This is a genomic window from Streptomyces luteireticuli, from assembly GCF_041519305.1.
Taxonomy (GTDB): domain Bacteria; phylum Actinomycetota; class Actinomycetes; order Streptomycetales; family Streptomycetaceae; genus Streptomyces; species Streptomyces luteireticuli.
Genome location: NZ_CP167927.1, coordinates 4,157,385 through 5,060,512 on the forward strand (window position 1 = coordinate 4,157,385; position 903,128 = coordinate 5,060,512).

Below are 903,128 nucleotides of genomic sequence, written 5' to 3' on the forward strand. Positions count from 1 at the left end.
GTGCACACATCACGAGAGCGGAACAGCCAGGCGGAATAAGCCCGGCCGTTCACAGCGTCCTCGCTGTGTTTTTCAAAGGAACCTCATCCCAACCGGCAAAACCAGCCGGGACGGGGTTGTTTTATAGTCTGGCGTTGACTTTTGGCACGCTGTTGAGTTCTCAAGGAACGGACGCTTCCTTCGTACTCACCGAGACTCTCTCTCGGCTTTCCTCCGGGCGCTTCCCTTCGGTGTTTCCAACCTTACCAGATCCGTTTTCCGTTCCGTTTCCGGCTCAGAATCCATTTCCGGTCCCCGTTGGAGAGGGTTTGTTTCCCGCCTTCCGCTTTCGCGTCCCGGCGTGATCACTACTTTAGCGGATTTCCCCGGCGACTCCTAATCGGAGTCCGGAACCGAATTCCGGCATGCCGAAATTCATCCCGTTCAGGGGCCGTGCAGTAGTGGATCCCGCCGAGCTGGCGTGAAACGCCACCGCGGAAAACCGGTTCGGCTCCGTGGCAGCTCGGAGTACATTACGGATCCGGTGCCCCCGTGTCAACCCACGGCCCAGGCGCGTCAGTCGAGGTCCCGGAGCCTGCCGCTCGCGTCCGGCTGGGCCGTCTCCACGCGCCGGAGCAGCCGGGTCAGGAGCTCGCCGAGCCTGCCGCGGTCGTCGCCGGAGAGGTCCTGGAGGAGCTCCTCCTCGAAGACCGAGGCGAGCCGCATCGCGTCCAGCCACTTCTCCCGGCCGTCGTCCGTGAGGCCGACGATCACCCGGACCCGGTTGCTGCCGTCGCGCTCCCGGGTCACGAGGCCCTCCGCGACCATGCGGTCGATGCGGTGCGTCATGGCGGCGGGGGTCAGGCCGAGCCGCTTGGCCAGATCGCCGGGGCCCAGGCGGTAGGGGCGGCCGGCGAGGACGAGGGCCTTGAGGACCTCCCACTCGGCATTGCTGATGCCGAGCTCGGCGGTCTGCCGTCCGTACGCGACGTTCATGCGCCGATTGAGCCTGCTGAGGGCCGAGACCACCTTCTCGACCTGCGGGTCCAGGTCCTGGAACTCGCGCTGGTAGGCGGCGATCTGCTCTTCGAGGCTCGGCTCGGCGGGGCCGGGGGTGTCAGCCATGCCCGGCAGTATGACATGACCCCTTGCCGTTAAAGCCCTTTGATGTGTACTCTTTAGCTTCGAAGTTTACGTCTGAAGTCTTCAGGCCTGGACTGTCGCCTGCGGGCCGGTCCAGGCCACTTCTCGGCCTAGGGGGTGAGTGTGACCACCGCGATGGGCGCAGCACTGCGCCGGATCCAGCTGGGCAACGCACTGAGCGCGTTCGGCAACGGCTTTACGGTCCCGTACCTGTTCATCTATGTGTCACAGGTACGGAATCTCGGTGCGACCACGGCAGGCGTCGTGCTCGCGACGTTCGCCGTCGCCGCACTGCTTGTGCTGCCGTTCGTCGGCCGCACGATCGACCGCCGGGGTCCGCTGCCCATTGCCGTCGCGGGTACGGTCTCCGCCGCCATCGGGTCGATGGGCCTCGGCCTGGCCGACACCCAGTCGCTGGTGATCGCTGCCGCGGCGGCGCTGGGTGCCGGTATAGCGGTCATCCAGCCGGCGCTGGCCACGATGATCGTCTGGTGCTCGACGACCACCACACGGTCGCGCTCGTTCGCCATGCAGTTCTTCCTCAACAACCTCGGCCTCGGAGTCGGTGGTCTGCTGGGCGGCCAGATCGTGGACACGTCCGACCCGTCGAGCTTTGTGCGGCTGTTCGCGATCGAGTCCGCGATGTTCCTGGTGCTGGGCGCCACGGTCGCGACCGTCCGGCTGCCGAAGGCGCCCAGGGTCGAGGACGCGATACCGGCCGACGGTTCCGCGAAGAGCGGGTGGCGGACGCTGCTCTCGGACCGGGCGATGGTGCAGCTGCTGGTGCTGGGCTTCGTGATGTTCTTCGCCTGCTACGGCCAGTTCGAGTCCGGTCTGGCGGCCTATGCGGTGGAGGTCACCGAGATCTCGCCGTCGACGCTGGGCATCGCCCTCGCGGCGAACACGGCGGCGATCGTGCTGACCCAGTTCGTCGTGCTGCGGCTGGTCGAGCGGCGTCGGCGCAGCCGGGTCGTCGCGCTGGTCGGGCTGATATGGACCGTGGCGTGGATCGCCGCCGGGGTCTCGGGGCTCATATCGGGGTCCCACGCCGTCGCGGCCACGCTGCTGATCTCGACGTTCTCGCTCTTCGGCATCGGCGAGTCGATGCTGTCGCCGACGATGGCCCCGCTGGTGGCCGATCTGGCGCCGGCCCGGCTGGTCGGTCAGTACAACTCGGCCTTCGCCCTGGTGAAGCAGCTGGCGCTGGCGGCCGGTCCGGCCGCGGGCGGGATGATGGCGGGCGCCGGGCTGTACGCGCCGTACATCGTGCTGCTGGTCCTGTGCTCGCTGGGGATCTCGGTGCTGGCGCTGCGACTGGGCCGCAGGCTCACTCCTGCCCAGGACAATCCGCTGCGCGCCGCCGAGGAGCGGCGGGCGGGTGCCGTCGCCGCCGGTGCGGAGGCGGCCGTGACCGCGGACGATGCCGGCCGGCGGATGCCGGTGGGCGTCTGACGGCGGCCTTTCCCCGGGGCGGACCGCCTCAGACGGGGGCGGGCTTCTCCGGGAGGGCGAATTCGCACCAGACCGCCTTGCCGCCGCCGGGCGTGCGCCGCGAGCCCCAGGAGGAGGCGATGGTCGCGACGATGGAGATGCCGCGGCCTGCCTCGTCCCCCGGCTCCGCGCGGCGGCGCCGCGGTAGGTGGTCGTCCCCGTCGGTGACCTCGATGATCAGGCGCCGGTCGGTGCGGCGCAGGCGCAGGCGCATCGGGGGCGTGCCGTGCTGGAGCGAGTTGGCCACGAGTTCGCTCGCGGCCAGGACGCCCAGGTCGCGGAGGTCGGCGGGGAAGCGCCAGCTGGCCAGGACGCCGGAGGCGAAGGCGCGGGCGCGGGGCGCGGCCTCGACGCCGCCGAGCAGTTCGAGCGCGGCGTTGTGGAAGAGCTCCGCGTCGTGGCCGGTGCGGGCGGGGTGCTGGAGGACGAGGACGGCGACGTCGTCGTCGTGTTCCTCCGTGATGCCGAGGGTGCGGATGAGGCGGTCGCACATGACCTGGGGGGATCCGGTGGCGCCGGCGAAGGCGCGCTCGAGGGAGGCGACGCCCTCGTCGATGTCCTCGTGGCGCCGCTCGACGAGACCGTCCGTGTAGAGGACGGCGCTGGAGCCGGGGCCGAGCGGGACGCTTCCCGAGGTGTGCAGCCAGCCGCCGGTGCCGAGCGGGGGGCCGGTGGGCTCGGCGGCACGGTGGACCGTGCCTTCCGGGTCGCGGACGAGGATCGGCAGATGGCCCGCGGACGCGTAGACGAGCCGGCCCTCGTTGGGGTCGTGGACGGCGTAGACGCAGGTGGCGATCTGGGTGGCGTCGATCTCCGCGGCCAGTCCGTCGAGGAGCTGGAGCACTTCGTGGGGCGGCAGGTCGAGGCGGGCGTAGGCCCGGACCGCCGTGCGGAGCTGGCCCATGACGGCGGCGGCGCGCACCCCACGGCCCATGACGTCGCCGATGACCAGGGCCGTGCGGCCGGCGCCGAGGGTGATCACGTCGTACCAGTCGCCGCCGACGGCGGTGTCCTGGCCGCCGGGCTGGTAGGTGGCGGCGACCCGCAGGTCGTCGGGCTGCTCCAGTTCCTGGGGGAGGAGGCTGCGCTGGAGGGTCACGGCGGCCTCGCGCTGGCGGCGTTCGCTGGTGCGCAGCCGCTCGGCGGCCTCCACCTGGTCGGTGACGTCCGCGGCGAAGACGAGGACGCCGGGTCGGGTGTCGCCCCGTTCCTCCGGTCCGCCGTCTCCGGCCGGTGCGGCGCCCACCTGGATGGGGGAGCAGGTGAAGGTGTAGTAGCCGTGCCGGGTACGGGCGTCCGGGTCGGGTGTGCCGGGGGTGTCGGCCGTGGTGACGCGGCGGGACTTGACGGTGCGGGGCCGGCCGCTGCGCAGGACCTGGTCCATGAGGGCGAGCAGGCCCAGCTCCTCCAGCTCGGGGAGGGCCTCGCGGGCGGGTCCGCCGGGGGTGCGGGGGCCGAAGAGGGCGGCGTAGGCGTCGTTGACGTAGGCGATGCGGTGGTCGGGCCCGTAGACGACGGCGACGAGGGCCGGGACCTGGCCGAGGACGTCGTGGACGGAGAGCCCGTCGAGGGTGGGGACGGGCGCGGTGTGCGGGCGGGATCCGGCGCGGGCCGCGGGGACGGAGCCGGCGACGGCCGGTGCGGTGGTGGTCTTGCGGTCGGCGCGGGCCGCGGCTCGGCGCTGTGTGCCGGGGAGCCGGGCGCTCCAGCGGGTGAAGTTCACTGAGGATTACCTCGCGGAGTCGGTCCGGATCAGCTCGGCGACGTGGGGTGGCGAAGCCGCGCGCCCGGCACGGGGGCGCTGGTGGTGGTGCGGGGGCCGGCCCCCGAGGGAATGCAGCAAACGTCCAAATCCTTGCGATCGTTACTCTTCGGAAGTGCGAGCCCACCCATGGTCACACGTCCAGTGTGGCCGACCGGACTGACATCCGTGAGACGTCGGAGCCGTCGCCGGGAGTTCCCCGCTCCGGCATCGGCGTGGCGCGTGCGTCAACTGGCCTCCGGGTGGCGGCCGGTGCCCGCGGCGAGTTCGAATTCCGCCCGGGGGTTCTCCAGCGAGCCCAGCGAGACGATCTCACGCTTGAACAGCCCCGCGAGGGTCCATTCGGCGAGGACGCGTGCCTTGCGGTTGAAGGTGGGGACGCGGCTGAGGTGGTAGGCGCGGTGCAGGAACCAGGCGGGGTAGCCCTTGAACTTCTGTCCGTAGACGTGTGCGACCCCCTTGTGGAGGCCTAGCGAGGCGACCGAGCCGACGTAGGCGTGCCGGTAGTCGCGCAGGGAGTGGCCGCGCAGGGAGCACAGGACGTTGCCGGCGAGGACCTTCGACTGGCGGACGGCGTGCTGGGCGTTGGGCGCGCAGTACACGCCCTCGTCGTGGGCCGTCAGGTCGGGGACGGCCGCGGCGTCGCCGGCGGCCCAGGCGTGGTCGGTGCCCTCCACGCGCAGGTCGGGATGGCAGCGGACGCGGCCGCGGTCGTCGAGCGGGAGGTCGGTGGCGGCGAGGACGGGGTGCGGCCGGACGCCGGCGGTCCACACCAGGGTGCGGGCGGGGTGGCGTGAGCCGTCGCTGAGCACCGCGACGCGGTCCTCGCAGGAGTCGAGGCGGGTGCCGAGGCGTACGTCGATGTTGCGGCCGCGCAGTACCCGCAGGGCGTAGCGGCCCATCTCGGGGCCGACCTCGGGGAGGATCCGGTCGGTGGCCTCGACGAGCAGGAACCGCAGGTCGTCGGGGGAGATGTTGTGGTAGTACCGGGCCGCGTAGCGGGCCATGTCCTCCAGTTCGGCCAGGGCCTCCACGCCCGCGTAGCCGCCGCCGACGAAGACGAAGGTGAGGGCTGCGTCGCGGACCTCGGGGTCGCGGGTGGAGGAGGCGATGTCGAGCTGTTCGAGGACGTGGTTGCGCAGGCCGATGGCCTCTTCGACGGTCTTGAAGCCGATGCCGTGCTCGGCGAGCCCGGGGACGGGCAGGGTGCGGGAGACGGAGCCGGGGGCGACGACGAGTTCGTCGTAGTGCAGGACGATGTCGCCGGCGCCCTCCTCCTCGGTGGCGAGGGTGCGCACGTGCGCGGTGCGTCCGGCGTGGTCGATGGAGGTCGCCTCGCCGACGACGACCTCGCACCGCTTGAGGGTGCGGCGGAGCGGGACGACGACGTGGCGCGGCGAGATGGAGCCGGCCGCGGCCTCGGGAAGGAAAGGCTGGTAGGTCATGTACGGGTCGGGGCTGACGACCAGGATCTCGGCCTCGCCCTTTCTGAGCCGGCGCTGCAGGTGCAGTGCGGTGTTCATGCCGACGTATCCGCCGCCCACGACCAGAATGCGCGCCGCTCGCCTCTCCGCCGATTCTTTGGCCAAGGCTGTCCCTTCGCATCCTCGGGTTCACAGCTCTCCCCCGCTCCCTCCCATGACGCATCGGGTACCGGGCTTTGTCCACAGGGCCGGACCGAACATATGACTGGCAGCGGAGCTGGCCTGCCGTCCGTCCTGTTGCCCCTGTCACCAGAAGGTCCGCAGGTCAGCAAGGACGCGCCGGGGTGGTGAAGTGGTGCGGAATCAACCGGCACCGGGCGCGTACTCCAATTGGGGGTGGGCTGTGCGGAACTACCCCCTTCTTTCTTGACGTGGGCTCAACTATGTTCGTACTTCGTCGGGGCGCCGAAAGCGCCGTGTCCCGGCAGTCAGGGCGGGGAGTCTCCGGGGGGAGACGTCATAACCGGGGGAAAACATGCCAATTCAGGGCACTCATTGGTCGACCGCTGTCGCGCCGTCGGACGGCAACGGCGGTCGTAGCACGCCGCTGCGCGTGGACGCCCAGCGCAACCTGGAGCACGTGCTGAGGGCGGCTCGCGAGGTCTTCGGCGAGCTGGGGTACGGGGCGCCGATGGAGGACGTGGCGCGCCGGGCCCGCGTGGGCGTCGGGACGGTCTACCGACGGTTCCCGAGCAAGGACGTACTGGTCAGGCGGATAGCCGAGGAGGAGACCGCACGGCTGACCGAGCAGGCGCGCACTGCTCTCGGCCAGGAGGACGAGCCGTGGTCCGCGCTGTCGCGGTTCCTGCGCACCTCGGTGGCCTCGGGCGCGGGGCGGCTGCTGCCCCCGCAGGTGCTGCGCGTCGGGGTCGAGGTGGAGGCCGTGGAGTCGGCCGTGCCGCCGCAGGCGCGGGTGCCGCAGCAGCGGCAGCCGGGCGGGTCCGGGGGCCAGCTGCACGAGCTGCGGCTCGTCGAGCACCGGCCGGCGCCCGTCCCCGCCGAGGAGCGGGACGGCTCGGGCGCCGCGGCTCTGCTGGAGGTCGTCGGGCGGCTGGTCGACCGGGCCCGGTCGGCCGGTGAGCTGCGGCCGGATGTGACGGTCGCCGATGTGCTGCTGGTGATCGCCACGGCGGCGCCGTCGCTGCCGGACGCGGCGCAGCAGGCGGCCGCTTCCTCGCGGCTGCTGGACATCCTGCTGGAGGGGCTGCGCTCGCGGCCGGCCGCGTAGGGTCCGGCCGGCCCGGCGGAGGACCCGTACGACCGGCAGCCCGGGTGCACCCGAAAGGAGGGCTGGCGTTCGGAAGGTTGTTCCCGTTCGGGTGACCGTCAACCGACCGTGAACGACGGCGGATAACCGGCCGACGGCCTACGGCCCCTGACGCTCCGGTGTGCGAAGGCTCCCCGGACGAGTGGTTGCCGTTGGTGCGTCTCCACAGGCGCAGGTGCCTGTGCGACGCTGGCCGCTGTTCGGTGTCCGGCGTGCACGGGAGCCTCCGGTATGGGAGTTGACGGGCGGGAAGAGCCGTACGGGAGCGAGGAGTCGAGCGCTGCGGCATCACACCGCGCGCCGCCCGGCGTACCCGGTCAGGGCGGCCCGCGCAGCCGCGGCCGGGGCCGCCACGGCGGCGGGCCGAGCCTGCCCCAGCAGCGCGGGAGCGAGTGGGGCGGCGCCTTCGGCGACGCCGTCTCGCGGACGCCCGGGGACGCCCCCGAAGGGCCGGAGGCGGAGTCGCCCGACGCGGACGGCGCAGGGGCCCGGAGCGGGGCCGACCGCGCCGACGGGCCCGGCGACGAGCCGGACGAACGGGAATCCCCGCCGTCCGACGCCGAGTTGGTCGCTCGGCTGCGCGACGGCGAGGACCCCGGCGCGGATTCGTACGCCCTGCTCTACCGTCGGCACGCCGACGCGGTGCGCGGGTACGCCCGGAGCTGCTGCCGTGACGTCCACACCGCCGAGGACCTCACCAACGAGGTCTTCGCCAGCACGCTGCAGGCGGTACGGCGGGGTTCCGGGCCGGACACGGCGGTGCGCGCCTATCTGCTCACCACCGTGCGCCGCGTCGCCGCCGCCTGGGCGAAGACGGCCCGGCGGGAGCAACTCGTCGAGGACTTCGCGGTGTTCGCCGTGTCGGCGGCCGGCCCGGCGGGCGAGGACGGCGACGCCCCCGACGGGGAGGCCCATGCCATGCGGCAGGCCGAGGCGTCCCTGGCCGTGCAGGCGTTCCGCAGCCTGCCCGAGCGGTGGCAGATGGTGCTCTGGCACACCACCGTCGAGGAGGAGGCGCCGAGCCAGGTCGCCCCGCTGCTCGGGCTGAGCGCCAACGCCACGGCGGTGCTGGCGCACCGGGCCCGCGAGGGGCTGCGGCAGGCGTATCTGCAGGCCCACGTCAGCGCCTCGCTGACCTCGGCGGGCAGCTGCGCCCAGTACGCGGACCGGCTCGGCGCCTATGCGCGCGGCGGGCTGCGGATGCGGGCCGAGCGCGGGCTGCGCAAGCACCTCGCCGAGTGTGCCCGCTGCCGTACGGCCGCGCTGGAGCTCGCGGACGTCAACGCGCGGCTGCGCGCGGTCCTTCCGGTGGCGGTCGTCGGCTGGTTCACCGCGGGCGCGTCGGCGAAGGCGGTCGCGGGCCTGGCGGCGGGCGCCGCCGGGGCCGGTGCGGGAGCGGCCGCGGGCGGTGCCGCCGCGTCGGGCACGGGATCAGGCAGCGGTGCGGCGGCGGGTGAGGGGCTGGGGGCGCCGGCGAAGGTGGCGCTCGGGGCGGGTGCGGTGCTGACGGCGGGCGCCGTCCTCGCGTACGCGCTGTCCGGCGGCTCCGCCGGGCCGCCGCGGAGACCGGAGGCCAGGCGTCCGGTGGCGTCTGCCGCGCCGTCGCACAGGCCGGGCCCCACGCCCACCGCCGGCCCGACCGCGGCGCCGTCCTCGCCGCCGCCCCCGCCCGAGCCGCGGCGGGTGGCCGCGCGGGCCGTCGTCCCCTCCGCCTCATCGACGCCTGCGCCGACGCCCCCGGCCACGCCGAGCCCCGCCCCGTCCCCGTCGCACACCCCCCGGCCCGCTCCCCCGCCCCGGCCGGTCCCGTCGCCACCGCCTCCGAAGCCGCCCAAGCCCGTCCCGCCCCCGCCCGCGGCCGTCCACCATCTCAACGAGCTGGATTTCGACGCGCTCGGGGACCGAGGGAGCGGTGGGATCAGCGGTATCGCCGGTATCGGCAGGGACAGCGGGGACCGCGCGGACCGGGAGCCGGAGGTGCGGATCGACGAGGGCAGCCCGATGTGGCAGCGGGACGGGCTGCGCGTCGGCGGCCATACGTATCTGCACGGGGTGAGCGTGGGGACGACCTCCTCGGTCGCCATCGACCTGAACGGCCCCTGTACGGCCTACGACGCACTGGCCGGGGTGGACGACCTGTCGCTCGGGGGCGGCGCGGTGCGGTTCTCGGTCTCGGCGGACGGGGAGCGGCTGTGGGAGTCGGAGGTGCTGCGGAGCGGTGACGCGGCGGTGCCGGTGCACGTCCCGCTGGACGGGCGGCGGACGCTGCGGCTGGAGGTGGAGGGGATGTCGCCGTACGGCGATGTGGCGCTGGCGGACTGGGCGTTGGCGCGGCTCGTGTGTACGTAGGCGGCAGGCGGCAGGCGGCTCGTACGCACATAGGGGGCTCGTATGCGCGTAGGCGGCGCCCTCTACAGGCTCCGTCGCATCACACCCCCCGCCACCGCCCGCTGCCGCGGCGCCTCCGCCCCCGTCCAGCACGTCCCCCGGCGCGCGAGCAGCCGGCGCAGCCAGACCTCGGTCGAAACGATCTCCGCCAGCCCGTCCAGGGGCAGGTCCGCCCCCTCCGCCGCCGCGTGCAGCGCACCGCGCACCACCCGCGCCTCGACCAGTCCCGCATCGGCCAGCAGGGGCGCGTCGAAGAGCTGCGCCAGCGGGGCCGCATAGGCGCGCAGACCGGCGCGTACGGCCGCGGCGTGCGCCGCGTGCGAGGTGGCACCCCAGCCGGCCGGCAGGTCGTGGATGCCCGAACCATGGAGAACGGTGCGCAACACGGCCGCACGCGCCCCGGGTTGCACGCGGAGCGCCTCGGGGAGCGCGCGGCAGGCGCGGACGACCTGGTTGTCGAGGAAGGGGGCGTGCAGCCGCTGGCCACGGATCTCGGCGGCCTGTTCGAGGACCCGGTGGTCGGCCGCGTACCGGCCGAGCGCGGCGGCGGCCCGCTGTTCGCCGGGGCGCAGCGGCGGCCCCGACGGCCGGACGGCCGCCGCCTGGAGGCGGACCGACACCTCCGCCAGCGCCTCGCCCGTCAGCCAGCGCGCGGCGGGCCCGGGCCGGCACCAGGTGAGGGCCGCCAGCGAGGCGTCCACGGCCCCGGCCGGCGCGTCGTCCACCATCCCGGGGACCCCGGGGCCCAGCAGCCGCGCGGCCGCCTCCTCCAGCCCCTCCCGGCAGGACGTGCGCGCCAGCCGCCGCGCCGCCCGGTAGACCGTGAAGGGGACGACCGCGGAGTGCGCCGCCGGTCCGGCCGCCCGGGCCAACGCCGTGACCGGGCGCAGCAGATGGCGTCTGCGGCGGCCCATCAGGAGGTCGGCGAGCCGGGCGGGATGGGCGTCCAGGACCTGTCGCGCGCCGTGCCCGGTGAGGTGGTCGGCGCTGCCCGCGGCGAGCCGGCGGCGGTGGCGCTCGGCGGTGACGAGGGCGGGTCCGGGTTCGTCGGTCAGCGGGCCGCTCATCAAGTCCGCGTAGGGGAGCGCCTCTTCGGCCGCGGCGACGACGACATGGCGCAGCCGGGGGTCGGCGGCCAGGGCGCGGGCCCGTTCGATCTCGGTCTCGCGCGCCCGTCCGCCGCCCGCCACCAGGTCGTTGAAGGTGACGACGAGCAGCCGCTCGCCCGCCCCCGCGCCGTGTCCCGGCGGGGTGCCCGGCAGCCCGGGCAGCCCGGCGGCGAGCAGCGCGAGGGTGGCGGAGGCGCTGCCGCCGGAGAGGTCGGCGCCGATGCCGGGCGCCGGGACGCCGCGGGCGGCCCGCCGGAAGGCCGGGCCCATGCCGGGCACGGGGCCGGGGTCGCGGCCGCCGGGGAACCCCGTGGCGAAGTCCGGTGCGTGGCGCGGCGCGGCGAACCGGGTGCGCACCGCCTCGACGAGGGCGTCGCGCACGCCCTCGACCGCCTGCTGTGCGTCGGCCTCGGGGGCGGCGACGGCGAGCGAGGCGGTCGGTTCGTACCCCGTGACGTCCCGGGCGCCGTCGCGCACGACCAGCGCGTGCCCCGGCGGCACGCGCCGCACGCCCGCGTAGGGCGTGCCGTCGCCCAGCGCCTCCGGGGAGTCGGGGCAGGCGAGCAGCGCGGCGAGGTACCCCACGTCGAGCTGGGCCTCGATGAGGTCGGCGAGCGGCAGGGCGGCGGTGGCGTACGCGGTGCCGCCGGCCCAGGCCGTGTGGAACACGGGCCGGGCGCCGGCCAGGTCCCCGGCGACGGTGATGCGCCGGCCGATCTGCGCGACGGCGGTGTAACTGCCCGGCCAGGCGGTCAGATGGCGCAGCGCGCCGCCACGCGCGGCGAGCAGGCCCGCGCGCAGCTGGTCGTCGGCGGCCCCGCAGCGGCCGAGGACGGCGAGGCGGGTGACGAACGCGGAGGTTCCCGACGGGCCGGCCTCGGCGTGGACGACGCGCACCTCGTCGGGGCGCCAATCGCCCACGGCCCACAGCGGATCGGGGTCCTCCCACAGGAGTTGAGCGCCCACGGGGTGGACCGCCGGGGCGCCGGACCCGCCTCCGGAACCGGCCCCGGAGGCGGTGCAGCTCCACCCCACCAACCAGCGCATCGCCGCCTCCACAGGCTGTGGACAACCATCGGGTAGCAGTCATCATGCACAGCGAGGCGGACGACGCGACATGGAACGGGCGACTCCTGATCACCCTCGATACGCCAACTGCCCGTAAAGCCGGGCGAAATGACGTCACACCGTGGCCCGTGCGCACCCCATGCTGCCACGGTTGACGGCGGATGAAACCGCTTCGGCGCCCGCACCGGGCGTCCGGCACGGCGGGCGCACGACCGGATCCGGCCGTTTTCGGCACGGCACGCCCGGACGCCGGCCACCGCGAACTCCCCCGGGCGGACGGGGCGTTCGCTTCACCGGCGAGGAACAACGGCGCAGTCCGGGAGGCACGAGCCGCACCCCCCGGACCGGTCCGCCACCCGCGGGGAATGAGGCGGCGGCTTCCCCCAGCCCACTGGATCCAGTACAGCGGGCCAACCCACGCGAACACCATGGAACCGCCCGGGCGATGGCGTGTACAAGGCGCACAGCAGGCGCACGGCCACACACAGCCGGAGCACGCGTCTCTCGGTGCACGCACATGCGGACCAGAATCTCGCCATCCGGGACAGCGCCCCTTAACGGTCGGGATGTGGGGAACTACGCTGGGTTTACGAATGCCCCGCGCCTATGCCGGGGCGGGCACCGTTGTTGCCGAGGGGTGCGCATGTCCAGGGAGCCACGCGGACCGAACGAGAAGCTGGGCACGGTCCTCGCTCTCGCGGGGATCAGCAACGCCGGTCTGGCGCGGAGGGTCAACGACCTCGGTGCGCAGCAGGGATTGACACTCAGGTACGACAAGACGTCGGTCGCCCGCTGGGTGTCGAAGGGCATGGTCCCGCAGGGTGCCGCCCCGCACCTCATCGCCGCGGCGATAGCGGGCAAGCTGGGCCGGCCGGTCCCGCTGCACGAGATCGGGCTCGCCGAGGCGGACCCGGCGCCCGAGGTGGGGCTGGCGTTCCCGCGCGATGTCGGCCAGGCGGTCCGCTCCGCGACCGAGCTGTACCGGCTGGATTCCGCCGGTCGCCGCGGAGGCGGCAGCATCTGGCAGAGTCTCGCCGGTTCGTTTTCCGTCAGCGCGTACTCCACCCCCGCCTCGCGCTGGCTGATAACCCCGGCCGACAGTTCGGTGGCCCGCGATCCGGAGCAGGCGGCCGACGAGCGCGCCGCCGGCACCGTCCCGGACTGCGGTCTGCCGCAACGCGTCGGCCACAGCGACGTGGCCAAGCTCCGTGAGGCCGCGGACGACGCGCGCCGCTGGGACTCCAAGTACGGTGGCGGCGACTGGCGTTCGTCGATGGTGCCCGAGTGCCTGCGGGTGGACGCCGCCCCGCTGCTCCTGGGCGCATACACCGACGAGGTGGGCCGCGCGCTGTTCGGCGCGACGGCCGAACTCACCCGGCTGGCCGGGTGGATGGCCTTCGACACCGGCCAGCAGGAGGCCGCCCAGCGCTACTACATCCAGGCCCTGCGGCTGGCCCGCGCCGCCGCCGACGTACCGCTCGGCGGCTATGTGCTCGCCTCGATGAGCCTCCAGGCCACCTACCGCGGCTACGCGGACGACGGCGTGGACCTGGCCCAGGCGGCCCTGGAGCGCAACCGCGGCCTGGCCACGGCCCGCACGATGAGTTTCTTCCGCCTCGTCGAGGCCCGCGCCCAGGCCAAGGCGGGCGACCAGCCGGCCTGCGGGGCAGCGCTCAAGGCGGCCGAGGGCTGGCTGGAGCGGGCCCGCTCCGGCGATCCCGACCCGTCCTGGCTGGACTTCTACACCCAGGAGCGGTTCGCCGCGGACGCCGCCGAGTGCTACCGCGACCTGCGCATGCCGCGGCAGGTGCAGCGGTTCACCGAGCAGGCGCTGTCCCGGCCCACGGAGGAGTTCGTGCGCTCGCACGGGCTGCGGCTGGTCGTCTCGGCCGTCGCCGAGCTGGAGTCGGGCAACCTCGACGCGGCCTGCGCGGCCGGGGCGCGGGCGGTGGAGGTCGCGGGGCGGATCTCCTCGGCGCGCACCACGGAGTACGTCCGCGATCTGCTGCACCGGCTGGAGCCGTACGGCAACGAGCCGCGGGTGGTGGAGCTGCGGGAGCGGGCGCGGCCGTTGCTGTCGATGACGACGGCGGTCTGACGACTGCCGTTCGCGTACGGGGCGTTCACCTTCCGCACGCCCCGGCGTCCCCTGCGCATCATCCCTGGTCCGACAATGTTTCGGCCCGTTGTCAGTGGCGCACGTCATCATAGGGACCGTGAGTCGGCGAGAGCGGGGACCGGCGGTCGGTGCGGGGAGTCGCGGGGAGGTGATCCGATGGCGGCGTACGACTGTGACGTGCTGGTGATCGGTGGCGGCATCGTGGGCCTGTCGACGGCCTACGCGATCACGCGCGCCGCGCCGGGCACGAGCGTCGTCGTGCTGGAGAAGGAGCCCGGCCCGGCCCGTCACCAGACCGGGCGCAACAGCGGGGTGATCCACAGCGGGATCTACTACCGGCCGGGCTCGTTCAAGGCGCGGTTCGCGGCGCAGGGCGCGGCGGAGATGGTGAAGTTCTGCACCGAGCACGGTCTGCCGCACGAGGTCACCGGCAAGCTGATCGTCGCCACGGACCACGCCGAGCTGCCCCGCCTGCACGCCCTCGTCCAGCGCGGCCGGGAGAACGGCATTCCCGTGCGCGAGCTGGGCCGGGCCCAGATAGCCGAGTTCGAGCCCGAGGTGCGCGGCATCGGCGCCATCCACGTCGGCACCACGGGCGTCTGCGACTACGGCGCGGTCGCCGCCCGCCTGGCCCTGCTCGCCCAGGACGCGGGGGCCTCGGTGCGGTACGGGGCGGAGGTCCGCGTCATCGGCCGGCGCGGGGCGGCCGTCGCGGTGCGCACGGCGGACGGCGCGGTGCTCCGGGCGCGGGCCCTGGTCAACTGCGCGGGGCTGCACAGCGACCGCATCGCCCGGCTGGCGGGCGACGACCCGGGCATGCGGATCGTCCCCTTCCGGGGGGAGTACTACGAGCTCTCCCCCGCCGCCCGGGGCCTGGTCCGCGGTCTGGTCTACCCGGTGCCCGACCCGGCCTTCCCCTTCCTCGGCGTCCACCTCACCCGGGGCATCGACGGCCATGTCCACCTCGGGCCGAACGCGGTGCCCGCCCTGGCCCGCGAGGGGTACGCCTGGCGGACGGTGCGCCCCGCCGAGCTGGCCGGCACGGCCGCCTTCCCCGGCGCCTGGCGCCTCGCCCGCCGCCATTGGCGCCACGGGGCCGACGAGATCCGCCGTTCCCTCTCCAGGCCCGCCTTCACCGCCGCGGTCCGGCGCCTGCTCCCCGGCGTGCGGGCGGACGACCTGATACCCGCCCCGGCCGGCGTCCGCGCCCAGGCCGTGCTCCGGGACGGCACGCTGGTCGACGACTTCCTCTTCGCGAGCTCGCCCCGCATGGTGCACGTCCTGAACGCACCGTCGCCGGCCGCGACGGCCTCGCTCCCGATCGGACGGGAGGTGGCGCGGAGAGTGCTGGCGGAGCTGCGGTGATCATCCGGTGGGGCGTGCCCGGCCCGCCCGTACTATGGAAGAACTGTGTCCGAGAACCACGCCGCCACGGCCACCCAGCAGACCACCGCCCCCGCCGTCCCCGCTCCGGGCCGACGCCGGGAGCCGATGTTCCCTGACGGCCCGGCCCCGGACCCGGCCGGCTCGCACCACGAGCGCCGCATCCGCTCCTTCCAGCCGCGCCGCAGCCGCGTCACGACCGGACAGAGCGAGGCGCTGCGCCGCCTGTGGCCCCAGTGGGGCCTCGACATCGACGGCCTGAGCAGGATCGACCTCGGCGAGCTCTTCGGCGACCCCGACCTGCCCGTCGTCCTGGAGATCGGCTTCGGCATGGGCGAGGCCACGGCGCAGATGGCCGCCGCCGACCCCGGCACCGGCATCCTCGGCTGCGACGTCCACACCCCCGGCCAGGGCAATCTGCTCGCTCTCGCCGAGCGGAACGGCCTGACCAACGTCCGGGTCGCCAACGGCGACGCGATCATCCTCCTCCGCGAGATGCTCGCCCCCGGCTCCCTCGCCGGCATCCGCGTCTACTTCCCGGACCCCTGGCCCAAGAAGCGCCACCACAAGCGCCGTCTGATCCAGCCCGAGTTCCTGGCCCTGGCGGCGACCCGCCTGGCCCCCGGCGCCCTCCTGCACTGCGCCACCGACTGGGAGCCCTACGCCGAGCAGATGCTGGAAGTCCTCACCGAAGCCCCCGGCTTCGAGAACACCCAGCCCGACGGCGGCTTCGCCCCGCGCCCGGACTTCCGCCCGCTGACCCGCTTCGAGGGCCAGGGCCTGGACAAGGGCCACGTGGTCCGCGACCTGCTGTTCCGCCGCGCGTAAAGCGTCCCCGCCGGTCCTGCGCCCTTGGTTAAGGTCAACGGGTGCATGAGTCCCAGCAGTGGCCTGCGGCAGCGGGCCCGATACCCACGCCACCCGCCCCGGCCTTCCGGCACTATCGCCCCCGCCGCGCGCTCTGGGACAACAAGGCCGTGCGAGCAGGCACCCTGGCCCTGCTCCTGGCCCTCTGCGGCCTGCTGATCCTCGCCCTGGTCCGCGAGCAGACCGGCACGGCGGGCTTCCTGGTGGGCCTGGGCCTGGCGGTCCTGCCCGTCCCGCTCCTGATCGCCGCCTTCCGCTGGATGGACCGCGTAGAACCCAAACCCTGGCGGAACTTGATCTTTGCCTTCGCCTGGGGCGCCTGCGCGGCCACCCTCGTGGCCCTCCTGGCGAACAGCTACGCCACGAAGTGGCTCATGAACACGATCGACATCGCCCACCGCGAGGAGGCGAGCTCCTTCGGCGCGACGTTCGTGGCCCCCGTGGTCGAGGAGTCCGCCAAGGCCGCCGCCGTCCTCCTCCTCTACCTCTACCGCCGCCGCGACTTCAACGGGATCATCGACGGCGTGGTCGTCGCCGGCATCACCGCCACCGGCTTCGCCTTCACCGAGAACATCCTCTACCTCGGCAACGCCTACGCCTCCGACCAGTCCTTCGGCGCCTCGGGCTTCACCACCACCGCGGGCACGTTCTTCGTCCGCGTCCTGATGTCCCCCTTCGCCCACCCCCTCTTCACCTCGATGACCGGCCTGGGCTTCGGCATAGCGGCCACCCTCCCGGCCCACCGCCGCGTCCTCCGTGTTTTCGTCCCCCTGACCGGCCTCCTGACCGCGATGGTCCTCCACGCCGTCTGGAACGGCTCGGCCTCCCTCCCCGGCCTCGGCTTCCTGATCGTCTACGCCCTCTTCATGGTCCCCGTCTTCGGCACCCTGACCTGGCTGACGATCTGGTCCCGCCAGAACGAACTCCGCACGATCCGGGCGCACCTCCCGGAATACCAGGCAGCGGGCTGGCTGACCCCGCCGGAGCCGTTGGCTCTGTCGTCGATGCGGGCGCGGGCGATCGCCCGGGACGTGGCCAAGCGCGCCAACGGCCCGGCGGCGGCCCGGACGGTGGCGGAGTACATCTCCTTCGCGACGTCCCTGGCCTTCCTGCGGCAGCGGGCGTACGCGGGCCGGATGACCCCGGACTTCCAGGCCCGGGAGCAGGAGTTGCTGCATCACTTGTGGCAGCGGAAGGATGTGGCGCAACCGGCGTTGGAACGGGCTTCCATGTCGGCGGTGCGACCGGTGATGACGCCGCCGGTGGCCGGACACGGGGCGGGTACTCCGGGGATGGGATGGCCGGGGCGGCCGGGACCGTACGGAACGGGGATATTGCCGCCGCAGGGACCGTACGGTACGGCTGACCCGGGGCAACGCCAGTAACGCAGCGGAACCTGAAGGTTCCAGGGGCTCAACAGCCCCGCAGACACCACTACCCTCTGAACTGTGGCTGACGAGACGGATTGGACACCGCCAGAAGGATCTTGGGCGTCTTCGGCTGCACGCCGCCGCAACATGCAGGCGATCCGCAGCCGGGACACCAAGCCCGAGCACCTGATCCGGCGGCTGGTGCACGCCCAAGGCCTGCGCTACCGAGTAGCAGCGAGACCGCTACCAGAGCTGCGCCGCACAGCGGACCTCGTCTTCCGCCCCGCCAAGGTCGCGGTGTTCGTTGATGGTTGTTACTGGCACGGATGCCCAGAACACTACGTGGCGCCCCGGACCAACCCCGGCTACTGGTCAGACAAGGTCGCCCGCAACGTGGCCCGCGACCGGGACACAGACAAGCGCCTAACAGAAGCCGGTTGGCTCGTGCTCCGTTTCTGGGAGCACGAGCCCTCAGACGCCTGTAGCCACAAGATCGTTCAGGCCGTCACCAGTCGTCGGCACCCTCGAAGCACCCCAACCCCGCCTAGCTGAATAGCACTTGTGCAGCGGCACAACGTGAGCCGAACCCTCGCTCAGTTGGGCTCCACCAGCAAGAAACCGTCGGACTTACCTTCCCCCCAACTTCACCGCATAACTCAGAAAGTTCGCGAGTGACCCTCAGCCCATCACTTCATTGCACACAGCTACGAGGGAGGTTAGCCCCCTCATACAGGCACATCTCACACGGCACCAACCAGAGAACCTTGCCCACCACATGTGCTCCTGACGCGGGTCAGCGATACTCGTCTACATGCCTGAGGAAACAAACAGCAACGAAGAGTTTAGAGCCTCTGATGGAACTCCGTTCTGGGAACTCTCCCGCTTCCCCGGCACCAACAGACGCTTCGGGCAAGAACGTCGCCTTGCAGCATGGCTCTGGTTCAACAAGGCAGTCGGCGACATATTCACGATGAACGAGCTGCGTGACGCGCTAGGACCAAACATCGTCGGCGAGTCCGAACATCTGAACCGCCGCCTGCGCAAGCTACGTGCGGTGGGCTGGGTTCTCCCCTCCTACAAGGATGACGACTCTCTCAAACCGGACGAGTACCGCGTGGAAGCCAAGGGCGTTCGGTACTGGCTGGACGAGGATCGGAAGGCTCACAAGTCATTCTCGCCATCCCGTCGCACGCGGCGCCTGGTCCTCGAACGTGACGGCGGCCGTTGTGTCGTCTGCGGCATCGCCGCCAAGGAGTCGTACCCAGGCGAGCCGGACAAGAAGGCCAAGCTCACCATCGGGCATCGCGTACCACAAGAGCGCCTCAGGACCCGCGGAGCCGCCGACGACCTCGACAACTGGAGGACCGAGTGCGCCTGGTGCAACGAGACAGTCCGAGATGAGATCCCAGACCCTCAGCAATACGACGAGGTCGTTGCCCAGGTGAAACGCCTGAGCCGTAGAGACAGAAGAACGCTGCTCAACTGGCTGCACAGAGGCGAACGCACCCGGTCAGACCTTGACCGCGTCTACGATCAGTCCCGGGCCCTTACCCACAACGAGCGAGAAAGCCTCATTACACACCTGCAGAAACAGTTCAGCAGCGACGACAATTAGGAGCGTTACCCCATATGGCATCAGCGCTTACCGCAGCCAGGGAGAAATTCCATGGAATCCTGGCCAGCAAGCACACCCTATCCATTTCGCCAAATTACGTAGCCTCGAACGCCGACAGCAGCCAGAAAACCAGCAAGGAAATCGCACTGCGCGTAGCGCAAGACCTTGCCGCCCCAATCATCCCCGAGAAGCTAAAAGGCCAGCAGGCCGGAAAACAGCTCGAAGAGGCCGTAAAGGATTTCCTGGAAGATATCTTTCCTGCCTTCCAGACTCTGCGCCCAGGCAACTGGATCATTGAGAACGTGGGCGGAAATCGCACCGAATATCAGATCTCCAAATACGAACCCTATACACACCTAGCCAGCCTTGCACGCGCCATTGAGAATGACCGCACCCTGGCTTCCGTGCTCGGAAACTCATACGAGATCAGCCCTGACATTCTAGTCCTGCGGCGCCCCGAGTCGGACGAAACAATCAATCGTCACCAGGAACTCGTAGATACAAGCTCAGGACAACGCGCTGTCATCAGACAGGCCAATCAAGAGAACGCGATCGTTCACGCCATAGTGTCGTGCAAATGGACATTACGCAGTGACCGCGCACAAAATGCACGGTCGGAAGCTCTCAACGTGCTCCGCAACCGAAAAGGGCGGACGCCTCACATTGTGGTCGTCACCGGGGAACCCTCGCCCTCTAGGCTTGCTTCTCTGGCTCTGGGAACCGGTGATATCGATACGGTGTATCACTTCGCCTTGCCGGAGCTGATAAATGCTGTCGCCCAAACCGGTAACGACGAGGCTGTCAGCATGCTCGACACCCTCGTCTTTGGAAAGCGCCTCCGAGACATCAGCGACCTGCCGCTAGACCTTACCGTCTAGCGGCATTCTAAGATCAGCTCGTAAATCGCTAGCTGATCCGTGACCGCATCTCGGCGAAGCGCACATGCCTCTCGTGGCCTTCTTGGCCGATGAACCCCTTGAAGGCCACGAGACGGTATGCACGGCCTCCGAGCTGTTCCTCTTCGTCGATCACGAAATCCCGCGCCAGCATGGCCATTCGACGCTCGAAAGCCAAGGAGTCCATTCTCTCTCCGGAGAGCTTCACCAACTCCCTTTCAGTGAGAGCGGTGCGAGCGTCCTTCAATGCCAAATAGAGATGGTCATGCATGACCTCATTCTCCACATCAGCCAATGCCTTTGCTTCTCCCTTGTGGTTCAGTGCATTGGCGATAGATGTTCCGACAGCGCGAGCTACAGGCGGAGGAAAGGCATTGCCGATCTGCCTGTAACGGGTCGTCTTCCGTCCTGTAAAGGTCCACTCATACTCAGGCTCAGGACCCCAGCCTTGGATGCGAGAAACCATCTCGGTAGTGAGCTTGGGCATGAAGTCGACAGGATCCGACGCGCTAGGCGGAGCGTCAGCAACGCCCATCGGGTCTACACCAAGTTCGCGCCAAGCCGCCTTGGCGCGAGTCGGACCGAGATCGGCACCCCCATGCTTTTTCGAGCCTCCGACGATTGTTGGAGCAATGTCATTTGCTTTCTTTGCCCACGCCTTAGCACCGCGCCAGCCGTTCACCGCCATCAGACTCTGCAGAGCCGATCCGACCGTGCCTTCATAAGGGGCCTTTTCAGGCCACTCGAACCACTGGGCATCTTCATGACGCATCGCGACGAGGACGAAACGGGGTCGCAGCTGCGGAACTCCGTAGTCACTGGCATGCAACAACTGCCAGTCAGACCAATAGCCGAGATCTCTAAGCCGGTCCTTCACATGCTGGCGGTAGGCAGAAAAACGAGGCATCGACAAGCCGCGCACATTCTCAAGGAGCAGGGCCCGCGGCTGCATCTTCCCTGCCAGTTCTACCGCCCAAGCAAATAGGTCCCGCTCGTCAGTCGCGCCGAGCTGCTTGCCTGCAATTGAGAACGGAGGGCAAGGCACTCCGCCGGCGAGCAAGTCGATACCGACATATTTTTTAGGGTTCCAGATGCCCTCATCGGCGACGTCACCCTGCTGTACGTCCCAGTCCCGGTTCGCGCGCAGCGTGTCGGCCGCGTTCTTGTCCAGCTCTACGGCAAGGGCGTGTTCGAATCCTGCAAGCTCAAGGCCGAGCGACTGCCCACCAGCGCCCGCGCAGATCTCCACGGCCGACAGCTCAGCCACGCTCTTACCTCCAGGTCGGAACCACACAGGTCTACTATCCTGACTCATCAAACACCCAGGGTCTGACACCCGCTGCTGCGGTGCGCACGATCACCCTCAGCAGTGCCCCCTGACCAGCGATGCCGCCGGAGTCCCCAACCGATGCATTGCCCGCCTGGGTCCAACCTCACAGGATGCTGCGGTCCTCAGCAGGCTCGGTCGTGGCACCCCAAACACCACCGAACACGTACCGCACTAGCCGCACGACGCTCAGTAATCAACATCAACCGCTACTGTCTGCTCGCCTGCGCCAGGAGACTGATACCCCCAACGCGCTCACTCTGGAGCCGAATCGGAGCATAGTGCGCCTGCGAACATATCGAAGGCATCCGACACCCCGAGGGCAAGCACCCACATCCCCTACTCAGCAGAGGGAAGCGGGAAACGTCTAGGGCAACTCTCTTTGTGAAGATACAGCTTGAGACTGGACACCAGATCGCGACCGATGGTGATCAACATCTTAGGTTCACTGCTTTCCCTCAGCGCTACGCCGCCTCCAAACTGCGCCAACTCTATACAGCTATTGTCCGGGCCACCGCCCGAATACGAAGACTTCTGCCAGGAAATCGGTTTCGTCACAGCTTCGCTTCTCACATTTCCTGGATAGCTTGGTAGATGAGATTCCGCGACGAAGATGCGTCGAGAGCTTTCCGTTCCAGAACGGCGAACATGTCCCGATACATGGCCAGCAGCGACACGGAGTTGACCAGGCGGCCACAGAAGGCATCATCGATTTGCACGGTGTCGAGCTCTGGGAACGGGCCGACGGCGTAGAGCATGGACTGGATGGAGCCCGACAGACCATCCATGTCAAAGGGCACAATCCTGAGTTGCACAGCTGGCCACTCTGCAACCTCAGCAAGGAACCTCAACTGGTCCCGCTGGACCGAACGGCTTCCGTACCGGATGCGTAGTGCCGCTTCATGGACGAGGGCTGTGGTGGACGGCGGCGTCGCACGGTCATAGATAACACGTCGGCGAGTGCGGTGTTCGACGCGTACGTCCACCTGATCTTTCGGGATTCTGTGGGAAGCACTGCTGAACACCGCTCGGGCGTAGTCGGCTGTCTGGAAGATGCCTGGGATATAAGTGATCTGAAGCAGCAGGATCGCACGTGCGTGGTGCTCAAGTTCTGAGACGTCAAGGAATCCCTGGGTCAGGGCGCTTCGATACTCGTCCCACCAGCCGCGTCCGCGCTCACCCGCCATCCTGCACAGCTCGTCGATCAGCGCCTGATGGCCCGATCCGTAGTGATGGGCGAGGCGCCGGACACGCTCGGGGCTCACGCCCCAACGACCGGCTTCGATATGGCTGATCTGGGCTGTCCCGCCACCGAGATGTGCACCAGCCTCGCTGGCTGACATCCCGCACGCCTCACGCAACTTCCTTAGCTCAGCGCCTAGTCGGGCCTGGCGCGCAGTGGGGTTACTCCTCGGTGGCATGAGTACGAGCCCTCCGTTTCCATGACAGCGAGTGTGGTGCGCCACCATCCCACAGTCCACCCTCTGTCACTCGATCATGGCACAGGGTTGTGACGGCGCAGCCTTGTGACCTACGGTCCTGACCCACGCCGCGCAGCACAGCCGGGAAGAGCCGAAGTGCAGCCGTCTGCATACCGATTTCCGGCAGACGGCCGAGCCACGGACGGCGGACCTGCACGGAAGGTCCACGACATCGTTGGGAGACCACATCCATGACCACTGCGAGCCTCCCTTGCCCAAACGTCACCCCAGCCCACGAGCCCGTTCGCTCTTACCAGTTGCTCGCTCCTGCCATTCCAGAGGCCGTGCGGGTCGCGCGGGAGTTCGTCACCACCGTGCTCGAAGCCGGTGGGCATCTCGGGCTCGTGGATGATGCGCGGTTGTGTGTGTCCGATGTCGTGTCCAACGTCGTTCAGCATGCGGGGTCCGCGATGTTGTCCGTACAGGTCACCGACTACGGGGATCGGGTACTCGTGGAGGTGCGGGATGGCAATCCGGCGCTTCGGCCGCACCCGCGTGCGACACACCAGCCCACGACCGGGACGAGACCGGGCGTGGGCTGCTGCTTGTGCGGGAGCTCTCCTCCGTTTGTGGGCTCCATCTGGTGGGGGACGGGATGGTTGTTGTGAGGAAGTGCCTCTGGTTCGAGCTTCGTCAGGCCGCGAGTTCTGCGTCGCACTTGGGCCTGGTGGGGTCGAGCGGGAGCTTCGGGGAAGCGGTTCGGCGGGCGATGGACGGGGACAGGGCCGTGACCGTCAGGGCTGCCGCGGTGCCTGCCACAGCCGTGGTCCACCAGACGAACGACGGGCCCGCCGTCGTGTACACCGTCGTGCCGACGGCCAGGGCCGTGAAGCGGCCCACGCCCACGGTCCATTGGTACGCGCCCTGGTAGCGGCCTCGGGCGTGGGCGGGGGCCAGGGAGGCGACGATGGAGCCGGCGATGCCGCCGACCATCGACTCGCCGAGGGACCAGAGGACGACGGTCGCCGCGTAGGCCCAGGTCGAGTGGGCCACGCCGGTCAGGGCCACGCCCAGGGCGACCAGAGTGCTGCCCATGGCGTAGACGGGGATCTGGGGGAAGCGGGAGAGGACGGAGGTGGCGACGGGCTGGAGGGCCACCACCAGGGCCGCGTTCAGGGTGGCCATCAGGCCGAGGGTGGTTGCCGAGAGGCCGTCGTCGTGGATCGCGAGGGGGAGGGCGACCTCGGTCAGGCTGTAGATGACCAGGGCTACGTAGAAGAGGGGAAGCAGGGTGCGCATCAGGGGGTCGCGGAGGACGACGCCGTAGCCGGTGCCCTCCCCGGCGGGCGGCTTCGAGGGCGTCGCGTCGCGCGGGAGGAGGAGGGTGGCGATCAGCGCGTACGTCAGGGTCGATACGACGTCCGCGGCGAAGAGGAGCCAGTAGCCCTCTGCGGCCAGGAAGCCGCCCAGCATGCCGGCCACGGCCGTGCCGATGTTGACCGCCCAGTGGGAGAGGGAGAAGGCGGTGCGGCGGCGGGAGGCGGGGACGCTGTCCGCGAGCAGCGCGCCGGCCGCCGGGCCGACCAGGCTGCCGGTGGCGCTGAGGAGGACGGCGGCGAGGGCGAGGGTGGTGGCGTTGGGGGCGAGGTAGAGGAGGCCCTGGGCGGCTGCGGTACCGAGGAGGCCGGTGAGCATCGTGGTGCGGCGGCCCACGCGGTCGGCGAGGAGGCCGCCGAGGACGGGGCCTATGAGGTTGCCCGCGCCCAAGGCTCCGAGGATGTAAGGGGTTTGGTCGGTGGGGATGCCTCGGGAGGAGAGGAAGAAGACGAGGAAGGGGGTGACGAGGTAGCCGAGGCGGTTGACGACTGTCCCGGCGAAGATGATCCAGGCGGTGCGGGGGAGGCCGCTGAAGGTGGAGAGCATGGGGCGAGCTTGCGACCCCTGGCGGTGCGGGAGTTATTGATTAAGCTCTGGCTTAATCCAATCGGGCTTCGGGGGTGGCCGTGCAGACGGAACTGGCTTTTTCCGCTGATGATCTGGCGCTCACGCGCTTCGCCGTCTCGCCGATGTGGGAGGTGGTCACCAGCTTCCGGCTGCTCGCGTCGGGCATCGCGCATCCGGTTCACCGGCGGTGGCTGGAGCAGGTGCGGCCGCGCGTGGCCGAGGCGGGGCTGGATGCCGGGCTGCTGGCCGGGGTGATCCCGGCGGACGGTTATCTATGTGACTTTCTCACGCCTTTTCCCGAGGAGCCGTCGCCGTCCCTCGAGGACGAGCTGGGTGCCATCCGTGCCACTCCCGAGGCGATGGTCGCCGCTGATCTCGGCAAGCTCGGGAAGCGGATTCCGGGCAGTGGGTGCGGGCGGTGGCTGGAGCTCGTCGCGGAGGAGATCGAGACCTACTGGGAGATCGCCCTCGCGCCGTACTGGGCGAAGATCAGGACCGTGCTCGACGCGGAGGTGTTCCACCGGGCGCGGCAGGTCGCCGAGCGGGGGGCCGGCCACCTCTTCAACGACCTCCATGGGACGGTGAGTTGGGACGACAGTACGTTGCGGCTCGTGCGGCGGCGCTGCGTCGTCTCGCGGGACGGGGGCGTCGGAAGCGGGCTGCTGCTCGTTCCGTCCGTGTTCGCGAGCTGTGTGCTGACCTGGAAGCAGCCGCCCGCGCCGCCGCAGCTCGCGTACCCCGCGCGGGGTGCGGGGGCGTTGTGGGAGCGGCAACCGGTGCCGCAGGAGGCGGCCATCGCGGCCGTGCTCGGGAGGTCGCGGACGCGGCTGCTGACGGAGTTGGACGCGCCGGCGTCGACGACGGAGCTGGCCGGGCGTACGGGGATCTCGGCTGCCGGCGTCTCGCAGCACCTGGCCGCGCTGCGGGGCGCCGGGATGGTGAGTGCGCACCGGACGGGGCGGTCGGTGCTGTACGCGCGGACGGCGGTGGCGGAGTCGTTGCTCGCGGCGGCGGCGTGAACGGCGACGGCGTGAGGGGCCTCGGTGATCCGGTTCGGGGCGAGGGTTAGCTTCGGGAGCAGGCTTACGTGCGACACCTGTTGTCGGTGTCTTTGATACGGAGGTTGGCGCTATGGCGGGAATTGCCGGTGCGGTGACGCGGGTTCCGGCGGCTGTGACGGCTGCGGCCGGGCTGATCGGTGGGTACAGCGTTGCCCGGATCACGAAGAAGCGGCCGCTGGGTGGGGTGGCGCTGGGCGTGGCCGGGGTCGTCGCGGCTCGGCAGTGGGCCGGGAAGGTGGGGGCCGGGAAGGCGGCGGCTCTGACCGGGCTGTACCTGGCCGGTTTTGCGGGGTCGCATCCGCTGGCGAAGCGGGTGGGTGCCTGGCCTTCGGTGTTGGGGGTTACGGGGGTTGTGGCGGCGACGTCCTGGGCCGTGGAGCGGTCGGCTTCCGCCGTCGAGGGCTGAGGGGGAGGGCGGGGCCGGGTTTTGCGCCCCGGACCCGCAACCTCAACCCCCGGACAGGCTGACTACGCCGACGCCTCCGTCAGCTTCTCCAACTCCTCCCCCGTCAGCTCCACATCCGCCAACGCCAGCAGCGGGCGCAGCTGTTCGACCGTGCGGGCGCTGGCCAGCGGGGTGGCGACCGTGGGGCGGGTGGCGAGCCAGGCCAGGGCCACCGTGGCCACCTCGGCGTCATGCGCGGCGGCGACCTCGTCCAGGGCCGCGAGGACGCGCAGGCCGCGCTCCGTCCCCAGGTGCTTCGCCGCGCCTTCCGCGCGGGCGCTGTCCACCGTCGTGCCGGGGCGGTACTTGCCGGTGAGGAAGCCCGAGGCCAGGGCGTAGTACGGGACGGCGGCCAGGCCGTGGCGGGCGGCGACGTCGGCGAGCGGGCCCTCGTAGGTGTCGCGGGAGACGAGGTTGTACTCCGGCTGGATCGCCACGTACTTGGCGAGGCCCGAGGAGTCGGAGAACTCCAGGGCCGCGGCGAGGCGTTCGGCCGTGACGTTGGAGGCGGCGATCTCGCGGACCTTGCCCGCCTTCACCAGGCCGTCGAGGGTGGTGATGTACTCCTCGACCGGGACGGACGGGTCGTCGTAGTGGGTGTAGTAGAGGTCGATGCAGTCGGTCCGGAGGCGGCGGAGGGAGGCTTCGACGCCTTCCTTGATGGTCCGCGCGGACAGGCCGGCCTTCTCCGGAACCCCGGCGCCCACCTTCGTGGCCACGACGATGTCGGCCCGATTGCCGCGTGCGGCCATCCAGTTGCCGATGACGGTCTCGGACTCGCCGCCCACGTTTCCGGGTGCCCAGGCGGCGTAGACGTCGGCGGTGTCGACGAAGTTGCCGCCGGCCTCCGCGTAGGCGTCCAGGACCGCGAAGGACTGCTGCTCGTCGGCGGTCCAGCCGAAGACGTTGCCGCCGAGGGCGAGCGGGTGGACGGACAGGCTGCCGATCTTCCGGGTGTGCGTCGTCATGCTTTCTGGCAGCGCGGGCGCCGACCCGGTTATTCCGTGGGGCAGCCGGGCCGGCCGGGCCTTTCCACGGGGGGTACGGGCAGGTCGACCAGTGCCGTGGCGGGCAGGGGGCCGGTGTGGACGGACAGCGGTGTGGCGATGTCCTCCAGGGAGCGGCCTTCGGCCGGGACGGCCAGGAAGGCCGCGACCACGCCGGCCAGACACATCAGCGCCGCGCCGATCTGGAAGGCGAGGACCGCGTCGCCGACGACTCCGCTGCTGGTCAGCTCGGCGAAGAGCAGGGGGCCGCTGATCCCGCCCGCCGCGGTGCCGACCGCGTAGAAGAAGGCGATGGCCATGGCCCGGGTCTCGGTCGGGAAGACCTCGGAGACGGTGAGGTAGGCGCTGCTCGCACCGGCGGAGGCGAAGAAGAGGACGACGCACCAGCAGGCGGTCAGGGTGACCGCGCTCAGGACGCCGGAGCCGAAGAGCCAGGCGGTGACGAAGAGGAGGGCTCCGGAGACCAGGAAGGTGGAGGAGATCATGATGCGTCGGCCGGCGGTGTCGAAGAGCTTGCCCAGGAAGAGCGGGCCCAGGAAGTTGCCCAGCGCTATCACGGCGAAGAAATAGCCGGTGCGGGAGGTGGAGACGCCGAAGAACTTGGTGAGGATCTCCCCGAACCCGAAGGTGATGGCGTTGTAGAGGAACGCCTGGCCGATGAAGAGGGCGAGGCCCAGCACGGCGCGCCGCCGGTAGTCGGTGAAGACCGTGCGGGCGATGTCGCGGAAGCCGGTGCGTTTGCGCTGGCGGATCGTGATGGTGCCGACGGCCGGCTCCAGCGGGGCGCCCCGCTCCTCCTCGATGCGCCGCTCGATCGCGTCGACCAGCACCTCGGCCTCCTCCGCCCGGCTGTGGATGAAGAGCCACCGCGGGCTCTCCGGGACGTGCCGGCGGACGAGCAGGATGACGAAGCCGAGGACGACGCCGAGCCCGAACGTCAGCCGCCAGCCGACGTCCTTCGGGAAGAAGCGGGTGTCCAGCAGGAGTATCGAGAGGAGGGAACCGGCGATGGCACCGAGCCAGAAGCTGCCGTTGATGACGAGGTCGACGCGGCCGCGGTAGCGGGCCGGAATCAGCTCGTCCACCGCGGAGTTGATGGCCGCGTACTCCCCGCCGATGCCGAATCCGGTGATGAAGCGGAAGACGAAGAACCACCAGGACGAGTACGAGAGCGCGGTCAGCGCGGTCGCCGCCAGATAGACGGCGAGGGTCACCATGAAGAGCCGTTTTCGGCCGAAGCGGTCGGTGAGCCGGCCGAAGAACAGGGCGCCGACACAGGCGCCGGAGACGTAGAGCGCCGCTGCCACGCCGGTCACCTGGGAGCCGGTGATGGGCAGGCCGCTGCCCTGCTCCGAGAGGCGTCCCGCGATGTTGCCGACGACCGTGACCTCCAGGCCGTCGAGGATCCAGACCGTGCCCAGGCCGACCACCACGGTCCAGTGCCACCGGGACCAGGGCAGCCGGTCCAGGCGTGAGGGCACGGAAGTGCTGATGGTCGCGGGCGTCACATCATCTGAGTTCCCTGTCGCCCTCGGAACATTCGCGGCAAATTTCCGCATCGGGGCACGGCGGGTGGGCAGGGGAGGAACAGCGGCGCGCGGGGGTATGCGCAAGCCCCCGGCGCGCAGCTCACCCCTTACAGATGACAGGACCTCTTACGGATGCAGGCCCTTGGAGCGCAGCCAGTGCAGCGGGTCGACCGGGCCCCCGCCGTGCGGCCGGACCTCCAGGTGCAGGTGCGGTCCGGTGACGTTGCCGGTCGCCCCGACCCGGCCGATGACCTGGCCGGGAGCGACCTTGCCGTGGGTGCGGACCATCGACGACAGATGGCAGAACCACAGCTCCGTACCGTCGTCCAGGCGCAGCACGATGCGGTAGCCGTACGAGCCGGCCCAGCCGGCGTGGGTGATCCTGCCGCCGCCGACCGCCTTGACGGGGCTGCCCGTCGGCGCGGCGAAGTCGGTGCCGGTGTGGCGGTGGGACCACATGCCGCCGTGCGACCCGAAACGGGCGGTGATCCGGTAGGAGGAGACGGGCAGGACGTAGCGGTGCTTCGCGCGGTCGATCCGCTCGGCGGCCCGCCGGGCCTCGGCCTGGGCCTTGCCCGCGGCCTTGGCGGCGGCCTGCTGGGCGGCGGCGCCGTGGGCCGCGGCGGCCTGGGCGGCGCTCCGGGCCTGCTGGGCCGCGGTGCTGTCCGTGTGGGTCGCGGCCGCCGCTCTGGCCTGCGCCGCCGCCATCCGCTGCGCGTCCGCGGCCGCCCGCTCCTGCGCGGCTGTGCGCGCGGCGTCCGCGGGGTGGTGACCGGGGTCGGCCTGCTGGAGGATGCGGGCGCGCAGCGCCTCGCCGGCGTCGGACGCGCCCTGCGCGGGGGCGGGGGCCGCGGGGGCGGGCGCCTCGGCCGCGGCTTCCGCGGCGGAGGTGCCCTCGCCGCCGGAGGAGTCGCTGGAGGAATCGTCGGAGGCGTACGGGCCCGTCCCCGCCGTCGGTTCCACGTCCGGCACGGATATGGGGGCCGGGCGCTCCTGGGCGCTCGCGACGCCGGTGCCCGCGCCGACCGCGGCGATCACGCCGACGCCGAGGGCCGCGCCGCCGCGCGCCATCGTGCCGCCCCGCTGCTTGGGCACCCGGTGCCGGCCACGGGCCGGAGCGTCGCTCTCCGCAAAGGGGGCCGGAACGTCGGGCGTTGTCTCGCCGGACCGGTCCGGGCCCGGCCAGGAGCTGTGCGAACTGTCCTCGCCTGTGGGGCTGTTGGACGCCACGGGGGCGTTCACCTTTCCTTCCTCTCGCCTGCCGGGTTAGCGGTGGGGGTCCCCCCAGGCCGTTCAGGCACTGGGGGAGGGTTCGGAGCAGGAAGGTCTCCTACGGGCAGGGGAACTGCCCGATGCACCCCACGGGTTGGTGGTTCCCCGGTTCCCTCTCGTGCCCACGGGATTCGGCGAAGGCGCGCGGTGCCGCCTCTTGCGACGGTGTGAGGACCGCGTTGCGTTATCGAACGTTAATAGACAGGACTGGTGGTTTCCAAGCCGAAAGCGTGAATCCACGGGGCGCTTGGCAAAACGGGGGAGCACCTCCGCACTGACGGTGCGTCATCCGTGATGCAGCGTGCCCGGGGTGCGCCCCGAGTGCGCCCTCAGGTGGTCACGGCCGTGGCCGTCGGCGCGGTGGACGGCCAGCAGGGCCATGTCGTCGTCCGTGTGACCGCCCGCGTGCCGGGCCACGTCCGCCGCGAGGAAGTCCAGCAGGCCGTCGGGGCTCCTGGGCTGCCGTCCGGCCAGTCGCTCCCTCGGGTCGTAGAAGACCCCGGCCGCGTCCCGCGCCTCGGTCACCCCGTCGGTGAACAGCAGCAGCGTGGTCCCCACCGGGAAGTCCCACTCCTCGACCCGGTCCGGCCACTCCCCCTCCCCCGCGCCCTGCCCCAGGTCCCCCATGCCCAGAGGCAGGGCCGGCGTGCGCGGATGGGTCTCGCCGACCGCGCCGTCCGGGTACAGCAGCAGCGGGGGCGGGTGGCCGCGGTTCACCAGGCGCAGGCGGCGGGTGCCGTCCTGCGGGACCTCCGCGAGGACGGCGGTGGTGAACCCCTCGAACTGGTCGATGTTCGCCCGCCGGTCGCCCTCCCGGCGGAGGGCGCTCTCCAGCCGGTACGCGACGCCGTCCAGGGTGCGCTCCTGCTCCGCCGCCTCGCGGAACGCGCCGATCACGACGGCCACGGCCTCGACGGCGCCGAGGCCCTTGCCGCGGACGTCGCCGACGATCAGACGGATGCCGTACGGGGTGTCCTGCACCGCGTACAGGTCCCCGCCGATCCCGGCGTCGGCCTGGGCCGCGATGTAGCGGGCCGCGATGCGCAGGCCGCCGATGCGGGCGGGGGGTACGGGCAGCACGGCGCGCTGCGCGGCCTCGGCGATGCCGCGGGCGGACCTGAGCCGGCTGTCGCTGCGGCGTACGACGCGGTTGATGCCGAGGGCGAGGAGGGAGACGGTCAGGACCGTCACGTTCTCGGTGACGGACTCGCCGGTGCTCGGGGAACCGCGGTGGACGGTGATGTCGACGGACGCGAGGACGGCGATCAGCGCGACGACGGCGGTGGCGCGGGCGGAGAGGAGGGAGGCGGCCACGAGGGGGGCCGCGGTGAAGAAGGGGGCGGAGTTGTAGTGGGAGGGGGTGAGGGCGGCGAAGACCTCACCGGCGACGAGGAGCAGGGCGGGAAGCCAGCTGGCGGCTCGCCAGAGGTAGTTGGGGCGGGCGGGGATCCTTGGGTCGGAGGTGGCCTCTTCCTCTCGCTTCCCCACCGTGTTCTCCTGCCCGGGGTGGTGTGGCTTTCGCTTCCCCTTCCCCACGATTGCGGTGCCGGGGGGCGGGGGCCAGTGGGGGTGGGCCGTGTGGGGGGGTTGCCCCTGGCCCGCCCTTTCACCGTTTCTTCCGGGGCTGCGCCCCCTCGGCCCCGCAATACGGCTGCGCCGCATTGTCCTCAAGCGCCGGACGGGCTGGTTGGTGCGCCCGGGCGCGAAATTCAGCCTGTCCGGCGTTTGAGGACAGCGCCCGAAGGGCGCTTCGGGGGCCAGGGGGCGAAGCCCCCTGTGGGGTGGCGCAGGGACGCAGCCCCTGCGGGAAACGGCGAAAGGGCGGGTCCGGGGCAAACTCTTCCCCGACGCACCCGCCCTCCCTCAGACCCGTACCCGCCGGGCCTACGCCGCCGATCCGGCGCCCGAGCCCGAACCCGCACCCGGACCACGGCGCGGACGCCGACGCGACGACCGCGTCCCCTGCCCGGAACCCTGGCCCAGGCCCTGGCCGGACCCCTGGCCCGCGCCCCGGCCGGCGCCCGAGTTCAGGCCGGAGCCCTGGCCGGAACCCCGCGCAGCACCCTGCCGACGCTGCCCCGGCTGCCCGTTCACCTCGTTCTGGGCGGCACCGGCCCCCCGGCCCCGCCCCCGGCTCCCCCGGCCCGGACGGCCCGACGTGCCCTTCGGGCGGGTGGCGCCCGAAGCCTTCGGGGCCGCCTGCGGCTGGACCGGGACCGGGATCGTCACCGGGACGCCGCTCGGCTCGCGGGCGCCCGTGATGCGGGAGAGTTCCGCGTCCCCGGGGGCGACCCGGGTCACCTGGGGGCTGATCTTCGCCGTGGACATCATCCGGGTCATCTCCCGGCGCTGCTCGGGCAGGACGAGGGTGACCACCGTGCCCGACTCGCCGGCGCGGGCCGTGCGGCCGCCGCGGTGGAGATAGTCCTTGTGGTCCACAGGCGGATCGATGTTGACGACCAGGTCGAGGCCGTCGATGTGGATGCCGCGGGCCGCGACGTTGGTCGCGATCAGCGCGGTGACCTGGTCCGTGCGGAACTGCTCCAGCGTGCGGTTGCGCTGCGGCTGGCTCTTGCCGCCGTGCAGCGCCGCGGCCCGGACGCCCTCCGAGAGCAGCCGCTTGGCCAGCCGGTCGGCACCGCGCTTGGTGTCGACGAACATGATCACGCGCCCCTCGCGGGCGGCGATCCGGGTGACCGTGCTCTTCTTCACGGTCTCGTCCGCGACGTGGAGCAGGTGGTGGTCCATGGTCACGACGGCCCCGGCGGACGGGTCCACGGAGTGGGTGACCGGGTCGCTGAGGAAGCGGCGGACGAGCCGGTCGACGTTGCGGTCCAGCGTGGCCGAGAAGAGCATCCGCTGACCGCCCGGGGCGACCTGCTCCAGCAGCCGCGTGACCTGCGGCAGGAAGCCCATGTCGGCCATCTGGTCGGCCTCGTCGAGGACGGTGATCGTCACGTCGCCCAGGGCGCAGTCGCCGCGCTGGATGAGGTCGGCGAGCCGGCCGGGCGTGGCGACCAGCACCTCGGCGCCGCGCGCCAGCTGGTTGGCCTGCCGCCCGATGGACATGCCGCCGACGACCGTGGCGGTGCGCAGGTTGAGCGCCGTGGCGTACGGGGCCAGCGAGTCGGTGACCTGCTGGGCCAGCTCACGGGTCGGCACAAGGACGAGCGCGAGCGGACGGCGCGACTCCGCGCGGCGCCCGGCGGTACGGGCCAGCAGCGCCAGGCCGAAGGCCAGGGTCTTGCCGGAGCCGGTGCGGCCGCGGCCGAGGACATCCCGGCCCGCGAGCGAGTTGGGGAGGGTGGCGGCCTGGATCGGGAAGGGCTCGGTGACGCCCTGCGCCGTCAGCGTGGACAGCAGGCCGGCGGGCAGGCCGAGGTCGGCGAAGGAGTCCACGGGCGGGAGCGCCGGGGTGGTGCTCACCGGGGTCGTGAACTCCGCGTGCCCGGACGGTGCCGCGCCCCCCTCGGGACGGGCCGGCCGGCGGCGCGCCGGCTGACCGCCGCGCGAACCGGTGGAGCGGGGCGGTCGGGCGGATCGGGCGGCGGGGCTGGGCATTCGGGACCTTCCCGGAGGCGGAAACGGGGGCGGGGGCGACAATGGGGCCCGCACCCAGTGGTGCGGGCCCCATCGCCTCGTGATGCGGGGTTCGTCAGATGTTGACGATGTTCTCCGCCTGCAGACCCTTCGGGCCCTGCGTGACGTCGAAGGACACCTTCTGGCCCTCGAGCAGCTCACGGAAGCCCTGGGAGGCGATGTTCGAGTAGTGGGCGAAGACGTCGGGGCCGCCGCCGTCCTGCTCGATGAAGCCGAAGCCCTTTTCGGAGTTGAACCACTTAACGGTGCCGGTAGCCATGTCTATCTCCTAGCGGATTGGGGTGGGCCCCAGACCGGAACGACCGGCAGCCGGCACAGGCCGGCATAAACAAAAATGCGCCATCGGCTACATGACCGAGGCGCACACGAGTTCATGGGTACCACAACTGCAACTCGAACAACCGTACCACATCCTCGCGGCAGCCCACCGCCCTTTGGCTCCAGGCCCTATAACTCCACCCCCAGCGCCCGGGCGTGCCGGTCGGCCGCCACCTCGGCGTCCGCCTCGTCGAGGTAGACCTCGCAGACGAGCCGGCCGTCCGAGGTCAGATTGTGCTCCAGCTCCCAGAGGGAGATCTCGCCCCCGCCCTCCAGCAGGAACGCGTGCTCGTAGAACCGGCACCAGGTCCCGTCCCTCCCGGGCCCGCGCCGCCGCGGCTTGGTGATCAGCGCGATGTGGTGGCCGAGGGCGCCCTGGAGGATCTCGCCGACCACCTCGCCCGGCCCGTCCCGGTTCTCCGCGCGGCGCAGCAGCCGCCGGGCGTGGTCGGGCGAGGCCTCGGAGACGTACTCCCGGCGGGGCCTGCCGGGGCCCATGGCCAGCAGCAGCTCCTCCGCGAGCCAGGCCGGCAGCTCCTCGTCCTCGCGGTCGGGGCCGATGCCGCCGCCGATCCGCCGGTGCACCCGCCGCTCGGCCTCGTCGAGGGCCTCCTCGCGGGCGTAGAGCTCGTACTGGAAGCGCCCCTGCGGGCCGGTGTCGTGCTCCAGCTCGTGGAGCAGCAGGCTGCTGCCGTCGGCGAGCAGGAAGATGTGCCGGTAGGTGTGGCAGCGCAGCGGACGGGCACCGTCGTTGCGCTGCCGGTACGAGCGGAGCTCGGCCTGGTGCATCAGGGCGGTGCGCAGCCGGGCCAGCAGGGGCTCGGCGATCTCGAAGCCGTTCTGGGCCCGGGCCAGCAGCCCGGCCACGTGCTCGGCGGGTGTCGGCTCGGCGCGGCCCTCGCCCCCGCCCGTGTGCGTCTGCTCCATGCTTCGACCTCCCGGCCCGCTCCTGCCCACCCCGCGCACTTACCGTAGCGGCGCGGGTACCGGGCGGGGGCGGGGTTTCCCGTTATCCGCCGCCGGACGCCACCGGGACGCCACCGGGGCATCGCCAGGGCACCGCCGCGGACGCCGCCGGGACATCGCCGGAACGGCGGGCCGCCGCACGTCCGGGCGGGCGCCGCGCGGGTACGGGCCCCCGGCCGCGGCACCCCGGCGGCACCCATCGACCGGGCGGCGCAAGGGAGTTCACCGCACGCCGGACCCGTACGCCCGCGCCCCCCGAGGCAACCCGCACGCCTCCGCTTCCTTCTTACTCGCGGGAGGCGACCGCCTCCCCCAACGGGTCAGAGGAGGAACGACCATGTCCCTGCACTACCCGCGGGCCCTCCGGAACCACTTCCCGCACCCCGCCCCGGCCGCGCTCCACGGCCACCGGCACCCGGCGGCCCCGTCCGCCGACGGGATCACGATCGACTACAAGCGCCGCACGGCCGTCGTCGGCGGCCGCGAAATCCGGCTCACCTTCGTCGAGTTCGAGCTCCTGGCGCACATGGTCGCCCGCCCGCTCCAGGTCTACACCCGGCGCCAGCTGATGACCTCCGTCTGGGGGCCGACGACCCTGGGCAGCGGGCGCACGGTGGACGTCCACATCGCCCGGCTGCGCGGCAAGCTCGGCCCCGGGTACCGGGAGACGATCATGACGGTGCGGCACGTCGGGTACGCCTACGACCCCTCGCGCTCCGACCCGTCCTGTACCGACCCGTCCCGCACCGGAGCGTGAGCGCCGGGGCATGAGCACGAGGCACGACCGTCGGGACACGACCGCGAGGGCCCGGGACCGCCCCACCGGCCCCACCGCCTCACCCCGCCAGCCCGTGCTCCGCCGCACCGCTGCCGTCGCCTGCCGGGACCGCCCGCCCGGCCGGCCGGCGCCCGAACCACCAGCCCGTCGCGGCGAGGACGGACAGCAGCAGACCGGCCCCGACGAACGAGCCACCCGGGGCCGCGTCGACCACGTACGGCAGGAACAGCAGGCCCACGGCGCCCGCCGCGCGGGTCACCGACTGATGGGCGGTCAGCAGCGCCACCCGCTCGGCGGGGGCGAAGCGGGAGAGCCGGGCCCGCAGCGTCACCGCCGTGACGGGGAACAGCAACCCGCCGGCCACGCACAGCGCCACCGCCATCGTCAGCGTGGTGGCCAGGCCGAGCCCGGCGAGCGCCACCCCGGACAGCACCCAGGCGGTGCAGTAGGTGCCCAGCCAGCGGCGGCCGGCCGGCAGGCCCGGGGTCAGCAGGTTGCCGACCAGGGCCCCGGCCGCCGTCGCCGCGAGCGTGAGCCCGTAGCCGGCGGCGCCCTGGCCGAGCCGGACGGCGATCAGCGGCGGCAGCCCCACCGTCGGCACGGCCGCCGCGAACTGGGCCACCCCGCTCACCGCGACGGCGGCCGCGACCGGCCGGTGGGCGCGCAGCACCCGCCGGGCCGCCGGGGCCCGCGGCGGCGCCGCGCGCACCGCGGTGAACGCCGCGTACCGGCCGAGCCAGGCGAGGGCGGCCGCCGAGACGGCGAAGGTGAGCCCGTCGATGGCGTAGAGCTGGATCTCGGGGACGAGGAGGAGGACGACGCCCACGCTCCCCTGGCCCGCGACGGCGGCGATCCGCGCGGTCAGGTCGAACAGGCCGCTCACCTCGTGGAGGTCCACCACCCCGTCGCAGGCCGCGAGTTGGGGGATGAGCGCGCCCAGGTTGGGGTCGAAGACCGCGCCGAGCACACCGAGCGTCAGGACCAGTCCCATCAGCACCGTCAGCCCCGTGCCGTCCGGTGTCCACAGCAGCGGGACCGAGAACGCGAGCAGGGCGCGGGCCGCGTCCACCCGGGCCAGCGCGCGCCAGCGCATGAACCGCGCCACACCGTCGCGGGCACCGGCCAGGACGACGTACGGAAGCGATTCCGCGACGGCGACCAGGCCGGTGAGCGACGTCGAGTGCGTCGACTCGTAGACGATCCACATCGTGGCGATCGCGTAGAGGCGGTCGCCGACGACGGACAGCGTCATCGAGAGCCACAGCACGCGCACCGGCCGTCTGCGCAGCAGCCGTATGTACCCCATGTCGGCCCCGGTCCCTCCGGCATGTTGAGGCGGACCCGTCACGCTAAGGGACGGTGAACGGGCCTTTACGGCAAAGGGGTTGGACCGGGCGCGCTTGCACTCGTTCGTGGGGATCGGCCGGTGACAGGCATGACCGGGGGACTTTCCGTCCCCACCTTCGGTCCGGCGTGGTACCGGTGGTGCCTGCATTTCCCCAGTCGCACGCGAGAGCACGGGAGAGGACCGGAGAGCGTTCCGTTACGGACGCGATTTACGCCGTCCTCCCGGACGGCAGTGCCCCGGGAGACGAAAAACCGCAGGACGCCGGTCAGGCGTCCTGCGGTTTCCGATGCGGTAGGCCGTGTGGGACTCGAACCCACAACCAATGGATTAAAAGTCCACTGCTCTGCCAATTGAGCTAACGGCCCGCACCCCGCAGCATAGCCCGGCGGGGCGCCGTAGCCCGAGTCGTTATGCCCGGGACTTTCCCGGAAGCCTTTCCGGAAGGGGCCCGTCCGGTACGTCCGTGCCGTACGGGCCCTCAGTTCGGCGGCGTTACGGGGCGCCTGCCGGCGGCTCAGCCGTTGCGCTTCCAGCGGGGCTTGTCGGCACGGCGGTCGAAGGAGCCGGTGCGGTGACCGTCGGAGTGGCGGTCGTCACGGCGGCCGTACGGACGGTCGCCGCCACCGGAGCGGAAGCCGCCGGAGGGACGGTCGTCACGACGGTCGCGGTTGAACGGACGGTCGCCACCGCCGGAGCGGTAACCGCCGGACGGGCGGTCGTCACGGCGGAAGCCGCCGGAGGGACGGTCGTCGCGACGGAAGCCACCGCGGTCCTCGCGCTGCTGGAACCCACCGCGGTCGTCGCGGCGGAAGCCGCCACGGTCGCCGCCGCGGTCGTCGCGACGCTCGTCACGACGGAACGACGGACGGTCGTCACGGTCGCGACGGAAGCCACCACGGTCGTCACGGCGGTCGTCACGGCGCTCGTCACGACGGAACGACGGACGGTCGTCACGGTCGCGACGGAAGCCACCACGGTCCTCGCGACGGTCGTCACGGCGGAAGCCGCCACGGTCGCCACCGCGGTCGTCGCGACGCTCGTCACGACGGAAGGACGGACGGTCGTCACGGCGGTCGCGGTCACCACCGCGGTCGTCGCGGCGGAAGCCGGACGAACGGCGCTCGAAGTTGCCCCGGTCGTCGCGGCGCTCGCGCTGCTCGCGCTCGGCCCGCTCGGCGGCCTCGGCGGCGGCCCGGGCCTCCTCGCGGGCGGCCTCGGCGGCGGTCTCCTCGGCCGCGGCGGCGACGGCGGCCTCCGGGTCCTCGCCGCGCTCGCGGGCGGCGCGGGCCAGCAGGCGGTCGGCCTCCTCGCGCAGCTCGGTGGCGCGGCGCTGGGCGCGCTCCAGCTGGCGGCCGAGGTCGGCCAGGTCGCGCTCGGCCTGCTTGGCGGCGTTGGCCGCCGAGTCGGCCTGGACCTCGGTGAGGGAGCGGGCGCCGGTGATCTCGGCGACCTCCGGGTCGAAGGCGCCGGCACCGCCGACGATGTGGCGCGAGGCGTCCACGCCCGCGTCCTCCATCAGACGGAAGATCTGGCGGCGCTGGTGCGGCAGGGACAGCGAGACGACCGTGCCGGACTGGCCGGCGCGGGCCGTACGGCCGGAGCGGTGCAGGTAGTCCTTGTGGTCACCGGCCGGGTCCACGTTGAGGACCAGGTCGATGCCGTCGACGTGGATGCCGCGGGCGGCGACGTCGGTGGCGACCAGCACGCCGACGCGGCCGGCCTTGAAGTCCTCCAGGACGCGGGTGCGGGCGCCCTGGGTCATGCCGCCGTGCAGGGCGTCGGCGCGGACGCCGGCGTCCACCAGCTGCTCGGCGACGCGGTCGGCGCCCATCTGGGTGCGGACGAAGATGATCGTGCGGCCCTTGCGGGCGGCGATGGCGGCGGTGACCGGGGCCTTGTCCTTCGGCTTCACGACGAGGACGTGGTGGGTCATCGTGGACACCGCGCCGGCCGACGGGTCGACCTCGTGCGTGACCGGGTCGACCAGGTAGCGCTTGACCAGGGTGTCGATCTCGTTCTCCAGCGTCGCGGAGAACAGCAGGCGCTGGCCGCCGGTCGGCACCTGGTCGAGGATCTCGGTGACCTCGGGCAGGAAGCCCATGTCGGCCATCTGGTCGGCCTCGTCGAGGACGGCGACCTTGACGTCCTCCAGCGAGGCGGCGCCGCGGTTGATGATGTCGCGCAGACGGCCCGGGGTGGCGACGAGGATGTCGACGCCGCGCTCCAGGGCGTAGATCTGGTTGCCCATGGACGTACCGCCGCAGACGACCTTCATCTTCAGGCCGAGGACGTCGCCGTACGGCTGGAGGGCGTCGGCGACCTGCATCGCCAGCTCACGGGTCGGGGTGAGGATCAGACCGCGCGGGCGCTTCTTCGCGGTGTGGCCGCCGGCCAGGAGCGACAGCAGCGGCAGACCGAAGGAGAGCGTCTTGCCGGAGCCGGTGCGGCCACGGCCGAGGATGTCCTTGCCGGCCAGGGCGTCCGGGATGGTCGCGGCCTGGATCGGGAAGGGGGTGGTGACGCCGTTCTGGGCGAGCTTGCGGACGATCCCCTCGTCCAGGCCCAGGTCGGCGAAGGTGATCGTCGGCTCGGCGGACTCGGCGGACTCGGTCGTCTCCTCGACGGCGATCTCGGTGATCTCGTCGGTGACGGTCTCGTCGTTCTCGAGGTTCTCGAGCAGCGTCTGGTCAGTGGAAATGGACATGCGAAATGCGAAACCTTCCGGAGTTTCGGCACGCGCCCAAGCTCCGTGTCGGCTTCACAAATGACCGCCTCGATGCGGTCAGCCACGGCAAGGTAAGGAACGCGCCACGCGGCGCGCTTCTGTAGGGCGCCGGGCAAATGGGATCAAACGATCTACCACCATACGCACCCCACGCCGTTCCGCGCAACCCCGTCCCGGACATTCCCCCCGGATCGGTTACCTGATCGGCTACTGGGCAGGCGGTCCGGCCTGGGGCGTCGGCTGTGGCGCGGGGGAGCCGGAGGACGGGGGCGGCGGCGAGGTCGGGGGCGCCGGCGGCGTGGGCTTGTCGGGGTTCGGCCGGGCGGTCGGCGCCGGGGCGGTCGGCTTCGGCGGGGCGGACGAGGTGCCGGGCGCGGGGGGCTTCTTCCGCTCCCCCGGCTTGCCGTCCGGCCGGGGCGCCGGCGGCGACGCCTCCGCCGTCTCGGCGGACGAGGCCGCGGCCGAGGGCTCGCCGGGGCGGACGCTCCGGGCGGCCGACGGCCCGCCGGGGACGCCGCGCACCCCCTTCGCGTCCGCGTGCGCGCTCCGGCCGCCCGGCGAGGCCTTCCCCCGCTCCGGCTCCCGCCCCGCCTCCCGCTGCCCGCCCTGCCCGGACGGGGAGGGGCGGCCCGGCTCGCTCACGCTCATGCAGCCGCCGAGGGCCAGGGTCGCGACGGCCGCGGCCGCGAAACGGAACGCTGCGTGCACTGGGGTCGCGCGCATGGGGGGACCGCCTTACGGGGGTTCACGGGATCACCGGAGGATCGACCGGGGGATCACAGGGGGGACAGGCCCCCTGCCCAACTGACCCCGCCCCGCCCAGGACACGCGGGCGCTCCGGCGCACCGGCCCGGACCGGACGCGAACCCGGCGAACCCGGCGGACTCAGCCGTAGCCGAGCGCGTGCAGCCGGGCGTCGTCGATCCCGAAGTGGTGGGCCACCTCGTGAACCACCGTCACCTCGACCTCCGCCACGATCTCGTCCCGGGTGGCGCACATGCGCTGCGTCGGGCCCCGGAAGACCGTGATCCGGTCCGGCAGCACCCCGGCGTACCACTCGCCGCGCTCGGTCAGCGGCGTCCCCTCGTAGAGCCCGAGCAGCTCCGGGTCGTCGGCCGGGGGCTCGTCCTCGACGAACACCGCGACGTTGTCCATCAGCCGCGTCAGCTCCGGCGGGATCCGGTCCAGCGCCTCGGCGACCAGTTCCTCGAACTCCTCGCGCGTCATCTCCAGCACGCCGCCATTGTCCGGCACGGGCGGGCCCGGCGCGGGTCCTGGGCGCCGCCTCGCCGGACCTGCCCGGACCCCTGTGGCGAGGACCTCGGCAAACCGTTTTGGCGTTCGCTCCCCGCATCCCATATGCTTCTCACGTCCCCGAGGCGCCGCAAGGCGCCCAGGTGGGCCATCAGCCCTCATCGTCTAGTGGCCCAGGACGCCGCCCTTTCAAGGCGGTAGCACGGGTTCGAATCCCGTTGGGGGCACGCACAATCGTGTGCGAGACTTGTTCTCGCCCACGCGCTTGGTCCTGTGGAGCAGTTTGGAGTGCTCGCCACCCTGTCAAGGTGGAGGCCGCGGGTTCAAATCCCGTCAGGACCGCTGCAGTTCCGCGAGGAACTGCGTGGCTGGGTAGCTCAGTTGGTACGAGCGTCCGCCTGAAAAGCGGAAGGTCGCCGGTTCGACCCCGGCCCCAGCCACAAAAGAGCCCCCCATCTCCGGATGGGGGGCTCAGTGCGTTCATGGGCACTCGTCCCGCCCAAATACGTTCGCCGGTCCGCCGCGCCTGGTGCGATCCTGGACCCCGTATGTCTACGCAGCCTGCCCTCACCCACGCCGATCTCGCCGCACGCCTGCCCGAGCTGACCCTGCGCGACGCGCAGCGGCTGGGGCGCAGGCTCGACGGTGCCCGCCGCATCCGCAAGCCCGACGCCCGCGCCACCGTCCTGGCCGAGATCGCCGACGGGATCGCCGAGGCCGAGCTGCGCGTCGAGAGCCGGCGGGCCGCCGTGCCCGCCGTCAGCTACCCCGAGCAGCTTCCCGTCAGCCAGAAGAAGGATGCGATCCTGGAGGCGATACGCGACCACCAGGTCGTGATCGTCGCGGGTGAGACCGGTTCCGGCAAGACCACCCAGATCCCCAAGATCTGTCTGGAGCTCGGCCGGGGTGTGAAGGGCCTGATCGGCCACACCCAGCCCCGCCGGATCGCGGCCCGCACCGTGGCCGAGCGGGTCGCGGAGGAGCTGCGGACACCGCTGGGCGAATCCGTCGGCTGGAAGGTCCGCTTCACCGACCAGGTGAGCCCGGACACCCACGTCAAGCTGATGACCGACGGCATCCTGCTCGCGGAGATCCAGACCGACCGCGAGCTGCGCGCCTACGACACGATCATCATCGACGAGGCGCACGAGCGCAGCCTCAACATCGACTTCATCCTCGGCTACCTCGCCCAGCTGCTCCCCCGCCGCCCCGACCTCAAGGTCGTGATCACCTCGGCGACGATCGACCCGGAGCGCTTCTCCCGGCACTTCGGCGACGCCCCGATCATCGAGGTCAGCGGGCGGACGTACCCCGTCGAGGTCCGCTACCGGCCGCTGCTGGAGGAGAACGGCGAGGACTCCGACCGCGACCAGATCACCGCGATCTGCGACGCGGTGGACGAGCTGGCCCGCGAGGGCGACGGCGACATCCTGGTCTTCCTCTCCGGCGAGCGCGAGATCCGCGACACCGCGGACGCCCTGGAAAAGAAGAAGCTGCGCTTCACGGAGATCCTGCCGCTCTACGCGCGCCTCTCCCACGCCGAGCAGCACCGCGTCTTCCAGCGCCACACCGGCCGCCGCATCGTCCTGGCGACGAACGTCGCCGAGACGTCGCTGACCGTCCCCGGCATCCGGTATGTGATCGACCCCGGCTTCGCCCGGATCTCGCGCTACAGCCACCGCACCAAGGTGCAGCGCCTCCCCATCGAGCCCGTCTCGCAGGCCAGCGCCAACCAGCGCAAGGGCCGCTGCGGCCGCACCAGCGACGGCATCTGCATCCGGCTCTACTCCGAGGACGACTTCCTCTCCCGTCCCGAGTTCACGGACGCGGAGATCCTGCGGACGAACCTCGCCTCCGTCATCCTCCAGATGACCGCCGCCGGCCTGGGCGACATCGAGAAGTTCCCGTTCATCGACCCGCCGGACCGGCGCAACATCAAGGACGGCGTCGACCTGCTGCAGGAGCTGGGCGCGCTCGATCCGCAGCAGAAGGACCCCAAGAAGCGGCTCACCGTACTTGGCCGAAAGCTTTCGCAGCTCCCGGTCGACCCGCGGCTGGCCCGCATGGTCCTGGAGGCCGACCGGAACGGCTGCGTCCGCGAGGTCATGGTCATCGCCGCCGCCCTCTCGATCCAGGACCCGCGCGAGCGGCCCTCGGACAAGCAGCAGCAGGCGGACCAGCAGCACGCCCGGTTCAAGGACGAGACCAGCGACTTCCTGGCCTTCCTCAACCTCTGGCGCTATGTGCGCGAGCAGCAGAAGGCGCTGTCCTCGTCGGCGTTCCGCCGCATGTGCCGCTCGGAGTTCCTCAACTACCTGCGGATACGCGAGTGGCAGGACATCTACTCGCAGCTGCGCACGGTGGCGAAGTCGATGGGCGTCCACCTCTCCGAGGAGGACGCGGCGCCGGAGCGGATCCATCAGTCGCTGCTGGCGGGCCTGCTGTCGCACCTGGGCCTGAAGGACACCGAGAAGAACGAGTACCTGGGCGCCCGCAGCGCCAAGTTCGCCGTCTTCCCCGGCTCCGCGCTCTTCAAGAAGCCGCCGCGCTGGGTGATGTCGGCCGAGCTGGTGGAGACCTCGCGGCTGTGGGCGCGGGTGAACGCCCGGATCGAACCGGAGTGGATCGAGCCGCTCGCCCAGCACCTGGTCAAGCGGAACTACAGCGAGCCGCACTGGGAGCAGAAGCAGGCGGCCGTGATGGCGTACGAGCGCGTCACGCTCTACGGCGTGCCGATCGTCGCCCAGCGGAAGGTCAACTACGGCCGGATCGACCCGGAGACCAGCCGCGAGCTGTTCATCCGCAACGCGCTCGTGGAGGGCGACTGGCGGACCCACCACCAGTTCTTCCACGACAACCGCAAGCTGCTCGGCGAGGTCGAGGAGCTGGAACACCGCGCCCGCCGCCGCGACATCCTCGTCGACGACGAGACGCTCTTCGACTTCTACGACCAGCGGCTGCCCGAACACATCGTCTCCGGGGCCCATTTCGACTCCTGGTGGAAGCACAAGCGCCATGAAGAGCCGGAGTTGCTCAACTTCGAGCACTCCATGCTCATCAACGAGAACGCGGAGGCCGTCACCAAGGACGACTACCCGGACTCCTGGCGGCAGGGCCGGCTGAAGTTCAAGGTGACCTACCAGTTCGAGCCCGGCGCGGACGCCGACGGTGTGACCGTCCACGTCCCGCTCCAGGTGCTCAACCAGGTCTCGTCCGAGGGCTTCGACTGGCAGATCCCGGGGCTGCGCGAGGACCTGGTGACGGAGCTGATCCGCTCCCTGCCCAAGCCGATCCGGCGCAACTGCGTCCCGGCGCCGAACTACGCCCAGCGCTTCCTGGACCAGGCGTCGCCCCTCGCGGCGCCGCTGACCACGTCGCTGGCGCGCGAGCTGCACCGGATGACCGGCGTGCGGATCGAGGCGGACGACTTCGACCCGGGCCGCGTCCCCGACCACTTGAAGATCACCTTCCGGATCATTGACGAGCGGAAGCGGAAGATCGCCGAGGACAAGGACCTGGAGGCGCTGCGGACGCGGCTGAAGCCGAAGACCCAGGCGGCCATCTCCAGGGCCTTCGAGAAGGCCGCCACGGCCCCCGGGAGCGCCCCGGGCCCCGAGCAGCGCTCCGGGCTCACCCAGTGGACGATCGGCGCCCTCCCGCGCACCTTCGAGACGCGGCGGGCGGGCCAGCCGGTCAAGGCGTACCCCGCGCTCGTCGACGAGGGCACGTCGGTCGCCGTCCGGCTCTTCGACACCGAGCCGGAGCAGCGGCAGGCGATGTGGCGCGGCACGCGCCGGCTGATCCTGCTCAACCTGCCGTCGAACCCGGCGAAGTTCGCCCAGGGCAAGCTCAGCAACCAGCAGAAGCTCGCCCTGTCCGCGAATCCGCACGGCTCGATCCCGGCCCTCTTCGACGACTGCGTCTCCGGCGCGGCCGACAAGCTGATCGCGGCGCACGGCGGGCCCGCCTGGGACGAGGAGGGCTTCCGCAAGCTCCTCGACGCGGTGCGGACCGACATCGTCGATGTGACGCTCGACACCGTCCGCAAGGTCCAGGAGGTGCTGGCCGCCTGGCACGCGTGCGAGCGCCGGCTGAAGGCGACGACCAGCCCGGTCCTGCTGCCCTCCCTCACGGACGTCCGGCAGCAGCTCGCGGAGCTGGTCAAGCCGGGGTTCGTGACGGCCCACGGCGTCCGCCGGCTCCCGGACCTCCTGCGCTACCTGGTGGCCGTGGACCGGCGCCTGACGCAGCTGCCCACCAACGCCGAGCGGGACCGCTCCCGGCTGGCCAAGGTGCAGGAGATGCAGGACGAGTACGCCTGGCTGCTGGAGCAGTTCCCGAAGGGCCGCCCGGTGCCGCAGGAGGCACTGGACGTGCGCTGGATGATCGAGGAGCTGCGGGTGAGCTACTTCGCGCATGCGCTCGGCACGGCGTTCCCGGTGTCGGACAAGCGCATCGTGAAGGCGATCGACGCGTTGGCGCCCTGAGGCGGGCGCGGGTCGCGGGGTGCGGCGGCGGCCGAGTTCGACCGCACCCCCTGACCTGCTGTACAGTCATGCACGCAGCACCGCGAGAGCGGGAAAGCAGCAAGGTCCTGTGGAGCAGTTTGGAGTGCTCGCCACCCTGTCAAGGTGGAGGCCGCGGGTTCAAATCCCGTCAGGACCGCATAGAGATGGAGGCCCGCGCACCGCAAGGTGCGCGGGCCTCTTCGCTTGCCCGGCAGCACCCGGAGGCCGCGTCCATGGCGGAGCCGCCATCGGGCACAGCGCATCCCGTCGGGGTCACGGCCGCCGTTCCGGCAAATCCCGCCGCCCCCGCGCCCGTTGCGGGTCCGGGTTCCCGAGGAGGGGCTTTCGCGCCATGCCTTGACGACGACACGTGCCAGGGGTACCCAGTCAGTGGGAGGTGCGCGCCCGATGACCACAACGACCCGGACCGGGGGTTCCCGGCACGAGACCGGAGCCCTGCTGCGTGCCCACCTCTCGGCCGCCGTCGGCCATGGGCATCTGACCCGCCACTGCGCGGTCTGCCACCGGCTGCTGCGGCTGGCCCTGGGCCCCGGCGCCGACGGGGGCGCAGCGGGGCGCACCGGCCGCGACGAGGGCCCCGCCGCGTGGTGAGGCGCCCCGGCGGCGGCGCACCGAGGCGCCCAACGACGGTGCGCGCCAGGGCAGTCGGCCCGGCGCCGGGGGAACCGACGGGTCGGTCCGCTTCCTTATCGCGCCGACACGGTGGGTGACAAGCACACCGCGTTGTGACGGGAGTCACCGAAAGAGTTACGAAGAAGGCGGAACTCACCCCCCGCTCACCACCGGTCAATTTAATATGTGCAATTGCACCGCCCCCTCAACCACCCGCGAAAGGCACCGGCCTGACCGGAATCTCCCCTTCCGCGACCACTCCGGGACCGCCCCGCCGGCGGTGCGCGAAGGAATGCCCGGACCCCCACGACCGCAAAGCGGACAGAACACGGGCGCAACAGGAGCACAAAAAAGACCGCGCTGGACCCGGCGGAGTCCAGCGCGGTCGACGACTACACCCGATTCCCGGGCGTGGACTCCCGTTGGGGGCGGGTGTCCGTCGCGGCACTGCCTGGTGGAGCTCGATGGAGCTGAGGGTGGGCGGTCAACGGGTTGGGGGCCCCGGAAAACGCCCGGTCACGCGGTTGATCAGGACTCGCTGCGCTGCTGCGGGATACCCGCCAGCAGCGCCCGGACCTCCGCCTCGCGGTAACGGCGGTGCCCTCCGAGCGTGCGGATGGACGTGAGCTTGCCTGCCTTGGCCCACCGCGTGACCGTCTTCGGGTCCACGCGGAACATCGTGGCAACCTCAGCCGGGGTCAGCAGCGGCTCGGCATCAGGGGTGCGAGCGGTCATGAGCGGCCTCCTCGGGAGAACCGAGTTCAGGATCGGTTCTTTCCTCTAAATTCTGCACCTTGACCCACGTTGCCCGAAATGGCAGACGCAGGCCGAGTCGGTTATAGGACGAACGGCTTGTCCTCGGCACTACAACTACACCATCTGTCCAGCCACGTCGGCCAAACCGATGGAATTGCCCTCTCAGGTGTTCAACCTCGACGGAAGCCGATGGACCATGCCATAGCGGACAGTCACGCCACCGTGACGATCAGTCACAGCGGGATCAGGGGTCATCAGACCCGCCAAGGAGTGCAATACCGATCAATCCACCCTTACTCGGACGGAAGGAGTCCTTCCCGGACTCCTTGTCCTATTTTGCCACGAGGGTGGGCGATGGGCGCAAGAGCTGACGTTAGTGCGCTAGATCACGATTGTGGCAATTGGCCGGATCAGGACCTAGGTCCTGACCGTCCGAAAAGCCCGCACCCGCCCGCCAGTTGACCGTCAGTTGGCGAACTGACGGTCGCGCACCGTCCGCCAACGCTCCGTCAGCCGCTCGTACGCCGCACCCGCCCGCGCACCGTCCCCGGCCCGCAGCGCGGCCAGCCCCTCCGCGATGTCGGCGGCGGAGCGGTCGTCCGCCAGCCGTGCCTCCGGAACCATATGCACCAGACCGCCGTAGTCCAGCTCCACCAGGGAGCGGGGATGGAACTCTTCCAGCCACCGCCCGACGTCCACCAGCCCGTCGATCAGCGGCCCCTCCTCGATGGCGTCCCGCAGCGTACGCAGCCCCCGCGCCACCCGGCGCCGGGCCTCGACCATGGGGGTGCGGTACCGCAGCACCGGCACCTCGCCGGCCCGGCCGTAGTCCCGCTCGCCGTCGGAGAAGAGGACGAACCAGCGCAGCGGCACCTGCCAGGTCGCCGTCCGGATCCAGGGGCGGGCGTCGGGGTTGCCCTCCAGCCAGCGCGCGTAGTCCGCCTCCGCCTGGCGCCGCACCACCGGCGGCAGCACCGCGTCGAGGACGGGGGCGGGGAAGCGCTCGGAGAGCTCCTCCAGGGCCAGCCAGCCGCGCAGCCGGGTGCGCCAGGGGCAGACGCAGACCACGCCGTCCACGACGGCGACGAAGGCGTCCCGGCTCTCGTGGACCGGCACGGGCACGGGCGGGGTCGGCAGCAAGTCGGCCAGCGAGCGCCGCAGTTCGTCCTGGGCGGTGGGCAGCGCGTCGCGCCGCGCGTATTTCTCCCAGCGCCGCCGCTCCGCCCGGGGGAAGGCGCTGAGCGGCTCGTAGACCCTCAGATACGCCGCGTACGGGACGGTCACCGACGTCGCCAGACCCACGCTCGCTCCCTCAAGCAGCAGGAACCCCCCGGGGGCCACGCGGAGCGCGCGGGCCTCCCGTACTGACCGAATCGTCCCACGGCACGACAGCCCGGGAGAGTGATCCTCGGCACCGCACCGGTACGAGGGCCCCACAGGGCCTACTCTCGTGCCAACCGGGCCCTCCTCCACCCCCGGAGGGCGACCACCGCGAGACATATGGAGTCACCACCGTGACTGACGTACGTCCCACCACCGAAGCCGAGGGCGTGCTGCACACCCTCTTCCGCTCGGACCTCGGCGGTCATGAGCAGGTCGTGCTCTGCCAGGACCGCGAGACCGGCCTCCGGGCCGTCATCGCCATCCACAACACCGCCCTCGGCCCCGCCCTCGGCGGCACCCGCTTCCATCAGTACGCCTCCGACGAGGAGGCGGTGCTCGACGCGCTCAACCTCTCCCGCGGCATGTCGTACAAGAACGCCCTCGCCGGACTCGACCACGGCGGCGGAAAAGCCGTGATCATCGGCGATCCGGAGACGATAAAGACCGAGCAACTCCTGCTCGCCTACGGCCGGTTCCTGGCCTCCCTCGGCGGCCGTTATGTCACCGCGTGCGATGTCGGCACGTACGTGCGGGACATGGACGTCATCGCCCGGGAGTGCCGCTGGACCACCGGCCGCTCGCCGGAGAACGGCGGCGCCGGCGACTCCTCGGTGCTCACCGCCTTCGGCGTCTTCCAGGGCATGCGCGCCGCGGCGAAGACCCAGTGGGGCGAGCCGACGCTGCGCGGCCGCCGGGTCGGCGTCGCGGGCGTCGGCAAGGTCGGCCACTACCTGGTGGAGCACCTCGTCGAGGACGGCGCCCAGGTCGTGGTCACCGATGTGCGCGCGGACGCGGTCGAGCGCATCACCGCCCGCCACCCGCAGGTCACGGCGGTGGCCGACACGGCCGCGCTGGTCCGCACCCCGCTGGACGTCTACGCCCCGTGCGCCCTCGGCGGCGCGCTGGACGACGCGACCGTGGCGGCCCTCACCGCGACCGTCGTCTGCGGCGCGGCCAACAACCAGCTCGCCCACCCGGGCGTCGAGAAGGACCTCGCCGACCGCGGCATCCTCTACGCGCCGGACTACGTGGTGAACGCCGGCGGAGTGATCCAGGTGGCCGACGAGCTGCGCGGCTTCGACTTCGACCGCGCCAAGGCCAAGGCGACCAAGATCTACGACACGACGCTGGCCATATTCGAGCGCGCCCGGGCGGACGGCATCCCGCCGGCCGCGGCCGCCGACCGGCTCGCCGAGCAGCGCATGGCGGAGGCCCGGGCACCGCGCACCGCCGAGGTCCCGCGCCAGGCCCGCCCCTAGGCGGTGTCCGAGGGACGCCCGTGACGCACGGGAAACCTTCCGGCACAACGGGCCCGCTCTGGTGGTCGGGGTCCGCACAGCGGTCCCGACAGACCGCCCGCCGGGGGAAGGCAAGGGAGAGATCCCTCACCACCCCTCGGCGGGTCGCCGCGCGGATCGGGTTAAAATCGCAGCTGACCAGCGAGGACGGGGCACCTCGCGGGTTGTGCTCCGTGGCACGTCATGCGGGCGACGTACCGTATGGCCGCGGAAGCAGGTACCGTGGAAGTCCTACAGACCGGATCCCTCTGCGGGGATCCGCTCTGACTCATGACAGTGAACGCGTGTCAAGACTCTGGGGCCGTCGAGCCCCGTAATTGAGGGGGTCGAGCCATGGGGCGCGGCCGGGCCAAGGCCAAGCAGACAAAGGTCGCCCGCCAGCTGAAGTACAACAGCGGTGGGACCGACCTCTCACGCCTGGCTGACGAGCTGGGCGCATCGCCGGCGATCAAGCAGCCGCCGGAGGTTGAGCCGCTCGAGGAAGAGCTGGACGACGACCCGTACGCCCAGTACGCGGCGCGTTACAACCAGGACGACGACGAGGACGAGCAGCAGCCGTCCGGTCAGTCCGCCTACCGTCGCCGCGCTTGACGCGATAGCTTTCTCCGACCCGGTCCGGGGCCTCGCCCCGGACCGGGTTCTGTGCTGTCCGGGCCGCCCGGGACCGATGGCCCCGGACGGCCCGCAGGCCACACCGGTCAGCTCGCGTAGTCACCGTTCAGGACCACCGCGTCGGTGCGGCCGGCGCGCTCGGTGATCTCTCCCGCGACCCAGGCGTCCACACCGCGGTCGGCGCAGGTGGCGAGGGCCACGTCGACGGATTCCCGCGGGACGACGGCGACCATGCCGACGCCCATGTTGAGCGTCTTCTCCAGCTCCAGCCGCTCGACCCCGCCCGCCTCGCCGACCAGCGAGAACACCGCGCCCGGCGTCCAGGTCGAGCGGTCGATCGCCGCGTGCAGGTGGTCCGGGACCACCCGGGCGAGGTTGTTGGCGAGCCCGCCGCCGGTGATGTGCGAGAAGGCGTGCACCTCGGTGGTGCGGGTGAGGGCCAGACAGTCGAGCGAGTAGATCCGCGTCGGCTCCAGCAGCTCCTCGCCGAGGGTGCGGCCGAACTCCGGGACCTCGCGGTCCAGCTCCCAGCCTGCCCGGTCGAAGAGCACGTGGCGGACCAGCGAGTACCCGTTCGAGTGAAGTCCGGACGACGCCATCGCGATGACGACGTCGCCCTTGCGGATGAGATCGGCGCCCAGCACCCGGTCGGCCTCGACCACGCCGGTGCCGGCACCGGCCACGTCGAACTCGTCAGCGCCGAGCAGCCCGGGGTGCTCGGCGGTCTCGCCGCCGACCAGCGCGCAGCCCGCGAGAGTGCATCCCTCGGCGATGCCCTTGACGATCGCGGCGACCCGCTCGGGGACCACCTTGCCGACGCAGATGTAGTCGGTCATGAACAGCGGCTCGGCACCGCAGACCACCAGGTCGTCGACGACCATGCCGACGAGGTCGTGGCCGATGGTGTCGTAGACGCCCATGCGGCGGGCGATGTCCACCTTGGTGCCGACGCCGTCGGTGGCGGAGGCGAGCAGCGGGCGCTCGTACCGCTTGAGGGCACTGGCGTCGAAGAGGCCGGCGAAGCCGCCGAGGCCGCCGACGACCTCGGGGCGGGTGGCCTTCTTCACCCATTGCTTCATCAGTTCGACGGCGCGGTCGCCCGCCTCGATGTCGACGCCCGCGCTTGCGTAGCTGGCACCGGTGCCCGCGTGCGGAGCACGCTCCGAAGATGCTGCGGAAGTCATGTTCCTGAGATCTTTCGTGTCGTTCTTACGGGCGGCGCAGGGCGTCCGCGGCGTCGGGGCCGCCTGCGAGCTCGGTCTCCAGCAGATGCTTGCCGAGCAGCTCGGGGTCGGGCAGCTCCATCGGGTACTCGCCGTCGAAGCAGGCGCGGCAGAGGTTCGGCTTGGCGATGGTGGTCGCCTCGATCATGCCGTCGATGGAGATGTAGGCGAGGGAGTCGGCGCCCAGGGACTTGCCGATCTCCTCCACCGTCATGCCGTTGGCGATCAGCTCGGCACGGGTGGCGAAATCTATGCCGAAGAAGCACGGCCACTTGATCGGCGGCGAGGAGATCCGGATGTGGACCTCGGCGGCGCCGGCCTCGCGCAGCATCCGCACCAGGGCGCGCTGGGTGTTGCCGCGGACGATGGAGTCGTCCACGACCACCAGGCGCTTGCCGCGGATGACCTCCTTCAGCGGGTTGAGCTTGAGCCGGATGCCGAGCTGGCGGATGGTCTGGCTCGGCTGGATGAACGTCCGGCCGACGTAGCTGTTCTTGACCAGGCCGGAGCTGTACGGGATCCCGCTGGCCTCGGCGTACCCGACGGCGGCCGGGGTGCCGGACTCCGGGGTCGCTATCACCAGGTCGGCCTCGGCCGGGGCCTCCTTGGCCAGACGGCGGCCCATCTCGACGCGGGAGAGGTAGACGTTGCGGCCCGCGATGTCGGTGTCGGGGCGGGCGAGGTAGACGTACTCGAAGACGCAGCCCTTGGGCCGGGCCTCGGCGAAGCGGCTGCTGCGCACGCCCTGCTCGTCGATGGCGATCAGCTCGCCGGGCTCCACCTCGCGGACGAACGACGCCCCGACGATGTCGAGGGCGGCGGTCTCGGAGGCGAACACCCAGCCGCGCTCCAGGCGGCCCAGCACGAGCGGGCGGATGCCCTGCGGGTCGCGTGCGGCGTACAGGGTGTGCTCGTCCATGAAGACGAGCGAGAAGGCGCCCTTGACGTCCGGGAGGACCTTGGCGGCCGACTCCTCGACGGTCAGCGGCTTGCCGTCGTCGTCGGTCTGGCCCGCGAGGAGGGCGGTGACCAGGTCGGTGTCGTTGGTCGCCGCGACCTGGGTGGCCCGGCCGCCGTCGCGCGGCAGCGCGGCCACCATCTCGGCCAGCTCGGCCGTGTTGACCAGGTTGCCGTTGTGCCCGAGGGCTATGGAGCCGTGGGCGGTCGCCCGGAAGGTGGGCTGGGCGTTCTCCCACACCGAGGCCCCGGTGGTGGAGTAGCGGGCATGGCCCACGGCGATATGGCCGGTGAGCGAGCCTAGGGAGGTCTCGTCGAAGACCTGGGACACGAGGCCCATGTCCTTGAAGACCAGGATCTGGGAGCCGTTGCTCACCGCGATGCCCGCGGACTCCTGTCCACGGTGCTGCAGCGCATACAGCCCGAAATAGGTGAGTTTGGCGACCTCTTCGCCGGGAGCCCAGACACCGAAGACGCCGCAAGCGTCCTGGGGGCCCTTCTCGCCGGGGAGCAGGTCGTGGTTGAGTCGTCCATCACCACGAGGCACACCTCGAGTCTATGGCAGCAACGTGGTTCATCCGAACCGGGGACGACCGGGGATGTCTCACACCACGCACAGCCACACCACGCGTACAGCGGATGAGCGTCCGCTCAACTGAGCAAGGGAAGTTGTGCGGACAGGTCCGCGCGTTCGCCGCTCGCACTGACCAGCGCGTTCTCGACCGCGGCGGCCCAGTCGAGGCGGCCCGTGGCCAGCCGGATCCAGGTCAGCGGGTCGGTCTCGACGACGTTGGGCGGGGTGCCGCGGGTATGCCGGGGGCCCGCCACGCACTGGACGACGGCGAACGGCGGGATCCGCACCTCCACCGAACCGCCGGGGGCCCTGGCGGCCAGCGCGTCGGCGAGCAGCCGGGTGACGGCCGCGAGGGCCTGCCGGTCGTGGGCGACCGCGACGCCGGTGGCGGCGGCGAGGTCGTCGGCGTGGACGACGGCCTCCAGGAGGCGGGTCACCAGGAAGTCGGCGACGGTCATGGGGCCGAAGCGGCTGGTGATCACAGTGCCGGAATCGGTCGTGGACGCTTCGATCAGCCGGTCCGCGGCGGTGCCCAACCGCTCGGCGACGGCGCGGGGTTCCGCACCGGCGGCCAGGCCGGCGGCCTCCTCGTCCACGGCAGCGGCGGCCGTGCCGAGGAGGGGGAGGTAACTCCGCAGGTCGACGCGTTCGGCGGCGGGGTCCGGGGCGGGTTCGGCGAGATATCCGGGGAGACGCCCGAGAACGGCCGTGAGGTGGACGACGAGCTCGCGGACGGTCCAGTCGCCGAGACGGGTCGGCGTGTCGAGGGCGCCGGGCTCGTCGCACACCGCCTCCACCGCGGCCCGCACGGCCCGGAGTTCGCCCTCCAGGGCGGTGCGGATCTTGACGGGGTCGAAGACACGGGGGCGCGGTGTGCGGGGGGCGGGGCTCATGGGGCGAGCGTAGCTCCGGGCGTACGGGACGGGCGCCGGCGTACGGACGGGCGCCGCCCGTCACTTCGTCCCGTAATCCCCCAGCCCGAACTCGACCGTGCCGAAGGCCCGCTCGGCCAGCGCCTTCGCGTCGGCCGCGATGTCCGCCGCCCGCTCCCCCGCCAGCAACCGCTGGTGGTTGTGCGTCAGGAGCGCGGAGCGGACGCCCATGAGCTGGGCCGCCACGACCCGCGCCAGGGGCTCCTCCCCCGGGGCCGCCTCCTCGGCCAGCACCTGTGCGAGGCGCTGCGTGCCGAGGTAGACCAGCTCCTGGGCCCGGGCCAGCAGCGACGGCGTCTCGGCGACCAGCCGGCGCACCCGCAGCACGTAGGAGTGGTCGTTCATCCCCACCGACGCGTCGAACGCGTCGACCGCCGCCAGGAATTGGCGGCGCACCGCGGCGACCACGGACTCTCCCGGCGCCCGCTCCCGCACGGCCCGCGCCACGTCGTCGACGTGCTCGCGCATCGGGCCGAGGACCAAGTCCTCCTTGGTGCCGCAGTAGTTGAAGACCGTCATCTTGGACACGTCCGCCGCGGCGGCGATCTCGGCGACGGAGACCTTGTCGAAGCCGCGCTCCAGGAAGAGTTCGGCGGCGACCTTCCACAGCCTGCGGCGGGTCTCGGTCTTCTTGCGCTCGCGCAGCCCCGGCTCCTCGCTCATGCCATGACTGTACCAAGATGAAATTTGATCCCGGATAAAGAATTGACTCGGTACACGTTTGTGCTTCAAGGTTGCCCCCATGACCGCACCGCTGTCCTCCGGCAAGCGAAAAGCCGGCTTCGCCCTCTGTCTCGCGACGATGCTGCTGGCCGTCCTCGACCAGAACATCGTTTCGGCCGTCACCGTCCCGATCGTCGAGGACCTCGACCCCGCCCACGGCATCGACCGCATCTCCTGGCTCATCAGTGCCTTCGCCCTCGCCTCCACCGCCGTGCTGCCGCTCTACGGCAAGCTCTGCGACACGCTCGGGGCCAAGCGGGTCTTCCTGGGCGCGGTCGCGGTCTTCCTCGTCGGCTCCGCGCTGTGCGGCGCCGCCGGTTCCATGGACCAGCTCATCGCCTTCCGCGCCGTCCAAGGCATCGGTGGCGGCGGGCTGATGAGCGGCACGATGGTCGTCATAGCCCAGCTCAAGGAGCCGGTGGAGAAGGGCGGGGGCAAGGGATCCGCCGTCGGCGGGCTCGTCGCCGGCACCGGTATGGCCCTCGGCCCGCTCCTCGGCGCCTTCCTCTCCGACCACGCCGACTGGCGCTGGATCTTCTACGTCAACCTGCCCATCGGGCTTGCGGTACTCATCGGCGGCGCGTTCGTCCTCGACCTGCCCCACCACGGCGTACGGCACCGCATCGACTTCCTCGGGGCCGCCCTCGCCGCGGCGTTCTCCACCACGTTGCTGCTGGTCGCCGAGTGGGGCGGCCGCGACCACGGCTGGGGCTCGCCGGTGATCCTGGGCCTGCTGGGCGGTTCGGCGGCCCTGCTCGCCCTCTTCCTGTGGCGCCAGGCCACCGCGGCCGAACCGGTGCTTCCGCTCTCGCTGTTCCGCAATCCCGTGCTGCGCGTCGGCTTCGCGGTGCAGGGGCTCGTCGGGCTCGCACTGATCGGCGCGATCGTCTACGTGATGCTCTACCTGCAGGTGGCCCGGGGCATCGCGCCCACCTCGGCGAGCCTGTTCATGCTCCCGATGGCGCTCGGCATGGCGGGCGCGGGGCTGGTCACCACCCGGCTCGGGGCCTCCCCGAAGACGTCCGTGATCAGCGGCGCGCTCTGCGCGGGCGCGGCCATGGGGCTGTTGGCGCTGACGGACGTGGATACGGACCTATGGGTCGTCCGGGGCGAAATGCTGCTGCTGGGAGCCGGATTCGGGCAACTGCTGGGGCAGTTGATCGTGCTGGTGCAGCAGGCGGCACCACGGCATCAGCTCGGAGTCGCGACGACGGGCGTCCGCTTCTTCCAGACGCTGGGGACGTCGCTGGGGTCGGCGCTGTTCGGGACGGTGCTGGCGCGGGTGTACGCGGCGGAGGGGCCGGGCGGGTCGGCGAGCGGGATCGCGTCGCTCCGGGGGGCCGAACGGGCCGACGCGGTCGGGGCGTTCGTCACGTCCGTGGACACGGTGTTCGCCGTCGCGGCGGGGGTGGTGGGGGTGGCGTTGCTGCTGGCGTTGCGGCTGCGGGTGCCGGCCGTGGCTCCGGCCGTGGCGGAGGAGAGCCCCGGCCCCGCCCTCTCACCGTCTCTTCCGGGGCAGGCCCCGGCACCCGGACACGGCTCCGCCGCGTAACCGGGGCTCCGCCCCTGGACCCCGAAGCACCCTTCGGGTGCTGTCCTCAAACGCCGGACGGGCTGAATCAGCCCGTCCGGCGTTTGAGGACGAACGCGGCGGAGCCGCGAAACGGGGTCCGGGGCGGGGCCCCGGTTACGGGAAGGGGCGGGGTGGGGGAAATCCCTACCCGAACAGCGCCGGGATCGTCGCCTCGTAGGCGTCCCGCACCTCCGCCAGCGGCAGGCTGAACTGCCCCTGGACGTCGACGGATTCGCCGTCCACCACACCGATCCGCGTCGCGGGAAGCCCCCGCGCCCCGCACATGTCCGTGAAGCGGAGCTCCTCGCTGCGCGGGACCGCGACGACCGCCCGGCCCGCCGACTCGGAGAAGAGGAGGACGAACGGGTCCAGACCGTCGGGGACGACGATGCGGGCGCCGTTGCCGCCCCGCAGGCACGACTCGACGACCGCCTGGATCAGACCGCCGTCCGACAGGTCGTGCGCCGCGTCGATCATGCCGTCGCGCGAGCCCGAGATGAGGATCTCGCCCAGCAGCTTCTCGCGGTCGAGGTCCACGGCCGGCGGCAGACCGCCGAGGTGGTCGTGGATCACCTGCGACCAGGCCGAGCCGCCGAGTTCCTCGCGCGTGTCGCCCAGCAGGTAGAGCAGCTGGCCCTGCTCCGCGAACGCCATCGGCGTACGGCGGTTGACGTCGTCGATGACGCCCAGCACGGCGACCACCGGCGTCGGGTGGATGGCGGTGTCGCCGGTCTGGTTGTAGAGCGAGACGTTGCCGCCGGTGACCGGGGTGCCCAGGGCCAGGCAGCCGTCGGCCAGACCCCGCGTGGCCTCGGCGAACTGCCACATGACGGCCGGGTCCTCGGGCGAGCCGAAGTTGAGGCAGTTGGAGATGGCCAGCGGGCGGGCGCCGGTGGCGGCCACGTTGCGGTACGACTCGGCGAGCGCCAACTGCGCGCCCGCGTACGGGTCGAGCTTGGCGTAGCGGCCGTTGCCGTCGGTGGCGACGGCGACGCCGAGGTTCGTCTCCTCGTCGATGCGCACCATGCCGGAGTCCTCCGGCTGCGCCAGCACCGTGTTGCCCTGCACGAAGCGGTCGTACTGGCTGGTGATCCAGGACTTGGACGCCTGGTTCGGGGACGCGACCAGCCTGAGGACCTGCTCGCGCAGCTCCTCCCCGGTCGCCGGGCGCGGCAGCTTCGCCGCGTCGTCGGCCTGGAGGGCGTCCTGCCACTCGGGACGGGCGTACGGACGCTCGTACACCGGGCCCTCGTGGGCGACGGTGCGCGGCGGCACGTCCACGATCTGCTCGCCGTGCCAGAAGATCTCCAGCCGCTCGCCGTCGGTGACCTCACCGATGACGGTGGCGATGACGTCCCACTTCTCGCAGATCTCCAGGAAGCGGTCGACCTTGTCCGGCTCGACGATCGCGCACATGCGCTCCTGCGACTCGCTCATGAGGATCTCCTCGGGCGAGAGGGTCGCGTCGCGCAGCGAAACGGTGTCGAGCTCGACGCGCATGCCGCCGGAACCGGCGGAGGCGAGCTCGCTGGTGGCGCAGGACAGGCCCGCGCCGCCGAGGTCCTGGATGCCCTCGACCAGGTGCTCGCGGAAGACCTCCAGGGTGCACTCGATGAGGAGCTTCTCCTGGAAGGGGTCGCCGACCTGGACGGCGGGGCGCTTGGCCGGGCCTGTGGAGTCGAAGGTCTCCGACGCCAGGACGGAGACGCCGCCGATGCCGTCGCCGCCGGTGCGGGCGCCGTAGAGGATGACCTTGTTGCCGGCCCCGGAGGCCTTGGCGAGGTGGATGTCCTCGTGCTTCATCACGCCCACGCAGAGCGCGTTGACCAGCGGGTTGCCCTGGTAGCAGGGGTCGAAGACGACCTCGCCGCCGATGTTGGGCAGGCCCAGGCAGTTGCCGTAGCCGCCGATGCCCGAGACGACGCCGGGCAGCACCCGCTTGGTGTCGGGGTGATCGGCCGCGCCGAACCGCAGCGGGTCCATCACGGCGACCGGGCGGGCGCCCATGGCGAGGATGTCGCGGACGATGCCGCCGATGCCGGTGGCCGCGCCCTGGTAGGGCTCGATGTACGAGGGGTGGTTGTGCGACTCGACCTTGAAGGTGACCGCATAGCCCTGGCCCGCGTCCACGACGCCGGCGTTCTCGCCGATGCCGACGAGGAGGGCGTCGTTGGCCGGAGCCTTCTCGCCGAACTGGCGGAGGTGGACCTTGCTGCTCTTGTAGGAGCAGTGCTCGGACCACATCACCGAGTACATGGCGAGTTCGGCGCCGGTGGGCCGGCGGCCGAGGATGGTGCGGACGCGCTCGTACTCGTCCTGCTTCAGGCCGAGTTCGGCCCACGGCTGCGGGGCGTCGGGGGTCTCGGCGGCGTGCTTGACGGTGTCGAGAGTCATGATGCCTTGACCAGCTTCTTGAGGATCGACGTGAAGAACCCGAGGCCGTCCGTGCGGCCCGTGCCGACCAACGGCTCGACCGCGTGCTCGGGATGCGGCATCAGCCCGACGACGTTCCCGGCGGCGTTGGTGATGCCGGCGATGTCGCGGAGCGAGCCGTTGGGGTTGCCGTCGAGGTAGCGGAAGGCGACCCGGCCCTCGGCCTCCAGCTCGTCCAGCGTGCGCTCGTCGGCCACATAGCGGCCGTCGATGTTCTTGAGCGGGACGGAGATCTCCTGGCCCGCCTCGTAGTCGGCCGTCCAGGCGGTGTCCGCGTTCTCCACGCGGAGCTTCTGGTCGCGGCAGATGAAGTGCAGGTGGTTGTTGCGGAGCATCGCGCCGGGCAGGAGGTGCGTCTCGGTGAGCACCTGGAAGCCGTTGCAGATGCCGAGGACGGGCATTCCCTCCCTCGCCCGCTCGACGACCGTCTCCATCACCGGCGAGAAGCGGGAGATGGCGCCCGCCCGCAAATAGTCGCCGTAGGAGAAGCCACCGGGCAGGACCACGGCGTCGACCTGTTTGAGGTCCTTGTCGCGGTGCCAGAGCGGCACCGCCTCCAGGCCGGCGATGCGGACGGCGCGCTGGGTGTCGCGGTCGTCGAGCGTGCCGGGGAAAGTGATGACCCCTACGCGTGCCGTCACGACCCGGCCCCGGTCTCGGTCCCGGCCTCGGTTCCGGTCCCGTTTTCGACCCGGACGGTGAAGTCCTCGATCACGGTGTTGGCGAGAAACGTTTCCGCCATCTCGTGGATGCGGGCGAGGGCGGCCTCGTCGACCGGCCCCTCCACCTCGAGTTCAAAGCGCTTGCCCTGACGGACGTCGGCGATCCCCTTGAAGCCCAGGCGTGGCAGCGCGCGCTGCACCGCCTGCCCCTGCGGGTCGAGGATCTCCGGCTTGAGCATGACGTCGACTACGACGCGTGCCACTGGCACTCCCGGTGTGTGGTGCGTGAGCTGAAGCGGTGCCGCCAGCGTACCGCCCCAAAAAATCTACGCGGGTAGATATCGGAGGGCCTCCGACGCCTTTACCGACGGTCACCGGGGCGCCACCGCGAGAAAAAATCCCGGAAAAATACCGGAAGGACACACGGTTCCCATTGCAAACCGGCACGCCGACGGAATTAACTGGGCTGCACCGGGCAATGCCCTTTGTTGCAGATCCTGCCGCAGAGCCGGAAATACATTGCCGGAGAACCATCTAGACCCATGCATCACCGCAGGTCAGACGCGGTGGTACAGGCTGAAAGGACCATTCCGTGGCGCAGCGTGTGGTAGTGACGCTCTTCGATGACATCGACGGAGGAGAGGCCGCGGAGACCGTCACCTTCGGCATCGACGGCAAGTCGTACGAGATCGACCTCAACACTGCCAATGCGAAGAAACTCCGACTCGCACTGGAGCCTTACCTGGACGCGGGCCGCAAGCGCGCCCGTTCCGGCAAGGCGTACCGCCGCACCTCCGTCGCCCCGGACCCGGCGGCGGTGCGCGCGTGGGCCCGGTCGAACGGCATGGAGGTGCCGCCCCGGGGCCGGATCCCCAAGAAGGTGTACGAGGCGTTCAACGCGGCGAACTGACGACAACGCCCCCGGGGAGCGGGCCCGCCGCCCGACCCCGGGGGCACTCTTGTCCGCCTTTGCACAGCCCTGTCCGCAACCGTCCCCGAGGCCGACTGCCCTTCGGGGAACCGGATTTGCATCGCCCCCCACATGATCCGCTAGAGTCTGGATCACGCCGAGGGGCGAGGCCGGAAGGCCGGACTCCCCGGAACGCGCGGGTGTAGCTCAGTAGTAGAGCGCCCCCTTTCCAAGGGGGAGGCGCAGTGTGCGATTCCTGTCACCCGCTCTGACCGTTCGACCGATCACGCTTGTGGTCGGGAGGATGGCGCGCGGGTGTAGCTCAGTAGTAGAGCGCCCTCTTTCCAAGAGGGAGGCGCAGTGTGCGATTCCTGTCACCCGCTCTGACCGTTCAAACGGCCACTCCTGTGGTCCGAAGGACGGCATGCGGGTGTAGCTCAGTAGTAGAGCGCCCCCTTTCCAAGGGGGAGGCGCAGTGTGCGATTCCTGTCACCCGCTCTCATCGCTTACCGACCACTCCGGTGGATCAGGTAGAGTGGTGCACGCACCGCACGGAAGCGCGGAGCGAATGCGGACGTAGCTCAGTTGGTAGAGCGCAACCTTGCCAAGGTTGAGGTCGCGAGTTCGAGCCTCGTCGTCCGCTCCAGAACGAAGGCCCCGGTCATCAGACCGGGGCCTTCGGCGTTCCTATGGCGTTCCCGCGGCGTTTCCTTCCTCCGCCCTTCCCCTCCCCCCTCCCCTCTTCCCCTCCATCGCCCCTTCCTCCGGCCTCACATGACGTTTGTCAGCGGAAGTCATGACGGGCCGCACTGCACTCTCCTCCCGGTCGCCGGGACGCTGGAGTCATGAACACCGGGGAGAGTGTGATCGAGGTCTCACGGCTGCGGCGGAGGTACGGACCGGCCGGCGCGGCCGGCTTCGACGCCGTGCGGGAGATCAGCTTCGACGTGCGGCGCGGGGAGTTGTTCGCGCTGCTGGGGACGAACGGGGCGGGGAAGACCTCCACCGTCGAGCTGTTGGAGGGCCTCGCTCCGCCGACCGGCGGCCGGGTCCGGGTCTTCGGCCGTGATCCGTACGGCGAACGGGCCGTGGTGCGGCCCCGGATAGGGGTGATGCTCCAGGAGGGCGGCTTCCCGTCCGGGCTCACGGCGGCCGAGACGGCGACGATGTGGGCCGGGTGCACCACGGGGGCGCGCCCCGTCGGCGAGGCGCTGGAGCTCGTGGGGCTCGACGGGCGGCGGGACGTCCGCGTCAAGCAGCTCTCCGGAGGCGAGCGGCGCCGGCTCGATCTGGCGCTCGCCCTGCTGGGCCGGCCCGAGGTGCTGTTCCTGGACGAGCCGACGACCGGTCTCGATCCCCAGGCCCGCCACCTCACCTGGGAGTTGGTGCGCGAGCTCCGCGACGGGGGGACGACCGTGGTGCTCACCACGCACTATCTGGAGGAGGCCGAGGCCCTGGCCGACCGCCTGGCGATCATGAGCGAGGGCCGGATAGCGGCCGAGGGCACGCCCGGTGAGGTCATCGCCGGGCGGCCGTCCCGCATCCGTTTCGCGATGCCGCCGGGCTGGTTCGTCGGGGACCTGCCGCCGCTGGCCGAGCTGGGTGTCCTGCGCCACTCCGAACTCCCGGGCGCCGGCGGGCAGGTGGAGCTCAGGACGCGGGAGCTGCAGCGCACGCTCACCGGACTCCTGCTGTGGGCCCGGGAAACGGGCGTCGAGCTGGAGGGGCTGGACGCCCGGACCGCCTCGCTGGAGGAGGCCTTCCTGGCGATAGCGGGCGCGGGCAGCGCCCGGGAAGAGGCGGACGCATGACGGCCCTGACGCGGATGCTGGCCCTCGGCCGCGCCGAGCTGACCCTGCTCGGGCGCAACCGTCTCGCCCTCTATACGGCGCTGTTGATGCCCCCGGTGATGGCCTGGGCCCTGCGGAACGGCATCGGCGGCATAGACGGGCTCGACCTCGACAAGGCCGGGATGTCCCTCGACGAGATGGCCATGACGGCCGGCTTCGGTTTCGTCCTGCTCTTCGTCGTCCACCAGAACCTCGTCAGCGCCTATGTGGCGCGGCGCGAGGAGCTGGTCCTCAAGCGGCTGCGCAGTGGGGAGGCGCGGGATCCGGAGATCCTCGCGGGGACGGCGCTGCCCGCCGTGCTGATATCCGTGGCGCAGTGCGCGCTGCTGGCCGTCGTGGGGGTGACCCGGCTGGGGATACGGGCCCCGGCCCGGCCCGATCTGGTGTCGGCCGGGCTGGTCCTGGGCATCGTGGTGTGCGCGACACTGGCCGCGGCGACGTCCGCCTGGGCGCGGTCCGTCGAGAGCGCCCAGTTGGTGACGCTGCCGCTGTTCCTCGTCTCGTTCATGGGTTCGGGGATGGCCGTTCCGCTGGAGCTCCTGCCCGGCCCGGTGGCCTCGGTGTGCGAGCTGCTGCCGCTCAGCCCGGCCGTGGCGCTGCTGCGCGGCGGATGGCTCGGCGGGATGGGCGCCTACGAGGCGGTGGGGCAGATGATGACCGCCTTGGCCTGGACGGGGGTGGCCGTGTTTGCTGTGAACCGATGGTTCCGCTGGGAGCCGCGGCGTTGAGACGGGGGAGGACATGGGGGTACCGGCACGGCTGACGGGCTGGCGGGGGCGGAGCAGGATCGCCCAGGTGGACAGCTATATGCGCTGGACGCTGTATCTGCTGCCGTTCGTCTTTCCTCTCAGCGCCGCCCCCACTCTGCTGGGCGAAACCGGTGGGGGCCGGGGTCTGTCGCAGTTGCTGTCGGTGCTGAGCCTCGGGCAGTGCGTGCTGGGGGTGGGCCTGCTCCGGCGTTCTCTGGAGCACTACCGGCTGAAACGGCCGGCCCCCTGGCGGCGCATCGTCCTCGCCGGGGTGCTGCAGATGGTCACCCTGGCGGTGCTGGTCGTCCTGGTGCAGGGCGACGGGATCACCCACGCCACCGCGCGGGGCACCGCGCTCCTGTCCGGGGGGCTGACGTTCTTCGGGGCGCTGAGCCTGCTGGCCGCGCGGGTGCGGACCTATCTGCTGTGGTGCCTGGTGGGCGGGCCCTTGGCGGGCCTGGCCGTCCTGCCGCTCGGGGGCCGGGCGGCGGGGGCGGTGGTCGTCGCCTTCATGATCTGGTTCCTCGCGCTGTGGAGCCTGTCCACGGTGCGGACCACGGGCTGGGTGCTCGCGGTGATGTGGGAGGCGGAGGCGGCCCGGGCCGTGCAGGCGCGGCTGGCCGTCGCGGAGGAGCGGCTGCGCTTCTCGCGGGACGTGCACGATGTGCTCGGCCGCAATCTCACGGTGATCGCCCTCAAGAGCGAGCTCGCCGGGCAGCTGGCCCGGCGGGGGTCGCCCGCCGCGGTGGAGCAGATGGCCGAGGTGCAGCGCATAGCGCGGGATTCGCAGCGGGACATGCGCGAGGTGGTGCGCGGCTACCGCGAGGCGGACCTGCCGACGGAACTGGCCGGGGCGCGCGGGGTGCTGGGCGCCGCGGGGATCGTCTGCCGGGTCGACGACACTGTGCGCGAGGAGCTGCCGCCCGCGGTGCGGTCGGTGCTCGCCTGGACGGTCCGGGAGGGGACGACGAATGTGCTGCGGCACGCGGAGGCCGGCCGGTGCGCCATCCGGCTGCGCACGGCGGACGGCCGGGTGGAGCTGATCATGGAGAACGACGGGGTGGGCGGCGCGGCGCCGAAGTCCGGCGCCGACGGCCATGGCAGCTCCGGCGGTTCCGGTCTCACGGGGCTGGGCGAACGGGCCGTCGCGCTCGGCGGGACGCTGGTGGCCGAGCGGCGGGGCAAGGGGACGTTCCGGGTGACGGTGGTGCTGCCGCTCGCGCCGGAGCGCCCGGAGCCGGACCCGGATCCCCCGGCCGTCGTCCTCACCGCGTCTCCCGGAGGAACCTCGTGATCACTCTGCTGCTCGCCGACGACGAGCACCTCATCCGTGGCGCGCTCGCCGCGCTCCTCGGGCTGGAGGACGACCTCCGTGTCGTCGCCGAGGCCGCCTCGGGGCCGGAGGCGATCGCCATGGCGCGGGCGCACCGGCCCGACGTCGCGGTGCTGGATCTTCAGATGCCGGGTGCCGACGGTGTGACGGTGGCCACAACTCTACGGGCCGAACTCCCCGGCTGCCGCACCATGATCGTGACCGGGCACGGCCGGCCCGGGCACCTCAAGCGCGCCCTGGAGGTGGGGGTGCGGGGGTTCGTCCCGAAGACCGTCTCGGCGCAGCACCTCGCCGAGATCATCCGTACCGTGCACGGCGGAAGCCGTTATGTGGACCCGGAGTTGGCCGCCGACGCGATCAGTGCGGGGGACTCCCCGCTGACCGCCCGCGAGGCCGAGCTGCTGGAGCTGGCGGAGGACGGGGCGCCCGTCGCGGAGATCGCGGAGCGGGCCCGGCTGACGGCCGGGACGGTCCGCAACTACCTCTCGGCGGCCGCCGCGAAGCTGGGTGCGGAGAACCGTCATGCGGCGGCGCGCATCGCACGCGCTCAGGGTTGGCTATAGTGGAACCCGCACCGCACGAGAGCGCGGAGCGAAATGCGGACGTAGCTCAGTTGGTAGAGCGCAACCTTGCCAAGGTTGAGGTCGCGAGTTCGAGCCTCGTCGTCCGCTCCAGAGCAAAGGCCCCGGTCATCAGACCGGGGCCTTCGGCGTTCCTATGGCGTTCCCGCGGCGTTCTGGCCGCGGTCGAAGCGGAGGCGGAAGAGGGCGCCGCCGCCTTCCGCGCGTTCCGCGGTGAGCTCCGCCCCGTGGGCGCGGGCGATCTGCCGGGCCATCGCGAGGCCGAGTCCGGAGCCGGGCAGGGCGCGGGCCTGCCGGGAGCGGTAGAAGCGGTCGAAGACGTACGGCAGGTCCTCGGCGGAGATCCCCGGGCCGTGGTCGCGGACCGTGAGGTCGAGGTGACCTGTGGTGCCGGTGCCGCTCAGCCGCACCTCGACGGCGCCGCCGGGCGGGCTGAACTTGGCCGCGTTGTCGAGCAGGTTGGCCAGCAGCCGGGCGAGGCGGGCCGGGACGCCGTCCACCGTGAGCCGGTCCGCGTCCGCCTCTTCCACCTCCAGGGCGAACGGCGTGTCCGGCCAGTGACCGCGCGCGTCGGCCGTGCAGCGTTCGGTGAGCAGGTCCAGCCGTACGGGCTCGACCAGTTGCTGCGGTTCCTCGTCACGGGCCAGCTCGATCAGGTCGTTGACCAGGCCCGTGACCTCGCGCAGCTGACGGCCCAGGGCGGTCGCGGCGCGGTCCCGCTGGGCGGGGGTGAGCCGTTCCGCCCGGGCCAGGAGTTCGGCGTTGGTGCGCAGGGCGGTGAGCGGGGTGCGCAGTTCGTGGGAGGCGTCCGCGACGAGACGGCGCTGGGCGGCGACGGCGTCCTCCAGCTCGCCCAGCATGGTGTTGAAGCTGTCCGTGAGGCGGGTGATCTCGTCCCCGCGCTCGGCCTCGTGGGGCGGCAGCTCGATGCGGTGGGCCGGGTCGCGGGTGGCGGCGATGCGCTCGGCCGTGGCGGTGAGCCGGGTCACGGGGCGCAGCGCCGTGCGGGAGGAGAAATAGCCGAGGCCGGCGGCCAGCAGCACTCCGGCGCCGCCGACCGCGCCCAGGAGCAGACCGGCCTGTTCGACGCCCTTCTCCACGGTGTCGGAGCGCACGGCGACCTGGAGGGCCCGGCCGCGGCCGAGCGGGGTGGTGTACATCCGCAGCGAGCGGCCGTCGCGGACGATGTCGCTGTAGTACGGGCCGAGGGTGCCGGACGCGACGCGGCGCGTGGCGCCGGTGACGGGCAGGACCAGCCTGCTCTGCCCGGGGGCCGCCGGATCGGCGGGGACGACCTGGGCGCAGGCGGGGGCGGCGAGCCAGGCGCACTCCGCGTAGAGCACTCCGGTGCCGTTCAGCCGGCCCTGCTGGGCGATCGCGCCGGACTGCTGCTTGAGCTGGAGGTCGAGCTGGTTCCTGATCTCGTAGCGGATGACCACATATGCGGCGGCGAGCACGCCGAGGGCGACGACGGCCACGGCGGCGGACGTGACGATCGCGAGGCGGGTGCGCAGCCGGGCCTTCACCCGGGGCCTCACCGGTCCGCCAGGCGGTAGCCGATGCCGTGCACGGTGTGCAGGAGGCGGGGGGCGCCGCCCTGTTCCAGCTTGCGGCGGAGGTAACCGATGTAGACGGAGAGGGAGTTGGACTCCGGCCCGAAGTCGGCTCCCCAGACGTGCTGCTGGATCGTTTCGCGGGGCAGGACCTGGCCGGGGTTCCGCAGGAACAGCTCCAGGAGCGTGAACTCGGTGCGGGTGAAGTCGAGATGGACACCGGCGCGGGTGCCGGTGCGGGTGACCGGGTCCACGGCGAGGTCGGCGAACGCCAACTGCTCCCCGCCGCCCTGCTGTTCCCCGGCGGGGGCCGCGCGGCGCAGGAGGGCGCGCAGCCGGGCGAGGAGTTCGTCGAGGGCGAAGGGCTTGACGAGGTAGTCGTCGGCCCCGGCGTCCAGGCCGGCGACCCGGTCGGAGACGGTGTCCCGGGCGGTGAGGACGAGCACGGGGGTGCGGTCGCCGAGCTCGCGCAGGCGGCGGCAGACCGAGAGGCCGTCGAGGACGGGCATGGCGAGATCGAGGACGAGGGCTGCGGGTTGCGGCCCGGCCGCGAGGGCTTCGAGGGCCGCGAGGCCGTCCGGGGCGGTCCGGACCTCGTAGCCCTCGACGCGAAGGCTGTCGGCGACGGCTTCCCGGACGTCGGGGTCGTCGTCGACGACGAGGATGGGGGTGGGGGCGGAGGTGGACATGCGTCCCCACTGTAGGTGGATCTTGCCGTTCCGTTACTGCCAGCGCGTCAGCGTCAGGCGTTCGTACGCCTCCACGTAGCGGGCCCGGGTCTGGGCGACGACGTCGTCCGGCAGGGGCGGCGGGGGCATGTCGCCGTGGCGGTCCCAGCCGGACGCCGGGGAGGTCAGCCAGTCGCGCACGTACTGCTTGTCGAAGGAGGGCTGCGGGCGCCCCGGGGCCCACTGGTCGACCGGCCAGAAGCGGGACGAGTCGGGGGTGAGGACCTCGTCCGCCAGCACCAGCGAACCGTCGGCCAGGCCGAACTCGAACTTTGTGTCGGCGAGGATGATGCCCCGGTCCCGCGCGATCTCCCGGGCCCGGTCGTAGACCGCGAGCGTCGCCTGCCGCAGCTCCGCCGCCGTCTCGGCGCCGACCTGCCGGGCCACCTCCTCGTACGCGACGTTCTCGTCGTGCTCGCCGACCTCCGCCTTCGTCGCGGGCGTGAAGATCGGGGAGGGCAGCTCGGAGCCGTCGGTGAGGCCCTCGGGCAGGGCGAGGCCGCAGACGGTGCGGGTCTGTTCGTACTCCGCCAGACCGGAGCCGGTCAGATAGCCGCGGGCCACGCACTCGACGGGGAGCATGTCCAGGGAGCGGCAGACCAGCGTGCGGCCCTCCCAGTCGGCGGGGGCGCCGGGCGGCAGCTCGGTGGAGAGGACGTGGTTCGGCACGAGGTCGGTGAGCCGCTCGAACCACCACAGGGACAGCCGGGTGAGGACGCGGCCCTTGTCCGGGATCTCGGTGGGCAGCACCCAGTCGTAGGCGGACATGCGGTCGCTGGCGACCATCACCAGGCGGCCGTCCCCGTCCCGGTAGAGGTCGCGGACCTTGCCCGTGTGCAGATGCACAAGGCCGGGCACCTCCACGGGTTCGGGCTTCTCGACGAATCCGGACACGCGTCCTCCTGGTGGTTTGTCCAAACGCCTCGATTCTGCCGCATGCCCGCGGCGCGTCCGGCAGAGGGTCAGGCGGGTTTGCAGATGTGGTCGAACAGGTTGGCCGTGGCGCGCTGGACACGGGCGTCCGCGTGGCCCGGCCGGTCCAGGGCGGGGGCCCAGGCCGAGGTGCCGGAGGCGAAGACCAGGGCGCCGCTCGGCGCCCGGTACAGGGATGTCTCCTGGTGGCGCCGGGCGCCCTTGGCGTCCCGGTACGGGGAGTGGGCGAGGAGGATGCGCTCGGTGTGCGCGGGCAGGGCGGTGCGCGGGTGGTAGCGGTCGGCGGCGCCCGCGACGAGGCCGGGGAGCTCCTCCCCCTCCTCGGCGCCGGTGCCCTCCCACAGCCAGTGCCGGGCGTTGCGGACGACCAGGGGGGCGGGGGCCGGGACGCGGCCCGCGTACTGGATGCCCAGCAGTTGCTGCTCGGGGGCGGTGTCGCGCCACCGCGCGGAGCGCCCGGCGCCGCGGTACTTGCGGCAGGTCAGCAGGCGGTCCGGGCCGGCCGGCGAGGGGGCCGTCTCCAGCTGCCAGTGGAGGGTGTCGGCGGCGAGGAAGACCAGGGAGGTGCCGCCGTCGCGCGCGGCCTCGGCGGCGCGCCGCAGGGGCGCGGTCCAGTACGGGGCGGGGCCGGGAAAGACCAGGCCCCGGTGGCGGGCCGGGTCCACGCGCCCCGCGTGCAGGTCCGTGGCGTGGGCGTAGCCGAGGTCGTAGCCATGGCGCTCGGCCCAGCGGATGACGTCGTAGGCGTGCCCGATGCCGGGCGGCAGGCCGGTGCCCGCGTAGGGGCGGTCGGCGCAGACGGTGACCGCGGCGTCCTCCTCGCCGAGCAGCCGGCCCTGCTCGTCCCAGGCGTGGTGCAGACCGGCGCCGGTGCGGCCGTCCTCGGGGTAGAGGTTGTGCGCCTGCCAGCTGAGGTCGGGGAGGACGAGCAGCAGGTCGGCGGGGGCCGTGTCGCGGACGGTGAACGGGACGTGGGCGCGGGCGCCGTCGTCGGTGGCCAGGACCGCGACGTAGGCGCCGGGCGGCCAGTGGGCGGGGACGGGCAGGCGCCAGGAGAGCCACCAGTGGTGGCAGGAGACGGCGCGGTCCGCGACGAGCGGCGGCGGCTGGACCATACCGGCCAGCGGCGGGCTCGCGGCCACCCTGGCGGCGCCGTGGCCCGCGTAGTGGCCGATGCGGTGGACGGTCGCGGTGAAGGGGCGCGGGGGCTCCACGGTGACGCGGAAGTCCACGGTCCCGCCGGGGAGGACGGAGGGCTGCGGGGTGAAGCCCCGGATCGGGCGGCGGACGTCGTCGACGGCGTACCAGGGGGCGGCGGCGGAGGACCGCAGCCAGGGCAGCGGGGCCGCGGGGAAGGGGTCGGTCGCGGCGTGCGCGAGCGCGCCGGATTCCCAGCCGTCCACCCTTGCCCCCTCCCCTCGCCGCCGCGCTCAGCCGAGCCGGACCGGCTTCTCCGGACGGACACCGACCTCGCCCAGCCAGGCGCGCAGCGGCTCCCCGTCCCCGTCCTCGACGAGGCTGAGCACCGTGCGGGCCAGGTCGGCGCGGCGGGCGCCGCCGACCAGCAGGGCCGGGCCGTCCAGCCAGTCGAGGCCGGGGACGGCGCCCGCGGTGTCCACCGCGGCGCAGCAGATCATGGCCGTGACGTGGTCGGTGAGCAACTCGCGTTCGCTGCGCGGCGGCTGGAGCGGGAACAGCGGGACGAGCCCGTCGAACCGCGGCCCGTCGGCGCCATGGGCGGCTGCCCCGCCCGGGCCGCCGGGCGGGCGGGCGCCGTCGGTGCGGTGGCCGGCCTCGCGGGCCAGCTCGGCGCTGAGCCGGGCGCCCAGCCGCTCGCCGACGCCCGGACCGGCCGGGCCGGTGAGGCGGTCGAGGACGCGGGCGACCGTGGGCGGGGCGGGAGTGCCGTCCACGACGGGCACGGAACCGGCGGGGCAGGCGGTGAGGTCGAGGGCGTCCTCCAGGACGCGGTGCAGCCGGGCGGCCTCCAGCCGCCACTTGCGGTCCACGACCTCCTCCGGGTACTGGCTCCAGCTGACCGGGGTCCAGCCGGGGCAGGGCCGCTCCGGGCCGCCGTGGAAGAGCCGGGCGGCCAGCAGGGAGGCGGCCTCGTCGATGACGCCCGGCTCCTCCAGCAGATCGCAGGCGGGCCGCTCGCCCAGGCGGGAGGCGAAGCCCTCGGCGAGCCGGTCGCGCCGGGAGAGCTCGGTCAGCGCGGAGACCACGCCGGCGTCGAGCCGGGACGGCCAGCGGCCCATCCGCCAGGCGGGCAGGGCGACTCGGTTGAGCAGGCGGTCCCAGCCGGCGTAGGCGAGGCCGACCTGCTCCTGGGCGACGATCCGCAGGCCGTAGTCCACGGCCTGGGCGCGCTCGGAGGCGGCCGCGGCGACGCCGCGCTCCATCTCGGCCGCGTGCTCGCGGCAGGAACGCAGCAGCAGCCGGGCCGTCCAGCCGACGAAGGCCAGCAGTGGACGGCCGGCGGCGACCGCCACGGCCGCGTCCAGGCCGCGGACGAAACGGCGGGCGGCGGCTATGTCCGGCTGGGCGGACGGGCCGGTGCCGGCGACGACCGGGGCCAGCAGGGCGCGCAGCTCGGCGACGCGCATCCACCACAGGAACGGCGAGCCGATCACCAGCACCGGGGTCGCGGGGCGGCGCTGCCGCCCGCCCGGCGCCGGGCGGACGCGGTGCGCCGGATGCGTGCGGTCCTCCAGCCAGCTGTCGCAGTCGGGGGTGAGGGCTATGGCCGAGGGCGCCGGGACGTCGAGGCGGTCCGCCAGGTCGCGGACCAGGCGGTAGAGGTCGGGGGCGGTCTCCTCCGGGACGGGCACGGTGGGGCTGAGCGCCGGGCGGGCCCGGACGACCACCGCGGCCACGACGGCGGTGAGCGCGAGGACGACGAGCGCGGCGGCGGTCACGGCCGGGCGGGCGGCGGCGACGGCGCTCCCGTCGGGGATCCGGCCGGTGAGCGAACCGGCGAGCAGCACCACGGCCGCGGCGGCCGGCAGCAGGGCGACGGCCAGCGCGGTGCTGCGGACGCGCAGCACGGCCAGGGCCCGGGTGCGCGCGGCGTGCGCGCCGGCTTCCGTACCTGCCGTACTTGCCACGAGACCGATCACCCCCAATTGCCTGTCGTCCGCTGTGGATCCGTTTCCCGGGAGCCACGACGGCCGGGAGGGGGCCGCCGTCGTCGCCTACCACCCCACTGTGGCACCGGCCTCTGACATCGCAATGCCGGTGGGCCAGTTGCCGGACGCGCGGCGGTCGGCCTGCGCGGCACCCTAGTTGGGCCTGGGGCGTACGTCAGCCAATCGGCCTATCGGTCACCCGATGGAATGGCTTTGCGTCGAGCGGCTGCGCGAAGTGGGGGGAGGAGTTTTTTCCTTCCCCACCCCGCCCTTTCACCGTTTCTTCCCGGGCTCCGCCCCGGGGGGGCCGCGCTCGGCGCGGGCGGGGCATGCGGGGGCTGCGCCCCCGCGCCCCTGCTTCGGGGCTCCGCCCCGGACCCCGTTTGTCGCGGCTCCGCCGCTCGTCCTCAAACGCCGGGCGGGCTGGTTTGCGCGCCCGGGCGCGAAATCCAGCCCGCCCGGCGTTTGAGGACTGGGGGTGCCCCCTCTGGGGGAGCCCGCAGGGCGCTTCAGGGGTCCAGGGGGCGGAGCCCCGGTGGGGCGCAGGGGCGAAGCCCCGCCACCGCCCGGAGGGCGGTCCGGGTCCGGGGGCTTGCCCCCGGGGAAACGGTGAAAGGGCGGGGCCGGGGCGGAAACCTTCCCTCAGGACACCCGCGCCGCGATGTCCGTCCGGTGCTGCGAGCCGGCCATGCGGATGCGGGAGACCGCCTCGTACGCCCGGGTCCGGGCGTCCGCGATGTCCGTGCCCGATGCCGTCACCGACAGGACGCGGCCGCCCGCGCCGACCACCGCGCCCGACGCCTCGTCCCGCTTCGTCCCGGCGTGCAGGACGTACGCGCCCTCGACGGCGTCCGCCTCCGCCAGGCCCTCGATCACGTCGCCGGTGCGCGGCGTGCCGGGGTAGTTGTGCGCGGCGACGACGACCGTCACGGCCGCGCCGTCGGACCAGCGCAGGGGCGGGAGGGCCGCCAGCGTGCCGGTGGCCGCCGCGTGGAGCAGGCCGGCCAGGGGGGTCTTCAGACGGGCCAGGACGACCTGCGTCTCGGGGTCGCCGAAGCGCGCGTTGAACTCGATCACGCGGACACCGCGCGAGGTGATCGCCAGTCCGGCGTAGAGCAGGCCGGAGAACGGCGTGCCGCGCCGCCGCAGTTCGTCGACGGTCGGCTGGAGGACGGTCCGCAGGACCTCGTCCACCAGCTTGGGGTCGGCCCACGGCAGCGGCGAGTAGGCGCCCATGCCACCGGTGTTGGGGCCCCGGTCGCCGTCCAGGGCGCGCTTGAAGTCCTGGGCGGGCTGGAGGGGGACGACCGTCTCGCCGTCGGTGACGGCGAAGAGGGAGACCTCGGGGCCGTCGAGGAACTCCTCGATGACGACCTGCTCACAGGCGAGGGCGTGCTCGCGCGCCGCGGCGAGGTCGTCGGTGACGACGACGCCCTTGCCCGCCGCGAGCCCGTCGTCCTTGACGACGTAGGGGGCGCCGAACGCGTCGAGCGCCGCGTCGACCTCCGCCGGGGTGGTGCAGACGTAGCTGCGGGCGGTGGGCACGTTCGCGGACGCCATCACGGACTTGGCGAACGCCTTGGAGCCCTCCAGCCGGGCCGCCTCCGCGGACGGCCCGAAGACGGGGATGCCGCGCGTGCGCACCGCGTCGGCGACGCCGGCGACCAGCGGGGCCTCCGGGCCGACGACGACCAGGTCCGCGCCCAGGGCGGCGGCCAGGTCCGCGACGGCCGCGCCGTCGAGGGCGTCGACCGGGTGCACCTCGGCGACCTCGGCGATGCCGGCGTTGCCCGGGGCGCAGTGCAGCGCGGTGACGTCGGGATCGAGGGACAGTGAGCGGCACAGGGCGTGTTCGCGGGCGCCGCCGCCGATGACGAGGACCTTCACGGGGGTCACCCTATTGCCTTCCGGAACGATCAGTGCCGCCCGTCCCTGCTCTCCCACGACGCCCGTCGGACCTCGTCAGAACGTTTCGCCGCACGCGCCCCGTCACGTCCACACAGGTGACCCACTCTTTCGAGTGAGGGCGAAAAGCGCCCCTATACCCGATTCCCAGGCACTTATGGGCGGCAAAGACCGGATCCGGCGCACAAGGCCAACCGTTCGGCGGTAGGAAAGGGGCGGTGACAGCGGTACACAGCAGCGAAGAGGGAGTGCAGGTGTGAGCCAGCCTGAGATGCGACCCGAGGGACTCCCCAAGGAGCAGGACGGGAAGCACCGGGGAGACCTGCGCGGCCGGACGTTCCCGCTGGGCGACTGGGGCGAGCCGGCCCAGCGGCTGGACGAGCTGTACCGGTGGGTGGAAAGCGGCGCGCTGTACCTGGCCGACTGGTATCTGGCCGACCGGGCCTGGAAACGGCGCTGGGCCCGCGTCCTGCGGGTGGCCGCCGCGGCGTGCACGGTCGTCGGGGCCGCGCTGCCGCTGCTCCAGCTGGCCGGTGCCCTCCGCTCCGGCGGCACCTGGGCGTTCCTCGCCCTGCTGGGCACGGTGGCCTGCGTCGGCTGCGACCGCTACTTCGGGCTGACCACGGGCTGGATGCGCGCCGTGGCCACCGCGCAGGCGGTCCAACGGCGGCTGGAGGTCCTGCAGTTCGACTGGGCGTCGGAGTGCGTGCGCGAGGTGCTCGGCCCGACCGAGGGCACGGCGAGCGAGGCGGCCGAGCGCTGTCTGACGGTGCTGCGCCGCTTCTCGGAGGACGTCTCGGAGCTCGTCCGGGCCGAAACGGCCGACTGGATGGTGGAGTTCCGCGCCGGCCCGGCGCCGCTGCTGACGCAGTCGCTGGTCGCCTGGGGTCCCCGGGAGAACGGCGTGACCGTCGGCCGCTTCCCCATCCCGCCCGGTTCCCGGCCCAACATGCCGCGCCAGCGGCCGCCGGAGTCGCCCCGCTAGGGCGCCCGGCGGCCCGCCGCCGGCCGAGGACGGCCTTCAGAGGACGGCCCTCAGCTGAAGACGATCATCGAGCCCTGCCCCAGGCTCCGGGTGGCCGCCGCGTGCAGCCCCAGCCACACGTGCCGCTCCCGGGCGAAGGGGCTGTCGTCCGCCGGGCCGGGCACCGCCCGCTCGTCCAGCGTGGTGGGGCGGCCCGGGGCGGCCGGGGCCTCGGGCGGGTTGTCCGGATCGATGCCCAGCACCGGGGCCACGGAGCGCAGTTCGCGCAGCAGGCCGTGACTGGAGCCCAAGGGGCCGCCGCCGTCGAGGAGTTCGTCGTTGCTCAGCGGATGGGCGAAGTCCACCGGGACGTACGCCCCGGCGTGGTCGTAGTGCCAGACCAGGTGCGACTGCTGGGCGGTGCTCTCGAACATCTCCAGCAACTGCTCGTAGTCACCGCCGAGTTCGTCCACGGGGGTGACGGTCAGTCCGCACAGGTTCAGCAGGTGGGCGCGGCGCAGGAAGTGGAGCGCGTCGTAGTCGAAGCCCGCTACGGGGGCCACGTCCCCGGACAGGCCGGGCATGTAGCCGAAGACGGGGACGGGCGGCAGCCCCGCCTCGCCGAGCGCCTTGTCGTAGACGGCGATCTCCTCGGCGAACGGGTTGTCGGGGCTGTGGCACAGCACGTCGACCAGGGGGACAAGCCAGAGGTCACAGGCCACGTGAGCTCACTCTCGTATTCGCCTTCAGTGCGATGGTCGGGCCAGAGTAGTGCCGCTCAGCGGGTTGTCACACAGGGCCGACGGACATGGAAGGCCGGATTCCGGCGGATTCCGACGAGCTCCCTCAGGCCGTCAAAGACTTGATCAGCGTCATCGCATGGGTGTTGTAGCCGGTGACGATCCGCTGCACGGCCGCCGCCTCCCGGCGGGCGAGCGCGTCCACCATCTCGGTGTGCCCGCACCACAGCCGTCCGCGCAGATCGGCGACCCGGCGCAGCAGCGGCACCATGAAGACCCAGCACTGCACCCGCACCCGGTCCAGGAAGTCGGAGATGTAGGGGTTGCCGACCAGGGCCGCGAACTCGCGCCAGAAGCGCAGGTCGTAGCCGATGAGGATGTCGAGGTCGCCGGCGCTCGCGGCGCGCGACGCCTCCTCGGCGCGGCGCCGCACGGAGGCCAGGACGGGCGGGGTGGCGGCCGTCATCGCCTGCTCGGTGGCGTGCCGGAACATGCCCTCCAGCATCATCGTGCGGGCCTCGACCATGTCCAGGAAGTCGGCGTACGAGAACTCCCGCACCCGGTAGCCCCGGTGCAGCTCGACGTCGAGGAGCCCCTGCGAGCACAGGTCGAGCAGCGCCTCGCGGACGGGGGTGGCCGAGACCCCGTAGCTCTCGGCGATCTCCTTGACGGTGAACTGCCGCCCCGCCGGAAGCCGGCCCGCGATGACCTCCTCGCGCAGGGCGTCGGCGATCTGTGAGCGCAGCGTCGTGCGCTTGACAGCCTCGCTGCCGGCCATTGTTGTCCGTCTCCCCTTCCGTGACCGCGCGCCAGCGCGCGAACGGCCCTCGCAACAAGATAGGCGAGGGCCGTCGGGGAGCGTACCCGTACGGTCAGGCGGTGTGGCGGTCAGCCACCGTCAGCGCCTCGTCCAGCAGCGCGAGACCGTCCTTCGCCTCGGAGTCGCTGATCGTGCACGGCGGGACGGCATGGGTCCGGTTCATGTTCACGAACGGCCACAGGCCCGACGCGCGGCACGCCGCGGTGAAGGCGGCCATCGGGGCGTTGTCCCCGCCCGTGGCGTTGTAGGGCACCAGCGGCTCGCGGGTCTCCCGGTCGCGGACCAGCTCCAGCGCCCAGAAGACGCCGGTGCCGCGCACCTCGCCGACCGAGGGGTGGCGTTCGGCGAGCTCGCGCAGCCCGGGGCCGAGGACCTCCTCGCCGATCCGGGCGGCGTTCTCCACGATGCCCTCCTCGGCCATGGCGTTGATCGTCGCCACCGCGGAGGCGCAGGCCAGCGGATGGCCGGAATAGGTCAGTCCGCCCGGGTAGGGGCGCGTCTCGAAGGTCGCGGCGATCTCGTCGGAGATGGCCACCCCGCCGAGCGGGACGTAGCCGGAGTTGACGCCCTTGGCGAAGGTCATCAGGTCCGGGACGACGTCCCAGTGGTCGGCGGCGAACCAGCGGCCGGTCCGGCCGAAGCCCGCCATGACCTCGTCGAGGACGAAGACGATCCCGTACCGGTCGCAGATCGCGCGCACCCCGGCCAGGTAGCCGGGCGGCGGGACCATGATCCCCGCGGTGCCGGGCACCGTCTCCAGGATGATCGCGGCCACCGTCGCCGGCCCCTCGAAGACGATCGTGTCCTCCAGGTGCCTCAGCGCCCGCTCGCACTCCTGCTCCTCCGTCTCCGCGTGGAACGGCGAGCGGTAGAGGAACGGCGCCCAGAAGTGGACGACCCCGGCGGCGCCGCTGTCGGACGGCCAGCGGCGCGGGTCGCCGGTGAGGTGGATCGCGGCGGCGGTGGCCCCGTGGTACGAGCGGTAGGCGCTGAGCACCTTGGGGCGGCCGGTGTGCAGCCGGGCCATCCGGACGGCGTTCTCGACCGCCTCGGCACCGCCGTTGGTGAAGAAGACCCGGTTCAGGTCGCCCGGCGTCCGCTCGGCGATCAGCCGGGCCGCCTCGGAGCGCGCCTCCACGGCGAAGCCCGGCGCGAACGTGCACAGCCGCGCGGCCTGTTCCTGGATCGCCGCCACCACCTTGGGGTGCTGGTGGCCGATGTTCGTGTTGACGAGCTGGGAGGAGAAGTCGAGATAGCGCTTGCCGTCGAAGTCCCAGAAGTACGAGCCCTCGGCGCCCGCGACGGCCAGCGGGTCGATGAGGCCCTGGGCGGACCAGGAGTGGAAGACGTGCGCGCGGTCGGCGGCCTTGACGGCGGCACCGAGGGCGGGGTCGGACGGCGTGCTCACGGGCGTGACCTCGGGGGGCTCGGCGGGCTCGGACTGTTCTGCGCAGCCTACGGGCGCCGCACGGCCCGTGGCACCGGCACAGTGTCCGCAACCGGCCACGCATACCGGCACTGTGCCGGTCCCGGTCCACGAATCGCCGTACGGGAAATACCGTTTCGCCCAGGTTTACCGTGCTACGTTCGTCGCCAGTTGCGCCTGATGGTCTGTGACCTCGGGCGCTCTTCCTCTTTCGGGGCTGCTTCGGGGCGCCCCACACCGCTCTATCGAGGAGTCATCTTGGCCACGGGCACCGTGAAATGGTTCAACTCGGAGAAGGGCTTCGGCTTCATCCAGCAGGACGGCGGCGGGGCCGACGTCTTCGCGCACTACTCCAACATCGCGACCACCGGCTTCCGTGAACTCTCGGAAGGCCAGAAGGTCACCTTCGACATCACCCAGGGCAACAAGGGCCCGCAGGCCGAGAACATCATCCCCGGCTGAGTCCCCGCCCGGGACCCCTCCGGGACCCCGCCGGCTGCTCGCCCGGGTCCCGGCCGGGTCCCCCCGCAGGTCCCCGAGAGGGCCGGTCCTCCCCGCGGAGGGCCGGCCCTCCCGCCGTGCGGCTATCCTCCGGCTCGGACACATGGGGGAAGGAGAACCGAGCGCATGGACGCCCTGACGCCGGAGGACCCGCGCACACTCGGCGCCTACCGGCTGGTCGGCCGGCTCGGCGCGGGCGGCATGGGCCGGGTCTATCTGGCCCGTTCGGACCGCGGCCGCACCGTCGCGGTCAAGCTCGTCCAGCCGGAGCTGGCGGGCCGGGAGGAGTTCCGCCGCCGCTTCCTGCGCGAGGTACGGGCCGCCCGCGAGGTCGGCGGCGAGTGGACCGCGCCCGTTCTGGACGCCGACACCGAGGCGGACGTGCCGTGGGTGGCGACCGGCTACATCCCCGGACCCTCCCTGCGCCAGGTCGTCGACGGGGAGTTCGGGCCGCTGCCCGAGCGGTCGGTACGGATCCTCGCCGCCGGGCTCGCCCGCGCGCTCCAGGCGATCCACGCCGCCGGCATCGTCCACCGCGACCTCAAGCCCTCCAACGTCCTGGTCACCCTCGACGGGCCGCGCGTCATCGACTTCGGGATCGCCCGGGCCCTCGACGCCGTGACCGACGGGGAGGGGCTCACCCGCACCGGCGCGGCCGTCGGCTCCCCCGGCTTCATGTCGCCCGAGCAGGTGCGCGGCCGCGGGACCACCCCGGCCAGCGACGTCTTCTGCCTCGGCTCGGTGCTCGCCTACGCGGCCACCGGCCGGACGCCGTTCGGCACCGCGGACAGCGGGGCGCACGCCCTGATGTTCCGCGTCGCCGAGGAGGAACCGGACCTCACCGGCGTCCCCGAGCCGCTGCTCGCGCTGATCACCGACTGCCTGGCGAAGGATCCGGACCGGCGCCCCACGCCCGAGGAGGTGCTCGACCGGACAGGCGCCCGGGAGGAGACGGACGGCCCGCGCCCGTCCGCCGAGCCGTGGCTGCCCGCCCGCCTCGTCGCCCACCTGGGCCGCCATGCGGCACAGCTGCTCAACGTGGAGGGACCGGCGGAGATACCCGGCGCGGCCCCGGCCGCCCCCGTCTCCGCCCCTGTTCCCGCCTCCGAGCTGCCCACCTCCGTCGTGCCCCCGCACACGCCCCCGCCGGCGGACCCGCCCACCGCGACGGCCGGCACCACGTCCGTCGTGCATCCGCCCCCGCCCGGCTACGGCCCGGCGCACCCCGGCCCGTACGGGCCCTACGGGCCCCCGCCGCCCGCCCCGCGCCGCTCCCGCAAGCCGCTGGCGCTCGTCGCCATCGCGGCGGCAGGGCTGCTGGCCGGCGCCGGGACGGTCTACCTCGTCAAGCAGCAGCAGAGCGGGGACGACGGCAAACCCGCGGCCCGCCCGACGACGTCCGGCCGGACCTCCGGCGGCGGCACCCCCGCCCCGCCGCGGACACCCGCGACCACCGGCCCGTCCACCGGGTCCGCCCCGTCCACCGGCTCCGCGCCGGCCGGTGGCGCGCAGGCGTTCACGGGCAGCTGGTCCTCCGACTTCGCCACCGGCGGCGGCCGCAGCTACCGCACCATCGGCCTCACGGTGGGGGCCAGCGGCGGCACCGCCGAGATCGAGGGCCACGGCAGCCTCGACGACGGCACCTCCTACCGCTGCACCTGGACCGCCCCCGTCCGGGGCGACAGCACCGCCACCGTGCTGCACCTCGGGCCGTCCACCGTCACCGGCGCCCAGCCCACCACGGCCTGCCAGCCCGGCTCCGCCTCCGACCTGACGCTGCTGCCGGACGGCCGGATGCGCCGCGACTTCACCGACTCGGGGACGAAGGACGCCTCGCTGGTCTACCGCAAGCAGGGCTGACAACGGCGAACGCCCCGGCGGTCGTGGTGACCACCGGGGCGTTCGTCCGCGCGAGGCGCCTTACGACAGGCGCCTTACGACAGGAACGAGTTGATCTCGATCGTCTCGTCGCGGCCCGGGCCGACGCCGATCGCGGAGATCGGGGCGCCCGACATCTCCTCCAGCGCCTTCACATACGCCTGGGCGTTCTTCGGCAGCTCGGAGAAGGTCTTCGCCTTGCTGATGTCCTCGGTCCAGCCCGGCAGCATCTCGTAGATCGGCTTCGCGTGGTGGAAGTCGCTCTGGCTGTAGGGCAGCTCCTCGACGCGCTTGCCGTCGATCTCGTACGCCACGCAGACCGGGATCTGCTCCCAGCCGGTGAGCACGTCGAGCTTGGTGAGGAAGAAGTCCGTGAGGCCGTTGACGCGCGTGGCGTAGCGGGCGATCACGGCGTCGAACCAGCCGCAGCGGCGGTCACGGCCGGTGGTGACACCGCGCTCGCCGCCGATGGTGCGCAGCGCCTCGCCGTCCTTGTCGAACAGCTCGGTCGGGAACGGACCGGCGCCCACGCGGGTCGTGTACGCCTTGAGGATGCCGATGACCCGGTTGATCTTCGTGGGGCCCACGCCCGCACCCGTGCAGGCGCCGCCCGCGGTCGGGTTCGAGGAGGTCACGAAGGGATACGTGCCGTGGTCCACGTCCAGCAGGGTGCCCTGGCCGCCCTCGAAGAGGACGACCTTGCCCTCGTCGATGGCGTTGTTCAGGATCAGCGTGGTGTCGGCGACGAAGGGCTTGATCTGCTCGGCGTAGGCCAGCATCTCGTCGACGATCTTCGCGGGGTCGATCGCGCGGCGGTTGTAGAGCTTCGCCAGGAGCTGGTTCTTGAGCTCGAGGGCCGCCTCGACCTTCTGGGTCAGGATCGACTCGTCGTAGAGGTCCTGGACCCGGATGCCGACGCGGTTGATCTTGTCCGCGTAGGTCGGGCCGATGCCGCGGCCGGTGGTGCCGATCTTGCGCTTGCCGAGGAAGCGCTCGCCCACCTTGTCGAGGGTGACGTTGTACGGCGTGATCAGGTGGGCGTTGCCGCTGACCAGGAGCTTGGACGTGTCGACGCCGCGCTCGTTCAGCCCGCTCAGCTCGGAGAGCAGGACCGCCGGGTCGACGACGACACCGTTGCCGATGACCGGGGTGCACCCCGGCGAGAGGATCCCGGAAGGGAGGAGGTGGAGCGCATATTTCTGGTCACCCACGACGACCGTGTGGCCGGCGTTGTTGCCACCTTGGTAGCGCACCACGTAATCCACGGATCCACCGAGGAGGTCGGTGGCCTTTCCCTTGCCCTCGTCACCCCACTGAGCACCGAGCAGCACAAGTGCGGGCACAGGCGTACACCCCTTCCGGGCGGGGCATGTCCAACGTGCGCAGGTGGCCAGCCGCCCGCTTGATACGGGCGCTCACCACCGCTAGAGCCGTCGAACCGGTGCCCCGGATAGACGAAGCCCCTGGCGCAACAGCGACAGGGGCTCTTGCACCGAGAGGTTACCTGAGGAAGGACGAACGTGTCGGCTGCAGACCCGACCGGACAGCAGCTGCTGGTCGTCGTCGACCCGGTCGCGCGGCGCGTGGACGGCGAGTCCGTGCGGATCGCGAGGGATGTGCTGAGCGCCGGATCGGTGGCGAAAATCTGTCTCCCGGACGGCCCCGCGGAGATCGCCCGGGCGGTCGCCCGGCGCGGCCGGAAGCGGCTGGTCGTCATCGGGGACGACCGGGCGTTACTGCGTGCGGTCGCCCTGCTGCACCGGCAGCGGGAGCTGGCCGACGCACCGCTGGCCTGGGTGCCCGTGGGGCCGCTCCCGGCGGTCTCGGTGGCCCGCGCGCTGGGCGTCCCGCTGGGCGCGGTGGCGGCCGCACGGGCGGTGCTGGACGGGGTGGAGCGGCGGCTGGGGCTGCTGGCGGACGAGAGCGGGGGCGTGGTGCTGGGCGGGCTCTGGGCGCCGGTGGGCGCCCACCGCCCCGGCGGCCCGGCGGGCGGGCGTACGGGCCCGTGGTGGTCCCCCGCCGCGCGGACGGCCCGGACGGCCCTGGCCCTGCTGGCCAGGCCGGCCGGACGCCCGGCGACGACGGGCCAGCAGCTGCGGGTGGAGGCGGACGGGGTGGTGCTGGCCGACGCCGACCAGCCGCTGGACCGGGTCGCGGTCACCATGGCCGGAGGCCTGGCGGACGTCGCCGTCCACCCGTCCGGTGCGGAGATCCCGCTGCGGCGCCGGGCGCGCGCGGTGACCGTCTCCGGTCCCGGCTTCCGCTACCGGGCGGACAACCGGATACGGGGGCCGGTGGAGGCGCGGACGTGGACGGCGGAGGGGGAGGCGTGGCGGCTGGTACTGCCGAGGGTCTGACGGGCCGGCTCAGCCCCCCGGGGTGATCAGGCCCGCCTCGTACGCGAACACCGCCGCCTGCGTGCGGTCCCGCAGCCCCAGCTTCACCAGGATCCGGCTGACGTGCGTCTTCACCGTCGACTCGGCGACGACGAGATACGAGGCGATCTCCGCGTTCGACCGGCCCTGGGCGACCAGCACCAGCACCTCCGTCTCCCGCTCCGTGAGGTCCCCGATCCGCTCCTGCGACGGTGTCCTCGGGGTGCCCAGCCGGGAGAACTCCTGGATGAGGCGCTTGGTGACCGTGGGCGCGAGGAGCGCCTCGCCGGAGGCGACCACGCGGACCCCGTCCGCCAGCTGCCGCGCCGACGCGTCCTTGAGCAGGAAGCCGCTCGCCCCGGCCCGCAGCGCCTGGTAGACGTACTCGTCCAGGTCGAAGGTGGTGAGCACCAGCACCTTCGCGTCCGCGTCGGCCGCGACGATCTCCCGGGTGGCCTCCAGGCCGTTGAGCTCGGGCATGCGGATGTCCATGAGGACGACGTCGGGGCGCAGCTCCGCGACCTTCGCCAGCGCCTGGCGGCCGTCCACCGCCTCGCCCACGACCTCGATGTCGGGCATGGCGTTGAGCAGCACGGAGAAGCCCTCGCGGACCATCATCTGGTCGTCGACGATCAGGACCCTGATGGTCACGCGGCGGCCTCCGCGGCGTGCACCGGCAGGAAGGCGGTGACCTCGTAGCCCCCGTCGCCCGTGGGCCCGTCCGTCATCTCGCCGCCGAGCATCGCGACGCGCTCGCGCATGCCCAGCACCCCGTGCCCGGCGCCGGGCGAGGGCTTGGCCAGCCGGTCCGGCGGGCCGTTGACGACGCGCAGCCCCAGCCCGACGGGCACGTAGGACAGCTCGACGCGGGCGGCGGCACCGGGCGCGTGCCGCAGCACGTTGCTCAGCGCCTCCTGGACGATGCGGTACGCGGAGAGCTCCACGCCCTGCGGCAGCGGCCGCACCACCCCGGTGGTGACCTGCTCGACGGTCAGCCCGGCGCCCCGGACGTTGGCGAGCAGCCCGTCGAGCGCGGCCAGCGTCGGCTGCGGGGCCTCGGGGTCGTCGAAGGCGTCCGAGCCGTCGGAGCGGATCACTCCGAGGACGCGCCGCAGCTCCGTGAGGGCCGCGACGGCGTTCTCGCGGATGGTGACGAACGCGGCCGCCAGCTCGGGCGGCGTGTCCTGGACGCGGTACGGCGCGGCCTCGGCCTGGATGGCGACGACGGACATGTGGTGCGCCACGACGTCGTGCAGCTCACGGGCGATGGTGGTGCGCTCCTCCAGCACCGTGCGCCGGGACCGCTCGACCTCGGTGACGGCCGTCTGGACCGCGACCTGCTCCCGGGACTCGCGCAGCAGCCGCACGGCGGAGACCCCGGAGAGCAGGACACCGGAGACGAGGAGCCACTCGAAGAAGCCGTCGACGCTCACGACGGGGCGGAAGACGGTCAGGAAGGCCGCGATCAGAGCGGTCAGCAGCCACATCTCGCCCGCCACCCGCGGCCGCGACCGCATCGCGACGAGCATCATCACCAGGACGTGGACGGCGAGGGCGACCCGCACCCAGGGCCCCAGGGCGGTCGTGAAGAAGATCGTGGCCACCGAGCACCACCACGCGCCGATGGGGCGTACGAGGGTCATCAGCAGCGGCACCCCGACCAGGATCATCACCAACAGGCCCATGTCGCGGAGGGCCTGGAGCGCCACGCCCATGGTCAGGACCACCACGGCCGCGTGCGGCAGCCAGCGCGCGTACCGGCGGAGGCCGCGCGGCACGACGCGCAGGAGACGGCTGCCGGGCGCGAGCGGCGCCAGCGGCCGGAAGGCGAAGGCGTCCACGAACAGGTCGCGGTGGATGCCGTCGAAGGCGCTCTTGAACATGAGCAGCTCGCTGCGGACGGAGGTCGGCTCGGGGGTCGGGTTCACGCATTCAACGGTAAACAGACGGCCGTCCTTCGTCGTCCGCGTCGATGAGGATCTCCGGCCGTCCGTCTCAAGTACTACGCACGGCTACTGCGCACGACCTCCCCCAGCTCCCGCGCCGCCCGCTCCGCGTCGGCGAAGCGGCAGTACAGCGGGGCGAAGCCGAAGCGCAGCACGTCGGGCGGGCGGACGTCGCCGACGACGTCCCGCCGGACCAGCTCCGCCATGACCTCCCCGGCGCCGGGGCAGCGCAGCGAGACCTGGCTGCCGCGTTCGGCGTGCGCGGCGGGGGTGACGGACGTCACCCGGTCCCCGGGGACGTACGCGGCCACGCAGCGGAGGAAGAAATCGGTGAGGGCGAGGCTCTTGGACCTCAGGGCCGCGAGGTCCACGCCGTCCCAGACGCCGAGGGCGGCGTCCAGGGCGAGCAGCGACAGGATGTCGGGCGTGCCGACCCGGCCGCGCGTCGCCCCCTCCGCGGGCCGGTAGCCGGGTTCCATGCCGAACGGGTCGGCGTGCGAGTTCCAGCCGGGCAGCGGGGAGTCGAAACGGTGCTGGAGCTCCCGGCGCACATAGAGGAAGGCGGGCGAACCGGGGCCGCCGTTGAGGTACTTGTACGTGCAGCCGGCCGCGAGGTCCACGCCGTGCTCGTCGAGCCCCACGGGCAGGGCGCCCGCGCTGTGGCACAGGTCCCACACCACGCGCGCCCCGGCGGCGTGCGCGGCGGCGGTGATGCCGGGCAGGTCGTGCAGCCGCCCGGTGCGGTAGTCGACGTGGTTGACGAGCACCGCGGCGGTGCGGGGTCCAGCCTCGCGGGCGACCGCGCCGGGCTCGACGGCCCGGACGCGGCGGCCGGTCAGCCGGGCCGCCGACGCGGCGATATAGCCGTCCGTGGGGAACGTCGCCGCGTCGACGAGGATCTCGTCCCGCTCCGGACCGCCCAGGCGGACGGCCGCGACCAGGGCCTTGAAGAGGTTGACGCTCGTCGAGTCGCCCACGACGACCTGTCCGGGCGCGGCACCGACCAGCCGTCCGATCCGGTCGCCGACGCGCTCGGGCGCGGTCCACCACCCGGACTCGCCCCAGGAGCGGATCCGCAGCCGCCCCCACTCGTGCCGGACGACCTCGGCGAGCCGGGGCGCGACGGCGCGGGGCAGCGCGCCCAGCGAGTTGCCGTCGAGGTAGGCGGCGCCGTCGTCGAGGTCGAACGCGGCGCGCAGCGGGGCGAGTTCGTCGGCGGCGTCGCGGCCGGCCGCCTCGCCGGCGAGGTCAGACACGGCTGCGCGCCGTCCACAGCTCGGGGAAGACGGTCTTCGCGGCGCGCTTCTCCAGCCAGGCGACCCCGGCCGAACCGCCCGAGCCCTTCTTGGCACCCATCGCCCGCCGGGTGGCGACCAGATGGTCGTTGCGCCAGCGCCACACCAGCTCGGCTATCTCGGTCAGGGTCTCGCCCAGGCGGCGTTCGTCGCCGTGCCGCTCCTCGGCGGCGTAGACGCGTTCCCACATGTCCTCGACGGCCGGGTCGGCCTCGTAGGGCGCGGAGACGTCGCGCTCCAGGACGGCCGCGGGCACGCCGTGGCCGCGCAGGGCGAGCCAGCGCAACGCCTCGTCGTAGAGGGACGGTTCGTGCAGCGCCTTCTCCAGCCGGGCGTGCACCTCGGGGACGTTGCGGTAAGGCACCAGCATGGAACGGGACTTGTCGCCGAGGAGGAACTCCATGCGGCGGTACATGGCCGACTGGAAGCCGGACGCCTCGCCGAGCGCGCCGCGGTAGCGGTTGAACTGGCCCGGCGTCAGGCGGGCTATGGGCCGCCAGGAGGCGTTGAGCGAGACCAGTTCGTCGACGGAGCGGTCCAGCGCGGCCAGCGCGGCGGGCAGGTCGTCCGCGCGCAGGGCGCGGCCGGCGGCCTCCCACTCGTGGACGACGAGGGCGAACCACAACTCCATGACCTGGGTGGTCACCAGGAACGCCATCTCGCCCGGGTCGTCGGACAGCGGCGTCTGGAGCCGGGCGAGGACCTCGGCCCGGACGTAGTCCTCGTACGGGGTGGTGGCGGCGAATTCGAGCGTGGGGGACGTGGGCAGTTGCGACACGGCGGACTCCTCGGCAGCGCATACCTGTGGATAGCGATCCTGCGGGTAGCGGTCCGCCCCTTCCTCTCGCATGTGGAGCCCCGGTCCCCTGCGGGCATCATCCGTCCCAGGAGCCGCTCGGTGCAAGGGGTCGTCCGGCCGGAACGGCCCGCCCGGGAGCGGGAGTTCCGGCCGGACCGACGGCTCAGCCCAGCGTGCTGGCGGCCGTCGGCGAGCTGTCGCGGAGGAACGCCGTGCAGCGCTCGTACTCCTCCTGCTCACCGATCGACTGGGCGGCGCGGGCGAGGGCGTGCAGCGCGCGCAGGAAGCCGCGGTTGGGCTCGTGCTCGAACGGCACCGGGCCGTGGCCCTTCCAGCCGCTGCGGCGCAGGGCGTCCAGGCCGCGGTGGTAGCCGGTGCGGGCGTACGCGTAGGACTCCACGACCCGGCCGGCCTCGTACGCGTCGTCGGCGAGCTGCGCCCAGGCGAGGGAGGAGGCGGGGTACTTGGCGGCGACCTCGGCGGGAGCCGCGCCGGAGGCGAGCAGCTCGCGCGGCTCGGGGTCGTCGGGCAGGTGGGTCGGGGGCGGTCCCCCGAGCAGGTTCTCGTGAATGGCCATGGCCTCCAGTCTGCACTGTCGCCCCGCCGGGCGGGGAGGCCGAGGCACGCTTGATCGCGCGCGGGCCGGTCAGTGCTCGCCCGGGTCCAGCGGCGGCGACGTCACCCCGCAGTGGTACGCGCACTCCGGGTGGCACCGGTCGCGCCGCGGGGCGCGGATCGTCGTCCAGGCCAGCAGCGCCCCGGCCACCAGGGCGCCCGCGCACCACACCATCGCCCGCTGGAACGCGGCGCCGAAGGCCGCCGGATCCCGGTACGCCTCCGGGCCCATCCCCGTAAGCAGCGGCAGCGCGGCCACCGCCACCAGGCCCGCGGCCCGGGCGGCCGCGTTGTTGATGCCGCTGGCCAGGCCCGCCCGGCCGACGTCCACCGAGGCGAGCACCGTGGCGGTGAGCGGGGCGACCAGGGCCGACATGCCCAGGCCGAGGACGACCAGCGCGGGCAGGACGTCGCGCCAGTACACCGCGCCCGCCCCGGCGCGGGTCATCAGCAGCATGCCCGCCGCGCACAGCAGCGGGCCGACGGTCAGCGGCAGCCGGGCGCCGATCGTCTGGCCCAGCCGGCCGGCGCGGGAGGAGAGCAGCAGCATCAGCACGGTGGTCGGCAGCAGCGCCGTCCCGGCCTCCAGCGCGGACCAGCCGGCGACGATCTGGAGCTGGAGCACCGACAGGAAGAAGAAGCCGCTGAACGCCGCGTAGACGCAGACCGTGACCGCGTTCACCGCCGAGAACGTCCGGTTCGAGAAGATCCCCGGCGGCATCATCGGCTCGGCCAGCCGCCCTTCGAGGCGGACGAAGAGGAAGCCCAGCAGCACCCCCACGACCCCCGGCACGATCACCGCGGGCGAGGCGCCGCGACCGGGGGCGGCGATCAGGGCGTAGGTGGTCAGGGCGAGGGCCAGCGCGCCCAGCACCGCGCCGAGCACGTCGAACCGGCCGCGGGCGGTGGGATCCCTGGTCTCCGGCACGTGGCGCAGGGCGACGGGGACGCAGACGGCGGCGATCGGCAGGTTGATGAGGAACACCCAGCGCCAGCCGGGTCCGTCCACCAGCCAGCCGCCCACGAACGGCCCGACCGCGGAGGCCACGCCGCCCAGCCCGGACCAGGCGCCCACCGCGCCCGCGCGGTCGTCGGGGTGGAAGACCGCCTGGAGCAGCGCGAGCGAGCCGGGGGTGAGCAGCGCCCCGCCGATGCCCTGGAGCGCGCGGGCCGCGATCAGCACCCCCGCGTTCGGGGCGATCCCGCACAGCAGCGAGGCGAGCGCGAACCAGACGATGCCGAGGACGAACACCCGCCGCCGCCCGAAGCGGTCGCCCAGCGCCCCGCCCAGCAGGATCAGCCCGGCGAGGGTGAGCATGTAGGCGTTCACGGTCCACTGGAGGACGGCCAGGTCGGCGTGGAGGTCGGCGCCGATGTGCGGCAGGGCCACGTTGACGACGGTGCTGTCGAGCAGGGCCATGCCCGAGCCGAGGACGGCCGTGAGCAGCACGTACCGCCCCGTGGGCGTGCCCAGGCGGATCCCGGGGCCCGCCTCCCGGTCCCGCTCCCGGACGGATTCGCTCATGGTTCCGATGGTCTCCCGGCGGGCCGGGCGCGGCCATACGAACGGGAAAGGGGCCCGGCGTGATCCGCCGGGCCCCTCCGTGGTGCGTACCGCTTACTTGCCGAGCTTGGTGCCCGTCGAGCGCAGGTCGGCGCAGGCCTTGGTGACGCGCTCGGCCATGCCGGCCTCGGCCAGCTTGCCCCAGGTCCGCGGGTCGTAGGTCTTCTTGTTGCCGACCTCGCCGTCGACCTTCAGGACGCCGTCGTAGTTCTGGAACATGTGGGCCGCCACCGGACGCGTGAAGGCGTACTGGGTGTCGGTGTCGAGGTTCATCTTCACGACGCCGTTCTCCAGCGCGGTGCGGATCTCGTCCTCGGTGGAGCCGGAGCCGCCGTGGAAGACGAAGTCGAACGGGTCCTGCTTGCCGTGCTTGGCGGCGATGCCGTCCTGGAGGTCGCGGAGGAGCTCGGGGCGGAGGACGACGTTGCCCGGCTTGTAGACGCCGTGGACGTTGCCGAAGGAGGCGGCCAGCAGGTAGCGGCCCTTCTCGCCCAGGCCCAGGGCCTCGGCGGTCTTCTCCACGTCGGCGACGGTGGTGTACAGCTCGTCGTTGATCTCGTGGGTGACGCCGTCCTCCTCGCCGCCGGTCGGGGTGATCTCGACCTCGAGGATGATCTTCGCCTTCACGGCCTCGGCGAGCAGTTCCTTCGCGATGGCGAGGTTCTCGTCGAGCTTCTCGGCGGAGCCGTCCCACATGTGGGACTGGAACAGCGGGTTCTGGCCGGCGGCCACGCGCTCCTGGGAGATCTTCAGCAGCGGGCGGACGTAGCCGTCCAGCTTGTCCTTGGGGCAGTGGTCGGTGTGCAGCGCGATGTTGACCGGGTACTTCTTGGCCACGACGTGCGCGAACTCGGCCAGCGCGACGGCGCCGGAGACCATGTCCTTGCTGTACTGCCCGCCCAGGAACTCCGCGCCACCGGTGGAGATCTGGATGATGCCGTCGCTCTCCGCCTCGGCGAAGCCGCGCAGCGCGGCGTGCAGAGTCTGGGTCGAGGTCACATTGATGGCCGGGTAGGCGAACTTGCCTGCCTTCGCCCGGTCGAGCATCTCGTTGTAGACCTCGGGGGTTGCGATGGGCATCTGTCCGCTCCTTGTGATGTGCGGGTGGGCTTGGGGGTGCCCTGACCTAGGGGGCGACGTTCATCGTCGTCCCCATCTTCCCAGACTCCCCGAATTGCTCCACATGGTGCATCCGCCAGATACGGCGGCAGATACGACGGCGGGCGCGTGGTTTCACGTGAAACCACGCGCCCGCCGGGGACGCCTCTGCGAAAACCGCAGGTCAGGCCAGGTCGAGGTCGGCCAGCTGGTAGCCGGTGACGTACTGCAGACCGGCGTCGGCGATGGCCTGGGCCGCACCGCGGTCGACGATCGTGGCGACCGCGACGACCTCCGCGCCCGCCTCGCGGGCCGCCTCGACGGCGGTCAGCGGGGAGCCGCCGGTGGTCGAGGTGTCCTCGACGACCAGGACGCGGCGGCCCTTGATGTCCGGGCCCTCGATGCGGCGCTGCATGCCGTGCGTCTTCTGCGCCTTGCGGACGACGAACGCGTCGAGCGTGCGGCCGCGCGCTGCGGCGGCGTGCAGCATCGACGTGGCGACCGGGTCGGCGCCGAGGGTCAGCCCGCCCACCGCGTCGTACTCCAGGTCGGCGGTGGCGTCCAGCATCACCTGGCCGACCAGCGGGGCGGCCTCGGCGTCCAGGGTGATCCGGCGCAGGTCGATGTAGTAGTCGGCCTCCTTGCCGGAGGAGAGGGTCACCTTGCCGTGGACGACGGCCTTGTCCTTGATCTGCTGAAGCAGGGCGTCACGCGCGTTCATGGGGATGAGCTTAGGCCAGCGTCCGCCAGGTCCACGTCGTGGAGATCTCCAGCGGATCGATGGGGGTGACCAGACGCGGCAGGGTGTTGAGCCCGTTCGGCGGGCCCGACTGCGGCTCCACGCAGACGGCCTCGGCCTGCTCGTCGTAGACGACGACCCACTCGGCGCGGCTGGTGACGGTCAGTTCCAGGGCCCCCGGCCAGGTGAGGGTCACCCGCACCCCGTCGGGCATCCCGAAACAGTCGTCCCAGGGGCCGGACTTGGGGTCGATGCGACGGCCGGTGGGCAGGTGGTCGTCCCCGCGTTCCTCCTGCCAGGCGGGGGCGAAGTCGATCTCGACATCGCCGCCGGTGCCGAGGTTGCGCCGGAACCACGGGTGCCAGCCGGCCTGGGCCGGGAAGGAGTCCTCGGCCGCCTCGACGCCCATGGTGAGCGTCAGGGAATCCTCGGCCAGTTCTGCCATCTGGGTGACGCGGCCGGGGTACGGCCAGGCCGTGTCGGCCAGGTCGTAGGTGAACGCGGCGAAGGCGTCCTCCGCGCGGACCGTGCGCCAGGGCACGTCGCGGCCCGTGCCGTGGATGGCGTGGGGCGGGTGGTTGACGGGCATCTGGTGCGTCTCGGCGCCGTTGCGGAAACGGCCGTGGTCGATGCGGCCGCACCAGGGGACCATCGGGAAGGCGCCGTACGAGGGCCCCTGCCGGAGGAGTTCGGTGCCGTCGACGCGGAGGCTGGAGAGGCGGCAGCCGTTCTCCGTGTCCACGATGGCTCGGGCGGGGCCGGCGGTGAGGGTGGTCTGAGCGTTCGTCACGAGTCCGACGATAGGTCGGCGGCAGCACGCCGCGCGCGCCGTCCCCGGACGCCGGGCGGGGAGAGAACCCTCAACGCCGGCGCCGCAGCACCCGTCCCACCACCACCGCCGACGCCAGGGCCACCGCCGCCGCCGGAGCCGCCCAGCGCAGGGCGGCGCGGCCCGTGGTCGTCTCCGGGGCGGGGACAGGGGCGTACCGCCCCCGCGGCGGCGCGTGGTCGACCTCCTCCGCGCTGCGGCCGATCATCGTGCGGCGGGCGTGGGCCGCCTCCGCCGGCGGCTCGTCGTCCTCGACGACCTCGGCGACGACGTCCTCGACCACCTCGGCCACGACCTCCGCCACCACGTCCTCGGCGGTGACCGGCTCCACGCCGGCGGCCGGGGCGTCGTCGTCCGCCTCCTGCCCCAGCGTCCCGGCCAGCGCGGTCGCGAAGCGGTCCAGGAGGCGACGGGCCGCCGCCAGGGCCGTGCGGTCGTCGACCTCGGCCAGGCGTCCTGCGCGGGCCATCGTTCCGGTGCAGGTCAGCCGGGTGCCGCCGGGGACCTGCGCGGGGACCGCGAGCAGGGTGAGAGTCACCGAGGCCGAGCCGCGCGCCTCCGTGCCCTCGGCCGTCAGCTCGTACGCGCCGTCCCGCTCGGCCAGCCGGAGCGTCCCCCGGTAGGTGATCGTCGATCCGCCGATGCGCAGCCGCAGCCGCCCGGCGACGACGGCAGCCTGCGCGTCCCCCGCCTCTCCCGCGTCCCGCTGGAGGCCCGGGACGCACCGGGCGACCCGCTCGGGATCGGAGAGGGCCCGCCGGACGTCGGCGACGGGAAACGGAACGAAAACCTCATGCTCCATGGCAAACGAGCCTACCCACCGGTTTCCCCGGCAGGGACTCCCCGGTCGGATCCGGTGGAAGTTTCCGACGGAAGGCGACCTTCCGCCGACCGTGGCCGCCGGTCCGGGACGATCGGCGATCACACGGCCGGCGGAACGGCCGAAGATCCACGTCAGTCGGCCACCGTGAAGCGCTCGCCGACGTGCTGCGGCTTCTCGATCTCGTCGATGAGGGCGACGGCGTAGTCCTCGGTGGAGATGCGGCTCTTGCCGTTCTCGTCCACGACGAGGTCGTCGAGACCGGTGCGGTAGGTGCCGCTGCGCTCGCCGGGCTCGATGGTGCCGGCGGGGCTGACGTTGGTCCAGCGGACGTCGGTCACCGTGCGGTAGAAGTCCAGCGCGTCACCATGGGCGTGCATGATCTGGAGCAGGAACTCCGGCAGGCCCTCGGTGTCCCAGACCTGCTTGCCGTCGGGGGTGCGCAGCGAGCCGGCGCCGCCGACCGCGATCAGCCGCGGCGCGGCGTCGCCCAGCGTGCGCAGCCCCGCGACCAGGGACTCGGCGGCCGGCTTGATGGTGGCGAGGTGGCCGGGGCCGTCACCGCCGCCGACCGCGCTGACCACGACGTCCTGGCCCTTGGCCACCGCGGCCACGGACGCGGGGTCGAGGACGTCACCGGTCACGACGGTGAGGGCGGGGTGCTCGACGGTGACCTTGGAGGGGTCGCGGACGACGGCCGTCACCTGGTGGCCGCGGTCCAGCGCCTCGCGCAGGACGCGGCTGCCGATCGTGCCGTTGGCGCCGAAGAGAGCGATCTTCGCCATGGGAATCTCCTGAGGGATCGAGAAGGGAGGGGAGGAAAGGGAGGAAGGGGATTTACGCGCCGGATCCATGCTCGTCGAGAGCCCTGGTCAGCGCACGGGCGGACGTGGTCGGTCCGCCGAGCCGCCGCACCGTGCCGTCGGCGGCGTGCAGCAGCAGGGTGGGGAAGCTGTCCACGCCGAGCCGGCGGACCTCGCGGAAGCCGGCCTGGGCCGCCTGCCGGGTCGCGGGCAGGGCGTACGCCGCGGCGGCCGCCTCCGCGTCCACACCGCCGGCGTCGTCGGCGACGGCCTTGAGCGTCGCCGGGTCGGACAGGCTCAGCCCGCCCTGGTACCAGGCCCGCTGCAGGGCGCCGGCCAGCTCCAGCGTCCTCTCCGGCGCCTGCAGGGACAGGGCGACCAGCGCGGTCGCCGCGTCGGCCGAGTCGAGGACGGTCGTGCCCTCGGCCACCGCCCGCCGGTAGGCCGGGCCGAAGACCGCGCCGATCAGTTCGGCGATCCGCGCGTCGGACTGCGGGATGTAGGAGGCGTAGGCGCCCACCGGCTGGGCGCGGGCGCCGGTGAAGAGGCCGCCGCTGAGCACCCGCAGGTCCAGGCGGTCGGCGTTCACCGCGGCGAACTCCCGCACCGTGGGGCCGAAGCCGTAGCACCATCCGCAGTAGGCGTCGAACGCGTATGTGACCTTGTGCCGGGGCTGCTGTGCCATGTCGTTCACCTCTTCACCGAAGTCGAAGTCGAAGTCGTTTCTCTGTCAACCACTCTTGTGATTGACCTCAACGTTAGGCAGCGGAAACCCCTCCCACCAGGTACGCTCGGGTCTCCTCATGGTGAAAAAACGACACGACGCCATCGTCGAGCTCACCTATACGCCCCCGCCCGGCACCCCGGCGGGCGTCGAGGTGATGACCGTCGCCGAGCTGCGCGCCCGCGCCGCCGAAGGACTGCTGCAACGACCGCAGCGGCTCGACTTCCACCAGCTGGTCGTCGTCGACTCCGGCGCCGCCGGCCACACCGTGGACTTCACCGGCTACTGGCTGACCGAGGGCTCGGTGCTGTGGGTGCGCCCCGGCCAGGTGCAGAGCTTCGGGGACGCCACCCGCATCGAGGGCACGGTGATCCTGGTGCAGCCCGGCTTCCTGCCGCCCGGCAGCACGGTCGCCGTCATGGCCGACGACCCGTTCCACCCGGTGCTCTGGCAGCCGGTCGGCGACGACCTGGAGGCCGTGTCCCTCGCGGTCCGGCACCTGGCGGCCGACTTCCGCACCGGCGCCGGGCTGCCCCCCGCCGTCCACGCCGACGTGCTGCGCCATCTGCTGTCCGTGCTGGTGCTGCGGCTCGCGCACCTCACGGCGCCGGTGGGCAGCCGGGTCGCGGCACCGGGGGACGCCTTCGTCCGCTTCCGGGCCGCCGTGGAACGGGACTTCGCGACCAGCCACCGGGTCGCGGACTACGCCCGCGCGCTGGGGTTCGCGCCGCGCACGCTGGCGCGGGCGACGCTGGCGGCGGCGGGCATGGGGGCGAAGGAGTTCATCGACCGGCGGGTGATGCTGGAGGCCAAACGGTTGCTGGCGCACAGTGATCTGCCGGTCGTCAGGGTCGGCGAGCGGATCGGGTTCGAGGACGCGGCGAACTTCTCGAAGTTCTTCCAGCAGCGCGCCGGGCTCGCCCCCGGCGCCTTCCGCACGGCGGCCCGCCGGACCGCATGACCGGGCTCACTCCCCGTACCGGGGGTGCATCAGCGTGGACGGCGCCGCGCCCCCGCCCTCCAGGGCCCGCACCCCGTCCGGCACCCCGGCCCGCGACCGGCCCGCGAGGACGAACGCCCAGCCCCCGCCCGTCCCCGCGGTCCGGTACGGCCGGGTGCACAGGCCCACCGACCGCACGGTCGCATCCACGGTCCTGATGTCGTGCCGGACGTCGGGCACCTCCCCCACCCGCCCCGCGTGCACCACGAGCCGCCCCTCGTCGCCCAACTGCCGTGCCACCAGCCCGTAGAACTCCTGCGAGTACAGCTTCGCGCCCCCCGTGCCCTCGGGCCCCGGCAGATCGCAGACCACCACGTCGTACGCCCGCCCGGGCCCCTCCGGGATCCGGGCGCGCAGCCACTCGAAGGGGTCGGCGTGCACCACGGCGACCCTCGGATCCTCGTAGGCCCGGCCGTTGAGCCGGACGAACCGGGCGTCCGTGCGGGCCAGCCGGACCACGGTCGCGTCGGGATCGACGACGGTCACCGCCGCCACACCGCCATACCGCAGCACCTCGTGCACCGCGATGCCGTCGCCCCCACCAAGCACCAGGACCCGCCGGCGCGGTCCCGCCATCGCGGGGCGCACCAGCGCCTCGTGGTAGCGCGAGGGCTCGCCGGCGGCGCGCAGCCGGCCGTCCAGGAAGAGCGCGGGCGGCCGGCCCCCCGCGTCGCCGCCGGTGAGCACCACCTCCTTCATGCCGGTCCGCACGGCCACCCGCACGTCCGCCCCGTAGACCGCCTGCCGGGCGGCCCGCTCGAACGGACCGCTGAGCGCCGAGCAGAGCGCGAGCAGCGCGAGCACCAGCCCGTTGGCCGCCATCACCGCCCAGCGGGCCCGCGCGCTCAGGTCGCCACGGAACAGCCACAGCACCAGCGCCCCGCCGGCCACGGCGTTGACCGCGCCGGTGACCAGGGCGCCCGTCAACTGGCCCAGGACGGGCAGCAGAAGGAAGGGGAAGGCGAGCCCGCCCACCAGCGCGCCCACATAGTCGGCGGCGAAGAGGTCGGCAACCGCGCCGCCCGCGTCCTGCCGCCGGATCCGCTGGATCAGGGTCATCAGCAGCGGCACCTCGGCCCCGGTGAGCACCCCGATGAGCAGCGAGAACCCCACGAGCGCCGGCCAGGCCCGGCCGTACCAGGCGAAGCAGGCGTACAGCGCCATCGCCGACAGACCGCCCGCCAGGGCGAGCACCGCCTCCACCGCCGCGAAGCCGAGCGCGGCGCGGGCGCGCAGCCGCTTGGCGAGCAGGGAGCCGACCCCCATGGCGAAGACCATCACCGAGAGCACGACGGACGCCTGGGTGACGGAGTCGCCGATGAGGTACGAGGCCAGGGCGACCAGTTCCAGCTCGTACACCAACCCGCAGGCGGCGCAGATGAAGACGGTGGTCAGCACGAGGAGGCGGCCGATCCCGGCCGGTACGGGCAGTCGCGCGGGTACCGGACGGTAGATCATGCGGGAACGCTACGTCACGATCCGGCATCGCCCTGTCACCCACACGAGTTCAATGCTCATGATCCTCGCGCGAGTTGACGGCACTCCCGGCCACGCTCCCGTTCGCCAGGGGGCTCGCGCGGGGCGTTACGCGGCGCCCGGCGCACCGAGGGGTGCGCAGCCTCCGCGCACTCCCACCCGGGTGCGGGTGACGACGAGGCGTCCCTCCTGCGGATACGCGTGCCAGGTGCGCCAGCTGACCTGGCCGTCGCGCCGCTGGGCGAGCAGCGCGGTGAAGGCGTGCGGGTCCCCCGGAAACGTTCCGGCCAGCCCCTGGGGGTGCTCGGCGACCAGCGCCAGGAGCTCCTGCGCACGCCCCGCGAACGAGCAGCGCGACAGGGTCTCGACCCGGGCCGCGAATTCGTACTCCCAGGCGCCGACGCGCTTCGCCACGCCCAGGGGGAGCGGGGTACTGCTGCCGGGTATACAGGCGACCGTCTCCGAACAGGCTCCGCTCCCCTCCTCCAGCAGGACCTGATGGGAGGCCCCGAGCAGCCGCAACTGGACGGACGCCCGGTCGAGTTGGAGATCGAGAACGGCCAGCGCCGGGAGAGGCTCCCGGCCCAGGCACCAGGCGAGGTCGGCCGCACGGGTATCGGTGTAGCTGGTCTTGAGGGTGGTGAGCATGGGTCGGCTCCGCGAGCGAACAGTGGGGGATGGCCGGCCCGCCCCGAGGAGGACCAGGTCTTCGAGTACGCCGGTCATGCCCGCTCCGGAGGCTCCCTGATCCGGCGAAGGCGTTTCCGGGATTCCCGGGGGGTTTCTCCAAACGTCTCCGGACGCTGCCCTGATCGGACGCTGCCCTGATCGAGAGGAAATCATGAAGCCATCGACGCCCACAGCATTTTTACCCATCATCGTCGATTTTCCATCCACGCGTGGGCCCGACAGTTCAAGTGTTCAACCGAAAAGCGCCCGGCGGGAGTTGGCCTCCCTCCGGGCGCATATGCGGGTGGACCTGCGCCACTTGCAAATCCCCTGTTCAAAGGAGATCAGCCGCTGCTGACCAGCCGTTCCACCGCCGTGCGGACCGAGTCCTCGCTCCGGCAGAACGAGAATCGCACCAGATGGGACGGGGCGCCGGGGCGCACCCAGAAGGCGGAGGTGGGAATGGCCACCACCCCGGCGCGCGAAGGGAGTTCACGGCAGAATCGCACGCCGTCCCCGTGCCCCCACGCGCGGATGTCCGCCTGGAGGAAATACCCGGCGTCCGCCCGGTACGGACGCAACCCGGCGCGCGCCAGTCCCTCGCTCAGCAGGTCGCGGTTGCGCCCCAGGGTCCGCCGCACCTCCGCGGCCCACTCCTCCACGCCCCCCAGGGCCCGCGCCAGCGCCTCCTGATAGGGCGTGCCGGAGGCGTAGGTGAGGAACTGCTTCACCCCGGCGACCGCCGCCAGCAGCCCCGCCGGGCCGCACACCCAGCCGATCTTCCAGCCGGTGACGCTGAACGTCTTGCCCGCCGACGAGATGGTGAGCGTCCGCTCCCGCATCCCCGGCAGCGCGGCGATCGTGCGGTGCGCGCCGGCGGAAGCGTCATCGAAGACCAGGTGCTCGTACACCTCGTCCGTCACCACCACGAGGTCGTGCTCCCGGCAGACCGCGGCGACGGCGTCCAGCTCGTCCGGGGTGAACACCTTGCCCGTCGGGTTGTGCGGGGTGTTCAGCAGCAGGACGCGGGTGCGCGGCGTGACGGCCGCCCGCAGCGCGTCCGCGTCCAGGACGAACCGGTCCCCGTCCTCCACCAGCGGCACGGCCACCAGCTTCGCACCCGCGAAGCGGGCCCCCGCCGGATAGGCGTCGTAGCAGGGGTCGAAGGCGATCACCTCGTCGCCCGGGTCGCACAGCCCGAGCAGCGCCGCCGCGAGCGCCTCGGTGGCCCCGGTGGTCACCAGCACCTCGTCCCGCGGGTCGTACGCCAGCCCGTAGCGCCGCAGCTGGTGCGCCGCCACGGCCTCCCGCAGCGCGGGCGCGCCGTGCGCCGGCGGGTACTGGTTGGCGCCCGACCGCACCGCCTCCGCCACGTCCGCCAGCAGTTCCGGGGGACTGGGCAGCTCCGGGACGCCCTGCCCGAGGTTCACCGCGCCGGTGCTCCGCGCCAGCTCGGTCATCTCCGTGAAGACGGAGGTGCCCAGACCGGCGACCCGCGCCGCGGGCCGCCATCGCGCGCCCGGCGCGCCCTCGTCCGTACCGCCCGCGCCGTACGCGCCCGTACCGTCCACGCCCATCAAGCCCTCCCCGATCGGTCCTCGACCTGCGGTCCTTGATCGCCCCCACGATAGGCGGGCCCCCGCCCGTCCGGCACTTGAGGACGGAGCCCGGACAGGCGCGGCGCCGGGCGGACCCGTGCGCCGAGTGGGTGGAAGCCGCGCCGCGTACGGGCGTGACATGTCGCGCGCGCGAGACGCCCGACGCATGGTCGGTATGCCCGCCCGTTCCGTACCGGCGCCGTCCCCGGCGCCCGACCGGTCACGCCGCCCGGAGTCCACCGGTGCCGGCCCGGCCGCTCCCCCGGCCGGCCCGGGGAGGTGCCCCGAGGAGGTCCCGTGTCAGCCGGCCCCGTCGTCAACCCCGGCGCGACGCCCGTCCGCGCACCGGAACCGAGCCGCGTCCCCGGCGACCGTCCCCTCGGCCGCACGGACCGGGTGCGCGAGGCCCTGCGCCGCGCACTGCCCGCGCTGGGGCTCTACGCCTCGGCCCGGCTGCTCGGCCTCGCCATGATGGCCGGCTGGGCCTGGTCCACCGGCCGCCACCCGCGCACGCTGCTCGGCCACTCCTGGGACGGCATCTGGTACGCGGGCATCGCCCGCAACGGATACGGGCTCGTCCTGCCCTCCCCCACCAGCCGCGGGGTGATCTTCAACGACCTCGCGTTCTTCCCGCTGTTCCCCGGCCTCGTGCACACCGTGACGGTGCTGACCCCGTTCTCCGTCGTCTCCGCCCAGCTGGTCGTCTCCTGGAGCTCGGCCGTCGCCGCGGCCTGGGGGATCTACGCGGTCGGGGAGCGGCTGTACGGCCGGCGGACCGGCACCTGGCTCGTCCTGCTGTGGGGCCTGCTGCCGCACGCCATCGTGCAGACGATGGGCTACACCGAGTCCCTGATGACCGCGCTCGCCGCCTGGTGCCTGTACGCGGCCGTCACCGGCCGGCCCGTGTGGGCCGGCGGTCTGGCCCTGACCGCCGGGCTCTCCCGGCCCAACGCCGTCGCCGTGGCCGCCGCCCTGATCTGCGCCACCGCGCTCGTCCTGTGGCGCGACCCGCTCGCGCGCGGCGACCGGCGGCTGTGGGCCGGCGCCGCGCTCGCCCCGCTGGGCTGGGCGGGCTACGTCCTCTGGGCCGGCATCCGCTCCGGCGACGGACCGCTCGGCTACTTCGCCGTGCAACGGCGCTGGGGATCGCGCTTCGACTTCGGCGCGGACGCGTTCCGCTTCGTCCGCCACCTGTTCACCGGCCGGGACTTCCTCTGCTACTACGGCTCGCTGGCCGTCCTCGTCGTCGCCTCCGTCGCGCTCGTGCTGTTCGTCCTGGAGCGGCCGCCCGCCCTGCTGCTGGTCTACGTGCTGGTGCTGTGCGTCATCGCGGTCGGCGGCTCCAGCTACTTCGCGTCCAAACCGCGCTTCCTCATCCCCGCCTTCCCGCTGCTGCTGCCGCTGGCCCTGGGGATGACGAGAGCCCGGCCGCGCACCGTCGTGGTGACGGTCGGCGCGCTGGCCGGGCTCTCGTTCGTCTACGGGACGTATCTGGTGACGATCGCCCGCATCCCGATGTGAGGCTGCACCTCGTGAGGACTATGCAGCGTGAGGACTACGCGTCGGCGTCGCCCTCGCCGTTCCCGCCGTTCTCGCCGTCCTCCAGCTCCTCCTCCAGGCCCAGCTGCTCCACGAGCCACTTGTCGAACTCGACGGAGGCACGGACCCAGCTGACGGTGCTGGAGACGAAGTGCTCCAGGGACACCCCGACGCCGATCAGCATCTGCGCCTCGCCGATCAGGCGGACGGTGCCGTCGTCGTTGGTGTGCGTGTAGACCTTGGGCCACAGGGTGCGGCGGTTCCAGTCGTCGATGACCTCCAGCAGCTTCGACTTCTCGTCGATGCCGTGCGGCCGGTCGTAGAACGTCCGCACCGAGAAGACCTGCTGCTCCTCCTCGCCGCGGAACATGAAGTACGTACGGAACTGCTCCCACGGAGCCGCGAGGTCACCCTCGTCGTCGACGAGGAACTTCAGCTCCATCTGCTCCAGGAGCTGCTTGACCAGGTCCTGGTCGGGGATGACGGGGCCGGCCGGGCCCGTCTCTTCGGGCTGCGGCTCGGGCTGGCCCCCGAAATTAGGAATCGAGGACGGGTCGATGCTCACCGTGGATTTCCCTTCGTACGATTGCCGCCATCCTCCCCCACACCAGCCCCTGCCCCGCAACCCCCGGCGCATGCGTCTCCATCGACCACGCGGCCGGGGGCGTTCCCGGGGGCGTGCTTACGCCGTCCGGACGGGCCGCACCGTGAGGCCCTCCTCACCGGGATTCCGCTCGACGCGAACCGTGTCGCCGTCGCGGACGTCGCCGGCCAGGATCGCGCGGGCGAGCCGGTCGCCGATGGCGGTCTGCACCAGGCGGCGCAGCGGGCGGGCGCCATAGGTCAGGTCGGCGGCGCCGGGCTCCTCGTCGTGGCCCAGCGCGGCCAGCCAGTGCAGCGCGGCCGCGTCGACGTCGAGGGTGAGCCGGCGGTCGGCGAGGCGCTTCTGCAGCTGCGCGATCTGGATCTGGGCGATCCGCTCCAGCTGGCCGCTGCCCAGCGGGTGGAAGACCACGATGTCGTCGAGGCGGTTGAGGAACTCGGGGCGGAAGGAGGCCCGTACGGTCTCCAGCACCTTCTCCTTCTTCTGCTCCTCCTTGAGCAGCGGGTCCACCAGGAAGGTGGAGCCGAGGTTGGAGGTCAGGATGAGGATGGTGTTGCGGAAGTCCACCGTCCGGCCCTGGCCGTCGGTGAGCCGGCCGTCGTCCAGCACCTGGAGCAGGATGTCGAAGACCTCATGGTGGGCCTTCTCCACCTCGTCCAGCAGCACGACGGTGTACGGGCGGCGGCGGACGGCCTCGGTGAGCTGGCCGCCCTCCTCGTAGCCGACGTAGCCGGGGGGCGCGCCGACGAGGCGGGCCACGCTGTGCTGCTCGCTGTACTCGCTCATGTCGATGCGGACCATGGCCCGCTCGTCGTCGAAGAGGAAGTCCGCGAGGGCCTTGGCCAGTTCGGTCTTGCCGACGCCGGTGGGGCCGAGGAAGAGGAACGAGCCGGTCGGCCGGTCGGGGTCGGCGATCCCGGCCCGGCTGCGGCGCACGGCGTCGGAGACGGCCCGTACGGCCTCCTCCTGGCCGATCAGCCGCCGGCCGAGCTCCTCCTCCATGCGCAGCAGCTTCTGCGTCTCGCCCTCCAGCAGACGGCCGGCCGGGATGCCGGTCCAGGCGGCGACGACCTCGGCGATGTCGTCGGAGCCGACCTCCTCCTTGACCATGAGGTCCTTCGCCGCGGCCTCCTGCTCCGCCTCGGCCTCCGCCTTCGCGGCCTCCTCCAACTCCCGCTCCACCGCCGGGATCTCGCCGTAGAGCAGCTTGGAGGCGGTGTCGAAGTCGCCGTCGCGCTGGGCCCGTTCGGCCTGGCCGCGCAGGTCGTCCAGGCGCTCCTTGAGCTCGCCGACCCGGTTGAGGGACTGCTTCTCCTTCTCCCAGCGCGCGGTGAGGCCGCGCAACTCCTCCTCCTTGTCGGCCAGATCGCGGCGGAGCTTCGCCAGCCGCTCCTTGCTGGCCTCGTCCGTCTCGTTGCGCAGCGCCAGCTCCTCCATCTTCAGCCGGTCGACGGACCGCTGGAGCTCGTCGATCTCGACGGGCGAGGAGTCGATCTCCATGCGGAGCCGGGAGGCGGCCTCGTCGACGAGGTCGATGGCCTTGTCGGGGAGGAAGCGGGAGGTGATGTACCGGTCGGAGAGGGTGGCCGCGGCGACCAGTGCGCCGTCCGCGATCTGCACCTTGTGGTGCGCCTCGTAGCGCCCCTTGAGCCCGCGCAGGATCGCGATGGTGTCCTCGACGGACGGCTCGGCGACCAGCACCTGCTGGAAGCGCCGCTCCAGCGCCGGATCCTTCTCGATCCGCTCGCGGTACTCGTCCAGCGTCGTGGCGCCCACCATGCGCAGCTCGCCGCGCGCCAGCATCGGCTTGAGCATGTTGCCCGCGTCCATGGCGCCTTCGGAGGCGCCGGCGCCGACGACGGTGTGCAGCTCGTCGATGAACGTGATGATCTGGCCCTCGCTGGACCTGATCTCCGCGAGGACGGTCTTCAGCCGCTCCTCGAACTCGCCGCGGTACTTGGCGCCGGCGACCATCGCACCCAGGTCCAGCGAGACCAGCCGCTTGTTCCGCAGCGATTCGGGGACGTCGCCCTTCACTATCCGCTGTGCGAGCCCCTCGACGACGGCCGTCTTGCCGACGCCGGGCTCGCCGATGAGCACGGGGTTGTTCTTCGTCCGCCGCGACAGCACCTGCACCACGCGCCGGATCTCGTGATCCCGCCCGATGACGGGGTCGAGCTTGCCGTCCCGCGCCGCCGCGGTGAAGTCCGTACCGAACTTCTCCAGCGCCTTGTACGTACCCTCGGGGTCGGCCGTGGTGACCCGCTGGCCGCCGCGGGCCTTCTCGAAGGCGTCCAGCAGCCGCTTCGCGGAGGCGCCCTGCTGCTCCAGCAGCTCGCCCACCCGTCCGCCCTTCGCGGCGAGCCCGACCAGCAGGTGCTCGGTCGAGACGTACTCGTCCCCCAGATCCCGCGCCCGCTCGGCCGCGTCCACCAGCACGGCCTGCAGCTCCCGCGTCGGCTGCGGCGGCGCCACGGTGGACCCCTGCACGCTCGGCAGCCCGGCCAGCACGCGCTCGGCCCCGCCGCGCAGCACGGCGGCGTCCGCCTCGACGGCGGCCAGCAGATCCAGCAGATTCTCGTTCTCCTGCCCGGCGAGCAGGGCGAGCAGCAGGTGGGCGGGGGTCATATCGGCATGTCCGGCCGCCACGGCCCGCTCATGGGCGGCGCTCAGCGCCTCACGGCTCTTGTTGGTCAGCTCGGCATCCACGGTCGGGGGCTCCTCCTCGGGCTCGGCATGCATCCTGCCGTAAGCAACATGCGATAAGTTGAGTCTATTCCACTCAACCTTGGTTTGGGGAGGGCGTCGGGGCACACGCCCCTCTTGCGAGTGAAGCCCTGGGGAGAGCCGGGCGCCACCGCAGCCGCCACGCCGCCCACCACGCCGGGGGAGGCCCTTCGGGACCGCTTCCCGGCCATGGAGCCGCCGGAAGGGCGCCGGGCCGCCAACTACCCTGTCCCCCATGGCCCATGACCTGCACAACCTCCCCGACACCTACCTCACCTTCTGGCGCGAGCGGCATTTCCCGACGCTCACCACCCTCCGCCGGGACGGCAGCCCGCACGTCGTCCCCGTGGGCGCCACCTTCGACGCGGAGACGCGCACGGCCCGCGTCATCACCCGCAAGCAGAGCGTCAAGGTCACCAACGTCCTCGCCGCCGGGCCGGACGGGGCCCGGGTCGCCCTGTGCCAGGTCGCGCCGGGCGGCTCATGGGCCACGCTGGAGGGCAGGGCCGTCGTACGGACCGAGCCGGAGGCCGTCGCCGACGCGGTCGCCCGCTACGCCGAGCGCTACGGACGCACGCCCGAGCCCAATCCCGACCGGGTGCTCATAGAGATCGCCGTGACCCGCGCGATGGGGAACGTCCGCGGCATCTGAGCGACGATGGGGGCATGACGCACGACGCCCTCTTCGACGGGATCGCCATCGCGCCGGACCGCGAGCGGGGCACCCTGACCGTCTCGGGACCGGCGGTCCCCGAGGTCGTCGTGCGCCGGCCGTCATCAGACCGGGCAAGGGCCGGGTGAGCCGCCGCTCGTACCGGGTGGACGTGACGTACGACGGCGTCCGCCACCGGCTCGTCCCCGACTCCCGGGAGGGCAGCCGGCTGCTGCGGAACGGGCGCCCGGCCCATGTACCTGCTGGTGACCACGGCGATCGCGGACGCGCTGCCCTAGCCGCCCACGCGGGCGCTCGGCTGCTCGCCGCGCTGGGCCTGACGGGCGCGTTCGGCGACGGCGACGGCGACGGGGTTGAGGACGGAGACGTCCGGCGAAGGCAAGGTTTTGCCACCGTAGTTGAGCATGCTGATGACATTGCCGACTCGCACGGCGATGCCGACCATGGTGCCCAGCTTCTGGGTGACCCGCATCCCCGTGTACTGATCACCGACGGCCGGTACGGGAAGCTCGGACATCCCGCCCTTTGACGCCGCTTCCGCGATCAGACGGGCGTACGCCTTCGCCGCCGCGTCGGCGCTCGAATAAGCGACCGCGCCAACGGACACCTCCCCCTCCGATCCGGGCGGCTTGTACGCCGCCTCGGCCGCCCCCGTGGCACCCGCGCACGTCGGCTCGTCGGCCTTGCAGCCGTTCTCGAACGTCCCGGGGCTCTTCGCGCTCGTCCACCCGGCCGGCATGCTCCGCAGGTCCGGGACGATCGCCGCGACGCGGTCGTTGTCGAGCGAGGCCGTGACGGCGCCGGGGGCGGAACGCGCCGGAGCGCTCGGCGAGGAGGGCGACGAGGAATCGCCGCCACCCTGTCTCCCCCCGACCGCACGGTAGATCACGAAACCCGCCACCAGGATCACCACCAGCAACAGGACGACGAGGGCGATCCGCCACCCATTACCCGCCCCGGTCGCCGGCACGGCGGCCGTCCCCACCGAAATCGAGCCCTTCACCCGGCCGTTGACGTGGATATGGGTCTGATCGCGGCCCGCACTCGGGGCGACCAGGACCGTGGACGCCCGGTCCAGCTCGTACCGGAAGGCGGGATCGAGGTCGAGCAGCCCGACGACCACCGTCCGCGCCGCGGCCCGCGCCGCGGGATCGGCGGGGTTCGCGTCGATCCGGTTCAACGCGGCCCGCCCGTCGGGGGATTGACTCATCCGGCGTCGGACGAGATCGGCGACCCCCTGACCCAGGCCGCTGCCCGCCCCGCTCGCGACGGCGGTCAGCCACTGCACCGCGGCATCCGCCAGATTGCCCGCTTCCATGCGCCCCCCTGGGCCTCCGTCACGCGCTCCTCGGCCGACAGTATCCCCAACAAGCCTTTGACAGATGGAAGTTGCCCTCTCATGGCAGGAGGCCCGCCCCCTTCAGGGACGGGCCTCCTGGACAATCGAGCCGAGCGCTCAGCGCTCCCGCTTGCCCGGCCGCCAGACGACCAGCGCGCTGGTCTGCTGCACCTCCTGGTACGGGACGAGGTCCCGCCGGTAGGAGGCGTGCACCGCGGCCTCGCGCTGCTGCATCGCCGCGGCGGCACCCTCGACCACCGTCTGGAGCTCGGCGACGCGCTGCTGGAGCGCGGCCACCTGGTTCTCCAGCTCGATGATGCGCTTGATGCCGGCCAGGTTGATGCCCTCGTCCTGCGACAACTGCTGCACCTGGCGGAGCAGTTCGATGTCACGGGCCGAGTAGCGGCGGCCGCGCCCGGCCGTGCGGTCGGGGGAGACCAGGCCGAGGCGGTCGTACTGCCTGAGGGTCTGCGGGTGCAGCCCCGAGAGCTGGGCCGCGACGGAGATGACGTACACCGGTGACTCGTCGGTCAGCTCGTAGGGGTTACGACGGCGTCCGTCGCCGTTCATCGCGGTCACGCTCCCTTCGCTGCCTGGAACAGCTCTGCGCGCGGGTCCTCACCCGCCGTCGCCTCGCGGAAGGACTCCAGGGCGTCCCGGGCCTTGTCGCTGAGATCCTTCGGCACGGTCACCTCGACGGTGACCAGCAGGTCGCCGCGGGTGCCGTCCTTGCGCACCGCGCCCTTGCCGCGGGCGCGCATGGTGCGGCCGTTGGGCGTGCCGGGCGGGATCCGCAGGGTGACCGGAGGTCCGCCCAGGGTGGGCACCTTGACCTCGCCGCCGAGCACCGCCTCCGCGAAGGTGACCGGCACCGTGACGGTGAGGTTGTCGTCCTTGCGCCCGAAGACCGGGTGGGAGCCGACGTGGACGACGACGTAGAGGTCGCCGTTGGGACCGCCGCGCTCGCCCGGGGCGCCCTTGCCGCGCAGCCGGATCCGCTGGCCGTCGGAGACGCCCGCGGGGATCCGGACCTGCATGGTGCGCGACGAGGTGGCCCGGCCGCTGCCCTTGCAGACGTCGCAGGGGTTCTCGGGGATCAGCCCGCGCCCCTTGCAGTCGGGGCAGGGGTCGGTCATCGAGAAGCCGCCGCCCGCGCCGCGCGACACCTGGCCGGTGCCGACGCAGGTCGGGCAGACCCTGGGCGTGCCGTTCTTGTCGCCGGTGCCGGAGCAGGCCTTGCAGGCCGCCGAGGAGGACATCCGCAGCGGGACGGTGGCCCCGTCCACGGCCTCGGTGAAGCTGAGCGACACCTCGGACTCGATGTCCTGGCCCCGGCGCGGCTGGGTGCGCGTCCCGGCGCCGCCGCGGTTGAACAGGCCGCCGAAGACGTCGCCCAGGCCGCCGCCGCCGAAGCCGCCGGCTCCCGCCCCGCCCTGGGCGCCCCCGAAGAGGTCGCCCAGGTCGAAGTTGAAGGAGCCGCCGGCGCCCGGCCCGGGGCGGAAGCCCCCGTTGCCGAAGAGCGCCCTGGCGTCGTCGTACTCCTTGCGCCGCTTGGCGTCGGCGAGGACGTCGTAGGCCTCGGAGATCTCCTTGAAGCGCTCCTCGGCCGCGGCGTCGCCCTTGTTGGCGTCCGGGTGGAACTCGCGGGCGAGCTTCCGGTACGCCTTCTTGATCTCCGCCTCGGTGGCGTCCTTGGAGACGCCGAGGGCCTTGTAGTAGTCCTTCTCCAGGAAGTCCTTGGTACTCATCCCCGGCGTCCCTCCTCCCTGTCCGAACAGTGCCTACGGTCGTGCGTCATCGCGTCAGCCCTCGTCCGGGCCACCGCTCTCCTCGTCGGACTCGCCCTCGCCCTTGCCGGACGCGGCGCCCGGCTGCGGCTCGGCGACCGCGACCCGCGCCGGGCGGATCGTACGCTCGCCGATCCGATACCCCGGCTGCAGGATCTGCACGCACGTGGTCTCGGTGACGTCCGGCGCGTAGCTGTGCATCAGCGCCTCGTGGATCAGCGGGTCGAAGGGCTCGCCCTCCTTGCCGAACTGCTGGAGGCCCATCTTCGCCACGACCGTCTCCAGCGACTCGGCGACGGACTTGAAGCCGCCGACGAGCTCGCCGTGGTCACGGGCGCGGCCGATGTCGTCGAGCGTGGGGAGCAGCTCGGACAGGAGGTTGGCCTGGGCCACCTCCTTGACCTGCACCCGGTCCCGCTCGACCCGGCGGCGGTAGTTCTGGTACTCCGCCTGGAGCCGCTGGAGGTCCGCGGTCCGCTCGTTGAGCGCGGCCTGGGCCTGGTCCAGCTGGGCCTGGAGGCCCACCTCGACCAGCTCCTCGCCGGCCGGGGCCGCGCCCGCCTCCTCGGCGGGTGCGGCGCCCTTGTCGTCGGCCGGCTTGCCGGAGGGAGTGCCTTCAGGCTTGTCGTCGAAGCCCGGGGTCTCCTCCGTCACGCCGACGCACCGCCCTTCGGCTTCTCGTCGTCCACGATCTCGGCGTCGACGACGTCGTCCTCGGCCTTGGCCTGCTGCTGGCCGCCGGCCGCACCCGCGGCACCGGCCGCGCCCTGGGCACCCTGGGCGTCGGCGTACATGGCCTGGCCGAGCTTCTGGCTGACCGCGGCGACCTTCTCGGACGCCGTGCGGATCTCCGCGGTGTCCTCGCCCTTCAGCTTCTCCTTGAGCTCGGTGACGGCGGTCTCGACCTCGGTCTTCACCTCGGCCGGAACCTTGTCCTCGTTGTCCTTGAGGAACTTCTCCGTCTGGTAGACGAGCTGCTCGGCCTGGTTGCGGGTCTCGGCGGCCTCGCGGCGCTTGTGGTCCTCCTCCGCGTACTTCTCGGCCTCCTCGCGCATGCGGTCGACCTCGTCCTTCGGCAGCGAGGAGCCGCCGGTGACGGTCATCTTCTGCTCCTTGCCCGTGCCGAGGTCCTTCGCGGCGACGTGCATGATGCCGTTGGCGTCGATGTCGAAGGTGACCTCGATCTGCGGGACGCCGCGCGGGGCCGGCGGGAGGCCGGTCAGCTCGAACATACCGAGCTTCTTGTTGTACGCCGCGATCTCGCGCTCGCCCTGGTAGACCTGGATCTGCACGGACGGCTGGTTGTCCTCCGCCGTCGTGAAGATCTCGGAGCGCTTCGTCGGGATCGTGGTGTTGCGCTCGATCAGCTTGGTCATGATGCCGCCCTTGGTCTCGATGCCGAGGGACAGCGGGGTGACGTCGAGCAGCAGGACGTCCTTGACCTCGCCCTTGAGGACACCGGCCTGGAGCGAGGCGCCGATGGCGACGACCTCGTCCGGGTTGACGCCCTTGTTGGCCTCGCGGCCGCCGGTCAGCTCCTTGACGAGCTCGGCGACGGCGGGCATACGGGTCGAGCCGCCGACCAGGACCACGTGGTCGATCTCGGAGAGGGCGATGCCCGCGTCCTTGATGACGTTGTGGAACGGGGTCTTGCAGCGCTCCAGCAGGTCCGCGGTCAGCTGCTGGAACTGGGCGCGGGTGAGCTTCTCGTCCAGGTGCAGCGGGCCCTCGGCGGAGGCCGTGATGTAGGGCAGGTTGATCGTGGTCTCGGTGGACGAGGAGAGCTCGATCTTGGCCTTCTCGGCGGCCTCGCGGAGGCGCTGGAGGGCCATCTTGTCCTTGGACAGGTCCACGCCGTGGCCGTTGGCGAACTGCTTGACCAGGAAGTCGACGACGCGCTGGTCCCAGTCGTCACCACCGAGGTGGTTGTCGCCGTTGGTGGCCTTGACCTCGACGACGCCGTCGCCGATCTCGAGCAGCGAGACGTCGAAGGTGCCGCCGCCGAGGTCGAAGACGAGAATGGTCTGGTCGTCCTTGTCGAGGCCGTAGGCCAGCGCGGCGGCCGTCGGCTCGTTGACGATGCGCAGGACGTTGAGGCCCGCGATCTCGCCGGCCTCCTTGGTGGCCTGGCGCTCCGAGTCGTTGAAGTACGCAGGGACGGTGATGACCGCGTCCGTGACCTTCTCGCCCAGGTACGCCTCGGCATCCCGCTTCAGCTTCTGCAGGATGAAGGCGCTCATCTGCTGCGGGTTGAAGTCCTTGCCGTCCAGGTTGATCTTCCAGTCGGTGCCCATGTGGCGCTTGACCGACCGGACGGTCCTGTCGACGTTGGTCACGGCCTGGCGCTTGGCGACCTCGCCGACCAGCACCTCGCCGTTCTTCGCGAAGGCCACGACGGACGGCGTGGTCCTGGCGCCCTCGGCGTTGGTGATGACGGTGGGCTCACCGCCCTCGAGAACACTGACGACGGAGTTCGTCGTACCCAGGTCGATGCCGACCGCACGTGCCATGTCGATTCCTCCAGCTGACTTGAGTGGAACAGGCTCAAGGGTGCAACACGGAAGCCATGGTGTCAACGGAGCTGAGTCGAGGGGGCTCAACTCTCGTGCGCCCAAGATCGGCAAGGAGGGCGCCCCGAGGGCGGAGAGGGCGGTTCTGAGGCTTGCCTGCGCGACGCAGATCACCGGCGCTGCGGGTATGGCGCGCGGCCGGGAGTGAGTAGTCTCGTACGGACTGGATAAGTTACCGGTTAGTAATCCCGCAATCCCGCTCTCGCAGGTCCGAGGAGCCCTCCCATGCAACTCGCCGCGATCATCGTGTCGCTGGTCCTCATCGCGGTCGGCGTCGCACTGTTCGGCCGTGCCATCCTGCAGATCTACCAGCACATGCGGCTCGGCCAGCCGGTGCCCAAGGGCACCCGCACCGACGACCCCAAGCAGCGCACGGTCACGGTGGCCAAGGAGTTCCTCGGCCACACCCGGATGAACCAGTGGGGCACGATCGGCGTCGCGCACTGGGGCGTGGCGGTGGGCTTCTTCGCACTGCTGCTGACGATCCTCAACGCCATCGGCCAGCTCTTCAAGGCCGACTGGCTGCTGCCGATCATCGGCGACTGGCTGCCGTGGGAGCTCTTCGTCGAGTTCTTCGCCACGATCACCACCCTCGGCATCCTCACCCTGATCGTCGTCCGGCAGCTCAGCAAGCCGGGCAAGCCCGGCCGCAAGTCCCGCTTCGCGGGCTCCAACTTCCGCCAGGCCTACTTCGTCGAGGCCGTCATCCTCATCGTCGGCGCCTCGATCATGACGCTGCGCGGCCTGGAAGGCGCCCAGCACGGGGTGGAGAGCTACGAGGCCGGGTACTTCGCCTCGTACCCCCTGGTCGCGGCCTTCCGGGGGCTGAGCGTCGGCACGCTGCAGAACGTCACCTACCTGGTCGCCATGATCAAGATCGCGACGTCCTTCATCTGGATGATCACGATCTCGCTGAAGACCGACATGGGCGTGGCCTGGCACCGCTTCCTGGCCTTCCCCAACATCTGGTTCAAGCGCGAGTCCAGCGGTGATGTCGCGCTGGGCGCACTGCAGCCGATGGTCAGCAAGGGCGAGCCGATCGACTTCGAGGACCCGGCCGAGGACGCGGTCTTCGGTGTCTCGAAGATCGAGGAGTTCTCCTGGAAGGGCCTGCTCGACTTCTCCACCTGCACCGAGTGCGGCCGCTGCCAGTCGCAGTGCCCCGCCTGGAACACCGGCAAGCCGCTCTCCCCCAAGCTCATGATCATGGCCCTGCGCGACCACGCGCACGCCAAGGCGCCGTACCTGCTCGCCGGCGGCGGCAAGGACGCGGAGGGCAATGAGCAGGCCACCGAGGAGCAGCTGAAGAACGTCCCCGCGGCCGCGCTGGCCGAGGCCGAGCGCCCGCTCATCGGGACCCTGGAGGAGAACGGCGTCATCGACCCGGACGTCCTGTGGTCCTGCACCACCTGCGGCGCCTGCGTCGAGCAGTGCCCGGTGGACATCGAGCACGTCGACCACATCGTCGACATGCGCCGCTACCAGGTGATGATCGAGAGCTCCTTCCCGTCCGAGGCGGGCACGATGCTCAAGAACCTGGAGAAGAAGGGCAACCCCTGGGGCCTGGCCAAGAAGCAGCGCCTGGCATGGACCAAGGAGGTCGACTTCGAGGTCCCGGTCGTCGGCAAGGACGTCGAGGACCTCACCGAGGTCGACTACCTCTACTGGGTCGGCTGCGCCGGCGCCCTGGAGGACCGCGCCAAGAAGACGACCAAGGCTTTCGCGGAGCTCCTGCACATCGCGGGCGTCAAGTTCGCCATCATGGGCGGCGAGGAGGCGTGCACCGGCGACTCGGCCCGCCGCCTCGGCAACGAGTTCCTCTTCCAGCAGCTCGGCCAGCAGAACGTCGAGATGCTCAACATGGCCTTCGGCGAGGACTCCGAGGACGAGTCCACGAAGAAGCCCAAGGCCAAGAAGAAGATCGTCTCGACCTGCCCGCACTGCTTCAACACCATCGCCAACGAGTACCCGCAGCTCGGCGGCGAGTACGAGGTCATCCACCACACGCAGCTGCTCCAGCACCTCATCGACGAGGGCAGGCTGATCCCCGTCACCCCGGTCGAGGGTCTGATCACCTATCACGACCCCTGCTACCTGGGCCGCCACAACAAGGTCTACACACCGCCGCGCGAGATCATCGCCAAGGTGCCGGGCCTGCGGAACGAGGAGATGCACCGCCACAAGGAGCGCGGCTTCTGCTGCGGCGCCGGCGGCGCGCGCATGTGGATGGAGGAGCGCATCGGCAAGCGCATCAACAACGAGCGCGTGGACGAGGCCCTGTCCCTCAACCCCGACATCGTCTCCACCGCCTGCCCGTTCTGCCTCGTCATGCTGACCGACTCGGTCAACGGCAAGAAGAACGAGGGCAAGGCCAAGGAGTCGATCCAGGTCGTGGACGTCGCCCAGCTCCTGCTGGATTCCGTCAGGACCCCCGTCGAGCCCGAGGGGGACGGCGAGACGGCCGACGCTCCGGAGCCGGACCCCGAGCCGGTGAAGTAACGCCGGCCGGCACGGTACGACGAGCCCCGGGGCATCCGCCCCGGGGCTTTCCCTTAGGGGTTGTCACAGCTCGGCAGCAAGCGGGCCCGGGAGGCCCCCGCCCGGCACCACCACCCCCCGGGAGCGGGTACGTTCGAAGGCGTGGCTGGATTCAGGATGGGACGCGGCGGGGACTCGAACGAGCCCGACGCCGCGCGGCGAGGACAACACCCGGGGCAGCAGGCCCCGTACGGCGGCCCCGCGTACGGCGGGGGCCCGGGCCCCGGTCACGCGCCCGGCGGCGGCTACGGCGGCGGGCAGGGCGGTGCTCCGCAGCCGCAGTGGCAGGCCCGCCCCGGCGGCCGGGACGAACCGGAGTACTTCGGCGGGGGCCAGCAGTACCACCAGCCCCCGCAGCCGCCCGCACCACAGGCGCCGTACGACCCGTACGGCCGCCCCGGGGACAGCCCCGGGCACACCCAGCAGTTCGGCATCGGCGACGCCCCGGACGCGTACGGCTCGCACGACGGCCGCGACGGACAGGGCGACGACGGCTACGGCGACGCGCAGACCTACGGCGGCCAGGCGCCCGCCCCGCCGTCCGGGCCCCGGTTGCACTGGAAGGACCTGCTGACGGGCATCGTGCTGCGCCCCTCGGCCACCTTCTGGCAGATGCGCGACCACGCCATGTGGGGCCCCGCGCTGATCGTCACCTTCGTCTACGGCCTGCTCGCGGTCTTCGGCTTCGACAAGGCCCGCAAGGACGTGCTCAACGCGACGCTCGCCAACAGCTTCCCGCTGGTGCTGACGGCCGGCGCCCTGGTCCTGGTCTCCGCCCTGATCATGGGCGCGGTCACCCACACCCTGGCCCGCCAGCTGGGCGGCGACGGCCTGTGGCAGCCGACCATCGGCCTCTCGATGCTGATCATGTCGATCACGGACGCGCCGCGGCTGGTGCTCGCCTTCTTCCTCGGCGGCGACAACACCCTGGTGCAGCTGCTCGGCTGGGCGACCTGGCTGCTGGCGGGCTATCTGCTCACCTCGATGGTGAGCAAGTCCCACGACCTGCCCTGGCCCCGGGCGCTGGGCGCCTCGGCGATCCAGCTGGTCGCCCTGCTGTCGCTCATCAAGCTCGGCACGCTGTAGCCCGCTGCCATCGGCCGTACACGGAGGGCCCCGGACGTGACGCGTCCGGGGCCCTCTGGCACGATCACCACGGCGTCCCCCCACATCCCTTGCGCCACTGGTTTCTGGTTTCGCAGCAAGGACCCTGCATGATCCGACGCATCGCCGTACGCCGCGCCCCGGCGGCGGCCCTCGTCCTCACCTCCGCCGCCCTCGGCATCGCCGTGCCGGCCGGCGCCGCCCAGGCGGCGCCCGTGACCTGCGCGCCCGGTGTCTGGAAGGCGGAGTTCTTCCCGAACACGACCTTCCGCGGCACCCCGAAGAAGACCGCCTGCGACAACGCCATCGCCGAGAACTACGGCACCGGCGCCCCCGCCGGCCTCCCCCGCGACAACTTCGGCGTCCGCTGGACCACCACCCGCGACTTCGGCTCCGGCGGCCCCTTCGCCCTCACCGCCGAGGCCGCCGACGGCATCCGCGTCTACGTCGACAACGTCCTCAGGATCGACCTGTGGAAGGACGTCGCGAAGACCCGGAAGAAGACGGTCAAGGTCACCGTCCCCAAGGGGAAGCACACCCTCCGGGTCAACTACGCGGCCTTCACCGGCCCCGCGAACGTGAAGTTCACCTACACCCCCCTCACCGGCAAGGCCGACGACAAGGTCAAGCCGCTGGCCCCGGCCCGGCCGAAGGCGATGTACGACACCGCATCCGGCAAGACCACGCTCACCTGGGCGAAGAACAACGAACTCGACCTCGCCGGCTACCAGGTCCACCGCCGCGCCGCGTCCGGCCCCTGGACGGTCGTCAGCGGCAAGAAGCCGCTCACCGGCACCTCCTTCACCGACCGCCCGAAGGCCGACGGCACCACCTACGCCTACGCCGTCACCGCGCTCGACAAGGCGGGCAACATCTCCGCCCGCTCCGCCGAGGCGAAGGTCACCACCCCGGTACCGGTCCCGGCCGTCCCGGCCGCGCCGACCGGCCTGACAGTGTCGGGCGACTATCTGGAGGCCGGGCTGACCTGGGCGAAGAACGGGGAAGCGGATCTGGAGGGCTACCGGCTCTGGCGCCGTGACCCGCAGCACGACTGGCGGCTCGTCCTGACGACGCACGGGACCTCGGCCACCGATGTGCCCCCGGCCGACGGCACCACCTACGAGTACGCCGTCAGCGCGGTCGGCGTCCGGGGCCAGGAGTCACCGCGCTCCGCGCCGGTCTCCTTCACGTCCGTGGACAGCCGTCTGCCCCAGGCCCCGCTCGACCTCGCGGTCTTCGACGTCCCCCGGGGAGCCGCCCTGTACTGGCGGACCCGTGACGACGCCACGCACTTCCGCATCTACGTCCGGGACGAGGGCCGCCCCGACTTCACCTACCTCGGCTCCGTCAAGGGCAAGGACCTGAAGTTCGTGGACTGGACGCTCCGGCCCGGCGTGACGCGGAGCTACTGCATCACCGCCGTGAACGACCAGGGCGTGGAGTCCGGCCGCAGCAACGTCGTGCGCAGCGGCGAGGAGCCGTCCTGACGCACGGCACGCAGGACGGCCGAGGGCCCCGGCTCTTCCGAACCGGGGCCCTCGTGGACCGTCACGCGTCGAGGACCTGGCCCTCGCGCCGCACCACCGGCGGCTCCACGCTCCACGGGAAGTTGATCCACTCGTCGGTGCGCTTCCAGATGTACTCGCACTTCACCAGCGAGTGCGACTTCTCGTAGATCACCGCGCTGCGGACCTCGGCCACGTGCTCCAGGCAGAAGTCGTGCACCAGCTTCAGCGTCTTGCCGGTGTCGGCGACGTCGTCCGCGATCAGCACCTTCTTGTTGGAGAAGTCGATCGCGTTCGGCACCGGCGCCAGCATGACCGGCATCTCCAGCGTCGAGCCCACGCCCGTGTAGAACTCGACGTTGACCAGGTGGATGTTCTTGCAGTCCAGCGCGTAGGCGAGGCCGCCGGCGACGAAGACACCGCCGCGCGCGATGGACAGGATGATGTCCGGCTCGTAGCCGTCGTCCGCGATGGTCTGCGCCAGCTCACGGATGGCCTGCCCGAAGATCGGGTAGGTCAGGTTCTCGCGGATGTCACTCACTGTTGCTCGCCTTGCTCTGCTCAGACCTGGGTGCGGTGGAAGTTCTGGAAGGACCGCGAGGGCGTCGGCCCGCGCTGGCCCTGGTAGCGGGAACCGTGCTTCGCGGACCCGTACGGGTGCTCGACCGGCGAGGTCAGCCGGAACATGCACAGCTGGCCGATCTTCATGCCCGGCCAGAGCTTGATCGGGAGCGTCGCCATGTTCGACAGCTCCAGCGTCACGTGCCCGGAGAAGCCCGGGTCGATGAAACCGGCCGTGGAGTGCGTCAGCAGCCCGAGCCGGCCGAGGCTGGACTTGCCCTCCAGCCGCGAGGCGACGTCGTCGGGGAGCGTGATGACCTCGTACGTCGAGGCGAGCACAAACTCGCCCGGGTGCAGGATGAACGCCTCGTCCTCCTCCGGCACCACCTCGCGCGTGAGGTCCGCCTGCTCCACGGCGGGGTCGATGTGCGGGTACCGGTGGTTCTCGAACACCCGGAAGTAGCGGTCCAGCCGTACGTCGACGCTCGACGGCTGCACCATCGACGCGTCGTACGGATCGATCTTCACCCGCCCGGCGTCGATCTCGGCCCGGATGTCCTTGTCTGAGAGAAGCACGGGTCGAGGATACGCGGAGACGGAGCACGGCGCGGGCCCGGTCCGAGGGGACCGGGCCCGCGCCGCCGTTCACCGCCTTATGATCAACGCTTCTGGTGCGCCACCGGCACCGAGTGACGGAGCCGGGCGCAGCGCGGGCAGCGCAGCAGCCGCCCGGGGCCGAGCCGCCCGGCACCGAGGTTCTGCATCGGGAACGAAGCGGTGCTGAACACGTGCCCTTCGGCACAACGAACGACGGTGCGCTCCATCGAGTCCCTTTCCCCTGGACGTGAAAGACAAAAGCCACATTAGGGGATGTATAGGACTTGCTCCTACGCGGCACTCCCGCCACCCCCCGGACCGGCTGTCCGCGCCACACGGTACGCCCCAACTCCCGTCCCCCACGCCCGCATCCCCCTCCCGTACTCGCCCCTTCCACACCACCCCCGCAAGCAGAAAAGGCCCCCCGCGACAGATGCGCAGGGAGCCTCGGATGGGGTACAGTGTGCGACGATGCGACGCCTTGAGGGGCGTCCTCGCGGGCGTAGTTTAATGGTAGAACATGAGCTTCCCAAGCTCAGAGCGCGAGTTCGATTCTCGTCGCCCGCTCTTCACGGAAACCCCGGGCCGGTCGGCCCGGGGTTTCTTTGTGCTCTACCCCGGCCGCTCCTCGTTGCGGACCCAGACGCGGTCGGGGCCGGCGTAGAGGTAGTCCCGGCGCCCCTCGGTGGCGCTGGTGCGGAACGGACGGCCGCCGCGGTCGCCGATGGTCGTCGTGCCGTGCCGGTCGCCGCTGCTCCACTCGAGTTCGAGGTAGTAGGAGCAAGCGCAGCCCGTGGTGCGGGCGTTGACCCGCAGCACCCGGGGGTCGACGGCGGAGACCGAGATCGGGAAGTCGACGGCGGGCGTCGGCCTGTCCTCCCGTTCCCCGGGGACCGCCCTGACCAACGGGCGTTCGGCGTCCAGGTTGACGGCGAAGGACGCAGGAACGATTCCGCCGCCACAGCCGCCGCCGGTCGAGAAAACCTTCCAGGGAAGCGGCCCCCGGCCCCCTCCCACCTTGCGCACATGCAGGGCCCGCAGCACGACCGCCGACCTCGAACGGCCCTGCACCGTCAGCTCGATCTGCGACTCGTCGCCGTCGACGGCACCCTCCGCGGCGGCCCAGCCGGGCATGTCCTGGCCGAGCGGTGGCGGCGGCACCTTCGAAGCGTCCTTGTCGACGAGGAAGTTGTGATGGCAGGGGGAGTCCCAGGCCTGGGTGCGGGCGGTCACGGTGAACGGGTCGGCTTCGCCGGCGGAGTCCTTGTCCTTGTCCATGTCCTTCCCGTCCCGGGAGGGCGTACGGCTCGGTCCGGCGGAGCCGCCGCCCTTCGTGCCGGTGTCCGGTAAGTCCGCGGGATTTTCCGGGCCGTTGCCGGGGGAAGGGACACGGGCGTCCCCGTCCTCGGCGGACTTCCCGCCGGCGTCACCGGCGGGCGCGGACGGGTGCGGAGACGCACCGTCCGTCCTGCCCGGCGCGCTCGGCATATGCGTCGTCGGGCCCGTGCCCGGCCGCGCCCCGTCGCGACGCCGTTCTTCGGGCGACGCGGCGTGGAACGTCACGGCCAGGGTCGTGAGGACGGAGACGACCACGGCCACCGCCACGGCCGCGACGGAGCGGTGCCACGGCCTCGGCGGCCTCCTCCCGTCCGACTCCCGTCCGGGAGGGGACGGTTGCCGGTCGTCGGGTGCCGCGGCGGCGCCCGGCCCGTCCGCCGGCTCCGCCGTGACCGGAGCGGCTTCCGGCGGACCGGCCGCCTCCGCCGCGCCCTGTCCCTTCCGCCCCCTCGCCGCGTCCGCCAGGATCCACGCGCGGTGCACCGCTGCCCGCTCCTCCGGCGTCGCCCCGCAGAGCCGGACGAACCGTTCCACCGGCGCGAAGTCCGTCGGCACGGCATCGCCCCGGCAGTAACGGTGCAGCGTGGACGTGCTCATGTGCAGGCGTCCCGCCAACGCGCCGTAGCTGCGCCCGGACCGCTCCTTCAACGCGCGCAGCAACTCCGCGAAGTCGCCCGTCATGTTCCCCGCCCCCACCGGTCCAGCCCCTCTCCTCCCCGGTGACCGACGCTCGACGCATCCCGCACCGGCGTCCCAGGGCACATCCGTTCCCGCAGCTGAGACGCGTAATCGGCATCCCACCGTTCCCGATGTCCCCACGGCCGTTGCCCCGGCCGGACCCCGCCCGGCAGCGTGGTGCCCACCGGACGACGGCCGCGGCCCCACCGCCCATCGAGGCGTCCGCTCCCCCTCGCCCCCCACGGACCGTGACGAGCGCGGGACCGTCCACCGGCACCCAGCCACCAGCACGCAGAAAGGCACGACTCCATGAACGCCAAGACCACCACCGTGGCCCGCTTCGCCGCAGCGGCGGCCGCCGCGACCGCCCTCACGTTCGCCTGCGCCCAGGCCGCCGGCGCCGCCCCCGCGACGCCGAAGGCGGACCGGCAGCCCGTCCCGTGCACGGCGAGCAACACCAAGGTCACCGTGACCCCCGTCTCCCGCCCCCTCAACCACCTGCTGCTCACCGCCACCAACACCGGCAGGACGGCCTGTGCCGCCTACCACGCGCCGGCGCTGCGCTGGGACGCCGACCAGCAGGCCCCCGTCACCGTGCTCCGGGACAGCAAGCCGCAGGCCGTGGTCACGCTCAAGCCCGGCCAGTCCGCGTACGCCGGCATCATGAGCGAGTCCCCCGACGGCAGCGGCACTCACGGGCACCCCGTCTCCGGCATCGACGTCTACTTCACCGACGCCTCCGACGAGGGTTCCGTGGGCGGCCCCGCGCGGCCCAAGATCCCGGGCACGTACTTCGACGACTCGGCCTGGGTCACGTACTGGCAGAGCTCCGCGGAGCAGGCCCTCTCCTACTGACGCCGGCCGCCCGCCTCCCCTGCACGGCCTCGCGGGGGAGGCGGGCGCCCTTCGTTCAGCGTTCCGCCGCACCGCCGTACAACGCCGCCGCCTCCGCCGCCGCCCGGGCCAGGTCCTCGCGCACCTCGTCCGGGCCGGTCACCTCCACGTCCCCGCCGTACGCCAGCAGCGCCCGCGCCGCGCCGGGCGCGGGGAAGGCGAACTCGACCGTCGCCGGGTCGCCGCCCGTCGGCGGTCCCGTCAGCTGGTGGCCCCGCAGCCGCAGCAGCATGTCGAGGCGGGAGCGGCGCACCCGGGCCGTCACGAGGACGTCCGTCGGCCGCTGTTCGACCTCGCGACGCAGCACCTCCCACACGTCGGCCAGCTCGACGCCCTCCCGGCGGCGCACGGCCGCCGGGGTGACGGTCACGGAGACCACGCGGTCCGCGCGGAAGAGCCGGGGTCGGCCGCGCCGGTCGGCGACCAGGTACCAGACGCCCGCCTTGGCGACGAGGCCGTAGGGGTCCACCGTGTAGGTGCGCGGCTCCGTGGTGCCGCCGTGGCGGTAGCCCAGCCGCAGCCTCCGGTCGGCGAAGACGGCGTCGTGGAGTTCGCCGGGGCCGGTGTCGGGTGCCGGGCCGGGCATCCAGCGCACCGGGTCGACGAGGATGCGGCGGCTGGTCGCCTCGGCGGCCGGGCGGTGCGGTGCGGGCAGGGCGGCCATCACCTTGCGCAGGGCGGAGCCGAGCGCCCCGTCCAGGCCGAGGGCCGCGTGGGCGCCGCCCTGGGCGGCGAGGACGAAGAGGGCGCGGGCCTCGTCGGCGGTGAGCCCGGTGACGTCGGTCCGGTAGCCGGGGAGCAGGGCGATGCCGCCGTGCCGGCCGCGCTCGGCGTAGACGGGGACGCCGGCGGCGGAGAGGGCCTCGACGTCGCGGTAGATCGTGCGGACGGACACCTCCAGCCGCCGTGCCAGTTCGGCGGCGGGCACCCGGCCGCGGGTCTGGAGGAGCAGCAGGACCGACAGCAGCCGATCGGACTTCACCGTTCCCCGCCCCTTCCGGAAGTTTCTGAAGCCCGCCGGAAAACCTGACGGCAGGTGTCAGCTTATGCGCGAAAACTCTGTCGTGCCCGCTCACGGAGATCACCGACGGAGGAACGACCCCCATGGACACCACGACCGACCCGCGCCCCCTTCTCACCCGCGCCTCGGGCCAGTTGGCCCGGCTGATCGCGGCCGTTCCCGCCGAGCGGCTCAACGGCCCCACGCCGTGCGAGGAGTTCGACGTACGCGCCCTCCTCGGGCATCTGGTCGGCGGGGCGGACGCGGCCTCCGCCATCGGCGAGACCGGGACGAGGGGCGTGCTCACGCCGGCCTCGGACATCCCGGACAACGGCTGGACCGCCGCCTACGACGCGGCCCGGGCCCGGCTGACGGCGGCCTGGGCGGACGACACGAAGCTCGACATGCCGCTGACCATGCCGTGGGGCGCGATGCCGGGCCGGGCCTATCTCTTCTCGGGGTGCGTGCTGGAGATGGCCGCCCACGCGTGGGACCTTTCCCAGGCCCTCGGCTCCCCGTTCCCGCTCGACCAGGAGCTCGCGGAGTGCGCGCTGGAGTGGGCCCACCGGGCGCTGCCGGCCGAACGGCGCGGCGAGGGCGTGCCGTTCGCCCCGGTGCGGCCCGCTCCGGAGGGGGCGGACGCGTACGTGCGGCTGGCGGCCTGGCTGGGCCGCGCGGTCTGACCCGCCCCCGCGCGCGGCCCGGCCCGGGGTCAGTGCTTCTCGGTCTCCGTGCGCGGGACTTCCTTCACCTCCGCGGTCGGCGCGTTCCGTTTCACGGACTCGATGCCGTTCTGGCAGGCGGCCTTCGAGTTGTACGCCTCGCCGACGGCGATGATCTCGCCGTTGCCCGCCTTGAGCCGGTACCGGTACTTGCCCGCCTTGTCCTCGTACATCTCGAACTTTCCAGCCACGGTGCCTCCAGGTGCAGGGTGCGGTCGTCCCTTCCAGAAACGCACTCCCGCCGCGCGGCGGCAGCGCCGGTGCGCCGTCCGGGTGACCCGCGGCGCCGCGTACGGCGCGGCGGTGCGGCTGTGCGACGGACCCAAGTGACGGGCGGGCCGCGGGAGTCGGGGGCTACCGTGACGCCGTGACCGTCTACGCGATAGCGCAGCTGACCATTCACGACCGGGCCCGCTACGAGCGGTACGCGGCCCGTTTCCTGCCCGTGCTGGAGCGGTACGGCGGGCGGCTGCTGGCGGCCGACGAACGGCCCGCGGTCGTGGAGGGGGAGTGGGAGCGCGAGAAGGTCGTGCTCATGGCCTTTCCCGACCGGGACGCGTTCGAGCGGTGGGCGGGCTCGGCCGCGTACCGGGAGATCTCCCGCGACAGGACCGCTTCCACCGAGGGCGTCGTGCTGCTGGTCCGGGGCGTCGGGCCCGGGTGATCAGCTCTCGCCCGGGAGGAGGCGGAGGGCGCAGAGGGCGACGGCCAGGTCCGCGACCGCGCGGGGGTCGGCCAGGGACCGGCCGGTGAGCTCCTCCAGCCTGCGCAGGCGGTAGCGGACCGTGTTGGGGTGGCAGTACAGGAGGCGGGCGGCCGCGGCGGCCGAGCCCCCGGCGGAGAACCAGCGTTCCAGGGTGTCCAGCAGGCGCTCGCGTTCGGGCGGCGGCAGGGCGCGGACCCGGGCGAGGACGGCGCCGGCGACGCGCCCGGCCTCCTCCGGGGCCGCCGCGACCAGCAGGGAGACGGGGCTCTCGGCGAACCGGGCCACGCCCGGGGCCCGCCCGGCCGTCCCGGCCAGGGCGAGGCGGGCCAGCCGCAGGGCCCGGGGTGTCTCGTGGAGCGGCCGGTAGGGCGGACTGACGCCGACGCGGGAGGCGGCGGCCCGGCCGAGGACGCGCAGGGCCGCCTCCTCGGCGTCCGGGGCGCGGAGCGCGACGACGCCGACCTGGAGGCCGGGCAGCAGGCGCCAGGCCGAGCGGGCGCCCTCGGCCCGGAGGCGGGATTCGATGCCGGGCAGGGCCTCCCGCCCGGGGGCGGGCACCTCGGCGGCCACCACGACGAACGGCCCCTCCGTGGGCAGCCCGAGCGCGTGGGCCGCCTCCCAGAGCGTGGTGCGGTCGGTGAGCAGCCCGGTGAACAGGGCCTCGACCAGGGCGGACCGCTCCCGTTCGCGCTGCAGCGTCAGCTCCGTCGCCGCCTCGCGGTACGCGTCCCCGGACGCCGCCGCGAGCCCCTCCCTGACCCACCACGCGGCCAGCGCGGTGACGCTCTCCACGGTGACGCCGTCGGCGCCGCTGACCTCGCCGGCCAGCGCCGACCAGAGGTACTCGGACCCGACGCGGTAGGCGTGCAGCAGCTCGGCCAGCGGGATCCCCCGGCGGGCGCCGTCCCGGCCGGTCCGCCGGGCCGACTCCATCCCGGCGCCGTCCCCGTGGGCCAACTGCCCCAGCACCAGCTCGGCGTTGCGCCGGCACGACCCGAGGAGCTCGTCGTCGGGGACGCGTTCCTCGCTGCCGTAGTACGCCACTTCGGCCCGTATCCGGCGGGCCATGCCCTCCGCGAGGGCGGGCGCGCGGGCCAGCAGCGCGGCCGCGGCGGGGGCGACCTCGGACGGAGGATCCGGTGCGCTGCTCATGACGGGCAGGTTACAAAGCCGCGCCGGTTCACGGGGGTTGTTGTGCGCGAGGACAACGGGGCGTCCGCGATTCCGGTGCTCCGGCACATGGCTCGGGGGTCGATGCGCCACGACGATACCGGCAACGTTACCGGCCGGTTTCGTCCCACCGTTCCCCTCGCCCTCCCCCAGGAGGAACCGTGCCCAGAGCCGCATCGACGAGCACCAACCACCGCCCGGGACGGCGGCGTTGGCGCTCCGCCCTCACCGGCGGCGCCCTCCTCGCCACCGCCCTCGCACCCTGGGCGGCCCCGGCCCGCGCCGCGGACGGGGCCGCCACCGGCCCGTACGTCGCACTCGGGGACTCCTACGCCGCCGGCGCCGGGATCCCCGCCGCGTCCGGCGGCCTGTGCCTGCGCTCCGACCACAACTACGGCCATCTGCTGGCCGCGGACCTCCGCACCTCCGCGTACCGGGACGTGACCTGCGCCGGCGCCAAGGTGAGCGCGCTGAGCGCGGCCCAGACCGATGCCGGCATACCCGTCAACGGGCCCCAGCTGGACGCCGTTTCACGTGAAACCGGCCTCGTCACCCTCACCGTCGGCGGGAACGACCTCGGCACCTCGGACCTCGGGTTCGTGGACGCCGTGGCCCTCTGTACGGCCCTCGCCCCGACGAACCCCTTCGGCGCGCCCTGCCGCGACCACTACAAGGACACCCTCGGCACCCGCCTCGACGCCGCCGCGCCCCGGCTGACGCAGGCGCTGCGGACGATCCGCGAACGGGCGCCGCACGCCCGGGTGCTGGTGGTCGGCTACCCGTCGGTGATCCCCGCCGACGCGAAGCGGTGCCTCGGCAAACTGCCGGTCACCACCGGCGACATCACCTATCTGCGGTCCGTCCTCGGTGAGCTCAACTCCATGGTGTCCCGCGCCGCAACGGCCGGCGGTGCCACCTACGTCGACACCCTGGGCCCGACGGAGGGCCACGACGGCTGCTCGGCCGAACCCTGGATCGAGAGTCTCCTCCCGGCCTCGCCCACCCTGCCGCTGCACCCCAACACGACCGGCGAACGTGTCATGGCCGACGCGGTGCTGCGCACCCTCGGCCGCTGATCGCGCCACCGTCCGGGAGTCAGCCCTCCGGGTCGCGCCCGTCCTCGTACGGCGCCTCCTCGACGATCCGTTCGCCGAGGTCGTCGGCCCACTGCTGCGCCCAGCGGCGCAGCCCCGCGACGGCCTCCTCGTCGAGGCCGTGGGCGGCGAAGGCCCGGTCGTCGATCCACTCGGCCCCCTCCAGACGGGCCCGCAGATCGGTGAGGTCGAAGCCGTCGGGACCGCGTGCGTGCCGGCGGCCGAACTCCTCCAGTTCGGCCGCCGGCCAGCGGGCGGAGGCACCGTGGACGTCGACCAGGTCGCGGGCCAGCCCCCGCTCGGCGAGGGCCCGCACCCGGGTGCCCACGACGTCCTCGACGGCGAGGACGGGGCCGAGCCCGGTGACGACCGGCGGGCGCCACATCGTCTCCTTGAGGAGATCGAGCGGGCACTCCTCGTCGGTGTCGGGGCAGGTGACCCGCAGCCGCGCGGAGAGCGGCCCGGTCTCCACGTCGCGCACCCGCCAGCCGCGCTCGCGGAGCCCGGTCCGGACGCCGGCGGCGATGTCCGCCATCGCGGCCTGCGACTCGGTGGCGAGGGTCACCCCGACGCTCGCCCGGTCCGTCAGCCCGTGCACCCGCATCGCGTATCCGCCGGCGAGGACGAGCGCGTACGGCGAGCCGACGGACATGGCGTCGGCGATCAGCCGGCGGTGCGTCCCGGGCAGTTGGTCCGGCGCGCCGGTGGCGGTGGGCATGCCTCCATTGTCCCGTAGGGCGGCGTGCCGCGCGGCGCACGCGAAGCCGCCCCCGGGTGGTCCCGGGGGCGGCCGTGGGTGCCGCGGATGTACCCGTCAGTCGTTGAGCGAGCCGTTGCCCGAGATGATCGCGAAGTCGTCGATGAGGTGCGACAGCGGGTCGTCGCCGTCGTTGATCGTCGAGTTCTCGGTGCACATCTGCTGCTGCTGCGAGGACAGGATCGGCACGTCCTGGACGCCGATGTTGATGAGCGCCAGCACCGACTGCAGACCGAGCTTGCCGATGGCGATGCAGGGCTTGTTGAACGAGCCGTTGATCAGGCCCATCTGGGGGCTCATGTAACCGCCGGTGTAGGTGTTGCCGTACATCTGGACGGCTTGGTTGGCGTTGGCGACGTCGCCGCCGCCGGGTCCGGCTGCCAGTGCGGGGGCTGCGGATGCGCCGATTGCCGACGCCGTCAGTGCGGCCGTGGCCACTACCTTCTTGATCACAATAATTCCTTCGCTCTGGTCGGTTTACGAGCGCTACTTGCCCAACCCGTCCGGCCGGGGGAAGTCATCGGTTTTCATTCATTCGGCCCAGAAAATTCCTCGGCACACGGAAACCCCCTGCCGCGGGTCCCGCACACCCGCCGCAGGGGGAATCCCGTGCTCGCTTCCGGGATCAGCCGTTGGCCGAACCGTTGCCCGAGATGATCGCGAAGTCGTCGATGAGGTGCGACAGCGGGTCGTCGCCGTCGTTGATCGTCGAGTTGTCGGTGCACTGCTGCTGCTGCTGCGAGGTGAGGATCGGCACGTCCTGGACGCCGATGTTGATGAGCGCCAGCACCGACTGCAGACCGAGCTTGCCGATGGCGATGCAGGGCTTGTTGAGCGTGCCCTGGATCAGGCTCATCTGCGGGCTTTCCTTGCCACCGGTGTGGGTGTTGCCGTAGCCGGTCTTCGCGCCGTTGGCGTTGGCCACGTCCTGGTCGTTGCTGAGAGCCATTGCCGGGGCGCTGACGGCGCCGACCGTGGAGACCGTCATGACGGTCGTCGCGAGTACCTTCTTGAGCACGTGATTAGCCTTTCGATCGTGTAGCGCCCCCACTGAGAAAGCGATCTGAACAACTCCCGCCCCGGAAGAGAGGTTCCGGGCTTTCACTCATTCGAGCCAGTGTGGCGAAGCGCTCGAACGGGAAATTTCCAGGAATGCCGTCGGTACGAAAAGCGGCTGGTCCTCGCGCATTCTTTGGGGCGATGCAGTCCGGGGCGGTGCAGCCCGGTGCGGCGCAGTACTGCAATCCGAATTGCGGAAGGAAATTCCGGCGGCCCGGCCGGCCCCTCGGCTCAGCCGGTCCGGTGCCGCCAGCTGATCGGCGAGGCGAAGCCCGACGGGCGCCAGTGGGCCGGGGTGCGCAGCAGACCGTGGGCGGAGAAACCGGCGGGCAGGGCGACGCCCGCACCCGCCACGGCGCAGGCGAGGAGGATCGCGGTCACCGCGGCGAGTTCCTCGTGGCCCGCGGCTCCCCTCTCGACCCGGACGAGCGGGTCCGCCGGGAGCGGGTCGGTCATGGCGTTCCACCCTCCCTGCCGGTGCGCCCCTCCACCATCCCCGGCGGCGGCACCGGGGGCACTCCGGTACGTCCGAACGGGTGATGGGCCCGCCGGAGGGCGGATCCCGCATCCGGATGAACCGCCCCGCGCGCCCGCCGGGGGCGGGGGTCCGGCCGGGCGCGCGGGCGGCGGCCCCGGGGCACGTCATCTCCCGGTCAAATGCGGTGACTTGCCGCGAACGACGGCGTGCGGCGGCCCGGTACGCCACTGCCGGGGCGGTCCGGGTGCGTTCACACCCTTGACGTCCACCGGGCGTGCGGCGCAGGGAAGTTGTGACGGCACTGCCGAGCATGGAGGGCCGAGGGCACGACAGCACGGGCACGACGGAACGAAGGCACGGCGGAACAAGGCACGCGGAACGAAGGAGAGCAGGGACCACATGGGCAGCACCCCCCACACGCGCAGGAGCGACACCCGGGAACGCATCCAGCGCACCGCGCTGGATCTCTTCGTCGTCCGCGGGTACGAGAAGACCTCCCTGCGGGAGATCGCCGAGCAGCTCGGGGTCACCAAGGCGGCGCTCTACTACCACTTCAAGACGAAGGAGGACATCCTCCGCGCCATCTCCGACCAGGTCGGCGGGCCCGTGGACGAGCTGATCGACTGGGGCGAGGCCCAGCCGCCGACGCCGGAGACCAAGCGCGAACTGCTGTGCCGCTACAGCGAGAAGCTGCGCGGGGCGGTTCCGGTGTTCCGCATCCTCCAGGAGAACCAGGCATCGCTGCGGGCCCTGGACATCGGCGGGCGGCTGCGGGAGCGGGTGACACGGCTGTCGCGGCTGATGCGGGCGGGGGACGAGGGGCTGGACGCCCAAGTGCGCTTCTCCAGCGCGCTGTTCACGGTCCACTTCGGGGCCCTGGCCCTGGACGACGTCATGGGCGACCCGGAGGAGAAGCGTCTCGCCACCCTGGCCGTGGCACTGGAGGTGCTGGGGACGGCCGCCGCCGGCCGGTGACGGCGGGTGCGCCGGGCCCCGTCAGCCCACGGCGACGGGGGCGAAGGCCGGCGGCGGCCCGGCGGCCCCGGTGGCGCACAGCCGTTCGGCCTCGGCGAGCGCCCGGGCGCCGCGGCCGGGGGCCATGTCGAGGCGGGCCAGCACGGAGGGGACGGCGATGCTGGGCATGATGTGCTCGTAGAGGGCGATGGCCCGGCGTTCCAGGTCGGCGCGGCCGGTGACGGCCTGGGACATGGTGCTGACCCCGGCGTACGCGCCGACGATCAGCTCCGCGGTGTCGGCCGGGACGACGTGCGGCAGCACCTCGCCACGCTCCTTGCCCTCGGCCAGGACCCGGACGTGCAGCCGGGTCCAGCCCTGGAAGGGGCCGCTGCGGTTGAGGTTCGCCGAGCCCTGCTCCAGGGTGAGCCGGACGCTGCCGCGCAGCAGCGGTTCGTCCACCATCCGGTGCGCGAACACCAGGCCGAGGTCCACGAGTTGCTGCATCCGGGAGGTCACCGGGGGCTCGGGCAGCCGCGGCGCCTCGACGAGCTGGGCGTCTATCACGGCGTGCGCGAGCTCCTCCTTGGAGGCGAAGTGGAAGTAGAGCGCGCCCTTGGTCACCTCGGCGCGGGAGAGGATCTCGGTGATCGTGGCCGCCTCGTAGCCCCGTTCGTCGAAGACCACCGCGGCCGCTTCCAGGATGGTCCGGCGGGTTCTGATCGCCCGGTCCTGCTTCGCCACGGTCCGCCTCCGAATCGATAGCCGCCCCCGCGGTGCGGCGGCGCCGGCGATGCCACCCGAACCGAACCGCCGCCGGAACCAAACCGACGCGGACGATTCCCCGCCACCGCGGGCGCCCGGCCCGCCCGACGAGCCTACGCAGCCGGGCCCCGTCGGCGGAGGACGGCGAACCGGCCATGTCCGGCGCCCCGCGGCGCACCCCGCCCACCTCGGACCTTGCCGGACAGGCACAGGGCGGGCGGCGGGCGGACGGGCCGCCGGCGGGGGAAGGCGGCCCTCCGCCCGGCCGAAAGCCACCCGTGGGCGTGCCGGGGACCGGGGATCACGGCAAACCGGACGGTATGCATCCGACTTGGGCCGTGCCGGAGCCGTGCTCTCAGGGCTGGATGTTGCCGATCATGTAGCAGACGATCGCGATCACGATGAGGGCCAGTACGACAACGGTCTTTCGTTCCTTGCGCGTCATGGATTCCATCACGCCTCCCAGACAGCGTCCGATGGCTCGGACCGCCCTGACGGGGAAACTACTCGTGTTCAGGTGGTTACACCACGGAACGATCGAAAGTCTGAGCAGGACTTGAGGATTGACCCTCCGCTTGCCCTCCGCTTCCCCTTCGTCCGCCTTCCGCCCGCCTTCCGCCCGCCCCGCCCGCGCTCCCCCGCGCATCCGTCCGCCGGACACATGACCGTTTGACCCGGCGGGACCCATCCGGGTTCTCGTCCTCCGTTACGGCCGACTCCCGCACGCTTCGTCGTTATGGTCTGCCGTGCCGTCCTCCGCCGGCGACCGCTTCGAGGGAGATCGCGACGGGATGACTCTCAGCCTCACCGGAAACGCCTTCCTCGCCCTGCTGGTCACGGCGGCGGTCCTGGCCGTGCTGGCCGTCCTGCTGCTGTGGACGCGGATCCCGGGGCCGGCCCCCGTGCGCTGGGGGACGCGCCTGGCGCTGATCCTCCTCTGCCAGGCCACCGCGATCTGTGTGGTCGCCGCCTGGATCAACACCAGCTTCGGCCTCTACGCCTCCTGGGACGACCTGCTGGGCCGGACGGACGGCGCGGGTCCGGTGGCCATGCAGGGCCCGCCGGCCGAGCACGCCACGTTCACCAAGGACGACAACGGCATGCGGGAGACGTACTTCCGCGGCACCCGGTCCGCGCTGTCGGGGCAGGTGATGGTGTGGACCCCGCCGCAGTACGACGACCCGCGCTACCGCCGGACGTCCTTCCCCGTGGTCATGCTGCTGCACGGGGTCCCCGGCTCGCCCCAGTCGTGGACGGAGCAGGGCCGGATGCCGAGGGCGTACCAGAAGCTCCTCACCGAGGGCACCACCCGCCCGTTCATCCTCGCCGTCCCCGTGATCAACCCCGGCGGGCGGGACACCGACTGCTCGGACGCGGGCGGGCGCAATGTGGCGACCTGGCTCTCGCAGGACGTGCCGGACCTCGTGCGACGGCACTTCCGCGCCGCACCGCAGCCCAGGTCCTGGGGGCTGCTGGGGATCTCCACCGGCGGGTTCTGCGCGGCCAAGCTGCCGCTCCAGTTCCCCCGGGTCTTCGCCGCGGGCGCGGCCCTCGACCCCGATCCGCTCAACGGCGACGGCGGCGCGCTCGCCGACCCCGTCCTGCGCGAGCGCAACAGCCCGACCTGGCTGGTCGCCCACTCCCGGTCGGACGCGGCGCTCTTCCTGGCCACCTCGCGCCAGGACCGCGACAGCCCGCCGTCCTATCTGGAGGAGTTCCAGCGGGCCGCGTCGGGGAGCCGGGTGCGGCTGAAGACCATGCTCCTCGACAAGGGCGGGCACAACTACCGGACGTGGTCCACGCTGTACCCGGAGGCGTTCGCCTGGCTCGCGGGTCAACTCCCGGGCTGACCCGGCCGGTTCAGTCCTTCTTGGGGCGGTCCTGGACGTCCTGCGGGAAGGTGAGCCGTCCGCTCATCCACTTCATCGCCTCGCCGATCTCCCGCTGCCAGGTCTTGAACCCGTGGCTGCCCTCGGGGAGCACGATCTGGGCGACGTCCAGCTTCTTGGCGTGCGCGGCGTCGACGAACTTCTCGGTCGCCTCGTAGTTCTTCTCGCCCTTCCTGCTGGTGGCCACCAGCAGCGAGACCTGCGGCACCGGCTTGTTCTCCAGCCGCCACATCAGGTCGTGCTCGCGCTTGCGCTCCTCGGCCTTCTCGCCCGAGCCGAAGAGGTTGCCGGTGGCGATGTCGTTCTTGATGCGGAAGTCGCCGGAGAGGGAGGCCGCGACCGGGTAGACCTCCGGGGCGCGCATGGCGAGCTGGAGGGCGCAGGTGCCGCCGGAGGAGTAGCCGAGGACGCCCCAGGAGGTGGCGTGCTCGCCGACCCGGTAGGCGCTGCGCAGCGCCTCGGGCAGGTCCTTGGTGAAGAAGGTCTCGGCCTGCGGGCCGTCGGGGACGTCCACGCACTCGGTGTCGCGCGGCGAGGCGATCGTCGGGGCGAGCATGACGATCACCGTCGGGCTCATCTTCCGCTCCTCCAGCAGGCGGGCCGCGTTCAGCGGCACCCGGAGGTTGCGGGCGACGCTCGCGCGGCCGCCCGGGTAGCCGCTGACGGCCACCATGACGGGGAAGCGGGTGCGCTGGTACTGCTTCTGGAAGTACTGCGGGGGCAGATAGACGTAGGCCGGGTTGACCGCCTGGGAGCGCTTGCCGAGGATGCGCACCGAGCGGATGGCGCCGACCTTGTCCTCCGGGCCCTTCGGATAGCCGGGGAAGGACTCCACGTTCTCGCCGTCGGTGGGCTGGATCAGGCCGTTCCGCGACTCGTCGACCGTGGCGCGGGGACCGCCCGGGTTCATCTCGATCACGTTGACCGGCGCCTTGTCGACCCGGCCGAGGAGCTGGTTCCAGGTGCCGAAGAAGCCCACGTTGGCATTGACCGCGAGCAGCACGGCGGCCATGATCGACAACTGGGTGAGCAGGATCGAGCCCAGCCGGCCCAGGACGGGCAGCGGCCCCTTCCCGGAGAGCCGCGGCCAGACCCACACCATGAGCCCCACGCACAACACGGCGGCGAAGGCCACCGTGTACAACAGCGACCTGCTGGTCAGGCCCATGCGGTTCTCACTCCTTGCCCCGGACGTGGGTACTCATGTTCGGATCGGCGATGCTCAACGATTAAGAGGCCGGAAAGGGCCGCCAGGGTTGCCCTGCCCGAGTTTCTTCCCCGGCCCTTGTCCTGCCCGCACCCTGCGCTTCCCCCGCCGTTCCCGCCCCGGACACCCCCCGCCGCGGGCTGGCCGAACCGCACCTTCCGCCCGATGGTGGGGGGAAGGCTCCGCGGGGACGGACCGGGACACCGGTGGAGGTGGGCGGCATGACGGACGACGGCGGGACGACGGGGACCAAGGACGCGAATCCCTGGACCGGCGGCCTCTTCGCACCGGTCCGCGAGGAGGTCACCGCGCTCGACCTCCCGGTGACCGGCCGGATCCCGGACGCGCTGCGCGGCCGCTACCTGCGCAACGGGCCCAACCCGCTGTGCGTCCAGGACGCCGGGCTCGCGCCCGGCCACCAGTGGTTCGCCGGCGAGGGGATGGTGCACGGGGTACGGCTGCGGGACGGGCGGGCCGCCTGGTACCGCAACCGCTGGGTGCGTTCCGACGCCGTCGCCCGGCAGCTGGGCGAGAAGGTGCTGCACGGGCCGCGGCACCTGGTGGACTTCGCGCCCAACACCCACGTCCAGCAGTTCGCCGGGCACCTGCTGACGCTGGTCGAGGGCGGCGCCCTCCCCTACGAGCTCGACTCGGAGCTCGACACCGTGGGGCCCTTCGACTTCCACGGGACGCTGCCCGGCGGGTTCGCCGCGCACACCGTCGTCGATCCGGCGCGCGGCGAGCTGCACGCCGTCGCGTACTGCCCGGCCTGGCCGTATGTGCAGTACCTGGTCGCCGGGACGGACGGGTGCGTGCGGCACCACGCCGACGTCCCCGTCGAGGGACGGCCGATGATGCACGACTTCTCGCTCACCGCCCGCCATGTGCTGCTCTACGACCTGCCGGTGGTCTTCTCCGCCGGTTCCGGCCCCTCGGGCAACGCCTTCGGCTGGGACCCCGGCCGCCCGGCCAGGCTCGGGGTGCTGCCGCGCGAGGGCGGCCCGGACGAGGTGCGCTGGCTGGAGACCGACCCCTGCTTCGTCTTCCACACCGCGAACGCCCACGAGGACGACGGGGTGATCACCGTCCATCTCGTCCGCCACGAGCGCTGGCCCGACGGCCCCGGGACGGGCCGGCCGGCCCACCTGGAGCGGTGGACGGTGGACCCGGCCGCGGGGACGGTGCGCCGGGAACGGCTGGACGACCGGCCGGTGGAGCTGCCGCGGGTCGACCCCCGGCGGCTGACCGCCGGGCACCGCTACGCCTACGCGGTGCACGAGCGGACGGGCGGGGACCGGACCGGCTTCGGCCGGGGGCTGCTCAAGTACGACCTGGCGCGCGGCACCTGCGAGGAGTACCCGGTCCCGCCGGACGGGGACGTCGGCGAGGGCGTCTTCGTCCCGGCCGCGCCCGGGGCGGCGGAGGACGACGGCTGGGTGCTGGCCTACGCGTACGACCCCGGCCGCGCGGCCAGCGATCTGCTGGTGATCGCGGCCGGGGACTTCGCGGCCGGGCCCGTCGCCCGGGTCCATCTGCCGGCACGGGTCCCGGTGGGGGCGCACGGCAACTGGATCCCCGACGCGGTGTGAGCTGCGCGGTGCGAGCTGCGCGGGGTCACTGAGGTTCGCCTCGCGTCGCCGGTCCGGCGTGTCCCGTGGGCCTGTGGTTCCGGCCGGGGGTCCGGCCCGCAGCGAAGCTGCTATGGGGTGCGGCCCCCGGGAAATGCAGCATCTGCAGACCCGGGCGACAGGGCCGGTGTAGGGGATCCGTGGGACGGAGCCGGGCCGACGGGGCCGGTCCACCGGGCCCGACGGGGCGTTGGGTCTAGCCTTACCGTCACCCCCAGTCGGTACATTCCGGACAAAGGTAAGGATTTCTCCTCATGGGAATTCGCAGCCTGCTGCGGAGCGCGTTCGGCCTGGACAAGGAGCCCGGGAGCGGGGCGCCCGCCCTCCCCCAGCAGGGCACCGCCTCCCCCGGCCCCGCCCCCGCCGCGCCCGCCGCCCCGTCGGTCCCCGCCCAGCCCACCGGTGACCGCATCCCCGACCCCGGCACGCTCCCGCCCGTCCCGCCCAACCCCCTCCCGCCGGGCCCCGAGCCGGTCCCCGAGCCCGAGCCCGCCCCGCCGATGCCCGCCCCGCACCCCGTACCCGAACCGGAGCCCGCGCCCCGGCCCGAGCCCGAGCCCTCGCCGAGCCGGGACGGCCTGCAGAGGACCGGCCCGGAAAGGACCGGCCTGGACAGGGTGCGCCGCACCGCGCCCGGCCTGGTCGGCCTCTACAAGAAGGCCGGCGACGCCCTCGGCGAGCAGGGCCTGACCGGCCGGCGGGCCGCCGTCCACCTGGTGCTCGACCGCTCCGGCTCGATGCGCGGCCACTACCGCGACGGCAGCGTCCAGCACCTCGCCGAGCGGGTGCTCGCGCTCTCCGCCCACCTCGACGACGACGGCACCGTCCCCCTCGTCTTCTTCTCCACCGAGGTGGACGGCGTCTCCGAGCTCGGCCTCGACCGCTACCGCGGACGCGTGGCCGAACTGCACGGTTCCTACGGGCACATGGGCCGCACCAACTACCACCTGGCCATGCGGGCCGTCATGGAGAACCGGGCGGCCTCCGGCGCCCCGGCCCTCGTCGTCTTCCAGACCGACGGCGGGCCCTCCAGCCGGGCGGAGGCGGAACGGGCGCTCCGGGAGAGCGCCGGGCTGCCGGTCTTCTGGCAGTTCGTCGGCTTCGGCGAACCGGCGGGCCGGGGCTTCGAGTTCCTGCGCGGGCTGGAGGAGTGGCCCGCCGTGGACAACGCGGGCTTCTTCCCGGCCGGCCGCGACCCCCGCGCCCTGCACGAGGAGGAGCTCTACCGGGGCCTGACCGCCGGCTTCGCGGCCTGGCTCACCCGGGCCCGGGCCGCGGGGACCGTCCGCTGACCCGGCTGCGCGCGAGGTCCACGGTCACCCGCAGGCCGCCCCCGCGGCGGGGGACGGCCTCGGCCGTCCCCCCGTGGGCCCGCGCGATGGAGCGCACGATCGACAGCCCGAGCCCCGCGCCGCCGCCCAGCCGCTCCCGGCCCTCGCCGCGCCGGAACGGCTCGAACAGCCCCTCCACCTCCGCGGCCCGCACCACCGGACCGGTGTTGGCCACCACCAGCCGGCCGGACTCCACCGTCACCTCGACCCGGCCGCCGCGGTGGTTGTAACCGACCGCATTGCGCAGCAGGTTGCCCACCAGCTGGGCCATCAGCACCCGGTTGCCGCTCAGCGGCGCGAGGCCCCTCCGCACCGCGACCGTCACGCCCGCGCGCTCCGCCCGCGCGGCCACCGCGGCCACCTCCTCGGCCACGACCTCGTCCAGGTCGAACGGCTCCGGCCGCTCGATCCCGTGCTCGCTCCCGGCCAGCACGAGCAGGCCCTCGATGATCCGCTCTGACTTGCGGTTGGTCTCCAGCAGCACCGCCCGGGTCCGGGCCAGCTCCGCCGCCGACGGCTCGCCCTCCAGCCCGACCTGGATCGCCGCCCGCTGGGTGGCGAGCGGGGTGCGCAGCTCGTGCGAGGCGTTGGCGATGAAACGGCGCTGGCTGTCGAACGCCCCTTGCACCGGGGTGAGGAACCGGCCGGCCGTCCACCAGCCGACCCCCACCGCGAGCAGGGCCGTCGCCAGCAGCGCGCCCACCGACCAGACGATCAGCTCCTGCGAGGCGGCGGCGCTCACGTCGCCGGAGACCCGGTGCAGCGTGGAGGTGGTGAGCGTCTGCCAGTGCGCTCCCTGGACCGGCACGGCCGTCTCCGCGATCAGGTCCGCGCGCTCGCGGGTGCTGCGCCGGGACAGCAGGTTGACGGTGACCAGCAGCCCGGCGCCGAGCATCAGGAAGATCCCGCCGAACGCCCCGGCGATCCTGGTGCGCGCGGTGAGGACGGGCCGTTTCACAGCGTGTACCCGACGCCCTGCACGGTGCGGATCAGCTGCGGCTCGCCCAGCTTGCCGCGCAGCTTGCTCATCGCCACGCGCACGGCGCCGGTGAACGGGTCGGCGTGCGCGTCCCAGGCCCGCTCCAGCAGTTCCTCGGCGGAGACCACCGCGCCGTCCGCCTCCAGCAGGATCTGCAGCAGCGAGAACTCCTTGGGCGAGAGCCCCAGTTCGCGCCCGTCGCGGCGGGCGGTCCGGCGCACCGTGTCCAGCGTCAGCCCGTCCCGCTCCAGCAGCGGCGGCGAGGGACGGGCGCTGCGGCGGCGCAGCGCCCGCACCCGGGAGATCAGTTCGGGGAACTCGAAGGGCTTGGGCAGGTAGTCGTCGGCCCCCAGGTCCAGCCCGGCGACCCGGTCCTCCATGCTGCTCGCCGCCGTCAGCATCAGGATCCGCGTCCGCGCCCCGGAGGCGACGAGCCGCCGTGTCACGTCGTCCCCGTGCACCCGGGGCAGATCGCGGTCGAGCACGAGCACGTCGTAGTCGTGCAGCCCGAGATAGGCGAGCGCCGCGTCCCCGCTGTAGACGGTGTCCACCGCGAACCCCGCCCTGCGCAGACCGGTGGCCACGAGCTCGGCCAGGGTTTCCTCGTCCTCGGCGACCAGCACTCGCATGGCGTCGTCCTCCACCTCGCTGGGATCCTGCGGTGTACTCCTCGCCCCCTTCTTCCAGAATGCGGTGTATCAGAGGAGATGTTTCGCGGATGTCTCCATGCGGCGGCAATTCCGGGCCCGCGGGCGGTACCCCCGTGAGCGGCCCCGGACGGGATACGGAGAGTGACCGTCCCGCCGAGCTCTCCGCGTAAGTCCGACGCCCCGCGACATCACCCTCCGTCACCGATCAGGACGTCGCGAAGTGGGCATCGTAACGGTGTGAACGATGAATTCCCCCTCGGCAGCTATGTCATCGACACCCGTACCGGACGACTCGGGCAGGTCATGGACACCCACGCCGGTTACGTTCAGCTACGTCCACCGCGCGGCGGGATCGAGTGGTCCTGCCCCCCGACGGCCATCCGGTTCCCCTCCCGGGACGAGATCGCGGCCGGGGAGAGCGGATGCGCCCGGTGAGCGCGCGCAGCGTCTTCCTGTTCGGCACCTGGACACTGCAGCCCGACCGGGAGCCCGACGCGGAGCCGATGACGTACGCGATGCAGTGCGCGGTGTGCGGCGAGGGCTCGGGCCCGGCCGAGGACTTCCTCGACGCCCAGCACTGGGCCTTCCGGCACGCGGGCCGCAACCCCTCGCACCACACCTACCGGGAGTTGATCGAGCGCCCCTGGCGGGCCTGGATGGACCGCCCGCACGGGATCTGAGCGGAAAACGCCGCGCGGCTGCCCCCTGGTGCTCGGATACGCTAAAGGTGACTGTGACCGACGCGTCACGGATTCCGTCACCCCGCACCGACCAGGGAGCAGCCGGCAATGGCTCGACACCTCATCACCAGCGCCCTTCCGTACATCAACGGGATCAAGCACCTGGGCAACATGGTGGGGTCCATGCTCCCGGCGGACGTCTACGCCCGCTTCCTGCGCCAGACCGGCCGCGAGACGCTCTACATCTGCGCCACCGACGAGCACGGCACCCCGGCCGAGCTGGCCGCCAAGGAGGCCGGTCTGCCGGTCGCCGAGTTCTGCGCCCAGCAGCACGAGGTGCAGAAGGCCATCTACGACGGCTTCGGCCTGGCCTTCGACTACTTCGGCCGCAGCTCCTCCCCGGAGAACCGGGAGATCACCCAGCACTTCGCACGGCAGCTGCAGAAGAACGGGTTCATCGAGGAGCGGGCGATCCGCCAGGTGTACTCGCTCGCCGACGAGCGCTTCCTGCCCGACCGTTACATCGTCGGCACCTGCCCGCACTGCGGCTACGACAAGGCCCGCGGCGACCAGTGCGAGAACTGCACCCGCGTCCTGGACCCGACGGACCTGATCGACGCCCGCTCGGCGATCAGCGGCAGCAGCGACCTGGAGGTGCGCGAGACCAAGCACCTGTTCCTGCTCCAGTCCAAGCTCCAGGGCGAGGTCGAGGCGTGGATCGACGAGCACGGCAAGGACTGGCCGGTGCTCGCCTCCTCCATCGCCCGCAAGTGGCTGACCGAGGGCCTCAACGACCGCGCGATCACCCGTGACCTGGACTGGGGCGTGCCCGTCCCGGCCGACACCTGGCCGGAGCTGGCCGCCGAGGGCAAGGTCTTCTACGTCTGGTTCGACGCGCCCGTCGAGTACATCGGCGCGACCAAGGAGTGGGCCGACCAGGACCCGGGGAACCGCGACTGGAAGTCCTGGTGGTACGAGGCCACCGACGTCCGCTACACCGAGTTCATGGCGAAGGACAACGTCCCGTTCCACACGGTGATGTTCCCGGCCACCGAGCTCGGCACCCGCGAGCCCTGGAAGAAGGTCGACTACGTCAAGGCCTTCAACTGGCTGACGTACTACGGCGGCAAGTTCTCCACCTCGCAGAAGCGCGGCATCTTCACCGACGCCGCCCTGGAGCTGCTGCCCGCCGACTACTGGCGCTACTTCCTGATCGCCAACGCGCCGGAGTCGGACGACACTTCCTTCACCTGGGAGCTGTTCTCCACCACGGTCAACAAGGATCTGGCCGACGTCCTCGGCAACTTCGTCAACCGCGTCCTGTCCTTCTCCCGCAAGCGGTTCGGCGACGAGGTCCCGGCCGGCAGCGAGGCGGGCGCGGCCGAGGCGGAGCTGGGCGAGGAGATCGCGCGGCTGCTCGCGGAGTACGAGGAGCACATGGAGGCCCTCCAGTTCCGCAAGGCGGCGCAGGCGCTGCGCGCCCTGTGGAGCGCGGGCAACTCCTACCTGGAGACCAAGGCCCCCTGGCTGGAGATCAAGACCGACCCGGAGGGCGCCGCGCTGACGCTGCGCACGGCGATGAACCTGATCCACCTCTACGCGGTGGTCTCCGAGCCGTTCGTCCCGGCGTCGGCGGCCGCGATGCGCTCGGCGTTCGCGCTGCCCGCCGACGGGCGGACGTGGATCACGCAGGACGAGGCCCGCTCGCTCTCGCTGGTCCCGGCCGGTACGCCGTTCACCGTCCCGCCGGTGCTCTTCGCGAAGATCACCGATGAGGACCTGGCGTCCTACAAGGAGCGCTTCGGCGGCGCCGACGCCGTCTGAGCCGACCGACCGAGAGGGCCCGGAACATCGCGTTCCGGGCCCTTTGTCATGCCCGTTGATCGTTCGGCAATCGTTCGTTGAGCGCGGTCCGCCAGGCTGTTCCCTGTTGATTCATGGGGGAAACGAAGGAAGAGCCGAACCAGTGTTGGATGACCATCGCATCACCGTGAGCGTGCACGCCACCGACGAGCTCGGCCGGGCCAGGATCGTCCGCCGGCTGCGGACCCTGCCCGAAGTGCGGGTGGTGAATGAGTCGGCGGCGGTCGAGATCCTGCTGCTGGGGCGCCACGACCAGGACGCCCCCGGCGAGCTGCGCCGGAGAACCCGGGAGAGCTGGGCGCCGCTGGTGGTGGTGGCCGAGGAGCTGGGCGAGACGGAGCTGATGGCCGTCACGGAGTACGGCGTGCGGTCCGTGCTCTGGGGGCACCGCCTCACCCCGCGGCGGCTGGCGCGCGCCGTGCACGCCGCGGCGGGCTGCTGCCCGCCGGAGCCGCTGCCGAAGCTGCGGGCGCTGGTGTGACCGCTCCGGGTACGACGAAGGGGCCCGGCGCATCGGTGCCGGACCCCTTCGCGAACAGCCCTGTTACTTCGTCGGCTTGTACGGCGTCGCCTTCGCCGGGCCCGTGCGGATGCTCAGGTGGAGCTCCTTCAGCCGCGCCTCGTCGACCTCGCTCGGGGCGCCCATCAGCAGGTCCTGGGCGTTGCCGTTGAGCGGGAACGCGATGGTCTCGCGGATGTTGGGCTCGTCGGCCAGCAGCATGACGATGCGGTCGACGCCCGGGGCGATGCCGCCGTGCGGCGGGGCGCCGAACTTGAACGCCCGCAGCATGCCGCCGAATTCGCGCTCGACGTCGTCCTTGGAGTAACCGGCGATCTCGAAGGCCCGGTACATGACCTCGGGCTCGTGGTTACGGATGGCGCCGGAGGACAGCTCGGTGCCGTTGCAGACGATGTCGTACTGCCAGGCCAGGATGTCCAGCGGGTCCATCGAGTTCAGCGCCTCCAGGCCGCCCTGCGGCATGGAGAACGGGTTGTGCGAGAACTCGATCCTGCCGGTCTCCTCGTCCTTCTCGAACATCGGGAAGTCGACGATCCAGCAGAAGCGGAAGACGTTCTCCTCGAACTGGCCGGCGCGCTTGGCGGCCTCGACGCGGACCGCGCCCATGATCTTGGAGACCTCGTCGAAGTCACCGGCACCGAAGAAGACCGCGTGGCCGGGCTCCAGGCCCAGACGCTCGGCGAGGGCCTTGACGTTGTCCTCGGTGAGGAACTTGGCGATCGGGCCGGTGAGCGCGTTCCCCTCGCCGACGCGGACCCAGGCCAGGCCCTTGGCGCCCTGCTCGACGGCGAAGTCGCCCAGCCCGTCGAAGAACTTGCGCGGCTGGTCCTGGACGGCCGGCACGGCCAGCGCCCGGACGTGCTTGCCGGCGAACGCCTTGAACTCGGAGCCCTCGAAGACGTCGGTGACGTCGGTCAGTTCCAGCTTGGCGCGCAGATCCGGCTTGTCCGAGCCGTACTTGAGCATCGCCTCGCGGAACGGGATGCGCGGGAACGGCGAGGTGACGTGGCGGCCGTTGCCGAACTCCTCGAAGAGGTCGGTCATGACCTTCTCGATGACCTGGAAGACGTCCTCCTGCTCGACGAAGGACATCTCCATGTCGAGCTGGTAGAACTCGCCCGGCGAGCGGTCGGCGCGGGCGTCCTCGTCGCGGAAGCAGGGCGCGATCTGGAAGTAGCGGTCGAAGCCCGCGATCATCAGCAGCTGCTTGAACTGCTGCGGGGCCTGCGGCAGCGCGTAGAACCGGCCGGCGTGCACCCGCGAGGGCACCAGGAAGTCACGCGCGCCCTCGGGGGAGGTGGCGGACAGGATCGGGGTGGCCAGCTCGTTGAAGCCCAGGGCGGTCATCTTCTGGCGGAGCGCGGAGATGACGGCCGAGCGCAGCATGATGTTGCGGTGCATGCGCTCGCGGCGCAGGTCGAGGAAGCGGTACTCCAGGCGCCGCTCCTCGTTGACGCCGTCCTCGGCGTTGATGGTGAAGGGGATCTGGTCGGCGGCGCCGAGCACCTCGACCTCGGTGACCTCGACCTCGACCTCACCGGTCGGCAGGTCGGGGTTGACGTTCTCCGTACCGCGGCTCGCGACCCGGCCGTCGATGCGGACGACGGTCTCCTTGGTGAGCCGGCCCAGGGCCTCGTTGGCCGGGGTGCCCGGGCGGGCGACCAGCTGGGTGATGCCGTGGTGGTCGCGGAGATCGATGAAGAGGATGCCGCCGAGGTCGCGCCGATTGTGCAGCCAGCCGCTCAGGCGCACGTCGGTGTCGACGTCCGCCGCACGGAGCTCGCCGCAGGTGTGGGACCGGTAACGATGCATCGTTCATCCAAGTCGTGGTCGAAGGCGTGGATCGAGGGTGCGCTGCACTGGCCCGCCGCACTGGGTTAGCGTGCATACAGCACTGAGCAAGGGTACTGCCCCACCCGCCTTCGGTGGTCTGCCTCCAGGAAACCCACATAAAGTGGGGCAATGCGCACCGAGGACGTCCTGGCCGCCGTCGCGACCGGCCTGTGGCACTGGGACAGGGCCACCGGATCCGTCACCTTCGACGCCGAGGCCGCCCGGCTGCTGGGGCTGCCCGCCGGACGGGCCGAACTGACCGAGTCCGGCATCCGGGCGCGCTTCCACGCGGTGGACTGGGTGGAGTTCCAGGGCGTGATCAGCCTGGCCGTGGCGGAGCACACACTGGCCGAGGCCCGGATCCGGGTGGTGGACGAGGCCGGACTGGTGCTGCGGACCGTCCGCGCCCGCGCGAAACCGGTGGAGCAGGGCGGCTCCCCCGCGCTCGTCGGCACCCTGGAGGAGGTCCCCGAGCCGCACCCGGGCACCTCGTCCCTGCGCAGCACCGTCACCGGCGACTGGCGGCGCAACCGCGAGGCCTTCCTGCTGGACGCCGGCCGGGCGCTGGCCGAGGCGCGGTCGACCGCCGAGGTGCTGAGGGTGGCCGCGGGGCTGTCGATGCCCGGCTTCGAGCCGTCCGCCCTGGCGGTCTTCGGGACCGACGGCAGCCGGGTGACGATGATCGGCCACCACGGCTACGGCACGGAGGACGTCGAGGCCCTCCTCGACATGCCGCTGGACAGCAGCCACCCGGCCGCCGAGGTCATCCGCACCGGCCGGGGCATCTACATCCCCTCGCCGGACGACTACGCCCGCCGCTTCCCCCGCATCTGGCCCATGGTGGAACGGTTCGGCCGGCGGGCCTGGTCCTTCCTGCCGCTCATCAACGCGGGGCAGACGATCGGCGCCTGGATGGCGGGCTTCAGCGTCCCGGTCTCCTTCACCCCCGACGAGCGCTCGGTGCTCACCACGGTGGCCCGGATGCTCGCCCAGGCCCTCGGCCGGGCCAGCGTCCACGAGTCCGAGAAGGAGCTCTCGGTCGGCCTCCAGCGCTCGATGATGCCGACCGTCCAGCCGGACATCCCCGGCATGTCGGTGGCCGCCCGCTATGTGCCCACCGGCGGCGGCCTCCAGGTCGGCGGCGACTGGTACGACATGATCCCGCTGCCGAACGGGAAGCTGGCGCTCGCCATCGGCGACGTCCAGGGCCACGACGTCCGCGCCGCCGGACTCATGGGACAGCTGCGGATCGCCCTGCGCGCCTATGCCTCCGAGGGCCACCACCCGGACGCCGTGCTCTCCCGCGCCTCGCGCTTCCTGGCCGGCATCAACGGCGGGCCGGACACCTTCGAGGAGGTCGACCCGCGCTTCGCCACCTGCCTCTACATCGAGGTGGACCCCACGACCGGGCTGCTGGTCATCGCCCGGGCCGGCCACCCCGACCCGGCGATCCGGATGGGCGACGGGACCCTGCTGGTGCGCTCCACGGCCGGCGGGCTGCCGCTGGGCATCGACCCGGACACCGACTACCCGACCACCCGGCTCGTCCTCGAACCCGGCGAGACGATGCTGGTGTGCACCGACGGCCTGATCGAGACCGGCGGCCACGACCTGGAGACCGGCTGGCAGCGGCTGCGCGAGGTCATCGAGGCCGAACCGGCCGGGGACGCCGGCCGTGCGGAGGACGCGGACTTCCTGGAGAAGCTGGCCGACGGCCTCGTCCAGGCCGTGCACGGCCCCTCGTCCCACTACACGACCGGCCCGCTGGTGGACCGGCGCGAGGACGACATCGCGCTGCTCCTGCTGCGCCGCGAGGCGCCCGCGGCGCCCCCGGGCGGCCCCGTCACCGCGCCGCCGCGGCGCACGGTCCTCTCCATCGCCCAGGCGGAGCCCGAGCGCATCGCGGAGGCCCGGCAGCAGGTGCGCAGCCTGATGCACGACTGGCGGGACGAGGACCAGAAGGACTCGGCGGTGCTCATGGTCTCCGAGATGGTCACCAACGTCCTGGTCCACACGGACGGGGACGCGCTGCTGAGGGCCGTCATATCCGGCGGGCCCGGCCACCGCCGGCTGCGGGTGGACGTCGCCGACTCCAGCGACGAGCTGCCGCACCGCCGGCACCCGGGGGAGATGGCCTCCTCCGGGCGCGGTCTGGTGCTGATGGAACTGCTCGCCGGGGCGTGGGGGGTCGAGCCCCGGGGCGAGGGCAAGAACATCTGGTTCGAGCTCTACGAGGCCGAGCCGTCGGTGGCGGACGGCGTGGCCGACCTGGCCGACCTGGAGGCGATCACCTAGCCGCCGTCACGCCTCGTCCGCCGGTACGGTCCCCAGGCGCCCGGCCTTGAAGTCGTCGAAGGCCTGGGCCAGCTCCACATGGCTGTTCATGACGAACGGCCCGTAGTGCGCCATCGGCTCCCGGATCGGCCGCCCGCCCAGCAGCACCACCTCGAAGTCGGGGCTGCGCGACTCCTGCTCCGCGTCCGCCCGCACGGTGACCGCGTCCCCGTCGCCGAAGACCACCGACTGGCCCGAGCGGAACGGCCGCCCCTCGGCGCCCGCGGTGCCGCGCCCGGCCATCGCATAGGCGAGGGCGTTGAAGCCGGTCGGCCACGGAAGGGTGAGCTCCGCCCCCGGGCTCAGTGACACGTGCAGCATCGTGATGGGCGTGTGGGTGACCCCGGGCCCCTCGTGCCCGTCGATCTCGCCGGCGATGAGCCGCAGCAGCGCCCCGCCGTCGGCGGAGCTCAGCAGCCTGACCCTGCCCCGGCCGATGTCCTGGTAGCGGGGGGCCATCATCTTGTCCTTGGCGGGCAGGTTCACCCACAGCTGGAGGCCGTGGAAGAGCCCGCCGCTGACCACCAGCGCCTCCGGCGGCGCCTCGATGTGCAGCAGCCCCGACCCGGCGGTCATCCACTGGGTGTCGCCGTCGGTGATCGTGCCGCCACCACCGTGCGAGTCACGGTGGTTCATGATCCCGTCGATCATGTAGGTGACGGTCTCGAAGCCGCGGTGGGGGTGCCACGGGGTCCCCTTCGGCTCTCCCGGGGCGTACTCCACTTCACCCATCTGGTCCATCATGATGAACGGGTCCAGGTACCGGTAGTCGATCCCCGCGAAGGCGCGGCGGACCGGGAAGCCCTCGCCCTCCAGGCCCTGCGGGGCAGTGGCGACGTGCAGAACCGGACGCCGGCGGGCGTCCGCGGGAGCGGTGACGCGGGGCAGGGACAGCGGATTCTCGACGGTTACGGCGGGCATGTCGGCCTCCTCGGGGGTTCGGTCCCAATTTAGTTGAAGGGTGAACAACCAGCAAGCGGTCATCCATTCCCGGGCCGGACCCGTCCCGGTGGTGGACACTTGATCAATGCGCGCCAGATCCTCCCCCGGCCCCGGCAAGTCCGGCTACGCCGCCCTCTTCGCCGCCGTCCTGGCCCTGGCCGCCCTCGGCCTGCTGGTGGCGGGCCAGGGGTCGGCCACCGACGGCTCCCTGGCCCGGGGCGAGTCCTCCGGCCACTACGCCCAGCCGGAGGCGGCCGGGGACAGGACCGCCGACGCCATGGCCTCCGCGGTGCGCACCGAGCCCGGCAAGCCGCACCCGACCGTCGACGCCGCGTCCGCCGGCCACGGCGGGCGGCGCACCGACCCGCTGCCCCGCTCCGAGCCGCTGGAGGCGTCCCCGCAGGAACCCTCGCCGGCGATCGGGCCGCTGTTCTACACCGACCAGGACGAGCCGGGCCACGGCTGCACCGCGAGCGTCGTCCACAGCGAGCGCGGCGACCTGCTGGTCACCGCCGCGCACTGCGTCTACACGGGCGGCTTCCACACCGACATCGCCTTCGCCCCCGGCTACCACGACGGGGTCGCGCCGTACGGGATCTGGGTGCCCACCTCCATCGACGTGGCCCCCGAGTGGATAGCGGACCGGGACGAGGACCACGACGTCGCCTTCCTGCGGGTGCGCCAGGTCGGCTCGGACGCGTCCGTGGAACAGGTGACGGGCGCCGAGCGGATCGCCTTCCACCCGCCGACGTCCAGGCCGGCCCGGGTGCTCGGCTACCCCGGCGACGGCGAACGCCCCCTCGGCTGCCAGAACACGACCCGCCCCGAGGGCTCCACCCAACTCCGCTTCGACTGCAAGGGGATGCCCGGCGGCACGAGCGGGAGCCCGCTGCTGACGGATGTGGACCCGGCGACGGGACTGGGCACGGTCGTCGGCGTCCTGGGCGGCAAGGACGAGGGGGGCGACGACGAGACGTCGTACAGCTCGTACTTCGGGGACGCGGTGGAGGAACTGCACGCGCGGGCGGTGCGGTAGCGCGCTGGGGCGCGCGCCATGTCCCGTGCGCGGGGCGGCAGTTCGCCGCGCCATTTCAGCCCGTCCGGCGTTTGAGGACGAACGCGGCGCAGCCGCGTTGCCCCGCGCGGCAGCGCGCAAGAAACGGTGAAATGGGGGCGCCCCCTCTGGGGGAGGGCCAGGGGCAAACCCCGCGTCAGCCGTACATCCGCCGCATCGCGAAGTCCACCATCTGCTCGACCGCCTTCGCGTCGAACACCATCCGGTGGTCGCCCTCCATGTCCAGCACGAAGCCGTACCCCGTCGGCAGCAGGTCGATCACTTCCGCGCCCGTGATGACGAAGTACTTCGACTCCTTCCCCGCGTAGCGCCGCAGCTCCTTCAGCGAGGTGAACATCGGGATCACCGGATGCTGGGTGTTGTGCAGGGCCAGGAAGCCGGGGTTGTCACCGCGCGGGCAGTAGACCTTCGAGTTGGAGAAGATCACCTGGAAGTCCTCGGCGGACATCGAACCGGTCGTGAAGGCCCGTACCGCGTCCGCGAGCGACGGCGGCGACGGCTCGGGGTAGAGCGGCTGCTCGCCGTAGCCGCCGGGCTGCTGCGGCGGGGCGTAGCCCTGTTGTCCCACGTTCGTGTCGTAGCCGTACATGGGCAGAAGCGTAACGAGTCACAGTTGGCCGAACAGGGGTTGCTTCTTATTACCGGTGGGTAGCATCATGCAGATTACCGACCGGTACGAACGAAGAACGCCCCTCTCGTCACCCCTTACGGAGCCGTTGTCATGGGCCACTACAAGTCGAACCTCCGCGACATCGAGTTCAACCTCTTCGAGGTGCTCGGCCGCGACAAGCTGTACGGCACCGGCCCGTTCGCGGAGATGGACGTCGAGACCGCCAAGGACATCCTCTCGGAGATCGCCCGCCTCTCGGAGAACGAGCTGGCCGACTCCTACGCGGACGCCGACCGCAACCCGCCCGTCTTCGACCCCGAGACCAACACCGCCCCGGTCCCGGACACCTTCAAGAAGAGCTACCGGGCCTACATGGACGCCGAGTGGTGGCGCCTGGGCATCCCGGAGGAGATCGGCGGCACCACCGCCCCGCGCAGCCTGCTCTGGGGCTTCGCCGAGACGATCCTCGGCTCCAACCCGGCGGTCTGGATGTACTCGTCCGGCCCGGCCTTCGCCGGCGTGCTGTTCGCGGAGGGCACCGAGCAGCAGAAGCACATCGCGAAGATCGCGGTCGAGAAGGAGTGGGGCTCGACCATGGTCCTGACCGAGCCGGACGCCGGCTCGGACGTGGGCGCCGGCCGCACCAAGGCGGTCAAGCAGGAGGACGGCTCCTGGCACATCGAGGGCGTGAAGCGCTTCATCACGTCCGGCGAGCACGACATGGCGGACAACATCCTCCACTACGTCCTCGCCCGCCCCGAGGGCCACGGCCCGGGCACCAAGGGCCTCTCCCTCTTCCTCGTGCCGAAGTACGAGTTCGACTTCGAGACCGGTGAACTGGGCGCCCGCAACGGCGTCTACGCCACCAACGTCGAGCACAAGATGGGCCTCAAGGCCTCCAACACCTGCGAGATGACCTTCGGCGACAAGCACCCCGCCAAGGGCTGGCTCATCGGCGAGAAGCACGACGGCATCCGCCAGATGTTCATGATCATCGAGTTCGCCCGGATGATGGTCGGCACCAAGGCCATCGCCACCCTCTCCACCGGCTACCTCAACGCGCTGGAGTACGCCAAGGAGCGCGTGCAGGGCCCGGACCTGGCCAACTTCATGGACAAGTCCGCGCCCAAGGTCACCATCACCCACCACCCCGACGTCCGCCGCTCGCTGATGACGCAGAAGGCGTACGCGGAGGGCATGCGCGCCCTCGTCCTCTACACCGCCGCCGTCCAGGACGACATCCTGGTCAAGGAGGCCGCGGGCGAGGACGCCAAGGCGCTGCACGGCCTCAACGACCTGCTCCTGCCGATCGTCAAGGGCTACGGCTCCGAGAAGTCCTACGAGCAGCTGGCCCAGTCGCTGCAGACCTTCGGCGGCTCCGGGTACCTCCAGGAGTACCCGATCGAGCAGTACATCCGTGACGCGAAGATCGACACGCTGTACGAGGGCACCACGGCCATCCAGGGCCAGGACTTCTTCTTCCGCAAGATCGTCCGCGACCAGGGCCAGGCGCTCACCACGCTCTCCGAGGAGATCAAGAAGTTCCTCGCGGAGGCGCCCGGCGGCGAGGAGCTGACGGCCTCCCGCGACCGGCTGGCCAAGGCCGCCGCCGACCTGGAGGCGATCGTCGGCATCATGCTGACCGACCTCGCCGCCACCGAGAAGGACGTCAAGTCCATCTACAAGGTCGGCCTCAACACCACCCGGTTCCTGCTGGCCGCCGGTGACGTCGTCGTCGGCTACCTGCTGCTGCGCGGAGCCGCCGTGGCCGCCGCGAAGCTGCCCGAGGCCCCCGCCAAGGACAAGGCCTTCTACACCGGCAAGATCGCCGCCGCGAAGTTCTTCGCCGCGAACGTCCTGCCCGGCGTCTCGGTCGAGCGCACCCTCGCCGAGGGCGTGGACCAGTCGCTGATGGAGCTGGACGAGGCCGCGTTCTAGGCCGCGCCACGATGCCCGTACGAAGGCCCGCTCGGGGGGAGCGGGCCTTCGTACGTCCTCCTTATCCTGGCCCCATGAGCACTGCGCACCGCTTCGACCGCGGCCACACCGACGACCTCATGTCCTTCCTCGCGGCGAGCCCCTCGCCGTACCACGCGGTGGCCAACACGGCCGCCCGGCTGGAGAAGGCGGGCTTCCGGCAGCTCGCGGAGACCGACGCGTGGGACGCCTCGTCGGGCGGGAAGTTCGTGCTGCGGGGCGGCGCGATCATCGCCTGGTACGTGCCCGAGGGCGCCTCGCCCGCCACCCCGTTCCGCATCGTCGGCGCGCACACCGACTCCCCCAACCTGCGCGTCAAGCCGCTCCCCGACACCGGGGCGCACGGCTGGCGCCAGGTCGCCGTGGAGATCTACGGCGGCACCCTGCTCAACACCTGGCTCGACCGCGACCTCGGCCTCTCCGGCCGGATCACCCTGCGCGGCGGCGAGCACCGCCTCGTCAACGTCGACCGTCCGCTGCTGCGCGTCCCGCAGCTGGCCATCCACCTCGACCGGGGCGTCAACGACGGTCTGACGCTGGACCGTCAGCGCCATATGACGCCGCTGTGGGGCCTGGGCAGCGTCCAGGAGGGCGACCTCATCCGCTTCGTCGCGGCGGAGGCGGGCGTGGAGGCCCAAGAGATCACCGGCTGGGACCTGATGACGCACAGCGTCGAGCCGCCCGCCTACCTCGGCCGCGACCGCGAGCTGGTGGCCGGTCCCCGGATGGACAACCTCCTTTCCGTGCACGCCGGTACGGCCGCGCTGGCCGCCGCCGCGACGTCCGACGGCCTGTCGTACATCCCCGTCCTGGCCGCCTTCGACCACGAGGAGAACGGCAGCCAGTCCGACACCGGGGCGGAGGGCCCGCTGCTCGGCAACGTCCTGGAGCGCTCGGTCCTCGCGCGCGGCGGTACGTACGAGGACCGCGCGCGGGCGCTCGCCGGTACGGTCTGCTTCTCCTCCGACACGGGCCACGCCGTGCACCCCAACTACGCGGAGCGGCACGAGCCGGGCCACCACCCGGTGGCCAACGGCGGTCCGTTGCTCAAGACCAATGTCAACCAGCGGTACGCGACGGACGGCGGCGGGCGGGCGCTGTTCGCCGACGCGTGCGAGCGGGCGGGCGTGCCCTGGCAGCACTTCGTCTCCAACAACTCCGTTCCCTGCGGCACCACGATCGGGCCGATCACGGCGGCGCGGCACGGCATCGCCACGGTCGACATCGGCGTCGCTATCCTCTCCATGCACTCCGCCCGCGAACTGTGCGGCGCGGACGACCCGCATCTGCTCGCCTCGGCGCTGACCGCCTTCCTGGAAGGCTGACTTCCGGCAAGGCCGAGCCGTCCCACTCCGGGGGAACCACCATGACCGACCGTCGTCTCCTGCCCCTCGCCGCCGCCGTGCTCACGGCCGTGGCCACCCTGACGCTCACCGGCTGTGGAGGGGGCGGGAGTTCGGACGCGAAGGACTCCTCCGCCGCGAACGCCTCGGACTCCGCGGACTCCTCCGACGCGCCGGACGTCGGCGCGGAGGGGGAGGACAGCGCGGCCTCGGGCGCGGCGAAGGGCGACGCGTGCGCCCCGTCGGACGTCAAGCTCCAGGCCCGGCCCGCTCCTTCCGGACGCGTCCTGCTGGTGGCGACGGCGTCCAAGGCGTGCACGGCGTACGGCTTCCCGTTCCTGCGCTTCGACAAGGACCAGGCGACGGCGGACATGGTCGCCGCGTCGAAGCCCGCGGCGCCGGTGCGGCTGGCGCCGGGGAAGGCCGCCTACGCCGGCGTCGTGCCGACGTCGGCGGACGGCGGAACTCCCCGGGAGGCGACGGAGCTGTCCGTCTCGTTCCAGGCGAAGAACGGCGACCCGGTGGAGGGCGGGGAGCTCAAGGCGGCCCTGCCGGGCGGGAAGCTGAAGATCGACGACTCGGTGCGGACGACGTACTGGGTGGGGGAGGAAGCGGCGGCCCTGAAGGGCTGACGCTCCTTACCCGTCCAGACCCGCCAGCACCAGCGGCAGCCGCTCCGCGCCCCCGGGGACGACCCGTACCGGAACTCCCCAGTCCTGCTGGTGCATATGGCACGCCGGGTACTCGTTCTCCGGGTCGTCGTCGCACGAGGCCGCCATCGCGGAGACGTGCAGGACGCCCTCGGCCACGCCGTCCGCCAGGACCACCCGGCGGCTGAGGTCCGCCCCCGCGCCCGAGCCCTCCGCCAGCAGCTCCGGCGGCGTCGAGCTGACGAGCAGCCGCGTCGACGGCCCGTACCGCGTGTCCAGCTTCTGCCCGGCCGGCGCCTCGAAGAGGACGTCCAGGAGCAGCTCGCCGGGGGCGACCTCGGTCGCCTCCCGCCGCGTGCGGTGCGCCACGGACTCCACCCGCACCGCCTCCTCCGGCAGCCGCAGCCGCGTCAGCCGGTGCCGGGCCGACTCGACGACGAGGATCTCGCCGGAGTCCGGCACCAGCACCGCGTCGGACGGCTCCCGCAGATCCGTGGCGAGCGTGCCGACCTCGCCCGTCGCCGGGTCGTAGCGGCGCAGCGCGTGGTTGTAGGTGTCGGAGACGGCGACGGACCCGTCCGGCAGCGCGGTGACGCCCAGCGGGTGCTGGAACAGCGCCTGCCCGGCGTCGCCGTCCCGGTGCCCGAAGTCGAACAGCCCGGTCCCGGCCGCGGTCCGCACGGCGAACCCGTCGCCGTCCCGCTCCACGTACCGCAGCGCGGACGTCTCGGAGTCGGCGACCCACAGCCGGTCACCGGCGGCGGCCAGCCCGGACGGCTGGGCGAACCACGCCTCGCGGGCCGGCCCGTCCACCAGCCCCTCGTTGGTCGTGCCCGCGGCGGCCTCGACGGTCTCCGTCGCCGGGTCGTACGTCCACAGCTGGTGGACGCCGGCCATGGCGATCCAGAGCCGGTCCGCGAACCAGGCCACGTCCCAGGGGGACGAGAGCGCGACCTCGCGGGCGGGGCCGGACGTGGCCGCGCCCTGCCACCACTGGCGGCCCGTGCCGGCGACCGTGGTGACCTCGCCGGTCCGCGGGTCGTAGGCGCGCAGCGCGTGGTTGACGGTGTCGGCGACGATCACCCGCCCGTCGGGCAGGAGCGCGAGCCCCTGCGGCTCGCTGAACCGCACGGGGTCGTCGGCGAGGCCGCGCTCCCCGGTCCCGATCCGCCGGACGACGCTCTCGCCGTCCTCCGCGAGCTCGACGAGCTGGTGCCGGGTGGTGTCCGAGACGAGGAACCCGCCCTCCGGCAGGGCCAGCGCCTTCCCCGGGAAGCGCAGATCGGTCGCGACCGGCTCGGGCGCCACATACGGCCCGTCCCCGCGCCGCAGCGTCCCCTTCGCCGCGTGCTCGGCCTCCAGCTCGCCGACCAGCGCCTCCAGCGCGTGCGCGTGCCCCTCGCCGGCGTGCTGGGCGACGACGTACCCCTCGGGGTCGATCACGACGAGCGTCGGCCAGGCCCGTACCGCGTACTGCTTCCACGTCGCGAGCTCGGGGTCGTCGAGGACGGGGTGATGGACCCCGTACCGCTCCACGGCGTCGACGACGGCCCGGTGCTCGGCCTCGTGCACGAACTTCGGCGAGTGCACGCCGATGATCACCGTGGTGTCCCGGTGCTTCTCCTCCAACTCCCGCAGCTCGTCGAGCACATGCAGGCAGTTCACACAGCAGAACGTCCAGAAGTCGAGGATCACGATCCGCCCGCGCAGCGCGGCCAGATCGAGCTCCTTCCCGCCCGTATTGAGCCAGCCGCCCTTGCCGACGAGCTCGGGGGCACGGACGCGGGGGCGACGGGGCGTAGGAGCACTCATGACACAAGGGTGCCATTGGCGTGTGAACGCGGTATGTCGGCCCGGGCCTGCCGGCCGGCAACAGGACGGCCGCATGCGGAACTTGATCCACCTATTTTGCCGTCCCTTTAACTATGAAGAGAACGCATATCCGAGCCACCCGCCTCGTCGCCACCTCCGCCGCCCTCGGGCTGGCCCTCACCTGCGCCGGTACCGCCGCAGCGGCCGGGAAGCACTCGGGAGAGCCCGGGGCGAGCCTCACCCGGTACGCGCTCTCGCCGGGTCTGTTGAAGATCACCGGCGGGCGGACGGCGGGCAATCCGACGCAGGTGCACGGGGTGCTGGGGATGCCCAAGGGGAAGGGGCCGCATCCCGTGGTCGTGGTGATGCACGGGGCGCATCCCAACTGTGTGACCGTCGGGAAGACGGACGCCGTATCCCGGAAGCCCGTCAGGACCGCCTGGCCGCTGGTCTGCGCCGCGCCCGGCAAGAAGGAGAAGGTCGGCCCCGACTACCTGCGGCAGGACGCCGGGCTCTCGCACCTGGTGGAGGCGCTGACGCGCAAGGGGTTCGTCGCCGTGTCGATCGACGTCGTCTCGCCGGAGATCTGGTGGGGCGGGGAGACCGAGCCCGAGAAGGGGTACACGGATCTCGTCGACGCGCATCTGAGGCTGCTCGGGGATCTCAACAAGGGCGTCAAGCATGGGCTGAAGATGCCGGACGTCAAGGGGCGGATCGACACGTCACGGGTCGGGCTCGTGGGGCACAGCCGGGGCGGCGGGTACGTACTGTCGCAGAAAGCCGCTCAGAGGAAGGGGCTGTTCGGGGCCGTGGCCCTCGAACCCGCCGAGAACGCCGAGAAGGCGACGCACAAGGTGCCCGTCCTCAACGTCCGTGGCGCGTGCGACGAGGACACCGGGCCGGAGGCCGGGCTGCGGACGATGAAGGGGCTGGCCACGTCCGGCCGGACCAAGGTCGCCGCCGATGTGCTGCTCGCCGGCACCGGGCACACCATGCTCAACACCAATCTCGCGCCCACCGACAAGGACGGGAGCGTGGGCAGCTGCAAGCGGGGCAAGGTCGCGAACCCCGTCGCCGCCCGCGCCCAGGTCGCCCAGCTGACCGCCGCTTTCCTGGACCAGGCGCTGCACAAGGCGGGTTCCTACCGGCTCCCCGCGATCAAGGGCCTCGCCCCCAAGGGCGGGAACCTCCGCAAGGGCGGGCCGGTCATCGGCTTCCAGGAGGCGCGTCAGGAGACGTTCACCGATCCGCTGAAGATCCGGGAGAGCGTGTCCAAGGAGCGGCTGCTGCCGGCCATCCCGAAGGGGCTGAAGGTCAACAAGGTGCCCGACGACGGGATCTAAGAACAGGGCACGCCCAGCACCCGGTTGCGCAGCGCCGGGAACTCCTTCCGGGTGCGGGCCACCCGTTCCATGTCCAGGTCGAGGCGGAGGATCTCCTCCTCCGCCCCCGCCTCGGCGAGCACCTCGCCCCAGGGGTCCACGGCGATGCTGTACCCGGCCTGCTCCACACCGCCGTTGGTGCCGGCCGTGCCGACGGCCAGGACGTACGCCTGGTCCTCGACGGCCCGGGCCTGCGCCAGCAGCGTCCAGTGGGCGCGGCGCGCCGCGGGCCAGCCGGCCGGGACGACGAGGGTCTCGGCGCCCGCGTCCACCAGCGCCCGGAAGAGTTCGGGGAAGCGCAGGTCGTAGCAGGTGGCCAGGCCGATCACGGTCTCCGGGAGCGCCAGGGTGACGGGCTCCCGGCCCGCGGTCATCAGCACGGCCTCGCCCTCGTCGAAGCCGAAGAGGTGGATCTTGCGGTAGGTGCGGACGAGCTTCCCCGACGGGTCGAACACCAGCGAGGTGTTGAACAGACCGTCCTCACCGCCCTGTTCGATGATCGATCCCGCGTGCAGCCACACGCCCGCGTCGCGCGCGGCGGCCGACATCAGCCGGGACGTGGGGCCGTCCGCCGGCGATTCGGCCTCGTGGAGGAAGTGGGGGGAGGCGAAGGCGCCCGTGGTCCACAGCTCGGGGAGGACCACCAGGTCGCTGCCGCGTTCCGCACGGACGAGACCGGCCACGCGCTCGCGCCGCTCGTCCGGCGACTCGGCCGCCGGGTCGACGGCGAGCTGGATCAGGGAGACGCGCACAGCTACCACCACTTTCCGCCCATGAAACCTCTGCCGGGTTGCCCTTGCGCAGCGTAACTTAAGAGACCCAGACCGCACTTGCCCCGCGCACGTACACACCGCACGACGAGGGATCACGTGACCGTCCACCCCAGCCTTCAGCCGGCGATCGACGCCTGGACCCATTCCATCGAAGCGATCAACGAGTTGGTGAGACCGCTCGCCGAGGGCGACTGGAACCGGCCGACGGACTGCCCGGGGTGGTCCGTGCGCGATGTGGTCTCGCACGTCATCGGGGTCGAGAGCGAGATGCTGGGCGAGCCGCGGCCCATCCATACGCTGCCGCGCGATCTCTACCACGTCACCGACGAGTTCTCGCGCTACATCGAGGTGCAGGTGGACGTGCGGCGCTGTCACACGGCGCCGGAGATGACCTCGGAGCTGGAGCTCACCGTCATCCGCCGGTCGCGGCAGCTGCGCGGCGAGACCCGCTCCCCGCGGGCGCCGGTGCGCTGGCCGCTGGGCTCGGGGAACGAGCAGACGCTCGAACGGGCGTTGACCGTGCGGGCCTTCGACGTCTGGGTGCACGAACAGGACCTGCGCCGGGCGCTGGGCGTGCCCGGCAACCTGGCCGCGCCCGGCGCGCTGATCGCGCGGGACGTGCTGGTCGCCGGGCTGCCCGGGGTGGTGGCCGGGAAGGCGGGCGCGCCCGCCGGTTCGGCGGTGGTGGTGGATGTGCACGGGCCGGTGGAGTTCCTGCGGACCGTGCGGGTGGACGGGGCGGGGCGGGGCTCGGTGGACTCCAGTGTCTCGCTGGGGCCGGTGGTGACGCTGGCGCTGGACTGGGAGGCGTACGTCCTGCTGGCCTGCGGGCGGGTGCGGCCGGAGGCGCTGGACGGGCGCGTCACGGTGGAGGGCGAGCCGGGGCTGGCGGTGGCGATACTGCGGGAGTTCGCCGTCACCCCGTAGAGCCCCTACGGAAGCACCGGGACGTGGACCGTCTCCACCCGGGACGCCACGATCCGTTCCTCCTCGCGTCGTTGGGCCCGGCCGCGCAGCCGCAGGATCTGGGTCAGGCCCAGCGCCTGGAGGGCGAAGACCGAGGCGAAGGCGGCCCGGTAGTCCTCGCCGGTGGAGTCCAGGATCAGGCCGATGGCCAGCAGCGTCGTGATGGAGGCGGTGAAGCCGCCCATGTTGACGATGCCGGACGCCGTGCCCTGCCGCTCCGGCGGGTTGGCGGGGCGGGCGAAGTCGAAGCCGATCATCGAGGCGGGGCCGCAGGCGCCGAGCACCGAACAGAGCGTGATCAGCAGCCACATCGGGGCGTGCGGCCCGGGCCAGGCGAGGGCCGCGGCCCAGAGCACGACGGTGGCGGCGACGGTGCCCAGGGCGAGCGGCAGCCGGGCGGCGTGGTGACGGCCGATGATCTGGCCGTAGACGAGGCCGACGGCCATGTTCACCAGCACGACGAGGGTGAGGAGTTCGCCCGCGGTGCCCCGGTCGAGGCCCTCGGCCTCGACGAGGAACGGCATGCCCCACAGCAGCAGGAAGACCATCGCCGGGAACTGGGTGGTGAAGTGCACCCACAGGCCGAGCCGGGTGCCGGGCTCGCGCCAGGCGAGGGCGATCTGGCGGCGGACGTAGCCGGCTCCGGGGTGCGGGGCGGGCGCCGGCTCGTACCCCGGGGGGTGGTCCTGGAGGAAGGCCACGAGCAGGACGAGGACGAGGACTCCGGCCGCGGCGCTGCCCGCGAAGGTGGCGGTCCAGCCGTGGGTGTGCAGCAGCTGGGCGAGGACGAGGGTGGAGACCAGATTGCCGGCCATTCCGAAGAGCGCCGCCACCTGGGCGATCATCGGGCCGTGCCGGGCGGGGAACCACCGGGCGCCCAGCCGCAGGACGCTGATGAAGGTCATCGCGTCGCCGCAGCCCAGCAGGGCGCGGGCGGCCAGCGCACCGGCGTAGGAGTGGGAGAGCGCGAAGCCGAGCTGTCCGGCGGTGAACAGCAGCACGCCGAGGGCGAGCACCTTCTTGGTGCCGAGCCGGTCGACCATCAGGCCGACGGGTATCTGCATCCCGGCGTAGACCAGCAGCTGGAGTATGGAGAAGGTGGACAGCGCCGAGGAGTTGATGTGGAAGCGCTCGGCGGCGTCGATGCCGGCCACGCCCAGGCTGGTGCGGAAGACGATGGCGACGAAGTAGACGGCGACGCCGATGCCCCAGACGGCGACCGCCCGCCGGCCTCCAGTGGGGCCTCCCCCAGCTCCTTCAGAGCCAGGGGAAGGGTCGCCCGGCAGGGCCCCGGCGGCCGGGGAGGAGCTCATCGGACGTCTCCCTGGGCGAGGTTGCGCACCCAGCCCACGTGCCGGTCGACGACGGCGACCGCGGCGGCGGCGTCGCCGGAGCGCAGGGCGTCGAGGATCTCGGTGTGTTCGGCGATGTTCTTGGCGATCCGGTCGGGGTGGGCGTGCATGGCCGCCACCCCCATCCGCAGCTGGCGGTCGCGCAGCTGGTCGTAGAGGCGGGAGAGGATCTGGTTGCCCGCGCTGCGGACGATCTCCGCGTGGAAGGCCCGGTCGCTCACCGAGACCGCGGCCAGATCGCCCTCGGCGGCCTGCCGCCGCATGTCCTCGACGAGCTCCTCCAGCCTGCCGATCAGCGCGGGCGCGGCCGGCACCGCCTTGGCCGCCGCGTGCTTCTCCACCAGCAGCCGGGTCTCCACCACATCCGCGATCTCCTGGGCGGACACGGCCAGCACGAGCGCCCCCTTCTTGGGATAGAGCTTGAGCAGTCCCTCACCCTCCAGCCGCAGCAGCGCCTCCCGCACCGGGGTGCGCGACACCCCGACGGCCTCGGCGAGCCCGCCCTCGGTGAGCAGCGTCCCCCCGGCGTAACGCCGGTGCAGGACCCCGTCCTTGACGTGCGCGTAGACGCGCTCGGCGGCGGGGGGCTGTCTGACCTGTGCGGACATGGAGGAGGTAGGCATGCGCACAGCATAGATACAAGACAGACGCTTGATGAGGGCGTGTCCGCGATCCGGACGGTCGGCGGTACGTACCGCCCGTGGACCGGTATGGACGCTCAGTCGGTCAACGGGGTGATGAACACAAAGCGGAGATCGGGGCGTTGTATCGGCAGCAGGACGTGGGTGGTCACCCTGATCTCGGTGTGATCGTGGTACGGCAGGCGCAGCCGGAAGACGTGCCCGTCGCGGTGCTCGACGACGTCGTGCTCCTCGGCCCAGATGCGCCGGCAGGCGGCGTCGGAGTCCAGCACCTCGCGGACCAGGGAGCGCAGTTCGGCGTTGTCGGGGTTGCTGTTGGCCGCGACGCGGAGCATCGCGAGATACGTCCGGGCGCAGGTCTCCTCCCAGTCGAGCATCTGCTCGCGGGCCTCGGGGTGGAGCAGCGCCCACCGCATCAGGTTGGCGCCGGGGCGCAGCACCCAGGGGAACCACTCGCCCATGAGGCCGTTGGAGGCGACGACGTTCCAGGCCACGTCGGAGAGGTAGGCCGGGTAGGTGGTCTGCTGGACGAGCAGGTCCCGTACGCCCTGCGGGAGTTCGCCGAAGCCGGTGCGCGGCCCGGGCGGGCGGCGGCCGCAGACGGCGAGGAAGAGGGTGAGCGTCTCGGCCTCGCTCAGCCGCAGCGCGGCGGCGACGCGGAGCAGGAAGCCCTCGGAGAAGTCCCGGCGGCGGCCGGCCTCCAGCGCGCGGTACCAGCCCTCGCTGACGCCGGTCAGCCGGGCGACGTGCTTCTGGGAGAGCAGGCGTCCGGGGCGGGGATACGTCCAGCGCAGCTCGGGGACGGTGCGGGCGTCGACGCGGGAGCGCCAGGCGCGGAGCAGACGGCTGATGGACTCGCCGTCGCGCACGTCGTCCACGTCCACCTGAGCCTCGCCTTCCGACACTGCAAGTGTCGGTCAATCTTAAGTAAATTGCCCTACACGGGCCATTCCACCCTCTGCCGGGGGAAATGTCCGAGGCCGCTCACGCCTGTGCGGAGGGCCCGGGCGCCGCGCTCCACACCGGAGGGGGGTGGGGAGCGGGCGCCCGGGCCCTCTGCGCGCTGCCTGCGGCCGTTTTCTTGCCCCCGGCCCGCCCTTTCTCCGTTTCCCGGGGAGACCCCGGACCCCATTCGCCCTTCGGGCGAAGTCCTCAATCGCCGGACGGGCTGTTCAGCCCGTCCGGCGATTGAGGACGAACGCGGCGCAGCCGCGTTGCACAGACCGGCTACCCCCAGGTCAGCAGCCGCTTCGGCTGCTCCAGCACCGCCGCCGTGTCCGCCAGCACCTTCGACCCGAGCTCGCCGTCCACCAGCCGGTGGTCGAACGACAGCGCCAGCGTCGTGACGTGCCGCGGCTTGACCTCGCCCTTGTGCACCCACGGCTGGAGCTTGATCGCTCCGACGGCCAGGATCGCGGACTCGCCCGGGTTGAGGATGGGCGTGCCGGTGTCCACGCCGAAGACGCCGACGTTGGTGATCGTCACCGTGCCGCCGGACATGTCCGCCGGGCTCGTCCTCCCCTCCCGCGCCGTGCTCACCAGGTCGGCGAGCGCCTTCGAGAGCTCCGGGAGCGTCTTGGCCTGGGCGTCCTTGATGTTGGGGACGATCAGGCCGCGCGGCGTCGCGGCGGCGATGCCGAGGTTGACGTAGTCCTTGCGGACGATCTCCTGATTCTCCTCGTCCCAGGCCGCGTTGACGTCCGGGTTCCGCCGGATCGCGACCAGCAGCGCCTTGGCCACGATCAGCAACGGGTTGACCCGCAGCCCGGCCATGTCCGGGTCGGCCTTCAGCTTCTGGACGAGCTTCATCGTGCGGGTCACGTCGACGGTGATGAACTCCGTGACGTGCGGCGCGGTGAAGGCGCTGGCCACCATGGCCTGCGCGGTGGCCTTGCGGACGCCCTTGACGGGGATGCGGGTCTCCCCGGCGCGGGTCTCCCCGGCACTGGCGGCGGCCCCGGCCGGAACGGCCTGGACAGGCCGGACAGCCGGAGCGGCCGGCTCGGCGACCGCCTGGGCGGCGGCGTGCACGTCGTCACGGGTGACGACCCCGCCGGGCCCGGTGGGGGTCACGGCGCCCAGGTCGATGCCCAGGTCCTTGGCCAGCTTGCGGACCGGCGGCTTGGCCAGGGGGCGCTCCGCGCCGGCACCGGCGGGGCCGACGACGGCCGGTGCGGGGGCGGCGGGCGCCACCGGGGCCGGGGCCGGGGCGGCATGACCGTTCAACTCGGCCTGGACGGCCGCCGCGTACGCCGCCTTCGGCGCGGACTCCGCCGGGGCCTTGCGCGCCCGGCGCTTGGTGGAGGACGGCGCCGCGCCGTACCCGACCAGGACGGCCTGGCGGCCCTGGGGCTCGGCCTCCGGCTCGGGAGCCGCCGGAGCGGCCTCCGGCTCCGCCGGGCCCGCGCCCGGCGTGGTGTCGACGGAGATGATCGGCGTACCGACGTCGACCGTCGTCCCCTCCCCGAAGCGCAGCTCGTGCACCACGCCGTCGAAGGGGATCGGCAGCTCCACGGCCGCCTTGGCGGTCTCGACCTCGCAGACCACCTGCCCGTCGGAGACGGTGTCCCCGACGGCCACGTACCACTTGAGGATCTCGGCCTCGGTGAGCCCCTCGCCCACGTCGGGCATCCTGAACTCGCGGAAGCGCTCCGTACTCGCAGTCATCGTCACGACTCTCCTCAGCCCTCAGTACGCAAGCGAGCGGTCTACGGCGTCGAGTACCCGGTCCAGTCCCGGAAGGTACTCGTCCTCCAGCCGCGACGGCGGGTAGGGGGCGTGGTAGCCGCCGACCCGCAGGACGGGGGCCTCCAGGTGGTAGAAGCAGCGCTCGGTGATCCGGGCCGCGATCTCGGCGCCGGAGCCGAAGAAGACCGGGGCCTCGTGGACCACGACGAGCCGGCGGGTGCGCTCGACGGACGCCTGGATCGCGTCGAAGTCGACCGGCGAGATCGACCGGAGGTCCAGGACCTCCAGCGACCTGCCCTCCTCCTCGGCCGCCGCGGCGGCCTCCAGACAGGTCTTGACCATGGGCCCGTACGCGGCCAGCGTCAGGTCCGTGCCGGCGCGCACCGTACGGGCGGTGTGCAGCGGGCCCGGGGCGGCCGTGGCGGCGTCCGTGTCGACCTCGGAGCGGTCGTGGTAGCGCCGCTTGGGCTCGAAGTAGATGACCGGGTCGTCGCTCTGGATCGCCTGCTGGAGCATCCAGTACGCGTCGGAGGCGTTGGCCGGGCTGACCACCTTCAGGCCCGCGACGTGCGCGAAGAGCGACTCGGGGGACTCGCTGTGGTGCTCGACGGCGCCGATGGCCCCGCCGTAGGGGATGCGGATGACGACCGGCAGCTTGATCTTGCCGAGCGCGCGGGCGTGCATCTTGGCGAGCTGGGTGACGATCTGGTCGTACGCGGGGAAGACGAACCCGTCGAACTGGATCTCCACCACCGGCCGGTAGCCGCGCAGCGCCAGGCCGATCGCGGTGCCGACGATGCCGGACTCGGCGAGCGGGGTGTCGATGACGCGGTCCTCGCCGAAGTCCTTCTGCAGGCCGTCGGTGACCCGGAAGACGCCGCCGAGCTTGCCGACGTCCTCGCCCATCACCAGGACCTTGGGGTCGGACTCCAGCGCCGTGCGCAGCGAGGCGTTGATGGCCTTGACGATCGACAGCTTCTCGGTGGCCATCAGTTGCTCTCCTCGTCCGCGAACTGCGCCTGGTAGGCGGCGAACTGTGCGCGCTCCTCGTCGACCAGGGCGTGGCCGTCGGCGTAGATGTTCTCGAAGATCGCCGTGTCCTCGGGGTCCGGCATGGTGCGGACCCGGTCGCGGACGCGCTTGGCGAGGGCGTCGCTCTCGGCCTCCAGCGCGGCGAAGAACTCCTCGTCGGCGTACCCCTCGCGCTCCAGGTGACGGCGCAGGCGCAGGATCGGGTCCTTGGCCTCCCAGGCCTCCCGCTCCTCGTCCCGGCGGTACTTCGTCGGGTCGTCGGAGGTGGTGTGGGCGCCCATCCGGTAGGTGAACGCCTCGACGAGCATGGGGCCCTGGCCGGTGCGGGCGCGCTCCAGGGCGGCCTTGGTGACCGCGAGGCAGGCCAGGACGTCGTTGCCGTCGACGCGGACGCCGGGGAAGCCGTAGCCCTGGGCGCGGCGGTAGAGCGGGACGCGGGTCTGCTTCTCGGTGGGCTCGGAGATGGCCCACTGGTTGTTCTGGCAGAAGAACACCACGGGGGCGTTGTAGACCGCGGCGAAGGTGAACGCCTCGGCCACGTCGCCCTGGCTGGAGGCGCCGTCGCCGAAGTAGGCGATGACGGCGGAGTCGGCGCCGTCCTTGGCGACGCCCATCGCGTAGCCGGTGGCGTGCAGCGCCTGCGAGCCGATGACGATCGTGTACAGGTGGAAGTTGTTCTCGTTGGGGTCCCAGCCACCGTGGTTGACGCCGCGGAACATCCCGAGGAGGTTGGTCGGGTCCACCCCGCGGCACCAGGCGACGCCGTGCTCGCGGTAGGTCGGGAAGACGTAGTCGTCGGCGCGGGTGGCCCGGCCGGAGCCGATCTGCGCGGCCTCCTGGCCCAGCAGGGAGGCCCACAGGCCCAGTTCGCCCTGGCGCTGGAGGGTGGTGGCCTCGCCGTCGAAGCGGCGGGTCAGCACCATGTCGCGGTACAGGCCGCGCAGTTCCTCGGGCGTCACGTCGATGGCGTAGTCGGGGTGCTCGACCCGCTCGCCCTCGGGCGTCAGCAGCTGTACGAGCTCCGGCTGGTCCGGCCCGCCGGCCGGCTTCTTCACGCCGGCGCGTTTGCCGCCGCGCGGCTTGCGCGCGGCGGGGCTGTCCACGGTCACGTGTGCTCCTCCGTCTGTCGGCCCCCGGGGTCGCCGGTGGCCGTAGGGGGTCCCCCCGCCGTGGGGCTGGGGGTGCTCGCCCGCTTCCCGACGGCACACGGGGTGGGTGTGCCGAGGCCGAACCGGACGCGACAGGCGCCCCGGCGAATGGCCTGCAATAGGCACGTTACCCAGTACCCGGCATTCCTGCGAAACCCTCTCTGACCTGCGATTTTGCTTGGATTTCCAAGTAAATCGAGAAAGGGCCGCAGCAGCACTGGTCAGAGCCTTGCGAGCCTCCTCCGCGCGAGCGGAGTTACCGCCGGAACGACCGCACGTTATCCCGGAGGACAAGAGCAGGGGAAGACTCGATGTGTGAGACTGACACTGTGCGCGAACAAGGAAAAATCACGGTATTTCTGCTTGACGACCACGAGGTGGTACGGCGCGGCGTCCACGAGATGCTCTCCGTGGAGGAGGACATCGAGGTGGTGGGCGAAGCCGGCACCGCGGCCGACGCTCTCGTGCGCATTCCCGCCACCCGGCCCGATGTCGCCGTACTGGACGTTCGCCTTCCGGATGGTAGTGGAGTCGAAGTATGCCGTGAGATCCGCGCCCAGGACGAGGGCATCAAATGCCTGATGCTCACCTCCTTCGCCGACGACGAGGCGCTTTTCGACGCGATCATGGCCGGGGCCTCGGGTTATGTGCTGAAGGCCATTCGCGGCAATGAACTGCTCTCCGCCGTGCGCGACGTCGCCGCCGGAAAGTCCCTGCTCGATCCGGTCGCGACCGCCCGGGTGCTGGAGCGGCTGCGCGACGGCAAGGACCCCAAGGGCGACGACCGGCTCGCCTCCCTCACCGACCAGGAGCGCCGCATCCTGGACCTGATCGGGGAGGGCCTGACCAACCGCGTGATCGGCGAGCGGCTGCACCTCGCCGAGAAGACCATCAAGAACTACGTCTCCAGCCTGCTGTCCAAGCTGGGCATGGAGCGCCGCTCCCAGGCCGCGGCGTACGTCGCCCGGCTCCAGGCCGAGAAGCGCTGACGCCGGCCGGTCCGGGGATCCGTCCGTGGATCCGTCCGTTTCCGGTCCGGGGATCCGTCCGTTTAGGGACCAACGTCCCGGGCGCGACGGGGCGGGTGGCTCTACGTGCACCGTGGGTAACGGTGCAGAGTAAGGCGCATGCCTTCAGACGAGTACCGAGCGTTCGAACTGCTCGACCGCGCCCCCTACGGGCGGCTCTCCGTGACCATGCGCGCGCTCCCGTTCGTCATCACCACCCGGCACATCGTCTCCGACGGCAAGATCCTGATCCGGCTGCACGGCGGCTACGGCTACGGACGCGCCTGCGACGGCTCGGTCGTCGCCTACAACGCCGACAACTTCGGCGGCCGGGAGGAGGGCGACGAAAACGTCTGGCACATCCAACTCATGGGAACCGCCCGTACCTTCGTCCCCGACCCGGCCGAACTCCCGCGCTTCGGCCCGGCCCCCCGCACGGCCGACAACGGGCCCTTCATCCCCGAATACCTGTGCATAGAACCGCAGTTCATCACCCTGCACCACCTCGAAGGCGTACCCGCACGGGCCGCCGCGCACGCTTCGTGAACTAACATTTGGGGCGTGCCGCGCTCAGTTGTCCACCACGCACCGCCCCACGCCCCACCCCCCGACGGCGCCCTGCGCACCCTGCTGCGCCGCTACCACCAGGCGGGCGAGCCCGTCTCCTGCGAACCGCTCACCGAGGGCCTGCTGAACCGGGGTTACCGGCTCTCCACCAGCCGCGGCCGCTTCTTCCTCAAGCACCATCTCGACGGCGACCGGGACGCCATCGCCCGCCAGCACGCCGCCACCCTCCGGCTGGGCGCGCTCGGACTGCCGGTCGCCCCGCCCGTCGCCGACGACGACGGGTCCACCGTCGCCGTCCTCGGCGGCCGCTGCTACGCCCTGCACCCCTGGGTCGAGGGCCGGCACCGCGACGGGGGCGAGCTGACCGAGACCCAGTCCCGGCGGCTGGGGGCGCTGCTGGGACGGGTGCACGTCAGCCTGGAGACGGTCATGGAGGGCGAGAGCCCGGAGGACGCTCCCCAGGGCCCCCAGGAGGCCGCCACGGGCCGTTCCCCCGCCCGTTCCCCCGCCCCCGACGCCGCGGCCGACCCCGAGGACACCTACGCGCTCATCGAGGAGCTTCTGGTCCTGGCCCGCCGCCGGCCCCGCGACGCCTTCGACGAACTCGCCGAGCACCGTCTCGTCGAGCGCCGCGCCCTGCTGGAGCAGCACGCCCACCGCCGCCCGCCGGCGGCCGCGACGCCCGCCCGGGGCTGGGTGCACGGCGACTTCCACCCGCTCAACCTGCTCTACCGGGGCGCCGAGCCCGCCGCGATCATCGACTGGGACCGGCTGGGCGTCCGGCCGCGCGCCGAGGAGGCCGTCCGGGCGGCCGTGATCTTCTTCCTGCGGCCCGACGGGACGCTGGACTTCACGAAGATACGGCCCTACGCACGGGCCTACCGGGGCAGCACGGGCGCCGCCCCCGCCGAACTGGCGGCGGCGGTGCACCGGGTGTGGTGGGAGCGGCTCAACGACTTCTGGATGCTGCGCTGGCGCTACCAGCTCGGAGACCACCGCGCCGACCCCGGTTTCCCGGCGTCGGCGGCGTTGGCGGTGTGGTGGACGCGCGCGTACGACGAGGTACGCGCGGCGTTCACGGACTGACGTCCGTTGGGGGACGGGGAGTTCAGGGGGTGGTGTGGCCCTGGGTCGTCTGACCCTGAGCCGCCTGCCCCTGGCTGGTCTGGCCCTGGGACGTCTGACCCTGCGTCGTCTGACCCTGGGACGTCTGACCCTGGCTGGTCTGACCCTGGCTGGTCTGGCCCTGGGATGTCTGACCCTGAGTCGTCTGCCCCTGGGTCGTCTGCCCCTGCGTCGTCTGGCCCTGCGTCGTCTGACCCTGGTTGGTGCCGGGCTTGCCGTCGTCGGTCGGGTTGGTGGTGGGGTCCTTGCTCGGCTCGTTGGACGGCTCGTTGCTCGGCTCCTGCGACTGGCGGCCGCGGTGCCGGGTGTTGCCCGAATAGTCGCCCTCGTCGCCGGAGTTGTCGCCCGTCGTGCCGTTCCGCTCGGGGACGGAGTGGGACTCCTTGTCCTTCGGGGTCGCGGAGGAGGCGTCGGGGGAGCCGGGGGTGGAGGGCGCGACGGTCTGCTTGTCCTTCTTGGTGTCGCCCTCGTTCTGCTTGTTATGCGGCAGCATCACGTACGCCGCCACGGCGACCGTCGCCACGATCACCACCGCGATGAAGATCCACAGCTTGCTGCTGCCGCCGCCCCGGCCGCGCCCGCCCGGCTCGTAGTCGTCGTCGCCACCGCCGCCGATGCCCTGCGGAAGGATCCGCTGCGGGGAGGTGTCGCCGTGCTGCGGGTGCGGCATGGCCGTGGTCTGGCCCATGCCCACGCCCGCCGCGCCCAGCATCTGCGTGGCCGCGGTGGCCGCCGCGACCGGGCCGGTGTCCCAGGCGCCGGTGTGGCCGCCCGCGTCGTGCAGCATCTGGAGGCTGTACTGGACCAGCCCGCGCATCTCCTCGGCGCTCTGGAACCGGTCGTCCGGGTCCTTGGCCAGCGAGCGCATGACGAGCCCGTCGAGCTCCGGCGGGACGCTGCTCAGCACCGTCGACGGCGGGATCGGGTTGTCCTGGACGTGCTGGTACACCACGGAGAGCGGCGTCTCGCCGGTGAACGGCGGGCGCAGCGCCAGGAGTTCGTAGAGCAGGCAGCCGGTGGCGTAGAGGTCCGAGCGGGCGTCCACGGTCTTGCCGAGGGCCTGTTCGGGCGAGAGGTACTGCGGGGTGCCCATGACCATGCCGGTCTGGGTCATGGTGGACTGCGCGCCGTGCAGGGCGCGGGCGATGCCGAAGTCCATGACCTTGACGGCACCGTTGTTGGTGATGATGACGTTGGCGGGCTTGATGTCGCGGTGCACGATGCCGTGCTGGTGGCTGTAGGCCAGCGCGTCCAGCACGCCCGAGACGATGATCAGCGCCTGCTCGGGCGGCGGGGCCTCGGCGTTGAGCAACAGGTCGCGGATGGTACGGCCTTCAACCAGCTCCATGACGATGTACGGCACGGTGCTGTGGCCGTTGATGTCCTCGCCGGAGTCGTAGACGGCCACGACCGCGTGGTGGTTCAGCCCGGCGACGGACTGTGCCTCGCGGGTGAAGCGGGCCTTGGAGACCGGGTCCTCGGCGAGGTCGGCACGGAGCAGCTTGACCGCGACCGTGCGGCCGAGGCGTACGTCCTCGGCGGCGAAGACCTCCGCCATGCCGCCGCGGCCGAGCCGGTGGGTGAGGCGGTAGCGGCCGTCGCCGACCATGCCGCCATTACCCCACATTTCCGGCACATCGGGCATTCCGCCCCCGGTGGCGTCAGGGTCGGACGGACCCTGGGCGCTCTGCGTCTGTGCCATCAGTCCTCGCCGTCGTGTCTGGCCGCTCGCGTGGGGGCCTGAACCTTGGGGCAGTGCTCACGCAGAGCCCGGGGCAGTACCTCGGGGCAATACGAAGCAATGCAGTTCTTCCGCTAGGCACGCTACAGGTTCCGGGATGCGCACCGGTCGGGGATGGACCGGCAATCAAACCCGCAGCGGGCCGCGCAAGGCAAATTCCGTGACGGCTTGTCGCGCATCCGGTCACGGAACGGGCACGTGGCTTGACGTGCCCCCGCCCTACGGCACACTTGGCCGGGATACGTGTCCGGCCGGATGGATCTGGCCGGATCAGACCTTTGAGCCGGGGCCCCGATTCGGCTCGGCGATGGGGGAAACAACAGCATGAGCCAGGACGGCGCACAGGGCCGGTACGCGGGACGGGCCGTCGGCGGCGGCCGCTACCAGCTGCGCGACCTGCTCGGCGAGGGCGGCATGGCCTCCGTGCACCTCGCCTACGACTCGGTGCTGGACCGCCAGGTGGCGATCAAGACCCTGCACACGGAACTGGGCCGCGAGTCGTCCTTCCGCGAGCGCTTCCGCCGCGAGGCGCAGGCCGTGGCCAAGCTCACGCACACCAACATCGTCTCGGTCTTCGACACCGGCGAGGACGCGCTCGACGGCTCGACGATGCCGTACATCGTCATGGAGTACGTCGAGGGCAAGCCGCTGCGCTCCGTGCTCGACGCGGATGTGAAGCAGTACGGCGCGATGCCCGCCGCGAAGGCGCTGAAGATCACGGCCGATGTGCTGGCGGCGCTGGAGGTCAGCCACGAGGCGGGCCTGGTCCACCGGGACATCAAGCCGGGCAACGTGATGATGACCAAGCGTGATGTGGTCAAGGTCATGGACTTCGGCATCGCCCGCGCCATGCAGTCCGGCGTCACGTCGATGACCCAGACCGGCATGGTCGTCGGCACCCCGCAGTACCTCTCGCCCGAACAGGCGCTGGGACGCGGGGTGGACGAGCGCTCCGACCTGTATTCGGTCGGCATCATGCTCTTCGAGCTGCTGACCGGGCGGCTGCCCTTCGACGCGGACTCGCCGCTGGCCATCGCGTACGCGCACGTCCAGGAGGAGCCGGTCGCGCCCTCCACGATCAACCGCTCGATCCCTCCGGCGGTGGACGCGCTGGTCGCCCGCGCGCTGAAGAAGAACCCGAACGAGCGCTTCCCGTCCGCCGCCGCGATGCGCGACGAGTGCGCCCGCGTGGCCTCCACGGTGCACTCCGCGTCCTCGCCGATGATCAGCGGCGACGCGCCGGCACCGCGCAGCGGGGCGGGCGTCTCCTCGGCGGTCTTCCCGCCGGTGGACCAGCAGGCGGTCCCGGGCCCGGGCATCCAGTCCGTCCAGACCCCGTACCAGCCGCAGCAGCCCCAGCAGCCCCAGCAGCCCCAGCAACAGCCCTACGGGTCCTACCAGCCCCCGGCCCCCGCGTACTCCACGCCGCCCCCGTACCAGGCGCCGCCCGCTCCTTCCGGCGGCAAGGGGAACAAGCCGGTCATCATCGGCTCGGCGGTCGTCGCCGCCCTGGCCGTCATCGCCGTGGTCGCGGTCGTCGTCCTCAAGAGCGGTTCGTCCGACGACGGTTCGAAGACGCAGGCCGACGAGCAGAAGACGGCGCAGACCGCGTCCCCGGCGGGCGGTACGGGCGGTACGGGCGGTACGGGCGGTACGGGCGGCGGCAGCACCGCCAACGAGAACAAGCACAAGGACGGCGACAAGACCCGGGTCGTCGAGGCCGAGCGGTGCACCAACGCGCGCGACAGCTTCCTCGACAAGACCAAGAAGAACATGCCCGACCTCCGCTGGGTCTCCATCGACTCGGTGAAGTCCTGCCTCCAGGGCGCGGGTTGGAAGTACCGCGTGGACAAGCAGGACGAGAACACCTGGGGCAAGGGCACGGTGATGCAGCAGAGCCCGCAGCCGGGCGACGCGTTCGACCCCAAGAACACCACGATCGTGGTCACGGTCTCCACGGGCGACCCCGCCTCCTGACGACGGCCCCCTGCCGGCGGACATGGCGAAGGGCCGGAAGTCCCGGTGGACTTCCGGCCCTTCGCCGTATGCGTTACAGGTACGGACCCGAGCGCGCCCCGTGCTGCGGGTGGCCGTCCTCGTGGTCGTCCTCGCCGATGCCCGCCGGGAGGGCGCGGCGCATCTGTTCCAGCTGGGCGCGGGCCGCCATCTGCTGGGCGAACAGCGCCGTCTGGATGCCGTGGAACAACCCCTCCAGCCAGCCGACCAACTGGGCCTGCGCGATGCGCAGTTCGGCCTCGGTGGGGATGGTGTCGTCGGTGAACGGGAGCGAGAGGCGCTCCAGCTCCTCCACGAGCTCGGGGGCGAGCCCGTCCTCCAGCTCCTTGACGGAGCTGTGGTGGATCTCCTTGAGCCGGACACGGCTGGCCTCGTCGAGAGGAGCCGCCCGTACCTCCTCCAGCAGCTGCTTGATCATGCTGCCGATGCGCATGACCTTCGCGGGCTGTTCGACCTGCTCCGTCACAGGCACCTCACGCGACTCGTCGTCACCGGCCCCGCCGCCGGGGCCAGCGCTGCCGAGAGCCATGCCGTCCGGGCCTACGACCAGGACGTGCGGGCTCTCCTGCGACCGTTCGTTCCTCGGCATATCCATGCCGCCATTCTCTCGCACAGGTGATTTCCCCCAGGTGATGCCCCTGTATGCGGCTGATCCACCGGCGCAGGGGCGCAGAACCGTCCCGGCTTTCAGCGACGGCTTTCAGCGACGGCGCAGACGCAGGCCGAGGAAGCCGATGCCGAGGCCGGTGAGCGTCAGCCCGGTGCCGAGCGGGAGGACGCGCATCACAGGTTCCGGGGGCGGGGCGGACGTGCTGCCCTGCGCGGTCGCCCCGCCCTCGGCCCGCACGGGCACGGGGGGCGGCGCGGGCGAGGACGGCGTGGGCGAGCGGGTGGGGGACGGGGACGCCTCCGGTACGGGCGTCCCGGCCGCCTCATCGAGGGCCTCCGGCAGTCCCGGTTCGGACCGCTCCTCGTCCACGGGCGCCGGCGGCCGCTCCTCGTCCGGGTACTCCACGGGCGCCCGCGAGGGCTCCGGGGCACGGCCGGGGTGGGCGCGCCCCTGGCCCGCGACCGTCCCGGCGAGCCGCCCGGGGTCGGGGGCGGCGGACGGGCCCGGCGGGCGGGGCAGGGGCCCGGACGGCCCGGACCCGGCCGCCACCGCACCCGGCGCCAGGGCGAGGACGGCCGCCAGCGTCAGCCCGGCGAATGCGGCCGGGCGGGTTCCGGCGATCACCCCTCCACCGTCACACGGGGACCGGACGGCGGCAGCGGGGCGGCCGCCGTCCGGGTGACTCAGCCTGCCGCGCCCGTGGTGAGCAGCACCTTCCCCACGTGCGCGCTCTCCTCCAGGATCCGGTGCGCGGCGGCCGCGTCCCGCAGCGGCATCCTCCGGTCCACGACCGGGCGCACCCGACCGCCCGAGACCAGCGGCCACACGTGCTCGCGCACCGCCGCGACGATCGCCGCCTTCTCCGCGAGCGGCCGCGAGCGCAGCGTCGTCGCCATCACCGCGGCGCGCTTGGACAGCAGCTTGCCGAGGTCGAGTTCGGCCTTGCGGCCGCCCTGGAGGCCGATGACGGCCAGCCGGCCGTTGACGGCGAGGGCGTCCACGTTCCGCTCCAGGTACTTGGCGCCCATGATGTCGAGGATCACGTCGGCGCCCGCGCCGCCGGTGACCTTGCGCAGCTCCTCGACGAAGTCCTGCTCGCGGTAGTCGATGAGGATGTCCGCGCCCAGCTCGCGGCAGCGCTCCAGCTTCTCCGCGCCGCCCGCGGTGACCGCCACGCGCGCGCCGACCGCCTTGGCCAGCTGGACGGCCATCGTGCCGATGCCGCTGCCGCCGCCGTGCACCAGCAGCGTCTCGCCGGGGCGCAGGTGGGCGAGCATGAAGACGTTCGACCAGACCGTCGCGGTGACCTCGGGCAGGGCCGCGGCCGACACCGTGTCCAGCCCCTCCGGGACGGGCAGCAGCTGGCCGACGGGGACGACGGCCTTCTCCGCGTACCCGCCGCCCGCCAGCAGCGCGCACACCTCGTCGCCGACCGCCCAGCCGCTCACCCCCGGGCCGAGGGCGGCGATCCGGCCGGAGCACTCCAGGCCGAGGTACGGGGAGGCGCCGGGCGGCGGGGGATAGAGGCCCTTGCTCTGCATCAGATCCGCGCGGTTGACGGCGGTCGCGGCGACCTCGACCAGCACCTCTCCCCCGCCGGGCACGGGATCGGGTACCTCGGCCCAGACGAGCGCGTCGGGTCCGCCGGGTGTGGGGATGGTGATCGCATGCATGCCGCGAGGCTACTCCCGGGGTCGGACACCGCACCTGACACAGCGGCGGACACGGCGGGTACACGCCGCCGGACAATTCGCCGGGATACGGGATCATGGACCCGTGCCGACTTCACCGACCGACGGACCGGGCCGCCCGGAGAGCGCCCGCAGCCGCCTGAGGAACAGCCGCCGGATGCTGCTCCGTTCGCTCTGGCGCCGCACCCGCGCCGACGCGGAGGACGCGGAGGCCGGGCGCTCGGTGATACTGCCGGTCCAGCACGTCACCGCCCCGCTGCGGCAGGTGCTGCGCCGCCTGCTGATGGCCCTGACGGTCCTCGGGCTCACCACCCTCGTCGTCTATCTGGACCGGGACGGCTACCACGACAACGCGGGCGGCCCGCTGGGCTTCCTCGACGCCGCGTACTACGCGACCGTCACCCTCTCCACCACCGGATACGGCGACATCACCCCGGTGGGCGCGGGCGCCCGGCTGACGAACATCCTCGTCGTCACGCCGCTGCGCGTGCTGTTCCTGATCATTCTGGTCGGCACCACGCTGGAAGTGCTGACCGAACGGACGCGCCAGCAGGTGCGCATTCATCGTTGGAGATCGCGGATGCGGGACCACACCGTCGTCATCGGGTACGGCACCAAGGGCCGGCACACGATCGAGACGCTCATCGGCCAGGGGCTGCCGAAGGAGAAGATCGTCGTCGTGGACCCGCAGAAGAAGGCGGTCGACGCGGCGGCGGTCGACGGCCTCGTGGGCGTCCTCGGCGACGCGACCCGCTCCGAGACCCTGCGCCGCGCCGAGCTCCAGAGCGCCGCCAGGATCGTCGTCACCACCCAGCGCGACGACACGGCCGCCCTGGTCACCCTCACCGCCCGCCAGCTCAACAAGCACGCCACGATCGTCGTCGCCGTCCGCGAGGACGAGAACGTCCCGCTGCTCCGCCAGAGCGGCGCCAACACGGTGGTCACCAGCTCCAGTTCGGCGGGCCGCATGCTCGGCATGTCGATGGTCAGTCCGTACGTGGGCGACGTCCTGGAGGACCTGCTGACCTACGGCCAAGGCCTGGACGTCGTCGAACGCCCGGTCACCAAGTCGGAGGCGGGCCGCTCCCCGCGCGACTGCGCCGACCTCGTCGTGGCCGTTGTCCGCGGTCACCGCCTGCTCAACTACACGGACGCGGAGGCCCAGTCCCTCCACCTCACGGACCGCGTGATCACGATCCGGCAGGCACCGGCGGCGACGCCTGCCGAGTAGGCGCTCAGTCGGCGAAGTCCTTCAACTCCTCGGTGTCCAGGGTGAACCCGACCGGGTCGGGAAGCTGCACGGACTCCCCGTACGGCCGGGACAGGATGCTGAGGTACTCGCCGTCCTTGGGCTCGGAGTAGACGGTGACCATGGCGCGGTCGCGGTCGATCAGGAGGTAGACCGGAATGCCGGCCGCAGCGTATCCGCTCGGCTTTTCCATCCGGTCACGCCGGTTGGTATCCGTGTCGTCCGAGGTCACCTCCACCACCATCAGAACGCCCTCGGGGTCCGACCACTCACCGTGCCCGGCGAAGTGCTTGCGCGGAGCAAGAGCCGCATCGGTGATCGCACGCCCCTTGCGATAGCCCTCGATCTTCAGGCCGGCTTCCGCGTACAACCGCACATCGGGTCGCTGCTCCCTGCACGCGTCCTGAAGCCACATGATGATTTCACGGTGGTCCCCGTCCGGCACCGGCTTGACCTCGATCCTTTCGTTGATGAATTCCAGACGCACGGTCTCGGGCGCCGTGCGGGCCAGTTCCTCGAACTCCTCGACGGAGATCAGGGAACGCTCGGCGGGGGTCGGGGTCATGTGATCGCCTCCTCCCTTCAATGGTGCCCCGATGTCGGGCGGGGCGTCGTGTACGACGGTCATGCGTGTGCCTTCCTTTCGCGTTGACGGTTGATGGCTCGTAGCCGATCGACGCGGACGCGGACGTCATCGGCCAGAGTCCGGCAGGGGTCGGGCCGGGGCGGCGTCTCGCCCCGGCAAGCGCCGCAGATACCGGCGGTGAGGGCCTCCGCCGTGCCGGGAGCGCGACAGACGACGCACTCCAGAAGCATGTGCGGCCGCCTGGGAGCGGTGTGCTCCCGCACTTCCGGAGGGAGCTTCTCCCACAGCCGACGCCGCGTGAACCCGGCCGCGTACAGCACCTCGGGCGGCAGCCCCGCCGTCATGATCCGGACGAATTCGCCGTCCGTGACGCCGCGTTCGAACCACGGCTCGACGAGCGGCGCGAGGGCGGCGCAGTCGGCGGCGGACAGGGTCATACGGGGATCGGCGAGCCCGAGGGAGGCCAGCAGCCCGTAGGCGCGGGAGCGGGGCCGCCGGGCGACGTCTCCGGCTACCGGAGCGGGCACCACCTCGGTACAAGACGCCGGGGAGTCGTCCGGAGCACAGGCCCGATCGCCGACCGGTCCACCGGTGGCGGACGAACTGCCCTCGTCCACGGGAACATCACCCCTCCGCACCGCCTCCCACCAGGAGTCATCGCGAGGCGTCCGGGAGAAGAAGGTCCGCGTCACCCAACGCGAGCTGCCGTCCTCACTCTTGACGGTGACCTGGAACCGTCGCAGATGACCGGCCTCGGCGAGCCGCCGCAGCGCCGTCAGGCAGGCGGCCTGCCCGTAGTCGGGCAACTGGGCCGCCAGCGACTTGCCGTCCACTGCCGCGCCCTCGGGAAGCCGGTCGATGAAGGCGGCGATCGACGCTTCCCGCGGCCGCAGATGGACGAAGTCGTCGCCCCGCCGGGGCTCTTGGCCGGGCGCATTGCGCTTCCCGAAGCCGGAGCGGGCCATACGAGGAGTGTGCGCGGGAAGGGACTCAGGACTAGGGTAGGCGTCAGCCACGGGATCGGCTCCACGACCTCGTCGGTGAGACCCCGGCCGGTGGTGCTAGCACCGGACCGGGGTCGTCTTGTTGCTGCGCACGCTAGGGCCTTGCGACAGCACGTCGCAAACCAGCCACTCATCGCGAACTCCCCGTGGTACACGCGCGCTTGGGCACGTGCGCGGGGCGGGTTGGTGGGTGGGTTTAGCAACCCACCATTCCTTTAGGGAGCGCTCGGATCTCGGCCCCCGAATCCCGAAGCTCAAGCTCCGGGCAACTGTCACTTGAGGTATTCACCTCATAGAGGGATGTCGTACTGCAGCTCGTACAGATGCCCCGCCTTCGCCATCACCGAGGCCTCGATGGGGCGTTCACCGTCCGTGTAGACCACGCGGAACGTCCGCAGCACGGGAAGGTCGCTGGGCATGGCCAGGGCCGTGTACTGCTCCTGCGTGGGCACGCGCGCCGAGACCTGGTCCACGCTGTGGCGGGGCGGGTAGCCCAGTTCCGCGAGGAGGGTGGGGGTGCCGCCGCGGATCCTGCGGTGTTGGGTCATCGGGGTGCCGTCGGCGATGTCAAGGGGGTAGTAGGACTTGACCAGTTCGACGGGTTCGTCGTCGAAGAGCAGGATCTGGGAACGCAACAGCGCGGTGCCATCCCCGGCAAGGTTCAGCGCGGCGGCGACGTCCGCCGGCGGGCGCACCTCGGCGACGTCCAGGAGGCGGCTGCGGGCCCGTACGCCGCGCCGTTCGGCCTCCGTGATCCAGCGGTACGGCTGTCCCGGGGCGGCCGGCGCCAGATAGGACGCCGGATGCATCGTCCGCTGCCGGTGCTCGCGCACCGTGACCCCGGAGCCCGGGCGTCCGACGACGAGCCCTTCGGCCTTGAGCACCTGGAGTGCCTTCTGCACCGTCGCGTTGGAGACGTGGAAGCGGTTCTTGAGCCGCAGGGTGGAGGGCACGTTGCCGCCCGGCGGCAGGTCGCCCGACATGATCTCGTCCCGCAGGTCGGCCGCGATGCGCTCGTGGAGCGGGCGTGTGTCCGGCACGGTCAGCCGATCCCGAGGTCGTAGCGGAGGTGCCGGAGTCCCGCCGGCATCGTCATGACGTCCACCTGGAGGGGCCGGTCGTCGCCGTCGAACGTGACCCGGGTCAGGTGCAGGACCGGTTCCCCGTCGTCCATGGCCAGTGCTTGACGCTCCTCGGCATCGGGCATCCGCGCACGGACCTCCTCCACGACCCGCCGGCCGACGTGCCCGAGCCGGGCGAGCAGGGTCACGGCGCCGCCGGGGATCCTGGCCGTCCCGGCGAGGGCCGTGCCCCGGGCGATGGCCAACGGGTAGTAGGTGTCGGTCAGTTCCGTCGGCCGGTCGTCCAGGGAGATGATCCTGCGGCGGACGACGACGGGCTGGTCGTCCGGCACCTGGAGCAACTCGCCCACCCGGGGCGGCGGGAGTGTCTCCCCCGCCTCTACGACACGTTGCGTCCCCCGCCGCCCCTGCGCGGCGGCCTCCTCGCTCCACGCGTCGCGCTGTCCCCTCTCGCGCGGGGCCAGGTAGGGGACTGATGTGCTGGTCCACTCGCTACGGCTCACGGCGGCCTCCTGCCCGGGTCGCGGTTCCCCGACCTTACTGCGCCTCCGACGGGGCGTGAGCCCGATCGGGTGACCCTGCCTCCGAAACCTACCTGTCCGCTGTTCGCGAATAGCAGTATGTTCCGCGCCATCCAGGGCAGTTCAGGGCCGTTCAGGGCCACACAAGGGAGTTGACCGATGCAGAATCCGCACCAGCGTCTCCGGACCGCCGCCCGCCATCGCCTCTCCCTCGTCACCGTGGCGGGGGACGGCGTCCGGGTCGGCGACGTGGTCTCCGTCGGCGGCATCCCGCACCGGGTCAAGGACGTGCGCTGCGTCTTCCCCGCCCGTGCGCGGCTCGAGTTCGAGGACGGGAACGTGTACGTCGTGGGGCGGTCGCATCCCATCGAGGTGTCGCGGCGCGTCCCGGTCATCGGGCAGGGGATTCCAGGGGGCCGCAGCCGACGGTGACCCAGCATCAAGTTCCGTCAGCAGCCAGGCCTTTGAGCACCGGCTCAGCCGATCGGGCCGCCCCCTGTCGCCGTCCACGGGAGGTCGAGGAGCGCGACCTGGCCGCGCGGGGTGTTGCCGCCCGGGGGGATCACCGCGATCGCGTCGGCCGCGGCCAGGCCGCGCAGCATCGCCGGGCCGTGGAAGCGCAGCGGCCGGGCGCCGTCGCCGCCCCGCAGGACGACCGGGACGAGACGGGTGTCGGTCGGGTGGCTGGGGACGGGGCCGGAGAGGACGGCGCGGCGGAGGGCGGGGGCGGTCCGGGCGGAGAGGGTGCGCAGCAGCGGCTCGGCGAGGGTGAGCAGACCGGCGACGGCGGCGAGGGGGTTCCCCGGGAGGCCGACGAGGTGGCGGCCCGGGGCCAGGCGGGCGAGCAGCATCGGGTGGCCGGGGCGGACCGCCACCCCGTCCACCAGCAGTTCGGCCTCGATCCGGTCGAGGGCGGGATGGAGGTGGTCACGGGGGCCGGAGGCGGTGCCGCCGGTGGTGATCACCAGGTCGGCGTCGGAGGCGGCGAGGGCGTCGTACAGGGCGTCGGCGTCGTCGCCCAGGCGGGTCGTTCCCGCGTCCTCGGCGCCGAGCGCGCGCAGCCAGGGGCCGAGCATCGGGCCGAGGGCGTCACGGATCCGGCCGTCGTGGGGCAGGCCCTCGTGGACGAGTTCGTCGCCGAGGACGAGGACCTCGACGCGGGGGCGGGCGGTGACCGTCAGCTCGTCGTACCCGGCGGCCGCGGCCAGGCCGAGCACGGCGGGGGTGATCAGGCTGCCGCCGGGCAGCAGTTCGTCGCCCCGGCCGCACTCCTGGCCGCGCGGGCGGATGTCCTGGCCCTGGCCGACCCGGCGGGTGGCGTGCAGCTCGCCCTCGTCGGACACGTCGCCGTGCTCGCTGCGGATCACCGCGGTCGCCCCGGGCGGTACCCGGGCGCCGGTGGCGATCGGTACGGCGTGGCCGTCGCGCAGCGGCTCGGTCCCGCCATGACCTGCGACGATGCCGGTTTCGTCGGCGGGCAGGCGCCAGGGCCCGGGGCCGGCGACGGCCCAGCCGTCCATGGCGGCGGTGTCGAACGACGGCAGGTCGGTGAGCGCGGTGAGGGGAACGGCGAGGGTCCGGCCGAGCACGTCGCCGAGGGGGCGGTCGACGGCGGGCAGGGGCTCGGCCGCACCGGCGGCGATGCTGCCGGCGGTGGCCCAGGAGGTGTGACGGGGGCCCTTGCCGTCACCGTCGCTCCCGCCTCTGGAGGGGGCGGGGCGGTGGGGGGCGGTCCCGTCGGCGTCACGGGGGCGGGCGGGGCGCCGGTCGGCCGGCTGCCGCTCGGCCCGCTGCCGGTCGCGGCGGGGCGCGCCCTGCCCGCCGGAGACGTCGCGGACCGTCCGCCAGATCTCGGTGAGGCCGTCGGTGGGGCCGTCGCCCCGGTCCCGGGCCCGGGGCACGGAGTCCGGCACGGGGTCGCCGCCCGGCGCGCCCCGGTGGTCGTAGAAGCTCACGCCCTCGAACGGGACGTCCAGCGGGGCGGTTTCACGTGAAACACCGGACACCGGCGCCGGGCCCGGCTCCTCCGCGAAGGGGTCCTCGAACGGGAGGTACCCCCCGTCCACCGGCCCCACGGCCCGGCCGGGAGTTCCATGGTCGCCCGCGAGGATGGCCAGCGCCTCGTCCGTGGCGCGGTCGAGGGCCGCCGCGTCCGCGTCGCCGTCGCGGGGGCTCATGCGGGTGCCCCGGAGGCGTCGCCGTCCTCCTCCGCCCAGCGCGCGGCCAGCGCCGCCGCCTGGCGGGCGGCGCGGGCGACCTCCTCGGGGCCGCCGCCGCGCAGCGCGGCCGCGTAGCCGACGAGGAAGGTCGTCAGGGGGGCGGCGGGGCGGGCCACGCCGTGCGCGGCGTCGCGGGCCAGGTCGAGGAGTTCGGCCCTGTTGACATCGAGTTCTATGCCGAGTTCGGCCTTGACCGCGGCGATCCATTCATCCAGCACGGCCCTATCGTCCCTGATGCGCGCGCGGGCCGCGCCGATGTCCTGCCAGGTGTCGCAGTCGAAGGATGCCTCGTGGTACGGGAGGCGCGCGAGGGACAGCTCGGCCGTGAGCAGGCGCAGGGGAAGCCCGGTGAGGGTGCCGTGTTCCGTGGCGAGCAGGGCGATCTCGCGTCGGAGCGGCTCCGCCCGGTAGGCGGCGACGAGCGGCTGGTCGCGCCCGTCGGCGTCGATGAGGAGGGCGCCCTCGGCGCCCCCGCCCCCGGGCCCGGCCCCGGATCCGAACGCGGACTCGGCACCGGCACCGGCACCGGCACCGGCGACGAGCGCCTGTACGGCCTTCGGATCGAGGAACGGCAGGTCGGCCGAGAGCACGAGCACCGTCTCCGCAGTCGCGTGCCGCAGCCCGGCGTGGAGGGCGGCCAGCGGACCGCCGCCGGGCGGCTGTTCGCGCGCCCAGACGACGGGCCGGACCGTGGCCCGGCGCGGCCCGACGACCACCGTCGTCGCCGCGCCGGCGCACGCGCCGAGCACCCGGTCGAGCAGGGAACGGGCACCGACCCGCACCCCGGGCTTGTCCGCCCCGCCCAGCCGCCGGGCGGCTCCGCCGGCCAGGATCACCGCGTCGTACTGCGTTTCCGTCACCCGACGAGTATGCGTGCCTTCCCGGCCCCGTCGTTCACAGCGTTCGCAGGAGCACCGCGGGCCGCTCGACGCAGTCGGCGACGTAGCGCAGGAATCCGCCCGCCGTTCCCCCGTCGCACACCCGGTGGTCGAAGGCGAGGGACAGCTGCACGACGTGCCGCACCGCCAACTCGCCCTGATGCACCCATGGTTTGGGGGCGATCCGGCCGACGCCGAGCATCGCCGCCTCGGGGTGGTTGATGATCGGGACGGAGCCGTCCACGCCGAAGACGCCGTAGTTGTTGAGGGTGAAGGTGCCGCCGGTCAGCTCCGCCGGGGTGATCCGGCCCTCGCGGGCCGCCTCGGTGAGCCGCGCGATCTCCGCCGAGAGGTCGGCCGCGCCCCGGGTGTGCGCGTCGCGGACGACGGGCACCACGAGCCCGCGCGGGGTCTGCGCGGCAAAGCCGAGGTGGACGGCGGGCAGCAGCACGATCTCCCGGGCCTCGGTGTCCACCACGGAGTTGAGCTCGGGGAACTCCGCGAGCGCGGCGGTGCAGATCCGGGCGAGGAGGGCGAGCAGCGAGACCTTCGTCCGGCCGGGGCCCTCGTTCATCGCCCGGCGCGCGGCGAGCAGCTCCGTCGCGTCGGCGTCCACCCAGCAGCTGGCGTCCGGGATCTCGCGCCGGCTGCGGCCGAGCTTCTCGGCGACGGCGCCGCGCAGCCCGCGCAGGGGGATGCGCTCGCCCGCGGCCGGGGGGACGGCCATGGGTGCGGGTGCGGACTCGGCGGCGGCCGCGGCCCGTTCGACGTCGGCGCGCAGGATCAGCCCCTCGGGGCCGCTGCCGTGCACCCGGGTCAGGTCGACGCCGTGCTCGCGGGCGATCCGCCGCACGAGCGGGGAGATCACGGCCACGGTGGCGGGAGGGGAATTTTTGGCCGGATTCTTGACCGGTTCCCCGACGAGTCCTTCGGCGTGCTCCCGCGTCCGGGCCCTGACGGGCACCCGACCGCCGGAGACGGGCGTGTCCGACCAGAGGGCCCCGTCGTCGGGGCGCGGCACCGGCTGCGGCGGCTGCGGCCTCCGCCGCACACGGGCCCGGCGGGGGGCCGGGGCCTGGGTGCCGTAGCCGACGAGGACGTTGCCGGAGCCCTCCTCGGCGAGCGGCGCGGACGATGCGGACGGCCCCTCGTCCTCCCCCACCGCCACGGTCAACAGCGGGGCGCCCACCGGCAGTTCCGCGCCCTCCTCGCCGAAGCGCGCGGTGACCACGCCCCCGTAGGGGCAGGGCACCTCCACCATCGCCTTGGCGGTCTCGACCTCGACCACCGGCTGGTCCACGGCGACCACGTCGCCGACCTCGACCAGCCAGCGGACGACCTGTGCCTCGGTGAGCCCCTCGCCGAGGTCGGGCAGGGCGAACTCCTTGACAGCAGCCATCAGTTGCCGACCCCCTGCGTCCACTCGGACTCCCATTGAAGCCGGGCGACCGCGTCCAGCACCCGGTCGACGCCCGGCAGATGGTGCTTCTCCAGCATCGGCGGCGGATAGGGGACGTCGAAGCCCGTGACCCGCAGCACCGGGGCCTCCAGGTGGTGGAAGCAGCGCTCGGCGACCGTCGCGGCGAGCTCGCCGCCGGGCCCGCCGAAACCGGTGGCCTCGTGGACGACCACGGCCCGGCCGGTGCGCCGCACGGACGCGACGACGGTCTCCTCGTCGAACGGCACCAGCGAGCGCAGGTCGACGACCTCCAGGTCCCATCCCTCGGCGCGGGCGGCCTCGGCGGCCTCCAGGCAGACGGGCACGGAGGGGCCGTAGGTGATGAGGGTGGCGGAGGTGCCGCGGCGGCGGACGACGGCGGTGCCGATGCCCGGCACCTCCTCGGGCCGGTCGGGCTCCCAGTCGGCCTTGGCCCAGTACAGCCGCTTGGGCTCCAGGAAGACGACCGGGTCGTCGGAGGCGATGGCGGCGCGCAGCAGCCCGTAGGCGTCGGCGACGGTGGCCGGGGTGACCACGTGCAGGCCCGGGGTGGCCATGTAGAGCGCCTCGGAGGAGTCGCTGTGGTGCTCGACGCCGCCGATCCCGCCGCCGAAGGGGATGCGGATGGTGATCGGCATGGGGAGCCGGCCCCGGGTGCGGTTGCGCATCTTGGCCACATGGCTGAAGAGCTGCTCCAGCGCCGGGTAGCCGAAGGCGTCGAACTGCATCTCCACGACCGGCCGCAGCCCGTACATCGCCATGCCGACGGCCGTGCCGAGGATGCCCGCCTCGGCCAGCGGCGTGTCCGTGCAGCGGTCGTCGCCGAACTCCTGGGCCAGCCCGGCCGTGATCCGGAAGACGCCGCCCAGCGTGCCGACGTCCTCACCGAGGACGTGGACGGCGGGATCGTCGGCCATGGCGTCGCGCAGCGCCCGGTTGAGGGCCTGGCTCATAGTGGCGGGCTTGCGGCCCGTCACGGTGACCGCGGTGGTCATCGGTCCGTTCCTTCCTCGGCGGCCGCCAGCTCGTCCCTCAACTGCTCGGCCTGCCTCGCCAGTTGTCCGGTCCGCCGGGCGTAGACGTGGTCGAACAGCTCCATGGGGTCGAGCGCGGGGTCCTCGTTCATCCGCTCGCGCAGGTCGGCCGCCATCCGCTCGGCGGCCTCGCGCTCCGCGGCGGCGTCCTTCTCCTCCAGCAGCCCGCGCCGGGTGAGCTCCCGCTCCAGCAGCTCGACGGGGTCGTGGGCGCGCCAGGCGGTGACCTCGGCGTCGGTGCGGTAGCGGGTGGCGTCGTCGGCGTTGGTATGGGCCTCGACGCGGTAGGTCAGGGCCTCGACGAGGGTGGGACCGCCGCCGGACCGGGCGCGGCGCACGGCCTCGGCGAGGACCTCGTGGACGGCGGGGGCGTCGTTGCCGTCGACCAGGCGGGCGGGTATGCCGTAGCCGACGCCCTTGTGCGCGAGGGAGGGCGCGGCGGTCTGCTTGGCCAGGGGCACGGAGATAGCGAAGCCGTTGTTCTGCACGAGGAAGACGACCGGGGCCTTCCAGACGGCGGCGAAGTTGAGCGCCTCGTGGAAGTCGCCCTCGCTGGTGCCGCCGTCGCCGACCATGGCGAGCGCGACGACGTCGTCTCCCTTGAGGCGGGCGGCGTGCGCCAGGCCGACGGCGTGCGGGAGTTGGGTGGCCAGCGGGGTGCTGAGGGGGGCCACGCGGTGCTCGCGGGGGTCGTAGCCGGTGTGCCAGTCGCCGCGCAGCAGGGTCAGGGCCTGGACGGGGTCGAGGCCGCGGGCGATGGCCGCGAGGGTGTCGCGGTAGCTGGGGAAGAGCCAGTCGCGCTCCTCCAGGGCGAGGGCGGCGGCGACCTGGCAGGCCTCCTGGCCGGAGGACGAGGGGTAGACCGCCAGCCGGCCCTGCCGGGTCAGCGCGGTGGCCTGGGTGTTGTAGCGGCGGCCGCGCACCAGGTGCCCGTAGAGCAGCCGCAGGAGCCCGGGGTCGAGCGCGTCGGCGGCGGGCGTGCCCAGCAGCCGGTACGGCTCGTCGTCGGGCAGCAGCGGCACGGGGTCGGTGCGGGGCCGCCAGGCCCGGGACGGGGGCGGCCGGTGCGAACCGGGCTGCTCCAGGACCGTCATGACGAGCACCTCCTCGGGAACGAGCATGACCGGAAAGCACCCTGTGCTCTCCCTACCGATTGTTCGGTCGTCGGGGCATTTTGGCTACAGGCGGCCTCAGCCTGTGGACAAACGGTTTTCCACAGCCTGAGATATGAACAGCGCGTCCATGAAGGGGAGGCATGGCGGTATGCAGGACGAACAGATGGCCAGTTCAGCCAATTCGAGCCACAGAGCACCGGCACGGCAGCTCGACGAGATCGACCGCTCGATCCTGCACATGCTCCGGACCGACGGCCGGGCCTCGATACGGTCCGTGGCCGAGCGCGTCCACGTGTCCCGCGCCAACGCGTACGCGCGCGTCAACCGGCTCATCGACGACGGGGTGATACGCGGCTTCGGGGCCCGCATAGACCAGGAGCGGGCCGGGCAGGGCGCGTCGGCCTACATCACGCTGAAGATCGTGCAGAACTCCTGGCGGACGGTGCGCGACAAGCTGCGCACGCTGCCCGGTGCGGCCCATATCGCCCTGGTCAGCGGGGACTTCGACGTTCTGCTGCTGGTGCACACCAAGGACAACAGGGCGCTGCGGGAGCTGGTGCTGACCCGCATCCAGGCCATCGAGGAGGTGCTGAGCACCCGGACCCTGCTGGTCTTCGAGGAACAGGACCTCGACGACCGGGACCCCAAGGAGGGCCCGGCCTGAGGACCGGACGGACCGGACGGGGGCGGAGGGAAGTGGACGGGGGCGGACGAGGCCGCTCGCGCCCCGGCGGCCGTACGCCCCGGCGGCCTCGCGGCCCGTTCCGGCTTCCGCCCGGCCGGGACGGCCTCCGCGGTGCGGGCACCCCCGCAAGGCGGACGACCCTCGGGGCGAGGGACGGCCTTCGCAGCGCGGACCGGCCCTCACGGTGCGGGACGGCCCCCGGGAGCACGGAACGCCTCCCTGCGCGCCGGACCTCGCAACCGCGCGCCGCCATCCCCGGCGCCGACCGACCACCCCGTCGTGGGCCAACGCCACCGCGCGAGCCGGCCCCCACAGCACCGGCAGCCCAGCGGCCCGACCCGGCCCGGCAGCCCGGTCACCCAGCCGCACGGGGCGCAGGGCGCGGGACACGGAGGGGCGCAGGGCGCGGCCCCCGACCACCCCGCCCCCTCGATCGCCCGAGCGGCTCAGCGACCCCGCAAGCCCGCGAACGCCGTGAGGATCACCGCGTCCGCCACCTCCTGCGCGGTGGCCGCGCCCCGGCGCTGCGGCCGGTACCACTCCACCACCGAGTTGATCATGCCGAAGAGCAGCCGCGTGGCCAGCCGGACGTCCACGTCGGGGCGCAGGTCGCCGTCGGCCGCGGCCTCTTTGAGCAGGTCCGCGACGCGGTGGTCGAACTCGCGGCGGCGCTCCATCGCCCAGCGCTCGGTGTCCGTGTTGCCCCGCACGCGCAACAGCAGTGTCACATAGGGCAGTTCGGCGATGAGCACCTCGACGGTGCGCCGGGTGACGTGTTCGAGCCGGTCCACCGCACGGCCGCCGGTGGCACCCGGCTCGTCCAGCACGGCGAAGAGCCCGTCGAGGGCACGGCTTATGGCCAGCCGGAGGAGCTCCTCCTTGCCCTTGACGTGGTGGTAGATCGAGGACTTGGAGATCCCGGCCGCCTTGGAGAGGTGCTCCATGGACGTGCCGTCGTAGCCCCGCTCGTTGAACACCGCGACGGCGACCGCGAGCAGCGATTCTGGCGTGTAGGTGTCACGCTTGGCCATGGTCATGATTGAAGCAGGCTCTCCTTGACGGCCGCACGGCGGCGGAGCGGCTGGGACGGGGCATAGCGGCCGCCGGGGTACTCGAACTCCATGTTCTGCAGGAACCGGCGGACCCATTCGACGTCGAGCTCCCGGCCCCACTCCAGCGGCCCGCGCGGGTAGTTCACGCCGAGGCGCATGGCGGTGTCGATGTCCTCGCGCGAGGCCACGCCACGGCCGGCGGCGTCCTCGGCGAGGTCGACGAGGAGGGCGACGGTCCGCGCGACGATCATGCCGGGGACGTCGTCGACGACGCTGACGCGCTTGCCGAGGGCCTGGAACAGGCCGGTCGCGGCCCGTACGTCGGCCGGGGAGGCGGCCGGCGAGGCGGCGAGGGCGACGCGCTCGCAGCCGCGGTAGTCCAGGGCGAGGTCGAAGCAGATCCTCGGGTGCTCCGCCGCGCGGCCGTCGGTGAGCGTCAGCCGGGCGCCGCCCGGCAGCACGAGGTGTCCCCAGTCGCCGTGGCCGGGCCCGACCCGGGTGACGCCGATGCCCGCCGCCTCGATCAGCCCGGGCAGGACGGCCGCGGGCGGGGGCAGCTCGCCGTGCAGGACGACGGACCCGGGCGCCTTCTCCGGCGCGGCCGTGCGCGGCTCCGGGCGCTCCGCGCCCTCCGCGTGGTCGTACCAGCCGCGCCCGCTCTTGCGCCCCAGCAGCCCCGCCTCGACCAGCCGCCGCTGGGCGAGGGACGGCGTGAACTTCGGGCTGTGGAAGAACGCCTCGTACACCGAACGGGTGACCGCCTCGTTCACGTCCTGGCCGATGAGGTCGGTCAGCTCGAAGGGGCCCATCGCGAAGCCGCCGCTCCCGCGCAGCACGGCGTCGATCGTGGCCGCGTCGGCGGCGCGCTCCTCCAGGACGCGGAAGGCCTCGGCGTAGAAGGGCCGGGCCACCCGGTTGACGACGAACCCCGGGGTGTCGGCGCAGCGCACGGGCGTCTTGCCCCAGGCCGCGGCGGTCGCGTACGCGCGGTCGGCGGCCACCGGATCCGTGGCGTGGCCGCTGACGACCTCCACCAGCGGCAGCAGCGGGGCGGGGTTGAAGAAGTGCAGTCCCACGAGGCGGCCGGGGCGGCGCAGCGGGCCGGCGACGGCCGTCACCGGCAGGGACGAGGTGTTGGTCGCGAGCAGACAGGCGTCGTCGACGACCGCCTCCAGCTCGGTGAACAGCCGCTGCTTGACGTCGAGTCGCTCGACGACGGCCTCGATCACCAGCGCCGATCCGGCGAGGCCGGCGAGCTCCGCGACCGGGCGCAGCCGCTCCCGCGCCGCGTCCCGCTCCCCGGCGGCCAGCCGGCCCTTGGCGACCAGGCGGTCCAGCCGCGCGGCGACGGCCGAGGTGGCCTCCCCGGCCCGGCCCGGCACCGCGTCGTACAGCCGCACGGGGTGGCCCGCGACGAGGGCGACCTGGGCGATCCCCTGGCCCATCGTGCCCGCGCCGACGACGGACACGGTGCGCTCCGGCTCGATTGCGGTCATGTCTGTGATCCTCCCCGATGGGGTGCGGGCGGATTCTCCCGGGCCCCCTTGTCCCGACCGATCGTTCGGTTAATGTATCTGGCGGGTACGACAACGGCACCCCGCCGTGCGCGCCCGGCGCCATGCACCAGCCACATCAGCCGCATCAGCACCAGCCGCATCCGAGTTCCGCCCGACGAGGAGTTGGTCAGCCGTGACTGCCGCACTCACCACCGACCAGTTGACCGAGAGGCACGCCGCCACGCTCGATGCGGCCCTCGACGCCATCCGCACCCGCGCCTACTGGTCGCCGCACCCCGAACACCCCAAGGCGTACGGGGAGAACGGCTCGCTGGACGCGGCCGCGGGCCGGGCCGCCTTCGAGGCCCTGCGCGGGCGCCGGTTCGAGCTCGACCAGCCCGGCACGGACGGCTGGACGGGCTCCGAGGTCTCGCCCTACGGCCCCCGGCTGGGCATCGAGTACCCGCACGCGGACATCGCGGTGCTGCTCCCCGCGATGCGCACGGCGATGCGCCCCTGGCGCGAGGCGGGTCCGCGCACCCGGGCTCTGGTCTGTCTGGAGATCCTGAAGCGGATCAACTCCCGGACGCACGAGCTGGCGCACGCCGTCATGCACACCAGCGGCCAGGCGTTCATGATGGCGTTCCAGGCCGGCGGGCCGCACGCGCAGGACCGGGGGCTGGAGGCCGTCACCTATGCCTACGCCGCCCAGGCCGAGGCCGAGCGGACGGCGGAGTGGGTCAAGCCACAGGGCAAACGCGAACCGCTGAAGATGGCCAAGGAGTTCACCGCGGCGGCGCGCGGCATCGCCCTCGTCATCGGCTGCAACACCTTCCCCACCTGGAACGGCTACCCGGGTCTGTTCGCCTCGCTCGCCACCGGCAACCCCGTCCTGGTCAAGCCGCACCCGCGCGCCGTCCTGCCGCTCGCCCTGACCGTGCGCATCGCGCGCGAGGTGCTGGGCGAGGCCGGGTTCTCCCCCGACCTGGTGGCGCTCGCCGCCGAGCGGGACGGCGAGGGCATCGCCAGGACCCTCGCCGTGCACCCCGATGTCCGGATCATCGACTACACCGGATCCACCGCCTTCGGCGACTGGCTGGAGGCCAACGCCCGCCAGGCGCAGGTGTACACGGAGAAGGCCGGCGTCAACACGATCGTCGTCGACTCCACCGCCGACTACCGGGGCATGCTCTCCAACCTGGCCTTCTCGCTCTCCCTCTACAGCGGCCAGATGTGCACCACCCCGCAGAACCTGCTGATCCCGCGCGGCGGCATCGCGACGGACGCCGGCCACAAGACGTACGACGAGGTGGTGGCCGATCTCGCCACCGCCGTGGAGAAGTTGCTGGGCGACGACGACCGTGCCAACGCCCTCCTCGGCGCGATCGTCAACGACCAGGTCAAGGAGCGCATCGACGCGGCCGGCCGGATCGGCGAACTCGCCCTCGCCTCGCGGACGGTGGCCAACCCCGACTTCCCGGACGCGACCGTCCGCACCCCGGTCGTCGTCAAGCTCGACGGCGCCAAGCCGGACGCCGAGGCGGCGTACTTCTCCGAGTGCTTCGGCCCGGTCTCCTTCGCGGTGGCCGTGGACTCCACGGCGGACGCGGTGGACCTGCTGCGCCGGACGATCCGCGAGAAGGGCGCGATGACGGTCGGCGCGTACACGACCTCCGCAGAGGCGGAGCAACTCGTCGAACAGGCCTGCCTGGACGAGTCCGCCCAGCTCTCCCTCAACCTCACCGGCGGCGTGTACGTCAACCAGACGGCGGCGTTCTCCGACTACCACGGCACGGGCGGCAACCCGTCGGCGAACGCGGCGCTGTGCGACGGGGCGTTCGTGGCGGGGCGGTTCAGGGTGGTGGAGGTACGGCGGGAGGCGTGAGGGGACAACGCCCGGGCGGGCTGATTTTTCAGCCCGTCCGGGCGTTTGAGGACGAACGCGGCGCAGCCGCGTTGCCCCGCGCGGGAGCGCGAAGAAACGGTGAAAGGGCGGGACAGGGGCAAATCCCCCTACGCCGGCCCGCCCCAGTGGAACAACGCCATCCCCACACTCGTGGCGAGGTTGAAACTCGACACCCCCGCCCGCATCGGCAACGAGACCACCCGGTCCGCCCGCCCCCGCAACTCCTCCGACACCCCGTGCCGTTCGGACCCGAACACCAGCACCGCGTCATCGGGAAGGGCCACCGACCGGATGTCGTCCCCGTCCGCGTCCAGCGCGAACATCGGTCCCTCCGGCACCGCCTCCGAGAACACCCGTTCCACCGCCGTCGCGAAGTGCAGCCCCGCCCCTGCCCGTACGGCGTTCTGGTGCCATGGGTCGAGGTCCCCGGTGGTGACGACCCCGGTCACTCCGAACCCCGCGGCCAGCCGCACCACGGCCCCCACGTTCCCCAGGTTCCGCGGGTTGTCGAGGACGACGACCGGGGCACGCCGCGGCCGGGCCGCCAGAACGCCGAGGTTCGTGCGACGCGCGGGCCGCACCGCCAGGCCGGCGACCTCCGTCGTGTGCCCCCGGGGCACCAGCGAGCGCAGGACCGCCCGGTCCACCTCCACCATCAGCGCGGAGAGCGCCCCCGAGACGTCCGGAGCAAGCCGCCCGGCCAGTTCCAGCACCCCGTCCCGGTCGCTGGTGACGACGGGGCCCACCTCGGCCCCGAACCGCAGCGCGTGCTTGAGCGCATGGAATCCGTCGAGCAGCACGGCCGACGGGGCCAGCTCGCCCCACTGCCGCACGGCGATACCGGTCGCGTCCTCGGTCATGCCCCCACCCTAAGGCCCTGACCTGGGCAGAAGGCCCGGGCGCTCACTCCGCCCCCACCTGCTGACGCATCGGCTCCTCCTCGGCCGCGGCCGTACCGCCCCGCTGTACGGGAACGCGCACGGGCACCCGCGAGGCGACCCACCGCATCCGGCCCGCCACAAGATCTCCCGCTTTCCGCAGCCAGTTCGTCGGCAGGAACACCGCGTCCGCGAAGATCATCACCAGCGAGAAGAACGGCAGCCCCAGCAGCACCGCGATGCCCACGTGCTCGACCATCATCAGTAGCAGCAGGGCGTTCTTCACCCTGCGGTTGAGCAGGGTGAAGGGGAAAGCCGCCTGCACGGCCACCGTGCCGTAGCTGAGCAGCAGCACGACGACCCCGCTGGCCGCGAGCGCGTGCGAGAGCGCGGGCCAGGGCGAGAAGTAGTCGAGGTGCAGGGGGTAGTAGAGCGCGGTGCCGTCCTGCCAGAGCGAGCCCTGGATCTTGTACCAGCCGGCCGCCCCGTAGATCAGACAGACCTCGCCCATGATCACCAACAGCGCGGCATTGTGCAGGAGATGACCGAACGCGGCCATGACCGCCCGCACCTCGCCGCCCGCGAGACCGTCCCGGAGCCGCACCAGCCACCACACCCCGTGCAGCAGCCACACCGCCCACAGCGCAGTGCCCCAGCCGATGCCGGGAACGGGCCCGTGGTCCGTCCACGTCAGCGCGGGATCGGCGAGGACCGTCGCCGCGACGAGCCCGGCCCCGCAGACCGCCCAGAGCACGATCCCGGCCAGGTCCCGACGCGGATCGTCCGCACTCCGCCCCTCTCTGGCCAACCGCCGTGCGTCCAGCGACCACACCTGACCGCATCGCGTGAACACCGTGTAGATCGCCATGAGATGGAGGACGTTGTCCCCGCCGTCGCCCACGAAGACGCTGCGGTTCTGCAGCGACAGCACGCCGATCATGTAGAGCACGGACATCGTCCGGGTCCGCCAGCCGAGCATGAACAGCAGCGCGGAGGCCATGGCGAGGAGGTAGACGAGCTTGAACCACCAGTCCTCGCCGGACCACATGAGCACGGTGAACGCATGGTTGTCGGCGATCAGCCGGCGGGCCAGCTCCCAGCTCCACGGTGCGTCCGGCCCGTACAGCTCCTGGCTGTTGAACCACTCGCGCACCAGGAAGAACAGCCAGGTGAAGGAGAGGCCGATGCGGATCACGGCCGTCTGGTACGGGCCGAGGGAGGACCCGGTGACCCGGGCGAAGGCGTCGGCGCAGGTCCTGCGCCAGGTTGCGGCGCTCACCAGGACCTCACCACGCCCAGGTCGGACGCGGTGACCTGCCACCAGCCCAGCTCACGGTAGGCCGGCTTCGCGGCGGGCTGCCCCGCGGCCCACGGCGGCGGGGTGACGCTCGTGGTCACGGACCGCAGCTGGACGCGGTGCAGCCGGGTCCCGTCGCGGTCGAGGTCGAGCCGGGAGACCGCGAGCCGTCGCAGGTACTCCTCGGAGAGGTCGCCGCGCATGCCCGTGGCCTGCCCCCGGTCGTCATGGGTGTTGCCGTAGAAGTCCCAGGCGCGGCGCAGCGCGTTCTGCTGTGTGTGACTGGGGAGGGGGTTGTGGAGGATGGCGGCACCGTCCTGGGCGGAGAGGTCGGTCCAGGGGGTGATCCGGACCTTGCCGTCCGGGCCGGTCACCTGCGCGCGCACCTGGACGGCGATGTTCTGCTGCAGCGGGTTGGGGGCGAAGAACTTCCAGTTCTGCTCGAACTCGGGCAGAACGTAGTCACCTATGGTCGCAGCGTGCTGCTTGCTGACCGTGTTCAGCGGCGCCACATGCAAGAACATGATCACCAGATGTACCGTGGCGACCAGGGCGACGACCACGGCGCCCAGCGCGACGATCCGGCGCGCGGGCCGGGACAGCGCCACGGGCGCGGCCGCTCCCGCCCCCCGCTCGTGTCCGTCGTCCGTTTCCATCACGCCCCGATCCACCGTCGTCCTCCGCAGGCCCTGCCGCCGTGCGCCACCGCGGCCGTGCGCGACCGCATGCGAACGGTACCGAGGCGGCTCCGGCGGCGCAGCGGCCGGAAGACCCGAGCATGCCGTGGCGTGCGCTATAGCCGCCCTCGCCCGCCGCGGCTCCGCCGTCGCCCCCGCCTACACCTCGTCGTCGCCTCGTCGTCCACAGGCGGTTATCCACAGGCTTGACACCTCTCCGGGGCCGCCCCACCATTGAACCGAACGATCGGTCGGTCGGTGGCCGGAAGCCTCGCCCGGCAGCGGCCCCGCCCTTCCCGGTCTCGCGGCGGGACCGCGCCCGTTCGCACCGGACCTCACCGGAGGGGGCATCGCATGACGACGGCAGCACCGGAGACGGTGGAGACGACGGACCCGTCGGCCCTGGAAGCCGTGTTCGACGCGGCGGTCGCCGCCGACGAGCGCATCGAGCCGCGCGACTGGATGCCGGACGCCTACCGCGCCACCCTGGTCCGGCAGATGGCCCAGCACGCGCACTCCGAGATCATCGGCATGCAGCCCGAGGCCAACTGGATCACCAGGGCCCCCTCGCTGCGGCGCAAGGCCATCCTCATGGCCAAGGTGCAGGACGAGGCCGGCCACGGCCTCTACCTCTACAGCGCCGCCGAGACCCTCGGCACCGGCCGCGACGAGCTGCTCGACAAGCTCCACTCCGGCCGCCAGAAGTACTCCTCGATCTTCAACTACCCCACCCTGACCTGGGCGGACGTCGGCGCCATCGGCTGGCTCGTGGACGGCGCGGCGATCACCAACCAGGTCCCGCTGTGCCGCTGTTCCTACGGCCCGTACGCACGGGCCATGGTCCGCATCTGCAAGGAGGAGTCCTTCCACCAGCGCCAGGGCTACGAGCTGCTGCTCGCCCTCAGCCGGGGCACCGAGGCCCAGCACGCGATGGCGCAGGACGCCGTGGACCGCTGGTGGTGGCCGTCCCTGATGATGTTCGGCCCGCCGGACGACGAGTCCGCGCACTCCGCCCAGTCGATGGCCTGGAAGATCAAGCGGCACTCCAACGACGAGCTGCGCCAGCGCTTCGTCGACATCTGCGTCCCCCAGGCCGAGTCCCTCGGCCTGACCCTCCCGGACCCCGCCCTCCGGTGGAACGAGGAGCGCGGCCACCACGACTTCGGCCCCATCGACTGGGACGAGTTCCACCAGGTCCTCCGCGGCAACGGCCCGTGCAACGAACAGCGGCTCGACCGGCGCCGGAAGGCCCACGAGGACGGCGCCTGGGTCCGCGAGGCGGCCCTGGCGCACGCGGCGAAGCACAGCGCCCCCGAGCACACCGACCGCACCGAGCACCCGGAGGCAAGCGCATGACCGGCACCGACTGGCCCCTGTGGGAGGTGTTCGTGCGCAGCAGGCGCGGCCTCGCGCACACCCACGCCGGCAGCCTCCACGCCCCGGACGCCCAGCTGGCCCTGCGCAACGCGCGCGACCTCTACACCCGGCGCAACGAGGGCGTCTCGATCTGGGTCGTGCCCTCGGCGGCGATCACCGCCTCCTCGCCGGACGAGAAGGACCCGTTCTTCGAGCCCGCCGCGGACAAGGCGTACCGCCACCCCACCTTCTACGAGATCCCCGAAGGGGTGCGGCACCTGTGACCCCCGTACCGCCCGTGAGCCCCGTACCGACCGCGGCCGCCCTCGCACTCGGCGACGACGCCCTGGTCCTCTCCCACCGGCTGGGGGAGTGGGCCGGCCGGGCGCCCGTCCTGGAGGAGGAGGTCGCCCTCGCCAACATCGCGCTCGACCTGCTGGGCCAGGCCCGCACCCTGCTCTCCCTCGCGGGCGACGAGGACGAGCTGGCCTACCTCCGCGACGAACGCGCCTTCCGCAATGTGCAGTTGGTCGAGCAGCCCAACGGGGACTTCGCCACCACCATCGCCCGCCAGCTCTTCTTCTCCACCCACCAGCACCTGCTGTACGGCCAACTCGCGGTCGCCGACGGCCCGTTCTCCCCCCTGGCGGCCAAGGCCGTCAAGGAGACCGCCTACCACCGCGACCACGCCGAGCAGTGGACCCTGCGGCTCGGCGACGGCACCGCGGAGAGCCACGAACGGATGCAGCGGGCCGTAGACGGCCTCTGGCGCTACACCGGCGAGCTGTCCCGGCCGGTCGAGGGCCTCCCGGAGATCGACTGGCCTTCCCTCCGGGCCAGTTGGACCTCTCTGGTCACGGACGTGCTGGGACGGGCGACCCTGGAGACGCCCGCCGGACCGCAGTCGGTGGCCTGGGCGGCGGGCGGCGGCCGCCAGGGCGTCCACACCGAGCCCTTCGGCCGCATGCTCGCCGAGATGCAGCACCTGCACCGCAGCCACCCGGGGGCGACATGGTGACGGCCCCGACGCCCCTGGAGGAGCGGCTCCGCGCACTGGCCGGGGCCGTCCCGGACCCCGAACTGCCCATGATCACCCTGGCCGAGCTCGGAGTCCTGCGCGACCTGCGCGTCACCGGCCCCGGCCGGGTCGAGGTGGAGCTCACCCCCACCTACACCGGCTGCCCCGCCGTCGAGGCCATGTCCGCCGACATCGAGCGCGTCCTGCACGAGCACGGGCAGGCCGAGGTGTCCGTGCGCACCGTGCTCTCCCCCGCCTGGTCCACGGACGACATCACGGCCGAAGGACGCCGCAAACTGGCCGCGTCCGGCATCGCGCCGCCCCGCCCCGGGGCGGGGGGACCGGTCGCCGTGGAGCTGGGCCCCACCCGGCGCGCCACGCCCCCCGAGGCCCCGGCGGAGCCCGTCCGCTGCCCGCACTGCGGCTCCGCCGACACCACGCTGCTCAGCCGCTTCTCCTCCACCGCCTGCAAGGCCCTGCGCCGCTGCGAGGCATGCCGCGAACCCTTCGACCACTTCAAGGAGTTGTGATGGCAGCGGCCCGCCACGGCGTCTTCCACCCCCTGCGGATCGCGGCCGTCGACCCGCTCACCGACGACTCGGTCGCCCTCACCTTCGAGGTGCCCGAGCAGCTGCGCGAGGACTTCCGCCACGCGCCCGGCCAGCACCTGACCCTGCGCCGCCGGGCCGAGGGCACCGAGGTGCGGCGCACCTACTCCCTCTGCGGCCGCGCGCCCGCGCCCGGCGACGGGGGACCGCGGACGCTGCGCGTGGGCGTCCGGCTGGTGGACGGCGGCGCGTTCTCGACCTACGCGTTCAAGGAACTGGCCGTCGGCGACGTGCTGGACGTGATGACACCGGTCGGCCGCTTCGTCCTGGAGCCGCGGCCCGGGCACTTCGCGGCGATCGTGGGCGGCAGCGGGATCACCCCCGTCCTGTGCATCGCCGACACCCTGCTCGCCCGCGAGCCGGCGGCCCGGTTCACGCTGCTGCGCAGCGACCGCACGACCGCGTCCACGATGTTCCTGGAGGAGGTCGCCGACCTCAAGGACCGCTATCCGGACCGGCTCCAGGTCGTCCAGACCCTCTCCCGCGAGGAGCAGCAGGCGGGCCCGGCGTCCGGCCGCCTCGACGAGGAGCGGCTGACCGCCCTGCTCCCGGCGCTGCTCCCGGTGGCGGCGGTGGACGGCTGGTTCCTCTGCGGCCCGCACGGGCTGGTCATGGGTGCCGAACGGGCCCTGCGCGGCCTGGGTGTCGCGCGCCCGCGGATCCACGAGGAGATCTTCCATGTCGAGGACGCGGGGGCACCGCGCACCCCGCCCCCCGCGGCCCCCGCGCACAGCACGGTCTCCGCGACCCTCCACGGCCGGGGCGGCACCTGGCCCGTCCGGGACGGGGAGTCCCTGCTGGAGGCGGTCCTCCGCAACCGCCCCGATGCTCCGTACGCGTGCAAGGGCGGTGTCTGCGGGACGTGCCGGGCGTTCCTCGTCACGGGCGAGGTCCAAATGGACCGCAACTTCGCACTGGAGCAGGAGGAGTTGGAGTCCGGCTACGTCCTGGCGTGCCAGTCCCACCCGACGACGGAGCGAGTGGAACTGGACTTCGACCGCTGAGGAGTTGATCCACCGGACGGGCTGCTCCAGCCCGTCCGGAGCGCATCACCTCAGATCACGGCACCCGGCGCGCCACCCGCGCCGACCACCGCACGCCCCGCCGCGGCCCAGGCCTCCATCCCGCCCGCCACGTTCGCCGCGTCGAGGCCCTGCTGCAGCAGGTACGCGGTGACCTGCGCCGACCGTCCGCCGGACCGGCAGATCACATTCACCCGCCGCCCGTCGTCCAACGTGTCCGACATCTCTCCGTACCGCACGGCGAAGTCGCTCATCGGAACGTGCACCGCACCCTCCGCATGCCCCGCCTCCCACTCGTCGTTCTCGCGCACGTCGAGCAGGAGGTCGTCCGCCGAGAGATCGTCGACGCTGACCGTGGGCACACTGGATCCGAAAGTCATGCGTCCGACGCTACCCGAACTGCTGCCCGGCCAGCTCCGCCAGCCGGGCCTCGCGCTCGGTGATCTGCGTCAGCAGCCCGCCCGCGACCTCCTCCAGCAGCCCGTCCGGGTCGTCCGGCGCCATTTTGATCATCGAGCCGATCGCGGACGCCTCCAGCTCCGCGGCCGTGGCCGAGAGCATCTCCTTGCGCCGGGCCAGCCATTCCAGCCGCGCATAGAGTTCCTCGGCGCGGCTCGGCCGCCGCCGGTCGGGGACGGGCCCCGCGGCCCACTCCTCGGCCAGCTCCCCCAGGAGCGCCTCGTCCCCCGCCGCGTACGCCGCGTTGACGCGCACCATGAAGGACTCGCGCCGCCGCCGGTCGCCCTCGTCCGGCGCCAGGTCGGGATGGGCGCGGCGGACGAGCTCGCGGTACGCCTTGCGGGCCCCGTCGCCGGGCCGCACCCGCTGCGGCGGGCGGACCTGCTGCCCGGTGAGCATCGCCGACGCCTCGGGCGGGAGCCCCTCCGAGTCCAGCCAGCCCCCGAAGAGGTCCTGCACCCCGGGCATCGGCTGGACCAGCGCCCGCGCCTCCCGGGCCCGCCGCAGGTCCTCCGGGTCGCCGGAGCGCGCCGCGACGGCCTCGGCGATCAGCGCGTCCAGCTCCTCCAGCCGCGCGTAGAGGGGCCCGAGCCGGTGGTGGTGCAGGCGGGAGAAGTTCTCCACCTCCACCCGGAAGGTCTCCACGGCGATCTCGAACTCGATCAGCGCCTGCTCGGCCGTCCGTACGGCGTGCTCCAGCCGCTCGGTGCCGGGCTCCGACGGAACTTCGGTCTCCGGATTCGTCACCCGCCCAGCCTACGGCTCGGACGCCGGACGACTCAGACGCCGACGGCCTCCTCCATCTCCTCCTCGGCCTCGGCCGCCTTCGCGGCCACCGCGCGTCCCCGCCGCTCCACGGCCCACGCGGCACCCAGCACCACCAGGCCGACCGCGAGCCACGCCACCAGCGTCCCCACGTGCCCACCGAGCCCGTTGCCACCGAAGTACACATGGCTGCGCGTGCCCTCGACGAAGCCGGCGCCGTTCCAGAAACCGTGCAGCCACCTGAAGAAGCCGTTCTGGAGCTCGGGCCGGAAGACCCCGCCGGAGCTGGTGAAGTTCAGCATGACGAACAGCACCATGACGCCCAGCGTCGTCCACCGCTTGAGGAAGGTGTGCAGCCCGGTACCGACGAACAGCACGCCCGCCGAGTAGATCCACGCCAGGCCCCACGTCCCCCACAGCCCGTGCTCGACGAGGTGGAAGACGGGCCCGGCCAGCGCGGTCCCGATCAGGCTCACCACCAGCGAGACAGCGGCGGCCAGCGCCGCCCGCACCTTCAGCGGCAGCGCCCCGCCGGCCCCGCCGATCACGGCGACCGAGGCGTAGGAGCCGATGCTCAGCGCGACGAGCAGGAAGAAGATGCCCTGCCCGGTCGGGTCGTCCTCGGCGGGCGGGACGACGTCGGTCACCTTCAGCGGGGCGCCCTGGCGCGCGGCGACCGGGGTGAACACCTTCTGCACGGCCGAGGCCGTGGTGTCCGACCCGGCCGTGGCCACCAGCAGCTCGGGCGCGCGCCGGTCCGGCACATACGCCCCGAAGACGTCCTGGTGCTCCAGCGCCCGCACCGCCGCGTCCCGGTCCGCCACGGTGCGGACGGACAGCTTGTCGCCCGCCTTCTCACCGATCGCCGCCGCCAGGTGCTCGGCGCGCGGGCCGGAGCCGACGACCGCCACCGGCAGCTCGTGCGGTGCCGGCTGGGCGAAGGCGCCGAGGTAGGCGAGTCCCATGCCGACGCACATCAGCAACGGGGTGAGCAGGTGGGTCAGCACGTGCCGGAGCGCGCTGCGCGTCGCGGGCCTCATGGGCACCCCTCTCCAGGATGGTTGGCTTATACAACTCTCTATCAAGTTGTACTATACAACCAAAGCGACGGAAGGAAACCCTCGTGCCGCACCGAGCCGATTCCCTGGACACCATCCAGCGCGAACTGACCGCCTTCGCCCGCCGGGCCCGCGCCGCCGCCGCGCAGCTCCACCCCGAGCTCTCGCTCGTCTCGTACACCCTCCTCGCCCACCTCCAGGACCAGCAGGGATGCCGCGCCACCGACCTCGCGGCGCACTACCTGCTCGACAAGTCCACGGTCAGCCGGCAGGTCGCCGCCCTGGAGCGGCTCGGTTTCGTCGAGCGCCGCACCGACCCGCAGGACCAGCGGGTCCAGGTGCTGCACCTCACCGACCGCGGCACCGCGGTCCTCGACCAGGTCGCGGCCAGCCGCCGCACCGCCTTCGAGGAGCGCCTCGCCGACTGGGACGAGGACGACCTGGCCCGCTTCGCGTCCTACCTGCTGCGCTACAACGCCTCGGGATCCGCCCGGGATTGACCCGAACACGCAAAAAGCCCTCCACGGGGGAGGGCTGAGAGATACGGCACACCGCGCCGGCGGCCGGGCATGACGAAACGGGCCCCGTCGTTTTCACGACGGGGCCCGTTCTCACTGTGCGCGAGGGGGGAGTTGAACCCCCACGCCCTTGCGGGCACTGGAACCTGAATCCAGCGCGTCTGCCTATTCCGCCACCCGCGCATTGGGTGTGTCCTCCGGCTTCCGCTCCCCTACCGGACTTTCGTCCGTTTCGCGGTGCGTCCGCCTTCCGACATGCAGAACATTAGCACGCCCTGGAGGGTGCCTTCACACCCGTGATCCGCCGAGGGCCCCCGGGAGGCCCCCCGGGCGTCCGCGGGGACCCCGCCGGTTGCGCGACACTGGCTCTCCGGCGGCTCTACGATCCGGGTGAGGAGCGGTGAGGGAGCGCGGAGGCAGCGCGTAGGCGACACTCATCACTCCTGGCGCCGAAGGGGAACCAGCCGTTTTCCCGGCGCGTGGATACGATCAGTAAGCAGTATCAGGAACGGCACCGAGCATCACAGGCGTCACCGAGGGAAGGAGGTGCCCCGTGGGAGTACTGAAGCGTTTCGAGCAGCGACTCGAAGGTCTCGTGAACGGCACCTTTGCCAAGGTGTTCAAGTCCGAGGTGCAGCCCGTCGAGATCGCGGGCGCACTCCAGCGGGAGTGCGACAACAACGCCACCATCTGGAACCGTGACCGCACGGTCGTTCCCAACGACTTCATCGTGGAGCTGAGCGCCCCGGACTTCGAGCGGCTCAGCCCGTACTCCGGCCAGCTCGGCGACGAGCTGGCCGGCATGGTCCGCGACTACGCCAAGCAGCAGCGGTACACCTTCATGGGGACCATCAAGGTCCACCTGGAGAAGGCGGACGACCTCGACACCGGGCTGTACCGGGTGCGCAGCCGCACCCTGGCGTCCAGCGAGTCCCAGGAACCGCAGGGATACCAGGGGCACGCGCCCCAGCAGCCGACCTTCGGCGGTGCCCCCCGCGGCGCCTCCCCCGCCCCCCAGGGCGGCGGCTACCCGGAGCGGCCGGCCGGCGCCCCGCCCATGCCCTCGGCCCCGCCGCCCGGCGCGGCCCGTCCCCAGCCCCGCGCGGGCGGGCCGGGTGCCGGCGCGGGAGAGCGCATGCGCCGCTGGATCGAGATCAACGGCACCCGCCACCAGATCTCCCGGTCCACCCTGGTGCTGGGCCGCAGCACCGAGGCCGACGTACGGATCGACGACCCCGGCGTCTCCCGCCGGCACTGCGAGATCCGCGTCGGCACTCCCGCGACCGTCCAGGACCTGGGCTCCACCAACGGCATCGTCGTGGACGGGCAGCACACCACGCACGCTACGCTCCGCGACGGCTCACGCATCGTCGTGGGCAGCACCACCATCGTTTACCGGCAAGCCGAAGGGTGAAGCGGGGGCAATGTCAGAGCTGACCCTCACGGTCATGCGGTTGGGTTTCCTCGCCGTACTGTGGCTGTTCGTCATCGTGGCCGTCCAGGTCATCCGCAGCGACCTGTTCGGCACCCGGGTGACCGCGCGCGGCTCGCGCCGCGGCGGCGAAGGACGCCCGGCACAGCGGGCGGCCCAGCAGGCCGCACCGCCGCCGCAGCGCCAGCAGACCGGCGGCCGGCGCGGGGCCGGCCGCGGCGAGAGCCGCGGCCGCCGCGGGGCGCCCACCAAGCTGGTGATCTCGGAGGGCACGCTCACCGGCACCACCGTGGCCCTGCAGGGCCAGACCATCACCCTCGGCCGGGCCCACGACTCGACGATCGTGCTGGATGACGACTACGCCTCCAGCCGGCATGCCAGGATCTACCCGGACCGCGACGGCCGATGGATCGTCGAGGACCTCAGCTCGACCAACGGCACCTATCTCGACCGGACCCGGCTGACCACCCCGACCCCGATCCCGCTCGGCGCGCCGATCCGCATCGGCAAGACCGTCATCGAGCTGCGGAAGTAGTAGGACCATGACGACCGGAGGGTGGGCATCGAGGTGGGCAAGGGGCTGTACCCGGAGCCGACTGGCGAGGTGCGCATGAGTCTGTCGCTGCGTTTCGCCGCCGGATCCCACAAGGGCATGATCCGGGAAGGCAACGAGGACTCCGGTTACGCCGGCCCCCGGCTGCTCGCCATCGCCGACGGCATGGGCGGCCAGGCCGCGGGCGAGGTGGCCAGCTCCGAGGTGATCTCCACCCTGGTGAGCCTGGACGACGACGTCCCGGGGTCCGACATCCTCACCTCCCTCGGCACCGCCGTCCACCGCGCCAACGAACAGCTGCGCTCGATGGTCGAGGAGGACCCGCAGCTGGAGGGCATGGGCACCACGCTCACCGCCCTGCTGTGGACGGGCCAGCGGCTCGGCCTGGTGCACGTCGGCGACTCCCGCGCGTATCTGCTGCGCGACGGCGTCCTCACCCAGATCACCCAGGACCACACCTGGGTCCAGCGGCTCGTCGACGAGGGCCGGATCACCGAGGAGGAGGCCACCACGCACCCGCAGCGCTCGCTGCTGATGCGCGCGCTGGGCAGCGGGGACCACGTCGAGCCCGATCTGTCGATCCGCGAGGTGCGGGCCGGCGACCGCTATCTGATCTGCTCCGACGGCCTCTCCGGCGTCGTCAGCCACGAGACCATCGAGGAGCGGCTGGCCAGCTACCAGGGCCCGCAGGAGACGGTCCAGGAGCTGATCGAGCTCGCCCTGCGCGGCGGCGGTCCGGACAACGTCACCGTGATCGTCGCGGATGTGCTGGACGTGGACGGCGGGGACACCCTCGCGGCCCAGCAGTTCACCGACACCCCCGTGGTCGTCGGCGCGGTCGCCGAGAACCAGTTCCCCCTGGGCCACCTGGGCGCCATGCAGACCCCGGCCGGACGCGCGTCCGAGCTGGGCCGCACCCCGCCCCCGCCAGGTCCGTCCGGCGGCTTCGGCCCGCCCGGCAGCGGCCCGGCCGTGGGCGACGCCCCGGACGGCGCGTTCGGCGCGTTCCACGACGAGTACGACGACGACGGCGTCGAGCAGGCCCGCCCGCCCCGCCGCGGCGGCTGGATCAAGCGGTCGCTGATCATCGCCGTGGTGCTCGGCGTCGTCGGCGGCGGCCTCTACGGCGGCTACCAGTGGACGCAGACGCAGTACTACGTCGGCGCCAAGGACAACACCCACGTCGCCCTCTACCAGGGCATCAACCAGGACCTCGCCTGGATCAGCCTCAGCAGGCTGTACCAGGACCACCCCGAGATCGAACTCAAGTACCTCCCCGTGGACCAGCGGGGCCGGGTCGAGGACACGATCGCGGTCGGCAGCCGGGACCAGGCCGTGCAGAAGGTCAAGGACCTGGGCACGCTGGCCAGCGCCTGCAAGAAGAAGGACGAACAGCAGAAGGCCGAACGGCGTCAGCGCGAGAGCCAGAAGCCGGACACACAGCAGCCGGACGGCCGGAAGCCCGAGAACGGCAAGCCCACCGGGGCCGCGAACGGCGGGACCTCGGTCGCCCTCCAGTCCGTGCCGACCCCCGGTCCCACCCTCAGCGAGGAAGAGCAGAAAGTGGCTCAGCAGTGCAACGGCTCCCAGCAATAAGGCTGTAGGGGACCCGCGACATGTCAGCCATCTCACCCATGCCGAACACCACCGCCACCACCACCGTCAGTACGGCGGGCCAGCCGAGCCGGCGCAACACCGAGTTGCTGCTGCTCGCCTTCGCCGTCATCCTCCCCTGCTTCGCGTACGCCAACGTGGGCCTGGCCCTGGACGGCACGATGCCCTCCGGCATGCTCGGCTACGGGCTCGGGCTCGGCCTGCTGGCCGGCGTCGGGCATCTGGTGATGCGGAAGTACGCCAAGTACGCCGACCCGCTGCTGCTGCCGCTGGCCACGGTCCTCAACGGACTGGGCCTGGTGATCATCTGGCGGCTGGACCAGTCGCCACGGCTCCAGTCGTCCAAGACCTTCGCCCCCGCGGCCACCAACCAGCTGCTGTTCTCGGCGCTGGGCATCGCCCTGTTCGTGGGCGTGGTGATCTTCCTCAAGGACCACCGCATCCTCCAGCGCTACACCTACATCTCGATGGCCGTGGCGCTGGCCCTGCTGATCTCGCCGATGTTCTTCCCGGCCGTCTACGGCGCCCGGATCTGGGTGACCATCCCGGGCCTGGGCACGCTCCAGCCCGGTGAGTTCGCCAAGATCGTGCTGGCGGTGTTCTTCGCCGGTTACCTCATGGTCAAGCGGGACGCGCTGGCCCTGGCCAGCCGCCGCTTCATGGGGATGTACCTGCCGCGCGGCCGTGACCTGGGCCCGATCCTGGCCGTCTGGGCGTTCAGCATCCTGATCCTGGTCTTCGAGACCGACCTCGGCACCTCGCTGCTGTTCTTCGGCATGTTCGTCGTGATGCTCTACGTCGCGACCGAGCGCACCAGCTGGATCGTCTTCGGTCTGCTGATGTCGGCGGCCGGCGCGGTGGGCGTGGCCTCCTTCGAGAGCCACGTCCAGGCCCGGGTGGACGCCTGGCTCGACCCGTTCGCCGGCTGGGGCAAGTCCCAGGCCAGCGAGCAGATCGCCAAGGCGCTGATGACCTTCGGTTCGGGCGGCGTCGCGGGCTCCGGCTGGGGCCAGGGCAACTCCGACCTCATCGGCTTCGCCGCCAACTCCGACTTCATCCTCGCCACCGTCGGCGAGGAGCTGGGCCTGGCCGGCGTCATGGCCATCCTGCTCATCTACGGGCTGATCGTGGAGCGCGGCGTCCGCACCGCGCTGGCCGCCCGCGACCCGTTCGGCAAGCTGCTCGCCATCGGCCTGTCCGGCGCCTTCGCCATCCAGGTCTTCGTGGTGGCCGGCGGCGTCATGGGCCTCATCCCGCTGACCGGCATGACCATGCCGTTCATGGCACAGGGCGGTTCCTCCGTGATCGCCAACTGGGCACTGGTGGCGATCCTGCTGAAGATCAGCGACGCGGCCCGCCGTCCCGCACCCGCCCCCGTCTCCAACCCCGACGCCGAGATGACCCAGGTGGTCCGCCCGTGAACAAGCCCGTGCGCCGGATCGCGATCTTCTGCGGACTGCTCATCCTCGCGCTGATGGCCCGCGACAACTGGCTGCAGTTCGTCCAGGCCGACGAGCTCAAGAACAACAAGCACAACACCCGGGTCCAGATCGCCCGTTACAGCCAGCCGCGCGGCAACATCATCGTCGACGGCAAGGCGATCACGGACTCCAAAGAAGTCAACGGCATCAACTACAAGTACAAGCGCTCCTACATCAACGGCCCGATGTGGGCGCCGGTGACCGGGTGGAGTTCCCAGGCCTTCGACGGCGGGCTGCTGGAGAAGGTCGAGGACAAGATCCTCACGGGCGACGACGACCGGCTGTTCTTCAACCGGACGATCGACATGATCACCGGCAAGGGCAAGAAGGGCGGTGACGTGATCACCACCCTCAACGCCAAGGCGCAGGAAGCCGCCTTCAAGGGCCTGGGCGACAAGAAGGGCGCCGTCGCCGCCCTGGACCCGCGCACCGGCAAGATCCTCGCGCTGGCCTCCACCCCCTCGTACGACCCGTCGACCATCGCGGGCGCCAACGACGGCGACGCGTGGAAGAAGCTCAACGACGACAAGAACAAGCCGATGCTCAACCGGGCGCTGCGCGAGACGTACCCGCCCGGCTCGACCTTCAAGGTCGTCACCGCCGCGGCGGCGCTGGAGAGCGGCCTCTACAAGGACGTCGACGAGAAGACCAACTCGCCCAAGAACTGGACCCTTCCGGACACCCAGGGCGTCCGGCTGCCCAACGAGACGACGATGCCCTGCGACAACGTCTCGATGCGGGCGGCCCTCCAGTGGTCGTGCAACAGCGTCTTCGGCAAGATCAGCGCCGATGTCGGCAACCAGAAGATGATCGACACGGCCAACAAGTTCGGCTTCAACAAGGACGACCTGACCACCCCGGTCGGCGTCACCAAGAGCGTCTACCCCAAGGACAACCGCCCGCAGAACGCCATGGCCGGCATCGGCCAGGCGTCCAACCGCGCCACCCCGCTCCAGATGGCCATGGTCGCCGCCGCCGTCGCCAACAACGGCAAGCTCATGGAGCCGTACATGGTGGACAAGCTGCGCGCCCCCAACCTCAACGTCATCGAGACGCACCAGCCCAAGGAGCTGAGCCGCCCGCTCACCCCCGAGCACGCGCAGTCGCTGCAGAGCGCCATGGAGACGGTCGTCGAGGAGGGCACCGGAACCGCCGCCAAGATCAACGACGTCAAGGTGGGAGGAAAGACCGGTACCGCGCAGCACGGCGTGGACAACAGCGGGAACCCGTACGCCTGGTTCATCTCCTACGCGAAGACGGGCGACGGCTCGCCGGTGGCCGTGGCCGTGGTCATCGAGGGCTCCGACACCATGCGTGACGACATCGCCGGCGGCAAGCTCGCCGCACCGATCGCCAAGAACGTCATGGAGGCGGTGCTCAAGACGCAGAAGTGATCCGACGGGATCACGTACCAGTCGGATATCGGGTGACGGTCGCGCCCGGGAGTGGTACGGCCCGCCGGGTACGGTAAGCGCGGACAGCACACCGCCGGACCCACGTCGGTGCGGTCAGGATGAACGGAAGGGCTGGAGCTATGGAAGAGCCGCGTCGCCTCGGCGGCCGGTACGAGCTGGGCTCGGTGCTCGGCCGCGGTGGTATGGCCGAGGTGTACCTCGCCCACGACACCCGGCTCGGCCGCACCGTCGCCGTGAAGACGCTGCGGGTGGACCTCGCCCGCGACCCGTCCTTCCAGGCCCGGTTCCGCCGTGAGGCCCAGTCGGCCGCCTCGCTCAACCACCCGTCCATCGTCGCGGTCTACGACACCGGCGAGGACTACGTGGACGGCGTCTCGATCCCGTACATCGTCATGGAGTACGTGGACGGTTCGACCCTGCGCGAGCTGCTCCACTCCGGCCGCAAGCTGCTCCCCGAGCGCTCGCTGGAGATGACGATCGGTGTGCTCCAGGCCCTGGAGTACTCCCACCGGGCCGGCATCGTCCACCGCGACATCAAGCCCGCCAACGTCATGCTGACCCGCACCGGCCAGGTGAAGGTCATGGACTTCGGCATCGCCCGCGCGATGGGCGACGCCGGCATGACCATGACCCAGACCGCCGCGGTGATCGGCACCGCGCAGTACCTCTCCCCCGAGCAGGCCAAGGGCGAGCAGGTCGACGCCCGCTCCGACCTGTACTCGACGGGCTGTCTGCTCTACGAACTGCTCACCGTGCGGCCGCCGTTCATCGGCGACTCCCCGGTCGCGGTCGCCTACCAGCACGTGCGGGAGGAGCCGAACCCGCCGAGCGCCTTCGACCCCGAGATCACGCCGGAGATGGACGCCATCGTCCTCAAGGCGCTGACCAAGGACCCCGACTACCGCTACCAGAGCGCCGACGAGATGCGCGCCGACATCGAGGCCGCCCTGGAGGGCCGCCCGGTGGCCGCCGCGTCCGCGTACAGCTCCATGGGCTCGGTGGGCTACGGCGGCGAGGACCAGCCGACGGCCATGCTGCGGCCGCACGGCCAGCAGCACGACCCGAACGCCACGGGCCAGACCTCCATGCTCCCGCCGGTCCGCGACGGCGGGGGCTACGGCGGATACGACGGCTACGGCGACGGCGGCGACTCCGGCGGGCACGGCGGGGGCCGCAAGAAGAGCGGCCTGTCGACGGTCCTGCTGGTGGTCGCGGGCATCCTGGTGCTCGTCGGGGCGATCTTCATCGGCAAGTCGCTGTTCAACGAAAAGGGGGGCGGTGACGAGGTCACCGTGCCCAGCCTGCGCGGCGAGACGCTCAAGAGCGCCCAGGAGCAGGGCAACAACGTCGAGCTGAAGGTGGTCGACAGCGGGAAGTCGATCAACTGCGACGAGCCCGAGGGCAAGGTCTGCGACCAGGACCCGAAGCCCGGGGCCAAGCTCCAGCGCAACGGCGAGATCAAGGTGTCCCTCTCCAAGGGACCGGCCAAGATCGACGTGCCGAACGTGATGACCCTGTCCTACGACGACGCGAAGAAGCAGTTGGAGGACGCCGGCTTCACGGTCCGCCGCAAGACCCAGGAGACCGACAAGTCCGATCCCAACACGGTCATCGGCCAGGACCCGAAGGTGGGCGCCAAGGCCAACAAGGGCGACGAGATCACCCTCACCGTGGCCGTGGCGCCGCAGACCAAGGCCGTTCCTTCGGTCGTGGGCCAGAAGTACGACGACGCCAAGAAGCAGCTGGAGGACAACGGCTTCAAGGTGGCGCGCAGGGACGTCGACTCGAACGAGGAGGCGGGCAAGGTCGTCGCCCAGAACCCTCAGGGCGACAGCAGCGCGGCACCCAAGTCGCAGGTCACCCTCGACGTCTCCAAGGGACCGCAGGACGTCGACGTTCCCCAGGTCATGGGGATGAAGCTCAAGGACGCCAAGAAGACCCTGACCGACGCCGGATTCAAGGTCGCCGTCCTCGCCGGTCCTCAGGACGACAAGGCGATCGTGACCGCCGCCGCCCCGATGGGCGGCAAGGCCAAGAAGGGTTCGACCGTCAACCTGACCACCCAGGCCGGCGGGGTCATCGGCGGCGCCGACGGGAGCACCGGCCAGACCGGAGGGGACAGCGGCGGCAACGACGACGGCGGAGTCTTCGGCGGCTTCATAGGAGGCCACCACTAGGGCGTCGGCAGGAGCTGCGGGCTCAGCCCCGCAGCTCCTTCGGCGGCGTCCGCTTCGCGTCCACCTTCTCGGTGCGCACCAGCTCGGCCCAGACGATGTAGCGGTAGTCCGAGGTGTAGATCGGCGTGCAGGTCGTCAGCGTCAGATAGCGCCCGGGCCGGGTCTTCCCCGACTCCTTCGGGAGCGGGTCGAGCACCTTCACATTGAACCGCGAGGTCTGCCTGAGCTCCTTGAAGACCTTGTAGACGTACCAGGTGTCCCGGGTCTCGAAGACGACCGGGTCCCCGTCCTCGATCTTGTGGATGTTGTGGAACTTGGCGCCGTGTCCGTCCCGGTGCGCGGCCAGCGTGACGTTGCCCTGCTTGTCCCAGGGCATCGCGGACTTCACGGGCTTGCGGTAGTAGCCGGCGACGCCCTCGTTGAGGACGCTGCTGCCGGTGCCGGGCTTCACCAGCACCTCGCCGCCGCCCAGCATCGCGGGGACGTGCAGGAAGCCGATGCCGTCCTTGGTGTCCAGCGCCCCCGGGCCGGAGGGGGCCTTGGCCCAGTTCTCACGGACGCGGTCGGCCTGCTTGCCCGCCTCGCGGTCGGCTATCACGTTGGTCCACCACAGCGAGTAGACGACGAACAGGGCCAGCAGCACACCCGCCGTGATCAGCAGTTCGCCCACCACGCTGACGGCGGTGGCTATCCGCCCCCGAGCCCGGCTCACGGGCCGTGACGCGCTCTCGGTCTGCTCGTCGGTCACTGTCACAGCCGCCCGTACCCCGTTCCGCTGTTCTCGCCCATCCGGTCCGTCATCGTTCGACGAGCGCGTCGGGCTTCCCCCTGCCGCGCGGGCGCTCGTCCACCATCTTGCCCCACACGATCATCCGGTACGTACTGGTGAACTCGGGGGTGCAGGTGGTCAGCGTGATGTAGCGACCGGGGCCGGTGAAGCCCGAACCCCGGGGCACGGGGCGGATGACGTCGACGTTCGCGGGTGACGTCTGGTCAAGGCGGCTCGTCATCTCATAGGTGTAGAAGCTGCTCCGCGTCTCCACCACGATCTTGTCACCGGGCCGCAGCCGGTTGACGTAGCGGAACGGTTCGCCATGGGTGTTGCGGTGGCCCGCCAGCGCGAAGTTGCCCCGCTTGTCCCAGGGCATCGCGGACGTGAGCGTTCCGCCCCCGTAGTGCCCGACCATGCCCCGGTCGAGGACCTGGTGCTTCCCGGTCCCCTCGGCGATCGGCGTCCGCACGTCCAGCGCGGGGATGTAGAGGATCGCGAAGCCCTCGCCCGGCGAGAACGTCCCCGCGTCCCGGTCGGGGCCGCCGTCCTTCTCCCAGCTGTGCCGCAGGCTCCTCGCCGCCCCGCCGGCCTGCTGCTGGGCGATGACGTTGGTCCACCACAGCTGGTAGGCGACGAACAGCAGCATCAGCACGCCGATGGTGATGAACACTTCGCCCAGCAGCCGGCTGACGGCCACGCCCACCCCGGCGCGTGCCGCGCGGCGGGCGGCCTTCCGCCGCTGTGCCCGGCCCCCGCCGGGGCCTTGGGCGGGCACGTCGGGGCGCGGCCGCGGCGGGCGGTCGACGGGCTGCTCCGGGGGCAGCGGCTGATGGACGACCCGGGTCCGTGGGGTGCCGTACGCGGCGTACGGCTGTGGCTGCGCCGCCGGCCGGGGATCCCCCTCGGGGCGCAGCCCGTTCACTCCCCGGCCTTGCCCACCACCGGGGCGAGCCCGGCCGAGCGTTCCACCGCCCCCGGATCGCCGCACGCGACCAGCCAGTTGGCGAGCATCCGGTGGCCCCACTCGGTGAGCACGGACTCGGGGTGGAACTGCACGCCCTCGACCGGCAGATCGCGGTGGCGCAGGCCCATGGCGATGCGGCCGCGGCCGTCGGGGCGGGTGGTCCAGGCGGTCATCTCCAGCTCGTCCGGCCAGCCCTCGGGGTCGACGGCGAGCGAGTGGTAGCGGGTGGCGGTGAAGGGCGTGGGAAGGCCGTGGAAGACGCCGCCGCCCTCGTGGGCCACGAGCGAGGTCTTGCCGTGCAGCAGTTCGGGGGCCCGGCCGACGACGCCTCCGTAGGCGACGGCCATCGACTGCATGCCCAGGCAGACGCCGAACACCGGCACGCCGGTGGCCGCGCAGTGCCGCACCATCTCCACGCAGACCCCGGCCTCCTCGGGGGTGCCGGGCCCGGGGGAGAGCAGCACGCCGTCGAAGCCGTCCTGCGCGTGGTCCGGCCGGACCTCGTCGTTGCGGCGCACCTCGCACTCGGCACCCAGCTGGTAGAGGTACTGGACGAGGTTGAAGACGAAGCTGTCGTAGTTGTCCACGACGAGGATGCGCGCGCTCACCGCGTCACCGCCATTCCGTTGCCGGCGTCGGCAGGCTGTCGTCCACGGTCACGTCGTTGAACGGCAGCAGCGGTTCGGCCCAGGGGAAGACGTACTGGAAGAGCGCGTAGACGACGGCCAGCACGAGGGCCAGCGAAATCAGCGACTTCACCCATGCGTTGCCCGGCAGATGACGCCAGATCCAGACGTACATGCTGTCCCTACTTGCCGACGGGGATGGTCTTTGCCGCACCAGACTAAGGGGCCGGGCCCGCGTCCGGGGGCCGGTCAGCCCACGGGGCGGGCGTAGTGCAGGTCCACCGCTCCGGTGTAGCCGGGGAGCGTCACCGAGCCGCGGTCCTCGACCTTCCAGCCGAGGCCGTAGGCCTGGACGTACTGGAGGTAGTTCTGGACGGCGGGCGCGGTGTCGAGGGCCTTGCGCAGGGCGCCGCGGTCGCCGACGGCGGTCACCTTGTAGGGCGGGGAGTAGACGCGGCCCTGGAGGATGAGGGTGTTGCCCACGCAGCGGACGGCGCTGGTGGAGATCAGCCGCTGGTCCATCACCTCGATGCCCTTGGCCCCGCCCCGCCAGAGGGCGTTGACCACGGCCTGGAGGTCCTGCTGGTGGATGACGAGGTCGTTGGGCTGGGGCTGGGGAACGCCGGGGATCTTGGCGGTGGCGTTCGGCGGGGCGTCGGTGAGGGTGACGGTCAGGGCCGTGCCGTCGAGCGGCCGGGTGCCCGCGGCGTCGCCCAGCGCGGCCAGCCGTCTGGCCTCCGCGGAGTCGGAGCCCGCGTCCCGCCCGGCCAGGGTGTCGACGCGGGAGCGGAGGGCGGCGGTGCTGCGTTCCAGGTCGCCGTTGCCCTTGCTGCGTTCCCGGATGAGGTCGGAGAGCCGGAGCATGGAGGCGTCGGTGCGGATGTTCGTGCCCTTGGCCGTGTTGAAGCTCATCCAGAAGATGAGGCCGGCGAGGGCGAAGACGGCTGCTGTCAGCAGTCGCACCGGGCGCAGCCGCCGGGGACGGCGGCCGGGTCCTGCGTCGCTGGTGGAGTCGGCGGAATTGCTCAACGTACCCTTGTCCTCTCCGGCGCCGCGGAAGCACTACGCTAACGGACGCCCGGGGGGAAGGAAGCGCTCCCCGGCGCGGCCGACCAGCCCTTGTTCCCCCAGCGCGGTCACGCAGCGCATCGACAGGAGAGTCCCTCGTGCCGAAGTCACGGATCCGCAAGAAAGACGACTTCACGCCGCCGCCGGCGAAGCAGCAGAGCATCAAGTTGCACAGCGGACGGCGCTGGGTGGCACCGGTGATGCTGGCGCTGTTCCTCATCGGGCTGGCCTGGATCGTGATCTTCTATGTGACGGGCAGCGACATGCCCATCGAGTCGCTGCACAACTGGAACATCGTGGTCGGCTTCGGCTTCATCGCCGCGGGGTTCGTCGTCTCCACCCAGTGGAAGTAGGGGATCCGGGCCCGGATTCCCGCCCGGGGGCGGTTGTCCCCCGGGTTATCCACACCCTCGTCCACAGTGGGGAAAAACTCAGAAGATCTGTGGATAACTTCCTCGGCGTTGACGCCGGTGTGACTGATCACGAACCCGGGGGTTCCGCCTGCGCACCGGCGCCTTCCGCCATTTGCGCAGGTCGGAGCCGGTCTCTCGGAGGGGCCTCCGACTGAGCGCGACGTCGCACACCTGATCCGGCCGCCGCTGTGGACAACCACCGCCCCACCGGTGTGGGTGAGCGGTCCCGGACCGGGGGCGGGCGCCGCCCCCTAGCCGAGCTGGGACGTACGGACGAGCACCGTCACCACGATCGCCAGCAGCGCCGCCCCGCAGGTGAGCCCCTGCACCAGGGCGCGCCGGCCACGCGGGGCGTGCACCATGCCGAACGCCACCAGGGAGCCGACCACCAGCCCGCCGATATGCGCCTCCTTGGCGATGTCGGACCAGGTGAAGGTGAAGATCAGGTTGAGCACGAGCAGCGCGACCACCGGGCGCATGTCGTACTTCAGCCGCCGCATCAGCACGGCGGTGGCCCCCAGCAGGCCGAAGATCGCGCCCGAGGCGCCCAGCGACCCGGCGTACGGCGAGACCAGCAGATAGCTCAGCGCGCTGCCGCCGAGCCCGGACAGCAGATAGAGCGCCAGATAGCGCGCCCGGCCGAAGGCCGCCTCCAGCGGCGGGCCCAGCCACCACAGCGAGAGCATGTTGAACGCCAGGTGCACCGGCGACTCGTGGAGGAAGAGCGAGGTCAGCAGCCGGTACCACTGGCCCTCGGCGACGCCCTCGCCGTCGTGGAACGGCGAGCGCCCCAGCATGCACAGGGTGTCGACGAGGTTCTTGTCGGTGGCCATCACCGCGATCCATATCGCGACGTTGATCCCCAGCAGGACCTTGGTCACGAGGAAGGGGTCCGAGGGATGGGTGACGCCGCCCGCGACCGTGCGCGGGGCGGAGTCGCGCCGGGCCCCCTCGGCGCGGCCGGACGGCGGTCCGCCGCCGGAGCACTCGGGGCAGTGGAAGCCGACCGAGGCATTGACCATGCAGTCGGGGCAGATCGGCCGCTCGCAGCGGGTGCAGCGGATCCCCGTCTCGCGGTCCGGATGCCGGTAACAGCAGACAGCCTGGTCGTTCATGCTCTCCCCTCGCCCTGTACGGACCGGGCGCCACGGTCCACCGCGGCCGCCCGCCCGTCATACGGACGGGCGGGGCACCGGGTTCCCGGACCGCGCGGCCGTTCCCCTATCGGGTCTCGATCACAACGGTTTCGATGACGACGTCGGGGACCGGGCGGTCGTTGCGGGTCGGGGTGTTCGCGATGGCGTCCACGACCCGCTTGCCCGCCTCGGTGGCGACCTCGCCGAAGATGGTGTGCTTGCCCGTCAGCCAGGTGGTCGGGGAGACGGTGATGAAGAACTGCGAGCCGTTGGTGCCGGGGCCGGCGTTGGCCATGGCCAGCAGATAGGGCTTGGTGAAGGCCAGGTCCGGGTGGAACTCGTCCTTGAACTGGTAGCCCGGGCCGCCGGTGCCGTTGCCCAGGGGGTCACCACCCTGGATCATGAACCCCTCGATGACGCGGTGGAAGACCGTGCCGTCGTACAGCCTGTCCGTGGTCCGCTCGCCCGTCTCCGGGTTGACCCACTCGCGCTCGCCCTTCGCGAGTTCGACGAAGTTCTTGACCGTCTTCGGGGCGTGATTCGGCAGGAGCCGGACCTCGATGTCCCCCCGGCTGGTCTTGAGAGTGGCGTAGAGCTGCTCGGCCACGGTCTACCTTCCCTAGGGCTGCGCTGACAGCCACCGATCCTCGCACGGACGGCGGTCCCGCGAGTAATGCCCAAAGCCCCGCGCGAGGCGCCGAAAGGTGGCATCGTCGGAGCCGGGCCCCGTGACCCGGATGCCCGCCCGCACATGCCGGACCGCCCCTGGGCAGGCATGATTTTCCCCTGGGTGGAAAGGCGAAAGACCATACGCCACCGAGGAGGAGGTTCTCGTGACCCGCAAGGACAGCGTGCGCGCCGCGACCGGCACTGCCAAGGACAGCGTGCGCCACGCAGCGGAAGTGGTGGCGCCCTATGCCGGCACGGCCAAGGAGACCGCCGTGCACTATGCGCACGAAGCCCGCGTCCGGCTGGCCCCCAAGGTGGCCGAAGCCGGCCGGCAGGCCCGGTCCCAGTACGACGCCCATCTGTATCCCCGCCTCGAGCACGCCCGCGAGGCCCTGCCTCCCAAGGTGGCCGAGGCGGCGGCCCGGGCCCGGGCCGCCGCGGAGCCCGTGCGCGACGAGGCGCTCTCCCGGGGCACCGCGGCCCTCGCGGCGCTGCGCGGCGAGGTGTCGGCGCAGGAGATCGAGAAGCTCGCCCGCAAGCAGTCCGCCCGCTGCCGGGCCGGCCGGGTGGCCAAGCGGCTGGCGGTCGTCGGCCTCCTGGTCGGCGGGGCCGTCGCCGCCTGGAAGTGGTGGGACCGGCAGGCCAATCCGGACTGGCTGGTGGAGCCCCCCGCCCCCACCGAGGTCGCCGACCGCCCGCATCTCTCCTCGGTGGACGGCAGTTCCGACTCCACGCCCCTCGACCCCGAGGTCCGCGCCAAGCAGGCGGAGACGGAGGGCGACGAGGGCGGGGAGGGCTAGCCGGCCCGCCCTCGGGCGTCCCGGGCACCCGGACATCAAAAAATCCCCTCCGACCGCGTCGACGCAGGTCGGAGGGGATTTCGCGTGGAGCCTAGGAGAGTCGAACTCCTGACATCTGCCATGCAAAGACAGCGCTCTACCAACTGAGCTAAGGCCCCGTCGCTGACCAGAGTACCCGGTACGGGAGGTGTATCCGACCAGGTATCGCCGCGACCCACCACTCTCCGTAGGATGCACCGCAAGATTCGCGGCAGCGAAGCGAAGGGGAGAGCGAGATGGACGCAGCACAGCAGGAAGCCACCGCCCGCGCACGAGAGCTGCAGCGGAGCTGGTACGGGGAGCCGCTGGGGGCGCTCTTCCGCCGGCTGATCGACGACCTCGGTCTCAACCAGGCGCGTCTGGCCTCGGTGTTGGGCCTCTCGGCTCCCATGCTCTCGCAGCTGATGAGCGGTCAGCGGGCGAAGATCGGCAACCCCGCCGTGGTGCAGCGCGTCCAGGCCCTCCAGGAGCTCTCCCACCAGGTGGCCGACGGCAGCGTGAGCGCCGCCGAGGCCGCCGAGCGGATGGAGGAGGTCAAGCGCAGTTCGGGCGGCAGCGTCCTCAACTCCACGCAGACCACGGCCAGCAGCGGCGCCCCGACCGTCAAGCGGGTGGTGCGCGAGATCCAGTCGCTGCTGCGCTCGGTGGCCGCCGCCGGCGACATCATCGACGCGGCGGGCACTCTCGCCCCCACCCATCCCGAACTGGCCGAATTCCTACGGGTCTACGGCGCCGGCCGGACCGCCGAGGCGGTCGCCCACTACGAGGCCCACCAGAGCTGACGCCCGTCATGGGTGAGGTGTTCGCCGGGCGTTACGAGCTGGTGGACCCCATCGGGCGCGGTGGGGTGGGGGAGGTCTGGCGGGTCTGGGACCGCGAGCGGCAACGCTACGTTGCGGCGAAGGTGCTCAAACAGAGCCATGCCCACGCCCTGCTGCTGCGCTTCGTGCGCGAGCAGGCGCTGCGCATCGACCACCCGCACGTACTGGCGCCGGTGAGCTGGGCCGCCACCGACGACCGGGTGCTGTTCACCATGGAGTTGGTGCGCGGGGGCTCGGTGGCCCATCTCATCGGCGACTACGGCCCGTTGCCGGCCGGCTTCGCCTGTGTGCTGCTCGACCAGTTGCTCACGGCGCTCGCGGCGGTGCATGCGGAGGGTGTGGTGCACCGGGACATCAAGCCCGCCAATCTCCTTCTGGAGGCGACCGGAACGGGCCGGCCGCATCTGCGCCTCTCCGATTTCGGCTGTGCGATGCGCAAGGGCGAGCCGCGGCTGACGGAGACCAACTATGTGATGGGAACGCCCGGTTACTTCGCGCCCGAGCAAATGGCGGGCGAGGAACCGGATTTTCCCGCGGATCTCTTCGCGGCCGGACTGGTGGCGCTCTATCTGCTCACGGGCCGGAAACCGGACGCCGAAGCGCTCGTACCGCTTTTCCGGCGGGACGGACTGCCCCCGCCGCCGCAGGAGGTCCCCGCGCCGCTCTGGGACGTCGTCGCACGGCTGCTGGCCCCCGACCCGGTGGACCGCTTCCGTACGGCCGCCGGGGCGCGCGAGGCGCTGGCCGCGGCGGCGGCGCTGCTGCCGGCGCCGGACGACGGGGAGCGCATCGAGGTCTTCGACCAGATCGGGCCGCTGCCACCGGGGTTCGGGCCACGGGGCCCGGAGAAGGCCCCTCAGCGGCCCGTTCCGCCCCCGTTGCCCACGACCCCGCCGATGCCGGTGCGTTCGGCCGCGGTGCCCCCCGTGGCGCCCCGCCGGGGCCCGGCACCGCCGTCGCGGCGGACGGCGGCGGTGATGCTGCTGGTGGCGCTGGTGTGCCTGCTGGCGGGCGCCTGGGCGCTCTCCGTGACCTGATGGACCGGATTCACTTCTGCAATCATTTTATTCGCAGTAGCGAATGAATGGAGGAGCCGAGGGACACCGGGTCCCGGAAACGAAGCGGGGCCCCGGCCGTCATCGGCCGGGACCCCGTTCGGAACTCTCAGGACTCTCGCAGTCTCACACGCCCGAACCTGCGGGCACGGAGTCGGTCGCCTCCGTCCACAGATCCTGCTCGGCGCGATCCGCCTGGATCTGGCGGTACACGAGGAGCCCGCCGATGGCGGCCAGTGCGACCAGGAGCAGCTTCTTCACCGCGCGACCTCGTCTTTCCTTGACGTAAGGGGACTCTGGTGGCCGATGATACACACCGGCCGATACCGATCGGTGACCTGCATCAGGCCTTTGCCTACGGCTTGATGGGACATGACGCATCACAACGCCGCACAAAAGCCGATCGGCCCGGCCGGAGATTTCTCTCCGTCCGGGCCGATCGGGCCGGTGGGGCTAACAGGACTTGAACCTGTGGCCTCTTCCTTATCAGGGAAGCGCTCTAACCGTCTGAGCTATAGCCCCGCGCTGCACCGAAAGATTAGCGCACTTGGGGCCCAGTCCCAAAATCGGCTTCCCCGGTCCGGCTACTCGTCCTCGGCGAGCGTCAGCTCGACACCGCCCACGAAGGAGGCGGAGAGGTTGTAGACGAAGGCGGCCAGGGTCGCCAGGGCGGTCGCGAGGACCACCTCGATCACCGCGATGATCGTGGTGAACATCAGGACCCGCGGGAACGAGAGGAACGACTGGAGGTCGAACCCGCCGCCCTCGCCGGACGTCGCGTCACTGATGGTGCCGCCGACGGCGGAGAAGACGCCCATGGCGTCCAGAACCAGCCACAGCACCGTGATCGCCACGATCGTGCAGATGCCGAGCGCCAGCGACAGCAGGAAGCTGACCTTCATCACCGACCAGGGGTCGGCCTTGGCCACCCGCAGCCGCGCCGAACGCGTCCGCGGAGCCGCGGCGGCGGCCGGGGCCGCCGGAGCCGCCGCAGGAGCGCTCTTGCCCCCGGTGGCGGGCTTGGGCACCCGCCCCTTCGCCCCGCCCGCCGCCGTACGCTCGGCCGGCGGCTCGTAGGCCTTCGGCGGGTGGTACGGCTTCGGGCCCCGGGTATCCGTCATGGTGTCCCCCCTGTTCGCGGTCGTGGCGCCACCGCCACGGGGGGAGTCTGCCCCGTCCGCGACGGAGCCACGGGCACCGTCCCCCTTCGCCGCGGTGCCCTTCGAAGCTGTGTCCTTCGAAGAAGTGGCACCGCGCCGCCCGGCGTCCGCACCGCTCGCCGCGGTGCCCGTGGCTCGACTCACGACCTACTCCTCGGTGTCCTCGACCGGGGGCTCCATGCCCTCGGCCACCTCGGGCCCCCCGCCCCCGGCTCCGGCCGACGCGCCCTCGGTGACGTCATCGACCTCTTCGGCCTCGCGGCCGGCCTCGGCGTTCCTCGCGATGCCCACAACGGCGTCGCGCTTGCCCAGATTGATCAGTTGGACGCCCATGGTGTCACGGCCGGTTTCACGAACTTCGTTGACCCGGGTGCGGATCACACCGCCGGAGAGGGTGATGGCGAGGATCTCGTCGGTCTCCTCGACCACCAGGGCGCCGACGAGCGAACCGCGGTCCTCCACGATCTTCGCGGCCTTGATGCCGAGGCCGCCACGGCCCTGGACGCGGTACTCGTCCACGGGCGTGCGCTTGGCGTAGCCGCCGTCGGTGGCGGTGAAGACGAACGTGCCCGGGCGGACGACGTTCATCGACAGCAGCTCGTCACCCTCGCGGAAGCTCATGCCCTTGACACCGGAGGTGGCGCGGCCCATCGGACGCAGCGACTCGTCGGTGGCGGTGAAGCGGATCGACTGCGCCTTCTTGCTGATGAGCAGCAGGTCGTCGTCGGCCGAGACCAGCTCGGCGCCGATCAGCTCGTCCTCGCGGCCGTCCTCCATCGCGCGGAGGTTGATCGCGATGACGCCGCCGGAGCGCGGCGAGTCGTAGTCCTTCAGCGAAGTCTTCTTCACCAGGCCGGACTTGGTAGCGAGCACCAGGTAGGGCGCCGCCTCGTAGTCGCGGACGGCGAGGATCTGGGCGATCTTCTCGTCCGGCTGGAAGGCGAGCAGGTTGGCCACGTGCTGGCCGCGCGCGTCCCGCCCGGCGTCCGGGAGCTCGTACGCCTTGGCCCGGTAGACCCGGCCCTTGTTGGTGAAGAAGAGCAGCCAGTGGTGCGTGGTGGAGACGAAGAAGTGGTCGACGATGTCGTCCTGCTTGAGCTTCGTGCCCCGCACGCCCTTGCCGCCGCGCTTCTGCGAGCGGTAGTCCTCGGTCTTGGTGCGCTTGACGTAGCCACCGTTGGTGATGGTGACGACGATGTCCTCCTCGGCGATCAGGTCCTCGATGGACATGTCACCGTCGAAGGGAATCAGCTGGGAGCGCCGGTCCTCGCCGAACTTCTCGACGATCGCGGTGAGTTCCTCGCTGATGATCCCGCGCTGCCGCTCGGGCGAGGCCAGGATCGCGTTGTACTCGTTGATCTTCGCCTGGAGTTCGTCGTGCTCCGCGGTGATCTTCTGGTGCTCCAGGGCCGCCAGGCGGCGCAGCTGCATCTCCAGGATCGCGTTGGCCTGGATCTCGTCGATCGTCAGCAGGCCCATCAGGCCCTCGCGGGCGATGTCGACGGTCTGGCTGCGCCGGATGAGCGCGATGACCTCGTCGATGGCGTCCAGCGCCTTGAGCAGACCGCGCAGGATGTGGGCGCGCTCCTCGGCCTTGCGCAGCCGGAAGCGGGTGCGCCGGACGATGACCTCGATCTGGTGGGTGACCCAGTTGCGGATGAACGCGTCCAGCGACAGGGTGCGCGGCACGCCGTCGACCAGGGCGAGCATGTTCGCGCCGAAGTTGGTCTGCAGATCGGTGTGCTTGTAGAGGTTGTTGAGGACGACCTTGGCGACCGCGTCCCGCTTGAGGACGATCACCAGGCGCTGGCCCGTGCGGGACGAGGTCTCGTCACGGACGTCGGCGATGCCGCCGACGCGGCCGTCCTTCACCAGGTCGGCGATCTTCTGCGCGAGGTTGTCCGGGTTGACCTGGTAGGGCAGCTCGGTGACCACCAGGCACTGGCGGTTCTGGATCTCCTCGACCGCGACCACCGCGCGCATGGTGATCGAGCCGCGGCCGGTGCGGTACGCCTCCTCGATGCCCTTGCGGCCCACGACGAGCGCGCCGGTCGGGAAGTCGGGGCCCTTGATGCGCTCGACGAGCGCGTCCAGCAGCTCCTCCGGGCCGGCGTCCGGGTTGGCCAGGAACCACTGGGCGCCCTCGGCCACCTCCCGCAGGTTGTGCGGGGGGATGTTGGTGGCCATGCCGACCGCGATGCCGGCGGAACCGTTCACCAGCAGGTTGGGGAAGCGCGACGGCAGCACCGTCGGCTCCTGGTTGCGGCCGTCGTAGTTGTCCTGGAAGTCGACGGTCTCCTCGTCGATGTCCCGGACCATCTCCATCGACAGCGGCGCCATCTTGCACTCGGTGTAGCGCATGGCGGCCGCCGGGTCGTTGCCCGGGGAGCCGAAGTTGCCGTTGGAGTCCACCAGCGGCATCCGCATCGCCCACGGCTGGGCGAGGCGGACGAGGGCGTCGTAGATGGAGGCGTCGCCGTGCGGGTGGTACGTACCCATCACGTCACCGACGACGCGGGCGCACTTGTAGAAACCCTTCTCGGGCCGGTAGCCACCGTCGTACATCGCGTACAGGACGCGGCGGTGCACCGGCTTGAGGCCGTCGCGCACGTCGGGGAGCGCACGCGAGACGATGACGCTCATCGCGTAGTCGAGGTAGGAGCGCTGCATCTCCGTCTCGAGCCCGACGGGCTCGACGCGCATGCCGACGCCCTCGATGGTGGCGGGCTGGCCCTCGGGCGTGGTGCCGTCCGGGGTCACGGGCGTGTCAGGGGTGGAAGTCTCGTCGGCCATTGCCGTTCAAAGTCCTTTCGAGCCGCGGCTGTTCGTGCAGGCCGACTCAGATGTCGAGGAAGCGGACGTCCTTGGCGTTGCGCTGGATGAAGGAGCGCCGCGCCTCGACGTCCTCGCCCATGAGCACCGAGAACAGGTCGTCCGCCTGTGCGGCGTCGTCCAGGGTGACCTGGCCGAGCACGCGGTGGTCGACGTCCATGGTGGTGACGCGCAGCTCCTCGGCGTTCATCTCGCCGAGACCCTTGAAGCGCTGGACCGAGTCGTCCTTGATGCGCTTGCCGTTCTCCCGGCCGAGCTGGATCAGGGCGTCGCGCTCGCGGTCCGAGTAGGCGTACTCGAAGTCGTCGCGACCCCACTTGATCTTGTACAGCGGGGGGCGGGAGAGGTAGACGTGCCCGGCCTCGACCAGCGGACGCATGAAGCGGAACAGGAAGGTCAGCAGCAGGGTGTTGATGTGCTGGCCGTCGACGTCGGCGTCCGCCATCAGAATGATCTTGTGGTACCGGAGCTTCGAGATGTCGAAGTCCTCGTGCACACCCGTGCCGAACGCGGAGATCAGCGCCTGGATCTCCTGGTTCTGCAGGATCTTGTCGATCCTGGCCTTCTCCACGTTGAGGATCTTGCCGCGGATCGGCAGGATCGCCTGGTACTCCGGGTTCCGGCCGGACTTGGCCGAGCCGCCGGCGGAGTCGCCCTCGACGATGAAGATCTCGCACTTGGTCGGGTCGTTGGACTGGCAGTCCGACAGCTTGCCCGGCAGCGAGGCCGTCTCCAGCAGGCCCTTGCGGCGGGTCAGGTCGCGCGCCTTGCGGGCCGCCACCCGGGCGGTGGCCGCCTGGATGGACTTGCGGATGATGTCCGCGGCCTCGTTGGGGTTACGGTCCAGCCAGTCCGTCAGCTGCTCGTGGACGACCTTCTGGACGAAGGTCTTGGCCTCGGTGTTGCCCAGCTTGGTCTTGGTCTGGCCCTCGAACTGCGGCTCGCCCAGCTTGACCGAGATGATCGCCGTCAGGCCCTCGCGGATGTCGTCGCCCGTGAGGTTGTCGTCCTTCTCGCGCAGCAGCTTCTTGTCGCGCGCGTAGCGGTTGATCAGACCCGTCAGCGCCGCGCGGAAGCCCTCCTCGTGGGTACCGCCCTCGTGGGTGTGGATGGTGTTGGCGAAGCTGTAGACGCCCTCGCTGTACTGGCTGTTCCACTGCATCGCGACCTCGACCGAGAGCATCCGCTCCTTGTCCTCGGCCTCGAAGTCGATCACCGTGGGGTGAACCAGCTCCCCCTTGCGGGAGTTGAGGTAGGTGACGAAGTCGGAGATGCCGCCCTCGTAGTGGTACCGGACGGTGAGGGCCTTGCCCTCCTCGTCCACATGGTCCGGGCGCTCGTCCGTCAGCGAGATGGCCAGACCCTTGTTGAGGAAGGCCATCTCCTGGAAGCGCCGCGAGAGCGTCTCGAAGGAGTACTCGGTGGTCTCGAAGATGTCGCCGTCGGCCCAGAAAGTGACGGAGGTGCCGGTCTCGTCCGTCGCCTCGTTCTTCTGCAGCGGGGCGGTGGGGACACCGAGCTTGTAGTCCTGGGTCCAGCGGAAGCCGTCCGTCCTGACCTCGACGGCGACGCGTGTCGACAGCGCGTTGACGACCGAGACGCCGACGCCGTGCAGACCGCCGGAGACCGCGTAGCCGCCGCCGCCGAACTTGCCGCCCGCGTGCAGGACGGTCAGCACGACCTCCACGGCCGGCTTGCCCTCGGAGGGGACGATGCCGACCGGGATGCCACGGCCGTTGTCCACGACGCGGACGCCGCCGTCGGGCAGGATCGTCACGTCGATGGTGTCGGCGTGGCCGGCCATGGCCTCGTCCACGGAGTTGTCGACCACCTCCTGGACGAGGTGGTGCAGGCCGCGCTCACCGGTGGAACCGATGTACATGCCCGGCCGCTTGCGGACCGCGTCCAAGCCCTCCAGCACGGTGATCGCGCTGGCGTCGTACGACGTCTCACCGCCGGGAGCGGAAGGGGTGGTGTTCTCGTTGGGGTTGCCGGAATCGGCCACGAAGCGCCCTTTCTGGCACAGCACAGCCCTTCTCCTGCCCGTGGCGGTGGGACGCCCTCGGTCGGGAGACCGGATGGCAGGCGGGAGCGACTGCGTCGTTCGACTTGTTTCCGCGATCGGCATTCCGCGAATCGACGGGATTACCACCAGTCTACCGGTAGCGCCGACATGAATGGGGGTTTGGCGGTGCCTGAGTCCGCATGTGCCGCCCTGAACCGGCATCAGCCGACTCCCTATATGTGGCCCCGGGCTCCAAGAGGCTCACAGCGGCACTCAGCGCTTCGGGATGTCAACCGCCCGCTACCGCGAGCCCGCCACGGCATCCACCCCGGTCACATCCGGACCAACTGGTACGGACCAACCGGGCCCGGATCACCCGTAGGTGTCCCCCGGTCCCGTGCTCCCCGGGGCCCTCAGCGCCCCGTACCGCCGGCCCGGACCGCCCGGGCCCAGCACCTTGATCATCCGGACCGTGCCCCGGCCGAGGTCGTCGTTGAGCCGGGCCACCAGCTGGGGCGCCAGCAGCCGCAGCTGGGTCGCCCACGTCGTGGAGTCGCACTGCACCGTGAGGACCCGGTCCTCCTCGTCGTAGCGCTGCGGCTCGCAGTGCAGCGCCACGTCCTGGCCGACGATCTGCGGCCAGCGGCCCATCACCCCGCCGACCGCCGCGGGCGTCTCCCAGCCGCGCTCGGTGATCAGCCGGCTGATCGCCGCCCCCAGCGGCAGCGGGTCACGACCGTCGGCGCGCGCGCCGGAGCGCAGGCCGCCGCGCCGCGCCTGCTTCTTCTGCTGCACCGCGTTGCCCCGCGCCCGCGCCTGTTCCTTGGCCGCGCGCAACGCCACCCGCGCCAGGTCCACCCCGGTGGGCTCCGGTGCCTGCCCGGTCATGCCCGCTCCACCGTTCCCTCGGAGACCGCGTACCGGGCACCGGTCAGGACGCCGGGGACGTCGTCGTCCACCGCGGCCGTCACCAGCACCTGCTCGCCGCCCGCCACCAGCTCCGCCAGCCGTTCCCGGCGGCGGGCGTCCAGCTCGGCGAAGACGTCGTCGAGCACCAGGACCGGCTCGTTGCCCTCCGCGCGCAACAGCTCGTACGCCGCCAGCCGCAGCGCCAGCGCGTACGACCAGGACTCGCCGTGGCTCGCATAGCCCTTCGCGGGCAACTTGCCCAGGCGCAGCACCAGATCGTCGCGGTGCGGGCCGACCAGGGTCACCCCGCGCTCCAGCTCCTGCTTGCGGGCCTCGCCGAGGGCGGCGAGCAGCACCTCGTAGAGCTCCTCGCGGGTGCGGACGCCGTCCGCGCCGACCGGGCCGCGGTAGTCGAAGGCCACCGGGCCGCCGCCGGGGGCCAGTTGCTCGTACGCCCGGTCGGCCAGCGGCAGCAGGGTGGCGATCAGGTCCAGGCGCCGCGCCAGCAACTCGGCGCCCGCCCGGGCCAGATGCTGGTCCCAGATGTCGAGGGTGGACATGTCCACCGAACGCCCGCCGTGCCGGCGGGCCATGGCCGCGGACTTCAGCAGGGTGTTGCGCTGCTTGAGGACGCGCTCGTAGTCGGAGCGCACGCCCGCCATCCGCGGGGAGCGGGCGGTGATGAGCTCGTCGAGGAACCGGCGGCGCTCGCCGGGGTCGCCCTTGACCAGGGCCAGGTCCTCGGGGGCGAACAGGACCGTGCGCACGATGCCCAGCACGTCACGGGGTCTGACCTGCGAGGACCGGTTGAGTCTGGCCCGGTTGGCCCGGCCCGGGTTGAGCTCCAGCTCGATCAGCTGCTGCCGGTCGCCCTGGGCCACGGCGGCCCTTATGACGGCCCGGTCCGCACCGAGCCGCACCAGGGGGGCGTCGGAGGAGACACGGTGGCTGCCGAGGGTCGCCAGATAGCCGACCGCCTCGACGAGATTGGTCTTGCCCTGGCCGTTGGGGCCCACGAAGGCCGTGACGCCCGGGTCGAGCGGGACCTCGACCCGGGCGTACGAGCGGAAGTCGGCGAGCGAGAGATGCGAAACGTGCATGGGTGCGCGCCGAGCCTCCTGTTGACCTTCTGAGCGTGGGTTATTTGCTCTCGACCGCGTGGCCGCCGAACTGGTTGCGCAGCGCGGCGATCATCTTCATCTGCGGCGAGTCGTCCTGGCGGGACGCGAAGCGGGCGAAGAGCGAGGCGGTGATCGCCGGCAGCGGCACCGCGTTGTCGATCGCGGCCTCGACCGTCCACCGGCCCTCGCCGGAGTCGGCGGCGTAGCCGCGCAGCTTGTCGAGGTGCTCGTCCTCGTCCAGGGCGTTGACGGCCAGGTCGAGCAGCCAGGAGCGGATGACCGTGCCCTCCTGCCAGGAGCGGAAGACCTCGCGCACATCGGTGACGGAGTCGACCTTCTCCAGCAGCTCCCAGCCCTCGGCGTAGGCCTGCATCATGGCGTACTCGATGCCGTTGTGGACCATCTTGGCGAAGTGGCCCGCGCCGACCTTGCCGGCGTGCACGGAGCCGAACTCGCCCTCGGGCTTGAGGGCGTCGAAGATCGGCTGCACCCGGGCGACGTTGGCGGCGTCGCCGCCGTACATCAGGGCGTAACCGTTCTCCAGGCCCCAGACGCCGCCGGAGACGCCGCAGTCGACGAAGCCGATGCCCTTGGCCGCCAGCTCCTCGGCGTGCTTCTCGTCGTCCGTCCAGCGGGAGTTGCCGCCGTCCACGACGATGTCGCCGGGCGACAGCAGCTCGGCGAGCTCGTCGATGGTGGACTGGGTCGCGGCCCCGGCGGGGACCATGACCCACACGACGCGCGGGCCGCTCAGGGAATCCACAAGCTCCTTGAGGCTGTGGACGTCCCCGAGGTCCGGGTTGCGGTCGTATCCGATGACGGTGTGGCCTGCGCGGCGGATGCGCTCGCGCATGTTGCCGCCCATCTTGCCGAGACCGACGAGACCGAGCTCCATCAGTGATCCTCTATGCCGTAGTCGTTGCGGTTTACCCGGAACCGAGCCTACGCCCGGGGCTCCGCGCACACCTGTCGGGAGAGAGCGCTCAAACGGTGGGCGGGCGACCGCCCACCGTTCGTACGGGCCCTCCGGCCGCGCTCCCGGGCGTCAGCCCGACAGCCGCACCGGCATGCTGCGTCCTTGCGAGGGCCGACCCTCGCGCTCCCGGCCGCCGGGGGCGCCGGTGGGCATCAGCCCGACAGCCGGACCGGCATGATCAGGTACTTGTACGCCTCGTCCGCCTCCGCGTCGAGCGCCGGCTTGCCGCTGAGCAGCGCCGGCTTCGTGGAGGTGGTGAAGGACAGCTGGGCGACCGGGGAGCCGATCGCGGCCAGGCCCTCCAGCAGGAAGCCCGGGTTGAAGGCGATGGAGATGTCGTCGCCCTCCAGCTGGGCGTCGACCCTTTCCACAGCCTGTGCGTCGTCGCTGGAACCGGCCTCCAGGATCAGCACGCCCTGCTCGAAGCTCAGCCGCACCGGGGTGTTGCGCTCGGCGACCAGGGCCACACGCTTGACGGCCTCGACGAACGGCGCCGTCTCGATCACGGCGACCGAGTTGAACTCCGTCGGGAACAGCGTGCGGTACTTCGGCAGGTCGCCCTCGAGCAGCCGCGTCGTCGTACGGCGCCCGGCGCCCTCGAAGCCGATCAGGCCCTCGCCCTTGCCGGAGCCGGAGAGCGCCAGCGAGACCGAGTCGCCGCCGCTGAGGGACTTGGCGGTGTCCAGCAGCGTCTTGGCCGGGACCAGGGCCACGGCGGAGACGTCGGGGGTCTCGGGCTTCCACATGAACTCGCGGACCGCGAAGCGGTAGCGGTCGGTGGAGGCCAGGGTGACGGTGTCGCCCTCGATCTCGATGCGCACACCGGTGAGCACCGGCAGGGTGTCGTCACGGCCGGCGGCGATGGCGACCTGGGTGGCGGCGGAGGCGAAGACCTCGGCCGGGACCGTGCCCGTGGCGGTCGGCATCTGCGGCAGCGCCGGGTATTCCTCCACAGGCAGGGTGTGGAGTGTGAATCGCGAGGAGCCGCAGACCACGGTGGCCCGCACGCCGTCGGTGGAGATCTCCACAGGCCTGTTGGGAAGTGCGCGGCAGATGTCGGCGAGCAGCCGGCCGGAGACGAGGACGGTGCCGTCCTCCTCCACGTCCGCCTCCACCGAGACACGGGCCGAGACCTCGTAGTCGAAGCCGGAGAGGCTCAGCGAGCCCTCCTCCGCCTTCAGCAGCAGGCCCGCGAGGACCGGCACCGGCGGACGGGCCGGGAGGCTGCGGGCCGCCCAGGCCACTGCCTCCGCGAGTACATCGCGCTCCACCCGGATCTTCACCGGAACCGCCTCCTGCTTGTTGCTGGCTGGCCCTGCTGGGCTGTCTTCGTCGTCCTCGTCGGCTTCGAGGCCGGAGAACAGTCTGACGCACACCGCTGACAGCTGATGCTTCCCGCGGTCAAGTCGCACCCGGAGGCGTGGCACGGGCCGGGCCCGAGTTGTGCACAGGACCCACTTCGAAACGAGTTCCCCGGTTGATCTCTGTGGTCGTAGTAGTAGGGCCTGTGGAAACCGTGGATAACGTTCTTTACGCAGGTCAGCGCGGAAATTTTGTCCACCGGCCCTGTGGGCGCAGACGGTGGAAAAGCGGGGGTCGCTGTGGAGAACGGAAAGTTCTGCACAGGCGGTGCACAGGCAGGGCGCACTTCTCCCCAGCGCCGTCCCCAGTTTTACCCACGTTCCCCACAGCCCAACCCGGCACCTTGGTGTGACGCCTTTCACTCGGTGCGGTGAGGTCGGGCGTTTCGTTGCCGAACAGTGGACATCCGTGTGGAAAGGCTGTGTACAACAGCGATCTTCCTGTGGGTTGCCGGTGGACAACCTCCGCCCCGGTTGTCGGCCGCCCCGTCATCCACAGGCTGTGGACTTCCGTTCCCCACACATCCCCAGGCTGCTGACCTCCCCTGATGGGCTATCAACAGGGCCTGCTGTGGACATCATCTGGATAACTTCCCGGTCCCCAGGGTGTGGACGGCGCTTCGATGTGGATTCTGTGGAGAACGGGGTGACCCGGACCCCATTTCGAACATCGCGTTCCGGGGACGGCCGTCCCCGGAACGGCGAAGGGCGCCCCGGGAGCCGTCCCGGAGCGCCCTCGGACGCGTCCGCCGCGCCCTCGGCGCGGTCGTGTCAGCCGTTCTTGATGCGGTTCGTCAGCTCCGTCACCTGGTTGTAGATGGACCGCCGTTCGGCCATCAGCGCGCGGATCTTGCGGTCGGCGTGCATCACCGTCGTGTGGTCGCGGCCGCCGAACTGAGCGCCGATCTTCGGCAGCGAGAGGTCGGTGAGCTCCCGGCAGAGGTACATCGCGATCTGACGGGCCGTGACTAGCACGCGGCTGCGCGAGGCGCCGCACAGGTCCTCGACGGTGTGCCCGAAGTAGTCCGCCGTGGCCGCCATGATGGCGGGCGCGGTGATCTCCGGGGAGGCGTCCTCGCCGCCCGGGATCAGGTCCTTGAGGACGATCTCGGTCAGGCCCAGGTCCACCGGCTGCCGGTTGAGGCTGGCGAAGGCCGTGACCCGGATCAGCGCGCCCTCCAGCTCACGGATGTTCCGCGAGATGCGCGAGGCGATGAACTCCAGGACCTCCGGCGGGGCGTTCAGCTGCTCCTGGACCGCCTTCTTGCGGAGGATCGCGATCCGGGTCTCCAGCTCGGGCGGCTGGACGTCCGTGATCAGACCCCACTCGAAGCGGTTGCGCAGCCGGTCCTCCAGGGTCACCAGCTGCTTGGGCGGCCGGTCCGAGGACAGCACGATCTGCTTGTTGGCGTTGTGCAGCGTGTTGAAGGTGTGGAAGAACTCCTCCTGGGTCGACTCCTTGCTCGCGAGGAACTGGATGTCGTCGACCAACAGGATGTCCATGTCGCGGTAGCGCTTGCGGAACGCGTCCGCCTTGCCGTCGCGGATGGAATTGATGAACTCGTTGGTGAACTCCTCGGAGCTCACGTAGCGCACCCGCGTGCCCGGGTACAGGCTCCGCGCGTAGTGGCCGATCGCGTGCAGCAGGTGGGTCTTGCCGAGGCCCGACTCCCCGTAGATGAACAGGGGGTTGTACGCCTTGGCCGGCGCCTCGGCCACCGCCACCGCGGCGGCGTGCGCGAACCGGTTGGACGCGCCGATGACGAAGGTGTCGAAGAGGTACTTCGGGTTCAGCCGGGCGGTCGGCTCCGCCGGGCCCGACGCCGAGGAGGACTTGCCGCCGACCGGACCGCCGCCCGTGCCGGGCACGCCGCGCCCGTCCTGGCCGCCGCGGGTGTCGGGGATCTCGCGCTGCTGCTCGTAGCCCCGCTCCGGGGCGGGCGGGCGGTAGCCGCCGTTGTCCCGCTGCGGCGGTTCGTAGCCGGCGGGGGCGTGCTGCGGCGGCGAGGCGTACGGGTCGCGCTCGGCCTCGCCGAAGCCGAGCCGGGGCTGCTGCCAGCCGTAGTCCCCGCGGTCCGCGGCGGGCGGGGCCGCGTGGCGCGGCCAGGCCCCCGGATCCGTGCGGGGCTGCTGGTAGTCGGGGTAGGCGGGGCGGACCGACGGCAGGTCGTCGGCCTGGGGGCGGCCGTAGCCGCCGCGGTCGTCGTAGCCCTCGTACGCCTCGCGGGCCGGGACCCCGTGGGGGCGCTCGTCGGGCGCGGGCCGTTCGGGCGCGGCGGGCTCGCCGACGGAATTGTCGACGGTGATCGCGATCCGGATGGGACGGCCGCACTCACGGCTGAGCGCCTCGCTGACGACCGGGGCCAGCCGGCCCTCCAGCACACCCTTGGCGAACTCGTTGGGGACCGCGAGCAGGGCCGTGTCGGCGACCAGGGCGAGCGGCTGGCACCGCTTGATCCAGTGCTCGTCCTTGCTCTCGACTCTGCCCTCGCCCAGGAGCTGCTCCAGCACGCGCGGCCACACTGCGGCAAGATCGGCAGGCAGGTCAGCCACAGGGCACGCTCTCTCGGTCAGCGGGGGCGCCCTTTGAATCCCACGAATGTGTGGTTCTCGGGACGGGCGGGAAGTATTCGGAGTTCAGCCACGGTAGTCAGGCCGTGGCGGGTGGTTCAAGTCGTTGTCCACAGGGTGTGTACAAATGTGCCATGCGACGGGCGTGGCGCCCCACTCGGGCACGGTTGGCGGCTCCTGGCCCCGCGGGAGGCTACGGTGTATCCCTGGTGCGCTCCCGGTTTGACCGGATGGCGTAATGCCGCGTACCGTGACCAGGTCGAGTTGTCGATGGCTGCTGCCGCCTGCCTCCGATGGGCAAAGGTAGCGCTCCTCTCTGGTGGAGCGCGACTGTGAAGCGGTGCCTTGCGTACTTGAGAGCTTCTCGTGGGCGCACGGTGACAGCCGGCGATGTCCCGCCATCACACGATTCATGGAGTCCCCGAGTGAGCAAGCGCACCTTCCAGCCGAACAACCGCCGTCGTGCGAAGACCCACGGCTTCCGCCTGCGCATGCGCACCCGTGCCGGCCGCGCGATTCTCGCGTCCCGCCGTGGCAAGGGTCGCGCCCGCCTGTCGGCCTGATCAGCCTGACGTCAAGGTCCATGACGTGCTGCCTTCCGAGTCTCGGCTGAGGCGGCGCGAGGACTTCGCGACCGCGGTTCGACGAGGACGCAGGGCCGGGCGCCCGCTCCTCGTCGTCCATCTCCGCAGCGGTGAAACGGACCCGCACTCACCTGGGGAAACAGTCTCCCCGGTGCGTGCGGGTTTCGTCGTGAGCAAGGCCGTGGGCGGTGCCGTGGTCCGCAACCGCGTCAAGCGGAGGCTGCGCCATCTGATGCGTGACCGGCTGGATCTGCTGCCCGCCGGTAGCCTGGTGGTGGTGCGAGCCCTGCCGGGCGCGGGCGAGGCGGACCATGGTCAGCTGGCCCGCGATCTCGATACCGCGCTGCAGCGGCTGTTGGGAGGGGCGCCGCGAAGCTGCAATCCCCCGGAGGCCGGATCTTCGGTCCTCCGGAACCCCGGCCATGACCCGGGAGGGAGTGCACGGTGAAGTACCCGCTGCTGTGGTTGATCAAGCTGTACCAGTGGACCATCAGCCCCCTGCTGGGCCCGGTCTGCAAGTACTACCCCTCGTGCTCGCACTATGGCTACACGGCCATCCAGGTGCATGGCGCGATCAAAGGAACGGCGCTGACGGCCTGGCGCATCCTGCGCTGTAACCCGTGGTCGCTCGGTGGCGTCGACCACGTACCTCCCCGGAAGCGTCCGGTCTGGCACCAGCGGCTGAGGAGCCGACTGGGCGGACACCCCGTCGTGGGGTCCGCCGCACAGCCCGAGACTCAGCCCAACGCCCAAGGAGCCTGATTCGTGGACACGATCCTCGGTCCTCTCTATTACGCAGTTTCCTGGATCATCGTCCAGTTCCACTCGTTCTACAGCCTCATGTTCGACCGGAACAGCGGCTGGGCGTGGGGCCTGTCCATCGTCTCGCTGGTGGTGCTGATCCGCATCTGCCTGATCCCGCTCTTCGTGAAGCAGATCAAGGCGACGCGGAACATGCAGGCGCTCCAGCCGAAGATGAAGGCGATCCAGGAGCGCTACAAGAGCGACCGGCAGCGCCAGTCCGAAGAGATGATGAAGCTCTACAAGGAGACGGGCACCAACCCGCTCTCGAGCTGTCTCCCGATCCTGGCCCAGTCGCCCTTCTTCATCTCGCTGTACCAGGTCCTGAACCACATCGCTCAGGGCAAGACGGTCGGCGTCATCAACCAGGACCTGCTGTCCAGCGCCCGCCAGGCCCACATCTTCGGCGCCCCGCTGTCGGTGAAGTTCCTCGACAGCGCCAGCAAGATCGAGAAGCTGGGTTCGACCGTCACCGACGTCCGGGTCGTCACGGTCATCATGATCGTCCTGATGTCGCTGTCGCAGTTCTACACGCAGCGCCAGCTGATGACGAAGAACGTCGACCTCTCGGTGAAGACGCCGTTCATGCAGCAGCAGAAGATGCTGATGTACGTCTTCCCGATCATGTTCGCCGTCTTCGGCATCAACTTCCCGGTCGGTGTCCTCGTCTACTGGCTGACCACCAACGTGTGGACCATGTGCCAGCAGATGTACGTCATCCGCCGCAACCCGACCCCGGGCAGCCTCGCCTACACCCAGCGCCAGGAGCGTCTGAAGGCCAAGGGCAAGCTGAAGGAGGACCCGGCCGAGATCGCGGCGAAGGAGGCCGCCGAGGCCGCGCGGGCCTCCCGCCAGCAGCCCAAGCGGCAGACGAAGTCGAAGCGCCAGACCGGCCCGGCCACCGGCCAGGCCGGCAAGACCCCGGGCGGCCGCACCAGGGCCTCGTCCGGCAACGGCGCCCAGGAGTCGGAGGACGGCAAGCCGCAGCAGGGCGGTTCGTCCCGCGGTGCCAAGTCCGGCCAGCGCAAGGGCGGCCCCCAGCGGCCCAAGCACCCCTCGTCCAAGAAGTAATGAAGGAGTCCACTGTGACGGACACCCAGCACCAGACCAGTGCGGCCGCCGCCGAGGGCACCGACACGATGTCCCGCCTGGAGCAGGAGGGCGAGATCGCGGCCGACTACCTCGAGGGTCTGCTGGACATCGCCGACCTGGACGGCGACATCGACATGGACGTCGAGGCCGACCGGGCGTCGGTGTCGATCATCAGCGACTCGGCCGGCCGCGATCTGCAGAAGCTGGTGGGCCGTGACGGTGAGGTGCTGGAGGCGCTCCAGGAGCTGACCCGGCTGGCGGTCAACCGGGAGACCGGTGACCGCAGCCGTCTGATGCTCGACATCGCGGGCTTCCGGGCGCGCAAGCGCGAGGAGCTCGCCAAGCTGGGTGCGCAGGCCGTGGCGGACGCCAAGAGCAGTGGCCAGCCGGTCAAGCTCGCTCCGATGACGCCCTTCGAGCGCAAGGTCGTCCATGACGCGGTGGCCTCGGCGGGCCTGCGCAGCGAGTCCGAGGGCGAGGAGCCGCAGCGTCGCGTCGTCGTCCTGCCGGCGTGACCTGACCCCACTTCCCGGTAGGTACGGCCCCGTCTGCTCGCAGGCGGGGCCGATCCTTGTCAGCCTGACAGTCGGACTCCGGAGGGCGGAGGCCGCAGTGTCATCGATGTCGTCGATACAACGTGGTACGGAAGGACGGTTCACCGTGGAAGAGGCAGCGGAGCTCCCCCCGGCGCCCCCGGAGGCACGGGCGGTTTTCGGTGACCGCTTTCCGGACGCCGTTCGCTATGCCGAGCTGCTGGCCGACGCGGGCGTCCGGCGCGGTCTGATCGGCCCCCGGGAGGTTCCCCGGCTGTGGGAACGCCACCTGCTGAACTGTGCGGTGCTCTCCGAGGCCGTGCCCGAGGGCGTCTCCGTGTGCGACGTGGGCTCGGGCGCCGGGCTGCCGGGCATCCCGCTGGCACTGGTCCGTCCCGACCTCCAGATCACGCTGCTGGAGCCGCTGCTGCGGCGCACCACGTTCCTCTCCGAGGTCGTGGAGCTGCTCGGCCTGGACCATGTCACGGTCGTCCGCGGCCGGGCCGAGGAGGTGTTGGGCAAGCTCCAGCCGGTGCATGTGGTGACGGCGCGGGCGGTGGCCCCGTTGGACCGCCTCGCTGGCTGGGGCGTGCCGCTGCTGCGCCCGTACGGCGAGATGCTGGCCCTCAAGGGCGATACGGCCGAGGAGGAGCTCAAGGGCGCCCGGGCCGCGTTGAGCAAGCTCGGCGTCGAGCGGACCTCGGTGCTCCAGGTCGGCGAGGGCGTGGTGGACCCGCCGTCCACACTGGTGCGGGTCGAGGTCGGTGAGAGCCCGGGCGGTGTGCGCTTCGCGGCGAAGCGGGCCAAGGCGGCCAGGGTGAGCCGCTCGCGGCGCCGGCGCTGAACCAGCAGGTCCCCCGAGGCGTGCTCCATACAAGCTGACTGACGTACCCGTCACGGAGTGTCGCGGCGAGTGAGCGATGTGTCACATGCATCGTGTTTCACGTGAAACATCGCTCCTTGCTGCAGGGAATCATCGGCCGCGGCCGGGCGGCCGCGGCGCGCACTCCGATTTCCCGGGGGTCGACCCCCGGACCCCCGGTCGAAGCCGTAGGCCCGCTGAGCGCGCTGGACCGGCGACGCGAGGCGAATCCGGGTCATCGGCGGGCAGCCGGTGCCGTGGAGTCGTCACCGGTATCCACAGGCTCGGGGGATTCATCCACAGGGGAGCGGGCCTCACTGGTTCGCGACCCGGGAAACATGGCAGGCTCTCCACATCGCGAGCCTGATGTCGAGGAGAGTGAATCCTTGCGGTCCGACGCCAATATCGCGGGGCCGATGACCGATCCGGTCCCCGGTCCCCGCCCCGCCGACTCCGAACCGATGTCCCTTCCCGGGGATGCCGACGGGTCTGTTTCACGTGAAACCGTGCCGCACCCCGGGGCGGGAGGGGACATCCCACCCCAGATGCCACGGCCGGAGCAGACCCGGGTCATGGTGGTCGCCAACCAGAAGGGCGGGGTCGGCAAGACCACGACCACGGTGAACCTGGCCGCCTCGCTGGCGCTGCATGGCAACCGGGTGCTGGTGGTGGACCTCGACCCGCAGGGCAACGCTTCGACGGCGCTGGGCATCGACCACCACGCCGAGGTGCCGTCGATCTATGACGTGCTGGTGGACCAGAAGCAGCTCTCCGAGGTGGTCCAGCCCGTCCGCGATGTGGAGGGTCTCTTCTGCGCTCCCGCCACCATCGACCTGGCCGGTGCCGAGATCGAGCTCGTCTCCCTCGTGGCGCGTGAGAGCCGGCTGGACCGGGCCATCAAGGCGTATGAGCAGCCGCTGGACTACATCCTGATCGACTGTCCGCCTTCGCTGGGACTGCTGACGGTCAACGCCCTGGTCGCGGGCGCCGAGGTGCTGATCCCTATTCAGTGCGAGTACTACGCGCTGGAGGGCCTGGGGCAGCTGCTGCGGAACGTCGAGCTCGTCCGGGGTCATCTGAACCCCAAGCTGCATGTGTCGACAATCCTGTTGACCATGTACGACGGGCGGACGCGGCTCGCCTCCCAGGTGGCCGACGAGGTGCGCAGCCACTTCGGCCAGGAGGTGCTCAGGACGAGCATCCCGCGCTCGGTCCGCATCTCCGAGGCTCCCAGCTACGGCCAGACGGTGCTCACCTACGACCCGGGCTCCAGCGGTGCGCTGTCGTACCTGGAGGCCGCCCGGGAGATCGCGCTCCGGGGAGTCGGCGTGCGGTACGACGGCGAAAGGGCCCATATGGTGGGCCGTCAGCAACAGCATGACCAGCACAGCATGTCGGAGGGGCTGCAGTGAGCGAGCGACGTAGAGGACTGGGCCGTGGGCTCGGTGCACTGATCCCGGCGGCGCCCAAGGGGGCGGAGATCGGTACACCTGCGATGAGCCCCGGGGCGACGTCGCCCACCGCGATGCCGCTGCTGACCGCAGACCGGCTGGCAGCGACGCAGGTCGCCGAGAAGGAGCTGGGCACCACCGGGGTGGCCGGTCCCGTCGTGGCCGAGGCGCCCGCTGCGCGGAAGCCCGCGGCCGACGAGACGGTGGCGGGGGCGCACTTCGCGGAGCTTCCGCTGGACTCCATCACTCCCAATCCGCGGCAGCCCCGTGAGGTGTTCGACGAGGACGCCCTGGCCGAGCTGGTCGCCTCGATCCGCGAAGTGGGGCTCCTCCAGCCTGTCGTCGTCCGGCAGCTGGGCCCCGAGCGCTACGAGCTCATCATGGGCGAGCGGCGCTGGCGGGCCTGCCGTGAGGCCGGTCTGGAGAAGATTCCCGCCATCGTCCGGGCCACGGAGGACGAGAAGCTTCTCCTGGACGCTCTGCTGGAGAACCTCCACCGCGCCCAGCTCAACCCGCTGGAGGAGGCCGCGGCTTACGACCAGCTGCTCAAGGACTTCTCCTGCACGCACGACGAGCTCGCCGACCGCATCGGCCGCTCACGTTCCCAGGTCTCCAACACCCTCCGGCTGCTGAAGCTCTCGCCGGAGGTGCAGCTGCGGCTCGCCTCCGGAGTGCTCTCCGCCGGTCATGGCCGGGCGCTGCTCTCGGTCGATGACGCGGAGGAGCAGGAGAAGCTCGCCCGCCGCATCGTGGCGGAGGGTCTCTCCGTGCGTTCGGTGGAAGAGATCGTCCAGCTGATGGGATCGCGGACGAAGAAGTCCGCGAAGGCCAAGGGGCCGCGGGCGGGTGCCCGGGTCTCCCCGGCGCTGAGCGATCTGGCGTCGCGGCTGTCGGACCGCTTCGACACCCGGGTGAAGGTCGACCTGGGGCAGAAGAAGGGGAAGATCGTGGTCGAGTTCGCCTCGATCGACGACCTGGAGCGGATCCTGGGCACCCTCGCTCCCGGTGAGGGCGGAGTGCTGGAGCAGAAGCTCTCCGAGGACGTCTCCGACGAGGCAGCGTCCGATGAGGGCATGGGCCGGTAAGCGCCCTTCTCGTTCCCCCGGGGCGGCTTGTGTTTCACGTGAAACACAAGCCGCCCCTTTGCCTTTGTCGGCTGTCGGCCCAATCGCCGTGTGGATACGATGCGTTGAGGTATGGCACAACCACGTCGGACACGCTGTCGCAGTTCACGGAGGGGCGGGGCCATGCGAACGGTGAGCCGGACCGGATGGGTGGCGACGGGGCTGGGCCTCGGAGTGATCGGCGGGTTCGTCGGCGGCCTGCTCAGGGAGCGCAATGTGCTGAGCGCCGCCCGGGACGCGGCACGCGTAGGAAGTGAGGAACTGGCTCGATGGGGCGTCGGCTCGTACCGCTCACTCTGGACAATCTCCCGGACCTCCCGAAGCGCTGTCGCGCCTGCGTCTTCTGGGAGCTGGACCCCGTCAGCGGTGAGGCCGCGCTGAGAGCCGGCCGTCCGGAGCTGGAAAAAGAAGCCTGGATCTCGGCCGTGCTGCTGGAGTGGGGCTCGTGCGGTCGCGTCGTCTACGTCGATGACGAACCGGTCGGTTTCGTGCTCTACGCGCCTCCGGCGTATGTGCCCCGGTCCACGGCCTTCCCCACCAGCCCGGTGGCCGCGGATGCGGTGCAATTGACCACTGCCTGGCTGATGCCGCGCTTCCAGGGACAGGGACTCGGCCGGGTGATGGTGCAGACCGTCGCCAAAGATGTGCTCCGACGGGGATTCAAGGCCATCGAGGCCTTCGGCGACGCCCGTTGGAAGGAGCCGGCATGTGTACTGCCGGCGGAGCACCTGCTGGCGGTCGGTTTCAAGACCGTACGGCAGCATCCCCGCTATCCGAGGCTGCGGCTGGAACTCCGTTCGGCGCTCTCCTGGAAGGAGGACGTCGAGCTGGCGCTGGACCGGTTGCTCGGAGCGGTCCAGAAGGAGCCCGCGCTGAGGCCGCTGTGAGCATGAAGCAGGGGCTGTCCCAAGCGGGACAGCCCCTGCTTCATGCTCGCCGTTTCACGTGAAACAGCGATCGCGTTCTCAGCGACCGATGAACTCGTCCAGGTCGCGCTCCAGCGCCGCCTTCGGCTTGGCACCGACGATCGTCTTGACGACCTCGCCGCCCTTGTAGACGTTGATGGTCGGGATCGACATGACGCCGTACTTGGCGGCGGTGGTGGGGTTCTCGTCGATGTTGAGCTTGACGACCTCGAGCTTGTCGCCGTGCTCGGCGGCGATGGCCTCGAGCGAGGGAGCGATCTGGCGGCACGGACCGCACCACTCGGCCCAGAACTCCAGCAGGACGGGCTTGTCGCTCTTCAGGACGTCCTCGTCGAAGGACGCGTCGGTCACGGCCTTGAGAGCCATTGTGCGGTCTCCTTGGATCTTTTTGTGCGGAGGGGGGGTTGGTCAGGCGCTCTGCTCGGGCTCGCGGGCGTTCACGCCGTCGCCGAGGGCGGCGAGGAAGCGCTCCGCGTCCAGGGCGGCGGAGCAGCCGGTGCCCGCGGCGGTGATCGCCTGGCGGTAGGTGTGGTCCACGACGTCACCGGCGGCGAAGACACCGGTGAGGTTGGTCCGGGTGGTGGGGGACTCGACCTTGAGGTAGCCCTCGTCGTCCAGCTCCAGCTGGCCCTTGAAGAGCTCGGTGCGGGGGTCGTGGCCGACGGCGATGAAGAGACCCTCGACCGCCAGCTCGGAGGTATCACCCGTCTTGACGTCGCGCAGGGTCAGCCCGGAGAGCTTGTTCTCACCGTGGATCTCGGCGATCTCGCTGTTCCAGGCGAAGGAGATCTTCGGGTCGGCGAAGGCACGGTCCTGCATGGCCTTGCTCGCGCGCAGGACGTCACGGCGGTGGACGATGGTGACGGTCCTGGCGAAGCGGGAGAGGAAGGTGGCCTCCTCCATCGCGGTGTCGCCGCCGCCGACCACGACGATGTCCTTGTCCTTGAAGAAGAACCCGTCGCAGGTGGCGCACCAGGAGATGCCACGGCCGGACAGCTCGTCCTCGCGGGGCAGGCCCAGCTTGCGGTGCTGGGAGCCGGTGGCGACGATGACGGCCTTGGCGCGGTGGACGGTGCCGGCGGAGTCGGTGACCGTCTTGATGTCCTCGCTGAGGTCGACCGCCGTGATGTCGTCGGGGATCAGCTCGGCGCCGAAGCGCTCGGCCTGGGCCCGCATGTTGTCCATGAGGTCGGGGCCCATGATGCCCTCGCGGAAGCCCGGGAAGTTCTCCACGTCGGTGGTTTCCATCAGCGCGCCACCGGCGGTCACGGAGCCCTCGAAGACCAGTGGCTTGAGGGAGGCGCGGGCGGTGTAGAGCGCCGCCGTGTAGCCCGCGGGCCCGGAGCCGATGATGATCACGTTGCGGACGTCGCTCACTGGTTTCTTCCTTGTCTCTGCCGACTGCTGCCTGGTCTTTGCTGGGTCTCACCCCACCCAACGGATCCTACGGGGCGAGCATTCCCCCAGAAGCATCGCAGCGGCCGGGGAGACGGCTCAGGAACGGGCGACCGTCTGGTTCACCAGGACCTTTCCCGGGTTGCCGGGTGATGAGGCGGCACAGTCCGCCGCGACGACGTAGACGTCAACGAGCGAGTCGTCGCCGGAGTGCGCGAAGACGACCAGATAGGTGTCCGTTCCGGTGAACCGCTCCTGGCGTGTGGCGAGTGCCGATTCGGGGCGGCCGATGGCCTGCTGCACACAGTTCGGGGCGGTGGTCCCGGAGGCCTGGAAGGGTACCGTCTCCGTGCTGTCCTGGGCCCGCATGCCCCGGCTCTCGCCGGACTTCAGGTCCTTGAGGACATTGTCGACACGAGCCTTGAGTTCCGTCACGGCGATCGCCGACGGAGTCGCCCGCCCCGGGGCGGGCGTGGCACTGTCGCCTCCGCCGCTCCCGCCCTGGAGGAGGACGGTGCCCACACCGAGGGCCGCGGCGGCGCAGGCGGTGCCGATCAGCATCCCGGTCCAGCGTCGGGTGCGGGGGGTTCGGGAATCCCGGGGGCCGGGGGTCCGGCGGCCCGGGCCGGTGGCTGCGCGGGGGCAGCCGGCGGGGCGATCGGCCGTCACCGTTTCACGTGAAACGAGGTCCGCTGTTTCACGTGAAACATGTTCGTCGGACCGCGGCGCCGTTTCACGTGAAACAGCGGCTGCCTCGGTCTGCGGGGAGGTCGCGTCGAGCAGCGCCTCGGCCGCCAGAGCCGCGTCGATCCGCCCTGCGACGTCCGCCGGCATCCTGACGGGGCCCGGAAGGGTGCCCAGCAGCCCCCTGATCTCGTCGAGCGAGACGCGTACGTCGTCGCAGATCACACAGTCCGCGAGGTGCTCCCGCAGATCCGCGGTGCGTGCAGGAGAGAGGATCCCCTCGGTGAGTGCGGAGATCTCCGCGACCTCCGGGTGCCCGTCCGTGCCGGTCGTCGAGGTCACGCTCGTCCACCTCCGCCCTTCACTGGATCCACGTCACTCTGTCCTGCCGGTGGTGGGACGGACGTCCCCTGCGACCGGTTCCTTTCCCGCTCGGCGGGAGGGCTACCCCTGCCGTCGGGACGCAGATGGGTGAGCATCGGCAGCAGCCTGGCCCGTGCTCTGGCGCAACGGCTCTTCACGGTGCCGACGGGGATGTTCAGTACGGCGGCCGCCTCCGCTACGGGATAGCCCTGCATGTCGACCAGCACCAGGACGGCCCGTTGGTCGGGCGGGAGGGTGGCCAGGGCGCCGAGCAACTCGCGGTGGAGGTCCCCGCGTTCCGCGGGCTCGGCCGCGGACTCATGGGGCTCCAGCAGGTGTTCCAGCTTCTCGGTCTCCACGAGAGGCGAGGTCCGCCGGGCGGCCGCCTTGCGGGCACGGTCCAGGCAGGCGTTCACGGTGATGCGGTGCAGCCAGGTGGTGACGGCGGACTGGCCACGGAAGGTGTGCGCGGCCCGGTAGGCGGAGACGAGGGCGTCCTGGACGGCGTCCGCGGCCTCTTCGCGATCGCCGAGGGTACGCAGGGCCACGGCCCAGAGCCGGTCCCTGTGGCGCCGCACGATCTCGCCGAAGGCGTCGGGGTCGCCGGCGACGTGCCGGGCGAGCAGCTCGCCGTCGCTGCTGCCCGCCGGTGTCCCCCGCTGTCGTGCTTCTTCTCCGATTGCACTCACCCCGCCCTGAGAGCGCTCTGTGCCGCGCGTGGACCGCTGTTGAGAACAACTTAGAGAGGAGGGGGATCCGCTGGGTAGGGGCAGCGGACCTCCGGGGTCAACGGCCCAAGAACCGCACGTCGCTGATGCCCTGCTTGTAGCCGGGCTTGCTGAAGTCCTTTTCGCCGCTGTACGGCAGGGCCGTGATCCACACCAGGACGTAGCGCGTCTTGACCGTGCTCTTGGCGGAGAGCTTCGCCAGGGTCCCGTTCTCGGTGACCTCGGACAGCTTCTTCATCTTGCTCACCGGCGTGGATGTGATCAGGCTGTCCGTGGCGTAGAGCGTGATCTTGGTGCCGCCCTCGTCGCGCAGGCGGATCTTCGCCTCGGAAAGCTGCTGCTCCTTGCCGAGGTCGTAGATGATGCCCACGCCCTCCTTGTAGGCGTTGGGTGCCAGCTGGTCATTGAAGGACCGTGTGCGCCAGACAGGTCCGCTGCCCTTGCCGTAGGTGAACCGAACCTTGTCGGGGCTCTGTTCAGCGCCGTCCGGCGCGTACTCGTGGGCGCCCTTGATCGGCAGCTTGTGGACGGCCGGCTTGTTCGGGGAGCCGCCGTCCGAGGTCTGCGAGTGGTGTGTGTCGTCGTCCTTGTCGATGCGCTTCAGCAGCGTGTCCGCGAGCTGCCAGCTGCCGAGGCCCAACGCGGCGATGAGCAGCGACGACACGATCCACTTGATGGCCGTGCCGGTGCGGCTCTGCAGCGGGGGCGGCGGGGGGACCGGAGCCGGGTGGGCCGTCTGCGGTCCGTAACCGCCGGGCTGGGGCCGGGGATAGGACGGGGCGGCGGTGAAGGGCGTCTCCGGCGGTCGGATGCGCGGCATGGCCGCGACCGCCTTGGCGAGCTCCTCCGGGGTGGTGCAGGGCTCTTCCTGGCCCTTGGCCGTGAGTGCCCGCATCGTCAGCTGGGAGAGCCCTCGGTGGACACCCGCGCGCACCTGGTCCGGTGCGATCAGGCCGACGCCCTTGGGCAGTCCCGCCAGGCCGTGCGCATGGCCCTCGTAGGGCCAGCGCTGGGTGAGTGCCGCGTACAGCAGGGCGCCGATGGCCTCGGTGTCGGTGCGCTGAGGGGAATCGGAGGTGATGCCGCGCAAGGCGGCCATGACGGCCAGGCCCCGGATGCGGTACTGGCCGCTGCCGGTGCGCAGGACGGAACCGGGCCCCAGTCGGAGATGGGCGAGGCCCTCCCGATGGGCCGCCGACATGGCCTGGGACACCTGGCTCACGAGCTGGTAGGCGTCGAAGGGCTCCATGGGCCCGGCCGCGAGGACCGCGGTGAGCTCCGTGGCGTCGGGCAGCCACTCGTGGACGACGTAGACGAGGTCGTTCTCCTCGACCGCGTCGAGGACCTGGACGAAGCGCGGGTCGCCGAGCAGCGCCGCGGAGCGGGCGGCGGCGAGCACCGAGCGGGCCCGGGGATGGTCGGCGGGCAGCAGATGGACTCCGACGGCCCGGCGCAGCTTCTCGTCGACGGCGCGCCAGCTGCTGAATCCCTCCAGACGGGTGACGCACTCCTCGAGGCGGTACCGTCCGGCGAGCTTGTGCCCGCTGTGCAGCTCTGTCGGCTGATCGGCGCGCGCGGTCCCGTCGGGCTCCGTGCGCCCGTCGTCCTCGTGCGCGCCGACGACGTCCTTCTGGGTCTTCGCGGCCTCCGTGCCGTCGGCCGTGGCCTCGCCCGCCTTGGCGGCGCTGCTGTCTGCCACGTCGACGGCAGCCGTGCTCCGTTCCGCCACCGTCGTTCCTGCCTCCCCGTCCGTTGCACCCTGTCCGCGGCCAAGACAATTGTGCCCACACTCCGTCGCCCTGCACGACACGCGACGATGGGCGAAGGTTGCGCTCCGGTCAGCGTCCCAGGCGGCCCCGGACCATGCCGACCATGGCGGTCAGCTCCTCGACGCGCATGCGCTTTGCAGCGGCGTAGAAGACGCCGAGCAGCAGCACACCACCGCCGACCAGGGCGGCGAGCGAGCCGATCACGCCGCTGCCCAGGACCTGCCCGATGCCGTAGGCGGCCGCACCGCCGATGAGCGTGGCCGGGATGCATGCGCCTGCCAGGCGGGCGTAGGTCCGCACCACGCGCGCGCCGTCCAGGTCTCCCCCGAGCCGGTTCCGCAGTCGGCGCCAGGCGACACCGACGCCGACTGCGTAGCCCAGGCCGTAGGACGCGGCCATGCCTGCCACGGCCCAGCGGGCCGGCAGGACGTAGTAGCTCAGCGCCGCTCCGGCCGCATTGACGGCGGCGACGATCACCGTGTTGTAGAAGGGGGTGCGGGTGTCCTCGTAGGCGTAGAAACCACGCAGGATCACATACTGGGCGGAGTAGGGAATGAGGCCGATACCGAACGCCATCAGGATGTACCCGATGTTGGTGGCTCCACCTCCCCCGGTGCCGCCGGAGAACATCAGAGTCGCCATCGGGATGCCGAGCGCGAGGAAGGCGAAGGCACAGGGCACGATGGCGACGGCCGACGTGCGGAGCCCGTGCGAGAGGTCGTCGCGGACCGCCGAGGCGTCTCCGTCGTGGGCCGCCCGGGAGATCCGGGGGAGCACCGCCGTCATCACGGAGACGGTGATGATGGCCTGCGGCATCTGCCAGAGCTGGAGCGCGAAGTTGTAGCCGGTGATACCGGTGCCCTTGTGGCCCGCATGTTCCGCCAGAGCACCGGCCTTGGTGGCCAGCCGGGTGACGACGACCATGCCGAGCTGGTTGACGAGGACGAAGAAGAACGTCCACTTGGCCAGGCCCATGGCCTTGCCCAGGCCCTGACCGCGCCAGTCGAAGCGCGGCCGGATCCGGAAGCCCGCCTCGCGCAGGTAGGGCAGCATCGCCAGGGCCTGGACGACGAGACCGAGCAGGGTGCCGATGCCGAGGAGGCGGACGCCCTCTGCCGGAATGGTGCTGGAGTTGACGTCGGTCGTGGAGGACGTACCGAAGGCCCAGATGAAGGCGCCGAAGGTGGCGATGATGATGATGTTGTTGAGGACCGGGGTCCACATCATCGCCCCGAACCGGCCCCGTGCGTTGAGGATCTGGCCGAGGACGACGTGCACGCCCATGAAGAACATCGTGGGCAGGCAGTAGCGGGCGAAGGCGACCGCCACGTCCAGCTTGGCCGGATCCGAGGCGGCGTCACCCATCATCAGCTTGATGAAGAGCGGCGCTCCGAGCACACACACGGTGGTCACGCCGGCCATCAGCACCACGACCAGCGTGAGCAGGCGGTTGGCGTATGCCTCGCCGCCGTCCTCGTCGTTCTTCATGGCGCGGACCAGCTGCGGAATGAAGACCGCGTTGAGCGCGCCGCCCCCGACGAGGATGTAGATCATCGTCGGCAGGGTGTTGGCGACCTGGTAGCCGTCGTTGAGGGTGCCGACGCCGATGGCGGCGGCCATGACGAGGTTCCGGGCGAAGCCCAGGACGCGGGACACCATGGTTCCGGCCGCCATTACGGCACTGGACTTCAGCAGGCTGGCCGCCCGCCCGCCCTTCGCCGGGGCGGGTGCCGTCGCCTGCGCCGACGGCATCTCCTCCGGCTCGGGTTCCGAGAGCGGCTCGGCCGACGGAACCTGCGATGGGGTGGGAAGGGGACTGTAGTGACCTGGCGCCGGGATCTGCTGACCCGCCGGGCGTTGCGGCTCGTACGGCTGCTGCTGGTCGCGGTAGAGATGCGCGAACGCGTCGCGCTGCGGAGGCTCCGGGGTGTGGCCCGCGAGACCGTCCACGCCGATCAGCTGGGTCGCCGCATCGTCGTCGGGGGCGTAGGCGGGGCCACCGGCCCCGGGTACCGGCGCGGCCGGCCACGGCTGCTGCTGGTATCCCTGCTGCGGGTAGGCGGGGCCGGGCGGAGGCACCGGTCCTCCGCCGTGCGGCGGGATGAGCTGGGTGCGGTCCAGGTCGGCCGGATCCTGGCTGGCGTACGCGTCGCGCAGGTACGGATCCTGGGCGTACGGGCCCGGGCGCGGCGGCTCCTGGGCACCGGGCGGCGGCGGGTACTGGTCCCGTCGGTCCCCGCCCGCGCCCTGGCCGCGGTCACCGTCGTACGGCGCGTTCATCGCTAACCCACCTCATCCGTCCGCGGCCGACCGGCCCCACGACACGTCAACGTTCCACTTTCTCACCCGGGCCGGAGGGCCGACCGCTCCGCTTTCCGGTGTCCGCCGCCGGGTCCCCCGGCTGCTCGGGCTCGTCGCTGCCGGGCCCGTCCGCCGAGGGGCCTTCACCGCCGGGGCCGTCCCCGGCCGGCTCGCGGCCCCCCGAGCGCTTGCGCTTGAGGTAGATGCGGAGCCCCGCGAGGACCAGGAGGAACACTCCACCGGCGATGACCAGCAGCACCATAAGGGTGACGGAGGTGACATGCACAGTGAACTCCACGGCGTCACCGACCGGCTGGTTGTCGGCAGTGTAGAGCTGGGCCTTCAACCTGACCGGACCGTTGGCGTAGGCCCGGGTCTCGAACTTCACCGACTGGCTGTGCCCGCCCTCGATCTTGACCGGCTGCTCGCTCTCCACCTTCAGACGGTTGGGCTGGGTGGATTCCAGGCGCAGCTTCAGCCCGGTGACGCCCTGGAGCAGTCCGTTCTTCACGGTCACCGGGATCGTCGCGCTGCGTCCGGAGAGTGTCGCGTCGGACTTCTCGACGAGCTTGACCTGCTGGGTGAGGGTGGTGAGATTCGAGGCGACTTCCTCGCGGAAGTCCGCAGCGCCTGCCGCGTCGCCCCGCCACGACGTGGACATCTCGCGCATGATCGCGCTGCCGAAGGGGATGACCACGCGCTCCGGGGAGGTCAGGATGACCTTGAAGCCGTCCAGGGACTTCTGGGTCCTGTAGATGGTCGTGAAGGCCTCGGCGGACAGTTCCTGGGACCGCAGCGAGTCCGGGTAGGCGCCGGATCCGGGGACGTGGCGGTTGGCCGCCGGGTCGGGCTTGGCCTTGGCCGCGTCCTCGAGGGCGAGTGGCTGGGTCCAGCGCCCGTCGGAGAGACCGCCGAGTGCCGCCGCCATCGCCTGGGCCTGGCTGGTGGTGGGCAGGCGCTGCGGGGCGACGACGATGCTCCGCTCGTTCTCCGGCGCCTGCTTGTTGACCATGAGGCTCTGGGCGAGGAACCGCTGCACCGCGAGCGAGGCGTCGCCCGCGCGCGTCAGGTCGCCCTCGAAGGCGGTGGAGAGCCGGGCGTCCGCCACGACGGCGGTGTTCCCGCCGCCGATCTGCCGGGCCGCCGTGGGGGCGTACGGGGAGCCGTCGGGCTCCCGGAGGCTGTCGCTGCGGGCGATGATGTTGCGGGCGCCGGCCGAGGTGGCGACGTCGACGATGGAGGGGTCGATGGCTCCGTCGACCGGCCAGGCGAAGTCGGTGCGCGGCTTGACCTGGAGGATGGTGTCCACGGTGGTCGCGGCGAGCTCCGTGGCCGACTGGAGGTGGCCCAGCGTGCCGGGGACGTTCTTGCCGCGGTGGGCGAGCGAGGCCAGGTCGGGGTCGGCGAAGGGCAGCGCCACGACCTGGTGGCCGTTCACGGCGGCCTGGAGCTGGCCGAGCCACTGCTTGGCGACCGCCTGGCCCTGGCCCGGGGTGTTCTCCCCGTCGGGGCCGGTGATCTGGTAGCGCTTGGTCATGGCCTCGACGGTCGCCAGCAGGTCGGGGTCGATCACCCAGGTCACCGGCAGGTTCTTGCCGAGGGAGACGAGCTGCTGGAGGCGCCCGCCCGGTGCCAGCTCCGCGGCGAGGTCGTCGTTGGGGAAGACCGGCGTCTGCTGCTGGTCCGACTCGGTGCGGCCGGTGAGACGGGTGCTGGAGATCAGCGGCCAGAGGAAGGTGAGCTTCGTCTTCTTGCCGTCCGTGCCGGAGGGCTGCCACGGCAGCAGGGTCCGGCGGATGCCGAGCACCCGCTCGTAGGGCTGCTCGGCGGTCTGTCCGGAGAGCGAGACGCCCAGCTGGTAGACGCCGTCCCGGTCGAGGTTCAGGTCTTTCGCCGGCAGGGTCAGGCTGAACTCGCGGCTGACCCCCGGCTGCAGCTTGCCGATCTTCTGCGTGTGGCCGTTCAGCTCGGCGCCGTCCGTGCCGGGGGAGAAGGACGTCCGGTCACCGATGTCGTCGATCTCGCTGCGTGTGGAGAGCAGTGGGCCCACGCGCAGTCCGACGTGGCCGCCGGTGACCGTCGCCCTGCTCTTGTTGGTGACGGTGCCCGAGATCGTGATCTTGTCGTTCTGTGTCGGGGCGCCCGGTGTGAGGGTGTCGATCGAGACCCCGACCGTCCGGGAGCCCCCCGCTTCCGCCCGGGCGGCGGGGGCGGACGGCAATTGGATCATTCCGAGGAACACCAGCAACCCGGTGAGCACCGTCGCGATGTGCCGGAACCGCCGGAGGGCAGGAGCGGGTGTCGTCCCCTGGAACTCTGCCGCTTCGGCCACGCGCTCGCCCGTCCCTCGTCGTCGTCAGTGGTCGTCGGATGTGCGTCCACGAATGGTAACGAGGCGCGCTGTGCCGAAGTGCTGCGGACCGCAGCACATGATCACCTGCTGCGGCCCCCGGCCAGGCCACGAGCGGTTTATGAAGCGCCTCACACACCCGTCCTCATCGAGGACGTCTATCGGCCCCCGGCCACGTACCCTCTTCTGTTGTGCCGAACGCCAACAACAGCCAGCCCACGCCGTCGAACGAACTCAGCCACGTGCAGCGCCGTGCCGTGAGCGAGCTCCTGCGGGTGTCCCCCGTCGCCGACGACCTCGCCCGCCGCTTCCGGGACGCCGGGTTCACGCTCGCCCTGGTCGGCGGATCGGTGAGGGACGCGCTGCTCGGCCGTCTCGGCAACGACCTGGACTTCACGACGGATGCCCGGCCCGACGAGGTGCTCAAGATCGTCCGGCCCTGGGCGGACGCGCTCTGGGAGGTCGGCATCGCCTTCGGGACCGTCGGCTGCCGGAAGTCCGGTTTCGATCTTGAAATCACGACTTATCGGTCGGAGGCCTACGACCGGACCTCGCGCAAGCCGGAGGTCTCCTACGGCGAATCCATCGAGGAGGACCTGGTCCGCCGCGACTTCACGGTCAACGCCATGGCCGTGGCCCTTCCGGAGAAGGAGTTCATCGACCCGCACAACGGGCTCGAGGACCTCGCCGCACGGGTCCTGCGCACTCCCGGCACCCCGGAGGAGTCCTTCTCCGACGACCCGCTGCGCATGATGCGGGCCGCGCGCTTCGCCGCCCAGCTCGATTTCGAGGTGGCTCCCGAGGTCGTCACGGCGATGAAGGAGATGGCGGGTCGGCTGGAAATCGTCTCCGCCGAGCGGGTCCAGGGCGAGCTGAACAAGCTGATCCTCTCCGGCCACCCCCGCAAGGGGCTCCGGCTCCTCGTCGACACCGGTCTGGCCGCGCTCGTCCTCCCCGAGCTGCCGGCCCTCCGGCTGGAGAGCGACGAGCACCACCGTCACAAGGACGTCTACGAGCACACCCTCACCGTCCTCGACCAGGCCATCGCCCTGGAGGCCCCGCGCGACGAGCCCGGGGGCGGTCCCGACCTGGTGCTGCGCCTGGCGGCGCTGCTGCACGACATCGGCAAGCCGAAGACCCGCCGGTTCGAGAAGGACGGCCGGGTCTCCTTCCACCACCACGAGGTGGTCGGCGCGAAGCTGACCAAGTCCCGGATGACCAAGCTCAAGTACTCCAACGACCTGGTGAAGGACGTCTCGAAGCTCGTCGAGCTGCACCTGCGGTTCCATGGCTACGGCACGGGCGAGTGGACGGACTCGGCCGTGCGGCGCTACGTCCGGGACGCGGGCCCTCTGCTCGACCGGCTGCACAAGCTGACCCGGTCCGACTGCACGACCCGCAACAAGCGCAAGGCCAAGGCGCTCTCCGACGCCTACGACGGGCTGGAGCGGCGCATCGCCGACCTCCAGGAGAAGGAGGAGCTGGACGCGATCCGGCCGGATCTCGACGGCAACGAGATCATGCAGATCCTGGAGATCGGCCCCGGTCCGCAGGTCGGCAAGGCGTACCAGCACATGCTGGAGCTCCGGCTGGAGAACGGCCCGATGGAGCGCGACGAGGCCGTCGCCCAGCTGAAGCGCTGGTGGGACGCCCAGCAGGGCTGAGCGGGACCGGGCGATGTTTCACGTGAAACGCGCGCCGTTGTCGGGCGGCGGTGCTTTCGGCGGCGATGTTTCACGTGAAACCGGTCCCCCGGCCGCCAGCGCGGCCGCCGTCACCGCATAGAGCACCGCGACGGTGACGACGAGGGCGACCGACCGGCCGTCGTGCGGCAGCATCAGCGCGGCCACCCCCGCCGCGCCCACGAAGGCGGCATTGAACAGGACGTCGTAGAGCGAGAACACCCGGCCGCGGAAGGCGTCCTCCACGGTGGACTGCACCACCGTGTCCGTGGAGATCTTGGCCCCCTGGGTGACCAGTCCCAGCACAAAGGCGGCGATCAGCATCGGTGTGGGGGTGAAGGGCAGGCCCAGGGCGGGTTCGAGGACGGCGGCCGCGCCGGCGCAGACCACGATCCAGCCCCGCCGCCCGAACCTGCCGACCGCCCAAGGGGTGATCACCGCCGCAGCGAAGAACCCCGCCCCCGAGACACCCACCGCGAGTCCCAGCAGGGCCAGGCCGGCCGCGTCGCTGTCGGTCCAGGCGTACCGGCAGAGCATCAACAGGGTCACCGTCAGGGCGCCGTAGCAGAAGCGCATCAGCGTCATCGCCGCCAACGCCTGTGCGGCGGGCCGTCGGTGTGCCAGGTGCCGCAGTCCGTTCGTCAGCCCGCGCACCGTCACGGTCAGGGCCGTGCGCAGCGAGACTCGGGAAGCGAGGGTGTCAGGTCCCAGCAGCGCCGCGGGGATGCGCAGTGCGGCGGCCCCGGCACAGAGGTAGAGGGCGGCGCCGACGAGGACGACCAGGGTGTCGGAGATGGTCCCGCCGGGGGCGGCGAGGCGTACGGCGAAGGCGATGCCCCCGCCCGCGGTGGCGGCGAGCGTGCCGGCGGTCGGGGAGAGCGCGTTGGCCATCACCAGGCGCTCGGGGCTGTCCACGACATGGGGCAGGGAGGCGGAGAGCCCCGCGAGGACGAAGCGGTTGACGGCGGTGACGGACAGCGCGGAGACGTAGAAGATCCCGTCGGGCGCCGTGGCGAGGACGAGCAGAGCGGTGCCGACGGCCAGGACGGCGCGCAGCAGGTTGCCGTAGAGCAGCACTTGGCGGCGCCGCCAGCGGTCCAGGAGCACCCCGGCGAAGGGGCCCAGCAGGGAGTACGGCAGCAGCAGGACGGCCATGGCCGAGGCGATGGCCGCGGGGGACGTCTGTTTCTCGGGGGAGAAGACGACATGGGCGGCGAGGGCGACCTGGTAGACCCCGTCGGCGCCCTGGGAGAGCAGGCGCACGGTCAGCAGGCGGCGGAAATCGCGCAGTTGGAGCAGGACGCGAAGATCACGCACGACGGGCATGCGGTCAGCTTCACATACGGGACAGGCCCCCGGGCGTCACGAGCCTGATGACTCGGTCCCGGGGGCCTGCGATCGGGGCTGTGGCGCGTTCTAGCGCTCCACCTCTCCCTTGATGAACTTCTCGACGTTCTCCCGGGCCTCGTCGTCGAAGTACTGCACGGGCGGCGACTTCATGAAGTAGGAGGAGGCGGAGAGGATGGGGCCGCCGATGCCCCGGTCCTTGGCGATCTTCGCGGCGCGCAGGGCGTCGATGATGACACCGGCGGAGTTCGGGGAGTCCCAGACCTCGAGCTTGTACTCCAGGTTCAGCGGGACGTCGCCGAAGGCACGGCCCTCCAGGCGGACGTAGGCCCACTTGCGGTCGTCCAGCCAGGCCACGTAGTCCGAGGGACCGATGTGGACGTTCTTCTCGCCCAGGTCGCGGTCGGGGATCTGCGAGGTGACGGCCTGCGTCTTGGAGATCTTCTTGGACTCCAGGCGCTCGCGCTCGAGCATGTTCTTGAAGTCCATGTTGCCGCCGACGTTCAGCTGCATGGTGCGGTCCAGGACGACGCCCCGGTCCTCGAAGAGCTTGGCCATCACACGGTGCGTGATGGTGGCTCCGACCTGCGACTTGATGTCGTCGCCGACGATCGGCACACCGGCCTCGGTGAACTTGTCGGCCCACTCCTTGGTGCCGGCGATGAAGACCGGGAGGGCGTTGACGAAGGCGACCTTGGCGTCGATGGCGCACTGGGCGTAGAACTTGGCGGCGTCCTCGGAGCCCACCGGCAGGTAGCAGACGAGCACGTCGACCTGACGGTCCTTGAGGACCTGGACGACGTCGACCGGGGCCTCGGGGGACTCCTCGATGGTCTGGCGGTAGTACTTGCCGAGACCGTCGAGGGTGTGGCCGCGCTGGACGGTGACACCGGTCGTGGGCACGTCGCAGATCTTGATCGTGTTGTTCTCGCTGGCGCCGATGGCGTCGGAGAGATCGAGCCCGACCTTCTTGGCGTCCACGTCGAAAGCGGCCACGAAGTCGACGTCGCGCACGTGGTAGTCGCCGAACTGCACGTGCATCAGACCCGGCACGCGGCCGTTCGGGTCGGCGTCCTTGTAGTACTCGACGCCCTGCACCAGCGAGGCGGCGCAGTTGCCCACGCCGACGATGGCTACGCGAACCGAACCCATTCCGGTTGCTCCCTGTTCGTTCTCGACGAAGCCCTGCTGCGTGCAGGGCTCACTGGTCCGGACCGGCGCGTCTGTCACGCCCGGCCCGTTCGCTCTCGATCAGCTCGTTCAGCCAGCGGACCTCGCGCTCCACGGACTCCATGCCGTGCCGCTGAAGCTCGAGGGTGTAGTCGTCCAGCCGTTCCCGGGTACGGGCCAGGGAGGCGCGCATCTTCTCCAGACGCTCCTCCAGCCGGCTGCGGCGGCCTTCCAGCACGCGCATCCGTACGTCCCGCGAGGTCTGCCCGAAGAACGCGAAGCGGGCGGCGAAGTGCTCGTCCTCCCACGCATCCGGGCCCGTGTGCGCGAGCAACTTCTCGAAGTGCTCTTTCCCCTCCGCCGTCAGGCGGTAGACGATCTTCGCGCGCCGTCCGGCCAGTGAGGCCGCCTTGGCGTCCTCGGGAGCGCTCCCGGGCTCCTCCACCAGCCAGCCGTTCGCCACAAGGGACTTCAGGCAGGGGTAGAGGGTCCCATAGCTGAACGCCCTGAACACACCGAGTGAGGTGTTCAGTCGTTTCCGCAGCTCGTAGCCGTGCATCGGGGACTCGCGGAGCAGGCCGAGGACGGCGAACTCGAGGATGCCGGAGCGTCTGCTCATGTTTCGCCTCCTTGTCCCCCACAGCCTAGTCCTTTGCTCCCGTGTCTTTACTGGTCCCTTATTCCGAGCTGATGTACCGAGCTGATGTATCGACTCGATACATCCAGACGATAGAGCGCGGGTCCTGAGCGGACAAGAGGGGGAACGGTGAACGAGGTCACATCACCGGTTCGTGGGACACCGGCGGCCTGAATTGGAGTGAACATCCAGAGTAGTCGGGTTTTGACCGTGCGTAGTCTGTGCGCCATGCAGACCACTGGGAACCGGGTGATGCCGGGTGGCGTCCTCGTCCCGGATGCAGTGCGCCCGGCCGTTCAGGGGGCCGGTTCGCGCACCGGGGGGAACGCACACCTGCCGCTTCCAGGCGATAGCGCCTGCCCAAGGAAGTAGTCGTTCGATGAGCGAGCATCGTCGCAAGCCGCCGCAGTCGCAGGGCGGCGGACGAGCCGCGGCCCGGCGCGCGTCGCAGCAGCCGACGTCCGGCCGCCGTGCCGCACCACGCAACAGTTCCGCCGTGCCCGGCCGCGGCCGGGGCGAGGAGCCCCCCTACGGCGGGCGGGCCGCGGCCCGGCGCGGCGGGTCCGGCGGCCGCAGACGGGCGCCGGCCCCAGGAGGGGGGGCGGGCAGGGCCCGGCGGGACGCCTCCGCGGGCCGGAAGGGGCTCGTCGACTATCCACGGGTCGGCCGGGACGGCTGGCGGCGCTGGATCCCGTCCTGGCGGCTGGTCGCCGGGGCCGTCGCGTCGTTCGCCGGCCTGATCCTCGGAACGGTGGGAGTGGCCCTGGCCGTGGTGCAGGTGCCGAGCGCCCAACTGGCCTCGAAGGTCCAGAAGAACGTCTACTACTGGTCCGACGGCAAGCAGATGGTCGTGGCCGGCGGGGGCAATCTCAACCGGCAGATCGTGCCGATCTCCCAGATCCCGCTCTCCATGCAGAACGCGGTCATCTCCGCGGAGAACGCCAGTTTCTACAAGGACTGGGGCGTCGACCCGATGGGCATCGCCCGGGCGGTCGTCAAGATGGCGCAGGGCGGCGAGACACAGAGCGGCTCCACGATCACCCAGCAGTTCGTCAAGAACACCTACCTCAGCCAGGAGCAGACGCTCAAGCGCAAGGTCACGGAGCTGCTGATCTCCGTGAAGGTGGGCGCGACCCAGGACAAGCACGACATCCTCGCGGGCTATCTCAACACCGCGTACTACGGCCGGGGGGCCTACGGGATCCAGGCGGCGGCGCGCGCCTACTACGACAAGGACTGCTCGGACCTGACGCCGAGCGAGAGCGCCTACCTGGCGGCGACGCTCAACGGGCCGAACCTGTACGACCCGTACGGCGGCCAGGGGCCGGCCGCGACGCCGGAGAGGAACACCAAGCGGGCCACGGACCGCTGGAAGTGGACGCTGGACCGGGAGGTCGAGGTCGGCCACCTCGGCGCGGCCGACCGCGACAAGTGGGTCGGGCAGGGCTTCCCGCAGCCGCAGAAGCCGAAGCCCGCGACCAACCGGGCCGGACAGATCGGCTACCTCACCGACCTCGCCGACAACTACATCACCGCCCATTCCACGATCAGCAAGGGCGAGCTGGACAAGGGCGGTTACCAGATCTACACGACGTTCGACCGCAACAAGGTCAACGCCCTGGCGAAGTCCGTCGAGGCCGTGCGCAGGGCGAACCTCAAGCCGGACAAGCGCGAGGTCGACAAGTTCGTGCAGTTCGGCGGTGCTTCGGTGGAACCCGGGACGGGGAAGATCGTCGCCATCTACGGCGGGGAGAACGCCCTGACCCACTTCACCAACAACGCCGACTACACCGGTGTCCAGGTGGGCTCGACGTTCAAGCCGTTCGTCCTGGCCGCCGCGATGACGCACGGCAGGCGGAACCCGGCCCTCGGTCCCCAGCAGGGCGACGGCGAGCGCACGCTGGTCTCCCCGGAGAGCGTCTACGACGGCGACGACAAGCTGACGCTGCGGACGTACAACGGGGCCGTCTGGCACGACCGGGACGGCAGCGAATGGCACCAGAAGAACGACGGCGACGAGGACCGGGGCCTCATCAGCCTCCGCACGGCCATGCAGTTCTCCGTGAACACCCCCTACATCCAGCTCGGCATGGACGTCGGCACGGACCTCGTCCGGGAGGCGGCCCTGTCCGCGGGACTGGACAAGGAGCAACTCGCCTCGACCACCCCGACGTTCTCGCTGGGCACCTCGGCACCGAGTGCGATCCGGCTGGCCGGCGCGTACGCGACCTTCGCGGACAGCGGCCGGCAGATCGACCCGTACTCGGTCGCGAAGGTGGAGAAGAACGGCAAGCCGGCCTACGAGCACGTGCAGAAGACCGAGGAGGCGTTCGCCCCCAACGTCGCGAACAACGTGACGGACGTGCTCAGGACCGTCGTGGAGGCGGGGACCGGCACGGCGGCGAAGCTCGGGGCCCGTCCGGTGGCCGGCAAGACGGGGACGACGGACGGCAACCGCTCGGCCTGGTTCGCGGGCTACACCCCGCAGCTGTCCACGGCCATCGGCATGTACCGCGTCGACCCCAACGCGAAGAACCAGGAGTTCCTGTCGATGCGCGGGGTCGGCGGCAAGCCGACGATCCACGGTGCGTCGTTCCCCGCGGAGATCTGGGCCGACTACATGGGCGCGGCGCTGAAGGGCATGCCGGTCCGGCAGTTCGATCCGCCCCGGCCCATCGGTGAGAAGGTCTTCGGCGGCGGAGCCTCCCCCTCTCCCGCACCGGCGCCCTCGGCATCCCCGTCGGCGTCGCCGTCGGAGACCGCCGAGCCGTCCCCGACGGCCCCTCCGTCCCCCTCGCCCAAGCCGAGCCGGACCTGTGGGCTGCTCGACGCGCGGTGCCGGGCGGGTGACCACGAGGGCACCGACGGCGGCACCACGGCCGGGCCGGGGGCCAGTGACGGGGCCACCGGGGGGCCGGGCGGCCAGGAGGGCGACACCGGCGGCGAACCGGCGCCGCCGGGGCAGACCCGGCGGCAGGGAGGCGGCCTGTTCGGCTGAGCCGCGCCGTACGAGGCCGGGAAGTCGCACGAGGCCAGGAAAAGGCAAGGGCCGGGACCGTCTCGTTCACTCGGGACGGTCCCGAAGTTTTCCACAGGCGCGGGGTTGTCCACAGGCCCCAGCGGGCCACAGACGGGTACGGCAGGATGGGCGCATGAGGAGCGTGCGGGACGACCAGCTTGTACGGCCCACCGTCGAGGACGAGGTGGCCGCCGCCGGCAGTGAGCTCATCGGCGGGCCGGCCGGCCGCCGTGCGCTGCCCGGCGGGTGGCGGGTCCCGGTCCGGATCATCGCGCTGGTGATGATCGGGATGTTCGCGCTGGGCATGGTGCAGAAGGCGCCCTGCTACGACCACGGCTGGTTCTTCGGGGCCACCACCCAGTACACGCACGCCTGTTACTCCGACATTCCCCATCTGTTCGCGGGGCGCGGGTTCGACCAGGGGCTCATTCCGTACCTCGACAGGATCCCGCGTTCGGCGGGCGACATGGACTACCTGGAATACCCGGTGCTCACGGGGCTGTTCATGGAGGTCGCCGCGCTGGTCACCCCGGGCGGCGGCAGCATCCAGCACCGGGAGCAGTTCAACTGGTTCGTCAACGCCGGGTTGCTGCTGGCCTGTGCGGTGGTCATCGCGGTGTGCGTGGCCCGGACGCACCGGCGCCGTCCCTGGGACGGGCTGCTGGTCGCCCTGGCCCCGGCCTTCGCCCTGACGGCCACGATCAACTGGGACCTGTTCGCGGTCGCGCTGACCGCGGCGGCGATGTACATGTGGTCGCGCGGGAAGCCCGCCGCGACGGGTGTCCTCATCGGTCTGGCGGCGGCGGCGAAGCTCTATCCGGTGCTGCTGCTCTGGCCGTTGCTGCTGCTGTGCTGGCGGGCGGGCCGGCCGAGGGCGTTCCTGACGTCCCTCGCCGCGGCCGCGGGGGCCTGGCTGGTGGTGAATCTGCCGGTAATGTTCGTCTTCGGCGGCGGCATCCACATCCGGCCCGGCTGGGCGAAGTTCTACACCTTCAGCCAGGAGCGGCCGGTCGACTACGGCTCGTTGTGGCTGCTCATCTCGCAGAAGACCGGGGACCCGCTGGCGGACGTCAACACCTATGCCACGGCGCTGATGATCGTCGGCGCGCTGGCCCTGGGCGCCCTGTGCCTGTACGCGCCCCGGCGGCCGCGCTTCGCGCAGCTCGCCTTCCTGGTGGTGGCCCTGTTCGTGCTCACCAACAAGGTCTATTCACCGCAGTACGTGCTGTGGCTGATCCCGCTCGCCGCGCTGGCCCGGCCCAAGTGGCGCGACTTCCTGATCTGGCAGGCGTGCGAGGTGCTCTACTTCCTGGGCATCTGGTTCTACCTGGCGTACATCGGCGATGGGGACAAGCACCAGGGGCTGCCCCTGGAGGGGTATCAACTGGCCCTGGTGCTGCACCTGCTGGGCACGCTCTACCTCTGTGCCGTGGTCGTGCGCGACGTCCTCTCCCCGGAGCGGGACGTCGTCCGGCGCGACGGGTCGGACGACCCCTCGGGCGGTCTCCTGGACGGGGCCCCGGACATACGGGTCCTGGGCCCCGCGCGCCGGCGGTACCGGCCCGTGGAGCGTACGGAGGGACGTGTCCAGTGGGGCGCCGGGAGCGGCGGCGCGTAGCCGTCGTCCCGGGGCCCGGTCACCACGGGGGGTGGATCAGTGGTCGACCAGCCGGTCGAACTGGGTGGTGGTGTGCCGCAGATGGGCCACCAGTTCGTCGCCGACCTGCGGCGCGGGGGCGTCGTCCGGGACGAACAGGATCGAGCACTGCATGTGCGGGGGCTCGGCGAACCAGCGCTGCTTGCCGGCCCAGACGAAGGGCGACAGATTGCGGTTCACGGTCGCCAGGCCCGCGCGGGCGGCGCCCTTGGCGCGCGGCATCATGCCCTGCAGCGACTTCGGCGCCTCCAGGCCCACGCCGTGCGAGGTGCCGCCCGCCACGACCACGAGGCAGCCGTCGCCGGCCACCTTCTGCTGGCGGTAGCCGAAGCGGTCGCCCTTGGCGACGGGCGTGACGTCCAGGACGGAGCCGCGGTAGCCGGTGGCGTCGTGGTCGCCGAGCCACAGCCGGGTGCCGATGCGGGCCCGGAAGCGGGTGTGCGGGTACTGCTGCTGGAGCCGGGCGAGTTCGTCGGCCTTGAGGTGGCTGACGAACATGGTGTGCATCGGCAGGTGGGCGGCGCGCAGCCGTTCCATCCACGCGGCGACCTCGTCGACGCCGGTGGTGCCGTCGCCCCGGTCGAGCGGGAGGTGGATGGCGAAGCCCTCCAGGCGCACGTCCTCGATGGCGGCGTGCAGCTTGGGCAGGTCCTCCTCGCTGATGCCGTGCCGCTTCATGCTGCTCATGACCTCGACGACGACGCGTGCGCCGACCAGGCCGCGCACCCCTTCGACCGAGGAGACCGAGCGGATGGCGCGGTCCGGCAGCGGCACCGGCTCCTCGCCGAGCCGGAAGGGCGTGAGCACCAGCAGGTCGCCCCCGAAGAGGTCCTTGGCACGGGCCGCCTCGTAGGTCGTGCCGACGGCCATGAGGTCGGAGCCGAAGCGGGTGACCTCCTCCGCCAGCCGTTCGTGGCCGAAGCCGTAGCCGTTCCCCTTGCAGACCGGGACGATGCCCGGGAACTGCTGGATGACGGACTGCTGGTGTGCCCGCCAGCGCTGGGTGTCGACGTAGAGCGTGAGCGCCATGGCCGGTCCCGGAGCCTTTCCCTGAGTGTGGTCGGAGCTGTTCGGACAGCTGGGTCAGCGGCGCGACATGTAGATGTCGAGGGCCTTGTGGAGCAGCTTGTTGAGCGGGAAGTCCCACTCGCCGAGGTATTCGGCCGCCTGGCCGCCGGTGCCGACCTTGAACTGGATGAGGCCGAAGAGGTGGTCGCTCTCGTCCAGCGCGTCGCCGATGCCGCGCAGGTCGTAGACGCTCGCGCCGAGCGCGTAGGCGTCGCGCAGCATCCGCCACTGCATCGCGTTGGACGGGCGGACCTCGCGCTTGTGGTTGGCGGAGGCGCCGTAGGAGTACCAGACGTGTCCGCCGACGATCAGCATCGTCGCGGCGGCCACGGCCTCGCCCTCGTGGATGGCGAAGTACAGCCGCATGCGGTTGGGGTCCTCGGTGTTGAGGGCCGTCCACATGCGCTGGAAGTAACTCAGCGGCCGCGGGCGGAACTTGTCGCGCTCCGCGGTGATCTCGTACAGGTGCTGCCAGGTGGGCAGGTCCTCGTAGCCGCCCTGGACGACCTCGACGCCGGCCTTCTCGGCCTTCTTGATGTTGCGGCGCCACAGCTGGTTGAAGCCCTTGTGGACGTCCTCCAGGGAGCGGTTCTGCAGCGGCACCTGGAAGACGTAGCGCGGCTGGACGTCGCCGAAGCCGGCGCCCTCCTCCTCGCCCTGCTGCCAGCCCATGCGGCGGAGCTTGTCGGAGACCTCGAAGGCGCGCGGCTCGATGAAGGTGGGCTCGACGTCGCGCAGGCGCTTGGCGTCCGGGTCGGCGATGCCCTTCTTGATCGCGTCGGCGTCCCAGCGGCGGATGACCACCGGCGGGCCCATCTTCACCGAGAAGGCGCCCTGCTTCTTGAGGTGGGCCAGCATCGGCTGGAGCCAGTCCTCCAGGTTCGGGGCGTACCAGTTGATCACCGGGCCCTCGGGGAGGTAGGCGAGGTAGCGCTTGATCTTGGGGAGCTGCCGGTAGAGCACCAGACCCGCGCCGACCATCTGGCCGGTCTTGTCGAACCAGCCCAGGTTCTCCGAGCGCCACTCGCCCTTGACGTCCGCCCATGCCGGGACCTGCATGTGACTGGCAGCAGGCAGGCTCTGGATATATGCCAGATGCTGCTGTCGGCTGATGGTCCTCAAGGTCAGGCTCATGCGGGGCGCTCCTCGGCAGGTGTGTCCCCAGGGTCGGGGCTCCGGCTCTCGCGCCGAAGCCTACTGCGACCGGGGAGCGCCCCGTTTGGGCGTACGGTCCGTTATCCGATCAGACCCCCGAAGAGTCCGCCGTGGGCCATGCCCAGGAAGAAGCCCACGGCCGAGGCGCCGAGGAAGATGATCAGCAGGAACCGCTCGCCGGTGGTGGCGGAGATGAACTGGCCCCACGCCCCGGTGAGGATGCCCGCCAGCCCGCTCCACGAGCTCAGCAGGTGCAGGTCCTTGAACGCCGAGGAGACGAAGGCCAGCAGGCCCAGCACGACCGTCACCCCGACCAGGGTGTTCTGCAGGGGATGGGGCTTTCCGTCGCTGTTCAGCACCGCGTTGAGCAGGGAGCGCGGACTGCGCGGTGAGGGGGACTGCCGGACGGCCTGTGTCATGGGGCTACCTCCTGAAGGCAGGCGGCGCGGGGTGGCGCCGGTCACACCCGATGCGTCCAGGGTGAGGGGCCCGGCCGCCGGATTTCAACCGGACGCCCGGGAGCGGGTACTCTGGACGGTCTGCATCGGTATCTGCCCGGACCCGGCATCGGTCCCGGGGACGACCCGGGGCTTCCCGCTGATGGTCCGTGCTGCTTGTCAGTGTCGGCCGATACCGTTGTTCACGCATCACGACCCTCCTGCCACGGATCGACCGTGGCCGCTGAGTCCAAAGGAGGTGGGTTCCACATGCGTCACTACGAGGTGATGGTCATCCTCGACCCCGATCTGGAGGAGCGCGCTGTCTCCCCCCTGATCGAGAACTTCCTCTCCGTCGTCCGTGAGGGCAACGGGAAGGTCGAGAAGGTCGACACCTGGGGCCGTCGTCGTCTCGCTTACGAGATCAAGAAGAAGCCCGAGGGCATCTACTCGGTCATCGACCTGCAGGCCACGCCTGAGGTCGTCAAGGAGCTCGACCGCCAGATGAACCTGAACGAGTCGGTCCTCCGGACCAAGGTCCTCCGCCCCGAGACCCACTGAACCCCAGCGGTTCAGAGGTAATCGGGCTGTATCTCCACGAGTAGCAAGCAGCCAGCAGCACACCCGCCGAGAGGTTCATCCATGGCAGGCGAGACCGTCATCACGGTCGTCGGCAATCTCGTCGACGACCCCGAGCTGCGCTTCACCCCGTCCGGTGCGGCGGTCGCGAAGTTCCGCGTCGCGTCCACTCCCCGCACCTTCGACCGCCAGACCAACGAGTGGAAGGACGGCGAGAGCCTCTTCCTCACGTGCTCGGTGTGGCGGCAGGCGGCGGAGAACGTCGCCGAGTCGCTCCAGCGCGGCATGCGCGTCATCGTGCAGGGCCGGCTGAAGCAGCGGTCCTACGAGGACCGCGAGGGCGTCAAGCGCACGGTCTACGAGCTCGACGTCGAAGAGGTCGGCGCCAGCCTGAAGAACGCCACGGCGAAGGTCACCAAGACTTCCGGTCGCGGTGGCCAGGGTGGCTACGGCGGTGGCGGCGGCGGTAACCAGGGCGGCGGCTGGGGCTCCGGCCCCGGCGGCCAGCAGGGCGGCGGCGGTGCTCCCGCCGACGACCCCTGGGCGACCGGCGCTCCGTCCGGCGGCCAGCAGGGCGGCGGAGGTGGCTGGGGCGGCGGCTCCGGCAACAACTCCGGCGGCTACTCGGACGAGCCGCCCTTCTAGGCCCCTCGTGGGCCCGGGCCCCAGGCCCGAGGGCGACAGCAACTTCTTGAAGACATAGGGAGAAAAGACAAATGGCGAAGCCCCCGCCGCGCAAGCCCAAGAAGAAGGTCTGCGCGTTCTGCAAGGACAAGACCGCTTACGTGGACTACAAGGACACGAACATGCTGCGGAAGTTCATTTCCGACCGCGGCAAGATCCGTGCCCGCCGCGTGACCGGCAACTGCACCCAGCACCAGCGTGACGTCGCCACGGCCGTGAAGAACAGCCGTGAGATGGCGCTGCTGCCCTACACCTCGTCCGCGCGATAAGGGAAGGGTGACCAACTAATGAAGATCATCCTCACCCACGAGGTCTCCGGCCTCGGCACCGCCGGTGACGTCGTCGACGTCAAGGACGGCTACGCCCGCAACTACCTGGTCCCGCGCGGTTTCGCGATCCGCTGGACCAAGGGTGGCGAGAAGGACGTGGCGCAGATCCGCCGCGGCCGCAAGCTGCGCGAGATCGCCACGATCGAGCAGGCCAACGAGGTCAAGGGTCAGCTGGAGGGCGTCAAGGTCCGCCTTGCCGTCCGCGCCGGCGAGGCCGGCCGTCTGTTCGGCTCGGTGACCCAGGCCGACGTCGCGACCGCGATCAAGACGTCGGGTGGCCCCGAGGTCGACAAGCGTCGCGTCGAGCTCGGCTCGCCGATCAAGACCCTGGGCGCCCACGAGGTGTCCGTGCGTCTGCACGCCGACGTCGTCGCCAAGCTGGGCGTCGAGGTCATCGCCGCCTGAGCCTGCGCTCATCCGGCATGACGAAGGGCCGCACCCCTCGGGGTGCGGCCCTTCCGTCGTCCGACGGCCGTGCCCTCAGCCGCGTACGGCCCCGGTGACGATCCAGCGGCCGGAGCGGGCGCGCAGCCACAGGGTCACCAGCCGGGCCGCCATCATCAGGGCCATCGCCCACCACAGGGCCGTCAGCCCGCCGCCCAGGACCGGGACGAGCAGCGCGGCGGGGGCGAAGACCGCGAGCACCACCAGCATCGCCCGGGCCAGGTACGGTCCGTCGCCGGCGCCCATCAGCACGCCGTCCAGCACGAAGACGACGCCCGCCACCGGCTGGCTGAGCGCGGCGGCCAGCAGCGCCGGCAGCAGCGCGTCCCGCACGGACGCGTCCGAGGTGAACAGCGGGACGAGCAGCGGCCGCGAGAGCACCACCAGCGCCCCCAGCAGCACGCCGGTGGCGATGCCCCACCGGACCATGCGCCGGCAGGCCGCGCGGGCCCCGTCGGCGTCGTCCGCGCCCAGGTACCGTCCGATGATCGACTGGCCGGCTATGGCGATCGCGTCCAGGGCGAAGGCCAGGAGGTTCCACAGGGCCAGCACCACCTGGTGCGCGGCCACCTCGCGGTCGCCCAGCCGGGCCGCGACCGCCGTCGCGATCATCAGTACCGCGCGCAGCGCGAGCGTGCGGACCAGCAGGGGTACGCCGGCCCGGGCGCAGGCCCGGATACCGGCGGCGTCCGGACGCAGCGAGGCGCCGTGCCGCCGGGCGCCGCGGACGACGACGGCGAGGTAGACGGCGGCCATGCCGCACTGGGCGGCGACGGTGCCCCAGGCGGAGCCGGCGATGCCCCAGCCCGCGCCGTAGACGAAGGCGAGGTTGAGCACGCCGTTGACGGCGAAACCGCCGACGGCGACGTACAGCGGCGTACGGGTGTTCTGCAGGCCGCGCAGCACGCCGGTGGCCGCGAGGACGGCGAGCATGGCCGGGATGCCGAGCGCGCTGATCCGCAGATAGGTGATGGCGTACGGGGCGGAGTCCGGCGAGGCGCCGAGGAGGCGGACGAGGCCGGGGGCCGTGGGCAGGGCGGCCGCCGCGAGGGCCGTGCCGAGCAGCAGGGCGAGCCAGATGCCGTCCATGCCCTGCCGGATGGCGGCCGGCAGGTCCCCGGCGCCGACGCGGCGCGAGACGGCCGCGGTGGTGGCGTAGGCGAGGAAGACGAAGACGCCGACGGCGGTGGTGAGCAGCGGGGCGGCCACGGCGAGACCGGCGAGCGGCCCGGTCCCGAGGTGACCCACGATGGCGGTGTCGGCCAGGACGAAGAGGGGCTCGGCCACGAGTGCGCCGAAGGCGGGCAGGGCGAGCGCGAGGATCTCGCGGTCGTGCTGCCGCGTGGCGCGCCGGGTGCGCGCGAGTGTTTCGCTCACACGTCCCATTCAATCGTCCACAGGTAATGAGTGCAACCGTATAGTGGCGCTTACTGGCAGTGGCTGGGTGTGATCTTCTCTGCGCCGTTTGTCGTGATCTCGGGCCGAGCGGGAAAGTTTTTCTCCTCAACAGCCGGTGGATGGCAAAAGGCCAGGTCAGAGGTGGTGCCTCGGAGGTTTCCCGGGTTTGTCCACAGCGGTTTCCCCCGGCTCGTGCACAGGATCCGGGGGGTTCTCCACAGGATGGGGCCCGTCGTCCACACCTCCTGTGGATAACCAGATTGGCTGACGGTGCCCGCGGGCCTACCGTGGACCGGCGCCCGCCGTCCGTTTCCGTCCCGCCGACAGCGTCATCATCGGTGTCGCCACAGGCGTCATACAAGCGGAACCGGGCGTCTTGTTTGTCGGTGCCGTGGTCTAAGAAGGAGAGCACGGCGAGGTCCGCGACGCGGACGGGAGGAGGCGACGGTGAGCGTCCACGAGCCCATGGACGAGCCCTGGGGCGACGGCCCGGGCGACCGTCTGCCGTTCCCCCGGCGCGGGGGCGGGGGTAAGGGCCGCGAGCAGCGGGACGGCGAGGACGGCGGTTCCTGGCAGGGGTCGCAGGGCGGGGGCTTCGAGCGTGTCCCGCCGCAGGACCTCGACGCGGAGCAGTCGGTGCTCGGCGGCATGCTGCTCTCCAAGGACGCCATCGCCGACGTCGTCGAGATCCTCAAGGGCAACGACTTCTACCGGCCCGCCCACGAGACCGTCTACCAGGCGATCCTCGACCTCTACGCCAAGGGCGAGCCGGCCGACCCGATCACGGTCGCGGCCGAGCTCACCAAGCGCGGCGAGATCTCCCGCGTCGGCGGGGCGGCCTATCTGCACACCCTGGTCCAGACCGTCCCCACCGCGGCCAACGCCGAGTACTACGCCGAGATCGTCCACGAGCGCGCCGTCCTGCGCCGCCTGGTCGAGGCGGGTACGCGGATCACGCAGATGGGATATGCGGCCGACGGCGACGTGGACGACATCGTCAACAACGCCCAGGCCGAGATCTACGCGGTTACCGAGCAGCGCACCACCGAGGACTACCTCCCGCTCGGCGACATCATGGAGGGCGCGCTCGACGAGATCGAGGCGATCGGTTCGCGCAGCGGCCAGATGTCCGGCGTTCCGACGGGCTTCACCGACCTCGACGCCCTGACGAACGGCCTGCACCCGGGCCAGATGATCGTCATCGCCGCCCGTCCCGCGATGGGCAAGTCGACGCTCGCGCTGGACTTCGCCCGGGCCTGCTCGATCAAGAGCAATCTGCCGAGCGTGATCTTCTCCCTCGAAATGGGCCGCAACGAGATCGCGATGCGCCTGCTGTCCGCCGAGGCCCGGGTCGCCCTGCACCACATGCGCTCCGGCTCCATGACGGACGAGGACTGGACGCGGCTCGCCCGCCGCATGCCCGACGTCTCCGCCGCGCCGCTCTACATCGACGACTCGCCGAACCTGTCGATGATGGAGATCCGCGCCAAGTGCCGCCGCCTGAAGCAGCGCAACGACCTCAAGCTGGTCGTCATCGACTACCTCCAGCTGATGCAGTCGGGCGGCGCCCGCCGCCCCGAGAGCCGTCAGCAGGAGGTCTCGGACATGTCGCGTAACCTCAAGCTCCTCGCCAAGGAGCTGGAGGTCCCGGTCATCGCCCTGTCCCAGCTGAACCGAGGCCCCGAGCAGCGTACGGACAAGAAGCCGATGGTCTCCGACCTCCGTGAGTCGGGTTCGATCGAGCAGGACGCCGACATGGTCATCCTGCTGCACCGCGAGGACGCCTACGAGAAGGAGTCCCCGCGCGCGGGCGAGGCCGACCTGATCGTCGCCAAGCACCGTAACGGCCCGACGGCCACGATCACGGTGGCCTTCCAGGGCCACTACTCGCGCTTCGTGGACATGGCGCAGACGTAAGGGCGCCGGCGCGGCGGTCCGGTGCCGGTGTGCTTCCTCTTCCCCGGAGACCCCCGTCCTCCGGGGAAGAGGCGCACGGTCACTGCCGGTTGGCCTCGACCTCCAGCGAGATCGTGATCTTCTCGCCCACGGCCCCGCCCGCCGGGCCGGCCGTGACGCCGAAGTCGGAGCGGTTGATCTCGGCGGTGGCCGAGAAGCCGGCGGCGGGGTTGCCGTCGACGCCGGTGCCGAAGCCGTTCACCTCCAGGGAGAGGGTGACGGGACGGGTGACGCCGCGCAGGGTGAGGTCCCCGTCGACCAGGAAGCCGTCGTCCGCGGCGCGCACGCCGGTGGAGGCGAAGGTCATCTCCGGGAAGGTCCGGGTGTCGAGGAAGTCCGCGCTGTGGATGTGCCCGTCGCGCTGGCCGTTTCCAGTGGAAACGGAGTCCGTCCGGACGGTCGCGGTGACCGAGGACTCCAGCGGGTTCTCCGCCAGGACGATCCGTCCCTCGAAGGAGTCGAAGCGCCCGCGGACCTTGGCGATGCCCAAGTGACGGACGGAGAAGGAGACTTCCGAGTGGTTCGGGTCGATGGCCCAGGTCCCGGTGGTGTAGCCGGGGACGGCCGCGAGCAGTGCCGCGACGGACGGGGCGGGCGGGGCGGACGGGTTGGGCGAAGCAGGCATCAAAGGCCCCCAGAAAGCTAGAGGTTGAAAAGTGATCTGCTGAGCTCTCAAGCAACATAGCCGCTCCGTGTTGAGAGCTCAACTACTTGTTAGGCTGGAGTTATGACCGATCACTCAGAGACCCGCTGGCTCGACGACCGCGAACAGCAGATCTGGCGCACCTTCATGTCGGCCAGCATCGAGCTCCAGGCCCATCTCGACCGTCAGCTGCGGGTCGACGCCGGGATGCCCGTCGCGTACTACGAGATCCTGGTCATGCTCTCCGAGACCCCCGAGCGGGCCCTGCGGATGAGCCGGCTGGCAGAGCTCTGCAACTCCTCGCGCAGCCGTCTCTCCCATGCCGTCGCCGCCATGGAGAAGTCCGGCTGGGTCAGCCGCTGCGCCATCGAGGGGGACCGGCGCGGGGCGGTGGCCAGGCTCACCGACGCCGGGTACGAGGCGCTGCGGCAGGCGGCCCCCGGTCACGTCACCGAGGTCCGCGAGACGCTGTTCGAGGCACTGACCGAGGAGCAGCTCCGCGCGCTGGGGGAGATCGCTGCGGCGCTCAAGGCGCGGCTGAAGGAACGGGGTTGTTCGCGGTACGGGCGCGGCGAGAACTGTTGACCTTCGGGTAACCGGAGGACCCGATCCGTCCGCGCGAGGTTTCACGTGAAACCTCGCGCCCCCCAGGGCTCCGCCCCTCTGCGACGATGGAGCCATGCACCGCGTCGGAGTCCTCGCCCTCGACGGCGTCATCCCCTTCGAGCTCGGGGTTCCCTCCCGCATCTTCGGTGCCGCGCGGGACTCCTCCGGGGCTCCGCTCTACTCCGTCGCCACCTGCAGCCTCGACGGACAACCGGTGCGTACCGACGCCGACTTCGCGCTGGCCGTCGGGCATGACGCCACCTTGCTGACGGCGGTGGACACGGTGGTGATACCGCCCTCGCACGGCCTCGGGCCGGTCAAGGAGGACGGCGTGCTGCCGGAGGCGCTGGGGCGGGCGCTGGCGGGGGTGCGGCCGGGGACGCGGATGGTCGCCATCTGCACGGGGACGTTCGTCCTGGCGGCGGCGGGGCTGCTGGACCGGCGGCCGGCGACCACGCACTGGCGGGAGACGGAGCGGCTGCGGCGGCTGTTCACGACGGTGCGGGTGGACCCGGACGTCCTGTTCGTGGACGACGGGGACGTCCTGACCTCGGCCGGTGCCGCGGCGGGGGTGGACCTGTGCCTGCACATCGTGCGCCGCGACCACGGCAGCGCCGTCGCCGACAGGGTGGCCCGCACCTGTGTGGTGCCGCCCTGGCGGGACGGCGGCCAGGCGCAGTTCGTCCGCCGGCCGGTGCCGGACCCCGCCACCGGCGGCACGGCCGCCACCCGCGCCTGGGCGCTGGAGCGGCTCGGCGAGCCCCTCACCCTGGCCGCGCTCGCCGCGCACGCGGGGATGAGCGTGCGGACGCTGACCCGGAGGTTCCGGGACGAGGTGGGGATGAGTCCGGGGCAGTGGCTGGCGCAGCAGCGCGTGGACCGGGCCCGGCATCTGCTGGAGACCACGGACTGGCCGGTGGACCTCGTCGCCGGCCGGGCGGGGTTCGGTACGGGGGCGTCGCTGCGCGGGCATTTCCACGGGGCCGTCGGCGTCTCGCCGCAGACGTACCGGAGGACGTTCCGCCAGGGGCCCGGGCCGCTCGGCGGCCGGCTCAGTAGCCGACGGTGAACCGCGTTCCCCGGTGCCGGGGCCGTTCGGCCTCGTCCACCAGGGCGACGGCGAAGTCCTCCATGGAGACGGCGGAGACGCCGTGCGCGTCGACGAGGAGCTCGTCGCCGCCCACCCGGTAGCCGCCGGTCCGTACGCCCGGTTCGAGGAGCGCGGGCGGGCTGATGTGCGTCCAGTCCACGGTGTCGCCGGCCCGGCGGCAGACCGCGAGCTGGTCGGTGCACGCCTGGGCGATGGGCCGCCAGGCGGCGGGCACCCAGGCCGGGTCGTCGAGCACCGGGCCGCCGCCGCCCGGCACGATGAGGCTGCCGGCGCCGCCGACGAGCAGCAGGCGCGCACCGGTGCCGGCGAGTCCGGCGAGCAGGCCCTCGGCCGCGGTGACGAGGAGGCGTTCGCTGCCGGGGGCGGGCCGGGTCGCGCCGATCACGACGTCCTGGCCGACGGCCAGCCGGGCCACGTCGGCGGGGACGGTCGCGTCGCCGGTGCGGACCCGGACCGCCGGGGGGAGCGTTCCGGCGCGGGCCCGGTCGCGGACGGCGGCGGTGACCTCGTGGCCGCGGGAGAGGGCCTCGGCGACGACGCGGCGACCGACGTTCCCGGCGGCTCCGAAGACGGTGATGCGCATGTTTCTCTCCAGAAATCAGTTGTCCGGGGAATCAGGGGAATCAGGGGAATCAGTTGTTCAGGGCCAACGGGGCGCGGCGGGGGCGTATCTGGGCACCGATCAGGGCGCCCAGGACGACCAGCCCGCCCAGGAGCTGGGGTCCGGTGAGCGTCTGTCCGAGGGCCAGCCAGCCGAGCGCGGTGGCGACGAGCGGGCTCAGCAAGCCGAGGAAGGCGACGTCGGTCGGGGGCAGTTCGCGGATTCCGCGGAACCAGAGTGCGTAGGCGAACGCGGTCCCGACGGTGGCGAGATAGCCGTAACCGGCCAGGTTGGTGCCGGTCAGGCCGCCCGGCGGCGGGCCCTCGACCCACAGGGCGACGGGGACGAGCAGCACCCCGCCCGCGACGAGCTGCCAGCCGGTGGTGGCGAGCAGGGGCGCGGGCGACGCCCAGCGCTTGCCGAGGACGACCCCGGTCGCCATGACGACGGCGCTGCCCAGCGCGGCGGCGATCCCCGGTCCGTCGAGCCGTGCCCCGGACCGCAGGACGAGCAGGCTGACGCCGGCCACTCCCACGGCCCCGGCGGCCACGGTGCGGGCGGACAGCCGCTGCCCGAGGAGTCCGGTGGAGAGCAGTGCCGCCAGGAGCGGCTGGACGGCGCCGATGGTGGCCGCGACCCCGCCCGGGAGGCGGTAGGCGGCGATGAACAGCAGCGCGAAGAACGCCCCGATGTTGAGGGTGCCGAGCACCGCCGACCGCCACCACCAACTGCCGCTCGGCAGACGGCGGGTGACGGCGACGAGGACGAGGCCGGCGGGCAGCGCCCGCAGCACGGCGGCCAGCAGCGGTCGGCCGGGCGGCAGCCACTGCGTGGTGGCGAGGTAGGTGGTGCCCCAGAGGGCGGGAGCGAGGGCGGTGATCAGCAGGATCCTGAGGCGTTTGCTTAGCACTAAGGCAATGTAGCTCACCGCTAAGCTATTTCCTCCGATGTTCTCCCGTGAGGTACCTCACCGCTAAGGCATTGCTAGGGTGGTCCGGTGGCAGATCACGTCGATTTCGTACTGGAGCAGTGGGCCGCCCGGCGTCCCGGGCTGGACGTCTCCCCGATGGGGGTGATCGGGCGCCTGTCGCGGCTGCACCGGCTCGTCGAGGCCGAACTGGCCCGCACGTTCAAGGCGCACGGGCTCGACGCCGGTTCGTTCAACATCCTCGCCACCCTGCTGCGCAGCGCGCCGCCGCACCGGCTCGCGCCCACGGAGCTGATGAGGGCCGGCATGGTGACCTCGGGCGCCGTCACCCAGCGCCTCGACCGGCTGGAGGCCCGTGGCCTGGTGACCCGCACGCCCGACGAGACGGACGGGCGCGGGGTGCGCGTCGAGCTCACGGGCGAGGGGCGGGCGCTGGTGGAGAAGGCGTTGCCGGACCACCTGGCCACGGAACAGCGGGTGCTGTCGGTGCTGGGGCGGGAGAGGCAGGACGAACTCGCCGGGATGTTGCGGGAGTTGCTGGAGTCGCTGGGGGATCGCAGCGAGGGGTGAGGGACTTCCGGGGCTTTCGGGGCTTCCGTCCGGCGGTCAGGGCGTCCCCGGGGTCTTCCGCGTGGTGACGTTCATCCGGTTCCACACGTTCGCCGTGCAGATCACCGCGATGAGCCGGGCCAGTTGCCCCTCGCCGAAGTGGTGTTCGGCGGCCTCGTACACGTCGTCCGGTACCCCGCCGGGCAGCAGGGTCACGGCCTCGGTCAGCGCGAGGGCCGCGCGCTCGGCGGCGGTGTAGAGGAGCGAGTCCTGCCAGGCGCCCAGCTGGTACAGGCGCTCCTCGGTCTCTCCCGCCCTGCGGGCGTCACGGGTGTGGTAATCGATGCAGTAGGCACAGCGGTTGAGCTGTGAGGTCCGGATCTGGACCAGTTCGAGGACGACCGGGTCGAGGCCCGCGCGGGCGGCGCCGTCGAGGGCCAGGACGGCCTTGAAGACCTTGGGGGCGACGGCCTGGAAGTCCATGCGCTGCGCGGTGAGGCCGGTGTGCCGTGCGGTGAGGCCGTGCCGTGCAGTGAGGTCGGAGTGCTTTGCGGTGAGGTCGGTCTTCGTGGCGAGGTCGGTCTTCGTCATGAGGACCACCGTAGGAGCGCCGGAGACCTTGGATAGGGTGCATTTCCATGGCGGAAAACCGGGTCAATCCGATATCGGTCACAGGCGCCGACCTGCACATCGAGCTCTCGGGGGAAGGCAGCCGGCGGGCTCGGCTGACCCGCGCCCTGCGCGGGGCGATCCGCGGGGGCCGGCTCGCGCCCGGCACCCGGCTGCCGCCCTACCGCTCCTTGGCGGCCGACCTCGGCCTGGCCCGCAACACCGTGGCCGAGGCGTACGCTGAACTCGTCGCCGAGGGCTGGCTGGTGGCCCGGCAGGGCTCCGGGACGAGCGTCGCGCCCCGGGCGGAGGCCCGGGTGCCCCGGCCGCGGTCCCGTCCCGCGCCCGCGCCGCGGCCGTCCCTCAGCCTGGTCCAGGGACAGCCGGACGCCGGGTCGTTCCCGCGCACGGCCTGGGCCGCGGCGGCCCGGCGGGCGCTGAACGCCGCCCCCAACGAGGCGTTCGGCCCGGGCGATCCACGCGGCAGGCCCGAGCTGCGGCGGGCACTGGCGGACTACCTGGGACGGGCGCGCGGGGTGCGCACGGACCCCGGACACATCGTCGTCTGCGCGGGGTTCGCGCACGCGCTGCGGCTGCTGTCGGGCAGCGGCGGGCCGTTGCGCGGCACGCTCGCCGTCGAGGCGTACGGTCTGCCGTTCCACCGGTCCGTCCTGGCCGGTGCCGGGCTGCGCACGCGGCCGCTGCCGGTGGACGAACACGGCGCCCGCACCGGCCTGTTGGCCGGCGCCGAGGACGTACGGGCGGCCCTGCTCACCCCGGCGCACCAGTTCCCCACCGGCGGGCCCCTGCACCCGCGCCGCCGGGCGGCGGCCGTCGACTGGGTGCGGGCGGGCAGCGGGCGGATCCTGCTGGAGGACGACTACGACGGGGAGTTCCGCTACGACCGGCAGCCCGTCGGTGCCGTCCAGGGCCTCGATCCGGAGCGGGTGGTGTATATCGGGTCGGTCAGCAAGAGCCTCTCGCCGGCGGTGAGGGTGGGCTGGATGGTGCTCCCGGGGCACCTGGTGGACGACGTCCTCGCGCTCAAGGGGGAGCGGGAGGCCTGGACCGGGGTCACGGACCAGCTGGCGCTCGCGGACTTCCTCGACTCGGGGGCGTACGACCGCCATGTGCGCCGGATGCGCCGGCACTACCGCGACCGCCGGGACCGGCTCGTCGCCCTGCTCGCCGAACGCACCCCGCACCTGGCGGTGTCGGGGATCGCGGCCGGGCTGCACGCGGTGCTGCGACTGCCGCACGGCACCGAGGAGTCCGTCGTCCGGGCGGCGGCGCGGCGCGGACTGGCCCTGGAGGGACTGGCGCCGTACCGCCACCCGGAGAGCACCGGCGAGGCGTACGACGGCCTGGTCATCGGCTATGCGACGCCGCCCGACCACGCCTTCGCGAGCGCGCTGGACGTCCTGTGCCGGACGCTGCCCGCGCTGCCGTAGACCGGGCCGTGGGCGATGGTGATCTACCGTGCCCGGATGGACAGTGCACTTGAGAACGTCGACGGCCTGTTGCCCGCGACCCGCCGGACCCTGCTGCACCGCGTCGCCACCGTCCAGGCCGAGGGACGGGCGCCCTCCCTGGTGGCGGCCGTGGTGCGGGAGGGGCGCACGGTGTGGTCCGCCGGACGGGGCGAGGTGGCGGGCGGAGCACCGGACCCCGCCGGCACGCAGTACCGCATCGGCTCGATCACCAAGTCCCTGGTCGCCGTGGCGGTCCTGCGGCTGCGCGACGAGGGCCTGCTCGACCTGGGCGACCCGGTCGGCAAGCACGTGGACGCGGCGGAGGGCGCCGACGCGACCGTCGCCCAACTCCTCTCGCACAGCGGCGGACTGGCCGCCGAGGCGCGCGGCCCCTGGTGGGAGCGGACGGACGGGGCCCTGCGCCCCGAGCCCGCCGACCTCTTCGGCGCCCGCCCGCGACCGCATCCGGCGGGCCGGGTGTACCACTACTCCAACCCCGGGTACGCGGTGCTCGGCGCGCTCGTCGAACGGCTGAGGGGCGAGCCCTGGTACGACGTGCTGCGCCGCGAGGTGCTGCTGCCGCTCGGCATGGAGCGCACGACGTACGGCCCCGAGGCGCCGCACGCGGACGGGTGGGCCGTGCACCCCTGGGCGGACGCGCTGCTGCCCGAACCGGCCGTGGACACCGGCCTGATGGCGCCCGCGGGGCAGCTGTGGTCGACGGCCGCGGACCTCGCCCGCTTCGCGGCGTTCCTGCTGGACGGTGACGAGAAGGTGCTCCCCGCCGCGACGCTGGCCGAGATGCGCCGGCCGGCGGTGGAGCCGCAGGGCCCCGACTGGTCCCTCTCCTACGGCCTCGGCCTCCAGCAGTTCCGCCGCGACGGGCGGACCCTGGTCGGCCACACCGGATCCATGCCCGGCTTCGTCGCCGCGATCTGGGCGAGCCCGGACGACGGGGTCGCCGCCGTCGGCCTCGCCAACCGGACGTCCATGATGCCGCTGGTGCCGCTCACCGCCGATCTGGTCGGTGCCGTCGCGGAGTTGGAGCCTCGTATTCCGGAGGTGTGGCGGCCGGCCGGGGACGTCCCGGCGGAGCTGCTGGAGATCGCCGGGCCCTGGTACTGGGGCGCGCTGCCGTTCGCGCTGCGGATCCGCGCGGGCCGGTTCCTCGACCTGACGCCGCTGGGCGACGGCGGCCGCGCCGCGCGCTTCGCACCCGGGTCCGACGGGACCTGGACCGGGCTCGACGGCTACTACGCGGGCGAGCCGCTGACCGTCGTCCGGCGCGTGGACGGGAGCGTGAGCCACCTGGACATCGGCACCTTCGTCCTGACCCGCGAGCCCTACGAGCGCGGCGGCGCGGTGCCCGGCGGGGTGGACGAGGGCGGCTGGCGCTGACGGAGCCGTGGCGCAGGGGGCGGCGTAGGGTCGGGGCAGAGACTGGCGGCGCCGGGACGCGGCGCGACACATCTGGGAAGGCATCGTGACTGCGAACTCCGCACCGGCCCTGCTCGACCTCGCGCCGATGGGCGCCGGGCACTTCGCCCGCATCGAGGACAAGATCGCCGCGCTGATGCGCACCCGCGAGACGGTCGTCACGATGCAGGGCGAGGCCCTGCTGCCGCTGGAGGCGTGCATCCGCTCGGCCGTGCGCCCCGGCAGCACCGCGCTCAACGTGGTCACCGGGCCGTACGGCGAGACGTTCGGCGGCTGGCTGCGGTCCTGTGGGGCGGAGGTCGTCACCGTGACGGCGCCCTTCAGCGGGGCGGTGAGCCCGGAGGAGATCGCCGTCGCGCTGCGGGACCGTCCGGAGATCGACTTCGTGAGCCTCGTCCACGCGGAGGCCGCGACCGGCAACACCAACCCCGTCGCCGGGATCGGGCGGGTCGTGCGGGAGCACGGCGCCCTGCTGATGCTGGACGCGGTCGCCTCCGTCGCGGCCGAGCCGCTGCTGACGGACGAGTGGGGCGTGGACCTCTGCATCATCGGCGGACAGAAGGCGATGGCCGGTCCCGCGGGGGTCTCCGCGGTGTCCGTCAGCGCCCGCGCCTGGGAGCGGATCGCCGCCAACGAGGCGGCGCCGCGCCGCTCCTACCTGTCCCTGCTCGACTGGAAGGAGCGCTGGCTCGACGGCGGTCGCGCGGTGCTGCCGCACGCGCCCGCGCAGTTGGAGATGCTGGCGCTGGAGCAGGCCGCCGACCGCATCGCGGCGGACGGCCTGGACGCGATGATCGCCCGGCACCGGGCGGCGCGGGACGCCACCCGGGCGGGGGTCCGGGCGCTGGGCGGCGCCGTGCGGCCGTACGTCGTGCGGCACGAGGACGCCGCTCCGGCCGCGACGACGCTGCGGGCGACGGACGGGGTCGACGCCCGCGAACTCGTCGCCGCCGCGCTGGCGGCCGACCCGTCCGTGCCGCTCCAGGCAGCGGGCGGCTCCCTGGCGAAGGAGATGATCCGCGTCAACCACTACGGCATGGCGGCGGACCGGGGGGTCGTGCTGGCGTCGCTGACGGCGCTGGGGGCGGGGCTGCGGGCGCTGGGAGCGTCCGGTGCGGACGGGGACGGGGCTGTTGAGGCGGCAGGGGCCGCGTGGGATGCGGTGATGACCGGCTGAGGGTCGCCCCGGGTCGGCCGGGGCGCGGTTTGTGGGACCGCGGTCGGGGTGCTGTGCGGGTGCGCGGCGCTCCGGCCGCGGTTTTTTGTGCCCCGGTCCCGCCCTTTCACCTCCCCCAGAGGGGGTGCCCCCATTCCGGGGGCTGCGCCCCCCTCGGTCCCGCAATGCGGCTGCGCCGCATTGTCCTCAAGCGCCGGACGGGCTGGAATTCGCGCCCGGGCGCGGAAACACGCCTTCCCACCCCCACCCGCACCCGCCCTCTAGAATCGGAACCACCACCCCGTTTGACTCCACCCCGCCCGGAGCCTGCCCCATGCCGCGGACCACCTCTCGCCCCGACCGTCCCGCCCCCCTCCGGGCCGACGCCCGGCGCAACCGGCAGCTCGTTCTCCAGGCGGCCCGATCCGCCTTCGCGGAGGCGGGGTTGGGGGTCACGCTGGGGGAGATCGCACGGCGCGCCGGTGTCGGTGCGGGAACCGTCTACCGGCATTTCCCTTCCAAGGAAGCCCTGTTCAGGGCGACGGTCGTGGACCGGATCCGGCTCTTCACCGACACCGCAAGGGAGTTGGCCGACGCCGAGGAACCCGGGGACGTCTTCTTCCGCTACCTCGCCTCCGTCGTCCGGCTCTCCGCCCGGAACAAGGGCCTGTGCGACGCCCTGGAGGCCAGTGCGGAGGGCCGGTTCACCCCCTCGCTGGCCGTCGAGCGCGACTTCCGGGGAGCGCTGGGCGTCCTGCTGGCCAGGGCCCAACAGGCGGGCGCCGTACGGAAGGAGGTGTCGATCGACGACGTGATGGGCCTGCTTCTCGGCTGCCTCGCCATGGAGCAGCGCGGGGGCGCGCCCGGCCGGTTGACCGCCCTCGTGTGCGACGGCCTCCGCCCGGGCCGCAACGTGACGAAACTCCCCCCGAGGGCCCCGGAACAGCGTGACGAAACGCGATGCGCCGTCTGCGGAGGCCCGCTGCCGCCCGCCCGCACCGGCCGCCCGGCCCGTTACTGCGGCGCGGCCTGCCGTCAGAAGGCCTACCGGGCGCGGACGCGCAGCGCGCCGACGGCGTCAGAGGTGGTACTTGAAGCCGAGGTGTGACGCCTCGAACCCCAGCCGCTCGTAGAACCGGTGGGCATCCAGCCGCGTCGCGTCCGAGGTGAGCTGGAGCAGCATGCAGTCCAGGCGCCGGGCCTCCTCCAGGGCCCATCGCATCAGCAGGCTGCCCAGCCCGCGGCTGCGCTCGTCCGCGTGCACGCGCACGGCCTCGACGAGCGCCCGCCGGGAGCCGCGGTGCGAGAGGCCGGGGATGACGGTGAACTGGAGGGTCCCTATGGGGCGGCCGTCGCGCACGGCGACGATCAGCTGCTGCTGGGGGTCCGCGTCGATCGCGGCGAAGGCCGCGCGATAGGGGGCGGGGTCCTCCGGTGTCTCGCGCCGCGCGCCGAGCGGGTCGTCGGCCAGCATGGCCACGATGGCGGGAACGTCGTCGGCGGTCGCGCGCCGGATCTCGACGCCGCTCGTGAGGATGTCGCTCGTGAGGTCGCTCATGAGCGGGACCCTATGCGCGTGACCCGCTCTTCACGAGGCCGTCGCGAGGCCGTCGCGGGGTTGCCGCGGGGGTGTCACGAGGTCGGAGCGAGGGATTCCACCGCGGCGACGAGCGGCGCCAACTCCGGCCGCGCGGACGCCTCCTTGAGCGCCCGGTACAGCGCCGCGTCGTTCGTCGGCCGCGCCTCGGCGAGCAGCGCGAGGCCGGCCTCGGTGACGTCGGTGTAGATGCCGCGCCGGTCGGTGTCGCAGAGGTAGCGGGTCAGCAGGCCGCGGTCCTCCAGCCGGTTGACCAGGCGGGTCGTGGCGCTCTGGCTGAGCACGACCGCGTCGGCTACCTCGTTCATCCGCAGGTGTCCGCCCTCGCCGCTGTGCTGGCGGCTGAGCACGTCCAGGACGGAGAACTCGCGCACGCTCAGGCCGTGCCCCGACTGGAGCGCCCGCTCGATGTGCGACTCGATGCGGCCGTGCAGCGCGGAGAGCGCGCACCAGCCCTGGGCCAGGCCCGCCAGCGCGGGATCCAGGGTGCGAGACATGGGTTTGCCCTCCTTCGTGACGTCCGCCGCCCTCAGGATAGCCCCCTGGTGCAATAGCCCGCGCTTGCAAGTAGACGGCGTCTGCAATTATTGTGGACGCCGGTAAGGCCCGCATGCATAGAAGTGGTGCCGCCCCGAACATCCCCGATCCAAGGACCCCCTCATGCCCCTCGCCCTGCTGGCGCTCGCCATCGGCGCCTTCGGTATCGGCACCACCGAATTCGTCACCTCGGGCCTGCTCCCGGAGGTGGCGGAGGAGTTCGGCGTCTCCGTCCCCACCGCCGGTTACCTGACCACCGGATACGCGCTCGGCGTCGTCGTCGGCGCGCCGATCCTGGCGATCGTCGGGAGCCGGGTCTCCCGCAAGAAGATGCTGATCTCGCTGATGGGCCTGTTCACGGCCGGCAACGCGCTCTCCGCCGTCGCGCCCGTCTTCGGCGTGATGCTCGCCGGGCGGATCGTCGCCTCCCTGGCGCACGGAGCGTTCTTCGGCATCGGCGCGATCGTCGCCGCGGGGCTGGTCGCCCCGCAGAAGAAGGCGGCCGCCATCTCGATGATGTTCACCGGGCTGACGGTCTCCAACATCGTCGGCGTGCCCTTCGGCACGATGCTCGGCCAGGGCGCGGGCTGGCGCGTCACCTTCGGCGTCATCGCCGGTCTGGGACTGGTCGCGATGCTGGGCATAGCGACCCTCGTCCCGCGGCTGCCGATGCCCGAACGCACCCGTATCGGCGGGGAGATGGCCGCCTTCCGCAACCCGCAGGTGCTGCTCGCGATGGCCATGACCGTCCTCGGCTTCGGCGGTGTCTTCACCCTGAGCACCTATATGGCCCCGATCCTCACCGACGTCGTCGGCTACGCGCCGTCCTCCGTGACCTGGCTGCTCGTGCTGTTCGGCGTCGGCATGTTCGCCGGCAACCTCGTCGGCGGCCGGCTCGCCGACCGGGCGCTGATGCCGCTGCTGTTCACGGGGCTCGCCGGGCTCACCGCGGCCCTCGCCCTGATGCCGCTCGCCACCCACAGCAAGGTCGCCACGGCCGTCGCCATCCCGCTGATCGGCGCCTTCGGCTTCGCGACGGTTCCGCCGCTGCAGAAGCGGGTGCTCGACCAGACCGCCGACGCCCCCACCCTCGCCTCGGCGGTCAACATCGGCGCCTTCAACCTGGGGAACGCCATCGCCGCCTGGCTCGGCGGCCTGGTCATCTCGGCCGGGCTCGGCTACCGGGTGCCCAACCTGGTCGGCGCGGGCATGGCGGCCGGCGCCCTCGTCCTCGCCATGGTCTCCGCCGGGCTGGAGCGGCGCACCGGCGGGACGTCCCAGGGCGGCCGCGTCACGGCCGGCTCCTCGGTCCCGGCCGGCTCCTCGGCTCCGGCGGGCTCCTCGGCCCCGGAAGGGCAGGACGCGGTGGCCGCCGGACGGTGACCGGGTGACCGGGGCGACGGAAGAGGCGGTGGGGCACGCACCGGAAGTGCGCGTGCCCCACCGCCTACGCTCGTCGCCATGAGCAGACTGCACTTGTTCGACCTGGACGGCACCCTGATCCACGGTTCCGCGGCGGCGGTCGAGATATCCCGGCAGCTCGGGGTGGAGCGCGAGATCGACCGTCTGGAGCGGGACTTCGCGGGCGGACGGCTCACTCCCGTCGGCTTCGCGACGGCCGCCTGCGAACTCTGGGGCGAGACCCTGACGGACGCGGCCGTGACGGCGGCCTTCGACGGAGCCCCCTGGCTGGACGGCATCCAGGACGTCTGGGCGGAGATCGCGGCGCGCGGCGAACGGTGCGCGGTGATCTCGCTGTCCCCGCACTTCTTCGTGGAGCGCCTGCTCGCCTGGGGCGCCGACGCCGCGCACGGCTCGCGCTGGCCCGACGTGCCGCTGCGGGCCCCGGTGGACCCCGCGGGCATCCTCGACGCCGGCGCCAAGGTCCGCATCGCGGACCAACTCTGCGCCGCGTACGGGCTGGAGCGCGCGGACTGTGTGGCGTACGGGGACTCGATGTCGGACGCCCTCCTCTTCGCCGCCGTGCCGGTGTCGGTCGCGGTCAACGCCGACCACCACGTGCGGGACATCGCCTCCCACTCCTACACCGGCCGTGACCTCAGGGAGGCGTACGGGCTGGTGGGCGCCCGCCGCTGACCGGCCGCCGCGCACCTGTCGTACGTCGCCGCGTTCGAGTCGGCCACCCTAGCCGCAAGTCATGGGCCCGCGGGCGGAGTTCGGTGAATATGCCGGAGCCGCCGGGCGGGGTGGCAGGCTACGCGCACCGGAACGCGGACGCTCCCCGGAACCGCCGGAGAGCGTCGGACCCACGAGGACCGACGAGAGACGTTCGAGGCGAGTGACGATGGACGGCGGCACCTACGGCAGAGGAGACGAATGGGGCTGGTTCACCCCGTTCGACGGACCTCCGGAGCGAACCCCTCCGGGCCCGGGGGCCGCCCCCGGGCCCGAAGCGCCCCCGGAGCACGGCGAGCCGTCCGGGCAGGGTACGAGCGCCGGTCCGGGCTCCCCGGACCCCCGGCCGGGCGGGGACGCCGAACGGCCGGGCCCGGACCCCGCTCCCACGGCGCCGCGGGGTCCTTCCACCGGGCCGTTCCGCAGGAGTCCTTGGCCGGGGGGAGCGGGCGCCGGGCCGGGGGGCTGGGCCTCCTTGGCGTTGCCGAAGCCCCTGAAGCCGCCGGCCGGGCGGGGCGCCTTCAAAGAGCCGCCGCCGGTGAGCCTTCGGCCGGGGCACCGGCCAAGTCCCCCGGCCCGTAAGGAAACCGACCGGTCCGGTTCCGTTGCCCAGGATGTCCCGGGACCACGGACCCGGGCCGTCGACCGGACGACCGGCCGGGGTGATTCCCCCTCGACGCGCCTGCCGGACACCGCTGTTCCTTCGGCTCCCCCTCCCCGCGGGGACGCCCCGTCCCCCGACACCGTGCTCATCCGCCGCACCATGGCCGAACTGGAGCCCGTCGCCGACCGGGCCGTCTCCTACTTCTACGCGCTGCTCTTCCTCCACCGCCCCGAACTGCGGCCGCTGTTCCCCCCGGCCATGGACGCCCAGCGCGACCGGCTGTTCAAGGCGCTGCTGACCGCCGCCCGGCACGCCGACGACGCCGGGACCCTCACCGCGTACCTCTCCGCGCTGGGGCGCGGGCACCGCAAGTACGGCACGCGGGCCGAGCACTACCCGGCCGTGGGCGAGGCCCTCATCGGGGCTCTCGCCCGGTACGCGCCCCGGACCTGGAACGACGAGGCGGAGGCCGCCTGGGTGCGCGTCTACACCGTGATCTCCCAGATCATGATCGATGCGGCGGCCGACGACGAACTCACCTCCCCTCCCTGGTGGCAGGCCGAGATCGTCGGTCACGAGCTGTGCGGCCCCGACGCCGCCGTCGTCACCCTGCGCCCCGACCAGCCGTACCCCTTCCTCGCCGGCCAGTACGCCGGCGTCGAAACCCCCTGGTGGCCGCGCATATGGCGGCACTACTCCTTCTCCTGCGCCCCCCGCCCGGACGGTCTGCTCTCCTTCCACGTCAAGGCCGTGCCCGCCGGCTGGGTGTCCGGTGCCCTGGTCCACCGTGCACGCCCCGGCGCCGTCCTCCGGCTCGGTCCCCCCGCCGGTTCCATGATTGTGGACCACACCACTGACAACGGCCTGTTGTGCCTGGGCGGCGGAACGGGCATCGCCCCGATCAAGGCGCTGGTGGAGGATGTGGCCGCGCACGGCGTCGCGCGCCCGGTCGAGGTGTTCTACGGGGCCCGGCGCGACGGCGAGTTCCATGTGATGGACGCCCTGCGGGAGTTGGAGCAGGAGCACTCCTGGCTGTCGGTCCGGCCGGTCGTCGCCGACGGGCCGAAGCGCGCGCTCAGCGGCCAACTGTCCAGCGTAGTGCGCGAGTACGGGCCGTGGAAGGACTGCGTCGCCTATCTGTCCGGACCGCCGGAAATGATTCGCAGCGGTGTGGACACCCTGGTCGGCGTCGGCATACCGTCCCACCGGATACGCCACGACTCGATCCACGAGCTCCTGGCGGCGACGGGATGACCGGCGGGATGACGGCGGGGACCACGGAGCGGTGGTGCGTGCGATGGCGGCGAACCGGAACGGACTGCCCGGCAGCGACGGGGAGCACGCGCTGCAGCACCGCCACGGCACCGCCGAGCGCGCCGCCCGCTTCTACGACGAGCAGACGCTGTCCCATGTCAACGCCGGGATGCGGGAGTTCGTCGCCCGGCAGGAGATGTTCTTCCTGGCGACCGCCGACCGGCACGGCGCGTGCGACAACAGCTTCCGGGCCGGCCCGCCCGGCTTCCTGCGCGTGCTGGACGAGCGGACGCTCGCCTACCCCGAGTACCGGGGCAACGGCGTCCTGGCCAGCCTGGGCAACATCGAGGAGAACCCCCACGTCGGCATCCTGCTGATCGACTTCCTGCGGGACAGGGTCGGGCTCCACATCAACGGGAGCGCCCGGGTGGTGGAGGACGCGGTGATGCGAACGGCTCACCCCGGGCTGCCGGTTGACGCGATACCCGGGCGCCGCGCCGCCCTCTGGGTGGAGATCGCGGTCGAGGAGGCGTACATCCACTGCGCCAAGCACATTCCGCACCTGCGCAGGGCGTCGCGGGACGAGGCGGCCGACGGGCGGGCGTGGGGTACGGACGACGCCCGCCGCAAGGGCGGCGACTACTTCGGGGTGCGCGCCGGGCGCCGCTGACCGGGCTCAGCCCAGATCGTCGGCGAGCAGGGCCCGGACCCCTTCGATGTTCTGCGCGAGGTAGGAGCGCAGCGAGGGAGGAACGACCTCCACCGAGGCGATGCCCTCGCGGGTGAAGGGGACGCGGACGACGTCGTAGGTGCCCGACGGCTCGTCCACCTCGGGTCCGTGCCGCCGGGAGAGGTCCATGGCGGCCAGCCGGCAGACGAAGAAGTGCTGGACCTTCACCCCGTGCGCGGCGTGGTGGAGGGAGTGGGAGACGGTGTCGACGAAGGCGGGGACGACGTCGGCGACCTTGCCGCCGAGCTCCTCGTCCACCTCGCGGTGGAGCGCCGCGACGACGGTCTCGTCCTCGGGCTCCACGCCGCCGCCGGGCGTGATCCAGTAGGGCGCCTGGCCGGGCTTGGTGCGTTTGATCAGGATCATTTCGAGGTCGTCGGAGCCGGGTTCCCCGGCGAGCAGGATGGCGCGGGCCGTGCGTTTGACCACGGGTCGTACGGTCATAAGCGACATCTGCCGCGTGCGGGCCGCGGTGAAACCCCTTTCCCGGCAGAACCGGGCTCACCGCCGGAACCCTGGGCTCACCAGGAAACGGCGGCGCGCAGCAGCCACTCGTGTGCCCGGGCGAGGTGCGGGTGGGCGAGCGTCCCGGCGCGGACGACGAGGAAGTAGGTGCGCAGCGGGGGGACCGGGGGGTTGAGGAGGGCGACGACCTCGCCGCTGTCCAGGGCCTCTTCGCACAGATAGCGGGGCAGCACCCCGATGCCCGCCCCCGCGGCCACGCAGGAGAGCACGGCCCGCAGGTCGGGCGCGACGACCGCGCCGGTGGCCACGGGCTTGCTGTCGAAGACGGCGGACCAGTAGCGGGTGACGAACGGCAGGCTCTCGTCGACCTCCACCACCGGCAGGTGTTCCAGGACGCCGAGGCCCTTGTCGCGGACGACGGCCGCGCCGCCGAGCCGGGCGGCCCACCGCGGGGCGCCGACCAGGACGTGCTCCTCGTCGCAGAGCGGGGTGGCGGTGAGCAGCCGGCCGCGGGGGCGCGAGGTGGTCACGGCCAGCTCGTGCCGGCCGGCGGCCAGGCCCTCGAAGAGGTCCTCGGACATGCCGTGGGCGGCGCGCACGGTGAGCCCCTGGGTGATCAGCGGGCTGAGGGCGGGCAGGACGCGCAGGGCGGTGAACTCCGGTGGCCCGGCGAGGTGCAGGGTGCGGTGCGGCCATCGCTCGTCCTGCCCCGACTCGGTGATCTCCAGCAGTGCGTCGACGTGCGGGGCGATCCGGTGGGCGAGTTCGTCGCCGGTGGTGGTGGGGGTGACGCCGCGGGCCCGCCGGACGAAGAGGGGGCGGCCGAGCTGCCGTTCCAGCGTGCGTATCTGGCCGGTCACCGCGGGCTGGGAGAGGCCGAGGAGGGCGGCGGCGCGGGTGAAGGAACCCGCCCGGTGGACCGTGACGAACGTGCGCAAGAGGGTCAGATCCATGCCGTCTCCCCGGCTCGTCCGCCACCGACCGTAGAGGAACTATAAATAAGTCGATAGGGCTGTGTCGTCAGGGTGATTGGACTCTGACGCAGAGTCAACTAGCCTTGTTCGCACGGTTCTTCCTTCGTGCGGGACCGTGGCGGCTCAAGCCATGAGGGGGGAGGCTTGAGCCGCCTCAGTGCTGCCTGCGGCCCCGGGGACGGTGGTTGGTGCCCCGGCCGTCGTGTCCGTTTCCTTACGGCCTTCCTTGCAGCCTTCCTTGAGGCCCCGGTCTTCCTTGAGGCCCCGCTCCGGGAGCTGCCGGAAGCTGTCGGCCCTCGGCGGTCCGTGGCAGTCTGGGACGCATGGAAGAGCGCTCCGGACACGGGCCCGCCGGCCCCCCGTACCGGCGGCGGCCGCCGGTCCTGCCGGGTGAACCGCCGTACTACACCACGGACACGTGTGCCGGCTGCGGGGCCATCGTGCACGGCATCCACGGCCGCTGGACCTGTGCGGCCTGCGGGACGTGCAGCCCGTACCAGGAGCCGCCGGAGGGCTGGGCCTCGGAGATCACCCAGGAGGAGCTGGCCACCAACACGGTCGGGTACGACGTCCCGCCGGAGCCCCGGCGGAGCTGAGCCGGCGGTCAGTCCTTCTCGTCCGGCAGGATCATGTGCATCGCCCAGGCGACGATCGAGATGATCACGCCGCCCACCAGTGCCGAGCCGAAGCCCGCCACATGGAAGGCGAGGTGCAGCCGGTCCGCCAGCCAGCTGGTCAGCAACAGCATCAACGCGTTGATCACCAGCGTGATCAGGCCCAGCGTCAGGATGAAGAGCGGGAACGACAGCAGCTTGACGACCGGCTTGACCAGAAAGTTGACCAGGCCGAAGACGAGCGCCACCCCGAGCAGCGTGAGCGCCTTCGCGGCGGTCGTCTCGCCGCGCAGGGTGATGCCCTTGAGCAGCCAGATCGCCGCTGCGAGGGCCGCCGCGTTGGCGATCGTCTTGACTACGAAATTCTTCATACGTGAGATCGTGGCAGACGGGACCGACAGGTGGGATCCGTCCGCCGCACGGCGGGCGCCCGGAGGAGGAGACGGCGGATGAAGGCGTTCCGGCTGGACGAGCTGGAGGCGGAGCGGGCCGCGAACGAGGGGGCGTACCTGCAGTTCCTGCGGGAGCGGAATATGTCCGCCGGGCTCTACGCGCTGGACGCGGGGGACACGGACCCGCAGGGCCCGCATGTGCAGGACGAGATTTACTTCGTGGTGAGCGGCCGGGCGGCGATCACGGTGGGGGACGAGACGACGGAGGTCGGGCGCGGCAGCGTGGTGTACGTCCCGGCGAACACGGTCCACCGGTTCCATCACATCAGCGAGGACCTCAGGGTTCTGGTGGTCTTCTCCCCGCCCGAGAGCTGAGGGTCGGCCCCGCCTTCCCGTAGGGGGAGGTTCAGGGGCGTACGGGGGCTGTGGGGCCCCCGCCGGCACCCCGGTCCGTCCTAGCATCGAAGCAGGCCCGGGCGACCGTTCCGGGCGACGACGATGCGCGAAGCGGAGAGCAGGGAACGACATGGCTCAGAAGGGGATACTCGCGGGACTGCCGTGGTGGGTGAAGTGGATCGCCATCCCGGTACTCGTGTGCGTGGTGTTCGGCAGCTTGATCGTCAGCGTGCTCGGGTTCGTCGTCGACGTCCTTTTCAAGGCGCTGCTGCTGGTGGCCCTCGTCGGCGGTCTGGTCTTCGTCGTCAAGAAGTTCACGGGCTCCTCGTCGTCGAAGGGCGGCGACTGGTAGGCCGGTCGGTCCGGCGAATTCGTCAACTCAACGAAGCGGGACGCGGGGAGTAACTTCTTCCGTCAGCCGGTACGGCTCGTTCACCCCGGCACCGAGTGTGCGAGGAGGGGCGTGATTTACGCCCCTCCTGCCCGTCCCGCTGTGATTCCAACCGGTTTGCGAGGGGCAGGAGTAGGCCCGCCGAAGCCCCTGTCCCCGGCGTCGCGCCGCTGCGCACCGCCTCTTTGCCGCCCTCGTCGCCGCCCCGCGACGGGCGCCGCCACTTTGGCCAGTTCTCGGATTGTGTCCGCCCGGAATCCGGCGGAACGACTCCGCCCCGTAGTCGAGTCGCTACGCTCCAGAGTCGAAGAGCCGTAAGCTCCCACTCGATCTCTATCAGTAACTGAAAAATCACTCCTTGTGATCCGCAGGGCGTTGTTGTCAGACTATGGCGTCATGAGTAGGGCCATGAGGATCCAATCCCGGCCAAACCGACAAAGACGGGGCATTGGGCGATGCGCGACACAGTTCAGGCAGAAGTGATCATGACGTTCCTCGTCTCCGAGGAGCTGTCCTTCCGTATCCCGGTGGAGCTGGCCTATGACAGCAGCGATCCCTATGCGGTGAAGTTCACCTTTCACCTGCCCGGTGATGCCCCGGTGACCTGGGCGTTCGCAAGGGAGTTGCTGCTCGACGGGCTGAGTCAGCCCTCCGGCGAGGGGGATGTGCACATCGCCCCCGCCTCCGCGCAGCACCTCTCGGACGTCTTCATCCGTCTGCAAGTGGGCGGCGAAGGCGCCCTGTTCCGGGCCGGAGCGGCGCCGCTGGTCGCCTTCCTCGACCGGACCGACCGCGTCGCCCCGCTCGGCGAGGAGCGCTCGGTCGCCGACTTCGACTACGACCTGGCGGCGGCGCTCGACAGCATCCTCGCCGGCAACACCGAAGGGCAGAACGCCGGTTAGCGGCCCGGTCCGGCGCCGCCCTCCCCGGCCGGCCGCCCGGCGGGCTCCCCGGGCTCCTCGACCGGCACCCGCTCGGCGCGTGGTGCCGGGCCCCGGGCCGGGACGCCGGCCCCACCGCCGGGCCGCCCGTCCGCCGACCGCCGGTCGCTCCGGCCGTCACCGCCGCCGCTGCCGTCACCGCCGCTGTTGCCGCCGTCGTTCATCGCCGAGAGCAGCTGCCGTGCCAGCCCCAGGCCCGTACCGCCCATCGTCAGCGCCTTGGCGAACAACTCGGACATCCCGTCGGCGCCGTTCAGCAGCACCATGTGGTCCACGTTCCCGAACGCCTCGGCACCGGCGCGGACGATCTCGGGCCAGTTCTCCGCCAGTTGCTGGGCGACGACCGCGTCCTGGTTCTCCGCCAGGGCCGCCGCGCGGGCCTTGATGGCCTCGGCCTCCGCGAGTCCGCGGGCCCGGACCGCCTCCGCGGCGGCCAGCCCCTTCGCCCGGGCGGCCTCCGCCTCGGCGAGCCCCCGCGCCTTCCCCGCCGCGGCCGTCGCCTCGCCGGTCGCCCGGGTCGCCTCCGCCTCCGCGGCCGCCGCCGTCTTCACCCGGGTCGCCTCGGCCGCGGCCGCCAGCTCCGTCTCCCGGGCCTGGGCCTGCGCCGCCGAGATCCGGGCGTCCCGGTCGGCCTCCGCCAGCGTGCGCGTCTCGTACGCCGCGGCGTCGGCCGGCTTGCGGACGTCGGCCTGGAGCTGCTGCTCACGGCGCTGGGCGGCCAGTTCCGCCACCCGCGTCTCCTGGACCACGACCTCCTGCCGTGCCGCCGCCTCCGCCAGCGGACCGGCCTGCCGGGCCTTGGCGGCCGCGCTGTCCCGCTCGGCCTGGTAGCCGGCCTGGAGGATCTCGCTGTCCCGGGTGGCCTCCGCCATCCGGGCCGCCGCCTGCTGCTCCGCCTCGGTCGCCGCCCGGTCGGCCGCCGCCTGGGCGATCCGGGCGTCCCGCTGGACCGCCGCGGCGTGCGGCGCGGAGAGGTTCTTGATGTAGCCGGTGGGGTCCTGGATCTCATGGATCTGGAGGGAGTCGATGATCAGGCCCAGCTTCTCCATCTCCGTGCCGGAGGCCGCCCGGGTCTCGCCCGTCAGCCGCTCCCGGTCGCGGATCATGTCCTCGACGGTCAGGCCGCCGACGATCGAGCGCAGATGCCCGGCGAACACGTTGTGCACCCGCTCCGGCATGTGCCTCTGCTGGTCGAGGAAGCGGCGGGCGGCATTGGCGATGGAGACGAAGTCGTCGCCGACCTTGAATATCACCACGCCGTGAACCTTGAGCGGGATGCCCTGGTTCGTCACGCAATCCACATTCAGCTCGGCCTCGTTGAGATCGAGGGACAGCTTGCGGACCACCTGCACACCGGGCAGCACCAGCGTGCCGCGCCCGGTGACGATCCGGAAGCCCATCCCCTCGCCGAGGCCCTCCACACGGTGCCTGGAACCGGAGATGACCAGCGCCTCGTTCGGCTCGGCGACCCTCCACATCAGCTTGAACAGCCCGACCACGACGGCGACGGCCACGACCACGGCCCCCGCCAGGATTCCGATGAACACGTCCCGTTCCCCCCTCGTCCTCGTGGACCCACGGGCTGCCGTACATGTCCCGTGCGTCGCACGTCCCGTGCGCTACGACGGCTCCGGTGCCGCCCGCGGTTCAGCGATAGGCCGCCGTCACGTACACCGTGCGCGGCGGCTGGTGCTCCACGACCACCACCAGCGTGCCCGGGGACATGCGCTCGCCCTCCTCCGCCGCGTACGCCAGGAACGCCTCGGCGCCGCCGCGCACCCGGAGCATCACCTCCCCGACCAGCCCGGGGCCGATCGCACCCGTCACCCTGCCCAACTCGCCGATCACGGCAGCCCCCCCGCCTACGTCGCCGCATCCTCATCGCCGCGCCTTCATCGCCGTGCCCGGCGGCGTCGTCCTCCCCCGGACCTCGCACGGCCCCCCGCCGCGGGGCGGGAACCCGTGGTCACAGTGTGCCGGTCGGCACTGACAACGAGCGCCGCCAGCACCGTCGTCACCGGTACCGAGAGCACCAGGCCGATGCTGCCGACCAGCGTCCGCACGATCTCTTCGGCCACCACCTCGCTCGTGGCCACCGTGCCCACCCCGCTGTCCGCGATCGAGAACAACAGGAGCAACGGCAGTGACGCACCGGCGTACGCCATCACGAGCGTGTTGACGACAGAGGCGATATGGTCCCGCCCGATGCGCATCGCCGCACCGTACAGTTTCCGCCAACTCGCGTGCGGGTCCGCCTCCTTCAGCTCCCACACCGCGGAGGTCTGGGTGACCGTCACGTCGTCCAGCACGCCCAGCGAACCGATGATGATCCCCGCGAGCAGCAGTCCCTTGATCTCGATCCCCGGATAGAGGCCGTGCACCAGGCCCGTCTGGTCGTCGGTATTGCCGGTCAGGTGCGCCCAGTCGATGAACCCCGCCCCCAGCAGGCCGATGACCAGCAGCGAGGTGAGCGTCCCCAGAACGGCCACGGACGTACGGGCGTTGAGGCCGTGGCACATGTAGAGCGCGATCAGCATGATCGCGCTGCCGCCGACCACGGCCACCAGCAGCGGGTCCGAACCCTGGAGCACGGCCGGCAGGATGAACAGCGTCAGCACCCCGAAACTGATGGCGAGGGCCACCAGCGCGAAGACTCCGCGCAGCCGTCCGATGACCACTACCGCCAGGGCGAACATCCCGGCCAGCAGGGCCATCGGCACGTCCCGGTCCACATCCGTGACCGAATAGCGCAGGTTCTCCGGCGCCTTGGGCGCATAGGCGAGCACGACCCGCTGCCCCACGGTGTACTGCCGCGGCGCGCCGGGGTGCACGACCTCGGTGAACGAACGCCCCTTGTCCGGACCGGAGGTGACCTCGACGACCGCCGACCGGCAGGAACTCCGCTCGGCGGCGCCCGGACCCGTCGCCCCCTGCTGTCCCTGCGCCCCCGCCTGTCCCGGCCGGCCTGCCTGCCCCGGTTGACCCGTACCGGGGGTGGCGCAATCCGTCTCCTCCACCTTCACCACGCGCCCCGACTCCATGTGCTGGTCGAGGCCGACGCCGGTGTGCTGGTGCGGCGGCGCGCCCCCCGGCCAGAGCACGACGAGCCCCACCGCGACCGCGGCGGCGAAGGGGATCAGCACGGCCGCGATCACCTTGCGCAGATGCGCGGAGACGGGCGCGGCCGGGCCATGGCTGTGCCCATGCCCGTGCCCATGCCCATGGCCGTGTCCATGGCTGTGTCCATGGCTGTGCGCGTGCCCGTGTCCACGGCTGCCGTGCTCCTGGCCGTTCCCGGGGCCGTCCTCAGGGGCGTTCCCACGGTTGTTCCCCCGGCCGTGACGTCCCTGGCCGGGGGAGGGCTGCCGAGGGGGCGGCAGTGGATCGCTGGTGCTCATCGCCCGATCATCGCAACCCCCTCTGGCCCTCCGGCGCGGGAAGGCGCTAGCGTTGTGGCACCTTTGCAATCGCGGGAGCTCGGAGCACCGGGCTGAGAGGGCGCTGACCTCCGTACGAACGGTACGGGAACCGCTGCGTCGACCGCCGAACCTGTTACCGGGTAATGCCGGCGTAGGGAGTTACGGTCTCATGACCACGCAGGACGCACGCACGTCTGCCGACCCGTCCGTCGAGGGGCAGGCAGGGGAGCGAAACGGGCAGACCGGACAGATCGGTTGGCACAAGGACTACGTCACCGGCTCCCGCCCGGACCTGAGGGTCCCGGTGCGCCGGGTCCACCTCACCAACGGCCGCGACGTCCGCCTGTACGACACCTCCGGCCCGTACACGGACCCGGCCGTCGACACCGATGTCCGCCGGGGCCTCGCGCCGCTGCGCGAGAACTGGATCATCGGGCGCGGCGACACCGAGGAGTACGCGGGGCGGCCCGTGCGCCCCGAGGACGACGGCATCAAGCACACCTCGCCGCGCGGCGGCCTCAGGAACCTCGACGCGGTCTTCCCGGGCCGGCCCCGGCTGCCGCGCCGGGGGCGCTCCGGCGCCGCCGTGACCCAACTCGCCTACGCCAGGCGGGGGGAGATCACCGAGGAGATGGAGTACGTCGCCCTCCGGGAGGGCGTCTCCCCGGAGACCGTCCGCGAGGAGATCGCGGCCGGGCGCGCCGTGCTGCCTGCCAATGTGAACCACCCCGAGACCGAGCCGATGATCATCGGCAAGAAGTTCCTGGTCAAGGTGAACGCCAACATCGGCAACTCGGCCGTCACCTCCTCCATCGAGGAGGAGGTCGAGAAGATGACCTGGGCCACCCGCTGGGGCGCGGACACGGTGATGGACCTGTCCACCGGGCGCAACATCCACACCACTCGTGAGTGGGTGCTGCGCAACTCGCCCGTTCCCATCGGCACGGTGCCGCTCTACCAGGCACTGGAGAAGGTGGACGGCAGGGCCGAGGAACTCACCTGGGAGATCTACAAGGACACGGTCATCGAGCAGGCCGAACAGGGCGTGGACTACATGACCGTCCACGCCGGCGTCCTGCTGCGCTACGTCCCGCTGACCGCCCGCCGCAAGACCGGCATCGTCTCCCGCGGCGGCTCGATCATGGCCGCGTGGTGCCTGGCGCACCACAAGGAGTCGTTCCTCTACGAGAACTTCGAGGAGCTCTGCGAGATCCTCGCGGCCTACGACGTGACGTACTCGCTCGGCGACGGCCTCCGCCCCGGCTCCATCGCGGACGCGAACGACGAGGCGCAGTTCGCCGAGCTGAGGACCCTGGGCGAGCTCAACACCATCGCCAAGCGGCACAACGTCCAGACGATGATCGAGGGCCCGGGCCATGTCCCGATGCACAAGATCAAGGAGAACATCGACCTCCAGCAGGAGATCTGCGAGGAGGCCCCGTTCTACACCCTCGGCCCGCTGACCACGGACGTCGCCCCGGCCTACGACCACATCACCTCGGGCATCGGCGCCGCGATGATCGCCTGGTGGGGCACGGCGATGCTCTGCTACGTCACGCCCAAGGAGCACCTGGGTCTGCCGGACCGTGACGACGTGAAGACCGGCGTCATCACCTACAAGATCGCCGCGCACGCCGCGGACCTGGCCAAGGGCCATCCCGGCGCCCAGGAATGGGACGACGCCCTCTCGGACGCCCGTTTCGAATTCCGCTGGGAGGACCAGTTCAACCTGGCCCTCGACCCGGACACGGCCCGCGCCTTCCACGACGCGACGCTCCCGGCGGAGCCGGCGAAGACGGCGCACTTCTGCTCGATGTGCGGTCCCAAGTTCTGCTCGATGAAGATCTCGCAGGACATCCGCCGGGAACACGGCGGGGACATGGGGGCGGCCGAGATCGAGGCCGGGATGGCGGAGAAGTCGCGGGAGTTCGCGGAGGCGGGGAATCGGGTGTATTTGCCGTTGGCGGAGTAGGTGAGAGTTGTCGAGACCGTAACTGGACGTTATGGTCTCGACGTTTCCGCAGGCAGCGGGGGAAAGAACCGCTACAGTTCGGGCGGGCCCGAAGCCGCAACTTGGATTTGTGACTTCGGGCCCGACCCGTCGTCTCCGCTACTTGAGCGCGTAGACGGGAGTCCCGTCGCCTCGCATGCCGGTCTGCCGGATGCACCCCCGCTTCTGCATCATCCGCAGCGAGTCATGGACGCGGTGGACGGACAGTCCGGTGCGGGCGGCGATCGCGTCCAGCGGATAGCCCGCCTCGCCGCGCTCGATGATGGCAGGGAGGATGTACGCGCCAACGGCCCAGATGTCGTTGGTGATCACGAGGTTGTTGGACCGCCAGCCGCTGAGTACCGACTCCGCTGTCACGCGGGGACGTGGCGCCTCGGACGACCGTGCGGAGGGAAGACGGTCCGCGATGTCCCGGAGTACCTCGATGACCTCCGTTCGCCCCTGGGCCGCTTCGCGTCGTACGGCGGCGAGTTCCTCGATGAGCTGGAGATTGCGCTCCTCCAACCGCGCGAGTACGTCGGCCATTTGGTGCGGTACGGCGTACGCAGGGGCGGCCGACGTCTGAACTTCGGCCTTCTCCAAGTGGTACGAGCCGTCCCGCTGGATGGTGACGATGACCTCGGTCACCCACCGCTTGAACGGCTCCGCCTCCGGTTTTGTGCAGCCGTTCACCAGCCGGATCAGACCCTGCAGATTCACCATCCTCATCGACCTCTGAAGCCCGTGACCTGCATGTTTGCGCAAGGTGTCGCTCCCAGTTACACCTTGAGCAAGCTCGTCGAGCCGCATGGAGAACTCGTCGGGCACGTGCTGGCTGAGGGCGGCCCGTGTGTTCGCGTATCCGAGTTCGCCCGCTACGTCGGCCGCCGGGAACCAGTGACTTCCGTCCGGCAACGTCAACCGCCGGACCCGTGCTCCAGTCGCCGCGTAGACGAAGTCGTTGACGTCGATGGCGTCCTGCTGCTCCGCCGACCGGTTCGGCGGCATGTTCTGTGCGCTCATGATGAGCATCACCTCCACCACCGGACCGTAGGCCAGCCCCCCGCGCCAATTGCCCGTGCATAAACGGACGTTCGCCCTATGGAGGGTGGTTCAGGTGAATTTCCTGCGCCGGGCGATTCGTGAACGGTAAAAGACCTCCCGGCGTACCGCCCTCACTCCCTCCGCCGCTCCTGCCCGCCCAACTCCGGACTCGTGAAGTCCGGACTCGTGAAGCTCGGCCGGGTGTGCGGGCTCGGGCTGTCCTCGTGGCTGGAGAAACCGGGGGGTGTATAGCCGAGCCGGCTGTGGCTCTCGTGCGGCTCCCGGCCGTGCGGAACGCCGGGCCGCGTCGCGGAGTTGGCCAGTGTCTCGCGGAGGAAGGGCAGGACGCCGCGGCGGAGCAGGGCGTCGTGCCAGATCTCCCGGGCGCGCTCCGCCTCCGCGTCGAGGCCGTCGCCGGGCCCTCCCGGCCCACCCGCCCCGGGGCGGCCGTTGCGCACCGCCGTGAACAGCAGCGCTCCCATGGCGACCAGCGCCGCGGCGGCGGTCAGACCGGCGAACCACCAGCCGACGGTGACCATCGGGCCGGACACGGCCCCCTCCGTCCCGACGGCCTTCAGTGCGTACCCGATGATCAGGAACAGGAGCGCGGCGATCCCCGCGAGGACCGGGGCCAGCACGGTGAGCATCGCGGCGGCCCCCGCGCCCCCGGAACCGTCGTCCGCCGCGTCGTCCGCGGTCTCGCCGCGGCCCTCGGCGGACCGGTTGCGCAGCTCCTCCCGCGCCCGGACGAAGTTCCGGTATTCCGTCATGGCGCAGGCGGAAATGGCGGCCATGGCCTGGACGGCCATGAGGCGCAGCTGTTCGGTGTCGAGGCGCTGCCCCGACGCGGCGAGCAGCGTGCCGATCTCCGGGTCGCGGTTCGCCGAACGCAGCGCCAGGTCCAGGATCCGCTCGAATTCCGGGCGGTCCTCGGCCAGTAGGTGCGGAGCGCTGTTCATGTGCATCCCCCGATGCTCCGTAGGGCCCTTGGCGCGGGCGGCGCCGGCAGCGGGCGGAAACGGAGGAGAGCCTGCTACGGATAAGCCGATGGTAGAGCCGCACCGGTGCGGGGTGACAGTGCGTTTCGCGAATTCCCCCGCGGCGGTGGAACTCCCCGTGGAACTCCACCCATGCCCGCGTCCGGCGCGGTGAACCCTCAGCCGGCCAGTGGGAGTTGCACCACCAGCAGTTTTCCGGCCATCGTGACCCCGCCGTCCATGGCGAGGGCGAGGCCGTCCGCGTAGAGGTGCGGGCCGTCCACGACGGGCGCGCTCTCCTCGCCGTCCGCCTCCTCGCCCGGGACCTCGCCGAGGAGGTACGGGATGGGGCTGTGGCCGTGGACGACACGGCTGCCGCCGTAGGTCTCCAGCAGCTCGCGGGCGGCCATCCCGCCCGCCTCGTCGCGGAAGGCGAAGCGCTTGGTGAACTTGCGGAACAGCTCCCAGCACTCGTCCGGGTCGTTGCGCTGGAGCGCCTCGGTCACCGCGTCGTTGACGGCCTCGATGGAGTCGCCGTAGTCGAGGTAGGCGGTGGTGTCGGAGTGGACGAGCAGGTGCCCGTCCTCCTCGGCCATGGCGTCGAGCCGGGACATCCACTGGAGGTGGTGGTCCTCCAGGCGCTCCATGTCCGTGCGCTGGCCGCCGTTGAGCAGCCAGGCGGCCTGGAAGGAGGCCGTGCCGGCGCCGGAGCTCACGGGGGTGTCGCCGAACCGCTTGGCGCCGATGAGCAGCAGCTCGTGGTTGCCCATCAGGGCCTTGCAGTAGCCGCCGGCCGCGGCGGCCTCGGCGGAGAGCCGCATGACCAGGTCGATGACGCCGACGCCGTCCGGGCCGCGGTCGGTGAAGTCGCCGAGGAACCACAGCCGGGTGTTGCCGGCGGCCCAGTGGCCGTTCGCGTCGACGATGCCCTCGGCGGCGAGCGCCGCGTAGAGCTCGTCGAGGTATCCGTGGACGTCGCCGACGACGTAGAGCGGGCCGGGGCCGCTCGGCAACGGCTGCGGCTGCGCCTGGGGGACGGTGATGGGGGTGAGCTCGACGGTGGGGACGTCGTGCGGGTCGGCGGCGTACGGCTGGCGCTCGATGACCGGCAGGTCACGGGCGGTGGGCGTGTAGCCGCCGAGGTGCGGGTCCTCGGCGCCGAGGTGGGCGGGGGGCAGGGGATGGGTGTATCCCTGCAGGGGAGGAGGGGCGGCGTACCCCGGGTACGGCGTCACCGCCTCCGTGGTCCCTGCCACAGGTCCTTGTCCGGCCCCCTGAGCCATCGACCCCTCCACCGTCGCGCCGCAGTGCACCTTGTGGACCCTGCCTGGTCGCGGCGGCCCGTGGTGTCGTGCGCCCATCATAGGAATGACCGTCGCGGCTTGTGACGCACCAGGGGCCGTCAATCGGGGCGGGAGCCCGGGTTCACCTGTTTTTTCTCCACTAATGTCCGTTTCGTTAGCGCCGGGCGAGGCGTCCATGTGTGGTGACCCATAGGGTGCGCGCGGTTGACGGCCGCCCGGCAGCGGGCGGTCAGCCGGGGGCCGGACCGCGCGGAGGGCTGACCGTGGTGCGCGGCGGGCGCCGCTCGGAGGACGTCCGGACGATCAGCTCCGTGGGTATCACCTGCTCCACCGGCCGCCCGTTGTCCAGGCCCTCGATGGCGTCGATGAGCAGCTGGACGACCGCCGTGCCGATGCGCCGGGGCTTGAGCGAGAGCGTGGTGATGGGCGGTTCGGTGGTGGCGTAGACGACGGACTCGCTGCAGCAGACGAGCAGCAGGTCGTCCGGGACGCGCAGGCCGTAGCGGCGGGCGGCGGCCAGCAGATCGGTGCCGTTGGGGTCGAAGAGCCCGTACACCGCGTCGGGCCGGTCGGCGCGGGCGAGCAGCCGGTCGGCGGCGACGGCGCCGGCGCACGGGTCGTGGGCCGGGTACTCCTCGTAGACCGGGTCCTGGCCGATCCGCTCGCACCAGTGCAGGTACGCGTCGGTGGACAGGCGGGTGTAGGTGTCGGTGCTGGTGCCGGTGAGCAGCCCGATGCGGCGGGCGCCCGCGGCGGCGAGGTGGTCGAGGATGCCCAGGACGGCGGCCTTGTGGTCGTTGTCCACCCAGGCGGTGACCGGGAGGCTGCCGGCCGGGCGGCCGTCGGAGACCACCGGGATGCCCTGGCGCACCAGGTCCGAGACGACCGGGTCGTGGTCGGAGGGGTCGATCACGACGGTGCCGTCGAGGGCGACGTTGGACCAGACGTCGTGCCGGGAGGTCGCGGGCAGGATGACCAGGGCGTAGCCGCGGGCGAGCGCGGCGGAGGTGGCGGCCCGGGCCATCTCGGCGAAATAGGCGAACTCGGTGAAGGTGAAAGGTTCATCCCCATATGTGGTCACGGTCAGGCCGATGAGGCCGGACTTGCCCGTACGGAGGGTGCGGGCGGCGGCGGAGGGGCGGTAGCCCAGCCGGTCGGCGACCTCGCGGACGTGGCGGCGGGTCGCGTCCGGCAGCCGCCCCTTGCCGTTGAGCGCGTCGGAGACGGTCGTGATCGAGACACCGGCGGCGGCGGCCACGTCCCGGATGCCCGCCCGCCCCTGCCGGGTGCCTCGCCGGGCGGGGTCCGTCCGGCTCACTTGATGCTTCCCTGCTGCTGTCATGGCGAGCCGATAGTAGGGCTCGGGAGCTTGTCCGGCGGGGCGCCGTATTTTGGAGTTGACAGGCACGTTTCTGCACGATCGATACCCGTCAATGACCATGGAAGTGCAGGTGGTTGTCGGGGGAGACGGTGAACCGTTGGCCCCTGGCATATCTACGTCCGGTGGCGGCCCCGGGGTGCGGGGTGCCTTCAACTCACCTTCACGGGGGATGCGCGCCAGGGCGCCCGCCAGGGCGCACGCCAGGACAGTTCGCGCGACCTCACATCTGGACGCCACCCGGGGCAATCCTCATAAGGTGTGCAGTATTCAGGGATGTGGAGGAGGATCCGCGGTGACCGACAAGACCCCAAAGCTGCGCCCCGCGCTGGACAGCGTTCCGTCCTACAAGCCCGGTCGGCCGGCCGCCGACGGAGGCCCGGCCGCCTACAAGCTGTCCTCCAACGAGAACCCGTATCCGCCGCTGCCCGGCGTCATGGAGCGCGCGGTGGCCGCCGCGGCCGGGTTCAACCGGTATCCGGACCTGGCGTGCGCCGGTCTGCTGGCCGAGCTCTCGGACCGTTTCGACGTGCCGATCTCCCATCTGGCGACGGGCACCGGCTCGGTCGGCATCGCCCAGCAGCTCGTCCAGTCGACCTCCGGCCCCGGTGACGAGGTCATCTTCGCCTGGCGCTCCTTCGAGGCGTACCCGATCGTCACGCAGATCGCGGGTGCCACTCCCGTTCCGGTCCCGCTGACCGAGGACGAGGGACACGACCTGGACGCGATGGCCGCCGCGATCACCGACCGGACGCGGCTCATCTTCGTCTGCAATCCGAACAACCCCACCGGCACGGTGATCCGCCGGGCGGAGCTGGAGGCCTTCCTCGACCGGGTGCCCTCCGACATCCTGATCGTGCTGGACGAGGCCTACCGCGAGTTCATCCGGGACGAGGACGTGCCCGACGGCATCGACCTCTACCGGGACCGCCCCAACGTCTGTGTGCTGCGCACCTTCTCCAAGGCCTACGGGCTGGCCGGGCTCCGGGTGGGCTTCGCCGTCGCGCACGACCCGGTCGCGGCGGCGCTGCGCAAGACCGCCGTGCCGTTCGGCGTGACCCAGATCTCCCAGGAGGCCGCCATCGCGTCGCTGCGCAGCGAGGAGGCGCTGGCCGAGCGGGTGGAGGCACTGGTGGAGGAGCGGACGCGGGTGGTCGAGGGGCTGGTGGGGCAGGGCTGGACGGTGCCCGAGAGCCACGCCAACTTCGTCTGGCTGCGGTTGGGGGAGCGCACGGCCGACTTCGCGGAGGCGTGCGAGCGCGGCGGCGTGATCGTCCGGCCGTTCGCCCCGGACGGGGTGCGGATCACGATCGGTGAGACCGAGGCGAACACCCTCTTCCTGAAGGCCGCCGAGGAGTTCCGCAAGCAGCTGTAGCTGCCGCAGCGGCAGTTGTGGCAGTTGTGGCGAAGGGCGCCGCACCCCGTCCGGGGTGCGGCGCCCTTTCTGCTGCTGGTGCAGCGACCCCCGGCCGTCGCAAGGGTCCAGTGGGGTACCCCGGATACATGACCGAAAAGCGGGTGCGTCATAATGCTTGTGAATGTGAACGCGTTCACAAGCTCATCCCTTATGTTCCGCTTTCACCGGGACAAAGGGTGCAAAGTGCTGGCGAAAGGCCGCCGGCGAAGCACCGGTACGAGACACCGGTGACGCACGATGCAAGGAGGGACCGCGGTGAACCTGGCCCTGGCGCCGGAGACTCTGGCGCGCTGGCAGTTCGGCATCACCACCGTCTACCACTTCCTCTTCGTCCCCCTCACGATCAGTCTCGCGGCGATCACCGCCGGCCTGGAGACGGCCTGGGTGCGCACGGGCAAGGAGAAGTACTTCCACGCCACGAAGTTCTGGGGAAAGCTCTTTCTGATCAACATCGCGATGGGGGTGGTCACCGGCATCGTGCAGGAGTTCCAGTTCGGCATGAACTGGTCGGACTACTCCCGCTTCGTCGGTGACGTCTTCGGGGCGCCGCTCGCGATGGAGGCCCTGCTGGCCTTCTTCTTCGAGTCCACCTTCATCGGCCTGTGGATCTTCGGCTGGGACAAGCTGCCCAAGAAGATCCACTGCGCGTGCATCTGGATCGTGGCCCTGGGCACCGTCCTGTCCTCGTACTTCATCCTCGCCGCCAACTCCTGGATGCAGCACCCGGTCGGCTACACGGTCGACAAGGCGACGGGCAGGGCCCAGCTCACCGACATCTGGGCCGTCCTCACCCAGAACACCACCCTGGTCGTGGTCTTCCACACCCTCACCGCCGCCTTCATCACCGGCGCGGCGTTCGTCATCGGCATCTCCTCCCTCCACCTGTGGCGCGCCAAGCGCAGGCAACTGCGGGGCGAGGAGCTCGGCGAGAAGCAGCGCAAGCAACTGCCGGCCATGCTGACCTCGCTGCGCGTCGGCCTGGTCGTGGCGGTGATCGCCGGTCTGGGCACGGCGATCAGTGGTGACGCGCTGGGCAAGGTGATGTACGAGCAGCAGCCCATGAAGATGGCCGCCGCCGAGGCCCTGTGGGAGACGCGCGCCCCCGCGCCCTTCTCTGTCTTCGCGGTCGGCGACGTCTCCAAGGGCCACAACAGCGTGGAGATCGAGATACCCGGTCTCCTCTCCTTCCTCGCCCACAGCAACTTCACCGAGTCCGTCCCCGGCATCAACGACGTCGCGGCCCAGGAGGCGGCGCGCTACGGCGGCAAGCCGGAGGACTACATCCCCAGCGTCTTCATGACCTTCTGGGGCTTCCGCCTCATGATCGGCTTCGGGATGACCTCGTTCGTCGTGGGCCTGATCGGACTGTGGACCACCCGGCGGAAGTTCTGGCTGGCGCCGGAGCGCCGCCGGGGCGAGGACGAGATCCCGGCCCTGATGCTCACCAAGTCCCGGGAAATGGGCCCCTTCCTGACCAAGTGGTCCTGGCGCGTCGGCATCCTCACCCTGGGCTTCCCGCTGATCGCCAACTCCTTCGGCTGGATCTTCACCGAGATGGGCCGGCAGCCCTGGGCCGTCTACGGGCAGATGAAGACGGGCGACGCGGTCTCCCCGGGCGTGAGCCAGGGCGAAGTCCTCACCTCCCTGCTGGTGTTCACCGGCCTGTACGCGGTGCTCGCGGTCGTCGAGGTCAAGCTGATGGCCAAGTACGCCAAGGCCGGGCCCGACACGGACGAGAAGCCCCCGGCCAAGGACCCCAGGCTGCGCCTGCCCTCCGGCGGGTCCGGTGCGGACCGGGCCGCCGAGGACGCCGACAAGCCGATGACCTTCGCCTACTGACGCGGCCGCGGACGCGAACGACCGGCGGAACGGAGAACCGACCATGCACCTCCACGACTTCTGGTTCCTGCTGATAGCCGTCCTGTGGACGGGCTACTTCTTCCTCGAGGGCTTCGACTTCGGCATCGGCGTGCTCACCAAGGCACTTGCCCGGGACCGCACCGAACGACGGGTGCTGATCAATACGATCGGCCCCGTCTGGGACGCCAACGAGGTCTGGCTCCTCACTGCCGGCGGCGCCACTTTCGCGGCCTTCCCCGACTGGTACGCCACCCTCTTCAGCGGCTTCTACCTGCCGCTGCTCGTCGTCCTGGTCTGCCTGATCGTGCGCGGCGTCGCCTTCGAGTACCGGCACAAGCGCGACGGCGAGCGCTGGCAGCGCAACTGGGAACACGCCATCTTCTGGTGCTCGTTGATCCCCGCCTTCCTCTGGGGCGTCGCCTTCGCCAACATCGTGCGCGGGGTGCCGATCGGCCCGGACAAGAACTTCACCGGCGGCGTCGGGGACCTGCTGAGCCCCTACGCCCTGCTGGGCGGCCTCCTCACGCTCGTCCTCTTCACCTTCCACGGCGCGGTCTTCGCCGCCCTCAAGACGGTCGGTGACATCCGGCACCGGGCCAGGGCCTTCGCCACCCGCTCCGGCCTGGCCGCCGGGGTCCTGGCCGTGGCCTTCCTCGCCTGGACCCAGGCCGACGCGGGCAACGGGCGCAGCCTGCCTGCCCTGGTCGTCGCGGTGGCGGCGCTGGCCGCCGCGCTGGTCATGAACGGGCGGGGCCGGGAGGGCTGGGCGTTCGCCCTGTCCGGTCTCACCGTCGTGGCCGCCTTCGCGACGCTCTTCCTCGCCCTCTTCCCGGACGTCATGCCCTCCTCCAGCAACGCGGAGTGGAGCCTGACCGTCGCCAACGCCGCTTCCAGCCCCTACACATTGAGGATCATGACCTGGGTCGCGGGCTTCGCGACCCCCGTGATCCTGGCCTACCAGGCCTGGACGTACTGGGTCTTCCGGCAGAGGATCGGCACTCAGCACATTCCCGCAGCTCACTGAGGAACGGTGGCATATGAGGCCCGTAGACCCCCGGCTGCTCCGGTACGCGTCGGCGACCCGGCCCTTCCTGGCCGCCTCCGTGCTCCTGGGGCTGGCCGGGGCCGGACTGGTCGTCGTCCAGGCGATGGTGATCGCCGAGACCGTGACGGGCGCCTTCCGGCACGGGCGCACGGCCGGTGAACTCGCCACCCCCCTCGCCCTGCTGGCCGCGACCGCGGCCGGCAGGGCCCTGGTCTCCTGGCTCACCGAACTCGCCGCGCACCGGGCGAGCGCCGCGGTCAAGTCCCAGCTGCGCGGCCGGCTGCTGGAGCACGCCGCCCGGCTCGGCCCGGGCGCCGTGAACACCGGCGAGCTGACCGCCCTGGCCACCCGGGGGATCGACGCGCTGGACGACTACTTCGCCCGCTACCTGCCCCAGCTCGGGCTGGCGGTCGTGGTGCCCGTCGCCGTCCTGGCCCGTATCGTCTCCGCCGACTGGGTCTCGGCGCTCGTCATCGTCCTCACCCTCCCCCTCATCCCGCTGTTCATGGTGCTCATCGGCTGGGTCACCCAGTCCCGCATGGACCGCCAATGGCGTCTGCTGTCCCGGCTCTCCGGGCACTTCCTCGATGTCGTCGCCGGGCTGCCGACGCTCAAGGTCTTCGGCCGCGCCAAGGCCCAGGCCGAATCCATCCGCGCCATCACCGCCGACTACCGGCGCGCGACGCTGCGCACCCTGCGCATCGCCTTCCTCTCCTCCTTCGCCCTGGAGCTGCTCGCCACCCTGTCGGTCGCCCTGGTCGCGGTGGGCATCGGCATGCGGCTGGTGCACGGCGAACTCGACCTCTACACCGGTCTGCTGGTGCTCGTCCTGGCGCCCGAGGCGTATCTGCCGCTGCGGCAGGTGGGCGCCCAGTACCACGCGGCGGCGGAGGGCCTGGCCGCCGCCGACCGGGTCTTCGCCGTGCTGGAGACCGAACCGCCGGCCGCGGGCACCCGTCCCGCGCCGGACGCCCGGGGCGCGGTGCTCTCCGTCGACCGGCTGGTGGTCCGCCACCCGGGCCGGGACCGGCCCTCCCTGGCCGAGACCTCGTTCGAGGTGCGGCCCGGGGAGACGGTCGCGCTGACCGGGACCAGCGGATCCGGCAAGTCGACCCTGCTGAACGTCCTCCTCGGCCTCGAACGCCCCGCGGGCGGGCGGGTGTCCGTGGACGGTGTCGATCTGTCATCGCTCTCCCCCGAAAGCTGGCGGGCCCAGGTCGCCTGGGTCCCGCAGCGGCCCCATCTGTTCGCCGGCACCGTCGCCGAGAACGTACGGCTGGCGCGGCCGGACGCCACCGACGCGCAGCTGCGCGACGCACTCCGCGCGGCCGGTGCGCTCGATTTCGTCTCCATGATGGAGCACGGCACTGACACCCGCCTCGGCGAGGACGGAGCCGGTCTGTCGGCCGGTCAGCGCCAACGCCTCGCCCTGGCACGGGCGTTCCTGGCCGACCGCCCCGTCCTGCTGCTCGACGAGCCGACGGCCAACCTGGACGGGGAGACGGAGGCGGCTGTCGTCGAGGCGGTGCGCCGGCTCGCCGAGGGGCGGACGGTGCTGCTGGTGGTGCACCGCCCGGCGCTGCTGGCCGTCGCCGACCGGATGGTCAGGCTGGGCGAACCGGTGGAATCTGCCGCTCCCGTACCGGCGTTGACGCCCGCCGCGCCCGCCGAGGCGTCCGGCGTCACCGCCGGCCCGGCCGGCGACGCCCCCGGCCGAGGGCAGGGCGCCCGGACCCGTTCCGCGCTGGCCCGCGTGCGCGCCGAGGGCCGCCCGTGGCAGGGCAGGTTCTGGCTCGCCCTGCTGCTCGGCAGCCTCGCCCTGGCCAGCGCGACCGGTCTGATGGCCGTCTCCGGCTGGCTGATCTCCCGGGCCTCCCAACAGCCGCCCGTCCTCTATCTGATGGTGGCCGTCACCGCGACGCGCGCCTTCGGCATCGGGCGCTCCGTCTTCCGCTACGCCGAGCGCCTCGTCTCCCACGACGCGGTGCTGCGCGCGCTGGCCGGGCTGCGGGTCTCGGTCTACCGGCGGCTGGAGCGGCTGGCCCCCGCCGGGCTGCGCGACACCCGCCGCGGCGATCTGCTGTCCCGGCTTGTCACCGATGTGGACGCGCTCCAGGACTACTTCCTGCGCTGGCTGATGCCGGTCGGCTCGGCCGTCCTGGTGGGCGGCGCGTCCGTCGGATTCATGGCCTGGCTGCTGCCGGAGGCCGGCGCCGTGCTGGCGGCCGGTCTGCTGACCGCGGGGATCGCCGTGCCCGTGCTCTCGGCCGCCGTCGCCCGGCGGGCCGAGCGGCGGCTGGCGCCCGTGCGCGGCGAGTTGTCGGCCGGGGTCGTGGGCCTGCTGTCCGGCACCGCCGAACTCACGGTCGCCGGCGCGCTGCCGGCCCGGCTCACGGGGCTGCGCGGGGTGGACGCCACCCTGACCCGCATCGCCCGCCGGGCCTCCGCCGCCACCGCCCTGGGCTCCGGACTGACCACGCTGATCAGCGGGTTGACCGTCGCGGCGGCGGCCTGGACGGGCGTGGCGGCCGTCCACGACGGCCGGCTGGGCGGCGTGTGGCTCGCCGTCGTCGTCCTGACGCCCCTGGCCGCGTTCGAGGCGGTGACCGGTCTGCCCCTGGCGGTCCAGCACCGCCAGCGGGTGCGCCGTTCCGCGGAGCGGGTGTACGAGGTGCTCGACGCGCCCGAGCCGGTGCGCGACGGGACGGGGCCGGCGCCGTCGTCCCCGTTCCCGCTGCGCCTGACGGACGTGACCGCGCGCTACCCGGGCCGTGCGGAACCGGCGTTGCGGGACTTCGGCCTGGAGCTGACGGCGGGCCGCAGGGTCGCGGTCGTCGGGCGGTCCGGCGCGGGCAAGACGACGCTCGCGCAGGTGCTGCTGCGCTTCCTGGACGCCGATGCGGGGGCGTACGCCCTCGGCGGCCGGGATGCGACGGGCATGGACGGCGACGCCGTGCGCCGTCTCGTGGGCCTGTGCGCCCAGGACGCGCACCTCTTCGACAGTTCGCTGCGCGAGAACCTGCGGCTCGCGCGCCCGGACGCGGACGACGCGCGGCTGCGCGAGGCGCTGCGGGCGGCCCGGCTGCTGGACTGGGTCGAGGCGCTGCCCCGGGGGCTGGACACGCCGGTCGGGGAGCACGGCGCGCACTTGTCGGGCGGCCAGCGGCAGCGGCTGGCGCTCGCCCGGGCGCTGCTGGCGGACTTCCCGGTGCTGGTGCTGGACGAGCCCGCCGAGCATCTGGACGTGGTGACCGCGGACGCGCTGACCGCCGATCTGCTGGCGGCCACCGAGGGCCGGACCACGGTGCTGATCACGCACCGGCTGGCCGGGCTGGAGGCGGTCGACGAGGTGATCGTGCTGGACGGCGGGCGGGTCGTGGAACGTGGTGCGTACCGGGAACTGGCGGAGGCGGACGGAACGTTCCGGTTGATGCTGGAGCGGGAGCGGGCGGAGGCCGACATGGTGCGTCCACCGCTTTCGGTTGATCAGTCGCTTTCCCTAGCAAAAGGTACTTATTAGGCTCTGGGTATGCCCGCCACGGAAGACTTCTCCGGTCCCCAGGACACCACCACGCCCTGGAGACCCCTGGACCCGCTGGCCGCCGCCACGGAGGCCACCCGGAGCCTCCAGGGCATGTCGACCGAGCTGACCGCGCGGATCCCCCAACTCCTGGAGGCCATGCGGTCGGTCGGCACCGGGCTGGAGCTGCACAGCACACTCGACCGGATCGCCGCGACCGCCGCCGAGCTCGCCGACGCCCGCTACGCCGCCATCGCCGTCACGGAGGCCGCCGACCCCGCCGGCGAGGGGCTCGCCGACTTCGTCACCTACGGCGTTCCCGAGGAGGAGCACCGGCGCATCGGAGCGCACCCCAGCAGCCAGGGGCTGCTGGGCGCCCTGCTGGGCCGGAGCGAGCCCACCGGTGCTCCGGGCGACTTCCTGGCCGTCCCCATCCGGGTGGACGGCGAGATCTTCGGCAACCTCTATCTGACCGGGAAGCGCGGCGGCGGCGAGTTCGGCGTCGCGGACCTGCACATGGTGAAGATCCTGGCCACCGAGGCGGGCATCGCGATCGGCAACGCCCGGGTGTACGAGCAGGGCCGCCAGCGCATGCGCTGGATCGACGGCTCGGTGGCGGTCACCACGGCGCTGCTGTCCGGAAGCGACGCCGAGGACGCGCTGTCCGTCGTCGCCGAACAGGCGCGCAGGCTCGCGGACTCGGCCGCCGGGATCGTGCTGCTGCCGGACAAGGAGGGCGGGCTGGAGATGGTGGCCGTCTCCGCCGACGACCCGGCGGGGCTGCTGGGGACGGTGATACCGCCGCACAGTCCGGTGGTCGACCGGCTCCTCGCGGGCGAGCCGGTGTTCGTCGAGGACTCGGCCACCGACCCCCGCATGATCACGGGCGTGGCCCCGCGCTTCGGGCCGAGCATGCTGCTGCCGCTCAAGAGCGGCGGACGGGTGCTGGGCACCCTGGCCATCCCCCGCGACCGGGACAGCCGCCCTTACACGGCCGCCGAGCGCACCCTGGCGGGCCAGTTCGCCGCGCAGGCCGCGCTCGCGCTCGTCCTGGCGGAGGCGCAGCGCGACCGCGAGCGGCTGGCCGTCTACGAGGACCGCGACCGCATCGCCCGCGACCTCCACGACCTCGTCATCCAGCGGCTGTTCGCGACCGGTCTGCTGCTGGAGAGCGCGCAGCGCAGGGCGGTGGTGCCGGATGTGCGGAGCACGGTCGGACAGGCCGTGGACGAACTGGACGTGACCATCCAGGAGATCCGCACGGCGATCTTCGCCCTCCAGCAGGGTCCGGCCGAGGCGCCCGCCGGGCTGCGGACGCGGGTGCTGCGGGAGATCGGCACGGCGGCGGTGCCGCTCGGCTTCCAGCCGTCGGCGACGTTCGTGGGGGCGGTCGACGCCAAGGTCGGCGAGCGCACCGGGAAGAACCTCGTCGCGGCGCTGCGGGAGGCCCTGTCCAACGCCTTCCGGCACGCGCGGGCCTCGCGCATCGAGGTCGTCGTCGACGCGACGGTGCGCCTGCCGGACGGCCGGGAGGCGGTCCGGCTCAGCGTCGCGGACGACGGCGTCGGCATCCCGGAGGGCGGCCGGCGCAGCGGGCTGCGGAACCTCGCCAAGCGGGCCGAGTCGCTGGGCGGCTCCAGTGCGTACGGGCCGGGGCTGGACGGGCGCGGGACGCGGGTGGTGTGGGAGGCGCCGCTCTAGCGCCCGCACCGATCCATCGGACACGCCCTGGGGTCGCTCCAAGGAGGACGGGCCGCGTCCTCCGAACGGGCCTCTGCGGGAGCGCGTCCCCGCGGTCCGCGACACGATCGCGTCCATGCGGCGACTGCGATCCTCCCGTCCCCGCCGGGCGCGCCTGTGCCGGTCCCACCGGCGCGCGGCCGGCGCCTTCTGCGCCCTGTGCGCCGTGATGTCCCCGGTGCTCGCCTCCGGGCCCTCGGCCGCCGTGCGGGCACCGGACCGGCTCGCCCGGGCCGGCGCCGACGTCTACCGCCTCGCCCGGGAGGAGGCGCTGGTCAGGGAGCGCTACGAGAGGGCCCTGCCCGCCGCCCGGGAGCGCGGGGCGGAGGACGAACGGCTGCGGCAGCGGCTCAGCGGGCAGCGGTTCGTCTCGTCGGTGCTGCGCGAGGACGCGGGGGCGGCCGCCCGGGCGCAGTACCGCAGCGGCGGGTTCACGGCCCGGGACAGCCTGCGCTTCTCGGACGACCCGTTCGAGCTGCTGGCCCTCCAGGAGACCGACACCGGCCGGCGGGAACGGCTGGCCCGCAGGCTGAGCGACGCCGACGACCGCGGCAGGGCCCTGGAGCTGCAGGAACAGGCCGTCGCGGCCTCCTGGCGGGCCCTGGACCGGGACGCGGCGATGCTGCGCCGGACCCTGGGCGGGGCCACCGGCCGGCTGGCGGCGGCGCGCGAGGAGCTCGACGGGATGGCGGCGGCCGCGGTGGGCGGCGGCCATTGCGACCCGGTGGACCGCGAGGTCCTGGAGGCGGACGAGGACGCGGGCCCGGAGGGGGACCGGGACGGACGCGACTGGACGCGCCCCGTGCTCTCGTACCGGCTCTCGGCCGGATACGGCGGCTCCGGCGCGAACTGGTCCGGTACGCACACAGGGCAGGACTTCGCGGTCCCGACCGGCACCCCGGTGCGCTCGGTGGGGCCGGGCACCGTGGTCGACGCGGGCTGCGGCGGGGCGTTCGGCATCAGCCTGGTGGTCCGGCACCCGGGCGGCTGGTACTCGCAGTACGCGCACCTGGCCGCGGTGTTCGTGGCGCCGGGACAGCGGGTGCGCCCCGGGGAGTGGATCGGGCTCTCCGGGACCACGGGCAACTCCACCGGCCCCCACCTGCACTTCGAGGTCCGCACGAGCCCGGAGTTCGGGTCCTCCGTCGATCCGGTGGAGTGGCTGCGCGGGCGGGGCGTGGGCCTGTGAGGCCGAGGTCAGGACCGGCCGCGCAGCATCCTCTCGATGATCTCCGCGACGCCGTCGTCGTTGTTGCCGGCGGTGCGGTGCGTGGTGGCGGCCAGCACGTCGGGATGGGCGTTGGCCATCGCGTACGAGGTGCCGGCCCAGGAGAGCATCTCCAGATCGTTGGGCATGTCCCCGAAGGCCACGACCTCCTCGGGCGCGATGCCGTGCCCGGCGCAGTACCGGGCCAGCGTGCTGGCCTTGCTGACCCCGGGGCCGCTGATCTCCAGCAGCGCGGTCGGGCTGGAGCGGGTGAACGAGCCGTGGGCGCCGGCCGCCGCGCGGGCCCGGGCGAGGAAGTCGTCGGGGGCGAGCCCGGGGTGGTGGGCGAGCAGCTTGAGGACGGGGCCGCAGGGGGTTCCGTCGCACGCGCGGGCGTCCTCGGCGAGGAACTCCTCGGCGGTGGCCACGACCGCGTCGTCGCTGAGCATGAACGGCGGGTACTGCGGCTCGTAGTGGAAGCCGGTGGTGCGCTCGACGGCGAACGTCGTGCCGGGGACGGCGGCGCGCAGCCGGTGCACGACGGCGAGGGCGTCGGCGGACTCCAGCGGGCGGACCTCGACGAACCGGCCGCCGTCGCGCAGGTCCACGACGGCGGCACCGTTCGCGCAGATCGCGAGCCCGTGGCCGTGGACGTGGGCGCTGGCCACGTCCATCCAGCGGGTCGGGCGGCCAGTGACGAAGAAGACCTCGATGCCGGCGGCCTCGGCGGCGGCCAGCGCGGCGACGGTGCGGTCCGAGACCGTCTTGTCGTCCCGCAGCAAGGTGCCGTCGAGGTCGGTGGCGATCAGCCGGGGTATCGGGGATCTCCGGCGGCCGGCCGGGGTCTCGGGCTGCTCGGTTGCTGAAGTCACGGTCCCATTCTCGGCCACGCGGTGCGCTGGGGCGCACGCGCGGACGGCCGCGCCGGGTCAGCGCCCCAGCTTGTCGAGGGCCTCCGTGGCGATCCGCTCGAAGACCGCCTGGTCGGCGGCGAAGTCCGAGTCCGGAATGGGCCAGTGGACGGCGATCTCGGTGAAGCCCAGGGCGAAGTGCTCGCCCGCGAAGTCGACGAACGCCTCCAGGGACTCCAGCGGGCGGCTGCGGTCGGGCGTGAAGCCGGTGAGCAGGATCTTGTCCAGCTCCGCCACGTCCCGGCCGGCTTCGTCGCAGGCCGCGGCGAGCTTCCCCAGCTGGGCGCGGAGCGCCGCGCGGGACTGCTCCGGCGTGCCGGTCTCGAAGATCTTGGGATCGCCGGTCGTCACCCACGCCTGACCGTGGCGGGCCGCCAGCCGCAGCCCGCGCGGGCCGGTGGCGGCGACGGCGAAGGGCAGCCGCGGCCGCTGGACGCAGCCGGGGATGTTGCGGGCCTCGTCGGCCGAGTAGAACGTGCCCCGGTGGGTGACGGCGTCCTCGGTCAGCAGCCGGTCGAGCAGCGGGACGAACTCCGCGAAGCGGTCGGCGCGTTCCCGGGGCGACCACGCCTCCTGCCCCAGCGCCGTCGCGTCGAAGCCCGACCCGCCGGCGCCTATGCCCAGGGTGACGCGGCCGCCGGAGACGTCGTCCAGCGAGATGAGGTCCTTGGCCAGGGTGACCGGGTGCCGGAAGTTCGGCGAGGTGACCAGGGTGCCCAGGCGCATCCGGGAGGTCGCCGCGGCCGCGGCGGTCAGGGTGGGGACGGCCCCGAACCAGGGGCCGTCGCGGAAGCTGCGCCAGGAGAGGTGGTCGTAGGTGTACGCGGTGTGGAAACCGAGCTCCTCGGCGCGCAGCCACTGGTCGCGGCCGCCCTCGTGCCAGCGGCGGACGGGGAGGATCACGGTGCTCAGGCGATGGGGCGAGGTCATGCCCCGAGCCTACGGGGAGGGTCGGGAAAGCCGGCGGCGAGGGAGAATCGGGACAGGGAGCCTTTGTGGGCGCCTCCGCCTCCACGGAGTCTGGGAGGTCACCGTGCGAGAGACCCGTTTCACTCCCGACCGCGGGCTGACCACCCGCATGGTCACCACGATGTTCTTCATCGGGCTGCTCTACGTGGTGTTCGTCGGCGCCCTGATCGTGCTGCTGCGCGGGGCCTGGCCGGTCGTGCTGCTGCTGGCGGGCGGTGTGTTCGTCGCGCAGTTCTGGTTCAGCGACCGCATCGCGGCGTACGGCATGGGTGCGCGCGAGGTCACCCCGCAGGAGGCGCCGGAGCTGCACGGCGCGGTGGACCGGCTGTGCGCGCTGGCGGACATGCCCAAGCCGCGGGTGGCGGTCGCCGACAGTGATGTGCCGAACGCCTTCGCCACGGGGCGCAACAGCAAGAACGCGCTGGTCTGCGCGACGACGGGGCTGTTGCGCCGGCTGGAGCCGGAGGAACTGGAGGGCGTGCTGGCGCATGAGCTCTCGCACGTGGCGCACCGGGACGTGGCGGTGATGACCATCGCGTCGTTCCTCGGGGTCATGGCCGGGATCATCACCAGGGTCGGGCTGTGGGGAGGACTGCGCCGGGCCGGTGGGCGGGATGCCAACACCGCCCTGCTGATGGTGGTGATCCCGCTGGTCAGCGCCGTGGTGTACGTCATCAGCTTCCTGCTGACGCGGCTGCTGTCGCGCTACCGGGAGCTGTCGGCCGACCGGGCGGCCGCACTGCTGACGGGCCGGCCGTCGGCGCTGGCGTCGGCCCTCACCAAGGTCACCGGGGAGATGGCCCGGATCCCGACCCGGGACCTGCGGCAGGCCGAGCCGTTCAACGCCTTCTGGTTCGCCCCCGCCTTCTCCAAGGAGACCCTGAGCGGTCTGCTCTCCTCGCACCCGACGCTGGAACAGCGACTGGACCAGCTCGCCGGGATCTCGGTGCGGCTCGGACAGGGGTGAGGGCCGGGGGCCGAGGTCGCGCGGCGAACGCATGAGATGCCGGGCGGCCGGGGGAGGGCGGGACGGGGGACGGGCAGGGACGAGGGGGCGGCACAGACCGCCGGAAGGAGCCGTACAGCCGTGGGATTCCTGGACGTCATCCTCGGGCGCACCAAGCCGGTCCGCCCGGACCTCGATCAGCTCTTCGCCCTGCCCTCCGCGGCCGTCACGCTCGAGGCGGGCGCCGGGCTGGACCCGACCGGGCTGGGTTCCGTGTGCTTCGCCAGCGTGGAGGGCGGGGCCTTCGACGGCGTGCGGCAGGAGGTGCAGGAGCTGCTGGACGCGGACACGGGGCGCGGCGGGGCGCCCGTGGAGTTCAGCCGGGACGCCTACGGCTACACCTGGCTGCTCGCACGGCACGCCCCGGAGGACACGGCGGCTCTGGTCAACGATCTCCACGCGGTCAACACGCTCCTTCAGGAAGGCGGGTTCGGACCCCAACTGCTGTGCTCGCTGGTGAGCTTCCACGACGCCCGGCAGCGGTCGCTGGGCCTCGTCTACCTCTACAAGCGCGGCACGTTCTACCCCTTCGCCCCGGTCCGGGGCGAGCGGGAACGGCGTGACCACGCACTGGAGATCCAGGTGCGGGCGCTGCTGGAGGACGATCTGCGGATCGAGGGGGATCTGAGCCGGTGGTTCCCCGTGTGGGGCGCGCCGGGTCTGTGAGGGGGCGGGGCCGCCGCACGGCGGCTCATCCCTCCTGCCCGGCCCCCGCGGTCCCCTGCCCGGCGTTCGCCGCCTCTCCGGTGGACGGTGCGCCGGCCGGCACTTCGCGGGCCGCCCTCCCGCGGGCCAGCCGGTACTCCTCGGCGGCCCAGCGGGCCCACTCCTCCCGCATGGCGGTGAAACGCAGGCCGTACTCGAGGGCGAGCCGGCCGTTGACCGAGAGCGGCCCGTCGTCCCACTCGACCTTCCGCTCCACCTCCGTGAGGCCCTGGTGCTGGCGGGCCGCGCGCTCGGCCTCGCCGTGGAGGTAGGCGACGGCCTCGACCGGGGTGAGGCGGTTCAGGAAGAAGACCCTCAGCAGGGCGTCGCTGCGGACCCTGCGCGGCTCGTCCTCCAGCAGCCAGCGGCGCAGCTCGACCAGGCCGCCGTCGGTGATCGCGTACTCCTTGCGGCCGCGGGGGCCCTCGGAGACCGCCTCCAGCAGGCCGTCCTTCGTCAGCTTCGCCAGCTCGCCGTAGACCTGGCTCTGGGTCGCCGGCCAGACGTTGGCGAGAGAGGTCTCGAACGTCCGCATCAGGTCGTAACCGCTGGCGGGACGATCGGCCAGCAGTCCCAGCATCGCGTGTCTCAGGCTCATGCCCTCCACCTTACATTCCAATATTGACACGTCAAGGCTGGACGTTCTAATTTCGACGTGTCAAAGTTGGAACGTCGGCGAGCGGCCGACCGGAACCCGACGGATCGGCTGGGAGATTTCCATGGACTACCTGCGCGGCTTCATCGCCTGGATCGCCTTCGCGGTCGCCTCGTCGTACAGCCTGCAGTGGGGCGCGGCGGCCGGCCTGGTCGTCGCCGTCGGGGTGCTGGCCAACGAGCTCCGCTCGGGCACGCCCGCCGGAGCGCTGGTCCTGGACGGCAGCTCGGTGCTCTTCTTCGCCGCTTTCACCAGCCTGGCCTTTGCCTTCCCCCACTGTCCCCTCTGGGGGTACTCCGGCGCCTTCTCCCTGGGCTGGCTCGCCCTCACCGCTTGGGGCACCGTGGCCGTCGGGCGTCCGTTCACCACCGGCATCGCCAAGCGGCAGGCCCCGCCCGTCGTGTGGGAGATGCCCTTCTTCCGCCGGATGAACACCGTGATCACCAGCGCCTGGGCCACCGCCTTCACCGTGACCGCCGGTTCCGTGGTCGCCATTCACGCGGCCGGGCTCGGCAGCGTGGCCTCCCAGCTGGTCCAGATAGCCGGCTTCGTCCTGCCCGTGGCGTTCACCCGTCGCTACGTGGAGACCATGCGCGCCCGCCGGGCCGCCGCGCGGTGACGCCTTCCGGGCAGCCCGCTCGATCCCGGCCTTCCCCCGGCCCTTCCCCCGTCACGAGCACCTCCGAAGGAGCACGTCATGACAACCGCCCCCGCTCATCTCGCCGGCAACTTCGCACCGGTCGCCGAAGAGCTGACCGCCCACGACCTCCCCGTCACCGGAGCGCTCCCGCCCGAGCTCCGCGGCTGGTATCTGCGCAACGGCCCCAACCCTCAGGACGCCGCCTCCGGCCACTGGTTCTTCGGCGACGGCATGATCCACGGAGTGCGCCTGGAGGGCGGCCGGGCCACTTCCTACCGCAATCGTTGGGTGCGCACCTCGACTTTCACCCACGGCGCCCGGATCCATGACGGGCGGGGCGGGGTCGGCCTCACCGCCGGCGCCGCCAACACCCATGTGGTGCGGCATGCGGGGCGCACCCTCGCCCTGGTGGAATCGTCCTTTCCCTACGAGGTCGACTGCCGGCCGGGGCGCGAGCTGGAGACCGTCGGGGTCCACGACTTCGGCGGGCGGCTGCTCACCCCGATGACCGCGCACCCCAAGACCTGCCCCGTCACGGGGGAGCTTCACTTCTTCGGCTACGGCGGGACGGACGCCCCCTTCCTCACATACCACCGGGCGTCCGCCGACGGCGAGTTGGAGGTCAGCCGTCCGGTGGACGTCCCGGCCCACACGATGATGCACGACTTCCATCTCACCGCAGGCCATGTCGTCTTCATGGACCTGCCCGTGGTCTTCGACGCCGGGCGGGCCCGCAGACCCGGTGGCGGAATGCCCTACGCCTGGGACCCCGGCCACGGGGCGAGGCTGGGCGTGCTGCGCCGGGACGACCCCTACGGCGAGGTGCGCTGGCTCCCCATCGACCCCTGCTACGTCTTCCACGCGCTCAACGCCCATGACGAGAGCGGTGCCGACGGCGAGCGGATCGTCCTGCACGTCGTCCGCTACCCGCACTTCGCGGCCCCCGGCCTCGGCCCGGCCCACGGCTCCCTCTGGCGATGGACGCTCGACCTCGCGACGGGAACGGTCCGTGAGGAGCAACTCGACGACGAACGCTGTGAGTTCCCGCGCATCGACGACCGCCTCGCCGGTCGGGTCGCCCGGTACGGCCATGTCACCGTCGCCGACAGCCCCTCCTCGCCGGCCCCCGCGGGCGCGCTGCTCCGCTACGACCTGCGGACGGGCTCGGTGGCCCGGCACATCTTCGGCCCGGGCCGCACTCCGGCCGAGGCGTCGTTCGCCCCGGCCGACGACCGGCCGGGCGGACCCGGGTGGCTGCTCACCTACGTCCACGACGCCGGGAGCGACACCAGCGATCTGGTGGTTCTCGACGCGGACGATCTGGCCGCACCTCCGGTCGCCGTGATCCACCTGCCGCAGCGTGTGCCCTACGGATTCCACGGCAACTGGCTGGAGGACCGCTGATGTTGCCGCCCCCGGGAGGCGAGGGCGTCCATGGTGCGGGCCCGGACCTCGCGTTCCGCGGCGGCGGCGATGAACGCGCTCAGGTCACCGTCGCCGGGGCCCACCAGGGCGCGGATCTCCCGGACGGTGGCGGAGGGCAGGCGGACCTCGGCCCACCCGTCGTCGGGGGCGGTCGGTCCGGGGGCAGGTACGGGGAGAGGGGCGCTCCGGGCGCCGGGGCCGTCGGGCCCGAGGGGGGTCCCGGGGCCGCCGTCGGAGTCGGCCGGACCGGTGGCGAAGGCCTCCTCGAGGTGGGTGCGGAGGTGGTGGACGGCCAGGGTCCGCATGGCGCGGGCGAGTTCGGCGTCCACCGTCTGCCGGGCGAGCGGACGCAGTCGGCGCACCAGGGCCGCGGCCCGGTCGGCCGCCTCGTCGCTCGGCGGATGACCGAGATAGGGACGGAAGACGTGTTCGGTGGTGAAGTCGAGGAAACGCCCGGCGATGTGCTCGACCTGGGCGCGCAGTTCCCTCAGATGCGCGGAGACGGCCTCCAACGGGACGCCGGCCTCCCGCAGTTCGGACGCGACAGCCAGCAGCCGGGGGCTGGGGGCCAGGAAGGTGTCCGGGTCGTCCGGCAGCCGTTCGAGGACGCCCAGTTCCACGGCCTCCCCCAGGGCGCTCTCGTCCGGTCCGCCGAACGTCCCGGCCAGCTCGGCGCGGCCGACGCGCACGGGGCGTTCGTCGGTCCAGGGTCCGTCCACCTCGGCGACCAGGCCGAGGACCCCGCCCAGGCCCCGGCCGGTGTCCCAGGCGTCGAGCAGCTCCTTGATGCTGGCCAGGGTGTAACCGCGGTCCAGCAGGCCGCCGATCTGCCGGAGACGCGCCAGGTGGGTGTCCCCGTAGACATTGGCCCGGCCCCGGCGTTCGGGCCTGGGCAGCAGACCCCGGTCCTGGTAGGCGCGGATGGTGCGGACGGTGGCCCCGCTGCGGTGGGCCAGGTCCTCGATCCGGTACGCCGGCTGTTCGGTCACGCGTCGCTCCTCACCCGTCACCACCGGGACGGCCGTCACCGCCGGGACGGCTCACGAGGCGGCCGCGCCCCCTGTGCCGCTCCCCGCGCCACGGGCCGCCGGAGAGACCGTCAGGTAGGCGACGGCCTTGCTCAACGACCCTTCCTGCGAAGGATGGTACGAGCGCCTGAGGTAGCGGGGGATCGCCGCACCCAGCTCGCGCCAGGTGGGCAGCAGTCCCTTGTCGACGGCCTTGTTGTGACGGCCCAGGGTGTAGCGGAGCCGTCCCGCGAGCCGGGGGTCGTGGCGGATCAGGTAGGACGCGCCGGCCGCCCAGAGGTAGGTCAGCACCGGCGCGGTGATCGCCATGCCCAGCAGACGGCGGGCGTAGCGCCGGGGTTCGTCGCCCCCGCAGTGCTGGTACATGTCGAAGGCGACCGCGCGGTGTTCGACCTCCTCGGCCCCGTGCCAGCGCAGCAGGTCCAGCATCACCGGGTCCGGGTCGCTCCGGTCGAGGGCGTCGGCGCGCAGCACCCAGTCGCCCAGCACGGCGGTGAACTGCTCGGTCGCCGCCACCACCGACAGTCTGAAGCGCAGCCAGGCCCGGTCGGAGACGCGCAGGCCGAACGGCGGGCGCTCGCCCAGCAGCACGTCGAACATGAACTCCACGTGCCGGGTGTAGGCGGTGGTGTCCAGGCCCTGGTGGGCGAGGTGGTCGAGCACGTAGGAGTGCTGGACGCTGTGCGTGGCCTCCTGGCCCATGAAGCCCTTGACGTCCTTGAGCAGCGCCTCGTCCCGCACCAGGGGCAGGGCCTCCTTGAAGACCTTGACGAACCACCGCTCGCCGGCCGGGAGCAGCAGGTGCAGGACGTTGATGACGTGGGTGGCGGTCGGCTCGTCCGGTATCCAGTGGAGCGGGGTCTCGCGCCAGTCGAAGCTCACGCGCCGGGGCGCGATGCGGTAGCCGTCGGTCATAGGGGGTTCCTCCTGCGATGTGGGCCTCGGCCGGGGCGGTCAGACCCGGGGCTCGATCCGGGCGACGGCGCGCCGCAGCCGGGGGGCGAAGCGTGCGGCGAGGCGCATGCCGTGGGCCTCCGGTGTCACCGGTACGACGGCCCGGTCCTCGTACACCGCCCTGAGGACGGCGTCGGCGACCCGCTCCGGCGGGTAGTTCCGGCGCCCGTAGAGCCGGGTCGTCCGCTCGCGCAGTCGGCGTTGTTCCTCCTCCGGGACGCCGGTGAAGAGGGTGGCGGCCGTGATGCCCGTGGTCACGAGGCCGGGGCAGACCGCGGTGACTCCTATGTCCCGGCCCGCCAGTTCGGCGCGCAGGCACTCGCTCAGCATCAGCACCGCCGCCTTGGACGTGCTGTAGGCGGAGAGGGCGCGGGAGGGCTGGAAGGCGGCCGCGGAGGCGGTGTTGACGATGTGGCCGCCCTCCCCGCGCTCGGCCATCTGCCTGCCGAAGATCCGGCAGCCGTGGATCACGCCCCACAGATTGACGTCCAGGACCTTGCGCCAGGCGTCCGCCGGGGTCTCCAGGAACGGTCCGGAGACCCCGATGCCCGCGTTGTTGACCAGGATGTCCACCACCCCGTACTCGGCGGCCGTCCGGGCCGCGAGCTTCTCCATGGCCCGCTCGTCCGAGACGTCGGCGCACTCGGCCCAGGCCTCGGGCGCCCCGCTCAGCCGCGCCAGTTCGGCCGTCCGCCCGGCGCCCTCCGCGTCCACGTCGACCGCCACGATCCGGGCCCCGGCCCCGGCGAACGCGAAGGCGACGGCCCGGCCGATGCCGCTCGCCGCGCCCGTCACCAGCACCAGGCGGCCCGCGAAGCGTTCGGTGTACCGGTCGCGGCGGGTGCGGCGGTGCGCGGGGGCGGGCGTGCGCTCCTGGTGCGCGGTGGCGAACGCGGCGATCCACTCGGCCAGTTGGCCCGGACGGGTGCGCGGCACCCAGTGGCCGGCCCGCAGACTGCGCCGCACCAGTCCGGGGGCCCAGCGTTCCAGGCCGTCGTAGAGCCGCTCGGACAGGAACGCGTCGTCGGTCGGGGTGATCAGCTGCACGGGGGCGTGGGCGTAGGCGTCGGGGCGTGGACGGCGCAGCCGGGAGCGGACGTTGTCGCGGTAGAGCCAGGCGCCGTGCGCCGCGTCCGAGGGGAGCGAGGCGGTGGGGTAGGGGCCCCGGGGCACCTTCTCGAACCGCTCCAGCACCGCCGGCCAGCGCTTCCCCAGCGGCCCCCGCCAGGCCGCCTCGGGAAGGAGCGGGGTGTGCAGGGCGTACACGTACCAGGACTTGGCGCCCTGGCCCAGGAGTTGGGCGGCCCGTCGCGGGGTGGGGCGGGCGGCGCGCTCCTTGAGCCAGTGCCCGAAGTGGTCCAGCGACGGGCCGGAGACGGAGGTGAAGGAGGCGATCCGGCCCTGGGCGCGGGGGGAGGTGGCGAATTCCCAGCCCTGCACCGAGCCCCAGTCGTGGCCCACCAGGTGCACCGGGGCGTCCGGGCTCAGCGCGTCCACGACGGCCAGGAAGTCCTCGGTGAGCTTCTCCAGGGTGAACCCGCCGCGCAGCGGCCGGGGGGCGGTGGAGCGGCCGCAGCCGCGCACGTCGTAGAGCACGACGTGGAAGCGGTCCCGGAGCCGCACGGCGACCTCCGACCACACCTCTTTGCTGTCGGGGTAGCCGTGCACCAGCACGACCGTGGGGCCGTCCGGGTCGCCCAGTTCGGCGACGCACAGCTCGACCCCGCCCGAGTGCACCCAGCGCTCCCGGGCCCCCTCGATCCCCTTGCCGAAGGCGGTCATCGTCCGGTTCTCCCCTCTCCGTGCCGCACGTGCGGCAGATCGTCGTCGAGCCAGAACGCGCTCTCCCCGGGGTCGCGGGAGTCGGTGATCACGAGGAGCTCCTCGAACTTGGCCCCCGTGCCCCGGAATCCGAGATGCGGTTCCACCGCCCACAGCCCCGGCCTGGGCGGGTGGTCGGAGCGGCGGTGCGGGCTCCACAGCGGGGACCAGCCCTCCCGGTGGCCGTGGAGCAGGTCGGAGGCCAGCCCCTTGAGGGCCTGGGTGCCGAAGCCGAAGAGGTGCGGCGACCACCGGCGCTCCGCGACCCGGCCGACCTTGTGCGCGATCACTCCGAAGGGATAGGCGCGATGACGGTTCACGTACCCCTGCCGCATCATGAGGCGGTCCACGTCCTCGTAGATCTCGCGCAGCGGCCGCCGCTCGCGCACCTCGCGGAGGATCAGGTCGCGATGGTCGCGCAGGTCCTCGACCAGCCGGGTGTGCAGGGGGTTCGGGCCGAGACAGCCCGAGTAGCCCACGTCGGCGGTGAACCCCCGGTGCACCGGGGCGAGGTCCAGGATGAAGGGCATCCCCGGCTCCAGCCGGCGCCCGGTCGGGAAGAACTGGGTGGGCACGCGGAAGCCGGTGAAGGCCGTCCGGTCCCCGAACCAGGCGAAGGGCAGGTGGAACCAGTCGCGGACCCCCTGCCGGCGCAGCCACTGCCGCTGCATCCGGGCCGCGTCGTGCTCGGTCACGCCCGGGCGGAGCTGTGCGGCGACGGCCTCGGCGCAGTCGTACGCCAGACGCTGCACGTCCCGGAATCCACGCAGATCACTGTCCATGCCCAACCACCTGTCCACCGCAGGGAAGTTGCCACTGATGAATGTGACAATGACCGGAGGCCGAGTCAAGGGGTGGGACGTCCGGACCGGCCGCGGGTGCCCATACTTTCGGCCCCGTCCCCTACGGGTGGGTCAGACCCGAGGACTACGCGCAAGCCCTCATCCGGGCTGACGATTTCCGCGCCCGGCGCCACTACCGTCGAAGACGTGACTGTGATCGCCACCGAAAGCCTCGGCAAGCGGTTCCCCCGGGTGACCGCGCTGGACCGGCTCTCCATCGACATCGCTCCCGGAGTGACCGGGCTGGTGGGTGCCAATGGCGCGGGCAAGTCCACGCTGATCAAGATTCTGCTGGGGCTCTCCCCGGCCACCGAGGGCCGTGCCGAGGTCCTCGGCCTGGACGTCGCGACCGAGGGCGCGGCCATCCGCGAGCGCGTCGGTTACATGCCGGAGCACGACTGCCTGCCGCCCGACGTCTCCGCCACGGAGTTCGTCGTGCATATGGCGCGGATGTCCGGACTGCCGCTGACCGCCGCCCGGGAGCGCACCGCGGACACCCTGCGCCACGTAGGCCTCTACGAGGAGCGCTACCGCCCGATGGGCGGCTACTCCACGGGCATGAAGCAGCGGGTCAAGCTGGCCCAGGCCCTGGTCCACGACCCGCGCCTGGTCCTGCTGGACGAGCCGACCAACGGCCTCGACCCCGTCGGCCGCGACGAGATGCTGGGCCTGATCCGCCGCATCCACACCGACTTCGGCATCTCGGTGCTGGTCACCTCGCATCTCCTCGGCGAGCTGGAGCGCACCTGCGACCACGTCGTCGTGATCGACGGCGGCAAGCTGCTGCGCTCCTCCGCCACCAGCGACTTCACCCAGGCCACCGGCTCGCTGGCGGTCGAGGTCACGGACACCGACGCCCACCCCGACGGCACGGCCGCGCTGTCCGCGGCGCTCGTGGCCGCGGGGCTCACGGTGCAGCCGGCCGCGGGCGAAGGGGAGTTCGCGGCGGCCGGCGCCGGGTCCGTGCTGCTCGTCGACGTCGCCGGGGACGCGACGTACGACCTGGTGCGGGACGCGGTCGCCGCTCTCGGCCTGGGGCTGGTGCGCATGGAGCCGCGCCGGCACCGCATCGCCGAGGTCTTCCGCTCCCCCGGCGCCACGCCCGACAACAGCGCGCAGAAATGGGGCAGTTCCGATGCCGCCTGAGACGACCGCCGCGCCCGCACAGGGCGTGATCCACAACATCGGCTACCGGGATTACACCGGCCCCCGCCTGGGCCGCGGGTATGCCCGCCGCGCGCTGTACTCGCAGAGCCTGCGCGGTGCCTATGGGCTGGGCCGCTCGGCGAAGTCCAAGGTCCTGCCGATGACGCTGTTCGGTGTGATGTGCGTGCCGGCCGCGATCATCGTGGCGGTGGCCGTCGCCACCAAGATGACCAAGCTGCCCGTGGAGTACACGCGTTACGCGATCCTGCTCCAAGCGGTCATCGGCCTCTTCCTGGCCGCCCAGGCGCCCCAGTCGGTCTCCCGCGACCTGCGCTTCAGGACCGTCCCGCTGTACTTCTCCCGGCCGGTCGAGCGCGTCGACTACGTGGTGGCCAAGTTCGCCGCGCTCGCCTCGGCGCTGTTCCTGCTGACGGCGACGCCCCTGGTGATCCTCTACGCCGGCGCCCTGCTGGCGAAGATGGGTTTCGCCGCCCAGACGAAAGCCTTCGCCCAAGGACTGGTCTCCGTGGCTCTGCTGTCCCTCTTCTTCGCCGGCATAGGCCTGGTGGTCGCCGCCCTGACACCGCGCCGCGGCTTCGGCGTCGCCGCCGTCATCGCGGTCCTCACCATCTCCTACGGCGCTGTCAGCACGGTCCAGGGCATCGCCCTCGCCCGCGACAACACCGACATCATCGCCTGGCTCGGCCTGTTCTCGCCGGTCACCCTGATCGACGGCGTCCAGACGGCCTTCCTCTCGGCCACCTCCGCCTTCCCGGGCGGCCACGGTCCGGGCGCGGGGGCCGGAGCGCTCTACCTCCTGGTCGTCCTCGGCGCCGTCGCCGGCTCCTACGGCCTGCTGATGGCCCGCTACCGGAGGGCCGGGCTGTGACAGAGATCCACATCGACGGCGTCTCCCGCTGGTTCGGCAATGTCGTCGCCGTCAACGACGTCTCCATGACCATCGGCCCCGGCGTCACCGGGCTGCTCGGTCCCAACGGCGCCGGAAAGTCCACCCTCATCAACATGATGGGCGGCTTCCTGGCCCCCTCCAGCGGCACGGTCACCCTCGACGGGACGGTGATCTGGGGCAACGAGGAGATCTACCGCCACATCGGCCTCGTCCCCGAGCGCGAGGCGATGTACGACTTCCTCACCGGCCTGGAGTTCGTCCGGGCCAACGCCGAGCTCCATGGGCTGCCCGCCTCGGCGGCCCGACGCGCTCTGGCCACGGTGGAGATGGAGTACGCGCAGGACCGCAGGATCGCCACCTACAGCAAGGGCATGCGGCAGCGGGTGAAGATGGCCTCCGCCCTGGTCCACGATCCCTCGGTGCTCCTGCTCGACGAGCCCTTCAACGGCATGGACCCCCGCCAGCGGATGCAACTGATGGATCTGCTGCGGCGGATGGGGTCCGACGGGCGCACGGTGCTGTTCTCCTCGCACATCCTGGAGGAGGTCGAGCAGCTCGCGGCCCACATCGAGGTCGTGGTGGCCGGACGGCACGCCGCCTCCGGCGACTTCCGGAAGATCCGCCGGCTGATGACCAACCGCCCGCACCGCTACCTGGTCCGCTCCAGCGACGACCGAGCCCTGGCGGCGGCCCTGATCTCCGATCCCTCGACGGCGGGCATCGAGGTCGACGTCCAGGAGGGCGCCCTGCGCGTCCAGGCCGTGGACTTCGGCCGGTTCACCACCCTGCTGCCGGCCGTGGCCCGGGCCCACGGCATCCGGCTCCTGACGGTCTCGCCCTCCGACGAGTCCCTGGAATCGGTCTTCTCCTACCTCGTCTCGGCCTGAACGGAGGCGCCGGAATCCATGTACCAGATCTACCACCCGACGGTCGCCCGGCTGACCTATCGGGGGCTCCTCGGCCGCCGTCGCGCAGCCGTCCTCTTCACCCTCCCCGCCCTGCTGCTGATCATCGCGGCCGCCATCCGCCTGCTGACGGGGCCCGACGACGAGACGGCCACCAAGGTGCTGGGCGGCTTCGCGCTCGCCACGATGGTGCCGCTGATCGGCGTCATCGCCGGAACGGGCGCGATAGGGCCCGAGATAGACGACGGCTCGGTCGTCTATCTGCTCGCCAAACCGGTCAAGCGGCCGACGATCGTCCTCACCAAGCTGATCGTCGCGACCGGGGTCACCGTCGTCTTCTCCGCCGTCCCCACCCTGCTGGCCGGACTCCTGCTCAATGGCAACAGTCAGCAGATCGCCATGGCTTACGCGGTCGCCGCGGCGGCCGCCTCCGTCGCCTACAGCGCCGTCTTCCTGCTGCTCGGGACGGTCACCCGGCACGCCGTCGTCGCGGGCCTGGTCTACGCCCTGGTCTGGGAGTCGCTCTTCGGCAGCCTGATACCCGGAGCGCGGACGCTCAGCGTGCAGCAGTGGGCGCTGTCGATCGCCGAGCGGATCGGGGCGCCCGGGGCGATCACCTCCGACGTCGGACTGCCGGTGGGCCTGGGCCTGTTGGCGGCCGTCACGGTGGCGGCCGCCTGGTACGCGGGGGAGCGGCTGCGCAGGCTGACGCTCGCGGGGGAGGAGTGATCCGGAGACCCGGGACCTCCCCCGCGCGGCAGCGGGACGGACGGGCTCAGATCTTCCGGTCGCGACCGGCGCCGAGCCCCAGGAACACCAGGGCCACACAGGCCAGAAGGAGGATCCCGATCGGCAACGACCAGCCATGGGTGGCCTGGTGGACCGCGCCGACGACGAACGGCCCGGCGGAGGCGAGCAGATAGCCCCACGTCTGGGCCATTCCCGAGAGACGGGCGGCGGTGTGCGCGTCACGGGTGCGCAGCACCATCAGGGTCAGTGCGAGGCCGAGCGTGCCGCCCTGGGCGACGCCCATCATCGTGGCCCACACCCAGGCCCCGGCGGCGGGGGCGAGCAGCAGTCCGGTCGTACCGGCGGCCATGAGCACCACGACGCCGACGGCCAGCAGCCGCTGGTGCCGCATGCGCCCCGCGAGCATGGGCACCACGAACGAACCGGCCATCTGCACCAGTGTGTAGAAGGCGTAGACGAGGCCCGCGGTGCTCTTGTCCATGCCGTTGTCGGTGAAGACCGTCGGCATCCAGGCGATGCACACATAGGCGATCAGTGACTGCGTGCCCATGAGCAGGGTGACCTGCCAGGCGAGGCCGGAGCGCAGCAGGTTGGGGGCGTCGGCCGCGGGCTGCCGGGCCGCCGGTGCCGCGGCGTGGTGGCCCCCGCGCCGGGCGAGCAGGGCCTGGGGGATCCACACGATCACCGCGACGGCGGCGAGCAGCGACCAGGAGGCGAGCGAGCCCCGCCAGCCGCCGAGAGCCTTCTCCAGGGGCACGGCGCAGGCGGCCGAGACGGTGGCGCCGAGGATCATGGCGGTCGAGTAGAGGGCGGTCATGCTCGCCGCCCGCTCCGGGAAGTCGCGCTTGATCAGGCCCGGCATCAGAACGTTGAGCAGGGCGATCGCGGTGCCGACCAGGGCGCCGCCGACGAACAGCGTGACCACGGGCGGCGCGACGCGCAGCAGGATGCCGCCGCAGAGCAGGACGAGCGCGGCGCACAGCACCGTCTCGGTGCCCAGGCGCCGGGCGAGCCGGGGCGCGACGATCGAACCGAGGCCCATGAAGACCAGCGGGATCGTGGTGACCAGGCTGCTGGCGGTCGAGTCGAGGCCGAAGTGGTCGTTGATCTCGCCGACGAGCGGGGAGACCCCGGCGAGCGCGGCCCGCATGTTGAGCGAGGCGAGGAGGATGCCGGCGAGGACCAGCGCCGGGTGGGCGCGCAGGGCGCGGGCCCCGGCGGGGGCCGGTGCCGCCGAGGAGGGTTCCTCGGCGGCGACGAGGGAGGTCGTGGACGGGGATATGAGGGGCGTCTCGGGCCTCGTTTCCGACATGCGGGTGCCTTTCCGGTGGTGCGTTCCCGTGGGGTGCGGGGTGGTGGTCAGTTCTCGGCGAGCAGCGATTCGACCGCCTGCTTGGGGCGTTCGAGGAGGGCCCGGGCGGCCCGGGCGGCCGCGTCGGGGTCGCCGGAGGCGATGGCCTCCATGAGGGCGTGGTGGTCGCCGTGGATGATGCGCGGCATGTCCCGGTCGCCGAGCGCGGTGAGCAGGGCCTCGCGCACGGAGCTGCTGAACCAGCTGTAGGTCGCGGTCAGGGCCGTGTTGTGGGCGGCCTCCACGACGGCCTTGTGGAACTCGACGTCGTGGTCGGCGTAGAGCTCCAGGGTCCCGGAGTCCGGCTGGCCCTCGGGGTCCTCGAAGGCGGTCTGCGCCTCCAGGGCGTCGCGCATCCGCCGCAGGTCGGCGGGCTCGTGGCGCGTGGCGGCGAGCCGGGCGGCCTCCGCCTCCAGCGCGATCCGCAGTTCGAGGACGTCGCGGACGCCGGCGCGCTGCACGCCGCGCATGACCTCGGCCGGGTCGGCGGTGGAGACGACGAAGGTGCCCTCGCCCTGCCGGGAGCGGAGCATCCCGGCGTGGACGAGGACGCGGACGGCCTCGCGGACGGTGTTGCGGCCGACCTGGAGCTGTTCCGCGAGGGCGTGCTCGGTCGGGATGCGCTCGCCCACGCGCCATTCGCCTGCGGCGACCTGGGTGCGGAGCTGTTCGACGACGGTGTCCACGAGGGACTGCCGTCCTGCGGCTCGCAGGGCCATGTCGGCTGCGCCTCCTGCTGTCTCGGGTGCCCGGTTGCCCAGTCATCCTACAACTGCCCCCCGATGTCGCCCTCGGGCGACAGATATACGGGCAAACCCTCTGTTAACCCCCTACAGGCCCACTCCGCTCAGCTCCCTGCGCGACGTGATCCCCAGCTTCGGGTACACGTTCGACAGGTGGTAGCCGGCCGTCCGGGGGCTGATGAAGAGGCGCGCCCCGATGTCGCGGTTGCTGAGGCCCTGCGCCGCCAGGCCCGCGACCTGGAGCTCCTGGGGGGTGAGCAGGTCCAGGGGGCCCGCGGGCGCGCCGGAGGCGACGAGGCTCTCGCCCCCGGCCCGCAGCTCCGCGCGGGCGCGCTCGGCCCAGGGCCCGGCCCCGAGCCGCTCGAAGGTCTCCAGCGCCGACCGCAGCCGCGCCCGCGCGTCCCCGGTGCGGCGCATCCGCCGCAGGTGCTCGCCGTGCAGCAGTTCGGTGCGGGCCCGCTCGAAGGCCGACCCGGTGCCTTCGTGGTGGCGGCGGACCGCCCGTGCGTACAGCGCCTCCGCCTCCTCGGGGTCCCGGGTGAGCAGCGCCCGGCAGCGCAGGGCGACGGCCTCGGCCCAGGGCCTGCGGCTGTGCGCCGTGAGGTGCTGCTCGTACCAGTCGAGCGCGGAGCGGCCCGGCTCGGGACGGCCGTGCCGGACGGCCGCCTCGACGAGGTCGGGGAGGGCGCCGATGACCCCCTGCCGGTCGGGGGCGGCGACGACGGCCGTCAGCCGGTCGAGCGCGGCCCCGGGCCGGCCGAGCCCCAGGTCGAGGAGGCTGAGCGCCCCGGCGGCGTGCACGGTGCCGGGGGCGATGCCCAGGGCGAGCGCCTCGGCGGTCAGCGCGCGGCAGCCCTCCTCATCGCCCCGGACCGCGGCGAGCTGGGCGAGCACGGTGGCCAGGTGGACGCGGACGCGGGCCTGGCCGGTGTCGTCGGCGGTGCGCAGCCCGTCGGTCGCGGTGGCCAGGGCCTCCCGGTGCAGGCCGAGCAGCAGCTGGGTGCGGGCGAGGAGCATCTGGACCAGTCCCAGGACGCCGAAGGCGCCCTGTTCGCGGCACTGCCGCTCCAGGGCCTCGGCGAGGTCGCGGGCGGCGGCCAGGTCCCCGTGGAAGAGGTGCCACCAGCCCAGCTGCACGGCCTCGCGCACGTCGGCCGCCGACTCCCCGGCGGCGCCGATGAGTTCGCGGACGGCGCGGGCCCCGTCGGCCGGGGCGGCCCCGTCGCACCGGTGCTGGCCGGCCGCGAGCCGGGCGAGCGCCGCGACGCGGTCCGCCCCGGGCAGGCGCAGCCCGGCCGCCCGGGCCGACGCCGCGTCGAGCGCGGCCTGGTCGCCGGCGTGCCAGGCGGCGTGCGCGGCCCGCAGGAGGAGCGGGCCCGCGGTGTCCGGCGCCGGTCCGGCGAGCAGCCGTTCGGCGGCCTCGGTGAGCAGGGCGTGGGCGTCGCGGGAGCGGCCCTGTTCGTCGGCGGCCTCGGCCCGGACCAGCACGGCCGCGGCGTGTGCGGCCGGGTCGGCGTCCCCGTCCGTCAGGGCGATGGCCCGGACCGCCAGTTCCTCGGCCTGGTCCAGCCGCCCCGCGTCGGCGGCGGCGCGTGCCGCGGCGGTCAGCCGGCGGCCCCGGCCGCCGTCGTCGGGGGTCAGCGCGGCCGCCCGCTCGTACGCCGCGGCGACGGTGCTCGAACTGCCGCGCGCGCGGGCGCGTTCGGCGCTCTCCTCCAGCAGCCGCGCAGCCACCGGGTCGGGGCCGGTCCCGGCGGCGGCGAGGTGCCAGGCCCGCTGGTCGGCCCCGCCCGGCCGGCCGTCGAGGACGTCGGCCAGGGCCCGGTGCACGGCGAGCCGCCGGCCGGCCGTGCCGCCCTGGTAGACGGCGGTCCGCACCAGGGGGTGCCGGAAGACGAGTGCGCCGTCGGCGAGGTGCAACAGCCGGGACTGTTCGGCGGGTTCGAGGTCGTCCAGGGTCGCGCCGAAGCGTTCGGCGGCCGCCAGGACGGTGTCGAGACCGGCCGTGCCGGCCGCCGCGGCGACCAGCAGCAGGGCGCGGGTGGGCTCGGGCAGTGCGGCGACGCTCGTGGAGAAGGCCCGGAGCAGTCTGCTGTGCGGGGGCAGGGCGGTGATGCCGTACGGGGAGGCGTACCGTTCCTCCTCCCGCTGGGCCGTGGGCAGTTCGCACAGGGCGAGCGGGTTGCCCGCGGCCTCCTTGAGGACGATGTCGCGGGCGTGCCGGGGCAGACCGGCGGCGTGCTCCGCCAGCAGCGCGCTCGCGGCTTCGGAATCGAGCCCGGCCAGCCGCAGTTCGGGAATGCCGGGGGCCGGGAAGGCCGGGGCGTGGTCGTCGCGGGCGGCGAAGACGACGGCGACCGGCTCGGCGTTCAGCCGCCGGGCCGCGAACAGCAGGGCGTTCGCCGACTCCCGGTCCAGCCAGTGCGCGTCGTCCACCAGGCACAACAGGGGCCGTTCCTCGGCGAGTTGGTCGAGGAGGGTGAGTACGGCGAGTCCGGCGAGGAAGCGGTCGCCCCCGTCGGCGGCGGAGGCCAGGCCGAAGGCCGAGCGCAGCGCCGCGGCCTGTGCCTCGGGGAGGCCGTCGACGCGGTCCAGCGCTCCGGCGAGCATCAGATGCAGCCCCGCGAACGGAAGTTCACCCTCCGCTTCGATGCCCGTGCCGCGCAGCACGCGCATCCCGGCCTCCTCGGCGGTCCGGGCGGCGTGGTCGAGCAGAACGGACTTGCCGATGCCTGCCTCGCCGCGGAGCACCAGCGTCCCGCTGCGCCCGGCGCGGGCGGTGGCGAGGAGCTGGTCGAGCGCGGCGGTCTCACGGGTGCGTCCATGGAGCATGGCCTCACGGTAACCGCTGGTCAGCGCGGGGGGAGCGGCAGGCGTCAGGCCGCGTACGGGATCCGCCCGCGGGCGTCGCGCAGGGCGTGGCCCCACCAGAGGAGCTGGTCGAGCAGGCGCTTGGCGGCGCCGTTCACCGCGGTCGCGTCGAGCGGCTTCCCGTCCTTGTCGAACTTCTCCCAGGCCATGGCGAAGCTGATCGTCTCCCGCACCGTGACGGAGTGCAGTTCGGCGAAGACCGGCCGCAGGTGCTCGACGGAGCGCACGCCCCCGGCGAGTCCGCCGTAGGAGATGAAGCCCACGGGCTTGCCCTGCCACTCGGTGTAGTGCCAGTCGATCGCGGCCTTCAACGAGGCCGGGTACGAGTGGTTGTACTCGGGCGTGATCACCACGAAGGCGTCGGCGGCGGCGAGCCGGGGAGTGATGGCGGCGACCCCGGGGGACGGGCTGCCGGACAGCACGAGCGGAATGTCCACCTCCGCAAGGTCGATGATGTCGATGTCCAGACCGGAGTGGACCCGGGCGCGCTCGGCGAACCAGTTGGCCACGACCGGGCCGAAGCGGCCCTCGCGGGTGGAACCGACGATGACGGCGAGGCGGAGGGGAGCGGTGGTGTCCATGGGGATTTCCTCACGAGCGACGGGAGTTGGGCCGGTGACGGCCGGTCGGTGCTGACGTCGACGACGCTACGGGCGCGGCCCGTACCGGCACATCTGTAGGACTACCGGGTTCTCCGGCCGGGACGACGGGGCCCTGACCAGGTCGTCCGACAGATGTGCCGGTACGGGCCCGGTTCCTAGCGTCGGTGCCATGAACGAGACCGCCGCTCCCCGCTCCCGCCCGGCCGCCACGCTGGGGCTCGTCCTCCTCGGGATGCTCACCCTCGCGATGTCGATGTCCGGCACCACGGTGGCCCTCCCGGACATCGGCGCCGACCTGGACGCCTCGGGCGCGCCCCTGCAATGGGTGATCACCGGGTACTTCCTGACGGCCTCCAGCTTCATGCTGGTCGCCGGTTCGCTGGCCGACGCCTTCGGCCGCCGCCGCGTCTACCGCGTCGGCGCCCTGTTCTTCACCGCCGGCCTCGCGATGGGCGCGACGGCGGACGGCGTCCTGCTGCTGGACGCGGCCCGGGTCCTGGCGGGGCTCGGGGCGGCCGGGGTGATGGCCGGCGGCGGCGCGCTGCTGGCCGGCACGTTCGAAGGGGCCGCCCGCACCCGGGCGTTCGCCGCCCTGGGCACGGTGGGCGGCATCGGCCTCGCGGCCGGGCCGACCCTGTCCGGTGCGCTGGTGGGCGCGCTCGGCTGGCGTGCCGCGTTCCTGGTGTTCGCGGTGGTGGGCGCGGTGCTGCTGGGCGGCACGCTGTTCGTCGCCGAGTCGCGGGCCGCGGCCCGGCCGCGGCTCGACGCCGTCGGCGCGGTGACGTTCATCGCCGCATTGGGGCTGTTGATGACCGGAGTGACGCAGGGGCCGCAGAACGGGTGGTCCCACCCGCTGGTGCTGGGGGCCTTCGGGGGCGGTGCCCTCCTCCTGGTGACGTTCGCCGTGCTGCAGCGCCGCTCGGCGCACCCGGTGCTCGACCTGGCCCTGGTGCGCGACCGCCGCTACCTGGCCTGGACGCTGGCCGGCCTGACCGGGGCCGTCGGCTTCGCCGGGGCGCTGACCTATCTGCCGACGTACTTCCAGGGCGTCGACGGCCTCTCCTCGGGCGAGGCGGGGACGACGATGCTGCTGCTGACCGCTCCCGTCCTCTTCCTGCCGCTGCTGGGCGCGCGCCTGGTGAACCGCGGCGTGCCCGCCCGACTGGTGATCGCCGTGGCGATGGGGCTGGTGGCGGCGGGCAACGCCTGGCTGACCGTGCTGACGCCGGGAGCCGGGGCCGGCCTGCTGGCCGGGCCGCTGCTGACGATCGGGGCCGGGACGGGACTGGCGAACGGGATCATCGACGGCCAGGCGATGAACGCCGTCGCCCCCGGGCGGGAGGGGACCGCCGCGGGGTTCCTCAACACCGTGCGGGGCGGCGGACAGGCGCTGATGATCACGGTGCTGGGGGCGGGGCTGCTGAGCCTGCTGCAGGGGCGGCTCGGGTCCGGCGAGCTGGCGGGCCGGGTCGCGTCCGGCCACCTCGACGGTCCGGACCACGCCTACCTGGCCGGGGAGTTCACGGGGGCCTGGCACACGGTGTCGTGGACGATCGCGGGGGTCATGACGGTGGTGGGGGTGACGGTCGTCGCCCTGCTGCGGACCCCGCGCGGAGAGCGGACGCCCCTTCCCCGGAGGGAGCGCCTCCGCAAGGCGGCCCCGACGCGGTAGTCCTCGCACACCGGGTTCGGTCCTCGCACTCCGGCCGGGGACGCCGGCGCCGGACGGGCTTCACGGCCCGCCCGGCGCCGGCGTCCCCCGTCGGTTACCGTCGAACCGTGGAACGCCGGTACGGGCGGGGGATCGCCCTGGCCCGGGCCTGGGTCCGGTCGTCCCCCGGTACGCACATCTGGCTGCTCATCATCGGCATCACCAGCCTGGTGATCGCCGCGGCCAGCGAGGGACTGGAGACCTTCCTCCTCCACCGCACCAGCAGCAACATCCACGAGCTCACCAGGCACCCGCTCCAGTCGCTGCTCATCAGCGGGTTCTGGATCGAGAGCCCCTCCTCGTTCCTGCTCTACGCCGTGCTCTTCGAGCTGGTCCACGCCAATGTGGAGCGCTGGGCCGGCACCCTGCGCTGGCTGTTCACGGTCGGCGTGGCGCACATCGCGGCGACGCTGATCAGCCAGGAGGCGCTGCTGCTGGCCATCGAGCACCACACGGCGCCGCGGGCCATGAAGCACGTGGTCGACATCGGGGTCTCGTACGGGCTGGCCGCGGCCGCCGGGCTGCTGAGCTACCGGGTGCCGCGGCCCTGGCGCTGGGCCTGGCTGGCCGGGCTCGTCCTCTTCTTCGTGACGCCCCTGCTGACCGGCGCCACGTACACCGACATCGGGCACGCCATCGCGGTGCTCGTCGGCCTGGGCTGCGGGCCGCTGGTGCGCGGCCTGCCGCCCTGGGACTTCGGTGCGTTCAGCGCGCCGTGGCGAAGAGCCGCTCGATGACCACGGCGATGCCGTCCTCGTCGTTCGAGGCGGTGACCTCGTCGGCGACGGCCTTGAGCTCCTCGTGGGCGTTGGCCATGGCGACGCCGTGGCCGGCCCAGGCGAACATCGGGACGTCGTTGGGCATGTCGCCGAAGGCGATCGTGTCCGCCGCCTTCACCCCCAGGCGGCGCGCGGCCAGCGAGAGGCCGGTGGCCTTGCTCAGCCCGAGCGGCAGGAGCTCGACGATGCCGGCGCCCGCCATCGTCACGTCGACGAGGCCCCCGGCGGCCGTCCGCGCGGCCTCGGCGAGGGCGTCGTCGTCCAGGTCGGGGTGCTGGAGGTAGAGCTTGTTGAGCGGCTCCGCCCACAGCTCGGACCGGTCCGTGACCGGCACCGGCGGGCGCGGGCCCTCCAGGATCCGGTACCCGGGCGTGACGAGCAGCTCGCCGTCCAGGCCGTCGCGGGAGGCGGCCAGGTGCAGCGGGCCCGTCTCCGCCTCGACCTTCTCGACGGCAAGGGCGGCCAGCTTCCGGTCGAGCGTCACCGACGTCAGCAGCCGGTGCTCGCCCGCGTGGTAGACCTGCGCGCCCTGCCCGCACACCGCGAGGCCCCGGTAGTCCAGCGCGTCGAGTATGTGCCGGCACCAGGCCACCGGGCGGCCGGTGACGACGAGGTGCGCGGCTCCCGCCGCCCCGGCGAGGGCCAGGGCGGCACGGGTGCGGTCGGAGACGGTCTCGTCGGAGCGCAGCAGCGTCCCGTCGAGGTCCGTCGCGACCAGGCGGTAGGGCGGCGGGGTGGCGGTCACTTGGCGGCCGGCTCCAGGACCTCGCGGCCGCCCAGGTACGGCCGGAGCACCTCGGGGACGTGGACCGAGCCGTCGGCCTGCTGGTGGTTCTCCAGCAGCGCGACGATGGTGCGCGGCACCGCGCAGAGCGTGCCGTTGAGCGTGGCCAGCGGGCGGACGTTCTTGCCGTCGCGCATGCGGACGGACAGGCGGCGGGCCTGGAACTCGTTGCAGTTGGAGGTCGAGGTCAGCTCGCGGTACTTGCCCTGGGTCGGGATCCACGCCTCGCAGTCGAACTTGCGGGAGGCGGAGGAGCCCAGGTCACCGGTGGCGGTGTCGATCACCTGGAAGGGCAGCTCCAGGCTGGTCAGCCACTGCTTCTCCCAGTCCAGGAGCCGCTGGTGCTCGGCCTCGGCGTCCTCCGGCGCGATGTACGAGAACATCTCGACCTTGTCGAACTGGTGGACGCGGAAGATGCCGCGGGTGTCCTTGCCGTAGGTGCCGGCCTCGCGGCGGAAGCAGGGGGAGAAACCGGCGTACCGCAGCGGGAGCCGGTCGGCGTCGATGATCTCGTCCATATGGTACGCCGCGAGGGGCACCTCGGACGTGCCGACCAGGTAGAAGTCGTCCTTCTCCAGGTGGTAGACGTCCTGCGCGGCCTGGCCGAGGAAGCCGGTGCCCTCCATGGCGCGCGGCTTGACCAGCGCGGGGGTGAGCATCGGGGTGAAGCCGGCGGCGGTGGCCTGGGCGATGGCCGCGTTGACGAGGGCGAGCTCCAGGAGCGCGCCGACGCCCGTCAGGTAGTAGAAGCGCGAGCCGGAGACCTTGGCGCCGCGCTCGACGTCGATCGCGCCGAGCGACTGGCCGAGCTCCAGGTGGTCCTTGGGCGCGAAGCCCTCGGCGGCGAAGTCGCGCGGGGTGCCCACGGTCTCCAGGACGACGAAGTCGTCCTCGCCGCCGCGCGGCACGTCGGGGTGGACGAGGTTGCCGATGCTCAGCAGGAGGCGCTGGGCCTCCGCCGCGGCCTCGTCCTGCTCGGCGTCGGCGGCCTTGACGGCGGCGGACAGCTCGCCGGCCTTCTTCAGCAGCGCGGCCTTCTCGTCGCCGGTGGCCTTGGGGATGAGCTTGCCGAGCGCCTTCTGCTCGGCGCGGAGTTCGTCGAAGCGGACGCCGGACGACCTGCGCCGCTCGTCGGCGGAGAGCAGCGCGTCGACCAGGTCGACGTCCTCTCCACGGGCGCGCTGGGAGGCGCGCACACGGTCGGGGTCCTCACGAAGCAGGCGAAGGTCAATCACCCCACCAGGCTACCGTTGTGTGCTGCGATCACTCGACGCGATATTCCCCTTCGGTGGGGTTTGTCCTGTTCTGTAATGATCCTTTGTCGTCCCGAGAGGGTCCCCGGAACGTGCGGAATGCGTCGCGGTCGATCGTCGTCCGAAAATGACGAATGCGGGCGAAGCGCCGTTATCGGACGGGACGCGGCGCCGAGCAGCCTTGTGGAGGGCGGGAGTTGGGCCCGGAGGTTGTCCACAGGAGGCATTGCTTCCGGTTCTTTGTCCACAGGGTGTGTGGGAAATCTGTGGATATCGGAACTGGATCCTCCGCTTGTTTTCGTTATCGATCGCCCTTTAGCGGTGCCCTAGCGGATAAACCTTGCATGGGCGCTCTTTCGGGTGGAGATCACCTTCACTAAAGGGTTGTTCGAGGCCTTTGGGGTGACGGGTGGGCGGTGGACGGCCGTCGAGGGCGGTGGCCGGGGCTGTGGACGACCCGGTGGATTACTAGAGAGATTTGTCGACGTTGACCGATTCGTAACCCATTCGGATGCCTCGTTCTATCGACTTATCCCCAGAATGGCCCAGGGTTGTGGATAACCCTGTGGAGAACCGTGCCCCGCCTCCGTCAGGCCCGGCCGTCCTGGCAGCGCGCCAGCCACTCCGCAGCCGCCACATAGTCGGCGTCCGCCGTCCCCGGCCGCACCGCGGTCTGCGGCACCCCGCCCGGCTCGGCGCCCGCGCGCGGATACGAACCCAGGAACCGTACGTTCGGGCAGATCCGCTTGAGACCCATCAGCGTCTCCGCCACCCGGCGGTCGCCGATGTGCCCCTCGCAGTCGATCGAGAAGCAGTAGCGTCCCATGCCCTCGCCCGTGGGCCGCGACTCGATCCAGGTCAGGTTGACCCCGCGCGCGGAGAACTCCTGGAGCAGCTCCATCAGCGCGCCCGGGTGGTCGTCGCGGAGCCAGACCACCAGGGACGTCCGGTCCGCGCCGGTCCGTGCCGCGGGCCGCGCGGGCCGCCCCGCCAGGACGAAGCGGGTCTCCGCGTTCCGCGCGTCGTGGATGTCCGTGACCAGCGACTCCAGTCCGTACGTCGGGGCCGCGAACTCCCCGGCGAACGCGGCGTCGTAGCGGCCGTCGCGCACCAGTCGCGCGCCGTCCGCGTTGGACGCCGCCGACTCCCACTGCGCGTCCGGGAGATGGGCGGCCAGCCACTTGCGCACCTGCGGCTGCGCCACGGGGTGCCCGGTCACCGTCTTGATGTCGGACAGCCGCGTCCCCGGCCGGACGAGCAGCGCGAACGCGATCCGCAGCAGCACCTCGCGGTAGATCATCAGCGGTGCGCCGGTGGCGAGTTCGTCGAGCGTCGCGGTGACGCCGCCCTCCACGGAGTTCTCGATCGGCACCAGCGCGGCCGCCGCCTCGCCGCCCCGGACGGCGTCGAGCGCGGCCGGGACGGAGACCATGGGGACGAGCTCGCGGGTGGCGGCCTCCGGGAGGGTGCGCAGGGCGGCCTCGGTGAAGGTGCCCTCGGGACCGAGATAGGCGTAGTGGCTGGCCGACATCACGAGGGTTCCTCCGGATCGATCACCTGGTGGCGCTGCCACGATACTTGCGGCGCCGTGCGCGGGGGCGGGGCCGGGGCGAACTCACCCCTCCAGCAACCGCTGTCCCACGTACTCCCCTTCCGCACACCCGCCCGGCACCGCGAACAGCCCGCTCGCCTCGTGCTTCAGGAAGCGCGAGAGCCCGTCCCCCCGGTCCAGCTTCCGCTGCACCGGCACGAAGCCCCGCATCGGGTCCGCCTGCCAGGCGATGAAGAGCAGCCCCGCGTCCGGCGCGCCGTCGTCGCGGAAGCCGTCGTGGTACGAGTAGGCGCGCCGCAGCATGGCCGCGCCGCGGTTGGACTCGGGCGCCGCGACGCGGATGTGGGCGTCGCCCGCGATGGCCAGCGAGCCATCGGGGTTCACCTTGTCCAGGTCGACCGGCGTCGTCTCCGTGCCGCCGGACAGGGGTGCGCCGTCCGACTTGCGGCGGCCTATCACCTTCTCCTGGCGCTCCGGCGACAGGTGGTCCCAGGTGTCGAGCAGCATCCGGATGCGGCGGACGACGGCGTACGAGCCGCCCGCCATCCACGCGTCCGCGCCCTCGCGGTCCTTCGGGACGAAGATCCGTTCGTCGAAGTTCGCGTCCGAGGGCTTGGGGTTGTTGGTGCCGTCGATCTGGCCCATCAGGTTGCGCCCGGTCAGCGGCCGCTCGGTGGCGCCGGGCGCGCGGTTGAAACCGTTCATCTGCCAGCGCAGCCGGGCCGAGTCGCCGGCCTGCCGCTGGAGCAGGCGCAGCGCGTGGAAGGCGACGAACGCGTCGTCGGCGCCGATCTGCACCCACAGGTCGCCGTCGCTGCGCTTGGCGTCGAGCGCGTCCTGGGTGAAGGAGGGCAGCGGTTCGAGGGCGAACGGGCGCTTGGCGGTCAGGCCGGTGCGGTCGAAGAAGGTCCGGCCGAAGCCGAAGGTGACGGTCAGCGAGGACGGCCCGGCGTCCAGCGCGATCCCGGTGTCGTCGCCCTTGGGCGTCCGTCCGGCCGTCAGCTCGGCGGCCGTCGCCGACCAGCGGCGCAGCAGCGCGGCGGCGGCCTTGCGGTCGGCGCCGGGGGCGAGGTCGAAGGCCAGCAGGTGGCCGTGGGCCTGGGCGGGATCGGCGATGCCCGCCTGGTGCGTGCCGTGGAAGGGGAGCGCCGCCGTGCCGACGCCGGACAGCGGCGCCTTGTCATCACGCGCCGCCGCGGCACCGGCCGCCCCGGCAAGTCCGCCGACGAGGAGGCCGCCCGCGCCCACGGCGCCGGCGGTGCCGAGCAGCCGGCGTCTGGTGAGCGCGGAGTCGTGCGCGGGCTGCTCGGGCTTCGCCTTGTTCGCCTTCTTCACCTTGCTCGTCTTGTTCTTGTCGGTCTTGTTCGCCTTGCCGGATGTCTCAGTCATTGATCTCTACGTTTTCGATCTCGGTGACCTGGTCGATCTCTGAGGTCCGTACGGTCAGGGTGAGTTGCCACCGCCCCGCCATGGGCAGCTGGAAGCCGGAGGCGCGCAGCCGCCCGGCGGACACGCGCTCCAGGGGGACGCGCAGCGGGCCGATGCCCTTCTCCTTCTCGGTGAACGACACCGTCGCCTCGGGGACGTCGGCGGGCCTCCCTGCGGGGTCGGTGAGCGCGACGTCGACGGTGTTGGCGCCGGGGCGCCCGGGGTCGAGGGCGACGCGGGCGGTGCCGCGCCCGTTCGTCCCCCCGGTGTCGTAGGCGATCGTGACGTCGGTCCGGCCCGCCGTGGCGGGTGCCGTGCCGCCGTCCGTCCGCCCCGCCCGCTCCTGTTCGACCTCGGCACGGCCGGGCTGGGTGGTGGTGAGGACGGTGGTGACGGCGAGCAGGACGACGGCGACGGCGGCCTCGGCGAGGACCGAGCGGCGCAGTCCGGCCCGTGCGGGGTCGGCGTCCCGCCGCCGCTTGCCGGCCGCCTTGGCGACGGCGGCCCGCTGCCGGGCCAGCTGGGCGGCGCGCTCGGGGGAGTCGGTGGTCCGTGCGGCCGGTGCCGCGGTCCGGGGGCCGGACGGCCGGACGCCGTCGGCGAGCCGCACCGTCCACCGCCGCGAGAACGCGGCGCCCCCGACCATCACGGCCACCAGCGAGACCTTGACGAGGAGCCAGCGCCCGTAGTCCGTGCCGGTGAGCGCGGACCAGCTGCCGACCTGCCGCCAGGCCTGGTAGAGCCCGGTGACCACCAGGACGCACACGGCCCCGAACGCCAGCCGGGAGAACCGCCGCACCGCGTCGCGGGGCAGGGCCTCGTCCGCGCGGAGCGCGGCGAGCAGGGCGGCGAGACCGCCCAGCCACACCCCGACGGCCAGCAGGTGCGCCACGTCGACGGGCATGGCGAGCCAGGGCTGGAGGCCCTGGCTGGCGTGCTCGGCCGCCGCCCAGGTCGCCGCGAGGCCGGCGGCGACGACGGTGCCGCCGGCGGCCAGGCCGTAGGCGAGGGCGGGGCGGTCGCGCAGCGGCGGGGCGCCCTCGCGGGCGTCCGCGCGGGCGCCTTCGCGGGAGTCCTCGCGGGCGTACGAGCCGAACAGCACGGCCAGGAACACCGCCGCCGCGCTCAGCAGGAGCAGCCGCGTCAGCATGGCCGCGCCCGGCTTGGTGGACAGCGCGTCGCCGAGCAGCGCGAGGTCGAGGACGGAGCCCGCTCCCTTGCCGCCGGTGTAGGCGCCGCGCAGCAGCAACAGCACGGCCGTGGACAGGAACAGCGTGATCCAGCCGCCGACCGCGATCTTCTGCACGGGCCGCGAGGCCCGGCACACGCCCGCGAAGACACAGCCGCCGACGAGCAGGGCGAACCCGGCGTACGCCGCGTACCGCCCGATGTCGTAGAGCGTTCCGACCACCGGGTCCGTCCCGGCGACGGGGGCCTCGACCGTGGTCTTCGACGGGGCTCCGACGGAGAAGGTGAAGGCCCCGGCCACCGGGTGGCTGTCCGCCGAGACGGCCTGCCAGGCCACCGTGTACGTGCCGTTGGCGATCCCGGGGCGCAGCGCGACGGAGGCCGTTTCGGAACGGCCGTCCGTGTGGCCGGGCTTCCCGGTGTCGACGCGGGTGCCCTGCGGGTCGAGCACCCGGACCGAATCGGCGCCCAGCAGCACCCCTTCGGAGAAGGTCAGCTCGATCCGGGCGGGCGCGGTGGGCACCACCGACCCCTGGCGGGGGTCGGTGGCGGTGAGCGCGGCGTGCGCCGACGCGGTGCCCGCGCCGGCCGTGAGCACGCACAGCAGCGCGGCGGCCAGCGTGCCCAGCAGGGCCGCGAGCCGCCCGGCGGTCGGGGTCCTCATGGTGATGTCAGCCCTTGGGACGGAAGGACGCGCTCTCCACCGGAACCTGGATCTTCACCGGCGCGGAGGTGGCGAAGTGCAGGGTGAACTCGACCTTGTCGCCCACCGCGGGCTTGTGGTCCAGCTTGCCGAGCATCAGGTGGTTGCCGCCCCGGGAGAGGGAGAGCGTGCCGTTCGCCGGGACGTCCAGCTTCTCCGCGTGCTTCATCTGCGAGCCCTCGGTGGAGTGCAGGGTGACGTCGCCGGAGAGCGGGGTGGTGACCTTGGTGAGCTGGTCGGCCTTGCCGCCGTCGTTCTTGACGGTGAAGTAGGCGGCTGCCATGTCCGTCATGGCGGGCTGCGGCAGATAGGCGCCGCTGACCGACAGCTCGGGCTTGTCCTTCGAGCCGGAGCCGCAGCCGGTCACGAGCACGAGGGCGCCGGCGAGCAGCAGCGGCAGGGCGGCGGCGGTGGCGGCGGTCGCGCGGTTCATCTTCACGGGGCGCATCAGGGGTTCTCTCCCTTGACGATCTTCGGGAGACCCTTGGCGTACTGGTCGGCGGTGGTTTCGGCGGTGTAGATCCAGTGGGCGCTGTCGTCCTTGGGCGAGAACCCGACGACCTGGGCGCCATGGCTGACGGTGATGGAGCCGTCCTTCTCCTTCTTGGGCTTGTCCACCAGGATCCCGAGCGGCTTGGCCGCGGCCTGGATGGTGTCGAACGAGCCGGTCAGGCCGACGATGTCCTGGCCGCCCTGGGCGTCGAGCCACTTGCGCATCCGCTCGGGGGTGTCCCGGTCGGGGTCCGTGGTGACGAAGACGATCTGCAGCTTCTCCTGCTCGGCCTTGGGCAGCTTCTTCTCGGCGGCGGCCATGTCGGCGACCACGGTGGAGCAGACGTCGGGGCAGTAGGTGTAGCCGAAGTAGAGCAGGAGCGGGCGGCCCTTGGTCTCCTTGACCAGCTCGTAGGTCTTGCCGCCGGTGTCCTTGAGGACCAGGTCGGGCTTGGCCTTGGGGGTGTCGAGGGCCAGGGGGACCTTCTTGGGCTCGGCCGAGACGTCGGCTGCCGGCTTGCCGTCCGCCTTGTCGCCGGATCCGCCGCAGGCCGTCAGGGTGAACGCGGCGGCGAGGGCGAGCACGGCGCTCGCGGTCTTGGTGCGCATGGAGCGTTTCTCCAAAGGGATGGGTCGGTGGTGCGGGGCCGGCGGTCCGTCATGGGACGGGCCCGCCGGCCCGGCCGGTCCGTGCGTCAGGCTGTGGTGCGGCGGCGCCCGGCGAGCACGCCGAAGGCGACGCCCGCCGCACCGACGACGATGCCCACGATGCCGAGGGCCCGAGCGGTGGTGTCGGAACCGTCGGACGAGCCGCCGTCCTCGGACTCGGAGGCCGCGGCCTGCGCCGTGGCCTCCTTGCCGTTCTTGCCGTCCGCCTTGTCGACGAGCTTCAGCACGGGGGCAGGGTGCTCGGGCTCCTCGCCGCCGGGCTTGGACGGGTCGATCCAGCGGACGACGTCGTCGTCGGAGTAGGTCTGGAGGGCCTTGAAGACCAGTTCGCCGGTGTCGGTGGGCAACTGGCCGACGGAGAGCGGGAACTGCTGGAACTGGCCGGGCTCGATCTTCCCGCCGGTCCAGACGACCTTGCTGACCGCCTCGTCGATGGTCTTGCCGTGCATCTGGACGGGCTTGTCGAGCTTGGTCTTCTCGACCTTCACGTCCCAGCCCGGGACCGCCTGTGGCATCACCGAGACGAGTGGGTGCTTGGGATCGAGATCGAGTTCGAGCTTGACCGTCGAGGCGTTGTCCTTCTCGTTCGGCACCTTGATGGAGACGGTGCTGTAGCCGCCCTTCTCGGCGGTGCCCGGCTGCACGCTCACGTGCGCCGAGGCGGGGCCGGCCAGCAGCAGGACGCCGCTCGCGACGGCGGTGCCGACGACGGCCAGGCGGAGCGGACGACGGGTGCGCTTGACAGCGCTCATGGTGGTGTTGATGTTCATGCGAAAACACTCCCTGGGCAGGAGGAGGCGGGTGGGGTGGCGCGCGTGCGGCCGTGCCGCGACCGCCCTCCCGCCGTAGCGCCAGGGTGCGTCGCGTGCTCAGGCCGCGAGGGCGAGGCGCGGGGGACCCCGCCTGATCACGGAGTGCTGGAGCTCGGGCTCCCGCACCGGACGCTCGTCGTCCCGATGGGTACGGCGCACGGGCGCGTCCGGCCCGTCGGCCGTCCCCGCCAGGAACGCGCGGACGAACGTCAGCGCGGCGCGCAGCACCCGGACGAACGCCGCCTCGCCGACCGCACGGGCCGACTGCGCCGACAGCCGCACCACGCGCCACAGCGCCACCTCGCCGCGCCGCAGCAGCCAGCCCAGGACCAGGGCCGCGAGCAGGTGCCCGAGCAGCATCGGCAACGACGGGACGAGGGCGTGGGCGAAGCTCTCCGCGGGCGCGGCCGGGGCCGCCGCGGGGTGCGCGGCGGCCGGGTCGAGCCCGGCGTCCGTGATGATCCGGCGCGCCTCGGCCGGGGAGGCCGGGGGCCGCTGGTTGCAGAGCAGCCGGCCCGCGAAGCTGACCAGGGGGCCGTCGTGCCCGGAGCGGGGGGCCGCCTCCGGCCCGCGCTGGCCCAGGGAGAACAGGGCGTGCAACACCACCTGGCCCACGACCAGACAGGCCGCTATCCCCGGCAGCGAGCGCTCCCGCCCGGCCAGCGGGGCGGTCAGGGCGAACACCGCCGCGAAGCCCGCGGCCAGGGTCCACAGCGGCACCGCCGCGCAGGATGCCAGCGCGTGCCCGCCCGCGGACAGCAGAACACAGACCGCGGTGAACACCGCGGCCCGGATCATTCGCAGATCGGCGCCGGCGCGCGCGACGGGGTGAGGCATGACTGCGTCATCATCCCACCGGACTCACTCCTTCCCCACGGCAGGGTCGTCCGCATACCCCAATGCGCCCTCCCGCCGCGTCCGCCGAATGAGCGGACTCACACGCCCGGCAGGCTTACCACCTGTCGCGCGCGGCTATAGGTATCGATATGTCGAGCCGCGGCCAGGAGGCTGAGCATGAGCATTTGGTGGTCACTCCACTTGCGGCGCGAGGCCGCGAGCGTTCCGCTCGCCCGGCGGCTGCTGGTCGGCGCGATGGAGACGGCCGGGGTCGACCCCGAGACGGCCTACGACCTGGCGGTCGCCCTCAGCGAGGCGTGTGCGAACGCCGTGGAGCACGGTGGTGACTCCTCCACCGGCTACCGGGTGACCGCCCGCATCGACGGCGACACCTGTCGTATCGAGGTCACCGATTCCGGACCGGGCTTCACCGGCCCCGCGCCACTGCGCGAACGCCGCAGGACCGCCCGCCGCCTGGAGACGAGGCCCCCGGCCCCCGCCCATGACGAACACGGGCGGGGCCTCTTTCTGATCGAGTCCCTGACGGACAACGTCCATGTCCGCAACCGCCCGGGACGGCAGGGCGCCGTGGTCACCTTCGACAAGATCCTCAAGTGGCGCGAGGACGCGGCGCTCCTCAGGGCTTCGTGACCGGGCCCGCTTCCTGATCAGAACCGCTTCGTGACCGGGCCCGCTTCGTGACCGGCCCCGGCGGGCAGGGCCTTCACGCCGCCTTCCGCTCCGCGAGCTCCTCGGCTATCCGCTCGATCTCCGCCGGGCGCCCGGCCATGATCGTGCGCACATGCTCGGTGACCAGCTCCACGGGCCAGTCCCACCAGGCCGCGCGGAGGAGCCGCTCGACGTCGGCGTCGTCGAAGCGTCGGCGTATCGGCCGGGCCGGGTTGCCGCCGACGATCGTGTAGGGCTCGACGTCGCCGGTCACCACCGAACCCGCCGCGATCACGGCCCCGTCGCCTATCCGGACCCCGGGCATGATCAGTGCCTGATAGCCGATCCAGACGTCGTTGCCGATCACGGTGTCGCCCCGGCTGGGCAGGTCTGTGACGAGGTCCAGGGTCCGCTCGGTCCAGGCGCCGCCGAACATGGTGAACGGGAAGGTCGAAACACCCATCGTGGGGTGCGCGGCGCCCGGCATCATGAAGCGCGTGCCGGCGGCGATGGCGCAGTACTTGCCGATCACCAGCCGCTCCGTGCCGTAGGCGTAGAGCACATTGCGGCTCTCGAACTCCTCGGCCCCGTCCGGGTCGTCGAAATACGTGTACTCGCCCACCTCGATGCGGGGGTCCGAGACCAGGGACCGCAGCAGGACGACCCGGTCGTGGCCGGCGAGCGGATGCAGAACGGTGGGGTCGGGGATCGTGGTGGCGGTCATGAGGACTCCCTCCGGGACGGGCGGGCGAGAAGTAATGCAACCGATGTCGCGTTAGAGAGAGCATGGCATGCGCGGCACCCCGCCCGCAAGAGCTAATGCGACATGTGTTGCCTTTGCTTGGCCGCCCCTTGGTCGCCCCCCCGAAAATCGATGGCAGCCGCCTCCGCGCCGCTGCTACGTTGGCGGCGTTCCAGACCTTCCGCCTCGGGCCCTCGGGCCCGCCCGACCCGGGACAGGTGTTCATGTCGACGACCCGGCCGGCGCCGAGCGCGCCTCGCCGCACCGCGTAACAGCCGCTCTTCGCCGCCCCGTTGCGGCGGGCGGACCGGACGCGGATCCGGTGCCCCAGGCCGCTCGGCCGACTCCTGCTGTCATCGAGAACTTCCCAGCAAGGAGCCCCCGGGTGTCCGACTCCCACAACATCCTGAAGACCAGCACGTTCACCTGCGTACGCTGCGGCCTGACCGTCTCCGCGCACGCCGCCGACGGAAGCCGGCGCAATCACTGTCCGTCGTGTCTGCACTCGCGGCATGTCGTCGACCACGTCGAGGGCGGTCCGTCCGACTGCCGTGCACGGATGACCCCGATCTCCATCGCCGTCCTGCGCGACGGCAGTTGGATGGTCATCCACCGCTGTGTGCGCTGCGACGAGCTGACGTCCAGCCCCGTCTGCACGGACGACAACCAGCTCATCCTGATGCGCATGGCGGTGCGCCCGCTGGCCCAACCTCCCTTCCCCCTCGAAGCGTTCGGGGATCTGTGAGGGGCCGCGCCATGTCACGACGGAAGAACACCCCGCGCCGGTCCCGCCGTCCACAGCGTCGCAAGGATGTCCTCCACGGCCGCGACGGCCACCGGACGAACGCCTTCCGGTGCGTCGGCTGCGGTCTGGACATCTCCCCCGACGCGCCGGGCACCGCCCATCGCAACCACTGCCCCAATTGCCTGGCCAGTCTCCATGTCGACCGCCGGGTCCCGGGCGACCGCGCCGCGTCCTGCCGGGGCCGCATGGAGGCGCTGAGCATGTCCGTACGCCCGGACGGCGAATGGCTGATCGTCCATCAGTGCCTGGCCTGCGGCGAACTCGGCGCCAACCGCATCGCCGGGGACGACAACGCCCTCGTCCTGATGCGGCTCGCCCTCCGGCCGCTGAGGGACACCAGGGTCGCGAGCGGTGCGCTGCTCGCCCTCTGACGGGCCGCCCTCCGGCGGGAATTGATCCCGGGAGGGAATGAAAGGAAGGGGCCGCCGGGACCTCACAGGTCCCGGCGGCCCCTTCCGTACGCCCCGTTGGCGGAGGTCAGCCCTTGAGGCCCGCCATCCACGCCTCGACGTCCGTGGACGTCCGCGGCAGACCCGACGAGAGGTTGCGGTTGCCGTCCTCGGTGACGAGGATGTCGTCCTCGATGCGGACGCCGATGCCCCGGTACTCCTCGGGCACGGTCAGGTCGTCGGCCTGGAAGTAGAGGCCGGGCTCGACGGTCAGCACCATGCCGGGCTCCAGGACGCCGTCGACGTACGCCTCGGTGCGGGCGACCGCGCAGTCGTGGACGTCCATGCCGAGCATGTGGCCCGTGCCGTGCAGGGTCCAGCGGCGCTGCAGACCGAGCTCGACGACGCGCTCGACCGGGCCCTCGAGCAGGCCCCACTCGACCAGCTTCTCCGCCAGCACGCGCTGCGCGGCGTCGTGGAAGTCGCGGAACTTGCCGCCCGGCTTGACCGCGGCGATGCCCGCCTCCTGGGCCTCGTACACCGCGTCGTAGATCTTGCGCTGGAGCTCGGTGTAGCGGCCGTTGACCGGCAGGGTGCGCGTGACGTCGGCGGTGTAGAGGGTGTGGGTCTCCACGCCCGCGTCCAGCAGCAGCAGTTCGCCGGAGCGGACCGGGCCGTCGTTGCGGACCCAGTGCAGGGTGGTGGCGTGCGGACCGGCGGCGCAGATCGAGCCGTAGCCGATGTCGTTGCCCTCGACCCGGGCGCGGAGGAAGAAGGTGCCCTCGATGTAGCGCTCGGAGGTGGCCTCGGCCTTGTCGAGCACCTTCACGACGTCCTCGAAGCCGCGGACGGTGGAGTCCACGGCCTTCTGCAGCTCGCCGATCTCGAACGCGTCCTTCACCAGGCGCTGTTCGCTGACGAAGATGCGCAGCTCCTCGTCGCGCTCGGCGGTGACCTTGTCGGTCAGGGCCGTCTCGACGCCGGCGTCGTGGCCGCGGACGACGCGGACCGGACCCGTGGCCTCCGCCAGGGCGGCGGCCAGCTCGCGGACGTCCGCACAGGGCATCCCGTAGAGCCGCTCGGCCTCGGTGAGGCTGTGGCGGCGGCCCACCCAGAGCTCGCCCATGCCGTCGAGCCAGAACTCGCCGTTCTCCCGGTCGGAACGGGGCAGCAGGTGGAGCGTGGCCTTGTGGCCGTCGCCGGCGGGCTCCAGGACCAGGACGCCGTCCTGGGTCTGGTCGCCGGTGAGGTACGCGTACTCGGTCGAGGCGCGGAAGGAGTACTCGGTGTCGTTCGAGCGGGTCCTGAGGTTGCCCGCGGGGATCACCAGCCGCTCGCCGGGGAAGCGCGCGGAGAGCTCGGCGCGGCGCCGCGCGGTCTCCTGGGCCTGCGGTATCGGCTGCAGGTCGCGCAGCTCGGTGTCGGCCCAGCCGTTCTTCATGTTCTCGGCAAGCTCGTCGGAGACGGCGGGGTAGAGGCCGTTCTTCCGCTGCTTGATCGGCTCGTCACCTTCGGGGTTCTCGGGTGCGGGCTGGTCGGTCATGCTCTCCTCCTCGAACGGGGCCGCCCTCCATCGTAGGTGCGGGGAAACGTGGCCGAGAAGGGCCGTAGGACCGGGACCGGGCCCGGTCACTCGAAGTGCGCGACCAGCAGGACGACGTCCTCGCCCGCCCCGTCGCCGGACGGGTCCGGGACCTTCGTCCCGTCCCCGTCGTCCGGCAGCACGGCGCGCAGGACATGGTCGGCCACGGCCTCCGGGTCGCGGCGGGCCTCGCGGGGCACGCCGGCCGCCGCGGCGTGCAGCCGGGCGAAGGCCCGGTCCATCGCGTCGCCGGTGCGGTGCAGCAGGCCGTCGCTGTAGAGGAGGAGCGTTTCGCCCGGGGCCGGCTCGATCTCCACGCTGGGCGCTTCCCAGCAGGTGAGCATGTTGAGCGGGGCCGAGAGCGAGGTGTCCACGTACTCGGTGCGGCGGTCGCCGATGATCAGCGGCGAGCAGTGCCCGGCCGCGGCGAGGACGACCTTCCGGGCCGCCGGTTCGCAGTAGGCGAAGAGGGCGGTGGCGGAACGGGTGGGCTCGGTGAGCCGCAGGAGGAGTTCGAGATCGGAGAGGACGGCGACCGGATCCTCGCCCTCCATCACCGCGTAGGCCCGCAGCGAGGCCCTCAGCCGGCCCGTCGCGGCCAGGGCACCCGGGCCGGAACCAGTGATTCCGCCCACGGCCAGGCCCAGCGCGCCCTCGGGCAGCGGCAGCGCGTCGTACCAGTCGCCGCCGCCGCACGGCCCGGTGCGGTGGCGGACCGCGAGCCGTACGCCCGGGACGTGGGGCAGCCGGGTGGGCAGCAGCTCCTCGCGGAGGGTGGCGAGGGCCTCCCGGGCGCGGCCCAGCTCCAGCAGCCGGGCCAGGTGCTCGGCGGCGTGGGCGGCGTAGAGGCAGGCCAGGTGGCGTCGGCGCTCGTCGGGCTCGGCCGGCTCGTCGTAGAGCCAGACGGCCGCGCCGATCCGGCCGGCCGCCGCGCCGGCCGGGGCCGCGGTGTCCAGCGGTACGGCGTAGCTGGCGGCGTAGCCGAGGCGGGAGGCGACCGCGCGGTGACGGGGGTCGAGGTCCTCCTCGGCGGGGATGTCGGGGCGGGCCGTTCCCGAACGGGCGCCGACGGGGGGCAGGTCCTCCAGGAGCCCCACGTACGGGCGGGACGGGGCGGAGGGCGCCGTTCCGTGCGGAATGGTCTCGAGATGGCCGAGGTCGGCAGGGCCGAGTCCGAGGGTGACGGTCAGCGCCCGGCCGGAGTCGTCGACGGGGTGCAGGGTGACCAGGCCCCGGCCGGCGCCGACGAGTGTGGCCCCGGCGTGCAGGAGTTCATGGAGCGCGGCTTCGAGGTCGGTGGTGCGGGAGAGGCGCTCGGTGAGCTCCTGGAGCGAGGTGAGATCGGAGACCCAGCGGGCGAGGCGGTCCTGGACGAGGAGATGGGGAGCCTGGCCACCGGAGAGGGCCGTGGGGGTGGAGGGAGGAGAGCTCGCACCAGAGGGGTCCGTGGGGCCGGAAGTGCCCGTGGTAGCAAGGGAATCGGAGGTTCCGGAGGTCGTGCCGGAAGCAGAAGACAGGGTCGGGGCAGGAACAGGAGGATCGATTCCGGCCACTTTCGGGAGGTGGGGGGCGTTCATGGCCGTCTGCTCCGGAGGGGTGGGGCGGAGACGGCCCGGCAGTCCGCGCGCCGGAGCCTGCGGAGGGCTTCGGTGAGCCCGTCCGGCCAGCCCATCGGCCTGTGCGTGGCAGGGAATAGCACGGCGAACCCCCTGTCGTGGTGCGTGCTATGGGGGCCTCCACATGTACACGCCCCGGTGAGGCAATGTCCAGCATTGGACCAGTGGGAATGATGGTGTCTGAGGGGTTTTGAAGTTGGCCGGAAAATAGTGCCGTGCCCACCCCCTTGCGGTCGACTGGCGTTGCTCGACAGCGCGTCACCGCCACCGCGGTGGGTACGTACTCGAGGAAGGACAGGGGCAGTTGGGGGCGCCCCGGAACCCGGCAGCGGGGCCGGGCGTCTTACCCGGCAACGGCCGTGTCCGTCCCCGAGCGGCGTGGGGGAACCCATGCCGTGGGCGAGGGGCATACCGGCCCCAGCACCAAGCGCCATGCGTGCGCCACCCTCCGCCATGTTTCACGCTCGGCCCCAGGCGTGATGCGCTGCGTTGTACGCGCAGTGACCTGTGATCCATGTGGTGCGCCGACCATGAAGGCCGGCGGCGCGTTGAGTGCCGCGCCACGCGGTGCCCGTAGTGCCATGTAGTGCGACATCGCGGCGCTGTCACCCACAGCGCCGGGATCTGCAACGAAGTGATCCGCAACGAAGTGCAGTGCCATCACGGTCCCCGGCTCCGGCCGGGGCCACCCTCGGCGTTCACGGAAAGGAACGAGCGCTCATGCGCGAGATCCTCGGAAGGCGACGCAAGCTCTCGCTCCGGCGGTCCGGCCGGTCCGCGGTGGTCACCGCGGCCCTCACCTACGCGACGGAGTGGAAGTGGCCGGTGCTCCCCGGTGTGGGCCTGCGGCCCGGCATCGGCCGCGTGCGCGAGTGCGGCTGTGCCCACCCCGACTGCGCGGCCCCCGGTGCCCACCCCTTCGACCCGGGGCTGCTGGCGGCCACCACGGACGCCCGGATGGTCGGCTGGTGGTGGACCAACCGGCCCGAGGCGCCCGTCGTCCTGGCCACCGGCGGGAGCGCGGCCTGCGCCGTGAGCCTGCCCGCCGTCGCCGGGGCGCGCGCGCTGGCGGCCCTCGACCGGGCGGGTGTCCGCCTCGGTCCGGTGGTCGCCACCCCGGCGCGCTGGACCCTCCTGGTGGCGCCGTACTCGCTGGAGGTCCTCGGCGATCTGCTGCACCGCCAGGAATGGGTGCCGGGTTCGCTGCGCTTCCACGGCGACGGCGGGTACGTCGTCCTCCCGCCGTCGGCGACGGGCCCCGGCCGGGCCCGTTGGGAGCGGACGCCGCAGCCCGCGGTGCCGGCGTCGGGACGGCCGCGCGCGCCGCGCCCGTCCGCCGGGGCACAGGACGCCCGGCCCTGGCTCCCGGACGTGGCCTCGCTCGTCGACGTCCTGGTCGAGCAGAGTGCGGCCACCGGCTCGCAGGGCGGCGGGAGCAGGCTGGCGCACTGACGCCGCGCGGATCGCCGGGCGCGGCAGCCCGTGGGAGCGCGTACGGACGGGAGACGCACGCGCTCTCACTCTTACGGGTGTAAGCCGCGCCGAGAACTGCGGGAATCGGGTGTGGACGGGCCGGGAGGACGGGGTGCCGGCCGCTATGTTCGGGGGCGGACCCGCGTCGGATGCCGTGCCGGTCGAACGCCGGGTTCTCCGGCGGGTTTCGACCGGGCGCCTGTGGTCGCCGTCGGTCCGGGCGGGGTGGGCCCTCAGCCGTCCCGCGAAGTATCCAGTGTCCGCGGCGAGTCGCAGGTGGTCCCATGGAGCGTGCGTCCGGTGTGCCCGGCGTGTCCCAGCAACATGCAGCCAGTCTCCGGATGGTGGCGCTCGCCGGTGTGGTGGCGCTCGCCGTCGTGCTGCCCCTGGCGGCCGCGACGGCCGGTCCGGCGGCGGTGGCCGGACGGGCCAAGGCCTGGCCGGCCGGCAAGGAACGGAGGGCGGGCGGGGGCCGGGGCGGTGTCGTACCCGCCGCGGTGCCCTCCCTCGCCTCCTCGCCCTCGACGGACGAGCCGGCCGGTCTCCTCGGCGGCGCCCCGGCCGCGGCCTCCGCGTCCGGCGCCCCGGAGGAGCCCCGCGACACCGCCCAGTGCGGCCCCGAACTCGACTCCCCCGAGGGCCTGGAGGCCCAGACCTGCGTCCTGACGGAGGGCGGGGAGACCTGGGCCCGTACCTACTACCGCAACGGAACGGGCGGCCCGTTGACGGGTGTGCTGACGCTGATGTCCCCGGACGGCCGGTCGCTCCAGATGCAGTGCCCGATGGAGGCGTCCGACGCCCCCGACGCCTGTGAGACGCCCCGTCGGCGGACGCTGCGCGGACATGGCGCGTATACGGCGGTCGCGGAGATCGCCTCGACCGAAGGGAAGCTGCTCCTCCGCTCCGGGAGCAACTCGCCGGACTCCACCGAGGATTAGCGCCGGCCCCCGGAACGGTTCCGTCCGCCGGGTCCGGCCGTAGCCCGTCGGCGGTACCGGGTGCGGGGTGGAGAAACGTCGTGGCCTCGGCCTGTGAAGGCGGGGGGACGGCGGGCGGGGCGGCCGTCGGATGCCGGGCGCGGCGGGCCGGGCAGGGCCCGCGGGCGTCTTCCGGCGTCCGGGCATGGAAAGGCCCGATCGCTGGCGACGGGGGATGCACCAGCGACCGGGCTCCTAGAACCGTAACAAGAGATCGGCGGTTCGCAAATTCGATCGTGGATTTCCGGACGCCGATTTCCGGGCTGACAGCGGGAGTTGTGACAGGAGTCACGCGAGGGACTCGCTCCGGGCCCCCGGAGCGAGAGCTTCCGGTGTGGCCCGGAGGAGCGCTCCGCCGATCAGTTCAGCGTCACCTGACGGCTGGTGAGACCGTTGCGCGCCCGTCGTTCGTCGGCCGTCAGGGGCGTCCGCGAGGCGAGCGCACCGGCCAGCCGCTCCGCGAAGGCCGCGGCCGGCTTCTCGACGTCCGCCGCGCGCACGGAACTCGGCAGGTCCCACACCGGGACGGTCAGACCGTGGGCCCGGAACGACCCGACGAGGCGGGTGCCCTCGCCGAGCGAGGACTCGCCGGCCGCGTGCAGCCGGGCGAGCGCGTCGAGCAGTTCCTCCTCGGGGTGGGTCATCACCCAGCGCAGGTGGTTCTTCTCGGGCACCTCGCACCAGTACGCGCCCCCGACGGAGTCCAGGCGGACGGTCGGGATCGCGGCGGCGTTGGCGCGCTCCAGGGAGGCGGCGACCTCGCCGGTGGCGTTCTCCGCGTTCTCGATCCAGAACTCGAAACCCGTGTGCACGGCCGGCTCGAACGGAGCGGCCGGGTCCAGCAGGTCCTGGAGCCGGGGGCCGTCGGCCGCGGTGCGCCCGGCGGCGACGGGGGTGCCGGGCTCGGCGACCAGGGCCCGCTGCAGGGTGTCGGCCAGGTCGCGGCTGATGTCACCGGTCGCCGTGTCGTTCTGCAGGCCGAGCAGGACCGCGCCGTTGTCGCGGCGCAGGGCGGGCCAGGCCATGGGCAGCACGGTGGCCAGGGTCACCGAGGGAACGCCCTCGGGGAGCCCGTCCTTGAGGTGGAGTTCCACGGTCGCGGCCGGGACCAGCTCGCGCAGCGCGACCCAGTCGGCCTCGCCCGGCAGCCCCTCGAACGGGCGCTGCACCAGCTCGGTCACGGCGTGCGTCGCCGCGGCGCCGTGACAGGCCTTGTAGCGCCGGCCGGAGCCGCAGGGGCAGGGCTCGCGGGCGCCGACGACAGGGACCGTGCCGTCGCCGGGCCGCGGTGCGGCGGCCTTGGTCTGGGGGCGGCGCTTCTTGGCCATGGCGTGAATGTCTCCCGTGTCGGTGCGTCCGGCTGGTACGGGCGCGAGCCTAGCGCCCGGCCGGGCGCCGTCCGCGGCAGCACGGGCGGGTTGTGCGGAGGGCCGAGTCCGGTGCGCCCGGGCGCGGGGTGCGGACGCCCGGCCGGGGTGCGCGGGCCGTCGTCGTACGGCTCGGCGGGCGAGGGGGGAGTGCTTGCCCTACGGGCTCGGGCGGACGTCCCGCGGGGGCGTGCCCGGCGGTGTCACACCAGCCCGTCCAGGTCGGAGAAGTCGAGCTGGGGGGTGAGGTCGACGCGCGTAGCGAAACCGGCGCGCGCGGAGAGCGCGGCCCATACGGTCACCTCTCCCGAGGCGTCCCGGACACCCCACTCCTGGGACAGCGCGCTGATGATGTTGAGGCCGCGGCCGCCGCGGGCCGTGACCGAAGGAGTGGCCGGAAATGGTCGGGTGGGCCCGCCGCCGTCGGTGACCTCCACGGTGAGCCGGCCGCGCTCGTCGACGCGCCAGGCGGCCCGGATCCCGCCGTTGCCCTCGCCCTCGCCCTCGCCCGCACCGCCGTCCCGGCCCAGCGGACGCCCGTGCCGGTAGGCATTGCTGAGCAGTTCGGAAAGGATCAGTACGGCGTCGTCGATGACCGAATCCGGTACCCCGCTGGCGCGCAGATCCTTGCGCATCCGGTGTCTCGCTTCGCCCACACCGGCTGGACCATGGGGTACGGCCATGACCGACGATGTGGGCACCTCCTGCGCCACCACCAACGCCACCCCCGAGACCTCCTTTGCCCCACGTCAGGGGATGAATGCCCCAATGGACTGGACCGGAAACCGGCCACTCCGTGCCCGGTGGGGCACTCGGCCCGGCCGGACACGTACCGAACGCGCCGGTGCACTCCCGGTGACGGGCGCGGGGGCGTACGGACTCACCCGACGGCGCACGGGCGCCCCGGGAGGGCGCGGAGAAGCCCGTCGGCCCGGCCGGGGCCGCGGAATCGGCCCCCGTTCTCAGCGCCGTCCGAGCTGGGTGAGCACCGCCTTGGGGCGGTTGGTGATGACCGCGTCCACGCCGAGCCGCAGGCACAGCTCCACGTCTTCCGGCTCGTTGACGGTCCACACGTGCACCCGGTGTCCCGCGCGGTGCAGCCGGGCCACGTAGCCGGGGTGGTTCCTGACGATCCGGATGCTCGGGCCGGCGATGTGCACCCCCGGCGGCAGCCGTCCGTCGCGCAGCCGCGGCGAGACGAACTGCATCAGGTAGACCACCGGGATCGCCGGGGCAGCGGCCCGGATCCGGTGCAGGGAGCGGGCGGAGAAGCTCATCACGCGGACGGGCGAGGGCTCGCCGGGCGGCGGGGCGGCCAGGCCGAAGCGGCCGAGCAGGTCGAGGAGCCGGGCCTCGACCTGGCCGGCCCAGCGGGTGGGGTGCTTGGTCTCGATGGCGAGCTCGACGCGGCGGTCCGCGTCGGCGACCAGTTCGAGCAGCCGCTCCAGGGTGAGGACGGCGGTGCGGTCGGGGCCGGACGTCTCGGTGTCGGGCTCCTCGGTATCGGCCGCCCCGCCCTTCCACGAGCCGAAGTCGAGCGCCGCGAGGTCGGCCAGTTCCAGGGTGGAGACTGCGCCGCGGCCGTTGGACGTGCGGTTGACGCGGCGGTCGTGGACGCAGACCAGGTGCCCGTCGGCGGTCAGCCTGACGTCGCACTCCAGCGCGTCCGCGCCGTCCTCGATCGCCTTGCGGTAGGCGGCGAGGGTGTGTTCCGGGGCGTCGTCGGAGGCTCCGCGGTGGGCGACGACGGCCGGGGCGGGGCGTCCCGGCCGGGGGGCCGGGGCCGGTTGGGCGAAGGTCACCGCGTTATCGTGCCACCGCCTGGCACAATCGCGCATGGGGTGTTTGTCCGGTTGTTCGCTCGACACCCCGCCGGCCCGTTCGGGCACCGCCGCACACAGCCTCCGCTTACGGCGCCCTGACGGGCGATGGTGAAGGCTGGTCAGGGTAGGTGTTCCGGTGTGGCCCCGGCCCGCCCGCACGGCCACGGCCGCGTACGACCCGATGTGCACCTGATGAGGAGACCACCGTGAGCACCGAGAACGAGGGCGCCGCAGTTCCGTCCGCGGCCGGGCCGCAGGGGTCTCCGGCGCCGCAGGACGCGGAGCGCCCCGCTCGGGCGAACCCTCCCGCGGAGCCCGCCGAGTCTCCCGCCGCGCCCGCCGCGCCCGCCGTCCCGGCGCCCCCGGCCGCCGCGCCCGCGTCGGCTCCGGACGGGGGGACGGCGCAGATGCCCGCCGTCCCGCCGGCGCCGCCCGCCGGAGCCGGTGCTCAGCAGCAGGGCGCCCCGGCCGCGCCGCAGGCCCCCGCCGGCGGCCCTTGGTACAACGCCGCCGGTGCCCCGCAACAGCCATACGGCGCCCCGGCCTACGGGGACGCCTCCGGCAACGGGCCTCTGGTCCCGCTCGCCTCCTGGGGCGCCCCCGAGCCGCCGCGGCGCCGGCGCGGCGGGCTCGTGGCCGCGGTGCTGGCGGCGGCCCTGGTCGCGGGAGCGGCCGGCGGCGGCATCGGCTACTGGGCGGCGGACCGGAGCGACACGAGCTCCACCACCGTCTCCGCCTCCGGCGACCCGAAGCTCGCCAGCCGGACCCCGGGCTCCGTCGCGGACATCGCGGGCAAGGCCCTGCCCAGCGTCGTCACCATCGAGGCGCAGAGCAGCGGGGGTGAGGGCGGCACGGGCACCGGCTTCGTCTACGACACCCAGGGCCACATCCTCACCAACAACCACGTGGTCGCCTCGGCCGCCGACGGCGGCAAGCTCTCGGTGACCTTCTCCGACGGCAAGCAGTACGACGCCGAGGTCATCGGCCGGGCCCAGGGCTACGACGTCGCGGTCATCAAGCTGAAGAACCCTTCCGGAGCCAAGCTCAACCCGCTCCCGCTGGGCGACTCGGACAAGGCCGCGGTGGGCGACGCGACGGTCGCGATCGGTGCGCCCTTCGGCCTGTCCGGCACCGTCACGACGGGCATCGTGAGCGCCAAGAAGCGCCCGGTCGCCTCCAGCGACGGCGGCGGCAGCAACGCGTCGTACATGAGCGCGCTCCAGACCGACGCCTCGATCAACCCGGGCAACTCCGGCGGCCCGCTGCTCAACGCGCAGGGCGCGGTCATCGGCATCAACTCGGCCATCCAGTCCGCCAACAACGGCGGCGGCCTGCCCGGTGCGCAGGGCCAGTCCGGCAGCATCGGCCTCGGCTTCGCCATCCCGATCAACCAGGCGAAGAACGTTGCCGAGCAGCTGATCAGGACCGGCAAGCCGGTCTACCCGGTCATCGAGGCCACGGTGAACATGAGGGACGCCGGCGGCGGTGCCCGCATCGTCTCCAACGGTTCGGGCGGCTCCCCGGCCGTGACCCCCGGCGGTCCGGCCGACAAGGCGGGCCTCAAGCCCGGCGATGTGATCGTCAAGCTCGGCGACACCAAGGTCGACAGCGGCCCGACCCTGATCAGCGAAATCTGGACGCACAAGCCCGGCACCAAGGTCTCCGTCACCTATATCCGTGACGGCAAGCAGAAGACCACGGAGATCACCCTCGGGGAGCGCACGGGCGACAAGTGACGCCCGCCCACGGCCCCGTCCACCCTCCGGGCGGGGCTGCACGTCCTCGATCGGCACCCGGTAGGCTGTCCCCGCGTCGCGGCAGGTCGTGACGTGGGGAGGCTTGCCCGAGCGGCCTAAGGGAACGGTCTTGAAAACCGTCGTGGCAGCGATGTCACCGAGGGTTCAAATCCCTCAGCCTCCGCCATGTGGCCATCCGGCCGGGTGGAGAGGGGTGCTCCGGTAACCGGGGCACCCCTTCTCTCTTCGGGGGGCGCGAAGGCCGGTCCTCGGGACCGGTCTCCGGCGAACGCACAGTCGGTGAACTCGGTGTCGAAGACGGTGTGGTTGACGACGGCAGCGCTGGTGGGGATGCGGGCGTAAGGCGAAGGTCCATGTCTTGATTGAACAGGACCCCACTGACAACTGCCGTGACCTGCACAGATGTTGTCCGGCGCCTGCCGGGCGGAGGTGTCCGGCCGCGTCCTACGACGCCGCCCGGCGCCGGGCCGGCGCCAGCAGGGTCAGGTGTGCGCCGGGCCGGCCGGCGCGGCGGCCGGTCACGGTGGGGTACGCGCCGGCCGGTCCCGCCGTGCGCCAGTGGTCGCCGAGGCGCTTGGCGGTGTACATGGCCTCGTCGGCGCCGCGCAGGAGTTCGGAGAGCTCGGCGCCGGGCCGGTGCGCGGTGTGGCAGAGGCCGATGGAGGCGCGGGGGGCCAGGGTGACGCCGCCGGTGTCGAGGGGCGCGGAGATGAGGGCCGAGAGTCCGTAGGTCAGTTCGGCGTCGAGGTCCGCGTCCGGGGCGAGCCGGACCAGTGCGGTGAACTCGTCGCCGCCGAGCCGCGCGGCGAAGCCCCCGCGGGAGGCGCACCAGGCCGCGAGCCGGTGGCCCACCGCGGCGATGACCTGGTCGCCCACCGCGTGTCCGTGCGTGTCGTTGATCTGCTTGAAGCCGTTGAGGTCGAGGAGGAGGACGGCGGTGTGCGGGCGGCGGATCGCGCGCAGGGCGCGGGAGGTGAACTCGTCTCGGCACATCAGGCCGGTGAGCGGGTCCGTGCGGGCGGTGCGGAGACGGCGGACGAGGAAGAGGGCGTGGACCGCCCACCCGACGGTCGGGGCGGCGACGGGCAGGGCCTGGAGTATGAGGTTCATCGGGCACCTTCCTGTGCGGACGCTGGTGTTCGCGGACTGTTCCGGGGGATCGGCGCGGCCCGGAATCCCGGGGGCCGCACGGCCGGTGCGGACGCGCTGTCGCGGGCCGCGGAATCGTTCCGGCCGGGTCCGGTCCGGGAAGGGCCGGTCATGCTGGACGTCCCCGTTTCGGGCCGGGCGGGAGCCGGGCCGGTGCTCAAATCCCTTGTCCACCAGGGGGGATGGGAGGTGGCCGAAATCAACTTGGCCGAATTTGTGCCGAAACGATTCGGTGCTTGGGGCTTTTGGGGGGTGAGGGCGTTGAGGGAGGGGTGTGGGCGGCGATGTGGGGACTTGGGGATGTGGTGAAGGTTTATTCCTGGACGGTCATGCTTGCGAGGGAATGGGGAGCGGCGGGGGGTTCGGTGGAGATTCGGTGGGCAAACCTGGTGTCGCGACGTCGATCCACCGCTGGGGCGGCCGGCCAACCACCCCGCAAGAAACAGCAGTTCCGTTCTGGAGGCATGACATGGCAAGCACCCGCACTGCAGCCCGTATCCTCGCCGCCGTAGCCGCTCTCCCGATGGCCGCGTTCCTCTTCGCAGGGGTCGCCCAGGCCTCGGACGACGGTCACCACGGCCAGCTCGCCAACAGGGGTTCCAACGCGGCGATCGCCGGCGTCGTGGGCAGCGGAGTCGGGGGGAGCAACCACGGCAACTCCACGACGACCCAGCAGGTGGCAACCGGCACAGGAGCAACGAATCAGGACAATACGGCCAGTGTGACGGGCTCCGGTCACACGCACATCCAGCAGGAGAACGTACGGATCGTCTTCACCAGCATCCACGGCCACTGAGGTGGCGGTCACCCCGACCCGGTCGGGGTGACCATGGGTGTGGTGATCGTGGACAGGGTCTGAACGACCGCGCGACGGGACCTCGGTGCCCGTCGCGCGGTCGTTTCCTTGTGTGCGCGGTTCCTTCGCGGGCGCGGCTTCTTCGGGGGGTGTTCGGTCTGTGCCCTTGTGATCCGACGAAGTTGATGGTCCGTCTGCTGCATCGGCCGGGCCCGGCAGTGGAGTTCGGCCGCGGTGGAGCGGCGCGTTCCTCTCCGTCGGGCGCTCCGTCCCCCTGACGGGGCATCACCCGAACCGGGATTCAAAGGATGTGTCATCACAGAAGGGACAGTTCCCACGTCCGGGCTGCTTCTCGGCGCAGACGGATGAATCGAGGGCGTGTCACCGAAGGTGCGTGGGATCGTGGACCTTGACTTCGCCGTATGCACCCACGAAGGAAGATCATCGGATATCTTGTCGCCCTGATGGCGGGCGTGGCCCAGCTTCCGGCCGTTGATGTCCCCGCCACTGCGGCCGACGCGCTGAAGCCGCCGATGGTCCAGGCCCGCGCCGTGTTCCGGGGGCGGGCGTTCGACACCTGTGAGGCCCCGTCGCTCGTCACCCTCAGGGCGTGGAAGACCTCCCAGTACCGCGCCGTCGGCATCTATTTCGCCGGGTCCGGGCGGGCCTGCCCCCGGCAGCGCTGGCTCAGCGCCGCCTGGCTCACCGGGGCCCGCGACATGGGCTGGCGCGTGCTCCCCCTCTACGTCGGCTCGCAGTCGCCCTGCGTCCGCTCCGAGACCAAGCGGTCCGTCCCCATCCCGGCCGACGCGCCCGAGGACCAGGGTGCCGACGAGGCCGTCGAGGCGGTGAACAGGGCCGCGCAGCTGGGCATCCTGCCCGGCAGTCCGGTCTACCTCGACATGGAGGCGTACGACGACAAGGACGAGGACTGCGCGTCCACCACGCTCGCCTTCATCCGCTCCTGGAGCGCCACCGTCAACCGCCACGGCTATGTGCCGGGCTTCTACAGCAGCGCCGAGTCCGGCGTCCGTCACATGGAGCGCGCCCGCCGGTCCGGGACGGACTCGCTGCCCTCGGTGATGTGGTTCGCCCGCTGGCGCGTGACCGCCTCCACGGACAAGGAACGCATCCTGGCGAAGTCCGCCTGGCAGCCGCACCGCCGCATCCACCAGTACGCGGGGGAGGTGTCGGAGACCCACGGCGGCCGGAAGCTGACCATCGACCGGGACCTGGTCGACGCGCCGGTGGCCGTCATCGGGTGACCGTGCGCCGGCGGCGCCGGGCCGGGCCGATACGGACGTCGCTCCGTCTACCCCTCCAGGAGGTGGGGGCAGCCCGACCCGTACGACTTGAGGCGGATCGTCCTTCGGCACCTGCGGGCGATCCGCCGGGTACCGGCGCGCTCCTAGCGTTGAGGCATGACCACGACCGTGTGCCCCCGTGCATCCACTGCCGTGTACCCGTCCTTCTCCTCGTACGTGCGGGCACGCGGTCCGGTGCTGCAGCGCACCGCCCGCTCGCTGACCTCGAACCCGAGCGATGCCGAGGACCTGCTGCAGACGGCGCTCACCAAGACGTACCTGGCCTGGGAGCGGATAGAGGACCACCGGGCGCTCGACGGCTACGTCCGGCGTGCGCTGGTCAACACGCGCACCTCGCAGTGGCGCAAGCGCAGGGTGGAGGAGTACCCCTGCGACGAGCTCCCGGAGCGCGAGGCGCTTCCCGCCCCCGACCCGGCCGAGGCGCAGGCGCTGCGCGACGCGATGTGGCGCGCGGTGCACCGGCTGCCGGACCGGCAGCGGGCGATGGTCGTCCTCAGGTATTACGAGGACCTGACCGAGGTGCAGACCGCCGAGCTGCTCGGAGTGTCGGTCGGCACGGTCAAGAGCGCGGTCTCGCGGGCCCTCGGCAAGCTGCGCGAGGACCCGGACCTGATGCGGGCGGCCTGACCGGAGGAGGGCGGACGGGGTACCTGCGCTGCCGGGCGGGTGCCGCCGCCGGGGCCGAGGACGGCGAGGGCGGCGGTGAGGGCCGGGGGGCCGGAGGCGGCGGCCGCACACCGTCGGTTCACCGCTGCAGGGGTAGTGACGTACCACCGGAAACGCCACCAGAATCACCGGGAACGACCCTCGCGTAACGAGTGCCCAATGGGGAGGCCCCTGGTGCAGAGCACGATGCAGGACGTACCGCTGACCGTGACCCGGATCCTGGAGCACGGTTCGATGGTCCACGCACAGTCGCGGATCACGACCTGGACCGGGGACGGCGCGCCGCTGCGCCGCAGCTTCGCCGAGACCGGGGCACGGGCGGCGCGCCTCGCCCACGGGCTGCGGGGCCTCGGCGTCGGCACGGGGGACGCCGTGGGCACCCTGATGTGGAACAACTCCGCCCACGTCGAGGCGTACTTCGCGATCCCGTCCATGGGCGCCGTCCTGCACACGCTCAACCTCCGGCTGGCCCCCGAGCAGCTCGCCTGGATCGTCCGGCACGCGGCGGACCGGGTGGTCGTCGTCGACGCCTCGCTGCTGCCGCTGCTCGCCCCGCTGCTGCCGCACCTCGACTCCGTCGAGCATGTGATCGTCTCCGGGGCCGGGGACCGGTCCGTGCTCGACGGCTGCCGTGCCCGGGTGCACGACTACGAGGAGCTGCTCGCGGCCCAGACGGACGCCGGTTACCCCTGGCCCGAGCTGGACGAGCGGCAGGCGGCCGCCCTCTGCTACACCTCGGGGACGACCGGCGACCCCAAGGGCGTGGTCTACAGCCACCGTTCGGTCTATCTGCACTCGATGGAGGTCAACTCCGCGAGCTCCTTCGGGCTCAAGGCGGGCGAGACCTGTCTGCCCGTCGTGCCGATGTTCCACGTCAACGCGTGGGGCCTGCCGCACGCGGCGTTCATGTCGGGTGCCTCGCTGCTGCTCCCCGACCGCTTCCTCCAGCCCGTGCCGCTGGCCGAGATGATCGAGTCGGAGCGCCCGTCGATGGCCGCCGGTGTGCCGACGATCTGGCAGGGGCTGCTGGCCGAACTCGGCGCCAAGCCGCGGGACATGTCGTCGCTGAAGGTCGTGATCAGCGGTGGCGCGCCCTGTCCGCCGTCCCTCATGAAGGCGTTCGAGGAGCGGCACGGGCTGCGGATCGTGCAGGCCTGGGGGATGACGGAGACGTCCCCGCTGGGCTCCATGGCCTACCCGCCGCCCGGGCTGACGGCGGAGGAAGAGTGGCCCTACCGGGTCACCCAGGGCCGGATCCCCGCCTCGGTCGAGGCCCGGCTGGCCGGGCCGGACGGCTCGTTCCTGCCGTGGGACGGGCGGTCCGCCGGCGAGCTGGAGGTCCGCGGTCCGTGGATCGCGGGCGCGTACCACGGGGGCGCGGACGGTGAACCGTTCCGTCCCGAGGACAAGTTCAGCCCCGACGGCTGGCTGCGCACGGGGGACGTCGGGACGATCACCCCCGACGGCTATCTGACGCTCACCGACCGGGCCAAGGACGTCATCAAGTCCGGCGGCGAGTGGATCTCCTCGGTCGAGCTGGAGAACCACCTCATGGCCCACCCCGAGGTCGCGGAGGCGGCGGTGGTGGCCGTCCCCGACGAGAAGTGGGGCGAACGGCCGCTGGCGGCGGTGGTCCTGCGGAACGGCTCGGCGGTGGAGCACGAGGCGCTGCGGGCGTTCCTGGGGGACCGGGTCGCGCGCTGGCAGCTCCCGGAGCGGTGGGTGCGCGTGGCGGCGGTGCCGAAGACGTCGGTGGGGAAGTTCGACAAGAAGGCGCTGCGGCGGCAGTACGCGGACGGGGAGCTGGACGTGGTCGTGCTGCCGCGGGTGAGCGGCTGAAGGGGCCTTCGAGGGCGGGGCGTTCGGTCCGGGGCGCCCGCCCGTGGGCCCCTGCGGGGAGAGGGAACGCCTCTGCCCCGCCCTTCACCGTTTCTCCGGGACGGAGCCCCGGACCCGCGCCGAGTCCCGGCCCTTGAGCCTCGATCCGGGTCCTGCCCCTGTGCCTGCCTCCCCGGTCACCGCTCCCGCGCCGCCAGCGCGCCGCCCGCCCAGCCCAGGGCCGCGCATCCCGCGGCGATGGCGCAGACGCCGTTCCATCCCCAGTGGCCGAAGGCCGGGCCGGCCAGTGCCGAGGTGATCGCTCCGGCGGCGAAGCAGGAGACGACGTACGCGGTGTTGGCCGCGGCGGGGGAGGCCGAGGAGGCCAGGGCCCGGGTCTGGTTGGCGACCTGACCGGCCGTGAAACCGGCGTGCAGGATCACCGCTCCGGCGCACAGCGCCCACAGCCGGTGTCCGCCGAGCCAGAAGAGCGGCAGGGAGACGACCGCCAGCGCATAGCCCGAGGCCATGACGCGGTGGGCGCCGAAGCGGTCGATGAGGGTGCCGGTGGCCGGTGAGGCGAGGGCCGAGACGAGGCCGAACAGGCCGAAGAGCCCGGCCGCGGCCGTGGTCATGCTGTACGCCCCGTCCGAGGTCAGCAGCAGGACGAGCGTCGTCCACAGGGCGCTCCAGGTGCCGAACAGGCCCGCCTGGCGGGCGCACGCGGCACGCAGGCCGGGCGAGGAGGCGACCAGGCGCGGCAGGCCGGCGATGGCCCGGAGGGGGTGGGACCGGCGGACGGGACGGGTCTCGGGCGGCAGGACCGCGGCCGTCAGCACGCCGATGGCCAGCGTCAGCGCGGCCGCGCCGAGGAAGACCGGGCGCCAGCCGTACGCCTGGCCGGCGAGTCCGCCGAGCACCCGGGCCGCGACGCTGCCCGCGAACATCCCGGTCACGACGGCGCCGACGTGCCGGCCCCGCCGGCCGGCCGGGGCCCGCTCGGCGACGAGCGGGATGAGCAGCTGGGGGACGACCGTGGCGGCGCAGGCGACCAGGACGGCCGCCGCGAGCGGGACCGGGCCGGGAGCGCAGGCCGCGACGGCCAGTGCCACGGCGGCGAGGGCGGAGAGGATCCACACCAGCCGCCGCCGGTCGGCGGTGTCGCCCAGCGGTGCGAAGAACAGCAGGCCGACGGCGTAGCCGAGCTGGGCGAGGGAGGCGATCCACCCCACGGCCGAGGGTGCGACGCCGAAGCTGCCGGCGATGAGCCCGAGGAGCGGCGTCGCCAGATAGATGTTGGCTGCCGTGATCCCCGTGCACACCGAGAGGACGGTCAGCAGCACTCCGGTGCGCGGGCCCCGACGGCCGTCCGGTCCGCCGGGGCCGGCGGCCGTGCGGGTGGCGGCGGCCGGGCGGCCGGGGGCGCTCGCGCGGGGGGTGACGGTCGTACGGGGGGACGCTCGCAACGCTTCTCCCGAAGTAGTAACCAACTGGTTGGTTAAAGGTTTCCCGGGTCGCCCCTCACTTGTCAACCAATTAGTTGGTTACCCTGGGTGGTATGCCAGCAGCCAGGGATCCCGAGGCCACCAAGGCCCGCATCTTCGCGGCGGCCACCGCCGAGTTCGCCGCCCACGGCATCGCCGGAGCGCGGGTGGACCGCATCGCGCGCGCGGCCAAGGCCAACAAGCAGCTGCTCTACGCCTACTTCGGCAACAAGGCGGAGCTCTTCTCGCAGGTCCTGGAGGAGTGTCTGACCCGCCTCGCGGCCGAGGTCCCGGTGGACGCCGAGGACGTCGACGGCTGGGTCGAACGCCTCATGGACTACCACGCGGCCCACCCCGAACTCATCCGGCTCATCTACTGGGAGGGCCTGGAGTACGGCACGGAGCGCTTCCCCCACGAGGAGGAGCGCAAGCGCCACTACGAGCGGAAGGTGGCCGTCTTCGCCGAGGCCCAGGAGAGGGGGCTCATCAGCTCCCGCATCCCCCCGGCCGACCTGCTGTTCATCATGATCTCGATGGTGTCCTGGTCGACCGTCCAGCCGCAGATGCGCCGCGTGCTGACCGGGGACACGGACGAGGACCGGGCCCGGCTGCGGGCCTCCGTGCAGGAGGCCGCGCGGCGCATCGTGGGCTGAGCCCGGGGCGATCACGGGCCCGGGAGCGATCACGGGCTCGGAGCGGTCGCGGGCCCGGCCGTCAGCCCGGGCTGGTGCCGATCTTCGCCAGCAGGTCCACGATCCGGCCCTGCACCTCCGGGCTCGTGGAGCGCTCCGCGAGGAAGAGCACCGTCTCGCCCGAGGCGAGCCGGGGCAGTTGGGCCGGGTCGATGCCGGCCGAGGTGTAGACGACCAGCGGCGTCCGCTCCAGGAGTCCCCGGTCGCGCAGCCAGTCCAGGATCCCGGCCCGCCGGCGGCGCACCTGCATCAGGTCCATCACCACCAGGTTGGGACGCATCCGCTCGGCCAGCGCCACCGCCTCGGAGTCCGTGGCCGCGCAGGCGACCTGCACCCCGCGCCGCTCCAGCGTCGCCGTCAGCGCGTCGGCGATCGGCGTGTGCTCCTCGATCAGCAGCACGCGCGGCGGGTGCATCTCGCTGTCGCGCGGGGCGAGCGCCTTGAGCAGGACGGCCGGGTCGGCGCCGTACGCCGCCTCCCGCGTCGCCTGGCCCAGACCGGCCGTCACCAGCACCGGAACCCCGGACTCCACCGCCGCCTGACGCAGCGCCTGGAGGGCGGTGCGGGTGATCGGGCCGGTGAGCGGGTCGACGAACAGGGCCGCCGGGTAGGCCGCCATCTGCGCGTCGACCTCCTCGCGCGAGTGCACGATCACCGGCCGGTAGCCGCGGTCGGTCAGCGCCTGCCGGGTGGACGCGTCCGGCGCGGGCCAGACGAGGAGCCGGCGCGGGTTGTCGAGCGGCTCGGGCGGCAACTCGTCGTCCACGGGCGGCGGAACGGGCGCGTCCGTGCCGACGATCTCCACGGCCCCGTTCGGCCCGTCGAGCGGCTCCGGGCCCTCGGCCCCCTCATCGGGTGCCCCTATGGCGAAGGCACGCCCCTGGGGCGCGGCCGGCGGGCGCGGTCCGACCGGGCCGGGCCGCGGCGCCGAGGCGGCCGCCTGGGCCTGCGCCTCGCGCTCGCCGTCGGTGGGATTGCCCAGCTTGCGACGCCGGCCGGAGCCGACGCCCGTGCCGCCGGGCGGGGTCTCGCCGTCGCCCTGGGAGAACGGTGCGCCCTGCCCCAGCGCCCGCACGCTGATGGCGCGCGCCTCGCCGCCGCCCTGCTGTGCCGCGGCGCCCGGCTCCTCGGCGAGCGCGCGCCGGGCGCGGCGACGGCCGGTCGGCGCGGCGGGGCCGGTGTGGTCGGAGGGGCCTTGGGGGTGTTGTGGCGCGGCGGCGCCGGAGTCCTCCTGGCCGGCCGGTCCGGTGGGTCCGGAGTGGCCGGAGGTGCCGACGGGAGCGGCGGGACCCACCGGACCGACGGGTCCTCCGGGACCCCAGCCACCCGGGCCGCCCAGGGGCGACCCGGGCCGCGCGGGCCCGCCGGGAGCGGCGTGCTCACCGGGGCCCGCGGGAGCGCCGGACGCGTCCGTGGCGGCCTCGACGGGACGGTGGGGAGCGGCGGTTGTCACGGGGGCGGGTGCCGGACCGCCGCCGGGCCCGGAGGCCCCGGTGTTCCGGTCCGCGTTCGAGGGAGCAACGGGTGCCCCGTTCCCCGCGGTTGGGCCCGGTGCGGGAACTCCGGCAGCCCCGTCCTCCGTACCGGCGGGACCAACCGGCGCATGCTGCCCGGCAGTTCCGGTGAGCCCGGCCATGTCCAGGGGGCCGTTCCCGGCCGCACCCGGAGCCGTGGTGCTGTCCGCCGGTCCGCCGGGCGCGACGACGGCACCTCCCGCCCCGTTCTGCCCGGTGTTCCCACCGGCACCAGTGGCCCCAACAGGCCCGCGCCGCCCGGTGATTCCGAGCAGCCCGGCCACATCCAGCGGCGCGTTCCCCGTCACGTCCGGCGCGCCGGCTCCGTCCCGCGCCCCCGGGACGGCCGCGTCCGCGCCCCGGACCGGGGCGGGACGGGCACCGGGAGCGCCCGCGTCGTCGGCCGGAGCCTCCGGCTTGCGGTCCGCGTCCGCCGGGGGCAGCGCGAACGCCGTCCGGGGAACGTCGGCTCCGGAACCGTCCGGGGCCGGGTGTTCAGGCGTCCCCGCCGGGGCGCGCCGCGCCCGCCGCCCGGTGGGGACGGCGACCGCCTCGGGGGCCACGGCGGACGGGCGGTCGGCCTCGGCCGGGGGCAGCGCGAACGCCGTGCGCGGGGCGTCCGGTTCCGGAGCGGTGGCCGTCGCCGCCTCGCGCCGGGCGCGCCGCCCGGTCGGCGCGGACGCCGGGGCCGGATCGCCGGCCCGGCCGTGCCGGTTGGCCCGGGCGGCCGGCGTGCCGTCGTGGGCCCCCTCCTCGTCCGCCCGGGCGGGGCCGCGCCGACGGCCCGTCGGCTGGGCGGGAACGGACACCTCGGGCACCGCCGGCCCCTTGTCGCCGGCACCGGATCCCGAGGCCGGTGCGGACGCCGTCCGCTGCCCCGGCATCGGCATGATCGTCGTGCCGCTGCCGATGCTCGGCGGCGAGTCCGGCCGGTCGGCGGGCGACACCGGCCCGGCCGCCGCGGAGACCGGCACCTCCAGGACGTACGCCTTGCCGCCCGCCGCGCCGGGCACGTCGTGGGTCTGCAGCACGCCGCCGTGCCGCTGGACGATGCCCCGCACGACCGGTCCGTGGACCGGGTCGCCGCCCGGGTAGGGGCCGCGCACCTCGATGCGGACGGCCGTGTCGCGCTTGGCCGCCGCGACGACGATCGTGGAGTCGCCGGAGGGCGCGCCCCCGGCGGGGGCGTCGCCGGTGGAGTCCACGCCCGCGACGTCGGCGATCAGATGCGCCAGCGCGCGGGCGAACCACTCCGCGTCCACCTCGGCCTCTATGGCGGGGGCGTGCACCGCGAACTGCGCGCGACCCGGGCCGATCAGCTCGACGGCCCCCTCGACCCCGGCCGCGACGACCTCGTCCAGCTTCGCCTTCGCCCGGACGATCTTGCTCTCGCCGCCCTCCAGCCGCTGGTACTCCAGCACGTTGTCCACCAGCCGCGCCATCCGCCCGTAGCCGGCGGCGAGATGGTGCAGGATCTGGTTGGCCTCGGGCCACAACTGCCCGGCGGGGTCGGCGGCCAGGGTGCCCAGCTCGCCGCGGAGCCGGTCCAGCGGACCGCGCAGCGAGCTGTCGAGCACCGCCGTCAACTGGGCGTGGCGCGCGGCGAGCGCGTCGTACGGGCGGCGGTCGGTGAAGGTCATCACCGCGCCGACGAGCTGGTCGCCGTCGCGCACCGGGGCGGTGGTCAGGTCGACCGGCACCGCGCGGCCGTCCTTGGCCCACAGCACCTGGCCGCGCACCCGGTGCTTGCGCCCGGAGCGCAGGGTGTCGGCGATGGGCGAGTCCTCGTACGGGAACGGCGAACCGTCCGCCCGCGAGTGGTGGATCAGCGGGTGCAGCTCCCGCCCGCCCAGGTCGCTGGCGCGGTAGCCGAGGATCTGCGCGGCGGAGGGGTTGACGAGGACGACCTTGCCGGCCGTGTCGACGCCGACCACGCCCTCGGCCGCCGCGCGCAGGATCATCTCCGTCTGGCGCTGCTGGCGGGCGAGTTCGGCCTCGGTGTCGAGGGTGCCGGTCAGATCGCGGACGACGAGCATCAGCAGCTCGTCGCCGGTGTAGGAGCCCTGGTCGGCGTACGGGGTGCGGCCGTCCGTGAGGTTGGCGCTGCTGACCTCGACGGGGAACTGGGTGCCGTCCGTGCGCCGGGCGATCATACGGGTGGGCTTGGTGCGCCCGCCGTTCGCGTCGTGGTCGGGCAGCCGCATCGAACCGGGAATGCGACGCGAGTCGAACGCGGGCAGCAGATCGAGGAGTCCGCGCCCGACGAGCCCGGTGCCCGGGACCTCGAACGTCTCCAGTGCGATGTGGTTGGCGTTGACGACCGTACCGTTGCAGTTGACGAGCAACAGCGCGTCGGGAAGGGCGTCGAGTATGGCTGCGAGGCGAGCAGCGCCTCGGGATGGCCTGCTGCTCACTGCGACGCTTCCTCCCTGGTTACCGCACCGTGCGACCGCAGGACCGGGGGCACCCCCGGCACGGTGGCCGGTGGACTACCGCCGCCCCTGCGGCGTGTTGCTGGGGGGAAGTCTACGGGCTGCGGAGTCCGGCGCGACGGCGGATGAGGGGTGCGCCGCCGCCTGTCGCGCGGCATTCGGGGTGCATCGGGGGCGCGGGGAAGATCACTTGCCGGACGGGCGCGCCGGATCCCCCAGCAGCCGGGAGAACTTGTTCCAGCGGGCGATCTCGCAGCCGTTCGTCCGGCTGAAGTCGGTGTCGACCGGCCGGCCGGCCCAGGTGCCGGACACATGCGCGTGGTCGGGACCGCCGTAGATCATCGTGCAGTTGGCGCCCGGCGGGACGGGGGCGAACGGGTCCTGGCCCCAGCGTGTCTGCTCGTCGAGCTGGGCGCAGGCGCCCTTCGGGTCCCGGACGGTGCCGCGGGCCGGATGGCAGGACAGCTCGTACCGGCCGCTGAGTCGTCCGCTGTCGGTGACCGTGACGGAGAGGTGGTCACCGCCCGGTCCGGCGGGCAGGGGGAGCGGGGCGGCGGCCGCCGCGGGCGCGGCGAGCAGCAGGACCGGTGCGGTGGCGAGGGCGAGACGGCGGAGCGGCATGCGGGGACTCCAGGGGGTGCGAGTGGTGCGGGGCGGGCCGCGCGGTCGGCGCCCCACCCCTCTGACGCGTCTAACGCGCGGGTGCGCCGCGCGTTGCGCGCCCGGAACTGCTTTGCCCGCGGGGCGCGGAGACCGGTACCGTTGGAGTGCGGTTGGTGGCGAGGCCCTGGGCTGTGTCATCATCTGCATGCAGCATTCGCCTACGCGCGGGTGCGGCTGGAGGCGTCGCCTAGTCCGGTCTATGGCGCCGCACTGCTAATGCGGTTTGGGTCTTAAAGCCCATCGAGGGTTCAAATCCCTCCGCCTCCGCAGCCGGGAGCCCCGGCCGTCGTCATGACGGCCGGGGCTCCTCTGTTTCGCCGGACGGCCCGCGGCGACCCGCTTCTTCTCCGGTTCTTCCCTGGAGGGCCCGCTTCCGCTGATCTTCGCGCCACCCCTGCTGTGAGGCGTTTGCGCAGGTCAGAGGGGGTGAGGGCAATGGATTTCGCCTCTCGGCGCAGTTCATGTAATGTTGTTCCCGCAACGCCGACCGGCAAGGGAAACCACCGGGAAGCCAAGCGCTCGTAGCTTAACGGATAGAGCACTTGACTACGGATCAAGAGGTTGCAGGTTCGAATCCTGCCGAGCGCACAGCCGAGAGATCGGCGCCAAGCAATTGGCGCTGTTCACTCGTCCGTCGCGGGGTGGAGCAGCTCGGTAGCTCGCTGGGCTCATAACCCAGAGGTCGCAGGTTCAAATCCTGTCCCCGCTACTGTGACCACAGGCCCGGTACTCATGTACCGGGCCTGTGGCGTTTCCCGTTTCCCGTGAGGGGGCGCACGGTGCGCGACGAGGAGATATCCGGTTTCCGGCGGAGTCTGGGACTGCCGGGCCTGATCGATGTGCATACGCATTTCATGCCCGAGCGGGTCCTGACGAAGGTCTGGGCGCATTTCGACGCGGCGGGCCCGCTGCTCGGCAGGCCCTGGCCGATCACCTACCGGCGGGCCGAGGACGAGCGGCTGGCCGTGCTGCGGGGCTTCGGGGTCCGCGCCTTCACCTCGATGATCTATCCGCACAAGCCGGACATGGCGCGGTGGCTCAACGGCTGGGCGGCGGACTTCGCGGCCCGTACGCCCGACTGTCTGCACACCGCCACCTTCTTCCCCGAGCCGGACGCCGTCCGTTATGTCCGGGAGGCGCTGGACTCCGGGGCGCGGGTCTTCAAGTCCCACCTCCAGGTGGGCGGCTACGACCCGCGCGACCCGCTGCTGGACGGGGTGTGGGGGCTGCTGACCGAGGCGGGGACGCCGGTGGTGGTGCACTGCGGCTCGGGCCCGGTGCCGGGTGCGTTCACCGGGCCGGGGCCGGTGGGCGAGGTGCTGGCCCGGCATCCGTCCCTGCGGCTGGTGGTCGCGCACATGGGGGTGCCCGAGTACGGGGCCTTCCTCGGCCTGGCCGAGCGGTACCCGGGCGTCCATCTGGACACGACCATGGCCTTCACCGACTTCATCGAGGCCGTGGCGCCGTTCCCGGCCGCGGAGCGGCCCCGCCTGGCGGAGCTCGGTGAAAGGATCCTCTTCGGCAGCGACTTCCCCAACATCCCTTACGGGTACGGGCATGCGCTGGAGGCCCTGACCCGGCTCGGCCAGGACGACGCCTGGCTGCGCGGGGTCTGCCACGACAACGCGGCGCGGCTGTTCGGGCTGCCCGGGGATTCCCGCCCGGGGGATTCTCAGACGATTCCCAGGTGAGGGCAAGGCGGTTCTCACGGGCCGTACCGAGCATCACCGTTATGACCACCGCATCCTCCGAAGCACGCACCCGTCCCGCCCCGGGCGCCCCACGTGCCGTGCGCCCGCTGGTCGTAGGGGACCTGGTCCTCGACGTGGCGGACCGCGTGGCGTACCGCGGCGGCACGGAGATCCGGCTGACCGCCACCGAATGCGCGCTCCTGCGCCAGCTGATGAGCAATCCGGGCCGGGTGCTCAGCAAGGCGCTGCTGCTGGACCGGGTCTGGGCCCATGCGTTCGGCCCGGGCGACCGCGGCAATCTCGTCGAGCTCTACATCTCGTACCTGCGCAAGAAGATCGACGCCGGCCGCCCTCCGATGATCCACACGCGGCGCGGCATGGGGTACGTCCTCAAACCCGTCCCGTAGCGGTCCTTCCGCCGGTCCGCCGGCCCCCGAATAAATGGCTGTACGGCGTATAAGAAGCTCCTGTACGGTGTAGATCGATCTCATCGGTCCACCGCGGTCACCCGTGCAAGGAGCACCCATGTCGGCGCCCGTCACCGATTCCCAGACCCCCTCCGCCCCCTCCGGCCCGTCCCGGCTGCCCACGCGCTGGCTGATCCTGGGCGTCATATGCCTCGCGCAGCTCACCGTGCTGCTCGACAACACCGTTCTCAACGTGGCCATCCCCTCACTGACCGAGGAGATGGGCGCCGCGACCTCGGACATCCAGTGGATGATCAGCGCGTACTCCCTGGTGCAGTCCGGGCTGCTGCTGACGGCGGGCAACGTCGCCGACCGCTACGGGCGGAAGAAGATGCTGGCCACCGGCCTCGCCCTGTTCGGCATCGGCTCGCTCGCCGCCGGGCTGGCGCAGTCCACCGGGCAACTCATCGCCGCCCGCGCCGGCATGGGCGTCGGCGGCGCGCTGCTGATGACCACCACGCTCGCCGTCGTCGTGCAGACCTTCGACGCGGACGAGCGGCCCAAGGCCATCGGCCTGTGGGGCGCGGTGAGTTCGCTGGGCTTCGCCAGCGGCCCGCTCATCGGCGGTGTGCTGCTGGACCACTTCTGGTGGGGATCGATCTTCCTGATCAACGTCCCGGTCGCCGTGCTCGCCCTGGTCGCCGTCCTCAAGCTGGTGCCCGAGTCGAAGAACCCGGCCGGTGAGCGGCCCGACCCGCTCGGCGCGGTGCTCTCCACCATCGGCATGACCGGCGCCGTCTTCGCGATCATCTCCGGCCCGGAGCACGGCTGGACGTCGGCCCGGGTGCTGGTCTCCGGCGCCGTGGGGATCGTGGTCCTCGCGCTCTTCGTCCTGTGGGAGCTGCGCATCCCGTACCCCATGCTCGACATGCACTTCTTCCGCCAGGAGCGGTTCGTGGCCGCAGTGATGGGCGGCATCCTCGTGGCCTTCGGCATGGGCGGTTCGCTGTTCCTGCTCACCGAGCACCTCCAACTGGTGCTGCACTACGGGCCGCTGGAGACCGGTCTGCGGATGACGCCGCTGGCGCTGATGATCGTCGTCCTCAACCTCGCCGGCGTCGGCGCCCGGCTGATGGCGAGGATCGGCGGGCCGCTCGCCATCGCCGGCGGCATGGCGCTGCTGGCCGTCGGACTCGCCGTGATCGCCCTGCTCGGTACGCACGGCTACGGCGGGATGTTCCTCGGCCTGGTGCTGATGGGCGTCGGCATCGCGCTGGCGGCGCCCGCCATGGCGAACGCGGTCATGTCCGCGATCCCGCCGGAGAAGGCCGGCGTCGGCGCCGGGGTCAACGGCACCCTCCAGGAGTTCGGCAACGGCCTCGGCGTCGCCGTGCTCGGCGCCGTGCTCAACTCCCGCTTCGCCGCGCTGCTCCCGGTGGCCGCGGCCGGGGCGGGCTCGCTGCCCGCGGCACTGGCCAAGTCCCGTACGGAAGCGGAACGTTCGGCGGTCGAGGACGCCTTCGCGTCCGGTGTGCAGGCGGGCCAGCTGGTCGGTGCGGCCGCGGTGCTGGCGGGCGGACTGGTGGCCGCCGTGCTGCTGCGCCGGGCGGAGCGGCCCACCACGGCGGAGGAATCCGCGCAGGCCAGGGCCTAGCATCGGACGCAGACCACCGGCAGGGCGGAGAGACGGGCATGGCGAGCAGCAGCGGCGCGGGAGAGCCGAGGATCAGTGTCTGGCTGTCCGGGGAGAAGCCTCCGCCGCGCCGCCGGGCGGACGCCGAGCGGGCCCGCGAACAGGCGGGCGGACTCGACCGGGAGAAGATCGTCGCCACCTCGGTGCGGCTGCTGGACGCCGAGGGGCTGGCCAAGTTCTCGATGCGCCGCCTCGCCGCCGAGCTCGGGGTGACCGCGATGTCGGTCTACTGGTACGTCGACAACAAGGACGACCTCCTGGAGCTGGCCCTGGACCAGGTGTCCGGGGAGATGCCGCTGCCCGACCCCGCCGACGAGGGCGAGGACTGGCGCGACCAGTTGCGGCAGCTGGCCATCGGCTACCACCGGGTCCTCGTCCGTCACGAGTGGGTGTCGTCCCTGATGGGCCGCTATCTGAACATCGGGCCGCACTCGATGCGCTTCTCGAACACCACGCTCGCCGTCATGCGGCGCAGCGGGGTCCCGCCGCACCGGATCGCCGGGGCCATGGGGGCGCTCTTCCAGTTCGTCTACGGCTTCGCCACGGTCGAGGCGCTGTACCGGGAGCGCTGCCGGGTGCCGGGCATGGACCACAACACGTACCTGAGGCGGGTCATGGACGCCGTGGCCCACGACCAGCAGTTCGTGACGGAGTACGCCGAGTCGGTCGAGCTGACGCGGGCCCGGATGGACGAGAGCTTCGACCAGATGTGGAAGGCCGACTTCGAGGTCGGCCTGGACACGGTGATCGCGGGCATCGAGGTCATGCGGGACCGGCTGCGGGAGGAGTAGCGGGAGACGCAGCGGCCCCGGGCGGTGCGCGCCGGCCGTCCCCTGCCGTTGTCGCGCGCACCGTCACCGGGGCCGTTCGCCCGGGAGCCACCGTTCCGCCCCCGGGTCGCCGGCCGCGCCTCCCCGCTCGTGGAGGCGCGGCCGGGGTCCGTCAGCCGGCCTTGGCCGGCGTGGCCTGTGCCGCCCCGTCCGCCGGGGCGTTGGTGTCCGCCGGGGCTCCGGGGCGGCCCTTGAGGGCCACTTCCTTGATGAAGAGGGTCAGCAGGAAGGCCACCAGCGCGGTCGGCGCCGCATAGGTGAAGACGTCGCCGACGCCGTGCCCGTAGGAGTCCTCCATGATCGAACGGAGCGGCTCGGGAAGCTTCTTGACCTCGGGGATGCTGCCGCCGCCCCCGCCCTGCTTCGCCAGCGCGGCGCCCTTGGGGCCGAGCGCGGTCAGACCGTCGATCACATAGTCCTTGACCCGGTTGGCCATCACGGCGCCCAGCGCCGAGACGCCGACCGCACCGCCCAGGGAGCGGAAGAAGGTCACGACCGAGCTGGCGGCGCCGAGGTCCTGGGGGGCCACCTGGTTCTGCGCGGCGAGCACCAGGTTCTGCATCATCATGCCGAGGCCGAGGCCCATGAGCGCCATGTAGCAGGCGAGCTGCCAGTACGGGGTGTCGTGGCGGATGCTGCCCAGCAGCCCGATGCCCGCGGTGAGCAGGACGCCGCCGGCGAGCAGCCAGGCCTTCCAACGGCCGTTCCTGGTGATGATGTTGCCGGAGACCGTCGACGAGATGAACAGGCCGGCGATCAGCGGGATGGTCATGACGCCCGACATGGTCGGCGTCTCGCCCCGCGAGAGCTGGAAGTACTGCGAGAGGAAGACGGTGCTGGCGAACATCGCCACACCGACGAACAGGCTCGCCGCGGAGGTCAGGGCGATCGTCTTGTTGCGGAACAGCCGCAGCGGGATGATCGGTTCGGCCGCCTTGGACTCGACGAGCACGAAGATCGCGCCGAGCGCCACGGAGCCGGCCACCATCACGGCGGTCTGCCAGGACAGCCAGTCGTAGTTCTTGCCGGCCAGGGTCACCCACACCAGCAGCAGCGTGGCTGCGGCGGATATGAAGAAGGCGCCGAGCCAGTCGACCTTCACCTGCCGCTTGACCACGGGGAGGTGCAGGGTGCGCTGGAGCACGATCAGCGCGATCACGGCGAAGGGCACACCGACGTAGAAGCACCAGCGCCAGCCGAGCCAGCTGGTGTCGGTGATGACGCCGCCGAGCAGCGGGCCGCCGACGGTGGCGACGGCGAAGGTCGCGCCGAGGTAGCCGCTGTAACGGCCGCGCTCGCGCGGGGAGATCATCGCGGCCATGACGATCTGCGCCAGGGCCGAGAGGCCGCCGACGCCGATGCCCTGCACGACGCGGCAGGTGATCAGCATGCTGGTGCTCTGCGAGAGACCGGCCAGCGCGGAGCCGGCCACGTAGACCACGAGGGCCACCTGGACCAGCAGCTTCTTGCTGAAGAGGTCGGAGAGCTTGCCCCACAGCGGGGTCGTGGCGGTCATGGCCAGCAGGGAGGCCGTCACGGTCCAGGTGTAGGCGGACTGGCTGCCGTGCAGATCGTGCATGATCTTCGGCAGGGCGTTGGAGACGATCGTCGAGGAGAGGATCGCCACGAACATCCCGAGCAGCAGCCCGGACAGCGCCCGCATGATCTGGCCGTGCGTCATGTCGGCGGTGCCGGGGCCGGAGGGTTCGGTGTGGCTCTCCCGCACACCTGACGGTGTGGTCTTGGCCATGGACTTCCTTTTCATCATGCTTCGTACGGTCATGTGGCGGTGCGGGCCGCGAGCTCCCGGGCCGGGAGGTGCGGACGGCACTCGCCGAAGCTCTCGCGGAGCCGGGCGAGCAGCCCGATGGCGTGGGCGACGTCGGCGTCGCTCCAGTCGCTCAGGCAGTGCGCCAGCGCCTCGGTGTAGCGGGTGCTCACCTCGTCGAGCAGGGCCGCGCCGCCGGGCGTGAGGCTCAGCAGCCGGGAGCGCTTGTCCAGGTGGTCCGGACGGCGCTCGAGCCAGCCGCGCTCGGCGGCGTACGCGACGTGTCGGCTGGTCACCGACATGTCGACGACCAGCAGCTCCGCGAGCTTGCTCATGCGCATCTCGCCGTACCGCTTGAGCAGTTCGAGCACGATGACCGAGGTGGGCGGGCAGTCGGGGGGGAGGACCCGGGCGAGGCCGCGCTTGATGACGCCAATGGCGCCGAGCTGCTGGGCGAGCTCGTGGTACTGCTCGTGCGCGGCCAACCGACCCTCCCGTTTAAGTTGCTTAGGGCAACCATAAGAAGCTTGGTTGCTGAAGGCAAATGAAAAGCGGTAAAGGGTCGGTCAAAGTTCAATGATCAAGGAATCGGCGGGTGCCCGGCCGAGGGGAAGCGCGCTGCGGACGGCCGGAAATCCCGGCCCCTCCGCGCGGTCCGGGACCCGTCTTCGCTAGGGTCCTGAACCATGGCCAACCCCCATCAGTACCAGCCTGAGGGCAACCAGGACCCGGCGGGCAGCACCCAGATGTTCCGTGCCTTCGTCGACGAGGGCGCCCCCGGCCCGCAGGCGGCGGCTCCGTCCTCCCGGGGCCGTCGTGCCCCTTCCTCCGGTCCCCGAGTGGGCCTGATCGTCGGCGTGCTCGTCGCGATCGTGGTCGTGGCGACGGTGGCCTGGATGGCGCTCGCCTGACGCGGCGCCCCGGGCGCTGCGGATCCTCGGCGCACGGCCGCCCGGGCGGCGGTGCGCCGCTGCGGCCTGCCCGGAGACGGGCGGGCGCGTCCACGACGGGGCGTCTCCCGCGCGGACGGGGATGTCCTCCCCCGAGCTCTCGGCTTCGCCCGAGCAGGGGGCGCCCCCACCGGCGGGGCGCGGACCCGCGGCCGTCCCCGGGTACGGGACGGGTCGGGGTGGTGCGGACGTCCTTGCGGCCGGACGGCCCGGCGGCCCCCGCCGCGACTGTGCTCGCGGCCGCCGCTGCCGTGTCCGGGGAACGGTTGACGGATGAAGGTCGGCCGGACGCCGTGCGGCGCCCGTCAGTCGGCGATCAGGCCCTCGCGCAGCTGGGAGAGCGTCCGCGTCAGCAGCCGCGAGACGTGCATCTGGGAGATGCCGACCTCCTCGCCGATCTGGGACTGCGTCATGTTCGCGAAGAACCGGAGCATGATGATCTGGCGTTCCCGCGGCGGCAGTTTGGCCAGCAGTGGCTTGAGCGACTCCCGGTACTCCACGCCCTCCAGCGCCGTGTCCTCGTAACCGAGGCGGTCGGCCAGCGAGCCCTCGCCGCCGTCGTCCTCGGGCGAGGGGGAGTCCAGCGAGCTGGCCGTGTAGGCGTTGCCCACCGCGAGGCCGTCGACCACGTCCTCCTCGGAGACGCCCAGGCACAGGGCCAGTTCGGGCACCGTCGGCGAGCGGTCCAGCTTCTGCGCGAGCTCGTCGCTGGCCTTCGTCAGGGCGAGCCGGAGCTCCTGGAGCCGGCGCGGCACCCTGACCGACCAACTGGTGTCCCGGAAGAAGCGTTTGATCTCACCGACCACGGTGGGCATCGCGAACGTGGGGAATTCCACCCCCCGTTCGCAGTCGAAGCGGTCGATGGCCTTGATCAGCCCGATGGTGCCGACCTGGACGATGTCCTCCATCGGCTCGTTGCGGCTCCGGAAGCGCGCCGCCGCGTACCGCACCAGGGGGAGGTTGAGCTCGATGAGGGTGTCACGGACGTACGTACGCTCGGCGCTGTCCCGCTCCAGGGCCGCCAGCCGCAGGAACAGGGAGCGGGAGAGGGTGCGGGTGTCGATGGCTTCGCAGTCGGCCGGCACGGCGTGCGGTGCGTCGTCAGTGGCGAGCACCTTCGCGCTGCCCAGGTCTACGGACATGCCACCCCCTTGAGGTCGCGGACGGATCACAGCGGGACCCCGGTCACAGGCACGGTGCGAGGGGTTCAGCCTCCACCTGAATACCGGAGGCTGCGCTGTGGCAAACGCAGTTCCAGCAGAATGTCACATGTCGGCAACACGCTGTAGCGTCAAGTCGACATATCTGCCGCACGACCTCGGGGGGCACCCGGAAGCGTCAAGGGGCGTGTCCCCCACACGGGTTACGCATCGATTCGATTTGCGGAGCGCAGCCGGGCGAAGCTCCGGGAGAGCAGCCTCGACACATGCATCTGGGACACCCCCAGCTCCGCGCTGATCTGGGACTGCGTCAGATTGCTGTAGTAGCGCAGCAGCAGGATGCGCTGCTCGCGCTCCGGCAGCTGGACGAGCAGGTGGCGCACGAGATCGCGGTGCTCCACTCCGGCGAGCGCCGGGTCCTCGTAGCCGATGCGGTCCAGCAGGCCGGGCAGGCCGTCGCCCTCCTGGGCGGCCTCCAGCGAGGTCGCGTGGTACGAGCGCCCCGCCTCGATGCAGGCGAGCACCTCGTCCTCGCCGATCTTCAGCCGCTCGGCGATCTCGGCGGTGGTCGGCGACCGCCCGTGCAGCACGGTGAGGTCCTCGGTGGCGCCGTTGACCTGCACCCACAGCTCGTGCAGCCGGCGCGGCACGTGCACCGTGCGCACGTTGTCGCGGAAGTAACGCTTGATCTCGCCGACGACGGTGGGCATGGCGAAGGTCGGGAACTGGACGCCCCGGTCGGGGTCGAAGCGGTCGATCGCGTTGATGAGTCCGATGGTGCCGACCTGGATCACGTCCTCCATCGGCTCGTTGCGGCTGCGAAAACGCGCCGCCGCGTACCGCACGAGCGGGAGGTTGGCCTCGATCAGGGCGGCGCGCACGCGGGCGTGCTCGGGGGTGCCCGGCTCCAGTCGGGAGAACTCCTTGAAGAGCACCTGGGTCAGCGCCCTGGCGTCCGCGCCCCGGCTCTCCCGGGTCGGCGCCCCCGGGGCCTGCGGGGGGTTCTCCTCCGACGTCGTCTCCCCTGACGCCGTCTCTCCTGACGCTGTCTCCTCTGGCGCTGTACGGGCCGGCACGGTCACACCACCCTTCGCGGTCAGCTCCAGGGCAACTCATCCGTCAAAAGCGGTCATAGCATCACAAGACATGTCCACTGTGTGCAAGCACCGCATTACTCCGTGTTGACCGTGGGGGTGGGCTGCGGAGCGGCACGCGCAACGGCCCCCTGCCGTGGGGCGGGGGGCCGTTGCGGGGTGCGGGGGAGGAGCCGCGGTTCAGAACGGGTAGTCGGCGATCACCCACGTGGCGAACTCCCGCCACTGGGCGGCCGCCGCCCGGTGCGCCGGGTGGTCCAGGTACCGCTGGAGGGCCTCGGCGTCCTCGACGGCGGAATTGACGGCGAAGTCGTAGGCGATCGGCCGGTCCGAGATGTTCCAGGCGCACTCCCAGAAGCGGAGTTCGGGGACGGCGCCGTCCAGGCGCTCGAACGCCTCCACGCCGGCGAGCACCCGGGGGTCGTCGCGGTCGACGCCCTCGTTGAGCTTGAACAGGACGAGATGACGGATCACGGTTATGCCGCCTTCCGGGCCGCGGGACTCAATTGATGAGCTGGGTCATGAACTCGCCGATGCTCTTGGCGGCGTCCGAGATCCCTTCGAAGCCTATCTGCACGAGTTCGGCCGCCCGGGCGGGGGAGTGGATGATCGTGTACCCCACGAATACGACGAGGATCCAGAATGTGACCTTCTTGGCCTGCGCCATGCCGTAACCGCCTCCCCGTCCCGTCGTCCGTCCCCCGGAGCGCTCGCGAGAGTCTAACCGCACACATGGACGAGCGATCATGCTCGACCGGGGCTGCGGCCGCACCGTCCCCGGCCCGTACTCACGCCGTCTTTAAGGACTTAAGGCCCTGCAAAGCGGGCCCTTCGCCCGCCTGTCCGCGGTATTCGGGGACGGAGGATGGGGGGACGCCCGTTCGGATCTGGCAGGAATTCGAAGGGCGGGGACATGGATCCTCTCTGCGGGGTCCGGGCCGCGAGCTTCCCCCCTGACTGCGGCCCGAACTCGGAGGCCATGTCCTCATGGGGGGAAGCGGCTTGTCCCCCCGATGCCGCTTCCCCCCTCCTGCGTCAGCCGGGCCCCGGCTCCGGACCGTTTCGCGCACTTGGTCCGGAGCCGGGGCCCCGTGCATTTCCGGCGGCTCCGTTCCCGGCCCGTTCCGGCCCACGATTTCCCTAACTCCGATGAACTCTGGGTCTGTTGAGGTGAGAAGAGCCCATGCCCGGGGCACCAGAAAGGCACACGGCCCGAGGCGTTCCCCCGGATTACGGGACCGGCCGTCCCGGTGCGTGCGAGCGGGTCCCTTACGGGGCAGACCACTGCCCCGGGGTGGCAGGCCAGTGAGGGAGAACGGTGAGGTTCGCATGGGCGGGTACGAGCTCGCCTTCACCATGCGGGAGCGTGTGGCGGGGGGAGCGGTCACCATTGAACTGGTGGGAGAGATCGACATCTTGGCGGAGCAGGAACTGGCCCCGCGGATCGAGGCGTTGGCCGGACGGTGCCGCGCCGACCTCGTCATCGATCTGCGGGGAGTGACGTTTCTGGACGCGAGCGGGCTGCGGTTGCTGCTCCGTGCGCGGAACCGGGCGGTGCGCTGCGGCGGCCGGCTGCGCGTGGTGCGGGGCGGACCCCGGGTGTCGAAGGTGATCAGGGTCGTCCGGCTGGAGGCCGCGTTCAGCTGGCTGGACGCGCCGCCGGGGGCCGATGTGGCGTGCGGTCCGCGGGACGGGAGCGTGCCGGCGTAGCCGCCCCTCACCTGCCGGACGGGCTGTCACGGGCCCGGCCGGGAAACGGCCGAGGGCCCGACCTGGTTCAGGTCGGGCCCTCGGGCGAAGAGCGGTAGCGGAGGGATTTGAACCCTCGGTGAGGTGTTGCCCCACACTCGCTTTCGAGGCGAGCTCCTTCGGCCGCTCGGACACGCTACCGAGAGGAAGCTTAGCGGACGATGGGCCGTACTCCGAAATCGGTTCCCGGAAGGCGCGGGGGCGGGGCGGTCAGCGGTCGCGGAAGAAGCGGGTGAGAAGCGCGGAACACTCGTCCGCGAGGACCCCGGAGACCACTTCGGGGCGGTGGTTGAGGCGTCGGTCACGCACGACGTCCCACAGGGAGCCGGCCGCCCCGGCCTTCTCGTCGACCGCGCCGTAGACGACGCGGTCCACGCGGGAGAGGACGATGGCCCCCGCGCACATGGTGCACGGCTCCAGGGTGACCACCAGGGTGCAGCCGGAGAGCCGCCACTCCCCGACGGCGCGGGCGGCCTCGCGGAGGGCGAGCACCTCCGCGTGCCCGGTCGGGTCGCCGGTGGCCTCGCGCTCGTTGCGGCCCCGGCCGATCACGGTGCCGTCCGGGGCCAGGACGACGGCCCCGACCGGGACGTCGCCGGTGGCGGGAGCCCGCTCGGCCTCCTCCAGGGCGGCGCGCATGGGCTCCTGCCAGGGTGCTCGGACGGGATCGGGGCCGGGCTGGGCGTCGTTCATGGGACCAGTGTGAGCGAGGGGGCCGTGGGGACGGTCAGCGGACGGCCTCCAGGACCTCGGTGCAGCCGAGTGCGTCGGCGATCCCGCCCAGGGCGTCCCCGTCGAGGGCGAGGAGCTGCTTCTCGCCCACCCCGACGTCGTCGAGGAGGCGGGAGTCGCCCAGCGGGCCGCTCGGCACCGCCTCCTCGGCCTCGGGCTCCTCGTCGCGGTCCTCGGCCTCGGGCTCGCCGTCCTCCGTGCCGTCGAGGTCGAGGGTGTCGAGGTCGTCGTCCTCGCCCTTGTCCCGGCCGAGCAGTTCGTCGACGAGCAGGGCGCCGTAGGAGCTGCGGGCGGCGGAGGTCGCGTCCGAGATGAAGACGCGGGGGTCGTCGTCGCCGTCCACCCGGATGATGCCGAACCAGGCGTCCTCCTGCTCGATGAGCACCAGGACCGTGTCGTCGTCGACGGCGGCCTCGCGGGCCAGGTCGGCGAGATCGGTCAGGGTCTCCACGTTGTCGAGGTCTGTGTCGCTCGCTTGCCACCCGTCGTCGGAGCGCGCGAGCAATGCGGCGAAGTACACCGTGACTCTCCCACTGGTCATAGGCGGTGCCGGGCCGGACGGGGACAGCACCCCGCCCACTCGGAATCGTGGCAGAAACCCGGCCGTTGCGAGAGGTCTTCCGCGCTGCGTCGTGCAGTAGTCCGAGAGATGTGGCTCACCCGGCGGCCGGGTCACCGCCATCCGGGCGCCCGCCGGTCCGGGCCGTCACCACCGGAACGTACGCATCCGCATCTGTTGGCGCATCCGGGCGGCCCTCGCCCTGCGCGGCTGCACCCGGTCGCGCAGCTCTCTCGCCTCGTTCAGCTCGCGGAGGAACTGCGCGCGCCTGCGCCGTCTCTCCGCGTCGCCGTCGGCGGGCGCCTCCGGCCCGCCCGTGCCCTCGGGGGGCTCCGCTTCTCGTTCGTCACGGTCGGCCATGGGCAGCACCACCTCGTGCCGAGGTCCTCGCCCGGTGGGGCGCACCGGGCGTACGTGCCCACTTTCCCTCCAAGTGGTGGTTTGATGCCACCGTGCGGCCGGGAGGCAGGCCGGGAGCCGGTGTCCGAAAGCTCGGTTAATGTCGTTGTCATGCGGATCCACGTCGTCGACCACCCGCTGGTGGCGCACAAACTCACCACGCTGCGCGACAAGCGCACCGATTCCCCCACGTTCCGGCGGCTCGCCGACGAGCTGGTCACCCTGCTCGCCTATGAGGCGACGCGTGACGTGCGGACCGAGCAGGTCGACATCGAGTCGCCGGTCACCGCGACCACCGGCGTCAAGCTGTCGCACCCGCGGCCGCTCGTCGTGCCGATCCTGCGCGCGGGCCTGGGCATGCTCGACGGCATGGTCCGCCTGCTGCCCACGGCCGAGGTCGGCTTCCTGGGCATGATCCGCAACGAGGAGACCCTCAAGGCGGAGACCTACGCGACGCGCATGCCGGACGACCTCTCCGGCCGCCAGGTGTACGTCCTCGACCCGATGCTGGCCACCGGCGGCACCCTCGTCGCGGCGATCAACGAGCTGATCCGGCGCGGCGCGGACGACGTCACGGCGATCTGCCTCCTCGCCGCCCCGGAGGGCGTCGAGGTCATGGAGCGCGAGCTGGCGGGCGCGCCGGTGACCGTGGTCACCGCCTCGGTGGACGAGCGCCTCAACGAGGACGGCTACATCGTCCCGGGTCTCGGCGACGCGGGCGACCGCATGTACGGGACGGCCGGCTGACCGGTCAGCACTTGGCGGCACCCCCGGACGGCGAGGACACCGGCGGGGAGGCCGCCGGTCCGGGGCTCGTGCCCTTCCGGGGCGCGAGCTCCTTGAACCCGGCGCCGATGATCAGGTCGATCTCCTCGCTCTTGCGGACGTCGGCCTTGACCTCGGCTCCCTCCACCTGTTCCTGGAGCACGCGCATCGCCGTGTCGGTGTCGTCCGGGGCGCCCAGCAGCAGCGCCGTCCCGTTCACGTTCTTGTCGTAGGGCGCCGGGGCGTTGCCCACCTTGCCGATGCGGAAGCCGCGCTGCTTGAGCTCGTCCGCGGTGGTCTTGGCGAGGCCGCTGCGCGGCGTGGCGTTGTAGACGTTGACGGTGATGTCGGCGGGCCTGGGGAGCTGCTCGCGCGGGGCGGCGTGGCCGGCCGCCCGTGCGTCGGTGTGGTCGTCGTGCGCGGCCCTGCCGCAGTCGCCGTTCTTGCGGGCCGCCTGCGGGGAGCCCCCGCCGCCCGAGAAGGCGTCGACGAGCTGGAGCGTCCCCCAGCCACCCAGTCCCAGGACGGCCACCGCGGCAACGGCGGCGAGCGCGATCCTTCTCGGGCTCCTCGGCCGCCGCATGTGCGGGAATCGACGGCCCGTGACGCGATACTTTCCGCCCATGCCAGGAGGGGTGAGCATGCTCATGCGCGCAGCGTAGTGCGGGCGGGGGCCGGTGCCTACTAGATGATCAACGGTTGCGCCGACCCCAACCCAAAAGGGCCAATACCCGCTGTAAACCTCTGTGAAATCAGGGGTGAGGGGCCATGGAAGGGCCCACTGGTCAGTCCAGTTCGAGCACGCGTGCGTGCAGGACCTGACGCTGCTGGAGGGCCGCGCGGACCGCGCGGTGCAGGCCGTCCTCCAGGTAGAGGTCGCCCTGCCACTTCACGACGTGGGCGAAGAGGTCGCCGTAGAAGGTCGAGTCCTCCGCGAGCAGCGTCTCGAGGTCGAGCTGCTGCTTGGTGGTCACCAGCTGGTCAAGGCGTACCGGGCGCGGGGCGACGTCCGCCCACTGGCGGGTGCTTTCCCGGCCGTGGTCGGGGTACGGCCGACCGTTTCCGATGCGCTTGAAGATCACACGGAAAGCCTACCGGGCCCGCGGCTCCCGGCGCAGCCATGGCGCGGGAGTCGGAAGGCGACAATCGGCCGCAAACCGGGAGCCGCCCGGCCGAGGGAACGATTGTGCACAGGCTGTGGACCGGTGGCGTCAGCCCTTCGCGGCCTTGGCCGCCCGCTTCATCTCCTGCTTGTAGGCGCGGACCTCGGCCAGTGAACCGGGCCCCGTGATGTCGGCGACCGAGCGGCGGCTGCCCTCCTCGCCGTACGGGCCCGCCGCGGCGCGCCAGCCCTCCGGCCGCACCCCGAGCTGCTTGCCCAGCAGCGCCAGGAAGATCCGGGCCTTCTGCGTGCCGAATCCGGGCAGGTCCTCCAGCCGGGCCAGCAGCTCGCGGCCGCTGCCGGCGTCCCGCCACAGCGCGGTGACGTCGCCGTCGTAGTGCTCGACGAGATATCGGCACAGCACCTGCACCCGTTTCGCCATGGCCGCCGGATAGCGGTGCACGGCCGGCTTCCGCGCGCACAGCTCCTCGAACGCCTCGGGGTCGTAGGCGGCGATCTCGTGGGCGTCCAGGTCGTCGCGGCCGAGCCGGCGGGCGATGGTGTACGGGCCGGTGAAGGCCCACTCCATGGGGATCTGCTGGTCGAGCAGCATCCCGGTCAGGGCCGCCAGCGGGCTGCGCGAGAGCAGCGCGTCGGCCTCGGTCTGCTGGGCGAGCCGAAGGGGGTGCTCCGTGGCGTCCATGGCACCGATGATCCCTCCGGCCCGTCCCCGCCGCACGTCACGCGATGGTGGTGAGCCGCCGCTCCACGGCCTTGGGGTCGTGACTCCATTCCTCCCCGATCTGCTCGGCGAAGGGGTCGGGGAAGATCTCCTCCGCCCCCGCCTCGATGCCGTCGACGATCGCCCGGGCCACGTCGGCCGTGGTCGCGCGGGGGAAGTCGGCCATGGCGGGCAGGCCGGCCGAGGCCAGCCGCAGCATGTCCGTGTCGACCGGCCCGGGGAAGACCGCGTGCACGGTGATGCCGCGCGGGGCGAGGTCCGGCCGGACGGCCTGGGTCAGTGCGTTGAGCGCGGCCTTCGAGGCGGGATAGGCGCCCATGGACGGCGTCCCGCCGAAGGCGCCGACGCTGATGATGTTGGCCACGGCCCCGCCGCCGTTGCCCTCGACTACGGGTGCGAAGGCGCGCAGGACGCGCAGCGTGCCAAGCCAGTTGGTGTTCATCACGGTCTCGACGTCCCTGAGGTCCATCTCCAGCAGGTGTCCCATCGCGTACACGCCCGCGTTGTTGACCAGGATCGTCACGTCGGCCGCGGTCAGGGCGGCGGAGCTGACCGAGGTGGGGTCGGTGATGTCCAGGGCGAGCGGACGGACCCGCTCCGGGTCCTGCGCGGTCACCGCCGCCAGCGTCCCGGGATCGCGCGCCCCCGCGTGGACCCGCGTCGCGCCGCGTTCCAGGAACGCGGTGACGAGGGCGCTGCCGATGCCGCGGTTGGCGCCGGTGACGAGGGCGACGGCGTTGTGGACGCGCATGGGGGCTCCTGGGGTCGGTGATGCACAGGTACCCCTTCGGCGGAGGGAGGTCACCCGCTTCGCCCGTATGCCGACGTGCAGTCGTTCGATGCCCGCACCGCGACGGGAGTGCTGAGTAGAGCGTTCGTTCTAGCGCGTGCTACGGTCTGTGTAGAACGTTCGTTACAGGACACGTTCGTCACGGCCTTGGGGGAGGACCCATGGAAACGAAGCGCATCACCGTCAACGGCATCGAGCTCGCCTACGTCGAGCAGGGCGAGGGCCCGCTCGCCCTGCTGCTGCACGGCTTCCCGGAGACCCCGGGCATGTACCGGCACTTGATGCCGGTCCTCGCGGCCGCCGGGTACCGGGCCGTCGCCCCGTACATGCGGGGCTTCGCCCCCAGCCAGGTGCCGCCGGACGGCAGCATGCTGATGAAGGACCTGGTCGCGGACGCCAACGCGCTGCACGAGGCGCTGGGCGGCGACGGCGACGCGGTCATCGTCGGCCACGACTGGGGCGGCTTCACCACCTGGGGCGCCGCGGCCCTCGCCCCGGAGCGCTGGTCGAAGGTCGTGGTGGCGGACGTCCCGCCGCTGCGCTTCTACGAGCGCCGGGCGGCCGTCCCCGAACAGATCCACAAGAACAGCCACTTCTACTTCTTCCAGATGGGCGTCGCCGACCAGCTCGTGCCGGTGAACGACTTCGGCTACCTCGACTGGCTGTGGAACCACTGGAGCGGCGACGTCGCCGGTTACGACCCCGCCGAGGACATCCGCGCGGGCAAGGAGGCCCTGCGCGACCCGGCCAACCTCCGCATGGGGCTGGGCCTTTACCGGCAGAACTTCCCCGCCGACGCGTTCGGCACGGAGAAGTGGGAGATGGGCCGGCTGCTCGCCGGGCTGCCCACGCAGCCGACCCTGTACCTGCACGGCAGCGAGGACCCGGTCGTCGACGAGGAGATCCTCGCGGACATCGTCGCCGCCCTGCCCGAGGGCTCGGACGGCGTCCTGCTCCAGGGCGTCGGCCACTTCCCGATGGTGGAGGCGCCGGAGGAGGTGAACCGGCGCATCCTGGACTTCCTCGGGAAGTGAATCCGGGTGCGACGGGCGGGAGTTCGCGCCTCGGGGGCGGTGGTCGGCCGGCCCGGCGTCCTCGAACGGCCGCCGGGCGTCCGGCGCTCGACGGCCGACGAGGCGGGGCCGTTCCCGCAGGATCCGCGGCCCCTCAGCGTGTCAGCGCACCCAAGCCCGCCGGCAGGGCGTCCGCGTGCACCACCCCCACCCGCTGCGTCGCCCTCGTCAGAGCGACGTAGAGGTCGCTCACCCCCAACTCCCCCGGCTCCACCACGATCACCGTGTCGAACTCCAGCCCCTTCGCCTGCCGCGGATCCAGCAGCACCACCGGCCGGGTGAGATCCGGTGCCACCCCGCAGGACGCCTCCGGCAGCGCGGCGGACAGCGCCGCACGGTGCCGGGGCGGTGCGATGACGGCCGTGCGGCCGCCCTCGCCCGCGTGCTCCGCGACGGCCGACGCCACCGCTCCCGGTACGTCGTCGGTCCGGCGCGCCCACGGCCGCACCCCCGTCGACCGGATCGACCGCGGGGGACGGAAGGAAGGATTCCCCTCGGCTCGGAGGACCTCCGCCGCGACCTCCATGACCTCGGACGGCGTGCGGTAGTTGACCCCCAGCCGGACGTGCTCCCAGCGGTCGCCGACGTGCGGTGCGAGGGCCTTCGCCCAGCTCCCGCAGCCGCCCGGCTCGGCGGTCTGCGCCGGGTCGCCGACCAGGGTCATGGAGCGGGTCGGGCAGCGTCGCATCAGCAGTCGCCAGGCCATGGGGGACAGTTCCTGTGCCTCGTCCACGATGATGTGGCCGAAGGCCCAGGTGCGGTCCGCCGCGGCGCGCTCGGCGGCGCTGCGGTGGTCGGCCTCCTCGTGCCGCTCGGCGAGGCGCTCGGCGTCGACGAGGTCGTGGGCGGCGAGCACCTCCGAATCCTCGTCCTCGAGCTCCTCGAACTCCTGGGTGCGCGAGCCGTACGACAGGTCGAGCACCCCCTGCGCGTACGCGATCTGCTGCTGCCGCTCGGCCTCGGCTGCGGCGCGGGCGGCCGAGTCGTCCTCGCCGAGGAGCTCGGCGGCCTCGTCGAGCAGCGGTACGTCGGCGGGCGTCCACGGCCCGTCCGCGCGGCGGATCGCCCCGGCGTCGGCCTCGGGGAGGTGGACGGGGTCGGCGAGGAAGTCCGCGACGAGTCGCTGGGGTGTGAGCGGGGGCCACAGCTCGGCGATCGCGGAGTGCACCGCGCGGCTGTCCGCGATCCCCTTGCCGAGCTGGGCGATGTCGTCCGGGCCGAGGAGACCGGGCCCGCCGTACGGGTCCGCGCCCAGCCGGTCGGCCAGTTGGGCGGTGAGCGCGTCGATCACCGAGAAGGCGAAGGTGGCGCGCGCGAGGTTGTGCGGCAGCCCCGTCTCGCGCGCCCGCCGCCGTGCCTCGCGCGCGATGCCGGCGTCCAGGAGCAGGTCGCCGTCGTCGTGCGGGATCTCCAGCGCCGGGTCGGGCAGCGTCTGCCGGTCGCGCAGGTACGCGGCCAGCCCGTCCGCCATCGCGGCACCGCCCTTGACGGCGGCCGCCCGGGGGGAATCGGTGCCGGTCGCGGTGACACCGGGGAAGAGCTCGCCGGGCGTGGCCAGCAGGACGCCGGTCTCGCCGAGCGACGGCAGCACCTCGCCGATGTAGCCGAGGAACGCCGGGTTGGGACCGACGATCAGCACGGCGCGGCGGGCCAGTTGCTCGCGGTGCGCGTACAGGAGGTACGCCGCGCGGTGCAGCGCCACGACGGTCTTGCCCGTGCCCGGGCCGCCCTCGACGACCAGGACGCCGCGGTGCGGGGCGCGGATGATCCGGTCCTGCTCGGCCTGGATGGTCTGCACGATGTCGTGCATCCGGCCGGTGCGCGCGGCGTCCAGCGAGGCCAGCAGGACGGCGTCGGCGTCGCTGCCCTCGTGACCGGTGCGTTCGGTGTCGGTGAGGTCGAGGATCTCGTCGTGCAGGGCGGTCACCTGGCGACCGCGGGTGCTGATGTGACGCCTGCGGCGCAGCCCCATCGGTGTGTGGCCGGTGGCGAGGTAGAACGGCCGGGCCACTTCGGCCCGCCAGTCGACGACCAGCGGGGTGCGCTCGGCGTCGTCGCGCCGGATGCCGATGCGCCCGATGTGGTGGTCGCGCCCGTCCCGGAAGACCAGCCGGCCGAAGCAGAGGCCGTGCTCCCCGGCCTCGAACGCGGCGAGCAGCCCGGACCGCTCCGCGACCAGGATGTCGCGCTCCAGCCGGGCCTGGAAGGTGCCGCCCGTCGCGGCCAGCGCGTCCGCCACTCCGCTTTCGGTCCGTGCGATGAGTTCTTCGAGGCGTGTGTGGAGGGTGTCGACGAATTCCTGTTCCCGGCGCAATTCCTGGTCCGAAGCATTTGACATGGTGACTCCCACCCCGATATCATGGCCTTAATAAAGCTTCTCTGTGTGCGGTGAGTTGTGCGCACAGAAACACTCAATATACGCAGGGAAATGCCCCGGACGTCAATAAGTCCGGGGCATTTTTTGTGCGGGCCCGGCGTGCGGGATCGGCGTACGGGCCTCGGCGGGGGTCGACGCCTGTCGCTCCTGGCGCGCGGCTGTGACGTGGGCGGATGACGTTCCCGGCCGGTCCGGCCGCGGACGGCCGGGGTATTTCCCGGGCGGGCGCCATGCAGGGCGGCGCCGGTGTGCCCGCTGCTTGCCGGCTCTGCTTTCCCGGCAGCATCGTGGACCCTGTTCTTTCTCCCCGCCCTGCCCTCCTGCTCTGTTCCCCGCTCTTTCCGTCCGGCGCTTTCCTGTTCGCCGGGTCAGCCGCCTCGGCGGCTGCTGCCGGACCGCGGCCGGAGCAGGGCGACTCCCAGGACCGCCGGGGTCATCAGCAGGAGGGTGAGGGTGACCAGCGAGGTGTGGCGGACCGGAGGCCGGGGCCGTGCGGTGACCGCGCCGGTCCGGAAGCGGTGTGACGCGTGCGGCGAAGGTGTCGGCGGAGGCGAGGGTGGTGGAGACGACGGCGGCGGGGGCGCGGGCACGGCCGGTACGGGTGGCGGGGGCGGGGCCGGCGGGCGCTTCGGGGGTGCGGTGACGGGCGGGGCGGGAGCGGGGCGCACGGGGCGCGGGGTACGCGTCGGCGGTGCCGGGGCGGGGCGTGCCGGGGGAGCGGGGCGCGGAGGGATCCGGCATGCGGGCGGTCTCGGAGGGGCGGGCGGCCTCGGGGAGGGCGGAGGCGGCGGGGACGGCGCGGGCGTCGGCGGCGGGGGGCAGTGGATCCACAACTCCACGGCCGCGGAGGCCGCGCGGGATGCGGCGCCGAGGGAGGCGGCACCGAAGCCGTGGACGCACAACTGCCCGCTCCCCGCGGTGCCGACGGCGTACGGGGGCGGAGTGCGGACGGCCGTGGCGGCCGTGGACGCCCGGGGCGCGGCGCGCCCGCCCGGATCCCCGGCCGCCGCTTCCGGCGCCGGACCCAGCAGCGCGACGGCGGTCACCCCCGCCAGCCACCCCGCCCGCAGCACTTCCCCCACCCGTCCCCGCACGCGGACAGCCTGTACAACGGGCGGCGGATCCAGCCGCGTTCGGGCCGCTATTCCCCCGATGGGTGGAACCGGAGGCCGTCACGTCACCGCCGGGTGTTGACGCAGTCAGTCGGTGCCGCCCGCGCCCGTCAGCCGGGCTTCCAGGCCGTCCAGCACCATGCGCAGGCCGTAGTCGAACTTCTCCTCACGGGTCTCGCGCGGGTCCTTGTGCCGCAACGAGGCGTAGTGCACCAGCAGTTGGGGGTGTCCGTCGGCGGCCTCCTCGGCGGCGGGCCACAGGCTCTCCATCCACTCGCGCTCGCTCTGCCCGTGCCGGGCGAGGGTCGTCAGCCACGCCGCCTCGGCGGTGGTGATGCCCATGACGTACGAAGTGAGCGTGGAGACCGCGAGGTCGGCCTCGCCGGCGGGGAGGCCCGCCGTCTCGAAGAGGGCGAGCATGCCCTCGGAGAGCCGCATCACGTTCGGGCCGAGCTGGGTGACGCCCAGCTCGCCGGCCACCGAGGCCATCCAGGGGTGGCGCAGGATCGTCGAGCGGAGGCTGTGCGCGCAGCGCACCGTCGCGTCCCGCCAGTCGTCCGGGGCGCCGGGCGCGGGCACCTCGACCTCGCCGTAGACGGCGTCCACGACCAGCTCGACGAGCTCGTCCTTGTTGGCCACGTGGGTGTACATCGAGGTGGCCCCGGCGTTGAGCCGGGTGCCGAGCTTCCGCATGCTCAGCGCGGCCACGCCCTCCGCGTCGAGCAGTTCGAGGGCGGTGGACACGATCTGCTCGCGGCTCAGTGCGGGCTGTTCGCGCCTGCCCCGGCGGGGGCGGGTCCACACCGAGGGGATCGGCTGCTTCGGCTGGGCCCTGTCGTCGGCCGGCATGCGGCCTCCTTTCTCTCGCGCTCAGGATACCCATCGATCCGCACGCTGTACGCCCTTGCGCACACCGTGCGGAAGTCCGTACAGTGTTCGGAGTCAGGCCGGTCCGACGGGGACCGAGCCGCTCACGACGGGGGGACGTCATGCCCAGCAACCTCACGACCGCGTTCGACACCGCACGCTGGCAGGCGCGGCTGGACGCGCTCCGCGCCGAGCACCGGGTTCCCGGAGCGTCGCTGGCGGTGCTCGTCGGCGGGACGGTGCACGAGCTGGCGAGCGGGGTGCTGCACCGGGGCACGGGGGTGGAGGCGACCACCGACTCGGTGTTCCAGCTCGGTTCGATCGCCAAGATCTACACGGCGACGCTGGTGATGCAGCTCGCCGAGGCCGGCGAGCTGGACCTGGACGCGCCGGTGACCGACGTCCTGCCCGACTTCTCGGTGGCCGACCCCGAGGCCGTCCAGGGCATCACGGTTCGCCGGCTGCTCAGCCACACCAGCGGACTGACCTGCGACTTCACCCTCGACACTGGCCGGGGTGACGACTGCCTGGCCCGCTATGTCGAGGCCGCCAAGGGCGTCGCCCTCGACTGCCCGCCCGGGACGGCCCTCTCCTACAGCGGCATCGGGTACAACGTGCTGGGCCGCATCATCGAGGTGCTCACGGGGCTCACCTGGGACGAGGCGCTGAAGCAGCGCCTGTTCGAACCGCTGGGCCTGGAGCGGACGATGACGCTCCCCGAGGAGGCCCTGCGGTTCCGCGTCGCGATGGGGCACCTGGGAGAGCCGGGCCAGGACCCCGAGCCGGCCCCCGCGTGGGATCTGATGCCGCGCTCGGCCGGTCCGTACGGCCGGGTCATCGCCAGTGCCGGTGACATCGTCCGGTTCGCCCGGATGCACCTCGACGGCGGGGTGGCGCCGGACGGCGCCCCGGTGCTCGCCCCCGGCACGGTGGCCGCCATGCAGCGGCGCGAGGCCGACTGCCCGGACAAGTGGTCGGTCAGCGCGGACGGCTGGGGCCTGGGCTGGAGCCTCTACGACTGGAACGGGGTGCGGGGCTACGGCCACGACGGCGCCTCGATAGGTCAGTACGCCTATCTGCGCGTGGCGCCGGAGGCGGGTGTGGCCATAGCCCTGACCACCAACGGCGGCGGTGCGCGCCTGCTCTACGCGGAGCTCTTCCGGGAGTTGCTCGACGAACTGGCCGGGGTCCGGATGCCGGACGCCTTCGCACCCCCGGCCGTGCCGCCGGCCGTGGAGCTCGCGCCCTTCGCCGGCACCTACACCCGTGCGGGCGTCGTCATCACCATCAGCGAACACGACGGCGCGGGGCGCCTGGTGTACGAGTTCGTGGACGGGATGAAGGACTTCTCCCCGCCGATTGAGGCCGAGCTGGTGCCGGTGTCCCGGGCGGTGTCGGGGACGACGACGGAGACGGTGTTCGCCGCGTCGGGGGTGGGTGCGGCCTTCAGCGAGGACTGGATGCCGGTGGTCTTCACCACCATGGCCGACGGAAGCCACTACTGCTGCATAGGGATGCGGGCGGCGCCCAAGGCGGCGTGAGCCGTCGCGGCAGGGGCCGCCCGGGTGGTGGGGCGGCCGGGGGTGTTGCCAAGTGAGGCCGTGTCGAGGGGGTTTGGCGGCGGCGTGAGGGTTCGCCGGGCCGCTCCGGGAGGACTCGTGCACCCTCTGGCGCCCCGCCAGTCCCTCGCCCTACCGTGACCGCGGTGGGCGCTCCCACCGAACGGCTTGCCACGTCCCCCATCCGACCAGAGGTGAGTCTTGTTCCCCCAACGTCACACGAGACCCGGCCGGTTACGGCGAATACGTGTTGTCCTCGGTCTCCTCGGCATCGTGGCCGCCGCGGCCACCGGACCCGCGCTGGCGACGGACGGCGACGCCGCCCGGCCCCGGCAGCCCCTCGTCCGGCCCATCGACCCGCAGCACTGGCGCAACCCCGACGACATGACCTGGGCCGAGTACCGGTCGGTGCCCGGGACCCGCTGGGCCGATCCGGCGGTGAAGCCCACGAAGCGGATGTTCAAGGGCGCGCTGGTGCTCCTCGACTATCCCGACGAGGAGTTCTCGGTCAGCAAGCCGCCGGGGGCCGGGAAGTTCGGCAACCCGCAGCCCACCGCGTCCAATGTGCCCCGGAAGCAACTGGCATCGTTCTACCGGGACTTCCTCAACAAGCCCGGGACGCTCAACCACGGTCACACCATCAACGAGTACTGGATGGAGGACTCGGGAGGGCGCGTCGGGGTCGACCTGACCTCCTTCGGCGTGTACCGGATGCCGTGGAAGTCCTACCAGTACGGCATCGAGCCGGGGATGAACCCGGGGGCCTGTCCCGTCGGCGACAGCTGCGGGAAGGACATCCGGGCCGACGGCAAGCGTGCCTGGACCGCCGATGTGGGGGCGGAGAGGACGAAGAAGTTCGACTTCGTCTTCTACCTCACCGCGGGGGTGGACGAGTCGTCGGCCTGGCAGGAGTTCGGGCAGATGAAGTTCCGTTCGGCCGGGGACGTGCCGGCCGCCTGGGGCCCGCCCTCGCCCCTCGCCTCGGGGAGCAACGCGGCCGCGACGCGGTACGTGCCGTGGACGTCCTGGCAGGCGGCTGCCCGTATCTGGCCCAACGCCGAGAACGGCTCCTCCACGCAGGCGGAGAGCTCGGGCATGGCCACCTTCGCCCATGAGCTCAGCCACATCCTGGGCATAGGCGACAACTACAACAATCCCTACGGCACGCCGTTGAGCCGCAGTTACACCGGCATCTGGGGCATGCTCTCGCGCGGCTCGTTCAACGGTCCGGGCGGTCCGCACACCCGGTGGATGATCCCCGCCACGGCGGGCGGTTCGATGGGCGCCCAGCATGTGCTCCGGGACAAGATGAAGCTCGGCATCGTCGACGACAAGAACGTGCTGAGGCTCGACCGGGACGCGCTGAAGAAGTCCGGCACGGTCGTCGCCCGGGTGACCGCGCGGTCGGCGCCGCCCGGTGAGAAGGGGCTGACCGGCGTCAACATCAGCATGGGCCGCGACCTCTCCCCGGCCTGCGACCGCACCAAGGACCCGCTGTGCGACGGCGGCGGCTACGACAACTACACCGTCGAGGTCGTCGACCGGATGGGGATGGACTCGTTCACCCCGGACAGCGGCGTCCTGATCGGCAAGACCAAGAACGCGGACCGGGCGCCGTTCGCCTGGGTGGTCGACGCGCACCCCGAGGACATCGGGCTGACCGACTTCGTCCGCCCCGACGGCACCCCGCAGAAGATCACCATGGGGGACTACCGGCAGCTCAGCGACGCGCTGTTCCACGCGGGGGCCGATTCCGGCAGCTCGTACGAGTACGAGGACAAGGCCAACCGGCTCCACTTCTACATACTCGACGTCCGGCGCGACGCGTCCGGGATCCTCTCCTACAGCGTGGGCGTCAAGTCCCTCGACGGGAAGGGTCCGCAGGCGCGGGGCGTCGCCCTGAAGGACGGTGCGCCGAAGGGGCGTCCGGCCGACGGGCGGGCCGTGTGCACCTTCACCCTCGCCAACACCGGACGGGCCGCGGGTGCCGATCCGTACACCGCGTCCGATGTCTACCGGCTGTCGGCCTCGGCGTCCGGCCGGGGCTGGTCCGCATGGCTGCCCAACCGGCTGGCCACCGCACGCGCGGGTGCCTCGGTCCCGGTCGACGTCGCCGTGGCGGCGAAGCCGGGTGCCGACCGGCACGGCAGGGTGACGCTCACCGCCCGTTCGGAGAGCGACCCGAGTCGCACGGCGCGGGCCACGTGCTCGCTGCGCGGCTGAGGATGAGCGGGTGTCGCCGGTCCGTCGCGACGGACCGGCGACACAACGCCTGTGCAGCAGTGGTTACTTCCACGCCTTGTGCGCGGTGTCCCACTTCTGCCAGTGGCCGTTGTGGAGGCGCTTCCAGCAGTGGGCGTGCTCGTCCCACTGGGCGTAGACCCGGGCGTCGGCGTCCCAGCGCTGCCACACCTTGTGGTGGGCGTCCCAGCGGTCCGCCTTCTTGTCGACGCCCTTCTCCCAGCCCAGGTGCTTGCCCTTGTCCTTGCCCTGGCCGTGGTCCTTGCCCTGCTCCATGCCATGGGCCTCGACGGCCTTGTGCAGAGGGGCGACCGCGGGCTTGCCCGGGTGGACCGGGTCCGCGGAGGCCGCGCTCCCGGCGGCCGCGGCGGCCCCGGTCAGCAGCGCGGCGGAGGCGGCGATGAGGGCGGCGCGCCGCATTCCTGCGTGAGACATGAGGGTTCTCCTGGATCAGGGCTTCCGGGGAAGTTCCTTCTCCGGAAGCCGAGTTCTCGGTACGCAGCGCATCCTTGCGTGAAGGCCGGGGCGTTGGGGGAATTCGAGGCCCGGGTTCCTCCGTCCGGATGATGTGACAGGTACGGCGGTAGGAACGGCGGGCGCCAGGGTGACGGTGGGGGCTCGCCGGGGGTACGGATCCCCGCGGCGGACCGGTTCACCTGAAGGAGCGCAGCCGGAGGCTGTTGGTGACGACGAAGACCGACGAGAACGCCATCGCCGCGCCCGCGATCATCGGGTTGAGCAGGCCCAGCGCCGCCAGCGGCAGTGCGGCGACGTTGTAGCCGAAGGCCCAGAAGAGGTTGCCCTTGATGGTGCCGAGGGTGCGGCGCGAGAGGCGGATCGCGTCGGCGGCCACCAGCAGGTCGCCGCGGACGAGGGTGAGGTCGCTCGCCTCGATGGCGGCGTCCGTGCCGGTGCCCATCGCGAGGCCGAGGTCGGCGGTGGCGAGGGCGGCGGCGTCGTTGACCCCGTCACCGACCATGGCGACCGTGCGTCCCTCGCCCTGGAGGCGCCGCACGACGTCGGCCTTGTCCTGCGGGAGGACCTCGGCGATCACCTCGTCGATGCCCACCTCGCGGGCGACGGACTCGGCGACGGCCCGGTTGTCGCCGGTGAGCAGGATGGGCGTCAGGCCGAGACGGCGCAGTTCGGCGACGGCCCGGGCGCTGGTGTCCTTGACCGCGTCGGCGACCGTGATGACGCCGCGCGCCGCGCCGTCCCAGGCGACGGCGACCGCCGTGCGGCCGTCGGCCTCGGCGGCGGCCTTCGCGGCGGCGAGGCCGTCGGGGAGGGGGATGGACCAGTCGGCGAGCAGCTGCTCCCGGCCGACGAGCACGGCGTGGCCGTCCACGACGCCCTGGACGCCGAGCCCGGCGACGTTCTCGAAGCTCTCGGGCGCGGGGAGCGGTCCGGTGCGCTCCATGGCGCCGTCGGCGATGGCGCGGGCGATGGGGTGCTCCGAGGCGTGCTCCAACGCGCCGGCCAGCCGCAGCAGTTCGGCCTCCTCCGTGCCCGGGGCGGTGACGACGTCCCGCAGCCCCATCCTGCCCGTGGTGACGGTCCCGGTCTTGTCGAGGACGATGGTGTCCACGCGCCGGGTGGACTCCAGGACCTCGGGGCCCTTGATGAGGATGCCGAGCTGGGCGCCGCGCCCGGTGCCGACCATCAGCGCGGTCGGGGTGGCCAGGCCCAGGGCGCAGGGGCAGGCGATGATCAGGACGGCCACGGCGGCGGTGAACGCGGCGGCGGTGTCGCCCGTCGCGAACAGCCAGGTCAGCAGGGTGCCGAGGGCGATCAGCAGGACGACGGGGACGAATATCCCGGAGATGCGGTCGGCCAGCCGCTGGACGGCGGCCTTGCCGTTCTGCGCGTCCTCGACCAGCCGTGCCATACGGGCGAGTTGGGTGTCGGAGCCGATCCGGGTGGCCTCCACCACCAGCCGGCCGGAGGTGTTGACGGTGGCGCCGGTGACGGCGTCGCCCACGGTCACGTCGACGGGCACGGACTCGCCGGTCAGCAGGGCGGCGTCCACGGCCGAGCTGCCCTCGGTCACGGTGCCGTCGGTGGCGATCTTCTCCCCGGGGCGGACGACGAACCGGTCGCCGACCGCCAACTCCGCGACAGGTACGCGTACTTCGCGCCCGCCCCGCAGGACCGCCACGTCCTTGGCGCCCAGCTCCAGCAGGGCGTGCAGGGCGGCGCCCGCCTTCCGCCGGGAGCGGGTCTCCAGGTAGCGCCCGGCGAGGATGAAGGTGGTCACCCCGGCCGCGGCCTCCAGATAGATGGAGGACGAACCGTCGCTGCGCGAGACCGTGAGGTCGAAGCCGTGGCGCATGCCGGGCATGCCCGCGTGAACGAGGAACAGCGCCCACAGCGACCAGCCCAGGGCGGCGAGCGTGCCCATCGAGACCAGGGTGTCCATGGTGGCGGTGGCGTGCCGGGCGTTGGTCCAGGCGGCCTTGTGGAAGGGGAACGCCCCCCACACGACGACCGGTCCGGCCAGCGTCAGCGAGAGCCACTGCCAGTTGTCGAACTGCAGCGCCGGGACCATCGCCAGCAGCACCACCGGCAGCGACAGCGCGAAGGACATCCACAGCCGCTGCCGCAGCCCGTCGGTCTCGTCGCCCGCCGCCTCCTTCCCGCCCGTCGCCGGTTCCGGCGCCGCGGGCGGGGCCGGCTCCTGCGCGGTGTAGCCGGTCTTCTCCACGGTGGCGATCAGGTCGGCGACCGTGACGTCCGCGCCATAGGTGACCTTGGCCTTCTCGGTGGCGAAGTTGACGGTGGCGCTGACACCGTCCATGCGGTTGAGCTTCTTCTCGACGCGAGCCGCGCACGAGGCGCAGGTCATGCCGCCGATGGAGAGCTCGACGTCGGTGGCCGGTCCCGTGGGCGTGCCGAGGGCGCTGCTGGTCATGGGGTTCTCCCGGGAGGAGGGCCGGGGCCGTACGGCGGCCATATCAGTGGGGCGGTACGGCCCGGCGGGGTGCGGGGTGTTGCCTCGGGCCCGGTGCTTCGGGCCTCGGCCTCGGGGCTGCGGCCTCGGGCTTCGGGCCTCGGCCTCAGGCGCGGCCGACGAGCTCGTAGCCGGCCTCGTCCACGGCGGCACGGACGGCCTCGTCGTCCAGCGGGGCGGCGGAGACGACGGTGACGGTCCCGTCGGCCGCCACGGCCGTGACGGAGGTGACGCCGGTGATCGCGGAGACCTCCTCGGTGACCGCGCCCTCGCAGTGGCCGCAGGTCATGCCGGTCACTCGGTACACGGTGGTGGTGCTGGGCTGAGACGTCATGGCTGCTTCCTCGGATCGTGGTGCGCGGGGGCGTGCGGTGCCTTCCACGCATCCCACGGTATACCCCCCAGGGGTATCAGGAAAGGGTGGGTGGGAACACGGAAGCGGGTGGCCACCCCGAGGGGGCGGCCACCCGCTTCGTACTGCGGTGGCGGGACGCTCTGCGCGGCGCCGGGCGGGGAGCGTCAGGACGGTCCGCGGCTCCCCCGGCGCAGGGCGTCGAAGTCCACGGCCGCGCCCCGCGCCCACAGCGCGCCGACGCCGGCCAGCAGCGCGCCCGTCCGGGACGCGGCCTCGGCGGGGTGCGCGGTGAGGTGGACGACGGCCTGCCGGGCGCCGTACCCGGGGTGCCGGCGGGCCAGCGCCGAGAGCGTCCGGCCCGGGCCGACGTCGGCCAGCGACCGCGCGGGTCCGGCGAAGAGGGTGGAGAGCGCCTCGCCGAACCGGACGGGCGCGCGCAGGTGCCGGGTCCAGTACGCGACGGAGCGCAGCTCCTCCGGACCGGCCCACCGTCCGGTGGTGTCCGAGAGGACGGGCAGCACGGGCCGCTCGCGCCCCAGCGTTCCCACGAACCCGGCGAACCGGTCACTGATCCGCTCGACCACCGGCGAGTGCCCCACCGCGTCGACCCTCAGCAGCCGCGTCTCGACGCCCCGGCCGCCGAGCTCCTCGGCGAACCGGGCGACCGACTCGGCCGGTCCCACGACGGTGCACCAGCCGGGTCCGTTCACCGCCGCGACGGACAGCTCCGGCGGCAGCCGGCGGACGAGCAGGGCCTCGGGCAGCCGCACGGCCGCCATGGCACCCGCGGGCACCGTCCCGAGCAGCCGGGCGCGCTCGGCGACGAGCCGCATGGCGTCCTGCGGCGCGAACACCCCGGCCACGCAGGCGGCGGCGTACGCGCCGAGGCTGTGCCCGGCCACCGCGCCCGGCCGCACCCCCCAGGACTCCAGCAGCCGCGCGGTCGCGTACTGCACGGCGAAGACGGCCGGCTGCGAGAGCGCGACGGTGGCCAGGCGGGCGGCGGCGAGGGGGCGTCCGGCCTCGGCGGCGGGGAAGAGCGTCTCGCGCAGGTCCAGCCCCAGCGGCCCGGACGCCCACTCGGCGGCGTCGTCCAGGTGCCGGCGGAACTCCGGCTCGTCCCGGTACAGCTCCTCCGCCATGCCCAGGTGCTGGCCGCCCTGGCCGGCGAAGAGGAACACCGGCTCCGCGCCGGCCGGGGATCCCGCCCCGGCGCCCGCCCGCAGTGCCGCCACGGCCCCGTCGGCATCCCGGGCGACGACGAACCTGCGGTGGGCGTGGTGCGTACGGCCGGTCTGGAGCGTCCGTGCCACATGGACCAGATCCGTGCCGGGCCGGCCCTCCAGGCGGCCGGCGAGCCGCAGCACCTCCTCGTCGGCCGCCTCCGGCGTCCGCCCGGAGACCACCAGCAGCTGGTGACGGCCGGGCGGGGAGGAGGGGCGTGCCGGGAGCTCCCGGCGGGGGAGTCGGGCCGGGGTCCGCCGGCCGCCGGGGAGGGGGCCCGGGGCGCGGGGGAACCGTCCCGCCGTTCCGGCGGCGACGAGATCCTCGTACGCCGTCCGTTCCTTGAGCGACATCCGGTGGTCCTCCGAAGTGCCGATGAGGGTGGGGATGGGGATGCTGGTCCTGGACGTGACGCCGCACCCCGCCGATGAGGGGAGCGGAAACGGGCCGGGGCCGCTCGGTGTGGGGGGTGGTGGCACCGTGAGCGGCCCCGGCGGTCTCAGGAGCGGGCGTGGACGTGCGGTCCGCGCCGCGGGGCGCCGGGCCGGAGGGGCGGACCGGCGCCGTCGGGGCCGGGGCGCGCGGGGGCGGATCCGTCGTCCGGCCGACCGGTGATGACGACCACGGCAAACCTCGACATTCGTCCCGGGTGAACGCGTTGCCGCCGCGCGGGACATCCGGTGGCGAACGACTCGTGGAGCGGGCGTCGGACGTGAGTCCGCACGATGAAATCGCGTACGGCGCCTGCCCTTTGACTATGGCCGGTGCGGCACGAAACTGTCCAAGGCTTGTTCAACAAGGACCGCATAACCTTTGGTTATGGCAATGACTCTCCGGCAGCTCCAGTACCTGGTGACGATCGTCGACTCGGGTTCCTTCACCCGCGCCGCCGAGCGGCTGCACGTCTCCCAGCCCGCCCTGTCGCGGCAGCTGCAGAGCCTGGAGCGGTCCTGCGGCGGTCCGCTGGTCGAGCGGGGCGCCCGGCCGGTCCTCCTCACCGCGCTGGGGCGGGCCGTGCTGCCGCACGCCCGGGCGGCCCTCGCCGAGGTGGACCGGGCCGACGCGGCCGCCCGGCGGGTGTCCGGCAACCAGCGCCTGGAACTGCGGGTGGCCACGCTGTACTCGGTCAGCTTCGGGGTGCTGCCCCCGGCCCTCGCCGCGTGGCGGCGCGAGCGGCCGGACGTGCTGCTCTCCCTCACCGAGCAGTTGCACGCGGGCGACGTCCAGGAGGTCATGACGACCGGGGAGGCGGACGTCGCCGTCGGGCCGCCGCCGGTGGACTGGGCGGGGCCGGTCTTCCCGCTGGGCAGCGAGGAGTTCGTGGTCGTCCTCGGGGCCGACGACCCGCTGGTCCGGCGGGCCGGTACGCATCTGCGCCTCACCGAGCTGGCGGGGCGCGAATGGGTCCACTACACGGCGCCGAACGGGCTGGCACGGATCCTCGACTCCGCCTGCGCCAACGCCGGTTTCGAGCCGCGCGTCGCCGTCCAGACGCAGCAGACCGCCACCGCCCTGCAACTGGCCGCCGCGGGGCTGGGACCCACCCTCTTCCCCGCGAACATCGTCCCCGTGGGCCTCACCGGACGCGTCCGTACCCCGGATCCGCCGGTCCACCGCATGCTCACCGCCTACACCCGCAGACACCCGGATGCTCTGACCACCTCCTTCATCGACACCCTCACCCGGCACGCCTGTCTCGTTCCGCCCCACATCCCCTCGGCCGTCGGGCAGTTGGGGAACGTCGTGGAAATCCCGCTGCAACGGAGGGGGAACGGAGGGAATTGATCCGGAGCGGAGGGAGTTGATCCGGTGCACCCGTATCCAGCGCGCCGTTGATCGGTTACCGTGACCGGCGTGACGCCAGGGGCCGTTCCGCTCGTGCCCCGGTCCGCGCCCTCGGTCCGGGTCCTCCTGGCCGTGGTGCTGACCGGGCTGCTGTACGTGCTCTGCTGCGCCCACGGCCAGCCGTCCGCGCAGCAACAGGCCCCGGGCGCCGCCGTCGTCGTCTCCTCCGCCGCGCTGGATTCCCACGGCCACGGCGCCCACACCCACCACTGCGATGGGGAGCCCGAGGCCGGCGCGTCCGCCCCGCGGTCCGTCGCACCGCACCGTCCGGACCACGCCGGTACGCCGGTGTGCGCGCCCGTGGACGGGCCCGGTGCGGGCGGTCCCGCGCCGGGGCCGGAACGGACGCCGGGGCACGGCGTGGACCCCGCGCGCGCCCGTGCGGCACTGGGGGTCTGGCGGGCCTGACCGGACCCGCCCGTACGGCACGCGGCCGCCGCCAGAGCGGCCGTTCCCGCCGTCGCGGCACCGCGTTCCCGGCGTCATTCCCCCGACACCGCGCTCCCGCCCGGCACTTCGCCGTCCCGTGCCGAGTCCCGGGTGAGGTGCGCAGGAGACCCGTGCGATGAACTCTTCCGGTATGCCCCTTTCTTCCCTTCCTGTTGCTCCTGCGGCGCCGTCGCCGGCCCAGGTGCTCACCGCTGCCGTCCGTCCCGCGCAGACCCCGGCCGGTCTGGTGGGCGACACCCCCGTGCTGTGGATCGGCGCCCCCTTCACCGCCCCCGGCCGTGGCTTCTGGGCGAAGCTGGAGGGCCGCAACCCGGGCGGCATCAAGGACCGCACCGCCCTGTACATGACCGCCCGCGCCCGGGAGCGGGGCGATCTGCTGCCCGGGGCGCGGATCGTCGAGTCCACCTCCGGCACCCTGGGGCTGGGCCTCGCCCTGGCCGGGGTCACCTACGGCCACCCCGTGACCGTGGTCACCGATCCCGGCATGGAGCCGCTGATGCGCGGCCTGCTGCGGGCCCACGGCGCCGAGGTCGACGTCGTGCGCGAGCCGCACCCGTCCGGCGGCTGGCAGCAGGCCCGCCGCGAGCGGGTGGACGAGCTCCTCATGACCGCTCCCGACGCCTGGTGCCCGGACCAGTACAACAACCCCGACAACGTCACCGCCTACCGCGGGCTCGCCCACGAGCTGATCGCCCAACTCGGGCGCATCGACGTGCTGGTGGTCAGCGTCGGCACCGGCGGGCACTCGGCCGGTGTCGCCTCCGTCCTGCGCGGATTCCTCCCCCGGCTGAGGGTGGTGGGCGTGGACGCGACGGGCTCCACGATCTTCGGCCAGCCCGCGGCCGCCCGTCTGATGCGTGGACTGGGCAGCAGCATCCACCCCCGCAACGTGGACTATTCGCTCTTCGACGAGGTCCACTGGGTCGCCGCACCGGAGGCCGTCTGGGCCAGCCGCGCCCTGGCCAGGAACCAGTACGCCACGGGCGGCTGGAGCGTCGGCGCGGTGGCCCTCGTCGCCCGCCATCTGGCCGGGGCCCTCCCCGCCGAGACCCGGATCGCCGCCGTCTTCCCCGACGGCCCGCAGCGCTACGTGGGCACCGTCTTCGACGACGCGTACTGCCGCGAGCACCGGCTCCTCGGGCACGTACCGGCCGACGGGCCCGACGAACTGGGCCACCCCGGCGAGCGGACGGTCACCCGCTGGACGCGCTGCACCGCCGTCGCCGACCCGCTGGCCACCGGCCCGGACGCCGTGCGGGCGGGCCGGTGAGGGGCCTCTGGCGCACCACGCGCTCCTTCCCGCCGGTGGTCCGGCTGCTGATGGCCAACCAGTTCGCGATCAACCTGGCCTTCTACATGCTCATGCCCTACCTGGCCGCCCATCTGACCGACGACCTCGGGCTGGCCGCGTGGGCCGTCGGCCTGGTGCTGGGCGTGCGGAACCTCTCGCAGCAGGGCATGTTCCTGGTCGGCGGGATGCTCGCCGACCGTTACGGCTACAAGATCCCGATCATCGCCGGATGTCTGCTGCGCACGGCCGGGTTCGCCGTGCTGGGCTGGGTGGACACCCTGCCCGCCCTGGTGGTGGCCTCGGCCGCCACGGGCTTCGCCGGGGCCCTGTTCAACCCGGCCGTCCGCGCCTACCTGGCGGCGGAGGCGGGGGAGCGGCGCGTCGAGGCGTTCGCCGCCTTCAACGTTTACTACCAGGCCGGGATGCTGCTCGGCCCGCTCGTCGGACTCGCCCTGCTGGCCGCCGACTTCCGCACCGTGTGCACTGTCGCCGCCGCCGTCTTCGCCGTCCTCACCGTCCTCCAGACGAAGGGCATGCCCTCCCGCCGCGGTGCCGCACGGCGGGACGGGGCGCCGGTGCCGTGGCGGACGGTCGTCGCCAACCGCCCGTTCCTGCTCTTCTCGTTGGCCATGACCGGCTCGTACGTGCTCACCTTCCAGGTCTACCTGGCGCTGCCGCTGGCCGTGGGCGGAGCCCTCGGCGCGGAGGGGACGAAGGCGGTCGGCGGCCTCTTCGTCGTCTCGGCGGCGGTGGCCGTGACCGGCCAGCTCCGGCTGACGGGCTGGGCGGGCCGCCGCTGGCGCGGCGACCAGGCCCTGGTCAGGGGCCTGGCCGTGATGGGGCTGGCCTTCGTGCCGCCGGCCCTCGTCCCGGCCGGGTCCGGGCCGCCGGTGCTCGGCGCCCTGCTGCTGACGGTCGTCCTGCTGGCCGTGGGAGGCGCGGTGGTCTACCCGTTCGAGATGGACACCGTGGTCTCCCTCTCCGGCGACCGCCTCGTCGCCACCCACTACGGCCTCTACAACACCGTCTCCGGTCTGGGCATCACCCTCGGCAACCTCGCCACGGGCGCCCTGTGGGACACCGCGCAGCGCCACCACGCCCCGTGGATCGCCTGGACCGCCCTGACGGCGACGGGCCTCGGCTGCGCGGCGGCGGTGCTGGGGCTGTCCCGTACGGGGCGGCTGGGCGCGGCCTCCGGGAGGCGGCCGGTTCCGGTCCGACCCGTCGCCCCCTAGCCGGCGGCAGGCGCCCGGTGCCGTGCGGCCCGGCGGCAGCAGCGCAACGGGAAGTCCGCCCGGACCGTTGTGCCGCCGGTGTCGGCGGAGGCGGCGCGGAAGGTCCCGCCGTACGCCTCGCACCGCCAGCGCATGCCCTTCATCCCGTAGCCCTCGGCCCGCCGCGCGGGCTGCGGCAGGCCGCGGCCGTCGTCCGTGACGGTGACGGTGATGCGGTCGTTGCGGCAGGTCAGGGAGACGGTGACGTGCCGGGCGCCGGCGTGCTTGACGATGTTGTTGAGGGACTCCTGGACGACACGGTAGACGGCCAGGTTGACGCCGTTCTCCGCGGTGGACGCGTGGAACCGTTCGTCCCGGACGTCCACGTCGACGATCAATCCGTTCTCGGCGGCGACGCGTTCGGCGCGGGACGTGATCATCTCGGCCAGGCTCAGCCCGCGGAGCGCGACGGGGCTCACGGTGGCGATGATGCCGCGCAGGACGGCGGTCTGTTCGTCGAGGGTGCGGGACGCCTCCTCCATGGCCGCGCGGAGCCTGTGCGGATCCGTCTCGGCGCGGGCGGCGTCGAGCCGGCGCCGGGCCAGGGCGAGGAACTGGAGGACCTCGTCGTGGAGTTCGCCGGCGATCAGGCCGGCGTGGTGCTCCTGGCGCTCCACCAGCGACCAGGAGGAGCCCTGGCGGATCACGATCTTGGCCTCGGGCCAGGCCGGCACGGCGTAGACCAGGGCCACGGTCAATAAGCCCAGCGCCACCTGGCTCAGTTGGGGGACGGACAGCGTGTGGCCCGCGCCGAGGAGCGCGAAACCGCAGGAGAGCATGGTCAACAGGCAGCGGGCCCGCCACCGTTGGCCGGCCAGGACCGCGAGGACGCCGGTGGACAGGGCGATGGCGGGGGCCGCTATCGTCCGGGCCGGCAGCCGGTCGTCGGCGACGATGTTGGCCGCGTACGACGCGGAGCCGACCAGGGCCATCGCCACGCACACGCCGCCGACGAGGCTCTGCGCGGCGGACCGCCGGTATCCGGGCCGCGCCTCCGGTCCGCTACGCATGGGCCGCGTCGCGGCGCCGCCGGGCGTAGGCGACCAGATCGGCCCGGGTGACCAGGCCCAGCCGGGTGCGCAGCGCTGCCCGGACGCTCTCCACGGTGCGGACGCTGACCGTCAGCCGCGCCGCCACCTCGCGGTTGGTGAACCCGTCGGCCAGCAGCTCCAGGACCTGCCGCTCGCGCGGGGGCAGCTCGCCCTCGCCGCGCAGGGTCTGCGCCAGACAGGCGCCGAGCGAGGGCTGTACGTAGCGGCGCCCGGACGCCACCGTCCGCGCGGCCAGGACGAGTTCGGCCACGGAGCTGTTCTTCAGCAGGTAGCCCGAGGCCCCCGCGGTCAGCGCGCCGCGGACGAGCGCGGGGTCCTCGTACATGCTGTGCACCAGGATCCGCATGCCCGGCGCCGCCAGCAGCAGCCGGGGAATGGCCCGGAGGGCCGAGCCGGACTCCAGCTTCATGTCCAGCATCAGCAGTTCCGGCCGGAGCTCGGCCGCGACGTCGACGGCCTCCCGTTCGCAGGCGGCCTCGCCGACCACGGCGAAACCTTCCGGTTCCAGGAACGCACGGGTCCCGGCCCGTACGGTCGGATGGTCGTCGACCAGGACCAGTCTGACGGGGTCGTCCATTGTCAGCCTCGTACTCCGGAGGCGGCGGCAATGGCAATGCCACAGCCCCTCGTGGAAACTCAAATGCGCCGGATTCAAGCGCGCGTTCACCCTCCGATGTAAGGGACACCTTTGTCAACCGCCCTTGTACGAAGTAGGGCATGGGCATGGCGACTTGGAGGAATTGACGAATCCCCCGCGCCAATGTCCCGCCGCAGGTTCAAGGTTCAACCTGCTGCGGCTAATCCGCAGAAACCTTGCGGACTGCTGCGGATGCCGCGGTTCCGAACGGGCGGTGAAGATCGAGTCGTTCGCAGGAACGCACCGGAAGCGCCACCGCAGGGCGATACCGGTGATCACCAGGAAAGCAGGTGTTCAAGAATGGTTTCGTCCCTCCTCCAGCTCGCCCAGACGCTGGCGACCGACGCGATCAAGTGGTTCCTGAGCTGAGAACTCGAACGCTCCGGACCTGACCCCCCACACCCGCGGCCGGAGAACCACGAGTCCCCCCTCGTCGGGGGTGGCCCCTCATGCCGGAGGGACCACCCCTGCGGATCCCCCCACAAGCAGCGGATCCCCCCACAAGCAGCGGATCCCCCCACTGTCCCCCCACTGTCCCCCCACAAGCAATGGAAAGGAGGGCCGGGAATATGTCGAACTTCCTCGACTTCGCGGTGAACCTGTTCACCGGCGTTGCCAAGCTGTTCCTGGGCTGAGACCTCCCCCTCGGAGATGATCAGTTGCCGGACGGAGCGCGGTTTCTTCCCCCTCGGGCGCTCCTCCGGTTCCGGGTCTCGGTCCATCCGCATTTCCTCGGTTCCGCACCGCGTCCGGTCTCCTGACGCCGTACCGGTGCGAATTCCTGAGCCCGTCGGTCAACTGGCAGGTGGCCGACGGGCTCAGGTGCGTCCGGGCCCGGACGCACCCGCCGCCGTCGCGCCCAGCCGGACCGCGAGGGCGGCGATGTCGTCGTCGAGGCCCCCGCTGCTGTAGCGGAGCAGGTCGCGGTGGAGCAGGTCGAGCAGCTCGCCCGGCCGCGCCGGGTTCTGCCGCCGCATCCAGTCCGGCAGCGGGAAGAACTCGCCGTCGCGGTTGCGGGCCTCGGTGACGCCGTCGGTGTAGAGCAGCAGATGGGCGCCGGGGGAGAAGGCGAAGGTGTCGATGCTGTAGCGGTCGCCGATCAGATCCGCGAGGTTGAGGAGCGGCGAGGGGTCGGTGGGCTCCAGGACGTGGAGTTCCCCGTGGTTCAGGAGCAGCGGCGGAGGATGTCCGCAGTTGAGGATGCCGATGCGGCCGCCCCCGTGCGGGATCTCGGCGATGAGGGCGGTGGCGAAGCTCTCCATCAGCTCCCCGTGCGGGAACGCGGCGCTGTAGCGGGCGCTGCTGGCCTCCAGACGGCGCGCCACGCAGCTCAGCCCGGCCTCGTCGTAGGCCGCCTCCCGGAAGCAGTTGACCATCGCCGCGGCCTGCCCCACGGCCGGCAGGCCCTTGCCCCGCACGTCGCCGATGAGCAGCCGGACCCCGTACCGGGTGTCCACCACCTCGTAGAAGTCGCCGCCGATGCGGGCCTCCGCCGCGGCCGCGAGGTACAGCGACTCGATCTCGATCTCCCCGAAACGGCGCGGCATCGGACTCAGCACCACCTGCTGCGCCGCGTCGGCGACGAGCCGCACCTGGAAGAGCGTCCGCTCCCGCTGCAGCCGCACATGACTTCCGTACGCGGCCGCCACGGTGACCGCGACGATCCCCGCCGCCGTGTACCCCGTCCCCAGGTCGGGGAAGACGATGCCGAGGCCGATCATGAGGAAGAGGCAGACCGTCCCCAGCAGGACCGTGGGGAGCACGGGCCACATCGCCGCCGCGAGGGCGGGCGCCGCGGGCAGCAGCCGGCTGAAGGCCATGCTCCGGGGGGTGGTGTACGCCAGGCTCGCGATGACGACGGTCAGGACCACCGGTGACAGCAGGGTGAGCGGCCCCCGGCCGTGGTGACGACGGAGGCGCGGCCGTCCAGGCGTGATCACATCTCATAGCATATCCGGGCAAAGTGGACGTAGCGCTCTGGTCGGCCGAAGGGGTCGGCTCTCGAAGTTCTTCCTCCGGTGGCGGGGAACGACGAAGGCCCCGACCGTTGAACGGTCGGGGCCTTCAAGTGCCCGGTGAGGCACTGGCGGAGGATACGAGATTCGAACTCGTGAGGGGTTGCCCCCAACACGCTTTCCAAGCGTGCGCCCTAGGCCTCTAGGCGAATCCTCCGCCGCAAACAATACAAGACGCGGAGCAGTGCTCGCGAACCCGCTTCCGAGGGGTGGGGACGGGGGGTCCGGAGGGGCGTGCGGGTGCGCTAGGCTGAGGGCAAGCCCCTCACGTGGCGCTATCTCACCCAACTCCCCCAGGGCCGGAAGGCAGCAAGGGTAAGTGGGCTCTGGCGGGTGCGTGGGGGGCCCTTGTGTTTCCAGGGGGGCCGGAGCGGTCCGGGACCCCGGGGGAAACTGTGATCGAGACCACTTGTCAGTGGGGCCCGATATCGTCGTAGGCGTGTCGTCCCTCGCGCTCTACCGCCGCTACCGTCCCGAATCCTTCGCCGAGGTCATCGGGCAGGAGCATGTCACCGACCCGCTGCAGCAGGCGCTGCGGAACAACCGGGTCAATCACGCGTACCTGTTCAGCGGGCCGCGCGGCTGCGGCAAGACGACCAGCGCGCGCATCCTCGCGCGCTGTCTGAACTGCGAGCAGGGGCCGACGCCCACCCCTTGCGGGGAGTGCCAGTCCTGCCAGGACCTTGCGCGCAACGGGCGCGGTTCGATCGATGTGATCGAGATCGACGCCGCCTCGCACGGTGGTGTGGACGACGCCCGTGAGCTGCGCGAGAAGGCCTTCTTCGGCCCGGCCTCCAGCCGGTACAAGATCTACATCATCGACGAGGCCCACATGGTCACCTCGGCGGGCTTCAACGCCCTGCTGAAGGTGGTCGAGGAGCCGCCGGAGCACCTCAAGTTCATCTTCGCGACGACCGAGCCCGAGAAGGTCATCGGGACGATCCGGTCGCGTACGCACCACTACCCGTTCCGGCTCGTCCCGCCGGGGACGCTCCGGGACTACCTGGGCCAGGTGTGCGGGCAGGAGAAGATCCCTGTCGAGGACGGCGTGCTGCCGCTCGTCGTGCGCGCGGGCGCCGGGTCCGTCCGTGACTCGATGTCCGTGATGGACCAGCTCCTCGCCGGTGCCGCCGAGGACGGTGTGACGTATGCCATGGCCACGTCGCTGCTGGGGTACACGGACGGCTCCCTGCTCGACAGCGTGGTGGACGCGTTCGCCGCCGGGGACGGGGGCGCCGCCTTCGAGGTCGTCGACCGCGTCATCGAGGGCGGGAACGACCCCCGCCGCTTCGTCGCCGACCTGCTGGAGCGGCTGCGCGACCTGGTGATCCTGGCCGCCGTGCCGGACGCCGCCGAGAAGGGGCTCATCGACGCCCCCGCCGACGTCGTCGAGCGGATGCAGGCGCAGGCGTCCGTCTTCGGCGCCGGCGAGCTCAGCCGCGCCGCGGACCTGGTCAACGAGGGCCTGACGGAGATGCGGGGCGCCACCTCGCCCCGGCTCCAGCTGGAGCTGATCTGCGCCCGCGTGCTGCTGCCCGGCGCCTACGACGACGAGCGGTCCATGCGGGCCCGGCTCGACCGGCTGGAGCGCCAGGGCGTCGGCGGGGGGCCCGCCGCGGGCGGGTTCGTCGCCCCGCCGCCGGCCGTGCCGTCCGCCGGGTACGTTCCCGGGCCGCAGGGGCACGACCCGGCCGCGACGCCCGGCCTCTCCGGGCCGGCGGCGGCCCGCGCGGCGGTTTCGTCCACGGCGCAGGAGCCGGCCCCTCCGGCTCCTCAGCAGCCCCAGCCGTCCCCGGCACCCTCTGCGCCCGTCACGCCGCAGCCGCAGCAGGCTCCCGCCGCCGCTCCGGCGCCCGCCGCCCGGCCCGGTGCCTGGCCGTCCGCCGCCGCCCCGGGACAGGGCGGTGCCGCACCCGCGGCGCAGCCGGGGTCCTGGCCCACGGCCGCCCAGCCGGGCGCCCGGCCCGGCGGTGCCCAGGCGCCGCAGCCCACCGCTCCCGCCCCTGCCTCCGCACCCGTGCCCGCCTCCGCCCCGGCTCCCGCCGCGGGTGGCGGTGACGTGGCGCAGGCCCGCCAGATGTGGCCCCAGGTCCTGGAGGCGGTCAAGAACCGCCGCCGCTTCACCTGGATCCTGCTCAGCCAGAACGCCCAGGTCACCGGGTTCGACGGGGCGACCCTCCAGGTCGGCTTCTCCAACGCCGGAGCCCGCGACAGCTTCGCCAACAGCGGCAGCGAGGACGTCCTGCGCCAGGCGCTCCAGGACGCCCTCGGCGTGCAGTGGAAGATCGAGATCGTCGTCGACGCAGGCGGCGGTCCCGCGGGCGGTCCGGGCGGCGGCTTCGGAGGCGGCAGCGGTGGCGGCGGCTTCGCGCCCGTCGCCCCGCCCACGGCCCCGCCGCGGCCGCAGGCGCAGCCCGCCCCCGCGCCCCAGCCGTCCGCCCCGGCGGCGCCCCGGCCCGCCGCGCCCCCGGCCCCCGCGCCGTCCCACCGCGAGCCCGAGCCCCCGCCGGCCGTCGCGCCCGAGGACGACATGCCCGCCGAGGACGACCCCGACCTCGACGAGACCGCTCTCACCGGCCACGACCTGATCGTCCGCGAGCTCGGTGCCACGGTCATCGAGGAGATCGCCAACGAGTAGCGGCCGGGGAGGCCGGGGCGCCCGGGGGGTCCGAGGCCCTTCGGGAGCGCCGCGCTCCCGGGCGCTCCCGTGCTCGCTCCGTCCTTTTCCCCGGGCATGGCGCGCCGCGTCCGGCGACCACGTAGGCTCGGGCTACCGACCCGCGTCGGCCCGGCGGAATCCCCGGATCCCCCGGGAACTCCGGGATCCTCCGGCCCCGGCGCGCCGTCGTACCCGTAGTCGCGAGAGCACAGGAGCGAAGCCGTGATCCCCGGTGGTGGCCAGCCCAACATGCAGCAGCTGCTTCAGCAGGCTCAGAAGATGCAGCAGGACCTCGCCGCAGCCCAGCAGGAGCTCGCGGAGACCCCGGTCGAGGGTTCGGCCGGCGGCGGCCTGGTGAAGGTCACCGTCACCGGTGCCGGCGAGCTCCAGGGCCTGGTCATCGACCCCAAGGCCGTGGACCCGGAGGCTGCGACCCCGGACGAGACGGCCGAGACCCTCGCCGACCTGATCCTCGCCGCCGTCCGCGACGCCAACGCGGCCGCCGCGCAGCTCCAGCAGCAGAAGCTCGGCCCGCTCGCCCAGGGTCTCGGCGGCGGTCTTCCCGGTCTCGGCTTCTAGCAGTTCCGGCAGCATCCATCCCGAAGGAGAACCCGATCCGTGTATGAAGGCGTGGTCCAGGACCTGATCGACGAGCTGGGCAGGCTGCCCGGCATCGGTCCCAAGAGCGCCCAGCGGATCGCCTTCCACGTCCTCCAGGCCGAGCCGGCCGACGTCCGCCGGCTCGCCCAGGCGCTGACCGAGGTCAAGGCCAGGGTCCGGTTCTGCGCCGTCTGCGGCAACGTGGCGCAGGAGGAGCGCTGCCGCGTCTGCCAGGACCCGCGCCGAGACCCCGCCGTCATCTGCGTCGTCGAGGAGCCCAAGGACGTCGTCGCCATCGAGCGGACGCGGGAGTTCCGCGGCCGTTACCACGTGCTCGGCGGGGCCATCAGCCCCATCGAGGGCGTCGGTCCCGACGATCTGCGCATCCGCGAGCTGTTGGCCCGGCTCGCGGACGGCTCGGTCACCGAGCTGATCCTCGCCACCGACCCCAACCTGGAGGGCGAGGCCACGGCCACGTACCTGGCGCGCATGGTGAAGCCGATGGGACTCAAAGTCACCCGGCTCGCCAGCGGGCTCCCTGTGGGCGGAGACTTGGAATATGCCGACGAGGTCACGCTCGGGCGTGCCTTCGAAGGGAGACGACTTCTCGATGTCTGACGCAACGCTCCACGACGCCAAGCGCGATCCCGACGACTTCGCGGTCTCCGTCGCGGACTCGATCGAGAGCTTCATCGTCGCCGTCGCCGAGGTGTCCCGCGGCGATGAGCCCGACAGCGCCGTTCCCTTCCTGCTGCTGGAGATCTCCCAGCTCCTCCTCACCGGCGGCCGCCTCGGCGCCCACGAGGACTTCCTCCCCGACGAGCGCTACGAGCCCGACGTCGGCCCCGAGCCGGACGTCGACGAGCTCCGCGAGCGCTTCGCCGCGCTCCTCGACCCGGTCGACGTCTACTCCGAGGTCTTCGACCCGTACGTGCCGCGCAGCGCCCCCGTCGCCTGCCGGATCTCCGACGACCTCGCCGACGTCGTCACCGATCTGCGGCACGGCATGGCCCACTACCGCGACGGCCGGGTCAGCGAGGCCCTGTGGTGGTGGCAGTTCTCCTACCTCTCCAACTGGGGCCCCACCGCCTCCGCCGCGCTCCGCGCCCTCCAGTCGCTCGTCGCCCATGTCCGCCTCGACCAGCCGCTCGACGAGCTCGACGGCCTCGACACGGACGCGGTCGGCACGGAGGAGCAGCTGGAGGAGGAGGCCGGCCGGGTCATGGCCGCCGAGATCGGCTCGGGGCCGGGGCTGCGGTCCGTCTGAACTGCCGCCCGCCCGCGGCCCGGTGGGCGTGGGCCCGGTTCCGTTCGCTGCCGTGCGGTTCGAATTCCCGGGCCGGGGCCGGACTTCGCCGCCGGCCCCGGACGAGGGCGGTGGAACGAAGAACCACGTCCGTGGGGGACGGGCGCAGGAGAATTTCCCCCCGCGGTGCCTCCGGCCGGTCGAATGCGCCGGAATGTCTCACGATGCGGCTCCGCACAAGCCGAATTCCGCCCCTCGTTAGACTGAACCGACCGCAATACACAGAGCTGCGAGGAGCGCACGTGGGCCTTGTCGTGCAGAAGTACGGAGGCTCCTCCGTTGCCGATGCCGAGGGCATCAAGCGGGTCGCCAAGCGAATCGTGGAAGCCAAGAAGAACGGCCACCAGGTCGTCGTCGTGGTTTCCGCCATGGGCGACACGACGGATGAGCTGATCGACCTCGCCGAGCAGGTATCTCCGATTCCTGCCGGGCGCGAGTTCGACATGCTGCTGACCGCCGGAGAGCGAATCTCCATGGCGCTGCTGGCGATGGCGATCAAAAACCTCGGTCACGAGGCGCAGTCGTTCACCGGCAGCCAGGCCGGGGTCATCACGGACTCGGTCCACAACAAGGCGCGCATCATCGATGTCACGCCGGGCCGCATCCAGCAGTCGGTGGACGCGGGGAACATCGCGATCGTCGCCGGCTTCCAGGGTGTGTCCCAGGACAAGAAGGACATCACGACGCTGGGCCGGGGCGGCTCGGACACCACGGCCGTGGCCCTCGCCGCGGCGCTGGACGCCGAGGTCTGCGAGATCTACACGGACGTGGACGGCGTCTTCACCGCCGACCCCCGCGTGGTGAAGAAGGCCCGCAAGATCGATTGGATCTCGTTCGAGGACATGCTGGAGCTGGCGAGCTCCGGCTCCAAGGTGCTGCTGCACCGCTGCGTCGAGTACGCGCGCCGTTACAACATCCCGATCCATGTGCGGTCGTCCTTCTCGGGGCTCAAGGGCACATGGGTGAGCAACGAGCCTCCAGGAGGTCAGCCGGTGGAGCAGGCGATCATCTCGGGTGTCGCGCACGACACGTCCGAGGCGAAGGTCACGGTCGTGGGCGTGCCCGACAAGCCGGGCGAGGCGGCGACGATCTTCCGGGCCATCGCGGACGCCGAGATCAACATCGACATGGTGGTGCAGAACGTCTCCGCGGCGTCCACCGGGCTGACGGACATCTCCTTCACCCTGCCGAAGACCGAGGGCCGCAAGGCGATCGAGGCGCTGGAGAAGACCAAGGGCGGGGTCGGCTTCGAGTCGCTGCGCTACGACGACCAGATCGCCAAGATCTCGCTGGTCGGCGCGGGCATGAAGACCAACCCGGGCGTCACGGCGACCTTCTTCGAGGCGCTGTCCAACGCGGGCGTGAACATCGAGCTCATCTCGACCTCCGAGATCCGCATCTCGGTCGTCACGCGCGCCGACGACGTGAACGAGGCCGTCCGCGCGGTGCACACCGCCTTCGGCCTGGACAGCGAGAGCGACGAGGCGGTCGTCTACGGCGGCACGGGGCGCTGATCCGCTGCCCCCTCCCGACGTCCCGCACCTCGCCGTCGGACGTTCCAACGGGCGGACACCCGGGGTGAGATGCGGGATTCCGCGCACCGCCCCGGGCCGGCCGGATCGCCGAACTCATGGCGGCCGGGTCGGCGGCTCCGCAATACTGGTGGGCGGTGTGAAGGTTCTGTGATCAAGCCATTGATCCAGGCCCCTTGAACTGCGCGTGGACGCCCTGCGAGTGCGCTCACCGGGTCAGGGCGGTGCGGGGCGTCAGGGGAGGGCTGGTACGCATGAGGGCGTGTGGTGCGCTGTCCGGTGCCACGTCGGCGACGAGGTCCCCCAGGGTGCCCCGGGCGTACAACCCTGATGGGGGGAAGCGTGTCCAACAGGCGTGGCAGAGGTCATCAGCATGGCGACAGTCCCGAGACGTGGCGGCGCCACGACGCGCACGCGTGCTCCGGGCGGTATGCCGGTGATAGCGCCCTGGCCCGCCTCGTCACCGTCGGCTCCCTCCGGTCAGCCGGGCCGTCCGGAGCGGATTCCCGCGCAGAAGACCGGGGAGCAGGCGTCGGTGACGCCGCTGCCGCAGCCGTCGGAGCCGCAGCCGGCCGTCGGCGCTGACGCGACGATGGCCGCGGGGACCACCGTCGACCACCTCACCGAGACCTACCGGGCGCACTACCGGTCGCTGCTCGGCCTCGCCGCGCTGCTCCTGGACGACACGGCCTCCTGCGAGGACGTCGTGCAGGAGGCGTTCATCCGCGTGCACTCCGCGCGCAACCGGGTCCGCGACCCGGAGAAAACCCTGGCCTATCTGCGGCAGACCGTCGTCAACCTGTCCCGCTCCGCGCTGCGCCGCCGCATCCTGGGCCTCAAGCTCCTCTCCAAGCCGATGCCGGACATGGCGAGCGCCGAGGAGGGGGCGTACGAACAGCTGGAGCGAGACCAATTGATCAAGGCGATGCGCGGCCTGCAGCGCCGACAGCGCGAGGTCCTCGTCCTGCGCTACTTCGCCGACATGACCGAGGCCCAGGTGGCCGAGGCGCTGGGCCTGTCCATCGGCTCGGTGAAGGCGTACGGCTCACGGGGGATAGCCGCGCTCCGTGTCGCCATGGAGGCTCCGGCATGAACTCCGGTACGAACCACGACTTTCCGGATGACCCGGGGCGCGCCGAGCCCTTCGGACACTCCGGACCCTCCGCGCTCGACGAGGAGGCGCTGCGCCGGCTGATGCAGGGGGCCGTCGGGGGCCTCCGGCCGTCCGACGGCGCGCTGGACCACCTGCGGCAGGCCGTGCCCGCCCGCCGGACACGGCGGCGCCAGGCACTGGGCGGTGCCGTGGCGGCCGCGGTACTGCTCGGCGTGGCGCTGCCCGCCGTGCTGCACGTCGCCGACGAGATCGGCTCCACCGGCCCCGGCGACCGGCCCGCCAACGCGGCGAGCAGCCACCACCACTCCGAGGGCACGGTCGAGGGCCGGCAGCCCGGGAGCGGCGGCGACGACCACCCGGGCGACCGCTCCCGCGACGGGTCGGCGGCCCGGGGCGACCACCGGGGCGAGCCGTCGGGCGACGGTTCGCGCTCCCCGGCGGGCGAGGCTCCGCAGAGCCCGGGGCGTACGGGCACCACGGCCCGGCCCGAGCCGGGGGCCACCCTGAGCGCGGTGGCACCGGTCTGCTCGCGGACGCAGCTCGGCGAGGGCTCGGGTGTCGTCGGCGCCGCCGACGCGGCCGGCCGGGTCTACGGGGCCTTCCGCATCGTCAACGTCTCCCGCGCCGTCTGCGCCGTGACCGGCCCCGGCGCACTCGTCGCCCAGCCCCCGGGCGGCACCGCCGGGCGGGCGAGGATCTCCGTCGTCGACCACACCTCCGGCGACCCGGCGGCCGGGCTGCCCGACCCCCGGCGCGAGCCCGAGAAGGTCGTGCTGCGCCCGGGCCAGGCGTACGAGGTGAAGTTCGCCTGGGTGCCGGCGGCCGCCAGCACCTCGGGGGCGTGCACCAAGGACACCGGCAGCAGCCCCGCGCCCGGGGTGAGCTCCTCGCCGAGCGCTCCGGCGACGACGGGCTCCCAGGCGTCGGCGGTCCCCACGGGCGGGGCCCCGGAGACACCCGCGCTGGACGGCTCCGGCGGTTCGGCCGGCGGCGGCTCCGGCTCGGGCAGTTCGGGCAGTTCGGGCGGCTCCGGCGGAGCCGCGGGAGGCATCACGCTCACCAACACCCCGGTGGCGGGCGAGCCCGCCGCAGCCGAGGCCCGGATACCGGACGCGTGCGCCGGAACCGTCTACCACACGGGCCCCTTGCCGACGGCCGCGCCAACGGCGTAGGAACCGCCTCGGCGGAGGGGCCGGCGGCGGGGCCGCGGAGGAGCCGGCGGCCGGGCCGCGGAGGGGGCGCGGCCGGTGCCTCGCGATGCCGTCGGTCCGTCCGGGCCGGGCCCGGAACGGGGAGGGCAGGTGCGGCACCGCCGTACGCTCCCCGTACCGTGGGGGTGTGTATCGGTTTCTGCTGACCCCCCGCTGGTGGGTGATCAACGCCTTCGCCGTGCTGGCCATCCCCTTCTGTCTGTTCATGGGCACCTGGCAGCTCGGCCGCTTCGAGACGCGCGTCGACTCCCACCGTGAGCAGCAGGACCAGGCCGACGAGGCCCGCACCGCCGCCGCGGCTCCGCTGAAGGACCTCCTGCCGGTGACCACCGAGACCTCCGGCCGCAAGGCCCGGGTGACCGGACAGTACGACAGCGGACGCCAACTGCTCGTCCCCGACCGGGAACTGGACGGCCGCAACGGCTTCTACGTCCTGACCCCGCTGCGCACGGACGACGGGAAGGCCCTGCCGGTGGTGCGGGGCTGGCTGCCCGGCGACCCCGGCTCCAAGGCCGACACCGCCGGGATCCCCGCCCCGCCCGCCGGCCGGGTCACCGTCGCCGGTGCGCTCCAGTCCTCCGAGAGCCCCACGTCCAAGGGCGTGGGCGCCTCCGGCGGCCTGCCGGCCGGGCAGTTGGGCGTGATCAGCGCGGCATCACTGGTCAACCTCGTGCCGTACGGGGTGTACGACGCGTGGATCACGGCGACGGACGCGGCCCGTCCGCTGACCGTGGTACCCCCCGCCGCCCCGCCCAACAGCGGCCTGGATCTCAAGGCCTTCCAGAACCTCGGCTACACCGGCGAGTGGTTCATCTTCGTCGGCTTCGTGCTCTTCATGTGGTTCCGGCTCTTCCGCCGCGAGGTCGAGGCCTTCCGGGACGCGGAGCTGGGCATCACCCCCGATCCCGGGCCGGGGCCGGACGGCCCAGATGACGCTCGGCAAAAGCGATCTCCAGCCGGAGCTGCTTGATCCGCTCCTCCACGACGAGGGAGCCGTGGCCCGCGTCGTAGCGGTAGACCTCGTGGGGATGGGTGCGCTCCTCCAGGCGCCGTACGTAGTTCTCGATCTGACGGATCGGGCAGCGGGGGTCGTTCATTCCCGCGGAGATGTAGACCGGGGCGCGCACGTCGTCCACGTAGGTCAGCGGGGAGGACGCGGCGAAGCGCTCCGGGACCTCCTCCGGGGTGCCGCCGAGGAGCGTGCGGTCCAGGGCCTTCAGCGCCTCCATCTCGTCGTGGTACGCCGTCACGTAGTCGGCCACGGGGACCGCGGCCAGGCCCAGCGCCCAGGCGTCCGGCTGGGTGCCCAGGCCCAGCAGCGTCAGATAGCCGCCCCAGGAGCCGCCGGCCAGGACGAGGCGCTCCGGGTCGGCGAGGCCGGAGGAGACGGTCCACTCGCGCACGGCCGCGATGTCCTCCAGCTCGATCAGCCCGACGCGGTGCTTGAGCGCGTCCGTCCAGGCCCGCCCGTAGCCCGTCGAGCCGCGGTAGTTGACGCGCACGACCGCGAAGCCGTGGTCCACCCAGGCCGCCGGGCCCGCCGCGAAGGCGTCGCTGTCGTGCCAGGTGGGGCCGCCGTGGATCTCGAAGACGGTCGGGAAGGGGCCCTCGCCCGCCGGCTTCTGCACCAGGGCGTGGACCTTGCCGCCCGGGCCCTCCACCCATATGTCCTCGACCGGGACCGAGTCGGGGGCGTGGCTCACGCCGTCCGCTCCCGCCGGCGGCTCCAGCACCACGTGCCCGGCGGTGGACCGGACGACGGGCGGCTTCTCCGCGGAGGACCACAGGAATTCCACCGTCCCGTCGGGACGGGGCAGGGCGCCCGAGACCGTGCCCGAGGGGGTCTCGAGGCGGGTCAGCGCGCCGTCGGCCAGGTCGTAGCGCCAGAGCTCGCTGCGCGCCTGGTGGCTGTGCTCGACGAGCAGCGCCGAGCCGTCCGGATACCAGTCGGCCTCCAGATCGCCGGGGAGGTCGATGGCGAGCGCGGTCTCCGCGCCGGTGGTCGCGTCCCACAGCATCGGTTCCCAGCGGCCGCGCCGCTGGTGCCCGACGAGCAGCCGGGCGTCGCCCTCGACGGGGGCGAAGCCCATCGCGGACAGGCCGAGCTCCTCGGTGCCGCCCCGGGTGTCGTCCAGCTCGGCGACGGTCGTGCCGTCCGTCCGGACGACGCGGATCGCCGAGTGCATGGCGTCGCCGTGCTCGGTGTGCTCGATGGCGATCAGGGCGCCGTCGTGGGACAGGCCGGCGACCGCGGCCGACTGCTCGTGGCGGTAGATCTCCACGGGCGCGGCGCCGGGGCGCACCAGGTGCACCGAGGAGCCGGCCTTGTCGGTGGACCGGCCGATCACCGCCGTGCCGTCCCGGCCGAGGGCCAAGCCGTCCGGGTAGGACGGGTCGAGGCCGGGCGCCGCCGGCTCGTCGGGGCCGCCGTGGAAGGGCTGGCGCATCCAGACGCCGAACTCGTCCCCGTCGGAACACAAGTCGGGAACGGCTGAGCTGTAGCCGTCCTTGAACCACCAGATCCACTCGCCATCCGGCGTGAGGGTCCCGCCGGTGGTGCCGTTGGGCCGGTCTGTGACCTGTCTCTGCTCACCGGTCTCCCGGTCCCAGGCGTACACCTCGTACGTCCCGGTGGTGTTCGACGTGAACAACGAGCGGTGTGGGGCCTCTTCGGCCCACCGGGGGAGGGAGACGCGAGGCGCGCGGAAGCGCTTCTCCCAATTAGGCATGGACTCCGAATCACTCATGCCCATATCCAACCCCAATACACAGCTCATCAGAAAGCCCCAGGTAGAAGGGATAGGATCACACACCATGACCCAAACGTCTGTTCGAGTGGTCGGCTGTGGCCGACAGTCTGTAACCCGCACCGAGGACGACAATTCGGTGTCCATCGGTACTCAGAAGCGGGATATCCAGTATTGGGCCGACACTCCCGGACAGCAGCGCACCATCATTGGGTGGGCGCTGGACGTCAACACCTCTGGCACCACCAATCCATTTCAGCGCGATCAACTCGGCCCGTGGCTCACTGAGCGCGTACACGAGTGGGATGTGTTGGCGTTCCCTCGCATCGACCGAATATCTCGGAAGGTGCGTTATTTCTCTGAGCTGCTGGACTGGGTGGAGGAGAACAACAAGCACATCGTCACGGTGGACGGCAGCCTGAATACACAGGCGGCCGGAGGTAGCGCGGTGGCAAAGGTGCTGTCGGTCCTGGCCGAAGAAGAGCACCGAAAGATACGTACGAACATCCTGGGCGGGATGAGGACCCTGCGGGAGCTGGGTCGCTTCACCGGAGGCCCGCACCCTTTCGCGCATGTCTCCGTGGACGCTGGGGACGAACACAAGCTTCTGACGCCCGAGCCTCAGTATGCGGAAATCCTCAGGGACATTTCCCAGCGGGTCCGTGAGGGCGAGTCCACGTATGCCATCGCCGACCATTACAACCGAAAGGGAGTGATGGTCTGGTCGGATTACCTCCGCTCTGTACGGGGCAAGCAGGTGAAGGGCATCCTCTGGAAGCCCGCAACAATCGCCCGGATCATCCAGAACCCTATATGTGCGGGATTCCTTACGCACAACGGTGAGATATGGGAGAGTGATGAGGGGGAACCGACGGTCATTGTCGATGACCCGATCCTCACCCTCGGCGAATGGGAGGCCACGGTGCGAGCAATGGAGTCCCGTACTCGGAAGAAGACAGTACGGCGCAGGGATACTGCATGCCTGATAACAGGAATTGCCAGGTGTGGGCATTGTGGCGGCCGGATGGTGTGCCATCACCAGACCAAGACTCTCAAGTCCGGGGAGCAGCGCACGTACAAGGACTACTACTGTACCGCCAAGAATGCGGGCATTAAGTGCCCTTCCACGGCCCGCATGAAGGAACAGGATCTGGAGGCGTTCTTCGCCGACGCCTTTCTGTCACACCTGGGGGAAGCCCCGGAGATGATGAAGGTGGTGGACCCTGGTGAGGACCACACGGCGGAGCTTGAGCAGAAGCGGGAGCGGCTTCAGAAGCTGGAGAGCGACTACGCAGAGGGAAAGTACGATACCGAGGCCAAAGAGGCGTCCTACTGGCGCACGCTCGAAAATCTGACGGTCAAGATTGCCGCGCTAGAGGCTAAGCCTGTGAAGCCGAGGACTGTGTCTTATGCTCCTACGGGGCGCACCTGGGCCGAAAAATGGGAGTCCATGAGCACCCAGGATCGCCGGGAGTTTTTGTCGGAACAAAGCGTTTCAGTCCTGGTGTGGAATCAAGCAATACCGGGCTTCAAAAACGGAGTCATGGTCCATCTGGGGAACCTCCGGGAGCTTGCGATAGCGGCCGGAGTTGACAGCGCAGACCTTCCTGACTGGCAAGAGACGGGGTTGAATATCCCTGCCCACTGGGCAGACCCGGAGATCTTGAGCAGTGAAGATATGCGCAAGGCGCTGGAGAAGACTTACGGAAGCTGTGAGTTGCCTCAGACCTTGAGGGACATCCGGGCTCGAAGGGCTGAGGCTCTCTCGGAGGGTGTAGAGCTCCAGTAGCCGTCCGCGCGCCGGCATGCCAGAAGGGGCCTGAGGGGGCTTGTGAGGCCCCCTTGGGCCCCACTGGTATTTCCCCGGTAGTCCGAGGGCTTGGGGGCCCTGGAGGGACCTCCCTGGGCCTGTGTGCGGCCAAGGGCCCAGACCGTCAGCCTGGGCCCTGTGAGGTTGGGTCCTGCTGAAGCCTCCGGGGCTCAGCATGGACAACACCTAACATAAATTAAAAAGGTGCTTCTTCTGACTGCATGGGCCGTGGAGCGGCCCTGTAGTAGTCATAGTCATTAGGCATAATGCTTACATAGGTATCAATATTAGATTTGGTATCTATCTTAAAGTTCTTGCTTGTATCATCTCTCAGGGGGGCCGTAGGGCCCCCAGAGGATCCTTTAGGTTTTATAGATAGGTTGTGTGTCTCCTGTGACACCCCTCTGTCCGGGAGGGTCAGTCGGTAGATGATCGGCCCGTCGGGCACTTTTCCGGTCGGCGTAAGCCACCCTGCTTTGCGGAGCTTGGCTACAATCTTGTTCACAGTCTTTTCGGGTGTTTGGCCGCTATAGCAAAGGTCCCGGGCTATCGTTCCGTTCGATGGGCGAACGTTCTCCCCGGTTTCGTAGTCTCCGTAGGTGGCCATGGCCACGCCGACAAGCTTGGCCTCCCTGGGCATGTCGGATTGCAATAGTGCCTTCCGCCAAAGGTGCTCCCTTATGGTCCCTCTCCTCTCGGCTGCTGTGACTGGCATCTGAACGGTAGTGAAAGTTGAGCTTCTGTCAAAGTCTTTTCTGATGCAGCCGAGTGGCGTCCCGTGGCAGTTACCTCGTATCGCCAGATGCGTACGTAGCGGGAGTACCGGCCTCGGTGGGCGGTTCCGCCAGGGTGGATCACGCATTACCCCATCTGTCAATGGATGGGTGCTGGAAATTCCATACCCGTACAGGGTGCGGGGAAGGCACCCCCGGTGGGTCCTCGTGAGGGTGTGAGAGGGGATTACCCCCAGGTGCGCAGCCAGGGGTGGGCGCAGAGGGTGTCTCACAATCCATCGTTAGTGAGACGGCGGATCGCTCCCCGGGTGCTGTCCATTTCGCCCCTGCTTTGACGTCTCGAAACCCGTCTCAAAAGATCTGTCGCACCTCTAGGTTTTGAGACTCGTTTATGAGACTGTTTGGTCATGACGACCAAGACCCCGGCCGATCAGGTCGAGCGCCATGTCTGCCCGAAGTGTGAAGCCCCCGCAGGGAGCCCTTGCCGTACGTCTAAGGGCAAGGTGTCGGTGAACTACCACACGGGCCGCTTTGCCCTGGTGGCCGCGCTCAAGGCGGAACTTGCAGTGAAGACCCCGGCCAACCGCAATCCCGGCAAGCCCTGGGTGGTCGGTGAGGCCGTGCCCGAATCGGCGGACGTGGCGCTGGGCGCAGCAATCCGCATCGGGTACGCCCGGTGCTCAACGGTCGGGCAGGAACTCCAGAGCCAGTTGGATGCGCTGGCTGTTGCCTCCTGCACCCGTGTGTTCTCGGAGAAGATCAGCACCCGTGTGAAGGAGCGGCCGGAGCTTGAGAAGGCGCTAACACTGGCCCGGGAGATCAAGACTGCCGCGCCCGGGCAACCGGTCATCTTGACGGTGGTGGAGATGAAGCGCTTGGCCCGTAACGCGGCAGAGCTTATGGCGCTGTCGTCCGCTCTCCAGGCGGACGGCATTCAACTGGAACTCCTGTCCGGCCCGCTCCAGGGCGTGTATGACCCCAACGGCGCCGGGGCCATCGTGTTCGCCGTGCTCGCTGTCGCGGCTGAAGTGGAGCGTGAGGGCATCAGGGAGAAGACCTTGGAGGGGTTGGAGGCTGCCGCTCTGCGAGGTAACCACGGTGGTCGTCCGACCGTCATGGACGCTGACAAGCTTGCCGTTGCCAAGGCGCGGCGGGAGAAGGGTGAGAGCGTCACGGCGATAGCCAAGGCGCTGGGGGTGTCCCGAGCGACCCTGTACCGGGCGCTGGGCGGTGAGTCGTAGTCCGCTGAGCCCTGAGGCAGCACGATGTTTCTCGGTGGTCTGGCTGACAGATCACGAAGGTGCGGGGCATGCTGTGCCGACGCTTCCGAGCAGAAGGGGAACAGCCATGGCACGACGCTTGAGGATGCTTGGCACCACCTCGGATGACAACGACTGCCCGACCCTGTACGAGGACCTGGACACGGGCGAGATCCTTGTGCAGGGCGAGAGGGCGGAAGATGAGGACGTGGCGCAGCTCCGCGCCGTGAAGCCGTCCGAGGGCTTCGTGGTGGTCCCGCGTGAGCTGCTCGTTCGGTTCGCTCCCAAGGAGTAGTCCCGTGCCGGAGCTGGTCAGTACCTCGGTGCTGAACGGGTTGTTCGACACGTTCGAGCACACTGCTTGGCGGCTGGAGACTCAGCGCGCGTACGAGGCCGACACCAAGTCGGATCGGTACAAGCGTTGGGCGCGTGGGGAGGGCTACAGCGCCGTAGGGCGCGAAGCGTTCTTGAATGGCCGTCGCGCTCTTGCCGAGCAGGGTAAGCGTGTTGAGCGTGTGCGGATCGTGGACAACCCGCCGACCGACAACCAGCGGTACTTGCTCGACGGGGCTCAGGTCACCATCGAGGCCGGGGAAGACATCCGGTACTTGTGGCGTGCCGACGCTGAGCGACTGGCATTGCCCATGGCGGACTTCTGGTTGTTCGACTCATGCACCCTGGCCCGCTTCCACCATGAGGACGGCCGGACGCTCGGGCTGGAGCTGATCACCGATCCGGCGGCAGTGGTCGCGGCCTGCCAAGTCCGCGATGCAGCCTGGCATTTCGCTGCCTTGTACGAGGAGTTCGCTGCGCGGGTACCTTCCGCTATGTGAGCACCGATTTCCAACGAGCCCGAGAGGCCCTTGGTGCGCGGCTGCGTGAGCTGCGTACCGAGGGCGGGCTTACTGGCCGACAGTTGGCCGAGCGTTGCGGCTGGGTCCACTCCAAGGTTTCGAAGCTGGAGAACGGCCGTCAGACAGCCGCTCCCGAGGACCTGAACACATGGGCCCGGGCCTGTGGGGCTCCTCGGGAGTCAGAGGACCTACAGCGCCGCTTGCGGGGGCTTGAGACGCATGTGCAGTCCCGCCGCCGGCAGCTCGCCGACGGGCACGCTCCGATACAGGAACAGTCGGTCGTCGAGTACCGGAAGACTCGCGCGGTTCGGGCGTATGAGGCGACCGTGATCCCCGGGTTGTTCCAGACACCTGACTATGCGCGCTCCCTGCTGACGCATAACGCCTCGATTCATCAGACCCCTCGGGATACCGAGGCGGCCGTACGCGCCCGGATGAAGCGCCAAGAGGTGCTGTACGAGCCTGGCAAACAGCACCGGATCCTCTTATGGGAAGCGGCGCTTCACGCCCTGCCCTGCTCCCCTGTGACGCTCGCTGGGCAGCTTGACCGGCTTGCGGGTCTGGTCGGTCTGGACACTGTGTCGCTCGGTCTCATCCCTCTCGGTGTGCCGCTGACGCTGACCCCCAGACATGGCTTCTGGATCTTTGATGAGCGGTTGGTGCGCGTCGAGACGATCAGCACGGAGCTCCGGTTGGACGACCCGTCCGACGTGGCCCTGTACGGGCGTGTCTGGGATCGGTTGAACGATGCGGCGGTCTACGGGGCCGAGGCTCACCGGGTCTTGGCCCGTGCGCGTCGTGTTCTCGGGTGATCCGCGAACCATTGGGGGGGATCACGAACCGACGCGAGAAACAACGAGAAACTTCGCGGGGTTTGGAAGCGACACAGTCCTAGCGTGGGCGCCCTTCCGACTACGCGAGAGGACGGCGAGACGGTGACCACCAAGACGAGCATCTACCGGGACGAGTACATGACCTACGCCCCAGAGGGCGAGACATGCCCGGTGTGCAAGACGGCGATTGGGCAGCTTCAGCCCGCGCGGCGGGGCACTGAGGAACGCGCGTCGGCGGCTCCCGTGGTCGTCTACTGGCACGCCGCGTGCGTGCGGAAGGCGGCGGACAAGTGACCGTGCGCGCCATCTACCGGTACATGCCGCACACGATCAAGCGTGCGCCGGAGGGCGGGATCGTCTTCGAGGCGTTCTGCACCGCAGTGGGGTGCGGTGAGGACTCCGGCCCGCAGGACGAGCAGGATGCTGCGCAACTCTGGGCGTTGCGTCACGCCGCTCGTACAGGCCATGACCTCTTCCGCCGTGTCATGACCGACCATGCGAGGGTCACCCGGACTGAGTGGTCTGGGTCTGTCAGAGGGTGTTCTTGAGTCTCGACTAGTGACATAATCGGTCACCGTCCGTGTCCGAGAACCACCAGATCCATTCGCCGTCCGGCGTCAGTACCCCGCCCGTGGTGCCGTTGGGCCGGTCCGTGACCTGACGCCGTCCGCCGGTGGCGCGGTCCCACGCGTACACCTCGAACGTGCCGGTCGCGTTCGAGGTGAACAGCGAGCGGTCCGGTGCGTCCTCCGCCCATCTGGGCAGCCCCACGCGGGGCGCCCGGAAGCGCTTCTCCCAATCGGGCATGAACCCGTCGCCCCGCAGGGGCTCGTTGCTCTCAGTCATGCCCCCATTCTGCGCCGAACCGCCGACATCCAGACCGGCCGCGGCCCAGTCTGTGGACGACCGGCCGTCTGTGGACAACTCCATGCCTCTGTCGGGTGGTTGTCCGGCGCCGTGCTGACGGAAGACCGGCGGACCGGGCCCCGCTGTCAGTGGCACGGGTCATAGTCGGGGCATGTACGAGACGCCGGACGACATGACCGCATCACCGTGCACGGCAGGGTGGTCGAGGTGACACCCGCGCAGGACCCGGCCCTGGAGTCCTTCCTGGCCGGGCTGCATGGACGGGAGCTGTGGGAGACCCGGCTCAAGGACGTGGCATGGGCGCGGATCGACCCGGAGAAGATGTCCACGTTCCACAACCCAGGGGTGGGGGTGGGTGGTTAGGCGTTCAGCAAGGGCGACACGCCCCGCACAGATTGGCCTCCAGCAGTTCCAGCAGTCGCGCCAGCTCGGCGCGGTCGTGATCGCCCAGCCCGGCCAGGGTGACGTCCTCCAGCTCCTGCCACACCTCCGCGACCTCGCCCCGCAGCGCCTGGCCCTGCTCCGTGGCCTCCACCACGACCGCGCGCCGGTCGGTGGGGTCGGGTTGCCGGCGGACGAGTCCCGCCTGTTCCAGGCGCTGCACCATGCGGGTCACCGTCGAGGGGTCGAGGCCGCCCGTCAGCTTGATCAACTCGGTCTGGCGCTGCGGGCCGTGTTCCCACAGGGCCATCATCAGCAGTTCCTGCCCCGGGTAGAGGCCCAGGCGGCGCAGCAGCTGCCCCGCCGTGATCCGGTGGAGCTTGGCGACGCGGGCGATGGCGTGGCTGACCTCGCCGCACGTGCCGGATTCCGTGGTCGTGGTCGCTTCGTTCGGGCACTGGTACTCGGCGCCGGGCATGAGGGCCTCCTGGTTCGTCAGCTCTGGGACGCATCTCCCCGCTTCGACGGGAGTCCGGGAAATCTTCCCTCCTCCCATTATGTTGGCTGGCCAAATAATGCGCTACAGTGGCGCCACGCCGATCGATTGGTCGGCCAAGTAATTTGGAGGGCTCCGTCATGACCAGCGCTTTCGACCAGATCACCGTCGGTGGGAACCAGCTCGCCAACCGCATCGTGATGGCTCCGATGACCCGCAGCCGGGCGGCCGACGGCGGCCTGGTCACCGAGCTGACCGCCGAGTACTACGCCCAGCGCGCCTCCGCCGGCCTGATCGTCACCGAGGGCGTCCAGCCCTCCGTCGTCGGCCAGGGCTACCCCTTCACCCCGGGCCTGCACAGTGCCGAGCAGGTCGTGGCCTGGCGCAAGGTCACCGACGCCGTGCACGCCGAGGGCGGCCGGATCTTCGCCCAGCTGATGCACACCGGCCGCATCGGCCACCCCGTTCTGCTGCCCGACGGGCTCGTCCCCGTCGCCCCCTCGCCCGTCGCCGCGGAGGGCCAGGTCTTCACGGCCGAGGGCCCCAAGGACTACATCGCCCCGCGCGAGATGACCGAGGACGAGATCCGGCAGACCGTCGCCGACTTCGCGAGCGCCGCCCGCAACGCCGTCGAGGCCGGCTTCGACGGGGTCGAGCTGCACGGCGCCAACGGCTATCTGATCCAGCAGTTCCTGGCGACCAACACCAACCTGCGCACCGACGGCTGGGGTGGCTCGATCGAGGGCCGCATCCGCTTCGCCGTGGAGGTCGCCGAAGCGGTCGCCGCCGAGATCGGCGCGGAGCGCACCGGCATCCGCCTGTCGCCCGGCGGCACCATCAACGGCATCCACGAGACCGACACGCGCCCCACCTACGAGGCGTTGGTCGCCCGCATCGCCCCGCTGGGCCTGGCCTACCTGCACATCATGGAGCCCGGCGACCGCGAGCTCACCGTCGCCCTGCGCAAGCTGTTCGAGGGCCCCTTCATCCTCAACCCCTTCACCGAGGGCCGGCCCACCGGCCCCGAGGACCTCGCCCTCGTCGAGGACGGCACCGCCGACCTCGTCTCGTTCGGCGGCCTCTTCCTCGCCAACCCGGACCTCCCCCGCCGCCTCGCCGCCGGCGGCCCGTTCAACACCCCCGACCGCTCCACCTACTACGGCGGCGACGCCAAGGGCTACACGGACTACCCGACGCTGGAGGGCTGACGCCCGCGGCACGTGCCGGGCCGCCGAGTGTCCTCGGCGGCCCGACGTCCTGTCGCAGTCCGCTCCGTGATCGTCACATCGTGTGCGAGGGCTGCTGCCGTGAGCAGTGGCTGGCCGCTCGACGGGAGGCCCGCCGGTGGGAGGCGGCCGGCTAGGACGAACGGAGCGTCGTAGCCCAGCTGTTGGTCTTGACCGAACGGGACCGGCGACTCCCTGCGGACCGGCGCTGGCCGGGTACGCGCGCGGCCAACGTCGACATGCTCCTGATCGGCCCGGGAGGCGTCTTCGCCATCGACGTCAAGAACTGGCGGGCGGCACCGGAGGTCGTGAAGGGGAGGCTCTGGGCCGGCGGCTGGGCCTGGGACGGGCATGTCGGCAAGCTACTGGACGTGACGAAGTCGGCCGAACGCGCGGTCGGATCCCACGGATTGTCGCCGGTCGCCGTCCAGCCGCTCATGGTGTTCGCCGGCCGGCGCCTGGACGCCCGGCTGGGCAGCATCCGGCTGCTCGGCGAGCGGGAGGTGGGGCCGGTGCTGCCGGCTCGGCCCGCGGCAGGTCCGGGAGATCGCCGACCGGCTGGAGCAGGTCTTCCCCGGATACGAGGAATCGACCGTCGGCGAGACCGCGAAGGGCAGCCCGAGGGCCCAAGAAGAGGGCGCCGAAGGGCTTTTCGACGTCGACGGGTAGCGCGATGCCGTCCTCGACGAGGCGCACCGCGCCCCGATCGAGCGGCGGATGACCTTCCTCCACCCCGACCAGGTCGCACTCGTCCGCCGTGAACGGGGCGGCCCGCCCGGGTCAGCGGCCCGGTCGGCACCGGCAAGACAGTCGTCGGCCTGCACCGGGCGGCCCACCTGACCCGTCGCCCACGAGGGCCACGTCCTGTACGTGACCTTCGCCGACAACCTGCCCCGTGTGCAGGGCACTTTCCTGAGTGCCATGTGCCCGGCGGTGGCGGACCGGGTCGACTTCGGCAGCCTGCACTCCTGGGCCCGGAGTGCAGGCTGCATGGCGACAAGGCGGAAACCGCGTTCAGCCTCGCCTGGAAGTACGTCGGGCGGGGAGGCAGGCCGGTCGAGACAGACCCTGCTCCCGGTTACTGGAGCGAGGAGATCGACTACGTCGTCAAAGGCGCGGCATCACCTCCTTCGAGGAGTACGCCACCGTCCACAGGCGCGGCGCCGCGCCAGTCTGCAGCGAGTCCACCGGCAAGCGGTGTGGGAGCTGTGCGAGGCCTACGAGCGGGACCGGACGAAGCGCGGCGTGCACGACTTCAACGACGTCCTCTCCCCGGCTTTGGCGGAGGTGGTCCGCAGCGCCGAACGCCCGCCGTACAGCGCCGTGGTCGCCGATGACGCCTTCGACGGCCTGCGCAGCTCGGGGCGAACCTGCGGCACGGGTGTTTCCGGGAGAGGTCCGTGGTCGGAAGAGGCCCGCGGTCCCCACGTCAGCGCGTACATCCCTTCGGCGCGAGCTCGGCACGGCATCCCGTAGGGACCGGACACTCCTGAGATCTGATCACCGGGACTCGTGGCGAGGGCTCCGGGCACGACTGCACCAAGATCCCTACATGTGACCCGCATCTCACGGTTGAGTGCCATGGCGCGGAGGCGCACTTCGAGTGTGGGCCGGGGAGCCGGCTTGGGGCAGGGCTCCCCAAAAGGCTCCAAACGGCCCCAGAAACGAGTCAGAGCCTTGACCGACTGAGTCGATCAAGGCTCTGACTAGGTATTTCACCTGTCGGGGTGGCGGGATTTGAACCCACGACCTCTTCGTCCCGAATGAGGTCCGGAGATGGCCGTGTCCTGCGTTGGCCACCTTCGCCGCTGGTCGGGCCGTTGGTTTGAGCTGGTCTGGTGTGGCGTTCCGAGCGGCGCCTTGCAAGATCTTCTCCCCGGTTTCTCCCAGCACATCGACTCGCAGAGGGAGACGAGCTGCCGGGCGCAGGGCTGGAGCGCCCTCCTTCGCCAGCGCATCGCCACCCCCTGAAGCCTTGATACAAGGGTGCGCGAGAACGCAGTTACTTCGCCGCGTTACCGGTAGCTCCGCCTCTGAGGGCAGTGGCTCCCAAGGCTGGCGGTGGGAGTGAGCCCTTGCCCCAGTCCCTCACGGAACGCCACCAGGGCAGGCAGGCGCCCGCAGCGCCACGTCCACGGCTGGCTATCCTGAGGCACAGCCTGGAGCGCAATCATCCGTTTGGAGTCGGCAGTGTCGAAGCAGATCCGCAGGTACCTTCCTGTTGTCCTCTCTGCTTCGATCGCCCCGTGGCTGGTCTGCACTCTCATCTTCATGGGTGAGAGCGTTGTCCTGTTTGGGGACGCTGACGGAACGGCGTCCACTCTGCTGGCTGGCCCGCTGCTCCTGGTTCCGGTACTGATCGCCGCTCTCGTGTCGGTGACCGTTGTCGTCTTCCGGCGCTTGGGACGCTTGCGCCGTGACCAGTGGCCGCTGGCGGGACTTGTCATCTGCCTAGCTGCGTGGGTCACCCACTTCGCCGTTTCAGCTGCTTTGTCGGTCGGCGGTGGCGGGGCAGGGATGGTTGCGTGGGCCCTGTTCACCGGCTACCCCATCGTTGTCTTTTGGTTCACCACCTACGCCTGGCGCAAGACCATCCACTAACTCCTGTAGACACCGCAGTGGGCTTCCATGGGCACCCGGCTTGTGGAAGCCCACTGGGTCCTGCAGGGGAGGGGTTAGTTGTAGTGCCCCGTGTAGCCGGTCAGGTCGGCAGGTTCGCATCCGGCCGATCCCACCAGGCAAAAGGGGCTGGCGTACTTGCGCTTGTAGACATCCGTCACCCGACCACCGTTGTAGATGTACATGTAGTGGTTCGGCATCAGCCGGTGAACCCCCGATCGGATTTGCCAGTCACCGTTGCTGTATACGCGGAACTGCATGGCACCGGAGATCGCGTTCCCCATTGTCATACTGCCGCAGAACGGGTTCCTTGCTTGTGTCGACAGGCGCATGTCAATATAGTTCGACCCGTTGCCGAGCTTCCTGGCGAAGCTTTCGTTGGATGCCGTCTTTTTGGCGACAAGCTTTCCGTTCTTGTCGTAAACGTGTGTCGCTCCGATACTTGTGTTCCCCTCGACTGACTTGTTGCTCCATTTGATCGTCGCGCTGACAGATGTGCGATAGCGCGAGTTTTTCCAGTCGAAGCCGCGGTTGTCGCCGCCGAAGGTGTACCCCTTGCCGTATGTGCACACGGCTTTGCCACCCACCGTCGGCGCAGCTAGCCGGGCCTCAGGGATGAACGTCGTCCACGTGAGCGTGGTGGTGGACGCTGCGGCTGCTGCCTTCCCCCGAGCTGCTACCGAAGCCCGCATCGCGGTGAGATCCGACTCGCCCTTCGCCGTGGTGGGGACGGTAACTTGCAGGCCGAAGGTGCGGGCCTGGGAGTGGTCGCCGACCAACTCAGGAATGATCCGGTACTGATACTTCGCGCCCGGTACGACATGCGTATCGCGGAAGCTGGACGAACCTGCCTTTAGCTCGGCCACCGGCGTGCCTTCGCGAACCACTGTGTAGCGGGCATTCTTCGAGTACGACTTCCAGGCCAAATCCACGAAAGAAGGGCTCGTCGCACTGAGAGCCCCGTCGTCCACCATGGAGCTGTCCACGACGGCGGTCTGACCCGAGGGAGAGACGCGCACGCTGAAGCTGGAGACCATTGGCTTCGCGGCCGCCGCGCTACGCGGTGCTGCACCGGTGACATCGCGGTAGGACAGTGCGTCCAGTCCGAAGGCGGCCTTCGGGGCAGAGGAGCTCGGCGCAGGTGCGCCGGACGCGTTGGTAACGGTGGTTCCGAGTAGTGCGAGTGGCACGGTCAATACTGTGGCCAGGCGGGGTATGGGAAGTCGATTACGAAAATTATGCAAGGGTGTTCTCTGTTCTATTAGAATGCGGGGCCGCCTCGGCCAACTGCCGGGTGCGGCTCAAAACGATCCGTGTCTGGTCAGATTTCAGGGCATGGCCACTGAAGGTGGTGTTTGGTCCTCCTCGAAATGCCAACGGCCTTACGGTGAGATGCTGCAGGTATGGGAACTCTTTGAACTCGGAAGAGTGATATCACGCACTGAGGCGCCCAGCCTAGAGTTCAAATTTCCACTAATCGCTCCGCTCTGGACGTTGAGGTGCTGTGACGGGACGTCAAGTCCGTTGTATAAATCAAGATTGACGGAGCGTCATGACTGCCCCTTGCGGGGGTGTGATGTGTCGCGCCTCACATTCCAGGTCCTCGATCTTCAGGGTGATCGGCCCTCTCGGCGGCCGTCGCTGTTCATTCACGGGGCCGTGATCGCGGTAGCCGTCTTCTGCCCCTCCGCGGTGTTCTCGCCGTAGGTGCTCCACTGGAAGCCGCTCCCGTGATACGGGCATTGGGGCCTCGCTGTCGGGGTTGGTATAGCTGAAGAAGCCGAAAATCTCTCCAACCTCGTAGATCTGAGAATGGCGGATCATGTAGATCCGTCCGATTGAGCAGTAAGCCATCGAGACGGCCTGGACTGAACGTCTTCACGAGCCCTGATGGCCGTTCTCTCGACGTGCAGGTGGCAGGAGGAGATCTCTCTCTGGGTGGCTGCTACCTGTGACGCTCCCGCTGACACCGAGGTCCTGACGGGCAGCCTCGTGGAAGTCGTTGACCGCACGGAAGGCGGCACGGTTGCGGGCGCGCCAGTCATCCAGGGTGCCTGTGGTCTTGCCGGTCGCCTGCCAGTCGACTTCAAGCGCACGGGCATTGAGTTCGTGAGCGGCCTCCACGACCTCGTCTCCGCCGAGGAGCATGACACGCTCGAAGGCGCGGCCTCGTAGACGGCCGGCCTCTGCCATCCCTTCAAGTAACTCCAGCTCGGTCTTCTCGGTCTCTCGGAGGCCTTCTCGGGACTCGTACAGCTCGACTGCGAGGAAGACGCACGACCGCATCCTGTCGACGTACGTCTCGTAGGCGTCGAGCTTCTTGCCGTCCCACCGGGTCAGCATGGCCTGGCGGTGGCGCTGCTTCTCCACCCGGTGGTTGGTGAAGTGGGTCGTGAGCGCACCTAGGACGACTGCGGCGATCGTTACGAACTGCTCGACGGCGTCCAACGCCTCCGCCCCCAAGGGAGAAGGCATGTAGATGACTTGAGGATCTCAGGGGAGTTCGTACGCCTGTGCTGGAGGCGGGGAGAAGGCTGAAACACGCAGGAGGTGGGGGCTGCTGTCGTGAGTCTGCCCAGTTCAGGGCCGTGGCGTGACAGCGTGACCGCTGTGACACCACCACTGTTTCAGCCGCTTTGGTGGTGGAGGTGGGTAGTGCTCAGGCTCATCAACGATCCGTTTTTTTAGGGGAGTTCTGCGGCATCGATGAGGGATAGGACTACATCCGTCTGGGACGCGATCGGGCCGCGAAGACGGGTAGGGACGGACCGTCGCTGCAGCATCACTGGGTAGTCCTCGGGCATGTACGAGTTGATCAACCGGTAGGGAGAGAGCCCGTGCTGCAGGAAAGGCTCCAGGAGCTCGGCGGCTGACGTGCCAGCCGTTGCCAGCCGCTCCGGGCTGATCTCGACGACGATCTCACAGCTCGGGTGCAGGCGGCCCAGTAAGGGAGCGAGGCCCTGTAGCACGTCGCTTTCGGCGCCCTCAACGTCGATCTTGATGAGGCGTGCACGTTCCAGTTCGTCGGCGGTGACCGCTTGGGCCAGAGGCAGTCCGGGGACGGTCACCTCTGCTTCATGGCGGGCTGGCTTCAGCATCGTCGTGGCGCCCAGGTTGCCGGAGTGGGGGGTGTACAAGGTGACTTCACCCGGCTCAGCTGTCACGGCCGCTCGCACGGGACGGACGTTCTCGCAGTGGTTCAAGGAGAGGTTGGCGAGCAGTTCCGCGTGAAGTCCTGGTGCGGGCTCGACCGCCACCACCCGGCCGGCCGGGCCGACGAGGTGGGAGGCGAGGACGCTGTAGTACCCGAGGTTGGCGCCGATGTCGATGAAACCGTCGCCTGGCCGCAACCTCGAAGCGATAAATGCGGAGACGTGCGGCTCCCAGACCCCAGAGGTATAGATCGTCCTCGTGATCAGGTCTTCCGTGGTGCGGGCTCGCATACGCAGACCATGACGTGTCCTGATGACCCTGGTTGAGCGGGGGTTCTTGCGTAGGCCCACGTCGAGCCATTCCTGCAGCAGGGCCTTCTTGAGCGAGATCCCCGGTCCGTAGCGGACGTACCAGCGAGCCGCGACCAACAGGGGCGTCCAGGGCGGGGGAACGAGGTGAGTCTGGGAAGGCGGCGGGCGCATCGCTCCAGGGGGCATGCTCCTGACGGTACGAGCCCCTGGTTACTCCAACAAGATCTGAAGGGTGTTGACCCTGCGGGCTGGGCAGCACTCATTTTGTGAGCCAATCGGACGCTGGCCCTTCCCGGTCCCTGGCCCTCCTGCAGGCCCGGACCCGAGCCATCCTGAACACGGCAGACCCCTCTTGGCCGGGTCGCCTGGCAGACGACTTGCGCTGGCTCGACGCGGACTGGCGGGAGTCATCCGAGGTCTGTGCGGATGCAGCTTGGGCTGCCCGCGCGCAGGGGAACAGCGTCCTCAGCAGCCTGAGTCCAAGCCAGGTCACTTCCTCTGACCTCGATCCGGTCACCGCCCGCACTTACCGGCATCTGTACCTGAACGCCCTCCGATATGACATTCGCTGCCCCACCCTTCAGGCATTCATTGAGCAACTCGTGGACTCGGGAGTCCAGCCACTGGATTGCTACAGCCGTGCCCTTTACGCCTTCGCCTTGCTGGCTCAGTCCCACCCGGAAGGGCCTGGCCTCATGGACGAACTTCTTGGCGAAGTCGGTGCACACGCAAAGACTCTGCACGTTTTGCTCCATGGCCTGTGGTTGGGCCAGAACCTCGACCAGGGAGCGGAACGGATCCTCGCTCTCAGCAGCCAGCCCCCCTTCGACGGTGACAACGATCCGATCGTGCTCTTCCGCGTGGCCGGCGCATTGCGTCGGCTCGGCCGGTATGACGAAGGACTCACGGCCATTGACCAGGCGCTCGATCTTCTGCCGCCTGGCGACGCTCTGGTGGTCGCTGACCTGGTGCGTGAGCGCCTGCTGATCGTTGCTACCCAGGACCTATGTCGTCACCAGCTCGCCCAACCTTTCCGAGGCGCACTGGCGTGACCCCCGGCGTCTCGGGTTGGGCCTTCGACAGTCGCAGCGGCCGACCGTCGTTGGTTTCGCGCTTCGACGGTGCTCTTTCGCTCAGAGATGTAGAACAGAGGCCAGGCTCTCGAAAAACGAGAGCCTGGCCTCTGGGAAGAAACGGGCTTTTACCTACCGTCAGTTGGGGGAGACGGTCTGTTCACTGGGAAGGCGGTGAACGCCTGGAAGGTGTGCGCCTTGAAATGTCGGTCGCCGGTCTCCTCGGCATGCTCCAGGGCCCACTCCTGGACCCTTTTCGGGCTGGAGGAGACAGAGCTCCGCTGCCCGCAGTCGAGGCACTCGCCGGTGTACTGCGTCCCCGCGAAGAGGTCGGGTGTTAGCGCCCAACGAGAAGTCGGTTCGGGGGAGAGGGCTCCATGCACTCGATCAGCGGGCAAACGCTCGCCCCGACTGACCGCTACTCGTGCTACGTCGCGCAGAGCTGCAGCCAGCGGACGAACAAGGAGCTGGAGCTCATCAGGCTTCGCGCCGTCACGGTTGAGTAACCTCTCGACATGGCCGAGGAGTTCGTCGGCCTGGTCGAGCTGATCGCCCTCGATGCGGCACGCGAGGTCGGCGAGAAGCCCGTGCTCGGCCCCTGAGCTGAGGTAACACGGTTTGTTCCCAGGCCCGGCCCAAGGTAGGAGACGCAGCTCGACGTCGGGCGTGTACTCCGCGGTTCGCGATGCGTCACGGAATGAAGTAGTGGGCATTGTCCACCTCCTGTGGACGCGTGGTGTACACGGCCTCTCCGCGGTCGCCGCGGAACGTTAGGTTGGCGACTTCGACAACGGTTCCGCTGGGATTCGTGGACACACGTTGAATCGCCAACACGGGGAGTGTCACGTGGATTTGGAGCGCCTTACCCTCCTCCGTAGTCGGGGGGCGGGCAACGACTCGCTCCACGGTGGACGCAATCGTGAAGCCGTAGGCGGCGTACAACTGCGCGACGTCATCACCCCAGGGGGACGGCTGCGGCATCTTCACCATGCCCAGGGTTTTCGCCATGCTTTGCCTCACGTAGAGGCGAACCAAGCTGTACGGGATCTTCTCTTCGAGGCTGAGGTAGCGATATTCCGTCAGCTGGGTGCCCGGTGCGATGTTCATCAGGGATGCGAGTTCCGAGCAGGCCTCCACCTTGTTGACTTCCGAAACGATCCTGAGCTTGGCCTCAGAAGCCGGGTGTTCCTCCCACAGCCTTCGATCGCTGGAGTACGGGATGCGCGGAAGGGGCAGGGCGACGTAGTTACCGCTCCCGTGCCGTTTGTGCACCAGCCCCTCCGCCTGGAGAACGTGCAGGGCATGGCGCAGCGTGGGGGTGGTGGTGTGGAGGAGGGCGGCGAGCTTCGCCTCGGAGGGTAGGCGATCACCCCTGCGGTACTCACCCTTGAGGATCTTCTCCCGGAGCGTGTCGGCGATCTCCGGGTACCGCGCCGCTGGCATGCGTCACACCCTTCCGGCCGGCTGGACCGGACGCATGGCGAAGAGCCGCGTCCCGGTGCACATCAGGAAGGCCTCGCCGGTGTCGAAGTAGACGCGCTTCCCGCCGCCCGGCATGTTCTGGGCGTGGTCGACCTTGAACTCCCGCTGGCCGATCTCCAGGAGATCACCTCGTCGTACCGTGGCAGCGGTGACTTCGACGAGTGTGAGGACGAGGTTCGGGTGATACATCAGTTCCCCCTCATGGCGAGTCGGCGCGAGTCATTCGCCTGGTGGCACCGGCAGTTGCAGGTCTCGTAGACGACCCCCGGCGTGGGGCGGGTGCCTGCGCGTTCGGGCACCTTGCACTGGTCATGGGTGCCCACCCGGCATTCGACGGACAGGTAGGGGCTGTGTGCGTGGCGGTCGGGCATCAGCGGACCTCCACCTGGAGGCCGCACCCGCTTGCCAACATCGCCAAGAGGTCAACCTCGTCTCGAGGACGCCGACCCTCCGCGCCGGCGGACTGGGTGCCGGCCGGTGTCGGCCTTGTCACCGAAGCGCGGTGGGCGTCGCTGCGGGGTAAGGCCTGCTTCCTGGCCCATACCGGAGCACTGCGGATCCTGGTGAACACGCCTATCAGCTCCTCATGGCTGACGATCACGACCCGTGGCAGCCTCCGCGGCCACGGGGTCTTGCTTGTCGACGGCAGCCCAGACCGCACGGCCGCGTTTCGAACCGGTGACGACGCCCCACCAGTCCGCAGCCGCGAGCGCTGCGGTGAGTGAGTCGAACGCGGCGGCAGAGAGGTCGTCCGGCATCTCTGCCTCGATGTGCACGTGGGTTTCCCGATCAATCACCCGAGGGGCGCATCCTGCGGCGGCGAGGTGATCGGCGACGCGGGCGACACGGGCTTGGGTCGAGGGCACAACGCGTTCCTCCGTCGCTGTGCGGTCACTGACGTGGAAGGCCACCCAGACGTGGTCTAGGCGTTAATCTACGCCTAGACTAACGCTAAGGAGAAGGCTAGGTGCCCAACTTGACATGGGCGCCGCATGTGGAAACCGGGGCCTAGATTTGCCGTATGCGTGAGCAGCCGCCTTACCGCCGTTTCGCCGAGACGCTTCGGAAGCGCATCGATGGCCAAGAGTGGAAGCCCGGCGAACGCCTGCCCTCTCGTGCGCAGTTGGCCGACGAGTACGGCGTAACCGCGGACGTGGTCCGCCGTGCCCAGGAGTGGCTCATCTCGGAAGGCGTGCTCACCGGGCGTGCCGGCTCGGGAACCTACGTGGCGGAACGGCGCGAGCGTCGGAGGCTGGTTCGCTCGCCCGAGCAGGAGCAATGCGCGCCCGACGCGCAGTGGACGTTCGAGAGCCGGACGGACGGGATGGTGCCCGCGTCGCCGGAGATCGCCGCGCGCCTGGGCATCGAAGAGGGTGCCTACTGCGTGCGCACCGCGTACGAGTACCTGGTGGACGACAAGCCGGTGCAGCTCATGACGAGTTGGGAGCCGTACGACCTGACGGTCGGCACCCTTGTCCTCCTGCCCGAGCTCGGCCCCCTCGCCGGCGCGGGCGTGGTCCGTCGCATGGCCGAGATCGGTGTCACCGTGACTGATGTCGAGGAATGGCCCGAGCCCGGACATGCGGATGCCGAGGAGGCGAACCTCCTCGGCATCCAGAAGGGTGCGCTCGTGACGCGGATCCAGCGCACCTACTACAGCGACGACGGGCGGGCAGTGGAGACGGCGGACATCGTCGTACCCGCCGCGAAGTGCCGGATCGCCTACCGGTTCCCGGTCACTCGCTGACGGGGTAGCGCCAGCGGAGGTAGCTCAACTCCCTCGCCCTGGCCTCGACTACGGCCATGCGCGCGTCGCGCTCGGCGGCGTCCGTGTGGGAGGGCTGGCTCGTCGCCTGTCCAGGCCACTTGCGGTAGAGAAGTCCGGCTTCGCGGGTGAAGTATCCGCGGCTGACCGCGTTGAGCGCGAGCAGAAGGCCCGTGTCCTCCGAGGCCGGCAGTGCCATCCACCCGCCGAGGGCGAGGAGGAGCTCGCGCCGCATGCACAGCGTCGCCGGGTGGACCTGCGCGCGGAACCCGTGCTCCTTCCAGTGCTCAAGGACGGCGCCGCGTTCGATCGGCCCCTCGTCCGGGTCCTGGTCGAAGCCGAGGGTGGAGCCGTCGGGCAGGAGGTCCAGGACGCGGGACGTGGTCCAGCCGATCGTGCGGTCTGCCTCCAGGACGGCCAAGTCGCGGGCGAGCGCCCCGGGCGTCAGCTGGTCGTCGGCGTCCAAAATCTTGATGTAGTCGCCCTCGGCATGGGCCAAGGCGATCGTGCGCGCGACGCCGGGGCCGCCCGGCCGGCCTTGCCGGAAGATCACCCGTGAGTCGTCAGGTATGTGGGGCGCGACCGCTTCACCCTTGCCGTCCTCCTGTACGACCCACTGCCACTCCCATCCCTCGGGGAGCTCCTGCGCGCAGATCGACTTGTAGGCGTCCGGCAAGTGCTGCGCGGCGGGTTCGTGGACGGCGGTAACGATGACGAGCCGGCCCATGCCGGTCACCACCTTTCCAGGGGAGTCGTGAAGATCATTTCGGTGCGGTCGCCCGGGAGCAGGACGTCGGAGATCTCCACGGCTCGGCCGTTGATGTCGAAGGACGTCTTCCGGAGGGCCAGGACCGCCGTGCCGGGCGGGAGTTCCAGCTCTTCCGCCTCTTCGCTCGTCGGCGGGCGGGCGGTGACGCGTTCCTCTATGCGGCCGAGCTCGACGCCCACGGTGTAGAGCTGGTTCTGGGTGCCGCCGGGCCAGGGCTCTTTGGTCTCGTCGAGGAGGTCGGGGTTCTCCTTGACCAGGTCGCGGACGAGGTAGGAGGTGACCAGCGTGAAGGGCGCGGTCTCTACGCGGTACCGCGTCCGGTAGCTGCGTTCGACGAGGTCGGTGCCCTCATCGACACCGAAGGCCTTCGCCAGCTCAGCGGTCGCCTTGACCTCGCGGTACGCGGCGTGGAAGACCAGGTCGGGCATCTCCAGGCCGGTGTCGTGCTCGGTCGCGCCCGTGGATGCGCGCTTCGTCAGCGGTTCGCGGGCCCGGTCCTTCTCCCACTGATGGCGGGTGTTGGTGCGCTGCACGAAGGTGCGGGGGCGCCGGACGAAGTTGCCACGCCCGTGATCCTTGATCAGCAGCCCCTCGGCCTGCAGCACGCGAAGTGCTTCCCGGACGGTCGGCAAGCTTCGCCTGTACTGATCGGCAAGCTTCGCCTCTGAGGGCAGTCGATCGCCGGGGGCCAACTGACCTGTACGGATGGACTGTCGCAGGTCGTCCGCGATGCGTTCGTACGCCGTCGCCATTGAGGATCACCGCCCCTGTCTTGCTCGACCCTCAGCATACGAGTCATTAAGAGGTCTTGACGACCTAGGGAGACCTACGCCATAGTCTGAGCAACTCATTAAGAGGAGTTGAGGACCTGACCTCTTTATGAGTTGCTTGTGCCCGGAGGAAAGCCCGCAGGGGTGAGTACGAAGGAAGCGCCCGTTGCTTGAGAACTGCACAGAGTGCCTGGACGAACGAGTGTTTTTGATCTTCGGCGCCGCTCCGCAAGGTGTGCGGCGCCGGAGGTGATGATCACTCGTCTCCTGATGAGCGATCTCCCGGAACTACCGGGGCGGACTCCCGTCCGTCGCCGGCTTCCTGCCTCTACATCCCATGGGGGATCAATGAAGCTCGCTATCGGCGACGTCGTCCGAGACCGCGCCGACATGGCGCTGGGAACTGTCGCTGGGCTCACCAGCTTCGGCAGCGAGAAGTGCGTGACCGTCCAGCTCCCCGACGGAGGACTTCGTCTTCTGGCGCCGGGCGCCATGGAGGTCGTGGGCCGCCACGTCGTGCAACCGACGGCCGGGCAGGGCATCATCGCCCTGCTCTCCCTCGTCGCCAGCCTGGTCGTTGTGTTCCTCAGCGGCCGGGCCGCCGGAGACCTCGGCGGCGACTGGCTCCTCACCATCTTGTGCGGCCTCGGCGGCCACTACATGGTCATGCTCGCCTACCAGTGGTGGACCCGCTTCACCAGCCCGCGGCGCTTCCGCATCTGACGGCCTCCGGTCAGCGGCGGCAGCCGACGGTCAAGGAAGCCTGCCGTCGCTGACCTCCCGTCCCGTCCAGGACTTTGGAGAGGTCAATGCGTACGTACATCGGTTACCAGGAGGCCGCGAACACCGAGGAGTTCGAGGAACTCGCCCTCGGCTTCGAGAGCCTCTTCCTCGGGCGGCCCGGGGAGTCCGGCGAAGACCGCGCGGCTCGCTCCTCGGCGGCCCGCGACATCCTCGCCGAGCTCTGGGAGGAGAGCCACAGCGACGAGATCGCGTTGCTGAACGCGCTCTATGCGGCCCAGCTCAGTCAGGTCAGCAAGGTCGTCACGCTGAAGAGCAAGGACACGGCCTGGCAGAGGACGAGGGCGGCCTGATGGCCCTCACTCTGCCTTCCTCGTATGCGGAGCCCGCGGTCGTCGTCGCTGCTGTCCTGCCGGTGGTGTGGGGCGTATGGCGGGGCCTGCGGATGCTCAGAAGCAGTCCGATGCTCGGAACTCCGGCGGTCCGCGTTGCCGCCCTGGCGGCGGTGGGCTGCACCGCCTACAGCGCCGACACTTCATGGGGCTTCGCCGGCGACGTCCTGCACATGACCAGCGTGGTGGAGCGGACGGCCATGTTCGCGGCCGCCGAGCTGGCGCTCTTCGCTACGGCGCTCATGGCCAGGCAAAACCTCAACGGCCCGAACGGCGCACCCGGGGCTCCCGGAGTCCTCGTCTGGTTCATCACCGGGGTGCAGATCGTTCCCGCGTACGCCGAGTCCGGGCCGGTCGGCGGCACTGTCCGCGCCGTCGTTGGCCCGGTCATGGCTGCTGTGCTGTGGCACTTGGCCATGGGCATCGAGCTGCGGCACCGGAAGCCGGACTCCGAGTCGTCAAGTCTCGCGGCCGTACTCGGGCGGGAATTGCGCGAGCGTCTGCTCTCCCGGCTCGGTGTCGCCGAGCGCGGCCGCGATGCAGTCCAGATCACCCGTGATCGTGCAACGGTACGGGCCGTTGCGCTCGCCGCGCGCCTCGCCGAGAAGTCGCCCGAGCAGCGGGGCCGGTGGAGGGGTCGACGGACGGCTCGTCGTCTGTCGGTGGCCGTGGCGCAGGCTTCGGTCGGTACCGACCGCGGGCAGCGCCGCAAACTGCTCGAACAGCTCGCGGCCCGTCGCCATGCGACGGCGCTGGCCACTATCCATCGCCCAAGCACACTGCGCATATGGATAGTCACGAGTGTGGACGTGCGCCGATAATCGGTCGTGAGGGCCTGTTGCGGCTGGTCATGGTGGCCGAGCGGCTGGAGGGCCGTGGCGAGGGGGTCGTGGCATGTGCGACGGAGGTGATGTCGGCCCCAGAGGACTGTGCGGCCGGCGTCGGACGAGAGGGTGTGGGCCGGGCTGCCGGAGGTGAACCGGCAGGCGGTGGTGCGGCAGTTGGCGAAGCTGGCTGGCCGCGTGATGTCGACCGCTGCGGCGCCGGGTGAACGGGGCCGGTCATGACAGCGGTGATGCCCTGGGAGAGGGCTGACAGTAAGGTGACCGACCGTCACCTCCTGCGTCTCGCGGCGGTCTATGTCCGTCAGTCCACGCGGCAGCAGGTCCTGGATCATCAGGAGTCGACGCGGCTGCAGTATGCGCTGGTGGACCGGGCGGTGAGGCTGGGCTGGGAGGCGGACCGGGTCCTGGTGATCGACGACGACCAGGGGATGTCCGGGGCGAGTGCGGTGGCCCGGACCGGTTTCCAGCGGCTGGTCACTGAGATCGGCCTGGACCACGTCGGCCTCGTGCTCGGTATCGAGATGTCCCGTCTGGCCCGCTCGGGCAAGGACTGGTACCAGCTCATCGAGTTGTGTGCCCTGTCGGGGGCGGTGCTGGCGGACACCGACGGGGTCTACGACCCGGCGGACTACAACGACCGGCTGCTGCTCGGGCTCAAGGGCACGATGAGCGAGGCCGAACTCCACCTGATCAAGCAGCGGATGTGGAACGGACGCATCAACAAGGCCCGCCGCGGCGAACTCACCTTCCCGCTGCCCTCCGGCTATGTCCGCCGTCCTTCGGGCGAGGTGGTCTTCGACCCGGACGAGCAGGTGCAGACCGTCATCCGCCTGGTCTTCGCGCAGTTCGAGCGGATCGGCACGCTGCACGGGATGCTCCGCTACCTCGTCGACCACGACATCCAGCTGGGCATCCGGCTGCGCGAGGGTCCGGACAAGGGCACCCTGGAATGGCGGAGGCCGAACCGGATGACCCTGCAGACCCTGCTGCACAACCCCGCCTACGCCGGCATCTACGCCTACGGCCGGCGCCGGGTCGACCCACGCCGCAAGGACCCCGCCCGCCCCAGCACGGGCCGGGTCGTCCAGGCAAGGGACGAATGGCTCGTGATGGTCCCCGACGTGCTCCCCGCCTACATCACGGTGGCCCAGTTCGAGGCGAACGAGGCGAAACTCGCCGCCAACCGGGCCCGCGCCGAGACCATGGGCGCCGTCCGCAACGGGCCCGCTCTCGCGGCCGGGCTGGTCTTCTGCGGCCGCTGCCACCGCCGCGTGATCGTGCGGTATCACACCCAGGAGAGCAAGGCCGTCCCGGAGTACGTGTGCTCCCGGGAGGTCACCAACTACGGAGCCGCCAGGACCTGCCAGCTCCTGAACGCGGCATGCGTGGACCGCTTCGTCGAACAGCAGGTCCTGGCCGCGCTCACGCCCGCCGCCGTCGAGGTCTCGCTCCAGGCGGCTGACCAGGTCATGTCCGAGCGGGCCGAACTGGAGAAGCTGTGGGCCCAGCGGCTGGAGCGGGCCGAGTACGAAGCCGACCGGGCCCGCCGCTGCTACCACCTGGCCGAACCCGAAAACCGCCTGGTCGTGCGCCAGCTGGAGAAGGAATGGGAGACCGCGCTGGCCAGCCAGCAGAAACTCCGCGAGGAACACGCCCGCTTCACCCGCACCAGCCCGCGAACCCTCACCCCCGCCGAGCGCCGGACCATCACCACTCTGGCCGGTGACATCAACGGGCTGTGGCATGCGAAGACGACGACGGTCACGGACCGCAAGGAGATCATCCGCGCGATCGTCGACAAGGTCGTCGTCACCGTGGCCGGCACCACCGAACGCGTCACCGCGGTCATCGTCTGGGCGGGCGGCGCCACCACCTCCGGCGAGCTCGTCCGCCCGGTCCAGCGGCTCGACCAACTGTCCTACTACCCACAGCTGACCAGCCGGATCAGGGAACTCGCAGGCCAGGGCACCGGCGCCAGCGGGATCGCCGACCGCCTGGAAGCCGAGGGCTACCGCCCGGCGAAGGGCGGCAAACGGATCACCGCGACCACCATCCGCAACCTCATGCGCCGTCTCGGCTGCCCGGCAGGCCGTGTCCACCGCCACCGCCCCGCACTTCCCGGCGAAGGCCCCGGCCCGGACGAATGGTGGCTCAAACACCTGGCCGCGGAACTGGACATGACCACCTCCACCCTCTACGCCTGGATCAACCGAGGCTGGATCACCACGCGCCGCGAGAGCTCCTGGCCGCACCGGCTCATCGCTCACGCCGGCCAGCAAGAACTTGCCGAACTGCGGGAACGACGGACTCGCCCGCCCGGCTGGTACAGCCGCCGCCTCTGGACCGAGAACGACAACACGCCAGCCGATCCGCATCCATGAGTGCAGTGTGCTTGACACGTCTCGACCTGACGTCGCCCTGGGACGAGCCCGACTCGGACCCGGCAGCGTCCGCACTGGCTTCCCTGGCTCGCAGACAGATGCGGAAGGCGACGGAAGGGATTCGCGAGCGCGGGTATCCGAAGGTGCTGTTCGCTGATGTCGCCCCAGCTCAGAGGGTGAACGCCCGCAACTGTTCACCTGAACACCCCGGTGCGCCCGAGCCGTTGGAGGAACCAGAAGGCGGCCCGGACGTGAAGAAGCTGGGCAGCGGGGAGGCCCAGGCTGCCATCGAGGACGGGTGGGCGAAGGGCTTCTCCATCCGCGAAACCGCGCGACGGGCGACCCGTGCTCCCAGCTACGTGCACAGCGTCTTCGTGAAGCTCGACAGCGACCGCGGTGGTCGCCCGCCGGCCGTGCGCCGGGCCCAGGTGAATGGACAAGACGAGGCCGAACCGGAGAAGGCCGCCTCGGCGAGTTCCTGATCGATCCCTGAACCCAAACTCCGGGCCCGGCCGCTGCTTTGGCGGGTAGGGCCGGGCCCGAATCCCTCCCTGACGGAAGGAACTGTCAGTGAAGCACGACAAGGACGTCGACAACGATCCGAGCAGCAGCCCGGCGGTGGGGACCGCCGGCGAAGGGGCGGTGCTCGACCTCGACAAGGCCCGGTCCGGGCGTGGCGAAGCCGGGTCGGTCGCGCAGGACCCCGACGCCATGGTGATGGTGGACGGGCCGGATGAGCCGAAGACCGGATTCATGGCTCGGCTCGCGAGCACCAAGCGTCGGCCCATCATCCCCCTGTGGATGCGCGACCGGGCCGAGCTGGGGGCTTCCGCGAAGTGGGTGGCCGGGCACTACAGCCATGTGGTCGGGTACCACCTCTGGCGCTCTCCGGTGTACGCGGCGAAGCTCGCTCTCCAAGCGCCCCAGGGTGCCGCCCACTTCGTGGGCGGGACCATGCGGTGGGTGGCCGACGCCGAGGGCGAGCCCGTTCGGCTCGCGGCTGTACGACGCGAGGACGCCGGCGAATACCTCCGGCTCTCGCGGCAGCGCGACGGCCGCGTACGTCTGCGGACTTTTGTCACGATTCTCGCCTCGCTCTTCGGGGCCGGGGCGGCGTTGGCGCTCTACGTACTGGCCCCGGGCTGGATGCAGGCGGTCTCGGCCGGTGCCGCGATCCTGGCTCTGGGGTACCTGGGCACCCCGGCGGACGCTCCCGTGATCACCCGGGCGGTAGAGGCGCCGAAGCTGCAGAAGCTCACCAGCGACATCGTCCTCCGTGCTCTCGGTGCCCTGGGGATCGCGGCCATCAACTCGACGCAGAGCAAAGGCGGAGACGGCTTCACCTTCACCGCGCCGATCACCCGGGACGGTCCCGGCTGGCGTGCGGAAGGTGACCTGCCGTACGGCGTGACGGTCACGGACGTGATCGAGCGACGCGACAGGCTCGCCTCGGGGCTCCGCCGGCCGCTGGGCTGTGTGTGGCCCGAGGCAGTCCCTGACGAACACACCGGGCGACTTGTCCTCTGGGTGGGGGACCAGGACATGGCCAAGTCGAAGCAGCCTGCCTGGCCCCTGATGAAGTCCGGGACGGTGGACCTGTTCAAGCCCGTGGCCTTCGGCACCGACCAGCGTGGCCGGTGGGTGGAACTCACCCTCATGTACATCGCAGCCGTCATCGGCGCGATCCCCCGCATGGGCAAGACGTTCCTTCTCCGCCTGTTGCTGCTGATCGCCGCCCTGGACGCTCGGGCCGAGGTCCACACCTACGACCTCAAGGGCACCGGCGACCTGGATCCGGTCGGCAACCGGATCTCGCACCGACACCGGGCCGGGGACGACGACGAGGACATCGAGTACGCGATCAGCGACTTGCGCGCCGTGCGCCAGGAGATGCGTCGGCGCACGAAGGTGATCCGGTCCCTGCCCCGGGACCTGTGCCCCGAGTCGAAGGTGACCAGTGAACTCGCCTCCAAGAAGGGCCTGGGGCTGCACCCGATCGTGATCGGTGCGGACGAGTGCCAAGTGTGGTTCGAGCACGAGAAATATGGCCGGGAGTTCGAGGAGATCTGCACCGACCTGGTCAAGCGCGGCCCGGCCACCGGAATCGTCCTCCTGCTCGCCACCCAGCGGCCTGACGCCAAGGCCCTGCCCACCGGCATCAGCGCCAACGCCTCGGCCCGCTTCTGCCTCAAGGTGATGGGCCAGTTGGAGAACGACATGGTGCTGGGGACGTCCGCCTACAAGCGCGGCGTGCGCGCCACCATGTTCGCCTGGGCCGACAAGGGCGTGCACTACTTCGTCGGCGAAGGCGCGGACGCCCGGATCGTCCGCGCTGTCTACGCCGATGCTGTGGCCGCCGACCGTATCGCCGTCCGTGCTCGCGCCTTGAGGGAAGCAGCCGGCACCCTGTCCGGCCACGCTCTGGGCGAGGAGCCGGAGGTCGACACAACGTCCTCGTACGACCTGCTGCGCGACATCCTCGCAGTTGTCCCGGTGGCCGAGCCGAAGGTCTGGAACGAAACCGTCGTCGCCCGCCTGGAAGATCTGCGGCCCGACATCTACTCCGGCTGGGCCGCCGAGCAACTGACGGCCTCCCTCAAGCCGTTCGGGATCGAGACCGTGCAGATCGGCCGCCGCATGAACGGCAAGGTCGTCAACCGACGAGGCCTCATCCGAGCCGACGTCGCTGAAATCGTCGCTGAACGTGACGGGAACCAGGAAGCCGGATGACGCGCCGGGGCTGCTATCGCTAGCGGCTCGCCTCGCTAACGTTAGCGGCCCCGCTAGCGCTCAGTACATGCCCTGACCAGGCCGCTAGCGGTTAGCGGCTCTCCGCGTGCACAGCCTGAATTCTCGCTCGGGAGGCCCTTCGTGAGCTCCGCCCTCTCCGCTATACCCGCTGTTCTCTTCGTCGCTCTCGGTTATGCCGCCCTCTGCGCGGTCAGCCCGTTCGGCAACTGCCGCAAGTGCCGGGGCTTCGGCTTCAAGGTCAAGAAGAACCGTCATGGCCGGATCACCCGCGGTCGTTACTGCCGTCGCTGCGACGGCCACGGCAAGCGAATCCGCGTGGGCCGTCACCTCTACAACGCCGCCGTCCGCGTGCATCGCGACGGCACCCGCTGACCGAGCCCGAGGAGTCCTCGCCCGTGTCCTTCTCCATCTCCGCCCTCGTCTTCTTCGGCCTCCTCATGGCCATGCTCGTCCGCTCGAAGGCCCTCGGTGCCGGCTCGGCCGTCGTCGCCGTGCTCTTCGGCTTCTACCTCAGCCGGACCGGCGCGGCCGCGCCGATCGACCAGGTCATGGCGGCCATCAGCCACGCCATCCCCAGCCTCTGACCGCGAAGGAGAACTCCAGTGTCGACGCAGACCAACTCGTCCGCCGTGCGCCCCATTTCGTTGATGGCCGCGGGTGAGCTCAGGGACGCGATGACGGCCATCGAGGAAGGCAAAGGCCCTGCCGCCGTCGCCGCGCTCATGTCGATCGACTCCGCCTCCTGGCAGGCGATCGAGCAGCGCCTTGCCGCTCTCGTGGGCACCGACCTCCGCGAGCTCCTGCTCAAGGTGGCCGGGGACAGTGGCAAGTCGGCGTCGGCCATCGCCTGACGGCTCCCTGTGTGGCCCCGACTTCAGCAAGCCGGGGCCGCGCGGAGGGCCGGACAGACCGGCCGCACTCCACTCACGGAGGACTCATGTCCAACCGTTCCATCAGCTGGTTCCACAGCCTGACCGACAGCGTCTTCGCTCTCGGGGCCGCTGCCCGTGAGACCCGGCTCGCGCACCAGGCGGCCCAGGTCGCCATGTGGAACGTCGAGCCCGCCCGGCTCCAGTACGAAGAGGGCCACATCCGGACCGCGGGCAGGCACATCCACCAGGTCCACCCGCACGCCGTGGCCCTGGGGAAGATCCACGACCTCTGCGCGGCCCATGAGCAGGCGACGGCCACGCTCTACCGGTCCACGGCGAGGATGTACGCCTACGGCACCGCTATGGCTGTCCTGGCCGTCATCAACAGTCAGCAACCGCGCTGCATCGAGTTCGAGCGCGACGAGTTCGGTGAGTACGTGACGCCCATGGGCGAGCTGCCGGACCTCGCGGAAGCCCTCGGGGCGTGGGCCGGGAATGAGCGCCTCGCCGAGCTGAGGCGCAACGTCATCGCCTGCGTACGGGCCGCCGAAGCCGCTGAGGAACTGGCGTCGGACGAGAACCTCGCCGGTCATGAAATGGCCCGGCTGACCGAAGCCCGGAGCCACGCCGCCGGATTGGCGAACAGCTCCTACGCCTACGGCGAGCAGGCCGAGAAGGCCCTCCACTTCCTGCTCATCAATGCCCGCAAAAGCGACCTCTCTTGAGGAGAAGCAATGACGACTGAACCGCACGGCACCACCTTCACCATGGCCTACTCCGACGCCCCGAGCCTCTTCTCCGAGGTCGTCTGGCTGAGGAAGTACGGCCGTGTCCTCGGCAGCCAGGACCGGGAGTTCTTGCTCCGCAAGGCGGCGATGTTCGACAGGATCGCGATCAAGGAGACGGCCCGGCCGGTGATCGAGGCCGTTGAACGGCTTGCCCGACAGCTGGTCGAGCACGACGTGGCCCACGCCGGACTGAGCCTCAGGGGCTCCGAGTTGACCTGCGGTGACGACTACCGCGCGTACGTCCGCCAGGAGTACCTCGCGTGGAGGCGCGCGCAGGACTCCTGAATTCGCCCGGGGCAGCGGCCAACAGGTCAAGGAAGCCCGCTGCCCCGGCCTCCCATCCCGTCCACGGAATCAGGAGGTGCCACAAGGATGCACCACAGCACTCCCCGCCCGCTGCCCCGGGCCGCACTTGACGCGATCGAGCGGGATTGGCGCGTCTTCCCCCTCGTCCCCAACAGCAAGCGCCCGGCCATCCGTTCATGGGAGCTGCGCGCGACGACCGCCACCGCGCGGGTCGTCCGGTGCTGGTCGGCAGGTCGCTTCAACGTCGGCATCGCCACCGGCCCGTCCCGGCTGGTGATCGTCGACCTCGACGTGCCCAAGAACGACCGCGACGTCCCGCCCGTCGACATCCCCTCGGGGGTGACCGACGGCGCGGACATGCTGGCTGTCCTCGCCGAGCGGCACGGTCAGCCGTTTCCCACCGAGACCTACACGGTCCGCAGCGTGAGCGGCGGCACTCACCTGTACTTCGCCGCCCCCGCCGACCTGGAGCTTCGGAACACGGTGGGCACCCTCGGGTGGAAGATCGACACCCGCGCGAACGGCGGGTACATCGTCGGCGCGGGCAGCGAGATCGACGGCAAGCCGTACGTCGTCGTCCACGACGCGCCGCCCGCTCCGCTGCCCGGTTGGCTCGCTGAGCTCCTCCGGCCGGCTCCGCTGCCCCCGCAGAAGCCCGTGGTCGTGAAGCTTCCCTCCGACCGGCGCGGTGCGTACCTCCGTGCGGCCGTCGACCAGGAGCTGGCCAAGGTGAGCGGTTCCGCCGAGCACCGGCACAACGAGGCGCTCTACCTCGCGGCCGTCGCCCTCGGGCAGCTCGTTGCCGGTGGGGAACTGAACGAGATCGAGACTGCCGGATGGCTCCTGGTCGCCGCCCGTCAGGTGGGCCAGGGCGAGCGCGAGGCCCGCGGCACGATCGCGTCCGGGCTGAAGGCCGGCGCCAGGCGGCCGCGCTCGGTCGGGCGGAGGGCCGCGTGAGCGAGAGCGAGTACAGCCTTCCCCACCTCTACTCGTCCCCGGAGCCTCAGCCGCTCCAGCCCGTCCAGCAGCGCATCCGCACGGCGTGGACGGCGGACGAGCTGATGGCGACCGAGTTCCCGGCGCCCCGCTGGGCCGTGCCGGGGATCCTCTCGGAGGGCGTCAACCTCCTCGCCGGCCCGCCGAAGGTCGGCAAGTCCTGGCTGTCGCTCGGCCTGGCCCTCGCCGTCGCGGTCGGCGGCCGCGCGATGGACAGCATCGCCGTTGAGGGCGGGCCGGTGCTCTACCTCGCCCTGGAGGACACCCCGCGGCGCCTGCAGACCCGCATGCGCAAGATCCTCGGCAAGGACCGTGCCCCGTCCTCGCTGACGCTGGCGACTTCGTGCCCGCCGCTGCCGCAGGGCGGGGGAGAGGCCATCGCGCAGTGGATCGAGCGCAACCGCGATGCCCGCATGGTCGTCATCGATGTCTTCGCGAAGATGCGCGGCACTTCGGCACCGGGCGCGTCGGCCTACGACGCTGATTACGCGGCCGTCGGTCACGCCAAGCGGATCGCGGATCACTACGGCATCGCCATGGTCCTGGTGCACCACGTCCGTAAGGCTGGCTCGGACGACTTCCTCGCCGAGGTCTCCGGCACCAACGGCCTGGCCGGGGCCGCCGACGCCACGCTCGTCCTGAAGCGTGCCCGGGGCCAGGCGGACGGGGTTCTCCATGTGACCGGCCGGGACGTGGACGAGTCCGAGTACGCGCTCCGCTTCTACGCGGAGGCGGGTGCCTGGCAGCTCCTCGAAGGCCCCGCCGCCGACCACACCATCGGCGACACCCGGGCCACGATCCTGCGCTATGTCCGCGGGAACCCCGGCGCCAAGCCGAAGCAGATCGCAGAGGAGACCGACCTCGACCCGGCCCTGGTGCGGCAGACCTGCGCCCGCATGGCCAACGACGTCCAGCTCATCAGGAAGGCCGGGGGCTACGTCGTCCCCGGTGACAACGGGGGGCAGGCATGAACAGTCACAGCCGTCACAGCGTCACGGGCGTCACCCTGCCTCATCTCTTCCGTCCGGCGGAGATCGCCGAGGCCCTCGGCTGCTCGGAGTGGTGGGTCAAGGAGCAGGCCCGGCAACGACGGATCCCGTTCACCCGGGCCGGTGGCGCCTACAGGTTCACCGCCGAGCATCTCGTCGAGATCATCGCGATCTTTGAAGAGCGCCCCATTGGGGGCACCAGCCGCAGCGCTGGACATGACGAGCCCGCTCGCACTCAGCGTTCCGGCAAGGCCGTCCCGGCTGTCCGGCTTCGCGCCCGTGCCCCGCGTCGAAGCCAGAGCCAGCGTCCGGCCGTCGGTCTGTAGGGGGACACATGGGCTTCGCTGAGAAGCGCGGCAACTACTGGCGTGGTCGATACAAGATCGCGCCTGGTAAGTACGGGACCGTACAAGACGCTTCGGGCCGAGTGATCAAGTTCGCCACGAAGCGTCAGGCCAAGAGGGCCGCCGACAGGGAAGAGGACAAGGAGGAGATCAACGTCCCCGCCCCGGTCGAAGAGGTCGAGGCGCCGAACCGGACGACCTTTGGCGAGTACGCCAGCAGTTGGTACGCCGATCAAGACCTCGCACCCTCCACCATGCAGAACTACAAGCGGCACATCGAGGAGCACCTGCTCCCCGAGTTCGAGGACGTGGCACTCGCCGACATCCTCCGTAAGGACGTCAACGCGTGGGAGAAGAGGGAGAAGGCCGCGTACGCGGCTTCCAGCGTCAAGACGTGGCGCGCGACGCTCCACCTCATGCTCGCCGATGCGGAGGACGACGGCCTCATCACTTCCAACCCCGCTGCCAAACGGCGAGGGCGGGGCAAGAGAGCCGGCCGGTCTCGCGACCGCGGTCCTGAGAAGGTCGTGACAACTCCTCTTGGCGCTCTGCTCATCGCTGAGCGGGCCGCTCTGCTGTCCGGACGCGACGATGAGTTCGTGGCCTGCATCCTGAAGGCCTACACGGGGATGCGGTGGGGTGAACTCGTCGGCTTGGAGGTGGAGTTCGTAAGGCCTCGGGCAATCCGTGTGGAGTGGCAGCTGTACGAGCTCGACACGGGCGAACTGGTCCACTGCCCGCCCAAGGACGACAGCTACCGCAACATCGACATTCCCGACTGGCTCTCGGGACTGGTGTCGGACCACATCAGGCGTACCGCATCCGGACCGTGCGGCTGTCACAGCAGGAAATACGTGTTCCGAGGACAGGGCCTTGCCCGCCAAGGCGTCTCCGGGGCGAAGCTGGTGGACGTCGCCCGTCGGGCCGAGGTGTCCACGGGCACAGTGTCTAACGTGCTGAACCGCCCGGAGAAGGTCGCCGACGAGACGCGGATTCGTGTCGAGAAGGCAATCGCCGATCTTGGGTTTATCAGGGGCGGAACGCCGGATGGGCACGCCGCTCATTGGCGCCGCAACGGGTTCGCCACGTGGGTCTTCCACCCGGCCGGCGATGGCTGGTACCCGAAGAAGGCTCCCCAGGAAGCCCGGCCGGTGCCGCTGCTGGCCGAGCCGTGGCCCGGGGTGCCGGCCCGCGGCCGAGGCGCTTCTGGCCGCGCGGAGGCGTGCTGGGTGCCGATCGCCAAGGGCATCACGCCTCACGGCCTGCGGCACACGCACCGGACCTGGATGGAGGACAGGGAACTCCTCAACACGGAGAAGGCCCTCATCGACGAGCGCATGGGCCACATAGACGGCTCGGTCTCCGCCCGCTACGCCCACGTGACCCCGGCCATGAGGCAGCGTCTGTGCGACGGCCTGACGCGGATGTGGCACGCATCACTCGAAGCTCGGCGGGCGATGAGTCCGGGATCGGCCGTGAGGATCCTCGACAGGCTGCTTCGGTCGTAGGCCCCGGGCGATCCGGGAGAAGCCGCAGCCGCGGTTTTCTCCCAGATTTCTCCCAAACGATCTCCGGAACGCAGTGAGGGCCACCTACTCAAGTTGAGTAGGTGGCCCTCATCTGCTGTTTTAGCAGTCGGGGTGGCGGGATTTGAACCCACGACCTCTTCGTCCCGAACGAAGCGCGCTGCCAAGCTGCGCTACACCCCGATGCACTCCGAGTTCCCGCTTTCGCGAGTCCCCGGCGCAACGAGCTCTACTTTAGCGGACCGGAGCCCGTAGGCGAAATCCGATTCCGGAGGCCGTGCAGGTGGGGGCGTACGCGGTCGGCGAGGGTGAGGGTGAGGGCCAGGGCGTAGAAGGCCAGGCCGAAGACGACGGCGTTGGTGGCGATGCCCGCGTAGCCGTGGAGGTCGACGTCCAGGAAGGGGTACGGGTAGCGGCCGTCGGTGCCGGGGTCGAGGAAGGCGCCGCGGATCAGGGCGAAGGGGAGGTAGAAGAGGGGATAGGCCAGCCACTGCCAGGCGTGGCGCAGGAGGAAGCCGCCGGGCGCGGTGAGCACCAGCCAGTCGAAGGCGGCCGCGAGCGGGGTCACGGTGTGGAGGAGCTGGTTGGCGACCGACTCCAGGGGGGTGCGGTCGCTGGTCATGGAGAAACCGCTGGAGTCGTTCGACAGGACGAAGTGGAAGACGAGACCCGTGATGGAGATGTAGAGCAGCGCCGCGCCCGTGATCCGCGGGGACAGGGCGGGGCGTCCGGTCCAGGCGCGGTGGGCGGACCAGGCGGAGGCGACCGCCAGCAGGAGGTTGGACTGGACGGTGAAGTAGCTGAAGAGCCGGCCCAGGTCGTCGGAGTCGATCGTGTCCAGGACGACGCCGGTGAGCGCGGCCAGGGCCACGAGCGCGCGGAAGACCGCCGTGAAGGGTCGGCGGACGGCCGGGAGCACGGCGGACGCGGGAACGCCTGCCGCGCTCGCCGCGCCGGCCCGGGTGGTGGAGGGGGTCGGGTCGATCATCCCTCCACCGTACGGGCGGTCCCGGAAACCCTCCCGGACCGGTCCCCGGCCAGGGCTTCGGCTCAGTCGCGGGCGACGAGCGTGAGGAGCGTGGCCTCGGGCGGGCAGGCGAAGCGGACCGGGGTGTAGCGGTTGGTGCCGCAGCCGGCGGAGACGTGTAGGTAGGAGCGGTGGCCGCCCGCGCGGTGGGTGGACAGGCCCTTGACCCGGCCGGTGTCGATGTCGCAGTTGGTGACCAGCGCCCCGTAGAAGGGGATGCAGAGCTGGCCGCCGTGGGTGTGGCCGGCGAGGATCAGCGGATAGCGGTCGGCCGTGAAGGCGTCCAGGACCCGCAGGTAGGGGGCGTGGACGACGGCCATCGAGAAGTCCGCGTCGGCGACCGGGCCGCCGGCGACCTCCGCGTACCGGTCCCGCTTGATGTGCGGGTCGTCCAGGCCGGTGAGCGCGATCTCCCGGCCGTCGATCTTCAGTCGGCCCCGGGTGTTGGTGAGGTCGACCCAGCCGGCCTCGTCGAAGCCGTCGCGCAGTTCCTCCCACGGGTTGTGGATCGCGCCGACGACGGGGGTGTTGCCGTTGAGGCCGTGCCGGCCGGTGGCCTTCTCGATCAAGTAGCGGGCGGGGTTGCGCAGCTTGGGCCCGTAGTAGTCGTTCGAGCCGAAGACGTACGCGCCGGGGAAGCGCATCAGCGGGCCGAGCGCGTCGAGCGTCTCGGGGACGCCCTTGGGGTCGGAGAGGTTGTCTCCGGTGTTGATCACGAAGTCGGGACGCAGCCCGGCGAGGGACTGCAGCCAGCGCTGCTTCTTGCGCTGTCCGCCGACCATGTGGATGTCGGAGACCTGCAGGACCCGCAGGGGCCGCATGCCGGGCGGCAGGACGGGCACGGTGACCCGGCGGAGCCGGAAGGAGCGGACCTCGAAGCCGGCGGCGTAGGCGAGGCCCGCCGCTCCGGCTGCTGTGATTCCCAGGGGTACTGCGTATCGCGCGCGCATACGGCCATGGTCGCAGACCTGGGCGGTGGTGGACGCCATGGGACCGGCGGGGGACGGGAGTTGTGGGGGCCGGCGGTTAATGAAGGGCACGGGCGCGGGCGGGATGCGAAGATTGCGCCATGACCACGCTCAAGGCAAAGCTCCACGACGACCTCACCGCCGCCATCAAGGCGCGCGACGAGCTGCGCTCCGCCACCCTCCGTCTGACCCTCTCCGCGATCGCCTACGAGGAGACGGCCGGCAAGACGGCCCGGGAGCTCTCCGACGACGAGGTGCTCAAGGTGATCACCCGCGAGACGAAGAAGCGCCGCGAGGCCGCCGAGGCGTTCGACAAGGGCGGCCGAGCCGACTCGGCCGAGCGCGAGCGCGCGGAGGGCGAGGTCCTCGCCGCGTACCTGCCGGCCCAGCTGTCGGACGAGGAGCTGACCGCGCTCGTCGCGGAGGCCGTGGCCGAGGCGAGGGCGGGCGGCGCCGAGGGACCGAAGGCGATGGGCGCCGTCATGAAGGCCGTCAAGCCGAAGGTGGGGAACCGTGCCGAGGGCGGCCGGGTGTCCGCCGAGGTCAAGCGGCAGCTCGCGTAAGGCGGATGCGGAAGGGGCCCGCCCGGACCGTACGTGGTCCGGGCGGGCCCCTTCGTTGTCCTTCGCCGTCCTTCGCCGTCCCGTCGGCTAGTGGGGGCGTCCGGGCTTGCCGGGCTTGCCGCCCTGGCCGGCGGGGCCGCCGCCCTTCTTGTTCTTCCCGTTCTTGTCCTTCTTGTCGGAGCCGCCGGTGTCGATGCCCGAGACGGTGTCGAAGGACGGCGCGGGCCTGCCCTCCAGGGCGCCGCTCATGGCGTCGCGCCAGATCGGCCCCGGGGTGTCACCGCCGTAGACCTGGCCGTGGTAGACGCCGCCGATGGTGATGTCCTCCATCTGCACCTCGTCGCCGGCGCCGCCGACCCACACGGCACCCGCCATGTTCGGGGTGTAGCCGACGAACCAGGCGGCCTTGCGGCCGTCCGTCGTACCGGTCTTGCCGGCGCTGTCGCGCCCGCCGAGGCCGGCCTCCTTGCCGGTGCCGTCCTCGACCACGCCCTTGAGCAGGGTGTTGACCGTCTCGGCGGTCTCCTCGGACATGGCCCGGGAGCAGCTGGTCCTGGGGATGTTCAGGGGCTTGCCGTTCGGGCCCTGCGCCGAGGTGATGAGGACGGGGGTGCAGTACGTGCCCTTGTTGGCGAAGGCGGCGTAGGCGGCGGCCATGCTCAGCGGGGACATGCCCGCGGCGCCGCCGATGGCCATGGCCGGCACCTGCTCCATCGTGGCCCCGCTGGCCGGCTTGAGGCCGAGCTTGTCCGCCATCTTCACGGCCGGGCAGATGCCGATGTCCTCGAGGAGCTGGATGTAGTAGGTGTTGACCGACTTCGCGGTGGCCTCGGCCATGCCGTAGGGGCCGACCTCGCTCCGGTTCTCGTTGTTGACCTGGTCCCCGCCGTTCTTCCAGGTGCCCTTGCAGGTCGCGATCTCGGAGGGGTACGGCATGCTGTACGGCGACGAGTACGTCTGGTTCGCCGACTTGCCCTCCTCCAGCGCCGCCGCCGCGATGATCGGCTTGAAGGTGGAGCCGGGCTGGAAGCCGTACGTCGAGCCGCCCATAGCGTGGTTGGCCGACAGGTTGATCTGCGTCTGGTCCTTGCCGAAGCCGTACGGCTTCGACTGCCCCATGCCCAGCACCTTGCCCGTCCCCGGCTCGACGATGGAGATCGCCGTGGCCACCGTGTCGCTCTGGTAGACGTGGTCGGTGATCGACTTCTGGACGGACTTCTGCGTCTGCGGGTCGAGGGTCGTGCGGATCGTCATGCCGCCCTCGTTCCACCGCTTGGCGCGGGCCTCCTTCGTCTTGCCGAAGGCGGGGTCCTGGAGGAAGACCTGGCGGACGTAGTCGCAGAAGAAGCCGGCGCCGTTGACGGCGGTGATGCAGCCGCTCTTCGGACGGCTGACGTTCAGCTTGATCGGCTTGGCCTTCTCGGCGGCGGCCTGCGCCGGGGTGATGTTCTTCAGCTCGACCATGCGCTGGAGGACCATGTTGCGCCGCTGGGCGGCCGCCTTCGGGGCGTTGACCGGGTCGAAGCGGCTGGGCGACTGGACGATGCCGGCCAGCAGGGCGGACTCGCCGAGCGTGAGGTCCTTGGCGTGCTTGCTGAAGTAGCGCTGGGAGGCGGCCTCGACGCCGTACGCCTGCTGCCCGAAGAAGGTGATGTTCAGGTAGTTGGCGAGGATGCGCTGCTTGCCCAGCTCCTTCTCGACCTGGATGGCGTACTTCAGCTCCTTGACCTTGCGGCCGAAGGTCTGCTGCGTGGCGACGGCGACCTTGTCCGGGTCGTCGCCCGCCTCCTCGACGAAGACGTTCTTGACGTACTGCTGGGTGAGGGTCGAGGCGCCCTCGGAGACCCCGCCGTTCTGCGCGTTGCGGTTGAGGGCGCGGAGCACGCCCTTGAGGTCGACCGCCCCGTGCTCGTAGAAGCGGGCGTCCTCGATGGCGACGATCGCCTTCTGCATCCAGGGGGAGATCTTGCCGAGGGGGACGACCGTGCGGTCGCGCGAGTAGACCTTGGCTATCTCGCCGCCCTCGGAGTCGAGGATGATGGTCCGCTGGCTCAGCGGGGGCGTCTTGAGGTTCGCGGGGAGCTCGTCGAAGCCTTCCACCGTCCCCTTGGCCGCCAGTCCGAAAGCGCCGATGCCCGGCAGGGCCAGGCCTGCCAGAAGGACTCCGGAGAGGACGCTGACGCCGAGGAATTTTGCGGCCTGCCGGCCCCCCGAAGAGGACCCCCCGCCCGAGCGCTTCATAGCCATGGGGGAAAGCCTACGTTCTCATTCGGCGGACAGGCGCCCGTGTGTTCGCCTACGCTGTTTTACGCCAGTCACTGCGGTTGTCTTCAGCATCACCTCTGCCCTCACTCCTGTAGGTGATGAGGCATGTCCGTATTGCCGCGTGTGTCATTGGCTGCCCCGTACGGAATGAGCGAACTGCCCATATCTGTATGGGTAAGTCGCCGATGTCGCCAGGTCACTCCGTTGGGTGATCTGCCGCGTACACATAGTCCCTTCGGGCTATCCAAGATTGGGCCCGAAGGGGGTGTTGCCCCCTGTCCTGCTTCCGTAACGTCCTCAACTGGCAACGGTGAATATGCCGCTGCCGCCGTGGGGGAGCCTCGATTCGGGAGAGGACGGCGCCAGCATGAGCTGGGTAACCGACTGGAGTGCGCAGGCCGCCTGCCGCACGACCGATCCGGACGAACTGTTCGTTCAGGGCGCAGCACAGAACCGGGCCAAAGCGGTCTGCACCGGATGCCCGGTCCGCACCGAGTGCCTGGCCGACGCGCTGGACAACCGCGTCGAGTTCGGTGTGTGGGGCGGGATGACGGAGCGCGAGCGGCGGGCGCTGCTGCGGCGCCGGCCGACGGTGACGTCGTGGCGCCGCCTGCTGGAGACGGCCCGCACGGAGTACGAGCGCGGCGCCGGCCTCCTGCCGCTGGACGAGGAGGAGTACGACGCGTACGCCGCGGCGGGCTAGTCCGCGGAGCCCCGCGCAGGGGCAGCCTGTCCGGCGCCGTCCACCGGGACGGCGGGGTCCGTCGTGGCCTGGGCCGGCAGGGGAGCCGGGGCGCCCCGGTCCGCACGGCCGGCGAGCCGCTCGCCGATGGTCCGCAGCCCCGCCAGGTCGTGCACGTCACCGGGGAGCGCGGCCACCTCGGCCACCGGTACGTCCGGATGCAGGGCCGTGAAGCGGTCGCGTGTGCGCCGCTCGCGTGTCAGCACCTGCATGCGCTCGGCGTGCAGGCGCAGGAGTCCCGCGGCCAGCCGCTCCGTCGAGACCGCGGAGTCCGCCAAGACGGAGCCCGCCGAGACCGCGGAGCCCGTGGAGGTCGCGGAGTCCCCGGGCGCAGAGTCGCTGGAGACCGCCGCAGAGTCGCTGGAGGCCGGGGCCGCCGAGGCCGTGGACTCGCTCACGGATCCCGACGGCTCGAATCCCGACGACGCACGGTGTGCCGTACCGTCGTGTGCCGTACCGCCCGATGCCGCGGAGCCCGCGGGCACTCCGGGTGACACGGGCTGGGGGAAGCCGCTCTCGGGAGAGGATGTATCGAGGGGAGTGGCGGTGCCGGGGTCATCAGCGGTACGTGTCCCAGCTTGCCCGCTGCCACGATCCACAATGCCGCCGCCGTCAAGATTTTCTGGGTAATCCGCGGTGCCGCCCGCTCCGTCCGCCGTCCCGCCCGCCGGGCGGTCCGCCGTCGCACAGGTCCCTTCCGTCAGCGCCTCGGCCGCTGCCAGCGCACGTTCCGCGGAGAGCCGCGCGGCCCCGCTCCCGTGCACCCGGTTGAGCACCAGCCCGGCCAGCGGCATCCGCTCCTCGGCCAGCCGCTGGACGAAGTACGCGGCCTCGCGCAGCGCGTCCCGTTCGGGCGCGGCCACCACCAGGAAGGCCGTTCCGGGAGCCTGGAGCAGGCGGTAGGTGGCATCGGCGCGGGTACGGAATCCGCCGAACATCGTGTCCATCGCGGCCACGAAAGTCTGTACGTCACGTAGCAGTTGGGCCCCCATCAGTTTGTTGAGGGGGCCGCTCATCACCGACATGCCGACGCCCAGGAACTTCATCCCGGCCCTGCCGCCGATCTTCGCCGGGGCCATCAGCACCTTGATGAGCCTGCCGTCCAGGAACGAGCCGAGCCGGCCCGGCGCGTCCAGGAAGTCCAGCGCCGAACGGCTCGGCGGGGTGTCGACGACGATCAGGTCCCACTCGTCGCGGGAGCGCAGCTGGCCCAGCTTCTCCATGGCCATGTACTCCTGCGTGCCGGCGAAGCCGGCCGACAGGGACTGGTAGAAGGGGTTCTCCAGGATCGCCCGGGCGCGGTCGCGGTCCGCGTGCGCCTCGACGATCTCGTCGAAGGTCCGCTTCATGTCCAGCATCATGGCGTGCAGTTCGCCGCCCGCCGACGCGTCGACGCCGGGCACGCGGCGCGGCACGTTGTCCAGTTCGTCGATCCCCATCGACTGCGCGAGCCGCCGCGCCGGGTCGATGGTCAGCACCACGGCCTTCCGGCCGCGCTCCGCCGCCCGCACGCCGAGCGCGGCGGCGGTCGTCGTCTTGCCGACCCCGCCGGAGCCGCAGCACACGACGATCCGGGTGCCGCGGTCGTCCAGGATGGCGTCGATGTCGAGAACGGTCGTCCTGTCCAGGCTCACCGGGCCTCCTCGCTCGTGCCGGTCACGATCTCCCGCGTGCGCAGTGCGCGGGCCATGCGGTAGAGCCCGGCCAGATCCACTCCGTCGCCGAGCAGCTCCAACTCGCAGGCCGGGAGGCCGAGATCCTCGATCCTGGCCCGGCTGCCGCGTTCGAGCGCGAGCCGTTCGGTGTGCTCGCGGGCCTCGTCCAGCAGCGGGGCGACCAGGGATCCGGCCGTGCCCGCCCGGTTCTCCCCGCCGGAGGAGGTCCGGGCGAGGGCGTGCGCGAGGGCCTCGGCCACGGCCGCGCGCCGGCCGTTCGCCGCCGCCTCCACGGCCGCCCCGTCCAGCACCTCGGGCCGCACCATGTTGACGACGACGCTGCCGACCGGCAGGCCCGCGGCGCGCAGCTCGGCTATGCCGTCCACGGTCTCCTGGACCGGCATCTCCTCCAACAGCGTCACCAAGTGCACCGCTGTTTCCGGGGACTTGATCACGCGCATCACCGCCTGCGCCTGATTGTGGATCGGCCCGATCCGGGCCAGCCCGGCGACCTCGTCGTTGACGTTGAGGAAGCGCGTGACACGGCCGGTCGGCGGGGCGTCCATGACGACGTGGTCGTAGACGAAGCGGCCCGTGCGGTCCTTCCTGCGCACCGCCTCGCAGGCCTTGCCCGTCAGCAGGACGTCCCGCAGCCCGGGGGCGATGGTCGTCGCGAAGTCGATCGCCCCCAGCTTTCTCAGGGCCCGGCCCGCGCTGCCGAGTTTGTAGAACATGTGGAGGTAGTCCAGCAGCGCCCGTTCGGCGTCGATGGCCAGCGCGTGGACCTCGCCGCCGCCGGGGGCAACCGCGATCTTCCGCTCCTCGTAGGGCAGCGCCTCGGTCTCGAAGAGCTGCGCGATGCCCTGCCGGCCCTCCACCTCGACCAGCAGTGTGCGTTTGCCCCCGGCCGCGAGGGCGAGTGCGAGAGCAGCGGCGACGGTGGTCTTGCCGGTACCGCCCTTGCCGCTGACGACATGGAGCCTGCTCATGGTGCGGAGCCTAACCAAGCCCCGTACGGCCTTCGCACGAGGCTGTCGGTGGGAGGCATTACAGTCGGGCCATGACCAAGTGGGAATACGCAACCGTGCCGCTGCTGGTGCACGCGACCAAGCAGATTCTGGACACCTGGGGCGAGGACGGCTGGGAGCTCGTCCAGGTCGTGCCGGGGCCCAACCCGGAGCAGCTGGTGGCCTACCTGAAGCGGGCCAAGCAGTGAGCGCCGTCGAGGCCAGGCTGGCCGAGCTCGGGCTGACGCTGCCGGACGTCGTGCCGCCGCTGGCCGCCTACCAGCCGGCCGTGCGGACCGGCGCGTATGTGTACACGGCCGGTCAGCTGCCCATGGTCAAGGGATCGATCCCGGTGACCGGCAAGGTCGGCGCCGAGGTGAGCCCGGAGCAGGCCAAGGAGCTGGCGGGCGTGTGCGCGCTCAACGCCCTAGCCGCCGTGAAGTCCGTCGTCGGCGATCTGGACAGGATCGTGCGCGTGGTGAAGGTCGTCGGCTTCGTGGCCTCCGCGCCCGACTTCACCGGCCAGCCCGCCGTGCTCAACGGGGCCAGCGAGCTGCTGGGCGAGGTCCTGGGCGAGAAGGGCGTGCACGCCCGCTCCGCCGTCGGCGTCGCGGTGCTCCCGCTGGACGCGCCGGTCGAGGTCGAGATCCAGGTCGAGGTCGCCGGCTGACGGCCGCTTCCGGGAACGGGCTCTTCCGGCTCGGGACCCTCTCGAACATCCGCCCGTGAGCACATAGCATCCGGCCATGGCGACGACCAACGGCCAGTGGTACCCACCGGAATGGCCCGACCGGATCAGGCTGCTCGCGCAGGGCGGGCTCGACCCCGTGACGCCGCGCCGCGCCGCCACGGTCCTGCTGCTGAGGGCCGGGGCGGACGACGGGATCGCCGTCCACATGCTGCGCAGACGCGCCTCCATGGCCTTCGCCGGAGGCGCGTTCGCGTATCCGGGCGGCTCCGTGGACCCGCGCGACGAACGCGACGTGCCCTGGGCCGGGCCCTCGCCCGAGGAGTGGGCCGCGCGCCTCGGCGTCGAGCCCGCGGCGGCCCAGGCCATCGTCTGCGCAGCGGTCCGCGAGACCTTCGAGGAGGCGGGCGTGCTGCTTGCCGGACCGGCTCCGGACACGGTCGTGGCCGACACCACGGGTGCGGAGTGGGCGGCCGACCGGGCCGCGCTCGTCAGCCACGAGCTGTCGTTCGGCGACTTCCTGGAGCGGCGCGGGCTGCTGCTCCGCAGCGACCTGCTGGGCGGCTGGGCGCGCTGGATCACCCCCGAGTTCGAACCGCGCCGCTACGACACCTGGTTCTTCGTCGCGGCCCTGCCCGAGGGGCAGCGCACCTGCGACGACTCCACCGAGGCGGACCTGGCGGTGTGGACCGCCCCGGCCGAGGCGGCCGCGGGCTACGACCGCGGCGAGCTGCTGATGATGCCGCCGACCGTCGCGACGCTCCGCTCGCTCCTGCCGTTCGGGAGCGTGGCCGAGGCGCTGGCGGCGGCGGGTGATCAGGATCTCACCCCGGTGCTCGCGCGCGCCGAGCTCGTCGGGGAAGAGATCGTGCTGAGCTGGCCCGGGCACGAGGAGTTCACCAAGCACCTTCCCTTCCGCCTGCCGGGCCCGCCGCACATTCCAGCGACTCCGGGAGCCGATGCATGACGAACCCAGCCGAAGCCGCCGACCTGCCGGGCCGGCCGCGCGCGGCCGCTCCGGGCGGGCCCGCCACCGAGCGCGCGACCTGCGTCCTCGCGCCCAACCCGTCCGTGATGACCCTCGACGGCACCAACACCTGGCTGCTGTCCGAGCCGGGCTCCGGCCTCGCGGTCGTCGTCGATCCGGGGCCGCTGGACGAGGGGCACCTGCGGGCGGTCGTCGCCACGGCGGAGGCGGCGGGCAAGCGGATCGCGCTGGCCCTGCTCACCCACGGCCACCACGACCACTCGGACGGAGCGGCACGGCTGTCCGAGCTCACGGGCGCCCCGGTGCGGGCGGTGGACCCGGCGCTGCGGGCCGGCGGTGGCGAGGGCCTGGCCGCGGGTGACGTGATCACCACCGGCGGGCTGGACCTGCGGGTGATCCCCACGCCGGGCCACACCGCGGACTCGGTCTCCCTCCACCTCCCGGCGGACCGCGCGGTCCTCACCGGTGACTCCGTCCTCGGCCGCGGCACGACCGTCGTCGCCCACCCGGACGGCCGTCTCGGCGACTACCTCGACTCGCTGCGCCGGCTGCGGACGCTCACCGTCGAGGAGGACGTCCGGACGATCCTGCCCGCGCACGGCCCCGTGCTGGACGACGCCAAGGGTGCCCTGGAGTACTACCTCGCCCACCGCGCCAAGCGCCTCGCCCAGGTGGAGACGGCCGTCGAGGCGGGCCACCGGACCCCCGAGGCGGTCGTCGCCCACGTCTACGCGGATGTGGACCGCGCGGTCTGGCCGGCGGCGGAGCTGTCGGTGCGGGCGCAGCTGGACTATCTGGGGGAGCACGGGCTCATCTGACGGGCCCGGCCGGGGGGGGGGGGGGGGGGGGGGGGGGGGGGGGGGGGGGGGGGGGGGGGGGGGGGGGGGGGGGAACGGCCCGTCCCGGGGCACGGGTTTCCCGGCCGGTCGCCGGGAGTCTGTCAGGTCCTGCGGTCTCCCGGGCCGTCAACCTCCGTGCCCGCCGGGCCCTTTCGGCTCCCGGTGGCCGGCGGGAGGAGGCGTTTCCGGCCGTACGAAAGCCCCGCTCCGTGAAGGAAGCGGGGCTCCGGTGCGTACGGCGCGCGTCAGCGGGAGCGCTTCGCCAGGCGCTCCACGTCCAGCAGGATCACGGCACGCGCCTCCAGGCGCAGCCAGCCGCGGCCGGCGAAGTCGGCGAGGGCCTTGTTGACCGTCTCGCGGGACGCGCCGACGAGCTGGGCGAGCTCCTCCTGGGTGAGGTCGTGCACCACGTGGATGCCCTCCTCGGACTGCACGCCGAAGCGGCGCGACAGGTCCAGCAGGGCCTTGGCGACACGGCCGGGGACGTCGGAGAAGACGAGGTCCGACATGGAGTCGTTGGTACGGCGCAGACGGCGGGCGACGGCGCGCAGCAGGGCCGTGGCCACCTCCGGGCGGGCGTTGAGCCACGGCTGGAGGTCGCCGTGGCCGAGGCCGAGGAGCTTGACCTCGGTCAGCGCGGTGGCGGTGGCGGTGCGCGGTCCGGGGTCGAAGAGGGACAGCTCGCCGATGAGCTCGCCCGGGCCCAGGACGGCCAGCATGTTCTCGCGGCCGTCGGGGGAGGTGCGGTGGAGCTTCACCTTGCCCTCGGTCACCACGTAGAGGCGGTCGCCCGGGTCGCCTTCGTGGAACAGGGCGTCGCCCCTCGCGAGGGTGACCTCGCCCATGGAGGCGCGCAGCTCAGCGGCCTGCTCGTCATCGAGCGCCGCGAAGAGCGGGGCGCGCCGCAGAACGTCGTCCACGAGTTCTCTCCTTGTCGACATGCACAGAGGACCGTGGTCCCCATGATGCCCGTCGGTAAAACTGTGTGATCAAACACAAGTGTGGCGCATCGTCGGCGGAAGCCCTACGGCAGGGGTCCGATTGGGCTGTGCTTTTCCCGCGGCCGGGGCGGATGTCACTGCTGGGCTTTAGTCTGGCCGGGTGTCCAATACGCCGGTGAGAGCACAGGGCAAGGGGGCCGGGAGGGTGACCTCGGCTCATGGTTCCGCTGTGGGCGAACGCCCCGCCGTGAAATCGTCAAACGACGCAAAAGAGGCGAAACCGAGGACCCGTCGGGCAGCCGGGACGGCGGCGGGGAAGGCGGGGCCGAAGCCCGCCGCCAAGTCGGCGGAGCAGCCGAAACAGGGGAAGCCCCCGAAGCCGTCGAAGCCGCCGAAACCGTCGGAACCGGAGTCGCGGACCGCGCTCGTCCGGCGGGCCCGGCGGATCAACCGCGAGCTCGCGGAGGTCTACCCGTACGCCCACCCGGAGCTGGACTTCGAGGACCCCTTCCAGCTCCTCGTCGCGACGGTGCTCTCCGCCCAGACCACCGACCTGCGGGTCAACCAGACCACCCCGGCCCTCTTCGCCGCCTATCCGACGCCGGAGGACATGGCGGCCGCCGACCCCGAGGCGCTGGAGCAGCTGATCCGGCCGACGGGCTTCTTCCGGGCCAAGGCCAGGTCCCTGATGGGCCTGTCCGCCGCCCTGCGGGACCGCTTCGACGGAGAGGTGCCCGGCCGTCTGGAGGACCTCGTCTCGCTCCCCGGCGTCGGCCGCAAGACGGCCAACGTCGTGCTGGGCAACGCCTTCGGGGTCCCGGGCATAACCGTCGACACGCACTTCCAGCGCCTCGTGCGCCGCTGGAAGTGGACCGACCAGACGGACCCGGAGAAGATCGAGGCCGAGGTCTGCTCGCTCTTCCCGAAGAGCGACTGGACGATGCTCTCGCACCGCGTGATCTTCCACGGCCGCCGCATCTGCCACTCCCGCAAGCCCGCCTGCGGTGCCTGCCCGATCGCCCCGCTGTGCCCGTCGTACGGCGAGGGGGAGACGGATCCGGAGAAGGCGAAGAAGCTGCTCAAGTACGAGAAGGGCGGCATGCCGGGCCAGCGGCTGAAGCCGCCGCCGGACTTCCCGGGCCCGCCCGCGCCCCCGCTGGGAGCCGGGTGAGGGGAGCGGCGCGCGGGGGCGCCGCGCGGCCGACGGGCACGGACCAGGGACGACCGGGGACAACGGGGACATGGGGAAGCGCATGAGGATCACGTACGGCCGGGACAGCCGGGAGATCACCGTCACCGCCGAGGGGCTGCCCGCCTGGCTCGAGCCGGTCGCGCAGGTCCTGCGGGACGTCGAGCCGCAGCAGTTGAGCCGCTATCTGCCCCCCGAGACGGGCGGGCGGCGCTCGGCCGTCCTGGTGCTCTTCGGCGAGGGTGCGCAAGGCCCCGAGCTGCTGCTCCTGGAGCGCGCCGGCACGCTGCGCTCGCACGCGGGGCAGTCCTCCTTCCCCGGCGGCGCCCTCGACCCGGAGGACGGCGACCCCGCCGACGGAGGGCTCGTGCGCGCCGCGTTGCGCGAGGCCGAGGAGGAGACGGGGCTCGACCCGTCGGGCGTCCAGGTCTTCGGCGTGCTGCCGGACCTGTACATCCCGGTCAGCGGGTTCGTCGTGACGCCCGTGCTCGGCTGGTGGCGCGAGCCCAGCCCGGTCGGCCCGGTCGATCCCGCCGAGACGGCCCGGGTCTTCACCGTCCCGGTCGCCGAGCTCACGGATCCGGCGAAGCGCGCGACCGCCGTCCATCCGAGCGGCCACCGCGGCCCGGTCTTCCATGTGGACGAGGCACTGGTCTGGGGCTTCACGGCGGGGGTGATCGACCGCATCCTGCACTACGCGGGCTGGGAGCGGCCCTGGGACGCCGGCCGGGAGGTCCCGCTCGACTGGAGTTCCTGACCGCCGTGCCCGGCCCCCGCGGTCCCGCCGCCGTCCCGAGTTCCGCCGCCGTCCCGCCGACACCCGCAATGCGAGGCCCTCTTCGGTGAACGTACTGGACATCGTGCTGCTGCTGGCCGCCGCCTGGTTCGCGGTCATCGGCTACCGCCAGGGGTTCGTGGTCGGCGTGCTCTCGGTGGTCGGATTCCTCGGCGGCGGCCTGGCCGCCCTCTATGTGCTGCCGCTGATCTGGGACAGCGCCGCGGGAGACCGGTCGCCGGGCACCCTGGCTGCCGTGGCGGCCGTCGTCATCGTGATCGTCTGCGCCTCCGTGGGCCAGGCCGCGACCACGCATCTGGGCAACCGGCTGCGCGGCCGCATCACCTGGTCCCCGGCCCGCGCCCTGGATGCGACGGGCGGGGCGCTGGTCAACGTCGTGGCCATGCTGCTCGTCGCCTGGCTGATCGGCTCCGCCCTCGCCGGCACCTCGCTGCCGACGCTCGGCAAACAGGTGCGCGGCTCCAAGGTGCTGCTCGGCGTCGCCCGGGTCGTGCCCGGCGAGGCCAACACCTGGTTCGCCGACTTCAGCACGGCCCTCGCCCAGAACGGCTTCCCCCAGGTCTTCGCCCCCTTCTCCGCCGAGACCATCACCTCGGTGCCGCCGCCGGACCCGGAGCTGTCGGGCAGTGCCGTCGCCGCCGAGGCGCAGCGCAGCATCGTCAAGGTCGTCGGCAACGCGCCGGGCTGCGGCAAGGTGCTGGAGGGCAGTGGGTTCGTCTTCGCACCGCACCGCGTGATGACCAACGCCCATGTGGTGGGCGGGGTGTCCGAGCCGACGGTGCAGATCGGGGGCAGGGGCCGGCTGCTGGATGCCAAGGTCGTGCTCTACGACTGGAAGCGCGACATCGCCGTCCTGAGCGTCCCCTCGCTGGACGCGCCCGCCCTGCGCTTCGCCGCGGTGGACGCCGAGAGCGGCCGGAGCGCCATCGTCGCGGGCTTCCCGGAGAACGGTGCGTACGACGTGCGGTCCGCCCGGGTCCGCAGCCGCGTCGACGCCAACGGCCCGGACATCTACCACCGCGGCTATGTGCGCCGCGACGTCTACTCCCTGTACGCGACGGTGCGGCAGGGCAACTCGGGCGGCCCGCTGCTGACCCCCGACGGGCGGGTCTACGGAGTCGTCTTCGCCAAGTCGCTCGACGACGCGGATACCGGCTACGCCCTCACGGCGGACGAGGTGCACGAGGACGTCGTGGCGGGCCGTACGGCCATGGCACAGGTCGAGACCCAGGGATGTGCGCTCTGAGCCCGTGCGGTGGAGTACGAGGAGGGGCCGGCCGCCCCGGTGTCAGCGGCCGCGGGGGTGGCGCAGCCGCGCCGAGACCCAGCGCGCGCGGCGCCGGATGATGCGCGGGATGCCGATCCTGGGGTCGGTGCCGTCCCCCGGCGGGAAGGCGTCGTGACGTCCCTCCGCCCGCTCGGGCATCTCGGTGGCCACAGTCAGTGCGGCATCGTCTTCGGCGCCGCGCTGCTGAGTCAGGTCGCGATGGTCGTGCGTCCAGCCCATACCCCGGTCTGTGCCCGGGGCGGAAGGTCGGTAATCGCCTCGGGGTCCGGCAATTGGCCTATGCACGGGGCAATTGGCCGTTCGTCGGCCAAAAGTTCGATACCGATGGGCCTTGAGGCCGCCCGGTGTTCTCCTACCGGTCCGGCTCCGGGTCCTTCAGCCAGCCGATCAGCTCCGCCGAGAAGGCCGCAGGGTCCTCCTCGTGCGGGAAGTGCCCCAGCCCGTCGAACAGCCGCCACCGGTACGGCGCTTCCACGAACTCGCCCGAACCGGCGGCGCTGCGGGTGCGCATCACCGGATCGAGTGATCCGTGGACGTGGAGCGTGGGAACGCGCACGGGACGCTTCATCCGGCGGTTGAACTGGATGCCGTCCGGCCGCGCCATCGACCGCACCATCCACCGGTACGGCTCGATGGAGCAGTGCGCCGTGGACGGGATCGTCATCGCCCGCCGGTAGACGTCGACCGCCTCGTCGTCCGGCAGCCGGGGGCCCGACCAGTCGCGCATCAGCCGGCCGACCAGCGCCGCGTCGTCCGCGACGAGCCGGCGCTCCGGCAGCCACGGCCGCTGGAAGCCCCAGACCGCGGAGCCCGCGGCCGTCTGCTGAGGGTCGGTGAGCATGGCCGAGCGCCAGCGCCGGGGGTGCGGCATCGAGGACACCGCCAGCCGGCGCACCAGCTTGGGCCGCATCACCGCGGCCGTCCAGGCCAGATAGCCGCCCAGGGCGTGCCCGACCAGCGCCGCATCCGGCTCGCCCAGCGAACGGATCACCCCGGTGATGTCCAGGGCCAGGTTCGCGGGGTCGTAGCCGCGGGGCGTGCGGTCGCTGCCGCCCACTCCGCGCAGGTCCATCGCGACCGCCCGGAAACCGGCCTCCGCCAGGGCCGGCATCTGGTGCCGCCACGTCCACCAGAACTGCGGAAAACCGTGCAGCAGCAGCACCAGCGGTCCCTCGCCCATCTCGGCGATGTGGAACCGCGCCCCGTTCGCCGCGACGTCCCGGTGCGTCCAGGGCCCGTCGGGGCGGACGACCGCCGTGGGCGACGCGGCGACGGCCGCCGGGACGGCCCGTTCCTGACCCTGCCCGGGGCCGGGGGACGCGGGCGCTGCGGAGGTATCGGGCACCGTCATACGGACGAGCGTGTCACAGATGCGTCCGCCTGGCTCGCGTCCTGGAGAGGACGGGGGTGAGGCTTGACCGTACCCAGGACCGCCGCCGTCTCCTTGGCCGAGGCCAGGGTCCTCTCCGGCTTGCTGATCTTCTTGAACTTCCGCACGGCCAGCAGCCCCAGCAGCCCCGCCAGCACCAGGAAGGCACCGCCGGTGATCAGGAACGACCAGGCGAGCCCCAGCCCCGTGCTGTGGATCCCGTACGCCGCCGCGAAGCTCAGCACCGGCAGCGAGAAGAGGGCCAGGACGCCCGCCGCGGCGATCGCGCCGCCGCCGATGCCGACCCGCTTGGCGTCCTCGCGCAGCTCGGCCTTGGCCAGCGCGATCTCGTCGTGCACCAGCGCGGACAGCTCCGTGGTGGCCGTGGCCACCAGCTGGCCGAGGCTGCGGTCACCGTCGTCGGCTGCGCTCATCGCTGCTCCCTCATCGTCGTCGCTCCGTCGTCTGCGGGTCTTCCGCGGTCCCCATGGGTCCGCCATGGGTGTTCCGCCCGTCTTCAGCGGATGTGAAGACACTCAGATCATGCCGGACCATCGTCGTCGGTGGTGCGCCCGGAGGCGACTTCCGCCAGGCGGCGGTGCTCGGCGGCCTTCGCCTCGAGGAGTGCGGCCATGCGCAGGTGGTAGTCGGGGTTGCCCTGTTCGTAGATGTCGGGGATGCCGTCCTGGTCCTCGTCCCGGTCCTCGTCGGCGCAGAGCTTCTTGTACTTGTTGTCGCGCAGCTTGAGCAGGATGCTCGCGAGGACGGCCGCGATCAGCGAACCGACCAGGACCGCCGCCTTGACCTCGCCCTCCAGCGCCGGGTCGCCGCCGAAGGCCAGCTCGCCGATGAGCAGGGAGACGGTGAAGCCGATGCCGGCCAGCGACGCGACCGCGAGCACGTCCGGCCACTTGAGGTCGGGGTTGAGCTCGGCGCGGGTGAACCGGGCGGCCAGCCAGGTGCCGCCGAAGACGCCGATCGCCTTGCCGACGATGAGGCCGAGGACCACACCGAGCGTCTCCGGCCTGCGGAAGATGTCCGAGAGCGCCCCGCCGGAGATCATCACCCCGGCGGAGAAGAGCGCGAACATCGGCACGGCCAGGCCGGCCGAGAGCGGGCGCACCAGGTGCTCGATGTGCTCGCCGGGGGACTGCCGCTCGCCGTCGTGCCGGTGGCAGCGCAGCATCAGGCCCATGGCGACGCCGGCGATGGTGGCGTGGACGCCGCTGTTGTACATCAGCGCCCAGTTGACGACGGCCAGCGGGACGTAGATGTACCAGCCCCGGACGCCCTTGCGCAGCAGCAGCCAGAAGACGAACAGACCCAGGACGGCGAAGCCCAGGGCGGCGAAGTTCAGCGTCGAGGTGAAGAAGACCGCGATGATGAGGATCGCGAAGAGGTCGTCGACGACGGCCAGCGTCAGCAGGAACGCCCGCAGCGCCGACGGCAGGGCGGTGCCGATGACCGCGAGCACAGCGAGGGCGAAGGCGATGTCGGTGGCGGTCGGGACGGCCCAGCCCTTCAGGGAGCCGCCGCCGGTGGTGGCCACCGTGGCGTAGACGAGGGCGGGGGCGGCCATGCCGCAGAGTGCGGCGATCACGGGGAGGGCGGCGGCCTTGGGGTTGCGCAGCTCGCCGGCGACCAGTTCGCGTTTGAGCTCGATGCCCGCGACGAAGAAGAAGATCGCCAGCAGCCCGTCGGCGGCCCAGTGCTGGACCGAGAGGTTCAGACCGAGTGACCCGGGGCCCAGGTGGAAGCTGCGTATGGACTCGTAGCTGTCCCTGATCGGGGTGTTCGCCCAGATCAGCGCGCCGACGGCCGCGACCAGCAGCAGGACGCCGCCGACGGTCTCGGTGCGCAGCGCGTCCGCGAGGAAGTTCCGCTCGGGCAGGGGAAGCCTGCCGAGGAAGACGGAGCGGTTGTTCTTGGGCGCGGCCACGGTGGGGACCTCCTGGGGTCGATCGACGGACACACGTGGGGGCCACGTGTGCTGAGTGCCGACCAGACTTCCCGGCGCGCCTGTGATTCTTGTCGAGATTTATACGCGTTGCGTATGTACTTTAGCCCGAATGAGTGAAGGGCGCCCGGCCGGAGCCGGACGCCCTTCACTGTGCGGGTCGTGGGATCAGTCCTCGGCAGGGGCTGCCGGGAGCTTGTTCTGGATGAGGTCCATGACCGAGGAGTCGGTCAGGGTGGTCACGTCGCCGAGCGTGCGATGCTCGGCGACGTCGCGCAGCAGCCGGCGCATGATCTTGCCGGAGCGGGTCTTGGGCAGCTCGGCCACCGGCAGGACGCGCTTGGGCTTGGCGATCGGGCCCAGCTGCTTGCCGACGTGCGCCCGCAGCTCCTCGACCAGGGCGGCCTCGTCGGCGTTCTCCCCGTCGCCGCGCAGGATGACGAAGGCGCAGATCGCCTGGGTGGTCTGGGGGTCGGTCGCGCCGACGACCGCGGCCTCGGCGACCCTCGGGTGCGAGACCAGGGCGGACTCGACCTCGGTGGTGGAGATGTTGTGGCCCGAGACGAGCATGACGTCGTCGACCCGGCCGAGCAGCCAGATGTCGCCGTCGTCGTCCTTCTTGGCGCCGTCGCCGGCGAAGTAGCGGCCCTCGAAGCGGGACCAGTAGGTGTCGAGGAAGCGCTGGTCGTCGCCCCAGATGGTGCGGAGCATCGAGGGCCAGGGCTCGGTGAGGACGAGGTAGCCGCCGGCGCCGTCGGGCACCTCGCGGGCCTCGTCGTCCACCACGGTCGCGGCGATGCCGGGGACCGGCACCTGCGCGGATCCGGGCTTGGTCTCGGTGATCCCGGGCAGCGGGCTGATCATGATGCCGCCCGTCTCGGTCTGCCACCAGGTGTCCACCACGGGGGTGCGGTTCGCGCCGATGTGTTCGCGGTACCAGACCCAGGCCTCGGGGTTGATGGGCTCGCCGACGGATCCGAGGATGCGCAGGCTGCTCAGGTCGAACTTGGCCGGGATGTCGTCGCCCCACTTCATGGCGGCGCGGATCGCGGTCGGCGCGGTGTAGAGGGTGGTCACGCCGTACTTCTGGACGATCTCCCACCAGCGGCCCCGGTGCGGGGTGTCCGGGGTGCCCTCGTAGAGGACTTCGGTGGCGCCGTTGCTGAGCGGGCCGTAGACGATGTACGAGTGGCCGGTCACCCAGCCGACGTCGGCGGTGCACCAGAAGACGTCGGACTCGGGCTTGAGGTCGAAGACCGCGTGGTGGGTGTAGGAGACCTGGGTGAGGTAGCCGCCGGAGGTGTGCAGGATGCCCTTCGGCTTACCCGTGGTGCCCGAGGTGTAGAGGATGAACAGCGGGTGCTCGGCGTCGAACGCCTCGGGGGTGTGCCGGTCGGACTGGCGCTCCACCAGGTCGTGCCACCACACGTCGCGGCCCTCGGTCCAGGCGATGTCCTCCTGGCCGGTGCGGCGGACGACGAGGACGCTGCGGACGTTCTCCGTGCCCGGGCGGGTGAGGGCCTCGTCCACGGCGGGCTTGAGCGCGGACGGCTTGCCGCGCCGGAAGCCGCCGTCGGCGGTGATGACGACGCGGGCGTCGGCGTCGTTGATCCGGGTCGCGAGGGCGTCGGCGGAGAAGCCTCCGAAGACCACCGAGTGCGGGGCCCCGATGCGCGCGCAGGCGAGCATCGACACGACCGTCTCGGGGATCATCGGCAGGTAGATCGCCACCCGGTCGCCGGGCCGGACACCCAGCTCGACCAGGGCGTTGGCGGCTCGGGAGACCTCGCTCTGCAGCTGGGCGTAGGTGATCGAGCGGGTGTCGCCCGGCTCGCCCTCGAAGTGGAGGGCCACCCGGTCGCCGAGGCCGTTCTCCACATGGCGGTCCACGCAGTTGTAGGCGACGTTGAGCTTTCCGTCGGCGAACCACTTGGCGAACGGCGGGTTCGACCAGTCCAGCGTCTCGGTCGGCTCGGTGTCCCAGCTCAGACGGCGCGCCTGCTCGGCCCAGAAGCCCAGCCGGTCGGCCCGCGCCCGCTCATAGGCCTCCGCGGTGACGTTGGCCTGCTCGGCCAGAGCGGCGGGCGGTGCGAACCGGCGCTCCTCCTTCAGCAGGTTGGCCAGGCTTTCGTTGCTCACGACATCTCCCTTTCCCAGGGGGCCCGTTGCGTCCCGGGCATAGCTCACCAGGTGGGGGCGGACCCTGACAAGGGGTGACGGAGGAATGGTGGTTTAGACCTGTAGGGATCAGTCGGCCGAGGTCAGACGGCATCGAGCACCTCGGGCCGTACGGCGGTGAAGGTGCGCGAACGCTGGTCCAGCACATAGGCCTGGGCCTCGGCCACATGGAAGTACATGCCCTGGAGGTGGAGCGTCCCCTCGGCCACGCGCCGGGCCACGCAGGAGTGCGCCATCAGGTGATCGAGCTGCTGCATCACATTGACCAGCGCCAGCCGCTCGACGTCGTCCGCCACGGGCCGCTCGGCCAGGGCCACCTCGCCGCGCCCCAGCCGGCCGATCCGCTGCATGCGCGCCAGACTCGGCCGGCCGTGCCGCAGCCAGCGGCCGAGCGGGGTCTGCGGGGCGGCCGGGTCGGCGCCGGGTGCTGCGGTGTCGAGCAGGGCCTGCATCGCCCCGCACCCCGAGTGTCCGCAGACGGTGATGCTGGCGACCTTCAGCACCTCCACGGCGTACTCCACGGCGGCGGCGACGGAGTCGCACACGGCGTCGTCGCCGGGGCGCGGCATCAGATTGCCGACGTTGCGCACGGTGAACAGGTCGCCCGGGCCGCTCGACGTGATCATGCTGGTCACCAGCCGGGAGTCGGCGCAGGTCAGGAAGAGCTGGCTGGGACGCTGGCCCTCCCGGGCGAGTCGCGCCAGCTCCTCGCGGACGAGGGGCGCCGTGTCGCGCTGGAACGCGCTCACCCCGCCGATCAGTTGGCCTCCGCCGGAGGCATCCCCCGCCGCGGTCCGGGGGCGGACGCAGTGGTGGTTGCGCCAAGGGGTCCAGGGCCGGCAGCCGTGCCCGTCGGAGGACTCGGCCACGGGGTGGCCCGTGCGCCCGGTCGTCGTGACCCAACCCCCGTGGTCACGGTGCCCGTTCGACCAGGTCTGCAACGCGTCGTAGGCGGCGTGGTCCATGAAGGACCCGCCCAGCTCCACCACCGCACCGGCCCCGTGCGGGACGCGGGAGAGCGCGCGGCGCAGCCTGGGAACCGCGAGGAACGTCAACTGGCCGTGAACGGCCACCCGGTAGTGGCCCTCCCGCTCGGCGGAGACGGTGATCCGGGTGCGCCCCAGCCGGCGCAGGGAGAGCAGGGCGGCGACGGCGATGCCGGTCGCGGTGCCCGGGAGGACGCCGAACAGCGCGACCGTGACAAGGGTGGAGATGTGAACGGGCAGTTCGCGGCGCCGCCACGTCCGCTCCGGGCGGCGGAACCCGGCCATCCGTACGCCCGCCGCGAGGACCAGCGCGGCGAGGGCGGCGACCGGCACCAGCTCCAGCGCCGAGGCGCACAGCGCGGCGCACGGCAGCACCCACATCCCGTACAGGATCACGGACTTGCGGCTGGCGGGCGTCGCACCGGCTGCCCCGGAAGCCGCCCCTCCGGTGACCGGCAGCCCTCCCAGCAGCCCGGACACGACGGTGGCGGCCCCCTGGCCGACCAACTCGCGGTCCGGCTCCCCGGCGCGGTGGCCGTCCGCGGACGGCATCAGGGTCTCCATGCCCGCCACCAGGGTCATGGTCAGCACCGCGCCGCAGACCGCGAGGAGCGGGCCGTCGGGAAGGACCGGCAGCGGCGCGATGTGCCAGTCCGGGAAAGGGATCCGGGGAAGATCCGCCCCCGCGCTCACCATGGTGGCGAGCGCCACGGCCGCGAGCGGGGCGGGCACGCCGCGGGCCGCGCGCCCGGCCCTGCCGGGCAGCCTCGGCCAGGCGGCCAGTACGGCGAGGACGCAGACGGCGGCCAGGAGCGCGGGAGCGCTCGGACGGGTCAACTCCGCGGGAAATGCCCAGGGGTTCCCCGGCAGCGGGCCGCTCAGTACGACGTGGAGCTGGCCCGCCGCGATGGTCACCCCGATGCCGGCCAGCGCGCCGCGCGCGACGGCCGGGCCCGCGGGCGGCATCACCCGGGCTACGCGGGCGGCTCCCAGGGCGACTTGCGCCAGTCCGGCCAGCACGGTGATCGCGCAGGTGGCCCGCCAGCCGAAACGCTGCACCAGCTCGGCCGTCACCGCCACGAGGCCGACGGCCGCCCCGCCGGCCCGCAGTCGTGCCCGCCCCAGACCGCCCGCGACCAGACCGCCGGCCGCCGCGGCGACCAGTCCGGCACGCGGGGGCGCTCCGGCGGCCAGCGCGACACCGAGGGACAGCGGAACCGCGGTCAGCGCCAGGGTGGCGGAGGTGGTCAAGTCCCGCCGCATCGTGGGGCGGTGGGGGCGCTCCGGCAGGTCGGCCGTGGGGCGGCCGGTCGGCGGGGGAGGAGCCGGGTGAACGTGCATGGTCGGGTCCCGTCTGCGTCGGGCGGCGGCCGGGCCAGGGGCACGACCGGGGTCACGGCGGGCAGCGCGGCTGGAGCGGCTGCGTGGCGGGGCTGCGGCGGGAGTTATCAACTCTCGGTAAACGAATCGTAATGGAGAGTAAAGGGCTGAGGGAAGGGGGCGATCCCTATCAAGCGGGAGCTTCCTCCTATGGAGTGAATATTCATTTTTTTCGGCTTGTCATACTTATCTTTTCCTTTGACCGTGCGACGTTGGCCGGAACGACGGCGGATCAGGGCGGCGAGGCCCCCGCCGGACCGGCTGAGCAGGTCGAAGGGTGAGATGCCTGATGGCGGCTGCATGGAGACACACACTGGGCGGCCTCGCCGCACTGGCGCTGGCGGCCGGGGCCGCGGGCTGCGCGGGGGACGACGGCCCGGACGCTCCGGGGCCGCAGGCGGCCGCCGGTCCGAAGTCCGTGGAACGGCCGGTGCACCTGCTCGGCGACGGTTCCACCGCGGACACGGGCCCCCAGCCGCGGCAGCCCAAGCCGCGGCGGATGGCGCCGGGAGAGAAACCGCCGCAGTTCGTGGTGTTCTCCTGGGACGGCGCAGGGGAGGACAGCCAGCGGCTCTTCTCCCGTTTCCGCAGGATCGGCAAGAAGTACCACGCGACGATGACGTACTTCCTCAGCGGCGTCTACATGCTTCCCGAGGAGAAGCGCACCCTCTACGAGCCGCCCCAACACGCCGCCGGGGCCTCGGACATCGGCTTCAACGACGTCCGAGGCGTGCGGGACACCGTGGAACAGCTGCGCGGTGCCTGGCTGGAGGGCAGCGAGATCGGCACCCACTTCAACGGGCACTTCTGCGGTGCGGACGGGGGCGTGGGAACCTGGACACCGGGGGAGTGGTCGAGCGAGATCCGACAGGCCAAGTGGCTGGTGCGCAACTGGAAGACCAACGCGGGCCTCAAGGACGAGCCGCCCCTGCCCTTCGACTACGGCAAGGAACTGGTCGGCGGCCGGGCCCCCTGCCTGGAGGGGCAGCACAACCTCATCAAGGCGGCCAAGAAGCTGGGCTTCCGCTACGACGCCAGTTCGGCGGGCGGGCGGCAGATGTGGCCGTCGAAGACGGGCGGGCTGTGGGACTTCCCGCTCCAGGACGTGCCCGTGCCCGGCCGGGGCTTCGAAACCCTGTCGATGGACTACAACTTCCTTGCCAACCAGTCGGGTACGACCAAGGGGGACCCCTCACGGCGTGCCGCGTGGGGCCGGCAGATGCGCGACGGACTGCTGGCCGGCTTCGAGCGGGCCTACCACGGCAACCGCGCCCCGCTGTTCGTCGGCGACCACTTCGAGTCGTGGAACGGCGGCGTCTACATGCGGGCCGTGGAGAGCGTGATCGCCCGTGTCTGCACCAAGGAGGGCGTACGCTGCGTCTCCTTCAAGCAACTGGCCGACTGGCTGGACGTGCAGGACCCCGGCGTGCTCGCGCGGCTGCGCCGGCTGGAGGTCGGTGAGGCGCCGAGGCACGGCTGGGCACACCTCGGCGACACCCCGGCGTCCGAGCCGCACGTGCCCACGCCGCACGCACCCTCCTGGCACGCACCGTCGTCGCAGGAGCCCTCGACGCACGAGCCGGACGGCGGATCCGGGCGGTACGACGAGGATGACGACGACGAGGACGACGACAAGTCGTCGCGTACCAGGTCCTCGCGGAACAAGCCGGTGCGGATCAGACCCGTGCTGGTCAGGCCGGCTGCGGGGTAGCCGGCAGCGGTTCGCCGAGCACGAAGGCGGGGTCGACCTGGGCCGCCAGGTCGGCACCCGTCTTCGCGTTGCCCCAACTCTCCGCGTTCTTCAGGTGGAAGTGCACCATCTGGCGGGTGTAGCGATGCCAGTCACGGCTCCCGTACGCCGTGTCGGCGGCCTCCCGGAGGGTGTCCAGAGCCTCGCGGTTGACCCCTTCGAGCAGCTCGAAGAGGGGTGGCCGGCCCTTCTCCATGGCCCGCACCCAGTCGGAGTGGCCGAAGCAGGTGAGCAGGTCGGCGCCGGCCTCGTCCCGCAGGAAGTCCAGGTCGTCCTGGCCCTGCACCTTGTTCCCCACGACCTTCAGGCGGACGCCGAAGTCCCGTGCGTATTCCTTGTACTGGCGGTAGACGGACACGCCCTTGCGCGTCGGTTCGGCCACGAGGAAGGTCATGTCGAAGCGTGTGAACATCCCCGAGGCGAAGGAGTCGCTGCCCGCCGTCATGTCGACGACCACGTACTCGCCCGGTCCGTCGACGAGATGGTTGAGGCACAGCTCCACCGCGCCCACCTTGGAGTGGTAGCAGGCCACGCCGAGATCCGCATCGGTGAACGGGCCGGTGGCCATGAGCCGTACGGATGCCTCGTCGTCGAGGGGGACGGTGCGTGCGCAGGCGTCGTAGACCGGGTTGTCCTCGACGACCCGCAGCAGTCGGGAACCCCGGCCGGGCGGAGTTGTCTTGATCATCGTCTCGGCCGAGACGATGCGGGGATTCGAGCCGCGGAGGTAGTCCTTGATGAGCGGAAGGTGCGCGCCCATCGCGGGCAGGGCGGCCGCCTCGGCCTCGTCCAGTCCGAGCGCCGCTCCCAGGTGCTGGTTGATGTCGGCGTCCACGGCGACGACCGGGACACGGCGGGCGGCGAGGTGGCGGATGAACAGAGAGGACAGCGTGGTCTTCCCGCTGCCGCCCTTCCCTACGAAAGCGATCTTCATGTTCACCAAGCGTAGGTGCGGGAGTGCGCCAAGTGAGGTCGGTGAGTGAAGAAGACCACTCCTTCGAGGGGTGTGAGCGGGAAATGCGTAGGGTCTTACTCATGAGTACGACTGCCGATCCCCTGGCTGCCCTGGGCTCGCTCCCGGGCGTCGCCGATTCCGTGGATTCCGTACGCAGGGCGGTGGACCGGGTGTACGGCCACCGGGTGATGCGCCGCCGCAGCAACGAAGTGACGTCCGAGGCGGCTCTGCGCGGTGCGCGGGGTTCGGCCGCGCTCTCCGGGGCGGACTGGGCCCTTGAAGAGGTGCGCCGGCGCTCCGACTTCGGGGGTGAGGGCGAACCCCGCACCGTGGGGGCCGCGTTGCGGCTGACCGCCGAGGCGGGTCAGCTCCTGAGCGTATGGCGCCAGTCCCCGACGCGCGTACTGGCCCGGCTGCACCTGGTGGCCGCGGGGAAGGCCCAGCCGGACGACGCCGTGGGGCGGCCCCGGCTCCGTGGCGAGGCCGTGGACGAACCACTGATCGACCTGCCCCTGCCGGACGCGGACGAAGTGGCGGGGCGGCTGGAGGGGCTGGCGCAACTGCTGATCGCGGGCAGTGAGGCCCCCGCGCCGGTGACGGCGGCCGTGGTGCACGGAGAACTGCTGGCCCTGCGTCCGTTCGGCTCCTGCAACGGGCTGGTGGCCCGGGCGGCCGAGCGCATCGTGCTGGTCGGCAGCGGTCTCGACCCCAAGTCGATCTGTCCCGCGGAGGTGGGGCACGCGGAGCTCGGACGGGAGGCCTATCTGGCCGCGCTGAGGGCGTACGCCTCCGGTACGCCGGAGGGGGTCGCGGCCTGGATCGTGCACTGTTCCCGCGCCGCCGAGCTGGGGGCCCGTGAGTCCACGGCGGTCTGCGAGGCCCTGCAGCGGGGAGCCGCCTGACGTCCCTCTGTGGTGCAAGTGCGCCGCACGGGCGCAGAATTGCGGCGGTACCGGTCCTGCTCGGCACCGCCGCTGGCACGTTCGCCGGGTTACCAGTGCGTGCACGAAAGGCGTCCATCAGGCGGGGGAACTTTGCTCCGCCTGGTGCGACTGGCCCGTAATCGACGGGTCGGCGTCGCGTGGGTGCCCGGCATCCGTGCTCGGTCCGTGGGCCTTGATGCGTAGCAGGCATCCTCCCGGATGTCCCTGGTCTCGCGGGCCGTTGACTCCTTTCTACTCCCCTCGCCGGGTAAGCGGAAGGCGGAGCCGCACTTCTTTACTTTTAGCTTCAAAAACGGTCAATCAGGGCACGGTCATTCGGGGCGAGGGCGAGGGGAGCGGCGGCGGCCCGCCAGCCAGAACAGCCCCACGGCCGCAGCGGCCGCCCCGACCGCCGCCGCGGCCAGCAGAGTCGGCCGGGAGGGCACCGGCAGCGCCGCAACCCGTTGTTTGAGCCGTACCGGACGGCTGAAGGCGAGGACCGGCCAGTCGCGGGCGGCCGCTTCGCGGCGCAACGTCCGGTCGGGGTTGACCGCGTGCGGGTGGCCGACGGATTCGAGCATCGGGATGTCGGTGGCCGAGTCGCTGTAGGCGTAACAGCCTGACAGGTCGTAGCCCTCGGAGGCGGCGAGCTCGCGGACGGCCTCGGCCTTGGTGGGCCCGTACGCGTAGTACTCCACCTCGCCCGTGAAGACGCCGTCCTCGACGACCATGCGCGTCGCCACGACGCGGTCGGCTCCCAGGAGCCGGCCGATCGGCTCGACGACCTCGGCGCCGGAGGTGCTGACGATGACCACGTCGCGCCCGGCGTCATGGTGCTCCTCGATGAGCGAGGCGGCCTCGTCGTAAATGATCGGGTCGATCAGCTCGTGGAGGGTCTCCGCGACGATCTCCCGGACCTGGTGCACGTTCCAGCCGCGGCAGAGCTCGGAGAGGTACTTCCGCATCCGCTCCATCTGCTCGTGGTCCGCGCCGCCGAGCAGGAAGACGAACTGGATGTACGCCGTGCGCAGCGCGGCGCGCCGGTTGATCAAACCGCCTTGGTAGAAGGACTTGCCGAAGGTGAGCGTGCTCGACTTCGCAATGACCGTCTTGTCCAGATCAAAGAACGCGGCTGTTCGGCGCAAGGAGTGGTTTTCCACGCCGCCGAGCATAGGGGCCCTCCATTCGGCGTAAGCTGAGGCGTGTGGGTTTGCCTGAGAAGGCTCTCGGGTACACCATGGAAGTCACGGATCGTTCGCGACCGTGTCTAACCCGGTCCGACTCCTCCCCCCCCGAGTCGGCCGTGGGGACGACCCCCGCTCTCCCCCCCGGCGGGGGTCGTCGCATGTCCGGATGTGTTTCGGGCATCCTCTCGAGCCTCCTTCGACGGTCGGGCGCCTCGCGTGGCGCCGCTCCGCCTTCCTTCATACACGTAACTGTGCGTAATCGCCGCACTGCTCTGCGGAAGTCACCGGTATAGGTGAGCGGGATATTCACAACCGTTGAGTTGTCCACAGTTTTTCACCAAGATCCACACGATTTCCCGGTCCGCTGCACGGTGATTCCCCACGAGTTCCGCGATGCCCGCGGAGACGAGAGCGCGTCGTGTGGCGCGCAGGAGAGGGGAGGGGCCGTGAACGGACCTGTCGCAGGAGAGGGGAAGGCCGCCGCCGGCACGAGGCGGAGCGGCCCATTGATCGTCACCGAGGACGAGGACCTGCTCGACGATCTGCTGCGGCTGTGCGCGGCGGCCGGAGCCCTGCCCGAGGTCGCCCACGGGACGTCCGTCCGGGCCGACCAGTGGTCCGGGGCCCCGCTGGTCCTGGTCGGCGACGACTGCGCCGACCGCCTGCCCGGCGTCGTGTGCCGCGAGGGGGTGGTGCTCGTCGGCCGGGATCCCGACGATCCCGGCGTCTGGCAGCGCGCCCTGGGCATCGGCGCCCGCACCGTGGAGGTGCTGCCCGACGGCGAGGGCCGGCTGGTCGACCTGATCGCCGACGCGGCGGAGGGAACGGGGCGGCCCGCGCTCACCGTGGGGGTGATCGGCGGGCGGGGCGGCGCCGGAGCCAGCACCCTGGCCTGCGCCCTCGCGGTGGCGGCGGCCCGGACCGGGCGGCGCACGATGCTCGTCGACGCCGACCCGCTGGGCGGCGGGCTCGACGTCCTGCTCGGGGCCGAACGGGCCGAAGGGCTGAGATGGCCGGCGTTCGCCGGGTCCCGGGGGCGGGTGGCCTGCCGCGCGCTGGAGGAGGCGCTGCCCGAACCGCACTCCCTGCGCCTGCTGAGCTGGGACCGCGGCGACCGCGTCGCGGTCCCGCCCGAGGCCGTGCGCGCGGTGCTGGCCGCTGCCCGCCGGAGAGGCGGGGTGGTGGTCGTCGACCTGCCGCGCGGTGCCGACGGCGCGGCCGCCGAGGTGCTCGGGCAGTTGGATCTGGGGTTGTTGGTGGTGCCCTCCGAACTGAGGGCGGTCGCCGCCGCGCACCAAGTCGCCCTGTCCGTCGGCATGATGATGGGCGACCTGCGGATGGTGGTCCGCGGGCCGTGCGGACCGGGGCTCGACGGGGAGGAGGTCGCCCGCCTCCTCTCCCTCCCCCTCGCCGGGGAAGTGCCGGAGGATCCCGGCCTGTCCCGGGCGCTGGCGGCGGGCCGGCCGCCGGGTGCGGACCGGGGCCCGCTGGCCGCTTTCTGCACGGAGTTCTGGGCACAGGTGCTGCCCGACGGCGAGGGCGTGGCGGCATGAGCACGGCACTGCTGGACGCCGTGCGCCTGCGGCTGGCGGTGACGGGAGCCGAGCCGACAGCCGCCCGGGTCGCCGAGGCCCTGCGTCAGGAAGGCCGGCTCCTCGGCGATGCGGAGGTGCTGGGCATCGTCTCCCGGCTGCGCTCCGAGCTGGTGGGCAGCGGTCCCTTGGAGCCGCTGCTGGCCGAACCGGAGGTCACCGACGTCCTCGTCACCGCGCCCGACCAGGTGTGGGTGGACCGCGGGGCGGGCCTCCGGCGCGCGGACGTGTCCTTCCCCGACGCCGCGGCGGTGCGCCGGCTCGCCCAACGGCTGGCCGCGGTCGCCGGCCGTCGGCTGGACGACGCCCGCCCCTGGGTGGACGCACGTCTCCCCGACGGCACCCGGCTCCACGCCGTCCTGCCCCCGGTGGCCGTCGGATCGGCCTGCCTCTCGCTGCGTGTCGTGCGGCCGAAGGCCTTCACCCTGGACGAGCTGGCCGCGGCCGGGACGGTGCCGCCCGGCGGGCAGGAACTGCTCCGCTCCGTGCTGGACGCCCGGCTGTCCTTTGTGATCAGCGGTGGTACGGGCTCGGGGAAGACCACCCTCCTGTCGAGCCTGCTGGGCCTGGTCGCGCCGGACGAACGGATCGTCCTCGCCGAGGACTCGGCCGAACTGCGCCCGGACCACCCGCACGTGGTGCGGCTGGAGTCCCGCCCCGCCAACCAGGAGGGCACCGGCCTGGTCACCCTGCGGGACCTGGTCCGCCAGGCCCTGCGGATGCGGCCGGACCGGCTGGTGGTCGGGGAGGTGCGCGGGCCCGAAGTGACCGATCTGCTGGCCGCGTTGAACACGGGTCACGAAGGGGGCTGCGGAACCGTGCACGCCAACGCGGCGGCGGACGTCCCCGCCCGGCTGGAGGCCCTCGGCTCCACGGCCGGGCTCGACCGGGCCGCGCTGCACAGCCAGTTGGCAGCGGCCCTGGCGGTGGTCATCCACCTCGTGCGGGACCGCGGGGGCCGTCGGCGCGTCGCCGAGGTGCACGTCCTGGACCGCGACCGCGCCGGGTTCGTGACCACCGTGCCGGCCGCCGTCTGGGGCCCGGAGGGCTTCGTACGGGCACCCGGCTGGGAACGGCTCGCGGCGCTGTGCGGGCGGGGCGGGGGCGTGCCATGACGATTCCGGTGGCGGCGCCACAGACGCTGCTGACCGCGACGGCGCTGCTCGGTGTCGCGGTCGCCGTGCGGCCTCCGGTGCGGCGGGGCCGGGAACTGCGGCGGGCGAGGGGGCTGTTCGCCGATCAGGGTGCGGTGGGTGCACGCGTCCCGCTCCTTCCGCCGCGGCTCCGGGAGGCCGTGGAGCGGCTGCTCGCCGCGGGACGGGGACGGCGCGAACTGTGGTGCCTTCCGGCAGGGTGCGCCGTCGGCCTGCTGGGCGGGTCGGTCCTGCCGCTGCTCATGGCCGGGGCGGCCGTGCCGCTGGTGAGACGCCGGCTGGCCGCCCGGCGGCGGCAGCGGGAGCGAGAACAACGGGAGGAAACCGTCATCGAGTTGTGCGGGTCCGTCGCAGGTGACCTGCGGGCGGGGAGACAGCCCGGCGAGGCGCTGGCGGTGGCGCCGGGGGATGCCCTGGGGCCGCCGTGGCAGGCCGTCATGGCGGCCGCGAGGTTCGGCGGGGACGTGCCGGCGGCGCTGCGGGAGGCCGGCGGACAGCCGGGGGCCGAGGGACTGACCGGAGTGGCCGCCTGCTGGCAGGTCGCCGTCGACGGCGGGGCAGGGCTGGCCGCCGGGCTCGAACGGGTGGGGACTGCGCTCGCCGCGGACCGGGACCAACGCGAGGATCTTCTGGCCCAATTGTCCGGCACGCGCACCACCGCCGTGATGCTCGCCCTGCTCCCGGTCCTCGCCCTCCTGATGGGCAGCGCTCTCGGTGCCGATCCGCTGCGCGTGCTGCTCCACACCCCGGCCGGCCTCGGCTGCCTCGCCCTGGGCGGGTTCCTCGAGTACGCGGGGCTGGTCTGGACGCGGCGCATCGTGCGCGCCGCCGGCGGAAGGGAGGAGTGATGGACGGGCGGTGCGTGGGCGGCCCGGAAGCGGCCGTCGCGCTGGCTGTCGTCGCGTCCTGTGCGGTGGCCGCTCTGCGGGGCGGCGGCAGGGCGAAGGCGGTGCGGCGCAGGGCGGCGGGGCTGTGGGGCGGTGATCCGCCGGCCACCGCGGCGATGTGGCGGCGCGCCCGTGCGGCGGGTCCCGCCGTGGTCCGTGAGGGGCTGCCCGTGGCCGCGGCTGTCGTTCTCGGAGCGGTCCTCGTCGGCGGTCCTGCCGGCTGGGCCGTGGGGGCTCTCGCCGCCTGTGGCCTGTGGTGGTGGAGACGGAGGGCCGGGCGTGAGGCGCCCGGGGAGCAGGAAGTCCCTGCGGAGGCGGCGGCACGGCAACTGCCGCTCGCCGCCGACCTGATGGCCGCCTGTCTCGCGGCGGGCGCGGGGCCACGGGAGGCGGCCGAAGCGGTCGGCGGCTCGCTCGGCGGCCCTGTCGGCGACCGGCTGTCCCGGGCGGCCGCCGAGGTGCGGCTCGGCGGGGAGCCGTCGGTCGCCTGGGGGCGGCTGGCCGTGCTGCCGAGGGCCCGAGGGCTTGCGCTGTGCCTGGAGAGGGCCCAGGCGACGGGAGTGCCCGCCGTGGATCCCATGGCCCGGCTCGCCGTCACCCTGCGCGCCGCGCAGAGCCGGTCGGCCGGCATACAGGCCCGCCGTGCGGGCGTCATGGCGACGGCCCCGCTGGGGCTGTGCTTCCTGCCCGCGTTCCTGACCGTCGGGGTCGTACCGATGGTGATCGGTCTGGCGAGCGGGCTGGTGCGGGGCTCGTAGCGGTACGGACCCTGCCCTGGACAGGACATGAGGACGTCGCCCGGGCAACTGGTGTCCGGACGCGAGGAGATGAGGAGGAAGTGATGGTCATGCGGTGGTGGGCGAGGGTCAAGTGCGCTGCGGGGCAGGCCGGAGAGGCGGGGATGTCGACGGCCGAGTACGCGGTGGGGACACTCGCCGCCTGCGCGCTGGCGGCGGTGCTCTACAAGGTGGTCACCAGCGAAGCGGTGAGCGCCGCGTTGCAGGGGCTCATCGAGAAGGGGCTCCATGCGACGTTCTGATGACGGCCGTTGCGACAACGACCGCACCCGTGACGGCGTCCGTTCGGACCGCGGCTATGCAACCGCGGAGACCGCCATGGTGCTGCCGACGCTGGTGCTGTTCGGCATGGCCCTCATCTGGGGACTGATGGCCGCGTCCGCGCAGATCCAATGCGTGGACGCGGCACGGGCCGGGGCGCGGGCCGCGGCCCGCTCGGACCCGGCTCCGGCGGCGGTGCGGGCGGCGAGGACGGCGGCCCCCGCGGGGGCCCGGGTCGTGGTGACGAGGGAGGGGGATCTGGTGAGGGTGCGGGTCGAGGCGCGGGCTGCGGGACCCGGGCCGCTCGCGGTCCGGCTGGGCGGAGAGGCGGTGGCCCTTGCGGAGGACACGGTGGGGTGACGGGGGAGGAGGCGACAGGGGCTCCGCCGCCGTATGGACGGCGATTGCCGCCACGGCCTTCTGCGCGGTCTTCGCGCTGTTGCTGGCCATGGGCCAGGCGGTGCTCGCCCGGCACCGTGCGGGCGGCGCGGCAGACCTGGCGGTCCTGGCCGCCGCCGACCATGCGCTCCTCGGCCGGGAGGCGGCCTGCGGCCCCGCCCGCCGGGTCGCCGGCGCCCAGCGGGCGCGGGTGGTGTCCTGCACGGTGCGGGGCGAGATCGCCGAGGTGACGGCCGAGGCACGGGCCGGGCCGTATGCCGTCCGGGTGCGTTCCCGGGCGGGGCCTGCAACGGCGGCCGGGCCGGGGGCTCCGGCGGATTCGTCCGGTCCGGTGCCCGGGGGGACCGGACCGGACGGCGGGAGCGCGACGGAGGGGCCGTCGGCCCGGGCCCGTCCGGGAGCGGGCCCGGGCTCAGGGCCCCGGGGCTGATTCCGCGGAGTCCCGTCCCTCCGGGGGCGGGTTCCCGGGAGGGGCCGCCGCGCCCTCCGCCGCGCCCTCCGCCGGGCCCTCCGGCGCGCCGGACAGCAGCCGGCCGAGAAGGCGGACGGCCGCCCTCTTGTCGAGGGGCTCGTTCCCGTTGCCGCACTTGGGCGACTGGATGCACGAGGGGCAGCCCGTCTCGCACTCGCAGGCGGCGATCGCCTCGCGGGTGGCGGTGAGCCAGCGGGCGGCCGTGCGGAAGGCCCGCTCGGCGAAGCCCGCGCCACCGGGGTGGCCGTCGTAGACGAAGACGGTGGGCAGCAGCGTGTCGGGGTGGAGGGGCACGGAGACGCCGCCGATGTCCCGGCGGTCACAGGTGGCGAAGAGCGGCAGCATGCCGATGGAGGCGTGCTCCGCGGCGTGCAGGGCCCCGCCGAGGGCTTCGGGCGCCACCCGGGCGTCGTCGAGCTGGTCCTCGGTGACCGTCCACCACACGGCGCGGGTGCGCAGCGTACGGGGCGGCAGGTCCAGCTTGGACTCGCCCAGGACCTCGCCGGTGATGACCCGGCGGCGGAGGAAGGAGACGACCTGGTTGGTGACCTCGACCGAGCCGAAGCACAGCCGGGCCTCGCCCCAGGGGACCTCCTCGACGGTCTCCAGGACGGAGACGGTCGTGGTGTCCCGGGCCGTCGTCGAATAGGGCGGATCGGCCTGCTCGACCAGGGCGACGTTGTCCTCCAGGTCGAGGCGCCGGACGAGGTAGCTGCGGCCCTGGTGGAGGTGGACGGCGCCCTCGTGGACGGTGGTGTGGGCGGCGGCCGCGTCCACGGTGCCCAGCAGCCGTCCGGTGCCCTCCTCGACCACCTGGACGGGCCGCCCGCCCTCGCCCCGGATACCGGTGAGTTCGGCGGCGCGCTCACGGCGCGTCCAGTGCCAGGACGTGCCACGGCGCCGCAGCAGCTTGCGCAGCTCGAGACGGGGGAGGAGGCCCGGTGTCTCCGGTCCGAAGAGCGCCAGGTCGGTCTCGGTGAGAGGGAGCTCCTCGGCGGCGGCGCACAGGTGCGGGGCGAGGACGTAGGGATTGTCCGGGTCGAGGACGGTGGTCTCGACGGGCTGCCGGAAGATTGCTTCCGGGTGGTGGACGAGGTAGGTGTCCAGGGGGTCGTCCCGGGCGACGAGGACGGCCAGCGCGCCCCGGCCGGTGCGGCCCGCCCGGCCGGCCTGCTGCCACAGGGAGGCGCGGGTGCCGGGGTAGCCGGCGAGGAGGACGGCGTCGAGGCCGGCCACGTCGACTCCGAGCTCCAGGGCGGTGGTGGCCGAGAGGCCGAGCAGCTCGCCGGTGTGGAGCGCGCGCTCGATGGCGCGCCGCTCCTCGGGGAGGTAGCCGCCGCGGTAGGCGGCGATACGGGAGGGGAGGGATCGGTCGACCGCGGCCAGGCGCTCCTGGGCTATGAGTGCCACGAGTTCGGCGCCGCGCCGGGAGCGGACGAAGGCGACGGTGCGTACGCCCCGGACGGCGAGGTCGGTGAGCAGCTCGGCGGTCTCGGCGGTGGCCGTGCGGCGGACGGGGGCGCCGCGCTCGCCGTGGAGCTCGGTCAGCGGTGGCTCCCAGAGGGCGAAGACCGTCTCGCCACGCGGGGAGCCGTCGTCGGTGATCTCCACCACAGGGACCCCGGTGAGCCGGGTGGCGGCGGTGGCGGGTTCGGCGGCGGTGGCCGAGGCGAGCAGGAAGACGGGCTCGGAGCCGTAGCGGGCGCAGAGGCGGCGCAGCCTGCGCAGCACCTGGGCCACGTGCGAGCCGAAGACGCCGCGATAGGTGTGGCATTCGTCGATGACGACATAGCGCAGGGCGCGCAGGAAGGAGGCCCATCGCGGGTGCGAGGGCAGGACGGAGCGGTGCAGCATGTCCGGGTTGGTGAGCACGTAGTTGGCGTACTGCCGTATCCATTCGCGCTCCTCGACGGGCGTGTCCCCGTCGTGGACCGCGGGCCGGACCGCCTTGCCGAGGGGAGCGGCCAGGGCGCGCACGGAGCGGTGCTGGTCGGCGGCGAGGGCCTTGGTGGGCGCCAGGTAGAGGGCGGTCGCGCCGCGCCCGTTGGGAGCCTCGGAGCCGTCGAGCAGGGTGCTGAGGACCGGCGCGAGGTAGGCGAGGGACTTGCCGGAGGCGGTCCCGGTGGCCACCACCACCGACTCGCCGCGCAGCGCGTGCTCCGCCGCGAGCGCCTGATGCATCCACGGCCGGTCGATGCCGGCGGCCCGGACGGCGGCGGTCACTTCCGGCCGGATCTTCTCGGGCCAGGCGGCATGACGTCCGGGGCGAGGGGGCAAGTGCTCCGTATGAGTGATGCGTGCAGCCCGGGCTGCCCCGGCGGTGAGTCCGTCGAGGACCGCCCGGGGAGCGGGGTGTACGCCCGCCTCCGGCGGGAGTTGATCGTGGGCCATCGACATCGAGTGTGTCACTGGCGTGACGGACAATGGCGTCAAGGCGTCGTGCACGCCTGCCGGTAAGTGATTGAATGCCATCGCGGCTGCCGATCTGCGGGGGGCGACCGCTCGATGCAAGGTGCTGGAGGATCCGTGGACCTGTCCCTGTCGACCCGGACCGTTGGCGACCGTACGGTCGTCGAGGTCGGTGGCGAGATTGATGTGTACACCGCGCCCAAGCTGCGGGAGCAGCTGGTCGAGCTTGTCAACGACGGCAGCTATCACCTCGTCGTGGACATGGAGCGTGTCGACTTCCTCGACTCCACGGGGCTCGGCGTGCTGGTCGGCGGGCTCAAGCGGGTGCGGGCGCACGAGGGCTCGCTGCGCCTGGTCTGCAACCAGGAGCGCATTCTCAAGATTTTCCGTATCACCGGTCTGACCAAGGTGTTCCCGATCCACACCTCGGTCGACGACGCGGTGTCGGCGACCGACTGACGGCCGCCGGAGCTGTCGGCGCGCGGGTGCCGGGCCAAAGGGCTCGGTCCCTGTGTGGGTTCGCTCCGTCCCCGTGACGGGGGAGGGGGCACGTACGACCGAGGGGGATGGGATGGCCACCGTCGAACTGCTCTTCAGCGCCCTTCCCGAGCACGTCCGCACCGCACGCCTCGTGGCGGCCGCGGTGGCGCGCCGGGCGGGGGTCGACGAGGCCGTGCTCGACGAGGTGCGGCTCGCCGTGGGCGAGGCCTGCTCACGGGCGGTCGGCCTGCACCGGAGCATCGGCATCGGCACCCCCGTACGCGTCCGGCTGACGGAGGACGAGAAGAAGTTCTCCATCGAGGTGGGGGACGACGCGCCGCACATGTCCATCGCCGAGGCCGTGGCGGGCTCCTCCGGTGCGTCCGCCGCGGAGCACGAGGACGCCTCGGAGGGCGAGGACGACATGGGTCTCGCCGTCATCAGCGGGCTGGTCGACGACGTCGAGGTGAGCGCCGACGAGAACGGCGGCGTCATCCGGATGAGCTGGCCGACGATCCCGGCCTCCGTTCTGCCGTAGCCGCGCCTGCGATTCCCGGTGGAGCCGGGCCTGCGTGATCCGCCGTAGCCGTGCGCGGTGCGGGTGCGGAGCCGTCCGACCGGCCCCGGAGCGCGGTGGCCGTAATTCCCCGGGCGCATTCCCGGATCTTCACCGGGCGGGGTTCCCCTGCTGCGGATCATTCACACGGTCTCCATGCGCACCGACTCATTCCGGTTGCCGCGCTCTGTTTTAGATCACGTCATGCTCCCTACAATCCGTCCATCTTGAGCTCAGGAAGCCTGAGCGTGACGGCCGTTCCGCGTGCGCGGACCGGCCACGCGCCCATGCGCCAAACGTCAGGGAGGACGAATGGCGGGGCCCTTCACCCCTGAACAGGTGGACTTCACTCGGAATCTCGCGGATCAGAACCTCGCGGTTGAGCTCACGCACGGCAACCGCGTCCTCGTGATCGTCATCGCGGCCGTGGCCCTTGCGGCCCTCGTGGTGGCCGTGGTGCTGGTGCGGCAGGTGCTTGCCGCCGGGGAAGGCACCGACGGCATGAAGAGAATTGCCGCCGCTGTACAGGAAGGCGCGAATGCCTACCTGGCACGGCAGTTGCGGACGCTCGGCGCATTCGCCGTGGCGGTGTTCTTCCTTCTCATGCTTCTGCCCGCCGACAACTGGTCGCAAAGGCTGGGGCGTTCTGCGTTCTTCCTCGTCGGCGCGCTCTTTTCCGCCGCGACCGGCTATATCGGCATGTGGCTCGCGGTGCGCAGCAATGTGCGGGTGGCCGCGGCGGCGAGGGAGGCGACTTCGGCTGCGGGGGAGGCGGAGAAGGATCTCACCGCCGTTTCCCACCGGGCGATGAAAATCGCGTTCCGTACGGGCGGCGTCGTCGGGATGTTCACCGTCGGCCTCGGCCTGCTGGGCGCCTCCTGCGTGGTGCTCGTCTACGCGGCCGACGCCCCCAAGGTGCTGGAGGGCTTCGGCTTCGGGGCCGCGCTGCTGGCCATGTTCATGAGGGTGGGCGGCGGCATCTTCACCAAGGCCGCCGATGTCGGGGCCGACCTGGTCGGCAAGGTCGAGAAGGGCATCCCCGAGGACGATCCGCGCAACGCCGCCACCATCGCGGACAACGTGGGCGACAACGTCGGCGACTGCGCGGGCATGGCGGCCGACCTCTTCGAGTCGTACGCCGTGACGCTGGTCGCCGCGCTGATCCTCGGCAAGGCCGCGTTCGGCGACTCGGGTCTGGCCTTCCCGCTGCTCGTCCCCGCGATCGGGGTGGTGACGGCGATGATCGGCATCTTCGCGGTGGCGCCGCGGCGCTCCGACCGCAGCGGGATGTCCGCGATCAACCGGGGCTTCTTCGTCTCGGCCGTCATCTCGCTCGCGCTGGTGGCGGTCGCCGTCTTCGTCTACCTTCCGTCCAGCTACGCGGATTTGAAGGGGATCGGCGACGAGGCCATCCGGAACCACGCCGGTGACCCGCGGGTGCTCGCGCTGGTGGCGGTCGCCATCGGCATCGTCCTGGCGGCGCTCATCCAGCAGCTCACGGGCTACTTCACGGAGACGGGCCGGCGGCCGGTGCGGGACATCGGCAAGACCTCGCTGACGGGCCCCGCGACCGTCGTCCTCGCCGGCATCTCCATCGGGCTGGAGTCGGCGGTCTACTCGGCCGTGCTGATCGCGCTGGGCGTCTACGGGGCGTTCCTGCTGGGCGGTTCGTCGATCATGCTCGCGCTGTTCGCCGTCGCCCTGGCCGGGACGGGGCTGCTGACCACCGTCGGCGTCATCGTCGCGATGGACACGTTCGGCCCGGTCTCCGACAACGCGCAGGGCATCGCCGAGATGTCCGGCGACGTCGAGGGCGCGGGCGCCCGGGTGCTGACGGACCTCGACGCGGTGGGCAACACCACCAAGGCGATCACCAAGGGCATCGCGATCGCCACGGCCGTGCTGGCGGCCTCGGCGCTCTTCGGCTCGTACCGCGACGCGATCTCCACGGCCGTCGCCGACGTGCACGCGAAGTCCTCGGAAATGAACCTGAGTCTGGACATTTCGCAGCCCAACAACCTGGTGGGGCTGATCCTCGGCGCGGCCGTCGTCTTCCTCTTCTCGGGTCTGGCGATCAACGCGGTGTCCCGGTCGGCGGGTTCGGTGGTCTACGAGGTGCGGCGGCAGTTCCGTGAGCACCCCGGGATCATGGACTACACCGAGAAGCCGGAGTACGGGCGCGTGGTGGACATCTGCACCAAGGACGCGCTGCGCGAGCTCGCCACGCCCGGGCTGCTCGCGGTCATGGCGCCCATCGCGGTCGGCTTCGCGCTGGGCGTCGGCGCGCTCGGCTCGTATCTGGCGGGCGCGATCGGCGCCGGCACGCTGATGGCCGTCTTCCTGGCCAACTCCGGCGGCGCCTGGGACAACGCCAAGAAGCTGGTCGAGGACGGCCACCACGGCGGCAAGGGCAGCGAGGCGCACGCGGCGACGGTCATCGGCGACACGGTCGGCGACCCGTTCAAGGACACGGCGGGGCCGGCGATCAACCCGCTGCTGAAGGTGATGAACCTGGTCGCCCTGCTGATCGCCCCGGCGGTGGTGAAGTTCTCCTACGGGGCCGATGCCAGCAGGCCGTTGCGGATCGGCGTCGCGGTGCTGGCCGGGCTGGTCATCGTCGTCGCGGTCTACCTCTCCAAGCGGCGCGGGGTGGCCGTCGACGGTGAGGGCGGCAGCGCCGAGCGGTCCTCGGAGCCGGTGGATCCGGCGGTGGTGTCCTGACGGCCCGCGCCGGAACACGACGGCCCGTACCGTGCGGCCCGCGCGGTACGGGCCGTCGTGTTCCGGCGCGGCGAACGCCACATCAGAAGGGGGTCACATCGCGACAGAAGTGGGCATATGGGATGCTCGGCTCGCGGGCCGTACCGGCGGGACGTGTAAGTTCCGGGGCCGAGAGCCATTGAAGGGACCGATCCGGTGAACAAGAAGCTTGTGGCTGCACTGTCCGGCGGTGCGGCGCTCGTCCTGACGCTGACAGGCTGTGGCGGTGGCGGCGACGACAGTGGCAAGAAGCGCGACGAGTGGGCCAAGCAGATCTGCGACCAGATGCACCCGCAGGTGAAGAAGGCCAAGGACGCCTTCGCCAGCATCGTCGCCGTGCGGGGCGAGGAGGACTCCAAGAAGGTCCAGCAGACCGACTCGGCGTCCTTCCAGACCATCTCCGACGCATACAAGTCGCTCGCTTCGGTCGTCGAGAACGGCGGGGTCCCGCCCGTCACGGACGGCAAGACGACCCAGGAGAACGCCGTCAAGGCGCTCAACGACCTCTCCGGGGTGTTCGCCGGGCTGAAGAAGCAGGTGGACGGCCTGAACACGTCCGACAAGGCCAAGTTCTCCGACGGCCTCAGGGACTTGGCCAAGAAGCTCGACAGCCTCAAGGGCAAGGGCGACGACGCCATCAACAAGCTCCAGTCCGGCGAGCTCGGGCAGGCGATGCTGAAGCAGCCGAGCTGCAAGAAGGTGGAGTCCCCCAAGTAGCGTTCCCCGTGCGGTGACCGGGGCCGTCCTTCGCCGATGCGCCGATTGTCAGTGGCGCACCCGACAATGGTCCTGTGAGTACGCTCCCTTCCGCCGCCGCCCCGTCGCGCACCGCCCGGCTGCGCGACGCCCTGCTCGCCGCCGACTTCACGGCCGACGGTCTGCTCGACCTGCTCGGCGCGCCCGCCTATGCCGCGCTCGCCCGCAGCGAGACGGTCCCGGCGCTGCGCGCCACCCGCGGGGACGGCCCGCTGGAGACGCTGGTCCGGCTCTTCCTCCTGCAGCGTCCCGTCGGCCGGGCGCGGGCGTCCGCCGCGCTCCCCCTCGACGACTGCCTCGCCGACGGCTGGCTGACCGCCGCCGGTGACGAGGTGCGCGCCACGGTGGATGTGCGCCCCTACGGCGGCCCGGACGGCGAGGACTGGTGGATCGTCTCCGACCTCGGCTGCGCGGTCGGCGGGGCCGGCGGCATCGCCGGGGGAGGCGCGGGCCCGGCCGGGACGGACCGCTCCGAGCTCGTCCTCGGTGTCGGCGGCGCCTCCACGACCCTCGCCGGCCTCACCGTCCGCACCCCCGTGGGCAGCGCCCTCGACCTCGGCACCGGCTCCGGCATCCAGGCGCTGCACGCCGCCCAGCACGCGGGCCGTGTCACCGCGACCGATCTGAACCCGCGCGCCCTGCGCTTCGCCCGGCTCACGCTCGCGCTCTCCGGCGCCCCCGAGGCCGATCTGCGCCAGGGCTCCCTGTTCGAGCCCGTCGCCGACGAGACGTTCGACCTGATCGTCTCGAATCCGCCGTTCGTCATCTCCCCCGGCGCCCGCCTCACCTACCGCGACGGCGGCATGGGCGGCGACGACCTGTGCCGCACGCTGGTGGGCCAGGCGGCGGCTCGGCTCAACGACGGCGGTTACTGCCAGCTGCTCGCCAACTGGCAGCACGTCGAGGGCGAGGACTGGCGCGAGCGGCTGACGTCCTGGGTGCCGGCCGGCTGCGACGCCTGGATCGTCCAGCGCGAGGTGCAGGACGTGGCCCAGTACGCCGAGCTGTGGCTGCGCGACGCGGGCGACCACCGCACGGGCCCCGAGGAGTACGCGGCACGGTACGACGCGTGGCTGGACGAGTTCGAGACCCGTCGGACCAAGGGGATCGGATTTGGCTGGATCACGCTGTACAAATCGGGTGCCGACCGTCCGTCCGTGATCGCCGAGGAGTGGCCGCACCCGGTGGAGCAGCCGCTCGGCCCGAGCGTCCGGGAGCACTTCGAGCGGCAGGCGTTCCTGCGCGCGCACGACGACGCGGCGCTGCTCGGCGCCCGCTTCCGGCTGGCCCCGGAGGTCGTCCAGGAGCAGGTCGGGCTGCCCGGTGCGGAGGACCCGGAGCACGTGGTCCTGCGCCAGAACCGGGGCATGCGGCGGGCCACCAAGGTGGACACGGTGGGTGCCGGCTTTGCTGGCGTCTGTGACGGGACTCTCAGCGCCGGCCGCATCCTCGACGCCATCGCCCAGCTCATCGGCGAGGACCCGGTGCTGCTGCGCGACCGCACGCCCGAATCGATCCGGCTCCTGGTGGAGCAGGGATTCCTGATCCCGGAGGCCGGATGACCGGGGCCGGATGACCATGGAGGCGGATTGACCGGAACATGCGGGGCCGGGGCGGTCGCGGCGGGTCCCGGCCGTTGTCCGAAACACGGGATGGTGATGTTGATCGCCTCGTGAGGCGTGTCCCGTATCGTCCGGATACCGTCGCCCCAGAGCAGTGGGCGGCGCGTTCCTCCCGGTGGTGTGACGGTCCGGGCGGCAGACAGGACGCTTGTCGGGTTACCGTTCGAGTGGCGTTGCGGGCTTTCCCCGTTTGACACGAGGGCGGGATGTACCGTCACACTCCGCAGCGTCACCGCAACTCCCATGCCGATTGCGACCGGAAGAAGAGCGAAGTTGTCCCCGACCAGCGAGACCGCACAGGGCGGCCGCCGACTCGTCATCGTCGAGTCGCCTGCCAAGGCGAAGACGATCAAGGGCTACCTCGGCCCCGGATACGTCGTCGAGGCAAGCGTCGGGCACATCCGTGACCTGCCGAACGGGGCGGCCGAGGTCCCCGCGAAGTACAAGGGCGAGCCCTGGGCCCGCCTCGGTGTGAACGTGGACGCCGACTTCCAGCCCGTCTACGTCGTCAACGCCGATAAGAAGGAGCAGGTCAAGAAGCTCAAGGGACTGCTGGCCGAGTCCGACGAGCTCTTCCTCGCCACCGATGAGGACCGCGAGGGCGAGGCCATCGCGTGGCACCTCCAGGAAGTCCTCAAGCCCAAGGTCCCGGTCCGCCGGATGGTCTTCCACGAGATCACCAAGGACGCGATCCAGGCCGCCGTGGCCAACCCGCGCGAGCTCAACAAGAAGCTGGTCGACGCCCAGGAGACCCGCCGCATCCTCGACCGCCTCTACGGCTACGAGGTCTCGCCGGTCCTGTGGAAGAAGGTCATGCCCCGGCTGTCCGCCGGACGGGTGCAGTCCGTGGCGACGCGGCTGGTCGTCGAGCGCGAGCGCGAGCGCATCGCGTTCAGCTCCGCGGAGTACTGGGACCTCACCGGCACCTTCGGCACCGGCCGTGGCGGCGACACGTCCGACCCCGCCTCCCTCGTCGCCCGGCTGACCTCGGTCGACGGCCGGCGCGTGGCCCAGGGCCGCGACTTCGGGGCGAACGGCAGGCTCAAGGACGCCGCCCAGGTGCTGCACCTGGACGAGGCGAACGCCCGTGCCCTGGCCGCCGCCCTGGAGCAGTCCTCGTTCGCCGTCCGGTCGGTCGAGTCCAAGCCGTACCGCCGTTCCCCGTACGCCCCCTTCCGCACCACCACCCTCCAGCAGGAGGCGTCGCGGAAGCTGGGCTTCGGTGCGAAGGCGACCATGCAGGTGGCCCAGAAGCTGTACGAGAACGGCTTCATCACCTATATGCGTACGGACTCCACGACGCTCTCGGACACCGCGGTGGGCGCCGCCCGGGCGCAGGTGACCCAGCTCTACGGCGCGGACTACCTGCCGGAGAAGCCGCGCACCTACGCGGGGAAGGTCAAGAACGCCCAGGAGGCGCACGAGGCCATCCGTCCTTCGGGTGATCGTTTCCGCACTCCCGCGGAGACCGGGCTGACCGGCGACCAGTTCCGGCTCTACGAGCTGATCTGGAAGCGGACCGTCGCCTCCCAGATGAAGGACGCGGTCGGCAACTCGGTCACCGTCAGGATCGCGGGCAGAGCGAGCGACGGCCGCGAGGCCGAGTTCAGCGCGTCCGGCAAGACGATCACCTTCCACGGCTTCATGAAGGCCTACGTCGAGGGCGCCGACGACCCCAACGCCGAGCTCGACGACCGCGAGCGCCGGCTGCCGCAGGTCGCCGAGGGCGACGCGCTGACGGCCGAGGAGATCACCGCCGACGGCCACGCGACCAAGCCCCCCGCCCGCTACACCGAGGCGTCGCTGGTCAAGGAGCTGGAGGAGCGCGAGATCGGCCGTCCGTCGACCTATGCGTCGATCATCGGCACCATCCTCGACCGCGGCTACGTCTTCAAGAAGGGCACCGCGCTCGTCCCGTCCTTCCTGAGCTTCGCCGTGGTCAACCTGCTGGAGAAGCACTTCGGCCGGCTGGTCGACTACGACTTCACCGCCTCCATGGAGGAGGACCTCGACCGCATCGCCCGCGGCGAGGCCCAGGCCGTGCCGTGGCTGCGCCGCTTCTACTTCGGCGAGGGCTCGGAGGACTCCGGCAAGGCGGCCGCGGCGGGCAACGGCGACGGCGACCACCTCGGCGGTCTCAAGGAGCTGGTCACCGACCTCGGCGCGATCGACGCCCGGGAGATCTCCTCGTTCCCCGTCGGCGAGGGCATCGTGCTGCGCGTCGGCCGCTACGGCCCGTACGTCGAGCGCGGCGAGAAGGACTCCGAGGGCCACCAGCGCGCGGACGTCCCGGACGACCTGGCGCCGGACGAGCTCACCGTGGAGTACGCGGAGGAGCTCTTCGCCAAGCCGAGCGGCGAGTACGAGCTGGGCACCGACCCGCAGTCGGGCCACGCGATCATCGCCAAGGACGGCCGCTACGGCCCGTACGTCACCGAGGTGCTGCCCGAGGGCACCCCGAAGACCGGCAAGAACGCGGTCAAGCCGCGGACGGCCTCGCTCTTCAAGTCCATGTCGCTCGACACGGTCACCCTCGACGACGCGCTGAAGCTGATGTCGCTGCCGCGCGTCGTCGGCACCGACGCCGAGGGTGTGGAGATCACCGCGCAGAACGGCCGCTACGGGCCGTATCTGAAGAAGGGCACGGACTCGCGCTCCCTGGAGAGCGAGGACCAGATCTTCGGCATCACGCTGGAGGAGGCCCTGGCGATCTACGCGCAGCCCAAGCAGCGCGGCCGCGCCGCGGCCAAGCCGCCGCTGAAGGAGCTGGGCACCGACCCGGTCAGCGAGCGTCCGGTCGTGGTCAAGGACGGCCGCTTCGGCCCGTACGTCACGGACGGCGAGACGAACGCGACGCTGCGCCGGGACGACGACGTGGAGACGATCACGCCGGAGCGCGGCTACGAGCTGCTGGCGGAGAAGCGCGCCAAGGGTCCGGCCAAGAAGACCGCGAAGAAGGCGGCGGCCAAGAAGGCCCCGGCGAAGAAGACCGCCGCGAAGAAGACGGCTGCCAAGAAGACGACGGCGGCCAAGACCACCACGGCGAAGAAGACGGCGGCCAAGAAGACCACCGCAAAGAAGGCCGCTGCCGCCAAGGCGGAGTGACGTCGTCGTACAGGATCGTCGTACAGGCGGGCGGGCGGCGGACCGGATTCCGGTTCCGCCGCCCCGCTGTTTCCGGGCCCTTCCTCCGGCTCCCTTCGAGCGCCTGTTCGTCGTGGAGGTCCGTATTGAGACGCTCCGGATAGGCTGGCAGGATGACGCGAGCCGAGCAGCCAACAGTGGTCACCTCCCCCTCCGGGACACTGGCCGCGGACTCCCGTGAGCGCGCCGTCCGTGCCCTGCTCCGCATCCCGTCGCTGAAGCGGCTGTGGAGCGCCCAGGCGGCGGGAGGGGTCGGAGACACCCTCGGCGTGCTGGTCCTGCTGCTCCTGGCGTTCCAGGCGGCCGTGACCGCGGGCTCCTTCGGCGGCGGCTACCGCGGGGCCGCCCTCGCCGTCGCCGCCGTCATCGGCGCGCGGCTGCTCGCCACGGTGCTCTTCGGCGCGGTCCTGCTGGGCCCGCTCTCCTCGCTGCTCGCCCCCGCGGGTCCCCTCGACCGCCGCTGGACCATGATCGGCGCCGACGCCGTCCGGGCGCTCCTGCTGGCCGTCGCGCCGGTGTGGATCGACTTCACCGAGCAGAAGGCGCTCGTCGCGGTACTGGCCACCGCGTTCCTCCTCGGCGCCGCCGAGCGGGTGTGGACCGTGGCCAAGGACGGCATCGCGCCCTCGCTGCTGCCCGGGGCGCCCCCCGGGGACGACCCCGTCCGGCCCGGGCCGGACCACCGGGACGCGCTGCGCCGGCTCTCGCTGCGCACCTCCTTCGTCGCCGTGCCCGTGGCGGCGGCCGCGCTGATCGCCATCACGCTGGTCAGCAATCTGCTGGGATCCGGCATCGACTGGTTCCACCTGCACCAGGCGGCTCTCGGTTCGTACCTCGCGGCGGCGCTGTTCAACGCGTCCGGCGTGATCGTCCACTTCCTGCCGCTCCCCGGCGCACAGGCTCCCGCCCCGCGGTCCCCGCTGGAGGGACTGCGCCGGCCCAAGGGCGCCCAGGGGCCCGACAAGGGCCGCACGGGCGGCATCCCGGTCTTCGTCCTGTCCTGCGCCGCGGTCGCCGGGGCCGTCGCCGCGGCGGTGGGTGTCGCGGTGCTCCAGGCGTACGACCTGGGCGGCGGCCCGGTGGCCTTCGGGCTGCTGGTCCTCGCGCTCACCGGCGGTCCCGTCGTCGGCATCCGCGCCGCGGCGAAGATCCTGCCCGGGTTCTCCCGCCGCCGGCTCCTCGCCCTGGCGCTCGGCGTCACCGGCCTGGCGCTGCTGGTGGCCGGGCTGGTGCCCGACGCCACGACCGTGCTGCTGCTCGTCCTGCTGGCGGGTGTCGCCGCGGGCGTCGTCGCCAACACCGGCCACACCCTCCTCGACCAGGAGACGGAGGACGCGGCGCGGGAGCGGACGACCGCCCACCTGCACGCGGTCGTCCGCGTCACCGTGGCGCTGGGCGCGGTCGTCGCGCCCGCCCTGGCCGCCCTCATCGGCCCGCACCGGGCCGAGAGCGGCAGCTTCGTCTTCGCGCACGGCGGTGCGGCGTTCACGCTGATGCTCATCGGCGCGCTGCTGCTGCCCGTGGGCGCGCTCGTCCTGGGCAGGACCGACGACCGGCACGGCGTGCCCTTCCACCGCGACCTGTTGGACGCCGTCCGCGACGGCGACCCCGCCCAGGCGCCGTCGCGCAGCGGCTTCTTCATCGCCTTCGAGGGCGGCGACGGCGCCGGCAAGTCCACCCAGGTGCAGGCCATCGCCGAGTGGATCCGTTCCAAGGGCCACGAGGTCGTCGTCACCCGCGAGCCCGGCGCGACGCCGATCGGCAAGCGGCTGCGCGCGATCCTGCTGGACGTCGCGTCCGCCGGCCTGTCGGACCGCGCGGAGGCCCTGCTGTACGCGGCCGACCGCGCCGAGCACGTCAACGCCGTCGTGCGGCCCGCCCTGGAGCGCGGCGCGGTCGTCATCTCCGACCGCTACATCGACTCGTCCGTGGCCTACCAGGGCGCCGGCCGGGATCTGTCGTCGACCGAGATCGCCCGCATCAACCGCTGGGCGACCGAGGGGCTCGTCCCCCATCTGACGGTGCTGCTGGACGTCTCGCCCGAGACCGCCCGCGAGCGCTTCACCGAGGCGCCGGACCGGCTGGAGTCCGAGCCGGCCGAGTTCCACCAGCGGGTGCGCAGCGGCTTCCTGGCGCTGGCCGCCGCGGCCCCCGCGCGCTACCTCGTCGTGGACGCGGGCCAGGAGCCGGACGAGGTCACCACCGTCGTCCGCCACCGGCTCGACCAGGACCTCCCGCTGTCCGCGGCCGAGGAGAAGTCGCTGGCGGAGGCCCGCCGGGCCGCCGAGGAGGAGGCCCGGCGCAAGGCCGAGGAGGAGGCGGCGCGCAAGGCCGAGGAGGAGCGGCTGGAGCGCGAGCGCCGGGAGCAGCTCGCGCGGCTGCGCGCGGAGGAAGAGGAGCGCAAGCGCCGCGAGGCCGAGGAGGAGGCGCGCCGGGAGGCCGAGCGCCAGGCCGAGGAGGCGCGCGAGCGCGCGGCGGAGGCCCGCCGGGCCGCCGAGGAGGAGCGCAGGCGCCGCGAGGCGGAGGAGCGGGTCCGCGCCGAGGAGCAGGAGCGGCTGCGCAAGCAGGCCGCCGAGGAGGCGCGGCTGCGCGCGGAGGCCGAGGAGCGGCGCCGCGAGAAGCAGCGTGCGGCGGAGGAGGCACTGCTGGCCGCGGAGGCGGCGCGGATGGCCGAGTCTTCCGGGGCCGAACCCTCCGAGCCCGAACCTTCCGGGGCCGGGCCCGCCGGGCCGAAGCTCACGTTGTCCAAGGAGACGCCCGACGAGGTGCCCACGGTCGAGCAGGCGTCCGTGCGCGCCGACGCCGAGCGGACCGAGCAGCTCCCGGCCCCGTCCGTGCACCGGCCCGACCCCCGGGAGACCGTGCGGATGCGGGACGCGGACGAGACGCTGACCGTCGAATCGCCGATCGTGCACCGTGCGGACCCGCACGAGGCGGATGCCGCGGGTGCCCCGGATGGTTCCGGCGAGGAGACGGCGGTGCTGCCGCTGGGGTCCGCGGACGAGACCGCGGTGCTGCCGCCCGTCACCGGCGGCGCGCGGTCCGAGGACGAGACCGCCGTGCTGCCCCCGGTGCCGCCGCGCAAGCCCTCCCCGCCCGCCGCGCCGTCCGCCGGTCCGGCCCCGCAGCGGGTCACCTGGGGCATGGGATCCGCGGCGGACGACGCGGGTACGAAGCCCGCTCCGGACCGCCGCGAGGATCCGGTGGACCGGGTCCCCGACTGGCTTTTCCGCCCGGAGGGGCCGGCGGCCGGGGGCGGGTCCTCGTCCGCATCCGCACCGAAGCCCTCCGCGTCCTCCACGCCCTCCGCGGACGAGTCGGACAACATGCGCACGCGTGAAATGCCGCGGGTCGACGACGCCGGGGAGCCGGCCGGGCAGCAGACCCCGCGCAAGCCGTGGCGCCGCCCCGAGTGGGCCGACGACGCGACGCTCGCCGACGACCTCCTGGGTTCGCGCGGCGACGACGGCGACGAGGCCGGACGCGACGACTCCGGCAGGAAGGGCCCGCGGCGACGCGGCAAGTGAAGGAACGGCGGGGCCCTCGTACGGGGCCCCGCCGCCGCTTCCGGGCCCCGCTGTCAGTGGGGTGCCTCACAATGGGTGACCGGGGCAGAACGCAGAACGATCGGCGCGGAGGACAGCCATGGCGGTGTGGGACGACCTGGTCGGGCAGGACCGGGTCACGGAGCAGCTCACCGCTGCCGCCCGTGACGCGGACGCGCTGGTCACGGCGGCGGAGTCGGCGGACGGCCCGGTGGAGACCCCGGCCGGCTCCCGGATGACCCATGCCTGGCTGTTCACCGGCCCGCCCGGCTCCGGCCGTGCCACGGCGGCGCGCGCCTTCGCCGCCGCGCTGCAGTGCGTCAGCCCGGACCGGGCGTACGGCGCGGGTCCCGGCTGCGGGTTCTGCGACGGCTGCCACACGACGCTGGTCGGGACGCACGCGGATGTCGAGATCGTCCGCACCGATCTGCTGTCCATCGGCGTCAAGGAGACCCGCGAGCTCGTCCGCCGCGCCCAGCTGTCGCCCGCCGGCGGCCGCTGGCAGGTGATCGTCCTGGAGGACGCGGACCGCCTCACCGAAGGCGCGGGCAATGTGCTCCTCAAGGCCGTCGAGGAGCCCGCCCCGCGGACGGTCTGGCTGCTCTGCGCGCCGTCCATCGAGGACGTGCTGCCGACGATCCGCTCCCGCTGCCGGTCGCTCAATCTGAGCACGCCGTCCGTCGCCGCCGTCGCCGACGTCCTCGTCCGCCGGGACGGCGTGGAGCCCGAGCTCGCCGCCCGCATGGCGAGCGCCACCCAGGGCCACATAGGCCGGGCCCGCCGCCTCGCCACGGACGAGCGCGCCCGCGCCCGCCGCGCGGCCGTGCTCAAGCTGCCGCTGCGCGTCGACGACATGGGCGGCTGCCTCAAGGCCGCCCAGGAGCTGATCGACGCCGCGGCCGAGGATGCCAAGCAGGTCGCCGAGGAGATCGACACCAAGGAGACCGAGGAGCTGCGCGCCGCCCTCGGCGCGGCGGCCGGCACCGGCGGGCGGCTCCCGCGCGGCACGGCCGGTGTGATGAAGGATCTCCAGGACAGGCAGAAGCGCCGCTCGACGCGTACCCAGCGCGACAGCCTGGACCTCGCCCTCACGGAGCTCACCGGCTTCTACCGCGACGTCCTCGCGATACAGCTCGGCTCCCGCGGCGCGCCGGCCAACACGGACATGCGGGACGCCCTGGAGCGGATCGCCGCCGGTTCGCGGCCGGAGGCGACGCTGCGCCGGATCGAGGCGATCGCCGCCTGCCGCCGGGCGCTCGACCGGAACGTGGCCCCCCTGCTGGCGGTCGAGGCGATGACGGTGGCCCTGCGGGCGGGCTGAGGCAGGCCGGGCCGCGCCGGTGCGCCTCAGCCCGCCCGCCGGGCCACCGGTAGGCACAGCGGCGACGGGAACACCACAGCCCGGGTGAATCCTCACCCTTATGAGCCGACCTGTAGGCCCGGCCCGGCGAAATCGGGTGGGCGTACAGATACGCTCCGTACACCCGAGCCCGATCCGAGGGGTCTCCCTCGCGGAATCGGCCTGCGCGGCCGCATCCGTCTCGCGCTGCACCCCGTTTTCGCGCTGCACCCCGTTTCGCCGTCGCATGCCGCACGCCCACCTGTCTGCCACTTTCTGCCACACAGAGGGACCAGCCGATGGACACCAGTCGCCTGCTCCGTACCTCCGGCACCCTGGCCGCCGCGGCGGCCCTGCTGCTCTCCGCGCTCACCGCCGGCCCGTCCACGCCGACCGCGTCCGCGGCGGCGAGACCGCAGGACCGGGACGAACCGGGCACCACCCTCGCCGCCGATCCGGCCGGCCTCCTGCGGCCGTTCTACGCCCAGAAGCTCAGCTGGCACTCCTGCACCGGCAAGGGCGCGGGCTTCGAGTGCGCCTCGATGAAGGTCCCCCTCGACTACGCCGCCCCCCACGGCGGCGACATCACCCTCGCCCTCTCCCGCAAGCGGGCCACCGACCCCTCCGCCCGCCTCGGATCGCTGCTGGTCAACCCGGGTGGCCCGGGCGGCTCGGCGATCGGCTACCTGCAGGGCCATGCGGCCACGAAGTACCCCGCCGAGATCCGGGCCCGCTACGACCTGGTGGCGGTGGACCCGCGCGGCGTGGGCCGCAGCACCCCGGTCACCTGCCTCTCCGACAGCGAGATGGACCGCTACGCCCAGGCCGACCCCAACCCGCGGACCACCGCCCAGGCGCGCAGCTACGTCGCGAACCTCAAGAAGTTCTCCCAGGGCTGCGCCACCCATGCCGGCCGCATCCTGAAGCACGTCTCGACCGTCGAGGCCGCCCGCGACATGGACGTCCTCCGCGAGCTCCTCGGCGACAGCAAGCTGCACTACGTCGGCGCCTCCTACGGCACGTTCCTCGGCGCCACCTATGCCGAGCTCTTCCCCTCCCGGGTGGGCCGGCTCGTCCTCGACGGCGCGCTCGACCCCTCGCTCGGTGCCGAGCGCGTCAACCGGGAACAGGCGGCGGGCTTCCAGACCGCGTTCACCTCCTTCGCCCGCGACTGCGCCCGCCACGTCGACTGCCCCCTGGGCACCTCGGGCCCCGACGACGCCGGCAAGCACCTGCGGGCCTTCCTCGCCGGCCTCTCCGGGCACCCGCTGCCCGCGGGCGACTCCCGCCGCCTCACCGAGGGCCTGGCGACCACCGGGGTGATCGCCGCGATGTACGACGAGGGCGCCTGGCCCGCCCTCCGCAAGGCCCTCGCGGACGCAGCCGGCGGCGACGGCACGGTGCTGCTCGCCCTCTCCGACGCGTACTACGAGCGCGACGAGCGCGGCGTGTACTCCAACCTCATGGCCGCCAACTCGGCCGTGAACTGCCTCGACGCCCCCGCCGCCTTCCGCGGCCCCGACGGTGTCCGCCAGGCGCTCCCCGCCTTCCGCAAGGTGTCCCCGGTCCTGGGCGAGGCCCTCGCCTGGGCCTCCCTCGGCTGTGCCTACTGGCCCGTCCACCCCACCGGTCACCCGCACCGCATCACGGCCCGCGGCGCCGCCCCGATCCTCGTCGTCGGCACCACCCGTGACCCCGCGACGCCGTACCCCTGGGCCCGCGCCCTCGCCTCCCAGCTCTCCTCCGGCCGTCTCCTGACCTACGACGGCGACGGCCACACCGCCTACACCCGCGGCAGCGAGTGCGTGGACGAGGCGGTCGACTCCTACCTCCTCACCCGCACCCCGCCGCCCGCCTCCCGCCGCTGCTCCTGACCTCGGTCTCCGCCTCGGTCCCGTCGCACGGGCGGTTCGCACCCCCGTGCGACGCCGTGGTGCGGAGCACCCTCCGGAACTGTGTAGACTGGGCGCGCTGCCGACGCCGCATCCCGGCCAGGCAGCGCGCCGCCTTAGCTCAGTTGGCCAGAGCAACGCACTCGTAATGCGTAGGTCTCGGGTTCGAATCCCGAAGGCGGCTCTGTGAAATCCCAGGTCAGGCATTGCCGACCTGGGATTTTTGTCTTTCTGGGACCCTATGGCACTTCCTGGGCCCCTATTGCAGGGGTGACAGCACCGTTCGCCCGTCGTCCCCGACCAGGGCGGCCAGGGTGTCGACGTAACCGGTGATCCCGTCGCTCCAGCCGACGTGGCCGGCGAAGTCCACAAGGTGTGCCATGCGGCGCAGCGTGGCGGTGCGTCCGAGCAGTACGGGGTCCGGGGTCCAGTCGCGGCCTGCCGACAGGGCTTCCGCCATCGCGGCGAAGGGGGTGGTCGTCCCGTCCGGGAGGTGCCGGGCCGCCACGTCGGCCATCTCGGCGAGTTCGCCCAGCAGCCAGCCCATGTCGTGTTCGGGCCGTCCGTGGCACAGGCTCTCGCCGGTGAGCAGCACGGTGTCGTGTCCGTCGGGGCCGGGCACCACGAGCCCCAGCGAGGGCTCGCCGTGGAGCAGGACGTGCCCGGTGGTTCCCGCGGAGGCCGCGTGGCACCAGTCGTCCAGAGTGCGCAGTTGTGTCGGGCCCATGCGGTCCGTGCACAGTTGGTGGAGTCGTGCCGCCCCGTCCTTCCCGTCGCCCGTCCGGAGCCATCGGCTGAGGCGGCCCAGGGCGGGCGGCGGGCCGGGGGCGGTGAGGGGGGTGGTGCAGGTGTTGAGGTCGCGCAGCGCGCGTCCCACGGTGGTCATCGCCGCGGTCGGCGGGAGTTGTGCGGGAGCGGGGGGCCAGATGATGCGGGCCAGGGATCTGCTGCCGGGTGCCGTGTAGACGACCGTGTCCCCGTCGGGCCTGCCCACCGCCAAGTGGGGTGAGGAGTCCAGGAATTCGGCGTCCCTTATGCCGACGGCCACTGCTGTCGCGGTCCCGCCCACCAGGTGCCTCCTGCGCCAGAGGAAGCAGTTGTCCTCCGTCGCGAAGATCTCGGTGTGCAGCTGTCCGGTGCCGTACTCGTCGACCTTCACGCGGTGCCGCCGGCCGGGAGCAAGGGCGCCTGTTTCCGGGCGAGTTGGCTGATCACCACGGGCAGGGGCGGTGGCACGGCGGCGTCGTCCCGTCCGGTCGTGATGCTGCGGCCGGGGACGGTGGGGACGACCGTCACATTGCGCCGGGCGTCGAGTGACGTGAGATGCCCGCGCAGTACCTCGTTCTCCTGTCCGCCGGGGGGAAGGGCGGGGGCTATGGCGATGGGGGCGCGTGTGCACTGCAGGGCGAGCATGGCCGGTGTGTCCGCGGCGCCGGTGGCGAACCGGCGGATGAAGTCCATGGTCGCCGGGTAGACGGCCACCGCGTCGGCCCACTGGGCGAGTTCGACGTGCAGGGCGCTGGTCGTCGCCCCTTCCGGCCAGGCGTCGAGCAGCACTTCGCCGCCGCCGAGAGCGGCCAGGGCGGACCGGGTGACGAAGCGTTCGGCGCTGCGGGTGACCACCGTCCGGATCTCCAGGTGGGGATAGCTCCTCCGCAGCCATCCCGCCCAGGTGGGCAGATGAGCCACGTGGACCGCGCCGGTGCCGATGACGAGCAGCCGCTCGGCCGTGAATTCCGGGGCAGGGAGGCCTGCCTGTGGGTTTTCTCGGTCGGTCACGCCCGATCTCCTATTCCGTGAATCCGAATCGTGCGAGGGAAGGTCCCGTGGCAGCCGTGTTCCCGACGACGACTCCGGCCTCGGGGCCGGGCCCGAAGAATTCCGTGCAGGCCGCCGCGACCTCGTCGGCCGTCACTTCCAGCAATTGCTGCGGATATTCCTGGATCCAGCCGGGGTCGACTTCCCAGCAGCACAGCGAGGCAATGAGGTTGGCGAGATCCGACTGTGAGGCGGTGGCCGTCAGCAGCGAGCCGTTGAGATAGTTACGGGCGTCCTCGATCTCCCGTCGGGTGGGCGGGTTCTCCGCCGTTCTCTCCAGTTCGCCGAGGATTTCGGACACCACGGGTCCGGTCGAGTCCGTTCCGCAGATCACTTCCGTGACGACGGAGGGAATGCCGAGCGTGCGGTCGAAGCGGGACAGCGCGTGATAGGCCAGGCCCCGTCGTTCCCGGATGTTCGCCACCAGCCGGGACGAGAAGTACCCGGCGAAGACCGCGTTGGCCACGGCGAGCGCCGGGTAGCCGGGGTGGCTGAAGGGCAGGGAGCGGCAGGACAGCGCCACGTGCGACTGGGTGGCCCCGGGCCGCGGGACCAGCCGCAGGCGCCCGGCGGGTGCCGTCCCGGGCGCGGGAGCCGCCGGGCCCCCCGCGGGGAGGCCGGAGAAGGCGCGGGCCACGGCGTCGGACGCGGTGCCGGCGTCGACGTTCCCCACGACGACCACGCGGGCCCCGGCGAGGGACAGGCAGTCGCGGTGCGCCTCGCGCACGTCCTGCGCGGTGATGCCCGCGACGACGTCGGCCGTCGGCCATGCGCCGAAGGCCTCCGCATCGCCGTAGCGGGCCCGGTTGAGTGCGCGGAGGGCGATGCGCCGGGGCTGGGCGTCGAGGATCGCCAGGGCCTGGGACAGCCGCTCGCGTTCCTGCGCGAGGCGCTCCTCCGGGATCTCGGGAGCGGCCAGCCACGCGGCGAGCAGAGCGAGCAGCCGGTCGAGCTCGTCGGCCGGTGCGTGTCCCGCGACCAGCAGCCACTCCGCCATGCGCTGCACCTGGGGACGGCCGGTGGTGAGGGCCGAGTCCCAGGGGACGGCGCGGCCGCCGGCGCGCACGGTTCCGGTGAAGGCGGTCGTCGTCAGCAGCTCGGCCGTCACCGATTGCCGCGGTGTGCCGGCCGAGAGGGGAACGAGGACGCGCGCCTCGACGAGCGGGGTGCCCATGGCGGGCACCGCGAGGACGCGCGGCCCGGAGGGGAGCCGCCTCTCGACGACCCGGGGGAAGGCGGGCCCGTCCCCCGGGCGCAGGGGAGGCAGGGGCCTGGGGCCGGAGCCGCTGCCCGCGAGGGCGGACGGCGGCCGGTAGGCGGCGGGCGACGTCAGCATGGGCGTCGTCGGGCCGGTCACCGTGCACCTCCGGTGTGACGTGTGCGGAGCGCGAGGGTGGCGGGCCGGCTGCCGGCCAGCGTTCCGGCCGCGTCGCGGACGCGGGCGCCGGTGACGGACGCCAGGAGCCGGGGGAACTCCGTCGGCAGCGACGGTTCGCCGTGGAGCAGTGCGGAGGCCCCGACCGCCCTCGCGAGGGTGAGGACGTTGTCGTGCTTCCGGTGCCACCGGGCGGCGGTCCCGCGGATCACGGAGGCCACTTCCCGGTCCGTCGGTCCCGGGTCCGCGAGGTCCTCCAGCGCGGCCGCGACCGCCCCGGCCACGGCCCGGTGGTCGGTCGAGGGATGCCGGGCGGTCACGACGAAGGTGTCGGGGTCGCGGGCGTCGAGGGGGCCGAAGAACCCGCACTGGGCGGCGGCCGTGGTGAGGCTGATGTCCCGGGCGAGCGCGCGGCGGCTCAGGCGTCCCGAGGAGCCGCCCAGCAGCGCCGCCAGGACGATGTGGCCGAGGTAGCGCTCGCGCCCGGCCCCGGGGTCCGGCAGCCGGTATCCCAGGGCCGTGGACGGGAGGGGCGCCTGCCGGTCGGTGAGGCTGCCGTGCCGCGGTTCCGCCGGCAGGGGCTCCCGGAGGTCCTGCCGTGCCGCGGTCGGCCGTGCCGGGATGTCGCCGAAGTGCCGGGCCACCCAGTCCCGTGTGCGGGCCGGGTCGATGTCCCCGACGACGGTGAGCACCGCGTTGGACGGCGCGTAGTAGGCGTCGAAGAAGGCGGCGCAGTCCTCCAGCGTCGCGCGCCGGAGGTCGGCGAAGTCGCCGTAGCCGTTGTGGGCGTTGGAGAATTTCCGGTAGAGCACCGAGGGGAGGTTCGTCCACGGGAATCCGCCGTAGGGGCGGTCGTGGACGTTCAGCTTGATCTCTTCCTCGACCACTGCGACCTGGGTGTCGAGGGAGTCCTGGGTGAGCCGCAGCGTCCGCATGCGGTCCGCCTCGAGGAACAGCAGCCGTTCGAGGGCCGACACGGGGGCGATCTGGTAGTACTCCGTGTAGTCCTGGCGGGTCGATCCGTTGGCCGTTCCGCCCGAGCTCTGCACGATCGTGAAGTGCTCGGAACGCCCTACGCTCTCGCTCCCCTGGAACATCAGGTGTTCGAAGAGGTGGGCGAACCCGCCGCGCCCTTCCGGTTCGGACCGGAACCCCACGTCGTAGTGGACGCACACGGCCGCCACGGGCGTCGTGCCGCGTCGGCAGAGCACCACCCGCAGGCCGTTGGGCAGCGTGAAGCAGGAGGGCGGTGCGAACTCCTCCGGCACGGCGTGCTCCTCCGGCATGGTGCGACAACTCTCTTCCGGTTCCTACGGCCGCGGCCCGGGCGGTCCGATGGACACGCCCGGGCCACTGACTGACGGGTGCTGGTTCAGCAGCCCCAGCCGGCGGTGATGGTGATGCAGATCTCCGACGAGGTGACCGTGGTGGTGATGGCCGGCGCGTCGGTGGCCTCGGAAGCGGCAAGCTCCTCCGGGGTGGTGTAGGCGGCGTAACCGGCGATGAGCTCCATGGACTCCATGGGATCCCCCTTGTAAAGAAAGGTTTTTGTGGGCAGTGCACCAGGAAAGGCTTTTCCCGTAAGGGATTTGCCGGTCCCGGCCCTCCCCTTTCCGGGATTTCCCGGCGGGGTGTTCGACTGCCTCGCTGACGTCTTCAGTAGATCAGTTCCGAAGGCGTTTGTGCAGCACTTGCTGGGCACTTGTGCGCTGCGTCACCGGATGCGGCCGCAACTTAGGGAAGTTGAGGGGAGGAAAGGTTCCTGTAGGGGCTTTCGGGGTCGATATTCGCGGCCAACAGCTGCGCACGGAGGCAGTCGTGCAGGGAGTCGTCACGACGGCCCTCGGCGTGCTCCAGCAATGCGTCCGCGAGTGCAGCGGCGCGATGCTGACCGAAACTCATGCCCCGCATTCCCGGCCTCGTGTCCTCGGGTTCCCAGGCCATGGCGATGCCGGGGGCCAGGGTTTCGGCCAAGGCCGAGGAGGAGAGGGGCGATTCGGGAATGTCCGCTCGTGACACGGCATTCGTCACCAGGGGGACGGCATGCCAGGCGTCCTCCCCCAGATACACCACCAGTCCGTCCCGGCGCGGGAACAGGCGGCGCGAGGACGTCACCTTGGCCCGGTAGAGGATCTCGTGGCGCTCCAGGGTGCGCAGGACGTCGCCCCACACCCGTACGGCCTCCTCCGGGGTGCGCAGGTGTACGTAGAGCCTGAGCAGCGGGCGGCTGGCGGAGTGTCCCCGGGAGCCGTCGACGAGGAAGAACCCCGGGGAGAGACCGGGGCGTTGGGCGGGCATCCGCACCCGGTTCCCCGTCGCCTCCGCGCCGGGTACGCGGACGCGCACCCCGTCGACCGTCACGACGCCGTCCGTGCCGGGCAAGGCCGTGACCGTCGTCGTGTCGTGCGGTGTCGCCTCCCTCAACTGCTCCTCGATCCAGGGGTCCTGGTAGGTCCGGGGCCGCTCCTCGGCGAAGACGTTGCCCACGTGGAGCTCTTCGTAGAGCGCGGAGATCAGCTTCTGGCGCAGCTGGCCGGCGGTGTCCGCCCCGATGTGCCGTTCGCCCACCCGGGCGCTCCGCGCTCCGGGGTCCACCCGCACGTCGGACAGCAGCGTCCCGAGCCCGGAAAGTGCGGTTCCGGAGGCCGAGGTTCCGGAGATCAGGGTTCCGGAGATCGAGGTTCTGGAGACCGCCGTCCCGGAGAACGGGGTCCCGGAACTCGCGGCCTCGGGGAAGTCGTCCATCTCAAGCCTCCAGGCCGAGCACGGTGGTGAACTTTTCGGGGTGCAGTACGGCCGAGCGCCCGATGCCCGCCGCCGCGCGGTCGACGGCGGTCAGCCGGGGACGCTGCTCCGCCGCGGCGAACATGCGGTCGATCAGGTGCCAGCCCGCGAAGGCCGTCGCCCGGACGGCCAGGTCCGGGTCGACGGCGGCGGAGGTTTCCCGGTAGCCCTGCCAGAAGGCGACGTTGCGGGTCCGCAGCCGGTCGAGTTCGGCGGTGCCCCGCCGGACGATGTCCTGGTGGGACAGCTGGGGGCTCGGGCTGTTCAGCTCCGTGTCCTGCGCGGGAATGTCGAGTACGGCGCGGTGCAGCCACTCGCCGACGAAGCCGCCGACGTCCCGGGCGGGGTCCGCCGTGCGGAACTCCTCCCAGTCGCAGAGGAGGAGCCGGTCCCCGTGCAGAAGGAACTGGTCCAGCCGGAGGTCGCAGTGGGCCGGGGCGACGGCTGCCGTCGCCTCCTCGGTGCGCAACCGCCGCAGCCCGCCCGCGAGTTCGGTGTCGCGCTGCAGCATTCCCCAGGCCTCCAGGGAGGCCCCGCTCGCCTGGGTGTGGTAGGCGAGGGGGAGCGCCTCGAAGAAGTCCAGCGGGGGGAGCAGGGGCGGATTCGCCTCCGGTTCCCCGCACTTCTCCGGCGGAAGGGAGTGCACCGTGCCGACCATCCGCCCGGCGCGGTGGGCGAGTTCGTCGTCGAACTCCTCGGCGGTCGCCAGGTCGGACCCCGGGCGGGCGCCTTCGAGCCACTCGAAGACGACGAGGAGCTCGTCGTCGTCCCACCCCAGGCACCGCGGGGAGTCGAGGAGGCCGTCGCCGCCGGCGGCCGCCTCCTCGTAGGCGCGCAGGCGGCGGAAGCGCCGCGCGGCGTCCGGTTGGTTCCGGTCCAGTTGTTTGACGAATACGGCGTTTCCGGTGGTCGTCACCCCGGCGGTGTTGTGGTTGCGGCCGGCGGGGGATTCACCGGTCCGGGGAAGCAGTTCGCCCAGGCCGAGGCGGCCCAGGAGGCCCTGTACGGCGGGTGATGTCGCAAGTTCGTCGATCATTTGAGTCTCGTGAGGAGGAAGGCGCGCAGTCTTCTGCCCGCCTGGAGGAAGCGCTCGGTCCGCCGGAGGCGCCCGGACGGTGCGCCGTGCAGCCGGCCGGCCGTGCGCCGGGCCCACCACAGGCCGGCCGCGCCGAGGGCCAGCAGCCAGACGAGATGGCCGGCGCCGATCCGGTCCCCGTGCGCCACCGCGAGCAGGACCGGTACGGACAGGACGAGGGCGGCCAGCGGGCCCCGCGTGTACCAGACGGCCGTCTGGATCGCCGCGGTGTTGCCCATGGGGGTTTCCGTGCCGATCATCACGTGCGCGGGGACCGCGCCCCGGTAGGAACTGACCAGCGCGGCGCCCACCATGGCGGGGACCGCCGCGATCAGCACCGCGTCGCCCGGGGTCCGCCAGCCGGCGGGGCCGGCGGCCGCGGTGCCCGCGCCGAGCAGGGCGAGCAGCAGGGCGCCGGGCACCCACGCGTGCTGCAGCGCGAGGGACCGGAACGCGAAGGGGAGGCGGGAGGCGCGGCGGAAGTCGTCGCTGTCGAGGCGCGCCGGCTCGGTCAGCTGGGCGGCCGCGAGGTACTCGGCGACGAGGGCGGCCACACAGAGGACGGCCTGCCCCCGCGCCCCCGTGTGCTGGGCGACGGAGCTCAGGCCCAGCGCGGTGGCGGCCCAGAGGACCGCCCACAGCAGCCGTCCGGGGGCCCGGAGCAGCCCCGTGGCGTCCCGCCAGGGGACGATCAGCCAGGTGCGCCGGGGCATGGGCAGCCGCAGGGCCGGCCGGGCGCCCCGGCGGCGCAGGCCGCGGACGGCGGACCGGGCCTGGCGCAGGTCGACGGTGAAGAGGGACGCGGTGACCTGGGACGCGACGGTGGCCCGATTCCGCAGGGCCGCCTCGGGAATGCGCGGGGTCTCGCGGCGTGCCCACAGCAGAGCGGCGAGCGTGCAGGCCGCGGACAGCGCCATTGCGGGGATCCGGCCCGGCGCGGAGTGCCCCGCCACGGCGACGAGCGGTTGCGCGGCCCAGCCCCACGGGCCGGACCACAGCAGCAGGGTGCCGTACCACTCGGTCCGTCCCTGCGTCACCACCAGCGCGCAGAGGCCCGCGGCGCACGCCATCAGTGCCCAGGCGGCCCCGAAGATCCGGGCACCGCGCCGGGCGACGGCGTGGTCATGGCGCTCCACGAGCAGCCCGAGGGCGACCGCCGTGAGGGCCGTCGTCGTCCCGGCCCAGGCGCCGGCCGCCGACAGAGGCAGCCATGCGGTGCCGCCTGCGACGGACAGCAGGAAGCCCAGCAGCCCGCCCCCGACGAGCCCCGCCGCGCCCGCCGCGAGGGCGGACGCGCGGAACCGGGGGAGGAGGAGCGGCCCCCGCAGGACGGGCAGCGGCAGCACCCAGAAGACGGTCGGCAGGTCCACCAGCACCGGGCCCCGCCAGACGGCGCTGCGGGCGACCGACAGCAGGACCAGTGCCAGGAGCACCGGCACGGTCACCGGGAGGCTCGCCAGCAGATGGTCGGAGGCGCTGCCGTGCCAGTCCCCGCGTCCTCCCGCCCTGGCGGCCGCGGCGAGGAAGGGGCCTCCCCAGAAGGCGGCCACCAGCGCGAGGCCGTAGAGGGCGAGGGCGTTGCTCCTGCGTTTGCTGCGGCGTGCCGAGGCGCGGGCCTCGTGCAGGAAGTCCATCGTCTCGGCCGTGCGGCGCCGCAGTTCGTCGGTGCCGGACGCCGGCCGCCGTTCACCGGTGCCGGTCATCACCGGGCCTCCCCGACGGGCGTCACGACGGCCCGTCCGTCCTCGAGCGTGAGCACGTGGTCGGCCACGGCCGCGGCCAACTCGGCGTCGTGCGTGGCGATCAGGACGGCCACGCCCCGTTTCTTGTGCGCGGAGAGCCGTTCCGCCAGTTCCCCCCGGGCCCGGGAGTCCAGTCGTTGCTCGGGCTCGTCGAGCACCAGCAGGTCGTGCGGGCGCACGAAGGCCGAGGCGAGGACCAGCGCCTGGGTCTGCCCGGAGGAGAGGGCGGAGGGCAGCGAACCGGCGTGGTGCGTCAGCCGGTGGTCGGCCAGGACCCGGTCGACGGCGTCGTCGGCGTCGCGTCCGAGGCCGTGTGCGACCGCGATCAGCATCAGGTGCTCGCGCACGGTCAGGTCGGGGTAGTGCGACCCCGATTCCAGCACCGTGGCCACCCGGGCGCGGGTGACGGGCGAGTCCTCCTCCAGGGGCTCGCCGTCGAGGAGGACGTCGCCCGAGGTCGGCCGCTCGCGACCGCAGGCCAGCCGCAGGAGGGTCGACTTGCCCGCTCCGTTGTCCCCGACGAGTGCGGTGCACTCGCCGGGGACCAGGTCCAGGGTGACCGACCGGAGCACCTCCCGGTCCCCGTAACTGCGGCCGGCGCCGGCCAGCCTGAGCAGTGCGCGGCTCGTGGTCGCCTTCATGAAAGAACGCCTACTTCGGGTCGTTGACGGCCTCGTACACGGAGACGTGACGGTGGCTGTTGGCGTCGAACGGCTCCCCCTTCCAGCCGCCCTTGCGCTCCACCAGCCGCAGACCGGCGGCGTGCGCCATGAGGTCGATCTCGGCGGGCCAGGCGTACCGGATGACCTCCTGCGTCGGGCGGGGCACACCGCCGTCGACGACGGTGTGGATGACCAGGATCAGCTGCCGGTCCCGCATGACGTGGGTGCTGTCGATCATGATCGAGGTGGGGGAGAGATAGCGGGTGCTGGTCTTCTCGCCCTCCTGCTGGTGGAAGGCGCGCGGCTCGAACGCCTCGACGACGACCCGTCCGCCGGGGGCGAGTTGCTCGCGCATCCGCTGCATGCACTGGAGCTGCGCCTCGGCCGTCGTGGGGGCGAAGAAGGTGTTGAGCGCGATGAACACCACGTCGAACTGCTCGCCGGTGCCGCCGGTCGTGAAGTCCGCGGCCGTGGTGGTGACCCGTCCCTCGGTGTCCCGTGCCGCCAGCTTCTCCAGCATCTGCTCCGAGCCGTCGATGCCGTGCACCGTCAGCCCGCGCTCCGCGAGCGGTATCGCGATGCGGCCGTTGCCCACACCGAGTTCGAGTACGCGCCCGGATTCCGGGGCCAGGTCGGCGATGAAGTCGACGGCGTCGGCGATGTCCGGCGACGCCGGCGGATACATCAGGTCGTAGACGTCGGCCAGGGCGTCGTAGGTGGCGGGAGAGCTCATGAGTTTCTCTTTCGTGTCTTTTGCGATCGGGACTTTGAGATCGATCGGGTCTTCGGGATCGATCAGGTCTTTGAGATCGGGTCTTTTGGGATGGGCCGCCGGATGCGTCCGGCGGGACGTTCGTGGTGCCGGGGCAGAGGGGTGTCCGGCCGCCGCGCTCCGGCGGCGTCGCAGCGTAACGGCCCCCAAACCGGCTTCAGGCGGCGGGTGTTGCGGCCGCTGCGAGGGTGACTTCCGAGGTGAAGGCGACCACGCCGTCCTGGACCGCGTCGACGCGCAGGGTGCCGGGGGCCGAGGTGGTGGACGCCTGGCGGCGGGCCTCGATCCAGCAGGGGGCGTCGAACTCGACGTAGCGGTGGAAGGTGACGTTCATCGACGTGGGCAGTGCCGCCTCGGCCGGGAGGTCCACGGCGTGGGCGGCCTGGCGGGCCGCCTCCATCAGGAGCATGCCGGGGACGTGGTCGACCGGGTGGTCGAAGAGGACAGGGTGCCCGGTGTCGACCCGCAGCTGCCAGCGGCCCGGGCCGTCCTGGGGGCCGAGGACGACGTCGCGGGCGTGGTCGCGGCCCGCCATGGCGGGGGCCAGGGGGGCGGCCGGGGCGGGGGCCGCGGCGAACACCCGGGGTACGTCGGCGCGTTCCCCGCGGACGCGCCGGTAGACCGCGGGTGCGATGCAGCCGAACCGGGTGTCGGCCGCGGCCACCAGATCGCCGTCGCGGAGAACGGCGTAGCTGAGGGAGAGGTCCGTCGGGATGCCCCGGCGTTCGTTCAGCACCTCGCTGACGACGCGGAGTTCCAGTTCCGCGGGGGTCCGCCCGACCCGGAGCGCCTGCGGGTCGAGGGAGTAGCCGAACCGCGACCAGCTCAGCTGGTGGCCGAACGGGGTCCCGTATGCGGCGTGCAGCAGCAAGGGGAAGGTCTGGCGGACGGTCTCGCACAGCATCAGCGGATCGTGCAGCCCCTCCACGGCGGTGAAGAAGCTGTGGCTGCGCGGCCACTGGGCGGTGACGGTGAACGACTGGCCGCCGGTGCGCCGCCATCCGGTGAGGAAGACCTCGGAGAGCGCCGCGCGGTGGACGTACTCCCGGGGCACGGTGGTGGTGAGGGACGGTGGTCCGGCGGTCGCCCCGACGGGTGGCGCGACGGATCCGGGCCGTTCGGTGGTGACGAGCATGCTTCCCCCTTGATGCACGTGCGAGTGCGGACCGCACCGGTGATCACCAGGGGCCCCTCTGTAAAATAAAGAGTGTTCGTTTTGTTTGTCGAGTCCCGGCGGTGTGATCCATGGCGGAGTTGAAGCAGGAGCGTGCGGTGAGAACGCGGGAGGCCATCCTCCGCGCGGCTGCCGAGGCGTTCGACGAGCTCGGGTTCCACGGCGCGAGCATCAGCATGATCATGCAGCGGGCGGGGGTGACCCAGGGCGGCATGTACTTCCACTTCAAGTCGAAGAAGGAGCTCGCCCACGCCGTCATGCTGGCCCAGCGGGACTTCGTGCGGCTCCCGCCGGGCGAGGACGGGCTCCAGCGGCTGATCGACATCACCTTCTACGTGGCCCGCGAGCTTCAGCGGAACGCCATCTTCCGGGCCGGTGTGCGTCTCGCCGTCGAACAGGGCGAGTTCGGCCTCCAGGACGACACCGCGTACCAGCAGTGGGTGGAGCAGTTCCACGCGCTGCTGGTCGCGGCGCGGCAGCGGAACGAACTGCTGCCGGACGTGGACGAGGCGGAGTTCGCCCAGGTCCTGGTCGGCGCGTACAGCGGCACGCAGCTTTTCTCGCAGATAGCGACGGGGCGTGCGGATCTTCCGCAGCGGATCGCCGCGCTGTGGAGCTATCTGCTGCCGTCCATCGCCATGCCCCGGACGCTGACGCAGCTGCGCGCCACCCCCGAACTCTGCGGTGGCGCGGCCTCGGACGCGGCCTCGTGAGCCCGCGTTCCGTGAGCCCGCTGCGGGTGGTGCTCACCGGCGCGACGGGCTTCGTCGGGGCGGCGGTCCTGGACGAACTCGGCCGGAAGCCCGGCGTGCGCGTCCGCGCCGTCGGACGGCGGGCTCCCGTATGCGGCGAGGGCGGCGGCGCCGAGTGGGTACGGGCGGACCTGGCCCGGCCCGCGTCCCTGGCCGGGGTCTGCGAGGACGCCGATGTGCTGCTGCATCTGGCCTCCGTGATCGGCTCCGACGAGGCCCGGTGCGCGGCCGTCAACGACAGGGGTACGGCCGTTCTGATGGCCGAGGCCGCCCGGGCCGGGGTCGGGCGGGTGGTCCAGCTGTCGACGGCGGCGGTGTACGGGCCCGGGCCGCACCGGGGCGCCGCCGAGGGCGAGTTGGCGCCGGCCCCGGTGTCGGCGACCAGCCGGACGCGTCTGGCCGGGGAGGCGCACGCGCTGGCGGTGGGTGCCACCGTGCTGCGGCCGGGGCTGGTGGTGGGACCCGGGGACCGTTGGGTGGTGCCCGCCCTCGCCGAGCTCGTGGACCGAGTGCCCGGCCGGTGGGACGCCGGCCGGGGCCTGCTCTCGGTGACCGAGGTCGGCGATCTGGCCCGGCTGGTCGTCGCCCTGGCGTTCCGGTCCGGGTGCGAGGGCCCGGGGGGCGACGGTGCGGGGGATGACGGTGCGGCGGGGCGGGTGTTCCACGCCGGCCACCCCGTCCCCGTGCGCAACGGTGACCTGATGGCAGCGCTGGCGGAACTGGGCGTGCTGCGGCCGGTGGACACCGACCTCACCTGGGAGGAGTGCGTACGGCTGTTGCGGGCCACGCCGGGACGGGTGAGCGAGCGGCAGTTCTCGCTGGTGGCACAGGACCACTGGTACCGCAGCGACGAGGTGTGGCGGGTGGCGGACTGCCCGCCGGGCCCCGGCCCGCTGGAGCGGCTGGCGGCGGCGGCCGCTTGGTACCGGGAGGCCGTGGGCCGGTCCGGGGGTACGTCCTAGTCACTGGCCATGGGCTACGGCGCGTCCGACGGGGACCGGCCGGCGGCGTCCGTCCGGTCCGCGGGGTCTATCCCCTTGAGGATCAGCCGCCAGATGCTTTCGAGCCGGGTCACCGCGTCGTCCGGGGCGTCCCGGTCCGTCCCGTGCAGGGTCAGCTCGACCCCCCGGACCAGGTGGACGACGAGCGCGGTGACGTCGTCGGGCCGGGCGGAGGCGTGCAACTCGTCGTTGCCGTGCGCCTCGTCGACCAGGTCCGCCACGACGGGGTGCCACAGGGATGCCCAGCCCCGGGTGTCCGGCAGATGCCAGGAGAGGTGGGCCGCTGCGCGGACGGTGACCTCTTCCTGCAGCAGGCGGGCGAGCTCCAGCGTGACGTCCCGGAGGCCGTGGAGCGCCTTTCCCTGTCGGCGGCCGGCCGCTTCCCCCAGGGCCGAGAGCACCGCCGAGCGCCCCTCCTCGACCACCGCTTCCGCCAGTTCCGCCTTGCTGGCGAAGTGGAAGGTGACGGCGCCCATGGACATGCCGGCGGCCTTGCTGATGGTCTTCAGCGACGTCCCGTCGTAGCCGGCGCGGGAGAACTCCGAAGCGGCCGCCTGCACGAGGGAGTTGCGCGTCCGCGCTGCCCTCTCCTGCTTCACCATGCTCTCTCCGATGTGCCGCACGGGCGGTGGCCCTGCGTGCCGTGTCCTGTGCCGGGTCGGCCTCGTCCCGGCGGCCGTGGGTCCAGCTTTCGGGTCGAGACTCCCCAGGGCAAGGGCGAGTTGCCTAAGACGTACCGATTCTTCCGTACGGGGTCCGCCGGGTCGACGACCCGTCAGCGCGGAGGGGCCTGCGCGAACTTGCCGAAGTAGTGCACCAGCGTAGGTGACCCCTGGAAAAAAACAGAACGCTCGCTATTCTTTTTGGCATGATCTCAGTGTTCGCCGAGTCCGTTTTCGGCAGCCTGCGCCGTACCGACCAGCGTCGGTGGGCCGAGGCATACCTGCACGGACTGATCAGCACTTCCGGCAAGAAGACGGTGCGCCGGCTCGCCGCCGCGGTCTCGGACCGGGCGACGGCCTCCCAGTCGCTGCACCAGTTCGTCAATGCCAGCCCGTGGGACTGGGCGCCGGTCCGCCGGGATCTGGTGCGGTGGGCGGAGGAGCGGACGACCCCCCGGGCCTGGGTGCTCGCCGAGGCGGTGCTGCGCAAGCGCGGCGATCACTCGTGCGGCGTGCACCGCCGTTTCAGCCCGCTCGACGGCCGGTCCGTCAACGGCCAGGTCTGCACGGGACTGTTCCTGGCCGGTCACGGTGATGCGCTGCCTGTCGACTGGGCGTTGTACCTGCCCGAGGCGTGGGCGGACGACCCTCTCCGGCGGAGCCGGGCCCGCATTCCCGACGGCGTCCCGCACCGGCCCATCGAGGAGCAGGCCCTCGACCTGGTGGACGCGCTGGCCGCACGGACCCGGCTCCCCGCGGTGCCGGTCGTGGCCGACGCGTCCTTCCACACCGACGCGGATGCCCTGGTGCGGGGCCTGGACCGGCGCGGCCACGACTTCGTGGTGGCGGTCTCCGGGCGCCTGACGTTCGGGCGCACCGGCCCGGCGGCGCCGGGGCCGACCCGCCTGGACCGGGGGCACCGTACGTACCGGATGTTCGCGACCCGGACCCGCCCGGGACGGCCGGCGGACCGGTTGTGGCTCACCAACATGCCGCACCGCCGGGCCGAGGAACTGCTGCCGCTCACCCGGACGCTGGGGCTCGCACAGGAGGCCGTGCGGAGCATGCAGGGCGATCTCGGGCTCGGTGATTTCGAGGGCCGGTCGTTCCCGGGCTGGCACCACCACATGACGCTCGTCTCGGCGGCCCACGCCCACAGCCGGCTGTCCGCGACGGGTGTCCCGCACCGCCTCGCGGGTCTGCCGGTGGCGGCGTAGGCCCGTGACCTGGGCTTCTCCTTTTTCTTGGGCTGCCCCTTGACTCTGGGCAAAACGGGAGCACACTGGCAAATACACCAGACAACCGGTGAGAGCCACACCCCTCGGTGGAGACGTCCATCGATCCGAGTGACACCCATCTCGGCAAACTGGCTAGGCCCCCGGAGGGCACGTACCGGGAACGGGGCAGTCGGCGACGACCGAAGGCTCGCGGGACGGTACGGGGCGCCGGGGGCTGTGCTGTGTCCGCCGTCGTCATGGTGTCCACTGCTGTCACGGTGTCCACTGCCGTCGCGGTGTCCACTGCCGTCACGGCAGAATGGGCGGATGGCGGAGAACGATCGGGACAACAACGCGCTGGTCATGGGGCTTTCCTTGGGCCCCTTGGCGGGTGTGGTCGTCGGGCTGCTCTTTCTCGACAACCTGGGCCTGGGCATCGCCCTCGGTCTTGGGGCGGGGGCGGTGTTCGGGGTGCTGGCGCAGAACCGGGGGCAAGGGGGCGGCGGCGCGGCGCGGGACGAGTGAGCCCGCGGAGGGCGTGGCCTGATCCCTTCTTCCCCCCCCCGTTACCGCGCACGGTTGCCGACCCCCACCAGGTGCGGCTGGTCGACAGCCGTTTCGTCATGGAGAACGGCCGGGTGGAGGTCCGCTACGGCGATCCGGAGCGGCCGGCGGACGCCGGGGCCGTGGCCTCCGCCGCCGCGCCTCCTACCGCACCTTCACGGTGACCTGCCACGGTACGACCGTGTCGGAGCAGGCGTGGCCCGACTTGCGCGGTGTGCAGCGCAGTTGGGAGTCGAGGGTGGTCGTTCCCGCGGCGTAGGCGTGGAAGACCGCGGTGGCCTCGCCGTTCGAGGACGAGCCGACGGCGTCGCGGCGGAGGACGGCGGCGCTGGCGGCGGTGGGGGCGGTCCAGCCCCAGGTCGACGACTCCGTCTGCTCGCCCGTGAGGTGGACGGTGATCTCGTCGCCCTTGTGGACCGTGACCGACTGTCTGTTGTGTTTGTTCGAGAGGTTGAGGTGTTTGGCGGCGACCGTCGGTGCTGTTGCCGATGCCGATGGGGTTGCCGCTGTTGCGGTCAGGGTCAGGGCCGCGGCCAGGGTTGCCATCGCCAGTCGGGCAGTTCTCATCGCTTCACCTCGTGTCGCGTCGGATGGTGCCGCCTGTGTGCCTGCCCTGGGTGTGGGCGTGGCAATGCGAACTTCATCCGGGCGGGGGAGGGATGGGTTTGGGGTGACGGTGGGGTTTTTGCCCCTGCGCCCCACCCCCGGAGCGCCCTTCGGGCTCCCCCGGAGGGGGCGCCCCAGTCCGTCCGGGCCCCGGGGCTCTGCCCCGGGGCCCGGTGCCTGAGCGATCAGCAGTGCCCGGCGTTCACGCCGTCGATTTTCCCGCCGAAGTCACCTTTGTACGAACGGCGCCAGTCGCCGTTGTGCACCGTACGGGTCTCTTTCGGCTGCCAGTTGATGAAGCACGCGTCGGTGCTCGCCACGAAGGAGCCCACGCTGTCGTGGAGTTTGGGCGGCAGGTCGTGGTAGCCGCTGTTGGCCGTCCACTCCCAGCTGGAGCCGTGGTAGTCCTCACCGCTGTAGAAGCAGACGGACCCTCCGGGGCAGGGCGGCGGGCCGGCGGGCGGGGCGGCCGCCGCGTCCGCGGCCGGCATCAGGAGCGCCGTCAGGGACAGGGCCGCGGCGACGGACCAGTAACGCAATTTCACTCGGATTCCTCCGTGTTGCTGGTGACATGGTGCTCACCAGGACCGTTCCCCCGCCCCGATGGGCCCATGCGCCGACAGTGAGCGACCGGTTGCGCAGAGTGTGCGTGCGCGCCGTGGCCGGATTTCGTACTCCCACCCCCATGGATCCGCCAACTACCTTTGAACGTCGGGCTCTTCCCGCCAACGCCCCAGGGGGTCGCCGTGGTTCTCCCCTTCGTCCTGCCCCACGCCCTGCACGGCACGGGACCCCACAAGGTCATCGCGGTGCACGGATGGTTCGCCGACCGCTCGGCCTACGGCGCCGTCGAGCCGGACATCGACCGGGCCGCCTTCCAGTACGCCATCGCCGACCTGCGCGGATACGGCGAGGCGCGGGACGCGAAGGGGGAGTACACGACGGCCGAGGGCGCGGCGGACGTGCTGGCGCTGGCCGACAAGCTGGGCTGGGAGCGGTTCTCGCTGGTCGGGCACTCCATGGGCGGCAGCATCGTCCAGCGCGTACCGGCCCTGGCGCCGCGCCGGGTGCGCCGCCTCGTCGGGATCACGCCCGTGCCCGCCTCGGGCCTCCCGCTCCCGCCCGAGCAGTGGGAGCTGTTCGCGGACTCCGCGCATCTGCCGGCCGGCCGGCGCGCGATCATCGACACCACCTCCGGCGGCCGCCGCCCCGGCCGCTGGCTGGAGCGCATGGTGCAGCGGTCGCTGGACCGCAGCGACCCCACCGCCTTCCGCGCCTGGCTCGACTCCTGGAGCCGCGACGACTTCCACGCCGAGATCGAGGGTTCGACGGTGCCCGCCCTCGCGGTCGTCGGGGCCCTGGACCCCGCGATCACGACCGGGCTGACGCGGGCCACCTGGCTGCGCTGGTATCCCAACGGGCAGCTGCACGAGCTGGTTTCGGCGGGACACTACCCGATGGACGAGACGCCACTGGAGCTGATCCGGGTGGTGGAGGACTTCCTGCGCGCGGACGACGACTGAGCGTTCCGCGGCATGCATCCGTGCACAACCTGGTGAGGGGGGAGGCCATGGCAGGACGACTGAAGAGGATCATCCAGGCGCTGTTCGGCAACAAGTCGGCCAAGCGGCGCAAGAGCGGGACCGGATCCGGGTCCCGGACCTCGGGAGGGAACGAGGGCAGCGGGGGCGGGGACATCTACGCGGCGGACGTGGACACCGGCGGAGGTGACAGCGACAGCCGCAACCACGACGGCGGAAGTCACCAAGGAGGCCACCAAGGGGGCCAGCAGCACGGGAGCCATGGGGGCCATGGGAGCCATCACCACGGTGGTGGGCACCACGGCGGCCATCACGGCGGTCACCATGACAGCGGCGGTGGCCACCATGGCGGTGGTCACGACGGAGGCGGTGGCCACAGCGGTGGTCACGACGGTGGTGGCGGCTGGTAGCCGTAAGTGGTGATCGGGGGCATCCCCGATCACCACGCCTCAGCCGTACAGCGCTTCCTGCGTCTCCAGCCGGAGCGCGACCTCCTTGAGCGCCTCCGCCGAGGACGAGCCCTTCGCCGCCGTGGAGACGACGACCACCTCGTCCGCGTCGTCGGTCAGCCTGAACGACTCCCCGGTCAGCTCCAGCACCCTGCCGGTCGCGCTGCAGAACATGCGGTACGTGTCACTGGTGCATTCGCGTACGGAATGCTCGCGCCACATGCGGCGGAACTCGGCGCTCCCCTGGGAAAGTTCGCGTACATGTCGCCCCAGCAGAGGATCGTCCGGCCGCTTCCCCCACTCCGACCGCAGGTAGCCCACGGCCTGACGCGACTTGCTCTCCCAGTCGTCGTAAAGGCGGCGGACCCGCGGGTCGTTGAAGAACAGCCACCCGAGGGAGCGCCGGGGCCGCGGAACCTCGGCGAAGTCGAGGAAGACGACCGCCGCCATGCGGTTCCAGGCGAGGATCACGCCGTTCCTGCCGATGACGTACGCGGGGACCCGCAGCGAATCGATGAAGTCCTGGATGCTCTGGCGCACTCCGTCCTGCGGGCGTGCATCCCTCTGCGGGGCCGCGGTCGGCCGGGCGAGGTTGCGGAGGTAGATCCGCTCGGACGTGTTCAGGCGCAGCGCATCGGCCACCGACTCCAGCACCGTGTCCGAGACCAGGGATCCGTGGCCGCGTTCCAGCCTGATGTAGTGGTCGACGCTGACCGACGCCAGCGCGGCCACCTCCTCCCGGCGCAGTCCCGCCACTCTGCGCGGGCCGTGCGGCTGCAGACCGACGTCGCCCGGGCTCAGCTGCGTACGGCGCGAAACGAGGAAATCGCGGAGGGCGTGCTCGACGTCCATGCGTGGCATTGTGACGGCCGACGCGCCTGTCCGCGCAGGTTCCTACCGGCCAACCTCGTCACTCTAGGCCGGTACGGCGGCCCTGAAACAGGTCGAGGTCTGCACTCCCTCGGGGCCGCGCGCCCGGGTGATCCTGGTCGGTGCGGGACCGGGGAGCGACGGGGGAGCGACCCGGTCCCGCTGCGACACCCGTCTCAAGCGTCGGGTATGGACGATATGAAGGCGCCCCAGGTCGGTATGGGGAAGCCGAGTTGGGGGCTCGGGCTGCCGAGCTTCGAGTCCCGGACGCGGACGGTTCGGGGGAGTGGTCTCAGCTCCAGGCAGTTGTCGGCCTGTTCGGTGCTGTAGCTGGACTTCTGCCAGGGCGGTTCACCGTTCATAGTTCGTCTGCCACCTTTCTGATGAATCGCGCCGACGCCTCGGCGCTCAACGCTTCCATGCGAAGATTCCCGAAGCGCTGTGCGAAGGAACTGCTCAACTCGGGCTCGGCGTAAAGCGAGCGAGTTCCCTGCCCTTCCACGTATCCGTAGTGCTCATGGTCAGCGGTCTCCAGGACGAGCAGTGGTCCAGTGAGGGCGATGGTCGGGGCCTTGTCGATGGGGAGGACCTGAACGGTCACGTTGCGCATCTCGCCCACCTCCAGCAGGTGGTGGAGCTGCGGCTTCATGACCCCTGGCCCGCCAAGCCCGGTGCGCAAAGCGGCTTCGTAAATCACGTAGTTGAAGGTGGCGTACGGCTTGCGGGTCAGTTTCTCCTGACGCTTCATCCGGCCTGCCAGGCGCTTCTCCAGGGTCTCGTCGTCGACCGGCGGCCAGGTTCCCGTCATGAGTGCTCTCGCGTATGCCTCGGTCTGGAGCAATCCGGGGATGAGCAGAGTCTCGAAGGAGCAGATCGTGATCGCGTTGATCTCGGCGTCGAGGAACTCGCGCATGTTGGGCGCGAACGGCTCCGGTTTCAGGTAGGTGAGTGCCGCCATGAGCAGGCCTCCCGCGCCGCACAGGTCGTCCGCGACCTGGAGCAGGCGCGGCGTCGGCTTTCGCCGGCCCTGCTCCATCGCCCTGACCGTCTCGACGGCGTAGTTCGCCTCGTGAGCCAGCTTCTCCCTGCTGACTCCCGCTCTGTAGCGCCAGAGCTTGATCTGGCTCCCGCAGTACCGCCACATGGGCGGCGATTGCTCCGCCATTGCGCGCCCCTCCCGTGGGTGGATTCGGGACAGTGCCCACCGTCCCGAGATCGAGACTGCCGAGGCTACGCGCAGCCAACCACCCTTGAACCGTGAGTAACGCAATCTCCCCGCCACCGAGTGACACCCCCTGTCTCCTCTGCTCCGCCCTCCTCGTCGAGCGCGCAGCGGCCTGGCGCCTGCGCGACTTCCGCGCCACACAGCGCGCGATCAACGCCCTCGCCGAGCACCGGCGTCACGAGCACGCGGAACCGGCCCGGTGAACGACGACTGCCCGCACCCGCCGAACGCCTGGAGCACGGACAACGGCATGGCCGTATGCGGCCGTTGCGGGCTGCGGCGCGTTGTCGACTACCGGGCGCTCGGGCGGGCTGTCGGGCCGCCGGACGGGCGGGCGCCCCGGTCCGTACGCCGTCCCCGTCCCCGCCGCGAGCGGTAGCGCGTGCAGGGGGCGCATGCCGGTGTGACCATGGAGAGTAAGTGGCCGGAGCAGGAGGAGGGCTCTCCGATGACCGCCATGAAGAGCTGGAACGTTCAGATCAGCATCAAGGAGAACCCCGACACCGTCAGCGCGGAGGCGCGGCTCAGCGGAGCGACCTCGGGCGCGATGGTCGGTGAAGGGGTGGCGCGGCGGAACCCGACGGACGAGAACGTCCCGGAGATCGGGGACGAGCTCGCTGCCGCGCGCGCCATGTCGTCGCTGACGACTCAGTTGTTGCAGCAGGCGGCGACGGACATCGAGCAGCACACGCACAAGCCGGTGGAGCGGCTGGCCGTCTGAGCGGCGGCGGGAAGGAAGTACGAGGCCCGGGCCGGTGCCCGGGCCTCGGTCTTTGACAGGGCCGGTCTTTACAGCGATCTGGCCGTCTGTCTAAGATTTTGGCCATGCGGTCAGAAAATCAATCGATCGGCCAATCCGCGTCGGACGCGGATCGTTCGTTCATCGAGCTCGCACGGCGGGCGCAGATCATCGACGCGGCCGTCGAGACGCTCGCGGAGGAGGGGTACGCGAAGGCGTCGCTGGCCCGGATCGCTCAGCGGGCGGGGATCAGCAAGGGGGTGATCTCGTACCACTTCGCGGGCAAGGAGGAGTTGCTGGAGCGGCTCGTGGAGCAGGTCTACGAGCGGATGGGGGCGTTCATGGAGCCCCGGATGGTGGCGCAGCCGGATCCCGGGGAGCGGCTGCGGGCGTACGTCGAGTCGCTGGCGGCGTATATGCGCGAGCATCGGGTCCAGCTGGCGGCTCTCGGCCAGGTCTTCCACAACATGCGCAACTCGGAGGGGAAGTTGCGATATGGCGTGGCGACGAGCGAGGGGCTCTACGCGTTCCTGGAGTCCATCTTCCGGGAGGGGCAGGAGAGCGGGGCGTTCCGGCGGTTCGACGTGCGGGTGATGGCGGTCAGTGTGCAGGCCGGGATCGACGCGATGTTCGAGTACTGGGACGTGCACCCGGAACATGACCTGGAGGGGCACGCGAGGGAACTCGCGGAGCTGTTCGCGCAGGCGGTACGGGCGTAGCCGGGTAAGTCGCCTGAATCTAGGGGGGATTCATGTCGCAGGATGTGACGCGGGGGGCGTCAGGGGCCGCTGCTGGAGTAGGGCCGCGGGGGGCTCGGCTGCAGTATGTCGACAACATACGTGTCGTGTTGACGGTGTTGGTGGTGCTGCACCACTCGGCCGTGACCTACAGCCATATACCCGTGTGGTTCTACACGGAGCGGGCGCATGATGCGTCCGGGTGGCTTCTGGACGGGTTGATCGTTCTCGACCAGGCGTTCTTCATGGGGTTCTTCTTCCTGATCGCCGGGTACTTCACGCCGCCGTCGTACGAGCGGAAGGGGCCGCGCTCCTTCATGCGCGACCGCTGGAAGCGGCTGGGGATTCCGCTGCTGGCGTTTCTGCTGCTGGTGCGCCCGCTGGTCAACTTCGGGTCGATGGGCGAGGTGCGGGAGCGGTTCGCGGAACATGGGGCCGGGATGCCGTACTGGCTGTTCTATCTGGTGACGTGGGATCCAGGGCCGATGTGGTTCGTCGAGGTGCTGCTGGCTTTCTCGCTGGTGTACGTGGGGGTGCGGAGGTTTCGCCCGGAGGCGCGGCGGCGGCTCGGGGGGAGCGGTCCGCTGCGGGGGCGGTCGGTGGTTGCGTTCGGTGCGGGGCTGGCTGTGGTCACGTACGGGTGGCGGATCGTGGTGCCGGACGGGACGTATGTGCCGGTGCTCGGGCTGCCGTCGCCCAACTACCTGCCGCAGTATGTGAGTTTCTTCGTCCTCGGGGTGCTTGCCCGGCGGAGGGGCTGGGCGTCGTCGCTGTCCCGGCGCGCGGGGCGGACGGGCTTCGCCGTGGCCGTCGCCGCGACGCTCGCGTACGCGCCTGTCGTGATCCTGTCGCCGTCGCGTGCGTTGGAGGGGCGGGGGACGTGGCAGTCGCTGGTGACGGTGGCGTGGGAATCGGCGTTCGCGATCGGGGTCGTGATCGGGACGGCGGTGCTCTTCCGCGAGCGCTTCAACAGGCGGGGGAAGCGGGGGGAGTTCCTGTCGCGGCATGCGTTCGCGGTGTATCTGATGCATCCGGTGGTGCTGGTGGGGCTGGGGTACGGCTTCCGGTGGCTGCATGCGCCGGCGGTGGTGAAGTTCGGGGTGATGGGGGTGTTGGCGTTGCCGGTGTGTTGGGGGGTGGCTTGGGTGGTGCGCAGGTTGCCGCGGGCGGATCGGGTGTTGTAGCCCCCGCCCCGCCCTTTCACCGTTTCACTAAGGGGCTGCGCCCCTTCGCAACCCCCGGTGGCCCGCGCGCCGCGCGGGCGGGGCTTGGGCGGGCGGGGCTTCGCCCCTGCACCCCACCGGGGGCTCCGCCCCCTGGACCCCCGGGCGGGGTCGCGTCCCGGGGCTTCCGGGTGGTGGGGCTGCATCTCCGGGCCCTCGGGTGGGGCTGCGCCCTGGGCCTCCGGGTGGGGCTGTGCCCTGGGCCCTCGGGTGGGGCTGTGCCCTGGGCCCCGGGTGGGGCTGTGCCCTGGGCCCTCGGGTGGGGCTGCGTCTCCGGGCCTCCGAGTGGGGCTATGCCCTGGGCCCTCGGGTGGGGCCGCATCTCCGGGCCCCCGGGTGAGGCTGTGCCCTGGGCCCCCGGGTGAGGCTGTGCCCTGGGCCCCCGGGTGAGGCTGCGCCCTGCGCCCCAGGTGGGGCTGCGTCCCCGGGCCCCCGGGTGGGGCTGCGCCCTGCGCCCCGAGTGAGGCTGCGCCCCCGGCCCCCGGGGCGCATCACCTCCGCCGGACCGGCGGCCTCGGCAAGGACCGCTGCGTCCCCGGTCCCCGGGGCGCATCCCTGGCCCCTCTGCCCCTCAAGCAGCGGGTGACCGCCGGTAGTTCACAGGCGCCCGCAGGCCTCCCGGGACACTCCCGTCCGCGACCGACTCGCGTGCCGCGCCCCGCCATGTCAGCGTGGTGCCCGGGGCGTCTGTGAGGAGGTCGCCCGATGAGCGGCAGCAAGAGCAAGGTCTGGACCGTCGAGGTCGTCGTCGAGGAGCACGACCACACCGTCACCGCCGAGGCGCGGCTGACCGGGCGGCCGCCCGGGCCGATGGTCGGCGAGGGGACCGCCCGCTGCCATCCCGCCGACGAGAACGTGCCGGCCATCGGGGACGAGCTCGCCGTCTCGCGGGCGCTGAACGTCCTCGCAGGCCAGCTGCTCGACATCTCGATCAAGGACATCGAGGCGCACACGCACGAGAGGGTGCGGGGGATCGAGCAGGGCTAGATTCAGCCGATTTCGGTGTGCGGGGCAGGCAAAGGGTCCGTTCGTGCGTCTCTTCCTGTGGACATGTCGTTCATGTCGGATGAGGGGGCGCACGGGCGTGTTGTGCGCTCCTGGCGTGCATCGCCCCGCGCTCACCCGAATGGGTGACTACATCTGGTGTGTTCGAAAGAAAGCTGTTTCATTTACACGAGTAAGTCCACAAATCGAGTGAAACGTCAGGGTATAGGTGTGGCGTACTTGCCCCTACGGAATTGATCTGTAGATACCGGCGCGCCACCAAGGCCGTGCCCAATGGGTATGGGGAGTGCTTCGTATGACCACTGAGGAATCCGAACGGGCCTGTCCCTTCCGTCACGATGAAGCCCTGGAACCAGACCCGTTCATGGCGCGGATGCGGACGGAGGCCCCAGTGGCCAAGATCCGCATGCCGTACGGCGAGGGCGACTGTTGGCTGGTGACGCGCTACGACGACGTGCGCACGGTGACCCAGGACCGCCGCTTCAGCCGGGCCGCGCTGATCGGGAAGGACTTCCCGCGCATCACACCCGCGCCGATCGCCCAGTCCGAGGCGATCAACCTCATGGACCCGCCCGCGCTCAGCCGGTTGCGCAGGCTGGTGACGACGGGGTTCAGCAACAAGATGGTGGAGAGCCTGCGGCCGAAGACCCAGCAGGTGGTGGACGGGCTGCTGGACGAGATGGAGGAGCACGGACAGCCCGGCGACGTGGCCCACCACCTCGCCGGGAAGCTGCCGTTGATGACCATCTGCGAGCTGCTCCAGGTCTCCGAGGAGGACCGGCCGCAGCTGCGCGCCTGGGCCATGGCCATGATGTCGATGAAGCCGGACGACAAGGAGTCGGCCGCCGAGGCCAAGGCCGGCCTGCGGGCGTACTTCGCCCGGCTGACGGCGGAGCGCCGCCGTGACCCCGGCAGCGATCTGCTGAGCTCGCTCGCCACGGCGCGGGTCGGCGAGGAGCAGCTCGACGAGAAGGAGCTCGCCGTCATGGGCATGCTCCTGCTGGTCACGGGCCACGACACCAGCACCTACGAGATCTGCAACATCGTCTACACGCTGCTCACCCACCCCAAGCACCTCGCCCGGCTGCGCGAGCAGCCGGAGATCATGCCGCAGGCGCTGGAGGAGCTGCTGCGCTTCATCCCCTTCCGGCAGGGCGTCGGGATCCCCCGGGTCGCCCTGGAGGACGTGGAGTTCGACGGTGTGACCATCCCCGCCGGTGACATCGTCCACGTCTCGTACCTGTGCGCCAACCGCGACGGCGGCGCGTACGACCGGCCCGACGAGCTCGACTTCGACCGGGACGAGCCGGCGCCCCATATGACCTTCGGGCACGGCTCCCACCACTGCCTCGGTGCCCATCTGGCCCGGATGGAGCTCCAGATCGCCATCGGGACGCTCATCAAACGGTTCCCCGAACTGCGCCTGGCCGTACCGGCGGAGGAGGTGCAGTGGAACACCGTGTCGATCTGGCGCTATCCCCTCACCCTGCCGGTCGCCTGGTAAGTCCTGGTTAGGGCAAGGAGGAAGTCGACCATGGCGACATTGTGCAGACCGGCCATCGCCGTCCCGGAGCACATCATCACCCGGGAGGAGACCCTGGAGCTCGCGCGGACCCTGCACGCGAACCACCCGCAACTGGAGCTGGCGCTCAGGCTGATCGGCAACACGGGAGTGCAGACCCGGCACCTGGTGCAGCCGATCGAGATCACGCTGGAGCACCCGGGTTTCACCACGCGCAACAACGTCTACGAGGCGCAGGCCAAGGCACGGGTGCCCGAGGTGATCGACCGGGCCCTGGAGCACGCGGAGTTGACCGTCCGGGACATCGACATGATCGTGTACGTCTCGTGCACCGGCTTCATGATGCCGTCGATGACCGCCTGGCTGATCAACACCATGGGGTTCAGGAACGAGACGCGGCAGTTGCCCATCGCACAGCTCGGCTGCGCGGCGGGGGGAGCGGCGATCAACCGCGCCCATGACTTCTGCAGTGCCTACCCCGGGTCCAACGTCCTCATCGTCGCCTGCGAGTTCTGCTCCCTGCTGTACCAGCCGACGGACCTGGCGGTCGGCAACCTGCTGTCCAACGGGCTGTTCGGGGACGCCGTCGCCTGCGCCGTGGTGCGGGGCGAGGGCGGTACGGGGGTGCACCTGGAGGCGAACGGGTCGCATCTGGTCCCGGACACGGAGGAGTGGATCTCGTACGCGGTGAAGGACACCGGGTTCCACTTCCTCCTGGACAAGCGGGTTCCCGGCACGATGGCGATGCTCGCGCCCGCCATGCGCGAGATGGCGGAACCGCACGACTGGGACGTGTCCGACCTCGACTTCTACATCGTGCACGCGGGCGGGCCGCGCATCCTCGACGACCTCGGCAAGTATCTGGAGCTGGAGCAGCACATGTTCCGCTACAGCAGGCAGACCCTGGTCGAGCGGGGGAACATCGCGAGCGCGGTCGTCTTCGACGCGCTGGAGAGGCTGTTCCAGGACGGTGGTGCCGAGCACTCCGCGCGCGGCGTCATCGCCGGGTTCGGGCCGGGCATCACCGCGGAGATCGCCCTGGGCACGTGGTCGGGGCAGGTGAACGGCAGCAGCAATGGCCACCGTTCAAAGAAGGCGTCCGCCGGCCGGAACTCTTCCGTGACATTGCCGGCCTGAGCGGACCAAGGGAGCGCGGGTCGCCAACATCCTCTGGGCGGCCCGCGCTTCCGGTTTTCGGCTCGGGGTTTTAGAGGTCGAACTCCGCCGGGGCGATGCTCAGGGCGTAGCAGGCCTCGCGGACGACCGCCTGCTCGTCCTTGTCGAAGTCGCCGTCGGCGCCGCCGATCACGATGCCGATCTGGATGACCGCACGGGCCTCGGTCGGCTTCTTGGCGACCTTGCCGATCGTCTGCATCAGGCTCACCTTGCCGAAGTCGTAGTCGGCGGCGAGCTTCTGGCAGTAGTCGGTGAAGCGGGCGTGCAGGTCGTCCGCCGGGAAGTTCTGCAGAACCTCGTTGGTGGCGATCAGCGAGGCGACGCGCTGCCGTTCGGAGGCGTCGACGGAGCCGTCGGCGGCGGCCACGAGGGCACACATCGCCATGCTCGCGTCGCGGAAGGCCCCGCTCTTGAGCTCGTTCTTCTTCGCGACCAGCTGGCCCTGCATCGTCGTGGCGGATTCCTTGAGCCGGTCCCAGAGCGCCATGTGCGTGTCTCTCCTTGTGGAAAACGTGCTTGCACAGGCAGAACTGCTCTGAAGTTAAAGAAGTTCCCAAGTGAGTTCAGTGTTCCCAAGTGGGTTCAGCGCATGACCAATCAGTGCATGACCAAGGGGTCGATGGTCATCGGCTTGACCTTCCCCTCCATCATCATCCCCAGCCCCAGGACCGAGCAGTGGTCCGGATTCTCCGCGATGTGCACGGTCATGCCCGTGGCGTCCTCGATCATCGTGTCCAGGCCCGGGAGGAGGGCGCTGCCCCCTGCGAGCATCACGCCCCGCGTGCCCAGGTCCGCCACGAGGTCGGGCGGACAGTCGCGGAGCACGCGTCCTATGGCGTCCAGGACGGCGGTCAGCGGGGTGTGGATCGCATTGCGCACGTGCGCGGTGCTGACGAGGACGGTGCGGGACAGGCCCGTCGCGACGTCGCGGCCGCGGACCTCGGTCTCGGTGCCGCCGCCCGCCAGACGGTCGTTCCGCAGGGCCATGTGGAGCGGGTAGAGGCCCTGGGTGGGGAGCATCAGCTCGTGCTCGCTGCGCAGGTGCTGGACGACCGCGTAGTCGATCGCGTCGCCGCCGACCTGGACCTTCTCCGCCGCGACGATCGCGCCGAGGGACAGCACGGCCACCTGTGTGGACGCTGCGCCGCAGACGATGATCATCGTCGCCTCGGGGAGCTGGACGGGCAGCCCGCAGCCGACCGCGGCGGCGACGAGCGTGTCCACCAGCTCGACGCGGCGGGCGCCGAGGCCGGTCAGCGTCTCCACGGCGGCGCGCTGGGCGATCGGCTCGGCGTCGTGCGGCAGGCAGACGGCGGCCCGGAGGAGGGGCTTGCGGCGCCAGGCGCGGCGGATCTTGTCGCTGATGAGGTGGCGCAGCATGCGCTGGGCCATGTCGATGTCGACGACCGTGCCGCCGGATACGGGTCTGACGACGCGGATGTGGGCGGGGGTGCGGCCCGCCATGCCCTCGGCGAGGGCGCCCACGGCGATGAGCGAGCCGGTTCTGGTGTTGACGGCGGCGATGGACGGCTCGTCGACGATCAGGCCGGTGTCGCGGGCGTAGACGCGGGTGCGGGACGCGCCGAGGTCGACGGCGATCGTGCAGCGGCTCAGCTGGGCGAGGCTGAGGGTCATCACGGATTCACTCCCCGGCGGCGGTGTGGTGTCTTGCTTCTTTGCCGTAATAGTGCGTGGGGGGTGGGGGGGTTCGCGCGCGGGAGTGCGCCACTTGGGGCTGTGGCCGTCCGTCGCCTCCACCGGCGGTCGGCGGAGACGGGCACCCCCGTGGTCCGTCTCCGCCGGCCGGTGCGAGTCAGTGTGGCAGGGGGGTCTGACAACGGGGCTGACCTGGCGGTCTTTGGTGTGCCCCGGTCCCGCCCTTTCACCGTTTCTTCCGGGGCTCCGCCCCCTCGGCCCGGCACCGCGGCTCCGCCGCGGTCGGGCGGGGGCTGCGCCCCCTGCGCCCCTGCTTCCGGGGCTCCGCCCCTGGCCCCCGTTTGTCGCGGCTTCGCCGCTCGTCCTCAAGCGCCGGACGGGCTATTTCAGCCCGTCCGGCGCTTGAGGACTCCGCCCGGAGGGCGGACGGGGTCCGGGGTCTCCCCGGGAAACGGTGAAAGGGCGGGACCGGGGCACACCCCCAGCCCGTCCGGCGCCTGAGGACAGCGCCCGCAGGGCGCTCCAGGGGCCCAGGGGGCGCAGCCCCCGGCAAACGCGGCGGAGCCGCGACAACGGGCCCCGGGGCTCCGCCCCGGAAGAAACGGTGAAAGGGCGGGCCGGGGGCACAACACACCCCCAACCCCCCAACACGCGCCATTGAGGCCGACCTTGCCCATACCCCACAATCATGCCCAACAGGGGGAGGCGCCGATGCAGCACGCCATCCGCGACGTCCGGGACGTCATCGTCATCGGCGCGGGGCCCACAGGGCTCGCGCTCGCCGTCGCGCTCCGGCGGTACGGGGTCGACACCGTCGTCGTCGACAGGAGAACGGACGGCAAACAGGAGCCGCGCGCCAGCATCGTGTGGCAGCGCGCCCTGGAGGCGCTCCGCGACCTCGGGTGTGCGGACCGGTTCCTGGCGGAGGGACTGCCGCTCGCGCGCGGGGAGTTCCATGTCGGCGGACGGCCGGTCGGGGCGCAGGAGATGGGGATGGAGGACACCGCCTTCCCCGGGCCGCTCGGGATCGAGCAGGACGCCATCGAGGCGATCCTGCGGGGTCGGATGCGGCTGTGGGGGCCGGATGTCGAGTGGGGGACGGAAGCCGTCGGGGTGCGGCTGGGCGAGGGCGGGGCCGAGGTCGATCTGCGGGACGTGGCGGGGGGCGGCACCCGGACCGTCGGGTGCCGGTGGGTCGTGGGGGCCGAGGGGGCCCACAGCCTCGTACGGAAGAGCATCGGCACGCCCTTCGAGGGTGACCGGAGGATCAACCTGCAGTCCCTGCAGATCAACGCCCGACCCGAGTGGAGCCATCCGTACCGCCCGGACGTCACCCGGATCTTCCTCAATCACGGCGTCAGCCTCATCTGCAGCCCCGTTCCCGGCGGCGGCATTCGTTTCTTCGCCTTCTGCCCGGATCCGGATCCGTCCCGCCAAGAGCCGCCCACCCGCGCCGAGATGGAGGATCTGGTCGCCCGTGCGACCGGCGAGGAGGGCGTGAAACTCCGGCCCACCGAGCCGCATTGGGCCAACCGCGCCCGCTTCCACGACCGCGTCGCCGCCCGGTTCCGCAGCGGCCCCGCGCTGCTGCTGGGGGACAGCGCCCATCTGTGGGCCCCGATCGGCGGCCGGGGCCTCAACACCGGTCTGCTCGGCGCCCACAACCTGGGCTGGAAGCTCGCCGCCGTCCACCACGGCTGGTGTCCGGACGCGCTGCTCGACACGTACGAGGAAGAGCAGCGCCGTACGGCCCTCCGCGTGATGCGGGAGATGCGGCGCAACATCCTCGAACTGCCCCCGGACCGGCGGACGCTGGCCGCGATAAGGATGATCCTGCCGACCACCCTGCGCAGCGGGCGCATCAACCGGCGCGGTGGCGAACTGCTCAGCGGCTTCGGGAAGCACCACCGGGCCGGCGCGCTGTCCGAAGGCCGGGCGAGGGGTGCCGGGCCCCGGCCCGGCGACCGGGTGCCGGACTGGGGCGTCGTCAGCGAGACCGGGACCGGGCGGTTGCACGATCTGCTCTCGTACCAGCGGTGGTCGATCCTCGTGACGGGCGACGCGACGGGTGCCGGCACCGCGGACCTGCGGCGGATCGCCGGGCGTTACGCCCTGCCCGTCGCGGCCTTCCGGATCCGCACCGACGCGCTGCCGGACGGCACGCTGCTGCTCGTACGGCCCGACGGGCACGTGGGCCTGCGCGCGCGGGCGACCGACCGCCGGGCGCTCAGGGCCTACCTCGACCGCTGGTCCGTCCAACTGGGAAAGAAATAAGGGGGGAATGATGGATTCAGAGGTGAGTGTGCTCGGGCTGGGGGCCATGGGATCCGCATTAGCGGGTGCCTTTCTCGCGGCCGGCCACCGCACCACGGTCTGGAACCGGACGCCGGAGAAGGCGGAGCCGCTGACCGCCCGGGGCGCGACGGGGGCACGGACGGCCGTCGAGGCCCTGGCGGCAAGCCCGTTGACGGTGATCTGCGTGTCCACGTACGACGCCGTCCTGGAGGTCCTGGAGCCGTCGGCCGCCGCGCTCGGGGGGCGCACGGTCGTCAATCTGACCTCGGGGCCGCCGGGGGACGGGCGGCAGACGGCGGTGTGGGCCGGGCGCCAAGGCGCCGGCTATCTGGACGGGGTGGTCATGTCGACGCCGGGCGGCATCGGGAACCCGGACGTCCTCCTGCTCTACGGCGGTCCGTCGGCCGTCTTCGCCGCGCACCGCCCCGTCCTCGGCGCGCTGGGCGACCCGGTGCACGTGGGGGAGGACCCAGGGCTGCCCTCCATCCATGACACGGCACTGCTGGGGCTGATGTGGAGCACGCTCACCGGGTGGCTGCACAGCACTGCGATCGTCGGGGCCGACGTCGGCGGCGGGGTGACGGCGACGGCGTTCACGGATGTCGCCCTCCGGTGGATGAAAACCGTCGGGGCGTTCATGAACGACTGTGCCCGGCAGGTGGATTCCGGACGGACTCCGGGCGGGGATTTCCCGCTGGATCTCCATCTCACGACGATGGACATCCTGGTGCACGCCAGTGAGCTCCGCGGGATCGACCCGGAGTTTCCCGAACTCTTCCGGGGGCTGGTGCGAAAGGCCATGGCGGACGGCCACGGCGGCGAGAGTTATGCGCGATTGATCGGATATCTGCGGAAGCGGTGACCCCGCTTCGCATTCCGAGGGCAAGTGCCCGGCTGCTGCGGAAGCGGCGAAACCTCTTCCGTAGCAGCACAAACACCGTCAGTGCACGTGCATCTGCTCGTGCCGGGGCATGTGAACCGCGGCTATGATCCGGTGAAGTTGTACCCCCCTGCGGCGGATCCGGGAGTCTCCAGTGCCACACGTCCACAACGGCATGGCTGCATCGGGTATCGATGGCGTCGTCTGGCGGAAGAGCAGACACTCCAACTCGCAGGGTTCCTGCGTGGAGTTCGCGAAGTTGCCGGGTGGCGGGGTTGCCGTTCGCAACTCCCGCCACCCGGATGGCCCCGCTCTCATTTACACCCCCGCGGAGATCGAGGCCATGCTGTTGGGGATCAAGGACGGTGAATTCGACTACCTCGTCGCGGACTGACGGAGGACACGGAAGGCACGGAGGCCCGCGTCAGTCGCGCGGCAGCCGGAACAGCGCCCAGACCACCTTTCCGTGCAGAGCGCCCACCAGGGGGTGCCAGCCCCAGGCGTCGCTGAAGTTCTCCACCAGGAGCAGCCCGCGGCCGTGTTCGTCGCCGGTGTCCGCCTCGCCGGCGACCGGGCTCTCCTCGCTCGGATCGCGCACCGCGCACACCAGCCGCGTCGTCCACCGCATCAGATGGAGGCGTATGGGCGGCTCGTACCCCCCGCCCGGCGCGTCCACCGGGACGGCGTAGCGCATGGCATTGGTCACCAACTCCGAGACGACCAGGGACACATCGTCGAAGATCCCCTGAACCCCCCACTGGTTCAGGGTGATCCGCGTGAAGCGGCGAGCCGTGCGGACCGCTTCGAAGCGGGGTGGCAGGGCGCAGGAAGCGGAGTTCGACACCGCGGAGGAGTCCGTCCGGGGCAGCCCTCGCCAGACGGGGGAGAGCACGGTAGATCCTTCGGTACCCATCCGAGGCACTCCTGCAATCGTGGACGTGACGTGCACGTGCGCGCTCCATGGTTCCCAATGCGCAGGGCGGATGCAAGGGCAGATGCACGTGCACGTGGAGGATTTGGGGGCGCAGAGGAGGGTTGGGGAGCAAATCTTCCTACGCCCCCTTCAGTAGTGCTCCCCGTTCTGGCCGGTATCCGTGACCGGCTGTGCACTCAACGGAGCCCAAAGATGGCAGACTTCGGCGCCGGGGGCCGCGGGGGTCGCCCCCTGGAAGGATCGATCAACACGGCGGACAGACAGGCCGGACCAGACCGGAAGGAAGGGTCGCAGAGATGACCACGAACGAGTCGAGCGGTTCCGTGGTGCGGCGCATACTCCTGGGCTCGCAGCTGCGGAAGTTGCGGGAGTCGCGGGGGATCACGCGGGAAGCGGCCGGTTACTCGATCCGTGCGTCCGAGTCGAAGATCAGCCGCATGGAGCTCGGCAGGGTGAGCTTCAAGACGCGCGATGTCGAGGACCTGCTGACGCTCTACGGCATCACGCGCGAGTCCGAGCGGGAGGCCCTGCTGGGCCTCGCCAGGGAGGCCAACATGGCCGGCTGGTGGCACAGCTACGGCGACGTGCTGCCCAGCTGGTTCCAGACCTACGTCGGCCTGGAGGGCGCCGCGTCGCACATCGGGATCTACGAGGTGCAGTTCGTGCACGGCCTGCTCCAGACCGAGGGGTACGCGCACGCGGTCGTCGTCCGCGGCCAGCCCAGGGCGGACGCCGCCGAGATCGAGCGCCGTGTCTCGTTGCGGATGGAGCGCCAGAAGCTGCTGTTCTCCGAGCGGGCCCCGCTCTTCCACGCCGTCCTGGACGAGGCCGCGCTGCACCGTCCGTACGGCGGCGTCGCGGTGATGCGCGGGCAGCTCCAGCACCTCGTCGACCTCTCCGAGCAGCCGAACGTCACGCTCCAGGTGATGCCGTTCCAGCACGGCGGCCATGCCGGGGAGAGCGGCGCCTTCACCGTGCTGAGCTTCCCCGAGTCGGACCTGCCGGACGTGGTGTACCTGGAGCAGCTCACCGGCGCGCTCTACCTCGACAAGGCGGACGAAGTCGCGCAGTACGAAGGGGTCATGGGCCGTCTGCGGTCCGACAGCCTCTCGCCATCCCGTACGCGCGACCTGATCCGGCAGCGGCTCCAACTCCTCTGATACATCAGTACGATGACGACTGATCAGTACGTCTGAACCCGCGTGCGCCCGTTGGCCACGCACCGGCAGACAGGGATGGCGAATGTCCTACTCCTCCGCGTTCACGGATCTCGCGCAGCAGTACATCGACGGCCGATGGCGCGTCGGCACGGGTTCATGGGACATCGTCGACTTCAACCCGTACGACGGGGAGAAGCTCGCCTCGATCACCGTGGCGGGCGTGGACGAGATCGACGAGGCCTACCGCGCCGCCCGGCGGGCCCAGCGGGCGTGGGGGGACACCAATCCGTACACCCGCCGGCTGGTCTTCGAGCGGGCGCTGCGCATCGTCGACGACCACGAGGCCGAGCTGACCTCGCTGATCATGGCCGAATGCGGGGGCACCGCCGTCAAGGCGGCGTTCGAGCTGAGCCTGGTGAGGGAGTTCCTGCGCGAGGCGCTGCACCTCGCGCTGCGCGCCGAGGGGCGCATCCTGCCCTCGCCGGACGACACCAAGGAGAACCGGCTCTACCGGGTGCCGGTCGGGGTCGTCGGCGTGGTCAGCCCGTTCAACTTCCCCTTCCTGCTGTCGGTCAAGTCCGTGGCGCCGGCGATCGCGCTCGGCAACGCGGTGGTGCTCAAGCCGCACCAGAACACCCCGGTGTGCGGCGGCGGGCTGGTCGCCAAGGTCTTCGAGGACGCGGGGCTGCCGGGCGGGGTGCTCAACGTCGTCGTCACCGACATAGCCGAGATCGGGGACGCCCTCATCGAGCACCCGATCCCCAAGGTGCTCTCCTTCACCGGCTCCGACAAGGTCGGCCGGCACGTCGCGACCGTCGCCGCCTCGCACTTCAAGAAGACGATCCTCGAACTCGGCGGCAACAGCGCGCTGATCGTCCTGGACGACGCGGACGTCGACTACGCCGTGGACGCGGCGGTGTTCAGCCGCTTCGTCCACCAGGGCCAGGTGTGCATGGCCGCCAACCGGATCCTCGTGGACCGGTCCGTGGAGCGGGAGTTCACCGAGAAGTTCGTGGCCAGGGTGAAGTCGCTCAAGACCGGTGACCCCTGTGACCCCGTGACCCACATCGGCCCCCTCATCAACTCCAGTCAGGCGGAGGCGATTACGACCCTCGTGGAGCAGACCGTGGCCGGCGGCGCCACCGCCCTCGTCCACGGGCGGACCGTCGGCACGCTGGTGGAGCCTTCGGTCCTCACCGGGCTGGCCGAGGACGCGCCGATCCTGGGCCAGGAGATCTTCGGGCCGGTCGCGCTGATCATCCCGTTCGACGGCGAGGAGGAGGCGTTGCGGATCGCCAACGCCACCCCGTACGGGCTGAGCGGCGCCGTCCACACCGGGGACGTCGAGCGGGGCGTGCGCTTCGCCAAGCGGGTGGACACCGGGATGATCCACGTCAACGACGGCACCGTGCACGACGAGGCGATCGTGCCGTTCGGCGGCGAGAAGCACTCGGGGGTGGGGCGGCTCAACGGGGACGCGATGGTGGACGCGTTCACCACCACCAAGTGGATCTCCATCCAGCACGGGCGGAGCAGATTCCCGTTCTGACCGTCTTCCCGTTCCGACCGTCGGGGCTCTGCTCATCTAGGACCTGAAGTGTCCTAGTGGGGTCCTACTGTTGATCCGTCAGCCAGAGACGACGGACGGAAGGCGGCAGGACCCCATGCCCAGTCTTGTGATCGAGAAGAACACCGGCGACGAGCTCGGCACGCTGCTCGCCTTCCTCGACGCCCAGCGCGGCGGCATCCGCCGGGCCCTGCACGGGCTGACCGAGGAGCAGGCGGCGTCCCGGCCGAGCGTCAGCGCCATGTCCCTGGCCGGGTTGCTCAAGCACGCGGTCTCGGTGGAGGCCGGCTGGGTGTCCCGGGCACGCGGCACGGATCCGGAGCCGAGCCTTGAAGAAGCGATGAAGCGCTTCGAGGCCGGCTGGCACCCCGACGCGGAGGAGACCGTTCCGGTACTCCTCGCGCGCTGGGAGGAGGTCGCCGCGGAGACCGAGCGCTTCGTCCGCTCCGTGCCCATGGACCGGACCTTCGCGCTGCCGGAGGCCCCCTGGTTCCCCGAGAACGCCCGGGTGTCCACGCGCTGGCTGCTGCTCCACCTGATCGAGGAGTACGCCCGGCACGCGGGCCACGCCGACATCATCCGCGAGACGGTCGACGGGAAGACGGCCTTCGAGCTGGTGGCGGAGGCGGGCGCCTAGGGCCCGCGCCGGCCCGTCGGCCACGCCCTAGGCTGGGCACCCGGGAACGGGCGGGGGAGATGGCGAGGGAGAGATGTCGGCGATCCGGCTGCTGGTGCTGGGCGCGGTGCGTCAGCACGGGCGCGCCCATGGCTACCAGGTCCGCAACGACCTGGAGTTCTGGGGCGCGGGACGGTGGGCCAACGCCAAGCCGGGATCGATCTACCACGCGCTGAAGGCCATGGCCGGCCAGGGGCTGCTCGTGGCCCACGACACCGCGCCCAGTGAGGCCGGCGGCCCCCCGCGCACCGAGTACGAGCTGACGCCGGAGGGCGCGGACGAGTTCTTCCGGCTGCTGCGGGAGGCGCTCTCCGTGCCCCGCCAGCGGCGCGACCTGCTGACGGCGGGCGTCGGGTTCCTCGTCGACCTGCCGCGGGACGAGGCCGTCGCGCTGCTGCGACGAAGGGTGCGGGCGCTGGAGGAGTGGCAGGAGGAGATCCACCGCGACTGGACGCCCGGCGAGGGGGAGGACTGGCGGCACATCGGGGAGATCTCCGGTGTGTGGCTCAACTCCGCGGAGTCGGAGGAGCGTTGGACCCGCGGACTCATCGAGCGGCTGGAGGGCGGGGCGTATGTGATGGCGGGGGAGGGGGATCCGTGGGAGGGGATGAGCCCTTCGGCTCCTGCTCCTGAGTGATTCAGTGATGGAACGCGGTCGCCACCGCTTCCGGACGGCCCAGCGGGCCGGGCTGCCGGCGCAACTCCGGCAGCAGGGCCCGCAGATCGTCCAGGAACAGGTCCGCGAGGTCCAGGGAGAAGCCGTTCCGGCAGACGATCCGGAGCACCGACAGGTCCTCCCTGTGGGGCGGGAAGGTGTACGCGGGGACGAGCCAGCCCCGCTCGCGCATCCGGCGCGAGACGTCGAAGACGTCGAAGACCTTCACGTCGTCCGCCGTCGTGAAGGCGAACACCGGCAGCTCGTCGCCGCGCGTCAGCAGCCTGAAGTCGCCCAGCTCGCCGATGCGTTCGGCCAGTGAGCAGGCCACGTCCCGGGTGTTGCGCTGCACGGCGCGGTAGCCCTCGCGGCCCAGCCGCAGGAACGTGTAGTACTGCGCGGCCACTTGGGCCCCCGGGCGAGAGAAGTTGAGCGCGAAGGTGGGCATGTCGCCGCCGAGATAGTTCACCCGGAACACCAACTCCTCCGGGAGCGCGGCCCGGTCCCGCCACAGCGCCCAGCCCACGCCCGGGTAGACCAGGCCGTACTTGTGGCCCGAGGTGTTGATGGACGCCACCCGCGGCAGCCGGAAGTCCCAGACGAGCCCCTCGTCGAGGAACGGTGCGACCATCGCGCCGGACGCGCCGTCCACATGGACCGGGATGTCGAGGCCGGTCCGTTCCTGGAGCGCGTCCAGCGCCGCACAGACCTCGGCCACCGGCTCGTACGACCCGTCGAAGGTCGAGCCCAGGACGGTGACGACGCCGATCGTGTTCTCGTCGCAGAGCTCCGCGGCGGCCTGCGGATCGAGGTGGAAGCGCTCGCCCTCCATCGGTACCTGGCGTGCCTCCACCTCCCAGAAGTTGCAGAACTTCTCCCAGCAGACCTGGACGTTGGCCCCCATGACGAGGTTGGGGCGGGCGTCGGGCGACGGGTAGCGGTCCGCGTTGCGCCGGGCCCAACGGCGTTTGAACGCCATGCCGGAGAGCATGCACGCCTCGCTCGATCCGGTGGTCGAGCAGCCGATGGTGTTCGCCGGGTCGGGGGCGTTCCAGAGGTCGGCGAGCATCGCCACGCAGCGCCGCTCCAGTTCGGCGGTGCGCGGGTACTCGTCCTTGTCGATCATGTTCTTGTCCCGGCACTCGGCCATGAGCGCGGTGGCCTGCGGCTCCATCCAGGTGGTGACGAAGGTGGCGAGGTTGAGCCGGGAGTTGCCGTCCAGCATCAGCTCGTCGTGGACGAACTGGTAGGCCGTGCGGGGTGTCATGGGGCCGTCGGGGAGGGAGTGGCGCGGGGGATCGACGACCATGTCCGCGACGGGGTCGGCTTCGCCGAAGAAGGGGTTGACGGAGTAGCCGCGCTTGGGGGCGCGGGGGTGGGATCCCTTGTGGAGTGGCATGGGGGACGGGTACCACGGGCGGGGCGGCGCCATGCGGGTTTTTGCCCCCGTCCCGCCCTTTCACCTCCCCCAGAGGGGGTACCCCCACGCAGCAGCACGCTGCGCGCGCTGTCCTCAAGCGCCGGACGGGCTAAATAGCCCGTCCGGCGCTTGAGGACCAACGCGGCGAAGCCGCGTTGCCCGCGCGGCAGCGCGCAAGAAACGGCGAAAGGGCGGGACGGGGGCAAAAACCCCCGCGCCGCCCCCGTGCGCACTACGCCAACGGCGAGATCACCACAGCCGTCCCGTACGCGCAGACCTCCGTCCCCACATCCGCCGCCTCCGTGACGTCGAAGCGGAACATCAGCACCGCATTCGCCCCGCGAGCCCGCGCCTGCTCGACCAGCCGCTCCATGGCCTGGTTACGGGTCTGGACCAAGGTCTTCGTGAGGCCCTTGAGCTCGCCGCCGATCAGCGACTTCAGACCCGCGCCGATCTGGCTGCCGACGTGGCGGGAGCGCACCGTGAGGCCGAAGACCTCGCCGATGACGCGGTCGACCCGGTACCCGGGTACGTCGTTCGTCGTGACCACGAGCACATCGGACTGCTCGTGCTGTCCGCCGCCCCACTCATCGATGCCCATCACGTCCACCTTCGTTCGTGCGGTTTTCCGGATTTCCCGCATTCTTCCGTTCGACCTGCGGGACGCGTGGACGGGACACGGGGTTGCGCCGTCCCCCTGCCCGGTCCCCCTGCCCGGTCGTCCGGTCCCGTCCCCCGGGCCCGTCTCCGGAACCGGGGGGCCGCCCGATGACGTTGATAGCTTGGGAAGGCACGTCCCCTCTTCCCCCGCCTGTGCCCGGGCCTCGCACGAGCCTGCGCCCCCGACCCAGGAGCCTGATCACCCGTGACCCCCGTCACCAACCTCGCGCTCGGCCCGCAGTGGCTGGACGCGGACTATCTGATCGGCCAGTTCGGCCTGCTCGGTGTGCTGGCCATCGTCTTCGCCGAGTCGGGACTGCTGATCGGGTTCTTCCTGCCGGGCGACTCCCTGCTGTTCACCACGGGCCTCCTGGTGACCACGGGGAAGCTGAACGACTACCCGCTGTGGGTGGTCTGCCTCCTCGTCGTGCTCGCGGCCGTCCTCGGCGACCAGGCGGGCTATCTCTTCGGGCGCAAGGTGGGCCCGGCGCTCTTCCGGCGCCCGGACTCCCGGCTCTTCAAGCAGGAGAACGTCGAGAAGGCGCACGAGTTCTTCGAGAAGTACGGGCCGAAGTCGCTGGTCCTGGCCCGTTTCGTGCCGGTGATCCGCACCTTCACGCCGATCGTCGCCGGCGTGAGCCGGATGAACTACCGGTCCTTCCTGATCTTCAACATCATCGGCGGCACCCTGTGGGGCGCCGGGGTGACGCTGCTGGGCGCCGTGCTCGGCAAGATCGAGTTCGTCCGGACGAACATCGAGGCGATGCTCGTCGCGATCGTGCTGGTCTCGGTCGTGCCGATCGCGATCGAGTTCCTGCGGGCCCGTTCCAAGGCGAAGAAGGAGGGGCCGAAGGAGGCGGGGCCGGCGAGCGGCTCCGGCGGGGTGCCCAGCGGGCCGCAGCCGCCGCGGGAGTACGACCAGGTCCCGCCGCACTACCAGGACGTCCAGCCGTATCCGCTGCGGCACCCGGACGGCGAGGACGCGGGCCGGCCGCAGGCGGGCACGCAGCAGCGGCCGCCGCGCGGGCGGCACGCCAAGCGCTGAGACCGCGCGCCGGGACCGCTGCCGGGACCGTCGCCGGTACCGCCCGGGTTCACGTCCGGAACGGCCGAAGTTCACTCGCATCCCATCACCCCCACTGGGCACCCGTACTCCTGATCGGGCATGGTTGACCTGCACAGGAGCGTGGAGGAGAACGCGCAGTGGGTGATCGGCAGCGGGACGGCGGTCCGTCGGAGCCCGGCGAGGACCGCAAACCGCAGAGCGACGAGGCGCGCAGCGCGTTCACGCCACCCCTCGGCGTGCCCCTGCCGCCCGTACCGGAGGACGAGCACCCGACCTCGGAGTTCGCCGTGCCCAAGGGCATCGCCGAACCCGAGGACCGGCACCCGGAAGGGTCCGCCTTCGGCCGGCCCTCGTCGGGCTCCACGACCCAGGGCATCCCCTACGCGGAACTCACACCGCCGCTCGGCGTCCCGAAGGTCAGCCTCCTCAAGGACGCGCCCTGGCAGGACCGGATGCGCACCATGGTCCGGATGCCGGTCGGCGAGCGGCCGGTGCCGGAGCGCCCGGCCAAGGAGGAGGAGGCCGGACCGGCCGTCCCCCGCGTCCTGGACCTGGTCCTGCGCATCGGCGAACTGCTGCTCGCGGGCGGCGAGGGCGCCGAGGACGTCGAGGCGGCGATGTACGGCGTCGCGCACGCGTACGGGCTGCACCGCTGCGAGCCGAACGTCACCTTCACCCTGCTGTCGGTCAGCTACCAGCCGTCCCTGGTGGACGACCCGGTCACCGCCAGCCGCACCGTGCGCCGCCGCGGCACCGACTACACCCGGCTCTCGGCCGTCTTCCGGCTCGTCCACGACATCACCTCGCAGGGGCTCACCCTGGAGGAGGCGTACCGCCGCCTCGCCGAGATACGCCGCAACCGGCACCCGTACCCCGGCTGGGCGCTGACGCTCGCCGCCGGGCTGCTCGCCGGCGCGGCGAGCATGCTGGTCGGCGGCGGGGTCGTGGTCTTCCTGGCGGCCGCCGCGGGCGCGATGCTGGGCGACCGGCTGGCGTGGCTGGCCTCGGCGCGCGGGCTGCCGGAGTTCTACCAGTTCGTGGTGGCCGCGATGCCCTCGGCCGCGATAGGGGTGGCGCTCAGCACCATGGGCGACGTGGTGCACGTCCAGGCATCCGCGGTGATCACCGGTGGGCTCTTCGCCCTGATCCCCGGGCGGGCGCTGGTCGCGGGCGTGCAGGACGGGCTGACGGGCTTCTACATCACCGCCTCGGCACGTCTGCTGGAGGTCGGCTATCTGATCGTCGGCATCGTCAGCGGCGTGCTGATCGTGCTCTACGGGGGTGTGCGGGTCGGCGGGGCCACGCTCAACCCGGAGGCGGCGCTGGAGCGTCAGGAGCGGCCGGTGGTGCAGATCGTCGCGGCCATGCTGCTGGCCTTCGCGTTCGCCGTACTGCTCCAGCAGGAACGTCACACCGTGCTCTACGCGACGCTCAACGGCGGGGTCGCCTGGGTGGTCTACGGGGCGCTCGCCGACACCGGGGGGCTCGACCCGGTGCCCGCGACGGCCATCGCGGCCGGGCTCGTCGGCCTCTTCGGACAGCTGCTCTCGCGCTATCAGTACGCGTCCGCCCTGCCGTACGTGACGGCGGCGATCGGGCCGCTGCTGCCCGGTAGCGCGGTGTACTTCGCGCTGCTGAACTTCGCCCAGAACCAGATGGACACCGGGATGGCCAGCCTCACCAAGGCGGCGACGCTGGCGCTGGCCATCGCGATCGGCGTCAACCTCGGATCGGAGGCGGCGCGGATGTTCCTCGTCGTTCCGGGCGGGCTGGCCCGGCGCGCGGCAAAACGGACGCGCGGCTTCTAGCTTCCGCGCGTCCGTTCAACTCATCGACTCAACTCATCGAGCCGGGGCTCAGTGGTGCGAGCCGCCCGCGGCCTCGAGGCGCTTGTACGAGGCCTCGATCTCGGCCTCGGCCTCGGCGCGGCCGACCCACTCGGCACCCTCGACGGACTTGCCCGGCTCCAGGTCCTTGTAGACCTCGAAGAAGTGCTGGATCTCCAGGCGGTCGAACTCCGACACGTGGTGGATGTCGCGCAGGTGCTCGACGCGCGGGTCGTTGGCCGGGACGCAGAGCAGCTTGTCGTCGCCGCCCGCCTCGTCGGTCATCCGGAACATGCCGACGGCGCGGCACTTGATGAGGCAGCCCGGGAAGGTGGGCTCGTCCAGGATGACGAGCGCGTCCAGCGGGTCGCCGTCCTCGCCGAGGGTGTTCTCGACGAAGCCGTAGTCGGCGGGGTAGCTGGTGGAGGTGAAGAGACGGCGGTCCAGACGGATGCGACCGGTCTCGTGGTCCACCTCGTACTTGTTCCGCGAACCCTTCGGAATCTCGATGGTGACGTCGAACTCCACGAGTGGCTCCTTCATGATCAACACATACGTCTGGTGATTAAGTGTCCCCCACGCAGGTGTGTGGTGGCGAAAGGGGCTGGTCCGTAATGCCCGCAGGCGGACGGTGGCAGACCGTGCGTGGCGTTCTCGTACCGCTGGCGCGGCACCGGACCGCCCGGTTCGTCGCGGCCTCGACCGCGGCGGGCCTGGTCGTTGCCGCGGGCGCGGTGGCGGTGGCCGGCCCCTGGGACGGCGGACAGCGTAAGGCCGAACGGGTCCGCGCCGCAGCCGCCGACCGGGGGCATTCCGCGCGTTCCGCCCCCGGGCGGCCCCCGGCGGGGCCCGTGCTCGCCGCTCCCGCGGCCGGCGGCCGCCCGCCCGCCGCGTCCGATGTGGCCTCCGCGCTGGAACCGCTGCTCAAGGACCCGGCGCTGGGTTCGCACGTCTCGGCGTCCGTGGTGGACGTCACCGGCGGCGGCCGGCTGTTCGGGGCCGACGAGGGCGCGGCGGTCACTCCCGCATCGACGATCAAGCTTGTCACGTCGGCGGCGGCGCTGGCCGCGCTCGGGGGCGATCACCGGATCGAGACCACGGTGATGCTCGGGTCCGACGGCATCGTCCTCGTCGGCGGTGGCGACCCCACGCTCACGGCCCACCCCGCCCCGTCGGGCGAGCGGTTCGCCAGCCTGCCCGCGCTGGCCGACGCGACCGCGCGGGCGCTCAAGGCGCGTGGCACGGCGCGTACGCGGGTGTCGTACGACGTCTCGCGGTACGCCGGGTCCGCGCAGCACCCGATCGGGCCCAACGACAATCTGGCGCCCGTCAGCCCCCTCATGGTCGACGAGGGGCGCCTCGACGACTCCGACCACGGGCCCGCGGAGCGCTCGGCCGACCCCGCGGGGGACGCGGCGCGGAAGTTCGCGGAGCTGCTGGGGGAGCGGGGCGTGAAGGTCGACGGTTCCGTCGAGGAGGGGCGTGCGCCGGCCTCGGCGCGCCGGCTCGCGGCCGTCTCGTCCGCGCCGCTCGCCGAGCTGGTCGAGCGGGCGCTGACCAACAGCGACAACGACATCGCCGAGGCGCTCGCCCGGCAGACCGCCCTGGCGGACGGCCAGCCCGCGAGCTTCGACGGGGCGGGACGGGCGGTCACGGCGCGGCTGTCGCGGCTCGGGCTGCCGACGGACGGGGTGCGGATCGCGGACGGCAGCGGCCTCGACCGGTCCGACCGGGTCTCTGCGGACCTCCTGGCACGCCTCTTGGCGCACGCCTCGGACGCGCGCGCCCCCGAGTTGCGCCCGGTGCTGACGGGTTTGCCGGTGGCGGGGTTCAGCGGGACGCTGCGGGGGCGGTACCAGGAGGATGACGGACGGGGGCTGGTGCGGGCCAAGACGGGCACGCTGACCGGGGTCAACACGCTCGCCGGGACGGTCGTCGCGGCCGACGGCCGTTTGCTGGCCTTTGCGTTCATGGCGGACGGGACATCGGATGCGGAGGGGGCGCAGCGGGCGCTGGACCGGCTGGCGGTGGGGGTGGCGTCGGTGCGGTGAGGGGAATATGCCCCGGCCCCGCCCTTTCACCGTTTCTCGCCGCGCTCCGCGCGAAGCGCCCTCTGGGAGCTTGAGGACACCCGCGCGGAGCGCGCAGAAACGGTGAAAGGGCGGGGCCGGGGCACAAACCCACGCCTGTGCCACCCCGCACGCAGCACGTACCGTGAAGCCATGACGAGCATCGGTGGTGCGGAGATGGTCGACTGGAAGCTCGCGGTGGCGACCGCGACGCGGCTCGTGCGGCCGGGGCCGGACGTCAGCCGCGACGAGGCCCGCGACGTCGTCGCCGAGCTGCGGCGGCACGCCAAGTCGTCCGAGGAGCACGTCAGGTCCTTCACCCGGATGTCCCCGCCGGGCGGCCCCGCCGGCGACACCCCGGTCCTCGTCGTGGACCGGGCCGGCTGGATCCGGGCCAACGTCGCCGGTTTCCGCGCAGTGCTCGGGCCGCTGCTGGAGAAGATGCAGGACCGCCGGAGCAACCTGCCCGGCGGCGCCGTCCTGGGCGCGGTCGGCGGCAAGGTGACCGGCGTGGAACTGGGGATGCTGCTGTCGTTCCTGGCGTCCCGGGTGCTCGGCCAGTACGAGACCTTCGCCCCGGCCACCCGCGAACTGCCCGGCGCCGCCGAGGGCGGCGGCCGGCTGCTGCTGGTGGCCCCGAACATCGTCCACGTGGAGCGCGAACTGGACGTCGCCCCGCACGACTTCCGGCTGTGGGTGTGCCTGCACGAGGAGACGCACCGGACGCAGTTCACCGCCGTCCCCTGGCTGCGCGACCACATCGAGGGCGAGGTCCAGACGTTCCTCGCGGAGACCGAGGTCGACCCGGCCACGCTGCTGGAGCGGCTCCGGGAGGCGCTGCAGACGCTGGCCGGCGGCAGGCCGCCGGAGGACGAGGAGGCGGGCGGCGGACGCAGCATCGTCGAGCTGGTCCAGACCCCCGCCCAGCGGGAGGTCCTCGGCCGGCTGACGGCCGTGATGTCCCTGCTGGAGGGGCACGCCGACTATGTGATGGACGGTGTGGGACCGCAGGTCGTCCCGTCGGTCGCGGAGATCCGCGAGAAGTTCCAGCAGCGGCGGGCCAGCGGTGCGGGCCGTTTGGACGCAGCGCTGCGGAAGCTGCTGGGTCTCGACGCCAAACTGCGGCAGTACCGTGACGGTGAACGGTTCGTGCGCGCTGTTGTCGACGAGGTCGGCATGGAGGGCTTCAACAGGGTCTGGACCTCGCCGAACACGCTCCCGACCAAGGCCGAGATCGCCAAACCCGGGGACTGGGTCGCACGGGTGCACGGACGCTCCGACGGGTGACCCCGCCGCGCCCCATGACGGATGAACGCTCCCGTAATCACCCGTCCGAGGGACCGTGTGCCAGGGGTGGGCGTGCGATGCTCGGGTAAAGGCTCGTCTCTGTCACCATCTACGCACACAGCGTGACTGACGCAGCCCGCACGTCCCCACAACCCCTTCCCGTTGGCTCCTCGTTGGAACGATTGGACACTCGGACATGGGTCCACATCCCGCGGTCGCCGCGATACGCCTGGCGGTCCGCCGCGTACTCCACGACGTCCTCACCCTCGCTCCGCCCGCCGACCCCGCCGGCGGCCCCCGCTCCCCGCTCGTCCTGGCCGCCTGTTCCGGCGGCGCCGACTCCATGGCGCTCGCCTCCGCCCTCGCCTTCGAGGCCCCCCGGCTCGGCGTCCGCGCCGGCGGCGTCACCGTCGACCACGGCCTCCAGGAGGGCTCCGATCTCCGCGCCGCCGAAGTGGCGGGCCGTCTCCGCGCGCTGGGCCTCGACCCCGTCGAGGCGCTCCCGGTGACCGTCGGCAGGGACGGCGGCCCCGAGGCCGCCGCCCGTGACGCCCGTTACGGCGCGCTCGACGAGGCCGCCGAGCGGTACGGCGCCGCAGCCGTCCTCCTCGGCCACACCCGTGACGACCAGGCCGAGACGGTGCTCCTCGGACTGGCCCGCGGCTCCGGCACCCGATCCCTGTCCGGCATGGCCGTCGCCTCCGGCGTCGGCGGCCGCTACCGCAGGCCGTTCCTGGGGCTCGACCGGCAGACCGCCCGCAAGGCGTGCCTGGTCCAGTCGCTGCCCGTCTGGGACGACCCGCACAACGTGGACCCCGCCTACACCCGCTCCCGGGTCCGCCACGAGGCCCTGCCCGTCCTGGAGAAGGCCCTGGGCAAGGGCGTCGTCGAGGCGCTGGCCCGGACCGCGCAGCTCTCCCGCGACGACGCCGACGCGCTGGACTCCTGGGCCGTCGCCGTGGAGCCGTCCGTCCGGGACGACAGCGGTGCCCTGGAGGTCGCCAAGCTCTACGCGCTGCCCGCCGCGGTGCGCCGCCGGGTGCTGCGCCGCGCGGCCATCGAGGCCGGTTCCCCGGCCGGTTCGCTCTTCGCCCGGCACATCGAGGAGGTGGACCGGCTGATCACCGGCTGGCGGGGCCAGCGCGCCATCAACCTCCCCGGGCGCGTCGCGGTCCACCGGCATGGTGGCAGACTGGTCCTCCGGCAGGGCTGATTCGAACGGCCGTGAACGATCACGGTCCGGGCCCGGCCGGTCCGGACCGGGCGGCAGGAGCCCGGACGACCGGACGATCCTCCATCGAACGAGAGTGGCGCGGGTGGACGACAAGGACATGGGCACCGACCTCAAGTCGGTGCTCATCACCAAGGAAGAGATCGACGCGAAGCTGGCCGAGCTGGCCGCGAAGATCGACGCGGAGTACGCGGGCAAGGACCTGCTCATCGTCGGTGTCCTCAAGGGCGCCGTGATGGTGATGGCGGACCTGGCGCGCGCGCTGTCCAACCCCGTCACCATGGACTGGATGGCCGTGTCCTCCTACGGCGCGGGCACCCAGTCCTCCGGTGTGGTCCGCATCCTCAAGGACCTCGACACCGACATCAAGGGCAAGCACGTCCTGATCGTCGAGGACATCATCGACTCCGGTCTGACGCTTTCGTGGCTGCTGTCGAACCTCGGTTCCCGCGAGCCGGCGTCGCTCAACGTCGTCACCCTGCTGCGCAAGCCGGAGGCGGCCAAGGTCGCCATCGACGTGAAGTGGGTCGGTTTCGACATCCCGAACGAGTTCGTCGTGGGGTACGGCCTCGACTTCGCGGAGAAGTACCGCAACCTGCCCTTCGTGGGCACCCTCGCGCCGCACGTCTACGGCGGCTGAATCACCCCTGACCTGGGGGGACGGTCCCCGTGCCGGGCCTCGTGACAGCCGGGAACCCTCCGCGGTTTTCCGCCGTTGGAGGAGGGGAAGACGGATTTGTTGACCGTCTGCGGCGTCGTCGGGTGACAATGCTGGGGTACCGTCCGAAGGTCAGTCTTTTCAAGCGGTTCTGAGTCAAGTACTGCAGGGTCGAGTACTGCAAGGCCGAGCAGAACACCGTACGCACAGGCGCCCCCCGTCCGGGGGCACCGTGCCTCACTGTGGCAGGAGGGACGGGGCGCTCGCGCCCCGTATGGATGGACGTGAAGCGCTACTTCCGTGGGCCGGTCATGTGGATCGTGCTGGCCGTCCTCGCCGTGGTCGTGTTGATGCAGGTCGTCGGCTCGTCCGGCGGCTACAAGTCGGTGGACACCTCGCAGGTCGTCGCGGCGATCCGTGATCACAAGGTGAAGTCGGCCGAGCTGACGACGGGCGACGAGAACAAGATCAAGATCGAGCTCAAGCCCGGCGAGAAGGTCAAGGGCAGCAGCAAGGTCCAGGCGAACTACATCGGCGACCAGGGCGTGCAGCTCTCCAAGATGCTGCAGGACGAGGTCGACCAGAAGAACAAGGACGTCCTGCCCGAGGGCTACAACGTCGCGACGTCCAAGCAGAACCCCTTCATCGGGGTGCTCCTCTCCCTGCTGCCGTTCGTGCTCATCGTCGTGGTCTTCCTGTTCCTGATGAACCAGATGCAGGGCGGCGGCTCCCGGGTGATGAACTTCGGGAAGTCCAAGGCCAAGCTGATCACCAAGGACACCCCGAAGACCACCTTCGCCGATGTGGCCGGCTCGGACGAGGCCGTCGAGGAGCTCCACGAGATCAAGGAGTTCCTCCAGGAGCCGGCGAAGTTCCAGGCCGTGGGCGCCAAGATCCCCAAGGGTGTGCTGCTCTACGGTCCGCCCGGCACCGGCAAGACGCTCCTCGCGCGCGCCGTCGCGGGCGAGGCGGGCGTCCCGTTCTACTCGATCTCCGGCTCCGACTTCGTCGAGATGTTCGTCGGTGTGGGTGCCTCCCGGGTCCGTGACCTGTTCGAGCAGGCCAAGGCCAACGCCCCGGCCATCGTCTTCGTCGACGAGATCGACGCCGTCGGCCGGCACCGCGGCGCGGGCCTCGGCGGCGGTCACGACGAGCGCGAGCAGACGCTGAACCAGCTGCTCGTCGAGATGGACGGCTTCGACGTCAAGGGCGGCGTCATCCTGATCGCGGCCACCAACCGGCCCGACATCCTCGACCCCGCGCTGCTGCGCCCGGGCCGCTTCGACCGGCAGATCGCCGTCGACCGGCCGGACATGCAGGGCCGGCTGGAGATCCTCAAGGTCCACCAGAAGGGCAAGCCGGTCGCCCCGGACGTCGACCTCTCGGCCGTCGCCCGCCGGACCCCCGGCTTCACCGGTGCCGATCTGTCGAACGTGCTGAACGAGGCCGCCCTGCTGACGGCCCGCAGCGACCGCAAGCTGATCGACAACCACATGCTGGACGAGGCGATCGACCGCGTCGTGGCCGGCCCGCAGAAGCGGACCCGGATCATGTCGGACAAGGAGAAGAAGATCACCGCGTACCACGAGGGCGGACACGCCCTGGTCGCGGCGGCCTCCCCGAACTCCGACCCGGTGCACAAGATCACCATCCTGTCCCGCGGCCGTGCGCTGGGCTACACCATGGTCCTGCCGGACGAGGACAAGTACTCGACCACGCGCAACGAGATGCTCGACCAGCTCGCCTACATGCTGGGCGGCCGGGCGGCCGAGGAGCTCGTCTTCCACGACCCGACCACGGGTGCCGCGAACGACATCGAGAAGGCCACCGCCACGGCCCGCGCGATGGTCACCCAGTACGGCATGACCGAGCGCCTCGGTGCGATCAAGTTCGGCTCCGACAACTCCGAGCCGTTCCTGGGCCGCGAGATGTCGCACCAGCGCGACTACTCGGAAGAGGTCGCGGCGCTGGTCGACGAAGAGGTCAAGAAGCTCATCGAGACCGCGCACAACGAGGCGTGGGAGATCCTCGTCGAGAACCGTGACGTCCTCGACAACCTGGTTCTGGCCCTCCTGGAGAAGGAGACGCTGAACAAGGAGGAGATCGCCGAGATCTTCAAGCACATCGTGAAGCGCCCGGCCCGCCCGGCCTGGACCGGCTCCTCGCGGCGTACGCCGTCGAGCCGCCCGCCGGTGCTCTCCCCCAAGGAGCTCGCCCCGAGCAACGGCGTCGGTGCCGTGGACTCGGTGGAGCTCCCGGAGGACATCCGCCCCGAGTAGGCGGTGGTCACCGGGCCCGGAATGGATGCCGCGTCACCCAGGTTCTAGCCTGGGGGGCGCGGCATCGCGCATGTGTACGCGCGTGAGGCCGCCGCACAGCGCGTACGCACGAGAGAACGAGGGCAACTCCATGATCGATCCGGTCACCCTGGACGGCGAGCGTTCCGTCGGGGAATTCGACGAGAAGCGGGCCGTCAACGCCGTTCGCGAGCTGCTGATCGCGGTCGGCGAGGACCCGGACCGGGAAGGTCTGCGCGAGACCCCGGCGCGGGTGGCCCGCGCCTACAAGGAGATATTCGCCGGCCTGTGGCAGGAGCCGGAGGACGTGCTGACCACGACCTTCGATCTGGGCCACGACGAGATGGTGCTGGTCCGCGACATCGAGGTCTACAGCACCTGTGAGCACCACCTGGTGCCGTTCCACGGGGTGGCGCACATCGGGTACATCCCGGCCACCACCGGGAAGATCACCGGGCTGTCGAAGCTGGCCCGGCTGGTGGACGTCTACGCCCGCCGGCCGCAGGTCCAGGAGCGGCTCACCACGCAGATCGCGGACTCCATGGCGGAGATCCTGGAGGCCCGGGGCGTGGTCGTGGTGATCGAGTGCGAGCACATGTGCATGTCCATGCGCGGGATCCGCAAGCCCGGGGCGAAGACGATCACCTCTGCGGTGCGGGGCCAGCTGCGTGACCCCGCTTCGCGCGCGGAGGCGATGAGCCTGATCATGTCCGGCCGCTGAGGCGGCCGGAGAGGGATCAGGCGCTGAGGCGGCCGCCGATCCACTGAAGGGTGCCGGGGATCTCACGGCGCCAGGTGTTGAAGTTGTGGCCGCCGCTCTCCAGGATCATCGAGGAGACGCGGGTGGGGTGCTTGGCGGCGAGCTCCACGAACTTCATCGTGTCCTTGTAGTTGTGCTCGCCCTGCTTGCTGCTGGTGACCAGCATCGAGATCTTGGGCAGCGGCTTGTGCTCCAGCCGCCACGTCAGGTCGTTCTCCCGCTCCAGCTTCTTGCTGCCGCCGAAGAGCGAACCCGTCGTCGGGTCCTGCGGGGCCTTGTAGTAGCCGGACAGGGCGGCCACCGCACCGTACGCGTTGGGGTGGCGCATGCCCAGCTTGAGCGCGCAGTAGCCGCCGGTCGAGTCGCCGATCATGCCCCAGTTCTTGGCCTTGGTGCCGATCCGGTACTGCTCGGAGAGCGCCTTGCGGAGGTCCTTGACGAAGAAGGTCTCGGTCTGCGGGCCGCCGGGTATGTCCATGCACTCCGTGTCCCGGGGCGGGGCGACGGTCGGCCGCATCATCACCAGGATGGTGGGCTGCATCTTCTTCTCTTTGGCCAGCTTGTGCGCGGTCTGCGGGTAGTGCAGGCCCTTGATCAGCGCCTCGGCGGTGCCCGGGTAGCCGGTCAGGACGACGGAGGCGGGAAAGGTGCGCTTGGCGTACTCCGGCTGGAAGTACTCCGGCGGGAGGTAGACGAAGGCCGGGCTGGCGATCTTCGACTGCGGGCCCTGGATGTTGACCTTCTCGATCTGGCCCGCCACCCGCGGCACCGAGGCGCGCGGCACGTTCACCTGCTGGACCCCGACGACCTGGACCCGCTTCTGCCCCGCGCTGTGGTCGACGACGACGCCCTGGTCCTGCTCCTGGCCGAAGAGGTCGGCCCAGGAGGCGTAGAAGCCGAACGAGTAGTTCGCGTAGAGGCCGATGGCGGCGAACAGGGACAGCTGGGTGACGATCAGCATGCCGACCCGGCCCAGAACGGAGCCCACGCCCTTCTTGCCCAGGCGCGGCCAGAGCCAGACGGTCAGTGCGAAGAGCACTACCGCGAGCACTGCGGCCAGCAGGAGAACTGTCTTGCTGGTGAGACCCATGAGGTGCTTTCTGCCGAGCGACCCGGCGCCCGGATCGCGGAATGGTTACTTCTTTCCGGGCCCGGCCCCGGCGGAACCTCAGCCCCGAAACCGTCGTCCTACAGGGCGCACATTGTCCGGAGCGGTACGGCCACATGCCGTATGCCCACTCGACATGGACGACGGGAAGAGATGTCTGTCAGGGAAGATGGCAAAAAGTCCGATGGGGTTCCTTCGGGTTCGAAGTGGCTGTCGGTGTTTGCGCGCATGGCCAAGGGCCCGCGACCGGAGCGTGTTCCGGCCGTCGTCGGCACGGTGGCCGCGGTCATCGGACTGATGGACATCGCGGCCGGGGTCTTCCCCCGGTTCCGCTTCAGCCGCATCCACACCCTCGCCGAGGTGCTGCCCGGCGCCGTGACCCAGCTGGCCGCCGCGGCGTCGATCGTCGTCGGCATCCTGCTGCTGATGCTGGCCCACGGCCTCAAGCGCGCCAAGTCGCTCGCCTGGTGGGCCGCGGTGATCGTGCTGCCCGTCGGGGCCGCCGCCCACCTGGTCTACCGGCACTCGATCGCCGGCGCGGTCTTCTCGCTGCTGCTCTTCGCCTACCTGATGCGCCACCGCAACGCCTTCACCGCGCTGCCGGACCCGCGCAGCCGCTGGAAGGCGCTGGGCAACTTCATCGTGATGAGCTGCGCCAGCCTGGGCCTCGGCTGGGTGATCGTCGGCTCCCACCCGGACCAGATGATCGGCGACCCGCCGGTCCTGGAGCAGATCGAGCACGTGATCTGGGGCCTCTTCGGCTTCGAGGGCTCCGTCCACTACACCGGCGGCGTCGACTACGTCGTCGGCTACTCGCTGGGCGCCCTCGGCCTGCTGACCCTGGCCACCACCGCCTTCCTGGCCTTCCGGCCCGCTTACCCCGCCGCCGTCCTCACCGAGGAGGACGAGGACCGGCTGCGCGAGCTGCTCGCCAAGCACGGCGAGCGCGACTCGCTGGGCCACTTCGCGCTGCGCCGCGACAAGAGCGTCGTCTTCTCGCCGTCCGGCAAGGCCGCCGTCTCCTACCGCGTCGTCTCCGGCGTCATGCTCGCCAGTGGTGACCCCATCGGTGACGTCGAGGCCTGGCCGGGCGCCATCGAGAAGTTCATGGAGCTGGCCAAGCGCCACTCCTGGACCCCCGCGGTCAACGGCTGCAGCGAGACCGGCGGCGAGGTCTGGACCCGCGAGACCGGGCTGGACGCCCTGGAGATGGGCGACGAGGCCATCGTCGACGTCGCCGACTTCAGCCTGAGCGGCCGCTCCATGCGCAACGTCCGCCAGATGGTCAAGCGCATCGAGCGCAACGGCTACAGCACCAAGGTGCGCCGCGTCGGCGACCTCTCCCCCGAGGAGCTGGAGGTCGTCCAGAAGGCGGCCAACGCCTGGCGCGACACCGAGGACGAGCGCGGCTTCTCCATGGCCCTGGGCCGCATCGGCGACCCCAAGGACCTGGACGCGATCATCGCCACCGCCCACAAGGACCCGGAGGAGGGCGAGGACGCGCCCTTCGGCGACCTGAAGGCCATGCAGCACTACGTGCCGTGGGGCAAGGACGGCAGCTCCCTGGAGCTGATGCGCCGCGACCGCAGCGCCGACCCGGGCATGAACGAGCTGCTGATCGTCGCCTTCCTCCAGGCCGCGCCGGAGCTGAAGGTCAAGCGCATGTCGCTGAACTTCGCGTTCTTCCGCTCCGCCCTGGAGCGCGGCGGCAAGCTGGGCGCCGGTCCGGTGGTCCGGGTCCAGCGCGGGGTGCTGCTGTTCCTCTCGCGCTGGTTCCAGATCGAGTCGCTGTACAAGTTCAACGAGAAGTTCCGCCCCCGCTGGGAGCCGCGCTTCATCGTCTTCCCCAACAGCCGCGACCTGCCGCGCATCGGCTTCGCGATGATGCAGGCCGAGGGCTTCCTGGAGCTGCCGCGGCTGCTGCGCCGCCGCCCGGCCCCGCCGAAGCCCAGCGGCATGGAGGACGAGCGGGTGGACCAGGCCGAGGTCACGCGCGCCGCGTGATCCGCTGCATGGCAGGCCCCCGTCGGACCCCGGTCCGGCGGGGGCCTGTCCCGTACAACGGCCTAGGCTGGTCGGCATGAGGAGCTTGCACGGCCGTATCGGGCCCGTCGGTCTGCCGGAGTGGGGCCGCTGCGCGGTGATGGGCGTGGTCAACGTCACGCCTGATTCGTTCTCGGACGGCGGCCGCTGGTTCGGCACCGCCGTGGCCGTCAAGCGCGGTCTGGACCTCGTCGCCGGCGGTGCCGACCTGGTGGACGTGGGCGGCGAGTCCACCCGGCCGGGCGCGCTGCGGGTCGACGAGGCCGAGGAGCGCCGCCGGGTGATACCGGTCGTCCGCGAGCTGGCCGGGGAGGGCGTGGTGGTCTCCGTGGACACCATGCGGGCCTCGGTCGCGGAGGCGGCCGTCGAGGCGGGCGCGGGACTGGTCAACGACGTCAGCGGCGGGCTCGCGGACCCGGCGATGATCCCGATGGTGGCCCAGGCCCGGGTGCCGTTCGTGGTGATGCACTGGCGCGGCTTCAGCGAGGACATGAACAGCCGGGCGGTCTACTCGGACGTCACCGGCGAGGTCGTCGACGAACTGCGGCGCCGGGTGGACGCGGTGGTCGCCGGCGGCGTCGAGCCGGACCGGCTCGTGGTGGACCCCGGCCTGGGCTTCGCCAAGAACGCCCAGCACGACCTGGAGCTGGTCGCGCGGCTCGGCCGGCTCCGGTCCGAACTGGGGCTGCCGCTGCTGGTGGCGGCCTCCCGCAAGCGCTTCCTGGGCCGGGTGCTCGCCCATGAGGACGGTGCCCCGCCGCCGGCCCGCGAGCGGGACGCGGCCACGGCCGCCGTCACCGCGCTGGCGGCGCGCGAGGGCGCGTGGGCGGTGCGCGTGCACGAGGTGGGCGCGAGCGCGGACGCGGTCCGCGTGGTGCGCGCCGTCGAGCGGGCCGCGTCCGGTGAGGAGGCGGTGTGAGCCCGTCCCGGACGGACGCCGAGCGGGTCGAGGAGGCCAACACGGCCCTGTACGAGGCGGTGGAGCGTGGCGACACGGGGGCGATGAACCGGCTGTGGCTGGACGACCCCGGTACCGAGGTCTCGTGCGTGCACCCCGGCTGGCCGGTGCTCCGCGGCCGGAACGAGGTGCTCCGTTCGTATGCGCTGATCATGGCGAGCACCGACTACATCCAGTTCTTCCTGACCGACGTCGAGGTGTCGGTGGCCGGTGACACCGCCCTGGTGACCTGCACCGAGAACATCCTCAGCGGCGCCCCCGCGGAGGCCGAGGGCGAGCTGGGGCCGCTGGTCGGCCAGCTGGTCGTGGCCACCAACACGTTCCGCCGGGTGGGTTCGGAGTGGAAGGTGTGGTCCCACCACGGCTCGCCCGTGCTGGCCGGGCGGGAGGACGAGGAGTACGAGCGCGAGGAGGGCCCGGAGGACCTGGACGAGGGGCCGGGCGCCGCGCCGTGACGGATGCGTGGCTGTTCGTTCGAGCCGCTCGCGGGGCGGGTATGGGTGCCCGTACACCGGCCGGACGGGGGCGGCGGCGCGGGTGACCGGCCGCCCGGCGGATCCCCGGCACGGGCCCCCGCGGACGGGCGCTGTCGGTGCCCGCAGGTAGATTCGACGTTGGGCATCCCGGTCGAGGGCCGGGGGCGGGAGTCCCCTTCTCCGCTGCCGCCCCGGCGTGGGCGGTGCCCCATCGACGACCAGCAGGAGTGATTCGTGTGGACCGTGTCGCGCTGCGCGGCCTGAAGGCTCGTGGGCACCACGGGGTCTTTCCCCGAGAACGCGAGGAGGGCCAGACCTTCATCGTGGACCTCGTGCTGAGCCTGGACACCCGGCCCGCCGCGGCCTCCGACGACCTCACGAAGACCGTGCACTACGGCGTGGTGGCCGAGGAGGTCGTGGCCGTCGTGGAGGGCGAGCCGGTCGACCTCATCGAGACCCTCGCCGAGCGGATCGCCCAGCAGTGTCTCAAGCACGACGCCGTCCGGGAGGTCGAGGTCGTCGTGCACAAGCCGGACGCCCCGATCACCGTCCCCTTCGACGACGTGACCGTCACGATCACCCGGAGCCGAGTATGAGCAGCAGCGACCCGACCGTGCAGCCGGTGCCCTCCTCCGTGACGGAGCAGGTGGACGCCGCAGATGTGACGCTGAGCAATCCGCAGTGGGCCGTGCTGTCCCTCGGCAGCAATCTGGGCAACCGCCTGGAGACGCTCCAGGGTGCCGTCGACGCCCTGGAGGACACTCCGGGCGTCCGGGTCAAGGCGGTCTCCCCGGTCTACGAGACGGAGCCCTGGGGCGTGGAGCCCGGCTCCCAGCCCGCGTACTTCAACGCGGTGGTGCTGGTGAGGACCACGCTGCCGCCGGCCTCGCTGCTGGAGCGCGGCCATGCGATCGAGGAGGCGTTCGAGCGGGTGCGCGACGAGCGCTGGGGCCCGCGGACGATCGACGTCGACATCGTCACCTACCAGGACGTGGTCTCCGACGACCCGCGGCTCACGCTGCCGCACCCGCGCGCGCACGAGCGTGCCTTCGTGCTGGTTCCGTGGTACGACGTGGATCCGGAGGCAGTTGTTCCTGGGCGTGGTCCGGTCGCCGAGCTGCTGGCCGGACTCGACCTGTCCGGTGTGCGGCCCCGGACGGACCTGGAACTCCGGCTGCCCGAATAGCCGTTGAGCAAGCGCTGAGGGTACGGACGACGAGATGACGACGACGCGATGACGACGAGGGGCGACGGCTCGGTGAAGCAACTTCGGATCGGGATGCTGCTCGGCCTGTTCGTCGCGGCCGGGGTGCTCTCGTGGGCCGGTGCCCGGCTGTGGAACGCCTTCGGCACGCTGCCGGGCGTGCCGGTCGCCGCGCCGATCGTCCTCGCCGTCATCGCCGTCGTGCTCTTCGCGACGGCCATCTCGATCCGCGGCCGGCTGCGGGCCCAGCGCGAGCGGCGGCCCGGGGCGAAGGGCGTCGACCCGCTGCTCGCGGCCCGTGCCGTCGTCTTCGGCCAGGCGAGTGCGCTGGTGGCGGCCCTGGTGTCGGGTGCGTACGGCGGGGTCGGCGTCTTCCTGCTGCTCGACGGCGTGGAGTCGGACGCGCGGCGGGAGCAGGCGATCTACGCCGGGGCGTCGGTGCTGGCGGGGGCGTGCGTGGTGGCGGCGGCGTTCTTCATGGAACGGGTGTGCAAGCTGCCGGAGGACGAGGACGAGGGGCCGTCGGGCTCGGCGGCGTAGCCGGGATTCGCCCCGGTCCGGCCGGGGCGGCGCCGGGTCACCGCTTGGACACCGTCCGCAGGTCCACGTCCGCGCGCTCCGAACCCGTCGCGTCCGCGCCGATCGAGCGCCGCAGCGCCTCGTGCAGGCTCGCGGGGGTCAGGACCCCCAGGAAGTGGTCCGCCCGCTCCCCGTCCAGCACCGCGATCCAGCCCGCGTCGTGCTGCAGCATCGTGCTGAACGCCTGCTTGAGCGGCGCCCCCAGCGGAAGCCACGCGTCCATGCGCCGGGCCCGGTCCCGGACCGTGCCCGCCCCGCCCGCATGGGCGATCGCGTCCGCCGCGACCCACCCGTGCAGCCGGTCCGCGTCGTCGAGGACGACCGCCCAGTGCGCCCCGTCCCGCGCGAGCCGCTCCGCCGCCGAGGAGAGCGGGTCGTCCAGGTGGACGACGGGCGGGAGCTCCAGGTCGCCCCGCTCGATCGGGGTGACGGACAGCCGCTTCAGACCGCGGTCGGCACCGACGAAGTCGGCGACGTAGGGCGTGGCCGGCGCGCCCAGCACCGCCGTCGGCGCGTCGAACTGCTCGATGCGCCCCTGCCCGTAGACCGCGATCCGGTCCCCGAGCCGGACCGCCTCCTCGATGTCGTGGGTGACGAAGAGCACCGTCTTGCGCACCTGCGACTGGAGCCGCAGGAATTCGTTCTGGAGGCGCTCCCGCACCACCGGGTCCACCGCGCCGAAGGGCTCGTCCATCAGGAGGACCGGCGGGTCCGCGGCGAGCGCCCGTGCGACGCCGACGCGCTGGCGCTGGCCGCCGGAGAGCTGGTCGGGGTAGCGCTCGCCATGGACGGCCGGGTCGAGGCCGACCAGCTCCAGCAGCTCCGCCGCCCGGGCGCGGGCCTTCTTGCGCGGCCAGCCCAGCAGGTGCGGGACGGTGGCGGTGTTGTCGAGCACGGTCCGGTGCGGGAACAGCCCGACCTGCTGGATCACATAGCCGATGCGGCGGCGCAGGGCGACCGGGTCGGTGTGCGCGATGTCCTCGCCGTCCAGCAGGATCTTGCCGTCCGTCGGGTCCTCGAGCCGGTTGACCATCTTCATGGTGGTCGTCTTGCCGCAGCCGGACGGCCCGACGAGGGTGACGATCTCTCCCTCGGCGACCTCGAAGGACAGGTCGTCCACCGCGGTCGTGCCGTCGGCCCAGCGCTTGGTCACGTGCTCGAAACGGATCACGCCGTCCATTGTGCGGGTCCGGTGTGACAGGTGTGTGTCCGCCCTGGTCCGCCCGCGGGCGATTGTCAGTGGCAGGGCTTAGGGTCGCTGGTGACCGTCGGTGAAGGCCCAGGGGGAGGTGAGCGCAGATGGCGGGAGAGGGTGGCAACTGCCTGATCCGCAACGACTGGATCTGCGCGGAGTATGTGCGCACCCGGGGGCAGGAGTTGACGGACGCGACGCTCCAGCACGTCGGCATCACCGTGGCGTCGGTGGTCATCGGCCTGCTGATCGCGTTCCCGCTGGCGCTGGCCGCCCGCCGGTGGCGGGGTGTGGCGGGGCCGGTGCTCGGGATGACGACGGTGCTCTACACGATCCCGTCCCTGGCGATGTTCTCGCTGCTCGTGCCGGTCTTCGGGCTGTCGGCGGCGGTCGTGGTCACCGGCCTGGTGCTCTATTCGCTGACGATCCTCGTGCGCAACATCCTGGCCGGGCTGGCCGCCGTGCCGGAGGAGGCCCGGGAGGCGGCGCGGGGCATGGGCTACGGCCCGGTGCGGCTGCTGTTCGCGGTGGAGCTGCCGCTCGCCCTGCCCGCGGTGATGGCCGGGGTGCGCATCGCCACGGTCTCCACCGTCTCGCTCACCACCGTCGGCGCCCTCACCGGCTACGGCGGCCTGGGCAATCTGATCTACGAGGGCCTGCACAGCATCTTCAAGGCCGAGGTCCTCACCGCGTCCGTGCTGTGCGTGCTGCTCGCCGCCCTGGCCGACGCGCTGCTGCTCTGCCTCCAGCGGCTGCTGACGCCGTGGACCCGGACCGGCCGGAAGCGGAAGAGGGCGATGGCCTGATGGACGTGATCTCCCGGACCTGGACGTGGCTCGCCACGGGGGCGCACTGGTCCGGCCCCGACGGGGTGTGGCACCGGCTGGCCGAGCACCTGGAGCTCACCGCGGTCTGCCTGGCCCTCTCCTGCGCCGTCGCCCTGCCGCTGGCCGTCGTGCTGGGCCACACGGGCCGGGGCGGCGCCCTCGCGGTGAATCTGTCCAACGCGGGCCGTGCGGTGCCCACTTTCGCGGTGCTGGTGCTGCTCACCCTCGGCCCCCTGGGGGCGTACGAGCCGTGGCCCACGGTGCTCTCCCTCGTGCTCTTCGCGATACCTCCGCTGCTGACCAACGCCTACGTGGGCATGCGCGAGGTCGACCGCGACGTCGTCGAGGCGGCCCGGGGCATGGGGATGTCGGGCCGGCAGGTGATCGGCCGGGTCGAACTGCCGCTGGCCCTGCCGCTGGTGATGACCGGGGTGCGGTCCGCCGCCGTCCAGGTGGTGGCCACCGTCTCCATCGCGGCGATGGTCGGGGGCGGCGGCCTCGGCCGGATCATCACGGCGGGCTTCCGGCTCACCGACACCGCGCAGGTGGTCGCCGGGGCGCTGCTGGTGGCCGCGCTGGCGCTGCTGGTCGAGGGCGTGTTCGTGGCCCTGGAGCGGTACCTGGGCCGCAGGCGGAGCCGCCGCGGGGCGGCCGACGGCCCCGGATCGGACGAACCCGCCGCAGTACCTGTCCCGAACGAATGGAGTGCCGCATGACCAGCACCACCCCGCGCCGAGCGCGCACCGTCCGCGCCGCGCTGGGCCTGGCGGGAGCCGCCGCCCTGACGGCGGGTCTGGCCGCGTGCGGTGGTGACAGCCTGGAGAAGTCCGGCGGAGGGGGAGGCTCCACGAAGTCCGGCCGGGGATCCCTGGTGATCGGGTCTGCCTCGTTCACCGAGTCGAAGGTGCTCGCGGAAATATACGCGGGGCTGTTGAAGGACGCCGGTTATTCCACCTCGATCAAGACCGTGGACGCCCGTGAGCTGTATGAACCGGCGCTGGAGAAGGGGCAGATCGATGTCGTCCCGGAGTATGCGGCCACCCTCGCCGAATTCCTGAACAAGAAGCAGAACGGGAAGGACGCGCCGATGGTCGCCTCCGCCGACCCGGCGGCCACCGTGAAGGCGCTGCGGAAACTCGCCGAACCGCGCGGGCTGAAGGTGCTCGACCCGGGGCGTGCCGTGGACCAGAACGCCTTCGCGGTGACGGCGGAGTTCGCCAAGGAACACCAGCTCAAGACCCTTTCCGACCTGGGGCGGGCGAAGGTTCCGGTGAAGCTGGCGGCGGGTGACGAATGCAGTGGGCGGCCGTTCTGCAAGCCGGGTCTGGAGAAGGTGTACGGCATCGACGTCACCGCCATAGACCCGTTGGAGGTGGGCAGCACCCAGGCCAAGCAGGCGGTCAAGAGCGGCAAGGACCAGATGGTCCTGACCACCACCACGGACGCCACGCTGGAACAGTTCGGTCTGGTGGTGCTCAAGGACGACAAGAAGTTGCAGAACTCCGACAACGTGCTTCCGGTGGTGAATGCGCGGAAGGCCGGTTCGCCGCAGGTCGTGGAAGTGCTCGACAAACTCAACAAGGTGCTGACGACGGAGGACCTCACCACTCTCAACAAGAAGGTGGACACCGAGCGGCTCAAGCCGGCGGATGTCGCCGAGCGGTACCTCAAGGACAAGGGACTGCTGGGGAAGTAGGGGCTGCATAAGATCAAGGGAACGGTTTGGTGGTCGGGTCACACTTTCGAGGCGACGCACGGTAAGTTTCTGGCCATGCCACGAGGACGCCACCGCCATTCCACTTCCCTGCACCGGCTTCTTCCCCCCTCCCTGGTCGCCGCGACCTCCGTCGCCTGCGCGGCCGGCGCCTGGACCGTGGGTGAACCGCTCGTCATACGCGGCCTGGCCGCCGGGGCGGCGGTCGCGGCGGTGGTCGGGTCGGTCCTGATGCGCCGTTGGGACCGGTCCGCCGGCAAGCAGGTGGCCCAGCTCACCGCGGCCCGGACACGGGACGAGTGGAAGACGGACGAGCGCCTCGCCGAGCTGGAGACGGACCTGGAGGAGACCCGCCAGGCCCGCGCCCGGCTGGAGACCAAGCTGCGCGGCAAGCGGGCGGAGCTGGCACGGCTGCGCACCGAGCACGCGGATCTGCTGCGGCGTTACGCGGCGGCGGAGACGGGGCGGGCGAGGCTGCTGGAGTCCGCGGCGGGCGGGAGCGAGTCCGGTGCCGAGTCCGCTCTCGCGGTGGGAGCGCCGCGCATGGCGAAGGCCCTGGAGTCCGCGATGCAGGCCCGGGCCGAGCGGCGGGTGGGGCCGGAGGCGTACCGCAGGGCGGCTGACGCGCTGCGGGACCTGGAGCGGAATGCGGCCGCGCAGCGGGTGGATGAGGCTCCGGCAGCTCCGGCAGCTCCGGCGGCTCCGGTGACTTCCGAGGCCGCTGCGGAGCCGGAGGCGCCGAAGGTGTCAGAGGCGCCGGAGGTGCCGGCCGTTTCCGCCGAGGTCGTGCCGGCCGCCCGCCCGGCGTTGCCCGCCGGGCCGCTGCCCGTGCGGCAGCCGTCGGCCCCGGCCGTGCGGCGGCAGGGCGGCTTCGACTTCTTCGGGAACGCGAAGGGGGCGCCGGAGGCGCAGCCGAAGCCCTCGACGCCTTCGACACCGGTCGAGGAGCAGGACCTTGCCGACGTCGTCGGCGAGGAGGCGCTCGCGGAGCGGGTCATCGATCTGACGGCCCATGACGAGACGGAGCAGATCGACGTGGCGGAGTTGCGCAGCGCGATCTGAGTGCCGGTGGGGTGCGAGGGCGGGGCTCCGCCCCCGCACCCGGCCCTCCTCGGCGCCACTTGGCGCCCGGCCCTACTTGTCGATGTCGCCCACCACGAAGAACAGCGACCCCAGAATCGCCACCATGTCCGCGACCAGCGTCCCGGGCAGCAACTCCACCAACGCCTGGATGTTGTTGAAGGACGCCGAACGGAGCTTCAGGCGGTACGGGGTCTTCTCGCCCTTGGAGACGAGGTAGTAGCCGTTGAGCCCGAGCGGGTTCTCGGTCCAGGTGTAGGTGGCGCCCTCGGGGGCCTTGAGGACCTTCGGCAGACGCTGGTTGACGGGGCCGGGCGGGAGGTCCGCCAGGCGGTCCAGGCAGGCGGCGGCCAGGTCCAGCGAGTTGTGCGTCTGCTCCAGCAGGCACTCGAAGCGGGCGAGGCAGTCGCCCTCCTCGCGGGTGACGACCTTCAGGACGTCGGCCAGCTCCCCGTACGCCAGGTACGGCTCGTCGCGCCGCAGGTCGAAGTCGACGCCGGAGGCGCGGGCGATGGGCCCGCTCACCCCGTAGGCGTGCACCGTCTCCGGGGCCAGGACGCCGACGCCGCGGGTGCGTCCGCGGAAGATCTCGTTGCCGAGGACCAGCCGGTCGTGGACGTCCATCCGGGAGCGGACCTCGGCGACCGCCGTGCGGGCGCGGCCGAGCCAGCCCGCGGGGAGGTCCTCCTTGAGGCCGCCGACGCGGTTGAACATGTAGTGCATCCGGCCGCCGGAGACCTCCTCCAGCACCTGCTGGAGCACCTCGCGCTCGCGGAAGGCGTGGAAGACGGGGGTGATGCCGCCCAGCTCCAGCGGGTAGGAGCCGAGGAACATCAGGTGGTTGAGCACCCGGTTCAGCTCGGCCAGCAGCGTGCGCAGCCACACCGCGCGCTCGGGCACCTCCATGCCCAGCATCCGCTCGACGGCCATGACGACGCCCAGCTCGTTGGAGAACGCGGACAGCCAGTCGTGCCGGTTGGCGAGCATGACGATCTGCCGGTAGTCGCGCGCCTCGAAGAGCTTCTCCGCGCCCCGGTGCATATAGCCGATCACCGGCTCGGCGCTGCGGACGCGCTCGCCGTCGAGGACGAGGCGCAGCCGCAGCACCCCATGGGTGGAGGGGTGCTGAGGGCCGATGTTGAGCACCATGTCGGTGCTCTCCGCCGCGCCGCCGATGCCGACCGTCGTCTCCGTCATGGGAACAGTTTCTCAGCCGGTGGCAGCAGGTCCGCGCACTCCTCCCCCACCGGCTGGAGCAGCCAGCCGAAGGATCCCAGGCCGCCGGGGGCGGTCAGCTCGCCCGCCTCGCCCGCCGCGCCCAGGGCCCGGACGTAGGCCGCGGGGTCCGTCGAGGCGAGGGAGAGCGGCGGGCGGCCGCCGTCCACGCCCAGGGCGCGCAGCACGTCGCGCTGGTTCGTCAGCCGGGCGCCGGGCCCGGCGCACGCGTCGAGCGCCACGTGCGCGGTGATGTCGCACGAGCCGTCCGGCACGGGCCGCACCTCGCGCCCGTCGCGGAAGCCGGTCAGGGTGCCGAAGGGCGGGCGGGAGTCCCGCTCGTGCGCGTAGTCCACGGCCACGGCGAGGCCGGCCCGCAGGGTGGCGACCGCCCGGCCCCACGCCTCGTCCCGCGGCCGCCCGATCTCGGCCCGGCTGCCGGGCGGGGCGCCCTCCACCGGCCACCAGCGGGCCAGCCAGTCGGCGTCCGCGCCGGAGACGGGGTCGCCGGGCAGCTCCTCGCCGTCCTCCTGGACGAGGACCCGGAGCGGCGTCCCCGTGCCGTCGGTCTCGACGACGTCCAGCGGCACGTTGTCCAGCCACTCGTTGGCGAAGAGCAGGCCGGTCACCCCTTCGGGTGGTGCGTCGCGCCAGAGGATCCGCTCGTCGAGGCCGGCCGGGCGGGCGGCGCGTTCGACGGCGTACGGGCGCAGCCGCGCGGCCAGTTCCGGCGGGCAGTGCGCCAGGACGCCGGTGACCAGTTCGCCGCGGCCCGCCCCCAGGTCGGTGAAGGCCAGCTCCGCGGGGTGCCCGAGCGCGGCGTCGACCCGGCGCAGCAGTTCGGCCACCGCGCCCGCGTAGAGCGGGGAGGCGTGCACGGACGTACGGAAGTGGCCGGCGGGGCCTTCGGGGCGGTGGTAGAAGCCGCCGGGGCCGTAGAGGGCGGCCTCCGCCGCCGCCCGCCAGGGGCGCGTCCCCAAGGCCCCGCCGGAAGTCATGCCGGATGTCATGTGCCCACGCTAAGCGCCCTCGGCGGTCCGGGGGCCTCCACCTTGCGGAGTAGGCGGGACGGGGCGGGATCGATCGCCGGGCGGACCCCGGCGGGCGTCAGGCGTGCCTACGCTGGGTGACGTGCACCGCCTCTACGACTTCCTCCGCAGACACCCCACAGGTGTGGACAGCTTCTGGGCCGTGTTGCTGCTGGGGCTGTGCGCCCTGACGGTGTCCGAGGAGCCGGGGGCCACGGCGCTCCACCGGGTGGCCGTCGCCGGGGTCTCGCTCGCGCTGTGCCTGGTGCTCGCGCTGCGGCGGCGCTGGCCCGAGAAGATGCTGCTGCTGGCGACGGCCGCGGGTCTGGCGCAGCTGGCGCTGAACATCCAGTTCAACGTCTACGACCTGCCGATGCTGGTCATCGTCTACACGGCCGCCTCCGGCACCGTCCGCTGGGCGTCCCGGTTCGCGCTGGTGGGCGGGCTGGCGGCGCCGTTCCTGTACTGGTGGCGCTGGCCGGACACGACCAGCGACTCCCTCACCCACGCGATCCTCAACCACGCCTTCGCGGCCCTTCCCTTCTTCCTCGCCTGGGTCCTCGGCGACCGGATGCGCACCCGCCGGGCCTACTGGGCCCAGCTGGAGGAGCGCGCCACGCGGCTGGAGAAGGAGCGCGAGCAGCAGTCGAAGATGGCGGTCGCCGCGGAGCGCGCGCGCATCGCCCGCGAGCTGCACGACGTCGTCGCGCACAACGTGTCGGTCATGGTGGTGCAGGCCGACGGCGCCGCGTACGTCCTCGACTCCTCGCCCGAGACGGCCAAGCAGGCGCTGGAGACGATCTCCGGCACCGGGCGCCAGGCCCTCGCCGAGATGCGCCGCCTGCTGGGCGTGCTGCGCTCGGAGGAGGGCGCCCCGGCCGGCGGCGAGTACGTCCCGCAGCCGGATCTGGAGCAGATCGAGGAGCTCGTCGAGCAGGTGCGCGGCGCCGGGCTGCCGGTCGAGTACAAGATCGAGGGGAGCGCCCGGCCGCTGCCCAGCGGCGTGGAGCTGACCGCGTACCGGATCGTCCAGGAAGCGCTCACCAACACCCGCAAGCACGGCGGGCCGGACGTCGGCGCCAGCGTGCGGCTCACCTACTTCGACGACGGGCTCGGGCTGCTCGTCGAGGACGACGGCCGGGGCGCGCAGCACGAGCTGTACGAATCGGGCGGGGCGGACGGCATGGGGCACGGCCTCATCGGGATGCGCGAGCGCGTCGGCATGATCGGGGGCACGCTGGATGCGGGGCCGCGGCCGGGCGGGGGCTTCCGGATCAGTGTGCTGCTGCCGGCCAAGCCGGGGCGCTGAGCTGTTTTTGATCTTCAGTGGGATGTGTGGAAAGGGACCTTTGCATGGCCATCCGCGTGATGCTCGTCGACGACCAGGCGCTGTTGCGCACCGGCTTCCGCATGGTGCTGGCCGCCCAGCCCGACATGGAGGTCGTCGCCGAGGCCGGTGACGGCGCGGAGGCGCTGGACGTCCTGGCCGCGACGGCGGTGGACGTGGTGCTGATGGACGTCCGCATGCCGCGGCTGGACGGGGTGGAGGCGACGCGGCGCATCTGCGACCAGGAGAACGCGCCGAAGGTGATCATCCTGACCACCTTCGACCTGGACGAGTACGCCTTCTCCGCGCTGAAGGTCGGCGCGAGCGGCTTCATGCTCAAGGATGTGCCGCCGGCCGAGCTGCTGGGCGCGATCCGGGCCGTCCACAGCGGTGACGCGGTGGTCGCCCCGAGCACGACGCGACGGCTCCTCGACCGCTTCACCCCGATGCTGCCCGGGACCGCCCCGACGCCGGCCGACACACAGATCGGCCGGCTGACGGACCGGGAGCGGGAGGTGATGCTGCTGGTGGCGCAGGGGCTGTCGAACGGGGAGATCGCGGGGCGGCTGGTGCTGTCGGAGGCGACGGTGAAGACCCATGTGGGCCGGATTCTCACGAAGTTGGGGCTGCGGGACCGGGTGCAGGTGGTGGTGATGGCGTACGAGAGCGGGCTGGTGCGGGCGGGTGGGGCGGGGTTGTAGTTCCCCACCCCGCCCGGGGCCGGGGAGCTACCCCTCGCCATCCGCCGCCAGGGCCCGTACCGCCGCCAGGAAGTCCTCCGTGCCGGGGTGCGTGGGGTGGGCGGGGTACGCGAGGTACACCGTCACCGCGGGGGCGTCGGCGAGCGGGACGTAGCGCACGCCGGGGTGGGCGTGGCTCTCGGCCGCGCCCGCCGACGCGATCCCGACCGCTTCCCCGGTGCAGATGGCGCCGAGCCACTCGTCCACGTTCCGGACCTCCACGACGCGGTGCGGCCGCCGTTCCGGGGGCCACAGTTCGAGGCTCGTGGTGCTCAGGTCGCGGCAGAGCGCGAGCGTGTCGCCGGCCAGCTCGGCGAGGACGATCCGGTCGCGGCCGGCGAGCGGATGGTCGTCGGGTAGGGCGGCGAGGCGCTCCTCCCAGTAGAGGGCCTCGGTGGTGATGCGCGGGTCGCCGGGGAGCGCGCGGACCACCGCGACGTCCACGTCCCCGGAGGCCAGCCCGGCGCTGCGGTTGTCGCGCCGGTGCAGCTCCAACGGGACGGCGGGGACCGCCCGTTGGCGCCAGGACCGCAGCAGCGGGACGGTGAGCCGGCCCAGGACCGCGCAGTTGTAGCCGACGCGCAGCGGCCGGGAGACGGCGGCGGTGTCCGCGAGCGCCGCGTCGAGGTGGGCGAGGATGGCCCGGCCGTGGTCGTGCAGGGTGCGCCCCGCGGGGGTGAGGACCGGCCGCCGGGACGAGCGGTCCACCAGCCGTACCCCGACCCGGTTCTCCAGCTGGGTCAGGGTGCGGGAGAGGGCGGGCTGCGTCATGTGCAGCGCGGCGGCCGCGGCGGTGATGGTGCCCCGGTCGGCGATGGCGACGAGGGCTTTGAGGTGGCGCAGTTCCACATCCATGCGTGCGGAGCATAGTGGCTGACCAGACGGCATTTCCGGGGGAGGAGCGCGCTCCGTACGGTCGGGAGTACCTACGGAGAGAGGTTCCCCCAGTGAAGATCCTTCTTGTTGGCGCGTCCGGCACCCTCGGCAGCGCGGTCGCCGAGGCGCTGGACGCGCGCGGCCACGAGCTCGTCACCGTCGGCCGCACCGGCGGCGACATCCGGCTCGACGTCGCCGACCCGGAGGCCGTCGGCCGCCTCTACGAGCGGGTCACCGGTCTGGACGCGGTCGCCGTCGCGGGCGGGGACGCGGTCTTCAAGCCGCTGTCCGAGCTGACCGCCGACGACTTCGCGGCGACGCTGCGGACCAAGGCGCTGAGCCAGCTCGAACTGGTCCGCCAGGGCGCCCGGCACCTCGCGCCGAACGGTTCCTTCACCCTGGTCAGCGGGGTGCTCACCGAGGAGCCCGTGGTCGCCGGGGCGGCGGCGTCGGCCGCCAACGGCGCGGTGGAGGCGTTCGTCCGCGCCGCCGCGATCGAGCTGGCGCCGCAGCGCGTCAACGCGGTCAGCCCGACGCTGCTGACCGAGTCGGTGGAGGCGTACGGGGCCGTCTTCCCGGGCGTGGAACCCGTCCCGGCGGCGTCGGTGGCGGCCGCGTACGTCCGCTCGGTCGAGGGGCGGCACACGGGACGGGTGTACCGGGTCGGGCACTGACGGCCCCTCAGCGCAGGACGCCCTCCAGGAAGTCGCTCCCCAGCCGGGCCACCACCGTCAGGTCCAGCTGGTGGAGCACATACCGGCCGCGGCGGCGGGTGGTGAGCAGCCCGGCCTTCTTCAGCACCGCGAGGTGGCGGGACGCCTCCGGAGCGCTGATGCCGTGCTCGGTGGCCAGCTCGCCGGTGGTGCAGGCGCTGCGCGCCAGCCAGCGGCACATGCGCAGGCGCATCGGGTGGGCCAGGGCCTCCATCCGCAGCTTGAGCAGATCCAGCGAGGCCGGGTCCGGCAGTCCGGGCGTGCCGACCGGATAGTGGATCACCGGCCGCCAGCCCGGCGCGGACAGCACGAGCAGGTGGGGCCAGCCCAGGGAGGAGGGGACGAGCGTGATGCCCGGGCCCACCGCGGGGTCCAGGGCCGTGGTGCGGCCGGAGGACAGCTTGTCGACGGTGATGCGGGTCCCGCGGTCGTCCACCGAGACCGCGGGCGACACCTCGGCCAGCGCCTCGCGTAGCCCGCGGCGGCGCAGCACCTCCGTCTTGTGCCGGACGTCCGTCGCGAGCTGGACGCCCACCCGCCGCCAGACGTCCCCGAAGAACGCCTGCTCGCAGTCCTCCATCAGGCGCCGCACCCAGGCCCGTACCCCGGGCGGGTCCTCCAGCAGCCGCTGGGCGAACACCACGTTCCGCGGGCCGCGGGCCGCCGCGCGCTCCAGGGTGAGGGCGCGGGACCGCTCGTCGTGCAGCGGCGAGCCGACGGAGGCGTCCGCGTAGTAGCCGGAGCAGGAGACGTCGAGGGCGGCCTCGACGAACCGCTCGTCGTCCAGCCGGTCGAGCATGTCCAGGTCGTCCGCGAGCGTGGCGCCCGCCCTGCCCTCGGCCGAGGGCACGGCCGCCAGCGGCAGGAAGATGTCGGAGAAGACCGACCCCCACAGGAAGTCCGCCTCGCAGAGCCGGTCGGCGAGGTCGGGTTTCAGCCCTGCGGCCGTCGCGGTCACCCAGCCGTGCAGCCCGGGGTGGTGCGAGGGCTCGGCGAGCACGTGCAGGGCATGACCCAGCTCGGCCAGGGGCGACGCGGCGAACAGCACACGTTCGGGCGGCAGGCCCGCGATGTCGATCGTCACGCTCATGTGTCTCATTCTGGGCCTCCCGTGACGGGCGCGTTGATCATTTGACGGTCCTCGTCAATCCACGGGCCACGGGGGGTGGACGGGGCGCACGGTGAGGGCATGAACGCGATCCAGCAGCACATGTTCGACAGCTACCGCGCCCTTCAGCAGGGGGTTCCCGCGCCGCCGGCGCCGGGGACGGATGAGGTGCGTACGGTGCGGGAGATTCTTGGGTGGCGGGAGTTCTGCCGGGTGCTGGCGGGGCGGGTCGTTCGTCGGAGGGTTCTCGCGACACGGCCCGCGTCGGCCGCCTCGGCCCCGGCCACGGCGCGTGTGCCGGAGGCGGGGCGCTGCCGCTGAGGCGGAATGCAGCCCGTCCGGCGTTTGAGGACCAACGCGGCGGAGCCGCGTTGCGGGGGTCCGGGGGCTTGCCCCCGGGAAACGGTGAAAGGGCGGGACAGGGGCACAACTCCACCCCGGAACGGCCCGCGCCCGAGCGCGTAGCATGACAGCGGAATCGTCCGGTACCCCCGCGGACTGGAACGGAAGGCATCCCGCCGCGTGAACGCACAACAGACCCCCGGGCAGACGGGCCCGCAGGACCGCCCCGCCCGGCTCACCGTCGGCGTCGTCGGCGCCGGCCGCGTGGGCCCCGTGCTCGCCGCCTCGCTCGCCCTCGCCGGGCACCGGCCCGTCGCCGTCTCGGGCGTCTCCGACGCCTCGCTGCGCCGGGCCGCCGAGATCCTGCCCGGCGTCCCCGTCGTACCCCCCGCCGAGGTGCTGGCCCGGGCCGAGCTGGTCCTGCTCACCGTCCCCGACGACGTCCTGCCGGGGCTGGTCGCCGGGCTCGCCGAGACCGGGGCCGTCCGCCCCGGCCAGCTGCTCGTCCACACCTCCGGACGGCACGGCGCCGCCGTCCTCGCCCCCGCCACCCGCGCCGGGGCCCTGCCGCTCGCCCTGCACCCGGCCATGACCTTCACCGGCACCGCCGTGGACATCCAGCGGCTGGCCGGCTGCTCCTTCGGCGTCACCGCCCCGGAGGAGCTGCGGCTGGCCGCGGAGGCGCTGGTCATCGAGATGGGCGGCGAGCCCGAGTGGATCGACGAGGACGCCCGGCCGCTCTACCACGCGGCCCTCGCCATCGGCTCCAACCACCTGGTGACCCTGGTCGCCCAGGCGATGGAGCTGCTCGGCACGGCGGGCGTCGCCCACCCGGCCCGGATGCTCGGCCCCCTGCTCGGGGCCGCCCTCGACAACGCGCTGCGCAGCGGCGACGCGGCGCTCACCGGCCCGGTCGCCCGCGGCGACGCGGGCACCGTGGCCGCGCACGTCGCCCAGCTGCGTACGCATGCGCCCCAGGCCGTCGCCGGCTACCTGGCGATGGCCCGCACCACCGCCGACCGCGCGCTCGCGCACGGCCTGCTCAAGCCGGAACTGGCGGAAGACCTGCTCGTCGTCCTCGCGGACGGCACCGCCCCCGAGGGCGGAGAGGACGGAGGAGACCGGTGACCGACCTGCTCACCAGCGACAGCCTGCTCGTCGGCGACGCGGCGGCGCTGCGCGCCCTGCCGGGCACCGGCGCCGGGCCCCGCGCCGTCGTGATGACCATGGGCGCGCTGCACGAGGGCCACGCCACCCTGATCCGCGGGGCGCGGAGGATCGCCGGGGAGGACGGGCAGGTCGTCGTCACGGTCTTCGTCAACCCGCTCCAGTTCGGCCCGGGCGAGGACCTCGACCGCTATCCGCGCACCCTGGAGGCCGACCTCGCGCTCGCGCGCGAGGCCGGCGCGGACGCGGTCTTCGCGCCCTCCGTCGCCGAGGTCTACCCGGGCGGGGAGCCGGAGGTCCGCGTCACCGCCGGGGCCATGGGCGAGCGCCTCGAAGGCGCCCACCGCCCCGGGCACTTCGACGGCGTCCTCACCGTCGTCGCCAAGCTGCTCCACCTCACCGCGCCCGACGTCGCCCTCTTCGGGCAGAAGGACGCCCAGCAGCTGGCGCTGATCCGCCGCATGGTGCGCGATCTCAACTTCCCCGTGGAGATCGTCGGCGTCCCCACCGTCCGCGAGGGCGACAACATGGCCCTCTCCAGTCGCAACCGCTACCTCTCGGTCGCCGACCGGGCCTCCGCGCTGGAGCTCTCCCGCGCGCTGCTCACCGGGAAGGCCGCCGCCGCACTGGGCCCGGCCGCCGTGCGCCGCGCCGCCCGCGCCGTCCTGGACGCGGCGGCCACGGCGGAGCCGCCCGTCGTCCTCGACTACCTGGCCCTGGTCGACCCGGCCGACTTCACCGAGGCCGCCGACGACCACACCGGCGAGGCGATCCTGGCCGTCGCCGCCAGGGTGGGCACCACCCGCCTCATCGACAACATGCCGGTCACCTTCGGCACCGAGGAGCGGTCATGAGCGGCATACGCCTCGCGTCACCCGCCCCCGGCTGGTCCGTCGACGCCGACGTCGTCGTCATCGGCTCCGGCGTCGCCGGCCTCACCGTCGCGCTGCGCTGCGCCGCAGGCGGCGCGAACGTCGCCGTCGTCACCAAGGCCCGCCCGGACGACGGCTCCACCCGCTGGGCCCAGGGCGGCATAGCGGCCGCCCTGGGCGAGGGGGACACCCCGGAGCAGCACCTGGACGACACGCTCGTCGCGGGCGCCGGGCTGTGCGACGAGGAGGCCGTGCGGACGCTCGTCACCGAGGGCCCCGACGCCGTCCGCCGGCTCATCGCCACCGGCGCCCGCTTCGACACCGACGCCGTGACCGGCGAGGTCCTGCTCACCCGCGAGGGCGGCCACCACCGCCGCCGCATCGCCCACGCGGGCGGCGACGCGACCGGTGCGGAGATCTCCCGGGCGCTGGTGACGGCCGTCCGCGACGCCGGGATCCGGATCATCGAGCACGCCCTCGTCCTCGACCTCCTCAAGGACTCCGACGGGCGGGCCGCCGGGGTCCTGCTGCACGTCATGGGCGAAGGGCAGCACGACGGCGTCGGCGCCGTCCGGGCCGGGGCCGTCGTCCTGGCCACCGGTGGCATGGGCCAGGTGTTCTCCGCGACCACCAACCCGTCCGTCTCCACCGGCGACGGCGTCGCGCTCGCGCTCCGCGCCGGAGCGGAGGTCTCCGACCTGGAGTTCGTCCAGTTCCACCCCACCGTGCTGTGGCTCGGCCCGGACGCCGAGGGGCAGCAGCCCCTGGTGTCGGAGGCCGTACGGGGCGAGGGCGCCCACCTGGTGGACGCCGACGGCGTCCGCTTCATGGCCGGACAGCACGAACTCGCCGAACTGGCCCCGCGCGACATCGTCGCCAAGGGCATCATGCGGCGCATGCAGGAGACCGGCGCCGAGCACATGTACCTCGACGCCCGGCACTTCGGCGCCACCATGTGGGCCGAGCGCTTCCCCACGATCCTGGCCGCCTGCCGCGCCCACGGCATCGACCCGGTGACCGAGCCGGTCCCGGTCGCCCCGGCCGCGCACTACGCCTCCGGCGGCGTCCGCACCGACCTGCGCGGCCGGACGACCGTCCCCGGGCTGTACGCGTGCGGCGAGGTCGCGTGCACCGGCGTGCACGGCGCGAACCGGCTCGCCTCCAACTCCCTCCTGGAGGGCCTGGTCTTCGCCGAGCGCATCGCGGCGGACATCGCCGCCGCCCACCGCCCGGCGGGCGAATACGTCCCGGTCACCACGGTCGGGCGGCTGGTCGAGCCGGAGGCCCGGTTCGCCGTCCAGCGCGCGATGACCGCCGGCGCCGGCGTGCTCCGCTCCCGGGAGAGCCTGGAACGGGCGGCCGCCGAGCTCGCCCGGATCGAGGAGGGCGCCGACAAGTCCGTGGAGCCCGGCACCGACGCGTGGGAGGCCACCAACCTGCTGCTCGTCGCCCGCGTCCTGGTCGCCGCCGCCCTGCTCCGCGAGGAGACCCGGGGCAGCCACTGGCGCGAGGACCGGCCCGACCGGGACGATGCCGCCTGGCGCCGGCACGTTCTCGTCACCCTCCGCCCGGACCGTACCCTTGCGGTCTCCACCACCACGACGGCGGCGTTCCCGCCTTCCGCAGCAGCACCGAGGAGCACCGCGTGAGCACCCCCGAGAACCTCCAGTACCGGCTGGGCACCTTCATCGACGAACCGGGCTGCGGCGACGGCTGCGCCTGCGGCGAGGGCCCGTCCGCCTACGAGTGCGGACTCGACGAGTCCCTCGCCGCCCTGCTGGCCGAGGCCGGGCTGGACCCGGTGCTCGTCGAGGAGATCGCGCACATGGCCGTCGAGGAGGACCTCGACGGCGGCGTGGACGTCACCTCGGTGGCGACCGTCCCCGAGGACGCCGTCGCCACCGGCGACTTCACCGCCCGCGAGGCGGGCACGGTGGCCGGCCTGCGGGTCGCCGAAGCGATCCTCTCGGTCGTCTGCACCGACACCTTCGAGGTCGAGCGGCACGTCGAGGACGGCGACCGGGTCGCCGCCGGGCAGCGCCTGCTGTCCGTCCGCACCCGCACCCGCGACCTGCTGACCGCCGAGCGCAGCATGCTCAACCTGCTGTGCCGGCTCTCCGGCATCGCCACCGCCGCCCGCGCCTGGGCCGACGCCCTGGAGGGCACCGGGGCGGCCGTCCGCGACACCCGCAAGACCACCCCCGGGCTGCGGGCGCTGGAGAAGTACGCGGTCCGCTGCGGCGGCGGGGTCAACCACCGGATGTCGCTGTCGGACGCCGCGCTGGTCAAGGACAACCACGTCGTGGCCGCGGGCGGGGTGGCCGAGGCGTTCAAGGCCGTCCGGGAGCGCTTCCCCGATCTGCCGATCGAGGTCGAGGTGGACCGCCTCGACCAGATCCCGCCGGTGCTCGCCGAGGGCGCCGACCTGGTCATGCTCGACAACTTCAGCGTCGAGTCCACCCGGGAGGCCGTCGCCCTGGTCGCCGGCCGCGCCCGGCTGGAGTCCTCCGGCCGCCTCACCCTCGACAACGCCCGCGCCTACGCCGCCACCGGCGTGGACTACCTGGCCGTCGGCGCGCTCACCCACTCCTCGCCGATCCTCGACATAGGGCTCGACCTGCGGGAAGGCGAAGAGGGCGAAGGGGACGAGGGCTGATGCTGCTCACCATCGACGTCGGCAACACCCAGACCGTCCTCGGCCTCTTCGACGGCGAGGAGATCGTCGAGCACTGGCGCATCTCCACGGACGCCCGCCGCACGGCCGACGAACTCGCCGTCCTCTTCCAGGGACTGATGGGCCGTCACCCGCTGCTCGGCGAGGACCTGGGCGAGGGCATCGGGGGCATCGCCATCTGCTCCACGGTCCCCTCCGTGCTGCACGAGATGCGCGAGGTGACCCGCCGCTACTACGGCGACGTGCCCGCCGTCCTGGTCGAACCCGGCGTCCGGACCGGGGTGCCGATCCTCATGGACAACCCCAAGGAGGTCGGCGCGGACCGCATCATCAACGCGGTCGCCGCCGTCGAGCTCTACGGCGGCCCGTGCATCGTGGTCGACTTCGGCACGGCGACGACGTTCGACGCGGTGAGCGCCCGCGGGGAGTACGTCGGCGGGGTCATCTCGCCCGGCATCGAGATCTCCGTCGAGGCGCTGGGCGTGAAGGGCGCCCAGCTCCGCAAGATCGAACTGGCCCGGCCGCGGAGCGTGATCGGCAAGAACACGGTCGAGGCGATGCAGTCCGGCATCATCCACGGCTTCGCGGGCCAGGTCGACGGCGTCGTCAACCGCATGGCCCGCGAACTGTCCGACGACCCCGACGACGTCACCGTCATCGCGACGGGCGGCCTGGCCCCCCTGGTCCTCGCCGAGGCGACGGTGATCGACGAGCACGAGCCGTGGCTGACGCTGATCGGCCTGCGCCTGGTGTACGAGCGGAACGTGGCGCGGGCGTAGGTGGTTCGTGGGTGTTTTCTCCCCGCCCCGCCCTTTCACCGTTTCTCGCGCGCTGCCGCGCGGGGCAACGCTCCTCAAACGCCGGACGGGCCGAAGTGCGCGCCCGGGCACGAAACCAGCCCGTCCGGCGCTTGAGGACGAACGCGCGGAGCGCGGTTTCGGGGGGTCAGGGGGCGCAGCCCCCGGGGCTCCGCCCCGGAGGAAACGGTGAAAGGGCGGGGCGGGGAGAAAAAGGAGACGCCGCGCCACACGCCACCGGTAGGCGAAAATTGTCCGTTTAGCACTTAAAGTCGCCCCATGCCAACGCCCTATGGATCCCGCGGCGGCATGGCGTTCAGCGCGGACGAACTGCGCGTCCTGCGCCGTGCCCTCGCCATCGCCCTCCAGCCCCGCACCGAGCCGATCGGGATGCACGAGATGCATGAGCAGCGCGAGATGCGCGAGACGCGCGAAAAGCAGAAGTGCCTCCGGCTCGCCCAGGCCGTGGACGAAGCCGCCCGCGAGAGCGGCCGGCTGAGGGCCTTCCTCCGCGCGGACCTCGCCCGCTACCGCGCCGCCCTCCCCGGCACCGCTCCCGGCTACCTGGCGCGGCTCCAGGACGCCCTCGCGGCCGGCCACCGCCCCGGCGCCGAGGACCTGGCCGCCCTCCGCGCCCTGTGCGCCGCCCCGGCCGGGCCGGCCGAGACGGTCCGCCGGTACGCGCTCCTCCGGCGCTGCGAGCGCGAGCACCGCGTGGCGGCCGCCGTGCCGCACTCGCGTGCCACGGGCGCCGCGGAGAGCCCCAAGCCGGGCGCCAAGCCCGCCCCCAAACCCGGCGCGGCACCCGCGCCGGAGCGGCCCAAGGCGCCGCCCGCGCCCCCCGGCGCCCCCCGGCCCGACCGTCCCATTCCCACTCCGGGCGAGGTCTTTCCGCCCCGCCGCAAACCGGCGCCGCCGCCGGAGAGCCGGGTCCCGCAGAGGCCGCGGGTGGCGCACGCGTAATCTGGACGGGTCGCCAACCGATTCCAGAACCGAAGGAGCCGACGGCCATGGACTATGTCGCCGCGCTGGTCCCGCCCGTGGTGATGGCGGTCGCTTTCACCGCACTGGTCGTGACGATCGTCAAGAGCCAGGGTGGTGCGAACAAGGGCAAGGAAGACGCGATCGTCGACGCGGCGCTCGCCCGTGCCGAGGCATCCTCGGCGGAAGCCAAGGCCCCCGGGGTCTGAACCCGAGGGGAAACCCGCGCTCGGGGGCGTGCGGCCCGGAGAGTATTTCCGGGCCGCACGCCCTTTTCCGTCGCCGTCCCGCCCACGCCTTGCCGCCGCTCCGCGATAAACCGGCATTCGAGACATCTCCCACTATTATTCGCGTGTGGTTCGACGCCTCGGTGATCTGGAAGACGCCGTCATGACGCGCGTGTGGGAGTGGAACCGGCCGGTCACTGTTCGAGAAGTCCTCGAAGACCTTCAGCAGGAACGGTCGATCGCCTACACCACCGTGATGACCGTAATGGACAACCTGTATCAGAAGGGCTGGCTGCGACGGGAAGCGGAAGGCCGCGCCTATCGATATGAGGCGGTCTCCAACCGGGCCGCCTACTCGGCCGCACTGATGAACGAAGCGTGGTCGGTCAGCGACAACCCCGCGGCCGCTCTCGTCGCCTTCTTCGGCATGATGTCGGCCGAACAACGCGAAGCCCTCCGCGACGCGATCCGGGTCGTGCAACTCGACGGACCCGCGGACGGAGCCCCGCCCGCCGGGCGATAGCGTCCGGTTATGCCCGCAGCAACTGACCGGCCCGCCCCCGCAAAAGTCGTCACCGTCCGCCGGGCCCGGACCTCCGACGTGCCCGCCGTGCGCCGGCTCATCAACGCCTACGCCCGCGACGGCATCCTGCTCGACAAAGCCACCGTGACCCTTTACGAGGACATCCAGGAGTTCTGGGTCGCGGAACGGGACGAAGACGGTACGGTCATCGGATGCGGCGCACTGCATGTGATGTGGGAAGACCTCGCGGAGGTCCGCACGCTGGCCGTCGACCCGGCGGTCAAGGGCGGCGGAGTCGGCCACGCGGTCCTCGGCAAGCTCCTGCAGACGGCGCGCTGGCTGGGCGTGCGGCGCATTTTCTGCCTCACCTTCGAAGTCGAGTTCTTCGCGAAGCACGGCTTCGTCGAGATCGGTGAGACCCCGGTGGACGGTGATGTCTACAGCGAGCTGCTGCGCTCCTATGACGAGGGTGTTGCCGAGTTCCTGGGTCTCGAACGAGTGAAGCCGAACACCCTTGGCAACAGTCGGATGCTTCTGCATCTGTGATGGTCGGGCCCTATGTCCGAATGTCCGAATCGCGCCCCTATCGTGCCGTCCTGGAAGCCATCGTTCCCGTGCGGAACGGTGACTGAACCTTCCCCGGGGGTTTGTGTTTTTCCGGGAAAGGCGGTTTGCTATTCCTCTGTAATCCCTTTTCTGCTGATGAAAGGAATCCCCCCGTGGCGCAGAAGGTTCAGGTCCTTCTTGTCGACGACATCGACGGCGGCGAGGCGGACGAGACGGTGACGTTCGCCCTGGACGGCAAGTCGTACGAGATCGACCTCACCACCGACAACGCCGACAAGCTGCGCGGGCTGCTCGAGCCGTACGCCAAGAACGGCCGCCGCACCGGTGGTCGCTCGGCCGGCCGGGCACGGGGCCGGGCCACCTCCGCCGGCAGCCCGGACACCGCCAAGATCCGCGCGTGGGCCAAGGAGAACGGTTACAACGTCAACGACCGGGGCCGTGTCCCGGCCGAGATCCGTGAGGCGTACGAGAAGGCCAACGGCTGATCCCCGTCGGCCGCCCTCTGCGCGACCGTCCGGCGCGCAGCAACCGGGCCCGGTGGCACTCCGTCGCCGCCGCGCTCACGAGCCGTACGAGATCGGGGGCGTCGGTGCCCGTGCCGCCCCCGAGGCCGGTCACCGGAAGGGTCGGCTCCAGCTCGTACCCAGGCCGGGGAGGCCGGACCCAGACGGCCTCCCGCGGATCGGGCGGGTCCCCCGCCCGAGGCCGCCGCACCGGGGCCGGGGCGACGATCCGGCCGCCCGGGCCCAGCGCCACGAGGTCCAGGGCGATCCCGTCCCACTCCAGCCAGTGGAGCAGCTCCGGCAGCTCCTCCGCGGTGCCGGTGGCGGTCAGGAACCAGAGCGTCCGGCTCCGCCGGTCCAGCGCGGCCGGGCCCACCCGGCGGACGCGGCCGAGCACGGCGAAACCCGCCGCGGCGGGCATGCCCAGGGCGTCGAAGCGCACCCCGGTCGGCAGGCAGGGGGGCGGTCCGTCGGCCACGGTCCAGCCCAGCTCGTCCTCGTACCAGCGGCGCAGGGCCGGCCGCGGTGCGGCGTCCAGGGGGGCGCGGGGGCCGGGCAGGACGGCAGTCATGAACGGTGCAACTGTGCCGGACCGGCGAGGTTACGCAGGGTCTGGCGCCGGGCACGCTCCGTATAGGGCTTGAGGGGCGCACAGGCGCTCCGGGTGGCGCGAGGGTGTTCGCCCATAGCGGAGTGCGCGGGGTCGCGCCGCATGGAGTGTCCGTGCCGGAGGGTAGGACATTGCCCATGGGGAGAGGCGATACCGCAGGGCTTTGGGGGCATTTGCCGGGAAGAGCCCGGGGTGTGACGAGCCATGCCGGGCAGGGAGTGCGTTCGCCGTCGGCGTAGTGGTGGTGAGCGTATATGCCTGGCCTGCGGGAACATCGTCTCCCACCATCGGGTTGGAGGAGTTGTCGGCTGTTCGGCAGCAGGTTTCCCCGTCGACGCGGGGGTGATCCGGACGGATGTCGGCAGTTGGAATGAGCTGTCCCGTCCCGCGGGACTAGCATGCGGAAGGACAGGGAGGGGACCGCCCCCTTACTTGCCTGACCGCTCTGAGGAGCGATTAACGATGTTCGAGAGGTTCACCGACCGTGCGCGGCGGGTTGTCGTCCTGGCTCAGGAAGAAGCCCGGATGCTCAACCACAACTACATCGGCACCGAGCACATCCTCCTGGGCCTGATCCACGAGGGTGAGGGTGTCGCCGCTAAGGCCCTGGAGAGCCTCGGGATTTCGCTCGAGGCGGTCCGCCAGCAGGTGGAGGAGATCATCGGCCAGGGCCAGCAGGCCCCGTCCGGCCACATCCCCTTCACCCCCCGTGCGAAGAAGGTGCTGGAGCTGTCGCTCCGCGAGGCCCTTCAGCTCGGCCACAACTACATCGGCACGGAGCACATCCTGCTCGGCCTGATCCGCGAGGGCGAGGGCGTCGCCGCCCAGGTCCTCGTGAAGCTGGGCGCCGATCTCAACCGGGTGCGGCAGCAGGTCATCCAGCTGCTCTCCGGCTACCAGGGCAAGGAGGCCGCCACCGCCGGCGGCCCGGCCGAGGGCACGCCCTCGACCTCGCTCGTCCTGGACCAGTTCGGGCGCAACCTCACCCAGGCCGCCCGGGAGTCCAAGCTCGACCCGGTCATCGGGCGCGAGAAGGAGATCGAGCGGGTCATGCAGGTGCTGTCCCGCCGCACCAAGAACAACCCCGTCCTCATCGGCGAGCCCGGCGTCGGCAAGACCGCCGTCGTCGAGGGACTGGCCCAGGCCATCGTCAAGGGCGAGGTGCCCGAGACCCTCAAGGACAAGCACCTCTACACCCTGGACCTCGGCGCCCTGGTCGCCGGCTCCCGCTACCGCGGTGACTTCGAGGAGCGCCTGAAGAAGGTCCTCAAGGAGATCCGCACCCGCGGCGACATCATCCTGTTCATCGACGAGCTCCACACGCTGGTCGGTGCGGGTGCCGCGGAAGGCGCCATCGACGCCGCTTCGATCCTGAAGCCGATGCTGGCCCGCGGTGAGCTCCAGACCATCGGTGCCACGACGCTCGACGAGTACCGCAAGCACCTGGAGAAGGACGCGGCCCTCGAGCGCCGCTTCCAGCCCATCCAGGTCGCCGAGCCGTCGCTGCCGCACACCATCGAGATCCTCAAGGGTCTCCGTGACCGGTACGAGGCCCACCACCGCGTCTCCATCACCGACGAGGCGCTGGTCCAGGCCGCGACCCTCGCCGACCGCTACATCTCCGACCGCTTCCTGCCGGACAAGGCGATCGACCTGATCGACGAGGCCGGTTCCCGGATGCGCATCCGCCGGATGACCGCGCCGCCGGACCTCCGCGAGTTCGACGAGAAGATCGCCGACGTGCGCCGCGAGAAGGAGTCCGCGATCGACTCGCAGGACTTCGAGAAGGCCGCTTCCCTGCGCGACAAGGAGAAGCAGCTGCTGGCCGCCAAGGCCAAGCGGGAGAAGGAGTGGAAGGCCGGCGACATGGACGTCGTCGCCGAGGTCGACGGCGAGCTGATCGCCGAGGTCCTGGCCACGGCCACCGGCATCCCGGTCTTCAAGCTGACGGAGGAGGAGTCCTCCCGCCTGCTGCGCATGGAGGACGAGCTGCACAAGCGCGTCATCGGCCAGAAGGACGCCATCAAGGCGCTCTCCCAGGCCATCCGGCGCACCCGTGCGGGCCTCAAGGACCCGAAGCGCCCGGGCGGATCGTTCATCTTCGCCGGCCCGTCCGGTGTCGGTAAGACCGAGCTGTCCAAGACGCTCGCCGAGTTCCTCTTCGGCGACGAGGACGCGCTGATCTCCCTCGACATGTCGGAGTTCAGCGAGAAGCACACGGTGTCGCGTCTCTTCGGTTCCCCGCCCGGATACGTGGGGTACGAAGAGGGCGGCCAGCTGACCGAGAAGGTCCGCCGCAAGCCGTTCTCCGTCGTCCTCTTCGACGAGGTCGAGAAGGCCCACCCGGACATCTTCAACTCGCTGCTGCAGATCCTGGAGGACGGTCGCCTGACCGACTCCCAGGGCCGGGTCGTGGACTTCAAGAACACCGTCATCATCATGACGACCAACCTCGGCACCCGGGACATCTCCAAGGGCTTCAACCTGGGCTTCGCGGCCCAGGGCGACGTCAAGACCGGCTACGAGCGGATGAAGGCCAAGGTCAACGAGGAGCTCAAGCAGCACTTCCGGCCGGAGTTCCTCAACCGTGTCGACGACACGGTGGTCTTCCACCAGCTGTCGCAGGAAGACATCATCCAGATCGTCGACCTGATGATCGCCAAGGTGGACGAGCGCCTGCGCGACCGCGACATGGGCATCGAGCTCAGCGCGGACGCGAAGCAGCTGCTCGCGAAGAAGGGTTACGACCCGATCCTGGGTGCGCGGCCGCTGCGCCGCACGATCCAGCGGGAGATCGAGGACATCCTGTCCGAGAAGATCCTCTTCGGCGAGCTCCGCCCGGGCCACATCGTGGTCGTCGGCACCGAGGGCGAGGGTGAGGAGAAGAAGTTCACCTTCCGCGGCGAGGAGAAGACGGCGCTGCCGGACACTCCGCCGGTGGAGCAGGCGGCGGGTGGGGCGGGGCCCAACCTGTCGAAGGACGCGTGACGGGCGCGTAGCGCCCGGTAGTTGAGCAGTTCGGGGTCGGCCCCGGGTCGCGTTGGCGGCCCGGGGCCGATGCCTATTCGGGGGCCACGACCGTCGTGGTCAGGCGGTCGCCGAAGCGGTCGGCGTCCATGACGACGGGGTGGGTGCCGACCCTCTCGACCGTCACCCGGAGGCCGGGGACTTCGTGCAGGGCGCGGAGGTCCAGCCCGCCTGCGCTCTGCGGCGTCCGGTCGAGGACGTAGAGCTCCCGTAGGCCGGGGAAGAGACGATGGACCGGCATCGCCAACTCGGGCCGGTGGAACGTCAGGCTGGCCGTTGTGATGCCCGGCAGCGGCTCGGCATCGGTGAGGTCGTCATAGGCGTCCTCGCGCAGGCTCAGGTGAGTGAGCCGGGGCAGTCGGCGCAGTTCGCCGAGCGGCTCGGGGTCGGCCAAGGTGGATTGGACGTTCAGGGACACCAGACCTGTCCAGGAGCCGATGCCGTGAAGCCGGAAACGGCCGGTACCGCTGATCACCAACACTGACACCTGGGGAAGCGGACCGGGGAGCTGTGCCTCCACCCCCAACTCCTCATGGGGCGCCAGCCCCAGATAGTGGAGGTTGCGGAGATCCGAAAGGACGCGCAGCGCTGTGTGAGGCAGCCGGTGCGCGAGTAGTTCCACTTGCGTCAAGTTGAGGCCGGACAGCGCGGATATGTCGCTGAGAGCGGAGCAGGACGCGAGGGTCAGAGCGTCCAGGCCTTGGTGGTAGGCATGCAGGAATTTAAGGTCCGTCAGGTGGCTGTTGCCGGAAAGGGCGAGTCCCCTGACCGATCGGCCCTTCAGAGCCGTGCAGAGCTCCGCCACGCCGTAGTCGCCGAAGAACTGCACCCGGCCGACCGGGCCTAGGCTCGGAAGGCGTTCGAGGTCTTCCGGCCGGGAAAACGAGACCCAGATGTCGTCGAGCCGCATCTGGGCGAGGACTTCCTCAGCGAAGCGCGATGAGGACATGGTCGCCCACGCCGCTGCGATCTCCATGCGGACCCATTTTGCGGAGAGCTGTCCATACCGCCGCAGATGCGGAATCGCCGCCTCTCCAAGGGTGCGGAGGACGCGTACGTAGCCTCTCGCCGCCTCGTCGTCCAAACTGTCGGGTTCGGGCACGACGCGGAGGACGTCCGGGCCCAGTGAGGACAACTGGTCGACTTCTCTCTTGCGCAGCGGCGCCCCGAGTTCCCCGAGCCGCTCCCACGCCGTGTCGTGCACGTCGTCGTCCAATGCCGCCGCGCTCGCCGCGCACTCCGCCGCCAGAGTGCGCAGCGCCCAGCTGGTTCCCCTGTTCCCCGCCGCGTCGCCGAGGGTGATGAGTTCCTTGACGACGTGGCGCACCCCTCCCCGGTTGCAGTGGCCGATGACCAGGCGGATGACGTCCCGCCACTGTTCCTCCGGCGCGTGCGCGAGCAGTTCGTGCAGGCTGTCGGAATCCTGGAACTCCTTTGCGGCGAGGTAGTCCTGGAATGTGCGGTGGATGAACTGAATGGAATCCGTTGCACGTTCCTGGAGCAGGCCGCTGCGGTTCAGTAAATGGTCCATGAGGGCGCCAGCTGTATATCGCCGGACACGGCGCAGGCCGTGCATCGCCAATTCCAGCTGGCGGGTCGCCTGTTTGCGGGTCAATTCCGTCTGGTCGTTGCGGACGAGCCAGATCGCGATGCGCTGGAGCAGCTGCTGCCCGTCCTCGGCCTCGATGTCTATGCCTTCGGGGGCGCCGACGCGGCGGTGTGCGTCGCGCTGGCCCAGCAGCATGGCGAGGGCCGCCCTGTAGAGAGACCAGCGTGTGTGGGGGAGGAGACCGCTGCGGCGGCGGTGGAGGGCGCAGATCACGGCGCACAGCAGCGGTGTACGCGCCAGGTCGCGCAGCGTCCCGTTGCGGCGGAACTCTTGGGTGAGCTCCTGCTCCAGGTTGTCGACGTCCGCGTAGCGCAGCCGCGCCGCGTCGTGCCACGCCTTCACGAATGCCTGGATGTCGTCGTCGCTCATCGGCAGCAGACGCAGCTCCTCGAAGCCCTGCCAGTCGAGCCAGTCGTCCTCGACCGCGCGGGGGCGGACGGTGACCAGGCAGCGGGTCTTCGGATAGCGGCGCAGGAGTTCGTCCAGCCAGGCGCGGGCGGGGGCGCGGTCGGCGCGCGGGAGTTCGTCCAGGCCGTCGACGAGCAGGAGCGCCCGACCCGCGTCCAGTACGCGGCCCGCCCAGCCGTCCGGTGGGTCGTCCTCCAGCAGCCCCGCGAGGGTGGGCAGTTGGGACGGGGACGGGCTGGTGATGCCCTGTGCGGCCAGGCGGCGCATGGGGACGACGAAGGGGACCAGGCCGTTCAGGGCTGCCAGCTTCTCGGGGAGGGACTGGCACGCGGCGTGCGAGGCGAGCCACCATACGAGGGTGGTCTTGCCGGCGCCCGCCTCGCCGCGCAGCACCGCGCGGGGGCGGGTGGACAGGAGGTCCTCCACCCGCTGCGGGCCCGTGCGTTCGCGGGCGGATTCGCCCTCCAGGCTGAGGTACGCCGTGTCGAGGTCCCAGCGCTTCTCGTGTTCTCCGAGGTCGTCGAGGCCGAAGACTTCCAGTTGGCTGTAGCGGGCCTTGATCGCCTTGGCGTAGCGCTCCTCGTGGGCGAAGTCGCCGACGTGCGGGGAGTGGAGCGTCACGGCTGCCGGCGCGTCGGGCCAGTTCTTCTCCAGGGCGGCCGTCATGCCCGGTGCGCCGAGTATCCGGAACAGCGGCACCGCCTCGATCGCCGAGTGCTGCCAGCCCCGCGCGTCCTCGGCCACGATCCCGACGAGCAACGGCCCCGCGAACACGGGGCCGCCGGACAGCCCTGCCCAGGGCGATTCGCCGTTGGTGAGCGGGGTCGGCGGATGGTGGTCGGTGCGCAGGACGTACCGTCCGCGCAGTCGCGCGGCGCTGGGTACGAGGGTTCCCGGCACCTGTGCGATGTCCAACTCGCCTGTGCGCCGGGCCACATCGGGGAAGCCCAGCACCTGGCAGCCCGTTATGGGCTCCCGAGTGGCGAGGACGCCCCAGCGGAGGGGCGCCGGTTCGTCCTCGGCGACGAGCGGCCGTCGCGCCCGTACGAGGGCCGCGTCGCACGCGTCCGTGCCGTGCCAGAGGACGTCGCAGGAGGTCGGTTCCGTGTTGCCGGGCGCTATCGCGTAGGTGATATCGCCCAATAAATGCGCGCTGGTCAGGACCAGCTTCGGCGTCAGCAGCACACCGCTGCCCTGCCGGGCGCCGAGGACCGCCACGACCCGCTCCGCGGCGGTCACTCCGTGTCCGGACCGAAGTGGGAGATCCCGCCCGCCCGCTGGTTCCCCACCTTCCAGCTCCCGCCCGTCCGCATGTCCTTCGGGGTCAGGGTGAAGGTCACCTTGTGGGTGCGGGACGAGCCGCGGGAGGCGTCCGCGCCGGCCTCGACGACCCAGGCGCGGACGCGGCCCGAGCCGTGGAGGTCCTTGCGCATCTCGATGCCGAACTCCATCGTGATCTCGCCGACGTCGAAGCCCAGGTCCTGGCCCTCGCCCGCGGTCGCCGCGCCGGTCAGGCCGGTGCGGATGGCCTCGACGGCCTCGGCCAGCTCGATTCCCTCGAAGAATGATTCGTCTGCCATCAGCCCTCACAGTGGGTGTGCGTGCGCTGACCCGGAGCGTACCCGCGGGGCCGGGACTTTGGTCCCGAACCGGGCAGGCAGGAGGTCCCGTCGCCGGTGACAAGCCGCACAGGGGCGGGCGGACGTACTAAGCGCATTAGCAGGAATTTCGTCCCGAGAAGCGCTGGGCGGGCGGGGAATTCCTGCTCCCGCATTTACTAGGAAAGGTCGTAGAAAGGGCGTTTGGGTCTGCCCGGAAAGGCCGCTATCAAGGTAGGGCGATCCCGGCCCGCGGTCGGGATCTTTCCCTGCCTGGAGGTTTTTCTCTATGTCGAAGCGCACCGCTTTCCGTACCCGCCGCAACGCCACCGCTCTGGCCGTCGGCCTGGGTGCGTCGCTGGCACTGGGCGCGGGCGTGGCGCTGGCCGAGGAGGCCGCGCCGAGCGGCCTCGCCGGGATGACCGCGCTGTCGGACGGGTCCGGCGCCGCGCTCGTGGCGCAGGCCGAGACGCAGAAGCAGGCCGCGGAGAAGGAGGGCAAGGCGGCGAAGGACGCCGAGGCCGCGCGGGCCAGCCGTTCGCAGGCCCGGACGAACCTCGCCGATGCCTGGGTGAAGCCCGTCGACGGCTATGTCATCGGCCAGCCCTTCGGCGCCTCCGGCAACATGTGGGCCAACAAGCACAGCGGCCAGGACCTGGTCGTGCCCACCGGCACCCCGGTGAAGGCCGTCCACAAGGGCGTCGTCGTCAAGGCGGGCCCGAACGGCGGCGGCGACGGCGCCGCGTACGGCAACGCCATCGTCATCAAGCACGACGACAACACGTACTCGCAGTACGCGCACCTGTCGTCCGTCGCCGTGCAGGTCGGCCAGAGCGTGACCGCCGGCCAGCAGATCGGGCTGTCGGGCTCCACCGGCAACTCGTCCGGTCCGCACCTGCACTTCGAGATCCGTACGACGCCGGACTACGGCACGTCGGTCGAGCCGGTCGGCTTCCTGGGCGCCCGCGGCGACCAGCTGTAGGAAGCGGTCAGTCCGGGACCCGGATGATCGGGAACGTGCCCGTGCTCGTCGGGGACGACTCCGGCAGCCAGAGCACGGCGATCGCCCCGCCGCCGCCCTCCGCCTCGGGATCCGCGTTGCGGAAGCTGAGGCGGGCGCCGAGCACCCGGGCCTGGCCGGACGCGATCGTCAGGCCCAGGCCGTGGCCCTTGCCCGCGCGGTCCTCGCTGCCGGTGCGGAACCGGCTCGGGCCCTCGCGCAGCAGGTCCTCCGGGAAGCCGGGGCCGTGGTCGCGGACGCGCAGCACGCGTCCCTCGACGGTGACGTCGATGGGTCCGCGGCCGTGCTTGGCCGCGTTGGCCAGCAGATTGCCGAGGATGCGCTCCAGCCGGCGCGGGTCGGTGGAGACATAGGCGCTGCGGGCCACGGTGACCCGGGCGTCCGGGGAGAACGCCCGCACCCGGCGGCGGACGAAGTCGCCCAGTTCGATCTCCTGCATCTCGGCCCGCTCGGCGAAGCCGTCCAGCCTGGCCACCTCCAGCACGTCCTCGACCAGGGTCCGCATGGCCTGGGCGCGGTCGCGGACGAGCTCCGTCGGGCGGCCCGGGGGCAGCAGTTCGGCGGCCGTGAGCAGGCCGGTGACGGGGGTGCGCAGCTCGTGCGCGATGTCCGCGGTGACCCGCCGCTCGGCCTCCAGCCGGTCCTGGAGGGCCTGGGCCATGCCGTCCACGGCCCGCGCCAGGTCGTCCGTCTCGTCCCGCACCCGGCCGCCGATGGCCTCGCGGACCCGTACGCCCCGGTCGCCGTCGGCGACCCTGCGGGCGGCCGCGGAGGCCTTGCGGAGCCGGCTGGAGAGCTGGCCGCCGATGAGGACGCCCAGCGCGCAGCCGCCCAGGACCACCGAGATCGAGCCGATGATCAGCGCCTTGTCCAGATCGTCGAGGATCTTCAGCCGGTCCTGGAACGGCTGGTGGATCGAGAGGATCTTGCCGTTGCGCAGCGGGACCGAGGCCCAGACCTGGGGGGTGCGGCCGCTGTCCTGGACATAGGTGGCGCGCTGCCCGATCGCCGCGGCCTCCCGCAGCTGCTTGGGCAGCGCCGGGTCGTCCACCTTGGCGTGCAGCACGGTGCGGCCGTTGGACTCGTAGTAGCGCTGGGCCAGCTGGACGCGCTGGTCCATCGTGTCCCGGCTGCTGTTGATCATCGAGGCGCGGGCGGCGTTGTGCACGACGAGGCTCAGCGCGACCGCGACCAGCGCGCCGACGCCCGCGATGGCGAGGCTGACCTTCCAGCGCAGTCCGCTGCGGAGGGCGATCTTCACCATGACCGGAGGGTGTGGGGGGACGTCACGGGAGGCTCAGCCTCTGAGTTTGTAGCCGAAGCCGCGGACCGTCTCGATCCGGTCCTGGCCGATCTTGCCGCGCAGCCGCTGGACGTGCACGTCGACGACGCGGGTGTCGCCGCCCCAGCCGTAGTCCCAGACGCGCTCCAGCAGCCGGTCCCGGGAGAGCACCGTGCCGGGGGCCGCCGAGAACTCCAGCAGCAGCCGCATCTCGGTGGGGGTCAGGGCCACATGCTCGCCGTTCTTGCGGACCTCCATGCCCTCCGTGTCGACCTCCAGGTCGCCGAAGCGCAGCAGGCCGCCGGCCTCCAGGGCCTCGGGGGCGTCCCCGCCGGCCGCCGCGCCGCCGGCGTGGCCGAAGCGGCGCAGCACGGCCCGGATGCGGGCGACGAGCACGGCGCCGTCGAAGGGCTTGGTGACGTAGTCGTCGGCGCCGGCCTCCAGGCCGAGCACGACGTCGATGCTGTCCGCGCGCGCGGACAGCATGATCACGGGGACGGTGGACTCGTCGCGGATGCGCCGGCACAGGCTGACGCCGTCCAGGCCGGGGACCATCACGTCCAGCAGCGCGATGTCGGGCCGCTGGGCCCTGAACCGCTCCAGCCCCAGCAGACCGTCCGGGACCGCGGTGACGACGAAGCCGTCGCGTTCGAGGGCGAGCTGCGTCGCTTCGCGGATCACATCGTCGTCCTCGACGAAGAGCACATGCGTATCGGCCACGCTGCTCTCAGCCCTCCTAACCCGAGTTCTCGCTCTTGGTGGTCGTGCCGCCGACCTTGCTGAAGTCGGTGTGGGTCCGCCCGGTCTCCCGGAACTTTCCGTCCGTCCAGTGGTACGTCACCACGTCCTCGCCCGACGGGTCGGCGACCGGGTCGCCGGAGCCGTAGATCTGCGTCGTGACCTGGAGATCACCGCGGTCTATGTCGGCGTAGACGGGCGAGGCCTCGGACGAGAACACATTCTCGTACGAGTCGCCCTTGGCACGGTACACATACGAGCCGATGCCGATGGCGTCCCCGCACGTCAGGATGTTCACCACGACGTCGTCCCGGGAGCCGCCGGTGAGCTGGCCGTATATGACGTCGACCGGGTACTGGTCCTTCACGCAGGGCTTGAAGTTCTTCTTCACCGCGTCGCCGATCTTCGGATCCGCCTTGATCAGCGCGGCGGCGTCGATCTTCGTGCGGGTCGGGGACGGCGCGGACTCCGGCTGCTTGGCGCCGCCCACGGCCTTGGCGGTCGACTGGGTCTGCGCGGGGCCCTCCTTGCGGACCCCCTCCGTGCTGGTGCTGCATCCGGCGAGCAGCAGGCCCGCGGTCGCGGCGGTCGCCGCGGCCACACCACCCGTGATCAACGCCGGTCGTACCGGGCCCGCGGGGCGCTGCGCCCGCCCGGCCCGTCGTGCGGCGAACGCCTCGGTCAGGCCGCGCACCGTTCCTGCCCCCGCTCGTTGCGCTCGAGCGCGTGGAAGTCCAGGTCACGGCTCTCCAGCTCCTGGCGGAGCCTGGCCAGCGCCCGGTGCAGGGTGCTCTTGACCGTTCCGGTCGACATGCCGAGCGCCTCCGCCGTCTCCTCGGTGCTCATCTGCTCCCAGTGTCGCAGCACCACGACGCTGCGCTGCTTGGGCGCCAGGACCCCGAGGATGTCCATCAGCAGCGCGCGGTCGGCGTGCTGCTCCGTGCCGTCCTCGACGCTGGCGTCGGGGAGCTGCTCGGTGGGCACCTCGTCGAGCTTGCGGGCGCGCCACCACTCCGTACGAGTGTTGATCATGACACGGCGGAGGTAGGCGTCGGCAAGCGACTTGTCGGCTATGCCGTCCCACCGGCCGTAGGTGCGGACCAGAGCGGTCTGGAGCAGGTCCTGGGCGTCGATGGGGTCCGGGACGAGACGGCGGGCGCTGCGCAGGAGGGCGTCCTGGCGGTTGCGCACGTACTCTTCGAAGTCCAGAACATTGCCGTCCAGAACCTTGCCGCTGCTGGCCATACTCGCAGCCTCCATTCCGCTTGCGTCCCCGTGCCTGCTGTCCCGTGCCGGTCTCGGTCGTCCAGCACGGAGAGGACGCTACGGAGGAGCTGTTGCGGCGCGATGTGCAGCAGCCCTGCGGCTGGAACACAGCTATCCATAGGTTGTGTAACAGCAGGGGAGAAAGAGCGGCTCTGTCCGGTTCGGCGGGTGCCTTCTAGGTGAGCGGGAGCCGGTAGGAGCCGCCCTCCAGGGGCTCCACGAGGCCGTCCGCCACCAGTCCGTCCAGCGCCCGGGCGCGCTGCACGGGCTCGTCCCACACGGCGTCCAGCGCCGCCTGCGGCACCGGGCCGTGCGCCTCGCGCAGCACGGCCAGCAGCTTGCCGCGGACCTGCCGGTCCGTGCCCGCGTACGTCTGGCCGCGGCGCGGCGGGCCGTCGTGGGCCGGTGAGCCGGCCGCCCGCCAGGCGCACCGCGCGGCGATCGGGCAGCGCCCGCACTCCGGCGCGCGGGCCGTGCAGACCAGCGCGCCCAGCTCCATGGTCGCCGCCGCCCAGCGGGCGGCCACCGCCTCCTCGCCGGGCAGCAGCTCACGGGCCAGCCGGCGCTCGGCCGCGGTGGTGGCGTTCGGCGGGTACTGGACGCCGGTGACGGCGCGGGCCAGGACCCGGCGGACGTTGGTGTCCAGGACGGCGTGGCGCTGCCCGTACGCGAACGACGCGACGGCCGCCGCCGTGTACTCGCCCACGCCCGGCAGGGCCAGCAGCTCGGCGTGGTCCGTGGGGACCTCGCCACCGTGCCGCTCGGTGATCGCCGTCGCGGCGGCGTGCAGCCGCAGGGCGCGGCGCGGGTAGCCGAGCCGGCCCCAGGCGCGGACGGCCTCGCCCGGCGGCTCGGCGGCCAGGTCGGCCGGGCGCGGCCAGCGGGCCAGCCACTGCTCGTACACCGGCAGGACCCGGCCGACCGGCGTCTGCTGGAGCATGAACTCGCTGACCATCACGCCCCACGGACCCGCCTCCGCGTGCCGCCAGGGGAGGTCGCGGGCGTTCGCGTCGAACCAGGCGATGACGGGCGTGTGGAGGGCGCGGGCGGTGTGGGCGCGGGCCGTCGGGGACGGGGCGGGCGTCGTAGTCATGGCACGGCCGATCCTACGGGGGCGCGGGGGGCTCGCGGGGGCCGTCCCGTACGGGTGAAGCGGGGCGGATGCCGTCCTTCCGCGGGGCCTCCGTCGCGACCATGAGCGGGTGGAAGGCCGCCGTGAAACCCCGCCCCTGGTCCGCTGCCGGGCCTGCGCACACCCGCTGTGGTGGGACATGACCCCCGTCCCCGGGCTGGCGCCGGGCTGGTACTGCTCGTCCTGCAAACATCCGCCCGAGCGGTACCGCAATACGGCGGCCGCGGCGCCGGTGTGTCCGGAGGGGTGTGCGAGCGCGATCGTGGAGACGGGGGGCAGTGGGGATCGGCGGTTTGTGTGCCATCGGTCGTGAGTGGGGGGTGGTTTTGCCCCTGGCCCGCCCTTTCGCCGTTTCCCCGGGGAGACCCGGACCCGTAACGCAGCTTCGCCGCGTTGACCGGGGGCTTCGCCCCCTGGACCCCTGAAACCGCGCTCCGCGCGGTTGTCCTCAAGCGCCGGACGGGCTCGATTTCCGCCCCCGCCGACGCATCACCCGCCCACCAGAGGTGGAATGGGGACATGAACGGGACCACCGACAACCGGCCGCCCGAAGAGATCCGCGCCGCACTCGACGCGCACAGCACGGTCACCCTCGCCTATACCGACGCCGACGGCCCGCAGGCCTGCGCGGTGTTCTACGCGGTCGCGACCACGGGCGGCGACGGGACAACCGGCGGACTCTCGCTGGTGTTTGTCACCTCCCCGACCACCCGCCACGGGCGGGCCCTGCTCGCCGGTGACGTGCCCGTCGCCTTCACCGCCCAGCGCGACGGCCAGGAATGGACCGCGCTCACCGGCATCCAGGGCCGGGGCACCTGCCGTCGGCTCGACGGGGCGGAGCGCGCCGCGGCCTGGGACGCGTACCGCTCCCGCTTCCCGTACGTCGAGGGATCGGAGCGGCTGCGGCAGGCGATGGAGCGCGCCGATCTGTGGGAGCTGAGCCCGCGTTGGCTCCGACTCGTGGACAACGGGCGGGGGTTCGGGCACAAGAGCGAGTGGAACGCGTCCGCGCCGCCCGTCGCCAACGCGTCTGAAGGGCAGTGAAATTTGCGGGGCCAAACGGCATGGGGGCCGCCGTCGCCGGGCAGATGATGAGAAAAGTAGGCACTCATACGGCGGGTACGGGGTGGAGCCCGGCGGGATCTCTCGTAGAGTTTTCGCGTGGGATCACTGCGCAATCCGATCGGGCCGCTTCCCTCGTCCATCTACTGGCGACGGAGGGGAGTTGCGCTTGCCGTGCTCGGCATCGCCCTCGTGCTGGTGGTGTGGCTGCTCACTCTCGGCGGTGAGGACACGTCGTCCGACGCCAAGAGCGGCGGCCCTCGGAGCGGGGACTCGGGGGGTGCCGCCATCACGCCAGGTCCGACGCCCTCAGGGCCGCACTACACCCAACGGCCGGGCGGCCGGGACGAGTCGGGCACCGGCGGCGGGAGCGCCGGTGATTCCGGCGGCTCCGGGCAGGGGAGCGTCGGTGGCCTCGGGAGCGTGGGCGGCGGTACGGGTGGTACCGGCGGCGGCTCAGGGGGCTCGGGAGGCGGTTCCGGCGCAGGGCCGGCCGCGGGCGCGCTGGGTGCGGGGGCGGGCACCGTCCTGGCCCATGACACCAAGGTCCCTGACTGCACGTCAGGCGCGGTCCATGTGGCGGTGCGCAGCGTCAAGTCCGCCTACAAGCCGGGCGAGCGGCCCAAGTTCGAGATCGTCGTCAGGAACTCCGGCGGCAGCGCCTGCAAGGTCAACCTCGGTTCGCCAGGCGCCGTTCTGAAGATCACCGATCCTTCCGGCGGGCAGCACGTGTGGGCGTCCGACGACTGCCCGCGCGGCCGCGGCGACGTCCTCGTCGAGGTGCCGGCCTCCGGCGAGACCAAGCGCACCCTGGAGTGGGACCGCGCCCGCAGCGCCCCGCAGTGCGCCACCGCGAGCGCGGGCGCCCCGGCGCAGGCCGGCGCGTACCGGGCCGAGGTGAAGATCGCGGGTGTCGCCGGCCGGGCGGAGTTCGTCCTGGACAAGGGCTGAGCGTCGGCCGGAGGGCCGGGCGGAGGACCGGGCGGAAGAAGCATCAGGAAACATACGGAGAGGGGCCCCACCGCGTGGGGCCCCTCTCCGTATGTTTTCTACGCCTGGCGCGTGACTACACGTACCGCTCCAGGATGGACGACTCCGCCAGCCGCGAGAGGCCCTCGCGGACCGAGCGGGCGCGGGCCTCGCCGACGCCGTCCACGGTCTGGAGGTCGTCCACGCTCGCGGCGAGCAGCTTCTGGAGGCCGCCGAAGTGGTCCACCAGCCGCTCGATGATCGCTCCGGGCAGCCTCGGCACCTTGGCCAGCAGTCGGTAACCGCGCGGGGAGACCGCCGAGTCCAGCGTCTCCGGGGAGCCGCTGTAGCCCAGCGCCCGGGCCACGATGGGCAGTTCGAGCAGCTCGCTGTGGGTGAGCGAGTCCAGCTCGGAGAGCGCCTCGGCGACCGTGCGGGTGCGCTTGGCGGTCGGCTCGGGCACATAGTCCCGCACGACAAGGTCGCGCTCCGGCTCCACGCCGGCGATCAACTCGTCCAGCTGGAGCGAGAGGAGACGGCCGTCGGTGCCCAGCTCGACCACGTACTCCGCGATCTCCGTGGCGATGCGGCGGACCATCTCCAGGCGCTGCGAGACCGCCGTGACGTCCCGGACGGTGACCAGGTCCTCGATCTCCAGGGCGGAGAGCGTGCCCGCGACCTCGTCCAGCCGCAGCTTGTAGCGCTCCAGGGTGGCCAGGGCCTGGTTGGCGCGGGAGAGGATCGCGCCGGACTCCTCCAGCACCCGCCGCTCCCCGCCCACGTACAGCGCGATCAGCCGCATCGACTGGCTCACGGAGACGACGGGGAAGCCGCACTGGATCGAGACCCGCTGCGCGGTGCGGTGCCGCGTGCCGGTCTCCTCGGTGGGGATCGAGGCGTCGGGGACGAGCTGGACGCCCGCCCGGACGATCTTGGTGATGTCCTTGTCGAGGATCAGCGCGCCGTCGAGCTTGCACAGCTCGCGGAGCCTGGTCGCGGAGAACTCGACGTCGAGGACGAAACCGCCGGTGCACATCGAATCGACGGTCTTGTCCATGCCGAGGACGATGAGTCCGCCGGTGTTGCCGCGAAGTACGCGCTCAAGGCCGTCGCGCAGGGCCGTGCCGGGCGCGACGGCGCTCAGCGAGGCGCGCATCAGGGCGTCGGCATGGGAGCCACCGGAGCCGCCCCCGGCCCTGCCGGGGCCCGAGGCCCGGTCATTGGCTGCCACTGCACTCCTCCGGTCGCATGGTCAACGGTGGCCGCGAACCGCCCACCCCGCGCGCTCGCGCACCCGGTCGCGTGCTGGGGGCACCCCCGGCGCGTGCCGGGAGGCGGGACCAGGGGAAAGTCTACTGGCGCCGAGCCGCTTGGCGGGGGGCGTCCTCCGGCCGGGCCCCGTCCTGCTCCTCCGCACGGCCGCCCCCGCCCCCTCCGCCCCGTCTGCTCCGGGGCAGTACGCGCAGCGCATCCGCCATGTCGGCCACCTCCAGCACCCGCATTCCCGGGGGCACCTTGCCCGGGTCGGACGGCACCAGGGCGTGGGTGAAGCCCAGGCGGGCCGCCTCGGCCAGCCGGCGCTGGACGCCCGTGACCCGGCGGACCTCGCCCGCCAGGCCGACCTCGCCGATGGCCACCAGGTTCTTCGGCAGCGGGGTGTCGCTCGCGGCGCTGGCCAGCGCCAGGGCGACGGCCAGATCGGCGGCGGGCTCGGAGAGCTTCACCCCGCCGACCGTGGCGCTGTAGATGTCGCGCTTGCCCAGGGCACTGATGCGGCCGCGCTGCTCCAGCACCGCCAGCATCATCGAGACCCGGGAGGTCTCCAGGCCCGAGGTGGTGCGCCGGGGAGAGGGGATCTGCGAGTCCACCGTCAGCGCCTGGACCTCCGCCACCAGGGGGCGGCGGCCCTCCAGCGTGACCGTCAGGCAGGTGCCCGGGACGGGCTCGGCGCGGCGGGTCAGGAAGAGGCCGCTCGGGTCGGCCAGACCGGTGATGCCCTCGTCGTGCAGCTCGAAGCAGCCGACCTCGTCCGTCGCCCCGTAGCGGTTCTTCACGCCGCGGACCAGGCGCAGGCGGGCGTGCCGGTCGCCCTCGAAGTGCAGCACGACGTCCACCAGGTGCTCCAGCAGCCGGGGGCCGGCGATCGCGCCGTCCTTGGTGACATGGCCGACGAGCAGCGTCGACATCCCGCGCTCCTTGGAGGCGCGGATCAGGGCGCCCGCCACCTCGCGCACCTGGGCCATGCCGCCGGGGGCGCCGTCGATCTCCGGGGAGGCGACCGTCTGCACCGAGTCCATGATCAGCAGGGACGGCTTGACCGCGTCGAGGTGGCCGAGAACCGCCGACAGGTCCGTCTCGGCCGCGAGGTAGAGGTGCTCCGAGAGCGCGCCGATGCGGTCGGCCCGCAGCCGGACCTGGCTCGCGGACTCCTCGCCCGTCACATACAGCGTGCGGTGCTCGGCGGAGGCGGACTTCGCCGCGACGTCCAGCAGCAGCGTGGACTTGCCGACGCCCGGCTCGCCGGCCAGCAGCACCACCGCGCCGGGCACCAGGCCGCCGCCCAGCACCCGGTCCAGCTCCGGGACGCCCGTGCCGCGCGCCGTGGCCTGCCGGCCGTCCACCTGGCCGATGGGCACGGCAGCCGACGTCACCCGCCCCGCCGCGGTGGTGCGCACGGCGGGCGTGCCGTACTCCTCGACCGTGCCCCACGCCTGGCACTCGGGGCAGCGGCCGAGCCACTTGGCGGTGGTCCAGCCGCACTCCGTGCAGCGGTAGGAGGGCCGGTCCTTGGACGAGCGGGAGGTACGGGCAGCAGCCATGCGGGTCACCGTAGCGGTAGCCACTGACAGCCGGAGCCCGGAGCCACCGACAGCCGGAGCCCGGCCGTCGCGACGGGTCACATCCCCCGTACGGGGTAAAAGCGGGTGAGTGGCGCGAATGGGTCCGTGTCGTCGGCCTACGGTCGCCGGGATGACGACGAGCAGCCACGTCCCCTGGGCACCGCACCTCGACGGCCTCTTCACCTACTGCCTGTCCGCGCTCGGCGACACGGGGGCCGCGACCGCGGCGCTCGGCGCGGCCCTCGCCCACGCCGAGCGCCGCGCCGACCGCGCGCCCGCCGGCCCGGAACTCCGGCCCTGGCTCTACGCGCTGGCCCGCTGGGCCTGCCTGGACCGGCGCGGCCCCCGGCCCGCCGCGGACCACGCCTGGCCGGAGGCCTTCGAACTGGCCGTACGGCACGGGCTCGAGCCCCGGGAGGTGGCCGCCGTCCTGCGGCTCGAACCCGGTGCCGCCCGCGCGCTGATCTCCAGCGGCGCCTGCGGGGTCGAGCGGGCGCGGGCCGCGCTCGCCGTCGCGGAGCGGGGCGGCTGCCCGGCGCTCGCGCGCCTCGCGGGCGGGCCGCGGCGGCTGCTCGTCCGGCACGTGGACGAGTGCGCCGCCTGCCGCACGGCCGCGGAGGGGGCCGCGGCGGGCTCCTGGCCCGGCACGTCGGCCGCGGTGCCGCCGCTCGTCCCGGCGCCCCTCGCGGCCGTGCGCGCCGCGGTGCGGCGCGCCTCCGGCGGACGCGGGCCGCGCTACGACCGGGACGGCTTCCCCCGGCCGCCCCGGGACCGCGCGGGCCGCCGCAGCCGGCTGCGGCACCGGGCCGTGCTGACCACCGTCGTCGCGACCGTGGCCGCCGCGCCGGTGCTCGCCCTCTGGGCCGCGTGCCGGGGCGTTCCGGCGGCCGTCCCCGACGGGGCCTCGGCCCCCTTCGAGGACACCGGCGACGTCCTCGCCCCCGGCCGGCTGACCGTCACCGCCCGGCAGCGCGGCGAGGACACCTTCGTCACGCTCACGGCGGTGGGGGGAGACATCGGCTGGTCGGCGACGGCGGACGCGCCGTGGCTGCGGCTGAGCGGGGTGGGCGGGGTGCTCCGCGCCGGGCGGAGCACCACGATCACGGTGTCCGCGGACGGGGACAGGGGACGGGGCTGGGGCTGGGGGCGCGTGGTGCTGATGCCGGGGGGTGCGGTGGTGAAGCTGCCCCAGCCCCGCCCTTCCACCGTTTCCTGAGGGTTCTTCCTGAGGGTTCCCCCTGAGGGTTCACCGTTCTCCGGGGGCGCCGCCCCGGGACGGGCCGGTCAGGCGCCGGACGGGCCGCATCCCGCCGGGCCGGCCGGATCCGCCGGATGCGGGGCCATCGGCAGCAGCGAAGCCATCCGTTCCTCGCACAGCTCCACCAGCCGCGCGTACGCCCGCGGCCCCATCAGCTCCACCAGCTCCGCCCGGTAGCTCTGGTACACCGCCTTGCCCGCCCCGTGCGCCGACCGCGCCGACGTGCACCACCAGTGCAGGTCGTGGCCGCCCGGGCCCCATCCCCGCCGGTCGTACTCGCCGATCGAGATCTGGAGCACCTTGGTGTCGTCGGGCCGCTCGATCCAGTCGTACGTCCGCCGGACCGGCAGCTGCCAGCACACGTCCGGCTTGGTCTCCAGCGGCTCGCGGCCCTCCCGCAGCGCCAGGATGTGCAGCGCGCAGCCCGCGCCGCCCGCGAAGCCCGGGCGGTTCTGGAAGATGCAGGAGCCCTTCCAGCGGCGCGTCTGCCGCTCGTCGTCCTCGTCGAGCTGGGTCCACCCGGAGCCGGACGGGTCCGTCCCCACCTCGTGGAACTGCCAGATGTCCGGCGTCAGCCGGGCCACATGGCCGGCCACCCGCTCCTCGTCCTCCTCGTCCGAGAAGTGCGCGCCCAGCGTGCAGCAGCCGTCGTCGGCCCGCCCCGCCTTGATGCCCTGGCAGCCGCTGCCGAAGACACAGGTCCACCGGGACGTCAGCCAGGTCAGGTCGCAGCGGAAGACCTGCTCGTCGTCGGCCGGGTCGGGGAACTCGACCCAGGCGCGCGCGAAGTCCAGCTCGACCTCGTCGGGGACCGCCGGCTGCTTCGAGGACTTCGCCTTCTTCGTCTTTGCCACACCTCAAGCCTATGTGTCCCCAACGGCCCCAGTAGCGTGCACGGCATGAGACTCGGTGTCCTCGACGTGGGTTCGAATACGGTCCATCTGCTGGTGGTGGACGCGCACCCGGGCGCGCGCCCCCTCCCGGCCCACTCCCACAAGGCCGAACTGCGCCTCGCCGAGCTCCTCGACGGCTCCGGCGGCATCGGCGCGGAGGGCGTCGAGCGCCTGGCCCAGGTGATCCGCGAGGCCCTGGAGGCCGCCGAGGACAAGGGGGTCGAGGAGGTCCTGCCGTTCGCCACCTCCGCCGTCCGCGAGGCGGCCAACGCGGACGCCGTCCTCGCCCGGATCCGCGAGGAGACCGGCGTCGCCCTGCCGGTGCTCAGCGGCGAGGCGGAGGCGCGGCTCACCTTCCTCGCCGTCCGCCGCTGGTTCGGCTGGTCCGCGGGCCGGCTGCTCGTCCTCGACATCGGCGGCGGCTCCCTGGAGATCGCCTACGGCATGGACGAGGACCCCGACATCGCCGCCTCCCTCCCGCTCGGCGCCGGCCGGCTGACCGCGGGCCGGCTGCTGGACGAGCTGCCCGACCCGGAGGACGTCCGCGCCCTGCGGCGCCGCATCCGCACCGAGATCGCCCGGGTGGTCGGCGGCTTCACCCGCGTCGGCTCCCCCGACCGCACGGTCGCCACCTCCAAGACCTTCAAACAGCTCGCCCGCTTCGCCGGCGAGGGCCCGCGCGACCGGCGCACCCTCAGCCGCAAGGCGCTCAACGAGTGGGTCCCCCGGCTCGCCGCCATGACCCCGCAGCAGCGCGCCGCCCTGCCCGGTGTGTCGGCCGGCCGCGCCCCCCAGCTGCTCGCCGGCGCCCTCGTCGCCGAGGCCGCGATGGACCTGTTCGGTGTGGACGAGGCCGAGGTCTGCCCCTGGGCCCTGCGCGAGGGCGTCATCCTGCGGAGGCTGGACCACCTGCCCGCCGCGTGAGGGGCGGTCGTACGCTGTCCCTCGTGACAGAGCCAGTGGTGCGGATCCCGGACGCGAAGGTCGCCCTGTCCACTGCCTCGGTCTACCCCGAGTCCACGGCGACGGCCTTCGAGATCGCCGCCCGGCTGGGGTACGACGGGGTCGAGGTCATGGTGTGGACCGACCCCGTCAGCCAGGACATCGACGCCCTGCGCCGGCTCTCCGACTACCACCGGATCCCCGTCCTGGCCGTCCACGCGCCCTGCTTGCTGATCACCCAGCGCGTCTGGTCCACCGACCCCTGGGTCAAGCTCCAGCGGGCGCGGGCCGCGGCCGAGAAGCTCGGCGCCGGCACCGTCGTCGTCCACCCGCCCTTCCGCTGGCAGCGCTCCTACGCCCGCGACTTCGTCCGCGGGATCTGGCGCATGGCCGACGAGACGGATGTCCGCTTCGCGGTCGAGAACATGTACCCCTGGCGCTACCGCGACCGCGAGCTGCTCGCCTACGCGCCCGACTGGGACGTCACCAAGGACGACTACCGCCACTTCACGGTCGACCTCTCGCACACCGCCACCGCCCGCGCCGAGGCCCTCGACATGGTCGCCCGGATGGGCGACCGCCTCGCCCACGTCCACCTCGCCGACGGCAACGGCTCCAACAAGGACGAGCACCTGGTCCCCGGCCGCGGCAAACAGCCCTGCGCCGAGCTGCTGGAACAGCTCGCCGTCAGCGGCTTCGACGGCCATGTCGTCGTCGAGGTCAACACCCGGCGCGCCATGTCGGCCGCCGAACGCGAGGCCGACCTCGCCGAGGCGCTCGCCTTCACCCGGCTGCACCTCGCCTCCCCGACCGGCGCGGCCCGCCCGTGAGCCCGTCGGAACCGCAGAGTCCGACTCCGCGCCGCCGCGGCCGCCCGCCCCGCGCGGAGGCCGGCGACGGCCCCGGGGCGCGCGAGCGCATCGCGGCCGCCGCCCGGGCCGAGTTCGCCGAGCGGGGCTACGACGGGGCGTCGATCCGCGCCATCGCCAAGGGCGCGGGCGTGGACCCGGCCCTCGTCCACCACTACTTCGGTCCCAAGGAACGGGTCTTCGCCGCCGCCGTCGAGCTGGACTTCGCCCCCGCGCTGGCCGCCCCGGGCGTCCTGCTGGAGGGCGGCCCCCAGGACGTGGGGGAGCGGCTGACCCGCTTCGTCCTCGGCGTCTGGGAGGACCCGGCCACCCGGGAGCAGCTTCGCGCCATCGTCCGCTCGGCCGTCGCCAACGAGGCGGCCGCCGCGGTCTTCCGCGAGCTCGTCACCGAGCGGCTGATGCTGCCCGTCGCCGGCCGGCTCGGCGTTCCCGACGCCCGGCTGCGCGCCGAGCTGGCGGCGGCCCAGCTGGTGGGCGTCGCCATGCTCCGCCATGTGATCAAGGTGGAGCCGCTGGCGTCGGTGGACTTCGAGGACGTGGTGGCCCGGGCGGCCGCCGCGGTGCAGGCGCATCTGACCGGCTGATCCGCCGATCCGCCGGGGTCGTCTCGCATGACGGAAACCCCGTCCGGATCTTGGATCTTGAGCGTAGGCTCGGAAGAACCACCGCATCCCGACCACCGCATCCCGGCATCCCGAGGAGTGGAGCACATGCGCCAGCTGAGGTCCCGCACCGTCACCCACGGCCGCAACATGGCGGGCGCCCGCGCCCTCATGCGGGCCTCCGGTGTAGCGAGCGAGGACATCGGCAAGCCGATCGTGGCCGTCGCCAACTCCTTCACCGAGTTCGTGCCGGGCCACACCCACCTCGCGCCGGTCGGCCGCATCGTCTCCGACGCCATCCGCGCCGCGGGCGCCGTCCCCCGCGAGTTCAACACCATCGCCGTCGACGACGGCATCGCCATGGGCCACGGCGGCATGCTCTACTCGCTGCCCTCCCGCGACCTGATCGCCGACTCCGTCGAGTACATGGTCGAGGCGCACTGCGCCGACGCCCTGATCTGCATCTCCAACTGCGACAAGATCACCCCGGGCATGCTGATGGCCGCGATGCGCCTCAACATCCCGACCGTCTTCGTCTCCGGCGGCCCCATGGAGGCCGGTCAGGCCACCCTCGTCGACGGCACCGTCCGCAAGCTCGACCTCATCAACGCGATCGTCGACGCGGTGAACGAGAACGTCTCCGACGAGGACGTCCTCCGCATCGAGGAGAACGCCTGCCCCACCTGCGGCTCCTGCTCCGGCATGTTCACCGCCAACTCGATGAACTGCCTGACCGAGGCCATCGGCCTCTCCCTGCCCGGCAACGGCTCCACCCTCGCCACCCACACCGCCCGCCGCGCCCTCTACGAGAACGCGGGCCGCACGGTCGTCGAGATCACCAAGCGCCACTACGAGCAGGGCGACGACTCCGTCCTGCCGCGCTCCATCGCCACCCGCGCGGCCTTCGAGAACGCCATGGCCCTCGACATCGCCATGGGCGGCTCCACCAACACGATCCTGCACCTGCTCGCCGCCGCGCAGGAGGCCGAGCTCGACTACGACCTGAAGGACGTCGACGCCGTCTCGCGCCGCGTCCCCTGTCTCGCCAAGGTCGCCCCCAACGTCGCCCCCGGCGGCACGTACTACATGGAGGACGTGCACCGCGCCGGCGGCATCCCCGCCATCCTCGGCGAGCTCCACCGCGCCGGCCTCCTCAACGAGGACGTGCACACCGTGCACTCCGCCTCGCTCGCCGAGTGGCTCAAGTCCTGGGACGTGCGCGGTGGTTCGCCGTCCCCCGAGGCCGTCGAGCTCTTCCACGCCGCGCCCGGCTGCCGGCGCTCGGCGAGCGCCTTCTCGCAGTCCGAGCGCTGGGAGAGCCTGGACGTGGACGCGGCCGGGGGCTGCATCCGCTCCGTCGAGCACGCGTACTCCAAGGACGGCGGCCTGGCCGTCCTCCGGGGCAACCTCGCCGTCGACGGCTGTGTCGTGAAGACGGCCGGCGTCGACGAGTCGATCTGGACCTTCGAGGGCCCGGCCGTCGTCTGCGAGTCCCAGGACGAGGCCGTCGACAAGATCCTCCGGAAGGAGATCGAGGAGGGCGACGTCGTCGTCATCCGCTACGAGGGCCCGCGCGGCGGCCCCGGCATGCAGGAGATGCTCTACCCCACCTCGTTCCTCAAGGGCCGCGGCCTGGGCAAGGCGTGCGCCCTGGTGACGGACGGCCGCTTCTCCGGCGGCACTTCGGGCCTCTCGATCGGCCACGCGTCGCCGGAGGCGGCGTCCGGCGGCACGATCGCGCTGGTGCGGGACGGGGACCGGATCCGTATCGACATCCCGGCGCGCTCGATCGAACTCCTCGTTCCGGAGGAGGAGTTGACGTCCCGCCGGGCCGCTCTGAACGGCGTCTACGCCCCCGCGGACCGGGACCGCAAGGTCTCGGCGGCGCTGCGGGCGTACGCGGCGATGGCGACGAGCGCGGACAAGGGAGCGGTGCGGGATGTGACCCGGCTGGGGTGAGGTTCCCCGCGGGCTTCCCCGCAAGTTTCCCTGCGAGCGACCGGGGGTGCCCCCTCCGGGGAGCGCGCGGCGTGCTGCTGCGGGAACGGCGGAAGGGCGGGGCGGGGCCGGCTCACCGCCAGTGCGCGGCATCCCGCGCGCCCACCCCGAACACCGTCCCGTCCGGCGCCGACCCGAACACCCTCCCCCGGGCCACCACCGGCGCCGGCACCTCCCCCGCGAACCCCCGGTCCGGCCCCGTCGGCCGCGCCCGCGTCTGGCCGAGCAGCGACCCGCGCTCCGCGTCCACCGCTGTCAACCGGCCGTCCGCAGCCGAGAAGTACACCCGCCGCCGGTCCGTCACCGGCGCCGACGCGTTGGACACCGAGGTCTCCAGCGTCCACAGCCGCTGCCCCCGCTCCGTGTCCACGGCCGTGAGCCCGCCGTCCCCGGCCAGCAGATAGACCGCGTCGCCGCGGGCCACCGCACTCGCCGTGTACAGCGGCACCTTCAACAGAACCCGGCGTTCCCGCCGGGCCGCCGGGTCGTAGCGGACGACGGCGGTCACCCGGTTGTCCCGGTCGGTCGCGGTCAGGTGCAGCCCCCCGTCCGCCCGGGCGCCCACCGCCCGCAGGCTGCCGTCCGCCGTCCACTGCCAGAGCACGCGCCCGGAGGGCGGATCGACGGCCGCCACCCGCGTGTGCCGGTCGTCCGGCGCCGGCTCGACCGCGTAGACGGGCCCGGTGCCGTACGAGGCGTAGGAGGAGAGGACAGGGGAACGGAACCCGGGGATCCGGTGCTGCCAGCGCTCCTGGCCGGTCCGCGCGTCCAGCGCGGTCACGCTGCCGTCCCGGGCGGTCAGCAGGAGCGTGTCGCCCGCGGGGACGACCTGCGCCAGATACCCCGACATGTCCCGGGCCCGGAGCTGCCGGCCCGAGGCGGCGTCGAGGGCCAGCAGCTCGCGGCCGTCCGCCGACAGGACGTGCACCAGCCCGCCGCCGACGACGGGCGCGTCCGGCGGCCCGGGACTGCCCGACCGGACCGGCGACGCCGCGCGCCGCCAGACGGCCTTGCCGTCGTCGGCGTCGACGCGGGCGGCGAGCAGCCCGGGCGCCGAGCAGAAGAGGCCGCCCTCGGCGTAGGAGCAGCGGCCCGCCCTGTCCTTGCCGAGGGACGCCTGCCAGGGATGCCACGCCGCCCCCGAGGACGCGGAGGAGGCCCGCGTCTGCAGCGGCTCGCTCCCGGAACCGGCCCGGTTCACCGCCCAGCCGGCGCCCACACCCAGCGCCACCACGACGAGCGTGCCGACGGCGAACCACGAGGTGCGCCGCCACCGGGGACGCGGGGCGGACGGTTCGAAGGGCGCGGACCGGGAGTGCGTCACGGGGGTGTCCGCCCGGCGCGGCCGCCGGTCCGGGAGATCCGGGAGATACGGACGGGTCGGCGGCGCGTCCACCGCGGACGAGACGTCCGGCAGCCGTGGCACGGTGGGCCGCTCGTGCTCCTCCAGCGCCGGCAGCCGGGACATGATCGAGTCCGGCGTCGGCCGGTCCGCCGGTTCCTTGGCCAGGCAGTCCCGCAGCAGCGGCACCAGATCGGCGGGCACCCCCGTCAGCTCCGGCTCGTCGTGCACCACCTGGTACGCGACCAGGTACGGACTGTCGGACTCGAAGGGCCCGCTCCCCGTGGCCGCGTGGACCAGCAGCGACGCCAGCGCGAACACGTCCGCCGCCGGCCCGACCTCGCGCGGCCGCTGGAACTGCTCGGGCGCCATGAACGGCGGGGTGCCGACCAGCTTCCCCGTCTCGGTCCGCAACTCGCTGTCGTACGGGCGGGAGATGCCGAAGTCGATGACCTTCGGACCGTCCCCGGCGAGCAGGACGTTGCTGGGCTTGAGGTCCCGGTGCACGACCCCGGCGCGGTGGATGTCGCGCAGCGCCTCCGCCAGCCCCGCGGCCAGCCGCCGCACCGCGTCCGGGCCGAGGGGGCCGTGCTCCTTGATGTACGAGGCGAGGGTGGGGCCCGCGATGCACAGCGTGGCCATCCATGGGCGTTCGCAGTCCGGGTCGGCGTCCACCACCGGCGCGGTGAACGCCCCGCTCACCCGCCGGGCGGCCGCCACCTCCTGCCGGAACCGCGCCCTGAACTCCGGATCCGCCGCGTACTCGGCGTGCACCACCTTGACCGCGAGGCGCAGCCCCGACGGCGAGTGCGCCAGGTGCACGACGCCCATGCCGCCCGAGCCGAGACGCCCTTCCAGGCGGTACCGACCCGCGTACTCGGGATCCTCGGCTCCCAGCCCGCTCCCGGTGTCGCGCAGCGGCGGCATTCCCCACCCCCGTTGTCCTCTCGGCCGCATAGGCGGCGTGCGGAGCCTAGTCGATGGGGCGCCGGATCCCCGGGAGGGCGTGCCGGGCCTTGCTAGCCTGCGCATGTCATTCAGCCGTCAACAACAGTCTGCTGACGGTCGTTCAGGGACGGTCGTTCAGGGACGGGGGAGAACGCTCCATGACCAACGAAGAGATTCCCGAGGGGTCCGGCGCGGTCGCCGCTCCGGAAGGCGCCGCGCTCCGGGCCGTCGACCTCGCCTCGTACGCCATCGCCCCCGGCTACCAGGTGAACGTGCGCCGCGGCCCCAGCACCAGCAGCGCGCTGGTCAAGGTCCTGCCGAAGGGCTCCCGGGTGCAGATCCGCTGCCAGACCCGGGGCGAGAGCGTCTCCGGCCCCTGCGGCACGACGGACATCTGGGACAACATCGGACCGGGGCAGTACATCTCCGACTCCTATGTGAAGACGGGCAGCGGCGGCTTCGTGGCGGGCAGCTGCTCCTGATAATCGGCACATGAGTGCAGAGCGCCGTCCCCCGGCCCCGGAGCCCATCCGTTTCTTCGGTACGACCTGGGTCGAGCACGGCGGCGGCTACGCCCTGCGCCGCGCCGGCGTGGCCGTGGGCGGCCTGGCGGCCGCGGTGGCCGGCGCCCTCCTCCTGCGCCTCGGCTACGAGGGCCTGGCCATCGCCAAGGTCGGCGGCCTGGTGAACGTGCTCGTCGTCGGGGCGGTGACCATCTGTACGGCGCTGGCCTTCCGCCGCACCTGGGAGGGCTTCGTCCGGCGCCCCGACCCGGGGCGGGACGAGAGCGCGGAGCGGTCGGCGCCGGGACTGATGGCCATCGGATTCGTCGGTGTCCTCCTCGCCTGGTCGCTGCGCGCGCTCCAGGAGGCGCCGGGGGAGGGGCTGCACCGGCGGGAGTACGAAGGGGGTGGGCGTGAGCACCCCTGAACCTCGTGTAGAGTTCTTCGAGTTGCCACGGCGTCCGCGAGGAAGCCGGGGCGGCGTTTCACGCCAGCTCGGCGGGATCCACTACTGCACGGCCCCTGAACGGGATGAATTTCGGCATGCCGGAATTCGGTTCCGGACTCCGATTAGGAGTCGCCGGGGAAATCCGCTAAAGTAGTGATCACGCCGGGACGCGAAAGCGGAAGGCGGGAAACAAACCCCCTCCAACGGGGACTGGAAATGGATTCCGAGCCGGAAACGGAACGGAAAACGGATCTGGTAAGGTTGGAAACACCGAAGGGAAGCGCCCGGAGGAAAGCCGAGACAGAGTCTCGGTGAGTACGAAGGAAGCGTCCGTTCCTTGAGAACTCAACAGCGTGCCAAAAGTCAACGCCAGACTATAAAACAACCCCGTCCCGGCTGGTTTTGCCGGTTGGGATGAGGTTCCTTTGAAAAACACAGCGAGGACGCTGTGAACGGCCGGGCTTATTCCGCCTGGCTGTTCCGCTCTCGTGATGTGTGCACCGGATTACCGGTAAACATTCACGGAGAGTTTGATCCTGGCTCAGGACGAACGCTGGCGGCGTGCTTAACACATGCAAGTCGAACGATGAAGCCGCTTCGGTGGTGGATTAGTGGCGAACGGGTGAGTAACACGTGGGCAATCTGCCCTGCACTCTGGGACAAGCCCTGGAAACGGGGTCTAATACCGGATACGACCGCTGACCGCATGGTTGGTGGTGGAAAGCTCCGGCGGTGCAGGATGAGCCCGCGGCCTATCAGCTTGTTGGTGGGGTGATGGCCTACCAAGGCGACGACGGGTAGCCGGCCTGAGAGGGCGACCGGCCACACTGGGACTGAGACACGGCCCAGACTCCTACGGGAGGCAGCAGTGGGGAATATTGCACAATGGGCGAAAGCCTGATGCAGCGACGCCGCGTGAGGGATGACGGCCTTCGGGTTGTAAACCTCTTTCAGCAGGGAAGAAGCGAAAGTGACGGTACCTGCAGAAGAAGCGCCGGCTAACTACGTGCCAGCAGCCGCGGTAATACGTAGGGCGCAAGCGTTGTCCGGAATTATTGGGCGTAAAGAGCTCGTAGGCGGCTTGTCGCGTCGGATGTGAAAGCCCGGGGCTTAACCCCGGGTCTGCATTCGATACGGGCAGGCTAGAGTTCGGTAGGGGAGATCGGAATTCCTGGTGTAGCGGTGAAATGCGCAGATATCAGGAGGAACACCGGTGGCGAAGGCGGATCTCTGGGCCGATACTGACGCTGAGGAGCGAAAGCGTGGGGAGCGAACAGGATTAGATACCCTGGTAGTCCACGCCGTAAACGTTGGGCACTAGGTGTGGGCGACATTCCACGTCGTCCGTGCCGCAGCTAACGCATTAAGTGCCCCGCCTGGGGAGTACGGCCGCAAGGCTAAAACTCAAAGGAATTGACGGGGGCCCGCACAAGCAGCGGAGCATGTGGCTTAATTCGACGCAACGCGAAGAACCTTACCAAGGCTTGACATACACCGGAAACGGCCAGAGATGGTCGCCCCCTTGTGGTCGGTGTACAGGTGGTGCATGGCTGTCGTCAGCTCGTGTCGTGAGATGTTGGGTTAAGTCCCGCAACGAGCGCAACCCTTGTTCTGTGTTGCCAGCATGCCTTTCGGGGTGATGGGGACTCACAGGAGACTGCCGGGGTCAACTCGGAGGAAGGTGGGGACGACGTCAAGTCATCATGCCCCTTATGTCTTGGGCTGCACACGTGCTACAATGGCCGGTACAATGAGCTGCGATGCCGTGAGGTGGAGCGAATCTCAAAAAGCCGGTCTCAGTTCGGATTGGGGTCTGCAACTCGACCCCATGAAGTTGGAGTTGCTAGTAATCGCAGATCAGCATTGCTGCGGTGAATACGTTCCCGGGCCTTGTACACACCGCCCGTCACGTCACGAAAGTCGGTAACACCCGAAGCCGGTGGCCCAACCCTTGTGGAGGGAGCCGTCGAAGGTGGGACTGGCGATTGGGACGAAGTCGTAACAAGGTAGCCGTACCGGAAGGTGCGGCTGGATCACCTCCTTTCTAAGGAGCACATAGCCGACTGCAGACAAACGTTCTGCACGGTTGCTCATGGGTGGAACGTTGACTATTCGGCACTTTCCGGAAGGGATCATTAGTACTGCTTCGGCGTGGAACGTGAGTCCTGGGTGGAGAGTGTCGGGCACGCTGTTGGGTGTCTGAGGGTACGGCCGAGAGGCTGTTCCTTCTGCCGGCCCCGGTGTAGGTCTGCTTCGGCAGGTTGTGACGGGTGGCTGGTCGTTGTTTGAGAACTGCACAGTGGACGCGAGCATCTGTGGCCAAGTTTTTAAGGGCGCACGGTGGATGCCTTGGCACCAGGAACCGATGAAGGACGTGGGAGGCCGCGATAGGCCCCGGGGAGCTGTCAACCGAGCTGTGATCCGGGGGTGTCCGAATGGGGAAACCCGGCAGTCGTCATGGGCTGTCACCCGCTGCTGAACACATAGGCAGTGTGGAGGGAACGCGGGGAAGTGAAACATCTCAGTACCCGCAGGAAGAGAAAACAACCGTGATTCCGGGAGTAGTGGCGAGCGAAACTGGATGAGGCCAAACCTACGGCGTGTGATACCCGGCAGGGGTTGCGTCGTGGGGGTTGTGGGATCTCTCTTCAACAGTCTGCCGGCTGTTGGACGAGTCAGAAACCGTTGATGTAGGCGAAGGACATGCGAAAGGTCCGGCGTAGAGGGTAAGACCCCCGTAGCTGAAACATTAGCGGCTCGTTTGAGAGACACCCAAGTAGCACGGGGCCCGAGAAATCCCGTGTGAATCTGGCGGGACCACCCGTTAAGCCTAAATATTCCCTGGTGACCGATAGCGGATAGTACCGTGAGGGAATGGTGAAAAGTACCGCGGGAGCGGAGTGAAATAGTACCTGAAACCGTGTGCCTACAAGCCGTGGGAGCGTCGCATCGAGTGCTTGCACTCGGTGTCGTGACTGCGTGCCTTTTGAAGAATGAGCCTGCGAGTTTGCGGTGTGTTGCGAGGTTAACCCGTGTGGGGAAGCCGTAGCGAAAGCGAGTCCGAATAGGGCGACCCAGTAGCGCGCCCAAGACCCGAAGCGGAGTGATCTAGCCATGGGCAGGTTGAAGCGGAGGTAAGACTTCGTGGAGGACCGAACCCACCAGGGTTGAAAACCTGGGGGATGACCTGTGGTTAGGGGTGAAAGGCCAATCAAACTCCGTGATAGCTGGTTCTCCCCGAAATGCATTTAGGTGCAGCGTCGTGTGTTTCTTGCCGGAGGTAGAGCACTGGATAGGCGATGGGCCCTACCGGGTTACTGACCTTAGCCAAACTCCGAATGCCGGTAAGTGAGAGCGCGGCAGTGAGACTGTGGGGGATAAGCTCCATGGTCGAGAGGGAAACAGCCCAGAGCATCGACTAAGGCCCCTAAGCGTACGCTAAGTGGGAAAGGATGTGGAGTCGCAGAGACAACCAGGAGGTTGGCTTAGAAGCAGCCACCCTTGAAAGAGTGCGTAATAGCTCACTGGTCAAGTGATTCCGCGCCGACAATGTAGCGGGGCTCAAGCGTACCGCCGAAGTCGTGTCATTCATACAACAGCCCTAACGGGTGTGTGGATGGGTAGGGGAGCGTCGTGTGCCGGGTGAAGCAGCCGCGGAAGCGAGTTGTGGACGGTTCACGAGTGAGAATGCAGGCATGAGTAGCGATACACACGTGGGAAACGTGTGCGCCGATTGACTAAGGGTTCCTGGGTCAAGCTGATCTGCCCAGGGTAAGTCGGGACCTAAGGCGAGGCCGACAGGCGTAGTCGATGGACAACCGGTTGATATTCCGGTACCCGCTTTGAAACGCCCAATATCGAATCAGGCGATGCTAAGTCCGTGAAGCCGTCCTGGATCCTTCGGGTGAAGGGAAGTGGTGGAGCCGACGGACCAGACTTGTAGTAGGTAAGCGATGGGGTGACGCAGGAAGGTAGTCCAGCCCGGGCGGTGGTTGTCCCGGGGTAAGGGTGTAGGCCGTGTGGTAGGCAAATCCGTCACACGTTAAGGCTGAGACCTGATGCCGAGCCGATTGTGGTGAAGTGGATGATCCTATGCTGTCGAGAAAAGCCTCTAGCGAGTTTCATGGCGGCCCGTACCCTAAACCGACTCAGGTGGTCAGGTAGAGAATACCGAGGCGTTCGGGTGAACTATGGTTAAGGAACTCGGCAAAATGCCCCCGTAACTTCGGGAGAAGGGGGGCCATGTCCGGTGATGAGTCTTGCACTCTGAGCTGGGTGTGGCCGCAGAGACCAGCGAGAAGCGACTGTTTACTAAAAACACAGGTCCGTGCGAAGCCGTAAGGCGATGTATACGGACTGACGCCTGCCCGGTGCTGGAACGTTAAGGGGACCGGTTAGCTCCATTTCGGTGGGGCGAAGCTGAGAACTTAAGCGCCAGTAAACGGCGGTGGTAACTATAACCATCCTAAGGTAGCGAAATTCCTTGTCGGGTAAGTTCCGACCTGCACGAATGGCGTAACGACTTCTCGACTGTCTCAACCATAGGCCCGGTGAAATTGCACTACGAGTAAAGATGCTCGTTTCGCGCAGCAGGACGGAAAGACCCCGGGACCTTTACTATAGCTTGATATTGGTGTTCGGTTCGGCTTGTGTAGGATAGGTGGGAGACTGTGAAGCATGCACGCCAGTGTGTGTGGAGTCGTCGTTGAAATACCACTCTGGTCGTGCTGGATGTCTAACCTGGGTCCGTGATCCGGATCAGGGACAGTGTCTGGTGGGTAGTTTAACTGGGGCGGTTGCCTCCTAAAGGGTAACGGAGGCGCCCAAAGGTTCCCTCAGCCTGGTTGGCAATCAGGTGTTGAGTGTAAGTGCACAAGGGAGCTTGACTGTGAGACCGACGGGTCGAGCAGGGACGAAAGTCGGGACTAGTGATCCGGCGGTGGCTTGTGGAAGCGCCGTCGCTCAACGGATAAAAGGTACCCCGGGGATAACAGGCTGATCTTCCCCAAGAGTCCATATCGACGGGATGGTTTGGCACCTCGATGTCGGCTCGTCGCATCCTGGGGCTGGAGTCGGTCCCAAGGGTTGGGCTGTTCGCCCATTAAAGCGGTACGCGAGCTGGGTTTAGAACGTCGTGAGACAGTTCGGTCCCTATCCGCTGTGCGCGTAGGAGTCTTGAGAAGGGCTGTCCCTAGTACGAGAGGACCGGGACGGACGAACCTCTGGTGTGCCAGTTGTTCTGCCAAGGGCATGGCTGGTTGGCTACGTTCGGGAGGGATAACCGCTGAAAGCATCTAAGCGGGAAGCCTGCTTCGAGATGAGGACTCCCACCCACTTGATGGGGTAAGGCTCCCAGTAGACGACTGGGTTGATAGGCCAGATATGGAAGCCGGGTAACCGGTGGAGTTGACTGGTACTAATAGGCCGAGGGCTTGTCCTCAGTTGCTCGCGTCCACTGTGTTGGTTCTGAAACCACGAACAACCATTGCCGGTTGTTGATATGTTTCGTAGTGTTTCGGTGGTCATAGCGTTAGGGAAACGCCCGGTTACATTCCGAACCCGGAAGCTAAGCCTTTCAGCGCCGATGGTACTGCATGGGGGACCGTGTGGGAGAGTAGGACGCCGCCGAACTAAATTTGATAAAGCCTCGGGTCCGAGTCGGAGAAATCTGATTCGGACCCGAGGCTTTTTTGCGTTGAGGGGTCATGCCGACCTGGCCAGCTCCTCCTGCCGTACTTCCCCCAACAGCCGCTCCCCGCGTACCAGTCGCCCGATCTCGTCCACCGCGAATTCCCCCAGGCGTCGGATCTCGCTGCCCTGAGCGCCGGCTATGTGCGGTGTGACGAGGACGTTCGGCAGTGAGAGCAAGGGGTGTCCGGGCGGGAGTGGTTCGGGGTCCGTGACGTCGAGGAAGGCGTCCAGCCGGCCCGTGGCACACTCCTGGATCAGGGCGTCCGTGTCGATGAGGGAACCCCGGGCCGTGTTGATGACCGTCCCGCCGGCCGGGATCAGGGCCAGGTGCTGAGCGTCCAGGAGGTGTCGGGTTTCCGGGAGCTGAGGGGCGTGGAGTGTGACGATCGTGCTCTTTGTGCACAGGGTGTGGATGTCCACGAGCTCGGCGCCCATGTGGGCCGCCTCGACGGCGGAGACGTACGGGTCGTGGAGCAGTAGCCGGTAGCCGCTGTCGGCGGCTCGGAGCCTGGCCGTCACGCGGCGGCCGATGCGTGACGCGCCCACTACTCCTACGGCGGTTCCGTCCGTACCTCGGCGTGCGGCGAAGCCGGGCCAGCCCGAACGGCCCGCGCTCAGCGCTTTCTTGGCGGCGAGCAGGATGAGGGCTGTGGTGAAGTCGGCTACGGGGCGGGCGTTGATGTCGGCGGCTGAGGAGACGAGGATTCCTCGTTGCCAGACGGAGGGTGTCACGAGTCCTTTCACCGAGCCGGCTGCGTGCACCACCGCTTTGAGTCGTGGTGCGCGGTCCAGTACGGACTCGTTGAGGTGCAGGGCGTGGCCCCAGCCTGTGAGCAGGATGTCTGCTCGGGGTAGTGAGTCCGTGAATTCGGTCAATGTCCGGAGGCGGGTGCGGAGTTCGGGGGGGAGTACGGCTGGGGTTGTGTCGGAGCCTATGTCCAGGAAGACGTGGGGTGGGGCCGTCACGTTCGGAGGGTGCCCGGGAGGGTGGGGGTGAAACGGGTTGGTTTTGCCCCTGGCCCGCCCTTTCACCGTTTCTTCCGGGGCAAGCCCCGGGGCCCGCACCGCGGCTTCGCCGCGGTAGGGCGGGGGCTGCGCCCCCTGCACCCCTGCTTCGGGGCTCCGCCCCGGACCCCATATCGCGGCTCCGCCGCTCGTCCTCAAACGCCGGACGGGCTGGATCGGCGCGCCATTTCAGCCCGTCCGGCGTTTGAGGACAGCGCCCGCAGGGCGCTTCAGGGGGCCAGGGGGCGCAGCCCCCGGTGGGGCGCAGGGGCGAAGCCCCGCCCACCCGCACGGAGCGCGGGACCCCGCGCGCGGCAGCGCGCAGCGGGGTGGCGCAGGGGCGGTAGCCCCTGCGGGAAACGGTGAAAGGGCGGGGCGGGGAGTAACAATCCCCTCACCGACACAGCGCACTGCGCGGCCACCGCGACCGCGCCTGCTCCTCCGAGCGCATCAGCGCCAGCGTCGGCAGGCCCAACTCCTCCCCGCCCGCCACCAGTTCCGGCAGCGTCGGCAGTGGGGCGACCGCGGCGACGTCGTCCAGCACCAGCGTCAGTGGTGGGTCGAGCCGACCGGAAGGTGACCGTTCGGCCACGCCCCGGCCGCGCTCGACCACGTTCGCGGCGAGTGCGGTGAGCAGCGGCATCGCACCCGGGCGGGTGCGGGGATCCTCAATCGCCTCACCCACCACGTACAGCGTTCCCCCCTCGGACACGAATGATTCCAACGCGAGCGCATCGGCCCGGTTTGGGCTGCAGGCATCGCGAATGTGGACGGACGAGAGGCAGTTGAGGGCGCGGGAGGTCAACTTCCGTGCCATGTCGTGGCGTTCCGGATGTCCGGTCAGGGCCGACTCCAGCTCGCCCGCCGCGCCGCCCGCCGCTTTGGGGTTCGTCCGCAGGATCCGTACGGCCTCGTGCGCGGAGCCGCCCTGTGCCCAGCGGTGCACCTGCCGGAAGGGGCGGCCGTCCACCGCCGCCGCGTGCAGCCAGCAGCGCAGCAGCGTCTCCGCGGTCTCGGCCGTGAGGGAGTCGAGGGTGCTGGGCGGGCGGACGGGGGCAAGGAGCGCGGTGGCCCGTGCGGCGGCGGTGTCCCGGGATTCGCAGCCCGTCGCCGGGTTCCAGCGGAAGCGGTCCGGGGTGTCGAGCAGATGGCCCGGGTCGAAGGTCCGGACCGGGCCGAGCTTGGCGCGTGCGTCCTTCGTCTCGGCCCACAGTCCCGGGTCGCTGGTGATGACCAGGACGGGTCCGGAGGCGTCCAGGACGGCCCGGGCGGCAAGGGCACGGCGGTCGGTCCGGTAGACGACGCGTTCGAGGGGAGAAGGGGCCGGGGGAGGAGTGGGGGCGGTCGGCTCGGGGGCGGGGGGAGGCGGAGAGGGAGAGGGAAGGGGAGTCGTGCGCTCGGCGGCCGACGGTTGTGGGGGGACCGCGGGGACGGATCCCGGTCGTGTCCGTCCCCTCCGCCACCGCCCCACCGTCCCTATCAGGAACACCGCCAGCACCGTCGTCACCAGCGCCTCGCTGATCGCCACGCCCCAGAACAGCCCGTACCCGGACAGCTGTTCCCGGGGGGTGTCCGGCCAGGCGGTCGACAGGTCGCGGGGGTCGGACATCAGACGGCGCATGGCCTGCGGGGTGTGCATCAGGCTCACGCCCTCCGGCCAGTCGCCGGTGGTGAAGAAGCCGGACAGCCCGGTGGCCGTCCAGGCCAGCAGCGTCACCCCCAGCAGGAGCGCGATGGCGCCGACCAGCAGGCCGTCCGGGACGCCGCCGCCCGGGGTGCGTTGCCCCTCGGCCATGGTCAGGCCACCGTCGAGCGGGAGTCCGGGTACCGTTCCATCGCCGCGGCGGCCCGTTCCGCCACCGCCGCCTCCAGCTCGCGGTCGGAGGCGCCTTCCTCGGTCATGGCGCGGTCGGTGTAGACCAGCGGCCGTTCCGCATCCGTGATCAGGTGTTTGACCACTTGGACGTTGCCGTTGACGTCCCAGACGGCGATGCCGGGTGTGAGCGTGGGGATGATCTCCACGGCCCAGCGCGGCAGGCCGAGGACCCGGCCCGTGGCGCGTGCCTCGTCCGCCTTCTGGGCGTAAATGGTGCGGGTGGAGGCCATCTTGAGGATGGCGGCCGCCTCCTTGGCCGCCGCGCCGTCCACGACGTCGGAGAGGTGGTGCACCACCGCGACGAACGAAAGTCCCAGTCGGCGGCCGAACTTGAGGAGGCGCTGGAAGAGCTGTGCCACGAACGGGGAGTTGATGATGTGCCAGGCCTCCTCGACGAGGAAGATCCGCTTCTTGCGGTCCGGCCGGATCCAGGTGTGCTCCAGCCAGACCCCGACGATCGCCATGAGGATGGGCATGGCGATCGAGTTGCGGTCGATGTGGGAGAGGTCGAAGACGATCAGCGGGGCGTCGAGGTCGATGCCGGCCGTCGTCGGGCCGTCGAACATGCCGCGCAGGTCGCCGTCGACGAGCCGGTCGAGGACCAGCGCCACGTCCAGGCCCCAGGCCCGTACGTCGTCTATGTCGACGTTCATGGACTCCGCCGACTCGGCCTCGGGATGGCGCAGTTGCTCCACGATGTCGGAGAGGATGGGCTGCCGGTCCGGGCTCGTGTCGTCGGAGATGCCCTGGGTCACGGCGGCGTGGGCGACCTTGAGCGCGAAGCCGGAACGTTCGTCCAGGCCCCGGCCCATCGCCACCTCGATGATCGTGCGCAGCAGGGCGAGCTGGCCGGTCGTGGTGATCGACGGGTCGAGCGGGTTGAGGCGGATGCCGCCGTCGAGGGCGGCCATGGGGTCCAACCGGATGGGGGTTATGCCCAGTTGCTGGGCGATGAGGTTCCACTCGCCGACGCCGTCCTCGCCCTGGGCGTCCAGGACGACCACCTGGCGGTCGCGGAACCGCAGCTGGCGCAGGACGTACGTCTTCTCCAGGGCGGACTTGCCGTTGCCCGACTCGCCGAGCACCAGCCAGTGGGGCGCGGGGAGTTGCTGGCCGTAGAGCTGGAAGGGGTCGTAGATGTAGCCCTTGCCGGAGTACACCTCCCGCCCGATGATCACGCCGGAGTCCCCGAGGCCGGGCGCGGCCGTGGGGAGGTAGACGGCCTGGGCCTGCCCGGTGGACGTGCGGACGGGCAGCCGCGTCGTCTCCACCTTCCCGAAGAGGAAGCTGGTGAAGGCGTTGGTGAGGGAGGTGAGCGGATCGAGCACGGCGGTCGCCCCTAACAGGCCCTGGAACTGGCGTCGTCTGGCGTCATCGGGGTCATCGGCGTCATCGGCGGGGTCATCAGCGTCGTCCGGCCCCGTCTAGCGTCGGATGCCGGTCGCGAACGGCAGCGTGTTGACGAAGGCCCGGTGGTGCTCGCGGTCGCACCACTCCAGCTTGAGGTAGCTCTTGCCGGCCGACGCTCTTATGGTCCGCTTGTCACGGGCCAGTTCCTCCGGGGAGCGGGAGGAGACGGTGATGTAGCCGACGAGGTTGACGCCCGCCGCGCCGCTGGCCAGATCCTCGCCGCGCTGGTCGACGCGGGAGTGGTGGGCGACGTCGCGCGGGTCCACGACGCGGTTCATCTTGGCGGCGCGGGAGGCGTCGGCGTCGTCGTTGGTCTTCTCCGTGAGCATCCGCTCGATGGCGACGTCCGTGGGTTCGAGGTCCATGCAGACGGCGACCGTGCGGATCACGTCCGGGGTGTGGACGAGCAGCGGGGCGAGGAAGTTGACGCCCACCGGGGTCATCGGCCACTCCTTGACCCATGCGGTGGCGTGGCACCAGGGCTCGCGGGTCGACGACTCACGGGTCTTCGCCTGGAGGTACGTGGGCTGCACGGCGTCCAGTTCGGCGGGCCAGGCGTTGCGTTCGGTCATGGCCTGGATGTGGTCGATGGGGTGGTCCGGGTCGTACATCGAGTGCACCAGGGAGGAGAGCCGGCTCTGGCCGAGCGGCTGGCGGACCCGGATGTCGGCCTCGGCGAGGCGGGCGCAGATGTCCGTGAGCTCGCGGGCCATCACGACGGCCAGCCCGCCGTCGCGGTCCAGCTTGCGGCGGCCGCCGCCGTGCCGGGAGGCGCGGGCGATGGCCTGGGCCTCGGCGGCCAGTTCGCGGGTGTAGTGCATGCACGCGACGAGGTAGGCGCGGTGCTGCTCGGAGGAGGTGGAGACCATCGACTGCAGCTGGTCGTAGGAGTCCTTGAGCCACTGCGGCGACTTGTCGTCCCCGCGCCGCTCGACGTCCTTGGCGTGCGCGTCGGGGTCGGCGGGCAGTGTACGGGCCAGCATCTGGAGGCGGGTGACGTAACCGTCGCCGTTGGCCACGTGCTTGAGCAGCGTGCCGAACCGCTCGACGAGCGCCTCCTGGTCCTCGGAGTCGCGCAGTCCGACGCCCGGGCCCTCGATCTCGATCGCGGCGGTGACGGTGCGCCGGTCCGCGTGCAGCAGGACGGCGATCTCGTCGGGGCCGAAGGGCGCCGACAGCCAGTTGATCCGGCCGATGCCGGGCGGCGGGCCGATCTCGATCTCCCGGCCGTCGGCGCGGGTGCCGGCCTCGACGGCGCCGGAGCGGTAGGCCGGGGAGCGCCGCACGGTGCGCTTGTAGCTGCGGTTGATCTCGAACCACTTGTAGAACGTGCGCTGTTTGTACGGGACGTACACGGCGGCGAGGGCGAGGGCGGGGAAGCCGGTGAGGGTGAGGATCCTCAGGGGCAGGATCGGCACGAGCAGGCCGCACATCATGCCGAGGAACGCACCCGCGATGATCAGCCCGATCTCGCCGGTCTCCCGGTTCTTGCCGACGACCGCGTTGGGGCGGGCGCGGCCGATCAGGTACGTACGGCGGGCCGCGATCGGCTGGGACTGGGCCTCGATCGTCAACTCCGCTCACCTCCAGAGGTTTTGCCGTTGTTCTGTGCGCGGGGCGCGGAGGAGCCGGGTGCGTTTCCGCTGCCGCCTCCTGTGGCGCCGGGGGTTCCGGTGGGTGAGCGGCGGGCGCTGTGGGCGGCGACGCCGCCGGAGAGCGGGTTCGCCGGGCGGGCCGCCTGGCCGGCCTGGGCGGCCTGGGAGCCGCCGCGGGCACTGTGCGTGTTGATGCCCTGCTTGACCAGCGTGGCGGGAGAGGAGATCACGGCGGCTGCCTGGCGGGACGCGGCGTCCTTGCTGGCGTTGCGGCTGCTGATGATCTCGTCGCCGAAGCCCGGGACGAAGCGGTAGATCATCGCGCTGGCGAAGATGGCGAGGATGATGATCGCGAGGCCGGAGACGACGGCGGAGAGGGCGTTCGGGCCCTGACCGGAGGAGAGCGCCCCGGCGAGCGTCAGCACGATCACGATGATCGGCTTGACGAGGATCACCGCGATCATGATCCCCGCCCAGCGGCGGACGTGGCCCCACATGTTCTTGTCGACGAGCCCCGAGTAGACGGCCGTGCCGAGCAGGGCCCCCACGTAGAGCAGGGCGGCGCGGATCACCAGCTCCAGCCAGAGGACGCCGGCGGCGAGCACGGAGACGAGGGAGACGACGATCAGCATGATCGGGCCGCCACCGATGCCGTCGCCCTTCTTGAGGGCGTCGGCGAACCCGCCGAAGAACTGGTCGTTGTTCTCACCGGTGCCCGCGGCGATCACATCGGTCACCGCGTCCGTGGCCTGGACGACGGTGTAGAGGATCAGCGGCGTGAACGCGGAGGCGAGCACGGTCAGCCAGAGAAACCCGACGGCCTCGGTGATCGCCTCCGTGAACGGCACCCCGCGCACGGCCCGCTTGGCGACGGCCAGCAGCCACAGGACGAGGGTGAGGATGGTGGAGGCGGCGAAGACGACGGCGTACTGGCGGAGGAAGGTGCCGTTGGTGAAGTCGACGTTGCTGGTGTTGCGGACGGCGCCGGAGAGCTTCTGGATGATCCAGGTGGCGGCCTCGGCACAGCCCTTGGCGAGGGCAGCGGCGGGGTCGAGGGCGGCGGTGGGGTCGGGGGGTGTTTTGGAGGTGGAGTGGCCCGACTGGCAGTAGTCGCGGGCGGGGCCGACGATGAGGTCGCAGTTGTCCTTGGTGGGGACCGACCCCGGGCTGGGGGCACCGGTCGCGCCGGGGGACGGAGTGGCTCCAGGGGATGGAGTTGCACCGGGGGACGGAGTGGTAGTGGGCGTGGGGGTGGGCGCCGCGAAGGCACGGGCGCTCAGGAGAACGAGACTCGTCTGGATGCCCGTCAGCACGGCGGCGAGCGCGGCGCCACGGCGGGGCTTACCGGGCATAAGTGAACCCTCCGTACTGCTCGACTGCCTTCGAGATGTCCTCGGCCGAGGAGGCGGCCCGATCGCTGTTGACCGGTGCCGGACCGTTCTTCTGGGAGAAGCCCTCTGCCTTCCAATCCCCGTTGGTCCAGCGGAGTTTGATCGTCATCGTGAACCAGTCGTTGGCGACCGGGGTCGTCGAACCGACTCCTGCGGTACCGAAGGCGCCCGTGCACCAGACGTCCACGGAAGCGGAGGTGTCGCTGTACTCGGTGGCCTTGGCGCCTACGGGCACGGTGCGCGAGACGTAGGTCTTGCCCTTGCCGGCCTCCCCGTTCTCGTTCAGGCCGAGCTTGGACAGGAAGTCCTTCGAGTAGGCGCCGTCCAGTTTGGTCTGGAACTCGGGCGCCTTTTCGGAGGTGAAGACCTGGGGGACGATCTCGTGCCGACGGCTCGGCTTGAGGATGTCGGCCGACACCAGAATCGTCGCGAAATTCGCCGCAGCCGACTGCGCCCCCTGCTCCGTACGGGCGAACCCGGACGGAATCCCCCCGTTCTTCCCCTCCACCGGCTTCACGCCCGACGGCGCCGTCGCCCCGCCGGCCCCCTGGGCCGTCTCCTTCCCGCCGTCGCCTGACGTACCGTCACCCCCGCCCCGGTTCGCGAACGCGATCGCCGCGACCAGCAGCACGACCACCGCCACGACCATGATGAGGTTCCGGCTCGGCCGGACGCCGCCGCGCCGCGACGGCGCGTACGGATCCGAAATCTCCCCCTCCGGCAGCCGCGTACGCGTCAAATGGCGGTCGTCGGTCTCGTAGCCGCCGTCGTCACCGGGACTCATCGCGTGCCTGCTTCCTCATGCGTCGTCGCGGGCCTGCCGCCATGAGACGACGGTAGCGGTGCGCGCGGTTTCCCGGGGGAGTGCGTGAGGGAGTGAGGGGGCATCAGGAAGCAGCCTCGGGTGGGGGGCTCGGACGGACCGGTGCGCCGCGAGCCGGGTGCGGGGACGGGGGATGCGGCAGGGATCGGACGGTGCGGGGTGCCGCCGGGCCGGGGCGGTGGGCCCGGCGGCACCCGCTCAGACCGCCATGCCGTAGACGATGGTGAAGAGTGTCCCCAGGGAACCGATGATGAACACCCCGGTCAGCCCGGCGACGATGAGCCCCTTGCCCTGCTCGGCGCTGAACGTGTCCCGCAGCGCCGTCGCGCCGATGCGTTGCTTCGCCGCGCCCCAGATCGCGATGGCCAGGCAGAGCAGGATCGATACGGCCATGATGACCTCGATCATCACGCGGGCCTCGCGGCCCAGGTTGGCGAACGGCCCCCAGTTCGGGGCGATTCCACCGATAATGGTGTTGATGTCGCCTTTTCCGGCTGCCAAGAACATGCGTAACTCACCGCCCCTTGAGGGTAGTTGCACCGCCCATGCCGCACGGCAAAGGTCGGTACCTATCTTCGCTGACGCGGCCGCCCTTGTATGTCGACTTGGCGGCATTTTTTGACGAGACCTGCACATGCCGGTGGCACGCGCGCTCCGGGCGCCCCCTGCGGAGGGGCGGGCCGATGTCAGTGGGTAGCCCTATGGTGACTCTGTGTATCACGCACGCCCACGGTGGGCAATGGGCGTGATGGCCGGGGGGTGTACAGATGTTCAAGGAATCGCGCGTTCGGTCGGTAGGCTGTGGGGGCCGTCTCCGCACGCGCCGCGGACCGCGGCCGCCGGGCTGGTTCATCGCGTTCATCGCACTCATCGCCTGGGTCGTCGGGTGCGTCGAGTTCAGGGGTGGTAGGGGTGCTGGTTGCCGAACGCTACCGGTTGGGGGAGCTGCTCGGCCGCGGCGGAATGGGCGAAGTCTGGCGCGGCCAGGACGAGGTGCTCGGCCGTCAGGTGGCGGTGAAGCTGCTCCTCGGCGACGACGGCGAGGACTCCGCGGCCCAGCGCTTCCGCCTGGAGGCGCAGACCGCCGCCCGTCTGAATCACCCTCAAGTGGTCGGCGTCTACGACTTCGGCTCCTGGGAGGGCCGCTTCTACCTGGTCATGGAGCTGGTGGACGGGCCGAGCCTGGCCCAGCAGCTGGCCGCCCGGGGCCCGCTCTCCCCGGCCGGCGTCGCGGACATCGCCGCCCAGTCGGCGGCGGGCCTGGCGGCGGCCCACCGGCAGGGGGTGGTCCACCGCGACATCAAGCCGGGCAACCTGATGCTGGACCGCAGCGGGACGCTGAAGATCGGCGACTTCGGCATCGCCCGCTTCGTCGACGAGACCTCGGCCCAGCTCACCCGCGCCGGCCAGATCGTCGGCACGAGCACCTATCTCGCCCCGGAGCGTGCGCTGGGGCGCGTGGCGGGCCCGGCGTCGGACGTCTACGCGCTGGGGTGCGTGCTCTACCACTTGTTGGTCGGGCAGCCGCCGTTCTGGGCCGAGAGCCCCACTTCGCTCCTCTACCTCCATGTCGACTCGCCTCCCGTGCCGCCCCGGCAGCACCGGGCCGACGTGCCGTACGCGCTCGACGCCTATCTGCTGCGGATGCTCGCCAAGGAGCCGGAGGCGCGGCCGAGTGCGCAGGAGGTGGCGGACTGGTTCGCGGGTCCGTCGTGGCGCGACGGTCAATCCTCGGCGCCGAACGGCCAGTTCTCGGCGCCGATGGGCGCGATGCCCCCGGCCCCGATCCCGGCCCCGGTCCCGGCCTCGGCACCCATGGGCGCCATGCCGCAGTCCGGAGCGGTGCCGCCGGTGCCCGCCGGACCGCCGTCCGTGCCGCCCCGGCCGCCGGCCGCGCCCGGGGCCCTGGTCCACCAGGAGAGCGTCACGACGTACGCGCTCCCCGGCTCGCCCGCCACGCGCACCTCCGCCGCGCTGCCCGGGCGGCGCCGGGACGGGGGCGGGAGCCGGGGCAAGGGCCCGGCCGGGCGCGTGCGTTCGCCGAAGACGCTGGCCGGCGCGGTCGCCGGGGCGGTGGCCTTCGCGGTGGCGGCGGTCATCGGCGCCTCGGTCTTCACCTCGGACGGCGACGACGACGGGGGCGGCCGCCGCGAGGACCGCCAGTCGGAGGAGATGAACGAGGTGGCGCCCCGGGAGAGCGGTGGCGCGGACGGCGTGGGCCACATGACCCCCACGGCCGGTCCCCGGCACGGGAAGGGCGGGCACGGCGGCCACGGCACCGGAAGCGGGTGACGCGGCCGGTGCCGGCAGGGGCTCAGCCCTCGCGGCCCGCCGGTTCCTCCTCCTCGTCGATCCCCTCGACGAAGTGGTCGAACTCGCCCGCCTTCACGCCGAGGACGAACGCGTCCCACTTGCGCTCCGTCGTGATGACGACCTTCTCGGGGTGGAGATTCTCCCGCAGGTACACCTGCCCTTCGCCGTCGAAGGCGACCTCCAGGTATTCGGGCCGGGCCGGATCGTCCGTCGCCGGGATCCAGTCGAGGCCCTCCGGCACACGCGGTGGCACGGTGTTCCCCTTCGTGGGCTGTCGGTTGTCGGGAACTCACGATAGAGGAACGAATGGGTGCTCAACCCGCAAAGATCTGACGCTATTTGGTCAGAGAGTGGATGTAAGTGATGTGACCGAGAACGTTTTTGCAGGGAGGAGGGACGGACGATGGCCGCGAACAGCAGGCTCACCGTCGCCGTGCACATCCTCGCGCGGATGGCCCTGGCGCACGGCAGCGGCCGGGAGGTGGTGACCTCGGAGCAGATAGCCGAGAGCGTCAACACCAACCCCGTGGTCATCCGGCGCAGCCTGGGGGTGCTCCGCAGAGCGGGGCTGGTCGCGGTCCGGCACGGCTCCGGGGCCGGCTGGTGGCTGGCCCGTGCGGCGGACGAGATCAGCCTGCTGGACGTCTACCGGGCCCTGGAGGACGAGCCGTTGTTCGGTCTGCACCGGTCCGAGCCCAGCCGGGAGTGCCCGGTCGGCGCGGGTATACGGCCCGCGCTCCGGCTGGCCTACGGCGAGGCGGAGGAGGCCGCGCGGAGCGCGCTCGCGCGGACGTCGGTCGGTGACGTGCTCCGGGAGTCCCTGGCCCGGCCCGCCTGACCCGGACGCGCCGGCGTCGTCGAAGGACCACCGGTGCCGGGGACGTCCTGCGAGCGGCCCCTGAGCCGGCGGAGCATCCGTGCGTCCTGGAAGCCGACCGCCCGGGCCGCCGACTCGACGGTCGCCCCCTGGACGATCAGGTGCTCGGCGCGTTCGAGGCGCAGCTCCTGCTGGTAGCGGAGCGGCGTCAGGCCCGTCGCGCCGGTGAAGTGCCGGGTGAGGGTGCGCTCGCTCAGCCCGACCGCCGCCGCGAGGTCCGCCAGCGGCAGGGTGGAGGTGTAGCCGGCGTCGATCAGGTCCTGGACGTGGTGCACGGCGTCGCTGAGGTGGGAGCGGTGCCTGAGCATCGCGGACTGCTGGCGGTCGTCGCCGTTGCGGCGCGCGTAGACGACCATCTCGCGGGCGGCCCGGGCCGCGGTCGCCGCCCCGTGGCGCACGGCGATCAGATGGAGTGCCAGGTCGATCCCGCTCGCGATGCCGGCCGAGGTGATGACCCGGCCGTCGGTCACGAACAGCACGTCCCGGACCACCTGCGCCCTGGGGTAGCGGCGCGCCAGTTCGTCCTGTACGTCGTGGTGCGTGGTGCAGCGGCGGCCGTCGAGCAGCCCGGCCCGGCCCAGCGCGTCCGCCCCCGCGCACACGCTGGCCACCGTGCCGCCCGCGGCGTGGTGTGCCACGAGCCGGTCGAGGGTCTCCCGGGTGAGGGCGCCGTTCCCGCGCAGCGTGCGCGCCCGCCACCCCGGCACCACGATCAGGTCCTCCGGCGTCAGCCGGGGCCACCGGGTCCCCGCCCGGAGGGTGATGCCCTGGGCCGTGGGGACGTCCTCCTGCTCGGCCACGTAGCGGATCTCGTACCCGTGCCCGAAGTCGGCCGCGGTCGAGAACACCTGCGCGGGCCCGGCCAGGTCCAGCAGGTGCAGCTGCGGTACGAGCAGGAAGACGACGCGGGTCACGATCCGGTCAGTTCCCTTCGGTGCCGTCCTGCGTCGGTTCGGCCTGCGTCAGTTCGTCCGTGGTGGCGATCCGTGCGAAGCGGCCCGCCAGCGCGTACTCGGTGCGGGCGGTGATCGCGTCGGTGGTCAGCGTACGCGGGTCCGCGAGGATCTCCTCCAGGGTCCGGCCCGCGGGGGCGTCCCGGTGCTCGATGGGGTGCGTGGCGGTCGCGTCCGTCACGAACGTCACGTCGTAGCCGAGGTCGGAGGCGAAGCGCGCGGTGGTCTCGCAGCACTGCTCCGTGCGGATGCCGCTGATCAGCACCTCACGGGTGCCGAGCTGGGTCAGCTGCTGCTGGAGGTTGGTGGTGGTGAAGGCGTTGTGCGAGGTCTTGGTGAGGACGGGTTCGCCGGCTGCCGGCTCCAGCCCCTCGATGGGCCGGTTGAATCCCCGCTCGGGGTCGAAGACGGTGCCGGTGCCCGGCTCCGAGTGGAGGATCCAGACGACGAGTTCGCCCTTCGCCCGCTGGGCGGCGACCAGCCGGTTCACGTTCCGGACGAGGTCGGGGTTGGAGGTGGCCGCCCAGTTGGCCCGCTGCCGGAAGGACTCCTGGACGTCGATGACGATCAGGGCGCTGTTGCTGGTGGTGTTCGCGTTGTTCATGACTTCATCCTGGGGGCCGGGGAGGGCCTCGGATAAGGCCTGATCATGTCCCGGTGCGGAACGATCCGGTCAGGGCGTGGAGGGTGTCCTGAAGCGGCTGCGACGGAGGGCTCCGTGTCGACTTCCGGGCCAGGCGTGGTGGTCTGCGGGGGCGGGGGGCCGTAGCGTGGCGAGGCGTAACAACCCGAGCAACCCGAGCAATTCATGCAAAGCATGCAATTCATGCAAAGCATGTGAATCGTGCCGACGAGACACTCCTGTGGAGCGGACATGCGAGGTTGGGGAGCAGGAACAGCGGTTCTGATCGGTGCCGGAGCGGTGCTGGCCTCGGCGGCCCTCCCGGCCGCCGCGGTAGAGAAGGCGCCCGTGGAGAGGAGCCGGGCGGTGGTCGTCGTCGACTGTGCGCGGAATCCGCAGGTCCGTCCGGGTTCGTACATGATCGCCTGCGGTGACGGGAACAACGCGCTCGCTTCCCTGCGCTGGTCGCAGTGGAACCGATCAGGGGCTGTCGGTGCGGGCCGGAATCTGGTCAACGACTGTATTCCCGCATGCAGTTCCGGTCATTTCCACTCGTACCCGGTCTCCGTCCGTCTCGACCGGGCCCGACCATGGGCCGGGCACCACGGTCGGTCGCACTTCACCCGCCTGTCCGTCACGTACACCTCGGCACGGCCGCCCCACGCGCCCCGTACGGAGACGTTCGACGTGTGACCTGGGGAGGGTGTCCTCCCGTACGGCTAGAGTTCCGACGCGTGGAAGCGCTACGTCCCCAGGATCCCGGCAGCATCGGCCCTCACATACTTCTCGCCCGCCTGGGCAGCGGGGGCATGGGGCAGGTGTACCTCGGACGTTCCCCCGGCGGGCGGCAGTTGGCCATCAAGGTCATCCGTGATGATTTCGCCCAGAACGCCGAGGCGCTGGCGCGCTTCCGCCGCGAGGTGGAGACGGTGCGGGCGGTGCGCAGCGCCTACACCGCCAACCTGGTCGACGCCTCGCTGGAGGCGGCGTCCTGCTGGCTGGCGACGGAGTACGTGCCCGGGCCGACGCTCACTCAAGTGGTGGGCGAACGCGGGGCGCTGCCGGTGGACACCTGCTTCCGGCTCTTCGCCGCGCTGGCGGAGGCGCTGTCGCACGTGCACGGGCACGGCGTCACCCATCGGGACCTGAAGCCGCACAACATCATCCTGTCGCCGGTCGGTCCGAAGCTGATCGACTTCGGCATCGCGCGGGGGGCCGGGCAGACGGCGCTCACGCAGACCGGGACGGCGCCGGGGACGCCCGGCTACACCGCGCCGGAGGTCATCACCCGGAACGAAGTGTCCCCTGCCGCCGACGTGTTCGCGCTGGGCGCGACGATGGCCGTCGTGGCGACGGGGCGGCCGCCGTACGGCGAGGGCTCGATGGAGTCGGTGACGTACCGGGTGGTGCACGGCGAGATCGACGTGGACGGGGTCGAGCCGGCGCTGGCGGAGCTGATACGGGCGTGCGTGGCGGCGGATCCGGCGGTGCGGCCGGTGCCGGCGCGGATCATCGAACGGTGCGGGGTGACGTCGTCGCTCGTCGACGATCCGGTGTACGGGCCGTTGGCGGAGCTGGGGGAGCGGGCGCCGAGGGATCTGCCGGCGGCGGTGGCGGCGGGGTTCGTGCCGGCGCCGTCGCCGGTGGCGTACTCGCCGACGTACTCGCCGACGTATGTGCCGGGCGCGGCGTCTGCGGCGCGGCCGAAGCGGCGCAGGGGCGTGTACCTGGCGGTGGGGGCGGGAGCGGTGGCCCTCGGGGTGGCGCTCGGGCTGGTGTTGACGCTGCCGGACGGGGGCGAGGAGCGGGACGCCGCGGCCGGCCCGGTATCCGGTGCGACGCCCGGACCGTCGGGCGCGGCCCCGAAGGGGCCGAAGGAGCCGCCCTCCTACATCAGGGAGACGGACGCGAACCGTGACGTCTGGCGGCACAAGGAGGGTGGCTACCCCTTCGAGGGCAGCTGCGGGGCTCAGGAGCCGTCGGGGGAGCGGCTGTCCTTCCAGACGTCGATCGCCACCGCGGACGACGACCCCGAGGTCGCCCCGGGCAAGGTGAGGATCGGCTTCCGGACGAGATTCCCGGACCCGAAGGCGGAGAGGCCGTACTACCTCTCGGTGGGCGTCAAGTCCCCGCACCAGATCGACGAACAGACCGGCAAGCCGTCGCGGTTCCAGGGGAACATCGGGAATATCGGCATCGGTTACACCAGCAAGCCGATCGATTTCTTCCGCGACGACCCGAAGAATTGGACCTATCTGACGTTTCCCGACGACTTCCGGTCCGTCGGTGCGGAAGTCCGGAAGGTCGATTTCCCGGTGGCGAACGACCCGGGCGACTGGACGGTGAACTTCTACCACGTGAGGGCGCCCAAGCAGTACACGAGCGTCCTGTGCGCCGGGTTCGCGGTCCGGTAGTGGCGCCCGTGCGTCGGCAGCGCGGTGAATGCGCCCCCATCGGCGCCCCCCGTCACCCTGTGCGTACCTACAATCCACCGTCAATTACGGGTACATGACGGGCCGCTGGGGGAGAATCGCGGGGTGCGGAAGTGGTGGGTGGGCGCTGGAGTCGGCATCGGGCTGTGCCTGGGCCTGCTCGGGCTGCTCTTCTTCGCCGTGTTCACCGCCGCGCTGAACCTCGGCGGGGCCGCCGGAGGTGCCGTGGGGCTGGCGAAGGGCGCGGTGCCCGTCGCGTATCAGCCTCTGATCGAGAAGTGGGGCAATCTGTGCCCCGCCCTCTCGCCTCCGCTGCTGGCCGCGCAGCTCTACACCGAGAGCAACTGGAAGCCGGACGCCAGGAGTCCGGCCGGGGCGCTGGGGCTCGCGCAGTTCATCCCGGAGACGTGGGCGCGCTATGGAGTGGACGCCAACGGGGATGGCAAACCGGACATATGGGAACCGGCTGATGCCATCGCCTCGGCGGCCACCTACGACTGTGCGTTGTCGAAGGACGTCAAGGGCGTGCCCGGTGACGCGACCGACAACATGCTCGCCGCGTACAACGCCGGTCCGTACCGCGTCATCCAGGCCTCCGGCATCCCCCGCATCTCCGAAACCCAGGGCTACGTCAAATCCATCCGCGACCTGGAGAAGAGCTTCGCCCGCCCCGTCGGCCGCGTCGCGCCCTCCCAGCAGGCCGCCGGGGCCATCTACTTCGCCCAGGAGCAGCTCGGCAAGCCCTACCTCTGGGGTGGTGAGGGCACCAAGGAGGACGGCGGGCGGTTCGACTGCTCGGGGCTGACCAAGGCCTCGTACGCGTCCGTCGGCATCGAGCTGCCCCGCGTCGCCAACGACCAGTGGAACGCCGGGCCGCATCCCAAACGGGACGAACTGATGCCGGGGGACCTGGTCTTCTTCGCACACAACCTCAACGACCCGCGTTCCATCCACCACGTGGGTCTGTACGTGGGGGGCGGATACATGATCAACGCGCCCCACACCGGCGCCGTGAACCGGTTCGACAAAATCGACACACCGGACTACATCGGCGCCACCCGCGTGACGGATGCGGGGGCGAAAGCGTTGCCCAGGCCGAACGGCGTGTGAACCCCGGGCCTCCTGCACCGTCCCTGGTCACCCTTGGATAACGTCCTGGTGATCATTGGGTGGAGAGCGGAACGCCGGGTCGGAGCGGCGCGTTCCATGGGGGTGGGAAAACCGCGCCCCCGTCAGGGGCGCACGGACCACGGGGGTTTGGCAGCTGCACCGAGCTACAGGCGACAGATAAGGGGGCAACCAGATGCCCGGACCCGGACTCGAGGCGGTCCGACCCCTGGCCGACGCCACTCTGGCGAACGCCGGAGGAGGATCGTCGGGCCCCGACGTCGGCCTGCTCTACGAGATCAACGGCCTGGCGAAGGACGCCCCCGGCTGGTTCGACCGCGCCATGGAGTTCGTCGGCGAGTACGGGATCGTGCTCGGTCTCGGGGTGCTGATGCTCTGCGCGTGGTGGAGCGTGCGGCGCGGGCCGGACGCGACGGGGGGCGTGACGGCGCTGCTGTGGGCGCCGCTCGCGGCGGGGATCGCGCTGCTGGTGAACGTCCCGATCCGGGGCTTCGTACGGCGGCCCCGGCCGTTCCTGGAGCACCAGGGGCTGGACGTGCTGGTGCGGGGGAAGACGGACTTCTCGTTCGTGAGCGACCACGCGACGCTGACGATGGCGCTGGGCGTCGGGCTCTTCGTGGCGCACCGGAAGTACGGGCTGGTGGGGATCGGGCTGGCGTTCCTGGAGGGGTTCTGCCGGGTCTTCATGGGAGTGCACTACCCGACGGACGTGGTGGGCGGGCTGGCGCTCGGCACGGCCGTGGTGCTGTTGCTGGCGCCGCTGGCGATGATGGGGCTGACGCCGTTGACGCTGTGGGTCGGTGGCACGCGGATGGGGTGGCTGGTGCGGTCACGGCGGCCCGTGCCGGTCGCCCTCGCCGGCCCGGAGCATGTGGCGGGCCAGCAGGCGCGCCATCGTGACAACGGGCTGGCGGCGTAGGGGGGCCAGGGGCAACCCCCCTACGGCAGCGCCCTACAGCGCCTGCGGGAACGCGAACACCCGCCCCGGGTCGTACTGACGCTTCAGCTTGGTCAGGCGCGGCGCCGCGTCCCCGTAGTACGCCTTCCGCCAGTCCTTCAGGCCCGCGTCCGCGTAGTTCTGGTACGCCGCCCCGGACGCGTACCGGCGCATCGCCGTGTGGATCCCGTCCAGCCACGCCACCTGGGCGGCGCCTGTCGCGGCCGGCGACCAGGACGTCAGGTACTGGGCGAGGAACCGCGACCGGCGGTGCACGAACGCCGTGTCCAGCGGCTTGACGCGGTTGACCGCCCCGCCGAGGGCCGTGAGCTGGATCGAACCGCCGCCGGGACCCCCGCGCTTGGCGAAGCGTTCGGTCTGGTCGAGGAGGGTGCGGATGCCGGCCGCGTTCAGCGAGCGGTCGTAGAAGTCGGAGCGGGCCGCGTACGTCTCGCGGCCGAGCTTGCCGGCGCGGTCGCGGCCGGGGGTGCGGCCCGGCAGGTGGGACTGGGCCAGGGTCAGATCGGCGCAGCCGGCGTAGCGGCGCATGCCGTCCAGGTACGAGCGGCTGCGCACGGAGATGTTCGCCTTGCCGCCGCCGACCTTCGCGGCCAGCTTGTCGAGCGCGTTGGCCAGGTCGCCCTTGGTGCCGAGGGAGTAGGCGGCGACGGCGATGCGCGGGGTGCCGTGGTAGGCGACGGAGAGGTCGCAGGCGGACCAGATCTCGTCCGGCTGGCCCGGCCCCCACTCCTGCCAGGCGCGGATGACGTCGGCGGCCTTGGCCCAGGGCCAGGAGACGTAGCCGCTGACGCCGTCGCCCACCCGCCGCGTGCGGAAGCGGAGTTCGGTGACGACGCCGAAGTTGCCGTTGCCCGCGCCGCGCAGGGCCCAGAACAGGTCGGGGTTGCGCTTGGCGTCGCAGTCGAGGACCTTGCCGTCGGCGGTGACCAGGGTCGCGCCGGTGAGGCTGTCGCAGGTCATGCCGTACGCGCGGGAGAGGACGCCGTGGCCGCCGCCGAGGGTGACGCCGGAGATGCCGACGGTGGGGCAGGAGCCGGCGGGGACGGTGACGCCGTGCGCGGCCAGGCCGGTGTAGACGTCGATGAGTTTGGCGCCGGCGCCGACGACGGCGGCGGACGAGCCGGTCGTGCGGACGGTCCTCAGCCGCGAGACGTCGATGACGAGGCGGCCGTTGCCGCTCGACCAACCCGCGTAGCTGTGGCCGCCGTTGCGTATGGACACGGGTATGGAGAAGCGGCGGGCGAAGGCGAGGCAGGAGGCGACGTCCGCGGTGCCCGCGACGTAGGCGACGCCGGCGGGCCGCTGGCCGTCGAAGCGGGTGTTGTAGAGCTGCCGCGCGGTGGAGTAGTCGGCGTCACCGGGGCGGACGACGCCGCCCTTGAGGCCCTTGCCGAGGGCGGTCCAGTCGCTGTCGCGGGCCTTGGCGGACGGGCGTGGGGCCGGGGCCGCCACGGAGGTTCCCGTTCCGGCGGCCCATGCCGTCGTCAGTCCCGTCGCCGCCGCTGCCGTCAGCAGAGTGCGCCTGTTCAAGGCCATGTTCGCCCCCGGTGGTACCTGTGATCCCCATCTGACTGATGGAACAGATGTCCGGAAGGTGGGGAGCGGTTCCCCGGATTCTCTGGAATCCCCCAGGATTTCCCGGGATTTCTTGGGTTTTCCCTTATTTCGACGCTAGTCCGATGTGCCGGTCCGTGCGAGGTGGGCGTCCGCGTCGCTGCGGGCCAGCGAACGGGCCCGGCGCGCGGGACCGAGCCAGCCGCAGGTGCAGCGGGCGGAGCAGAAGGAGCCCCGTTCGCCGGTCGTGATCAGGTGGACGCCGCCGGAGGGCGCGGGGTGCGTATCGGACACACCACCACGCTACCGGCCGTGACGGCGGCCCGGACGCGGTCGTTGGAAGGAACAAGGTTCCACCCGGAGGGGGCTGACGGCCATGGCGGCGCAGGGGCACAGACGCAGGGCCGCCGTGGCCACGGCGGTGGCGGGCGGGCTCGCCCTCGGGCTGCTGGTGAGCGGCTGCGGCGAGCAGGAGCCGGGCGAGGAGGTCCAGGACGGGTCCGTGGGCGGCGGCGGGGAGGCCCGCTGGGCGGTGCGGACGACCGACGCGGTGCGTCCGTCCCGCGCGGTCGAGGCGATGCGGCGGGTGTCGGGGGCGCTCGCGCGGACGGGCGGCGCACGGGTGCGGACGTCCATGGAGACGGAGAGCGGCGGCACCCGGCTGACGATCCTGGGCCGCGGGGCGTACGACTTCGCCCGGCCCGTCGGCAGGCTGACGGTGCTGGTGCCGCAGGACGCGCGGGGCGCCGCCGAGCACCGGCCGATCACCGAGGTGTTCACCCCCGGGGCGCTCTATATGAAGAACCGCGGCGCGGGCGTCCCGACCGACAAATGGGTACGTCTCGACACCGCCGCGCTCGCCGACGGCGACCTGCTCACCAGCGGCGCCACCGATCCGCTCGCCGCGGCCGAACTCCTGGGCGGGGCACGGGAGGTGACCTCCATGCGCGACGAGGGGCTGGACGGCGTGCCGGTGCGGCACTTCTGGGGGACGGTCGACCTCACCGAGGCCGCGCGCCGGGCGCCCGCGCGGGACCGGGCGGCGCTGGCCGCGGCGGCGAAGGGATTCTCCGCCGGGACCGTCGCCTTCGACGCCTTCCTCGACGAGGAGGGGCTGCCGCGGCTGCTGCGCTACCGGTTCGGGGTCGACGGCGCCGACGGCGGGCGGTCCGGCGCCGACGCGGGGAAACGGACGACCGTGGTCTCCACGGTCGAACTGTCCTCCTTCGGATTCGCGCCCGACATCCGGCTCCCGGAATCCGCCGATATCTATGCGGGGAGGGTTCGTTCACCGCGGAAATAACGCGGCCCGGAGTGGTTGGCCATGGAAATGGTCCTTCTGTGTCATGCCCGGGATCTGTGCCGGTCCCTAACCTGGGGACCGGGCCCTCCCCCGGAGGGGTACCGCCACGACGCAAGACCCGAGGAGGTGAATCACGTGGTTGCGCGGCGCGGTTCGTCGGCCGGTCCGGATCCCGTGGCCCTCATCGAGATCGATCTCTACGGGGAGTTGATGATCGCCGCGACGGGTGCGGCGGAGGAGCGGCTGAGCCCGGACCGCATCGACGAGGTGCTCAGGGTCGTCCGCTTCCGGCGGCCCGGTCCGTCCGGGGACGCCGACATCTGAGACGCCGGCATCTGGGACGCCGGCATCTGGGACGCCGGCATCTGGGACGCCGGCCGGCGTCCGGACCGCCCCGGGTCTCCCCGGGGCGGCATCGCGGGCGCGGGGGCCGTCAGGAGCGCAGCAGCCGGGCGATGGCCGCGGTGGCCTCGGCGACCTTGGTGTCGATCTCGTCGCCGCCCTTGACCGCGGCGTCGGCGACGCAGTGCCGCAGGTGCTCCTGGAGGAGCTGGAGGGCGAAGGACTGGAGCGCCTTGGTGCCCGCCGAGACCTGGGTGAGTATGTCGATGCAGTAGACGTCCTCCTCGACCATGCGCTGGAGGCCGCGGATCTGCCCCTCGATCCTGCGCAGGCGCTTGAGGTGCAGGTCCTTCTGCTTGCTGTAGCCGTGCGGGCCGTGGTTGTGACCCTTGTCGCTCCCGGTCCCGGTGTGGCAGGTCTCCGCGGCGGGTTCGCCGGCGCCGGCCGCTGTGGTGTCCGTGGTCGTCATGGCGTCCTCCGTGGCGGTGCTCGGTGGTGGTGCTCCGGTGTCCGATCCGGGGCCCCATCCCTCATCGGCATACCCCCACCGGGTATATCGTACCGAAATTCGCCGGTGCGGACCGGCGCGGGCCGCCGGGGAAGGGGCCGTGAGGCCGTACCGGCTTGGTGAGCACTCTGCCCGATGGGCGACACTGAGGGAATGCCAGTTAGCTGTGGCCCGATGATGCGCCTAGCATCAACGAGACCGAATCCGCTGCACCCCGAGGATCCCACGTGCGCTTTCGTCTGACCCCCAGGGAGACGAGCTTCTACGACATGTTCGCCGCGTCCGCGGACAACATCGTCACGGGCTCCAAGCTCCTGATGGAACTGCTCGGTGCGGAGCCGTCCGCCCGAGCCGAGATCGCCGAGCGGATGCGGGCAGCGGAGCACGCCGGGGACGACGCGACGCACGCGATCTTCCACCAGCTGAATTCCTCGTTCATCACGCCGTTCGACCGCGAGGACATCTACGCCCTCGCGTCGTCGCTCGACGACATCATGGACTTCATGGAGGAGGCCGTCGACCTGGTCGTCCTCTACCAGATCGAGGACCTGCCCAAGGGCGTCGAGCAGCAGATCGAGGTCCTGGCGCGGGCGGCCGAGCTCACGGCCGAGGCGATGCCGAACCTGCGCACGATGACCAACCTCACCGAGTACTGGATCGAGGTGAACCGCCTGGAGAACCAGGCGGACCAGATCCACCGCAAGCTGCTCGCCCACCTCTTCAACGGCAAGTACGACGCCATCGAGGTGCTCAAGCTCAAGCAGATCGTGGACGTGCTGGAAGAGGCGGCGGACGCGTTCGAGCACGTGGCGAACACGGTCGAGACCATCGCGGTCAAGGAGTCCTGACCCCCGGTGGATACGTTTGCACTTGTCGTGACCATCGCGGTCGCGCTCGGATTCACCTATACGAACGGCTTCCACGACTCCGCGAACGCCATCGCGACCTCGGTCTCCACGCGGGCGCTGACCCCGCGCGCGGCCCTGGCGATGGCGGCGGTGATGAACCTCGCCGGTGCCTTCCTGGGCAGCGGGGTCGCGAAGACCGTCAGTGAGGGCCTGATCGAGACGCCGGTGGGCGACAAGGGGATGGGCATCCTCTTCGCGGCCCTGATCGGCGCCATCGCCTGGAACCTGATCACCTGGTACTTCGGCCTGCCCTCGTCCTCTTCGCACGCCCTGTTCGGCGGCATGGTGGGCGCGGCGCTCGCGGGCGGCACGACCGTCATCTGGTCGGGCGTCATCGAGAAGATCGTCATCCCGATGTTCCTCTCGCCGTTCGTCGGCCTGATCCTCGGCTATCTGGTGATGGTCGCGATCATGTGGATGTTCCGCCGGGCCAACCCGCACAAGGCGAAGCGCGGCTTCCGGATCGCCCAGACGGTGTCGGCCGCCGGCATGGCGCTCGGTCACGGTCTGCAGGACGCCCAGAAGACCATGGGCATCGTGGTGATGGCCCTGGTCATCGGCGATGTGCAGGGCAAGGGCGACGCGATCCCGGTCTGGGTGAAGATCGCCTGTGCGCTGATGCTGTCGCTGGGCACGTACGCGGGCGGCTGGCGCATCATGCGCACGCTGGGGCGGAAGATCATCGAGCTGGATCCGCCGCAGGGCTTCGCGGCGGAGACGACCGGTGCGTCCGTCATGTTCACGACCGCGTTTATGTTCCACGCGCCGATCTCCACGACGCATGTCATCACGTCGGCGATCATGGGTGTCGGGGCGACGAAGCGGGTGAACGCGGTGCGGTGGGGTGTCGCGAAGAACATCATCCTCGGGTGGTTCATCACGATGCCGGCTGCGGCGCTTGTCGCTGCGCTGGCCTTCTGGGGTGTGAACCTCGCCTTCGGCTGACGTGTTCGGCTGATGCCTTGGGGCCCGCTCCCGGTGTACGCACCGGGGGCGGGCCCTTTTGCCTCGCGGCGGCACCGCCATGCAGCGTCGCGAGGCGGCTTGCGGTGTCGGGTCGGGTGCGGGCCGGTGGTCGGGTTGTGCCCACCCTCCCCCAGCTACCGCTGGGAGGTGCCCCCAGCCCTGCGGAACGCCTGCCCGCAACCTCCGACTACCCGAAGCGGCCCGAGATGTAGTCCTCCGTGGCCTGGACCGACGGGTTGGAGAAGATGCGCTCCGTGTCGTCGATCTCGACCAGTTCGCCCGGCTGTCCGACCCCGGCGAGGTTGAAGAAGGCCGTGCGGTCGGAGACCCGGGCCGCCTGCTGCATGTTGTGGGTCACGATCACGATCGTGAAGCGTTCCTTCAGCTCCCCGATGAGGTCCTCGATGGCGAGGGTGGAGATCGGGTCGAGGGCGGAGCAGGGCTCGTCCATGAGCAGGACCTGGGGCTCCACGGCTATCGCGCGGGCGATGCACAGCCGCTGCTGCTGGCCGCCGGAGAGGCCGGCGCCCGGCTTGTGGAGCCGGTCCTTGACCTCCTTCCAGAGGTTCGCGCCCTTGAGTGACTTCTTGACGATCGCGTCGAGGTCGGACTTGCGCAGGCGGCCGCCGTTGAGGCGGACGCCGGCCACGACGTTCTCGTAGATGGACATGGTCGGGAACGGGTTCGGCCGCTGGAAGACCATGCCCACCGTGCGGCGGACGGAGACGGGGTCCACGCCCGGCCCGTAGAGGTTCTCGTCGTCGAGCAGCACCTTGCCCTCGACGCGGCCGCCGGGGGTGACCTCGTGCATCCGGTTCAGGGTGCGCAGGAAGGTGGACTTGCCGCAGCCGGACGGGCCGATGAAGGCGGTCACCGAGCACGGCTCGACGGTCATCGAGATGTCGTCGATGGCCTTGTGGGTGCCGTAGTAGGCGGAGAGGCCGCTGACGTCGATTCGCTTGGCCATGGGGATCGTGCCTCTTTCAGCGGGTGTTCTTCGGGGCCTTCCAGCGGGCGATGCCGCGGGCCACCAGGTTGAGGATCATGACGAAGGCGATCAGGACGAGGGCCGCCGCCCAGGCGCGGTCGTAGCTGGCGTCGTTGCCGGCCGCCCACTGCTCGTAGATGTAGTAGGGCAGGGAGGACTGCGCGCCGTCGAAGGGGTTGTTGTTGATCACCTGCGAGCCGAAGACCAGCAGGACGATCGGTGCGGTCTCGCCGGCGATGCGGGCGACGGCGAGCATGACGCCGGTGGCGATGCCGCCGATGGCGGTGGGCAGGACGACCTTGAGGATCGTCCGCCACTTGGGCACCCCGAGGGCGAGGGACGCCTCGCGCAGCTCGTTGGGGACGAGCTTGAGCATCTCCTCGGTGGAGCGGACCACCACCGGCATCATCAGGATCGCGAGCGCCATCGCCCCGGCGAAGCCGGAGTAGCCGAAGTCCAGCATGATGATCCAGAAGCTGAGGACGAACAGGCCGGCGACGATCGAGGGGACGCCGGTCATGACGTCCACGAAGAAGGTCACGGCCTTGGCGAGCCGTCCGCGCCCGTACTCCACCAGGTAGACCGCGGTGAGCAGGCCCACCGGGGCCGCGATGGCGGTGGCGAGGCCGACCTGCTCCAGGGTGCCGATGATGGCGTGGTAGACGCCGCCGCCCGGCTGGATGGTCAGCACCCCGGCCATCGAGTGGGACAGGAAGCCCCCGTCGAGGACCTTCGTCCCGCGGGCGACGGTCTCCCAGATCAGCGAGACGAGCGGGACGACCGCGACCAGGAAGCAGGTCCACACCAGGCTGGTGGCGAGGCGGTCCTTGGCCTGCCGGAAGCCCTCGACGCGGGCCGTCAGCGCGTACGTCAGGGCGACGAAGAGCAGGGCGGCCAGCAGGCCCCACTGGAAGCGGCTGCTCAGCCCGGCCCCGAGGCCTATGCCGCAGCCGACGGCCGCCGACAGGGCCGCGATCGCGGCCGGGGCCCAGCGGGGCAGCCGGGGCCGGTGCAGGGTGGCGGACGGGGGGACCGCGTCGGCCGGCACGCGCCGGCGCAGGGTCACGTCGCTCATGCCGAGTACTCCTTGCGGCGCGCGATGATCATCCGGGCCGCGCCGTTGACCAGCAGGGTCAGGACGAACAGGACGAGGCCGGAGGCGATCAGCGCGTCCTTGCCGGTCTCGCCGGACTCCTTGAAGCTGCTCGCGATGTTCTGGGCGAACGTGCCGCCGCCCGGGTCGAGCAGGCTCTTGGAGATCAGGAAGCTGGGGGAGAGGACCGTCGCGACGGCCATCGTCTCGCCGAGCGCACGGCCCAGGCCCAGCATCGAGGCACTGATGACGCCGGAGCGGCCGAAGGGGAGCACCGACATCCGGATGACCTCCCAGCGGGTCGCGCCGAGCGCCAGCGCGGCCTCCTCGTGCATCTTCGGGGCCTGCAGGAAGACCTCGCGGCTGACGCTGGTGACGATCGGCAGGATCATGATCGCCAGCAGGATGCCGATGGTGAACAGCGAGCGCGCGGCGCCGTCGTGGTAGGCGAGGACGCCCGTCCAGCCGAACCAGTCGTCCAGCCAGGAGTAGAGGCCGCCCAGGTGCGGGACCAGGAACAGGGCGCCCCACAGGCCGTAGACGATCGAGGGCACGGCGGCCAGCAGGTCGATGACGTACGACAGCGGCGCGGCCAGCTTGCGCGGCGCGTAGTGCGAGATGAAGAGCGCGATGCCGATGGCGACCGGCACGGCGAGCACCATCGCGATCAGCGAGCTGACGACCGTGCCGAAGGCCAGGACCGCGATGCCGAACACCGGCGGCTCGGCGTTGGCGTTCCACTCGAAGGTCGTGAAGAAGTTGCCGTGGTCCTCCGAGATCGCGTGCGTGGCGCGGACGGTGAGGAAGACCGCGATGGCGGCCATGATCACCAGGAGGAGGATTCCGGAGCCCCGGGAGAGGCCGAGGAAGATCCGGTCGCCGGGGCGGGCGGCGGCCTTGGCGGTGCGCCCGGTGGCGGTGGGTGGTTCTGCTGAAGTCTTTATGTCCATGTCGTCCACGGGAGTCTCCGGTCTGCGGGGGCCGGGCGCGGCCCCGGTGCGGCGGTGCACCGGACGGCACGGCCGGCCGGGGCCCGGAGGGGGAGCTCCGGGGCGGGGCCGGCCGTACGGTTCAGGAGAGGCTCGCGACGTTCTCGCGGACCTTCTTGGCGATCTCGGCCGGGAGCGGGGCGTAGCCGAGGCCCTTGAGCACCGACTGGCCCTCCTCGCTCGCGACATAGGTCAGGAAGGACTTGGTGGCGGGCAGGGTCTCGGCCTTGTTGCCCTTGTCGCCGACGATCTCGTACGTCACCAGGGTCAGCGGGTAGGCGCCCTCGGCCTTGGTGGTGTAGTTGAGCTTGAGGGCGAGGTCCTTGCCCTGGCCGGTGATCTTCGCCTCGGCGATGGCCTTGGAGGCGTTGTCGGAGCTGGCCTCGACCGGGGCGGACGCGCCGGTGTTCAGCTTGACCGTCTTGATGCTGCTCGCCGTGGCGTAGGACAGCTCGAAGTAGGAGATGGCGCCCGAGGTCTGCTTGACCTGGGAGGAGACGCCGGCCGAACCGTCCGCCGCCTGGCCGCCCTTGGGGGCCCAGGCCTTGGCGGGGGCGTAGGGCCACGACTTGTCGGCGGCGGCCTTGAGGTACTTGGTGAAGTTGTCCGTGGTGCCCGACTCGTCGGAGCGGTGGAACGCCTGGATCTTCAGGTCGGGGAGCTTGGCGTCCTTGTTGAGCTTGGCGATCGCCTCGTCGTTCCACTTCTCGATCTTGCCGTCGAAGATCTTGGCGAGGGTGTCCGCGTCGAGCACCAGGTTGTCCACGCCCGGGACGTTGTAGCCGATGGCGATGGGGCCGCCGACCATGGGGAGGTTGATGCCCTGGCCGCCCTTGACGACGTCCTTGGACTTGGCGACCTCCTCCGGCTTCAGCGGCGAGTCGGAGCCCGCGAAGGCGGTCTTGCCCTGCAGGAACTCCTGGATGCCGGCGCCGGAGCCGGTGGCCTTGTAGTTGATCTGGATGTCCTTGCAGGCGGCCATGAAGTTCTTGACCCACAGGTCCATGGCGTTCTTCTGCGCGGACGAACCCGAGGCCAGCAGCTGGCCCTTGCCGTCGCACTTGACGTTGGAGGCGGCCTTGGAGGAGCCGGAGCCGCCGGAGCCGCCGCCGCTGTTGTCGTCGGAGCCGCACGCCGTGAGGACCAGGGCGCCGGAGACGGCGATGGCGCCGAAGGCGACGGCCCGGAGCCGGTTCTTGCGCTGAAGCTTCACTGTTCGGGAGTTCCTTCCGATGGCCGCCGCAGGGGCGGCGTGCGAGAGGTGGGTGCGGTGCCGGGAGTTTCCACAGCGCGGTCACGCGGTGGTGGTGACCGTGCAGCCCCTGTTCCACGGCCGAAATTAAGCAGATCAGGTGAAGCCGTCGAAGGGGTGGAGTGAACGCGCGGTGAACCTAGGCCATCAGTGCGGTGTTGCCGAACGGATCTCGCCAGAACGGGATTCCGGCCAAGTGTGATACAGGTCTCTGTTGGTTTTGTGATGCTCGTGACACGATCCGTTCCGCGCGTTACGGCAGGTAAAGCCGTGGGGGACGAGTCACGGAGGTGTCCGGTGGGGCGGAACGGCGGGGCCATGGACGACATGGGCAGGGGCGCTGACGCCGAGTACAGGGGCGTACGGAGAACGCCGCGCGCCCGGCACGTACTCGTCGCCACCGCGCTCGTCTGCGCCGCCATGGCGGCCGTGCCCCAGGCCGCGTGGGCCGATCCGGCGCCGCCGCAGCGCAGCCTGGAGGACGTCCGCAAGGAGGTGGAGTCCCTCTACCGCAAGGCCGAGGCGGCCACCGACGCGTACAACGCCGCCGACGAACAGGCCAAGCTCCAGGAGAAGAACGCCTCCGATCTGGCCGGGAAGGCCGCCGCCGCCGAGAAGCGGCGGCAGGAGATCGAGGACCGCATCGGCGAGCTGGCCCGCTCCCAGTACCGCACCGGCGGCCTGGCCCCGTCCGCCCGGCTGTTCCTGGCCGCCTCGCCCGAGGACTTCCTCGCCTCGCTCGACTCGACCCGCCGCGGCCAGGACGCCACCCGCCGGCTGCTCGCCGAGACCGAGTCGGTCAAGGAGGAGCTCGACCGGTACGCGAAGGCGGCCGACGAGCGCTGGAAGCGGCTCAAGGAGGAGCGGAAGAAGAAGGAGGACGCGAAGAAGGAGATCGAGGCCCGGCTCGACGCCGCCAAGAAGCTCGAATCGCGTCTGGAGGCCACGGAGCGCGAGCGGCTGAAGAAGCTGGAGGAGGAGAAGGCCCGCCAGGCCCAGCAGCAGTGGCTCGCCTCCGACGCGGTCAAGGGCCTCTCCCTCAAGGACTCCACCGGTTCGGCCACCGACGCGGGCCGGCGCGCGGTCGAGTTCGCGACCGCACAGATAGGCAAGAACTACGTGTGGGGCGCGGTCGGCCCCGACACCTACGACTGCTCGGGCCTCACCTCCCGGGCCTGGGCCACGGCCGGGCGCCCGATACCGCGCACCTCGCAGGAGCAGTGGCAGCAGCTCCCCAGGGTCGAGGTCAAGGACATGCGGCCCGGGGACCTGATCATCTACTTCTCGGACGCCAGCCATGTGGCGATGTACATCGGCGACGGCACGATGGTGCACGCACCCCGGCCCGGGCGGCAGGTGACGCTCGCGGGGGCCGGCTCGATGCCGATCCTCGGGGTGGTCCGGCCGGGCTGATCCCGGCGGTCGCGGGTCGCCGAGGTCCGGGACGCGCGTCGCACAACGGAGTTGAGGCGCGCGTCACGTAACCCCCGTCACTCGTGCTCCAGAACACCCTCCAGACGCCTGTGCTCGGCGTGACGTATCTCATGGAGCATTCCTTCCTCCCCGCCCCAAAAACACCATTGGCAACGGCATATGACAGAGGCGGGTGGCTCCGTACCATTCCGTTCGCCCGCGCCCTCCCGCTACTGTCACGTCGGGTGCCGCTCCTCGGGGAGCCGCCTCGGGGGGCACCTCCCGGCAGCCGCCGGGAGAGGAAGGAAACCGACGTGATGCCCGTAACCGCACCCGGTCCCGCGGAGACCTCCGCAGGGCCGCCCGACGGCGGGCTGACCCTGCTGGTCATCGAGGACGACCCGGCGGGGTCGCTCTCCGTGCCCGAACCGGCCGACGCGACGACGGCCGGCAAACCCGTCCGCATCCGCACCGCCCGCAACCTCACCGAGGCCGAGCGGCTGCTCACCGACGACGTCCACTGCGTCCTGCTCGACCTCGACCTGCCCGCCGCGGACGGCGCGCCCGACGGGCTGGAGGCCCTGCGCCATGTGCTGCGCCTGGCCCCGCGCCACGCCGTGCTCGCGCTGACCTCCGGGAACGACACCGAGCGCGCCGCCGAGGCCGTGCGCGTCGGCGCACAGGACTACCTCCACCGCGGCGAACTCGACGGCCCGGTGCTCAGCCGCGCCGTCCGCTACGCCGTCGAGCGCAAGCGCGCCGACCTCGCCCAGCGGCAGCTCACCGAGACCCGGCTGCGCGCCCAGGAGAACGCCCGGCTGGAGCGCGGGCTGCTGCCCAACCCCCTGCTCGCCGGCTCGGAGTTGCGCTTCGCCGCCCGCTACCGGCCGGGCCGCAGCCGCGCCCTGCTCGGCGGCGACTTCTACGACACGGTGCGCAGCCCCGACGGCACCGTGCGCGTGATGATCGGCGACGTCTGCGGCCATGGCCCCGACGAGGCGGCCCTCGGCGTCGAACTCCGCATCGCCTGGCGGGCGTTGACCTTCGCCGGGCTGGGCGGCGAGGAGCTGCTCGGCACGCTGGAGGAAGTGCTGGAGCACGAGCGCGCCGACCACGAGATCTTCGCGACGCTGTGCATGCTGGAGATCGCGCCCGACGGCCGCTCCGCCGGGCTGTACCTGGCCGGGCACCCGGCCCCGCTGCTCACCCGCGGCGGCGAGCCGCCCTGCCTGCTGCCGCAGGACGGCGGCCCGGCTCTCGGTCTGCTCGCCGGGGCGCGCTGGCCCCGCCTGGACATCGGACTCGGCGATTCCTGGAGCCTGTTGATGTACACCGACGGCCTGATAGAGGGCCGGGTGGGCGCGGGCGCGCGGCGGCTCGGCCAGGAGGGGATGGTCGAGATGATCACCCGCCGGATGAAGGAGGGCCTGGCCGGCGAGGAGCTCCTCGACGCCGCCGTCGCCGAGGTACGCGCCCTGAACGGCGGGGAGTTGACGGACGACCTGGCCGTCCTGCTGCTCGACCGCCGCTGAATTCCCTTACCTGCCGCCGTTGTACGGCCCGTACGGACCGTCCGAGCTGGAGCCGCGGCGGCGCGGTCCGCGGCCGGAGACCTGCTTGAGCGCCGGGCGCACGTCCACGAAGTAGACGATCGTGGCGACCAGGCCCAGGATCGGCAGGAAGCTCAGGACGCCGAGGAAGAAGTTCACGGCGACCGTGATGCCGAGGATGATCAGCCAGAAGCCCTTGTTCTGCTTGCCCGCGGCCCGGTACGCGTCGTCCCGGTGGACGGCCGCGTTGACGAAGGCGGCCATCGCGAAGACCAGGAGGCCGAGGGAGATCCAGCCCCAGATCATGGTGAAGCCCTGTACCAGCATCGCCGCCCACCTCTTGTCGTCCGCGGTCAGCCTCCTGCTGCCCACCGTACCCGTCGTACCCGGGGAACGGTCCGGACACCGATGAGGTGCCCGGACCGTTTTCGCCGGGTGCTTCCGCCGGGGCCTTCCGCCGGGCGTCTCCGCCGTTACGAGGCGTCGTCCGCCTTGGCCGTCTCGGTCTTGCGGGCTGTTGTGCGGCGCGGGGCGGCCTTCTTGGGCGCCTCCTTCGTGTCCTCCGCCGCCTTGGCCTCCTCGGCCTCCTTCGCGTCCTCCGCGGCCGCCTGCTCCCGGGGCTCGGTGGCCACCGGGATCTCCGCGGCCCCCTTGCCCTCCGGCTGCTCGCCGCTCCAGGTCTTCACGGCCTCCCGGCCGCGCTCGGCCAGCTTGTCGAAGGCCTCGCCGCCCTTCGCGGCGAGCCCGACGGCCTGGCCGACGCCCTGCAGCGCCAGGTCCTGCACGGTCTGGCCGAACTTCTTGAAGTCCCCGTCCAGGGTCCCCACGAACTGGCCGACCTTGGTGGTGACCCGGTCCTGGGCCTCCTTGGCGCCCTTGCTCACCCGGTCGCCCAGGGCCTTGGGGTCCGTACGGCGCAGCTGCTCGAACCGGGCGGGGGCGTCGGCGACGACCTGCCCGAGCTTCTCGGCGGCGAGGTCGGCGGCCCCGGCCGCGGCGTAGGCGGTGTCGGTGGCCGCCTTGCGGATGTCCTGGGTGATGGCCATGCGATGGGTCTCCCGTCTCGCGGACCGGCTGCCACGGGGGTCAGCCGGAGGGCTTGCTGTCGTCGTTGTCCTTCGACGACCCGTTCTCCCTGCGGAACGAGTCGTAGATCTCCAGCAGAATCTGCTTCTGCCGTTCGGTGATCGAGGGATCGGCGAGGATCGCGCTGCGGACCTCCGCCTCCTCCCGGCTCCGCTCGTCGAGGATCCCGGCCTGCACGTACAGCGTCTCCGCGGAGATCCGCAGCGCCTTGGCCAGCTGCTGGAGGATCTCGGCGCTCGGCTTGCGCAGACCGCGCTCGATCTGGCTGAGGTACGGGTTGGACACGCCCGCCGCGTCGGCGAGTTGACGCAGCGTCAGCTGCGCGTTGCGCCGCTGCTCGCGCAGGTACTCGCCGAGGTTGCCGACATTGAGCGATGCCATGCCGCCGATGCTGCCGCACGTTGCTAACTTTTGCAAGCGGGTGCTTGCTTTGGTTTATGCGGGGCTTATGGCCGTCGGCTGAGTCGTGACACGCTGGTTGGAACCTGGTCACGAGAGTTGGAACCAGTCCGACCGTCGCCGGCGCGGGAGCGATCCGGACGTGGCTCGCCCGGACGGTGAGCCGACCGCGGCTCCGGACTCCGGCTCCCGCCGCCGGCGGCCGGGTCAGCGGCGGGTCTCAATTCGCAGGTCGCCCGTGGTCACCCGGCGGATGGGCTCGCTCGCCAGCAGCTCGTGCGGCTGGCCGAGGGCGATCGCGCCCGCCGCGTCGAGCCGGGCCAGCTGGGCGTCCGTCAGCTCGACTGCCAGGGCGCCCAGGTTGTCCTCCAATTGGGCGGGGGTGCGGGCGCCGAGCAGCGTGCTCGTCACGCCCGGCTTCCGCAGTGTCCAGGCCAGCGCCACCTGGGCCGGGGTGTACCCCAGTTCGCCGGCCACCTCCCGGACCACCCCGGCCACGCCGAGGCTGCGTTCGGTGAGGGTGCCCAGGGCGAGGTTATGGCTCCGGCGGGTGCTCCCGTCGGGGCCGGCGCCCGTTGCGCCGACGTCGTCCCGGCCGTACTTGCCGCTGAGCACCCCGCCGCCGAGCGGCGAGTACGGGACCACGCCCAGGCCCAGTTCCCGGGCCATCGGGATCAGGTCGCGCTCCGCGGTGCGCTCGATCAGGCTGTACTCGAGCTGCAGCGCGACCAGCGGCGACCAGCCGCGCAGGTCCGCGATCGCCTGCATCCGGGACACCTGCCAGGCCGGGGTGTTGGAGATCGCCACGTACAGCACCTTGCCCTGCCGGACCAGGTCGTCCAGGCCGCGCAGCACCTCCTCCACCGAGGTCCGGAAGTCCCAGAGGTGCAGGTACAGCAGGTCGAGGTAGTCGGTGCCGAGCCGCCGCAGGCTGCCCTCCACCGAGCCGAACAGCGCCTTGCGGTGCCCGCCCCCGGAGTTCGGGTCGCCGGGGCGGCGCAGAGTCGAGTACTTGGTCGCCAGCACCAGGCGTTCGCGCTCCTCGTGGGCGAACTCGCCCAGCAGGCGCTCGGAGCTGCCGTCGGTGTAGGTGTCGGCGGTGTCGAGGAGGTTGCCGCCGAGCCCGACGTAGCGGTCGAACAGCTTGCGGGCCTCGGCCCGTTCTGCGCCCCACCCCCATTCGGTGCCGAAGGTCGCGGTGCCCAGGGCCAGCGGTGAGACCCGCAGTCCCGAGCGGCCCAGCAGCCGGTAGTCGTCGAGGGCCGGTGCCATCAGGTTCTCCTGTGCTCGCGTGTGTTCGTGTTCCGTTGCCGGGACCGAGTCTGCGGCGGCGGCGGGCCCCGGATAAGGGAGGGACTTTCCTGGGAAGGCCGGTCCCACCCTGGCGGTTGGACCGGCCATGACGACACGAACCGTGGACACCACCGAGGAACTGGCCGCCTTCCTGCGCAGCAGGCGCGAACGGCTGGACCCGGACCGGCTGGGCCTGCCCGCGCACCGGCGGGCCCGGCGGACGCCCGGACTGCGCCGCGAGGAGGTCGCCGAGCTGGCCGGGGTCAGCACCGACTACGTGGTCCGGCTGGAGCAGGGCCGGGGGCTCCGGCCCTCCGCGGAGGTGCTGACGGCGCTGGCCCGGGCCCTGCGGCTGGCACCCGGCGAACGCGACTACCTCTTCGACCTGGCCCGACGGCGCCGCCCCGGCGGCACCCGCGGCGGGGCAGCCACCGGTCCGGCGCCGTCGCTGGCCCACCTGGTCGACGAACTCTCCCCGCTGCCCGCCGCGCTGCTCGACCACCGCTACGACCTGCTGGCCTGGAACCCCGAAATGGCCCGGCTGCTCCCGGAGTTCGACGCCGTTCCGCCGGAGCGGCGGAACGCGATGTGGCTCTGCCTGCTGCACCCGCCGATGCGCGGCTTCTACGCCGACCGCGAGGGGGTGCTGCGGGATGGCGTCGCCCATCTGCGCGCGGCCTGGGCCGCCCACCCGGAGGACCGGGCGCTGGCCGGGCTGATCGCCGAATTCACCGCGCAGGACGAGGACTTCGCCCGGCTCTGGGCCGAGCGGGAGGTCCGCGTCAACGGCCGCGGCCGCAAGCTGCTGCGGCACCCGGCCGTCGGGACGATCGCCGTCGACTTCGAGGTCCTGCTCCCGCTGGAGGACCCGGAGCTGCGGCTTCTGGTCTACCGCGCCGCGGACGACGAGAGCCGCGCGGCTCTGCACCGGCTGTGCGGCGGTGACGGGTGCCAAGAACGCTGACAGCTCACATCCAGGCTCAGTCGGCTTGCGGTTTCCGCAGCGTCAACTTCTACGGTCGTAGTGGGGCCGGAAGGGCCGGCCCCGGTGATGGGAGGCGGAGCGATGGCGTGGTCGATCGCGGACGTGGCCCGGATGTCCGGGGTGACATCCCGGACGCTGCGGCACTACGACGAGACCGGACTGCTGCCGCCCGCGTGGATCGGGAACAACGGGCACCGCTACTACGAGGAGGCCGATCTGCTGCGGCTGCAGCAGATCCTGGTGATGCGGGAGCTGGGCGTGGGACTGCGGGAGATCCGGGCGGTCCTGGACAGCCGGGCCGACCGGGTGGCCGTGCTCCGCGAGCACCACCGCAGGCTGCTGGAGGAGCGGGACCGGCTGGAGACGCTGGCCCGCACGGTCGGCCGCACCATCGCCGAACTGGAGGAAGGGAAGGACGGCAAGGGCATGACGGAGATCAGCAGTCCGGAGAACCTCTTCGAGGGTTTCGACTGGTCGAGCCGCTCGGACGAGGTGCGCGAGCGGTGGCCGGAGCACTGGGAGCAGTCCCGGCGGGCCGTCGAGGCGATGACCGCCTCGGACACGGAGCAGTGGCAGCGGGAGGTGACGGCACAGATGATCCGCTTCGCGGAGTTCATGGCGGCCGGTACGCCGGTCGACGATCCTGCGGTGCAGGCGGAGGTGGACGCGCATTACCGGGGGGTGTGCCGGTTCTGGACGCCGGATGCGGAGGCGTACAAGGGGCTGGGGCAGCACTATGTCGACGATCCGGAGTTCCGGGCGAACTACGACAGGGTTGCGGAGGGGTTGGCGGGTTATCAGCGGGATGCGATGGTTGTTTATGCGGATGTGAGGTTGGGGTGACGGGGGGCTCTCCCCGCCCTGATCCTCCCCCAGAGGGGGTGCCCCCACGCAGGGGCGGCGCCCCTGCGGGACCCTGCTGGCGCTGTCCTCAGGCGCCGGACAGGCTGGGTGTTGCCCCTCCCCGCCCTTTCACCGTTTCTTCCGGGGAGACCCCGGACCCCGTCCGCCCTTCGGGCGGAGTCCTCAAGCGCCGGACGGGCTGAATATCAGCCCGTCCGGCGCTTGAGGACGAGCGGCGAAGCCGCGACAACGGGGGCCAGGGGCGAAGCCCCGGAAGCAGGGGCGCAGCCCCCGGAGAAACGGTGAAAGGGCGGGTCCGGGGCGAAAACCCAGCCCGCCCGGCGCCCGGTCACGCCACCGCCGCAGCCCCCGGCGGAGCCATCCGCCGCCGGCCCCACGCCCCCAACGGCTCCAGCGCCGCGTCCAGTTCGCGGCCCTCCTCCGTCAGGGTGTACTCGACCTTCGGTGGCACGGTCTCGTGCACCTCGCGGTGGACGATGCCGTCCGTCTCCAACTCGCGCAGCTGCTGCGCCAGGACCTTCTCGCTGATGCCGGGAAGGGCCCGGCGCAGTTCGCCGAAGCGGCGCGGCAGGTCCCTGATCTCCCAGAGGATGAGGACTTTCCATTTGCCCTCGATGACGTGCATGGCCGCGTCGATCGGGCAGTGGTACGGCAGTTGTTTGCTCATGATCCCATCAGAAGATGTCGGGGCACCAGGGGCGGCGGGAGGTCCGCAGCAGGGCGTCCGCGCGGGCGGCGGCGCCGGGGCGGTCCTCCGTGACGCGGCCGACCGCGGCGAGGCGGACGGCGGACTCGTCGCCGAGCATAAGGCAGCCCAATTCGCCTGCGGTGAGGGAGAGTTCCGCGGGACGGTCGGTCGGGGTGCAGCTCGCGCCGTCCTCCGCGGCGTCCAGGAGCCAGCGCCCGGCCGCGTACCCGTCCGGGTCGGCGACGTCGACGACGAGCGAGCCGGGGGCGGCGTACGTCCGCGCCTCCAGCAGCGCCGGGACGTCCAGCGGGCGCAGCCACACGGAGTCGGCCTGGGTGGTGATGCGGGCGGCCCGCGGGTCGGGCAGCAGCAGCGGGAGGATGTCGTCCGGGGCGCGCGGGCCGGTCTTGACCGTCATGACCCAGTCGGCCGTCAACAGGAAGTGCCACAGGGCGCGTTCCGCGGCCGGGGTGGCGGCGACGAGGTCGCGCACGGATGCCGTGTTCTGCGGGCGCTTGGCGACCCAGGTCTCGTCGACGGTGTAGGTGAGGAGTCCGTCGACGCTGCCGTCGGGCGAGCGGTAGAGGACCTGGAAGGGCTCGGTCCAGTCGGTCCGGGGGAGGTCGCCGGTGGCGAAGCGCCACCATCGCTCGTCACGGTCGACGACGCCGTGCCGGGTGGCGCGCACCCGCTCGTGCAGGGCGGGGGCCAGCTCGCGCACGGCCGCGCCGTCCACGAAGTCCAGGCGGCCGCCGCACTCCGGGGCGGAGCGGCGGCGGTCCAGGCCGGTCCGGGCGGTGTCCACCTCCCAACTGGCGACCGATACGGCGGGGCCGAAGCCGAACCGGCCGTAGATCGGGTACTCCGCGGCGGTCAGCGTCGCGGCGGCGTCCCCGCGCTCCTTGGCGGCCCGCAGGTCCGTCTCCATCATCCGGCTGAGCAGACCGCGCCGGCGGTGCGTCGCCGAGACGGTCACATTGGTCACCGCGCTCACCGGGACCGCCGTGCCCCCGGGCAGCGTGAGCCGCTGGGCGAAGCTGCGGAAGGTGCCCACGCAGCGCCCCGCGTCGAAGGCGCCCTGCGTACGGGAGAAGTCGGTGCTCTCCCGGCGGGCCTCGACCTCCTCCTTGGTGGCGGGGGCGGAGACGAGGAAGCCGGTGTGCACGCCGAGGAGCCAGTCCGCGAGTTCGGTCTCTTCGATGGTCCGTATGACGGTGTCGGTGCCGGTGCCGGTGCTCATGGGCGCACGCTAGGAGACGGGGGCGGGCGGACGCACCTGCATTTCTCCCCGGTGGAGCCCGGGAGCGGGCCCGGGAGAGGGCTCAGGAGAGGAGGTCGTCCACCTGCGCCTCTCCGTCCCGGTACCTGCGGGCGATCTCGGCGCCGCAGTCGTCCGCCGTCCGCTGGAGCTGCCGGCGGCGCCCGGAGACGTGCCGCTCGTACGTGCCGAGGCGCAGCCTGGCGGCGCGCAGCTCGCCGTCCGTGCGGGCGGTCAGGTCGGACAGGGCGATCTCGCCGAGCATGTCCTCGGCCAGCCGCCGGTACTCCTCGGCGTGCGGCATGCCCAGCGTCACATGGCGGGCGGAGGAGCGGTGTGCGGACGGGCCGTCGGCGAGGATCTCCGACAGCCGGTCCACCAGGGGCTCCGCGTCCTCGGCGGCCTCGCCCGCCCGGTGGGCCAGCTCGGCGCGGAGGATGTCGATGCGCCCCTGCAGCAGCCGCCGCACATAGCTGAGGTCGGCCTCCTCCTGCCGGGCCTCCCGGCGCAGCGCCCGCAGCTCCGTGAGGCGGAGCTCGCCGAGGCGGCGTACCGGTACGTCCGCGAGCCGGCCCGAGCGCTGGCTCGGCGGCCTCGCGTTCAGACTGTCCACGGCGTCCCTGAGGGTCTTGAGGTGGTCCTCGGTGGTGAGGTGGCCTTCGGCGGGTGTGGTCATGCGGCTCCGTCCCCTCGCGCGCCGGGTGTGCGAACGCGTCGCCCGCACGTCGCCTGCACGGCATGCACGCATCGTGCCACTGCCCACGGCCCGGCCGCAGGCCGTCTCCGCCCGAACGGCCCCGAACGGGCGGCGTGCATGATGGACGGCATGCGTGCTGTGGTGCAGAGAGTGAACGGGGCTTCGGTCGTGGTCGACGGCCGGACGGTCGGCGAGATCGTCGGCGAGGGGCTGTGCGTGCTGGTCGGGGTGACGCACGACGACACCCCGGAGAAGGCGGCGCAGCTCGCCCGCAAGCTGTGGTCCGTACGGATCCTCGCCGACGAGAAGTCGTGTTCGGACGTGGGGGCGCCGTTGCTCGTGATCTCCCAGTTCACGCTTTACGGTGACGCGCGGAAGGGGCGGCGTCCCACGTGGAACGCGGCGGCTCCGGGGGCGGTGGCGGAGCCGCTCGTCGACGAGGTCGTCGCGGGGCTGCGGGGGTTGGGGGCGCAGGTGGAGACGGGGGTGTTCGGGGCGGACATGAAGGTGTCGCTGGTGAATGACGGGCCGTTCACGGTGGTGGTGGAGGTCTGAGGAACCCCACCACCACCCGAACCCACCCCTACGGCGCGACCACGACCTCCTGCGACGCCGCCGTCCCCTCGCCCACGAGAAGCGGCGCATCCACCGGAACGTTCCGCTTGACCAGCGCCAGCGCGATCGGGCCCAGTTCGTGATGGCGCGCGGACGTCGTCACGAAGCCCAGCTGCCGGCCCTCGGGGCCGTCCGACGCCAGGCGGACCGGTGCGCCGTGTCCGGGCAGGCGCACCTCGCTGCCGTCGAGGTGGAGGAAGACCAGCCGCCGCGGCGGCTTGCCCAGGTTCTGGACGCGGGCGACGGTCTCCTGGCCCCGGTAGCAGCCCTTCTGCAGATGGACCGCGGTGCCGATCAGGCCCACCTCGTGGGGGATCGTCCGGTGGTCGGTCTCCAGGCCCAGCCGCGGCCGGTGCGCCTCGACGCGCAGCGCCTCGTAGGCGAGGACGCCCGCCGCGGGGGCGTGCGAGGCCGCGAAGGACTCCAGCTGCTCGCGGGGGAGGAAGAGGTCGCGCCCGTAGGACGTCTCGCGGACGACGACGCCGTCGGGGACGGCGGCGATCGAGCCGGCCGGCAGGTGGACGACGGCGAACTCGTCCGTCCGGTCGGCCACTTCCACCCGGTAGAAGAACTTCATGCTCTCCAGATAGGCGGCCAGCTCGCCCTGCGTGCCCGGCTCGACGTGCACCCAGACCGTCTCCCCGTCGTCGACGAGGTAGAGCGCGTGCTCGATGTGGCCGTTCCCGGTGAGCACCAGCGCCTCCGTGGCCTGCCCGGGCGGCAGTTCGGTGACGTGCTGGGTGATCAGCAGGTGCAGCCAGCCCAGCCGCTCGGGGCCGGTGACGGTGATCACCCCGCGGTGGGAGAGGTCGACGAAGCCGGCACCGTCGGCGAGGGCGCGCTGTTCGCGGAACAGGTCGCCGTAGTGCGCGGCGACGCCCTCGTCCGGGCCCTCGGCGGCGACGGCGCCGGGCAGCGACAGCAGAGGGCTCTTCGATTGACGCAGCATGCGCCCAGCCTACGACCCGGCGGAGGCGTCCCCGGAGTCCCCGGCGTCCCTGGAGTCCCCGGCCTCCCCCGGCTCGCGGGAGGAGCAGGAGGCGCACCGGCCGAAGATCGCGAAGTGCTTCATATCGGTCTCGAAGCCGAATTCCGCGCGGAGCCGGGCGGTGAAGTCGTCGGCCACCGGCAACTCCGCCTCGATCACCCCGGTGCAGTCCCGGCACACCAGGTGTATGTGGTCGTGCCGGTCCGCGAGGTGGTAGGTGGGGGCGCCGTGCCCGAGGTGGGCGTGGCTGACCAGGCCCAGCTCCTCCAGCAGCTCCAGCGTCCGGTAGACGGTGGAGATGTTGACCCCGCCGGCGGTCTTCCTGACCTCGGTGAGGATGTCGTCCGGCGTCGCGTGCTCCAGCCGGTCCACCGCCTCCAGTACGAGCTGGCGCTGCGGGGTCAGCCGGTAGCCGCGTCTGCGGAGATCGCTCTGCCAGTCGGTGTCCACCACGTCACCAGTGTAGGTGCGGGCGCGGATCCGGTCAGGACGCGCGGATTCCCTTCAGGTAGCGGGCCAGGGCCGCGATCGCGTCGGGGTTGCGCGGGCTCTCGACGAGGTCGACGTAGTCCAGGACGAAGATCCGCTTGTTCTTGACCGCGGGGACGTCCTTCAGCGGCGGGTAGGAGAGCAGGAACTCCTTCTTCTGCTCGGCGGTCACCGCCCCGTAGTTGTTGATCACGATGACGTCGGGCCGGCGGTCCACCACCGTCTCCCAGCTCACCGTCGTCCAGGTGTCCTTGAGGTCGCCCATCACATGGTCGCCGCCGGCCTTGGTGATGATGTCGTGCGGGCCGGCGAACGCGCCCGAGGTGACGGGCTTGTCGCGGCCGTCGTCGTAGAGGAAGACGCTCGGCCGCTTCCCGTCCTTCGGGATGCCCGCCTGCGCGTCCGCGACCTTCTTGCGGAACTCCGCGACGAGCTTCGCCGCCCGGTCCTCCACGTCGAAGACCTTCCCGAGCGTGGTGAGGTCGGTGTACAGCGCCTCCAGCGGCGGCATCACGCCCCGCTCGTTGCCGGTGCCGCTGCGGCAGGACTCGGTGAGGACGTACGAGCCGATGCCCAGCTTCTTCAGCGACGCGGGGGTGAAGTTGTCGCCCTCGCCGAAGCCGTAGTTCCAGCCGGCGAAGACGAGGTCCGCCTTCGCGTCCAGCACCATCTCCTTGTTGATCTGCTTCTTGGAGAGCCACTTGACCTTGTCGTAGCCGTCCTTCCAGGGGACGTCCTGGCGGCCGGCGCGGTAGTCGGGGGCCACATAGCCGGCCATGTGCTTCTCCAGCCCCAGCGCGAACATGATCTCGGCGATGCCGACGTCGTTGGTGACCACGCGCTGCGGGGCCTTGTCGTACGTCGTCCGCACACCGCAGTTGGAGACGGTGACGGGGTAGTGGCCGGACGACGCCGATGTGTCCTCGGCGGACTCGTCGACCTTCGCGCCGCACCCGGCCAGGGCGGCAACGGTGAGCACTGCTACGGCGGTTCGGGCGGTTCGCATCACAGGGGCCATCACGGGGGTCATCGCGGAGGTCATCACGGAGGTCCTCATCGGGGAAGGCGGTCGAAGAGCAGCTGCGGGACGCCGGTCTCCGGGTGGGGTACCCGGTGCGCCCGTACGCCGAAGACGTCGGCCAGCAGCCCGGTGGTGAGCACCTCGCCGGGCGGGCCGGAGGCGACGAGGCGGCCGCCGGAGACGACGTGCAGGACGTCGCAGTGGGTCGCGGCCAGGTTGAGGTCGTGCAGCGCGGCCAGCACGGTGAGCCCGGACTCCCGTACCAGCGCGAGGACTTCGAGCTGCTGGCTGATGTCCAGGTGGTTGGTCGGCTCGTCCAGCACCAGCACCTTCGGCCGCTGGGCCAGGGCGCGGGCGATCAGCACGCGCTGCTTCTCGCCGCCGGAGAGGGTGAGGAAGCCGCGCTCGGCGAGGTGCCCGGCGCCGACGCGCTCCAGGGCGGAGGCGCAGACCTCCCGGTCCTCGGCGCTCGTCCGCCCCGCCGCCCGCTGGTGCGGCAGCCGGCCCATGGCGACGATCTCCGCGACGGTGAAGTCGAATTCGCTGCCCGACTCCTGCGGCAGGGCCGCCAGCCGCCGTGCCCCCTCGCGGGTGTCGAGGGCGTGCAGGTCGTCGCCGTCCAGCAGCACCCGCCCGTGGGTGGGCCGCAGCGCGCGGTAGACGCACCGGAGCAGGCTGGACTTGCCGCTGCCGTTGGGCCCGACGATCCCGACGAACTCGCCGCTGCCGACGCGCAGTCCGACGTCCCGGACCAGCCGGGCGCCGGCGACCTCGACGGACAGGTCCTCGATGTCGACGCGCATCAGGCACCCCCGAAGACATAGCCGCGGCGCCGCATCAGCAGGACGAAGCAGGGCACCCCGATGACCGAGGTGATCACCCCGACGGGCAGCTCGATGGGGGCCAGCAGCAGCCGTGAGACGACGTCCACCCACACCAGCAGCACCGCGCCCAGCAGCGGCGCGACGGCCAGCACCCGGCGGTGGTCGGCGCCGACCAGCATCCGGGTGGCGTGCGGGACCATCAGCCCGACGAACCCGATGGCGCCGCTGACCGCGACCACCGCCCCGGTGACGGCCGCGACCACGACGAACAGCACCCGGCGGCGCCGCTCGGGGTCCACGCCCAGCGCGGAGGACGTCTCGTCGCCCATGGCCAGGACGTTGAGCCCGCGGGCCGACCAGAAGAGGTAGCCGAGCCCGAGGAGGACGGCCGCGGCGGCCAGCGGGACGGACTGCCAGCTCGCCCCGCCGAGGCTGCCCAGCAGCCACATCATCGCGGAGCGGGCGGCGTCGCCCCGGTCCGCGCTGAAGACCATCAGCGCGGTGATCGCGGAGAAGCCGTAGTACATGGCCGTGCCGGTGAGCACCAGCCGCAGCGGCGTCAGCCCGTGTCCGGTGCGGGCCGCGGCGTACACCAGGGCCATCGAGGCCAGCGCCGAGAGGAACGCGGCGCTGGACAGCGCCCAGACGCCGAGCGAACCGAGCGCGCCGAAGAGCAGCACCGTGTTGGCGCCGACGGCGGCGCCGGAGGAGATGCCGAGGACGAACGGGTCGGCGAGCGCGTTGCGCACCAGCGCCTGGGTGGCCACGCCGACGGCGGAGAGCCCGGCGCCGACCACGGCGGCCAGCAGGGCGCGCGGGAAACGGAGTTCCCAGACGATGGTGTAGGCGGAGACCTCGTCCGCCCCGATCGCGCCGCCGGTCAGCCCCGCGCGCAGATAGCGCAGGACGTCGCCCCAGCCGATGCCGGAGGAGCCGAGCCCCACGCAGCAGAACAGCGAGACCAGCAGGGCGATGCCCAGCCCGGTCACCAGGGGCGGCAGCGGCAGCCGCCGGGACGCGGCCGTCGTCGGTTTCACGGGGTGCTTCGCCTTCGCCTCGGGCCATGGCCTGGGCGGTGTGCGGCGTACGCACCGAGGAGCGCCCCGCGCCGCGAGAGCGCGGGGGCCTCCCCTCGCAGTCCACGGCGAGTTGTCAGGAGCCTGCGCCGCCGCGGGTGATCGGGCTCGCGAAGCGGATCGGATGCTTCGCCTACCGTTGCGGGTCAGCGCCGGACTTTCACCGGACTTCCCCCGCGGGGCGCTGTTCGGGCGGCCGTGGTTACGGCTGCTCGGGGTTGTACGGGGTGCCGTCCTGGCGGAAGAAGGAGACGCCGTCCGGCAGGTCGTCCGGCAGGTTCCGGGCCCACTCCTCCAGGGCGGCGACATCGGCCGTCTTCTTCAGCTGCGCCGACATGTAGGGGCGGAGCGGCACCTCGGGGGTGGCCTTCTCGCCGACCCACATCAGGTCGCCCTTGACGTAGCCGTAGAGGCGCTTGCCGCCGGAGTACGGGCCGGAGGCGGCGGTCCGCGCGACCGCGTCCGTCACGATGTCGATCTGCGGCTTCTTGTCGGCCAGCTCGCCGTACCAGACCTCGACGATGCCCTGGTCGCGGATCATGACGACCTCGACCTGGCGGTTCTTGTCGATCCGCCAGTAGCCGCTCTCGGTCTCCAGCGGGCGCACCTTGTTGCCCTCGGAGTCGAGCACCCAGCTGTGCGACGTGTACTCCAGGAAGTCCCGGCCGTCGTGGGTGAAGGTGACCTCCTGGCCGAAGTTGCACTTCTCGGAGCCGGGGAAGTCGGCGACGCCCGCGCCCTCCCACTTGCCGAGGAGGAAGACGAGGGGGACCAGGTCCCGGTGCAGGTCGGAGGGAATCTCGATCATGAGCTCAGACGATCTGTAGGGGGGTGAACAAGGAGGTCAGCGCTGGCCCTGGTACAGCTTCTTCCAGGTCAGCCCGGCGAACGCGAGAACGCCGACGGCGACCAGGACCAGCAGGGCGGTGAAGAAAGCCTCAAGCACGAGCGCGCTCCTCGGTCGGAGTGAGGGTGTTTACGGACCGGGTCGAGTCTAGTCGGAGGGGCGGCCGGGGGCTCTGTGAGGTCCGTCCCGGCCCCTCTAGGGTGGCCCCATGAAGAAGAAGCTCGTGATCAAGGTGACGGCGGGTGCGGACGCGCCCGAGCGGTGCTCGCAGGCGTTCACGGTGGCGGCCGTCGCCGTGGCCAGCGGGGTCGAGGTGTCGCTCTGGCTGACCGGTGAGTCGTCCTGGTTCGCACTGCCGGGGCGCGCGGCGGAGTTCGAGCTGCCGCACGCGGCGCCGCTGCCCGAGCTGATCGACGGGATCCGGGCCGGCGGCGGGATGATCACGGTCTGCACCCAGTGCGCGGCCCGGCGGGGCATCGAGGAGAAGGACCTGATCGAGGGCGCGCGGATCGCCGGCGCGCAGGTCTTCGTCGGCGAGATCATGGCGGACGACGTGCAGGCGCTCGTCTACTGAGCCACTGAGCCACTGAGCCACCGGTCTATCGGTGGTCGCGGTCGTCCAGCTCGTTCCACCAGCGGTCCGACTCGGGGTCCCCGGTCTCGTCCCACCAGCGGTCGTCGGGACCCCGGCGGTTGGCCACGACGGCGGCCACCGGCGGGATGACCATGGCCAGCAGGCACATCCCGATGGCCGCGGGCACCGACCAGAGCCGCACGACGGCCCAGGCCAGGACGAACAGTCCGATGCAGGTGCCCATCATGGCGAAGTACACGTGCCGTCGCCGTGCGTACATATGTCAACGGTACGGCGGCAGGGGCGGCGCGGCGAGGGCCGCGCCCCAGGTGAGGGGCACAGCCCTGGCCCTGTACGAGTCTCAGACGGCGATGGCGACCTCGGACAGGCCGCCCTTCTGCGCCACGACCTTGCGGTCGGCCGTCGCGCCGGGGACGAGCGCGCGGACGGTCCACGTGCCCTCGGCCGCGTAGAAGCGGAACTGCCCGGTCGCGGAGGTCGGGACCTCGGCGGTGAACTCGCCCGTGCTGTCCAGCAGGCGGACGTAACCGGTGACGGGCACCCCGTCACGGGTCACCGAGCCCTGGATGGTCGTCTCACCGCTTCTGGCGGTCGAGGCGTCGGGGCCGCCGGCCTGTGCTCCACACATGATGATCCTTACGGTCGTTCGGTTCGAGGTCAGTTGGCGCCGAGCTCGATCGGCACGCCCACCAGGGAGCCGTACTCGGTCCACGAGCCGTCGTAGTTGCGGACGTTGGCCTGGCCGAGCAGCTCGTGCAGCACGAACCAGGTGTGCGCGGAGCGCTCGCCGATGCGGCAGTAGGCGATGGTGTCCTTCTCGAAGTCCAGCCCGGCGTCCGCGTAGAGGGCGCGCAGCTCGTCGTCCGACTTGAACGAGCCGTCGTCGTTGGCCGTCTTCGACCAGGTGACGTTGCGGGCGCTGGGGATGTGGCCCGGGCGCTGCGACTGCTCCTGCGGCAGGTGCGCGGGGGCGAGCAGCTTGCCGCTGAACTCGTCGGGGGAGCGGACGTCGATCAGGTTGAGCTCGCCGATGGCCGCGAGCACGTCGTCGCGGAAGGCGCGGATCGAGGTGTCCTGCGGCTTGGCCTTGTACTCGGTGCGCGGGCGCTGCGGCACCTCGGCGACCAGGTCGCGGGAGTCGAGCTCCCACTTCTTGCGGCCGCCGTCCAGCAGGCGGACGTCGGCGTGGCCGTAGAGCTTGAAGTACCAGTAGGCGTACGCGGCGAACCAGTTGTTGTTGCCGCCGTAGAGGACGACGGTGTCGTCGTTGGCGATGCCCTTCTCGGACAGCAGCTTCTCGAAGCCCGCCTGGTCCACGAAGTCCCGGCGGACCGGGTCCTGGAGGTCGGTCTTCCAGTCGATCCGGATGGCCGACTTGATGTGGTTCTTGTCGTACGCGGAGGTGTCCTCGTCGACCTCGACGATGACGGTCCTCGCGTCTCCCGCGTCGATGCGGGCCTGGACCCAGTCGGCGTCCACCAGGACGTCACTGCGGCTCATATGGTGTCTCCTCCGGGGCAGATGGGGGTCCCTCCCATGCCCGTCCAGGGCAATGGGGGAGGTGGTGCGCCGCGACGCCGAGGGGCGCGCGGCGGTCGTGCGGGGAGGGGCCGTGAGCGGCCGGAATGCCGGAGCGGGGAGTCGAACTCCCCATCAGGAAGGGCGACACAGGGTGGCGGCCATGCGGCCGAGGTCGACTGCCTGCCGCTTCGTGAGATCCGCCTGTCGCCTCATGGTGCCGATCGTAGGGACGGTGAGGGAGGCGTGTCACCGTTTCGCCGGATGCTGAGATGAAGTGTCCCAATATGCGGGATAGGTGGCACCTCCCCCGATCGTGCTCAGCCGGTCAGGCGGACGTCCGTCCCGCCCAGCTCGATGTCGATGCCGTCGGCGGTGGGGTTGACCTTCGTCAGCTTCACACCGCGCGGCAGACCGGTGATCTGCCGGTCGAAGTCGGTCTTCTGGCGGATCAGGCCCTCCAGGCCGGGGAAGTCGTCCGGCACCTTCTCGGCGTGCACCCGCACCGTCGTGCCGTCCACCAGGCTCACGGTGGACAGGACGCTGCGCTGGACCTGGCCCATCGGCAGCGGCAGGCTGCCGGTGACCTTGACCAGGCCCTTGCCGGCGGCGTCCTTCCCGCCGTAGCCGGTGGTGATGCCCATGCCGGCCCGCTTGCTCAGATCCGCGTAGGAGATGTGGGCCGTGCCCGTGACCCGGTCGGCGACGGCCGAGGTGAAGCTGGAGTCGATCTGCACGCCGTGCAGGGTCGTGTCGAAGTCGGTGACCTGGACCGAGCGGTCACCCGTGCCGGCGGTGACGCCGCCGTCCAGCGAGACCTCGACCTCGTCGAGCTTCTTGCCGGCGACCTGGGTCAGGAAGGGGAATCCCTTGATGGAGACGTCCGGCGTGCCGGACATGTTCTGGCTGTCGCGTATCTTCTCCGCGACCTGGTTCTCCGCGTACCAGACCGCCGCCCGGTCGGCGGCCAGGAACAGGCCCGCCAGGACCACGGCGACGATCAACAGGGTGCGTATGGCGCGCATCGGGTGACGATCCCCCAGGTTCGGTTGGCCCAGTGCCTCTCGGCCTGTGTCCGGCCCGTATTTCGGGCCACTGCCTTTCGGCGAGCCTAACCGGGAGCCGGGGAAAACCCGCCGGACCTGGGGGAAACCCAGTCAGAACAGCATCCGGCCCACGACGTACACCGCGGGCGACGCCAGCGCCAGCGGCAGGGCCACGCCCGCCGTCATGTGGACGAAGCGCGACGGGTAGTCGTAGCTCGCCACCCGCAGACCGACCAGGGCACAGGCACCGGCCGCCAGCCCCAGCAGGGCGGCGGACGGGCCGCTGTGGACGATCTGCCCGCCCAGGACGCCCGCGCCCGCGGCCGCGGCCAGCGCGACGACCGGCGCGGCCAGGGAGGGCAGCGGGAGTGCCCGGGCGAGCACCGCCGCCGCGACGGCGAGGGCGCCGACGACGACGGCGTCCGGGTCCGCGGCCAGGTGGCCGGCCGCGAGGACGGTCAGCGCCGACGAGGCGGCGGCCGTCGTCAGCCCGTACAGCCGCTCGTCCGCCCCCGCGCGGCTGCGCAGCTGGAGCACGACGACCAGCAGCAGCCAGACGCCCATCGTGCCGATCATCACCGTGGGCGCGTGCACCCGCTCGGTGGCCAGCAGACCGGCGTCGGCGGCCAGGCCGCCGAGGAAGGCCAGCGTGATGCCCTGCCGGGCCGGCCACATCCCGTTGAGCCGGAACCAGCCCGCCGCCGTCACCGCCTGGAGCAGCACCACGGGGACGGCCAGCGCGTACTGCCCGACGTGCGCGGCGACGGCGACGAGGACCGCGAGGACGGCCGTCAGCAGCGCGGGCCGGAAGCCGGGGGAGAGGATCTGCGGCCGGCCCTCGGCCCTGGCCTTCTCGGCGGCCGTCATCGGGCGCGCGGGCTCCTCGGGCGCGGCGGCCACGGGCACGGTGGTCACGGGCACGGCGGCCGCCGCGGGGGCGGGCTCCGGCGCGTACGCCTGCTGGTGCTGGGACCAGGCGGCGGGCTGCTGCTGGGGCTGCTGTGCCGGGCCGCCGTAGGACGGCTCGGTCACCGGCAGCTGCTGCTGCCAGGCCCGGGCGTCCCAGGTCTGCGTCTCCCACGTCTGCGTCGGCTCGTCCGCCGGTGCGTAGCCCTGCTGCCCGCCGGCGGTCGGCCACTGCTGCTGCGACTGCTGCTGCGACTGCTGCTGGGGCTGTTGTTGGGGCTGCTGTTGGGGGGCGTAGCCGTAGTCGTACGCGCCCTGCTGCGCGCCGTAGTACGGCTCGTGCGGGGCGTACGCATCGTGATGTTGGGGTTGCTGTGGCTGTTGCTGCTGCTGGCCGTACGGATCGTACGGATCGCGGTACTGGTCGCTCATCGTGCCGGTTCTCACCCTCCTGCGAAGGGCGGGAGCACTTCCACCGTGCCGCCCTCGGCCAGCCGGACCGTGGAGTGCTCGCGGGTGCCGACCGGGTCGCCGTCCACGAGGAAGGAGCAGCGCGCGAGCACGCGCGCGAACTCCGGGCGCCCCGCGTGCCGCTCCCGGGCCCCGTCCAGGGCCTCGGCCAGCGTCCCGGCGGCGTAGGGCTCCTCGGCCGCGCCGGCGGCGGCCTTCGCCGCGGCCCAGTACCGGATCAAGCCCTCCGGTGCCGGTCGCGCCGTGTGTGCGGTCGCCACGGCCCACCCCGCTTCCACGTTCTCATCGGTTCTCATTGCCTGTCTCTCCTGCGCCTCCATGATGACGGGTGCCGGACCGGCCCCGGCGCCGAGCCGGAAAACCGGCGAAGAACCGGGGAAAAACCAGGGGATCCCATGAATGGTGTTCGCTTAGGCTGCTGGTGTGTTGGTACGTCTTCTCCGGGCTCGTCTGAAGCCCTACTCCCGGCCGATCGCGCTGGTGGTGCTTCTGCAGCTCGTGCAGACCCTCGCCACGCTCTATCTGCCCACCCTGAACGCGGACATCATCGACAAGGGCGTCGTCAAGGGCGACACCGGCTACATCCTCACCACCGGCGGCGTGATGATCGCCGTCACGCTGGCCCAGATCGTCTGCTCCATCGGCGCGGTCTACTTCGGCGCCCGGACGGCCATGGCGGTCGGCCGCGACCTGCGGGCCGAGGTCTTCGACCGGGTGCAGTCCTTCTCCTCCCGGGAGGTGGGGCAGTTCGGTGCGCCTTCCCTGATCACCCGGACCACCAACGACGTCCAGCAGGTCCAGATGCTGACGCTGATGTCGTTCACCCTGATGGTCACCGCGCCGATCATGTGCGTCGGCGGCATCGTGATGGCCCTCAACCAGGACGTGCCGCTGTCCGCCCTGCTGCTGGCCATCGTGCCGGTGCTCGGCGTGATCGTCTCCCTGATCATCTGGCGGATGCGGCCCGTCTTCCGCGGCGTCCAGAAGCGCATCGACACGGTCAACCGCGTCCTGCGCGAGCAGATCACCGGCATCCGCGTGATCCGCGCCTTCGTCCGCGACGACCACGAGCGCGAACGTTTCGGCACCGCCAACACCGAGCTCATGGACGTCTCGCTGCGGGCCGGCCGGCTGATGTCGGTGATGTTCCCGGCCGTGATGCTCGTGGTGAACGTGTCCTCGGTCGCGGTCCTGTGGTTCGGCGGGCACCGCATCGACAGCGGGGACATGGAGATCGGCGCGCTCACCGCCTATCTCGCCTATCTGATGCAGATCCTGATGTCGATCATGATGGCGACCTTTATGTTCATGATGGTGCCGCGTGCCGAGGTCTGCGCCGAGCGCATCAACGAGGTCCTGACCACCGACTCCAGCGTCGTGCCGCCCACCGCGCCCGTCATGGAGCTGCGCCGGCGCGGCCATCTGGAGCTGCGCGGCGTCGAGTTCCGCTACCCGGGCGCCGAGGAGCCCGTCCTCAAGGACGTCTCCCTCACCGCCCGCCCCGGCGAGGTCACGGCCGTCATCGGCTCCACCGGCAGCGGCAAGTCCACGCTGCTGGGCCTGATCCCCCGGCTGTTCGACGCCACCGGCGGCGAGGTCCTGGTCGGCGGGGTGGACGTCCGCGAGCTCGACCCGGCCGCGGCCTCCCGCGCCGTCGGGCTCGTCCCGCAGAAGCCGTACCTCTTCTCCGGCACCGTCGCCTCCAACCTCCGCTACGGGCGCCCCGACGCGACCGACGAGGAGCTGTGGCGCGCCCTGGAGACCGCGCAGGCCCGCGACTTCGTCGAGGCCATGGAGGAGGGGCTCGACGCCCCGATCTCCCAGGGCGGCTCCAACGTCTCCGGCGGCCAGCGCCAGCGCCTGGCCATCGCCCGTGCCCTGGTCGGCCGGCCCGACATCTACCTGTTCGACGACTCCTTCTCCGCGCTCGACTACGCCACCGACGCCCGGCTGCGCGCGGCCCTCACCGACGAGACCGGGGACGCGACCGTCGTCATCGTCGCCCAGCGCGTCGCCACGATCCGCGACGCCGACCGGATCGTGGTCCTCGACGAGGGACGCGTCGTCGGCGCCGGAACCCACACCGAGCTGATGGCCTCGAACGAGACCTATCGGGAGATCGTGCTCTCCCAGCTCACCGAGGAGGAGGCCGCGTGAGCAGCGCCGAGAAATCCACCCCGGCGGCGCGCAGAGGCCCCGCCCCGGCCACCGGCATCGCGCGCCACATGGGCGGCCAGCCCACCGAGAAGTCCATGGACTTCAAGGGCTCCAGCCGCCGGCTGTTCGCGCGGATGCGGCCCGAGAAGGCGAGGGTCGTGGCCGTGCTGCTGCTCGGCCTCGTCAGCGTGGCGCTCACCGTCGTCGGCCCCAAGGTCCTCGGCCACGCCACGGACCTGATCTTCTCCGGGGTCGTCGGCGCGCAGATGCCCGGCGGCACCACCCGTGACCAGGCCCTGGAGCGGCTGCGCCACGACGGCCACGGCAATGTCGCGGACGTCCTGTCCGGCGTCGACTTCACCCCCGGCCAGGGCATCGACTTCGACGCCGTCGGCACCGTGCTGCTCTGGGTGCTGCTGATCTACGTCTTCGCCTCCCTGTTCAGCCTCGTCCAGGGGCGGATCATCACCACCGCCATCCAGCGCACCGTCTTCCGGCTGCGCCAGGACGTCGAGGAGAAGCTGGGCCGGCTGCCGCTGAGCTACTTCGACAAGCAGCAGCGCGGCGAGGTCCTCTCCCGGGCCACCAACGACATCGACAACGTCGCGCAGACCCTCCAGCAGACGCTGAGCCAGATCATGGCCTCCGTCCTGACCATCGTCGGCGTGCTCGCCATGATGTTCTGGATCTCCTGGCTGCTGGCCCTGGTCGCGCTGGTCACCGTGCCCGTCTCGGTGGTCGTCGCCACCGCCGTCGGCAAGCGTGCGCAGCCGCAGTTCGTCGCCCAGTGGGCCTCGACGGGCAAGCTCAACGCGCACATCGAGGAGATGTACACCGGCCACTCGCTGGTCAAGGTCTTCGGCCGGCAGCAGGAGTCCGCCGAGATCTTCCGCCGGGAGAACGAGGAGCTCTACCGGGCCGGTTTCAAGGCCCAGTTCATATCCGGGCTCATCCAGCCCGCGATGATGTTCATCGGCAACCTCAACTACGTCCTCGTCGCCGTCGTCGGCGGACTGCGGGTCGCCAGCGGCTCGTTGTCGATCGGTGACGTCCAGGCGTTCATCCAGTACTCGCGGCAGTTCAGCCAGCCGCTGACGCAGGTGGCCTCCATGGCCAACCTCGTCCAGTCCGGCGTCGCCTCGGCCGAGCGGGTCTTCGAACTCCTCGACGCGGACGAGCAGTCGGCGGAGCCGGACGACGCGCGTGCGCTCGGTGACGTCCGCGGCGAGGTCTCCTTCGAGAAGGTGTCCTTCCGCTACGAGGCGGACAAGCCGCTGATCGAGGACCTGTCGCTGACGGTCCGGCCCGGCCAGACGGTGGCGATCGTCGGCCCGACGGGCGCGGGCAAGACCACCCTGGTCAATCTGCTGATGCGCTTCTACGAGGTCGGGGGCGGGCGCATCGCCCTCGACGGCGTCGACATCGCGTCGTTGTCCCGCGAGGAACTCCGTTCCCACATCGGCATGGTGCTCCAGGACACCTGGCTCTTCGGCGGGACGATCGCGGAGAACATCGCGTACGGCGCGGAGGGCACCTCGACGGAGCGCATCGTCGCCGCCGCGAAGGCCACGCACGTCGACCGCTTCGTCCGCACCCTCCCCGACGGCTACGACACCGTCATCGACGACGAGGGGTCCAACGTCTCCGTCGGCGAGAAGCAGCTGATCACGATTGCGCGGGCGTTCCTCGCGGAGCCGGAGATCCTCATCCTGGACGAGGCGACGAGCTCGGTGGACACCCGCACCGAGGTCCTCATCCAGCAGGCGATGGCCCAACTCCGCTCCGGCCGCACGAGCTTCGTGATTGCACACCGGCTGTCGACGATCCGTGACGCGGACGTGATCCTGGTGATGGAGGCCGGGCGGATCGTGGAGCAGGGCGATCATGAGTCGCTGCTGGCGGCGGGGGGTGCGTATGCGCGGCTGTACGAGGCGCAGTTCGCGCAGCCGGTGGTGGAGGGGGCGTAGGGGTTTGTGCCCCGGTCCCGCCCTTTCGCCGTTTCCCCGGGGAGACCCCGGACCCCATTCGCCCTTCGGGCGAAGTCCTCAAACGCCGGACGGGCTGATATTCAGCCCGTCCGGCGTTTGAGGACACCCGCGCGGAGCGCAAGGAAACGGTGAAAGGGCGGGCCAGGGGCAACTCCCCCTACCGCACCGCCCACCGGGCGATGCGCTCCAGCAACCCCACCCCCGCCGCTGCCTCCGCATGCCCGAACCCCCCGCTCGATCCACAGCTCCGTGGACGCCCCGGCCGCCGCCGCCAACGACCGCGGATGATCCAGAGGAAAGTACGCATCCCGGTCACCGTGCACGATCAACAGCGGCCGGGGCGCGATCCGCCCCACCGCCGCCACCGGCGGCAGCGGAACCGGATCCCACTCCGCCCCATGGACCCGTGTCCGGAGGCCGAGACGCGTCACGACCCGCCCCGCCGGCCGCGTCACCGCCCAGTGCAGCCGCCGCATCGGCGCCGTCCCCCGGTAGAACCAGCGCGCGGGCGAGCTGACCGACACGACCGCGTCGGCGTGTGCTTCCGTGCGCCCCGCGTGCTCCGGAATCGGCCCGGGTACGTACAACCCCCCGTGCCGCAGGACCACGGAGCCGCCCATGGAGAAGCCCACCGTGACGACTCTCCGGTGCCCCAGCGAGCGGGCCCACCGTACGGCCGCGGCCAGGTCGAGGACCTCCCGGTCGCCGACGGTCGAGCGGCCGCCCGAACGGCCGTGTCCCCGGAAGGAGAAGGTGACCACGGCCGCGTGCCGGGCGAACACCGCCGCCGCACGCCGCAGCGCGGGCCGGTCCAGGGACCCGCTGAAGCCATGGGCGAGCACCACGGCGGGGCCGCCGGCGCCGGGCTCGTAGGCTGCTTCCACCCGCACCCCGTCGGCCGTCAAGAGGACGATGCGATGACCACCCGAAGTGATCGACGAAACACAAGGTCGGGCAAAGTCTCCGGGGCCCCGCAAAGTCATGTGGGTTATTCTGCTGCGCAGAGAGGATCCGGGCAGAGTCGCCCCCGGGTCCTTTTGTGCATTCGGACCGCATGGCACCCCCGTCGCAGGGACCGAGGAGGAACCGACGTCATGGGCGAGCGAAGCGTGCACGACCGTACGAGGGCCGGCGGTACGACGACCGGGGCGGGTGACCGCCGATGAGCTCCCTGTTGCTGCTGACCAACGCCCTCCAGCCCTCCGCCGAGGTGCTGCCCGCGCTCGGACTGCTGCTGCACAGCGTGCGCGTGGCCCCGGCCGAGGGCCCGGCCCTGGTGGACGTGCCGGGGGCCGACGTCATACTGATCGACGGCCGGCGGGACCTCCCGCACGTCCGCAGCCTCTGCCAGCTGCTGCGCTCCACCGGCCCCGGCTGTCCGCTGATCCTGGTCGTCACCGAGGGCGGCCTGGCCGCCGTCACCGCGGACTGGGGCGTGGACGACGTCCTCCTCGACACCGCGGGCCCGGCCGAGGTGGAGGCCCGGCTGCGGCTGGCGATGGGCCGGCAGCAGATCTCGACGGACGACAGCCCCATGGAGATCCGCACCGGCGACCTCTCCGTGGACGAGGCGACGTACAGCGCCAAGCTCAAGGGGCGGGTGCTGGACCTCACCTTCAAGGAGTTCGAGCTCCTGAAGTATCTGGCACAGCACCCGGGGCGGGTCTTCACCCGGGCCCAGCTGCTCCAGGAGGTCTGGGGCTACGACTACTTCGGGGGCACCCGCACCGTGGACGTCCACGTCCGGCGGCTGCGGGCGAAACTGGGGCCCGAGCACGAGTCGTTGATCGGCACGGTCCGGAACGTCGGATACCGGTTCGTCCTCCCCGAGAAACCGGAAAAACAGGAGAAACAGGAGAAATCCGAGAAGACGGAGGCGTCCGACCCGTCCTCCGCCCCGCCCGCGGCCCCGGCCCCCGATCCCGTGCGAACGAAGAGCGCTCGACCGGCCAAACGGTAGGTGGACCCGCGTAGACTGCCCGCCGTGGCCAAGGTGACGCGGGACGATGTGGCGAGGCTGGCGGGGACATCCACCGCGGTGGTCAGCTACGTCATCAACAATGGACCGCGCCCGGTGGCACCGGCGACGCGGGAACGGGTGCTGGCCGCGATCAAGGAGTTGGGCTACCGGCCCGACCGGGTCGCCCAGGCCATGGCCTCCCGCCGGACGGACCTCATAGGCCTGATCGTCCCGGACGCGCGGCAGCCCTTCTTCGCGGAGATGGCGCACGCGGTCGAACAGGCCGCGGCCGAGCGCGGCAAGATGGTCCTGGTCGGCAACTCCGACTACCTCGACGAGCGCGAAGTCCACTATCTGCGGGCCTTCCTGGGCATGCGGGTCTCCGGGCTGATCCTCATCAGCCAGGGTCCCAGCGAGCACGCCGCCACCGAGATCGACGCCTGGGACGCGCGGGTCGTGCTGATGCACCGCAGGCCCGACGCGATCGACGACGTCGCCGTGGTCACGGACGACGTCGGCGGCGCCCAGCTCGCCACCCGGCACCTCCTGGAGCACGGCCACCCCTACGTCGCCTGCCTCGGCGGCCTGGAGCACACCCCCGCCGTCGGCGACCCCGTCACCGACCACGTCGAGGGCTGGCGCCGGGCGATGCGCGAGGCCGGCAAGTCCACCGAGGGCCGGCTCTTCCCCGCCCCCTACAACCGCTACGACGCCTACAAGGTCGCCCTCGGCCTGCTGGCCGGCCCCGACCGCCCGCCGGCCATCGTCTGCGCCACCGACGACCAGGCCATCGGCGTCCTGCGGGCGGCCCGTGAGCTGCGCATCGACGTCCCGGGCGAGCTCGCGGTGGCCGGCTTCGACGACGTCAAGGAGGCGGCCCTCACGGACCCGCCGCTGACGACGGTCTCGTCGGACCGGCAGGCGATGGCGCGTTCGGCGGTGGACCTCGTCCTGGACGACGGGCTGCGCTTCTCGGGGACGCGGCGGGAGCGGCTGAAGCAGTTCCCCTCGGCCCTGGTCGTCCGCCGCTCCTGCGGCTGCGGCTAGCCGCCTCCCCGGGCGGGTCCTTACCCGAATCCCACGCCCTTCTCGCGGCGTTCTCAGTCCTCGCTCAGACTGTTCTCATGAACCGGGAGGACAGTCGTACCCATGACGACGGAGAACCCCCGCCACGGCGGCCACCAGTACTCTGACCAGCCCTTCCACGCCTACCCGAGCCCCCCGCCGCACCCGCCGCAGGTTCCGGTGAGCACCCCCGAGGGCGCCACGGTCTGGCCGGGCGCGGGCAGTGGCGGGGACGGCGGCCACGGTCCGTACGCCGGATTCGCGGCACCCGCCCCCGAGGCCCCCCGGCCCCGCAGGCAGCGCCGCGCCGGCAGCCTCGTCGCCGCCTGCGCGCTCGTCGCGGCGCTGGTCGGCGGTGGCTCCGCCGCCCTGGTCAGCGGGCTGACCGGGAAGGACGGCGGCGGCAGCAGCCAGAGCACCCCCGTCCAGAACGCCTCCTCCAAGACCAACGGTGTGACGGCCGTCGCCCAGGCCGTCAGCCCCAGCATCGTGGAGATCAAGGCCACCACCGACGGCGGCCGGTCCACCGGCTCCGGCGTGATCATCAGCGGCGACGGCGAGGTCGTCACCAACAACCACGTCGTCTCGGGCGCCGACACCGTCCAGGTCACCCTGAACGACGGCACCACAAAGACCGCCAAGGTCGTCGGCACCGACCCCGGCAAGGACCTCGCCCTCATAAAGATCCAGGGCGCCTCCGGCCTCAAGGCCGCCAAGCTCGGCGATTCGGGCAAGCTGCGGGTCGGCGACCAGGTCGTGGCCATCGGCTCCCCCGAGGGCCTCACCGGCACCGTCACCAGCGGCATCGTCTCCGCGCTCAACCGCGAGGTCACCGTCCCCAAGGAGTCCGGCGGCGGCGGCCGGCAGCAGCAACAGCAGCGCCAGTGGCCGTTCGAGTTCGGCGGCAACCAGTACAACGGCGACACCGGCTCGTCCAAGACGACCTACAAGGCGATCCAGACCGACGCCTCCCTCAACCCCGGCAACTCCGGCGGCGCCCTCATCAACATGAACGGCGAGATCATCGGCATCAACTCGGCGATGTTCGCGCCCGGTTCGGGCGGCGGTTCCTCCGACAGCGCCGGCAGTGTCGGCCTCGGCTTCGCGATCCCGTCGAACGATGTGAAGTCCGACCTCGCCGCCCTCCGCGCGGGCGGCAGCAACAGCTGAACCGGCCTGGACCCATGGCAAGCTGGGACGATCACCCAGAGCACCGCCGACACCGCCGACACAGCTGACGCAGAGGTACGCCGATGAGCCCCGCCGAGCCCGCCGCCCGCATCCTGGTCGTGGACGACGAACCCGCCGTCCGCGAGGCGCTCCGCCGCAGCCTGGCCTTCGAGGGCTACGACACCGAGCTGGCCGTGGACGGTCTGGACGCGGTCGAGAAGACGGCGGCGTACGCCCCCGAACTGATCGTCCTCGACGTGCTGATGCCCCGCATGGACGGCCTCACCGCCGCCCGCCGGCTGCGCGCCTCCGGCGTCACCACCCCCATCCTCATGCTGACCGCCCGCGACACCGTCGGCGACCGGGTCACCGGCCTCGACGCCGGCGCGGACGACTACCTGGTCAAGCCCTTCGAACTCGACGAGCTCCTCGCCCGCATCCGCGCCCTGCTGCGCCGCACCTCCTACGCCGCGCCCGCGCAGCCCGCCGAGGAGTCGCACGTCCTCGCCTTCGCCGATCTCCGCATGGACCTCGCCACCCGGGAGGTCACCCGCGGCGACCGCAAAGTCGAGCTCACCCGCACCGAGTTCACCCTCCTGGAGCTCTTCCTCGAACACCCCCGGCAGGTGCTCACCCGCGAGCAGATCCTCAAGCACGTCTGGGGCTTCGACTTCGAGCCGTCCTCCAACTCCCTGGACGTATACGTGATGTACCTGCGCCGCAAGACCGAGGCCGGGGGCGAGCCGCGCCTGGTGCACACCGTGCGCGGCGTCGGCTACGTCCTCCGGGCGGACGGCGCCGAATGATCGAGCGACTCCGCCGGCTGCCGCTGCGCTCCCGGCTCGCCCTGCTGACGGCCGCGGCCGTCGCCGTCGCCGTCGCGGTGGCGGCGGGTGCCTGCTGGATACTGGCCAAACGCCAGCTGGAGGAGCAGCGGGACTCCACCCTGAGCAGCCAGAAGGCCGACAACAGCTATGTGCTGGAGCTGCTGAACGGATGCGGCACCCGCATCCCCGCCAAGCTGGTCCAGCCGTCCCCGTACACCATCCAGGTCGTCACCGCCGACGGCGTGGCCTGCACCCAGCCGGGCAAGTCCCCGGTCCGCGTGGGCGTCCAGGATCTGGCGGTCGCGAACGGGCAGCTGCCGGACGCCCTGCACGACGCGCGGGCCGACAACGGCGCGGAGCTGCGCGTCGCCACCAAACCGGGGCCCTCGGGCACCGCCGTGATGATCGCCCAGCCGGTGAGCGAGATCGACCGGCCGATGAACGCGCTCGCCATCGTCCTCGTCGTCACCGCCGGCGTCGGCGTCCTCGGCGCCGCCGTCATCGGGCTCGGCGTCGCCCGCGCCGCGCTGCGCCCGGTCGACCAGCTCACCGACGCCGTCGAGCACATCGCCCGCACCGAGGATCTGGCCGTCCGCATCCCCGCCGAAGGGGAGGACGAAATCGCCCGTCTCTCCCGCTCGTTCAACTCCATGACGGCCGCGCTGGCCTCCTCCCGCGACCGCCAGCAGCAGCTGATCGCCGACGCGGGCCATGAACTGCGCACCCCGCTCACCTCGTTGCGCACCAACATCGACCTGCTCGTGCGCAGCGAGGAGTCCGGCCGGGCGATCCCGCCGGACGACCGCAGGGCGCTGCTCGCCAGCGTCAAGGCGCAGATGACGGAACTGGCCGACCTGATCGGCGACCTCCAGGAGCTCTCCCGCCCCGACGCGGCGCCGGGCACCGCGCCGCTGCAGGTGATCGGCCTGCACGAAACGGTGGAACGGGCCCTGGAGCGTGCCCGTCTGCGCGCCACGGGCCTCACGCTCACCGCCGCCCTCGAACCGTGGTACGTCCGCGCCGAGGCCCCCGCCCTGGAGCGCGCGATCGTCAACCTCCTCGACAACGCGGTCAAGTTCAGCCCGCCCGGCGGCGAGGTGGAGGTGCGCCTCGTCGCCGGCGAACTCACCGTCCGCGACCATGGCCCCGGCATCCCTGCCGACGAACTCCCGCACGTCTTCGACCGCTTCTGGCGTTCCCCGTCCGCCCGCAGCCTGCCCGGCAGCGGCCTCGGTCTCTCGATCGTGGCCCGTACGGCGCACCGGGCCGGCGGCGAGGTGGCGCTCCGCCCGGCGGAGGGCGGCGGGACGGTGGCGGTGCTGCGGCTGCCGGGGGCGCCGGTGGGGCCGCCGGCGCTGTAGGGGGGATGGGCTCAGCGGGAGACCCGCACCCGCTCGGCGCGCAGGTCGTCCTCGCCGGCGCCCACGACCACGTACGTCACCCGCATCCCCTCGGTGACAAAGGTCCCGTCCTCCAAGTCGTCCCGCCGCACGCGGACTTCCCGCCCGTCATCGCCCTTGATGTACCCGTACCCCCGGGCCTGGTTGAACCATTTCACCACGCCCGACACCCGCTCGCCCATGACCGCCCGCCTCCCGACTCGCCGTCCGTGCAAGGACTTTGCCCGGTAGGGGCGGGGTGCACTCCGAAACGGCCGCGGGCCCGCACCCGTCCGTGGACGAGTACGGGCCCGCGTTCCCGCGCGTTACTTCACGACCGTGATCCGGTCCGCCTTCGGCGGGTCCAGCGGTGCGGACTTCGAGGAGTGCGCGCCCAGGTACGCCAGGAAGGCGTCCAGGTCGGACACGCCGTTGAGCTTGTTCTTGGCCTCCTTGAAGGCCGGGAAGCCGTCGCCGCCGCCCATCAGGAACTCGTTCGCCGCGACGCGGTACGTCTTCGCCGGGTCGATCGGCTCACCGTTGAGCTTGACCGACGACACGTCGATGCGGTCGGCGCCGGTCTTCTTCAGGTCCAGCGTGTACGTCAGGCCCTTGCTGATCTGGAGGATCTTGGGCTGCGGGCCGTTGACCGCGCCGCTGACCTGCTGCTGCAGGACGGAGACGATCTGCGCGCCGGTGAGGTCGGCGACCTGCGTCATGTTGGTGAACGGCTGGACGGTGAACGCCTCGCCGTAGGTGACGACGCCGTCGCCCTCGTCGCCCGAGGCCTTGTAGGCGAGGTCGGAGCGGACGCCGCCGGAGTTCATGAAGGCGATCTGGGCGCCGCCCTTGTCCGCGGGGGCGTGGGCCTCCAGCTGCGCGTCGGCGATGACGTCGCCGAGCGGCTTCTCGTACGCCTCGGAGCCGCGGCCGTTGATGTCGGCGGAGATGTAGCCGACGGCGCGGTTGGCGACCGGGGCGGCGAGCTTCTTCCAGCGGTCGATGAGGGCGGTGATGTCGGCCGCCTTCGGGCGGTCGTGGTCCACGGCGTGGTTGGCGGCGCGGGCGTACTGGGCCGGGGTGCGGACGAAGTCCTTGGTGCGGCGGTCGTACTTCAGCGTGGTGTCCGTGTAGAGGCGGCCGAAGGAGGCCGCCGAGGTCACGGTGCGCGGGTTGCCTGCCGGGTCCGGGATGGTGCAGTTGTACGCCTGGTGCGTGTGGCCCGTGATGAGGGCGTCCACCTTGGGCGTGACCTTCTTGGCGATGTCGACGATCGGGCCGGAGATGCCGGCGCCCGCGCCCGGGGTGTTGCAGTCGTAGTTGTACGCACCGGAGGCGGGCATGCCGCCCTCGTGGACGAGGGTGACGATGGCCTTGACGCCCTTGCGGTCCAGCTCGTTCGCGTACTTGTTGATCGTCTCGACCTCGTCGGCGAACTTCAGGCCCTTGACGCCCTCGGCGGTGACGACGTCGGGGGTGCCCTTCAGCGTGAGGCCGATGATGCCGATCTTCACGCCCTTGTGGCGCCAGATCGTGTACGGCTTGAGGATCTGCTTGCCGGTCTTCTCGTCGGTGACGTTGGCCGCGAGGTAGGGGAAGTCGGCGCCGCGGAACTTCTTGCCCTTCTCGAAGCAGCCGTCCTTCGGGTGGCAGCCGCCGCGCTGCATCCGCTGCAGCTCGGCCTTGCCCTCGTCGAACTCGTGGTTGCCGACGGAAGTGGCGTCCAGCTTCAGCTTGTTGAGCGCCTCGATGGTGGGCTCGTCGTGGAAGAGGCCGGACAGCAGCGGGCTGGCGCCGATCATGTCGCCGGCGGCGGCGGTGATCGAGTACTCGTGCCCCTGGCGGGCCGAGCGCAGCGCACTGGCCATGTACTCCATGCCGCCGGCGGGTATGACCTTCTTCGTCCCGTCCGGCGCTTCCTCGGTGACGGTGCCGGAGGAACCCTGCGGGGCCTCCAGGTTGCCGTGCAGGTCGTTGAAGGACAGCAGCTGGACGTCGACGATCCGGTTGCCGTGGTGGAAGATCGACGCTCCGGCGGGAGCGGCGGTGAGGACACCGGCGGTGGCGGCGAGGACGGCGGCCGTGGCCAGCCGTCCCGCGAAGCGCTTCCGTGGCGTCGCGTGCATGAGGACCCCTTATATGCGTCTGCGGAGGTGTCGGGAGAGGTGTGACTGCGGAAGCCTATGGTCCACGCGCGTAGCGTCGCAGCGGGGCGAGGGTGACGAATTGGTGGAGATCGGGGGTAACTGTCCGGCGGTTGTGGGGGATGAGGCAGGTGCCGGGACGTCGGAAAATCCACATCACTTGGCCGAAAAGTGTCCTTATGGGCGCTGCCCCGGGCGGCCGGGCGCCCGGCATAGGCTCGCACCATGACTGACGAGCTGAAGGACGTGGGCGGGCGGCGCATCGAGGTGCTCGGGGAGCTGGCACCCGGACTGGCGCAGGAGGTGCTGGACCTGATCGCCGCGGCGGCGGCCGAGGACGGCCAGCAGGCCGTCTCCGAGCAGGGGCGGCTGCAGCTGCGGGGCCGCCGGCCGGGCGTGCGGCACGTACTGCTGCGCGAGGACGGCGAGCTCGTGGGGTACGGACAGCTGGAGGACACCGACCCGGTGGAGGCCCCGGCGGGCGAGCTGGTGGTGCACCCCCGGCACCGGGGGCGCGGCCACGGCCGGGCGCTGGGCGGCGCGCTGCTCCAGGAGTCCGGCAAGCGGCTGCGGGTCTGGGCGCACGGCGGCCACCCCGCCGCGCGTCACCTCGCCCAGGTGCTGGGGATGAGCCTGTTCCGCGAGCTGCGGCAGATGCGCCGGCCGCTGACGGACCTGGAGTTGGGCGAGCCGAGGTTCCCCGAGGGCGTGAGCGTACGGACCTTCCGGCCCGGCGTGGACGACGCGGCCTGGCTGGCGGTGAACGCGGAGGCGTTCGCCCACCACCCCGAGCAGGGCTCGCTCACCCAGCGGGATCTGGACGACCGCAAGGCGGAGGGCTGGTTCGACCCGGAGGGCTTCTTCCTCGCCGAGCGCGCGGGGGAGATCGTCGGCTTCCACTGGACGAAGGTGCACGCCGCGGAGCGGCTGGGCGAGGTGTACGTGGTCGGCGTGCGCCCGGGCGCCCAGGGCGGCGGGCTGGGGCGGGCGCTGACCGCGACCGGTCTGCGCCACCTGGCCGCGCGGGGGCTGCCCACCGCGATGCTCTATGTGGACGCGGACAACGCCCCGGCGGTCGCGGTCTACGAGCGGCTCGGGTTCGCCGTCCATGAGACGGATCTGATGTACCGGACGGAGAGCTGAGGGCGTACGGGCGCACGTGGTTTGACAGGCCGTGCGTCCAGCCATCACCCTTTCACTAGTCAATTAGTGAAAGGGTGATGGCGTGGTCGAGTTCCGTATCGACCGGCGCAGCGGAGTCGCCACCTATCTGCAGATCGTCCAGCAGGTCAAACAGGCCCTCCGGCTGGGCCTGCTCACGCCCGGCGACAAGCTGCCGACGGCCAGGGAGGTCGTCGCCGCCACGGCCATCAACCCCAACACCGTCCTGAAGGCCTACCGCGAGCTCGACCGCGAGGGCCTGGTCGAGGCGCGCCCGGGACTGGGCACCTTCGTCCGGCGCTCCCTGGCCCGGCCCGGCGCCTCGGCCGGCTCGCCGCTCCGCGCCGAGCTGGCGGGGTGGACGGAGCGCGCCCGCGATGCGGGTCTCGACCGGGAGGACGTGGCCGCGCTGGTCTCCTCCGTCTTGGACGAGATCTTCGACGGGCTCGGCGGGCTTTCCGAAGGGCGGGCGGGAGTACAGCCAGTGGAGGGGACCGCATGACCGACCTGACGTTTCTGCCCGGACGGACCGCGCTGGAGGCGGTCGGACTGGGGGTGAAGCACCGGCGCGGCTGGGCGCTGCGCGACTGCTCGTTCCGGGTGCCGGCGGGCCGGGTCTGCGCGCTGGTCGGCCCCAACGGGGCGGGAAAGTCCACCCTGTTGTCGGTCGCGGCGGGGCTGCGGCGGGCGGGCGCGGGCTCGCTGTCCGTGCTCGGCCGTGCCCCGGGCGGGCCGGAGGCCCGTCCGCGGGTGGCCTTCCTGGCCCAGGACAAGCCGCTGTACCCGAACTTCACGGTCGCCGACACCCTGCGCATGGGCGAGGAGCTGAACCCCGGACGCTGGGACCGGGCCGCCGCGGAGCGGCTCGTACGGCAGGGGAACCTGCCGCCGCACGCCCGCGTCGGCACGCTCTCCGGCGGTCAGCGGACCCGCGTCGCGCTCGCCCTCGCCTTCGGCAAGCGGCCCGAACTGCTGCTGCTGGACGAGCCGATGAGCGACCTCGATCCGCTCGTGCGGCACGAGATGATGGCCGCCCTGATGGCCGAGGCGGCCGAGAACGCCACCACGATCGTGCTGGCCTCGCACGTCCTCGCCGAGCTGGAGGGCGTCTGCGACTACCTGTTGCTGATCGGCGGCGGCCGGGTGCGGCTCGCGGGCGAGGTCGAGGACCTGATATCGGCGCACCGCCTCGTCGTCGGCCGGCACGAGGAGCCGGGCCCGCCACGGGCGTTCGCCGTGCACACGGTCGTGGAGTCGCGGACCGTGGGCCGCCAGCTCACCGCCCTGATCCGGCCCGAGGGCCCGCTCGCCGGGAAGTGGGAGACCGGTGAGCCCTCGCTGGAGGACCTGCTCCTCGCCCACCTCCGCGCCCCTGACGCCCCGCCGTTGCTCACCCCGAGCGCCGAGCCCCGTTCCGCCGGGGTGGTGGCGGCATGAGCACCACCCTGACACCGGAGGCGCCGGACACGGCTTCCGCCGGGACCCGCCGTCCCGGGCCGCGCGGCATGGCCTGGATGGTGCTGCGGCAGCACCGTGCCACGGTGTTCGCCGGGATCGCGCTGGTCGTCGTGATGGCCGTCCAACTGGTGCTCCTGCGCTGGGCGATGACGGACTACCTCCACCGGCACGGGCTCGACGGCGGCGTCCCCGACTGGACGCGCACCCTCGACGACTTCCGGGGCGGCTACGGCGACGTCCTGCACTACAACGGCCTGGTCCTGGAGTTCCTGCCGCTGCTCGTCGGCCTGCTCGTGGCCGGGCCGATGGTCGCGCGCGAGCTGGAGAGCGGCACGTACCAGCTGGCGTGGACCCAGTCCGTGCCGCCGCTGCGCTGGCTGGCGGCGAAGCTCGCCGTGCCCGTGGTGTTCGTGCTGGCCGGGGTCTCGCTGCTGTCGGCGGTCTACACCTGGACCTGGTCGGCCGTGCCCTACGAGCTCCTGCCGGGGCAGACCTGGTACGAGTTGTTCGACGCGCTCGGCCCCGCACCCGTGGCGAACGCGCTGCTCGGCATCGCCCTCGGTGTGCCGGCCGGCCTGCTGGCCCGGCGCACCCTCCCGGCGATGGGGATCACCCTCGTCGCCTACGGCCTCGTGCAATGGGCGCTGACCTCGGTCCGGCCGTATCTGATCAGCCCCGTGACCAGCGACGACACCGCGATGCCGGGGCTCTCGGGGGACGACAGCTGGCGGTTCGAGCGCGGCATCCTCACCCGTACGGGTGAGAGGATCGTGGACGCGCAGTGCGACGTGGGAGTGGACCCCGTCAAATGCCTGGCCCAGCACCACGCCGACCGGTGGTACCTCGACTACCACCCGGCCTCCCACCTGTGGCCCCTGCAGTGGGCCGAGGCGGGCCTCACCCTGGCCGCGGCCGCGCTCGCCGCGGCGGCCGCCGTCCGGTGGTTCCGGCGCCGCCACGCCTGACCGGCGGCCCGGGGGCCCGACCGCGGTGGCGGACACCGCGGGGAGGCCCCCGGGTTCCCCGTACGCCATGTGGGCGTTACCCGTGATTCAACCGCGGTTGCGAGTCTGGCGGAATGCAGCCCTTCGCCCCCCACGGACGACAGCGCAGGCCACGAGCCGCCCCCGTCTCCGTCGTGCCCGCTCCGCGCGAGGAGCGGCACCATGAAGGTATGGCAGACCCCTCGGCGTACGAGCGTCCCGAAGGTCCCCGGTCCGAAGATCCCCGGAGCCCCGGCCGGGAAGAGGACCGGCCGCGCGACGAGCAGCCCGCGAGGCCCCGCCCCCTCGGCTTCCTCACCGCGCGCCGGTCCGGCACGTCCTTCTCCCCGCTCGTGCCCGAGCTGGAGCCCGACCTCGACGGTGAGCTGGACGCCTACGACGCCTACGCCTCCGGGGACCCCCACCCCTACGCGGACGTCCGCGGCATCGACTACGTGGACGGCTACGCCGACCACGAGGACGACCCCGTCCGGGACGCCGAGCCGCTGCCCGAGGGCCGCTTCCTGGACCGCGAGCGCAGCTGGCTGGCGTTCAACGAGCGGGTGCTGGAGCTGGCCGAGGATCCGGCCACCCCGCTGCTGGAACGCGCCAACTTCCTGGCGATCTTCGCCAGCAACCTCGACGAGTTCTTCATGGTCCGGGTGGCCGGTCTCAAGCGCCGCATCGCCACCGGGGTCGCCACCCGCTCCGCCGCGGGCCTGCAGCCCCGCGAGGTGCTGGAGCAGATCTGGACCCGCTCCCGCGAGCTCATGGCCCGGCACGCCGCCTGCTTCCAGCAGGACGTCGCCCCCGAGCTCGCCGAGCAGGGCATCCATCTGATCCGCTGGCCGGAGCTGACGGAGAAGGAGCAGTCCCGCCTCTTCACCCTCTTCCGTCAGCAGATCTTCCCCGTCCTCACCCCGCTCGCCGTCGACCCGGCGCACCCCTTCCCGTACATCTCCGGCCTCTCGCTCAACCTGGCCGTGGTCGTCCGCAACCCGGTCAGCGGCCATGAGCACTTCGCGCGCGTGAAGGTCCCCCCGCTGCTCTCCCGCTTCCTGGAGGCCTCCCCGCAGCGCTATGTGCCGCTGGAGGACGTGATCGCGGCGCATCTGGAGGAGCTCTTCCCCGGCATGGAGGTGCTCGGGCACCACATGTTCCGGGTGACGCGCAACGAGGACCTGGAGGTCGAGGAGGACGACGCGGAGAACCTGCTCCAGGCCCTGGAGAAGGAGCTCATGCGGCGCCGCTTCGGGCCGCCGGTGCGCCTGGAGGTCGAGGAGTCCATCGACCCGTACGTCCTGGACCTGCTGGTCCGCGAGCTGAAGATCGGCGACGCCGAGGTCTACCCGCTGCCCGGCCCGCTGGACCTCACCGCCCTCCTCGGCATCGCCGCCCTGGACCGGCCCGAGCTCAAGTACCCCAAGTTCGTCGCCGGCACCCACCGCGACCTCGCCGAGGTCGAGTCCGCCACCGCGCCGGACGTCTTCGCGGCGCTGCGCGAGCGGGACGTGCTGCTGCACCACCCGTACGACTCCTTCTCCACCTCCGTCCAGTCCTTCCTCGAACAGGCCGCCGCCGACCCCGACGTCCTCGCCATCAAGCAGACGCTCTACCGGACTTCGGGCGACTCCCCGATCGTCGACGCCCTGATAGACGCCGCCGAATCCGGCAAACAGGTCCTCGTCCTCGTCGAGATCAAGGCCCGCTTCGACGAGCAGGCCAACATCAAGTGGGCGCGCAAGCTGGAGGAGGCCGGCTGCCACGTCGTCTACGGGCTGGTGGGGCTCAAGACGCACTGCAAGCTCTCCCTCGTGGTCCGGCAGGAGGGCGACGTCCTGCGCCGCTACTCCCATGTGGGAACGGGCAATTACCACCCCAAGACCGCCCGGCTCTACGAGGACCTCGGCCTGCTCACCGCCGACCCGCAGGTGGGCGCCGACCTCTCCGACCTCTTCAACCGGCTCTCCGGCTACTCCCGCCGCGAGACCTACCGGCGGCTGCTGGTGGCCCCCCGCTCGCTGCGCGACGGCCTCGTCACCCGCATCTCCAAGGAGATCGCCCACCACCGGGACGGGCGGCCCGCCGCCATCCGCATCAAGGTCAACGCGATGGTCGACGAGGCCGTCATCGACGCCCTCTACCGGGCCGCGCGGGCCGGCGTACCGGTGGACGTCTGGGTGCGCGGCATCTGCGCGCTGCGCCCCGGCGTCGTCGGCCTGTCCGAGAACATCCGGGTGCGCAGCGTCCTCGGCCGCTTCCTGGAGCACTCCCGGGTCTTCGCCTTCGCCAACGGCGGGGAGCCCGAAGTGTGGCTCGGCAGCGCCGACATGATGCACCGCAACCTCGACCGGCGCATCGAGGCGCTCGTCCGCGTCACCGACCCCGCGCACCGGGCCTCGCTCACCCGGCTCCTGGAGCTGGGCATGTCCGACCGCACGGCCTCCTGGCACCTGGGGCCGGACGGCGAATGGACCCGGCACGCGGCCGACGCGGACGGCCAACCGCTGCGCAACGTACAGGAGATGCTCATAGACGCCCGGAGGCGCCGGCGTGGCTCAGCGACACCGTGATCCGCTGCTCACCGGGGCGGACCCGTCCGCCGCGGGTGAGGCACTGGCCCGTTATCTGCACCAGCAGTCGACGGAGTTCCTGCGCGGCCTGCGGCTGCACGCCGACGGGGGCGAGGCGGCCGAGGCCGCCCGGCTCCTGCGGTCCGCCGCCCGGCGCATCGCCGGCGCGCTGGAGGTCTACCGGCCGCTGACCGACACCGGCTGGGCCGACGCGCTCCACGCCGAACTGGCCTGGGTGACCGACACCTTGGGCCGCGAGTACGTCTGCGAGGCGCGGCTGGCGCGGCTGCGCGGCGCCCTGCACCGGCTCTCGGGGGAGCCGTCCGTGGGCGGGGCCCGCGCCGGGGCCTTACTGGAGCGGCAGTTGACGCTCGCCCGGAACCGGGCGCACTCGGCCGCGCTCCAGGCGCTGGGCTCCGCGCGCTTCCACGCCGTCGCCGACACGGTCGCGCTGCTCTCCGCCGACCCGCCGCTGGACCCGTCCGCGCCCGAGACGCTCTCCCTGCTCGCCGAGCGGACGCACCGGCGGCTCCTCGACGCGGTCGGCGTCCTGCCGCTGACCGTGGCCGGGCTGCCGTACAACGCGGAGGCGCTCGTCCGCTCCCTGGAGCCGGACGGGCTGCAGGACGGGCCCTGGCACCGGGTGCGCTCGCTGGTGCGGCTGCGCCGGTACGCCCAGGAGGTGCTCGACGAGCAGCACCGGACGGAGGCCGAACCCGCCCTGTCCGTCCGCCTGTCGGTCGCCTGCCAGGCGCTCGACCGGCACCGCGACGCGGCCGGGGCGGCCGCCGCGGCGGCCGCCGCCGCCCGCACGCCGCGCATCGCGCCCGCGACGGCGTACGCGCTCGGCGTGCTCCACGCGGACCAGCGGCACGAGGTGGAGGCGGCGCGGTTCGCCTTCGGCCGGGCCTGGCAGCGGCCCTCATGACCGCGGTCCTGGCCGCGGGGTGCGTCCTGTGGCGCCGCTCCGGCCCGTCCGGCGTCGAGGTGGCCGTCATCCACCGCCCGAAATACGACGATTGGTCGCTGCCGAAAGGCAAGCTCAAGCGGGGCGAGGAGGCCTGGGCGGGCGCGCTGCGGGAGGTCCTGGAGGAGACGGGCATGGCGTGCCGCCTCGGCCCGCCCCTGCCGACGGTGCGGTACGTCCTGGCGGACGGGCGGTGGAAGGAGGTCCGCTACTGGGCGGCGGAGGCGACGGGCGGCGCGTTCGCGCCGAACCGCGAGGTGGACGAGGTGCGCTGGCTGCCGCCGGCCGCGGCGAGGGCCCTGCTGACGCAGGACCGGGACGCGGAGCTGGTGGCGGCGGCGCTGCGCGCCGTTCCGGGGGAGGTCACCACCCCCGGGGCGCCACCGCCTCCCACCGCACCGTGACCTCCCCCTGCCGCCACCGCCTCCGCCCGTCCGCCAGCGGCCAGTCCGCGCCCAGTGCCGAGACCGCCGTCGTCCACCGCTGCCGCGCGCCGTATGCCGCGTACGGCGCGGCCGCGGCCCAGGCCCGGTCGAAGTCCCGGAGGAAGGCGTGCACCGCCTCCCCGGGCACGTTCCGGTGTATGAGCGCCTTCGGGAGGCGTTCGGCCAGGTCGGACGGGGCGGACAGGGCGCCGAGCCGCGTCGCGAAGGTCACCGTCCGCGGGCCCTCCGGCCCCAGCGCCACCCACACGTGCCGCCGGCCTATCTCGTCGCACGTCCCCTCCACCAGCAGCCCGTCCGGCGCGAGCCGTCCGCACAGCCGCTCCCAGACGGCTGCGACCCCGTCCTCGTCGTACTGCCGCAGCACGTTCGCGGCCCGTATCAGCAGCGGCCGGCGCCCGGCCAGCGGGACCTCGAAGCCGCCGCGCGCGAACGTGAGCCCGTCCCGCGCGTACGCCGCGGCGGCCGCGACCCGTTCCGGGTCTATCTCGACGCCGACGACGGCCGCGTCCGTACGCACCCGCCGCAGCCGTGCCAGCAGTTCGACCGCGGTCCAGGGCGAGGCCCCGTAGCCGAGGTCGACGGCGACGGGGTCGGCGGACCGCCGCAGCGCGGTCCCGTGCGCGTCGGTGATCCAGCGGTCCATGCGGCGCAGCCGGTTCGGGTGGGTGGTGCCGCGCGTGGCCGATCCGACGGGTCCGGCGGAACGGCGGCGCGCGAGGGAGGAGACGGCGGCCATGTACCCGAGCGTAAAACGCCTCCGCCCCCGCCCCGGACGGTGAGGGTTTCATCACTCTTTGGTAAAGAAGGAAATGGGACCCTGCCCCTCTGTGTTCCAGGGTTGACCCCGAACATGTGAACGCACGCCCACGCCCCCCACAGGCGGACGGAGGACCCGAACGGTGAGCCAGTACGCATCCAGGCTCCGCCCCCGTACGACCCGTACGGCACGTACGACCGGCCCCTTCGCCCGGCGCCGCCGCCCGCGCCGCGTCGCGATGCTGAGCGTCCACACCTCGCCGCTGCACCAGCCCGGCACGGGCGACGCCGGCGGCATGAACGTCTACATCGTCGAGCTGGCCGAGCGGCTCGCCGCCCTCGGCATCGAGGTGGAGGTCTTCACCCGGGCCACCACCGGCCAGCTGCCGCCCGCCGTGGAGCTGTCGCCCGGCGTGCTCGTCCGGCACATCGACGCGGGCCCGTACGAGGGCCTGGCGAAGGAGGAGCTCCCGGCCCAGCTGTGCGCCTTCACCCACGGCGTGATGCAGGCGTGGGCCAACCACCGGCCGGGCCACTACGACCTCGTCCACTCCCACTACTGGCTGTCCGGGCACGTCGGCTGGCTGGCCGCGGACCGCTGGGGCGTCCCGCTGGTGCACGCGATGCACACGATGGCCAAGGTGAAGAACGCCGCGCTGGCGGAGGGCGACACCCCCGAGCCGTCGGCCCGGGTGATCGGCGAGACGCAGATCGTCCGCGCCGCGGACCGGCTGATCGCCAACACCGAGGGCGAGGCCGGCGAGCTGGTCCACCACTACGACGCGGCGCCGGGGAAGGTCGCCGTCGTCCACCCGGGCGTCAATCTGGAGCGCTTCAGACCCGCCGACGGCCGGGCGGCGGCCCGCGCCCGGCTGGGGCTCCCGGCCGACGCGCTGATCCCGCTGTTCGCGGGCCGGATCCAGCCGCTGAAGGCGCCGGACGTGCTGCTGCGCGCGGTGGCCGTGCTGCTGGAGCGGCGGCCGGAGCTGCGCGGGCGGCTCGTCGTCCCGGTGGTCGGCGGGCCCAGCGGCAGCGGCCTGGCCCGGCCCGAGGGGCTGCACAAGCTGGCTGCCCGGCTGGGCATCACGGATGTGGTCCGGTTCCGCCCGCCGGTGGACCAGGCCCGTCTCGCGGACTGGTACCGGGCGGCGTCCGTCCTCGTCATGCCCTCGCACAGCGAGTCGTTCGGCCTGGTCGCGGTGGAGGCGCAGGCGTGCGGGACGCCGGTGCTCGCCGCGGCCGTGGGCGGTCTGCCGGTGGCCGTCCGGGACGGCGCGAGCGGCTTCCTCGTCGAGGGCCACGACCCGGCGGACTACGCGCGGATGCTGGAGAGGTTCGCCGACGCGCCGGAGCTGGTGGGCACGATGGGCACCGCGGCCGCCGCGCACGCCCGCTCCTTCGGCTGGGACGCGGCGGCCCGCGCCACGGCCGAGGTGTACACCGAGGCGATCGCCGAGCGGCGGCGTCGCCTACGCTCGCCCCATGCCTGATCGCCCTATGCCTGATCGTTCTGTGCCCGACGCGAAGACCATCATCGAACGGACGCTCAGCGAGGCCGCCCTGGAGTGGGAGAGCCCGGCCGACGGTTCGTACGTCGTGAAGCTGCCGGGCACCCGCAAGCTGTCGACGACCGTGTCGCTGATCGTCGGCAAGCACTCCCTGTCGGTCAACGCCTTCGTCGTGCGGTGCCCCGACGAGAACCACGAGGCCGTGCACCGGTGGCTGCTGGAGCGCAACACCCGCCTGTACGGCGTCGCTTACGCGGTCGACCGGCTCGGCGACATCTATCTCGTCGGCCGGCTGCCGCTGGCCGCCGTGACGCCGGACGAGCTCGACCGGATCCTCGGCACCGTGCTGGAGAACGCCGACGGCAGCTTCAACACCCTGCTGGAGATGGGCTTCGCGAGCGCGATCCGCAAGGAGTACGCGTGGCGCACCTCGCGCGGCGAGTCCACGCGCAACCTGGAGGCGTTCACGAAGCTCACCCGGAACTCCGGGGACTCCCGGGACGAGGAGCAGAGCTAGCGCCCTGCCGCCCGACGCGGGCGGGGGCCGTACTCCCGCCCGTGCCGGGCAGGTTCCGCATCAGCAGCCAGTAGCCCGCGGCGGCGGCGACGCCGACCGCGGCGCACGCGGTCCACAGCGTGCCCTCGCCGAAGCGGTCGATGACCGCGCCGCCGGACAGCGGCGCGATCACGTCGCCCACGGTCCACGACAGCGAGAACACGCCCTGGTAGCGGCCGCGCGCGTGGAGCGGGGACAGCCGGGTCACCAGCCCCATCTGGGTGGGGGAGTTGATGATTTCGGCCAGGGTCCAGACCGCGATCGTCAGCATGTAGGCGGGCATGGACCCGGCGAGGCCGGTGAGCCCGATGCCCGCCCCGGCGAGCACGGCGGAGAGGGTCAGCAGCAGCCGTGGGTCGCGGTGTTCGATGAGGCGGGTGACGGGGATCTGGAGGGCCACGATCAGGACGCCGTTGACGGCCATCGCCATCCCGTAGTCGCCGCTGGAGAGCCCGGCCCGGCCCATCGACACGGGCAGGGCCACCGACGACTGGTGGAAGAGGAGCGTGAGCAGCAGCGACAGCCCGGTGACGGCCATGAACCGCCCGTCGCGCAGCACCGATCCGAGTCCCACGGCCGGCCGCCCGGCGTCCTCCGCCGCCCCCGCGGCGGGCTCGGGGCGCGACTCGGGGAGCTTGAGGAAGCACAGCAGCGCACAGACCAGCGTGATGGCGGCCTCGCCGAGGAAGCCCGCCAGGTAGCTGTACTGGGCGACGAGCCCGGCCACCACCGCGGAGCAGGCGAAACCCAGGTTGATCGCCCAGTAGTTGACGGCGAACGCCCGCATGCGGTCCTCGGGCCGGACGATGTCCGCCATCATCGCCGACACGGCCGGCCGCGAGGAGTTGCTCGTCAGGCCGACCAGGAAGGCCGCGCCCGCGATCGCCAGCGGGTCGTGCACGAAGCCCAGCAGCGCGACCGAGACGGAGGTCGACAGCTGCGCGGCCAGCAGCGTCGGCCGGCGGCCGAGCCGGTCGGTGAGCACCCCGGCCACGAGCGAGGCGACCACCCCGCCGAGCCCGTTCAGCGCGGCGACCAGACCGGCGTACGAGGGCGAGTGCCCCTCCTGGACGGTCAGATAGAGCGCGAGGAAGGTCGAAACGAACGACCCCAGCCGGTTGACCAGCGTGGACGTCCACAGCCACCAGAACTCCCGTGGCAGCCCCGCCACGCTCTCCCGCGCCGCCCTGCCCATGCGCGCGATCACGCGTCCCCCCGAAGTAAGCGCCGACAACGTGGGCCGTACCTTACGGAGGCCCGGCGCGCGCCCGCCATCCAATTGACGGGAGGCGTCAACCCACGGGCGGCCCCCGCCCTGGGCGGGGCACCGGCCACGGTCCATTACGCTCGAAGGCATGGCCGACGCACCGTACAAGCTCATCCTCCTCCGCCACGGCGAGAGCGAGTGGAACGCGAAGAACCTGTTCACCGGCTGGGTGGACGTCAACCTCAACGAGAAGGGCGAGAAGGAGGCCGTCCGCGGCGGCGAGCTGCTCAAGGAAGCCGGCCTGCTCCCGGACGTGGTCCACACGTCCCTCCAGAAGCGCGCCATCCGCACCGCGCAGCTGGCCCTGGAGTCCGCGGACCGCCACTGGATCCCCGTGCACCGCTCCTGGCGGCTGAACGAGCGCCACTACGGCGCGCTCCAGGGCAAGGACAAGGCCCAGACGCTGGCCGAGTTCGGCGAGGAGCAGTTCATGCTCTGGCGCCGTTCCTACGACACCCCGCCGCCGGCCCTCGAGGACGGCACCGAGTGGTCGCAGAGCGCCGACCCGCGCTACGCCTCGATCCCGCCGGAGCTGCGCCCGCGCACCGAGTGCCTCAAGGACGTCGTCGTCCGCATGCTGCCGTACTGGTACGACGGCATCGTCCCCGACCTGCTGGCCGGCCGCACCGTCCTGGTCGCCGCCCACGGCAACTCGCTGCGCGCCCTGGTCAAGCACCTGGACGGCATCTCCGACGCCGACATCGCGGGCCTGAACATCCCCACCGGCATCCCGCTCGCCTACGAGCTGGACGCCGACTTCCGCCCGGTCACCCCCGGCGGCACCTACCTCGACCCGGAGGCCGCCAAGGCCGCCATCGAGGCCGTGAAGAACCAGGGCAAGAAGAAGTAAGAGCATGCTAAAAGGCCCGTCACCTGCGGTTTTCCGTAGGTGACGGGCCTCTTTGCTGCCCTGGGGCCGTCTGTGGGCCGTGGGCCCTACGAGCGTCGGCCTGGCTGGCGCCGGATGCTTGCCCGGACGGACACCAGGATGGCCATCAGGGCATCGGCACCTTGGGGTGCCCCGGCCCACAAGCCGAGTGCACCGAGCAGCACGCCGATGAGGACGAACGATGGCTCGCGGAGAGCGAGGTCGATGGTGACGCCGAAGCGTGGCACCATGGGCTTCTCCATGAGTGAACCTCCATGTCGCAGGTGCGCGATTTTTGGACATGCTGATGGAGAGTGAAGGCCGCCCCTGCCCGGGCGGCCTTCTTTTCTGTTCAGCGACAGGGACCCTACTAATATGCAGTTGATCTCGCAAACCTGCAGCTAGAGATGGGCGTCACGAACGGTTTTAGGGGTGCGTTTCTGTCCACCATGGTGGGCAACACAGTGTTGTCAATACAGGATGGGGTGCTGGGCATGCCATTGGATCCAATGGATGTCCACTCAGTGTGCTTCTCTGTGGGCCTCTCTGTTGCGCTGACGTCCCATGTTGTCGGGGGTGGGCGTTCTAGCTCGCTAGCCCGCTAGTCCCGTAGTGGAATGCTAATTCCTATGCTGCTCCGTAATAGGCTTCTGTGGTCACTCAGTGTTGTGAGTGTCTATTGTGAATATCTCTAACGCCAACCCATGCGTTCTTTTTGGCTGGATTATTTGAGTGCCGAGTTGATTCGGGGTCTAGGTGTGTCTGAATGATCCGAGACTATCTTCCTTCTAGGCATTGAAAGGGCTTCCCCCGGGGGAAGCCATAGAAGGGAAGTCCTTTCGATGCTCAGGTCTCGTCTGTGGGTTGTCAGTCCATGGACTGTCCCCGCTGGAAGGCGTCGGCGACGGCCTTCAATGTGCGCTCCTGGCTGCTCGGCATGAGGTGGGCATAGACGCGGAGCGTCAGGCCGGGGTCGGAGTGGCCGAGGTACTCGGCGAGCGCCTTGACGTTCTCCCCGGCGTCCAGCAGTACGGACGCGTAGAAGTGCCTGAGCGCGTGCATGCCGTGCTCGCGGGCCGCTGCGTAGGTCTCGCCCTTCCGCGGCTGCGGGATGACGCCCGCAGCCGCGAGAGCGGGCTTCCAGGCGTCATCGTTGAGCGACGTCCGCCAGACGTGCCCGCCCAGCGGCCCGGCGAAGATCAGCCGCTTGGTCACGAGCGGCCCCTTCGCCGTACCCCACGGCAACGTGATTTCCACCGGCGGGAACTCCGCCATGTGCCGACGCAGCGCCTCGGCGACGGGCGGCGGCAGCGGGGTGGTCCGCAGCTTCCCGCCCTTCGGCGGGGCGAAGACGGCCTTGCTGCGGCTGAGCTTGAGCTGCTGCACGACGTGCAGCGCCTCGGCTTCGAAGTCGAGCGCATCGACGGCCACGCCCAGGATCTCCCCCTGGCGGAGCCCGCACCCCGCCCCCAGGTCCACCATGGCGCGGTACCGCCCGGGCAGCTCGGACTGCACGGCCAGCACACGATCCACCGACCACGGCACCACGCGCTTCGCCTCGACCGCCGGCGCCTTAACCGAGCGGGCGGAGCACGGGTTGCGACTCAGGTAACCGTCATCCACGGCCGCGCTCAGCACGGTCCGGGCGTTCGCGTAGATGGTCCGGGCGTAGGCGCCGCGGACCCCGCTCTCCTCCATCCGAGTCACCCACTCGCGAATGTGCTCGGGCTGGAACGAGCCCAGGGGGCGGGATCCGATGTACGGGAAGGCGTGGATCCGCAGCTGCGACGTCATCGACGCCCGGGTGTTCGGGTCGCCTCCCTGGGTGGTGAGCCACTTCTCGGCGTACCGCTTGAAGGTGGTCTTCGCCTTCTGCGGATCGAGGTATTGGCCGCGGGACATGTCGGCTTCGATGTGGGAGAGCCACTGTTCGGCGAGGCGCTTCTGCCGGTCGGGGAAGCTCTTGGACTTCTCGGTGCCGTCGGGGCCGATGTAGCGGGCACGGTAGCGGAGACCGGTGCCGTGGCGGGCGGTGCGGACCTTTCGGGGGTGGCCGTCCGGGTCGGGTTCGGTCTTGTACCAGCGGTCTTGGATGTGGCCGGTCATGGCGAACTGCTCGCTTTCTCGGAGGAGTGCGCTGCTGGTTGGTGGCAGCGACCGGGGCGTGTGCCGACGGGGAGTCGTCACGTCCCGGCTGCTGCTGGGGAGGGGGCTCCGGGTGGCGCTAGCAGCCGCGAGAGGGGCCCGAGGGGCCTGCTGGGCTGATTTCGGGGGTGCGCGGGAACCGGTTGCTAGGTGCTAGCCCCCTGATCAGGGGCTATGTGGGTTGCTAGCGAGGTTGCTAGGTCTAGCAACAGGTGTTGCTAGACCTAGCAGCCGTTCAGGCGGCGTCGTCGGTGTCGGCGCGCATGCGGTCGGTGGTCCAGCGGTGGACGGCTTCGGGGTCGTAGCGCAGGTGCTTGCCGACACGGAATCCGGGCGGCCCCGTGCGCTTCTTGCGCCAGGCGTAGACGGTCTCGACGCTCGGCAGGTCGAAGAGCTCCACGAGGTCTTCAGGGGTGAGGTAGCGGTCGGGCAGTCCGGCGCGGAGTGTGGCGCGGGGGTCGTTCTGCTGGGGTGGGGTGGGGCTCACGACGCTTCCTCCCGGAGTCCGGTGGCGCGGTGACGGGGCTGGGAAGGCAACAAGGCAACACCCGTTGCTTCGCCTGTTGCCTCGCATTCGTGCTGGTCAGAGCCCTGGAGGCAACAAGGCAACAGAGGCAACACGGTGACGGGGGTCCCGGCGGAGGGGCCGGGGGCTGTTGCCTCTGTTGCCTTCGTCGCCTCCCCGGTCTGACCTGCGATTTCGGAGGCAACAGCGGAGGCAGCACCTGTTGCCTTGTTGCCTTCCGGCGGGGCGGCGGCACGTCCGGGGATCGTGTAGGGGCCCCGGGGGCCGAGCTGGGTGAGGCGGCCCCGGTCCCGCAGCCGCCCCATGAGGGTGCGGACGGTCTTCGGGTCCTGCCCGGTGGCCTCGGCCACCTGCTTCGGTGTGGCGGGGCCGTGCTCGTGGAGGTGGGCGAGGATCTTCGCGTTCGGTTCGCTGGCGGTGGCGATGTCGGCGGGCCCGTCCACCAGGTGCCACGTCATCGACCCTTCGTTGCGCCGCAGGGCGTACTCGTTCTCCTCGACGTCCCGTCCGGTCAGGTGCAGCAGCCCTTCGGCCTCTCCGCGGGCGCGGGAGAAGAACAAGGTGGCGTCGGCCGCGCCGTTGATGCCGTTGGTGCCGGAGGTGGCGTCCATCCAGTCCTCGGACTGGGCCTTGCGGATGTGGTGGACGACGATGAACGCCACCTGGTAGGCGTCGGCAAGGCGCTTGAGGCCGGTGATGGCGGCGTAGTCGGCGGCGTAGGCGTTGGGTTCCCGGCCGGTGTCGCTCCGGACGCGTTGCAGGACGTCCACGATGACCAGCCGGGCGCCCGGGTGCTGGTCGAGCCACCGGCGGACACCGCCCAGCCCGGCGGGCAACTCCACATGGATGTGCAGCGCTTCGGGCGGGGGCTGGTCGCCCAGGATCCGGTGCAGCCGGGACTGCATGCGACGCGGGGTGTCCTCCAGTGCGAGGTAGAGGGCTTCGCCCTGCTCGACCGGGATGGCGTCCAGGGCCTTGCCGCCGGAGGCGACAGCGAGCCCGAGTCCGAGGCAGATCCAGGACTTGCCCACCTTCGGAGCCCCGGTCAGCACGGTCAGCCCTTCGGGGATCAGGTCGGGGACGGCCCACCGGGGTTCGGGGAACTCGGCCCGGTACAGGGCGTCGGCCGTCCAGAGGACCGGGCGGCTGACCCGGCCGGAGGCGTCGCTGGCCTCCAGGACGGGGAGCGCGTCCGCCACCAGTGCGGCCAACTCGGGGAGTTCGACGCCCGGGGCGGCGGTGGCCTGCATGAGCCGGAGCCCGAGTTCACGGGCGGCCCGCAGCCGGGCGATCCGCTTGACCTCATCCGCGTGCCAGGTGGCATCCGGCACCGCGCACTGGGCCAGCGCCGAGACATAGGCGGGCCCGCCGGCCGTCCGAAGCGTGCCCCCGGCAGCCAACGCCGCCGTCAGGGCGGATGGATCCACCGGCTCACCCCGGCCCAACCGCTGCGCCAGCGCCGACCACACCACACTGTGGGCAGGGCTGTAGAAGTCGTTCGGCGCGAGGATCGCCGAGAGGTCGGTGAACCGGTCGGGGTAGCAGATGACGCACCCGAGGACGCACCGCTCCAACTCCTCGTCATGCGGCATCGCCACGTCCGCGTTCACGACGCCACCTCCTGCCCGAGACGGCTGTTCACGGTCCGACTGTCGGAGTTCACCGTCGGGCGGCAGGCGTTCATGCGTGCGGCCACCGTGCGGGGGTGTGCGGCCCGTAGGGGCAGGTCAGCCCTCAACTGAACGGCGCAGTCGTGCGGCTTGGAGGCGGGCCGTACGGCCGACTCCCGTGCGGTGTACGCCAGCCGTGCGAGCGTGCGCCAGTCGATACCGACCGGCCCGAAGCGTTCACGACGGTGTTCACCGGCGGGCCCGTCCGGCTGTTCGCGCTCGCCCCCGTCGGTCCGTTCATGAACGCCCTCGGCGTGGTGTTCACCGGGGTGTTCAGGAGCCGGGGCGGCGGGGCGGTAGTGGGCGCACAGCAGCAGGGCGATGAACAGCGGGAGATGGTCCGCCTTGGCCGTGTTGCAGGGGCGGCAGGCCAGGACCAGGTTCTCCGAACTCCACGTGGGGAACAGCGAGATCGGCACGATGTGATCGAGGGTGGCCTGCCGCAGATCGGCGAACGGAGTGAGGCAGTAGGCGCAGTGCTGACCGTCGCGCCGGGCAAGGCCGCGCTTCCTCGCCCGGCGACGGGCCGCATTCAGGTACGGCGACCGGTGATGACGACTCACGCCGCCCGCTCCATGTCGGCCTGCGAGCGGGCCACGGTGTAGCCGCATGTCCCGTTGGCCTCGATCAGCCCCTCAGCACGGAGGACCTGCATGCCCTTCGTCACGGTCCGGCTCGCACACCCGAACCGCGCCATCAACTCCCGATTGCTCGGAAGCCGGGACCCCGGCCGCAGCCGCGCCACCTCACCACGTAGCGCGTCAACGATCGCCTGGTCCTTGCCCGGTACGGCCGCCGGGCGCGCAGAGCCGCCGTCCAGGGCCTCAAGCGCTGTCAGCGCCCGGCCGAAGTTGCGCACGTACTGCACCGAGACGCCAAGCCGCGCGGCGGCATCGGCGGTTGACGCCCCGGCCAGCAGAAGCAGCAGCGAGCGCCGGGCAGTCTCCTCCACCCGCAGCAGCGCCGCGCGCTGCGCCTGACCGATCTTTGCCAGCGCCTCCTGTTCCCAGGCCGGGAGCATGTCCGCCGACAACGACTCCCCGGGAAGCTCGGGGTTGCTGACCTGGAGCAGCACCAGGGCCAGGGACAGGACCCGTCGCGCGGCCGCGCCGCTGCACTCCAGATGCTCCGCGATGCGCTCCACCGGCAGACCGTCCAGCTTCAGCAGCAGCGCCCGGCGCTCCCGCTCCGGCAGCCGCGCCACCATCGCGGCCAGCGCGGCCGGGAGCGCAGCGAGCGCGCACCCTTCCGGCAGGAGCGGGCACAGCGCCGCGCATGTCTCCGGGGCCTGCCAGTCCACCGGGGCCTCGTTCTCCACCTGACGCCGGAAGTGCGCACCGATCTGCTGCTTCACCCGGCTGAACAAGATCGGCAAAACCTCATCGTCGGCCGGATCGTCGCAGCGGAGCGCGTCCTTGGCGCCCGTGCGGGCCACCCGCACCCACGTGTCCTGAGCGATGTCCTGCGCAAGCGGACCCGCCGCCCCCACGGCCATTCCCAGGTTCAGCAGCCTGCGCCGGGCGTAGTTCAACACCCGCTCGCCATACCGCTCGAACAGAACCGACAGCCGCTCCGCGTACTTGGGCTCCAGAGCCACGATCTCGCCGCGCTCCAGCCGTCGGCCGTCGGGCCCGTTGCCCTGGTACCACGGCCGTTCAGCCCTACGTTCCACGATGGTTCCAGGCATGATGGGTGTACCCCCTGTGGGTCGGGGAGCGGCGGCTACTGCTGGCAGGCGAGCGCCGCTCCCTGCGGTTTGTCGGAGCCCTGGTGAGCAGCAGCTCACCAGGGCTCTTCGTTTCTCCCGTGCAGGCGTGAGGAGCAGGAAGGAATTAACCCACCTGCTCAACTTGTTGGAACAAGTTGATGCTGTGATGCTGCACCCGCGGACTGTGAGCCGTCAAGGGATTGGGGCCCGCATGTACCAACAAGTTGAGCGAGTGCGTCATGATGGCGCTATGAGCAAGCAGCCCAAGTACCAACAGGTGGCCGACACGCTGAGACGGGAGATGGCGAAGGGCACCTATGGGCCCGGCGACCGTCTCCCATCTGAGAGCGAGCTGTCCGCGCGCTTCGAGGCGTCTCGGAACACGGTGCGCGCTGGACTGAATCAGCTGGTCAGTGAAGGGTTGATCTCGTCCAGCCAGGGACTCGGGTACATGGTCCGCAAGCACGAGGTCTTCGAGCTGAACGCGTCAAAGTTCGAGAACCTGAGCTTTCCGCAGGTCGGCGATGCGTACAACACGAACGTGACGGACGCGGGACGCCGCCCGCACCAGACCTTCCGAGTTGAGCTGACCGCGATGCCCGAGTACGTCGCGAAGCGCCTCCAGGCCGAGGCGGGAGCCGTGTCGGTGCTGCGCTTCTGCCACCGGTACGTAGACGACGTGCCGTGGTCTACCCAGGCCACGTACTACCCCCAGTGGCTCATGCAGGAGGCCCCACGGCTGACCGAGCCTGGCGATGTTGCCGAAGGCACGACGCGCTATCTCGCAGGTCTGGGTATCGAGCAGATCGGGTACTTCGACGAGATCGCGACACGGATGCCGACTCCTGAAGAGGCCCGTTTGTTGGAGATCGGAGCCGGGGTCCCCGTACTGCTCTGGACGCGCGTTGGCTACTCGGCATCGCGGCCGATCCGCTGCACACGCACCACCTTCCGGGGCGACCTGAACCGGATGAACTACGAGATCGGCGATCTGTCCGCCCGGAGAGAGAACGAGCCTCAGTGATAATCACCCCCGCCGTGCCCGACGACCTGGCCAAGCTGACTGCATTCCGCGTGGAGGCAGCGGCTTGGCTCAGCCAACGCGGTACGGACCAGTGGAGCCGCCCGTACCCGGCCAGCCGGCTGCTTGCCGCCATCGAGTCGGGGACGGTCTTCATGGTCCGCGATGGCGAGACGACTGCCGCGACCGTCACGCTCACGCCTGACGCCGAGGAAGGGCTTTGGACTCCAGAGGAGTTGCGCGAGCCTTCGATGTTCGTCAACAAGCTCACGGTGGCCCGAACGCACGCAGGGCAGAACCTGGGCGGTCGCCTCCTCGATTGGGCAGGTGACCGGGCCTATCGCGCGGGGGCGCGGTGGCTTCGCCTTGATGCTTGGACGACTAACGGGGCGCTCCAGCAGTACTACCTGGCCCAGGGGTTCGAGCACGTCCGGACGGTCCGCGAAGGTGCCGCAGTCAATGGCGGCCCCCGTGTCTCAGGCTGGCTCGCTCAGCGCCGGACGCAGCCGCTGGCTCACGGCTTTATCGACGAGACCGTTGCCCTGGGACAGCTCCGTTCGTAGCGTGCAGGGGCGCCAAGAAGATCGCCGTGGCGCTTGGTAGACGTCCGGCCGAAGGGCGAAGAGCAAGAAGGACCGCCCTCCGGGCGGACGCCTATCAGACGCCTCGGCGCCTCGCAGCTTGGGCCGGACGGCGGCATGCGCCCGGCCGACCGGCATGAGATTCACTCAACAATGCTGAAAACTGCGGCTCATCGCGACTCAGCGCGTCTCACCGCAGGTCAGAGAGGGTGTGTCTGAGACGCACACTGCGGCTTATCGCGACTCAGGGCGCCTACCGGTAGTTCGTTAAACCCGGCGGTAGAGATCAATGCCGTGGCCGGTGGTGACCGCGTTGATCAGGGCCTGGAGTTCGGCGGGTGGGTCTTTGTCGGTCCAGGCTCGCCACCAGCGATTGAGGGTGACGGCGGGGGTGAGCCAGGAACGGATGGCGCGCAAGGCCCTGGGCCAGCAGGGAGGTTGGGGCTGGTGGGGTATGGCTGGTCCCCCTCTCTGGCCGGTCGTCGGGGCACGGGTCCGACGCGGAGGCGTCCATGGGTCCGGGTGGGGCGAACCACTGGTCCCAGCAGAAGGAGAAAGCGCAGTTGACCAGTGTCTGGTGATGGCGGATGGCGCGGTCGGAGCGGACTTGGAAGTCCGCCCAGCCGAGCTCGTCCTTGATCTGCTTGTAGCTCTGCTCGATCCACGGCCGCAGGCCGTAGAGGCGGACGATCTCGGCGAGATCGGCAGGCGGGTGCGTACTGGCAGCGGCGTGGGGCGCGTCGGGATGGGGCAGGTTGGTGGACAGGTACCAGGTGGCCTTCGGCGGCAGGGTGGCCGGATCGGTGGTCGCGGCGACGAGCCGGCAGGGTGAGTCGGGCCCGTAGCCGCCGAGGCGGGTGTCGGCGGCCCACCAGGTCTCGGTGTGCCCGTCGCGGAAACAGCGCTCAACGCGCGTCCAGTCGCCGGGACGATCGGCATCCCGCCAGGTCAGAGCATGGGCGGCGTCGATGGGGGTGTGCGGCTGGTGGGCCGGAGCCCAGGTGCCGTTGCGGGGTTTGAGGGCCACCACGTAGGCCAGCCCGGCCTCGCGCAGTGCGAAGTACCAGTCGTCGCTGACGGAGTAGGCGCAGTCGGCCACCACCGCCCGGCAGCCGAAGCCCGCCGCCTTGCCCCGGGCCGCGAGGGCGGCGGCCAGCTGCGGTTTGGTGCGGAAGTCCGGATCGGACCGGCCGCGCGGGAAGTGGTGGGCGGGCGTGTAGGGCTGTGCGTGCAGCGGGTAGTACACGCGTCCGTCGGTCCATACCGTGGTCACGGTGACGATGCCGTTGTCGGTCTTGCCCAGCCGGCCCAGCCACTGCCGCCCCACGTGCGCGGTCGCGGTGCCGGCCTTGCGGTCCCCGGAATCGTCGATCACGATGACCCCGCCGTCGTGCGGGGCGGTCGCCGCCTGGCCGCGCAGCAGCTCAAGGCGCCGGTCGTTGACCTGCCCGGCCTCCCAGGCGGACTCGGAGAGGAAGAACTGCAGCCGCTGCACCGCCGCCGTTCCCGCAGCAGTGACCGGTTCCGCTCCGGCCAGGCAGGTGAGCGTCTTGTTCCGGTCCCGCGGCGCCAGCAGCCCGGCCAGGTACTCGCGAAACCCGCGCCGTTGCGCGAGACTGACGAAGAGGTCATCGAACCGGGCCGCGTACTCCTCCAGCGGTCCCGGCGCAGGCGGACACGGACGACGAGCGGTCATCTCCAGCCCCCAGCACGGTGGTTGGCTCCCTACCACCGCCCTACGGCCAGCCCGCCCGGCCGTCAACCCCAACTACCGACGGGTTTAACGAACTACCGCTACGAAGACACCACCCACCGGGCCGGGGCGGGGTGGTGTCTTCCTCTTGCCGCTGCCGGACGCGCAGGCGGCCTTCCAAAGGGGGGCATCCACTCCTTTGGAATGCCGTGCGAACCGTGAGCAGCCCCAGGATCAGACGGCGACGTGGGGGCTGCCTCCGTCGGTCTCTGCCCGTCTCGTTGGGCGACCGGGGGCTTTTAGAAAGGGGCGATCGTCGGCCGGACCGCCCCCTTCTAAGAGCTGTGGTGGCGCCGCAGTGTGCGTCTCAGACACACCCCCTCTGACCTGCGGTGAGACGCGCTGAGTCGCGATGAGCCGCAGTTTTCAGCATTGTTGGGTGAACCTCGTGTCAGAGACGCCGGGGTGCGTCGTATCCGCTTCCCCCTCTCTCTAGCTTGATCAGGCCCTTGACCTGTGCGGTAGTGGAGTAGCGAACTTCGGGGGACGCCTCCCGGTGCCCGGTCGTCCCGCAGGCGCGGACCGGTAGGGGAGTTCCCGACCGGCCGTGGGCGCCCAAAGGTCGTCCGCCCGGAGGGCGGTCCTTCTTGCTCTTCCTTGTTCGCACCACGTTGCCGGGCCGTCTGCGGGCCGTCGAAGGGCGCCCCAGGGTGACCGACAACGACCAACAACGACCGTCCCGGTGCTGGCCGGGCCAGCGTGGCCAGGCAACTCCCCAGGACCTCAAGCATGGTTGGAAGACCCAGGGCAAGAAGAAGTAGCCCTGCTGCTTCCCGCTTTTCCCGCTTCCGCACGAGAGGGCCCCCGGCCGGTGAGCGCACCGGCCGGGGGCCTTTCCCGTGAGTGACGTGGGCGGTTCGTCAGCCGCAGCTCCCGCCGCACTGGCAGGATCCGCCCTGCTGGCAACCGCAACTGCACCCGGGGCCGCACTGGCATCCGCTCATCCGGAACCTCCTCAAGAGTTCGGGTTTGCAGGGATCGGGTGTGCCTCGCTCCCACTCAACGCCTGAGCGCGTCGGCAGTCAATGCGCACATTGGACGTATGTTTCAGCGCCCGCCGGGCGCATTGGGGCGCAGGGGGGTGAGCTCGGTGCTCAGTGCGCTTCCCCGGCGTCGCCCTGTCCGGAGGACTGCTGCAGCTCGTCCGCGTGCTCGCCGGTGACGAGGTAGACGACGCGCTTGGCGACCGAGACGGCGTGGTCGGCGAAGCGCTCGTAGTAGCGGCCCAGCAGGGTCACGTCCACCGCCGTCTCGATGCCGTGCTGCCAGCGGTCGTCCATCAGGTGCTGGAAGAGCGTGCGGTGCAGCAGGTCCATCGCGTCGTCGTCCTGCTCCAGCTGGAGCGCGAGGTCCACGTCCTTGGTGATGAGCACCTCGCCGGCCTTGGCCATCAGCCGCTGGGCGAGCTGGCCCATCTCCAGCACCGTGGAGTGCAGGTCGCGCGGGACCGCCGTCTCCGGGAAGCGCAGCCGGGCCAGCTTGGCCACGTGCTGCGCGAGGTCGCCGGAGCGCTCCAGGTCGGCGCTCATCCGCAGCGAGGTCACCACGATCCGCAGGTCGGTGGCGACCGGCTGCTGCCGGGCCAGCAGCGCGATGGCCCGGGCCTCCAGGTCGCGCTGGAGGTCGTCCACCTTCGCGTCGCCGGCGATCACGGCCTCGGCCAGTTTGAGGTCCGCGTCCAGGATCGCCGTGGTGGCGCGTCCGATCGCGGAGCCGACGAGCCGGGCCATTTCGACCAGCCCGTCGCCTATCGAATCCAGCTCCTCGTGGTACGCGTCCCGCATGTGCGTGTCCTTCTCTCGCGGTGGTCTTGCCGTGGTCTCGCCGTGGTCGGGGTTCCACCTTCCGGCCGGAACGCGACGGATATCGACCCCTCGAGTGAACCGGCGCCGACCTGAAGGTGAACTCTCGGCAACGTGTGTTCGAGCCGCCCCCCATTTGGCTGTGGGCCTGTCCGTGGGCCCGCATAACCTGGAGCCATGAACGTGGACGCGGCCGTGGCCGCAGCGGCAGCGCTCGCCGGGCTGTGCACCGGCGTGATCGCCATGCTGGCGTTCCGCTGGAGCGAGCGCGACCAGGCCCGCCCCACCAGGAGCTCCCTGCACACCGACGCGGTCCTGCCGCCCGGCGTGGACACCGTGCTCTCCGTCCTGCGCTCCTCGGCCGTCGTGCTCGACGAGGGCGACGCCGTGGTCAAGGCCAGCTCGGCCGCGTACGCCCTGGGCCTGGTGCGCGGCGGCAAGCTGGCCGTCGAGCCGATGCTCCAGATGGCCCGCGACACCCGGCGGGACGGCGAGATACGCCAGGTCGAGCTCGACCTGCCGCGGCGCGGCACCGGCCGCGGCGAGGCGCTCGCGGTCTCGGCCCGGGTCGCGCCGCTGGGCTCGCGCCTGGTCCTGCTGCTGGTGGAGGACCTCACCGAGGCCCGCCGCATCGAGGCCGTGCGCCGCGACTTCGTCGCCAACGTCAGCCACGAGCTCAAGACCCCGGTCGGCGCCCTCTCGCTGCTCTCCGAGGCGGTGATGGACGCCAGCGACGACCCCGAGGCCGTCACCCGCTTCGCCGGCCGGATGCAGATCGAGGCGACCCGGCTGACCAACCTCGTCCAGGAGCTCATCGACCTCTCCCGGGTGCAGAACGACGACCCGCTGGAGGACGCCGAGCCGGTGGCCGTCGAGGAGCTCGTCGCCGAGGCCGTCGACCGCTGCCGCCACCAGGCCGGCACCAAGCAGATCACCATGGCCGCCGGGGGCGCCGCGGGCCTCCACGTTTGGGGCAACCGCGGCCAGCTCGCCGCCGCCCTCGGCAACCTCGTCGAGAACGCCGTGAACTACAGCCCCGCCCGCACCCGGGTGGGCATCGCCGCCCGCCGGGTGGCCGCCCCCGGCGGCAATCTCATCGAGATCGCCGTGACCGACCAGGGCATCGGCATCTCCGAGAGGGACCGCGAGCGCGTCTTCGAGCGCTTCTACCGCGTGGACCCCGCCCGCTCCCGCGCCACCGGCGGCACCGGCCTCGGCCTGTCGATCGTCAAGCACGTGGCCGCCTCGCACGGCGGGGAGGTCACGGTCTGGAGCGCCGAGGGCCAGGGCTCCACCTTCACCCTCCGCCTGCCCGAGGCCGGTCTGGTCCGCGACCGCCACCGCGTCCGTCCCGTCACCGGTGACGACTGCCTCGACACCGGCCTCCCCGCCCGGGAGGTCCTTCCGTGACCCCCATGAGCCAGCCCGAGACCCCACCGGAGGTCATCCCGTGACCCGAGTGCTCGTCGTCGAGGACGAGGAGTCCTTCAGCGACGCGTTGTCCTACATGCTCCGCAAGGAGGGGTTCGAGGTCGCCATCGCGGCCACCGGCCCCGACGGCCTGGACGAGTTCGAGCGCAACGGCGCCGACCTCGTCCTGCTCGACCTGATGCTGCCGGGCCTGCCCGGCACCGAGGTCTGCCGTCAGCTCCGCGGCCGCTCCAACGTGCCCGTCATCATGGTCACCGCCAAGGACAGTGAGATCGACAAGGTCGTCGGCCTGGAGATAGGAGCCGACGACTACGTCACCAAGCCCTTCTCCTCGCGCGAACTGGTCGCCCGTATCCGCGCGGTGCTGCGCCGCCGGGGCGAGCCGGAGGAGGTCGCCCCCGCCGCCCTGGAGGCCGGACCGGTCCGGATGGACGTGGACCGCCATGTGGTGACCGTCGCCGGCGGCAAGGTCGACCTGCCGCTCAAGGAGTTCGACCTGCTGGAGATGCTGCTGCGCAACGCGGGCCGGGTGCTGACCCGCATGCAGCTGATCGACCGCGTCTGGGGCGCGGACTACGTGGGCGACACCAAGACGCTCGACGTCCACGTCAAGCGCCTGCGCGCCAAGATCGAGCCGGACCCGGGCGCCCCGCGCTACCTGGTGACGGTGCGCGGCCTGGGCTACAAATTCGAGCCGTAGGCCCTGGCCGGGCCCGCGGTCCGGCGGACGGAGTCCGCCGCAGCGGCTCGAAGCCCGGGAGGCCCGCCAGGGCCGAGCGGTGCGAGAGGCGCGTGCGGGAGGGGCTCGAGCCGTAGGCCGCCGGCACCGCCCCGGAGGGGCATACGCGGGAGGGCCGGAAGCCCGAGGCTTCCGGCCCTCCCGCGTCGTCGGGGATCAGTGCCCGGCGTTCGGCGTGGCCGTCGCGCCCTGCCCGTTCTTCTTGGCGTCCTTCTCGCCCTTCTTCTCCTCGGCCTTGCCCGAGGCGGAGGAGGCGGGGGAGGAGGCCGAGGAGCCCGGCTTGCCCGGCTGGCCGCTGCTCTTGGCCGGCGCGGACGGGGCCTCGCTCGGGCCCCACTCCTTGAAGTAGTGCGTCGCGGGCACCACGAAGGCGCCGATCTTCACGTCGCCGGTCCTGCTGAAGACGAAGGACAGCTCCTGCTGCTCGCCGTCCTTGATGCTCTCGCGGCCGCTGGGCAGGACCGCGGAGGCGTTGCCCTTGCCGCCGAGCGTCAGGGACCCGCCCGCGGGAACGACGACCGGACCGGAGCCCTTGGCGCCGGTGAGCTGGACGGCGACGTTCTTGCCCGGCAGCTTGACCGCGTTGAGCGTCTGGTCCTTGTCGCCGTTGTTGAAGAGCTGGCCCGTGATCACGGCGGGGCCCTTGGCGTCGAGTTCCGGCTGGGTGATCACGTTGATGTTCTGGAGCTTGATGTCACCCACCGCGGCTGCGGCGTTGTCCGGCTTGACCTCGAGCGTCTGTGCGTCGTTCCCCGCCCCGCAGGCGGAGAGCGTGGCGATCGAGAGCGCGAGGACGGTGGCGGCGAGAGCGCCGCGTCGAAGGCTGCTGCTCACGGCGGCGGCATCTCCTTGGACGAAGTAAGAGGTGTGTCAGCGCGCTTAGGTTACCGAGCCGTCCGACGGGCCCCGCACCCGACCCGCCTCTCAAGGTCCACTCGGCCCCCGCGAGTCCTACGACCGGCTTATAAGAGGACCGGCCGAGGAGCCCTCCGGGCGGATTATCGGTAAGGAATGCGGGGCCCAAGGGGGGTGAGTTACGGAATTGATCAAGTTCGGGTTGATCAATTCCGTAATCCGTGCGCAGAACGCGCGCGGATGGTTCGTCCGCCCCGAACGGAGTACGGGAAGTGCGCCGACCGGACCCCGGCAAAACGGGACGTTCAGCCGCTCGCGGGGCCGCTCCGGTACGTGTAACGTGCCCGTTTCACTTCCCCCGGACAACCGCTCCCACCTGCGAATACCCGCTTCCGGAACCCTCCCGCAGCACGTCCCGGCCGCTGTTGTCAAGCCCCGAGATATGCCCTGACCTGCGGAAACGCCATTCAGAACGCGCACTTCCCGTGTTAGACTGGATAGCCACGGAAGGGGTACCTGTCACATGACGTTCAAGGTTGGCGACACCGTGGTCTATCCCCATCACGGGGCCGCGCTGATCGAGGCCATCGAAACTCGCCAGATCAAAGGCGTGGACAAGACCTACTTGGTGCTGAAGGTCGCCCAGGGTGACCTGACGGTTCGGGTGCCGGCGGACAATGCCGAGTTCGTCGGTGTGCGCGATGTGGTCGGCCAGGATGGGCTCGACCGGGTCTTCGAGGTGCTCCGCGCGCCGTACGCCGAAGAGCCGACGAACTGGTCCCGCCGCTACAAGGCGAACCTGGAGAAGCTGGCGTCCGGCGATGTGATCAAGGTCGCCGAAGTAGTCCGCGACCTGTGGCGCCGTGAGCGCGAGCGCGGCCTGTCCGCCGGTGAGAAGCGCATGCTGGCCAAGGCCCGCCAGATCCTGGTGAGCGAGTTGGCCCTCGCGGAGAACACCAACGAGGACAAGGCCGAGGCCCTGCTCGACGAGGTCCTCGCCTCCTGACGCACCCGTGCCGGCCCCGCCGTCGTACCCCGACGCGCCGTGCCGGGCGGTGAACGCAGCCGGACGCAGAAGTGCCGCGGTGCCCGTGCGATGACGGATGACGTCATCCGACGGGCGCTGCGGCATCTCTGCACCGGCGGCACCGGTGTCGTGCACCCGGCGGCCGACCCGACCAGTCGTCACGGAAGGGGCTGGTCGCGGCGGAGCGCCGGGCGCTCCCCCGAGCTCCAGGAGCGGGGGGCACCCCCAGGCCATACCCAATTCGGCCGAGGAAGCAAACCTGAACGCCAACGCAATGTCTGATCGAGCCACTGTGTCTGATCGAGCCACTGTTCCGGCGGCCGTGCGCACCGCGGCGGTCATTCCTGCGGCCGGCCGGGGCGTCCGGCTCGGTCCCGGTGCGCCCAAGGCGCTGCGCGCCCTCGGCGGCACCCCCATGCTCGTGCATGCGGTGCGGGCCATGGCGGCCTCCCGCGCGGTCTCGCTCGTCGTCGTCGTGGCACCGGCGGACGACGAGGCCGGGGTGCGGGCCCTGCTGGACGAGTTCCCGCTCGCCGGCGACCGGACCGAGGTCCTGGTCGTCCCCGGCGGCGCCACCCGCCAGGAGTCCGTCTCCCGGGGGCTGCGGGCCCTGCCCGGCGACGTCGGCGTCGTCCTCGTGCACGACGCCGCCCGCCCCCTCGTCCCGGTCGACACGGTCGACGCCGTCGTCACGGCCGTGCGCGAGGGCTCCCCGGCCGTGGTCCCGGCCCTTCCGCTGGCGGACACCGTCAAGCGGGTCGAGCCGCGCGAGGACGGGCCCGAGCCCGTCGTCGCCACGCCCGAGCGTGCCCTGCTGCGCGCCGTGCAGACCCCGCAGGGCTTCGACCGCCGCACGCTCGACGAGGCCCACCGGGCGTTCGAGGACGCGCCGGGCGAGGGCGCCACGGACGACGCGGGGATGGTCGAGCGGCTCGGCGTCCGGGTGGTCGTCGTCCCCGGCCACGAGGAGGCCTTCAAGGTGACCAGACCGCTGGACCTGGTGCTGGCCGAGGCCGTGATCGCCCGCAGGAGGGCCAACGATGGTTTTTGAGTCGTCCCCGCTGCCGCTGGTCGGCATCGGCACCGATGTGCACGCCTTCGAGGAGGGCCGTGAGCTGTGGTGCGCGGGTCTGCTCTGGGAGGACGCGGGATACGGCCTCGCCGGGCACTCCGACGGGGACGTGGCCGCGCACGCCGCGTGCGACGCGCTGTTCTCCGCGGCGGGCGTCGGCGACCTCGGTGCGCACTTCGGCACCGGGCGGCCCGAGTGGGCCGGTGCCTCCGGCGTCACCCTGCTGGCCGAGGCCGCCCGGATCGTCCGGGCCGAGGGCTTCGAGATCGGCAATGTCGCGATCCAGGTGATCGGCGTCCGCCCGAAGATCGGCAAGCGGCGGGCGGAGGCGCAGGAGGTGCTCTCCGCGGCGGTCGGCGCGCCCGTGCACATCTCCGGGACGACGACGGACGGGCTCGGTCTCACGGGACGTGCGGAGGGGCTCGCCGCGATCGCCACGGCGCTGGTCGTCGCCCGGCGCTGAATCCGCGGCGCGGATACGGTGGATCGACGACCCGTCCCGAGGAAGGATCCGCCGTGCTCTCCGACGACCTGAAGCAGTACCTCGACGACAACCCCGCCTTCGTCACGGTCGCGACCGTCCAGCCGGACGGGAGCCCGCAGCTGTCGGTGACCTGGGTCAAGCGCGACGGCGACGACCTGCTGATCTCGACGACGGTCGGGCGCCGCAAGGAGCGCAACCTGCGGCGCGATCCCCGGGTGACCGTGCTGGTGAACCCGCCCAACGCGCCGTACACGTACGCCGAGGTGCGCGGCACGGCGTCGATCACCACCGAGGGCGGGCCGGAGCTGATCGACGAGCTCGCGCGGAAGTACACGGGCAAGGACTACGCGGACTTCAATCCGGCGGCGGCGGAGGACGCGCAGCGGGTGGTCGTCCGGATCGCTCCGCGGAAGGTCGTCGGCTCGCTGTAGGCGGGGGCTTCTCCCCGGGGCAGCTCCCCGGACCCCGCGCGCCGGACGGGCCGAACCGGCCCGTCCGGCGCCGAATCCTTTACGGCCCCTCCGGCGTGCCCGCCGGCACCCGGTCCGGCGCGGCCGGCTGGTGGCCGCGTGGCTCCTGCACCACGGCCACGGCGGGGTCCTTGCGGAGGAACGTCCGGGCGGGCGCGGAGCCCGAGTTCCGGCGGACCTCCTCCATGCTGCGCTGCAGAGCGCGCCGCATCCGTCTGCCCAGGGGGCGTTCGACGTACCGCTGGATCAGCCACGCCGCCAGCAGCATCACCGCGATCAGGCCGGCGACGAGCGGGTACGGCGGGATGTGCTCGCGCAGGCCGTGGATGACGGTCATCCCGATGTACTGGTGGATCAGATAGAGCGGGAAGGTCAGCGCGCCCGCCGTCGTCAGCCAGCGCCACTGGATCCGGTCGAAGTACCCCAGCGCGATCAGCGCCATGATCACGAACGCCGCGACCACTATCACCTTGGCGGGCAGGGTCGGGACGCCGGCGTGGGTGTTGTCGGAGACCCGCTTGGGCACCCCGTGCAGGGCGATCAACAGGGACATCGAGATGATGCCCCAGAGCAGGGCGGTCGGCTTGAAGCGGTGCATCAGGTAGAAGCAGATGCCCGCGACGAAGTACGGCGTGTAGAGCGGCATCGCCCACATCTCGAGCAGCTTGCTGTCCGACTTGGGGACCATGACGGCCGCCAGCGTCCACAGGCCGCAGAAGAGCACGCACTTGCGGTACGTGACGCCGGTGGCCACCACGATCGCGAAGAGCACATAGAACTTGAGCTCGATGAAGAGCGTCCAGTAGACGCCGTCCACATCCCAGACCCCGAAGGCCTCCTGGACCATCGTGAGGTTGGTGAAGACCACGTCCATGTTCTCCACGCTGCGCACCTGCGGCCACAGCGTGATGACGCCCGCGGTCAGGAAGATCGCGAACCAGTAGGCGGGGTAGATCCGCGAGACCCGGGAGACCGCATAGTCGCCCAGCGACCGGCCCCAGGCGCTCATGCAGATGACGAAGCCGCTGATCAGGAAGAAGACCTCGACGCCGATGAAGCCGTAGCGGGTGACGGAGCGCAGCCCGGGGAAGACGTTGTCGGGGTTCTGGCCCCAGCCGCCGCGCAGGGCCGTGTAGTGGAAGACCACGACCATGAGGGCCGCCACGATGCGGAGACCGTCCAGGACAACGAGCCTGGGTGCCGGCCGCCTGGCGGCCGGTGGGCTGCCGTCGGGGCCACCTCGCCTGGCGAAGCGCATGTCGTCCTCTTCCGTGGCTTGTCGGATCGTCGTACGTAATGGGGGTGTCCGGGAATGCTGACACAGGGGGTGCCCGGATGACCGTGACAGTGGTCTCCTGTCCCTGTTTTTCTCCACCGTCTCCCCTGGATGGTGGTAATCATCCGTGCCCTTTCGTGACCATCCGGTGTCCATGAGATGTCTTTGCGGAGCGGGAGGTCAGCCGGTCCTGAGGGCGGCCACCGCCCGCCGCAGCCCGTCGCGGACCCTGCGGGCCAGCGGGCGCTCGATCCCCACGTGCACCAGCCAGGCGCCCACCAGCATCGCCACGGCCAGGACGGGCAGCAGGACGTGTGCCGGCACCCGGCCGTCGGCGTGCTTGATGAGCACCCAGCCGACGCGCTCGTGGAGCAGGTAGAGCGGGTAGGTGAGCGCCCCGGCGGTGGACAGCCAACGCCAGTCGAGCCGCCGTGTCCAGCCCAGGGCCACGGCGGACATCGCGAGGAAGAAGACGGCGAGCAGCAGCGGGGTGGGCCAGTGCGGCACCCGGTGGCCCATGTGGGACTCGGCCCTGGCCTGGGCGGCGACCAGGTCGTGCTGTGCGATCAGCAGCGACAGGCCGACGGTGCCCCACAGCAGTGCGTTCGGCCCGAAGCGGTGGATCAGATAGAAGGCGATGCCCGCGATGAAGTACCAGCAGTCGTAGGGGAGCAGGACCTCCCGCAGCAGGTCGTCGCCGGTCGCGCGGGCGGCGAGGGCCGCGCAGGCCCACAGGCCGCAGAAGGCCAGCACCCGCCGGTAGGTGAGGCCGGCGGCGACGACCAGGGCGAAGAGCAGGTAGAAGCGGACCTCGATCCAGAGGGTCCAGTAGACGCCGTCGACCGGTTCCACCCCCAGGGGATCCTGGAGCATGGTCAGGTTGACGGCGACGTCCCGCAGGGCGGGGGCGGAGTTGACCGTCGGCCACCGGCGTACGACGAGGGCCACCAGCAGCACCGCGAACCAGTAGGCCGGGAGGAGCCGGGCGGCGCGCGAGGCCGCGAACTCGCCGACGCCCCTGCCCCAGCCGCTCATGCAGATGACGAACCCGCTGATCAGGAAGAACAGCTGGACGCCCAGCCAGCCGTAGGAGGCCGGCAGATGGGCCGTGGGGAAGACGGCGCGGGCCGGGGCGCCCCAGGCGCCGCTGCCGAAGGCCATCCAGTGGTAGGCGACCACCATCAGCGCCGCGCACAGCCGCAGGCCGTCCAGGGCGGCCACCCGGCCGGGCCGCCGGCCGCCCGGTGGCGGCGGGGCGGTGCGCGGGGGTTCCGTGTGCTCCTGCTGTGGCGGCAGAGTGGAGTGCAACGCCCCTCCTGGTGTCCACGGCGCCCCGCCTGTCCCGAGGTGTGCCCGGGAAGGTATCACGCGGAATTGCATTTTTGCCGCAAAACATTAAATAACGGGCAAAGTGTGGCAGGGGGTTCCCGGCCGCGTCCGCGGCCCGGTGCCGGGTGGCGGCATCGCGCCTGCTCCGTGCCGTACGGGCCCGAGGCACTGCCCCGCGCCCACTACCCTGGTTCCGTGACTATTCGCCTGTACGACACCAGCGCCCGGCAGATCCGTGACTTCACCCCGATCGTCCCGGGCTGCGTCTCGATCTACCTCTGTGGCGCGACCGTGCAGGCCGCGCCGCATATCGGCCACATCCGTTCCGGGCTCAACTTCGACATCATGCGCCGCTGGTTCACCTACCGCGGCTATGACGTGACCCTGGTCCGCAACGTCACCGACATCGACGACAAGATCATCAAGAAGTCCGCCGAGCAGGACCGCCCGTGGTGGTCCATCGGCTACGAGAACGAGTGCGCCTTCAACGACGGTTACGACGCGCTGGGCTGCCTGCGCCCGACCGTCGAGCCGCGGGCGACCGGGCACGTCCCCGAGATGATCGAGATGATGCGCGGGCTGATCGAGCGCGGTCACGCCTACGCGGCCGACGGCAACGTCTACTTCGACGTCCGCTCCTTCCCCGGCTACCTCCAGCTCTCCAACCAGGAGCTGGAGAACCTCCTCCAGCCCTCCGGCGAGGGCGAGACCGGCAAGCGCGACCCGCGCGACTTCGCCATGTGGAAGGCGGCGAAGGAGGGCGAGCCCAGCTGGGAGACCCCCTGGGGCCGCGGCCGCCCGGGCTGGCACCTGGAGTGCTCGGCCATGGCGCACAAGTACCTCGGCACCGCCTTCGACATCCACGGCGGCGGCCTCGACCTGATCTTCCCGCACCACGAGAACGAGATCGCCCAGGCCAAGGCCTTCGGCGACGACTTCGCCCGGTACTGGGCGCACAACGCCTGGGTCACCATGAGCGGCGAGAAGATGTCCAAGTCGCTGGGCAACTCCGTGCTGGTCTCGGAGATGGTCAAGGAGTGGCGCCCCATCGTCCTGCGCTACTACCTGGGCACCCCGCACTACCGCTCGATGATCGAGTACAGCCCGGAGGCGCTGCGCGAGGCCGAGTCGGCGTTCGCGCGGATCGAGGGCTTCGTGCAGCGCGTCGTCGAGAAGGCCGGTGCGGTGGAGCCGGCGTCCGAGGTGCCGCCGGCGTTCGCCGAGGCGATGGACGACGACTTCGGCGTCCCGCAGGCACTGGCCGTGGTCCACACCACCGTGCGCCAGGGCAACGCCGCGCTGAGCGCGGACGACAAGGAGTCCGCTGTCGCCCGCCTGGCCGAGGTCCGGGCGATGCTCGGCGTCCTGGGCCTGGACCCGCTGGACGAGCGGTGGGCCGCCGGTGCGGGCCACGGCGACGATCTGCACGGCGTGGTGGACTCGTTGGTCCGCATGGTGCTGGAGCAGCGCCAGGCGGCCCGGGCCCGCAAGGACTGGGCCGCCGCCGACGCCATCCGCGACCAGCTCCAGCAGTCCGGCCTGGCGATCGAGGACACCCCGTCCGGCCCGCGCTGGTCGCTGTCCTGAGCGACACTTTTCGTACGTACGTTTACTGAGCCGCTCCCGGCGGCTCTGAGCAGTAAAGAAACAGGTGACCCCCATGGCCGGCAACAGCCAGCGCAGGAACCGCCGCACGTCCAACAAGAAGGGCGCGACGGTCGGCAGCGGCGGCCAGCGGCGCCGGGGCCTGGAGGGCAAGGGCCCGACCCCGCCCGCGAGCATGCGCAAGGGGCACAAGAAGAACCGTGTCGCCAACGCCCAGGCCAAGCAGGCCGCCCGCCGCCCGGCCCCGCGCCGCGGCGGCCCCAAGGGCGCCAACGAGCTGGTCGTCGGCCGTAACTCGGTCGTCGAGGCGCTGCGCGAGGGCGTTCCCGCGAACACGCTCTACGTCCAGCAGTTCGTGGACAGTGACGAGCGCGTGCGCGAGGCGATCCGGCTCGCCACGGAGAAGGGCCTCAACCTCATGGAGGCCCCCCGCCCCGAGCTCGACCGCATGACCAACGGCCTCAACCACCAGGGCCTGGTCCTGTCGGTGCCGCCGTACGACTACGCCCACCCCGAGGACCTGACGGCCATCGCCGCCGACAACGGCGAGGACCCGCTGATCGTCGCCCTCGACGGCATCACCGACCCGCGCAACCTCGGCGCCGTCGTCCGCTCCGTCTCCGCCTTCGGCGGCCACGGCGTGGTCGTCCCCGAGCGGCGCGCGGCCGGCATGACCGCCAGCGCCTGGAAGACCTCCGCCGGCACCGCCGCCCGCACCCCCGTGGCCCGCGCCACCAACATGACGCGGATGCTGGAGGCGTACCAGAAGGAGGGCCTGATGGTCGTCGGCCTGGCCGCCGACGGCGACGTCGAGCTGCACGAACTCGACGCCCTGGAAGGCCCCGTGGTGATCGTCGTGGGCAGCGAGGGCAAGGGTCTGTCCCGTCTCGTCGGCGAGACCTGCGACTTCCGGGTGCGCATCCCCATGCCGGGTGGCGCCGAGTCGCTCAACGCGGGCGTCGCCGCCGGCGTCGTCCTCTACGAGGCGGCCCGCCGCCGCGCGTAGGTCCGTGCGAACGGCTGCGCCGCCATCGCACGGGCGGCGCAGCCACGTTGACGGGTCTCGGACACCCGTGTCGGTCAAGGCAGTGTCCTAACCTCCGGTCACTCGGTTAGATGAGTGTGGACACCAGAACACCCCGCACACCTACGGGGGGAAGCTCTTCCGGGTACGACGACCAGCCCGCGCTGAGTACGGTGAAGGTCCCGTCCGATCCCGCGCAGGTCTCCGGCAACCACCTGAGCTTCCGCGTGCAGCTCGCGCGTCCCCCGCACCGCGCCCGGCAGTTCGCCGGGATTGCCGCCGACACGACGCAGCTGCCCACCGTCAAGGGCCCGGCCAAACGCCGGGCCCCCGTGGTGTGGAGCGGGCGGGCCGCCCCGGGGGACGCGGCCCCCACCCAGCTGCTGGATGCCATGCACGCCGCTGTCGCGGGCGGGGGCGACGCGGGAGCCACCCAGGTCCTGCCGCGCCTCGGCGTCGACGCGGACGCCCCCGCCACCGTCGTCGGGCCGCGCGGCCCCGCCGAGGATCACACCCAACTCCTGCGCGGCATGCGCCCCACGGTCGGCGCGTTCGACGAACAGCCGTACCCGAACGGGGAGTTCGACGACGAGGCCGACTGGCCCGACGAGGACGACGGGGCAACGGACCGTTCCCGCCAGGGAGGTGACTCCGTCCGGCACGCCTACTACCCCGGCCGCCGGATGGACCTCGGCGTCGTCCTGCTGCCGCTGCGGATCTTCCTCGGGCTGATCTCCGTCTACGCCGGCATGGGCAAGCTGTGCGACCCCGTCTACTTCGACGGCGGCAAGCGCGGCTCCATGGTCACCTGGCTGACCTCCCTGCACCCCTGGGCCGCGGCCGCGCCGCTGCGGGAGTTCGCCCTCGCCCACCCCGTCGGCTCCGGCCTGACGGTGGCCTTCCTCCAGATCATCGTCGGCGTCCTCACCATCTTCGGTCTCTGGCAGCGGCTCGCCGCCGCCGTCGGCGCCCTGCTGTCCATCGCGCTGATGGTCACCGTCAGCTGGCGCACCCACCCCGTCTACGACACGCCCGACATCATCTACCTGGCCGCCTGGAGCCCGCTGGTCATCGCGGGCGCCCCCTTCTACTCCCTCGACGGCCGGCTGGCCGGCGAGGCGTGGCGCAGGCTCGGTCCCCGGGCCGCGATCGGGGATCTGCGGCGGCGGGTGCTGCGCCGCGGCGCCGCCATGGCGACCGTGCTCATCGGGCTGTCGCTGCTGACCGGTTCGATGCTCGGCGGCGCCGTCCGCTCCGCGCAGCCGGCCGCCCGGCCGGGCAGTCCGTCCGTGCCGCCGGTCAACAGCCTGCCCGGTTCGCCGCTTCCGCAGCGTCCGGAGACCGGCACCACCCCGCGCGGGACCCATGGCCCCGCGGGCTCCGGCAGCCCCCGGCCGAGCGCCACCGGCCGCAGGACGGCCACCCCGTCCGCCACACCGCCCGCCCAGGGCGCCGTCAAGTCCCCGACGGGACCGGCCGGTTCCAGCCGCCCCGGGGCCGCCTCGGGCGGCCCCCGCCCCGCGCCCCAGACGCCCCACCAGCGGTCCGCCGCGCCGGCCGCCCCGCACAGCCCCACGGGCGCCGCGACAAGCGGCGGTACGGGCGGCAACGGGCCCTCGGGCAACTCCGGTTCCTCCGGCGGCCTCAGCGGCGGCGGTGCCCTGGGCGGCCTCCTCGGCTGATCTCGGTTAATCGGCTCGCCGTGCGCGAACGGCCCCGTACCCACTGGGGGTACGGGGCCGTCGTCGTCAACCGCCCTTTTCAGCCGGTCAGTTCGCGGGCCGCCTCGGTCAGGTCCTTGGCGGTGTCGATGGCCCGCCAGTAAGCGCCCTGCGGCAGCGGGAATCCGGCCAGCCGGCGCTCCCGGGCGAGCCGGGGGAAGGTGGTGCGCTCATGGTCGCCGCGCTCCGGCAGCAGGTCCGCGAAGCCGGCCGAGAAGACGTACACGCCCGCGTTGATGAGGTACGGCGACGGCGGCGACTCGATGAAGTCCAGGACGTGGCCGAACTCGTCGGTCTCCACCGCGCCCCACGGGATGCGCGGCCGGGCCAGCGCCAGCGTGGCGGTGGCGTCCCGCTCGTGGTGGAAGGCGGCCATCTCGCGCAGCGAGAACCGGGTCCAGATGTCGCCGTTGGTGGCGTACCAGGGCTCGTCGGGGCGGGGCAGCGAGGCCGCCGCGTACTTGAGGCCGCCGCCGCGGCCGAGCGGCTCCGGCTCGACGACCGTCGTCACCCGCAGCGGGAGGTCGGCCGACACGAGCCAGGCCTGGAGCACCTCGGCCAGATGGCCGCACGAGACGACCGCGTCGGTGACGCCCTCGGCGGCCAGCCAGGCCAGTTGGTGCCCGATGATCGGGACGCCCGTGCCGGGGATCTCCACCATCGGCTTGGGGCGGTCGTCGGTGTAAGGGCGAAGCCGTGACCCCTGGCCTCCGGCCAGGATCACGGCTTGCGCGGGTGCGGGGGCGGGGTGCGTGCCGGTCATGCCCCGCACGATATGCCGTGCCGCGGGGTGCGGTGCGACCGGCGGCACCGCCGGGAGGGGGCGCTCGTCCGCTGCCCTGGGCCGGGTGGCCCCGGGCTCAGTGGCCCTGGGCCACCCCGGAGGCGTACGAGGTGTCGCAGACGGGGCGGGCGTACGCCTGGGCCTTCTTCGCCGAGTGGTACTTGGCGACGGCCGCCTGGCCGAGCACCCGGGCGATGTCCACGCAGTAACGGGCCAGCGAGGGGCGGCCGTTGGTGGCCTCCTGCAGGTGGGTGAGGGCCACGCCGGGGTTCTTCTCCTGGAGCTCGGTGAGCAGCTTGTCGCGCAGCACCTCGTGCGGGGCGCGGGCCCTGGCCTGGCTGGAGGCGGTGTCCGAGGAGGCGGTGAGCACCTGGGACTCGGCGTTGGGCGCCGCCCAGGGGACACGGGTCACCGCGAGGGTCCCGGAGAGCACGAGGACGACGGGGAGGACGAGGGCGAGGGTTCTGCCGATGCGGCGGGCGGCCTGGTTCATGCCGCAGATGGTAGCGAGGCGTAATGAGACGGCGACATTTAGTCACCCGGTCGAGTGACGTTTGTTTCGGCGGTCGAGGGAAAACGGTTGACGCCCGCGCGGCCGGACCAGGGGAGGCCCCTCCCGGGGCGCGCGGGCGCCCGGTTGACCGGCCGCGGGGCCCGCCGTTGCCGCCCGCGCCGCCCGCGGCGAAGGGGCGGGGCGGACGGGCCCCGCGGCGTGAATCAATCGCTCAGCCGCTCGCCGGACGACGTCGAGAACACATGCAGCTCACCCGGGCGGGGGACGACGCGCAGGGCGGAGCCCTTCTCCGGGACGCTGCGCCCGTTGACGCGGACGACGAGGTCCTTCGGCTCCCCGCCGACCTCGGCCGTGCCGTAGACGTAGCCGTCGGCGCCCAGTTCCTCGACCACGTTGACGGTGACGGCGAGGCCGGCCGAGGCGTCCTCGGTTCCCTCGGACCGGCCGACGACGTCGAAGTGCTCGGGCCGCACGCCCACCGTCACCGTCCGGTCGCCCTTGTCGGCGGCGGCCGACAGCGCCTCGCGCGAGACCGGGACGACGCTGTCGCCGAACTCCACGCCGCCGTCGGCGATCGGCACCTCGACCAGGTTCATGGCGGGCGAGCCGATGAAGCCGGCGACGAAGAGGTTGGCCGGGCGGTCGTACATGTTGCGCGGCGAGTCCACCTGCTGGAGCAGGCCGTCCTTGAGCACCGCCACGCGGTCGCCCATGGTCATGGCCTCGACCTGGTCGTGGGTGACGTAGACCGTGGTGATGCCGAGGCGGCGCTGCAGGCCGGCGATCTGGGTGCGGGTCTGCACGCGCAGCTTGGCGTCCAGGTTGGACAGCGGCTCGTCCATCAGGAAGACCTGAGGCTCCCGGACGATGGCCCGGCCCATCGCGACGCGCTGCCGCTGGCCGCCGGAGAGGGCCTTGGGCTTGCGGCCCAGGTACTCGGTGAGGTCCAGGATGCGCGCGGCGTCCTCGACCTTCTGCCGGATCTCGGCCTTCGGCACACCGGCGATCTTCAGGGCGAAGCCCATGTTGTCGGCGACGGTCATGTGCGGGTAGAGCGCGTAGTTCTGGAACACCATGGCGATGTCCCGGTCCTTGGGCGGCAGATGTGTGACGTCGCGGTCGCCGATGCGGATCGCGCCGCCGTCGACGTCCTCCAGCCCCGCGAGCATGCGCAGCGAGGTGGACTTGCCGCAGCCGGACGGGCCGACGAGGACGAGGAACTCGCCGTCCTCGATGGTGATGTCGAGCTGGTCGACGGCGGGCTTGTCGGCGCCCGGGTAGATCCGGGTCGCCTTGTCGTATGTGACCGTGGCCATGGTCGTGGGTCCCTTCACCGGCAGGAACGTGCCGGACGATCCGAGTAGAGGGAAGTGGTCCAGTCCAATCGGACCGGGTTGCGGGTGACGCTACCGCCGCGGGGAGCGGTTGTCAGCAGGCCGGGGCCTGCCGGGGCCACGTCGCGAAAATCACGGGCGGGGGGACGGGGGAGTCCGGTTAGACTGCTTCCGCGTGCCGCCTTAGCTCAGTTGGCCAGAGCACCTGTCTTGTAAACAGGGGGTCGTCGGTTCGAACCCGACAGGCGGCTCTGATTCTTGTCGCGCACGGTCTTGGCGGTTCCGCCCCTGACCTGCGCTTTGGCGCCCCGTCCGGGCTTTCCCGGGTGGGGCGTCCGGCTGTGGCCGGTCGGGTGACCGTCGTCGGGTGAGCCCGAGGTGAGCCCGGCGGTGCCGGTGGACCGGCGCGGGACGACCCTGATCGCGGCCTCGGCGACCTCCCGGTCGATCTCCGGCAGCAGGCTCGTGTAGGTGTCGGAGGTCAGTGTGATCGTGGAGTGCCGCAGCGTCTCCTTGATGTAGTGCAGATCGCCGCCGCCGGCGTGCATCACCGTCGCCGCGCAGTGCCGGAGGTCACGGAGGCTGATGGGCGGCAGACCGGCCGCCGCCGTGATGCGCCGGAAGGCGTCGGACACCTTCTGCGGGTGCAGCCAGCTCCCGTCTTCCTGGACGAACACCTTCCCCGTCTCCTGCCACGCCGCGCCCCACTTCAGCCGCTCCTTGTGCTGCCGTGCCCGGTGCGCCCGGAGGACCCGCACGTTCTCGCTGTCGAGCCCGATCGTGGCCGCGCTGCCGTCCGTCTTCGGCTCGGACTCGTACGGCGTCCAGCCGTCCGTGACGATCTCCTTGGCCACGGTGAGCGTCCCGGCATCGAGATCGAGATCCGACCAGTTCTGCCCGATTGCCTCGCCGCGACGCAGACCGCGGAACGCGATCAGGTGGAAGAGGGCATACAGCCGGTCATCCTCGGCCGTGTCGAGGAAGGCGCCGAGCTGCTCCGGCGTCCACACCATGACCGGGCTCGGTTTCTCGCCGGTCTGCTGCCAGTGCCGGAGGCGTTCGGCGGTCCACAGCTTCGCCTTGGGGCGTTTGCCGCTTTCGAGTTCGACGTGGGCGGCCGGGTTGAAGGTGATGTACTGCCGGGCTATCGCCGCGTTCAGGGCGGTGCGCAGGGCCGCCCGGATGCGCTGCCGTGACGCGGGACCGGTGGGCTGCCGGTACGGCTTCATGCCGGCGAGTTTCGTGCGTTCCTGGGCCAGGCGCGCCCGCTCGGCGGCCGGCGGTCGCCCGGGCTTGTCCCACTTGGAGCGTGCGGCCTGCTCGCGCCGCGCCTCGTTCTCCGCCTCGATCACCTCGTTCTCCTCGGCGATCGCGTCGAACATCTCCACCAGGTGCCCGACGTTGAGCCGGTCGAGCCTGACGTGCCCTATGCGCGGCTTCAAATGGACGCGGATGATCGACTCGTAGCCCCCGTGCGTCTTTCTGCGGACCTTCTTGGAGGCCAGCCATTCGTCAAGCCACTCGCCGACCGTGAGGCGGGCGGTGAGGGAAAGGCCGGTACTGAACTTCCGCTTGGTGTCCTCGTAGTCGGGTATCGGCTCCTTGTTGGCCGTGACGGATTCGAGGAGGTCGCCCATGCGCGTCTGGCCCTCGGCGTCGCCCTCGTCCGGGATGCCGAGCAGTGTGCGCACCTTGTCGAGGTCGCTCTGTGCGGCGGTCTTGGTGGCGTAGCCGCTGCGTCGGAACGTGCGCCTGGTGCCGTCCTCGCGGGGCGGAAGCTCCTGCCGGAAGTTCCACAGTCCGTGGCGCTTGTTGGCCAACTTTGGGCAGGACTGGCCATATTGTTTTCCTGTCTCGGGGTTTCGGCAGGCGCAGCGCCTGAACGTTGAACCCGTCACTCGTACTCCTTCGCAAGCTCGGCGAATACTGCGGCGTATGTGTGCAGCTGGGGGACTGTGATGCCGTTCTCCTCCATGACCGCAGCGAGCTCCCGTAGGTCGCTGTAGGCATCCCGAGCCATCATTCGGTGCAGATGCGCGGAGTCCCCCAGGCGCTTCCGCACCTTGTCGTTTCGGGCGTTCCTCGCTTTGCCCTCATCCTCAATTGCGCGGAACATGTAGCTGCTTACCTGCTCCACCGAGTCGTAGAAGTCGCGATACAGGGTCGATGCGGCGTTGTCGAAGTTCTCGGCGGATCCACGGATCGGAAGTGCGCCACCGCCGGTGGTCCTGTCGCCTGCTGCCCAGAGGAAGCCACCCCAGGTGCCTCGCTGACGGTTCGGCAGAACCTCGCAGAACTCTTGGTACCCGACGGGGAAGACAAGAGACAGCGGGGGCACGTCGAGGGCTGCGGCAAGAACGAGCACCTCGGCCACCGTTACCGATGTACGGCGTCCGTTCTCAAGATTCGAGATGACCGCACGGGGGATCTCCATGCCCAGCTTTGCGCAGAGATCGGAAAGCTGCTGCGCGCTGATGCCTCGCATCCCGCGGTACCGGCGCACCTCGCCGGCGATCCGGTGGGCCAACTGAGTCGGCCAGTCTGGTTGATCCATGGTGAAGCAACTTACGGTATGGGCTGGCACGTGACAACCCAACTCGCTACGGTGTTTGTTGATCACCCGACCTTGATCAGGAGGTGCACGGTGTCGATGGCCCATGCCATTGAGGGGGCGGAAGCGCCCCGAGGAATGACGCACGCCGAGTTGATGGCCCTGCCGGTGAGCTTCCCGCTCGATGTGGCGAACCGGGCCCTGAACCTGGGGCGTACCACGGGCTTCGCCCTGGCCAAGCAGGGGGCGTACCCGGTCCGGGTACTGCGCCTGGGACGGCAGTACCGAGTGACGCGCTACGACCTGTTGCGCTACCTCGGCCTTGAGGCCGACGGTGCCAAAGAAACCGAGCGCATGGCGGCCTGAACCGAGCCGCGCCCCGGGGACAGCGATTCCGGCGCTGCCCGGGGCCGGCCCACGAAGTTCTCCGAATAGATCAAGCACTGACCGTAGACGGCGGCGCCGGGTTGCAGCCCGTATGGCGTCGCCGTCGCGTCTGGAGGAACTCCTTGCCCCAGTACAGCACGTCCTCTTCTACGGGGGCGACCAAGCGCCGCGCAGAGCGGGTTGAGCATGTGCTCGCACTCGCCGAGCGCGGCTGGCATGTCTTTCCGCTGCGCCCGGACGACAAGCGACCAGCTATCAAGCAGTGGGAGCAGCGCGCGACAACCGAGTCGGCGCGCATCGAACGAGCATGGTTGGGCGGCCCGTTCGGTGTTGGCATCGCGTGTGGGCCTTCGGGCCTCGTCGTCATCGACCTGGATACCGCCAAGGGAGCCGAGCCGCCTGCCGAGTGGGCGCAGGCGGGCGTGGCCGACGGCACCGACGTCCTGGCCGTCTTGTACGAGCAGAACGGCGAACGGCTTCCTTTTGGGCGCTCGCCTGTTGTGCTGACTGGCTCCGGTGGCATGCACCTGTACTACGGTGCGCCGGAAGGGCGTGAGGTGCGCAGCAGCGCTGGCCGAATCGGTTGGAAGGTCGACGTGCGCGCCGCTGGTGGATACGTCGTTGCCCCGCCGTCCTCTGTGGCCGGCCGCACCTACCGGTGGGCAGGCGCCCTCGAGTTGGAACTCGCCACGCTGCCCGGCTGGATCGCCGATCTCGCCGCATCCCCGGTCCGCATCGGTTCTGTGGTCAGGGCAGTTGTGCCGCTGTTGCGCAACGCCGGCAGTTATGCCGTGACCGCTCTGCGCCGTGAGGTCGAGACCGTCCTCGATTCTCGGCCGGGAGCGCGGAACGACACGCTGCACCGGGCTGCATTCAGCCTGGGCACGCTCGTTGGCGACGGCCGACTCGACGCGCACGCCGTGACCGAGGCGCTTCTCGAGGCCGCGCAGTTCATTGGCCTCGGCGCGGGCGAGGCCGAGCGCACGATCGTCTCGGGCCTGAACGCCGGTGCGCAGCACCCGCGGAGCGTGGCCGCATGACCGACACCGCGGCCCGCGCCGCAAGCATCATCGACAACCTGCGCACCCCGCCTGTGCCCGCAGCCGAGCCGCCCGCGGCGGCTGCCCACGTCGTTCGGCTTTCTGCCGTGCGGCGGAAGCCCATTACCTGGCTGTGGGACCGGTACATCCCAGCGGGAAAGCTGACCATCATCGAAGGCGACCCGGGCGACGGTAAGTCGACCATGACCTGTGACCTTGCGGCCCGTGTCTCGGCCGGGCGCCCGATGCCGGACGGCTCTCGTGCCGACTCCGGAACTGTCCTCTTCCTGACTGCCGAGGACGGGGTCGAGGACACGATCGCGCCGCGCCTCGAGGCCGCCCGAGCCGACGTGAGTCACGTCATGGTCCTGACGGAGATGCGGGAGGCGGACGAGCGAGGGGCAGTCACCACGCGGCCGGTCGAACTACCAGCTGATCTCCCGTTCCTCGCACGCATCATCCGTGAAGAGGACGTGCACATGGTCGTCATCGACCCGTTGATGGCCTTCCTGGCCGGTGTCGACTCCCACAACGACCAGAGCGTGCGCCGTGCCCTCCATCCGATCTCCAAGCTGGCGGAGGACACCGGGGCCGCGTTCGTCGTGGTGCGCCACCTGAACAAGGCATCGGGAGGCAAAGCCATGTACCGAGGCGGCGGCTCCATCGGCATCATCGGCGCCGCCCGCGCCGGCTTTCTGATCGCCCCCGACCCGGACGATGAGGGCGGCCCGCGTCGCCTGATGGCGCCGGTGAAGATGAACATTGCCGTCAAGCCACCAACCATGGTGTACCGGCTTGTCGACGCGCCGGAGTTCGGCTGCGCCCGCGTCGAGTGGGACGGGACGTCTGACTACCGCGCCGAGCACCTGGTCGCCGCCGAGACCGACGACGACCGGCAGGAGAAGAAGGAAGCCACCGACTTCCTGCGCGAGTACCTCGCGGACGGGCCTCGCCGCTCCAAGGAGGTCGAGGAAGAGGCGCGCGAAGCCTGGGGGATCGCCGTACGCACTCTCAAGCGCGCACGCCAGAAGCTCGGGGTACGGGCAGAGAAGATCGGCCGTGAGTGGTGGATGGCACTACCTGCAGGTGCAGCCGAAGTAGGGAAGGGGGCAAGGGGGCCACTCACGGAGACTGGCACGGTTGCCCCCTTGGCCCCTGCAGGCGAAGGCGCCATCCAGGCACTCGAGCTCCCGGATGCCTGTTAGTTAGGCGCCCCATGCGTCCCGACCGCCACCCTTGGCACCCTCTCAGGGGCGGCGGTTGGGACGCGCGCCGACATGGGTGCGTGAAGGTACTACGCCATAATCTGCCATGCCTACGCCCGAGTTGAGGGCTTCCACGCCTTCCAAGTTGCGTAGTAGCTTGCGGTCAAGTCTTCGCGCGCGCTCCAAGCGCCCGAAGTGGCAACCTAGTTGGCGGGAGCGTCAGGTGCGTGTACAGATCCCAGGAACCTGGTACCGGCAAGGGGAGCGAGACATGTTCTTGGCAGCCATGTCTCCTCTGTCATTGGTGAAGATGGTGTCACCGCCACGGCCGTGGAACCCGACAGCGAAGCTGGATGACCAGACGGCTGGTAACCGTGCTCGCGACGAGAAGCATCTCAATAACATCGTCCGGTACTTGGAGGACAACGAGCGATTTGTGATCGGGGCCGCAGTGCTCTACGCAGACCCGAAGCAGGCTGAGATCCGAAGGTTGAAGAACATCCCCAATGTTTCAGAGGACGAGCACACGGGGCTGGGCGTGCTCTCTATGGACATTGGCGCCACGCTCGCTATCGGCGACGGACAGCACCGGATCGGGGCCTACGAGAAGATCATTCGCCTCCGCACCGAGGAAGGCGATGAGGTGTTACGGCGCCTTCACCGCTCGGGTCAGCCGATGATCGTGGTAATCGATGGTAACCCTCTCAACAGGGCACAGGACTTTGCAGACCTCCAAGTCAACGTGAAGACGCCTTCAACGTCCATGGGGCAGTCGATGGACCGACGGCAGGCCATCAATCGCACGCTGCTTGAGATGTTTAAGGACCCGGATTTTCCAATCTTTGGCGCCGATGGGTCCGCCGACATGGTGGAGTTCCAGAAAGACAATCCGGGAAAGCTCTCCGCCAAACTTTTCTCCTTCAAGACGGTTCGGTATGTTTCCGGCTTGTTGTTGGTAGGAAACGCGTATCGAACTCCAACAACCATGGACAAGGCTGTAAATGCCAAGCTGGATGGATTCGACGCGGAAGTATCTCGCAGCGAACTGGCCGAGTTCTGGCGGTCCGTGGGTGAGTTGCCCCGATTCGGAGATGTCATTGATGGGACACTCAAGGCCCCTGAGCTGCGGAAAGCGACCTACCTGTCATCGGCCGGGGTTCTCTACGCCGTAGCCTTCGCTGTGTACTCCGCTCACGCTCTGGGTGGCGTCCCCGTGTCGGATGCTGTGAGGGCACTGGATGCGGTTAACTTCGATCGCACGGCCAAGGAAGTGGACATCAGCTCAGAGGACACCATCTTCGCGGGCAACCTGATTGATCCGGAGACTGGCAAGCTTCAGGCCGGCCGTACAGCATGGGAGGCCGCGGCTAATCTTCTGCTGGGGGTTATCGCTAAGCGCACCCAGGTGGTGGAGGCCCTTCAGCTGCACGGAGTAGAGCTCCCGTCGTAGAGGGGTACCACAGCCCGCTGTTCGGAAGAACGGCGGGCTGTGGTGTATGGAAGTCGCGAGGCCAGAAGGTGAGGGCGTGGACTGCCGCCGCAGGCGGCCCAGGTGCATCCCCATTTAAACGAGCCGCCCGCTGGGGGATCCATGCCAGCCGGTGGGCGGCTCGACTGACTACTCTCTGGGGAGCTTGGAGGTAGCGCTATGTGGCGGAGAGGACTGGTAGAGGACCGAGCTGGAGTCGGCTCCGGGCGGGACAAGCCAGGACTTGCCGTCGCTGTCATCGTATTCGGCAATGATGAGGCTGCCCGCTTCTGCAAGCATTGGGACGCCCGTTGAGCCGGTGAGGTGCCACGCGACGACGGGCTCAATCCACACGCTGCCGTCGTCATTGCGGCCGGCAATTTGCCATCCACCACCGGGTATGTGGGTGCTGACTGTTGACATGCGTCCTCCGTCCATAAGAGTCAATGTCGGCTGCGCCGTGCAAGCGAACTTACGCGGCCGTGAGTCCGTCTGCCTGTACAGGCAGCGTGAATCGGTCAACTTCCATGAAGTAGTCGGGACGTCCACCGCTGCGACCGGTCGCGGCTTGCGCGCGCGGGTGCGCGAATACCACGGCCCACCGACAATGCGTTGTGACCCAGTCGCCCTCGGTGCGGTCATCGCGTCGCGACCGGTCGATGTACCTCCCACGCGCGCGAAGCTGCTTGCCCGCAGTGGTCCTTGTCAGCTGGCGAGCTCCAACGCGTCGGCGAGGTTGTCCAAGCCAGGGGTGTCACTCGGGAGCGTTCGATACAGGGCCAGGGCCCTAGTTCGGGTGAGCCCGGTCTGGTACGAGGTGGGCAGGGTGCCGTACGCCGTGGCGGCGAGGTGCGCCGCTTCGGCTCGTTCGCCGTCGCGGGCGCGGCACGATGCCTGATCGATGGAGATCAGTGCGCGGGTCATGAGCGAGGGCGCGCGGGAGAGTTCCCGTGCCTCGTCCTGGGCGGCGTAGGCACGGCCCGTTTCGCCGAGCAGGGTCAGGGCCTGGCTCATGTGGACGTGGTGCTTCTGCATCGGGTAGCCGAACCAGGTGTCGGCGCGCTGCTGGGGCGTGAGTCGTTCGGCGAGTTCCTCGGCGGCGTTCACGGCGTGCAGGGCCTTGTCCCGGTGGCCGTGGGTGGCGTAGGCGCGGGCCGCGACGGCCGTTGCCAGGGCGGACGCGGCGCTGGGCTTGTCGCCGGCCAGGTGGCGGGCCTTTTCGGCGAGTTGGGCGGCTGCCTGTGGGGAGCCGTAGTTGAGCGGCACCATGGCCTCGCGGCCCAGGACCCAGGAGTGCAGGAGGTTGTCTCCGGCCTGCTCGGCGGCCCGGCCTGCGGTGCGGAACCAGTGGTGCGCCTCGCGGTGCTGGCCGAGGTCGTGCAGGACGATGGCGACCATCCCCGCCATCTGGCCGGTCACGTGGCACAGGGCGGTGCGGGCCTTGACCGTTTGCGGCTGGTTCAGCAGGGGCTGGAGCTCGCCGAAGTCCTGGATGAGGTTCGTGAGTACGTCGGTTGGCGCCTGGCCGTGGTAGCCGTAGCCGTACCGTTCGGCCGTGCCCTCCCAGAAACCGACGTCGGATGGCGTGCGGTCGGCGGCGAGAGCGGCGTCGATGTCGTGGCGGGTGGTGGTCAAAGCGGCGAGCCCGGGACCTGCCAGACCGGCAGCGAGCGCGCCGCGCAGAACGTCGCGGCGCTTCATGGGGTCATCTCCATCTATGTGGTGATGTTGGGGAGTTGTGGGGCTGTGGCTTTCCCATGGCCTTTGGGCCAAGCCTAAGTCCTGGCCAGGAATCCGGAGACCGTCGGCGATCCGTTCCAGGACCGGAAGGGATGTGACTGTTCCATCCCCGCGCGCCATCTTGCCTACCCGTTCGGCGCGGATTCCGCAGGCTTCGCTGATGCGGTTGAAGCTGATGCCGGCCGCGTCGCGGGCCAGGGCGAACACCGAGCCGATGTCGCGACGGGCGAGCGCGCGGACGAGCCGTTGATCGCTGAGCAGGGCGGAGGGGAGCGCCGCCGGTGAAGCCGGAAGTTCCATACCTGCTCCCTCAGTTGGACGTACCCCCACGGAATGTACTCACCGTGGGTGCCCCCTGCATGGGGTTACCGCGTTCGCCGATCGGCTCTTCACTGGTCGCCGTCGGCTGATTCGACCGTCCCATCGGCACGGCATCCCCCTACCCGCGTGGGCTGTCGGCTGCCCGTTTCCGGCCGCCCCGGCGAACAGAGAGCTGGTGATCCCATGGTGCACGGCTCAGGAACAGGCAGGACCAGCGCCCCGCTCGAAGAGGTGACGCACAGCAGCGCCGCCGTACATCTCCCCATGGTCGAGTGTGTCGTGCCGCTCCAGCGGGACGCCCGGTACGACCACGCCGCCGAGCGGACCCGCATGGCTGTCGAGGTCCGGTTCCGTGACGGCCGGGCCTTCCGTACGGAACTCGTGCTGGACCCGGGGCAGATGCACGCCGCGGCGGTCCAGCTCGACCGCGCGATTGCCGCTCGCGGGCGTGCCCGGTCGGCGGGTGGTCAGTGATGGGTCGCCACCGGGCGCGGATCGATGCCGAGACCTCGGGCGTACTCGTTTGGCTGGCCGGGACGGTCGCCGGGTTCTCGCTCCTGGCGGTGATCGTCGCCCATGACGTGCGAACCGAGTCCAGGGGCGCCGGTGTGGTCGTGACGTCCCCGGATGCCCGTCCGGACACCGTCACCCCGTAGATGGCTCGTCGGCCGGCCTCCAGCACGGAACCCGTTGCCGGAGGCCGGAACCCCTGCGCCCGCCGGTCCCCTGCGCCCGCCGGTCCCCTGCGGCGGGCGTTCCTCCTCGCTCGGCTCTACGACGCATATCGGAGGTTCCTATGCAGCAACGCTCACCCGTCCCGACCGCGACGACGCGGGACGAACGCCTCAGCACCGGGTACTACATCGACTCCGCTGCCGTCGGTGGTTACGTCGCGAGGCTGCTGGCCCGCTGCCGGACGGTGTTCGACGTCAAGCCTCGGCTGACCGCCGACCTGGATGCCCCGGCCATCTCCGGCCTGGACGCCGACCGGGGTGGCGTGATCGAGGACGGGGCGCTGTGCCAGGGCAATGTCATCGTCCAGGCGGGCGCGCGCGTTGAGGCCGGGGCTCAGGTCGTGGGGCCCGCACTGATCTGCTCCGGCTCCGTTGTCGGGGCGGGCGCGCTGGTGCGGGACCACTCCGTGATCGGGCCCGCCTGCCGGATCGGGTTCGGCGCGGACATCACTCGCAGTCTGCTCGTCGGGCACACCTTCGCCAAGCACCCCTGCTTCATTGGCGACTCGGTCCTCGGGCGACGGGTCAACATCGGTGCCTTCTGCTCGACAACCGGCCTGCGGTGCGACCGGGGCCCGGTCGCGGAACCGGCCATCGAGGAGATCACCGTCAACCTGGACGGGTGCCGGATCGGCAGCGGGCAGACCAAGTTCGGCGCGGTCATCGGCGATGAAGTGGCGTTGCCAGCGGGGACCGTGATGTCTCCCGGCACTCTGATCGGCCCCGGCACCGTGATCTATCCCCACAACCACATCGGCGGCTTCCTGCCTACCGGGTCACGGGCCAGGTGACCCCCGTGGCCTACGACATCCCCTCGCGCGGGCTCGTCAAGGTCACCGGAGGACGGGCGTTGGAGGGCCGTTACCGGGTGCAGGGCAGCAAGAACATCGCACTGCACCTGTACGCGGCAGCCCTCCTTGCCGAGGCCCCGGTGGTGCTGGATCAGGCGCCGGACATCGTCGACACCGGTGTGTGCGCCCGCATCCTCCGAAACATCGGTGCCTCGGTCACGTTCGACGGTCACCGGTTCTCCGTGACCCCTGCCGATACGCTGCGCCCCGCGATCCGGCCGGACCTCGGCAGGCGGGTACGCACGACTGCCGTCCTGGCCGCTGCCGTGCTCGCCCGCGCCGGAGAAGTCACCTTCCCGTACCCCGGCGGCGACGCGTTCTGTCCTCGGCTGGTCGACCGGCACTTGGCGGGTATGCGGGCCGCCGGGGCGCAGGTCATCACCACTGGAGACGGTGTTCGGGTCGTGGCCGGCCCGCGCGGGTTGCGCGCGTTCACCGTGGACGTGGGCACCCGCTACGGTCCGAGCCTGGGGGCGACAGTGACCGCGCTGCTGCTGGCTGCCCGTACGTCGGGCACCTCGTTGATCACCAGTCCGAGCGTCGAGCCCGAAGTCGCCGAGACCTGCCGGTTTCTCGGCGGACGGGGCGTGGAAATCGGCTGGGACGCCGAGGGGCTGCATGTGACGGGCAGCGACCGGATTGGCGGCGGCACCTTCCGGGTGGCCGGGGACCGCATCGAGGCCGCGACCGTCGCCATGGCGGCAGCAGCGACCGGTGGCAGCGTCACCCTGGACGGCATCACGCAGGCCGACTTCCCTGACGGGCTGATCGCGGCCTTCGCCCGCGCGGGCATCACCCTCATTGCCTCCGGTGACGCTGTCCACGTACGACCCACTGGGGCACTCTCGGGCGTACGGGTAGCGACCGGCCCGCACCCCGGTCTTCCTACCGACACCGCCCCGCAGTTGGCCGCGGTGCTCACCCAAGCGGTCGGCCCCTCCGCGATCGACGAGCGCGTCTATCCGCGGCGGGACACCCACGTGCCACCCCTGCGGGCCTTCGGCGCGGACATCACCTCAACCGGGTCCGTGATCCGTCTGTACGGCCCCAGCAGGCTTCATGCGGCGGAAGTGGAGGCGGCCGACATCCGGGCGGTGACAGCCCTGCTGATCGCCGCCCTGGCGGCCGACGGCACCTCTACGATCCGGGGCCTGCACCACTTCCGGCGCGGCTACGGGCACTTGCTCACTCGACTGGCCACGCTGGGCGCCGAGATCACCACGTCATCGGAGAAGTAGATGCCCGTACCTTTCAGCAGTGACGACAGCAACCGCCTCGACGAGACACTCCGGGAGATCGTCAACGACGGTGGTACGCCCGGCGGTGTCGTCATCACCGGCACCACCGACGGTGATCAGCGGGTCATGACGGCCGGCACCGTCGCCCCGGAGTGCGGCCCCCAACCGCCCACTGCCCACACCCTGTACGACATCGCCTCACTGACCAAGGTCGTCGCCACCTGGCCGCTCGTCGGCCGGGCCGTGCGGGATGGCTTGATCGACCTGGATGCCCCCGTACGCGACATCCTCCCGGCGATGAACGGCGAAGTGCCCAGCGGGGAAGCCACCGTACGCCAACTACTCGCCCACACATCCGGCCTGCGGGCCTCCACCCGCCTGGACCACTACCGCGGCGCCGAACTCCCCCTGCACGAAGCGATGTGCCGAGAACCGCTCGAGGACAACCCCGGCCAACACCGGTACATCAACCGGGGCTACATCCTCCTCGGCCTCGCCCTCGCCCACATCCACGGTCAGCCGCTCGACCAGCTCGCCGCCCGGATGTGGAGCTCACTGGGCATGGCGGCGACGGTCTACGGCCCGATCACCCGCACCCCACAGGTCGCGCCCACCGAACGGCGATTCCCCGGCGCGCCGAGGATCTGGGGCGCTGCGCACGACGACAACGCGGCCCTGCTCGGCGGAGTGGCCGGCCACGCCGGCGTGTTCTCCACACCGCACGACCTTGCCACCTACGCCCGCCAACTCCTGATCAGCGACGGGAGCAGCCCGCTCGGCGATTGGTGGCGCGCCGGCACCGTGCCCCAGGCAGCCATCGAACCGGGACTCGACAGGGGGCTGTCCTGGATCTTCGCCCATGGCGGGACTGTGGCGTATCACCACGGTTTCACCGGTACCAGCCTCTACCTCGCCCCGAACACCGGCCGCTACGTGGTCATCTGCACCAACGCCGTCTACCACGGCCCGGCCCGCACCCGGATCGCACCACTACGGGCCCTCGCTCTCAAGACGATCTCGTCCACCTGAACAAGGAGGTACCACTGTGGGTGAGTTACTGGCGGACCACACCACCCTGCGCCTCGGCGGGTCGGCCCGCCAGTGGCTCACTCATGTGCACCCTGCGGACTGGACCGACCTCGCCCGGACCGTGCGCGGCCCGGTCTTTACCCTCGGCGGTGGCAGCAACACCGTGGCTCCCGACGCCGGATACGACGGCACGGTGATCCACATGGCCACGCGCGGGATCGGCGTCAGCACTGCCGAGGGTGGTGGGGTGGAGGTGACGGTTCAGGCTGGCGAAGACCTGTCGGCGCTCGTCGCCTTCACCGTCGCCGAGAGGCTGTCGGGGATCGAATACCTCGGGGGCATCCCCGGCATGGCCGGGGCTGCCCCCGTGCAGAACACCGGGGCGTACGGCCAGCAGATCGCCGACACGCTTACCCGCGTCAGCGCGTACGACTGGCAGACCGGGCGCACCGTCCACCTGACCCCAGGCGTGTGCGCGTTCGGCTACCGCACCTCGCTGTTCAAGTCCACGCCGGGCCGGTTCGCCATCCTCGCGCTCACCATCAGGCTTACCCGTAGTCCGCTGGCTGCGCCCGTGACGTACCAGCCCCTCGCCGACCAGCTCGGCGTTCGACGAGGCACCCGCGTCGCCTTGGGCGAGGCGGCCGCCGCTGTCCTCGCTGACCGAGCCGAACGCGGACTCCTCCTGCCCGACGAAGGCCCGGACGCCCGCCAGGTGGGATCGGTCTTCCTGAACCCGACGGTCACCGACGATCAGGCGGACGCCGTACGGGTCGCCGGTGGCCCGGTGCACCGCGGCACTGACAGCCGGCTTCGGGCGAGTGCCGGATGGCTGCTCGAACACACCGGCCACCACCCCGGCCAGGCCCTCGCGCCCGGGGTGTACTGCTCGTCCCGCCGCACCCTCACGCTTACGGCCCGCGCGGGTGCCACTGCCACCGCCTTCGTGCACGCGGCCGGCCTCCTGGCCGCACGGGTCCGCTCCGCCACTGGGATACGGCTGCACGTCGAGCCTGCCTGCTTGGGGCTTCCTTCACCCAAAGGGGCGGCGTTGCCCCAGATGGGTGTACCCGGCACGTGAGCCCGAGGTGAGCCCGGATGCCCCCGGCCGGGGTGGCACGAGCCGTGATCACGACCCGTGCGCACCCCCTCTCACCTGCGGAAGGCGTCAGCCGCGATCATCCGCCGTCAGGCGTCATCATGATCACCCTCTGACTTTGTAAACAGGGGGTCGTCGGTTCGAACCCGACAGGCGGCTCTGAGCGCAGTGAAGCCCGGGCCTTTGGCCCGGGCTTCTGCTGTTTGCCCCGGTCCCGCCCTTTCACCGTTTCCCGGGGAGACCCCGGACCCCGTTCGCCCTTCGGGCGAAGTCCTCAAGCGCCGGACGGGCTGTCCAGCCCGTCCGGCGCTTGAGGACGTACGCGGCGGAGCCGCGCATCGGTGCTGCCGGGAAGGGGCAGGGCGGGGGCTTCCTACCGGTGGCCCGAGTAAGACGGCGCGTCCGCCACCGCCTGGTGGTCATCCGGCCCGGAGGGCCGGACCGCGTCCTGGTGGCCCGGCCACCATGCCTTGTGGCCCAGCAGCGACGTGACCGTCGGCACCAGCAGCATCGCCATCACGAAGGCCGTGAGCAGGATGCCGAAGGCCACCGCGAAGCCCATCTGCTGGAGCATCGAGTTGTCGGCGAGGATCAGGACGCCGAACGTACCGGCGAGGATGATCGCCGCGGAGGCGACCGTCGGCGCCGACTGGGCGACCGCGGTGCGGATGGCCTGCCGCGGGGGCACACCCTTGCGGACCTCCTCCCTGAGCCGGGCGACCATCAGGATGTTGTAGTCCGTACCGATGGCGACCACGAAGAGATAGATGATGATCGGCAGCATGAAGAGCATGCCGTCCTCGCCCTTCACGTCCTGGAAGAGCCAGACCGTCGAGCCGAGCGTGGCGCCGTAGCCGAGGGCCACGGCGAGCATCAGATAGACCGGGGCGACCAGGCTGCGCAGCAGCAGGCCCAGGATCACCATGATCGCGAGACCGGCGACCGGGAAGACCACCTTGTAGTCGTGGGCGACGGCCTTCTCGACGTCCGCGAGGACCGCCGAGGTGCCGCCGACCAGGGCCTCCGTGTTCTTGGGCGCGGCGGCGTGCGCGGCGTCGCGCAGGTCGTCGCCGACCACCCTGATGGCCTTGTCCGCGGTGGGCTTGTCCTTGGTGACGACGGTGTACTGCGCGACGGACCCGTCCTTGCTCGGGACGGCCGGGGCGACCTGGGCCACGCCCTCGACCGCCGCGATCTTCCCGCGGAACGCCTCCAGTTCGCCCTTGTCGAGCGGCGCCTTGTCCTTCGACTCCAGGTAGACCAGGGCCGGGTCGGACTGGCCGGCGGAGAAGCCCTTCTGGAGGTCCTTCATCGCCTGGACGGACTCCAGCTTGGCGGGCAGCTGGCTGTCCATGTCGAACTTGTTCTTGAAGCTGAACGCGCCCACGGCCAGGACGGCGAGCACCACGGTGGACAGCAGCGCCACCGCGGCCGGACGCCGGGAGACGAGGCCGCCGACCGCGTTGGCCATGCGGTTCTTCGGGGTCTTCTTCCACGCCTTCGACGGCCAGAACGCCGCGCGGCCCAGCAGCGAGAAGACGGCGGGGACCAGGGTGAGCGCCGCGACCAGGGTCACCGCGACGGCGATCGCCAGCGACGGGCCCATCGCCGCCAGCATGCCCATGGTGGACAGCAGCAGGGCGAGGAAGGACGCGATGACCGCCCCGGCGGCGGAGGCGATGGTCTCGCCCACCCGGGCCACGGCCTCGGCCAGGGCCTCCTTCGGCTCCTTGCCGGCGCGCAGCAGCTCGCGGTAGCGGAAGAGCAGGAAGAGGATGTAGTCGGTGCCGATGCCGAAGAGGACGACGATCAGGATCTGGGAGATGCTGGCGTCGGCCTTGAGCCCGCCCACCTTGGCGGCGGTGCCGATGAGGCCGTTGGCGACCGAGGCCACCACACCGATGATGATCACCGGCAGGATGGCGATCAGCGGGCTGCGGAAGATGACCGCCAGCAGCACGACGATGAGCACCAGCGTGGCCATCATGATCAGGCCGTCAGTGTCGCCGGAGGACTCCATCGCGTCGACCGTGGACGCCGCCTGGCCGGTGACGCCCATCTTCAACTGGGTGTTCCCCAGCAGGGGCTTGGCGTCCTTGCGGAGCTGCTTGACCGAGTCCAGCAGCTTCTGGTTGTTCAGGTCCTTGTCGGTGGAGACGATGTTCGCCAGCGCGATCTCGCCGTTCGGGGAGACCGCCTGGGGGCCCGTCGCCACCTTGGCTATCTTCTCGTAGTGCTTGTCCTGCAGGCCGTTCGAGACCTTGACGACGTCCTGCTTGTCCGCGGCCGTGAGCTTCCCGCCGTCCGCGCGCTTGAACACGATGATCGACGCGGACTGTTCGGTCTGGGGGAAGGCCCGCTCCTGGAGCTTGCCCGCCTTCACCGACTCGTAGTGCGAGGGCAGGAACTCCGCCTGGTCCCTGGTGGACTTCAGACCCGGCGCCAGCATGCCCAGCGCGACCGCCGCGATGATCCACGCGACGATCGTGAGCCATGGCCGGTGGACGGCGAACCGTCCGACTCGTCGGAACATGGTGTGGAGTTCCCCCTCAAGCTGGTGACAGTGCTGCACGGCCCGGAGACGGGATGGGAATGTCTGTGCGGGCAGACCCACGCTAGGGATGCTCTTTATGCGGAGACAACGAATCCCTGGGATATCAGGGGGAAATCGGTCCTGGGGTGGGGGAACCCTCCTCCCCGGGGAGGAGAGACCCCTCACCCGTGGGGTAGAGATCACCTGCCGAACGTCTCCACCCGGATTACTCTGCCCCCATGACGACGGATCTTCGTTCCGGCCCCGGGATCTCCGACGACCACGCGGCGCGCATGGAGCGGGCCGCCCGGGCGGCGGCCCAGGAGGGGCTCTCCGGGCTGATCGTCTCGCCCGGCCCCGACCTGGTCTGGCTCTGCGGCTACCGGGCCTCGCCCGGCTCCGAGCGGCTCACCGCCCTCGTCCTCGTCCCGGGCCGGCGGCCCCTGCTGATCGTCCCCGAACTGGAGCGGGGCGGCGCCGAACACGCCCCCGGCGCCGGGGCGTTGACCATCAGGGGCTGGCGGGACGGGGAGAACCCGTACGACGTGACCGCCGGGCACCTCGACGTGCACGGCCGCTACGGCGTCTCCGACAACACCTGGGCCCTGCACCTGCTGGCCCTCCAGCGCCTGCGCCCCGGCGCCGGCTACGCCGCGCTGACCGAGGCCCTGCCGATGCTGCGGGCGGTCAAGGACGCCTCCGAGGTGGCGCGGCTGGCGGCGGCCGGGACGGCGGCCGACGCGGTCTACGAGGCGATCGTGGAGCGGCCGTTCGCCGGGCGGCGCGAACTGGAGATCGCGGCCGACCTGGACCGGCTGCTGCGCGAACACGGGCACTCCCAGGTCGACTTCACCATCGTCGGCTCCGGCCCCAACGGGGCCGACCCGCACCACGATTCGGGGGACCGCGTCATCGCGGAAGGTGACATGGTCGTCATGGATTTCGGCGGTCTGCTCGACGGCTACGGCTCCGACACGACGCGCACCGTGCACGTCGGCGAGCCGACGCCGGAGGAGCGCAAGGTGCACGACGTCGTACGGGAGGCCCAGCAGGCGGCGTTCGAGGCGGTGCGCCCCGGGGCGGCGTGCCAGGACATCGACCGGGCGGCGCGGTCGGTGATCGTGCGGAACGGTTTCGGCGAGTACTTCGTCCACCGGACGGGGCACGGGATCGGCGTCACGACGCACGAGCCGCCGTACATGGTGGAGGGCGAGCATCAGCCGCTGGTGCCGGGGATGTGCTTCTCGATCGAGCCGGGGATCTATCTGCCGGGGCGGTTCGGGGTGCGGATCGAGGACATCGTGGTGTGCGAGGAGTCGGGTGGGCGGCGGTTGAACGGGACGGAGCGGGGGTTGCGTGTGGTGGGGTGAGTTTGCCCCCGGCCCGCCCTTTCACCTCCCCCAGAGGGGGTGCCCCCATTCCGGGGGCTCCGCCCCCTCGGCCCGGCACCGCGGCTCGCCGCGGTGGGCGGGGCTCCGCCCCTGCACCCCGGCGGGGGCTGCGCCCCCTGCGCCCCTGCTTCGGGGCTCCGCCCCGGACCCCGTTTGTCGCGGCTCCGCCGCTCGTCCTCAAGCTCCCCGGAGGGGGCAACCCCCAGACGGGCTGAAGTGCGCGCCCGCGCCTGAAAACCTCACGCCTGAGATCCTCACGCGGGAAATCCTCATGCCGGAAAGCCTCACGCGGAAATCCGGCCCGGGCGCACAATGCAGCCCGTCTGGGGGTTGCCCCCTCCGGGGAGCTTGAGGACTGGGGGTGCCCCTCTGGGGGAGCCCGCAGGGCGCTTCGGGGTCCAGGGGCGCAGCCCCGGCCAGGGGCCCAGCGGGCGTGACCCGAGCAGGGCCCAGCAGGCGCAACCCGAGCGGGGGCCAGGGGGCGAAGCCCCCGGTGGGGCGCAGGGGCGAAGCCCCGCCCACCCGCGCGAAGCGCGGTACCGGGCCCGGGGCTCCGCCCCGGAATGGGGGCACCCCCTCTGGGGGAGGTGAAAGGGCGGGACCGGGGCAAAACCCCTCACTGCCCCGCCCTCATGCGATGCGGATCGTACGACGCCGCCTTCTCCACCGTCTCGCGACGCGACGGCACCCCCGCCCTGATCAGCACCCACGCCGTCACCGCCGCCAGCAGCATGACGCCCGAAGCCCACGCCAGGCCCACGTGGAAGCCGTGCACCACACCGGACTTGACGACCTCGGCCGTCACCGCCGGGCGGCGGGCCGCGAGGTACGAGGCCGTCGTGGTCGTCGCGATCGTGTTCAGGAGCGCCGTCCCGATCGAACCGCCCACCTGCTGGCAGGTGTTGACCGTCGCGGAGGCGACCCCGGCGTCCGCCGGGTCCACCCCCTTCGTGGCGGTGTCCATGACGGGCACGAAGAGCAGGCCCATGCCGAGCCCGAAGAGGATCGTGGACGGCAGGACGTGCACCGCGTACTCCGCCCTGACGGGCAGGAACGTCAGGAGGAAGAGCCCGATGGCGGCCAGGAAGGCTCCGGAGGACAGCAGGTACCGCGGCGGCAGCCGGTGCAGCAGCCGTGGTGAGATCTGGGTGCTGGTCAGCATGATCGTCGCGGACATCGGCAGGAACGCGAGGCCCGCCGTGACCGGCCGGTAGCCCAGGACGCCCTGGAAGTAGTACGTCATGTACAGGAACATCCCGAACATGGCGATCACGGACAGGGCGAGCGTCAGGAACGCACCGGCGCGGTTGCGGTTGCGGACGATCCGCGGTGGCAGCAGCGGATTCGCCGCCCGGGTCTGCCGTACGGCGAACAGCCCCAGCAGCACCGCCCCGGCGCCCAGCGAGGCCAGGACCCGCGCGCTGTCCCAGCCGTGGGACGAGGCCTCGCTGCACCCGTAGACCACGCCGACCAGGCCCGTGCAGGCGAGCAGGACGCCGGGGAGGTCCAGGCGCGGCCGCCGTTCGGGGCGGTGGTCGTGGAGGGACCACAGGCCGCCGAGGAAGGCCGCCACGGCGATCGGGGCGTTGACGTACATGCACCAGCGCCATTCGAGGTACTCGGTCAGCACTCCGCCGGCGATCAGCCCGATCGCGCTCCCGGCGCCGGCGATGCCGCTGAACACGCCGAACGCCTTGGCCCGCTCCCTCGGCTCGGTGAACGTCGTCGTCAGCAGCGAGAGCGCGGAGGGCGCCAGCGTCGCCGCGAAGACGCCCTGCAGCGCGCGGGCGCCGAACAGCTGCCAGTCCGTCTGCGCCGCACCGCCGATCGCGGAGGCGACGGCGAAGCCGGCGAGGCCGGCCAGGAACGTCCGTTTGCGTCCCACCAGGTCCGCGACGCGCCCGCCGAGCAGCAGCAGGCCGCCGAAGGCGAGCGTGTAGGCGGTGATCACCCACTGCCGGTTGGTGTCCGACATGTGCAGCTCGCGCTGGGCGGACGGCAGGGCGATGTTCACGATGGTGGCGTCCAGCACGACCATCAGCTGGGCGAGGCCGATGAAGGCCAGTCCCCACCAGCGGCGGGAACGGCAGACGGCGTCCGGCGGGGGGTAGTCAGTGCTCATGGCGGACCTCTCGCACCAGGCTAGGCCCGGTGGGCGGGGTCCGCCTCCCGGGTCAGACCCGGGGGAAGCGGCTCAGCAGTGTCCACACGGCCGGGTTGCCGTCGAGGCCCTCGTGCATGTCGGTCAGGTCCGCGACGAGGTCGTGCAGGAAGTCCCGGGCCTCGCGGCGCAGCGCCCGGTGGTCGAGGACGAGCGGGGGCTCGTCGGCGGGCGCCCAGTCGGCGGTGACCTCCACCCAGCCGAAGCGGCGCTCGAAGAGCATGCGGTCGCTGGACTCGGTGAAGTCGAGCTCCGCGTACTGCGGGGCGGCCGAGCGGGAGCCGCGGGGGTCGCGGTCGAGCTCCTCGACGATGTCGCACAGGGCCCAGGCGAAGTCCAGTACGGGCACCCATCCCCAGGCTGTGGACAGCTCCCGGTCTTCCTTGGTGTCGGCGAGGTAGACGTCCCCGCAGAACAGGTCGTGCCGCAGGGTGTGCACGTCCGCGGTCCGGTAGTCCGTCTGTGGCGGGTCGGGGAAGCGGCGGGAGAGGGAGTAGCCGAGGTCGATCACGCCGTCGATGGTGTCACGACCGAGCCGCCCCCGGCCTCCGGGGGCGGCTCGGTCGTCGGACGGGACTACTTGACGTTGATCGCGGTCCAGGCCGCGGCCACCGCCTTGTACTCCGCGCTGTTGTTGCCGTAGAGCGAGGCCGCGGCGGCGAGGGTGCCGGTGCGGGCCTTGGCGTAGTTGGTGTTGGAGGTGAACTGCGTGGTCAGCGCCTTGTACCAGATCTTGGTGGCCTTGTCGCGGCCGATGCCGGTGACCTTGGAGCCGTCCGCGGTCGGGCTGTCGTAGTTCACGCCGTTGATCGTCTTCTTCCCGCTGCCCTCGGAGAGCAGGTAGAAGAAGTGGTTGGCCGGGCCGGACGAGTAGTGGACGTCGATCCCGCCGAGGCCGGAGTACCAGCTGTCCTTGGACGTGCCGTCCTTGCTCGGCTTGTCCATGTAGCGCAGCGGCTTGCCGTTGCCGAAGATGTCGATCTTCTCGCCGATGAGGTAGTCGCCCACGTCGGTCTTGTTGTTGGCGTAGAACTCGACGGCGGTGCCGAAGATGTCGCTGGTCGCCTCGTTGAGACCGCCGGACTCGCCGCTGTAGACCAGCTTGGCGGTGGCGGCGGTGACGCCGTGGCTCATCTCGTGGGCGGCCACGTCGATGGCGGTGAGCGGCTTCTTGTTGCCCTGGCCGTCGCCGTAGGTCATGCAGAAGCAGGAGTCGGACCAGAAGGCGTTGACGTAGGCGTTGCCGTAGTGGACCCGCGAGTAGGCGGCCTTGCCGTCGTTGCGGATGCCGTTGCGGCCGAAGGTGTTCTTGTAGAAGTCCCAGGTGACGGCCGCGCCGTAGTGGGCGTCGACGCCGGCCGTCTGCCGGCCGCCGCCCCAGGTGTCGGTGCTGTTGGTGAACAGCGAACCGGTGCCGGACGAGCCCTGGTTGAGGTCGTACGTCTTGTGGCCGCCGCGCTTGCCGTCGACGAGCTGGTACTGCGAGCCGGACTTGGTGGTGTCCAGGGGCACCGTGCCGCTGTAGGTGCTGGTGCCGCTGCCGGTCTCGATGCCCTCGTACTGGAAGAGCTTCTTGCCGTTCGCCGCGTCGGTGATGACGTGCAACTCGCTCGGAGTGCCGTCCTTCTGGACGCCGGTGACCACGGTCTCGTACGCCAGGACCGGCTTGCCCTGGGCGGCCCAGACGACCTTGCGCGGGGTCTGGCCCGCGGGCTTGGCGGTCTTCTGCGCGGCGGCCACGCCCAGCGCGGACTTCTTGGCCTCCGCCGGGGCGAGGGACGCGTCCGTGGACACGGCTATGGACGCCTCGGTCGCCTTGGTGACCGAGCGCGACCCGCTCTTCGCCTCGTGGACGATCAAGTCGCCGCCCAGGACGGGGAGTCCGTCGAAGGTGCGCTCGTAGCGGGTGTGCACGGTGCCGTCGGCGTCCTTGACGACGTCGCGGACGACGAGCTTCTCCTTGGCCCCGAGCCCGATCTTCGCGGCGGTGGTCGCGGCGGCGCCCTGGGCGTCCTGGAGGGCGGCGGCCCGCTGGCCGGCGGACAGGCCCAGCGGAAGTCCTCCGCTGTCACGGTCACCCGAGGCGCTCGCGCTGCCGGTCTGGACGCCGACCACGACCATCGCGGCGGAGGCGACGAGGGCGGCGGCACGCAGGGCGGTGGTGCGGGGGGTGGCGGTGAGTCTCAACTCTGTCTCCTCTGAGGGGGGTTCGGGCAGCCCGCACGGGGGCCGCCCGCTGATGCATGAGAGGTGCAGGAGCGAATGTGAGGAGAGCGTGCCACCCCCTGAGCGCTTTTGACAGGGGCGCAACAAGGATGTGATCTGCCGTTATCTCAGAACGACCAATTCCGGTCGGTGTTGGCGGATCGGGTTTAAGAAAGGCAGAGTTGAGGCTGAAGTGGCCCGTGGGGCTGATGGGGCCGTCCTTCGGACATGCCGGATCCCCCGTCCCGCCGGCCCGTGGAACGGACCGGAGAACGGGGGATCCATGCGGGTCAGGACGTATGCGGAGAGCGGCGTGCCGGGGCATCTCGCCGCCGCGGCCGAGACGTTGCGCGAGCGCGAGTGGCCCGGCGGCGGGCCGCACGATCCGGCGCTGCGGCCGGTGGTGATGCTGCTGCTAGCGGAGCGGGACGAGGTGGTGGCGGCGCTGGACGTCCTCTTCAAGGACGTCGCCCACGCGGGCCGGGTCTACCGGGCCGCCGGGCTGAGCGCGGTGGTCACCGACCCGGCGCACCGGGGCAGCGGAAACGGGCGGCGGCTGGTGGCCGCCGCCCGTGAGTGGATCGCCGCGCAAGGCGTCGACCTGGGCCTCTTCACCTGTGACCGCCCCTTGAGGGGCTTCTATGCGAGTGCCGGGTGGGAGGTGCTGGAGGGCACCGTCCTCGTCGGCGGGACACCGGAGGATCCTTTCCCCAGCGATGGGCCCGGGTTCGGCAAAGTCACCATGGCCGGATTCTTCACGGCACGGGCGCGACGGGACGCGGGCGCGTTCCGGGGGTGCCGCATCGGGCTCTATCCGGGCGCCATCGACAGGCTGTGGTGAGCCCTTTACGGGGTGTGCCGAGGGCTCCTTCCGCTACGGCTGGTCGTCCGTGGGCGGCCGGTTGCCGAGCTGCTCGTCGATCTTCTGCTTGGCCGTGTCGACCTGGCTCTGGTACTTGTTGCCGGTCCGCTCGTTGAACGCGTCGCCGGCCTTGTCGACGCCCTCCCGGGCCGTGTCCTCATGGCCCTTGAGCAGGCCCTTGAGCTTGTCGAGCATGGACATGGAGTCCTCCTTGCGAGTGCCTGACAGCTCCAGGATCGCCGCATTCGTCACGTTTGGCCAGCGCGCATCCGAGGTGCGTCACGGCTCGTGCGGGGGTGTGCGCTCCTCCGGGCCGATCGTGGGGTCGAGCGCCGAGTCGTACGTCCCCGTGCCCCGGCAGTGCTTGCACTGGCCGGTGCGGTGGACGGTGTCGGCCGGGCCGCGGAACGGGTCGGGGCCGGGGTGGTGGGCCAGCACACGGGGGACGAATCCGGAGCCCTGGCACCAATGGCAGACCGGGCGCGCGGGAAAGGGGTCGGAACCGGAATCCCGGCCGGACCCGGATCCGGAATCGGAATCCGGGCCCGGCTCCTGGGGGTTATCGCTGTCCGTCATCGCGGCCGATGGTGGTCCGTACCGCGGGGCCGGGTCCGGGAAACGGCGGCTCTTCATCCGTATGGGCATCCGTATGGGCATCCGTATGGACGCCGTACGGGATCGTCACCTGACATATTCGTCGGTGGAATCCGGGCGCGTACTTGCATTTTCGAATGCATTTCGACGAAGGTCGCGCCACAAGGGCCGCTCCCCTGGCGGGAAAGCGGCCCTTGTGGCGCGATCCGGCTCAATCGCCCGTGGAATGCCCGGCGTTGACGATTGGGCGCGGGGGAGCGGCTCAGACGTTGACGCCGAAGTCCTGCGCGATGCCGACGAGACCGGAGGCGTAACCCTGGCCCACGGCGCGGAACTTCCACTCGGCGCCGTGGCGGTAGAGCTCGCCGAAGACCATGGCGGTCTCGGTGGCCGCGTCCTCGCTCAGGTCGTAACGGGCGATCTCGGCGCCGCCGGCCTGGTTGACGATGCGGATGTAGGCGTTGCGCACCTGGCCGAAGTTCTGCGAGCGCGCGGTGGCGTCGTAGATGGAGACCGGGAAGACGATCTTGTCCACGTCGGCCGGGAGGGCGGCGAGGTTGACATTGATCTGCTCGTCGTCGCCGTCGCCCTGACCGGTGGTGTTGTCACCGGTGTGCACGATGGAGCCGTCCGGCGTCTGCTTGTTGTTGAAGAAGACGAAGTGGCCGTCCGAGTAGACCTTGCCGGCGGGGTTCACCGCTATCGCGCTCGCGTCGAGGTCGAAGTCCGTGCCCGTGGTGGTGCGGACGTCCCAGCCGAGGCCGACGGTGACGGCCGACAGGCCCGGGGCCTCCTTGGTGAGGGAGACGTTGCCGCCCTTGGACAGGCTTACAGGCATGGGGGTGATCCCTTTCTCGTCGGACTCGCGGCCACGCGCTGCCTGCGCGAGCCGCTGTCACCCCGGTAAACGCCGACGGGGGGTGGGGAGGTTCCGTCCTCCTTTACTTTCTTTACCGGTTTCTGATGCCGGGTCGGCGACGGAGTGGGGCAAACCCAGGTGACATGGGCATCCCCGGCGGGCGACGATGGGGTTCGTGTCCTCCGATTCCCGTCCCCACATCATCCGCGGTGCCGTGTCCCTGCCCGAGGCGGAGCTGATGTGGCGCTTCTCGCGCTCCTCCGGCCCCGGCGGCCAGCACGTCAACACCAGTGACAGCCAGGTGGAACTGCGCTTCGACCTGGCCGCCACGGAGGCGCTGCCCGCCGTGTGGAAGGAGCGCGCGCTGGAACGGCTGGCGGGCCGGCTGACGGGCGGCGTGCTGACCGTACGGGCGTCGGAGCACCGCTCCCAGTGGCGCAACCGCGAGACGGCGGCGGTCCGGATGGCTGCCCTCCTGGCCGAGGCGACGGCCCCGCCGCCGAAGGCGCGGCGGGCGACGCGGATTCCGCGGGGTATCAATGAGCGGCGGCTTCGGGAGAAGAAGCAGCGGGGGGATACGAAGCGGGGGCGCTCGGGTCGCTGGGACTGAAGGGGGGTGGGTGGGGTGGGGGTTTTGCCCCTGGCCCGCCCTTTCACCGTTTCTTCCGGGGCTCCGCCCCTCGGCCCGGCACCGCGCTGCCGCGCGGTGGGGCGGGGGCTGCGCCCCCTGCACCCCTGCTTCCGGGGCTTCGCCCCTGGCCCCCGTTGTCGCGGCTTCGCCGCTCGTCCTCAAGCGCCGGACGGGCTGATATTCAGCCCGTCCGGCGCTTGAGGACTCCGCCCGGAGGGCGGACGGGGTCCGGGGTCTCCCCGGAAGAAACGGTGAAAGGGCGGGCCAGGGGCACACATCCAGCCCGTCCGGCGCTTGAGGACAGCGCCCGCAGGGCGCTTCGGGGGTCAGGGGCGCAGCCCCGGTCAGGGGGCCAGGAGGCGAAGCCCCCAGCGGGGTCCAGGGGCGCAGCCCCGGTCAAGGCCCGGCGGGCGCAACCCGAGCGGGGGCCAGGGGGCGTAGCCCCCGGTGGGGCGCAGGGGCGAAGCTCCGCCCACCCGCGCGGAGCGCGGGACCGCCCCACCGCGCGCGGCAGCGCGCAAGCGGGGTGCCGCAGGGGCGGCAGCCCCTGCGAAAACGGATTAGGGCGGGGCGGGGAGAGCAAAGCCCCCCGCTACGACAGCTGGCGATAGCGCCCGCGGAAGTACATCAGAGGAGAGCTCTCCGAGCTCGGAGTGGACGCGCCGAGCACCCGGCCGATGTAGAGCGTGTGATCGCCCGCAGCCACCCGCTGCTCCGTCCGGCACTCCAGCACCGCGAGCGACCCCCGCACCAGGGGCGCGCCCGAGATGTCTCCGCGCTCCCAGGGGATGTCCTCGAAGAGCAGCCGGTCGCTGATGCGCCCCTTCATGGCGAAGCGGCCGGCGATGTGGCGCTGGCTTTCGGAGAGCAGGGACACCGACCACAGCGGCTGACGGTCGAGCAGGTCCTCCATGCGCGAGTCGTTGCGAACGCTCACCATCACGAGGGGTGGTTCCAGGGAGATGGAGAGGAAGGCCGTCGCCGTCATGCCGACGTCCTCGCCGCTCGGCCCCTCCTCGGGGTCGTGCGCGGTCACCAGCACCACACCGGCGGCGAGGCGGGCGAGAGCTGCTCGGAATTCCTCGGCGGTCACACCGTCAGGATGCGGTATGCGGGCCTCTGCGGGCGAAGGCGAAGTCGTCTGCAACACCCTCCGCACGCTAGCGGCCCCGGCCCGGCCGTTGCATCGGGCTGCGGTCGCAGGACCGGACTGGTATTGCGGACTAGGGCTTGAGCCGCTTTCCCTTCCGGGAACGCCCCGGGAACGCGGCAGGGACTGCCGTATTTGCTATTCGTGAACGGTCAATGGGTGGCAATTCCCGAAGCGAACCGCTCAGGATCGACCTGTGACATGAGTCACATAAGGCCCTATTTGTTGACCCTGTGTACCGAGTTGTCAGCTCGCTGTGATTCAGTGGCCGTGTAAACGGACGACAAGAAAATCTGGAGAGTCGCTGTCGAGGTCTCGGGGGAGAGCGAACCATGGAAACCGAGTCGGAGCCGTATGTCCGTCTGGCGTCCTTGAGGCAGGTTCATCAGGCCGTAGCGGAGCTGAATAGCGCGCGGAGTCTCGCGGACACCCTGCAGACGGTCGCCGAGGGTGTGGTGAACGGGCTCGGGTACGAGCTCGCGGCCGTCAATCTGGTCCGGCCGGACGGCGACCTCGTCGTCGCCGCCGTCGCGGGCGACGCGAGCGCCGAGGCGTTCCTGGCCGGCCGCGTGGGATCACGCGTGTCCTGGGAGCGCAGGCTGTCGATGGGGGAGCGCTGGGGCGAGCTGCGCTTCATCCCGTACACCGAGGGGTGGGTGCTCGACGAGGACGACGTCCCGCAGTGGCGGACCACCGGCCCCGCACCCACGTTCGCCGACGAGTGGCACCCCATGGACCGGCTCCTCGCCCCCATGTACACCGCCGGCTCCGCCACCGGCGAGCTGCTCGGCGTCATCTCCGCCGACCGGCCGCGCGACGGCCGCCGCCCGGACGCCTGGGGCCGCGAGGCCCTGCAGATGTACGCCTTCCAGGCCGCCATCGCCATCAGCAACGCCCGGCTGCGGGCCAACATGCAGCGCGCCCTGCTCCGCCTGGAGCGCGAGCAGCAGGCGCTGCGCGCCAGCGAGGAGAGCTTCCGCCAGGCCTTCGAGTACGCGCCCAGCGGCATGGCCATCGCCGAGCTCGGCGGCGACCAGCACGGCCGGCTGCACCGCATCAACGACGCCCTGTGCCGGCTGCTGGGCCGTCCCGTCTCCCAGCTGCGCCGCCTCTCCTTCGCCGATCTCGTCCACCCCGACGACGTCGGCACCCTGCTGCGCACCTCCGCCGAGGGCGGCCGGGCCGAGCTGCGGCTGCGCCGGCGCGACGACAGCTACATGTGGGTCTCGCTGCGCAACTCCGTCGTCGCCGACGCCGCCGACGGCCCGCGCTATCTGCTCACCCACGTCGAGGACATCGAGGACCGCAAGCGGCACGAGCTCCAGCTCGCCCACCGCGCCAGCCACGACGCGCTCACCGGCCTGCCCAACAGCGCCGAGCTGCGCGCCCGGCTCAGCAGCCGGCTGTGCTCCCGTCCGCCCGGCGGCGACGGGCGGGCGGAGACCGTCCCCGGCCCCTTCGGCCGCCTCGACGGCTTCGCCGAGGTCGTCGGCGTGGGCAGCCCCTTCGGGGGCCCCTTCGGCGAGCCGGTCCTGCTGGGCGCCGACGGGGCGTACGCGGCCGACCGCGGCCACGCCCTCGTCGAGGACTACGCGGCGGGCGTCGACGGCGGCTTCGACCACCACGCGGACAGCCACGTCCACACCGTCGCGCTCGACGAGGACAGCGACGACGGCAGCAAGGGCCTCGCGGTCCTCTTCTGCGACCTCGACGGCTTCAAGTCGATCAACGACCGCTTCGGCCATCACACCGGCGACGCCGTCCTGATCGAGGTCGCCCGCCGGCTGACCAGCGGCGTCCGCGACGGCGACACGGTGGCCCGGCTCGGCGGCGACGAGTTCGTCGTCCTCGCCGACGGGCTCGGCCTCGCCGACGCGGAGGACCTCGCGGTCCGCCTGCGGAACGCGATCATCCCCCCGATACGGGTGGACGGCCGCGCGGTCCGCGTCGGGGCCAGCTTCGGCATCGGCTGGGCGGGCTGCGGCATGTCCGCCGACGAGGTGCTGCGCTCCGCCGACCAGCGGATGTACGTCGAGAAGCGGTCCCGGGCCCGGGCGGGACGCCGTGCGGGCTGACGCGGGGCTGCGTGTGTGCGGGCGGGCCGAGGTAGGCTGCGCCGAACGGCACCGCCCGGACCGTGGTGGCCGAACCGGCCTCGACAGCCGCGTGATCCGGTGCACAGCGACGTGGGTGCCGACGGGCACATCACGTGGGGAGTGACAAGGGATGACGGCCGGTAACAACGGCGGCGCCGACGGCACGGGCAAGCCGGAGGAGGACGACCCGTTCGCCTACCTCTACCGCTCGGAGGGCGGCGCCGCACAGGGCGGTACGCAGGGCGGGCAGGCCCCGCAGCCGGGCGTCCCCCGCACGTCGTACAACCAGGTCCGCCCGGTCGGCTCCCGTCAGTACAACCAGCAGCCCGGCGGCGGCACGTACGGCGCGGGCATTCCCCCGCAGCACCAGCCGGCGCCGCACTACGCGGCCCCGGAGACCCTCCCCGGCGGCGGCGCCCCGGCCCGCCCGGCGCCGCCCGCCGACCGGCCCCGCCCGAAGCGGCGCGGCCTGCTGATAGCCGCGATAGCCGTGGTGCTGGTCGTCGCGGGCGGCATCGGCACCGCGATGGTCATGAACAAGGACGGCGGCGACGACAAGAGCACGTCCGCGAAGGCGGACGGCTCGCAGTCGCCGAGCGCCCAAGAGAAGAAGAAGGACGACAAGAAGAAGGGCGACGACAAGCCGTCGGGCAAGCCGGTGACGGACCTGATCCGTGACGCGTCGTCGCTGCGTCTGAGTGGCGGTGCGTCCACCGCCACCAGCGTGAAGGGGGCGCCGTCGGACGGTGGCGCCTACGTCGTTTTGAAGCCGGGTGCTTCGATCGAGTGGAACAAGGTGGCTGCTGGGTCCGGCGGTAAGTACACGGTGTGGGTCGATTACGGCGTTCCCAGCGGGGACGTGAGCGCTTCGCTCTGGGTCGACGGGCAGAAGCTGGACCGCGTCGTGAATCTGAAGAGCTACGGTCCCGAGACCAACTGGTCCCACACCTACAACTGGGTTCAGCTCGAGGGCGGCAAGCACGACATCAAGCTGATGTGTGATTCGGGCAGTTGCAACGCCAACGTGGCTCGTCTGAAGCTGCTTCCGGGTTGGGTCACGTCGTAGCCCCCCGCCCCCCGACCACCCCCAGGAACCGCTCCACCGCCCCCGCCATCGCCTCCCGCGCGGGGGCGAGGTAGCGGCGCGGGTCCACCGTGGACGGGTGGGCCTCCAGGAAGGCGCGGACGGCGCCCGTGTACGCCGTGTTGAGGGCCGTGCCGACGTTGACCTTGGCGATGCCGGAGGCGACGGCGCGGCGGAGTTCGGGGTCGGGGACGCCGGACGAGCCGTGGAGGACCAGGGGGACGGGGACGGCGGCGCGGAGGGCCGTGATCAGGGTGTGGTCGAGGGCCGCCGTGCGGGACGTCATCGCGTGGGCGGAGCCGACCGCCACGGCGAGGGCGTCGATGCCCGTGTCGGCGACGAATGCCACGGCTTCCAAGGGGTCCGTGCGGACGCCGGGGGTGTGGGCGTCGCCCGGTTTGCCGCCGATGCGGCCCAGTTCGGCCTCCAGCCACAGGCCCCGGGCGTGGGCCCAGCGGGCCGCTTCGGCCGTCGCCTTGACGTTCTCCGCATAGGGCAGCTTCGACGCGTCGTACATGACGGAGGAGAAGTCGTGGGCGGCCGCGGCGTGGAGGAGGTCGATGGACTCGACGTGGTCGAGGTGGAGGGCCAGGGGGGCGGAGGAGGCGCGGGCGACGGCTGCTGCGGCCGAGGCGATGGGGGTCAGGCGGCCGCCGTGGAACTTCACGGCGTTCTCGGAGAGTTGGAGGACCGCGGGGCGGCCCGCCGCCTCCGCGCCCGCGGCGATCGCCTCGGCGTGCTCGACGGTGATGACGTTGAAGGCGGCGACGGCCGCGCCGGGGCGGATCAGGTCGGCGGTGCGGGTCAGGGGCAAGGCGGGTCAACTCCCTCCCAGGGGGACTGTTTTCACCAGCGGCAGCGCCGCCTCGTACGCACCCTCGTCGTACTCCCCGGCCGTCGCCGCCCGGACCGTGGCCGCCGACAGGGCGACCGCGCGGGTCAGCCGGTCCGGCCAGGGGAGGTCCTCCAGCCAGGCGGAGAGGAGGCCGGCGACGGCCGAGTCGCCCGCGCCCGTGGGGTTGCCCTTGACGCGGGACGGCGGGACGGCGCGCCAGGTGCCGTCGGGGGTGACGGCGAGCATGCCGTCGGGGCCGAGCGTCGCGGCGACCGCGTGGGCGCCGCGGCGCCGGGCGTCGAGGGCCGCGCGCAGCGGCTCCGTCGAGCCGGTGAGCGCGGCGAGTTCGACCGCGTTCGGCGTGACGGCGTCGGGGCGGGCCGCGATGCCGCGGCGCAGGGGCTCGCCGTCCGTGTCGAGGAGGACGGGGATGCGGCGGGTGCGGGCCTGGCGGATCAGGTGGGCGTAGGCGCCGACGGGTACGCCCGGCGGGAGGCTGCCGCAGAGGGCCACCGCGCCGACGCCGTCCAGGAGGCGGGCGTAGCGGGCGGTGAAGGCGGACCATTCGGCGGGGGTGATCTGCGGGCCCGGTTCGTTGAGTTGGGTCGTGTCGCCGGTGGCCGCGTCGACGACGGCGACCGTGCGGCGGGTGGGGCCGGTGACGGGGACGAGGGCGTCCGTCAGGGCGGGGGCGGTGTCCGCGAGGAGGCGGCGCAGGATGTCGCCGGTCGGGCCGCCCGCGAAGCCGGTGACGGTGGTGGCGTGGCCGAGGCGGGCCAGGACGCGGGCGACGTTGAGGCCCTTGCCGCCCGGGCGTTCGACCGCTTCGGTGACGCGGTGCGTGGTGTGCGGGCGCAGCCGGGGCACCCGGTAGGTGAGGTCGAGCGCGGCGTTGAGCGTGACCGTGAGGATCATCGGCGACCTCTCTCGGACCGGGCGCGGACAGGACGGCGCGGGGGACACGATTGCGGGAGCGATCATGCCAAAGCAGGAGCGGCAGGCCCAGACCCCGGGACCTGCCGCTCCGGAACAACCCTGCCGGGAATTACCGCACTTCGGGACGGACCAGCCATTCTCCCCGGCGCATCACACCGACGAGTTCGAACGAACCGTCGAGCACGACGAGGTCCGCGTCCTTGCCCTCCTCCAGCGAACCGACCCGGTCGTCCACGCCCAGCAGCCGGGCCGGGTTGGCCGACAGGGCGCGCACGGCGTCCTCGACGGGCAGCCGGTCGACGGTCACCGCGCGGCGGAAGGCCGTGTCCAGGGTGAGGGTCGAGCCGGCGATCGAGCCGGCCGTCGGGCCGTCGGCGATCCGCGCGACCGCGTCCTTGACCTCGACCCGCATCGGGCCCAGCGCGTACATGCCGTCGCTCATGCCCGCCGCGCCCATCGCGTCGGTGATGAACGCGACCCGGTCCGCGCCCGCGCGGGCGAACGCCAGCTCCAGGACGGACGGATGGAGGTGCGTCCCGTCGTTGATCAGCTCGACGGTGACGCGCTCGTCCTCCAGCAGCGCGGCGATCGGGCCGGGGGCGCGGTGCAGGAGGGAGGGCATCGCGTTGAAGAGGTGCGTGGCGACGGTGGCGCCCGCGTCGATGGCCTCCAGGGTGGCCTCGTAGGAGGAGTCCGTGTGGCCGACGGCGGCGATGACGCCGTGCTCGGCGAGGAGGCGTACGGAGTCGAGGCCGCCGGGGAGTTCGGGGGCGAGGGTCATCATCCGGGCGGTGCCGTGCGCGGCGTCGAGGAGCTTGCGGACGTCCGCCGGGTCGGGGTCGCGCAGCAGCTCCGGCTGGTGCGCGCCGCAGCGGTGCGGGGAGATGAACGGGCCCTCGAAGTGGACGCCGGCCAGGTCGCCCTGCTGGGTCAGCTCGGCGAGGACGGCGGCCTGCCGGGCCAGGTCGTCCAGGTCGCCGGTGACGGTCGAGGCGGCCATGGTCGTGGTGCCGTGGGCGCGGTGCGCGTGGATCGCGGTGAGGGCCTCGGCCGGGTCGCCGGCCGAGAAGGAGGCGCCGCCGCCGCCGTGGACGTGCATGTCCACGAAGCCGGGGACGATCCAGTGGCCGGTCAGGTCCCACGTCGGCGGCTCCTCGGGGGCGTCCGCGACGATGCGGGTGCCCTCGACCGTGAGCCGTCCGTTCTCCACCGTCCCGGTCGGGAGGACGACTCGGGCGCCGTCGAGAACCGTTCGTTCGGCCATCAGCCGGTTACCTCCGTGGTGTGGGTGGCGAGCAGATCCCGGGCGAGCAGTCCCGCGCCCAGGCAGCCGGCGGTGTCCCCGAGGGCCGCCGGGACGATGAGGGGGAGCTTCTGGAAGGTGACGCGCTCCGCGACCGCCGTGCGCAGTGGGCGGAACAGGGTCTCGCCGGCTTCGGCGAGGCCGCCGCCGATGATGAGCGTACGGGGGTCGAGCAGCGTCAGGGCGATGACGAGGCCGTCGGCGAGGGCGTCGATCGCGGCCTGCCAGACGCGGGCCGCGGCCGGGTCGCCGGCCTCGACGGCGCGGGCGCAGTCGGCCGCGTCGGCCGCCCCGTTCCCGGAGGCCTCGGCCCAGGCGCGGCCGACCGCGGACGCGGAGGCGAGCGTCTCCAGGCAGCCGTGGGCGCCGCAGCCGCAGCGCGGGGCGCCGGGGCCGCGGCGCACGGCGATGTGGCCGATCTCGCCGGCGGAGCCGTGGGCGCCCTCCTCGACGCGGCCGTCGATGCCGATGGCGCCCGCGATGCCGGTGCCGAGCGGGACGAACAGGAAGCGGTCGGCGCCCCGTCCGGCGCCGACGCGGCCCTCGGCGAGGCCGGCGGTGCGGGCGTCGTGGCCGAGGGCGGCGGGGATGCCTTTGAGGCGACGGCTCAGCAGGTCGCGGAGGGGGACGTCGCGCCAGCCGAGGTTGGCGGCGTAGACGGCGGTGCCGGTGCGGGTGTCGACGATGCCGGGGACGGCGGCGCCGACGGCGGCCGGCGGCTCGCCCAGCTCCTTCTCCCCGAGCGCGTACAGCTCGGCGGCGAGTTCGAGGACGCCCTCGACGACGGCCTCCGGGCCGCGGTCGCGGCCGGTGGGCCGCCGGGTCTCGTGCAGGAGCCCGGTGCCCAAGTCTTTGGAGCCCGGGTCCTCGGTGCCCGGGTCCGCGCCGACGAGGGCGGCCTTGATGCCGGTGCCGCCCACGTCGAGGGCGATGACATGTTTCACGAGAGGTAGTGTCGCGCGTCGGGGCGCGAAAGGTCTAGTCCACTCGTCGGGAGCGGTGGGGTGCGCCGAGGGCGCGCGCCCGTCAGCGCGCGAGGATCACACTGCGCGTCAGCCCCCGGGGGCGGTCCGGGTCGCAGCCGCGGCGCTCCGCGACCGCGACCGCCGTCCGCTGGGCGCGCACCAGCTCCGCCAGCGGGTCGTCGCCGTGGACGAGGACGCCCCCGGCGTTCCCGACCGCGGCCGCCAGCCCGTCCGGCACCGGCCCGAAGGACCACGTCACCCGCCCCGGGCCCGCGATCGCCACCGGGCCGTGGCGGTACTCCATGGACGGGTACGCCTCCGTCCACGCGCCCGCCGCCTCCCGCATCTTCAACGCCGCCTCCTGCGCCGGCCCGTACGCCCAGCCGCGCCCCAGGAACGTCCACTGCTCCGCCGCCAGCACCTCCTCCGGGAGCGGCTCCGCGAGGGCCGTCTCCGCCGCGTCGGCCGCCGCCGCCACCGCGTCCGCGCCGCCGGGCAGGGCGGACCACAGCAGCGCCAGGGCCGTCGTCGCGAAGCGCGTCTGGACGACGGACTCCTCGTCCGCCCAGTCCAGGACGGCCACCGCGTCCGCCGCCCGCATCACCGGGGTGTCCGGGTCGGCGGTCACCGCGAGCAGGGCGGGGCCACCGCGCAGGGCGGCGAGGAGGTCCAGGACCTCCGTCGTCGTCCCGGACCGGGTGATCGCCACGACCCGGTCGTACGCGGCGCGCCGTCCCGGGGGGAACTCGGACGCCGGGAACGCGTCCGTCTCGCCCTCCCCCGCGGCCTCCCGCAGCGCGGCATAGCCCTGGGCCATGAACCAGGACGTGCCGCAGCCGGTGACGGCGACCCGTTCGCCGGGAAGCGGAAGCCCCTCCGGGGCGAGTTCGGCGGCCCGGCGCCAGCAGCCGGGCTGGGCGGCGAGTTCGAGGGCGGTACGCGATACGGCCATGACCTGGGCTCCTCCATGAATCCGGCAGTTCGTCCGTGGATAGCAGCCCGCCGCCCGGAAGCGGAAGGGTGAGGGCGGAGCGAGCGCCCGTTCGAAGAGCCCTTAAGGTGGCGCGGAAGAGGCGCGCGTCTGCTGCGTCTCAGGCGGCGGTCGGACGATCACAACCACGAGGGTGGAAAGCACGTGCAGCGGCGGCGGTTCTTGGGTCTCTCGGCGGCGGGTGCCGCCACGGCGGCGATGGCGCCCGCCCTCACGGCGTGCAGCGGCGGCGGGCCCGGCGGCAAGACGCTGACGGTGATCGCGGCCGAGTACGGCGACGGAAAGCCGGAGAACAGCTCCCAGAAGTACTGGGAGTCGGTGGCCCGTACCTTCATGGGTGACCACAAGGGCGTCAAGGTCGAGGTCCAGGTCTACAGCTGGACCGACGTCGACAAGAAGGTCGCCGACCTGGTCGCGGCCGGCAACGCCCCGGACATCGCCCAGATCGGCGCGTACGCCGACTTCGCGGCGGCCGGCAAGCTGATCAGCGCCGACCAGCTGCTCTCCGTGCCCACCCAGGCCGACTTCATCACCTCGATCGCCAAGGCCGGCGAGGTGCACCGCATGCAGTACGGCCTGCCGTTCGTCTCCTCCACGCGACTGCTCTTCTACAACAAGACGCTCTTCGAGAAGGCCGGGATCCTCAAGGCCCCCGAGAGCTGGGCCGAGCTCCAGGCCGCGGCGGTCAAGCTCAAGGCCGCCCAGGTGAAGATCCCCTTCGGTCTGCCGCTGGGCCCCGAGGAGGCGCCGGCCGAGACGATGCTGTGGATGCTGGGCAACGGCGGCGGCTACGCCGACAAGAACGGCAACTACACCATCGGCCGGGCGGAGAACGTCGAGGCCTTCGAGTGGCTGCGCGACGAGCTCGTCGGCAAGGAGCTCACCGGCCCCGGCAACCCCGCCCGCACCAACCGTCAGGAGCTCTTCGACGCCTTCGCCCGTGGCGAGGTCGGCATGCTCCACGGCCACCCGTCCCTGATGCAGCAGGCCGAGGCCAAGGACGTGAAGTACGGGATGGCGCCGCTGCCGGGCCGCCACGGCAAGGCCGCGTCCACCATGGGTGTCGCCGACTGGGTCATGGCGTTCAAGCAGACCGGTCACAAGAAGGAGGTCGGGCTGTTCCTCGACTTCCTCTACAGCACGCAGACCGTGCTGGACTTCACCGGCAAGTACGACCTGCTGCCGGTGACCTCGACCGCGTCCGAGAAGATGATGAAGGACGACGACGCGACGCCGCGCCGCAAGAAGCTGATCCCGTTCCTGGAGCAGCTCAAGAACGCCGAGTTCTACCCCGCCGACAAGACCTCCTGGGCGAAGGTCAGCAAGACGGTCAAGGAGAAGATCGGCAGCACGGTGCAGAAGGGCGCCGACGTGCAGGGGATCCTCGACGAGATCCAGCGGGAGGCGGAGTCCACGGACGGCGCGGCCCGCTAGCGCTGGTCTAGCCTTGGTCACCATGCCGTCCGAGCCGCCCGAGTTGCCTGAGCCGTCCGAGCTGCCCGAACCATCCGGCTTGTCCGAACGCGACCTCGTCGTCCTCGCCCTGGAACGGGAGTCCTGGGCGGGGCCCGGTGCCAAGGAACGGGCCGTCCGCGAACGGCTCGGCATCACCCCGACCCGCTACTACCAGCTGCTCAACGCGCTCCTGGACGATCCGCGGGCCCTCTCGCACGACCCGGTGACCGTCAATCGGCTGCGGCGGCTGAGGGAGGCGCGACGGGCGCGGCGCTGAGCCGTTCCGTTCGGATCCGTTGAGTTCGGTTCCGTTGTGTTCGGGTCCGTTGTGTTCCGCGCGTCGTGGGTAGGGTCACGGCCATGGGCACCCATCCCCTTCCGGAACCCGTCACCCCCGCCGGACGCGAGGGTCTCGCCGCGCTCCTCGCCCGCCCCGGGCGGGCGGTCGTCGCCCTCGACTTCGACGGCACGCTCGCCGGGATCGTGCCCGACCCCGAGCGGGCCCGCGCCCACCCCGGCGCCGTGCCGGCGCTCTCCCGGCTCGCCCCGCACCTGGCGTCCGTCGCGGTGATCACCGGTCGGCCGGCGGGGGTCGCGGTGCGCTACGGCGGGTTCGCCGGGGTCGCCGGCCTCGAACACCTCGTCGTCCTCGGCCACTACGGCGCGGAGCGCTGGGACGCGGTGTCGGGGACGGTGCACTCGCCCGCGCCGCACCCCGGGATCGCGGCGGTCCTGGCGGAGCTGCCGGGCGTCCTCGACAAGTCCGGCGCGTGGCCGACCACTTGGGTGGAAACCTCGTCCTCCTCTCCCATCGAGAACAAGGGCGGCCAGGCGGTCGCGGTCCACACCCGCCGCGCCCCCGACCCGCAGGCCGCCTTCCGCGCCCTCCAGGAGCCGTTGCGCGACCTTGCCGCCCGCCACGGCCTGATCGTCGAACCGGGCCGCCTGGTCCTGGAACTCCGCCCCCCGGGCATGGACAAGGGCGTCGCCCTCGCGGAGTACGTGAGGGAAACGGGCGCGGAGTGCGTGCTGTACGCGGGCGACGACCTGGGGGATCTTGCGGCCTTCGGGGCGGTGGAGGCGTTGCGGGGAGAGGGAGTTCGGGGGGTGCTGGTGTGCAGCGGGAGCTCGGAGGTGGCGGAGCTGGCGGCGCGGGCGGATGTGGTGGTGGATGGGCCGGGGGGTGTGGTGGGGTTGTTGGGGGCGCTGGCGGATGTGGTGGGGTGAGTTTTGCCCCCGGCCCGCCCTTTCACCTCCCCCAGAGGGGGTGCCCCCATTCCGGGGCTCCGCCCCCTCGGCCCCGCAATGCGGCTGCGCCGCATTGTCCTCAAACGCCGGACGGGCTGGATTGTGCGCCCGGGCGCGAATTCAGCCCGTCCGGCGTTTGAGGACAGCGCCCGAAGGGCGCTTCAGGGGCCCGGGGGGCTTGCCCCGGAATGGGGGCACCCCCTCTGGGGGAGGTGAAAGGGCGGGACCGGGGCAAAACCCCCGCTAGTCCCCGTCCGCATCCGCCGCCTCCCGAGGCGGCCTCCCCTTCGCGTCGTCCGCGATCCCCACCGCCGCCAGCGCCGTCGTCCAGTCGTGGGCGATCGCGCGCTGGACCTTCGTCAGGTCCGCCTTGCCGGAGCAGATCGCGGTCTTCAGCTTCGTCTCGATCGCGTCCTTGGGGTTGTTGGGGCCCGCGCCGTCGCGGTGGCCGGGGGAGGGGGGTTCCACCCAGAGGTTGCGCGGGTCGTTGGGGTCGCCGCCGAGCTGGAGGCTGATGAGGTGGTCGTACTCGGCCTCGCGGAGCGACTTCTTGTAGCCGTACGACTCGGCGTTGGCCGTCTTCTCCCGGTTGGTGATGCTCACCGGCGGCCGGATGCCCTTCGTGTAGCCGGCGCGGCAGATCGTCGTCTTCAGCGTCGCCTGCGTGACCTTCGGATTGGTCGCACCGGGTGTGCACTTGGGGTCGGGCAGCGGCTCCTTGGCCGTCGTGAAGCGGTAGGCGCAGGTCCCGGCCGCCGGCTGCTTCTGCACCGTGTACGAGGACTGGGGGCCGGCGCCGACGGGGATCGGTTCGCCGCCGCCGGAGGAGGACGAGGGCGAGGCGGACGAGGGGGACGACGGACCCGTCGCCGAGGACGAAGCCCCCTTGGACTCGGACTTCTTGTCGTCGGAGCCGGACGAACAGCCGGACGCCGTCACGGCGAGGAGCGCGGCCGAGGCCGTCACCAGGGCGATCCAACGCGGAGTGGTGGACATGGCTGCATGGCTACCCGCTCCCGCGTCCCGTCAGCCGTGCGGCAGGTGCGCGACGGGGCGCGTCAACTCACCCCGCGCGCCCCGTCGTTGCGGCCGACAGCGCCTCCAGCTGCTCGACGAACCAGCGCGCCGGCGGCAGCGCCGTCGCCGCCGCGGCCAGCCGTTTCGAGCGCTCGGCGCGCTGGACGGGGTCCATCAGCAGCGCCTCGTGCAGCGCGCGGGCCGTGGCCGCCACGTCGTACGGGTTGACGACGATCGCGTCCTCGCCCAGCTCCGCCGCCGCGCCCGCCTCCCGGGAGAGCACCAGCGCGCAGCCGTGGTCGGAGACCACCGGGACCTCCTTGGCCACCAGGTTCATCCCGTCCCGGATCGGGTTGACCAGCGCCACGTCCGCCAGCCGGTACGCCGCCAGCGAGCGCGCGAAGTCGTCCTTGACGTGCAGGGCGACGGGTGTCCAATCGGCCGTGCCCCAGGCCGCGTTGATCTCGCCGGCCAGCCGCTCGACCTCGGCGGTGTAGTCGCGGTAGACGGCGAGGTCCTGCCGCGAGGGGTAGGCGAAGGCGATGTGCACGACCTTGCCGCGCCACTGCGGGTGCTCCTCCAGGAGCGCGGCGAAGGCGTGCAGGCCGCGGACGATGTTCTTGGAGAGCTCGGTGCGGTCGACGCGGACGATCGTCCGGCGGTCCGGTCCGATCTGCTTCCGCAGTGCCGCCATCCGCTCCTCGACGTCCGGCCGGTGGGCGCGCTCGCGCAGGAAGCCGGCGTCCGCGCCCAGCCCGTGGACGCCGAGTGCCGTCGTCCGGCCCTCGGACCGCACCGCGAGGCGGTCGCCGACGCGCAGCACCTCGGCCCCGAGCACGTCCGCGCAGCACGCGGCGAACGCCTCCGCCCAGCGGTGGGTGAGGAACGCCGCCCGGTCGCCGCCGAGGATGCCGCGCAGCACCTGCGCCGCCACGTCGTCCGGGAGCATCCGGTAGTAGTCCGGCGGAGCCCAGGGCGTGTGGGAGAAGTGGCCGATGCGCAGGTCGGGGCGGCGGGCCCGGAGCAGCGCGGGGACCAGCGTCAGGTGGTAGTCCTGGACGAGCACGGCGGCGCCGTCGGCCGCCTCCTCGGCGAGCGCGTCCGCGAAGGCCGCGTTGTACGCCTCGTAAGCCGCCCACTGCTCGCGGAATCCGGCGTCGAACACGGGCTCCAGCGGGGTCTGGTAGAGCAGGTGGTGGACGAACCACAGCACCGAGTTGGCCACGCCGTTGTACGCGGTGGCGAAGGTCTCGGCGGGGATGTCGAGCATCCGGACCCGCTGTCCGCCGGTGTCCGCGGGGTCGAGTCTGCGGCCCGCGCGGCGGGCCGCCAGCCGGTCGCCCTCGCCGAGCGCGGCGCACACCCATACGGCCCCGGCCTCCGGCCCGATCGCGCTCAGCCCCGAGACCAGCCCGCCGCCGCCGCGGCCCGCCGTGAGACCGCCGTTCCCGTCGAGCCGGTAGCTGACCGGGCCGCGGTTGGAGGCCACGACGATCGGGGCGGCGTGAGGGGCGGCATGAGGGGCGGCGTGCACGTGCTCAGCGACCATGACGCCAGCCTTGCCGCGCCGCCAACCGCTCAAACGTACGCTTACGCCGCGCGGCGCCGCTTCTCGTACTCGGGTATCCCGGCCATCGGTGGCCGCTCCTCCGTGTCCACCGGGTAGGTGCGCGGGGCGAAGCCCTCCGCCGTGCGCTCGAACTGGACGAGCTCCGGCCGCACCAGCGGACCGCGGCCCAGCCGCAGCTGGGCGGTCCGGTAGATCGTGGCGGCCATCCGGCCCAGCGCCTGCCCGTCCTGGTGCCGGTGCTTGCGCTCGCCCACGTCCACCTGGGCGAGCGCGTCCAGGCCCACCGTGTGCAGCGCGTCCACCAGCAGCCCCAGCTCCACCCCGTACCCCACCGGGAACGGCAGCCGCTCCAGCAGCGAGCGGCGCGCCGCGTACTCCCCGCCCAGCGGCTGGACGAAGCCCGCCAGCTGCGGCCAGTGCAGATTGAGCAGCGGGCGGGCCACCAGCTCGGTCACCCGGCCGCCCTGGCCCTCCAGCTCGCCGAGCGGACGGTCGTACATCGCCTTGACGAAGGCCACGTCCGGGTCGGTGAGCAGCGGACCGACGATCCCCGAGACGAACGACGCCGAGAAGTCGCGCAGGTCCGCGTCCACGAAGCACACGATGTCGCCGCTCGTCACCAGCAGCGACCGCCACAGCACCTCGCCCTTGCCGGGCACGGCGGGCAGCTCCGGCAGCACCGCGTCCCGGTGCTCCACCCGCGCCCCGGCCTCGCGGGCCACCCGCGCCGTGCCGTCCGTGGAACCGGAGTCGAGCACCACCAGCTCGTCCACCAGGGGCACATCCCCCGTCATCAGCTCGCGGCGGATCGCGGTCACGATCTCCCCGACCGTGGCCTCCTCGTTCAGGGCGGGCAGCACCACGCTCACGGTGCTCCCCGTCTCGCGCTTGGCGGCGAGCAGCCGGTCGAGCGGACGGTCTGCGGCGGACCAGGACCGCCGGGCCAGCCAGCGCTCCACCTCTTCCAGCACGTGTACGACTCCTCGTTGACGCATCTCGCTGTGCGGACGGCCCCTCTTGAAGGGCCCGCACCTTCCGATACAGTCTTGAACAACGCGGAGCCCGCCCGTATGTCGGGGTCCCGCGCGCATGTCACAAACGCCTGGCCGGCGACGCCGCCGACCGGTGCCATACCGCTCATCCAGAGGGGCAGAGGGACACGGCCCGATGAAGCCCCGGCAACCCTCCAGCCGGTCTCACCGTTCTCGCGGCGAGGCTCCCGGCGGGGAAGGTGCCAAATCCGTCTCGTGACGAGGTTCGTCGCGAGGAAGATGAGGAGAAAGGGCCTCGCCTCCATGGCTGTGCAAGCTGTCGAACGCGCAACTTCCTTCGGTCCCGCCGTCGCGCTCTCCTGCCGCGAGTGCGGCGAGCGCTTCGAGCTCGGACCGGTCTTCGCCTGCACCTCCTGCTTCGGTCCGCTGGAGGTCGCCTACGAGCTCCCGGCCGGCGACCCGGAGGGCCTGCGGCGCCGCATCGAGTCCGGGCCGGCGAACATCTGGCGCTACGCCCCGCTGCTGCCCGTCCCCGCCGACGTCGCCGCCAAACCCAATCTCAACCCCGGCTTCACCAAGCTCGTCCGGGCCGACAACCTCGCCCGCGAACTGGGCGTCACCGGCGGCCTGTTCGTCAAGGACGACTCCGGGAACCCCACCCACTCCTTCAAGGACCGCGTCGTCGCCGTTGCCGTCGAGGCGGCGCGCGCCTTCGGCTTCACGACGCTGTCCTGCTCGTCGACGGGCAACCTGGCCGGCGCGGTCGGCGCCGCCGCGGCCCGTGCGGGCCTGCGCTCCTGCGTCTTCATCCCGCACGACCTGGAGGCCGGCAAGGTCGTCATGGCCGCGGTCTACGGCGGCGACCTGGTCGGCATCGAGGGCACCTACGACGACGTCAACCGCTTCTGCTCCGAGCTGATCGGCGACCCGGCGGGGGAGGGCTGGGGCTTCGTCAACGTCAACCTGCGCCCCTACTACGGGGAGGGCTCCAAGACCCTCGCGTACGAGATCTGCGAACAGCTGGGCTGGCGGCTGCCGGACCAGATCGTGATCCCCGTCGCGTCGGGCTCCCAACTCACGAAGATCGACAAGGGGTTGAAGGAGCTCGTGGCGCTGGGGCTGGTCGAGGACCGTCCGTACCGGATCTTCGGTGCCCAGGCGACGGGGTGCGCGCCTGTGGCGCGGGCCTACAAGGACGGTCACGACGTCGTCCGCCCGGTCCGGCCGGACACCATCGCCAAGTCTCTGGCCATCGGCAACCCGGCGGACGGGCCGTATGTGCTCGACATCGCCCGGCGTACGGGCGGGGCCGTGGAGGACGTGACGGACGAGGAGGTCGTGGACGCGATCCGGCTCCTCGCCCGGACGGAGGGGATCTTCGCGGAGACGGCGGGCGGGGTGACGGTGGGTGTCGCGCGGAAGCTTCTGCGGGACGGGGTGCTGGATCCGTCGCTGACGACGGTCGTTCTCAACACGGGGGACGGGCTCAAGACGCTGGATGCGGTGGCGGCGGGGCCGCGGGCGACGATCCGGCCGAGTGTGGAGGCGTTTCGGGGGGCGGGGTTGGGGGGGTAGGGGGCGGTTGGTTGCTCCTGGGGTTTTGCCCCGGTCCCGCCCTTTCACCGTTTCTTCCGGGGCTGCGCCCCGGGGTCCGGCACCGCGGCTTCGCCGCGGTGGGCGGGGGCTGCGCCCCCTGCGCCCCTGCTTCCGGGGCTCCGCCCCTGGCCCCCGTTTGTCGCGGCTTCGCCGCTCGTCCTCAAGCGCCGGACGGGCTGATATTCAGCCCGTCCGGCGCTTGAGGACAGCGCCCGAAGGGCGCTTCGGGGGCCCAGGGGGCGAAGCCCCCGGTCAACGCGGCGCAGCCGCGTTACGGGCCCGGGGCTTGCCCCGGAAGAAACGGTGAAAGGGCGGGCCAGGGGCAACCCCCACCGCCAGGCACCCACAACCACCCGCACCCCCACCCGCATCCGCCCCCGTACTCACCCCCTCAACACAGAAAGCGAGCACCCCATGAGCGTCACCGTCCGCATCCCCACCATCCTCCGCACCTACACCGCCAACCAGGCCGAGGTGCCCGCCGAGGGCGCCACCCTCGCCGAGGTGATCGCCGACCTGGAGAGGAACCACCCCGGCATCGGCGGCCGCGTCCTCGACGACGACGGCAAGCTGCGCCGCTTCGTGAACGTCTACGTCAACGACGACGACGTCCGCTTCGAGGGCGGCCTCGCCGCGCCCACCCCGGACGGCGCCGGCGTCTCGATCATCCCGGCCGTCGCCGGGGGCTGACCCGCCGGCCCGCCGGCCCGTCACCCGGCAGCGCACCAACTCCCTTTTCGCAACAAGCCTGTACAAACCGCGGATCGCCCCGTCCCAGAAGCGGACGGGGCGATTCCGTCTGTTGAAGCGCGATACAGTTGGGGCGTTCCCTCTCCGGTGTCAGAGCCGAACGCATATGAGAACCCGTCAATTTGCGCAGGAAATACATGCGCGAATTGTCGCGAAGGTGCCGTCTGTCCGGCCCGACTTGCCCTGGAACGCCCCCAGTTCGCCGGTTATCACCGCTCGGCCTCCCCGGGATTTCTCGTCCGTCTGACCTGTTGCAGACGGCATCCGTGCAGATACATTCAGCCGCGGTCGACGCGTTCCGGCGCACACCTCTAGGTGTCACAAGGGGTGAGGTCTGACCCGGGTCCGCGAAGTGCGGTCCTGCGCAAGGGCCAGTAATAGGGGAGTTAGGCATGGCTCAGGGCACCGTCAAGTGGTTCAACGCGGAGAAGGGGTACGGCTTCATCGCGGTCGACGGTGGTGCGGATGTTTTCGTCCACTACAGCGCGATCCAGATGGACGGGTACCGCACCCTGGAGGAGGGGCAGCGAGTCGAGTTCGAGATCTCGCAGGGCCAGAAGGGACCGCAGGCAGACATGGTGAGGGTGACCGCCTGACCGCGGCGCATCGACCACCGGATCCTCAGCTTGGCGAAGGGCCCGCACCCCATAGGTGCGGGCCCTTCGTACGTCCGGGGACGCCCCGTGCCACGCGGATGGTTCCACCCAGGCGGCCTTGCGCCCACCCGTCGCCCGACCACCGCCCCTCATCGACGCCTCTTCGAGGCGGCCTTGCACTCCCAGGTGCCGAGTGCTAATCATTGGCTTAGCACTCTCCGAGTGAGAGTGACAGACTTGTGGACCGTCGGTGAGGTCCGCGGGCCCGGCGGGGCAAGGAACCGCCGAGCACGCAGGCCGTCCGTCGCGGGCGCCAGCGCGGTCCGGAGCAACCCACCGTCCCGTCTGGGAGGACCACTTCACATGGCCAAGATCATCGCGTTCGACGAGGAGGCACGGCGCGGTCTCGAGCGCGGGATGAACCAGCTCGCCGACGCCGTCAAGGTCACCCTCGGCCCCAAGGGCCGCAACGTCGTCCTCGAGAAGAAGTGGGGCGCCCCCACGATCACCAACGATGGTGTGTCCATCGCCAAGGAGATCGAGCTGGAGGACCCGTACGAGAAGATCGGCGCCGAGCTGGTCAAGGAGGTCGCGAAGAAGACGGACGACGTCGCCGGTGACGGCACGACGACCGCGACCGTCCTCGCCCAGGCGCTGGTCCGCGAGGGTCTGCGCAACGTGGCCGCCGGTGCCAACCCGATGGCCCTGAAGCGCGGCATCGAGAAGGCCGTCGAGGCCGTCTCCGGTGCGCTCCTCGACCAGGCCAAGGAGGTCGAGACCAAGGAGCAGATCGCCTCCACCGCCTCCATCTCCGCCGCCGACACCCAGATCGGCGAGCTCATCGCCGAGGCGATGGACAAGGTCGGCAAGGAAGGCGTCATCACCGTCGAGGAGTCGCAGACCTTCGGTCTGGAGCTCGAGCTCACCGAGGGCATGCGCTTCGACAAGGGCTACATCTCGGCGTACTTCGCCACCGACATGGAGCGTATGGAGGCCTCGCTGGAGGACCCGTACATCCTGATCGTCAACTCGAAGGTCTCCTCGGTCAAGGACCTGCTCCCGCTGCTGGAGAAGGTCATGCAGTCGGGCAAGCCGCTGCTGATCATCGCCGAGGACGTCGAGGGCGAGGCCCTGTCGACCCTGGTGGTCAACAAGATCCGCGGCACCTTCAAGTCCGTCGCCGTCAAGGCCCCGGGCTTCGGCGACCGCCGCAAGGCCATGCTCGGCGACATCGCCATCCTCACCGGTGGCACGGTCATCTCCGAGGAGGTCGGCCTCAAGCTGGAGAACGCCGGTCTCGACCTGCTCGGCCGCGCCCGCAAGGTCGTCATCACCAAGGACGAGACGACCATCGTCGACGGCGCCGGTGACAGCGACCAGGTCCAGGGCCGCGTCAACCAGATCCGTGCCGAGATCGAGAACAGCGACTCGGACTACGACCGCGAGAAGCTCCAGGAGCGCCTCGCGAAGCTGGCCGGCGGCGTGGCCGTCATCAAGGCCGGTGCCGCGACCGAGGTCGAGCTCAAGGAGCGCAAGCACCGCATCGAGGACGCCGTTCGCAACGCGAAGGCGGCCGTCGAGGAGGGCATCGTCGCCGGTGGTGGCGTGGCCCTGCTGCAGGCCTCCGCGGTCTTCGAGAAGCTGGACCTGGAGGGCGACGAGGCCACCGGTGCCAACGCCGTGCGCCTGGCCCTGGAGGCCCCGCTGAAGCAGATCGCCGTCAACGGTGGTCTCGAGGGCGGCGTCGTCGTGGAGAAGGTCCGCAACCTGGCCGTCGGCCACGGCCTCAACGCCGCGACCGGCGAGTACGTGGACATGATCGCCGAGGGCATCATCGACCCGGCCAAGGTCACCCGCTCCGCGCTGCAGAACGCCGCCTCCATCGCGGCCCTGTTCCTCACCACCGAGGCCGTCATCGCCGACAAGCCGGAGAAGGCCGCCGCGGCCGCTCCGGGCGGCATGCCCGGCGGTGAGATGGACTTCTGAGCCACGCGTTCGTCGCAGGCTCACCGGTCCTGAACCGAGCCGAGGGCGGCATCCCCGTTGTCACGGGGGTGCCGCCCTCGGGCGTTCCCGGGCGCGGGGAACCCGAAGAGGTAGGTGACGACGAAGCCGGCCGCGTACCCCGCCGCGAGGCCCGCGCCGTAGACGGCCGCCGCGCGCAGCAGCCCGTGCTCCCCCCTGAGCAGCGGGAACAGGGCCCAGCCCGAGGGCCCGATGGCGGTGGCGCCGATCGCGCCGCCGAACTGTTCCAGCAGGCCCAGGAACCCGCCGCCGATCGCGCCGCCCACGCAGGCCGTGACGAACGGGCGGCCCAGCGGCAGCGACACCCCGTAGATCAGCGGCTCCCCGATGCCCAGCAGGCCCGCCGGGAGCGCGGACCGGACGGTGCGGCGGACGGCCGCGTCCCGGGCCACCCGGAGGTACACCGCCAGCGCCGCGCCCACCTGCCCCGCGCCCGCCGTCGCCAGCAGGGGCAGCAGGACCGTGGAGCCCTGCTCGGTGATCAGCGTGGTGTGCACCGGGATCAGCGCCTGGTGCAGCCCCAGCATGACCAGCGGCAGGAACAGCCCGCCGAGCACCAGCCCGGCGGCCGCGCCGCCCTCGGCCGGCAGCCGGTCCGCGAACCGCCCGACGGCGGTGGCGACTTGGCCCGCCGCCCACATCAGCCCGTGGAGCGCGACCAGACCCGGGAGCAGGATGGTGACCGTCGGGACGACCAGCACGCCGAGGGCCTCGGGGACGAGGCGGCGGCAGGCCTTCTCGACCTGGACGGCCAGGAGCGCGGCGGCGAGCGCCCCGAGCACGCCGCCCTGGCCGGGCGTCATGTGCAGTTGGGTCACGCCCGGCCAGACCGTGACCGCCGCGACCGCGCCGCCGAGGACGGGCGTCCCGCCGAACTCCTTCGCCGTGTTGTGGCCGACGAACACCGCGATCAGCGACATGAAGCCGGAGGCGGTGGCGGTGAGGGCCGCGGCCAGCGCCGGCAGTCGGTGCAGGTTGCCGAGCAGGCCCGCGAGTCCGGCGATGATCCCGCAGCCGATCAGGGCCGGGATCAGGGGGACGAAGACCTGGGCGATGCGGCGCAGGGCGAGTTTGGGCGGGGTGGCGTTGCGGGTCCTGCGTTCGGTGCGGAGCGATTCCGTGCGGCGGAGCTGTTCGAGGTCGGCGGCGGCGCGGTCGGCAGCGCCGGGGCCGAGGACGATCTGGAGCGCCGGCCCGTCCTCGACCAGGCCGAGGACCTCGGGGAGGGCGCGGAGTCCGGCGGTCCGAAGGAGGGTGGGGTCCTTCACCTCCAGCCGGAGGCGGGTCATGCAGTGGGTGACGGAGATGAGGTTGGCGGTGCCGCCGAGGAGGGGGAGGAGGGTGGGGGCGAGGGGGTGGTTGGGCATGGGTTTTCTTTCCCACGCCCGGCCCCTTCCCGTAACCGGGACTCCGCCCCGGACCCCGTGTCGCCGCTTCGCGGCTCGTCTTCGAACTCCCCGGGACGGGCTCAATCCCCCCGCGCCGCCTCCAGCGCGGCACGCAGACGGCCACCCGTATCCGTCAGCAGGCGCCCCGCCGTGGCGCCGTCCACCCCGCTCAGCAGCACCAGGATCGCGGCCTTCACCTCGCCGTCCGCCTCCTCCAGCGCCGCCTCCACCTCGGCCTCGCCCGCTCCCGTCGCCTGCGCGACGATCCGCCGCGAGCGGGCGCGCAGCTTGTCGTTGGAGGCGCGGAGGTCGACCATCAGGTTCCCGTACGTCTTGCCGAGCCGGATCATCGTGATGGTCGAGATCATGTTGAGGACGAGCTTCTGGGCCGTGCCCGCCTTCAGCCGGGTGGAGCCGGTGATCAGCTCGGGTCCCACGACCACCTCGACCGGATGCTCCGCCGCCGCGCCCAGCGCGGACCCCGCGTTGCAGGACAGCCCGACCGTCAGCGCCCCGGTCCGCCGCGCGTGTTCGACGGCCCCGACCGCGTACGGCGTCCGCCCGGACGCGGAGACGCCGACGACCGAGTCGTCGGCCGTCAGACCGAGGGCGGCCAGGTCGGCCACCGCCGCCTCCGCCCGGTCCTCGGCCCCCTCGACCGCGTTGACCAGCGCGTCCGGCCCGCCCGCGACGAGCCCGACCACCTGCCCCGGCGAGGTCGCGAAGGTCGGCGGGCACTCGCTCGCGTCCAGCACCCCGAGCCGGCCGGCCGTGCCGGCGCCCGCGTAGACCAGCCGGCCGCCGCGCGCCATCCGTTCGGCGACGGCGTCGATGGCGGCCGCGATCCGCGGGAGCTGTCCGGCGACGGCGCCGGCGACCGTCGCGTCGTCGGCGTTCATCAGGCGGGCGACGTCCAGGGTCGGCAGCCGGTCGATGTCCGCGAGCTCCGGGCGGAACGCCTCGGTGGTCAGCGTCGCGAGCTGGGCGCGGAGGGCCGCGAGGGCGGGGGTCGGTGTCAACGGGGATCCTCTGCCGGGTCGTGGCGGTGGACGAGCGCCTCGTAGGAGGCGGACAGGGCGGGCGCCGCGCGGTCGTACGTCCGCTGGGCGACGCCGATGAACAGGCAGTCCACGACGAGGAGTTGACTGGTCCGGCTGGACATCGCCGCCGGGCGCAGCTCGCTCTCCCGCGCCGGGGCGGTGGTCAGGACGTGGTCGGCGTACTGCCCTATCCCGCCGTCCGGGCGGCCGGTGACCGCGATCGTGGTCGCGCCGTGCTCGAAGGCGGCCCGCAGCGGCTCGATGACGTCCGTCGTGGCGCCCGAGTGGCTGATGGCGAGGGCCACGTCGCCGGAGCGCAGCTGGACGGCGGTGGTGACGGCCAGGTGGGGGTCGCCGGGCGCGTGGGCGATGAGCCCGATCCGCAGCAGCTTCTGGACCAGGTCCCGGCCGACGAGGTGGGAGGCGCCGATGCCGTAGACGTCGGTGCGCCGGGCCGTCGCGAGCGCGGCCACGGCCGCCTCCAGGACGGTGGTGTCGAGGGCGGCGGCCGTGTCGGCCAGGCAGCGCGCCTCCTCGTGGGCGAGCTTGGCGACGACCCGGTCCAGCGGGTCGTCTGCGGCGATGTCCGGGGTGACGGCCGGGGCCCGGCCGGCCGCCTGCTCGGCGGCGAGCGCGGCGAGGGCGAGGCGCAGGTGGCGGTAGCCCGGATAGCCCAGGGCGCGGGCGGTGCGCACCACGGTGGCCTCGCTGGTGCCGGTGCGTTCGGCGAGGGCCGTCACGGTGAGCGCGGCGGTGCCGGCCGGGTCGCCGACGAGGGCGTCGGCCACGCGCTGCATGGAGCGGGTCAGGGACGGGGCGAGCGTGCGGACCTTGGCGGCCAGGGCGGCCGGGGGCGGGGGCACGGAGGGCCGCCGCAGGGGGCGGAGGGGAGCTTCGGCGCTTTCCTTCGGATCGCGGCTCACACGGGGAAAGGTATTTTCGGCCCCCTGTGCCGTCAACCTCAGGTGTCCCGGACAATGGGGGCATGGAGCTCGAAACAGCACTGCACGCGGCCCGGGCCCTCGTGCTCGCCGACCTGACCGCCGGGCGTGTGGCCGAGCCGGACGTCGTCTCCCTGGTGGAGGACGCGGTGGCGGCGCGGCGGTGGTGGGTCGAGCAGTGGCCGGAGGGCGCGGCCTTCGTGGCCGGGCTCGTCGCCCAGGACGTCCAGGACGCGCTGCTGGAGCGGCACGGCCGCTGGCCGCTGTGCCCGGTCTGTGTGCACTCGGGCGATCCCCATGCGCTGGAGGTCGAGCCGGAGCTGGGGCCCGACCCGCACTGGGCCTGTACGAAGCAGGCGGTGCTGGTGGCGCCGGTGGGGCAGCTGGCGACCGCGCTGGGCGAGTGACCCCGGGACCGGCCCCCGATGACCCTGTACATCGACCCGCCGCGGTGGCCCGGCCACGGGCGGATGTGGTCGCACCTGGTGAGCGATACGAGCTTCGAGGAGTTGCACGCCTTCGCGGCCCGGATGGGCCTGCCGCCCCGGGCCTTCGACCGTGATCACTACGACGTGATGGCGTCCGCCTACGGGGACGCGGTGCGGCTGGGGGCGGTGGAGGTCGGCAGCCGGGACGTGGTGCGGATGCTGACGGCGGCGGGGCTGCGGAGGCGGAAGCGGCGGTTCACGCAGTGAGCAGGGCGAGCTCCGCCGTCATGTTGTGGCGCGCGGTGCGCTCCCAGCGCTCGTACCCCTGAGGGGTGCGGAACAGCCGTGGCTGGGCGAGCAGTTGACGCAGCACGTCCGCGCGGCCGGTGCGGAACGCCGCGTCCGGCACGAAGCCGTACTCCTGGCGCACCTCCGCCGCGTACGCCGCGTATGCCGCCGGGGGGCCGCCGAGCACGGCGAGGTCCGCGTCGCACAGGACCTCGCCGTCGCGGTCGCCGGGCGCCGGGTCGTGGCCGACCGTCAGGCGGACGAGCCGGGCGACCTCCGCCGTGCGGGCGGCCGGGACGCCGAGTTCGGTGAGGGCCCGCTCCGCCAGCCGGGCGCTGCGCTCCTCGTTGGTGGAGCGCTCGGGGAGGTACACCGCGTCGTGGAACCAGGCGGCGAGCTCGACGGCCGCCGGGTCCTCGGCGTGGCCGGCCAGTTCGGCCACCCGGTCCAGGACGGCGGTCAGGTGGGTGACCGTGTGGTAGCGGCGCTGCGGTTCGGACCAGCGCTTGAGGAGCTCGTCGGCGTACCGGCCGGGGTGGGGCATGCACGCGCCGGTCTCCCGCGCCGCGAGGACCGTCCGCGTCCAGCGCTCCTGCAGGGTGATGGCCATGGGCCAATTGTGGGGCACGCTTCCTTGGTGGGCCGTGGGTGTGGCACCCTGGGTACATGTCTAGACCAATTCTCGAGGTAATCGCGCTCGGCCCGGAGGACGCGGCGGCGGCACAGGCCGGAGGGGCGGACCGGCTGGAACTGGTCAGCGACATGGCCGCCGACGGCCTGACCCCCGCGCGCGAGACGTTCGCCCGGGTGCGGTCGGCCTGTGACCTGCCGGTCCGGGTGATGCTGCGGTCCGCCAACGACTTCTGCGCCGGCGGCGCGGCCCGGCTGGACGCGCTGTGCGCGACGGCCGGGGCCCTGCGGGCGGAGGGGGCGACGGAGTACGTCCTCGGGTTCCTCGGAGAGGACGGCGGCGTGGACCTCGCGGCGGTGGCGGCGGTCGTGGAGGCGATCGGGCCGGAGGCGCGGTGGACGTTCCACCGGGCGATCGACCGGGCGGCCGACCGGGACGCGGTCCGCGAGCAGCTCGCGGGCCAGGCCGGGCTGGACACGTATCTGACGGCCGGGTCGGCGTCGGGTGTCGACGACGGGCTGGGGACGCTGCTGGCGGAGGCGGAGCGGGGGTCCGGGCCGCGGATCCTGGTCGGTGGCGGCCTGGCGCTGAAGCACGTGCCCGTGCTGCGGGCGGCGGGTATCGACGCCTTCCACATCGGCGGGGCGTCGCGGCCGCGGGGCTGGGATGCGCCGGTGGACGCGGACGCGGTGCGGGTGTGGCGGGAGGCGCTGGACGCGTAGCGCTGCGCGTACGCGCAGGGTTTTTGCCCCTGGCCCGCCCTTTCACCGTTTCCCCGGGGAGACCCCGGACCCCATTCGCCCTTCGGGCGAAGTCCTCAAACGCCGGACGGGCTGAATGATCAGCCCGTCCGGCGTTTGAGGTGAAAGGGCGGGACCGGGGCACACCCCCCTACGCGCGCACCCGCACCCGCGCACCCGCCTCGCCCGCGGCAACCACGCGCTCCGCGCGCACCCGTGCCGTCGTCGTGAACGACAACCCCCACGCCACCGCCGCCAACCCCGCCGACACCAGCGGGAACCAGCGCTCCCCGAGTGCCGCCATCGCCCCGCTGCCCACGGCCCCCGCCGAAGCGATGCCCAGGTACAGCGCACTGCTGTTGAGCGAGATCAGCAGCGGTGCGTTCGCCGGAGCGATGGAGGCCATCCGGTGCGGGAGCGCGACGCCCACGGCCCAGCCCGCCAGGGGGGCGGTCACGGCGTACACCAGCGCGCCCGGCAGGCTCCGCGACAGCCACGGCAGTGCGGCGAACGCCAGTCCGGCGGCCACGCTGCCCGCGAGCAGTACCGTCCGCACGCCGAGCCGGTCCACCAGGCGTCCGCCCAGCCAACTGCCCGCGACCGACGCGATACCGGTGGCCAGCAGGATCAGGCTGAGGCGCCCCTGGTCGCCGTCCGTCGCGGGGCGGACGGCCGTGGCCAGGTAGATGTAGACGGAGTTGAAGGCCAGGAAGAAGGTCAGGGTCGTGGCCGCGCCGGCCAGCACGCGGCGGTCGCGCAGCGGTGCCAGCCGCTCGCGGAGCCCGGGCGCCCCGGCCGTGGGGGCGGGCAGGCCGCGCATCAGCAGGGCGAGGCCCGCGAACGCGAGGACGCCGAGCGCCGCGACCAGCCACATCGTCAGGCGCCAGTCCTCGCTCCCGAGGTAGGCGCCGACCGGTACGCCGAGCGCCGTGGCCACGGTCATGCCGCCGAGCACGGTGGCGAGCGCCCGGCCGCGCCGCTCCGGCGGGGCGAGGGCGGTGGCGACGGCCGAGGCCGTGGGCGTGTACGCCGCGGCGCCGGCCGCGGCGAGCACCCGCGTGGCGAGGAGGGTGCCGTAGTCGGGGGCGAGCGCGCTGAGCGCGTTCGCGACGGTGAAGACCCCCATCGCGGTGAGCAGCAGCCGGCGGCGGTCCCAGCGGGCGGTCAACGTGGCCAGGACCGGCGCCAGCAGCGCGTAGGACAGGGCGAAGACGGAGACCAGCTGGCCGGCCGCGGAAACGGAGACGCCGAGGTCGCCGGCGATGCCGTCGAGGATCCCGGCCATGACCATCGAGTCGGTGCCCACGGCGAAGGTGCCGAGGGCGAGCAGGAGCAGGCGCAGACGCACGGGTGTCCCTTCCAGGACGCAAGGAGGCAGGTAAGGTTGGACGCACGTCAAACAATAGAGATTGTTGGGCGATCGTCAAACAGTTCGGGAAGGAAGGGTCCGTGGGCGACGGGGACGAGCTGCTGCCACAGCCGGACATTCAGGACATCCGCCTGGAGAAGGTGCTCCAGGCCCTGGGTGACCCGGTCCGGCTGCAGCTGATGGCCATCTACGCCCGCGAGGGCGAGCAGTGCGACTGCGACCCGCGCCGCTTCGGCCTGCAGCACCTGCACAAGTCGACGGTGTCGCACCATATGAAGGTGCTCCGCGAGGCGGGCGTCACCTCGACCAAGGTGGTCGGGCGCAACCGCCATGTGCGGTTGCGCAAGGAGGAGTTGGACGAGCGCTTCCCCGGGCTGGTGGACACCCTGCTGGCGGCGATGGACGACTAGTCGGTCAACTCCCGCGGCAGCGGCTCCGCGTGGAGGATCGTCAGTCCGGACACCGCTCGGGTGAGCGCCACGTACAGCCGCCGCAGCCCGGTCCGTCCGTCCGGCTCGCCCGCGACGATCGCGGCGGGCTCGTCGAGCACCACGTAGTCGTACTCCAGGCCCTTGGCCAGCGACGCCGGCACCAGCGTCAGCCGCGCCCCGGCCGAGGTTTCTCCCCCAGCTACCGCTGGGGGTGCCCCCACGCCCGGGGCGAGGTGTGCCAGCCCCGCCTCCGCCAGGGCCGCCGCGAGGGCGGGGATTCGGGCGTCCGCCGCGATCAGGCCGGTCGAGCCCTCGCGCTCCAGCGCGTCCCGGCACGCCGCGACCACGGCCGCGGTCAACTCCGGCCCTGCCACCGGCCGTACGGCGAAGTCGCCCGCCGACTCGCGCACCGACGTGGCCTCCGCCAGCCCCGGCGCGATCGACGGCAGCAGCCGCGAGGCGTACGCGATCACCTCGCGCGGGACGCGGAAGCCCTGCGTCAGCTCCTCGACGGCCGCGTCCGGCTTGCCCAGATGCGCGAGCGCCTCCCGCCAGCCCGGCGTCGCCCACGGCGTCGTGCCCTGGGCGATGTCGCCCAGCACCGTCGCCGAGCCCGTCGTGCAGCGCCGGCCCACCGCCCGGTACTGCATGGGGGACAGGTCCTGCGCCTCGTCCAGCACCACGTGCCCCAGCGACGGGGTCCGCGCGACCAGGTCCATCGCCTCGTCCACCAGCACCGCGTCCGCCGCCGACCACTTCGCCGACTTCGGGCCGCGCGCCGGCTTCGCCCACCGGATCGTCTCCTGCTCCCGGTCCGACAGCACACCCTCCGCGTGCTCCGCCAGGAACTCCGCGTCCGACAGCAGCCGCAGCACCAGCTTCACCGGGTCGACCGCCGGCCACACCGCCCGGACCGCCGCCTTCACGGCGGGCGTCCGCGCCACCGCGTCCTGCACCCGGTCGTCCGGCGCCTCGCCCGCCTCCTCCATCCGTACGAGCACGGTGTGCGCGATCCGCTGCGGCAGGGCCTCGCGGGCGGCGCCGTAACGGATGTCGCGGGCCAGCAACTCGCGGACGATCTCCTCCAGTTCGTACGCCGGGATCCGCCAGCGCCGCGAGCCGCGCACCACGACCACCGGCTCCACCGGCATCGTCACCCCCGAGCGCACCGCGCGCCGCAGCACCTCGGCCATGCGGGCGTCGCCCTTGATCCGGGCCGCCTCCGCGGAGTCCGTGCCGCGCACCTCCACATGCGCGACCAGGTCGTCCACGGTCGCCTGCGCCACGTTCAACTCGCCCAGCGCGGGCAGGACCTGCTCGATGTAGCGCAGGAAGGACGCGTTCGGGCCGATCACCAGGGTGCCCGTGCGGGCCAGCCGCTCGCGGTGCGCGTAGAGGAGGTAGGCGACGCGGTGCAGGCCGACGGCGGTCTTGCCGGTGCCGGGCGCCCCCTGGACGCAGACCGTGCCGCCGATCCCGGCGCGGACGATCTCGTCCTGCTCCGGCTGGATCGTCGCCACGATGTCGCGCATGGGGCCCACGCGGGGCCGCTCGATCTCGGCCTGGAGCAGGGCGCTCGCCCGCTCGCCGGACGCCGGGTCGGTGAGGTCCTCGTCCTCGTAGGCGGTCAACTCCCCGCCGGTGTAACCGAAACGGCGACGCCGCCGGACGCCCATCGGCTCCTTCGCCGAGGCCCGGTAGAACGGCTGCGAGACGGGTGCGCGCCAGTCGATGACCATCGGGTCCCCGTCGGCGTCGTGCACGTGCCGCCGCCCGATGTAGAACCTGGTCCCCGCCTCGTGGGCGGCGTAGTCCAGCCGCCCGAAGAAGAGCGGGGTGTCCGCGAGGTCCGCGAGGGCGGTGATCCGCTCCTCGATCTGCCGCCCCAGGACCTGGGCGTTGACCCAGTTGGCGGCGACGTCCTTGATGTCGAGCGCCTCGACGTCGGCGCGCATCGCGCGCAGCGCGGCGCGGGAGGAGGCGAGATGGGAGCGTTCGAGAGCGAGCGGGTCGTGCGGGTCGTGCGCGGACACGGCGGTGCCTCCCGGCGGTGGTCACGAGCGGTGGGCGGCCGCCGGTTTCCGACCGGACGGCGGCGCTCCCATGACGCGCGGCGGGAGGCGGAAGCCCGCGAGTCTAGCCGCGCCGCCCTGCTGGGCGCGAATGATTTTCCGCGCGCCCCGGGGCGGCTCTCGGGGTCGCGGTCCGTCTCCCGTAGGGGGAGTGATGATCCTTGAGTCGTACGCGGTCGCCCGCCGTTTTACACCGCCAGATCGATGTGTCCCTGACCTGCCGGAACGCATCATGGATCCATGACCACCGCAGCCATCACCCCAGACGCCCAGGGCGCCGAGCACGGCGCCGAGACCGCTCTCTCCCACGCGTTCCGCGCGCTCAAGGTGTTCGCCGGTACGGCGGTGAGCGTGGTGCTGCTGGGCGACTATGCGCAGGAGGGCCTGGTCAAGCGCTGACCTAGTCGTCCTCCCCCGCCAGCACGGCGTCCGCGTCCATGATCCGGTACGCGTACCCCTGCTCCGCCAGGAAGCGCTGGCGGTGCGCCGCGAAGTCCTGGTCGACCGTGTCCCGGGCCACCACCGAGTAGAAGCGCGCCTCGTGCCCGTCCGCCTTGGGGCGCAGCACGCGGCCCAGCCGCTGGGCCTCCTCCTGGCGGGAGCCGAACGTGCCGGAGACCTGGATCGCGACCGTTGCCTCGGGAAGGTCGATCGAGAAGTTGGCGACCTTCGAGACGACGAGGACCGAGATCTCGCCCTCCCGGAACGCGTCGAAGAGCTTCTCGCGCTGGGCGTTGCTCGTCTCGCCCTTGATCACGGGGGCGTTCAGATGCTCGCCCAGCTCGTCGAGCTGGTCGATGTACTGCCCGATGACCAGCGTCTGTTCACCCCGGTGCCGTCGCACCAGCGCCTCGGTCACCTTCCGCTTGGTGTCCGTCGTCGCACAGAAGCGGTACTTCTCCTCGGTCTCGGCCGTCGCGTACGCGAGCCGCTCCGAGTCCGTCAGATTGACGCGGACCTCGACGCAGTCGGCGGGCGCGATATAGCCCTGCGCCTCGATCTCCTTCCAGGGCGCGTCGAACCGCTTCGGCCCGATGAGGGAGAAGACGTCCGACTCCCGTCCGTCCTCCCGGACGAGGGTCGCCGTCAGCCCGAGCCGCCGCCGCGCCTGCAGGTCCGCCGTGAACTTGAAGACCGGCGCGGGCAGCAGGTGCACCTCGTCGTAGACGACGAGCCCCCAGTCTCGGGAGTCGAAGAGCTCCAGGTGGGGATAGATCCCCTTCCGCTTCGTCGTCAGCACCTGGTACGTGGCGATGGTGACCGGCCGGATCTCCTTGCGCGTGCCGCTGTACTCGCCGATCTCGTCCTCGGTCAGCGAGGTCCGCTTCACCAGCTCGTGCTTCCACTGCCGCGCGGAGACGGTGTTGGTGACCAGGATCAGCGTCGTCGCCTTCGCCTCGGCCATCGCCCCGGCCCCCACCAGCGTCTTGCCCGCACCGCACGGCAGCACGACCACACCCGACCCGCCGTGCCAGAACCCGTCGACGGCCTGCCGCTGGTACGGCCGCAGCGCCCAGCCGTCCTCGCGCAGCTCGATGGGGTGCGCCTCGCCGTCCACATACCCGGCGAGATCCTCGGCCGGCCAGCCGAGCTTCAGCAGCGCCTGCTTGATCTGCCCGCGCTCGGACGGGTGGACGGCCACGGTGTCCTCGTCGATCCGCGCCCCCACCAGCGGCTGGATCTTCTTCGACCGCAGGATCTCCTCCAGCACCGGCCGGTCGCTGCTCTCCAGCACCAGTCCGTGCGTGGGGTGCTTCATCAGCCGCAGCCGCCCGTAGCGGGCCATGGTCTCGGCGATGTCGACGAGCAGCGCGTGCGGCACGGGGTACCGCGAGTACGTCACCAGCGCGTCCACGACCTGCTCGGCGTCGTGCCCCGCCGCCCGCGCGTTCCACAGCCCCAGCGGTGTCACCCGGTACGTGTGGATGTGCTCGGGCGCCCGCTCCAGCTCGGCGAAGGCCGCGATGGCCCGCCGGCAGGCGTCGGCCTGCTCGTGGTCGACCTCCAGGAGGAGGGTCTTGTCGCTCTGGACGATGAGGGGTCCGGTCACGCCTGTGCCCTTTCGGTAAGGCCAAATTTCGATTATGCCGCATGTCCTCCGGAGGGGGCGGGGACGGAGGCAGGGGGTTACTCGGTGGGCATGCGTCGGCGGAGATCCTCCTGGAGCGCGTCCGCTCGGCGTTCCATCTCCTGGTCTCCGGTCTCGTGGAAGGCAGCGATCGCCTCGGGAAGCAGGTCCAGGGCCCCTTTCAGCCGGCCGGTCGTCTCCATGATCAGGATGAAGTTGCCCGGTTTCTATGGAAGGCAGGTGATCGCCCCGGGGATCCAGGGGTGATCAGAAGTCGTCTCGTTGCTGGGCATATCGCTTGGAGTAACTGCGGCGGCCTGTCTTGAGGCATGCCTTCACCGAGTGCCGGTGGCGACGCTATCCCAGGTAGGGCGAGGGGCGATGCTCCAGGAAGTGCTGGAGGCGCAGCCGTTGAGTGTGGTGCATGGGAAGGGAGTCGAGCTCCCCCGGGGGCACGAAGCGGAGTTCGGTGCTCTCGTCCGAGATCGTCAGCATCCCGCCGGTGACGTGGGCCGTGAAGCATACATTGAACTGTCGGCGCACTTCCCCGTCGCTGTACGCGATGATGTGCCGGGGGTCGGTGTAGGTGCCGACGAGCCCGGTGATCTCGACCTTCAGCCCGGTCTCCTCCTCAACCTCCCGCACGGCCGCGCCGGGTAGTGAGTCCTCCATGTCCATGGCGCCGCCTGGCAGCGCCCATAGATCGTTGTCCCGGCGCCGCTGGAGCAGGATGCGGCCCTTGCTGTCGGTGACGACCGCAGAGGCAGCCACGACCATGCTGTTGGGCTCGGGTGCGTTCGGGTCGTCGTAGTACTCAGTCCGTGCCATGCGTTGACCCTCCCACTGGCCGGGCGGTCTCCCACACGGCATCGAAGCTTCCCGCGTAGGCGTCGAACATGCCTCCGTGGCTGTTGCGTCGTAGGTGCCATACGGGTGCTCCATAGGCGTTGACGCCCCAGATGTGGGCGTTGACCAATACCTGATCGTCAGCGCGATACAGGCTGTTGTAGAGCGTGGTGCCATGAGTTCGGAGCTCGATCCCCGGTACACCGAGGAGCGGCCGGTAGTGTGTGAGCGCGTTGTGGCAGCGGGACTCGATACCGTGGCCGAACTTTTCCTCCCGACCTCGCTGGTGGATGTTGGCGCTGTCAGCGTCTCCCACGGCGATCCGGATCATGCATCCTTCGGCGGCGCGCTCGATCAACAGGTCGTTCAGGCGGGGGTACGCCTCGTGCAGGAAGACGGCCGCGTACACCAGTACGTCGATCCGTTGACGCGCCTGTGCGAGAACTTCCACGAAGACGGACACCGGCAGGTCGGCCCGTTGGACGTACAGTGCCACGAGTTCGGGGCTCACCGTCCGCGCGCGGCGTGCCTGCCGGAGCGCGGGCCACAAAGCGTGAACGTCTTCACCCAGTGCCTCAGCAGCTTTGAGTGCCGTTGTCCTACGGGGTGTTCGGCCAAGATTGACCCACCGTTCCACGGACTTGGGATCAACTCCTGCTGCGTCGGCCAGCTCGGCGTACGTCCACCCGGTTGACGCCAAGACGGCCCGTAAGCGCTCGTTCGGCATGATTGCGGCCCTTCACTGCCTCGGACGTTCCAGGGACGTTCTACCGGCCATGGGACGTCCCGAAGTGGGGAACGTACGAAGTTCCCCCGTCCCTATGGCCGGCGGGACGATCAGCGCATGACCGAACAACGGGACGCACCCCCGGTAGGGGTGCTCGCTGTGGACAGCCGCTCCGGCAGGTCCGGCGTCGTCATGGGACGCGAAGATCCGAACTTCCAGCTCCGCCCCCCTTGGGGCGGGCGTGAGCGGGAGGTGCCGCCGTGGGCACTACGCCGATCAGCGCCGGAGGGGGTGGAGGAGATGCGGAAGGCAGGTGGTCCGGTACAACACCGTTTTCGCCTCAGCTGGTTGGGGCCTGCTGTAGTGCGCGAGGAGGCGCCGGTGCCGGAGAGCGGGGGAATCGGGTGGCGAACCTCGTAGTGCCCTTGCTGCACACCAGTGGTCCACCCGCCATGCCCGCGCCGATCACGGGTTGCGTCCCGTGCCGTCGGCTCAGGGCAGTGTGGCAGACCGCCATGGAACGCGGTGGGCGTCATGACGCCGCGAAGTTCGCGGACGCGTACATGGGGCACTACGTCGAGCGACACATCGGGTGAGGCGCAGGAAGAAGTCGGTACGGCGTTGACCTGGAAGGAGCGCGCGGATGGGCAAGAAGGACGACGACTGGGACCCGGACGAGAATCGGGATCAGGTGACCGACCCCGATACGCAGGTTTCCCAGAACGGTAACGTCTACAGCAGCCTGGCCGACGACGAGGAGCGCGAAGGGAAGTAGCGCATGATCCACGGCGAGCACCTGGTGAAGGACCTGCGGCGCGACCATGGATTCATCCACATCGGGCGCACCGAGGACGGCAACGCCGTGATCATGCGCAAGGGCGACCGGTGGACTGTCGTTCCGCTTCGGTGGCTCACCAGTGATGCCGTGGACACCATCAAGGCTCAGGCAGGGATCGGCCTCGCCTGAGCCATCCCGGCTCTGGCCGGTGTCAGGGCGGATGCCGCTCCGGTGGAGACGGTTTCCGGGGGCGGGCGTGCAGTGGTGGTCGAGAGCCCGATGGCGGTCGATCCGGGAGTTCCGGTGCGTCATGGGTGTTGAGGGCGCGGGCGCCGGTGCGCCGGGCGTACGGACCAGCGCGTGCTTCGCTTGGCCGGGGGAGCGCGGTCCATCGTGGGTAGCCAGGGACCGGAAGCGGATCGCGGAGTTCCTGGAGGGTGGGCATGGGCGGCAGGCGGGGTGTGGCGGTGGTGCTGGGGTCGATGGTCCTGGTGGGGTCGGCGGCGGTGTGGGCGCCGGCGGGGCAGGCGGGTGGGCGCGAGGGTGTGACCTGTACGGGGAGCGACAGCACGGCGTACGAACCGGGGCTGTCCCTCGTCCCGCGGGAGACCCGGATCGACGTCCGTGCGCGATATGCGTGCACCGTCGGCCCCGGGCGGACGGTGCACGCGGTGGCGGAGCTCCACGGGGTCTCGCCCGGCGCCTCCTGCCTCACGGTGAACAGCCCCCGCGGCCATGAGGTGGTGCACTACGCGGACGGGTGGCGCTCGGTCCTCGTCTACGACGCCGGGACCGCCCTCCGCGTCGCCGGGGTCAATGCCGTCGAGCTGACCGGGCGGGTCGTCGAGGGACGCGGTGCGGGGCAGCTGGCGCGGCGGACCGTGGTGCTGCTGCCGGAGCAGTCGCCGACGGACTGCCTGACGCCCGACGGCGTCCGGCACGTCGGGGGCGGGACCCAGCTGGAGATCGGACCCGCCTGAACTACGCGCGGTCGTCCGCCAGCTCCGCCACCCCCGTGATGCGGTGCAGCGGGAAGGTGCGGACCTCGTCCGCCGTGTGGTCGTAGGCCGTGACGAAGCCGCCCTCCACCCGCACCGGGGCGATCACGCGCTGGCTCGCGGCGCCCTCGGCGTTGACGAAGCCGATCCAGACGGCCGAGCCGGTGAGGACCGCCGCCTGCATGGTGGCGAGGGTCTCGGCGGAGGTGGTGCGGGGCAGGCCGCCGTCGGCGGGGGCCGAGGAGGCGCGCGGGCGGCGTTCGGCCGTCGCCGCGAGGTCGCCCGCGCGGATCGCGCGGACGGCCGCGCCGAGCAGCGTCGCGTCGGGCGCGGGCGGGCCCTCCGGGACCGGCGCGGGCGCGGTGCGCTGCGGCGTGCGGCGGACGTCGGCGCGGGCGACGACCACGTCGCCCGCCGCGGACTCCGCCGCCGGCGCGTAGCCCATCGCCCGCAGCCCCTCCAGCAGTGCGTCCGGCGCGGCCTGGGCGGCGAGCACGGTCGGCGCGAGGCGGCGGAGCCGCAGCGGGGCCGACCGGCGGTCCGCGAGGAGCTCGGCGAGCACGGCCTCGTCGTCGCAGCGCAGGTACGAGGAGGCGGCGCCCACCCGCAGCCGGCCGTGGCGGCGGGCCACGTCCTCGATCAGATACAGCAGCGGCTGGGGGATCGGTGTGCGGGAGTGGGCCGTGAGGAAGGAGGTGAGGTCGGACGCCGTCTGGCCGGCGTCCAGGGCGCGCCGTACGGACTCCGGGGTGAAGCGGTACACCGTCGCCCCGCCCTTGGACTCGACGTCCGCCAGGATCCCCAGCCGCTGGGCGAGCGGCCGGTGCAGCGGGCCGGGTGCGACGGCCGTCAGGTCGGCCTGGGCGAGGACGTGGTCCAGCGGCTCCGGGAGGAGCGGGGCGAGGACGGGCGCCGGATCGCTCCCCTCCAGCAGTGCCCGGCCCGGCGCGGAGAGCGCGCCGCGGCTGGTGACGCCGAGGAGTTCGGCCTCCGCGAGGGTCCAGCGGGCGAGCCGGGCGCGCAGCTCGTCGCCGCCGCGCGGCGGCCGCTCCCAGGCGAGGCGGGCCAGCAGCGCGTCGGCGGGGACGGTGCCCCCTTCCGGCAGCCCGGCCAGCAGGGCGAGGACGCGGCGGCGGACCTCCGGGGCCGGGGCCCGGTCGAGCTCCGGCCCGAGCGCGGAGAGGACGCGCCCGCGCCCGTCCTTCGTCCCGGCCAGGCCCGGTGTGCGGGTGGCGGCGAGCCAGGCCGTGGCCAGGTGGGTCCAGCGCCGCTCGGCGGGCAGGTCGAGCCACTCGTCGTACGCGGGCGTGGGCGCGTACCGCTCGTCCACGTCCCCGTCGGACGCCAACAGCCCTGCCGCGTAGGAGAGTTCGACCCAGAACGCGGCCACCTGCTCCGGCACGTCCAGGGTCGTCGCCGTCCGCTTGAGGTCCCGGACGCCCAGCCCGCCCGCGCGCAGCACCAGCGGCCCGGCCGTCTCCCAGTCCGCCAGCAGCTCCTCGACGGTGGCCAGCGCCGTGAACGCCTGCCCGGCGGCGGTCGCGTCCACCAGCCGCGCCGTGTGCCCGGTGACAGGCGCGAGCTCCGGCGGCACCGGCTCGGGCGCGCGGTGCGCACGCCCGGCGCGCAGATGCAGCGCCGCCTCGCGCGGCAGGACGACGGAGCCCGGCGCGGCCGGCAGCAGCAGGCCCCGGTCGAGCAGCCAGCGCAGGTGCGGGGCGGGATCGGCGGTGACGGTCCCGTACGGCGGCCCCCAGACGAGGCGTTCGAGGACGGCCGTGGCCTCCTCGGGGGCGGCGGACAGCAGCGCCCCCATCCGCGTACGGTCCTCGAACAGCCCGGTCAGGGCGGTGACCGCGGTCACCGGATCGTGTGTCGCGGGCAGCCCGGCCGCGGCGAGGATCTCCTGGAGCCGCCCGGGCGACATCCCGGCGGTCGCCTCCGCCACGGTCGGGCCGAGGCCGGTCGCCGAGGGCCGGGACGGGGTCGGGGCGAGCAGTTCGCGGGCGGTGCGGACGAGGCGGAGGGAGTCCTCGGCGCCCCAGACGAGGGCCTGTTCGCGCAGTGCCGCGAGGGCGCGCGGCAGCTCGTCCGCGATCCGCGGGTCGTCCGGGGTGTCGCCGCTCAGCAGCCCGGCGAGCGTCCCGTACGGGCACGGGTCCGGCGCCACCGCCAGCGCCTCGGCCGTCTGCAGCGCGAACCGGTCCAGCCGGTCCAGGGCCCGGACGACGGAGGCGCGCGTCGCGGCGCGGGTGGCGAGCTGGGTGAGGTCGCCGGGGACCGGGTTCAGCAGGTCGGGGCGGGCCCGCAGGAGACCGGCCAGGGCGTCGTCGGGGCGGGACCGCAGCTCCTCCGCGAGCGTGCGCGGCGCCGCGCTGCCGCCGCCGCTGCTGCCGGTCCGCCGCGTCCCCGGCGTCTCCCGTTCCCGCGAAGTGGTCATTCTGTTAACGGTACCGGTTCGGTGCGGACGGGGCCGTGGCTCCGCCCGCCCGGCGGTTGCGCTCCGCCGTCCCGTCCGTTCTCACGGACACCCCGGGGAGGGAGCGGGTACCGTCGGTCCGGACGGCGGCGCCACGCCGGAACGCCGGAGGGACGAGGGAACCGGGGAGCCTGGGGGACGCGGTGGGGATCGAGAGCGACCAGCTCGTCTACGACTACCTGAGCAAGGTGGGCGACATAGCGCAGCGCGAGTCCCTCACCTCCGGGGACCGGATGCGCCTGGTCTCCCGGCTGCGTACGGAGATCGAGCGGCGCCGGGCCACCGAGGGCGCCGAGACCCCGGCCGCCGTGCGCCGCATCCTCGACGGACTGGGCCCGCCCGAGCGGGCGGTGGCCGACGCGGAGGCCTCGCCGGGGGCCGGCCGGGTGCCCGAGCAGCGGCGCGGCCCGGAGACGGGCGGCGCGGTGCACTTCCCGGACGCGGGGGCGCCGCCGCACCTCGCCACGGAGGAGGAGCTGGGCCGCGGCCCGTCGGCGGACGGGGCGGACGGGGCGGACGGGGCGGACGGGGCGGACGACTGGTGGAGCACCGGGGGCCGCGGCCCCGCCCTCCCCGCGGGCGAGCCGATCCACGGCTTCACGGGCGGGATCGAGATCCCGGACATGCTCAGACCGCCGCGGCCCTTCGACGCGGACGAGCCGCCCGCCGCGGCCACGGCCTCCGCCGCCGAACAGGCGCCCGCGGAGCCCACGGAGGAGGCCCGTCGGCGGCGCCTCCCCCTCGGCCGCCGGGGAGCGGCCCGGGTCCCCGCCGGGACGGTGCCGATGAGCCCGCTCCTCGCCCTCGTCGCGGTCCTGCTCGTCACCGGCGCGGTGATCGGCAACTGGCTCGTGCTGGTGGTCGGTTGGGCCCTCGCCTATGTCACGCGCCGGCTCACCCAGACCGAGTCGAAATGGGCGGTCATGGGGGTGCCGGGCCTGGCCGCCGCGGGCGGCGTGGCCTGGCTCTGGGGCCGGCTCGAACACCGCTGGGGCGATCCGATCCCGCAGGGCGGGCTGTCCACGGCCCTGGCGGACACGCTGCCGGTGGTCGTCCGGGTGGCGGCGGTGGCCTCGGCGGCGTACGTCCTGTGGCGGGCGCGTCGTCCCGGCTAGGCGCCCGGGCTGGGCCGTGCCGGCTGGGCCGTCCCGGCTAGGCCGTCCCGCCAGGGCGGGCCTCCTCCGCGCGCAGGGGCGGGTTCCCCCGGCGTGCGGCGGCCGCGGTGGCTGCGGCGGTCCGGCGGGAAGGGCCGCCCCCGGGCGCGAGCGTCACCACCAGGACCGCGAGGGCGGCGACGCACCCGCCCGCCACCATGACCGCGGACGGGGACGTCCGGTCCAGGACCGCGCCCCCCGCGAGCGCCCCGGCCGAGAACGTCGCCTGGAAGGACGCCGTGAACAGGACCGACGCCGCTTCCGGGGCGTGCGGCACCGCCTTGGCGAACCAGGTCTGCGACGCCACCGGTACGGCGCCGTAGGCGACGCCCCAGACGATCAGCAGGGCCGGGGCGCCCGCCGTCGAGCGGCCCAGTACGGGGAGCAGCAGGGCCGCCGTCGCGATCAGGCCGGCGGCGAGGCCCAGGACGAGCCGTGGGCGGCGGGAGACCCGGGAGCCCGCGAGGAAGTTGCCGAGGATGCCGGCCGCGCCGTAGAGCAGCAGGCACGCGGTGACCGTGACGTCTCCAGCGTGCGTCACCTGCTCCAGGAACGGGGTCACATAGGTGTAGGTGCCGAAGTGGGCGAGCACCACGAGGAAGGTGAGCAGGAGCGCCAGAAGGACCGGGCGGCCGCGCAACGCGCGTCCGAGCACGGCCAGTCGGACGGTCCGGACGGGCGGGAGCGACGGGACGGTCAGCAGCAGCATGACCAGGACGGCCGCCGTCAGGGCTCCCATGGCGGCGAACGCCGTGCGCCAGCCCGCGAGGTCCCCGACGAAGGTCCCGGCCGGGACGCCGAGGACGGATCCCAGCGGAACGGCCGAGAAGATCACGGCAGTTGCCCGCCCCGCCGAGGCCGGCCGCACGAGCCGTTCCGCCAGCCCGGACCCGACCGACCAGAAGCCGCCGATCGTGATGCCGACCAGGACCCGGGAGACGAGGATCAGCCGGAAGTCCGTCGCCACCGCCGCGAGGAAGTCGGCCGCGGTCAGTGTGAGCAGCAGGGCGCCCAGCACCGGCCGCCGGTCGGTCCGGGCGGTGGCCGCGGTGACGAGCGGGGCGGACACGGCGGCCAGGAAGCCGGGCAGGGTCATCATCAGCCCGGCCGTTCCGTCCGAGACGGTGAAGTCGGCCCCGATCGACGTCAGCAGGCCGATCGGCAGGATCTCGGTCGTGACGATGACGAAGAGGCCGAGCGTCACCGAGACCACGGCCGGCCAGCGGGTGGTGGTAGGGGGCATGGGGTTCCGTCCTGCCGGGGGAGGGGGGAGGTGGGTCGGGGCCAGTCCAGCAGGGCGGCGGTGGAGGGTCCGGCAGGTTTGCGACGGCAACCTTGCCCTCCCGTCGGACGGCTTTTGGACATACCCGCGGTAGCCCTTGCGCCCGAGGGGGGAGCCTGTAGTGGGATGTGGCGATGCGAACCCCCATACGCATGCCCTCCCTTCCCCCCAACCCGCTTCCCCCCAACCCGTACGACGAACTCGCGGCCCTCGCCGACCCGGACCCCACGCCACCCCTCACGCGCCCGGACGGCGACGCCGTCACCCAGGAGATCCCCTTACCGCGGCAGGACACGGAAAAGGAATCCGACGAGCTCCCCATACCGCTCAAGTGCGGGGAAAACGACGACGATTCCTGGTCGCCGCCCGACCACCGCCGCACCGGAAGGCGGCGCAGGGGCGGACGATCGCGCCGGCGAAAGCGCCGAAGTCCCTTCTCCGCCGTACCCCGCACCCTCAAACTCCTCCTCGGCCTGCTCTTCTGCGCCGGATTCCTGGTGCTCGCGGACCGTTGCGCGGCGATGTACGCGGAGAAGAAGGCCCAGCAGGAGCTCCAGAAACAGCTCCATCTGGCGGCCGCTCCCCAAGTGGGCATCCACGGCTTCCCGTTCCTCACCCAGGTCCTGGACAAGCGGCTGGAACGCGTGGACGTCACCGTGCCGCACGTGGCCGCCGACCGCGTTTCGCTCGCAAAGGTCCGGGCGAGCGCGAGCGACATCCGGCTGACCGGGGATCTGCCGCGCGACATCCGGGGCGCGGTCATCGGCGACCTCGACGGCGAGGTCGAGCTGTCCTTCGACGACATGAACCGCGAACTCGCCGCGTCCGAGGTCAAGTTCAGCCGCCTGGACGACAGTTCCGTCTCGGCGGACGGCAAGCTGACCGTCGCAGGCCAGGAACTGCGCGTACGGGCGCGGGCCCAGGTGCGGATGGCCGGCAACAGTGAACTCTCCACCGACATCGACGACATGAGCGTCGACGTGCCCGGCATCGCCACCTACCGCCCCGGCAAGGGCAAGGGCCTCACGCTGCACCGCGAGACCGCCGAACGCATCAGCCGGGACGCCGCCCGGATCAAGGCGTTGCTGTCGGTTCCGGCCGTGGTGAAGCGGCTGGGTGTCCCCGAGGACGCCATCGAACTGGCCCTGCAGGACGAGGAGAAGCTGCACGAACTCACCGGCGCGCCCCGGTTCGTCGAACGGCTGACGCACGTCAACCTGGTCGACGTCGTGATCGCCCACCCCTGGCTCCTGCGGCGGATCGGCATCGATCCCGGGCTCGTCGCCGGCCTGATCCATCTGCGCCCGCCGGAGCTCTCCGACCACCTGTCCTTCTCCTTCAAGCTGCCCAAGGAGGCCAAGGGCCTTCAACTGCGCGGAGTGAAGGTCGACAAGAGCGGCATCCGGGCTTCGCTGTCCGGCATGGAGCTGGCTGTGGGGCGGACGTAGCGGCGGTCAGGCGGCGGCGGTGCGGCAGTCCCGGCAGAGGGCGTGGGTGTCCGACCGGATGGCGCGTTCGCAGCCGTCGCAGGACCGGAGGGGGAGGACGGGCGGCGGCGCGGGCCTTTCCACCGGGACCGGCAGCCGGGGCGGGATCCACTCGCGGAGCCGGTAGGCGAGGAGGCGCGCGGGCCTCGGAACGGCTCCGGCGGGCAGTTCCGCGGTGAGGGTACGGGTGATCTGGCCCGGCTGGATGCCGCGATCGAGCCAGGCGCGGACGGCGGGGGCGAGGCTGTCGATGTCCTTGCGGGAGAGGAGGAGCCGGGGATCGCGGCGACGGAGGCCGGCGAGGAGATCGGCGGCGGGGAGGTCGAGGGCGGGCGGCCGGGGCTCCGGTTCGGGCTGTGGCGCGGGCTGCGGCCCGGCCGTCGTCAACGGCTTGGCCGGGGCGGGCTGACGGTGACGACCTGCCCGTTGTCGTTGCGGATGCGCCTGCGCTCCAGGTAACCGGCCTTCTCCAGTTCGCGCAGGGCGCGGGCGATGACGATCTCCCCTTCGGGGAAGCGCCTGGTGAGGTCCTTGATGGCGATGGTGGCCCCGTCGGGCAGCGACTGCACGTGCACGCCGATGCCGATGGCGACGAGGGAGAGATCGGGGTGCTGGGCGAGGTGGTTGCCCACGACGGTGAAGTGGGTGGTGTGCCGGTGTCGGATGTGCACCACGCCGGCGCGCTAGACTGCTCGACAGTCATAGGGAAGCTCCTGACTTCCTCGATGATCAGGCCCTCGCCTGGGGTTCCAGTCCCGGCGGGGGCCGTCGTCATTTTGCGGTTGTTCTGCGGCTGTTGGCGCGACCGTACCGCGCCGCTCGCGGCATGTGCCACCGCGTCACCCGATGGGGTGAGAGGGGAGGGGGAGGGATTGGGAAGGGTTCTTCTTCCGGTCCTTTAAATGGACGGCGGGCGGGGCCGGTTGGCGGTTCACCGGCGCCGGGAGACCCGCGATCCGGGGACGAGCGACGTCGCCCGGCCACGTGACGAAGTGGTCTTTCCTGTTCTGGAAAGCCCACCCCCTTGACCTTGATCCAGCGCGGTCGGGAGCATCGACGCGACGTCACCGATACCGAGGGGGAGCCATGGGCGCACCGCTGCGGAAGCTGTCCGGAGACCCTGACTGCAAGAACGGAACGTGTCCGACGTTGTGGGGAACGGAGACCAGGGAGAGCTACGTCGTCCAGGGGTACGTCGAGACCGACCCGGAGCGTTTGGCGCAACTCGACCTGCCCGAGGGGGAGATGGCAGTCATCGTCCCGGCCGCGGTGCTTGAGGAGTACTTCCGTGCTCGCCAGTGAGGAATTCGGCCGCCTCTTCGAGACCTTCGAGCGGACGGCGTTCCGGCTGGAGACGCTGGAGGAGTACGACATCGAGGAGGAGCGCGAGGAGATCGCGCGGTTCATCGCGGGTGAGGACATGGGGCCTGAGTGGGCGGACAACCCTTGGGTGCGGTCGATGACCGACAAGGGCAAGCACGTGTCCCGCGTCCACGTGCTCCGGTCCCCGCTGACCGACTACCTGCGCTACGAGCTGGCTGCATACCCGGGCAACATCAAGGCCGGAGAAGAGATCGGCATCGTCGATCTGTCGGAGCAGACCGTCACGGGCCTGCCTGATCACGACTTCTGGCTCTTCGACGACCGGGACGTGTACCGGATGCACTACACAGAGGCCGGTGCGTTCGTCGGCGCCGAGCTGCTGCCCGCGGACAGGCTCCCGGAGTACGAGGGCTACCGCGACCAGGCCATAACCGCTGCTGTGCCGTTCGCTTCCTACTGGGAACGGCACCACTGACCACTGACTCCCTGGGAACAGCCCTGCGGGCGCTGCGGGACGCATCCGGACGGACGGGTGACGCGGTGGCCCGTAGGGCTTCCATGTCCGCGGGCAAGCTCTCGAAGATCGAGAACGGGAAGGTCCGGCCGACCGTTCAGGACGTCGACCTGATCCTGACCGCCCTTGGCGTCTCCGGAGACGCCAAGGAGCAGTTCCTTGCCGCTGCTCGGGCAGCAGCCACAGAAGAGACCGCGTGGCGCGTCCTGCGGCGCATGGGCCCATGGAAGCATCAGCGGACCATCCAGGCCATCGAGGCAAGTACGCAGACTCTCAGGCTGTTTCAGGGACAGCTGATCCCCGGGCTGCTCCAGACTCCGGAGTACGCGTCAGCGGTGATCAGCCTGCCCCCGGAACTTCCCGCAGAGTCCCAGGCCAGGACTGTGTCCGCCCGAATCGAGCGGCAGGCGACCCTGTACGACCGTGACCGGTCCTTCCACTTCCTGGTCTGCGAGCACGTGCTCAGGTGGCTGATCAGTGAGCCCGTGATCATGGCGCTACAGCTCGACCGCCTGGTGTCCGTGTCCCGACTGCCCAACGTCTCCTTGGGAGTTGTCCCTGTCGGCCCGCGAATGCCGGACTTCCCCATGACGTGCTTCAGCCTCCACGACGACCGGCTGGTGATCGTGGAGACGTTCCACTCCGAGGTCACCACACGAGACCCGAGGGACGTACAGCTTTACGCCGACACCTTTGAACGGTTCTCCGCTGTCGCCCTGTACGGCGATGACATGAGAGCCCTCGCGGAGAGCATCCGGAACGAGTTCTTGCCTCAACAGGAAACACGCTAGAACCACCCTCACCACGAGGCCACGATGTGCCCATGACCACGGACACCGAAGCAGCCGCACAGCAGGCAGACGCCTTCATGGAAGGGAAGAAGAAGGCCGACGACGTCGCCTTCATGCTCGGGCAGGTGCTCAGGACGATGGGCATCAACGTGGGTGATCCGGACTCCTGGCCTCAGCTGATGGGACGTGCCTCGCTCAGTGGCGAGCCGTCCGTCTTCCTGGGGAGCGTCCCGCTGCCCACCGCCAAGAAGATCGCGAACGCCCTGGTCTGCGCCGAGTCGGTACGACGGACGCAAGAGGCGTAGAGCACCTATGGCGACGAAGGCTGCTCCGGTGTCCTTCCTCCAACCCGGAAGGCACATCATGACCGACCTGTACGGGCTCGACATCGACGGCGCCAGGTTCTCCAAGGCGTGCGGCGGCAACACCCACCCCGACGGCGAAGCGTGCGTGACGCTCGCCCGCATCGGTGCCGATGCCTGGGCCATGGGCGACAGCAAGCGGCCCGGTGCGGAGCCGCTGAGGTTCACCACGGCGGAGTTGGACGCGGCCGGTATCGACCCGGCCCGCTTCAACCTCACGGCCTGACCCACGGCCTTCACGGTCACTCGTCAACCGGCGGCCTTCACCCTCCGGAGGGGTGGGGGCCGCCTTCCTCTGCTCCGGACAGGACGACCAGTTGCACGTTCATGGGTACCTATGGACCGGCGAGAAGACCACGTTCGACAAGGAGAGCATTCGTCGCCCGCCGCCCTCGTCGGCCCCGACAGCCACGAGCCCTGACGAAGTACAGCAGCGGTACCGGGAAGCTGTTGCGGAGTGGAAGAGCACCGACGTCCCGCCGATCGAAACGGCCCTGTGGCTGCTGAAGCCGGCCCGGCTCATCAGGGGCACGTGGGAGGAGCCGAAGGAAGCTGCGGAATGGCTGGGGCAGCAGCTCACCGAGCATGCGTCCCGCTTCGCTTCGGACCACGACCGGGATACGTCGAGGATGGTTACCCTCGCCGCCTCCGCCGCCGAGCGTCTGGCACTCGGCGGGGACGTCTCACTCGGGTTCTACCTCCGAGGAGCCTTGTTCCTGTCGGTGGCACTGGTGAGGTGCTCGCCCAACCGTGCCGAACCAAAGGTGAACTGCCCTCTCGGCCAGAGAGTTTGTGCCGCCCGTCAGTCGGCGGAATACCTTGACGGAATGACGCCCCGGGCGACGGGTGTTCAGGCCATGGGGTCGCCCGCGGGCGCCCCGGACCCGGCCGACCGTGAGGGCCCCGTAGAGCCATCCCCGAGCGCCCACTAGGCTCCCCGTCCGAACACATGGACTCACCGGGGGTACCCACATGCTTCGCACCGCCGTCACCGCGACAGCCGCCGTCGTGATCCTCGCCGTGTCGGCCCCGCTCGGGCAGGCGGCGGAGGCCGGGGTCGACCGGGGCGCCACGGCACGGGAGTTCGCCGTCGCGCGAGGCACCCGGTGGGCCGTCTGCACGGCCAGGGCGGAGGCCCCGCGCTGGTCGCGGAGCGCGGGGAGCGTCGTCTACACGACGCGCGTGACGTGCCGGGGGAACATCAACCGCGTGCGGGTGCACGTCATCGGGCGGCTCGTCCGCTCCGGCGGAGGCGGTGGCACCGTCGCGACCTCCGACGAGTTCAAGGTGATCACCACCACCAACGGCGGGACGGCGACGTACGACACCCCGAGGGGCGGCGCGAAGGCGCGCCGGTCGGGCACGTTCCGGGGGTCCTCGGTCGTACAGATCACCGCGCCGATGCGCGGGACCAGGGGGACGGCGAGCAGTAAGGCGCAGTACGTCCGGGTGCCGTGACCGACGTCCGGCGGTCCGGTTTTCGGGCTACGGAATGTCGACCCCTCCGCTTACGATCCGGTACGCACCGTCGTCGCCGAATCGTTTTCCCGGCCGGAAGGGGGCGTCGTTCTCGTGTCGTTGACGGAATCGGACAAGGGGCGGGGCGCGAGCGGTACCGTGCCGACCTTCGGCGTCGAGGAGGAGTTCTTCCTCGCCGACCACGAGACGCGGGCCACGGTCGCGCGGGCGCCGGACGTCCTCAAGCGCGCCCGGGACCTCCTCGGTGACCGCATAGGCCCCGAGCTCTTCACCACGACGGTCGAGACGCGCACGCACCCCGTCGGCACGCTCGACGAAATGCGCCAGGAACTGCGGAGGTTGCGCGAGGGGCTCGGTGCGGCAGCGGAGGAGGGCGGCTGCCGGCTGGTCGCCTCGGGCACGCCGGTCATCCCCTTCCGCGGGCAGCGCGAGATCGTCGAGGAGCCGCGCTACCGCCAACTGGCCGAGCTGTACGGGCCGTTCGTCCACGACGACCGGAACACCGGAGCCTGCGCGTGCCACGTGCACGTCGCCGTGTCCGGCCGCGAGGAAGCCGTCCGGCTCTGCAACCACTTGCGCCCCTGGCTGCCCGTACTCCAGGCGATCGCCGCCAACTCCCCCTTCCAGGACGGCCGGGACAGCGGCTTCGCGAGCTGGCGGGCGCTCCACTTCGGCCGCTGGCCGCACGTCGGCCCGACGCCGCCGTTCCGGGACGCGGCGGCGTACGACGCGCTCGTGGACACCCTCATCGCGTCCGGCATGCTGCAGGACCGCAAACACGTCTACTGGTACGCCCGCCCCTCGGAACACTGGCCGACCCTGGAGGTCAGGGTCCCCGACGTCAACGCCGACCTGGACGTCGTCCTGCTCCTCGCGTCCCTGACCCGCGCGCTGGTCGGCGTCCTCCTGCCCGAGGTGCGCCGGGACGCCCCGGCCCCCGACGTCGCCGATCCCCTGCTGCGCGCCGCGCACTGGCGGGCGGCCCGGGACGGCCTGCGCGGCTCTGGCCTCGACCCCCTCACGGGCCGCCTCCACCCCGCCCCCGAACTGGCCGAACGCCTCATCGCCCGCGCGATGCCGGCCCTGGAGGAGACGGGCGAGGCGCCGTTCGTCCGGAGTGCGTGGGGCCGGCTCCGCACGGGCGGCGGCGGTGCGGAGCGGCAGCGGGAGGCGTACGCGCGCCGGGGCGATCTGCGGGACGTCGTCGACCTGTTGAGCGTCCGGACGTGAGATTCCGCGCCGCCGCCCGCGTCAGGGACGCTGGACCAGCTCCTCCGCCGTGAGGTGCGCGGTCTCCGTTCCGGCCTCGGTCAGGACGAGCGTCAACGCACCGTTCCAGTCGTGGTCCTCGGGGTACTCCCAGGTGCCGGGGTCCGCCAGGAGGGCCGGCAGCAGGTCCCGCGGCACCTTCGGGCCCAGGTACCGGTCGATGTACCAGTGGACGTCGATCCAGCCCCGGTCGACGAGCGAGAGCAGGACGCCGGCCAGCTCGGGGAGGGGGCGTGCCTGGTCCTCGGCCGAGAGGTCGGCAAGGGCGCCCGGGAGGATGTCGCTTTCGTACGAGTTCACGATGAAGGCTTCTTCGACCGTGAAGCCGGATGTGTTCACTTCGCTCTGATCCGCCAAAATGAGTGTGCCGTTTTCCGACGTCAACCCTATGCTCCGCAACCGGCCCTGAGCGAACCGGAAATGGCATTGCCGGTGCGTGCCGCCGACGCCCACCATGACGCCATGCGCTTCTCCGTCAACATCCCCAACTTCGGGGACTTCGCCGACGCCCGGACGGTCGCCTCGCTCGCCCGGACCGCCGAAGAGGCCGGCTGGGACGGCCTCTTCGTCTGGGACCACGTCGTTCACGACAAGCGCCCGCGCCCCTTCGGCGACCCCTGGATCCTGCTGGCCGCCGCCGCGCTGGCGACCTCGCGGATCCGGCTGGGCGCGCTCGTCACCCCCGTACCCCGGCGGAGGCCGGAGCAGCTCGCCCGGCAGGTCGCCACGCTGGACCGGCTGAGCGGCGGGCGGGTGGTGTTCGGGGCGGGGCTGGGGGCGCCGGACGAGGAGTACGAGAGTTTCGGCGAGCCGGTGGACCCGGTGCTGCTCGCCGAACGGCTCGACGAGGGGCTGGCGTTGATCGACCGGTACTGGTCCGGCGAGGCGGTCGTCCACACCGGGCCGCACTACCGGGCCGACGACGTGGCGCTGCTGCCGACGCCGGTGCAGCGCCCCCGCCCGCCCGTCTGGATCGCCGGCTACTGGCCCAACCGCCGGCCGATGCGGCGCGCCGCCCGCTGGGACGGGGCGGTTCCGCTGTTCGCCTCGGCGAACCACGGGTACGCCCCGGACCCGGGCGAGGTCCGTGACGTCGTCGCACACATCCGCAGGCACCGGACGGCACCGGACCGCCCCTTCGACGTCGTCGTCGGCGGCGCCAGCCCCACCGCGGCGGGTGCCGCGCGCGACATGCTGGGACCGCTGGCCGACGCGGGCGCCACCTGGTGGGACGAGCGGCGGCCCATCGACCGCGACGGGCTGGACCGGTTCGCCGATGTGCTGCGGCGCGTGGAGGCCGGGCCGCCGCGGCTCGGCCGGGCGGACGGCCGCTAGGGCGACGTCGCGTAGCGCGTCCCGACGTTCCCGGCGTGCCATTCGTGGTTCCCGGCCAGCCAGTTGGACAGCCCGGCCATGAAGCGGGCCATGAGCGGGCCGCCCGAGACGGAGAGTTCGGCGGCCTGCTGCTCGAAGCGGTGCACGAGATCGTTGTGGACCTCGATCGCCAGCTGGAAGGCGTCCTCGATGGAGCACTCCTCCTCGGCGGCGATCGCCGTCGGCAGACTGTAGTGGAAGCGCTCGCTCGCCTGCTCCTTGCGGAGCGAGTAGAGGTCGTTGCAGATGGTCGAGGCGTTCGAGGACAGGGCGACGGCGCGCTGGACGGCGGGCTCCGCGAAGAGCGGGGCGGGGAGCTCGTAGCCGCCGACGGCGTCGGTGATGGTCAGGCAGGGGCGGAAGTTGTTGAACTGCCGCTGTACGAGGTACTCCCACACCGCCGGTGTGCGGAGCTGGGTGATGCAGTCGCCCTCCGCGCCGTAGCCGAGGTAGAGGTTGGCGATGTCGTGCCGGAAGCGGTGCGACTGCGCCGGGGTGGCCAGGGCGTTGAAGTACTCCATGGCCGAACGCATCGAGCGCAGGGCCGGGTGGGACTCGATCCCGGCGCGCCAATCGGCCTCGTAGCGGGGCGTGTTGTGGGAGGGATCGATCGCGGACTGGGCGACGGCGAGCGCCGCGCCGCGCCGGTTGGCGCTACCGCCGTACTCGGCCTCGCAGAAGTAGTCGTCCACGGCGTTCTCGGCGGCCAGGAAGCGGGCGGCCGCCATCAGATGCTCGACGCTCGGTGCGTCCGGGTGGCACAGGACCACCGACCGCCCGCAGTCGAAGCCGAGGAGGGCGTCCCGCAGATCGGTGTCCGGGTAGAGGTTCACCTCCTTCTCGGCCCACTCGACGAGCCGGGCGTTGACCTCGTCGGCCAGCGCGCGGTCGTCCCGTACGGCCGGGGGGCAGTAGAGGCCCTCGATGCGCTGCGAGGAGGACGGCGGCGACGGTGCCGGTTCCGGGGCGGGGGCCGGGTCCGGTGACTGCGGGACCGGTGGCTGCGGGACCCGTCCGAGGCGCAGGGAGCTCGTCCCCAGCCCGGTGGGGCCGGAGGGCAGCGGGGGGAGTGACGGGGGAAGTGAGTCTGTCGTGCCGGGGGTTGGTGCCTTCATGAGACTCCGTCCGCGGGGCGTGGCCTGGATCTGCTCTCATCGAAGGGGTAGCACGGCCCCGAGAGGCGTCACAAGGTCGCGTCCGTCCCACGAGGCCCGGTGGGAACGGGAGTTCGGGCCAGGTGCGGCCGGCGTGTCAGGCGCCGCGCCCCGGTGACGGCAGCGGGCTCCGCCGCGCCGCACCCGCCCCGGCCGGCGCACCGGGCACGACCATCGGCCCGCCCGTCACCGGGTCCGGGACCACGACCGCCTCCAGGCCGAACACCTCGCGCACCAGCTCCGCCGTCACCACGTCCTCCGGGCGTCCCCGGGCCACCACGCGGCCCGCCTTCATCGCGACGAGGTGATGGGCGTACCGGGCCGCCTGGTTGAGGTCGTGGAGGACGGCCACCACCGTGCGCCCGCGTTCGGCGTTGAGGCGGTGGACCAGGTCGAGGACCTCGACCTGGTGGGCGATGTCCAGATAGGTGGTGGGCTCGTCGAGGAGCAGCAGGTCCGTGTCCTGGGCCAGGGCCATGGCGATCCAGACGCGCTGCCGCTGGCCGCCGGAGAGCTCGTCGACCGGGCGGTCGGCCAGCGCCGCGACGTCCGTACGGGCCATCGCGTCCGCGACCGCCCGCTCGTCCGCCTCGGACCACTGCTGCCACCAGCGCTGGTGGGGCTGGCGGCCGCGGGCGACCAGGTCGGCGACGGTGATCGCCTCGGGGGCGACGGGGGTCTGCGGCAGCAGGCCCAGCCGGGTGGCCAGCTGCCGGGTGGGTATCCGGCCCAGCTCCTCGCCGTCGAGGAGGACGGAGCCGCCCGCGGGGCGCAGCAGCCGGCCCAGGGCGCGCAGCAGGGTGGACTTGCCGCACGCGTTGGGGCCGACGACGACCGTCACCTCGCCGTCGGGGATGTCGAGGTCGAGGCCCTCGACCACGGTGCGGTTCTCGTAGGCGAGCGTCAGGTCCCGTGCCCGCAGCCTGCTGTTGTCGGTCATGCGGTGCCGCCTCCCGTACGGCCGTGGGCGCCGCGCCCCTTGATGATCAGCCGGATCAGGTACGGCGCGCCGACGGCCGCCGTGAGGACGCCCACCGGAAGCTCGGTGGGCGCGAAGAGCCTGCGGGCCAGCAGGTCCGCGAGGACGACGATCAGCGCGCCGGTCAGTGCCGAGCAGACCAGCGGGGTCTGCGCGGTGCGCGCGGTGCGGCGGGCGATCTGCGGGGCGAGCAGGGCGACGAAGTCCACCGGGCCGGCCGCGCCCGTGGCGACGGAGGCGAGGACGACGCCGAGCAGGACGAGTCCGCCGCGCACCCGGTTCAGCCGGATGCCCAGGGCGGTCGCGGTGTCGTCGTCCAGGGCGACCGTGCGCTGGGCGCGCGCGGCCCAGCACAGCGGGACGGCGAGCAGCGCCAGCGCCCAGGCGACGGGCGCGGCCCGGTCCCAGCCGGCGTCGTTGAGGGAGCCGGTCAGCCACACCTTGGCCTGCTGGGCGACCAGGTAGTCGCCACTGGTGAGGAAGAGCTGGATGATCGCGCGCAGGGCGACGGCGAAGCCGATGCCGATGAGGACGAAGCGGCCCGCGTGCAGCCCGCCGCGCCAGGCGAAGACGTAGACCAGGGCGGCGGCGAGCAGACCGCCCGCCATCGAGACGTACGGCAGCGCGGTGAACGAGGTGACGCCGAGGGTCATCGCGCCGACGGTCAGCGCGCCCGCGCCCTGCGAGACACCGATGATGTCGGGGCTGGCGAGCGGGTTGCGGGCCACGGTCTGGATCAGGCCGCCCGCGATGCCGAAGGCGGCGCCGACCAGGATCCCGACCGTCATGCGCGGCAGCCGGAACGTGCCGACGGTCAGCTCCTGCGCCGACGGCCGGCCCAGCAGGACGTTCATCACCTCCCCGGGCGCGACGAACTCCTCGCCCACACACAGGTAGGCCAGGCAGACGGCGGCCAGGGCCAGGGTCAGGCACAGGGCGGTGACGGCGGCCCGGCGGTGCAGGAGGAAGGAGCCGCGGGCGGTACGGAGCAGGGCGTAGCCCGTGGGCAGGGTGGGGGCGCTCATGCGGCCACCGTCCGGCGGCGGGCGAGGGTGACGAGGAACGGGAGGCCGATGAGGGCCGTGGTGACACCGGCCGGGACCTCGCTGTCGGCGTAGATCACCCTTCCCGCGACATCGGAGAGCAGCAGGACGACCGGGCCGAGCAGCGCCGCCATCGGCAGCAGCCGGCGGTGGTCGCCGCCGACCAGGGCGCGGGCGATGTGCGGCACGGCCAGGCCGACGAAGGCGATGGGCCCGGCGGCGGCCACGCCGGCGCCGGTCAGCACGGTGGCGCCGGCGCCGGCCGCGATCCGGACGGCCGCGACGTTGCGGCCCAGGCCGCGGGCCGCGTCCTCGCCGAGCGCCAGCGCGTCCAGCCCGCGGGCCGAGCCGAGGACGAGGAGCGTGCCGACGAGCAGGAACGGCCACATCTGGGCGGCGATGTCCGCGTCCCGCCCGGCGAGCGAGCCGATCTGCCAGAACCGGAACTCGTCCAGGGCCGACGCCCGGGTGGTGAGGATGCCGGAGATCACCGAGACCAGCAGCGCGTTGATCGCGGCGCCGGAGAGCGCGAGCTTGATGGGCGAGGCGCCGCCGCGCCCGCGGGTGGCGATCGCATGGACCGCGACCGAGGCGAGGGCGGCGCCCGCGAAGGCGAACCACACCTGCCCGGTGAGCGTGTGCACCCCCGCCGCGGCGATGGCCAGGACCACGCCCAGCGACGCGCCCTGGCTGATGCCGAGGATGCCGGGGTCGGCGATGGGGTTGCGGGTGACGCCCTGCAGGACGACCCCCGCCATGGCGAGGGCGGCACCGGTCATCAGACCGACCAGGGTGCGGGGCAGCCGCAGCGAGCGGACGACGCCGGCGGTGGTGTCGTCACCGCCGTGCAGCAGGGCGTCCAGGACGCGGTCCGGGGCGATGGCGCGGTTGCCGACCGCGAGGCTCAACAGCACGGCGGCCAGCAGGGCGACGACGGCGGCCGCGGTCCAGCCGAGGCGCCGGGCCGTGCGCGGACGGGCACCGACCGGGTCGGTGGCTGACAGGGCTTCCACTTCGCTGACCGGCGCTCTCTCGACGGATCTGATCCAGCCGGTGGGCTGGACGGAACTCGGCCACTCTGACCGAAAGGCCGGAGTTAGGCGAGGCTAAGTCTACGGGTGGGGGTGGGGGAGGGGGCCAGGGGTTGCGGACAACGTGGGGGTGGGGTTGGGGGTGGGGTTTGCCCCTGGCCCGCCCTTTCACCGTTTCTTCCGGGGCGGAGCCCCGGGCCCGGTACCGCGGCTTCGCCGCGGTGGGCGGGGGCTGCGCCCCCTGCGCCCCTGCTTCCGGGGCTCCGCCCCTGGCCCCCGTTTGTCGCGGCTTCGCCGCTCGTCCTCAAGCGCCGGACGGGCTGAATTTCGCGCCCGGGCGCGGAAACCAGCCCGTCCGGCGCTTGAGGACTCCGCCCGAAGGGCGGACGGGGTCCGGGGTCTCCCCGGAAGAAACGGTGAAAGGGCGGGACCGGGGCACACACCCAGCCCGTCCGGCGCTTGAGGACAGCGCCCGCAGGGCGCTTCAGGGGTCCAGGGGGCGGAGCCCCCGGGGTGGCGCAGGGGCGCAGCCCCTGCGGGAAACGGCGAAAGGGCGGGGCTGGGGCATCCCACCCCCGATCCCCCCGGAGGGCGGGCACACCCGGCCCCGAGAATGGACCCCATGACCACACCCCTCCGCACCGAGCCCGCCCCGCCGCCGTTCACCGTCGGATTCGACCTCGACATGACCTTGATCGACTCCCGGCCGGGAATCAGGGCGGCCTACGAGGCGCTCGCCGCCGAGACCGGTGTGGCCATCGACGCCGACCTCGCCGTCAGCCGCCTCGGCCCGCCGCTCGTCCACGAGTTGCGGGAGTGGTTCGCGGAGGAGGACGTGGCGCGGATGGCCACCCGTTACCGCGAGCTGTATCCGGTGCTCGCCATCGCGCCCACCGTCCCGATGCCCGGCGCCCGCGAGGCGCTGGCCGCGGTGCGGGAGCTGGGCGGCCGGTCGGTCGTCGTCACCGCCAAGCACGGCGGCAACGCCCGGCTGCATCTGGAGCACCTCGGCCTGGAGCCGGACGCGCTGATCGGCGACCTGTGGGCCGAGCAGAAGGCGGTGGCGCTGCGCGCCGAGGGGGCCGGGATCTACGTCGGCGACCACACGGGGGACGTGCGCGGGGCGCGGACGGCGGGCGCGCTCTCCGTGGCCGTGCCGACCGGCCCCTGCCCGGCGGAGGAACTGCGGGCGGCCGGGGCGGACGTGGTCCTGGACGGACTGGCCGCCTTCCCGGCCTGGCTGGCGGAGCACCGGGCGGGGAAGGCCGCGTAGGCCGGCTGCCGCGTCAGCGGGCCGCTTCCCGGCCCGCGCGGCGCTGCGCCGCCACGGCCCGCAGCACTCCCGCCGCGGCGACGACGAAGCCCACGCCCATCAGCATGGAGACGAAGTAGGCGGCCGTCGGCAGCGGGTCGGCGCCGAGGAACAGCGGGGCGACCGTGGCCATCGTGGCCACGGCGCCCACCAGGAAGACGATTGCGCCTGCGCGCACCAGCAGATCCCCGGGCCGGGACGTTTCGTTGCTCACCCGAGCAGGGTAGTGGCCCAGGAGCCGGGTTCGCCCCCGGGTCCGTACACAGGGCTGTGACCAGGAACGGCGCACAGGCGCACCGCTTCGGACGCGGGGCATGAGCATGTCGGGTCCCTGCCGGACGCGCAGAGGTACGACCCGAGGACGTCTTGTCACCGGGCCCGGGACCATTAGCCTTGGGGGTAGCGGGTCTTGCGACCCGCTGTAGTGCTATCCAGAGCTGTTTTTACTTGCTTGCAGACTTTTCGACAGTTTTCCGATTTCCGACGAGTACGAGGACGAGGACAGACGTGCCTACCGGCAAGGTCAAGTGGTTCAACAGTGAGAAGGGCTTCGGCTTTCTCTCCCGCGACGACGGCGGCGACGTCTTCGTGCATTCCTCGGTGCTCCCGGACGGGGTGGACGCCCTCAAGCCCGGCCAGCGCGTGGAGTTCGGCGTCGTGGCCGGCCAGCGCGGCGACCAGGCGCTCAGCGTGACCGTCCTGGATCCGACCCCGTCGGTCGCCGCCGCCCAGCGCCGCAAGCCCGACGAACTCGCCTCGATCGTCCAGGACCTGACGACGCTGCTGGAGAACGTCACCCAGCAGCTGGAGCGCGGCCGTTACCCCGAGAAGGCCCATGGCGCCAAGATCGCCAACATGCTGCGGGCGGTGGCCGACCAGCTCGACGTGTGATCCCTGCGTGATCCCTCAGGGGAAGCGGAGCGCATCCGGGCCGAGGGGCGGTACGAGCCCCTCGGCCGCGGCCCGGGTGAGCAGCCCGCGCACCGCCGCGTAGCCGTCCTCGCCCAGCCCGGCGGTGAACTCGTTCACATAGAGCCCGATGTGCTGGTCGGTGACCGCCGGGTCCATCTCCTGCGCGTGCTCCAGGACGTACGGCCGGGACGCCTCGGGGTCGTCCCAGGCCATGCGCACCGAGGTGCGGGCGGCGTCCGCGAGCCGCCGGAGCGTCTCCTCGCCCAGGGACCGCTTGGCGATGATCGCGCCCAGCGGTATCGGCAGGCCGGTGGTGTTCTCCCAGTGGTCGCCCATGTCGGCGAGGCAGGCCAGCCCGTAGTTCTGATAAGTGAACCGGGCCTCGTGGATGACCAGGCCCGCGTCCACCTTGCCGTCCCGCACGGCCGGCATGATCTCGTGGAACGGCAGGACGACGACCTCGCCGACGCCGCCCGGCACCTCCGCCGCCGCCCACAGCCGGAACAGCAGATAGGCCGTCGAGCGCTCGCTGGGCACCGCGACCGTCTTCCCGGCGAGGGCCTCCGGACCGCCCAGTTCCTCCCTCGTCAGCACCAGCGGACCGCAGCCGCGGCCCAGGGCGCCGCCGCAGGGCAGCAGCGCGTACTCGTCCAGCACCCACGGCAGCACCGCGTACGACACCTTGAGCACGTCGAACTCGCCGCGCTCGGCCATGCCGTTGGTGACGTCGATGTCCGCGAACGTCACGTCCAGGGCGGGGGCGCCGGGGACCCGGCCGTGGGCCCAGGCGTCGAAGGTGAAGGTGTCGTTGGGGCAGGGGGAGTAGGCGATGCGGACGGTGTCGTTGCGGACGGTGTCGTTCACTGCGTTCCTTCCAGAGAGCCTGCGGGCACGAGGGCCGCGGGCAGCGCGCGGAAGGCGGCGGTGAGCGCGGCCAGCGCGTCCCCGATCCGCCAGGCGGCCCGGTCGCGCGGTCCCACGGCGTTCGAGACGGCGCGCAGCTCCAGCACCCGCGTGCCGTGCGCGGCGGCGGCCTCGGCGACGCCGAAGCCCTCCATCGCCTCCGCCAGGGCGCGGGGGTGGCGCGCCGTCAGCTCCGCGGCGCGCGCGGCGGAGCCGGTCACCGTGGAGACGGTCAGCACGTCCCCGGGCAGCGCGCCGGCCGCCGCGGCGACCGCCCGCACCAGGTCCGTGTCGGGCCGGTGCGCGTCGCGGCCGAAGCCCAGCTCCGTGATGGTCAGAAAACCTTCGGGCGACTCGGCGCCCAGGTCGGCGGCGACGATCCGCTCGGCGACCACCAGGGCGCCCAGGGGCGCCCCGGGGACGAAGCCCCCGCCGATGCCCGCCGAGACGGCCAGGCCGTAGGGCTCGCCCGCGAGGGCGGCGGCCGTCAGGGCCGTCGCCGTGCCGGCCGCGGCCGCGGCCGGGCCCACACCGGCGGCCAGTACGTCGAACCCGGCCGTGCGGTGCAGCACCGCGCCACCGGGCAGCGCGGCCTCCTGCGGGGTCTGCGGGAACGCGGCCGTCACCGCATCGCGCTCGGCGGCGACGGCGGTGACGACGAGGACCCGCATCGTCAGGAGTTGTTCTTGAGCGTGAAGTTCCAGATGCCGAGGGCCTTGCGGTCACCGATCTCGACGATGCTGACCTTGACCTCGTCGCCCTTGGCGTTCTGCAGGAGGTAGCCGGCCTGGATCGTCTTGTACGTCTTGGTGTTCTGGCCCAGCGCCGGCTGGCCGTCGACGAACACGGTCCAGCCGTTGTCGGCGATCTTCGGGTCGACGCCGATGTGCAGCTTGTCGTCGGCGGTCACCTTGACGGTCTTGCCGCTCTTCTTGAGGCAGTCGGCCAGCTCGTCCTGGCCGATGGCGTCGCCGTCGTTGTAGCAGGCGGCCTCGGACTGGACCGTCGTCGAGCCGACGGTCAGCGTCGCCAGCGGAGTCGGCTTGTCGCAGGCGGAGAGGGCGACGAGCCCGAAGGTCACGGCCCCGGCGGCGGCAGCGGCGCGGCGGCGTCTGCCCCGGAAAAACGCAGCGGTCATGCGGGCAGGCTACCCGGCCGTTTCTCTCACGCCACGCGCGGGTGCGGTGAGCCGCGCCTGGCCGCCGCCAGCAGCCCCCGTACGGCAGTGGCCACGCCGAGCGCGAGGAACGCGGCGGCCACCGACATGCCCAGCACGCCGTTGAGCGGAAGCACGATCCCGATCGCCCCGCCGACCACCCACGACATCTGCAGCAGCGTCTCGGAACGGGCGAACGCCGACGTCCGCACCTCCTCCGGCACGTCCCGCTGGATGAGGGAGTCCAGCGACTGCTTGCCCAGCGCCTGTGCGATCCCCGCGACCGCCGCGATGACCACCACGAAGAACGCGCTGTAGAACACGGCCGCCAGCACCGCGGTCGCCAGCGTCACCGTCAGCACCGCGGCGATCGTCTTCTCCGGGCCGCGCGAGCGCAGCAGCGCCCCCATCGCCGTGCCCAGCGCGTTGCCTGCGCCGGCCGCCACCGCGACCATGCCCAGCGAGAACGCCGGGCCCAGCCCGCCCAGCGGATGCACCCGCAGCAGGAACGCCAGGAAGAAGGTGAGGAAGCCCGAGAGCATCCGCTGCGCGCTGTTGGCCTGGAGACCGTGCAGCACCGAACGGCCCACCGTGCGCAGCCCCGGTTTGCGCTGCCGCTCGCGCCGCTCCCTGGCCTCGACCCGGGCCCGGGCGTGCAGGTGCGGCCGGTGCGGACGGTGCTCGGCCGAGACCAGCCGGGCGCGCGCCTCGCCCTTGGCGGAGTCCACCTTGGGCGGCAGCGAGAGCGACCAGAACGTGCCCAGCGTGAAGATCGCGCAGGCCCCGTAGAGCGGATACTGGGGGCCCAGCTGGTGCAGCCCCGCGCCGAGCGGGGCCGCCAGTCCCGTGGCCAGCAGACCGCCCAGCGTCACCCGGGAATTCGCCTTCACGAGGGAGATCCGGGGTGGCAGCAGCCGGGGCACGACCGCGGAGCGCACCACCCCGTACGCCTTCGACGCCACCAGCACCCCGAGCGCCGCCGGATACAGCTCCAGACCGCCGGTCGCCACCGCCCCCGACATCATCACGGCCAGCACCGCCCGGGTCAGCATCGAGCCCGCCATCGCCGCCCGGCGGCCGTGCGGCAGCCGGTCCAGCAGCGGGCCGATCACCGGGGCGAGCAGCGTGAACGGGGCCATCGTGACCGCCAGGTACAGCGCCACGCGGCCGCGCGCCTGGTCGGTGGGGACGGAGAAGAAGACGGTGGACGCCAGCGCGATCGTGATCATCATGTCGCCCGCGGAGTTCACCGCGTGCAGCTCGATCAGCTTGGACAGGCCCGACTCGCCCGCCCCGTGGGCGTGCGTCGCCCTGCGGACACCCCGTGCGGCGAAGGAGACGGGCGCGCGCAACACGCGGCCGACGCTCCGGCCGCCGCGGCGGAGCGGGCCGCCATCTGCTGACCGGATGGCTCCCACCACGCCATCATCTCTTAGCGGGGGCCCCATTGGCTTCAGTGCTCCGCAGGGCGCTTGCGCCCGGTGCTTCCGGGGGCGTACCGGAGTGCCCCGGGGAGCTCTCCGAAACCCGGGTATACCCCGCACCGAACTCCGGGGTAGCGTGCACAATGCGCCACCAGCGGTCGTTCTTGGCCGCGCGCCGCGTCTCGATCCCGCAGAATGGACATGACCAGGTGCGCCCGCGGCCGATCGGGCGGACGTCGACGCGGCCCCGCGGTCCGCTCCGTCCGCCGAACCGGCCGTACGGCTGGCGCACTCGTGAGACGGCGTGGAAGAGAGAATCGATTCTTGTGAGTGCTGCGATGCGAAGCCGTACCCCGGACCGCCTGTGCGCCGAGGCGGTCGAACTCGCCCGTACGGCGGCCGAGGAGGCCGCACACCCCGGGCAGGTCGGTGACCACGTCGAGGTCGCGGCCGACGGGGACCGCGTCGTCACGCACTACTTCACCTGCCTCGACCCCGGCTACCGCGGCTGGCGCTGGGGCGTCACCGTCGCCCGCGCCTCCCGCGCCAAGGTCGTCACGCTCGACGAGACGGTGCTGCTCCCCGGCCCCGACGCGCTCCTCGCCCCCGAGTGGGTGCCCTGGAGCGAGCGGCTGCGCCCCGGCGACATGGGCCCCGGCGACCTGCTGCCCACCGAGGCGGACGACCTGCGGCTGGAGCCCGGCTGGTCCGGCGAGGACACGCCGCCGCCGAACTCCGTCCTCTCGGCGGAGATGACCGAGCTCGCCGACGCGGAGGACGCGGACGTCACGGCCGGCCCGCCGTCCGCCCAGGCCACCGCCCCCGTGCGCGGCTCCATCACCTCCCTCGCCGAGGAACTCGGCATGCGGCGGGCGCGCGTCCTCTCCCGCTACGGGCTGCACACCGCGGCCGACCGCTGGGACGAGTCGCACGGCGCCAAGACCCCCATGGCCCAGGCGGCCCCCGCCTCCTGCGTCAGCTGCGGCTTCCTCATCCCCCTCGGCGGCTCGCTCGGCCAGGCGTTCGGCATCTGCGGCAACGAGTTCGGACCGGCGGACGGCCACGTCGTGTCCCTGGCATACGGCTGCGGCGGCCACTCGGAGGCCGCCGTCATGCCGAAGCCCCCGCGGCCGGCGCCGCCGGTGATCGACGAAACGGTGGTGGACCTGCTGCCGCTGGGCGACGGCGGGACGGGCGGGGAAGAGGACTTGGGGCACGCGTAGCGCTGCGCGGGCTGATTCAGCCCGTCCGGAGTCTGAGGACAATGCGGCGGAGCCGCATTGCGGGCCGAGGGGCGCAGCCCCGGGATGGGGGCACCCCCTCTGGGGGAGGTGAAAGGGCGGGTCCGGGGCACCTCCAACTCCCCCCACCCCGCCCGCACGGTACGTTCACCCCTGGACGACGACCACAGGGAGACGAACACACCGTGACCGGCAGCGGCACCCCCACCGACCCCTTCGGCACCGCCCGCCTCCGCCAGGGCGTCCTCACCGCCTGGACCGCCTCCGCGGCCCGCTTCCGCGAGGACGCCAACGCCGAGGAGGACCTCGCCCTCGGCGGCTACCGCGACCGTCTCGTCGTCGAACTCGCCCAGAACGCCGCCGACGCGGCCGCCCGCGCCGGCGTCCCCGGCCGCCTCCGCCTCACGCTCCGCACGGCGACCGACGACGGCCCCGCCGTCCTCGCCGTCGCGAACACCGGAGCCCCCCTCGACGCCCCCGGCGTCGAGTCGCTCGCGACGCTGCGCGCCTCGGCCAAGCGCGACCAGCAGGACACCGCCGGCCGCTTCGGCGTCGGCTTCGCCGCCGTCCTCGCCGTCACCGACGAGCCCGCCGTCCTCGGCCGCCACGGCGGCGTCCGCTGGTCCCTGCGCGAGGCCCGCGCCCTCGCGCAGGAAGCCGCGGACCCGGGCCTCGCCGAGGAGATCGGCCGCCGCGACGGCCATGTCCCGCTGCTCCGCCTCCCGTTCCCCGCCGAGGGCACCGCCCCCGACGGCTACGACACCGTCGTCGTCCTGCCCCTGCGCGACGGCGCCGCGCAGGACCTCGCCGAGCGCCTCCTCGCCGGGATCGACGACGCGCTGCTGCTGGCCCTGCCAGGGCTGTGCGAGGTCGTCGTCGAGACGCCCGGCGACGACCCCCGCGTCCTGACGTCCCGTCAGGAACCGGATGGCGGCCACGTCGTCGTCGACGACAGCGCCCGCCCCGGCGCCCCCGTCCGCTGGCGCGTCCGGCGCGCCTCCGGCCGGCTGGACGCCGCCCTCCTCGCCGACCGCCCGGTCGAGGAGCGCCTGCGCCCCAACTGGTCCGTGACCTGGGCGGTCCCGGTCGCCCCGGACGGCACCCCGGCCCGTCCGCGCACCGCGCCGGTGCTGCACGCCCCGACCCCCACCGACGAACCCCTCGGCCTGCCGGGCCTGTTGATCGCCACGTTCCCGCTGGAGCCGACCCGCCGGCACATCGCGCCCGGCCCGCTGACCGACTTCCTCACCGGCCGCGCCGCCGAGGCGTACGCCGAGCTGGTGCGCGACTGGCGCCCCGTCTCGGCCGGCACGCTCGACCTCGTCCCGTCCCCGCTGGCCACCAGCCCGCTCGACGCGGAGCTGCGCAGCCTCGTCCTGGAGCGGCTGCCGCGCGTCGCGTTCCTGCCGGGCGCGGCACCGGCGCCCGAGGGCGAGGAGCCGTACGCCCTGCGGCCCGCCGAGGCGGAGATCGTGGAGGGCGCGGGCGCGGAGACCGTCGCCGTCCTCGGCGAGCTCTTCCGCGGCCTGGTCCCCGCCGGGCTGGAGCGCCGTCCCGAGCTGCGCGCGCTGGGCGTGGCCCGGGTGCCGCTGGGCGAGACGATCGACCGCCTCGCGGGCGTGGAGCGGCCCGCGGAGTGGTGGCGGCGGCTCTACGACAGCCTCGCCGGGGTGGACCCGGACCGGCTGACCGGTCTGCCCGTCCCGCTCGCCGACGGCCGGCGCACGGCCGTCGGCCCGCGCCAGGTCCTGCTGCCGCCGCGGGAGGGCGCCGAGCGGCTGTCCCGCCTCGGGCTGAAGGTCGCCCACCCCGACGCGGCCCACCCGCTGCTGGAGAAGCTGGGCGCCACCCCGTCCTCGCCCCGCGCGATCCTCACAACCCCCCAGATCCGTACGGCCGTTGCCCACTCCCTCGAAGCGGAGGAGTCCTGGGACGAGGACGGCGTGCTCGACCACGACGAACTCGTCGACACCGTCCTCGGCCTCGTCCGCGACGCGGGCCTCGCCCCCGGCGACGAGCCCTGGCTCGCCGCGCTCGCCCTCCCCGACGAGGACGGCGAACTCGCCCCCGCCGGTGAACTCGTCTACCCGGGCAGCCCGTTCGAGAGCGTGCTCCGCCCCGGCGAACTCGCCGCCGTGGACGCCGCGTTGACCGCACACTGGGGCGAGCAGCCGCTCACCGCCGTCGGCGTCCTCGCGAACTTCGCCCTCGTCCGCGCCACCGACGTCGTCCTCGACCCCGACGAACTGGAGCCGCGCGACGGCGACTTCCCCGAGCCGGACGACGCGGGCCTGCTCGACGCCGTGGACGTCTGGTGCGAGGACATCCTCGACGGCCTGCCCGACACCCCCGTGCCCCCCGTCGCGACCGAGATCGTCGCCGTCCGCGACCTCGACCTCGTCGACGACGACGCCTGGCCGCAGGCCCTCGCCCTCCTCGCCGAACCGCCGCTGCGCGACGCGCTGACCACGCCCGTCCGCGTCCTGCTCCCGGACGGCACGACGGAGTCCGTCCGCCCGTACACGGCCTGGTGGCTGCGCGGCCACCCGGTCCTCGACGGCCGCCGCCCGGCGGGCCTGCGGGCGGCCGGCGGAGATCCGCTCCTGGACGGCCTCTACGAACCCGCCGACGCGACCGGCTTCGCCGACGAGCAGGTGCTGCGCGCCCTGGGCGTCCGCACCTCCGTCGCCGCGCTCCTCGACGAGCCGGGCGGCGCGGCCGAACTCCTGGCCCGCCTGGCCGACGGGGACCGCCCGGTCGGCCCGGCCCAGCTCCACGCCCTCTACTCGGCGTTGGCGACCCTCGACCCCGAGGAGGTCACCCTCCCCGACGACCTGCGGGCCGTGGTGGACGGCACCGTGTGCGTCGTGGACGCCGCCGACGCGCTGATCGCCGACGCCCCCGATCTGCTCCCGCTGGCCCCGGGCCGCCCCTTGCTCCCCGTACGCCCGGCCCTGGCCGCCGCCCTGGCCGACCTGCTCCAGGTCCGCCGCCTGAGCGAGACGGTCGAGGCCCCCGTCGAGGCGGGCACCGGCGCCCTCCGCGACGTCCCCGACGGCGTCCGCGTCCTCCTCCCCGAGGCGCCCACGACCTACGTCGAGCACGAGGAACTCACCGTGGCGGGCGTCGAGTTGGACTGGCGCCTCGGCCCCGACGGCACTCTGCACGCCACCACCCTGGAGGGCGTCGCGGCCGGCCTGGCCTGGGCGGCGGGCCACTGGTCCCGCCGCTTCGAGGCGGCGGCGCTGCTGGAGGACCCGTCGCGGACGGGGGAGCTGGCGCGGGACCGTTGGTTCGATTAGGTGCTGTCCGTCCGTCACATTCTCCGGTCGCGGCCCGTCAGGGAAGTAACGCAGACCGATGGACGGAAGGACAGCACCATGCTGACGAACATCATGTACGTGACCCTCTATGTCACCGATCAGGAGCGCGCGCTGGGTTTCTACACGGAAAAGCTCGGCCTGGAGAAGCGCGTCGACTTCTCGGGCCCTGACGGACGCTTCCTCACCGTAGGCGTCCCCGGCAACCCGCTCGAGATCATCCTCTGGCCGCACGCCGCGTCCTCGGGGCAGCCGGCCGGTCCGCAGCCGGACAGCACGCCCGGCCCGCTCTTCCTCGAATCGGACGACCTGCGGGCGGACTTCAAGGTGCTTCGCGACCGGGGCGTGACCTTCGACCAGCCCGAACCGGAGGACTACGGGTTCGGGGTCCGCGTCGAGGCGGTGGACCCGGACGGCAACCGGATCTCGCTGCGGCAGCGCGCGGACTGGCAGAGCCGTGACGACGGCTGACCGTCCGCCGATGAAGATCGACTCGGTGATCGCACGCCAGCGCGTCGACGACCTGGAAGCGGCCGTCCCTTTCTACGAACGGCTGACCGGCCGCACGGCCGACCGCTTCGCCTTCGCCGGTGTGCACTTGGCGAGCGTCGGGCCCTTCCTCCTCTTCTGCGGTCCGGACGAGGCAGTGCAGAAGGTCGCCGGAGTGAGTGCCACTCTGGCGGTCGAGGATCTGGCCGCCGCCGTCGAGGAAGGCGTCGCGGCCGGTGCCACCGTGGTGATGCCGGCGCAACCCACCCCCAACGGTCACCGGGCGGTGCTGCGGCACCCTCATGGGGGTGTGTACGAATACGTCGGCCCGGGCCGCTAGTGTGATGCGCCAGAAATCAGAGGCGTAAGTGGCTAGGGAGTCTTGGTGTCGGGCGGGGCGATCTTCGCGAGGTAGTCCGCGAGCGAGTTGAGGATCTCGTCGGCGGTCTTGGTCCAGGTGAAGGGCCGTGGGTTCTCGTTCCACGTCTCGATCCATGCCCTGATGTCGTCTTCCAGGGCCTTCACAGAGCGGTGGACACCGCGGCGGATGAGTTTGTCGGTCAGCAGGCCGAACCACCGCTCCACTTGGTTGAGCCAGGAGGAACCGGTGGGGGTGAAGTGCACGTGGAAGCGGGGATGCCGGCCCAGCCACGTCCTGATCTCGGGGGTGTTGTGGGTGGCGTAGTTGTCGCATACCAGGTGCACATCGAGTTCGCGCGGCACTGCCTTGTCGATCGTGACCAGGAACTTCTTGAACTCGATGGCCCGGTGACGGCGGTGGAGTTCCGATATGACGGTGCCGTCGGCGATGTTGAAGGCGGCGAACAGGCTGGTGATGCCGTGCCGGAAGTAGTCGTGGGTACGCCGCTCGGGCATCCCCGGCATCATCGGCAGGACCGGCTGGGAACGGTCCAGAGCCTGGATCTGGCTCTTCTCGTCCACGCACAGCACTACCGCCTTCTCGGGCGGGTGGTGGTACAGGCCGACGACGTCGACGACCTTGGCGACGAACTGCGGGTCGGTGGAGAGCTTGAAGGTGTCCTGCAAGTGTGGCTTGAGATCGAACCGCTTCCAGATCCGCCCGACCGTCGACTTCGACAGGCCCGAGTGCTTCGCCATGGAGGCCCGCGACCAGTGCGTGTCCCGGCCGGGCGTGGACTCCAGCGTCGCCACGAGGACGTCCTCGACCTGGTCCAGCAGGATCGACGGCGGACGGCCCACGCGCGGCTCGTCCGCCAGTCCGTCCAGACGGCGGGCGATGAAGCGGGACCGCCAGCGGTTCACCGTCGCATGGGCAATGCCCAGCTCGGCGGCGACCTGCTTGTTCGTCCCGCCTTCCGCGCACCGCAGCACGATCTTCGCGCGCAGAGCGAGGTACTGCGCGGTCTTCGCCCGCCTCGCCCAGCGCGTCAGCTGGACATGCTCCTCGTCGGTCAGGACCAGTCCCGCCTTGCGCCGGCCCGGCCGCGGCGCGTCCGTCAGAGCATCCATCCGCCGCTCAGCGAACCGTGTTCGCCACTTGCGGACCGTGTCCGCCGTCACGCCGAGCTTCGCCGCCACACGCACGGTCGGCAGCCCCTCGGCGCAGGCCAGGACAATCCGCGCCCGTTCCGCCAGACGCGCCCCTGCCGCCCCGTCGGCCCACCGCGTCAGCTCCGTGAACTCCTCAGCGGACAACACAATTTCAACAGCACGAGGCCCTGGTGACATGAGAAAACCCTAGCCACTTACGCCTCTGATTTCTGGCGCATCACACTAGCCGGCGGTGTGTCGTGCAGGGTGGTTACGCGCGTGCGGTCCTTCCGCGTCGGCGGTTGATGGTCCGGAGTACGTCGACGTGGGCGCGGACGTCGTCGGCGAGGGTGCGGCAGGGTTCGGGCCGGGGCGGTGTCTCGCCCCGGCAGACGCGGCAGATGCCGCCGGGGAGCGCCTCGGTCGTGCCGGGGACGCGGCAGACGAAGCACTCCAGGTGCAGGTGCGGCCGCTTCGGCTTCGGCGCGGCATCCGCATCCGCGGGAAGCTTGTCGCGGAGACGGCGGCGCGCGAGCCCGGCGGCGTGCAGGACCTCGGGCGGCAGCTGCCCGGTCATGGCCCGGACGAACTCCTCGTCCGTCGCGCCGCGTTCGAACCACGGCTCCACGAGCGGCGCGAGGCTCGCGCAGTCGGCGGCGGAGAGCGTCATCCGGTGATCCGTGCGCCCGAGGGAGGCGAGGAGCCGGTACGCCCGGGAGCGGGGCCGCTCGGGTGCGGGACGGGGCGGCTCGGGGGCCCGGACCGGGAGCTCTTCCGGTACCTCCCCCGTCCGTACGGCCTCCCACCACGCGTCGTCGCGCGGCGTACGGGAGAAGTAGGTACGCGTCACCCAACGCCGACTCCCGTCCTCACTCGTGAGGTGGACAAGGAACCGCCGCAGATGACCGGCCTCCGCGAGCCGCCGCAGCGCCGTCAGACAGGCGGCCTGCCCGTACGCGGGCAACTGGGCCGCCAGCGACTTCCCGTCCATCGCCGCACCCTCGGGCAACCGGTCGATGAAGGCGGCGATCGACGCCTCGCGGGGCCGCAGATGCGCGAAGTCGTCCTTGCGGCGCGGCGCTTGCCCGGGCGCGGTCCGCTTGCCGAAACCGGAACGGGCCATACGAGGTGCATGCGCGTCGAGCGGGGCGGGACTAGGGTAGGCGTCAGCCATCGGGATCGACTCCTGACTTCGATCTCGTCGGTGAGACCCCGGCCTTGGTGTTGGTAGCACCGGTCGGGGTCGTTTGCTGTGGGGCACGTTAGGGCCTGGCGACAGCATGTCGCAAACGAGTCACTCGGCGTGAACTCGCCGTGGTATACGCGTGCTTGGGTGCGCGTCGCGCATCGCTCGCGTGGGGTCGGGTGGGTGGGTTCAGTAACCCACCATTCCTTGTAGGGAGCGCTCGGATCCCGTCGCCCGGATCCCGGAACTCAAGCGCCGGTGTGGAGAACCCCGAAATCCGCCTTCGCTGTCCGGATCTGCACACGGTGATGGTCAACGACGGCATACCAGAAGGCCGCCGAGACAGGTGATCTCGAACCGGCCTTGCTTCTCAATGCGCTGGGAGACGATTTCCTCCGCACGTTGGATCATCGCGTCGAACGGAACACCGCACCGGTCGGCCCATGCCTGATACGACGCCATGTGCGCGATCACCGGGGCCGGGTCGGTTACCGTGATGGTCCCCGGCAGTTCGAGCACGCCCACGGTCCCGAACACGGCTCCGAGTAGCGACGGAGCCTCCTTCAACGAGAACCGCGCGCTCAACGAGATGCGCGAGGGCCCTCGTTCGCGGCCGAGAATGTCTCCGGATGCGCGCTGCCAGAGTTCGTCGAGTTCTGCCTTGTCGCGTTCGCTGTTGGTCGATGCGATGACGGTGCCGCCTTCGGCCAAGGCCCGGCCGAGTTCCGCGACCGCTCTGGGGATGTCTTCGGCGTGGTACAGCATGTGCAGGGCCAGCAGAGCGTTTGCACCGCCATCGGGCAGGGGGAGCCGTGCCACATCGGCTACTGCTACAGGCCCCGGAACTTCGGCGAGGATGCCTTCCGAGATGTCGAGCCCGAGCAGCCGTAGATCCGGCCGGAATTCCCGGAGGCGGCGGATGAACTTGCCGTTCCCGCAACCGACATCGACGACCGTTCCGCGGACCCGCCGAAGCTGTTCCGCCACCAAACCGGGCAGGTCGTGACGCGGAGACTGCCACTGGTACAGGGACTGCCGTGCCAAGAGGTCACGCCCGCTCTTGTAGGCGCGGCCGGCCAGGAGAGACCGGTCGGTGAGGGCTTCGTCGTGCCGTGCGGCGTCAGTCACGTCAGCGGCTCCGGAGGTTATCGGTATGAAGCGGTGGCCGTGGTGATGCTCATGATGTGCTCGCGCAAGTGTGCGACGCATGGTGAGCCACGGTACTGGTCGGCCCCTAGTTCATCGCTGAGACCAGCGAGGCGGCGCAGGATGCTCGCTGAGAGAAGCGAGGGAGGGCTGTCGAGGACGAATGTCAGCATGGTCTCGGCGGCGTCCACGTCTCCTGCGAGTATGTGGCCGCGCACGAGGTCCAGATGGGCGGCCAGGAGATCTCCGGTTGAGCGGTCATCGGTGTCCGAGTCACGGTAGAGGTCAATAGCAGCGGCGGCGCTGTCGATCGCCTGCCTGACGTTGCTGCGGTCGCCCAATGAGAGGTGTGTGGTTCCGGCGTAAGTCAGCTGTTTGGCGTGCGGGAAGCTGAAGATTCCGGGCTTCTCCTCGCTGTTCTGCAAGGCGTTCCGCGCGCGTTCGGCTTTGAGTAGCGCGGCGGTGGCTCCATGTCGGTCTCCGGCCACGCCGAGGGCCCTGGCTTCGAGGCTGGCGAGGCGGGCGCCCATGGTTCCGGTAGCTGGGAAGGACTGGCCGGAACGGGCGAGTTCGGCGGCCTTCCCAGGGTCGCCGTTCCAGAAGGTGATCAGCGATTGCATGCCTCGGACCCAGGCGCGGAGCCCGTGGTGGTCCGCCTCCTCGGCGCAGGCCCATGCCGTACGGGCGTGGGTCATCGCCGAGGAGTAGTCCCCCGAGTCGAGGCATACGTGGGCGGAGAGCCCGCACAGGCGGCCCGCCGTCACGTAGAGGTCCAAGGTCTGCCGTGGCCGCTGTCGGCCCCTCAGTAACTCGAATGCCTCATCGCGGAGTTCGCGAATGTCGATATACAGTTCTGAGAGCGGATGGCTGACGTACTGGCGTGCGAGGGTGAAGACTTCAACATCGAGCTGTTCCACCGCGTAAGCATCCGTGTTCCGATTGGCGACGAAGCGTGAGAATCGCGCCGATGTAGCGGCATCCGCTGCCAGAGCGCGGCGTGATGGCGGGGCTTGGAGGCCCTTCTGCCCGATTGGCTGGGGGATTCGCCGGCCAGCCGCCTTGCACCGCTTCGTCACGCCGGCCGCGCGATCGAGTGCCGACATCTCGATACCGAAGACGACCGCAAGAAAGCTGCGTGTTCGGGACGTTGGAACACGGGACTCTCGCTCGTACCGGCCGACTTCCTTGCCGGTCATGGCTGAACGTCCTTCGGCCTTGTTGTACTCGTCGGCGACACGCTGTTGTGACCAACCAAGGTCATCGCGCAACTGAACGAGCAGTGTGCCGATGCCTGTCTCGGCCATCTGCTGCCCTCCCCGGCCATCTGCTGCTGGCCCCCATCTTGGCCCCCCAACTGGCCCCCGCCCAGGCTCCCGACTCGAACGAGTGATGGGAGTTTGCTGTGACCATGCCGTCAGGACGTACGGTCAGTGACCGAGGAACGCGCTATTTCGCCTTCATGCGAGCCGATCGCATTCGGGAAGGCGACGCGGTGCTCCACGAGGGTGTCTTCCGCACCGTGAGCAAGCCGCCTGTGAGTGAACCAGTTGGGGAAAGAGGTCAGTTGGTCAGCATCGCTCTCGAGAACCGCGAATCCCCGCTGTGCACCCGACCGCCCACCCGCCTTGTCGTCCGCCGCTTCATCGCTCTGCCGACCAGGCGGAGGGAGAGCACACGATGAGTTGCGCCATCTCACCATCACACCGCGCCCTGAACATCACTCCTGGTCTGCTGTGCGCCGTGGTGGTGTCCATGTGGGTCGAGGACACCTTCGCAGGCCCTGCGGCCTTCCTGGTGATCGCCCACCCACCTGCCCGCCACCCGGACGAGACGGTTGAGGGCATCGAACAGCAGATGCTTGACTTGGCCGACGCGCTTGACCTCACGGAACCGTCCGAAACCCTGCGTCATGTGGGCAACCGCGTGATACTGCTGGGCACCTCGGGCACTCTGCTCACCATCGCGGACGCCCCGTATTCACTGCGTCTGCCACCGGTCGGCGCTGAATGGTCGCGGATGGTCAGTGAGGGCACCCCAGTGTGCATTCTGCTGGGACTCGATCCCCTCCCGCCGCACACCGACGAGAAGGCGACGCAGGAGTACCTCGGTCTCGGGCTGCTGTCCGGACGTATCCGCATGGGAGCGACCGGCGCCATGGACCGCCGTGAACCGATGGTGCTGGCGCCATGACGAAGACCCCACCTCCCGGGCATCCGATCACGGCCTCCGTTCTCATTACAGACCCGCAGGACCGTCTACTCATCGTCCACCCGGCGAAGCCCGATGCTCCGTGGGCTCTCCCCGGCGGAGCAGTCGAGTTGGGGGAATCTCCCCTCGACGCGGCCCGGCGGGAAGTCCGCGAGGAACTGGGCCTGGTCCTCGACGTGCAGACGCACGACCTGTTCGCCGTCGAGTGGCTGCAAGCCTCGGGACCCAGCCGACGCGACCGGCTCGCATTCATCTTCGCCGGCCCACAACTGAGCCCCGCCGACCACGACCGCATCACCCTGCAATACGACGAGATCGACGCATGGCGTTGGGAGCCCCCGGCCAGCGCGCTGCGACTCCTGCACCCCCGCATCGCGGCACGCATCGTCGGCCCGCTCCAGTACGCGCGTCCTACTACCTACCTTGAGACCAGGACCCAGGAGAGGACACCATGACCGACTTCCCCGATCGTCCCCTGCGAATCGGCACTCGCAGTTCCCCCATGGCCCTTGCCCAGGTCGAGCAGGTCTCAGCTCTTCTCCGGAGGCGCGAGCCTGACCTGAACATCGAGGTCGTACCCATCACCACCGAGGCGGACAAGTGGCAGGGCGACTTGGCCCAGCTCGGCGGGAAGGGACTGTACGTCAAGGAAATCGATCAGATGCTGCAACGCGGTTCCGTCGACATGGCGGTGCACTGCGTCAAGGACGTGCCAGGAGACCGGCCGCTGCCACCGGGCCTGATCTTCGCCGCGTACCTGCCTCGCGATGACGTCCGCGACGTGCTCCTCTTCCCCGAAGGGTCGGAGCGGAAGACGCTGGACGACCTGCCGCCCGGCGCCGTCGTCGGAACCTCGGCCGTCCGCCGCAAGGCGCAGATCAACCGCGTACGGCCCGACCTCAGCGTCGTACGCGTCCGCGGGGCCGTCGGGTCCCGGATCGAGAAGCTCGACGGGACCCGCAAGATCGACACCAAGCTCGACGCCATGGTGCTGGCGTCCTCGGGCCTCGAACGACTTGGTCTCGCCCGCCGGGGTCGGCAGGTCTTCGGCGTGGACGAGATGCTGCCCGCCGTTGGGGCCGGGACCCTGGGCCTGGAGTGCCGCAAGGACGACGGGCCGGTGGCGGGCCTGCTGTCCGAGCTGAACGATGAGCGGACCATGACCGAGATCACTGCCGAGCGCGTGATGCTGCACGGTCTCCGAGGCCATTGCAACAGCCCCATTGCCGGGCACTGCGTCACCGACCCCGATGGCCAACTATCGCTGCGCGGCATGGTCTTCTCGCGGGACGGCTCCAAATTCGTCCACGCCCACTACTGGGGCGAGAGCAGCAACGACCCCGGGACCCTCGGTACCCGGGTGTGCGCCGAGCTACTGCGACAGGGAGCGCGGGACATCATCGAGGGCATCCCGCACTGACGTTTCCGGGGGCTGTGGGTCATACGTGGACCAGCGGTTCGTGTGGGACCCGTCCATGACCCTGTTCGTTCAGGTCAGTCCCCCTGATCCCTTCGGGTGCGCCTTGCCGGCGTGAAAACATGGCTGCGGCGCCTGCCCGCCGATGCCGGTAGCTCGTTGGGACGTTGAGCCCGTAGGTCAGTCTGGTGCCGGGGCCGCAGAGGGGCCACGCACTGTTGCCATCGAGCACGCCGGTCAGATTCTCGCTCCCCCCGCGGCCCCCTGGGCAGGCGTCGGCCCGTACGGATCGATACCGGGGAGTGGCGCATGGCGGACACCGACGACAGCGGTGGCGTCGAGGAGATCGAGCAGGCCGAGGAGCTCGTGGCCCGTGTCGCGGCGATCGATATCGCCAAGGCGTCGGGCATGGTCTGTGTGCGGGTGCCGCATGAGGACAAGCCCGGCAAGCGCGTGCAGCGGGTCTTCAACACCGTCGCGACCAGCGGCGCGATCCTGGACCTGGCCGACCACCTGATCTGCCAGGGCGTCACCCGGGTGGTGATGGAGGCGACGTCGACCTATTGGAAGCCGTACTTCTTCCTGCTGGAGTCGCGTGGTCTGGAGTGCTGGCTGGTCAACGCCCGTGACGTCAAGAACGTCCCGGGCCGGCCCAAGACCGACCGCCTGGACGCGGTCTGGCTGGCCAAGCTCACCGAACGCGGCATGCTCCGGCCCTCGTTCGTGCCCCCGAAGCCGGTCCGTGAACTGCGCGATCTGACCCGGGCCCGGGCGGTCATGACGCACGAGCGCACCCGCCACAAGCAGCGCACCGAGAAACTCCTCGAGGACGCCCAGATCAAGCTGTCCACCGTGATCGCCGACATCTTCGGCGTCTCCGGACGCGCGATGCTGGAGGCACTGATCGCGGGCGAGCGCAGCCCCAAGGCCCTGGCGGACCTGGCCCACGGCACGATCAAGGCCAGCCACAGCACCCTGGCCGAGGCCCTGACCGGCCGGTTCGAAGAGCACCACGCATTCATGTGCCGGATGCTGCTGGACACCGTCGACCACCTCACCGTGCAGATCGACAAGCTCACCGCCCGGATCACCCTGCGTCTGACCGAACTGTCCACCACCGAGGACGACGAAGGCCCCGGACAGGGCACCCTGATGCCGATCACCGACACCGAGCGCCTCGACGAGATCCCCGGCGTCGGCCCCGGCACCGCGCAGGTCATCCTCGCCGAGATCGGCCTGGACATGTCGGTCTTCCCCACCGCCGGCCATCTCGTGTCCTGGGCGAAACTCTCCCCACGCACCCTGCAGTCCGGAAACAGGAACACCTCCGGCCCCACCGGCAGGGGCAACCCCTGGCTCCGCGGCGCCCTCGGCGAAGCAGCGATCTCCGCCGCACGGACCGACACTTTCCTCGGCGCCCGCTACCGCAGGATCACCAAACACCGTGGCCACATGAAAGCCCTGGTCGCCGTCGCCCGCTCCATCCTGGTGTCCGTCTGGCACCTCATGAACGACCCGACCGCCCGTTACCGAGACCTCGGCGCCGACTTCCACACCCGCAACCTCGACCCGGGCCGCAAAAGCCGAGACCTCGTCCGCCAGCTCAAGGCCCTCGGCCACGACGTCACCCTCACCCCGGCAGCCGCCTGACAACACTCGACGCTCTCAGCACACGCCACCGGGGGCTACTTCGCCATGCCCACCTGACCGCTGAGTTTTCCGGTCAGAGGGAGGACGGGCTCCGCACCCACAGCCCTCTCGAAGGAGTGCCACCCACAGGGCGGCACCACTGATGCCTGGTGGCCGGACGTTGCCCGGTGCCATCTCGGAATCCGTACACCTGCCTGGTGATTGGGAGCGGATCCCATAAACCGAGAGGAGGCCGTCCGTGTTCTTGGACGGTGAGAATTGGAAGGCCAAGTTCCGTGAATTCCGGGTAGAGGCTTGGCGATTGGAGACCTTGCCGGTCTGCAGGGCAATGCCGCGTAGTTAAGAAACGGCGAGGATTTTGATGTCCGGTGGGTCTGGGTGGTGGACTGTGGTTTCGGTGCGCTTCTTTTTCCTGTAGGCGTGGACGTGGATGCGTTTGACGGCTCGTGGGCTGGTGCGGTGGCGCCGGCTGGGGTTGGGCCTCTCCAGAATTTCTGTGAAAGCTGATTCAAGAGCTTTCGCGAGACGGTGAGGGGGAAAAGCCCGCCTGGTCAGTGATCTGACGGCGGATGATGCGCAGTGAGCGGATGAAAGATAGCCGGTCGGGGTCGATATCGGCTTGGTCGGCGGCTTCGCACATCAGGTGCCGGACCGCATAGTGGGTGAGCAGGAGCGCCCAGATCTCCTGCTCGATCATGTCCGGGGATTTTGAACGCAGTACGGCGCCGCGGCCGCGTTGATGGGTTTTGATCTCGTCGAGGCCGGACTCGAATTCCCAGCGTTCCGCGTACGCCGCCGCGAGCTCGGCAGCACTGGCGTCGTCCGGGTCCATGATGGTGGTGATCAGGCAGAAGATTTCTCCTTTGCCTTCACGGTTGGTCACCTCGTACTCGACGACCCGGACCGGGATGCCGGACGGCTCTTCGATGTGTGCTGCCCCTCGGTGACGCTGGACGGCACGCCGGCGGCGTACTTTCGGGTCCAGCAGAAATGACTCGTACGAGCCGTCCTTGAGCGGTCGGACCACCGGCAGATGAGGTCCGTCGGGCATCCGCCACAGAAGATCCGCCCCCGCGGCCGCAGCAGCTTCCCACAGCCGGTAGGCGTAAAATCCCCGGTCAGCAGTGATGAGCATGCCCGGCTCGAAATCCGCCACGAGATCCCGGGCCAGTGTCCCTTCATCCGTACGCCAGGGCCCCAGCCGTGCAGCCACAACGGCATGCGTGCCGCATTCTCCCAGCCCGACAATCTTCACCTGTGGAAACGGGGCAGGATTCTTCTCCCCGCCGGAACGCCCGAACTCCGCGTCATTCGCGGGCGTGTCGGGGAGGTCCAGTACGAAACCGTCAATAGCCATCAGCCGAAAATTCCCCAGCCATGCCCCTTGCGTACCGCGCTGGGCACACGGCAGCGCCACCCGCTCGAACAGCGCTTTCAGCGGCTCAGGCCCCAGACGCCGGCGCGCCTGGGAGACCGCGCTGGACGTGGGAACCGTCCATTCCTTCCGCCATGTCCCCAGGAACCGCAGGCCGTTGACGAGCAGACGGGTCACTTCCTCATACGACTCGCCGAAGAACAGGCACATGGCCATCACGTAATACACAACGACACGTGCAGGCAGCAGACGAGATCTCTTCTCCGTCCGCCCCGTCTCCGCGAGAACCTCATCGACCAGGTCACGGTGCACCAGACGCGTCAGAACCCCGATACCCACCCGGTCAGTCAAACGCTCGCCGGAGATGGCCCCTTCATCTCGAATCCCACCCATGAACGAGAAACATAACCAGATTCGTGGCCACAGCGAAAGAGCAGAACCGCCCCAGGTTGACTGTCCACAACCATCCCCGGCGTGTCGCTGTGAAAATGTGGACACGGAACGCCGAGTTTCTTAACTACGCGGCATTGGTCTGCAGGGTGCCGCAAGAAGAGGAAGAGTTCCGACGGTTCCTCGCGGGCGAACGCCTCGATCCTCATGCCTACTCGAACGAGTACACCGACGACCTCAAGCGGGTTCGCCGCGAGGGAAAGGCGAAGGGCCGCGTGCACATCGTCACCCGCCCGCTCTCGGACTACCTCCGGTACGAGTTCATGTGCTACGAGCCCCACGCCTGGGCCGGTGACGACATCCGCATCATGGACGTGACCGGTAGGGACAACCCACTGGCCGGTGTTCAGGACTTCTGGATGTTCGACCGTTCGGAAGTGGTGCTGATGCATTACGAGTCGGACGGCACGCAGATCAACCGGGAAGTGTACGAGGGGAATCCGGAGCCGTTCAGGGAGTACCAGCGGATCGCGCTCGCGGAGTCGGTGCCCTTCGAGGAGTACGTGAAGGGCCTCGGGGCCTGAGTCGCTCGTCGCCGCACACCGGGCTTCCATTAGCCCGTCCCAGCGGGTTGGATGGAGAAGAAGCGATCATGGACGGCTTCACCCGGCCGTCCGCGCCCGCTTCGCGCTGCGCACAACTCCGCAACCGACGGCGTACAACACGCCTCTACGCGACAGGAGCGATGCCATGACCACCACCCCCGGCGGCACCGACACCTCGTCCGATCCCCGCACCCATCCCGCGCTCTACGACCTGATCTTCGGTCATGTCTACGCCTCCGCGACGGGCGCCGTCGTGGATCACGGCATACCGGACCTGCTGGCCGACGGGCCGCTCACCGCCGATGAGTTGGCCGCCCGCTCCGGGACCCAGGCCGGGCCGCTGCGGCGGGTGATGCGGCTGCTCGCCGAGCGCGGGCTGTTCCGGGAGGGCGAGGGCGGGGCCTTCGCCCTGACCGGGCAGGGGGAGCTGCTGCGTTCGGACGTGCCGGGATCCCAGCGGGCGGCCGTGCTCTGGGCCACGCACGAGATGTTCCGTCGCTCGGCCGAGGGGCTGGGCGACACCCTGCGCACGGGACGGCCGGGCTTCGACGCGGCGTTCGGCACGCCGTTCTTCGAGTATCTGGCCGCCGCTCCGGAGAAGGCCCGCGTATTCGACGACGCCATCACCTCGGCGACGTCGGACGGGGTCAACGAAGAGGTGGTCCGCAGCTACCCGTTCCCCGGGACCGGCACCGTCGTCGACGTGGCCGGAGGGCAGGGCGGCCTGCTGCGCGAGGCCCTCGCCCGGCACCCGGGTCTCACGGGTGTCCTCTTCGACCGGCCCGGAACGGTCACCGACCATCTGCTCGACGGGGAAGAGCTGAAGGGCCGTTGGCGGACCGAGGGCGGGGACGTCTTCACGTCCGTACCCGAGGGCGGGGACCTCTACCTGCTGAAGAACATCCTCCACAACTGGTCCGACGAGGACTGCCTGCGCATCCTCGGCAGCATCCGCCGGGCCATGACGCCCGGCAGCCGCCTGCTGGTGATCGACGTCGTGCTGCCCGGCGACGGCTCCCCGCATCCGGCGGTCGGGCTGGACACCGTGATGCTCATGCTGATGGAGGGGCGGGAGCGTACGGCCGCCGAGTTCGAGGACCTGCTCACCCGCTCCGGGTTCCGGCTCAACCGCGTCGTACCGACCGCGGCGTTGCCCTCGGTCGTCGAGGCGGAAGCGGTCTGACGCGGCCGGCGTCGGGCGGGAGTTGCAACCACTCGGCTCCCGCCCACGTCCCCAGCCGCAGAACACCCCTTCGACCCCGGAGCCCGCCCGCCATGCGCCTGCGCACCACCACCCTCCTCCTCGTCACCGCGATACCCCTCGCCGTCGTCCCGACGGCCGCTCTCGCGCAGGGCAAGGCCAAGGCCCCGGCGACCGCCGCCGTCACCTACACCGCCAAGGAGCGCAAGCAGGCCCTCGCCTACTGGACCCCCGAGCGCATGCGGAAGACCGACCTCTCGGTCGACCTCGGCCGTACCGGGCCGAAGTCCGCGCCCTGGAAGGGCGTGAAGATGAAGACCGTCGGCAAGCTCTACTTCGTCAACGCCAATGGCTCCGACACCTGGTGCACCGCCGCCGCCGTCCGCAGCGGCAACCGCTCCACGGTCATGGCCGCCGGCCACTGCGTGCGGCGCGCCGCATCCCCGGTCAACACCTACACCGACCTCGTCTTCGTCCCGGGCTACGACAGGAAGAGCCAGCGGCCGTACGGCGTCTTCCCGGTCCGCGCGACCGTCACCCCGGACTCGTGGGCGAAGGAGGGGCGGACGGACATCGCCGCCCTCACCGTCGACGCCGTCAAGGGCAGGAAGCTCGTCGACACCGTCGGCGGGCAGAACGTCGCCTTCGGGCGGAAGCCGGGCGGGAAGGTCACCGCGTTCGGCTACCCGGCGACGCGGCCGCAGCGCGGGCAGGCGCTCCTGACCTGCACGGGTACGGCGAAGGCCGCTCCCGGTGACGAGCAGAGCGTGCCGTGCGACATGACGGGTGGGGCGAGCGGCGGGCCCTGGCTGGCGGACTTCAACGCCAAGACCGGCATCGGGACGCTGGTCTCCGTGAACAGCCACGGCGACGCGCTGGAGCACAGCACGACGATGTCGGGGCCGAACCTCGGCGCCGCCGCCCGTTCAGTCTTCGACCAGGCACAGAAGCGCTGAGAACTACGCTGGAAGTGAAGTGGCGAGAGGAGGTCCGCGATGACCAGGAAAGTCGCCGACTGCCGCCGGTTCCCCAGTGAGTCGCACTGCACGCTGACGATCTCGGGCGAGGAGGAGGAAGTCCTCAAGGCCGCGACCGAGCACGCCGTCTCGGTGCATCAGCACAAGGACTCCCCGGAGCTGCGGGAGCAGCTCCGCAACTTCCTGGAGGACGAGAAGAGCACGGCCTAGCTAGGCGGGGAATCGGCGGCCCACCCACCGCCATACGACTTCCAGGACGGCCGCCGCCACGGCCGCGATCCCGACGGCGGTCCAGGGCAGCGTCGTCCCCACGAGCTTCAGCGCGAAGAACCGCTGGAGCCAGGGCACGGCCAGGACGATCAGGAAGCCCAGGCCCATCGCGGCGACCAGCAGCACCCGCCACCACGTGTAGGGCCGGGCGATGATCGCCAGCACCCAGAGCGAGATCAGGAACAGGGTCAGCGTCGCCGCGCTGGTCTGGGCGCCCAGGGCGTCGCCGCCCGAGTAGTACGACCGTGCCAGCAGGTACGTGGCGAAGGTGGCGGCCCCCGCGATCAGCCCGGCCGGGACGGCGTAGCGCATGACGCGGCGGACGAAGTGCGGCTTGGCGCGCTCCTTGTTGGGCGCCAGGGCCAGGAAGAAGGCGGGCACGCCGATCGTCAGGGTGGAGAGCAGCGTGAGGTGGCGGGGGAGGAAGGGGTAGGGGACGCGGGTGCAGACGACGAGGATCGCCAGCAGGACCGAGTAGACGGTCTTGGTGAGGAAGAGGGTCGCGACGCGGGTGATGTTGCCGATGACCCGGCGTCCCTCGGCGACCACGGACGGCAGCGACGCGAAGCTGTTGTTCAGCAGCACGATCTGGGCGACGGCCCGCGTCGCCTCCGATCCGGAGCCCATCGCGACGCCGATGTCGGCGTCCTTGAGCGCCAGGACGTCGTTGACGCCGTCGCCGGTCATCGCCACGGTGTGGCCGCGCGACTGGAGCGCGCCGACCATGTCCCGCTTCTGCTGCGGGGAGACGCGGCCGAAGACCGATCCCCGGTCCAGGGCCTCCGCCATCTCCTCGCGCACGGCGGGCAGGTGCCGGGCGTCCACGGGGGAACCGGCGCGCGGCAGGCCCAGTTTGGCGGCGACCGCGCCGACCGAGACGGCGTTGTCGCCGGAGATCACCTTGGCGGCGACCTCCTGTTCGGCGAAGTAGCGCAGGGTGTCGCCCGCGTCGGGGCGCAGCCGCTGTTCGAGGACGACGAGCGCGGTGGGGTGGACGTCCCGGGCGACGTCGGGGTCGTCGAGGCCGCGCCGGGCGCGGGCGAGCAGCAGGACGCGCATGCCCTGGGCGTTGAGCTCCTCGATCTCGGCGAGCGCCCGGTCGTCCTCGGGGAGGAGGACGTCGGGGGCGCCGAGCAGCCAGTTGCCGCTCTCGCCGTCCGGGCCGGAGAGGGCGGCGCCGCTGTACTTGCGGGCGGAGGAGAAGGGCAGGGACTCGGTGCAGCGCCAGCCCCGGCCGTCCGGGTAGGCGTCGATGATCGCCTGGAGGCTGGCGTTGGGGCGCGGGTCGGAGTCGCCGAGGGCGCCGAGGACCTCGCGTACGTATGTCTCCTCGGCCTCGGCGAGCAGCCGCAGCTCGCTGACGTCCATGCCGCCCTCGGTGAGGGTGCCGGTCTTGTCGAGGCAGACGACGTCGACGCGGGCCAGCCCCTCGATGGCGGGCAACTCCTGCACCAGGCACTGCTTGTTGCCCAGCCGGATGACGCCGATGGCGAAGGCGACGGAGGTCAGCAGCACCAGGCCCTCGGGGACCATGGGCACGATCCCGGCGACCATCCGGCGCACGGCCTCCCGCCAGTCGTGGTCCTGCACCACGAGCTGGCTGACGACCAGGCCGATCGCGGCGGGGACCATCATCCACGTCACGTACTTGAGGATCAGGCTGATGCCGGTGCGCAGTTCGGAGTGGACGAGGGTGAAGCGGCTGGCCTCTTCGGCGAGTTGGGCCGCGTACGCCTCGCGGCCGACCTTGGTGGCGGTGAACGCGCCGCCGCCGGCGACGACGAACGACCCGGACATGACCTTGTCGCCGGGCTTCTTGACCACCGGGTCGGCCTCGCCGGTGAGCAGTGACTCGTCGATCTCCAGCCCGTCGGATTCCAGGACCTCGCCGTCGACGACGCACTTGTCGCCGGGGCCGAGCTCGATGAGGTCGCCGAGGACGATCTCGCCGGTGTGCACGGGCACCGGGCGGCCGTCGCGGCGGACGACGGGCTTGGCCTCGCCGATGACGGCGAGCGAGTCGAGGGTCTTCTTGGCGCGCAGCTCCTGGAAGATGCCGATCGCGGTGTTGGCGACGATGACGAAGCCGAAGAGGCCGTCCTGGAGCGGGCCGACGACCAGGATGATCAGGAAGAGGACGCCGATGATGGCGTTGAACCGGGTGAGGACGTTGGCCCGGACGATCTCCGCGGTGGAGCGCGAGGAGCGGACGGGGACGTCGTTGACCTCGCCGCGGGTGACGCGCTCGGCGACCTCCGCGGCGGTCAGGCCGGAATGTGCGGGGGACGCGGTACTGCCGCGGGACGCGGCCTCCGCCGGATCGCTCATGCCTCCGACGGTACGGGCGTCCGGCCCGCTTCACCTTCCGGGGGTGTTCGGAAGGGGATGCTTTCGGCCTGTTCGCGCGGCTGCCCGGTCCGCTATTCGGCCTGCTGCCCGGCCTGGCTACTCGGCCTGCTGCTCGGCCTGCCGCTCGGCCGCGCGGGCCGCCTCGTGCCGCTTGATCGCCGCGTCCCGCCGGCGGACGTACCAGACGCCGATCAGGCCGAGGCCGCCACCGGCCAGGCAGGTCCACAGCCACCACAGGTGGCCGCCGTCGGAGAGCCGGCCGTAGAACGGCAGCTGGATCACGAAGAGGACGAACCAGATGATCGTGCCGCCGGTGATGGTGGCGACCACGTTGCCTTCGAGGGGCTCCGGCGCCTCGTGTCTGGGGGTCCACTTCGTCATGACGCCAGCCTAGTCCGTCCGGTCCGGCCGATCATGGCCGATCCCCGGCCTCATAAGGGTCTACGCGCGGAGATAGCAATTCGGGGCTTGTTTATTCATACTGAATCGAACCGGATCCGACAGGGTTTGCTTGTTTGATCCTCTAAAAACGACCAGGCGGGATCGCCGCCCCTGGCTTCCCACGACTTCTGAGGTCCCCGTATGTCCTCCTCGGCCACCGCGTCGGTCGATGCCCAGCAGCCGTCCCCGCCCCCGACGCCGTCCGGCAATCTGCTCGACCGCTGGTTCCGTATCTCCGAGCGGGGCTCGTCCGTAGCCCGGGAGATGCGGGGCGGGCTGGCGACGTTCTTTGCGATGGCGTACATCATCGTGCTGAACCCGATCATCCTCGGGGCCGGCTTCGACAAGTACGGCCACAAGCTGGACAACGCCCAACTGGTCACGGCCACCGCCCTGATGGCCGGTCTCAGCACCGTCCTCATGGGCGCCATCGGCAACGTCCCCATCGCCTGTGCCGCCGGCCTCGGCATCAACGCCGTCGTCTCCCTCCAACTGGCCCCCAAGATGAGCTGGCCCGACGCCATGGGCATGGTCGTCCTGGCCGGCCTGGTGCTGATGCTCCTCGTTGCCTCCGGTCTGCGGCAGCGCGTCATGGACGCGATCCCGAACGGGCTGCGGCGGGCCATCGCGATCGGCATCGGCATGTTCATCTCGCTGATCGGCCTGGTGGACTCCGGCTTCGTCACCCGCAACCCGGACGCGGCCCACACCACCGTCCCCATGGGCCTCGGCCAGGGCGGACAGCTGCACGGCTGGCCGGTCCTGATCTTCGCGGCGGGTCTGATCCTGACCTTCATCCTGATCGTCCGCCGGTCCCCGGGCGCGATCCTCATCGGCATCGTCGTGATGACCTTCCTGGCGATCGTCGTCAACGAGCTGGCGGTCATCCCCGACGCCGACTGGGGCCTGAGCGTGCCCCGCATCCCGGACAGCGTCGTCGGCGCCCCCGACTTCGGACTGGTCGGCGACATCAGCCTGTTCGGCGGCTTCCACGAGGTCGGCATCCTCACCGGCTGCCTGTTCGTCTTCACCGTCCTGCTCTCCGGCTTCTTCGACGCGATGGGCACGATCATCGGCGTCGGCGAGGAGGCCGGGCTGACCGACGAGAACGGCCAGCTGCCCAACATGGGCAAGGTCCTGATGATGGACGGCGTCGCCGTCGCCGCCGGCGGTCTCGGCTCCGCCTCCGCCAACACCTGCTTCGTCGAATCGACGGCCGGTGTCGGCGAGGGCGCCCGCACGGGCCTCGCCAACCTGATGACCGGCGGTCTCTTCCTCCTGGCCCTGATCTTCACCCCGCTCGCGACGGTCGTCCCCTCGCAGGCGGCGACCCCGGCCCTCCTCGTCGTCGGCTTCCTGATCATGGCGTCCAACGTCAAGGAGATCGACTGGAGCGACTTCACGATCGCGATCCCCGCGTTCCTGACGATCGTCTCGATGCCGTTCACCTACTCGATCACCAACGGCATCGGCATCGGCGTCCTCGCCTTCATCCTGCTGCGCCTCGCCGACCGCCGCTTCCGCGAGATCCCTTGGCTGCTCAACGTGGTCGGGGCGTGCTTCCTCGTGTACTTCATGCTGGACCCGATCGAGCGGGCGCTCGGGGTCAAATAGCTCAGGGTCAAATAGCCCGGGGGCGAGTGGCCCGGGGGTGAATAGCCCGGAGTCGAGCAGCGGCGCGCGGAGCTCGCCCGCACGGGGCGGGGCGGTCCATCGAGGACCGTCCCGCCCCGTTTTCCGTCCGCCGCCCCCTTGCTTCCACGCGCCCCGCCATGCGCACTTTCATTAGGTGAAGTAATGAGTTAGGCTAAGCAACATGTCGGACCTGTCCCGCACCTCTTCCGCAGAGGTCCCCGATACCGAAGAGACGGCCGTGGACGAGGCAGCGGTCAACGCGCTGCGCTCGGGCGTCATGAGGCTCTCGCGACGGCTCAAGCACCAGCGGGTGGACGAGTCGCTCAGCCCGGCCGAGATGTCCGTGCTGGGCACGCTCGCCCGCTGCGGCTCGGCCACACCCGGCGAGCTGGCGCGCAAGGAGCACGTCCAGCCGCCGTCGATGACCCGGATCGTGGCGCTGCTGGAGAGCAAGGGCCTGGTCAGGCTGGAGCCGCACCCCGAGGACCGCCGCCAGAAGGTGGTCACGCAGACCGAGCAGGCCGAGGCCATGCTCGAGGAGAGCCGGCGCAAGAGGAACGCCTGGCTGGCCGAGCTGGCCGGCCGGCTGGACGACGACGAGTGGGCGACGCTCCGCGCCGCCGCGCCCGTCCTGGAGAAGCTCGCGCAGTTGTAACACGCGCGCAGGGCAAAGGAGGCGAACCCGCTTGAGTACGGGACCCGGAGCAGACTCCGCACCCGCACCGAAACCCCAAGACGACATAAGCACCACCCCCCTGCCGCACAAGGGGGGCATGTTCAGCTCGCTCAGGATCCGCAACTACCGGCTCTTCGCGATAGGCCAGGTGGTGTCCAACACCGGCACCTGGATGCAGCGCATAGCCCAGGACTGGCTGGTCCTCGGACTCACCGGATCCTCCGCCGCGGTGGGCATCACCACCGCCCTGCAGTTCCTGCCGATCCTGCTCTTCGGGCTGTACGGCGGCGTCCTCGCCGACCGGTGCCCCAAGCGGCTGCTGATCCTCGGCACTCAGACGGCGAGCGGCCTCACCGGCCTCGCGCTCGCCGCGCTCACCCTCTCCGGCCACGTCCAGGTCTGGCACGTCTACCTCACGGCCTTCGCCCTCGGCCTCGTCACCGTCGTCGACAACCCCGCCCGGCAGGCGTTCGTCCACGAGATGGTCGGCCCCGCCGACCTGCGCAACGCCGTCAGCCTCAACTCGGCCAACTTCCAGTCCGCACGGCTGGTCGGCCCGGCCGTCGCCGGTGTGCTGATCACTGCCGTCGGCAGCGGCGCCGCGTTCCTCTTCAACGGGCTGTCCTATCTGGCGCCCATCGCGGGCCTGTTGATGATGCGCCCCGGCGAGCTGCACAGGGCCGGGACCGCCCCGCGCGGCAAGGGCCAGCTGCGGGAGGGGCTGCGGCACGTCCGCGAACGGCCCGACCTCATCTGGCCGATCGCCCTCATCGGCTGCATCGGCACCATGGGCTTCAACTTCCCCATCTGGCTCACGGCGTTCGCCGATGACGTCTACCACGCGGGGGCCGGCACCTACGGCCTCTTCAACACCCTGATGGCGGCCGGTTCGCTGGCCGGAGCCCTGCTCGCCGCCCGGCGCGGCGGCTCGCGCCGCCGGGTGCTGATCGGCGCCGCGGCCGCCTTCGGCCTGCTGGAGATCACCGCCGCGCTCTCCCCGTCGTTCTGGCTCTTCGCCCTGCTGCTCGTGCCGATCGGCATGTTCGGGCTGACGACCAACGTCACCGCCAACTCCACGGTGCAGATGGCGGTCGACCCCGCCATGCGCGGCCGTGTGCTCAGCCTCTACATGATGGTCTTCGTCGGCGGCACCCCGCTCGGCGCGCCCGTCGTCGGCTGGGTCACCGACACCTACGGCCCCCGGGTGGGCTTCGCCGCGGGCGGCGTCGGCTCCCTCCTCTCCGCCGTGGCCATCGGCTTCGCGCTGGCCCGCGCCGTCGGCGTACGGCTCCGGGTGGACCTGCGGCGCGGCCGCCGGCACCTGGAGTTCGTCCCGCGCGAGCGGAAGCCGGAGCCGGAGGCCGTGCCGGCCTAGGAGCGGGTACGGGTGAACGGCCGCACGGCGAGCGGCCGTTCACTCCGGCAGCGGCCGGCCGTTGATCCTGAACCCGGACGGCAGCGGGCCCGGGCCCGGCGTGGCCCGGGAGATGTTGACGGTGAACTCCTGGGTCCCGCCGTCCGGGGGGACGGTGCTGCGCTCGAACACGAAGTACCCGGTGACGACGTCCCCCCGGCGCATGAAGACCAGCCCGTGCCTGTTCTCCACGTACTGGTCCGGGCGGACCCGGAAGGAGATCTCGGGATTGACGAGGGCCGTGGCCCCGGTGTTCCGGATCGTGATCCGCACGGTGCCGTACCACCTGCCCGGCTTGATCCACTCGGCCGTCGCGCCGTGCTCGTGCTCGCCCATACCCGCCCCTCGTGCCGTCGGCTGCCGCTGGAACGAGCGAAAAGCTAGGCAGGGCCGTGCGCCGGGTCAATCGCGGAATCCGGCCGGGAATTCGGCCGGGAATCCGGCAGGTCCGATACGCGCCGCTGGTCCGATACGCGCCGCTCCAGCAGCTGCCCCGGCCATGCGCCGACCGTGAACGGGCGTACGGGCGTGAACCCCTGGCTCTCGTAGTACGCCACCAGCTCCCCGCCGCCGCCCGCGTAGCAGTCCACCCGGAGCAGGTCCACGCCCAGCCGCCTGGTCTCCTCGACGGCGTGCGCCAGCAGCGCCGCGCCTATGCCGGAGCCCTTGAGGCGGCGGTCGGTCACGAACAGCAGGATGTACACCTCCGGTTCGTCGGCGGGCTCGATGTAGTCGGTGGGGCGCCGGGCGAGGGTCAGGGTGCCGGCGGGCACCCCGTCGTACTCGGCGATCCACGGCTCGCCGTCGGCGAGCGTCCTCCTGATCTTCTCCACCGTCGTGGGCCGCGACGACCAGGGCTCGGATCCCCACTGCTCCTCCCGCCCCCGGCCCACCAGCCACTCGACGGCGCCGTCGAACATCGCGACGACCGCGGGGAGGTCCTCCGCCCCGCCCTTCCTGATGTTGATCTCCATCCGCGCGACACTAGCCCCGTGCGCCTCTTCGTCGCTGTGATCCCGCCCTCGTCCGCCCTCGCCGAACTCGCGGACGCCGCGGCCGACTTGCACGGCCTGCCGGACGCCGGGCGGCTGCGTTGGTCCGCCCCCGACACCTGGCACTTCACCCTCGCCTTCCTCGGCGAGGTCGGCGAGGACCTGCTCCCGGAGCTGACCGAGCGGCTGGGCCGTGCCGCGCACCGGCACCCCGCCCACGAACTGCGGCTGGCCGGGGGCGGCCGGTTCGGCGACCGGGTGCTGTGGGCCGGGGCCGAGGGCGACGTCGGCACCCTCGGCGCCCTGGCCCGCTCCGCCGCCGCGGGCGCCCGGCGGACGGGAATCGACGTGGACGAGAGCCGCCCCTTCCACGCCCACCTCACGCTCGCCCGGGCCACCGGCCGGGTCTCCCTGCGGCCGTACGCGGAGGCCCTGGCGGACTTCCGGGGCACCCCGTTCCCCGTCGGACGGCTCGAACTCGTCTGCAGCCGGCTCCCCGGCTCCGGCACACCGGGCGAGCGCCCCCGGTACGAGACGGTGCGGGCCTGGGAGCTGGGGAGGCCCGACAGGACCTAGGTTCCCGGGCGACACCGCCGCCCGGTTACCCTTCGGGAGTGGATCCCAAGACCAGGAACCGGATCATGACCGGTGCGCTCGCCCTGATGCTCGTCGTCGTCGCCGTGGTGGCCGCGGTGAAGTGACCCCGCCGGCCCCCGTCACCAGGCGAACGCCTCCGGCGCGGGGCCCGGCCCCGGGAAGATCTCCTCCAGCGAGGCCAGCAGCTCCTCCGGAAGCTTCAGCTCCACCGCCCGCAGCGCGGACTCGAGCTGCCCGGCCGTGCGCGGCCCGATGATCGGTCCCGTGATCCCCGGCTGCGCGAGCAGCCAGGCGAGGGCGACTTCGCCGGGGGCCAGTCCGTACTTGTCCACGACGTCCTCGTACGCCTGGACCCGGTCGCGCACCGCGGAGTTCGCCAGCGCGTCCGCGGACCGGCCCGTCTCCTGCGCCCGGCGGATCACCCCGCCCAGCAGCCCGCCGCCCAGCGGTCCCCAGGGGATCACCCCCAGCCCGTACGCCCGCGCCGCCGGGATGACCTCCATCTCGGCCCGCCGCTCGGCCAGGTTGTACAGGCACTGCTCGCTCACCAGCCCGTACGTGCCGAGCCGCCGCGCGGTCTCGTTGGCCTGCGCGATGTGCCAGCCGGCGTGGTTGGACGAGCCCACGTAGAGGATCTTGCCCTGCTGGACCAGGACGTCCATGGCCTGCCAGATCTCCTCCCACGGGGTGGCCCGGTCCACGTGGTGGAACTGATAGACGTCGATGTGGTCCGTCCGCAGCCGCTGGAGGCTCTCGTCCACGGAGCGGCGGATGTTGAGCGCGGACAGCCGCGAGCGGTTCGGCCACTGGGCCTCCGCTCCGGGGGTCGCCGTCGCCCCGAACACCTTGGTGGCCAGCACCACCTTGTCCCGTCGGCCGCCGCCCTTGGCGAACCAGTTCCCGATGATCTTCTCGGTGCGGCCGCGGTCCTCGGCCTCGCCGTAGACGTTCGCGGTGTCGAAGAGGTTGACGCCGGCGTCGAGCGCGGCATCCATGATCGCGTGACTGTCGTTCTCGTCGGTCCGCGGCCCGAAGTTCATCGTCCCGAGAACGATCCGGCCGACACTGAGTCCCGTACGCCCGAGCTGCGTGTACTCCATGCCGCCAGCCAACTCCCCGGAGCGGCCCGGAATCAAGGGTGACTCTTTCGAGGGCGCGGCGGGGACGGGGAATTGCCCCTCCCCGGAGGCGATTTCTCGCCGGCTTCGTACGGGGGATGACGAAGCCGGCGAGAGCTCGTGTATTCATCATCGGCTGTTCCGGCGTGCACCGGATCGGTCTTCGGAGGGGGGCCGGTTTCGGCACAAAGGTCTAGGGCCGATGGCGGAGGGGGACGTAGGCGGCGAAACGGCGGGTTCCGCAGGTGCGGCGCCCGGTCAGCGGACGGTGAACTTCACGGACAGCGGCGGCCTTCCGAAGATGGCGTTCTGCCTCGGCCCCAGGCTCAGTACGGACGACTGGCAGGAATCGTCGCGGTAGAGCGTCGCGATCCTGTCCGTTCCATTGGTCGCGCCGGTCGCCCCACTGTTCAGGGTGAAGCAGGAGTCGTCGGCGGGGTTGTTCAGCTCGAACTCGACGCCGCTGCCCGTGGTGTAGGTGAACGTGCCGGTCGCCGCCTGACTGCTGGTGGCGAGACCCGTCACCAGCACGGCGGCCGTGCCGATGACCAGAGCTGCTCTTCCTGCCCGATCGAACGCGCGCATGGGGTTCTCCTTCGCCGATCGGGGCACCCGACAGTGCCCAACGGAACGTCCTGAAAGGTCAGTTTCCAGGAGGGAGAATCCGCCTTGCGGGGGCTTGTCCGTAAGGCCCGTGACGGCAAACCACTCCGATGAGTGAAGGGTTGCCGTCCGGGCCCACTCTCCCGTCAACGGCGGCCCGGGCGCACCCCGATCACCACATGCGCGTCCAGTTCCTCGTCCCGCACCAGCCGCGGAACCAGGCCCGCGCCCGCGAACACCGCCATCGCCCGCACCGCTTGGCGCTCGCTCGTCTCGACGAGGAGGGAGCCGCCGGGCGCGAGCCAGGAGCGGGCGCCCGCCGCCACCCGTCGCTGGACGTCCAGTCCGTCCGCCCCGCCGTCGAGGGTGACGAGCGGCTCGTGGTCCCGGGCCTCGGGCGGGAGCAGGGGGATTTCGGAGGTGGGGACGTACGGGGTGTTGGCGACGAGGACGTCGACGCGGCCCGCGTCCTGGAGATTGAGCCGGGCGCACCGGACCGCCGGCGGTTCGATGTCGGCGGCGTGCAGGTCGAGGCCGGTCACCGTGGCGGCCAGGGCCGTGGCGACGGCGCCGGAGCCGCAGCAGAGGTCGACGACGACGGAACCGGGGCGGGCGAGCGCGGCGGCCCGGTCGGCCAGGAACTCCGTCCGGCGGCGGGGGACGAAGACCCCGGGGACGACGGTGATGCGCAGCCCGTGGAACGCGGCCCAGCCGAGGACGAGTTCGAGGGGTTCGCCGGCGCAGCGCCGACGGGCCATCGCGTCGAGTTCGTCCGGTGTGCGCGCGGTCGAGAGGAGCAGCTCCGCCTCGTCCTCGGCGAAGACGCAGCCGGCGGCGCGCAGCCTGGTGACGAGGGGGGAGGAGAAGGATGCCGAGAGGGAGTTGGAGACGGAGGTAACCGACATGAGGGCCTTTCAGAATGTCCGAAGGGCGCTCTCTGGGGTCACTTATGACGAAGCGACCGTATAGGTGTGAGGTGAGAGCACCCGTCCTGCCGTAGCGGTAATGGGACTCACCTCCTAGGTCGTTCACTGTCCCGGAACAGCGTCACCTTACCCGAGGTTTCCGCCCAGTGCCTCGCGGAGGGCGGCCACCGCCGTTCCCTCCGGTGCGGCTTCCAGTGCCGCGCCGAGCGTGGCCTCGTACGTGGCCGTGGCCGCCGCGTGGCGGGCGCGGCCCTCGTCCTTGAGGACGGTGTAGACGCCGCGTTTGTCGTCCTCGCACACGTCGCGATAGGTGAAGCCGGCCGTGTTGAGGCGGCCGACGAGGCGGGTCACCGAGCTCTGGTTGAGGCCCAGCCCGTCGGCGAGTTCCTGCATGCGCAGCTCGTTGCGGGGGGCGGTGGCGAGGAGGCCCAGGGCGCGGTACTCGGAGAGGCCGAGGCCGTGGTGGCGCTGGAGGGCGGTGCTCAGGCGGTGCTCGACGTGGGCGTGCAGGGCGAGGAGGCGGTGCCACATGCGGGCGTCGGCGGAGGGCGCGGAGGCCGTCTGGTGTGTTGACACAGGTTATTTGTACATGCATGCTTCTCGGGTCGCAAAGAACATGCACATACATACAAATAACTGGGGGGCCGTCATGGCCTGGATCTACCTGCTCATCGCCTCCGTCTTCGAGGTCGTCTTCGCCCTCGCCACCAATGCGACCCATGGCTTCACGGAGCTGTGGCCGTCGCTGCTCACCGCCGGTGCCGCGGCCGGCGGGATCTTCTTCCTGAGCCTCGCCCTCAAGACGCTGGACGTGGGCGTCGGTTACACGGTCTGGACCGGCATCGGCTCGGTCGGGACCGTGGTCCTGGGGTCCGTGATCTTCCACGAGTCGATGAACGCGGGGAAGGCCGTCGCCTTTGTGCTGATCATCGGCGGGGTGCTGGGGCTCAAGCTGTCCGACCGCTCCGCCACTGCCTGAAATCCGCCACTGCCTGAAAGGGGCCTGTGTCATGGCATGGATCTACCTCGGCGTCGCCATCGTCTTCGAGATCGCCTTCGCGCTCGGCACCAACGCCACCAAGGGCTTCACCAAGCTCTGGCCCTCCGTTCTCACCGTGCTCGCCGCCGCCGGCGGGATCTTCACCCTCAGCCGGGCGCTCACCACGCTCGACGTGGGCGTCGGCTACACGATCTGGACGGGCCTCGGCTCGGTCGGGACCGTCGTCCTCGGGGCGGTGATCTACAAGGAGAGGATCACCCTGCCCAAGCTGCTCTCCTTCGCCGCGATCATCGCCGGGGCCGTCACGCTCAAGCTCGCCGCCGGGGTGTGAGGGAGGGAAGGGGGAGGGAACCCGGCATGTGACGAAGATCCGAAAGCACTTGTGGACGGCCGAAAGCGGTACCTAGGGTCGCGAGATTGAAATCTTGAGATCTTCGAGAAGGGTTCTGTTGCATGCGGCCACCGACAGCGCGGGGGACGAAGCCGGGCGACGCACCGGCTACGCAAAGCGGCGGGGAGGGAGGGGAGGGGGCCGAGGGGTCCGAGGGGTACAAACGGGGGCTCGGTACCCGGCAGATCCAGATGATCGCCATCGGCGGCACGATCGGCACGGGACTGTTCCTGGGGGCGGGAACCGCGATATCCCAGGCCGGGCCCAGCCTGATCATCTGGTACGCGGTGGCCGGACTCGTGCTCCTCCTCGTCATGCGCGCGCTGGGCGAACTCCTCACCCACCGGCCCGTTTCGGGAAGTTTCGCGGAGTACGCCCGGGAGTATCTGGGGCCCTTCTGGGGGTACGCCACCGCCTGGACCTACTGGATCATGTGGGTCACCACGGGCATGGCCGAGATCACCGCGGCCGGGCAGTATGTGAAGTACTGGTTCCCCGGGGTCGCCCAGTGGCAGACGGCGCTGGTCTCGCTGGTCGTCCTGCTCGCCGTCAACATGATCTCGGTGAAGGCCTTCGGCGAGCTGGAGTTCTGGTTCGCGCTGATCAAGGTCGTGGCGATCGTCGGCATGATCCTGGTCGGGGTGGGCGTGCTGGTGATCGGCTTCGGCGACGTGGGGGACACGGCGTCCGTCACGCACCTGTGGAAGGACGGCGGCATCGCGCCGAACGGCGTCCACGACTCGCTGATGACCCTCCAGATCGTGCTCTTCGCCTATCTGGGCGTCGAGTTGGTCGGGGTGACGGCGGGCGAGGCGGAGGACCCGAAGCGGAACATCCCGCGGGCGATCAACAGCCTTCCGCTGCGGTTCGGGCTCTTCTACATCGGCACGCTGATCGTGATCCTCTCCGTGGTGAGCTGGACCGAATTCCACCCGGGCGTCAGCCCGTTCGTGGCCGCCTTCGCGAAGATCGGCATTCCGGCGGCGGCCGGGATCGTCAACTTCATCGTCCTGACCTCGGCGTTGTCCTCCTGCAACGCGGGAGGTCTCTACTCGACGGCCCGCATGCTGCGGACGGCGTCCGTCAACGGGCACGCGCCGGCGGCGCTGGCCAGGCTGACCCCGCGCGGGGTCCCGGCGGCGGCGCTCTGCGTCTCCGCGGTGACGATGGGACTCGGCGTTCTGCTCAACGCCCTCGATCCCGAGCACGCGTTCGCCTACATCACCTCGGTGTCCACGGGCGGGGCGATCATGGTGTGGAGCGTGATCCTGGTGACGCACATGCGGTACCGGAAGGCGGTGGCCGCGGGGGCGGCGGAGGCGTCCTCCTACCGGATGCCGGGGGCTCCGTACACGAATGTGGTGGCGTTGGCGTTCTTCGCCCTGGTGACCGTGTTGATCGCGTGGAGCGCGGATACGCGGGTGGCGCTGTATGTGATGGGTGTGTGGGTTGTGCTGCTGGTGCTGGGGTGGGCGGTGCTGCGGAGGCGGCGCGTGGCGTAACCCCGTGCCGGGGAGGGGCGGATGAGTCCGTCCCGTCCCTCCCCGGGGCGTCGGTGCCGTCAGCCCCGCCGGTCCCGTGCCAGCTCGTCGAAGAGCCGGTCCCGGTCGCGCTCCGGGTTGTGGAACACCTCCTTCGCCGGGAAGTTCTCCTGCTGCAGCTTCCGGACCTCCTGCTCCGACAGGGCGGTCCGGCCCTCGCGGGACAGGGCCGTCCGCACCTCGGCGAGCTTGTCCGCCTTCATCCTGTTCCAGCGCGCCTGGCGGCGGGTGAGCTCCGGCTGCTCCCAGACCCGGGCGCCGCTCGCCCGGAACTCGTCATCGCCGATCTTGCCGATCAGCTTGTCCAGGTACGGCTTCACGCTGTGCTCGACGAACGCGTCGGTGAAGGCGTCGAAGGCCACCTTCCCGTCCTTGCCCGGCTTGAGCGTCGCGGCGAAGGCGCCGGTGGCGGCCCTGGCGATCTGCTGCTCGTACACCGCGGCCCGGGCGTCCTGCTGCTCCCACACCTTGGCGTTGATCTTCTTCTTCAGCGCGTACTCGTGCTTCTCGATGCGCAGCTTCTCCTCCGGCGAGGAGGCGCGGGCCTTGGACCGGGCGGCGATCCGCGCGACGGCCTCCTTCTTGGACTGGGCCCACTTCTTCAGGGTCTTCACGTCCGAGGTGAGGACGCTGTCGAACTTCTTGTTCAGCTGGGGGAACAACTGCTGCAGGGCCTGACCCTCAAGGTGGTTCCGCCACTGCGCGTCGCGATGCTCCACCAGGTCCTTGACGGCGCTGCCCCACTGCTTCCGGTCGTGGTCCAGCTGCTCCTGCTGCTTGAACCACCCGGTGATCTCGCCGTAGACGATCTGCGCCAATTGCTCGGCGAGCAAGGCGGGTTCGAGGAGGGGGACGAGCTCCGGCTGGGCGACCATGGCGACCTGGAGGCCCTCGGCGACCGTGTCGAAGGCGAGGTTCCCGTAGTCGCCGGCCTTGGCGTCCTCGGCGATGGCGTAGCCGGTCGCGGCGATCCCCACGTACGGGAGCGCCTTCGCGCCCAGCTCGGCGGTGCGGCCGGCCCGGCGGGCGACCTTCGCGAGGAGGCCGGTGTCCGTGCTGAGCCCGTGCACGGCTTGGAGGTCGCGGCCGAACGCCTCGGTGACCCGGGTGGAGAACGCCTCGAAGTCCTTCGCGCCGAGCTCGCCGGCCGCGGCGTCGTTGAGGACCGCGTTGGTCTCGCGCAGGGGCGACAGCAGGGACTTGGGGTTCTTCTCGAACTCGTCCAGGGTGGTGACGTATTCGACGTCGTCGCCGTGCGCCTTCAGGCGCTCGCGGTGCTTGCCGGCGATCTCGGCGGTGTCCTTCGCGCCGATGTCGCAGAGTTCGGCGGAACGCCGGACCCTTCCGGTGCCGCTGCCCGTGGCGCACAGTTCGGAGGCGCTCGCGATCTCGTACGGGGCGGGGTTGGCCGCCTTGGCGTCGCCCGGGCGGTAACCGCTGTTGGTCTCCAGGCGTCGGAAGTCCGGCTCGGGCAGGCCGTTGACCATCTTCACCGGCACGGCATACTGCACCAGCTCCGGCCGGATCGAGCCGCGCGCCGCCCATTCGGCCTGGTAGCCGTAGTACTTCAGGGTCTGCTTGGCGGCGTTCGCGATCTCCGCGTTCCTGCTCTTGGCCGCGCGTTCCAGGCTGGTGCGGACGTTGTGGAAGGTGTGGTCGGGCTGGACGACGTAGATCCAGCCCTCTCCGCCGGTGGCCTTCAGGTCGAGCTTCAGACGGCCCGCGTAGTTGGTGACGTACTCCGTGCCGGTGGAGGTGGAGACGAAGTTGGTGGTGCCCTTGAGCGGGCCGTTCGCCTGCAGGGTGCTGCGGCCGTTGATGTGGTCGAGCAGATTGTTGTTCGTTCCCGCGCCGGGCACCTTGAAGCCCTCCGCGAAGACCTCCGACGGCGGACGGCTGTCGACCCGGTACACACAGGTCGGCGCGCCGGTGTCGGCAGCGCAGGCGATCTTGCCGGCGCCGCCCGCCGGGCCGCCGCCCGCCGCGAAGGCCTCGCCCGCCAGGGGCGACATCACCCCCACCGCGGTGGCTATCACCACGGCGTGCCTCAGCGCCCACCCCGTCCTGCGTCTTCCCTGCCTCAGGCTTACCTGCATCAGGCTTCCCTGCCCCGGGCTTTCGTGCCCCGGGCTTTCCTGCCTCGCCATGTGCGACTCCGCCTCTCGGTCCGCCGGGGCGCAGGGGCGCGGCCCGGCTTCACCGAGATCCTCGAATGCGGGGACGGCGCACACAGGCGGCAAAGGTCCCATCGGTGTCGTCCGGAGGCCCGACTTGGCCGGTACCTGCGTACCTAACCGGGCAAAACGGGCGAGGGTGTCGCCTCCCGGGGGCTCACATTCCCGTGACCCCGTCGATGCGCTCGCGGAGCAGATCCGCATGGCCGTTGTGCCGCGCGTACTCCTCGATCAGATGGATCAGGACCCAGCGCAGCGAGACGCTCTCGCCGAGGAAGTCGGAGATCGGGGGCCGGAGTCTGTCGCACGAGTGGTCCAGGGGCACGTCGGCGGTCAGCGCGCGGCCCGCCTCGATCTCGGCGCGCCAGTCCGCCAGGGCCTCGTCCAGGCCGCGGTCGGGGTTGAGGCCGAAGCCGTCCTGCCCGGCGTCCTCGTAGACCGCCGGTGCGTCGCGGCCGGCGAACACCCGCTGGTACCAGTTCCGTTCGACCGCGGCCATGTGCTGGACGAGGCCCAGCAGCGTCATCGTGGAGGGTGGCACCGAGGCCCGGCGGAGCTGGGCGTCGTCGAGGCCGCGGCATTTGGCCTCCAGCGTCGCACGGTGGAAGTCGAGCCAGCTCTCCAGTGCTTCGCGCTCGCCGGCGTGCGGGGGCGGGACGGGACGGCCGTCCGGAGTCGTCTTCATGCCCGCCACCCTGGCACGCGCCACTGACAACGGCGCTCGATTACAACCGGGGCGCTCGGTTACAACCGGCCGATGACGTAGTCCACGCAGGCCGTCAGCGCCTCGACGTCCGCCGGGTCGATCGCCGGGAACATCGCGATCCGCAGCTGGTTGCGGCCCAGCTTGCGGTACGGCTCGGTGTCCACGATGCCGTTCGCGCGCAGGACCTTGGCGACTGCCGCCGCGTCCACGCTGTCCACGAAGTCGATCGTGCCGATGACCTGGGACCGCTTGGCCGGGTCCGTGACGAACGGGGCGGCGTGCTCGGACGCCTCGGCCCAGCCGTAGAGCGCGCGGGCGGAGGCCGCCGTGCGGCGGACCGCGAAGTCCAGGCCGCCCTGGCCGTTGAGCCACTCCAGCTGCTCGTTGAGCAGGAACAGGGTGGAGAGGGCCGGGGTGTTGTACGTCTGGTTCTTGAGGGAGTTGTCGATCGCGGTCGGCAGGGAGAAGAACTCCGGAATGTGCCGGCCCGAGGCGTGGACGCGGGCGGCCCGCTCCAGGGCGGCCGGGGAGAAGACCCCGATCCATAGGCCGCCGTCCGAGGCGAAGGACTTCTGCGGCGCGAAGTAGTAGACGTCCGTCTCGCGGATGTCCACGGGCAGGCCGCCCGCGCCGGACGTGGCGTCGACCAGGACGAGCGACTCCTGGTCCGCGCCCTCCACGCGCCGGATGGGCATGGCGACGCCGGTGGACGTCTCGTTGTGGGTGAGCGCGTAGACGTCCGTGCCCTGCTCGGCCTTGGCCTCCGGGTGGGTGCCGGGGTCGGCGGCGATGATCGTCGGCTCGTCCAGCCAGGGGGCCTGGCTCGCGGCCTTGGCGAACTTCGACGAGAACTCGCCGAACGTCAGGTGCTGCGACTTGGCCTCGATCAGGCCGTGCGTGGCGATGTCCCAGAACGCGGTGGAGCCGCCGTTGCCGAGGATCACCTCGTAGCCCTCGGGGAGGGAGAAGAGGGAGCGGATGCCGCCCCGTACCGAGCCGACCAGGTTCTTCACCGGGGCCTGGCGGTGGGACGTGCCGAGGAGGGAACTTCCGGTGGCCGCGAGGGCGGCCAGCGCCTCCGTGCGCACCTTGGACGGGCCGGCGCCGAAACGACCGTCGGCGGGCTTGAGGTCGGCGGGGATCTGGATGTCAGCCACGAGAGGCAGCCTAATCCGTCGACGGGGCCCGTGGGGCGTGATGTCCATCCGATGAGACGTGCGTTCGGGCAGGCTGGGACGCATGGTTGGGCACATGGGCGGACACGTGGATGATCGCCGCGAAGGGGTGCACGAAGGGGTGCACGAGGAGCTGCGCAGGGCGCTCGATCCGGCCGTGCGCGGGACGGTGGACTTCTCGCCCGCCGGCCGCGCGCTGGTGACCATGGACGCCTCCAACTACCGCCGCGTACCGCTGGGCGTCGTCGCGCCACGGGACGCGGACGACGTCGCCGCCGCGCTCGCCGTCTGCCGCGAGCACGGCGTCCCGGTCACCCCGCGGGGCGGCGGGACCTCGATCGCCGGGCAGGCGACGGGGGAGGGTGTCGTCCTCGACTTCACCCGGTACATGAACGCCGTGACCGGGATCGACCCGCGGGAGCGGACGGCCGTCGTCCAGCCCGGGGCCGTCCTCGACGACCTGCGGGCCGCGGCCGCCGCACACGGGCTGGCCTTCGGCCCCGACCCGTCGACGCACGGCCGGTGCACGCTCGGAGGGATGATCGGCAACAACGCCTGCGGGGCGCACTCCGTCGCCTGGGGGACGACCGCCGACAACGTACGCGGCCTGGATGTCGTCACCTACGCCGGGGAGCGCGCACGGCTCGGGCAAGGGGGTGGAAGGACTCCCGCCACGGCTCGCGGACGGTCTCCGCGCGCTGGCCGACGGCCACTTGGCCCTCCTGCGCACCGGCTTCCCCGTCCTGCCCCGGCGCATCTCCGGCTATGCGCTGGACGCGCTGCTGCCCGAGCGGGGCAGGGACGTGGCGCGGGCGTTCACGGGGAGCGAGGGAACACTCGGGGTGGTGACCGGGGCGACCGTACGCCTGGTCGAGCTGCCACGCGCCCGGGCTCTGGCGGTCCTCGGCTTCGCGGACGAGGGCGAGGCCGCCGACGCGGCCGCGGCGCTGCTCGTCCACGGCCCGCTGACCGTCGAGGGCATGGCCGCCGACCTCGTCGGGGACGCCGCGGCAGGGGATCTCGCGGGGGATCTCCCGGCCGGTGCGGCCTGGCTGTTCGTGGAGACCGGCGGGGCGACGGAGGCCGAGGCCGCCGCGCGAGCGGGGGCGGTGTGCCGGTCCCACGACGGGCCCTCCCGCGTCGTGACCCGCCCGGGGGAGCAACGCGCCCTGTGGCGGCTCCGGGAGGACGCGGCCGGGACGGCGACCCGGCTGCCGGACGGCGGCGAGGCCTGGCCGGGCTGGGAGGACTGCGCCGTCCCGCCGGAGCGCCTCGGCGCGTATCTGCGCGCCTTCCGGGAACTGCTCGCCGCACACGGCCTGCGGGGCGCGCCGTACGGGCACTTCGGCGAGGGCTGCGTCCATGTCCGCATCGACTTCGACCTGACCAGCGGGGAGGGCGTGCGCCGCTACCGGCGGTTCTCGGGCGAACTGGCCGATCTGGTCGTCGCGCACGGCGGGTCCTTGTCGGGGGAGCACGGGGACGGACAGGCGCGGGCGGAACTGCTGCCCCGGATGTACGGGCCCGAACTCGTCGCGCTCTTCGGCCGGTTCAAGGACCTGTGGGACCCGGACGCCGGGCTCAACCCGGGGATGCTCGTCCGCCCGTACCGGCTGGACGAGAACCTGCGGTTCGACGTGCTCCCACGCCGTCCCGTGGACGTCGAGTTCGGATACCCGGACGACGGAGGGGACTTCGGGACGGCCGTGCGGCGGTGCGTGGGCGTCGCGAAGTGCCGCGAGACCGCCCGGCCCGGTGCGGGGGTCATGTGTCCCTCGTACCGGGTGACCCGCGAGGAGCGGCACTCCACGCGGGGCCGCGCCCGCCTGTTGCACGAGATGCTCGCGGGGGAGGTGGTGACGGACGGCTGGCGGTCGGAGGAGGTGCGGGAGGCGCTGGACCTGTGCCTGTCGTGCAAGGGCTGCCGGAGCGACTGCCCGGTGGGAGTCGACATGGCCACCTACAAGGCGGAGTTCCTGAACCGGTACTACGCGGGGCGGCTGCGGCCGGCCGCGCACTACGCGCTGGGCGGGCTGCCGGTGTGGCTGCGGGCGGTGGCGGCGGTGCGGGCGGCGCCGCTGGTCAATGCGGCCGCTTCCGCGGGGGTGTTGGCGGGTGCGGGGAAGCGGCTGGCCGGGGTTGCGCCGGAGCGCGGGATTCCGGAGCTGGCGCGGGAGCCGTTCAGCCGCTGGTTCGCGCGGAGGCCGCCGCATGCCGCCCCGGAAGCCCCCGACGTCCCGGAAGCCCCCGACGCCCCGGACGTGGTCCTGTGGCCGGACACCTTCACCGAACACTTCGCGCCGTCGGTCGGCCGGGCGGCTGTACGGGTCCTGGAGGCGGCGGGACGGCGTCCCGTCCTGCCCGGCAGCGGCGTTTGCTGCGGGCTGACCTGGGTCTCCACGGGCCGCCTGGACCGCGCCCGGACGGTGATGCGCCGCACCCTCGACCGCGTCGCCCCCCTCCTCGGCGACGGCCGCCCGCTCGTCGTCCTCGAACCGAGCTGCGCGGCCACGCTGCGGACGGATCTCCCGGAGCTTCTGCACGAGGACCCGCGCGCCCGTCAACTTTCCGTGTCCGTACGGACATTCGCCCAGTACCTGGAAGAGTTTGCTCCGGACTGGGAGCCGCCGCGCATCGACCGTCCGGTCGTCGGACAGACGCACTGCCATCAGCACGCGGTGCTCGGCGATGCGGCGGAGCGACGGTTGCGGGAGAGGGCCGGGCTGGCCGGGGAGCTGAGCGGCGGGTGCTGCGGTCTCGCGGGCAACTTCGGCTTTGAACAGGGACATTACGAGGTTTCGGTGGCCTGCGCGGAGGAGCAGCTGCTGCCGTCGCTGAGGGAGGGCCCGGGGAAGCTCGTCCTGGCCGACGGGTTCTCGTGCCGGACGCAGATCGGGCAGTTGGCGGGGCGGCGGGCCCGGCATCTGGCGGAGGTGCTGGGGGAGGGGGTGGGGCGGGGGTGAAGCGTGGGGGCTGTCCCTGTGGTGTGCCGGGTGGCGGGTCCGGTACGGTGAGGCGCAGAAGGGCCTCCGCTCGGAGCCGGGAGATTGACAAAACTGCGAGCGGGGGAAGAAGTGGCCCCCGCCCGGAGCTGGGAACTGCGGACGAGGGCCGGAAGGCCTCAAGGGCCTGGGGCTGAGCCTCGCTAGTGGGGGCTCAGCCCTTGGTCAGTCCCTGAACCATTTCCCCAGCTTGCGCGCGATGCTGACCAGACGGTCCTCACAGCGCTGCCAGATCGACGGCTTCGGCTTTCCATGTTTCCCCATGGGGCACCTCCCCTTCAGCTGACCGCCGAGATTCCCGGTCGACGGCCATCTTTGGTTCGGGCCGGGCCCCGACGGCCGGGGTCCGGATGCGATCCTGGAAGGGGAGGTGCTCCACATGAGGGGAGGCGCCACCAGCAAGGTGGGCCGGGCACAAGCTATCCCGGCAACTGCCCACCTCGTGACGTGATTTGCCGACAAATCGGCCCTAGTCGGTCGTCAGTTAACCGGAAAGAACGCAAGCACGCTTGCATGTTCGGATGACCCCTGCCACGCTCCCACCGTGCTGAGGATCGGCAACGCCTCGGGTTTCTACGGTGATCGCTTCGACGCGATGGAGGAGATGCTCACCGGTGGGCCGCTCGATGTGCTCACCGGCGACTATCTCGCCGAGTTGACCATGCTCATCCTCGGGAGGGAACGGAGCAGGGATCCCGACCGGGGCTACGCGCGCACCTTCCTGCGGCAGTTGGAGAAGAACCTCGCCCTGGCGAAGAACGCCGGAGTGCGGATCGTCGCCAACGCCGGCGGTCTGAACCCCGCACGACTCGCCCGCGAGATCGAGGAGTTGGGCACTCCCGCCAAGGTCGGGTACGTCACCGGCGACGACCTGCTGGGCGACCGGGACTGGGGCCCCGGGGCCGTCACCGCCAACGCCTACCTCGGCGGCGGCGGGATCGCCGCCTGTCTGCGTGCCGGGGCCGACGTCGTCGTGACCGGGCGGGTCACGGACGCGGCGTTGGTCAGCGGGGCGGCGGCCGCGCACTACGGCTGGGGCCCGGGGGACCTGGACGCGCTCGCCGGGGCCGTCGTCGCGGGGCATGTGCTGGAGTGCGGGGCCCAGGCCACCGGCGGGAACTACGCGTTCTTCGGGGAACACGACGTACGGCGGCCCGGCTTCCCCCTCGCCGAGGTCCACGCCGACGGGAGTTCGGTGATCACCAAGCATCCGGGGACCGGGGGCGCGGTGACCCCCGGGACCGTCACCGCCCAACTGCTGTACGAGACCGAGGGGGCGCGCTACCTCGGGCCCGACGTCACCGCCCGGCTCGACACCCTCCGTCTCGCCCCCGACGGGCCGGACCGGGTGCGGATCGACGGGGTGCGGGGAGAGCCCCCGCCCGCCACGCTCAAGGTGGGCGTCACCCGGGCCGGAGGCTGGCGCAACGAGATCGTCTTCGTGCTCACGGGGCTGGACATCGTGGCCAAGGCACGGTTGATACAAGCCCAGTTCGAGGACGTACTCGCCGCCCGGCCGCCCGCCCGCGTCCGCTGGACGCTCGCCCGGACCGACCACCGCGACGCCTCCGTCCAGGAGGAGGCGAGCGCCCTGCTGCGGCTGGTCGTGCACGACCCCGACCCGGACGTCGTGGGCCGCGCTCTGAGCGGCGCGGCCGTCGAACTGGCGCTCGCCGGTGTCCCGGGGTTCCACCTCACCGCCCCGCCCGGGCCCGGCAGTCCGTACGGGGTCTTCGAGGCCGCGTACGTGCCGGCCCACGCGGTACGGCACGTCGCCGTGCTGCCGGACGGGACCCGGGTGCCCGTGCCCCCAGCGGTGGGCGGCCCGGGGGAGCCTCTGCCGGAGCCCGCCCTCCCGGAACCCCTCCCCGACGGTCCCGCCCGCCACGCCCCCCTCGGCCGCGTCGCGGGCGCCCGCAGCGGCGACAAGGGAGGCGACGCCAACGTCGGCGTATGGGTCCGGACCGACGACGCCTGGCGGTGGCTGGCGCACGAGCTCACCGTCGAGCGCTTCCGTCAACTGCTCCCCGAAACCGCCGGATTGCCCGTCACCCGGCACGTCCTGCCGAACCTCCGCGCTCTCGACTTCGTCGTCGAAGGGCTGCTCGGGCGCGGCGTCGCCGAGAACGTCCGGTTCGACCCACAGGCCAAGGCCGTGGGCGAGTGGCTGCGCTCCCGTTACGTCGAGATACCCGAGGTGCTGCTGTGACCGTCCTGACCTCGCGGCTCGACACCGCGGGCCCCGACCACGCGGCCCACCGCGCCGCCATGCTCGACAAGCTCGCCGAGATCGAGGCCGCCCACGCGCAGGCGGTGGCCGGGGGCGGGGAGAAGTACACCGCCCGGCACCGGGCGCGCGGCAAGCTGCCGGCCCGCGAGCGGATCGAACTGCTGCTGGACCCGGACACCCCGTTCCTGGAGCTGTCCCCGCTCGCCGCCTGGGGCAGCGAGTACGCCGTGGGGGCCTCGCTGGTCACCGGGATCGGGGTGGTCTCCGGTGTGGAGTGCGTGATCAGCGCCAACGACCCGACCGTGCGCGGCGGGGCGAGCAACCCGTGGACGCTGCGGAAGTCCCTGCGCGCCCATGAGATCGCCCGTGCCAACCGGCTGCCGGTCATCGGCCTCGTCGAGTCCGGCGGCGCGGACCTCACCGGGCAGAGCGAGATCTTCGTGCCCGGCGGGGCGCTGTTCAAGGACCTCACCCGGCTGTCCGCCGCCGGGATCCCCACGATCGCCGTGGTCTTCGGCAACTCCACGGCCGGCGGCGCGTACGTCCCCGGCATGTCCGACCACGTCGTCATGGTCGCCGACCGGGCCAAGGTCTTCCTCGGCGGACCGCCGCTGGTGAAGATGGCCACCGGCGAGGAGGCGGACGACGAGTCGCTCGGCGGGGCCGACATGCACGCCCGGGTCTCCGGCCTCGCCGACCACCACGCCCTGGACGAGCACGACGCCCTGCGGCAGGCGCGCCGCATCGTCGCCCGGCTCAACCACCGCAAACCACAGCCCGATCCGGTCGCCTCCGCGCCGCCCCGCTATGCCGCGGACGAACTGCTCGGCATCGTCCCCGGCGATCTCCGCACCCCCTTCGACCCGCGCGAGGTCGTCGCCCGGATCGTCGACGACTCCGACTTCGACGAGTTCAAACCGCTCTACGGGGCGGGTCTGACGACCGGCTGGGCGCGGCTGCACGGCTATCCGCTGGGCATCCTGGCCAATGCGCAGGGGGTGTTGTTCAGCGAGGAGTCGCAGAAGGCGGCGCAGTTCATCCAACTCGCCAACCAGCGCGACGTCCCGCTGCTGTTCCTGCACAACACCACCGGCTACATGGTCGGCCGGGCCTACGAGCGGGGCGGCATCGTCAAGCACGGCGCCATGATGATCAACGCGGTGTCCAACTCCCGCGTCCCGCACCTGTCGTTGCTGGTGGGCGCGTCGTACGGGGCGGGTCACTACGGCATGTGCGGCCGGGCGTACGACCCCCGGTTCCTCTTCTCCTGGCCGAGCGCCAAGTCCGCGGTGATGGGGCCGCAGCAGCTCGCGGGCGTCCTGTCGATCGTCGCCCGGGCGGCGGCGGAGGCCAAGGGGCGGCCGTACGACGAGGAGGCGGACGCGGCGCTGCGGGCGGCGGTGGAGGGGAAGGTCGAGGCGGAGTCGCTGCCGCTGTTCCTGTCCGGGCGGCTGTACGACGACGGGGTCATCGACCCGCGCGACACCCGGACGGTGCTGGGGATGTGTCTGTCGGCCGTGCACAACGCGCCTGTGGAGGGGGTACGGGGTGGTTTCGGCATCTTCCGGATGTGAGCCGGTTCGTGAGTCGGTCCGTGAACCGGCCGTGATCCGCTCGGTGTTGGTCGCCAATCGGGGCGAGATCGCCCTGCGGGTCTTCCGGACCTGCCGGGAGCTGGGGATCGCGACGGTCGCCGTCCACTCGGACGCCGACGCCCGCGCCCGGCACGTGCGGGAGGCGGACGCGGCCGTCCGGCTGCCGGGCGACGCCCCGGCGGACACCTATCTGCGGGGGGACCTGATCGTCGCGGCCGCCCGCGCGGCCGGCGCGGACGCGGTGCACCCCGGCTATGGATTCCTGTCCGAGGACCCGGAGTTCGCGCGCGCGGTGCGGGCGGCGGGGCTGGTGTGGGTCGGGCCGCCGTCCGGGGCCATGAAGGCGATGGCGTCCAAGACGTGGGCCAAGCGGATCGCGGCGGAGGCCGGGGTGCCGGTGCTGGCCCCGTTCCGCGGCGACGCCGCCGCCGATCTGCCCGTGCTCGTCAAGGCCGCGGCGGGCGGGGGCGGCCGCGGTATGCGGGTCGTGCGCGAACTCGCTCTCCTCGACGGGGCTTTGCAAGTGGCCAGTGCAGAGTCCGCGGCGGCCTTCGGCGACGGCGAGGTGTTCGTCGAGCCGTATGTGGAGGGCGGCCGGCACGTCGAGGTGCAGGTCCTCGCGGACGCGCACGGCACGGTGTGGACGCTGGGCACCCGCGACTGCTCGCTCCAGCGCCGCCACCAGAAGGTGATCGAGGAGGCGCCCGCCCCCGGCCTGCCGGAGGGGCTGGACGACGCGCTGTGCGCGCACGCGGCGGCGCTCGCGAAGGCCGTGGGATACGTCGGCGCCGGGACCGTGGAGTTCCTGCTCGACGGGCGGGGGCGGGCGTGGTTCCTGGAGATGAACACCCGCCTCCAGGTGGAGCACCCGGTGACCGAATGCGTGTACGGCGTCGACCTGGTCGCCCTGCAACTGCGGATCGCGGAGGGCGGCCGGCTCGCGGAGCGCCCGCCGGAGCCCGTGGGTCATGCCGTCGAGGCCCGGCTCTACGCCGAGGACCCCGCCCGTGACTGGCGGCCCTGGACGGGGACGGTGCACGCGCTGGAGGTGCCGGAAGGGGACGGGCTGCGGGTCGACTCGGGCGTCGGCGCGGGCGATGCGGTCGGCCCGCACTACGACGCGCTGCTCGCCAAGGTCGTGGCCCACGCCCCCGACCGCCCCTCCGCCCTGCACCGGCTCGCCCGCGCGCTGGAGCGCGCCCGCGTCCACGGGCCGGTCACCAACCGGGACCTGCTGGTGGGCTCGCTGCGGCACCCGGAGTTCGCGGCGGGGACGGCGGACACCGGCTTCTACGGCCGTCACCTCGCCGAACTCGTCGCTGCGAGAAGCGGATTCGAGAAGTACGCCGCCCTGGCGGCCGCCCTCGCCGATGCCCAGGGCCGGTCCCGCTTCGGCGGCTGGCGCAACGTCCCGTCCGGGCCGCAGGTGAAGCGCTTCCGCGCGCGGCCCGGCGGGGAGGAGCACGAGGTCCGCTACCGGATCGGCCGCGACGGCCTGGAGGGCGTACCGGGCGTGCGCCTGCTGGAGGCGGCGCGGGAGCGTGTGGCACTGGAGATCGACGGGGTGCGACGGCCGTTCGAGATCGCCTTCCACGGCACGTCCGCCGACGTGGACTCCCCGCTCGGATCCTGGTCGTTCACCCTGCTGCCCCGCCTCCCCGAGCCGGCCCCGCGGACCGAACCGGGGTCGCTGCTCGCCCCCATGCCGGGTACCGTCGTGCGGATCGCCGACGGTCTCGCGCCCGGTGACCGGGTCGAGGCCGGTCAAGTCCTGCTGTGGGTGGAGGCGATGAAGATGGAGCACCGCGTCACCGCCCCCGATTCCGGTACTCTCACCGCCCTGCACGCCGCTCCGGGGCGCCGGGTCGCCACCGGGGATCTCCTCGCCGTCGTCGTCCCCCCAGTCACCGTCCCTCCAGCCGTCGTCCCCCATGAGCCAGCCGTCGTCCCCCATGAGCCAGCCGTCGTCCCCCATGAGGAGGCCGCACCATGAGCACCGCCGACACCGAACTCCGTGACCTGCGCGCCGCGGTGGCCGCGCTGGGGGCCCGCGCCGACGGCTCCGAGGAGCTGTGGGCGGAGGCGGGCAAGCTCGGCTACCTGGGCGTCAACCTGCCCGCCGAATACGGCGGAGGAGGCGGCGGGATCACCGAGCTCGCCGTCGTCCTGGAGGAACTCTCCGCCACCGGCAACCCGTTGGTGCTGATGGTGGTCTCGCCCGCCATCTGCGGCACGGTCCTCGCCCGGTTCGGCACCGAGGAGCAGAAACGTACCTGGCTGCCGGGGCTGGCCTCCGGTGCCCTCCGCATGTCCTTCGGGATCACCGAGCCCGAGGCCGGATCCAACTCCCACCGCATCACCACGACCGCCCGCCGGGACGGGGGCGGATGGGTGCTCAACGGCCACAAGGTCTTCATCACCGGGGTGGACACGACCGACGCCACGATGATCGTCGCCCGGACCCGGGAGGGCGGACCGTGCCTCTTCGTCGTGGACCGGGACGCCCCGGGCTTCCGGCGCACCCCGATCCCCATGGAAATACGCGGCGGACTACGGCAGTTCGAGCTCGTCCTGGAGGATGTGCGGCTGCCGGCGAACGCGCTGGTGGGGGACGAGGACGCCGGGCTGCGCCAGCTCTTCGCCGGACTCAACCCGGAGCGGATCATGACGGCCGCGTTCGCGCTGGGCCTCGCCCGGTACGCGCTGGGGCGCGCCGTCGACTACGCCCGCACCCGCGAGGTGTGGGACCGGCCGATCGGCGCGCACCAGGCCCTCGCCCACCCGCTGGCGCAGGCCCACATCGAGATCGAGCTGGCCCGGCTGATGACGGAGCGGGCCGCCCGGCTCTACGACGACGGGGACGACGCGGGGGCGGGCGAGGCCGCGAACATGGCCAAGTACGCGGCCGCCGAGGCCGCCGTCCGCACCGTCGACCAGGCGGTGCACACGCTCGGCGGAAACGGCCTGACGCAGGAGTTCGGGCTGGCCGCGCTGATCACGGCGGTGCGGGTGGCGCGGGTGGCGCCGGTCAGCCGGGAGATGATCCTCAACTACGTCTCGCACCATACGCTCGGCCTGCCCAAGTCCTACTGAGCCCAAGTCCTATTGAAGGGTGCTCCGATGCTCATCCGCCGCACGTACGAGGACGGGGCCCTGGCCCTGGCCCTCGACTCCCCGGCCAACCGCAACGCGCTGTCCGCCCGGCTCGTCGGCGAGCTGCGCGAGGCGCTGGAGGAGGCGGGCAAGGACCCGGCGGTCCGGTTCGTCGTGCTCGGCCACACCGGGACGACGTTCTGCTCCGGCGCGGACCTCACCGAGGCCCCCCCGATGGGCCCGCCCGAACTCGTGCGGCTGCTGCGGACCGTCGTCGAGCTGCCGAAGCCGGTCGTGGCCCGCGTCGACGGACACGTACGGGCGGGCGGACTGGGGCTGTTGGGGGCCTGTGACATCGTGCTGGCGGGGGAGACCTCGTCCTCGTTCGCCTTCACCGAGGCCCGGATCGGGGTCGCCCCCGCGGTGATCTCCCTGACGCTGCTGCCCCGGCTCGATCCGCGGGCGGTGTCGCGGTACTACCTGACCGGGGAGACGTTCGGCGTGCGGGAGGCGGTGCGGATCGGCCTGGTGACGGCGCCGGACGACGCGTCGGGGCCGGTGCTGGAGGGACTGCGCGCGGCCTCGCCGCAGGGGCTGGCCGCGTCGAAGGCGCTGGCGACGGAGGACGTGCGGGCGGCGTTCGCCCGGGACGGGGAGCGGCTCGCGGCGCTGTCGGAGCGGCTGTTCTCCTCGGCGGAGGCGCGGGAGAGGATCGCGGCATGGCGGCGATGACCGACTACCGGCTCGTCCGGGGCGCCGCGACGCGGCGGCGGCTGATGGACGCGGCGGCGGAATGCCTGGCGGAGCTGGGATGGGCGGGTTCGACGGTGGCCGTGGTGGCCACCCGGGCCGGGGTCTCCCGAGGCGCCCTGCAACATCACTTCCCCACCCGGGAGGACCTGTTCACCTCGGCGGTGGAGCATGTCGCGGAGCGCCAGTCGGCGGCGCTGCGGGGGCTGGCCGGGGCGGGCGCGGGGGCCGTGGTCCACGGGATCGTGGACCTCTACACGGGCCCGCTGTTCCGCGCCTCGCTGCATCTGTGGGTCGCGGCGTCGACGGAACCCCAACTCCGGCCGCGCGTCGTGGAGCTGGAGTCCCGCATCGGCCGGGAGGCGCACCGGACGGCGGTGGAGCTGCTGGGGGCGAACGAGTCGGTTCCCGGGGTGCGGGAGGTGGTCCAGGGGTTGCTGGACATGGCGAGGGGGCTGGGGCTGGCGTCCCTGCTGACGGATGACAGGGAGAGGCGGGAGCGGGTGGTTCGGCGGTGGGTGTCGATCGTGGAGGGGGTGCTGGGCGCGGGCGAATCCAGCCCGTCCGGCGTTTGAGGACTTCGCCCGAAGGGCGAATGGGGTCCGGGGTCTCCCCGGAAGAAACGGTGAGATGGGGGTGCCCCCTCTGGGGGAGGGGCAGGGGCAACTCCCCCGCGTCAGCGGCCCCCGCGCCCGCCCACCCCCCTCAACTACCGCCCGGTGTAACCGGGAACGTCCCGGGGGTCCCGGGGGCCCGGGCCCACGTAGCGAGCCGACGGCCGCACCAGCCGCCCCGTCCGCTTCTGCTCAAGAATGTGCGCACTCCACCCCGCCGTCCGCGCACACGTGAACATCGACGTGAACATGTGCGCCGGCACCTCCGCGAAGTCCAGCACGATCGCCGCCCAGAACTCGACGTTCGTCGCCAGCACCCGGTCCGGACGCCGGTTGTGGAGCTCCTCCAGGGCCGCCTTCTCCAGGGCCTCCGCGACCTCGAAGCGCGGCGCGGCGAGTTCCTTCGCCGTGCGCCGCAGCACCCGCGCCCGCGGGTCCTCCGCGCGGTAGACCCGGTGGCCGAAGCCCATCAGCCGCTCGCCGTTGTCGAGGGCCCGCCGGACGTACGCGGCCGCGTCGCCCGTCCGCTCGATCTCCTCGATCATGCCGAGGACGCGGGAGGGCGCCCCGCCGTGCAGCGGGCCGGACATGGCGCCCACCGCCCCGGACAGCGCGGCGGCGACGTCGGCACCGGTCGACGCGATGACCCGGGCCGTGAACGTCGAGGCGTTCATGCCGTGTTCGGCCGCGGACGTCCAGTACGCGTCGACGGCCGCGACGTGCTTCGGGTCCGGCTCGCCCCGCCACCGCTTCATGAAGCGCTCGACGACCGTCTCCGCCTTGTCGATCTCCCGCTGCGGCACCATCGGCAACCCCTGCCCGCGCGCGGACTGCGCGACGTAGGACAGGGCCATCACCGCCGCGCGGGCGAGGTTGTCGCGCGCGGTGGCCTCGTCGATGTCGAGGAGCGGTTTCAGGCCCCAGACGGGGGCGAGCATGGCGAGCGCGGACTGCACGTCGACGCGGATGTCACCGGAGTGGACGGGGATCGGGAACGGCTCGGCGGGCGGCAGGCCGGGGTTGAAGGCGCCGTCGACCAGCAGCCCCCACACGTTCCCGAAGGAGACGTGACCGACCAGGTCCTCGATGTCGACGCCCCGGTAGCGGAGCGCGCCGCCCTCCTTGTCCGGTTCGGCGATCTCCGTCTCGAACGCGACGACTCCCTCGAGTCCGGGTACGAAATCGGACATCTGGCGGCTCCTCATGGTGTGTTCGACAAGTGACGGCAACGTGCCGGTGTCCCCTGCCGGTGCGTGCGGTCTCCGTGGTGTCTGCTGCTGTGTGCTGCCGGGGCTGCTCCCGTGGCGCCCCTTGTGGCCTGACGGCCTGGTGGTCCGGTGGCCGGACGGTTCGCCGGAACGGTTCCGCGGCTGCGCCGACGCGGCTCGCGTTCCGTGCCTGTCTCCCGGTCATGCCCCGTACGGGGGCGGTTCACCCGGCCCTTCAGGCCGGAAACGATATCCGGTGGTGCGGTGCTCCCACATCCGTACGACCGGCGATTTTGGTGGTTTCGCCACTTGCAGGGAAGGGTGATGTCCGGCACATGTCGCTTTTGGTCGGGTGAGGGGTTGGGCGAGGGCGTTACGGGGCACAATCATCGGTTCGCCACGGGGAGATGCGGTGCGGACGCGCCGGGTGTGCTGCAAGATGAGCGGATGTCCCCTGCTTCCCGCACTCCCCGCATCGACGATCCCGACGGCCCCGAAGGCCCGCTCGACCCCTCCGGCATGCGGGCCCAGTACCGCACGGCGGGGCTGGTGGAGGAGGACCTGGCCACCGATCCGTACGGACAGTTCGCGCGCTGGTTCGCCGAGGCGGCGGCGAGCGGGCTCGACGAACCCAACGCCATGGTGGTCTCGACGGCGGACGCCGCCGGACGTCCCAGCTCACGGACCGTACTGCTCAAGGCGTTCGACGAGCGGGGCTTCGTCTTCTTCACCAACTACGGTTCGCGCAAGGGGCTGGAGATCGCCTCGAACCCGTTCGTCTCGGCGCTCTTCCCCTGGCACCCGATCGCTCGTCAGATCATCGTCGCGGGACGGGCGGAGCGGGTGGCGCCCGAGGAGACGGCCGCGTACTTCCGTTCCCGGCCGCACGGTTCGCAGGTGGGCGCGCTGACGAGCGCCCAGTCGACGGTCGTCGCCTCGCGCGCGGAGATCGACGCGGCGTACGCGGAACTGGCGGCGCGCTACCCGGAGGGGACGGAGGTGCCGGTGCCCACGGAGTGGGGCGGGATCCGTGTGGTGCCCGAGAGCGTGGAGTTCTGGCAGGGCCGGGAGAACCGGCTGCACGACAGGCTGCGGTATGTACGGGCCGGGGAGGGCTGGCGGGTGGAGCGGCTCAGCCCGTGACGGGCCCTGTGGTGATCCCCAACGGGCCGTACGCAGACGGTCCGTGGGCCGCTTACCCGGGGCGCCTCAAGAGGCTCCCGGGTGCCGAGCGGACGACTCGGCGGCCCACGGACCGGGTGACTGCTGGGAATTGGCCGACGACACCGTCGCCGACGCTGATGCGCTGTGCGCGACGACGGGCGTCAGCCCGCAGTCACCTCACGCGTCCGGACGAAAACCATCTGTCCGATCACCTCCCTTCTCGTGTGTCCCACACCCTAGGGAGCCCCTCCGGGCACCACAACCGAATTTCCCGGTGCACGGATTTCGCCGAAGACGGTGTGGTGCGGGGCGGCGTCGAGTTGAATGACCCGTCGTGCAGGACATGCAGACGCGTCCAGCTGGGGGTATCTCGTGACCGCTCCACACCACTTCGGGCCCGCCCGCCACGAGGCTGCCGCCGACGGCGAGGACCACGACCTGCTCGCGGCCCTGCTCGACGGCATGGACGCGGCACTCTGCGCGTTCGACGCCGAGGGGACGCTCACCCACTGGAACCGCGAGGCCGAGCGGATCCTCGGCTGGTCCGCCGAGGAGGTCGTCGGCCGGCCCGGCCTGGCCGGCTGGGCGGTGCGCGAGGCGGACGCGCCGGAGGTCACCGCCCGGCTGCTCGGCGCGATGCAGGCGCAGGGCCGCCAGCTGGACGAGTTCGCGCTGCTCACCAAGGAGGGCGGCCGGGTCCTGGTGCGGGTCCAGTCGTCGGCCGTGCCCGGCGCGGACGGCAGCCCGGCGGGGGTCTACTGCGCGTTCAGCGAGGTGCACACGCAGATCGACCTGGAGCGGTCGGTGGCGCTGAGCGAGGCGCTGTTCGGCGACGCGTCCTGGGGCGTCGTCCTGGTCGACGCCGACCTGCGCCCGGCCCTCGCCAACGCGCACGCCGCCCGGGCGCTGCGCACCAGCCGCTCCGCGCTGCTCGGCCGCCCGCTGGGCGACCTGCTGGAGCAGGGCCTGGAGGACGTGGAGAGCGCCCTCCAGCACGTCCTGGCGTCGGGCGCGCCGCCGGCGCCGACGGAGCTGTGGGTGTCGGTGAGAGGCGCGGGCGAGGAGGGCGGCGCGGGGGAGCGGCGCTGCTGGCGCAGCGGATTCCTCCGGCTGTCCACCCCGCTGGTGGAGGAGCCGGTCCCGCTGGGGGTGGCGTGGCTGTTCCTGGACGTGACCAAGGCGCGGCTGGCCGAGCAGGAGAGCGCCCGGCTGCGGTTCCGGGGAAGCCAGTTGCACCGGGCGGGGCGGGCGGTGGCCGAGTGCGAGGACCCGATGGAGGCCGCGGCGCTCTACATGGACTTCGCCCTCGCCGGCTTCGCGGACCACGCGCTGATCGACCTGCTGCCCGAGCCCGAGTCCGTGCCCCGGCGGCCGATCCTCCTGATGCGGGCGGCGGCGACGCCCACGGGGGCCTCCGGGCCGGCCACGGCGGTGGCCGGGGGCGGTCTGCCCGTGCCGTACATGGAGGGTCACCCGGCGGTCCAGGCGGTCGAGCGCTGCGGTTCGGTGCGGGCGGTCTCGGACCGCTCGCGGGACTGGGCGCCGGTACGGAAGTGGCCCGCGGGGACGCAGCATGCGCTCGCGACGGCGTTGCGGTCGCGGGGGCGGACGGTGGGGGTGGTGACGTTCCTCCGCGGCCCGTCGCGCCGCCCGTTCGACCGGGCGGACGCGACGTACGCGGAGGACATCGCGACGCGGGTGGCGGCGGCGGTCGACCTGGCGGGCGCCGTGGCGGGCTGAGCGCCCTCCGGCGCCGGAGCCAGGTGCCGGAGCCAGGTGCCGGAGCCAGGTGCCGGAGCCAGGTGCCGTTCGGTGGAGTGCGGCGCCGGAGTCCGGTGCCGTTCAGTGGCGGAAGAAGATCCGCTCCCCGTACTCCCGCAGCACCCGCCCGTTCCACTCGTGGCCCCCGTCCACGTTCCCCGACCGCAGCATCGGCGGCTCGATGCCCCGCCCGGCCAGCTCCCCGGCCGCGGACGCGACGACCGCCTGCATCACGGCGCTCGTCACCACCGTCGACGCGGGGGCGAACGGCGCCGCGACGCCCTCCGCCGTCAGCTCGGCGTCCCCGATCTCCACCTTGCTGTCGATCACGACGTCGCAGTGGTCCTTCAGGAACGTCCCCGACGCGTGCCGGGACTTCGTCCGCCCCGCGTACGCCAGCGACGTGACGCCGACGACCTTGAGCCCGAGCGCCCGCGCGTTGAGCGCCATCTCGACGGGCAGTGAGTTCCGCCCGGACAGGGAGATGACGATCAGTACGTCGCCGGCCTGGACGGGGCTCGTGTCGAGGACGGCCCCGGCCAGCCCGTCGACGCGCTCCAGCGCGCTGCCGAGCGTGGCGGGGGTGATGTCCACGCCGACCGTTCCCGGTACGGCGAGGAGGTTCATCAGCGCGAGCCCGCCCGCCCGGTAGACGACGTCCTGTGCGGGCAGCGACGAGTGGCCCGCGCCGAAGACGAAGAGCCGGCCGCCCGCCGCGACGGTGTCGGCGAGCATCGCCCCGGCGGCGGCGATGTGCTCCGCCTCCTCGTCCCGCACCCGCTCCAGCAGCCCGATCGCGGCGTCGAAGAACTGGCCGGCCAGCTTGTTCCCGCTCATCGCAAAGGGCTCCTCAGTGTCGTCCCGGGGTCGGCGGCGTCGTCGTCGGCGCCGCGGTGGCGCGGCTCACGTTGCGCGGTTGACCTGCGCGCTGTCAATACGGAGGACGGCCCTGCCCTGGGCCGTGGCGGGGCCGTACCGGGGCGGTACTCGCCCCCCTTGTCGGAGGTATGCGTCAGAATTGGGTCCAGGGCCAGCGCACTACTTATCCGAGGGGCACGCATGTCCGGACTGATCGACACCACGGAGATGTATCTCCGCACCATCCTGGAGCTGGAGGAGGAAGGTGTGGTCCCCATGCGCGCCCGCATCGCGGAGCGGCTCGATCAGAGCGGTCCCACGGTGAGCCAGACGGTGGCCCGCATGGAGCGCGACGGCCTGGTCACGGTGGCCGGCGACCGTCACCTGGAGCTCACCGACGAGGGCCGCCGCCTGGCCACCCGGGTGATGCGCAAGCACCGCCTCGCCGAGTGCCTGCTCGTCGATGTGATCGGCCTGGAGTGGGAGCAGGTCCACGAGGAGGCCTGCCGCTGGGAGCATGTGATGAGCGAGGCCGTGGAGCGCCGCGTCCTGGAGCTGCTGCGCCACCCGACGGAGTCGCCGTACGGCAACCCGATCCCGGGTCTGGAGGAGCTGGGCGAGAAGGCCGAGGCCGACCCGTATCTCAACGACAACATGGTCAGCCTCTCCGAGCTGACCCCCGGCTCCGAGGGCAAGACGGTGGTCGTGCGGCGGATCGGCGAGCCGATCCAGAGCGACGCCCAGCTGATGCACACCCTGCGCCGCGTGGGGGTGCAGCCGGGGGCCGTGGTCAGCGTGACGGAGTCGCCCGGTGGGGTGATGGTGGGCAGCAGCGGCGAGTCCGCCGAGCTGGCCCCGGACGTCGCCTCGCACGTCTTCGTCGCCAAGCGCTGAGCGTTTCCCCGGCCCCCAACGACCGTAGTTCGCGGGCGGGTTGACCGCCCCGTACCGCCCGGCCGGTGCCGCCCTCCGCGCTCCGTCCGGCCAACTGCCCCCGGTCCGGCCGGAGTCGGTGGAAGTCGGCGGAACGCGCACATACGCCCCCGGAGCATGTCACGCTGGCGTCGTGGCATATGCGCTCGCGCCGTACGACCTGGGAGGGGGTCCTCGATGAGGCACCGGTCGCGGTGGGCGGACCGCATGTCGGACACATCGGGCTGCAAGGCGGGGACTCCTGCGGCGACGGGGGCCGCCCCGGCCATGACAGAGGCCCCGGCGCCCTCACGGACGGCCGGGGCCCCGCCTCCCCGTATTCCCCCCACGGCGACCCGGGGCCCCGAGCTCCCAGGGTGCGCCTCGCGGACCTTCTTCCCCGAACGGTCCGCGCCCGAGTCGATTTCTCCCCTTGGCGACGACGGTCAATCCTCGGCTCCCGTCACTCGAACGAGGGGTGTTGCGTGCGACGGCCGGCCCATTCGAAAGGGGGTTCCATAAGGTGGAGCTGTCCGGGGGTGAAGTGGGGGTGTCAGGAGTGATGGCGCGGCGTATCGATGTCGGTGGGAGCGGTGGAGTGCGGCTCGCCGCCTGGGAGTTCGCCGACCGGCCGGAAGCGGTCGTCCCGCCCGTCCGGGCCGGGGACGACGGCCACGGCGGGATCCTGCTGCTGCACGGGCTGATGGGGCGCGCCGCGCACTGGGCGGAGGCCGCCCGCTGGCTCTCCACGCGGTACCGCACGGTGGCGCTCGACCAGCGGGGCCACGGCCGCAGCGAGAAGCCGGTCGGCGGCCCCTACGACCTGGACGCGTATGTGGCCGACGCGGAGGCCGTGGTCGAGCAGCTGGGCCTGGCGCCGGTCACGCTCATCGGCCACGCCATGGGCGCCCTGACGGCCTGGCGGCTGGCGGCCCGCCGGCCCGACCTGGTCCGGGCGCTGGTGATCTGCGACATGCGGGCGTCGGCGCTGGGCGCGGCGACGCAGCGCCGGTGGGGCGAGTGGTTCAAGTCCTGGCCCGTCCCGTTCGCCACGCTGGCGGACGTGCGCCGGTGGTTCGGCCAGGAGGACCCCACGCTGGAGCGCCCGGCCCCGGCCCGCGGCGACTTCTACGCGGAGGTGATGGCCGAGCGCGCGGACGGCTGGCGGCCGCTGTTCTTCCGCCGTCAGATGCTGGTGGCCCGCGAGGCCTATGCGCACGACGCGCACTGGGAGGAGCTGGCGCTGGTCGAGTGTCCCACCCTGGTCGTCCGCGGGCTGGACGGCGAGCTGGGCCGGGCGGAGGCCCAGGAGATGGTCCGCGTCCTGCCCCGCGGGCGGTACGCGGAGGTGGCGGACGCGGGGCACTTCCTCCACTACGACCAGCCCGGGGCGTGGCGGAGGGTGGCCGAGCCGTTCCTGAGGGACGCGGTGCCGGTGTGACGGTGCCTGCTTGCCGGAGGGGGCGCGCGGACGTCCCCTCCGGGGGCGCGGAGGATTAATTCAACGCTCGTTGACATCTTTGCCGGGCGGGTGTGCACTGGAGGTGGGCCGGCCGTCGGAATCGGGCCGGGAGCCAGAGGAGGCCGCCATGCCTGCCGTCACCCACTCCGCCATCGATGCGACCGATGCGACCGATGTGATCGTCGTCGGGGCGGGCCCCACCGGCCTCCTCCTGGCCGGTGACCTCGCTGCCGCCGGAGTCCGCACCGTCCTGCTGGAGCGGCGGTCGCAGGAGTCCAACCTCACCCGGGCCTTCGCCGTCCACGCCCGCACCCTGGAGGTGCTCGACGCCCGCGGCCTCGCCGAACGGCTGCTCTCCACCGGGTACTTCGTCAAGGACGTCCGCCTCTTCCGCGGGGCCGTGATCGACCTCGGGCGGCTGCCGACCCGCTTCCCGGGCGTCCTGATGACCCCGCAGTACCACGTCGAGGGCCTGCTGGAGGAGCGCGCCGCCACGGTCGGCGCCGAGCTCCGGCGCGGCGCCCGGTGCACCGGCCTGCGGCAGGACGCGGACGGCGTCTCGGTCGACGTGACCGGGGACGACGGCACCACCGGCACCCTGCGCGCCCGGTACGTCGTCGGCACGGACGGGGTGCGCAGCACCGTTCGGCAGGCCATCGGGATGCCGTTCCCCGGGCGGGCCGTGCTGGACTCCGTGATGCTCGCGGACGTCCGGCTCGACGCCTCGCCGGGGGAGGTGCCGGCGTTCCGGGGCGGGCCGGCGGGGTTCTCGTTCGTCGTCCCGTTCGGGGACGGCTGGTTCCGCGTCATCGCCTGGCGGCGGGGAACGGCGCTGCCGACCGAAGCGCCGGTGGACATGGAGGAGTTGAAGGACGTCACCCGGGCCGTCTTCGGCACCGACTTCGGTATCCGGGACGCGCGGTGGACCTCGCGCTTCCACAGCGACGAGCGGCAGGTGCCGGCCTATCGGGACGGGCGGGTCCTGCTCGCCGGGGACGCCGCGCACGTCCACTCGCCGGCGGGCGGGCTGGGCATGAACGCCGGTCTCCAGGACGCGGCCAACCTGGGCTGGAAGCTGGCGGCCGTCCTGCGCGGGGACGCGGAGGAGGCCCTGCTCGACAGCTACCACGCCGAGCGGCACCCCGTCGGGGAGCAGGTGCTGAAAGTCAGCGGGGCGATCGTCCGGGCCGTGCTGGCCGAGTCGCCGGTGGTGCGCGGGCTGCGGGGGACGGCGGCCGCGGCGCTGCGGTTCGGGCCGCTGGCGGGCTTCGCGGGGGGCCGGGTGGCGATGACGGTGTCCGGTCTGGGGATCGCGTACCCGGCGCCGCCGGGATCGCATCCGCTGGTGGGGCGGCGGGCCCCCGACCTCCCGCTGGCGGAGGAGGGCCCGGGGCGGCCGGTGCGGCTGTACGAGGCGTTGCGGGCGGGGGAGTTCGTGCGGGTGGTGCCGCGGGGGTTCGGTCTCGACGCCGGCCCCGGCCCCGGTCTGCGTGTCACGCGGGCCGATGCCGGGCGCACGATGCTGCTCGTCCGGCCGGACGGGTATGTGGGGGAGGCGGAGGAGGTGCCGCTGGGGTGGGTCGACGGTGGGGTGGTCGATCCCCGGCCCCGCGCCACCGTTTCCCCGGGGCCGGGCCCTGGGCCCCGCGATGTGGCTGCGCCGCGTTAGTCCTCGGGTGCCGGACGGGCTGGGTTTGCCCCGGTCCCGCCCTTTCACCGTTTCTTCCGGGGGCTCCGCCCCCTAGCCCCCTGAAGCGCCCTGCGGGCGCTGTCCTCAAGCGCCGGACGGGCTGAAATAGCCCGTCCGGCGCTTGAGGACGATGCGGCGCAGCCGCATTGCGGGGCCGAGGGGCGCAGCCCCGGAAGAAACGGTGAAAGGGCGGGCCGGGGGCAGAGGCACCCGATGCCCGCCCCTCCGGGGCGGGAACGCTACGCCCGGCTCGCCGCCGCGAGTATCTCCGGCAGGCGGGGCGTCAGACGGGCCGCCGCCGCCTTCAGACCCGCCCATGCCACCACCGCGCCGTATCCCAGGCCCAGCGGCAGCAGCACCCACGACAGGTCCCGCGCATCGGCCAGGTGCAGCCAGACCGTCAGGGCGGCCAGCGGTGCGCAGGCCGCGGCACCCGCGAGGACCCAGAGCATGCCGAGCCAGGCGATGCCCGTCTGTCCGGGGGCGACGTTCTTGAAGGCGTTGTCCTGGGGGACGGAGTACGGCAGCAGGACGGAGGCCAGCGCGCCCGTGCCGAGGAGGCCGCCCAGCAGGGCCAGGACCAGGCCCAGCACCTCCGCGAAGTTCCGCCAGTCGCCGGTGAGAAGGGCCAGGCCGGTGACCACCAGGGCCAGATAGGGCGCGGTGACGATGATCAACGCCAGGGTGCGGCCCCACAGTTCGGCGAGCGCCTCGCGCCGGGAGCCGATCGTCTGGAGCACCATCCAGAACGCGGACCCGTCCTGCCCCAGCTGGTTGAACATCTGGCTGGTGACCATCGTGGCAGCGATGAACACGAAGTACAGGCTGTGGTTGCCCTGGAGGATGTTGAACACCGGTATCGCCGTGCCGATCGCCAGGGTGGACCCCCAGGACATCTTGATCTTGGGGTCGCGCCAGGCGTACCGCAGCGAGCGCTGGGCGGCCGTGCCCGCCCGCCCGGCGGGCAGCAGCCGGGAGAGGCCGGAGTCCGAGGAGCGCTCCCGGTCCGGCTCCGCCGCGGCCAGCGTGGAGGAGTCCGGCGAGACCATCACCTTCGTCAGCGTCCGCTGCCACCAGTACAGCAGGGCGGCCAGCACACCGGCGGTCAGGGCGAGTTCGGCGGCGGCGAGGCCGTACTCGCCCTCGCCCGCGGCCCGGACGGCGTCCAGCGCGGAGCCGGGCGGGATCCAGCGGGTCACGTCCGCGACGGGCTCCAGCTTCGACAGGCCCGAGTTGGACAGCTTCTGCAGGGCGAAGTTGACGACCTGGATACCGACGCCGATGATCACGCCGCTGAGCAGGGCCAGATCGCGGCCCTTGCGGCTGGACAGCAGCCGTATGTTGGCCGTCGCCACCGCCCGGGCCAGCGCCACGCAGACCAGCAGCGCCAGCGGCACCGCGAGCACCGCGACGCCGAACGCCCCTGCCCCGTACGCCGTGGCGATCACCGAGCCGACGAGTATCAGCAGGGTGAAGGCCGGGCCCATGCCGATCAGCGAGCTGATCAGCAGGGCCGTGGCCAGCGGTGCCGGCCGCAGGGGCAGCATCGCCAGCCGGGCCGGGTTCAACGTCTCGTCCCCGCTGGGGTGGAGGAGCGGGGCGAGCGCCCAGCCCAGGGCCAGCAGCGTGGCCAGGGGCACGGTCAGCGCCGCCGCGTGGCCGGTGCCGCGCAGGGCCCACAGGCCGAGCAGCTGGAGCGCGCCGAAGAGGGCGGTGAGGACGAGGGAGACGATATAGACGGCCTTGCGCTTGCTGGACTGGCGCAGCCCGTTGCGGAGCAGGGTGAGCTTGAGCCGGGCGAAGACCGGGACCAGGGAGAGCGGCCCGGCGGACGGCGCGGCGCTCATCGGGCACCCCCCAGCCAGTCCAGGGTCTGGCCCTCGGACAGCCTCCGGGCGCCCACGAGTTCGAGGAAGGCGTCCTGGAGCGAGGGGGCGTCCCCGCGCACCTCCGCGACCGGGCCGTGCGCCCGGATGCGGCCGGCGGCCAGCACGGCGACCCAGGAGCAGAGCGACTCCACCAGCTCCATGACGTGGCTGGAGAAGACGACCGTGGCCCCGGAGGCGGTATAGCGCTCCAGCACCCGGCGGATCGTCTGGGCCGAGACCGGGTCCACTCCCTCGAACGGCTCGTCCAGGAAGAGGACTTCGGGGTTGTGCAGCAGCGCCGCGGCCAGACCGATCTTCTTGCGCATGCCGGTGGAGTAGTCGACGACGAGCTTGTGCTGTGCGCCCGCGAGGTCGAGGACGTCGAGGAGCTGGGCGGCCCGCTGGTCCACCTCGGCACCGGGCAGCCCCCGCAGCCGCCCGGTGTACGCGAGGAGTTCACGGCCGGAGAGCCGCTCGAACGTCCGCAGGCCCTCGGGGAGGACGCCGATGACGGCCTTGGCGGCGGCCGGGTCGGCCCAGACGTCGTGCCCGGCGATCTCCACCCGCCCCGCGTCGGGCCGCAGCAGACCGGTGACCATGGACAAGGTCGTGGTCTTGCCCGCGCCGTTGGGGCCGACGAGGCCGATGAACTGCCCCGCCGGTATCTCCAGATCCACTCCGGCGACGGCCACTTGCTCGCCGAACCGCTTCCACAGCCCTTCGATCCGCACGGCCGCGGATGTGGTGCCCTGTCCCACTGCCATCCCTCGTTCCTGCTGGTGCCTGAGGGCGGCAGGACCCGCCCCCGGAACCAGCGTAGGTTCGGACGGGGGCGGGCACAGGTGACAAACGTCAGCGATTTTCCCGGGACCCTACGGGGCCCCGGCCGGGACCTCAGCGGCCGCGGGCGTCCGCGGGTTGCCGCCCGCCGCACGCATAGGCGAGGGCGCTGACCAGCTCCTCCGCGTCCGGGAGCCAGCGGTTGGCGGCGGTGGGCTGGCGCGCCCACTGCACGGCGCCGCGGTTGCCCACCCGGCTCGGCGGCGCCACCACGTAGTCGCCCTCGCCGCGGGCGATCAGATCCAGCGAGGACGGCCGCCAGCCCAGCTTGCGGGCCGCGTCGGCGACCTTCAACGCGCCGCCGGGCAGCACGAAGAAGAGCATCCTGCGGAACGGGGTGGAGGTGATCGGCCCCAGCTCGATGCCCATCCGCTCCATGCGGGCCAGCGCCAGGCAGCCGGCGGACTCCGAGACGTCCAGCGCGTCGAACGTGCGGCCCGTCGGCAGCAGGACCGAGGCGGTGGGGTGTTTCCCCCACATCCGGCGCGCGCCGGCCGCGCTGGCGGTGGCCTGCTCGGCCCAGTCCTGGCGGGCCGGATGGGCGCCCGGGGCGAGGCAGTCGGGCTCGCCGCACGAGCAGCGCTCCCGGCCGTCCACCGCCTCCAGCCAGGTGCCCGCGAAAACATGCCAGTGCCGTTCCTCCGCATACCGGACCGCGGCGTCGAGCACGCGCTCACCGCGTTGTTGGGGAATGCGCGGGGTCCCTACTCCGATCGTCTCTTCCACGTTCATCACAACTCCCCTTGTCACCAAGGGTTACGGGCTGGACACGGGCCCGCCGCCCCTGTCGGTGAACAGCACACGGGGCGCACGGATGCATGTACGGGGGCGCAGGGGCGGCTTCGCCCCGGCGAAGGGGTAGCCACCTGCGAGGCAGAAGCAGGGCACAGCCGACGCATTCACGACCGCTCTGACATCAATACGGGAAAGTCCCGCATTCTCAGGACATCAGGGGGGAAAGATCACAGAGGAAGGCGTTCTCAGCCGGCTCAGCTTCTCCGCACTTCGCGAGGGACTTCGCGAACGCATAGCAGTCTCAGGGGGTACAGATGGCCGCACGGCCACTCGTCGCGCGGCAGCCGAACGAACGGCTGCAGGCGCTCATTCAGGAAGCCGGCTGCTCCAATGCCGGACTGGCACGCCGCGTCAACATGTGCGGCGCCGAGCACGGTCTCGATCTCCGTTACGACAAGACGTCCGTCGCCCGCTGGCTGCGCGGCCAGCAGCCGCGCGGACGCGCCCCGGCCGTCATCGCCGAGGCGCTCGGCCGCAAGCTCGGCCGGACCGTCACCATCGACGAGATCGGCATGGCCAACGGCAAGAACCTCGCCTCCGGCGTGGGCCTGCAGTTCTCCCCGACCGTCATGGGGGCGATCGAGCAGGTCTGCGAGCTGTGGCGCAGTGACGTGGGCCGCCGGGACTTCCTCAGCGGCACCTCGGTCGCCTCGTCCGCGCTGGTCGAGCCCAGCCGCGACTGGCTGATCACCGGGGCCGACCCACAGGTCGCGCGGAGCGCGGGCGCCCGGGTCGGGGTCTCCGACGTCGAGGCCGTCCGCTCCACGACGGAGGCGCTCGTCGAGCTCGACCACCGGTACGGGAGCGGGCATGTCCGGCCCGTCGTCGTGCACTACCTCAACAGCGTCGTCTCCGGGCTGCTCGCCGGTTCGTACCGCGAGGCGGTCGGGCGGGAGCTGTTCGCGGCGGTGGCGCGGCTGACGGAGCTCGCCGGCTACATGGCCGTCGACACCGGGCAGCCCGGGCTCGCCCAGCGCTACTACATCCAGGCGCTGAGGCTCGCCCAGGCGGCGGGCGACCGCGGCTACGGGGGCTATGTGCTGGCGGCCAGCATGAGCCACCTCGCCGCCTCGCTCGGCAACCCGCGCGAGATCGCCCAGCTCGCGAAGGCGGCCCAGGAGGGGGCGCGAGGACAGGTCACGCCGCGGGTCGAGGCGATGTTCTACGCGGCGGAGGCGCGCGGGCACGCGCTGCTGGGCGACGCCCGCTCCTGCCAGACGGTGGCGGCGAAGGCCGTCACCAAGCTCGAACAGGCCGACGGAGGAATGGATTCCGGTGCGGGCGACGACCCGTCGTGGATCCGGCACTTCGACCACGCCTATCTGTCGGACGAACTGGCCCACTGCCACCGCGACCTGGGCCAGGCCGAGCCGGCGAGGCGCCATGCGGAGGATGCCCTGGCGCACCATCCGCAGGGGCGGGTCCGCCGCCGGGCCATCGGGCTGCTGGTGCTCGCCACCGCGCATGTGCAGCAGCGCGAGGTGGAGGAGGCGTGCGCGACGGGGTCGCGGGCGCTGGAGCTGCTGGGGACACTGCGCTCCAATCGGGGGGCGGAGTATCTGGACGACTTCCAGCAGCGGTTGCAGCCTTATCGGGACGAGCCGGCGGTGCGGGATTTCGGGGTGAGGCTGGAGATGCAGGCGGCGTAGGGGGTGTCGGGGGGTTTGCTCCCCGCCCCGCCCTCATCCGTTTTCGCAAGGGCTGCGCCCCTGCGCGACCCCGCGTGCGCGCTGCCGCGCGCGGGGTCGCGCTCCGCGCGGTGGGCGGGGCTTCGCCCCTGCACCCCACCGGGGGCTGCGCCCCCTGGCCCCCGCTCGGGTTGCGCCCGTCGGGCCCTGACCGGGGCTGCGCTCCTGAGCCCCGCTTGGGGCTGCGCCCCTGGCCCCCTGAAGCGCCCTCCAGGCTCCCCCAGAGGGGGGGCACCCCCCGTCTCAAGCTCCCCGGAGGGGGGGCAACCCCCAGACGGGCTGATTCAGCCCGTCCGGCGCTTGAGGGCAATGCGGCGCAGCCGCATTGTGGGGCCGAGGGGCGCAGCCCCGGGATGGGGGCACCCCCTCTGGGGGAGGTGAAAGGGCGGGGAGGGGCAACCCAGCCCGCCCGAGGGCGGGCGCAACATGGCCCGTCCCGCCCCCTGCGCGGGGCTACCGGGTAGCGTGAGCCGCCGGTTCAGCTACCCGTACAGCCTGAGGAGTCCCGGTGACGCAGAGCGGACAGGGAAACGAGCCGCAGTTCCCTGCGGCCCCGCCCGCGCGCGAGGGCGTCGTGCTGCCTTCCCGTCCCGCCCCGGGCGGACCCGTCGGCGAGCAGGCGTCGCCGCCGCCCGGACAGCCCTGGGGCGGGCCGTGGGGGCCGCCGGGCGCGGCGCAGCCGCTGCCCCCGGAGATGCCGCCGGCCCGGCCGGGCGTGCCCGACTCCGAGGCGACCCAGTACCTGCCGCCGATGGGCGCGACGCCGATGCCGGGTGCGCCGCTGCCGCCCCCGCCGTACGCGCAGCAGGTGCGCGGGGAGGGCGCGGGGACGGACGCGGGCGCCGCGACGCAGTACCTCCCGCCGGTGCCGGCCGCTCCGCCGGCCGGTGCGCCGAACCGTTCCGCCGCGTCGGGTGACGGGGGAGCGCCCCAGTACCTCTCGGCGCCGCCGTCCATGGGTGCACCGGACGACGCGCCCGCGACCCAGTACCTGCCTCCCGTCCGCGGCATGGACGGGCCGCCCGCGCCGGCCGCCGACGCGGCGACGCAGTATCTCCCGCCGGTCCCGGGGACACCCGCGCCCCCGGCCGGTGCGCCGGACGACGCAGCCGCGACGCAGTACCTGCCGCCCGTGGCGGATGCCGGCGCGGCCACGCAGTACCTTCCGCCGGTCTCCGGCGCGAACGGGCCGCCGGCGCAGGCCGGTTCCGCGGTCGGCGGGCCGGACGAGGGCGCGGCGACCCAGTACCTTCCGCCGGTCCGGGGAAACGGAGTCGCCTCCGTCGGTGCGGCGGACGACGGTGCGGCGACGCAGTACCTGCCGCCCGTGCCGGGCGGGGAGCGGACGCCGCCCGCCGAGTTCGACACCCTGTTCCGCCAGGCCGCTGCCGGTGCACGGCCCGCACCTGCCCCCGCCCCCGCCCCCGTGCCCGCGGGGAGCGGGCCCCGAATACCCGGGGCCGGGGCGTACGCACCCGCCCCGGCTGCTGCACCCGCCCCGGCCGCGCCCGCCGCCCGTTCCGGGCGGGGGAAGAGCCTCGCCGTCATCGGTGCCGTCGTCGCCGGCTGCGCCGTCGCCGGGCTCGCCGCGGGAGCGTTGTTCTGGGGCAGTGGTGACGGAGGGGACAAGGAGAAGGAGCCCCAGAAGGCCGCCGCGGCCACGGACGGGCCGAGCTCCTCGGCCTCCCCGAAGGCCGAGGAGAGCAGGAAGCCCAAGCCCGCCGACCCGGCCGAGGGGCAGGCCAAGGCGCTGGACGCGCTGCTGAAGGACAGCGGCAGCAGCCGGGGCACCGTCATCGGGGCCGTGGACGCGACCAGGAGCTGCAAGGACCTCGACAAGTCCGCCGCCGACCTGCGCGACGCCGCGAAGGACCGCAACGGCCTGGTGGACCGGCTGCGGAAGACGGACGTCGGCAAGCTCGACGGCCATGCGGACCTGACCGCGCAGCTGACCAAGGCGTGGCAGGCGTCCGCCGCGGCCGACAGCCACTACGCGGCCTGGGCCGACGCGGTGGGCGGCAAACACGGCTGCCACAAGGGTCACGCCCGTCCCACCAAGGACGCCGCCGCGGCCGATCGCGCCAGCGGCGAGGCGACCGTCGCCAAGAAGCGGGCCGCCGACCTGTGGAACCCGATCGCGAAGAAGTACGGACTGCCCCAGCGCCAGTGGACGCAGCTCTGAGGCGGGAACGTACGATCGACTGCTGTGCAAGGTTCGGAGAAGTCTTCCCGTCGCGGCCGCCGCTCGACCACCATGGACGGCATGCCGCTGAATGACATGCCGTGGTGGCGCTGGCGGGCCAACGTCCGCTCGGCGCTGCACATGCTCGCGGACGAGGCCTTCCAGCGGGAGTGCTGGCTGGCCGGGCGCGAGGAGTACGGAGACGTGACCGACGCCGTCTACCGTCTGGTCGAGGACACCTGGCTGGACAACTGGTCGGCCGAGAAGTACGTCGGAACGGTGTTCCGGGACTCGGGCGAGGCCGCCCTGGTGGACACGGCGGTGCTGCGGGTGCTGCGGATCATGCATCAGGTCGGGGCCGACGCGCCCGTCTCGGCGTATCTGGAGCACCACGGGTGGCCGGAGGTCGTCCGAGCGGCTCGTGAGGCACACGTTCGGCTGGCGGCGGGGGACGGGGACGACCCGGACGTGCCGCCGAGGTCGCTGCCCGTGCTGGCGATGCTCACCAAGTTCTGACCGAGGTCAGGCCGAGGTCGGGCCGGGAACCGGCCGGGATCCGGCCGGGGCCGGGGGCAAGATCGGGGCCGAGGGAGTGGAACCTCGTGGTCCGGAGGGGGGCCGCGGGTATGCGACGCTATTGGGCTATGAACGCCTCGCAGCCCGCGCCCGCCCAGTCCGACCAGTACGTCCTCACCCTCTCCTGCCCGGACAAGCAGGGCATCGTCCACGCGGTGTCCAGCTATCTCTTCATGACCGGCTGCAACATCGAGGACAGCCGGCAGTTCGGCGACGGCGACACCGGTCTGTTCTTCATGCGGGTGCAGTTCGGCGCGGAGGCGCCCGTGACGCTGGAGAAGCTGCGGGCCAGCTTCGCGGCCATCGGTGACTCCTTCCACATGGACTGGCAGATCCACCGGGCCGACGCGAAGATGCGGATCGTCCTGATGGTGTCCAAGTTCGGGCACTGCCTCAACGATCTGCTGTTCCGCTCGCGGATCGGGGCGCTTCCGGTCGAGATCGCGGCCGTGGTCTCCAACCACACGGACTTCGCCGAGCTGGTCGGCTCCTACGGGGTCCCCTTCCACCACATTCCGGTGACGAAGGAGACCAAGGCGGAGGCGGAGGAGCGGCTGCTGGAGCTCGTCCGGACCGAGAACGTCGAGCTGGTGGTGCTCGCGCGGTACATGCAGGTGCTCTCCGACAACCTCTGCAAGGAGCTGTCGGGGCGGATCATCAACATCCACCACTCCTTCCTGCCGAGCTTCAAGGGTGCGAAGCCGTATCACCAGGCGCATGCGCGGGGTGTGAAGCTGATCGGTGCCACCGCGCACTATGTGACGGCCGACCTGGACGAGGGGCCGATCATCGAGCAGGAGGTCGAGCGGGTGGGCCATGAGGTGACGCCGGAGCAGCTGGTGGCCGTGGGGCGCGATGTGGAGTGCCAGGCGTTGGCCCGGGCGGTGAAGTGGCACAGCGAGCACCGGGTGCTGCTGAACGGCAGCCGGACGGTCGTTTTCGCCTGACGGCGGGTTCCGCGCCCCGCCTCCCGGGCGGTTGCGCCGTCGCGCGGGCCGGGGGCTCCGCCCCCTGCGCCCCGGGCCCGCTCTGCGCCGTGGCCTTTGCGCGCGCCCGGAGGCGCCCTCAGGCGGCCCGGACGAGGCCCGCGTCCCGCAGCGGCGGCCCGCACCCGCTGCCCCGCGGTAGCGGCCCCGCATCCCTCACATCCGCGACAGCGACGCCGTGGCGAACAGCACGTCCCGCACCGCCTCGCGGTCGCCGTCCTGGCCCGCCGCCGCCTCCTGCGGGCGCATGCGGCCGGCGGCCAGGCGGCAGAACTCCAGTCCGTCCAGGGCCACATGGGCCACCTCCGTCCCGGGGGCGGCCTTCGCGGCGGGGGAGTCCAGGGCGATGTACCAGTGGCCGCCGCCGCTGCCCTCGATCTCCAGGTGGAGGGCGCGGCCGGGGGCGCCCGCCGTGGTGAGGGTGTGCGGGGGCGGGGCGAGGCCCGCGCGGCGGCGGCCGGCGATCGCCCGGGGCAGCATCCGGGCCGCGAGGTCGATCATGCGGTGGAGGTGTGTGGGAGTGGGCGGCGTGTAGGGGTAGGCGACCGCCTCGGCCACGTCCTCCGCGTGCACCCAGCACTCGAAGGCGCGGTCCAGGAACGCATCGGGCAGGGGCAGCCGGAACGGGCCGTATTCCACGGTCCGTTCGGCCGTGCCCTCCCCGGCGTAGGAGGCACCCCGTATCAGCGCGCGGCTCTGGTCGCGCCATGTCGTGTGGGTGCGCGCCGGGTCGTCGTCCGCGGCGGCGGAGGGCGGGAGGCCGAGGGAGCCGGCCACCACGCCGTCCACCGCGGTGAGGTGGGTGACGACCGCGGCGACGCTGACCTCCCGCTCGGCGGGGCCGCGTCCGTCGAACCAGGTGAGCCGGACCGGGGCGCGCCAGTCCGCCTCGCCGATGTCCCGCAGGAGGGCGTCCAGGCGGGCCGTCTCGGCCTCGTAGGGCGCGGCCCAGGCGGGCACCGGGATCTTGGCCGGGCGGCGGCCGAGGCAGTGCGCGAGGACCCGGGAGCGCAGACCGGGGTCGAGGTCGAGGCTCTCCTCGTGGTGGAGGAGGGTGACCGCGTCCCGCAGCCGGAGGGCCTCGTCGGCGCAGGAGGCGCAGTCGGTGAGGTGCTCCTCGACGGCGGCGGTCTCCTCGGCCGAGCAGGCGGCCAGCGCCCAGGCGCCGAGCAGGGACTTGAGGACGCGGTGACGGGCGGCGTGCGTGGTCATCGGGGGCCTCCGCCGACGGGCCGGCGCGGGCCCTGGTGGGCGGTGGAGAGCAGCTGGAGGCCGAGCCGGAGCCGGCGGCGGGCCTCGTCCTCGGTGACGCCGAGCCCGGCGGCGGCCTTGCGGTAGTCCAGGCGGCGGGAGTAGGCGAGGTCCAGCGCCTCGCGCAGGGAGGCGGGCATGGAGGTGACGATGTAGTCGGCGCGGGCGGCGGCGGAGGCCGCGCGGACCCGCTCGTCGATCTCCTCGGGGCCCGCCTCGCCGTCGCTCTCGGCCTGGCGCAGCCGGGCGACGGCCTGCCGGTGGGTGACGTCGGCGATCCAGGAGCGCAGCGGGCCCTCGCGGGGGTCGTAGGCGTCGGGATGCTCCCAGACGTAGCCGAAGACGTCGCGGGTGACGCGGTCGGCGGCGTCCTCGTCGTCGAGGACGCGGTGGGCGAGGCCGTGGACGAGAGAGGCGAAGCGGTCGTAGAGCTCGCCGAGCGCGGCGGCCTCGCCGTGCGCGAGCCGCTGTTGCATCCTGCGGTCCCACCGTGGTGGTGCGTCGTACGTCATGCCGCCCCTCCTCCCGACTGCTTCTCGCAATGTAACGGGAGGGTCCGACACCGAGCGCCGCTTCGCACCGAAATCAGGGAAGATCCAAGGGAGATCGGGAAAGCGGCTGGCACCGGACGGCCGGGGCTGCTATGGCTGTGGGTCGGTTTGCGGTGATACATCACGATCCAGTCGATCGGTGTGGATCGGACATGCTCGAATGTGCCGATGTGTTATGCGGGTGTGACCGGATCTATGGGGAGGAACGGTTCGAGCGGGGCATAGGCTCAACGGCGGTGGTTTATGCCAGACGGCAATTCGCGACGGATCCGGGAGGGCGAACCTCCGGATCCCGGGGAACCGGGCGGCCGTCGCGGAGCGTACGCGCCGGTGGCCACCCCGCGGAAGGGCTCAGTCCGGAAAAGCGCCGGAAAGCGCGAACTCCGGCGGACCGAGTGAGAAGGGCTCGAACGCGTGACGTTGAAGGTATGGGAGCGCGAGCAGGGGAACTGGGCCGTGCTCCAGGTCTGCGGCGAGATGGATCTGGTGACCTCGCCGGCGGTGCGCCAGCGGGTCCACGACGCGGTGGCGGACGGCCGGCGGAGTCTGGTGCTGGACCTCGGCGAGGTCCGCTTCTGCGACTCCAGCGGGGTCGGGGTGCTGATCGCGGCCCGTCGTCTGATGCGTTCCTGCCAGGGGCGGCTGCGGCTGATCCTGCCCGCGCAGGGCGCGGTCGAGGGCTCGCACGTCAACCGGGTGCTCGCCGCCCTGGGCGTACGGCGCCTCTTCGAGGTCTACCCGGACCTCGAGAGCGCGACGGACGAGACCAGCGGCCCGCTCTCCGCCTGACGGCGTCAGGCGCGCGGGAAGTCCGCCCGCACCACGAAGCCCCCGTCCTCCGTCGGGTGCGCCTCCAGCGTGCCCCCCAGGCTCTGCGCGCGCTCGCGCAGGCCCACCAGCCCGTGGCCGCCGCCGGGCAGCTCGGGGCAGGGGACGGCCGAGTCCGCCGGGCCGTTGCGGATCTCCACCCGCAGCCCCCCGCCCGGTTCCGTGACCCGCACCCGCACCTTCGCCCCCGGGGCGTGCTTGCGGATGTTGGTCAGGGCCTCCTGGACGGTGCGGAAGGCGGCCCGCTCGACGGCTTCGGAGCGCTCGGCGCCGGGGGCGCGGGCGTCCTCGTACGTCACGTCCAGGGCGCTCAGCTCCAGCAGCCGGGGCAGGTCCGCCAGCTTCGGCTGCGGGGTGAGCTCCTCCCTGTCCGCGCCCGCCGCGCGCAGGATGCCGACCATGTGCCGCAGCTCGTCCAGGGTGCGCACGGACAGCTCGCGGATGGTGCGCGCGCCGGCCTGCGCCTCGGTGTCCTCGGTGCGCACCTGCACCGCCCCGGCCTGCAGGCTGATCAGGCTGACCTGGTGGGCGACCACGTCGTGCATCTCGCGGGCGAGCCGGGCCCGCTCGGTGGCCACCACCTGGTCGGCCAGCAGCCGGTCCTCCCGTTCCCGGCTGCGCGTCAACTCGTCGAGCCGTTCGGCCAGTTCGTGCCGGGTGCGGGAGAGCAGCCCGACGGCGAGCGGGGCGGCCGCGATGACGACGGCGTTGACGGCGTCCAGGGCCAGCGTGCGGTGGTCGTGCACCGGGAGGCGGGAGACGGGGTAGGGCAGGAAGTGCGCGACCGCGAACGCGGTGCCCGCGAGGGCGAGCACCCGGCGGTCCGGGGGGCGTACGGCGGCGACCGTGTAGAGCGCGATCAGTGGCGCGAACCAGATGTAGCCGATGAACATCCCCACGAGGGTGACGGCGAGCACCGTCAGCGGCAGGCGCCGCCGCCACACCAGGGCGAGCGCGGCGGCCAGCGAGAGCGCCAGCGGCACTCCCGGTTCGGCCCCGTTGACCAGGAACGCGTCGGCGAGGGCCAGTGCCATCGGCGCGGCGACGGACAGCCAGGGGGGCGGGCGGCGGGTCACCGCGCGTCGCCCCCGGGGCCGCCCGGGCCGGCGCCGGGCCGCCCGGCCGCGACGAGCCCGGCGCGGTCCGCGACGATCGCGGCCTGCACCCGGTTGAGGCCGCCGAGCTTGCCGAGGACCGCCCGGACATGGTCCTTGACGGTGCTGGGGGCCAGCCCCATCCGCTCGGCGATCTGCGGATTGGCCAGGCCGGCGCCCAGGTGCGCCAGCACCTCCCGCTCGCGCGGGGTCAGCGCGCGCACCGCCTCGGCGGCGGACGGCTCGGGGGCCCCGGCGCCCGCCGCCAGATAGCCGCCGATCACGGTCCGGGTCACGCCCGGGTCCAGCACGCTGCCGCCCCCGGCGAGGGTCCGCACGGCCCGGACGAGCTCCTCGGGGTCGGTGTCCTTGAGCAGGAACCCGGCCGCCCCACCGCTCAGCGCGGCGGCGAGGTACTCGTCCGCGTCGAAGGTGGTGAGCATGGCGACCACGGGCGGGGTGGGCAGCACCCGCAGCGCGCGGAGCACGGCCAGGCCCGAGACGTCCGGCATCCGGATGTCCAGGAGCACGACGTCGGGAGCGGCGGCCAGGACGGTGTCCACGGCCTGGCCCCCGCCGCAGTCCGCGACGACCTCGATGTCCCCGGCCGTGCCCAGGATCATCCGCAGCCCGGACCTGACGAGCTGTTCGTCGTCCACCACCGCAACACGGATCACCGTCCGCTACCTCATCCCTTCAACCCCGGGGACCCCACGGGTACCCGGCACCTTCCAGCCTGCCGCACCGGCGGAGAGCGTGCCGCGCCGATGGCGCGGACGACCGGTGCCCGCCCGGCGTCTCTCCGGTATCCGTCCGGCGTCCGACCGGCGGATTTCCCTCCCGACCTGCCGTCCGGCAGAGTGCAGTCCATGCTGCACCACGCCCGACCCGCCCCCCGTACGTCCTCCCGGGCGCCCCGCGCCCGCGCGCTGGCCGTGACGACGGCGTGCGCCCTCCTGGCCACGGCGTGCGGCGGCTCCCACGGCGGCGGGAAAGCGGCGCAGGGCACCCTGACCGTCTCCTACGAGACGGCGAAGCCGCGCGACGTCCGCGACCGGGACTTCCTGCGCGGGCGCAAGCTGGCCGAACAGGTCGCGGACGATCTCAACGGCGCCCTCCGGCTGCCCCGCGACATCGCCGTCACCGGCCGCTCCTGCCCCGAGGGCGATTTCCCCGACTACGACCCGGAGACGGGGCGGGTCACCCTCTGCTACGGCTACGTGGGCGAGGTGCGGTCGATGTTCGAGGACGCGGACGACGAACGCGACGGCAAGCGGGACGGCAAGCGGAACGGCAGGCGCGATGCCGGGGACCGCACCGCCGGCGTCGTCACCGAGACCCTCTACCACGAGCTCGCCCACGCCCTCATCCACCGGCTCGACCTGCGCTTCACCGGGCACGAGGAGGACGTGGCCGACCAGTTCGCCGCGTACCGGCTCATCCCCCGGGGCGCCGCCGGACGGGCCGCGCTGCGGGACGCCGCCGACAACTACGCCCAGTACGCCGCCGACAGCGACCCCTCGGACGACGACCCCAGCGACGAACACGCCCCGGACGCCGCCCGCAGCGCCAACTACCTCTGCTATCTCTACGGTTCGGCGCCCACGGGCAACGAGAAGCTGGTGGACGGCAAACGGCTCACCAAGGACCGCGCCGAGCAGTGCCAGGACGAGTACCGCAGCCTGCGCCGCGGCTGGGACGCGCTCCTCGCGCCGCACGCGGCCGGCCGCTGACCGTCACCCCACCAGCCGGCGCGGCGGCAGCGGCGGCGCCGGGCCCAGCGTCGTCGTCCCCGGCGCGGCGCGGTGCCCCAGGCCCGTGCGGTACGCGTTGAGCGCCGCGTCCGTACGCCCCGTGCGCCGCAGCAGATCGCCCAGCAGCCGGCACAGGTCGGCCAGGTCGCCGGCCGCGCCGGTGCGCTCCAGCAGGGACAGCGCCGCGCAGTAGTGCTCCTCCGCCGCGTCGTTGTCGCCCCGCTCCTCGGCCATCAGACCCAGCAGCCGGTGCGCGCCCCCGGCGTGCACCGCGCCCCGCTCGGCGCCCAGGGCGGACGGCGACAGCAGCGGGGCCAGCAGCGCCGCCGCCTCGTCCGCCCTGCCGCGCCGCCGCAGCACGTCCGCCAGCTCCACCTCGACCTGCACCGTGAAGAGCGGGGCCCGCTTGGACGCCAGCATCTCGCGGGCGGTGCGCAGTTCGCGCTCCGCGGCGGCCAGGTTGCCGTCCTGGGCGTGCACATAGCCGCGCATCCAGTGGCAGTGCGCCAGTTCGGTGCGGATGTGCAGCTGCCTGCACAGCTCCTGGGCCTTGGCCAGCGAGGCGTCCGCCTCGGCGAACCGGCCCTCGGCGACCAGGGTGCGTGCCACGCCCCGGTGGGTGCTGGCCACCAGCGCCGGATCGTCGACCTGGGCCGCGAGCCCCAGGGCCAACTCCGCGGCGCGGGCCGCCCTGGCGTGCGCTCCCATGTCCATGTACGGCGCTATGGCCGCTGTGTAGAGCAGCAGCAGCGCTCCCGGGTCGCGCAGGCCCGAGGCGTTCAGCTCGTCGAGCGCGGTCTCCAACAAATAGCAGGAGTAACGGAGTTCGCCGGCCAGCAGATGCGCCGTCGCCCGGCCGCGCAGGGCCGGCACCCGGCACGGCAGCGGCTCGTCCGCCAGCAGCAGCTCCGCCTCCGCGAAATGGTCGCGCGCCTCCGCCAGGTCGCCGGACTCCAGCGCGCAGTCCCCCAGGCCGACGAGGGCCGCCGCCCGTTCGGGGACCAGCCCCAGCCGGGCGGTCCCGTCGCGCAGTGCCGCGAAGAGCGCGGCCGCGTCCTCCGCCGCCCCGGAGTTCAGTGTGCGCCGGGCCTCGGCCAGGCGCAGAGCGATGTCGGCCGGCTCGTGGGCCGGTATCCCGTGGGTGCCGTTCCCGTCCACTTCCACCCCCCGGTTCATGACGCCGTGATGCGCGCCGCGGGTTGCGTCCGCATACGTCACTCATGCCCAGAACGGGGGGTGTCCACAGCGTTCCGCCGTATTCCGCCAATGCGGGTTCGGGGGGAGGGGGTTCATGTGCCCTGTCCGGGGGAGGGTCAGGGGTCGACACCAGGGGTAACCCCCACACGAACTCCGGGCCGGCTCCGGGCTCTCCCGGACGCCCGGGACGGCACCGCGGCCGAAGACTGATGACCATGGAAACGACGAACGTGACCCCCCGCCGCCGAGGACTCCTCGGGGCCGTCGCAGCCGGCCTGGTCGCGGCGATCGGACTCGGTGGCGCGGCCCCGGCCGGCGCCGCCGAGCGCCTCGACCGCGACGTGCTCCGGCGCACCGTGGACGGTCTCCCGGGCGAGGACGTGACGGGGGCGCTGGTGCGCGTGACGGGGGACGACGGGACGTGGTGGGGCACCTCCGGCGTCGCCGACCGGCGGACGGGCGAACGCGTCCGCTCCGACGTCTCGTTCCGCATCGGCAGCATCACCAAGCTCTTCACCGGCACGCTGCTGCTGCAACTCGCGGGCGAGGGCCGGGTGGACCTCGGCGCCCCCGTCCGCCGCTACCTCCCCGGCCTCCTCCCCGAGGGGTACGACGGGGTCACCGTCGGCATGCTGCTCGACCACACCAGCGGACTGCCGCCCGCCGACCGGGAGATGACCGTCGGCGACGGCTCGAACGCCTGGCGGGTCGCGCACCGCTTCGACTCCTGGTCGCCGGAGCAGATCGTCCGCGGGGCCCTGAGGGGTCATGACCGGCCGGTGTCCGTCCCGGGCGGCCGCCAGCAGTACAACGGCGTCAACTCCTTCGTCGCCGGGATGCTCGTGGAGCGCGTCACCGGACGCTCCTACGCCCACGAGGTGCGCTCGCGCATCACGCGCCCCCTCGGGCTCGGCCGTACCTATGTCCCCGCGCCGCGCGACACCTCGCTGCCGGAGCCGCACGCGCACGGCTACCTCGCCCTCGACCGGGAGGGCGGCCTCGCCGACGTCACCGAGCAGAGCCCCTACCCCTGGGCCGAGGGCGGCATGGTCTCCACGGCCGCCGACCTCGACCGCTTCCTCAACGCCCTCTTCGCCGGACGCCTGTTGCGGCCGGCACAGCAGAGGCTGCTGTTCACCCTGCCCGGTCCCGAGGTCGTCGTCACCGACCCCGAGAAGCGCTTCAGCCGGGCGGGGCTCATGCCGGCCGTCCTCCCGAACGGTGTCGAGGTCTGGGGCAAGACCGGCTCCGAGCCCGGCTACGTCAACGGCCTCTTCGCCACCAAGGACCGGTCGCGCCGCCTCGTCTACTCCCTCAACTACACCAACCGGCCCGGAAAGCCGGAAAAGCCCTACATCCTCGGCATCGCGAAGGCCGCCTTCACGGGCGCCGGGAAGCCGTAGGGCCTCGCGGCCACAGGGTGGGGCAAGATGTGCCCATGGGGAGTTTCGCTGCACACGACGGCGTGATCGCGGGGCGCTATCGGCTGGGGCGGCGGATCGGGCGCGGTGGCATGGGCACGGTCTGGCGGGCCACCGACGAACTGCTGGGCCGCGAGGTGGCGATCAAGGAGCTGCACGCGGACGACGCGTCGTCGGCCGGTGCCGCCCAGTCCTACCAGGACCGCACCCTGCGCGAGGCCCGCACCGTCGCGCTGATCAAGCACCCCAACGTCATCGTGCTGCACGACATCGTCGAGCAGGACGGCCGCCCGTGGATCGTCATGGAGCTGGTGGACGGCCGTTCGCTGTCCGACCGGCTGCTGGCCGACGGCCCGGTGGAGCCCCGGGAGGCGGCCCGGATCGGGCTGGCCATGCTGGGCGCGCTGCGCGCCGCCCACGCCCGCGGCGTCCTGCACCGCGACATCAAACCGCCCAACGTGCTGCTGGAGTCGGGCTCGGACCGCGTCGTGCTCACCGACTTCGGCATCGCCCAGGTCTCCGGCGCCACCACGATCACCGAGACCGGGGCGTTCGTCGGCTCGCCCGAGTACACCGCTCCCGAGCGGATGGCCGGCGGGCAGGCCGGGCCGGAGTCGGATCTGTGGTCGCTGGGCGTCCTGTTGTGCACCGTGCTCAGCGGGGCGTCACCGTTCCACCGGGACTCGCTGGGCGGCATCCTGCACGCCGTGGTCTACGACGAGATCCGCCCGCCGGAGGCGGCGGGTCCGCTGCTGCCGGTCGTCCGCGGGCTGCTGGAGCGCGACCCGGCCCGCCGGATGGGGACGGACGAGGCGGAGCGGCTGCTGCGCGCGTATCTGGACACCGGCCGCGTCCCGGCCGCCGCCGTCCACTACACCCCGACCCAGCGCGGCATCCCCGTTCCCGCGCCGGACCCCGCTCCCGTCCCCGCGCCGCTCCCCGCCCCGACCGCGCCCCGCGACCGCGCCGCCCGGGTGCGCACCGCCCTGCTGGGCGGCGTCGCCCTGGTCACCCTGGCCGGGCTCGGCGCGGGCGTGGCGGCGCTGCTGATGATCCGCGACGAGGAGGAGGACGCGCGGGACGCCAAGGCCGCCCCGCGGGTGACGCGCACCGTGACCCGTACGCCGGACTCCCCGCGCGGCTCGGCCCTGCCCACCGCCTCGGCGACCCCGCCGCCCGCCGCCGCGGACGTCAAGGCGCCGCCGGGCTACCGCTCCGTCCAGGATCCGGCGGGCTTCGCGTTCGCCGTCCCCGAGGGCTTCACCCGCTCCTTCGAACCGCCCCGCGTCTTCTACTACTCGCCCGGCAAGGAGTTCCGCATCGGCGTGCTGATCCAGGACCCCAAGGACGGCGGCCCGCTCGGAGCGATGCGCGAGTCCGCCTCCCAGGCGCCGGACCACTACCCCGGCTACCGCGACGGCCGGGTCGCGCGCACCACCCGCAAGGGGAACGAGGCGGCCTCCTGGGAGTTCACCTGGAACGGCTTCGAGGACACGGCCGGACCCCGGCACACCCTCGACCTCGCCTGGAACGAGGGCGAGAAGATGTACGACGTATGGGTCTCCGGCCCGGACGCCAAGTCGGCCGAGGTCCGGCGCCACTTCGAGACCGCGCTGGACACCTTCGTCCGCACCCGCCCGTTCTCGGGGCAGTGACGGCACGCCCGCGGAAGTGGCAGGTGAAAACAGGCTACTTGTGGGTACCCAAAGGTCGCGGGCGCGTCCTACGCTCGCCCTCATGACCGACTCGCGGCACAGCGCAGCACCGTCCGGGGGCAACCCCGTCGCACCGGGCAAGGACACCCGCACGGCGGCGGACGTCGTCACCCCCGCCCTCGTCGCCCGCCTCGCCCGCGGAGTGACCGGCTCCGGGGAGGCCGTCAGCCATGCGCCCTTCACCGGTGAGGTCCTCGCCCGGCTTCCCGCGTCCTCCCCCGAGGACGTCGCGGCCGCCTTCGACAGGGCCCGCGAGGCCCAGCGGCGCTGGCGGCAGGTGCCCGCGCGGGAGCGCGCCCGGGTCCTGCTGCGCTTCCACGACCTGCTGCTGGACCGCCAGTACGAGGTGCTGGACCTGATCCAGCTGGAGACCGGAAAGGCCCGGCTGCACGCCCACGAGGAGGTGCAGGCGGTCGCCGTCGCCGCCCGCTTCTACGGCCGTTCGGCCCCGGCCCTGCTGCGGCCCGGGGCGCACACCGGGGTGCTGCCCCTGCTGACCAAGGTCACCGAACTCCGCGTCCCGCGCGGCGTGGTGGGCCACATCGCCCCGTGGAACTACCCGCTGGAACTGTCGGCCGGCGACGCCCTCCCGGCGTTCGCCGCGGGCAACGCCGTGGTGATGAAGCCGGACACCGAGACCGCGCTCAGCGCCCTGTGGGCCCGTGAACTGCTCGTCGAGGCGGGGCTGCCCGAGGACGTGTGGCAGGTCGTCCTCGGCGAGGGCCCCGTCGTCGGGCCGGAGGTGGTGGCCCGCGCCGACTACGTCACCTTCACCGGCTCCACCCGCACCGGCCGCGAGGTCGCCCGCACCGCCGCCGGCCGACTCGTCGGCTCCTCGCTCGAACTCGGCGGCAAGAACGCGATGCTGGTGCTGCGGGACGCCGATGTCGAGCGCGCCGCGGCGGGCGCGGTCCGCGCCTGCTTCTCCTCCGCCGGGCAGCTGTGCATCTCCATCGAGCGGCTGTACGTCCACTCCTCCGTCGCGGACCGCTTCCTGGAGCGCTTCGCCGCCCGCACCCGGGCCGTGCGCCTGGGCCGCTCCCTCTCCTACGGCGCGGACATGGGATCGCTCGCCTCCGCGCGGCAGTTGGAGACGGTCGTCCGGCACGTGGAGGAGGCCGTCGCCAAGGGCGCCACCGTCCTCGTCGGCGGGCGGCCGCGGCCCGACGTCGGACCGTTCTTCCACGAACCGACGATCCTGGAGGGCGTCGAGCCGCCCATGGCCGTGTGCACCGAGGAGACCTTCGGGCCCGTCGTCTCCGTCCACCGCTTCGCCACCGAGGACGAGGCCGTCGAACGCGCCAACGCCACGCCGTACGGCCTCAACGCGAGCGTGTGGACGCGGGACGGGCGGCGCGGCCGGGAGATCGCGGCGCGGCTGCGGGCGGGCACCGTCAACGTCAACGAGGGATACGCGGCCGCTTACGGCAGCGCCCGGGCACCCATGGGCGGCATGGGCGACTCCGGGCTCGGGCGGCGCCACGGGACGGAGGGGCTGCTCAAGTACACGGAGGCGCAGACGATCGCGCATCAGCGGGTGCTGCCGCTGGGGCCGGCGTTCGGGCTGAGCGATGCGGCGTATGCGCGCGTCATGACCGCGGGGCTGCGCGCGCTCAAGTCCTTGCGCGTGCACTGACTGGTTTCTTTTGCCCCCGGCCCGCCCTTTCACCGTTTCTTTGCGCTCCGCGCGGGTGTCCTCAAGCTCCCCGGAGGGGGCAACCCCCAGACGGGCCGTTCAGCCCGTCCGGCGTTTGAGGACTTCGCCCGAAGGGCGAATGGGGGTCCGGGGGTCTCCCCCGGAAGAAACGGTGAAAGGGCGGGCCAGGGGCAAAACCCAACCCACCACCCACGGAGGCACCCGTGCCAGCAGACTCCGACTTCGACTACGACGTCATCGTCATAGGCTCAGGCTTCGGCGGCGCCGTATCCGCCCTCCGGCTGACCGAGAAGGGCTACCGCGTCGGCGTCCTGGAGGCCGGCCGCCGCTTCACCCGCGAGACCCTCCCGAAGAACTCCTGGGACCTGCGCAACTACCTATGGGCACCGGCCCTCGGCCTCTACGGCATCCAGCGCATCCATCTGCTCGGCCATGTGATGGTCCTGGCCGGTGCCGGAGTCGGCGGGGGATCGCTCAACTACGCCAACACCCTCTACGTCCCGCCGCGTTCGTTCTTCGAGGATCCGCAGTGGGCGGACATCACCGACTGGCACGAGGAGCTGGGTCCGTACTACGCGCAGGCCGAACGCATGCTCGGCGTGCGCCTCAACCCGACGACGACGCCCGCCGACGTCCATCTGAAGGCCGCCGCCGACCGCATGGGCTTCGGCCACACCTACCATCCGGCGCCGGTGGGCGTCTTCTTCGGCGACGGCCGCGACGCCGGTGCCGGTGACGACGGACCGCGCGCCGCCCCCGGCGCCCGGGTGCCCGACCCGTACTTCGGCGGCGTGGGCCCCGACCGCACCGCCTGCACCGAGTGCGGCGAGTGCATGACCGGCTGCCGGCACGGCGCCAAGAACACCCTCAACGAGAACTACCTGTACCTCGCCGAACGGGCGGGCGCCGTCGTCCACCCGCTCACCAAGGCCGTCGCCGTCGCCGAACTCCCCGGCGGCGGCTGCCGGGTGGTCACCGTCCCCACGGACCGGCGCCGGGCCCGGCCCCGGGTGCTGCGCGCCCGGCACGTGGTGCTCGCCGCCGGTACGTACGGCACCCAGACGCTGCTGCACACCATGAAGGACCGCGGCCTGCTGCCCCGGATCTCGGGCCGTCTCGGCCGGCTGACCCGGACCAACTCCGAGGCCGTCGTCGGCGCCCAGACCACCGACCGCCGCTACCGCAGGGCGCACGGCACGGCGGCGGACTTCACCCGAGGTGTGGCGATCACCTCCTCCGTGCACCCCAACCCCAACACCCACATCGAGCCCGTCCGTTATGGGAAGGGGTCCAACGCGATGGGCCTGCTGACCATCCCGCAGGTCCCCATCGCCACCTGGCGCGTACCGGCCTTCGTGGCGTCGTGCGCACGCCACCCGGCGCTGCTGCTGCGCTCGCTCTCCAAACGCCGCTGGTCCGAGCGGACCATCATCGGCCTGGTGATGCAGTCCGTGGACAACTCCCTGACCACGTACCGCCGGAGGAGGGGTCCGGGCAAGGGGCTGCTCACCGCGCGGCAGGGGCACGGCGCGCCCAACCCCGTACAGCTCCCCGAGGCGGCCGGGGCCGCGACCCGGATCGCCGAGGAGATCAACGGCTTCGCGGGCAGCAACGTGGGCGAGTTGACGGGCACCCCGCTCACCGCCCACTTCCTCGGCGGATGTCCCATCGGATCGGGGCCGGAGAACGGGGTCGTCGATCCGTACCACCGGCTCTACGGCCATCCGTTGATCTCGGTCGTGGACGGTTCCGCGGTCGCCGCCAATCTCGGCGTCAATCCGGCCCTGACGATCACGGCCCAGGCGGAGCGCGCCATGTCCTTCTGGCCCAACAAGGGCGAGCCGGACCCCCGGCCGGCGCAGGGGAGCCCGTACGTCCGGGTGGCGGCGGTCGAGCCGCGCCAACCCGCCGTCCCCAAGGGGGCGTTCGGGGCGCTGCGGCTGCCGTTCCTGCCGGTCCCTCCCGTGCCGCCGGCCTCCTGAAGCTCCCGAGACCTCCGAGGAGGACGGCGAAGGGCCCCGGACCGTCTACGCGGGGGCGTGCGGACGGCCGCGGGGCCCTTGACAGCCGGCACCGTGATCAGGGCGGTTCGGTGCCGAGGAGCGGCGCCGGGGGGAGCGCCGCGGGTCCGGATGGTCCGACCGATGGTGTGGTCCGACCAATGGCGGTACGGGACCGGTGTGTTGACGGGCTGTGCCGGTGGCCCCTTCGCATCGTGGGGCATGAACCGGGCCGGGCGCAACCGCCCGCCGCGGATGCGGCCGGTCCCAGGCGTCCCCGGAACCGGCCGACCCGGTGGGCGGCCGGGCTGCTGTCCCCTGCCGACCGGCCGCCGCACCACCGGAGTGAGGTCCCACGACGCGCGTCTCCGGCGTCTCACACTCCGGTGGCTCCGCCCCGTCGTTGCCGGGCGCCCCGATGGACGGGGGCGGATACCACGCGTGGATTTCTGGGGGTCCCCCTGCTCGGGCGAGGCCGGGTCCGGGGGAGGGCCGCTCCTGGCTGGTGCGGACAACGACTCCAACGAAGCCGGTCAGGAGCCGGTCACGCGCCGTACGGGTGACGGGAGGGGCGCGGGGTTACCGCCGGGCGGCGGGGCCGGGCGCGGCTCAGACCCGGCCCCGGCACAGGTCCAGCAGGGTCATCGCCAGGACCGTCCCGTTCTTGCCGAGCTGGTCGCTGTAGTGCGTGAGGATCTCCATCTCGCGGGAGAGGTTGACCCGGCGCCCGCCGGAGGCGATGCGGGCGCGCTGGATCTGCTCCGAGACCGCGATCCGTTCCTGGACGAGGCCGATGATCCTGCCGTCGAGATCGTCGATGCGCTCGCGGGCGCCGGTGATCAGACGGACGGCGTCCTCGGTGCGGGCGCCGGTGTCGGTGACGGTGGTGGCGGCGGTGGTGCTCATTTGCGGTGTGCTCCTGGGGTCCGGGCCCGGTGCCGGCGACGGCCCTTGAGGAGGAACGCACGAGCGCCCCGGGCCTTGCCGGCCCGGGGCGCTCGTGGAAGTCGCTGTTCTATCGCTGAGCAGCACGACCATGGCAGCCGGACGGGCCGGTGCCATAGGTAAAGACGAAGGTCGAGTGCTTGCGCATGGCGGACAGTATGGCCCCCGGGAGGCCCGGGGGCCAACCGCATTCGGATGGTGAGACAAAAGCGGCCCCCCTCGTCCCGGTAGAATCGACAAATAGAGACCCCCATCCCTCGATCGCCGGAAGGGCCGCTCCCGTGTCAGCAGCACCTCCTCCCGCCGCCCACGACCACACCGCGGAACCGGTGCTCGTTGTCGACTTCGGCGCCCAGTACGCCCAGCTCATCGCCCGCCGCGTGCGCGAGGCGCGGGTCTACAGCGAGATCGTTCCCAGCACGATGCCCGTCGCCGAGATGCTCGCCAGGAAGCCCCGGGCGATCATCCTCTCCGGCGGCCCCTCGTCCGTGTACGAGGAGGGCGCGCCCCGCCTCGACGACGCCCGCGCGCTCTTCACGGCCGGCGTCCCCGTCTTCGGCATGTGCTACGGCTTCCAGCTGATGGCCACCACGCTCGGCGGCACGGTCGACAACACCGGCGCCCGCGAGTACGGCCGTACGGCGATGTACGTCTCCAAGCCGTCCTCCACCCTCTTCGAGGGCACCCCCGCCGAGCAGTCGGTGTGGATGTCGCACGGCGACGCCTGCTCGGCCGCCCCCGAGGGCTTCGCCGTCACCGCCTCCACGGACCTGGTGCCGGTCGCCGCCTTCGAGAACGACGAGAAGCGGCTCTACGGCGTGCAGTACCACCCCGAGGTGATGCACTCCACGCACGGCCAGCAGGTCCTGGAGCACTTCCTCTACCGCGGCGCGGGCATCGAGCCCAGCTGGACCACCGGCAATGTGATCGAGGAGCAGGTCGCCGCGATCCGCGAGCAGGTCGGGAACAAGCGGGCCATCTGCGGTCTGTCCGGCGGCGTGGACTCCGCCGTGGCCGCCGCCCTCGTCCAGAAGGCCATCGGCTCCCAGCTGACCTGTGTGTACGTCGACCACGGGCTGATGCGCAAGGGCGAGACCGAGCAGGTCGAGAAGGACTTCGTGGCCGCCACCGGCGTCCAGCTGAAGGTCGTCGACGCGCAGGAGCGGTTCCTCACCGCGCTCGCCGGGGTCTCCGACCCGGAGACCAAGCGGAAGATCATCGGCCGGGAGTTCATCCGCGTCTTCGAGCAGGCGCAGGCCGAGATCGTCGCGGAGTCGGCGGGCACCGGCGAGGACGTCGCGTTCCTCGTGCAGGGCACGCTCTACCCGGACATCGTCGAGTCCGGCGGCGGCACCGGGACCGCCAACATCAAGTCCCACCACAACGTGGGCGGCCTCCCCGAGGACCTGGAGTTCGAGCTCGTCGAGCCGCTGCGGCAGCTCTTCAAGGACGAGGTCCGCATGGTCGGCTCCGAGCTCGGCCTGCCGGACGAGATCGTCCAGCGCCAGCCCTTCCCGGGCCCGGGCCTGGGCATCCGCATCGTCGGCGAGGTCACGCGCGAGCGCCTGGACCTGCTGCGCGAGGCCGACGCCATCGCCCGCGAGGAGCTCACCGCCGCCGGTCTCGACCGCGAGATCTGGCAGTGCCCGGTGGTCCTGCTGGCCGACGTCCGCTCGGTCGGCGTCCAGGGCGACGGCCGCACCTACGGCCACCCGATCGTCCTGCGCCCGGTCTCGTCCGAGGACGCGATGACGGCCGACTGGACGCGCATGCCGTACGAGGTGCTGGCCCGGATCTCGACCCGGATCACCAACGAGGTGCGGGACGTCAACCGCGTGGTGCTCGACGTGACGAGCAAGCCGCCGGGGACGATCGAGTGGGAGTAGTCGCTCCCTGAAGCAGCCGCTTCCTGAAGCGCATTGAAAGGGCCCCTCGTCCACAGCTGTGGGCGAGGGGCCCTTCGCATGCCAGGGGAGCACCCCCGCCCGTCGGCGGGGGTCGCTCGTCCTTGGGAGCCCCATAGCAGTGCATTTGTGCGAATTACGATGGTCCGACGCCGAGGCACGGCCACCGCCGCCCCGTCGTCGTCACACCCGGACCCGTAAGGAGCACGATGCGCCGCTTCGCCCGCCCCCTCGGGGTGTCCGCCGCCCTGGCCCTGGCCGGCCTGGCCGCCGCCGGCTGCGGAGGTGCCGCCGACGCCGAGGAGAAGAAGCCGGAGCGCACGGCCTCCCCGTCGGCCTCCTCCGCGAAGCCCACCCCCGTCGTCACCGAGAAGCCCGCGCCCCCGGCCGTCCTGCTGCCGGGCGCCGCCCGGGTCGTCCGGCCCGAGATCGCCCCCGCGAACGGGGAGACGGTCGGCGTCGGCCAGCCGATCGCGGTCGTCTTCAAGCAGCAGAAGGTCGCGAAGGAGCTGCGGGCCGGCATCGAGGGCCGGCTGAAGGTCTCCACGTCCCCCAAGGTCCCCGGGGCCTGGTACTGGGACGAGAGCAAGGGCGACACCCGCGTCCACTTCCGCCCCGAGAAGTTCTGGCCCGCCGGGACGAAGGTGACGCTCGACGCCCGGCTCGCCGGGGTGAAGCTCGGCCCGGGCGCCGCGGGCGACCGCGATCGCACCGTCTCCTTCACCATCGGCGACTCCATGGTCAACACCGTGGACCTCAAGGCCCGTACGCTCACCGTGGTCCGCAACGGGAAGACGCTGCGGACGATCCCGGTCAGCGGCGGCGACGAGTCGAAGGGCTTCGGCACCCGGCAGGGCATCAAGACGATCCTCGCCAAGGAGGGCCGGGTCGTCATGGACTCGCGCTCCATCGGCATCCCGCGCAACCACCCCGACGGCTTCTACGGCTCGTACGACTACAGCATGCGCGAGACGGTCAGCGGCGAGTATGTGCACGCCGCGCCCGACAACGCCGAGTCCTTCGGCAAGGAGAACGTCAGCCACGGCTGCATCGGCATGTCCACCGAGAACGCCAAGTGGCTCTACGGGCTGAGCCGCAAGGGCGACGTCGTGGACGTCAAGGGCGGGGTGAAGCCGAAGCCGATGGATCGCTTCGGCAACGGCTACGGCGACTGGAACATCGACTGGCAGGAGTGGCTGAAGGGGAGCGCGCTGGGGCTGCGCACCGGCTGAGCCGCCCTAGGGGGTGTCCGATGGGTCACCGCCCGATCCCGCGGCGGCCGCGCCGCCGGCCGACGAGGTAGGCGATGCCGGGGACGGCGCCGCCCAGGCACAGCCCGCCCACCAGGGCGGGCACCAGCGCGTACGCCGGGAAGGGCCAGCGGCCCGCCGCGTTCAGCAGATAGGCCAGTCCGCCGCCCAGCATCACCAGGCCCACGATCAGCCTGCCGGGCTCGAAGTCATGCCGCCGCACGGACCACCTCCACCTCGCCGATTCCGGCCTTGAGCCGCAGTTCCAGCGTGCCGTGCACCGGCTGCCCGGGGGCCGGGCGCAGGGTCGTGCGCCGGGTCTGGCGGGGCTTCACGTCCGCGTCGTGGGGGTTGTCGTCGGGCAGCCGGACGGCGCCGACGCCGACCTCGGCGGTGATCTCCGCCGTGACGTCCGGGGGGAGGACGACCGCCAGCCGTCCCGCACCCGCCTCCGCGGTCGTGGAGAGCCGGGCGGAGCCGGAGCGGGGCAGCCCGGTGAGGTCCAACGTGCCGATGCCGCTGCCCACTTGATAGTGCGGGCGGAGGTCGGCCACCGCGGCCGGGCGCCAGGTGACCCGCTGCCACTCGGCGGTGACCGACTTGGGGAGGGCCGCGGCGCCCGCCAGCAGCAGGCCCGTCAGCACCGCCATGGTGACCGTGCCGCCGCCGGTGCGCCCGTACCGCGAACTGAGCGCGATGCCCGCGCCGTAGACGGCGAGCGCGCAGCCCAGGCCGATCTCCAGCGAGGTGCCCAGGGGGCGCCCGTGCCAGGAGAGGCCGATGCCCGTCGCGCACGCCGCCGCGGCCAGCAGGAATGTCCAGCCGCCGAGCTGCCGGCCGTCGCGCACCCGGCGCGCCCGTTCCTCCGCCACCGTCCGGGCGTCGTGCGGACCGTCGTCCGGACCCCACAGATATCCGGTGTCGCGGCGGGCGGCGGCCGGGCCGACGGGGTCGCGCCACCAGGACGGGGCGCCCGGCGGGGGCGGCGCCAGGGTCTCCGGCGGGGCGTCCATGGCCTTCTGCGTCTTCAGCGTCTTCGGGGCTTTCTGGGTCCCCTGGGCCGCCTGTGCCGTCGACGGCTCCGTCCCCTCCTCGTCCCCGTCCGCCCCGCGCCGCTGCCGCGACCAGTGGGCCGCGCCGATCGCGGCCAGGGTGAGCATCAGCGAGAAGGACATCGCCCCGCTGTTGTTGAGCATCGAGAGGAAGAGCCCCGAGCCCACGAGCGCGCACAGCACCGCCGTCAGCGCCGGGCCCTCCACCCGGCCCGAGAGCATCCGGCGGCCCTCGTTCTCCTCCTCGCCCTCCAGCGGGATCAGCAGCCAGGCGAAGCCGTAGACGATCAGGCCCAGCCCGCCGGTGACCGCCAGCACCCCCAGGACCACCCGGAAGATCACCGGGTCGAGGTCGAAGAAACGGCCCAGGCCCGCGCAGACGCCGGAGATCATCTTGTGGTCGCGGCTGCGCCGCAGGGGCTGCCCGCCGCGCTCCGGGGCGGCGGGCCGGGGGGATTCGGCAGGTGGGGCTTCGGTCATGGGGCCATCGTGTCAACCGGCGCGGCCGGGCGGCATCCGTGGTGACCCTGGCCCTTCCCTGAGATCGGCCCCTTCCCTGAGATCGGCGGGGTCGGCCCCCGGCTCGCCGGGGGACGGCTCCGGTTAGGGTGACGCATCGAACATCTGGTGGGAAACGGGCGGAGAGGCGGAGGTGCGCACGGTGTCCGACGCGCCCTCCGGGCAGCTGCTCGCCGGCCGCTACCGGCTGCTCGAAACCATCGGCCGCGGCGGCATGGGCACCGTCTGGCGGGCCGAGGACGAGCTGCTGGGCCGTCATGTGGCCGTCAAGCGGCTGCGTGTGCCGCACGGGATGGACGAGGAGGAACTGGCCACCCTCTGCGAGCGGACCCGCCGCGAGGCCCGCGGCGCGGCCCGGATCAACCACCCCAACGTGGTCGTCGTCCACGACGTCGTCGAGGACGACGGGATGCCCTGCATCGTCATGGAGTACGTGCCCTCCCGGACCCTCGGGGAGGTCCTGGCGGCGGAGGGCCCCCTCGCCCCGGACGAGGCGGCCCGCGTCGGCCGCGGCATGATCGCCGCCCTGCGCGCCGCCCACGCGGCCGGGGTGCTGCACCGTGACGTCAAGCCCGGCAACGTCCTGCTGGGCCACGACGGGCGGGTCGTCCTCACCGACTTCGGCATCGCGCGCCTCGCCGGGCACTCCACCCTCACCAAGACCGGTGAGATGGTCGGCTCCATCGACTACATCGCCCCCGAACGCGTCCGCGGCGGCGGTCCCGCCCCGGCCGCCGACCTGTGGGCCCTGGGCGCCACCCTCTACGAGGCGGTCGAGGGCCGCCCGCCGTTCCGCCGCGACACGGCGGTCGAGACGGCGTACGCGATAGCCGTGGACCCCCTGACCCCGCCGCGCAGCGCGGGCGAACTGACCCGTCTGATCGAGACGTTGATGACCCGCGACCCGGCCCTGCGCCCGCCGGCGGAGCTGGTGGAGCGGATCCTGGGCGACGTGGGGAGCGTCCCGGGGGCGGCGGTGGCGAACGGCCGGGTGTACGGCTCCGCGTCCGGGGCCGAGTCCGGGGCCATGACGGCTCCGGTGACCGCCGTCGGGCACGCCCCCGAGCCGGACCCCGGAACCGTCCACGACTCCGTCGGCCCGGCTTCCGGCCCCGGGGCGTCCGGCGGGCCGTCCGGCCCCGAGGAGCCGACGGCTGTCGTGACCGCGCCCGGCCCGCGGACCGTCCCCGCGGCCGTCCCGCCGGGGACCGGGCCGGGGACGGGTCGGCCGGCGGCCCGGCGCGGCCGCTTCCGCCGGTGGGCCGTCGTCGGCGGTGCGGTGGGCGTGCTGCTGGCGGCCATGGCCGCGTACGTCCTCGTCCCCGGCGGGGACCGGGACGACGACGCCGCGCCCGCCCCGCGCACGAGCACCACTGCCACCACCGCCCGCGAGCCGTCCCCGTCCCGGCCCTCGGAGCCCGCCGTTCCGCATGGCTACCACTGGGTCGAGGAGAAGCGCCTCGGCGTCGGCCTCCCCGTGCCGGACGGCTGGCGCCGCAAGGAGAAGTCCGCGGTCGAGGTGGACTACATCGACCCCACCGGCCGCGTCGACCTCAAGGTCAACGTGCTCGACCTGGCGAGCCCCGATCCCCTGCGGCACTGGGAGGACGTGGAGCGGGACCTCAGGACGAGGCTCACCGGCTACCGGCGGCTGCGGATGCAGGCCACCGCCTACCGGGGCGGCCCGGCCGCCGTCTGGGAGTTCTCCTTCACGGGCCGGGCGCGCCAGTACCGCGCCATCGACCTGGGCTTCGGCCGGGCGGGCGGCGACGAGTACGCCGTCTACGTCTCCGCCCCCGCCGAACAGTGGGACCGCTACCGGCCGGTCTTCGACGCGGTGCGCGACGGCCTGCGCGTGACGGGGCGCGGCTGAAGGCCTATCAACCAGAGGCCCTGTCGGCCAGAGGCCCTGTCGGTTAGGGGTCTCCTCAGGGACGACCCCGATGCCACGGGCCTCCGGCCCATGTGACGATCGGGTCATGACCGGCGCACCGACGACGCAACCACGGCCCGGCGGCGCCTACGCGCCGGCCGCCCCCGACCCCGCCCCCCTGCGCAAGCTCTACCGCAGCGCCGAGGGGCGGATGCTCGGCGGCGTCGCCCGCGGCCTCGCGGGCCACCTGGGCGTCCCGGTGTCCTGGGTGCGGCTGGTCTTCCTGGCCCTGCTCATGGCGCAGGGCATGGGCGCCCTGCTGTACGCGGTCTTCTGGTTCGTCGTGCCGCTCGGCGTCGGCGGCGTGGAGGCCCCGCGCCCGGCGGCGGCGGACGACGCCGTCGCGGCGGACGGCCGCCGGCACCTGTTCTCCCGCAAGCCCGACCGCGGCCAGATCCTCGCGCTGATCGCGCTGATCGTGGGCGCCGCGATCCTCCTCGACCGGCTCCACCTCGGCCGGGCCAACGTCTACGTCTGGCCGCTGGTGCTGATCGGCGCCGGCGTCGCCCTGGTCTGGCGGCAGGCGGACAACGCCCGGCGCGCCCACTGGATGGAGGTCGGCCGCAGCAAGCGCGTCCTGCCGCTCGCCCGCGCGGCGGCGGGTGTCCTGCTGGTCGTCGTGGGCGTCACCGGCATCGTCGTGCTGCAGAGCTCGGCGGAGCACCTGGGCACGGTGCTCCAGGCGTCGCTGGCCGTCCTGGTCGGCATCGCCCTGCTGGCAGGCCCATCAGTCGTGCGGATGACGCAGGACCTCTCCGCCGAACGCACCATGCGCATCCGCGCGCAGGAGAGGGCCGAGGTCGCCGCCCACGTCCACGACTCCGTCCTGCACACCCTGACCCTGATCCAGCGCAACGCCGAGGACTCCCGGGAGGTCGCCCGCCTGGCCCGGGCGCAGGAGCGGGAGCTGCGCGCCTGGCTCTACAACCCGGAGGGCCACGGCAAGGACGAGGCCGAGGAGCCGGAGACCCTCGCGGAGGCCGTGCGCGCGGCGGCCGCGGGCGTCGAGGACCACCACGGCGTCCCCCTGGAGGTCGTCGTGGTCGGCGACTGCCCGCTGGACGACGGGCTGCGCGCGCAGATGCAGGCCGCGCGGGAAGCCATGGTCAACGCCGCGAAGTACGGTGGCGAGGGCGGCGCCGTCCAGGTCTACGCCGAGGTCGAGGGGCGTACGGTCTTCGTCTCGGTGCGGGACCGGGGTCCGGGCTTCGACGTGGACGCGGTTCCGGAGGACCGGATGGGCGTCCGGGAGTCGATCATCGGCAGAATGCAGCGCAACGGAGGAACGGCTCGCCTGCGGTCCGTGCCCGGCGGGGGGACGGAAGTGGAGCTGGAGATGGAGAGGGCGGAGAACGCGGGATGACGACGAACGCGACGAACGGGATGAACGGGACGGCTCAGGAGCAGCGCCGGGTGCGGGTGGTGCTGGTGGACGACCACCGGATGTTCCGCACCGGCGTCCAGGCGGAGATCGGCGCCACCGACCGGACGGGCGTCGAGGTCGTCGGGGAGGCCGCGGACGTCGACCAGGCGGTCACCGTGATCACCGCGACCCGCCCCGAGGTCGTCCTGCTGGACGTACACCTCCCCGGCGGCGGCGGGGTCGAGGTGCTGCGCCGCTGCGCGCCGATGATGACCGCGGCCGAGTCCCCGGTCCGCTTCCTGGCGCTGTCGGTGTCCGACGCGGCGGAGGACGTGATCGGCGTCATCCGGGGCGGCGCCCGCGGCTACGTCACCAAGACGATCACCGGCGCGGATCTGATCGACGCGGTCTTCCGGGTCCGGGACGGCGACGCCGTCTTCTCCCCGCGGCTGGCCGGCTTCGTCCTCGACGCCTTCGCGTCCACGGACGCCCCGCCCGTCGACGAGGACCTCGACCGCCTCACCCAGCGTGAGCGCGAGGTGCTCCGGCTGATCGCCCGCGGCTATGCCTACAAGGAGATCGCCAAGCAGCTGTTCATCTCCGTGAAGACGGTGGAATCCCACGTTTCGGCGGTGCTGCGCAAGCTCCAGCTGTCCAACCGGCACGAGCTGACCCGCTGGGCGACGGCCCGCCGCCTGGTGTGAGAGACGGCACGTTCCGTCACATACGGGAACCCTGACGAGGGCCCGGACATCTAACAGTGGCGGAAGGCTCTCAAGAGGAAGGGCCCGGGGCCGAGAGGCCGCAGACCGAAACGAGAGCCGACTCGATGAGTTTGATGGGGACGCCCTTTTTCGTGACCACGATCGTCCTGGTCGTGGTCGCCCTCGCCCTGCCGCTTTTCCTGTGGAGCAGGATCGGCGGGCCGAAGATCGTCCGGTATGTGGCACGCCTGCTGATGCTGGTCTTCGCCCAGGCCACGGCGATCACGATGGTCTTCGTCGTGGTCAACAACGCCAACGGGCTGTACGACAACTGGGACGACCTGCTCGGCACCGGTGACCATGTCGCGTCCGCCGCCAACCTCGGCAAGGACGGCACCGGCGGCCACAGGATGAAGGACCTGCCCCGGGTCGTCCAGAAGTTCACGGACGTCTCGGACGAGCGCATGGGCGAGGGCGTCCGCAAGACCCAGCTCAAGGGCAGCGTCTCCGGCGTCAGCGGCGAGGTCTACGTCTGGACCCCGCCGCAGTACGACGACCCGAAGTACAAGAAGAAGAAGTTCCCCGTCGTCGAGGTCCTCCCCGGCTTCCCGGGCTCCGCGAAGGCCTGGTTCGGCACGCTCAAGGTCAACGAGCAGCTCAAGCCGATGATGGAGAAGGGCGAGATCCAGCCCTTCATCATCGTCGCGCCGCGCACCACCCTCCTCGGCTCCAAGGTCGACACCGGCTGCGCCAACACCCCCGGCACGATCAACGCCGACACCTGGCTCAGCTTCGACGTCCGCAAGATGGTGGTGGACAACTTCCGGGTCAGCGACAAGCCCGAGGCCTGGGGCGTCGCCGGCTACTCGGCGGGCGCGCACTGCGCCGCCAAGCTGACCATCGCCCACCCCGACCGGTTCCGCGCCGGGGTGAGCCTCTCCGGCTACAACGACCCCGCCGGCGTGCGCGCCGCGCTCACCGCCAAGACCCCGGCGCTGCGCAACGAGAACAACCCCCTGAAGATGCTCAAGCGGGCCAAGACCCCGCCGCCGGTGGCGCTGTTCTTCTCCGGCAGCGCGCGGGACGGCTACGCGTCGGGCCTGGACATCCAGAAGGCGGCCAAGCTGCCCACCACGGTGCAGGTCAAGGAACTCCCGGCGGACGCCGGCGGCCACAACACGGCCGTCTGGAAGGAGCAGGTCCCCGAGGTCTTCCAGTGGCTCACCAAGCAGCTGACGCCCTAGGCCGTGTCCGAGCGCGGTCCCTGGGCGGGCCGCGCTAGACGGGCCGGCTCGCCCCCGCGAACGGCATTGTGTCGATGGACGAGACGCTCACCGGCGCCCCGGGATGCGGCGCATGGATCATCTTCCCGTCGCCGACGTACAGGCCGACGTGGCTGACGCCGGAGTAGAAGAAGACCAGATCGCCCGGGGCCAGCCGGTCCCGGGCGACGCGGTGTCCCGCGTTGATCTGGGTGTAGGTGGTGCGCGGCAGCGAGACGCCGGCCGCCTGCCAGGCCGCCTGCGTCAGCCCCGAACAGTCGTAGCCGGACGGGCCGGTGGCGCCCCAGACGTACGGCTTGCCGAGCGCCCGGTAGGCGAAGGCCACGGCCTGTGCGGCGCGGCCGCCCGCCCGGTGCCCGGCGTGCTCCGCCACGGTGTCGGCCAGGGTCTGCGCGGCGTGCCCGGCCGCCCCCGCCGCGCCTTGGACGGCGCCCTGGGCCTCCGCCCCGGCGGCGGGCAGCTCGGCGGCGGGCAGCGACTGGAGCAGCTGCCGGGCGGCCGTCAGTTTGGCCTCCACGGTCCGTTTGTGCCGGGCGAGCGCCGCCTGCTCCGCCTCCAGCTCGCGCAGCTTCGCCTCGGCGGTGGTCCGCACCTGGCGGACCTCCCGGATCTCCCGTTGCACCCGGGTCACCTCGGACGCCTGCCGGGCGCTGCTGCGCTCGGTCAGCGACGCCTGGTCGAGGAAGCGCCGCGGCGAGGAGGAGAGCAGCAGCCGTACGGAGGAGGGCACGCCGCCCGTGCGGTACTGGGCGGCGGCGTACGAGCCCAGGGCGTCCCGGGCGGCGTTGAGCCGTTCGGTCCGGCGGGCCGCCTCGTCCTGGAGCCGGTCGAGCGCGGCCCGGGCCCGGTCGGTGCGCTCCTTGGCGCCGTTGTACTGCTCGGTGGCGGCCTCGGCCTGCCGGTAGTAGCGGGAGACCCGGGCCTTCACCTCGTCCGGGCCGGCCTGCGGGGCGGCGTGGCCGGTGCCGCTCGCCGCGGTGGCGGTGGCGGCCCCGGCCAGGGCGAGCCCGGCCGCGGTCCGGGCGGTGCCGCCGACGAGCGGGTGCTGCTTGGGCTTGCGGTGCGACGCCACGGTGGCCGTCACTTCCTTCCGGTCCGGAGGGAGGCGGTAGCAGTGCGGCGGTGGCCCGTACGAGGGGGGGAGGGCGGGCCACCGCCGTCTGGGGTCAGGACGCTAGACCGCATGGTGCCGCGGTAACGCGCGTGACTGGTACTGGACGGAAACTGGCCGCAATCGGCGGTGAATCGACCGGTGACGGCCGGAAGTCTCCGGACGGCTCGGAGTGATCCGGTCCACATCTGACTGAAACGGTGATCTTCCCCCGATGTAGGGCGAGTTGGCGATACAGCCCCAATTTCGGTGCGAACCGGTCATCCGGCTAGGGTCGGTCCTCATGGACGCACTGATTCACGCCATGGTCGGTCTGCACATCGTCGGCATCGCCTGCCTGCTCGGAGGCTTTCTGACCCAGATGAAGGCCATGGGCCGCGGGCAGGCCCGGATGACCCCCGCGATGCTGCACGGCGCGCTCGCGATGCTGGTCACGGGCGTGGCACTGGTCGGCCTGCACCGGTCCCAGGGCCACACCGTAGACACCTTCAAGATCGGCCTGAAACTTGCCCTGCTGGTGGTCGTCCTCGGACTCGTCTACGTCAAGCGGGACGAGGAGCGCGTCGAGGCCGCCGCGTTCGGCACGGTCGGCGCCCTGACCACGGCCAACGTCTTCATCGCCGTCCTGTGGGTGTGACCCGGTCCTCGTCGTGGGTCTCCGGAAGCCGGGACCGGCTGTCGGCGGGGCCGCCTAGACTCGGACAACGATGAGCAGCCTCTTTGACGACAGCTTCCTGGCGGATCTCGCACCCTCCGACGAGGAGCCCCCGCCGCCGCCGGAGGACGACGCGGCCCCCGAGCCCCTGCCGGACGACCTCTTCGGCGGTGCCTTCGACGCCCCCGCCCCCCGGGACGCGTACTACCGCGACGGCGCCCCGCGCCCCGTCGTCGACCCCGCGGCCCTGCTGGACGGGATGAACGACCAGCAGCGCCTGGCCGTGCTGCACTCCGGCTCCCCGCTGCTCATCGTCGCGGGCGCCGGCTCCGGCAAGACCCGGGTGCTCACCCACCGCATCGCCCACCTGCTGGGCGCCCGCGGCGTCCACCCCGGCCAGATCCTCGCGATCACCTTCACCAACAAGGCCGCGGGCGAGATGAAGGAGCGCGTCGAGCAGCTCGTCGGCCCCCGGGGCAACGCGATGTGGGTGCTCACCTTCCACAGCGCCTGCATCCGCATCCTGCGCCGCGAGAGCAAGAAGCTCGGCTTCACCTCGTCCTTCTCGATCTACGACGCCGCCGACTCCAAGCGCCTGATGGCGCTGGTCTGCCGGGACCTCGACCTCGACCCGAAGAAGTTCCCGCCGAAGTCCTTCAGCGCCAAGATCTCCAACCTGAAGAACGAGCTCATCGACGAGGAGGCGTTCGCGGCCAAGGCGGCGGACGGGTTCGAGAAGACCCTTGCCGAGGCGTACACGATGTACCAGTCGAGGCTGCGCGAGGCCAACGCGCTCGACTTCGACGACATCATCATGACCACGGTCCATCTGCTCCAGGCGTTCCCCGATGTCGCCGAGCACTACCGGCGCCGCTTCCGCCACGTCCTCGTCGACGAGTACCAGGACACCAACCACGCCCAGTACACCCTGGTGCGCGAGCTGGTCGGCACCGGCGACGAGGCGGCCGAGCTGTGCGTCGTCGGCGACGCCGACCAGTCCATCTACGCCTTCCGCGGCGCCACCATCCGCAACATCCTCCAGTTCGAGGAGGATTACCCGGACGCCACCACGATCCTGCTGGAGCAGAACTACCGCTCCACACAGACCATCCTCAACGCGGCCAACGCCGTCATCGAGCGCAACCAGAACCGCCGCGCGAAGAACCTCTGGACCGAGGCCGGTGCCGGTGCCACGATCACCGGCTACGTCGCCGACACCGAGCACGACGAGGCCCAGTTCGTCGCCGACGAGATCGACCGCCTCACCGACGCCGGCGACGCCAAGGCCGGCGACGTCGCCGTCTTCTACCGGACCAACGCCCAGTCCCGTGTCTTCGAAGAGATCTTCATCCGGGTCGGGCTGCCCTACAAGGTCGTCGGCGGCGTGCGCTTCTACGAGCGCAAGGAAGTCCGCGACATCCTCGCCTACCTGCGCGTCCTCGCCAACCCCGAGGACACCGTCCCGCTGCGCCGCATCCTCAACGTGCCCAAGCGCGGCATCGGCGAGCGCGCCGAAGCCATGATCGACGCGCTGGCGCTCCGGGAGAAGATCAGCTTCGCCCAGGCCCTGCGCCGCGTCGACGACGCGTACGGCATGGCGGCCCGCTCCGCCAACGCCGTCAAGCGCTTCAACGTCCTGCTGGAGGAGCTGCGCACGATCGTCGAGTCCGGCGCGGGCCCGGCCACCGTCCTGGAGGCCGTCCTGGAGCGCACCGGCTACCTCGCCGAACTCCAGGCGTCCACCGACCCGCAGGACGAGACCCGCATCGAGAACCTCCAGGAACTGGCGGCCGTGGCCCTGGAGTTCGAGCAGGAGCGCGGGGGCACCGAGGGTGGGGAAGAGGCGGGCGCGGGCACCCTCGCGGACTTCCTGGAGAAGGTCGCCCTCGTCGCCGACTCCGACCAGATCCCCGACGAGGACGAGGAAGGCGCCGGCGTCATCACGCTGATGACCCTGCACACGGCCAAGGGCCTGGAGTTCCCCGTCGTCTTCCTCACCGGCATGGAGGACGGCGTCTTCCCGCACCAGCGCGCCCTCGGCCAGACCAAGGAGCTGGAGGAGGAGCGCCGGCTCGCCTACGTCGGCATCACCCGCGCCCGCGAGCGGCTCTACCTGACCCGGTCGGGCATGCGCAGCGCCTGGGGCCAGCCCTCGTACAACCCGCCGTCGCGCTTCCTGGAGGAGATCCCGGAGCAGTATGTGGAGTGGCGGCGCACGGGCCCGGCGACGCCGTCGGCGTCGGTGTCGGGCATGGCCTCCGGCATCTCGTCCTCGCGGAAGGCGGCGGGTCCGAGCGGTTTCGCCACCCGGCGCACCAAGGACCGCCCGGCGATCTCCCTGTCCGTCGGCGACCGCGTCACCCACGACTCGTTCGGGCTCGGCACCGTCGTCTCGGTCAAGGGCCTGGGCGACAACGCCGAGGCCACGATCGACTTCGGGCAGGAGAAGCCGAAGCGGCTGCTGCTGCGCTACGCGCCGGTGGAAAAGCTGTAGTTACGGCTGCAGTTACGGCTCTGGTCACGTCGGGTCGAGGTCATGGCCCCGCAGCCATGGCAGCGGGTCGACGGCCGAACCGCCGGGCCGTACCTCGAAGTGCAGGTGCGGTCCGGTGGAGTTGCCCGAGTTGCCCGAGTAGGCAATCACATCGCCCGCCTTGACCTGTCCGGACCGCACCCGGGTGCTGCTCAGGTGGCAGTACCAGGTCTCGGTCCCGTCCGGTGACGTCACTATGGCCATGTTGCCGTAGGCGACGTTGTACTGCGTGCGGACCGTTCCGTCGGTGGCCGCCATGACGGGAGTGCCGTAACTGACGGGGAAGTCGATGCCGGTGTGCACCGACATCCAGTTGACGCCCGCCTGCCCGTAGTACGCGCTCAGGCCGTGCTGGTTGACGGGCAGCGCGAACTTGGGCCGCTCGGCCTCCTTGCGCGCCGCCTCCTCGGCCTTCCGCTTGCGCTCCTCCTCCTGGCGCAGGCGCAGGTCGATCCGCTCCTGGGTGCGGTTGGCGCGGGTGGCGAAGTCGTCGGCCCCCCTGCTGAGTCCCTGGAGCTGGCTGTCCAGCGCGTTGTTGGCGGCGGAGAGCGACTTGACCGCCGGGGCGTCCGGCACCGAGGCGGCCTGCTCGTGCCGGCCGTCCTGCCGGTCGCTGTTGCCGGCGACGGTCGCGGCGGCCACACCGGCCACACCCATCACGGCGACGGAGGGCACGGCCACGGTGAGCAGGGCCTTGCGGCGCGGACGGTAACCGGCGCGCGGGGCACCGCCCTTGCGGCGGTTGGGCACCCGCGCGGCCCTCCCGGCGGGTTCTGCGGCGGACCGGGTGCCGGTGTCCGGGGCGGGCGGCCCGGCCTCGTCCGCCGGGACGTCCTCGGGGATGCCCGCAGTGATGTCCGCAGGGATGTCCACCGGGACGGAGAGCATGGTCGGGTCGTGCGGGAGGGCGGGCTCCTCGGCGGCGGTGGCGGTGGCGGTGTACGAGGAGGTGTCCCAGGTCTGGGTGGGCGCGGCGTGGTCGGCGGCGGCGGTCCAGGACGAGGTGTCCCAGGTCTGGGTCATGGCATGGGCGGCGGCCTGGCCGCTCGTGTCCCATTGCCCACTGGTGTCCCACTGCCCGGATGCGGATGTGTCGGCGTACTCCCAGCCGGTGGTGGTCGCCCCGGTGGCGCCCGTGGTGTCCCACTGCCACTGCCCGGCCGGGCCGCCCCCCCCCCAGGAGGGGTCCTGCGCCTGGCCCCAACCGGCCTGCTGCCGACCGGTGTCGAGGGAGCCGGTGTCGAGGGAACTGTCGAGAGCGCTGAAGTCCCAGACCTGGGTGTGTCCGGTGGAGATGCCGTGCCCGGTGGTGGCGGTGCCCCACTGACCGGTGGTGTCCCAGGCGCCGGAGTCGTACGCGCCGGAGTTGTACGCATCGGAGCCGTACGCGTCGGAGCCGTAGGTGCCGGAGGTGTAGGCGCTGGAGGCGTATCCGGAGGGGATGTACTGCTCGTGGGGCGGGTGGTGCCCGAATACGGCATCGGGAGCGGGAACCGACGGGTCCGGCGACGCCGAGGGGTGACGGTCGTTCACCACCACTTCCATTTCGCCTTGGGAGCAGGAGAAGTAGCGGCGACTGTACCCGGCGGTATGCGACGGCCACAATCTTCCTCACGTTTATGTGCCCCGGAGCCTGGGGAATTGGCCGCCTTTCGGTGGACGGGCCGCCGTCGAGTCGCTTCGGCGTTCGAAAATCGTTCGACATTTATCGGGCATCCGGGGTCCGATCGGGGGTTGACCTCCTTCGGCGGGATCACACGAAAGAGCCCGGTCCGCCGCACGTTTCACGCCACGGGTCACGCCATGGGGCACGCCATGGGGCACGCCGCGGGTCGCGTCACGGGTCACGCCACGGAGGCCGTGCCCTGGGCGTCGCCCGTGCCGCCCCACGAGAGCAGGGCCTGCCGGACGCCCGCCGCCACCTCGCCGTGCACCGGAAGGGCCAGGTGCCCCACGCCGGTGACACGGATGTTGCGCACCACCAGATCGGGGTGGTCGATGCGGGCGGTCTCGACGGGGGCCATGATCTGGTCGAGGTCGCTCCAGAAGCTCACGAACCGCGTCCGGCAGCCCGGCGCCGGACGGGCGAGATCCGTGATGACGTCGGAGTCCGGGCGCATCTGGCGCACCACCGGGTGGACCGACGCGAGCGGCGCCACCCGGGTGCCGGCGTGCGGCGTGCCCAGGGTGACCAGGGTGCGGACGCGGGCGTCGCCGCCCTGCCGCTGGACGTGGTAGCGGGCCATCAGCCCGCCCAGGCTGTGGCCCACCACATCGACGCGCTCTGCGCCCGTACGGGCGCAGAGCTCCTCCACATGTCTGCCGAGCGCGGTGGCGGCGGTGCGGAGGTCGCGGGTGAAGGGTGAGTAGTTGAGGGACGTCACCTGGCCCCAGCCGTGCCGGCGCAGCGAGTGGCGCAGCAGCACGAAGACCGAGCGGTTGTCGAGGAAGCCGTGCAGGAGAAGGACGGGCGGCCGCTCCTGCGGGTCCGGAGGCATTGGAGGGTCCGGACGATCCGCGGTGTGCGCGGTGTGCGCGGTGTGCGCGGTGTGTGGGGGGCCCGGGGGACCCGGAGGGTCCGGCAGGACGGCGACGGGCGAGGGCCGCCGCTCCTGGACCACGCCCGTGGGGTAGAGCAGGACGTGACAGGTGAGGATCGCCAACTCCAGCGCCGTGGACCGCACCAGGGCGGCCGAGGGGCGCGTGGCGCCGGAGAACGCGGATAAGACGGGCAAGGCCCCCATGGCCGACCTCCAGGAACGGCACACAGCCGAAGCCCTGTCCCCCGTGTGCCCTCTCGACCGGGGAGCCGTGTGTTGCCTGCCGCACCGCTGTGCCGTGCGGCTGCCGGCGCGGCGGTGCGGCGGACTCGTTCGCGGCTCCCCTCGCGAACCGTCCGCGCCTTCCGGGAAACGGGAGGCGGGAGCGGTGCGCGGCGAACGTGGTGTCCCACGTGTGATTTCCCCCTCGCTGGGCACCGCGAAACGGCGGCTTGCGCGATGCTGGGGAACTGAAGATAACGTTCGTTCACGTCCCGGCCGGCTGACGGCAGTCGTACATGGAGGCAGTGATGGGAGTGACCGGTCCGATCCGCGTGGTGGTGGCCAAGCCGGGGCTCGACGGACACGATCGCGGGGCCAAGGTCATCGCGCGTGCGCTGCGCGACGCGGGCATGGAGGTCATCTACACCGGTCTGCACCAGACGCCGGAGCAGATCGTCGACACCGCGATCCAGGAGGACGCCGACGCGATCGGCCTGTCCATCCTCTCCGGCGCCCACAACACGCTCTTCGCCAAGGTGATCGAGCTGCTGCGGGAGCGCGACGCGGAGGACATCAAGGTCTTCGGGGGCGGGATCATCCCGGAGGAGGACATCCCGCCGCTGCGGGAGCTCGGCGTCGCCGCGATCTTCACTCCCGGGGCGACGACGACGTCGATCGTGGACTGGGTCCGCGAGAACATCCGCGGGGCGGGTGCGGGGGCGTAGGCCTGCGGGGTTTTTGCCCCGGTCCCGCCCTTTCACCGTTTCTTCCGGGGCTGCGCCCCCTCGGCCCCGCAATGCGGCTGCGCCGCATTGTCCTCAAGCGCCGGACGGGCTATTCAGCCCGTCCGGCGCTTGAGGACAGCGACTGGAGGGCGCTTCGGGGGCCAGGGGGCGGAGCCCCCGGTGGGGTGCCGCAGGGGCGCAGCCCCCTGCGAAAACGGATTAGGGCGGGGCGGGGAGAAAAGAACTCACCCTCCCAACTCCTCCCGCATCAGCGCCCGCAACCGCAACGTCCCCTCCAACCTCCCGAACGCCTCCGCCCAGTGATCCGCGCCCCCGGCGCGCCCGGCACTCAACCGCCCCGCCTCCGCGGGATCGGCGCACCGCTCCACCAGCCCCATCACGCCGCTGAAACTCCACGGGTAACCACCCGCCTCCCGCGCCGCCCCGAGCGCGTCGACGACCGCCCGCCCCAGCGACCGCGCCCACGGCGCCTCGCACACCGCGAGGAGACGGAACGCGTCCGAGAGCCCGTGCGCCGCGACGAACCGGGCGGCCCACGCGGCCCGTTCGGGCGCCGGCAGCACGGACAGCAGCCGCGCCGGATCGCACCCCGGCGAACCGTCCGGGGCCGGCGGCGCCGTGGCTGGACCGAGCAGGGCCCGCGCCCACTCCGCGTCGCGCGAGCGGACCGCGGCCCGGCACCACGCCGCGTGCAGATCGGCCCGCCGGCCGTCGGCGACGGGCAGGGCCACGGCTCCGGCCGCCCCGGCCACACCGAGCCGGGCGGGCCAGAACGCCAGGGGGGTCGCCTCCACGATCCGGCCCAGCCACCACGAGCGGCGGCCGTGGCCGGACGGCGGGTCGGGGGATATCCCGTCGCGGCGCATGGCCGCGTCGCACTCGTCCGGGGCCTCGACGACGATCAGCCCGCCCTCCGGGGTGACGCAACTGCGGGCCCGTTCGGTCATCCTGGCCGCCAGCGCCGACCCGGGCAGGGAGGCGAGGAGCTCGGCGGCCAAGGCCCTTACGTCGCGGGCGCGGTCGTCCAGGGCCCGTTCCAGGAACGGCTCGTCCGCGGGCGAAAGCCCCTCCCGCAAGGTGCGGAGGAACGCCGCCCGGTCCTCGGCCCGCTCCGTCGCCCAGGTGCCGGCCAGCAACTCCCGGGCCGCCGCGGGGGCGTACCCGCGCATCGCCGCCAGCACGGCCGTCCGCTCGGCGAACAGCCCCTCCCGCCACACCCGCTGCCCGTCCCCGGGGGACGGGTCACCCGCTGCGGGGGTCCGGAGCGCGTACGCCCACTGCGGGTTGAGCCGGGCCAGCCACAGCCCGCGCGGTCCGGCGAGGGCCAGGGCCCCCGGCCGCAGGTCGGTCCGGGCGCGGGCCGCGTCGAGCAGACCGGGCAGCAACTCGTCCGGGGCGCGGTAGCCGTGGCGGCCGGCGGCCGCCAGCCACTGCGGGAGCAGCTCGAGGAGGTCCGGCCCGGCGGCCCGCCGCCCGTCGGCGGGACCGGCCCGGTCGTCGAGCATCCCGGCCAGCCGCCGCCGCGCGGCGTCCGGGAGCTGCGGCCGGGGGTCGGCCGGGGCGGGCCCGGGCCGCCGCCGCGCCGGGACGGGCAGGGCGGCGGCGCGCCGCCGCACGGTGTGCACGGCCGCGGCGTCCAGCAGCGCCGTCGCGGGGTCCCGGCCGGGGAGGGAGGGGACGGGTGAGGCGCGCCGCCCGGTCCCGAGCAGGGCGGTGGTGACGAGATCGTCCCAGGGGATGTCCGCGTCCACGAGCGCGTTCACGGGGTGACCTTTCCTGTGTGTGGAGGGGCGCGGCCGTCACACCTGCAGCGGCACCAACTCCTTCCCCCAGACGGCCAGGGGCAGGAACCCCCGGTGGCCGCATTCGCCGAACACCGTCACCGGCCCGCCCCCGGACACCGCCGCGAGCTGCCACAGCCCCCTGCGGTCCGCGCACCGGGCGTCCACCGATATCGCCGAATCGCCCCTGGCGTCGGCCAGTTGCCAGCCGAGCCGGGTATCCGGCACCGGGATCACCTCCCGCAGCACCACGGGCCAGGACTCCAGCCACGGATCGTCCCGCAGCGCCTCGCCGTAGGCGCGGAGGGCGGCGGCCGTGTCACCGCCCGGCGGGGGAGCGGCCCCGGACTCGGGCGCGGCCCCGGGCGCGGACGTGGCGCGGCGGTCGGCGAGCACGGCGCGCAGTGGACGGGCCGCCGGATGGAAGACGAGGTCCGCGTCCAGCTCCAGGCCGACGGTGAGGGAGAGATCGGGCGCCCGGCCGCCCGCGCCGTACGACAGCAGCAGAGCCGTGCGGCCCGTCTCCCGGCCGTGGAGCCAGATCCGGCGCGTGATCAACCGCCCGTCGCTGCCGTCGCGTTGGGACAGGACGAGCCAGCGGTCGCGGACCGGTGGCGACGATGACACCGGTGAGGCCGCGCCCACGGTGATGCCGACCCGGCTGCGCACGGTCGCGGCCAGCCCTTCCGGCAGCCGGTCCACCCGGAGGTACGCCTGGTTGAGCGTGTGCAGCAGGGCGCACCGCTCCAGCAGCCGTGCCGCCCAGTCGCCGCCCGCGCCCGCCGTCGCGCCCAACTCGCGCACCGCCGCGGCCAGTCCGGGTGCCTGGGCGTCCACCATGCGGGCCGCTGTCTCCTCCCACGGCCCCCGCCCGGCCCGTGCGGAGGAGGCGAAGCCGCCGTGCAGCAGATCGGCCAGGCGCCGCTCGAGCTCCGAGGCGCCCGCCGCGACGCGCTCCGCCCGCGCCGCCGCCCTGCGGCGCGCCGCCTCCGTGTCGCGCGGCGCCGGCGCGAGCACTCGTTCCACCGTCCGGTGTTCCTCCTGCCGATTCATGTCCCCGAAGGTAGAGCCTCCCACTGACAATCACCTTGACCTGCACGTTCGTTGGCGCCGAGGGGCGTTGTCAGTGGTGTGGTGCAGGGTGGTGGCACTTCCCGGAACGCACGACGAGGGGGACTTGTGAACGTGCCCGGATTCCACACGGATCAGGCGGATCAGGCGAGCCGGACCGGCCGGAGCGGCGGGGACGCCATCCGGCCGCACGCGGAGGGCGCCTTCGCCGGCGAGCTCGCGGCCCTCGCCGCCGCCGACGACCGCCCCAGACCGGAGCGCTGGAAGCTGTCGCCGTGGGCCGTCGCCACCTATCTGCTCGGCGGCGTGCTGCCCGACGGCACCGTCGTCACCCCGAAGTACATCGGTCCCCGCCGTGTCGTCGAGGTCGCCGTCAGCACGCTCGCCACCGACCGGGCGCTGCTGCTGCTCGGCGTGCCCGGCACGGCCAAGACCTGGCTGTCCGAGCATCTGGCCGCCGCCGTCAGCGGCGACTCCACGCTCCTCGTCCAGGGCACGGCCGGCACCACGGAGGAGGCCGTCCGGTACGGCTGGGACTACGCCCGTCTCCTGGCCCACGGCCCCGGCCGCGAGGCCCTCGTGCCCGGCCCCGTCATGCGGGCCATGGCCCGCGGGGCGACCGTCCGCGTCGAGGAGCTGACCCGCATGCCCGCCGACGTCCAGGACGCCCTCATCACCGTCCTGTCCGAGAAGACCCTGCCCGTCCCCGAGCTGGGCGAGGAGGTCCAGGCCGTGCGCGGCTTCAACCTCGTCGCCACGGCCAACGACCGCGACCGCGGCGTCAACGAGCTCTCCGGCGCCCTGCGCCGCCGCTTCAACACCGTCGTCCTCCCGCTCCCCGCCACGCACGCCGACGAGGTGGACATCGTCGCGCGGCGCGTGGCCCAGCTCGGCCGCTCGCTCGATCTGCCCGCCGTCGGGGACGGCACGGACGAGATCCGCCGCGTCGTCACCGTCTTCCGCGAGCTGCGCGAGGGGATCACCGCCGACGGCCGCACGCGGGTCAAGTCGCCCTCCGGCACGCTCTCCACGGCCGAGGCGATCTCCGTCGTCACCGGCGGACTGGCCCTGGCCGCCCACTTCGGGGACGGCGTACTGCGCGCCGGCGACGTCGCCGCCGGCATCCTCGGCGCCGTCGTCCGCGACCCGGTGGCCGACCGCGCGATGTGGCACGAGTATCTGGAGACGGTCGTCCGCGAGCGGGACGGCTGGCAGGACCTCTACCGCGCCTGCCGCGAGGTGTCGTCGTGAACGCCCCTGACGGCCCGGCGACTTCGGGCCCCGCCCTGCTCGGGGTGCGCCACCATGGGCCGGGCTCCGCGCGGGCCGTGCGGGCCGCCCTGGAGCGGCGGCGGCCGCGCGCCGTCCTGGTCGAGGGCCCGCCCGAGGCGGACGCGATCGTCCACCTCGCCGCCGACCCGGACATGCGGCCCCCCGTCGCCCTGCTCGCCCACGCTGCGGACGACCCGGGCCGGTCCGCCTTCTGGCCGCTGGCCGACTTCTCCCCGGAATGGGTCGCCATCCGCTGGGCGTTGGACCGCGGAGCGGCCGTCCGGTTCATCGACCTGCCCGCCGCGCACACCCTCGCGCCATGGCCCGGGCGTCCCGAACCGCCGCACCCCGACCCGGTCGAGGCCCTGGCGGCGGCCGCCGGCCGCGACGACCCCGAGAGGTGGTGGGAGGACGCCGTCGAGCACCGCGGGGGCATGCCCGGCCGCGACCCTCTCGCATCCTTCCGGGCCATCGCCGAGGCCATGGCCGCGCTCCGCCCGGCCGACGGAGGTCCGGACGGCGGGGGACCGGACGCCCCGACCGGTCATGACGCCGTCCGGGAGGCCCACATGCGGCTGCGCCTGCGCGAGGCCCGCCGCGAGTTCGGCGACGACATCGCCGTCGTCTGCGGCGCCTGGCACGTCCCCGCCCTGGCCGCCCGGCGGACCGCCGCCGCCGACCGCCGGGTGCTGCGCGGACTGCCCAAGGTCCGGACGGAGATCGCCTGGGTCCCCTGGACCCACCGCCGGCTGGCCCGCCGCAGCGGATACGGGGCCGGCGTCACCTCGCCCGGCTGGTACGGCCACCTCTTCCGGACTCCCGACCGGCCCGTCGAGCGCTGGATGACCACCGTCGCCCGGCTGTTGCGGGCCGAGGGCCACCCCGTCTCCTCCGCCCACGTCATCGAGGCCGTCCGGCTCGCGGACACCCTCGCCGCCGTCCGCGGGCGCCCGCTGCCCGGGCTCGCGGAGACCACCGACGCGATCCTGGCCGTGATGTGCGACGGATCCCCCGTCCCGCTCGCCCTCGTGCAGGACCGGCTCGTCGTCGGCGACGCCCTCGGCACGGTCCCCGACGCCGCCCCCGCCGCACCCCTGCGGCGCGACCTCACCCGTCTCCAGCGGACACTGCGCCTGCCCCCCGAAGCGGCGCTCCGTGAGCGGGAGTTCGACCTGCGCAAGGACATCGGTGCCGCGCGCAGCCGGCTGCTCCACCGGCTCCGGATCCTGGGCGTCGACTGGGGCGAGCCGCTTCCCGCCCGCGGCGGTTCGGGGACCTTCAAGGAGGTCTGGCGGCTGTGCTGGGAGCCAGGGCTGGCCGTCCGCCTCGCGGAGGCGGGGGTGTGGGGCACCACGGTCGGGGCGGCGGCCGCCGCGCGCGCCGGGGCGGCGGCCCGCTCGGCCGGTTCCCCGGCCGAGGTCACCGCCCTGGCCGAGCAGTGCCTGCTCGCCGGGCTGCCGGACGCCCTGCCCGCCGTCCTGCGCGCCCTCGCCGACCGGGCCGCCCTGGAGGCGGACGTGGGCCGCCTGGCCAGGGCCCTGCCGGCCCTCGTCCGGGCCGTGCGTTACGGGGACGTTCGCCGCACCGACACCGGCGCCCTCGCCGGGGTGGCGGCCGCCCTCGCCGAGCGGGTCTTCGCCGGTCTGCCCGACGCCTGTTCCGGCCTCGGCCGGGACGCGGCCCGGGAAGCGCTGGGCGACGTGGACGCCGTCCACCGGGCGGTCGCCCTGTTGGAGCGGCCCGGGGTGCGGGAGCGGTGGGCGGCGGTGCTCGCCGGTCTCGCGGGCCGGGAGCGGATCCCGGGGGAGATCCGGGGCCGGGCCGCCAGGCTGCTGCTCGACGAGGGCCGGCTGCCCGACGCGCGGGCCGCCCGTCTCATGGCGCTCGCCCTGTCGCCCGCCGAGGAGCCCGCCGAAGCGGCGGCCTGGATCGAGGGGTTCACGACCGGCGACGGTGCGGGCGGGCTCCTGCTCGTCCACGACGAACGCCTCTTCGCCCTGACCGACGCCTGGCTCACCGGTGTGCCGGCCGGGACGTTCCCCGGCGTCCTGCCCCTTCTCCGGCGCACCTTCGCCGAGTTCGCCCCCGCGGTCCGCCGGGCCGTCGGCGAACGCGTCCGCGCCGGAGGCCCCGGCCCGTCCTCCGCCCCCGGACGGACCCCGCCCCTCGACCCCGTACGGGCGGCCGCCGTCCTGCCCACGCTCCGCCTCCTGCTGGACCTGGGCGACGACTTGGACGACAACCCGGGCGACAACCACGACGAAGCACCGACCGCGCCCCCGGTGCCCGGGCCGGGAGTCCCCGGGGATGCCCCCACCGACGCCGCCCGTCGCGAACGCCTCCGCCGCTGGCGGCTCGTCCTCGGCGCCGGCTGCGGCCCCGACGGCTGCGACCCCGACGGCCGTGGGACCGACGGCACCGGAACGGAGCTCGACGGGGACGATGCGGCCATGGACCGGGCGCTGGAGGCGCTCTATGGGGCCCCGCGGGCGGGGCGCGGCACCGGCCGGGACGGGCGGCGCGGAGGCGGGCTCGGGGCGTCCGCACCACGGGTCGCCCGCTGGCTGGGGGACATCCGGACGTACTTCCCGTCGTCCGTCGTTCAGGTGATGCAGCGCGATGCCCTGGAGCGCCTCGGCCTCACCCAGCTCCTCCTCGAACCGGAGCTCCTGACGGCGGTCGAGGCGGACGTGCACCTGGCCGGCACCCTCCTTTCTCTCGCCCGGGCCATGCCCGAGGAGACGAGGGCCACCGCGCGGGAGGTCGTCCGCAAGGTCGTCCGCGATCTGGAGGACCGTCTGGCCGGCCGGACCCGGGCCGCGCTCACCGGCGCCCTCGACCGCTCGGCCCGCGCCCGTCGCCCCCGCCCCCGCGACATCGACTGGAACCTCACGATCCGGGCCAATCTCCAGCACTATCTGCCCGAGCACCGCGCTGTCGTGCCCGAGCGCCTCGTCGGCCACGCCCGCGCCGCGCGCTCACTGCGCAAGGAGGTGTTCCTCTGCGTCGACCAGTCCGGCTCGATGGCCGCCTCCGTCGTCCACGCCGCGGTCTTCGGCGCGGTCCTCGCCTCGACGCGCTCGCTCGACACCCGGCTGATCGCCTTCGACACCGCCGTCGTGGACCTCACGGACCGGCTCGCCGATCCGGTGGAGGCATTGTTCGGCGTCCAACTCGGCGGTGGCACGGACATCGATCGTGCCCTGGCCCACTGCCAGTCCCGCATCACCCGTCCCGCCGAGACGGTGGTCGTGCTGATCAGCGACCTCCACGAGGGCGGCACACCCGGTGGGATGCTGCGCCGGGTCGCGGCGATGAAGGCGGCGGGGGTGCGGTTCGTTGCCCTGCTGGCCCTCTCCGACGATGGCACTCCGGCCCACGACCACGAGCACGCCGCAGCCCTGGCCGCCCTGGGCGTCCCCGCCTTCGCCTGCACCCCCGACCTCTTCCCGGAGGTAATGGCCGCGGCCCTGGAGAACCGCCCGCTGCCCGTCCCCGGGCCCTCCATAGCCGGGCCCCGGGCCTCGTTCCGGGCCGGCCCGGAACAAGGACCGGACGACGGGCCGGACGACGGCGGAACGGAGGAACCCCGAACCCGTTGGGCGTAGCGGGCCGTCGCGATCGGTGCCGGGACGGTAAGCGATCTGTGAGCGTAATCACGGTCGGAGTGTGATCTGCGATTTAGGGACCTCCCTCGCTCGGGGATAACCTGCGGGACGGACATGCCGCGTATTCGGCGCACGTGTGCCGCCCTCGTCATAGATCGCGTTCACGCTGCCACCGCGGCACGCCCGCGCAGACAACGAACCGCGATATCCATGGAAAAGGGACTGACGCGCGTGGACCTGTTCGAGTACCAGGCGAGGGACCTCTTCGCCAAGCACGGTGTACCGGTGCTGGCCGGTGAAGTCATCGACACGCCTGAGGCGGCGCGCGAGGCCACTGAGCGTCTGGGCGGCCGTTCGGTCGTCAAGGCTCAGGTGAAGGTCGGCGGCCGCGGCAAGGCCGGCGGCGTCAAGCTGGCCGGCACCCCGGACGAGGCCGTCGCCCGCGCGACGGACATCCTCGGCATGGACATCAAGGGCCACACGGTCCACAAGGTGATGATCGCGGAGACCGCTCCGGAGATCGCCGAGGAGTACTACGTCTCGTACCTCCTCGACCGCACCAACCGCACCTTCCTGGCCATGGCCTCCGTCGCCGGCGGCATGGACATCGAGGAGGTCGCCGCCACGACCCCCGAGAAGCTCGCCAAGGTGCCGGTGGACGCCAACGAGGGCGTCTCCATCGAGAAGGCCCGCGAGATCGTCGCCCAGGCGAAGTTCCCGGCCGAGGTCGCCGAGCAGGTCGCCGAGGTCATGGTGACCCTGTGGAAGACCTTCGTCGCCGAGGACGCGCTCCTCGTCGAGGTCAACCCGCTGGCCAAGGTGGCCGACGGCCGCGTCATCGCCCTGGACGGCAAGGTCTCCCTGGACGAGAACGCGGACTTCCGCCAGCCCGACCACGAGGACCTGGTCGACCACGCCGCGGCCAACCCGCTGGAGGCCGCCGCCAAGGCCAAGGGCCTCAACTACGTCAAGCTCGACGGCCAGGTCGGCATCATCGGCAACGGCGCGGGTCTCGTCATGAGCACCCTGGACGTCGTCGCCTACGCCGGTGAGAACCACGGCGGCGTCAAGCCCGCCAACTTCCTCGACATCGGCGGCGGCGCCTCGGCCGAGGTCATGGCCAACGGTCTTGAGATCATCCTCGGCGACCCGGACGTCAAGTCCGTCTTCGTCAACGTCTTCGGCGGCATCACCGCCTGTGACGAGGTCGCCAAGGGCATCGTCCAGGCCCTCCAGCTCCTGAAGGACAAGGGCGAGGACGTCTCCAAGCCGCTGGTCGTGCGCCTCGACGGCAACAACGCGGAGCTGGGTCGCAAGATCCTGTCCGACGCCAACCACCCGCTGGTGCAGCGCGTGGACACCATGGACGGTGCGGCCGACAAGGCCGCCGAGCTCGCGGCTGCGAAGTAAGGGACGAGGTCACAGCACACCATGGCTATCTTCCTCACCAAGGACAGCAAGGTCATCGTCCAGGGCATGACCGGTGCCACGGGCATGAAGCACACCAAGCTCATGCTGGGTGACGGCACCAACATCGTCGGTGGCGTCAACCCGCGCAAGGCCGGCACCTCCGTCGACTTCGACGGCACCGCCGTCCCCGTCTTCGGCTCGGTCGCCGACGCGATGAAGGAGACCGGCGCCGACGTCACCGTCGTCTTCGTCCCGCCGGCCTTCGCCAAGGCCGCGGTCGTCGAGGCGATCGACGCGGGCATCGGCCTGGCCGTCGTCATCACCGAGGGCATCGCCGTCCACGACTCGGCCGCCTTCTGGGCCTACGCCAAGGCCAAGGGCAACAAGACCCGCATCATCGGCCCCAACTGCCCCGGTCTGATCACCCCGGGCCAGTCCAACGCCGGCATCATCCCGGGCGACATCACCAAGCCCGGCCGCATCGGTCTGGTGTCCAAGTCGGGCACGCTGACCTACCAGATGATGTACGAGCTCCGTGACATCGGCTTCTCCTCGGCCGTCGGCATCGGTGGCGACCCGGTCATCGGCACCACGCACATCGACGCGCTGGCCGCCTTCGAGGCCGACCCCGACACCGACCTCATCGTGATGATCGGTGAGATCGGCGGCGACGCCGAGGAGCGGGCCGCGGACTTCATCAAGGCCAACGTCACCAAGCCGGTCGTCGGCTACGTGGCCGGCTTCACCGCGCCCGAGGGCAAGACGATGGGCCACGCCGGTGCGATCGTGTCCGGTTCGTCCGGCACCGCGCAGGCCAAGAAGGAGGCCCTGGAGGCCGCGGGTGTGAAGGTCGGCAAGACCCCGTCCGAGACCGCCCGCCTCGCCCGCGCCGCGCTCGGCGCCTGAGCGGACGCCCGGGCAGACGCCTGAAGGTGCCGCCGTCCGGGCGGTACCGCCGTGGCATCGAGGGCCCGCACCCCACGGGGTGCGGGCCCTCCGCCGTTCCGCGGCCCGTCGCGTACACCACCCGATTGCCGCTCTGAACACGACACGACGGTCATTTGTCGCTACCCGCCCGAAAGGCGCGTTGTTGGCAGCATGGCCCTTGTGACCCAATATGCCCACAGCGGTACCTCGTTGCCCTCGTACCTCCGCTTCGCGGCCCGCGGTACGCCGGGCACGGGCCGGGCGTTCTTCGGCGGCGCGCTCGCCGCCGGCCTGGGACTGGGCGCGTTCGCCACGCTCGTCCTGGCGCTGTGGATCGTGTCGCCCTATCCCGACAGCGGCCCCGCCGGAGCCCTGCACATCGCCACCGGCCTCTGGCTGCTCGCGCACGGCGCCGAGCTGGTGCGCACCGAGACCCTCTCCGGCACCCCCGCCCCGGTGGGCCTGACGCCGCTGCTCTTCACCGTGGTCCCCTGCGTGCTGGTGCACCGCGCCGCCCGCCAGGCCCCGGCCCCCGACTGCGACGAGGACTGCGACGAGGACGCCGAGTACGCCGAGGGCATCGTGGACGTCGAGGCCGGCGACGAGCCGATCGAGGACCTCGAGGCGGCCGGGCCCCCGCCGCCCCCGGCCCCCGCCGGTCCGCCCCGCCCCCCGCTCCCGCCGCGCACCGCCTTCACCGCCCTGCTCGGCGGATATCTGCTGGTGAGCCTCGCGGCCGTGCTCTACGCCTCCTCCGGCCCGGTGCGCGTCGACCCGCTGAGCGCCCTGCTGCACCTGCCGCTCGTCGCCGCCGTCCCCGCGGCCGCCGGGGTCTGGATGGCGTCCGGCTGTCCCCCCTGGACCCCGCCGCCGCGCGTCCGGCGGGTGCTGGGGGTCGTCCCGCGACGGATGCGGGAGTGGTTCACCTACCCCCATGTCCTGGCGGTCGCCCGGGCCACCGCGGCCGGTACGGGCGTGCTGTTCGGCGGCGCGGCACTGCTGCTCGCGGTGGAGCTGGCGCGGGGCGGGGGCGCCGCCCAGGAGGCCGTGGCCCAGCTGGCCGCGGGCTGGTCGGGGCGGACCGCCGTGGTGCTGCTGAGCATCGCGCTGCTGCCCAACGCGGTGGTCTGGACGGCGGCGTACGGGCTCGGGGCGGGCTTCGTCGCCGGTGCGGGCGGCGTCCTCGCCCCCGTGGCCCTGCCCGTGCTCGGCGACCTGGGGCACCCGCTGCCCCTGCTGCCCCGCTTCCCGCTGCTCGCCGCGCTGCCCGGCCCCGGGGAGGCCGGTCCGCTGGGGCTGGCGGGGTGTGCCGCGGTGGTGGCCGGGGCGGGGGTGGCGGTCGCCTCCGCGGCCGTGCCGCGCCGTCCGGCGACCGTCGGCCGGTGCGAGGCCATGGCCATTGCCTTCCTGGCCGCGGTCGCCTCGGCCGTGCTGGTCACCGTGCTCGCCGCAGCCGCCGGAGGGCCGCTGGGCAACGCCACCCTGGCCCGCTTCGGCCCGCCCTCCCGCTTCGCGGGCCTCGCGTGTCTGGTCTGGACGGCGGTGGTCGGGGTCCCGGGCGCGCTGATCGTCCGTCACTTCCGCAAGGCGCCGCGACCGGCCGAGGCGCCGGAGAAGCGCAGGTCCTGGTGGCGGCGGACCGGCTTCGTCCTGGGGCTGGACGTCCCCGAACGGCGCCGTCGGGCCCGTCCCCGGCAGGCGCCCCGCTGGTGGCGGGCGGTGGCCGGCTGGCTGGGCTTCGCGGTGGGCGGGGACCGCGGTACCGAGGTCGTCCCGGCGCAGCGGCCGCACGGGCCGGAGCCGGAGACGGACGGGGACGGTCTCCCGCACCTGCCCGAGTACGGGCCGGAGTACGCGCCGGAGAGCCTTCCCCTGCTGCCGGTGAACGGCACCGTCCTGGGCGCCGACGGCAAGGCCGAACCGCCGCGCCGGCACCGGCGCCGCGGTTCGCGGGCCGCCCGGGCGGCGGACCGCGCGGCCCGGCGCGAGGCGGCGCGCACCGCCCGGCGCGAGGCCAGGCAGGCCCGGAAGGCCCGCAAGGCGCCGATGCCCCCGGTCCCGGACCCCGCCTCCGGCGTCGCGGACGCGCCCGACTGGCACGACACCGGGGTCCGCCGGGCCCGCTGGGCCGCCCTCAAGGACTCCGGCGGCGGCCTCATGGCCGACTTCGAACCCCGCGACCCGGAGCGGCTGTTCGAGGACCGGTGAACCCGGGCGTCGCCGCCGTCAGTCCTGCGCGCCCAGCAGCGGCCGGAGCTGCTTGGGCAGATGGGTCTCGCAGGCCTGGCGGGACTGCTGGGTCAGGGCGTCGTCGACGCAGGTGTAGTAGTCCCGGTAGACCAGCTGGAAGCCGTAGGTGGAGACCACGATCAGCAGGGCCAGCCCGCCCATCACCAGACCGCTGACCGCGGCCGTCGTCTGCGGCCGGAAGCCGCCCGGCTGCGGTGCGGGCGCGCCCCCGTCGCCGGTGCGCCGGGCGTTCCTGGCGCGCAGCGCGCTGACGCCCCAGTACACCGACAGGGCGCCCAGCAGCAGGGCCACCTCGGGCAGGCTGAACAGGGCGAAGAAGAATCCCCACAGGCCCGCGAGCACGGCGTAGCGCGCGCGGCGCTGGGCCGGGTCGGAGGGGTCCCAGCGCGGGCCGCCCGCGCCGGGGCCGTTGGAGGGGTCCTGGCCGCCGCCGGGCGGGCCGCCGAAGCCGCCGTCGTGGCGGCCGGGCTGGCGGCTGCTCCACTGGCTGCCCCAGGCGGGCGGGGCGGGCGGCTGCTGCCCGCCGTTCCCGCCGCCCTCGTCCTCCGGGTTCCCCTGGCTTCCCTGGTTCCGGGGGGCGCGCGGCCGCCAGGGCTCGTCGGGCCGGCCCTCCGGCGGCGGGGCGAACGGGTTGTCCTGCCGGTCCTGGTCCGAGGACCGCGCGAGGCTGGTCGCAGGGAGGCCGGCAGCGGACGCGGCGGGCAGCGGGGGGCGGTGAACCGCGGGGCGGCGTCGGTCCGGCATGTGGAGTGTGTCTTCCCCTGATCGGTCTGTGTCGCGTCGTCGCGTCCTTCGAGCCTACGGCCGCGCGACCGGTTTCCGGGGCCCGTCCCCGACGCGTCCGCCCGTGCGGAGGGCCCGGGGGTGCCCCGGCCCAGACGCTACCTCCCGTGTGTGCCCCCGTCCCGCGGGGGCCGACGGGTGTGCCGGTATCGTTGCTGGCGGTCGGCGGCTTCGTAGGGTCCCCCGTATTCGGCGTACCCGGATTCTTGTACGACCCTACAAACCGCGCTCTCCGTGAGAATTCAGCAGAGATCAGAAAGGGCCCCGTCGTGGCCGTCCCCGCCCGTCCCGCCCGCATCGTCGTGCTCGTCTCCGGCTCGGGGACGAACCTGCAGGCCCTGCTGGACGCGATCGCCGCCGACCCGGACGGCTACGGGGCCCGCGTCGTGGCCGTCGGGGCCGACCGCGAGGGGATCGCCGGGCTGGAGCGCGCCGAGCGCGCCGGGCTGCCCGTCTTCGTCCGCCGCGTGCAGGACTTCGCCTCGCGCGACGCGTGGGACGCGGCCCTGGCGGAGGCGACCGCGGCGTACGAGCCGGACCTGGTGGTCTCGGCGGGCTTTATGAAGATCCTGGGGAAGCACTTCCTCGCGCGGTTCGGTGGGCGGACGGTCAATACGCACCCCGCCCTGCTGCCCAGTTTTCCCGGTGCCCACGGAGTGCGCGACGCCCTCGCGTACGGCGTGCGGGTCACCGGGTGCACCGTCCACTTCGTCGACGAGGGCGTCGACACCGGCCCGATCATCGCCCAGGGCGTGGTCGAGGTCCGGGACGAGGACGACGAGACCGCTCTGCACGAGCGGATCAAGGAAGTCGAGCGCTCGCTGCTCGTCGAGGTCGTGGGGCGTCTGGCCCGGCACGGCTACCGCATTGAGGGACGAAAGGTACGGATCTCGTGACCGCCGAAGGTACCGCCGCAGGTACGACCGCTGAGGCCATGAAGCGGCCCATCCGCCGGGCGCTCATCAGCGTCTACGACAAGACGGGGCTGGAGGAGCTCGCCCGCGGGCTGCACGCGGCGGGCGTCGAGCTCGTCTCCACCGGTTCGACGGCCGCCCGGATCGCGGCCGCCGGGGTGCCGGTCACCCCGGTCGAGGAGCTCACCGGCTTCCCCGAGTGCCTGGACGGGCGGGTCAAGACCCTGCACCCGCGCGTGCACGCCGGGATCCTGGCCGACCAGCGGATCGACGCCCACCGCGCGCAGCTCGACGAGCTGGGCGTGCGCCCCTTCGAGCTGGTGGTCGTCAACCTCTACCCGTTCCGCGAGACCGTCGCCTCGGGCGCCTCGCCCGACGAGTGCGTCGAGCAGATCGACATCGGCGGCCCCTCGATGGTCCGCGCCGCCGCCAAGAACCACCCGTCGGTCGCCGTGGTCGTCAGCCCCGCCGCGTACGGCGAGGTGCTGAAGGCCGTCGCCGACGGCGGCTTCGAACTGGCCGCCCGCAAGCGGCTGGCCGCGCAGGCGTTCCAGCACACGGCGGCGTACGACGTGGCCGTCGCCAACTGGTTCGCGGAGGGCTATGGGGCCGACGAGGGCCCGTGGCCCGACTTCATCGGCGTCTCCTACGAGCGCAAGCAGGTCCTGCGCTACGGCGAGAACCCCCACCAGCCCGCCGCCCTCTTCACCGACGGCACGGGCCACGGCCTCGCCTACGCCGAGCAGTTGCACGGCAAGGAGATGTCGTACAACAACTACGTGGACACCGACGCCGCCCGCCGCGCCGCGTACGACCACGCCGACCCCTGCGTCGCGATCATCAAGCACGCCAACCCGTGCGGCATCGCCGTCGGTTCGGACGTCGCCGAGGCGCACCGCAAGGCGCACGCCTGCGACCCGCTGTCGGCCTTCGGCGGCGTCATCGCCGTCAACCGCCCGGTGTCCGTGGCGATGGCCGAGCAGGTCGCCGAGATCTTCACCGAGGTCGTCGTCGCCCCGGGCTACGAGGACGGCGCCGTCGAGGTGCTGGCCCGCAAGAAGAACATCCGCGTGCTGCGCTGCGCGGAGGCCCCGGCGGCGCACGGCGAGTCCCGGGCGATCGAGGGCGGCGTCCTGATCCAGGCCAAGGACCGGCTCCAGGCCGAGGGCGACGACGCGGCCAACTGGACGCTGGCCACGGGCGAGGCGCTGTCCGCGGACGAGCTCGCCGAGCTGGCCTTCGCCTGGAAGGCGTGCCGTGCGGTGAAGTCCAACGCGATCCTGCTCGCCAAGGACGGTGCCACGGTCGGCGTCGGCATGGGCCAGGTCAACCGCGTCGACTCCGCGAAGCTGGCCGTCCAGCGGGCGGGGGAGGAGCGGGCGCGCGGTTCGTACGCCGCCTCCGACGCGTTCTTCCCGTTCCCGGACGGGCTGGAGGTGCTGACCGCCGCGGGCGTCAAGGCCGTCGTGCAGCCCGGTGGTTCGGTCCGCGACGAGCAGGTGGTGGAGGCCGCGAAGGCGGCCGGGGTGACGATGTACTTCACGGGTACGCGCCACTTCTTCCACTGACGGGTGCCACAACGGCCGGAGGCCGCACCCCCTTTGCGGGGATGCGGCCTCCGGGCGGGCGGAACCGGGTTCAGTAGCGCGGCCGCTGGAACCACTCGGCGGTCGGGCGCTTGGCGCAGAAGACGATGGTCAGGATCGCCAGGATGAAGACGACCAGACCCAGGCCCCACGCACCGATGTTGAAGATGCCGCTGATGATGCCGAAGGACGCGTAGACGATCGAGCCGACCCGGACGCCGTTGCCGCCCGCGGCGAAGCGCAGCGCCAGGATGATGCCGATCACCGCGAAGACGGCGGCGAGGATCACGAAGAAGCCGATGATGCCCTTGCCGAAGTCGGCGAACTTCTGCACGTCCTCGCTGTGCTCGCTCTTGTTGACGGCGTCGTCGACGGCGGAGATCGCCACGCCGTAGATCGCGGCGATGCCGATGTGGCACACCGCTATGACCCACATGAAGACGCGGGCGGCCTTCGTCAGGCCGGGCATTTCGGCGGGCACCGGCGGCATGCCGTTGTAGCCGCCCTGCTGCGGGTACGCGGCGTAGGGCTGGCCACCCTGCTGCGGGTAGCCGTAGCCCTGGGCCTGCGGCGGCTGGCCGTACGGGTTGTTCTGGTCGCCGAAGCTCATGGTCGGGACGTTCCTCCGTGATCGGTCGTGCGGGGACGGACGCGGACATCCCGGAGGATCATGCTGAGCGGCTCGCCCCCCGTAACCACCCGCGGCACTGCGATTCATCGTGGTAGCGGTATTGACTTTTGTCCAGCCGATACCCTCTGCGTTGTTCAAGTGCCGCGCGACCGTGATCGCACCGTAAACGTGATCACGCAGACCGAGCGAACACAGGGCGGCGTACCTCCCGGACGAAGGGGACGCCGCCGGATCCAGGAAGATGGAGCCATGACCGCCCAGATTCTCGATGGCAAGGCCACCGCCGCCGCGATCAAGTCCGAACTCACCACCCGCGTGGAAGCGCTGAAGGCCAAGGGCATCACCCCGGGCCTGGGCACCGTCCTCGTCGGCGACGACCCCGGCAGCAAGTGGTACGTCGCGGGCAAGCACCGGGACTGCGCCCAGGTCGGCATCGGCTCCATCCAGCGCGAGCTGCCGGCCACCGCCACCCAGGAGGAGATCGAGGCGGTCGTCCGCGAGCTCAACGACAACCCCGACTGCACCGGCTACATCGTCCAACTCCCGCTCCCCAAGGGCATCGACACCAACCGGGTGCTGGAGCTGATGGATCCGGCCAAGGACGCCGACGGCCTCCACCCGATGAGCCTCGGCCGCCTCGTCCTCAACGAGCCCGGCCCGCTGCCCTGCACCCCGAACGGCATCATCGAGCTGCTGCGCCGCCACAAGGTGGAGATCAACGGCGCCCATGTGGTCGTCGTCGGCCGGGGCATCACCGTCGGCCGCTCGATCGGCCTGCTGCTGACCCGCCGTTCCGAGAACGCCACGGTCACCCTCTGCCACACCGGCACCCGTGACCTCTCCGCGCAGCTGCGCAAGGCCGACATCATCGTCGCCGCCGCCGGCGTGGGGCACCTGATCAAGCCCGAGGACGTCAAGCCGGGCGCCGCCGTGCTGGACGTCGGCGTCAGCCGGGACGGCGAGGGCAAGATCATGGGCGATGTGGACCCGGGGGTCGCCGAGGTCGCCGCGTGGATCTCCCCGAACCCGGGCGGCGTCGGCCCGATGACCCGCGCCATGCTGCTGGTGAACGTGGTGGAGGCCGCCGAGCAGGCCGCGGGGCGCACCGCCGATGAGGGCTGAGCGGGACCGGCCCGGCGCGTCCGGGGCGTCGGACGGCGCGGGCGGCGGGCCGGGCCCGTCGGGCGACGGAGCGGCGAAGAAGCCGGGCGGTGGAGCGGCGAAGAAGCCGGGCGGCGCCGGGAAGCCGCGTACCTCCCGTCGCTTCCCCCAGCTCACCCGTGACACCGCCCGCCCCGAGGGCGGCGGGCGGGCCGCGCCCGGGGGCGCCCCGGCCCCCGCGCGGCAGTGGCCGCTGCTCGCGGTGCTGGGGCTGACGGGTCTGGGGCTGCTGATCGTCGCCCTGGACGGCTTCCGGATCGGGACGATGCTGATCGGCATCGCGCTGATCGGCGGCGCGGTGCTGCGCTGGACGCTGCCCTCGGTGGGCATGCTGGCCGTCCGCTCGCGGTTCACCGACATGTTCACGTACGGCGGGCTGGGGCTGGCGATCCTGCTGCTGGCGCTGATGGCCCAGCCGCACGCCTGGCTGAAGATCCCGTTCCTGGACGACGTGCTCCACTTCACGGTCAACTAGTTCACGGTCAACTAGGCCGTCCGCATGCGCCCTTGGCGGCCCGCGGCCCGTCCTCTCCCCCGCGGGAGGACGGGCCGCGGTGCTTTTCCCCCGGACCGCAGCCCCCGGACCGCAGCCTCCGGCCCACAGCACAGACTCTGACCCGTCGCGGGTCCAACTGCCAAGGCGCTGCGCCCACTTGGGTCATCACGGGACGTCCCGCGCACCGACCTGCGGGGACGGTGCGTGCGGTGCGGCGGTCGTGGGACAGGGTGGGCCGCGGCGGCCGCATC

At 71.9% G+C, this 903,128-nt stretch carries 822 protein-coding genes, 23 tRNA genes, 3 rRNA genes, 1 other RNA gene, 9 pseudogenes and 4 riboswitches; of the genes and pseudogenes, 445 read left to right on the plus strand and 413 right to left on the minus strand.

What is annotated here, in order from left to right:
* Window positions 1-555: 555 nt before the first annotated feature.
* A complete protein-coding gene (locus AB8735_RS18390) occupies window positions 556-1,104 on the minus strand; it encodes a MarR family transcriptional regulator (protein ID WP_344032308.1) in 549 nt (182 codons plus the stop codon).
* A 141-nt stretch (window positions 1,105-1,245) separates the two neighbouring features.
* On the opposite strand from AB8735_RS18390, the gene AB8735_RS18395 reads away from it, so the two are divergent.
* Window positions 1,246-2,574 carry an MFS transporter gene (locus AB8735_RS18395; protein ID WP_372408475.1) on the plus strand — a complete coding sequence of 443 codons (1,329 nt, stop codon included), beginning with the start codon at window positions 1,246-1,248 and terminating at the stop codon, window positions 2,572-2,574.
* 28 nt (window positions 2,575-2,602) lie between these two features.
* Here the strand turns inward: AB8735_RS18395 and AB8735_RS18400 are convergent, their stop codons facing one another.
* Both AB8735_RS18400 and AB8735_RS18405 read right to left on the minus strand, forming a co-directional pair.
* Window positions 2,603-4,336, minus strand: coding sequence for an ATP-binding SpoIIE family protein phosphatase (locus AB8735_RS18400; protein WP_344032312.1), 1,734 nt, complete (start codon window positions 4,334-4,336; stop codon window positions 2,603-2,605).
* A 266-nt stretch (window positions 4,337-4,602) separates the two neighbouring features.
* The gene (locus AB8735_RS18405) at window positions 4,603-5,919 is read right to left on the minus strand and encodes an NAD(P)/FAD-dependent oxidoreductase (protein ID WP_344032339.1); all 1,317 of its coding nucleotides are present in this window, start codon (window positions 5,917-5,919) and stop codon (window positions 4,603-4,605) included.
* Window positions 5,920-6,334: 415 nt separating this feature from the next.
* On the opposite strand from AB8735_RS18405, the gene AB8735_RS18410 reads away from it, so the two are divergent.
* A complete protein-coding gene (locus AB8735_RS18410) occupies window positions 6,335-7,087 on the plus strand; it encodes a TetR/AcrR family transcriptional regulator (protein WP_372408476.1) in 753 nt (250 codons plus the stop codon).
* Window positions 7,088-7,357: 270 nt separating this feature from the next.
* Complete coding sequence (locus AB8735_RS18415) at window positions 7,358-9,475, plus strand: sigma-70 family RNA polymerase sigma factor (protein WP_372408477.1); 2,118 nt, start codon at window positions 7,358-7,360, stop codon at window positions 9,473-9,475.
* Between the two features lie 62 nt (window positions 9,476-9,537).
* Here the strand turns inward: AB8735_RS18415 and AB8735_RS18420 are convergent, their stop codons facing one another.
* Window positions 9,538-11,670 (minus strand): asparagine synthase-related protein, encoded by a 2,133-nt coding sequence (locus AB8735_RS18420; protein WP_372408478.1) that lies wholly within the window; start codon window positions 11,668-11,670, stop codon window positions 9,538-9,540.
* Between the two features lie 664 nt (window positions 11,671-12,334).
* Here AB8735_RS18420 and AB8735_RS18425 point away from each other — a divergent pair.
* The 7 genes from AB8735_RS18425 to AB8735_RS18455 all read left to right on the plus strand — a co-directional run bounded on the left by AB8735_RS18425 (window position 12,335) and on the right by AB8735_RS18455 (window position 19,923).
* On the plus strand, window positions 12,335-13,789 hold the full coding sequence (locus AB8735_RS18425; RefSeq protein ID WP_372408479.1) for an MFS transporter: 1,455 nt from the start codon (window positions 12,335-12,337) through the stop codon (window positions 13,787-13,789).
* 177 nt (window positions 13,790-13,966) lie between these two features.
* Window positions 13,967-15,175, plus strand: a complete 1,209-nt coding sequence (gene lhgO, locus AB8735_RS18430; RefSeq protein ID WP_372408481.1) for an L-2-hydroxyglutarate oxidase — start codon at window positions 13,967-13,969, stop codon at window positions 15,173-15,175.
* A gap of 126 nt (window positions 15,176-15,301) precedes the next feature.
* On the plus strand, window positions 15,302-16,021 hold the full coding sequence (trmB, locus tag AB8735_RS18435; RefSeq protein ID WP_372411871.1) for a tRNA (guanosine(46)-N7)-methyltransferase TrmB: 720 nt from the start codon (window positions 15,302-15,304) through the stop codon (window positions 16,019-16,021).
* An 80-nt stretch (window positions 16,022-16,101) separates the two neighbouring features.
* Complete coding sequence (locus AB8735_RS18440) at window positions 16,102-17,445, plus strand: PrsW family intramembrane metalloprotease (protein WP_372411872.1); 1,344 nt, start codon at window positions 16,102-16,104, stop codon at window positions 17,443-17,445.
* A gap of 63 nt (window positions 17,446-17,508) precedes the next feature.
* Window positions 17,509-17,982 (plus strand): very short patch repair endonuclease, encoded by a 474-nt coding sequence (locus AB8735_RS18445; RefSeq protein WP_372408483.1) that lies wholly within the window; start codon window positions 17,509-17,511, stop codon window positions 17,980-17,982.
* 259 nt (window positions 17,983-18,241) lie between these two features.
* Window positions 18,242-19,045, plus strand: a complete 804-nt coding sequence (locus AB8735_RS18450) for an HNH endonuclease (protein WP_372408484.1) — start codon at window positions 18,242-18,244, stop codon at window positions 19,043-19,045.
* 14 nt (window positions 19,046-19,059) lie between these two features.
* Complete coding sequence (locus AB8735_RS18455) at window positions 19,060-19,923, plus strand: NgoMIV family type II restriction endonuclease (RefSeq protein ID WP_372408486.1); 864 nt, start codon at window positions 19,060-19,062, stop codon at window positions 19,921-19,923.
* 28 nt (window positions 19,924-19,951) lie between these two features.
* On the opposite strand, the gene AB8735_RS18460 is transcribed toward AB8735_RS18455, so the two are convergent.
* The 3 genes from AB8735_RS18460 to AB8735_RS18470 all read right to left on the minus strand — a co-directional run bounded on the left by AB8735_RS18460 (window position 19,952) and on the right by AB8735_RS18470 (window position 22,737).
* A complete protein-coding gene (locus AB8735_RS18460) occupies window positions 19,952-21,208 on the minus strand; it encodes a DNA cytosine methyltransferase (RefSeq protein WP_372408487.1) in 1,257 nt (418 codons plus the stop codon).
* 399 nt (window positions 21,209-21,607) lie between these two features.
* On the minus strand, window positions 21,608-21,841 hold the full coding sequence (locus AB8735_RS18465) for a DUF397 domain-containing protein (RefSeq protein ID WP_372408489.1): 234 nt from the start codon (window positions 21,839-21,841) through the stop codon (window positions 21,608-21,610).
* Complete coding sequence (locus tag AB8735_RS18470) at window positions 21,838-22,737, minus strand: helix-turn-helix domain-containing protein (protein ID WP_372408490.1); 900 nt, start codon at window positions 22,735-22,737, stop codon at window positions 21,838-21,840. The genes AB8735_RS18465 and AB8735_RS18470 overlap by 4 nt, the downstream gene beginning before the upstream one ends.
* 203 nt (window positions 22,738-22,940) lie before the next feature.
* On the opposite strand from AB8735_RS18470, the gene AB8735_RS18475 reads away from it, so the two are divergent.
* Complete coding sequence (locus AB8735_RS18475; protein ID WP_372408491.1) at window positions 22,941-23,357, plus strand: ATP-binding protein; 417 nt, start codon at window positions 22,941-22,943, stop codon at window positions 23,355-23,357.
* A 25-nt stretch (window positions 23,358-23,382) separates the two neighbouring features.
* Here AB8735_RS18475 and AB8735_RS18480 read toward each other — a convergent pair whose 3' ends face one another.
* Complete coding sequence (locus tag AB8735_RS18480) at window positions 23,383-24,612, minus strand: MFS transporter (protein WP_372408492.1); 1,230 nt, start codon at window positions 24,610-24,612, stop codon at window positions 23,383-23,385.
* A gap of 74 nt (window positions 24,613-24,686) precedes the next feature.
* On the opposite strand from AB8735_RS18480, the gene AB8735_RS18485 reads away from it, so the two are divergent.
* Both AB8735_RS18485 and AB8735_RS18490 read left to right on the plus strand, forming a co-directional pair.
* Window positions 24,687-25,652, plus strand: coding sequence for a helix-turn-helix domain-containing protein (locus tag AB8735_RS18485; RefSeq protein ID WP_372408494.1), 966 nt, complete (start codon window positions 24,687-24,689; stop codon window positions 25,650-25,652).
* A gap of 112 nt (window positions 25,653-25,764) precedes the next feature.
* Window positions 25,765-26,100, plus strand: a complete 336-nt coding sequence (locus tag AB8735_RS18490) for a hypothetical protein (protein WP_372408495.1) — start codon at window positions 25,765-25,767, stop codon at window positions 26,098-26,100.
* A gap of 62 nt (window positions 26,101-26,162) precedes the next feature.
* Here AB8735_RS18490 and AB8735_RS18495 read toward each other — a convergent pair whose 3' ends face one another.
* The 7 genes from AB8735_RS18495 to AB8735_RS18525 all read right to left on the minus strand — a co-directional run bounded on the left by AB8735_RS18495 (window position 26,163) and on the right by AB8735_RS18525 (window position 34,792).
* Window positions 26,163-27,107: an aldo/keto reductase gene (locus tag AB8735_RS18495; RefSeq protein WP_372408496.1), complete on the minus strand. Its 945-nt coding sequence runs from the start codon at window positions 27,105-27,107 to the stop codon at window positions 26,163-26,165.
* Window positions 27,108-27,136: 29 nt separating this feature from the next.
* A complete protein-coding gene (locus AB8735_RS18500; protein ID WP_344031180.1) occupies window positions 27,137-28,705 on the minus strand; it encodes an MFS transporter in 1,569 nt (522 codons plus the stop codon).
* 96 nt (window positions 28,706-28,801) lie between these two features.
* Window positions 28,802-29,917 carry a M23 family metallopeptidase gene (locus AB8735_RS18505; RefSeq protein WP_372408497.1) on the minus strand — a complete coding sequence of 372 codons (1,116 nt, stop codon included), beginning with the start codon at window positions 29,915-29,917 and terminating at the stop codon, window positions 28,802-28,804.
* A riboswitch (cyclic di-AMP (ydaO/yuaA leader) is annotated at window positions 29,916-30,094 on the minus strand. It overlaps the preceding gene by 2 nt.
* A gap of 138 nt (window positions 30,095-30,232) precedes the next feature.
* Window positions 30,233-31,435, minus strand: a complete 1,203-nt coding sequence (locus AB8735_RS18510; protein WP_372408498.1) for a PP2C family protein-serine/threonine phosphatase — start codon at window positions 31,433-31,435, stop codon at window positions 30,233-30,235.
* A gap of 396 nt (window positions 31,436-31,831) precedes the next feature.
* Complete coding sequence (locus AB8735_RS18515; protein WP_344031184.1) at window positions 31,832-33,508, minus strand: DEAD/DEAH box helicase; 1,677 nt, start codon at window positions 33,506-33,508, stop codon at window positions 31,832-31,834.
* A 94-nt stretch (window positions 33,509-33,602) separates the two neighbouring features.
* Window positions 33,603-33,806 carry a cold-shock protein gene (locus AB8735_RS18520; protein WP_199891802.1) on the minus strand — a complete coding sequence of 68 codons (204 nt, stop codon included), beginning with the start codon at window positions 33,804-33,806 and terminating at the stop codon, window positions 33,603-33,605.
* Window positions 33,807-33,994: 188 nt separating this feature from the next.
* Window positions 33,995-34,792 carry a DUF6227 family protein gene (locus AB8735_RS18525; protein WP_344031188.1) on the minus strand — a complete coding sequence of 266 codons (798 nt, stop codon included), beginning with the start codon at window positions 34,790-34,792 and terminating at the stop codon, window positions 33,995-33,997.
* 376 nt (window positions 34,793-35,168) lie between these two features.
* Here AB8735_RS18525 and AB8735_RS18530 point away from each other — a divergent pair, with 376 nt between their 5' ends.
* The gene (locus tag AB8735_RS18530) at window positions 35,169-35,588 is read left to right on the plus strand and encodes a winged helix-turn-helix domain-containing protein (protein ID WP_344031190.1); all 420 of its coding nucleotides are present in this window, start codon (window positions 35,169-35,171) and stop codon (window positions 35,586-35,588) included.
* A gap of 79 nt (window positions 35,589-35,667) precedes the next feature.
* Here the strand turns inward: AB8735_RS18530 and AB8735_RS18535 are convergent, their stop codons facing one another.
* The 5 genes from AB8735_RS18535 to AB8735_RS18555 form a co-directional block, all read right to left on the minus strand.
* Window positions 35,668-36,915, minus strand: coding sequence for an MFS transporter (locus AB8735_RS18535; protein ID WP_372408499.1), 1,248 nt, complete (start codon window positions 36,913-36,915; stop codon window positions 35,668-35,670).
* Window positions 36,916-37,249: 334 nt separating this feature from the next.
* A tRNA-Lys gene (locus AB8735_RS18540) sits at window positions 37,250-37,322 on the minus strand.
* Between the two features lie 149 nt (window positions 37,323-37,471).
* The gene (locus AB8735_RS18545; RefSeq protein WP_372408501.1) at window positions 37,472-39,661 is read right to left on the minus strand and encodes a DEAD/DEAH box helicase; all 2,190 of its coding nucleotides are present in this window, start codon (window positions 39,659-39,661) and stop codon (window positions 37,472-37,474) included.
* Window positions 39,662-39,889: 228 nt separating this feature from the next.
* A complete protein-coding gene (locus AB8735_RS18550) occupies window positions 39,890-40,405 on the minus strand; it encodes a hypothetical protein (RefSeq protein ID WP_372408503.1) in 516 nt (171 codons plus the stop codon).
* Window positions 40,406-40,567: 162 nt separating this feature from the next.
* Window positions 40,568-40,918, minus strand: coding sequence for a metallopeptidase family protein (locus AB8735_RS18555; RefSeq protein ID WP_344018663.1), 351 nt, complete (start codon window positions 40,916-40,918; stop codon window positions 40,568-40,570).
* Window positions 40,919-41,090: 172 nt separating this feature from the next.
* Here AB8735_RS18555 and AB8735_RS18560 point away from each other — a divergent pair.
* The 6 genes from AB8735_RS18560 (at window position 41,091) to AB8735_RS18585 (ending at window position 46,056) form a co-directional block, all read left to right on the plus strand.
* A tRNA-Glu gene (locus tag AB8735_RS18560) sits at window positions 41,091-41,163 on the plus strand.
* 40 nt (window positions 41,164-41,203) lie between these two features.
* Window positions 41,204-41,278: transfer RNA gene (locus AB8735_RS18565), tRNA-Asp, on the plus strand.
* Between the two features lie 24 nt (window positions 41,279-41,302).
* Window positions 41,303-41,376, plus strand: a tRNA-Phe gene (locus AB8735_RS18570).
* 108 nt (window positions 41,377-41,484) lie between these two features.
* Complete coding sequence (gene hrpA / locus AB8735_RS18575) at window positions 41,485-45,423, plus strand: ATP-dependent RNA helicase HrpA (RefSeq protein WP_372408504.1); 3,939 nt, start codon at window positions 41,485-41,487, stop codon at window positions 45,421-45,423.
* Between the two features lie 103 nt (window positions 45,424-45,526).
* A tRNA-Asp gene (locus AB8735_RS18580) sits at window positions 45,527-45,601 on the plus strand.
* Between the two features lie 251 nt (window positions 45,602-45,852).
* On the plus strand, window positions 45,853-46,056 hold the full coding sequence (locus AB8735_RS18585; protein WP_344018659.1) for a DUF6274 family protein: 204 nt from the start codon (window positions 45,853-45,855) through the stop codon (window positions 46,054-46,056).
* A gap of 549 nt (window positions 46,057-46,605) precedes the next feature.
* Here AB8735_RS18585 and bldC read toward each other — a convergent pair.
* A complete protein-coding gene (gene bldC, locus AB8735_RS18590) occupies window positions 46,606-46,812 on the minus strand; it encodes a developmental transcriptional regulator BldC (protein WP_003980577.1) in 207 nt (68 codons plus the stop codon).
* A gap of 486 nt (window positions 46,813-47,298) precedes the next feature.
* Complete coding sequence (locus AB8735_RS18595) at window positions 47,299-48,135, minus strand: hypothetical protein (RefSeq protein ID WP_344018656.1); 837 nt, start codon at window positions 48,133-48,135, stop codon at window positions 47,299-47,301.
* A 212-nt stretch (window positions 48,136-48,347) separates the two neighbouring features.
* On the opposite strand from AB8735_RS18595, the gene AB8735_RS18600 reads away from it, so the two are divergent.
* Both AB8735_RS18600 and AB8735_RS18605 read left to right on the plus strand, forming a co-directional pair.
* Window positions 48,348-49,475, plus strand: coding sequence for a Leu/Phe/Val dehydrogenase (locus AB8735_RS18600; protein WP_372408507.1), 1,128 nt, complete (start codon window positions 48,348-48,350; stop codon window positions 49,473-49,475).
* 372 nt (window positions 49,476-49,847) lie between these two features.
* Window positions 49,848-50,105, plus strand: a complete 258-nt coding sequence (locus AB8735_RS18605) for a DUF3073 domain-containing protein (RefSeq protein ID WP_344018652.1) — start codon at window positions 49,848-49,850, stop codon at window positions 50,103-50,105.
* A gap of 107 nt (window positions 50,106-50,212) precedes the next feature.
* Here AB8735_RS18605 and purM read toward each other — a convergent pair whose 3' ends face one another.
* The 4 genes from purM to AB8735_RS18625 all read right to left on the minus strand — a co-directional run bounded on the left by purM (window position 50,213) and on the right by AB8735_RS18625 (window position 54,475).
* The gene (gene purM, locus AB8735_RS18610) at window positions 50,213-51,310 is read right to left on the minus strand and encodes a phosphoribosylformylglycinamidine cyclo-ligase (RefSeq protein WP_372408509.1); all 1,098 of its coding nucleotides are present in this window, start codon (window positions 51,308-51,310) and stop codon (window positions 50,213-50,215) included.
* A 25-nt stretch (window positions 51,311-51,335) separates the two neighbouring features.
* Window positions 51,336-52,853, minus strand: a complete 1,518-nt coding sequence (gene purF, locus AB8735_RS18615) for an amidophosphoribosyltransferase (RefSeq protein WP_372408511.1) — start codon at window positions 52,851-52,853, stop codon at window positions 51,336-51,338.
* Window positions 52,854-52,957: 104 nt separating this feature from the next.
* Window positions 52,958-53,773: a sterol carrier family protein gene (locus AB8735_RS18620; RefSeq protein WP_372408512.1), complete on the minus strand. Its 816-nt coding sequence runs from the start codon at window positions 53,771-53,773 to the stop codon at window positions 52,958-52,960.
* 60 nt (window positions 53,774-53,833) lie between these two features.
* Window positions 53,834-54,475 (minus strand): TetR/AcrR family transcriptional regulator, encoded by a 642-nt coding sequence (locus AB8735_RS18625; RefSeq protein WP_344018642.1) that lies wholly within the window; start codon window positions 54,473-54,475, stop codon window positions 53,834-53,836.
* Between the two features lie 79 nt (window positions 54,476-54,554).
* Here AB8735_RS18625 and AB8735_RS18630 point away from each other — a divergent pair, with 79 nt between their 5' ends.
* Window positions 54,555-56,087 (plus strand): MFS transporter, encoded by a 1,533-nt coding sequence (locus AB8735_RS18630; protein ID WP_372408514.1) that lies wholly within the window; start codon window positions 54,555-54,557, stop codon window positions 56,085-56,087.
* Between the two features lie 165 nt (window positions 56,088-56,252).
* Here AB8735_RS18630 and purL read toward each other — a convergent pair whose 3' ends face one another.
* Genes purL through purS form a run of 3 tightly spaced genes read right to left on the minus strand, consistent with a single transcriptional unit; the run spans window position 56,253 to window position 59,466 of the window.
* A complete protein-coding gene (purL, locus tag AB8735_RS18635) occupies window positions 56,253-58,502 on the minus strand; it encodes a phosphoribosylformylglycinamidine synthase subunit PurL (protein ID WP_372408515.1) in 2,250 nt (749 codons plus the stop codon).
* Window positions 58,499-59,182, minus strand: coding sequence for a phosphoribosylformylglycinamidine synthase subunit PurQ (gene purQ / locus AB8735_RS18640; RefSeq protein ID WP_344018636.1), 684 nt, complete (start codon window positions 59,180-59,182; stop codon window positions 58,499-58,501). The genes purL and purQ overlap by 4 nt, the downstream gene beginning before the upstream one ends.
* Window positions 59,179-59,466 carry a phosphoribosylformylglycinamidine synthase subunit PurS gene (purS, locus tag AB8735_RS18645; RefSeq protein WP_344018633.1) on the minus strand — a complete coding sequence of 96 codons (288 nt, stop codon included), beginning with the start codon at window positions 59,464-59,466 and terminating at the stop codon, window positions 59,179-59,181. The genes purQ and purS overlap by 4 nt, the downstream gene beginning before the upstream one ends.
* Window positions 59,467-59,795: 329 nt before the next feature.
* Between purS and AB8735_RS18650 the strand changes: the two genes are divergently transcribed.
* The 10 genes from AB8735_RS18650 (at window position 59,796) to AB8735_RS18695 (ending at window position 64,719) form a co-directional block, all read left to right on the plus strand.
* Entirely contained in the window at window positions 59,796-60,113 is a 318-nt protein-coding gene (locus AB8735_RS18650) for an Lsr2 family protein (RefSeq protein WP_049719212.1), read from the plus strand.
* Between the two features lie 196 nt (window positions 60,114-60,309).
* A tRNA-Gly gene (locus tag AB8735_RS18655) sits at window positions 60,310-60,381 on the plus strand.
* A gap of 43 nt (window positions 60,382-60,424) precedes the next feature.
* Window positions 60,425-60,496 (plus strand) — tRNA-Gly (locus AB8735_RS18660).
* A 43-nt stretch (window positions 60,497-60,539) separates the two neighbouring features.
* A tRNA-Gly gene (locus AB8735_RS18665) sits at window positions 60,540-60,611 on the plus strand.
* A 72-nt stretch (window positions 60,612-60,683) separates the two neighbouring features.
* Window positions 60,684-60,759: transfer RNA gene (locus tag AB8735_RS18670), tRNA-Gly, on the plus strand.
* A gap of 199 nt (window positions 60,760-60,958) precedes the next feature.
* Window positions 60,959-61,924 (plus strand): ABC transporter ATP-binding protein, encoded by a 966-nt coding sequence (locus AB8735_RS18675; protein ID WP_344018628.1) that lies wholly within the window; start codon window positions 60,959-60,961, stop codon window positions 61,922-61,924.
* Entirely contained in the window at window positions 61,921-62,691 is a 771-nt protein-coding gene (locus AB8735_RS18680; RefSeq protein ID WP_372408518.1) for an ABC transporter permease, read from the plus strand. Before AB8735_RS18675 ends, AB8735_RS18680 begins: the two co-directional genes overlap by 4 nt.
* Window positions 62,692-62,704: 13 nt before the next feature.
* The gene (locus AB8735_RS18685; RefSeq protein WP_372408520.1) at window positions 62,705-64,006 is read left to right on the plus strand and encodes a sensor histidine kinase; all 1,302 of its coding nucleotides are present in this window, start codon (window positions 62,705-62,707) and stop codon (window positions 64,004-64,006) included.
* Window positions 64,003-64,608 (plus strand): response regulator transcription factor, encoded by a 606-nt coding sequence (locus AB8735_RS18690; RefSeq protein ID WP_372408522.1) that lies wholly within the window; start codon window positions 64,003-64,005, stop codon window positions 64,606-64,608. The genes AB8735_RS18685 and AB8735_RS18690 overlap by 4 nt, the downstream gene beginning before the upstream one ends.
* A 35-nt stretch (window positions 64,609-64,643) precedes the next feature.
* Window positions 64,644-64,719, plus strand: a tRNA-Gly gene (locus AB8735_RS18695).
* A gap of 41 nt (window positions 64,720-64,760) precedes the next feature.
* On the opposite strand, the gene AB8735_RS18700 is transcribed toward AB8735_RS18695, so the two are convergent.
* The 6 genes from AB8735_RS18700 to purD all read right to left on the minus strand — a co-directional run bounded on the left by AB8735_RS18700 (window position 64,761) and on the right by purD (window position 72,855).
* Window positions 64,761-66,164 (minus strand): HAMP domain-containing sensor histidine kinase, encoded by a 1,404-nt coding sequence (locus AB8735_RS18700; RefSeq protein WP_344018620.1) that lies wholly within the window; start codon window positions 66,162-66,164, stop codon window positions 64,761-64,763.
* The gene (locus AB8735_RS18705) at window positions 66,161-66,868 is read right to left on the minus strand and encodes a response regulator transcription factor (RefSeq protein WP_372408523.1); all 708 of its coding nucleotides are present in this window, start codon (window positions 66,866-66,868) and stop codon (window positions 66,161-66,163) included. Before AB8735_RS18705 ends, AB8735_RS18700 begins: the two co-directional genes overlap by 4 nt.
* 33 nt (window positions 66,869-66,901) lie before the next feature.
* Complete coding sequence (locus AB8735_RS18710) at window positions 66,902-67,801, minus strand: phosphoribosylaminoimidazolesuccinocarboxamide synthase (protein WP_372408524.1); 900 nt, start codon at window positions 67,799-67,801, stop codon at window positions 66,902-66,904.
* Window positions 67,802-67,869: 68 nt separating this feature from the next.
* Window positions 67,870-69,243 carry a N,N-dimethylformamidase beta subunit family domain-containing protein gene (locus tag AB8735_RS18715; RefSeq protein WP_372408525.1) on the minus strand — a complete coding sequence of 458 codons (1,374 nt, stop codon included), beginning with the start codon at window positions 69,241-69,243 and terminating at the stop codon, window positions 67,870-67,872.
* Window positions 69,244-69,270: 27 nt separating this feature from the next.
* A complete protein-coding gene (locus tag AB8735_RS18720; protein WP_372408527.1) occupies window positions 69,271-70,947 on the minus strand; it encodes a hypothetical protein in 1,677 nt (558 codons plus the stop codon).
* A gap of 663 nt (window positions 70,948-71,610) precedes the next feature.
* Window positions 71,611-72,855 carry a phosphoribosylamine--glycine ligase gene (gene purD / locus AB8735_RS18725; RefSeq protein WP_344018609.1) on the minus strand — a complete coding sequence of 415 codons (1,245 nt, stop codon included), beginning with the start codon at window positions 72,853-72,855 and terminating at the stop codon, window positions 71,611-71,613.
* A 289-nt stretch (window positions 72,856-73,144) separates the two neighbouring features.
* Here purD and AB8735_RS18730 point away from each other — a divergent pair, with 289 nt between their 5' ends.
* Window positions 73,145-73,858, plus strand: coding sequence for an SLATT domain-containing protein (locus AB8735_RS18730; RefSeq protein ID WP_372411873.1), 714 nt, complete (start codon window positions 73,145-73,147; stop codon window positions 73,856-73,858).
* 50 nt (window positions 73,859-73,908) lie between these two features.
* On the opposite strand, the gene AB8735_RS18735 is transcribed toward AB8735_RS18730, so the two are convergent.
* The 3 genes from AB8735_RS18735 to AB8735_RS18745 all read right to left on the minus strand — a co-directional run bounded on the left by AB8735_RS18735 (window position 73,909) and on the right by AB8735_RS18745 (window position 76,805).
* Window positions 73,909-74,559 carry a hypothetical protein gene (locus tag AB8735_RS18735; protein ID WP_344018604.1) on the minus strand — a complete coding sequence of 217 codons (651 nt, stop codon included), beginning with the start codon at window positions 74,557-74,559 and terminating at the stop codon, window positions 73,909-73,911.
* A 124-nt stretch (window positions 74,560-74,683) separates the two neighbouring features.
* Window positions 74,684-75,355, minus strand: coding sequence for a GntR family transcriptional regulator (locus AB8735_RS18740; RefSeq protein WP_344018602.1), 672 nt, complete (start codon window positions 75,353-75,355; stop codon window positions 74,684-74,686).
* Between the two features lie 94 nt (window positions 75,356-75,449).
* Window positions 75,450-76,805: an aspartate aminotransferase family protein gene (locus AB8735_RS18745; protein WP_372408529.1), complete on the minus strand. Its 1,356-nt coding sequence runs from the start codon at window positions 76,803-76,805 to the stop codon at window positions 75,450-75,452.
* A 276-nt stretch (window positions 76,806-77,081) separates the two neighbouring features.
* Here AB8735_RS18745 and AB8735_RS18750 point away from each other — a divergent pair, with 276 nt between their 5' ends.
* Window positions 77,082-77,285 carry a cold-shock protein gene (locus AB8735_RS18750; RefSeq protein ID WP_344018597.1) on the plus strand — a complete coding sequence of 68 codons (204 nt, stop codon included), beginning with the start codon at window positions 77,082-77,084 and terminating at the stop codon, window positions 77,283-77,285.
* Between the two features lie 165 nt (window positions 77,286-77,450).
* Complete coding sequence (locus AB8735_RS18755) at window positions 77,451-79,184, plus strand: protein kinase (protein ID WP_372408531.1); 1,734 nt, start codon at window positions 77,451-77,453, stop codon at window positions 79,182-79,184.
* 74 nt (window positions 79,185-79,258) lie between these two features.
* Here AB8735_RS18755 and AB8735_RS18760 read toward each other — a convergent pair whose 3' ends face one another.
* Window positions 79,259-80,545 (minus strand): adenylosuccinate synthase, encoded by a 1,287-nt coding sequence (locus AB8735_RS18760; RefSeq protein WP_344018592.1) that lies wholly within the window; start codon window positions 80,543-80,545, stop codon window positions 79,259-79,261.
* 177 nt (window positions 80,546-80,722) lie between these two features.
* On the opposite strand from AB8735_RS18760, the gene AB8735_RS18765 reads away from it, so the two are divergent.
* Complete coding sequence (locus AB8735_RS18765) at window positions 80,723-81,559, plus strand: diacylglycerol kinase (RefSeq protein ID WP_372408533.1); 837 nt, start codon at window positions 80,723-80,725, stop codon at window positions 81,557-81,559.
* Window positions 81,560-81,568: 9 nt separating this feature from the next.
* Here AB8735_RS18765 and AB8735_RS18770 read toward each other — a convergent pair whose 3' ends face one another.
* The 12 genes from AB8735_RS18770 to AB8735_RS18825 form a co-directional block, all read right to left on the minus strand.
* Window positions 81,569-82,228: a response regulator transcription factor gene (locus tag AB8735_RS18770; RefSeq protein ID WP_344018588.1), complete on the minus strand. Its 660-nt coding sequence runs from the start codon at window positions 82,226-82,228 to the stop codon at window positions 81,569-81,571.
* The gene (locus AB8735_RS18775) at window positions 82,225-83,460 is read right to left on the minus strand and encodes a sensor histidine kinase (protein ID WP_372411874.1); all 1,236 of its coding nucleotides are present in this window, start codon (window positions 83,458-83,460) and stop codon (window positions 82,225-82,227) included. Before AB8735_RS18775 ends, AB8735_RS18770 begins: the two co-directional genes overlap by 4 nt.
* Before the next feature lie 119 nt (window positions 83,461-83,579).
* Complete coding sequence (kynU, locus tag AB8735_RS18780; protein WP_372408535.1) at window positions 83,580-84,779, minus strand: kynureninase; 1,200 nt, start codon at window positions 84,777-84,779, stop codon at window positions 83,580-83,582.
* The gene (locus tag AB8735_RS18785; RefSeq protein ID WP_344018584.1) at window positions 84,772-85,596 is read right to left on the minus strand and encodes a tryptophan 2,3-dioxygenase family protein; all 825 of its coding nucleotides are present in this window, start codon (window positions 85,594-85,596) and stop codon (window positions 84,772-84,774) included. Before AB8735_RS18785 ends, kynU begins: the two co-directional genes overlap by 8 nt.
* A gap of 184 nt (window positions 85,597-85,780) precedes the next feature.
* Window positions 85,781-86,194 carry a DUF3151 domain-containing protein gene (locus AB8735_RS18790; RefSeq protein WP_344018581.1) on the minus strand — a complete coding sequence of 138 codons (414 nt, stop codon included), beginning with the start codon at window positions 86,192-86,194 and terminating at the stop codon, window positions 85,781-85,783.
* A 69-nt stretch (window positions 86,195-86,263) separates the two neighbouring features.
* On the minus strand, window positions 86,264-87,757 hold the full coding sequence (locus AB8735_RS18795; RefSeq protein WP_372408537.1) for an MFS transporter: 1,494 nt from the start codon (window positions 87,755-87,757) through the stop codon (window positions 86,264-86,266).
* A gap of 93 nt (window positions 87,758-87,850) precedes the next feature.
* On the minus strand, window positions 87,851-88,876 hold the full coding sequence (gene fbaA, locus AB8735_RS18800) for a class II fructose-bisphosphate aldolase (protein WP_344018577.1): 1,026 nt from the start codon (window positions 88,874-88,876) through the stop codon (window positions 87,851-87,853).
* Between the two features lie 202 nt (window positions 88,877-89,078).
* Window positions 89,079-89,615: an orotate phosphoribosyltransferase gene (gene pyrE / locus AB8735_RS18805; RefSeq protein ID WP_344018574.1), complete on the minus strand. Its 537-nt coding sequence runs from the start codon at window positions 89,613-89,615 to the stop codon at window positions 89,079-89,081.
* A gap of 10 nt (window positions 89,616-89,625) precedes the next feature.
* Window positions 89,626-90,423, minus strand: coding sequence for an aldose 1-epimerase (locus AB8735_RS18810; RefSeq protein WP_344018572.1), 798 nt, complete (start codon window positions 90,421-90,423; stop codon window positions 89,626-89,628).
* A gap of 70 nt (window positions 90,424-90,493) precedes the next feature.
* On the minus strand, window positions 90,494-91,264 hold the full coding sequence (locus tag AB8735_RS18815) for an SRPBCC family protein (protein ID WP_344018570.1): 771 nt from the start codon (window positions 91,262-91,264) through the stop codon (window positions 90,494-90,496).
* A 152-nt stretch (window positions 91,265-91,416) separates the two neighbouring features.
* The gene (locus AB8735_RS18820; RefSeq protein ID WP_372408540.1) at window positions 91,417-92,067 is read right to left on the minus strand and encodes an NAD(P)-dependent oxidoreductase; all 651 of its coding nucleotides are present in this window, start codon (window positions 92,065-92,067) and stop codon (window positions 91,417-91,419) included.
* A 52-nt stretch (window positions 92,068-92,119) separates the two neighbouring features.
* Window positions 92,120-92,770, minus strand: a complete 651-nt coding sequence (locus AB8735_RS18825) for a DsbA family protein (RefSeq protein ID WP_372408541.1) — start codon at window positions 92,768-92,770, stop codon at window positions 92,120-92,122.
* A 118-nt stretch (window positions 92,771-92,888) separates the two neighbouring features.
* Here AB8735_RS18825 and AB8735_RS18830 point away from each other — a divergent pair, with 118 nt between their 5' ends.
* Entirely contained in the window at window positions 92,889-93,770 is an 882-nt protein-coding gene (locus tag AB8735_RS18830) for a helix-turn-helix domain-containing protein (protein WP_372408543.1), read from the plus strand.
* Between the two features lie 6 nt (window positions 93,771-93,776).
* Here the strand turns inward: AB8735_RS18830 and AB8735_RS18835 are convergent, their stop codons facing one another.
* The 3 genes from AB8735_RS18835 to AB8735_RS18845 form a co-directional block, all read right to left on the minus strand.
* Window positions 93,777-95,267 (minus strand): polyamine aminopropyltransferase, encoded by a 1,491-nt coding sequence (locus tag AB8735_RS18835; protein ID WP_372408544.1) that lies wholly within the window; start codon window positions 95,265-95,267, stop codon window positions 93,777-93,779.
* 126 nt (window positions 95,268-95,393) lie between these two features.
* Window positions 95,394-95,933 (minus strand): DUF2617 family protein, encoded by a 540-nt coding sequence (locus AB8735_RS18840; RefSeq protein WP_344018559.1) that lies wholly within the window; start codon window positions 95,931-95,933, stop codon window positions 95,394-95,396.
* A gap of 365 nt (window positions 95,934-96,298) precedes the next feature.
* Window positions 96,299-97,531, minus strand: coding sequence for an aminotransferase class I/II-fold pyridoxal phosphate-dependent enzyme (locus AB8735_RS18845; protein ID WP_372408545.1), 1,233 nt, complete (start codon window positions 97,529-97,531; stop codon window positions 96,299-96,301).
* A gap of 318 nt (window positions 97,532-97,849) precedes the next feature.
* On the opposite strand from AB8735_RS18845, the gene AB8735_RS18850 reads away from it, so the two are divergent.
* Window positions 97,850-99,073, plus strand: a complete 1,224-nt coding sequence (locus AB8735_RS18850; protein ID WP_344018554.1) for a hypothetical protein — start codon at window positions 97,850-97,852, stop codon at window positions 99,071-99,073.
* 34 nt (window positions 99,074-99,107) lie between these two features.
* Here the strand turns inward: AB8735_RS18850 and AB8735_RS18855 are convergent, their stop codons facing one another.
* Both AB8735_RS18855 and clpB read right to left on the minus strand, forming a co-directional pair.
* The gene (locus AB8735_RS18855; protein ID WP_372408546.1) at window positions 99,108-99,656 is read right to left on the minus strand and encodes a YbjN domain-containing protein; all 549 of its coding nucleotides are present in this window, start codon (window positions 99,654-99,656) and stop codon (window positions 99,108-99,110) included.
* Window positions 99,657-99,773: 117 nt separating this feature from the next.
* The gene (gene clpB, locus AB8735_RS18860) at window positions 99,774-102,404 is read right to left on the minus strand and encodes an ATP-dependent chaperone ClpB (RefSeq protein WP_372408547.1); all 2,631 of its coding nucleotides are present in this window, start codon (window positions 102,402-102,404) and stop codon (window positions 99,774-99,776) included.
* A 253-nt stretch (window positions 102,405-102,657) separates the two neighbouring features.
* On the opposite strand from clpB, the gene AB8735_RS18865 reads away from it, so the two are divergent.
* Both AB8735_RS18865 and AB8735_RS18870 read left to right on the plus strand, forming a co-directional pair.
* The gene (locus AB8735_RS18865) at window positions 102,658-103,074 is read left to right on the plus strand and encodes a TIGR03618 family F420-dependent PPOX class oxidoreductase (protein ID WP_344018548.1); all 417 of its coding nucleotides are present in this window, start codon (window positions 102,658-102,660) and stop codon (window positions 103,072-103,074) included.
* Window positions 103,075-103,088: 14 nt separating this feature from the next.
* Window positions 103,089-103,223, plus strand: coding sequence for a hypothetical protein (locus AB8735_RS18870; RefSeq protein WP_372408548.1), 135 nt, complete (start codon window positions 103,089-103,091; stop codon window positions 103,221-103,223).
* A 146-nt stretch (window positions 103,224-103,369) separates the two neighbouring features.
* Here AB8735_RS18870 and AB8735_RS18875 read toward each other — a convergent pair whose 3' ends face one another.
* The 5 genes from AB8735_RS18875 to dnaK all read right to left on the minus strand — a co-directional run bounded on the left by AB8735_RS18875 (window position 103,370) and on the right by dnaK (window position 108,731).
* Window positions 103,370-104,413, minus strand: a complete 1,044-nt coding sequence (locus tag AB8735_RS18875; protein ID WP_372408549.1) for a hypothetical protein — start codon at window positions 104,411-104,413, stop codon at window positions 103,370-103,372.
* Between the two features lie 138 nt (window positions 104,414-104,551).
* Entirely contained in the window at window positions 104,552-105,004 is a 453-nt protein-coding gene (locus tag AB8735_RS18880) for a heat shock protein transcriptional repressor HspR (protein WP_344018677.1), read from the minus strand.
* A 5-nt stretch (window positions 105,005-105,009) separates the two neighbouring features.
* Window positions 105,010-106,182 (minus strand): molecular chaperone DnaJ, encoded by a 1,173-nt coding sequence (dnaJ, locus tag AB8735_RS18885; RefSeq protein WP_344018544.1) that lies wholly within the window; start codon window positions 106,180-106,182, stop codon window positions 105,010-105,012.
* A 54-nt stretch (window positions 106,183-106,236) separates the two neighbouring features.
* Window positions 106,237-106,875, minus strand: coding sequence for a nucleotide exchange factor GrpE (gene grpE / locus AB8735_RS18890; protein WP_344018542.1), 639 nt, complete (start codon window positions 106,873-106,875; stop codon window positions 106,237-106,239).
* A complete protein-coding gene (gene dnaK, locus AB8735_RS18895; RefSeq protein WP_344018540.1) occupies window positions 106,872-108,731 on the minus strand; it encodes a molecular chaperone DnaK in 1,860 nt (619 codons plus the stop codon). Before dnaK ends, grpE begins: the two co-directional genes overlap by 4 nt.
* Before the next feature lie 285 nt (window positions 108,732-109,016).
* Between dnaK and AB8735_RS18900 the strand changes: the two genes are divergently transcribed.
* From AB8735_RS18900 to AB8735_RS18910, 3 genes are all read left to right on the plus strand, one after another.
* Entirely contained in the window at window positions 109,017-111,290 is a 2,274-nt protein-coding gene (locus AB8735_RS18900; protein ID WP_344018538.1) for a 4Fe-4S dicluster domain-containing protein, read from the plus strand.
* Window positions 111,291-111,446: 156 nt separating this feature from the next.
* The gene (locus AB8735_RS18905; RefSeq protein WP_344018674.1) at window positions 111,447-112,415 is read left to right on the plus strand and encodes a Yip1 family protein; all 969 of its coding nucleotides are present in this window, start codon (window positions 111,447-111,449) and stop codon (window positions 112,413-112,415) included.
* 128 nt (window positions 112,416-112,543) lie between these two features.
* The gene (locus tag AB8735_RS18910) at window positions 112,544-113,920 is read left to right on the plus strand and encodes a fibronectin type III domain-containing protein (protein WP_372408551.1); all 1,377 of its coding nucleotides are present in this window, start codon (window positions 112,544-112,546) and stop codon (window positions 113,918-113,920) included.
* Window positions 113,921-113,981: 61 nt separating this feature from the next.
* Here AB8735_RS18910 and AB8735_RS18915 read toward each other — a convergent pair whose 3' ends face one another.
* The 3 genes from AB8735_RS18915 to AB8735_RS18925 all read right to left on the minus strand — a co-directional run bounded on the left by AB8735_RS18915 (window position 113,982) and on the right by AB8735_RS18925 (window position 115,287).
* Complete coding sequence (locus tag AB8735_RS18915) at window positions 113,982-114,479, minus strand: phosphoribosyltransferase (protein ID WP_199891868.1); 498 nt, start codon at window positions 114,477-114,479, stop codon at window positions 113,982-113,984.
* A gap of 20 nt (window positions 114,480-114,499) precedes the next feature.
* Window positions 114,500-115,075 (minus strand): dCTP deaminase, encoded by a 576-nt coding sequence (gene dcd / locus AB8735_RS18920; protein WP_344018532.1) that lies wholly within the window; start codon window positions 115,073-115,075, stop codon window positions 114,500-114,502.
* An 83-nt stretch (window positions 115,076-115,158) separates the two neighbouring features.
* Entirely contained in the window at window positions 115,159-115,287 is a 129-nt protein-coding gene (locus tag AB8735_RS18925) for a hypothetical protein (RefSeq protein ID WP_344018681.1), read from the minus strand.
* Between the two features lie 305 nt (window positions 115,288-115,592).
* On the opposite strand from AB8735_RS18925, the gene AB8735_RS18930 reads away from it, so the two are divergent.
* Window positions 115,593-115,663 (plus strand) — tRNA-Gly (locus tag AB8735_RS18930).
* Window positions 115,664-115,708: 45 nt separating this feature from the next.
* Here the strand turns inward: AB8735_RS18930 and AB8735_RS18935 are convergent.
* Window positions 115,709-117,115, minus strand: coding sequence for a helix-turn-helix domain-containing protein (locus AB8735_RS18935; RefSeq protein ID WP_372408553.1), 1,407 nt, complete (start codon window positions 117,113-117,115; stop codon window positions 115,709-115,711).
* A 306-nt stretch (window positions 117,116-117,421) separates the two neighbouring features.
* On the opposite strand from AB8735_RS18935, the gene AB8735_RS18940 reads away from it, so the two are divergent.
* On the plus strand, window positions 117,422-117,967 hold the full coding sequence (locus tag AB8735_RS18940) for a DUF4232 domain-containing protein (RefSeq protein ID WP_372408554.1): 546 nt from the start codon (window positions 117,422-117,424) through the stop codon (window positions 117,965-117,967).
* Window positions 117,968-118,022: 55 nt separating this feature from the next.
* Here AB8735_RS18940 and AB8735_RS18945 read toward each other — a convergent pair whose 3' ends face one another.
* Entirely contained in the window at window positions 118,023-118,988 is a 966-nt protein-coding gene (locus AB8735_RS18945; RefSeq protein ID WP_372408555.1) for a helix-turn-helix transcriptional regulator, read from the minus strand.
* A 122-nt stretch (window positions 118,989-119,110) separates the two neighbouring features.
* On the opposite strand from AB8735_RS18945, the gene AB8735_RS18950 reads away from it, so the two are divergent.
* On the plus strand, window positions 119,111-119,689 hold the full coding sequence (locus AB8735_RS18950; RefSeq protein WP_372408556.1) for a TIGR03086 family metal-binding protein: 579 nt from the start codon (window positions 119,111-119,113) through the stop codon (window positions 119,687-119,689).
* A gap of 29 nt (window positions 119,690-119,718) precedes the next feature.
* Here AB8735_RS18950 and AB8735_RS18955 read toward each other — a convergent pair whose 3' ends face one another.
* On the minus strand, window positions 119,719-119,919 hold the full coding sequence (locus tag AB8735_RS18955; RefSeq protein ID WP_344028378.1) for a YegP family protein: 201 nt from the start codon (window positions 119,917-119,919) through the stop codon (window positions 119,719-119,721).
* 176 nt (window positions 119,920-120,095) lie between these two features.
* On the opposite strand from AB8735_RS18955, the gene AB8735_RS18960 reads away from it, so the two are divergent.
* Entirely contained in the window at window positions 120,096-120,392 is a 297-nt protein-coding gene (locus AB8735_RS18960) for a DUF1330 domain-containing protein (protein ID WP_372408558.1), read from the plus strand.
* Here AB8735_RS18960 and AB8735_RS18965 read toward each other — a convergent pair whose 3' ends face one another.
* A complete protein-coding gene (locus AB8735_RS18965) occupies window positions 120,393-121,586 on the minus strand; it encodes a PucR family transcriptional regulator (protein WP_372408560.1) in 1,194 nt (397 codons plus the stop codon).
* Between the two features lie 179 nt (window positions 121,587-121,765).
* On the opposite strand from AB8735_RS18965, the gene AB8735_RS18970 reads away from it, so the two are divergent.
* Window positions 121,766-122,680, plus strand: a complete 915-nt coding sequence (locus AB8735_RS18970; protein WP_372408561.1) for an SGNH/GDSL hydrolase family protein — start codon at window positions 121,766-121,768, stop codon at window positions 122,678-122,680.
* A 19-nt stretch (window positions 122,681-122,699) separates the two neighbouring features.
* Here AB8735_RS18970 and AB8735_RS18975 read toward each other — a convergent pair whose 3' ends face one another.
* From AB8735_RS18975 to AB8735_RS18990, 4 genes are all read right to left on the minus strand, one after another.
* Complete coding sequence (locus AB8735_RS18975; RefSeq protein WP_372408563.1) at window positions 122,700-123,416, minus strand: nucleotidyl transferase AbiEii/AbiGii toxin family protein; 717 nt, start codon at window positions 123,414-123,416, stop codon at window positions 122,700-122,702.
* 96 nt (window positions 123,417-123,512) lie between these two features.
* Window positions 123,513-123,908: a rodlin gene (locus AB8735_RS18980; protein ID WP_372408564.1), complete on the minus strand. Its 396-nt coding sequence runs from the start codon at window positions 123,906-123,908 to the stop codon at window positions 123,513-123,515.
* A 172-nt stretch (window positions 123,909-124,080) separates the two neighbouring features.
* Window positions 124,081-124,473, minus strand: a complete 393-nt coding sequence (locus AB8735_RS18985; protein WP_372408566.1) for a rodlin — start codon at window positions 124,471-124,473, stop codon at window positions 124,081-124,083.
* Window positions 124,474-124,745: 272 nt separating this feature from the next.
* Window positions 124,746-124,970: an acyl-CoA carboxylase epsilon subunit gene (locus AB8735_RS18990; protein WP_372408568.1), complete on the minus strand. Its 225-nt coding sequence runs from the start codon at window positions 124,968-124,970 to the stop codon at window positions 124,746-124,748.
* A gap of 421 nt (window positions 124,971-125,391) precedes the next feature.
* On the opposite strand from AB8735_RS18990, the gene AB8735_RS18995 reads away from it, so the two are divergent.
* Window positions 125,392-125,967: a TetR/AcrR family transcriptional regulator gene (locus tag AB8735_RS18995; protein ID WP_372408569.1), complete on the plus strand. Its 576-nt coding sequence runs from the start codon at window positions 125,392-125,394 to the stop codon at window positions 125,965-125,967.
* A 21-nt stretch (window positions 125,968-125,988) separates the two neighbouring features.
* Here AB8735_RS18995 and AB8735_RS19000 read toward each other — a convergent pair whose 3' ends face one another.
* The gene (locus AB8735_RS19000) at window positions 125,989-126,690 is read right to left on the minus strand and encodes a ScbR family autoregulator-binding transcription factor (protein ID WP_344028405.1); all 702 of its coding nucleotides are present in this window, start codon (window positions 126,688-126,690) and stop codon (window positions 125,989-125,991) included.
* An 812-nt stretch (window positions 126,691-127,502) separates the two neighbouring features.
* On the opposite strand from AB8735_RS19000, the gene AB8735_RS19005 reads away from it, so the two are divergent.
* A complete protein-coding gene (locus AB8735_RS19005) occupies window positions 127,503-128,561 on the plus strand; it encodes an alpha/beta hydrolase-fold protein (RefSeq protein WP_344028408.1) in 1,059 nt (352 codons plus the stop codon).
* Between the two features lie 10 nt (window positions 128,562-128,571).
* On the opposite strand, the gene AB8735_RS19010 is transcribed toward AB8735_RS19005, so the two are convergent.
* Window positions 128,572-129,768 (minus strand): alpha/beta hydrolase-fold protein, encoded by a 1,197-nt coding sequence (locus tag AB8735_RS19010; RefSeq protein ID WP_344028411.1) that lies wholly within the window; start codon window positions 129,766-129,768, stop codon window positions 128,572-128,574.
* A gap of 260 nt (window positions 129,769-130,028) precedes the next feature.
* Between AB8735_RS19010 and AB8735_RS19015 the strand changes: the two genes are divergently transcribed.
* Window positions 130,029-131,396, plus strand: coding sequence for a carotenoid oxygenase family protein (locus AB8735_RS19015; RefSeq protein WP_372408570.1), 1,368 nt, complete (start codon window positions 130,029-130,031; stop codon window positions 131,394-131,396).
* 293 nt (window positions 131,397-131,689) lie between these two features.
* The gene (locus AB8735_RS19020; protein WP_372408571.1) at window positions 131,690-132,727 is read left to right on the plus strand and encodes a VWA domain-containing protein; all 1,038 of its coding nucleotides are present in this window, start codon (window positions 131,690-131,692) and stop codon (window positions 132,725-132,727) included.
* Here AB8735_RS19020 and AB8735_RS19025 read toward each other — a convergent pair.
* Together AB8735_RS19025 and AB8735_RS19030 are read right to left on the minus strand one after the other, a co-directional pair.
* On the minus strand, window positions 132,693-133,724 hold the full coding sequence (locus tag AB8735_RS19025) for a sensor histidine kinase (RefSeq protein WP_372408572.1): 1,032 nt from the start codon (window positions 133,722-133,724) through the stop codon (window positions 132,693-132,695). The two genes, AB8735_RS19020 and AB8735_RS19025, sit on opposite strands and share 35 nt — an antisense overlap.
* A complete protein-coding gene (locus tag AB8735_RS19030) occupies window positions 133,721-134,374 on the minus strand; it encodes a response regulator transcription factor (RefSeq protein WP_372408573.1) in 654 nt (217 codons plus the stop codon). Before AB8735_RS19030 ends, AB8735_RS19025 begins: the two co-directional genes overlap by 4 nt.
* 258 nt (window positions 134,375-134,632) lie before the next feature.
* On the opposite strand from AB8735_RS19030, the gene AB8735_RS19035 reads away from it, so the two are divergent.
* The 4 genes from AB8735_RS19035 to AB8735_RS19050 all read left to right on the plus strand — a co-directional run bounded on the left by AB8735_RS19035 (window position 134,633) and on the right by AB8735_RS19050 (window position 137,419).
* Window positions 134,633-134,830 (plus strand): hypothetical protein, encoded by a 198-nt coding sequence (locus AB8735_RS19035; RefSeq protein WP_344028424.1) that lies wholly within the window; start codon window positions 134,633-134,635, stop codon window positions 134,828-134,830.
* Window positions 134,818-135,075 (plus strand): hypothetical protein, encoded by a 258-nt coding sequence (locus AB8735_RS19040; RefSeq protein WP_372408574.1) that lies wholly within the window; start codon window positions 134,818-134,820, stop codon window positions 135,073-135,075. The genes AB8735_RS19035 and AB8735_RS19040 overlap by 13 nt, the downstream gene beginning before the upstream one ends.
* A 108-nt stretch (window positions 135,076-135,183) precedes the next feature.
* On the plus strand, window positions 135,184-136,899 hold the full coding sequence (gene metG / locus AB8735_RS19045; RefSeq protein ID WP_344028429.1) for a methionine--tRNA ligase: 1,716 nt from the start codon (window positions 135,184-135,186) through the stop codon (window positions 136,897-136,899).
* 142 nt (window positions 136,900-137,041) lie between these two features.
* Window positions 137,042-137,419 carry a DNA-binding response regulator gene (locus AB8735_RS19050; RefSeq protein ID WP_372408575.1) on the plus strand — a complete coding sequence of 126 codons (378 nt, stop codon included), beginning with the start codon at window positions 137,042-137,044 and terminating at the stop codon, window positions 137,417-137,419.
* A gap of 63 nt (window positions 137,420-137,482) precedes the next feature.
* Here the strand turns inward: AB8735_RS19050 and aspS are convergent, their stop codons facing one another.
* The gene (gene aspS, locus AB8735_RS19055; RefSeq protein WP_344028433.1) at window positions 137,483-139,270 is read right to left on the minus strand and encodes an aspartate--tRNA ligase; all 1,788 of its coding nucleotides are present in this window, start codon (window positions 139,268-139,270) and stop codon (window positions 137,483-137,485) included.
* Between the two features lie 150 nt (window positions 139,271-139,420).
* On the opposite strand from aspS, the gene AB8735_RS19060 reads away from it, so the two are divergent.
* On the plus strand, window positions 139,421-141,586 hold the full coding sequence (locus AB8735_RS19060) for a SpoIIE family protein phosphatase (protein WP_372408576.1): 2,166 nt from the start codon (window positions 139,421-139,423) through the stop codon (window positions 141,584-141,586).
* Window positions 141,587-141,592: 6 nt separating this feature from the next.
* Here AB8735_RS19060 and AB8735_RS19065 read toward each other — a convergent pair whose 3' ends face one another.
* Entirely contained in the window at window positions 141,593-142,546 is a 954-nt protein-coding gene (locus AB8735_RS19065; protein ID WP_344028439.1) for a pirin family protein, read from the minus strand.
* A 106-nt stretch (window positions 142,547-142,652) separates the two neighbouring features.
* Here AB8735_RS19065 and AB8735_RS19070 point away from each other — a divergent pair, with 106 nt between their 5' ends.
* Window positions 142,653-143,603 carry a serine protease gene (locus AB8735_RS19070; protein ID WP_372408577.1) on the plus strand — a complete coding sequence of 317 codons (951 nt, stop codon included), beginning with the start codon at window positions 142,653-142,655 and terminating at the stop codon, window positions 143,601-143,603.
* A 175-nt stretch (window positions 143,604-143,778) separates the two neighbouring features.
* Here AB8735_RS19070 and AB8735_RS19075 read toward each other — a convergent pair whose 3' ends face one another.
* Complete coding sequence (locus AB8735_RS19075) at window positions 143,779-144,231, minus strand: SseB family protein (protein WP_049719141.1); 453 nt, start codon at window positions 144,229-144,231, stop codon at window positions 143,779-143,781.
* 132 nt (window positions 144,232-144,363) lie between these two features.
* Between AB8735_RS19075 and AB8735_RS19080 the strand changes: the two genes are divergently transcribed.
* The 3 genes from AB8735_RS19080 (at window position 144,364) to AB8735_RS19090 (ending at window position 148,204) form a co-directional block, all read left to right on the plus strand.
* Window positions 144,364-146,190: an acyl-CoA dehydrogenase gene (locus AB8735_RS19080; RefSeq protein WP_344028447.1), complete on the plus strand. Its 1,827-nt coding sequence runs from the start codon at window positions 144,364-144,366 to the stop codon at window positions 146,188-146,190.
* Between the two features lie 74 nt (window positions 146,191-146,264).
* Window positions 146,265-147,554 (plus strand): M18 family aminopeptidase, encoded by a 1,290-nt coding sequence (locus AB8735_RS19085; protein WP_372408578.1) that lies wholly within the window; start codon window positions 146,265-146,267, stop codon window positions 147,552-147,554.
* Between the two features lie 41 nt (window positions 147,555-147,595).
* On the plus strand, window positions 147,596-148,204 hold the full coding sequence (locus AB8735_RS19090; protein ID WP_372408579.1) for a DUF4232 domain-containing protein: 609 nt from the start codon (window positions 147,596-147,598) through the stop codon (window positions 148,202-148,204).
* A gap of 6 nt (window positions 148,205-148,210) precedes the next feature.
* Here the strand turns inward: AB8735_RS19090 and AB8735_RS19095 are convergent, their stop codons facing one another.
* Window positions 148,211-150,034: an NHL domain-containing thioredoxin family protein gene (locus AB8735_RS19095; protein WP_372408580.1), complete on the minus strand. Its 1,824-nt coding sequence runs from the start codon at window positions 150,032-150,034 to the stop codon at window positions 148,211-148,213.
* A 113-nt stretch (window positions 150,035-150,147) separates the two neighbouring features.
* Between AB8735_RS19095 and AB8735_RS19100 the strand changes: the two genes are divergently transcribed.
* Window positions 150,148-151,377, plus strand: coding sequence for a dienelactone hydrolase family protein (locus AB8735_RS19100; protein WP_372408581.1), 1,230 nt, complete (start codon window positions 150,148-150,150; stop codon window positions 151,375-151,377).
* On the opposite strand, the gene AB8735_RS19105 is transcribed toward AB8735_RS19100, so the two are convergent.
* Window positions 151,374-152,168: a carbon-nitrogen family hydrolase gene (locus AB8735_RS19105; protein WP_344028463.1), complete on the minus strand. Its 795-nt coding sequence runs from the start codon at window positions 152,166-152,168 to the stop codon at window positions 151,374-151,376. The two genes, AB8735_RS19100 and AB8735_RS19105, sit on opposite strands and share 4 nt — an antisense overlap.
* Window positions 152,169-152,285: 117 nt before the next feature.
* On the opposite strand from AB8735_RS19105, the gene AB8735_RS19110 reads away from it, so the two are divergent.
* Window positions 152,286-153,116 (plus strand): maleylpyruvate isomerase family mycothiol-dependent enzyme, encoded by an 831-nt coding sequence (locus AB8735_RS19110; protein WP_372408582.1) that lies wholly within the window; start codon window positions 152,286-152,288, stop codon window positions 153,114-153,116.
* 5 nt (window positions 153,117-153,121) lie between these two features.
* Here the strand turns inward: AB8735_RS19110 and AB8735_RS19115 are convergent, their stop codons facing one another.
* The 6 genes from AB8735_RS19115 to pdhA (AB8735_RS19140) form a co-directional block, all read right to left on the minus strand.
* Window positions 153,122-154,468 carry an MFS transporter gene (locus AB8735_RS19115; protein WP_344028468.1) on the minus strand — a complete coding sequence of 449 codons (1,347 nt, stop codon included), beginning with the start codon at window positions 154,466-154,468 and terminating at the stop codon, window positions 153,122-153,124.
* Window positions 154,465-155,115, minus strand: a complete 651-nt coding sequence (locus AB8735_RS19120; protein WP_344029013.1) for a GntR family transcriptional regulator — start codon at window positions 155,113-155,115, stop codon at window positions 154,465-154,467. Before AB8735_RS19120 ends, AB8735_RS19115 begins: the two co-directional genes overlap by 4 nt.
* Window positions 155,116-155,225: 110 nt before the next feature.
* Window positions 155,226-156,032 (minus strand): helix-turn-helix domain-containing protein, encoded by an 807-nt coding sequence (locus AB8735_RS19125; protein ID WP_372408583.1) that lies wholly within the window; start codon window positions 156,030-156,032, stop codon window positions 155,226-155,228.
* A gap of 343 nt (window positions 156,033-156,375) precedes the next feature.
* Window positions 156,376-157,815 carry a dihydrolipoamide acetyltransferase family protein gene (locus AB8735_RS19130; protein ID WP_372408584.1) on the minus strand — a complete coding sequence of 480 codons (1,440 nt, stop codon included), beginning with the start codon at window positions 157,813-157,815 and terminating at the stop codon, window positions 156,376-156,378.
* Between the two features lie 21 nt (window positions 157,816-157,836).
* A complete protein-coding gene (locus AB8735_RS19135; protein ID WP_344028477.1) occupies window positions 157,837-158,826 on the minus strand; it encodes an alpha-ketoacid dehydrogenase subunit beta in 990 nt (329 codons plus the stop codon).
* Window positions 158,826-159,977 carry a pyruvate dehydrogenase (acetyl-transferring) E1 component subunit alpha gene (gene pdhA / locus AB8735_RS19140; RefSeq protein ID WP_372408585.1) on the minus strand — a complete coding sequence of 384 codons (1,152 nt, stop codon included), beginning with the start codon at window positions 159,975-159,977 and terminating at the stop codon, window positions 158,826-158,828. Before pdhA (AB8735_RS19140) ends, AB8735_RS19135 begins: the two co-directional genes overlap by 1 nt.
* Window positions 159,978-160,345: 368 nt before the next feature.
* Here pdhA (AB8735_RS19140) and AB8735_RS19145 point away from each other — a divergent pair, with 368 nt between their 5' ends.
* The 3 genes from AB8735_RS19145 to AB8735_RS19155 all read left to right on the plus strand — a co-directional run bounded on the left by AB8735_RS19145 (window position 160,346) and on the right by AB8735_RS19155 (window position 162,676).
* A complete protein-coding gene (locus AB8735_RS19145) occupies window positions 160,346-161,005 on the plus strand; it encodes a response regulator transcription factor (protein ID WP_049719122.1) in 660 nt (219 codons plus the stop codon).
* 138 nt (window positions 161,006-161,143) lie between these two features.
* Window positions 161,144-161,569 (plus strand): pyridoxamine 5'-phosphate oxidase family protein, encoded by a 426-nt coding sequence (locus AB8735_RS19150; protein WP_344028484.1) that lies wholly within the window; start codon window positions 161,144-161,146, stop codon window positions 161,567-161,569.
* A 15-nt stretch (window positions 161,570-161,584) separates the two neighbouring features.
* Entirely contained in the window at window positions 161,585-162,676 is a 1,092-nt protein-coding gene (locus AB8735_RS19155) for a phosphotransferase (protein ID WP_372408586.1), read from the plus strand.
* Window positions 162,677-162,698: 22 nt separating this feature from the next.
* Here the strand turns inward: AB8735_RS19155 and AB8735_RS19160 are convergent, their stop codons facing one another.
* On the minus strand, window positions 162,699-164,417 hold the full coding sequence (locus AB8735_RS19160; protein WP_372408587.1) for a protein kinase: 1,719 nt from the start codon (window positions 164,415-164,417) through the stop codon (window positions 162,699-162,701).
* Window positions 164,418-164,780: 363 nt separating this feature from the next.
* Between AB8735_RS19160 and AB8735_RS19165 the strand changes: the two genes are divergently transcribed.
* Entirely contained in the window at window positions 164,781-166,433 is a 1,653-nt protein-coding gene (locus AB8735_RS19165; protein WP_372408588.1) for a protein kinase, read from the plus strand.
* Window positions 166,434-166,506: 73 nt separating this feature from the next.
* Here AB8735_RS19165 and AB8735_RS19170 read toward each other — a convergent pair whose 3' ends face one another.
* The 3 genes from AB8735_RS19170 to AB8735_RS19180 form a co-directional block, all read right to left on the minus strand.
* Entirely contained in the window at window positions 166,507-167,067 is a 561-nt protein-coding gene (locus AB8735_RS19170) for a bacterial proteasome activator family protein (RefSeq protein ID WP_344028493.1), read from the minus strand.
* Between the two features lie 105 nt (window positions 167,068-167,172).
* On the minus strand, window positions 167,173-167,706 hold the full coding sequence (locus AB8735_RS19175; RefSeq protein WP_372408589.1) for a hypothetical protein: 534 nt from the start codon (window positions 167,704-167,706) through the stop codon (window positions 167,173-167,175).
* Window positions 167,707-167,765: 59 nt separating this feature from the next.
* Window positions 167,766-168,755: an NAD(P)H-quinone oxidoreductase gene (locus AB8735_RS19180; RefSeq protein ID WP_372408590.1), complete on the minus strand. Its 990-nt coding sequence runs from the start codon at window positions 168,753-168,755 to the stop codon at window positions 167,766-167,768.
* Between the two features lie 175 nt (window positions 168,756-168,930).
* Here AB8735_RS19180 and AB8735_RS19185 point away from each other — a divergent pair, with 175 nt between their 5' ends.
* Entirely contained in the window at window positions 168,931-170,004 is a 1,074-nt protein-coding gene (locus AB8735_RS19185; protein WP_344029021.1) for a potassium channel family protein, read from the plus strand.
* Window positions 170,005-170,008: 4 nt separating this feature from the next.
* Here the strand turns inward: AB8735_RS19185 and AB8735_RS19190 are convergent, their stop codons facing one another.
* From AB8735_RS19190 to AB8735_RS19205, 4 genes are all read right to left on the minus strand, one after another.
* Window positions 170,009-170,587 (minus strand): Uma2 family endonuclease, encoded by a 579-nt coding sequence (locus AB8735_RS19190; protein ID WP_372408591.1) that lies wholly within the window; start codon window positions 170,585-170,587, stop codon window positions 170,009-170,011.
* A gap of 59 nt (window positions 170,588-170,646) precedes the next feature.
* Window positions 170,647-171,573 carry a hypothetical protein gene (locus AB8735_RS19195; RefSeq protein WP_372408592.1) on the minus strand — a complete coding sequence of 309 codons (927 nt, stop codon included), beginning with the start codon at window positions 171,571-171,573 and terminating at the stop codon, window positions 170,647-170,649.
* 329 nt (window positions 171,574-171,902) lie between these two features.
* The gene (locus AB8735_RS19200) at window positions 171,903-172,658 is read right to left on the minus strand and encodes a GntR family transcriptional regulator (protein WP_372411875.1); all 756 of its coding nucleotides are present in this window, start codon (window positions 172,656-172,658) and stop codon (window positions 171,903-171,905) included.
* Complete coding sequence (locus tag AB8735_RS19205) at window positions 172,655-173,197, minus strand: UTRA domain-containing protein (protein WP_344028510.1); 543 nt, start codon at window positions 173,195-173,197, stop codon at window positions 172,655-172,657. The genes AB8735_RS19200 and AB8735_RS19205 overlap by 4 nt, the downstream gene beginning before the upstream one ends.
* A 177-nt stretch (window positions 173,198-173,374) precedes the next feature.
* Here AB8735_RS19205 and AB8735_RS19210 point away from each other — a divergent pair, with 177 nt between their 5' ends.
* Entirely contained in the window at window positions 173,375-173,647 is a 273-nt protein-coding gene (locus AB8735_RS19210) for a hypothetical protein (RefSeq protein WP_344028512.1), read from the plus strand.
* 44 nt (window positions 173,648-173,691) lie between these two features.
* Here the strand turns inward: AB8735_RS19210 and AB8735_RS19215 are convergent, their stop codons facing one another.
* The 5 genes from AB8735_RS19215 to pdhA (AB8735_RS19235) are packed head-to-tail and all read right to left on the minus strand — an operon-like array spanning window position 173,692 to window position 179,878.
* Window positions 173,692-175,392, minus strand: coding sequence for a molybdopterin molybdotransferase MoeA (locus AB8735_RS19215; protein ID WP_372408593.1), 1,701 nt, complete (start codon window positions 175,390-175,392; stop codon window positions 173,692-173,694).
* A complete protein-coding gene (locus tag AB8735_RS19220; RefSeq protein ID WP_372408594.1) occupies window positions 175,389-176,294 on the minus strand; it encodes a DUF6457 domain-containing protein in 906 nt (301 codons plus the stop codon). The genes AB8735_RS19215 and AB8735_RS19220 overlap by 4 nt, the downstream gene beginning before the upstream one ends.
* A gap of 34 nt (window positions 176,295-176,328) precedes the next feature.
* Window positions 176,329-177,711, minus strand: a complete 1,383-nt coding sequence (locus AB8735_RS19225; protein WP_372408595.1) for a dihydrolipoamide acetyltransferase family protein — start codon at window positions 177,709-177,711, stop codon at window positions 176,329-176,331.
* Window positions 177,711-178,745, minus strand: a complete 1,035-nt coding sequence (locus tag AB8735_RS19230) for an alpha-ketoacid dehydrogenase subunit beta (protein WP_344028525.1) — start codon at window positions 178,743-178,745, stop codon at window positions 177,711-177,713. The genes AB8735_RS19225 and AB8735_RS19230 overlap by 1 nt, the downstream gene beginning before the upstream one ends.
* A complete protein-coding gene (pdhA, locus tag AB8735_RS19235) occupies window positions 178,742-179,878 on the minus strand; it encodes a pyruvate dehydrogenase (acetyl-transferring) E1 component subunit alpha (RefSeq protein WP_344029025.1) in 1,137 nt (378 codons plus the stop codon). Before pdhA (AB8735_RS19235) ends, AB8735_RS19230 begins: the two co-directional genes overlap by 4 nt.
* Window positions 179,879-180,047: 169 nt before the next feature.
* Here pdhA (AB8735_RS19235) and AB8735_RS19240 point away from each other — a divergent pair, with 169 nt between their 5' ends.
* On the plus strand, window positions 180,048-180,563 hold the full coding sequence (locus AB8735_RS19240; RefSeq protein ID WP_344028528.1) for an Lrp/AsnC family transcriptional regulator: 516 nt from the start codon (window positions 180,048-180,050) through the stop codon (window positions 180,561-180,563).
* 467 nt (window positions 180,564-181,030) lie between these two features.
* Here AB8735_RS19240 and AB8735_RS19245 read toward each other — a convergent pair whose 3' ends face one another.
* Together AB8735_RS19245 and AB8735_RS19250 are read right to left on the minus strand one after the other, a co-directional pair.
* Window positions 181,031-181,621 (minus strand): TetR/AcrR family transcriptional regulator, encoded by a 591-nt coding sequence (locus AB8735_RS19245; protein WP_344028531.1) that lies wholly within the window; start codon window positions 181,619-181,621, stop codon window positions 181,031-181,033.
* A complete protein-coding gene (locus tag AB8735_RS19250) occupies window positions 181,618-183,132 on the minus strand; it encodes a 3-hydroxyacyl-CoA dehydrogenase (RefSeq protein ID WP_372408596.1) in 1,515 nt (504 codons plus the stop codon). Before AB8735_RS19250 ends, AB8735_RS19245 begins: the two co-directional genes overlap by 4 nt.
* Window positions 183,133-183,325: 193 nt before the next feature.
* On the opposite strand from AB8735_RS19250, the gene paaN reads away from it, so the two are divergent.
* Window positions 183,326-185,017, plus strand: coding sequence for a phenylacetic acid degradation protein PaaN (gene paaN, locus AB8735_RS19255; protein WP_372408597.1), 1,692 nt, complete (start codon window positions 183,326-183,328; stop codon window positions 185,015-185,017).
* A gap of 128 nt (window positions 185,018-185,145) precedes the next feature.
* Here paaN and AB8735_RS19260 read toward each other — a convergent pair whose 3' ends face one another.
* From AB8735_RS19260 to AB8735_RS19270, 3 genes are read right to left on the minus strand one after another with little or no spacing between them, the layout of a single operon-like run.
* Window positions 185,146-185,898: a TrmH family RNA methyltransferase gene (locus AB8735_RS19260; protein WP_372408598.1), complete on the minus strand. Its 753-nt coding sequence runs from the start codon at window positions 185,896-185,898 to the stop codon at window positions 185,146-185,148.
* A 43-nt stretch (window positions 185,899-185,941) separates the two neighbouring features.
* Window positions 185,942-187,195, minus strand: a complete 1,254-nt coding sequence (locus AB8735_RS19265; RefSeq protein ID WP_344028542.1) for an HTTM domain-containing protein — start codon at window positions 187,193-187,195, stop codon at window positions 185,942-185,944.
* Entirely contained in the window at window positions 187,192-187,869 is a 678-nt protein-coding gene (locus AB8735_RS19270) for a DUF5819 family protein (protein ID WP_344029028.1), read from the minus strand. The genes AB8735_RS19265 and AB8735_RS19270 overlap by 4 nt, the downstream gene beginning before the upstream one ends.
* Window positions 187,870-188,244: 375 nt before the next feature.
* Here AB8735_RS19270 and paaA point away from each other — a divergent pair, with 375 nt between their 5' ends.
* The 5 genes from paaA to AB8735_RS19295 are packed head-to-tail and all read left to right on the plus strand — an operon-like array spanning window position 188,245 to window position 191,876.
* The gene (gene paaA / locus AB8735_RS19275; RefSeq protein WP_344028545.1) at window positions 188,245-189,246 is read left to right on the plus strand and encodes a 1,2-phenylacetyl-CoA epoxidase subunit PaaA; all 1,002 of its coding nucleotides are present in this window, start codon (window positions 188,245-188,247) and stop codon (window positions 189,244-189,246) included.
* Window positions 189,243-189,530, plus strand: coding sequence for a 1,2-phenylacetyl-CoA epoxidase subunit PaaB (gene paaB, locus AB8735_RS19280; protein ID WP_344028548.1), 288 nt, complete (start codon window positions 189,243-189,245; stop codon window positions 189,528-189,530). Before paaA ends, paaB begins: the two co-directional genes overlap by 4 nt.
* Window positions 189,531-189,544: 14 nt before the next feature.
* Complete coding sequence (paaC, locus tag AB8735_RS19285) at window positions 189,545-190,264, plus strand: 1,2-phenylacetyl-CoA epoxidase subunit PaaC (RefSeq protein WP_372408599.1); 720 nt, start codon at window positions 189,545-189,547, stop codon at window positions 190,262-190,264.
* Entirely contained in the window at window positions 190,258-190,794 is a 537-nt protein-coding gene (paaD, locus tag AB8735_RS19290) for a 1,2-phenylacetyl-CoA epoxidase subunit PaaD (protein ID WP_344028552.1), read from the plus strand. The genes paaC and paaD overlap by 7 nt, the downstream gene beginning before the upstream one ends.
* Window positions 190,794-191,876, plus strand: a complete 1,083-nt coding sequence (locus AB8735_RS19295) for a 2Fe-2S iron-sulfur cluster-binding protein (protein ID WP_344028555.1) — start codon at window positions 190,794-190,796, stop codon at window positions 191,874-191,876. The genes paaD and AB8735_RS19295 overlap by 1 nt, the downstream gene beginning before the upstream one ends.
* Window positions 191,877-191,926: 50 nt before the next feature.
* On the opposite strand, the gene AB8735_RS19300 is transcribed toward AB8735_RS19295, so the two are convergent.
* From AB8735_RS19300 to AB8735_RS19310, 3 genes are read right to left on the minus strand one after another with little or no spacing between them, the layout of a single operon-like run.
* Entirely contained in the window at window positions 191,927-192,274 is a 348-nt protein-coding gene (locus AB8735_RS19300; RefSeq protein WP_344028559.1) for a rhodanese-like domain-containing protein, read from the minus strand.
* A gap of 10 nt (window positions 192,275-192,284) precedes the next feature.
* Complete coding sequence (locus AB8735_RS19305) at window positions 192,285-193,100, minus strand: J domain-containing protein (RefSeq protein WP_344028564.1); 816 nt, start codon at window positions 193,098-193,100, stop codon at window positions 192,285-192,287.
* 32 nt (window positions 193,101-193,132) lie between these two features.
* The gene (locus AB8735_RS19310) at window positions 193,133-194,158 is read right to left on the minus strand and encodes a hypothetical protein (RefSeq protein WP_344028566.1); all 1,026 of its coding nucleotides are present in this window, start codon (window positions 194,156-194,158) and stop codon (window positions 193,133-193,135) included.
* An 83-nt stretch (window positions 194,159-194,241) separates the two neighbouring features.
* Between AB8735_RS19310 and AB8735_RS19315 the strand changes: the two genes are divergently transcribed.
* Entirely contained in the window at window positions 194,242-194,676 is a 435-nt protein-coding gene (locus tag AB8735_RS19315) for a MarR family winged helix-turn-helix transcriptional regulator (protein WP_372408600.1), read from the plus strand.
* Window positions 194,677-194,793: 117 nt separating this feature from the next.
* Here the strand turns inward: AB8735_RS19315 and AB8735_RS19320 are convergent.
* Window positions 194,794-194,877, minus strand: a tRNA-Leu gene (locus tag AB8735_RS19320).
* A gap of 370 nt (window positions 194,878-195,247) precedes the next feature.
* Between AB8735_RS19320 and AB8735_RS19325 the strand changes: the two genes are divergently transcribed.
* The 6 genes from AB8735_RS19325 to pknB all read left to right on the plus strand — a co-directional run bounded on the left by AB8735_RS19325 (window position 195,248) and on the right by pknB (window position 203,366).
* The gene (locus tag AB8735_RS19325; protein ID WP_344028572.1) at window positions 195,248-196,108 is read left to right on the plus strand and encodes a DUF3662 and FHA domain-containing protein; all 861 of its coding nucleotides are present in this window, start codon (window positions 195,248-195,250) and stop codon (window positions 196,106-196,108) included.
* 10 nt (window positions 196,109-196,118) lie between these two features.
* Window positions 196,119-196,661 (plus strand): FHA domain-containing protein, encoded by a 543-nt coding sequence (locus AB8735_RS19330; protein ID WP_344028575.1) that lies wholly within the window; start codon window positions 196,119-196,121, stop codon window positions 196,659-196,661.
* A 75-nt stretch (window positions 196,662-196,736) separates the two neighbouring features.
* Window positions 196,737-198,275 carry a Stp1/IreP family PP2C-type Ser/Thr phosphatase gene (locus tag AB8735_RS19335; RefSeq protein ID WP_372411876.1) on the plus strand — a complete coding sequence of 513 codons (1,539 nt, stop codon included), beginning with the start codon at window positions 196,737-196,739 and terminating at the stop codon, window positions 198,273-198,275.
* Window positions 198,276-198,313: 38 nt separating this feature from the next.
* Entirely contained in the window at window positions 198,314-199,714 is a 1,401-nt protein-coding gene (locus tag AB8735_RS19340) for an FtsW/RodA/SpoVE family cell cycle protein (protein WP_344028577.1), read from the plus strand.
* Window positions 199,711-201,168 (plus strand): peptidoglycan D,D-transpeptidase FtsI family protein, encoded by a 1,458-nt coding sequence (locus AB8735_RS19345; protein WP_372408601.1) that lies wholly within the window; start codon window positions 199,711-199,713, stop codon window positions 201,166-201,168. The genes AB8735_RS19340 and AB8735_RS19345 overlap by 4 nt, the downstream gene beginning before the upstream one ends.
* Before the next feature lie 140 nt (window positions 201,169-201,308).
* A complete protein-coding gene (gene pknB / locus AB8735_RS19350; protein ID WP_372408602.1) occupies window positions 201,309-203,366 on the plus strand; it encodes a Stk1 family PASTA domain-containing Ser/Thr kinase in 2,058 nt (685 codons plus the stop codon).
* Window positions 203,367-203,388: 22 nt separating this feature from the next.
* Here pknB and AB8735_RS19355 read toward each other — a convergent pair whose 3' ends face one another.
* The 5 genes from AB8735_RS19355 to AB8735_RS19375 all read right to left on the minus strand — a co-directional run bounded on the left by AB8735_RS19355 (window position 203,389) and on the right by AB8735_RS19375 (window position 206,757).
* Window positions 203,389-204,078, minus strand: coding sequence for a class E sortase (locus tag AB8735_RS19355; protein ID WP_344029035.1), 690 nt, complete (start codon window positions 204,076-204,078; stop codon window positions 203,389-203,391).
* Window positions 204,079-204,163: 85 nt separating this feature from the next.
* Window positions 204,164-205,060, minus strand: a complete 897-nt coding sequence (locus AB8735_RS19360) for a class E sortase (RefSeq protein ID WP_372408603.1) — start codon at window positions 205,058-205,060, stop codon at window positions 204,164-204,166.
* Window positions 205,057-205,710: an aminodeoxychorismate/anthranilate synthase component II gene (locus tag AB8735_RS19365; protein ID WP_372408604.1), complete on the minus strand. Its 654-nt coding sequence runs from the start codon at window positions 205,708-205,710 to the stop codon at window positions 205,057-205,059. Before AB8735_RS19365 ends, AB8735_RS19360 begins: the two co-directional genes overlap by 4 nt.
* Window positions 205,711-205,714: 4 nt before the next feature.
* A complete protein-coding gene (locus AB8735_RS19370) occupies window positions 205,715-205,903 on the minus strand; it encodes a hypothetical protein (RefSeq protein WP_344028589.1) in 189 nt (62 codons plus the stop codon).
* Window positions 205,904-205,977: 74 nt separating this feature from the next.
* Entirely contained in the window at window positions 205,978-206,757 is a 780-nt protein-coding gene (locus AB8735_RS19375) for a DUF881 domain-containing protein (protein WP_344028592.1), read from the minus strand.
* Window positions 206,758-206,894: 137 nt separating this feature from the next.
* Between AB8735_RS19375 and crgA the strand changes: the two genes are divergently transcribed.
* On the plus strand, window positions 206,895-207,149 hold the full coding sequence (gene crgA / locus AB8735_RS19380; RefSeq protein ID WP_344028596.1) for a cell division protein CrgA: 255 nt from the start codon (window positions 206,895-206,897) through the stop codon (window positions 207,147-207,149).
* A 311-nt stretch (window positions 207,150-207,460) separates the two neighbouring features.
* On the opposite strand, the gene AB8735_RS19385 is transcribed toward crgA, so the two are convergent.
* Window positions 207,461-208,324 carry a rhomboid family intramembrane serine protease gene (locus AB8735_RS19385; protein ID WP_344028598.1) on the minus strand — a complete coding sequence of 288 codons (864 nt, stop codon included), beginning with the start codon at window positions 208,322-208,324 and terminating at the stop codon, window positions 207,461-207,463.
* 106 nt (window positions 208,325-208,430) lie between these two features.
* Complete coding sequence (locus AB8735_RS19390) at window positions 208,431-208,952, minus strand: peptidylprolyl isomerase (protein WP_344028601.1); 522 nt, start codon at window positions 208,950-208,952, stop codon at window positions 208,431-208,433.
* A 226-nt stretch (window positions 208,953-209,178) separates the two neighbouring features.
* On the opposite strand from AB8735_RS19390, the gene AB8735_RS19395 reads away from it, so the two are divergent.
* Window positions 209,179-209,814 (plus strand): DUF5324 family protein, encoded by a 636-nt coding sequence (locus AB8735_RS19395; protein WP_372408605.1) that lies wholly within the window; start codon window positions 209,179-209,181, stop codon window positions 209,812-209,814.
* Between the two features lie 85 nt (window positions 209,815-209,899).
* On the opposite strand, the gene AB8735_RS19400 is transcribed toward AB8735_RS19395, so the two are convergent.
* Window positions 209,900-209,972, minus strand: a tRNA-Ala gene (locus AB8735_RS19400).
* Window positions 209,973-210,089: 117 nt separating this feature from the next.
* On the opposite strand from AB8735_RS19400, the gene AB8735_RS19405 reads away from it, so the two are divergent.
* Window positions 210,090-210,635 carry a DNA-binding protein gene (locus AB8735_RS19405; protein ID WP_171164647.1) on the plus strand — a complete coding sequence of 182 codons (546 nt, stop codon included), beginning with the start codon at window positions 210,090-210,092 and terminating at the stop codon, window positions 210,633-210,635.
* Between the two features lie 8 nt (window positions 210,636-210,643).
* A complete protein-coding gene (locus AB8735_RS19410; protein ID WP_372408606.1) occupies window positions 210,644-211,711 on the plus strand; it encodes a serine/threonine-protein kinase in 1,068 nt (355 codons plus the stop codon).
* 144 nt (window positions 211,712-211,855) lie between these two features.
* Here the strand turns inward: AB8735_RS19410 and AB8735_RS19415 are convergent, their stop codons facing one another.
* The 10 genes from AB8735_RS19415 to dnaA form a co-directional block, all read right to left on the minus strand.
* Window positions 211,856-211,990, minus strand: a complete 135-nt coding sequence (locus AB8735_RS19415) for a DLW-39 family protein (protein WP_003958712.1) — start codon at window positions 211,988-211,990, stop codon at window positions 211,856-211,858.
* A 187-nt stretch (window positions 211,991-212,177) separates the two neighbouring features.
* Window positions 212,178-212,251 (minus strand) — tRNA-Ile (locus AB8735_RS19420).
* Between the two features lie 62 nt (window positions 212,252-212,313).
* Entirely contained in the window at window positions 212,314-213,033 is a 720-nt protein-coding gene (locus AB8735_RS19425) for a DUF3566 domain-containing protein (protein WP_372408607.1), read from the minus strand.
* A gap of 3 nt (window positions 213,034-213,036) precedes the next feature.
* Window positions 213,037-215,682 (minus strand): DNA gyrase subunit A, encoded by a 2,646-nt coding sequence (gene gyrA / locus AB8735_RS19430; protein ID WP_344028615.1) that lies wholly within the window; start codon window positions 215,680-215,682, stop codon window positions 213,037-213,039.
* Window positions 215,683-215,728: 46 nt separating this feature from the next.
* Window positions 215,729-217,750: a DNA topoisomerase (ATP-hydrolyzing) subunit B gene (gene gyrB, locus AB8735_RS19435; RefSeq protein ID WP_372408608.1), complete on the minus strand. Its 2,022-nt coding sequence runs from the start codon at window positions 217,748-217,750 to the stop codon at window positions 215,729-215,731.
* A 348-nt stretch (window positions 217,751-218,098) separates the two neighbouring features.
* The gene (locus AB8735_RS19440; RefSeq protein ID WP_344028620.1) at window positions 218,099-218,614 is read right to left on the minus strand and encodes a DciA family protein; all 516 of its coding nucleotides are present in this window, start codon (window positions 218,612-218,614) and stop codon (window positions 218,099-218,101) included.
* On the minus strand, window positions 218,611-219,735 hold the full coding sequence (gene recF, locus AB8735_RS19445) for a DNA replication/repair protein RecF (protein ID WP_344028623.1): 1,125 nt from the start codon (window positions 219,733-219,735) through the stop codon (window positions 218,611-218,613). The genes AB8735_RS19440 and recF overlap by 4 nt, the downstream gene beginning before the upstream one ends.
* 40 nt (window positions 219,736-219,775) lie before the next feature.
* A complete protein-coding gene (gene gnd / locus AB8735_RS19450) occupies window positions 219,776-220,651 on the minus strand; it encodes a phosphogluconate dehydrogenase (NAD(+)-dependent, decarboxylating) (RefSeq protein WP_344028626.1) in 876 nt (291 codons plus the stop codon).
* 233 nt (window positions 220,652-220,884) lie between these two features.
* Window positions 220,885-222,015 (minus strand): DNA polymerase III subunit beta, encoded by a 1,131-nt coding sequence (gene dnaN / locus AB8735_RS19455; RefSeq protein WP_344029038.1) that lies wholly within the window; start codon window positions 222,013-222,015, stop codon window positions 220,885-220,887.
* Window positions 222,016-222,864: 849 nt separating this feature from the next.
* Window positions 222,865-224,646: a chromosomal replication initiator protein DnaA gene (gene dnaA / locus AB8735_RS19460; protein WP_372408609.1), complete on the minus strand. Its 1,782-nt coding sequence runs from the start codon at window positions 224,644-224,646 to the stop codon at window positions 222,865-222,867.
* A 443-nt stretch (window positions 224,647-225,089) separates the two neighbouring features.
* On the opposite strand from dnaA, the gene rpmH reads away from it, so the two are divergent.
* From rpmH to AB8735_RS19505, 9 genes and pseudogenes are all read left to right on the plus strand, one after another.
* On the plus strand, window positions 225,090-225,227 hold the full coding sequence (rpmH, locus tag AB8735_RS19465; RefSeq protein ID WP_003949374.1) for a 50S ribosomal protein L34: 138 nt from the start codon (window positions 225,090-225,092) through the stop codon (window positions 225,225-225,227).
* A gap of 25 nt (window positions 225,228-225,252) precedes the next feature.
* Window positions 225,253-225,621, plus strand: a pseudogene (rnpA, locus tag AB8735_RS19470) (ribonuclease P protein component); the annotation flags it as partial.
* Window positions 225,622-225,692: 71 nt separating this feature from the next.
* Window positions 225,693-226,010: a membrane protein insertion efficiency factor YidD gene (gene yidD / locus AB8735_RS19475; RefSeq protein ID WP_199891960.1), complete on the plus strand. Its 318-nt coding sequence runs from the start codon at window positions 225,693-225,695 to the stop codon at window positions 226,008-226,010.
* 3 nt (window positions 226,011-226,013) lie between these two features.
* Window positions 226,014-227,120, plus strand: a complete 1,107-nt coding sequence (gene yidC, locus AB8735_RS19480) for a membrane protein insertase YidC (RefSeq protein ID WP_344028638.1) — start codon at window positions 226,014-226,016, stop codon at window positions 227,118-227,120.
* A 68-nt stretch (window positions 227,121-227,188) separates the two neighbouring features.
* Entirely contained in the window at window positions 227,189-227,656 is a 468-nt protein-coding gene (locus AB8735_RS19485; protein ID WP_344029041.1) for a R3H domain-containing nucleic acid-binding protein, read from the plus strand.
* Between the two features lie 145 nt (window positions 227,657-227,801).
* A complete protein-coding gene (gene rsmG, locus AB8735_RS19490) occupies window positions 227,802-228,518 on the plus strand; it encodes a 16S rRNA (guanine(527)-N(7))-methyltransferase RsmG (RefSeq protein ID WP_372408610.1) in 717 nt (238 codons plus the stop codon).
* A 356-nt stretch (window positions 228,519-228,874) separates the two neighbouring features.
* A complete protein-coding gene (locus tag AB8735_RS19495; protein ID WP_344028644.1) occupies window positions 228,875-229,948 on the plus strand; it encodes a ParA family protein in 1,074 nt (357 codons plus the stop codon).
* The gene (locus tag AB8735_RS19500) at window positions 229,945-231,072 is read left to right on the plus strand and encodes a ParB/RepB/Spo0J family partition protein (RefSeq protein WP_372408611.1); all 1,128 of its coding nucleotides are present in this window, start codon (window positions 229,945-229,947) and stop codon (window positions 231,070-231,072) included. The genes AB8735_RS19495 and AB8735_RS19500 overlap by 4 nt, the downstream gene beginning before the upstream one ends.
* Before the next feature lie 308 nt (window positions 231,073-231,380).
* The gene (locus AB8735_RS19505; RefSeq protein WP_199891965.1) at window positions 231,381-231,998 is read left to right on the plus strand and encodes a GNAT family N-acetyltransferase; all 618 of its coding nucleotides are present in this window, start codon (window positions 231,381-231,383) and stop codon (window positions 231,996-231,998) included.
* A 78-nt stretch (window positions 231,999-232,076) separates the two neighbouring features.
* On the opposite strand, the gene trxA is transcribed toward AB8735_RS19505, so the two are convergent.
* From trxA to AB8735_RS19540, 7 genes are all read right to left on the minus strand, one after another.
* On the minus strand, window positions 232,077-232,403 hold the full coding sequence (trxA, locus tag AB8735_RS19510; protein ID WP_344028650.1) for a thioredoxin: 327 nt from the start codon (window positions 232,401-232,403) through the stop codon (window positions 232,077-232,079).
* A gap of 42 nt (window positions 232,404-232,445) precedes the next feature.
* On the minus strand, window positions 232,446-233,414 hold the full coding sequence (trxB, locus tag AB8735_RS19515) for a thioredoxin-disulfide reductase (protein ID WP_372408612.1): 969 nt from the start codon (window positions 233,412-233,414) through the stop codon (window positions 232,446-232,448).
* A gap of 117 nt (window positions 233,415-233,531) precedes the next feature.
* Complete coding sequence (locus tag AB8735_RS19520) at window positions 233,532-234,458, minus strand: hypothetical protein (protein ID WP_372408613.1); 927 nt, start codon at window positions 234,456-234,458, stop codon at window positions 233,532-233,534.
* Entirely contained in the window at window positions 234,455-235,168 is a 714-nt protein-coding gene (sigM, locus tag AB8735_RS19525) for an RNA polymerase sigma factor SigM (RefSeq protein ID WP_344028660.1), read from the minus strand. Before sigM ends, AB8735_RS19520 begins: the two co-directional genes overlap by 4 nt.
* 97 nt (window positions 235,169-235,265) lie before the next feature.
* Window positions 235,266-236,936, minus strand: a complete 1,671-nt coding sequence (locus AB8735_RS19530; RefSeq protein ID WP_372408614.1) for a protein kinase family protein — start codon at window positions 236,934-236,936, stop codon at window positions 235,266-235,268.
* 109 nt (window positions 236,937-237,045) lie between these two features.
* Complete coding sequence (gene murJ / locus AB8735_RS19535; RefSeq protein WP_372408615.1) at window positions 237,046-239,256, minus strand: murein biosynthesis integral membrane protein MurJ; 2,211 nt, start codon at window positions 239,254-239,256, stop codon at window positions 237,046-237,048.
* Between the two features lie 46 nt (window positions 239,257-239,302).
* On the minus strand, window positions 239,303-241,609 hold the full coding sequence (locus AB8735_RS19540) for a DUF6049 family protein (protein ID WP_372408616.1): 2,307 nt from the start codon (window positions 241,607-241,609) through the stop codon (window positions 239,303-239,305).
* 209 nt (window positions 241,610-241,818) lie between these two features.
* Between AB8735_RS19540 and AB8735_RS19545 the strand changes: the two genes are divergently transcribed.
* Complete coding sequence (locus tag AB8735_RS19545) at window positions 241,819-243,291, plus strand: CCA tRNA nucleotidyltransferase (protein WP_344028672.1); 1,473 nt, start codon at window positions 241,819-241,821, stop codon at window positions 243,289-243,291.
* An 18-nt stretch (window positions 243,292-243,309) separates the two neighbouring features.
* Here AB8735_RS19545 and AB8735_RS19550 read toward each other — a convergent pair whose 3' ends face one another.
* The 3 genes from AB8735_RS19550 to AB8735_RS19560 all read right to left on the minus strand — a co-directional run bounded on the left by AB8735_RS19550 (window position 243,310) and on the right by AB8735_RS19560 (window position 246,445).
* Entirely contained in the window at window positions 243,310-244,635 is a 1,326-nt protein-coding gene (locus AB8735_RS19550) for an MFS transporter (protein WP_372408617.1), read from the minus strand.
* Between the two features lie 90 nt (window positions 244,636-244,725).
* Window positions 244,726-245,808 carry an inositol-3-phosphate synthase gene (locus AB8735_RS19555; protein ID WP_344028678.1) on the minus strand — a complete coding sequence of 361 codons (1,083 nt, stop codon included), beginning with the start codon at window positions 245,806-245,808 and terminating at the stop codon, window positions 244,726-244,728.
* Window positions 245,809-245,857: 49 nt separating this feature from the next.
* Complete coding sequence (locus AB8735_RS19560) at window positions 245,858-246,445, minus strand: PadR family transcriptional regulator (RefSeq protein ID WP_199891975.1); 588 nt, start codon at window positions 246,443-246,445, stop codon at window positions 245,858-245,860.
* A 397-nt stretch (window positions 246,446-246,842) separates the two neighbouring features.
* Between AB8735_RS19560 and AB8735_RS19565 the strand changes: the two genes are divergently transcribed.
* A complete protein-coding gene (locus AB8735_RS19565; RefSeq protein WP_372408618.1) occupies window positions 246,843-249,461 on the plus strand; it encodes a transglycosylase domain-containing protein in 2,619 nt (872 codons plus the stop codon).
* Window positions 249,462-249,615: 154 nt separating this feature from the next.
* Complete coding sequence (locus AB8735_RS19570; RefSeq protein WP_372408619.1) at window positions 249,616-251,100, plus strand: glycosyltransferase family 87 protein; 1,485 nt, start codon at window positions 249,616-249,618, stop codon at window positions 251,098-251,100.
* A gap of 36 nt (window positions 251,101-251,136) precedes the next feature.
* Here AB8735_RS19570 and AB8735_RS19575 read toward each other — a convergent pair whose 3' ends face one another.
* The 3 genes from AB8735_RS19575 to AB8735_RS19585 all read right to left on the minus strand — a co-directional run bounded on the left by AB8735_RS19575 (window position 251,137) and on the right by AB8735_RS19585 (window position 253,781).
* Complete coding sequence (locus AB8735_RS19575) at window positions 251,137-252,168, minus strand: alanine racemase (RefSeq protein ID WP_372408620.1); 1,032 nt, start codon at window positions 252,166-252,168, stop codon at window positions 251,137-251,139.
* A gap of 54 nt (window positions 252,169-252,222) precedes the next feature.
* Window positions 252,223-253,341 (minus strand): lipid II:glycine glycyltransferase FemX, encoded by a 1,119-nt coding sequence (locus AB8735_RS19580; protein ID WP_372408621.1) that lies wholly within the window; start codon window positions 253,339-253,341, stop codon window positions 252,223-252,225.
* Between the two features lie 101 nt (window positions 253,342-253,442).
* Window positions 253,443-253,781, minus strand: a complete 339-nt coding sequence (locus tag AB8735_RS19585) for a hypothetical protein (protein ID WP_344028696.1) — start codon at window positions 253,779-253,781, stop codon at window positions 253,443-253,445.
* A 288-nt stretch (window positions 253,782-254,069) separates the two neighbouring features.
* On the opposite strand from AB8735_RS19585, the gene rpsF reads away from it, so the two are divergent.
* From rpsF to rplI, 4 genes are all read left to right on the plus strand, one after another.
* A complete protein-coding gene (gene rpsF / locus AB8735_RS19590; RefSeq protein WP_049719052.1) occupies window positions 254,070-254,360 on the plus strand; it encodes a 30S ribosomal protein S6 in 291 nt (96 codons plus the stop codon).
* 81 nt (window positions 254,361-254,441) lie between these two features.
* A complete protein-coding gene (locus AB8735_RS19595; protein WP_344028703.1) occupies window positions 254,442-255,023 on the plus strand; it encodes a single-stranded DNA-binding protein in 582 nt (193 codons plus the stop codon).
* Between the two features lie 71 nt (window positions 255,024-255,094).
* Window positions 255,095-255,331, plus strand: coding sequence for a 30S ribosomal protein S18 (rpsR, locus tag AB8735_RS19600; RefSeq protein WP_004950692.1), 237 nt, complete (start codon window positions 255,095-255,097; stop codon window positions 255,329-255,331).
* A gap of 18 nt (window positions 255,332-255,349) precedes the next feature.
* Window positions 255,350-255,796 (plus strand): 50S ribosomal protein L9, encoded by a 447-nt coding sequence (gene rplI / locus AB8735_RS19605; RefSeq protein WP_344028723.1) that lies wholly within the window; start codon window positions 255,350-255,352, stop codon window positions 255,794-255,796.
* Between the two features lie 75 nt (window positions 255,797-255,871).
* On the opposite strand, the gene AB8735_RS19610 is transcribed toward rplI, so the two are convergent.
* Complete coding sequence (locus AB8735_RS19610) at window positions 255,872-257,212, minus strand: MATE family efflux transporter (RefSeq protein ID WP_372408622.1); 1,341 nt, start codon at window positions 257,210-257,212, stop codon at window positions 255,872-255,874.
* A 468-nt stretch (window positions 257,213-257,680) separates the two neighbouring features.
* Between AB8735_RS19610 and dnaB the strand changes: the two genes are divergently transcribed.
* Window positions 257,681-259,150 carry a replicative DNA helicase gene (gene dnaB, locus AB8735_RS19615; protein ID WP_344028729.1) on the plus strand — a complete coding sequence of 490 codons (1,470 nt, stop codon included), beginning with the start codon at window positions 257,681-257,683 and terminating at the stop codon, window positions 259,148-259,150.
* Between the two features lie 79 nt (window positions 259,151-259,229).
* Here the strand turns inward: dnaB and AB8735_RS19620 are convergent, their stop codons facing one another.
* The gene (locus AB8735_RS19620; protein ID WP_344028731.1) at window positions 259,230-259,814 is read right to left on the minus strand and encodes a YceI family protein; all 585 of its coding nucleotides are present in this window, start codon (window positions 259,812-259,814) and stop codon (window positions 259,230-259,232) included.
* Between the two features lie 102 nt (window positions 259,815-259,916).
* Here AB8735_RS19620 and AB8735_RS19625 point away from each other — a divergent pair, with 102 nt between their 5' ends.
* Complete coding sequence (locus tag AB8735_RS19625; RefSeq protein WP_372408623.1) at window positions 259,917-260,417, plus strand: MarR family winged helix-turn-helix transcriptional regulator; 501 nt, start codon at window positions 259,917-259,919, stop codon at window positions 260,415-260,417.
* 94 nt (window positions 260,418-260,511) lie between these two features.
* Window positions 260,512-261,507 (plus strand): GlxA family transcriptional regulator, encoded by a 996-nt coding sequence (locus AB8735_RS19630; RefSeq protein ID WP_372408624.1) that lies wholly within the window; start codon window positions 260,512-260,514, stop codon window positions 261,505-261,507.
* Here AB8735_RS19630 and AB8735_RS19635 read toward each other — a convergent pair.
* Window positions 261,491-262,132, minus strand: a complete 642-nt coding sequence (locus tag AB8735_RS19635) for an NAD(P)-dependent oxidoreductase (protein ID WP_372408625.1) — start codon at window positions 262,130-262,132, stop codon at window positions 261,491-261,493. The two genes, AB8735_RS19630 and AB8735_RS19635, sit on opposite strands and share 17 nt — an antisense overlap.
* 49 nt (window positions 262,133-262,181) lie before the next feature.
* On the minus strand, window positions 262,182-263,060 hold the full coding sequence (locus AB8735_RS19640) for an EamA family transporter (RefSeq protein ID WP_372408626.1): 879 nt from the start codon (window positions 263,058-263,060) through the stop codon (window positions 262,182-262,184).
* A gap of 87 nt (window positions 263,061-263,147) precedes the next feature.
* Between AB8735_RS19640 and AB8735_RS19645 the strand changes: the two genes are divergently transcribed.
* Window positions 263,148-263,648: a MarR family transcriptional regulator gene (locus AB8735_RS19645; RefSeq protein WP_344028748.1), complete on the plus strand. Its 501-nt coding sequence runs from the start codon at window positions 263,148-263,150 to the stop codon at window positions 263,646-263,648.
* A 36-nt stretch (window positions 263,649-263,684) separates the two neighbouring features.
* Here AB8735_RS19645 and AB8735_RS19650 read toward each other — a convergent pair whose 3' ends face one another.
* Window positions 263,685-264,110, minus strand: a complete 426-nt coding sequence (locus tag AB8735_RS19650; protein WP_344029044.1) for a carboxymuconolactone decarboxylase family protein — start codon at window positions 264,108-264,110, stop codon at window positions 263,685-263,687.
* Between the two features lie 155 nt (window positions 264,111-264,265).
* On the opposite strand from AB8735_RS19650, the gene AB8735_RS19655 reads away from it, so the two are divergent.
* From AB8735_RS19655 to AB8735_RS19670, 4 genes are all read left to right on the plus strand, one after another.
* On the plus strand, window positions 264,266-265,687 hold the full coding sequence (locus AB8735_RS19655) for a PLP-dependent aminotransferase family protein (RefSeq protein WP_372408627.1): 1,422 nt from the start codon (window positions 264,266-264,268) through the stop codon (window positions 265,685-265,687).
* A 36-nt stretch (window positions 265,688-265,723) separates the two neighbouring features.
* Window positions 265,724-267,106, plus strand: a complete 1,383-nt coding sequence (locus AB8735_RS19660; protein ID WP_372408628.1) for a serine hydrolase domain-containing protein — start codon at window positions 265,724-265,726, stop codon at window positions 267,104-267,106.
* Window positions 267,107-267,233: 127 nt separating this feature from the next.
* A complete protein-coding gene (locus AB8735_RS19665) occupies window positions 267,234-268,322 on the plus strand; it encodes an alanine--glyoxylate aminotransferase family protein (protein ID WP_372411877.1) in 1,089 nt (362 codons plus the stop codon).
* 313 nt (window positions 268,323-268,635) lie between these two features.
* Window positions 268,636-269,409, plus strand: coding sequence for a TetR/AcrR family transcriptional regulator (locus AB8735_RS19670; RefSeq protein ID WP_372408629.1), 774 nt, complete (start codon window positions 268,636-268,638; stop codon window positions 269,407-269,409).
* Here AB8735_RS19670 and AB8735_RS19675 read toward each other — a convergent pair.
* A complete protein-coding gene (locus AB8735_RS19675; RefSeq protein WP_372408630.1) occupies window positions 269,380-269,859 on the minus strand; it encodes an N-acetyltransferase family protein in 480 nt (159 codons plus the stop codon). The genes AB8735_RS19670 and AB8735_RS19675 overlap by 30 nt on opposite strands.
* A 74-nt stretch (window positions 269,860-269,933) precedes the next feature.
* A complete protein-coding gene (locus AB8735_RS19680) occupies window positions 269,934-270,395 on the minus strand; it encodes a MarR family transcriptional regulator (protein ID WP_344028762.1) in 462 nt (153 codons plus the stop codon).
* Window positions 270,396-270,558: 163 nt separating this feature from the next.
* Between AB8735_RS19680 and AB8735_RS19685 the strand changes: the two genes are divergently transcribed.
* The 4 genes from AB8735_RS19685 (at window position 270,559) to AB8735_RS19700 (ending at window position 275,099) form a co-directional block, all read left to right on the plus strand.
* Window positions 270,559-271,818, plus strand: coding sequence for an MFS transporter (locus AB8735_RS19685; protein WP_372408631.1), 1,260 nt, complete (start codon window positions 270,559-270,561; stop codon window positions 271,816-271,818).
* Window positions 271,819-271,896: 78 nt separating this feature from the next.
* Window positions 271,897-272,532 (plus strand): HAD family hydrolase, encoded by a 636-nt coding sequence (locus AB8735_RS19690; protein WP_372408632.1) that lies wholly within the window; start codon window positions 271,897-271,899, stop codon window positions 272,530-272,532.
* A 784-nt stretch (window positions 272,533-273,316) separates the two neighbouring features.
* Complete coding sequence (locus tag AB8735_RS19695; protein ID WP_372408633.1) at window positions 273,317-274,429, plus strand: globin domain-containing protein; 1,113 nt, start codon at window positions 273,317-273,319, stop codon at window positions 274,427-274,429.
* A gap of 43 nt (window positions 274,430-274,472) precedes the next feature.
* Complete coding sequence (locus AB8735_RS19700) at window positions 274,473-275,099, plus strand: pyridoxamine 5'-phosphate oxidase family protein (RefSeq protein WP_372408634.1); 627 nt, start codon at window positions 274,473-274,475, stop codon at window positions 275,097-275,099.
* A gap of 6 nt (window positions 275,100-275,105) precedes the next feature.
* Here the strand turns inward: AB8735_RS19700 and AB8735_RS19705 are convergent, their stop codons facing one another.
* Together AB8735_RS19705 and AB8735_RS19710 are read right to left on the minus strand one after the other, a co-directional pair.
* Window positions 275,106-275,603: an NUDIX hydrolase gene (locus AB8735_RS19705; protein WP_344028774.1), complete on the minus strand. Its 498-nt coding sequence runs from the start codon at window positions 275,601-275,603 to the stop codon at window positions 275,106-275,108.
* A gap of 77 nt (window positions 275,604-275,680) precedes the next feature.
* Window positions 275,681-276,577 carry a LysR family transcriptional regulator gene (locus AB8735_RS19710; RefSeq protein ID WP_372408635.1) on the minus strand — a complete coding sequence of 299 codons (897 nt, stop codon included), beginning with the start codon at window positions 276,575-276,577 and terminating at the stop codon, window positions 275,681-275,683.
* A 344-nt stretch (window positions 276,578-276,921) separates the two neighbouring features.
* Here AB8735_RS19710 and AB8735_RS19715 point away from each other — a divergent pair, with 344 nt between their 5' ends.
* On the plus strand, window positions 276,922-277,194 hold the full coding sequence (locus AB8735_RS19715; protein WP_344028907.1) for a hypothetical protein: 273 nt from the start codon (window positions 276,922-276,924) through the stop codon (window positions 277,192-277,194).
* A gap of 8 nt (window positions 277,195-277,202) precedes the next feature.
* Here the strand turns inward: AB8735_RS19715 and AB8735_RS19720 are convergent, their stop codons facing one another.
* On the minus strand, window positions 277,203-277,583 hold the full coding sequence (locus AB8735_RS19720) for a phage holin family protein (RefSeq protein WP_344028911.1): 381 nt from the start codon (window positions 277,581-277,583) through the stop codon (window positions 277,203-277,205).
* A 78-nt stretch (window positions 277,584-277,661) separates the two neighbouring features.
* On the opposite strand from AB8735_RS19720, the gene AB8735_RS19725 reads away from it, so the two are divergent.
* From AB8735_RS19725 to AB8735_RS19735, 3 genes are all read left to right on the plus strand, one after another.
* Window positions 277,662-277,979, plus strand: coding sequence for a cupin domain-containing protein (locus AB8735_RS19725; RefSeq protein WP_372408636.1), 318 nt, complete (start codon window positions 277,662-277,664; stop codon window positions 277,977-277,979).
* A 151-nt stretch (window positions 277,980-278,130) separates the two neighbouring features.
* Window positions 278,131-278,352: a DUF5326 family protein gene (locus AB8735_RS19730; protein ID WP_344028918.1), complete on the plus strand. Its 222-nt coding sequence runs from the start codon at window positions 278,131-278,133 to the stop codon at window positions 278,350-278,352.
* Between the two features lie 494 nt (window positions 278,353-278,846).
* Complete coding sequence (locus AB8735_RS19735; RefSeq protein WP_049719032.1) at window positions 278,847-279,293, plus strand: SsgA family sporulation/cell division regulator; 447 nt, start codon at window positions 278,847-278,849, stop codon at window positions 279,291-279,293.
* On the opposite strand, the gene AB8735_RS19740 is transcribed toward AB8735_RS19735, so the two are convergent.
* The 3 genes from AB8735_RS19740 to AB8735_RS19750 form a co-directional block, all read right to left on the minus strand.
* The gene (locus AB8735_RS19740) at window positions 279,290-280,810 is read right to left on the minus strand and encodes an SPFH domain-containing protein (RefSeq protein ID WP_372411878.1); all 1,521 of its coding nucleotides are present in this window, start codon (window positions 280,808-280,810) and stop codon (window positions 279,290-279,292) included. The genes AB8735_RS19735 and AB8735_RS19740 overlap by 4 nt on opposite strands.
* 169 nt (window positions 280,811-280,979) lie before the next feature.
* Window positions 280,980-281,180, minus strand: coding sequence for a hypothetical protein (locus AB8735_RS19745; RefSeq protein WP_344028926.1), 201 nt, complete (start codon window positions 281,178-281,180; stop codon window positions 280,980-280,982).
* 44 nt (window positions 281,181-281,224) lie between these two features.
* The gene (locus AB8735_RS19750) at window positions 281,225-282,730 is read right to left on the minus strand and encodes a YibE/F family protein (protein ID WP_372408637.1); all 1,506 of its coding nucleotides are present in this window, start codon (window positions 282,728-282,730) and stop codon (window positions 281,225-281,227) included.
* A 61-nt stretch (window positions 282,731-282,791) separates the two neighbouring features.
* Window positions 282,792-282,926, plus strand: a riboswitch (TPP riboswitch).
* Here AB8735_RS19750 and thiC point away from each other — a divergent pair.
* Entirely contained in the window at window positions 282,921-284,723 is a 1,803-nt protein-coding gene (gene thiC, locus AB8735_RS19755; RefSeq protein ID WP_344028932.1) for a phosphomethylpyrimidine synthase ThiC, read from the plus strand. (Overlaps the previous riboswitch by 6 nt.)
* Window positions 284,724-284,861: 138 nt before the next feature.
* Here the strand turns inward: thiC and AB8735_RS19760 are convergent, their stop codons facing one another.
* The 4 genes from AB8735_RS19760 to AB8735_RS19775 all read right to left on the minus strand — a co-directional run bounded on the left by AB8735_RS19760 (window position 284,862) and on the right by AB8735_RS19775 (window position 289,408).
* The gene (locus AB8735_RS19760; protein ID WP_372408638.1) at window positions 284,862-285,764 is read right to left on the minus strand and encodes a Bro-N domain-containing protein; all 903 of its coding nucleotides are present in this window, start codon (window positions 285,762-285,764) and stop codon (window positions 284,862-284,864) included.
* 152 nt (window positions 285,765-285,916) lie between these two features.
* Window positions 285,917-286,750, minus strand: a complete 834-nt coding sequence (locus AB8735_RS19765) for a hypothetical protein (RefSeq protein WP_372408639.1) — start codon at window positions 286,748-286,750, stop codon at window positions 285,917-285,919.
* Window positions 286,751-286,941: 191 nt separating this feature from the next.
* A complete protein-coding gene (locus tag AB8735_RS19770) occupies window positions 286,942-288,045 on the minus strand; it encodes a metallophosphoesterase (protein WP_344028941.1) in 1,104 nt (367 codons plus the stop codon).
* A 250-nt stretch (window positions 288,046-288,295) separates the two neighbouring features.
* On the minus strand, window positions 288,296-289,408 hold the full coding sequence (locus AB8735_RS19775) for a LacI family DNA-binding transcriptional regulator (RefSeq protein ID WP_344028944.1): 1,113 nt from the start codon (window positions 289,406-289,408) through the stop codon (window positions 288,296-288,298).
* A 331-nt stretch (window positions 289,409-289,739) separates the two neighbouring features.
* Between AB8735_RS19775 and hisC the strand changes: the two genes are divergently transcribed.
* From hisC to AB8735_RS19805, 6 genes are all read left to right on the plus strand, one after another.
* On the plus strand, window positions 289,740-290,819 hold the full coding sequence (gene hisC / locus AB8735_RS19780; protein WP_372408640.1) for a histidinol-phosphate transaminase: 1,080 nt from the start codon (window positions 289,740-289,742) through the stop codon (window positions 290,817-290,819).
* 297 nt (window positions 290,820-291,116) lie between these two features.
* Window positions 291,117-292,700, plus strand: a complete 1,584-nt coding sequence (locus AB8735_RS19785) for a cytochrome ubiquinol oxidase subunit I (RefSeq protein WP_372408641.1) — start codon at window positions 291,117-291,119, stop codon at window positions 292,698-292,700.
* Between the two features lie 43 nt (window positions 292,701-292,743).
* Complete coding sequence (gene cydB / locus AB8735_RS19790; protein ID WP_372408642.1) at window positions 292,744-293,745, plus strand: cytochrome d ubiquinol oxidase subunit II; 1,002 nt, start codon at window positions 292,744-292,746, stop codon at window positions 293,743-293,745.
* Window positions 293,746-293,758: 13 nt separating this feature from the next.
* Window positions 293,759-297,286, plus strand: a complete 3,528-nt coding sequence (gene cydD / locus AB8735_RS19795) for a thiol reductant ABC exporter subunit CydD (RefSeq protein WP_372408643.1) — start codon at window positions 293,759-293,761, stop codon at window positions 297,284-297,286.
* Window positions 297,287-297,295: 9 nt separating this feature from the next.
* Window positions 297,296-298,987: a GAF domain-containing sensor histidine kinase gene (locus AB8735_RS19800; RefSeq protein WP_372408644.1), complete on the plus strand. Its 1,692-nt coding sequence runs from the start codon at window positions 297,296-297,298 to the stop codon at window positions 298,985-298,987.
* Window positions 298,988-299,102: 115 nt separating this feature from the next.
* Complete coding sequence (locus AB8735_RS19805) at window positions 299,103-300,215, plus strand: peptidoglycan DD-metalloendopeptidase family protein (protein ID WP_372408645.1); 1,113 nt, start codon at window positions 299,103-299,105, stop codon at window positions 300,213-300,215.
* 8 nt (window positions 300,216-300,223) lie between these two features.
* On the opposite strand, the gene AB8735_RS19810 is transcribed toward AB8735_RS19805, so the two are convergent.
* Together AB8735_RS19810 and AB8735_RS19815 are read right to left on the minus strand one after the other, a co-directional pair.
* On the minus strand, window positions 300,224-301,105 hold the full coding sequence (locus tag AB8735_RS19810) for an HAD family hydrolase (RefSeq protein WP_372408646.1): 882 nt from the start codon (window positions 301,103-301,105) through the stop codon (window positions 300,224-300,226).
* Window positions 301,106-301,162: 57 nt separating this feature from the next.
* On the minus strand, window positions 301,163-302,074 hold the full coding sequence (locus AB8735_RS19815) for an LLM class flavin-dependent oxidoreductase (protein ID WP_372408647.1): 912 nt from the start codon (window positions 302,072-302,074) through the stop codon (window positions 301,163-301,165).
* A gap of 103 nt (window positions 302,075-302,177) precedes the next feature.
* Between AB8735_RS19815 and htpX the strand changes: the two genes are divergently transcribed.
* Both htpX and AB8735_RS19825 read left to right on the plus strand, forming a co-directional pair.
* The gene (gene htpX, locus AB8735_RS19820; protein WP_372408648.1) at window positions 302,178-303,080 is read left to right on the plus strand and encodes a zinc metalloprotease HtpX; all 903 of its coding nucleotides are present in this window, start codon (window positions 302,178-302,180) and stop codon (window positions 303,078-303,080) included.
* A gap of 120 nt (window positions 303,081-303,200) precedes the next feature.
* Entirely contained in the window at window positions 303,201-303,785 is a 585-nt protein-coding gene (locus AB8735_RS19825; protein WP_344028973.1) for a hypothetical protein, read from the plus strand.
* 25 nt (window positions 303,786-303,810) lie between these two features.
* Here AB8735_RS19825 and AB8735_RS19830 read toward each other — a convergent pair whose 3' ends face one another.
* Complete coding sequence (locus AB8735_RS19830) at window positions 303,811-304,422, minus strand: PadR family transcriptional regulator (protein ID WP_344028976.1); 612 nt, start codon at window positions 304,420-304,422, stop codon at window positions 303,811-303,813.
* Window positions 304,423-304,543: 121 nt separating this feature from the next.
* On the opposite strand from AB8735_RS19830, the gene AB8735_RS19835 reads away from it, so the two are divergent.
* Window positions 304,544-305,098: a hypothetical protein gene (locus AB8735_RS19835; protein ID WP_344028978.1), complete on the plus strand. Its 555-nt coding sequence runs from the start codon at window positions 304,544-304,546 to the stop codon at window positions 305,096-305,098.
* Between the two features lie 78 nt (window positions 305,099-305,176).
* Window positions 305,177-306,523 (plus strand): carotenoid oxygenase family protein, encoded by a 1,347-nt coding sequence (locus AB8735_RS19840; RefSeq protein WP_372408649.1) that lies wholly within the window; start codon window positions 305,177-305,179, stop codon window positions 306,521-306,523.
* Here the strand turns inward: AB8735_RS19840 and AB8735_RS19845 are convergent.
* The 4 genes from AB8735_RS19845 to AB8735_RS19860 are packed head-to-tail and all read right to left on the minus strand — an operon-like array spanning window position 306,487 to window position 311,129.
* On the minus strand, window positions 306,487-307,533 hold the full coding sequence (locus AB8735_RS19845; RefSeq protein ID WP_372408650.1) for a MerR family transcriptional regulator: 1,047 nt from the start codon (window positions 307,531-307,533) through the stop codon (window positions 306,487-306,489). The genes AB8735_RS19840 and AB8735_RS19845 overlap by 37 nt on opposite strands.
* 51 nt (window positions 307,534-307,584) lie before the next feature.
* Complete coding sequence (locus AB8735_RS19850; RefSeq protein ID WP_344028987.1) at window positions 307,585-308,487, minus strand: metal-dependent hydrolase; 903 nt, start codon at window positions 308,485-308,487, stop codon at window positions 307,585-307,587.
* Window positions 308,488-308,526: 39 nt separating this feature from the next.
* A complete protein-coding gene (locus AB8735_RS19855; RefSeq protein WP_372408651.1) occupies window positions 308,527-310,308 on the minus strand; it encodes an SDR family oxidoreductase in 1,782 nt (593 codons plus the stop codon).
* Complete coding sequence (locus AB8735_RS19860) at window positions 310,305-311,129, minus strand: M24 family metallopeptidase (protein ID WP_372408652.1); 825 nt, start codon at window positions 311,127-311,129, stop codon at window positions 310,305-310,307. The genes AB8735_RS19855 and AB8735_RS19860 overlap by 4 nt, the downstream gene beginning before the upstream one ends.
* A 213-nt stretch (window positions 311,130-311,342) precedes the next feature.
* Between AB8735_RS19860 and AB8735_RS19865 the strand changes: the two genes are divergently transcribed.
* From AB8735_RS19865 to AB8735_RS19880, 4 genes are read left to right on the plus strand one after another with little or no spacing between them, the layout of a single operon-like run.
* Window positions 311,343-312,335 carry an ABC transporter ATP-binding protein gene (locus AB8735_RS19865; RefSeq protein WP_344029062.1) on the plus strand — a complete coding sequence of 331 codons (993 nt, stop codon included), beginning with the start codon at window positions 311,343-311,345 and terminating at the stop codon, window positions 312,333-312,335.
* Entirely contained in the window at window positions 312,325-313,224 is a 900-nt protein-coding gene (locus tag AB8735_RS19870; protein ID WP_372408653.1) for an ABC transporter permease, read from the plus strand. The genes AB8735_RS19865 and AB8735_RS19870 overlap by 11 nt, the downstream gene beginning before the upstream one ends.
* A complete protein-coding gene (locus AB8735_RS19875; protein WP_344028998.1) occupies window positions 313,221-314,132 on the plus strand; it encodes an ABC transporter ATP-binding protein in 912 nt (303 codons plus the stop codon). Before AB8735_RS19870 ends, AB8735_RS19875 begins: the two co-directional genes overlap by 4 nt.
* A 27-nt stretch (window positions 314,133-314,159) precedes the next feature.
* A complete protein-coding gene (locus AB8735_RS19880; protein WP_344029065.1) occupies window positions 314,160-314,879 on the plus strand; it encodes an ABC transporter permease subunit in 720 nt (239 codons plus the stop codon).
* Window positions 314,880-314,925: 46 nt separating this feature from the next.
* Here AB8735_RS19880 and AB8735_RS19885 read toward each other — a convergent pair whose 3' ends face one another.
* The 4 genes from AB8735_RS19885 to AB8735_RS19900 all read right to left on the minus strand — a co-directional run bounded on the left by AB8735_RS19885 (window position 314,926) and on the right by AB8735_RS19900 (window position 320,446).
* On the minus strand, window positions 314,926-316,212 hold the full coding sequence (locus AB8735_RS19885) for a CynX/NimT family MFS transporter (protein ID WP_372408654.1): 1,287 nt from the start codon (window positions 316,210-316,212) through the stop codon (window positions 314,926-314,928).
* A gap of 47 nt (window positions 316,213-316,259) precedes the next feature.
* Window positions 316,260-316,970, minus strand: coding sequence for an FCD domain-containing protein (locus AB8735_RS19890; protein ID WP_344029004.1), 711 nt, complete (start codon window positions 316,968-316,970; stop codon window positions 316,260-316,262).
* Between the two features lie 111 nt (window positions 316,971-317,081).
* Complete coding sequence (locus AB8735_RS19895) at window positions 317,082-319,826, minus strand: AAA family ATPase (protein ID WP_372408655.1); 2,745 nt, start codon at window positions 319,824-319,826, stop codon at window positions 317,082-317,084.
* Window positions 319,827-319,870: 44 nt separating this feature from the next.
* Window positions 319,871-320,446: an NADPH-dependent FMN reductase gene (locus AB8735_RS19900; RefSeq protein ID WP_372408656.1), complete on the minus strand. Its 576-nt coding sequence runs from the start codon at window positions 320,444-320,446 to the stop codon at window positions 319,871-319,873.
* Between the two features lie 190 nt (window positions 320,447-320,636).
* Here AB8735_RS19900 and AB8735_RS19905 point away from each other — a divergent pair, with 190 nt between their 5' ends.
* Together AB8735_RS19905 and AB8735_RS19910 are read left to right on the plus strand one after the other, a co-directional pair.
* Entirely contained in the window at window positions 320,637-322,139 is a 1,503-nt protein-coding gene (locus tag AB8735_RS19905) for an MFS transporter (RefSeq protein WP_372408657.1), read from the plus strand.
* Between the two features lie 107 nt (window positions 322,140-322,246).
* On the plus strand, window positions 322,247-322,915 hold the full coding sequence (locus tag AB8735_RS19910) for a rhomboid-like protein (protein ID WP_372408658.1): 669 nt from the start codon (window positions 322,247-322,249) through the stop codon (window positions 322,913-322,915).
* Here the strand turns inward: AB8735_RS19910 and AB8735_RS19915 are convergent.
* The 9 genes from AB8735_RS19915 to AB8735_RS19955 all read right to left on the minus strand — a co-directional run bounded on the left by AB8735_RS19915 (window position 322,884) and on the right by AB8735_RS19955 (window position 332,675).
* The gene (locus AB8735_RS19915) at window positions 322,884-323,702 is read right to left on the minus strand and encodes an HAD family hydrolase (protein WP_372408659.1); all 819 of its coding nucleotides are present in this window, start codon (window positions 323,700-323,702) and stop codon (window positions 322,884-322,886) included. The two genes, AB8735_RS19910 and AB8735_RS19915, sit on opposite strands and share 32 nt — an antisense overlap.
* Window positions 323,699-324,976: a serine--tRNA ligase gene (serS, locus tag AB8735_RS19920; RefSeq protein ID WP_344019064.1), complete on the minus strand. Its 1,278-nt coding sequence runs from the start codon at window positions 324,974-324,976 to the stop codon at window positions 323,699-323,701. Before serS ends, AB8735_RS19915 begins: the two co-directional genes overlap by 4 nt.
* A 607-nt stretch (window positions 324,977-325,583) precedes the next feature.
* The gene (pheA, locus tag AB8735_RS19925) at window positions 325,584-326,525 is read right to left on the minus strand and encodes a prephenate dehydratase (protein ID WP_372408660.1); all 942 of its coding nucleotides are present in this window, start codon (window positions 326,523-326,525) and stop codon (window positions 325,584-325,586) included.
* 84 nt (window positions 326,526-326,609) lie between these two features.
* Window positions 326,610-327,935 (minus strand): iron uptake transporter deferrochelatase/peroxidase subunit, encoded by a 1,326-nt coding sequence (gene efeB, locus AB8735_RS19930; RefSeq protein WP_344019070.1) that lies wholly within the window; start codon window positions 327,933-327,935, stop codon window positions 326,610-326,612.
* The gene (locus AB8735_RS19935) at window positions 327,928-329,826 is read right to left on the minus strand and encodes a copper resistance protein CopC (protein WP_372408661.1); all 1,899 of its coding nucleotides are present in this window, start codon (window positions 329,824-329,826) and stop codon (window positions 327,928-327,930) included. The genes efeB and AB8735_RS19935 overlap by 8 nt, the downstream gene beginning before the upstream one ends.
* A 7-nt stretch (window positions 329,827-329,833) precedes the next feature.
* On the minus strand, window positions 329,834-330,313 hold the full coding sequence (locus tag AB8735_RS19940) for a copper chaperone PCu(A)C (RefSeq protein ID WP_344019075.1): 480 nt from the start codon (window positions 330,311-330,313) through the stop codon (window positions 329,834-329,836).
* Window positions 330,313-330,966, minus strand: a complete 654-nt coding sequence (locus AB8735_RS19945) for an SCO family protein (RefSeq protein WP_344019078.1) — start codon at window positions 330,964-330,966, stop codon at window positions 330,313-330,315. Before AB8735_RS19945 ends, AB8735_RS19940 begins: the two co-directional genes overlap by 1 nt.
* A gap of 86 nt (window positions 330,967-331,052) precedes the next feature.
* Complete coding sequence (locus tag AB8735_RS19950; protein WP_344019082.1) at window positions 331,053-331,796, minus strand: YcnI family protein; 744 nt, start codon at window positions 331,794-331,796, stop codon at window positions 331,053-331,055.
* A gap of 99 nt (window positions 331,797-331,895) precedes the next feature.
* Window positions 331,896-332,675 carry a hypothetical protein gene (locus tag AB8735_RS19955; protein ID WP_372408662.1) on the minus strand — a complete coding sequence of 260 codons (780 nt, stop codon included), beginning with the start codon at window positions 332,673-332,675 and terminating at the stop codon, window positions 331,896-331,898.
* A gap of 177 nt (window positions 332,676-332,852) precedes the next feature.
* On the opposite strand from AB8735_RS19955, the gene AB8735_RS19960 reads away from it, so the two are divergent.
* Complete coding sequence (locus AB8735_RS19960) at window positions 332,853-333,326, plus strand: ATP-binding protein (protein ID WP_199891985.1); 474 nt, start codon at window positions 332,853-332,855, stop codon at window positions 333,324-333,326.
* Between the two features lie 73 nt (window positions 333,327-333,399).
* Here the strand turns inward: AB8735_RS19960 and AB8735_RS19965 are convergent, their stop codons facing one another.
* Window positions 333,400-334,068 carry a CatB-related O-acetyltransferase gene (locus tag AB8735_RS19965; RefSeq protein ID WP_372408663.1) on the minus strand — a complete coding sequence of 223 codons (669 nt, stop codon included), beginning with the start codon at window positions 334,066-334,068 and terminating at the stop codon, window positions 333,400-333,402.
* Between the two features lie 403 nt (window positions 334,069-334,471).
* Here AB8735_RS19965 and AB8735_RS19970 point away from each other — a divergent pair, with 403 nt between their 5' ends.
* The gene (locus AB8735_RS19970) at window positions 334,472-334,831 is read left to right on the plus strand and encodes an RNHCP domain-containing protein (RefSeq protein ID WP_344019090.1); all 360 of its coding nucleotides are present in this window, start codon (window positions 334,472-334,474) and stop codon (window positions 334,829-334,831) included.
* A gap of 11 nt (window positions 334,832-334,842) precedes the next feature.
* Entirely contained in the window at window positions 334,843-335,262 is a 420-nt protein-coding gene (locus AB8735_RS19975) for an RNHCP domain-containing protein (protein WP_372408664.1), read from the plus strand.
* Window positions 335,263-335,368: 106 nt separating this feature from the next.
* Here AB8735_RS19975 and AB8735_RS19980 read toward each other — a convergent pair whose 3' ends face one another.
* Both AB8735_RS19980 and AB8735_RS19985 read right to left on the minus strand, forming a co-directional pair.
* Window positions 335,369-336,823: an aminopeptidase P family protein gene (locus AB8735_RS19980; RefSeq protein WP_344019094.1), complete on the minus strand. Its 1,455-nt coding sequence runs from the start codon at window positions 336,821-336,823 to the stop codon at window positions 335,369-335,371.
* Window positions 336,824-336,909: 86 nt separating this feature from the next.
* Window positions 336,910-338,439 (minus strand): PP2C family protein-serine/threonine phosphatase, encoded by a 1,530-nt coding sequence (locus AB8735_RS19985; RefSeq protein WP_372408665.1) that lies wholly within the window; start codon window positions 338,437-338,439, stop codon window positions 336,910-336,912.
* A gap of 759 nt (window positions 338,440-339,198) precedes the next feature.
* Between AB8735_RS19985 and AB8735_RS19990 the strand changes: the two genes are divergently transcribed.
* Both AB8735_RS19990 and AB8735_RS19995 read left to right on the plus strand, forming a co-directional pair.
* Window positions 339,199-339,930: a bifunctional DNA primase/polymerase gene (locus AB8735_RS19990; protein WP_344019099.1), complete on the plus strand. Its 732-nt coding sequence runs from the start codon at window positions 339,199-339,201 to the stop codon at window positions 339,928-339,930.
* A 305-nt stretch (window positions 339,931-340,235) separates the two neighbouring features.
* Window positions 340,236-340,889, plus strand: coding sequence for a hypothetical protein (locus AB8735_RS19995; protein ID WP_372408666.1), 654 nt, complete (start codon window positions 340,236-340,238; stop codon window positions 340,887-340,889).
* 398 nt (window positions 340,890-341,287) lie between these two features.
* Here AB8735_RS19995 and AB8735_RS20000 read toward each other — a convergent pair whose 3' ends face one another.
* The 3 genes and pseudogenes from AB8735_RS20000 to AB8735_RS20010 form a co-directional block, all read right to left on the minus strand.
* Window positions 341,288-342,256 carry a DUF5926 family protein gene (locus AB8735_RS20000; protein WP_372408667.1) on the minus strand — a complete coding sequence of 323 codons (969 nt, stop codon included), beginning with the start codon at window positions 342,254-342,256 and terminating at the stop codon, window positions 341,288-341,290.
* A 242-nt stretch (window positions 342,257-342,498) separates the two neighbouring features.
* Window positions 342,499-343,107, minus strand: a pseudogene (locus tag AB8735_RS20005) (ATP-binding protein).
* Between the two features lie 150 nt (window positions 343,108-343,257).
* On the minus strand, window positions 343,258-344,097 hold the full coding sequence (locus tag AB8735_RS20010) for a glycerophosphodiester phosphodiesterase (protein WP_372408668.1): 840 nt from the start codon (window positions 344,095-344,097) through the stop codon (window positions 343,258-343,260).
* A 227-nt stretch (window positions 344,098-344,324) separates the two neighbouring features.
* Here AB8735_RS20010 and AB8735_RS20015 point away from each other — a divergent pair, with 227 nt between their 5' ends.
* Complete coding sequence (locus tag AB8735_RS20015; RefSeq protein WP_372408669.1) at window positions 344,325-345,854, plus strand: S1C family serine protease; 1,530 nt, start codon at window positions 344,325-344,327, stop codon at window positions 345,852-345,854.
* 97 nt (window positions 345,855-345,951) lie between these two features.
* Window positions 345,952-346,041, plus strand: a tRNA-Ser gene (locus tag AB8735_RS20020).
* A gap of 278 nt (window positions 346,042-346,319) precedes the next feature.
* On the opposite strand, the gene AB8735_RS20025 is transcribed toward AB8735_RS20020, so the two are convergent.
* Window positions 346,320-346,985, minus strand: a complete 666-nt coding sequence (locus tag AB8735_RS20025; RefSeq protein WP_372408670.1) for a GGDEF domain-containing protein — start codon at window positions 346,983-346,985, stop codon at window positions 346,320-346,322.
* A 508-nt stretch (window positions 346,986-347,493) separates the two neighbouring features.
* Here AB8735_RS20025 and AB8735_RS20030 point away from each other — a divergent pair.
* From AB8735_RS20030 to AB8735_RS20045, 4 genes are all read left to right on the plus strand, one after another.
* Complete coding sequence (locus AB8735_RS20030) at window positions 347,494-347,820, plus strand: hypothetical protein (protein ID WP_344019157.1); 327 nt, start codon at window positions 347,494-347,496, stop codon at window positions 347,818-347,820.
* A gap of 422 nt (window positions 347,821-348,242) precedes the next feature.
* Window positions 348,243-349,085: a DUF1906 domain-containing protein gene (locus tag AB8735_RS20035; RefSeq protein WP_344019159.1), complete on the plus strand. Its 843-nt coding sequence runs from the start codon at window positions 348,243-348,245 to the stop codon at window positions 349,083-349,085.
* A gap of 156 nt (window positions 349,086-349,241) precedes the next feature.
* Complete coding sequence (locus tag AB8735_RS20040; protein WP_372408671.1) at window positions 349,242-349,772, plus strand: SigE family RNA polymerase sigma factor; 531 nt, start codon at window positions 349,242-349,244, stop codon at window positions 349,770-349,772.
* Window positions 349,773-349,985: 213 nt separating this feature from the next.
* Complete coding sequence (locus AB8735_RS20045; protein WP_372408672.1) at window positions 349,986-351,650, plus strand: long-chain fatty acid--CoA ligase; 1,665 nt, start codon at window positions 349,986-349,988, stop codon at window positions 351,648-351,650.
* A 176-nt stretch (window positions 351,651-351,826) separates the two neighbouring features.
* On the opposite strand, the gene AB8735_RS20050 is transcribed toward AB8735_RS20045, so the two are convergent.
* Entirely contained in the window at window positions 351,827-353,095 is a 1,269-nt protein-coding gene (locus AB8735_RS20050) for an MFS transporter (RefSeq protein ID WP_372408673.1), read from the minus strand.
* A 92-nt stretch (window positions 353,096-353,187) separates the two neighbouring features.
* Between AB8735_RS20050 and AB8735_RS20055 the strand changes: the two genes are divergently transcribed.
* The gene (locus AB8735_RS20055; protein WP_372408674.1) at window positions 353,188-353,766 is read left to right on the plus strand and encodes a TetR family transcriptional regulator; all 579 of its coding nucleotides are present in this window, start codon (window positions 353,188-353,190) and stop codon (window positions 353,764-353,766) included.
* A gap of 61 nt (window positions 353,767-353,827) precedes the next feature.
* Here AB8735_RS20055 and AB8735_RS20060 read toward each other — a convergent pair whose 3' ends face one another.
* Window positions 353,828-357,733, minus strand: a complete 3,906-nt coding sequence (locus tag AB8735_RS20060) for a PAS domain-containing protein (protein WP_372408675.1) — start codon at window positions 357,731-357,733, stop codon at window positions 353,828-353,830.
* A gap of 204 nt (window positions 357,734-357,937) precedes the next feature.
* Window positions 357,938-358,372, minus strand: a complete 435-nt coding sequence (locus AB8735_RS20065) for an SSI family serine proteinase inhibitor (RefSeq protein ID WP_372408676.1) — start codon at window positions 358,370-358,372, stop codon at window positions 357,938-357,940.
* 218 nt (window positions 358,373-358,590) lie between these two features.
* Between AB8735_RS20065 and AB8735_RS20070 the strand changes: the two genes are divergently transcribed.
* The 7 genes and pseudogenes from AB8735_RS20070 to AB8735_RS20100 all read left to right on the plus strand — a co-directional run bounded on the left by AB8735_RS20070 (window position 358,591) and on the right by AB8735_RS20100 (window position 362,996).
* Window positions 358,591-358,681: transfer RNA gene (locus AB8735_RS20070), tRNA-Ser, on the plus strand.
* A 248-nt stretch (window positions 358,682-358,929) separates the two neighbouring features.
* Window positions 358,930-359,002, plus strand: a tRNA-Arg gene (locus AB8735_RS20075).
* Between the two features lie 47 nt (window positions 359,003-359,049).
* Window positions 359,050-359,123 (plus strand) — tRNA-Met (locus tag AB8735_RS20080).
* Between the two features lie 70 nt (window positions 359,124-359,193).
* Window positions 359,194-360,105, plus strand: coding sequence for an amidohydrolase family protein (locus tag AB8735_RS20085; RefSeq protein WP_372408677.1), 912 nt, complete (start codon window positions 359,194-359,196; stop codon window positions 360,103-360,105).
* 107 nt (window positions 360,106-360,212) lie between these two features.
* Window positions 360,213-360,512, plus strand: a pseudogene (locus AB8735_RS20090) (winged helix-turn-helix domain-containing protein); the annotation flags it as partial.
* 118 nt (window positions 360,513-360,630) lie between these two features.
* Window positions 360,631-362,166 carry an MFS transporter gene (locus AB8735_RS20095; protein WP_372408678.1) on the plus strand — a complete coding sequence of 512 codons (1,536 nt, stop codon included), beginning with the start codon at window positions 360,631-360,633 and terminating at the stop codon, window positions 362,164-362,166.
* Between the two features lie 38 nt (window positions 362,167-362,204).
* On the plus strand, window positions 362,205-362,996 hold the full coding sequence (locus AB8735_RS20100; protein ID WP_372408679.1) for a TetR/AcrR family transcriptional regulator: 792 nt from the start codon (window positions 362,205-362,207) through the stop codon (window positions 362,994-362,996).
* Between the two features lie 151 nt (window positions 362,997-363,147).
* On the opposite strand, the gene AB8735_RS20105 is transcribed toward AB8735_RS20100, so the two are convergent.
* Entirely contained in the window at window positions 363,148-364,785 is a 1,638-nt protein-coding gene (locus AB8735_RS20105) for an MDR family MFS transporter (RefSeq protein ID WP_372408680.1), read from the minus strand.
* Window positions 364,786-364,814: 29 nt separating this feature from the next.
* The gene (locus AB8735_RS20110; protein WP_344019182.1) at window positions 364,815-365,288 is read right to left on the minus strand and encodes a MarR family transcriptional regulator; all 474 of its coding nucleotides are present in this window, start codon (window positions 365,286-365,288) and stop codon (window positions 364,815-364,817) included.
* A 201-nt stretch (window positions 365,289-365,489) separates the two neighbouring features.
* On the opposite strand from AB8735_RS20110, the gene AB8735_RS20115 reads away from it, so the two are divergent.
* Window positions 365,490-365,714, plus strand: coding sequence for a hypothetical protein (locus AB8735_RS20115; RefSeq protein WP_344019184.1), 225 nt, complete (start codon window positions 365,490-365,492; stop codon window positions 365,712-365,714).
* A gap of 344 nt (window positions 365,715-366,058) precedes the next feature.
* Here the strand turns inward: AB8735_RS20115 and AB8735_RS20120 are convergent, their stop codons facing one another.
* The 4 genes from AB8735_RS20120 to AB8735_RS20135 all read right to left on the minus strand — a co-directional run bounded on the left by AB8735_RS20120 (window position 366,059) and on the right by AB8735_RS20135 (window position 368,674).
* Complete coding sequence (locus AB8735_RS20120; protein WP_344019186.1) at window positions 366,059-366,895, minus strand: RNA polymerase sigma factor SigF; 837 nt, start codon at window positions 366,893-366,895, stop codon at window positions 366,059-366,061.
* A gap of 221 nt (window positions 366,896-367,116) precedes the next feature.
* Window positions 367,117-367,989, minus strand: a complete 873-nt coding sequence (locus tag AB8735_RS20125; RefSeq protein ID WP_372408681.1) for an RNA polymerase sigma factor SigF — start codon at window positions 367,987-367,989, stop codon at window positions 367,117-367,119.
* Window positions 367,990-368,187: 198 nt separating this feature from the next.
* Window positions 368,188-368,481, minus strand: a complete 294-nt coding sequence (locus tag AB8735_RS20130; protein ID WP_344019190.1) for a Dabb family protein — start codon at window positions 368,479-368,481, stop codon at window positions 368,188-368,190.
* Between the two features lie 28 nt (window positions 368,482-368,509).
* Window positions 368,510-368,674 (minus strand): hypothetical protein, encoded by a 165-nt coding sequence (locus tag AB8735_RS20135; protein WP_372408682.1) that lies wholly within the window; start codon window positions 368,672-368,674, stop codon window positions 368,510-368,512.
* Window positions 368,675-369,336: 662 nt separating this feature from the next.
* On the opposite strand from AB8735_RS20135, the gene AB8735_RS20140 reads away from it, so the two are divergent.
* A complete protein-coding gene (locus AB8735_RS20140; RefSeq protein ID WP_344019192.1) occupies window positions 369,337-369,717 on the plus strand; it encodes an STAS domain-containing protein in 381 nt (126 codons plus the stop codon).
* A 92-nt stretch (window positions 369,718-369,809) separates the two neighbouring features.
* Here the strand turns inward: AB8735_RS20140 and AB8735_RS20145 are convergent.
* The 4 genes from AB8735_RS20145 to AB8735_RS20160 form a co-directional block, all read right to left on the minus strand.
* A tRNA-Ser gene (locus AB8735_RS20145) sits at window positions 369,810-369,897 on the minus strand.
* Between the two features lie 69 nt (window positions 369,898-369,966).
* Entirely contained in the window at window positions 369,967-370,449 is a 483-nt protein-coding gene (gene tadA, locus AB8735_RS20150; protein WP_344019194.1) for a tRNA adenosine(34) deaminase TadA, read from the minus strand.
* 34 nt (window positions 370,450-370,483) lie between these two features.
* Window positions 370,484-371,008: a hypothetical protein gene (locus AB8735_RS20155; RefSeq protein WP_372411879.1), complete on the minus strand. Its 525-nt coding sequence runs from the start codon at window positions 371,006-371,008 to the stop codon at window positions 370,484-370,486.
* Between the two features lie 186 nt (window positions 371,009-371,194).
* Entirely contained in the window at window positions 371,195-371,407 is a 213-nt protein-coding gene (locus AB8735_RS20160) for a hypothetical protein (RefSeq protein ID WP_372408683.1), read from the minus strand.
* 150 nt (window positions 371,408-371,557) lie between these two features.
* On the opposite strand from AB8735_RS20160, the gene upp reads away from it, so the two are divergent.
* Window positions 371,558-372,193: a uracil phosphoribosyltransferase gene (gene upp / locus AB8735_RS20165; protein ID WP_344019198.1), complete on the plus strand. Its 636-nt coding sequence runs from the start codon at window positions 371,558-371,560 to the stop codon at window positions 372,191-372,193.
* A 4-nt stretch (window positions 372,194-372,197) separates the two neighbouring features.
* Here the strand turns inward: upp and AB8735_RS20170 are convergent, their stop codons facing one another.
* From AB8735_RS20170 to AB8735_RS20185, 4 genes are all read right to left on the minus strand, one after another.
* Window positions 372,198-372,860: a LytR C-terminal domain-containing protein gene (locus AB8735_RS20170; RefSeq protein WP_344019201.1), complete on the minus strand. Its 663-nt coding sequence runs from the start codon at window positions 372,858-372,860 to the stop codon at window positions 372,198-372,200.
* Window positions 372,861-372,996: 136 nt separating this feature from the next.
* A complete protein-coding gene (locus tag AB8735_RS20175) occupies window positions 372,997-373,293 on the minus strand; it encodes a type II toxin-antitoxin system VapB family antitoxin (RefSeq protein WP_004943146.1) in 297 nt (98 codons plus the stop codon).
* A 129-nt stretch (window positions 373,294-373,422) separates the two neighbouring features.
* Window positions 373,423-374,016 (minus strand): HhH-GPD-type base excision DNA repair protein, encoded by a 594-nt coding sequence (locus tag AB8735_RS20180; protein ID WP_344019203.1) that lies wholly within the window; start codon window positions 374,014-374,016, stop codon window positions 373,423-373,425.
* Between the two features lie 37 nt (window positions 374,017-374,053).
* Window positions 374,054-374,806: an SDR family NAD(P)-dependent oxidoreductase gene (locus AB8735_RS20185; protein ID WP_372408684.1), complete on the minus strand. Its 753-nt coding sequence runs from the start codon at window positions 374,804-374,806 to the stop codon at window positions 374,054-374,056.
* A gap of 200 nt (window positions 374,807-375,006) precedes the next feature.
* On the opposite strand from AB8735_RS20185, the gene AB8735_RS20190 reads away from it, so the two are divergent.
* Window positions 375,007-375,879: an alpha/beta hydrolase gene (locus tag AB8735_RS20190; protein ID WP_344019207.1), complete on the plus strand. Its 873-nt coding sequence runs from the start codon at window positions 375,007-375,009 to the stop codon at window positions 375,877-375,879.
* A gap of 133 nt (window positions 375,880-376,012) precedes the next feature.
* On the opposite strand, the gene AB8735_RS20195 is transcribed toward AB8735_RS20190, so the two are convergent.
* Window positions 376,013-378,256, minus strand: coding sequence for a UvrD-helicase domain-containing protein (locus tag AB8735_RS20195; RefSeq protein ID WP_372408685.1), 2,244 nt, complete (start codon window positions 378,254-378,256; stop codon window positions 376,013-376,015).
* Window positions 378,257-379,494: 1,238 nt separating this feature from the next.
* The gene (locus tag AB8735_RS20200) at window positions 379,495-380,256 is read right to left on the minus strand and encodes a TetR/AcrR family transcriptional regulator (RefSeq protein ID WP_372408686.1); all 762 of its coding nucleotides are present in this window, start codon (window positions 380,254-380,256) and stop codon (window positions 379,495-379,497) included.
* Between the two features lie 140 nt (window positions 380,257-380,396).
* Here AB8735_RS20200 and AB8735_RS20205 point away from each other — a divergent pair, with 140 nt between their 5' ends.
* Window positions 380,397-381,815 (plus strand): serine hydrolase domain-containing protein, encoded by a 1,419-nt coding sequence (locus tag AB8735_RS20205; RefSeq protein WP_372408687.1) that lies wholly within the window; start codon window positions 380,397-380,399, stop codon window positions 381,813-381,815.
* 291 nt (window positions 381,816-382,106) lie between these two features.
* A complete protein-coding gene (locus tag AB8735_RS20210; protein WP_372408688.1) occupies window positions 382,107-384,056 on the plus strand; it encodes a M6 family metalloprotease domain-containing protein in 1,950 nt (649 codons plus the stop codon).
* A 63-nt stretch (window positions 384,057-384,119) separates the two neighbouring features.
* Here the strand turns inward: AB8735_RS20210 and AB8735_RS20215 are convergent, their stop codons facing one another.
* The 4 genes from AB8735_RS20215 to AB8735_RS20230 all read right to left on the minus strand — a co-directional run bounded on the left by AB8735_RS20215 (window position 384,120) and on the right by AB8735_RS20230 (window position 388,956).
* Window positions 384,120-384,509, minus strand: coding sequence for a hypothetical protein (locus AB8735_RS20215; protein WP_344019217.1), 390 nt, complete (start codon window positions 384,507-384,509; stop codon window positions 384,120-384,122).
* A 217-nt stretch (window positions 384,510-384,726) separates the two neighbouring features.
* Complete coding sequence (locus AB8735_RS20220; RefSeq protein WP_372408689.1) at window positions 384,727-386,985, minus strand: heavy metal translocating P-type ATPase; 2,259 nt, start codon at window positions 386,983-386,985, stop codon at window positions 384,727-384,729.
* Window positions 386,986-387,130: 145 nt separating this feature from the next.
* On the minus strand, window positions 387,131-387,358 hold the full coding sequence (locus AB8735_RS20225) for a heavy-metal-associated domain-containing protein (RefSeq protein ID WP_344019222.1): 228 nt from the start codon (window positions 387,356-387,358) through the stop codon (window positions 387,131-387,133).
* A gap of 185 nt (window positions 387,359-387,543) precedes the next feature.
* Window positions 387,544-388,956: an acyltransferase domain-containing protein gene (locus AB8735_RS20230; RefSeq protein WP_372408690.1), complete on the minus strand. Its 1,413-nt coding sequence runs from the start codon at window positions 388,954-388,956 to the stop codon at window positions 387,544-387,546.
* Between the two features lie 466 nt (window positions 388,957-389,422).
* On the opposite strand from AB8735_RS20230, the gene AB8735_RS20235 reads away from it, so the two are divergent.
* From AB8735_RS20235 to AB8735_RS20250, 4 genes are all read left to right on the plus strand, one after another.
* Window positions 389,423-390,388 carry a LysR family transcriptional regulator gene (locus tag AB8735_RS20235; RefSeq protein WP_344019227.1) on the plus strand — a complete coding sequence of 322 codons (966 nt, stop codon included), beginning with the start codon at window positions 389,423-389,425 and terminating at the stop codon, window positions 390,386-390,388.
* Window positions 390,389-390,457: 69 nt separating this feature from the next.
* Complete coding sequence (locus tag AB8735_RS20240) at window positions 390,458-390,856, plus strand: hypothetical protein (protein WP_372408691.1); 399 nt, start codon at window positions 390,458-390,460, stop codon at window positions 390,854-390,856.
* Window positions 390,857-391,028: 172 nt separating this feature from the next.
* Complete coding sequence (locus AB8735_RS20245; protein WP_372408692.1) at window positions 391,029-392,168, plus strand: PLP-dependent cysteine synthase family protein; 1,140 nt, start codon at window positions 391,029-391,031, stop codon at window positions 392,166-392,168.
* On the plus strand, window positions 392,165-393,424 hold the full coding sequence (locus AB8735_RS20250; protein ID WP_372408693.1) for an MFS transporter: 1,260 nt from the start codon (window positions 392,165-392,167) through the stop codon (window positions 393,422-393,424). Before AB8735_RS20245 ends, AB8735_RS20250 begins: the two co-directional genes overlap by 4 nt.
* Here the strand turns inward: AB8735_RS20250 and AB8735_RS20255 are convergent.
* The 4 genes from AB8735_RS20255 to AB8735_RS20270 all read right to left on the minus strand — a co-directional run bounded on the left by AB8735_RS20255 (window position 393,421) and on the right by AB8735_RS20270 (window position 397,324).
* Complete coding sequence (locus tag AB8735_RS20255; RefSeq protein ID WP_344019235.1) at window positions 393,421-394,473, minus strand: sensor histidine kinase; 1,053 nt, start codon at window positions 394,471-394,473, stop codon at window positions 393,421-393,423. The two genes, AB8735_RS20250 and AB8735_RS20255, sit on opposite strands and share 4 nt — an antisense overlap.
* Window positions 394,466-395,092: a response regulator transcription factor gene (locus AB8735_RS20260; protein ID WP_344019238.1), complete on the minus strand. Its 627-nt coding sequence runs from the start codon at window positions 395,090-395,092 to the stop codon at window positions 394,466-394,468. The genes AB8735_RS20255 and AB8735_RS20260 overlap by 8 nt, the downstream gene beginning before the upstream one ends.
* Window positions 395,093-395,970: 878 nt before the next feature.
* The gene (locus tag AB8735_RS20265) at window positions 395,971-397,092 is read right to left on the minus strand and encodes a PP2C family protein-serine/threonine phosphatase (RefSeq protein WP_372408694.1); all 1,122 of its coding nucleotides are present in this window, start codon (window positions 397,090-397,092) and stop codon (window positions 395,971-395,973) included.
* A 144-nt stretch (window positions 397,093-397,236) separates the two neighbouring features.
* Window positions 397,237-397,324: transfer RNA gene (locus AB8735_RS20270), tRNA-Ser, on the minus strand.
* A 100-nt stretch (window positions 397,325-397,424) separates the two neighbouring features.
* Between AB8735_RS20270 and ffs the strand changes: the two genes are divergently transcribed.
* From ffs to AB8735_RS20315, 9 genes are all read left to right on the plus strand, one after another.
* Window positions 397,425-397,519, plus strand: an RNA gene (gene ffs, locus AB8735_RS20275) — signal recognition particle sRNA small type.
* A gap of 87 nt (window positions 397,520-397,606) precedes the next feature.
* A complete protein-coding gene (locus AB8735_RS20280; RefSeq protein ID WP_372408695.1) occupies window positions 397,607-399,805 on the plus strand; it encodes a DNA polymerase III subunit gamma and tau in 2,199 nt (732 codons plus the stop codon).
* Between the two features lie 243 nt (window positions 399,806-400,048).
* The gene (locus tag AB8735_RS20285; RefSeq protein WP_372408696.1) at window positions 400,049-400,405 is read left to right on the plus strand and encodes a YbaB/EbfC family nucleoid-associated protein; all 357 of its coding nucleotides are present in this window, start codon (window positions 400,049-400,051) and stop codon (window positions 400,403-400,405) included.
* 39 nt (window positions 400,406-400,444) lie between these two features.
* Window positions 400,445-401,044 carry a recombination mediator RecR gene (recR, locus tag AB8735_RS20290; RefSeq protein ID WP_344019029.1) on the plus strand — a complete coding sequence of 200 codons (600 nt, stop codon included), beginning with the start codon at window positions 400,445-400,447 and terminating at the stop codon, window positions 401,042-401,044.
* A complete protein-coding gene (locus AB8735_RS20295; RefSeq protein WP_344019027.1) occupies window positions 401,037-401,693 on the plus strand; it encodes a DUF5063 domain-containing protein in 657 nt (218 codons plus the stop codon). The genes recR and AB8735_RS20295 overlap by 8 nt, the downstream gene beginning before the upstream one ends.
* A 281-nt stretch (window positions 401,694-401,974) precedes the next feature.
* The gene (locus AB8735_RS20300) at window positions 401,975-403,246 is read left to right on the plus strand and encodes an aspartate kinase (RefSeq protein ID WP_344019025.1); all 1,272 of its coding nucleotides are present in this window, start codon (window positions 401,975-401,977) and stop codon (window positions 403,244-403,246) included.
* A 391-nt stretch (window positions 403,247-403,637) separates the two neighbouring features.
* Window positions 403,638-404,357 carry a SigE family RNA polymerase sigma factor gene (locus AB8735_RS20305; RefSeq protein WP_344019023.1) on the plus strand — a complete coding sequence of 240 codons (720 nt, stop codon included), beginning with the start codon at window positions 403,638-403,640 and terminating at the stop codon, window positions 404,355-404,357.
* Entirely contained in the window at window positions 404,354-405,550 is a 1,197-nt protein-coding gene (locus AB8735_RS20310) for a hypothetical protein (RefSeq protein ID WP_372408697.1), read from the plus strand. Before AB8735_RS20305 ends, AB8735_RS20310 begins: the two co-directional genes overlap by 4 nt.
* A 166-nt stretch (window positions 405,551-405,716) precedes the next feature.
* Window positions 405,717-406,559, plus strand: coding sequence for an SURF1 family protein (locus AB8735_RS20315; RefSeq protein WP_344019017.1), 843 nt, complete (start codon window positions 405,717-405,719; stop codon window positions 406,557-406,559).
* Here the strand turns inward: AB8735_RS20315 and AB8735_RS20320 are convergent.
* Window positions 406,483-408,318 (minus strand): prolyl oligopeptidase family serine peptidase, encoded by a 1,836-nt coding sequence (locus AB8735_RS20320; RefSeq protein ID WP_372411880.1) that lies wholly within the window; start codon window positions 408,316-408,318, stop codon window positions 406,483-406,485. The genes AB8735_RS20315 and AB8735_RS20320 overlap by 77 nt on opposite strands.
* Here AB8735_RS20320 and AB8735_RS20325 point away from each other — a divergent pair.
* The 6 genes from AB8735_RS20325 (at window position 408,317) to AB8735_RS20350 (ending at window position 414,120) form a co-directional block, all read left to right on the plus strand.
* Window positions 408,317-410,125 (plus strand): recombinase family protein, encoded by a 1,809-nt coding sequence (locus tag AB8735_RS20325; RefSeq protein ID WP_372408698.1) that lies wholly within the window; start codon window positions 408,317-408,319, stop codon window positions 410,123-410,125. The genes AB8735_RS20320 and AB8735_RS20325 overlap by 2 nt on opposite strands.
* 1,162 nt (window positions 410,126-411,287) lie before the next feature.
* Window positions 411,288-412,121, plus strand: coding sequence for a recombinase family protein (locus AB8735_RS20330; RefSeq protein WP_372408699.1), 834 nt, complete (start codon window positions 411,288-411,290; stop codon window positions 412,119-412,121).
* Window positions 412,122-412,227: 106 nt separating this feature from the next.
* Complete coding sequence (locus AB8735_RS20335; RefSeq protein WP_372408700.1) at window positions 412,228-412,434, plus strand: hypothetical protein; 207 nt, start codon at window positions 412,228-412,230, stop codon at window positions 412,432-412,434.
* Between the two features lie 4 nt (window positions 412,435-412,438).
* Window positions 412,439-412,972 carry a DUF6879 family protein gene (locus AB8735_RS20340; RefSeq protein ID WP_372408701.1) on the plus strand — a complete coding sequence of 178 codons (534 nt, stop codon included), beginning with the start codon at window positions 412,439-412,441 and terminating at the stop codon, window positions 412,970-412,972.
* Window positions 412,969-413,805, plus strand: a complete 837-nt coding sequence (locus AB8735_RS20345; protein WP_372408702.1) for a helix-turn-helix domain-containing protein — start codon at window positions 412,969-412,971, stop codon at window positions 413,803-413,805. The genes AB8735_RS20340 and AB8735_RS20345 overlap by 4 nt, the downstream gene beginning before the upstream one ends.
* Window positions 413,806-413,928: 123 nt before the next feature.
* Window positions 413,929-414,120, plus strand: coding sequence for a hypothetical protein (locus AB8735_RS20350; protein ID WP_372408703.1), 192 nt, complete (start codon window positions 413,929-413,931; stop codon window positions 414,118-414,120).
* Between the two features lie 276 nt (window positions 414,121-414,396).
* Here AB8735_RS20350 and AB8735_RS20355 read toward each other — a convergent pair.
* Window positions 414,397-414,672 (minus strand): annotated as a pseudogene (locus AB8735_RS20355) (S9 family peptidase); the annotation flags it as partial.
* A gap of 207 nt (window positions 414,673-414,879) precedes the next feature.
* Here AB8735_RS20355 and AB8735_RS20360 point away from each other — a divergent pair.
* Entirely contained in the window at window positions 414,880-415,056 is a 177-nt protein-coding gene (locus tag AB8735_RS20360) for a hypothetical protein (protein WP_372408704.1), read from the plus strand.
* A gap of 4 nt (window positions 415,057-415,060) precedes the next feature.
* On the opposite strand, the gene AB8735_RS20365 is transcribed toward AB8735_RS20360, so the two are convergent.
* Complete coding sequence (locus tag AB8735_RS20365) at window positions 415,061-415,552, minus strand: MarR family winged helix-turn-helix transcriptional regulator (protein ID WP_344019012.1); 492 nt, start codon at window positions 415,550-415,552, stop codon at window positions 415,061-415,063.
* A gap of 158 nt (window positions 415,553-415,710) precedes the next feature.
* On the opposite strand from AB8735_RS20365, the gene AB8735_RS20370 reads away from it, so the two are divergent.
* From AB8735_RS20370 to AB8735_RS20385, 4 genes are all read left to right on the plus strand, one after another.
* Window positions 415,711-416,778, plus strand: a complete 1,068-nt coding sequence (locus AB8735_RS20370; RefSeq protein WP_372408705.1) for an alkene reductase — start codon at window positions 415,711-415,713, stop codon at window positions 416,776-416,778.
* Between the two features lie 188 nt (window positions 416,779-416,966).
* Entirely contained in the window at window positions 416,967-417,557 is a 591-nt protein-coding gene (locus AB8735_RS20375; protein WP_372408706.1) for a nuclease-related domain-containing protein, read from the plus strand.
* A gap of 436 nt (window positions 417,558-417,993) precedes the next feature.
* Window positions 417,994-418,272, plus strand: a complete 279-nt coding sequence (locus AB8735_RS20380; RefSeq protein ID WP_372408707.1) for a hypothetical protein — start codon at window positions 417,994-417,996, stop codon at window positions 418,270-418,272.
* Between the two features lie 714 nt (window positions 418,273-418,986).
* Window positions 418,987-419,397, plus strand: coding sequence for a hypothetical protein (locus AB8735_RS20385; protein ID WP_372408708.1), 411 nt, complete (start codon window positions 418,987-418,989; stop codon window positions 419,395-419,397).
* Between the two features lie 74 nt (window positions 419,398-419,471).
* On the opposite strand, the gene AB8735_RS20390 is transcribed toward AB8735_RS20385, so the two are convergent.
* The 3 genes from AB8735_RS20390 to AB8735_RS20400 form a co-directional block, all read right to left on the minus strand.
* On the minus strand, window positions 419,472-420,605 hold the full coding sequence (locus AB8735_RS20390) for a hypothetical protein (protein WP_372408709.1): 1,134 nt from the start codon (window positions 420,603-420,605) through the stop codon (window positions 419,472-419,474).
* A gap of 688 nt (window positions 420,606-421,293) precedes the next feature.
* The gene (locus AB8735_RS20395) at window positions 421,294-421,863 is read right to left on the minus strand and encodes a hypothetical protein (protein WP_372408710.1); all 570 of its coding nucleotides are present in this window, start codon (window positions 421,861-421,863) and stop codon (window positions 421,294-421,296) included.
* 236 nt (window positions 421,864-422,099) lie between these two features.
* Window positions 422,100-422,858: an FkbM family methyltransferase gene (locus AB8735_RS20400; protein WP_372408711.1), complete on the minus strand. Its 759-nt coding sequence runs from the start codon at window positions 422,856-422,858 to the stop codon at window positions 422,100-422,102.
* A gap of 398 nt (window positions 422,859-423,256) precedes the next feature.
* Here AB8735_RS20400 and AB8735_RS20405 point away from each other — a divergent pair, with 398 nt between their 5' ends.
* A complete protein-coding gene (locus AB8735_RS20405; protein WP_372408712.1) occupies window positions 423,257-423,931 on the plus strand; it encodes a hypothetical protein in 675 nt (224 codons plus the stop codon).
* A gap of 711 nt (window positions 423,932-424,642) precedes the next feature.
* Here the strand turns inward: AB8735_RS20405 and AB8735_RS20410 are convergent.
* From AB8735_RS20410 to AB8735_RS20425, 4 genes are all read right to left on the minus strand, one after another.
* Window positions 424,643-425,395: a GntR family transcriptional regulator gene (locus AB8735_RS20410; protein WP_372408713.1), complete on the minus strand. Its 753-nt coding sequence runs from the start codon at window positions 425,393-425,395 to the stop codon at window positions 424,643-424,645.
* Between the two features lie 3 nt (window positions 425,396-425,398).
* A complete protein-coding gene (locus AB8735_RS20415) occupies window positions 425,399-425,623 on the minus strand; it encodes a hypothetical protein (RefSeq protein WP_372408714.1) in 225 nt (74 codons plus the stop codon).
* Window positions 425,623-425,805: a hypothetical protein gene (locus AB8735_RS20420; protein ID WP_372408715.1), complete on the minus strand. Its 183-nt coding sequence runs from the start codon at window positions 425,803-425,805 to the stop codon at window positions 425,623-425,625. The genes AB8735_RS20415 and AB8735_RS20420 overlap by 1 nt, the downstream gene beginning before the upstream one ends.
* 213 nt (window positions 425,806-426,018) lie before the next feature.
* Window positions 426,019-426,300 (minus strand): hypothetical protein, encoded by a 282-nt coding sequence (locus AB8735_RS20425; RefSeq protein WP_372408716.1) that lies wholly within the window; start codon window positions 426,298-426,300, stop codon window positions 426,019-426,021.
* Between the two features lie 155 nt (window positions 426,301-426,455).
* On the opposite strand from AB8735_RS20425, the gene AB8735_RS20430 reads away from it, so the two are divergent.
* Window positions 426,456-427,181, plus strand: coding sequence for a GntR family transcriptional regulator (locus tag AB8735_RS20430; protein WP_372408717.1), 726 nt, complete (start codon window positions 426,456-426,458; stop codon window positions 427,179-427,181).
* On the opposite strand, the gene AB8735_RS20435 is transcribed toward AB8735_RS20430, so the two are convergent.
* Entirely contained in the window at window positions 427,171-427,926 is a 756-nt protein-coding gene (locus AB8735_RS20435; RefSeq protein ID WP_372408718.1) for a glycosyltransferase family 2 protein, read from the minus strand. The genes AB8735_RS20430 and AB8735_RS20435 overlap by 11 nt on opposite strands.
* Before the next feature lie 5 nt (window positions 427,927-427,931).
* Window positions 427,932-428,720, minus strand: a complete 789-nt coding sequence (locus AB8735_RS20440; RefSeq protein ID WP_372408719.1) for a GntR family transcriptional regulator — start codon at window positions 428,718-428,720, stop codon at window positions 427,932-427,934.
* 366 nt (window positions 428,721-429,086) lie between these two features.
* Here AB8735_RS20440 and AB8735_RS20445 point away from each other — a divergent pair, with 366 nt between their 5' ends.
* From AB8735_RS20445 to AB8735_RS20515, 15 genes and pseudogenes are all read left to right on the plus strand, one after another.
* Entirely contained in the window at window positions 429,087-429,461 is a 375-nt protein-coding gene (locus AB8735_RS20445; RefSeq protein ID WP_372408720.1) for a hypothetical protein, read from the plus strand.
* 86 nt (window positions 429,462-429,547) lie between these two features.
* Window positions 429,548-429,832, plus strand: a complete 285-nt coding sequence (locus AB8735_RS20450; protein WP_372408721.1) for a hypothetical protein — start codon at window positions 429,548-429,550, stop codon at window positions 429,830-429,832.
* A pseudogene (locus tag AB8735_RS20455) lies at window positions 429,832-430,647 on the plus strand (hypothetical protein); the annotation flags it as partial. The gene AB8735_RS20450 and the pseudogene AB8735_RS20455, both read left to right, overlap by 1 nt.
* A 326-nt stretch (window positions 430,648-430,973) precedes the next feature.
* Window positions 430,974-433,097 carry a recombinase family protein gene (locus AB8735_RS20460; protein ID WP_372404421.1) on the plus strand — a complete coding sequence of 708 codons (2,124 nt, stop codon included), beginning with the start codon at window positions 430,974-430,976 and terminating at the stop codon, window positions 433,095-433,097.
* Window positions 433,098-433,108: 11 nt separating this feature from the next.
* A complete protein-coding gene (locus tag AB8735_RS20465) occupies window positions 433,109-433,579 on the plus strand; it encodes a hypothetical protein (RefSeq protein ID WP_372408722.1) in 471 nt (156 codons plus the stop codon).
* Window positions 433,580-433,739: 160 nt separating this feature from the next.
* Window positions 433,740-435,827: a cell division protein FtsK gene (locus AB8735_RS20470; RefSeq protein ID WP_372411881.1), complete on the plus strand. Its 2,088-nt coding sequence runs from the start codon at window positions 433,740-433,742 to the stop codon at window positions 435,825-435,827.
* A 141-nt stretch (window positions 435,828-435,968) separates the two neighbouring features.
* Window positions 435,969-436,220 (plus strand): hypothetical protein, encoded by a 252-nt coding sequence (locus tag AB8735_RS20475; protein WP_372408723.1) that lies wholly within the window; start codon window positions 435,969-435,971, stop codon window positions 436,218-436,220.
* A gap of 23 nt (window positions 436,221-436,243) precedes the next feature.
* On the plus strand, window positions 436,244-436,432 hold the full coding sequence (locus tag AB8735_RS20480) for a hypothetical protein (protein ID WP_344018998.1): 189 nt from the start codon (window positions 436,244-436,246) through the stop codon (window positions 436,430-436,432).
* An 18-nt stretch (window positions 436,433-436,450) separates the two neighbouring features.
* Window positions 436,451-436,699 (plus strand): hypothetical protein, encoded by a 249-nt coding sequence (locus AB8735_RS20485; RefSeq protein ID WP_372408724.1) that lies wholly within the window; start codon window positions 436,451-436,453, stop codon window positions 436,697-436,699.
* Window positions 436,700-436,785: 86 nt separating this feature from the next.
* On the plus strand, window positions 436,786-437,445 hold the full coding sequence (locus AB8735_RS20490; protein ID WP_372408725.1) for a hypothetical protein: 660 nt from the start codon (window positions 436,786-436,788) through the stop codon (window positions 437,443-437,445).
* A 9-nt stretch (window positions 437,446-437,454) separates the two neighbouring features.
* Window positions 437,455-437,793 (plus strand): hypothetical protein, encoded by a 339-nt coding sequence (locus AB8735_RS20495; protein ID WP_372408726.1) that lies wholly within the window; start codon window positions 437,455-437,457, stop codon window positions 437,791-437,793.
* Window positions 437,794-437,880: 87 nt separating this feature from the next.
* On the plus strand, window positions 437,881-438,771 hold the full coding sequence (locus AB8735_RS20500) for a bifunctional DNA primase/polymerase (protein ID WP_372408727.1): 891 nt from the start codon (window positions 437,881-437,883) through the stop codon (window positions 438,769-438,771).
* Window positions 438,768-439,781 carry an AAA family ATPase gene (locus tag AB8735_RS20505; protein ID WP_372408728.1) on the plus strand — a complete coding sequence of 338 codons (1,014 nt, stop codon included), beginning with the start codon at window positions 438,768-438,770 and terminating at the stop codon, window positions 439,779-439,781. Before AB8735_RS20500 ends, AB8735_RS20505 begins: the two co-directional genes overlap by 4 nt.
* On the plus strand, window positions 439,778-440,125 hold the full coding sequence (locus tag AB8735_RS20510; protein ID WP_372408729.1) for a helix-turn-helix domain-containing protein: 348 nt from the start codon (window positions 439,778-439,780) through the stop codon (window positions 440,123-440,125). The genes AB8735_RS20505 and AB8735_RS20510 overlap by 4 nt, the downstream gene beginning before the upstream one ends.
* Before the next feature lie 8 nt (window positions 440,126-440,133).
* A complete protein-coding gene (locus AB8735_RS20515; RefSeq protein WP_372408730.1) occupies window positions 440,134-441,651 on the plus strand; it encodes a tyrosine-type recombinase/integrase in 1,518 nt (505 codons plus the stop codon).
* A 127-nt stretch (window positions 441,652-441,778) separates the two neighbouring features.
* Here AB8735_RS20515 and AB8735_RS20520 read toward each other — a convergent pair.
* The 3 genes from AB8735_RS20520 to AB8735_RS20530 form a co-directional block, all read right to left on the minus strand.
* Window positions 441,779-441,852, minus strand: a tRNA-Pro gene (locus AB8735_RS20520).
* Between the two features lie 46 nt (window positions 441,853-441,898).
* On the minus strand, window positions 441,899-442,657 hold the full coding sequence (locus tag AB8735_RS20525; RefSeq protein WP_344018984.1) for a Pr6Pr family membrane protein: 759 nt from the start codon (window positions 442,655-442,657) through the stop codon (window positions 441,899-441,901).
* Window positions 442,658-442,719: 62 nt separating this feature from the next.
* On the minus strand, window positions 442,720-443,646 hold the full coding sequence (locus AB8735_RS20530; RefSeq protein WP_372408731.1) for a metallophosphoesterase: 927 nt from the start codon (window positions 443,644-443,646) through the stop codon (window positions 442,720-442,722).
* Window positions 443,647-443,765: 119 nt separating this feature from the next.
* Between AB8735_RS20530 and AB8735_RS20535 the strand changes: the two genes are divergently transcribed.
* The gene (locus AB8735_RS20535) at window positions 443,766-444,227 is read left to right on the plus strand and encodes a GatB/YqeY domain-containing protein (RefSeq protein WP_344018980.1); all 462 of its coding nucleotides are present in this window, start codon (window positions 443,766-443,768) and stop codon (window positions 444,225-444,227) included.
* A gap of 87 nt (window positions 444,228-444,314) precedes the next feature.
* On the opposite strand, the gene AB8735_RS20540 is transcribed toward AB8735_RS20535, so the two are convergent.
* Window positions 444,315-446,474: a transglycosylase domain-containing protein gene (locus AB8735_RS20540; protein WP_344018978.1), complete on the minus strand. Its 2,160-nt coding sequence runs from the start codon at window positions 446,472-446,474 to the stop codon at window positions 444,315-444,317.
* Window positions 446,475-446,859: 385 nt separating this feature from the next.
* Between AB8735_RS20540 and AB8735_RS20545 the strand changes: the two genes are divergently transcribed.
* On the plus strand, window positions 446,860-447,195 hold the full coding sequence (locus tag AB8735_RS20545) for a WhiB family transcriptional regulator (protein WP_344018976.1): 336 nt from the start codon (window positions 446,860-446,862) through the stop codon (window positions 447,193-447,195).
* On the opposite strand, the gene AB8735_RS20550 is transcribed toward AB8735_RS20545, so the two are convergent.
* Both AB8735_RS20550 and AB8735_RS20555 read right to left on the minus strand, forming a co-directional pair.
* A complete protein-coding gene (locus AB8735_RS20550) occupies window positions 447,192-448,868 on the minus strand; it encodes an ArsA family ATPase (RefSeq protein WP_372408732.1) in 1,677 nt (558 codons plus the stop codon). The genes AB8735_RS20545 and AB8735_RS20550 overlap by 4 nt on opposite strands.
* Window positions 448,865-449,971 carry an ArsA-related P-loop ATPase gene (locus tag AB8735_RS20555; RefSeq protein WP_344018972.1) on the minus strand — a complete coding sequence of 369 codons (1,107 nt, stop codon included), beginning with the start codon at window positions 449,969-449,971 and terminating at the stop codon, window positions 448,865-448,867. The genes AB8735_RS20550 and AB8735_RS20555 overlap by 4 nt, the downstream gene beginning before the upstream one ends.
* On the opposite strand from AB8735_RS20555, the gene AB8735_RS20560 reads away from it, so the two are divergent.
* From AB8735_RS20560 to AB8735_RS20575, 4 genes are all read left to right on the plus strand, one after another.
* Window positions 449,950-450,105, plus strand: coding sequence for a DUF4177 domain-containing protein (locus AB8735_RS20560; RefSeq protein ID WP_143650014.1), 156 nt, complete (start codon window positions 449,950-449,952; stop codon window positions 450,103-450,105). The two genes, AB8735_RS20555 and AB8735_RS20560, sit on opposite strands and share 22 nt — an antisense overlap.
* The gene (locus tag AB8735_RS20565) at window positions 450,102-450,566 is read left to right on the plus strand and encodes a RidA family protein (RefSeq protein WP_344018965.1); all 465 of its coding nucleotides are present in this window, start codon (window positions 450,102-450,104) and stop codon (window positions 450,564-450,566) included. Before AB8735_RS20560 ends, AB8735_RS20565 begins: the two co-directional genes overlap by 4 nt.
* Window positions 450,567-450,642: 76 nt before the next feature.
* Window positions 450,643-451,551 (plus strand): NUDIX hydrolase, encoded by a 909-nt coding sequence (locus tag AB8735_RS20570; protein ID WP_344018963.1) that lies wholly within the window; start codon window positions 450,643-450,645, stop codon window positions 451,549-451,551.
* Window positions 451,548-452,390 carry an MBL fold metallo-hydrolase gene (locus tag AB8735_RS20575; protein ID WP_344018961.1) on the plus strand — a complete coding sequence of 281 codons (843 nt, stop codon included), beginning with the start codon at window positions 451,548-451,550 and terminating at the stop codon, window positions 452,388-452,390. Before AB8735_RS20570 ends, AB8735_RS20575 begins: the two co-directional genes overlap by 4 nt.
* Window positions 452,391-452,656: 266 nt before the next feature.
* Here the strand turns inward: AB8735_RS20575 and AB8735_RS20580 are convergent, their stop codons facing one another.
* Window positions 452,657-453,331 carry a Crp/Fnr family transcriptional regulator gene (locus AB8735_RS20580; protein WP_004939715.1) on the minus strand — a complete coding sequence of 225 codons (675 nt, stop codon included), beginning with the start codon at window positions 453,329-453,331 and terminating at the stop codon, window positions 452,657-452,659.
* A gap of 268 nt (window positions 453,332-453,599) precedes the next feature.
* Between AB8735_RS20580 and nth the strand changes: the two genes are divergently transcribed.
* The 3 genes from nth (at window position 453,600) to AB8735_RS20595 (ending at window position 456,583) form a co-directional block, all read left to right on the plus strand.
* Window positions 453,600-454,523, plus strand: coding sequence for an endonuclease III (gene nth / locus AB8735_RS20585; RefSeq protein WP_344018951.1), 924 nt, complete (start codon window positions 453,600-453,602; stop codon window positions 454,521-454,523).
* A gap of 82 nt (window positions 454,524-454,605) precedes the next feature.
* On the plus strand, window positions 454,606-455,298 hold the full coding sequence (locus AB8735_RS20590; RefSeq protein ID WP_372408733.1) for a CoA pyrophosphatase: 693 nt from the start codon (window positions 454,606-454,608) through the stop codon (window positions 455,296-455,298).
* Window positions 455,299-455,383: 85 nt separating this feature from the next.
* Complete coding sequence (locus AB8735_RS20595) at window positions 455,384-456,583, plus strand: MarP family serine protease (protein WP_372408734.1); 1,200 nt, start codon at window positions 455,384-455,386, stop codon at window positions 456,581-456,583.
* 42 nt (window positions 456,584-456,625) lie between these two features.
* Here the strand turns inward: AB8735_RS20595 and AB8735_RS20600 are convergent, their stop codons facing one another.
* The 6 genes from AB8735_RS20600 to AB8735_RS20625 form a co-directional block, all read right to left on the minus strand.
* Window positions 456,626-456,844 (minus strand): hypothetical protein, encoded by a 219-nt coding sequence (locus AB8735_RS20600; RefSeq protein WP_344018943.1) that lies wholly within the window; start codon window positions 456,842-456,844, stop codon window positions 456,626-456,628.
* Window positions 456,845-456,977: 133 nt separating this feature from the next.
* Window positions 456,978-457,976, minus strand: coding sequence for an alpha/beta hydrolase (locus AB8735_RS20605; RefSeq protein ID WP_344018940.1), 999 nt, complete (start codon window positions 457,974-457,976; stop codon window positions 456,978-456,980).
* A complete protein-coding gene (locus AB8735_RS20610) occupies window positions 457,973-458,428 on the minus strand; it encodes a phage holin family protein (RefSeq protein ID WP_344018938.1) in 456 nt (151 codons plus the stop codon). Before AB8735_RS20610 ends, AB8735_RS20605 begins: the two co-directional genes overlap by 4 nt.
* A gap of 107 nt (window positions 458,429-458,535) precedes the next feature.
* A complete protein-coding gene (gene nhaA, locus AB8735_RS20615; protein ID WP_344018936.1) occupies window positions 458,536-459,933 on the minus strand; it encodes a Na+/H+ antiporter NhaA in 1,398 nt (465 codons plus the stop codon).
* 186 nt (window positions 459,934-460,119) lie between these two features.
* Complete coding sequence (acs, locus tag AB8735_RS20620) at window positions 460,120-462,090, minus strand: acetate--CoA ligase (protein ID WP_372408735.1); 1,971 nt, start codon at window positions 462,088-462,090, stop codon at window positions 460,120-460,122.
* Window positions 462,091-462,212: 122 nt separating this feature from the next.
* Complete coding sequence (locus tag AB8735_RS20625) at window positions 462,213-464,456, minus strand: carbonic anhydrase (RefSeq protein WP_372408736.1); 2,244 nt, start codon at window positions 464,454-464,456, stop codon at window positions 462,213-462,215.
* 328 nt (window positions 464,457-464,784) lie between these two features.
* Between AB8735_RS20625 and AB8735_RS20630 the strand changes: the two genes are divergently transcribed.
* Window positions 464,785-466,206: a hypothetical protein gene (locus tag AB8735_RS20630; RefSeq protein WP_372408737.1), complete on the plus strand. Its 1,422-nt coding sequence runs from the start codon at window positions 464,785-464,787 to the stop codon at window positions 466,204-466,206.
* Here the strand turns inward: AB8735_RS20630 and AB8735_RS20635 are convergent.
* On the minus strand, window positions 466,187-467,179 hold the full coding sequence (locus tag AB8735_RS20635) for an ATP-binding protein (protein WP_344018927.1): 993 nt from the start codon (window positions 467,177-467,179) through the stop codon (window positions 466,187-466,189). The genes AB8735_RS20630 and AB8735_RS20635 overlap by 20 nt on opposite strands.
* A 101-nt stretch (window positions 467,180-467,280) precedes the next feature.
* Between AB8735_RS20635 and AB8735_RS20640 the strand changes: the two genes are divergently transcribed.
* Entirely contained in the window at window positions 467,281-468,102 is an 822-nt protein-coding gene (locus tag AB8735_RS20640; protein ID WP_372408738.1) for an oxidoreductase, read from the plus strand.
* Between the two features lie 353 nt (window positions 468,103-468,455).
* Here AB8735_RS20640 and AB8735_RS20645 read toward each other — a convergent pair whose 3' ends face one another.
* Window positions 468,456-469,295, minus strand: coding sequence for an HAD family hydrolase (locus AB8735_RS20645; protein WP_372408739.1), 840 nt, complete (start codon window positions 469,293-469,295; stop codon window positions 468,456-468,458).
* 461 nt (window positions 469,296-469,756) lie between these two features.
* Between AB8735_RS20645 and ssd the strand changes: the two genes are divergently transcribed.
* From ssd to AB8735_RS20680, 7 genes are all read left to right on the plus strand, one after another.
* A complete protein-coding gene (ssd, locus tag AB8735_RS20650) occupies window positions 469,757-470,863 on the plus strand; it encodes a septum site-determining protein Ssd (protein ID WP_372408740.1) in 1,107 nt (368 codons plus the stop codon).
* Entirely contained in the window at window positions 470,860-472,017 is a 1,158-nt protein-coding gene (locus tag AB8735_RS20655; protein WP_344018917.1) for a TadA family conjugal transfer-associated ATPase, read from the plus strand. The genes ssd and AB8735_RS20655 overlap by 4 nt, the downstream gene beginning before the upstream one ends.
* A complete protein-coding gene (locus tag AB8735_RS20660; RefSeq protein WP_372408741.1) occupies window positions 472,014-472,904 on the plus strand; it encodes a type II secretion system F family protein in 891 nt (296 codons plus the stop codon). The genes AB8735_RS20655 and AB8735_RS20660 overlap by 4 nt, the downstream gene beginning before the upstream one ends.
* Window positions 472,904-473,701 (plus strand): type II secretion system F family protein, encoded by a 798-nt coding sequence (locus tag AB8735_RS20665; RefSeq protein WP_372408742.1) that lies wholly within the window; start codon window positions 472,904-472,906, stop codon window positions 473,699-473,701. Before AB8735_RS20660 ends, AB8735_RS20665 begins: the two co-directional genes overlap by 1 nt.
* An 83-nt stretch (window positions 473,702-473,784) precedes the next feature.
* Window positions 473,785-473,982 (plus strand): DUF4244 domain-containing protein, encoded by a 198-nt coding sequence (locus tag AB8735_RS20670; RefSeq protein WP_344018911.1) that lies wholly within the window; start codon window positions 473,785-473,787, stop codon window positions 473,980-473,982.
* Window positions 473,969-474,361, plus strand: a complete 393-nt coding sequence (locus AB8735_RS20675; protein ID WP_372408743.1) for a TadE family type IV pilus minor pilin — start codon at window positions 473,969-473,971, stop codon at window positions 474,359-474,361. The genes AB8735_RS20670 and AB8735_RS20675 overlap by 14 nt, the downstream gene beginning before the upstream one ends.
* The gene (locus AB8735_RS20680) at window positions 474,339-474,830 is read left to right on the plus strand and encodes an Rv3654c family TadE-like protein (RefSeq protein WP_372408744.1); all 492 of its coding nucleotides are present in this window, start codon (window positions 474,339-474,341) and stop codon (window positions 474,828-474,830) included. Before AB8735_RS20675 ends, AB8735_RS20680 begins: the two co-directional genes overlap by 23 nt.
* Here the strand turns inward: AB8735_RS20680 and AB8735_RS20685 are convergent.
* On the minus strand, window positions 474,813-477,344 hold the full coding sequence (locus tag AB8735_RS20685) for a DEAD/DEAH box helicase (protein ID WP_372408745.1): 2,532 nt from the start codon (window positions 477,342-477,344) through the stop codon (window positions 474,813-474,815). The two genes, AB8735_RS20680 and AB8735_RS20685, sit on opposite strands and share 18 nt — an antisense overlap.
* Before the next feature lie 54 nt (window positions 477,345-477,398).
* On the opposite strand from AB8735_RS20685, the gene bldG reads away from it, so the two are divergent.
* The 10 genes from bldG (at window position 477,399) to AB8735_RS20735 (ending at window position 493,559) form a co-directional block, all read left to right on the plus strand.
* Complete coding sequence (bldG, locus tag AB8735_RS20690; RefSeq protein WP_049716377.1) at window positions 477,399-477,740, plus strand: anti-sigma factor antagonist BldG; 342 nt, start codon at window positions 477,399-477,401, stop codon at window positions 477,738-477,740.
* A gap of 112 nt (window positions 477,741-477,852) precedes the next feature.
* The gene (locus AB8735_RS20695) at window positions 477,853-478,299 is read left to right on the plus strand and encodes an ATP-binding protein (protein WP_344018900.1); all 447 of its coding nucleotides are present in this window, start codon (window positions 477,853-477,855) and stop codon (window positions 478,297-478,299) included.
* A gap of 330 nt (window positions 478,300-478,629) precedes the next feature.
* Window positions 478,630-481,038 (plus strand): sodium-translocating pyrophosphatase, encoded by a 2,409-nt coding sequence (locus AB8735_RS20700; RefSeq protein WP_372408746.1) that lies wholly within the window; start codon window positions 478,630-478,632, stop codon window positions 481,036-481,038.
* Between the two features lie 195 nt (window positions 481,039-481,233).
* Window positions 481,234-481,794: a small secreted protein gene (locus AB8735_RS20705; protein ID WP_344018896.1), complete on the plus strand. Its 561-nt coding sequence runs from the start codon at window positions 481,234-481,236 to the stop codon at window positions 481,792-481,794.
* Between the two features lie 74 nt (window positions 481,795-481,868).
* Window positions 481,869-483,395, plus strand: a complete 1,527-nt coding sequence (locus tag AB8735_RS20710) for a methyltransferase (protein WP_372408747.1) — start codon at window positions 481,869-481,871, stop codon at window positions 483,393-483,395.
* A gap of 333 nt (window positions 483,396-483,728) precedes the next feature.
* Entirely contained in the window at window positions 483,729-486,560 is a 2,832-nt protein-coding gene (topA, locus tag AB8735_RS20715) for a type I DNA topoisomerase (RefSeq protein WP_372408748.1), read from the plus strand.
* 152 nt (window positions 486,561-486,712) lie between these two features.
* On the plus strand, window positions 486,713-490,126 hold the full coding sequence (gene tmk, locus AB8735_RS20720; protein ID WP_372408749.1) for a dTMP kinase: 3,414 nt from the start codon (window positions 486,713-486,715) through the stop codon (window positions 490,124-490,126).
* A gap of 118 nt (window positions 490,127-490,244) precedes the next feature.
* Window positions 490,245-491,465 (plus strand): DNA polymerase III subunit delta', encoded by a 1,221-nt coding sequence (locus AB8735_RS20725; protein WP_344018888.1) that lies wholly within the window; start codon window positions 490,245-490,247, stop codon window positions 491,463-491,465.
* A 317-nt stretch (window positions 491,466-491,782) separates the two neighbouring features.
* A complete protein-coding gene (locus AB8735_RS20730) occupies window positions 491,783-493,357 on the plus strand; it encodes an alpha/beta hydrolase (protein WP_372408750.1) in 1,575 nt (524 codons plus the stop codon).
* A 128-nt stretch (window positions 493,358-493,485) separates the two neighbouring features.
* Window positions 493,486-493,559, plus strand: a tRNA-Thr gene (locus AB8735_RS20735).
* A 75-nt stretch (window positions 493,560-493,634) separates the two neighbouring features.
* Here AB8735_RS20735 and AB8735_RS20740 read toward each other — a convergent pair.
* The 11 genes from AB8735_RS20740 to AB8735_RS20790 form a co-directional block, all read right to left on the minus strand.
* Window positions 493,635-494,534 carry a hypothetical protein gene (locus AB8735_RS20740; RefSeq protein WP_372408751.1) on the minus strand — a complete coding sequence of 300 codons (900 nt, stop codon included), beginning with the start codon at window positions 494,532-494,534 and terminating at the stop codon, window positions 493,635-493,637.
* Window positions 494,531-495,154: a flavoprotein gene (locus tag AB8735_RS20745; RefSeq protein WP_372408752.1), complete on the minus strand. Its 624-nt coding sequence runs from the start codon at window positions 495,152-495,154 to the stop codon at window positions 494,531-494,533. Before AB8735_RS20745 ends, AB8735_RS20740 begins: the two co-directional genes overlap by 4 nt.
* 10 nt (window positions 495,155-495,164) lie before the next feature.
* Window positions 495,165-496,550: a M16 family metallopeptidase gene (locus tag AB8735_RS20750; protein WP_372408753.1), complete on the minus strand. Its 1,386-nt coding sequence runs from the start codon at window positions 496,548-496,550 to the stop codon at window positions 495,165-495,167.
* A complete protein-coding gene (locus AB8735_RS20755) occupies window positions 496,547-497,854 on the minus strand; it encodes a pitrilysin family protein (protein WP_344018878.1) in 1,308 nt (435 codons plus the stop codon). Before AB8735_RS20755 ends, AB8735_RS20750 begins: the two co-directional genes overlap by 4 nt.
* An 86-nt stretch (window positions 497,855-497,940) precedes the next feature.
* A complete protein-coding gene (locus AB8735_RS20760) occupies window positions 497,941-498,090 on the minus strand; it encodes an LxmA leader domain family RiPP (RefSeq protein ID WP_344018875.1) in 150 nt (49 codons plus the stop codon).
* A 212-nt stretch (window positions 498,091-498,302) separates the two neighbouring features.
* Window positions 498,303-499,313, minus strand: a complete 1,011-nt coding sequence (locus AB8735_RS20765) for a T3SS effector HopA1 family protein (protein WP_372408754.1) — start codon at window positions 499,311-499,313, stop codon at window positions 498,303-498,305.
* Window position 499,314: 1 nt separating this feature from the next.
* Window positions 499,315-500,388, minus strand: a complete 1,074-nt coding sequence (lxmK, locus tag AB8735_RS20770) for a class V lanthionine synthetase subunit LxmK (RefSeq protein WP_372408755.1) — start codon at window positions 500,386-500,388, stop codon at window positions 499,315-499,317.
* Window positions 500,385-502,130: a hypothetical protein gene (locus AB8735_RS20775; protein ID WP_372408756.1), complete on the minus strand. Its 1,746-nt coding sequence runs from the start codon at window positions 502,128-502,130 to the stop codon at window positions 500,385-500,387. The genes lxmK and AB8735_RS20775 overlap by 4 nt, the downstream gene beginning before the upstream one ends.
* Complete coding sequence (locus AB8735_RS20780; protein ID WP_372408757.1) at window positions 502,130-502,810, minus strand: ATP-binding cassette domain-containing protein; 681 nt, start codon at window positions 502,808-502,810, stop codon at window positions 502,130-502,132. Before AB8735_RS20780 ends, AB8735_RS20775 begins: the two co-directional genes overlap by 1 nt.
* Window positions 502,811-502,820: 10 nt before the next feature.
* Window positions 502,821-503,564 (minus strand): class I SAM-dependent methyltransferase, encoded by a 744-nt coding sequence (locus tag AB8735_RS20785; protein ID WP_372408758.1) that lies wholly within the window; start codon window positions 503,562-503,564, stop codon window positions 502,821-502,823.
* A 196-nt stretch (window positions 503,565-503,760) separates the two neighbouring features.
* Window positions 503,761-504,738 carry a ScbA/BarX family gamma-butyrolactone biosynthesis protein gene (locus AB8735_RS20790; RefSeq protein WP_372408759.1) on the minus strand — a complete coding sequence of 326 codons (978 nt, stop codon included), beginning with the start codon at window positions 504,736-504,738 and terminating at the stop codon, window positions 503,761-503,763.
* 110 nt (window positions 504,739-504,848) lie between these two features.
* On the opposite strand from AB8735_RS20790, the gene AB8735_RS20795 reads away from it, so the two are divergent.
* Together AB8735_RS20795 and AB8735_RS20800 are read left to right on the plus strand one after the other, a co-directional pair.
* Entirely contained in the window at window positions 504,849-505,490 is a 642-nt protein-coding gene (locus AB8735_RS20795; protein ID WP_344018857.1) for a ScbR family autoregulator-binding transcription factor, read from the plus strand.
* Window positions 505,487-506,491 (plus strand): NAD-dependent epimerase/dehydratase family protein, encoded by a 1,005-nt coding sequence (locus AB8735_RS20800; RefSeq protein ID WP_372408760.1) that lies wholly within the window; start codon window positions 505,487-505,489, stop codon window positions 506,489-506,491. Before AB8735_RS20795 ends, AB8735_RS20800 begins: the two co-directional genes overlap by 4 nt.
* 14 nt (window positions 506,492-506,505) lie before the next feature.
* On the opposite strand, the gene AB8735_RS20805 is transcribed toward AB8735_RS20800, so the two are convergent.
* Window positions 506,506-507,132 carry a TetR/AcrR family transcriptional regulator gene (locus AB8735_RS20805; protein ID WP_344018853.1) on the minus strand — a complete coding sequence of 209 codons (627 nt, stop codon included), beginning with the start codon at window positions 507,130-507,132 and terminating at the stop codon, window positions 506,506-506,508.
* 266 nt (window positions 507,133-507,398) lie between these two features.
* Here AB8735_RS20805 and AB8735_RS20810 point away from each other — a divergent pair, with 266 nt between their 5' ends.
* A complete protein-coding gene (locus AB8735_RS20810; protein WP_372408761.1) occupies window positions 507,399-508,409 on the plus strand; it encodes an IS701 family transposase in 1,011 nt (336 codons plus the stop codon).
* A gap of 327 nt (window positions 508,410-508,736) precedes the next feature.
* Window positions 508,737-508,934, plus strand: coding sequence for a hypothetical protein (locus tag AB8735_RS20815; RefSeq protein WP_344018850.1), 198 nt, complete (start codon window positions 508,737-508,739; stop codon window positions 508,932-508,934).
* A 183-nt stretch (window positions 508,935-509,117) separates the two neighbouring features.
* Here the strand turns inward: AB8735_RS20815 and AB8735_RS20820 are convergent, their stop codons facing one another.
* Window positions 509,118-509,540: a hypothetical protein gene (locus AB8735_RS20820; protein WP_344018848.1), complete on the minus strand. Its 423-nt coding sequence runs from the start codon at window positions 509,538-509,540 to the stop codon at window positions 509,118-509,120.
* A gap of 224 nt (window positions 509,541-509,764) precedes the next feature.
* Entirely contained in the window at window positions 509,765-510,124 is a 360-nt protein-coding gene (locus AB8735_RS20825; protein WP_344018847.1) for a peptidase inhibitor family I36 protein, read from the minus strand.
* 201 nt (window positions 510,125-510,325) lie between these two features.
* Here AB8735_RS20825 and AB8735_RS20830 point away from each other — a divergent pair, with 201 nt between their 5' ends.
* On the plus strand, window positions 510,326-511,102 hold the full coding sequence (locus tag AB8735_RS20830; protein WP_372408762.1) for an alpha/beta fold hydrolase: 777 nt from the start codon (window positions 510,326-510,328) through the stop codon (window positions 511,100-511,102).
* Window positions 511,103-511,306: 204 nt separating this feature from the next.
* Window positions 511,307-511,543: a hypothetical protein gene (locus AB8735_RS20835; protein ID WP_372408763.1), complete on the plus strand. Its 237-nt coding sequence runs from the start codon at window positions 511,307-511,309 to the stop codon at window positions 511,541-511,543.
* A 26-nt stretch (window positions 511,544-511,569) separates the two neighbouring features.
* Here AB8735_RS20835 and AB8735_RS20840 read toward each other — a convergent pair whose 3' ends face one another.
* From AB8735_RS20840 to AB8735_RS20850, 3 genes are all read right to left on the minus strand, one after another.
* The gene (locus AB8735_RS20840; RefSeq protein ID WP_372408764.1) at window positions 511,570-512,421 is read right to left on the minus strand and encodes a helix-turn-helix domain-containing protein; all 852 of its coding nucleotides are present in this window, start codon (window positions 512,419-512,421) and stop codon (window positions 511,570-511,572) included.
* A gap of 194 nt (window positions 512,422-512,615) precedes the next feature.
* Window positions 512,616-512,801, minus strand: coding sequence for a DUF397 domain-containing protein (locus AB8735_RS20845; RefSeq protein ID WP_344018838.1), 186 nt, complete (start codon window positions 512,799-512,801; stop codon window positions 512,616-512,618).
* Window positions 512,798-513,604, minus strand: coding sequence for a helix-turn-helix transcriptional regulator (locus AB8735_RS20850; RefSeq protein WP_344018836.1), 807 nt, complete (start codon window positions 513,602-513,604; stop codon window positions 512,798-512,800). Before AB8735_RS20850 ends, AB8735_RS20845 begins: the two co-directional genes overlap by 4 nt.
* A 92-nt stretch (window positions 513,605-513,696) precedes the next feature.
* On the opposite strand from AB8735_RS20850, the gene AB8735_RS20855 reads away from it, so the two are divergent.
* The 8 genes from AB8735_RS20855 to AB8735_RS20890 all read left to right on the plus strand — a co-directional run bounded on the left by AB8735_RS20855 (window position 513,697) and on the right by AB8735_RS20890 (window position 520,027).
* Window positions 513,697-513,867 (plus strand): hypothetical protein, encoded by a 171-nt coding sequence (locus AB8735_RS20855; protein ID WP_344018834.1) that lies wholly within the window; start codon window positions 513,697-513,699, stop codon window positions 513,865-513,867.
* On the plus strand, window positions 513,864-514,043 hold the full coding sequence (locus tag AB8735_RS20860; RefSeq protein ID WP_372408765.1) for a DUF6255 family natural product biosynthesis protein: 180 nt from the start codon (window positions 513,864-513,866) through the stop codon (window positions 514,041-514,043). Before AB8735_RS20855 ends, AB8735_RS20860 begins: the two co-directional genes overlap by 4 nt.
* Window positions 514,044-514,112: 69 nt before the next feature.
* Window positions 514,113-514,385 carry a DUF1876 domain-containing protein gene (locus AB8735_RS20865; protein WP_344018829.1) on the plus strand — a complete coding sequence of 91 codons (273 nt, stop codon included), beginning with the start codon at window positions 514,113-514,115 and terminating at the stop codon, window positions 514,383-514,385.
* A 104-nt stretch (window positions 514,386-514,489) separates the two neighbouring features.
* Window positions 514,490-515,122: a TetR/AcrR family transcriptional regulator gene (locus tag AB8735_RS20870; protein WP_372408766.1), complete on the plus strand. Its 633-nt coding sequence runs from the start codon at window positions 514,490-514,492 to the stop codon at window positions 515,120-515,122.
* Window positions 515,123-515,154: 32 nt separating this feature from the next.
* On the plus strand, window positions 515,155-516,324 hold the full coding sequence (locus AB8735_RS20875) for an acyltransferase family protein (RefSeq protein ID WP_372408767.1): 1,170 nt from the start codon (window positions 515,155-515,157) through the stop codon (window positions 516,322-516,324).
* Between the two features lie 744 nt (window positions 516,325-517,068).
* Window positions 517,069-517,350 carry a DUF1876 domain-containing protein gene (locus AB8735_RS20880; RefSeq protein WP_344018823.1) on the plus strand — a complete coding sequence of 94 codons (282 nt, stop codon included), beginning with the start codon at window positions 517,069-517,071 and terminating at the stop codon, window positions 517,348-517,350.
* A 313-nt stretch (window positions 517,351-517,663) separates the two neighbouring features.
* On the plus strand, window positions 517,664-518,872 hold the full coding sequence (locus AB8735_RS20885; protein WP_344018821.1) for a cytochrome P450: 1,209 nt from the start codon (window positions 517,664-517,666) through the stop codon (window positions 518,870-518,872).
* A gap of 3 nt (window positions 518,873-518,875) precedes the next feature.
* Complete coding sequence (locus AB8735_RS20890) at window positions 518,876-520,027, plus strand: type III polyketide synthase (RefSeq protein ID WP_344019046.1); 1,152 nt, start codon at window positions 518,876-518,878, stop codon at window positions 520,025-520,027.
* 70 nt (window positions 520,028-520,097) lie between these two features.
* Here the strand turns inward: AB8735_RS20890 and AB8735_RS20895 are convergent, their stop codons facing one another.
* Window positions 520,098-520,553, minus strand: a complete 456-nt coding sequence (locus AB8735_RS20895; RefSeq protein WP_344018818.1) for a TerB family tellurite resistance protein — start codon at window positions 520,551-520,553, stop codon at window positions 520,098-520,100.
* A gap of 110 nt (window positions 520,554-520,663) precedes the next feature.
* Entirely contained in the window at window positions 520,664-521,701 is a 1,038-nt protein-coding gene (locus tag AB8735_RS20900) for a rod shape-determining protein (protein ID WP_344019044.1), read from the minus strand.
* A 732-nt stretch (window positions 521,702-522,433) separates the two neighbouring features.
* Here AB8735_RS20900 and AB8735_RS20905 point away from each other — a divergent pair.
* From AB8735_RS20905 to AB8735_RS20915, 3 genes are all read left to right on the plus strand, one after another.
* The gene (locus AB8735_RS20905) at window positions 522,434-523,996 is read left to right on the plus strand and encodes an FAD-dependent monooxygenase (protein ID WP_372408768.1); all 1,563 of its coding nucleotides are present in this window, start codon (window positions 522,434-522,436) and stop codon (window positions 523,994-523,996) included.
* A gap of 10 nt (window positions 523,997-524,006) precedes the next feature.
* A complete protein-coding gene (locus AB8735_RS20910) occupies window positions 524,007-524,879 on the plus strand; it encodes an NAD(P)-dependent oxidoreductase (RefSeq protein WP_372411882.1) in 873 nt (290 codons plus the stop codon).
* A gap of 172 nt (window positions 524,880-525,051) precedes the next feature.
* Window positions 525,052-525,291, plus strand: coding sequence for a DUF397 domain-containing protein (locus AB8735_RS20915; RefSeq protein ID WP_344018812.1), 240 nt, complete (start codon window positions 525,052-525,054; stop codon window positions 525,289-525,291).
* A gap of 30 nt (window positions 525,292-525,321) precedes the next feature.
* Here AB8735_RS20915 and AB8735_RS20920 read toward each other — a convergent pair whose 3' ends face one another.
* Window positions 525,322-525,810 (minus strand): ATP-binding protein, encoded by a 489-nt coding sequence (locus AB8735_RS20920; protein WP_344018809.1) that lies wholly within the window; start codon window positions 525,808-525,810, stop codon window positions 525,322-525,324.
* A 317-nt stretch (window positions 525,811-526,127) separates the two neighbouring features.
* Here AB8735_RS20920 and AB8735_RS20925 point away from each other — a divergent pair, with 317 nt between their 5' ends.
* From AB8735_RS20925 to AB8735_RS20940, 4 genes are all read left to right on the plus strand, one after another.
* Complete coding sequence (locus AB8735_RS20925) at window positions 526,128-526,991, plus strand: helix-turn-helix transcriptional regulator (RefSeq protein ID WP_344018806.1); 864 nt, start codon at window positions 526,128-526,130, stop codon at window positions 526,989-526,991.
* An 82-nt stretch (window positions 526,992-527,073) separates the two neighbouring features.
* The gene (locus tag AB8735_RS20930; RefSeq protein ID WP_372408769.1) at window positions 527,074-528,540 is read left to right on the plus strand and encodes an aldehyde dehydrogenase family protein; all 1,467 of its coding nucleotides are present in this window, start codon (window positions 527,074-527,076) and stop codon (window positions 528,538-528,540) included.
* A 115-nt stretch (window positions 528,541-528,655) separates the two neighbouring features.
* Window positions 528,656-529,195 carry a DinB family protein gene (locus tag AB8735_RS20935; protein ID WP_344018802.1) on the plus strand — a complete coding sequence of 180 codons (540 nt, stop codon included), beginning with the start codon at window positions 528,656-528,658 and terminating at the stop codon, window positions 529,193-529,195.
* Window positions 529,196-529,268: 73 nt separating this feature from the next.
* Entirely contained in the window at window positions 529,269-529,871 is a 603-nt protein-coding gene (locus AB8735_RS20940) for a PadR family transcriptional regulator (protein WP_344018801.1), read from the plus strand.
* Window position 529,872: 1 nt separating this feature from the next.
* On the opposite strand, the gene AB8735_RS20945 is transcribed toward AB8735_RS20940, so the two are convergent.
* Together AB8735_RS20945 and AB8735_RS20950 are read right to left on the minus strand one after the other, a co-directional pair.
* A complete protein-coding gene (locus AB8735_RS20945; RefSeq protein ID WP_372408770.1) occupies window positions 529,873-531,288 on the minus strand; it encodes a glutamate decarboxylase in 1,416 nt (471 codons plus the stop codon).
* 253 nt (window positions 531,289-531,541) lie between these two features.
* Window positions 531,542-531,910 carry a YbjQ family protein gene (locus tag AB8735_RS20950; protein WP_344018796.1) on the minus strand — a complete coding sequence of 123 codons (369 nt, stop codon included), beginning with the start codon at window positions 531,908-531,910 and terminating at the stop codon, window positions 531,542-531,544.
* 264 nt (window positions 531,911-532,174) lie between these two features.
* On the opposite strand from AB8735_RS20950, the gene AB8735_RS20955 reads away from it, so the two are divergent.
* On the plus strand, window positions 532,175-533,014 hold the full coding sequence (locus tag AB8735_RS20955) for a DedA family protein (protein ID WP_372408771.1): 840 nt from the start codon (window positions 532,175-532,177) through the stop codon (window positions 533,012-533,014).
* Between the two features lie 158 nt (window positions 533,015-533,172).
* The gene (locus AB8735_RS20960) at window positions 533,173-534,843 is read left to right on the plus strand and encodes a threonine/serine exporter ThrE family protein (RefSeq protein ID WP_372408772.1); all 1,671 of its coding nucleotides are present in this window, start codon (window positions 533,173-533,175) and stop codon (window positions 534,841-534,843) included.
* Between the two features lie 48 nt (window positions 534,844-534,891).
* Here AB8735_RS20960 and AB8735_RS20965 read toward each other — a convergent pair whose 3' ends face one another.
* Window positions 534,892-535,389: an inorganic diphosphatase gene (locus AB8735_RS20965; protein ID WP_049716339.1), complete on the minus strand. Its 498-nt coding sequence runs from the start codon at window positions 535,387-535,389 to the stop codon at window positions 534,892-534,894.
* An 86-nt stretch (window positions 535,390-535,475) separates the two neighbouring features.
* On the opposite strand from AB8735_RS20965, the gene dacB reads away from it, so the two are divergent.
* From dacB to folE, 6 genes are all read left to right on the plus strand, one after another.
* Window positions 535,476-536,912, plus strand: coding sequence for a D-alanyl-D-alanine carboxypeptidase/D-alanyl-D-alanine-endopeptidase (gene dacB / locus AB8735_RS20970; RefSeq protein WP_372408773.1), 1,437 nt, complete (start codon window positions 535,476-535,478; stop codon window positions 536,910-536,912).
* 171 nt (window positions 536,913-537,083) lie between these two features.
* Window positions 537,084-538,217: a zinc-dependent metalloprotease gene (locus AB8735_RS20975; RefSeq protein WP_344018787.1), complete on the plus strand. Its 1,134-nt coding sequence runs from the start codon at window positions 537,084-537,086 to the stop codon at window positions 538,215-538,217.
* A gap of 196 nt (window positions 538,218-538,413) precedes the next feature.
* The gene (gene tilS / locus AB8735_RS20980; RefSeq protein WP_344018785.1) at window positions 538,414-539,430 is read left to right on the plus strand and encodes a tRNA lysidine(34) synthetase TilS; all 1,017 of its coding nucleotides are present in this window, start codon (window positions 538,414-538,416) and stop codon (window positions 539,428-539,430) included.
* A 118-nt stretch (window positions 539,431-539,548) separates the two neighbouring features.
* Complete coding sequence (gene hpt / locus AB8735_RS20985) at window positions 539,549-540,088, plus strand: hypoxanthine phosphoribosyltransferase (protein ID WP_004940393.1); 540 nt, start codon at window positions 539,549-539,551, stop codon at window positions 540,086-540,088.
* Between the two features lie 296 nt (window positions 540,089-540,384).
* A complete protein-coding gene (ftsH, locus tag AB8735_RS20990) occupies window positions 540,385-542,385 on the plus strand; it encodes an ATP-dependent zinc metalloprotease FtsH (protein ID WP_344018782.1) in 2,001 nt (666 codons plus the stop codon).
* 130 nt (window positions 542,386-542,515) lie between these two features.
* Window positions 542,516-543,124, plus strand: coding sequence for a GTP cyclohydrolase I FolE (folE, locus tag AB8735_RS20995; RefSeq protein ID WP_344018779.1), 609 nt, complete (start codon window positions 542,516-542,518; stop codon window positions 543,122-543,124).
* Window positions 543,125-543,140: 16 nt separating this feature from the next.
* On the opposite strand, the gene AB8735_RS21000 is transcribed toward folE, so the two are convergent.
* Entirely contained in the window at window positions 543,141-544,253 is a 1,113-nt protein-coding gene (locus AB8735_RS21000) for an alpha/beta hydrolase (protein ID WP_372408774.1), read from the minus strand.
* 171 nt (window positions 544,254-544,424) lie between these two features.
* Here AB8735_RS21000 and AB8735_RS21005 point away from each other — a divergent pair, with 171 nt between their 5' ends.
* The 6 genes from AB8735_RS21005 (at window position 544,425) to AB8735_RS21030 (ending at window position 549,492) form a co-directional block, all read left to right on the plus strand.
* On the plus strand, window positions 544,425-546,275 hold the full coding sequence (locus AB8735_RS21005) for a phosphatidylglycerol lysyltransferase domain-containing protein (protein WP_372408775.1): 1,851 nt from the start codon (window positions 544,425-544,427) through the stop codon (window positions 546,273-546,275).
* 76 nt (window positions 546,276-546,351) lie between these two features.
* Window positions 546,352-547,233 carry a dihydropteroate synthase gene (gene folP, locus AB8735_RS21010; protein WP_372408776.1) on the plus strand — a complete coding sequence of 294 codons (882 nt, stop codon included), beginning with the start codon at window positions 546,352-546,354 and terminating at the stop codon, window positions 547,231-547,233.
* Window positions 547,230-547,727, plus strand: coding sequence for a nuclear transport factor 2 family protein (locus tag AB8735_RS21015; protein WP_344018770.1), 498 nt, complete (start codon window positions 547,230-547,232; stop codon window positions 547,725-547,727). Before folP ends, AB8735_RS21015 begins: the two co-directional genes overlap by 4 nt.
* 257 nt (window positions 547,728-547,984) lie before the next feature.
* On the plus strand, window positions 547,985-548,344 hold the full coding sequence (gene folB / locus AB8735_RS21020; protein ID WP_372408777.1) for a dihydroneopterin aldolase: 360 nt from the start codon (window positions 547,985-547,987) through the stop codon (window positions 548,342-548,344).
* Window positions 548,341-548,934 carry a 2-amino-4-hydroxy-6-hydroxymethyldihydropteridine diphosphokinase gene (gene folK / locus AB8735_RS21025; protein WP_344018766.1) on the plus strand — a complete coding sequence of 198 codons (594 nt, stop codon included), beginning with the start codon at window positions 548,341-548,343 and terminating at the stop codon, window positions 548,932-548,934. The genes folB and folK overlap by 4 nt, the downstream gene beginning before the upstream one ends.
* Window positions 548,935-549,006: 72 nt before the next feature.
* Complete coding sequence (locus AB8735_RS21030; RefSeq protein WP_372411883.1) at window positions 549,007-549,492, plus strand: DUF3180 domain-containing protein; 486 nt, start codon at window positions 549,007-549,009, stop codon at window positions 549,490-549,492.
* Between the two features lie 37 nt (window positions 549,493-549,529).
* On the opposite strand, the gene AB8735_RS21035 is transcribed toward AB8735_RS21030, so the two are convergent.
* Window positions 549,530-550,702 carry an ABC transporter ATP-binding protein gene (locus AB8735_RS21035; RefSeq protein ID WP_372408778.1) on the minus strand — a complete coding sequence of 391 codons (1,173 nt, stop codon included), beginning with the start codon at window positions 550,700-550,702 and terminating at the stop codon, window positions 549,530-549,532.
* A gap of 128 nt (window positions 550,703-550,830) precedes the next feature.
* Between AB8735_RS21035 and AB8735_RS21040 the strand changes: the two genes are divergently transcribed.
* From AB8735_RS21040 to AB8735_RS21055, 4 genes are all read left to right on the plus strand, one after another.
* Complete coding sequence (locus AB8735_RS21040) at window positions 550,831-551,529, plus strand: ABC transporter permease (protein ID WP_344018760.1); 699 nt, start codon at window positions 550,831-550,833, stop codon at window positions 551,527-551,529.
* The gene (locus AB8735_RS21045) at window positions 551,529-552,266 is read left to right on the plus strand and encodes an ABC transporter permease (RefSeq protein WP_372408779.1); all 738 of its coding nucleotides are present in this window, start codon (window positions 551,529-551,531) and stop codon (window positions 552,264-552,266) included. The genes AB8735_RS21040 and AB8735_RS21045 overlap by 1 nt, the downstream gene beginning before the upstream one ends.
* The gene (locus tag AB8735_RS21050; RefSeq protein ID WP_344018755.1) at window positions 552,263-553,246 is read left to right on the plus strand and encodes an ABC transporter substrate-binding protein; all 984 of its coding nucleotides are present in this window, start codon (window positions 552,263-552,265) and stop codon (window positions 553,244-553,246) included. The genes AB8735_RS21045 and AB8735_RS21050 overlap by 4 nt, the downstream gene beginning before the upstream one ends.
* Before the next feature lie 75 nt (window positions 553,247-553,321).
* The gene (locus AB8735_RS21055) at window positions 553,322-554,326 is read left to right on the plus strand and encodes a hypothetical protein (protein ID WP_372408780.1); all 1,005 of its coding nucleotides are present in this window, start codon (window positions 553,322-553,324) and stop codon (window positions 554,324-554,326) included.
* A gap of 72 nt (window positions 554,327-554,398) precedes the next feature.
* Here AB8735_RS21055 and AB8735_RS21060 read toward each other — a convergent pair whose 3' ends face one another.
* Together AB8735_RS21060 and AB8735_RS21065 are read right to left on the minus strand one after the other, a co-directional pair.
* Window positions 554,399-555,541, minus strand: coding sequence for an NADH-quinone oxidoreductase subunit D (locus tag AB8735_RS21060; protein ID WP_372408781.1), 1,143 nt, complete (start codon window positions 555,539-555,541; stop codon window positions 554,399-554,401).
* Window positions 555,538-556,569, minus strand: coding sequence for an SAM-dependent methyltransferase (locus tag AB8735_RS21065; RefSeq protein ID WP_344018749.1), 1,032 nt, complete (start codon window positions 556,567-556,569; stop codon window positions 555,538-555,540). The genes AB8735_RS21060 and AB8735_RS21065 overlap by 4 nt, the downstream gene beginning before the upstream one ends.
* A gap of 121 nt (window positions 556,570-556,690) precedes the next feature.
* Between AB8735_RS21065 and AB8735_RS21070 the strand changes: the two genes are divergently transcribed.
* Window positions 556,691-557,896: a sensor histidine kinase gene (locus AB8735_RS21070; protein ID WP_344018746.1), complete on the plus strand. Its 1,206-nt coding sequence runs from the start codon at window positions 556,691-556,693 to the stop codon at window positions 557,894-557,896.
* A 44-nt stretch (window positions 557,897-557,940) separates the two neighbouring features.
* Complete coding sequence (locus tag AB8735_RS21075; RefSeq protein ID WP_344018744.1) at window positions 557,941-558,615, plus strand: response regulator transcription factor; 675 nt, start codon at window positions 557,941-557,943, stop codon at window positions 558,613-558,615.
* A gap of 27 nt (window positions 558,616-558,642) precedes the next feature.
* Here the strand turns inward: AB8735_RS21075 and AB8735_RS21080 are convergent, their stop codons facing one another.
* Complete coding sequence (locus AB8735_RS21080; protein ID WP_372408782.1) at window positions 558,643-559,509, minus strand: LysR family transcriptional regulator; 867 nt, start codon at window positions 559,507-559,509, stop codon at window positions 558,643-558,645.
* Window positions 559,510-559,601: 92 nt separating this feature from the next.
* On the opposite strand from AB8735_RS21080, the gene AB8735_RS21085 reads away from it, so the two are divergent.
* Entirely contained in the window at window positions 559,602-560,204 is a 603-nt protein-coding gene (locus AB8735_RS21085) for a short chain dehydrogenase (RefSeq protein ID WP_344018740.1), read from the plus strand.
* 7 nt (window positions 560,205-560,211) lie between these two features.
* On the opposite strand, the gene AB8735_RS21090 is transcribed toward AB8735_RS21085, so the two are convergent.
* The gene (locus AB8735_RS21090; protein ID WP_372408783.1) at window positions 560,212-561,333 is read right to left on the minus strand and encodes a DUF5937 family protein; all 1,122 of its coding nucleotides are present in this window, start codon (window positions 561,331-561,333) and stop codon (window positions 560,212-560,214) included.
* A gap of 99 nt (window positions 561,334-561,432) precedes the next feature.
* Here AB8735_RS21090 and AB8735_RS21095 point away from each other — a divergent pair, with 99 nt between their 5' ends.
* From AB8735_RS21095 to AB8735_RS21145, 11 genes are all read left to right on the plus strand, one after another.
* Window positions 561,433-561,672 (plus strand): hypothetical protein, encoded by a 240-nt coding sequence (locus tag AB8735_RS21095; RefSeq protein ID WP_344018736.1) that lies wholly within the window; start codon window positions 561,433-561,435, stop codon window positions 561,670-561,672.
* A gap of 201 nt (window positions 561,673-561,873) precedes the next feature.
* Window positions 561,874-562,821: a DUF2520 domain-containing protein gene (locus AB8735_RS21100; RefSeq protein ID WP_344018733.1), complete on the plus strand. Its 948-nt coding sequence runs from the start codon at window positions 561,874-561,876 to the stop codon at window positions 562,819-562,821.
* Between the two features lie 23 nt (window positions 562,822-562,844).
* A complete protein-coding gene (gene panC, locus AB8735_RS21105) occupies window positions 562,845-563,714 on the plus strand; it encodes a pantoate--beta-alanine ligase (RefSeq protein WP_372411884.1) in 870 nt (289 codons plus the stop codon).
* Window positions 563,711-565,381 (plus strand): L-aspartate oxidase, encoded by a 1,671-nt coding sequence (locus tag AB8735_RS21110; protein WP_372408784.1) that lies wholly within the window; start codon window positions 563,711-563,713, stop codon window positions 565,379-565,381. The genes panC and AB8735_RS21110 overlap by 4 nt, the downstream gene beginning before the upstream one ends.
* Entirely contained in the window at window positions 565,378-566,388 is a 1,011-nt protein-coding gene (nadC, locus tag AB8735_RS21115; protein ID WP_372408785.1) for a carboxylating nicotinate-nucleotide diphosphorylase, read from the plus strand. Before AB8735_RS21110 ends, nadC begins: the two co-directional genes overlap by 4 nt.
* Complete coding sequence (locus AB8735_RS21120) at window positions 566,388-567,185, plus strand: type III pantothenate kinase (RefSeq protein WP_344018729.1); 798 nt, start codon at window positions 566,388-566,390, stop codon at window positions 567,183-567,185. The genes nadC and AB8735_RS21120 overlap by 1 nt, the downstream gene beginning before the upstream one ends.
* A 297-nt stretch (window positions 567,186-567,482) precedes the next feature.
* Window positions 567,483-568,166, plus strand: coding sequence for a hypothetical protein (locus tag AB8735_RS21125; RefSeq protein ID WP_372408786.1), 684 nt, complete (start codon window positions 567,483-567,485; stop codon window positions 568,164-568,166).
* 47 nt (window positions 568,167-568,213) lie between these two features.
* Window positions 568,214-568,393, plus strand: coding sequence for a hypothetical protein (locus tag AB8735_RS21130; RefSeq protein ID WP_344018724.1), 180 nt, complete (start codon window positions 568,214-568,216; stop codon window positions 568,391-568,393).
* Window positions 568,394-568,538: 145 nt separating this feature from the next.
* Entirely contained in the window at window positions 568,539-568,934 is a 396-nt protein-coding gene (locus tag AB8735_RS21135; protein WP_199892159.1) for a BlaI/MecI/CopY family transcriptional regulator, read from the plus strand.
* Between the two features lie 9 nt (window positions 568,935-568,943).
* A complete protein-coding gene (locus tag AB8735_RS21140; RefSeq protein WP_344018720.1) occupies window positions 568,944-569,480 on the plus strand; it encodes an amino-acid N-acetyltransferase in 537 nt (178 codons plus the stop codon).
* A gap of 173 nt (window positions 569,481-569,653) precedes the next feature.
* Window positions 569,654-569,986, plus strand: a complete 333-nt coding sequence (locus AB8735_RS21145) for an Lsr2 family protein (RefSeq protein WP_344018717.1) — start codon at window positions 569,654-569,656, stop codon at window positions 569,984-569,986.
* On the opposite strand, the gene AB8735_RS21150 is transcribed toward AB8735_RS21145, so the two are convergent.
* Entirely contained in the window at window positions 569,925-570,575 is a 651-nt protein-coding gene (locus tag AB8735_RS21150) for an SCO3374 family protein (RefSeq protein WP_372408787.1), read from the minus strand. The two genes, AB8735_RS21145 and AB8735_RS21150, sit on opposite strands and share 62 nt — an antisense overlap.
* A 501-nt stretch (window positions 570,576-571,076) precedes the next feature.
* On the opposite strand from AB8735_RS21150, the gene AB8735_RS21155 reads away from it, so the two are divergent.
* Window positions 571,077-573,602, plus strand: coding sequence for an ATP-dependent Clp protease ATP-binding subunit (locus tag AB8735_RS21155; RefSeq protein WP_344018712.1), 2,526 nt, complete (start codon window positions 571,077-571,079; stop codon window positions 573,600-573,602).
* Window positions 573,603-573,675: 73 nt separating this feature from the next.
* On the opposite strand, the gene AB8735_RS21160 is transcribed toward AB8735_RS21155, so the two are convergent.
* A complete protein-coding gene (locus AB8735_RS21160) occupies window positions 573,676-576,897 on the minus strand; it encodes an NACHT domain-containing protein (protein WP_372408788.1) in 3,222 nt (1,073 codons plus the stop codon).
* Entirely contained in the window at window positions 576,894-577,238 is a 345-nt protein-coding gene (locus AB8735_RS21165; protein ID WP_344018708.1) for a trypco2 family protein, read from the minus strand. The genes AB8735_RS21160 and AB8735_RS21165 overlap by 4 nt, the downstream gene beginning before the upstream one ends.
* A 307-nt stretch (window positions 577,239-577,545) precedes the next feature.
* Here AB8735_RS21165 and AB8735_RS21170 point away from each other — a divergent pair, with 307 nt between their 5' ends.
* Window positions 577,546-578,238, plus strand: a complete 693-nt coding sequence (locus AB8735_RS21170) for a M23 family metallopeptidase (RefSeq protein WP_372408789.1) — start codon at window positions 577,546-577,548, stop codon at window positions 578,236-578,238.
* A 7-nt stretch (window positions 578,239-578,245) separates the two neighbouring features.
* Here AB8735_RS21170 and cseC read toward each other — a convergent pair whose 3' ends face one another.
* The 5 genes from cseC to AB8735_RS21195 all read right to left on the minus strand — a co-directional run bounded on the left by cseC (window position 578,246) and on the right by AB8735_RS21195 (window position 582,656).
* On the minus strand, window positions 578,246-579,541 hold the full coding sequence (gene cseC / locus AB8735_RS21175) for a two-component system sensor histidine kinase CseC (RefSeq protein ID WP_372408790.1): 1,296 nt from the start codon (window positions 579,539-579,541) through the stop codon (window positions 578,246-578,248).
* A gap of 33 nt (window positions 579,542-579,574) precedes the next feature.
* Entirely contained in the window at window positions 579,575-580,279 is a 705-nt protein-coding gene (gene cseB, locus AB8735_RS21180; protein WP_344018701.1) for a two-component system response regulator CseB, read from the minus strand.
* Between the two features lie 16 nt (window positions 580,280-580,295).
* Window positions 580,296-580,991 carry a hypothetical protein gene (locus AB8735_RS21185; RefSeq protein WP_344018698.1) on the minus strand — a complete coding sequence of 232 codons (696 nt, stop codon included), beginning with the start codon at window positions 580,989-580,991 and terminating at the stop codon, window positions 580,296-580,298.
* On the minus strand, window positions 580,979-581,542 hold the full coding sequence (locus AB8735_RS21190) for a SigE family RNA polymerase sigma factor (RefSeq protein WP_199892176.1): 564 nt from the start codon (window positions 581,540-581,542) through the stop codon (window positions 580,979-580,981). Before AB8735_RS21190 ends, AB8735_RS21185 begins: the two co-directional genes overlap by 13 nt.
* 196 nt (window positions 581,543-581,738) lie before the next feature.
* Entirely contained in the window at window positions 581,739-582,656 is a 918-nt protein-coding gene (locus AB8735_RS21195; RefSeq protein WP_344018692.1) for an A/G-specific adenine glycosylase, read from the minus strand.
* Between the two features lie 558 nt (window positions 582,657-583,214).
* On the opposite strand from AB8735_RS21195, the gene AB8735_RS21200 reads away from it, so the two are divergent.
* Window positions 583,215-583,739: a pyridoxamine 5'-phosphate oxidase family protein gene (locus tag AB8735_RS21200; RefSeq protein ID WP_372408791.1), complete on the plus strand. Its 525-nt coding sequence runs from the start codon at window positions 583,215-583,217 to the stop codon at window positions 583,737-583,739.
* A gap of 192 nt (window positions 583,740-583,931) precedes the next feature.
* On the plus strand, window positions 583,932-584,708 hold the full coding sequence (locus AB8735_RS21205) for a hypothetical protein (RefSeq protein ID WP_372408792.1): 777 nt from the start codon (window positions 583,932-583,934) through the stop codon (window positions 584,706-584,708).
* 115 nt (window positions 584,709-584,823) lie between these two features.
* Here AB8735_RS21205 and disA read toward each other — a convergent pair whose 3' ends face one another.
* The gene (gene disA, locus AB8735_RS21210) at window positions 584,824-585,957 is read right to left on the minus strand and encodes a DNA integrity scanning diadenylate cyclase DisA (RefSeq protein ID WP_344018686.1); all 1,134 of its coding nucleotides are present in this window, start codon (window positions 585,955-585,957) and stop codon (window positions 584,824-584,826) included.
* A gap of 121 nt (window positions 585,958-586,078) precedes the next feature.
* The gene (gene radA, locus AB8735_RS21215) at window positions 586,079-587,545 is read right to left on the minus strand and encodes a DNA repair protein RadA (RefSeq protein ID WP_344018684.1); all 1,467 of its coding nucleotides are present in this window, start codon (window positions 587,543-587,545) and stop codon (window positions 586,079-586,081) included.
* A 151-nt stretch (window positions 587,546-587,696) separates the two neighbouring features.
* Here radA and AB8735_RS21220 point away from each other — a divergent pair, with 151 nt between their 5' ends.
* Entirely contained in the window at window positions 587,697-588,782 is a 1,086-nt protein-coding gene (locus AB8735_RS21220; protein WP_372408793.1) for a hypothetical protein, read from the plus strand.
* 68 nt (window positions 588,783-588,850) lie between these two features.
* On the opposite strand, the gene AB8735_RS21225 is transcribed toward AB8735_RS21220, so the two are convergent.
* The gene (locus AB8735_RS21225) at window positions 588,851-589,678 is read right to left on the minus strand and encodes a hypothetical protein (RefSeq protein WP_372408794.1); all 828 of its coding nucleotides are present in this window, start codon (window positions 589,676-589,678) and stop codon (window positions 588,851-588,853) included.
* 45 nt (window positions 589,679-589,723) lie between these two features.
* On the opposite strand from AB8735_RS21225, the gene AB8735_RS21230 reads away from it, so the two are divergent.
* The 4 genes from AB8735_RS21230 to ilvD all read left to right on the plus strand — a co-directional run bounded on the left by AB8735_RS21230 (window position 589,724) and on the right by ilvD (window position 594,089).
* Complete coding sequence (locus tag AB8735_RS21230; RefSeq protein ID WP_344025700.1) at window positions 589,724-590,641, plus strand: Ppx/GppA phosphatase family protein; 918 nt, start codon at window positions 589,724-589,726, stop codon at window positions 590,639-590,641.
* A gap of 35 nt (window positions 590,642-590,676) precedes the next feature.
* Entirely contained in the window at window positions 590,677-591,489 is an 813-nt protein-coding gene (locus AB8735_RS21235; RefSeq protein ID WP_344025704.1) for a sugar phosphate isomerase/epimerase, read from the plus strand.
* Window positions 591,486-592,112 (plus strand): TetR family transcriptional regulator, encoded by a 627-nt coding sequence (locus AB8735_RS21240; protein ID WP_372408795.1) that lies wholly within the window; start codon window positions 591,486-591,488, stop codon window positions 592,110-592,112. Before AB8735_RS21235 ends, AB8735_RS21240 begins: the two co-directional genes overlap by 4 nt.
* A 126-nt stretch (window positions 592,113-592,238) precedes the next feature.
* On the plus strand, window positions 592,239-594,089 hold the full coding sequence (gene ilvD / locus AB8735_RS21245) for a dihydroxy-acid dehydratase (RefSeq protein ID WP_372408796.1): 1,851 nt from the start codon (window positions 592,239-592,241) through the stop codon (window positions 594,087-594,089).
* A 112-nt stretch (window positions 594,090-594,201) separates the two neighbouring features.
* On the opposite strand, the gene AB8735_RS21250 is transcribed toward ilvD, so the two are convergent.
* Entirely contained in the window at window positions 594,202-596,397 is a 2,196-nt protein-coding gene (locus AB8735_RS21250) for a PQQ-binding-like beta-propeller repeat protein (protein WP_372408797.1), read from the minus strand.
* Window positions 596,398-596,576: 179 nt separating this feature from the next.
* Here AB8735_RS21250 and AB8735_RS21255 point away from each other — a divergent pair, with 179 nt between their 5' ends.
* From AB8735_RS21255 to rrf, 5 genes are all read left to right on the plus strand, one after another.
* The gene (locus AB8735_RS21255; protein ID WP_344025692.1) at window positions 596,577-596,900 is read left to right on the plus strand and encodes an SH3 domain-containing protein; all 324 of its coding nucleotides are present in this window, start codon (window positions 596,577-596,579) and stop codon (window positions 596,898-596,900) included.
* 10 nt (window positions 596,901-596,910) lie between these two features.
* Window positions 596,911-597,348: an EamA/RhaT family transporter gene (locus AB8735_RS21260; RefSeq protein ID WP_372408798.1), complete on the plus strand. Its 438-nt coding sequence runs from the start codon at window positions 596,911-596,913 to the stop codon at window positions 597,346-597,348.
* 539 nt (window positions 597,349-597,887) lie between these two features.
* Window positions 597,888-599,413, plus strand: a 16S ribosomal RNA gene (locus AB8735_RS21265).
* Between the two features lie 273 nt (window positions 599,414-599,686).
* Window positions 599,687-602,809 (plus strand): 23S ribosomal RNA (locus AB8735_RS21270).
* A gap of 74 nt (window positions 602,810-602,883) precedes the next feature.
* Window positions 602,884-603,000, plus strand: a 5S ribosomal RNA gene (gene rrf / locus AB8735_RS21275).
* The 16S, 23S and 5S rRNA genes sit together here, the layout of an rRNA operon.
* A gap of 72 nt (window positions 603,001-603,072) precedes the next feature.
* Here the strand turns inward: rrf and AB8735_RS21280 are convergent.
* From AB8735_RS21280 to AB8735_RS21310, 7 genes are all read right to left on the minus strand, one after another.
* Window positions 603,073-604,167 (minus strand): hydroxyacid dehydrogenase, encoded by a 1,095-nt coding sequence (locus tag AB8735_RS21280; RefSeq protein ID WP_372408799.1) that lies wholly within the window; start codon window positions 604,165-604,167, stop codon window positions 603,073-603,075.
* 292 nt (window positions 604,168-604,459) lie between these two features.
* Window positions 604,460-605,860, minus strand: coding sequence for a type VI secretion protein (locus AB8735_RS21285; RefSeq protein ID WP_372408800.1), 1,401 nt, complete (start codon window positions 605,858-605,860; stop codon window positions 604,460-604,462).
* 2 nt (window positions 605,861-605,862) lie between these two features.
* Window positions 605,863-607,269: an ATP-binding protein gene (locus AB8735_RS21290; RefSeq protein ID WP_344026164.1), complete on the minus strand. Its 1,407-nt coding sequence runs from the start codon at window positions 607,267-607,269 to the stop codon at window positions 605,863-605,865.
* Between the two features lie 96 nt (window positions 607,270-607,365).
* Window positions 607,366-608,919: an SCO6880 family protein gene (locus tag AB8735_RS21295; RefSeq protein ID WP_344026191.1), complete on the minus strand. Its 1,554-nt coding sequence runs from the start codon at window positions 608,917-608,919 to the stop codon at window positions 607,366-607,368.
* A gap of 2 nt (window positions 608,920-608,921) precedes the next feature.
* On the minus strand, window positions 608,922-610,298 hold the full coding sequence (locus tag AB8735_RS21300) for a hypothetical protein (RefSeq protein ID WP_372408801.1): 1,377 nt from the start codon (window positions 610,296-610,298) through the stop codon (window positions 608,922-608,924).
* The gene (locus AB8735_RS21305) at window positions 610,288-611,121 is read right to left on the minus strand and encodes a hypothetical protein (RefSeq protein ID WP_372408802.1); all 834 of its coding nucleotides are present in this window, start codon (window positions 611,119-611,121) and stop codon (window positions 610,288-610,290) included. The genes AB8735_RS21300 and AB8735_RS21305 overlap by 11 nt, the downstream gene beginning before the upstream one ends.
* A gap of 237 nt (window positions 611,122-611,358) precedes the next feature.
* Window positions 611,359-611,667, minus strand: a complete 309-nt coding sequence (locus tag AB8735_RS21310) for a hypothetical protein (RefSeq protein WP_344026158.1) — start codon at window positions 611,665-611,667, stop codon at window positions 611,359-611,361.
* Window positions 611,668-612,072: 405 nt separating this feature from the next.
* Here AB8735_RS21310 and AB8735_RS21315 point away from each other — a divergent pair, with 405 nt between their 5' ends.
* Entirely contained in the window at window positions 612,073-613,452 is a 1,380-nt protein-coding gene (locus tag AB8735_RS21315) for a serine/threonine-protein kinase (protein ID WP_372408803.1), read from the plus strand.
* Window positions 613,453-613,474: 22 nt separating this feature from the next.
* Here AB8735_RS21315 and AB8735_RS21320 read toward each other — a convergent pair whose 3' ends face one another.
* Window positions 613,475-613,726 carry a DUF397 domain-containing protein gene (locus AB8735_RS21320; protein WP_344026156.1) on the minus strand — a complete coding sequence of 84 codons (252 nt, stop codon included), beginning with the start codon at window positions 613,724-613,726 and terminating at the stop codon, window positions 613,475-613,477.
* 150 nt (window positions 613,727-613,876) lie between these two features.
* Between AB8735_RS21320 and AB8735_RS21325 the strand changes: the two genes are divergently transcribed.
* Window positions 613,877-614,311, plus strand: a complete 435-nt coding sequence (locus AB8735_RS21325) for an Rrf2 family transcriptional regulator (RefSeq protein ID WP_344026154.1) — start codon at window positions 613,877-613,879, stop codon at window positions 614,309-614,311.
* On the opposite strand, the gene AB8735_RS21330 is transcribed toward AB8735_RS21325, so the two are convergent.
* Both AB8735_RS21330 and AB8735_RS21335 read right to left on the minus strand, forming a co-directional pair.
* Window positions 614,221-615,264 (minus strand): GlxA family transcriptional regulator, encoded by a 1,044-nt coding sequence (locus AB8735_RS21330; RefSeq protein ID WP_372408804.1) that lies wholly within the window; start codon window positions 615,262-615,264, stop codon window positions 614,221-614,223. The two genes, AB8735_RS21325 and AB8735_RS21330, sit on opposite strands and share 91 nt — an antisense overlap.
* A 7-nt stretch (window positions 615,265-615,271) precedes the next feature.
* Entirely contained in the window at window positions 615,272-615,907 is a 636-nt protein-coding gene (locus AB8735_RS21335; protein WP_372408805.1) for a cysteine hydrolase family protein, read from the minus strand.
* 270 nt (window positions 615,908-616,177) lie between these two features.
* Between AB8735_RS21335 and AB8735_RS21340 the strand changes: the two genes are divergently transcribed.
* The 4 genes from AB8735_RS21340 to AB8735_RS21355 all read left to right on the plus strand — a co-directional run bounded on the left by AB8735_RS21340 (window position 616,178) and on the right by AB8735_RS21355 (window position 620,404).
* Window positions 616,178-616,618 (plus strand): hypothetical protein, encoded by a 441-nt coding sequence (locus AB8735_RS21340; protein WP_372408806.1) that lies wholly within the window; start codon window positions 616,178-616,180, stop codon window positions 616,616-616,618.
* Window positions 616,619-616,659: 41 nt separating this feature from the next.
* Window positions 616,660-618,339, plus strand: coding sequence for a protein kinase (locus tag AB8735_RS21345; protein WP_372408807.1), 1,680 nt, complete (start codon window positions 616,660-616,662; stop codon window positions 618,337-618,339).
* A 123-nt stretch (window positions 618,340-618,462) separates the two neighbouring features.
* Window positions 618,463-619,467: a bifunctional lytic transglycosylase/C40 family peptidase gene (locus tag AB8735_RS21350; RefSeq protein ID WP_344026146.1), complete on the plus strand. Its 1,005-nt coding sequence runs from the start codon at window positions 618,463-618,465 to the stop codon at window positions 619,465-619,467.
* A gap of 193 nt (window positions 619,468-619,660) precedes the next feature.
* On the plus strand, window positions 619,661-620,404 hold the full coding sequence (locus AB8735_RS21355; RefSeq protein ID WP_344026144.1) for a phosphatase PAP2 family protein: 744 nt from the start codon (window positions 619,661-619,663) through the stop codon (window positions 620,402-620,404).
* A 33-nt stretch (window positions 620,405-620,437) separates the two neighbouring features.
* Here the strand turns inward: AB8735_RS21355 and AB8735_RS21360 are convergent, their stop codons facing one another.
* Window positions 620,438-621,979 carry an FAD-binding oxidoreductase gene (locus AB8735_RS21360; protein ID WP_372408808.1) on the minus strand — a complete coding sequence of 514 codons (1,542 nt, stop codon included), beginning with the start codon at window positions 621,977-621,979 and terminating at the stop codon, window positions 620,438-620,440.
* A 135-nt stretch (window positions 621,980-622,114) separates the two neighbouring features.
* Window positions 622,115-622,291: a hypothetical protein gene (locus AB8735_RS21365; protein WP_344026140.1), complete on the minus strand. Its 177-nt coding sequence runs from the start codon at window positions 622,289-622,291 to the stop codon at window positions 622,115-622,117.
* Between the two features lie 82 nt (window positions 622,292-622,373).
* On the opposite strand from AB8735_RS21365, the gene AB8735_RS21370 reads away from it, so the two are divergent.
* Both AB8735_RS21370 and AB8735_RS21375 read left to right on the plus strand, forming a co-directional pair.
* Entirely contained in the window at window positions 622,374-623,300 is a 927-nt protein-coding gene (locus AB8735_RS21370) for a hypothetical protein (RefSeq protein WP_372408809.1), read from the plus strand.
* A 135-nt stretch (window positions 623,301-623,435) separates the two neighbouring features.
* On the plus strand, window positions 623,436-623,624 hold the full coding sequence (locus AB8735_RS21375) for a hypothetical protein (RefSeq protein WP_344026136.1): 189 nt from the start codon (window positions 623,436-623,438) through the stop codon (window positions 623,622-623,624).
* A gap of 109 nt (window positions 623,625-623,733) precedes the next feature.
* On the opposite strand, the gene AB8735_RS21380 is transcribed toward AB8735_RS21375, so the two are convergent.
* Complete coding sequence (locus AB8735_RS21380; RefSeq protein WP_372408810.1) at window positions 623,734-624,111, minus strand: metal-sensitive transcriptional regulator; 378 nt, start codon at window positions 624,109-624,111, stop codon at window positions 623,734-623,736.
* A gap of 266 nt (window positions 624,112-624,377) precedes the next feature.
* On the opposite strand from AB8735_RS21380, the gene AB8735_RS21385 reads away from it, so the two are divergent.
* On the plus strand, window positions 624,378-624,998 hold the full coding sequence (locus AB8735_RS21385) for a DUF47 domain-containing protein (RefSeq protein ID WP_049716407.1): 621 nt from the start codon (window positions 624,378-624,380) through the stop codon (window positions 624,996-624,998).
* 6 nt (window positions 624,999-625,004) lie between these two features.
* Entirely contained in the window at window positions 625,005-626,003 is a 999-nt protein-coding gene (locus AB8735_RS21390; protein ID WP_372408811.1) for an anion permease, read from the plus strand.
* Window positions 626,004-626,211: 208 nt separating this feature from the next.
* On the opposite strand, the gene pstB is transcribed toward AB8735_RS21390, so the two are convergent.
* The 4 genes from pstB to pstS all read right to left on the minus strand — a co-directional run bounded on the left by pstB (window position 626,212) and on the right by pstS (window position 630,307).
* A complete protein-coding gene (pstB, locus tag AB8735_RS21395) occupies window positions 626,212-626,991 on the minus strand; it encodes a phosphate ABC transporter ATP-binding protein PstB (RefSeq protein ID WP_372408812.1) in 780 nt (259 codons plus the stop codon).
* A 16-nt stretch (window positions 626,992-627,007) separates the two neighbouring features.
* A complete protein-coding gene (gene pstA / locus AB8735_RS21400; RefSeq protein ID WP_344026127.1) occupies window positions 627,008-628,087 on the minus strand; it encodes a phosphate ABC transporter permease PstA in 1,080 nt (359 codons plus the stop codon).
* A complete protein-coding gene (gene pstC / locus AB8735_RS21405; protein ID WP_344026125.1) occupies window positions 628,084-629,055 on the minus strand; it encodes a phosphate ABC transporter permease subunit PstC in 972 nt (323 codons plus the stop codon). Before pstC ends, pstA begins: the two co-directional genes overlap by 4 nt.
* Before the next feature lie 121 nt (window positions 629,056-629,176).
* On the minus strand, window positions 629,177-630,307 hold the full coding sequence (gene pstS, locus AB8735_RS21410) for a phosphate ABC transporter substrate-binding protein PstS (protein WP_344026123.1): 1,131 nt from the start codon (window positions 630,305-630,307) through the stop codon (window positions 629,177-629,179).
* A gap of 366 nt (window positions 630,308-630,673) precedes the next feature.
* On the opposite strand from pstS, the gene AB8735_RS21415 reads away from it, so the two are divergent.
* Window positions 630,674-631,759, plus strand: coding sequence for an NlpC/P60 family protein (locus tag AB8735_RS21415; RefSeq protein WP_344026121.1), 1,086 nt, complete (start codon window positions 630,674-630,676; stop codon window positions 631,757-631,759).
* 317 nt (window positions 631,760-632,076) lie between these two features.
* Window positions 632,077-633,291, plus strand: coding sequence for a PP2C family protein-serine/threonine phosphatase (locus tag AB8735_RS21420; RefSeq protein ID WP_372408813.1), 1,215 nt, complete (start codon window positions 632,077-632,079; stop codon window positions 633,289-633,291).
* Between the two features lie 6 nt (window positions 633,292-633,297).
* On the opposite strand, the gene AB8735_RS21425 is transcribed toward AB8735_RS21420, so the two are convergent.
* From AB8735_RS21425 to AB8735_RS21440, 4 genes are all read right to left on the minus strand, one after another.
* Window positions 633,298-633,636, minus strand: a complete 339-nt coding sequence (locus AB8735_RS21425; protein ID WP_372411885.1) for a DUF2516 family protein — start codon at window positions 633,634-633,636, stop codon at window positions 633,298-633,300.
* Window positions 633,637-633,782: 146 nt separating this feature from the next.
* Window positions 633,783-634,355 carry a hypothetical protein gene (locus AB8735_RS21430; RefSeq protein WP_344026117.1) on the minus strand — a complete coding sequence of 191 codons (573 nt, stop codon included), beginning with the start codon at window positions 634,353-634,355 and terminating at the stop codon, window positions 633,783-633,785.
* A gap of 40 nt (window positions 634,356-634,395) precedes the next feature.
* Window positions 634,396-634,776 carry a helix-turn-helix transcriptional regulator gene (locus AB8735_RS21435; protein WP_344026115.1) on the minus strand — a complete coding sequence of 127 codons (381 nt, stop codon included), beginning with the start codon at window positions 634,774-634,776 and terminating at the stop codon, window positions 634,396-634,398.
* Window positions 634,777-635,001: 225 nt separating this feature from the next.
* On the minus strand, window positions 635,002-636,066 hold the full coding sequence (locus AB8735_RS21440; protein WP_372408814.1) for an aldo/keto reductase: 1,065 nt from the start codon (window positions 636,064-636,066) through the stop codon (window positions 635,002-635,004).
* 127 nt (window positions 636,067-636,193) lie between these two features.
* Between AB8735_RS21440 and AB8735_RS21445 the strand changes: the two genes are divergently transcribed.
* A complete protein-coding gene (locus AB8735_RS21445; protein WP_372408815.1) occupies window positions 636,194-637,051 on the plus strand; it encodes a helix-turn-helix domain-containing protein in 858 nt (285 codons plus the stop codon).
* Between the two features lie 102 nt (window positions 637,052-637,153).
* Window positions 637,154-637,915, plus strand: coding sequence for a MerR family transcriptional regulator (locus tag AB8735_RS21450; RefSeq protein ID WP_372408816.1), 762 nt, complete (start codon window positions 637,154-637,156; stop codon window positions 637,913-637,915).
* A 349-nt stretch (window positions 637,916-638,264) separates the two neighbouring features.
* On the opposite strand, the gene AB8735_RS21455 is transcribed toward AB8735_RS21450, so the two are convergent.
* The 3 genes from AB8735_RS21455 to AB8735_RS21465 form a co-directional block, all read right to left on the minus strand.
* Window positions 638,265-638,603 (minus strand): helix-turn-helix domain-containing protein, encoded by a 339-nt coding sequence (locus AB8735_RS21455; protein WP_344026105.1) that lies wholly within the window; start codon window positions 638,601-638,603, stop codon window positions 638,265-638,267.
* A 7-nt stretch (window positions 638,604-638,610) separates the two neighbouring features.
* Window positions 638,611-639,864, minus strand: coding sequence for a GNAT family N-acetyltransferase (locus tag AB8735_RS21460; RefSeq protein ID WP_372408817.1), 1,254 nt, complete (start codon window positions 639,862-639,864; stop codon window positions 638,611-638,613).
* Between the two features lie 82 nt (window positions 639,865-639,946).
* Window positions 639,947-640,558 carry an AmfC protein gene (locus tag AB8735_RS21465; RefSeq protein WP_344026101.1) on the minus strand — a complete coding sequence of 204 codons (612 nt, stop codon included), beginning with the start codon at window positions 640,556-640,558 and terminating at the stop codon, window positions 639,947-639,949.
* Window positions 640,559-640,708: 150 nt separating this feature from the next.
* On the opposite strand from AB8735_RS21465, the gene dtd reads away from it, so the two are divergent.
* Window positions 640,709-641,134, plus strand: a complete 426-nt coding sequence (gene dtd / locus AB8735_RS21470) for a D-aminoacyl-tRNA deacylase (protein ID WP_372408818.1) — start codon at window positions 640,709-640,711, stop codon at window positions 641,132-641,134.
* A 28-nt stretch (window positions 641,135-641,162) separates the two neighbouring features.
* On the opposite strand, the gene AB8735_RS21475 is transcribed toward dtd, so the two are convergent.
* The 6 genes from AB8735_RS21475 to AB8735_RS21500 form a co-directional block, all read right to left on the minus strand.
* Window positions 641,163-642,143 carry a folate-binding protein gene (locus AB8735_RS21475; protein ID WP_344026096.1) on the minus strand — a complete coding sequence of 327 codons (981 nt, stop codon included), beginning with the start codon at window positions 642,141-642,143 and terminating at the stop codon, window positions 641,163-641,165.
* Window positions 642,144-642,152: 9 nt separating this feature from the next.
* Window positions 642,153-642,635, minus strand: coding sequence for a Fur family transcriptional regulator (locus tag AB8735_RS21480; RefSeq protein WP_372408819.1), 483 nt, complete (start codon window positions 642,633-642,635; stop codon window positions 642,153-642,155).
* 31 nt (window positions 642,636-642,666) lie between these two features.
* Window positions 642,667-643,689, minus strand: a complete 1,023-nt coding sequence (locus AB8735_RS21485) for an ABC transporter substrate-binding protein (protein WP_372411886.1) — start codon at window positions 643,687-643,689, stop codon at window positions 642,667-642,669.
* Between the two features lie 35 nt (window positions 643,690-643,724).
* On the minus strand, window positions 643,725-644,495 hold the full coding sequence (locus AB8735_RS21490; protein ID WP_372408820.1) for an ABC transporter ATP-binding protein: 771 nt from the start codon (window positions 644,493-644,495) through the stop codon (window positions 643,725-643,727).
* Complete coding sequence (locus tag AB8735_RS21495) at window positions 644,495-645,553, minus strand: FecCD family ABC transporter permease (protein ID WP_372408821.1); 1,059 nt, start codon at window positions 645,551-645,553, stop codon at window positions 644,495-644,497. Before AB8735_RS21495 ends, AB8735_RS21490 begins: the two co-directional genes overlap by 1 nt.
* Before the next feature lie 135 nt (window positions 645,554-645,688).
* Window positions 645,689-645,767, minus strand: a riboswitch (cobalamin riboswitch).
* A 27-nt stretch (window positions 645,768-645,794) separates the two neighbouring features.
* Entirely contained in the window at window positions 645,795-646,400 is a 606-nt protein-coding gene (locus AB8735_RS21500; protein WP_372408822.1) for a heme-binding beta-barrel domain-containing protein, read from the minus strand.
* 247 nt (window positions 646,401-646,647) lie between these two features.
* Here AB8735_RS21500 and AB8735_RS21505 point away from each other — a divergent pair, with 247 nt between their 5' ends.
* Window positions 646,648-647,013, plus strand: coding sequence for a DsrE family protein (locus tag AB8735_RS21505; RefSeq protein WP_344026086.1), 366 nt, complete (start codon window positions 646,648-646,650; stop codon window positions 647,011-647,013).
* A gap of 25 nt (window positions 647,014-647,038) precedes the next feature.
* On the opposite strand, the gene AB8735_RS21510 is transcribed toward AB8735_RS21505, so the two are convergent.
* From AB8735_RS21510 to AB8735_RS21535, 6 genes are all read right to left on the minus strand, one after another.
* A complete protein-coding gene (locus AB8735_RS21510) occupies window positions 647,039-647,293 on the minus strand; it encodes a DUF3099 domain-containing protein (protein WP_344026084.1) in 255 nt (84 codons plus the stop codon).
* Between the two features lie 81 nt (window positions 647,294-647,374).
* Window positions 647,375-647,662 (minus strand): DUF1416 domain-containing protein, encoded by a 288-nt coding sequence (locus AB8735_RS21515; protein ID WP_344026082.1) that lies wholly within the window; start codon window positions 647,660-647,662, stop codon window positions 647,375-647,377.
* A 29-nt stretch (window positions 647,663-647,691) separates the two neighbouring features.
* Window positions 647,692-648,534 (minus strand): sulfurtransferase, encoded by an 843-nt coding sequence (locus AB8735_RS21520; RefSeq protein ID WP_372408823.1) that lies wholly within the window; start codon window positions 648,532-648,534, stop codon window positions 647,692-647,694.
* Window positions 648,535-648,872: 338 nt separating this feature from the next.
* The gene (locus AB8735_RS21525; protein WP_372408824.1) at window positions 648,873-649,577 is read right to left on the minus strand and encodes a DUF2993 domain-containing protein; all 705 of its coding nucleotides are present in this window, start codon (window positions 649,575-649,577) and stop codon (window positions 648,873-648,875) included.
* A gap of 132 nt (window positions 649,578-649,709) precedes the next feature.
* Window positions 649,710-650,936, minus strand: coding sequence for a hypothetical protein (locus tag AB8735_RS21530; protein WP_372408825.1), 1,227 nt, complete (start codon window positions 650,934-650,936; stop codon window positions 649,710-649,712).
* Between the two features lie 11 nt (window positions 650,937-650,947).
* On the minus strand, window positions 650,948-651,271 hold the full coding sequence (locus AB8735_RS21535) for a MoaD/ThiS family protein (RefSeq protein WP_344026074.1): 324 nt from the start codon (window positions 651,269-651,271) through the stop codon (window positions 650,948-650,950).
* A 127-nt stretch (window positions 651,272-651,398) separates the two neighbouring features.
* Between AB8735_RS21535 and AB8735_RS21540 the strand changes: the two genes are divergently transcribed.
* On the plus strand, window positions 651,399-653,132 hold the full coding sequence (locus AB8735_RS21540; RefSeq protein WP_344026072.1) for an ABC transporter ATP-binding protein: 1,734 nt from the start codon (window positions 651,399-651,401) through the stop codon (window positions 653,130-653,132).
* Window positions 653,133-653,200: 68 nt separating this feature from the next.
* Window positions 653,201-655,099 (plus strand): ABC transporter ATP-binding protein, encoded by a 1,899-nt coding sequence (locus AB8735_RS21545; protein ID WP_372411887.1) that lies wholly within the window; start codon window positions 653,201-653,203, stop codon window positions 655,097-655,099.
* Between the two features lie 178 nt (window positions 655,100-655,277).
* On the opposite strand, the pseudogene AB8735_RS21550 reads toward AB8735_RS21545, so the two are convergent.
* A pseudogene (locus AB8735_RS21550) lies at window positions 655,278-656,103 on the minus strand (alpha/beta hydrolase).
* A gap of 179 nt (window positions 656,104-656,282) precedes the next feature.
* Between AB8735_RS21550 and AB8735_RS21555 the strand changes: the two are divergent.
* From AB8735_RS21555 to AB8735_RS21575, 5 genes are all read left to right on the plus strand, one after another.
* Complete coding sequence (locus AB8735_RS21555; protein WP_344026068.1) at window positions 656,283-657,080, plus strand: response regulator transcription factor; 798 nt, start codon at window positions 656,283-656,285, stop codon at window positions 657,078-657,080.
* A 24-nt stretch (window positions 657,081-657,104) separates the two neighbouring features.
* The gene (locus tag AB8735_RS21560; protein WP_344026066.1) at window positions 657,105-658,127 is read left to right on the plus strand and encodes a LacI family DNA-binding transcriptional regulator; all 1,023 of its coding nucleotides are present in this window, start codon (window positions 657,105-657,107) and stop codon (window positions 658,125-658,127) included.
* A gap of 102 nt (window positions 658,128-658,229) precedes the next feature.
* Window positions 658,230-659,315 carry a S1C family serine protease gene (locus tag AB8735_RS21565; protein ID WP_372408826.1) on the plus strand — a complete coding sequence of 362 codons (1,086 nt, stop codon included), beginning with the start codon at window positions 658,230-658,232 and terminating at the stop codon, window positions 659,313-659,315.
* 83 nt (window positions 659,316-659,398) lie between these two features.
* Entirely contained in the window at window positions 659,399-660,121 is a 723-nt protein-coding gene (locus AB8735_RS21570) for a response regulator transcription factor (protein WP_344026062.1), read from the plus strand.
* On the plus strand, window positions 660,118-661,503 hold the full coding sequence (locus AB8735_RS21575; protein ID WP_372408827.1) for a sensor histidine kinase: 1,386 nt from the start codon (window positions 660,118-660,120) through the stop codon (window positions 661,501-661,503). Before AB8735_RS21570 ends, AB8735_RS21575 begins: the two co-directional genes overlap by 4 nt.
* Window positions 661,504-661,514: 11 nt before the next feature.
* Here the strand turns inward: AB8735_RS21575 and AB8735_RS21580 are convergent, their stop codons facing one another.
* Both AB8735_RS21580 and AB8735_RS21585 read right to left on the minus strand, forming a co-directional pair.
* Window positions 661,515-661,724 carry a cold shock domain-containing protein gene (locus AB8735_RS21580; protein WP_344026058.1) on the minus strand — a complete coding sequence of 70 codons (210 nt, stop codon included), beginning with the start codon at window positions 661,722-661,724 and terminating at the stop codon, window positions 661,515-661,517.
* 123 nt (window positions 661,725-661,847) lie between these two features.
* Window positions 661,848-663,647, minus strand: coding sequence for a bifunctional UDP-sugar hydrolase/5'-nucleotidase (locus tag AB8735_RS21585; RefSeq protein ID WP_372408828.1), 1,800 nt, complete (start codon window positions 663,645-663,647; stop codon window positions 661,848-661,850).
* Between the two features lie 243 nt (window positions 663,648-663,890).
* Between AB8735_RS21585 and mshD the strand changes: the two genes are divergently transcribed.
* The 7 genes from mshD to AB8735_RS21620 all read left to right on the plus strand — a co-directional run bounded on the left by mshD (window position 663,891) and on the right by AB8735_RS21620 (window position 671,211).
* A complete protein-coding gene (gene mshD, locus AB8735_RS21590) occupies window positions 663,891-664,808 on the plus strand; it encodes a mycothiol synthase (protein WP_372408829.1) in 918 nt (305 codons plus the stop codon).
* A gap of 82 nt (window positions 664,809-664,890) precedes the next feature.
* A complete protein-coding gene (locus AB8735_RS21595; RefSeq protein WP_344026052.1) occupies window positions 664,891-665,328 on the plus strand; it encodes a GntR family transcriptional regulator in 438 nt (145 codons plus the stop codon).
* Complete coding sequence (locus AB8735_RS21600) at window positions 665,325-666,263, plus strand: ABC transporter ATP-binding protein (RefSeq protein ID WP_344026049.1); 939 nt, start codon at window positions 665,325-665,327, stop codon at window positions 666,261-666,263. Before AB8735_RS21595 ends, AB8735_RS21600 begins: the two co-directional genes overlap by 4 nt.
* Complete coding sequence (locus AB8735_RS21605; RefSeq protein WP_372408830.1) at window positions 666,260-667,249, plus strand: hypothetical protein; 990 nt, start codon at window positions 666,260-666,262, stop codon at window positions 667,247-667,249. Before AB8735_RS21600 ends, AB8735_RS21605 begins: the two co-directional genes overlap by 4 nt.
* Window positions 667,250-667,458: 209 nt before the next feature.
* The gene (locus tag AB8735_RS21610; RefSeq protein WP_372408831.1) at window positions 667,459-669,840 is read left to right on the plus strand and encodes an RNA degradosome polyphosphate kinase; all 2,382 of its coding nucleotides are present in this window, start codon (window positions 667,459-667,461) and stop codon (window positions 669,838-669,840) included.
* Window positions 669,821-670,768, plus strand: coding sequence for a CHAD domain-containing protein (locus tag AB8735_RS21615; protein ID WP_344026043.1), 948 nt, complete (start codon window positions 669,821-669,823; stop codon window positions 670,766-670,768). Before AB8735_RS21610 ends, AB8735_RS21615 begins: the two co-directional genes overlap by 20 nt.
* Window positions 670,765-671,211: an NUDIX hydrolase gene (locus tag AB8735_RS21620; RefSeq protein ID WP_344026040.1), complete on the plus strand. Its 447-nt coding sequence runs from the start codon at window positions 670,765-670,767 to the stop codon at window positions 671,209-671,211. The genes AB8735_RS21615 and AB8735_RS21620 overlap by 4 nt, the downstream gene beginning before the upstream one ends.
* Here the strand turns inward: AB8735_RS21620 and AB8735_RS21625 are convergent.
* Entirely contained in the window at window positions 671,171-671,989 is an 819-nt protein-coding gene (locus AB8735_RS21625; RefSeq protein WP_372408832.1) for a class I SAM-dependent methyltransferase, read from the minus strand. The genes AB8735_RS21620 and AB8735_RS21625 overlap by 41 nt on opposite strands.
* Before the next feature lie 163 nt (window positions 671,990-672,152).
* Here AB8735_RS21625 and mshA point away from each other — a divergent pair, with 163 nt between their 5' ends.
* Complete coding sequence (mshA, locus tag AB8735_RS21630) at window positions 672,153-673,499, plus strand: D-inositol-3-phosphate glycosyltransferase (RefSeq protein ID WP_344026035.1); 1,347 nt, start codon at window positions 672,153-672,155, stop codon at window positions 673,497-673,499.
* A complete protein-coding gene (locus tag AB8735_RS21635) occupies window positions 673,492-674,034 on the plus strand; it encodes a YbjN domain-containing protein (RefSeq protein WP_372408833.1) in 543 nt (180 codons plus the stop codon). The genes mshA and AB8735_RS21635 overlap by 8 nt, the downstream gene beginning before the upstream one ends.
* Here AB8735_RS21635 and AB8735_RS21640 read toward each other — a convergent pair.
* A complete protein-coding gene (locus tag AB8735_RS21640) occupies window positions 673,991-675,268 on the minus strand; it encodes an MFS transporter (RefSeq protein WP_344026180.1) in 1,278 nt (425 codons plus the stop codon). The genes AB8735_RS21635 and AB8735_RS21640 overlap by 44 nt on opposite strands.
* Window positions 675,269-675,428: 160 nt before the next feature.
* Here AB8735_RS21640 and AB8735_RS21645 point away from each other — a divergent pair, with 160 nt between their 5' ends.
* A complete protein-coding gene (locus tag AB8735_RS21645) occupies window positions 675,429-676,190 on the plus strand; it encodes a phosphoglyceromutase (RefSeq protein WP_344026029.1) in 762 nt (253 codons plus the stop codon).
* Between the two features lie 86 nt (window positions 676,191-676,276).
* Here AB8735_RS21645 and AB8735_RS21650 read toward each other — a convergent pair whose 3' ends face one another.
* From AB8735_RS21650 to AB8735_RS21675, 6 genes are all read right to left on the minus strand, one after another.
* Window positions 676,277-676,471, minus strand: a complete 195-nt coding sequence (locus AB8735_RS21650; protein ID WP_372408834.1) for a hypothetical protein — start codon at window positions 676,469-676,471, stop codon at window positions 676,277-676,279.
* A gap of 604 nt (window positions 676,472-677,075) precedes the next feature.
* Entirely contained in the window at window positions 677,076-678,314 is a 1,239-nt protein-coding gene (locus AB8735_RS21655) for a tyrosine-type recombinase/integrase (RefSeq protein ID WP_372408835.1), read from the minus strand.
* A 274-nt stretch (window positions 678,315-678,588) separates the two neighbouring features.
* Window positions 678,589-678,840: a helix-turn-helix domain-containing protein gene (locus AB8735_RS21660; RefSeq protein ID WP_372408836.1), complete on the minus strand. Its 252-nt coding sequence runs from the start codon at window positions 678,838-678,840 to the stop codon at window positions 678,589-678,591.
* Window positions 678,837-680,489 (minus strand): AAA family ATPase, encoded by a 1,653-nt coding sequence (locus AB8735_RS21665; RefSeq protein WP_372408837.1) that lies wholly within the window; start codon window positions 680,487-680,489, stop codon window positions 678,837-678,839. The genes AB8735_RS21660 and AB8735_RS21665 overlap by 4 nt, the downstream gene beginning before the upstream one ends.
* On the minus strand, window positions 680,486-681,112 hold the full coding sequence (locus tag AB8735_RS21670; protein WP_372408838.1) for an HNH endonuclease: 627 nt from the start codon (window positions 681,110-681,112) through the stop codon (window positions 680,486-680,488). The genes AB8735_RS21665 and AB8735_RS21670 overlap by 4 nt, the downstream gene beginning before the upstream one ends.
* Window positions 681,109-682,236 (minus strand): sigma factor-like helix-turn-helix DNA-binding protein, encoded by a 1,128-nt coding sequence (locus AB8735_RS21675; protein ID WP_372408839.1) that lies wholly within the window; start codon window positions 682,234-682,236, stop codon window positions 681,109-681,111. Before AB8735_RS21675 ends, AB8735_RS21670 begins: the two co-directional genes overlap by 4 nt.
* Window positions 682,237-682,507: 271 nt before the next feature.
* Between AB8735_RS21675 and AB8735_RS21680 the strand changes: the two genes are divergently transcribed.
* Both AB8735_RS21680 and AB8735_RS21685 read left to right on the plus strand, forming a co-directional pair.
* Window positions 682,508-683,281, plus strand: a complete 774-nt coding sequence (locus AB8735_RS21680; RefSeq protein WP_372408840.1) for a GntR family transcriptional regulator — start codon at window positions 682,508-682,510, stop codon at window positions 683,279-683,281.
* Complete coding sequence (locus AB8735_RS21685) at window positions 683,278-683,841, plus strand: GNAT family N-acetyltransferase (RefSeq protein WP_372408841.1); 564 nt, start codon at window positions 683,278-683,280, stop codon at window positions 683,839-683,841. Before AB8735_RS21680 ends, AB8735_RS21685 begins: the two co-directional genes overlap by 4 nt.
* A 304-nt stretch (window positions 683,842-684,145) precedes the next feature.
* Here AB8735_RS21685 and AB8735_RS21690 read toward each other — a convergent pair whose 3' ends face one another.
* Both AB8735_RS21690 and phoU read right to left on the minus strand, forming a co-directional pair.
* Complete coding sequence (locus AB8735_RS21690; RefSeq protein WP_372408842.1) at window positions 684,146-685,555, minus strand: IS701 family transposase; 1,410 nt, start codon at window positions 685,553-685,555, stop codon at window positions 684,146-684,148.
* A 1,151-nt stretch (window positions 685,556-686,706) separates the two neighbouring features.
* Window positions 686,707-687,396 (minus strand): phosphate signaling complex protein PhoU, encoded by a 690-nt coding sequence (phoU, locus tag AB8735_RS21695; RefSeq protein ID WP_344026027.1) that lies wholly within the window; start codon window positions 687,394-687,396, stop codon window positions 686,707-686,709.
* Window positions 687,397-687,591: 195 nt separating this feature from the next.
* Between phoU and AB8735_RS21700 the strand changes: the two genes are divergently transcribed.
* Window positions 687,592-688,824 (plus strand): ATP-binding protein, encoded by a 1,233-nt coding sequence (locus tag AB8735_RS21700; protein WP_344026025.1) that lies wholly within the window; start codon window positions 687,592-687,594, stop codon window positions 688,822-688,824.
* A gap of 40 nt (window positions 688,825-688,864) precedes the next feature.
* Window positions 688,865-689,545, plus strand: a complete 681-nt coding sequence (locus AB8735_RS21705; protein WP_344026023.1) for a response regulator transcription factor — start codon at window positions 688,865-688,867, stop codon at window positions 689,543-689,545.
* A gap of 195 nt (window positions 689,546-689,740) precedes the next feature.
* Here the strand turns inward: AB8735_RS21705 and AB8735_RS21710 are convergent, their stop codons facing one another.
* Window positions 689,741-690,418, minus strand: coding sequence for a DUF461 domain-containing protein (locus AB8735_RS21710; RefSeq protein WP_344026021.1), 678 nt, complete (start codon window positions 690,416-690,418; stop codon window positions 689,741-689,743).
* A 544-nt stretch (window positions 690,419-690,962) separates the two neighbouring features.
* Here AB8735_RS21710 and AB8735_RS21715 point away from each other — a divergent pair.
* The 4 genes from AB8735_RS21715 (at window position 690,963) to AB8735_RS21730 (ending at window position 693,453) form a co-directional block, all read left to right on the plus strand.
* Window positions 690,963-691,445 (plus strand): CarD family transcriptional regulator, encoded by a 483-nt coding sequence (locus AB8735_RS21715; protein WP_003953493.1) that lies wholly within the window; start codon window positions 690,963-690,965, stop codon window positions 691,443-691,445.
* Window positions 691,446-691,740: 295 nt separating this feature from the next.
* Window positions 691,741-692,517, plus strand: coding sequence for a 2-C-methyl-D-erythritol 4-phosphate cytidylyltransferase (gene ispD, locus AB8735_RS21720; protein WP_344026019.1), 777 nt, complete (start codon window positions 691,741-691,743; stop codon window positions 692,515-692,517).
* A complete protein-coding gene (gene ispF, locus AB8735_RS21725) occupies window positions 692,507-693,001 on the plus strand; it encodes a 2-C-methyl-D-erythritol 2,4-cyclodiphosphate synthase (RefSeq protein WP_344026017.1) in 495 nt (164 codons plus the stop codon). Before ispD ends, ispF begins: the two co-directional genes overlap by 11 nt.
* Before the next feature lie 53 nt (window positions 693,002-693,054).
* Window positions 693,055-693,453 (plus strand): PPOX class F420-dependent oxidoreductase, encoded by a 399-nt coding sequence (locus AB8735_RS21730; protein WP_344026015.1) that lies wholly within the window; start codon window positions 693,055-693,057, stop codon window positions 693,451-693,453.
* Window positions 693,454-693,532: 79 nt separating this feature from the next.
* Here the strand turns inward: AB8735_RS21730 and AB8735_RS21735 are convergent, their stop codons facing one another.
* Together AB8735_RS21735 and AB8735_RS21740 are read right to left on the minus strand one after the other, a co-directional pair.
* Window positions 693,533-694,750 (minus strand): acyltransferase, encoded by a 1,218-nt coding sequence (locus AB8735_RS21735; RefSeq protein ID WP_344026012.1) that lies wholly within the window; start codon window positions 694,748-694,750, stop codon window positions 693,533-693,535.
* A 198-nt stretch (window positions 694,751-694,948) separates the two neighbouring features.
* Window positions 694,949-696,076: an acyltransferase gene (locus AB8735_RS21740; protein ID WP_344026010.1), complete on the minus strand. Its 1,128-nt coding sequence runs from the start codon at window positions 696,074-696,076 to the stop codon at window positions 694,949-694,951.
* 216 nt (window positions 696,077-696,292) lie between these two features.
* Here AB8735_RS21740 and cysS point away from each other — a divergent pair, with 216 nt between their 5' ends.
* The 3 genes from cysS to AB8735_RS21755 all read left to right on the plus strand — a co-directional run bounded on the left by cysS (window position 696,293) and on the right by AB8735_RS21755 (window position 700,408).
* Entirely contained in the window at window positions 696,293-697,684 is a 1,392-nt protein-coding gene (cysS, locus tag AB8735_RS21745; RefSeq protein ID WP_372408843.1) for a cysteine--tRNA ligase, read from the plus strand.
* A gap of 73 nt (window positions 697,685-697,757) precedes the next feature.
* Entirely contained in the window at window positions 697,758-698,708 is a 951-nt protein-coding gene (rlmB, locus tag AB8735_RS21750) for a 23S rRNA (guanosine(2251)-2'-O)-methyltransferase RlmB (protein ID WP_344026006.1), read from the plus strand.
* A gap of 110 nt (window positions 698,709-698,818) precedes the next feature.
* On the plus strand, window positions 698,819-700,408 hold the full coding sequence (locus AB8735_RS21755) for a DoxX family membrane protein (protein WP_372408844.1): 1,590 nt from the start codon (window positions 698,819-698,821) through the stop codon (window positions 700,406-700,408).
* 79 nt (window positions 700,409-700,487) lie between these two features.
* Here the strand turns inward: AB8735_RS21755 and AB8735_RS21760 are convergent, their stop codons facing one another.
* From AB8735_RS21760 to AB8735_RS21770, 3 genes are all read right to left on the minus strand, one after another.
* Window positions 700,488-701,210 (minus strand): nucleotidyltransferase family protein, encoded by a 723-nt coding sequence (locus AB8735_RS21760; protein ID WP_344026002.1) that lies wholly within the window; start codon window positions 701,208-701,210, stop codon window positions 700,488-700,490.
* A 97-nt stretch (window positions 701,211-701,307) separates the two neighbouring features.
* Window positions 701,308-701,724 (minus strand): hypothetical protein, encoded by a 417-nt coding sequence (locus AB8735_RS21765; RefSeq protein ID WP_344026000.1) that lies wholly within the window; start codon window positions 701,722-701,724, stop codon window positions 701,308-701,310.
* A 224-nt stretch (window positions 701,725-701,948) separates the two neighbouring features.
* Window positions 701,949-703,061 carry an ABC transporter ATP-binding protein gene (locus tag AB8735_RS21770; protein WP_372408845.1) on the minus strand — a complete coding sequence of 371 codons (1,113 nt, stop codon included), beginning with the start codon at window positions 703,059-703,061 and terminating at the stop codon, window positions 701,949-701,951.
* A 195-nt stretch (window positions 703,062-703,256) separates the two neighbouring features.
* On the opposite strand from AB8735_RS21770, the gene AB8735_RS21775 reads away from it, so the two are divergent.
* Window positions 703,257-703,330, plus strand: a tRNA-Thr gene (locus AB8735_RS21775).
* A 135-nt stretch (window positions 703,331-703,465) separates the two neighbouring features.
* Here AB8735_RS21775 and xerC read toward each other — a convergent pair.
* Window positions 703,466-704,977, minus strand: a pseudogene (gene xerC / locus AB8735_RS21780) (tyrosine recombinase XerC); the annotation flags it as partial.
* Window positions 704,974-705,633 (minus strand): helix-turn-helix domain-containing protein, encoded by a 660-nt coding sequence (locus AB8735_RS21785; RefSeq protein WP_372408846.1) that lies wholly within the window; start codon window positions 705,631-705,633, stop codon window positions 704,974-704,976. The gene AB8735_RS21785 and the pseudogene xerC, both read right to left, overlap by 4 nt.
* 96 nt (window positions 705,634-705,729) lie before the next feature.
* Here AB8735_RS21785 and AB8735_RS21790 point away from each other — a divergent pair, with 96 nt between their 5' ends.
* From AB8735_RS21790 to AB8735_RS21840, 11 genes and pseudogenes are all read left to right on the plus strand, one after another.
* Window positions 705,730-705,996, plus strand: a complete 267-nt coding sequence (locus tag AB8735_RS21790) for a hypothetical protein (protein ID WP_372411888.1) — start codon at window positions 705,730-705,732, stop codon at window positions 705,994-705,996.
* Between the two features lie 209 nt (window positions 705,997-706,205).
* The gene (locus AB8735_RS21795; RefSeq protein WP_372408847.1) at window positions 706,206-707,057 is read left to right on the plus strand and encodes a bifunctional DNA primase/polymerase; all 852 of its coding nucleotides are present in this window, start codon (window positions 706,206-706,208) and stop codon (window positions 707,055-707,057) included.
* Complete coding sequence (locus tag AB8735_RS21800; RefSeq protein ID WP_372408848.1) at window positions 707,054-708,262, plus strand: AAA family ATPase; 1,209 nt, start codon at window positions 707,054-707,056, stop codon at window positions 708,260-708,262. The genes AB8735_RS21795 and AB8735_RS21800 overlap by 4 nt, the downstream gene beginning before the upstream one ends.
* Window positions 708,263-708,368: 106 nt before the next feature.
* Entirely contained in the window at window positions 708,369-709,712 is a 1,344-nt protein-coding gene (locus AB8735_RS21805) for a DNA sulfur modification protein DndB (protein WP_372408849.1), read from the plus strand.
* 881 nt (window positions 709,713-710,593) lie between these two features.
* A pseudogene (locus AB8735_RS21810) lies at window positions 710,594-710,656 on the plus strand (hypothetical protein); the annotation flags it as partial.
* A gap of 1,366 nt (window positions 710,657-712,022) precedes the next feature.
* On the plus strand, window positions 712,023-712,265 hold the full coding sequence (locus AB8735_RS21815; protein WP_372408850.1) for a hypothetical protein: 243 nt from the start codon (window positions 712,023-712,025) through the stop codon (window positions 712,263-712,265).
* A complete protein-coding gene (locus AB8735_RS21820) occupies window positions 712,265-712,447 on the plus strand; it encodes a hypothetical protein (RefSeq protein ID WP_372408851.1) in 183 nt (60 codons plus the stop codon). The genes AB8735_RS21815 and AB8735_RS21820 overlap by 1 nt, the downstream gene beginning before the upstream one ends.
* 140 nt (window positions 712,448-712,587) lie before the next feature.
* The gene (locus tag AB8735_RS21825; protein WP_372408852.1) at window positions 712,588-713,316 is read left to right on the plus strand and encodes a hypothetical protein; all 729 of its coding nucleotides are present in this window, start codon (window positions 712,588-712,590) and stop codon (window positions 713,314-713,316) included.
* A gap of 5 nt (window positions 713,317-713,321) precedes the next feature.
* A complete protein-coding gene (locus AB8735_RS21830) occupies window positions 713,322-714,614 on the plus strand; it encodes a UDP-N-acetylglucosamine 1-carboxyvinyltransferase (protein WP_372408853.1) in 1,293 nt (430 codons plus the stop codon).
* Window positions 714,615-715,643, plus strand: coding sequence for a serine hydrolase domain-containing protein (locus AB8735_RS21835; RefSeq protein ID WP_372408854.1), 1,029 nt, complete (start codon window positions 714,615-714,617; stop codon window positions 715,641-715,643).
* A gap of 16 nt (window positions 715,644-715,659) precedes the next feature.
* Window positions 715,660-716,724, plus strand: a complete 1,065-nt coding sequence (locus AB8735_RS21840; protein ID WP_372408855.1) for a UDP-N-acetylmuramate dehydrogenase — start codon at window positions 715,660-715,662, stop codon at window positions 716,722-716,724.
* Between the two features lie 391 nt (window positions 716,725-717,115).
* Here the strand turns inward: AB8735_RS21840 and AB8735_RS21845 are convergent, their stop codons facing one another.
* A complete protein-coding gene (locus tag AB8735_RS21845) occupies window positions 717,116-719,275 on the minus strand; it encodes an MMPL family transporter (protein WP_372408856.1) in 2,160 nt (719 codons plus the stop codon).
* Between the two features lie 239 nt (window positions 719,276-719,514).
* On the opposite strand from AB8735_RS21845, the gene AB8735_RS21850 reads away from it, so the two are divergent.
* Window positions 719,515-720,645: an aminopeptidase P family protein gene (locus AB8735_RS21850; protein WP_372408857.1), complete on the plus strand. Its 1,131-nt coding sequence runs from the start codon at window positions 719,515-719,517 to the stop codon at window positions 720,643-720,645.
* Between the two features lie 637 nt (window positions 720,646-721,282).
* Here AB8735_RS21850 and AB8735_RS21855 read toward each other — a convergent pair.
* The 3 genes from AB8735_RS21855 to AB8735_RS21865 all read right to left on the minus strand — a co-directional run bounded on the left by AB8735_RS21855 (window position 721,283) and on the right by AB8735_RS21865 (window position 724,948).
* Window positions 721,283-722,788, minus strand: a complete 1,506-nt coding sequence (locus AB8735_RS21855; protein ID WP_344025992.1) for an MFS transporter — start codon at window positions 722,786-722,788, stop codon at window positions 721,283-721,285.
* Between the two features lie 52 nt (window positions 722,789-722,840).
* The gene (locus tag AB8735_RS21860) at window positions 722,841-723,338 is read right to left on the minus strand and encodes a hypothetical protein (protein ID WP_344025990.1); all 498 of its coding nucleotides are present in this window, start codon (window positions 723,336-723,338) and stop codon (window positions 722,841-722,843) included.
* 65 nt (window positions 723,339-723,403) lie between these two features.
* Entirely contained in the window at window positions 723,404-724,948 is a 1,545-nt protein-coding gene (locus AB8735_RS21865; protein ID WP_372411889.1) for a M4 family metallopeptidase, read from the minus strand.
* Between the two features lie 367 nt (window positions 724,949-725,315).
* Here AB8735_RS21865 and AB8735_RS21870 point away from each other — a divergent pair, with 367 nt between their 5' ends.
* Entirely contained in the window at window positions 725,316-725,873 is a 558-nt protein-coding gene (locus AB8735_RS21870) for a GNAT family N-acetyltransferase (protein WP_372408858.1), read from the plus strand.
* Between the two features lie 33 nt (window positions 725,874-725,906).
* On the opposite strand, the gene AB8735_RS21875 is transcribed toward AB8735_RS21870, so the two are convergent.
* The 3 genes from AB8735_RS21875 to AB8735_RS21885 form a co-directional block, all read right to left on the minus strand.
* Window positions 725,907-726,095 carry an antitoxin gene (locus AB8735_RS21875; protein ID WP_344025984.1) on the minus strand — a complete coding sequence of 63 codons (189 nt, stop codon included), beginning with the start codon at window positions 726,093-726,095 and terminating at the stop codon, window positions 725,907-725,909.
* A gap of 78 nt (window positions 726,096-726,173) precedes the next feature.
* Window positions 726,174-726,470 carry a hypothetical protein gene (locus tag AB8735_RS21880; protein ID WP_344025982.1) on the minus strand — a complete coding sequence of 99 codons (297 nt, stop codon included), beginning with the start codon at window positions 726,468-726,470 and terminating at the stop codon, window positions 726,174-726,176.
* Window positions 726,471-726,750: 280 nt separating this feature from the next.
* Window positions 726,751-727,326 carry a TerD family protein gene (locus AB8735_RS21885; RefSeq protein WP_344025980.1) on the minus strand — a complete coding sequence of 192 codons (576 nt, stop codon included), beginning with the start codon at window positions 727,324-727,326 and terminating at the stop codon, window positions 726,751-726,753.
* Window positions 727,327-727,522: 196 nt separating this feature from the next.
* On the opposite strand from AB8735_RS21885, the gene arfB reads away from it, so the two are divergent.
* Window positions 727,523-727,957, plus strand: coding sequence for an alternative ribosome rescue aminoacyl-tRNA hydrolase ArfB (arfB, locus tag AB8735_RS21890; protein WP_372408859.1), 435 nt, complete (start codon window positions 727,523-727,525; stop codon window positions 727,955-727,957).
* Between the two features lie 613 nt (window positions 727,958-728,570).
* Here the strand turns inward: arfB and AB8735_RS21895 are convergent.
* Window positions 728,571-729,128, minus strand: coding sequence for a flavin reductase family protein (locus AB8735_RS21895; protein ID WP_344025976.1), 558 nt, complete (start codon window positions 729,126-729,128; stop codon window positions 728,571-728,573).
* A 332-nt stretch (window positions 729,129-729,460) separates the two neighbouring features.
* Here AB8735_RS21895 and cdgB point away from each other — a divergent pair, with 332 nt between their 5' ends.
* Together cdgB and AB8735_RS21905 are read left to right on the plus strand one after the other, a co-directional pair.
* Window positions 729,461-731,203 carry a diguanylate cyclase CdgB gene (cdgB, locus tag AB8735_RS21900; protein WP_372408860.1) on the plus strand — a complete coding sequence of 581 codons (1,743 nt, stop codon included), beginning with the start codon at window positions 729,461-729,463 and terminating at the stop codon, window positions 731,201-731,203.
* 151 nt (window positions 731,204-731,354) lie between these two features.
* Complete coding sequence (locus tag AB8735_RS21905) at window positions 731,355-732,290, plus strand: carbohydrate-binding protein (protein WP_372408861.1); 936 nt, start codon at window positions 731,355-731,357, stop codon at window positions 732,288-732,290.
* Here AB8735_RS21905 and AB8735_RS21910 read toward each other — a convergent pair.
* From AB8735_RS21910 to AB8735_RS21930, 5 genes are all read right to left on the minus strand, one after another.
* Complete coding sequence (locus AB8735_RS21910) at window positions 732,280-733,122, minus strand: class II fructose-bisphosphate aldolase (protein ID WP_372408862.1); 843 nt, start codon at window positions 733,120-733,122, stop codon at window positions 732,280-732,282. The two genes, AB8735_RS21905 and AB8735_RS21910, sit on opposite strands and share 11 nt — an antisense overlap.
* Window positions 733,123-733,128: 6 nt before the next feature.
* Window positions 733,129-734,058 (minus strand): 1-phosphofructokinase family hexose kinase, encoded by a 930-nt coding sequence (locus AB8735_RS21915; RefSeq protein WP_372408863.1) that lies wholly within the window; start codon window positions 734,056-734,058, stop codon window positions 733,129-733,131.
* Between the two features lie 130 nt (window positions 734,059-734,188).
* Complete coding sequence (gene nagA / locus AB8735_RS21920) at window positions 734,189-735,343, minus strand: N-acetylglucosamine-6-phosphate deacetylase (protein ID WP_372408864.1); 1,155 nt, start codon at window positions 735,341-735,343, stop codon at window positions 734,189-734,191.
* Complete coding sequence (locus AB8735_RS21925; protein ID WP_372408865.1) at window positions 735,343-736,326, minus strand: ROK family protein; 984 nt, start codon at window positions 736,324-736,326, stop codon at window positions 735,343-735,345. Before AB8735_RS21925 ends, nagA begins: the two co-directional genes overlap by 1 nt.
* 82 nt (window positions 736,327-736,408) lie before the next feature.
* Window positions 736,409-737,299 (minus strand): SIS domain-containing protein, encoded by an 891-nt coding sequence (locus tag AB8735_RS21930; protein ID WP_372408866.1) that lies wholly within the window; start codon window positions 737,297-737,299, stop codon window positions 736,409-736,411.
* A gap of 183 nt (window positions 737,300-737,482) precedes the next feature.
* On the opposite strand from AB8735_RS21930, the gene AB8735_RS21935 reads away from it, so the two are divergent.
* The 3 genes from AB8735_RS21935 to otsB all read left to right on the plus strand — a co-directional run bounded on the left by AB8735_RS21935 (window position 737,483) and on the right by otsB (window position 740,020).
* Entirely contained in the window at window positions 737,483-738,772 is a 1,290-nt protein-coding gene (locus AB8735_RS21935; RefSeq protein ID WP_344025959.1) for a sugar ABC transporter substrate-binding protein, read from the plus strand.
* Between the two features lie 22 nt (window positions 738,773-738,794).
* Window positions 738,795-739,070 (plus strand): DUF3263 domain-containing protein, encoded by a 276-nt coding sequence (locus AB8735_RS21940; RefSeq protein ID WP_372408867.1) that lies wholly within the window; start codon window positions 738,795-738,797, stop codon window positions 739,068-739,070.
* Window positions 739,071-739,153: 83 nt separating this feature from the next.
* Window positions 739,154-740,020: a trehalose-phosphatase gene (otsB, locus tag AB8735_RS21945; RefSeq protein ID WP_372408868.1), complete on the plus strand. Its 867-nt coding sequence runs from the start codon at window positions 739,154-739,156 to the stop codon at window positions 740,018-740,020.
* A gap of 264 nt (window positions 740,021-740,284) precedes the next feature.
* Here the strand turns inward: otsB and AB8735_RS21950 are convergent, their stop codons facing one another.
* From AB8735_RS21950 to AB8735_RS21960, 3 genes are all read right to left on the minus strand, one after another.
* A complete protein-coding gene (locus AB8735_RS21950; RefSeq protein ID WP_372408869.1) occupies window positions 740,285-741,037 on the minus strand; it encodes a hypothetical protein in 753 nt (250 codons plus the stop codon).
* Between the two features lie 67 nt (window positions 741,038-741,104).
* A complete protein-coding gene (locus AB8735_RS21955; protein ID WP_372408870.1) occupies window positions 741,105-742,607 on the minus strand; it encodes a trehalose-6-phosphate synthase in 1,503 nt (500 codons plus the stop codon).
* A 41-nt stretch (window positions 742,608-742,648) separates the two neighbouring features.
* A complete protein-coding gene (locus tag AB8735_RS21960; protein WP_372408871.1) occupies window positions 742,649-743,599 on the minus strand; it encodes a glucosyl-3-phosphoglycerate synthase in 951 nt (316 codons plus the stop codon).
* A gap of 163 nt (window positions 743,600-743,762) precedes the next feature.
* A riboswitch (SAM riboswitch) is annotated at window positions 743,763-743,906 on the plus strand.
* A 17-nt stretch (window positions 743,907-743,923) separates the two neighbouring features.
* Between AB8735_RS21960 and thrC the strand changes: the two genes are divergently transcribed.
* The 4 genes from thrC (at window position 743,924) to groL (ending at window position 748,548) form a co-directional block, all read left to right on the plus strand.
* The gene (gene thrC / locus AB8735_RS21965) at window positions 743,924-745,195 is read left to right on the plus strand and encodes a threonine synthase (RefSeq protein ID WP_372408872.1); all 1,272 of its coding nucleotides are present in this window, start codon (window positions 743,924-743,926) and stop codon (window positions 745,193-745,195) included.
* A gap of 435 nt (window positions 745,196-745,630) precedes the next feature.
* Complete coding sequence (locus AB8735_RS21970; RefSeq protein WP_372408873.1) at window positions 745,631-745,906, plus strand: MoaD/ThiS family protein; 276 nt, start codon at window positions 745,631-745,633, stop codon at window positions 745,904-745,906.
* Window positions 745,907-746,358: 452 nt separating this feature from the next.
* Window positions 746,359-746,562 (plus strand): cold-shock protein, encoded by a 204-nt coding sequence (locus AB8735_RS21975; RefSeq protein WP_004986573.1) that lies wholly within the window; start codon window positions 746,359-746,361, stop codon window positions 746,560-746,562.
* 363 nt (window positions 746,563-746,925) lie between these two features.
* Window positions 746,926-748,548 carry a chaperonin GroEL gene (gene groL, locus AB8735_RS21980; protein ID WP_344025941.1) on the plus strand — a complete coding sequence of 541 codons (1,623 nt, stop codon included), beginning with the start codon at window positions 746,926-746,928 and terminating at the stop codon, window positions 748,546-748,548.
* A 20-nt stretch (window positions 748,549-748,568) separates the two neighbouring features.
* On the opposite strand, the gene AB8735_RS21985 is transcribed toward groL, so the two are convergent.
* From AB8735_RS21985 to AB8735_RS21995, 3 genes are all read right to left on the minus strand, one after another.
* Window positions 748,569-749,954 (minus strand): PTS transporter subunit EIIC, encoded by a 1,386-nt coding sequence (locus AB8735_RS21985; RefSeq protein ID WP_372408874.1) that lies wholly within the window; start codon window positions 749,952-749,954, stop codon window positions 748,569-748,571.
* A gap of 101 nt (window positions 749,955-750,055) precedes the next feature.
* On the minus strand, window positions 750,056-750,994 hold the full coding sequence (murQ, locus tag AB8735_RS21990; protein WP_372408875.1) for an N-acetylmuramic acid 6-phosphate etherase: 939 nt from the start codon (window positions 750,992-750,994) through the stop codon (window positions 750,056-750,058).
* The gene (locus AB8735_RS21995) at window positions 750,991-751,893 is read right to left on the minus strand and encodes a MurR/RpiR family transcriptional regulator (RefSeq protein ID WP_344026178.1); all 903 of its coding nucleotides are present in this window, start codon (window positions 751,891-751,893) and stop codon (window positions 750,991-750,993) included. Before AB8735_RS21995 ends, murQ begins: the two co-directional genes overlap by 4 nt.
* 107 nt (window positions 751,894-752,000) lie before the next feature.
* Between AB8735_RS21995 and AB8735_RS22000 the strand changes: the two genes are divergently transcribed.
* Complete coding sequence (locus tag AB8735_RS22000; protein WP_344025934.1) at window positions 752,001-752,363, plus strand: hypothetical protein; 363 nt, start codon at window positions 752,001-752,003, stop codon at window positions 752,361-752,363.
* An 18-nt stretch (window positions 752,364-752,381) separates the two neighbouring features.
* Entirely contained in the window at window positions 752,382-752,651 is a 270-nt protein-coding gene (locus AB8735_RS22005) for a DUF4031 domain-containing protein (RefSeq protein WP_344025932.1), read from the plus strand.
* On the opposite strand, the gene AB8735_RS22010 is transcribed toward AB8735_RS22005, so the two are convergent.
* Entirely contained in the window at window positions 752,641-753,282 is a 642-nt protein-coding gene (locus tag AB8735_RS22010; protein WP_372408876.1) for a hypothetical protein, read from the minus strand. The two genes, AB8735_RS22005 and AB8735_RS22010, sit on opposite strands and share 11 nt — an antisense overlap.
* Before the next feature lie 56 nt (window positions 753,283-753,338).
* On the opposite strand from AB8735_RS22010, the gene AB8735_RS22015 reads away from it, so the two are divergent.
* On the plus strand, window positions 753,339-754,025 hold the full coding sequence (locus AB8735_RS22015) for a copper homeostasis protein CutC (protein ID WP_372408877.1): 687 nt from the start codon (window positions 753,339-753,341) through the stop codon (window positions 754,023-754,025).
* Window positions 754,026-754,194: 169 nt separating this feature from the next.
* Here the strand turns inward: AB8735_RS22015 and AB8735_RS22020 are convergent, their stop codons facing one another.
* Window positions 754,195-755,391 carry an MFS transporter gene (locus tag AB8735_RS22020; protein WP_372408878.1) on the minus strand — a complete coding sequence of 399 codons (1,197 nt, stop codon included), beginning with the start codon at window positions 755,389-755,391 and terminating at the stop codon, window positions 754,195-754,197.
* 101 nt (window positions 755,392-755,492) lie between these two features.
* Between AB8735_RS22020 and AB8735_RS22025 the strand changes: the two genes are divergently transcribed.
* On the plus strand, window positions 755,493-755,822 hold the full coding sequence (locus tag AB8735_RS22025) for a transcriptional regulator (RefSeq protein ID WP_344025924.1): 330 nt from the start codon (window positions 755,493-755,495) through the stop codon (window positions 755,820-755,822).
* Here the strand turns inward: AB8735_RS22025 and AB8735_RS22030 are convergent.
* On the minus strand, window positions 755,819-757,876 hold the full coding sequence (locus AB8735_RS22030; protein ID WP_372408879.1) for an AAA family ATPase: 2,058 nt from the start codon (window positions 757,874-757,876) through the stop codon (window positions 755,819-755,821). The genes AB8735_RS22025 and AB8735_RS22030 overlap by 4 nt on opposite strands.
* Before the next feature lie 279 nt (window positions 757,877-758,155).
* On the opposite strand from AB8735_RS22030, the gene AB8735_RS22035 reads away from it, so the two are divergent.
* Window positions 758,156-758,314 carry a hypothetical protein gene (locus AB8735_RS22035; RefSeq protein WP_344025920.1) on the plus strand — a complete coding sequence of 53 codons (159 nt, stop codon included), beginning with the start codon at window positions 758,156-758,158 and terminating at the stop codon, window positions 758,312-758,314.
* Window position 758,315: 1 nt separating this feature from the next.
* On the opposite strand, the gene AB8735_RS22040 is transcribed toward AB8735_RS22035, so the two are convergent.
* The 4 genes from AB8735_RS22040 to AB8735_RS22055 all read right to left on the minus strand — a co-directional run bounded on the left by AB8735_RS22040 (window position 758,316) and on the right by AB8735_RS22055 (window position 761,556).
* Window positions 758,316-759,965, minus strand: coding sequence for a DNA repair helicase XPB (locus AB8735_RS22040; protein ID WP_344025918.1), 1,650 nt, complete (start codon window positions 759,963-759,965; stop codon window positions 758,316-758,318).
* A gap of 77 nt (window positions 759,966-760,042) precedes the next feature.
* Window positions 760,043-760,186, minus strand: a complete 144-nt coding sequence (locus AB8735_RS22045) for a hypothetical protein (protein ID WP_372408880.1) — start codon at window positions 760,184-760,186, stop codon at window positions 760,043-760,045.
* 154 nt (window positions 760,187-760,340) lie between these two features.
* Complete coding sequence (locus tag AB8735_RS22050) at window positions 760,341-760,811, minus strand: NUDIX domain-containing protein (protein ID WP_344025916.1); 471 nt, start codon at window positions 760,809-760,811, stop codon at window positions 760,341-760,343.
* Window positions 760,798-761,556 (minus strand): helix-turn-helix domain-containing protein, encoded by a 759-nt coding sequence (locus tag AB8735_RS22055; RefSeq protein ID WP_372408881.1) that lies wholly within the window; start codon window positions 761,554-761,556, stop codon window positions 760,798-760,800. The genes AB8735_RS22050 and AB8735_RS22055 overlap by 14 nt, the downstream gene beginning before the upstream one ends.
* A gap of 643 nt (window positions 761,557-762,199) precedes the next feature.
* On the opposite strand from AB8735_RS22055, the gene AB8735_RS22060 reads away from it, so the two are divergent.
* The 3 genes from AB8735_RS22060 (at window position 762,200) to AB8735_RS22070 (ending at window position 763,314) form a co-directional block, all read left to right on the plus strand.
* Complete coding sequence (locus AB8735_RS22060) at window positions 762,200-762,331, plus strand: hypothetical protein (protein ID WP_344025912.1); 132 nt, start codon at window positions 762,200-762,202, stop codon at window positions 762,329-762,331.
* A 3-nt stretch (window positions 762,332-762,334) separates the two neighbouring features.
* Window positions 762,335-762,523 carry a hypothetical protein gene (locus tag AB8735_RS22065; RefSeq protein ID WP_344025910.1) on the plus strand — a complete coding sequence of 63 codons (189 nt, stop codon included), beginning with the start codon at window positions 762,335-762,337 and terminating at the stop codon, window positions 762,521-762,523.
* 254 nt (window positions 762,524-762,777) lie between these two features.
* Entirely contained in the window at window positions 762,778-763,314 is a 537-nt protein-coding gene (locus AB8735_RS22070; protein WP_372408882.1) for a hypothetical protein, read from the plus strand.
* 1 nt (window position 763,315) lies between these two features.
* Here AB8735_RS22070 and AB8735_RS22075 read toward each other — a convergent pair whose 3' ends face one another.
* Window positions 763,316-765,772 carry a helicase-associated domain-containing protein gene (locus AB8735_RS22075; protein WP_372408883.1) on the minus strand — a complete coding sequence of 819 codons (2,457 nt, stop codon included), beginning with the start codon at window positions 765,770-765,772 and terminating at the stop codon, window positions 763,316-763,318.
* A gap of 182 nt (window positions 765,773-765,954) precedes the next feature.
* On the opposite strand from AB8735_RS22075, the gene AB8735_RS22080 reads away from it, so the two are divergent.
* Window positions 765,955-766,926 (plus strand): hypothetical protein, encoded by a 972-nt coding sequence (locus AB8735_RS22080; RefSeq protein ID WP_372408884.1) that lies wholly within the window; start codon window positions 765,955-765,957, stop codon window positions 766,924-766,926.
* 37 nt (window positions 766,927-766,963) lie between these two features.
* Here the strand turns inward: AB8735_RS22080 and AB8735_RS22085 are convergent, their stop codons facing one another.
* The gene (locus AB8735_RS22085; protein ID WP_372408885.1) at window positions 766,964-768,208 is read right to left on the minus strand and encodes an MFS transporter; all 1,245 of its coding nucleotides are present in this window, start codon (window positions 768,206-768,208) and stop codon (window positions 766,964-766,966) included.
* Window positions 768,209-768,399: 191 nt separating this feature from the next.
* Here AB8735_RS22085 and AB8735_RS22090 point away from each other — a divergent pair, with 191 nt between their 5' ends.
* Window positions 768,400-769,695 (plus strand): DUF2993 domain-containing protein, encoded by a 1,296-nt coding sequence (locus tag AB8735_RS22090; protein WP_372408886.1) that lies wholly within the window; start codon window positions 768,400-768,402, stop codon window positions 769,693-769,695.
* A 6-nt stretch (window positions 769,696-769,701) separates the two neighbouring features.
* Here the strand turns inward: AB8735_RS22090 and AB8735_RS22095 are convergent, their stop codons facing one another.
* Both AB8735_RS22095 and AB8735_RS22100 read right to left on the minus strand, forming a co-directional pair.
* Complete coding sequence (locus AB8735_RS22095) at window positions 769,702-770,121, minus strand: hypothetical protein (protein WP_372408887.1); 420 nt, start codon at window positions 770,119-770,121, stop codon at window positions 769,702-769,704.
* Window positions 770,118-770,408, minus strand: coding sequence for a hypothetical protein (locus tag AB8735_RS22100; protein ID WP_372408888.1), 291 nt, complete (start codon window positions 770,406-770,408; stop codon window positions 770,118-770,120). Before AB8735_RS22100 ends, AB8735_RS22095 begins: the two co-directional genes overlap by 4 nt.
* A 412-nt stretch (window positions 770,409-770,820) precedes the next feature.
* Here AB8735_RS22100 and AB8735_RS22105 point away from each other — a divergent pair, with 412 nt between their 5' ends.
* From AB8735_RS22105 to AB8735_RS22135, 7 genes are all read left to right on the plus strand, one after another.
* On the plus strand, window positions 770,821-771,036 hold the full coding sequence (locus AB8735_RS22105; RefSeq protein WP_372408889.1) for a hypothetical protein: 216 nt from the start codon (window positions 770,821-770,823) through the stop codon (window positions 771,034-771,036).
* Window positions 771,023-771,532, plus strand: a complete 510-nt coding sequence (locus AB8735_RS22110) for a DUF6879 family protein (protein ID WP_372408890.1) — start codon at window positions 771,023-771,025, stop codon at window positions 771,530-771,532. Before AB8735_RS22105 ends, AB8735_RS22110 begins: the two co-directional genes overlap by 14 nt.
* Before the next feature lie 23 nt (window positions 771,533-771,555).
* Window positions 771,556-772,362, plus strand: coding sequence for a helix-turn-helix domain-containing protein (locus tag AB8735_RS22115; RefSeq protein WP_372411890.1), 807 nt, complete (start codon window positions 771,556-771,558; stop codon window positions 772,360-772,362).
* A 32-nt stretch (window positions 772,363-772,394) separates the two neighbouring features.
* On the plus strand, window positions 772,395-772,667 hold the full coding sequence (locus tag AB8735_RS22120) for a hypothetical protein (protein WP_372408891.1): 273 nt from the start codon (window positions 772,395-772,397) through the stop codon (window positions 772,665-772,667).
* A 58-nt stretch (window positions 772,668-772,725) separates the two neighbouring features.
* On the plus strand, window positions 772,726-772,950 hold the full coding sequence (locus AB8735_RS22125) for a DUF397 domain-containing protein (protein WP_372408892.1): 225 nt from the start codon (window positions 772,726-772,728) through the stop codon (window positions 772,948-772,950).
* Window positions 772,951-773,696: 746 nt separating this feature from the next.
* Window positions 773,697-774,182, plus strand: a complete 486-nt coding sequence (locus AB8735_RS22130; protein ID WP_372408893.1) for a hypothetical protein — start codon at window positions 773,697-773,699, stop codon at window positions 774,180-774,182.
* Window positions 774,183-774,296: 114 nt separating this feature from the next.
* Window positions 774,297-775,433: a glutamate--cysteine ligase gene (locus AB8735_RS22135; RefSeq protein ID WP_372408894.1), complete on the plus strand. Its 1,137-nt coding sequence runs from the start codon at window positions 774,297-774,299 to the stop codon at window positions 775,431-775,433.
* 21 nt (window positions 775,434-775,454) lie between these two features.
* Here AB8735_RS22135 and AB8735_RS22140 read toward each other — a convergent pair whose 3' ends face one another.
* Window positions 775,455-775,772 carry a hypothetical protein gene (locus tag AB8735_RS22140; protein WP_372408895.1) on the minus strand — a complete coding sequence of 106 codons (318 nt, stop codon included), beginning with the start codon at window positions 775,770-775,772 and terminating at the stop codon, window positions 775,455-775,457.
* A gap of 162 nt (window positions 775,773-775,934) precedes the next feature.
* Between AB8735_RS22140 and AB8735_RS22145 the strand changes: the two genes are divergently transcribed.
* On the plus strand, window positions 775,935-776,807 hold the full coding sequence (locus AB8735_RS22145; protein ID WP_344025888.1) for an LLM class flavin-dependent oxidoreductase: 873 nt from the start codon (window positions 775,935-775,937) through the stop codon (window positions 776,805-776,807).
* Here AB8735_RS22145 and AB8735_RS22150 read toward each other — a convergent pair.
* The 4 genes from AB8735_RS22150 to AB8735_RS22165 form a co-directional block, all read right to left on the minus strand.
* Entirely contained in the window at window positions 776,804-777,961 is a 1,158-nt protein-coding gene (locus AB8735_RS22150) for a family 2 encapsulin nanocompartment cargo protein terpene cyclase (protein ID WP_372408896.1), read from the minus strand. The two genes, AB8735_RS22145 and AB8735_RS22150, sit on opposite strands and share 4 nt — an antisense overlap.
* Window positions 777,962-778,097: 136 nt before the next feature.
* On the minus strand, window positions 778,098-778,940 hold the full coding sequence (locus AB8735_RS22155; RefSeq protein WP_372408897.1) for an ABC transporter ATP-binding protein: 843 nt from the start codon (window positions 778,938-778,940) through the stop codon (window positions 778,098-778,100).
* A complete protein-coding gene (locus AB8735_RS22160) occupies window positions 778,937-780,004 on the minus strand; it encodes a FecCD family ABC transporter permease (RefSeq protein WP_372408898.1) in 1,068 nt (355 codons plus the stop codon). The genes AB8735_RS22155 and AB8735_RS22160 overlap by 4 nt, the downstream gene beginning before the upstream one ends.
* Window positions 780,001-781,035, minus strand: coding sequence for a FecCD family ABC transporter permease (locus AB8735_RS22165; RefSeq protein ID WP_372408899.1), 1,035 nt, complete (start codon window positions 781,033-781,035; stop codon window positions 780,001-780,003). Before AB8735_RS22165 ends, AB8735_RS22160 begins: the two co-directional genes overlap by 4 nt.
* 640 nt (window positions 781,036-781,675) lie before the next feature.
* Here AB8735_RS22165 and AB8735_RS22170 point away from each other — a divergent pair.
* Complete coding sequence (locus AB8735_RS22170) at window positions 781,676-782,326, plus strand: HAD family hydrolase (RefSeq protein WP_344025878.1); 651 nt, start codon at window positions 781,676-781,678, stop codon at window positions 782,324-782,326.
* 13 nt (window positions 782,327-782,339) lie between these two features.
* On the opposite strand, the gene AB8735_RS22175 is transcribed toward AB8735_RS22170, so the two are convergent.
* Entirely contained in the window at window positions 782,340-782,579 is a 240-nt protein-coding gene (locus AB8735_RS22175; RefSeq protein WP_344025876.1) for a hypothetical protein, read from the minus strand.
* A gap of 293 nt (window positions 782,580-782,872) precedes the next feature.
* Here AB8735_RS22175 and AB8735_RS22180 point away from each other — a divergent pair, with 293 nt between their 5' ends.
* Window positions 782,873-783,256, plus strand: coding sequence for a cold-shock protein (locus AB8735_RS22180; RefSeq protein WP_344025874.1), 384 nt, complete (start codon window positions 782,873-782,875; stop codon window positions 783,254-783,256).
* Window positions 783,257-783,271: 15 nt separating this feature from the next.
* Here AB8735_RS22180 and AB8735_RS22185 read toward each other — a convergent pair whose 3' ends face one another.
* The 4 genes from AB8735_RS22185 to AB8735_RS22200 are packed head-to-tail and all read right to left on the minus strand — an operon-like array spanning window position 783,272 to window position 786,784.
* A complete protein-coding gene (locus tag AB8735_RS22185) occupies window positions 783,272-784,141 on the minus strand; it encodes a 1,4-dihydroxy-6-naphthoate synthase (RefSeq protein WP_344025872.1) in 870 nt (289 codons plus the stop codon).
* Entirely contained in the window at window positions 784,138-784,851 is a 714-nt protein-coding gene (locus AB8735_RS22190; protein ID WP_372408900.1) for a futalosine hydrolase, read from the minus strand. Before AB8735_RS22190 ends, AB8735_RS22185 begins: the two co-directional genes overlap by 4 nt.
* A gap of 2 nt (window positions 784,852-784,853) precedes the next feature.
* On the minus strand, window positions 784,854-785,318 hold the full coding sequence (locus AB8735_RS22195) for a DUF2771 domain-containing protein (RefSeq protein ID WP_344025868.1): 465 nt from the start codon (window positions 785,316-785,318) through the stop codon (window positions 784,854-784,856).
* Between the two features lie 26 nt (window positions 785,319-785,344).
* Window positions 785,345-786,784 (minus strand): MFS transporter, encoded by a 1,440-nt coding sequence (locus tag AB8735_RS22200; protein ID WP_372408901.1) that lies wholly within the window; start codon window positions 786,782-786,784, stop codon window positions 785,345-785,347.
* A 314-nt stretch (window positions 786,785-787,098) separates the two neighbouring features.
* Here AB8735_RS22200 and AB8735_RS22205 point away from each other — a divergent pair, with 314 nt between their 5' ends.
* The 4 genes from AB8735_RS22205 to AB8735_RS22220 all read left to right on the plus strand — a co-directional run bounded on the left by AB8735_RS22205 (window position 787,099) and on the right by AB8735_RS22220 (window position 792,150).
* Window positions 787,099-787,983, plus strand: coding sequence for a DUF3027 domain-containing protein (locus tag AB8735_RS22205; protein ID WP_344025864.1), 885 nt, complete (start codon window positions 787,099-787,101; stop codon window positions 787,981-787,983).
* Between the two features lie 203 nt (window positions 787,984-788,186).
* Complete coding sequence (locus tag AB8735_RS22210; protein WP_372408902.1) at window positions 788,187-791,303, plus strand: sacsin N-terminal ATP-binding-like domain-containing protein; 3,117 nt, start codon at window positions 788,187-788,189, stop codon at window positions 791,301-791,303.
* 78 nt (window positions 791,304-791,381) lie between these two features.
* Window positions 791,382-791,792, plus strand: coding sequence for a VOC family protein (locus AB8735_RS22215; protein ID WP_372408903.1), 411 nt, complete (start codon window positions 791,382-791,384; stop codon window positions 791,790-791,792).
* Between the two features lie 10 nt (window positions 791,793-791,802).
* A complete protein-coding gene (locus AB8735_RS22220; protein WP_344025858.1) occupies window positions 791,803-792,150 on the plus strand; it encodes a VOC family protein in 348 nt (115 codons plus the stop codon).
* Window positions 792,151-792,182: 32 nt separating this feature from the next.
* Here the strand turns inward: AB8735_RS22220 and AB8735_RS22225 are convergent, their stop codons facing one another.
* From AB8735_RS22225 to AB8735_RS22240, 4 genes are all read right to left on the minus strand, one after another.
* Window positions 792,183-793,520 carry an IS630 family transposase gene (locus AB8735_RS22225; RefSeq protein ID WP_372406756.1) on the minus strand — a complete coding sequence of 446 codons (1,338 nt, stop codon included), beginning with the start codon at window positions 793,518-793,520 and terminating at the stop codon, window positions 792,183-792,185.
* 73 nt (window positions 793,521-793,593) lie between these two features.
* The gene (locus AB8735_RS22230) at window positions 793,594-794,445 is read right to left on the minus strand and encodes a hypothetical protein (protein WP_372408904.1); all 852 of its coding nucleotides are present in this window, start codon (window positions 794,443-794,445) and stop codon (window positions 793,594-793,596) included.
* 375 nt (window positions 794,446-794,820) lie between these two features.
* Entirely contained in the window at window positions 794,821-795,636 is an 816-nt protein-coding gene (locus AB8735_RS22235) for a class I SAM-dependent methyltransferase (protein ID WP_372408905.1), read from the minus strand.
* Between the two features lie 17 nt (window positions 795,637-795,653).
* A complete protein-coding gene (locus AB8735_RS22240; protein ID WP_372408906.1) occupies window positions 795,654-796,958 on the minus strand; it encodes an XRE family transcriptional regulator in 1,305 nt (434 codons plus the stop codon).
* A gap of 373 nt (window positions 796,959-797,331) precedes the next feature.
* Between AB8735_RS22240 and AB8735_RS22245 the strand changes: the two genes are divergently transcribed.
* The 4 genes from AB8735_RS22245 (at window position 797,332) to AB8735_RS22260 (ending at window position 800,929) form a co-directional block, all read left to right on the plus strand.
* Complete coding sequence (locus AB8735_RS22245; protein ID WP_372408907.1) at window positions 797,332-797,844, plus strand: hypothetical protein; 513 nt, start codon at window positions 797,332-797,334, stop codon at window positions 797,842-797,844.
* Window positions 797,841-798,317 carry an NUDIX hydrolase gene (locus tag AB8735_RS22250; RefSeq protein ID WP_344025847.1) on the plus strand — a complete coding sequence of 159 codons (477 nt, stop codon included), beginning with the start codon at window positions 797,841-797,843 and terminating at the stop codon, window positions 798,315-798,317. Before AB8735_RS22245 ends, AB8735_RS22250 begins: the two co-directional genes overlap by 4 nt.
* The gene (gene hemC / locus AB8735_RS22255) at window positions 798,314-799,282 is read left to right on the plus strand and encodes a hydroxymethylbilane synthase (protein WP_372408908.1); all 969 of its coding nucleotides are present in this window, start codon (window positions 798,314-798,316) and stop codon (window positions 799,280-799,282) included. Before AB8735_RS22250 ends, hemC begins: the two co-directional genes overlap by 4 nt.
* 306 nt (window positions 799,283-799,588) lie before the next feature.
* The gene (locus tag AB8735_RS22260; protein ID WP_372406596.1) at window positions 799,589-800,929 is read left to right on the plus strand and encodes an IS110 family transposase; all 1,341 of its coding nucleotides are present in this window, start codon (window positions 799,589-799,591) and stop codon (window positions 800,927-800,929) included.
* A 508-nt stretch (window positions 800,930-801,437) separates the two neighbouring features.
* Here the strand turns inward: AB8735_RS22260 and AB8735_RS22265 are convergent.
* Window positions 801,438-802,697 (minus strand): IS4 family transposase, encoded by a 1,260-nt coding sequence (locus AB8735_RS22265; protein WP_372405003.1) that lies wholly within the window; start codon window positions 802,695-802,697, stop codon window positions 801,438-801,440.
* A 95-nt stretch (window positions 802,698-802,792) separates the two neighbouring features.
* On the opposite strand from AB8735_RS22265, the gene AB8735_RS22270 reads away from it, so the two are divergent.
* From AB8735_RS22270 to AB8735_RS22285, 4 genes are all read left to right on the plus strand, one after another.
* The gene (locus AB8735_RS22270; protein WP_372411891.1) at window positions 802,793-803,278 is read left to right on the plus strand and encodes a DUF6879 family protein; all 486 of its coding nucleotides are present in this window, start codon (window positions 802,793-802,795) and stop codon (window positions 803,276-803,278) included.
* A gap of 166 nt (window positions 803,279-803,444) precedes the next feature.
* Window positions 803,445-804,482, plus strand: a complete 1,038-nt coding sequence (locus AB8735_RS22275) for a methyltransferase (RefSeq protein WP_372408909.1) — start codon at window positions 803,445-803,447, stop codon at window positions 804,480-804,482.
* A gap of 92 nt (window positions 804,483-804,574) precedes the next feature.
* Complete coding sequence (locus tag AB8735_RS22280) at window positions 804,575-805,456, plus strand: serine protease (protein ID WP_372408910.1); 882 nt, start codon at window positions 804,575-804,577, stop codon at window positions 805,454-805,456.
* A gap of 39 nt (window positions 805,457-805,495) precedes the next feature.
* On the plus strand, window positions 805,496-805,687 hold the full coding sequence (locus AB8735_RS22285) for a DUF1059 domain-containing protein (RefSeq protein ID WP_372408911.1): 192 nt from the start codon (window positions 805,496-805,498) through the stop codon (window positions 805,685-805,687).
* Here the strand turns inward: AB8735_RS22285 and AB8735_RS22290 are convergent, their stop codons facing one another.
* The gene (locus tag AB8735_RS22290) at window positions 805,688-808,075 is read right to left on the minus strand and encodes an HAD-IC family P-type ATPase (protein ID WP_372408913.1); all 2,388 of its coding nucleotides are present in this window, start codon (window positions 808,073-808,075) and stop codon (window positions 805,688-805,690) included.
* Between the two features lie 117 nt (window positions 808,076-808,192).
* Window positions 808,193-808,477, minus strand: a complete 285-nt coding sequence (locus AB8735_RS22295; RefSeq protein WP_344025833.1) for a DUF2530 domain-containing protein — start codon at window positions 808,475-808,477, stop codon at window positions 808,193-808,195.
* Window positions 808,478-808,678: 201 nt separating this feature from the next.
* On the opposite strand from AB8735_RS22295, the gene AB8735_RS22300 reads away from it, so the two are divergent.
* The 3 genes from AB8735_RS22300 to AB8735_RS22310 all read left to right on the plus strand — a co-directional run bounded on the left by AB8735_RS22300 (window position 808,679) and on the right by AB8735_RS22310 (window position 812,223).
* Complete coding sequence (locus AB8735_RS22300; RefSeq protein WP_344025831.1) at window positions 808,679-810,151, plus strand: NCS2 family permease; 1,473 nt, start codon at window positions 808,679-808,681, stop codon at window positions 810,149-810,151.
* Window positions 810,152-810,353: 202 nt separating this feature from the next.
* A complete protein-coding gene (locus tag AB8735_RS22305) occupies window positions 810,354-810,827 on the plus strand; it encodes a MarR family winged helix-turn-helix transcriptional regulator (RefSeq protein ID WP_372408914.1) in 474 nt (157 codons plus the stop codon).
* A gap of 31 nt (window positions 810,828-810,858) precedes the next feature.
* On the plus strand, window positions 810,859-812,223 hold the full coding sequence (locus AB8735_RS22310) for an MFS transporter (protein ID WP_372408915.1): 1,365 nt from the start codon (window positions 810,859-810,861) through the stop codon (window positions 812,221-812,223).
* 39 nt (window positions 812,224-812,262) lie between these two features.
* On the opposite strand, the gene AB8735_RS22315 is transcribed toward AB8735_RS22310, so the two are convergent.
* Both AB8735_RS22315 and AB8735_RS22320 read right to left on the minus strand, forming a co-directional pair.
* Window positions 812,263-812,598 carry a hypothetical protein gene (locus tag AB8735_RS22315; protein ID WP_372408917.1) on the minus strand — a complete coding sequence of 112 codons (336 nt, stop codon included), beginning with the start codon at window positions 812,596-812,598 and terminating at the stop codon, window positions 812,263-812,265.
* Window positions 812,599-812,642: 44 nt separating this feature from the next.
* On the minus strand, window positions 812,643-813,236 hold the full coding sequence (locus tag AB8735_RS22320) for a GNAT family N-acetyltransferase (RefSeq protein WP_372408918.1): 594 nt from the start codon (window positions 813,234-813,236) through the stop codon (window positions 812,643-812,645).
* Between the two features lie 18 nt (window positions 813,237-813,254).
* Here AB8735_RS22320 and thpR point away from each other — a divergent pair, with 18 nt between their 5' ends.
* The gene (gene thpR, locus AB8735_RS22325; protein ID WP_372408920.1) at window positions 813,255-813,830 is read left to right on the plus strand and encodes an RNA 2',3'-cyclic phosphodiesterase; all 576 of its coding nucleotides are present in this window, start codon (window positions 813,255-813,257) and stop codon (window positions 813,828-813,830) included.
* Window positions 813,831-813,970: 140 nt separating this feature from the next.
* Here thpR and AB8735_RS22330 read toward each other — a convergent pair whose 3' ends face one another.
* The 4 genes from AB8735_RS22330 to AB8735_RS22345 form a co-directional block, all read right to left on the minus strand.
* Window positions 813,971-814,951 (minus strand): aldo/keto reductase, encoded by a 981-nt coding sequence (locus AB8735_RS22330; protein WP_372408921.1) that lies wholly within the window; start codon window positions 814,949-814,951, stop codon window positions 813,971-813,973.
* Between the two features lie 276 nt (window positions 814,952-815,227).
* On the minus strand, window positions 815,228-815,554 hold the full coding sequence (locus AB8735_RS22335) for a hypothetical protein (protein ID WP_372408922.1): 327 nt from the start codon (window positions 815,552-815,554) through the stop codon (window positions 815,228-815,230).
* 164 nt (window positions 815,555-815,718) lie between these two features.
* A complete protein-coding gene (locus AB8735_RS22340) occupies window positions 815,719-816,477 on the minus strand; it encodes a putative protein N(5)-glutamine methyltransferase (RefSeq protein ID WP_372408924.1) in 759 nt (252 codons plus the stop codon).
* 147 nt (window positions 816,478-816,624) lie between these two features.
* A complete protein-coding gene (locus AB8735_RS22345; protein ID WP_372408925.1) occupies window positions 816,625-817,074 on the minus strand; it encodes a MarR family winged helix-turn-helix transcriptional regulator in 450 nt (149 codons plus the stop codon).
* A gap of 73 nt (window positions 817,075-817,147) precedes the next feature.
* On the opposite strand from AB8735_RS22345, the gene AB8735_RS22350 reads away from it, so the two are divergent.
* From AB8735_RS22350 to AB8735_RS22360, 3 genes are all read left to right on the plus strand, one after another.
* A complete protein-coding gene (locus AB8735_RS22350) occupies window positions 817,148-817,477 on the plus strand; it encodes a multidrug efflux SMR transporter (RefSeq protein ID WP_344025808.1) in 330 nt (109 codons plus the stop codon).
* Between the two features lie 31 nt (window positions 817,478-817,508).
* Window positions 817,509-817,829, plus strand: a complete 321-nt coding sequence (locus tag AB8735_RS22355) for a multidrug efflux SMR transporter (protein ID WP_344025806.1) — start codon at window positions 817,509-817,511, stop codon at window positions 817,827-817,829.
* 122 nt (window positions 817,830-817,951) lie between these two features.
* Window positions 817,952-819,391 carry an amino acid permease gene (locus tag AB8735_RS22360; RefSeq protein ID WP_372408927.1) on the plus strand — a complete coding sequence of 480 codons (1,440 nt, stop codon included), beginning with the start codon at window positions 817,952-817,954 and terminating at the stop codon, window positions 819,389-819,391.
* 59 nt (window positions 819,392-819,450) lie between these two features.
* On the opposite strand, the gene AB8735_RS22365 is transcribed toward AB8735_RS22360, so the two are convergent.
* The 3 genes from AB8735_RS22365 to serC all read right to left on the minus strand — a co-directional run bounded on the left by AB8735_RS22365 (window position 819,451) and on the right by serC (window position 823,467).
* On the minus strand, window positions 819,451-821,469 hold the full coding sequence (locus AB8735_RS22365; protein WP_372408929.1) for a hypothetical protein: 2,019 nt from the start codon (window positions 821,467-821,469) through the stop codon (window positions 819,451-819,453).
* 292 nt (window positions 821,470-821,761) lie between these two features.
* Window positions 821,762-822,289, minus strand: coding sequence for a DinB family protein (locus tag AB8735_RS22370; protein WP_372408931.1), 528 nt, complete (start codon window positions 822,287-822,289; stop codon window positions 821,762-821,764).
* 59 nt (window positions 822,290-822,348) lie between these two features.
* Complete coding sequence (gene serC, locus AB8735_RS22375) at window positions 822,349-823,467, minus strand: phosphoserine transaminase (RefSeq protein WP_372408932.1); 1,119 nt, start codon at window positions 823,465-823,467, stop codon at window positions 822,349-822,351.
* A 94-nt stretch (window positions 823,468-823,561) separates the two neighbouring features.
* Between serC and AB8735_RS22380 the strand changes: the two are divergent.
* The 7 genes and pseudogenes from AB8735_RS22380 (at window position 823,562) to AB8735_RS22410 (ending at window position 834,730) form a co-directional block, all read left to right on the plus strand.
* Window positions 823,562-826,448 (plus strand): annotated as a pseudogene (locus tag AB8735_RS22380) (FAD-binding and (Fe-S)-binding domain-containing protein).
* A gap of 583 nt (window positions 826,449-827,031) precedes the next feature.
* Window positions 827,032-828,696 (plus strand): acyclic terpene utilization AtuA family protein, encoded by a 1,665-nt coding sequence (locus tag AB8735_RS22385; RefSeq protein ID WP_372408933.1) that lies wholly within the window; start codon window positions 827,032-827,034, stop codon window positions 828,694-828,696.
* On the plus strand, window positions 828,693-830,291 hold the full coding sequence (locus tag AB8735_RS22390) for an acyl-CoA carboxylase subunit beta (RefSeq protein ID WP_372408935.1): 1,599 nt from the start codon (window positions 828,693-828,695) through the stop codon (window positions 830,289-830,291). Before AB8735_RS22385 ends, AB8735_RS22390 begins: the two co-directional genes overlap by 4 nt.
* Window positions 830,292-830,322: 31 nt before the next feature.
* Window positions 830,323-832,305: a biotin carboxylase N-terminal domain-containing protein gene (locus AB8735_RS22395; RefSeq protein WP_372408937.1), complete on the plus strand. Its 1,983-nt coding sequence runs from the start codon at window positions 830,323-830,325 to the stop codon at window positions 832,303-832,305.
* The gene (locus AB8735_RS22400; RefSeq protein WP_372408938.1) at window positions 832,302-833,405 is read left to right on the plus strand and encodes an acyl-CoA dehydrogenase family protein; all 1,104 of its coding nucleotides are present in this window, start codon (window positions 832,302-832,304) and stop codon (window positions 833,403-833,405) included. Before AB8735_RS22395 ends, AB8735_RS22400 begins: the two co-directional genes overlap by 4 nt.
* 27 nt (window positions 833,406-833,432) lie before the next feature.
* The gene (locus tag AB8735_RS22405; RefSeq protein ID WP_372408939.1) at window positions 833,433-834,137 is read left to right on the plus strand and encodes an enoyl-CoA hydratase family protein; all 705 of its coding nucleotides are present in this window, start codon (window positions 833,433-833,435) and stop codon (window positions 834,135-834,137) included.
* Entirely contained in the window at window positions 834,125-834,730 is a 606-nt protein-coding gene (locus AB8735_RS22410; protein WP_344025785.1) for a TetR/AcrR family transcriptional regulator, read from the plus strand. The genes AB8735_RS22405 and AB8735_RS22410 overlap by 13 nt, the downstream gene beginning before the upstream one ends.
* 134 nt (window positions 834,731-834,864) lie before the next feature.
* Here the strand turns inward: AB8735_RS22410 and AB8735_RS22415 are convergent, their stop codons facing one another.
* Entirely contained in the window at window positions 834,865-835,959 is a 1,095-nt protein-coding gene (locus AB8735_RS22415) for a citrate synthase 2 (protein ID WP_344025783.1), read from the minus strand.
* Between the two features lie 465 nt (window positions 835,960-836,424).
* Here AB8735_RS22415 and pdxH point away from each other — a divergent pair, with 465 nt between their 5' ends.
* Complete coding sequence (pdxH, locus tag AB8735_RS22420; RefSeq protein WP_372408940.1) at window positions 836,425-837,120, plus strand: pyridoxamine 5'-phosphate oxidase; 696 nt, start codon at window positions 836,425-836,427, stop codon at window positions 837,118-837,120.
* Window positions 837,121-837,513: 393 nt separating this feature from the next.
* The gene (locus tag AB8735_RS22425; protein ID WP_344025779.1) at window positions 837,514-838,881 is read left to right on the plus strand and encodes a PAS domain-containing protein; all 1,368 of its coding nucleotides are present in this window, start codon (window positions 837,514-837,516) and stop codon (window positions 838,879-838,881) included.
* 102 nt (window positions 838,882-838,983) lie between these two features.
* Here the strand turns inward: AB8735_RS22425 and AB8735_RS22430 are convergent, their stop codons facing one another.
* Complete coding sequence (locus AB8735_RS22430) at window positions 838,984-839,739, minus strand: SIS domain-containing protein (protein ID WP_344025777.1); 756 nt, start codon at window positions 839,737-839,739, stop codon at window positions 838,984-838,986.
* Window positions 839,740-839,961: 222 nt separating this feature from the next.
* Between AB8735_RS22430 and AB8735_RS22435 the strand changes: the two genes are divergently transcribed.
* The 3 genes from AB8735_RS22435 (at window position 839,962) to AB8735_RS22445 (ending at window position 843,803) form a co-directional block, all read left to right on the plus strand.
* On the plus strand, window positions 839,962-840,654 hold the full coding sequence (locus AB8735_RS22435; RefSeq protein WP_372408943.1) for a metal-dependent transcriptional regulator: 693 nt from the start codon (window positions 839,962-839,964) through the stop codon (window positions 840,652-840,654).
* 580 nt (window positions 840,655-841,234) lie between these two features.
* On the plus strand, window positions 841,235-842,113 hold the full coding sequence (locus AB8735_RS22440) for an alpha/beta hydrolase (protein ID WP_344025773.1): 879 nt from the start codon (window positions 841,235-841,237) through the stop codon (window positions 842,111-842,113).
* Window positions 842,114-842,261: 148 nt separating this feature from the next.
* Window positions 842,262-843,803 (plus strand): FAD-dependent monooxygenase, encoded by a 1,542-nt coding sequence (locus AB8735_RS22445; protein ID WP_372408945.1) that lies wholly within the window; start codon window positions 842,262-842,264, stop codon window positions 843,801-843,803.
* Window positions 843,804-844,063: 260 nt separating this feature from the next.
* Here the strand turns inward: AB8735_RS22445 and AB8735_RS22450 are convergent, their stop codons facing one another.
* The 3 genes from AB8735_RS22450 to AB8735_RS22460 form a co-directional block, all read right to left on the minus strand.
* A complete protein-coding gene (locus AB8735_RS22450) occupies window positions 844,064-845,671 on the minus strand; it encodes a transporter (protein ID WP_372408947.1) in 1,608 nt (535 codons plus the stop codon).
* Complete coding sequence (locus tag AB8735_RS22455) at window positions 845,668-846,456, minus strand: ABC transporter ATP-binding protein (protein WP_372408948.1); 789 nt, start codon at window positions 846,454-846,456, stop codon at window positions 845,668-845,670. Before AB8735_RS22455 ends, AB8735_RS22450 begins: the two co-directional genes overlap by 4 nt.
* 130 nt (window positions 846,457-846,586) lie before the next feature.
* Complete coding sequence (locus tag AB8735_RS22460) at window positions 846,587-847,264, minus strand: bifunctional DNA primase/polymerase (protein ID WP_344025765.1); 678 nt, start codon at window positions 847,262-847,264, stop codon at window positions 846,587-846,589.
* A 317-nt stretch (window positions 847,265-847,581) separates the two neighbouring features.
* Between AB8735_RS22460 and AB8735_RS22465 the strand changes: the two genes are divergently transcribed.
* From AB8735_RS22465 to purU, 4 genes are all read left to right on the plus strand, one after another.
* Entirely contained in the window at window positions 847,582-848,976 is a 1,395-nt protein-coding gene (locus tag AB8735_RS22465; RefSeq protein ID WP_344025763.1) for a transcriptional regulator, read from the plus strand.
* Window positions 848,977-849,523: 547 nt separating this feature from the next.
* A complete protein-coding gene (locus AB8735_RS22470; RefSeq protein ID WP_372408951.1) occupies window positions 849,524-851,197 on the plus strand; it encodes a hypothetical protein in 1,674 nt (557 codons plus the stop codon).
* Window positions 851,198-851,278: 81 nt separating this feature from the next.
* Window positions 851,279-851,713 (plus strand): hypothetical protein, encoded by a 435-nt coding sequence (locus AB8735_RS22475; RefSeq protein ID WP_344025759.1) that lies wholly within the window; start codon window positions 851,279-851,281, stop codon window positions 851,711-851,713.
* Between the two features lie 128 nt (window positions 851,714-851,841).
* Window positions 851,842-852,720: a formyltetrahydrofolate deformylase gene (gene purU / locus AB8735_RS22480; RefSeq protein WP_344025757.1), complete on the plus strand. Its 879-nt coding sequence runs from the start codon at window positions 851,842-851,844 to the stop codon at window positions 852,718-852,720.
* 195 nt (window positions 852,721-852,915) lie between these two features.
* Here the strand turns inward: purU and AB8735_RS22485 are convergent, their stop codons facing one another.
* Together AB8735_RS22485 and AB8735_RS22490 are read right to left on the minus strand one after the other, a co-directional pair.
* Window positions 852,916-853,971, minus strand: a complete 1,056-nt coding sequence (locus AB8735_RS22485; protein WP_372408952.1) for a zf-HC2 domain-containing protein — start codon at window positions 853,969-853,971, stop codon at window positions 852,916-852,918.
* Window positions 853,968-854,522, minus strand: a complete 555-nt coding sequence (locus AB8735_RS22490) for a sigma factor (protein ID WP_372408953.1) — start codon at window positions 854,520-854,522, stop codon at window positions 853,968-853,970. The genes AB8735_RS22485 and AB8735_RS22490 overlap by 4 nt, the downstream gene beginning before the upstream one ends.
* Before the next feature lie 453 nt (window positions 854,523-854,975).
* Between AB8735_RS22490 and AB8735_RS22495 the strand changes: the two genes are divergently transcribed.
* The gene (locus AB8735_RS22495; RefSeq protein ID WP_344025755.1) at window positions 854,976-855,350 is read left to right on the plus strand and encodes an STAS domain-containing protein; all 375 of its coding nucleotides are present in this window, start codon (window positions 854,976-854,978) and stop codon (window positions 855,348-855,350) included.
* A gap of 5 nt (window positions 855,351-855,355) precedes the next feature.
* Here the strand turns inward: AB8735_RS22495 and AB8735_RS22500 are convergent, their stop codons facing one another.
* Together AB8735_RS22500 and AB8735_RS22505 are read right to left on the minus strand one after the other, a co-directional pair.
* Window positions 855,356-856,423, minus strand: a complete 1,068-nt coding sequence (locus tag AB8735_RS22500; RefSeq protein WP_372411892.1) for a sensor histidine kinase — start codon at window positions 856,421-856,423, stop codon at window positions 855,356-855,358.
* Window positions 856,424-856,461: 38 nt separating this feature from the next.
* The gene (locus AB8735_RS22505; protein WP_372408955.1) at window positions 856,462-857,160 is read right to left on the minus strand and encodes a response regulator; all 699 of its coding nucleotides are present in this window, start codon (window positions 857,158-857,160) and stop codon (window positions 856,462-856,464) included.
* A 192-nt stretch (window positions 857,161-857,352) separates the two neighbouring features.
* Here AB8735_RS22505 and AB8735_RS22510 point away from each other — a divergent pair, with 192 nt between their 5' ends.
* The gene (locus AB8735_RS22510; RefSeq protein WP_372408956.1) at window positions 857,353-858,216 is read left to right on the plus strand and encodes a DUF4344 domain-containing metallopeptidase; all 864 of its coding nucleotides are present in this window, start codon (window positions 857,353-857,355) and stop codon (window positions 858,214-858,216) included.
* A gap of 3 nt (window positions 858,217-858,219) precedes the next feature.
* Here AB8735_RS22510 and AB8735_RS22515 read toward each other — a convergent pair whose 3' ends face one another.
* Window positions 858,220-859,413, minus strand: coding sequence for a tetratricopeptide repeat protein (locus tag AB8735_RS22515; RefSeq protein WP_372408957.1), 1,194 nt, complete (start codon window positions 859,411-859,413; stop codon window positions 858,220-858,222).
* Between the two features lie 236 nt (window positions 859,414-859,649).
* On the opposite strand from AB8735_RS22515, the gene AB8735_RS22520 reads away from it, so the two are divergent.
* The 4 genes from AB8735_RS22520 (at window position 859,650) to AB8735_RS22535 (ending at window position 866,209) form a co-directional block, all read left to right on the plus strand.
* Window positions 859,650-860,837 (plus strand): serine hydrolase domain-containing protein, encoded by a 1,188-nt coding sequence (locus tag AB8735_RS22520; RefSeq protein ID WP_372408958.1) that lies wholly within the window; start codon window positions 859,650-859,652, stop codon window positions 860,835-860,837.
* Between the two features lie 35 nt (window positions 860,838-860,872).
* Window positions 860,873-862,510 carry a serine/threonine-protein kinase gene (locus tag AB8735_RS22525; RefSeq protein ID WP_372408959.1) on the plus strand — a complete coding sequence of 546 codons (1,638 nt, stop codon included), beginning with the start codon at window positions 860,873-860,875 and terminating at the stop codon, window positions 862,508-862,510.
* Between the two features lie 82 nt (window positions 862,511-862,592).
* A complete protein-coding gene (locus AB8735_RS22530) occupies window positions 862,593-864,206 on the plus strand; it encodes a succinic semialdehyde dehydrogenase (RefSeq protein WP_372408961.1) in 1,614 nt (537 codons plus the stop codon).
* A gap of 224 nt (window positions 864,207-864,430) precedes the next feature.
* Complete coding sequence (locus AB8735_RS22535; protein WP_372408962.1) at window positions 864,431-866,209, plus strand: GMC oxidoreductase; 1,779 nt, start codon at window positions 864,431-864,433, stop codon at window positions 866,207-866,209.
* A gap of 627 nt (window positions 866,210-866,836) precedes the next feature.
* Here the strand turns inward: AB8735_RS22535 and AB8735_RS22540 are convergent.
* The gene (locus AB8735_RS22540; RefSeq protein ID WP_372408964.1) at window positions 866,837-867,133 is read right to left on the minus strand and encodes a chorismate mutase; all 297 of its coding nucleotides are present in this window, start codon (window positions 867,131-867,133) and stop codon (window positions 866,837-866,839) included.
* A 320-nt stretch (window positions 867,134-867,453) separates the two neighbouring features.
* On the opposite strand from AB8735_RS22540, the gene guaA reads away from it, so the two are divergent.
* Together guaA and AB8735_RS22550 are read left to right on the plus strand one after the other, a co-directional pair.
* Window positions 867,454-869,058, plus strand: coding sequence for a glutamine-hydrolyzing GMP synthase (gene guaA, locus AB8735_RS22545; protein ID WP_372408965.1), 1,605 nt, complete (start codon window positions 867,454-867,456; stop codon window positions 869,056-869,058).
* A 227-nt stretch (window positions 869,059-869,285) separates the two neighbouring features.
* On the plus strand, window positions 869,286-870,308 hold the full coding sequence (locus AB8735_RS22550) for an Ig-like domain-containing protein (protein ID WP_372408966.1): 1,023 nt from the start codon (window positions 869,286-869,288) through the stop codon (window positions 870,306-870,308).
* A 25-nt stretch (window positions 870,309-870,333) separates the two neighbouring features.
* Here the strand turns inward: AB8735_RS22550 and AB8735_RS22555 are convergent, their stop codons facing one another.
* Together AB8735_RS22555 and AB8735_RS22560 are read right to left on the minus strand one after the other, a co-directional pair.
* Complete coding sequence (locus AB8735_RS22555) at window positions 870,334-870,549, minus strand: hypothetical protein (protein ID WP_372408967.1); 216 nt, start codon at window positions 870,547-870,549, stop codon at window positions 870,334-870,336.
* A complete protein-coding gene (locus tag AB8735_RS22560; protein ID WP_372408968.1) occupies window positions 870,536-871,858 on the minus strand; it encodes a PspC domain-containing protein in 1,323 nt (440 codons plus the stop codon). Before AB8735_RS22560 ends, AB8735_RS22555 begins: the two co-directional genes overlap by 14 nt.
* A 181-nt stretch (window positions 871,859-872,039) precedes the next feature.
* Between AB8735_RS22560 and AB8735_RS22565 the strand changes: the two genes are divergently transcribed.
* The 4 genes from AB8735_RS22565 to AB8735_RS22580 all read left to right on the plus strand — a co-directional run bounded on the left by AB8735_RS22565 (window position 872,040) and on the right by AB8735_RS22580 (window position 877,141).
* On the plus strand, window positions 872,040-873,770 hold the full coding sequence (locus tag AB8735_RS22565; RefSeq protein ID WP_372408969.1) for a serine/threonine-protein kinase: 1,731 nt from the start codon (window positions 872,040-872,042) through the stop codon (window positions 873,768-873,770).
* 106 nt (window positions 873,771-873,876) lie between these two features.
* On the plus strand, window positions 873,877-875,193 hold the full coding sequence (locus AB8735_RS22570; RefSeq protein ID WP_372408971.1) for a PspC domain-containing protein: 1,317 nt from the start codon (window positions 873,877-873,879) through the stop codon (window positions 875,191-875,193).
* Window positions 875,190-875,897, plus strand: a complete 708-nt coding sequence (locus tag AB8735_RS22575; RefSeq protein WP_372408973.1) for a LuxR C-terminal-related transcriptional regulator — start codon at window positions 875,190-875,192, stop codon at window positions 875,895-875,897. Before AB8735_RS22570 ends, AB8735_RS22575 begins: the two co-directional genes overlap by 4 nt.
* Before the next feature lie 125 nt (window positions 875,898-876,022).
* Entirely contained in the window at window positions 876,023-877,141 is a 1,119-nt protein-coding gene (locus AB8735_RS22580; protein ID WP_372408974.1) for an alpha/beta hydrolase, read from the plus strand.
* Window positions 877,142-877,175: 34 nt separating this feature from the next.
* On the opposite strand, the gene AB8735_RS22585 is transcribed toward AB8735_RS22580, so the two are convergent.
* Window positions 877,176-878,252 (minus strand): NlpC/P60 family protein, encoded by a 1,077-nt coding sequence (locus tag AB8735_RS22585; RefSeq protein WP_344026170.1) that lies wholly within the window; start codon window positions 878,250-878,252, stop codon window positions 877,176-877,178.
* A 322-nt stretch (window positions 878,253-878,574) separates the two neighbouring features.
* Between AB8735_RS22585 and AB8735_RS22590 the strand changes: the two genes are divergently transcribed.
* Both AB8735_RS22590 and pcrA read left to right on the plus strand, forming a co-directional pair.
* The gene (locus AB8735_RS22590; protein ID WP_344025717.1) at window positions 878,575-878,928 is read left to right on the plus strand and encodes a hypothetical protein; all 354 of its coding nucleotides are present in this window, start codon (window positions 878,575-878,577) and stop codon (window positions 878,926-878,928) included.
* A gap of 70 nt (window positions 878,929-878,998) precedes the next feature.
* Window positions 878,999-881,440: a DNA helicase PcrA gene (gene pcrA, locus AB8735_RS22595; RefSeq protein WP_344025715.1), complete on the plus strand. Its 2,442-nt coding sequence runs from the start codon at window positions 878,999-879,001 to the stop codon at window positions 881,438-881,440.
* A 24-nt stretch (window positions 881,441-881,464) separates the two neighbouring features.
* On the opposite strand, the gene AB8735_RS22600 is transcribed toward pcrA, so the two are convergent.
* Both AB8735_RS22600 and AB8735_RS22605 read right to left on the minus strand, forming a co-directional pair.
* Window positions 881,465-883,012 carry a M23 family metallopeptidase gene (locus AB8735_RS22600; RefSeq protein ID WP_372408977.1) on the minus strand — a complete coding sequence of 516 codons (1,548 nt, stop codon included), beginning with the start codon at window positions 883,010-883,012 and terminating at the stop codon, window positions 881,465-881,467.
* Between the two features lie 311 nt (window positions 883,013-883,323).
* Entirely contained in the window at window positions 883,324-884,223 is a 900-nt protein-coding gene (locus AB8735_RS22605; protein ID WP_372408979.1) for an esterase/lipase family protein, read from the minus strand.
* 326 nt (window positions 884,224-884,549) lie between these two features.
* On the opposite strand from AB8735_RS22605, the gene AB8735_RS22610 reads away from it, so the two are divergent.
* Window positions 884,550-884,966 (plus strand): cobalamin B12-binding domain-containing protein, encoded by a 417-nt coding sequence (locus AB8735_RS22610; RefSeq protein ID WP_344025709.1) that lies wholly within the window; start codon window positions 884,550-884,552, stop codon window positions 884,964-884,966.
* A 245-nt stretch (window positions 884,967-885,211) separates the two neighbouring features.
* Here the strand turns inward: AB8735_RS22610 and AB8735_RS22615 are convergent, their stop codons facing one another.
* A complete protein-coding gene (locus tag AB8735_RS22615) occupies window positions 885,212-886,750 on the minus strand; it encodes a DUF5691 domain-containing protein (protein ID WP_372408982.1) in 1,539 nt (512 codons plus the stop codon).
* A gap of 36 nt (window positions 886,751-886,786) precedes the next feature.
* The gene (locus AB8735_RS22620; protein ID WP_372408985.1) at window positions 886,787-887,851 is read right to left on the minus strand and encodes a hypothetical protein; all 1,065 of its coding nucleotides are present in this window, start codon (window positions 887,849-887,851) and stop codon (window positions 886,787-886,789) included.
* A gap of 102 nt (window positions 887,852-887,953) precedes the next feature.
* Between AB8735_RS22620 and AB8735_RS22625 the strand changes: the two genes are divergently transcribed.
* The 5 genes from AB8735_RS22625 (at window position 887,954) to AB8735_RS22645 (ending at window position 897,264) form a co-directional block, all read left to right on the plus strand.
* On the plus strand, window positions 887,954-889,090 hold the full coding sequence (locus tag AB8735_RS22625; protein WP_372408987.1) for an AAA family ATPase: 1,137 nt from the start codon (window positions 887,954-887,956) through the stop codon (window positions 889,088-889,090).
* Window positions 889,087-892,719 carry a DUF5682 family protein gene (locus AB8735_RS22630; protein WP_372408988.1) on the plus strand — a complete coding sequence of 1,211 codons (3,633 nt, stop codon included), beginning with the start codon at window positions 889,087-889,089 and terminating at the stop codon, window positions 892,717-892,719. The genes AB8735_RS22625 and AB8735_RS22630 overlap by 4 nt, the downstream gene beginning before the upstream one ends.
* A 231-nt stretch (window positions 892,720-892,950) precedes the next feature.
* Entirely contained in the window at window positions 892,951-894,129 is a 1,179-nt protein-coding gene (gene sucC / locus AB8735_RS22635; protein ID WP_344027363.1) for an ADP-forming succinate--CoA ligase subunit beta, read from the plus strand.
* Window positions 894,130-894,150: 21 nt separating this feature from the next.
* On the plus strand, window positions 894,151-895,035 hold the full coding sequence (gene sucD / locus AB8735_RS22640; protein ID WP_344027365.1) for a succinate--CoA ligase subunit alpha: 885 nt from the start codon (window positions 894,151-894,153) through the stop codon (window positions 895,033-895,035).
* A gap of 192 nt (window positions 895,036-895,227) precedes the next feature.
* Window positions 895,228-897,264 (plus strand): DUF6350 family protein, encoded by a 2,037-nt coding sequence (locus tag AB8735_RS22645; RefSeq protein WP_372408991.1) that lies wholly within the window; start codon window positions 895,228-895,230, stop codon window positions 897,262-897,264.
* 18 nt (window positions 897,265-897,282) lie between these two features.
* Here AB8735_RS22645 and AB8735_RS22650 read toward each other — a convergent pair whose 3' ends face one another.
* Complete coding sequence (locus AB8735_RS22650; RefSeq protein ID WP_372408994.1) at window positions 897,283-898,050, minus strand: hypothetical protein; 768 nt, start codon at window positions 898,048-898,050, stop codon at window positions 897,283-897,285.
* Between the two features lie 308 nt (window positions 898,051-898,358).
* Between AB8735_RS22650 and purN the strand changes: the two genes are divergently transcribed.
* Both purN and purH read left to right on the plus strand, forming a co-directional pair.
* A complete protein-coding gene (purN, locus tag AB8735_RS22655; RefSeq protein ID WP_372408995.1) occupies window positions 898,359-898,985 on the plus strand; it encodes a phosphoribosylglycinamide formyltransferase in 627 nt (208 codons plus the stop codon).
* A gap of 38 nt (window positions 898,986-899,023) precedes the next feature.
* Window positions 899,024-900,571 (plus strand): bifunctional phosphoribosylaminoimidazolecarboxamide formyltransferase/IMP cyclohydrolase, encoded by a 1,548-nt coding sequence (gene purH, locus AB8735_RS22660; protein ID WP_344027469.1) that lies wholly within the window; start codon window positions 899,024-899,026, stop codon window positions 900,569-900,571.
* Between the two features lie 70 nt (window positions 900,572-900,641).
* Here the strand turns inward: purH and AB8735_RS22665 are convergent, their stop codons facing one another.
* Window positions 900,642-901,199 (minus strand): hypothetical protein, encoded by a 558-nt coding sequence (locus AB8735_RS22665; RefSeq protein WP_344027371.1) that lies wholly within the window; start codon window positions 901,197-901,199, stop codon window positions 900,642-900,644.
* Window positions 901,200-901,469: 270 nt separating this feature from the next.
* On the opposite strand from AB8735_RS22665, the gene AB8735_RS22670 reads away from it, so the two are divergent.
* Window positions 901,470-902,342 (plus strand): bifunctional methylenetetrahydrofolate dehydrogenase/methenyltetrahydrofolate cyclohydrolase, encoded by an 873-nt coding sequence (locus AB8735_RS22670; RefSeq protein WP_344027373.1) that lies wholly within the window; start codon window positions 901,470-901,472, stop codon window positions 902,340-902,342.
* On the plus strand, window positions 902,332-902,856 hold the full coding sequence (locus AB8735_RS22675) for a DUF3017 domain-containing protein (protein ID WP_344027375.1): 525 nt from the start codon (window positions 902,332-902,334) through the stop codon (window positions 902,854-902,856). Before AB8735_RS22670 ends, AB8735_RS22675 begins: the two co-directional genes overlap by 11 nt.
* Window positions 902,857-903,128: the final 272 nt, after the last annotated feature.

Bases quoted from the DNA above. Each gene is read 5' to 3' on its own strand.
- AB8735_RS19555 (WP_344028678.1), bottom strand. From the start codon at position 245,808: ATGGGTTCGGTTCGCGTAGCCATCGTCGGCGTGGGCAACTGCGCCGCC.
- AB8735_RS22370 (WP_372408931.1), bottom strand. From the start codon at position 822,289: ATGAAGACGACTCCGGACGGCCGTCCCGTCCCGCCCCCGCACGCCGGC.
- AB8735_RS21735 (WP_344026012.1), bottom strand. From the start codon at position 694,750: ATGCGCTTCGCCAGGCGAGGTGGCCCCGACGGCAGCCCACCGGCCGCC.
- AB8735_RS22000 (WP_344025934.1), top strand. From the start codon at position 752,001: ATGGAGCTCGAAACAGCACTGCACGCGGCCCGGGCCCTCGTGCTCGCC.
- groL (WP_344025941.1), top strand. From the start codon at position 746,926: ATGGCCAAGATCATCGCGTTCGACGAGGAGGCACGGCGCGGTCTCGAG.
- AB8735_RS21200 (WP_372408791.1), top strand. From the start codon at position 583,215: ATGAACGGGACCACCGACAACCGGCCGCCCGAAGAGATCCGCGCCGCA.
- purU (WP_344025757.1), top strand. From the start codon at position 851,842: ATGAACGCCTCGCAGCCCGCGCCCGCCCAGTCCGACCAGTACGTCCTC.
- AB8735_RS21645 (WP_344026029.1), top strand. From the start codon at position 675,429: ATGGCCGACGCACCGTACAAGCTCATCCTCCTCCGCCACGGCGAGAGC.
- AB8735_RS20510 (WP_372408729.1), top strand. From the start codon at position 439,778: ATGAACAGTCACAGCCGTCACAGCGTCACGGGCGTCACCCTGCCTCAT.
- dnaK (WP_344018540.1), bottom strand. From the start codon at position 108,731: ATGGCACGTGCGGTCGGCATCGACCTGGGTACGACGAACTCCGTCGTC.
- aspS (WP_344028433.1), bottom strand. From the start codon at position 139,270: ATGCATCGTTACCGGTCCCACACCTGCGGCGAGCTCCGTGCGGCGGAC.
- AB8735_RS18835 (WP_372408544.1), bottom strand. From the start codon at position 95,267: ATGATCTACCGTCCGGTACCCGCGCGACTGCCCGTACCGGCCGGGATC.
- AB8735_RS19890 (WP_344029004.1), bottom strand. From the start codon at position 316,970: ATGGCCCTGCGAGCCGCAGGACGGCAGTCCCTCGTGGACACCGTCGTC.
- AB8735_RS18865 (WP_344018548.1), top strand. From the start codon at position 102,658: ATGGCCCATGACCTGCACAACCTCCCCGACACCTACCTCACCTTCTGG.
- AB8735_RS20135 (WP_372408682.1), bottom strand. From the start codon at position 368,674: ATGGCGCAGGCCAAGAAGGTCACATTCTGGATCCTCGTCGTATTCGTG.
- AB8735_RS19680 (WP_344028762.1), bottom strand. From the start codon at position 270,395: ATGTCTCGCACCCTGGATCCCGCGCTGGCGGGCCTGGCCCAGGGCTGG.
- AB8735_RS19965 (WP_372408663.1), bottom strand. From the start codon at position 334,068: ATGACCGCCACCACGATCCCCGACCCCACCGTTCTGCATCCGCTCGCC.
- ftsH (WP_344018782.1), top strand. From the start codon at position 540,385: ATGGACGTGAAGCGCTACTTCCGTGGGCCGGTCATGTGGATCGTGCTG.
- AB8735_RS21250 (WP_372408797.1), bottom strand. From the start codon at position 596,397: ATGCCGCCGCTGCGCGACACCGGGAGCGGGCTGGGAGCCGAGGATCCC.
- AB8735_RS18420 (WP_372408478.1), bottom strand. From the start codon at position 11,670: ATGCGCTGGTTGGTGGGGTGGAGCTGCACCGCCTCCGGGGCCGGTTCC.
- AB8735_RS22125 (WP_372408892.1), top strand. From the start codon at position 772,726: ATGACCGACCTGTACGGGCTCGACATCGACGGCGCCAGGTTCTCCAAG.
- AB8735_RS18535 (WP_372408499.1), bottom strand. From the start codon at position 36,915: ATGGGGTACATACGGCTGCTGCGCAGACGGCCGGTGCGCGTGCTGTGG.
- AB8735_RS21325 (WP_344026154.1), top strand. From the start codon at position 613,877: ATGGCCGCGAACAGCAGGCTCACCGTCGCCGTGCACATCCTCGCGCGG.
- ilvD (WP_372408796.1), top strand. From the start codon at position 592,239: ATGCGCCAGCTGAGGTCCCGCACCGTCACCCACGGCCGCAACATGGCG.
- AB8735_RS20180 (WP_344019203.1), bottom strand. From the start codon at position 374,016: ATGGACGCCACGGAGCACCCCCTTCGGCTCGCCCAGCAGACCGAGGCC.
- AB8735_RS22320 (WP_372408918.1), bottom strand. From the start codon at position 813,236: ATGGAGATCAACATCAGGAAGGGCGGGGCGGAGGACCTCCCCGCGGTC.
- AB8735_RS22445 (WP_372408945.1), top strand. From the start codon at position 842,262: ATGCCTGCCGTCACCCACTCCGCCATCGATGCGACCGATGCGACCGAT.
- AB8735_RS21305 (WP_372408802.1), bottom strand. From the start codon at position 611,121: ATGAGTCCCGGTGACGACGGCGGCTACGAGACCGACGACCGCCATTTG.
- AB8735_RS19485 (WP_344029041.1), top strand. From the start codon at position 227,189: ATGTCCCGCCTGGAGCAGGAGGGCGAGATCGCGGCCGACTACCTCGAG.
- AB8735_RS19835 (WP_344028978.1), top strand. From the start codon at position 304,544: ATGGACTACCTGCGCGGCTTCATCGCCTGGATCGCCTTCGCGGTCGCC.
- AB8735_RS22530 (WP_372408961.1), top strand. From the start codon at position 862,593: ATGACCGACTCGCGGCACAGCGCAGCACCGTCCGGGGGCAACCCCGTC.
- AB8735_RS22645 (WP_372408991.1), top strand. From the start codon at position 895,228: ATGGCCCTTGTGACCCAATATGCCCACAGCGGTACCTCGTTGCCCTCG.
- AB8735_RS21525 (WP_372408824.1), bottom strand. From the start codon at position 649,577: ATGCGCGCCATACGCACCCTGTTGATCGTCGCCGTGGTCCTGGCGGGC.
- AB8735_RS20575 (WP_344018961.1), top strand. From the start codon at position 451,548: ATGACGAACCCAGCCGAAGCCGCCGACCTGCCGGGCCGGCCGCGCGCG.
- AB8735_RS20640 (WP_372408738.1), top strand. From the start codon at position 467,281: ATGAGTACGACTGCCGATCCCCTGGCTGCCCTGGGCTCGCTCCCGGGC.
- AB8735_RS19195 (WP_372408592.1), bottom strand. From the start codon at position 171,573: ATGGCCCGCTCCGGCTTCGGGAAGCGCAATGCGCCCGGCCAAGAGCCC.
- AB8735_RS18845 (WP_372408545.1), bottom strand. From the start codon at position 97,531: ATGGGCGTGGACGGTACGGGCGCGTACGGCGCGGGCGGTACGGACGAG.
- AB8735_RS21885 (WP_344025980.1), bottom strand. From the start codon at position 727,326: ATGCCTGTAAGCCTGTCCAAGGGCGGCAACGTCTCCCTCACCAAGGAG.
- AB8735_RS20880 (WP_344018823.1), top strand. From the start codon at position 517,069: ATGAGCGGCAGCAAGAGCAAGGTCTGGACCGTCGAGGTCGTCGTCGAG.
- AB8735_RS19740 (WP_372411878.1), bottom strand. From the start codon at position 280,810: ATGTGGAGGGTCGCCGAGCCGAACGAGGCGCTGGTCATCTCCGGTTCC.
- AB8735_RS21505 (WP_344026086.1), top strand. From the start codon at position 646,648: ATGAAGAAGAAGCTCGTGATCAAGGTGACGGCGGGTGCGGACGCGCCC.
- AB8735_RS20200 (WP_372408686.1), bottom strand. From the start codon at position 380,256: ATGCCGGCCGACGACAGGGCCCAGCCGAAGCAGCCGATCCCCTCGGTG.
- AB8735_RS19850 (WP_344028987.1), bottom strand. From the start codon at position 308,487: ATGACCGACGGCTACCGCATCGCGCCCCGGCGCGTGAGCTTCGACTGG.
- AB8735_RS22515 (WP_372408957.1), bottom strand. From the start codon at position 859,413: ATGAACCGGGGGGTGGAAGTGGACGGGAACGGCACCCACGGGATACCG.
- AB8735_RS20975 (WP_344018787.1), top strand. From the start codon at position 537,084: ATGACGAGCATCGGTGGTGCGGAGATGGTCGACTGGAAGCTCGCGGTG.
- AB8735_RS19260 (WP_372408598.1), bottom strand. From the start codon at position 185,898: ATGACCGAGGACGCGACCGGTATCGCCGTGCGGCAGTGGGGCGAGCTG.
- AB8735_RS21000 (WP_372408774.1), bottom strand. From the start codon at position 544,253: ATGGGTCTCACCAGCAAGACAGTTCTCCTGCTGGCCGCAGTGCTCGCG.
- AB8735_RS18880 (WP_344018677.1), bottom strand. From the start codon at position 105,004: ATGAACGGCGACGGACGCCGTCGTAACCCCTACGAGCTGACCGACGAG.
- AB8735_RS22225 (WP_372406756.1), bottom strand. From the start codon at position 793,520: ATGTCACCAGGGCCTCGTGCTGTTGAAATTGTGTTGTCCGCTGAGGAG.
- AB8735_RS18500 (WP_344031180.1), bottom strand. From the start codon at position 28,705: ATGCGGAAATTTGCCGCGAATGTTCCGAGGGCGACAGGGAACTCAGAT.
- AB8735_RS21755 (WP_372408844.1), top strand. From the start codon at position 698,819: ATGAGTGTGGACACCAGAACACCCCGCACACCTACGGGGGGAAGCTCT.
- bldC (WP_003980577.1), bottom strand. From the start codon at position 46,812: ATGACCGCTCGCACCCCTGATGCCGAGCCGCTGCTGACCCCGGCTGAG.
- AB8735_RS22525 (WP_372408959.1), top strand. From the start codon at position 860,873: ATGGGGAGTTTCGCTGCACACGACGGCGTGATCGCGGGGCGCTATCGG.
- AB8735_RS19080 (WP_344028447.1), top strand. From the start codon at position 144,364: ATGGGCCACTACAAGTCGAACCTCCGCGACATCGAGTTCAACCTCTTC.
- AB8735_RS22060 (WP_344025912.1), top strand. From the start codon at position 762,200: ATGGGCAAGAAGGACGACGACTGGGACCCGGACGAGAATCGGGATCAG.
- AB8735_RS19715 (WP_344028907.1), top strand. From the start codon at position 276,922: ATGGAAGAGCGCTCCGGACACGGGCCCGCCGGCCCCCCGTACCGGCGG.
- AB8735_RS19585 (WP_344028696.1), bottom strand. From the start codon at position 253,781: ATGACACAGGCCGTCCGGCAGTCCCCCTCACCGCGCAGTCCGCGCTCC.
- AB8735_RS18730 (WP_372411873.1), top strand. From the start codon at position 73,145: ATGCGACCCGAGGGACTCCCCAAGGAGCAGGACGGGAAGCACCGGGGA.
- AB8735_RS21120 (WP_344018729.1), top strand. From the start codon at position 566,388: ATGCTGCTCACCATCGACGTCGGCAACACCCAGACCGTCCTCGGCCTC.
- AB8735_RS19620 (WP_344028731.1), bottom strand. From the start codon at position 259,814: ATGCCTGCTTCGCCCAACCCGTCCGCCCCGCCCGCCCCGTCCGTCGCG.
- folE (WP_344018779.1), top strand. From the start codon at position 542,516: ATGATCGATCCGGTCACCCTGGACGGCGAGCGTTCCGTCGGGGAATTC.
- AB8735_RS19700 (WP_372408634.1), top strand. From the start codon at position 274,473: ATGGCGGCGAACCGGAACGGACTGCCCGGCAGCGACGGGGAGCACGCG.
- AB8735_RS21640 (WP_344026180.1), bottom strand. From the start codon at position 675,268: ATGGGCAGGGCGGCGCGGGAGAGCGTGGCGGGGCTGCCACGGGAGTTC.
- AB8735_RS18910 (WP_372408551.1), top strand. From the start codon at position 112,544: ATGATCCGACGCATCGCCGTACGCCGCGCCCCGGCGGCGGCCCTCGTC.
- AB8735_RS20910 (WP_372411882.1), top strand. From the start codon at position 524,007: ATGGATTCAGAGGTGAGTGTGCTCGGGCTGGGGGCCATGGGATCCGCA.
- AB8735_RS22335 (WP_372408922.1), bottom strand. From the start codon at position 815,554: ATGCGCGCGTTCGATCGGGCAGGAAGAGCAGCTCTGGTCATCGGCACG.
- AB8735_RS20635 (WP_344018927.1), bottom strand. From the start codon at position 467,179: ATGAAGATCGCTTTCGTAGGGAAGGGCGGCAGCGGGAAGACCACGCTG.
- AB8735_RS20775 (WP_372408756.1), bottom strand. From the start codon at position 502,130: ATGACCGGCACCGGTGAACGGCGGCCGGCGTCCGGCACCGACGAACTG.
- AB8735_RS20790 (WP_372408759.1), bottom strand. From the start codon at position 504,738: ATGCTCGTCACCACCGAACGGCCCGGATCCGTCGCGCCACCCGTCGGG.
- AB8735_RS20610 (WP_344018938.1), bottom strand. From the start codon at position 458,428: ATGAGCGCAGCCGACGACGGTGACCGCAGCCTCGGCCAGCTGGTGGCC.
- AB8735_RS22665 (WP_344027371.1), bottom strand. From the start codon at position 901,199: ATGAGCTTCGGCGACCAGAACAACCCGTACGGCCAGCCGCCGCAGGCC.
- AB8735_RS19985 (WP_372408665.1), bottom strand. From the start codon at position 338,439: ATGAACGCCCCCCACCTCCCGAAAGTGGCCGGAATCGATCCTCCTGTT.
- mshD (WP_372408829.1), top strand. From the start codon at position 663,891: ATGACTGACGAGCTGAAGGACGTGGGCGGGCGGCGCATCGAGGTGCTC.
- AB8735_RS22460 (WP_344025765.1), bottom strand. From the start codon at position 847,264: ATGAACGTGGAAGAGACGATCGGAGTAGGGACCCCGCGCATTCCCCAA.
- purL (WP_372408515.1), bottom strand. From the start codon at position 58,502: ATGACTCTCGACACCGTCAAGCACGCCGCCGAGACCCCCGACGCCCCG.
- dtd (WP_372408818.1), top strand. From the start codon at position 640,709: ATGCGTGCTGTGGTGCAGAGAGTGAACGGGGCTTCGGTCGTGGTCGAC.
- AB8735_RS19655 (WP_372408627.1), top strand. From the start codon at position 264,266: ATGGCGGAAAACCGGGTCAATCCGATATCGGTCACAGGCGCCGACCTG.
- AB8735_RS21380 (WP_372408810.1), bottom strand. From the start codon at position 624,111: ATGACGACCACGGACACCACAGCGGCCGGCGCCGGCGAACCCGCCGCG.
- AB8735_RS21150 (WP_372408787.1), bottom strand. From the start codon at position 570,575: ATGACTGCCGTCCTGCCCGGCCCCCGCGCCCCCCTGGACGCCGCACCG.
- AB8735_RS20000 (WP_372408667.1), bottom strand. From the start codon at position 342,256: ATGGCCAAGAAGCGCCGCCCCCAGACCAAGGCCGCCGCACCGCGGCCC.
- AB8735_RS21080 (WP_372408782.1), bottom strand. From the start codon at position 559,509: ATGGATGTGGAACTGCGCCACCTCAAAGCCCTCGTCGCCATCGCCGAC.
- tadA (WP_344019194.1), bottom strand. From the start codon at position 370,449: ATGAACGACGCCCAGCCCGGCCCCGATCCCGTCCGAGCACCCTGGCAG.
- AB8735_RS20055 (WP_372408674.1), top strand. From the start codon at position 353,188: ATGCCAGCAGCCAGGGATCCCGAGGCCACCAAGGCCCGCATCTTCGCG.
- pyrE (WP_344018574.1), bottom strand. From the start codon at position 89,615: ATGAACGCGCGTGACGCCCTGCTTCAGCAGATCAAGGACAAGGCCGTC.
- AB8735_RS19180 (WP_372408590.1), bottom strand. From the start codon at position 168,755: ATGCATGCGATCACCATCCCCACACCCGGCGGACCCGACGCGCTCGTC.
- gyrA (WP_344028615.1), bottom strand. From the start codon at position 215,682: ATGGCCGACGAGACTTCCACCCCTGACACGCCCGTGACCCCGGACGGC.
- AB8735_RS20365 (WP_344019012.1), bottom strand. From the start codon at position 415,552: ATGCCCGGCGCCGAGTACCAGTGCCCGAACGAAGCGACCACGACCACG.
- AB8735_RS20170 (WP_344019201.1), bottom strand. From the start codon at position 372,860: ATGAGCATGCTCACCCCTCCTGGCATGGGCGGAAAGTATCGCGTCACG.
- AB8735_RS20305 (WP_344019023.1), top strand. From the start codon at position 403,638: ATGGCGACAGTCCCGAGACGTGGCGGCGCCACGACGCGCACGCGTGCT.
- AB8735_RS20695 (WP_344018900.1), top strand. From the start codon at position 477,853: ATGGCCACCGTCGAACTGCTCTTCAGCGCCCTTCCCGAGCACGTCCGC.
- AB8735_RS20115 (WP_344019184.1), top strand. From the start codon at position 365,490: ATGGCCAACCCCCATCAGTACCAGCCTGAGGGCAACCAGGACCCGGCG.
- AB8735_RS21050 (WP_344018755.1), top strand. From the start codon at position 552,263: ATGACCAGCACCACCCCGCGCCGAGCGCGCACCGTCCGCGCCGCGCTG.
- AB8735_RS20810 (WP_372408761.1), top strand. From the start codon at position 507,399: ATGATCTCAGTGTTCGCCGAGTCCGTTTTCGGCAGCCTGCGCCGTACC.
- AB8735_RS20420 (WP_372408715.1), bottom strand. From the start codon at position 425,805: ATGCCCGACCGCCACGCACACAGCCCCTACCTGTCCGTCGAATGCCGG.
- AB8735_RS18545 (WP_372408501.1), bottom strand. From the start codon at position 39,661: ATGTCCATTTCCACTGACCAGACGCTGCTCGAGAACCTCGAGAACGAC.
- AB8735_RS20820 (WP_344018848.1), bottom strand. From the start codon at position 509,540: ATGAGAACTGCCCGACTGGCGATGGCAACCCTGGCCGCGGCCCTGACC.
- AB8735_RS19935 (WP_372408661.1), bottom strand. From the start codon at position 329,826: ATGAGGACCCCGACCGCCGGGCGGCTCGCGGCCCTGCTGGGCACGCTG.
- AB8735_RS19940 (WP_344019075.1), bottom strand. From the start codon at position 330,313: ATGCGCCCCGTGAAGATGAACCGCGCGACCGCCGCCACCGCCGCCGCC.
- AB8735_RS19335 (WP_372411876.1), top strand. From the start codon at position 196,737: ATGAGTCTGTCGCTGCGTTTCGCCGCCGGATCCCACAAGGGCATGATC.
- AB8735_RS19770 (WP_344028941.1), bottom strand. From the start codon at position 288,045: ATGGCTCAGGGGGCCGGACAAGGACCTGTGGCAGGGACCACGGAGGCG.
- murJ (WP_372408615.1), bottom strand. From the start codon at position 239,256: ATGAACGCGCCGTACGACGGTGACCGCGGCCAGGGCGCGGGCGGGGAC.
- AB8735_RS20100 (WP_372408679.1), top strand. From the start codon at position 362,205: ATGGCGAGCAGCAGCGGCGCGGGAGAGCCGAGGATCAGTGTCTGGCTG.
- AB8735_RS22200 (WP_372408901.1), bottom strand. From the start codon at position 786,784: ATGGGGCCCCCGCTAAGAGATGATGGCGTGGTGGGAGCCATCCGGTCA.
- AB8735_RS21190 (WP_199892176.1), bottom strand. From the start codon at position 581,542: ATGGCCAGCAGCGGCAAGGTTCTGGACGGCAATGTTCTGGACTTCGAA.
- AB8735_RS21485 (WP_372411886.1), bottom strand. From the start codon at position 643,689: ATGGCCCCTGTGATGCGAACCGCCCGAACCGCCGTAGCAGTGCTCACC.
- AB8735_RS19945 (WP_344019078.1), bottom strand. From the start codon at position 330,966: ATGCGCACCAAGACCGCGAGCGCCGTGCTCGCCCTCGCCGCCGCGTTC.
- AB8735_RS22195 (WP_344025868.1), bottom strand. From the start codon at position 785,318: ATGACCGCTGCGTTTTTCCGGGGCAGACGCCGCCGCGCCGCTGCCGCC.
- AB8735_RS19550 (WP_372408617.1), bottom strand. From the start codon at position 244,635: ATGCCCGTCGTGCGTGATCTTCGCGTCCTGCTCCAACTGCGCGATTTC.
- AB8735_RS20225 (WP_344019222.1), bottom strand. From the start codon at position 387,358: ATGACGTCTCAGCCCAGCACCACCACCGTGTACCGAGTGACCGGCATG.
- AB8735_RS19410 (WP_372408606.1), top strand. From the start codon at position 210,644: ATGGGTGAGGTGTTCGCCGGGCGTTACGAGCTGGTGGACCCCATCGGG.
- AB8735_RS19855 (WP_372408651.1), bottom strand. From the start codon at position 310,308: ATGACCGCCTTCGGCAAGGGGATCGAGGGGGCCCGGGAGCGCTGGGTG.
- AB8735_RS18775 (WP_372411874.1), bottom strand. From the start codon at position 83,460: ATGTTCAAGAGCGCCTTCGACGGCATCCACCGCGACCTGTTCGTGGAC.
- AB8735_RS18685 (WP_372408520.1), top strand. From the start codon at position 62,705: ATGGGGGTACCGGCACGGCTGACGGGCTGGCGGGGGCGGAGCAGGATC.
- AB8735_RS22250 (WP_344025847.1), top strand. From the start codon at position 797,841: ATGACGAAGACCCCACCTCCCGGGCATCCGATCACGGCCTCCGTTCTC.
- AB8735_RS18900 (WP_344018538.1), top strand. From the start codon at position 109,017: ATGCAACTCGCCGCGATCATCGTGTCGCTGGTCCTCATCGCGGTCGGC.
- AB8735_RS21625 (WP_372408832.1), bottom strand. From the start codon at position 671,989: ATGGCCGCCGTCTCCTCCCTCGCGCGCCGCCGTTCCGCCGGACCCGTC.
- AB8735_RS18790 (WP_344018581.1), bottom strand. From the start codon at position 86,194: ATGGCCATTCACGAGAACCTGCTCGGGGGACCGCCCCCGACCCACCTG.
- AB8735_RS22220 (WP_344025858.1), top strand. From the start codon at position 791,803: ATGAAGATCGACTCGGTGATCGCACGCCAGCGCGTCGACGACCTGGAA.
- AB8735_RS19160 (WP_372408587.1), bottom strand. From the start codon at position 164,417: ATGGCACAGACGCAGAGCGCCCAGGGTCCGTCCGACCCTGACGCCACC.
- ispD (WP_344026019.1), top strand. From the start codon at position 691,741: ATGTCTGATCGAGCCACTGTGTCTGATCGAGCCACTGTTCCGGCGGCC.
- AB8735_RS22050 (WP_344025916.1), bottom strand. From the start codon at position 760,811: ATGGCACGGACTGAGTACTACGACGACCCGAACGCACCCGAGCCCAAC.
- AB8735_RS20310 (WP_372408697.1), top strand. From the start codon at position 404,354: ATGAACTCCGGTACGAACCACGACTTTCCGGATGACCCGGGGCGCGCC.
- AB8735_RS21650 (WP_372408834.1), bottom strand. From the start codon at position 676,471: ATGGAGAAGCCCATGGTGCCACGCTTCGGCGTCACCATCGACCTCGCT.
- AB8735_RS19675 (WP_372408630.1), bottom strand. From the start codon at position 269,859: ATGAGCGACCTCACGAGCGACATCCTCACGAGCGGCGTCGAGATCCGG.
- AB8735_RS18520 (WP_199891802.1), bottom strand. From the start codon at position 33,806: ATGGCTACCGGCACCGTTAAGTGGTTCAACTCCGAAAAGGGCTTCGGC.
- AB8735_RS18990 (WP_372408568.1), bottom strand. From the start codon at position 124,970: ATGACCGACCCGCTCCCGGCGGACCCGCTCGTCCGGGTCGAGAGGGGA.
- AB8735_RS22400 (WP_372408938.1), top strand. From the start codon at position 832,302: ATGAGCACCGCCGACACCGAACTCCGTGACCTGCGCGCCGCGGTGGCC.
- AB8735_RS21510 (WP_344026084.1), bottom strand. From the start codon at position 647,293: ATGTACGCACGGCGACGGCACGTGTACTTCGCCATGATGGGCACCTGC.
- AB8735_RS19625 (WP_372408623.1), top strand. From the start codon at position 259,917: ATGACCGATCACTCAGAGACCCGCTGGCTCGACGACCGCGAACAGCAG.
- AB8735_RS18390 (WP_344032308.1), bottom strand. From the start codon at position 1,104: ATGGCTGACACCCCCGGCCCCGCCGAGCCGAGCCTCGAAGAGCAGATC.
- AB8735_RS21545 (WP_372411887.1), top strand. From the start codon at position 653,201: ATGGGCGGCCAGCCCACCGAGAAGTCCATGGACTTCAAGGGCTCCAGC.
- pstA (WP_344026127.1), bottom strand. From the start codon at position 628,087: ATGAGCGACGTGACCCTGCGCCGGCGCGTGCCGGCCGACGCGGTCCCC.
- AB8735_RS22435 (WP_372408943.1), top strand. From the start codon at position 839,962: ATGTCCGGACTGATCGACACCACGGAGATGTATCTCCGCACCATCCTG.
- AB8735_RS19015 (WP_372408570.1), top strand. From the start codon at position 130,029: ATGACGGACGACGGCGGGACGACGGGGACCAAGGACGCGAATCCCTGG.
- AB8735_RS20920 (WP_344018809.1), bottom strand. From the start codon at position 525,810: ATGGGTACCGAAGGATCTACCGTGCTCTCCCCCGTCTGGCGAGGGCTG.
- AB8735_RS22550 (WP_372408966.1), top strand. From the start codon at position 869,286: ATGCGCCGCTTCGCCCGCCCCCTCGGGGTGTCCGCCGCCCTGGCCCTG.
- AB8735_RS22465 (WP_344025763.1), top strand. From the start codon at position 847,582: ATGGCCGCACGGCCACTCGTCGCGCGGCAGCCGAACGAACGGCTGCAG.
- paaD (WP_344028552.1), top strand. From the start codon at position 190,258: ATGGTGACGGCCCCGACGCCCCTGGAGGAGCGGCTCCGCGCACTGGCC.
- AB8735_RS21170 (WP_372408789.1), top strand. From the start codon at position 577,546: ATGTCGAAGCGCACCGCTTTCCGTACCCGCCGCAACGCCACCGCTCTG.
- AB8735_RS22605 (WP_372408979.1), bottom strand. From the start codon at position 884,223: ATGGGGGCCTTGCCCGTCTTATCCGCGTTCTCCGGCGCCACGCGCCCC.
- AB8735_RS19370 (WP_344028589.1), bottom strand. From the start codon at position 205,903: ATGTACGTCTGGATCTGGCGTCATCTGCCGGGCAACGCATGGGTGAAG.
- AB8735_RS19885 (WP_372408654.1), bottom strand. From the start codon at position 316,212: ATGTCGGAAACGAGGCCCGAGACGCCCCTCATATCCCCGTCCACGACC.
- AB8735_RS20410 (WP_372408713.1), bottom strand. From the start codon at position 425,395: ATGCCAGCGGCGCGGTACCCGGAGATCGCCGACACGCTCCGGGAGAAG.
- AB8735_RS20450 (WP_372408721.1), top strand. From the start codon at position 429,548: ATGCGTACGTACATCGGTTACCAGGAGGCCGCGAACACCGAGGAGTTC.
- AB8735_RS20435 (WP_372408718.1), bottom strand. From the start codon at position 427,926: ATGGGCCGGCTCGTCATCGTTACCGCCGTCCACGAACCCGCCGCGCAG.
- AB8735_RS18525 (WP_344031188.1), bottom strand. From the start codon at position 34,792: ATGGAGCAGACGCACACGGGCGGGGGCGAGGGCCGCGCCGAGCCGACA.
- AB8735_RS21095 (WP_344018736.1), top strand. From the start codon at position 561,433: ATGAACGCGATCCAGCAGCACATGTTCGACAGCTACCGCGCCCTTCAG.
- AB8735_RS22350 (WP_344025808.1), top strand. From the start codon at position 817,148: ATGGCCTGGATCTACCTGCTCATCGCCTCCGTCTTCGAGGTCGTCTTC.
- AB8735_RS20215 (WP_344019217.1), bottom strand. From the start codon at position 384,509: ATGTCTCACGCAGGAATGCGGCGCGCCGCCCTCATCGCCGCCTCCGCC.
- AB8735_RS20630 (WP_372408737.1), top strand. From the start codon at position 464,785: ATGGCGGCTGCATGGAGACACACACTGGGCGGCCTCGCCGCACTGGCG.
- AB8735_RS18875 (WP_372408549.1), bottom strand. From the start codon at position 104,413: ATGGAAGCGGGCAATCTGGCGGATGCCGCGGTGCAGTGGCTGACCGCC.
- folP (WP_372408776.1), top strand. From the start codon at position 546,352: ATGAGGAGCTTGCACGGCCGTATCGGGCCCGTCGGTCTGCCGGAGTGG.
- AB8735_RS21125 (WP_372408786.1), top strand. From the start codon at position 567,483: ATGCCAACGCCCTATGGATCCCGCGGCGGCATGGCGTTCAGCGCGGAC.
- AB8735_RS19215 (WP_372408593.1), bottom strand. From the start codon at position 175,392: ATGAGCCCCCGCGACGGCGACGCGGACGCGGCGGCCCTCGACCGCGCC.
- AB8735_RS19730 (WP_344028918.1), top strand. From the start codon at position 278,131: ATGGCTCAGAAGGGGATACTCGCGGGACTGCCGTGGTGGGTGAAGTGG.
- AB8735_RS22065 (WP_344025910.1), top strand. From the start codon at position 762,335: ATGATCCACGGCGAGCACCTGGTGAAGGACCTGCGGCGCGACCATGGA.
- AB8735_RS20895 (WP_344018818.1), bottom strand. From the start codon at position 520,553: ATGGCGCTCTGGGACCGGCTCAAGGAATCCGCCACGACGATGCAGGGC.
- thrC (WP_372408872.1), top strand. From the start codon at position 743,924: ATGGCTGTGCAAGCTGTCGAACGCGCAACTTCCTTCGGTCCCGCCGTC.
- AB8735_RS22520 (WP_372408958.1), top strand. From the start codon at position 859,650: ATGGAAACGACGAACGTGACCCCCCGCCGCCGAGGACTCCTCGGGGCC.
- AB8735_RS21140 (WP_344018720.1), top strand. From the start codon at position 568,944: ATGCCCGCAGCAACTGACCGGCCCGCCCCCGCAAAAGTCGTCACCGTC.
- AB8735_RS21765 (WP_344026000.1), bottom strand. From the start codon at position 701,724: ATGAACCAGGCCGCCCGCCGCATCGGCAGAACCCTCGCCCTCGTCCTC.
- AB8735_RS20295 (WP_344019027.1), top strand. From the start codon at position 401,037: ATGTCTGACGCAACGCTCCACGACGCCAAGCGCGATCCCGACGACTTC.
- AB8735_RS20140 (WP_344019192.1), top strand. From the start codon at position 369,337: ATGGGCGGGTACGAGCTCGCCTTCACCATGCGGGAGCGTGTGGCGGGG.
- AB8735_RS19070 (WP_372408577.1), top strand. From the start codon at position 142,653: ATGCGCGCCAGATCCTCCCCCGGCCCCGGCAAGTCCGGCTACGCCGCC.
- AB8735_RS21790 (WP_372411888.1), top strand. From the start codon at position 705,730: ATGGCCCATGCCATTGAGGGGGCGGAAGCGCCCCGAGGAATGACGCAC.
- AB8735_RS18410 (WP_372408476.1), top strand. From the start codon at position 6,335: ATGCCAATTCAGGGCACTCATTGGTCGACCGCTGTCGCGCCGTCGGAC.
- AB8735_RS21985 (WP_372408874.1), bottom strand. From the start codon at position 749,954: ATGCCCAACCACCCCCTCGCCCCCACCCTCCTCCCCCTCCTCGGCGGC.
- AB8735_RS22410 (WP_344025785.1), top strand. From the start codon at position 834,125: ATGGCGGCGATGACCGACTACCGGCTCGTCCGGGGCGCCGCGACGCGG.
- AB8735_RS21575 (WP_372408827.1), top strand. From the start codon at position 660,118: ATGATCGAGCGACTCCGCCGGCTGCCGCTGCGCTCCCGGCTCGCCCTG.
- AB8735_RS22670 (WP_344027373.1), top strand. From the start codon at position 901,470: ATGACCGCCCAGATTCTCGATGGCAAGGCCACCGCCGCCGCGATCAAG.
- AB8735_RS19690 (WP_372408632.1), top strand. From the start codon at position 271,897: ATGAGCAGACTGCACTTGTTCGACCTGGACGGCACCCTGATCCACGGT.
- AB8735_RS21655 (WP_372408835.1), bottom strand. From the start codon at position 678,314: ATGACCGGCCACATCCAAGACCGCTGGTACAAGACCGAACCCGACCCG.
- AB8735_RS19760 (WP_372408638.1), bottom strand. From the start codon at position 285,764: ATGAGCGCACAGAACATGCCGCCGAACCGGTCGGCGGAGCAGCAGGAC.
- AB8735_RS20940 (WP_344018801.1), top strand. From the start codon at position 529,269: ATGTCGGCGATCCGGCTGCTGGTGCTGGGCGCGGTGCGTCAGCACGGG.
- AB8735_RS22240 (WP_372408906.1), bottom strand. From the start codon at position 796,958: ATGGCCGAGACAGGCATCGGCACACTGCTCGTTCAGTTGCGCGATGAC.
- AB8735_RS19385 (WP_344028598.1), bottom strand. From the start codon at position 208,324: ATGAACGACCAGGCTGTCTGCTGTTACCGGCATCCGGACCGCGAGACG.
- AB8735_RS19580 (WP_372408621.1), bottom strand. From the start codon at position 253,341: ATGAGCCTGACCTTGAGGACCATCAGCCGACAGCAGCATCTGGCATAT.
- efeB (WP_344019070.1), bottom strand. From the start codon at position 327,935: ATGACTGAGACATCCGGCAAGGCGAACAAGACCGACAAGAACAAGACG.
- AB8735_RS19860 (WP_372408652.1), bottom strand. From the start codon at position 311,129: ATGGACAGTGATCTGCGTGGATTCCGGGACGTGCAGCGTCTGGCGTAC.
- AB8735_RS21230 (WP_344025700.1), top strand. From the start codon at position 589,724: ATGAGACTCGGTGTCCTCGACGTGGGTTCGAATACGGTCCATCTGCTG.
- hrpA (WP_372408504.1), top strand. From the start codon at position 41,485: ATGTCTACGCAGCCTGCCCTCACCCACGCCGATCTCGCCGCACGCCTG.
- AB8735_RS20535 (WP_344018980.1), top strand. From the start codon at position 443,766: ATGACCACGCTCAAGGCAAAGCTCCACGACGACCTCACCGCCGCCATC.
- AB8735_RS21570 (WP_344026062.1), top strand. From the start codon at position 659,399: ATGAGCCCCGCCGAGCCCGCCGCCCGCATCCTGGTCGTGGACGACGAA.
- cydD (WP_372408643.1), top strand. From the start codon at position 293,759: ATGAGGCCCGTAGACCCCCGGCTGCTCCGGTACGCGTCGGCGACCCGG.
- AB8735_RS19340 (WP_344028577.1), top strand. From the start codon at position 198,314: ATGCCGAACACCACCGCCACCACCACCGTCAGTACGGCGGGCCAGCCG.
- AB8735_RS22415 (WP_344025783.1), bottom strand. From the start codon at position 835,959: ATGTCCGATTTCGTACCCGGACTCGAGGGAGTCGTCGCGTTCGAGACG.
- dacB (WP_372408773.1), top strand. From the start codon at position 535,476: ATGCCCGCAGGCGGACGGTGGCAGACCGTGCGTGGCGTTCTCGTACCG.
- AB8735_RS19130 (WP_372408584.1), bottom strand. From the start codon at position 157,815: ATGACTGCGAGTACGGAGCGCTTCCGCGAGTTCAGGATGCCCGACGTG.
- AB8735_RS22035 (WP_344025920.1), top strand. From the start codon at position 758,156: ATGACCACCGCAGCCATCACCCCAGACGCCCAGGGCGCCGAGCACGGC.
- AB8735_RS22570 (WP_372408971.1), top strand. From the start codon at position 873,877: ATGACCGGCGCACCGACGACGCAACCACGGCCCGGCGGCGCCTACGCG.
- recF (WP_344028623.1), bottom strand. From the start codon at position 219,735: ATGCACGTTTCGCATCTCTCGCTCGCCGACTTCCGCTCGTACGCCCGG.
- AB8735_RS20945 (WP_372408770.1), bottom strand. From the start codon at position 531,288: ATGCCACTCCACAAGGGATCCCACCCCCGCGCCCCCAAGCGCGGCTAC.
- purM (WP_372408509.1), bottom strand. From the start codon at position 51,310: ATGACTTCCGCAGCATCTTCGGAGCGTGCTCCGCACGCGGGCACCGGT.
- AB8735_RS19095 (WP_372408580.1), bottom strand. From the start codon at position 150,034: ATGAGTGCTCCTACGCCCCGTCGCCCCCGCGTCCGTGCCCCCGAGCTC.
- AB8735_RS19040 (WP_372408574.1), top strand. From the start codon at position 134,818: ATGCGCCCGGTGAGCGCGCGCAGCGTCTTCCTGTTCGGCACCTGGACA.
- AB8735_RS21490 (WP_372408820.1), bottom strand. From the start codon at position 644,495: ATGCGCGTCGACATCGAGGACCTGTCCGTCGAGGTCGCCGGCGCCCGG.
- AB8735_RS20190 (WP_344019207.1), top strand. From the start codon at position 375,007: ATGGAAACGAAGCGCATCACCGTCAACGGCATCGAGCTCGCCTACGTC.
- AB8735_RS18840 (WP_344018559.1), bottom strand. From the start codon at position 95,933: ATGCTCACCACCCTCAAGACCAGCTACACCGATACCCGTGCGGCCGAC.
- AB8735_RS21055 (WP_372408780.1), top strand. From the start codon at position 553,322: ATGCCACGAGGACGCCACCGCCATTCCACTTCCCTGCACCGGCTTCTT.
- AB8735_RS19170 (WP_344028493.1), bottom strand. From the start codon at position 167,067: ATGGATATGCCGAGGAACGAACGGTCGCAGGAGAGCCCGCACGTCCTG.
- AB8735_RS20935 (WP_344018802.1), top strand. From the start codon at position 528,656: ATGCCCAGTCTTGTGATCGAGAAGAACACCGGCGACGAGCTCGGCACG.
- AB8735_RS22540 (WP_372408964.1), bottom strand. From the start codon at position 867,133: ATGAGCACCACCGCCGCCACCACCGTCACCGACACCGGCGCCCGCACC.
- AB8735_RS22510 (WP_372408956.1), top strand. From the start codon at position 857,353: ATGCTGCACCACGCCCGACCCGCCCCCCGTACGTCCTCCCGGGCGCCC.
- AB8735_RS20645 (WP_372408739.1), bottom strand. From the start codon at position 469,295: ATGCTCGGCGGCGTGGAAAACCACTCCTTGCGCCGAACAGCCGCGTTC.
- AB8735_RS21700 (WP_344026025.1), top strand. From the start codon at position 687,592: ATGAACGTGGACGCGGCCGTGGCCGCAGCGGCAGCGCTCGCCGGGCTG.
- AB8735_RS18550 (WP_372408503.1), bottom strand. From the start codon at position 40,405: ATGCGCGCGACCCCAGTGCACGCAGCGTTCCGTTTCGCGGCCGCGGCC.
- AB8735_RS20490 (WP_372408725.1), top strand. From the start codon at position 436,786: ATGTCCAACCGTTCCATCAGCTGGTTCCACAGCCTGACCGACAGCGTC.
- lhgO (WP_372408481.1), top strand. From the start codon at position 13,967: ATGGCGGCGTACGACTGTGACGTGCTGGTGATCGGTGGCGGCATCGTG.
- AB8735_RS20540 (WP_344018978.1), bottom strand. From the start codon at position 446,474: ATGGCTATGAAGCGCTCGGGCGGGGGGTCCTCTTCGGGGGGCCGGCAG.
- AB8735_RS18965 (WP_372408560.1), bottom strand. From the start codon at position 121,586: ATGAGCAGCGCACCGGATCCTCCGTCCGAGGTCGCCCCCGCCGCGGCC.
- AB8735_RS20260 (WP_344019238.1), bottom strand. From the start codon at position 395,092: ATGGACGACCCCGTCAGACTGGTCCTGGTCGACGACCATCCGACCGTA.
- pdxH (WP_372408940.1), top strand. From the start codon at position 836,425: ATGTCCCCTGCTTCCCGCACTCCCCGCATCGACGATCCCGACGGCCCC.
- AB8735_RS21530 (WP_372408825.1), bottom strand. From the start codon at position 650,936: ATGAGCGACCAGTACCGCGATCCGTACGATCCGTACGGCCAGCAGCAG.
- AB8735_RS20035 (WP_344019159.1), top strand. From the start codon at position 348,243: ATGCACCCACGAAGGAAGATCATCGGATATCTTGTCGCCCTGATGGCG.
- AB8735_RS19295 (WP_344028555.1), top strand. From the start codon at position 190,794: ATGGCAGCGGCCCGCCACGGCGTCTTCCACCCCCTGCGGATCGCGGCC.
- AB8735_RS20500 (WP_372408727.1), top strand. From the start codon at position 437,881: ATGCACCACAGCACTCCCCGCCCGCTGCCCCGGGCCGCACTTGACGCG.
- AB8735_RS21465 (WP_344026101.1), bottom strand. From the start codon at position 640,558: ATGACCACACCCGCCGAAGGCCACCTCACCACCGAGGACCACCTCAAG.
- AB8735_RS19685 (WP_372408631.1), top strand. From the start codon at position 270,559: ATGCCCCTCGCCCTGCTGGCGCTCGCCATCGGCGCCTTCGGTATCGGC.
- ispF (WP_344026017.1), top strand. From the start codon at position 692,507: ATGGTTTTTGAGTCGTCCCCGCTGCCGCTGGTCGGCATCGGCACCGAT.
- AB8735_RS22230 (WP_372408904.1), bottom strand. From the start codon at position 794,445: ATGGCCCGTTCCGGTTTCGGCAAGCGGACCGCGCCCGGGCAAGCGCCG.
- AB8735_RS21555 (WP_344026068.1), top strand. From the start codon at position 656,283: ATGAGCTCCCTGTTGCTGCTGACCAACGCCCTCCAGCCCTCCGCCGAG.
- AB8735_RS22245 (WP_372408907.1), top strand. From the start codon at position 797,332: ATGAGTTGCGCCATCTCACCATCACACCGCGCCCTGAACATCACTCCT.
- AB8735_RS19830 (WP_344028976.1), bottom strand. From the start codon at position 304,422: ATGAGCCTGAGACACGCGATGCTGGGACTGCTGGCCGATCGTCCCGCC.
- AB8735_RS21255 (WP_344025692.1), top strand. From the start codon at position 596,577: ATGACCAACGAAGAGATTCCCGAGGGGTCCGGCGCGGTCGCCGCTCCG.
- AB8735_RS21165 (WP_344018708.1), bottom strand. From the start codon at position 577,238: ATGGCAGACGAATCATTCTTCGAGGGAATCGAGCTGGCCGAGGCCGTC.
- AB8735_RS21420 (WP_372408813.1), top strand. From the start codon at position 632,077: ATGCCCGTAACCGCACCCGGTCCCGCGGAGACCTCCGCAGGGCCGCCC.
- AB8735_RS21715 (WP_003953493.1), top strand. From the start codon at position 690,963: ATGACGTTCAAGGTTGGCGACACCGTGGTCTATCCCCATCACGGGGCC.
- radA (WP_344018684.1), bottom strand. From the start codon at position 587,545: ATGGCTGCTGCCCGTACCTCCCGCTCGTCCAAGGACCGGCCCTCCTAC.
- AB8735_RS20925 (WP_344018806.1), top strand. From the start codon at position 526,128: ATGACCACGAACGAGTCGAGCGGTTCCGTGGTGCGGCGCATACTCCTG.
- AB8735_RS21930 (WP_372408866.1), bottom strand. From the start codon at position 737,299: ATGGCCGTATCGCGTACCGCCCTCGAACTCGCCGCCCAGCCCGGCTGC.
- AB8735_RS19100 (WP_372408581.1), top strand. From the start codon at position 150,148: ATGAAGAGAACGCATATCCGAGCCACCCGCCTCGTCGCCACCTCCGCC.
- AB8735_RS19815 (WP_372408647.1), bottom strand. From the start codon at position 302,074: ATGACCTCGCCCCATCGCCTGAGCACCGTGATCCTCCCCGTCCGCCGC.
- AB8735_RS18740 (WP_344018602.1), bottom strand. From the start codon at position 75,355: ATGGCCGGCAGCGAGGCTGTCAAGCGCACGACGCTGCGCTCACAGATC.
- pheA (WP_372408660.1), bottom strand. From the start codon at position 326,525: ATGTCGGCCAGCCACTACGCCTATCTCGGTCCCGAGGGCACCTTCACC.
- AB8735_RS21415 (WP_344026121.1), top strand. From the start codon at position 630,674: ATGGGCAGGGGCGCTGACGCCGAGTACAGGGGCGTACGGAGAACGCCG.
- AB8735_RS19020 (WP_372408571.1), top strand. From the start codon at position 131,690: ATGGGAATTCGCAGCCTGCTGCGGAGCGCGTTCGGCCTGGACAAGGAG.
- AB8735_RS18495 (WP_372408496.1), bottom strand. From the start codon at position 27,107: ATGACGACGCACACCCGGAAGATCGGCAGCCTGTCCGTCCACCCGCTC.
- AB8735_RS21870 (WP_372408858.1), top strand. From the start codon at position 725,316: ATGCGGGTCAGGACGTATGCGGAGAGCGGCGTGCCGGGGCATCTCGCC.
- AB8735_RS19330 (WP_344028575.1), top strand. From the start codon at position 196,119: ATGTCAGAGCTGACCCTCACGGTCATGCGGTTGGGTTTCCTCGCCGTA.
- AB8735_RS19630 (WP_372408624.1), top strand. From the start codon at position 260,512: ATGCACCGCGTCGGAGTCCTCGCCCTCGACGGCGTCATCCCCTTCGAG.
- AB8735_RS19250 (WP_372408596.1), bottom strand. From the start codon at position 183,132: ATGACCGCAATCGAGCCGGAGCGCACCGTGTCCGTCGTCGGCGCGGGC.
- AB8735_RS21675 (WP_372408839.1), bottom strand. From the start codon at position 682,236: ATGCCTGGAACCATCGTGGAACGTAGGGCTGAACGGCCGTGGTACCAG.
- rpsF (WP_049719052.1), top strand. From the start codon at position 254,070: ATGCGTCACTACGAGGTGATGGTCATCCTCGACCCCGATCTGGAGGAG.
- trmB (WP_372411871.1), top strand. From the start codon at position 15,302: ATGTTCCCTGACGGCCCGGCCCCGGACCCGGCCGGCTCGCACCACGAG.
- AB8735_RS19190 (WP_372408591.1), bottom strand. From the start codon at position 170,587: ATGACCCCGACCCCCGCCGAGCGTTCCCTGATCTCCGTCGAGGAGTTC.
- phoU (WP_344026027.1), bottom strand. From the start codon at position 687,396: ATGCGGGACGCGTACCACGAGGAGCTGGATTCGATAGGCGACGGGCTG.
- AB8735_RS20755 (WP_344018878.1), bottom strand. From the start codon at position 497,854: ATGCCGGAGGAGCACGCCGTGCCGGAGGAGTTCGCACCGCCCTCCTGC.
- AB8735_RS19085 (WP_372408578.1), top strand. From the start codon at position 146,265: ATGAGCACTGCGCACCGCTTCGACCGCGGCCACACCGACGACCTCATG.
- AB8735_RS21090 (WP_372408783.1), bottom strand. From the start codon at position 561,333: ATGAGCGTGACGATCGACATCGCGGGCCTGCCGCCCGAACGTGTGCTG.
- AB8735_RS18450 (WP_372408484.1), top strand. From the start codon at position 18,242: ATGCCTGAGGAAACAAACAGCAACGAAGAGTTTAGAGCCTCTGATGGA.
- AB8735_RS18455 (WP_372408486.1), top strand. From the start codon at position 19,060: ATGGCATCAGCGCTTACCGCAGCCAGGGAGAAATTCCATGGAATCCTG.
- AB8735_RS20105 (WP_372408680.1), bottom strand. From the start codon at position 364,785: ATGGCCAAGACCACACCGTCAGGTGTGCGGGAGAGCCACACCGAACCC.
- folK (WP_344018766.1), top strand. From the start codon at position 548,341: ATGAGCAGCAGCGACCCGACCGTGCAGCCGGTGCCCTCCTCCGTGACG.
- AB8735_RS21435 (WP_344026115.1), bottom strand. From the start codon at position 634,776: ATGGCATCGCTCAATGTCGGCAACCTCGGCGAGTACCTGCGCGAGCAG.
- AB8735_RS20685 (WP_372408745.1), bottom strand. From the start codon at position 477,344: ATGGCATTCAATCACTTACCGGCAGGCGTGCACGACGCCTTGACGCCA.
- AB8735_RS21820 (WP_372408851.1), top strand. From the start codon at position 712,265: ATGGGTCGCCACCGGGCGCGGATCGATGCCGAGACCTCGGGCGTACTC.
- AB8735_RS21785 (WP_372408846.1), bottom strand. From the start codon at position 705,633: ATGGATCAACCAGACTGGCCGACTCAGTTGGCCCACCGGATCGCCGGC.
- AB8735_RS22355 (WP_344025806.1), top strand. From the start codon at position 817,509: ATGGCATGGATCTACCTCGGCGTCGCCATCGTCTTCGAGATCGCCTTC.
- AB8735_RS21340 (WP_372408806.1), top strand. From the start codon at position 616,178: ATGCGAGGTTGGGGAGCAGGAACAGCGGTTCTGATCGGTGCCGGAGCG.
- AB8735_RS22430 (WP_344025777.1), bottom strand. From the start codon at position 839,739: ATGAGCGGGAACAAGCTGGCCGGCCAGTTCTTCGACGCCGCGATCGGG.
- AB8735_RS19240 (WP_344028528.1), top strand. From the start codon at position 180,048: ATGCAGGACGAACAGATGGCCAGTTCAGCCAATTCGAGCCACAGAGCA.
- AB8735_RS18425 (WP_372408479.1), top strand. From the start codon at position 12,335: ATGTCCAGGGAGCCACGCGGACCGAACGAGAAGCTGGGCACGGTCCTC.
- AB8735_RS21620 (WP_344026040.1), top strand. From the start codon at position 670,765: ATGACCGCGGTCCTGGCCGCGGGGTGCGTCCTGTGGCGCCGCTCCGGC.
- AB8735_RS20185 (WP_372408684.1), bottom strand. From the start codon at position 374,806: ATGCGCGTCCACAACGCCGTCGCCCTCGTCACCGGCGCCAACCGCGGC.
- AB8735_RS22070 (WP_372408882.1), top strand. From the start codon at position 762,778: ATGGGCGGCAGGCGGGGTGTGGCGGTGGTGCTGGGGTCGATGGTCCTG.
- cseC (WP_372408790.1), bottom strand. From the start codon at position 579,541: ATGGTGAAGATCGCCCTCCGCAGCGGACTGCGCTGGAAGGTCAGCCTC.
- AB8735_RS18870 (WP_372408548.1), top strand. From the start codon at position 103,089: ATGACGCACGACGCCCTCTTCGACGGGATCGCCATCGCGCCGGACCGC.
- AB8735_RS18820 (WP_372408540.1), bottom strand. From the start codon at position 92,067: ATGGCGAAGATCGCTCTCTTCGGCGCCAACGGCACGATCGGCAGCCGC.
- AB8735_RS19505 (WP_199891965.1), top strand. From the start codon at position 231,381: ATGGGGCGTCGGCTCGTACCGCTCACTCTGGACAATCTCCCGGACCTC.
- AB8735_RS18755 (WP_372408531.1), top strand. From the start codon at position 77,451: ATGGACGCCCTGACGCCGGAGGACCCGCGCACACTCGGCGCCTACCGG.
- AB8735_RS22650 (WP_372408994.1), bottom strand. From the start codon at position 898,050: ATGCCGGACCGACGCCGCCCCGCGGTTCACCGCCCCCCGCTGCCCGCC.
- AB8735_RS19765 (WP_372408639.1), bottom strand. From the start codon at position 286,750: ATGCACATGAACAGCGCTCCGCACCTACTGGCCGAGGACCGCCCGGAA.
- AB8735_RS22155 (WP_372408897.1), bottom strand. From the start codon at position 778,940: ATGACCGACAACAGCAGGCTGCGGGCACGGGACCTGACGCTCGCCTAC.
- upp (WP_344019198.1), top strand. From the start codon at position 371,558: ATGCGGATCCACGTCGTCGACCACCCGCTGGTGGCGCACAAACTCACC.
- AB8735_RS19595 (WP_344028703.1), top strand. From the start codon at position 254,442: ATGGCAGGCGAGACCGTCATCACGGTCGTCGGCAATCTCGTCGACGAC.
- AB8735_RS21040 (WP_344018760.1), top strand. From the start codon at position 550,831: ATGGCGGGAGAGGGTGGCAACTGCCTGATCCGCAACGACTGGATCTGC.
- AB8735_RS20440 (WP_372408719.1), bottom strand. From the start codon at position 428,720: ATGGCGACGGCGTACGAACGCATCGCGGACGACCTGCGACAGTCCATC.
- AB8735_RS19975 (WP_372408664.1), top strand. From the start codon at position 334,843: ATGTCACGACGGAAGAACACCCCGCGCCGGTCCCGCCGTCCACAGCGT.
- AB8735_RS19090 (WP_372408579.1), top strand. From the start codon at position 147,596: ATGACCGACCGTCGTCTCCTGCCCCTCGCCGCCGCCGTGCTCACGGCC.
- AB8735_RS21835 (WP_372408854.1), top strand. From the start codon at position 714,615: ATGCCCGTACCTTTCAGCAGTGACGACAGCAACCGCCTCGACGAGACA.
- AB8735_RS19650 (WP_344029044.1), bottom strand. From the start codon at position 264,110: ATGGACTTCCAGGCCGTCGCCCCCAAGGTCTTCAAGGCCGTCCTGGCC.
- AB8735_RS22675 (WP_344027375.1), top strand. From the start codon at position 902,332: ATGAGGGCTGAGCGGGACCGGCCCGGCGCGTCCGGGGCGTCGGACGGC.
- AB8735_RS21610 (WP_372408831.1), top strand. From the start codon at position 667,459: ATGGCAGACCCCTCGGCGTACGAGCGTCCCGAAGGTCCCCGGTCCGAA.
- AB8735_RS19495 (WP_344028644.1), top strand. From the start codon at position 228,875: ATGGCAGGCTCTCCACATCGCGAGCCTGATGTCGAGGAGAGTGAATCC.
- AB8735_RS21850 (WP_372408857.1), top strand. From the start codon at position 719,515: ATGACGACGGATCTTCGTTCCGGCCCCGGGATCTCCGACGACCACGCG.
- AB8735_RS19980 (WP_344019094.1), bottom strand. From the start codon at position 336,823: ATGACCGACCAGCCCGCACCCGAGAACCCCGAAGGTGACGAGCCGATC.
- AB8735_RS21940 (WP_372408867.1), top strand. From the start codon at position 738,795: ATGCCGTCCGAGCCGCCCGAGTTGCCTGAGCCGTCCGAGCTGCCCGAA.
- AB8735_RS22120 (WP_372408891.1), top strand. From the start codon at position 772,395: ATGACCACGGACACCGAAGCAGCCGCACAGCAGGCAGACGCCTTCATG.
- AB8735_RS19405 (WP_171164647.1), top strand. From the start codon at position 210,090: ATGGACGCAGCACAGCAGGAAGCCACCGCCCGCGCACGAGAGCTGCAG.
- AB8735_RS22085 (WP_372408885.1), bottom strand. From the start codon at position 768,208: ATGCCCCCTACCACCACCCGCTGGCCGGCCGTGGTCTCGGTGACGCTC.
- AB8735_RS19120 (WP_344029013.1), bottom strand. From the start codon at position 155,115: ATGTCCGCACAGGTCAGACAGCCCCCCGCCGCCGAGCGCGTCTACGCG.
- AB8735_RS22270 (WP_372411891.1), top strand. From the start codon at position 802,793: ATGTGGACACGGAACGCCGAGTTTCTTAACTACGCGGCATTGGTCTGC.
- AB8735_RS21605 (WP_372408830.1), top strand. From the start codon at position 666,260: ATGAGCACCACCCTGACACCGGAGGCGCCGGACACGGCTTCCGCCGGG.
- AB8735_RS20765 (WP_372408754.1), bottom strand. From the start codon at position 499,313: ATGGACGACTTCCCCGAGGCCGCGAGTTCCGGGACCCCGTTCTCCGGG.
- AB8735_RS18415 (WP_372408477.1), top strand. From the start codon at position 7,358: ATGGGAGTTGACGGGCGGGAAGAGCCGTACGGGAGCGAGGAGTCGAGC.
- AB8735_RS21975 (WP_004986573.1), top strand. From the start codon at position 746,359: ATGGCTCAGGGCACCGTCAAGTGGTTCAACGCGGAGAAGGGGTACGGC.
- AB8735_RS22575 (WP_372408973.1), top strand. From the start codon at position 875,190: ATGACGACGAACGCGACGAACGGGATGAACGGGACGGCTCAGGAGCAG.
- AB8735_RS21970 (WP_372408873.1), top strand. From the start codon at position 745,631: ATGAGCGTCACCGTCCGCATCCCCACCATCCTCCGCACCTACACCGCC.
- AB8735_RS19150 (WP_344028484.1), top strand. From the start codon at position 161,144: ATGCCTTCAGACGAGTACCGAGCGTTCGAACTGCTCGACCGCGCCCCC.
- AB8735_RS22055 (WP_372408881.1), bottom strand. From the start codon at position 761,556: ATGCCGAACGAGCGCTTACGGGCCGTCTTGGCGTCAACCGGGTGGACG.
- AB8735_RS20665 (WP_372408742.1), top strand. From the start codon at position 472,904: ATGGACGGGCGGTGCGTGGGCGGCCCGGAAGCGGCCGTCGCGCTGGCT.
- AB8735_RS20095 (WP_372408678.1), top strand. From the start codon at position 360,631: ATGTCGGCGCCCGTCACCGATTCCCAGACCCCCTCCGCCCCCTCCGGC.
- AB8735_RS20065 (WP_372408676.1), bottom strand. From the start codon at position 358,372: ATGCCGCTCCGCCGTCTCGCCCTCGCCACCGCACCGGTCCTGCTGCTC.
- pstB (WP_372408812.1), bottom strand. From the start codon at position 626,991: ATGGCCAAGCGAATCGACGTCAGCGGCCTCTCCGCCTACTACGGCACC.
- AB8735_RS22190 (WP_372408900.1), bottom strand. From the start codon at position 784,851: ATGCGGGTCCTCGTCGTCACCGCCGTCGCCGCCGAGCGCGATGCGGTG.
- AB8735_RS21825 (WP_372408852.1), top strand. From the start codon at position 712,588: ATGCAGCAACGCTCACCCGTCCCGACCGCGACGACGCGGGACGAACGC.
- AB8735_RS22560 (WP_372408968.1), bottom strand. From the start codon at position 871,858: ATGACCGAAGCCCCACCTGCCGAATCCCCCCGGCCCGCCGCCCCGGAG.
- AB8735_RS21355 (WP_344026144.1), top strand. From the start codon at position 619,661: ATGCCCGGACCCGGACTCGAGGCGGTCCGACCCCTGGCCGACGCCACT.
- AB8735_RS20415 (WP_372408714.1), bottom strand. From the start codon at position 425,623: ATGTATCACCCGAACCTCGTCCTCACACTCGTCGAAGTCACCGCTGCC.
- AB8735_RS21450 (WP_372408816.1), top strand. From the start codon at position 637,154: ATGGCGTGGTCGATCGCGGACGTGGCCCGGATGTCCGGGGTGACATCC.
- gnd (WP_344028626.1), bottom strand. From the start codon at position 220,651: ATGGAGCTCGGTCTCGTCGGTCTCGGCAAGATGGGCGGCAACATGCGC.
- AB8735_RS21005 (WP_372408775.1), top strand. From the start codon at position 544,425: ATGTCTGTCAGGGAAGATGGCAAAAAGTCCGATGGGGTTCCTTCGGGT.
- trxA (WP_344028650.1), bottom strand. From the start codon at position 232,403: ATGGCTCTCAAGGCCGTGACCGACGCGTCCTTCGACGAGGACGTCCTG.
- purH (WP_344027469.1), top strand. From the start codon at position 899,024: ATGAAGCGGCCCATCCGCCGGGCGCTCATCAGCGTCTACGACAAGACG.
- AB8735_RS20160 (WP_372408683.1), bottom strand. From the start codon at position 371,407: ATGGCCGACCGTGACGAACGAGAAGCGGAGCCCCCCGAGGGCACGGGC.
- AB8735_RS22005 (WP_344025932.1), top strand. From the start codon at position 752,382: ATGACCCTGTACATCGACCCGCCGCGGTGGCCCGGCCACGGGCGGATG.
- AB8735_RS20325 (WP_372408698.1), top strand. From the start codon at position 408,317: ATGGACTCCGAATCACTCATGCCCATATCCAACCCCAATACACAGCTC.
- AB8735_RS21905 (WP_372408861.1), top strand. From the start codon at position 731,355: ATGACGGCCGGTAACAACGGCGGCGCCGACGGCACGGGCAAGCCGGAG.
- AB8735_RS22440 (WP_344025773.1), top strand. From the start codon at position 841,235: ATGGCGCGGCGTATCGATGTCGGTGGGAGCGGTGGAGTGCGGCTCGCC.
- AB8735_RS21065 (WP_344018749.1), bottom strand. From the start codon at position 556,569: ATGACATCCGGCATGACTTCCGGCGGGGCCTTGGGGACGCGCCCCTGG.
- AB8735_RS20780 (WP_372408757.1), bottom strand. From the start codon at position 502,810: ATGAAGGCGACCACGAGCCGCGCACTGCTCAGGCTGGCCGGCGCCGGC.
- AB8735_RS21760 (WP_344026002.1), bottom strand. From the start codon at position 701,210: ATGACCGGCACGCACCCCGCCCCCGCACCCGCGCAAGCCGTGATCCTG.
- AB8735_RS22330 (WP_372408921.1), bottom strand. From the start codon at position 814,951: ATGGAGTACACGCAGCTCGGGCGTACGGGACTCAGTGTCGGCCGGATC.
- AB8735_RS18940 (WP_372408554.1), top strand. From the start codon at position 117,422: ATGAACGCCAAGACCACCACCGTGGCCCGCTTCGCCGCAGCGGCGGCC.
- AB8735_RS20700 (WP_372408746.1), top strand. From the start codon at position 478,630: ATGGCGGGGCCCTTCACCCCTGAACAGGTGGACTTCACTCGGAATCTC.
- AB8735_RS19950 (WP_344019082.1), bottom strand. From the start codon at position 331,796: ATGAACATCAACACCACCATGAGCGCTGTCAAGCGCACCCGTCGTCCG.
- AB8735_RS18825 (WP_372408541.1), bottom strand. From the start codon at position 92,770: ATGGCACAGCAGCCCCGGCACAAGGTCACATACGCGTTCGACGCCTAC.
- AB8735_RS20570 (WP_344018963.1), top strand. From the start codon at position 450,643: ATGGCGACGACCAACGGCCAGTGGTACCCACCGGAATGGCCCGACCGG.
- AB8735_RS20605 (WP_344018940.1), bottom strand. From the start codon at position 457,976: ATGACGGTGCCCGATACCTCCGCAGCGCCCGCGTCCCCCGGCCCCGGG.
- AB8735_RS18680 (WP_372408518.1), top strand. From the start codon at position 61,921: ATGACGGCCCTGACGCGGATGCTGGCCCTCGGCCGCGCCGAGCTGACC.
- AB8735_RS19300 (WP_344028559.1), bottom strand. From the start codon at position 192,274: ATGACTTTCGGATCCAGTGTGCCCACGGTCAGCGTCGACGATCTCTCG.
- AB8735_RS21425 (WP_372411885.1), bottom strand. From the start codon at position 633,636: ATGCTGGTACAGGGCTTCACCATGATCTGGGGCTGGATCTCCCTCGGC.
- AB8735_RS21565 (WP_372408826.1), top strand. From the start codon at position 658,230: ATGACGACGGAGAACCCCCGCCACGGCGGCCACCAGTACTCTGACCAG.
- AB8735_RS19230 (WP_344028525.1), bottom strand. From the start codon at position 178,745: ATGACCACCGCGGTCACCGTGACGGGCCGCAAGCCCGCCACTATGAGC.
- AB8735_RS19005 (WP_344028408.1), top strand. From the start codon at position 127,503: ATGACTCTCAGCCTCACCGGAAACGCCTTCCTCGCCCTGCTGGTCACG.
- AB8735_RS20370 (WP_372408705.1), top strand. From the start codon at position 415,711: ATGACCAGCGCTTTCGACCAGATCACCGTCGGTGGGAACCAGCTCGCC.
- AB8735_RS19165 (WP_372408588.1), top strand. From the start codon at position 164,781: ATGAGCCAGGACGGCGCACAGGGCCGGTACGCGGGACGGGCCGTCGGC.
- AB8735_RS21360 (WP_372408808.1), bottom strand. From the start codon at position 621,979: ATGGCCTTGAACAGGCGCACTCTGCTGACGGCAGCGGCGGCGACGGGA.
- AB8735_RS19895 (WP_372408655.1), bottom strand. From the start codon at position 319,826: ATGCTCCATGGACGCACCCGTGAGACCGCCGCGCTCGACCAGCTCCTC.
- AB8735_RS18530 (WP_344031190.1), top strand. From the start codon at position 35,169: ATGTCCCTGCACTACCCGCGGGCCCTCCGGAACCACTTCCCGCACCCC.
- AB8735_RS19115 (WP_344028468.1), bottom strand. From the start codon at position 154,468: ATGAGCTCCTCCCCGGCCGCCGGGGCCCTGCCGGGCGACCCTTCCCCT.
- AB8735_RS21130 (WP_344018724.1), top strand. From the start codon at position 568,214: ATGGACTATGTCGCCGCGCTGGTCCCGCCCGTGGTGATGGCGGTCGCT.
- AB8735_RS19010 (WP_344028411.1), bottom strand. From the start codon at position 129,768: ATGGGCCTGACCAGCAGGTCGCTGTTGTACACGGTGGCCTTCGCCGCC.
- AB8735_RS20400 (WP_372408711.1), bottom strand. From the start codon at position 422,858: ATGCGAGCCCGCACCACGGAAGACCTGATCACGAGGACGATCTATACC.
- lxmK (WP_372408755.1), bottom strand. From the start codon at position 500,388: ATGATCGACGAACTTGCGACATCACCCGCCGTACAGGGCCTCCTGGGC.
- AB8735_RS22305 (WP_372408914.1), top strand. From the start codon at position 810,354: ATGTCGGACCTGTCCCGCACCTCTTCCGCAGAGGTCCCCGATACCGAA.
- AB8735_RS20030 (WP_344019157.1), top strand. From the start codon at position 347,494: ATGGCAAGCACCCGCACTGCAGCCCGTATCCTCGCCGCCGTAGCCGCT.
- AB8735_RS19440 (WP_344028620.1), bottom strand. From the start codon at position 218,614: ATGACCGGGCAGGCACCGGAGCCCACCGGGGTGGACCTGGCGCGGGTG.
- AB8735_RS22360 (WP_372408927.1), top strand. From the start codon at position 817,952: ATGCGGCCACCGACAGCGCGGGGGACGAAGCCGGGCGACGCACCGGCT.
- AB8735_RS22045 (WP_372408880.1), bottom strand. From the start codon at position 760,186: ATGGAGACGACCGGCCGGCTGAAAGGGGCCCTGGACCTGCTTCCCGAG.
- AB8735_RS19065 (WP_344028439.1), bottom strand. From the start codon at position 142,546: ATGCCCGCCGTAACCGTCGAGAATCCGCTGTCCCTGCCCCGCGTCACC.
- AB8735_RS19245 (WP_344028531.1), bottom strand. From the start codon at position 181,621: ATGACCATGGCCAAGCGTGACACCTACACGCCAGAATCGCTGCTCGCG.
- AB8735_RS19060 (WP_372408576.1), top strand. From the start codon at position 139,421: ATGCGCACCGAGGACGTCCTGGCCGCCGTCGCGACCGGCCTGTGGCAC.
- nagA (WP_372408864.1), bottom strand. From the start codon at position 735,343: ATGGCCGAACGAACGGTTCTCGACGGCGCCCGAGTCGTCCTCCCGACC.
- fbaA (WP_344018577.1), bottom strand. From the start codon at position 88,876: ATGCCCATCGCAACCCCCGAGGTCTACAACGAGATGCTCGACCGGGCG.
- AB8735_RS21440 (WP_372408814.1), bottom strand. From the start codon at position 636,066: ATGGCACCGGCCCTCGACGACTACCGGCTGCTGGGCCGCTCGGGACTG.
- AB8735_RS21455 (WP_344026105.1), bottom strand. From the start codon at position 638,603: ATGAGCAAACAACTGCCGTACCACTGCCCGATCGACGCGGCCATGCAC.
- AB8735_RS19800 (WP_372408644.1), top strand. From the start codon at position 297,296: ATGCCCGCCACGGAAGACTTCTCCGGTCCCCAGGACACCACCACGCCC.
- AB8735_RS22075 (WP_372408883.1), bottom strand. From the start codon at position 765,772: ATGACCACTTCGCGGGAACGGGAGACGCCGGGGACGCGGCGGACCGGC.
- AB8735_RS19995 (WP_372408666.1), top strand. From the start codon at position 340,236: ATGGAGCGTGCGTCCGGTGTGCCCGGCGTGTCCCAGCAACATGCAGCC.
- AB8735_RS21865 (WP_372411889.1), bottom strand. From the start codon at position 724,948: ATGGTCGTGGTCGGCGTCCAGACCGGCAGCGCGAGCGCCTCGGGTGAC.
- paaB (WP_344028548.1), top strand. From the start codon at position 189,243: ATGACCGGCACCGACTGGCCCCTGTGGGAGGTGTTCGTGCGCAGCAGG.
- AB8735_RS21585 (WP_372408828.1), bottom strand. From the start codon at position 663,647: ATGCACGCGACGCCACGGAAGCGCTTCGCGGGACGGCTGGCCACGGCC.
- AB8735_RS21220 (WP_372408793.1), top strand. From the start codon at position 587,697: ATGACGACGAGCAGCCACGTCCCCTGGGCACCGCACCTCGACGGCCTC.
- AB8735_RS20495 (WP_372408726.1), top strand. From the start codon at position 437,455: ATGACGACTGAACCGCACGGCACCACCTTCACCATGGCCTACTCCGAC.
- AB8735_RS18995 (WP_372408569.1), top strand. From the start codon at position 125,392: ATGGGCAGCACCCCCCACACGCGCAGGAGCGACACCCGGGAACGCATC.
- AB8735_RS21580 (WP_344026058.1), bottom strand. From the start codon at position 661,724: ATGGGCGAGCGGGTGTCGGGCGTGGTGAAATGGTTCAACCAGGCCCGG.
- AB8735_RS20430 (WP_372408717.1), top strand. From the start codon at position 426,456: ATGCGTGAGCAGCCGCCTTACCGCCGTTTCGCCGAGACGCTTCGGAAG.
- AB8735_RS22285 (WP_372408911.1), top strand. From the start codon at position 805,496: ATGACCAGGAAAGTCGCCGACTGCCGCCGGTTCCCCAGTGAGTCGCAC.
- AB8735_RS20040 (WP_372408671.1), top strand. From the start codon at position 349,242: ATGACCACGACCGTGTGCCCCCGTGCATCCACTGCCGTGTACCCGTCC.
- AB8735_RS19735 (WP_049719032.1), top strand. From the start codon at position 278,847: ATGCGCGACACAGTTCAGGCAGAAGTGATCATGACGTTCCTCGTCTCC.
- AB8735_RS21875 (WP_344025984.1), bottom strand. From the start codon at position 726,095: ATGTCCATGCTCGACAAGCTCAAGGGCCTGCTCAAGGGCCATGAGGAC.
- AB8735_RS20785 (WP_372408758.1), bottom strand. From the start codon at position 503,564: ATGAGCTCTCCCGCCACCTACGACGCCCTGGCCGACGTCTACGACCTG.
- hemC (WP_372408908.1), top strand. From the start codon at position 798,314: ATGACCGACTTCCCCGATCGTCCCCTGCGAATCGGCACTCGCAGTTCC.
- AB8735_RS21155 (WP_344018712.1), top strand. From the start codon at position 571,077: ATGTTCGAGAGGTTCACCGACCGTGCGCGGCGGGTTGTCGTCCTGGCT.
- AB8735_RS21370 (WP_372408809.1), top strand. From the start codon at position 622,374: ATGGCGGCGCAGGGGCACAGACGCAGGGCCGCCGTGGCCACGGCGGTG.
- metG (WP_344028429.1), top strand. From the start codon at position 135,184: ATGGCTCGACACCTCATCACCAGCGCCCTTCCGTACATCAACGGGATC.
- AB8735_RS20670 (WP_344018911.1), top strand. From the start codon at position 473,785: ATGGTCATGCGGTGGTGGGCGAGGGTCAAGTGCGCTGCGGGGCAGGCC.
- AB8735_RS21600 (WP_344026049.1), top strand. From the start codon at position 665,325: ATGACCGACCTGACGTTTCTGCCCGGACGGACCGCGCTGGAGGCGGTC.
- AB8735_RS21915 (WP_372408863.1), bottom strand. From the start codon at position 734,058: ATGATCCTCACGGTCACGCTCAACGCCGCGCTCGACCTCACCTACCGG.
- AB8735_RS18815 (WP_344018570.1), bottom strand. From the start codon at position 91,264: ATGGAGCATGAGGTTTTCGTTCCGTTTCCCGTCGCCGACGTCCGGCGG.
- AB8735_RS19570 (WP_372408619.1), top strand. From the start codon at position 249,616: ATGAGGAGCGTGCGGGACGACCAGCTTGTACGGCCCACCGTCGAGGAC.
- pcrA (WP_344025715.1), top strand. From the start codon at position 878,999: ATGAGCAGCCTCTTTGACGACAGCTTCCTGGCGGATCTCGCACCCTCC.
- AB8735_RS20445 (WP_372408720.1), top strand. From the start codon at position 429,087: ATGAAGCTCGCTATCGGCGACGTCGTCCGAGACCGCGCCGACATGGCG.
- AB8735_RS19905 (WP_372408657.1), top strand. From the start codon at position 320,637: ATGAACGAGACCGCCGCTCCCCGCTCCCGCCCGGCCGCCACGCTGGGG.
- AB8735_RS18975 (WP_372408563.1), bottom strand. From the start codon at position 123,416: ATGCCCACCGCCACCGGCGCGCCGGACCAACTGCCCGGGACGCACCGC.
- AB8735_RS20905 (WP_372408768.1), top strand. From the start codon at position 522,434: ATGCAGCACGCCATCCGCGACGTCCGGGACGTCATCGTCATCGGCGCG.
- thiC (WP_344028932.1), top strand. From the start codon at position 282,921: ATGACCACGCAGGACGCACGCACGTCTGCCGACCCGTCCGTCGAGGGG.
- AB8735_RS21520 (WP_372408823.1), bottom strand. From the start codon at position 648,534: ATGAGCCGCAGTGACGTCCTGGTGGACGCCGACTGGGTCCAGGCCCGC.
- AB8735_RS21770 (WP_372408845.1), bottom strand. From the start codon at position 703,061: ATGGCCACGGTCACATACGACAAGGCGACCCGGATCTACCCGGGCGCC.
- AB8735_RS20025 (WP_372408670.1), bottom strand. From the start codon at position 346,985: ATGAACCTCATACTCCAGGCCCTGCCCGTCGCCGCCCCGACCGTCGGG.
- AB8735_RS19960 (WP_199891985.1), top strand. From the start codon at position 332,853: ATGAGCATTTGGTGGTCACTCCACTTGCGGCGCGAGGCCGCGAGCGTT.
- AB8735_RS22340 (WP_372408924.1), bottom strand. From the start codon at position 816,477: ATGTCGGTTACCTCCGTCTCCAACTCCCTCTCGGCATCCTTCTCCTCC.
- AB8735_RS22010 (WP_372408876.1), bottom strand. From the start codon at position 753,282: ATGGCCATCACCCTGCAGGAGCGCTGGACGCGGACGGTCCTCGCGGCG.
- AB8735_RS19270 (WP_344029028.1), bottom strand. From the start codon at position 187,869: ATGGAAACGGACGACGGACACGAGCGGGGGGCGGGAGCGGCCGCGCCC.
- AB8735_RS21535 (WP_344026074.1), bottom strand. From the start codon at position 651,271: ATGAGAACCGATGAGAACGTGGAAGCGGGGTGGGCCGTGGCGACCGCA.
- AB8735_RS20675 (WP_372408743.1), top strand. From the start codon at position 473,969: ATGCGACGTTCTGATGACGGCCGTTGCGACAACGACCGCACCCGTGAC.
- AB8735_RS21635 (WP_372408833.1), top strand. From the start codon at position 673,492: ATGCCTGATCGCCCTATGCCTGATCGTTCTGTGCCCGACGCGAAGACC.
- AB8735_RS21690 (WP_372408842.1), bottom strand. From the start codon at position 685,555: ATGACCGCTCGTCGTCCGTGTCCGCCTGCGCCGGGACCGCTGGAGGAG.
- AB8735_RS20815 (WP_344018850.1), top strand. From the start codon at position 508,737: ATGGCGGAGAACGATCGGGACAACAACGCGCTGGTCATGGGGCTTTCC.
- AB8735_RS20900 (WP_344019044.1), bottom strand. From the start codon at position 521,701: ATGACCCTCAGCCTCGCCCAGCTGAGCCGCTGCACGATCGCCGTCGAC.
- AB8735_RS20560 (WP_143650014.1), top strand. From the start codon at position 449,950: ATGACCAAGTGGGAATACGCAACCGTGCCGCTGCTGGTGCACGCGACC.
- sucD (WP_344027365.1), top strand. From the start codon at position 894,151: ATGGCTATCTTCCTCACCAAGGACAGCAAGGTCATCGTCCAGGGCATG.
- AB8735_RS20655 (WP_344018917.1), top strand. From the start codon at position 470,860: ATGAGCACGGCACTGCTGGACGCCGTGCGCCTGCGGCTGGCGGTGACG.
- AB8735_RS19900 (WP_372408656.1), bottom strand. From the start codon at position 320,446: ATGGACACCACCGCTCCCCTCCGCCTCGCCGTCATCGTCGGTTCCACC.
- AB8735_RS19660 (WP_372408628.1), top strand. From the start codon at position 265,724: ATGGACAGTGCACTTGAGAACGTCGACGGCCTGTTGCCCGCGACCCGC.
- AB8735_RS22105 (WP_372408889.1), top strand. From the start codon at position 770,821: ATGGGCGCACCGCTGCGGAAGCTGTCCGGAGACCCTGACTGCAAGAAC.
- AB8735_RS19805 (WP_372408645.1), top strand. From the start codon at position 299,103: ATGCGGCGACTGCGATCCTCCCGTCCCCGCCGGGCGCGCCTGTGCCGG.
- AB8735_RS18625 (WP_344018642.1), bottom strand. From the start codon at position 54,475: ATGAGCGAGGAGCCGGGGCTGCGCGAGCGCAAGAAGACCGAGACCCGC.
- paaA (WP_344028545.1), top strand. From the start codon at position 188,245: ATGACGACGGCAGCACCGGAGACGGTGGAGACGACGGACCCGTCGGCC.
- AB8735_RS21475 (WP_344026096.1), bottom strand. From the start codon at position 642,143: ATGCTGCGTCAATCGAAGAGCCCTCTGCTGTCGCTGCCCGGCGCCGTC.
- AB8735_RS20525 (WP_344018984.1), bottom strand. From the start codon at position 442,657: ATGATCGACCCGACCCCCTCCACCACCCGGGCCGGCGCGGCGAGCGCG.
- AB8735_RS20205 (WP_372408687.1), top strand. From the start codon at position 380,397: ATGCCCAGCAACCTCACGACCGCGTTCGACACCGCACGCTGGCAGGCG.
- AB8735_RS21855 (WP_344025992.1), bottom strand. From the start codon at position 722,788: ATGAGCACTGACTACCCCCCGCCGGACGCCGTCTGCCGTTCCCGCCGC.
- AB8735_RS22405 (WP_372408939.1), top strand. From the start codon at position 833,433: ATGCTCATCCGCCGCACGTACGAGGACGGGGCCCTGGCCCTGGCCCTC.
- AB8735_RS20930 (WP_372408769.1), top strand. From the start codon at position 527,074: ATGTCCTACTCCTCCGCGTTCACGGATCTCGCGCAGCAGTACATCGAC.
- pstC (WP_344026125.1), bottom strand. From the start codon at position 629,055: ATGGACATAAAGACTTCAGCAGAACCACCCACCGCCACCGGGCGCACC.
- AB8735_RS22015 (WP_372408877.1), top strand. From the start codon at position 753,339: ATGTCTAGACCAATTCTCGAGGTAATCGCGCTCGGCCCGGAGGACGCG.
- AB8735_RS20950 (WP_344018796.1), bottom strand. From the start codon at position 531,910: ATGGGCATCGATGAGTGGGGCGGCGGACAGCACGAGCAGTCCGATGTG.
- AB8735_RS21955 (WP_372408870.1), bottom strand. From the start codon at position 742,607: ATGGTCGCTGAGCACGTGCACGCCGCCCCTCATGCCGCCCCTCACGCC.
- AB8735_RS18605 (WP_344018652.1), top strand. From the start codon at position 49,848: ATGGGGCGCGGCCGGGCCAAGGCCAAGCAGACAAAGGTCGCCCGCCAG.
- AB8735_RS19310 (WP_344028566.1), bottom strand. From the start codon at position 194,158: ATGAGGCCCGCGACGCGCAGCGCGCTCCGGCACGTGCTGACCCACCTG.
- AB8735_RS21445 (WP_372408815.1), top strand. From the start codon at position 636,194: ATGACGACACGAACCGTGGACACCACCGAGGAACTGGCCGCCTTCCTG.
- AB8735_RS21060 (WP_372408781.1), bottom strand. From the start codon at position 555,541: ATGACGGAGACGACGGTCGGCATCGGCGGCGCGGCGGAGAGCACCGAC.
- AB8735_RS18935 (WP_372408553.1), bottom strand. From the start codon at position 117,115: ATGACGGGCGACTTCGCGGAGTTGCTGCGCGCGTTGAAGGAGCGGTCC.
- AB8735_RS22455 (WP_372408948.1), bottom strand. From the start codon at position 846,456: ATGGCAGTGGGACAGGGCACCACATCCGCGGCCGTGCGGATCGAAGGG.
- AB8735_RS18830 (WP_372408543.1), top strand. From the start codon at position 92,889: ATGGTGAAAAAACGACACGACGCCATCGTCGAGCTCACCTATACGCCC.
- AB8735_RS21500 (WP_372408822.1), bottom strand. From the start codon at position 646,400: ATGATCGAGATTCCCTCCGACCTGCACCGGGACCTGGTCCCCCTCGTC.
- AB8735_RS19075 (WP_049719141.1), bottom strand. From the start codon at position 144,231: ATGTACGGCTACGACACGAACGTGGGACAACAGGGCTACGCCCCGCCG.
- AB8735_RS18480 (WP_372408492.1), bottom strand. From the start codon at position 24,612: ATGCTCTCCACCTTCAGCGGCCTCCCCCGCACCGCCTGGATCATCTTC.
- AB8735_RS22160 (WP_372408898.1), bottom strand. From the start codon at position 780,004: ATGAGCGCCCCCACCCTGCCCACGGGCTACGCCCTGCTCCGTACCGCC.
- otsB (WP_372408868.1), top strand. From the start codon at position 739,154: ATGGGCACCCATCCCCTTCCGGAACCCGTCACCCCCGCCGGACGCGAG.
- AB8735_RS20875 (WP_372408767.1), top strand. From the start codon at position 515,155: ATGTCGCAGGATGTGACGCGGGGGGCGTCAGGGGCCGCTGCTGGAGTA.
- AB8735_RS21045 (WP_372408779.1), top strand. From the start codon at position 551,529: ATGGACGTGATCTCCCGGACCTGGACGTGGCTCGCCACGGGGGCGCAC.
- AB8735_RS18620 (WP_372408512.1), bottom strand. From the start codon at position 53,773: ATGAGCCCCGCCCCCCGCACACCGCGCCCCCGTGTCTTCGACCCCGTC.
- AB8735_RS21950 (WP_372408869.1), bottom strand. From the start codon at position 741,037: ATGTCCACCACTCCGCGTTGGATCGCCCTGGTGACGGCCTCGGCCGCG.
- AB8735_RS22290 (WP_372408913.1), bottom strand. From the start codon at position 808,075: ATGAGCGATCCGGCGGAGGCCGCGTCCCGCGGCAGTACCGCGTCCCCC.
- AB8735_RS20795 (WP_344018857.1), top strand. From the start codon at position 504,849: ATGGCGGAGTTGAAGCAGGAGCGTGCGGTGAGAACGCGGGAGGCCATC.
- AB8735_RS20760 (WP_344018875.1), bottom strand. From the start codon at position 498,090: ATGGAGTCCATGGAGCTCATCGCCGGTTACGCCGCCTACACCACCCCG.
- AB8735_RS20320 (WP_372411880.1), bottom strand. From the start codon at position 408,318: ATGCCTAATTGGGAGAAGCGCTTCCGCGCGCCTCGCGTCTCCCTCCCC.
- AB8735_RS20220 (WP_372408689.1), bottom strand. From the start codon at position 386,985: ATGACCAGCAGCGCCCTCGGCACGCCCACGGGACCGGCCACCGACGTC.
- AB8735_RS21805 (WP_372408849.1), top strand. From the start codon at position 708,369: ATGCCTACGCCCGAGTTGAGGGCTTCCACGCCTTCCAAGTTGCGTAGT.
- AB8735_RS22500 (WP_372411892.1), bottom strand. From the start codon at position 856,423: ATGGCACTGGCCCTCGCCGACGCGTTCCTGGTCAACGGGGCCGAACCG.
- AB8735_RS21300 (WP_372408801.1), bottom strand. From the start codon at position 610,298: ATGCCCGGTAAGCCCCGCCGTGGCGCCGCGCTCGCCGCCGTGCTGACG.
- AB8735_RS22450 (WP_372408947.1), bottom strand. From the start codon at position 845,671: ATGAGCGCCGCGCCGTCCGCCGGGCCGCTCTCCCTGGTCCCGGTCTTC.
- AB8735_RS19750 (WP_372408637.1), bottom strand. From the start codon at position 282,730: ATGAGCACCAGCGATCCACTGCCGCCCCCTCGGCAGCCCTCCCCCGGC.
- AB8735_RS19635 (WP_372408625.1), bottom strand. From the start codon at position 262,132: ATGCGCATCACCGTCTTCGGAGCCGCCGGGAACGTCGGTCGCCGCGTC.
- AB8735_RS22475 (WP_344025759.1), top strand. From the start codon at position 851,279: ATGCCGCTGAATGACATGCCGTGGTGGCGCTGGCGGGCCAACGTCCGC.
- AB8735_RS19720 (WP_344028911.1), bottom strand. From the start codon at position 277,583: ATGAAGAATTTCGTAGTCAAGACGATCGCCAACGCGGCGGCCCTCGCA.
- AB8735_RS21285 (WP_372408800.1), bottom strand. From the start codon at position 605,860: ATGGCCGAGGGGCAACGCACCCCGGGCGGCGGCGTCCCGGACGGCCTG.
- AB8735_RS22170 (WP_344025878.1), top strand. From the start codon at position 781,676: ATGACCACACCCCTCCGCACCGAGCCCGCCCCGCCGCCGTTCACCGTC.
- AB8735_RS20245 (WP_372408692.1), top strand. From the start codon at position 391,029: ATGCCCCTTTCTTCCCTTCCTGTTGCTCCTGCGGCGCCGTCGCCGGCC.
- AB8735_RS22145 (WP_344025888.1), top strand. From the start codon at position 775,935: ATGCGCTTCTCCGTCAACATCCCCAACTTCGGGGACTTCGCCGACGCC.
- AB8735_RS20850 (WP_344018836.1), bottom strand. From the start codon at position 513,604: ATGGCGGAGCAATCGCCGCCCATGTGGCGGTACTGCGGGAGCCAGATC.
- AB8735_RS19575 (WP_372408620.1), bottom strand. From the start codon at position 252,168: ATGGCGCTCACGCTCTACGTCGACACCCAGCGCTGGCGGGCACACCAG.
- AB8735_RS22280 (WP_372408910.1), top strand. From the start codon at position 804,575: ATGCGCCTGCGCACCACCACCCTCCTCCTCGTCACCGCGATACCCCTC.
- AB8735_RS20195 (WP_372408685.1), bottom strand. From the start codon at position 378,256: ATGTCAAATGCTTCGGACCAGGAATTGCGCCGGGAACAGGAATTCGTC.
- AB8735_RS22275 (WP_372408909.1), top strand. From the start codon at position 803,445: ATGACCACCACCCCCGGCGGCACCGACACCTCGTCCGATCCCCGCACC.
- AB8735_RS21110 (WP_372408784.1), top strand. From the start codon at position 563,711: ATGAGCGGCATACGCCTCGCGTCACCCGCCCCCGGCTGGTCCGTCGAC.
- AB8735_RS18490 (WP_372408495.1), top strand. From the start codon at position 25,765: ATGGCGGGAATTGCCGGTGCGGTGACGCGGGTTCCGGCGGCTGTGACG.
- AB8735_RS18950 (WP_372408556.1), top strand. From the start codon at position 119,111: ATGGACACCACGACCGACCCGCGCCCCCTTCTCACCCGCGCCTCGGGC.
- AB8735_RS21515 (WP_344026082.1), bottom strand. From the start codon at position 647,662: ATGTGTGGAGCACAGGCCGGCGGCCCCGACGCCTCGACCGCCAGAAGC.
- AB8735_RS19990 (WP_344019099.1), top strand. From the start codon at position 339,199: ATGCGCGAGATCCTCGGAAGGCGACGCAAGCTCTCGCTCCGGCGGTCC.
- AB8735_RS20625 (WP_372408736.1), bottom strand. From the start codon at position 464,456: ATGCACGTTCACCCGGCTCCTCCCCCGCCGACCGGCCGCCCCACGGCC.
- AB8735_RS20870 (WP_372408766.1), top strand. From the start codon at position 514,490: ATGCGGTCAGAAAATCAATCGATCGGCCAATCCGCGTCGGACGCGGAT.
- AB8735_RS19185 (WP_344029021.1), top strand. From the start codon at position 168,931: ATGCTGCTCCGTTCGCTCTGGCGCCGCACCCGCGCCGACGCGGAGGAC.
- AB8735_RS21310 (WP_344026158.1), bottom strand. From the start codon at position 611,667: ATGTTCTTGGCAGCCGGAAAAGGCGACATCAACACCATTATCGGTGGA.
- AB8735_RS19725 (WP_372408636.1), top strand. From the start codon at position 277,662: ATGAAGGCGTTCCGGCTGGACGAGCTGGAGGCGGAGCGGGCCGCGAAC.
- AB8735_RS22260 (WP_372406596.1), top strand. From the start codon at position 799,589: ATGGCGGACACCGACGACAGCGGTGGCGTCGAGGAGATCGAGCAGGCC.
- tmk (WP_372408749.1), top strand. From the start codon at position 486,713: ATGACGCGAGCCGAGCAGCCAACAGTGGTCACCTCCCCCTCCGGGACA.
- cydB (WP_372408642.1), top strand. From the start codon at position 292,744: ATGCACCTCCACGACTTCTGGTTCCTGCTGATAGCCGTCCTGTGGACG.
- AB8735_RS21845 (WP_372408856.1), bottom strand. From the start codon at position 719,275: ATGTTCCGACGAGTCGGACGGTTCGCCGTCCACCGGCCATGGCTCACG.
- AB8735_RS20865 (WP_344018829.1), top strand. From the start codon at position 514,113: ATGACCGCCATGAAGAGCTGGAACGTTCAGATCAGCATCAAGGAGAAC.
- AB8735_RS22090 (WP_372408886.1), top strand. From the start codon at position 768,400: ATGCCCTCCCTTCCCCCCAACCCGCTTCCCCCCAACCCGTACGACGAA.
- rpsR (WP_004950692.1), top strand. From the start codon at position 255,095: ATGGCGAAGCCCCCGCCGCGCAAGCCCAAGAAGAAGGTCTGCGCGTTC.
- AB8735_RS20725 (WP_344018888.1), top strand. From the start codon at position 490,245: ATGGCGGTGTGGGACGACCTGGTCGGGCAGGACCGGGTCACGGAGCAG.
- AB8735_RS22265 (WP_372405003.1), bottom strand. From the start codon at position 802,697: ATGGGTGGGATTCGAGATGAAGGGGCCATCTCCGGCGAGCGTTTGACT.
- AB8735_RS19705 (WP_344028774.1), bottom strand. From the start codon at position 275,603: ATGACCGTACGACCCGTGGTCAAACGCACGGCCCGCGCCATCCTGCTC.
- AB8735_RS20845 (WP_344018838.1), bottom strand. From the start codon at position 512,801: ATGAACGGTGAACCGCCCTGGCAGAAGTCCAGCTACAGCACCGAACAG.
- AB8735_RS18795 (WP_372408537.1), bottom strand. From the start codon at position 87,757: ATGAGCGAATCCGTCCGGGAGCGGGACCGGGAGGCGGGCCCCGGGATC.
- AB8735_RS19565 (WP_372408618.1), top strand. From the start codon at position 246,843: ATGAGCGAGCATCGTCGCAAGCCGCCGCAGTCGCAGGGCGGCGGACGA.
- AB8735_RS21075 (WP_344018744.1), top strand. From the start codon at position 557,941: ATGGCCATCCGCGTGATGCTCGTCGACGACCAGGCGCTGTTGCGCACC.
- AB8735_RS18675 (WP_344018628.1), top strand. From the start codon at position 60,959: ATGAACACCGGGGAGAGTGTGATCGAGGTCTCACGGCTGCGGCGGAGG.
- tilS (WP_344018785.1), top strand. From the start codon at position 538,414: ATGGGTCCACATCCCGCGGTCGCCGCGATACGCCTGGCGGTCCGCCGC.
- AB8735_RS18705 (WP_372408523.1), bottom strand. From the start codon at position 66,868: ATGTCCACCTCCGCCCCCACCCCCATCCTCGTCGTCGACGACGACCCC.
- AB8735_RS18470 (WP_372408490.1), bottom strand. From the start codon at position 22,737: ATGGTGGCGCACCACACTCGCTGTCATGGAAACGGAGGGCTCGTACTC.
- AB8735_RS18515 (WP_344031184.1), bottom strand. From the start codon at position 33,508: ATGCCCAGCCCCGCCGCCCGATCCGCCCGACCGCCCCGCTCCACCGGT.
- rlmB (WP_344026006.1), top strand. From the start codon at position 697,758: ATGGCCGGCAACAGCCAGCGCAGGAACCGCCGCACGTCCAACAAGAAG.
- AB8735_RS19710 (WP_372408635.1), bottom strand. From the start codon at position 276,577: ATGGATCTGACCCTCTTGCGCACGTTCGTCACGGTCCACCGGGCGGGT.
- AB8735_RS20660 (WP_372408741.1), top strand. From the start codon at position 472,014: ATGACGATTCCGGTGGCGGCGCCACAGACGCTGCTGACCGCGACGGCG.
- AB8735_RS19225 (WP_372408595.1), bottom strand. From the start codon at position 177,711: ATGGCTGCTGTCAAGGAGTTCGCCCTGCCCGACCTCGGCGAGGGGCTC.
- AB8735_RS20885 (WP_344018821.1), top strand. From the start codon at position 517,664: ATGACCACTGAGGAATCCGAACGGGCCTGTCCCTTCCGTCACGATGAA.
- AB8735_RS19840 (WP_372408649.1), top strand. From the start codon at position 305,177: ATGACAACCGCCCCCGCTCATCTCGCCGGCAACTTCGCACCGGTCGCC.
- AB8735_RS19665 (WP_372411877.1), top strand. From the start codon at position 267,234: ATGGGCGCCGGGCACTTCGCCCGCATCGAGGACAAGATCGCCGCGCTG.
- cdgB (WP_372408860.1), top strand. From the start codon at position 729,461: ATGGAAACCGAGTCGGAGCCGTATGTCCGTCTGGCGTCCTTGAGGCAG.
- AB8735_RS21430 (WP_344026117.1), bottom strand. From the start codon at position 634,355: ATGGCCATCACCCAGGACATCCGCAAGGCGGCCACCGACACCGCCTAC.
- dnaJ (WP_344018544.1), bottom strand. From the start codon at position 106,182: ATGAGTACCAAGGACTTCCTGGAGAAGGACTACTACAAGGCCCTCGGC.
- AB8735_RS20255 (WP_344019235.1), bottom strand. From the start codon at position 394,473: ATGCGTAGCGGACCGGAGGCGCGGCCCGGATACCGGCGGTCCGCCGCG.
- AB8735_RS21260 (WP_372408798.1), top strand. From the start codon at position 596,911: ATGAGTGCAGAGCGCCGTCCCCCGGCCCCGGAGCCCATCCGTTTCTTC.
- AB8735_RS21880 (WP_344025982.1), bottom strand. From the start codon at position 726,470: ATGACGGACAGCGATAACCCCCAGGAGCCGGGCCCGGATTCCGATTCC.
- pdhA (WP_344029025.1), bottom strand. From the start codon at position 179,878: ATGACGGTCCTGGAGCAGCCCGGTTCGCACCGGCCGCCCCCGTCCCGG.
- AB8735_RS20530 (WP_372408731.1), bottom strand. From the start codon at position 443,646: ATGCGCGCGCGATACGCAGTACCCCTGGGAATCACAGCAGCCGGAGCG.
- AB8735_RS20545 (WP_344018976.1), top strand. From the start codon at position 446,860: ATGAGCTGGGTAACCGACTGGAGTGCGCAGGCCGCCTGCCGCACGACC.
- AB8735_RS19955 (WP_372408662.1), bottom strand. From the start codon at position 332,675: ATGCCTCACCCCGTCGCGCGCGCCGGCGCCGATCTGCGAATGATCCGG.
- AB8735_RS18630 (WP_372408514.1), top strand. From the start codon at position 54,555: ATGACCGCACCGCTGTCCTCCGGCAAGCGAAAAGCCGGCTTCGCCCTC.
- AB8735_RS20330 (WP_372408699.1), top strand. From the start codon at position 411,288: ATGACGACCAAGACCCCGGCCGATCAGGTCGAGCGCCATGTCTGCCCG.
- AB8735_RS22300 (WP_344025831.1), top strand. From the start codon at position 808,679: ATGTCCTCCTCGGCCACCGCGTCGGTCGATGCCCAGCAGCCGTCCCCG.
- AB8735_RS19030 (WP_372408573.1), bottom strand. From the start codon at position 134,374: ATGCGAGTGCTGGTCGCCGAGGACGAGGAAACCCTGGCCGAGCTCGTG.
- AB8735_RS22485 (WP_372408952.1), bottom strand. From the start codon at position 853,971: ATGACCACGCACGCCGCCCGTCACCGCGTCCTCAAGTCCCTGCTCGGC.
- AB8735_RS20590 (WP_372408733.1), top strand. From the start codon at position 454,606: ATGAGGATCACGTACGGCCGGGACAGCCGGGAGATCACCGTCACCGCC.
- AB8735_RS21800 (WP_372408848.1), top strand. From the start codon at position 707,054: ATGACCGACACCGCGGCCCGCGCCGCAAGCATCATCGACAACCTGCGC.
- AB8735_RS20805 (WP_344018853.1), bottom strand. From the start codon at position 507,132: ATGGTGAAGCAGGAGAGGGCAGCGCGGACGCGCAACTCCCTCGTGCAG.
- AB8735_RS22315 (WP_372408917.1), bottom strand. From the start codon at position 812,598: ATGGGCGAGCACGAGCACGGCGCGACGGCCGAGTGGATCAAGCCGGGC.
- AB8735_RS18905 (WP_344018674.1), top strand. From the start codon at position 111,447: ATGGGACGCGGCGGGGACTCGAACGAGCCCGACGCCGCGCGGCGAGGA.
- AB8735_RS22590 (WP_344025717.1), top strand. From the start codon at position 878,575: ATGGACGCACTGATTCACGCCATGGTCGGTCTGCACATCGTCGGCATC.
- AB8735_RS20730 (WP_372408750.1), top strand. From the start codon at position 491,783: ATGGACACCAGTCGCCTGCTCCGTACCTCCGGCACCCTGGCCGCCGCG.
- AB8735_RS20235 (WP_344019227.1), top strand. From the start codon at position 389,423: ATGGCAATGACTCTCCGGCAGCTCCAGTACCTGGTGACGATCGTCGAC.
- AB8735_RS22610 (WP_344025709.1), top strand. From the start codon at position 884,550: ATGGGAGTGACCGGTCCGATCCGCGTGGTGGTGGCCAAGCCGGGGCTC.
- AB8735_RS19670 (WP_372408629.1), top strand. From the start codon at position 268,636: ATGCCGCGGACCACCTCTCGCCCCGACCGTCCCGCCCCCCTCCGGGCC.
- AB8735_RS19560 (WP_199891975.1), bottom strand. From the start codon at position 246,445: ATGAGCAGACGCTCCGGCATCCTCGAGTTCGCCGTCCTCGGCCTGCTC.
- AB8735_RS20335 (WP_372408700.1), top strand. From the start codon at position 412,228: ATGGCACGACGCTTGAGGATGCTTGGCACCACCTCGGATGACAACGAC.
- AB8735_RS19210 (WP_344028512.1), top strand. From the start codon at position 173,375: ATGCAGAATCCGCACCAGCGTCTCCGGACCGCCGCCCGCCATCGCCTC.
- AB8735_RS20230 (WP_372408690.1), bottom strand. From the start codon at position 388,956: ATGTCGCTCAAGGAACGGACGGCGTACGAGGATCTCGTCGCCGCCGGA.
- AB8735_RS22490 (WP_372408953.1), bottom strand. From the start codon at position 854,522: ATGACGTACGACGCACCACCACGGTGGGACCGCAGGATGCAACAGCGG.
- AB8735_RS22295 (WP_344025833.1), bottom strand. From the start codon at position 808,477: ATGACGAAGTGGACCCCCAGACACGAGGCGCCGGAGCCCCTCGAAGGC.
- AB8735_RS20840 (WP_372408764.1), bottom strand. From the start codon at position 512,421: ATGGACGTCGAGCACGCCCTCCGCGATTTCCTCGTTTCGCGCCGTACG.
- AB8735_RS18585 (WP_344018659.1), top strand. From the start codon at position 45,853: ATGACCACAACGACCCGGACCGGGGGTTCCCGGCACGAGACCGGAGCC.
- AB8735_RS18475 (WP_372408491.1), top strand. From the start codon at position 22,941: ATGACCACTGCGAGCCTCCCTTGCCCAAACGTCACCCCAGCCCACGAG.
- AB8735_RS21195 (WP_344018692.1), bottom strand. From the start codon at position 582,656: ATGACTACGACGCCCGCCCCGTCCCCGACGGCCCGCGCCCACACCGCC.
- AB8735_RS19775 (WP_344028944.1), bottom strand. From the start codon at position 289,408: ATGACAGCAGCAGGGAAGCATCAAGTGAGCCGGACGGACCCCGCCCGG.
- hpt (WP_004940393.1), top strand. From the start codon at position 539,549: ATGGGCACCGACCTCAAGTCGGTGCTCATCACCAAGGAAGAGATCGAC.
- AB8735_RS21680 (WP_372408840.1), top strand. From the start codon at position 682,508: ATGAGCAAGCAGCCCAAGTACCAACAGGTGGCCGACACGCTGAGACGG.
- AB8735_RS19135 (WP_344028477.1), bottom strand. From the start codon at position 158,826: ATGGCCACCGAGAAGCTGTCGATCGTCAAGGCCATCAACGCCTCGCTG.
- AB8735_RS20600 (WP_344018943.1), bottom strand. From the start codon at position 456,844: ATGGGCTGGACGCACGACCATCGCGACCTGACTCAGCAGCGCGGCGCC.
- AB8735_RS22130 (WP_372408893.1), top strand. From the start codon at position 773,697: ATGCTTCGCACCGCCGTCACCGCGACAGCCGCCGTCGTGATCCTCGCC.
- AB8735_RS21335 (WP_372408805.1), bottom strand. From the start codon at position 615,907: ATGAACAACGCGAACACCACCAGCAACAGCGCCCTGATCGTCATCGAC.
- AB8735_RS22205 (WP_344025864.1), top strand. From the start codon at position 787,099: ATGCGAAGCCGTACCCCGGACCGCCTGTGCGCCGAGGCGGTCGAACTC.
- pknB (WP_372408602.1), top strand. From the start codon at position 201,309: ATGGAAGAGCCGCGTCGCCTCGGCGGCCGGTACGAGCTGGGCTCGGTG.
- AB8735_RS22215 (WP_372408903.1), top strand. From the start codon at position 791,382: ATGCTGACGAACATCATGTACGTGACCCTCTATGTCACCGATCAGGAG.
- AB8735_RS20515 (WP_372408730.1), top strand. From the start codon at position 440,134: ATGGGCTTCGCTGAGAAGCGCGGCAACTACTGGCGTGGTCGATACAAG.
- rplI (WP_344028723.1), top strand. From the start codon at position 255,350: ATGAAGATCATCCTCACCCACGAGGTCTCCGGCCTCGGCACCGCCGGT.
- AB8735_RS21460 (WP_372408817.1), bottom strand. From the start codon at position 639,864: ATGAGCACCGGCACCGGCACCGACACCGTCATACGGACCATCGAAGAG.
- AB8735_RS20120 (WP_344019186.1), bottom strand. From the start codon at position 366,895: ATGTCCGTAGACCTGGGCAGCGCGAAGGTGCTCGCCACTGACGACGCA.
- AB8735_RS22580 (WP_372408974.1), top strand. From the start codon at position 876,023: ATGAGTTTGATGGGGACGCCCTTTTTCGTGACCACGATCGTCCTGGTC.
- AB8735_RS22150 (WP_372408896.1), bottom strand. From the start codon at position 777,961: ATGAAGGCACCAACCCCCGGCACGACAGACTCACTTCCCCCGTCACTC.
- AB8735_RS19870 (WP_372408653.1), top strand. From the start codon at position 312,325: ATGCCGCCTGAGACGACCGCCGCGCCCGCACAGGGCGTGATCCACAAC.